Source organism: Lentzea nigeriaca, assembly GCF_016907955.1.
GTDB lineage: Bacteria > Actinomycetota > Actinomycetes > Mycobacteriales > Pseudonocardiaceae > Lentzea > Lentzea nigeriaca.
Genome location: NZ_JAFBCX010000002.1, coordinates 1 through 903,926, shown reverse-complemented (window position 1 = coordinate 903,926; position 903,926 = coordinate 1). Strand labels below are relative to the sequence as shown.

Below are 903,926 nucleotides of genomic sequence, written 5' to 3'. Positions count from 1 at the left end.
AAGTCGGGCGCCGAGATCGTCGAGGGCCGCCTGTCCGGCCACCGCGTGGTGCTCGCCAAGCCCCGCAGCTTCATGAACCTCTCCGGCGGCCCGGTCTCGAGCGCCGTGAAGTTCTTCAAGCCCACCACCATCGTCGTGATCCACGACGAGCTGGACCTCCCGTTCGCCGCCATCCGCATGAAGCTCGGCGGCGGCGACAACGGCCACAACGGACTCCGCTCCATCACGAAGTCGTTGGGCACCAAGGACTACTACCGCGTCCGCTTCGGCGTGGACCGCCCGCCGGGCCGCCAGGACCCCGCCGACTACGTCCTCAAGGACTTCTCCACCGTCGAACGCAAGCAGCTCGCGCTGGAGATCGACCGGGCGGCGGACGCGACCGAGGCCCTCGTGACCAAGGGCCTGGAAGCCGCGCAAAACGCCTTCCACTGAGCCGTACGTCGAGATTTCCGTCGTCCGCGCACTCCCCCGCAGGAACGCGAGGGAGCTGCGCAAACGACTCGGTGAGTTCGACTAGACCAACGCGGCCGCCGCGGACCGGCGAAGCTTGCCCGACGGCGTCTTCGGCAACGTCCCCGGCGGCTGCACCACAACGGCGAACGGCCGCAACCCGACCGCGTCCACGACCCGCGCCGTCACTTCTTTCACCAGCGTCTTCTCGGCCTCGGCATCCCCGGCGAGCTTCGACTCCAGCACGACGGCGAACCGCTCCCGCTGCGTCCCCGCGTCCAACCGCACGGCAACCGCGTTCCCGGCCCGCACACCGTCCACCGAGCAGGCGGCACGTTCCACATCGGTCGGATAGATGTTCCGCCCGCCCATGATGATGACGTCCTTGCGCCGCCCGCAGACGACGACCTGTCCGTCCTCCACCAGATATCCGATGTCCCCAGTGGACAGCCAGCCCTCGGCGTCCTGAGTGGCCAGAGGACCGTTCACCGTGAGGTAGCCGGGCGTGACGGCCTCACCACGGATCTGCAGCTCACCAACGTCCCGTACGCCAAGGACCTTGCCCGAGTCGTCCACGACCCGAAGCTCGAGGCCGGGCAGCGGCGGCCCGAGCAGCGGGAACGCCCGCCCGTCCGAAGCAGGCACGGCACGATGATCCGCCTCCACCGCATCGACGTCCACGACATCGACGGAAAGCCCCGTGAACAACGGCGCGAAAGCCACACCCAGCGTGGTCTCGGCCATACCGTATGCCGCCAGGATCGACTCGGGCCGCAACCCGAAGCGCGCTCCCGCGTCGACAAAAGCCTGCACAGCAGCCGGATCGATCGGCTCGGCACCGTTCAGCGCGAGCCGCATCGAGGACAGGTCGAACGAGTCCGACGACGACGCCAGACGACGGGCCACGATCGCGTAGGCGAAGTTCGGCGCAGCGGTGATCGTGCCGCGGTACCGGGTGATCAGGTCCGCCCACAACGTCGGCCGCGACAGGAAGTCGACAGGAGTGACCTTCACCAATTCCAGGCCGAACAGCATCGGCACGGTCAGGAACCCGACCATCCCCATGTCGTGGAACAGCGGCAGCCACGACACCATGACGTCAGAGGAAGGATCCAGAGCCGCGGCGACGCGCATGCCCTCGGCGTTCGCCATCAGATTGCGGTGTGTGATGCGCACCGCCTTCGGATCGGCGGTCGATCCACTCGTCAACTGCAGCAGTGCCGTGGCATCCTCGGGGGTGGGAACAGGGTGAGTGATCGGCTCACCGTCGAGCTCGGAGAGTTTGCGGTACGGGATGCCGTGCTGGTCCAGAACAGAGGCCAGGGCGTCGAACGGGCTGCCGAGCAGCACCAGGCGAGAGTCGATCATGGCGAGCACCCGCAGCGTGTCCTCGGCCCACTCGGCCAGGTCGGTGCGTGGTGTGGGTTGATGCAACATCGTGACGCTGCCACCACACAGCCAGGCTGCCTGCGCGGCTGGGGCGATCACGGCAGGTTCGGCGGCGAGCACCGCGATCGCGGTGCCCGGTGCCACGTCGAGCGCGCCGGCCATCCGCCGGGCGTGTTCGTGCACCTCGGCCCACGTCCGGCGAACGGGCGCGGCGGGTTCACCCGTCGTCATGCCCCTGTCCCGGCCGTTGGTGGCCGTCGCCAGCATCACATCCACGAACTGACTCATGTTCGCGATCGTAGTGGCGCCCTTTGGTCCATCAGGACGAAACGTTATGCCACGCGAAACGCGATACTCCCCAGTACAGGTACGCAGGAGGAGGTCATTGGTGGATCGGGGCGGCCCCGGAGCGCAACATCGTCTACCCGCGCATCCGGCACCTCTGCTGTCCGCGCAGGACGTGGCCTCGGTCGCGTTCCACCGTCCCCCGAGGGGCGCGCGCGGGTACGACGCGGCTGAGGTGGACGCATTTCTCGACCGTGTCGAGGACACCATGCGCAGCAGGGACATCCTGACGCGCGAGGACGTGCTCAACGTCAAGTTCAGCACGGCGACCCGGGATCCGGGCTACGACGTGAACGAGGTCAACGTCTTCATGGAGCTCGTGGCCGACACGTTGCGATCCACTCCGCAACGCCGGCAGGCCGCGGCACCGGCTCAGGGCGCGCACGCCACGTCGCAGGCGCTGAGACCGGCGGTGCGACTGTCCCCCGACGACGTCGCCGCCGTGCGCTTCCACAAGCCCAGACCGGGGACGCGCGGCTACCACGAGGGCCAGATCGACGCCTTCCTCGACCGCATCGAGGCGACGCTGCGCGGTCAGGACAACCTGACTGCCCAGCAGATCCAGGACGCGGTGTTCGGCGAGACCGCGCCGGGCACCTTCGGGTACGACGAGGAGGACGTCGACACGTTCCTCGACCTCGTCGTCCTCATGTTCGAGACGGCGCCGCCGCCGACCAGGACGCCGCCGACCACGCAGCTGCCGCAGCAACAGCAGCGACCCCAGCAACGCCGTCCACAACCGCCGCCACGGCCCCAGCAGCAGCCTCCGGCACAGAAGCCCGCGACCCCGCGCGCCGTCGAGGCACCGAAGCTCACCGCCGCGGACATCCGCAACGTGGCGTTCCACCGCCCTCCCCGCGGCCGCCGCGGCTACCAGGAGTCACAGGTGGACGCGTTCCTCGACCGCATCGAGGCGACGCTGCTCGGCCAGGACAACCTGACCTCCAAGGACGTACGCGACGTCAGGTTCTCCCGTCCGCTGATCGGACGACGCGGCTACGACGAGACCGAGGTGGACTCGTTCCTCGCCCGCGTCGAGCAGCAGCTCTCCGGGCCGATGCGCAGCATTCCCCCGGTCCGGTCGTGGAAGGACCTGCGCCAGCTGCGCATTCCGCAGGCGGCGTCCGGCCAGCGCGGCTACCGCACCGCGCAGGTCGACAGGATGCTCGAGGAGATCGGCGTCGCGCTCGACGGCATGCTCGGGGCAACCTCGGAAGAGGTCATGAAGGCACGCTTCAGCTACGCGTTGCTGTCCGGGCAGGGCTACGACACGTCGTTCATCGACGAACTGCTGCCCATGCTCGCCAACGAACTGCGCCGCCGGGGCAAGTAGCTACCCCTCGACGACCTCGGCCGCGGCCATCCAGGCGGCCTCGACGTCGGTCTCTTCCGCCAGCACGGCACGGAGTTCGGCGTCGAGCTTCAGCAGCCTGTCGGGATCGGTCGCGGCCTCGGCGAGCGCGGCGTGCAGCTCGGCTTCCTTCTTGTGCAGCACCTCCAGGCGCCGCTCCAGCCGTGCCAGCTCCTTGCGTGCCGCTCGCTGGTCGGCGGCGTTCGACGGCGCCTTCTCCACGGCGGGGGCGGCGGCGGTTTCCCTGTCGCGCAACGAATCCCGGCGCTTGAGGTACTCCTCGATCCCGCCGGGCAGGTCGGTCAGCTTGCCGTCGCCGAACAACGCCACGACCTTGTCGCACACGCGCTCGACGAGGTAGCGGTCGTGCGAGATCACGACGAGGGTGCCAGGCCACGAGTCGAGCAGATCTTCCAGCTGCTGCAACGTGTCGATGTCCAGGTCGTTCGTCGGCTCGTCGAGCAGCAGCACGTTCGGCTCCGCCATCAGCAGCCGGCACAGCTGCAACCGCCGCCGCTCGCCACCGGACAGGTCCGACACCGGCGTCCACTGCTTCTGCGACGAGAACCCGAACCGCTCGCCCAGCTGCGAGGCCGACATCTCGTACTTGCCGAGCACGACGCGCCGCGCGACCTCCTCGATCGCCTCCAGCACGCGCATCGACCCGTCGAGGTCGAGCAGCTCCTGCGAGAGATGCGCGATCTTCACGGTCTGGCCCTGGATCCGCTTGCCCGTCTCGGGTTCGCGCTCCCCCGCGAGCAACCGCAGCAACGTCGTCTTGCCGGAACCGTTGACGCCGACCAGACCGATCCGCTCACCAGGCCCGATGCGCCACGTCAGGTCGCGCACGAGCACACGGTCCGGAATGGACAGTGTCGCGTCTTCGAGCTCGATCACCGTGCGGCCCAGGCGCTTCTTGGCGAACGCGAGCAGCTCGACCGTGTCGCGCGGCGCCGGAACGTCCGCGATCAGCGCCTCGGCGGCCTCGATCCGGTAGCGCGGCTTCGAGGTGCGGGCGGGCGCGCCACGACGCAGCCACGCGAGTTCCTTGCGCGCCAGGTTCTGCCGCTTCTCCTCCGCGGCGTCCGCGAGCCGCTGCCGCTCGGCGCGCGCGAAGATCCAGTCGGCGTAGCCGCCCTCGTACTGCTCGACCTTGCCCTGCACGACTTCCCACGTGCGGTTGCAGACCGTGTCGAGGAACCACCTGTCGTGCGTCACGACGACGAGCGCGCACTTGCGGGCCAGCAGGTGCTCCGCGAGCCAGCGCACACCCTCGACGTCCAGGTGGTTCGTCGGCTCGTCCAGCACGATGAGTTCGAGGTCCTGAATCAGCGCGGCCGCGAGTGCGACCCGGCGCCGCTCGCCACCGGACATCGTGGAGACCACGGAGTCCAGGCCCAGAGCCGTGATCCCGAGTCCGTCCAAAATGGACCGGACGCGGGCGTCGGCCGCCCACTCGTGCTCGGCGTCGAAGCCGAGCGGGTCGATCACCGCGTTGCGCACGGTCGAGCCGTCCGGCAGCTCGGTCCGCTGCGTCACGACGGCCATCCGCAGATCGCGTGACCGCGACACCCGGCCGTCGTCGGCGGGTTCCACCCCGGCCAGCACCTCGAGCAGCGTCGTCTTGCCGCCGCCGTTCAGTCCGACGACACCGATCCGGTCGCCCTCGTTGACGCCGAGCGACACGCCGTCGAGCAGCGGCCGGACGCCGAATGACTTCGACACGGACTCCAGGTTGACCAGGTTGGCCATCAAAACCTCACGACTAGGAAGAAACTGCCTGCTGAAGGCTACCTACGCGTGCACTTCAGGCGGAGTGGGCTTCGGCTCTTCGGTCGTGATCACGCGCGCACCGGGCACCGGCCCGTGCGCCACGCGCACCGTCCGGCACACGCCGGCACCGGCCAGCTCCGCGGCCACGCGCACCGCCGTGTCGCCGTCCTCGCACAGGAACGCCGTCGTGGGCCCCGAACCGGACACGATGCCGGCCAGCGCGCCCGCGTCGACACCGGCGCGTAGCGTCCGGCGCAGGTTCGGCCGCAGCGAGACCGCGGCGGCCTGCAGGTCGTTGCCCAGCAGCAGCGCCAGCTGACGCGGATCGCCCGAGGACAAACCCTCCAGCACCGCCTCGACCGGGCCGACGCGCGGCGGGTCGCCCTCGGAGCGCAGGCGGTCCAGCTCGTCGAACACGTCCGGAGTGGACAGTCCGCGCCGGTCGAACGCCAGCACCCAGTGGAACTGGTGCCGCCCCAGCACCGGCACGATCCGCTCGCCGCGGCCGGTGCCCAGTGCGGTGGCTCCGTACAGCGCGAACGGCACGTCCGCGCCCAGTTTGCCGGCCAGCTCGGCCAGCTCGTCGCGGCTGATCTCCAGCCGCCACAACGACGACAGGCCCACGAGCGTGGCGGCCGCGTCGGCGCTGCCGCCCGCCATGCCGCCCGCGACCGGGATGGCCTTGCGGATGACGACCCGGACCTTCGGGTCGTCCGGGTCCTTGCCCACGTGCGCCGCGAGCAGCCTGACGGCACGCCAGGCGAGGTTGGAGGCTCCCGTGGGTACCTGGTCGGCGCCCTCGCCGTGGACCTCGACGCCTGGCTCGTCGGCCACCGCGACGGTGACCTCGTCGACCAGCGACAGCGCCTGGAAGATCGTCACCAGGTCGTGGTAGCCGTCCGGGCGCACGTCACCGACGGCCAGGTGCAGGTTGACCTTGGCCGGGACGCGGACGGTGACCGGAGGTGGAACGACTGCGAGCACCATGTCAGCCTACGGGCGTTCTGGGGTCGTGGACTCCTCCCCCGGTCACCGGTGATCTCACACCGGGACGACGGAACCGTTGTAGGTCTGCTTGATGTAGTCCTTGACCTGCTGCGATCCGAGCAGCTCCGCCAGGTCGCGGATGCGCTTGTCGTCCTTCAGCTCGGTCCTGGTGACCAGGCCGTTGGCGTTCGGGTTGCCCTCGGCCTTCTCCAGCGCGAGGGAGTCGGTGGCGGGCTTGAGACCAGCGTCGATCGCGTAGTTGCCGTTGATCACCGACGCGTCGGTGTCCTCCAGCGAGCGCGGTAGCTGAGCGGCCTCCAGCGGCACGAATTGCAGGTTCTTGGGGTTCTCCGCGACGTCGCGGATGGTGGGCGCGTCGACGGCCTTGAGCTTGATCAGGCCGTTGGCCTCCAGCAGCTTCAGGCCGCGGGTCTCGTTCGTGGCGTCGTTGGCCAGTGCGACCTTGGCGTTCTGCGGCAACTCGTCCAGCTTCTTGGCCTTTTTGGAGTAGAGACCGAGTGGCTCGACGTGGACGGGCGCGACCCACTCGACCTTGGCGCCGCTCTCCTTGGTGAACGTCTGCAGGTACGGGACGGTCTGGAAGTAGTTGGCGTCGAGCGAGCCGTCGACCAGCGCCGTGTTCGGCTGCACGTAGTCGGTGAACTCGACGACCTCGATCTTCAGCCCCTTCTGCGCGGCCAGCTTGTCGGCCACGAACTTGAGGATCTGCGCGTGCGGGACCGGCGAGACGCCGACCTTCAGCGTGTCCGAAGCGGACGCACCACCGGCAGAGCAAGCAGACAAAGCAGTCAAAGCGACCGCGATCAGGGCAGCCTTAATACGCATTTCGTTCCTTTTGAGAGTTTCTGCCAGCGGCAGGTTCAAGTACGCGGGGAGCTTTCGTACTCTCCTGGAGTACGCGGGGGCCCCGCGTGCGGAAAGGTCAGACTGAGGCGTGCCGGCGCCGGTCGGACGCACGGGCGGCACGGGTGAAACCGAGCTGGATCAGCGTCGTGAGCACGGCGAGCCACGCCACGGTGCTCCACAGGATCCGGTCGTTGAAGCGCTGGTAGCCCTCGCGGATCGCCAGGTCACCGAGGCCGCCGCCGCCGATCACGCCCGCCATCGCGGAGTACCCGATCAAGGCGATCACGGTGACGCCGATGGCGTTGATCAGCGCGGGCAACGACTCGCGGATCAGCACGCTTCGCACGATCCTGAGCGTCGAGGCGCCCGTCGTGACCGCGGCCTCGACCACGGTCACGTGCACCTCGGACAGGATGTTCTGCACGAGCCGCCCGACGAACGGGATCGCACCCACGGCCAACGGCACGATGACCGCCGTGCTGCCGATGGATCCGCCGACGATGAGGCGGGTGACCGACGTGAGGGCGACGAGCAGCACGATGAACGGCATCGAGCGGCCCAGGTCGGTGATGAAGCCGAGAACGCGGTGCGCCGCGGGGTTCGGCCGCAGCCCGCCCTTGGCGGTGAGCTGCAGCCAAACCCCGAGGGGAACTCCGAAAGCTGTGGCGATCACGGTGGAAACGCCGACCATGTACAGCGTTTCCCCGGTGGCCTCGACGAGATAGCCGACAACGTCGGGCCAGGGTGTAGCAGACCTCACGCAGCTACTCCCTGCGGCCCCTTCAGGGACCTCTGCACAGCGCCACCGGCCTCGCCGATCCACTCCAGTGCGGAGTCGGACCGCTCACCGTTCAGGCCGAGCCGGAACCGCGCGACGGGCGTCTCCCCGAGGCGCGTGAGGCCACCACCGACGATGTTCAGCTCGACACCGAACCGGTGCGAGGCCTCGGGCAGCAGCGCGCCGACCGCGGCGAACCCGACGAGCACGACGTCCGCGACGCGGTCGTAGCTGCTCTCGTTGATCGGGTTCAGGTCGACGGCGGGCAGGAGGGCACTGCTCGTGCGGCTGCCGGCCTCGCCCACGAGGTCGAGGACCTTGCCGTGCTCGACGACGCGGCCCTGCTCCAGCACGGCGACGTCATCGCAGATCTTGCGGACCACGCCCATGTCGTGCGTGACGACGAGGACGGTCACACCCAGCTCAGCGCGCGCACGGTCGAGAACCGTGAGCACGGAACCGGTGGTCTCGGGGTCGAGCGCACTCGTGGGCTCGTCAGCGAGGAGAACGGACGGGTTCGCGGCGAGCGCACGCGCCACGGCGATGCGCTGACGCTGCCCGCCGGACAGCTGGTCGGGGTAGGCAGCGGCCTTGTCGGTCAGCCCGACGAGGTCCAGCAGCTCGCCCACGCGGCTGCGGCGCTGCGGTCCCGGCACGCCCGCGCTTTCCAGCGGCAGGGCGATGTTGCCGGCGGCGGTGCGCTGCCGGAGAAGGGAATCCCCTTGCGGCACAACGCCGATCTGCCTACGGGCGGCCCGCAGAGCCGACCCGTCCAGCGCGGTGATGTCCGTGCCGTCGACCCGGATGGCCCCGGAGTCGGGACGCTCGAGCAGCGCAACGCAGCGCGCGAGCGTCGACTTGCCGGCCCCGCTCGGGCCGACGACGCCGAGCACGGTGCCCGCCTCGACGTCGAGGGTCACGCCGTTCAGGGCGCTGACACCCTGGAAGGACTTGGTGAGGTTTTCGACAGTGATCACTTCTGCTCCACGGCTGCGCGCGACGACACACTCGCCTCGTGGGCGGTGCGCGGTCGAAGTTCTGCTCAGGTGTGTGCGCCACTCGTTGGTCGAGCGCGCGTCAAAGGACTTGGAGAAGGCGCCTTAGACGAGGTGGCGACGACATGCAGAAGCGGTGCGACGGCACTGGTCGACGACTCGCCGGCGCGTCAGCATTCGCGTGGTACCCATGTGATCCTCCATCGGTCCTGGCGTTAGCACCTGCCCGCATCCAGCGGGTGGTTGCTGCGACGTCAAAGAGCCAGGTCTCTCGGTCGCTCCGGATGGCATCTAGCAGTCAACCGGACGCACGTTCGGTTGCGCAAGCCAGAATCCGGATCGTTCGACAGATCACACTGTTGGCCGATGGATCCCCGGCCTAGACCTCCGCGATCCGAATGAAGTCGATCACGCTCAACTGCTCACCCCTCGCCTGCGGGTCGATGCCCGCCTTGTGGAGCAGCTCGTCGACGTTGACGTTCTCGCTTCCCGCCCAGCCCTTGAGGGCCGCCCTGAGGGTTTTGCGGCGTTGCGCGAAGGCGGCGTCGATGATCGTGAACAGCCTCGCCTTGTCCACTGTGGACAGTGGGTTTTCGTGGCGGTGGAAGGACACCAGACCTGAGTCCACATTGGGAGCGGGCCAGAAGACGTTCCTGCCCACCGGGCCCGCCTTCTTCGCTTCCGCGTACCAGGCGAGCTTCACGCTGGGGACGCCGTAGATCTTGCTGCCCGGTTTTGCGGCCATCCTGTCCGCCACCTCTGCCTGGACCATGACCAGGCCCTTCTTGAGGGTCGGCAGTTCGTTCAGGAGGTGGAGGACCACCGGGACGGCGACGTTGTACGGGAGGTTGGCGACGATCGCGGTCGGGGCTGCCGCCAGGTCGTCACTGGTGACCCTCATGGCGTCCTTGAGGACCACGTGCAGCTTGTCCGCGTTTTCCGGGTCCAGCTCGCGGGCGGTTTGCGGGAGGCGCTTCGCCAGTGGGGGGTCGATCTCGACTGCTACGACCCGTTTGGCGTTCGGGAGCAGGGCGAGAGTCAGGGAGCCGAGGCCTGGGCCTACCTCCAGGACCGTGTCGTCTGGGGTCAGGTCGGCCGCGGCGACGATCTTGCGGACCGTGTTGGGGTCGTGCACGAAGTTCTGGCCCAGTTTCTTGGTTGGGCGGATGCCTAGTTCTTCGGCTAGACGGCGGACTTCGGCTGGTCCCAGCAGGCTCACTCTTGGATTCTCGCAGGTTGGGGTTGGGGGTGGGTGGCTTGGGGTTGTGGGGGCGCGCAGGTTGGATGCGCGGGTTGCGTTGGCGGGTTCCTGGTGGCACCGCGGTGGTCCGGTTTGGTGGGTGGGTGCCAGTTCCGACGGAGGGGGTCGGTGGTGCGGGTTCGGTTGCGTTCCAGCGTGGTTGCGCGGGCCTGGACGAGCGCTGGTTTCGACGCTCCGCATCGCGCTCGGGCGGACTCCTGCCGTCCTCCGAGTGTCAGACCTGCCGCGTACGTTGGGTCGCGGGGGAACCGAAATCGCAGGGGACCCTTGCGCCAGCCTGCGCGGTGTTGCGGTGGCGGGTGCTTGGCGCCCCCGCCTGTGCCCGCGTACGACGGAGGCCGCCCCTGGCTGACCAGGAGCGGCCTCGTCGAGAGCGGAGGATGCCGGTTTACGGCAGGCCCAGCTTGGCGCGGCAGGCCGGCCAGGCCGAGTAGGTGCCGCCGCGGCCGTCGCGGAGCTTGGTGGCGATGGCGATCTGCTGTTCGCGGGTGGCCTGGTGGGGCAGGGCGGCGTAGGCGGTGCCGCCGTAGGAGCGCCAGGTGCCCGCGTCGAACTGAAGGCCGCCGTAGTAGCCGTTGCCCGTGTTGATGGCCCAGTTGCCGCCTGCCTCGCACTGGGCGAGGCGGTCCCAGGTGGCGCCGTCGGGAAGGGGCTTGGTGCCTACGGTGATCTTCTTGGGCTTCGGCTCCTTGGTGACCTTGCCGCCGATCTTCTCGCGGCTGATCTCCTTGCCGTTCTTCACGGTCACGCGGTAGGTCGAGATCTGCTCGCCGGCCTCGCCAGGGTCGGTGACCTTTTGCTCGCCCGCGTTCATGTTCGGGTCGTTGGTCTTCTCGACGGGCGGGGCTACCGGCTCGTTCACGTTGATGACCGTGACGCCGGTGCGGGAGATGTAGACCTCGGCGCCCGTGGCGAGCTTCACGTCGGTGCCGGAGGCGACTGCGTCCTCCGGGCCGAGGGAGAGGTTCTCGTTCTTCAGGAGCTCGTCGACCGTGACGGCGGTGGTCTGGACCTCGCGGGCCGGGTTGGCGCCGTCGAAGAGCTTGATGTTCTTGCGGGTCTTGATCTCGAGGTTCATGCCCTCGAGGGGGATGTCCTTGTTGCCCGGCGCGGAGAACCAGGCGCCCTCGGTCGGGACGCCTGCCTGGCGAGCGGCTTCCTCGACGGTGACGGAGCGGACCCAGTCCTCGCGGGCCTGGCCGTCCACGCTCATCTTCACGAGGCGGCCGCGGTCGAGGGTGATCTTGCCGCCGTCGGAGATCGGGGTGTTCAGCGACGGGGACAGGGCGTCGTGCTCACCGACGACGATGCCTTCCTCCGCCAGGACCTCGCCGACCGTGCCCTCGTAGGAGTGGACGGTCTGGAGGGCGCCGTCGACGTCGACCGTCAGCGACTTGTCCATCGCCATGGCGGTGACGCCGCCGCCGGAGATCGAGACCAGAACCGCGGCGACCGCGCCCTTGAGGAAGCGGCGCTTCCAGGACGAGACGGCCGTGACGAGGAGCTGCGGGTCCTCCTTCTCCTCTTCCTCCGACGGGAGGACGAGGGGCGGCATGATCGTCGTCTCGGCGTTGATGAGCCGGATCAGCTCGTCGACGTCGACGTTGGCCGTGGCGAGAAGGTCGTCGGCGTCCGGGCCGAGCACCTCGAGCACGTCCGCGGGCGTGATGGTCAGCGCACCGGCGGGAAAGCTCGGGTGAGGGTCGGCGACAGCGGTGGCCGTTGCCATCCCGACCGGGGTGAACCAGTCGGTGTCCTCGTTGAAGTCGTACGGAGCGGCAGTTCTGTCGCTACCAGACACTGGGTCGATACCTCCATTGCGGAAGCTTTGAGGCCACCGCACAGTTGGCGTTGACAAGATCATTCGAGGGTTGAGCTCGAAGGTTCCCGGCAACTCCTCCTACGTGGTCTCGCTTCTTCGCGCTTCTGGCTTCGGTCCCGCCCCGACTGCGGGCGTGCCCCTAACCGACAAGGTCGGCTTCGGTGGCACGGTCACGGGACAGTAACGGGGTCGCGGACGTTGCGCAAACATCCGCGCCAAAGTTGTGACCTCAGTCACCCCATAGGGGTAGGAACCCTTTGCTCCGTTCGTCTTACATCGCATCTCAGTAGTCGAGTCCGAACACTCGTTGAGCATTACGGGTGACGGCAGCGCAGAGTTCAGAAAGATCTTCGCCACGCAGTGTGGCCAGATCGCGAACTGTGTAATTCACACAATAGGGTTCGTTTGGCCGCCCCCTGAACGGATGCGGCGTCAGGAACGGCGCGTCGGTCTCCACCAAGAGCTGATCTTGGGGCACCAACCGGGCCGCCTCCCGCAGCGCGCGGGCGTTCTTGAACGTCACCGGCCCCGCGAACGACAGCACGTAGCCCGCGTCGACGCACCGCCGGGCGAAGTCCGCGTCGCCGGAGAAGCAGTGGAAGACCACAGTGGACGGTGCACCCTCGGACGACAACACCTTCAGGATGTCCTCGTGCGCGTCGCGGTCGTGGATCATCAACGGCTTCCCGACGCGCTTGGAAAGGTCGATGTGCCAACGGAAAGCCTCGTGCTGGGCAGCCGGCGGCGAGTAGTCCCAGTAGTAGTCCAGACCGGTCTCGCCGATCGCCACGACACGATCGAAAGACGCGAGCCGTTCGAGCTCCGCCTTCTCGTGATCACCGAAACTGGAGGTGCGGGTCGGATGCACGGCGACCGCGGCGTAGACCCGCGAGTCCCAAGTGGACGCTTCAGCCGCCCACTGCGCGGCGGCCAGGTCGTCGGCCACGGTGATCACGTGCGAGACGCCGGCCGCGTTGGCCCGGTCCAGGAGCTCGCCCACCCCAGCAGCGTCCGTGGCGCCGCACGCGTCGAGGTGCGTGTGAGCGTCGATCACCGGTGCCGGAAGAGCTTCCGGCACCGGCGGTCGTTCCCGGTTGTCCGCCACTAGTCGGTCACGATCGGAGCCCACTCGGGCCCGATCTCACCCAGCTTCGGGTCGAGCTTCGCGAACAACGGCGACGGCTTGCCCAAAGGCCGGCCGACCTCGATCGGCGTCGACTCCCAGCGAGCCTGCTCACCGGCGTAGTCACCGGTCAGCACCGGGTACTCGCGCTCGGGGATGTCCAGGTCGGTGACCTCGGTGATCTCCGGCTGCGCGGCCCACACGCCCGTGCCGCCCAGCGCCTCGTGCACCTTCTGCGCCGAGTGCGGCAGGAACGGCGTCATCAGCGTGTTCGCGTCCTGCACGACCTGCAACGCGGTGTGCAGCACCGAGTCGCGGCGGTCCGGGTCGTCCTTGAGCTTCCACGGTTCCTGGTCGGACAGGTACTTGTTCGCCGCGGAGATCACGCGCATGGCCTCGCCGGAGGCCTGCTTGAACCGCGAGCGACGCAGGTGCGCGCCGACCGTGTCGAACGCCGCCTTCGACTGCGCGAGCAGCTCGTGGTCGGCGGGAGTCAGCGCAGTCGCCTTCGGGATCGCGCCCACGTTCTTGTGCGCCATCGAGACCGAGCGGTTGACCAGGTTGCCCCACTCGTTCGCCAGCTCGAAGTTCGTCCGGCGGACGAACTCCTCCCAGGTGAAGTCGGTGTCCTGGTTCTCGGGACCCGCGACGGAGATGAAGTACCGCAGCGCGTCCGGCCCGAACTCCTTCAGGAAGTCGCCGACGTAGATCACGGTGCCGCGCGAGGTGGAGAACTTCGAGCCGCTCATCGTCAGGTACTCCGACGACACGACCTCGGTCGGCAGGTTCAGCGTGCCGAACCGGCCGGGCTCGCCGCCCTTGTCGCCCGCGCCGTTCTGACCGAGCAGCAGCGACGGCCAGATCAGCGAGTGGAAGACGATGTTGTCCTTGCCCATGAAGTAGTAGCCCTGGGCGTCACCCGTCCAGAACTCCTTCCAGGCGTCGGCGTCGCCGGACCGCCGCGCCCACTCGACGGACGCGCTCAAGTAGCCGATGACCGCGTCGAACCACACGTAGAACCGCTTCATCGGCTGGTCGCTCCACCCGTCGAGCGGGATCGGCACACCCCAGTCGAGGTCGCGGGTGATCGCGCGCGGCCGCAGGTCGGAGATCAGGTTCTGCGAGAACTTGAGCACGTTGGGACGCCACTCGGTGCGCGTGCCCATCCAGCTGCCCAGCGACTCGATGAACGACGGCAGGTCGAGGAACAGGTGCTCGGTCTCGACGAACTTCGGCGTCTCCCCGTTGATCCGCGAGCGCGGGTTCTTCAGGTCGATCGGGTCGAGCTGGTTGCCGCAGTTGTCGCACTGGTCACCGCGCGCGCCGTCGTACCCGCAGATCGGGCAGGTGCCCTCGATGAAGCGGTCGGGCAGCGTCCTGCCGGTCGACGGGCTGATGGCGCCCATCTCCGTCTTCGGGATGACGTAGCCGTTCTTCCACAGCGCGGAGAACAGGTCCTGCACGACCTGGTAGTGGTTGCCGGTGGTCGTGCGGGTGAATAGGTCGTAGGAGAGGCCGAGGCCCTGGAGGTCGGTGGCGATGACGCGGTTGTACTTGTCGGCGAGCTCGCGGGCGGTGAGCCCTTCCTTCTCGGCCTGCACCTGGATGGGTGTGCCGTGCTCGTCCGTGCCGCTGACCATGAGCACCCGGTGTCCGGACATTCGCATGTAGCGGGAGAAGACGTCGGACGGGACACCGAAACCGGAGACATGACCGATGTGCCGGGGGCCATTGGCGTAAGGCCAGGCCACCGCGGTCAGTACGGAGGCACTCATGCACATAGCCTACGGAGGCGGTGCCAGGCAGTTTTCACCGAGTGGGAGGTCGGTTTGTCCGCGACCAGGATGCTGGTGCTCGGCGTGGTCAAGCTCGTCGGCGAGGCGCACGGCTACGTGGTGCGCCGCGAGCTGAAGTCGTGGGCGGCGGACCAGTGGGCGAACGTGCAGCCGGGCTCGATCTACCACGCGCTGAAGTCACTGGCCAGGGACGGCCTGCTGGAGCCGGTCGGCACCGAGTCCGGCGAGGGTCCCGCCCGCACCACCTACAAGATCACCGCGGCAGGTGAGCACGAGTTGCAGGACCTGCTGAACCACGCGCTGGCCGACGCGGCCGCGGGCAACGACGAGGTCTCCGCGGGCGTGGCGATGATCAACCTGGTCCCCCGCAAGCAGGCGATCGTGCTGCTGAAGAACCGGCTGGCCGGACTGGAGGGCCAGCTCGCACCGACGCGGCACGGCATCACCTCGATGCCGGAGATGGGCAAGCCCGCGCACGTCAGCGAGCTGTTCCGGCTGTGGCTCGTCCACCTCGAAGGCCAGGTCCGCTGGACTCGGGAGCTGATCGAACGCCTGGAGGCCGGCGAGTACGCGCTCAAGGACTAGTCAAACTTGATTAGTCCCGTCTACCCTCTAGTCAAACTTGACTAGAGGGGATTCAGTCATGATCAAGGCACGCGGCCTCGCGCGCCGGTTCACGACGAAGCTCGGTCCCGTGGATGCGGTCCGCGGGGTCGACATCGACGTGGCCGAAGGGGAGCTCGTCGGGTTTCTCGGCCCGAACGGTGCCGGCAAGTCCACGACGTTGCGCATGCTCACGACGCTGCTTCAGCCGACGGCGGGCGAGGCGATCGTCGCCGGGCACGACCTGCTGAGCGACCCCGCCGGCGTGCGCCGCAACATCGGCTACGTCGGGCAGAAGAACGGCGCGGGCGCCGACCAGCGGGTCGCAGACGAGCTCGCGCTCCAGGCCCGGTTCTACGGCCTCTCGAAGCACGAGGCGCGCAGGAAGGCCGGCGACCTGCTCGAACGGTTCGAGCTGCAGGGCATGGAGAAGCGGGCCGTCATCACGTTGTCCGGCGGGCAGCAGCGACGGCTCGACATCGCGATGGGCATGCTGCACGACCCGCGGCTGCTCTTCCTGGACGAGCCGTCGACCGCGCTCGACCCGCAGAGCCGCCGCAACCTGTGGGACCACATCAAGCAGCTCAAGGCCGACGGCACCACGGTCTTCCTGACCACGCACTACCTCGACGAGGCCGACTTCCTCAGCGACCGGCTGCTGGTGATCGACCACGGTTCGATCGTCGGCGAGGGCTCACCGGACGAGCTGAAGAACAGCGTCTCCGGTGATCTGGTCGTGCTCGGCACACCGCAGGCCGCCGTGGTCGCCACGAAGTTCCCCGACGCGGTCGTCGAGGACGAGAAGGTCAGCTTCCGGATCCCGAACGGCGACCGCTCGCTGCCAGGACTGCTGCGCGATCTCGACAACCTCGGTGTCGAGCTGCATTCCGTGCAGGTCCACCGGCCGACGCTCGACGACGTCTTCCTGACCATGACCGGCCGTTCCCTGAGGGAGGAAACCAATGCTGGACAGAACTATCTTGGGTGACACCTGGCTCGTCTTCTCCCGCGCGATGCTGCCGGTGCTGCGCAACCCCGTCGCCGTCGTGTTCGGGCTCGTGCAGCCGTTGCTCTACCTCGGCCTCTTCGGGCCGTTGCTCGGCGACACGGGCTGGCAGTGGTTCGTGCCCGGTCTGCTGGTGCAGATGGTGCTGTTCGGCACCGCCTACGCGGGCTTCTCGCTGATGCCCGAGGTGCGCACGGGCGTCATGGAACGGCTGCGGGTCACCCCGGTCAGCCGGGTCGCGCTGCTCGTCGGCAGGGTCGGCAAGGACGTGGTGCTGCTCGTGGTCCAGGGCCTTCTGATCATGCTCGCCGCGATGTTGTTCGGGTTCCGGGCGAGCGCCGGCGACATCCTGCTCGGCCTCGGACTGGTGGCGTTGCTCGGCATCGCCATCGGGTCGGCGTCGTACGCGCTCGCGTTGAAGACGAAGCTGGAGTACGTCTTCGCGTCCGTGTTGTCGTCGACCATCGTGCCGTTGATGCTGCTTTCCGGCGTGCTGCTGCCGATGTCCAACGGCCCGAAGTGGCTCTACTGGCTGTCGCGCGTCAACCCGCTGGCGCACGTCGTCGACGCCGAGCGGTCGATCTTCAACACGGGACCGGTGCTGCTCGGGCTGGTCTCGGCGGCGGTGCTGGTGCTGGCCGGCGTGTTCTACGGCGTCCGCACCTTCCACCGCGAGTCAGCCTGATGCACACGCGGGGAGCTTTCGTACTTTTCTGCCGCACGCGGGGACCCCGCGTCCTGAACGAGAGTACGAAAGCTCCCCGCGTACTTTCAGGTTGATTTGATCGCGGCGTCGTAGAGGACCTTCTTGCTGATCCCGGCCGCCTCCGCGACCTCGGCGGCGGCCGACTTCAGCCGTTCCCCGTCGGCGACGCGCTGCCTGACCTCGGCGACGAGCGCGTCGAGGTCGGGCTTCTCCCCGGCAGGCGCGGGACCGAGCACCACGGTGATCTCACCCCGTGCGCCCTCCACGGCCCACTCGGCGAGCTCCGCCAACGACCCGCGCACGACCTCTTCGTACTTCTTGGTCAGCTCGCGGCACACGGCGGCACGGCGATCGGGGCCGAGCACCTCGACGGCGTCCGCGAGCGTGTCCGCGAGCCGGTGAGGTGCCTCGAAGAAGACGACAGTGCGTTGTTCCGTGGCCAACGGTGCGAACCAACGCTTGCGCTCACCCGACTTGCGCGGCGGGAAGCCGTCGAACGCGAACCTGTCGCTGGGCAGGCCCGACACGGCGAGCGCGGTCGTCACGGCGGACGGCCCCGGCAGGCAGGTGACCTTGAGGTCCTCCTCGACGCACGCGGCGACGAGCCGGTAACCGGGATCCGACACGGACGGCATTCCGGCATCCGTCACGAGCAGCACCGTCTCGCCGCCGCGCAGCGACTCGAGCAGCCCCGGCAGGCGCGCCGTCTCGACCTGGTCGTAGAAGCTGATCACGCGTCCGGACGGCTTGACCTGCAGCGCGGCCGCGAGACTGTGCAACCGCCTGGTGTCCTCCGCGGCGATCACGTCGGCTGTCTCCAGCGCCTCGACCAGGCGTGCGGAAGCGTCGCGGATGTCCCCGAGAGGGGTGGCTGCCAGAACAAGACGGCCTGAACCGGATACAGGACTCACACGGTTCACCCTACGATCGGCGACGTGACAGTCCTCGTGCAGCCAGGAGAGGCGCCCGTCGTCGTCGAGGAACCGCGCACGGATCGTGCGGCAGCGCTCGACCCGCCGCCGTCCGGAGACCGCCTGCGCGGCTGGCTCGTCACGATCGTCGTGACGCTGATCGGCGCCTTCGTCAGGTTCTGGAACCTCGGGTATCCGACCGACAAGGGCACGCCGATCTTCGACGAGAAGCATTACGTGCCGCAGTCGGCGCAGGTGCTGCGCAACGGCGGCTACGAGGACAACCCCGGCTACGAGCTGATCGTCCACCCGCCGCTCGCCAAGCAGCTGATGGCGATCGGCCAGGACCTCTTCGGCTACGACGGCATCGGCTGGAGGTTCGCCTCCGCGCTCGCGGGTGCGATCACGATCCTGCTGATCGTCCGGATCGCCCGCCGCCTCACCCGCTCGGACCTGCTGGGCGCGCTGGCCGGTGTGCTGCTCATCGCGGACGGCGTCTCGCACGTCCAGTCGCGGATGGGCATGCTCGACATCTTCCTGGCGCTGTTCGTCGTCGCCGCGTTCGGCTGTCTGGTCGTGGACCGCGAACAGATCCGTGAACGACTAGCGGTGGCAGTGCGCGAGGGGTTCGTCAACAACTCGGCGTTCGGTCCGTGGCTGGGCTTCCGCTGGTGGCGCTTCGGTGCGGGCGTGTGCCTCGGTCTGGCGTGCGGCGTCAAGTGGTCGGGCATGTGGTACATCGCCGCGTTCGGCCTGCTGACGGTCGTCTGGAGCGCGCTGGCCCGTCGTGCCGCCGGGGTCGAGGAGCCGTGGCTCGGCGCGCTCGCGAAGGACGTGCTGCCCTCGATCGGCGGCCTCGTCGCGATCCCCGTGCTGGTGTACGTCACGACGTGGTTCCCGTGGATGGCCAGCGAGACCGGCATCGACCGGCACGTCGTCGGCGGCAAGGTCAAGGACGTCGCGTACATCCCCGACGTGCTGCAGGCGCTCTGGTACAACGCCAAGAACGTCTACAAGTTCCACGTCGAGCTGGTCACCTCGGCGACCAACCGGCACCCGTGGGAGTCGAAGCCGTGGACGTGGCCGATGGGCCTGCGTCCGATGCTCTACTACTACGACAACGGCGTGACGGGCTGTGGTGCGGCGTCGTGCCTCGGCGCGATCATGCTGATCGGCACCCCCGCGATGTGGTGGCTCGCGTTCCCGGTGATCGGCTGGGCCGTCTGGCGCTCGATCGGCCGGATGGACTGGCGCTACGCCGCCGTGCTCGTCGGGTACATGGCCGGTCTGCTGCCGTGGTTCCTCAACCTCGACCGGCAGATGTACTTCTTCTACGTCACGCCGATGGCGCCGTTCCTGGTGCTGCTGATCGTGCTGGCGCTGGGCGAGATCCTCGGCCGCCGCACCGCCGGTTCCGAACGCCGCGGCACGGGCCTGCTGGTCGTGTCGCTGTACGTCGGCATCGTGGTGGCGAACTTCGTGTGGCTGTGGCCGATCCTGAACGGAAACCCGATCACACCGGAGATGTGGCAGCAGCAGCTGTGGCTGCCTAGCTGGCGCTGATCTCCAGGGCTTTCTCCTTGGTCAGGTCGCCTTCGAGCCTCATGGTGACCTGACCGCGTTGCCAGATCAGGGTTTTCCCGGCGCCGTGCGGTTGCTCGTCGTGCCACTCGCCGTTGCGGTCGATGTAGAAGATCTGGTGCGGGTACGGGATCCAGACCTTGTCGCCGATCTGCTCGACGCCCTCGCCGTGGATCAGCTTGCCGATCGTCTCCTGGACGGTGCCGTCGAACTCGTCGAGCCGCAGGTCCCCGTAGTGCAGCGTCACGAACCGTCCTTCGTGGACGGTGATCTTGTCGGGGGCGCCGAGCCGCCGCGGCAGGTGGATCTCGAACGGCATCTGCTTCCTCGCCTCGCCGAGCGAGACTTCCTGGCTGGGCAACGGAGGCGCGACCGTCGGAGGCGGCTCCTCGCGGAACACGACACCCGCGAACTCCAGGAGGTTCTGGACGCCCGCGCGCACCGCCGGTGACACGGCGAAGGCGATCGCGAACGCCGTCACCGCCGCGACCAGCGCGGTGAGCCACCGGTTTCGCCTGCGCGGCGCGTTGATCCGGGTGAGGACGCTCGCGGTGAGGTCGGGAGGCTCGGGCACGTGGATCTGCTGGCCGAGGTCGCGGAGGGCGGCCTCGACGTCGTCACCGATCATGGGCCACCTCCTCCAGCATCGGTCGCAGCTTGGCGAGCGCGCGGGACAGCCGTGACTTCACGGTTCCCTTGGCGACGTTCAGGGTCTGCGCGGTCTCGGCCTCGCTGAGGTCCAGCAGGTAGCGGCAGGTGACAACCTGGCGGTCGTGCTCGGGAAGGCTCTGGACGGCCGTCAGCAGCTTGGCGCGGAAGTCGTCGACGAGCGTGCCGGGGTCGTCGTGGTCGACGGTCTCGGTCATCGCCCCGATCTTCAGTTCCATCAGGTTGCGGCGCCGTCTGCCGCGGTGGAGGTTCTTGGTCTCGTTGGCGACGATCTTCAGCAGCCACGGCTTGAAGTCGGCGTCCTGCCTGAAGGTGCCGAGCTTGCGGTACGCCTTCACGAACGCCTCCTGCACCACGTCGCCGGCGTCCGCACCCGCCCCGAGCAGGTAGGCCGTCCGGTGCGCGAGCGCGGTGTACCGGGTGACCAGCTCGCCGTAAGCCGCCTGGTCACCTGCGATCGCCCGTGCCACCGCTTCGTCCGTGATGCCCTTCCTACACCGGGAACCCAGCTTTGGTTCCCGGCGTATTCGCGCCATGAGGATTCTCGCCTTGATATGCGCGTTTCTACTGATCAGCGCTCCCACCGCGCACGCGGGCGGCTGGGCTGTCACCTACCTCGACCCGGTGCCGTCGATCGAGCCGTCCGCCACCGGCACCGTCGGCTACTGGGTGCTGCAGCACGGCACCCACCCGTTCACCGGAGGAGATCTCGGCAAGACCGGGCTGCGGTTCAGGTCGGGGACGGACGAGCGGGTGTTCACCGGGGTGCCGCTGGGGCAGCCCGCGCACTACGCCGTGACGTTCAGCCTGCCCGCTGGGTCGTACGAGGTGTTCGGCGTACAGGGGATGTTCGCCGACCACCCGCTCGCGACGCTGACCGTGCCCGGCACGTTCCAGATCAAGCCGGTGGACTCGCAGATGGTCCAGGGAACGATGGACTGGAAGTGGTCGGACATAGCGCCGCCGCTCAAGAAACCCGAGGTCGCGCCCGCTGCCGCGGTGGTGCCCTCCGAGCCCGAACCCGGACCGGCGCCGGTGTGGCTCGTCGGTCTCGTGGTGCTGACCGCCGCAGGGCTGTTCGTGGTGCTGCGCAAGCGGTTGCGGCCGTCCGCACGTAGGTGAGTGGTGAGGCGATCGGCGGAAACCGCCTCACCACCCCTCGCAGGGCATCGCCTCCGATGCCGAGGCTTTCCGGGTGACCACGGCTTAGGTCGTTGAACGGTGAATCACCGTTACGCCCCGTACCGAACGTTCACCCGGATCGCCTACATCGGCATGTGCTTCGTGGGAGGCGGGGTCGGCTTGCTGATGATCTTCGTGACCGGGCCTTCCTTGCTCATCCCGGCCTGGTCGAGGAACTGCGACAGCTGACCCCGCACCTGCGCCAGCGTCGGACGGCGGCCCGGCTCCGGGTCCATCGCCGCGAGCAGGAGCCGCGCGTGGGCGCTGTTCTGCGGCAGCTTGGTGATCGGTTCGCCCTGGGCGGCGGCCATCAGGGAGGAGATCGGGTTGTCGCGGGAGCCGCGCGGCGGGTGGCCCGTCAGCGCGTAGGACACGGTCGCGGCCAGCTGCCAGGAGTCCGACGCCGGGGAGGCCGTCTCACCGCGGGCGGTCTCCGGGGCGAGGAAGTCGGGAGTGCCGACCATCATGCCGGTGGCCGTGAGGGTGCTGTCGCCCTTGGAACGGGCGATGCCGAAGTCGATCAGGTGGGCGGTGCCCTGGTTGTCCACGATCACGTTGGACGGCTTCACGTCGCGGTGCAGGACGCCCCGGTCGTGGGCCGCCGCCAGCGCGTCGGCCATGTTGAGCCACAGGCGGGCGGCGAGCTTGTCGTCGATCAGGCCGTTCTTCAGCACCGTCTCGGACAGCGAGGCGCCCTCGATGTACTCCATGACCAGGGCCAGGCCGTCCGGGTCCTGGACGATGTCGAACACCCGCACGCAGTTGGGGTGCCTGACCGCGGCCAGCGCACGGGCCTCGCGGAGCATGCGCTGCTCGGTCTCGTTGTCCGGCGCGTGCGCGAGCTTCACCGCGACCGTGCGGTCGAGCTGCTCGTCGACGGCCAGCCAGACGGTGCCGAACCCGCCGGCGCCGAGCTGACGGACGCGGCGGAACCGGCCGTTGCCGGGGTTCCAGACCTTGCCCGACTTCTGCACCGGCGCGGGCGCGTCGGCGTTCGCGGCACCCGGCCCGAACGGCAGCGGACCGGGTGTGTCGGCGAGCGCCGCCGGCTGCGAGGGCTGCGGCGACTGTGGGGACTGCACCTCGGCGACCCGCGTCGGCGGGTACTGCCTCGGCGGAGGCGGCGGCTGGTTCACCGGGCGCATCGGCCGGTTCATCGGCGCGGGCTGGTACGGCGGCACCTGCGCCGGCTGGTAGGGCGGCGGCTGGTGCTGGGAGGCGTTGATCGGCTTGGTCGGCGCCTTCTTCTGCGGCTGGTGCTGCTGGTTCTGGGGCAGCTGGGGCTGCGGCGTGCGAGCCACCGGCTGCGGTGGCGGGTTCTGCGAGTTCCGGTCCTGAGACCGGTCGCGGCCGGGGCGGTTCAACATGGCGGTAGTCAACCCGAAAATCCGCACGACGATTGAGCCGATTACCGCAATGGGCAGAAACCCGAGGAGCACATGGCCCACAAGGGTCACCGGCTGTGCCGACGTCGCTGCGAGCAGCACCAGGAACGGCGGCCAGAACACGCGCCGCGGCCAGCTGGGCCCGAGCCGGAAGGCCGACCCCGCCTGCAGCATCACGAAGAGCAGGCACAGCAGCGCCAGCACCACGGTGATGCACGCCGCGACCAGGAAGACGGGCTGCTCGGTCGGCTGCCGGATCACCCCGAGGATCGACGGCGTCCCGTCCACCAGGTACTCGCCCTGCTGCAACTGGCCGAAGCACGTCGACCCGTCGAGCGACCCGGAACCGGGGATCGACCGGTTCTGCAGCCCCTGCACGGTCCCGCGCATGATCAGCCACGGCAGCACCAGACAGCTGGCGACACCGAGCCCGGCGAAGATGGCACCCGTCACCGAACCGTAGGAGTTGCCGACGATCCGGCGCACGACGATGGACAGCAGCGCCCCGATCGTGGGGAACAGCCCGAGCACCGCGCCGAGCGCTGTGGTGGTCCACACCCAGTCACCGGGGCAGACACTGGCGCCCACGAAGCCGTGCAGCCACGTGAGCAAGGACTCCGCGAGCCCCACGACCCACACCACCCCTTCCGCGATCACCCCCAGCCTAGGCGCCCTCTCAGCCTACGGTGCGTGATTGGTCTGCGGTTGACGCCACAGCAACCCTTTCGCCGGTCAGCGCGTTCTACCTCTTACAACGTGCCTGGGTGCGATCCCGTTGACCCCAGTCGCCGCGGCTGCCGTATTCGTTATCGAGCTGGACCGCGGTCACCCGATCTGACGCTGCCAGCGCGTGTACCGCGCGGCGATCGCGGCCGTGGTGAGCACGATCTCCTCGTGCGGCAGCGCCATGAAGTCCTCCGCGCGGGAGCGCTTCGGCTGCGGTTTCGGCTGCGGAGCGGGAGGGCTGGGCGGCGGTGGCACCGCTGCCTGTTCGGGCAGCTGGGACCGGACGTGCCACAGCTCCTCCGCCGCTCTGTCGACGGCGGCCACCGCGAGGCGTTCCTCCTCGGCCAGCTGCCCGTGGAGCCGTTCGACCTGGTCCGGGTCACCGAACTGCACCAGGCGGGCGACCTCGGCGTGGGTGTGCAGGTAGGTCTCCACGGCGTCGGAGGCGGCATCGAACGCGTCGGACACGTCGAGCCAGCGCATCCGGGCGCGGTGCCGGTACTCGTCGAACGACGTGCTCGCGGCTCCCGTCCACGAGGGCGGGGTCGCCCTGGCGTAGGCGACACCGACGGACGCGCTCTCGTCGCGCATCCGCTTCAGCCACTCCTGGACGCTCCGGAGGGAGTGGAAGTCACTGGAGAGGCTCACGCCGGGAAGATGTCCGCCTGTTCGTAGTGCCGTGTGGTGTCGGCGAGCCGGGCCGCGGTCTCGTCCACGTCGCGCACCAGCACACCGGTCGCGTGATCAGCCGCGGCGCGGAACCGCGCGAGAGCTGCGAACAGCGCGCCGCGGGAGCTGTCGGGACGCCCGTCCGGGTGGCGGGCGAGTTCGACGACGTCCTCGGCGGCGCGCAGCAGCGGCCGGGCCAGCACCCGGAGCTCGTCGGTGTCGACAGCGAACCCGTTCACGGCACCCCCTGCCCGAAAGTTTGGTGAAGAACGATACAACAGGGTCAGCAGGTGAGTTCACGGATTTCGCGAGCCGACACGAACACCATCTCGTCGAGTGGCGCGCCCGCGTCGACCACGACCCCGACGCCGAGCGGCGCGACGAACGGCAGCAGCTCGGCGCACTCGACCTCGAGCCAGCGGTCCTCCCAGTTCAGGCCCTTGAGCGCGCGATAGGCCACCAGCCGATCGAGGCCGGTGAAGACGAGCACGGACCGCTCGTGCCCGTCGACCGCGGTGGCCATCAGCCCAGGCCGGCCGGGATCCGGCAGGTACACGGTGGTCGTGAGCAGCTCGTCGACGAGCCCGGGATCGCCCGCCCGCGCCAGCTCCCGCAGGCGCGGCTCCCCCACCGCGGGCTTGGGGTACCTCGGCTGCCCGAGCAGCTGGTGCTCGAGGTCCACAGCGGACGCGCGAACAGCGGGATCGACCACGAAGTGGGGCACGCAGTGCAGCGACGGCGGGATGTCGTCGAGGGTGGCGCCCGGCAGCACGACGACGATCACCTTGCGCTGGAACAGTTCCGGCTCCCGCATGAGCAGCCCGCGCAGGTGCTTGAGCTCGTACTCGGCACCGCGGCTCAGCGGGTTGCGCCCGCTGAAGGCGAGCTTCCAGCCGGACGACACCGCCACCACGATCCGGTCGGCGTCCTCCATGCGCTGCAGGCAGAACGTCGACCAGTCAACGGGTTCGTGCTGGTGGTAGAGGTCGATGTCGGCGTCCGCGCCGAGGTGGTGCAGCAGCTCGGCGAACCGGTGCACGGTGGCCCGCCACTCCTGCGTGCGCACACCGTCCCAGCCGGGACTGGTGTGCGCCCAGACCACGAAGACCTCGGGACGCATCGGCACATCATGGCAGCCGGGAATCTCAGCCGTCGTAGATTTCGTGATCCGCCCGCGCCCGTGAACCGCCCTCCCCTGCCGACCCGCTCGATGACTTCACCGCCGGATCCGGGTCCGCCGGCAGGGCACCGAGGCCCGCCACGTGGTCGACGGTCCACAGGTGCCGCGCGGACGGGTTCTCCTCCGTGAAGGAGTCACCGAAGCCGTAGGTGGCGACGCGGGCGTCCTGGGCGCCGAACATCTCCACGGTGATCTGCGAGCCGAGCAGGCCCTTCTCGCCGGGCGCGCAGGCCAGTTCGAGTCGGACGCGGATCCACTGTGGAGCGGCGGCGGGGTCTGGTTCCAGTGCGAACGAGACCACGGTGCAGGAGGAGCCGTGCGCGCGGGCCACGAAGGCGGCGCGGAAGACGAGCTCACCGGCCGTGCAGCCGGTGAGAACGCGCACTTCGACAGCTGTCTCGGTTGAGGTGACTACGGGGCGGGCGGCCGCGCACCTCGCGACGGAGGCCTCGGTCGACGCCGTTGCTCCGCCAGAGGTGACGGCCACGAGTAATAACGCGGCGGTCACTGATCTCATGCGAGAAAGCTATTTGTGGCAACCGCGTTCCTCACCCAACTTCACCCCACGGATGGGTGAGCGGCGGCCTCAGTGATCTCCGTGATCGTGGTCGTGCTTGGGCGCGAACGGTTGGTAGATGTAGAACATCGTGACGGGCTCGTCACCGGCGACGGTCTCGTGGTCCACACCCGGCGGTACGAACGCGTACGAGCCCGCAGTCGCCTCGACACCGCCGATGCTGACGGTGCCGCCGATGACCCAGGTGTGCTGCGTCGCCGACGGGTGGTTGTGGCCGACGTCGCGCGCGCCCGGTGCCATCTGGATCAGGCCCACGATGGTGTCCCCGCCGGGAGACTTCCACAGCAGTTTGTTCTGCAGCCGTTCGTCGCCGTGCAACGGGAACGACTTCATCTGGGCCAGAGCATCCGGCGGGATGACGGTCACTCTGTCGGGCGAACCGGTCATGAGGGCGGCCTTTCGAACGGGTGGCGGGCGCCGATCATGTCAGGACATCACCGCGTTGACCACAACCGCCGACGCCGAGTCCTCACCCGACTTCGTCCAGGCCGGTGTTCCCTTCAGCCGAAGATGGTGGCCTGCTTGGAGGTTTGCCGGACCCCGTTGGGGCCGTTGAGGAAACGCTCGCCCCACGGCGTGAGGTCCGCGGGGTTGAACGACCGGACCAGGTCGAGGTACTCGACCCCGCCACCGTTGCCACTCCACGACCAACCGAGGTACCCGATGCCGCGAGCCTGCGACTGGGCCATGATCGTGTCCTCGTCCGGGTCGCCGTCGCTGTGCTTGTTCCCGAACTCGCCCACCACCAACGGCAGCCCCGCCGAGCGGAACGCGTCGAAGTACGCGTTGACCTTCGCCGCCGTGTTGTACACGCCGTACATGTGGACGGAGAACAGGGTGTTGTGCTGCGGGTCGGCGTTGAGCACCGACGCGGCGTTGTTGCGCATGATGTTCAGCCAGTCCTGGCCCCACATCGGCGCGTCCACCATCAGCAGGTGCTGCAACCCGGCCGCGCGCAACCGCTTGACCGCGTTCTTCGTCCAGCTCGTCCACGCCGGGCTCACCAGCAGGTTGCTGCCGAAGGGTTCGTTGCCCAGGTTGACCACGACGTAGTTCTCCTGGCCCTTGAGCACGTCGGCGAGGCCGATCCAGTAGCTCGCCGCGTCATCGAGGGTGGCGGCTCCGAGCTGATCACCCCATCCGGTGGTGTCGTGGGCCTCCAGCACGCAGATCAACCGGTTCCGCTTGCACAGCGCGATGACGTTCGCGACGTCGGCCGCCGAGCTCGGTCCCCACCGCTTGCCGGTGCCCAGCACCACGCGAACGGTGTTGGCACCGAAGGACTTGATGTCCGCGAACGCCTTGGTCTGGCCCTGGAACCAGACGTGCGGGTGGTTCACGCCCCGCATGACGAAGGCGCTCCCGTTCGCCTCGACGACCTTGGTGCCGCTGACCCTCAGGCCGGTGGCGGCCTCCGCGGGTTGCGTGCCGACCAGGATCGACGCCATCAACGCGAGCACGCTCGCGACACTCAGCCTTGTGGTCACAGCGGCAGATGCAACCGCACGCACGCGACCTTGACAAGAGCTGCACATCAACTGCAACACAGCCTGAAACCGTTGCAGCAGAAGGCATTCCGCCGAACGGTCCACTTCGGATCGAAACGGATCCGCCCATCCGAACCACGCCGACCGGCGGGATCGTCAACGGGTGTCTCCGCTCCGGGGCGCCGGAAACGACATGTCCTCGACCGCGAACCGCACCGACACCTCACCGGCCCGCTGCTCCATCCACGCGGTGAGGACGTCGGCCCGGCGGGTCGGTCGCCAGCCCTGCACGATGTTGAGCCGGCGTCCGCGCTGGCGCAGCAGTCTGGAGAAGAACTCCGTCAGCCGGGCGCCGTCGAACGGGTCGTGCGTGCAGAGGAACAGCACTGTGCCGCGAGCGGACACGGCGTACAACATGGCGTTGCCGTGACCATCGGTCGCCGAGCAGGCCGACGCGCCGTCCGAGTGCAGTTGCGGACCGGTCAGCCAGTGGAAGGGCGCGCTGTGCATCCACAGCGTTTCCCCGCTCACCGGCACGGCGTGCCCCGGATCCGCCTCACCGCCGCCAGGCCGGTTGGCGAGGACGGACTCGGGGAGCACGCCCCACCGGATGAGGTAGTTGCGCACGGTCGTGGCCGAGAGGGCGATCCGGAACCTGTTGTTGACCAGTTCCGCCAGTGCCTGGTTCGTCCACAGCCAGTAGCTCAGCCCGACCTCGTCCGGTCCGCAGGTCGTCACCGTCCTGATCGTCCACAGCTGCTGCGCGTACGACAGCGCGAGCTGCTCACCGCGCTGTCTGCCCCGCCGCCTGCTCCGCAACGCTTCTTCGCCCCTCGTGCGGTATTCGCGGTGCCAGACGCTGATCGTCTGCCGTGACACGCCGAGCATTCGCGCGACCTCCGCGCGGGAAAGGCCCGAATCGACCGCGGCGACGGCGCGCCGCCGCAGGGCTTCCAGCACATCCGGAGATACCTTGCGAGCGTCCTGGGGGTACATGCCGTCACCATCCGTTCGTGCGGGTCATTACCGCTCGCGCGGCTCAGGGAATGCCCACGGACACATGCACAATGGCTTCGTCGACATCGGATGTGCGAATTTTCAACGACATCTCCCAACGCCCGGATACGGGCAGGGAGAGCGCATCTGAGATGTAATGTCCCGGCAAACCGCTGTAACGCAACGTCACGACCAACGGCGCCGGTGACCGCTCGGGATGGCTCAGCGTCGCCCCCACCTCGGCGACGTCCCTCGGGCTCCCGCGCTCGTCCAGCACCGCCAGGTGCACCTCGTTGCCACCGGACGCGCCGGGCGCGACGACGACCGCGATCTTGCCTCGCCCGGCCGCGCCGCCGGTGTCGAAGTCCGCGATGACGGGCTCACCGGGCACGGGCTGCGCCACCTCGGCCTGCTGTTTCTCCGCAGCCAGTTCCGCCGCGGCGGAGCTGGTGCCGACCAGGACCGCCGTGAGCCCCAGCACGAGGCCCGCGATCGCCGCCTCGGCGGCGACGACCGCCCCGAACCGCCGCACCTGGTGATGGCCGGGCCCGCGCGCCGCCCGGCGGCGGTCGGAGGGCGAGACGACGGGGAAACCGTAGTGGTGCTGGACCCAGCGCCTGGCGAGTGCTCCCAGAACGAGCAGCACGGCCGCCACCGCGACCTTGCCCAGCAGCACCCGCCCGTAGGACGTGCCGACCAGGGCCGACGGGGTGCCCACGAGCCGCCACGACTGGAACACCCCGGTGGCGACCAGTACGAGGACCGACGCCAGTGCCACCTGGGAGAAGCGCGGCACCGCCACCCGCATCGCCAACGCGTCCGCGGACCTCACGACGGCACCGACCACGACGAGGCCGCCCAGCCACACGGCCATCGCGGTGAGATGGGCCGCGTCGGTCATCAGGGCCAGCCCGGCCAGGTCACCGGCTGCGCTGTGCGAGGCGGCACTCCAGGTGAGGGCGAGCACGCAGGTCGCCGCCAGCACCGCCACGCCCCGGCGCCGGCGTTGGAGATCGGTTGCCTCGCTGTCACCGGCGCGGCGCAGAAACCTCAGCAGGGCGACGCCCACGAGCCCGAGCAGCAGCAGGCGCGCAAGCATCGCGACGCCCAGCCGCGTGCTCGCCGTGTTCGCGACGAGCGACAGGTCGGCCGCGGCGGTGAGCGACCGGCCCGTGGCGTAGGGCCCGTACAGCAGCAGCACCAGCACCGTGGCCACCAACAGGCTCCACCACCCGCTCGACATCAGCAGGCGGACCCGGCGGCCGGCCACGGCGCCGGCCTGGCACCACACGACGAAGAACGCCGCTCCGGCCAGCAGCGCCAGCCCGGCGAAGGACAACCACCGCGCCAGCCCGTACGACAACGTCACGAACCGGTCGGCTTCGGTGTGCGCCTGGGCCGGCGCCGGCAGCGCCGCCGACGTCGACGGCTGTCCCACGCTGAACACGAAGGCACCGTGCACCGGATGGGTGTCAGCGGAGGTGACCTGCCAGTTCACCGTGTAGGTCCCGTCGGACAGCGCCCTCGGCACCGGGACCACGAGAACTTCCGGTCTGCCCCCGGCGTGTGCCGGTGCGGCCGTGGTGATCGTGTCACCGGCCGGCCCGAGCATCCGCACGGTAGCCAGCCCGAGCTCCACCGGCTCGCTGAAGGTCAGCGACACCTCGGTGGGCGACGAGCCGAGCACCGCCCAGCCGGCGGGACTGGTCGAGATGACGACGGCGTGCGCACTGGCAACGCCCTGAACTCCCAGCACCGGCAGCAACGCCAGGACGAACGCGATGCACACGCGCGCGAAGTTGTTCACCGCTCTTCCTCTCACCGGGATGACGTGGCAGGGCGCGAGGTCGACGGCCGGCGAAGAGCCGTCGACCTCGCTGGCTCTCAGACCCGCGCCGGCTCGTTCACGGCCGGTTCCTCCTGCGCGGCAACGCTGTCCGGTGCGAACGGCCGCCGCCGCGCGGTCACCGACACCCCGAGCGCGACCAGGCCGGCCAGCAGCCCGGCCCCGCCGAGCACACGGCCCAGCGTGTCGGTTCCCGCGGCGGGAGTGGCGGGTGCGGCGACCGGCGGTGCGGCCACCGACAACGTCGGAGCCGGGTGCTCAGGCCGGGGTCCGCCGTCGGTCTGGACGTCGATCCACCTGACCACCTCACCGCTCGAGTAGGTCTGCAACGCCTTGAACACCAGCTTGGTTTTCGCCGCCGGCAACCTTCCCATCGAGACGCCGAACTCCTGGAACTGTCCGGGTTGGACGGTGCCGCCCTCCCAGACGATGCCCGTCACGACCTCACCGGAGGAGTCCTCGTCCGACTGGCCGGCCACGTCCGCCTTCTCCTTCCTGGTGGTCGCCGTCCAGCCGGGAACCGGTTGCACGGACACCGAAGCGAACCGATGGCCGGAGGGGAAGATCACCTCCAGCCGCGTCGTCGAGGCGTCCGCGCGCTCGTTCGGCACGCGGAACACCACCCTCGTGTAGCCGCCGGGTTCCGCGGTGCCCGGTGAGACGGTGACGTGCGCCGACGCGGTCGACGGGAACAGGATGACGAGGAACGCCGCCAGGACGACGAGCACGGTGCCGGGCCGGGACATCGTTTTTCCTTCCGCAGTGGGGAATTCAGCGCTGTCGCAGATGGTCGCCACGGTCAGCCGCCCAGGGGCAGGGGCAGGCCGACCGCGGGCGGGTCGACGTTGAAGATGGACACGAGCCCAGCCATCCCGGTGTGGGTCTCGGCGTGGGAGAAGATGTGGCAGTGGATCATCCACTTGCCGACCCTCGTCGGCGTCCAGACGATGTCGTAGGTCTGCCCGACACCGACGAGCACGGTGTCCATCTGCTGCGGCAGCGGTAGTCGTCTACCGTCCTGCGCGACCAGTTCGAAGTAACCGCCGTGCAGGTGGATGGGGTGGATCATCTCCGGGCCCGACCCGATCAGCCGGATGCGCACCCGCTCACCCACCCGTGCCCGCAACGGCGCGGTGGCGGGAAAGCTCTTGCCGTTGAACACGAAACCCAGCGGGCCGTCCCCGATGATCAGCCGGTAGTCGCGGGCGGCGGCGATGTCACCGAGCCTGGGCACCACCTCCAGGGAGCCGTAGAGCCCCTTGCCCTCCTGGTCGCCGTGCATGTGCGAGTGGTACCAATGGGTTCCGGTGCTGATCGCCTTCCACTCGTAGGTGAAGCTCTGTCCAGGCTCGATCTCTGGCTGGGTGAGACCGGGCACGCCGTCCTGGTCGTTGGGCAGGTCCATGCCGTGCCAGTGCAGCGAGGTGCTCTCCGGCAGGTCGTTCTGGACGATGAAGCGCACCGTGTCGCCTTCGTTGACCCGGATGACCGGACCGGGCACGGTTCCGTTGTAGGCGAAGGCCTGCCGGACGTTGCCGGGCGAGACCTCCCACGCCAGGGGCGCCGCACGCAGGCGGAACACCTTGACGCCGCCCACCACCTCGTACTGGGCCAGGTGGGTCCCGTCACCGAGGTCGTCGCCCGCCGCGGCCGGCAGCACCGAGTCCACAGTGGACTCTCTCAGGACGCTCGACGCCGTCACGCCCGCCAGCGCGATCAGGACGGACAGCAGAACCGTCAGCACCGGCAGAAATTTGCGCTGTCTAACCAACTCTGTGAACATGAGTCGCCTCCCGCAGGGAAGCCGCGGGCCGGGAAGCCGTTCCTCGAACGGCTTCCCGTCTCGCGGTGGGTGGTGTCAGCAATCAGTGCCGTAGGTGAGCGGGTGCCGCTGACGACAGGTCAGCTGGTCGTTCACCGAATTGCTGGGCACCCTCTGCGCCCAGCCGTTGTAGACCAGCGGCACGGCGAGCACGCCCATACCGCCCATTCCCATGTGGTCGACGACCTGGTCGTCCGACGCGGTGGTCGACGCCGCGTCGAGCACCATCTTTCCGACAACGGCGGCATCGGACGGACTGCCGTCGCCGTTCGGGTCGATGTCGACGATCGCGAGCGTGTTGGCGAACTTGCTGGAGACGTAGGCGTAGTAGCCGCCGCCCTTCTTCGCCCCGTAGTTGATGCCGTGGCAACCGGAGTCGCAGGGCAACCACTTCACGATCTCGTCGGTCTTCGGGTCGATGACGGTGATGTTCGACGTCAACGTGTTGGCCACCAGCAGCGCGTTGCCGTCCGGGCTCACCGGCAGCTGGATCGGCAGGCCGCCGAACGAGCCGCGTTCACCGGCCACCGGGTCGTAGTTGTGCCACAGGTCGATCTGCTTGTTGTGTACGGTGGCACCACCGTCCTTGCACGCGTCGGCCTTGAGCGAGATGCAGGACACCGTCCCGCCCATGAAGTTGGCCTCGTACGCCTTCGCGCCGTCGGGCGTGATGCCCGTGGCGATCGGCAGTTCACCGGTCGCCTCCTTGCGGATGTTGCCGGTCGCGATGTCCACGACAGTCGAGTCGTAGGTGTTGACGTTCGGCGTGACCATGGTCGTGCCGTCACCGGTCATCCAGTGGGCGTGCGGGTGCGCGACCTTCTCACCCGGTCCCTGCACCGGGATGCGCCGGTCGATCTTCGTGGCGCCCGGCGAGAGCTCGACCACCGACGCGCCACCGTTGATCGCGACGTGCAGCTGGTCGGTGTCCGTCCTCGTCATGACGTGCGACGGATCAGGCCCGACCTCGATCTGCCGGACGAACCTGCCGGTCGCCCGCTCGAAGACGTCGAGCTTGTTGCCGAACCACTCGGTTTGGTAGATGTACCGCTCGTCCTTGTCGGTCCACATGTTGTGCGGGTTGTTCATGTTGACCTCGGGCAGCGCCACCTTGCGGTCGACCTTCCAGGTGGAGACGTCGACCTTCGTCGCGGTGCCGGACTTGGTCTTGCCCGCCGTCTTCTCGAGCTCGGTGTCGATCCACACCTCGCCCACGCCGGGGGTTCCCGGCCGCTGGTTGAGCGCAGGCAGGGTCTTCGGCAGGCCGAACTTGTTCTTGAAGTAGGCGTCCAGCAACGGGACGAGCTGCGGCGACCCGTTCGAGTCGTACATCAGGATCGGCGCGGGCGGGAACGTCGGGTTCCACGTCCGTTGCTCGGTGTTGCTGAACTTCTGCCAGTTGTTCGGCGCGGTGATGTTGAAGAACTTGAGCACCAGCTGCGAGATGATGTCCGCGTCGGACGGGACGTTCAGCGCCCGGCTGTTGATCTTGAGCTTCTTGCCGAAGTCGAGACCGGGCGTGAGCGGGTCGTCCACGACGACAGCGCCGAGCATGTACGGGTGGATCTTGCAGACGAACGCGTAGAGGCCGGGTTCGGTCAGCTGCGCGGTCGTGCTGCCGACGAAGGCGCCCGGCTGGTCGAACGGGAAGCCTTGCGCCCCTTCCGGCCAGATCAGGTTCGTGATGGTGTGCGCCGACTGCGCGTTCGGGTTCGAGATGTCGAAGTTCACCGTCACGGGCAGGCTGATCGTGGCGGTCTGCACGTACTTCTGGATGTCGGCCAGCACCTTCATCAGCTCCACGCCGACCGGCAGGTCGGTCAGCGCGGTCTTCGTGTTGGCCGGGCGGGCCGCCATCTGCTGGGACAGCTGCGTGATCAGGGTGTTCGCCTTGATCGTCCGCAGGTCGAGCGGCGGCATGACCTTGCCGATCGCCGTGCGCAGCTTGTCCAGCCCGAGCAGCTTCTCCGGATCCACGCCGAGGCTCTGGATCAGCGGCGTGCCGGTGAAGGGCAGCTGCGTCAACCGCGCCAGATCACCGTTGAGCAGGTTGCTCGCGTCCGAACCGAGCAGAGCGCCGTTGCCCAGCAGCGGAACACCGTTCAGCGGCAGGCCGGGAATGAGCCCGCCGGTCTTCACCCGCGGCAGTTCGGCCACGGCGAGTGACTTCGTGCCGAACAGGTTCAGGTTCGTGTCGTACCAGGACCCCTGGTTGTCGGTGAGGTGGAACGACACCGGCAGAGGTCCGCCACCGATCGGAAGCCCACCCGAACCAGTGGTCGTCGTCGGGGCGGGCGTGTTGGAACTCGTGGTACTCGTCGTCGTCGGCGCCGTTGTGGTCGTGGGCGCTGTGGTGGTGGTTGTCGGCCCCGTTGTGGTCGTGGGCGTAGTTCCACCGACCACGATCGACCCGAGCATGTCCGGGTGGAAACGGCAGTGGTAGTTGACGGTGCCGGCGGAGGTGAAGGTGAACGAGTAGGACTCGCCGGGGTTCACGTCCGAGGACAGCGGACCGCCGGTCACGCTGTGAACGACACCGTTGGTCTCGTTGTTGGTCCACCTGACGGTGTCACCGACGTTCACGTTCAAATTCGCCGGGTTGTACTGCAGGTTCTGCATGGACACCGAGACCGTGGCCGCGGTGGCCGCCGGCGTGTTCAGCCCGATCGCGGTCAGGGCGACCACCAACGCGGAGCCGAACGCGAGTGCTCTTGCCCCGCGCGGTCGCCTCCCTGACGAGAACATGCGTGATAGGTGTGGAGAGCGCATCGATTTCCCTTCTGACACCTGTTGCGGCACATCGGAAAACTCCACGCATGACAAACAAACCCAGCTGAGGGTTTCGTTTCTCCGCATTAGCGTCCAGCAGCGCCGCCGCCACGTGAAGACACCTAAATAGTCGTGCGGCCAATGTCCGAGGAATTACCCGAACGTTAACGGTCTGTCAACTGGGTCGCACTCGCAGCCCTGCGGCGATGTGACAAAGACCTAACGAGATATTCCGTGCCACCCAATGCACGACATCACGCCTACCGCCCACCGATGCGCATATGCACAGGTCAGAGCAGCATCGAACGGGCCCGTCAACTGCACACCAAGTGACAGGTGTTTGCTTTTCAAAGTTGACACCCGACGGTTTCGAAGGCCATTCGAGAGTGCAGGTCAGGAAACTTATTCCCCGAATGGACCTGGCCAAAACATCCGCATGGCTGCCACCATGTCCGGACGTAACGACGCCCCACCAGCAATACCCGAATCCCCCAACAAGAGAGAGTGGTGGGATATGCCGTCCGCCATCAGCACCCGCAAAGCCGATCCGCTGAAGCCTCCCGCCACCGGCCGAGGCCACCGGCGCGCCTGGCGGTCCGCGACGGCCGGCCTCGCCGTGGTCGTGATCGTCGCGGCGGCGGCTTGGGGCATCACCGCCGGGGACCCCGCGCCCGTTCCGACCACCCACACCGTGGTCTACGAGGTCACCGGCCCTGGAGGCAGGGCACCCGAGATCAGGTTCGCCGTCGAAGGGACGAACACCGTCGAGAAGGCCGAAGCCGTCAGCCTGCCGTGGCGCAAGGAACTCACCATCCCCGCAGGACCGGGTCTCGCCGTGGCACAGGTGATGGCGACCAACGGCCAAGGCGAGTCGATCACGTGCACCATCACCGTCGACGGCCACGTCGTCGCCAACAACACGGCCAAGGGCGAGTACACGACGGTGTCGTGCTCGAACATGATCGCCCCGCAGGCGCGGGGGTGACATCGTCCGATGTGGACGGAAGACCCGTGCCGAACTTTGCTGCTGTGCCGGGGAAAGAGGCCACACTCCGAAGTGGATGACCTGGGCCCGCCACTCGCCATCCATTGTGTGGACCTGAAGCCACAGCATGAGAACCCTCGGGAGGACGGCGACGCCCAAGGCCAGCCGACCGGTGTCCGGGGCGGAGCCCCGGCTGGGTTCTGGGGGCTCGACCCCCGGAAAACACCAGCGCAACAAGAAAGGCGAGCGCTCTGTGCGAGCACTCGCCTTCCACTTGTGGAGCTGAGGGGAATCGAACCCCTGACCTTCTCGATGCGAACGAGACGCGCTACCAACTGTGCTACAGCCCCTTGCGGTGTTACGTGAAGAACTATAGCAGGGGTTGGAGGGGTGTTTTCACCACCCCCCTCTATGCCCCGACAGCACCTCGGTACCGCAGTGACTCCAGTCCCTCCAACTCGACGAACACCGGATCTTCGTCGTCGGAGTCGACCGGGATCGTACCCGGAAGCACGTGGTGCTCATAGCGCGGCAACGGCGGCAGCGCCGGCCTCTCCTCGGCGGCGACGACCTCGACCTGGGTGGTCTCGACCTCCTCGACGGCCGGGGCGTCGGCCGGCGCGGGGATCTCGGCGACCTGCTGCGGCTGCGGAGCCGTCGCACGGCGGCGGCGCACCTGCTGCAGGCGCGCGAGCCGGCGGGCGCGGACCTCCTCCTCGATCCGCACCTGGCGGCGCAGGTAGGTCAGGTAGCCCACGAGCAGGAGGTCGACTCCGGCGTGGCCGTACCAGAGCGGCTGGTAGAACACACCGGCCACGACACCCGTCGCGACGGCGGCGACCAGTAGGAACGCCACGACTCTGCGCCGGAACGCGTATTTGGCCTGTGCCACGAGAGCCGCGGTTTCCGGGTCGTAGCCACCGCGGCCGCGCCGGAACGGGCGTTCGACGTACTCCTCCTCGTCGAAGTAGTCGTCGTCGATGTCGTGGATGTCGTCGTACTCGGCGTCTGGCATGGCGTCGTACTCCTCCCCCACGCTGCGCGCAATCTCCTGGCGCTTACGGGCCATCATGGGGACGAGGACGACCAGCCACGCCACTACCAGCGCAACGATGATCAGCGAACTCGGCATTCCCCGTTCACCTCCCCCGGCCCAACGCGTGGTGCTGTCACCACGCTAGTCACAACAGTCACACCAGTGTCGGAGGCTCGCCGAGCGCGGTGCGTACCAAAGTGTGGTGTATCACCCACTTTTGGGTGAAGCGATTACGACAAACGGAAGCGAGCGTCAGGGAAGACGGGCCTCTCCGCGTGCGACCAAACGGCGCACTAGGCCATCGGGGATCTCTTCGACCGTGAGCGCGAAGCAGAGGTGGTCGCGCCACTGGCCGGCAACATCCAGATAACGCTTGAAGAGGCCTTCCTCGCGATAACCGGATTTCGTGAGCACACGGATCGAGGCTGCGTTCTCCGGCCGGACCGTCGCTTCGAGCCTGTGCAGACCAGCCTCGCGGAAGGCGTGATCCGTGAGCAACGCCACGGCGGCCGTTGCGACGCCGCCGCCCGCCCGATCAGCGGCCACCCAGTAGCCGATCCAGGCCGACAGCAGCGATCCGCGCACGATGTTGCCGACGGTGATCTGACCGGCGACCTCACCGTCCACGAGGATCATGAACGGCAGCGTCGTGCCTCGCCGGGCCATCGCGCGTAAAGACGACCACTGGGCGGGCCAGGAAAGCGTCGCGTTCCGCTCGTCCCAGCCCTCGGGCGCGGTGGGTTCCCACTTCTCCAGGTAGTCGCGGTCGCGGATCCGCAGCCGCGACCACTTGCCGCCGTCGAAGAGCCGGGGCCCGCGCAGGACGACAGTTCCCGCACGCACCTCGATCGGCCCCAGCCGGACCGGCCAGCCGGGGTGTCTACCGAGATCGGCGAAAACGCTCATCCACGTTGCGCTAGGAAGCTGACCAGGACCTCTTGGCCGACCGAGACCTCCGTGACGTCCTCCTCGACCATGATCAGGCAGTTGGCCTCTGCCAGCGACGCGAGCAGGTGTGCCCCCGACGTGCCGAGCGGCTGCACCAGGTACTCGCCGTTGTCCGCGTCGCGCAGCAACTGGCCGCGCAGGAAGCCGCGGCGGCCCTTCGTCGACTGGAGCGGCGACAGCAGGCGAGCGCTGACCGCGCGGCGGTACGGGTTCTTCTTGCCCAGCGCGGCCCTGATCAGCGGCCTGACCAGCACCTCGAACACCACGAGCGCGCTCATCGGGTTCGCCGGCAGCAGGAACGTCGGCACGGCGTCCGGCCCGAGCCGGCCGAAGCCCTGCGCGGAACCGGGGTGCATCGCGATGCGCGTGACGTCCATGTCGCCGAGCTCCGCCAGCGCCGCCCTGACCTCGTCGCCGATGGTGCCGCCCACGCCACCGGCGATGACGACGATCTCGGAGAGCAGCAACCGGCCCTCGACGACCTCGCGCAGCCTGCGCGGGTCGGCGGACATGATGCCGACCCGGCTGACCTCGGCCCCGGCGTCGCGTGCGGCGGCGGCCAGCGCGTACGAGTTCACGTCGTAGACCTGGCCCTGACCGGGCGTGCGGTCGACGTCGACGAGCTCCTCGCCGAGCGAGATCACCGACACCCGCGGGCGCGGGTGGACGAGCACCTTGTTGCGTCCGACAGCGGCCAGCAAGCCCACCTGAGCAGCACCGATGGACGCGCCGCGGCGCACGGCCACGTCACCCGTCTGCACGTCCTCGCCGGTGCGGCGGACGAACCCGGCGGACGGCACGCTGCGGTTGACCGTCACCTTGGCGTGGTGGCCGTCGGTGTAGCCGAGCGGCACGACCGCGTCGGCGAGCGTCGGCAACGGCGCACCCGTCGCGACCCGCACCGCCTGACCCGGCTGCAGCCGCCGCGGCTGCCGTGAGCCGGCCGGGATCTCGCCCACGACCGGCAGCTGCACGGGGTTCGCGTTCGCGCCGGACACGTCGACGCTGCGCACCGCGTACCCGTCCACCGCTGCCTGGTCGAAGCCGGGCAACGCGCGTTCCGCCACGACCTCCTCGGCGCAGAGCAGGCCCTGCGACTCCGAGATCGCCACCCGCACGGGTGCGGGCCGCACCGCGGCCGCGATCACCCGAGCGAGTTGCTCGTCCACTGACCTCATATCGTCCGGTCCTCGCGATCAGGAGTCCGCGAGCTGATCACGCAACCACTCGCGCAAGGAGGGCCCGTACTCCGGGTCCTTGAGTGCGAAGTCAACCGCAGCGCGCAGGAATCCTGCGGGATTGCCGAGGTCGTGTCGCCCGCCGCGGTGCACGACGACGTGCACGGGGTGACCCTCGGCGATCAACAGCGCGATGGCGTCCGTCAGCTGCAGTTCACCCCCCGCACCAGGCGTGATGCGCTTCAGGGCGTCGAAAATCGCGCGGTCGAGCAGGTAGCGCCCGGCGGCGGCGAACGTCGAGGGCGCGTCCTCCGGCTTGGGCTTCTCGACCATGCCGACGACCTGCTTGACGTCGTCGTTGCCGGTGTCACGGACGTCGAACACGCCGTACGCGGAGATCTGCTCGCGCGGGATGTCGAACGCCAGCAGGACGCTGCCGCCCTTCTCCTCGCGGACCTTCGCCATCTTCTTGAGCGCGTCGGCCGGCAGGATGATGTCGTCGGGCAGCAGCACCGCGACCGCGTCGTCCTCGCCGGTCAGGTTGTCTTCGGCACAGCCGACGGCGTGCCCGAGGCCCAGGGCCTCCTGCTGGATCGCGGTCTCCGCCTTGATCAGCTGCGGGGCGCGCTGGATCTTCTCGACCAGGTCGGCCTTGCCGCGGGCGGCCAGCGTCTGCTCGAGCTCGGGGTTCGCGTCGAAGTAGTTCGCGACCGACGCCTTCTCCGGCGAGGTGACGATGACCAGCTTCGTCGCCCCCGCCTCGGCCGCCTCCCTGGCCACGTACTCGATGGCAGGGGTGTCGACCAGCGGCAGCAACTCCTTCGGCACGGCCTTGGTCGTGGGGAGGAAACGGGTGCCCAGACCGGCCGCGGGCACGATAGCGGTGTGGAAGGCGCTGCTCATGGGCTGCGATGCTAACGACATACCGAGGGATACCCACCATGACGTCCGATCTTCGTGACCGGAAGGCCACACTGCGTTCACGGTTGTTGGCCGCGCGCCGGGCGGTGCCGCCGGAGGTCAGGGCCCTGGAGGCCAAGGCGCTGGCCGCCCACGTCGCCGCTCTGGACGTTCAGCCTGATCAGACGGTGTGCGCGTTCCTGCCGGTCGGATCGGAGCCCGGCGACGCGTCGTGGCTCGACGGGCTGCGGTGCCGCGTGCTGCTGCCGGTCGTGACGGGCGATTCGCCGCTCGACTGGGCGGTCCACACCGGACCCTCCGGACTCGTGCCGGCGGCGTTCCGGCTGCTCGAACCCACCGGGCCGCGGCTCGGAGCTTCGGCGATCACTGGAGCCTCGCTGGTGCTGGTGCCCGCGCTGGCCGTGTCGGTGGACGGGGTGCGGCTCGGGAAGGGGCAGGGGCACTACGACAGGTCGTTGCCGCTGGTCAAGGCGCCTCTGGTGGCTGTGGTGCGGGACAGCGAGGTGCTCGAGGAGGTGCCCGCGGAGGCTCACGACGTGCGGATGAACGGGGTGCTGACGCCCTCGGTGGGCCTGCGGTGGCTGTGACGTTGACCTGTGATGTTTGCGCTCCGGGAAGTTCCTGTCGCAAAATCGTGTTGGCACTCACAACGGTCGAGTGCCAGATCTAGGAGCGAACACAGTGCCTACGTACCAGTACGCCTGCACCGCGTGTGAGCACCGGTTCGAGGCTGTGCAGTCGTTCAGCGACGCCTCCCTCACCGAGTGCCCGGAGTGCTCGGGCAAGCTGCGCAAGCTCTTCGGCGCCGTTGGTGTCGTCTTCAAGGGCAGCGGTTTCTACCGCACGGACAGCCGGTCGGGCTCGTCCAAGAGCACGTCGTCGTCCACGGCGTCCTCCACGTCCTCGTCTTCGACCTCGTCGTCCACCTCGGACTCGAAGCCCGCGAGCAGCGCTCCGGCGGCCGCGGCGAGCTGAAGATCGCGAGTTGTCCACAACTTGCGTTTGAGCCCGGTTTCCATGCCCCCGACACCTCTAACGTCGGGGGCATGACTCTTTCCAGCACCGGCTTCGACCGAATCCGCTCGTTGCTCCGCCGCCGCCCTCCTGTTGCGTGGCGGCGGTTTCTGGCTCTGGGGCTGGCGTTGCTGGCCGTGTCCCTGACCTTCTGGCCCGACGTGGGGCATCCGGCGGTCGTCGCCTCACGGGATCTGCCCGCCGGGGTCTCGCTGTCGTCCGCCGACGTCCGGCTGGTGTCGTTGGCGTTGCCGGTTTCCGGTTCGTTCTCGGACGTCTCGTCCGTGGTGGGCAGAACGCTCGGCGGCGCGGCGCGCGAGGGCGTTCCGTTGACGGACTTCGATCTCGCGGGTACGTCGGAAGATCTCGCGTCGGTTGCCGTGCGGGTGGCTGACCAGGGGCTTGCCGGTGTGGTGCGGATGGGCGACCGGGTCGACGTGGTGTCGTCGTCGGCGGAAGTGCTGGCGGAGAACGCGTCCGTGCGGGAGACACGCGGACAAGTCGTTGTCCTCACGTTGCCGAGACTTAATGCAACTCGCGTGGCCGCGATGTCACTGGACCACCCATTAGCCGTTACTCTCCGCTGATGCTGAAGGGATTCAAGGACTTCCTGATGCGCGGAAACGTCGTCGACCTGGCTGTGGCCGTGGTCATCGGCACGGCGTTCACCGCGATCGTCACCGCGTTCACCACGAGCCTCATCAAGCCGCTCATCGCCGCACTGGGCAGCGCTGAGACCAAGGGCCTCGGCTTCTACCTCCGAGAGAACAAGGAGGAGACGTACCTCGACTTCAGCAACGTCATCAACGCCGCGATCAACTTCGTCATCGTCGCGGCGGTGGTGTACTTCGTGCTCGTCCTGCCGATCAAGAAGATCCAGGAACGCCGCAAGAAGGGCGAGGAGCCGGGCCCGGCAGAGCCCACCGATGTCGAGCTGTTGAAGGAGATCCGCGACCTGCTGGCCGCGCAGCGGAGCCAGCAGAACCACCAGACGGTCGTGCAGTCGGCCGACGTGCGCAGTCCCAAGATCTGACCCGACCGGGGAAGGCGCGCGTCGTCACCAGTGGGCGTCGCGCGCCTTCCCCGGGCTCGGCGGGTAGAGCCGCATGCGCTCGTCGCCCAGGCTGATCCCGTTTTGGCGAGCGACCGGTTTCACCGAGGCACAGCCTCACCAGTGAGCGCCGCGCGCCTTCTCCTGGCTCGGCGGATAGAGCCGCATCCGCTCATCCCCCAGGCTGATCCGGCCTTCACGAGCAGCAGCCAGCGCGTGATGCCCGATCCGCATCCCGAAGATCCGCTGTTCCTGGCCGGTCCCTTCGACCCAGCGCACGAGATACCCGCTGGTCCCCTGCAGGACCGCCCGCCAGACCGTGCTGAACAACGAGACCATCTCCGGCTTCATGCCGTCCCACAGGACGGCACTGATGACCGAGGCGGTCAGCACACCGTCGACGTACGTGCCGCGATCCAGCCGCACCACGCGCCCCGCGAGCGGTGAGCGCCGAGCGGGGCGGGTGAACCGTGGCCGCGGCAGCCGTGGATGAATCGACGGGTCCCAGATCAGGACGCTGCGCTCGATGTCGAGAACGGAGTCGCGCGCCGGCGGCCGGGATGTGGTCATGGCGGGCCAAGGCGCACGCTCGTCGACGAGCCGCACAGTCGGCTGCTCGGCGACGATCGCCGCCTGGAGCGCGAGTTCGTCCTCCGGCAGCAACAGCAGGGCCTTCACGCGGTCCCTGCGCTTCGGCCTACCCCCCGTGGTGGGGCGGCCGGTTCTCCACGTACCAGGCATCACGGTCCTCCGCCGGGGCCGCACCGCGTTCGTCCGACGTCGTCTCCGGCAGCACGTCGCCGAACACCTCAGCCAACCGGCGACGACGCTTGCGAGCAGCGTCGTCGTCGGCCGGCTGCGATGAATCACTCTTCGTCAAGGCCGCTCAGCTGCTCGATGACGTAGGGCACCAACGCCGACAGGGTCGCCATGCCGTCGCGGACCGCGGAGCGCGAGCCCGCGAGGTTCACGACGAGCGTGCTGCCGGAGACGCCCACGAGGCCACGCGAGATGCCCGCGTCGACCGCGCCCGCGGCGAGACCGGAGGCGCGGAGTGCCTCGGCGATGCCGTGGATGGGACGGTCGAGCACACCCTGCGTGGCGTCGGGGGTGACGTCGCGCGGCGACACACCGGTGCCGCCGACGGTGACGACGAGGTCGACGCCGCCGATGACGGCCGTGTTGAGCGCGGCCCGGATGTCGACCACCTCACCCTCGACCGCGACTGTGCCGTCGACGATGAAGCCCGCTTCTTCGAGCAGTTCGGTGACGAGAGGGCCGGAGTTGTCGTCCTGCTCGCCGTGCGCCACCCGGTCGTCCACGATCACGACCAAAGCGCGGCCAAGGCGCTGCGCGCTGCGTTCCATACCGATCACCGTAGCGGGAGTCGGACTTCGAAGCGGCAGCCAGGACCGTGGTTCTGCGCCGAGATCCTGCCGTCGTGCGCGTCGACGAGGCCGCGAGCGATCGACAGGCCCAGTCCTGCGCCGGTCGGATTGCGGGCGGCGCTGCCGCGGAAGCCCACGTCGAACACGTGTGGCAGCACGTCATCGGGTATGCCGCCGCACGCGTCGTCCACGCGCACCACCGCTTCGCCTCCGTCCACATCGACCTGGACGGCCACTCTGCCGCCCTCGGGTGTGTGCCGAATGGCGTTGGACACAAGGTTGCGCACGACACGCATCAGTTCCGGATCCGAACCGCGCACGACAGGCCATTCACGAGCGTCCGCACGCAACTCGACGCCCTTGAGCTGGGCGACGGGCCGGGACGCCGCGACCACGTCGCTCACGACATCGGCCAGCCGCACGTCGTGCAACGTCAGCTTCAACGCACCTGCAGTGATCCTCGACAGCTGGAACAGGTCGTCCACCAGCTTCGACAGGTGGTCGGCCTCCTGAGCGATCTGCTTCGCGTAGACGGCCACCTCACCCGGCTCGGAGACGACCCCGTCCTCCAGCGCCTCGGTCATCGCCCGGATCCCGGCCAACGGCGTGCGCAGGTCGTGACTGATCCACGCCACCAGCTGCCGCCGCGCCGCCTCGGCCTCCCGCTCCCACATGGTGCGTCGCGCGATCGCACGACCCAGCATGATCGAGAACGGCACGGTGACCACGCCGACCAGCGCGCACGCCATGAGCGCGGCCCTGAGCATCGGTGTGAACATGAACCCGCTGACCGCGAGCACGCCACCGATGGTCGCCACCACCGGCACGATCACCATGACCGTCATCGCGGTGGTCAGCGAGACGCGGCTCAGTCTGCCCGGGATCATTTGGCTGACCATCTGTCGTACCTGTACCCGACGCCCCAGACGGTGCTGAGCCGCATGGGCTTGGCGGGATCCTTCTCGATCTTCTCGCGCAACCGTCGCACGTGGACGGTCACGGTCGACTGGTCGCCGAACTGCCAGCCCCACACCCGCTCCAGCAGCTCGGTCCGACCGAAGGCGCGGCCCGCGTTCGTGATGAAGAACGCCAGCAGATCGAACTCGCGGGTGGTCAGCTGCAGCGGCACGCCGCCCAGAGTCGCGGTGTGCGCGGCCACGTCCAGCACGAGATCCCCGTCCCGCACCACCCGCGGCTCGTAGGAACGAGAAGCCCGCCGCAGTACCGACGACACCCGCAACGCGAGCTCACGAGGGCTGAACGGCTTCGTGACGTAGTCGTCCGCGCCGATCTGCAGCCCGGCGATGCGGTCCTCCTCCTCGCCGAGCGCCGTCAGCATCACGACCGGTGTGCTGCCGCGCTCCCGGATCCGCCGGCACACCTCCAGGCCGTCGATGCCGGGCAGCATCAGGTCCAGCACGACGATGTCCGGCTCGTGCGCGGCCATCAGCCGCAACGCGCTCTCCCCGTCGCCGGCGAGCTCGACCTCGTACCCGGCGTGTTCGAGGTAGCGGCGCACCACGTCGCGCACCGTCGTGTCGTCGTCGACGACCAGCACCCGTTCCACCACGTCACCAAGCTATGCCACGAACGCCCAGCAGGCCCGGAACGTCATCAGCACGTAAGAAGGGGCCGCATCCATGTGCGGGGCAGGTGCCCACGGATGCGGCCCCTTCAGGGGGTCGTAGCGCCCGGTTCTGGCGGGCGGCGGATGCCAGAACCGGGCGTCCCCCCGACCTATCCCACCTCGACGCCGTCGAGGGTGGCTTCCACGGTCCTGTTGTCGGACAGCGTGATCGTGACCTTGTCGCCGGGAGCCTTGGACCGGACGGCTGCGACCAGCGTGTCCGACTTCTCGATGCGGCGATCCCCGAACTTGGTGATCACGTCACCGGCCTTGAGCCCGGCCTTCTCCGCGGCACCGCCTGGCGTGATCTCCGAGATCTTGGCGCCCTGCTCGGTCGACTCGACCTTCACGCCCAGCACGGTCTGCTTGGCCTTGCCGGTCTTCACGATCTCGTCGACGGTGCGGCGTGCCTGGTCCATCGGGATCGCGAAGCCGATGCCGACGGATCCGGCCTGACCACCCTGCTGGTTGGGGCTGTAGATCGCGGAGTTGATGCCGACGACCTGGCCCTGCATGTTGACGAGCGGGCCACCCGAGTTGCCGGGGTTGATCGCGGCGTCGGTCTGGATCGCGTTGAGCACGGTCGCCTGCGAGTTGCGGGCGTCGCCACCTGCGGAGACCGGGCGGTTCAGCGAGCTGACGATGCCGGAGGTCACGGTGCCGGAGAGCTCGAACGGCGAGCCGATCGCGACGACGCCCTGGCCGATCTTCAGGTCGCCGGAGTTGCCCAGCTGGACGACCGGCAGGCCGGAGACGCCGTCGGCCTGGATGACCGCGATGTCGGAGCTCGGGTCGCGGCCGAGGATCTTGGCGTCGGCGGTCCTGCCGTCCTGGAAGACGACCTTGATGTTGCCACCGTTCGCGGCGCCCTCGATGACGTGGTTGTTCGTCACGATCTGGCCGTTGCTCGAGATGATGAAGCCCGAGCCCTCGCCGGCGCCGGTCCGCGTCACGACCTGGATCTGCACGACGGACGGCAGCAGCTTGTTCGCCACGTCCTCGACCGAGCCCGCCGGGGCGTTGCTGGTCTGCGACGCGGGCCGCGGGGCGTCGAGGGAGCTGACCGCGGTCGAGTCGTTGGCGAACGTGTAGCCCAGGTAGCCGCCGAGGCCACCGGAGAGGCCGCCCACGAGCAGCACGAGCGCGGCGACGCCTGCCACGACCTTGCCACGGCCCTTGGGGCGCGGCGGCACGGGTGGCGGCTGGTAGCCGGGCGGGAGGTAGTACTGGCCCGTCGACGGCGGCTCCCCGCCGAACTGGGCGGTGGTGGCCCCCAGGCCGAGGGGGTGACTTGGGGGAAGTTGGCCGGACCCTGACGGGGGAAGCTGCTGGCCGGGTCCGGACCCGCCGAGCTGCGCCTGGCCCGCGTCAGGTGAGGGCACCTGCGACTGGGCCGAAGTGAAGGAGGCAGGAACGCTGCCAAGACCGGCTGGTTCGCCGGAAGGGGCCTGGTAGGCCCCAGCCTGGCCGGATCCCCCCTGCAAAGGATCCGGCTGGCCGGGATCCGGCAGCTGCGGGCCCTGCTCCCGCGCGCCGGAGTCGGTCTGACCGGCGGGCGGCGGCACGGAGTGGGGCTGTTCCGGCTGCTTCGCTGGCTCGTTGCTCTCGGTCATGGCCATAGTCTCTCGGCCCGTCCTGAGAGAACCCTTAAACCAGCCTTGGAGGTCTGTGAGGGTTCACAGCGCGTTGCGCAGGCGCTCCGCGATCTGCTCCGGGGTGACGTCGTTGATCCACACCGCTTCGCCCGACTCGGAGCCCGCGAGGTACTTCAGCTTGTCCGCGGTCCGCAGCACGGAGAAGACCTGAAGGTGCAGCCACAGCTCCTCGCGGCCGACGTTGACCGGTGCCTGGTGCCACGCCGCGATGTACGGCAGCGGCCGGTTGTACAACGCGTCCAGCCGGTGCAGCACCTTCAGGTACAACGAAGCGAAGTCGTCACGCTCTACAGAGGACAGACCGGCGAGGTCCGCGATCTGCCGGCGGGGCGCCAGCACGACCTCGACGGGCCAGCGCGCGGCGGCCGGCACGAAGGCGACCCAGTGCGCGGACTCTTCCACGACGCGTGCGCCCGCGCGAAGCTCGGCCTCCAGCACGTCGCCGAACAACGGCCGGCCGTGCGCCGTGTGGTACTCCAGCGCCGCCTCGAGCATCCGCTCGGTCCGCGGCGTCACGAAGGGGTACGCGTAGATCTGGCCGTGCGGGTGCGAGAGCGTCACGCCGATCTCTTCGCCGCGGTTCTCGAACGGGAAGACCTGCTCCACGCCAGGAAGCCCGGACAGGAACTCGACTCTGTCAGCCCACGCGTCGACGACGGTCCGCACGCGCGACTCCGACAGCTCGCCGAAGGACTTGTTGTGGTCGGACGTGAAGCACACGACCTCACAACGGCCACGTCCCGGCGCACGCGCGAACAGCGGCTCACCATCCACAGTGGACGGAACGTCGAGAACGTTCTGCGCCAGCGAGGGAAACCGGTTCTCGAAGACGACGACGTCGTAGTCGGCCTCTGGGATCTCCGTGGGCCTGCCGGGCGTCGACGGGCACAGCGGGCAGAGATCCGCCGGCGGTTTGTAGGTTCTCGTCTGGCGATGGGCGGCCATCGCCACCCATTCGCGGGTCAACGGGTCCAGCCGCACTTCGGACATCGGCTGCGTCACGGGAAGATCCCGCGTGTCCACCGCGGTGCGCGGTGGCGCCTCAGCGCTGTCGTCGAAGTAGATGATCTCCCGGCCGTCCGCCAGTTTTCCCGCGGTACGCCTCACGCCAACTCCTCGCCGCTTCCTGGTACATGCGCCAACACCAACTCACCCACCTGCTCGGTGAGGATCGCGCGTGCGTCGTCCGGCAGACCTTCGTCGGTCACCAGCACGTGCGCCTCGTCGAGGTCGGCGATCGTGGAAATGCCCACGGTGCCCCACTTCGTGTGGTCCGCGACCACGACCACTCGCCCGGCGGCGTCGACGAGCGCGCGGTCCGTTTCACTTTCGTTGAGGTTCGGGGTGGTGAAGCCGGAGCGCTCGGCCATGCCGTGCACGCCCAGGAACACCACGTCGAGGTGCAGCGACCGCAACGCGTTCACGGCCACAGGCCCCACCAGCGCGTCGGACGGCGTGCGCACACCACCGGTCAGCACGACCGTGCGGTCGGTGCGCCCGCTCTGCTGCAGCACGTCCGCGACGCGGATCGAGTTCGTGACGACGGTCAGGTCCGGGATGTCGTCGAGGAAGCGAGCCAACGTCCACGTCGTCGTGCCCGCCGACAGCCCGATGGCCGTGCCAGGTCGCACGAGTCCCGCCGCCAGCGCGGCGATCGCTTCCTTCTCCGGCAGCTGACGGACCGACTTGGCCTCGAAGCCGGGCTCGTCGGTCGAGCGACCGACGACGGACGTCGCGCCGCCGTAGACCTTCTCCACCAGGCCGCGCGAGGCGAGCACGTCGAGGTCGCGGCGCACGGTCATGTCCGAGACGCCGAGCCGGACGACCAGGTCGCTCACGCGCACCGCGCCGGTCCGGCGGACCTCTTCCAGGATCACCGCTTGCCGTTGACGTGCGAGCACCTCACACCTCTTCCCTGAGGACGACGACGTCCCCGGCTCGCACGGTGAGGCGTCCGGAGACCTGCGTGCCGGACAACACGTCGACACCGGACGCCTCGATCTGCGCGTCGGTGTCGGTGTGGTTGACGGCGAAGAGCCACGATACGTCGCCCTTGCGCCGGACAAGCTCGATCCCGGGGCCTGGCACCTCAACGCCCGCACCGGAAAGCGCGTTTTCCACCGTTCGGCGGAGACCGCTCCCATCGAGATCGCACGCCACGTACCACGCGACACCGTTGCCGAACGCGTTGCGTGTCACGGCAGGCACACCCGGCAACGGCCCGTCGACGTACGAGGCAACGATGTCAGCGGTCTTGACGTGCAGGTGTTCCGTCCACAGTGAAGCTGTTGAACCTTCATCCAACGACACGGTCTCGTCCTGCCGCAGCGGGAAGAACTCCTCCGACCAGACGCCGAGAACGTCGCGGAACGCACCTGGGTAACCACCGAGTCGCACTCGCGTGTACTCGTCGGCAACACCGGACAAGTACGTGACCACGACATGACCGCCGCCTGCCACGTAGTCGGCGATCACCGCGGCGTGCGCGTCGGACACGGTGTAGAACGCCGGCACCACGACCATCGAGTACGCCGACAGGTTCGTGCCGGGCGCGACGAAGTCGACAGTCACCCCGGCTTCCCACAGTGCCCTGTAGTAGCCCAGAACGTGCCGGTAGTAGTCGAAGTCGTTGGTCGGGTGGGAGTCCTGCCGCAGTGCCCAGCCGGACTGGAAGTCGAACAGGATCGCGACGGCAGCGTCCACAGTGGAACCCATGACGTCGCGCAGCTTCGCGTACTCGGCGCCGACCTGGCAGACCTCGCGATACACCTTGGTGTCCGCGCCGGCGTGCGGCACCATCGCCGAGTGGTAGCGCTCGCCGCCACCGCGCGACTGGCGCCACTGGAAGAACAACGTGCCGTCCGCGCCGCGAGCGATGTTCTGGAACGAGTGCCGCCGCATCTCCCCCGGCAGCTTGGCGATGTTGCGCCGCTGCCAGTTCACCGCCGACGTCGAGTGCTCCATCAGCAACCACGGCTTGCCGCCGGCGAGACCGCGAACCAGGTCGGCGGACATGGCGAGCTCGACGTGCCGGTCGGGAGACTCCGCCTCGGTGTAGTGGTCGTTCGAGACGAAGTCGACCTCGCGCGCCCACTTCCAGTAGTCCAGGTCGCCGAAGGTCCAGTTCGCCATGAAGTTCGTGGTGATCGGCACGTCCGGCGTGATCATCCGCAGGACGTCGCGCTCGGCCTTGTACTGCTCGAGCAGCGCGTCGTCGCTGAACCGGTCGTAGTCGAGCACGTGGCCGGGGTTCGAGAACGTCGGCGTGACGCGCGGCGGCAGGATCTGCGCGAAGTCGGTGTAGCCCTGGCTCCAGAACGCCGTGGACCACGCGTCGTTGAGCTGGTCGAGCGTGTAACGGGCGGCGAGCCACTCGCGGAACGACTCGGCGCAGGTGTCGCAGTAGCAGCGCGACACGTGGCAGCCGTACTCGTTGCCGACGTGCCAGGCGGCCAGCGCGGGGTGGTCTTTGTAGTGCGAGGCCATCTCCGCGGCCAACGCGGTCGCCCGGTCGCGGTAGATCGGCGAGGACGGGCAGTAGGCCTGCCGTGAGCCGTGCGAGAGCCGCACACCGTCCGCGCGGACGGGCAGCATCTCGGGGTACTGGCTGGTCAGCCACGGAGGAGGCGCGGCCGTGGCGGTCGCGAGGTCGACCCTGATTCCGCCCTCGTGCAGCAGGTCGAGCACCCGGTCGAGCCAGTCGAACCGGTACTCACCCTTGCTGACCTCGATCTTCGCCCAGCTGAAGATCCCGACGCTGACCATGTTCACGCCGGCGCGGCGCATGAGCTCGACGTCCTCGGCCCACACGTGTTCGGGCCACTGCTCCGGGTTGTAGTCCGCTCCCCAGCCGAGGCCTGGCATGTCTGTGGGCCATGTCGTCACGGCGGCAAGCGTGGCCGACAACCATCAGAACGTCAACACAAGCAAACACAACTTTGCGTTTGGCTCTGTTCGGCGGTTGACCGGTATCTGTCCCGGCACACCGCAGAAACGCACCGTGCATGGGGTTAACAGCTCCGTAACGGGGCTTGACATGGTGTATGACTGGGACCACATTGTGCGCAACTTTGTTGGAGTCCTGTTCGGTTCGCAAGACCGAGCGTCACCCGTAGGAGCGATGATGGTTCGGTACACGCCCGGTTCCACTCCGTTACCACATTTCGGCAGGCGCACGATGCTGCGGATCATGCTGGCCGGTGCGGGTGTCGCAGCGACCGGAGGACTCACGGCATGCGGCAGTGGCGGCTCGGGCGGCGGCTCGGAGTCGAAGGTCGTCACCTTCGGCAACAACCTGTCCGACCAGGTGCCGAAGGACGCGATCACCGCCGCGCTGAAGGGCTTCGACGCCAAGTCGGGCGGACTCACCGTCACGATCAACACGAAGCAGCACGAGCAGTACCAGGAGCAGATCAACAACTACCTGCAGGGCAAGCCGGACGACGTGCTCGCCTGGTTCGCCGGCTACCGCATGCGGTTCTTCGCCGACCAGGGTCTCACCGGCGACCTGACCGACCTGTGGGGCAAGATCGGCGGGAACTACTCCGACGCCCTCAAGCAGGCGTCCACGGGTTCGGACAAGAAGCAGTACTTCGTGCCGTTCACGCAGTACCCGTGGGGCATGTTCTACCGCAAGAGCGTCTGGCAGGAGCGCGGCTACGCGATCCCGAAGACGCTCGACGAGCTCGTCGCGCTCGCCACGAAGATGAAGGCCGACGGCCTGATCCCGATCGCCTTCGCCCAGAAGCAGGGCTGGCCGGGCATGGGCACGTTCGACCAGCTGAACTTCCGCATCAACGGCTACCAGTTCCACGTCGACCTGCTGGCCGGCAAGGAGAACTGGCAGGACAAGCGGGTCAAGGAAGTGTTCGACACGTGGAAGCGGCTGCTGCCGTTCCACCAGGAGAACGCGCTCGGCCGCGAGTGGCAGGAAGCCGCGCAGACGTTGCAGCAGAAGAAGTCCGGCATGTACCTGCTCGGTGCGTTCGTGGGCCAGCAGTTCCCCGACGCCGAGAAGGACGACCTCGACTTCTTCCCGTTCCCGGAGATCAACCCCGAGCACGGCACCGACACGGTCGAGGCCCCGATCGACGGCTACATGATGGCCAAGAAGCCGGCCAACAAGGACGGCGCGCTGAAGCTGCTCGAGTACCTGGCGAGCCCCGAGCCGCAGCTCACCTACCTCAAGGCCGACCCGACCGCGGTCGCGACCAACAAGAACGCGGACACCTCGGGTTACAACGGGCTGCAGAAGAAGGCGGCTGAGGTCATCAAGAGCGCCAAGCACATCACGCAGTTCCTCGACCGCGACACCGACCCCGGCTTCGCGAGCGAGGCGGCGACCAACGGCCTCATCGCCTTCATCAAGAACCCCGACGACATCGACTCCGTGCTCAAGGGCATGGCTGACCAGGCGAAGAACATCTTCAAGTGACCGCGTTGCAGGAGAAGCCGAAGGCGGTGGCCCCCGAGGGGCCGCCGCCTCGTCGGCGTGGAAAGCGTGCCACCGCCCTCGCAGGCACGGACAAACTGGTGCTCGGGCTCATGCTCGGGATTCCCACGATCGTGCACGTGCTGTTCGTGTGGATCCCGACGCTGGGCTCGATCGCGTTGTCGTTCAGCCGATGGAACGGCATCGGCGGGTTCGAGGACATCGAGTGGATCGGCGTCGAGAACTACACAGAGATCTTCACCGAGTACCCGCGGTTCTGGCCCGCGGTGCAGCACAACCTGATCTGGCTGGTGTTCCTGCTCGTCGTCCCGACGTGCGCAGGCCTGCTGCTGGCCGTGCTGCTCGACCGCGAGCTCAGGTTCAGCCGCATCTACCAGAGCGCGCTGTACATGCCGATGGTGCTGTCGCTCGCGCTGATCGGCTTCATCTGGCAGCTGATCTACACGCCCGACGGCGGTCTGCTGAACTCGCTGCTGGGCCTCGGTGACAAGCCCGTCGACTGGATCGGCGACTCCGACATCAACCTCTACGCGGTGCTCGTCGCGGCCGCGTGGCGGCACACCGGCTACATCATGCTGCTGTACTTGGCGGGCCTGAAGTCGGTCGACCCGGCGCTGAAGGAAGCCGCGGCACTGGACGGCGCGTCGTCGACGCAGACGTTCTTCCGCGTCACCTTCCCGGTGATGAAGCCGGTCAACATCGTGGTGGCGGTCGTGACGGTGATCGAGGCGCTGCGCGCGTTCGACATCGTGTACGTCATCAACAAGGGCCGCAACGGTCTGGAGCTGTTGTCGGTGCTGGTGACCGACAACATCATCGGTGAGGCCTCGCGCATCGGCCGGGGTTCCGCGGTCGCGGTGATCCTGCTGACGATCTCGCTCGGCGTCATCATCCCGTACCTGTACCAGACGTTCAGCAAGGAGAACCGGTCGTGACGGCCACGCTGGAACGGCCCTCGGCGCCGGTTTCGTCGAAGAAGCGGACGGTGACCCCGGCGCGGGTCGCGTTGCACGCGTTCCTGATCCTCACGTGCCTGATGACTCTGGCGCCGCTGCTGTGGGCGGTCTACGCGTCACTGCGCACGTACGACGACACGTCGGTCAACGGCTACTTCTCCATCGCGAAGTCCCTCACGCTCGAGAACTTCGCGAAGGCGTGGGACGTCGGCGACCTGCCGCACTTCTACTGGAACACGTTCCTGATCACCATCCCGGCTCTGCTGCTCACGCTGCTGCTCAGCTCCATGGTGGCGTTCGGCGTGTCCCGGTTCAGCTTCAAGTTCAACCTGCTGCTGCTCATGATCTTCACCGCGGGCAACCTGTTGCCGCAGCAGGTGATCGTGACGCCGCTGTGGCGCCTGTACCGGCTGATCGAAGTGCCGGAGTGGATCAGCGCGAGCGGTTCGCTGATCGACTCGCAGCTCGGCGTGATCCTGATCCACATCGCGTTCCAGTCCGGCTTCTGCACCTTCGTGCTGTCGAACTACATGAAGACGATCCCGTACGAGCTGACCGAGGCCGCCCGCGTGGACGGCGCGTCGGTGTTCCGGCAGTACTGGCAGCTGACCCTGCCGTTGTGCCGGCCGGTGCTGGCCGCGCTGGCGACGCTCGAGTTCACCTGGATCTACAACGACTTCCTCTGGGCGTTGGTGCTGATCCAGGACGGCGACAAGATGCCGGTCACGTCGGCGTTGCAGAACCTCAAGGGCACGTTCTTCACCGACAACAACCTGATCGCGGCGGGCTCGCTGCTGGTCGCACTGCCCACTCTGGTGGTGTTCTTCGTGCTCCAGCGCCAGTTCGTGGGTGGCCTGACGCTGGGCTCCACCAAGGGCTGACTTGCACGATGAAGGGGAACCTTCATCCACGTGAGGTGGATGAAGGTTCCCCTTCATCGTTTGAACCAGGAGTTACTTGCCGCCCGTCTGCGGGTTGAAGTCGGAGATCGAGCCCCAACGGCCCACCGGGATGACGATCACGCGGGCCTTGCCCACGACGTTGTCGATCGGGATGGCGCCGTCGGCAGGCGTCGGGTCGCCGTGCTTGCGCGAGTCCGACGAGTTGTTGCGGTTGTCGCCCATCACCCACAGCTTGCCCGCGGGCACGGTGACCTTCTCGAACGAGTCCTGCTGACGCGGGCCGCCGCCGAAGTTCAGGTACGGCTCGTCCAGTGGCTTGCCGTCGACCAGGACGCGGCCCTGCTCGTCGCAGCACTCGACGGTCTGGCCGCCGACCGCGATGACGCGCTTGATGAAGTCCGTGCCGCTGGGCTCGGACAGGTTCACCATCGAGCCCAGGTCCTGCAGCGTGCCCGTGACGAAGTTCGGGGGCTGCTTGCCGCCCGTCCAGTTCGGCGGGCCGCGGAAGACGATCACGTCGCCCGGCTGGGGGTCGCGGAACAGGTACGTGATCTTCTCGACCAGCACCTTGTCGTTCACGCAGCCCGTGCAGCCGTGCAGCGTCGTCTCCATCGAGGCCGACGGGATGACGAACACGCGCGCGACGAACGTCTGGATGACGACGGTCAGCACCAGCGCCACGCTGAAGATGACCAGCAGCTCTTTCCAGAACGGCTGCTTCTTCTTCGCCTTCTTCTTGGAGAACCTCGGCGCCGGATCGTCGTCGTAGGAGGACGACGACCTGGCTGTGGAGAAGCGCGTGGTGCGCTCAGGTCCGTCTCCGGTGGGAGGCGTCGTCTCCCAGGTCGACGAAGAATCGTCGTTCACGCGATGACTCACACGCCCCACCTTACGGACGTCCGGGTAGGCGCAACGTGAACAGGGCACCGCCTTCGGGCGCTCTGCCCGCGGTGGCCGTGCCGCCGTGCCGTTGTGCCACCTGCTTCACGATGGCGAGTCCCAGGCCGGACCCCGGGAGGGTCCTCGCCTCGGACGAGCGGTAGAACCGCTCGAAAACGTGAGGTAGATCGGCATCCGCGATGCCTGGGCCCGCGTCCGCCACCTCCACCACGGCGCTGCCGTCGCCCACCTGACGCAGGCTCAGCCGCACCGCTGAGCCCGACGGGCTGAACTTCACCGCGTTGTCGAGGAGGTTCAGCACCGCGCGCTCGAGAGCACTTGAATCACCCAGAAGTGTCCACGGTTGCAGCTGCACGTCGAACGTCACGGCGTTCGAGGCGCGTCGGCGCGCGCGGTCCAACGCCCGTTCTACCACCTCGACGAGGTCGACGGGTTCGTGGATGACCTGCGGCGCGTCCTCGCGGGCGAGTTCGACCAGGTCACCGATCAGCGTGGTCAGTTCGTCGAGCTGGCCGCGCACGTCGGACTGGATCTCCCGCTTGTCCTCTTCGGACAACGTGGGCGAATCCGGACGTTCCGATGCCAACAGGAGTTCCAGGTTGGTGCGCATGGACGTCAACGGCGTGCGCAGCTCGTGGCCCGCGTCGGCGACCAGGCGGCGTTGCCGTTCCTGGGATTCGGCGACCGCGCCGAGCATCGCGTTGAAGCTGTGCGTCAGCCGTGCGAGCTCGTCGTCGCCCGACACCGGGATCGGCGTCAGGTCACCTGTGTTCGCGACGCGTTCGGTGGCCTCGGTCAGCCGTTGCACCGGACGCAGACCGGTGCGCGCGACCGCCGTGCCCGCGATGGCCGCGAGCAGCACACCCGCGCCGCCGATGAGCAGCAGGACAACGCTGAGCTTGGCGAGCGTCGTCCGTTGTGGCTGCATCGACTGCGCGATGACGATCGCCTGCTCCGACCCGTCCAGTCCGTACCGGACGGCGATCACCCGCGTCTCGGTCTTGTGGTCGGTCCAGATGAACTCGCCGCGCTCGCCCTGCGCGACCTCCCAGGCCTCCTCGACGACGGGCGGCGGCTCGCCGGTCTTCGGGTAGAGGATCTTCCCCGTGTTGGCCTGCAGCAGCCCCATCTTCACGTCACCGGCGGCGAGGAACGCCGCCGGGTAGTTCTGGACCTCGTCCGGCGTGGTGACCTTGAAACCGGTCGCGACCGTGACGGCACGCGAGCGCAGGCCCTCGTCGAGCGCGTCGTACACGCTCTTGCGGACGATCATGTACGCACCGAACGACACCAGTGCCACGGCCCCTGCGACGCAGAACGCGGCGAGCCAGGTGACCCGAGCCCGCAGCGACGCCCTTCGCAGCCGTCCCTGGGGTTCGAGGATGATCACGGAGGCGTCTCCCGGAGGACATACCCCACCCCACGCACCGTGTGGATCAGCCGCGGCTCGCCCTCCGCCTCCGTCTTGCGGCGCAGGTAGCCCACGTAGACCTCGAGCGCGTTGCCCGAGGTCGGGAAGTCGTACCCCCACACGTCCTCCAGGATGCGGCTGCGTGTCAGCACCTGGCGCGGGTGCGCCAGCAGGAGCTCGAGCAGTGCGAACTCGGTGCGGGTGAGGCTGATCGGGCGGTCGCCGCGGCGGACGTCCCTGGTGGACGGGTCCAGCTCCAGGTCGGCGAACTTCAGCACGGCGGCGGACTGCTGCGCGGCGGCGTCGCTGTCCTGGGCGGCGCGGCGCAGCAGCGCGCGCAGTCGTGCCAGGAGCTCCTCCAGCGCGAACGGCTTGGGCAGGTAGTCGTCGGCCCCGGCGTCCAGCCCGGACACGCGGTCGCTCACGGCGTCCCGCGCGGTCAGCACGAGGATCGGCAGGTCGTCGCCGGTGCTGCGAAGGCGCCGGCACACCTCCAGCCCGTCCAGCCGCGGCATCATCACGTCGAGCACCATGGCGTCCGGCCTGGCGGCAGTCACCGACTCCAGGGCCTGCATGCCGTCTCCGGCAGTCTCGACCTGGTAGCCGTTGAACTGGAGCGAGCGGCGGAGTGACTCCCTGACCGCCCGATCGTCATCGACAACGAGGATGCGCATAGGGGCAGTGTTGCTGAGGGTCCTGAGAGGCGCCTGAGAAGGTCCCTAACTGCGGGTGTGAGTACGGTGTTAGTTTCCGCTAACCTTCCAAGCCCCGTGCGACCGGTGCATTCCACTTCCGCCACAGCGCGATCAGCCTGATGGTGATGATCAGTGACGCACCGGTCAGCGCGACCAGGTCTTTCGGCAACTCGATCCACTCACCCACCGCGACGACGACCGCGCCCGCCAGCGCCGCCACGGCGTAGATCTCTCTCCTGAGGACCAGTGGAATTTCTCGCAGCAGGAGGTCGCGAACGGCGCCACCGCCGATGCCGGTCGTCATCCCGATGAGGCATGCGGCGTACGGAGTGGCGCCGAGAGCCAACGCGGTGGTGGTGCCGGACGTGACGAACAGACCAAGGCCCACGGCGTCCAGCAGCAACACGGAACGACGCAGCTTCGCGACCTGTGGGTGGAACCAGAAGACGATCAGCCCCGTGCCGCCGGCGACCAGGAGGTACGGCCAGTTCCGCAGGCTCGTCGGCGGGTGCACGCCCAGCAGCACGTCACGGATGATGCCGCCGCCCAACGCCGTGGTGAGCGCCAGGACGATCACGCCGAACACGTCCAGACGGGCCCGCACCGCAGCCACCGCACCGGACGCGGCGAAGACGGCGATCCCGATCAGTTCCAGGACGACGAGCAGCACGAACAGGAAGACTAGCGTCGGCCTAGCGAGGTGACGCCTCCCGGCGGTAACCGGCCTCCAGCCGCCCACCTGCGGACGTCAGGACGTGCTCGACGACCTCGATGAACCACTCGGCGCCCTCGCCCCGCACCAGCGCCCGGTAGGCGTCCACGAGCTCGTCGGCCTTCGCCTCGCGGAGACGCCTGAGCAGCCACTTCCCGTGCCCCAGCCACTTGTTCTGCACGACCAGCGCCAGCTCACCCGCGCAGGTCAGCAGCCTGGCCGCGACGAACAGCCGCTCGTCGTCGTCCCGCGCGCCGATGAGGTCCTCGAGCAGGTCGGTGGTGCCGTACCTGCGGTCTTCGAGTTCCGTCGCGGTCGGGACCGGAGGGCCGAACTCCAGCAGGGCACGCGCCTCGGCTCGCATGCGCTGGCCGGTGCCGTCGGCGTCGAGCATCAGGAAACCCTCGGCGCACATGTGCAGCAGCGGAGGGCGCCGGTCCTGGATGTCGCGGGCCACGAAGTCCTGGAACGACTCGATCGTGTGACAGAACAGCTCCACGGGCCAGCCGCGGTGCTCCAGCGTCTCCCGGAACGCGCAGTGCAGGTCGTCGACGATCACGACGATGTCCAGGTCCGAGTTCGCCGTGTAGTTGCCCGCCGCGACGCTGCCGCCGAGGAACGCCGCCGTCGCGAGCGGATACCGTTCGTCGATCAGGTCGCGGGCGACCTGCACCGGATCCTTGTCCCAGTCCAGCGGGTGCCCGGTGACGTAGTAGTCCTGGCCGGGGTCGAGCGGGCCGAGCACCTGTTCCACACGGTGCCAGATGTCCGGGCCCACCTCGTGCAGGTCGACCAGCCACGGGTTGTCCTCGGCGTCGAACAGCGGCCGGATCTCCAGGAACTGCGCACGGGAGATCTCCCGCACGCTGACAGGTGGTCCGCTGTGCCGCTTCGCGTAGCCCTTCAGGCGCCAACCCATGTTGTCGCCGTAGGCGTGCCTCACGTCGTCCCCCGACATGGCTCCATTGTTACTTGGCGGAGGCCTGGGGACGAAGTCAGACTCGCGCGACCGCGAGCACGTAACCCAGTGACGGCTGCAACGCAATGGGTGACAACAGCTGGTCGAGGTACTGCTGCGCCTTTTCTCCATACGCCGCAACGAGAGCGTTGTAGTGCCGCCGGGCGCCGTCCCGCATCCTGTCCAGCGTCCTGCGCGTCTCCGCCGTCAGATCCAGCAGTTCGACGACCCGCAAGCCCGCCGCGGCCAACAACTTCGGGTAGCCCGCGAACGTGGGCAGCTCATCGATGTCGTAGGTCGTCAAAGCAGGCTTCAACTCGTCCAGCACGTCCTGTGACACGGGCCGCCGTTGCACGAAGTCGGACACAACGACCACACCGGACGGCTTCACCACGCGAGCGAGCTCGCGCAGGACACCGGCCCTGTCCCCCAAGTGCGGCAACGTCTCCACAGCCCACGCCGCGTCGAACGTGTCGGCGCAGAACGGCATCGCGTGCGGATCTCCGTGCACGAACCGGACCTGGTCGTCTACGAACAACGCCTCCGCACGAACGTTGGCGAGGCGGACGTGATCAGCGCACGGGGACACCGACACGATGTCGGCGTGCGACGCCTCGGCCAGCCGGAACGCCGACGTGCCGACGCGGCGGCCCAGGTCGAGGACGCGCCAGCCGTGCCGGGCACCGAGCTTGTCGATGTGCAGCGCCGTCATGCGTTCGGCGGCGACGCGGTTCGAGGACTCGTCCTCTTCGGACGTCCAGAGACCGAAGTGCAGGTTGTGGTCCCAGATGGTGCGCATGACCTCGTGGTAGACGTCGGTCATCAGAAGAAGTCCGCGAGCCGCGGGACACCGGACGTGCCGACCAGCTGGTCCAGCACCGCGGCATCGGCCGGGTCGCCCTCCAGCAAACCCGCGCGCCGCAGGGCATGCGTGCTCTGCGCACCGGAGAACCACGGGCCGAGCGCCCGCGCGTGCATCCTGACCGCGCCGCTGCCGCCGGGTTCGACGCGCACGGCACCGTCCTCGGCGACGATGCGCTGAAGACCGGCGTGCCACGGCGCGTGCTCGTCGATGATCTCCAGGTCCACCGCGGCGTTCGCGAGGCGCGGCCAGCCACGGGCGGCGACCGCGGCGGGCAGATCGACGACGCGCAGCATCCAGGTCGAGGTCCACACCGGGTACCGCATCGCGGTCGCGCCGAGCAGGTCGAGCGTCGCCGGGTCGGTGATCCGCAGGTCGATCGCCTCGAGCGTGCCCTCCCACGACTTGAGCGACGCGAGCAGGTTCAGCTGGGCCTCGACGTCCACGCCGATCAGGTCGAACACCTTCAGCCGGCCCATGTCGCGATCGCTGGGTTCGCGCTGCGCCGTCAGGTACCCGCGCAGGCCGTTCGCGCCGGGCAGCACGCTCACCAGGTCCAGGTCGAGCACCTTCGCGAGGTCGATCCGCGGCGGGCGCCGGTCGGCCATGCCGTCGATCGTCCGCGCCACCTCGAGGTAGCACTCGTGCAGAGCGGGGAGATCGCTGTCCTCGGCCGGACGCGACGGGATGAGCTCGGTCGGTCGCGGAGCGGCCAGCACCCTGTCCATCGGCAGCTCGACCCACTCGAAGACCCCGGCGCGCTCCCAGCCGCGTTTGCGGTACAGGGCCGGCACGGTCGCGTAGAGCACGGAGATGGGCTGACCGTGCTCGCGCATCACCGGCAGGGCGGCGTCGAGCAACGCGGCCGCGACGCCACGGCCACGCGTGGCGCCGTCGACGGCGACGCCACCGATCCCGCCCATGGGAACCGCGGCGCCGCCGTAGAACTGCGCGTACTCGCCGATGCCGAGCACTCCGGCGACCTTGCCGTCGAGTTCCGCGACCAGCCCGTGCCTGCCCGGCTGGACCAGCTGCTGCGGCCGTTCGGACGCGTTGAACGCGAGCTTGCGCAGGCGGAAAACCGCGTCGAGGTCGTCCTCGGTGTACTCCCGGATGTGCACGGAAACTATCTACCAGGAAAAGAAGCCCTGACCCGTCTTCTTGCCCAGCTCGCCACGTGCGACTTTGTCCCGCAACAGCTGCGGCGGCTCGAACCGCGGCCCCAGTTCCGCCGCGAGGTGTTCGGCGATCGCCAGCCGGACGTCGAGGCCCACCAGGTCGGTGAGCTCCAGCGGGCCCATCGGCCAGCGGTAGCCGAGCTTCATGCCGGTGTCGATGTCCGCCGCCGACGCGACGCCCTCCTCCACCATGCGGATCGCTTCCATGCCCACGGCGACGCCCAGCCGTGAGGTCGCGAAGCCCGGCGAGTCGCGCACCTCGATGACGGTTTTCCCCCACTGTTCGGCCCAGGTTCGCGCCTTGGCCACGTTCGCGGGGTCGACGCCGTCGTGGTGGACCAGTTCGACGAGCTGCTGCACCGGGACGGGGTTGAAGAAGTGCATGCCGAGCACGCGTTCGCCCTGCAGGCCCGCGGCGATCTCCGCGATCGACAGCGACGACGTGTTGGTCGCGAGGATCGCGTTCGGGCACTTCTCGGCGGCGAAACCGAGGACCTTCTGCTTGAGCGGCACGTTCTCCGGCACGGCCTCGACGACGAGTTCCGCGTCCGCCGGCAGCTCGCCGGTGCTCAGGTTCGCGAAGACCGCCTCTGCGTCGGCGAGCTTGCCCTTCTCCTGTGCCTTGTCGAGCGAGCGCTTGACGGCGAGCCTGCCCTGCTCGGCGCGTTCGGCGTCGGCTTCCGAGAGCGTGACCTCGTGGCCGTGGGCGAGCAGGACGTGGACGATGCCCGCGCCCATCGTGCCGCCGCCGATGACGACGGCCTTCACGACTCCACCACCTCAGCGCTGAACATCGCGACGAGCTCCATGCCGCCGATCTCGGTGAGGTTCGCGCCGGACGAGGCCCACTCGGGCGTCTTGAAGGCGGCCTTCATCGACTCGGCCGACTCGAAGTACAGCTCGGCGATCAGGTACGGCTCGGTGTCGCCCAGGAACCCGGCCAGGAACACCCGCTGCACCTTGGCGACCTCGGCGCGCACGAGTCCCGGTACCGAGTCGGCGATCGGCATGTGCGTGCCGAAGTACTTCTCGTCGAAGTCAGCGGGGTTCGCGGGCTTCCTGTACAGCGCGATGTACTTGATCATGTGACGGCTTCCTCCTCGGCTCGCCCAGCACTGTAACGCCCGAGCGGGGTGCCGGGCTGAGGCACGATGGAGGAGTGCGGATCATCCTGCTGCGCCACGGCCAGAGCCTCGGCAACGTCGACGAGCTCGCCTACTGCCGCATCCCCGACCACGCCCTCCCGCTCACCGAACTGGGAGAACAGCAAGCCAGGGCGGCCGGCGCCACGATCAGGGAGCTGATCGGTGAGGGCCCGGTCGCGGCCTACGTGTCGCCGTACAAGCGGACGCGCAGGACGTTCGAGCTGCTCGGCATCGAGGCCGAGCGCGTCGTGACCGAGCCGCGGGTGCGCGAGCAGGACTGGGGCAACCTCCAGGACCCGGTGCAGCAGGAGATGCTCAAGCACCAGCGCCACGCGTTCGGGCACTTCTTCTTCCGGCTGCCCAACGGCGAATCGGGCGCGGACGTGGACGACCGGGTGGCGGCGTTCCTGGACGGGCTGGAAGTGCGGCTGCACTCCGACGAGCAGCACGCGAAGACGGTGCTGGTCGTGTCGCACGGTCTGACGATCAGGTTGCTGTGCCGCAGGTTGTTCGGCTGGAGCATCGACCTGTTCGAGTCGCTGTCCAATGTGGACACATGCGAGAACCGCGTGCTCGACCACGACGGCACGGGGTGGAAGCTGGACCGCCCCTTCGACCAGTGGCGCGACTCACCGGACGGGACGGTCCAGCTCCCTTTCTAGAGCAGTCCCCGCCTGTAGGCGGCGACGAGCCGACGCGGAACGAGAAGTTCCTTGCCGTCCAACGTCCTCACGCGGACCAGGTCCGGCGCGGCGGCCTTCCACCGCGAGCGCCGGTGGCGAGTGTTGGAGCGGGACGTCTTGCGCTTGGGGACGGCCATCAGCGCTCTCGCTTTCCGTAGCGGCGGTTGAACTTCTCGACCCGGCCGGCGGTGTCGACGAGCCGCTGCGTGCCCGTCCAGAACGGGTGCGAGTCGGCGGTGATGTCGACGACCAGCAGCGGGTAGGAGTTGCCGTCCTCCCACTTGATCGTCCTGCTGGAGGTGGCGGTCGAGCGGGTCAGGAACGTCCTGCCGGTGGACGCGTCCTGGAAGACCACCGGGTGGTAGTCGGGGTGGATACCGGGCTTCATATCGCCAGCTTTCGGATCGAGTCCACGAAGGACAGTTCGTCGTCGGTCAGCAGCGCGCCTGCGAACGCCGCGATGATGCAGTCGGGCTCTCCCACCGTGATCGCCACGATCTGCGTGGTCCTGCCGTCACGCGGGCCGCCTTCTCCGACGTGCATCCCGCCGCCCGCCGATTCCAGGTGCAGCGCGACGTCGGGCTCGTCCGCGACCCAGAGCCGGCCGCGCGAACGCACCACCGTCCCGTCGAGCAACGAGTCGAGCGCCTCGTTCAGCCGTGCCGGGTGGAACGGCCGGTCCGCCGTGAAAACCGCCGTCGAGACACCGCATTCGGGCGTGAGCGGGATCACCCGCGGCCGGTTGGACCGCTTGACCACGATCGTGTCGGGAGTGCAGCGGTGCGCTCCCGGAGCCAGCCGGTCGAGCACGGCCAGCGTCCGTTCGTCCGCATCTCCTTGCAGCACCAGCACATCCGCGGCCTCGGCCTGCGCGACGACGACCTGGGCCACCGTGCGCTCGTCGCTGACCATCGAGGCGTCACCGAGTGCGTCGTCCAGCCAGCTCTGCGCGTCGAGCACGGTGATCACGCACTCCACGCCGACGCCGAGGTCGCGGCGCACCACGTCCGGCTCCAGCAACGGGTCGAGGTGCAGCACGACCGTGTGCCCCGCGAACGTCCCGAGCAGTTCCCGCAGGTCTTCGCGCACGGTGCACGACACGCAGTTGTGCAGCAGCTCGACCTCGGTGGCGATGCCATCGACCCAGCGGCGCACGCACGTGTCCGTGGCGACGTGCCGCACCAGCACCGAGCCGGGCCGGTCCCGCCACACCCGCACGGCGACGTCGTGCTCGACCAGCCCCGCCACCATAACGACAACGGTTTCCATGTAGGCTACCGTAGTTGAAAACGAATGTCGTTTCAAACGCTGCTCGACATCTGGAGGAGGTGCGCATGCGCTGCCAGCTGACCGGCCGTGAGCCGGGCTTCGGCAACCGCGTCTCGCACTCGCAACGCAAGACGCGGCGCCGGTGGAACCCGAACGTCCAGCGCAAGCGGTACTGGGTGCCGTCGCTGAACCGGTTCGTGACGCTGACGCTGTCCACAAAGGCCATCAAGACCGTCGACAAGCTCGGCATCGAGGCCGTCGTGGCCCGGCTGCGCGCGCAAGGGGTGAAGGTCTGATGGCCAAGGGCAACGACGTCCGGCCGATCATCAAGATGAGGTCGACCGCCGGCACCGGCTACACCTACGTGACCCGCAAGAACCGCCGCAACGACCCGGACCGGCTGGTGCTGCGCAAGTACGACCCGGTGGCGCGCAAGCACGTCGACTTCCGAGAGGAGCGCTGACGTGGCGAAGAAGTCGAAGATCGCCGCGGACAAGCGCCGCCGCGAGGTCGTCGCGCGTTACGCGGAACGTCGTGCGCAGCTGAAGGAAATGCTGCGGCACCCGGAGACGCGCGAAGAAGCGTTGCGCGGCCTGCAGAAGCTGCCGCGGGACGCGTCGCCGACCAGGTTGCGCAACCGCGACGCCGTGGATGGACGGCCGCGTGCGTTCAACCGCGCGTTCGGACTGTCGCGCATCCGCCTGCGGGAAATGGCCCACCGGGGCGAACTTCCCGGCGTCTCGAAGGCGAGCTGGTGATGCGCGACAGCAAGAGGCCGTTGAAGCGCAGGCAGAACCTGCTCACGAAGGAAGGCGTGACCGTCGTCGACTGGAAGGACGTCACGCTGCTCCGCAAGTTCATCTCGGACCGGGGCAAGATCCGGTCCCGCCGGGTGACCGGCCTGACGCCGCAACAGCAGCGCCAGGTCGCCACCGCGATCAAGAACGCACGGGAGATGGCCCTGCTGCCGTACCCGTCACAAGGGCGATGACGCGGACCGCCGTGTTGGCCAGGAAGGCCAGCACGGCGAGCTGCACCAGCAACGCGAGCACCCAGGTCGTGTGTTCGTCGACCGTCAGATCACCACGAACACCGACCAAGAAGGTCGCGTAGAGGCCCCAGCACTGCAGTGCGGCCAGCCCGGCGCCGATGATCGTCGTGCGCAGCGACACGATCACGACGACGGCGGCGAGCAGGACGAGGGCCAGCAGCGGCCAGGCACCGGTGAACGTGGTCACGCCGACTCCGCCGCCGAATCCGAGCGCGGAGCCGTAACCACCTCGCATTCTTCGCATCCGATCGGTCTATCGCCTCGGATGAGATCAGCGCCACCTCTCCAGCGTGAAGTTGGTGCTTTCGAGTGAGGCACCATCGCACGAATGAACCTGTACGAAGTAGTGCACCGGCGCAGGGACACACGTGCCGAGTTCACCGGCGCGGAAATCCCTTCAGACGTGCTGCGGCGTGTGTTGACGGCGGCCCACGCGGCGCCGAGCGTCGGTCTTTCCCAACCGTGGGACTTCGTGCTGGTGCGTGATGAATCGATTCGGCGCGCGTTCCGCGACCACGTCCAGGCCGAACGGACCGTCTTCGCGGCCCAGCTGGATCACGAACGGGCAGAGGTGTTCTCCCGCATCAAGGTCGAGGGCGTCATGGAGTCGTCCCTCGGCATCGTCGTCACCTACGACCCGGATCGCGGCTCACCGGCGGTGCTGGGCAGGCACGCGATCGCGGACGCCGGCCTCTACTCCGTGTGTCTGGCCATCCAGAACCTGTGGCTCGCCGCGACGGAGGAGGGCCTCGGGGTTGGGTGGGTGAGCTTTTACCGAGAAGATGTGCTGCGCCGTCTGCTGGACATCCCCACGAGGGTCCGTCCGGTGGCATGGCTGTGCGTTGGACCGGTTCGATCCCTGCCCGACACGCCAGATCTGGAACGTCACGGTTGGCGCAACCGACTACCCCTCGATGACGTCCTGCACCACGATCGGTACGGGGCGCGACCGTCCCGGTAGCCTGTGCAGGCCGCTCGGCGAGTCGGAACGGAGTCGATGAACGAGTGGAGCAGCGTGATCCGCTGGTAGCGGGCCAGATTCCGCGGCTGGACCGGGAGGTCCGCGCGTTGCTCGACGCTGGCCGCAAGCCGGAGGCGAACTCCCTTTTCGACGAGGTGGTCACCAAGGTGTCCCCCGGCGCCGACCGCTGGGCACGTTCCGCCGTGCTGGTGAACCGCGCCGTGATGGCGTGGCGCCTCGGCCGCATTCCGCTCGCCCTGGAGCTGGCCGCGGAGGGCTGGACCGACCTGGACGCCGAACGCGCCGCCGAGAGTCCCGCGGTGGCCGAGACGATGGCTGCCCTGGGCTACCTCATGGAGGGGATCGGCAACCGGCGCGCGGCGCTCGACATGCTGCGGTTGTCGGTGCAGGTGGCACGCAGGGCGGGCAACACGGACACGCTGGCGCGCTGCCTGCAGCGCCTCGGCGGTTCGCTGAACTTCCGCGCCTGCTCCGGGCCTCCCGCGGCTGCCCCGGCGATCTTCGAGGAAGCGCTGGCGTACCTCGACGAGGGCCTGGGGCTGGTCAAGGACGAGACGATGCGCCGAGCGCTGATGGGCGCCTACGGCCGTTCACTGGCCGGCGTCGGGCAGTTGGACAAGGCCGAGGAGACCGGCGCGGAGACGCTTCGGCTCGCGTTGGATGCCAACGACATGTGGGGCATCTCGGTCGGCAACTGGGTTCTCGCCGTCGTACGGCGCGAGCACGGCAATCTCGAGGAAGCGCGCACACTCGCGTCCCGCGCGGTGTGCAACGCCGAACGCATCAACGACACGTCGTTGCTGCTGCGGTTCTCCACGGAGCTGGCGGACATCTGCCACGAGCTGGGTGACGCGGTCGGCGAGGCCGAGGCGTTGCGACGGTCGATGGTGGCTGCGCGCACGGCGACGGAGACGCTGCAGGAAGGCCTGGGCCAGGCCCTGGAACAGCGCCGGGTGGCCGTGCAGGCGCAACGGCTCGCGGTGGCGGCGCAGGAAGCCGCGACCCGCGACCCGTTGACGGGCTTGACGAACCGGCTTGGGCTGGAACGTGCCGCGCAGGCGTTGCTGGAGTCGACCGCCGCGCGCGGCCGGGTGCCGTGGCTGGTGCTGGTCGACGTGGACTGGTTCAAGGGCGTGAACGACGACGCGGGCCACGCGGCGGGCGATGCCGCGCTGCGCGAGATAGCGGCGTTGCTGCGGCGGGAATGCCGGGCGGACGACCTGGTGGCGCGCTGGGCAGGCGACGAGTTCGTGGTGCTGCTCGGTGACACCGGGCCGAACCTGGACGTGGGCCCGAACGTGGCCGAGCGGATCCGCGCGGCCGTCGACAGCCACGACTGGACGATGGTGCTCGGCGCGGTCCGCCGCCCGACGGTGAGCATCGGTGTCGCGGCGGGACCGGCCAAACTGGACCAGCTGTTCGCGGCCGCGGACATGGCGCTGTACCGCGCCAAGCGCCACGGCCGCAACAGGGTCGAGGTCGAACCTTCCGCGGACGAGATCCCCGAGATCGTCTCGGGCAACTAGTCCTCGATGAAGGGAACCTTCATCCACGTCAGGTGAAGGTTCCCTTCATCGTCAAGCGATCAGGCCGCCGCGGTAGGCCACCAGAGCGGCCTGCACGCGGTTGACCGCGCCGATCTTGCCGAGCACCGACGAGACGTAGCCCTTCACCGTCGCCTCCGACAGGTGCAGGGTCCCGCCGATCTCCGCGTTGGACATGCCCTGGCCGATCAGGACGAGCACCTCGCGCTCGCGTTCGGACAGACTCGCGAGGAGCCTGCGTGCCGGCTCGGCCATCCGCTCGCCGTCCGCAACGGCCGCGAGGACCCGTGCCGCCACACCGGGGTCGAGAACCGCACCACCGCGCGCGAGATCGCGCACGGCCTTGACGAGCTGTTCCGGTTCGGTGTCCTTCAGCAGGAAGCCCGCCGCACCGAGTCTCAAGGCTTCCGAAACGTATTCATCGACGTCGAACGTGGTCAGGATGCAGACCCGTGGTGGGTCGGGCAGGGTCCGCAGCCTCCGCAGTGCCACGAGCCCGTCCGAGGTGCGCATCCGGATGTCGAGCAGGACCACGTGAGGACGGTGCTGGCGGGCCAGGTCGGCCACCAGGTGTCCGTCATCGCATTCGGCGACGACTTCGATGTCCCCGACGCTGCTCAGGATCATGCGAAGGCCGGAACGGACGAGATCCTCGTCGTCGGCCAGCAGAACCTTGATCACGACGCCTCCCGCATTGGCGTTCCGTGCTCCCTCATGTTCGTGATCTTCGCGTACAACCGTCGAAGGTCACGTTAATTCTCAGTTATCTCATCATGTGGTAACGGTTTTTCGAGATGGCGAGAGCCGTTCACAGTTACCGGAATAGCGCTCCGACTTCGCTGCGTAGGCATGTCACCAGGACTTGGGGGGCGACATCGGGACCCTGAGTGACCAAACATCGAAATCCCACTGAGTGGAATGTCGTACCAGAAACACGGATACGGCGGCGCGGAATCGGAAACTGCCCATCGTTTCTTCCCGTATGGGCTTCTGGATGTCTTCGGGATCGATACAGGCGGCCCGAGATCGACACGGCAAACGCGAAGGTCTTTCGCGATAGGCCTACTGGAAAGTAACCTTCGTCACAACATCCCTGCACCGCTCGGAGAGGAGCTTCGCGCCATGCGGAGAGCCAATCCGGTGACGTCCCTGTTGGTCACCGCCACCGTCACCGCCTCCCTCATGATCGCCCCGTCCGCCCACGCGGACTCGCGCGCGGTCGCGTTCGCCGCCGACGACTACTGCCTCGGCCAATGCGGCGACATCGTGCCGCCCGGCAACAACGGCAACGCCACCCTGGCCGAGATCCTGGCGCACAAGGCGTTCGGCACCAGGCCCGCGCACTCGGCCGACCAGCTCGGCAAGTACGACGCCATGTCGTCCGGCTACAGCGGCCTCACGAACGACCAGCTCACGAACTTCTTCAACGACGCGTCGTTCGGTGTCCCGTCCGACCAGGTCGAGAGCACGGTCAAGCCGCGCTCGGACGTGACCATCGTGCGGGACAAGAAGATCGGCATGCCGCACATCACCGGCACCACGCGGTCCGGCACGATGTTCGGCGCCGGGTTCGCGGCAGCGCAGGACCGCCTGTGGCTGATGGACCTGTTCCGCCACCTCGGCCGCGGGCAGCTCTCCGGCTTCGCCGGTGGCGCGCCGTCCAACCGGACGCTGGAGCAGAGCTTCTACAACCAGATCCCGTACACCGAGGCCGACCTGCAAAAGCAGATCGACACCGCGGCCGCGAAGAACGGTGAGCGGGGACGTCAGGCGTTGGCCGACGTCAACGACTACATCTCCGGGATCAACGCCTACATCACGCAGTCCGTGGCGGCGCGGAACTTCCCCGGCGAGTACGTGCTCACCGGGCACGCGGACTCGATCACGAACTGGAACGACATCCAGCCGTTCAAGGCGACGGACATGGTGGCGATCGCTTCGGTCGTCGGCGGCCTGTTCGGTGCCGGCGGTGGCGGCGAGGTGCAGTCGGCGCTGGTGAAGCTGGCCGCGCAGAACAAGTACGGCGCTGCCGTCGGTGAGCAGGTGTGGAAGGCGTTCCGGGCGCAGAACGACCCGGAGGCCGTGCTGACTCTCCACAACGGACAGTCGTTCCCGTACGCGGCCTCCCCCGCTTCGCCTGAGGGGGTGGCCCTCCCCGACTCCGGCAGCATCACGCCGGAACGCATGGTCTACGACGAGGTGGGCGGCACGGGCACCTCCGCTGCCGTGCCCGCATCCGGTGACCTGGCGAAGGCTTCCGGGATTTTCTCCGATGGTGTTCTGCCTGCCGACCTGCTGAACAAGAAGCACGGCATGTCCAACGCGCTGGCCGTGTCCGGTGCGTACACCGACTCCGGCAACCCGATCGCCGTGTGGGGACCGCAGACCGGTTACTTCGCGCCGCAGCTGTTGTTGCTGCAGGAGCTCAACGGTCCTGGCATCCGTTCGCGCGGAGTGTCGTTCGCGGGTGTCTCGATGTACGTGCAACTCGGCCGCGGCGTCGACTACTCGTGGAGCGCGACCTCGTCCGCGCAGGACATCATCGACACGTACGCCGTGGAACTGTGCAACGCCGACGGTTCGCCGGCGACGAAGGCTTCGACCTCCTACCTGTTCCACGGCGCCTGCCTGCCGATGGAGCGCCTGGAGCGCAAGAACGCGTGGAAGCCGACGGTGGCCGACGGCACGCCGGCGGGCTCCTACACGCTGGTGATGTGGCGGACCAAGTACGGCCTGGTGACGAGCCGCGCGACGGTCGGCGGCAAGGTCGTGGCGTACACGACGCTGCGCTCGACGTACATGCACGAAGTCGACTCGATCATCGGCTTCCAGGAGCTCAACGACCCGTCCGCGATCCGCTCGGCCTCCGACTTCCAGCGCGCGGCCAACAGGATCGGGTACGCGTTCAACTGGTTCTACGCCGACTCGAAGGACGTCGCGTACTTCAACTCGGGCCTGAACCCGGTACGCCGGTCCACTGTGGACCCGAACCTGCCGACGTGGGGCCGCGCCGAGTACGAGTGGGTCGACTGGGACGGCACCGAGAACGTCGCGGCGTACATGCCGTTCGAGGGGCACCCGAACTCGATCAACCAGGACTACTACATCTCGTGGAACAACAAGCAGGCGAAGGACTTCACCTTCGGCGGCTTCGGCCACAGCGCCGTGCACCGCGGCGACCTGCTGGACGTCCGGGTCAAGGCCCTGATCGCCTCCGGCCAGAAGGTCACACGTGCCTCACTGACCCGAGTGATGGGCGAGGCCGCGCTGGCCGACCTCCGCGCCCAGGAGGTGCTGCCGGAGTTGCTGCGCGTGCTCGAGTCGGCACCGTTGGACGCGACGCTCGCCCCGGTCGTGCAGAAGCTGAAGGACTGGCAGCGCTCGGGTTCGTTGCGGAAGGAAACCTCGAAGGGCAGCAAGACCTACGCCCACGCCGACGCGATCAGGATTCTTGATGCGTGGTGGCCGCTTCTGGTGCAGGCCGAGTTCAAGCCCGCCCTGGGCGACAGCCTGTACGACGCCGTGGCGAGCGCCCAGCAGGTGGACGAGTCCCCGTCCGACGCGCACGGCTCCGCACCGCACAAGGGTTCCTCGTTTCAGTACGGCTGGTGGGGCTACGTGGACAAGGACCTGCGCAAGGTCCTGGGCGACCCGGTCCAGGGCGCCTTCCCGCAGACCTACTGCGGCGGCGGCACGCTGGCCGGCTGCCGGGCCGCGATGGTGAGCTCGCTGACGCAGGCGGCCGCCAAGCCCGCCAACCAGGTCTACCCAGGTGACGCGGACTGCAAGGCAGGCGACCAGTGGTGCGCCGACGCGATCATCCACCGCGCCATGGGCGGCATCACCCAGGACAAGATGAGCTGGCAGAACCGCCCGACCTTCCAGCAGGTCGTGCAGTTCCCGTCCCGCAGGAGCCAGAACATCACCAACCTGGCAACACACGCCGTCGCCTCCGCGTCCTCCCACGAAACCGGCTGGAACAACCTCCCGCCGTCACACGTGCTGGACGGCAACCCGTCGACGCGCTGGGCCAGCGACTGGAGCGACGACCAATGGGTCCAGGTAGATCTTGGCTCTGTGCAACGGATCGGTCGCGCAGTGTTGCACTGGGAGTCCGCCTACGCCAGCGGTTACCGCATCGAACTTTCCAATGGCGGGACGAACTGGCGGAACGTTTTCACCACAAGTGCTGGCGACGGCGGCGATGATGTCGTAGCGTTCACGCCACAGGACGCGAGATACCTCCGGATGACGGGTACCCAACGGGCCACACGTTACGGATACTCCCTGTACGAGCTTGAGGTCTACAGCTTGTAGGCCTTCGAGATGAGGACGCCGATCCACCCCCAGGGGTCGGCGTCCTCTACTTTTCCGGACTTTTCTTCACGCCCGGAACAGGTAGTTCCTGGTGGACTCACCGATGTGGCCGGTCTGCACCCACTCGTCCTTGTGCCACGTGCTCATCCGATACCCGCGCTCAGCCAGGAAGTCCGCCACGTCCTGCGCCCGATACCCGAACCGCTCGACGTGCCGTTCCTCGATCTCCAGCAGGAACGCCGGCTTGAACCGCTCGATGGTCTCCTTCGCACCTTCGAGCACCCGCAGCTCGGCCCCCTCGACGTCCGCCTTGACGAAGTCGAGCCGCGATATCCCGTTGACCTCGACGAAGTGATCGAGCGTGTCCGTCTTCACCACCACGTCGAGATGCTCGTCGAACTCCTCGTTGGACCCGAGCCCGTTGGCCCCCACCGTGAGGAACGACCGCCCGGTGACAGGGCTCCCGTGCCGCACCGGCACGCTCATGACCTCGCGACCCTGCTCCTGCGCCCCCAGAGCGACCGAGTGCCGCCTGATGTTGCGCCCTTCCCGAGGCCGCAACAGGTACGACAGAGCCGGATGCGCGAACACCAACGGCTCAACGCTGTGCACAGTCCCCTGTGGACCGACCAGTCTGGACAACGTGACCGTGTAGAGCCCCAAAGCCGCCCCGACGTCGACACAGACGTCACCAGCCTTGACGATCTTCCGGAGCCCGATCAGCTCCGGCTCGGCATAGGGCGTCAGCCGGGCAAGCGCCCGCAACCCGGCAACCACCGCGGCACTGCGAAGTTCGGTCAGCACCCGAACCAGCCTAGACGTGCCCGTTGGTGTGCTGTTCGCCCGCAGGCAACCCGATCTGATCAGCGAACTCAGCCGCCACCCGCGACCCACCATAAACACTCAACGCCTTGGCCAGGTGCTGCCGCAGATCCCGCCGATGCGAGTCCTCGAGCTCAGGCAGGGCCTTCTCCACGCTGCTGACCAACGACTCGGCCCAGTGCGTGGCCGGCTCCCGCTGCGCGATCTGAACGAGCTCAGCGAGGTGCCCCGACAGCTTCACCGCCTCCTCGACCTGATACCCGTTGCGCTGCAACCACCAGATCGTGGCCGTACCGACGTCCGTCAACACCTCGTCCCGCAGATACCGGATCTCAGCCCGCTCGACATCCCGCTCGGCCAACTTGAACGTGGAGTTCCGCAACAGCTCGATGTGCTTGCGAGCCATCTCCAGATCCTCGTCGTCAACGCTGACCTTGACTTGCTCAGCCCGCGCCCACACGTGCGTCCCGGGCACCTGCCGCTCGGTGGCGAGCTCATCCCCCAGCTGATGCTGCAACGCCGCATGGTGCACCAACATCGCCTTGCCGCTGATCTCCTTCGCCCGCTGCAAAACGTGATGGATGGCAGCACTCCGCGGCGAGTTGTGCCGCAGCCCGGTGGCCAAATCCAACCGCCACACGATCGTCAGTTTCACCTGGAAGTCCAGCCCATAGACCGCACTGGGCAAGGGCGTCTCGAACTCCTGCTGATGACTACTCGCCGGCGGCACGAAGGTGAAGTCCTCGGCACGCCGAGGCACCCGCCGCCGCCACCAAGCCTTGAGGGCGCCAAGGGGTCCAGGACGGAAGTCGGGCCACGGTCTGCTCACGCCCCCTCCCTACCTGACGATTCCCCAGGACAGAAGGTGGTCTGCCTCACTTCCCCCCAACGGCCGCAGGGGTGTCATCTGGCCCCTTACGGTGCGTGAGCGGGGGCGCTGGTCAACTCGGTGGCGGCGCCCCGCTAGACTGCTGGTGCCAGCCCTAGTAGCTCAGGGGATAGAGCATCGGTTTCCTAAACCGTGTGTCGCAGGTTCGAATCCTGCCTGGGGCACCACCTTTCGCCGGGTGAAACTGAGGGCTCTGACCAGTGAAAACAGGTCAGAGCCCTCAGTCTTCAGCCGACACTGAAGACGATCAGCACCCGCCTTCGTGGTGCCGCGCGTGGTGCGAGGCGGGCGTACGGTCGCACCATGACCAAGCGCAAGGCAGGTCCCAAGGACCGCGAGCGCGGGCGGATCGAGGTCCTGCCGAGCGGCTCGCTCAGGGTGGTTGTGTACGCGGGAGTCGACCCGCTGACGGGCCTTCGGAATTACCGTCACGAGACGATTCCCAAAGACACACCCGATCTCTGGGACGAAGCAGAGAAGACCAAGACGCGAATCCTCAACGAGATCGACGAACAGCGCAGTCCGCGCACCAAAGCAAACGTGAACACCCTCCTTGACCGGTACCTGGACAACCTGGACGTCAAGCGGAACACGCGTAAGGGCTACGAGGGGTACATCAACAACCACATCCGTCCGCTTGTCGGTGATCTGCCGGTGGCGAAGCTGGACGGCGAGGTCATCGACTCGCTTTACGCGACCCTCCGACTGTGCCGTGCCCACTGCGGAGGCAGGAAGTTTGTCGAGCACAAGTCCGAAGAGAAGAACCACGACTGCAAGAAGCTCGACTGCCAGCCTCACGAGTGCAAGGGGCTGGAAAAGAACTCCGTTCGTCAGGTTCACTTCTGCCTGAGCGGCGCGCTCGACTGCGCGCTTCGCTGGGGCTGGATCAAGGTGAATCCGCTCGCCCAGGCGAAACCACCGAAGCCGGTCAAGCCGAATCCGAAGCCTCCCACTCCCGAACAGGCAGCCGCGATCGTCAACGAGGCGTTCAAGGATCTTCCCTGGGGAATGTTCGTGTGGCTCGCGATGACGACCGGCGCACGACGCGGTGAGGTCTGCGCGCTACGGCTGGACCTGCTCGACCTGAACAACGCGGTCCTATCCATTCAGACGGCCATCGCGCAGGACGGCGCTGAAACCTGGGAGCAGGACACCAAGACTCACCAACAGCGGCGCATCGCGCTCGACCCGGAAACCGTCGGCCTTCTACGCGCCTACATCGACCAGCGGAAAGCCGAAGCAGAGATCGGCGGAGTCAAGCTCAAGAGGGATAGCCGCGTATTCTCGTCGTCGGTCGATCACAGCACCTGGCTCAAGCCGGACACTGTCACGCAGCGATACCGGCGTATGTGCGAACGACTCGGCTGGAAGATGAACATCCACCAGTTGCGCCACTACTCCGCCACGGAACTAATCGCCGCAGGTGTGGACGTGCGCACTGTTGCCGGCCGCTTGGGACACAGCGGCGGAGGCGCCACCACGCTGCGCGTTTACTCCGCCTGGGTCTCGGAGGCTGACCAGCGGGCAGCCGGGAACATCGGCACCCGGATGCCCAAAGCGCCGATCACGGTTTCCGAGTCCGGCGCTGTCACAACAACTCTGGAACCGACGGCCGACAACCCGTATCAGAAGATCTACGCAGATCTTCGAGGCGCGATCACGTGCGGCGCACTGCGTCCGGGCGACCAACTTCCTACCGTGGTCGAGCTGAAGAGCCGTTACAGCCTGTCAGCCGGAACCGTCAACCGCGCTATCGCAGAGCTGAAAGCCGAAGGACTCGTTCACGCGAGCCGTGGTAAGCGCGCCGTCGTGCTGGCTCCGGGAGAAGAGCCAGACATTGCCGAAGTCGTGAGCCTCAGCCGGAAACGAGCAGCGAAGTAAGCCTCTTTCGCTGGCGCTGAGATCCGATCTGCGTAGCAAGTAGCCGCGCACGCTCCGCGTGTGCGGCTACTTCGTGTTTCTCCCCCGTGGCGGTGAAGACCTGCACCAGGTCAACCCTGAGCGCGGTTTCAGCTCGTGTGAAAGTGGGATCGAGTCGGCGCAGGACATCGGACAGAACCTCGACGGCCTCCCGGGCACCGAGCCGAGCAAGCGCGCTGCCGCGCCAACGCGCCAGGTGTGTTGAGTCGAACACCAGATACGGCGTATCCGAACTGTCGATGCTGGCGGGCATAGAACGCAGAGCCTCATCAAAAGCGCGCATGCACATGTCACGCTCTCCGTTCGCCGCACACGCTTCACCGTAGCCTGCGGTGAGCCAAGCGAAGAGCAGTTCGGGAACCCTCCCTTTGGCGATTGTCCGCGCGTAGTTCGTCAACTCAACGGCCGCTCGCACTTCGCCGATGTCGAGCAACACAACGGCCTGTCCAGCACACGCATAAGCTTCGAGCGCTGGCGAGCGTGCCTCACGCGCTGCCATTCGAGCCGTGTTGTAATGGTCCCACGATTCACTGACGAGTCCCTGATCGAGCGACTGCCAACCAGCAAGAGCGGAAGCGTCGACGAGAACTTCGGCAAGACCCGACCGGATCGGCTGGCTGAGCACGTCACGCATCGCTCGTTCCATCTGGCCTATCTGGGCGCGAAGCTCGCCGAGCAAGGCGGACGCGCCCAGTCGGCGATCAATCACGCGCGTGATGTCGAGCTTCTGCCGAAGGAGGCCGACGGTCTCCATGTCCATGTTCCGCCCGGCGGCAATCCGGGCCTGCAATCCCAGGTCGTCATCCGTGACCACGGGTGCGGCATCGGGCACAGGTTCGAGCAGCCGTTCGATCGGCACACTGAGCATGCCTTCGAGCAGACGTCGCGTTGACGGCTGAGGAAGACCGAGAGGCTTGCCATCGGCACGGCGGCCAGACGCGAACCGCTGGACATGGCGCGGACTTATGGTGGCGTTCAATCCTCGCTCGCGCGCGAAGCGCTCAGCCTCCTGACTGAACTCCTCTGCCGTCTGCTTCCGCTGGCGCAGCAGCTCGCCGAACAACGTCCGTGACTGTCGCTGTCGATCTCCTGAATCCATCGGCTGACCTTCCGCCTCACTGATGTCAGCGCCGATCAGTATAGGTCGCGTTATGTCGCCAGTGGTCACAGCCAGGTCATTTACGCCCACCCTGCCGCTGGAGACGCTGATGTCTGCTGTCACGTTCTTCGGGAGGACGGTGGACGATCATGGTGTGGGATGCAACAGGAGTCGTGCTGTTCGTGGTGTGGCTGGTGCTGCCGCTCGCGTACACGGTGGCACTTGGCCGGAAGTACGTCCGACAAGCCCGAGCGGCTGCTGAGGAGGCCGTGAATGCCGCCCAGGAGGCTGCTTGGGCGAACGCGGACGTTCAGGACGCGCTCGACGATCTGCAGCCCACCGACAGCCCGCAGGAGGATCTTCCGGTCTCACTGCCGACAGCGCGCACAGCAGACACACAGGAGTTGCCCGCGATCAAGCCGCCCGCGTCGACTGGCAGGCACAGGCTTGAAGAGTCACAGCTTGCGCGAGGAGTTGCCTCGTGAGGTCCGAGGACACCGAACTGATCACCGAGTTCGGGAAGATCTCCAAACTCATGCCGAACGTCCTGTTCGACTTCGTCATGGAAACCCTGACGCCAGAGCGGCAGCAGGAGTTCGGCGAGATCCTGATCTCGCTCGGAGGACTCCTCGTGAACCACGCCGAGGACCGCAAGCAGTCCGAACAGCCGACGACGGTTGACGCTGTCGAGGACCAGGCCGAACAGGCCGGTGGGTTCCCCAAGCGGTTGCCGTCGTGACAAAGCCGCCAACCTCCGGGGCTCCGTCTCACCCTCGTCCGAGGTTGGTCAGGGAGAGCCGACGCGGCGCGCGTCGCCGCGTCGGCTTCTCTCATCGTCTTTTCGAACCACTGCAAGGAAGTTGGTATGCCTAAGCGGATCTCTACCGCGCGCGGTCGTGAGTTCGGCGCTGGCCTGAGAGCGGCGATCGAGGGTGCCGGTCTGACCTTGTGCGCGCTCGCCGACATCGTGGACTGGGACGCGGCCAAGCTGTCGAACGTGGTGAACGGCAAGGGTGGTGCCACTCAGGTTGAGGTTGCCGCCCTGTTGGGTGCCTGCCGGGTCAAGTCGACTGAGGCAGCTCATCTGCTGGCGCTGTACCCGGAGACGCACATCCGTGGCTGGTGGCAGCAGCACGGCATGTACGCGCCTGCCCAGGTCCGGACGGCTGTCGAAAATCTGAAGCTGGCCAAGACACTGACGGGTTGGCACACGCACCTGGTGCCGCTGTTTCTTCAGACAGCGGACTACATGTGCGAGGTGCTGCGCGCGTCCTCCACGATGCCGGCGAGTGACCTTCAAGAGCGTGTACAGACACATCTTGCGATGCAGAAGGCGCTGTGGCGTGGTGTGCGGTGCACGTTCCTCATTCACGAGTTGGCGTTGCTTCTGCCGGTCGGTGGTGCCGAGGTGCACGCCGGGCAGTTGCTTCACCTACTACACATGGCGAACCGGCCGAACGTCACGATCCGGATCGTGCCCGTCTCGCGTGGCGCGCACGCGGGCTTGGCCGGACCGTTCACGTACTTGGCCTTCCCGAAGTACGAACCGCTGGTGTGGACGGAGACGGAGAACTCCAGTCTCTTCACTGAGGCGGCGGACGCGGTCAGGGGCTACGAGAAGGTCATTCGCGCACTCGATGCGAGCAGTTTGAACGAGGACGCTTCCAAGGCGCTGTTGGTCCGCCTGTGCGACCTCTCATGGGCTACGGAGCAGGACTGTCCGCTGAGGACGGAGACGGACCGTGATGTCTAGGGGGTTCAGGTCCAGTCTTCTGAATCGGGCTGTTGCGCGTGCGCTTGCGTTGTGGCGCTTGGAAAGCGGCTTGAGTCTGTCGGAAGTGACCGCGCGCGTGCACTGGTCTCCGGCCAAGACTTCGACGATGCAGAACGGGCTGGTCCCGATCACCGCTGCCGACGTGATGGCGCTCGCGCTGGTCTACGGGATCGACGACGTCCGGCGAGAGCCGGTGTTCTGGGGTGCGCAGCGCGCACGTGATCCCCGCACGTTCGACCTGACGACCGGCGGCACGAGGCCCTGTGTCGGCTGGACCTACTCCGAGGTCGAGGCTGAGGCGAGCTACGCGCGGGTGGTGGCACTGGACGTCTTACCGCCGCTGGTCTGGACTCCCGAGTACTCGACCGCGGTTCGAGGCGGACAAGTCCAGACGGTCTCTGAGCAAGGTCACTGCGGTTACGACGATCAGCACCGTGCGCAGATGCTGTCCCAACTTGACCAAGATCCAAGCTTGCGTGTGGATCTCGTTCTGGGAGAGGCGGTGTTGAGGCGGCCTGTCGGCAGTGCGTTGGTGATGGCCGACCAGTTGTTTCAGTTGGCGGTGTTCGCTCAGCTTCCCGGAGTGAGCGTGTACCTCATGCCGGATAGTGCGGGTGCGGTCGCGGGGATAACCTCGTTCACTGTGCTGTCGTTCCGTGAGGCGCAGTTTGACGATGTCGTGTACCTCGACTGCCCGCACGGCGGCGTGTGGCTTGAGAGCGAGGCTGAGCGGCGGCCATACCTGGAGTGGTTCGGTCGGCTGAGGTCCACGACGCTCACGGACGCCTTAACGGCCGAGCATCTCCACCGCGCGGCGCAGGACCTCAAAGACACCGCACGCTGACCAGCCGAAGCCTGGCTGGGCGGCGTCCACACTTTCGTGACTCTTTTCGTGACAACCTTGCTATGCTCGATACGGGCGTCACGAAACTAGTCACGAATCGGAGTGGTGAGCCGTGAAGTGTGCGGGATGCGGACAGCCGTTGCAGGCAGGGACGAACCGTGGGCGACCGGCCCGCTACCACAACGCCGCGTGCCGTCAACGCGCTCGCCGCGCTCGTGTCGCCACCCGGCATGGTGACGTGCTGGCGGCCGTGGCCGCTGTCGAGGCGGCGGCCGCCGAGGTGCGGCGGGCGGTACTGACGGACGGGGACACGGAGCTGGCCGCACATCAGCTCACGCGTGCCGCTGCCGAACTCGCTCAACTCGTCCCGGTCGCCCCCACTGCCGTGGCGGCTGAGCCGCCCGCACCGCCCGTCACGGAACCTGTCACGGAAAGCAAGCCGCGACCGAGCCGAGCCAAGCCGCCGACGCGCCCTGCTCCGCTGGACCTGAACACCGTCCGGCTCGAACGCTCGGCAGACCCCACACGAACCGGGTGGCGGGTACTGGCGGGGGCTGAGGATGCTCCGGTCGTGGTGGGGTTTCTGGAGCAGGTGTTGTCGGTGACCGGTCGGCGTAGTAGCCGCTGGGAGGCGCAGACCGCGAGCCTGGCGCGCGTGCACGGCGGGCCGTGGCGCAACCGGATGGACGCACTGGCTCGGCTTGTGGACGACTACCAGCGTGCCGCGTCGCGACCACGGCGGCGCACGATCACGTAGTGACGGGTGCCACGTGCCTGTCCCGTCTCAATTGACCAATGTCAGTAGGCGTGGGCTCTGTTCTGCCTCGATGCAACATGTCCTGAGACCAGTGAACGTCCTGTCTCAGGACATGTCGTCACGGATCAGCGAGCGCGCTCTATGCGGCATGAGCGGATGATCGTCAGCTGGCGAACGGTAGCGTTTGTGCAGAGGCAGGGCGCCGACCGTCGATTCGCTCCAGGAGCGTGGACCATCGCGGTACATCGAGTTCATTCCAACTCCTCGTCGTCCGTGAACTCCGACGGGTCCGGCTCCTCGAAAACTGCAGCAAGCTTGAGCCACAGTTCGCGCGCCTCGCCAGGAATCAGCTCGACGTGGGCTCGCAGCGCTGCGGCGACCTGCAGTTGGTCGGCCATCGGCGACTGGTAGCCCGACGGATACCCTGCCGACCGAACCTTCTCGATCAGCACCGGCAACTCGGTCCGCAGGTTGTTGACTGGCACGGCGGTGAGCACGCCGGCCATCTCTGGCACGTAGCGATCGGTCGAGGTTCGGTAACCCCAGCGACCGAGTAGCAGACCCTCGGTGATGCCGAGTCGGTACGGGATCGGCCACGCCCGGACGTCGCTGGACTCGATCGCCGGGTCGATGCCGACGATACGCGGGTTGCCTGTGTCCTGAGCGGCACGCGCACCGAACGCGAACCCGATTGCACGCTGCGTCTCAGGTGGCTGGTCCGGCAGCATCACTGCTTCGAGGTGCTCCTTCAGCGAACGCTGGTAGACGATCGCGTCGCGCAGCTCGGCGATAAGTCGGTCCGATTCGCCGATGAGAATGTGCCCAAGGCGGCGAAGAGCCCATCGAACCCACAGCGCCGTCGCGTCGGCGATGACAGTGACCGTCTCTTCCTCTATTGCCCGGACGCGTGCACGTCCGTGCCCAGCCCCGTCGTTGTTCCGGACCGAACGGACACTGAGGACCATTTTCTTGGCCGAGCTCGCGATGGCCCGGATGTCAGGAGACATGCTGACGTCTCGGCCAGGCTGGCGTTCGAGTGCAAGATGGGCAGCGTTGACGGCCTCGTCGAAATCGGCTGTGCCGGATAGCGGCACTCCCTTGGCATCGAGGACGACGCGGGCGACGCACTCGATCAAATCCTTGGCGCATCCGATGACCCATCCGGCGTCAGCTGAAGTCTGAGCACCCTCGAGACGCCGAGCGTGAATCTGAATGGCCTCCCATGCATCGTCCTCGAGGTGGTCGGGTCGGCGCAGCTCCATTGGCACCTGACGATTGTCCTGCTGGATCGATGCCATGCGCACATCGGCATGAGCGGATGTCACCGCGCGGTGAGGGCCTTGCCTGACTGTGCCCATAGGCAGGGAGCGAACACACTTGAGCGAGACACCGATAAAGTCGCCTGAGACGGGACAGTGCCGCGCCCGTGTCGAGATGGCGCGGCACACGGCCGTTTCCCGTGGTTGTGACGGGTTACCCGTCACGCGTCACACCCGTCACGGTGGCCCGTTTCCGCTGGTGAGAGCCGTTTTGGTACCCGTCACAGGACGTGTGACGGGTGACGGGTCCGCCGGGGCGGGTTGTGACGGGTCAGCGATCATCGTCGACCACCTCCGCGTCGATCACTGCGGCCTCGCGGGCACGCCGGAGGGCCGCGCGGACGTCGGCGACGGCGTAGCCGCGTACCTGCTTCACCCCGTCTTCTGTGGGCACCCGGTCACGGGTGGGGCTACAGCCGAACTCGGCCATGTCGAGCCCAAACCCTTTGGGCTCGACTCCCAGCGCCTCCACGAGTTCGGCCGTGGGCACGAAGTCCCGCCCGTCATCGTTGCCGAGTTCATCGGCGAGGTAGTCCACGACGGACGCCAAGGGTTCGGGCAACTCGACCTCGTCCACGCGTTCCGCACCGACGGGTGCGGGTGTGCTGCCGATGGCCTTCGCCACGGCCGCGTGGTCGAGAACCGGCTGTGCTTCTTGTCCCGCGGCGTGCCCGGTGAGCGTGCCTTCGACCTCGCGCAACGCCCGCCCTCGTTGGCAAATCTCCCTCCAGTCCTCGTTGGGCATGTAGAACGTACGCACGATCAGCGCGAGGACTTCGGCCCCAGCTTGGGTCTCTCCGTCCGGTCGCAGGATGCCCACACCCTTGTGCGAGGGCAATAGGCGGCTGGAGTCGTAGCCACGTGTGTTCATCTGCTCGCCCAGGATGATGTTGCTGTCCCGGTAGTCCATGACCCGCAACGCGAACCGCGAGCCGAGCACCGCGCGCAGCCTTGTCGGAAGGGTCTTGGCGTCCGGCCGCTGCGTCGCGAGCACCAAGATCAGTCCAGCGGCCGGCGCCTTCTTCGCGAGCCACGTCAGCAACTCGCCGATGTACTCCCCCGCCGTGCGCTTCTTCCCTTGCACCTCAACGGGAGTCCGGTCCTCTAGCGGGATGTGAAGCTCGTCCACAAACAGCGCCGTGATCGGCATGTCCAACGCTGGATCACGCGACATGTCCGGCGTCACCTTCGACTCAGGACACATCAGGTCGTCTAGCTCGCGCATCCTGCGGTAGCGCTGCTGCACGTCGGCGACGAGCTCCACGAGCCAGTTCATGAACGTCAGCACGTGTTCGCTGTCGTCGCCGGACATGAACCGGTGCGCCACCTGCGCGACGGCGTCCCAGTCCTTACCGGCCTTGAAGTCCGCCACGAGCAGCCGGACATGCGGGTCCATGATCAAGCCCGCGGCTGCCAACCGTTGCGCCATCGTCTTGCCCTGCCGGGGCAGAGCACCGATGAGCACGGACGTCCACACCAACGGCAGGTCGATCCGGCGTCCACGTGCGTCGGTGCCGAACGGCACCGGCCGCCACGCGTCCCACCGATGTACCCCAAGCAACGGGGTCCGAACGGGAGGCTTGGCGTACGGGTCCTCATCAGCCACCCACATCGCCACCCGTCCAGCGTGACCGCCATTGCCGCGCACCCGCTCCACACTGAGTTGGATCTCGTCCACCGCGAGCGCGGACGCGAGCGCTTCCCGGTGCTTGACGACGTCGGCCGCCTTGCGGGTGGCGGGCAGGTCGACCGTGACCGCCCATCCTTCACCCCTGCGCGTGGCTCGATCGACCAGGCGCAGCGTCTCGTCCTTCCCGATCAGCTTCGCGTCCCGGAACGCATCCACGAGCACCTGAGGGTCCATCGTCCACGTCAGCGTGCGCGGTCCGGCGAGCACCGCCTTACGCCCAGGGCTGCCGTCCTTCCGGCGACCGAGGATCGCCAGCGCCACCGACGCGACGCCACCTGCGATCCACGGCACCCGGTGCCCGTACACGAGGTCGAGCACCGCGACCACGACCGCCACCGTGACCACCGTTGCCCCGGTGACCTTCCACCGGAACAACGTCAGCTCCCGAATGTCGGTGAACTTGTCCGCAAGCTTCTCCGACTGCTCGGCCGCCTCCCGGTAATCCCGGACGGTCACCCATGAACGCCACCACCGCACCGCGACCACGAGCCCACGCACGACCGCGCCCATGAACCGGAACGGTGAACGCAGCACCGTGACCACAAGGTCCTTCACGGCCTGCACCGCGTGAACCCTGTCCTTCGCCCACGGCGGTACACGCGGTGAACGCAGCCACCAGTTCACAGCCCGCCGACGCCACGGCGTCCGCTCGACCGCTGGGACGTCGTTCACGAACTCGCCTTCGAGCACCGCCCGCACCGGCAGGGAGACGTCCACGTTGGCCAACTCTCGGTCCTGCTCGGTCATCGCGGATCACCTCCGTCCGATGTGGTCGCGGTCCGGAGTTCGGCCGCGAGCGTTGCGGCGAGCCGTGACGACAGGCCACGCGAGCACCTGGTGACCTGACGTACCCACGCGGGACTCACCACGACCTCAGGTGTCCACGCTTCGCGTGCAGTCGCTAGATAGTCCTCGAACGTCACTCGCCGCTTGGGTCGACTCCTGTTGCGCTGCTTACGTTCCACTGCCGGACGCTCTGTAGTGGTCGTCTTCGGCACACTCGCCGACTCGACCGGTGCCGCGCGTCGCTGCGCTTCGGCGAACGCGGCCGTGACCGCCTCCGTCAACTTGTCCCGCAGGTCCGTCACCGCCTCCGCAGCCACGAACACCACAAGAGGCGGAACCGAGTGCAGCACCACACCCGACACGGACCCTTCCGCCCACGAGTGCCAGGTGTTCATCACGTACGTGGCCGCGAGCGTGAACCACTTCGCACGACGCGTCCACGCACCTGTGCGCACCTGATACCGCGCGGTCACCTGCTCCGCGCGCAGGATCGCAAGCAGCACCAGCGACACCGTGGGATCGAGCAGCCACGCTGCGAGCCACGGCAGCGACCATGCCGGCGTGCCCGCTGCCGCGAAGCTCTGGACGTTGGTCATCGTGAAGCCGAGACCGAGCACGATCCCTGCCCAGCACAGCCGGTCGACCTCAGCACGGACACGCTCGACGCGAAGCGCGACCACATCCGGGTGCGTCGCGTAGGCCCTCAGCTCTGCCGCCTCCGCCGCGTCGGCCGCCAACTGCTGCGCTGCCGGGGCGGCGGGCAGCCGCCCGAAGGCGGCTACCCCTTCCCGAACCCGAGTGATCGCGTTCATCGCCGATCACCCTTACTACGCGGACTGTCGTAAGACGTGATCGTGAGCGCACGGGTCAGCGTGTACGCGGCGAACAGCGCTGGCAGACCTAACACCACGAGCAACAACACTGTGTCGCCCCGGTGCGTGATCACCACCCACTGAACTCCGACGATGACGCCGGCCATCACCAGCATCCGCCCGGTCAGCGAGAGCAACCGAGCACCTGTTCGCGCTGCGTTTGCGGCAGCCTTCGCCCTACGGGCACTGGCTCGCCAGATCCACAGCAGCACCACGGCCACGCCCAGAGCGGCGAGCAGTTGCGTCGATGTCACGTTAAACGTCACGGAACTGCCCTCCGTCCTGGTCCTCGTTCATCCGGTCGCGACGGGCACGCCACACGAGGTAGAGCGCGCGTCGGTCCTCTCCAGTCAGTCCGCCGCACACTCCGAACTGGTCCTCACCAGCAAGGCGCAGCTCCCACTCCAGGCAGAGCCGCCGCACCGGACACGGCTCGCACAGACGAGCCGCCAACTCCCGATCCGTGATCTCCTCGCCCTGCCACTCCGGGCCGTCCTCCTCGTTGGCCCACAACCACATGCACGTGCCGTCACGGGTGACGATCTCCATCAGCACGTCGTCCGGGACCTTGGCGTAGCGGTCGAGCTCGGCCGCGATCACCTCGTAGTAGTTCTCCGGGTTCACCACGCACCCCCGGACTTTCGCTCGAACTCACGGGCGGACCGGCGCTCAGCGGTCATCCGGGCAACGTCCACAACGCTTCCGGACTCCGACGCCTGTCGAACGATCTCCTCGACCGCACGAGAAGGGATCACGTAGCGAGTGCGCAGGCGCACCGCCGGGAACGCGTCCTCCCGGATCGCCCGGTAGATCGTCGCCACGTCCACACGCAGGATGCGCGCGGCTTCGGCGACTGTGTAGAAGATCGGCGGGTTGCTCCCCGCCATGCCTGACGTAGTCATCAGCTGAATACCTTTCGAAAGACTGATTTCTTCTCCAAAGGCGCTGACGTTGGCGTTGATTACTGGCGATTCACCGCCGATGTCAGCGCTAACCCCGTTTCAGGGCACATGCGCGCGCTAACGTCGGCGCTGAGGCGGAGCACGGAGGCGTACGTGGCAGAGGATTGGTCGGCAGTCGCGGAGGCAATGAACGCCCGCGCGGCAGAGCTGGCTTTGAAGCAGAAGGAACTGGCGGAGAGATCCGGGGTGTCGCTCGCGATCGTTCGCGAGATGCAACAGGGTAAGATCCAACGGCGGCGCAATCCGCGGACGCTCGAAGCGCTGTCGATTGCGCTCGACTGGCACCCCCAGCACCTCATTTCGGTGCTGCAAGGAAAGACGCCACCCGAGCCGCCGGCCCTCACGGCTGACAATCCGCTTGTTCCGCTGCTCAACACGATCATTCGAGAACTGCGCGGCCTTCGCGCTCAGGTCGGAACGCTCGCTAGCCGCCTCGACGATGGGAGCCGTCGAAAGGACTAGCTTTCGTTCGCTTGTTACTTTCGGTGTCGCTGTCATGTGAACAGCAGACATCCGGAGAGGGGGTCGAAATAATTGTCAGCGGCTATCACGCCGCGTGTTAGGTGGCGTTAGGTCCGCAGGTCACAACCGTGGGGGAACGGGGAGACGTGGCGACAAGGAAGCGCGGTGAGCTGCCTCGATCGAGGCTGCAAGGGATTCGTCAGGAGCTTGGCCACACGCAGGCGCAGGTGGTCAGGTTCTTCCTGACACGCGGTCCTCAGATCGGAGCTCCCCACGCGACAGAGCAATCAATGCTCATCATGATGTCGCGTTGGGAGAACGGCCACGTAGAGGTGACCGACCCCGGATATCAACGGTTATTCCGAGAGTTCTACGGACGAACCAACGAAGAGCTTGGATTTCCGCCCGAGGTCGAGAACCAGAGTGCTGAAGAGCTGCGCGAACGGCTGATCGTCGCGCGCAGCATCGACCGCGGAACGCTCGATATGTTTCAGCGACAGGTCAACGACCTGCGCAGCTCTGATCACAAATTCGGCGCCGTGGTGGTGCTGGACCAGTTGAACAGCCTGGTACGCCAGATTGAGGAGTACCGCACGTTCAGCGTGAGTTCACGTCACCGCGAACGGCTCGCCGCAATCCTCACAGACGCGCGAACGCTCGCCGGTTGGACCGCCCTGGATAGGGGTTCGCAACTTCAGGCGTGGCAGTACCACGAGGACGCGAAAGTCTCGGCGCGAGAAGCTGATTCACCTCAGTTGCTGGTGCACGCTGCCGCACAGCAAGCAGTGATTCTGCTCGACATCGGGCAGCCGGCCGAAGCCGTCGAACTACTGGAGTACGCGCGGTACGTCGCAGAGAACCGCGCGCCGTCGTTGCTGCGATCCTGGCTCGCCGCAGCACATGGCGAAGGGCTCGCCGCCGATGGCCAGCGGGACGCAGCGTTGCGTGCGTTCGATGACGCAAGTTCTTTGCTGCCAACGAATCCGGTCGACCCGGAGATGCCCTTCCTGCTCCTCAACGAAGGACAACTCATACGCTGGCGCGGCAGCTCGCTCTTGAGGTTGGGCGACCAGGACACCATCAACCAACTCGAAGCAGCCGTTCGAGGTCTCGCCACGCCCGGACTCAACGCCGTGCGCGGCCAGACCAACCTGTACGTAGATCTCGCCTTCGCGTACGCCGCTGCTGGCGACAGCCGGGGAGCACTCGACTACGCGCGCAAGGCACGACAGCTTGCGTCCCGCATCAAGTCCGATCGCCAGCAACGACGCCTCGCGAACCTAGAGCTACCTGTCCCCAGAGGACGTTCCGACAGCACGTGAAGCTAGGTAGTACAGCAGCGGCACGATGGCTCCCGAACCCAAGACTTCGCCGCGTCGAACCAGCTCTAGGACGCGGTCAATCGGGATCCACTCAATCCGCGCTGCTTCCTCTTTGTCGGTCGGTTCCCCGACTTTCTCCGCAGCACGCCAGATGTAGGCGTCAACAGGAGCCTCGATGATGCCTGGCAGCGGCTGAAACGTACCGATGTGCTCAGGCTCGCCAAGTGGCCGCCAGCCGGTTTCCTCCTCTGCTTCGCGTGCCGCTGTTGCAGCAGGCTCTTCGCCTGCCTCAACGAGTCCGCCGATAAGTTCATAACCCCACTGATTTACGGCAAACCTGTAGCGCCAAAGGGTCAGTACTTCATCGTCCTCGTTTACCAGTAGCGCCACTGCCACATGGTCAAGCCGAACGACGTGATGTTCAAATCGGCTGCCGTCTGGCGGCTCCACGTCAACCAGGTCCACTTGAACCCATCGGTTGTCGTAAACCGTGCGCCGCCCATGAACTTTCCACTTCAATTCCTCCGGGTACTCCGTCACAGGAACAGGCTAGCGCAAGGTGTCACATCGATGGAACATCCTCAATGCGCGACACACGCCCCAGCCGGTAACACCCGCACTGAATAATGCGATAAGTTAGAGATCGCAACTCTGTCGCCCCGCCAAGACAGGACTCCGCATGCCTGACTACAACTTCACTTCCTTGTCTCCGTCAGACTTTGAGATCTTGATGCGCGACCTACTGGCGGCGAAGTACGGGCTTCACTTCGAAGCGTTCGCACAAGGCGCAGACGGAGGCGTTGACCTGCGTGCATTCGAAAACGACAAGAAGACCGTGGTGCAATGCAAGCACTATAGCGGATCCAAATTTGCAGACCTGAAGCGAGCAGCAACCAAAGAGCGCGAGAAGATGGAGCAGGAGCGCCCCAACAGGTACCTTTTCGCAACGACACAGAATTTAACAAAACAACAAAAGGACAAGCTACACGAGATCCTCGGCGATCTACTCGCCAGCCCTTCAGACATACTTTGCCGCACCGACATAAACGGGCTTCTGTCTATGTATCCAGAAGTAGAGAAGGCCCACTTTAAGCTTTGGCTCGCTTCAACCAGCGTTCTACAAAGGATAGTCAACAGCGGGATCTGGGCTCGCTCCGAGGCACTAATGGAGAGCATACAGTCACGCGTTCGACTCTACGTGTCAAACGCAAGCTACAAACGAGCCGCAGACATGCTCGCGGAAATCCATATGGTCGCCATAACCGGCGCTCCCGGTGTCGGCAAGAGCATGCTCGCAGAAATGCTTTTGCTCACTCATTGGGAAGAGGGCTGGCAGGTTGTCACCCTAGATCCAGATCTAAACAACGGCTGGACTGCATGGAACAGGGATCAACCACAGATATTTATATTTGATGATTTTCTCGGCCAGACAGACCTGAGTGAACGTTCAGCGAGAACTGAAGGGTCCGAGCTAAGCAGATTCATCGAGAGCGTGATGTCAAGCAACAACAAGCGGCTCATCCTTACCACTCGATCACACATTCTCCAACAAGCAGAGATTCGAGATGAACCTCTCGCACACTCAGACATTGGCGCAAACCAGTGCATCGTAGAAGTGAAAGACTTTGACCTTATTCAACGCAGCTATTTGCTTTACAATCATCTCTACTTCTCGCGGATAGATCGAGCAGTCGTACGCGACTTCGCAAAGGACGTCGATCAAATCTGGAACCTCGTAATCCATCCCAATTTCACGCCAAGAATAGTGCAGTTCGTTTGCCGCGGGACCTACACATCCGCCGCAGAGCTTGCGAACAGCCTTCGAGGCGCTTTTGATCGTCCCGTAAGGCTGTGGGGCCCCAGCTTTGAAACGGGACTATCAGAAACTGCTCGTCGCATCCTTCTTTCATTAGCCTTGCTCTCCTACCGTGGCGTCGACGAGCAAACACTAAGAGAGACAGCATCTCGAAAAAGCAGCCCACTAGAATACAAACATGCGCTCAAAGCCCTAGAAGGAAGCTGGATAGAGATCCGTCCATCAGGCGAATCACAGGAGCTTCAAATAGCTTTCGCCAATCCGAGCTGCCGAGACTTCGTCTTGTCTTTTCTGGATTCGACCCCTGAATACATCCCGATACTACTAGCTGGAGGAATATCGATTCACGGCGTTCGTCAGCTTTTGTCTTACGCAGTCGCAGGACTAACCGACACATCAGGCCGAAAGTTTACAGGCCTTTGGAATTTCACTAGACAGAACTCCAGCATGATGCTTTCCAAAGTTCGATCCAGTTGGCGCAAGGAGTTCCCTGTCGACAGCGAATTCAATGACGCTACTGCAATAATTGCCACGATGATCAAAGTGGACCGAGACTGCCAACTCGGTTGGGATCAGTGGATCTCGGGGGCGATATCCGAGACGGCGCGCGCAAGAGCACGCGGGAATAGGTGGCAAGTCCCCGATTTCATTGATGCGCACGAGGTGATTAACTATATCGAGTCAAACGCCTTAAAATCGGGCAGCACACTTAATAACACCGCGATACTTTCAGAGTGGGTCGAAATCTGGATCGAAGCCGGCGCCATGGATGATCAATGGCTGGAGGTGCGCGAGTTTGCCTCCCTGCATACAGACGGCCCGATCGCCGGTGCTTGCGATATAAATGCAGAACTTGCATGGATTGCAGAGCAGTGGCTCGAACAGGATCTCTCCGACCTTGCTTCACGATATAACAACAATGTCAGCTGGATTGATGAGCGCATCTCCGAGATTAAGCTCTTCAGCGAGAAGCTCGGCATTTACCACAAGATCGAAGATGAGATCGACCGTGCGTATGTGGAACTTTCGGAAATCCAGCAGAAACAAGCCAACGCACCAGACTGCTCGCCAAGATCAGCAGAAAGCGCGTTCAGTCGGTCGGATAACGAGATACAGACAGCTCAAGACGCCGAGAGTCGACTGTCTCCCCGGAGAGTCGTCCAGAACCTCTTCACACACCTTCAGTAGACGCCGAGCCTCAGCAACAGCCCGCGCAGCGGCGTCTGAACGAGCGTGGTGCGGGTCGTGGTGCGAACTGTGGCCCAACCGAGACCAGGCGGCACATGGTGCGAGCGTTCGTGACAGTAAAACTGCAGGTAGAGTGGCAATCTCGGCCCGAAAAGCACATTCCTAAACCGTGTGTCGCAGGTTCGAATCCTGCCTGGGGCACCACCTTTCGCCGGGTGAACGACAGAGCCTCTGACCTGCCAAAACAGGTCAGAGGCTCTTCGCTTCAGCGGACACTGAAGACGACCTCCCCTCCCTCATGCGACATGAGTCATGACATGAACGGGCAAATGTTTCCGGTCATGGCACCCGCAAGGCAGGCGACAGCGCGTACGCGGCAGCATCGACACCCTCGCCAGCGGCTCGGTGAGGGGCCGCGTCTACGCCGGTATCGACCCCTTGACCGGCCGCGAGAACGTCATTTCGAAACCATCCCCAAAGGAGCTAAGAGCACAGAAAGCCCAACCTCCAGCACCGAGCGGTAGGCCGAGCACTTGCGCTGCCGAAGGAAAGCGGTACACCTTGGCGTAGGTAACCAGCGGTGTGATTAGCAGGACGCAGTTGAGTCAAGCGCAAGGGACTGGCCGACCGCCGCGAGTAGTTCGAGCGGTAGCTCCTTGTCCTCCTGGCCAATGGTGAGCCCGAGCCAACGGCCGGAATCCCGGTGCGGCCACGCCTGCATGCTTCCAGCCAGTTGGCTCAGGAAGTTGATCGGCTCGGACACCGTCTTCCCCTCGAAGCCAGCCCGCAGATATGGCCACAGGTCGACGACGAGCGGTTCGCCCCAGCGTGCTGTGAGGGCTGCGATCAGGGCGTTGAGGTATACCCGCAGGTCCGCGTCAGCGTCGCGCGCAACCTGGCCGTCATCGTCATCCCAGAACTCCTGGCTGGCCCGCAGGATGCGCACATGATGCCGAGGTCCGCCGCACCCGGTGTCGTCATGGAAATTCGTCTCCGGGAAAGGCTGTGTGAGCAGTTCGTCGATCAAGGAGAGGTACTCCTCAAGAGTCGCACTCGAAAAAGCTCCGGACTCAGCGGTCGTCATGAGCGAAGACTATGGGGACTGAACAGACAAACGCCGCTGGCCCGAGGCACGACACGCCCGAGACAATCCCTTGCGCCAACTTCTCGGTCGGAGCTCGACCTTTGGGTGAAGTCGACGTCAGCGGAGCGGGCGGGCGGCATTGGCGACGGTCGCCTCGGCGAAGGCGCGCACGATTGGGTGGCAGGTGTCGCCGTCACCTGCCAGTTCCGGCTGGAACAGCGTCACGAGGTAGAACGGGTGCGTCGGCAGTTCGGCGATGCGGATCGCGCCCTCGTCGTCGTGGCCGGTGAAGTGGAGACCGTGGGCGGTCAGCGTGTCGGCGTACGACGGGTTCAGGCCGTAGGCGCAGTGGTAACGCTCGATGGAGCGTTCGGCGCCGAGGGCCCGCTCTGCGAGTGAGCCGGGCTTGACGTGCACCGCTCCCTCGTGGCCTACCAGGGAGCAGGTCAGGGGGACGACGATCTGGTGCTCGGCGGAGGGGGCGGTTTCGGCGTGGCTTGCGGAGGAGACGCCGCAGACGTTTTGGGCGTACTCCAGGAGGGCGTGTTGGAAGCCTCCGCAAGTGCCCAGCAGGGGGATGTTGTGTTCGCGGGCCGTTTGGAGGGCGGAGAGGGCGCCCGCTTCGCTGCGGTACGGGCTGCCGGGGAGGACCCAGACGCCGTCGAAGTCTTCGATGCGGGTGGCCGGCACGTCGTCGGTGGCCACCCAGTAGGCGTCCAGGGTCAGTCCGTCGCGGAGGCGTAGGGCTTCCAGCAGGCGTGGGATTCGGGTGTGGGAGCGGACTAGCGGCGAGCGGTCGCCTGTCAGGGCCACGCGGGCGGTGCGGGTCATGGCTCCATCGTGTTGGTGGGCTCCACATCAGACAAACGACTCTTTCTGGTGGGTGCATCAGTGACACTGATGCTGTGGATCCGCATCTGCTTCGGACGTTTGTGACCGTGGCGCGTCTCGGGTCGTTTTCCGTTGCCGCGCATGAGTTGGGGTACACGCAGTCGGCTGTGTCCCAGCAGATCGCAGCGTTGGAGACCGATCTCGGCGTGAGCCTGTTGCGGCGGCGTCCGGTGGGGCCTACCGAGGCTGGGCGGCGGTTGCTCGAGCATGCCGGGCCGATTCTGTTGCGGTTGGACGCAGCGAGGGCTGACGTCCGCAGGATCTCTGGCAAGCAACCCGTTGAGCTGCGAGTGGGCATTTCGCCGATGGCGGATGGCGAAGGCTTGGTGGAGCGGCTTGCCGAGGTGCAGCGGGACATGCCGCACGTGACGGTGACGTTGTCGGCGGGTGGGGCCGATGACGTGGCCGCGGGTGTGGCTCGGGGTGAGTTGGAGATCGGGCTGGTCGACGGTGTGGTCGCGCCCAGTGATCCGTTGCGGCTGGTCGAGATTGGGACGTTCACTACCGTTGTGGTCAGTGAGAGTCCGCTTGTGGTTGTGATGCCTGGTGATCACCCGTTGGCCACTCGGGCTGCGGTGCGGTTGGGTGATCTTGCGGACGCGCGGTGGATCGACGCGCCGGCTGCCTCCGTTCCGCTGACGGGGCTTCGGGTTGTGGCTGACGGCTTTCGGGCTGGGTTGACGTACGACGGGGCGGAGCGGTCGGTGTTGCTGGCCCTGGTGGCGGCCGGTGCTGGACTTGCGGTGTTGCCCGAGCGGGTGAAGCGAAGTCGGCCGGATCTGGTTGCGGTGCCGCTTGCCGCGCCGGCCCTGGTGCATCGCACCGAGTTGGTGCACGGCAGTTTGAGCTCACCGGCCGCCGCCGTCGTCAGCCAGACTATGAGGTAGCAACGCCCAGTACCGGTTGCCCTCCTGGCACCCCGCGGTAGCCGGGTTCCCACGGCCAATGGCCGCGTTTGTCGGCGTGGACGAGTTGCACTGCGGACACCGCGGAGCCGTACAGGGCTGTGGCGATCTTCAAGTGTGCGGACGGCTCCGCCACCGGGACGGCACCAGTGGGCCGTCTCGGAGCCGGAACTTCTGGCCGGCGATGGGGTCGTTGTGGAAGACCTGGTACGCCGCCTCGGCGTTCAGCAGGTCTGCGGCGTCGCGCAGCTGAATGCCTCGGACATACCAGCCGTAGTCGTGGATCTTGCCGCGGACCAGGTCCAGGTACATCCGCCATGCCGCCTTGGTGTCACATTCCCAGCACATGGCTCCAGTGTGGTGGCGAGGTCCGACAAGATCGTTTAGGCGGTGCGGTTGGTCAGGCGCTCGACAGGTTCCACCAGGACTCGTCCGAGTCCTATTTGGGCAACGAGAACGAAAACCGGCACTCCGACCATGCGGTGCTACATGAGCAACAGCGACAAGTCCATCGACACGAAGGTCACCTGGTCACGCGTGCGCCACCGGGGCTACACCGAGGACCGGCAACGCCCCCGCCCGGATGAAGGTCCGTGCGCTCGACGAGGACGCAACCCTGATCGAGGAGATCACCATCCAACGCGGCTGGAAAAACTTCCGCTCGGACGGAAACCTTTCCGCGAGCGGCGGCAACCAGGGGCCGAAGACGATCGAACTCTGGGAGTTACCGCAATGAAGAAGCCCGTGTCCACACCTGGCCAGAGGCGGACACGCACCCATCACGGCGATCCGTCCTGACCACGGCACAGGTAAGTTGCCGCACCTACCGGCCCCGAGAGTGAGGACCATGGTCGTCGACCGCAGATCGGCGGAGTTCCACGACTTCTTCGATCGACACCACGCCGAACTGGCCCGCTTCGCCTGGTTGTTGACCGGTGACACGAACGCCGCCGACGACCTGGCCGCGGACGCGCTGGTCGCCCTGTGGCAGCGCTGGGACCGGCTGCGCGAGGCCGAGCACCCGCTCGCGTACGCCCGCGGCGTGGTCGCGAACATGGCGCGGGAACGCATCCGCGCCACGACGCGGGAACGGCGGCGGATCGCCCTGTTCTGGTCACGTGGTCCGCAGGAGGTGCAGAACCCGGACGTCGCCGCGGTGATGGACGTCCGGGCGGCCCTCGACCGGTTGCCGTTCCGCAAGCGGGCGTGCGTCGTCCTCCGGCACGCCTTCGACCTGTCGGAAAAGGACACCGCGCTCGCGCTGGGGATCTCGGTCGGCGCGGTGAAGAGCCAGACCTCGAAAGGGATGGCCGAGTTGGAACGCGTGCTCGGCGCGCGAGCGGCGGGGAACGTGGCCGCGGGGAGGGTGAGCCGGTGAACGAGCAGATCAGCAGGCAGCTGCGGGAGGCGGCAGAAGCACATCAGCCGGACCGCGCCCGGATGCTCGCCCGCGTCAACCGCGGCATGGCCACCGCGTCGGTTCGGCCCGCGTCCGGCATCGCCAGGTCGTGGTCCAAGGTGACGCTCGCCGGTGTGGCGGCGGCCGGGGTCCTGGTCACCGCGGGAATCGCCTTCGCGGGCATCGTCCACACCAGCCCGCCGCCGGAGACGACCATCCCCGCCGCACCGAGCACGACGACGAGCACGTCACCCAGCCCCACCCGCACCTCGGAGGCTCCTCCGGTCGTGATCGTGGAGACACCCGGCACCACCACGAACCCGCCGTCGACCACGGACGACCGGCTGGCGGACGGACCGTTGTCGTCGAAGGGAACCGTCGATCCTGCCAGCCACACCTACTGGACCCAGGATCGGCTCGTCCTCGACGTCGCTCAGCCGTTGTCGAAGCTCACGGTGGAGGTGCACATCGCTCAGACCGGCGGCGTGCAGAGCTCCGGCCAGTGGCAGACGGCGCCGGGTGACGACTTCACCGTCAGCGTGCGGGAGATCGACGGTGAGGTGGTGTACCGCTGGGACCTCAAGTCGGGGCGCACCGTGCCGGCCGCACAGCAGATCTTCGCGGTGCAGTACAACCACACCCGCGGCGCTCGCGACGGGAAGGCCGACCGCTTCGGCGTGATGGCCACGGCAGCCGGCCGTGATCACGCCGTGTGGGGAGGCTTCACGCGTTAGCGGCGGTAGCGGAGTTCCTTCACGACGGTCGTCCCGAAGTTCTCCTCGCGGGTCACGCCGTCCAGGGTGAAGCCGAGGCGCTCGTAGAACCTGCGAGCACGTGTGTTGTCCTCCAGCACCCAGACGATCGTGTCCGGGGCGTCGCCGAGAGCGGCCTGCGCCAGTGGCGTGGCCAGGCCGCTTCCCCACGCGGACGGCAGGAAGTAGATCGCGTACAACTGGAAGATCCCCTCGACCTCGCGGGACGGACCGGTGCAGGCGAAGCCGACGACCTCGTCGCCGGCCAGCGCCACCCACACCTCGCCGCGCGGGATGGCGCGTTCCCACATCGCCTGGCTCTCCTCGACGGAGAGGTTGTCGAGCACCTCGTCCGGAATCTGGCCTCGGTAGGTGGTCTGCCAGGACTTCACGTGCACCGAGGCGACGGCCGGCGCGTCGGCGAGCTCTGCGAGACGGACTGTCATGCCAACGCTTTGTACTCGCTGCGTGCACGGCCCGACACCGAAATAGTGACACAACCATGACAAACCACCGACGGGATCTGGACAAACAGCCGGGACCGTCGGAGGTATGAACGTCCACTTGAAACGATGGCTCGCGGTCTCGGGGGCCGCCGTGGTCGTCGCGGCGGGCGTCGTGGTCGGGGGTTCCTACTGGCGGCTCGAGGGCAACCTCAAGACCGTCGATCTCACCAAGGAGATCGGAAACGCCAGGCCTCCGTCGACGCCTGGCCGTCCGCTCGACATCCTCCTGATCGGCAAGGACGACGGGCGGTCCGACACCGCCATGGTCGTGCAGCTCAACGCCGCGGGTGATCAGGCGAGGGTCGTCAGCATCCCGCGCGACACGATGGTGCCGCGGCCGAGGTGCGGCACCCACCCACCGGCCGCCATCGCCACGTTCAACAGCGCCTTCGCCACGGGTGGGGCGGCGTGCACGGTGGCGACGGTCGAGCAGATGAGCGGCATCCGGATCGACCACTTCGTGCAGATCGACTTCAACGGTTTCAAAGACGTCATCGACCGGCTCGGCGGCATCGACATCAACGTCCCGGAGCCGATCGACGACGAGAAGAGCGGGCTGCACGTGCCGGCCGGGCCCACCAAGCTCGACGGAACGCAGGCGCTCGCATTCGTCAGAACGCGTTACAGCATCGGTGACGGCAGCGACCTCAACCGAATCAGGAACCAGCATCTTTTCATGCGGGCGTTGAGCGAGAAACTCGCCAACGAGAACTGGCTCGCCAGCCCGCAGAAAACGTTCACGCTCGCCGACATCCTCACGAAATCAATCGTGACGGACGAGGAGATCGGCTCGATCGCCAAACTGGCGGATCTCGCGGGAAAACTCACCGCGTTGAAGCCGGGGAGCATCACCTACGTGACACTGCCGACGGAGACGTACCTGCCGGACCCGAACCGGGTCCAGCCCAAGCAACCAGAGGCGGACGCACTGTGGAAGGCGGCCTGACCTAACAGGCGGCGCCCTGCCATTCGCTCGGGCGAGGCCACGGCTGAGGAGACCCCCAGTGCTCCTCAGCCGTGGAAGTTTTGCCCCAGTCAGCCACTACCACTGTGACGGTCTCCCGGTCTTGTGAAGGACGTGGGGTCGAGGTTGTCAGACCACCTCGTTAGGGTGGGCTGCTGACGGCCTGTCCGGTGCCCGCACCGCAGCTCAGACGGGCGGTCGGAGTTTTCCGGTCCGGACGAGGTGGAGGCCGCTTGGGACCCCGTGGCGTCTTCGCGGAGCGCTTTGCGCTGCTCTACGCGGAGGCAGGCGACCCACCGCTGAAGCGGGTCACCGAGTCGGTCGCCCGTGCCCGCCGAACGGACGAGCAGGGCAGACCGGTTCGCGTACCGGCTCAACGCGTCAGCGACTGGCGGCGCGGGCGCAACGTGCCCGCCAGGTTCAGCGGGCTGAGCGCCGTCCTCGAGATCCTCGTCGGCGAGGCGCGCAAGCGGAAGCCCCAGCCGGCGATCGACGCGCTGTACGACCTCGACGCGTGGCGCACCCTCTGGGAGGAGGCGCTCGCCAGCCCGGTCACCGACACGGACACACCTCCTCAAGAAGACAGCGCCGTATGCCCGTACATGGGTCTGAGCGCATTCGGACCGCAGGACGCGAATTGGTTCTTCGGGCGGGAAAGGGCGACGAACGCACTTCTCGCCAGGCTGACCGAAAACGGCATCACGATGCTCGTCGGAGCGTCCGGCGCCGGAAAGTCCAGTTTGATGAAGGCGGGCGTGCTGCCGCGCCTGAGCAAAGAGTACATCGTCATTTCTCCCGGCACGGATCCGCTGAAGGAGTTCGCGCTCCAGGTGCCGGAGCTGATTCGCACTCTGGAGGCCGCTGCCGATTCCGAGGTGCTGGTCGAGTTCGCACACGAGGTGCAGCTCGCGGTCGGCGACCGGGTGGTGATCGTCGACCAGTTCGAGGAGGCGTTCACGCTCGGCGGCGACGAGAACCGGCTGCGCGTCTTCGTGCAGGCCCTGCACGCGGCGGCGGAGAAGACGGCGGTCGTGCTCGGCGTGCGGGCCGACTTCTACGCCCGCTGCCTCGACTTCCCCGAGCTCGCGGAGGCCCTGCAGAACCGGCAGATGGTGCTCGGCGCGATGTCGGCGACCGAGGTGCGCGACGCGGTGACGAACCCTGCCAAGGCCGCTGGCTTGCAGCTCGAAGCGGGTCTGGTCGACCTCCTGCTGCGCGACCTGGGGGCGCACAACCGCCGCGGCAAGGACGCCTACGACGCGGGCGCGCTCCCCCTGCTCAGCCACGCCCTGCTGGTCACGTGGCAGCGCAGGCAGGCCGGTCGTCTCACGATCGCCGGCTACCGGGCGGCGGGTGGCATCCAGGGCGCCGTCGCCACCACCGCCGAACGCGCCTGGTCCGACCTCGACGAACCGGCGAGGGCGGCCGCGAAGCAGCTGCTCCTGCGCCTGGTCAGGGTCGGCGACGACACGCAGGACACGCGCCGCAGGTCGAGCCGCCACAGCCTGCTGGAGGCGAGCACCAACCTGCCGGCGACCGAACGCGCGCTCGAGGTCCTCACGAGGGCCCGGCTGATCACTCTCGACGCCGGCAGCGTCGAGATCACGCACGAGGCGCTGCTGCACGCATGGCCGCGCCTGCGCAGCTGGATCGACGAGGACCGCGCGGGCAACCTCACCCGGCAGAAGCTGGAGGAGGACGCGACGACGTGGTCGGAGCACGGTCGCGACTCGTCGTTGCTCTACCGCGGCGCACGGCTGGAGGGCGTGCGGCACCAGCGGGAGGTCACCGCTGTCGCCAAGGACTTCGTGCACGCCTCGGAACGGCAGCACCGCAAGAGCCTTTGGCTGCGCAGGAGCGCCATCTCGTTGGTGGTGGTTTTCGCGCTGATCGCGGCCGGCGCGGCGGTGATCGCCGTGCGGCAACGGAACGACGCGCAGTTCTCCCAGGTCACCGCGGAGGCGGCACGCGTGCTCGACGCCGATCCCTCGCTGTCGGCACAGCTGCTACTCGCCGCGCACCGCCTGCGCCCGGACGACCAGGGCGTGAACTCGCGGCTCCTCGCCATGCAGCAGTCCCCGCTCGCCATCCCGCTCAAGGGTCACACCGGCGCCGTCTACCTGACGTCGTTCAACAAGGACGGCACGGTCCTCGCCACCGCGAGCTACGACCGCACCGCCCGGCTCTGGGACGTCCGCGACAAGTCGAAGCCGAAGCCGCTCGCCGTGCTCACCGGGCACGGCGACTGGCTGAGCTCCGCGGTGTTCAGCCCGGACGGCACCGTTCTCGCGACGACCGGCGCGGACAAGACCATCCGGCTGTGGGACGTCCGCGATCCGGCGCAGCCGAGGGAGATCAAGAAGATCGAGACCGGCAACGGCACCAGCTACCTGCTGGAGTTCAGCCCGGACGGCAAGGCGCTCGCGGCGGCGAACGACGACAAGTCGGCCCGGCTGTGGGACGTGAGCGACCCGGCCGACGCCAAGCCGCTCGGCGAGCCGCTGCGCGACCACACGTCGCCGGTCCGCTCGCTCGCGTTCAGCCCGGACGGCAAGCTCCTCGCCACCGCCGGCGACGACCAGACGATCCGGTTGTGGGACGTGGCCACCAGGACGCGGGTCGGCAAGCCGATGACGGGTCACACCGACGGCATCCACACCGTGGCGTTCAGCCCGGACGGCAAGCTGCTGGCGTCCGGCAGCGACGACAAGACGGTCAGGCTGTGGGACCCGGCCACGCAGAACCCGGTCGGCCAGGCGCTCGTCGGGCACACGGCTTCCGTGTGGTCGGTGAAGTTCAGCCCGGACGGCAAGGTGCTGGCGTCCGGAGGCAGCGACAACACCGCGCGTCTGTGGAACCTCAGCAACCCCTCGGCGGCGAGCCAGCTCGGCAGGCCGCTCGCGGCACTGAGCGGCGGTGTGTTCGCCGTCGGCTTCTCCCCGGACGGCCAGTATCTCGCGACCGGCGCGAACGAGAACGTGGTGCGGCTGTGGTCGTTGCCGCACAACGTGTTGCTCGGGCACGCCGCACGGGTGTCCAATCCGGGCTTCCGGCCGGACGGCAAGCTGGTCGCGACCGGGTCGGGCGACAGGTCGGTGCGGCTGTGGGACATCTCTAACGCCAACGGTCCGAAGGAGGTCGGGCCACCACTGCTCGGCCACGAGTGGGGCGTTGGCCAGCCGAAGTTCACGCCGGACGGCAAGGTGATGGTCACCTCGGCCGGCGACAAGACGGTGCGGCTGTGGGACGTGAGCAACCCGGAGCACACGGTTCCGCTGGGCGAGCCGATCAGACTCGACACGCGGTTCTCCTCACCGTTGGCGTTGAACCCGGACGGCACCGTCATGGTCACCGGCAACGACGACAAGTCACTGCAGCTGTGGGACATCCGCGACCCGGCCAGGCCCGTCAAGATCGGCCGGCCGCTGCTCGGCCACGACGGGTGGATGAACGGCGTCGCGTTCAGCCCTGACGGCAAGACCCTCGTCTCGGCCAGCAGCGACCGCACGTTCCGCCTGTGGGACGTCTCGGATCCCGCGAAGGCCCGGCTGCTCGGCAGTCCGATCGACGATCACCACGACCCGGTGATGCAGGGCACGTTCACGCCGGACGGCAGAACGCTCATCACCGCGGGCGGCGACAAGACGATCAGGCTGTGGGACGTCAGCGACCGGGAGCACCCGAAGCGGCTCGGCGTGCTCACCGGCCACACCGGACTGATCAGCTCGATCTCGCTCTCGCCGGACGGCAGGACGCTCGCCAGCGGCAGCGCGGACAAGACGATCAGGCTGTGGGACGTCAGCGATCCCGCCGCCGCGGCCCCGCTCGGTCAGCCGATCGTCGTCGACTACAGCAGCGAGACGCACGTCCAGTTCGGACCGGTCGGGCGCGTCCTGGGCTCCGGTTCGAACGACGGCGCGGGCCGGCTGTGGGACCTCGACGTGTCCGACCAGGCCGACCGCATCTGCGCGACCACGCGAGGCGCGCTCACCCGCGAGCTGTGGGAGGAACGCCTGCCGCAGCTCAAGTTCGAGGACCCGTGCGCATAGCCTCGATCCGGCGGCGGATCATGGCCATCGACTGGGGCAGCAGCCGGTGCCAGTCGCCGGATCGCGACGTCCTGGTGGCGTGCTGGCGAACCAGCCACGTCACCTCCGGCGTGAAGTAGCCGGGCGCCACCTCGCACAGGGCGGCGAGCAGCAGCCCGTCCTCCGACCGCGGGATCGCCGCCCAGCCGCCGAGCGCGCGCACGGTGTCCGCGCGCATCGTCATGCAGCCGTGGTGGAACGGCCAGCGGCCCATGCCGTGGTCGCCGATGTGCGCGAGCACGTAGTCGTTGACCGCGCCCGCTTCCAGGCGACCGGGCGGGATCAACGGGTCGAAGGCCTTCCTCGACCCGTCCGGCAGCAGGTCGTCGGCCTGCGTCGCCACCCAGTGGATGTCGGGGAAGTCCTGGAACGCCCTGATCGCGACGGCCAGCGCATCCGGCAGCAGCAAGTCGTCGGAGTCGAGCACGTGCACGAGCTCACCGGACGCCCTGGTGAGCGCGAGGTTACGGGTGATCGCGATGCCGAGCCGTTCCCCGTTGAGCTCGTGCCGGGCGAACGGGAACGCGGCGAGGTCCAGCTCCGCCGTGACCGCGTCCTCCTGGACGATCCACTCCAGCGCCCAGCCCTCCGGAAGTCGTTGCCGGGCAAGGCTTTCGCCTGCTTCCCGCACGTACTCCGCACGGCCGGGGTGAGCCGGGGTGAGCACCGAGATCACCGGCACCGCGCAGCCTCCTCGATCAGTTCCTCCAGCACCCGCGGTAGCTCGCGGAGGTCGAGATGTCGTTGCACCGCAGCACGATTCGCCGCGAGAACGTCACTCGACGCGGTGAGCAACCCGTCGATGTCGCCGGGGTCGAACACTGTCAGCCCCAGCGCCCGGATCTCGTCCAGCACCGGATACGGCCCCGCCACCACGAACCTCGACGCCGCGGCCGCCTCGCACACCGGCAGCCCCCAACCCTCCCAAGTGGACGGAAGCAGCACGAGATCGGCGGCCGCGTAGAGATCGGCGGGCGAAGCCACCCGGCCGCGGACGACGCCGGGAAGTCCTTCCACCGCAGCACAAGGCGCGTCGTCGGTGAGCCAGTACCGCACGCGATCACGACGCGCGGACAGCGCACGGATGAACTCGACGGCACCCGGAATGTTCTTCGACGTGCCCTCGACGCGCGCCGGATGCACCACCAGGTAGTCGTCCGGGTCGACGCCGAGAAGAGCGCGAGTGCCGGCGCGATCACCACCCGAGAGCCCCGCGACGTCGACCCGGTTGTGCACGACCCGAGTGCGCAACGAGGGCCAGCGCGTGAGGAACTCCCGCTGGGTCAGCGAGTTGATCAGCACGTGCAAGTGCGCCGGGTGGTGCAGCGGCACGACGTCACCGTCGACCGGTCTCAACTGGACACGCTGCCACGCCGGGTCGTGATGCCGCAGGATCACCGGAACCCCGGCCGCGAGAGCGTGCTCCTCCCACGCCACCGAAGCCTCCGGCGCACTCCACAACGAGCCGGCGTTGTCGAGAACCACCAGGTCATGCTCGGTGCAGAGCGATTTGATCAACGCGTGGTCCACAGGCGGCGGCTCACCACCGGGCCGATCGGCCCACATGCCGCGAACGACCACACCGGACCCGGAGGCGAAGAACCCGGCGGCGAGCGTGACCTCCCAGCCGAGGGCCGAGAAGGCATCCGCCCACTTCGCCGCCTCGACACTGACCCCGTCGAACCCGCCCAGCCGGTGGGAGACGACACAAACGCGACTCACTGGCAGCACCCTATCGGTTACTGTCCGCGCCATGCGTCTTCTTGCTCGGGTCGGCAGCTTGCGCGCGGTTGTGGCGGTGACCGTCGGGTTCATCGCCCTCAACATGCTTCTCGTGGTCCTCGGCAACGCCACGGACTACGGCACGAACGAGGCGTTCGTGAAACACGTCCTCGCCATGGACACCACGTTCGGCAAGGAACTGAAGTGGCGGGCCATCACCAGCCCCGCCGTCGTCACGATCGTCTACGTCGCGATCATCCTGTGGGAGGCGATCTCCGCGGTCCTGCTGACCGCCGGCACCATCGCCTACCTCCGCGACAAGGAGGACACCGCCCGCGGGTTCGCCTCAGCGGGCCTGCTGATGATCGTGGCGCTGTTCCTCGGCGGCTTCATCACCATCGGCGGCGAGTGGTTCGCGATGTGGCAGTCGAAGGACTGGAACGGCATCGCCGCGGCCCTGCGCATGGTCACCGTCGCGGGCATCGCCCTGATCCTCGTCCACCTCAGCCCACGCCGGGCCACTCCGTAGTCGGCTCAACGCAGAACACCGGCCCGACCCCGGCGTCGGCGCCGATCTCACTCCACCAATCCCGTTGCTCAGCGTCCTCGATCGCGTCGATCACGACGAGCCCACCGGCCTCGTGCACGAACCCGACGAGGTCGCTGAGCACATGCGACACCAGCTCGTCGGGCTTCTGCGCCCGTCCCTTCACCCGCACGGCCCGCACGCCGAGCTCGCGAACCAGCTCGATCTCCGAAGTGGAGCCCGTGAAGTCCCGCGCCCCGATGTGCAATCCCATGTCGGACAACAGATCCAGGTTGTCCGCCGCCTCGCTGTCCTGCGAGGCCAGCACGTGCACCGGAAACCCGAGCAACAACCGCCCGGCCGGTAACCCGGTGTCCGCCAGCACCCGCCGAACGTCCCGAACCAGGTCCGGACTGTTCGCCATGCTCTCCGTCAAGCACACCGCGAGAATCTCGTCGTGCAGGCACGCGGTCTCAGCCGCGGTGCGCAACATCCACTCGCCCAACGGCAACATCAGCCCGGTGTGCTCGGCCATCGTCACGCACTTCTCGTGCGTGATCAGCCCGGCATCCCGATGCCGCCAGTTCAGCTCTGCCTCGACACAGATCCGCCCAGCCCCGTCCAGCCTCATGACGGGGTTGAACACGACCTCGATCTCACCGCTCTCCCACGCCCCCGGCATCACAGCCGCCAGCGCGAACTCCTCCTGCTCCCTTTTGTCCAGCGTGGCGTCGTGCAGCCCCCACTGCCGCCGCCCACTCCGCTTGGCCCGCCGCAACGTCATGTCCGAGGCCCGCAACACCTCAGCCGGATGCCCACCGCTGACCAACCGCGGCAACACCCCGATCGAAGCCGACACAGCCACCCCGTGCCCGTCGAAATAGACGGGCTCGGCCAGCTCGTGCTCGATCGTCCGAACAGTCGTGTCCACGTCCGGCGTCTCGGGCCCGTTCTCCACGAGAACCGCGAACTCGTCGCCCTCGAGCCGAGCCACCATGGCCTTCTCGCCGGCGAAAACGGCACTCAACCGCTCCGCCACGGACTTGAGGACCTTGTCGCCGATCTCCCGCCCGAGACCATCCGTGATGACCGCGAACGCGTCCAGATCGAGGTGATACAACGTGACCCCGTGCTCGATGTCGCTGTGCAGCAACGACTCCAGCCGCGTGGTCAAGTACTGCCGGTTCGGCAACCCGGTCAACGCATCGTGCAACGACTGGTACTGCAACCGCCCACCGAGCAACGTCAGCTGACTGTCGTCGTCGATCATCACCACGAAGTGCTGGGGATTGTCCTCGGCATCCTTCTGCACTGTCGCCGCCAACAGCACCCGGAAGTGCTCCCCGTCCCGATCGATCAGCCGTGGCCGCTCCTCGACCCGCCGCATCCGCCCGTACTTCAGGCTCTCCAACGCATCGTTGACCAACGGCAGATCGGCCGGCGCGATGAGATCCGTGAGCGTCATCCCGGCAACGTCCTCACGCCTCAGGATGTTGCACAGCGCCTCGTTGGCCCGCTCCAGCTCCCCGTCAAGACTCACCATCGCGATGCCAGTGGACGAGTGAGCAAAGATGTCCTCGAACCGCTCCTCGCTGGCCTGCAGATCAAGCTGCACAGCCCGGTTCGCGTTGAGCAAGGCCTGACTGATGCTCTCCTGCTGCTCCAGCACAAAGGCCTGCATGGCCCCGGTATACGCAGCCGACACGGCCCCCACGACCAACGCCGCGGTCTCGGCGTCAGCCCCCTCCCGAGCCACGAACCGGGCAAGCACCTCGACAGACGCCCGCAGACTCTCGGCCCCAACGCAGTGGATCTCCACCAGCCGCGAACCGACCACAGCCGCACCGGCCGGGTCCTGAACAACGGCGTCAGCCACGACGTTCAGCAGCTCGTGCAACTCGTCCGCCAGCTTCGCGGCCGACAAGGGAATGTAGGCGGTCCGACTGAGCCTCACCGCCCAGCCGCGCGCCACCTCGTCACGTCCCTGGGGACGTGACGATCTCGCGTCGTCCTGGCTCGGCAAATCATCCACCTGACCTGCTCGGCGAGCAACGGTGCGGAAGCCTACCGCCAGCAAACCACACCGTCCCATTGCGCGGGGCGGATCCTCCCAACGGGCGTACAGCGATCTCGCAGAGTCACAACCTTTACTCGCTCAATCGGAGCAATTTTCCCACGAAAAGGCCCAACGCCGTCCCCTCGTTCGGGTCAGAAGCGCCCACCGGACAGGGCGCTGCGGCAAGCGGCCCCCGAAGCCGGAGGCGAGGCCCAAGCGATGGCGAAGCCGAGCAGTCGTTGGCCCTGCCCGGGCGCTCCGGCACCGCTCATGACGGGACCCACCCACCCGGACGCAACCACAACGCGACCGGGGGACGACCTACGAAACCCGCGCGCACCCCGAAAACCCTAAACCCCAACAATATGCCGCAGCTGAGCCAGCAAATCAGACCGAGAAGTAGACCCCAACCTCTGCCTCATCCGAGCCATATGATGCTCAACAGTCTTGGCAGAGATGAACAAACGATCCCCAACCTGCTTATAGGTCATCCCTTCCAAAACCAGCCGGGCAACCTCCCGCTCCCGATCACTCAACTTCCCGGAATCCTCGGCAACGGCCGGAGCGTCCTCAACCCCGCGCCGAGCCGAAACAGGCCGGCCCTGCAACAGCCGGGCACAGTCGAGCAACCGAACCATGGCCTGCCGATCGGACGTCCGAATAGCGGCCTGCCCAGCCAGTCGAGAAGCATCCCAGCAAAGCCCGACGGCATGCAGGCTACGAGCAGCTTCCTCAACCCGATCCGGGTCAACCTTCCCAGCGATCACATCGAGCCAGCTCTCGGCAGCAACAGAAATAACGGCACAATACCGAGAATGCTCCCGATTGACTGCCAGCGCAGCCGCATGCTCTTCAGCCGCAGAAAAGTTCTCATCAATGATCGCAGCGTGCAACAAACTCCAATGCAGCTGCGTAGCCCACAACGGCGGTTCCCCCAACGACCGCAACAACGCGGCGGCCTGGGCAAGATGCGGCGCCAACCGCTCCTGGTCCCTCAACCGAGCGGCAGCAGCGGCGAACTCCCCTAGCGGCAACAAGGAGAACAGGTCCACAGGATGCCGCAGAACAGCCTCACAGGCCTGCTCCCAAGTACGCCGCAAGGTAGCCAGATCACTGTTGCGCCGCGCCACCCCGACCTCGAGCGCCACAGCAAAAATCCAGTCGCGAGGCTCGAACACCCCACGAACGGCCATCAGCGCCTCACGCGCAACAGCCAAATTCCCACGCAACATGTGCAACCAGGCCTGCAACAACCGATGCCGCACCGACATCAGGACCCCACCGGTACCGCACTCCACAGCACGATCCAGCACGGACTCGGCAACGTTCGGCTCACCGCACTGCACAGCCACCAGCGCAGCCAGCGCAGCCGGACTGTCGGGCAACAACACGGCCCCACCAGCAGGCTCCAGCATCGACGACGCACGCACCAAAGTGGACAGTGCGGCGGTCTCGGCCCCGGAAACAGACTGCCGAACCCCTTGCAACATCAGCGAAGCGGCACCACCGAGCATCGTCGGCGGCTGCGGCGGCGCCTCCTCGAACCGATGCCCGGTCCCGATCAGCCCGATCCCGGCAAACGCCGCCGCATAAGGAGTGGCAGCCCACCGAAACAGCTCGGTGCTACGAGCCAACTGCCCCCGATGCGCCAGCGCCACCGCCGCAACTTCGGCAGCCGTCCGCCGATGCGGCGTGTCGGAAGCACTGATCACCTGGTCGGCCAGCCGCAGAGCGGAATCCAGATCGCCGGCCATGGCGGACGCCGTCGCCCACGAAGCAGCAGTCTCCGCAGAGGGCGCCCCACCACCGGTGGAAGCCTTGAACAACCGAGCAGCGAGCCCAGGATCGGAAGCCAGCGCCTCCCGAGCAGCCGCGGCGAACACGGGCCCACCGATCCCGGTGTCCAGCAACGGCCGCACCAGCTCCAGAACCGGCCCGCCGCGCTCAAGCTGCAACTGTGCCAACTTCTGTCGCACGGCGATCCGCCGCTCAGCCCGGGTCAACGCCGCGACGGCCCGATGCGCCAACGGCAACAGCGTCCCGTCCTCGGCGAGCATGCCGGTGGCCCGGGCAGCCTCGATGATGTCGCTGACCTCGTCGAAGTCCTTGTCCAGCAACGAGGACAACAGGTCGAGCCGCTGGGCGGCTCCGGCCTCGGCGGCCAGCAGGAACCTCTGCACGTCCGGGTCCAGCCAGTCGAGCTCGGAGCGGAACCCGCTCAGCACCTCGGGCGACACCTCGGTGGCGGCGCCGAGCCGTTCCACGAACGCGGGCACGCCACCGGTCTGCCCGAGGACGAAGTCCACCACGGGCTTCGGCGCGTGCAGGAACTCGCGGACCTGCTCGCGGGAGAACGGCGCCAGCGGCACGACCACGGCGCCACGGGTCAGTTCGGCCAGCGCCGAGCGACGCGGCCACGGACGGTAGGCGGCGACGAGCAAGGGCTCGGCAGCCAGGTCGCGCAGTGCGGTGTCGTCCAGCAGGTGCACGTCGTCGACCACGCGCACCGCGGCGTTGGTGATCTCTTCCAGCAACGCTGTCTTGCCGTAACCGCCAGGCGCCACAACGACAACGCGCAGGCGGGTGCCCGCGGGGGCGTCGTTGATCCGGTCGAGGACGTCTCGCACGGAGGCGTCCAACACCAACCTGGCTCGCGTGGTCACGCTCAACGGCCGTCCTCTAATCGTCGTTCTTGGATTTGGAACTGGACCGGCGGCCGACGGGGTTCAGCGCGCTCGCCACGCGCTTCACCCGGCGCGGGGGCAGGTCCAGCGGGGACACGTCCACCGGCGGGCGGGGTGGTGGCGCGGTGAACTCTTCGTCGTCGGGGCTGACGATCTCGCCGACCGGGAACCGCAACGACGCTTCGCGGGTGTGAACCAGGACCGACGTCTCGAGGGGCTCGGGTTCGGACTCGGGCCCGACGACCACCAGCCGGGCGGCGACAGCGGCGCCCTTGGCCACCGAGTGCTCGGGGGCGGCCTCGGCCAGCACCCGGCAGTCGACGGCGGCGGACAGCGCGTCGCCGATCCCGGGCATCCGGCAGCCACCACCGACGAGCAGCACCGCGTCGGGCTGCACGGCGCCCAGAGCGCGCACGAAGGTGCACACCAGGTGGTCGACGGACGGCCGGATCTCCTCGACGAACTCGTCGCGGGTGATCTCGACGCCGCTGATCACGACCGACGGGCCGAACGCCCGCTTCGCCGCCTCGCACTCGGCGACCGACACGACGCCGTCCTTGCCGAGCCTGCCGCGCACCAGTGCCGCCAGCAGGTCGTCGAAGTCGCCTCCGGTGTGGTGGTCGATGCCCTCGACGTGGTTGACCAGCTCGAACGTGCGGCTCTGCGACCGGCGCACGACCGACGCGGAGAACGCGTGGCTGCCCAGCGAGAACACCGCCAACGACGAGTCCGGCAGTACCCGCGAGCGCACGGCGTGGTTCTCGGCGGCCGCGAACGGCTCGGGCACGAGCGTCACGTCGTGGACGCCGACGGCCCGCAGCGCCGCGTAGAGCTGTCCCCGGCGATAGGGGCCCCATCCGGCCGGGTGACTGACGGCCACGTGCCGGGGCTGTTCACCCTCCCGGGCGACCACCTCGCCGATCACCCACATGATCAACAACGCGGTCAGTTCCTCGGCCGGGCACGTCTCCGGGCCCAGCGAGAACGGCACCGCGTCACCGACTCTGCGGGCGAATCCGGTGGCCGCCCAGCCGGACGAGTCGAACTCTCCCACCGAGAACGTCCCTGCGTCCGTGAGCTGCAGAAACGACGGAACAACCAGGGCGATCTCGGCATCCCGGGCACCGTCGAGACGGCACACGGCAGCGGTCGTGCGGGTGGTCCCGACATCGACTCCGAGTACGTACGCCAAGTCTCTTCCTCACCTGTTCGCAGCAGCGACCAGTACCTACACGGGTGAACAAGAGACGCTCAAGCAGTGCCCCTAATCCCCTAGGGGGTTAACGACCGTCACCCCTTCAGGGAACGGGGATTCACTGGGAGTGATCCCCGATGTTCGGGTGTTCCCGCTCTCATAGCTTTTCGGCACACCAATTGAAACGTGCTTCAACAGGAGAGTCCTTCAGATGATCGAGTCGACCAGCACGCTCCACGACTTCGTGCTCAACCTCCTCAGCGACCCGGCCCTGAAGGCCGCTTTCGCCACCGACGCTCAGGGCACGCTGGAGCAGGCCGGCCTGGCCGACATCACGGCCGTTGACGTGCAGGAGGTCATCCCGCTGGTCCTCGACCTGGTCCCCGCCGTCGACGGTCTGCCCACCGTCGAGGGTCTCGACCTGGCGCTGCCCACGGACTCCTTGCTCGCGGCGGGCCCGCTCGGCGCCATCAGCCAGCTGCAGGCCGTCACGTCTCAGCTGACCTCGTCGGGCGTCAACCTCAGCGACCTGCACACCTCGTCCGCGGGCGTGCTCGCGGTCGACGAGAACGGTCTCAACCTGATCGCGGCCAACAAGACCCTCGGCGAGTTCACCTCGACCAAGCTGGGCCTCGGCGGTGACTTCTCCGCGGTCAACGACGTGACCTCCGTCCTCGACCACACCGCGTCCCCGGTCACCGGCACCGCGCTCGACGTGGCCGACACCGCGACCTCCACCGTCGACGGCACGCTGGCGACCGCTGGTCACACCGTCCCCGGCCTCGACGGCGTCCTCGGCCACCTCGACGGCGTGACCGGCCTGGCCCACGACACGCTGGGCGTGCTCGGCGGCGCGGACGCCGGCATCGGCTCCCTCAACGTCAGCGGCCTGAACCACATCACCGACGGCCACGTCGGCGTCCAGTCCATCGAGACCGTCGGCCAGGTCACGCACGACGTGACCGGCGCCGTCAGCACCGTCACCGACGTGACCCACACCGCGACCGGTCTGGTCGACCACACCGCCGGTGTCGGCAACGTGGTCAACACCGTCACCGACGTCGCGCACCACGCGCCGGTGGTCGGCGACCTCGACCTGCACGGCCTGCTCGGCTGAACCACCCTCCCCATCCCGGACCGGCCCTGTCTCTCCTGACAGGGCCGGTTCGGCGTCTACCAGGCAAAACGGGCAGGATCGTGGGCGCGGTGAGCAAGATCACCGCCCTCTCCGAGCAGCCCTGTCTCCCCCGAACGGAACCGGGCTTGCGTTCGAGACTTTCACCCAAGGGGGTGAACACGGCACTATGAGTCAGGTGATGGCACCGCCTTGGCTCGACGTGCTCGATGAGACGATCGGTGCCTGCGTCACGCACCGGAGGCCCGACCTGGAGGCCCGGCTGCGAGAGAAGCGGGCCCAGCAACTCGACCCCAAGCTGCGCGTACTCGTCGTCGGCGAGTCCAAACAAGGCAAGAGTCAACTCGTCAACGCGCTGCTCAACGCGCCGGTCTGCGCGGTGGGCGACGACATCACGACGACCGTGCCCACGTTCGTGCAGCACGCCGACACCCCGTCGGCCGCGCTGGTCCGCAACGCCTCCGCCCGCGGGTCGATCTTCCACACCCCGACCGAGCGCATCGCGGTCCCGATCGAGCAGGTGACCAAGCAGGTCTCCACCGCGCACTCGCAGGACGTCGTACGCGCCGAGATCGGCATTCCGCGCGCGTTGCTGGACAACGGCCTGGTCCTGATCGACACCCCCGGAGTGGGTGACACCCGATCCGCGCACACCGCCAGCACGTTCGCGACGCTGATGCAGGCCGACGCCGTGCTGCTGGTGTCCGACGCCACCGGCGAGCTGACGTCGGCGGAGATGACGCTGCTCAAGAAGGTCATGGAGGCCTGCCCGAACGTCACCGTGGTCGTCACCAAGATCGACCTGGTGCCGAGCTGGCGGACGGTCGTGGAGCGCAACAAGGCCCTGCTCGCCCGCGCCGGCGTCCCCGCGAAGCTCATCCCCGTGTCGAGTGCGCTGCGGTTGCGCGCCGCGAAGACCGGTGACCAGCGGCTCAACACGGAGTCCGGTTTCCCCGAACTGCTGGCCTGCGTGCAACGCGACATCGTCGCGAGCGCCGACCTGCTGGCCCGCCGCGCTGTCGCCGTCGTCGCTTCGAGTGCCATCACCCAGCTCGTCACGCCGTTGCGCGAGGAACTGACGGCACACGACTCGTCCCGCACGGCCGAGACGATCTCCACGCTGCAGGAGGCCCAGCGCCGGGTCGACGAGTTGCGGCGCCGCTCCGCCCGTTGGCAGAACGTGCTCAACGACGAGATGGCCGACCTGATCTCCGACGTCGAGTACGACCTGCGTGACCGAACGCGCAAGATCCTGCGCGAGGTCGACAAGACCTACGACGAGGCCGACCCCGCGATCGGCTGGGACAAGTTCGAGCAGTGGCTCGAGGACAACCTCAACGAGGCCGCCACCACGAACTTCGCCTGGCTGATGGAACGCGCGGAGTGGGTCGCCGCGAAGGTCGCCAAGAACTTCCCCGTCTACCGCGAGGACCTGATCCCCGGATCGGTGCTGCCGGACGACCTGCTGGAGCCGGTAGGCAAGCTCGACAAGCCGAAGATCGAGCCGTTCTCCATCCCGCAGAAGCTCTTCACCGGTCTGCGCGGCTCGTACGGCGGCGTGCTGATGTTCGGTCTCGTCACCTCGCTCGCCGGCATGCCGCTGATCAACGTGATCTCGCTCGGCGCCGGTGCGCTGTTCGGCGGAAAGTCCATTTTGGACGAAAGCGACCAGCGGCTGAAGCGCCGCCAGGCCGCCGCGAAGGCCGCGGCACAACGGCACGTCGACGACTTCTTCGTGAAGTTCTCCAAGGACGTCCGTGACGCGGGCCGGCACATCCAGCGTTCGCTGCGCAACCACTTCAGCACGCTCGCCGAGGAGTTCCAGGAGACGTTGCTGGAGTCGGCCCGCAGCGCCAAGCGCGCGATCCAGGACGACCAGACCGAGCGCGAGCGCCGGCTGCGGGAAGGCCGCAAGGAGCTCGACAAGCTCATCTCGCTCTACAAGCGGGTGCAGGCCCTCGGCGGACCGGTGATGGAGCTCTCCGCGTGACATTGGACCGCGTCGTCTGGTCGATGCTGCAGGAAGCACTGGCCGTCTACCGCGACAGCCCGCGCGCCACGGGGTGGTTGCGCTCCCACGTCGAGCGCTACACCGAACCCGTGCGGATCGCGGTGGCCGGCCGGTCGCGCATCGGCAAGTCCACTGTGGTCAACGCGCTGATCGGCGACGAGTTCGCGCCGTCGAGCTCCTTCGTCTGGTACCGCAACGGCACCGAACCGCGGGCGCACGTGTTCTCCGGACCCGGCCGTCCGCACGAGGTCCAGGTGGGCAGGCGGGGCAGCAGGCACCACGTCGAGATCGGCCAGTTCGACCGCGCCGACAGGGTTGTCGTCGAGTGGCCCTCGCGGTCGTTGCGGGACATCGTGCTGATCGACACCCCGTCCGAGGCCTCACCGGAACAGGTGCTGGGCGACGCCGACGCGTTGCTGTACCTGATGCGGCACGTGCAGAACGACGACCTGAAGTTTCTGCAGGCGGCCAACGACCACCCGATCGCCAGGGTGTCGAACGTGCACACGGTCGCGGTGCTCGCCCGTGCCGACGAGATCGGCGCCGGGCGGATCGACGCGTTGTCGTCCGCGAAGCAGATCGCCCGCCGGTATCGCCGTGACGTGGCCGTGCAACCGTTGTGCCAGAACGTGGTCTCGGTCGCCGGTCTGCTGGCCGTGGCGGCGAAGACGTTGCGGGAGGACGAGTTCGCGGCCCTCCGCGCGCTCGCCTCGCTGGGACGCGAGGAGCTCGAAGACCACCTGCTCTCGGCGGACCGGTTCGCCGGCGAGCAGTTCCCCTTGCCGATGGAACCCGCGGTGCGCCAGGCGTTGCTCGAACGGTTCGGGATCTTCGGCGTCCGGCTGATCACCGCGTTGATCCGGCAGGGCTTCGACACCCAGGTCAAGCTCACCGGCCAGCTGGTGCAGCGCAGCGGGCTCGGCGAGCTGCGCGACTCGATCGCGATCCACTTCACCGAGCGCCGCGAGATCCTCAAGGCGCGCTCTGCGTTGCTGGCGCTGGACGTGCTGTTCCGGATGGAGCCGCGGCAGAACGCCCGCAAGCTGATGGCCGACCTGGAACGCGTCGTCGCCTCGGCCCACGACTTCCGCGAGCTGCGGCTCGTGGCCGCGTTGCAGGCGGGACGCACGAAACTGCCGGCCGAGCTGCAGACGGAGGCGCTGCGGCTGATCGGCGCCGAGGGCGCCACACCGTTGGCGCGCCTGGGCTTCGAGTACGAGGCCGACCCGCACGAGCAGCGCGAGGCGTTGCTCGACGCACTGGTGCGGTGGCAGGCGATCGCGGCCGACCTGCACGCGCCGAACGACCAGCGCCGGGCGGCCCAGATCGTCGTCCGCACGTGTGAAGGGCTTCTCCTCCCGCTGTCCTGAGGCACGATGGTCGTCATGGAACTCGTGCGTTGGCGGGACGAGCACTTCGAGCACATGCTGCGCTGGGCGCACGATCCGAGGATGACCAGGTACGTCGGTGACGGGACGACCTGGTCGCCGGAGTACGTGGCCGAGCGGCACGAGCAGGCGTTGCGGCACTGGGAGGTCCACGGTTTCGGCCTGCACGCCGTCGTGGAGGACGGCGAGGTCATCGGCATCGGCCAGATGCTCGAAGGTGGTGCCGGCGAGATCGAGATCGGCTACTGGGTCGACCCCGCGCACTGGGGCCGCGGCGTCGCCACGAGGATCGCAGAGGACCTGCGGGACAAGGCCCTCGCCATCGCCGACCGGGTCGTCGCCGGGCACCAGGCCGAGAACACCGCGTCCGGCCGCGTGCTCGAGAAGGCCGGCCTGACCTACTTCACCAGCAAGTACATGGGCGGAAGACTTCAGCACTGTTACGCGTTGCAGCGGGGTATGAACAACACAGGGGTTCTGCGCTACAGCGCGTTCACCAAGGATCCGGCAGGCGGCAACCCGGCGGGTGTCGTGCTCGACGCGACCGATCTGTCCGACGCCGAGATGCTCGCCATCGCCGCGAAGGTGGGTTATTCGGAGACGGCGTTCGTGCTGCCGCGCGACGGGCGCGAGTTCGACGTCAGGTACTTCAGCCCGAAGGCCGAGGTCGCGTTCTGCGGCCACGCCACGATCGCCACGGCCGTCGCGCTGTCCGAGCGGGTCGGCGACGGGCCGCTGACGTTCCACACGCCCGCCGGCGAGATCACCATCGAGACCGCGAACGGCACGGCCAGCCTGACCAGCGTGCCGACCAGCACGTCCGAAGCAGCTCCCGAGCTGGTGGACCAGGCGCTGGAAGCGTTGCGGTACAAGGAGATCGGCGACGGCCCCGTGCACGTCGGGTTCGCCGGCAACAAGCACCTGCTGATCCCGCTGAAGGATCGTGAGCAGCTGCGGGATCTCGACTACGACTTCGACGCGCTGCGCGACCTGATGCTGGCCCACGACCTGACGACCGTGCACCTGTTCTGGCGCGAGTCGGCGGACCTGGTCCACGCCCGCGACCCGTTCCCCGTCGGTGGCGTGGTGGAGGACGCGGCGACGGGCGCTGCCGCCGCCGCGTTCGGTGGTTACCTGCGCGACCTCGAAGGGCCGCAACGGTTCGTCATCAGCCAGGGCGAGGACATGGGCAGGCCGTCACGGCTGGAGGTCGACGCCACGCGCGAAGACCGCCGGGTCACCGTTTCAGGGGCCGCCGTCCTTATCAGTGCCTGACTGCCGCTGCTCCGCAGACGGCGGCGAGTTCGTCTGGAAGTCGAACTCGCTAAATCCGTTCCAGCACCACAACGGGAATCTCGCGGTCGGTCTTCTTCTGGTAGTCGGAGTACGCCGGCCAGACCTCGTTCATCAGCTTCCACAGCCGGTCCCGCTCGTCGGGGCCGGCTGTGCGAGCACGTGCCCTGAACTTGTCCGCGCCGACCTGCACCTCGGCCTCGTCGTCGGCCTGCAGGTTGAGGTACCAGGACGGGTGCGTCGGCGCACCTCCCTGCGACGCCACGACCACGTAGTTGTCGCCGTCCGGCTGGTAGATGAGAGCGGTCCGCCGCAGTTCGCCGCTCTTGCGCCCCTTGGTGGTCAGCAGAAGCGTGAACACACCTGGCCGCCATTCGTGGCCCTCGGCTCCGTCGGTCTCGACGTACTTCTGGATGTGCTCGTTGACCCAGCTCGTGGGAGAGTCCTTCACCGCCATGGGTTCGACGCTACTGCCGCGGAGCGCAGGGTGCGCGGCAGCAGCGTCGAACCGAGGGGTGCGCACCCTCCCGCGCCGGACCCGGGACGCTGCCGCATGCGCCGGGCCGGATGATCGTCGGAACTCACTATGCCCCGATCGAAGGGTGGCGGCTCATACAGAAGCGGGATACAAGGTCTTTATGCCCGAGCTGGAGCTCCGCCACCTGCGCGCGGTTCGCACCATCGCCGAGGAAGGCAGTGTGACCAGGGCCGCCACGCGGCTCGGACTGACCCAACCCGCCCTGTCCGCGCAGCTGCGCACGGTCGAGAGACTGGTCGGCGGCCGGCTGTTCGACCGGACGCGCAACGGGTGTGTCCCCACTGACCTGGGCCGTCGCGTGCTGGGCACGGCCAGGCTCGTGCTCGACGAGATGGCTCAGCTGATGAGCACCACGAGGGAGACCGACCGCCGCGGGCCGTTGTTCTTCGGCTGCATCCCGATCCTGTACTTCGCCAAGCTCGTGGAGGGCCTGCGGGAGCTCAACGCCGACGTGCGCGCGGAGGTGCGGCCGTCGTCGGCGGAGATCGTGGACATGTTGGAGGCCGGACAGGTCCACGTGGCACTGTTCGAGTTCTTCGACGGCATGCACGCGCGTGACCTGGCCGGCATCGAGCTGCGCAAGCTCGTGACCGAACCCGCGTTCGTCGCGGTGTCCGAGACCGACCCGCTCGCCGGGCAGGAGGAGATCGACCTGGCCCAGCTCGCGGACCGCGACTGGGTCACGCCGCCCAAGCAGCACATCGGCAGCAGGACCCAGATGTTCCAGGCGTGCGCGGACGCCGGGTTCGTGCCGCGGCTCACGCACCACACCGGCGAGGCGAGCATGGCCCGCGGCCTGGTCGCCGGCGGGTGCGTGTCGTTCGCCGCGGCGCCGTCGCGCACCGGGGACGGCATCGTGATCAGGCGGTTGCGCGGGATGCCGTTGATGACGGACATCTTCGTGGCGACGCGCCGGGACTCACCGGTGTCGGGGCGGGCGCACGAGGTGTTCGCGTGCGCCGCCGACGCCTACCGCTCGGTGCTGGACCGCAATCCCGAGTACCGCAGGTGGTGGGACGCGCATCCGGAGGCGCACCCGGAGTTCACCTAGACATCGGGGCAGTCACCCGATTGCGTAGTGAATGTTCTCACTAAACTCCAAGGAACCGGGGTTAGACCTCGGATGGGTCACGATTAGGGGGCGCAATCTGGCCCCTTGCTTTGGCACAATGGACCAATGGCCCAACCGTTCACCGACGAAAGCCATCCAGCGGAGCCCTATCCGGGCGCACGTCCAGACCACTGTTTCGTCCACGTCGACGAAACGGGCTGGCCAGTGCGACCGGACCTCACGATGGAGTCGGGATGGCGTGTTGAGCCGGAGAACATCGACCTAGACCAATGGCTCGCAAACCACGGCGAGCCCCCGCTGGCAGCCCGAATGCCGGTGCTCGGCTACGGCTCCAACGCCAATCCCAGCAAGGTCACCTGGCTCCGCGAGGAGCTCGGACTCGAAGGCCCCGCGGTCGTGCTTCGCGCACGATGCGAGGGCCTTTCTGCTGTCTGGGCCGCGGGGATGCGGGCCCGTGACGGCCAGCGCCCGGCCACCCTCGCGGCCGCGCCGGGCCACGTCGAGGAGCACTCCGTCTGGTTCGCCACACCCGAGCAGCTGCGAGTGCTGGACCGCTGCGAGGGCCGCGGACTGCGTTATCGCCTCGTACGCCTGCACACGGGCCGTGTGGTGCTCTACAACGGTGGCGTCGTCGACAGCGTGCTGGCGTACACAGCGGGCTCCAAGAAGCGGATGCCCGTGCTCTTCAACGGCCGTATGGTCCGCTGCACGGACGTCTCGCAGCGAGCCGCCCGCGTCCTGGGCGAGAGGCCGGCGATGACCGATGGACTGGACGTGACCGAGGTGCACGGCGCACCGTCCGCCGACGACTGGCCGGAGCTGCTGTTCGTGTACGGCACGCTCAAGCCGGGCGCAAGCGCTTGGCACCTGATGGAACCGCACGTCGTGGAGTCGGAGGAGACCCACCTGCCCGGCACGTTGTTCGACACGGGCCTGGGCTACCCCGCGCTGCGTCCCGGCGCCGGACTGGGTGTGCCCGGTTTCGTGCTGCGGCTGCGGTCGCCGGAGGACGCCCTGCCGCTGCTCGACGAGTACGAGGGTGAGGACTACCGCCGCGTGCGGGTCGTGCTGCCGGACGGCCGGATCGCCTGGACGTACATCTGGACCGCGGCGGTGAAGGGCATGTCGGAGCTGCCGGACGGATGGGACGACCACCAGATCCGGTGAATTACCGGCACGTTGTGTGGCTGAGTTGGTATTTGGGCACATCCTTCGGTGGTAGGAGGTGCACCCATGACTCGACGGTTGATCGCCTGCGGACTGCTGGTGCTCGCATCCGTGACGGCCTGCGGGGACAGAACTCCGGACACCGCGACGCAGACGATGCCGACGTCGACGCCGTCGTCGACCAGTTCGTCCTCTGCCACCAAGGACGCAGTGGCCGCACCACTCACGAAGCGCTGCGACTCGTCGGTGCTGAAGGGCCAGCTCGACCCGACCGACGCCGGCGCGGGCAACCGGTACGGCAAGTTCGTCGTGACGAACTCCGGCACCGCGCCGTGCACGTTGAACGGCTACAGCGGTTTCCAGCTGGAGAACGCGTCCGGTGCGATCCCGACCAAGCTGGAGCGCAAGGCGGACCCCGGTCCCAAGGCGCTGACGCTCGCGCCGGGCGGGCGTGCCTCCGCGAACCTGCACTGGGGTGTCGTGCCGTCCGGCAACGAACCCGTGGACGGGCCGTGCCAGCCGGAGCCGTCGAAGGCAGCGGCCATCCCCCCGGACGAGACGGTGCCGCTGAGCGTGCCGTGGACGTTCGGACCTGTGTGTTCCGGTGGCCGGATCGAGATCAGCGCGTTCTACGCTTCGTAGATGGACGCACCCGGATGGCTCGCCGTGTTGCCGCACGGCGAGCGCATCGCCTTCTCACTGCGCACCGCGGGCGTGCCGGTCGCGGTGACCGAGGACGTCGAGTCCGCGGTGAAGGCGGCCGACCGGCCGGTCGTCCTCATTGGACACTTCACCGGCGCGCCCGTCGCTGTTCGTTACGCGCAAACGCATTCCGGGCTCGCCGCACTGGTGCTGGTGTCGCCGGTGCTCGGCATGTGGGACGGCGCGTCCGACGAGCTGGCCGAGTTGATGGACGAGGTCAACTTCGGGCCGGCGCTGGGCGAGCTGCCGACGTTGTGGCTGCACGGGTCGGACGACGAGATCGTGCCGATCTCGGACACGCGGGCGGGAACGGACCGCATTCGCGGTTCGGCGTTCGAGGAGCACGTCGTCGACGGGCTGCTGACCGACGGCGAGGCCGTCACGCGGGTGCTGGAATTCGTGCGCAGGGTCGTCTGACACCATCTCTGCTGCCATGAACCATGACGACCTCGTGCTGCTGATCACCGTGGTGGTCGAGGCGGCGGACGAGCAACAGGCGCGTGCCGCGTGCGACGCGCTCATCAGCCGTGCCGGTGCGCAGGTCGTGGACGCCCGTGACTGCTCGGACGAGGAGCCGTCGTGCTGGGCCGTCGTCATCACGGAGCCGAGCCAGGAGAAGGCCACTCACAACGTCTCCGCGGCGCTGGCGCGGGCGGTTCGCACGTTCGTGCGCGGGCTGGGTGACGGCTTCCCGACGCCGCGGGTGGCGTGCGAGCCGCCCACGGCGTGGACCGTGCTCGACGATCCGGAGTTGATCAGCGGTCTCGTGCCGGGTGCGGAGCGCGTCCTGGTCGAGGCGTGGGCTGGAGATGACCCGTTCGGTGCAGGCACTGCGCGTGACAACTCACCCTCGCGGCCGTCGTGATTCACCCGGCCGGTCGGCAGGCCTTCACAACAGGGTGTAGGCGGCATTGTGAGGGTTACTACACGCTCAGTCGAGGGGCCAGGACCACGCCTAACTGATCATTAAATCAAGGCCCGTTCGAGTGGATTCAGGCATCCACCCAGTTAGCCGATCTTCGGTCTCAACTGTGAAAATCTGGGCACAATCTCTACTGAGGGTGGTTGTACGACCACCCTGTTCCGGGAGGGTTCGGGAGTCGACATGGCCAGCATCGAAGAGGTCCGTGCCGCAATTGCCCAGGCGATCGACAAGGCGAGCCAAAGCCAGTCGGCCCTCCAACAGGCGGCTGAGCTCGCCGAGGATGCGCAGCAACTCCTGACATCGGTCACGCAGGGCTCGGTGCAGGCGGACGTCGAGACGACGAACGCCCAGTTCGCCCAGGTCGTGTCCGGCGTGAGCGAGCTGCAGAACTACCTCGGCGCGGGCATTTCCGGGGCCGAGGGCATCAACAGCAGGCTTTGATGGCATCCATCGCCGAGGTTCGCGCCGCGCTCGAGCAGGCGAGCGAGATCCTGCGTGAGGCATACCGAAGTGTGCGTTCCGCGCAGGAGGGCCTCGACGAGGCGGTTTCGATACTCGCCGAGTCGAGCGAGAACCACCACGAGTCGCTGCTTCCACCCGAGTTCGTGCGCGCGAAGGAAAGATTCCCCGATCAGCTGGAACTGATGGTGGGAACCCTCGAGCGCATCCAACGACTCACCGTGGAGCTGTGATGAGCAGGCGGGACGAACGGCGACGGAGGATCGAGGAAGCCTTCGCGGAGTTCCAGCGCGCCGTGGCGGCAGCGCTGGGCTCCGTGGCGCGTGAGCACAGGGCACTCGCCACCGAGCACGCGAAGGACATGTTCGAGCTGACCGTGCGCGGCATGGGCGTCGACAGGGCGATTCGCGATGCCGCGCTCGCGAACGTGACCCCGTTCCTGACGGTCGACGAGAAGCGCGAGAGAAACCCGCGCCAGGCTCCGCTCTCGATGGCCCAGTTCGCCGAGCGTCTCGCCCAGATCAGGCACGACTGGCAGCAGTCGTACCACGAGTGGACCACGACGGGTCCCGACCAGCTGACCGCACTGGTGAATTCGGTCGCCGCGGGGCCGGCGTCGTGGCCGCACGAGTCATGGCTCGGCACGCCGGGCACGCACGACGGCAGCGAGGGCGTGCCGGAGCTGTGGCGGATCGGCACGGGCGTGGTGACGTCCGCGCCGGAGGCGCAGCAGTTCCCCGTCGCCGTGCCGCTGCTGGACCAGTCGCACCTGCACATCTCGTCCACTTCGGACAGTCGCCAGCTCGCGGACACGCTGGTGGAGAACCTGTTGCTGCGGGTGCTGTCGCACTTCCAGCCGGGTCTCGTGCACGTCCACGTGTGGGACGTCGGCCAGCTGACCGGGTCGTTGCCCGGCCTCTACCCGTTGACTCGCGCCAACCTGCTGACGGTGCACGACCCCGCGCGGCTGCACGAGCTGCTGGACGAGCTGTCCGAGCACATCCGCCAGGTGCACACGAAGGTTCTGGTCGACGGGCATCTGACCGTGCGTTCGGTCAGCGGTGAGGGCAGGCGCACCGAGCCGTGGCGGATCGCCGTGCTGTTCGGCAACCGCAGGGCGTTGAAGGAAGAGCACCAGCAGCAGCTGCAACGCGTGGCGCGCAACGGTTTGGCGTGCGGCGTGCAGCTGTTCATCGTGGACATCCCGATCACGATCAACTCACCGGTGGAGACCGTGTCGTTGCGCGGTGACGGCACCGCGATCTGCACGATGACCGGCAAACACGTGACGGTGACGCTGGATCCGCCGCTGCCGCGCACCCTCGTGCCACGTGCTTGTGCCGCCATCGCGGAGAAGCGCGAGGAACGGCGGACGCGCATGAGCACGTTCGGCGATCTGCTGCCGGAACGGCCGTGGACCGAGAACTCGGCCGCTGGAGTCATTGCGCCCGTTGGGTTCGACGACGGCGAACCGGTGTGCGTGCAGCTCGGCGACACCTCGCCGCACGCGTTGATCGGCGGCCCTTCCGGTTCCGGCAAGACGAACTTCCTGTACGCGATGCTCGGTTCGTTGTGCGCGCGCTATTCGCCGGCCGAGCTGGAGCTGTACCTGCTGGACTTCAAGGAAGGCGTGTCGTTCGCGCAGTTCGCGCCGGGCCGCAAGGACCCGTCGTGGCTGCCGCACGCGCGCCTGGTCGGCGTGAACGTCAACACCGACCGCGAGTTCGGCGTGGCGCTGCTGAGGTTCCTGTCCGACGAGATGCGCCGGCGCGCGGACGCGGCCAAGCAGCACGAGGTCACCAAGCTCGAGCACCTGCGCGCGGAGGACCCCGGCGGCCGCTGGCCCCGGATCGTCGCGGTGATCGACGAGTTCCAGTACCTCTTCGGCGAGCGTGACCAGGTCACGGCCGCCGCGACCCAGCTGCTGGAGGACGTGGCGCGGCGCGGTCGCTCGCAGGGCATCCACCTCGTCCTCTCCTCGCAGGACGTCTCCGGCATCGAGGGTTTCTGGGGCAAGTCGGCGATCTTCGAGCAGTTCACGGTCCGCATCGCACTGCCCAAGGCCCGCCGGGTGCTGGCGGAGCCGCAGAACGACGCGGCCGTGGAGCTCCCGCGCTGGCACGCGGTGATCAACCACGAGTCGGGCGTCAAGCCCGGCAACGAGATCTGCCGCATCCCGGACTCCACGTCCAAGGGCACCATGGACTTCCTGCAGAACGAGCTGTGGCGCCGTGAACCAGGCCAGGCCCCCGGCCTCTTCGACGGAAGCAAGGTTCCCTTTCTCGACGCACTGCCGGACTTCCTCGAACTGCGGCCGGGCGATGCATCGCCTACCGTGCTGTTGGGACAGGTGATCGACGTCGCGGGCAGCGCGGCTCGGGTGCGGTTCGCCCGCACTCCAGGCCGCAACATCGCGGTGATCGGCTCCGTGGTTCAGGACGCGGCCGCCGTGCTCGGCGGAGCGGCCGCGTCTCTGGGCAGGCAGCACGAACCGCACGAGGCGGCGTTCACGCTGGCCTGCCTGGTCGACGAGGCCATGCCGTCCGCGTTGCACCTGGCGAAACGCGTGAGCGCGGACGGCCACGACGCCTCGGTGATCGGCATCGACGGCATCCGCGAGCTGCTGGACCGCACGGCAGCACGGCTGCAGTCGTTGAACACGGGCACGTCCGACACGCCGCCGTCACCGCACTACCTGGTGCTCTACGGCGTGGACGCGGCGCACACGTTGCTGGAGCAGAAGGATCCGACGACACGTGCGTCCGGTCTGGACAGCCTGCGCACTGTTCTCAAGCACGGCCCGGAGAACCGCACGCACGTACTCGGCTGGTGGCGCGGCGTGCAGAGGCTCAAGGCGAGCCTGCCACCGGGCGTCTACGACGACATCGGCGCCTGGGTGGCGTTCGACGTGCAAGGCAAGGAGCTGCTGTCGCTCGGTCCGGAACAGGTGATGGCGTGGTCGCCGCGACCACGCCGCGGCCTGTTCTTCGACAGGTTCGAGCACTCGCGACCGCAGGTGATCATCCCGTTCGACACAGGAGAAGTGTCTTGACTTCGTCCCTACGCCCAAGGCAAAGGGACTCCGACCTTCGCGGATCGGGTTTCCTGCTTCGCGGGCAACTGCCTCACCGACTGGTGCCGGATCGGTCTCACGTCGCCTCCACAGGCCGCTACCGCCAGCCCGGCGGCCGGTACGTTCTTCGCTGCGTTGACATCACGGTCGTGCGCAGTCCCGCAACCTGGGCATGTCCACGCCCTCTCGGCAAGGGACAGCGAGCTGGGTTGCGATCCCTCCGGCAACGGACGCGACCAGCGGATCGACGGCGGCTGGTCCATCTTCGCCAGCTTGAGCTTTCCGTCTCGCCACCCGAAAGCCGAGCGGGTGTACTCCGCCGACGCGTGAGACTTCTTCCGAGACTTGAACCGGGGAAACCCTGCTCGCTTGTCGAAGAAGTTCGTGAAGGCTTTCTGCAGATGCCGCAACGCCTGCTGCAACGGCACCGACGAAACTTCGTTGAGGAACGCCAACTCATCGGCCTTCTTCCACACGGTGAGCATGGCCGACGTTTCAGCGTAGTTGACCGTACGGCGCTCAGGGCGTCATGCATCAGCACGGTGTTCGAGCGCCTTGTTGTAGATGAGCCGAACGCATCCGAACGTGCGCAACAACTCTCGTTGTTGCCGCTCTGTCGGATAGAAGCGGTACTTGTACGCTCGCTTTACCAGCGTGCTCGACACCTCTGCCACGGTACTGAGCCGGCATTCCAGACCGAACCTGGAGTGCCTGGGATTGGCCTCCTTGCCACAGTGGGTAAACGTCAACTGGAGTGTCGATGAACCCGATGACGACGATGTTCGAGTCGGTCCCGTCGCAGCGTCAGAGCGAGGAGGTGATCGAAGTGCCGGCCCTGTCCGCTGTCGAGCGCTACAAGGAGATCATCGCCATCGCGACCGACGCGGCAACCCGCCAGCGCAAGCTGGACGAGGTGCGGTGCGCCGAACTCGCAGCGCGGATCGCGTCGACCCAGCACGAGATCGCCGAGGTCCGCGACCGCGAGCGAGTGGTCCGCATGGGCGCGGCCCTGCACTGGGAACAGGCCGTCGAACAGCTCTGGGACGAGCGCTGGTTCAAGATGGTCCCGCCGCCGGTCCCCGACGAGTCGGTCCCACCACGCCCGCAAGGCGAGTACAACCGCGCCATGGACCTCGCCTACCAGGCCCTGGAGGACTCCCTGGCCAAGCGAACCCTGTTGCGCCGCAAGCAGAAGGACTGAGTGCGCCGCTTACGCACCACCGCCGACGTCCTGGACGCCTGCGACGATCCCCTCGTCCGCTGGGCGTCCCAGGCGTTGTCGTCCGGTGGCGCGGCCTGGGAACACCGGGGAGCGGTGGCCGTCCACGCCCCGTCCTTGACCCGACGCCGCCGACTGGTCCTCTCGGGCCCACCAGAGGGCGTGGCGTCCCTCCTGGCGGCACACGGCCGAGGCGTGAACCTCCGCCCACTGCTGGACCGCCCCCTGGCCCACCAGGTGGCCTCGCTGATGCCCACACCATGGGTCGAGGACAAACCTTTCGGCTGGATGGACCGCTCCGGCACCCTGGACCTCCCACCGGAGCCGACCTGGCTGGACACCCCGGACGGCGTGGAACCCCTGCTCCGCACCGCGTTACCCGAATCCTGGGCCTGGCCAGGTGAACCAGGCGTCCGCCGCTGGGCAGGCATCCACCACGACAACACACTCGTGGCCACCGCGGCCGAGGCCTGGTCGTCCCCCGACGTCGGTTTCATGATGGGCGTGGCGGTCCACCCGTCCCACACCCGCAAGGGCCTGGGCCAGCGCATCTGCCAGTTCGTGGCCTCCTCTCTCCTCACCCTCTACGGCACATGCGCCCTCTTCGTGGAGAACTACAACGCCCCGGCCATAGGCCTCTACCGCAAGCTGGGCTTCGCCTACCGAGACATCACCACCCTTCTCCCTGCGGTCTAGCTCACATCCCGGAACACTCCTCAACAGCCGACGGTTGAACCGGATAACTGATCCGCAAATCCAGGATGGAGATGGTTCGACCATGACCAGCACCGCACTCGAAGTCCGCCTCGCCTCCCGCCCCAAGGGCTGGCCGACCGAGGACAACTTCGAGATCGCCGAGGTCGAGATCCCCACCCCGGCCGAAGGCCAGATCCTGGTGCGCAACGTGGTCATGAGCGTCGACCCGTACATGCGCAGCCGCATGAACGACGTCAAGTCCTACGTCCCGCCGTTCCAGGTGGGCCAGCCCCTCGAGGGCGGCGCAGTAGGTGAAATCGTCGCCGTCGGCGAAGGCGTCACCGACCTCGCAGTGGGCGACAACGTCCTGCACGGCCTCGGCTGGCGCGACTACACCGTGGTCCCCGCCGCCCACACGGTGAAGGTCGACCCGACCGTGGCACCGCTGAGCGCCTACCTGGGCGTCCTGGGCATGCCGGGCCTGACGGCCTACGCGGGCCTCCTGGCCACCGCCGAGTTCAAGCCCGGCGACGTCGTCTTCGTCTCCGGCGCGGCAGGCGCCGTGGGCCAGCTGGTGGGCCAGATCGCCCGCCTGAAGGGCGCCTCCCGAGTGATCGGCTCCGCAGGCACCCCGGAAAAGGTCAAGTACCTGACCGAGGAACTCGGCTTCGACGCCGCCTTCAACTACAAGGACGGCCCCGTCGCCGAGCAGCTGGCCGCCGCAGCCCCCAACGGCATCGACGTCTACTTCGACAACGTGGGCGGCGAACACCTCGAGGCCGCCATCTCCTCCCTGAACGTGCACGGCCGGGTGGCCATCTGCGGCGCGATCGCCCAGTACAACGACACCGAGCCGCCCGCCGCCCCGCGCAACCTGGTCCAGGTGATCGCCAAGCGCCTGACGCTGCGCGGCCTCCTGGTCGGCGACCACAAGGACCTGCAGCAGCAGTTCATCTCGGAGGTCGGCGCCTGGATCACCTCGGGCGAGCTGAAGTACAGCGAGACGGTCGTCGAGGGCGGCACCCGCCAGGCCCCGTCCGCCTTCCTCGGCATGCTGCGCGGCGACAACAAGGGCAAGATGCTCGTCCAGTTCTGACACAGGCCCTAAGCCGAGCAGTCCTTGGCCTGCCGGGCTGGCGGGGTGGGTCCTGTCACGAGTCGTGCCCGATCGTCTTGCCGCGCTCCGGCACGGCTCGTGACGGGACACACCCCACCCGGAACCGCAACCAACCCACGGACCCGCAACCGGCACCCGCCAACGCGACCAGGGGACGACCCCTACGGACCCCACGCGCCCCTAAATCAACTTCCCAGGATTCAAGATCCCAGTCGGATCCAGCTGCGCCTTGACAGCCCGCAGCACATCCACCCCGATCCCCCCGATCTCCTTCTCCAACCAGGGCAGGTGATCACGCCCCACCGCATGATGATGCGTGATGGTGCCAAGCCGAGAGATCGCATCCGAAGCAGCCACCTTGGCCCGCTCCCACTGCCCCACCGGATCCGCAAGATCCCGCGGCACCAACACGGTGAAGTACAACGAGGCCCCAGTCTCATAAGCATGCGAGACGTGGCACATCACCACAGGATCCCCAAGCTCGGCCACCAACGCAGCCCGCACCGCGTCCCGCATCTCCGAAACCCGAGACCAGTGAGTAGCCGTCTCCAAGGTCTCGACACAAACCCCGGCATCCAGCAGAGCATCCCGCTGCCGAGGCCCGTTGAACCGCCCATGCAGCCAGGCGGCCCCCATCGCCCGCCCCAGCCGAACAACCTTCCGCCCACTCAACGCGCTCATGGTGGCTGACCGAGACCGACACTCCCACCCGAGAATCACCAGGCAGGGCTGTTTGACACCCCGAAACCTCAGGTACTTCTTCAAAGCAGCGGCCCGAGACCCGGCCAACTCCAGCGCGACCTCAGTCTCGTCCACATCGGACAGTCGAGTGACGTCGGCCAACACCCCGTCCTGAGCGAGCGTCCGCACAAGGTCGACCCCAGCCGGCCACCCGTCAACCACAAAGCCTTCGTAGCGAGGCCCATACGGCTTGGGTCGCACGCGCACGGACACCTCGGTGATCACCCCGAACAGCCCTTCGCTGCCGAGGACCAACTGCTTCAAATCAGGCCCAGCAGCAGAAGCAGGAGCGGCCCCGACAACCCACTCCCCAACGGGAGTGGCCACCCGCAGCGACTCGACCATGTCCTCAAACCGCCCATACCCGGACGACGCCTGCCCAGCAGACCGAGTGGCCGCAAACCCGCCAATGGTCGCCCGCTCGAACGACTGAGGCACATGCCCAAGCGTGAACCCGTGCTCACCCAGCAACCGCTCGGCCTCAGGCCCGGTAACCCCAGCCTGCAGCACGGCAACGCGAGACACCGGGTCAACCGACACCAATGCGCCCAACCCGGCGAGGTCCAACGCGACCACAGCGGACTTGTCCCCGCGCAGAGCTTCGACGCCACCAACAACTGAGGTGCCACCTCCAAACGGCACCACAGCAACGTCGTAGTCAACGCAGACCTGCAAAACCTCGACAACCTCTTCGGGAGTCGCAGGCTGAACCACAGCGTCAGGCACAGCGAGCGTCCCATGCCCGCGACGCCGCAGCAGGTCCAGATAGGACAGTCCACCAGCGCGCCCCAACCGATCAGCCGCCTCCACGCTGACCGCACTGACCGCTTCCAACGCCGTGAAGGCATCCGCGGACAACGCCGACTCAGGGGCCGAAACAGACACCTCCTCGAACGGCTCTCCCAGCCCAACTCGCCGGCTCAGCCACGCCAGCGCATGAGGCGGCAGCGGCTCGGTCTCGGTGGTCCATCTCGCCCTGGTCACTGCTACAGTGTGACACATGACGTCTCAACGTCACACGCACGACGCGCTGCTCGACGCCACCCGTGAGTGTGTTCTCGAGGTCGGGGTGCGCCGGACGACTCTCACCGACGTGGCCAAACGCGCCGGCGTGAGCCGGATGACGCTGTACCGCCGCTACCCGGACGTCGACCACCTCGTGCGAGCGCTCATGACGAGGGAGTTCGCCGCGTTGCTGGCCGAGGTCGAGGAACGCAGCAGCCGGGGCAACGCCAGGCAGCAGCTGGTCAGCAGGGCTGTGGACGCGATCAGGGCGCTGTCGGCCAACCCGCTCATGCAACGCGTGCTGCAGCTCGACTCCGAGCTGATGCTGCCGTACCTCACCGACCGGCTCGGCAGCACGCAGCGGCTGGTCGAGCAGTTCCTCGTCGGCCAGATCGAGGCGGGGCACCTCGACGGGTCGATCCGGTTCGGCGACGCCAAGACGCAGGCCCGCGTGGTGCTGCTGACCACGCAATCGATGGTTCTCTCCAGGAAGCCCGCCACGTCCGGGCTCGACTTCACCTCGCTGCTGGACGAGCTCGCCAAGCAGCTGGACGGAGCTCTGCGACCGTGAACACGTCACTGAACGCCGCCCGCCGCGAGCAGGATCTCCATGCGGCACAGCAGGAAGTCGCCGACGTCCTCGTGATCGGCGGCGGGGTCACCGGTACCGGCGTCGCGCTCGACGCCGCCTCCCGCGGGCTCAAGACCGTGCTGCTGGAGGCGCACGACCTGGCGTTCGGGACGTCGCGGTGGTCCAGCAAGCTCGTCCACGGCGGCCTGCGCTACCTCGCGAAGGGCGACGTGAAGCTCGCCCACGAGAGCGCGGTCGAGCGCGGCATCCTGATGACCAGGACGGCGCCGCACCTCACCCGCACGCTGCCGATGCTGTTCCCGTTGCACGCGGGCGCGAACCACTTCGTCATGGCCGGGCTCAAGGCGGGCAACGCGTTGCGCATCGCCGCCGGCACGCCCGCCGGCGTGCTGCCCCGGCCGCGCCGCGTGCCCAAGCAGGAAGCGCTGGCGCTGGTCCCCGGCCTGAACCCCGACGGGCTCACCGGCGGCCTCCTCAACTACGACGGCCAGCTCGTCGACGACGCCCGCCTCGTCGTCGCCCTCGCGCGGACCGCAGCCGGCTACGGCGCCCGCGTCATCACCCGCGCGAAAGTCCTGACGTTGCAAGGCGATGGCGCCGAAGCACAGGACACGCTCACCGGCACCACGTTCGGCATCAGGGCCAGGGCGGTGATCAACGCGACCGGCGTCTGGGCGGGCACGCTGGCACCGGTGCGCCTGCGCCCGTCCCGCGGCTCGCACCTCGTCGTGGACGCGAGAACCGTCGGCATCACCGGAACGGCGCTGACCATTCCGGTGCCCGGCGAACGCAACCGGTACGCGCTCCTGCTGCCCCAGGCGAACGGCCGCGCCTACCTCGGCCTCACCGACGAACCCGTCGACGAGATCCCGGACGTGCCGACGGTTCCGGAGTCCGATGTGGACTTCCTGCTCAGGACGGCTTCCCACGTCCTGCAACGGGATCTCACGAGAGAAGACGTCATCGGCAGCTATGCCGGACTGCGTCCACTTCTCGAAGCCGAAGGCCAGACCGCGGACCTGTCCCGCCACCACGCGGTACTCAAAGCCCCGAACGGCGTGATCACGATCATCGGCGGCAAGCTCACCACCTACCGCAAGATGGCGGCGGACGCGGTGAACGCGACGAACGTGACGCAGATTCCGTGTCGTACCAAGGACATCCGCCTGGTCGACGACAGGCCGCAGCCCACCACGCCGATCGCGCCGGGCGTGACCGAGGCCGACGTCGTCCACGCGATCAAGCACGAAGGCGCGCTGGACGCCGACGACGTTCTCGACCGCCGCACCCGCATCGGCCTCGTGCCGTCGGACCGCGAGAAGGCGGCCCCGAAGATCGCCGAACTCCTGGCCGCGGTATGAAAACGATGAACGGCGCTTTCGTCCACCTCACGTGGACAAAGCGCCGTTCATCGTTTCTCAGCGCAAGGTCACTCGGGCTTGATCACTCGCCGATGACCGGCTTCGCGGCCTTGGGCGGTTCGACGAGGGCTTCACCGTCGATCCGCACCTTCCGCTTGTGCTCGCTGTTGCCGCCCTGCTGACCGCCGGCACCGGCACCCATCGGAGCGCCGCCCATCATGCCGCCGCCCGCGCCACCGGCACCGCCACCACCGGGACCGCGCGCGGCAGCGGCACCACCCGCAGCGGCACCTCCAGTGGCACCACCGGCCGCCATGACACCGGCCGCACCACCGAACTGCGTCGCCGCGGTACCACCGGCACCGCCACCACCGGCCGGGCCGCCGAGACCGGCGGGCATGCCGCCCCCGCCGCCACCGGCGCCGCCCATGCCCTTGGGGACGCCGCCGCCTCCGCCACCACCACCGCCGCCGCCTCCGGTCGAGGTCGAGGTGGAGGCCGCGGCCGCCGCGTGGTCGGTGGTGGTCGGGCGGTACCAGTCGGCGTTCGTCGTGGTCGGCGTGGAGCCGAACGACGGGGGCTTGGTCACGCCACCGGCCGCCGTGGTCGTGTCCTGCTCCCAGTGGCCCGGCACCCAGCGACCGTGCCCCTGGCCAGTGCCGGAACCCGAACCTGGCGGCGTGTAGCCGGGGCTGACCTGGCCGCCCGAACCGCCACCGGGCGGCCGTCCGCCCTGGGTGCCGCCCTGCTGCGAGCCGGGCGGGGTGTAGACCGGGGCCACGTGGCCACCGGCGCCCGCTCCGCCGCCTGCACCGGACGTGGAGCCGACCGGAACGCCGCTGGGAGGCGTGTAGACGGGTGCGACCTGGGGGCCCGCACCCGCCGTGTTCGTGCCGCCCTGGTAGCTCCCCGCGCCGCTGGTGAACGTGCCACCGGCACCGGTGTGGGCCTGGTTCTGCTGGCCCGCGCCGAGGCCGTCGAAGCCGCCGGCGGTCGGCCTGCTGGCGCCACCGCCACCACCGGCGCCCTTGTGCGCCATGGAGGAGATCGCGTTGATGACCTGCTCGGCGATCTTGGCGATCTGCGAGACCTGCTTGATCAGGTTCATCAGCTTCTGCACCGAGCCGAGCAGCTTCTGCAGGAAGTCCGCCAGCTTCTGCGCGTACCTGACCGCGGTGGACACGATGTCCGCGATGGCACCGGCGATGGCCGCGCCGAAGGTGAGGAACGACGCCGCGAGCCACTGGATGATCTTCATGACCATGTCGGCGACGGCCTGGCTGATCAGGTCCATGATCTGCTTGCGGACCTCGGCGACGAGCTTGCCCGCGCCCTCGACCGCCGCGGCGATGCCCTGGGTCGCCTTCGAGAGCGACTCCAGGCCACCAGCGTGCTTCTTGGCGGCGGCGCGGTAGGCGTCAGCGGCCCTGCCCTGCCACTCGCGGGTCTGCGTGACGCAGATGCGCTGGTACTCCTGCGCGATGCCGTGCACCTGCTGACCTGCCGACCGGTAGGTGTCCGCCATCCTGGAGATGGACTCCGGGCTGCCCAGCAGCATGTCGAACGGCTCACGCAGGAAGTCGACGTGCTGGATCGCCCAGCTGAACCCGGCGGCCAGGAAGCCGCTCAGCGGGTTGCCGGACATGCCGATCATGCCCATGGCCGTGTTGGCCATGCCCAGACCCGCGTTGACCCAGTCGCCCCGCTCGATCGCGGAGTACGTGTTCGAGATGTTGCTGATCAGCTGCTGGGTGTCCTGACCAGAGCTCTGCTGTGCGGGAGCGTTCATCCCCGGCCTCCCTGGAAGCCGAACATGTTGTCGAGGTCGACCTGCTCGTACTGCTCGATGGTCTCCTTGAGCCCGTTGCCCATGTCCATGAGCGAGTTCGCGGCCTTCCCGAGCCCGTCCTGCCCGAGGCCTGCCTGCTGGAGCACGTACTGGGCCAGGAAGCCCAGGAAGACGCCGAACGCCTGACTCGTGAGCGCGCCCGGATCGCACGTCTCGGTGGCCTTCCGCATCCGCTCCATGAGCCGGTCCACGCTGGCGGCGTGAGATCTCAGCTCATCGAGATCGATGTTGAAGTGCTGCTGCATCGCCTAACCCCCTCCTCCTGCACTCAGGCCATGACGTCGGGCGGGTTGGTGAAGTACTCGTCGTCGGGCCGCGTGTCCTTGCGCTCCAACTCCGACTTCGGTTCTTCCTCGTCGGTTCCGTCGCCCGCGTATCCGTTCGGCATCTGCGCCTTCACGAACTCCAGCGCAGGGCTGTCGCCGACGAAGTCCGTCATGATCTGGACGACGCGGCCGGAGGCGTCCCGCTGCGCCTTGGCCGAGGCGGCGAGCACTGCTGAGGCGATCTCGCTGGGGTCCATGCCGCGGGCCTCCGGCTTGATCTGCAGGTCGGTCAGCACGCCCGTGGCGTTGACAGTCACCGTGATCAGGCCGTCCGGCGAGCTGGCGCTCCCGCCCACACCACCGAGCTGGCCTGCGGCCTGTTCGGCCTGCTGCTTCGCCTGCTCGATCTTCGCCCCGTACTGCTTGAGCCACTGATCGGGGTCAATGGGCTGCATGGTCACACCCCCGTTGAGTGAATTGGTCGTTCGTTCGATTCGCCGTAGACGCCCGTATCGTTTCACTCGTTCCCTGCTCACCGATACTTTGAGTCCGATTACCGCCATCCGGGCTAACGAAGGGGTGCACCGTGCCTGAGGGGGTGCTGGAGATCGACCGGATCTCCAAGCGCTACGGGGAGGTCGTCGCCCTGCAGAACATGTCTTTTGACGTGCGTGCGGGCGAGCTCTTCGGATTCGTCGGCAGCAACGGCGCCGGGAAGACCACGACCATGCGCATCGCGCTGGGCGTGCTCGCGGCCGACTCCGGCGAGGTGCGGTGGAACGGAAGAGCCGTCGACCTCGACACGCGCCGCCGAGTCGGGTACATGCCGGAGGAGCGAGGGCTGTACCCGCGGATGCGGGTGCTCGACCAGCTCGTCTACCTGGCCGAGCTGCACGGCATGAGCACGAACGAGGCCCACACGAGCGCCGAGAACTGGATCGCGCGCCTCGGCCTGCGCGACCGCCGCACGGACGAGGTGCAGCGGCTGAGCCTCGGCAACCAGCAGCGCGTCCAGCTCGCCGCCGCCCTGGTGCACGAGCCGGACGTCCTGGTGCTCGACGAGCCGTTCTCCGGCCTCGACCCGGTCGCGGTGGACGTGATGAGCCACGTGCTGCGCGAGAAGGCGTCCTCCGGGGTGCCCGTGGTGTTCTCCAGCCACCAGCTTGACCTGGTGGAACGGCTGTGCGACCGGGTCGGCATCGTCAGCGCCGGTTCGATGGTCGCGATCGGCACGGTGGACGAGCTGCGCTCCGGCGGAGTGCCACGCCTGGTCGTTGAGTCGCCAACCACCGACTGGACTGCCACGCTGGACGGTGTGCGGGTGATCGAGAAGAACGGGACGCGCTGCGTGTTGGAGCTCGCGTCCGGCGTCGACGACCAGACGGTGCTGCACGCCGCACTGGCCGCGGGCCCCGTGCACGAGTTCTCCCGGCAGCGCCCGACGCTGACCGAGCTGTTCCGCAACGTGGTGACCACCGAGGCGAGGAGCACATGACGTCGGCCCGAGCGGTCTCGTTGGTGGCACGGCGCGAGTTCGTCACGAAGGTGCGCACCAGGTCGTTCCTGATCGGCACTGCGGTGATCATCGCCGTGCTCGCCGGGTACGTGGTGCTGCAGTCGGTGCTGTTCGACGACCAGCAGCGCAGCGTCGTCGGCCTCTCCGGACAGGCGACGCAGCTCGCGGATCCGTTGCGGCAGAAGGCGAAGTCGTTCGGCATCGAGGTCGAGACGAAGGACGTCACGACCGTCGAGAACGCCGAGCAGCAGGTCCGCGACGGCTCGCTGGACGCGCTGGTGACGGGTGCCCCACCGGCGTTGAAGATGATCGTCAAGGGCTCCGGCGACGAGGTCCTGACGACGGTGCTGAACGACGTGCTGCGGCAGCAGGTGCTGGTCGCCCAGCTCGCCGAGGCGGGCATCACCCCGCAGCAGGTCGCGCAGAACCTCGCGAACGTCAGCGTCGCCGTCACCGCGCTGGAACCCGTTGATCCGCAACGAGATCAGCGCCTGGCCATCGGTCTGATCGTGGCCGCGCTGCTGTACTACTCGCTGCTCGTCTACGGCACGATGGTCGCGCAGGGCGTGGTAGAGGAGAAGTCCAGCCGCGTCGTCGAGATCCTGCTCGCGACGGTCCGGCCGTGGCAGTTGTTGCTGGGCAAGGTGATCGGCCTCGGCGCTGTCGGCCTGCTGCAGCTGCTGGTGATCTCCACCGTCGGGCTGGGACTGTCGTCGGCGTTCGACGTGGTCGACGTGGGCGCGCTGGGCGGAACGGCTCTGCTGACGGGAGTTCTCTGGTACCTGCTCGGCTTCTTCCTGTACGCCACGGTGTTCGCGGCCGCCGCATCGCTGGTGTCGCGCCAGGAGGAGCTGCAGTCGGTGCTGACACCGATCAGCATGACGATCATCGTGGCGTTCGTGGCCGGCATCAACCTGATGATCGGCAGTCCGTCCGGCCCTGCCGTCACGGTGCTGTCGCTGCTGCCGCCGTTCGCACCGATCCTCATGCCCGGCCGGATGGCGATGGGCGTGGCGACCACCTGGCAGGTGGTTCTGGCGATCGTGCTGGCACTGACGGCGATCGCGGCGATCACCTGGCTGGGCGGCAAGGTCTACGCGAACGCCGTGCTGCGCACCGGCGCTCGCGTCAAGCTGCGGGAAGCTCTCAGAGCCTAGGCCTGGATCCGGACCACGCCTGGGAGCTGCTACGCCGTGACGCTCACCTGATGGCCTGATACCGGTCGAGCGCCACCTGGCGTTCGACCGCGTGGTCGACGATCGGTGTGATGCTGCTGGAATCCGGTGCGTACCTGCGCACGTACGCACCGTCCGGGTCGAACTTCTTGGCCTGGGTCAACGGGTTGAACACGCGGAAGAACGGCGCGGCGTCCGTGCCGCAGCCCGCGACCCACTGCCAGTTGTGCTGGTTCGAGGCGATGTCGCCGTCGACGAGGTGCCTCATGAAGTGCCGCGCGCCCCACCACCACGGCAGGTGCAGGTCCTTGACGAGGAAGCTGGCCACGATCATGCGCACCCTGTTGTGCAGGAAGCCTTCTTGCCGCAGCTGGCGCATGCCGGCGTCGACGATCGGGTAGCCGGTGCGCCCCTGCTTCCAGGCCTCGAAGAGCTCCTCGTCGTGGTCGTGCTTCATCCGGTCGAACTTGCGGTCGTGGTTCTCCCGCGCGGTTTCCGGCCGGTGCCACAGCACGTCGGCGTAGAACTCGCGCCAGGCGAGCTCGCTGCGGAACATGCCGTAGCAGTCCTGCAGGAGCGTCCTGGGGTGCAGCACGCCGAACTTGAGGAACGCCGACAGCCTGCTGGTCGCGTCGAGATCGGGACGGTCGCGGGTGGAGTCGTAGTCCGGCAGCCGTTCGTCGCGGAACTCCTCCCACCACGCCTGGGCGTCCGGGAGTTTCTCTTTGGTCGCCGGGAGTTTCGTGCTGTGTGCCGGTTTCACCCAGTCCAGAGTGGACCTGTCCGTGTCGGCGGGCCTGCGACAGCCGTGGTCGAGCCAGGCGTTGCGGAACGGCGTGAAGACCTTGAACGGGGTGCCGTCCGATTTCCGGACACGGCCCGGCGTGACGGCGTAGGGCGAGCCGGAGCGAACGAGTTCGATGTCCCCCAGCGCTTCCGCGACGGCCTCGTCGCGCTTGCGGCCGTACGGCGCGCAGTCCGCGGTGATGTGGACGCTTCCCGCCCCGATTTCCTTCGCGATGCGCGGAACGGTCTTCACCGGGTCGCCTCGCACGATCATCAGCCGGCCGCCGAGTTCGTCGTTCAATGCGTGCAGGCAACGGTGGAGGAAATCGATTCGCGGTTGCCCGGAAGGTTTCAGCAACCTGTCGTCGAGAACGAACAATCCGAGTGCGCGGGGAGACCTTTCCGCAGCCGCGAGAATGGCCGGATGATCGGATGTCCGCAAATCGCGGCGGAACCAGACGAGCGAGGGCTGGGAACTCACCGGTCGACGCTAAAGCGTGCGGGGCGCGCCTGCATGACAGGCACGCCCCGCACGGGTGAAGCGGTACAGCTCAGCGGTTCTCGATCGCGACGAAGTCGCGCTCGGTCGGACCGGTGTAGATCTGCCGCGGACGGCCGATCTTGGTGGCCGGGTCGTTGATCATCTCGCGCCAGTGCGCGATCCAGCCGGGGAGCCGGCCGAGCGCGAACAGCACGGTGAAGAACTTCGTCGGGAAGCCCATCGCCCGGTAGATCAGACCCGTGTAGAAGTCCACGTTCGGGTAGAGCTTGCGGGAGATGAAGTAGTCATCCGCCAGCGCGGTGTCCTCCAGCTGCTTCGCGATGTCGAGCAGCTGGTCGTTGGCGCCGAGCTTGCCGAGGATCTCGTCGGCCGTCTTCTTGATGATCGCGGCGCGCGGGTCGTAGTTCTTGTAGACCCGGTGGCCGAAGCCCATCAGGCGGACGCCGTCCTCCTTGTTCTTGACCTTGTTGACGAACGCAGCCACGTCGCCGCCGTCGGCCTTGATCTTCTCGAGCATCTCGAGCACCGCGCTGTTCGCGCCGCCGTGCAGCGGGCCGAACAGGGCGTTGATGCCCGCGGAGATGGACGCGAAGAGGTTCGCCTCGGACGAGCCGACCAGGCGCACGGTCGACGTGGAGCAGTTCTGCTCGTGGTCGGCGTGCAGGATGAACAGCAGGTCGAGCGCGCGGACCAGATCCGGGTCGAGGTCGTAGGCCTCGGCCGGGAAGCCGAAGGTCATCCGCAGGAAGTTCTCCACCAGGCCAAGCGAGTTGTCCGGGTAGAGGAACGGCTGGCCGATCGACTTCTTGTAGGCGTAGGCCGCGATCGTCGGCAGCTTCGCGAGCAGGCGGATCGTGGAGATCTCGACCTGGTTCGCGTCGAACGGCGACAGCGAGTCCTGGTAGAAGGTCGACAGTGCCGACACCGCGGAGGACAGCACCGGCATCGGGTGCGCGTCGCGCGGGAAGCCGTCGAAGAAGCGCTTGAGGTCCTCGTGCAGCAGCGTGTGGCGGCTGATCTTCTGCGAGAAGTCCTCGAGCTGGGCGGCCGTGGGCAGCTCGCCGTAGATGAGGAGGTAGCTGACCTCGATGAAGTTCGAACGCTGGGCCAGCTGCTCGATCGGATACCCGCGGTAACGCAGGATGCCCGCGTCACCGTCGATGTAGGTGATCTGGGAGGAGCAGGAGGCCGTGTTGACGAAACCGGTGTCCAGGGTTACCAGACCGGTCGTCGACAGCAGTTTGCCGAGTTCGATGCCGGACGCGCCTTCGGTCGCCGGCACCACCTTCATCTCGAGCTCTCCGCCCCCGTGGCGCAGCGCGACGGTCTGGGTGTCGTTCGGCGCAGTCGTCGCGTCGGGCATTCAAGTCCCTCTCAACGCTCGGACGGGGTGGCGGCAGGTCGCACGGCCTGCCCTCGTCTCGGACCACCCCGTTGGGATCTGAGTCTTCTAAGTTCACTCACGCTAGTCGGCGGAAGGCCCGCCTCGCAGCAGCGGTGTGAACCGATTCTGTGAGATGGGACCGGCATCACATCCGTAATGCCAGTTTCTAGCGCGGCTCCTTCACGGTAGTCCGTTCCCCGGTTTTATCCAGCCAGTGCAGCGGTGAGTTCGCTCGCAAAGGGCGGTTCGGCACCCGCGCGCGAACATGTGATCGCGGCCGCGGCACCCGCGTAGGTCAATGCGGCGGTCCATTCATCACCCGTGAGAGCGCGCACCTTCTCCGCGCTCAAGGCGTCGTTGTCGTGCAGCCACGCGAGCAGGGCGCCTTGCACCGTGTCCCCGGCCCCGATCGTGTCGACCACGTCGACCTTCACGGGTGGCACGTCGACCCGGCCCGTGGCGGTGATCACCGAGAGACCGTCGCCACCCTTGGTGAGCACCACCGCGGCCGGTCCCTGTGAAATCCACGTCCTTGCGATCTCGATCACGTCGCCGTCCTCCGCCAGCCACTGGGCGTCCTCGACGGAGACCTTCAGCAGGCCGACATCGGGCAGCCAGGAGCGGAACCGCGCCCGGTACGCGCCCGGATCGGCGATGAGCCCCGCCCGGATGTTGGGGTCGAGCGCGGTGAGCAAGCGCTTGCTCTCGCGCCTGAGCACCGTCTCGTAGACGGACGCACCGGGCTCCAGGACGAGCGACAGCGTGCCGAACGACACGGCCTTCGCACCCTCCGGAAGCGGACCCGGGTCCTCCACCAGCCGGTCGGCGGTGCCGTCGACGTAGAACGAGTAGCGCGCGGAGCCGTCCTCGGCGAGCCCGACGACGGCGAGCGTGGTGTTCTCCTGCCCGCGCTGGACCAGGTCCGTGCTCACGTTCGACGCGTGCAGCCGCTTGATCAGCTGCTCGCCGAAGTGGTCGGCCGACACCCGCGACAGGAAGCCCGTCGGCACGTCCAGCCTGCCGAGCGCGACGGCCACGTTGTACGGCCCGCCGCCCAGCTTCGGCGCGAGCGGGGCGAGCTCGTCGTCCCCCACCGGCACCATGTCGACCAGTGCCTCACCAGCAACCACGATCACTGCGTTCTACTCCCTCTGGTGGGCTCCGTTCCGCTGGAGCCCATCCAACAACAGTTCACCCAGCGCGGTGAACGCCTCGGCGTCCGAAACGCCTGCCCGTTTCGTGAGGACTCCGGTCTGGATGCCCTCGATGAGCAGCCCGGCCATCTCGGCGAACAGCGTGGCGTGGACCTCGCGGAACACGTGCGTCTGCACGCCGTCCTGGATGAACGCCTTGATGCGCTCGGCCGCGGCGCGCGCGTTGCGCTCGTAGGTGGCACGCGTGGGCGGGAACGCGGACACGTCGGCGATGAACGCCGCCGAGGCCTTGCTGAGCTCCTCCGCGGCCCCCGCGAGGTAGCTGCCGATGCGTTTGCGCACGTCGTTGAGGCCCGCGATGCGCTTCTCGATGCGCTCGGCCGCCCCCTTGAAGTAGCGCCCGACCACCCGTACGGCGAGCTGTTCCTTGCTGCCGGCGAGCGCGTATAGCGTCGATTTCGAGCAGTGCAGCCTGCCCGCGATGTCATCCAGGGTCAGATGACCGAAGCCCTCGTTCAGGAAGAGGGTCTCCAACCGGGAGAGCAGCTCGGCCTGCCGCTGCGTGAGAGCCCGTGTCATATGACGACCCTGCCACACTGACTGGCAGCTGTACTGCCGTACGTCCTACAGTACAGCTACTAGTACTAACCGGAGGTCGACGATGCCCGCCGAGCGGCTGCTTCCCACGCAAGAGGCCGAGGACCTGATCGCGCTGGTCAAGGAGATCGCGCGGGACGAGCTGAAGCCGCACGCCGCGGACGCCGAGGAGAACGAGAAGTTCCCCCGCGAGGCGTTCCGCCTGCTGGGCAGGGCCGGTCTGCTGGGTCTGCCGTACCCGGAGGAGTTCGGCGGCGGCGCACAGCCCTACGAGGTGTACCTGCAGGCCCTCGAAGAGGTCGCCTCCGCGTGGATGACGGTCGCCGTGGGCCTCTCCGTCCACGTCATGTCCTGCTACGGCCTCGCCACGTTCGGCACGCGCGAACAGCAGGACCGCTGGCTCCCCGAGATGCTCGAGGGCGAGCTCCTCGGCGGCTACGCGCTGTCCGAGGTCCAGGCGGGCTCCGACCCGGCCGCCATGTCGACCCGCGCCGTCCGCGACGGCTCCGAGTACGTCGTGACGGGCACCAAGGCGTGGATCACGCACGCCGGCGCCGCCGACTTCTACACGCTGATGGCCCGCACGTCCCCCGACGGCGGCCGCGGCATCTCCTGCTTCCTCGCACCGGGTGCCGCGCCCGGACTGGAGGCGGCTCCCGCCGAGCGCAAGATGGGCCTCACCGGCTCGATCACCGCGCAGCTGTCGTTCGACGGCGTCCGCTTCGGCGCCGACCGCCTGATCGGCGACAAGGGCGACGGCCTGAAGATCGCACTGTCCGCTTTGGACTCGGGCCGCCTCGGCATCGCGGCCTGCGCCGTGGGCCTCGCCCAGGCGGCACTGGACGAGGCGGTCGCGTACGCCAAGACGCGCACCCAGTTCGGCCGTCCGATCATCGAGTTCCAGGGCCTCGAGTTCCTGCTCGCCGACATGGCCGCCGCCGTCGAGTCGGCCCGCGCCACGTACATCTCGGCCGCCCGCCGCCGTGACCGCGGGCTGCCGTTCCGCCAACAGGCGTCGATCGCCAAGCTGGTCGCCACCGATGCGGCGATGAAGGTGACGACCGACGCCGTGCAGGTGCTGGGCGGCGCGGGCTACACCCGCGACTTCCCGGTGGAGCGCTACATGCGTGAGGCGAAGGTCCTGCAGATCTTCGAGGGCACCAACCAGATCCAGCGCCTCGTGATCGGCAGGGGTCTGCGCTAGCTCTCGCGGTAGAAGGGGTCGGCGACGACCCCTTCGCCCTTGCGCTCGTCGAACGTGTAGACCTCACGGCCCTGCACGTACACGTGCAGCGCGCGGCTCATCACGTCCAGCGGATCGCCGGACCAGATCACCACGTCGCCGTCGAGGCCGGGCTTGAGCGCGCCGACGCGGTCGTCGAGGCCCATGATCCTGGCCGGGTTCGTCGTGATGCTGCGCAGCGCGGTGTCGCTGTCCAGCCCTTCCTTGACCGCCAGCGTGGCCTGGTGCACGAGGAAGTGGATCGGCACCACGGGGTGGTCCGTCGTGATGGCCAGCTCGACGCCCGCTCGGGCGAGGATGCCGGGGTTGCGCAGCCCCCGGTTGCGCAGCTCCACTTTGGACCGTGCGGTGAACAGCGGCCCGATGATCACCGGGATCCGCTTCTCCGCGATGAGGTCCGCGATCAGGTGCCCTTCGGTGCCGTGGTTGAGGATCAGCCGGTAGCCGAACTCCTCCGAGAGCCGGATCGCCGTCGCGATGTCGTCCGCCCGGTGCGCGTGCTGGCACCACGGCAGCTCACCGCTGAGCACCTTCGCCAGGATCTCCTGGGTGTTGTTGCGCTCGAAGGCTTTCCCGTCCTGCTCGGCCTCGGCCTTCTTCGCCGCGTAGTCCTGCGCCTTGGTCAGCTCGTCGCGGATCACCGCGGCGACACCCTGCCTGGTGGACGGCAGCTTGTTCTTGTCGCCGTAGACCCGCTTCGGGTTCTCGCCGAGCGCGCTCTTCACGCTGACCGGTTCCTTGATCAGCATCTCGTCGACCGTGCGCCCCCAGCACTTCACGGCCACCGTCTGCCCGCCGATCGGGTTGCCCGAGCCCGGCTTGATCACCGCCGTGGTCACCCCACCGCTGAGCGCGTCGGCGAAGCCGAGGTCAGCGGGGTTGATCGCGTCGAGCGCCCGCATCCGCGCGCCGACGGGATCCGTCATCTCGTTGGTGTCCTGGCCGGCCCAGCCCTCGGCCTCCTCGTGGACACCGATGTGCCCGTGCGCCTCGACGAAGCCGGGCAGCACCCAGGCACCGTCCGCGTCGACGACCTCAATCCCGTCCGGGATGTCGACGTCGGCACCAACCGCGACGATCTTCCCGTCCTGAATCAGGACAGTGCCGCCTTCGACGGGTTCGCCGTCGACGGGCACGACGTAGCCCCCGGTGATCGCGATGTTCATGGTTAGCAACGCTAACGGTTGCGTCCGCGTTTCGCTACGACAGCGGTTTGATCCCCCACCGGGCACCCCAGGTCTCGCCGGGAGCCACCCAGATCAGGTCCACGCCGGAGTTCAACGCGTCCGGCGGACAGGTCATCGGCTCGATCGCGACCGCCCGCCCCCGGTTCGGGTACGAGTCCGGCGTGTACACCTGCACCCACCGGAACGCCGGATCCGCCCACACCTCGACCCCGCCGGTCTCCGCGACCAGGGAGTGGTGCACCAGCCCGTCCCGCGCGGGCTCGCAGCCGCCGAACGGCGTGTCCAGCTGAACTCCGGCCAGCTCCCGCCCCTCACGGAAGTCGAACTCGGTCCCCTCCACCGGCACGGCTGCCCCTGAGGGCACCATCCGCTCGGTGTCCAGCGGCAGCACGGTCGTGGCCGCCAGCGTCAGCGTGCACTCGTCGGTGGCCGCGTTCCCGGCGCGCGGGTACGGGTGCGTCCCCACCCCGAACGGCGTGGCCAGGTCGCCGACGTTCTTGACGCCGTGCGTGACCGTCAGCCCGTTGTCGTCCAGCGCGTACGACACGGTGACGCGCAACGCCGCAGGCCACCCGGCCTGCGGCTCGACCAGCGTCTGCAGCGACACCAGCGACCCGGTGTGCTCCAGCACCGACCAGGGCCGCCGCCGGACCAGCCCGTGGATCGCGTTCCCCCGCGCCGGCTCCGTGACCTCGAGCTGCTGCACGACCCCGTCCAGCACCCAGGAGGCGCCCGCGGTGCGGTTGGGCCACGGCACGAGGACGGCACCGGCGCTCATCGGCGGTTTCTCGTCGGCCCCGAACGTCTCCACATACGGAACGCCGTCCACCTCGAAAGACCGCAGGCCCGCGCCTACAGTCGCGATCACGGCGGTGGCACCCTCGTACGAGATCCCCAACATGAGGCTGAAGCCTACGGGGCCAGCGGAAGGAATTGCCGATGAAGGTTCATCACCTCAACTGCGCCACCATGCGGCCGCCCCTGGTCGCGGGCGGCATCGTGGCGCACTGCCTGCTGATCGAGACCGACCAGGGCCTCGTGCTGGTCGACACGGGATTCGGCACGAACGAGGTGACCAACCCGAAGGCCACGATCGACGGCCTCAGCCGCACGCTGCTCAAGCCGTTGCTCGACATCAACGAGACGGCGATCTACCAGGTCGAGAAGCGCGGCTACGGCGCGGAGGACGTCCGGCACATCCTGCTCACCCACCTCGACCTGGACCACGCCGGCGGCCTGCGGGACTTCCCGAAGGCCACGGTCCACGTGCTGGACACCGAGCTGGAGGCCGCGACCAACCCCAAGGGCCCCAAGGAGCGAGCCCGGTACCCGAAGGCCCAGCGCGACGGCGTCACCTTCCGGACGCACAAGGCGGAGGGCGAGGACTGGTTCGGGTTCCAGGCCGTGCAGGACATCCCGGGCCTGCCGGAGGACATCCTCATGGTGCCGCTCATCGGCCACACCCGCGGCCACACCGGCATCGCGGTCAAGGGTGACGACGGCTGGCTGCTGCACGCCGGTGACGCGTACTTCTACCGCGGCGAGGTCGAGACGCCGCCGAGCAACATCTTCGCCCTCAAGCTCACCGCCAAGCAGACCGAGACGATCCGCGAGCAGCGTCTGTCCAATGTGGAACGCCTGCGGCAGCTCAAGGCCCAGGGCGAGGTCGAGGTGTTCTGCGCGCACGACCCGGTCGAGCTGGCCAGGCTGGCGTGACGTTCATCCACCGGGTCCGCCTCGACGAGCAGCACGACACACACCGGTACCCGTTCACACTGCCGGTCGTGCGGCACCTGATCAGGAACCCGATCGAGCTGAAGAAGCCGGTCACGTTCCTGGTGGGCGACAACGGCGCCGGCAAGTCCACGCTGATCGAGGCGATCGCGGTGGCGGCGGGGTTCAACGCGGAGGGCGGCTCGCAGTCGTTCCGCTTCGCGACCAGGGCGACCGAGTCGTCACTGGGCGAGTACCTCACTCTGAGCTGGGGCACCAGGAAACCCCGCACGGGGTACTTCCTGCGCGCCGAGTCGTTCTACAACGTCGCCACCGAGATCGACCGGATCGGCGACGGGATCCACGCCTCGTACGGCGGGAAGTCGTTGCACGAGCGCTCGCACGGCGAGAGCTTCATGGACCTGATGACGCACCGGTTCGGCGGGCGCGGGCTCTACGTGCTCGACGAGCCGGAGGCCGCGCTGTCGGTCAAGGGGTGCCTGACCGTGTTGCGACGCATGCACGAGCTCGTCGGCGAGGGCTCGCAGTTCATCATCGCCACGCACTCGCCGATCCTGCTCGCGGCACCGGACGCCACGATCCTGGAGATCGCGGACGGCGAGATCGACGAGGTCTCCTACGACACGGCGGAACCGGTCGCGCTCACCCGCAACTTCCTGAGTGAGCCCGACCGGTTCCTGAGGCACCTGTTCGATTGAACTACTTCGCCAGGTTCTCCGCGTCGATCTTCACCTTGCCGTGCGCCACGCGGTTGATGCCCCACAGCACGAGCCCGGCGAGCAGCAACCAGCCCGCGGTGGTGTAGTCGCTCCACGGACGGCCAGACGTCCAGGGCAGGACCAGGTAGGCACAGCAGATCGCGCCCAGCACCGGTGCCCACGTCGGTGCGCGGAAGTGCTTGTGGTCCACCTTCTCCTTGCGCAGCACCAGCAGCGCGACGTTGACGATCATGAAGACGATCAGCAGCAGCAACGACGTCGTGCCACCCAGCTTGGCCACGGTGCCCGTCGACACCAGGATCACCGCGAGGCCCGTGGTGAACACGATGGAGATCCACGGCGTGCGGCGGAAGGGATGCACGGTGTTGAAGAACTTGGGGATGATCCGCTCGTTCGCCATGCCGTAGAGCAGGCGGCTCGCCATCAGCATGTTGATCAGCGCCGAGTTGATCACCGCCAGCAGACCGATCAACGCGAAGACCCACAGAGGGAAGCCCGGAGCGCCCACCGAGACGACCTTCAGCAGTGCGTTGGTCTCCGCTTTCGCCAGTTCGTCAGCGGGGATCAGCAGCGAGGCCGTCGTCGTCACGAGGACGTAGATCAGCGCGGCGATGCCCATGCCCATGAGGATCGCGCGGGGGAAGATCTTCACCGGGTTCTGGCACTCCTCCGCCATGTTCACCGAGTCCTCGAACCCGACCATCGCGAAGAACGCCAGCGCGGTCGCCGAACTGATGGCGATCACGATGCCGGTCCCCCTGGGGTCCTCGACCTGGGTGAGGCGGCTCGGGTCACCGTCGCCGACCACCACGGCGTACGCGCCGATCGCGATCACGATGATCAGTCCGGACAGCTCGATGCAGGTCAGGACGACGTTCGCCTTCACGGACTCCGAGACGCCACGGAAGTTGACCAGGGCGAGGACCACGACGAAGACGATCGCCAGCGCCGTCCAGACGAACGCTTCCTTGGAGGTGGTGATGTCGAAGAACTCCACGAGCAACTGACGCAGGTAGGTGTTGCCGAACGTGAGCGCGGCCGACGAGGCGGACGTGAGACCCGAACACATCACGGCGAAGGCCACCATGAAGGTCAGGAACTGCAGCTTGAACGCTCTGTTCGTGTAGAGCGCGGCACCGGCCGCCTTGGGGTACTTGCCGACGAGTTCGATGTAGCTGAACGCGGTCAGGAAGGCGACCACGAACGCGAGCACGAAGGGCAGCCAGAGTGCGCCACCGATGTTCTTGGCGACGCTGCCGACCAGGGCGTAGATACCGGTACCGAGGATGTCGCCGACGACGAAGAACAACAGGAGCTTCGGGCCGATCGCCCGTTTCAGTTCCGGTTGCTCCGTTTGTGGAGTCGCTTCAGCCATGCCCTGGGATTGTGCCCGTTTTGCCTGACTACCAGCGGCAGCGATCACCCACCTCACCCATATGGTGTAAGCATGAAACGCACGGCAACTCTGCTCGTCGCCGCTGTCGCGCTGACCGCCTGCACGTCGTCACCGCCGCCGCCTCAGCCGACCCAGTACAACGACGTGAAGAGCCTCGTGGCCGCGGTCTCCAAGGCAGTCAACGAGAAGAAGACCTACCGGTTCACGATCCTGCCGCCGACCACGGGCGGTGTGACGGCCCCGGCGAACGGCTCCGTGCGGCTCGGTGACGTGCCGAGCATCGACGCGACGACGAAGCGTCCTGTGCAGACCGGTGGAGCGGACGAGGAACTGCGGTTCGTCTCGACCACAAAGGACACCGCGTACGTGAAGCTGCCGCCGGTGTTCAAGCTGCCGCAGGACAAGCCGTGGGTGAAGCTGGACCGCAAGGACGCCGACGACTTCACCAACACCATGCTGGGCTTCCACGACGTGATCTACCAGCAGGCCGTCTTCACGACGTACCACCTGCCGGTGATCCAGGCCGGCGGCGAGCTGAAGCTGACCGCGCAGACCGGTGACCGGGTCCGCTACTCGATCGCCGTCGACTACCAGAAGGCCTACGACACGCTGACCGACGAGTCCCTGCGCAACGAGATCAAGCTCGCCCTCGACCAGAAGGTCACGGGCTCGGCGGCCGAGATCGAGCTGAACGGCAGCAGCCTGCCGATCCGCGTCAAGTTCTCCACCCAGTTCCAGAACGCGCTGATCGTCGACGAGGCGCGCTTCACCGACTGGGGCGCCGACGTGCAGATCGCCGAGCCGGCCGCGACCGAGATCAGCCGGCGGAACTGACCCGATAGCGCCAGATCGCGGGCAGCAGCACCACCGCGAGCACCGTCGCCACGATCACCAGCACGCCACCCGCGGTCACCGCCGCCGACGTGCCGAACGCGGCGCCACCCGTGCCGTGCAACAGGTCCGCGATGCGCGGGCCGCCCGCCACGACGACGATGAAGACGCCCTGGATCCGCCCGCGCATCTCGTCCGTCGCGGCGGACTGCAGGATCGCGCCGCGGAAAGCCATCGACACCATGTCCGCGGCTCCGGCCAGCGCCAGGAACGCCGCCGCGACCCACAGCGAGCCCGCCAGACCGAAGCCGATGATCGCGGCGCCCCAGCCGGCCACGGCCAGCGCCACCGCGACACCGTGCCTGCTGATGTTCGAGATCCACCCGGACGTGAGCCCGCACAGCACAGCGCCGACGGGAATCGCCGCGAACAGCACGCCCAGCGCCAACCCGCCACCGGGCGGGTCGCCGAAGGTGTGCTGGGCCATCTCGGGGAACAACGCCCGTGGCATTCCGAAGACCATCGCGATGATGTCGAGCAACATGGCGCCCAGCAACACCTTCTGCGCCCACAGGTAGACGAACCCGTCGACCACGTCCTTGAGTCCGGCGCGCCGGACAGCCCCGTTGAGCGGCGGCAACGGCGGCAGCATCCACACCGCGTACACGGTGGCCATCAGCGCGATGGCGTCCACCAGGTACAGCGTCGACAGCCCGACCACCGGCATCAACGCGCCCGCGAGCAACGGCCCGAGCACCGCGCCGAACTGCATGACCGTCGAGCCCAGCGCCCCCGCCGACGGCCGCAGCTCGGCCGGCACGAGCCGGGCGATCGACGCCTGCCGCGCCGGAGCGTTGGCCGCGAAGAACACCTGCTGGAACCCGAGCAACGCGATCACAAGCCACACCGAGCCGACGTTCAATGCCGCCTGCACCCACAACAGCACCGACGACACGGCGATGCCGGTGTTGGTGACGAGCAGCAACTTCCGCCGGTCGACCGTGTCGGCGATCGCGCCGCCCCACAGCCCGAAGACCAGCAACGGCACGAGCGCGACACCGGCCGCGATACCTACCCACGCCGACGACCCGGTGAGGTCGTAGACCTGCTTGGGCACGGCAACGGCGGTGAGCTGGGAGCCCACCGCCGTGACGATCGTGGACAGCCACAACCGGCGATAAGCGACGATCTTCAACGGCCGAGTGTCGATCACGAACGTCGAGCGCGCGCTTCTCCCCAGAGTGGCCATTTCGTTAGCCTATGACAACTAACAAGTCCTTTACGTGGAGTTGTCGCCAACGCCACTTCAGAGACGGACGGGGTAGACCGGCTCCGGCACCTTCGGGCTGATCCGGCCCTCGACGAAGATCCCGTGCCAGATCATGAAGCACAGCACCGACCAGAGCTGCCGGCTGCGGTCGAACTGCTCGGACCTGTGCTCCTCCAGCAGCGCGTGCACGGCGTTCTTGTCGAGCAGGTGCCCGGTCTGCGAGTCGGCGATGATCCCGCGCGTCCAGTCGTACATCTCGGCCCGCAACCAGTGCCGGATCGGCACGGGGAACCCGAGCTTGGGCCGGTTCAGCACGTGCGGCGGAATGATCTTCGCCAACGCCTTCCGCAGCGCGTACTTCGTCGTCCCCTCGGTGAGCTTCTGGTCGAGCGGCACCTCGGCCGCGACCTTGAACACCTCGGGGTCAAGGAAGGGCACCCGCAGCTCGATCGAGTTGGCCATGGTCACCTTGTCGGCCTTGACCAGGATGTCGCCGCGCAGCCACGTGAAGAGGTCGATGTGCTGCATCCGGGCCACCGGGTCCCAGCCCTCCGACTCGCGGTACCAGGGCGCCGTGACGTCCTGGAACCCGATGCCCTCGACGTACCCGGGAAACACCGCCCGCACCTGCTCGTCGCTGAAGTTGCGAGCGTTGCCGTAGTACCGCTCCTCCAGCTTGAGCGAGCCGCGCCTGAGCAAGTCCTTGCCGCGCACGCCTTCCGGAATCGTCTTCGACACCGCGCCCATCAGCTTCCGGACACCGCCGGGCACCTTCTCGAACGGCGACAACGACAACGGCTCGTGGTAGATCACGTACCCGCCGAAGAGCTCGTCCGCGCCCTCCCCGGACAGCACGGCCTTGACGTACTTGCGCGCCTCACGAGCGATGAACCACAACGGCACCAATGCCGGATCCGCCACCGGGTCGTCCAGGTACCAGATGATCAGCGGCAGCTCTTCCATCATCTCGTCCGGCGACACGGTCCTCACGACGTGCCGCACCCCGATGGCCGCCGCGGTCTCCGCGGCAACGTCCACCTCGGAGTACCCCTCGCGGTCGAACCCGCTGGTGAACGCGATGAGGTTCGGGTTGTGCAACTTGGCCAACGTCGCCGTGGCCGTCGAGTCGATCCCCCCTGACAGGAACGCCCCGACCGTGACGTCCGGATCCGAGATCATGTGCTTGGCCACCGAGTCCCGCATGACGTCGGCGATCCGCTCGTGCAGCGCCTCGGCCTCCAGCGCCCCGTTCACGGGCTTCGGCGCGAACACCGGCTTGAAGTACCGGTTGAACAGCACCTGCCCACCGGGGGTGAGCTTGAACGAGGTCCCGGACTCCACGCGCCGGACGGCCTGGTGCAACGACTCGGGCTCAGGCACGTACTGCAACACCAGGTAGTGCTGCAGCGCCGTCTTGTCCAGCTCCTGGCTGATGCCGAGCACCCCGGTCAGCTGCAGCAGACTCTTCTTCTCCGAGGAGAACGCCACCCCGCCGGGCCCGGCAGCCCAGTACAACGGCTTGATCCCGAACGGATCCCGCGCCCCGTAAACGACCCGCTCCTGCGCGTCCCAGATCATGAACGCGAACATCCCGCGCAGCCGCTTGACCCAGTCGGCACCGTGGTAGTGGTACCCGGCGACAACAGCCTCGCCGTCGCCCTGCGTCTTGAACTGCGCACCGAACTCCCGCGCCAGCTCGGCCCGAAGCTCCAGGTAGTTGTAGATCTCGCCGTTGTAGTTCAGCGTGTACCGCGTCGGGTTCTCCGGCGGCCCCCACACCAGCGGCTGGTGGGAGTGGTCGAGGTCGATGAACCCCAACCGGTTGAACCCGTAGACGACCTCGGCGTCCGCCCAGGTGTCCTGCTCGTCAGGCCCACGATGCCTCTGACACCGCAGCGCCGCAGCCACAGCGCCGCGCGCGGAGGCCGCAGCGGCCTCGGTGGAACAGATGAGTCCGAGCACTCCGCACACGTGAAATCGCACCTCGTAACTAGCTGTGTCCGAAAACCCAGTATGCCCGTGCCGAAACCGGGCACTTCGCCAGCCTGAGGACGCGCGAGCCCCAGACCGGGTTCCACGGCCTGGGCACAGCAAAAGGGGCGCCTCCCGCCCACAGGAGACGCCCCATCGCAAAAGCCTCAAGAACTACGGCGCAACCCGCTCGATCTTCCACCCATCGCGCCCCAACCGGAACCGCAACCGGTCGTGCATCCGATCCCGCCGCCCCTGCCAGAACTCGACCTCCTCAGGCCGAATCCGCCACCCACCCCAGTGCGGCGGCACGGGAATCCGGTCCGTGTCCGCGAACTGCCGCTCGATCTTGTGCAGCGCGGAATCCAAAGTGGATCGCCCGCTCACGACGCGGGACTGCGGCGAGGCCCAAGCGCCGATCTGCGACCCGCGAGGCCGGGAGTTCCAGTACTCCGCGGTCTCCACCGGCCCGACCTTCTCCACGACCCCGCGTACGTGGGCCTGGCGCTGCATCGCGAACCACGGGAACGTGGCCGACGCGTAGCGGGTGGCCATCAGGTCGTGCGACTTGTTGGACGTGTAGTTGGTGAAGAACACGAGCCCGCGTTCGTCCAACCCCTTGGCCAGCACCGTCCGCGAGGACGGGCGGCCCTTCACGTCGGTGGTCGCGAGCACCATCGCGTTCGGCTCCGGCAGCCCCGCGCGGGTGGCCTCGTCGAGCCACAGCTGGAGCTGTTCGTTCCAGGTGGCGGCAAGCTCCGACTCGCTCAGCGAGCCCTGCTCGTACGACACGCGCATCGCCGGTAGCGCGATGTTCGTGATCTCCGTCATCGGCGAACCTCCAAGCAGCGGGCAGAACTCGTGGTCCCTGGACCCGCGACCATACGCACGGCGAACGAATCCCGAAACCGCCTGCGCGGTGATGACCACCACCTGAACGGTGACTGTCCGTACAAAGAACAGTTCTGGATCGAGTCCGTGATCGAGTCAGATGGCGTCCAGCACACGTGTGACCGTCACCACGTCTTCACCCAGTGCGGTGGCGAGAGTTCCACCCGCTGCCAACGGAACGAGATTCCACCACTCACCGCCATCGGAGGCTCGCGGCACGGCGTCGAGCATCAGCGAGGTGCCGATGACGCGCTTTCCGGCCAATCCCGCGGGGGACGAGTCGATCAACGGTGAGCCGACGGCGAGCTGTTGGTGCAACAACGGCTTGCCGCAACGGGTTGCGCGCACCGAGCTCGACAGAACCCCGCCGGGCTCTCCCACGCGGCCCAGGACCAGAACCTCGCGGAGCAGCAACTCTGCGTGACCGTCCAATTCGGCCTCCACTACCGCGGTGTGGTGGGCACGGCTCGTCACGACCGTCGGCTCCGGCAGGTAGCGAACGGATCCCTCCACGGAAAAACGCACAGAGGAGGAAGACGGCAAACCGGTCGGGCCGGGCAGCATCAGGGTCGCCGCCACGCCGCGGAGGTCGAGCGAGGCGCCTGGGCCCACCTCGACGGTCAGCTCCAGCGAGTCGCCACCGAGCGGGGACGTCACGGAGCTGACGAGGTGCACCAGAGCCACCGGACCCACGCGCCGGGCGGGCACCAGGGTCAGCGGCGCCTGCGAGCGCAGGACCCGCACGACGCTGTTGCCGTGCGAGTCCAGCTCCACCACCAACCGTGCGGACGCTTTCACAGCTGGGCCAGCACCCACTTGGCGACTTCGGGCGCGTCCGGCGTCTCCACCAGCGACTGCGCGATGACGGGCAGCTCGCCCCGCATCCGGTGCGCGTCGGAGATCATCACGTCCATGTCGGCGCCGACGAGCGGGGCCAGGTCGACCTTGTTGATGACCAGGAGGTCCGCGGTCGTGACGCCGGGGCCGCCCTTGCGCGGCACCTTGTCGCCGCCGGCCACGTCGACGACGAAGATCTGCTTGTCGACCAGGCCGCGGGAGAACACCGCCGTCAGGTTGTCGCCGCCGCTCTCGATGATCACCAGGTCCAGCGCCGGGAACTTGTGCTCCAGGCGTTCGACGGCGTCGAGGTTCGCGGTGATGTCGTCGCGGATCGCGGTGTGCGGGCAGCAGCCCGTCTGCACGGCCTCGATGCGCGCCGGGTCCAGCACGCCTGCCCGCCGCAGGAAGTCGGCGTCCTCGGTCGTGTAGATGTCGTTGGTGACGACCGCCAGCGACAGCTGCTCGCCCAGCGCCCGGCACAGCGCGGCGGTCAGCGCGGTCTTGCCGCTGCCGACCGGGCCGCCGATGCCGATGCGCGGCGCCGTGCCGTGGTGGTGATCGTGCGGGTCGGGCCCGTGGTTAGCTCCCAAAGAGACGCACCCCTTCGCGTCGGACGTGGGCCTCGGCCAGCAGGTCCAAGGCAGGTGAACCAAGTGCGGGCAGCTCCTTGCACGCCCGCGAGGCGACCTCTTCCACCGGAAGGGCCGCCACGATCGCGTTGACCCCGAACGGGTCCAGCCCCAGCAACCGCACCGCCGCCGACGCCGGTCCGCTCACGGCCAGGTAGGCGCACGTCAACGCGGCCTCGTACGGATCTCCGACCACCACGCCGATCACCAACGGCTGGTGCGGCGACGCCGGCAGCGACGCGAGCCGCGCGGAAGGCCACGCCCGCCGGGCTGCTCGCAGCATGCCGCGGCCCTGCGCCCGCGAGGCCTCGCGCTGGGCGGGTGACGGCGTGCGCGCGTCCAGTTCGAGATCCAGCAGCTCCAGATCCTCGCCCCGCGCCGCCGCGGCCGCGAACCCCGCCGCGAGCAAGCCCGTGGTGAGCAAACGCCCGTGCAGGAACGACTCCAACGACGGCTCGTCGGTCACCAGCCTGCGCGCGGCGGCCTCTTCCAGGCCACCGGAGTGCACGTGTCCGCCACCCGGAAACCGGGAGTCGGCGAGGATCAGCGCGGTGAGCATCAGAACAGGAAGTACCGCTGGGCCATCGGCAACTCCGTGACCGGCGACGGCTCCACCAGTGAACCGTCGACGTGCACGGCGAAGCTGTCCGGATCCACCCGCACGTCCGGCATCGCATCGTTGTGCACCATGTCCGCCTTCGTCACCGAACGCGTGGAAGCAACCGGCAGCACCCGGCGCGCGTACCGGTCCGCGATCCCGGCCTCGATCGCTTGCGGCGCAACGAAGAACACACTCGACGCGGCTCCGGCCGTGGCACCGAACATCGGCCGCGCCCACACCGGCTGCGGCGTCGGGATCGAGGCGTTCGCGTCACCCATCGCGCCCCAGGCGATGAACCCGCCCTTCAGCACGACGGAAGGCCGCACGCCGAAGAACTTGGGCTCCCACAGCACCAGGTCCGCGAGCTTGCCGACCTCGACCGACCCGACCTCGGACGCGATGCCGTGCGCGATGGCCGGGTTGATCGTGTACTTCGCGACGTAGCGCTGCGCCCGCAGGTTCGCGTCCATCGAACGGCGCGACGACATGACGTGCGCGGTCTGCCAGGTCCGGATGATCACCTCGCCGACCCTGCCCATCGCCTGCGAGTCCGACGAGATCATCGAGATCGCGCCCATGTCGTGCAGCAGGTCCTCGGCCGCGATCGTGGTCGGCCGGATCCGCGACTCCGCGAACGCCAGGTCCTCCGGCACGGACGGGTTGAGGTGGTGGCACACCATCAGCATGTCGAGGTGTTCCTCGAGCGTGTTGACGGTGTGCGGGCGCGTCGGGTTCGTCGACGACGGCAGCACGTTCGGCAGCGAGACGACCCGGATGATGTCCGGCGCGTGACCGCCGCCGGCGCCCTCCGAGTGGTAGGCGTTGATCGAACGTCCGGCGATGGCGTCCACAGTGGACTCCAGGAACCCGGCCTCGTTCAACGTGTCCGTGTGGATCGCGACCTGCACGCCGGACTCGTCGGCGACCCGCAGGCACGCGTCGATCGCGGCGGGCGTGGTGCCCCAGTCCTCGTGCAGCTTGAAACCGCCCGCGCCGCCGACGAGCTGCTCGCGCAGGCCCTCGACCGAGACCGTGTTCCCCTTGCCCAGCAACAGGACGTTGATCGGCATGTGGTCCATCGACGTCAGCATCCGGTCGAGGTACCAGGCGCCGGGCGTGACCGTGGTGGCCTTCGTGCCCTCCGCCGGACCGGTGCCGCCGCCGACCAGTGTCGTGAGCCCGGACGCCAGCGCCTCGTCCACGATCTGCGGGCAGATGAAGTGCACGTGGCAGTCGATGCCGCCCGCGGTCAGGATCTTCCCGTTGCCGGACAGGATCTCCGTCGACGGGCCGATGACCAGGTCGGGGTGGACACCGTCCATCGTGTCCGGGTTGCCCGCCTTGCCGATCGCCACGATCCGGCCGTCCCGCACGCCGACGTCAGCCTTGACGACACCCCAGTGGTCGAGGATCACCGCACCCGTGATGACGAGGTCCGGCGCGCCCTCGGCACGGGTCGCGATCCCCTGCCCCATCGACTCGCGGATCACCTTGCCGCCACCGAAGATCACCTCGTCGCCGGAACCGGCGCCGCGCGAGCGGTCCTCGGTGACCTCGATGAACAGGTCGGTGTCGGCGAGCCTGATGCGGTCGCCCACGGTCGGCCCGAGCAGTTCGGCGTAGCGCTCGCGGTCGATCATCGCTGCAACCCCCGGACAATCCTCAATCCTGCCAACGGAACCAGCGTGACCTCGCGTTCGACGCCCGGCTCGAACCGCACCGCGGTGCCCGCCGGGATGTCGAGCCGGTAGCCGAACGCGGCCTCGCGGTCGAACTCGAGGCCCGTGTTGACCGAGGCGAAGTGGAAGTGCGACCCGACCTGAACGGGCCGGTCGGCGGCGTTCACCACGGTCAGCGTGATGCGCGGCCGGCCGGGGTTCAGCTCGACGGGCTCGCCACCGACGATCACCTCGCCGGGCGCCGGACCCGCGGACGGCGCGATCGGGTGGTGCACGGTGACAAGCTTCGTGCCGTCCGGGAACGTGCCCTCGACCTGCACCGAGTCGATCATCTCCGGCACACCGCGCATGACCTGCTCCGGCGCGAGCACGGTGCGTCCGCTCTCCATGAGCTCGCTGACCGTGCGGCCGTCCCGCGCGCCTTCGAGGACGTGGTCGGTGATCAACGCGACGGCCTCCGGGTAGTTCAGCAGCACGCCTCGTTCGAGCCGTCGCCTGGCCACGTCAGCGGCGACGTGCACGAGGAGCTTGTCGCGTTCATGCGGCGTCAGATGCACGGCTCATTTCTATCACCCGAAAGCCGCATACCGCAGAGCGGAAACACCGCTGAAACACGAGAGTACGCAGGGAGCTTTCGTACTCCAGGACAGGACGAAAGGGCCCCGCGTGTCCACCGACCGGTTGACAGCCGGGGTCAGCGGTGCGGTCGTCCCGTGAGGGGAGGTCGAAACCGCAGGATTTACCCCATGAACGCGATTCGAGTGAGGGGCCTTCGCAAGGCCTACAAGGGCCACCAGGCGGTGGCAGGGGTGGACCTCGACGTCGCACGCGGCGAGGTGTTCGCGGTCCTCGGCCCGAACGGGGCCGGCAAGACCACGAGCGTCGAGATCCTGGAAGGACACCGCGGCCGGGACGCCGGCGAGGTCAGCGTGCTGGGCGTCGACCCGGCCAAGGGGGACCGGGCGTGGCGGTCACGGCTCGGCATCGTGCTGCAGAGCGCGACGGACGCCGCGACGCTCACGGTGCGCGAAGCCGTGCACCACTACGCCAAGTACTACGCCGACCCGCGTGACCCGGAGGAGGTCATCGACCTCGTCGGGCTCACCGAGAAGGCCAAGTCCCGCGCAGGCACGCTGTCCGGGGGTCAGCGCAGGCGCCTGGACGTGGCGCTCGGCATCATCGGCCGGCCTGAGCTCGTGTTCCTCGACGAGCCGACCACCGGCTTCGACCCGGAGGCCCGCCGCCAGTTCTGGGGTCTGATCAAGCTGCTGGCCGCCGAGGGCACCACGATCCTGCTGACCACGCACTACCTCGACGAGGCGGAGGCGCTCGCCGACCGCGTGGCCGTGCTCGCAGGTGGCCGGATCGTCGCCGAGGGAACGCCGCGGACGCTCGGCGGCCGTGCGCACGCCGAAGCGACCGTCCGGTGGATGTCCGACCGCGGCTACACCGAGATCAAGACCTCCGAGCCCACCAAGGTGATCGCCGAGCTGTCCCGCCACGGCGAGCTCGCCGAACTCACCGTCACCCGTCCGTCGCTGGAAGACGTCTACCTGGAGCTGATCGCGTGACCACCGCAACCCTGTCCAAGAAGGCTCTGCCCGGAACCCTGGAGCTCGGCCTCGCGAGGGGTGCGGCCGAGCTGCGGGAGTTCTTCCGGCAGAAGGAAAACCTCATCTTCACGGTGTCGCTGCCCGCGATCCTGATGCTGCTCCTCGGCACCGTCTACGTGCACGAAGCGGCCGCGGGGCAGATGTTCGCGGCCAGCATGATCGGCGCCGGCATCATCTCGACGTCGTTCGTCGGCCTGGGCATGAGTGTGGTGGCCGACCGCGAGGACGGCACGCTGAAGCGCCTGCGCGGCACGCCGATGCCGTTCACGTCCTACTTCATCGGCAAGATCATCCTGGTCTTCGTGTCGAGCCTGTTCGAGGCCGTACTGCTGCTGGTCGTCGCGATGCTGCGGTTCGACGTGGAGCTGCCCTCCACCGCCGAGAAGTGGTTCACGTTCGGCTGGGTGTTCGTGCTCGGCGTGATCTCGTGCTCGCTGATCGGTGTCGCGCTCAGCTCGATCGCCAAGTCAACGCGCAACGCGGCGGGCGTGCTGAACCTGCCGTACATCGTGCTGCAGTTCCTGTCCGGCGTCTTCATCAGCCAGGCGGTGCTGCCGGAATCCCTGCGCGTGGCGGGTTCGCTCTTCCCGCTGAAGTGGGTGTGTCAGGGTTTCCGCTCGGTGTTCGCACTGAACGACGGCTACGCGGTGATGGAGGCGGCGGGATCATGGGAGCTCGGCAAGATCGCGCTGGTGCTGGGGGCGTGGACGATCGCGGGTCTGCTGCTGGTGACGCGAACGTTCCGCTGGACACACGAAGCCAGCTGATCACCTGGTACGTGCTCTTCGCGATCACCCAGTCCACCGCGCTGGTGATCGTGCTGCTCGACGGCAACCCGCTCGCCGACCGCCTGTCGGCAGCGGGTCTGCTGGTTCTCAACGCACTGTGGTTCACCTTCTACGGCCGCCGGCTGGTCGAGGAGGACCGCGACGACTGGCGCGGCTTCGTCTACGCGGCGGGGTCGCTCGCCCTGTTCGCCCCAGCGGTGTGGTTCAGCGGTTCGGCGACGTTCGCCCTGTTCGGGCTGGTGCCACAGGTCTACATGACGTTGCCGCTGTGGTGGGCGTTCATCCCGATGGTGCTCTTCGTGTTCACCCCGCAGATCCTCACCTACGCGGCGGGCGCGGATCCGGCGCTGCCGTGGCCGGCGGCTCTGCTGATCATCGCGTTCTCCCAGGCGTTCGGCTGGGCGATCAGCCGGGTGGCCGACCAGAACAAGCTGCGCGGCCAGCTGCTCGAACGGATCGAGGCGTTGACCATCGAGGCCGAACGGGCGCGGTGGGCGGCCGAGATCCACGACACGCTGGCGCAGGGCTTCACGTCGATCATCACGCTGCTGCAGGGCGCGCAGCCGAACGTGGAACTGGCTCTGCAGACCGCGCGGGAGAACCTCCGCGAGGCACGAGCCCTGGTGGCCTCGAACGCACCGTCGCCTTTGGACGGTTCCTCGCTGGAGGACGCGTTGCGGCGGCTGGTGTCCGGGATATCGCTGCCGTCGTCGTTCCGCGTGATCGGCGACGCCGTGGCACTGCCGACCTCCGTCGAGGTGGTGCTGCTGCGGACCGTGCAGGAGGCGTTGAACAACGTGGCGCGCCACTCCGGGGCCACGCGGGTCGACGTCGTGATGAGGTTCGACGCGGACGGGGTGTCGCTGGAGGTCCGCGACGACGGGCGCGGGTTCGGGGATGCTCCTGAGGGCTTCGGCCTGCGGGGCATGCGTGCCCGGCTGGAACAGGTGGGTGGGACGCTCTCCCTGTCGTCGGACGAGGGGGCGTCGGTGCTGGTGGAGGTGCCGCTGTGATCAGGATTCTGCTGGTGGACGACCACCCGGTGGTCCGTCAGGGCCTGCGGGGGATGCTCGTGGCGGACGACCTCGAGGTGGTCGGTGACGCCGGGTCGGGACAGGAGGCGATCGAGAAGGCCGCCCTGCTCAAGCCGGACGTCGTGCTGATGGACCTGCGGATGCCCGAGATGGACGGCGTGGCGGCGACCTCGAAGATCGTCGGAACCGGCCCGCGCGTGCTGGTGCTCACGACGTACGAGACCGATTCGGACATTCTTCGCGCGGTCGAGGCCGGCGCGTCCGGGTACCTGCTGAAGGACTCGACGACCGAGGACCTCATCGCGGCGATCCGGGCGGCCTCGCGTGGGGAGACGGTGCTCGCGCCGTCGATGGTCGCGAAGGTGGTCGGGCAGGTGCGGACACCGCCGCTGTCCGCGCGGGAGGCCGAGGTGTTGCGGCTGGTCGCGAAGGGTATGTCCAACGTCGAGATCGGACGGACGTTGTTCATCTCCGAGGCGACCGTGAAGACTCACCTGCTGCGCGTGTTCAACAAACTGGGTGTGTCGGACCGCACCGCGGCGGTGACGACGGCCATGGATCGCGGCATGTTGCAGTGACCCAGGACACCCGGCCGACACCTCCCGGCCACGCGCCTGCAACACTGTGAACTCCGGCAACGGCGCCGGTCAGGTCCCTCAAAGCACAGTCGATCGCCCCGGAGGCGTGACCACATGACCCAGACCGCCGATCCGACCACGTTGGTGCTTCCCGCCGAGCTCAAGCCGTCCGACGGCCGCTTCGGCTGCGGGCCGTCCAAGGTGCGCCCCGAGGCCGTGCAGGCGCTCGCGTCCGAGGGTGCGGCGCTGCTCGGCACGTCCCACCGGCAGAAGCCCGTCAAGAACCTCGTCGGCCGGGTGCGGTCCGGGCTGCGCGAGCTCTTCGGGCTGTCGGAGGGCTACGAGGTCGTGCTGGGCAACGGTGGCACCACGGCGTTCTGGGACGCGGCGTCGTTCGGCCTGGTCCGCGAGACCGCTCAGCACTTCACCAACGGTGAGTTCTCGTCCAAGTTCGCCAAGGTCACGCAGACCGCGCCGTTCCTGAAGGACTCGCTGGTCACGAAGGCCGAGCCGGGCACGGCGCCGGAGCTCTTCTACGCCGAGGGCGCCGACCTGGTCGGCTGGGCCCAGAACGAGACCTCGACCGGTGTCGCGATGCCCGTCCTGCGGCCGGAGGGCTCGGAGAACGCGCTCATCGCGATCGACGCCACGTCGGCCGCGGGCGGCCTGCCGGTCAAGGCGGAGGACTTCGACGTCTACTACTTCGCGCCGCAGAAGTCGTTCGCGAGCGACGGCGGTCTGTGGATCGCGCTGATGTCGCCCAAGGCCCTGGAGCGCGTCGACGAGCTCAAGGACCGCTGGGTGCCGGAGTTCCTGTCGCTGCCGACCGCGCTCGACAACTCCACCAAGGACCAGACGTACAACACGCCGTCGATCGCCACGCTCTTCCTGCTGGCCGAGCAGATCGACTGGATCAACGGCAACGGTGGGCTCGACTGGGCCGTCGGCCGCACCAAGGACTCCAGCTCGCGGCTGTACAGCTGGGCGGAGAAGACCGCGTACGCCACGCCGTACGTGGAGAACCCCGAGCACCGCTCGCAGGTCGTCGGCACGATCGACTTCAGCGACGACGTGGACGCGGCGACCGTGGCGAAGGTGTTGCGCGCCAACGGGATCGTCGACGTCGAGCCGTACCGCAAGCTCGGCAAGAACCAGCTGCGGGTCGCGATGTTCCCGGCCATCGAGCCGAACGACGTCACGATCCTCACCCAGGCCATCGACTGGGTCGTCGGCCAGCTCTGATTTTCACGATGAAGGGAACCTTCATCCACCTCACGTGGATGGTGGATGAAGGTTCCCTTCGTCGTTTTCAGCCGGGGGTGCACCCGTGGATCGGTGCGCCCCCTCCTTCAGGCGAGTGCTTCGGTGGGCGACTGACGAGCCGCCCGCACCGCCGGGTAAACGCCGGCGATGGCGCCGATGGCCACGGCCGCGCCCACTCCCCCGAGCAGGGCGGGCCACGGCAGTGCCGCCGGCCACTTCTGGCTGATCGAATACCCGGCCGTGACCGCGATTCCGACGATCACGCCGACCAGCCCTCCGAGGCCGGACAGCAGCACCGACTCGGTGAGGAACTGCCACCTGATCTGCCGCCGGGTCGCCCCGAGCGCCCGCCGCAGACCGATCTCCCTGCGCCGTTCCAGCACCGAGATCACCATCGTGTTCGCCACGCCGACGCCTCCCACCAACAACGCGACTCCGCCCAATCCCAGGAACAACGCGTTGTAGGAGCTTTCCGCGAGCTGCTGCGCCTCCAGTGCTTCGGAAGGCTTGGAGACCTTGACCTCGTTGGACTTCTGCGGGTTCAGCGTCGGGCCGAGCAGCTTGCGGACGTTCTCGACCTGGTCCTCCGTGGTGCGCACGTAGACGGTGTTCGCGTTGCCCTCGAACCCGAACGCCTCCTTCGCCGCCTCCCAGCCGATCAGCGCGGACCGATCGATCTCCGGCGACAGCGGCAACGGGCCGAGGATGCCGACCACGGTGAACCATTGACCGTCGATCCACAGCTGCACGCCGGGCTTGTCGATGCCGAGCCGCGAGGCCGCGGTGCCCCCGAGCACCACCGACTTCTCGCCCGGCGACAGCCACCGGCCGGAGCGAACCTCGGCGTTGAGCACCTTGAGCAGGTCCTTCTCCGCCGCCTGCACCTGCAGCCCGAGCGTGTCGCTCGACGGCACCATGTCGTTCTTGCGGACGTTCGCGGAGATCTTGCCGGTGGCGCTCGCGGCCGACACCGCGCCGATCCGCTTGGCCATCGGAACGGCCGTCTCCGGCAACTTCGCGTCCTGGCCGAAGAAGTCCTGGCCGGGCGCCGCGGTCAGCAGGTTCGTGCCCAGCTTGGACATCTTCGCCTGCAACGCCGCGGCGCTGGAGGCGGGAATGCCGACGACCGCGACCACCGCGGCGATGCCGATCGCGATGCCCAGCGCCGACAGCACCGCGCGGACCGGGCGGGTCCGCATGCCGAAGAACCCGAGGCGCAGCAGGTCGATCACACGATCACCCCGTCGCGCACCTCGACGCGTCGTGGCGCCCACGCCGCGATGTCCCGGTCGTGCGTGATGAGCACGACGGTGGTGCCGTCGGAGTTGAGGCTTCCCAGCAACTCCATCACCCCGGCACCGTTCTGCGTGTCCAGGTTCCCGGTCGGCTCGTCCGCCAGCAAAATGCCCGGCGAGTTCACCACCGCCCGCGCGATCGCGACCCGCTGGCGTTCACCGCCGGACAGCTCGTGGGGCTTGTGCAGCGCCCGGTGGATCAGCCCGACCCTGTCCAAAGCGGACATCGCCAGCGCCCGTCGCTTCGACCGCGGCACGCCCGCGTAGACGAGCCCGGCGGCCACGTTCTCGATCGCGGACAGCCCGTCGGTGAGGAAGAACTGCTGGAACACGAACCCGATCGTGCGGGCCCGCAGCGCCGACAAAGCGTTGTCGGACAACGACGACACGTCGTTGCCGTCGATCTCGACGCGGCCGGCGGTCGGCTTGTCGAGCGTGCCCATGAGGTGCAGCAGCGTCGACTTCCCCGAGCCGGACGGTCCCACGATCGCGAGCATCTCGCCGCCCTCGACGGTGAGGGAGACGTCGCGCAACGCCTGCACGCCACCGGGATACGTGCGGCTCGCGTGGTCGACGGTGATCACTCGGTGGTCACCACCTTCATGCCCTCGCGCAGGCCGTCGCCCTGCACCTCGACCTGGCCCTTGGCGAAGATCCCGACGGTGACCGGGATCGTCTTGCCGTCCTCGGTGACCACGCCGTAGCCGCCCTCGTTCAACGCGAGCAGCGCGCCGATCGGGACCGCGAGCACGTTCTGCTTCTTGGACACCGTGAAGAGGGCCGTGACGTTGGCGCTCTCCAGCCCCTCCGCGGCCTTGGGGTCGTCGACCGAGATCGTCAGGACGATCTTCGGCTTCTGGCCCTGGTTCGGGTCGCCGGCGGTGCGGCTGATGCCGGTGATCGTGCCGGTCGTGGGCTTGCCGCCGACGATCGACAGCTCGACCTTCTCGCCCTGCTTGGCGAGGCGCTGCTTGGTGCTGTCGAGCTCAACGGTCACCGCGCGTTCGGTGCCGGTGACCTTCATCAGGTCGCCGCCCGCTGGTGCGCCGAGCTGGCCGGTCACCGACGAGACGCGGATCGCGCCCGGCTGCACGACCACGTCGCCCTGGCCGAGCTTTCCGTTCTGCTCCAGGCCGTTCGCCTTCTGCCACTTCTTCAGCGCGGAGGCCGTGTACGAGGTGAACTTCTCGTCGGGGGTGCCGAAGTCCTTGAATCCCAGCGCGGCGAGGTTCTCCTCGACGACCTTGACGTCGGGGCCGTTCGACATGCCCGCTTCCAGGTCGCGGTAGAGCGGCATCGTGCCGTAGAACAGCGGCACAGGCTTGGCGTCCGCCCAGTACACGGGTTTGCCCTGTTCGACGACGGCGCCCTGGTTCGGCAGCCCGGTGATGGTGCCGCTTTTCCGGCCCGCCAGTCCTCGTTCCGCGCCGAAGCCGAGCTGGCCGTTGACCGACTGCTGGTCCGCGAGGTTGGTCTTCTTCACGGGCGCGGTCTTCGCGGGGTCGTTCTGCAACGGCGCGGCGTTGGCCTGGTTGGCCGCGACTCTGGTGAGCACCACGACCGAACCGGTGCCGAGCACGACGGCGGCGACGAGTGCGGCGATGAGGATCTTCCTGTTCACGTGGCGCTTCATCCGACGGGCCTCGCCGCGACCATGCCTTCACCGAGGCCACAGTCCTTCATGTCCTGCTTGACCTTGTCGTCGTCCAGGTTCGGCAGCTCGATCGACTCGGCAGCGCCGCCGCCGTCGAACTTCGGGTCGGGCCAGTTGTAGCCCTTGTCCCGCATGCACTTCGCGTTCTGGCGCATCTTGTCCTGCTCCTCCGGCGACGGCGGCTTGAACTCGCCGCCGTTGGGCAGGTGCTTCTTGCAGGCCTCGTGGGCGGCCTTCATCTTCTCCTCGTCGGGAGGGCTGCCGTCGCCCGGCGACGCCTCGATCATCACGCCGCCCTTGTCATCCTGCTTCGGGTCCGGCATGTCGATGCCGTTGTCCCGCATGCACTGGGCGAACTTGACCATGTCGCCCTTGTCGTCCTTCTTGGCGTCGTTCGGCTGCTCCTTGGACCCGCAGGCGGTGAGCGCCATGAGCAGGGCCAGCAGCACTGCGATGGTGGATTTCACGTCAACAGGTCTACGGAGGGCGTCATTCGGCGGCGTTAAGCGAAAGGCTTTATCCGGCGCTTATCTCCGTTGCGCGGAAAATAGGTGTCATGCGCGTGCTGGTGGTCGAGGACGAACAGCTGCTCGCGGACACGATCACCGAGGGGCTGCGCAGGTACTCGATGGCGGTCGACGTCTGCTACGACGGCGAAGCGGCGCTGGAACGCGTCGGGGTACACGCGTACGACGTCGTGGTGCTGGACCGCGACCTGCCGCTCGTTCACGGTGACGAGGTGTGCAAGGCGGTGCACGCGACCGGCGGCGAGGCACGGGTGCTGATGCTGACGGCCGCGGCCGAGGTGGACGACCGGGTCGCCGGGCTGGGGCTCGGGGCCGACGACTACCTGACCAAGCCGTTCGCGTTCGCCGAGCTGGTGGCGCGCGTGCAGGCGCTGGGCCGCCGGGCTCGCCCGGCCCTGCCACCGGTGCTGACGAGGGCCGGGGTGACGCTGGACCTGCCGCGGCACCAGGCGATGCGGGACGGCAGGTTCCTGCCGCTCTCGCCCAAGGAGTTCGCCGTGCTGGAGGTGCTGATGCGGGCGGAGGGCAACGTCGTGAGCGCGGAGGAGCTGCTGGAGAAGGCCTGGGACGAGCACGCGGACCCGTTCACCAACGCCGTGCGGGTGGCGGTGATGACGCTGCGCCGCAAGCTGGGTGCGCCGCAGGTCATCGAGACCGTGCCCGGTGCCGGCTACCGGTTCGGCTCGTGAGGCTGCGGACCAGGCTGACGGCCTGGTACGCCGGGGTGTTCCTGATCGCGGGTGTGGCGCTGATCGGGCTCAACTACTGGCTGCTCGCCGAGTGGACACCGTTCACCGAGGGTGTCGTGGCGAGCAGGGCGATGCCGATGTCTCCGGACGCCGTCGAGGTGGCTCAGCTGCCGGCCGACACCCTGGTGTTCACCGCGGACCAGGTCAAGGCGGACACGATGAACACGGTCCTGTGGCAGTCGATCATCGCGCTGCTCGTGGCGGCCGTGATCGCCGTCTGGCTCGGCTGGGTGGTGGCCGGGCGGGTGCTGGCGCCGTTGCACGAGATCACCACGACCGCGAACCGGCTGGAGGCCGAGCGCCTGGACCGGCGGATCGAGCTGGACGGGCCGCCGGACGAGCTGAAGGAGCTCGCGGACACGTTCGACGGGATGCTCGACCGGCTCGCGTCGTCGTTCGACAGCCAGAAGCGGTTCGTCGCGAACGCGTCGCACGAGCTGCGCACGCCGCTGGCCGTGCAGCGGACGCTGATCGAGGTGGCGCTGGCGGCACCGGACGCGTCGGACGAGATCCGCCGTCTCGGAGCGCATCTGCTCGACACGAACGAGCGAAGCGAAAAGCTCATCGACGGGTTGTTGCTGCTTGCACGCAGTGATCGCGGTCTGGCGACGCGCGAGCTGATGTGGCTGGACGAGATCATCGACGAGGAGGTCGAGTCGTGCGCCTCGCTGGCGGAGTCGAAGGAGGTCACCTTCGACGTGTCGGTGCGGCCGTACCTGGTCGAGGGCGACCCCGTGCTGATGGCGCAGCTCGTCGGCAACCTGCTGCGCAACGCCGTGCTCTACAACAAACCTGGCGGGACCGTGTCGGTCCGCCTTGATCGGGAACTCGTGGTCTCCAACACGGGACCGACCGTGCCGGCGGAGGCCGTGCCCGGTCTCTTCGAGCCGTTCCGGCGCCTCCGCGACCGCACAGGAACCGCCGGATCCGGCCTCGGTCTGTCCATCGTGCGGTCCGTCGCGAGGGCTCATCAAGGCTCAGTGAAGGCTCGTCCGAACGGGGGAGGCGGCCTGGTGGTCCAGGTGAACCTTCCGGAAACCGGCGTGCGACAGCCCTCGTGAACTGGCAAGATCACGTTGAGATATCGGCGAGTCTCCCACCCTAGGACGGCTCGTTGTCCTAACGTTGTCTGCTGGCGAGGTGCAATTCAGGGAGGCCACGATGCGAGCGCTGCGAGTCATCGGGCTCGACGAGGACGGCAAGTCCGTCATCCTCGAGGACCCCGAAAACCGCGGCGAGCGCTTCACGCTCCCCGCCGACGAGCGCCTTCGGGCGGCACTGCGCGGTGACCTCGCGCGCCTCGGCCAGATGCAGATCGAGTCGGGCGAGGCCCAGATGCGGCCGCGCGAGATCCAGGCGCGCATCCGCGCCGGTGAGTCGATCGAGCAGGTCGCGGCCGCCGCCGGCATGCCGACGCACCGCATCGAGCGCTTCGCCTACCCGGTCCTGCTGGAGCGTTCGCGCACCGCGGACCTGGCCCAGCGCGCGCACCCGGTCCGCGAGGACGGCCCCGACGTGCAGACGCTCGGCGAGGTCGTCGCGCACTCGTTCGGCCTGCGCGGGCACGACCTCTCCGACACCTCGTGGGACTCGTGGCGCGGTGACGACGGCCGCTGGATCGTGCAGCTGCACTGGAAGACCGGGCGCTCGGACAACCGCGCGCACTGGGCGTTCCACCCCGGTGCGCAGGGCGGCACGGTGACGGCGCTGGACGAGGCCGCCGTCGACCTCATGGACCCGAACCCGAACCGGACCCTGCGCACGGTCCGGCCGGTGACGCAGCTGGCGCGGCAGGCCCTGGAGGCGACTCCGGTCACGCCTGCTCCCGCGCCCGTCGCGGAGGAGCCGGTTCCGGTGCCGGTCCAGGCGTCTGCCCCCGCCCCGGCTCCGGTCGTGGCGGAGAAGCCGGTCCAGGAGAAGCTGCCCGAGCCCGAGCCCGCCCCTGCCCCTCCTCCACCGCCGGTGAAGGAGGAGGAGCCCGCGGCGGAGAAGCCGGTGCGCAAGGACACTCCCCCCAAGCGGGGAAAGAAGAACCACCCCATCGTCCCTTCGTGGGAAGACGTTTTACTGGGCGTCCGGTCGAACCGCTGACTGATCGCCTGACGCCGTGGGACGCCGTGTCGCGCTGGCTGCCGGAGTGGGTGCACTCCTCGGGCTGGGCTGGTGGGGAGTGTTCGCACTCATCTCGTCGGGCGCGGTCTGCTCGTTCGAAGACTGGGGCTGCCTCGGCACCTTCGTGATGACCGTGCCGGTCTTCGCGGTCGCGGCGGCGGCGCTCGGGTGGGTGGCGTTGCGTTCTCTGGGTGTGTCGCGGGCAGGGCTGGTGGCCGTGCCCGCGACCCTCATGGCCGTGGTGGCGATGGTGCTGCTGCTCGGCCTGCCCTACCTGGCCTTCGGAGTGTTCGCGGCGCTGTACGCGTTGATCGCCGTGCTCACCAGGTGAAGGTGGTGTGGAGAAGTTGTGCAGGTCGGCCTGATCGCGTCGAAGATCGGGTAGCTGTGTGCGCATGGTGTTGCGCACTGTCGTCGGTGCCGTCGCCGGACTCCTCGCCGGCGCCGGATTCATGCTGACGCTCTACCTGTCCTCGGAGTACTGCAACGCGGGACCTGTCCGCACCGGGTGCGGTGCCGTGTACCCCCTGACGTTCGGGCTGATCTTCTCGATCTGGATGGTCCTCGCCGCGGCGCTGATCTACGTGGGCTTCCGGGTGACGCGGGAGAAGCGCTGGTGGTGGGCGGCCGGGATCGGCAGTGGTCTGTGGTTAGCGCTGTTCGTGGGAGTCATGTACGTCTGGTACTTCCGGATGCACGGCATGTACCGCGACGACGTCGATCGCTTTCTCGTGAGCACGTACCTGATCACAGCCTGCGTCAGCTACGCGGTGGCCGCGTTGTGCACCGGCCGGAGGACGACGGCGTGAACGCGGTGGGCGTGATCAGGAACGGCGTGCTGGGGGTCGTGGCAGGCGGGATCGCAGGTGCCGGGCTGCACTGGTCCTGGGGGTGGGTGCACTCGCCGTACTGCACGTCGAAGGAGGTGCGGTTCTGCGACATCGAGACCGACGTCGTCCTGCCGTTCCTCGGCGCGGTCTGGGCACTCGTCGCAGGGGTGCTCCTGGCCGTGGCGCTCGTGCTGCTGAACCGCCGCGACGCCGAGGTGGCTCACAGGTTCGGGTGTCTGTACTGGTTCTTGCCGGCGGCCTTCTTCGCGCTGGCGGGGAAGTCCGGCAGCCCCGCCGTGGTGACCGCGCTGCTGGTCGCGACGTTCGCAGCCGCCGGCGTGATCCGCGCGGTCGAGTAGGTTCGACCGCATGAGGGCGGCGATCGCGGCGGTGGCGGGGGCGTTGTGCGGAGCCGGGTGGTTCGTCTCGCTCGAGCCCTCCGCGCAGCTCGCGTGCCGGGACAGCGACCTGGGGTGTCTCGTTCCGCTGATCTTCCTGATCGTGCCGGCGCTGGTGGTCGTCTGGGCGCTCGTGGGATGGGGACTCCTGCGGGTCGCGAGGTTCTCCCCCGCCTGGCCGACGGCCGCGGCGGGCGCGGTGGCCTCGATGGTGTTGCTGCTCATCTGCGTGTTCAGCCTGAAGTTCGTGCGGGTCCAGCTGCCTTCGGAGAGCGGGATCTTCGTGACCGCGCTCGCGGCGGCGGGCGGTTACGCCTTGGCTGCCGTGCTGACCGCTCGTTACGGTGTTCGGCGTGACGGAACAGAGCACCGCGGGCAGGACGGGTAGGACGGGACGCCGGCTGCTGTTCCGGGTCGTGCTCTCGATGGCCGTCGGAGCAGGGCTCGTGCTCGGCTGGACGTGGGCGTACGAGTCGGGCTTCCTGAAGTCGTGGCTCGACAGCACGTCGATGTCGACGTTCCTGCTGCTCGTGCTGATCGGGCTGCCGCTCGCGCTGGTGTCGTCGCTGGTGCTGGCCGGGCCGATCCTGTGGGTCCTCGGGGTGCGGCCGGTGTGGCCGATCATCCTGCTCGGGCCGATCGTGCTGGGGCTCGGGCTCTACTTCAAGGTGCACGAGCCGTTCCTCGGGTGGTTCGCGAACCGGCACCACGCCGAGGCGCTGCTCGCGGCCGCCGCCTACGGGCTCGTGGGACTGGTCACCTTCAAGAGGTCGTAGGCACCTCGTCGAGCAGGTTCAGGTCCCAGCCCTCGCGCTCACACCAGTCCTCCGCCTCCTCGCGGGACACGTACATCGCGTGCCGCGGCCGCGGACCGGCCAGGCGGTCCCAGCCATCAGGGGCCAGCACGAAGTTCGCTCCATCGTGTGAGGCGATGAGCCGTCCGTGTGGAAACGCCATCGTCTGCTCGGTTCGCAGAAACCGCGTCATGGTGGTCATCGTGCCCTTGACCTCGACCTAAGTCGAGACAGCAGGCTCCGGTGAGGAGAAAAACCGGATGCTGACTGTCGGTCGTCCTTCGTACTTTGGAGACGACCTGGAGGGGGCTCATCGCGTGAGCGATCAACGTAACTCGACGATTCGCACCTTGCGAAGGCTGTGGCCGTACGTGCGGCCGCACCGCGCACGGATGACTGTCGTGGTCTCGGCGACGATGCTCGCGATGCTGTGCGGTCTCGGCATCCCGCTGCTCACGCAGCGCATCGTCGATGGTCCGATTCAGAACAAACAGACCGAGCTGCTGCCGTGGCTGATCCTCGGCGTGCTGGTGCTCGGCGTCAGCGAGGCAACGCTCTTCTACATCCGCCGCAAGATCGTCGCCCGGCCCGCGGCCGAGGTCGAGGCACGCATGCGGTTCGACCTCTACCAGCACCTTCAGCGGCTGCCGGTGGCGTTCCACGACCGGTGGCAGTCGGGGCAGTTGCTGTCGCGCGCGACGAACGACCTCACCACGGTGCGGCGGTTCGTCGCGTTCGCCGTCGTCTTCCTGATCGTGAACAGCGCGGTCGTGCTGATCGGGCTGGGCATCATCGCGGCGCTCTCACCGTGGCTGCTGATCGTGTCGCTGTGCGGCGCGCTGCCGTTGATGGTGATCTCGTACTTCTTCGAGAAGAAGTTCAAGGTCGTCGCGCGGCGGGCGCAGGACCAGGCGGGTGACCTGACCACGACCGTCGAGGAGTCGGTGCTCGGCATCCGGGTGCTCAAGGCGTTCGGGCGCGGGCCGGAGCTCTCGAAGCGGTTCCTCGCGCAGGCGCACGAGCTGCGCGCCACGGAGCTCAACAAGATCTCGATCCTGGCGGCGCTGTGGTCGGTGCTGATCGTGCTGCCCGAGCTGTCGATCGCGGGCATGCTCGGCGTCGGCGCGATCGGCATCATCAACGGCTCGATGACGGTCGGCACGCTGATCGCGGCCGTCGCGGTGAGCGCGTACCTGCGCTGGCCGATCGACTCCATCGGCTGGTTGCTGGCGGAGACGAACCAGGCCGCTTCCGCGCTGGAACGCTACTGGGAGGTCATCGACTCCCCCGTGACGATCACCAGCCCCGCCGAGCCCGCGCCGCTGCCGACGCCGCTGCGCGGGCACGTTCGTTTCGAGGGCGTGCGGTTCGCGTTCGAGGACGGCAACGAGGTGCTCTCGGGCATCGACCTCGACCTGCGTCCCGGTGAGACGGTGGCGCTGGTCGGCGCGACCGGCTCCGGCAAGACGACGCTCACCGCGCTGGTGCCGCGGCTGGCCGACGTCACGGGCGGGCGCGTCACGATCGACGGCGTCGACGTGCGCGACCTCGCGCTGGAGGACCTGCGGCGGGTGGTCGGCACGGCGTTCGAGGAACCGGTGCTGTTCTCCGCGTCGGTGGCCGAGAACGTCGGGCTGGGCGTGCCTGACGTCTCCGAGGCCGCGGTCCGCGAGGCGTTGCGGGTCGCGAAGGCCGAGGAGTTCGTGGACGCGCTGCCGTGGGGGCTCGCGACCCGCATCGGTGAGCAGGGCCTGTCGCTGTCCGGTGGTCAGCGGCAACGGCTGGCACTCGCCCGCGCGGTCGTCGGCAGGCCGGCGGTGCTGGTGCTGGACGACCCGCTGTCCGCGCTGGACGTCCACACCGAGGCCGAGGTGGAAGCCGCGCTGCGCAGGGTGTTGCGCGGCGTGACAGCGCTCGTGGTGGCGCACCGGCCGTCGACCGTGCAGCTCGCCGACCGGGTGGCGATGCTCGCCGGCGGCAGGATCACCGCGATCGGCACGCACCGGACGTTGCTGGAGACCAACGAGGAATACCGGCGCCTGCTGTCCAACATGGACAGTGAGGAGATCGTGGAAGAGGAGGTGGCGTCGTGAGCGATCAGGTTGTGGTTCACCAACAGGAAGAGGAGTGGCGCGGCGTCGCCGCCGAGGAGATCCAGGAGATCTCGCACTCGACGGGTCTGCGGCTGCAGGCCAGGTCGCGCAGGCTCCTGGGGTCGTTGCTGCGCCCGCACGTCGGCCGCACGTCGCTCGCGATCGGGGCGGTGATCGGCGGCAACCTCGCGAACCTCGCGGGGCCGCTGCTGATCGCCGCCGCGATCGACCGGGGCATCCCGGCCGCGCTGGACGGTGGCGCGTCGATCCTGGTGTGGTGCGTCGTCGGCTACGCGCTCTGCGCCGGGCTGACGACGTTCCTGCGCTGGGCGTTCCTGCGGATCTCCGGCCGGGTGGGCCAGGACCTGCTCCTCGACCTGCGCGGGCGGATCTTCCGGCACTCGCAGCGGCTGTCCGTCGGCTTCCACGAGTCGTACACGTCCGGCAAGGTCATCTCCCGGCTGACGAGCGACGTGGACGCGTTGCAGGACCTGCTGGAAGAGGGCCTGGACAGCCTGTTCAACGCGGCGCTGTCGGTGGCGGGCATCGCGATCATCCTGGTCTACCTGGACGCGCCGCTGGCCCTGGTCGTGGTGGCGGGCTTCCTGCCCGCGTACCTGATCTGGCGCTGGTTCCGCCGCCGTTCGATGGAGGCCTACCGCGGCACGCGCGGTGCGATCGCCAAGATCATCGTCCAGTTCGTGGAGTCGATGAACGGCATCCGCGCGGTGCAGGCGTTCCGCCGCCAGCCCCGCAACGAGCAGATCATGAAGGGCTTCAACGCCCAGTTCCGCGACGCGAACACCGACGCGCTGGGCGTGATGGCCACCTTCACCGCGACGATCCGCACGATCGGCAACGTGTCGCTGGCGATCGTGCTCGCGTGGGGCGCGTACCGGGTCGCGGGTGGTTCGCTCGAACTCGGTGTGCTGACGGCGTTCACGGTGTACCTGCGCCGGTTCTACGACCCGTTCGACGAGCTGGCGATGTTCGCGAACGCCTACTCCTCGGCCACGGCCGCGCTGGAGAAGATCTCCGGCGTCCTGGAGGAGGAGCCGTCGGTGCCGGAACCGTCCTCGCCGGTGGCTCTGCCGCACGCGCGGGGCGCCATCCGGTTCGCCGAGGTCGAGTTCCAGTACCCCGGCACCAAGAGGCAGGTGCTTCCTCGCTTCTCGCTGGACGTGCCCGCCGGTCAGACCGTGGCGCTGGTCGGCGCGACCGGTGCCGGCAAGACCACGCTGGCCAAGCTGGTGTCGCGGTTCTACGACCCGTCGGCCGGTTCGGTCCAGCTCGACGGCGTCGACCTGCGTTCCGTGGCGGACACGGACCTGCGCCGGGCCGTCGTGATGGTCACCCAGGAGAACTTCCTGTTCTCCGGTTCGGTGGCGGACAACATCGCGCTGGGCCGGCCGAGTGCGACGCGGGCGGAGATCGAGGCAGCGGCCGCCGAGGTGGGTGCGCACGAGTTCATCGCCGCACTGCCCGACGGCTACGACACGGACGTCCGCAAGCGGGGCGGCCGTTTGTCGGCAGGCCAGCGGCAGATGGTCGCTTTCGCGCGCGCCTTCCTGGCCGATCCCGCGGTACTGGTCCTGGATGAGGCAACATCATCACTGGACGTGCCCACCGAACGCGCCGTGCAGGCCGCGCTGGAGACAGTGCTGGCCGACCGGACGGCGTTCATCATCGCCCACCGCCTGTCCACGGTCCTGATCGCGGACCGCGTTCTGGTGCTGGATGGTGGCATTGTGGTGGAAGACGGCTCCCCCGAGGAGCTGATCGGTGAGCGGGGCCGGTTCGCGGCTCTGCACACGGCCTGGCGCGACTCGCTCGCCTAGGCCTGTGGTCGCGTTCGCGCCAATGGGGATCTGGCGCGAACGCGACCTCACGAACTTCTCCGCGGCACTAGGCCGCTGGGCGGATACCGGGCTGGAACCTGAACGAGATCCGCTCCAGCATCGAGTGGCGCTTCGTGTTCTGAAACGCCGCGATCTTCCACTCGCCGCTCTGCCGGACGAGCGTGAACGTCTGCACCTTCGCGCCCTTGCTGGGTTTCTTCCCGACGTCGCCGCGGGTGGTCAGCACCGCCGTGTCCTCGCCGTAGAACCGCACGTCGATCTCCCCCTCGGTGGTGAGCTTCGTGTCCTTGAGGAAGGTGTCGAACAGCACCTGGTGCGACCGTCCGATGTCGTCGGCGCCGCGATAGATGGTGCCGACCCACGCCACGTAGGTCGCGTCGTCGGTGAAGCACTCCCCGTACGCGGCGCCGTCGCCCCTGTTCCACGCCTCCGCGAGCTTCGCGAACAACGCCAGGACGCCTGCTTCGTCACTCATCGTTCCCCCTTGCTAAGTTCTCTTCGTCGGAGAAGTCTCTTCCTTGAGGAAGTCTCTTCGTTGAGGAAGAGATTACGAGCGGGGGTACGTGGATGTCAACAGACGCGAGCGAGATCTACCGGCGGTACATCGGTGCGATGGTGCTGCACGGGCTGCACGCCGCGCGGTCGTGCGGTCTGGGCGGCACCGACCTGTACGCGCTGAACCTGCTCGACCTCAACGGCCCGATGACACCGGGCGAGCTGTCCGCGCAGACGGGCCTGACCACCGGTCCGACGACCCGCCTGATCGACCGCCTGGAGGAGGCGGGGTTCGTGCGCCGCACCCCGTCACCGGACGACCGGCGCAAGGTGATCGTCGAACTGCTGGCCGAACCCGCGCCGCTGGCCGAGGCACTGGCACCCGCGAGGGAGAAGCTCGGCGACATCTTCGCGGGGTACAGCGAGGAGGAGCGCCGGACGTTGTTCGACTACTTCGCGCGAGCAACAGAGGCACTGCGTCCCTGAGCCGTCCGATAGGTTCTCCGACGAGACTCCGGAAGACCGTAGGAGGGTTCGTGGAGTTGCGAGTCCGGGACGGCCGCGCCGTGCTCGCCGGGGAGGACGAGTCCGGTGAGCGCGAGGTCGACCCGCACAGCCTGCCGCTCGGCGCGGAACTCGCCGATGCGCTGCACGAGTGGGCGAAGGTGGCCGACGCCGTCGTGCGCACCGAGACGCCTGCCGACGGCGTGGCCAGCGCGCTGGTCACGAGACGGGGCAAGCAGCTGGCAGGCAGACTCGCGGCGGTCATGAACGCCCCGGTCACCTACACCGACCCGGTGAGCGGAGAGCTCGTCAGCGTCGAGGCCCCGGAATCGCCCGCCAAGGCGGAGCCCGTGCAGACCGAGACCGAGGAGCCGGAGCCGACGCCGTGGGGCACGGGGCTCGCGGTCAGCTTCATCACCGCGTCGATCGTCACGGTGACCGTGGTGTCGCTGTCGCTGGGCCTCGGCGAGACCAGCAGGTGGCTCGCGCTCGTCGCGAACGTGCTGGTCGTGGGCGGGCTCGCGCCGAGCGTGTGGCTGGGACGCAAGGTGCCGGTGTGGCGCTGGGTCGCCTACGGCGTGGTCACCGGCATTCTCGTCGCCTGGCTCGCGCTGATCCTCACGTTGCTCTAAAGCAGGGCGTAGAAGGCCACGGCTCCGGCGGTGGCCACGTTCAGCGAATCCACTCCGGACGACATGGGAATCCGCACGGCCAGGTCCGCCGCACAGATCGCTTCCTCGGTGAGCCCCGGCCCCTCGGACCCCAGCAGCACCGCGACCCGACGTCCGCGCAAACCCGCATCCGCAAGATGCGGCGCGGACGGGCGCGGCGTCAGAGCGGCAACTGTGAACCCCTTGTGCCGCAACATGTCGAGCGCCGCGGGCCACTGATCCGTGCTAGCGAACGGCACGCGCAGGACGTGGCCCATCGACACCCGGACACTGCGCCGATACAGCGGGTCGCTGCAGCCAGGCCCCAGCACGACGCCGTCCACGCCCAGCGCCGCGGCGTTGCGGAAGATCGAGCCCAGGTTCTCGTGGTCGCCGACGCCTTCCAGGACCGCGAGCCGCTGGGACCTGTCCGCGAGCTCCTCGAACGACACCGCGGGAGCCCGGTCGGCGGCCGCGAGCACTCCCCGGTTCAGGTGAAACCCGACGACCGTCGCCATCACCTCCGCTGACGTCACGTAGGCGGGAACGTCCAGGTCGGAGAGGTCGAGCGCCTCGATCCGGCGGCGCACCCCGAGCAGGCCGCGCACCGGGTACGGCGAGGCCAGCAGACGTTCCACCACCACGACGCCCTCGGCGATGACGAGACCGCGTCCTCCCGGCCGGTCAGGCCTGCGGTCGGCCGTCGACAGGTCGCGGAAGTCGTCCAGCCGGGGGTCAGCCGGGTCGTTGATCTCTATCACCTTCGCCACGCGGGAAGTTTCGCATCTAGCCTGGTGTGGAACAGGCGAGATAGTCCGGAGGGCGGAACCGCACACGCCCGACCAGCGGATGATCGCTGGTTGTTACCTCGACGTGACAGAGAGCACCGATTTGGGCGATGTAAAGGAGGTTTCGGCTGTGTCACGTTTGGCGTTCCGCCTGGCCCGCGCCCACCGGCGCCGAGCGAAGGGGTAGCGGCATGGGAAGCGAAGTGTCCAGCCGCACGTTCACCAGAGACGATCGTCAGCGTTACCGCTCGAAGATGCAGCGGAGTCTGGACGCATTGGCGACGATGCTCGCAGAAGACACATTTTCCTTTCCCCGTCGGCAGATGGGGCTGGAAATCGAGTTGAACCTCGTCGACGACGCGATGCGGCCGGCGATGGCGAACTCGGAGGTTCTCGAGAAGATCGACGATCCCTCCTACACGCTCGAGCTGGGACAGCAGAACCTGGAGATCAACGTCCCGCCGCGCGAGCTGGCAGGGGGTGAGATGCTTGGCCTGGAAGAGGAACTGCGCACGTCGCTCGACAGCGCCGACTCGAAGGCCAACGACGTAGGCGCCAACCTCGCCATGATCGGCGTGCTGCCCACGTTGCGGGAGCGGCACTTCGACAAGAAGTGGCTCTCCGAGAGCCCGAGGTACGCGCTCCTCAACGACACCATCTTCGCCGCCAGGGGCGAGGAGATGGTGCTGCACATGGAAGGCCCCGCGATGCCGGGCAAGGGCCCGGAGAAGCTGCTCGCCTACGCGGAGTCGATCCTGCCGGAGGCCGCCTGCACGTCGGTGCAGCTGCACCTGCAGGTCGAGCCGACGAACTTCGCCGCGCACTGGAACGCCGCCCAGTGCCTGGCCGGTGTGCAGGTGGCGATCGCCGCGAACTCGGCGTTCCTGCTGGGCAAGGCGCTGTGGCACGAGACCCGCATCCCGTTGTTCCAGCAGGCGACCGACACGCGCCCGGACGAGCTGAAGAACCAGGGTGTCCGCCCGCGCGTGTGGTTCGGTGAACGGTGGATCACGTCGATCTTCGACCTGTTCGAGGAGAACGTGCGCTACTTCCCGAGCCTGCTGCCGGAAACCGACGACGAGGACCCGATCGAGACCCTCGAAGCCGGTGGCGCGCCTCGTCTTTCGGAGCTGCGCCTGCACAACGGCACGATCTGGCGCTGGAACCGCCCTGTGTACGACGTCGTCGACGGCGTGCCGCACCTGCGCGTCGAGAACCGCGTCCTGCCCGCGGGTCCCACGGTGCTCGACACGATGGCCAACGCCGCCTTCTTCTACGGCACCCAGCGCGCCCTCACCGCCCAGGAACGTCCACTGTGGACCCAAATGTCGTTCCAGGCGGCCGAGGAGAACCTCTACACGGGGGCCAGGCACGGCATGAACGCCCAGCTGTACTGGCCTGGCATCGGCTGGATTCCGCCGGACGAGCTGGTGCTGCGCCGGCTGCTGCCGATGGCGCACGAGGGCCTGCGCGACTGCGGGGTCTCCGACGAGGCCCGCGAACGCTACCTCGGCGTGATCGAGCAGCGTTGCCTCGCGCGGCGCACCGGGTCGTCGTGGCAACGGGAAACCGTTGCGCTGCTTGAGGAACGCGGCCTGTCGAGGGACGCGGCCCTGACCGGGATGCTCAAGCGGTACCTGGAACTCATGCACGCGGGCGAACCCGTGCACACCTGGCACGTCGGGTGAGCCTCACGCAGGCAGCTCCTTCAGGAACTCCTGCCAGATCAACATGGGCAGGCCGGCGTCGACAGCGCCGGCCTGCTCCACGTACACCGTGACCGCGAGCTTGGGCGTGTAGCCGACCATCCAAGGGAAGGCACCCGGCACGCACGCCGTCCCGTCGCAACCGGGCTTCTCCTTCAGCGAAGCGGTGATCCGGTCCACCCTGTCCGTGGCGAACGCGGGTTTGGTGGTGTCGGCGGCCTCGTACAGCAACGAACCGTTCGCCGCGGTCACCGAGGTGACGAAGTGCGGCTCGCGCTGGACACCTCTCGCGGCCAAGGTCGCGTACGCAGCACTCACGTTGAGCGGGGTCGCTCGTTCCTCGATCGCGTTCGGCGCCGCAGCCGTGGCGAGCGGCTCGGCGAGGGCCGCGGGCAGCTCCTTCCGCACGCCACCTGCCAGGTCGTCACCCGAACTCAGGCCGGGGAGGTACACCCGCACGCGACCCGAGCCGGGATCGATCGCCGTCACCGATGCGTCGAGCTCCCGCGGCCGGCCCCTGGTCGGCGCCGACGTGTCGATCACCCGGAGCGGGGGGATCAGCCGGCCGACCACCGCGGCGGCGAAGGTCTGTGCCCGCGCGTCGATCGTCGTGCGGACCACGCCCCCGGTGCCCCTGAGCGAGTCGAACGACAGCGCCGCCGTGCCCAGCTCCGCGAACACCCGCTGCACGATCGGCGGCTGCTTCCAGGCGCCCGTACTGCGCCACATCGTGGAGCCGTCCGCGTACTGCAGCACGACCTCCTTCGGTGGCACCGGTTTCGGCGCCGGCGCCTCGGGCCGTTGCCACACCACGTACCCGACGACGAGGGCGGCCAGGACCAACGCGAGGACCGCACCCCGCGTCACCGCGGCTGCAGCTTTTCTTGCATCGCCCGCCACATCTCGTTGGTCAGCCCAGACCCCACGAGCGCCCGCCCCTCCTTGTCGACCGCGGGCACAACAGGCCGCTCGCCGCCAACGAACACCGCCACCGAGATCCGTGGCGTGTACCCGACCGTCCACGCGTGCGCGATCTGCTCCCGGTCCGGCACGCCGGGTCGCCACTCACCGTTCAGGCACGCGGCGTCCGGCTGCGACCACAACGTCCGCACTCTCCAGGGGGTCAATCTAGCGGCGGCGACCAGCCTTCAGGGGCGCGACGTCCGCACCGTCGTGCGAGATCCGGCACTCGTCCGGCGTCACGGCCTCGACGGCCAGCGTCAGCTCGCCCTTCACGCCCGTGTAGATGGACTCACCGCGCGAGGCCAGCGACGCGTGCACCCGGTTCGAGTCGGTGAAGTCGCGCTCGTCCTTCACGCGCTTCTTGCCGGTCTCCTCCGGTCGCGTCGCGCTGCGGAGGTTGACCTCCAGCCAGGCAGCGACCTCGGCGGGCGAGGTGAGCACTTCTTCGGGGGTGCGTTCGAGCCGGACCTGCCGAGGGGACGCGTGGTCGAGCGACGTGTGTTCCACATAGGCATGCCAGTGGGTGTTGCGCATCGACCAGGTCTGTTCGACCGGCCAGTCCTCCTCGGTGGTCATGACCCATATCTTCCACCCTTCACGGGAGGAAACGTGAGGAGGTCGCGCACGTTGATCTCGCGATCCACCCGCACGGCCGAAGCGAGCCGCCGGTCGTGCGTGACCAGCAACAACGTTCCCTCGTAGGTGTCCAGGGCCTGTTCCAGCTGTTCTATTGCCGGCAAATCGAGGTGGTTCGTCGGTTCGTCGAGAACCAGACACGTCGTGCCACGGGCTTGCAGCAGAGCCAAGCCCGCGCGCGTTCGTTCACCCGGTGAGAGTTCGCGGGCCGGCCGCAGCACGTTGTCCGCGCCGAGCCGGAACTTCGCGAGCAAGGTGCGCGCTTCGACGTCCTGCAGCCCGGTCGCGTCCGCCACGATCCGCAACGCCGGCTGCTCGCTCGCGAACTCGGCGCGAAGCTGGTCGACCTCGCCGACGACCACGCCCGGCCCGATCGAGCGCTCGCCGGAGACGAGCGGGATGCGGCCGAGGAGCGCGCCGAGCAAGGTCGACTTGCCGGAGCCGTTCGGACCGGTGATCCGCCACCGCTCGCCCGCGCCGATCGTGAGGTCGACCGGGCCCAGCGTCACGTCACCTCGACTGATCACGGCCTGCCGCAACGTGAACGCCACCGAGCTGCCGCGCCCGGCCGACGGCAGGGTGAGCCGCAGCTGCCACGCCTCGCGCGGCTCCTCCACCTCGTCGAGCCTCGCCAGCTGACGGTCCACAACGGACGCTTTGGCCATCAGGTTCTCGGCCGCCTGCCTGCGGCCCGCTCGCACGTTCTTGTCCGGTTCGTCGTTGCGCGCCTTGGCACTTCCCGCCCGCCGCACGCCCTGCCGCGACCACTCCCTCACCTGGCGGCCGCGCTGCACGAGCGAGTCGCGTTTCGCCGCGTAGGCCTCGTACTCCTCCTGCGCACGACGGCCCGCGTTCAGCTTCTCGTCGACGTAGGCGTCCCAGCCGCCACCGAAAACCGTGACCTTGTGGGAGAACTCGTCGAGCTCCGCGATCGCGGTCGTCGTGCGCGCCAGGAACTCCCTGTCGTGGCTCACCAGCACGATCGCGCCCGGATACCCCAGCACGTGGGCTTCCAGCAGGTCGAGCCCTCCTGCGTCGAGGTCGTTCGTCGGCTCGTCGAGCAGCAACACGTCCGCGCGGGTGAGCAGGACGGCGGCCAGCCGCAGCCGTGCCTGCTGACCACCCGACAGCTCGTCCGGTGAACAGTCGTCGAGCAGATCCGCCCGCAGGCCGAGGCGTTCGCACACCGCGTCCGCGCGTTCGTCGAAGTCACCGGCACCGATGGCGGTCCAGTGGTCGAACGCGTCCGGGTAGTCCTCGCCGCCGCCTTCGGCCAGCGCTTCGGCAGAGCGCTGCAGCCACTCCTCGGCCTTCGCGACGCCGGTGCGGCGGGCGAGGTGGTCGCGGAGCGACTCTCCAGCACGGTGGAGCGTCTCCTGCGTCAGGTGCGCGACGGTTCCGGTGGTCGAGACAGATCCAGTCTCGGGTTGCAGCTCTCCGGACAGCAACCGGAGCAACGTGGACTTGCCGACGCCGTTGGGCGCGATCAGGCCGACGCGGTCACCAGGCGAAACATCGAAATCAACCTCCGAGATCACGGTCCTCGGACCGAACGACAGCGAAACGTTCCTGGCTGTCAGCACGGACACGCTTCCGACGCTACGTCGCCCCGCAACTGGTTTACCGGCCTTGCTGCCAGTATGGAGCCGGTCGGTCAGAAGCTGATCACACAGCAGCTCGAGGACCACCACTCGGACCTGTCGATCGCGACCACGCCACTGCTCGCGTTCGACATCTGGGAGCACGCGTCTGCCCGCAGTACCGCAACCTGAAGGCTGACTACATCTCGGCGCTGTGGAACGTCGTCGACCGGGAGGACGTCTCCGCGCGCTTCGAGGCCGCCGAACACGACGAGGCCCCCGCTCTGCCCAGAGCGGGGGCCTCGTCCGTTCCCGAACTGACTGCCGCTCCCACCACGAAGCGACGTGACTTAGGTTAGCCTAACTTCGCCTTGATGGGAAGTCCGTCTGATCAGCCCCCTAGCGACCAGCTCGACCACGGTGGCGACGGCGGCCACCTCGACGGCGAGCAACGCGAGCAGTACCACGATTTGTAGCGCCCCGGCCTGCCACACGGGAGCCCCTCCGAGCAGCATTCCGACAAATGCACCCGGAAGAGTGACAAGACCGACCGTCCTGGTCTGGTCGAGCGCCGGCAGCAACGCGTCGGCCGCGGGGTGCCGGATGATCAACCTGGCGGCCGTGGGCTCCAGGAAGCCCAACGCCAGCGCGGCCTCGTACTCGCCGTGGCGATCCCTGAGGGCGTCGAGGGCCCTTCTCGTCGAGAGCGTCGTCGCGGTCATCGCGCCGCCGATGAGGATGCCGCCGACCGGGATCAAGGCGATGCCGGTGACCGGCAACAGCCCGATGAGGATCAGCAACGCGAGCGCGGGCACTGTGCCGATCAGAATGGCGACGGCCACCCAGATTCCGCGCTTGCCGGTCCTGCTGCGCGCCGCCGAGGTCGCCGTGGCCACGACGGCCATCACGACCAGGAACACGCCGACGAGGCCGAGGTGCCGCAGCACGACCGTGATCACCGCGCTCACGGCGGCCAGCTGGAGGACGGCTCTGGCCGCCGCTGCGAGGAACGGCCTCGGAGTGGTGAGACCCGTCGCCCAGGCGATCGCTCCGGCGGCGATCGTGAAGACAACGCAGACGATCAGCAGCCGGGCCCAGTCGGTGACGGCGATCATGAACTACACGTCTTCGAGACCTTGCTGCGCAGTTCGTGATCCTCGCCTCGCGGCCCGGCGTTGCCAGTAGAACACTCCGTACCCGATGATCCCGAGCAGACCGCCGGACAGAGTCGTCCAGAGCAGCGTGCTGTTCGAGCGGTCCACCACGACTACCACGACAAACCCGAGGAACCACAGCGCGGTTCCGCCGACGACGACCGGCACGGGGTCGGCCAGCCGGTGTGGCAGCGGCGGTGGATGCGGGGCGGAGTCTCGTTCGGACACATCGTTAGGAGACCAGATGCTGGACGGGTTCTTCAAGATTTCGGAGCGCGGCTCGACCGTGGCCCGCGAACTGCGCGGCGGTGTCGTCACCTTCTTCACGATGGCCTACATCGTGGTGCTCAACCCGCTGATCATCGGCAGCTTCGCCCCGACGGGACCCGGCGCGCACCCGGACGTCCTCGGCAACATCCTGCCCGTCGGGCAGGTCGCCGCGGTCACGGCGCTGGTCGCCGGCGTGATGACCATCCTCTTCGGACTCGTCGCCAACTACCCGTTCGCGCTGGCGACCGGCCTCGGCATCAACTCGTTCGTGGCGGTCTCCGTCGCGGCCAAGGTGTCGTGGCCGGAGGCGATGGGCCTGATCCTCGTCAACGGCCTGGTCGTCCTCCTCCTGGTGCTCACGGGCGTGCGGACCGCGGTGTTCAACGCGGTGCCGAACGAGCTGAAAGCCGCGATCGCGGTCGGCATCGGGCTGTTCATCACGTTCATCGGCCTGGTCGACGCAGGCTTCGTGCGCCGCCTGCCGGACGCCGCCAACACCACCGTGCCGGTCGGTCTCGGCATCAACGGCTCCATCGCGAGCTGGCCGACGCTGGTCTTCGTGGTCGGGCTCGTCGTCACCGGTGTGCTGTTCGCGCGCAAGGTCAAGGGCGCGATCCTGATCGGCATCGTCTCCACCGCGATCTTCGCGATCGTCCTGGAGGCGATCGTCAAGGCCGGTCCGTCCGCGGGCACCAACGCCAAGGGCTGGAACCTCGGCTACCCGGCGCTGCCGGACAAGATCTTCGACGTGCCGGACCTGTCGCTGGTCGGCGACGTGTCGTTCGGCGCCTGGACGCGGCTCCCGGCGCTGGCCGCCGCGTTGATCGTCTTCACGCTGGTGCTCACCGACTTCTTCGACACCGTCGGCACGATGACCGGTCTCGGCAAGGAAGGCGACCTGATCGACAAGGACGGTCAGCTGCCGGGTGTCAGCAAGGCGCTGTTCGTCGACGGCCTCGGCGCCGTCGCCGGCGGTGCCGCGTCCAGCTCGTCGAACACCGTCTACATCGAGTCGGCGTCCGGCATCGCGGAGGGCGCCCGCACGGGTCTCGCGAACGTGGTCACGGGCGTGCTGTTCCTGCTGGCGATGTTCTTCACGCCGCTCTACGAGGTCGTGCCGATCGAGGCAGCTGCTCCCGCTCTGGTGATCGTCGGCGCGCTGATGATGATGCAGATCCGCGAGATCGACTTCGCCGACTTCACGGTGGCGCTGCCCGCGTTCCTCACCATCGTCGTCATGCCGTTCACCTACTCCATCGCGAACGGCATCGGCGCGGGCTTCGTGAGTTTCGTGCTGCTGCGGGCGTTGACCGGCAAGGCGCGCGGGGTCCACCCGCTGATGTGGATCGTGGCCGCGGCTTTTGTCGTCTACTTCGCGCTGGGACCGATCCAGAGCCTGCTCAGCTGACCTTTCGGCAGGAAACTATTTCGTGAGGTATGCTAACTACGTGGCGACCGAACAGCACGGACTGGCGAGCAAGCTCAGGCTTGCCGTCGTCCGCCTCAACCGTCGCCTGCGGGCACAGCGCACCAACTCGTCGGTGTCGCTCACGCAGGTGTCCGCGCTGTCCACACTGCACAAGTGCGGACCGCTGACGCCGGGTGAGCTGGCGGCCAAGGAAGGCGTGCAACCGCCGTCGATGACGCGCGTGATCGCCGCCCTGGAGGAGTTCGGCTTCGCGACGCGCAGCCCTCACCCGACCGACGGCCGTCAAGCCATCGTCAAGCTGACCGACGAAGGCTTGTCGTACCTGGAAGACGAGATCACCGCGCGCGAGGCGTGGCTGGACAAGCGGCTGGCCGAGCTGGAACCCGAGGAACGGGAACTGCTCTCCCACGCCGCCGAGATCATCGACAGGATGGCGGGGCAGTAACGACGTGGCCGGGTACGCGGGTGGTGGAGCAGACAGTCCGCCACCTCGTCGTACCGGAATGTTCGGATCGTTAGGCATCTACAACTATCGCCTCTACGCGTCCGGGCAGATCATCTCGCTCGTCGGCGTCTGGATGCAGCGGGTGGCCCAGGACTGGCTGGTCCTGGAGCTCACCCACGGCTCCCCCGTCGCACTGGGCGTCGCGGCGTCGCTGCAGTTCCTGCCGGTGTTGCTGTTGTCCATGTGGGGCGGCGTGCTCGCCGACCGCATGGACAAGCGCAAGCTGTTGCTGTGGCTCGAATCCGCGCTGGCCGTCTGCGCGCTGGCGCTGGGCCTGCTCGACGTCACCGGTGTCGTCCAGCTGTGGCACGTCTTCGTGCTCTGCTTCCTGCTCGGCTGCTTCTCGGCCGTGGAAACGCCGGTGCGCCAGTCGTTCGTCGTCGAGATGGTCGGCCGCGAGTCGCTGACGAACGCCGTGGCGATCAACTCGATGATGTTCAACCTGGCCCGCATCGTCGGTCCGGCCATCGCGGGCGTGACGATCGTGGCCATCGGCACCGGCTGGGTCTTCCTGGCCAACGCCATCAGCTTCGTGGGCGTGGTCGGCGGCATCTGGCTGATGCGCACGTCGCAACTCCAGCGCTCCGACCCGGTGCCACGAGAGAAGGGCCAGCTGCTCTCCGGCCTCCGGTACGTGCGGCACCGGCCCGACCTGCTGGCCGTGATGCTGCTGGTGTTCTTCATCTCGACGTTCGGCATGAACTTCTACATGACGCTGGCCATCCTGGCCCGCAACGTCTTCGGTGGCGACGCCGACGCGTACGGCCTGCTGTCGACGTTGATCGCGGTCGGCACCTTCGCGGGCGCCACGATGGCGACCAGGCGCAAGACACCCAGGATGACCGTGTTCATCGGCTCCGGTCTGGTGTTCGGGCTGCTGGAGATCGTGTCGGGGGTGATGCCGACGATGCTCCTGACGGGACTGACGATGATCCCGGTGGGCGTCGCGATGATGACCTTCAACACCACCGCGAACGCGACCATCCAGCTGGCCGTGGAACCCGAGATGCGCGGCCGGGTCATGGGCATCTACATGCTGGTGTTCCTGGGCGGAAACCCCGTCGGCGGCCCGCTGATGGGCTGGCTGGGCGAGATCAACGGCCGCGCGCCGATCATCGTCGGCGGCGCGGTGTCGATGCTCGTGACGATCACCGCGTGGATCATCCTGATGAGGCGCGGCGACATCCCGCCGCTCAGGAAGAAGCCCGACGAGTCAGCCGCTCCCAGTTCCCCGACCCGATCGCAGCCTTCTCTTCGTCGCTGAACGGCGCGCGTTCGAGGAACGCCCTCGCCGTGCCTCCACTGGTGTCCAGGTAGGGAAAGCCGGCCGGCCGCGTGCCGAACGTGTACGGGTAGTCGGTCGAGTAGAGCATCCGGTCGGTGCCGACGACCTCCGCCGTCCAGCGCAGATAACGCTCGCTGACCGTGCCGCTGCCGGCGATCCAGAAGTTCTGCCGGAAGTAGTCGATCAACGGCTGCCGCAGCTCCGCCATCTCCTGCAGGAAGCCGACGTGGTCGAGGTAGAACAGGACGACCTCGCCCCAGTGGCCCGCGATCACCTGAAGTTCGGGGTGCCGGTCGAACACGCCGGAGAAGATCATCCGCAGGTACTGCACGCCCAGGTCGTAGTACCAACCCAGCCCTGCGGTGGCGAGCACGGGCCCCAACCCGTTGGGGAGCCCCGAATAGTAGGCCTCCTGCACCGCTGCCACCGGGGCCTGCGGGTGGAAGTGCAGCGGAACACCGAGCCGCGCGGCCGCACCGTAGAGGTCGTCGAACTCCGGCGCGTCGGCCGGCTTGTCACCGGTCCGCCCGTACAACATGGCACCGCGAAAACCGAGCTCTCCGATGGCCCGTTCCAGCTCGGCCACGGCAGCGTCCGGCGAGGCGGTCGGGATGGCCGCGAACGCCTGGAACCGCTCCGGGTGAGCCGCGACGATCTCGGCGAGCGCGTCGTTGGCCTCCCGCGCGACCCGCACGGCCTCCGCGGCTGGGAGGTTCTGCACGCCCGGACTGGCCAGCGACAAGACCGCGACGTCGAGTCCCTGGTCGTCCATGTCGGCCAGGCGCCCCTCACCGACGTCGCGCAGCCGCCGCGTGACGGGATGATCGTCCGGGTAGCGGTGCGGCTGGAGCCCCGCCCTCGCCCACGCGTCCCGCACGACCGGGAGCAGGACGTGCTCTTCGAGCCCGACGATGCGCAGCTTCTCCACCATGTCTCCCCGCACTCAACGTTAGCGCCGATACGCGATCAACGTTAGCACGGATATTAGCGATGGAAACGAGGAGTTGTTATCCCCGATAACGTCAGCCCAGCAGGGTCGCCGCCGTCGGGTCGGTGATCAGCGCGGCGAACGTGTGCCGGTCCTCCCAGCGCTGCGTCACCCACGCGAGGGCGCGCGCCAGGCCCTCCGGGGTGTCCGCGGCGTGCGGCACGCCGTCGGCCATCCACCACTCGACGCGTCGACCGTCGACGAGAAGTTGGTCGTGCACGACGACAACGCCGTCGGGCAGCGCGACCTCCAGCAGCTCGCACGCCATCCGCACCGCGCCGAGGTCGTGCCACTGCACGACCTCACCGACGTGATCCGGAGAGCCGTCGAACTCCTCGGAGGCGAGGGCCAGGTCCAGCAGATCGGCCAATTCCTCCGAGCCGTCGGCGAGCAGCACGCGGGACGGCGGCGCGACTCCCAGCAGCCACGGGTGGTCGAGCACCACGACGTCGTCCGCGGCCACGACCTCACCGGACAGCACCCGCACCCGCTCGGGCGGCGCGAAGTCGCCTTCGGGCAACGCCGCGTGCGCACGCAGCACGACCGCGTCCGCGATGGCCCTGCCCTGATCGCCGAGCCGCTCCAGGACGAACTCGGCATCGTCGTCGTCCCAGATCTCCAGGCGGGAGCGGACGCCGGCGGCACGCAGCACGTGCTCGGGAAGTTCGAGATCGGGGACGGCGTCGAAGAGCCCGTCCAGCAACGTGGCCTCGGCCAGTCGGTACTCGCGCGGTGCCTTGCCCGCCAGCGAGGCGTGCCGGGCGATCCACCAGCCGGTGTACCCGTCGGGCTCGGTCACCGCCCGCCAGGTCACCGGATCGGACGCCAGCAACCGCAACGCGGCGGGCCAGTCGGCGACGAGATCCAGATCGCGGACGGCCACCACGCGGCGAGGCTCGTCCGGCATCGACGACCACCACGCGGACTCGTCCGGCAGGTCGTGGTCGGGCCCGGCCGGCTCCTCGTCGACGACCAGGGAGAAGCTGTCGACCACGCCGACGGCGATGAGCGCGGCCCGCGGGTACGCGTCGGCGATCTCCTTGGACAGCAGCGGAAACGCGTCCGCCTCGACCACGCCGACCAACGGCGAGTCGGGCAGCAGCAGCTCGTCCGCGCGGTGCCACTCACCGGAAGCGCCGGGCAACGCCAGCGCGCCGAGCCACGGTTCCTCACCCGCACGCAAGGCCGCGCGGTCGACCAGGCGCAGCACCGTCTCGATCAGGTCGTCGCCGTCGAGTCCCGCCTCGGCGTCCTCCAGCGACCGGGCGACGTTCTCCCGCAACGAGGGATCGGCCAGCAGCTCGGAGGCACCGGCCTCGACCGCGCCCAGCCGGACCAGCAACGGGTGCACGGCGTCGGGGTGCACGATCCGCAGCCCCGGCAACGGTTCGTCGGCGATCAACGTCGTCCTCGGCCCGGTGACCGTGCGGCCGTCGGCCAGCGGCACCGGCAACGACTGCAGGGCCTCGCGAACGTCCGGGTCGACCTCAGCCAGCGGCTCGAAGGCGGCGTAGACGTCACGCCACCAACCGGGATCACCGTCGACACCGGCCAGCGCGGCGACGACCTCGGCGGTGGAAACTCGCGGAACCTCCAGCGCTGCCAACGCCTTCGCGTGCACCGGCGCGGACAACTCGGCGTCCAGCAGCCCCGGCAGCGCGTCCTCGACCAGCTCGACGAGCTCCTCGGAGCCGACGTCGAGCACACGGGCCCGGGAGGGAGCGATCCACTCGCCGGACGCGAGCGGCAGCCACGAGGCGGCGCGCAGCTCGCGGAGCACGGCGGTGCGCAGTCGATCGTCCACTTCGGACAGCGGGAAGCCCGGCAGCGGCACGAGCGCGGTGCGTTCGACGGCAGGCACCCGCGCCACCAGCGCCGGGTACACCGCGGCGGCGGCGTCCAGCACCGACCACGCGGCGGCACCGGGCAGGACCCGGCGGCGCGACGGCTCGACCGGCACGGTCGCGATCAGGCGGGCGGGCAGCGACAGCCGTTCGTCGGTCGGGGTCGGCGCGTGCAGCACGTCCTCGCCGAGCTCGGAGTCCAGCGGATACGCCCAGGTGATCGTCCACTCAGGACGGTGCTCGACGCCCTGGACGAGCTCCGCGGGCAGTTGACCGGACGCCTGCTCGACGAGCCAGCGGGTCGAGCCGATGGTGACCACGCCGTCGGCGGTGACGAACCGTTCCCACGCCTGGGAACCGAGCTCGATGCGGCGCAGCCCCGGCAGCGCCATGAGCAGGTCGGGCACCTCGGCGGCCAGGTCGTCGAGCGAGAGGTCGACCTTCAGCGGCAGCCGGACCTCGGTCGTGAAGCCTTCCGGCACCTGCTCGTCGCAGGGCCAGACCAGGCGCAGCACCGGAACGTCGCCACCGCGCTCGGAGGCCAGCTCCGGCACCTCGGCGCGGGTCCGTGCGGCGGAGAACTCCACGCCACCGGAAGTCGAGATCACGCGCGGCGCGTCGGTCACGGCCAGCACGGCCGCGAACCCGACACCGAACTGGCCGACGCCGGACTCCTTGGCCGAGGCCCGCAGCGACGCCAGCGCGGCGACACCGGCGGCGGTCAGCGGCGCACCGGTGTTGGCGGCACGCAGCTCACCGTCCACCAGGGTGATCCGCAACACACCCGGCTCGGCACCCGCCGCGTCGGCGGCGTTCTGGGCGAGCTCGACGAGCAGGCGGTCCCGGTAGCCACCGAGACGAAGATCTTCCTCAGCGTTCGCGTCTTCGCGGAAGCGGGTGGGCGACCCGCGCCATGCGGCGATGACCGAGGTGCGCAGGGCCTCGGTGCCGAACGGGTCGGTCACTCCGAGACGTCCAGCTGCGCGTCGTCGTACACGAGATCGGCGACCGGGACGATCGAGCCCATCTCGACCTCGGCCTGGGAGTGCGCGCCGCAGCCGTACTCGACGTGCACGACGTGGCCGTCCGCGGGCGAGATCTCGTTCGCGCACACGCCGAACGCGGCCCCGAACGCACCGGCCACGCGGGTGTAGAAGCCGCACGTCCCACAGTGCGCGGGGGCGCTGCGGGCCATGTCCGAACGCGGCCCGAAGTCGGAGGAGTACCACCGTTCCGCAGCGTCGAGGCGACCCTCGCGGGACAGCACGCGCGTGCGGCCGAGGCCGATCTCCAGCGCGACCTCCTCGACGGCGGGGTCGTCGGACTGCACGTACGCCTCGATCAGGCGGGGGTCGTCCTCGCGGGGCGGCAGCAGGTCGCCGACACCGAGGTCGCCGGCGCGGACCCGCTCGCTCCACGGGACCCACTCGGGCGCGACGAGAGCGTCCTGGCCGGGCAGCAGCACGACCTCGCTGACCGACACCGGCGTGCCCTCGCCCGCGTAGGCGACGGTCACGGCCCAGTTCCAGCCGCGATAACCCGCGTGCTCTGCCTCGAACAGGTGCGTCACCGAGAACTCGTCCTCGGCGAGCACACCGACATGAGCACCGACGCGTTCCAACCCGGCTTCCTCCTGCGCGGCGGCGCGGGCGAGGTCAACGGCGTCGGCAAGCAGTTGCGTGGCGTTCACGTGGTGAATTGTGCCGCAGGTCTTCGCCGGGACGAAAACTCGTGCCACCCTCCGTGGGGTGCGCTCACCCGTCTGGCTGGTCATCGTCGCGGTTCTGGCCGCCTGCTCGACTCAGCAGGAAGCAAAACCGCAGGTAGAAGTCCTGCAGAAGATCCCTCACGATACGTCGGCGTTCACCCAGGGGTTGGAACTCGTCGACGGCGTCCTCTACGAGGGCACCGGTCTGGAGGGCCAGTCGACGATGCGCGCGCTCGACCCGTCGAGCGGCAACGTGCAGAAGAAAGTCGATCTTCCGCAGGACTTCTTCGGCGAAGGCATCACCGTCGTCGGCGACACCATCTGGCAGATCACCTGGCGCAACGGCGTGGCCATCGAACGCGACCGCAAGACGCTGAACGAGATCCGCCGCGTCTCCTACCAGGGCGAGGGCTGGGGCATCTGCGACGACGGCAAGCGCCTGATCATGAGCGACGGCAGCGCGAAGCTGACCTTCCGCGACCCGAAGTCGTTCAACGAGACCGGATCCGTGCAGGTCACCCGCGACGGCAAGCCGCTGACCCAGTTGAACGAACTGGAATGCGTCGGCGGCAAGGTATGGGCGAACGTGTGGAAGACCGACGAGATCGTCCGCATCGACCCCGCCAACGGTCAGGTGATCAACACCTACGACCTCGCGTCGCTCAAGCCGTCCGAGCCCGACGTGGACGTGCTGAACGGCATCGCGCACATCCCCGGCACCAACGAGTTCCTGGTCACAGGCAAGAACTGGCCGACCGTCTTCCGGGTGAGGTTCAACGGGATGGGGCAGGATTGACGGTGTGACGGGCGACCGCGGGTGGAGTGACCAGCCGACTCCGAAGCGCTACCCGTGGCAGGACGACGAGTACCAGCCGCGGCAGCGTTCTCGCCCCGCGTCCGAGCACGGTTTCCAGCCTCCGCCGAAACGTCCGCAGAACACGCGCCCGCTGCCGAACGAAGATCAGCAGACCACTCCGACGCCGAAGCCGCCGAAGAAGCTCACCGTCACGCGCGTCGCCTGGTTCCGCAGCAAGCAACTCTCGCAGCAGGCGGTCGCGGCGTTCCGGCGCGCGGCCCACGCCGACGGCGCCAAGAAGTCCGGCATGGCATCGGTCACCTACGCGGTGATGATGAACTACGCCGCCGATGCCGCGATGGCCGTGGCGCTGGCGAACACCCTGTTCTTCTCGGCGGCGTCGGCGGAGTCCAAGACCAAGGTCGCGCTGTACCTGCTGATCACGGTCGCGCCGTTCGCGTTGATCGCACCGGTGATCGGGCCGTTGCTGGACAGGATCCAGCGCGGCAGGCGGCTGGCTTTGGCCGCGTCGTGCGTGCTCCGGATCATCCTGTCGATCGTGATGGCGCTGCACTTCGACGACTGGCTGCTGTATCCGGCGGCGTTGGGCAGCATGGTGCTCAGCAAGTCGTTCACGGTGCTCAAGTCCGCGATCACCCCGCGCGTGCTGCCGCCGGAGATCACGCTGTCGAAGACCAACGCGCGCATGACCGTCTTCGGTCTCGCGGCCGGTGCGGTGTTCGGTGCGTTCGCCGCCGGGTTCGCGAAGGTCTTCGGCTCGCCGGGCGCGTTGTGGTTCACCGCGGTGCTGTGCCTCGTGAACGCGTGGCTGTGCATGCGGATCCCGTCGTGGGTCGAGGTGACCGAGGGCGAGGTGCCCGCGACGCTGAGGTCCAGGCCCGCCAAGCACCCCGTGTCCCGGCACGTCGTCGTCGCGTTGTGGGGCAACGGTTCGATCCGCATGCTGACCGGGTTCCTGACGCTGTTCGCGGCTTTCGTGGTGCGGGCGCAGACCGAGGGCGACGCGTTCGAGCAACTGTTGCTGCTGGGCGTGATCGCCGGCGCGGCGGGTGCGGGCAGCTTCCTCGGCAACGCGATCGGTGCGCGCCAGCACTTCGGCAAACCGGACGAGGTGATCCTCGCGTGCGTCGGCACGGCGCTCGCCGCGACGATCGTGGCCGCGGCTCTGCCGGGTCTGGTCACCGCCGCGATCGTCGGGCTGCTGGGCGCCACGGCGTCCTCGCTGGCCAAGATCAGCCTGGACGCGGTGATCCAGGACGACCTGCCGGAGGAGTCGCGCGCGTCGGCGTTCGGCCGTTCCGAGACGATCCTGCAGCTCGCGTGGGTCTTCGGCGGCGCGCTGGGCGTGCTGCTGCCCGCGACGTTCTGGATCGGCTTCCTGGTGCTGGCCGCGCTGCTCGCGCTGGGCCTCGCCCAAACGTGGCTCTACCGCAACGGCACGTCGTTGCACAGGCTCGTCCGCAGGCGCGTTCCGGCCACCCCGTAGGCTGCCTGACGTGCGTCGACTTGCTTCTGTCATGGCCGCCAGCGCTCTCGTGCTGACCGGATGCTCCCTGCCTGGGCACGACCCCGAGGTCACGTTCTACGCGAACGGCAGGACCATCCGGCTCGAGCCGACGATCTACTGCGACATCCAGGGCTCGAACTGCGCCGAGAAGAACGCTCCCGGCACGCTGAAGGTGCCGCCGGGCAAGGTCGTGCAGATCTCGGTGGACGGGCAGCTCGCGGACGGCCTCTGGGAGGTCGTGTGCGTGTACGAGAACGCCGCTCGCGTCCAGGAGGGCTGCAGCTCGCCGTTGCTCGGCAAGGGCGACAACTTCTCCTACACGCTGGCCGTGCCGAACCAGAACGACCAGCTGCTGCGCATCGAGGTGCACGAGGCGGCCGGCGCGGTGCTGGAGACCGGCCAGCCGCTCATGCGCGGCTCCTGGGTCGTCGACGTCGCTCGCTGACAGTACGCGGGGAGCTTTCGTACTCTCCAGGAGTACGAAAGGGCCCCGCGTACGGCAAAGCGACTAGCGTTTGCCGAAGGCTTCCCACCACTCGCTCGGCACGATCCGCAGAGCGCTGTCCATCAGCGCCTTGCCGGTGCCGGTGACCACCGATGCCCGCATGGTCTGGATGAAGCGCTCCATCTTCGTGACGCCGGCGGCCTGGTACTCGCGCGCCTGCAGCAGGAGTTCCAGCTTGTCGGCGTCACGGGAACAGCGCGCCTCGGGCGTGTGGTCGTCGCCTTTCGCCGACTCGTGTTCGGCGATCAGCTGCTCGATGTGCGCGGCCAGCGGCGTGGGCAGGTTCCTCACCTGGTCCCTGGCCACGTCCTCCGGCGGCATCTTCACGTCGAGGTAGAGCTTGCCGACGTACGGGATGTCGCCGATCCGCGCCTCCGGCACGTCGTGGAAGAGGCCGAGGGTCGCCGCCCGGTCCGGGTTCGCGCCCTCCTGGACGGCGATCGCGTACGCCAGAACGCCCACCCGGAACGAATGGGCGGCCACCGACTCGGGGTTGGACACCCCGGCGAAGAGCCACCCCGCTCTGGGCAGGCGTTTGAGCTGGCCGACCTCGTAGACGAATTCGACGATCCGGTCCGCATCAGACATGCGCTGATCTTTTTACGGATCGAGGTCCCGCGCCACCGCCCTGACGACCTCGGCGATGAGCTTCATGTTCTTCTTGTCGGACGGGTAACGGCCGCGGCGCAGGTCGGGCTGCACCTTGTTCTCGAGGAGCTTGATCATGTCCTCGATCAGGCCGTGCAGCTCCTCGGCGGGACGGCGCCGTGCCTCGGCGACGGACGGCTGCGGGTCGACCAGGCGCACGGACAGCGCCTGCGGACCGCGGCGGCCCTCCGCCATGCCGAACTCGATGCGCTGGCCGGCCTTCAAACCGGTGACGCCCGGAGGCAACGCGGATTTGCGGACGTAGACGTCCTCGCCACCGTCCTGGGTGACGAATCCGAAGCCCTTCTCCGTGTCGTACCACTTGACCTTGCCGGTCGGCACCGCGCTCACCATTCCCTTGCTTGAAGCACAACGAACGCGCCCCAGGCGTACCCAGGACGCGTCTCACCAGAGTAGCCAGAACACCAGGCGGAAGGCACCTCCGTTAGCGCGACTACGCTGCCCGCATGACCGCTTCGAAGCTGCTGCCGCTGGCCATCGGCCTGTTCGCCGTCGGCGTATTGGCGATCATCGCGGTCTTCGTGCTCTTCGCCACGGGCCACAGCGACCTGCCGCTCTGGCTGAACGTCACCGCCACCTACCTGCCGGCGATCGGCCTGGCGCTCGGGATCGTCGCGGTGATCAGGAAAGCACGCCGGAAGAAGTCCTGAGCCACTCCGGGAACTCCCGCAGGTCCTCCAGCACGACCGCGGCGCCCGCCCCGGCCAGTTCGGCGCGTGAGCAGGGGCCCGTCACCACACCGACGCCCAGCGCTCCCGCGGCCTCGGCTCCGTGCATGTCGCCGATGTGATCACCCACGTAGACCGACGCACCGTGCAGCTTGAGCGACTCCGCCTTGCCTGTCGACCACAGCTCGCCGTAGAGGTGGTCGACCTCCCAGCCCAGCGCTTCGAGGTGCAGCGCGGCGTTCTTGCGGTACTTGCCGGTGACGACCATGGTCTGGCCACCGAGCTCGCGAACGGACTTCAGCGCTTCGGACGCTCCGGGCAGCGCGACCGTCGCCGGGATCACGACCTCCGGGTACAACGCGCGGAAGAGCGTGATCAGGTCCGGGATCTCCTCCTCGGGCACGCCCATGTCGCGGTAGATCATGTCCAGCGGCGGGCCGAGGTTCGACGCGAAGTGCTCGCCGTCCAGCCGATGGCCGGTGCGGGCACCCACTTCGTTCATCACCGCCGCCATGCCCGGTCTGGGATCGATGAGGGTCATGTCGAGGTCGAAGCCCACTGTGAACGGCACAGAACCCCACTCTACGTCTGTACAAAAACCATATCTGTGTAAAGCTGGCAGCGTGAGCGACATCACCGAGCTCTTGCTGGACGCGGCCGCGGACCTGCTTGCCGCCCACGGGTTCCACGGACTGCGCATGATCGAGGTCGCGAGCCGCGCCGGGGTGAGCAGGCAGACCGTCTACAACGAGTTCGGCAACAAGGAGGGGCTCGTCCAGGCCGTCGCGGCGCATCGGACAGAGGAGTACCTCGCCGGGATCGACAGCCGGCTCGGCCAGGACCCCGACCCGTGGGAGGCGATGCGAGCGGCGTTCCGCTTCACGTTCGAGCAGACCGAGAAGGACCGGCTGGTCTCGGCCGTGCTGACCGGGCAGGACGCCGAGGACCTGTTGCCGTTCCTCACCACTCGGGGCCACCCCGTGCTGTTCCACGCGACCGAGGTCGTCGAGCGGCACCTCAGCGCGCACTTCCCCGGCAGGCGCGTGCGGTTCACGGCGGAGACGACGGTGCGGCTCGCGCTGAGCCACCTGTTGATGCCGAGCGGCGACCTCGACAGCGCGATCGACGGGGTCGTCAGGGTCGCCAAGGCCACGTTGGAGACGTGAGCACCGGTGGTGCCTTTGGCTGACCGCGCGCCGGCCGTTGACGGGTCCGTACACGAACCGGCGCTCGGTCACCGTTTCCGCGTGCTGCGTGGCGTTCGCGGTGGTCGTGCTGAACGCGGCGTTGATCTACTTGACGGTGTCCGCGTAGGAAACGCCGATCTGCCGCAACGCCTCCTCCAGCGTACGCATGATCTCGACCGTGTTCTGCCAGGTCATCAACGGGCTTTCCACGAGCCCCGCGGCGATGCACTCCTCGACCGCGCGGATCTGGTGCTGGTAGCCCTCGTCCTCGATGGTGTGCTCGACCCCGTTGATCGTCGCCTTCGTCGCGGCGAACATCGGCTCGGCGAGGTCGATCCGCCCCTCGGTGCCGACGATGTCCGCCGTGCAGCCGAGGTTCGCGACGAGCGAGCAGCTCAGCAACGCGTGGGCCCCGCCGGGATACCCGAGCAGCAGACCCGCGTCCGAGTCCACATCGGACGGCGCCTTGCCGCCCCACGCGCGGATCTCCGAGGGAACCCCGAGCAGCATGTGCGTGAGCGCGACCGGGTAGACGCCGAGGTCGAGCAACGAGCCACCGCCCGCCTCCTTCGCCCAGAGCCGGTGGTTCGCGTCGAAGGGGAGCGCGAAGCCGAAGGTCGCGCGGATGGAGCGGATCTCGCCGATCTCCCCGTTGCGCACGGCCTCGTGCACCTTGCGGATCAACGGGTTGAACCGCGTCCACATGGCTTCCATGAGGAAGAGGTTCTTCTCCTTCGCCTTCGCGACCATCTCCTCCGCGTCGGCGACCGTGAGCGCGAAGGCCTTCTCGCACAGCACGTGCTTGCCGGCGTCGAGCGCGGCGAGCGTGACCTCCCGGTGCTGCCCGTGCGGCGTCGCGACGTAGACGACCTCAACGTCGGGATCAGCGAGCAGGTCGCGGTAGTCGCCGTACGCCCGCTCGATGCCGAACCTCTCGGCGAACGCCTCGGCCCGGCTCCTCTCGCGTGAGGACACCGCGAGAACGGTGACGCCCTCGACCTTCAGCATGTCGGCGGTCACAGTCTGCGCGATGCCGCCTGTTGCGATCACACCCCACTTCATGCCGTGAGCTTAGAGACGAAATGGGCCAGTACCGCGACAGCCGACCATCGCCGCTCAGCAGGTCACCTCACACCACCAGTTCGTGATGAACGACAGAGAAGGGACAGAGGCTGACTGCCACGCCACTAGATTGGAGGTATGCGCCTCATCCTGAACGTGATCTGGCTCGTGCTCGCCGGGTTCTGGATGGCCGTCGGCTACGCGGTCGCCGGCCTCATCTGCTGCGTCCTGATCATCACGATCCCGTGGGGCATCGCGTCGTTCCGGATCGCGAACTACGCGCTCTGGCCCTTCGGCCGCGAGGTGGTCGACAAGCCGGGCGCGGGCACCGGGTCGTTGCTGGGCAACGTGATCTGGATCGTCGTGGCCGGGTTCTGGCTCGCCATCGGCCACATCGTCACCGGCATCGCGTTGTGCGTCACGATCCTCGGCATCCCGCTCGGCCTCGCCAACTTCAAGTTGGTGAAGGTCTCGCTGGTGCCGCTGGGCAAGGAGATCGTCGAGGTGCCGTGACGGGTCTCCCGCTCCTCATCGGGGGAGAGGAGCGGGAGCCCTCATCACGCACGCGCCGTCAGGCCTCTTCGCCCGACAGCTCGTGCAGGCACAGGATGTTGCCCTCGGTGTCGCAGAACCACGCCGCGCGCTCGTTGCCCATGACCGCGATGTGGTTGACGGTCTTGAGGTCGGGCATGTCGTAGTCCTCGAAGCGCACGCCCTTGTCCTCGAGCTCGCGGATCTCACCATCGAGGTCGGACACCTCGAAGCTGAGCACCGTGTGGGCGGTCTGCGCACCCTTCTCCGCAGGCATCAGTCCCAGCGCATCGCCCTGGCCGAGCGCGAAGATCCGCGTGCCGTCCGGTGAGGTGGCGATGGGCTTGAGACCGAGCTTGTCCGAGTAGAAGTGCCCGGCACGCTCGGCGTCTTCTACGGGCAGCATCGTCGTTGTCCTGGTGGCGGTGAGCATGGGCGCCTCCTTCGACGGAATCCCACGATGTTGCGCGCGTCACACCGCATTCGCAAGAGGCCTTTCACCTGTTCATAACCCTGCTGAGGTCGTTGATCTGCGGGACGGTTCCGCTCCGTGAACACCCCGCGCCTCGTCGTGCTCGCCGCCGCGTGCCGGCAGTTCGACCCAGGGCAGTTCACCGAGCACCAGTTCAAGAACGGTTACGCCGTCCACTCGGGAGGCCTACCTCGCCGAGCCGGAGGGCTCTGAAGGTGGTCGAGCCGAACCTGTCCTAGTCGGACAGTCCGGCGGTCACGATCGCCATGACGTGGTCGAGATCGGACCCCCGTCCGGTCGGGTTCAGCGAGTACACGACGCGGTGCCGCAGGTCTCGCGTGGCGAAGAACCCGTTGTCCCAGCCTGGACGCGAACCGGTCTTGCCCCACGCGTACTCGCCGCTCGCGAGCCGGTAGCGCATCAGGCTGCCGGCGCTGAAGCAGGCCGCGGTGCCGAAGCAGTACCGCGTGTTCGTCGCGGCTCCCGGCACGTCCGGCACCTCGAACAGCAGTTTCTGCTGGGCCGGGGGCAGGAGGCGGCCGCGGAAGAGCGCGACGAGGAAGCGGTCCAGGTCGGCGGCGGTGGAGATCACGCCGCCCTCCGCCCACGGGTACGGGCTCTGCTCGGTCACCTCGTCGCCGTTGACGTACACCCGCGCGTGGGGTGACGGGATCGTGGTGTTGTCGGCGGCGGGAAGGCTCGTGTGCCGCAGCCGCAACGGCCGGATGATCCGCCACTCCAGCTCGTGGGCGTACGAGTGGCCGGTCAACTCCTCGACGAGCAGGCCGAGGACGAGCGAGTTGAGCCCGTTGTACTGCTGCTCGGAGCCGGGTGCCGGCGGCGTGCCGGTGGCCGCGGCGAACGAGTCGCGCAGGGCGTCACGAGGCGGCACGGACCTGAGCCACCAGCCAGGACCGTCCGCCGGGCTCGGGGTCGCGGCTGGCTTGGGCAGGCCGCTGGTGTGGTTGAGGAGCTGGCGCACGGTGATGCCGTCGTACTGGGACGGCAGCAGGCCGGGGACGTAGCGCCGCGCGGGGGCGTCGACGTCGACGCGGTGTTCGGCGACGAGCTGGAGCACCACGGTGTTGGTGAACACCTTGGTGACGCTGCCGATCCGGAAGTGCGCGTCGGCGGTGACCGGGCCGGCCGCCGCGCCGGCGCCGTCCTGCCTGACGAGCGCGCCCGCGACGATGTCGTCAGGTAACCCGTCCAGGAGGTCACCGGTGGCAGCCGTGGCGGGAAACGCCGCGCTGACCGTGAAAGTCGCGGCCAGGACGGCGGCAGTAAGGCGTTTGCGCATGGCGTCGACTTTGCTGCGCCGAGCCGCCGTCGCCCATCGGTGATCACCCCGGCCGCACCCTGAGGCGCCCCCTGGGATCAGGCGTGCCGGGTGCTGTCGTCGAGTCCCAGCAGCTCCACGGACTTGGCCCGCATCTCCACCTTGCGGATCTTGCCGGTGACGGTCATCGGGAACTCGTCCACGACGTGCACGTACCGCGGGATCTTGTAGTGCGCGAGCTTCCCGATGCAGAACTCCCGCACCGCCTCGGCGGTCAGTGGCGCGGCACCCTCGCGCAGGCGGACCCAGGCCATCAGCTCCTCGCCGTACCTGGCGTCGGGCACGCCGACCACCTGGGCGTCCAGCACATCCGGGTGCGTGTAGAGGAACTCCTCGATCTCGCGCGGATAGATGTTCTCGCCGCCGCGGATGACCATGTCCTTGATGCGCCCGGTGATGTTCACGTAGTCGTCGTCATCCATCACGGCGAGGTCGCCGGTGTGCATCCAGCCCGCCCGATCCACCGCGTCGGCGGTCTTCTCGGGTTCGTTCCAGTAGCCGAGCATGACGGAGTAGCCCCGCGTGCACAGCTCCCCCGGCACCCCTCGCGGAACCGTGAGGCCCGTCTCCGGGTCGACGATCTTCACCTCGAGGTGGGGGCCGACCCGCCCGACCGTCCCGACGCGCCGGTCCAGCGAGTCGTCGACGCGCGTTTGCGTTGACACCGGGGAGGTTTCGGTCATGCCGTAGCAGATGGAGACCTCGCGCATGCCCATGCGCTCGACGACCTGCTTCATCACCTCGACCGGGCACGGCGAGCCCGCCATGATGCCGGTGCGCAACGACGGCAGGTCGTAGCCGTCGACCAGGTCGAGCATGGCGATGAACATCGTCGGCACGCCGTAGAGGCTGGTGCAGCGCTCTTCCTGAACCGCCGCAAGGGTTTTCGCCGGGTCGAACGCCGGTGCGGGGATCACGACGCACGCGCCGTGGCTGGTGGCGGCGAGGTTGCCCATCACCATTCCGAAGCAGTGGTAGAACGGGACCGGGACACAGATTCGGTCGTCTTCGGTGTAGCCCAGCAACTCCCCGACGAAGTACCCGTTGTTGAGGATGTTGTGGTGCGAGAGCGTGGCGCCCTTGGGGAAGCCCGTCGTGCCGGACGTGTACTGGATGTTGATCGGGTCGTCGCGGTCCAGCTCGACGTCCGGCAGCCCACCTTCGGTCCACTGTGGATCGTCGACGAAGACGACGTTCTTCAGCTCAGGACATCTCGGCCGCACTTGTTCGATCATGGCCGCGTAGTCGGAAGTCTTGAAGGTGCGCGCGGACACCAGCGTGTGGATCCCGGCCTGGTTCAGCACGTACTCCAGCTCGTGCACCCGGTACGCCGGGTTGACGTTGACCAGGATCGCGCCGATCCGGGCCGTCGCGTACTGCACGAAGACCCACTCGGCGCAGTTCGGCGCCCAGATGCCGACCCTGTCACCCTTGCGCACGCCCAGCGCCGTGAGTCCGGCTGCCGCTTTGTCGACTTCCGCCGACAGCTCGGTGTAGGTCCACCGGCGATCTGTGGCCTTGTCGACAAGTGCCTCGCGGTCGCCGAAGCGCGCGACGGCCGCGGCGAAGTTCGCGTGGATCGTGTCGCCCAGCAGCGGGGCGGCTGAGGTGCCCGAGGAGTAGCTGGCGGTCATGGGCCTGACCGTAGTCAGGCTCCGGTGTATGGCAAGGGGACGACCAGGCACGGACCGCCGCTGTAGAGGCCCGCGTCGATCGCCAGGACCTTGTCGTCGGCGTACACGAGAGGCCCGTCGATCTGCTCCGGCGGCACCCCGAGCTGGTCGGCGATGACGCTGTGGCCGTGCACGATTTTGCTGCCGCCGAGTGTCGCGAGCAGCTCGTCTGCGATTTCCGGACCCTGCGGACCGCGGAACGCGTAGCGCGTCGTCATCTTGCGCCAGCACTCCCACCAGTCGACGAGATCGTCGCCCTTGAGCACCTGCCGAACGGCTTCGTTGACCTCCTCGATCGAGGACCCCCATTCGAGGTAGGCCGCCGTGTCGGAGTGCATCAGCAGGTGGTCGTCGCGCAGCTTCAGCACGGGTCTGCTGGTGAGCCACTCGACGTGCGCGTCGGTCAGCCGGTCCTGGTCGCTGCGCAACCCGCCGTTCAGCAGCCAGCTGCGCGCGAACGACCGCGGCCCCGCGCTGTCGGGCACCTGCTCGTCGCCGAACCGGTGCATGCCGAGCAGCAGCACCTCGTGGTTGCCGATCAACGAGTTGACCGCGCCACCCGCCTGCGCCGCCTCCTCGCCCAGGCGCATGACCAGATCGATCACGCCGACACCGTCGGGACCGCGGTCCACGAAGTCGCCGAGGAACCACAGCTCGGCCTCACCGCCGGTCCAGTGCCCCTCCTCGTCGCACAGCTCGGCGACGTGCAGGGCTCTGGTCAGTTCGGCGAGGTGCCCGTGCACGTCGCCAACGACGTACATCGGGCGTCGATCCGTGTCCACGTCCGCGACGATAAGCGATTAACCCTCGCGAGTCAGTGGCCAGCCCAGTCACCGAACGGGTCCTGAGAGTGACCGACGAGCTCGGCGATCGACTTCAGCACGCGCGTCGGCCGGTACGGGTACATCTCGGCGTGCTCGGAGGTGAAGATCCCGGACAGCACGAGGATGGTCGACAGGCCTGCTTCCAGGCCCGATCGCACGTCGGTGTCCATCCGGTCACCGATCATGAGAGCGTTCTCCGAGTGCGAGCCCAGCGCACGCAACGCCGACCGCATCATCAACGGGTTCGGTTTGCCCACGTAGTAGGGCTCACGGCCGGTGGCGCGCTCGATCAACGCCGCCACGGCGCCGGTCGCGGGCAAGGAGCCCTCCCTCGAAGGCCCGGTCGCGTCCGGGTTGGTCGCGATGAACTTCGCGCCCTCCTCGACCAGGCGGATGGCCTTGGTGATCGCGGTGAAGCTGTAGGTGCGGGTCTCGCCGAGCACCACGTAGTCCGGGTCGCGGTCGGTCAGCACGTAGCCGATCTCGTGCAGCGCGGTGGTCAAGCCTGCCTCGCCGATCACGAACGCCGAGCCGTTCGGGCGCTGCGAGTCGAGGAACCTGGCGGTGGCCAGCGCGGACGTCCAGATCGACGTCTCGGGGATGTCCAGGCCCGTGCGCTGCAATCGCGCGCGCAGGTCCCGTGGCGTGTAGATGGAGTTGTTGGTGAGCACGAGGAACGGGGTGTCGGAAGCGCGCAGCTCCGCGACGAACTCGTCGGCGCCGGGGATCAGGTGCTCCTCGTGAACCAGAACACCGTCCATGTCCATCAAGTAGTGCCACATGGGTCTAAGTATCGATCACGCGCTTGCGGAACGTCTCCACCTGGAGCTGGAGATAACGCTCGATCACCTGAAGCTCGGCCTCGTCGAAGTGGCTGAGCACCTCGACCAGGCTGGCCTGAGCCTTCTCGAAGAGGTGGCCGAACTTCACGAACTCCGCGGGTGTGACCTCGACCAACACCTTGCGGCGGTCGTGCGGATCACGGACACGGCGGACATAGCCGGCACGTTCGAGGCGGTCGATGACGCCCGTGACGGCACCCGTGGAGAGGCCGGACAGCTCGGCGATCCGACCGGCGGTGAGGGGTCCCTCCGCCCGGATGGCGAGATCGAGGCACTTCTCGTCGGTCGCGGACAGGCCCATCTGCTCGGCGACCTTCGTGTGGAACATGATCGTGAGCGCGCTGTGCTCGCGCATGTACCAGGTGAACCTTTCCAGCACCTCAGGTTCCATGCCGAACATCTTAGCCGCTAAGACAATTCCTTGTGACAGTGCTCCAACGGGCGGAACGTGAGAAACCTCGTTATTGGAGTCATCGACAGGGGGATGTTGATTACCCTGAATAAGGTGACAGCAGTGGACTTGGGACTACCCGTCGTACGCGGCACGCCTGACGCGTCCGCACGACCGGACACGCCGCTGCTCGTCGACAGGTTCGGCAGGGTCGCGACCGACCTCCGTGTGTCGCTGACAGACCGCTGCAACCTGCGCTGCACCTACTGCATGCCTGCAGAGGGCCTCGACTGGCTGCGGAAGGACGAGCTGCTCACCGACGCCGAGCTGATCCGGCTCATGCGGATCGCGGTCGTCGACCTGGGCATCACGGACATCCGCTTCACCGGCGGCGAGCCGTTGCTGCGGCGCGGCCTGGAGCAGGTCATCGCCGCGACGGCCGAGCTGGAACCGCGTCCGCGCATGTCGATGACGTCGAACGGCATCGGGCTCGCCCGGCGCGCCCAGTCGCTGAAGGACGCCGGCCTGAACCGGATCAACGTCTCGCTCGACACCCTCGAACCCGACCGCTTCGCCACGCTGACCAGGCGCGACCGCATCACGGACGTGCTCGACGGCCTCGACGCCGCCCGCGCGGCGGGGCTGGAACCGGTGAAGGTCAACTCCGTGCTGATGCGTGGCGTGAACGAGGACGAGGCGGTCCCGCTGCTGCGGTTCTGCGTCGAGAACGGCTACCAGCTGCGGTTCATCGAGCAGATGCCGCTGGACGCGCAGCACGGCTGGAAGCGCACGAACATGGTCACGGCCGATGAGATCCTCACGATGCTCTCGTCCGCGTACACGCTCACGCCCTCGGAAACCCCTCGCGGCGGTGCGCCGGCCGAGCGCTGGCTGGTCGACGGCGGCCCCGCGACCGTCGGCGTGATCGCGTCGGTGACGAGGCCGTTCTGCGCCGCCTGCGACCGCACCCGGCTCACCTCCGACGGCCAGATCCGCAACTGCCTGTTCAGCCAGGGCGAGACCGACCTGCGCACGCTGCTGCGCGACGGCTCCCCCGACTCGGCGATCGCCGACGCCTGGCGCGCCACGATGTGGGCCAAGGCGGCCGGTCACGGCATCAACGAGGCAGGTTTCCACCAGCCCGACCGCCCCATGAGCTCCATCGGAGGATGACAGTGAGCGCCGTGACGACCGCCGTGAAGATCCGTTACTTCGCGGGCGCGCGGGCCGCGGCCGGGGTGGCCGACGAGGACCTGGTGCTCGACACCTCGGAGCCCACCGTGGCGCTCGTGGTGAGCGCCATCGGTGAACGGCACGGCGAGCAGCTCGGCAAGGTCCTCGCGGCGTCGAGCTTCCTGCTGGACGGCGTCGCGGTGCGGGACACGTCGACGCGTGTGCCCGCCGGGGCTCAGCTGGACGTGCTGCCGCCGTTCGCGGGTGGCTGAGCAAGCTTCAGCTCCCACGCCCGGCGTCCGGTCACCCGTGCCAGCTCCACGGCCTCGCACCGGGCCCGCTCGGCTTCCTCCTCGTCGCCCATCGCCCGGTGGATCTCGGCCAGTTCGGCCAGCGCGGGCACCTGCCGGACGCGCAGCTGCCCGCGTTCCGCGGCTGTCACGGCCTCGACGGCGTGCTCGAACGCCTCGCTGAGGTGCCCGAGCGCGCGCTGGGTGCGGGCCAGGCCGGTCAGTGCGTCGACCTCACCCCGCAGGTAGCCGACCTTGCGGCAGAGCTCGAGCCCCTGCTGGTGGTGCGACACCGCCTCGTCCACCCTGCCCTGCGCGTACGCCGCCAGGCCGAGCGTGTTGTGGGCGTCGCCCTCCGACTTCGGGTCCTCGCACTCGACGGCCAGCTCCAGGGACCGGTTGGCGTGGGCTTCCGCGTCGGCACTGCGGCCGCGTTCCAGGTCGAGCAACGCGCGGGTGTCGAGCATGCGGATGACGAACACCGTTCCCAGCGCCGGGTCGTCGAGCACCGGCACGAGCGCGTCGAGGTGCTCCGCGGCGCGCTCGACGTCGCCGATGAGGATGTAGGCGTCGGCGAGGTGCCCTTCCGCGAAGGCCTTGCCGCGTGACACGCCCTGCTCGATCGACAGCCTCGCGACGTCCCGCGCGTAGGACACGGCGAGGTCGAGCGGCCCGAGGTCCATGTAGATGCCGCTGAGGTTGTACACCGCGGGCGGGTTCTCCCCGATGATCCGCAGCGACTCGCGCAGGGCGTCGGCGGCCGCGCCGAGCCTGCCGCACTCCCAGTGCACGATGCCCGCGTTGATCAGCAACGAGCCGAGCACCTGCTCGTCGCCGAGCTCCCGCGCGAGCGCGATGCCCTCCTCGAACTCGGCCTGCGCCTGGGCGAACTGGCCGCCGCGCCAGTGCGCGAGGCCGAGCGAGCCGCGCATGGCGGCCTCCGCGGCGCGGTCGGAGAGCGCACGGGCCGCGCGCAGCCCCGCCTGTGCCGAGGCGACCCAGTCGACGAGGAGGCTGTGGAAGTAGAAGTAGGCCCGCATGGCATCGGTGAGCAGCCAGGCCACCGGCCGGTCCCCCGCCGCGAGGATCGCGGCCACGACGCTCGCCCGTTCCGCCTCCAGCCACGCGACCGCCGCGGTCGAGTCACCGAAGTCGTGCCGTGGCACGGCGTCCGCGACCGGCGGCAACTTCAACCTGCGGAACTCCGGGTGCAGCACGCGGCCGGCAGCGTCCGCGTTGACGAGGTAGTAGTCGTACAGGCGGCCGAGTTCCGGCCGGGCCAGCCGCATCGCGAAGATCCGGAGCAGGTCGTGCAGTGAATACCGGTCGCCGGCGCGCTGCACGAGGTTCGCGTCGACGAGCCGGCCGAGCTCGGCGGTCGCGTCCTCACCGAGCAACGCCGTCGCGCCGGCGACCCCGAAGTCGGGACCCGGCACGTGCCCGAGCAACCGGAACAACCGTTGCGCCGCTTCGGTTTGCGCGCGGTACGACAGGTCGAAGGTCGCCCACACCGCCGCGTCGCCCTCGATCTCCAGCACGTCGAGCCGGTCGTCGCCGCGCAGCTCGGTCAGGTAGTCGGGCAGGTGGCCGTAGGCGACGTTCGCGGCGGCGATGCGCAACGCGAGCGGAAGGTGCCCGCAGAGCCGCGCGAGCTCGGCCCGCTCGGTGCGGCTGCCGCCGATTCGCAAGTGCGCCAACAACTCCTGCGCCTCGCCGTGGTCGAAGACACCGATCCGGATCTGCTCGTGCTCCGGCAGGTCGGTGCGGCTGGTGACGATCACCCGGCACGACGGCCCGGCCGGCAGCAGCGGGCCGATCAGTTCACGGGTGCCGTTGTCGATCACGACCAGCACCGCGCGATCGGCGGTCATCCGTTGGTACAGCGCGGTTTGCTCGGCCAGGTCGACAGGGACCTCCTCGGCACCGAGCGCCCGGAGGAACCGCGACACGGCCTGTTCCGGCGTGACCGGCGCACCAGGAGAGAAGGCGCGGAGGTTCACGTAGAGCTGACCGTCGGCGAACTGCTCGCCCAAGCGGTGGGCGACGTGGACCGCGAGCGACGTCTTGCCGACACCGGGCGGCCCGGTGATCGCGAGCACCGGAGCGGTCGACGCGAGCGCCGCCTCGATCTCGTCCGCGCGCCCGACGAAGTCCGGCAGGTCGGCGGGCAGCTGGTGGGGACCGGGCTTGCGCAGCACGAGCCGGTAGCCCGCGGGCTCGGTGACCACCTGGTCGGTCGCACGAAGCCGTTGCACCAGATTGCGCAACGCGCCCTTCGGGTTCGACGGCTTGTCATCGCCCCAGACGGCGTCGATCAGCTCGTCGAACGGCACCGGCTGGCCGGGTCTGGCCGCCAGCGCCTCGCGCAACGCGTCGATCCTCATGTGTTCATGTTGCCCAATTTCCCGCGCGACGAGTCGATTCGCGGCGTGTCGCCGATCGGCCGAACAGGCGTGAGCGATACCTCACTTTGCGTGATAGATCTCGACCGATATCAGTGTGGAAACGAACCGATAACGACCCCTTTGAGCTGCGCTTTTGTAGCCTCCGCACAACGTTCCAAAACGTTACTGTGATGCGCATCACAGCCTGATACGTTTGGCGAGCTCGCCGTCGGTTACGTACGGTCGCTCCTCGGTTGGTCCCGACCAACCACGAGCAAGACCGGAGGACCGAGCACCGAACCCAGTCCGAGGGTTCTCCGGAACAACCCCGAGCGAGAGAAACCGCCGGACTGGGACGCAGGGACGTACCGGGCTCCCGAACCCGAGTTCCTGGCCGCAGGTGTGGTGGACCGAGAGGCACATGGCTTTCAACCGAGGCAAGCAGGGCAAGCAGGGTTCCGCCGCTCGCACTATCGCCAAGGTCGCGGCCGTCGGCATCATCGCCGGCGCCCCTCTGGGCCTGGCCGTTGGCACCGCCAACGCCGCCCCTGGAATGGACTGGGACGCACTCGCGCAGTGCGAAGCCAGTGGCAACTGGGCCGCCAACACCGGCAACGGGTTCTACGGCGGTCTGCAGTTCACGCAGCAGACCTGGAACGCCTACGGCGGCCAGGGCAGCGCGGCCAACGCCAGCCGCGAGCAGCAGATCGCTGTCGCCGAGCGCGTGCTGGCCGGGCAGGGCCCCCAGGCGTGGCCGTCGTGCAGCAAGCGCATCGGCGCCTACGTGGGCAAGACCGCGCCTGCCCAGAAGCAGGCTCAGCCGCAGCGCAAGGCTCAGCCGCAGCAGCGCCAGGCGCCCGTGCAGCAGGCGCCGGTTGTCGCGCTCGAGGGCTCGAAGTCGAACCCCGGCGGCAACTACGAGATCAAGCCCGGCGACACGCTGTCGAAGATCGCCGAGGCCAACAAGGTCGCCGGTGGCTGGGAGGCCATCGTGGAGAAGAACAAGGGGTTCATCACGAACCCGGATCTGATCTTCCCGGGCGACAAGATCGCCATCTGAGTTCGGAATTTCGGACGATGAATTGCAGTCCCGCTTGTGTCGTGGGCTGATGCAGGACCAGGGATCTCACCGTTACCCCCCGGCGGTGAGGTCCCTGCCTGTGTTCATGGGGTTTCGGTCGTCCGGTTCGGCGGTTGGGTGGCGGTTCCAGCGGAGGGGGCGCCAGTGCGGGTTCCGTTGCGGTTCCAGCGAGGTTGCGCAGGCCTTGACGAGCGGAGTCATATCGTCGCCGCTTCGCGACGATTGCGATCGGGGCGGTCGGGTACCGGAAATTACCGCTTCCCAGCGTGCATAGGTCTGCGCGGCTCGCTTCGCATCGCCACGCGGGGTGCTTCGGCTTCGCCGTTGGCCGGGCAGTCAGGGGCAGTTGACCCACTCGTCGTTGCCGTCCGAGAAGACCTGGCGCTTCCACACCGGGAGGCGGGCCTTGACCTCGTCCACCAGGTCCGCGCACAGGGAGAAGGCTTCCTTGCGGTGTTCTGCGGCCACCGCGCAGGCCAGGGCCACGTCACCGATCTTCAGCGGGCCCACCCGGTGGGAGACGGCGATGCCGTGGACGCCGGGGTACTTCGCGGCCAGCGACTCGACCACCTCGGTCACCACGTCGCCCGCTGACGGGTGGGAGTGGTATTCGAGTTCCAGGACGGAGCGACCGCCGTCGTGGTCGCGGACCACGCCGGAGAAGGTCACCACCGCTCCGGCTCGGTCGGAGGTGACCAGGGCGGCGTGTTCCTCCACCGACAAGGGTTCCTCGGTCACGACCGCCCTCAGGACGACGCTCATTCGTGGTCACCTCCGCGCAGTTGGTCGAGGGCATGCTCCACGACGTTGGCCAGGACGTCCAGGCCGTCCCGGACGCCGCCGGTCGAGCCGGGGAGGTTCACGATCAGGGTGCGGCCCGCCACGCCCGCCACGCCTCGGGAGAGCACGGAGCCCGGCACGCGGGGCCAGGCTGACATGCGGATGGCGTCGGCCAGGCCGGGCACCTCGTAGTCGAGGATCGAGCGGGTGGCTTCCGGGGTGCGGTCGGTCGGGTTGATGCCGGTGCCGCCGGTGGTCAGGATCAGGTCGGCGCCCGAGGACAGCGCTTCGGTCAGCGCCTGCTGGACCGGGTCGCCGTCCGGCACCACGACGGAAGAGGCGGCGAAGCCTCGTGAGGTGAGCCAGTCGACGATGATCGGGCCGCTGCGGTCGGCGTAGACGCCGGCTGCGGCGCGGTTGGAGGCGGTGATCACCACTGCCTTCACGGGCGCACCCACAGGCCTGACTTGCCGCCTTCCTTGCGTTCTACGCGGACCGCGTCCAGGGAGGCGGCCGGGTCGACCGACTTCACCATGTCGTGGAGGGTCAGGCCGGCCACGGAGACCGCGGTCAGGGCCTCCATCTCCACCCCGGTGCGGTCGGTGGTGCGGACCGTGGCTGTGATCAACACCGAGGTGTCGGCCAGAGCCAGGTCCACGACCACCGACGACAGGGCGATCGGGTGGCAGAGCGGGACCAGTTCCCAGGTGCGCTTCGCGGCCATGATGCCCGCGATCCTGGCGGTGGCCAGGGCGTCGCCCTTGGGCAGGCCGTCGGTACCCAACAGCGCAACCACCTCGGCGGTCGTGTGCAGGATCCCGGTGGCCACGGCCGTTCGGGAGGTCTGCTCCTTGCCTGAGACGTCGACCATGCGGGCCGCGCCTTGTGAGTCCAGGTGGGTGAACTGCTTGGTCATACCGCGATCGTATGCCCGGTGCTTACGAAGTGGCTGCCTTGCGGACTGCCTCCGCGACGGCCGGGGCCACCGTGTTGTCGAAGACCGACGGGACGATGAACGACGCGTTGAGGCGGTCGCCGTCCACCACATCGGCGATGGCGCTGGCGGCTGCCAGGAGCATCGCGTCGGTGATGGTCTTGGCGTGGGCGTCCAGCAGGCCGCGGAAGACGCCGGGGAACGCCAGCACGTTGTTGATCTGGTTCGGGAAGTCCGAGCGGCCCGTCGCCACGACCGCGGCGTGCTGCTGGGCCTCCATCGGGTCGATCTCCGGGTCCGGGTTGGCCAGGGCGAAGACGATGGCGTCCTTGGCCATCGTCGCGACCTGGTCGGCGCCGAAGAGGTTCGGGGCCGAGACGCCGATGAAGACGTCGGAGCCGACCAGCGCGTCGTGCAGGCGGCCGGACTGGTTGTCCTTGTTGGTGGTCGCCGCGATGGACTTGAGGTTCGAGTCCAGGCCGGGGCGGTCGCGGTGCACGATGCCGTCGACATCCACGGCGATGATGTCGCCGGGCTCCTGGGCCTGCAGCAGGCGGATGATCGCGGAACCGGCCGCGCCGACGCCGCAGACCGTGATGTGGCAGTCCTTGATGTCCTTGCCGACGACGCGCAGGGCGTTGCGCAGAGCCGCGACGACGACGATCGCCGTGCCGTGCTGGTCGTCGTGGAAGACCGGGATGTCGAGCTTCTCGCGCAGGCGCGCCTCGATCTCGAAGCAGCGCGGCGCGGAGATGTCCTCGAGGTTGATGCCGCCGTAGACGGGAGCGATGAGCTCGACCGCGCGGATGATCTCCTCGGTGTCCTGGGTATCCAGGCAGACCGGCCAGGCGTCGACGCCGGCGAACTTCTTGAACAGCGCGGCCTTGCCCTCCATCACCGGCAGGGCGGCGGCGGGGCCGAGGTTGCCGAGGCCCAGCACGGCCGAGCCGTCGGTGACGACGGCGACGGTGTTGCGCTTGATCGTCAGGCGGCGCGCGTCGTCCGGGTTCTTGGCGATCGCCTCGCACACGCGGGCCACACCCGGCGTGTACGCGCGGGAGAGGTCGTCACGGTTGCGCAGCGGGACCTTCGACGAGATCTCGATCTTGCCGCCGAGGTGCACGAGGAACGTGCGGTCCGACACCTTGCGGACGACGATGCCGGGCAGCGTCTCCAGGGTGTCGGTGATGTCCTTCGCGTGGTTCGCCGACAGCGCGTTGCACGTGAGGTCGATGACGACGCGGTCGTTGTGCGACTCCACGACGTCGAACGCCGTGATGACCCCGCCCGCGCGGCCGACGGCCGTCGTGAGGTCACCCGCGGCGCTCGCTGACGGCGGCGCCTCCAGGCGAACGGTGATCGAGTAACCAGGGCCGGGGACCGGCATCGTCTTCCTCCCACGAAGTGCAGCTCAAGCGGGAAGCGAGCCTATCCCCGGCCCCTTTCCGGTACTAACGCGACTCGACAGTCTTAAGGCCCGTCTGACAGTACGCGGGGAGCTTTCGTACTCCAGGAGCGTACGAAAGGGCCCCGCGTGCGAAAAACAAGCGGGGGTCAGGACTTGTTGATCTCCGTCACCGGGTGGGTGTAGCCGAGGTCCTCGACCGGCAGCGGGAACGTCACCGTGCCGAACGGGGAGAGCGCACCCTGGGTGTCGCTGGTCAGTTCGGTGACGGGGTGGCCGCCGTCGGGGCCTTCCGGCCAGTGCGGGTCGACCCGTCCAGGGCGTCCTTTCGCCACGTTCTCCTCCTCGGTGATGCCCAATGACGCGCACAAGTGTGACAGACCCGTTTCTTGTGCTCTGGGCAACGATGGGAAGTCGCCCCGCCCATATACCGTGGTGAGAATGTCCGGCATCACTCTCGCCGACTGGCTCCGCGCCCAGGACGACGCCGCTCTCGTGGCACTGCTGCGCGCGCGTCCTGACCTGGCAACGCCCCCACCTGCCGATATGTCCGTGCTCGCGACACGGGTCGGCACCAGGGCGTCGATCGCGCGCGCCTGCGAGGACCTCGACACGTTCACGCTCGCCGTGCTGGAAGGCCTGGTCGTGCAGGGCGCGGACACCGAGCCCGTGGCGTTGGCCACACTCGCGCAGGTGCTCGGGCCGGACGTGAAGCCCAAGCCGCTGAAGCAGGCCATGAACAGGCTGAAGTCCCTCGCGCTCGTGTGGGGCGACGACGACGCGCTGTCGGTTCCTCCGGTCACACGGGAGGCGTTCGGCACGTATCCCGGTGGACTGGGCAGGGCGACCGGGCAGACGTACGACCTCCAAGGCATCACCGAGGGCGAGCAGCGGGTCCTGCAGAAGCTCGCCGCCGGGCCTCCCATCGGCGACACCAAGGACGCCTCCCGCGTCGTGCCGCTGGAGAAGGCCGAGACGCCCGTGCAGCGGCTCCTCGCGCGCGGTCTGCTCCTGCGACGCGATCCGGGCACCGTCGAGCTGCCGCGAGAGATCGCGCTCCAGCTGCGCGGTGAACGCCCGCTGGGCCCCATCCAGGTCACCGAGCCGAAGCCGAGGACGAGCACCCTCCAGCAGGCGAGCATCGACGCCACGGGCGGCGGTGAGGCGCTGGAGCTCGTCCGGCACGTCGAGAACCTGATCGCGAGCTGGTCGGCCGAACCACCACCGGTGCTGCGGACCGGTGGTCTGGGCGTCCGCGAGCTGCGCAAGGCCGCCAAGGACCTCGACGTCGACGAACGCCGCGCCGCGCTGCTGATCGAGCTGGTGGTCGGCGCCGACCTGGCCGCGAACACCGAGGCCGCCGAGCCGGAGTGGGTGCCGACGACCAAGGCCGACGTGTGGCTGGCCGCGGCCGCCGAGGTCCGCTGGGCCACGCTCGCGCACGCCTGGCTGGAGCTGCAGAGGCTGCCCGCGCTGGTCGGCCGCCGGGACGAGAAGGACAGGCTCTTCACCCCGCTCGCGGACGAGATCCGCCGCGCCCAGGCGCCCCGCGACCGCCGCTGGGTCCTGGAGACGCTCGCCGCCTTCCCCAAGGGCACCGCGATCGCCGATCCGGCCGACCTGGCCGCGCTGCTCGGCTGGCGCGCACCGCGCAGGGGCGGCCGGCAACGCGACGAGCTGGTGCGCTGGACCATCGAGGAGGGCACCGCGGTCGGTGTGCTCGCTCTGGGTGCCATCACGAGCGCGGGCCGCGTGCTGCTCGACGAGGGCCCAGGCCACGCCGCCAAGTCGCTGGGGGACGCGTTGCCTGCCCCGCTCGACCACGTGCTGGTGCAGGCCGACCTCACCGTCATCGCGCCGGGCAGGCTCGAACCGGAGCTCGCGGACGAGATGGCGCTCGTCGCGGACGTCGAGTCGGCGGGCAGCGCGACGGTCTACCGGATCAGCGAGACGACGGTCCGCCGCGCGCTCGACGCCGGGCGCACCGCCGATGAGCTGCACGAACTCTTCAAGATCCGCTCACGCACGCCCGTGCCGCAGTCGTTGACGTACCTGATCGACGACGCGGCACGCCGGCACGGCAGGCTGCGCGGCGGTGCCGCGGGTTCCTTCCTGCGGTGCGACGACCCGGTGCTGATCAGCGAGGTTCTCGCCCACCCCGAGGCCGCACGGCTGGAGCTGCGCCGGATCGCACCGACGGTGCTGGTCAGCCCGTTGCCGCTGGCGGACGTGCTGGACGGGCTGCGTTCGGCGGGGTTCGCCCCGGCGGCGGAGGGCCCCGACGGCCAGGTCCTCGACCTGCGGCCGGGTGGTCGCCGGACCACGCCGCGGCAGCGGTCCGCCCGCAAAGTCACGTCACCGACGGTGCCCGCCGACGAGCGGTTGGGTGAACTCGTCAGGCTGGTGAGGGCGGGCGATCGTGCCGCCGCGACACCACGGGGTGAACGCATCGCCGTCCCCGGACATCTCGGCGCCGGGCCGTCCGCCACCCTGTCGTTGCTCCAGCAGGCCGCACGGGCGCGACGGAGAGTGCTCGTCGGGTTCGTCGACTCCCACGGCACGGCCGCGCAGCGCGTGATCGAGCCGCACGTCGTGGGCGGGGGTGTGCTCGAAGGCTACGACCACAGCTACGGAGAGGTGCTGAGGTTCCCTCTTCATCGCGTCACGTCCGCCGCATTGGTGGACGAGGACTGACCGTCGGTCATCCCCCGATCGTTCCGCAGGATCACCCTTGCGTGTGCGCGTCGCGACCTAGCGTCGAGTGGCGTGAGCGTTTCACGACGCTCACTCGACGAAGGAGGAGCAGCGCAAATGGCCATCACCCGGTGGGCGCGTAGAGCGGTCCTCACCGCAACGGCATTGGCGTTCGCCTTGCCGTTCTCAACAGGAACAGCCCAAGCCGACCCGATCATCGAGATTCTCGGGGACAACAACGTCAACGTGACCGTTGGCGCCTACAACAACAACGTGGACTCGATCCCGGTCAGTCTCGGCGCGGGCGCCGACCTCGACACGGGCAGCGGCCTCACTCTCGCCCTCGACGAGAACGACGGCATCCAGCTCGCGATGGACATCGGTCACGCGGAGATCTGGGCCGACGCGTCGGCCGGCGTTCCGTTCACGCATGTGGGCGTCAACGCGACCGCCGCGGCCGCGGTCGACACACCCGCCGTCCAGGTCGCCGTCGCCCCGCCTCCGGCACCCGCGGCCGCACCGCCGACACCCGCTGCCGCGCCGGAACCGGCACCGGTCCTGCAAGCCGCCATCACGATCACAGACGAGACCGCCACCGCGGTCGACGAGCCGAAGGGCGACGACGAGGAAGAGGACTGCCCGGAAGAGGTCCGGCCGTCCGGCTGCCCCAACATCACCGCGCTGGAAATCCTGAGCGTCTGCCTGCTGCCGGACCTGGTGCAGCTCCACGTCTGATCGAACGACCCGGCCCAGAGGAGATCACCAGGACGACTCGCTGAGATGCGCAACGACGAGGCGAGCGCCGCACCCGAAGGTGGCGCTCGCCTCGTCGTTCACGTAGGTGGAACTATCCCCGGTGAAGGAGATCAGCCGGCGCGGACGGACATCCACTGGCGCATGGCGTGCTCGACCAGCGTGATGAGCGTCTGCTTGGTCGACTGCCGGTTGCGCGCATCGCACGTCACGATCGGCACGGACTCGTCGATCGTCAACGCCTCGCGGACGTCCTCCAGTCTGTGGTGGAGGAGGCCATCGAAGCAGTTGACACCCACGACGTACGGCAGCTGCCGGTCGTCGAAGAAGTCGATCGACGCGAACGCGTCGGCGAGTCGGCGGGTGTCGACCAGCACGATGGCGCCGATGGCACCCCGCACGAGGTCGTCCCACATGAACCAGAACCGGTGCTGACCCGGTGTACCGAAGAGGTACAGGATCAGGTCGCTGTCGAGCGACACACGGCCGAAGTCCATCGCGACCGTCGTGGTGACCTTGTTCGGCGTGGCGGAGAGGTCGTCCACCCCCGCACTGGCCTCGGTCATCACCGCCTCGGTGGTCAACGGGACGATCTCGGACACCGAGCCGACGAACGTCGTCTTGCCAACACCGAAGCCACCCGCCACCACGATCTTGGCGGAGGTCGTCGGCTTCCGTGCGCCCTCGGCGCCCTGGGGACTAGAGCCTGCGAAGCCCACTGAGCACCCTCTCCAGGAATTCCATGGAAGGCCGGTCCCCCACGACCAGACCGCCCTGGTGAATCAAAACCAATCCCATGCTTGCCATGTCGCCGATCAACACCCGCACGACGCCAAGAGGCAAGCGTAGGAGTGCCGCGACCTCGGCCACCGACCGCGTGTCCACACACAGCCCACAGATCGACCTGTGCTCGGGAAGCACGGCGGCGTCCCGTTCCAGGCCGCGCTCGCTGGTCGAGATCAGTGCCTCGATCGCGAGGTCGTAGTCGGGCCGTGTGCGCCCACCGGTGCGTGTGTAAGGCCGCACCAGTGAACCCGAGTCCGCAGAAGAAGTTTCCTCCGGACGCACAGCAGGCTGCGCACCGGTGCTGTACGCCGGTTGCGCACCGGTGGTGTACACCGGCTGCGGCCCGGTGGTGTACGGCAGTTGCTCCGGCACCGCATCCGGCATCTCGTGCTGGCCGAACAGGTCCGCACCGGGGCCACCGAACAGCCCGGTGCCGTACCCGTCTATGTCGAACCGGTTCGGCACGTCGTCGTACGGATACGACGACGAGTCATCCACCTCACGCTGAGACATATCGCCTAGCCCTTGCCCTGTAACCCGCTCATCGTGGGGTGCGTCCTCGGCTTCCTCTGGTTCTTGGGGTATCGCATCAGGCTCGTCGAACTGGAACCCACCAGCGGCCCACTCCTGGTAGTTGAAGTTCCTACCGAAGCCCCGGCCTCTAGCGCCAGATCTTCCAGCCATCTCTTCTCACCCCTGAACTTCAAGTGAGGTCTAGCGACGGACCACACCCTGAAGCTGCGCGCGCAGCTCAGGGGTGAGTTGTTGACCGACTCTCTCCACCAAAAGCGTCATCTCGTAGGCCACCAGGCCGATGTCACAGTTTGGTGCCGCCAACACGGCGAGGCACGAACCGTCACTGATCGACATGAGGAACAGGTAGCCCCTCTCCATCTCGACCACGGTCTGGTTGACCCCGCCTGCCTCGAAGCAGCGGGCAGCACCCTGTGTGAGGCTGACCAGCCCGGACGCGACGGCGGAGAGCTGCTCTGCACGGTCCCTGGGCAGGCCCTGGGACCCCGCGAGCAACAGCCCGTCCGCGGACACCACGACGGAATGTGCCACGCCGGGCACCCTCCGCACGAAGTCGGTGATAAGCCAACCAAAGCTGCCTGGCTGCGCTGCGGTCGTCACTCCTGCTCCTCGTTCTGCCGGCTCGACTGGTCACCAGCGTATGCCTCGATCAATGCGTGCCGGCCTCGCCGGACACCGCTCTGAAGGCTCGACATCCGTCCGCGCACCGCGTCAGCGGAGCGGGGCGGCAGCGGGGGCCGCTGTGCTGTCTGTGTCACGGCCTGCGGCTTGGGTGCTGCAGATCCTGGCACGAGTTGGGCCTTCGGTGTCCGTTTCGGCAATCCTGCCGCTGTCTTCGACTCCGGCGTCTTGTTCAACAACGCCTGAGCCGCCTGCCATCCCTCGTCGGCAGGCGATTGCCAAGCCGACTCGGAAGTGGGTGCCGCCGCTGGAGTCTCCTCCACAACGGGCTCCGGTTCCACAACTCGCTCCTGCTCGGCGGGGGCGACTACTGCTTCCTCGGCCGGAGGCTGCACCTTCGCGCGAGGCTTGCGCACGGGCAGACCAGCGGCCGACGTGGTGGTGGGTGCCACCGCCGGGACAGGCTTGGGGGTGCGGGTCGGCAACTCCGGCTCGGGCCCGTCCGACAGCGGAGGGGTCGTGACCGGCTCGTCGATGTACTCGACCGCGCCCTTGTCGGAGGAGGGTTCCGGGGTCTCGGCTGCCGGCGGAACCGGCGCGGCTGCCGACGCGGACGTCTCACTGCCGACGGCCTGGAACCACTGAGAGAGCACGGCCTCGTAGATCGGCAGGCGCTCGGTCGGGGCGTCCAGGTCGTGCTCGACCTGCTTGCGGGAGGCCTCCGACGTGCCGTTGCGGTGCGCGAGGCCGGCGTCGACCGACGCACGCGACACACCGTTGCTCGAGGCCGGTTCGTCGTCGATCGGAGGGATCGGGACGAACTGGGTGGTCTCGTAGCCCGGCTCGAAGGAGATCTCGCCGTCCTCCTCCTGACGGTCCTCGTAGGCCGTGAAGAGGGTCGGCTCGCCGAAGGAGCCCTCGGGCTCCATGGCCGCCAGCTGGTCGCGCCGCCACCGCTCGGACGGGGTCGAGTCCTGCGCCGGAATCTCGGCCTGGGCGGACGTCTCGTTGTAGACCGGGATGCCGGTCGCGCCCGCACCGGTGTCGGTGAGCGCGCTCGGGACGAAGCTGACCGGGATGCTCGGGCTCGACTCGTCGACCTTCGGCATGGCGCCCGTGGCACCGCCGAAGGCACCCGCGATGCCGCTGGCCCTGGTGGCCGTGGTGCCGATCTCGGTCGTGTGCTCGGTGGCCGACGGAGCCGGCGCCATGCCGAACGCACCCGCGATGCCGGATCCGGACGGCGGGGTCGACACACCGGCGGCACCGGGCGTCGCGATGAGCGTCTCCGGCACGATCACCAGTGCCGTCGTGCCGCCCTCGATGTCCTCGTTGCCGCGCAGGCGGACCTTGATGTCGTGGCGCTTGGCGAGCCGCGCGACCACGTACAGGCCCATTCGGCGGGAGACGGCGACGTCGACGTCCGGCGGGTCGGCCAGGCGCTCGTTGGCGTCGAGGATCTCCTGGTCGCCCATGCCCACACCGCGGTCCTGGATCTCGATCGCCAGCTCGCCCTTGCGGGTCTTGGCCGTGCGAACGGTGACCTTGGTGACCGGGTCGGAGAACGCCGTGGCGTTGTCCAGCAGCTCGGCGATGAGGTGCACGAGGTCGTTGACCGCGCGGCCCTGGACGGTGAGGTCCGGGGTCTGGCCGACCTGCACGCGGGCGTACTGCTCGACCTCGGAGACCGCGGCGCCGAGCACCTCGGCGGCCGGGACGGGCCGGGTCAGGCGCCGCGAGAGGTCCGTGCCCGAGAGAACCAGCAGGTTCTCCGAGTTGCGGCGCATACGGGTCGCGAGGTGGTCCAGCTCGAACAGCGAGGCCAGCTGGTCCGGGTCCTGCTCGTCCTGCTCCAGCCGGTCGATCAGGTTCAGCTGGCGTTCGACCAGGGCCTGCGACCTGCGCGACAGGTTGACGAACATCGCGTTGACGTTGTCACGCAGAAGGGCCTGCTGGGCGGCCAGCCGCACCGCTTCACCGTGCACCGCGTCGAACGCGCGCGCCACCTGACCGACCTCTTCACGCGTGTGCACCGGCACGGGCTCGACGGCGGTCTTGGCCGCGTCCTCCGGGTTCGGGTCCGCGAGGATCCGCTCGACCGCGTCCGGAAGACCGTGGTCGGCGACGTCGAGGGCGGTGCGGCGCAGCGTGCGCAGCGGGTTGAGGATCGAGCGGGCGACGAACAACGCGATCAGCAGGGCGAGCGCGAGGACCAGGAGCACGATGCCGGACGCGATGTAAGCCTGGGTCCTGGCGTTGCCGGCGGCCTGGTCCGTCTTGTTCTGCAGCTGCTCGACCAGCAGGTTCTCGACGTCACGGGTCAGGTTGACCGTCAGCGTGGCGGCGATGTCCCACTTCTCGGACGTCAGCTGGCTGAAGTCCTTCTTGCCGGTGGCTGCCTGCTGGTTGATCGCCGACTCCTGCATGTCGTTCGCAGTGTCGACGATGAGGCCGGTGACGGTGTCGTCGTAGATCTTCGCCTGTTCCGGCGTCGCTGCCTTGCGGAAGTCGTTGCGGGCCGCTTGGAGCTCGGCGTCCGCGGACTGCAGGGCGCGCAGCTGGGACGGCGTGAACGCCTTGCGCTGGAAGACGTCGAGGAGGATCGCCCGCTTGAGCGACTCCTGCTCCTTGATGCGCGCGATGGCGTTCGTGGTCAGGTGCAGTCGCACCAGCTCGGGGTCGTTGATCTCGGAGATCGTCTGCTCACCGAGGCCGATGAGCGTCTCGATCGACTCCGAGTAGGTGCGCTGGACGGCCTCGGCGGGGTACTGCGTGTCGCGTACCGCGTTGCGGAGGTTGTTCAGGCGGTTGAGCTGGTTGAACGCGACCTGGAAGCGCTCGACGGCTGCCGGGCTCAGGTCGGAGCTCAGCTCGGTGATCTTGTTGCTGAACGCCTCGGTGGTGTCGTTCACGCGGCGAAGCTGGCGCTCGAGGACGACCCGGTCGAGCTTCTTGTTCGACGCGACGAAGCTGACCGACAGGTCTCGTTCGCGCTGCAGCTGCTGCACCAGGTCCGCGACCGCTGTCTCCAGGCGGATCTGGTTCGCGAGGTTGTTGAGCTCCGTCGCCGCCTGGAGGTCGCTGCGGACTCGCAGACCACCCAGGGCGAGCGCACAGACCGTCGGGATGAGCAGAACGGCGAGCAGCTTCGTGCGCAACCTCCAGTTGCGCAGCCGCCATCCCGCGGATCGGGCAGGTCCGGGTCCGGGTCCCGTGTCGGCCTTCACCACGTCCGGTGTCGCCGTCACAGTTCCGTTACCCAGCGCAGCCAGTCCGTCACCCGATTCGGGCCTTTCGGAGCGTGTGGTGTCACCCACGCCAAACTGGCTGGGACCTCTCTCACGTCGGGCCACTCTGGGCTTCCTCTTCCAGCAGCAGTGTCCCGGTCTCTCCCCAGGACCGAGCATGGACTCGTCAAACGGGCCGAATTGCAGCACAGAGGTCGTGCGCCTGGTAAGGCGCCCCACCCCGTTCTGAAGACACGATCCTCTACTGCGACCTGTGCCACCCGGCGGGGAGCGTAATGGCCACCCCCTCCTCGGGGGAAGTCTCCAGAAGCACTCACCGTATCGAGATGGGGTGTCCTTTCATACGTTCAGGTGGTTAACATCCCCGGTCGTCGGCATGCCTCAAGTCCGTCCGAACGCCCAGTTGGGCCTGCGGACTACCTGGCCCGTGACGACACTCACTGATCAACTTGATGCTACTCAAGGCCTACCGGCGAGAGGTGCCATGGCTACCCGAGCCAAAGCTCTGCGGCTTGTCGCAGTGCTCATCACGTGTGTTCTGACCGCGAGCTGCGGCCTGTTCGGAAGTTCGTCGAACAGCGGCAACGCGGCCGTGGAGCGCAACGTTCTGCGCATCGGCGTGCTGCCGGTCGTCGACGTGGCCCCGTTGCGGATCGCACTGAACGAGAAGCTGTTCGAGAAGGCAGGCCTGCAGGTCAACCTGGTCACTCAGCCGAGCGAGGCCGAGGCCATCAAGCAGCTGGACACAACGCTCGACATCACGTGGGCGACGCACGTCAGCCTCTTCCGCGCGGTCGCCGAGGGCACCGAGCTCCAGCTGCAGGGCGAGGCCTACCAGGCGGGCCCGAACTCGATGGCGCTGGTCACGAACGCCTCGTCGGACTACGACGACCCCGGCAAGAAGCAGGCTCCGACCATCGCCGTGAACAGCGAGACCGACATCGGCGCGCTGACCACGCGTGCCGTGCTGGACACCGCCGCGGTCGAGAAGCAGAAGATCAAGTTCCGGGCGATGCCGTTCGCCGAGATGGAGAACGCGCTGAAGTCCGCCCAGGTCGACGCGGCCTTCATGATCGAGCCGTTCATCACGAAGGCGCAACGCAGCATCGGCGCGAAGATCCTCACCGACACCGCGCGCGGCCCGACACTGGACTTCCCGATGTCCGGCTACGCGTCGTCGAAGAAGTTCGCCGAGGCCAACCCCAAGACGCTCAAGGCGTTCCGCGAGGTGCTGCGCGAGGCCCAGCAGCGGGCGCAGTCCAACAAGCTCGCCGTGCAGGACTCGCTGACCAGCTACGCCGACGTCGACCAGCAGACCGCGGCGCTCGTGTCCATCGGCACGTTCCCGCTGTCGCTGAACCCGATCCGGCTCCAGCGGGTCGCCGACATGATGGACACCGAGGACGTGTTGTCTGGCCGCCTGGACGTGCAGCAGCTGCTGCCGCCGGGCACGACGAATTAGTTGTCGCTCGACATCCAAAAAGCGAAAAAGGCGGGCCCATTTTCACGGCCCGCCTTTTTCGCTTTGATCACTTACCGGAGAGCACGGTCATGCAGTAGGTGATTCCCGGCGCGGGTTCCGCGTACGAGATGGGGGTCGCCTCACCGCACTCGGCGGTCGCGGCCTTGACCACCTTCTCGACCTTGTAGACCTTCTGGACGGCGAACTCGTTGTTGCCCTTCGAGCAGTCGACGACCTTCATGCCCTCCATGTTCATCTTGACCAGCTCTTCCTCGTAGCACTTGCCCTCTGCGAGCTTCTCGACGAGGCAGAGCTTCAGCGAGGACCGGCGTCGGCCGGACTCGGTGTACTCGGCGTACTCGTCGGACGGGCAGGCTTCGGAGGTGCTGTTCATGGCCTTGGCGATGAAGTAGTTCGCCTCGGAGGAGTTGCAGTCGACCTTCTTGTACTTCGGGCTGATGGTGGTGCCCGTGACGCTCGCGCAGTCACCCGGCTTGGCCGACGGCTCCGTGAGGCTGCTCAGCCCGCCGCCGATGAGCGACTTCACGAGGAAGACACCGCCCGCGACCAGCACGAACGCGATGATCGCGCCGATGATCCTGCCGGCGCCGCCCTTCTTCGGTGGCGGGGCGTACGGCATGGGCTGACCCATCGGGCCGCCGGGCGGCATCTGGCCGGGCGGAGGGCCGTACGGGTTCGGCTGGCCCATCGGCTGGCCCGGCTGCGGCTGGGCGTAGGGGTCGCCGGGATAGCCGGGCTGGGGTGAGCCCTGCGGTGGCGCGTACGGCGAAGGCTGCTGGCCGTACGGCTGCTGCGGCTGCCCACCGGGAGGCGGGCCGTACGGCCCTTGCTGCTGCGGGTAGTTGGGGGTGGTCACCTTGGTTCCTCTCCGATGGGTAACGCGAAGAACGGCGAAACCGGAGCCGTTTCGCACGACTCCGGTTCCACTAGGTCGAACTGTTCAGCGGGGTTGTTACGCCGGAAGGCCGACGCAGTAGTTCAGCTTCAGCTCGGGGTACGTCAGGGCCTGCTCACCCTCGGCGCACTGCGGCGCGGCGGCTTCCTTGACGACCTTGTTCACCTTGAACAGCTTGGAGCCGGAGCATTCGACGGCCTTGACGTCCATGTTCGTCGTCGAGTCGCTGTAGCACTTGCCCTCGGTGAAGATCGGAGCGATGCACAGCTTGGTCTTGGGACCGCGACGCGCGCTCTCGGTCAGCTCCGAGTAGGAGTCGTTGCCGCAGCTCTCGTTGAGACCGAGCGACTTGCCGATCGTGTAGTTCGCCTCCCCCGAACCGCACTCCACGACCTTGTACTGCGGGCTGCTGGTCGTGCCGGTCACGCTCGCGCAGTCGCCCACCTTGGCCTGGGCGACGTCGCTGGTGAAGTAGTTGAAGGCGTAGACGCCGGCGCCGACCACGATCAGGCCGACGATGTAGGTCAGGATCCGCTTGCCGATGCCCGCCTTCTTGGGCTCCGGTGCCTGCTCCTGGGCAGGTGCGGGCGCGACTGGCTCAGTGCTGCTCATTGATGATTCCTGCTTCCGATTACCCCAAGTGGCCCTGGCCCCCCGACAACGGCCGGAGGAGAGGTTGCCACGCGGGGCGGGAATCCGTGTGGGCTTTACGGAAACGTTACGACCGCTTGGGAGCCCCTAGGCGCGACCGAGGCAGTAGGTCAGCTTGACCTCGGGGTATGCGCGGGTCTGCTCACCGGCCGCGCACGCCGGCGCCGGCACGTTCCTGCTGACCGCCGTCACCCGGAACGCGTCGTGGGCGCCGCAGTCGGCGATGGTGAGGTCGTAGCCGGATTTCGAGCTGGTGTAGCACTCGCCCTCGACGTAGAGCGGGACCAGGCAGAACCGGACGTCGGGATCGACGGCCCGTACGGGCACCCAGCTCATGTCCTCGCTGTTGGGGCAGGACTGCGACTTGGCGACCGTGCCTTCGGCGACATAGTTCGCGCTGGAGTCCGAACACGCGACGGCGTTGTACCGGCCGGCGCCGACGTTGCCCGTCAGGTACGCGCAGTCGCCGCGCTTCGGCGGCTGGACCGGGGTCAGGAACTCGGAGATGCCGTAGATCGCGATGGCCGCGACGAGCAACGTGGCCGCGTAGGTCAGAACCCGCTTCCCCAGGCCGGTCCCTGCCGTGGCCTCCTCGTTCATCACGCAGGAGAGGGTCCCACGTGGACGAACCGCGGCGGCGGGCTTTACGCGAAGATCACTGCTTGTCGCCGTGTTCCAGGCAGAAGGTGACGGCCGGTTCCGGGAAGACGGCCGCACGCGCGGCTCCGCAGGCGTCGTGGTCGGTCTTGCCGGTGAGCACCTTCGCGACCTTCACCGAGTCCTTGGTCGCGCAGTCGACCTTGGTGATGCCGGTGTCGGGGTCCTGGCCGTAGCAGGCGCCCTCGACGAAGTTCGGCATGAGGCAGAACGTGGAGTCGCCGGTGTACGTCGAGTAGTCCATGCCACCGGACGGGCACTTGTCCTCGTTCCCCCGCAGGATCTTGGCGATCTTGACGGTCGCCTTCTCCGAGGTGCAGTCGAGCGCCTGGTACTTCGGGTCGTCGTGCGAGCCGGAGATGCGCGCGCAGTCGCCCACCCTGGCCGCCGTCGCCACGTCACTCAGCTGGCTCAGCACGATTGCGCCGAGCAGGCCGAGCGCGAGGACAACGGCGATACCCAGGCCGACCTTCTTCATGGACCGGATATCGGCGCCGGGCGCCGCTCAACTCAACAAAGTTCACCCGATCAGGATCCCTCGTGCCCGGCGATGGTGACACCCAGGCCAGGGGCCTGGGTGTCGGCACCGAAATCAGGATCCCTCGTGCACGCCCATGCAGTAGACCGAGGCCGGTTCGCTGAAGCGCAGCTCGCTCGACCCCTCCGGGCACGCCGTGCCCTCCTGAGGCAGTCCGTCGACCTTCTTCACGATCTTCACGGGCGACTCGGTGGTGCAGGCTTCTTTCTTGAAGGCCCCGTCGTCGCTCGAGGTGTAGCAGTTGCCCTCGGCGAGGTTCGGCATCAGGCACATGAACTTCTTGCCCGACTCCATCTGCTCGTAGATGCCCTCTTCCGGGCACGACTCGCCGGCGCCGTTCAGGATCTTGGCGACCCGGTGCGTCGCCTTGACGTCACCACAGCCCTGGGACGAGATGTTCCACTCGCCGTCCGGCTTGTCGACGTCCTTCGGCGAGGCACTGACGCAGTCGCCGACCTTGGCGCTGTTGAGCGACGTGACCGCCCACGTGCCAATGCCGATCAACGCGACCGCCAGCACGCCGACGATGACGAACTTCAGCCAGTTCTTCTTGGGCGACTCGTCGGTCTCGGCCTCCTCAGGAGCCGGTGCCACCGTGGCCGGTGGCTCGACGGGATCAGTCGACTCGGTGCTCATGGCCGAAAAAGTACGACACGCGATGTGGGCTGGGTGTGTCGCCTCACATTTGTTCTCGCCAGTTGACGCAGGTCGAACGCATTTGGCGTCGTCAGGGAGACTTGTACGCGTGACCGATGGCCCACTGATCGTCCAGTCGGACAAAACGCTGCTGCTCGAGGTCGACCACCCGCTCGCCGACGACGCGCGGACCGCCATCGCGCCGTTCGCTGAGCTGGAGCGCGCGCCCGAGCACGTGCACACGTATCGCGTGACACCGCTGGCGCTGTGGAACGCCCGCGCGGCCGGGCACGACGCCGAGCAGGTGGTGGACGCACTGGTGCGGTTCAGCCGCTACCCGGTGCCGCAGCCGTTGCTGGTGGACGTGGTCGACACGATGAGCCGGTTCGGGCGCCTCGTGCTCACCAACAACCCGGCGCACGGGCTGGTGCTCAACTCGAACGACCGCGCGGTGCTCGAAGAAGTGCTGCGCAACAAGAAGATCGCCCCGATGTTCGGCGCGCGGATCGACGACGACACGGTCATCGTCCACCCGAGCGAGCGCGGGCGGCTCAAGCAGCTTCTGCTCAAGGTCGGCTGGCCGGCCGAGGACCACGCCGGGTACGTCGACGGCGAGGCGCACCCGATCGAGCTCGACGAGAACGGCTGGAAGCTGCGCGACTACCAGCGGCTCGCGGCCCAGGCGTTCTGGGCGGGCGGCTCCGGCGTCGTCGTGCTGCCGTGCGGCGCGGGCAAGACGCTCGTGGGCGCCGCGGCGATGGCCGAGGCGCAGGCGACCACGTTGATCCTGGTCACGAACACCGTGGCCGGCCGGCAGTGGAAGAGGGAGCTGATCGCGCGGACGTCTTTGACGGAGGAGGAGATCGGCGAGTACTCCGGTGAGCGCAAGGAGATCCGGCCGGTCACGATCGCGACGTACCAGGTGATCACCCGCAAGTCGAAGGGCGAGTACAAGCACCTGGAGCTGTTCGACTCGCGCGACTGGGGCCTGATCGTCTACGACGAGGTCCACCTGCTGCCGGCGCCGGTGTTCCGGATGACCGCCGACCTGCAGTCCCGTCGCCGCCTCGGGCTGACAGCCACGCTGGTGCGCGAGGACGGGCAGGAAGGCGACGTCTTCTCGTTGATCGGGCCGAAGCGCTACGACGTGCCGTGGCGCGACATCGAGGCGCAGGGCTGGATCGCTCCCGCCGAGTGCACCGAGGTCCGGGTGACGTTGACCGACAACGAGCGGCTGCAGTACGCGACGGCCGAGCCGGAGGAGCGCTACAAGCTCTGCTCGACCGCGCGGACGAAGATCCCGGTCGTGCGCAGGGTGCTCGACCAGCATCCCGACGAGCCCGCTCTGGTGATCGGTGCCTACCTGGAACAGCTCGACGAGCTGGGTGAGGAGCTGGGGGCGCCGGTGATCAAGGGATCGACGAAGAACAAGGAGCGCGAGGAGCTCTTCGACCAGTTCCGTCGCGGCGAGCTGCGCACGCTGGTCGTGTCGAAGGTCGCCAACTTCTCCATCGACCTGCCAGAGGCCTCGGTCGCCATCCAGGTGTCCGGCACGTTCGGTTCGCGCCAGGAGGAGGCCCAGCGGCTCGGCCGGATCCTGCGGCCCAAGGGTGACGGGCGGCAGGCGCACTTCTACTCGGTCGTCGCACGCGACACGCTCGACACCGAGTACGCGGCGCACCGGCAGCGGTTCCTGGCCGAGCAGGGCTACGCGTACAAGATCGTCGATGCGGACGACCTGGTCGGATGACGTTCTGGTGGATGTGGAACCCGGCGCGGACCGTCCCCTCCAGACGGTTCCGGTCGGAGGAGTCGCTCGCGAAGTCGGCGCCGGAGGACCAGGTCGTCCGGTCGACCGACTTCCCGTGCCCCGCTCAACGCCGTCGCGCCACGGCCGTGCGGGAGGACTTCCTGCGCGTCACCGGTGATCCGGTGCAGGTGGCGCTGGTCGAGCAGCAGCTGTGGACACTGCTCGTGGCTCTGCGCCGGTTCCAGCCGTTGCGGGACGCGCTGGCGACCGCAGTGCCCAAGGCGGGGCGGGCGGCGCTGGTCGCGGAGCCGTCGCGCGAGCTGGCCGAGTTCGACCGCAGGTTCGACCGGTTCGCCGCGGCTCTGCGGGTCCTGGTCATGGACCCGACACCGGAGCAGCTACGCCACACCGCCGCTCTCGACTAGGTGCGTGATCTGCTGGCCGTAGCGGGCGCCCTGGTGCACGGTCACCGTGCCGTCCGCTGCGACCTCGCACGGGTTGTTTGCCGTGCACTGCTCACCGTTGTCGTTGCCCGTGCTGTGCACACCGACGACCGTGACACCGTCCTTGAGCACCAACGGTGAACCCGAACCACCGTGCGACGGCTCGCACTCCGGGTCGTACCGGTAGGCGTTGTCCTGTGTGTAGCCCTCTTCACGCAGGTGCGGGACGACGGCTTCGATCGTGCACTGGAACCGTTTGCCGTTGCCCGACGAAATGATGTCGATCTTCGTACTGGATGCGGCCGGGCGGTCGGCGAGCTTGAAGATCTTCACGCCCTTGGCGCGGAGCTGGGCGTAGGTCTGGTCGAGGCGGTACAGCGCGGTGTCGGCGCCCGTCATGCTCGCGTACACCAGGTGCGTCGTCTTGGCCTTGGCCTGGAGGTAGCCCTGGCGGTCGCCGATGGTCACCGGGAGCGCGATCGGGAGATCCCGCAACGTCTGGCCGGGTGCCGGGCGTTCCGGGACGCAGTGGCCGTTCGTGAGCAGGAGCGCCGGATCGCTGAGCCTGGTGCGGTCGGTCCTGATCACGGACGCGGAACAGGCACCGATCGACGCGGCACCTTCGAGGTCCGGCACGGGCGTGTCCGGCGGGTCGAGCTTGCCGGTGACGACGTCGTTGATCCAGGTCTTGAAGTAGTGGACATCTGTGTACATGACCGGCCGGTCGTCGCCGCCGGAGCCGCTCACGACGCCGGCCATCACCCAGCGGTCGCCGTCGCGGACGAGTCCGGGGCCGCCGGAGTCCATGTTCGTCGCGGCGACGCTGCCGTCCAGCGCGCCGATGCAGAGCTCGCGCTCTGCCTGGATGCCGTCGCACGCCCGCGCGGGTTGGACGACCGTGTCGGCTTCGCGCAGCTTTTGCGGGTAGCACTCGGGTGCGCGGCGGTCGCAGGTCATGCCCCAGCCGAGGATCCGCACCCGAGTGCCGTCAGCGGGCCTCGCCGACGGCAGTGCGACGGGTTTGGTCCTGGCGGGCTTCTTCAGCTTCAGCAGGCCGATGTCACCTTCGTGGACGGGGTAGGGCGAGTAGGTGATGAACCGCTCGACCGCGATCACCTCGCCGCCACCGCCGGCGTCCGTCGTACCGAGCCGGACCGTCCAGTTCTTCGGGCGGCCGACCTGGGCGAGGCTGGGGTTGTTCCTCGTGCAGTGACCGGCGGTGACGGCCCAGCTCGGGGCGACCAGCGTGACGCCGCAGGTGTGGCCGTCCTCGCGCGGTGAGTCGGGCCGCTGCAACGACCCGGAGAACGGGTAGGGCGCCGGTGCCTCGACGCCGCCGCGGATGGCATGGGCAGGGGTGACGGTGTTGATCACCGCGAGGGTTGCAGTGATCGACGCCAGTAGCGCTTTTCGCATGTCGCAGAGGGTTTCGAACCCGTGTGCGCGCTGGGTGATGGCTGGGCAACAACTCCGCACGGAAGGTCGTTACGCAACGATGACGTGGCAAGGACGTCCTCATGAGACCCGTCCGGAAGGCTGGAGGACATGCCGCGCGTACTGCTGATCGAGGACGACGAGGCGGTCCGCGAAGGACTGTCGCTCGCCCTGACCTACCAGGGACACACCGTGGACGCGGTGCGCACGGGCGAGGAGGGCCTCGACCTGCTGACGAGCGCCGCACCCGACGTGGTGGTGCTGGACCTGATGCTGCCGGGCGTGGACGGGTTCGAGGTGTGCCGGCGGATCCGCGCGGCCGGTGATCTCCCGATCATCATGCTGACCGCGCGCAACGACGACATCGACGTGGTGGCGGGGCTGGAGGCCGGTGCCGACGACTACGTGGCCAAGCCCGCGCAGGCCCGCGTGCTGGAGGCCAGGATCCGCGCGGTGCTGCGGCGGTCGTCCCTCTCGGTGTCCGAGGTCGCGGCCGAGCGCTACGGCGACCTGACGATCGACCGCGACGGGCTGGTGGTCACGCGGCTCGGGCGGCCGGTGTCGCTGGCGCCGACGGAACTGCGGTTGCTGCTTGAGCTTTCCTCGTCGCCGGGCAGGGTGCTGTCGCGGCAGCAGCTGCTGGAGTCCGTGTGGGACCAGGGCTACCTGGGCGACTCGCGGCTGGTCGACGCGTGCGTGCAGCGGTTGCGGTCGAAGATCGAGGACGATCCGGCGGCGCCCGTGTACGTCCAGACGGTGCGCGGCTTCGGCTATCGCTTCGGACCGCTGTGACGCTGCGCCTGCGGCTGCTGCTCGCTTTCGCGTTCCTGAGCGTCGTCACCGCGGTGGCGGTCGCCGGCGCCGGGTACGTGCGGTCGCGCGACGCGATCGTGCAGCGCGCCCAGGACAACGCCGTCATCGAGACGACCAGCCGGGTGGAGCAGCTGTACCCGTTGCCCGCCAGGTCACCGGACGCCGCGTCCCTGGAACGCATTGCCGGGAAGGTCTCCGGGCGTGAGGGCATGGCGCTCGCTCGGACGAAGGACGTGTCCGCCGGTTCGATGGACCCGTCGGTGGTCACTCCCGAGCTGCAGGCGCTGGTGACGTCCGGGCGGGTGGGCTGGCAGCGCGTGCCGTACGCGGGCGCGGTGTGGCTCGTCGTCGGCATGCAGGTGCGGGTGTCCGACGGCGGGTCCTCCGGCATCGAGGTGTACGTGCTGCGGCCGTTCACCTCCGAGATCGAGGTCGTCGACGAGCTCGCGCGCAACGCGTGGCTGATCGGCGGCGCGGGCCTGGTCCTGGCGCTGGGCATGGGTTTCCTGGCGGCGCGCGGGGTGCTGCGGCCCGTCCGGGAGCTGCGGATGGCGGCCTGGCGGCTCGGGCAGGGCGACCTGTCCGCGCGGGTGCCGGTGCGGGGACGGGACGAGCTGGCGTCGGTGGCCACCACGTTCAACACCACGGCGTCCTCGCTGGAACATCACGTTGGTGAGCTGCGACGGATGGAGGCCGACGCACGCCGGTTCGTCGCGGACGTGTCGCACGAGCTGCGGACGCCGTTGGCCGCGATGACCGCCGTGACCGACGTGCTGGACGCCGAGACGGCCGCGCTGCCCGGAGTGGCCGGCCAGGCCGCCCGGCTGGTGAACCGGGAGACGCAGAACCTGACCCGGCTGGTGAACGACCTGATCGAGGTGACCCGGTTCGACTCGGGGACAGCTGCGTTGGCGTTGGACGACGTCGACGTGGCCGAGGTGGTGTCGCGGACGCTGAAGATGCGCGGGTTCGAGGTGTCGGCCTCGCTGCCCACGGACGTGCGGGCGCGGCTGGACCCGCGACGGCTGGACGTGATCGTCGCGAACCTGGTCGGCAACGCGCTGCGGCACGGGGCTGCGCCGGTGTCCGTGCGGCTGTCGGTGGAGGAGTCGTCGCTGGTGATCGAGGTCGCCGACTCCGGTCCGGGGCTGCCGGAGGACGTCCTGCCGCACGTGTTCGCGCGGTTCTACAAGGCCGACTCGGCGCGCGGACGGTCGGAGGGGTCCGGGCTCGGGCTCGCGATCGCCTGGGAGAACGCGCGGCTGCACGGGGGCACGTTGGTCGCCGCGAACCGGCCGGGTGGCGGGGCGTTGTTCACGCTTCGCCTGCCGCTGGGAGGTGAGCGGTGAGGCCCGGAATTGTCGGTGCTGCCTGGGATAATGGAAACAGGGGGACCCCCTGGAGGGGACCCCTGCGTCAGCTTGTGATCGTTCTCCTCCTCGTCACCGGCTGCGGCATCCGGCCGACCGAGCCCATCCCCGGCCTCGAAGCGCCGAGCGGCCCCGTCGAGAACACCGCGCCCGCGCTCTACTGGGTGTCCGAGGGCAAGGCCGTCCCGGTCAGCCGCCCGCTGGGCAGCCTGAGCGGCTACGACGTCGTCGCTCTGCTCGCCCAGGGCCCGAACGGCGCCGAGCAGAGCCGTGGCCTCACCACCGAGGTCCCGTTCGACGCCGCACCGGCCACGGTCGACCGGGTGGCGAGCGGCCTCGACGTCAGCATCTCCACCGACGTCTCGCTGCTCAGCAGGGCCGCGGTTCAGCAGATCGTGTGCACGTTGCTCGGCATCCAGGCCGTCGGCACGGTCAACCTGCGGGGCGGCGGGCATTCGCTGGAGCTCCAGAAGTGCGCTTGAATCGGCGCGTGCACGTCTACTCCCTCCCGATGCGCGCGCGGTTCCGCGGCATCACGAAGCGCACCGGTCTGCTGTTCGAGGGACCGGCCGGGTGGGGCGAGTTCTGCCCGTTCGAGGAGTACGACGACGACGAGGCGATGCCGTGGCTCGCGTGCGCTCTCGAAGCCGCTCACGACGGCTGGCCCGCACCGGTTCGCGACCGCATCCCGGTCAACTGCACGGTGCCCGTCGTCAGCCCGGAGAAGGCGCACGAGATCGTCGCGCGATCCGGCTGTTCGACGGCCAAGGTCAAGGTCGCCGAGTCCACGCTCGGCGAGGACTGCGCCCGGCTCGAAGCGGTCCGGGACGCACTCGGACCGGGTGGGTTCGTGCGGGTCGACGCCAACATGATGTGGGACGTCGACACGGCCGTCACGGCGATCAGGGCCATGGACAGGGCCGCCGGCGGGCTTCAGTACGTGGAACAGCCGTGCCACACGCTGGACGAGCTGGCCGAGGTCCGCAGGAAGGTCGGCGCGCCGATCGCCGCGGACGAGTCGATCCGCAAGGCGGAGGACCCGCTCAAGGTTGCCGTGGCCGGGGCAGCGGACATCGCGGTGATCAAGGTGGCGCCGCTCGGGGGTGTGCGCAGGGCGTTGGAGATCGCCGAGGCGTGCGGGCTGCCGTGCGTGGTGTCGTCGGCGCTGGAGACGTCGGTCGGGATGGCTGCCGGGGTCGCGCTGGCGGCGGCGCTGCCGGAGCTCGACTACGCGTGCGGGCTGGCGACGCTGTCGCTGCTGGACGGCGATGTCACGAGCGATTCGCTCATGCCGGTCGACGGGTATCTGCCGGTGCTCGCCAATCCACCCGTGCCGGACCGCGTCGAGGAGTTCGCGAACGATGTGATCGCGGAGGCCTGGATTTCTCGGTACGACAGGGTGTTGAGCAAACTCAGTCGATGAGCCGATCAACCTGGATCTTCAGCGGGAACGGCGCGTCGGTCTCGTAGACCTGGGTTTCGACAGGCACCTCTTGATAGCCGAAGGGACCAGCAAGATGCATTGGCGCCAGTGAGACGGGCTCGTCGAGATCAATGATCCAGTAGAACGGGATGCCAGCCTTTGCGTACTCGTGACGCTTGGCGTTCGAGCCCGTGACATTGTGATCGGCGAGAGGGCTGGGGGACATGATCAGACGGCCGTTTACCAATTCCGTATAGCCGTCTTCGGTTTCTCCGAGTGCGGCGTACTGAGCAACGGTCAACAGACCCGTCGCAACAGCAGGCAGACGCCTCGGAGGCCTATCGGGTAGTGCGGTCACTGCGTTCCTTCCGTCTCATACACCGTCGCACATGGAAGGACTCCAAACCCGCTCGCATTTTCACACGTTCAAGTGGTTCTAGGGCTTCGACCTGACCAGGCCCTGCCCTTTCGCCCCCATGCTGAACACCACGCCCTCGGTCCGCTCGATCGCCTGATTCCGCCGATCGGAAGCAGGCATCCGAGTCAGGTCCACCAACCGAATCGGCGGTCCCAGCTCGACCAGCGTCGGCGTGTAAGAGGCCTCCACGACGGTCCACCCCTCAGGCCCCTGCTCGAACTTGAACCGAGCAATCGCCCCTTCCTCGGTGACACCGCGCGGCTCCGCGTGCCGGGCCACCTCGTTGCCCAGCCCGTACGCGACCCACTTCTTGCCGATCTTCTCGAACGGCTGCACCACGTGGACGTGCGTGCCGATGATCAGGTCCAGCGCGGGGTCGCCGAGCAGCTGACGGGCCAGCGCCTTCTGCTCGTCGGTCGCCGCGTGCTGGTACTCGTTGCCCCACTGCACGGACAGCACGACGACCTCGGCGCCGGCGGCACGAGCGGCACGGGCGTCGGCGAGGATCTTGGTCGCGTTGATCTGGTTCGCGCGCCACGGTTGGGGCAGCGGGATGCCGTTGAAGCCGTAGGTGAACGACAGCTGGGCGACCTTGACCCCGCCCGCGTCCAGGATCAGCGGCGCGGCGGCTTCCTCGGGCGTGCGGAACGAGCCGGTGTGGTGCAGGCCGACGGCGTCCATCGCGTCCAGGGTCGTGTGGATGGCCGAGACGCCGCGGTCCAGCGTGTGGTTCGAGGCGGTCGAGCAGGAGTCGTAGCCCACGTCGACCAGGCCTTTCGCCACCTCGGGCGGGGCCAGGAACGACGGATAGCCGAAGAACGGGCCCTCCTTCGTCCCGAGTGGCACCTCCAGGTGGCACAGCGACAGGTCGGCCTTCAGCGTGTCCTTGATGCCTGCGAGCAACGGCTGGAAGTTGCGGCCCGCGGCGCCGCCGTCCGCGACCGCCTGCTCGGTCAGCGCGGGGTGGATCAGGATGTCGCCGCCCGCGGTCAGCGTGAACGACCGGGGCGGTGGCGGGCCCGTCGAGGTGGGTGAGGACGGTGTGGGAGGCGCGCTGGTGATGACCACCGGCGACCCGGTGCACGCGGACAGCGCGAAGCCGGCGGCCAGCACGAAGACCGGCCACCGGACACCACGCTTCAGCGCTGCCGCCTGCGTCGCAGGACCACGAACAGCACGACCGCCAGCACGCCGGCCGCGACGGGCAGCACGCGCTTCAGGACCGGTACGCCTGCCGTGTCGATCAGGTCGATCGGCTCGTCGGGGACCACTCGGAGATGCTGCTGTTGCGCCACCTCGTCAGCATCCCCGGAACCCAGCGTGCTCGCCAGGCATTCCGCGAACTGGTCGACGAGCTTGCCGCTGACCTCGGAAATCAGGCCGCGGCCGAGCTGGGCGGGACGGCCCGTGATCGCCAGATCGGTCTCGATCTCGACCGACTCGCCGACCTCGAACGTCACCACCACGGACGCCGTGCCGTTGCCACGGGTGTCCTTACCGGCGGCTTTGAGAACGGCGCGACGCAGCACCGGGTCGATCTCCACGAACTCGCCGCTGCCCCGGTACAGCAGCTGCACCGGGCCGAGCTTGACCTTCACCTCCCCGCTGAACGTCTTGCCGTCGACCGAGGTCAGCGCGGCCCCTGGCAGGCACGGGGCCACGCGTTCCGGGTCGATCAACGCCTCCCAGACCTCCTCGGCCGGGGCCGGCGAGACGAACGAGTGCGTCAGCTTCATCCCGCTACCGCCGCCGTCAGCGCACGCCCGGTGAGCACCCGAGCCAGGTTGTCCTTGTAGCCGTCACCCGTGGACGCCCGCAGAGCCGCCTCAGAGATCGCCTCGGCGGTGGCGGGCTGACCGACCAACGCGGATTCCACGTCGACCGCGCGCACCGGACCAGCACCGACGTTGGTGAGGCCGACCCGAGCCGCGGCGATCGAGCCGTCGCGGACCTGCACGGCCGCCGCGACCGCGACGATCGACCAAGCCTGCGCGACCCGGTTGAGCTTCTCGTAGTGCGCGCCCCAGCCCGTGAACTTCGGCACCCGGACGTCGATGAGGATCTCGTCGGGAGCCAGCGCCGTCTCGAAGTAGTCGACGAAGAACTCCGACGCGGGCACCTCACGACGGCCGCCGGGACCGGCGATGATCATCACGGCGTCCAGGGCCAGCGCGGGTGCGAGCAGGTCGCCGGCCGGGTCCGCGTGGCACAGCGAGCCGCCGAACGTGCCGCGGTGCCGGACCTGCGGATCGGCCACCGTGTCCGTGGCCAGCTTCAACAGCAACGCGTGGTCGTGGATCAGATGGTCGCGCTGCACCTCGTAGTGCGTGGTCATCGCACCGATGAGCAACGAGTCGCCCTCGTCGCGCACGCCCGTCAGCTCGGTCAGCCCACCGAGGTCGATCAACGCCGTGGGCGCCGCCAGCCGCATTCGCAGCACCGGCACGAGCGACTGCCCGCCCGCGATGATCTTGGCGTCCTCACCCTCCTCGGCGAGCATCCGCACCGCCTCGTCCACAGTGGACGGGCACAGGTACCTGAACTCCGCCGGGATCATGACTGTCCTCCCTGCGAGTCGATGGAACCGAGGCCACCGGCGGCCGGTGTGGACGCGTCCGCGGCCCCGCCCTGCAGCGCCGTCCAGACGCGTTCCGGCGACAGCGGCATCTCGATGTCCCGCACGCCAAGGTGCCGCACGGCGTCCAGGACGCTGTTCACCACCGCGGGCGTCGAGGCGATCGTGCCCGCCTCGCCGACTCCCTTGACGCCCAACGGGTTCGACGTCGCCGGCGTCGCGGTGCGGGCCGTCAGGAACGACGGCAGATCGTCCGCCGAGGGCACCAGGTAGTCCGCGAACGTGGCGGTGGTCAAGGTGCCTGTCTCGTCGTGGATGGCCTCCTCGTACAACGCCTGGGCGATGCCCTGGGCCAGCCCGCCGTGCACCTGACCGTCGACGATCAACGGGTTGACGACCGTGCCGACGTCGTCGACCGCCACGTACGAGCGGATGCGCACCCTGCCGGTCTCCGTGTCGACTTCCGTCGCGCACAAATGGGTTCCGTGCGGGAACGAGAAGTTGTCGGGGTCGAACGTGGCATCGGCGTCCATGCCGGGTTCCATGCCCTCCGGCAGGTCGTGCGCCACGTGCGCGGCGAGCACGACATCGCTCAGAGTGCGCACGGTCGACGTGCCGCGGACGGAGAACGAGCCGGAAGCGAACTCCACATCCGCCTCGTCGCACTCCATCATGTGCGCCGCGAGCTTCCGGGCCTTGGCGAGCACCTTGTCCGCCGCGTGCACCAGGGCGGTGCCACCGACGGTCAGCGAACGCGAGCCGTAGGAGTCCATGCCCCTGTGCGCCGACGCCGTGTCGCCGTGCAGCACCTCGACGTCCTCGAACGGCACGCCGAGCCGGTCGGCGACGATCTGCGACCACACCGTCTCGTGACCCTGCCCGTGCGGCGAGGTTCCGGTGATCACCTCGACCTTGCCGGTGGGCAGCATGCGGATCGACGCGGTCTCCCATCCGCCTGCGCCATAACGCAAAGCGCCCAGCACGCGCGACGGCGCGAGGCCGCACATCTCGGTGTAGGTGGAGATTCCGATGCCGAGCTGCACCGGATCACCGGACGAACGACGCCGTTCCTGCTCCTCGCGCAGCTCCTCGTAGCCGAAGAGCTCCATCGCACGAGCCGTCGCGGCCTCGTAGTTGCCGGAGTCGTAGGTCATGCCCGCGACCGTGGTGAACGGGAACTCGTCGTGCTTGATCCAGTTCATCTCGCGGATCTTCATCGGGTCCATGCCCAGCTCGACCGCGAGCTCGTCCATCATCCGCTCGATCGCGAACGTGGCCTCTGGCCGTCCAGCACCCCGATAGGCGTCCGTCGGCGTCTTGTTCGTGAACACGTTGGTGCACACGAACCGGTAGGCCGGGAACTTGTAGATCGCGTTGAACATGAACGCGCCCAGGATCGGGATGCCCGGCGTGACGAGCCGCAGGTAGGCGCCCATGTCGGCGAGCAGTTCGACCTTCAGGCCGGTCACGGTGCCGTCGCGGCGGGCGGACACGGTGACCTTCTGGATCTGGTCGCGGCCGTGGTGCGCGGACAGCATCGACTCGGTGCGCGACTCGGTCCACTTCACCGGACGGCCCATGCGCCGCGCGACCAGCAGGCAGAGCAGCTCTTCCGGCGTGACCTGGAGCTTGCCGCCGAACCCGCCGCCGACGTCCGGCGCGATGACGCGGATCTTGTGCTCGGCGATGCCCGTGGTGGCCGCGAGCATCCAGCGCAGGATGTGCGGGATCTGCGTGGCGGACCACATGGTGAACATGTCGGCGCTCGGGTCCACGACGACCGATCGCGGTTCTATGAAGGACGGGATCAGCCGCTGCTGCCGGAACGTCCGCTCGATCACGACCTCGGCGGACGCGATGGCTTCCTCGACGTCCGTGCCGCTCCCCGCCTCGGCGGAGTCGAAGACCCAGGTCGCGCACTTGTTGGTGCCGAGATCGGGATGCACCAGGTCCTGGTCCTTGAGAGCTTCTTCCAGGTCGAGCACGACCGGCAGCTCGTCGTAGTCGACGTCGATCGCGGCCAGCGCGTCCGCTGCCCGGTAGGCGTTGTCCGCGATCACCAGCGCGACGGCCTCACCGGCGAAGTTGACCTGGTCGACGGCCATCGCGGGCGCCGGCGGCGACTTCATGTCCTCGGTGATGGGCCACGCGCAGGGCAGCGAGCCCTGTTCGGCGGCGAAGTCCTCACCGGTGAGCACGAGCGCCACACCGGGCATCGCGGTGGCGCGGCTGCAGTCGATGCCGCGGATGCGGGCGTGCGCGACGGGACTGCGCAGCACTGCCATGTGGAGCATGCCGGTCAGCTGGATGTTGTCGGTCCACTTGGTCTGGCCGGTGATCAGGCGAGCGTCTTCCTTGCGGAGCCGGGCCTTGCCGACTTCCGGTTCCGCGGTGGCGGTCATTCGCCACCTACCGGTTGTTTCGCGGTGATGTGCTCATCGCTGTGCTGTTCCAGCTTCGGACCTGCGCCGGGACGCATCCGGTGCGCGGCGTCCTGCACCGCGCGGACGATGTTCTGGTAGCCCGTGCAACGGCAGAGGTTTCCCTCCAGGCCTTTTCGCACGGTCTCGTCGTCGGGATCCGGTTCGTCGGCCAGCAGGTCGATGGCCTGCATGATCATGCCGGGCGTGCAGAAGCCGCACTGCAGCGCGTGGTTGCTGCGGAACGCCTCCTGCACCGGGTGCAGTTTGCCGTCGCGGGCGAGACCTTCGATCGTGGTGACCTCGTGCCCGTTCGCCTGGACCGCGAACATCTGGCACGACTTCACGCTGTGGCCGTCGAGGTGCACCGTGCAGGCCCCGCAGTTGCCGGTGTCGCAGCCGACGACGGTGCCGGTCTTGCCCAGTCGCTCCCGCAGGTAGTGGACGAGCAGGAGCCGGGGTTCGACCTCGTCGGCGTAAGTCACTCCGTCGACGTTGACCGAGATGTGCATGAACCCTCCCAGGGGATGGTGGGCAGCATGTGACGAGGGTCACCCCAGCCTCCTCCCCGTTCGCGGGTTCAACAACCCGATCAGTGGTGGATCGGTTCACCAAGATCGACCAGGCGGCGACCCGATCCGTTCCACCGCAAGGAGATGATCTCGGCGGCGATCGACACCGCGGTCTCCTCCGGTGTCCTGGCACCCAGATCCAGGCCGATCGGCGAGGCCAGGGTCGCGAGCTCGCTCTCGGTCAGACCGGCCTCCCTCAGGCGCTGCAGGCGATCTTCGTGCGTGCGCCGCGACCCCATCGCGCCGACGTAGCCGACCTTGAGCCGCAGCGCGACCTCCAGCAACGGCACGTCGAACTTCGGATCGTGGGTCAGCACCGCGATGACCGTTCGTTCGTCCAACTTGGACGCTTCGCGTTCGAGATACCGGTGTGGCCACTCCACGACGACCTCGTCGGCCTCCGGGAAACGGCTGCGTGTCGCGAACACCGGCCGCGCGTCGCAGACGGTGACGCGGTAGCCGAGGAACGAACCGAGCCGCGCCATCGAGGCGGCGAAGTCGATCGCACCGAACACGAGCATGCGCGCGGGCGGCTCGAACGAGTTCACGAACACGCTCATGCCCTCACCCCGCCGCTGGCCGTCCGGCCCGTACCGGAGCACGCCGCTGCGGCCGCTCGCGAGCATGCCGCGCGCGTCGTCGGTGACCGCGTCGTCGGCCCGTGCCGACCCCAGGCTTCCCGCACGCCGATCCGGCCAGACGACCATGCGCCGGCCGATGCCGTCCGGGTGCTCGATGACGGTCGCGACGGCCACCGGCTGCTCGGCCCTGACCGTTTCCACTACCTCACCGAGCTGCGGAAACGTCTCGGCGCTGATCTTCTCGACGAAGATGTCGATGATCCCGCCGCAGGTCAGCCCGACCGCGAACGCGTCGTCGTCACTCACCCCGTACCGCTGCAGGACCGGTTCGCCGGTGGACTGGGCGAGGTCGTACACGGCGCCCTCGACGCAGCCGCCGGACACGCTGCCGACCGCCTCGCCGTCCTGGGTCACCAGCATCGCGGCACCCGGCGGTCGTGGCGCCGAGCTGAAGGTCGCGACGACCGTGCCGACGCCGACCGTCTCGCCGTTCGCCACCCGCTCCGCGAGGTCGAACAGGACATCACGCATGGCGCACTTCCTCCAGCAGTTCTTCCAGGGCCTGCACGCTGTGGCCCGCGACCATCGTGTCGACGTGCGGCAGCGCCGCCACCACGCCGCTCTGGACCGGCCGGTAGCCGGGTTTGCCCGCGTGCGGGTTGGCCCAGATGACCTTGTGACTCACCCGTCTCAGCCTCGCCATCTCGGTCGCCAGCAGGGCCGGATCACCCCGTTCCCAGCCGTCGCTGAACAGCACGACCACCGCACCCCGTTGCCGCCACTGCTGGTTGAACCGCCGCAGCGCCTCGCCGAGCCGCGTGCCACCCTCGTAGTCGGGAATGGCCCGCCCGGCGGCCTTCACCGCACGTTCGGGGTCGCGTTCCTTGAGCTGGCGGGTCACGCGGGTCAGCCTGGTGCCGATCGTGCGGACCTCGACGGGCATGGCGCGGGCGACCACGTGCGCGAACCGCAGCAACGCGTCGGAGTAGGCGGCCATCGAGCCGGAGACGTCGATCAGCAACACCAGCCTGCGTGCCTTCACGCCTCGCCTGCGGTGCCGCGGCAGCGCGATCTCACCGCCGATCTCGATCATCGCGCGGACGGTCCTGGCCAGGTCGATGGGGCCTCTGCGGGCTTTCTTGAGGCGCCGGGACCGTCTGCGCGGCGGGAGCGGCTTGAGGCGAGCGATCAGCGGTGCGGCGTTGAACTCGGAGATGTCCTTGTGGCGCAGCACTTCCACGTCGGAGGCCGCGACGCCGACGGTGACCGAGTCGAGCTCGACCGTGGCGCGCGGCCTGGGCGGGGCGCCGCCGAAGTACGCGCGGTAGACGGCGTCGTAGCGCGGCAGGTCGTCCGGGTCGGCGCACAGCGTGAGGCGTCCTGCCCAGTACAGGTCGACGTGTGCGGTGGCCTGCAGGTACGCCTGGACGCGGTCGGGCCCGCACTGGAGCCCGGCGCCCCGCAGGACGCGCGTGAACCCCACGCAGGCTTCCGTCACCCCACGATTGTGCTCCCGATGACGCGCTCCGCGTCTTCCCGATACTTCAGCACGGCACCGAGGGTCGTCACGTCCGGCTCGGTGCGACCCAGCGCCTGCAGCGCCCGCGCCCAGTCCAGCGACTCCGCGACACCGGGAGGTTTCAGCAGGTCAAGGCCACGCATCCGCTGAACGGCCTCCGCGACCTGGCGTGCCAGCCGTTCGTCGAGGCCGGGCAGCGTGCGGCGCAGGATCGCGACCTCGCGGTCGATGCTCGGGTGCTCCAGCCAGTGGTAGAGGCAGCGGCGCTTCAACGCGTCGTGCACCTCGCGGGTCCGGTTCGAGGTCAGCACGGTCAGCGGCGGCGTCGAGGCCCTGATCTCGCCGAACTCGGGGATGCTGACCGCGTTCTCGGAGAGGACTTCGAGCAGGAACGCCTCGAACTCGTCGTCCGCCCTGTCGATCTCGTCGACGAGCAGCACGCACGGCGCGTTCTCCAGCGCCTGCAGCAACGGCCGGGCCAGCAGGAACCGTCGCGTGTAGAGGGAGGCCTCGTCGACCTCGCCGCGGGTCTCCAGCACGCGCAGGTGCATGAGCTGACGCGGGTAGTCCCAGTCGTACAGGGCCTGGGTCGCGTCGATCCCCTCGTGGCACTGCAGCCGGATCAGCGGGACGTCCATCGCCTTGGCCAGCGCCAGCGCGAGCGAGGTCTTGCCGGTGCCGGGTTCGCCCTCCAGGAACAGCGGGCGTCCCATCGCGACCGCGAGGAACGCCGCCGTGGCGATCCCGCCGTCCGGCAGGTACCCCACGCGGTCGAGCCCTGACGCCAGTTCCTCAGGGGACTCCATGCCGTCCAGATTAGGGCCTTTAGGCTGAACGCATGGGGTCAGTGAAAACGGTCCAGATCACGTTCGACTGCGCGGAACCCGTGCGGGTCGGTCAGTTCTGGTGTGAGGCGCTGGGATACGTCGGTCCGGCCGAGTACGACGACTCGTGGTACGCGGCCAGCGATCCCAACGGGGTGGGTCCGCGGCTGTACTTCCAGCACGTGCCCGAGGGCAAGATCGTCAAGAACCGGGTGCACCTCGACGTGCGCGTCGGCACGGGGCTGGTGGGCGAGGAGCGCCTCGCCGCGCTCGAGGCCGAGTGCGTGCGGCTCGAAGCGCTCGGAGCGGTGCGCGGAACGCTGCTGCTCGCCGACGAGGAGAACGAGTCGTGCCAGAACATGCAGGACGTCGAGGGCAACGAGTTCTGCCTCGACTGACGACCCCAGGGTGACCACCCGGAATCAGGGTCGGGTTCCGGGTGGTCACCGATGTGCGGGGCGTTCGTTTCGGCGAATCTTGAGCCATGACGAACAACGTGCTCAACGAAGCGACCGACCAGGTCAAGAAGCTCCGCCGCAGCAGGAACGACAAGATGATCGCCGGTGTCTGCGGCGGCGTGGCCAAGATGATCGGGGTGGACGCCGCGATCCTGCGGATCATCCTGGTGGCGGCGACGCTGCTCGGGTTCGGCACCGGCGCCATCCTCTACATCGCCGCCTGGATCCTCATGCCCGAGGAAGACGCCGCCGTGTAAGCCGGGGCGTGATCATCGTGGAAAACCAGGAACACCAGGCAGCCGTTGCCAGGGGTGGGGACCGTTGAGGGGCCGGTACTCCACCCCCAAGGCGTCGAGCCTGGGCAGATGGTGTTGCTTGAGCCGTTGCACGAAGTCCGGATCCTTCTCCGCCGGGGACCACATGACCTCGGCGAACGCGGCCAGCCTCGGAAACGCCGCGTAGTCCACCCGCCTGGCCGAGTCGAGGTGCTCGGTCCAGATGTTCGCCTGCGCCCCCAGCAACCGTCCGGGCTCCTCACCCGTGAGCCCGGCAGGCACCGGATCCCACGCGTAGACGTCCTCCAGCGTCGTCACGGTCCCCACCGGAATCGGCTCGTCCGGTGACTCCGACTGCCGGTAGTCCAGATAGACGTGCTGCTCGGGGCACATCACCACGTCGTGACCCTCGCGCATCGCCGTGACGCCGCCTTCGACACCGCGCCACGACGCGACGATCGTGACCGCCGGCAGCGGGCCCGACTCCAGGATCTCGTCCCATCCGTACGGCCGCCGCCCGTTGCGCACGATGTGCTTCGCGATCGCGCGGACCAGTTCGCCGTCGTGGCCGGGAGCCTCGTCGCCGCCGAGCCCGATGATCTCGCCGGGAAATACGTCCATCAGCTCGTCGAACACGTGCCGGTAGAAGTCCACAGTGGACTCCGCCGTGTTCAGCACGCGTTCGTTGATGCCCCAGTCCGTCCACACGCCGCCGCCGTGCACGCCCAGCTCCGGATACGCCGCGATGGCCGCCTGCGAGTGGCCCGGGATGTCGATCTCCGGGATCACCGCGATGTGCCGCCGGCGTGCGTACTCGACGATCTCCCGCAGGTCTTCCTGCGTGTAGAAGCCGCCGTGCGGACGGCCTGCCATGCCACCGGAGCGCCGGTCGCCGAACCGCGAGTCCTCCCGCCACGACCCGACCTCGGTCAGCTTCGGGTAGCGCAGGCACTCGAAGCGCCAACCCTGGTCGTCGGTCAGGTGCAGGTGCAGGACGTTGAGCTTGTGCGCGGACAGCAGCTCGACGTACCGCAGCACCTCCCGCTTGGGCAGGAAGTGCCGCGCCACGTCGAGCATCACGCCGCGCCACGGGAACCGCGGGTGGTCGACGATCTCGCACGCCGGGATGACCGACGGCTTCTCGCCCGCCGCCCGGAACGCCTGCGCACCGAGCAGCTGCCGCAGGGTCTGCAGCGCGTTCATCTCGCCGGCCTCGTCGTGCGCCTCGATCAGCACGCCCTCGTCGGACGAGAGCAGGCGGTAGCCGCCCGGTGGACCGTCGACGAGAACCGTTTCCCAGCCCCGGTACTCACACAGCCTCCCGCCGTCCACATAGGACACCGGGCGCGGCAGCAGGTTCATCCCTTCACCGCCCCGGCCAGTCCGGACACCAGACGGCGCTGCACGAGCAGGAAGAAGATCAGCACCGGGATCGTCATCAGGGTGGAGCCCGCCATGATCGCGCCCCAATCGTTCTGGTCGGGTTTGACGAACACCTGGAGGGCCAGCGGCAGGGTCTGGTTCTCCACGGCCGAGATGATGAACGTCTTGGCGAACAGGAAGTCGTTCCAGGCATGGATGAACGCCAGCACGGACGTGGCCACGAGACCCGGTGCCACCAGCGGGAACAGCACCTGCCAGAGGAACCGGAACCGCGAGGCGCCGTCCAGCGTCGCCGCCTCCTCCAGCTCCACCGGCACCGCGGCGACGAACCCGCGCAGCATCCAGATCGCGAACGGCAGGCTGAACGCCAGGTGCACCAGCACAAGTGACCCGAGGTGGTTCAGGCCGAACGCCGGCACGCTGTCGCCGACCGACCGCATCAGGAAGAACAACGGCACCGTCAACGCCTCGACCGGCACCATCTGCACGACCAGCAACATGATCAGCAACGTCGTGCGGCTGCGGAACCGGAAGCGGGTCAGCGCGGTCGCCGCGAGGAACGAGATCAGGATGCTCAGCCCCACCACGATCAGCGCCACGATCACGCTGTTCAGGAAGTAGCGCCCGAAGTTCGCCACGGTCAGCGCCCGCGTGAAGCTGTCCAGCGTCGGCCGGGTCGTCCACGGCACCGGGTCGACCGAGATGATCTCGTCCTCCGGCTTGAAGGCGGACAACACCATCCAGAACAGCGGGAACGCCACCACCGCCGCGATCACGAGGACGAGCGCCTCGGTCAGCCACCGCCTCACAGGACCTCCCCCGACCGCCGCAGCGCGCGGAGGTAGAACAGCGTGATCACCAGCAGCAGCACGGTCATCACGACACCGATCGCCGCGCCCAGCCCGTACTCCGACGCCGCGAACGCCTGCTGGTAGGCGTAGACGTTGAGCACGAGGTTGCGCCCGGCGATACCGCCGCCGTTCGTCATCACGTAGATCTGCGTGAACACCTTGAAGTCCCAGATGATCGACTGGATCGTCACCACGAGGATGATCGGCCGCAGCAACGGCAGGGTGACGCTCCAGGCCGTCCGGAACGCCGACGCGCCGTCCAGGGCCGCGGCCTCCAGCACCTCACCCGGAATCGCCTTGATGCCCGCGTAGAGCGTCACCATGACGAACGGGAACGAGCACCAGATCACCTGTGCCGCAACGAGCCCGAACGCGGTCCACTTGTCGAACGTCCAGGAGAAGCCCTGGATGCCCAGCACCTCGTTGACGAACCCGAAGTTCGCGTCGAACAGGAAGAGCCAGATCGTCGACCCGGCGACGGCGGGCGTGGACCACGCGCCGAGCGCCGCCAGGAACAACGTCGTCCGCGCCCAGGCGCGCACCCTCGTGGCGAGGATCGCGAGAAAGGCGCCCACCAGCAACGTACCGACCACGCAGACCGCCGCGAACGCGACGGTCTGCCCGAGCACCGTCCAGAACTGCTGGTCCCCCAACAGCTTCTGGTAGTTCCCGAGGCCGAGGAAGGTGAGCGGCGCGCCACCGCTCACCTGCTCCTGGCCGTAGTCGTAGAGCGAGATGAGCACCAGCTGGTAGATCGGGTAGGCCAGCAGGCCCGCCAGGACCAGCAGCGCTGGGGTCAGGTAGGCGAAAGCGGTCCGCCCCTGGCCTTTGGCCGTCATGCTCACGATGCGAAGGCCGCGTTCATCGTCTTGGCGGCGTCGGCGGTGGCCGCGTCGACGTTCTTCGCGCCGGTGACGACCTCCTGGATCATCGTCGGCAGTACGGTCTGCGCCTCGATCTTCGCCCACGCGGGAGTGACGGGGACGAACTTCGTGCCGGACTGCAGGGTCTTCGTGAACGGCTCCAGGAACTTGTCGGAGTCGCTGACCTGCTTCTGCACGTCGCTGAACGTCGGCAGATTGCCCATCGCCGAGTACATCTTCTGCTGGTACTTCTTCGACGCGAGCAGCTGCAGGAACTCGTTCGCGAGCGTCTTGCGCTGCGTTCCCTTCATGACACCGAGCAGGTTGCCGCCGGCGAACGCGGGCGCGATCGAGCCCGAAGTCCTGCCGGGCAGCGGCACCACGCCGTACTTGCCCGCCGCGCTGGACGCGTCGACGGACTTGCGGTTGAAGTCGCCGCCGATGGTCATCGCCGCCTTGCCCGCGCGGAACGCCTCGACGCTCGCGTCACCGCCGTTGCCCGCGCAGGTGGCCGGCGGGCAGATGTCGTCCTTGATCAGCTCGGTGTACTTGGCGACACCGGCCTTTGCCTCGGCGCTGTCGATCGTGGCGGTGAACTTGCCGCCGTCCTGCTTGGCGATGTCACCGCCGTTGGCCCAGATGAACGGCAGCGCGGCGAAGAGGTACTTGCCACCGGCGGAGATACCGATCAGTTCGGGCTTCTTCTGCCTGATCTGGCGGGCCAGCGGCGCGATCTCGTCGAGCGTCGCCGGTGGCTTCAGCCCGAGCTCGGTGAAGACGTCGGTGCGGTAGTAGAGAGCGCGGACACCGACGAACCACGGCACGCCGTAGGTCTTCCCGTCGACCTTGGCCGTGTCGAGGATGGTCGGCACGAGGTCCTTGGACTCGCTCCAAGATCCGAGGTCGAGCTCGGAGAAGCCACCCGCGGAGACGTAGCCCGCGAGGTCGGTGTTGCCGAACTCGGCGACGTCCGGCGCGCTCTTGGGGTCGCTGAAGGCGGCCTTGAAGCGCTCGGCCCTGCTGGACACCTGGATGTACTGCACGTCGACGGTGACGCCGCTGTGCTTGCCCTGGAACTCGGAGATCGCCTCCTTCACCACGGCTTCCTTCGGACCGCGGTTGACCTCGTCGAACAGCCAGACCCGCAGCTGCCCGGTCTTCTCGTCCGTGCTGGTGTTCGCCGGTCCGGACTGCACCGGTGCGCAGGCGACCACCGCGCCCACGCCCAGCACGGCCACGAGTGCCTTCAGCCTCATCGCGCCCTCCGCATTGCATATGTTGCAACGGCCATTTCACAGGAAGCAACGTGACTGTAGAACGGTCTGGGTCAAGGGTCTAGACCAGACGACTGACCCATTCCCGAACCGATGCGGCGTCGACCGGGGACTCCCAGCCGCCCGGCCGAACGGCGCTGCCGACGTGGAAGCCCGTCACGCCCGCTGCCAGCAGCTCGGCGACGTGGCGTTGCTGGAGCCCGCCGCCGACGAGCAACGCGGGAGGTGCCTGGGTGACGAGTTTCTTCAGGTTCTCGATGCCGTCGTCGACACCCTTCGCGCTTCCGGCGGCGAGAACGGTGTCGCAGCCGAGGTTTTGGACGGTGGCCCACGAGCGGAGAACGTCGTTGGAGTTGTCGAGGGCGCGGTGGAACGTCCAGGCGCAGCCCTCCAGCTCGGCGACGAGGTTCAGCGTGACGCCCTCGTCGATCTCCCCCTCGGCGTCGAGGAAGCCGAGGACGAACTCGGTAGCACCCGCCTCGCGCAGTTCCCCGGCCTGACGACGCAGCTGCTTGAGGTTGCCGGGCGCGAACCCCTTGGCATCCCTGAGCATCACGCGGATCGGAAGGTCGGTGGCGGTTTTGACGTCCCTGAACGTGGCGACCGACGGGGTGAGCCCGTCGGAGGCCATGTCGGCGACCAGTTCGAGCCGGTGCGCCCCGCCCTCCTGCGCGGCCTCGGCGTCCTTGGCGTCCAGTGCGATCACTTCGAGAATCAGCATGGTCTAGACCATAACTGCTGCCTCGATGTGCTTTCGTGAATCCGGAGCCGCGCGCCCGCCTCGTGCGTCAGAAGCTGTATCTGCTCGCCCGAGTTCCGCTCTTTCTCAGTGAGCGCTTGATTCAGGCGTGGAGCACGCGTCAGCCGGTTCGAGGGGTGCCGGCTGGCGCGGCTCCCACCATGGCGGCCCGTGATACGGAGGGGGAATCACGGGCCGCTGGCGTGCCCAGGGAAAGATGAGGTCGGCTGCGCGGCAATACTGCTCCATTCGAGTGAATTTTGTATCTACCGCTCAGTTAGCCCTTCATGAGTTGGCGGACGGCGCTGACAGGGCGGCCGATCGGAGGTGCTGCGTGGACGAGCTGCACACGGCGGATGACCGTCCGCCGTGGGACGGACTTGAGGGCACCGAACGGCACGCGGTGTGTGTGGCAGCCGCGCGCGAAGGCAACCGCGACGCACTGGACGTCCTGGTGACCGAGCTGACCCCGCTGTTGTGGCACGTAGCCCGAGGCCAGGGCCTGGACAGGGCCGCCGCGGAAGACGTGGTGCAGACGGTGTGGCTCGCGTTCTTGAAGAACATCGAGAACATCAACGAGCCCAAAGCCCTGGTCGGCTACCTGGTGGTCACAACGAGGCGTGAAGCACGCCGAACCTGGACACCCAACAAGCGTGAGACACACCTGTCCGACGAGTACGCCGAACAGCTCGAGTCCGACACCGGCCTCCCCGAGGACGTGACGCTGATGGACGACCGCGACCGCCGCCTGTGGCTCGCGTTCGGCCGACTCACCACGAGGTGCCAGGAACTGCTCCGCCTCACCGTCCTGGCAGGCCGCGCCGAGTACCGAGCCGTGGCCGAAGCGCTGGCCATGCCCCACGGAAGCATCGGTCCGACCAGGGGACGGTGCCTGACACTGCTGCGCAACTACCTGGAAACGGAAGGAGGATCGCGGTGAACGAGATCGACCCGCGCGACGACCGCAGGGGCCTTGAGGACACCGCAGTCCTCTCCGAACTGAACAGGCTCGTCGACGAACTGGACCCACCGCCCACCGACCTGGTGGACAGGGTGAAATTCGCGATCGCCCTGGAATCCCTGGACGTAGAGGTAGCCCGCTGGGAACGAGCCGGCTCCTTCGCCGGCGTGCGCGGCGGCCAGACCGGCACGATCACCTTCACCGTGGACAACCTGACGCTGATGGTGAACTTCACGTCCACCGGATCGCGGCACCGGATCGACGGGTGGTTGGTGCCGGCCGGGGAGCACACGGTCGAGGTCCGGGTCGCGGATCATCAGTCGTCCTGTACCCAGGCCGACGACGGTGGGCGGTTCGTGCTGCCCGACGTGCCGGCTGGGACCACCCAGATTTTGGTGCACCTCGTGAATTCTCGGGGGGAGCCTGGGCGGACAGTGGTGACACCGACGATCATGCTGTGAGGTTTTGCGGTTTGACTGGGGATTCTGGGGTTTGCGCTTGCGGGCTTGCGGCGGGTCGGCTTGTTTGGCTGGTGGCGGTACCAGCGGAGGGGTCGCCTGCCGTACGTGATGTCGCCTTGCATGGGTGGTTACGCGGGCCTTTTGACGAGCCGGGTCATTTCATCGCCGCTTCGCGACGATTGCGATTGGCGCTTGACTTCGGGGCCCTTGCGAGGCGCTGGTCGGCCTCAAAAAGCCGGGCATAAAGAGCCCGGCCGATCCGAACACGGTAGCACCTCGCACCCAAAGTCAAGCACCAATCGCCTGCGTACGTGGTTGCGTTTGTGCGGTCAGGTTCCAGAAATTACCGCTTGAACGGCGCGGCATAGAGCTGTCCGCTTTACGGTTCGCATTGCCACAGCCTTGTCGGTGCCACGGCCTCGTCAGTGCCAGGGCATTGCCGGTGCCAGCGCCTCGTCGATACCAGTGCTTTGTCGCTGCCAGAACGTCGTCTGTGTCGCTGCCACAGCGTTGACCAGTGACTGCCGGGTTGTGGGCATGGTTGTGCCACGGCCGTGGTGGTGCTGCACGGCCGTGGCGGTGGAGGTGGTGGTGGGGTCCGCTCGCGTCCCTCGGTCGGGGTTAGGCGGCGGTGTGGAGCTGGTTGCGTCTGGGTCTGCGTTCGGGGTCGAGCCAGGCGGGCGGGTAGAAGACCGGCATGCCGTGTTCGATGGTGACGTCCCAGCCGCTGCGGTGGATCAGGGTGTGGTGGTGGCGGCACAGCAGCACGCCGTTGTCGAGGGAGGTGTCGCCGCCGTCGGCCCAGTGCTGGACATGGTGGGCGTCGCAGTGTTTCGGGGGCCGGGTGCAGCCGGGGAAGGCGCAGCCGTGGTCGCGGGCGACCAGGGCGCGGCGGATGCCGGAGGTGAACAGCCGGGACCGGCGGCCCACGTTGAGCGGCTGGGAGCGGCTGCCCAGCACGATCGGGAGGATCCCGGCGCTGCAGGCGAGCTGGCGGACCTGGTCGGCGGGGAGGTGTACGCCGTTGTCCAGCGTCGCCGCCCCGGCCTGCTCGGCCAGGTCGTCGTAGTCCACGGTCACCGTCAGTGCGACGGCTTCGCCGCCGTGTTCGGGCAGCACGTCCGCCCGCAGCGTCAGGTCGAGGAGTTCGGCCAGGGCGTCGCCCTGCCGCTCGTCCAGCGTGCGCGGGTTGGGGCCTTCGGCGGTGGTGGGGCGGGGTTTGGCTAGCGGGCCCAGCGCCGCCGTCAACGTCGCGCCGGTGACCGGGTCCATCGTCCCGGAGTACTTCACCACCCCGTCCCTGGTCTGACGCAGCGCCAGCCGGTTACGGGAGCAGGCGGGCTCGGGCTGGGATCTGTCGGTTCGGGGTCGTTCTGGAACAACCCGTAGATCAGCTTCTTGCCCAGGGCACGGACCAGGGTGGGCTCGAACTGGCGGGCGTAGTCGACCAGCTGCGCCTCACGGTCGGCGGGCAGCGTCTGCATCGCCTCCGCCACCACCGCGACGTGCTCGATCGACAGGGCGCCCTCGGCGGCGGCCGTGGCGGTGATCGGGAGCCGGGCGGTGATCTCGCTGCCGGTCGGGGTGATCTCACCGCTCAGCTTCGCCGCCTGCTCGACCCACCGTGTCGCGGTGTTCTTGTCCCAGCGGACCGCGTCCCGCAGCACGAGCGCAAGGTTTTTGTAGCCGAGCTCGGTGGCGGCGCCGCGCCGGTTCAACTCGGCGATTTTCTGCATGACCACATAATCACGCGCCCGGGATTCCGTCACCTCGTCGACGATGCCGCGCAGCAGCTCGCCGGTGGAGAGGAGGGGAAGGTCTGGGTCGCTCACGTGTTCTAATTTACCGCAAGATCACGTGAATATCAGGGCCGAAAATGAACACCATCGAGTGAATCGCCAGACCCGCGGCACCGATTCAGAACCGGGAAGCGGTAATTTCCGGAACCCGACCGCACAAACTCAACCACGCACGCACCGCGATTGGCGCTTGACTTTGGGTGCGAGGTGCTACCGTGTTCGGATCGGCCGGACTCTTTATGCCCGGCTTTTAAAGGCCGAACAGCGCCTCGCAAGGGCCCCGAAGTCAAGCGCCAATCGCAATCGTCGCGAAGCGGCGATGAAAAAACCAAAGCTCGGTAAAGGACCAAAGCGACCACGCTGGAACGCAACCGAACCGCATTGGCGCCCCCTCCGCTGGAACCGAAACCGCACAACGCAAGCCGGCCCACACACTCCAGAAGACGCCAAACGGCCCGGCTCGCCGAAGCGAACCGGGCCGATCGGAGCAATCTAGAGCAAGGACTCAGAAGTCCATGCCGCCGGCGTCCGGCGCGGCCGGAGCGGCGTTCTTCTCCGGCTTGTCCGCGACGACGGCCTCGGTCGTCAGGAACAGCGCGGCGATCGAGGCGGCGTTCTGCAGCGCGGAACGGGTCACCTTGGCCGGGTCGATGATGCCCGCGGCGACCAGGTCCTTGTACTCGCCGGTCGCGGCGTCCAGCCCCTCGCCCGCGGGCAGGGACTTGACGCGCTCGACCACGACGCCGCCTTCGAGGCCGGCGTTGACGGCGATCTGCTTGAGCGGAGCCTCGACGGCGACCTTGACGATGTTGGCACCGGTGGCCTCGTCGCCGGTCAGGCGCAGGCCCGCGAAAGCGGCCTCGGCGGCCTGGAGCAGCGCGACGCCACCACCGGCGACGATGCCCTCCTCGACGGCGGCCTTGGCGTTGCGGACCGCGTCCTCGATGCGGTGCTTGCGCTCCTTGAGCTCGACCTCGGTGGCCGCGCCCGCCTTGATGACGGCGACGCCGCCGGCGAGCTTGGCGAGGCGCTCCTGGAGCTTCTCGCGGTCGTAGTCGGAGTCCGACTTCTCGATCTCGGCGCGGATCTGGTTGACGCGACCCTGGATCTGGTCGGCGTCGCCCGAGCCCTCGACGATGGTCGTCTCGTCCTTGGTGACGACGACCTTGCGGGCCTTGCCCAGCAGCGAGATGTCGGCGTTCTCCAGCTTCAGGCCGACGTCCTCGGTGATGACCTGGCCACCGGTGAGGGTGGCGATGTCCTGGAGGATGGCCTTGCGGCGGTCACCGAAGCCCGGTGCCTTGACGGCGACGGACTTGAAGGTGCCGCGGATCTTGTTGACGACCAGCGTGGCCAGGGCCTCGCCCTCGACGTCCTCGGAGATGATCAGCAGCGGCTTGCCGGACTGCATGACCTTCTCGAGCAGCGGGAGCAGGTCCTTGACCGTGGAGATCTTCGAGCCGAACAGCAGGATGTACGGGTCCTCGAGGACCGCTTCCTGACGCTCGGGGTCGGTCACGAAGTAACCGGAGATGTAGCCCTTGTCGAAGCGCATACCTTCGGTGAGCTCGAGCTCGAGACCGAGGGTGTTGCTCTCCTCGACGGTGATGACGCCTTCCTTGCCGACCTTGTCCATCGCCTCGGCGATCAGCTCACCGATGGTGGGGTCAGCGGCGGAGATGGACGCGGTAGCAGCGATCTGCTCCTTCGTCTCGATCTCCTTGGCGGCCTTCAGCAGCTGCTCGGCGACGGCCTCGACGGCCTGCTCGATGCCGCGCTTGAGGCCCAGCGGGTTGGCGCCGGCAGCAACGTTGCGCAGGCCCTCGCGGACCAGCGCCTGTGCGAGAACGGTCGCGGTGGTGGTGCCGTCACCGGCAACGTCGTCGGTCTTCTTCGCGACTTCCTTGACGAGCTCGGCCCCGATCTTCTCCCACGGGTCCTCGAGCTCGATCTCCTTCGCGATGGACACGCCGTCGTTCGTGATCGTCGGCGCACCCCACTTCTTCTCGAGCACGACGTTGCGACCCTTGGGGCCGAGCGTCACCTTGACGGCGTCAGCGAGGGTGTTCATACCCCGCTCGAGACCGCGGCGGGCGTCCTCGTCGAACGCAATCATCTTGGCCATTGCGGTGTGTTCCTCCGCCTTTGTGGATTCTGGGCCACTGCGGGCCGGCAAAGCCCACAGCGGAACACGGTGCAGTGGCCAGGCTCGGTGCCCGCGACGGACGACTCCTCCGAATGATCAAACCCGGAGGGGCCTCACCGTCCCAGCCTCACTGCTCTGGCACTCGAACCAGCCGAGTGCTAAGTCGTGTTTAGCACTCGGGCACGGCGAGTGCAAGCGAACCCCCGGCGAACGTCAGCGTGACGTGCGCACCGGCACAGAGGTGGGCAGCGGCTTCTTCGAGGTCGACTCGTCGCCGAGCTGCAGCGTCGGCGAGGAGTTCGTCTTGGGCTGCCGTGCGGGCTCGTCCTTGGGCGACAGGATGATCACCACGATGATGATCACCAGGATCGCCGCCGCGGCCGCGATGACCGGCGCGAACCACGCTGGCCGTTCCTTCTTCGACGACGTGAAGGCGCTCACGCCCACCTGGTTGGGCGGGCGCAGCCGGACGGGGTCGGCGAGCGGCTGCTGCTGGTAGCCACCCTGGTACGGACCCTGCTGCGCGGCCATCGGCCCGGACACCGGCGACTGCACGGGGATCGAGCCGGACGCGGGGCCGAGTTGAGCGGGAATCGAGCCCTGCGCGACCCCGGCGAGAGCGACGCGCGCGGCGTTGATCAGCTCGGCGCAGCTCGCGAACCGCTGCGACGGGTCCTTCGCGGTGCCCCGGCGGATCACGTCGTCGATCGCCGGCGGCAACGCCACGAGCTGCGACAGCGGCGGAACGGTCTGGCCGAGGTGGCCCTGGATGACCTCCTGCACACCACCCTGGAACGGCGGGCGGCCGGAGAGGCACGCGAACAGCATGCAGGCCAGTGCGTACTGGTCGGTGCGGCCGTCGACGGGCTCGCCGCGCAGGTGCTCCGGCGCCGCGTAGGTCGGCGAGCCGAGGAAATCACCCGTTCGGGTTCGGTGGCCGGTGGCGCCGCGGCGGGTGAGGCCGAAGTCGGCGACGTAGACGTGCTCGCGCGAGCCTTCCTTGGTGGTCACGAGGACGTTGGCCGGCTTCACGTCGAGGTGAACGAGGCCCTTGCCGTGCAGCATGTCGAGCGCTTCCGCGACCTGCGCGAGCAGCGTCAGCGTGCGGGCAGGGGTGAGTGGCCCCTCCTTGATGTGCCCGGAGAGGTCCTGGCCGTCGACCAGCCGCATCGCGATGTACAGCAGGCCGTCGACCTCGTCGAAGTCGTACAGCGGCACGATGTTCGCGTGGTCGATCGCGGAGGTGTTGCGCGCCTCGTCGACGAACCGCTCGCGGAACTCCGCGTCGGGTGCGAGGTGCTCGCCGATGACCTTGAGCGCGACTTTCCGGCCGAGCCTCACGTCAGTGGCCTTGTACGTCACGCTCATGCCGCCGCGGCCGAGCACGCCGTCGATCCGGTAGTGCGCGATCCGCCGTCCGCTCAGGTCCTCTGACACGCGAGGCAGCCTAACGCCCGCTCAGATCACCGTGGTGAGGGTTGGTCAAAGAGTGATGCTCACGCCTTTCGCACGTCCGAAGCCTGGGAGCGTCCGTCCCGTCCGGCCTGCACCTCGAACTCCACCCGGTCGCCCTCGGAGAGGGTCCGGAAGCCTTCCATCTGGATCGCCGAGTAGTGCACGAACACGTCGGGCCCGCCGTCGGTTGCGATGAAGCCGTATCCCTTTTCGGAGTTGAACCACTTGACGGTACCGAGAGCCAAGGCGTCCTCCTTCAGATCACGCAAGCAGAACGCAACGCTAAAAGAAGAAAAGTCACTCGGATACCTCCTTACGGAGTCATGAACGAACGCTGACTCCGTTGGCGCGCAACCAGGTGGTGAGTCGGCGGGGCCCGCGCGTCTGGGTGAGCACGGCACCTGGACCGGCGAAGTCGAACACCAGGCCCTCGCCCGTCTGAATGGATTGCCCGCCATCGGCAGCGGACGGGCGAAGACGGCATTGCACGGTGTCCGCGAACGCCAGCACGTGATCGCTGCCGATGGTCACCGCCTCACCGGCCTCCAGCGTCACGAGATCGAGCGTGCCGCAACAGGCGAGCACCACACCGCCCTGCCCGTGCGCGTAGTTCAGGAAGCCCTCGACACCACCGAACAACGCCTGCAACGGCGGCGCCTCGGGGTTCATCGCCACCGTGCTGCTCGACGCCATCCAGCCGAGCCGCGAGACGCACCAGCCGGTCTTGCCGTCGAGCTCGACGAGGTGCAGGTCGCCAGGCAGCACCGGCGCCGCGTCGACCCAGCCGCCCTCCGCGCCCGCCGTGCACAGCGCGACCGCCTTGGTGCCCGTGCCCTTGACGTCGACCGAGAGGCCGTAGCTCGTCGCCATCAGGGTCAACGGCTCGACCAGCACCATCTCGTCAGGTGCGAGCACGAGTCTCGCCACGCCGAACGTCGGTGTGTGCCGGGTCCGGACCTGCACGAGCAACACCTCCGCGGATGAACTGGTTCCAGGCGATCGTCACGATCACCCGGTCTTGGCAGTATGCAGTCGTGTCCCCCACCACTGTCGCCGAACACCGCCAGCGCGTCGCGGAGCTCGTCGGGCTGATGCCCGTGCTGCAGCTCCCGCTCGACGAGTGCCTCGGGCTCGTGCTCGCCGCCGACGTCATCGCCCCGGTTTCCCTGCCACCGTTCGACAACTCCGCGATGGACGGGTACGCGGTCCGCGCCGCCGACCTCGCCGGGACGATCCCGGTCACGCTCCCCGTCGCCGACGACATCCCAGCCGGCCGCACGCAGCTCAACGCCCTGGAGCCCGGCACCGTCCAGCGGATCATGACCGGCGCCCCGGTGCCTCCGGGTGCGGACGCGGTGATCCAGGTCGAGCTGACCGACGGCGGCACCGAGACCGTGACGATCAACGCGTCCGTCGCGCGGGGCACGAACATCCGCGTCGCTGGCGACGACGTGCAGAAGGGCGACCCGGTGCTGGTCGCGGGCACCGTCCTGCGCCCGGCCCAGCTGGGTCTCGCGTCCGCGCTCGGGCTCGCCCGGCTGCCGGTGCGCCGCCGCCCGCGGGTGCTGATCCTCTCCACGGGCTCCGAGCTGGTCGAGCCCGGTCAGCCGCTGCAGCCCGGCCAGATCTACGAGTCGAACGGCATGATGCTCGCCTCTTCCGTGCGGGAGGCGGGAGGCGTCGCCGTGCAGCTGCGGTTCGTGCCGGACGACGTGGAGGCCTTCCACCGCGCGCTGGCGCCGTACCTCGGCTCGGTGGACGTGATCGTGACGTCCGGCGGGGTCAGCGCGGGCGCGTACGAGGTGGTCAAGGACGCCCTGGTGAGCCACGACGTGCGGTTCACGAAGGTCGCGATGCAGCCGGGCGGGCCGCAGGGCTCTGGCACCTACGAGGGCCTGCCGGTGCTGACGCTGCCGGGCAACCCGGTGAGCGCGCAGGTGTCGTTCGAGGTCTTCGTCCGGCCCGCGCTGCTCGCGTCGATGGGGCACGTTCAGGTCGAACGGCCGACCGCGCGGGCAACCGTGTCGAGCCCGCTGACGTCTCCAGCGGGTAAGACGCAGTTCCGGCGCGGCCTGTACGACCCGTCGTCCGGTCAGGTCGTGACGCCGGTCGGCGGTCCGGGATCGCACCTGCTGTCGGCGCTCGCGCTGTCGAACTGCCTGATCGAGGTGCCGGAGGACGTGACGGAGCTGGCGGCGGGCTCCGAGGTCACCGTCAGATACCTGCAGTAGAAGGGCGGACTGGGGGGATGCGAGCCGTACTCGCGCTGGTGATGCTCGCCGGGTTCTTCGTGCTCGGCGCGGCGCTGACGGCGTTCCTGGTCGTGGTCTCGGTCTGGCGGTTCCGGATCGGCGACTTCCAGGGCGGCGGCTGGATGGCGTTCTTCGCGACGAGCGTCGCCGTGCCGATGCTGTGGGCCGTGCTGCGCGCGTTCTTCGCGAGGCCCGCGCCGAGCGGGGTGCCGATGACCCGTGCGACGCATCCGGAGCTGTGGCGGCACGTCGACGAGGTGGCGGCGCTCGCGGGCACCCGCAGCCCCGACGACGTGCGGCTGGTGCCTGAGGCGAACGCGAGCGTGTGGGAACGCCGCGGCACCCGCTACCTCCAGCTGGGCCTGCCGCTGGTGGCCGGGTTGTCGATCGGCGAGCTGCGGTCGGTTCTCGCGCACGAGCTCGGCCACTACGGCGGCGGGCACACGCAGGTGTCCGCGGTGACGTTCCGCGCGAAGGTCGCCCTGGAGCTGGCCGTGCGCGAGGGCGACTTCATGCGGCTGCTGTACGGGTGGGCGAAGCTGTACGCGCTGGTCGCGGCCTCGGAGAGCCGCGAGCACGAGCGGTTCGCCGACGAGGTGGCGGTGGCGGCGGCCGGCCAGGAGGCGGCGCGGCGGGCGTTGCTGCGGATCGGCCCGGTCGGCGAGGCGTGGAACGACTACCTGCGCTGGTACGTCGCGCTCGCGGTCATGGCGGGGCGCACCCCGCCGTTGGTCGAGGGCTTCCGCCACTACCTGGACCATCCGCGGCGGATGCACGAGCTGCGCGAGCTGGAGCCCGTGCTGGCCGAGCAGGAGCCGACGTCGGTGTTCGACAGCCACCCGCCGGTGCGTGAGCGCGTGGCCGCGATGGCCCTGCTGACCTCCCCTTCCGCCGTGAGCCTCGACGAACGGCCGTCGTGGACGCTGCTCGAAAGCACGCCACCTGAAGCGGTCGCGGAACTGATCGAGGTCGCGGGCCCGCCGATCACGTGGGAGGAGCTCGCGCCGCTGACCGGTCCCGTGCTGGTCCGCCGCTACGCCGACGCGCTGCGGCACGCGGGCAGGGTGAGCAAGGTCGGCGAGACTCTCGCCGCCGTGCTGACCTGCCTCGAACGCGGCGAGCTGCACCGGCTGACCGGCAGGCCCGTCGACGGTTCGCTCACTCCGGAGCAGGTGCACGAGGCCGCCGTCGACACCGTGACGGAACTCCTCGCCTGCGCGGTGGCTGACCAGCTCGTCACCGCTAACCGCGCGACGCTGGAACTCAACTGGGGAGGAATGTTCGTGCTCCGCCTGCCCGACGGAGCTGCGGTCTATCCGGACGATCTCGTCGCACCCGCCGTCCGTGACGCTAACCGCGTCGCTGACGTGCGGCTTCGTTTGCAGGCCATCGGCGTCGACGGACTGTGACGGAACGCTCACCGACGGGCGTTGTTCACGCCATGTGACGGGGATTACACTGGCTGCAGGTGCCGGTCGGTGCGTGCATTCGTCGGGGGATGTACGGGCCGACCGGCTACTTGTTGTTCGCGACAGTCCTGCTGGGCGGTTTGGTGTGTTGGCGTAGCGTGATGCCGCCCGACAACTCACGGAAGCTACGGAACCCCCAGACACGATGAGCAGCGAGAAGCCCGTCTCCCACTTCCTCGAACTCGCGCGCGGCATGGTGCCGCCGATGCACCCGGCAGGACGCCCGTTCGTCGCCGGCGCGGCGATCGCGACCCTCCTCGTCCGGCTGCGCTTCAAGCGGCTGGGCGTCGTCCTCGGCCTGGTCACGGCGTGGGTGGCGTGGTTCTTCCGCGAGCCGAAGCGCGTGACGCCGACGCGTCCGAACATCGCGGTCGCCCCGGCCGACGGCACCGTCTCGCACGTGGTCGACGCCGTTCCGCCGGCCGAGCTCGGTCTCGGCGACCAGCCGATGACGCGCGTCAGCGTGTTCCTCTCGGTCTTCGACGTGCACGTGCAGCGCGTGCCCGCGGACGGCGAGGTCGTGCAGGTCTCGTACCACCCCGGCAAGTTCCTGTCGGCCGACCTCGACAAGGCCTCCGAGGAGAACGAGCGCAACACCGTCTGGCTGCGCACCGTCAACGGCCACGACCTCGTCGTCGTGCAGATCGCCGGGCTGGTCGCGCGCCGCATCGTGTGCGAGGTCGCCGAGGGAGAGAAGGTCACCGCGGGCCAGACCTACGGCCTGATCCGCTTCGGCTCGCGCGTGGACCTCTACGTGCCGCGCGGCAGCCGCGTCCTCGTCGAGGCAGGTCAGCGCACCATCGGTGGGGAGACCGTCCTCGCTGAGCTTCCGGAGGCCTGATGGCTCCCAGCGGGCCCGGCGTTCGCCTCCTGCCGAACGCGATCACGGTCCTGGCGATGTGCGCGGGCCTGTCCGCCGTGCACTTCGCGAACGTCGGCATGTGGGGAGCGGCCATCGCCTCGATCGCCGCCGCCGCTGTCTTCGACGGTCTGGACGGCCGCATCGCCCGCCTGCTGGACGCGACGTCGAAGATGGGCGCTGAGCTCGACTCGCTGGCCGACGCGATCTCCTTCGGCGTGGCCCCCGCCCTCGCGATCTACCTGTGGAAGTTCGAGGGCAGCCGCGCGGGCTGGGTCATCGCGCTGATCTTCGCGGTCTGCATGGTGGTACGCCTGGCCCGCTTCAACACGTTGCTGGAGAAGGAACAGCCGCCGTTCGCGAAGGAGTTCTTCGTCGGCGTCCCCGCTCCGGCGGGCGGGTTGTTGCTGCTGCTGCCCCTGATCATCGAGGAGCAGGTGCGCAGCGACGGCTGGTGGAACGACCCGATCGTCGTCGGCGTGTGGACGGTCGTGGTCGCGATGCTGCTGGTGTCGCGCATCCCGACGCTGTCCGTGAAGACGGTGAAGGTGCCGCCGCGCGCGGTCGCGCCTCTGCTGGTCCTGATCGGCCTGCTGGCCGCCGCGATCATCACGTTCCCGCTGGTGGCGCTGATCATCGCGATGGTCGTGTACCTGGCCCACCTGCCGTATGCGGTGCGCCGGTACATGTGGCTGTCGAAGCACCCCGAGGCCTGGACCGTGACGGGCGTCGAACGCCGGGCGATCAAGCGGGCCCACGGCGTAGCCGCCCGTCGCCTCGGCCTGCGCCAGCCGCTGCACGGCCGCGTCGCCGGTGCCGCCATGCGCGCGGTGCGCAGGCCTCGCCGTGACGCGTCGACCGCGGCCGCCGCCGAGGGCGCGGTCCCGGCAGCCGGTGGCCGCCGCCGTTCGTGGCGCCAGTTGGGCCTCCGCCGGCACCACAAGTCCTGACGAGGTCGGTTGCGCCGCCCCGCGGCGCGACCACCGCACTAGAGTCGTCGGGGTGATCACGCTGACGGCTCGCCTGTCCCCGTCCGCACTGGACACCCGTCGCGGCGTCGTCCGCCTCCACCGCGAGGTGCTCGACGCCTTGGGCCTGCGCGCCTGGGACGCCGTGAAACTGACCGGCGCCCGCGTGAGCGCCGCCCTTGCCGCCGCGGGCGAACAACCGCCGGGTGTGGTCCTCGTCGACGACGTGACCCTGACCAACCTGGGCGTGGTCGAGGGTTCCGAGATCGTCGTGGCCCCGGTGGAGGTCATGGCCGCGCGCTCGATCACCGTCGCCGGGTCCCGCCTGGCCAGCACGGCGCTGACGCCTGACCACGTCCGCATGGCGTTGACCGGCAAGGTGTTGACGGTCGGCGACAATGTCTCGCTGCTCCCCCAGGACCTGGCGCCCCCACCCGGCGCGAACGTCTCGGAGACCCGCCAGAAGCTGTCCAACGCCATCGGCATGACGTGGACCAACGAGCTCATCACCATCACCTCCACCGACCCTGCGGGGCCCGTGGCCGTGCAGCCGTCGAGTGTCGTGGGCTGGCGTTCGGCAACGGCTCCTGCCGCGGAGGTCACTCCGGTTGTGGTGCAGGAAAAGCACGAATCCCTGCCGGTCGCGGACCTGGTCGGGCAGAAGGAGCAGGCCCGCCGCCTGACCGAGTGGCTGGAACTGATGTTCCGCCAGCCCGAGCTGCTCACGAAGCTCGGCGCCTCCGCACGGCTGGCCGCGATGGTCAGCGGCCCGGAAGGCGTGGGCAAGGCCACCCTGGTGCGTGCCGTGGCCAGTTCCGTCGACGCCGCCCTCGTCGAACTGTCCGCCCCGAGCATCTCGGTTCTCGAACCGGGCGCGATGGCCAAGCAACTGGGCGACGCGATCGCCACCGTGCCCGACCGACCCACCGTCCTGCTGCTCACCGACATCGACGCCCTGCTGCCCTCAACTCCACCTCCGGTGGCAACGGTCGTGCTCGACATCCTGCGCACCGCCGTCTCCCGCCCGAACCTGGCCCTGGTCGTCACCTCAGCCCGCGCGGAGTCCGTGGACGCACGCCTACGCGCCCCAGACCTGGTGGACCGCGAGCTCACACTCCCTCTCCCGGACACGGCAACCCGCACCGAACTGCTGCGAGTACTGCTGCGCGACGTCCCCCTGGAGTCCGATGTGGACTTCGGCACCGTCGCACAACGCACCCCGGGGTTCGTGGCGGCAGACCTGTGCGCACTGCGCCGCGAGGCAGCCGTGCGAGCGGCCCTGCGCCAACGTGACGTCGCAGAACCCCGTGTGGGCCAAGAAGATCTGCTCGCCGCACTGGGCACCGTCCGCCCGATCTCGATGTCCGCCTCCGACACCGTCCAAACAGGAGGCCTGACCCTCGACGACGTGGGCGACATGACCGAGGTCAAACAGTCCCTGACCGAAGCGGCCCTCTGGCCCCTCCGCTACCCGGACTCCTTCGCCCGTCTGGGCGTGCAACCCCCACGAGGCGTCCTGCTCTACGGCCCACCGGGCTGCGGCAAGACCTTCCTGGTCCGCGCCCTCGCAGGCACCGGCCAACTGAACGTCCTGACCGTCAAGGGCGCAGAACTGATGGACAAGTTCGTGGGCGAATCCGAACGCGCAGTCCGCGAACTCTTCCGCCGCGCCTCCGACGCCGCCCCCTCCCTGATCTTCCTCGACGAGGTGGACGCGCTGGCCCCACGCCGAGGCCAGTCCTCCGACGCGGGCGTGGCCGACCGAGTGGTAGCCACCCTCCTGACCGAACTGGACGGTGTAGAACCACTCCGAGACGTGGTGGTCATCGCCGCCACAAACCGCCCAGAACTGATCGACCCCGCACTGCTCCGACCAGGCCGCCTGGAACGCCTCGTCTACGTCCCGCCACCCGACACCGCAGCCCGCACGGAAATCCTGAAAGCGGCCTCCCGCAACACACCTCTGGCCCCAGACGTGAACCTCTCCACGCTGGCAGCCGAGCTGACCATGTACTCGGCGGCAGACTGCGCAGCCCTGGTGAGGGAAGCAGCGCTGACAGCAATGCGGGAATCCCTGGACGCAGCCGAGGTGACGCAGGCCCACCTGGCAAAGGCCCGCGAGGTGGTCCGTCCCTCCCTGGACCCGGCACAGCTGGCATCCCTGGCGGCCTACGCAGCCACCCGCTGAGTCAGAGCAAACGGCTCGGGTCGTCCCGGGAGACGATCTTCCCGCCGCCGTGTCGCGCCGGCCTCAGCGTGGTGTCCTCGCAGTGCCGCCTTACTTGTTCTTGGAAACACCCTGATAGTCATTGGTGACGATCAAGATGATTCCAGCCGGAGCCGACTGAATTCCGTCAAACCGAGGCTCGACCCGAGCCCGCAACACAGCACCCAACTCCTTGGCAGAAGCCTCTTCATCCGTACCGGGCCGGTAATACACGGTCGTGGTCGGAATGGTTCCCTGCGAGTAGTTGCCGGTATCGGCGACGGTCCACCCGTTGGCTCGAACTTCGTCAGAAGCCTTCCCAGCCAGCCCGGTGATCGTCGAGTTGTTGTAGACCCGCACAGGAACCTTCGCGGCTCCAGGCTGCGTGACAGGTGGCGGCGGCGTAGCGGCAGAAGAGGTAGGCGGCACTGTCGTGGTGGCCGCGGGAGCCGACGGCGAGGCCGTGGTGGTGGGCGCGGCAGCCGACTCGGAGGTCGTCTGCGCCGGAGGCTGGGTAGAACTCCCCCCTGCGACCGGCGGCGTGTCGGATTCACCACCGAACAGGCTGACAACGCCGATGATCAGGGCCACCGCGGCGACACCCAGCAGGGCGAAACCGGCAGCCTTGGCCGGACGGGACGGGCTTGCGGACTCGGGGGAGGTCATCAGTCCTCGGTGCTCCTGGCGCGTGCACGAACCCTGGCGCGGCCTGTCCGCACGCCGCGCAACCGCTTGACCAGCATCGGGTCGGCAGCCAGTGCGGCTTCCTTCTCGATCAGGCCGTTGAGCAGCTGGTAGTAGCGGGTGGCCGACATGTCGAACAGTTCCCTGATGGCCTGTTCCTTGGATCCCGAGTACTTCCACCACTGCTTCTCGAACGCGAGCATCGTGCGTTCGCGGCTGGTCAGGCCGTCAGTGGTAGCAAGCGCCTCGGCGTGATCCATCTGGCTCCCCACGGTCGCCACACCATCTCAGGTGCGGGCAATTCAATCACGTGATCGTTCCAACCTACCGCGCGACACCGACAGTTTTGGACCGCTTAAGGTCTGACCATGGCCGTGCACCGCATCTGCATCGTTGGCGACCCCGTGCTCCACAACCCCACGCGCGAGGTCACCGAGTTCGACACCGAGTTGAAGACGCTCGTCGACGACATGTTCGAGACGATGGCGGCTGCTCGCGGAGTCGGGCTCGCGGCCAACCAGATCGGTGTCGACCTGCGGGTTTTCGTGTACGACTGCCCGGACGACGAGGGCAACCAGCACCGCGGCGTGATCTGCAACCCCGTGCTGGAGACGTCCGAGATCCCCGAGACCATGCCGGATCCGGACGACGACTTCGAGGGCTGCCTCAGCGTGCCCGGCGAGGCGTACCCGACTGGACGCGCCCAATGGGCGAAGGTGACCGGCCAGGACGTCGACGGGCAGCCGTTCGAGGTCGAGGGCACGGGCTTCTTCGCGCGTTGTCTGCAGCACGAGACCGACCACCTCAACGGCTACCTCTACATCGACCGCCTCGTCGGCCGGTACAAGAAGGAGTCGAAGCGGATGCTGCGCGACAACGAGTGGGGCAAGCCGGGCCTGTCGTGGGACCCGGCCGACCCCGAGAACTTCGTCGACGACGAGGACTAAGGCCGCAGCACGGACTCGACCTGCGCCAGCTCCTCAGCGGTGAGCGGCCCGAACTCCAGCGCACCCGCGTTCTCCTCGACCTGGGCCACCGTCCGGACGCCCGGAATCGGGATCAGGCGGGGAGAGCGCGCCCAGAACCACGCCAGCGCGCCCTGCACCAGCGTGCGCCCACCCGACGTCAGCACGTCCCGCACGGCCTCGCGCGCCCGGAAGTACTCCGGTGAGGGCTTGCCGTCGACGAAGAACCGCAGCCACGACGGGTTCGTGACCCGCACGTCGTCGGCCGGCAGCACGTCGAACGTCTCCCGTGCCAGCAGCCCCATCGCCAGCGGACGACGGCACAGCACCGCGTAGTCCCCCGCGTACATCTCCGGGTTGTCGAACAGCACGTTGATGTCGGCCTGCGCCGCGATCCCGTGCTCACCCGCCGCGAAGAACCGCGCCCGCTCCACGTCGTCGGTGCTCCACCCGTAGGCGCGGATCTTGCCCGCGGCGACCAGCGCCTCGCACTCGTCGCGCAGCAGCGCGGCGTCGTCGAGCGGCAGGTCGCCGATGTGCAGCTGGTAGAGGTCGATCCGGTCGGTCCCCAGGCGTCGCAGCGACCCCTCGACGGCGCGGCGCAAGTAGGCGACCGATCCCTCGTTCCCCGTCATCCGGCGTGTGGCGGTGTCGAACCCGCAACCCCACTTGGTCGCGATCAGCACCTCGTCACGCACCGACGCAAACGCTTGCCCGACCACCGTTTCGGCGTGCCCGCAGCCGTAGACGTCCGCGGTGTCGAACAGCGTCACGCCCAGCTCGAACGCCCGCTGCAACGCCTTGGTCGACTCCGCGTCATCAGCCGGTCCCCAGCCGACCGGCTCCCCGTCCGGGTCCGAGAACGGTCCACCCATGGCCCACGTGCCGAAACCCATCTTGCCCAGATCCGTCATGGGCAACAGCGAACATCCTGGAGCGCGCTCCAGGTCAAGAAAGAAGTTGCTCCGGTCAGCGACCATCAAGGACATGCCTCTGGAAAACATCGTCGCCTTCGTCGCGGCCTCGTTCCTCATCGCGCTGTCGCCCGGACCTGGCACGGCCATGGTCCTGCGACAGTCGGTGCACGGGCGAAAAGCCGCGCTGGCGACGGTGTTCGGCATGGAGGTCGGCGTCGCGTGCTGGGCCATCGCCGCAGCTCTGGGCCTGTCGGTGCTGCTCACGGCGTCGGAGATCGCCTATCACGCGTTGCGGATCATCGGCGCGGTGTTCCTGATCTACCTGGGCGTCAAGGCGCTGCTCAGCAAGAGCCTGCCGAGCGCGGAGCCGCCACCGGCCAGTCACGCGTTCCGCAGCGGGCTGATCGTGAACCTCGCCAACCCGAAGCTCGGCGTGTTCGCGATCTCGTTCCTACCGCAGTTCGTGCCTGCTGGGGAGGCCGGCCAGCGGGTTCTGCTCTTCCTCGCCATCGGGTGGGTCCTGATCGACACCGTCTGGTACCTGATCATCGTGTCGATCCTGCACACCATCCGCGGCTGGCTGAGCCGCCCGCGGGTTCGACCTGCGCTCGAGAAGCTGTCGGGCGGCGTGCTGCTGGCGCTCGGAATCCGGCTGGTACTCGACCCGCGTTGAGATCGGGTCGCCCCGGCGCCAGAACAGCTCGGGCAACCCGGCCAGCTCGGCGAAGGTGTGGCACGCGGCCATCGACTCGTAGCCACCGGCCAGCACGTGCGCGCGAATGCGGTCGAGGCGGCCGGACTCGATCACCTCACCGGCGATGAGGAACGGCAGCACCAGCTGCCAGGCCTGCACGACCGCGGGCCGGCGCCGGTGAGGTGCGCGCATGGCCGCGCGCGCGACTCGTAGAAGGTGCTCGTTCGCGCTCATCGTGTACGGGTGCGCCAAGTGGTCCCAGTTCCACCGGCGCTCCTCCGTGACGGCGCACCGCACGCACTCGACCGGCCCGGTGCCCAGTTCGGCACCGCAGCGGGAGCACGCGAGCAGGGTCATCGCCCAGTCGACGCACGTCCACGGGTACTCGCCGAGGTCGGAGGAGACCACCAGCTCGGCCAGCTCGCGGTCCGCCAGCTGGGACGACGTCCGCAGGGCCTCCCAGTCCGCGAGCCAGAACTGGTCGAGCAGCTCGGCGCAGAATCCGCAGTCGGGATAGCCGCGACCTGCGAGTTCTCCGCAAGACGGGCATGCCGAGACCACGGCGGGACGTTGACCGCGACGCGCGCCGGGCGGGAACGGCTGATGATCCGCCACGGGAGAGAGATTAGGGGCAAAGGGCGGCCTTGGCAGCTGTGGCGCGCGCTGACTATGGTCGGGTCTCGACAACTCAACAAGAACGCGGGAGCTCGCGCCTGAGCGGGCTGAGAGGGTGACTGGCTGCTACGCCGGTGTCACCGACCGCCTGAACCTGACCGGGTAATGCCGGCGTAGGGAGGAATGTCGTGACGGCACTTGACGACCGTTCGGTGAAGCCCAGTGTGACCACCGGCCCGATCTCGGGCTCGCGCAAGGTGTACCGCGAAGTCTCTTCTGACATCCGGGTGCCCTACCGCAGGGTGGAGCTGACCAACGGCGAGCATGTCGATCTCTACGACACTTCCGGTCCGTATACCGACGACAACGCGACCATCGACGTCCACAATGGACTTCCCGACCTCAGGTCGGGGTGGATCGCCGCACGGGAACCGATCAACGGAGCTGTCAGCCAGCTCGCGTACGCGAAGGCCGGGATCATCACCCCGGAGATGCGCTACATCGCGACGCGGGAGAACCTCGACGCGGAGTTCGTGCGCAACGAGGTGGCCATCGGGCGTGCGGTGATCCCGTTGAACCGCAAGCACCCCGAGGCCGAGCCGATGATCATCGGCAAGAAGTTCCTCGTGAAGATCAACGCCAACATCGGCAACTCCGCGGTGTCGTCGTCGATCGAGGACGAGGTCGAGAAGATGGTGTGGGCGACCCGCTGGGGTGCCGACACGATCATGGACCTGTCCACCGGCAAGCGCATCCACGAGACACGCGAGTGGATCCTGCGCAACTCGCCCGTTCCGGTGGGCACCGTGCCGATCTACCAGGCTCTGGAGAAGGTCAACGGCGATCCGGCGAAGCTGTCGTGGGAGGTCTACCGCGACACCGTGATCGAGCAGTGCGAGCAGGGTGTCGACTACATGACCGTGCACGCGGGCGTGCTGCTGCGGTACGTGCCGCTCACCGCTCGACGGGTCACCGGCATCGTCTCGCGCGGTGGGTCGATCATGGCCGCGTGGTGCCTCGCGCACCACAAGGAGAGCTTCCTCTACACGCACTTCGAGGAGCTCTGCGACATCCTGCGCACGTACGACGTGACGTTCTCGCTGGGCGACGGGCTGCGGCCGGGTTCCATCGCGGACGCCAACGACGAGGCGCAGTTCGCGGAGCTGCGCACGCTGGGCGAGCTCACGCACATCGCGCGGGCGAAGGACGTCCAGGTCATGATCGAGGGCCCCGGCCACGTGCCGATGCACAAGATCGCCGAGAACGTCCGGCTCGAAGAGGAGTGGTGCGGCGAGGCGCCGTTCTACACCCTCGGGCCGCTGGCGACGGACATCGCGCCGGCGTACGACCACATCACGTCCGCGATCGGCGCGGCGCAGATCGGCTGGCTCGGCACCGCGATGCTCTGCTACGTCACGCCGAAGGAGCACCTCGGCCTGCCGAACCGCGACGACGTGAAGACCGGCGTGATCACGTACAAGATCGCGGCGCACTCCGCGGACCTAGCCAAGGGCCACCCCGGCGCCCAGGACTGGGACGACGCGCTGTCCAAGGCGCGCTTCGAGTTCCGCTGGGAGGACCAGTTCAACCTGTCGCTCGACCCGGACACCGCGCGCTCGTTCCACGACGAGACGCTCCCCGCGGAACCGGCGAAGACGGCGCACTTCTGCTCGATGTGCGGGCCGAAGTTCTGCTCCATGAAGATCACGCAGGACGTGCGGCGCTACGCCGAGGAACGCGGACTGTCCACTGTGGAGGCGATCGAGGCCGGCATGGCCGAGAAGTCGGACGAGTTCACCGACCACGGCAACAAGGTCTACCTGCCAGTGGTGGAAACGACGTGACGGCAACACCTCCACGGGTCCTCACCATCGCCGGAAGCGATTCCGGCGGTGGTGCGGGCATCCAGGCCGACCTCCGCACGCTCTTCGCGTGCGGAGTGCACGGCTGCGTCGCGCTGACCGCCGTGACGGTCCAGAACTCGCTCGGCGTCACGGGAGTCGCCGAGATCCCGGCGGAAACCGTTGCGGCGCAGATCATCTCGGTGGCCGAGGACATCGGCCTGCAGGCCGCGAAGACCGGCATGCTGGCATCGGCCCGGATCATCGAGGCCATCACGCCCGCGCTGGACCGCGTCGGGATCGGTCGCGGTGGCCGTACGCCATTCGTCGTCGACCCCGTGTCGGCGTCGATGCACGGCGACCAGCTGCTGGCCGACTCGGCGCTGGAGGGGTTGCGGGGCCTGCTCTTCCCGCGCGCCACCCTGGTGACGCCGAACCTCGACGAGGTGCGGCTGATCACCGGGGTCACCGTGAAGGACCGCGACGACCAGCGCGTGGCGGCGCAAGCCCTGCACGCCATGGGCCCGGAGTGGGTGCTCGTGAAGGGCGGCCACATGTGGGACGACCCGGAATGCCTGGACCTGCTCTACAACGGCAGGGAGTTCATCGAACTGCCAGGCCCGCGCTACGACGTCAAGCACACGCACGGCAGCGGCGACACGCTCGCGTCGTCGATCAGCTCGGCTCTCGCGCGCGGTGCGTCGGTGCCGGAGGCCGTGCGGTTCGGCAAGGACTTCATCGTTCGCTCGGTCGCCGCCGCCTACCCGCTGGGCGCAGGCGTCGGACCGGTGTCGCCCTTCTGGAGGCTCGACAGGTAACCGGCGTAGTTCGCCCTCAGGTCGGTGGTCCCAGGGCCGAGCAGCCTGACCGTCAGCGCCTCAGAGATCCGGGTTCGCCGAGAACAGGGTCTCGACGACGTCTTCGCGTTCGAGCACGGCGGCGCACCAGGCGAAGTGGCCGTCCGCCCCGTCCGAGCTGAAGGCGTTGGCCGTCGCGATCGCGTAGGCCGCCCGGTAGAGCAGCATGCGGGCGAGCGGGTGGCCGTGCTGTTCCACCAGCACGGCCGTCAGCGCGTCGTCGGAAACACGGGCGCCAGGGCCGTACATGTCGAAGATGCCGGCGGTGACAGACGCTTCGAAGGCGTGGTCGCCCGCCGTGGTGAGGAAGCTCCAGTCGATCACGGCCGTCACCCGGAACTCGTCGTCCACCAGGATGTTCGCCGGGACGAGGTCACCGTGCAGGATCCGGTCGGGACTCGGTGGCACCCGTTCCAGCAGACGACGCACCCGCAGCAGCTTTTCGTCGAAGTCCGTGATCCTTGCGCGCAGCACCTCGGAGTGAGCGGCGGCCCGCCGCCGGACCAGCGCCGCCAGGGTTTCGGTCCAGCGCTCGTGTCCCGCCCACAACGGCGTGGTCTCGTCCAGCACGGCCAGTGCCCGCGCCGCTGGACCGGCCTGTGTCGTGGCGAGCCCGGTCACCGCCGCCAGTGCGGCCTCGTACGCCGCCGCGCGGGGAATCCGTTCGTCCTGCACCAGGACCGACAGCGGCGTGCCGGGCAACCGGCGTTCGAGCGTCACCGCGTGCCCGTCCACCTCGTCGACCTGGAGGATGAGCGGCGTCTCGTACGGCAGGTGCTGGGCGAACAGCTCCTGCTGGAACTCCTGTGTCAGCTTGAGATCAGCAGGCGCGCGCTGGAACCAGACCTTGCCGACCAGTCCGTCGCCCAGGTCGTGGACGACGCCCTCCATGCCACGTCCGAGGAGGACGACGGCGGGATGGCCCTGCGCGCGAAAGTGCTCCGCCCAGTGCTCGTCCTGGTTCATCCAGGGCTACTTGGACTCTTCGCCGACCAGGGTCTCCAGCGCGTCCAACGCGTTCACGAGCGCCGCCACATGCTCTGGCGTGAGCTGTTCGATCCGCCGCTGCAGCTCACGCACCCGCGCGGACCGCACACCGGAGACCATCGTCTCGCCCTCGGGCGTGGGGGTGGCGAGCCAGGCGCGGCCGTCCTGCGGGTCGGGCTCCCGCTTCACGTACCCGGCCTCCACCAGGGCCGCGACGATGCGGGACAGCGTCGGGGGCGCCACGCCTTCCTTGGTCGCCAGGTCGCCGAGGCGCATGGGGCCGCACCGCGCGAGCGTGGCGAGCGCGGAGACCGCGCCGGGGCCGAGTCCGGGGGAACCGGTGCGTCGCAGCAACCGGGCCAGTCGGCCGATCGCCAGGTACAGACGCGCGGTCGCGTCCTCGACCTCGGCGTCAATGGGGGCCGTCACGGCTAGTCGTCCTCCTCGGCGGATTTCAGGTAATTCTCAATCATCCCCCAACACGTGAGTACCCAAGGTAGCGACTCAGAGACCCGGCGAAGACGCTTGGGCCCAAAAGCGCTGTGGAATTCTCCCCGCCAGACGCGCGAGTCGTCCGCCCTCGACCGCACAACGCATGGCCGCGCCCATCCGTTCCGGGTCCTGGGCGCGCGTCACGGCTGTGGCGAGGAGCACTGCTGAGCAGCCCAATTCCATGGCGAGCGCGGCATCGGACGCGGTGCCGATGCCCGCGTCGAGCACCACCGGCACCGAAGCCCTGGACGTGATCAGCTCGATGTTGTGCGGGTTGCGGATGCCGAGGCCCGTACCGATCGGCGAACCCAGCGGCATCACGGTGGCGCAGCCGATGTCCTCCAGCTTGCGGGCCAGCACCGGATCGTCGTTGGTGTAGGGCAGGACGACGAAGCCGTCGTCGACCAGGCGCTCGGCCGCGTCGAGCAGTTCGACCGGGTCCGGCAACAGGGTCTCCTCGTCGTGGACGACCTCGAGCTTGACCCAGTTCGTCTCCAGCGCCTCCCGTGCGAGCTGCGCGGTCAGCACGGCCTCCGCGGACGTGCGGCAGCCCGCGGTGTTCGGCAGGACCTCGATTCCAAGGCGCCGCAACAACTCCAGCACGCCGGTCTGGCCCGCCGAGTCGACGCGGCGCATGGCCACGGTGGTCAGCTCGGTGCCGGAGGCCACCAGAGCCCGCTCCAGCACCGAGAGGTTCGCGGCACCGCCGGTGCCGGTGATGAGCCTGGACCGGAACTCCCGGCCCGCGATGATCAACGGGTCGTCCACGTCAGCCTCCCTGGACCGCGGTCAGCACCTCGACCACGCCGCCGTCCGGCACGATCGTCGAGTCCCACAACGCCTTCGGCACCACCGCGCCGTCCAGCGCGACGGCCACGCCCCTGTCAGGTGCCCCTACGAGCGACACCACGGCTGCCACCGACGTGCCGTCGGCCAAGTCCCGCGCAGTGCCGTTGACCTGTACCTTCACGAACTTCCTCCCTTGAGCAGCTCGACCACGAGCGCAGCGGTGTGCGGGGCGAGCAGGAGTCCGTTGCGGTGGTGACCGGTCGCGGCGATCACGCCGGGTTCGAGCCAGCGCACGACCGGTACGTTGTCGGGGCTGCCCGCGCGGAACCCGACCGCGGCTTCGGTGAGCGCGTACTCGGCGATGCCCGGCAGCACGGTTTCCGCGTCCCGCAACAGGTCGCGCACGCCGGCGACGGTCACGTCGGTGTCGAACCCCGCCTCGTACTGGGTGGCGCCGACGACGACACCGTCCTTTCGCGGCACCAGGTACACGGACCGCCCGGACACCGAGCCGCGAATCGTGTGCGTCGGCGGCGGCAACGTGCCGGGGCGCCACGAGAGGCGGAGAATTTCGCCCTTCACCGGGCGGATCACGTCTTTGAGCGCGGGGTGCAGCGAGCCGCTCCACGCTCCGGCGGCGATCACCACGACCCGACCGTCCACAGTGGAGTCGAAGGTCACACCTGCTTCGACGCAAGCCTTTCGCAGTGCGGAAAGCAGTTGGCGGTTGTCCACCGCCAGGTCGCCAGGGACGAACATCCCGCCGCGCACCGCCGGGCCGAGCGAGGGCTCGAGTTGGCGGATCGCTCGATTGTTCAACAATTCTACCTCGGAATTGTTGAACAATCCGACGATTCTACGCAGGTCAGCCAGATCGCCGGGTGACGTCCCGACGGTGATCGTCCCTTTGTTGAACAATTCAACACCGAGCGCCGCAGCGAAGTCCGGCCACCGCGACAACGCCTCGACGCCTTGCGCCGTAACGGTTTCCTCGCCGTGCCACGCCTCAGCCACCGGGGCGAGCATGCCGCCCGCCACCCGCGACCCGGCGTGCGGCGATCCGAGATCGTGCACCGACACCGAGAACCCGGCACGTGCCGCGGCCCACGCCACGGACAGGCCGATGACGCCGCCACCCACGACGGCCACTTGCACACTGCTCAAGGCATTCACGCTCCCTGCGCCGGCATGACCCGGATCAGGTTCGACGGTCGGAGCGAACCACGCTCCCTCTCAGCCCGGTGATCTCCAGGCTCCCGTGCGGACCGACACCAACATAACGGTTACCGTGCGAGCGTGCCAGGACTCGACGGAAACCTGATCAGGCAACGACTCGCCGACGCGACGCTCTACCTCTGCACGCCGAACCGGCCTGATCTGGCCGAGTTCGCGGACGCGGCCCTCGCGGGCGGCGTCGACATCATCCAGTTGCGGGACAAGTCACTCGAGGCGAAGCAGGAGATCGCGGCGCTGGAGATCCTCGCCGAGGCCTGCGACAGCCACGGCAAGCTCCTCGCCGTCAACGACCGAGCGGACATCGCGTACGCGGTGCGGGCGGACGTGCTGCACCTCGGCCAGGACGACCTGCCGGTCTCATGCGCGCGCCACATCATCGGCGAGCACCCCGTGATCGGCCGCTCCACGCACGACATCGACCAGATGCGGGCCGCGGCGACCCAGCACGGCGTGGACTACTTCTGCGCCGGCCCGTGCTGGCCGACGCCGACCAAGCCCGGACGTGCCGCGCCGGGTCTCGACCTCGTGCGGTCCACCAGGGGCATGCGGCGGCCGTGGTTCGCGATCGGCGGCATCGACTTGGAGAACCTCCACGAGGTCAAGGCCGCGGGAGCGACGCGAGTCGTCGTCGTGCGGGCCATCACCGAGGCCGAGGACCCGCGCAAGGCGGCCGAGTTGTTCAAAACCGAACTTAGTCGTTGAAATTTGAACAAACCGGCGTACGCTCGATGACGTGAGCGCACCTGTGCTGTACCTGAGCCACGGGGCACCCCCGCTGGCTGACGACGAGACGTGGACCAGCGAGCTGAAGGACTGGTCCGCCACCCTCCCGCGCCCGGAGGCCGTGCTCATGGTCTCCGCGCACTGGGAGGAGGCGCCGACGACGATCGGCGCGACGACGACCGTGCCGCTGGTCTACGACTTCTGGGGTTTCCCGCAGCGGTACTACGAGGTCACGTACGAGGCGCCGGGTGCGCCCGAGCTCGCCGACGACGTCCGCAAGCTCCTCGGCGGGCACGTCGAGCAGGACGCCGAGCGCGGCCTCGACCACGGCGCCTACGTGCCGTTGAAGGAGATGTTCCCCGAGGCCGACGTGCCGGTGCTGCAGCTGTCGATGCCCACTCTCGACCCGCGCGAGCTGCACGAGATCGGCCGCAAGCTCGCGCCGTTGCGGGACCAGAACGTCCTGATCGTCGGCAGCGGGTTCATGACGCACAACCTGAGCTGCGTGCGCTTCGACCAGGGCACGGACTACGAGCCGCCGTCGTGGTCGAGGGAGTTCGACGACTGGGCGCACCAGCAGCTGGCCGCCGGCGACGTGGACGCGTTGCTGGACTTCCAGCAGAAGGCTCCGGCCGCCGGGATCGCACACCCGCGGACCGAGCACTTCGCACCGCTGTTCGTGGCTCTCGGCGCGGCGAGCGACGAGAAAGCCCGTACCAGCGTCGAAGGCTTCTGGTACGGGCTCTCGAAACGATCCGTGCAGTTCAGTTAGGCGACTATCAGCCCGTCACCAGGCGCAGGCCGTAGCGCGACAGGATCGGGTTGACCGGCTGGAAGTACGTCGTGCCGCCGGAGGAGCAGTTGCCGGAACCGCCGGACGTCACACCCTGGGCCTGGCCCCAGCCGGAGCCCGCCACCCACGAGCCTCCGGAGTCGCCGGGCTCCGCGCAGACGTTGGTGCGGGTCAGGCCGCGCACGGTGCCCTGCGGGTAGTTCACCGTCTGGTTCTTGGCCTGGACGCTGCCGCAGTGCCAGCCGGTGGTCGAGCCCGAGCGGCAGATCTGCGCGCCGACAGCGGCCTCGGAGGAGCCCTTGACGATCACGTTGGCGCCGCCGTAGCGGTTGACCCACGGCCGCGGGGTCCAGTTCGCGTTGGTGCGAACCCACGAGTAGTCGTTGCCGGGGAACGTCGAGGCGGCGAAGGTGCCGGCCGCGACGCGGTTGTAGCCGGAGACGGCCGTGCCGGCGGTACCGCAGTGGCCGGCGGTCACGAAGCCGCCCTGGACGGAGAAGCCGAGCGAGCAGCGGCCGCCGCCCATGTAGATGGCGTCACCGCCGCGCAGGTCGTACAGCGGGGTCGGGCTCTCGGTCACCTCTTCGACCGTGACGGCCGAGCCGATGGACTTCGCGGTGGCGATGAACTGCTCCGCCGCGGCGTCCCGGCTGCTCTTGTCGACCTCGATCACGACGCTGTTGGACTTCTCGTCCACACGCCAGCTGGTGATCGCGGCAGGAGCGCTCATGAGGTCGAGCACCGACTTGGTGCCGTTGAGCTGGGTGAGCGAGTTCTGGACGACCTGGACGTCGGCACCGCTCACGGAGAGTCCCGACCTGGTCACGGCGACGTTCAGCTTGCCGCTCGCCTGGTCGATCCACGCTCCGCCGAACGCGTCGCCCAGCGAGGCCTTCGCCTGCTCGGCGAGTTCGCTCGACCTCTGGTCACTGGCCAACCGGACGCGGGCCTGCTCAGCGTTCAGGCCCAAATCACGTTGGACCGCTTGGAGCAATTCGGCCGGGTAGCTCTCCGTGTCGGAACCGGTTGGGGCGACTGGTGCGGCAGGGGCGCCAAACGCCGGTACGCTGAGAGCAGTCACGACTCCGGTGGCGAGCAAAACGGCACCGGTTATACGGGCCGCACTCGTGCGGTTCATCAGACGTCTCCCTCACTTTCGGGTGCAGGGGAACCCGAGAGATCGGTTGCAGGGACCTCTCTCGGGGGCTCTAGGGGGACGGGTGGTGGGGCGGCGGCAGGGGTCGCCCCACCTCTCCAATCCCCAGCTCTTCCTCGTGTCTTGCGAGGGCGCCGCGCTCAAGTGGTCTCGCCACGAGCCTCATCCGCCCTCCTCCCGGTCTCTTCAGGACCGAATCCTTCGCCCGTTCGAGTGACGTTACAGGGCTGTTACCTATGACGCCTCGCCTCGACCGTGGACGAAGTGTGTCACAGCTCACGACAGATCAACTGCGGTGCGTAGCAATTGACAGTTAACTATCGCTCAATGTAGTGACGTGATCACCGAATGGGGTCGACAGTTGACGGCGGCGTCGAGCTGTCGGTCGGCTGTCGGGATCCTGTCGACGTCGTCGACGGTCCGGTCGTAGTGGTGCTTTCGGTGGGCGACTGACCGGACGTGCTCGGAGGGGCCGTCACGGTGATCGTTTCGGTCCTCGTCGTGACGATGTGGGTCTCGGTGTGAGTGCTCGTGCTCGTACTCGTGGTGGGTTTCGCGGGATCCGCCGATGTGGGTTTGCCGGTGACGAGCTGAACGCTCGTGACGGTGAGGACGGTCACCACGAAGGCGAGCAGGCCGCCGACCGCGATGACCTGCCAACGCTTCTCGCGTTCCATCGACCGTTGATAGAGGACGGCGCCCACCGTGGTCACCACACTCGCGAGGACCGCGCCGATGATGGTGCCGACGACGTTGAGGCGAAGGCTCAGCACGGCCGCGGTGACGGCGGCGAGCACACTCGCGACGAGCTTGACGGGGGTGATCTTCTCCTTCTCAGCCATGACACTTGTGGGACGTCGCGCACAGTTCACCGGTTGTGCGCCGGTGACGTGCATCATCAACACATGCGCCTGGTGACTCTCGAAGACATTCACGCGGCCGCCGCGGCGATCGCCCCGCACGTCGTCCACACGCCGTTGCTGTCGTTCGACTCGTCGCTGTGGATCAAACCCGAGTGCCTGCAACCGATCGGAGCTTTCAAGCAACGCGGCGCCGTGAACGCGTTGTCGCGCATACCTTCCGAAGATCGCGCACGTGGTGTCGTGGCGTATTCGAGCGGTAACCACGCGCAAGCAGTCGCTTACGCCGCCAAGCTTCTGGGCATGCCCGCTGCGATCGTCGTCCCGTCGAACACCCCGCAGCTGAAGATCGACGCCACGCTCGCATGGGGCGCCGAGGTCTTCGTCGTCGGCATCACCGAACGCGAATCGCGCGCCTACGAACTGGTCGAGGAGCGCGGCGCCACGCTGATCCCGCCGTTCGACCACCCGGACGTGATCGCGGGACAGGGCACCATCGGCCTGGAGATCTGCGCCGACCTGCCCGACGTCGCGACGGTCCTCGTACCGGTGAGCGGCGGCGGCCTGATCTCCGGCGTCGCCACGGCCGTGAAGTCCTTGCGTCCCAACGTCCGCGTCATCGGCGTCGAACCGGAACTGGCCGCCGACGCCGCAGCCTCGTTCGCCGCGGGCTCCCTGGTTCGCTGGGACGCGCACGACCGTGCCCGCACCATCGCCGACGGCCTGCGCGCCGAACCGTCCGAACTGACCTTCGCGCACATCCGCGAGCACGTCGACGACATCATCACTGTGACCGAGGACGAAATCCGCTCTGCGGTAAGGGAAATCGCCCGCCGCACGCGAGTCGTGGCCGAGCCGAGCGGCGCGGTCCCCGTCGCCGCCTACCTGAACCGCTCGCTGCCCGCCGGCCCGACCGTCGCCGTCGTGTCGGGCGGCAACATCGAGCCCGCGCTGTTCGCGTCGATCCTCGGATGATCTCCCTCTCCGACATCCGTTCGGCCGCAACGGTGATCGCACCGCACGTGGTCCGCACACCGTTGCTGCCGTTCGGATCCTGCTGGCTCAAGCCGGAGTCGTTGCAGCCGATCGGTGCCTTCAAGCTCCGCGGCGCGCTGAACGCGCTGGCACGCCTGGAAAACCGCTCGCGCGGTGTCGTCGCCTACTCCAGCGGCAACCACGCCCAGGCCGTGGCCTACGCGGCGCGCCTGCACGGCGTGCCCGCCGCGATCGTGATGCCGTCCAACACCCCGGCGGTGAAGATCGAGGCGACCCGTGCGCTGGGTGCCGAGGTCTTCATCGTCGGCATCACCGAACGCGTGGAGCGGGCCGAGGCCTTGGTCGCCGAGCGCGGCGCGGCGCTGATCCCGCCGTTCGACCACCCGGACGTGATCGCGGGCCAGGGCACCATCGGCCTGGAGATCCTGGAGGACCTGCCGTCCGTCGACGCCGTCGTGGTACCGATGTCCGGTGGCGGCCTGATCTCCGGCGTGGCGACCGCGGTCAAGGCGCTGCGCCCGGACGTCCGCGTGATCGGCGCGGAACCCGCGCTGGCGGCCGACGTCGCCGACTCGCTCCGCGCAGGCGAGTTGGTGCGCTGGGATCCCGTAGACCGAGCCCGGACGGTTGCCGACGCGCTGCGGGACGAGCCGTCGACGTTGACATGGGAGCACATCAGCAAGCTCGTGGACGACGTGATCACCGTGACGGAGGACGAGATCCTGGCGGCGGTGGCCGATCTGGCGAGGCGCGCGCGGCTCGTGGCGGAACCCAGCGGAGCCGTTTCCGTTGCGGCTCAGGCGAAGTTGGGATCCGGGGTGGCGATCGTGTCGGGTGGCAACGTCGATCCCGCGCTGCTCGCTCGGGTGCTGGGCGCCTGACCGGCGATCACGTGCGTCAGCGCGGCCACCCGGCGATACGGGTCGGTCGCGCCGGCGCGTTCCTCGCACGCCAGCAGCGCCTGGAGTTCGGGTTCGCCGGGCACCGCCGCTTCGTCGGCCGCGGTGTCGGTGAACACCCGCACGCCGTACCAGGCCCGCACCCGCATCCGCCGGTCGGCCAGCGAGGCGGTCAGGTCGTCGAGGCGGTCGGCGCGGGCTGTCACGCCGATGCGGTTGTCGTAGGACTCGCTCTCGAACGCCTGCCGCGCCGCGGCCCAGTCGCCGCGCAGACCCGGCCGCATCGCCAGAGCGTCGCCGTTGCGGACCAGCAACGAGAGCACGCCGTCCGGTGCGACCAGCCGGACCAGGTCGTCCAGCAACGGCTCCGGATCGGCGAAGTACATCAGGACTCCGTGGCACAGCACCACGTCGAAGCTCTCGGCGAACGAAGCCAGGTTCCGCGCGTCGTCCTGGACCACCCGCACCCGCGCCCTGACGTCGTCCGGCTCGGCGTCGAGGGCACGCCCGAGGTCGTCCAGCAACGCCGGTGAGGAGTCCAGGCCGGTCACGTGGTGGCCGGCCCTCGCGAGCCGCAGCACCTGGGTGCCCTGACCGCACCCCACGTCCAGGACGCGCGCCGACCGCGGCAGGTGAGCCGTCAGCTGCCGGGACACCAGTTCCTGGCGGACGACCTGCCGCAGCGTGCCCAGCCGAGCCCGCCAGCGTTCCTCTCCCGCCGCGAAGTCACTGATGGGCGTGCTCGCTGCCGGACCTGATGTGCGTCGGCGGGCCCTCCACGCCGCAGTGCAGGCACTCGCCGGGGTGCGGGGCGTCGTGTTGTTCCGGCGCCGCCGACAGCACGCCGTTGTCGACGCCGATCGCCAGCAGGCCGCCGATGATCGCCGCGACGGCGCACAGCACCAGGGCCATCTGCCAGCCGTCGGTCATGACGGCGGGGTTGTTGTAGTCGTCGCCCGTCAGACCGACCGCGGCGGGCAGCACGGCCATGGCCAGCAGGCTGCCGGTGCGCGCGACGGCGTTGTTGACCCCGGACGCGACGCCAGCGTGGTGGTCGGGGGCGGAGGCGAGCACGGTGGCCGTCACCGGGGCGACCACGACCGCGAGGCCGATGCCGAACACCAGGACGCCGGGCAGCACGCCGAACACGTACGACGCGCCTGGCACCGCCCCGCGCAGCAGCAGCATGCCGAGGCCCACCAGGACCGGGCCGACGATCAGTTGCAGGCGTGGGCCGTAGCGCTGGGCGAACTTGCCGGACGTCGAGGACGCCAGCAGCATGATGATCGTGATCGGCACGCTCGCCAGGCCGGACGCGGTCGGCGAGTAGCCCAGCGAGATCTGCAGCTGCAGGACCAGCAGCACCATCACGCCGCCGAGGGCCGCGTAGACGAGGAACGTCAGAACGTTGGAAAGTAGGAACGTTCGATTGTTGAACAATTCTACAGGGACCAGCGGATCGGCCGACCGCTTTTGCAGCACACCGAACGCGACCATCGCGAGCAGTCCGAGGATTGTCACAACGTAGGATTGTTCAACAATCCCACCTGTCAACAAGGCGAGGCCCACGGCTCCCACCAGCGCGGACAGGTAGTTGGGGTGCCCGGCGGACTCGTCCCGCGACTCAGGCACGAACTGCAACGCCATCCAGACGCACACAGCGGCCACCGGCAGGTTCACCAGGAACGCGAGCCGCCACGACCAGGCCTGGACCAGCAGCCCGCCCACGAGAGGCCCGACCGCCGTCGCGACACCGGAAAGCCCCGACCACGCGCCGATCGCCCGCGACCGATCCTCCCGGTTGAACGACGACTGCAAGATCGCCAACGCACCCGGCGTCAGCAGCGCCGCCCCGACACCCTGCAGCACGCGGGCAGCCACCAGCACCGGCACGTTCCACGCCGCCCCGCAGAGCAGCGAGGCGACGCCGAACCAGATCACGCCGACCACGTAGACCCGGCGCCGCCCGAACCGGTCACCGAGCGACCCCGCGATCAGGATCAGCGAGGCGAGCGCGAGCAGGTACCCGTTCAGGATCCACTGCAGATCGGTGACCGACGCGCTGAACTCCGCGCCGATCCTGGGCAGCGCCACGTTGACGATCGTGCCGTCGAGCATCGCCATGCCCGAGCCGAGGATCGTCGTGGCGAGCACCGCGCGGGCGCGCGGTGTGCCCCAGGCGATCAAGACGGTCGGTTCAGCGTGGCGACGAACTTGTACCGGTCGCCGCGGTACACCGAGCGCACCCATTCGATCGGGTTTCCCTCGGTGTCGAACGAGTGCCGGGACAGCAGCAGCATCGGCAGGCCGATGTCGGCGCCGAGCAGCTCCGCCTCTTCAGGCGACGCGAGCGCGGTCTCGATCGTCTCCTCGGCGTGTCCCATCTCGACGCCGAAGCGCTCGGACAGCACCTGGTAGAGCGAGGCACCCGGAGCCAGATAGCGCCTGAGCCCGCGGAACCGGCCCAGCGCCAGGTGTGTGGTCTCGATCGCCATCGGCTCGTTGTCGGCGAGGCGCAGGCGGTGCAGGCGCAGCACCTTGGCGCCCGGCCGCACGCCGAGCAGCCGGGCGAGCTCTGCTTCCGCCGGCATCTCGGAGGCCTCGATCAGCTTGGACGACGGCACGCGACCCTGGGCGCGCATGTCCTCTGTGTACGAAGACAGCTGCAACCTCTGGGCGACCTTGGGTTCGGCCGCGAAGGTGCCCTTGCCCTGCACCCGGAGCAGCCGGCCCTCCACCGTGAGCTCGGCAAGCGCTTGCCGCACGGTCGTCCTGGAGACGTCGAACTCCGCCGCCAGCGACCGTTCCGTGGGGATCGGCGATCCTGGCGGCAGCGCCCTCAACAGGTCGAGCAGGTGCCGCTTGAGACCCCAGTACTTCGGCTCGCGCTGCGCCCGCGTCCTGGCGTCCACGCCTGATGCAGGCGTCGTCTCCAGCATGGCCTCCTCCTCGCACTCACGTCATGCCCCACAAGGATGCCTTGTCCGCGTCGTTTCGTGCGTTCGAACCCCCGCCAATCGACACGAAATTGGTCGGACGACTCCGCAACGCTTTGGCAACGAGCTTGACAGGAGGGGTGACGCGGCACACGCTGTTCCACATTGGTCTACACCACTTGGGCGTTCCGGCCGTGGAGCCGGGCTTGCTGAAAGGGCGCGACTGTGAAGGGCTGGAGAGGACTCGCTGCTGGTGCCGCCGCACTGGCAGTGGCCGTGTCGGGATGTGGCACGAGCACGAACAGCAGTAGCGGCACGGAGACCAAAGAGATCACCGTGTGGCTCATGGACGGTTCCGCGGCGCCGACCCTGACCGACGCTCTGAACAAGGAGTTCGAGAGCGCGAACGGCATCAAGGTCAAGTACGAGGTCCAGAAGTGGACCGGCATCCAGGAGAAGCTGACCACCGCGCTGGCCAGCAGCACCCCGCCCGACGTCATCGAGCTCGGCAACACCCAGACGGCGAGCTTCGCCGACCAGGGCACGCTGATGGACCTCACGGCTGACGCGAGCAAGTTGAACGGCGGCGAGTGGCTCGGCGGTCTGAAGGACTCGCTGACGCTGAACGGCAAGCAGTACGGCATGCCGTTCTACGCCGCGAACCGCACCGTCATCTACCGCACCGACCTGTTCCAGGCGGCCGGCATCGCGAAGCCGCCGACGTCGCGTGCCGAGTGGATCGACGCGATCAACAAGCTCAAGGCCGCGAACGCGTCCAACCCGGACTTCCAGGCCCTGTACCTGCCCGGTCAGTCCTGGTACTTCCTGCTCTCGCTGCTGTGGGACGAGGGCGGCGACGTCGCCAAGCAGGACGGCGGCAAGTGGACCGGCACGCTCGACACGCCGCAGTCCAAGGCCGGCTTCGAGGCCTACAAGGCGCTCTACGACGCGTCGGCCACCAAGAAGGCGCCCGCTGACATCGACGAGGCGAAGCCCCAGCAGATGGAGGTCTTCGGCACGGGCAACGTCGGCATGATGGTCGGTCTGCCGTGGGAGCTCGCCGGTGCCGTCAAGGCCAAGCCGGAGCTGAAGGACAAGACCGCGGCGTTCCCGATCCCGTCGAAGAAGGCCGGCTCGTTCGCGCCGGTGTTCCTCGGTGGCTCGAACCTCGCGATCCCGGCCGCCAGCAAGAACGCCGACGCGGCCAAGAAGTACCTGGCGCTGCTGTCGTCCAAGAAGTACCAGGACATGCTCGCCGAGGGCGGCGCTGTTCCGGGCACCTCGAAGGACACCTCGAAGCTCGCCACCAACGCGATCGGCAAGGCCATGGCGGACTCCTCCCCCGGCGGCAAGGTCACTCCGACCACGCCGAAGTGGGCGGCCGTCGAGGCGGGGCAGAACCCGCTGAAGGACGCGCTCACCGCGTACCTGTCCGGTGCCAAGTCCCTGGACCAGGCCACGAAGGACGCGAGCGAAGCCGTCACCAAGGCGATGGGCTAGCCCAGCTGAGATGACGGCCGTCAAGACGACCGAAACGGCAGCGCCGGCAGGGGGAACCACCCCGCCGGCGCTGCCGCCTGCCCTGACGGGTGGGGCGCGCAAGCGCCGCCGCCGGGGCGGCGCCTTCGACCGGGCGCTGCCCTACCTGCTGCTGGCTCCGGCGCTCATCGCGATCCTCTGGCTGATCGGGTTCCCGGTCGTCTCGGTCTTCGTGACGAGCTTCCGCCGGCTCAACCTCGGCGAGCTGGTCCGCGGCGAGATCGTGTGGACCGGCATCGACAACTACGTGACGGTGCTGCAGGACGAGCGCTTCTGGACCGTCACGCTGCGGACCGTCGTGTTCACCGTCTCCGTCGTGGGTGTGTCGGTGGGCGCGGGCCTGCTGATCGCGCTGCTGATGCGCGTGCTCACGCCGTGGGTGCGGATCCTGCTGCAGATCACGATGCTGTGCGCGTGGGCGATGCCGATCCTCGCGTCCGCCACGGTCTACATCTGGATGTTCGACCAGAACTACGGAATCCTGAACAAGACGCTGGTGCGGCTCGGTTTCGACCAGTTCGCCGGCCACTCCTGGTTCGGTTCCGGCACGTCGACGCTGACGGTCGTCGGTCTGCTCATCGTCTGGCAGGCGATCCCGTTCCTCGCCTTCTCGCTCTACGCCGGGCTCGTGGGCGTTCCGCGCGACCTCTACGAGGCGGCGGGTATCGACGGCGCGTCCGGCTGGCAGACGTTCCGCGCGGTCACGTGGCCGGAGATCAAGTCGCTGCTGATGATGGTGACGTTCCTGTCGACGTTGTGGGACTTCAAGGTCTTCGCCCAGATCTGGGTGTTCAAGGAGGGCGGGCCGAGCGGCGAGAGCACGACGCTCGCCGTGCTGCAGTACCTGGAGGGCATCGCGAAGAGCCACTTCGGTGTGGCCGCCGCGATCAGCGTCCTGATGATGCTCATCCTGGGCCTGATCACCTTCCAGTACCTGCGCAGGCTGCTGCAGACCGAGGAGGGCAAGATCTGATGCTCAAGAAGTCCGCCGCGAACGTCGCGGGTGTCCTGCTCGCTTTGTTCTTCCTGTTCCCGACGTACTGGATGATCACGTCCGCGTTGAAGCCCAAGGGCTCGACGATCACGTCGGACTACGACCTCGTGCCGTTGTCGGTGACGTTCACCAACTTCGTGACGGCGTGGACGAAGCCGGGCTTCATGTCCGCGCTGGGCAACAGTCTGATGGTGACGCTCACCGCCGTGCTCGCCGCGATCATCGTCGGCATCACCGCGGCGGTCGCCATGTCGCGCTTCTCCTTCCGCGGCCGCAAGAGCTTCGTACTGCTGATGCTGGTGGCGCAGATGGCACCGTTCGAGGCGTTGCTGATCCCGATGTTCCTGATGATGCGCGATCTCCAGCTCTACGAACACCTTTCTTCCCTGGTGCTCGTGTACTTCGCGGTGACGCTGCCGTTCTGCGCGTGGACGCTGCGCGGCTTCGTCAACGGCATCCCGGTGGAGCTCGAAGAGGCCGCGATGGTCGACGGCTGCGGCCGGTGGGGCGCGTTCCAGAAGGTGACGCTGCCCCTGCTCGGACCGGGTCTCGTCGCGACGTCGGTGTTCGCGTTCATCACCGCCTGGAACGAGTTCCTGTTCGCCAAGGTGCTGATCCGCAGCCAGGACAGGGAAACCCTGCCGGTGTGGCTGTCCGGCTTCCAGACGGCGTTCGGCACCGACTGGGGTGGCGCGATGGCCGCCTCGGTGCTCTTCACGGTGCCCGCCCTCGTCTTCTTCCTGATCGTGCAGCGCAAGATGGTCGCCGGCGTCACCGCCGGTGCGGTGAAGGGATGACACGTGGATCAGTTGGCCGCTGCCGTTCTGCTGCCCGGATTTCACGGAACGACCGCTCCCGGCTGGTTGGTGCGGCGGGTCGCTGACGGCCTCGGCGGCGTCGTGCTCTTCGGGCGCAACGTCGTGGACGACGCCCAGGTGGCCGCGCTGTGCGGTGAACTCCGCTCGGTGCGCCCGGACGTGGTGATCGGCATCGACGAGGAGGGCGGCGACGTCACACGGCTCGACGCGGGCCGCGGCTCCGAGGTGCCGGGAAACCACGCCCTGGGCGCGGCGAACGACCTCGACCTCACCCGCTCGGTCGCCGCGTCGATCGGCGCGCGGCTGGCGAAGTGCGGAATCTCGCTGAACCTCGCGCCCTCCGCGGACCTCGTGCTGACGCTGGACGACCCGATCATCGGCGTCCGCTCGTTCGGCTCGGACCCGGTGCTCGCCGCGCGGCACGTCGCCGCGTGGGTCGAGGGACTGCAGGCGGTCGGCGTTGCCGCGTGCGCCAAGCACTTCCCCGGTCACGGAGCGTCCACTGAGGACTCCCACGAGCAGCTGCCCGTGCTGCCGCGCACCGAGGAACAGCTGCGCGCGGTGGAACTGGTGCCGTTCCAGGCCGCCGTCAACGCGGGCGTCCGCTCGATCATGACCGGCCACCTCGTCGTCCCGGAGTGGGGCAGCGCGCCGGTGACGTTGAACAAGCACGCCATCGACCTGCTGCGCTCCGAGCTCGGCTTCACCGGTGCGGTGATCACCGACGGCCTGGACATGAAGGCGGTCGGCGGTGACCTGGCCGTGGGCGCCGTCCGTTCCCTGGCGGCCGGCGTCGACGCCCTGTGCCTGGGCGGTATCGCGCTGGGCGACGACGACCTCCAGTGGCTGATCGACTCGATCGTCGCCGCCGTGAAGTCCGGCGAGCTGCCCGAAGAGCGTCTGGCCCAGGCCGCGGCCCGGTCGCTGGCCCTCGGCCTGCCGCCGTCGACGGTCGACGCCCACGACGCCGAGATAGGTCTCACGGCCGCTCGACGTGCGGTTGAAGTGCGCGGCCGGGTTGGCGTCGGTACGTCTCCGGTGGTCGTCGACCTGGTGGTGGACCCGTCCATCGCGGTCGGCGACGTGCCCTGGGGCCTCGGTCCCTACCTCCGCGAGGTTCTTCCCGCAACCGAGGTGATCGCGTCCCGTGACGTCTCCGCGGAAGAAGTTGCGAAGGCCGCCGGCGGCCGCACGATTGTGGTGGTGACGAGAGACGCCCACCGCCACGCCGGCGCTCGACAACTGGTAACAAACTTAACTAATCTGGGCCTGGACGTGGTACACGTCGAAACCGGCGTGCCGGGTCCTGACCTGGGCAGCGTCGCCCGCATCGACACCCACGGCGGTTCTCGGGTGAGCCTCCGAGCCGCGGCCGAGCTGATCCTGAAAGGCACCAGATGACCACGCCCCAGCCTGGCCAGCACATGGCAGCGGAGATCGCCGCACAGCCGTCGATCTTCTCGTCGCTCTACGCGTCACGATCGTCGATCGCCGAGGTCGCCGCCGTGATCCGCGAGCGCAAGCCGCGCTTCGTGCTGTTCGCCGCCCGCGGCTCGAGCGACCACGCCGCGATCTACGCCAAGTACCTCACCGAGATCCTCCTGCAGCTCCCGGCCGGCCTGGTCTCCGCGTCGACGACCACCCTCTACGGTGCGGAACCCGACCTGCGCGACGTCCTGCTGATCACCGTCTCGCAGTCCGGCGGCTCCCCCGACCTGCTGGAGGTCACCGCCTCCTACCGCCGCCGGGGCGCACTGACCGTGGCCGTGACGAACACCCCGGATTCCCCGCTCAACGCGGCGGCCGAGCTCTCCGTGAACGTCGCCGCCGGCGTCGAACACGCGGTCGCCGCCACCAAGACCTACTCGGCGACGCTGCTCGCGTTGTATCTGCTGATCGACGCCGTGCGCGGCGGCAACGGCGAGGCGGCGGCCTCACTGGGCGACCTGGCCCAGGTGACGCTCGACCAGTCGGCCCCGACCGTCGAGGAGGCCGTGCGCCGCTACCGGTTCGTGGACCGCGTGCTGACGACCGGACGTGGCTACTCCTACGCGACCGCACTGGAAGCGTCGCTGAAGCTCGCCGAGACGTCGTACCTCGCGGCGCGGGCGTACAGCGGAGCGGACCTGCTGCACGGCCCGGTGGCCGCCGTGGACGGCGAGACCGCCGTTCTGGCGATCACGTCGCTCGGCAAGGGCGGTGACTCGCTGCTGGACGCCCTGGAGGTGGTGAACCAGCGCGGCGCCGACGTCGTGGCGGTCGGTTCCGCCTCCGAGAAGGTGCCGTCGGCGTTGTCGATCGCGATCCCGGAGACCGCGGAGGAAGTGGCGCCGGTGCTGGAAATCCTTCCGGTGCAACGCCTCGCGCACGGCCTGGCCCTGGCGCGCGGCGGAGACCCGGACAGCCCGCGCGGCCTGAACAAGGTCACCAGGACACTGTGAACGCCGAAAGGGCCGCTCCCGAGCGGCCCTTTCGCTTTGCTCAGCCGAAGATCTCCTCGAGGAGCCTTGCCGTCGCCCGCTGGAACGGCACGGCCAGCGACAGGTCGGCGTCGTCCACGTAGTTCAGCGCGGCGGTCAGGGTCTTGTCGCCGTCGACCGTGCAGTACATCAACGCCGCATGGCCCATGATGCCGCCGTTGTGGGTGATCACCTTGCCGCTGCCCGTTTCCTGCACGAACACGCCGAGGCCGTAAGGCACCTTGCTGTGCGGCTCGAACATCTCGGCCAGCAGCGGGGCCGGCAGCAGCTTGCCGCCCACGAGCGCGGTGATGAAGGTCTGGAGATCGGCGGTCGTCGAGATCATGTCTCCACCGCTGGAGATCCACGACGGGTTGTGCTCGGTGACGTCGATCGTCTTCTCCTCACCGCCGGTCTCGTACCGGTAGTAGGCGTGGGCGTGCGGTTCACCGACCTCGGTCTCGATGGTCGGCACGACCGTGTCCGTCAGCCCCAGCGGCTCGAAGACTCCGCGCCGCATCTCCTCGGCGAGCGAACGGCCGGTGACCTTCTCGATCAGCAGCCGGACGATCACGTAGTTGGTGTTGGAGTAGCTCCAATCCGCGCCCGGCTCGAACCGCGCGGGCTTGGCGAGCGCCAGCCGCACCAGCTCCTCCGGCAGGTAGGTCCTGAAGCGGTTGTTCACCCATTCCTCGCCCTGCCAGGGAATTCCGGGCACGACGGCGCCGTCCTCGAAGACCTCACCGGTGAAGTTGAAGATCCCGCTGGTGTGCTGCAGCAGCATGCGCAGCGTGATCCGCCGGTCGATCCCGAACTCGGGCAGGTACTCGTCGACCGGGCGATCCAGCTCGATCTTGCCCTCGGCCACCAGCTGCAGCGCCACGGTCGCGACGAACGTCTTGGTGTTGCTGCCGATCCGGACCCGCCCGTCGAGCGGCGGCGGCGCGGTCTTCCCGATCTCGCTCAGCCCGGCCGAGCCGACCCACCCGTTCACCCTCAGCTGCAGGCCGGTGAAGCCGGTGGCGACGATCTCGTCGATGGTCTTCTGCATTGCGATCAGCCCCAGTGCTCGTTGTTTCCGATGTCGAAAACGCTACGTTGCGTTCACGCATGGAGACAACGAGCACGGGGCTCTCTGTCGCAGTTTATGCAGTTCAACGTGTGCAAGATCGTTGCAACGACTCGGTTTTCAATGCAACGATCGTTGCAATAGGGTTGCGTGAACGCTACTGGCCCGCAGTCGCGTACCCCGCAGAGACGGGCTGGGCGGGCACCTCGGCGTCGAACACGACCTGACCGTCGACCCACACCTTCTTCGGGCGCAGGTCGTCGTCCCACCACACGAGGTCCGCGACCGCGCCAGGCGCGAGGCGGCCGAGACCGGGCTCCCCGATGGCCTCGGCGGGCACGATCGTGGCTGAAGCCAGCGCATCCGCCATCGGCACACCCACGGACACGATGTTCCGCACCGCGCGGTCGAGCGTGAGCGCGGAACCGGCGATCGTGCCCTCCGGCGAGCGCGGCACACCGTCCTCGGTCAGCAGCACGTCGGCACCACCGAGCTGGTAGCGGCCGGGCGGCATCCCAGCCGCCGCAACGGCATCCGTGACGAGAGCGACGCGCGCACCGGCCGCGTTGAACACCAACCGGCACACATCGGGTCCGACGTGCGCGAGATCGGCGATGAGCCCCAACGTGAAGCGGTCGTCCACCAACGCGACGCCGGGCACACCGGGTTCCCGGTGGCCGAGCGGACGCTGCGCGTTGAACAGGTGCGTCACCATGCGCGCGCCGGCGTCGGCTGCGGCACGCGTCTGCTCACCTGTGGCGTCGGAATGCCCGACTGCAACGAGAACCCCGGCCTCGACGAGCCTTCGCACGGCCTCCAGACCACCGGGTTGCTCCGGCGCCAGCGTCACCATCCGCAGGGCGCGGCGGAGCGTGTCGTCGTCGAGCAGAGCCGAAATCTCGTCCGGCCCCGGTTCGACCATGAACGACGGATCGTGCACACCGGCCCGTTTCGGCGACAGAAAGGGGCCCTCGAGGTGCACGCCGAGGGGGCGCGCTCCCACTCCGTCCGGCAGCGCGGCCGAAGCGGCCAGCACGGCACGGGCCTGGCGAATCACCACGTCAACCGGTGCGGTGATCAGCGTGGGCAGGAACCGGGTCACCCCGGTTGACGGCAAAGCCTCTGCCACGGAACGCATGCCGGCCGCGTCCACCTCGGCGAAGTCGACGCCGACGGCGCCGTTCACCTGGACGTCGACGAGACCGGGTGTGAGCAGTCCGCCGGACAGGACCTCCGCGCCGGGTGGTGCTTCACCGGTGGTCACCTCGACGATGCGGCCGTCCCTGATCCGCACCGAGGCAGGACCGACGATCGTGCGACCGAGCAAAGCGCGCGGTGCTGCGACAACGGCGTCCAAGATCCCTCCTTGAATGGTCCAGACCATTATGGCTACTGCACGTCTTCCCGTCACGTATCGTTAGTAGATAACCATCTCACATCTCATTCCGTGAATCACAGCCATCGGCACCGGGATGCACGAACGATGACCACCGGTGGCGCATACTGTGCCCAGACATCCGAGGTCTACGACGAGTTGAGGGTGCCGTGGCAGTCACTGACGATGCGATCCTGCGCGTCAAGGAGATGATCGTTTCGGGCGAGCTGAAGCCCGGCGACCGCCTCCCGCGTGAGGCTGACCTGGCCGAACGCCTCGGCCTGTCGCGCAACTCCCTGCGCGAGGCCGTCAAGGCCCTGTCACTCGTCCGCGTCCTCGACGTCCGCCAGGGCGACGGCACCTACGTCTCGTCCCTGCGCGCCGACGACCTGCTCGGCGCCCTCTCGTTCGTCCTCGACCTGCACCGAGGCGAAGACTCGGTGCTCGAAGTCCTCCAGGTCCGCCGCATCCTCGAACCGGCCGCCGCCGCGATGGCCGCCCAGCGCATCGACCCCGACGAGGTCGTGAAGCTTCGCGCTCTCTGCGACGCCGCCGAGTCCGCGAAGTCCGTCGAGGAACTGGTCGAACACGACCTGGAGTTTCACCGCGCCATCGCCACGTGCTCCGGCAACGCCTACCTGGCCCAGCTCCTCGACACGCTCGCCGGGCCCACCGTGCGGGTGCGGATCTGGCGTGGCATCACGCAGTCCAACGCGGTGGACCGGACGGTGGCTGAGCACCGGGCGATCGTGGACGCGCTGGCTGCGCATCAGCCGGAGCTGGCGCGGAGCTGGTCGACAGTGCACGTGGCCGGCGTCGAACAGTGGCTTTCAGACCTGGCTTAGGTCTCCGCGCTTGACCGCGTCCACGAACGCGGCCCAGCCAGGCGCCGCGATCATCGACGTCCGGTTCTTGGAGTCACGCACGAGCGCAGTGGTGCTGCCCAGGGCGACCTCGACGCAGTCGGCGTTGCCCCCGCTGCCACTGCGGCTACTCTTGCGCCACACAACGGACACTTCGACCCCTACCTCTCGGCAGCCAACCTCTCGATCCACGCGGCGGACTGCTCGTGAGTCAACGCCAGCTTCGAGAGATGCTTGAAGGTGAGGGTAGCCGACTTCACCCGAGCCAAGTCCTCGATGTGGATCGCCCCCTCGGTGTGCTCGACGTACAGCACCCTGGGGTCGCTCGGGTAGGGGAAGTCCAGCAAGGTGAACGAGCCGTTGTGCCCCTCGTGCAGGCCGACCGAGTCGAGGATGACCTGGACGGTGACGTTGGGCAGCCCACCGATCTTGTTGATGTACAACAGTTGCTGACGGTCCGCATGACAAAGCGCGAACTCGGTGATGATCGCGTGGTACTGGACCGGCTCGTCACCGTGGAGACGTTGCTGCCTGCGAACCCGAATCGCGATCTGCTCGTCGACCCATCTCTTCGACCGCGGCGCCCGCACGCTGGCGAACACCGCTTGCATGTACTGCTTGGACTGGAGCGTCCCAGGGATGTAGGTCGCCTGGAACGTCCTGATCACGGTGGCGTCGTGCTCAAGGCTGATGTACCCGGTGTCGTCCAGTCGGTACTGGTGCCACCAAGCCTTTTCAGCCGCGAGGTTCCACATCTCGATGTACGGCTCGACGTAGTCAGCGATCACGCCGTACACGTCCAGCATCGTCTCGAATGCGGAGTAGTCCGGCACCTGGCCGTTCTCGATGCGGCTGACCTTGGCGATGTTGTAATGCAGTCGCTCGGCGATCTCCCGCTGACTGAGGCCAGCCCTCTCCCGCAGCTCCTGCAACACTCTGCCGAGCCGCCTCTGCCGGAACGTGGGTTCGGACACGAATGAGACGTTATCGGCGTGATCTGGAATCTGAGATTCTCACCGCGCCAAGATCTGCCGAAGATACTCCAAGACCACCCGAACGGCTGGCTGCCCTGTCGCTTTATGCCTCGGAACGGCAGCCACGGTGTGGAACACGCGCTGCTTCAACGCCCACAACGCCCCACTATGACGCCGAGCCGTCGACGGAACCACACCACATCAAGCCCGGTCTCCACGAGCCCGCAGGTCACACCGAAATCGTCGCGATAGACGCCTGCACGCGAGGCACAACCCGGAAGATCTCCTGATAGTAGTCAGTGCGTCGCCAACCGGCCGGTCTGCGTCGCGTTCATAGCGCCGCCTATCCCCTGGTCTTACTTGAGCTTCGCAGATCCTTGAAAATCTGGTGCACCGCGGCTTGCACCTCGTCGTTCACCGGAATCTCGGAGACCGCGATCCGTACCTCCCACCGCCCAGCGGCGCCATGCACCGCAAATCGCCCGCTGTCAGCAGTGCTGGCCATGCACGACTTGTCCGGCTCGTCCAAACTGCCACTGGGGCAGAGCATGGCTGCCTGCCGCTCCGCCACTTCCTGGCTCGGGTGGGCGATGAGGGAGACAAGAAGCACATCACGGCCGTCCCGTATGGAGACCTTGCAGCTGTCGGCCACCTCAGAGGCAACCTGAGAGACCTCGAACCCCCGAGTGATGACCGCCACCGGCTCAGGCTTGACAAGATTGGGACAGCCCGCGTTGACCTTGCCCACCAGTCCTGCGGGCACATCGACTCCGCACGCCCCCACAGTCATCAGCACAAGCATTACAGAGGTGCCCGCGAAGGTGATCTTCATTTGCCTTCAGTTCCTTCGAACAAGTCAACTCATTCAGGAAAATGAACTATAGCGGCCATAGCAGCCTCCGATGTCTCCACACTAAACGGCCGACAATCTCCAGCTCACGGAATAAGGCACCATCCCGCACGACTGGTCAATCTTTTGACGAAAGCCCCCCGCCTGCATACCCGCACGAAGTTGCGCATTGTTTGCGCAACTTGCATCGAAACAGATAGGAAGCAAACGTCAGTCACCAATGAAAACAAACCGTCGTTGGGGTTTGGCGCGACCAATCTTGCACAGCCGGATGAGCTCTGCAATAAAGTCACCCGAAACACCATTCTCCCCCAAACGCGTTGCTGCTCTTCGCACCTCCCGTTCCAGCAACTCGCATTGAAGGTAGTCGAACGAGGTGTCCCTATACGGATCCAGCATCCCCATCATCGGAAAGTCTGCCGAGTCAAATCCCGCTCGCACAGGGTTGAAGTTGAGGTCAGCGACAACTTCCTCTACCACAGCCCCGTCCCCTTCCAAGACTCTGAGCAAAAACCCCACCACTACTCCTTCCTGTCAGACGTCCCGAGTATCCCATAGATTTAGTCGAACTACGGAGTTCCTGGGTGCATTGTCACCAAGTCTCCAAACTCAAGGAACTCGTTTTCATAGAACTCGCGCCGACTTGTACGAATTACCGTGTAGGTGTTCGTGTCCACGCCATGGACATCCTTCCCGATGACCCTGCCCGCATCGATAACGTATTCAATTCGCCCGGTTCCAGCCTGCCGCTTACCAATCTGAGTGGTACTCTTCTGAGCCAGCTCCACCAGATCTTCACCCTCGTTAAAAACAGACTTTCCCCTGTTTAGCGCCCCTGCGGGCGTGTGGCGAGGTAGGACATGCTCCCCGATTCGAAAAGCATCTTCCTCGATGCAGGTATTGTGAACAAGAACAGGATAATTACCAACGAGGGCGTAGTACGCGTGGATGTCATCGACCGTCAAGTTGTGCACCCGTGTGATCGCCACCCGATTCTTGATCGCCGTCACACGCACCTGCGCACCTGCCAAGGTTTGTAGCGCGTAACCCGCACGCAGATCCTTGGCTTCAACCCAGCGCTTTTGGTCGGGCAGCCAGAACGGGTGTCCGCCAGTCGCGACGATCTTGCTTGCACCGGTCTCAATCTCGACGAGGAACTTGGCGCCCTCGCCGATGATCGTCGCGGTCACCTCTCGCGCGCCCGACTCGCCCGTCTCCGGATCTGTGGCGAGGACCTGATCGCCGAGCTCGATCTCGTCGATGCGCTTGGTCGAGCCGTCCGCCATCAACACCTGTGTGTCACCGGTGAAGCTGTTGCCTTCACAGCCGCGGCCGACAGCCTTGGCGGCTTTGCCCAGCCAGCCCGCCTCCTTGGACGCCGCGGCCGCGCCCCGCAGAGCCGACCCGCCCACGGCACCGGCAGCAAGCCCGACTGCGCCGACGACCGTGAACACGGCGTCCCAGCCGTTCGCCGGCCTGTTGCCCACCGTGTAGGACCACTCGCAGAAACCGGCGCCGGGGTTGCTGCTGCGGCACAGATAGGTCGCCCAGTGCTTGACCGCCTCGGCGTATGTCTCGTCTTGCGCCATCATGACCGGCGCCCCGAAGATCGGCCCTCTCTTCATCTCCTCCGCGGTGGGTAGTCGATGGCCGTAGATGATCGGCTGGTTGGAGCCGTCACCTGTGCCGGACTCCCACTGCCACAGCTGATTCATCTCCTGCTGGGAGACACCGCTTCCCTCAGGGCCACACAGACCGTTGGGCGAATACCCGCACCCGACGTTGTTACCGGCATCTGACTTCTCGCCCTCGTAGAAGTTGCAGGAGTCGCAGTACAAGCCGGTCGGGTCGCTGAAGGTGACCGGGCTGTTGTTGGAGTAGACGTAGGCGTTCCATTGCCGCGGATCCGCCAGGTCCATCACCGGGTCCACCGAGATGAACCGGCCCAGCTTCGGGTCGTACTCACGGGCACCGATGTGCGTCAGCCCGGTGTTGTCCAGCGTGCCGCCGACAAACCCCTTGTCCAGCCGGGCCGGCCACGTTCCGGTGTCGCCGCGGACCTCACCGAACGGAAGGGTGCGCCGAGTGCTCACGGCCTGGCTCAGGGCGGTGATGGTGCTCTGGGCAGTGCCGTGCTGATCGGCCGACACCCACATCAGACCTGTCGACGTCCGCATCGCGACGGTCTGACCCGCGTGCGTGTAATACCGGGTGCAGACCTTCGCCCCGGACGAAGTCGTGTAGCGCAGCTCCTGACCCGGCAGGTACAGCGTCCGGCCCTCGGGGTCGCGCCGGACCAACCGGTTGCCGTCCGCGTCGTAGACGTACGACGACTGACCCGACTCGTCGACCGTGGTGGCGACGCGTCCTTCCTGGTCCCACGTCATCGTCTGCGTGCCACCGCCCGGTGAGGGGCGGGTGAGTGTATTGCCGGTGTCGTCGTAGGTGTAGGACGCCTTGCGGCTGCCTCCGTTGTCCGTCGTCACCGCCTCGGCGACGGAGTGCTTGCCCGGCGTCGGGAAGTACTCCGTTGTGCGATCGCCCGCGCTGGTGCCGTGTTCCACCAGCTTCGTGCGGTCGCCAGCGAGGTCGTAGCTGTAGGACTGCCAGTACTTCGACGGTCCGCCCAGTCCTGCGACGGTCGGGTCGGTGTCGCAGTTGCCGGATTCCGGGGTCCACGCCTCGGTCAGGCGGCGCAGGTAGTCGGTGCGGAAGCACTGCGTGTCCGAACTGACCGAGTCCGAGACACGGGTGACGTTGCCCGCCCAGTCGTGGCTGTACGACACGTTCGCGACATCGGTCGGCCCGGTGAGCTTCGTCGTCCAGATCTGGACAAGGCGCCGGGTGTAGTCGTCGTAGTCGCGCAGGATGTTGACCGGATTGGCGCTGATGCCGTTACGCAGCTCATACGTGGACAGCTCACCGAACGGCGTGTAGGTGGTCGAGGTGACCAGACCGGTCAGCGGCGAGGTGCCGTAGCCAGACAACTGGACCTTCGGCTGGCCCAGCGCGTCGTACTCGTACTGCAGCGTTTCGCGTTTGAGATCGCCCACCGCCGGGATGCGCGTGCTGAGGAGCTGATCGTCGTCGTTATAGCTGTACACGTAGTTGTAGGTGCCGCCGAGACCTGTTTCCCCTGCGGGGATCGTGATGTCGGTGGAGGTCGGCAGCAGCGTGTCCGGTCGGATGTTCTTGTGTTCGGTGACATAGTCGCCCAGCTCGCCGTGGCGCACTGACTTCACCTGTGCGCCCTTGACCGAGATGCCGCTGGCAAGTACGTCGTAGAACGTCTCAGTGCGCAATGGGCCGGTCGGTGAGTCGTCGCGCGTGCTTGTCTTGCGGCCCAGCGCGTCGTAGGTGTGCGCGATGGCTTTGCCTCGGCCATCCTTTGTGGACGTCAGCTGATCCGCGTCGTCGTAGGTCGACTCGGTCGTGCCCTTGTCCGGGTCGACCACGCGAATCTGCCGGCCGCGCACGTCGTAGGTGTACTGCCACGTCTTGCCCGACGGGTGTGCGACCTCGGTCAGCCGACCCTGCAGGTCGTAGGTGTACGTGGTTGCGTCGAAACCCGTCGCGGCACCTGCCACCACACCCGAGTGGTAATGCCGGAGCTCGGACTTGCGACCCAGGACGTCGATCAGGGTCGACTGCACGACGCCACCGGCAGGCGGCGTCACGTCCGTACGGTCACCCGCGTAGTAGGTGGTCGTACGGAACAACTCGTCACCGCCAGGGCTGGCGACGGGCACCTTCTTCTTAAGTGCCTGGGCGATCGCGCGACCAGCACCGTCGTACGTCGTCACCGTCGCCGTCGGGATCACCTCAGTCGGCACGAACAGGTCGTTGCCGGAAGCGACGTTCGCGCTGTAGGGGTTGTTCGTCCGCTTGGCTCGCCCTGCCGAGTCGTAGAAGGTGTCCGTGATGACCGTGCTCGACGTGCTACCTGTCGCGTCTGGCTGCTGCGTCTGACGCGGTCGCAGCAATCCGTCGAACAGCTGCCGCGAGGTGACGTATTGGCCGTTGGCCATCACGCTCGTTGCGACGACCGAGGGCCTGTCGGTTCGCTCCAAGTAGGAGAACTTCTTGTAGGCGGGCCGGTTTGTCTTTTCCTGACCAGGCTTCCAAACTGCTGTCGTACGGCCGAGTCCGTCGTACTCGATGAACGCCTTCTGCAGGTTGGGATCCGTGGTGGACACCGGCGAGCCCCACGCGGGTTCAACGGTGGTCGTGGTGGCCCAGCCGAGCGTGTTGGTCGTGGTGATCTGGGTGACCGGTCCACCAGCGGAGGGCGTGTACGCCGTGGACGTGGTGCCCTTGGGATCGGTCAGCTTCGTGACCCTGCCGTAGACGTCACGCTCGGTCGACGACTCTGTCAGGTAGGCCGCGGTGGCGTTGACGTAGGACTTGAGGGTCTCGGACTTGGTCGGCTCGCCCCTGGTCGGCGGGGCACCGTGGTCCTGACCGTCGTAGTAGGTCTTGAGGTCTCCGGCGATGTCGGCGTCCTGCAGGCCCGTGCCCGCGTTGGCCTTCCCGCAGTCGACGAGGAAATCTCGCTTGCGCGACACCTTGCCGATCACCCAGTCCGAGGTGTTGTGCACGTAGTCGATCAGGATGCACTTCTCGTCACCGGTGACCGCGTCGTCGCCACGGTCCTCGGTCTGTGTCGCCAAACCGTAGGCCTGGTCGAACCCCGTCACCTGGCTGGTCGTGCGGAAGCCCCGGCCACTGTCCAGCGCGGTGCGCGAATGCTTGCTCGAGGACTGGACGTGCCTGGCGTGAACGGTGACGCCATTGATCATGCGGCTGGCTGTCGGCTCCGACTGCCAGAGCCCGTTGACGGTCGCGGACACCTCGGCGCCATCGGGTCCGTTGTAGATGATCTCCTCGCGCATCATGCTCGCGAAGGCGTCCTCGTCGTTCACCGCCGCTACGTTGCCCACGGCGATCGCCGGCATCGACACGGTCCGCGTGCCGGAGGGCAGTTTGTCGCCGTGCATGCCGCGGAAGTAGCGTCGCTCGGTCAGCGTCTGCTCGCCGGGATCACCCAGCCGCGTCTTGACCGCGCCGTAGCCGCGCCACACCGACCACGTCTTGTCCTCGGCTTTGACGAAGCCGTCGTCATCGGAGTAGTGCCACGCGGGATCGCCGACGTAGTCGTACTGGGTGAGCACACGCGTCGAGCCACCGGTCAGGTCCGACTCGGTCATGCTCGTCACGACGTACTTGTGGAAGAAGTCCCAGATCGGCGTGGTGTCGCCCGGCGGGGTCCAGCGCACCGGGTAGCAGCGCAGGTTGTTGTCCTGCAACGCGTCTCTGTTCGGCATCCGTGAACCAACGACGCAGTCCGGTTCGGAGTAGGTGACGTCGATCTGGCCACCGCTCTCGGTGAAGATCGTCTTGAGACGCCACCACTTCATCGCCGCCAGCTGGTCTGAGTGCGTGTCGACTCGGTTGCTGAGCTGAATGCCGCGGAAACGTACGTCCGGCACGGTGGTCTGCTGGCCCACGAGGCCGACACGCGAGATCTTGTCCAGCCACAGACCTGCGCGGGTGCCGTCCCCGGGATCCGGGAACGAGTGGGTCAGTGTCCACTTCTCGACCGCGTTCCCGCCGACCTTGGTCGTCACCGAAGCCAGGCGCTTGGTCCCCCAGAACGTCGGAGAGCTGTAGAGGCACGTGCTTCCCGCGCACTCCTGGTCCCACGGCACATCCGGCCAGTGCTGGGCGTCCTTCGTGCCGCAGTCGGCGAGGCAGCGGTCCGCCGGCTCGAGGACGACCTGCATCGGCGCGCTCTCGGTGCGATCGTTGCGAGTGCCGTAGTCGATCTGCTTGAGCACCGACGCCCGGTCGTACTCCGCCAGATCGGTCCTGGAGTTGTTGCGCCCGTATTTGTTGGTTTCCTTGTCGTAGCTGTACGTCATGGTGTTTCCGTGGGTGTCTACGACGTAATCGAGGTTCCACCGGTACGGCTGCGAACAGAACGAGTCCTTGAACAGCGGCGCCGCACACGGCTCACCCGCGTGGTTGCCCGCGACCGGTACGTTCAGCACCGACTGCGCGCCACGACCGAACCAGTGCTGCGTACCGTCCGGAGTCGTGACGACCCAGTGCTCACCGTTGCGTGCGCCGTTGTCCGCACCAGGGCGGAGCTCCACACGCGTGCCGTCGTCATTGCGCAGCCGCCACCGGTTCGACGGTGCTGCCTCTTTGATCAGCTCACCACCGTGCCCCGTCATCGACAGCGTCGCGTTCTCGCTGCGCCAACACAGATCACCGGTCTCGACGGTGTTGCGCGCGCCATCGGCCATGTCACCGGAGCAGCCGACGTACTTGCGCTCAATGAAGTTCACGCCGAGGTCGAAACCCTCGCCGATCCACGACGGCTGGTTGTTCGACGCCGCCATCCGGCCGTCCACGCTCGCCGACGAGTACGCCAATGCCAGCGACGGTGTCGGACCACCCAGCGACGGCGGCATCCGCAACGGGTAGTTCCAGCTGAAGCCACCGGTGTTGGATCCGGCCGACCAGGTCGCCGACGGCGACAGGCTCGTGGCCTTGTAGCTGCCCGAACCGCTGGACGTACCTGCGGTCAGCGCCATGAAGGTCACCGCCGCAGGACTCGCCTGCGTTGCTGTCACCTTGTTCTTGGCCGCGTCATTGCGCGACGCGACCGGCTTGGCCGCGCACTCCGGTTTGTCGGGCGTGCTCAGCGCACACTCGGGCAACTCGACGAGCCGAAGGCGAGAAGCCCAGTCGGCACCGTAGGCCCAGCGGAACGACGAGTAGTCGACCTCGATCTTCGCCGAGCCGCCGGAGATCTTGAACAGCAGGCCTTCCACACCCGCCTTGCGGGCCTTCTCCTGATCGAACGTCTCGATCTTGATCCTAGGTCTGGCGCCACGTGCCGTGACAGCGGTCTCGGCCGCCGCCACCGTCAACGGGGTGTCGGAGACCTTCGCCGCAGAGGCTCCGAGATCGACCTCGGCAACCCCGGCCTTGGGCCACACCGGCGTGCCACCGGTGAACGCCTTGCCGGTGCGCACGTCGTCGTTCTTCGAAGCGTCCGCCATCTTGCCCGCGATCACGCGCTCTTTCGCCGGTACAGGCGGTTTGTAGGGCGCTGCGACCACCGGTGGGGGTGTCGCGGTGAGGACGGTGGTCACCAACGACGCAGCCAGTGCGACGGCCAGGCCACGTCTAGGCAGGGCTGTGGGCATGACACAACTCCAAGGGTGAGGTGGAAGACCGTGGACTAGCCGAAGAAAATGCCGGCCGGATCGGTCCAGCCTGTACCGATCAACTTGCGTTCTGTGTAGGGGAAAGAGTCCAAGCCGTTTTGGTTGGTGTGCGCCCAGACCGAGCCGTCCGGCCAGAGTGCGATGATCTCCGCCTTGCCGTCGCCGGTGATGTCGGCGAAGAACGTCAGGTGAGATGCCCAGCCTGAACCGATCTCCTGCGGCGTGTCGTAGGTGCCGTAGCCAAGGCCGCCCAGGTTGCGATAGGCCCACACGGTTGCGCGTTCGTCGGAGTTCACCGTGATGAAGTCCGCCTTCCCGTCACCGTCGATGTCGGCGAACCGGATGGTCTCCGGCGCGGCATCGGTGACCTTCACGATCACCGGCGTGGTCGCGAACGCTGTGGACTGGCCGCGCTCGTTCATTCCGAACAGGTTGCGGTACACGCGAACCCGGCCGTCCTCGTCGATCGAGATGCGGTCGTCCCTGCCGTCGCCGTCGATGTCGGCGAACTTGATCCGCTTCGTCTCCCCCGGCGCCGAACCGATGAAGATCGGATCGATGTACGGGAACCCGTTCATGCCGTTGACGTTCTTGAACGCCTTGATCCGGCTGTCCGGGTCGACGCCGATGATCTCGGACTTGCCGTCGCCGTCGATGTCGGCGAACCAGGTGCGGTCCTTCGGCCAGCCCGAGCCGATCTGCTGGCCGCTGTTCGGGTATTCGCCGTTGACGTTGAGGTACGCGTTGACGAGTCCGTTGTTCCACACCGAGATGATCTCGTCGTTGCGGTCGCCGGAGATCGACGAACCCTTGAGCGTCGTCGTGGTGAGCGCCTCGGGAGCGAGCACGCCCTGCCACACTCGCAGGTCGTCGATGTTGCCGTTGAAGTACTCGCCCGCACTGCTGCGGCCGACCGACAGCACACCTGTCGAGTTCCAGCCGACGACACCGGCCACAGTGCTCTTCAGGGCAACCGGAATGCCCTGAATGCCGACACTGAGCTTGAGCGTGCGCGCATTGGCGTCGTACGTGGCAATGAGATGCGTCCACGTGCCGACAACCGCATCAGCCTTGGCCCGCCACCACGTCGTCGGGTTGGTCGGCGAGTTCGACATCTCGGCGCTCCACTGCGCACCGTCGTACTTCAGCACGAATGGATCCACCGCGGACGGACCGCGCTGCACGACGACCGTGCGGGGCGATCCTGTGCCCTCGACCTTTGCCCACACATCGACAGAAAACGACTGGTCGGTGTTCAGCACTGCCGCGCTCGTGCTCGCGAAACTGCTGGTGCCGTTGAGCTCCAGGCCACTGCCCACGGGATTCTCCGGGCCAGCCGGTCCCCACTTTGCTCCGCCGCCGAGGTTCAACGTCAAGTCACGGCCGTACGGCGAGGAGTCGACCGCGGTGTCACCACTGCCATCGTTGAACTTCCACCAGCCCACATCGCTGTGGTTCAGCTTGGCGTCGCCCAGTTCCAGCGCCTCTCGCTGAGTGATCGTGCGGTCCCACGCACGCACCTCGGCCAACTCGCCCTGCCAGGGCTCGACAGCCGAGGAGTTGCGCAGCGCCTTGCCGATCCACACCTGACCGCCGGCGTTGAACCCTCGATCGGCCGCGATCAGCTCGGTCTGCCGCTGCAACGCACCATCGACGTACAGCCGGACTTCCCGGTTGAGATCGTCGAACGTGCCCGTCAGATGCGTCCAGACACCCTGGACAGCCGGGGCGTCGGAGGTCGCGATCTGCTGAATGGCGTTCGCGGTGTCGTTTTCCGCCAGCGAGAAGGTCCACTTGCGTGACGCCGAGTCATAGCCGAGCCGGAACGCGGACGTGGTGGAACCCTGCTGGCTCACCACCGTGCGGCTCACCGTGTCGTCGGTCAGGCGGACCCACGCCGAGACGGAGAAACCTCTGCTCGTGTCGAGAACCTTGGCGGTCGTCGCGCCGCTTGCGGTCGTGCCGTTGAAACCGACTGACAGTTGCCCACCGACAGTCCGCCCGGTGCAAGCGGGATCGAGTCCGGTCAGCGTCACGCCGTGACCGTTACCGGTGCCGTCCGAGGATGGGTCGTCGCCGGCGAACCACTTCGCCTCGTTGCGCTTGGCGCCCGAGACAATGAACTGGAACTTCTTGCGGGTCCAGAGACCTCCCTTGTCGACCGCGTCGACGACCAGCGTCTTCGGGCCCCCTGCGGGAGGCATCCAGCGCACCGGCGTGCCCGCAGCGATTTCCATCGCGGGCTGGTCCGTGAAGCCCCAGCGGTACTTCACGACATCGGTCGAGGTGCTGGAGAACGTGAAGGTGTCCGCCACACCGATCGAACCACAGCCCTCTGGCGCGCAACCCGTTGTCTTGTAGACGGACGAAGTGAACGCCGGGGCGTCCGGGGCGGTGACGTCGACGGTGAACTCGCACCAGCTCGATGCCGATCCCCACACCCGGCCATCGGATGCCGTCATGCGGTAGGCGTAGTCGCCCGTGGTGATGCCGGGACCCGCGATGACCCATGCATCCCCCATCCGCTCGGTACCCACCTTGCCGGGGAACAGCCCCCAGTCGTTCGACCACAACGTCCTGGCGACGAGATCAGGTGCGCCATCGGAGTTGATGTCCGCGATCGTCCTCGCCATGGCACCCTGCCAGGCCGTGCCGATCTCGTAGCTGGAGTAGTTGCCGGTGTGAGGCGTGCGAGTACCGCTGCCCAAGTACAACCACAACGTGCCGTCGCGCTCGGCGAAGACGTCAGGCTTGCCGTCGCCGGTGCGGTCGATGACGCCGTAGTAGGTGAACCGCTCCCAGCCTCCGCCCAGCGAAACCTGCTGCGCGCTCGACGGCCCGCGCGTGCCTTCACCGGGGTACAGCCAGAGAACGTTCGACGGATCCCTGGTGATCAGGTCCTGCTTGCCGTCGCGGTCGTAGTCGGCCAAGCCGGCGAAGGTGTAGCCGTTCCAGCCTGTGCCGATCTGGACCGGTGGAACGGTCGAGGGAGCCCGTGTGCCCTGACCGGGATATAGAAGAAGTACGCCTGTGGCGTCCTCGCGCGCGATGATGTCCTGCTTGCCGTCGTCGTCCCAGTCAGCGATGCCGGCGATCGTGTAGCCATTCCAGCCGGTGCCGACCTGCACACGGTCACCGGACCTCCGTCCCGCGGAAGTCTCGATGGTCGGCAGCAGATACAGGTAACCGTCCGAATCTCGGAGCAGCACATCAGGGCGACCGTCGTTGTCCCAGTCGCCGGTGCCGACCAAGGTGTCCGACCACTCGACCACACCGTTGGGCAACGTGTTGGGCTTGGGCACCGTCTGCTCAGCGTTGGTGCCGTTGCCCCACGGCGAATTCTCCAGCCGCGAGATCGGGCCGTGGCTGCCGTCCGGGCGGATGCGCCGCCACTCGAAGCGGGCCTTCATCGTGTCCCCGCCGTCGGGATCGCTCACCCGGCCGCGGATCGTCGGCGTCGTCGTCGGCACGACCGAGCGGTTCGCACCGGCCGCGCACGCCTTGCCGTCCACCGTGAGCTGGTCCGGCGTGTTCGGATACGAGTTGTAGTCGATGGCCAGCACCGCGGAACCTGGGTTGAAGCGCTTCCACGAACTGACGGAACCCTCATCGACGTTCAGCACGACCGACACGCTGTCCCAGTTGTTGCTCGCGCCGTGCGCCACCACACCGGTGAGGGGAAACTCGACATCACCCGGACCGGCGCAGCCGTTCACCGCACCAACTTTGCGGTTGGCGGGCTGGGCCGACCCCCACGCGTCACCCCACCACCAACCCGGCTGGTTGTTCCACGTAGTGCCGCCGTCGAACCAGTTCGTCACCCGCACCGTCGCATTGGAACCAGGAGTGCAGGTGAACGACCACTTCTGCTCAATCTTGAACGAGGCACCGGTGACGATCTTGCCCTTGACGCCGGAGAGATCCATCCGGAAGTACGAGCGGACGGCGTAGGTCGGGCTCAGACACGCACCTGCCTGCGAGACGTTGTCGCAAGTGAGACCAGTTCCGGCGGCGCCTTGGCTGCCGGAGTTGAACAGGTAGTCCGTGCCCTGTCTGTTGCGTCCCTGCCAGAACGCGTCGCCTGGGTCCTTGCTGGACACCAGCGTCCAGGCATTGCCCTGCACGTTGCCCGACCAGCCCGGGTCGATCATCACGGGATACCGGGTGGCCGCGTCCTTCAACATCGCGGCATCCGGCACCACGGAGATCTCACCGTTCTCCACAGCGACCGGCATCGCCGCCGTCCGCCGCTGCTGCTGCGGCTCGTCAACAGCCGACTTCGCCGAAACCCCAGGCACACCCTGGCCGCCCGAGTCCCACATCAGCGGCGTCGGCGAGGCGAACACGACACGACCCGAAGCGTCCTTGGCCTCCAGCCCACCACCAGCGGCGTGCGTCGTGACGCCCTTCGTCGCGAACCCGAACCTGACCTTCGCGAGCTGCGGGTTCTGCGCGGCCTCCCGGTTCTTCACCACCAGGGTTTCCGAAAAACCCTGCGCCGAGGCATTCAGCTTCAGATCCACACCCGGCAACACCTCGGGATAGGTCGCGGCCGCACCAGCCAGCACCGGCGTCGGCAACGGCCCGAACGGCCACGTGATCGACAGCTCCCGGTCCCCGTCACGCAACCGCGCCGCCGGGCCCGTCCCACCGGGCGAGAACTCGACCGGCAGCACAGTCGCCACAGGCCTCACCACCGCGCCCGCAAGGCGAAGCGACGTGTCGATCTGCGTCCACGAACCGTCAGCCTTCCGAGCCCACCGCGGCTCCGCCGACTGCTCGGTCGTGTATCCCCCACTCGGCTTCGCGAACGTCTGCGCGGACTCCGACCGCAACGCCAGGATCTCCACACGACGGCCACACCGCGCCGCCATCTCCACAGCCCCGTGCGCAGTCGGCTGCGCGTCGACGCACTCCGGCGCGGCCGCACTGGCCCCCGCGGGCACCACCAAGAATGCAGATACGACCGTGCACGACAAGAACGCGCGCAGGACAAAGCCCTGCGTCACCCCGACGCGTGTCAAGTAAAGCCCCCCGGCTATCCGCGCATGCCCCCCGACAACACGCGAACCCCACCCTCGCCGCAGGAGTCTGCCTGCCCAGATAGCGATTGACAATGACGCCGAACGGGTGACTCGGGCCACCGGAAGTAGTAATCAGACCTGGCGTAGCTGCTCCAGCACCGCGCGCACGGCGGGCTGTCCGTCCGCCCGGTTCCGCACAACAGCCGAAACCGTCCGGAAAACCTGCTGCTTCAACGGCCGCAACGCCACGCCGGGCCGCCGCGCCACCGACGGCACCAGCGCAACCCCGAGCCCTGCCTCGACAAGCCCGCACATGACACCGAAATCGTCGCAATAGGCCTGCGCCCGAGGCACAAACCCAGCTGCACCACAGGCACGCTGCGTCAGCTCGTGGCAAGAGGCATCGGTGCGCGGCATGATCCAAGGCCGGTCCGCCAAGACGCTGAGATCCACGGAATCCTGCTGCACCAACGGATCCGAGAGCGGCAACGCCACGTTCACGGGCTCCACGAACAGCTCGAAGGACTCGCACGACTCGGGCAACGACCGCGGCATGATGTTGTACGAGTGGATGACCGCGATGTCGATGTCCCCTCGCCGCAACGCAGGCAGCGACGCCTCCGGTTCCATCTCGTGCACGAAAAGGTCCACATCGGACCCATGTGCCGACCGCAGCACCTGGATCACGCGCGGCAGCAGGGCCGCGACCGACACGAACGCCCCGATGCGCACCACGCCGGACACGGAAGTCCGCAAAGAGGCCAGGTCCGCCTCGGCAGCGGCGAGCTGATCAAGCACGAGCTGGGTGTGCGCGGCCAGCACGTGCCCGGCACGGGTCAGCGTCAGCCGCCGTCCCTCCCGTTCGACCAGGGCGACACCGGCCTCGCGTTCCAGAGCGGCCAGCTGCTGAGACACGGCAGGAGAGGTCACGTGCAGGGCCTCGGCAGCGGCGGTGACCGTGCCGTGGACCGACAGAGCGTGGAGCAAGCGGAGGCGTCGAACGTCCAACACAAAGCTCAGCTTAACGTTCCGGGCAGAACTTCTAACTGGAACTTTGTATAAAGCAGCGTCAGGCTGGAGTCATGTTCGGACGAGTGCTGGTAGCGATGGTCACCCCGTTCACCCCCGACGGTGACCTGGACATCAAGGGTGCGCAGGAGCTGGCGGCGCACCTCGTCGACAAACAACGCGTGGACGGGCTGGTCGTCAACGGCACGACCGGGGAGGCGCCGACCACCACCGACGCCGAGAAGGCGCAGGTCATCAAGGCTGTTGTCGAAGCGGTCGGCCACAAGGCCAAGGTGCTCGCGGGCGTCGGCACCAACTCCACGCGCCACACGATCGAGCTTGCGAGGCAGGCCGAGGAGAACGGCGCGCACGGGCTGCTCGTCGTCACGCCGTACTACAGCAAGCCCACGCAGGAAGGCGTCGAGAACCACTTCCGGCAGGTGGCGGACGCCAGTGGCCTGCCCGCGCTGCTCTACGACATCCCGGGCCGCACGGCCACGGCGATCGAGACCGAGACGCTGCTCAGGCTGTCCGAGCACCCGCGCATCGTCGGCGTGAAGGACTGCAAGGTCGATCTGCTCGCTACGGCGAAGGTCATCGCCGAGACCGGGCTGGACTTCTACTCCGGCAACGACGAGCTGATCCTGCCGCTGTACTCGATCGGTGGCGTCGGCACGGTCAGCACCGTGGGCCACGTCGTCGGCAGCGAGATCAAGGCGATGCTCGACGCCTACGACCAGGGCGACAACAAGGAAGCCCTGCGCCGCCACCAGGCCATGCTGCCGGTGTTCACGGCGATCATGACCCGCGAGCCCGGCGCGGTGGCGGTCAAGGCGGCGCTCAACCTGCTCGGTCTGCCGGCGGGACCGGTGCGCGAGCCGCTGGCCGGGGCCACGCCGAAGCTGATCAACGAGCTGAAGGCGCTCTTCGCTTAGAGCGAGTACACCCGGCGAGCAGTGCCCGAGAAGATCGCGGCCTGCTCGTCGGGTGACAGCTCCGAAACCAGCTCGCGAGCAGCCGAAAGCCACTCGTCGTAGGTGGCCGCCAACAAACACACAGGCCAGTCCGAGCCGAACATCAGCCGCTCCGGACCGAACGCGTCCAGCACGACCTCGAAGTACGGGCGGAGCTGAGCAACGGTCCACGACTCCCAGTCGGCCTCGGTGACCAGGCCGGACAGCTTGCACGTCACGTTCTCGTGCGCCGCCAACGATCTGATCAGCTCGGCCCACTCGCCGACACCGGACCCGATCGCCGGCTTCGAGCAGTGGTCGACCACGAAGGAAACGTTGCCCAACGCCGCCACGGTCTTCCGTGCCGCGGGCAGCTGGTGCGGCAACGTCAGCAGCTCGTAGATCAGCCCGTGCGAGCCGACAGCCGCGAGCCCGTTCCAGACGTCCTTGCGGCACAACCACTCCGGGTCCGGCTCACCCTGCACCTGGTGCCGGATCCCGCGCAGCCACGAGCCATCAGGACCACCGGTCAACGCCGCCAGCTCGTCGCCGACGGCGGGCGAGGTCAGGTCGGTCCAGCCCACCACCGCGGCGACGACGTCGGAAGACGCCGCCACCGCCAGGAACTCCGGCGTCTCCTCCGGCACGCACACCGTCTGCACCAGCACGGAAGCGGAAACCGAAGGTGCCGCGGCGATGAAGTCCGGCTCCAGGAACGACCGGCGGATCGCGCCCATCGGCGGGTCGGTGATCCAGTCCTGGTCGCGCACGGACAGGTCCCACAGGTGGTGGTGAGCGTCGACGATCACGGCGTCGGCACCTCCGGGTCGAGCAGGTTCAGCGCCTTCAGCTCTTTCCACAGGTCAGCGGGGATCTCGGCGGCGAAGTTCTCCGCGTTGGCGGTCATCTGCTCGGCCGTCCGCGAGCCGACCACCACCGACACCACCGCGGGGTGGCCCAGCGCGAACTGGATCGCCGCCTGCGGCAGTGTCACGCCGTGGCGCCCGCACACCTGAGCGATCGACCGCGCCCGCATGACGAGCTCGGGCGGTGCGGTCTCGTAGTTGTACCTGGCGTCGGCGGGCACCTCCGGCTTCGACAGCAGCCCGGAGTTGAACACCCCGCACGCCACCACGGAAACACCGCGCTCGACGCACAAAGGCAGGAACGACGCCAAGGACGGCTGCTCCAGCAACGTGTACCGCCCAGCCAGCATCACCACGTCGATGTCGGTCTCGCGGACGAACCGCTCCGGCATCTCCCACTGGTTCATGCCGACGCCGATGGCACCCACGACACCCTGCGACCGCAGGTCCTCCAACGCCGGATACGCCTCACCGAAAGCGGAGTCCCAGAACTCGTCCGGGTCGTGGATGTAGACGATCTCCACCCGGTCGGTGTCCAGACGCTCCAAAGAGGACTCGATCGACCGGCGGACGCCGTCGGCCGAGTAGTCGCGGACACGACGGAAGTGCCGCGGTACCGCGAAACCCTCGTCGTCCATGCCCTCGCCGTCGAACGGTTCCAGCAGCCGGCCGACCTTCGTGGAGATCACGTACTCGTCGCGCGGCCGCCCAGCCAGCGCGACGCCGAGCCGCCGTTCCGACAACCCGAGCCCGTAGTGCGGCGCGGTGTCGAAGTACCGGACGCCGGTCTGCCACGCCGCCTCCACCGCGCCGAAGGCCTCCTCGTCGGAGACCTCCCGGTACAGGTTGCCGATCGGCGCGGCACCGAAGCCCAGACGAGAAACAGCAACCTTCACGGCAGCTCCCACACGAGTCGCACATCGGGTTCGGCACCGGAGTAATCGTCCTCGACCTCCAGCAGTTCCGCCATCTCAGCCTGCCACGGAATGTTCGCCGGGTGAGTGGCCAAATGGGCGCGCATCGCCTTGTAGTCCTCCACTTCGACGAGGTGGAACAGCTCGCGGCCGGACCGCCAGATCCGCCACGAGTGCACCCCGGCCTCGCGCAGAGCGGCGTCCAGCTCCGCGGGGATGGAGGCGTGGATCCGGTCGTAGTCGGCCTCCCGCCCCTCGCGAAGCCGGGTGTGCAGCGCAACGGTCTCCACGGCTCACTCCTGCTTCTGACCGGTCGCGAACCGGGTCACGATCAGCGCGAGGATGATCACCGCGCCGTACGAGGCCTTGATGTAGAAGCCGGACACGCCCTGCAGCCGCAGGATCTGCTCGACCAGGCCGAGCATCAGCACGCCTGACAAAGCGCCGAACAGCGTGCCCTTGCCGCCCTGCAGCGAGATGCCGCCGATCACCGCGGCCGCGAAGACCTGGAAGATCATGCCCTCGCCCTGCGTCGCGGCGACCGAGCCGAGCCGCCCGGTCATCAGGATGCCCGCGACGACGGCCAGAACGCTGCCGATGATCAGCACGATCCACACCACGCGGTCGACCCGGATACCCGCGGCCCGCGCGGCCTCCGAGTTGCCGCCGATCGCGTACAACGAGCGCCCGGCGCGCAGGTACTTCAGCACGAAGATGCCCACGGCGTAGCAGACGATGCAGATCCACACCGCCGCCGGCAGCCCGAGCCAGGTCGTGGAACCCAGGTACAGGAACGACTCCGGCACGTCGATCAGCGACTTGCCCTCGGTGATCGCGAGCTGCAGACCGCGCAGCATCGTCAGCATGCCCAGGGTCACCATGAACCCGGACAGCCCGACCTTCAGGATCAGGAACCCGTTCAGGCCACCGATCACGACGCCGATGAGCAGGCACAACGGCAACGCCATCCACGCCGCGAGCCCGACGTCGAGCCCACCGGCCGACGCGGGCACGATCAACGCGACCGCCAGCGCCGGCGCCAGGCCGACGGTCGACTCGAGCGACAGGTCCATCTTGCCGACGATCAGGATCATCGCCTGGCCGAGCACCAGCAACGACAGCTCGCTCTGCTGGGTCAGCACCGCGATCAGGTTGCCGGGCGTCAGGAAGATCGGCGACAACACGGCACCGACGATCAACAGGATGATGATCACCGGAACCAGCGCCAGGTCCTGGTACCGCGCGAACTGGAACTTCTGCTTCGGTGGCGGCGTAGGAGCCTGAACCGGCGGATTCATGGCCTTGGTCATTCCGAGCTCATTCCTTCAATGGCCGCGATGAGTTCCTGGTCGCGCCAGCCGCGCGCGAACTCACGCACGACCTGGCCGTGGAACATCACCAGAACACGGTCGCAAACCCGCAGGTCGTCCAGCTCGTCGGAGACGACGATCGCAGCCTTGCCCCTGCGCGCCTGCGCGTCGACGACCCCGAGCAGCGACTCCTTGGACTTCACGTCCACACCCGCGGTCGGGTTGATCAGCACCAGCACGGACGGGTCACCGGCGAGTGCCCGCGCCATCACGACCTTCTGCTGGTTGCCGCCGGACAGGTCGGACACCGGCTGGTCCGGTCCCGCGGCCTTGACGTCGTACGAGGCGATCGCGGTGGACCCAGCGGACCGTTGCGCCGACGGCCACACGAAGCGGCCGGCCGTGCTCATCGTCGCGTTCTCGGCGATCGACAGGTCCAGCACGAGCCCCTGGTGGTGCCGATCCCGTGGCACACAGCCGATTCCGGCCTTCAGGGCAGCCGGAACGTCACCGCCGCGAACCGAAGCACCGTCCACCGAGATCGAGCCGGACGACGGCTTGCGCAGCCCGTAGACCGTCTCGGCGAACTCGTGCTTGCCGGACGACGCGCTGCCCGCGAGCCCGATGACCTCGCCGCGCGTCGCCGACAGCGAGATGTCCGAAAAGGACTCACCGCTCAGCGCCGAGACCTTCAGGACCTCGTCGGCCGACGAAGGCCTGTCGTCACCGCTCGGCACGTTCAGGCCGCCCGCCTCACCGGTCATCGCCTCGATCAGGTCCGGTTTGGACATCTCGGCGACCGGCGCGGTGACGATGTGCCGCGCGTCGCGGTAGACCGTCACCGTCTGGCAGACCTCGTAGACCTCCTGCAGGTGGTGGGAGATGAACAGGAACGTCACTCCCTTGTCCTGCAACGACCTCATGCGGTCGAACAGCCGCTCGATCGCCGGGCCGTCGAGCTGCGCGGTCGGCTCGTCGAGGATCACGAACCGCGAGCCGATCGACAGCGCCCGTGCGATCTCCACCAGCTGCCGCTGCTCGACGGTCAACGCGGACACCAGCTCGTCCGGGTTGACCGCGACGTCGTAGGTCTCCAGCAGTTCGGTGGCCTGACGCTTCAGCTTCTTCCAGCTGATCAGGCGGCCCCCGAGGTCCTGCCGGTTGATGAACAGGTTCTCGGCGACGGACAGCTCCGGCACGACGGTCGACTTCTGGTAGACGCACGCGACGTGCCGCCGCCACGCCGCGCGGTCGGCGACGGGCGGCGCGGGTTCGCCGAAGAAGCTGACCTCGCCCGCGTCCGGCACCTGCATGCCGGTGAGGATCGAGACCAACGTCGACTTGCCCGCGCCGTTGCGACCGACGAGCGCGTGCGACTCGCCGGCCCGGATCTCGATGCCCACGTCGTCCAACGCGAGCGTCCGCCCGAACCGCTTCGTCACCCCACGTGCAATGGCTGCGAACTCACTCATTTGGCGATCTGGTTGCCCCAGAAGGCCTTGTCGTCCACGTTCTCCTTGGTGATCAGCGGTGCCGGGAGCTGGTCCTCCAGGCGGCCGCCACCGACGTCGACGATGGTGGAGTCGTGGTCGGTCTTGCCGGCCGAGAACGTCTTCTTCTCCACGGCCGCCTTGGCGTAGAACAGCGCCCACTGCGCGTAGAGGTCTGCGGGCTGCGACACGGTCGCGTCGATGTCACCCTTGCGGATGGCCTCCAGCTCGGACGGGATGCCGTCGTTGGAGACGATGAAGATGTGCTTGGGGTCGCTCGGCGGAACCAGCAGGCCCTTCTGCTTGAGCACCTGCAGCGTCGGGGTGAGGAACACGCCACCGGCCTGCATGTAGATGCCGGTGATGTCCGGGTGCTGGTTGAGCCTGGTCTGCAGGGCCGCCGACGCCTTCGGGCCCTCCCAGTCGGTCGGCTCCTCGAACACCGTGATGCCGGGGTAGTTCTGCTTCATGCAGGCGGCGAACGCCTCGGAGCGGTCACGGCCGTTGACCGACGACAGCGCGCCCTGGAACTCGATGACCTTGCCCTTGCCCTGCAGCTTGTCCCCGAGGAACTTACAGGCCTTCTCGCCGTACGCCTTGTTGTCGGCGCGCACGACCATGTACGTCTTGCCCTTGTCCGGGCGGGTGTCGACGGTGACCACCGGGATGCCGGCCTTGTCGAGCCGGTCCAGAGTGGACGCGATCGCGCCGGTGTCCTGCGGTGCCATCACGATCGCCTTGGCGCCCTGCGACTGCAGCGACTGCGCGTTGGCGACCAGGTTCTCCACCTTGTTCTGCGAGTTGGTGGGGTTCAGCAGGTTGATGCCGAGTTCCTTGGCCTTGTCCGGGAAGTACTTGATGTACGAGTTCCAGAAGTCGGAGTCGGCCCGCGGGTGGTCGGCACCGATCGGACCGACGCCGCCGGCAGCTGTTCCACCGGCATCACCGCTGCAGGCGGTCAATGTCAGCGCACCGGCGAGCGCGAGGCATACCGCGGCAGTGAGGTTGCGACGCTTCATCGTGTCATTTGCCTTTCATGACTGCTTGGGACGCAAGCGCAGGCCATACATGCCACCGTCGACAGCCAGGATGGTGCCCGCGGTGGAACCGGACAACGGGCTCGCCAGGTAGGCGATCGCGCCCGCGACCTCATCAGCGGAGACAAGACGCCCGTGCGGCTGGCGTGCCTCCAGCGCGGCCCGTTCGGCGGCGGGGTCCGGCGCCGAGTCGAGCAGACGGCCCACCCACGGGGTGTCCGCCGTGCCGGGAGCGACCGCGTTGACGCGAATGCCTTCGCGCACGTGGTCGGCGGCCATCGCGAGCGTCAGCGAGTACACCGCGCCCTTGCTGGCCGAGTAGAGAGCGCGCTGCGGGAGCCCGGCCCAGGCAGCGATGGAACAGGTGTTCACGATCGCCGGGGACGGCGACTTCCTCAGGTGCGGCAACGCGGCCCGCGACACGCGCACCATGCCGAGCACGTTGACGTTCATGACGCGCTGCCACTCGTCGTCACCGTTGGCCGTGACGTCGCCCTGCGCGCCGATGCCCGCGTTGTTCACGACGATGTCGAGGCGTCCGAACCGCCGCACGACCTCGTTGATCGCGGCCTTCACGCTCTCGTCGTCGGAGACGTCCGCGCGGATGCCGACGAGCGGGTCCTTGACGTCCGGGTTCAGGTCCAGCGCCGCGACCGTCGCGCCGCGCGACGACAGCAGGTTCGCCGTGGCGAGGCCGATGCCGGACGCACCGCCCGTGACGACGGCGACCAGTCCTTCGAAGTCAGTCACTCTCGTCCTCCATCACCGTCCACACCGGACCGTCGGGGAAGCGGTAGTCGGACAGCGTCTCGTCCTTGAGCTGAGCGGAGAATCCCGGCTCGGTGGGTGCCAGGTAGCGGCCGTTGTGGACGACGGCCGGGTCCAGGAAGTGCTCGTGCAGGTGGTCGACCCACTCGATCACGCGCTCGCCGATCTCGCCGGAGACGGCGACGTAGTCGAAGAACGACAGGTGCCTGACCAGCTCGCACAGGCCGACACCACCGGCGTGCGGGCAGACCGGCACGTCGAACTTCCTGGCGAGCAACAGGATCGCGATGTTCTCGTTCACACCGGCGACCCGGCAGGCGTCGAGCTGCAGCACGTCGATCGCGCCGGCCTGCAGGAGCTGCTTGAACACCACGCGGTTCTGCACGTGCTCGCCGGTGGCGATCCTGATCGGGGCCAGCGCGTCGGCGATCGCCCTGTGCGCCAGCACGTCGTCCGGCGAGGTGGGCTCCTCGATCCAGTACGGGTTGTACGGCGCCAGCTCGCGCATCCAGCGCACCGCCATGTCGACGTCCCAGCGCTGGTTCGCGTCCACCGCCACACGGATCTCGTCACCGACGACCTCGCGGGCGAGCTTCATCCTGCGCACGTCGTCGTCGAGGCTGCCGCCGACCTTGAGCTTGATCATGTCGAAGCCGTCGGCGAGTGCCTGCCTGGCGAGGCCGGCGAGCTTCTCGTCGGAGTAGCCGAGCCAGCCGGGTGACGTCGTGTACGCCGGATATCCGTCGCGGGCAATGGTTTCCACGCGCTCGACCTTGCCGTGCTCGACCTTGCGCAGAATCTGCAGCGCGTCGTCGGGCGTCAGCGCGTCGCTGAGATAGCGGAAGTCGACGAGGCTGACGATCTCCTCCGGCGACATCTGGGCGAGGAACCGCCAGACCGGCAGCCCGGCGCGGCGGGCGGCGAGGTCCCACGCGGCGTTGACGACCGCGCCGATCGCCATGTGCGCGACGCCCTTCTCAGGGCCGAGCCAGCGGAGCTGTGAGTCGCCGATCAGCTCGAAGTACAGCTCTCCCAGCGCTTTCGCGGTCTCCGGCACGTCCTTGCCGACGACGTGCGGCGCGAGTGCCTTGATGGCGGCTGCCTGCACGTCGTTGCCGCGGCCGATGGTGAACGCGAGCCCGTGCCCCTCCGGTCCGTCGTCGGTCCGCAGCACCACGTACGCGGCGCTGTAGTCCGGGTCCGGGTTCATCGCGTCGGAGCCGTCGAGCTCGCGCGACGTGGGGAACCGGATGTCCAGCACGTCCAGTGCGGTGATCTTCGGCATGGGTCAGGCCTGCCCGAGCGTCTGTCGTTGCCTGCCGAGGCCCTCGATCTCGAGCTCGACGACATCACCGGCAACCAGGTACGGCTTGGGCTCTGGCTGGCCGAGAGCCACTCCAGCGGGTGTACCCGTGTTGATGACGTCACCCGGACGAAGGACGAGGAACTGGCTCAGGTAGCGCACGATCTCCGCGACCGGGAAGATCATGCTCTTGGTGGACGAGTTCTGCTTGATCTCGCCGTTCACCCAGAGCCGCATCTCGAGGCTCTGCGGATCGGCGATCTCGTCAGCGGGTACGAGGAAGGGGCCGAGCGGGTTGAACGTCTCGCAGTTCTTGCCCTTGTCCCACGTCCCGCCGCGCTCGATCTGGAACTCGCGCTCGGAGACGTCGTGCGAGAGCACGTACGCGCCGACGCACGCCAGAGCGTCCTCTTCGGACTCGAGGTAGCGGGCGGTGCGCCCGATGACGACGCCGAGCTCGACCTCCCAGTCGGTCTTCACGGACCGGCGCGGAACGAGCACCTCGTCGTACGGACCCACGATCGTGTCCGGCGTCTTCAGGAACATCACCGGCTCGCCGGGGATCTCCGCGCCGGTCTCCTCCGCGTGGTCGCGGTAGTTGAGACCGATGCAGATGACCTTGCCGGGATGCGCGAGCGGCGGCCCCGTGCGGAGCCCTTCGGTGTTCAGGACCTCCAGCTCACCGGCTTCGAGGGCCGCGCGCACGCGGGCCACACCGTCGTTCGCGAGGAACGAGCCGTCGATGTCCGGGGTGATCGGCAGGAGGTCGTATGTGGTCCCGTCGTCGGTCCTCACTGCAGGACGTTCATCGCCGACCGGCCCCAGGCGCAATAGCTGCACGGCCGTTCCTCCTCTACTCACACCGCCGAAATACATCGGATGTATAGCCCCGCGAGGGCAGGTTCGTCTAGGTCTCAGCGCGAAGTCGTCCGATGACTAGGAGGGGTTGATCATGAACCTGGCGGCCGCATCACTCCTGGTGGGCGCACTTCTGGCACCATCCGGACCGGTCGAGCGTGTAACCGTTTTCGTCGAGTTGACCTCGGTCGCCGCCGTCGACACGGCGACTGTTACACAGGCGCGTTCAGCCCGTGAGCGAACTTCGGCGCAGGCTTCGCGGGTGGTCTCCCGGTCAGGTGGCCGGGAGGTCGCCCGAACGTCCAACGCCGTCCCCGGCGTCGTGCTGGCGGCAGAAAAATCCCGGCTGTCTTCTTTGTCGGCCATGCCCGAGGTGCGTGCCGTCCACCGGATGGTGCCGAAGAAGATCGCCAACGCGCACGCCGTCCGTCTGACCCGGACTTCCGAGGCGTGGAAGTCGTTCGGACGCTTCGGTGACGGCGTGCGGATCGGCGTGATCGATACCGGGATCGACTACCGGCACGCGGACTTCGGCGGCGGCTCGTACCCGAACGCGAAGGTCGTCGGCGGCCACGACTTCGCCGGTGACGCGTACACGGGGTCGTCGGCGTCCGTGCCGGAGCCGGACACCGACCCGCTGGACTGCGAGGGGCACGGCACGCACGTCGCCGGGACCGCGGCCGGGTTCGGCGTGAACCGCGACGGCTCCACCTATCGCGGCTCCTACTCGTCGATCGACCTCGACTCGGTGAAGATCGGGCCGGGGACCGCGCCTCGTGCGTTGCTCTACGCGTTGAAAGTGTTCGGGTGCAAGGGCGGCACGAACCTGACCGCGCAGGCGCTGGACTGGGCGCTCGACCCCAACGGCGACGGGGACTTCTCCGACCGGCTCGACGTGGTGAACCTGTCGCTGGGCAGCGATTTCGGCGCGTCCGACGACCCGGACTCGTTGTTCGTGCGCAAGCTGGTGCAGCACGGCGTGGTCATCGTCGCCGCTGCCGGGAACGGCGGCGACTTCTACGACGTGGCAGGCTCGCCGGGCAACTCGGCCGAGGCGATCTCGGTCGCCAACAGCCGGGACGCGTTCTCGATGCTGGACGGGCTGGAGGCTTCCGGCACACAGTGGCCTGGGCAGTACAGCCTGAACTACAAGGCGTCCTTCGACCTCACGCGGCCCGTCGTGCGGCTGTCATCCAATGTGGACGGTTGTCAGCCGATCTCGGAGCCGTTGGCGGGGAAGGTCGTCTGGCTGGAGTGGGACGACAACGACGCCACTCGCGTCTGCGGTTCCGGGGCCCGCACGGACAACGCGTGGAAGGCCGGGGCGGACGGGGTGTTGCTGACCACCTCGCTGCCGGTGTTCGCGGCCAAGATCGCCGGGAACGCGCACATCCCGGCGTTCCAGCTGACGGCCGGCGCCACCACCGCACTGCGTCCCGCACTGGAGGCCGGAGCGCTGACGGTCCACCTGACCTCCGGGTTGAAGCTCGCGGCGCCGTCACTGGATCCTTCGATCGCGGACACGATCACGCCTTCCTCGTCGCGGTCCCGTTCGTCGATCTCGGTGGCCGCGCCGGGTGACACGATCTTCTCCGCCGCCTCCGGGACGGCCTCGGACGGCGTTTCCCTGGGCGGCACCTCGATGGCTTCGCCGCACGTCGCCGGCATCGCGGCGTTGCTGCGCGAAGCCCATCCACAGTGGACGGTCGCGGAGGTCAAGGCCGCGTTGACGAACACCGCTTCCGGCGTGGTTCGTTCCGCTGACGGTGTGCGCGAGGCACCGATGCGGGTCGGGGCCGGTCGCGTCGACGGCCTCGCGGCGCTGTCGGCCGACGTGCTGGCGCTCGGCGACGCGTCGTTCGGCACGGTCGAGGTGGGCGGCCCGGTGCTGACCAGCCGAACCGTCCGGGTGGCCAACAAGGGAACCGCGCCCGTCCGCCTGCACGCGCGGTACGAGGCGATCACGTCGGTGCCTGGCGTGTCCTTCCAGGTCATCCCGCCGTACGTGGTGGTGCCGCCGGGCGGGTCGGCGCCGGTGTACGTGCAGCTGCGGATCTGGAACCCGGCGGCGTTGCGCAAGACACCGGACCCCACGGTGTCACTGGAGGAGGGACGGCAGTACCTGGCGGAGGCGTCCGGCCTGGTGATGTTCTCCGGCGACCGCTCGCTGCGGGTGCCCGTGTACGCGGCGCCGAAGCCGGTGTCGCGCCTGCGCGTGGTCGCCGGACGAGTCGTCGGCCAGGGCCTCGATCAGCAGGACTACCGCGCGCGCATGACAGTCCTGCAGCTCGGCGCCCGCTCCGACCGGTTGCCGGACTGCGGCCAGGGCGTGCAGGACGACTGCGCCGTCAACCGCACGGCCCGCGGCGGCGACCTGCGCTACGTCGGCGCTACGGCGACCCCCGACCTGCTGGCGTTCGGCATCGCGACCTGGGACACCTGGACCAACCTCGGCGGCAACACCAAGCCTCAGGTCCGCTTCTCGGTGGGCGGCAAGGACTTCGTCACCACGGCCGTGAAGCCGACGAACGCCGCGGACGAGGTGACGGCCGACATCTGGCTCGCCCGCACCGTCGTCGCCGGCACCGACGAGGTCGTGGACGAGCAGCCCCTGAACGGCCTGGACGGCTCCACCGACACGAACGTGTTCGACAGCGACGTCGTGGTGCTGCCGGTCTCCCGCTCGGTCCTGCCGCCGGGCCCGGTGACCTACACCGTCGGTGTCGACGGCCGCTACACCGCACCAGCGGACTCCGACGAGCTGATCGACGTTGCCCCTCCCGCCGTCTTCGCCTACGAGGTGCTCGTCCCGTCACTGTCCACAGTGGTACATCCGGGTGATCCAGTTCCGGCTGGATCGTTGGTGCTGTTCCACCACAACGCAACCGGTAACCGCGCGCTGACCAGGTGACACCCGGTTGGGTGTGCCCGAGCGGACCGTCTCTCGGCATACTCGGTCGATATGGATCTGGTGGTCGGACTCGACGCGGGCGGCACGTCAACCAGGGCGCTGGTGCTGGACCTCGACGGCGCCCGCCTGGGCCAGGGCGTGGCGGGCGGCGCGAACCCCAACTCGCACCCGCCCTCGGTGGCCGCGGCCCACATAGGCGAGGCCCTGGCGGAAGCCCTGGACGGCCTCGACTCCCGCAAGGTCCGCTCCGGCGTCCTGGGCATGGCAGGCGCCTCGAAGATGTCCGACCCCGCGGTGTTGGAGCTCTTCCAACAGGCCTGGGAAAGCGCGGGCCTGCACTGCCCGATGCGCGTGGTCACCGACTGCGAGGCCGCCTTCGCCACCGGCACCTCGTCCCCGGACGGCACGGTCCTCGTGGCGGGCACGGGTTCCATCGCGGGCCGCATCGCCGACCACCGCATGGTCGCCCAGTCCGGCGGCTACGGCTGGCTGATCGGCGACGACGGCTCGGCGTTCTGGCTGGGCCGCGAAGCCGTGCGGGCAACGCTCCGGCTGCTCGACCTCGACGCGCCTCTCGAAGGCCTTGCCACGGCGGTGCTGACCGCGGCCGGCGCACGGACCCGTGGCCAGCTGATCAACGCGGTCAACGCGCGGCCTCCCATCACGTTGGCCCAGTTCGCTCCCCTGGTCAGCGCCGCTTACCACCACGGGGACCCGGAAGCGCTGACGCTCGTCGCGTCGGCCGCCCGGCTGCTCGCCGACACGGCCTCCGCGGTCCGCCTGCCGTCCGACACCTCACCGATCGTGCTGGTGGGTTCTCTGATCAAGACGCCCGTCGGCACGCATCTGAAGCAGGAACTGCTCACTCGCTGCAACGCTCAGGTGATCATGGCGACCGAAGGTGCGGCGGGCGCGGCCTGGCTGGCGGCCGTTGACGTGCTCGGGCCCACCGCGCCGCGCCCGGCTTGAGCAAGGTCACAGCGCAGCGAACACGGTTCGTCACGTTGCGCCACCGTCGATGTGCCAAAGTGCAGCGGTGATCCACATCCTCGCGGCCGGCCCCGACCCTTTCGAACTCCTCGGCAGCCTGTTCGGATTCGCCATCATCCCGATCATCGTCATCGCGGTGATCGTCTCGTCTCGTAACAGCCGGAAGAACCGCGAGCGGCAGCAACAGCAGTACTGGCCCCAGCAGCAGTACTACGCACAGCAGCAACAACAGCAGTTCCAGCAGCCCTACCCGCCGCAGCAGCAGTACCCGTACCAGCCCCAGCAGCCGCCATACCCGCCGCAGCACTGAAATCCACAACAGTTGAAGTCGACAACACGGCCATCCGTCAGGTCGAACTGCACATATGCCTGGTAGAAGTCGTCCCTGCCGAGTTCGGCCCCGTGCAGCACCGACTTCGCACCGTTCCAGCCAAGCTGACGGACGCGGCCCTGACCTGCGTAGTCGGCACCTCGGTCGAATGTTTTTCTGCCTACGACACTCTCGATTTCGCGAGGTCGAAAATGACATTGGGCACCGGCATGCGGGCGAACGTAGCAGGAGTAGGTTCTCTCTTCGTGGAGGACGATTTCGACGTCGTACCCGACCTCGCTGAACTCGGACTGCCGGACGAGCTGCCGCCGATCCGGATACCCGCCTTCGCGACGCTGGCGCAGCATGCGCGCGCCAGTGCATTGCTGACCAAGGCCAAGCAGGCTGCGACCTGGTTCGACGGTCGCGAGGTGCAGGTAGAGGACTATCAGCTCAGCACCGCCGACGTCGCCGCCGCGAGCGTCGCGCTCGGGTGCTCCGGCCGGGAGTTCCTGTTCCTGATCGAACTCGCGGAAGAAGCCGGGTTCGTCGACACGACGGAGGACGACCTGAAGCCGGCCGCAGGCCTCGACGACGACTCCGACGAGGAGACGGTCGACGCCTGGGATGCGGCGCTCGAGTTCGTTCTGGTCGAGTCGGTCTGGTGGGACGGCGAGCTCGAAGCAGGGGTCGATCCCGATCTCGGAGCGGCCGGACCCGCCATGATGTTCGGCCTGTTCCTCGCGGGTGAGAGCGGCCTCCCCCGCAAGGAGTTGCCCGACCTCGTCAGGTCCGGCCTCACGGGCGAGGACCCGCTCACGACCTACGACCCCGTTCCGGCGCTGCTGGACCGACTGGGCGGCCTGGGCGCGGTGGAGATCGACGACGAGGGCATCGTGCGGCTGACGCCACTCGCGTTGTGGGCGATGCGCGAACGCTATGTCGCGTTGGGGATCGACATCGCGGTGTTGCGACCAGCCGAGCAGATGACCGCGGCGGATCTTCTCGCCGCCGGGCCGTCGCTCACCGAGGAGGAGCTCGACACCGAGTCCCGAAATTGGTTCGCGCTGCGCAGTCCGCAACAGGCGGGCGAGGAGCTCCTCGCTGCGACGGCGACGGGCGATGCCGTCGACAGGATGTTCGCCGTCCACCTGATCAAGTCGAACGGGCTGGGCACCGAGCAGCTGTGGCGATCGGCGCTGGAGATGCCGGAGATGCGCCCGTACGCCAAGGTCGAGCTGTCCGACGAGGAACCGGACGTCGCCGAGCTGGCGTGGCTCCTCACCGACGTGCTGGCCGCGACGGGTGACGTCGAGGAGTCGTTCTCCTCAGCGGTGCCTGCCGGTCGCGAGCAGGAGATCTTCGACGCGATGTGGCGGCTGCCGCATCCGGAGGTCGCCGAAGTGCTCGCCATGATCGGCGAGGAGCATCCAGACAAGAAGATCGCGAAAGCGGCCAGGAAAGCAGCCTTCAAAGCAAGATCGTGAAACATGGAGCTGCTCCATGGCTCCCACCTTCAGGCAGATTCGGCCGGAAATGATGGAGCGAAAAGCCTGGCCGTGCCTAGTTTCCTGGCATGCCCAAAAGATCGTCCAGTGTGGTGGGACGGGAGTTCGGCAACGGCGTGCGCGCCATCAGCGCCAGGACCGGGTTGCCCCACCGCCGCCTCGCCGAACCGCTCGGCCGGCAGGAAGCCAAGATCTCGAGGAACGCGAGCACCTGCTGGCACTGTTCCGCGAGTCGGGCGCACATCCCTGTGTCGGCGGACGCGTGGTCGGCCTTCCTGAGGCTTACGACCAGCCTGACCTGAGCACTACGCTTGGGCCTCGCCTGGAGCGGCCACCGGCAGTCCAAGGCCGACGGCCGCAGTCGCCAGCCGCTTGTCGTAGGTGACGAATGCGGTGATCTTCTTGTCCGACGCGACCAGCAACTCGGCCGTGGCGAGATGGATCGCGTCCAACGATCGCAGCATCGGATCGGCGTACGCGGCTACTGTCGCACGTACAGCGGCGTTGATGTCCGCGCGGTGCAACCGGGCGAGCACACCGGCGACAGCGCCCAGCACACCCGGTGAGCTGCGCCGAAGAGCGCGAGGCAACTCCACCTCGATCAGCGCGGACGACACCAGGGACTGGTCGATGCGGTTGTTCAGCCATTCGACCAGCGCCGCGGTCTCACGCTCCTCACATACCAGCTTCACGACCGCAGCCGTGTCGAGGTAGATCACCAGCGTTCCTCATCGCGCATGGCCGAGAGCAACTCACCCGCATCCGCACCCGGCTCCGCCTTTGCACGCGGCATCGGGATGGGACCCGAGATTGTCGGCGGTGTGACCACTCCCGCGGAGATCAGGTCGTCGAGTTCTCCTTCGACCACGGGCACGATCCGTGCGATCGGCTTGCCGCGGTTAGTGATCTCGACCGTCTTACCCCGCTCGACGAGCTCCAGCACACCAGCGGTGTTCTGGTTCAACGTGCGAATCGGGATCTGCTCCATGAACCGATAGTACTACAACTCGTACTACATGCGGTTCGGCACCTGCGGATGACGGAACCCCGGATGGCCTGACGGCAGCGCACGCCGCAGCAGCCACCCCGACACCACGATGCAGACGATCTGCAGCGGCCACGACAACGCGACTCGCAGAGTGGCCAGCCAGTAGATCTGGGCATCGAGCCACAACGGCGTGAAGACGGCGACCCGCAGCACGTACTGCCCGACCCAGGCCCAAGAGGCGACCGAGTAGGCGCGCAGAAGCGCAGGATCCCGCCGCCACCGCGTCTTCTGCCCGAGCAGCGTCCCCACCACCACGCCGAGCAACGGCCAGCGCACCGCGATGGAGCCTGCCCACGCGAGGGCTGAGGCCACGTTGGACAGCAGCTGGATGAGGAAGAAGTCCTCGACGCGCCCTGTGTAGAGCGCGACCAGGGAGGCAGCTACCACCAGCAGCACGGAAAGTATGACCGCGCGGGGTTTTTCGCCGCGTACGAAGCGCACGACGCCAATGACGATGCCGCAGACGATGGCGGCGACGGCGCCCGCGCCGATCGAGTGTCCCCACAGCAGCCAGCCCGCGACGAACGCCAGTGGCGGCAGGGAGGCGTCGAGGGCGCCGCCCCGGCCTCCGAGCAGTGATGCGAGCGACTCCTGGCGCACGTCGGTCATGCTTCCAGACTGCCTTAGGTGAACCTAAGTCAGGTAACGGACCCATATCGGGGATTGACCGCGGTGAACCAGGTCACTACCGTCTCCACGAAATCGTCTGGAAAGTTAACAGACAGGAGCGGATCTAATGCGTGCCGGAAGCCCACGACTGCTGCGGGAGATCAACGACCGCGCAGCCATCGAGGCTCTGCTGCGCAACGGGCCGCTGACCAGGTCGGAGTTGGAACGCCTGATCGGTCTTTCCAAGCCGGCGACCGCACAGCTGCTCACCCGGCTGGAAACCGCCGACACCGTGGTTCGCAACGGACTGCGCGGTGGTGGACGCGGGCCGCGTGCCCAGCTGTGGTCGGTCAACGGGACCCTCGCGCACATCGCGGCCATCGACCTCACCCCCGAGACGGTCGACATCGCGATCGCGGACATCTCCGGTGCCGTGCTCACCGAGCACAAGGCGCCGATGCCCGTGAAGCACGGTGTGCTCGAGGCGTTCGTGAGCGCGGTCGGCAAGGCCTGCGGGCAGGCAGGTCTGCAGCCCGACCAGCTGCTGCACGTCGTGGTGGGCTGTCCCGGCGCGGTGAACCCCGCGAACGGCGAGCTCGCCTACGCGCCACATCTGCCCGGCTGGAACGGTTTCGACATGCCCGGCCGGTTGCGCGAGCAGCTCGCGGCCCCGGTGAGCGTCGAGAACGACGTCAACCTCGTCGCGTTGGAGGAGATGGTCGCCGGACGGGCCACGGAGGTGCGCGACTTCGTCGTCATCTGGCCCGCTGACCTCGTCGGTGCCGCCGTCGTGATCAACGGAGTGCTGCTCAGAGGCGCTTCCGGTGGTGCGGGCGAGATCGACGGGCTGATGATCCCCGACCGCGCCTGCGCCGACACCGACACCGACCGCTCCGGCGGCACGTTCGGTGAGCTGCTCAGCAACGCGTCGATCTGCAAGCTCGCCAGGGCTCACGGGCTCGCCGCGCGCAACGCCCAGGCGGTCGTGCGCAAGGCGTTGGCCGCGGGGCCGGCGGGCCGGGAGTTCCTGGTCGATCTCGCCAGGCGCATCGCCACGGGCGTGGCCAGCGTCGTCGCGGTGCTCGACCCGGAACTCATCCTCCTGTCCGGCGACATCGCCCAGGCAGGGGGAGCCACGCTGAACGATCTCGTTGCCGCGGAACTGCGGCAACTGGTGGTGCCGAGGACGCCTGTCCAGCTGGCCCTGGTGACCGGGAAGCCGGTGCGCAGCGGCGCACTGCACTCGGCGCTGGCCGTCGCACGCGAGCAGGTGTTCGGACTGCCGGCAGCCACCACGGCTCCATTCCGCGGCCCTGTGGTCGCCGGGTCCCCACGTTGATCGAGAAGGAGTGCACATGCGCAAGCACACCCGTGCTGCCTTGCTCTGTGTCGCCGCAGGAATGGCTACAGCGCTGACCCTCACCGCATGTGCGGCGGGCAAGGGTGGCGGCGCGAGTTCCGACGCCGCCGCTGCTCCTGGCAAGGACGACAAGCTGACCCTCACGGTCTGGAGCAACTACTCCGACCGCGAGTACGAAGAGGTCACCAAGGCTCTCAAGACGTTCAACAAGAAGTTCCCGAACATCGAGATCAAGCACGAGGGCTCGCAGGACGACGACAAGATCACCGCGGGCATCCGCTCGGGCAACACGCCTGACGTCGCGCTGTCGTTCACCACCGACAACATCGGCCAGTTCTGCTCTTCCGGCGCGTTCCAGCCGCTGAAGCCGTACCTCGACCGCGACAAGGTCGACCTGAACCAGATCTCCCCCGCGGTCCGCGAGTACACCGAGTACAAGGGCAACCGCTGCGCGATGCCCATGCTCACCGACGTCTACGCCATGTACTACAACACCGGCATGTTCGGCGAGGCCGGCATCTCGGCCCCGCCGAAGACGCTGGACGAGCTGTTCGAGGCCGCGAAGAAGCTGACCAAGAAGGCGCCGAACGGCGACATCCTGGTCGCGGGTTACCTGCCCACCATGGGCTTCTACGCCAACCGCCCGACCATCCTGGCTCCGTCGTTCGGTGCCGAGTGGGAGAAGGACGGCAAGTCGTCGCTCGCGAGCTCGCCCGGCTTCACCGAGATGATGACGTTCCAGAAGAAGCTCGTGGACTTCTACGGTTTCGACGCGCTGGAGCGCTTCCGCGCCGGTCTGGGCCAGGAGTACTCGGCCGACCACGCGTTCCACCAGGGCAAGATCGCGATCATGATGGACGGCGAGTACCGCACCGCCTTCCTCAAGGCCCAGGCGCCGCAGATCAAGTTCGGCACGGCTCCGTTCCCGACCTGGAAGCCCGCCGACTACGGCACCGCGTTCACTACCGGCACGATCATGGGAATTCCCAAGGGCGCCAAGAACCCCGGCGCCGCGTGGGAGCTGATCAAGCACCTGTCGTTCGACACCGACACCATCGTCGACCTGTCCAACGCCATCAAGAACGTGCCGAGCACCAAGGCCGCGATGGAGAGTCCGAAGCTCGAGGTGGACGAGCAGTTCAAGACGTTCATCGACCTGGCCAAGAGCGACAAGCTCAAGGGCAACCCGGTCACCCCGATCGGTGACGCGCACATCAAGGCCGTCACGGACTTCGCGGTTTCGTACACCTCCGGCAAGGTCCCGGACCTCGCCGCCGGTCTGAAGGAAGTCGACAAGAACATCGACGACCAGATCGCCAAGAGCGGCAAGTAGGGATTCGCAGGATGACCGCCACGCTCGGCGCCCGTCCCGCCCCCGGCAGGGGGCGGGCACGTGCCCGCCACCGTCTCACCGTGCTCGGGTTCATGGCCCCGGCCATCATCGGCTTCGTCCTGTTCTTCGGTTATCCGCTGATCGCCACGGTCGTCTTCTCGTTCACGAAGTACGACCTGATCAACGCGCCGGAGTTCAACGGCCTCGACAACTACACGTACATGTTCAAGGATCCCCTGCTCATCAAGGCGATCACGAACACGCTGTGGTTCGTCGTGGTGCTCACGATCGCGCGGACGGTGTTCGCGCTGGGCGTGGCATCGGTCATCGCTCGTCTGAAGTCGGGCGTGGGGTTGATCCGCACGCTCTGCTACCTGCCCTCGCTGGCGCCGCCGGTGGCCGCGACACTGGTGTTCTTCATGGTGTTGCGCCCCAACGGCGGCCCGGTGGACAACCTGCTCGGCGTCTTCGGGATCGACTCGCCGCTGTGGTTCTCGGACCCGGCGTGGGCCAAGCCCGGCATCACGGCGATCATGCTGTGGATCTCCGGTGACCTGATGATCATCATTCTGGCCGCGATCCTCGACGTGCCGCAGGAGCAGTACGAGGCAGCCGAGCTCGACGGCGCGGGCCCGATCCGGCGGTGGTGGCACGTCACGCTGCCGACGATCTCGCCCGTGCTGCTCTTCGGCATCGTGAACTCGGTGATCCTCGCGTTGCAGCTCTTCACGCAGGCGGTGGTCGCGGGGTCGGCCGGCTCGGGTGCGGCGGACGCGACGGGATCGACCAAATATCTCGGTTTCCCGGACAACTCCACGCTGACGTTCCCGGTTTACCTGTACACGCAAGGCTTCCGCTACTTCGACATGGGCTACGCGGCCGCGATGGCCACGGTCCTGTTCATCATCTCGTTCGCCGTGACCATCGTGCTGGTGCAGCGGATGCGCAAGAACTCCACCGCCGAGGAAGGAGGTCCGGGAGCATGACCGCCACGCTGGCCAAACCACCGGTCGACGTCACCGCGGATCCGGAGCAGCCGCCCCGCAAGCGCGACATCGGCGGTTTCCTCAACTGGGTCGCCACCCATGCGATCGGCCTCGCGCTCGGCCTGATGTTCGCCACGCCGGTGGTGTTCGTCTTCCTCACCGCGGTGATGTCCGACGACCAGGCGTTCACCGCGGACCTGTGGCCGCGCGAGTGGCACTGGGAGAACTTCGTCGAGGTCTTCGACAAGGCACCGCTGTTCCAATACTTGATCAACAGCCTCACGTACTCGCTGCTCGCGACCGCGGGCATGCTGATCTCGTCGATCCCCGCGGCCTACGCGCTCGCGAAACTCCAGTGGCGCGGCCGGAACCTGGCCTTCCTGCTGGTCATCGGCGCGATGATGCTGCCGCCCCAGGTCGTGGCCGTGCCGCTTTACGACACGTGGTCCTCGCTCGGCCTGACGGGCACGCTGTGGCCGTTGATCGTGCCGTACTTCCTGTTCGACGCGTTCAGCATCTTCCTGCTGCGCCAGTTCATGCTCACGATCCCGCAGTCCTATGTGGACGCGGCGAGGGTGGACGGCTGCTCGGAGTTCCAGGCGCTGGTCCGGATCATCGTGCCGATGGCGAAGCCCGGCATCGCGGCCACCGCGCTGTTCTGCTTCCTCTTCACCTGGAACGACTACTTCGGCCCGTTGCTCTACACCGGCGAAGTGAAGGACCAGTGGACGTTGTCACTGGCGCTGGCGACGTTCAAGGGCATGCACATCGTCCAGTGGAACTCGTCGATGGCGGTGACGTTCCTGACGATGATCCCGGCCGTCGTCCTCTTCGTCTTCGCCCAGAAGTCGTTCGTCAAGGGCATCACGTTCACGGGAGTCAAAGGTTGACTTCTCCCTCGCGCACGAGAGAACTCCTACGGCTCACGCCGCAGGCTTTCTGTTTCGACGCCGAAAGCCCGCTCGGAGGATTCCGTTGAGGTCTTACACCGGCTCCACAGACCGACACCGCCAGCCCGGCGGGCGTGGACGCCATGGCGCCTTGGCGGCGAACCGGCGATCAGCGCTCTGTTCCGCAGAGGTTCGATTCATCCCCGCCCTGACGGACGGGATCTGCTCGGAGGACTTCAGATGAAACTCACCGTCGTCGGTGGCGGGTCCACCTACACACCTGAGCTGATCGACGGCATCGCCGGCCGTCGCACCAGCCTGGCGGTGGACGAGATCGTCCTCGTCGACCCGGACGAGCACCGCCTGTCGATCGTCGGCCCGTTCAGCCAGCGCCTGCTGGAGCACGCGGGCCACCCGGCGAAGGTGCGCACCACCACGTCGCTCGAAGAAGGCGTCGAGGGCGCGTCCGCGGTGCTGTTGCAGCTGCGCGTCGGCGGCCAGGCGGCGCGTGCTTCGGACGAGACGTTTCCGCTGACCTGCGGTTGCGTCGGCCAGGAGACCACCGGCGCCGGAGGCCTCGCCAAGGCCCTGCGGACGGTGCCGGTGGTCCTGGACATCGCGGACAGGGTGCGGCGCACCGCCGGGCCCGACACGTGGATCGTGAACTTCACGAACCCGGTCGGCATCGTCACGCGGGCGCTGCTGCAGCACGGGCACAAGGCGATCGGCCTGTGCAACGTGGCGATCACGTTCCAGCGCTGGACCTCCGGCCTGCTCGGTGTCGATCCGTCCACTGTGGAGCTGGAGCACGTCGGCCTGAACCACCTCACGTGGGAGCGCGGCGTCTACGTCGACGGCGTGGACCGGCTGCCGGAGCTGCTCTCCGACCACGTCGAGGGACTCGCTGAGCACATCGGCATCGACGGCGCGTTGATGCGGCGCCTGAACATGGTGCCGTCGTACTACCTGAACTACTTCTACAACCACGACGCCGTCGTGAAGAAGCAGCTGACCGAACCGCCGCGTGCCGAGGTCGTCGCGGCGGTCGAGAAGGAACTGCTCGACATCTACGGCGACCTGTCGGTCGTGACGAAGCCGGACCAGCTCTCGCAGCGCGGCGGCGCGTACTACTCCGAGGCGGCCGTGCAGCTGGTGCACGCGCTGACGGGCGGCAACGAGGCCGAGAAGCACGTGGTGAACGTGCGGAACAACGGCACGCTCCCGTTCCTGCCCGACGACGCCGTGATCGAAGTTTCGTCCACTGTGGATTCTTCTGGTGGCGTGCCGCTGCCGGTCCGTCCTGTGGAGCCATCCATCTCCGGCCTGATCTCGCACGTGACCGCGTACGAGTACCTGGCGCTGGAGGCGGCGATCCACGGCGGTCGGGACCGCGTGGCGAACGCGCTGCTCGCCCACCCGCTGATCGGCCAGCACGCCATCGCGGACCAGCTGGCCGACGAGCTGATCGCGCAGAACCGCGATCTGCTGCCGTGGGTGAAGGGAGCCTGACACCGATGACCGACCGGGTGCTCGCCATCGACGGCGGGAACAGCAAGACCGCTGTGCTGCTGGTCGACGCGGACGGCAAGGTGCTCGCGCAGGTGCGCGGCCCCGGCGCCCCGCCGCAGACCGTCGGCATGAAGCGCGGACTCGACGTGTTCGAGGGACTGGCACGCGAGGCCGCGGCTCAGGCGGGACTGTCCCCCGACGAGCCGATCGCCGCGCACACCGCCGCCTTCCTCGCCGGGGCCGACCTGCCCCGTGAGGAGGAGGACCTGACGCGCGCGATCTCCGAGCGAGGCTGGTCCACGACGACGTTCGTCGGCAACGACACGTTCGCCTTGCTGCGCGCCGGCACCACGTCCGGCGTCGGTGTCGCCGTGGTGTGCGGCGCCGGCATCAACGCCGTCGGCGTGGCCCACGACGGCCGCACCCACCGCTTCCCGGCCCTGGGTGCCATCTCCGGCGACTGGGGCGGCGGGGGCCAGCTCGGCAACGACGCCCTGTGGCACGCGGTCCGTGCGGAGGACGGCCGCGGCAAGCCCACCGAGCTGCTGCCCGCTCTGCTGGAGCATTACGGCGAAACGTCCATCCTCACGGTGGTCGAGAAGATCCACTTCGAGGAGATCGCGCTCGACCCGCACGCCCTCTGCCCGCTGGTCTTCGAGGTCGCCGCCCGCGGCGATGCCGTTGCCCTGGCCCAGATCGACCGCCTGGTGGAGGAGATCGTGCTGCTCTCCACCGTCTCCATGCGCAAGCTCGACCTGATGGACGAGCCGGTCGACGTCATCCTCGGCGGCGGCGTCCTGACGAACACGGGCGAGGTGGTGGTGGGCCCGGTCCGCGAGAAGGTGCTGGAGGTCGCGCCGCTCGCCCAGGTGCGGGTGGTCGACGTGCCCCCGGTGGTGGGCGCGGCACTGGCCGGGCTCGACTTCATCGGTGCCTCGCCGGGCGCGGAGCTGAGGCTGCGCTCGGCCTACGACGATCACCAGCCGGCTGCGGCGTCCGCGTTGGACGTGGCGGCCAGCGGGTGATGTGAAGCCCCGTCTCAGGGGGTAGATCGGCGGCGGCGCCCCCTGAGACGGTCCCAACCCCACTGCTCGGGGCAGATCGGCGGCGGCGTCCCGGGCAGTGGCCCAAGCCCTTTCCGAGGGGGAGCTGATCGGCGGCGGCGCTCCCCTTCGGAAAGGTCCCACCGCTTCCGCAGCGACCTCACGCGCCGAGGTCGCTGCGGAGGTTTCCCGTTCGACGAACGGCTTTCAGCGGATAACGTTCGGGTAATGCCCTGCGCCCGGCGTGAGCCGCGGGTCGCCTCGCTTCGTAGACCGAAGCATGAGTGGGAACGCGAGCACGTCGGGGCTCCCGTGGAGAACGACCACTAGGGTCCGCACTGTGCTGAGACGTCTTTCCCGCACGATGTTGTCCTTCGCGCTCGGTGCGGGCGTGGTCCTGCCGTTCGTCATCGCCTCCGCACCCGCCGCCGGCGCGGCTCCGTGCGACGCACCGGTGACCAACGCGGTCCTGTGCGAGAACACCAAACCCGGTACGTCCGGCTGGCTGGTGCCCTCGCGGGACAACTCGATCGTCGGCTTCACCACCGACATCAGCACCACACCGGGCGGTCGCGTCGACTTCAAGGTCCTGACCTCCGCGCCCGCCTACACGATCGACATCTACCGGCTCGGCTGGTACGGCGGCCTCGGTGCCCGGCGGGTCGGTCAGATCGGCCGCGACACGCCCCAGACCCAGCCGTCCTGCCTGCGGGACACGCCGACCGCGCTCATCGACTGCGGCAACTGGGCGGTCTCGTTGAGCTGGGACGTGCCGTCCGACGCGGTCTCCGGCATCTACTACGCCCGTGTCCGGCGCCCCGACACCGGCGCCCAGAACGAGATCGTGTTCGTCGTGCGGGACGACGCTTCCCGTTCCAAGATCCTCTTCCAGACCGCCGACGCGACGTGGGTGGCCTACAACCGTTACGGCGGCAACAGCCTGTACTTCGGTGACGGTCCCGGACAGGGCGGTTCGGCGTACAAGGTGAGCTACAACCGCCCGATCACCGGCGGTGGCGGCGAGGAGAACTTCGTCTTCAACGCCGAGTACCCCATGCTGCGCTTCCTGGAGGCGAACGGCTACGACGTGAGCTACACGACCGACGCCGACACGGCGCGCCGAGGTCAGCTCATCAAGAACCACCGGGTGTTCATGCCGGTCGGGCACCCCGAGTACTGGTCGAACGAACAGCGCGCCAACGTGGAAGCCGCCCGTGACGCCGGTGTGCACATGGCGTTCCTCACCGGCAACGAGTTCTTCTGGAAGACCCGCTGGGAACCCAGCATCGACTCCTCCCGGACCGACTGGCGCACGATCGCCTGCTTCAAGGAGACCAAGGGCACCCAGAGCGACGGGCTGAGCGACTGGACCGGCACGTGGCGCGACCCGCGGTACAGCCCGCCGCAGGACGGCGGCCGCCCCGAGAACGCCTTGCTGGGCAACCTCTTCACCGTCAACGGCCGCCGCGACGACGCGCTGCAGGTGCCGGCCGCGTACGGGAAGATGCGGCTCTGGCGCCACACCGACCTGCAGTCGCTGGCGTCCGGTGCCACGTACTCCTTCAAGCCCGGCACGCTCGGCTACGAGTGGAACAGCGTGGAGGACAACGGTTTCCAGCCCGCGGGCGTCGCGCAGCTCTCGCGCACGACGGTCGACATGCAGGGCTACTACGTGCTGAAGAACCACGGCGACGAGTACGGCTCCGGGGTCAAGACGCACGCGATCACCTACTACCGGCACCCCGGTGGATCGCTCGTGTTCGCCGCCGGGACGGTGCAGTGGGCATGGGGCGTCGACGACGAGCACGCGTACCGCACCACCACGCCCACGTCCGACGTCCGGATGAAGCAGGCCACCGTCAACTTCCTGGCGGACATGGGCGTTGTCGCCGCCTCGCTGCAGCCGGGCCTGACCGCGGCGACCCCGAGCACCGACACCGCGCCGCCCGGCGTGTCGATGACCTCGGTGCCCGGGCAGTCCACCGTCGGCCAGCCGTACACGTTCTCCGGCACGGTGACCGACGCCGCAGGCCAGGTCGCGGGGGTCGAGGTGTCCACCGACGGCGGAACCCGCTGGCACCCGGCGACGTGGCAGGCCGGGCAGACGACCTGGAGCTACACCTACACGCCCGCGCAGTCGGGCACGGCACGCCTGCGGGTCCGCGCCGTCGACGACTCGGCCAACCTCTCCGCACCGATCGGCGCGGACCCCGGCGTGGCCTCGCGAGTGTGTCCGTGCGGTGTCTTCGGCTCCGCCGACACACCGGCGGTCGCCTCGGCGGCCGACAGCGCCGCGGTGGAACTCGGCATGAAGTTCCGCGCCACCACTTCCGGCTACGTGCGGGGAGTGAGGTTCCACAAGGGCGACGGCAACACCGGGACGCACACCGGTTCGCTCTGGTCGAGCAGCGGTGAGCAGCTGGCCACCGGCACGTTCACCGGCGAGACGGCGAACGGCTGGCAGACCCTGCTGTTCGCGGCCCCGGTGGCGGTGCGGGCGAACACCACCTACGTCGTCTCGTACTTCACCCCGACCGGACGGTTCTCCTACGACTCCGAGTACTTCTTCCGCAGGAACAAGCAGCTGGAACCGCTGACCGGCCTGGCGTCCGATGTGGACGGACCGAACGGGGTCTTCCGCTACGGCACCGGGTTCCCGAACAACTCGTTCAACCAGACCAACTACTGGGTCGACGTGGTGTGGGCGCCGGATCCCGGCTCGGACACCCGCGCACCGGTCAGGACGACCAGTTCGCCCCTCCCGGACGCCGGTTCGGTCGCACTGACCACGACGGTCTCGGGCACGTTCGACGAGGCGGTGACGCCGAACTCCGTGCAGTTCACCGTCACCGGTCCGAACGGTGCGGTCTCCGGCACGACCTCGTTGACCGCGGACGCGCGGACGGTCACGTTCACACCGGCGGCTCCGTTGGCCGCGGCGACGACCTACAGCGCGTCGGTGCGAGCCGCGGACGCCGCCGGCAACCTGTCCGCGGCGGCCACGTGGAAGTTCACCACCGGTTCGCCGCGTCCGGCGGCGTGCCCGTGCACCGTCTGGGACGACTTCACCGCACCGGCCACCGCGGACTCCGGTGACACCAACCCGGTCGAGGTCGGCACCAAGGTCCGCTTCGACACCGGCGGCCAGGTCCACGGCGTCCGGTTCTACAAGGGCGTGGGCAACACCGGCACCCACACCGGAACCCTGTGGTCCTCGACCGGTCAGCCGCTCGCGACCGGCACGTTCACCGCGGAGACCTCGTCCGGCTGGCAGAAGCTGGTGTTCACCTCGCCGGTCGCCGTGCAGCCGAACACCACGTACGTCGTGTCGTACTACGCCCCGAACGGCAGGTACTCGGTCAGCTCCGGCTACTTCAACGGCCAGGGCGCGGGCTACAAGTCGTTGTACGCCTTGGCGAACGGCACGGACGGAGGCAACGGCGTCTACCGCTACGGCAGCGGCGGCGGGTTCCCGAACTCGTCGTACAACGCCACGAACTACTGGGTCGACGTCATCTACCGCGGCGCCACCGACGGGGACGGCGAAGCCCCACCGCCGGCGCCGACGCTGACGAACCGCTCACCGGCAGCCGACGCGACGAACGCAGGCCTGGCGGCGCCGCTGACGGCGACGTTCAGCGGGCCGGTCTCCGCCGACTCCGCCCAGATCTGGCTGACCGACCCCAGGGGCGACCGGCTGACCGGCACGGTGTCGCTGTCGGCCGACCGGAAGACCGTCACCTGGCAACCGGCCGGTCCGCTCGCACCGGCTACGCGCTACCGGGCGCACCTGGACCTGGGCGACGCGACCGGCGACCCAGCGCTGGACTGGGACTTCACCACCACGGCAACGCCGACCTGCCCGTGCTCGATGTTCAGCACGGCGACCGTGCCCGCCAAGACGTCCGCGGACGACGGCAACGCCTACGAGCTCGGCATCAGGTTCTCGCCGACGCGTTCCGGTCAGATCACCGGCGTCCGGTTCTACAAGGGCGCGGGCAACACCGGCACCCACACCGGGTCGCTGTGGAACTCCTCCGGCCAGCGTCTCGCGACCGGCACGTTCACCGACGAGACCGCGACCGGGTGGCAGACCTTGACCTTCGCGCAGCCGGTGGCCATCAGCGCGGGCCAGACCTACATCGCGTCCTACACGACCACCACGGGCCACTACGCCGTGAACCTCGGGTACTTCGCGGCCGGTCCGGTCACCTCACCGATGCTGGTCGCCCCAGCGGAGCAGAACGGCGTGTTCGCCTACGGGTCCGGGTTCCCCTCGAACACCTACGCGAACGCCAACTACTGGGTGGACGTGGTCTTCGAACCCAGCTAGTGCGGCACTAGGGAACCGGCACGCTCGGCTCAGCGGAGGTCGCCGACGACGACGAAAGCACCGGCAGCGACACCGAAGGCATCACCGTGGTGCCGACGACGCTCGTCCGCGGCTCCACGGCCTCCGGCGTGACGACCGGGTTCGAGTGCGGCGGCGGAGTCACGACCGGTCGGGTGGAGGACGGCCGCGAGGGCGCCACCTTGACCGCCGACGGCACCGGCGTGAACTCCATGGGCGGCAGATCGCCGCCGATCTGGGCGACCTCGGGCTCCTCGGCACTGCCACCGCCGGACGGCCCGGGCACCGGCACGACACCGGTGGACATCGCCAGCCCCGCGAGCACCCCGACTGTGACAAGCGCTACACCCAGCGAGAGGGCAGGAAGCGGCAAACCAGAACGCACCCGCCAGAAGGTAGCGATCGAATGAGACGAATCCCCCGGATCTGCCCGGATCCACCTCAAGCTTCGCTCGATCGAGTGGTAAAAGGATCGTCACCCAGAGCGAACGAAACTTACGATGCCGTAACCGACGGTGGCGTAACCAGCGGTTGGTTGTGCATGCTAACCAGTCGCCTGCGATACGGGAGCCGCGGGCGGGGCAGGGAGTCGCGTTCAGGGAGGGGGATGTTGTGCTGCTGCGATGGAACAGTCTTGTGTCCCTGGGGGACAGCTTCACCGAGGGCATGGACGATCCAGGCCCGGGAGACACCTACGTCGGGTGGGCCGACCGCCTGGCGGGGATGATCGCGGCGAAGGCGCCTGAGTTCAGGTACGCCAACTTCGCGATCAGAGGCAAGATGCTGCAGGAGATCGTCGACGAGCAGGTGCCGCTCGCGATCTCGCTCAAACCGGATCTGGTGACGTTCTGCGGGGGCGGCAACGACATCCTGGTGCCGAACAGCGATCCGGACGCGCTGGCCGAGGTCTACGAGGTGGCGGTGGCCGACCTCCGGTCGGCCGGGTGCGACGTCGTGATCTTCACGGGCTTCGACACGCGCGCCACGCCGTTGCTGCGCAGCATCAGGGGCAAGGTCGCGATCTACAACTCGCACCTGTGGTCGATCGCCGAGCGGTACCACTGCCGGATGGTCGATCTCTGGTCGATGCACGTGCTGCACGACCGTCGCGCGTGGAGCGAGGACAGGCTGCACCTCTCGCCGGAGGGGCATCAGCGGGTCGCGCTCAAGACGGCGGAAGTGCTGGGGCTGACGGACGACCACTCGTGGAACGAACCGTGGCCAGCGCTGGAGCAGACCGACTGGGTCACGCAGCGGAAGGCCGATCTGAAGTGGGCGCGCGAACACGTGGTGCCGTGGATCGGCAGGCAGCTGCGGGGCGAGTCGATGGGTGACGGCATGGCACCGAAGCGGCCTGAGCTGCTGCCCGTTGCCAGGTGCACGGACGAGAACTTCCAGTAACGAGAGCGGCCCGACCGGCACTCTCCCCCGAATGCCGGTCGGGCCTTCCTCAGGTGCAGGCGCCTTACCCCCTCGGTAATCCCCCACTCGGCGGCCTGCACTTCCAACATCCCATGTTTTGGGACCAGACGACTAAACAGTGGCTAAACCTCGGACGACAACGAGTCCAGTGCGGTCCTCACCTCGACCGCGCGCGCCGAGTTGACCTGCGAATACAGACGCAGTGCCTCGGTCAATTCCGCTGCTGCCGCAACCCATTCCGCCCGCCGGAGCAACACCCCGCCGAGCACCTGGCGACCAAAGCCTTCCAGGTACGTGGCTTCGGCGACGGCGGCCTGGTCCACGACCTGCCGCGCCAGCGACTCGGCCTGGTCCAGCGAACCGGCTTCCAGGTGCAGTTCCGCCAGGTTCGCGAGGCCGCGGATCAACGCGATCTGGTCGCCGGAGCGCCGGTACACCTCGACGGCGTGAGCTTGGTGCCGCAGCGCCACGTCGACACGACCGCGGGCCTGTTCGACCTGTGCCACGTTGTTGAGCCCGTGTCCCTCACCGACGACGTCACCGGACTGCTGCGCGAGCTGCACCGACTCCCAGAAGTGCAGCAACGCCTCGTCGTGGTGCTCCAGCCGGAACAGGACGTCCGCGAGCTGGGCGAGCGTCAGCACCAGGTACTGGCGCTCGCCCAGCTCGGTCGCGAGCCGGTGCGCACGGCGAGCGTCCGGCAGCAGGACGGGACGTCCGAGCCTCGCGTTCGTCGTGTAGGTCGTGTCCAGCATCAGGACCTGTCCGAGGCGGCTCCCCGTCACCTCGGCCGCGGCCAGGCCGAACCCGACCAGCGCGACCCACTCCCCGGTGAGCGCGCGCACGGTCGCGTAGTGGTGCAACAGCCTGACGAGCTGCCACACCTGGTCGTGCAGGCCCGCTTCGGCGGACGCGTGCACGACCGCCACGATGTTGGGCCACTCCCGGTCGAACCAGGCGATCGGGTCGCCGTAGGCCGGCAGCGCGGTGGAACCGTTGTCCCCCAACGCGAAGTCGAGCCCGTCGCGCACCGGCCGGATGGCACGGCGGACGTGGTCGCACGCGACGAGGTAGTAGTTCACCAGGCGCCGCAACGAGTCCAGGTCCGGGCGGCCCGCTCCCCGCACGTACAGCCGCACCAGCTCGTGCATCGTGAAGCCGTCCGGCCACGGTTCGGCGAGCAGGTTCACGCCGACCAGCCGGGCCAGCCGGTCACGTGCCGAGTCGACGTGCGTGCGCGTCAGAGCGGCCACGGCGTGCGAGGACATCCAGCGCCCCGGCGCCATGCCGACGGACTTGAACACCTCGCCGAGCTCGTACGGCAGGTCGCGGGTCGACAGGTCCAGCGCACGCGAGACCCCCACGCCTGCCTCAGGTAGGTCCAACCCACGCAACCGGTGCCCGTCGTCGGCCAGCTCCCCCAGCAGCTCCTCGATCGTCCACTCCGGACTGATCACGAGCTTTGCCGCGGCCACCCGCAACGCCAGTGGCAGCCCCCCGCACAGCTCGGCGAGCTTTCTCGCCGCTGACGGGTCCTCCGTGGACAACGGCTTGCCCAGCACGTCGTCCACCAGCTCGCGGGCGGCCTCGTCGGAAAGCGGCCCGAGCTTGCGCACCCGAGCGCTGTTCGTGACGACCAGCCGTTCCATCTTCGACCGCGACGTCACCAGCACGACCGAGCCGGAACCCGGCGGCAGCAGCGGCTGCACCTGCTCGAAGCCCGTCGCGTCGTCCAGCACCACCAGCACACGCCGGCGGTTCAGCAGCGACCGGTACAGCCCGACGCGGTCCTCCACCGCGACCGGCACACCGTCGGCGGGAACGCCCAGTGCCACCAGGAACCTGGTCAGCACCTCACCGGGCTCGGTGTCGCCGAGCGACGCGAACAGCACGCCGTGCGGGAACATCTCGGAGTTCTCGTGCCCCCACGTGATCGCGAGCGCGCTCTTGCCGACACCGGGTGCGCCGGTCAGCACCGCCACCGTCGTGCCGAGCAGGTTCCTGGCCGCACACACGTTGTCCAGCCACGCCCTGTCGTCGTCACGGCCGAACAACCGCGAGGCGGAGGCGGGCAGCAGCGCCGGGGCCACGATTCCCGCGCGGGGTGCGACGGGACGCGACTCGACCGGGCCGATCAGGCTGAGCGCCGGGTCGTCACGCAGCACCTGCTCGTGCAGCAACCGCAGCTGCGGGCCGGGGTCGATGCCGAGCTCCTCGCTCGCACGGCGCTGGAACCGTTGGTACACATCGAGAGCGTCGGCCCGCTGCCCCGACCGGTACAGCGCGCGCATGCTGTGCGCGACCAGGCGTTCGCGATACGGGTACTCGGTGCACAGGCCCCGCAGCTCGCCCACCAGCTCCAGGTGGCGGCCCAGCTCGAGCTCGGCGTCGATGCGTTCCTCCAACGCCGACAGCCTCAGCTCCTCCAGATCAGAGGTCATCGGGTCACCCGGTACGTCGGCGAGCACCGGCCCGCGCCACAGACCCAACGCCTCGCGCAACAAGCCCGCCCTGATGGCGGCGGGCTTGCCGCGGGAAGACGCCACGAGCTGCCGGGCGCGGTGCAGGTCGAGACGCCACGGGTCGACGGTCAGCTGGTACCCGGTCGGCGTGGTGCGGATGATCGCCGAACCCGACGGGTCGGCCTCCTCCAGCACCTTGCGCAGCCGCGAGACGTAACCGTGCACGATCGTCCGCGCGGTGGCCGGCGGCGAGTCCGTCCACAGCGCGTCGACGATCTGGTCGATCGAGACGGGTCGGTTCGCCTCGACGACCAGCATGGCCAGCAGTCCGCGCATGCCGCGACGGCCGAGCTGGATCAGCCTGCCGTCCGCGAGCACCTGGAGTGGACCGAGCACGCCGAACTCGAGTCCGGTTTTGCTCCGCATGCCCCTCCCTCACGCCCGCTGACCTTGTCACTTCAACAGGTGTGCGAGCCGGGGTCTCAGATACAAGTGCGGTTCAAGTTCGCGGGACGCTACTGTTCATCCGTGCCGCGAGATCGTGACTCCGTGGTTGACCGCGGCGCCGGGTGCCTCCTCGGCGGCGCTCTCGGTGATGCGCTCGGTGCACCGGTGCAGTACCTCGGCTGGGCCGACATCCAGCGCGAACACGGTGCCGGTGGCGTGCTCGCACCACCGAAGCCCGCGCTCGTCACCGACGACACCCAGCTGACGCTCTTCACCGCCGACGGCTACCTGCGCGCCTGGGTGCGCGGGAAGCGCACCGGCGAGTGGGAGCCGTCGGAGATGGTGTGGCACAGCTACCGGCGCTGGTTGATCACCCAGCAGCAGCCGGCCCCCGAACGGGGATCGGTGGGGCTGCTCGCAGACGAACGGCTGTACGAGAGCCGTTCGCCGGGTTTGACGTGCCTGCGCGCGCTGGCTTCGGAAACCATGTCCACACCGCAGAACCCGCACAACGAGTCGTCCGGCTGCAACGGCGTCACCCGCACCGCGCCCGCCGGTTTCGCGCCGTCCGCGGCGATCGCGTACGACCTGGGCTGCCGGTTCGCGGCACTGACCCACGGCGGCACGGGCGGCTGGGTGTCGGGCGGCGCGCTGGCGTTGCTGATCCACCTGCTCGCGGTGAAGGGCAGGCCGTTGCGGGAGGCGATCGACCAGGTCATCGGCCGGGTGCTGCGCGACGACACGTACACGGCGACGGTGCTGACGCGGGCCGTGGTGCTGGCCGAGGAGCACGACGGCGAGTCGTCCGTGCGCGTCGACCGGCTCGGCAGCGGCTGGACCGGCCCGGAGGCGCTCGCGATCGCGGTCTACACGGTGCTGACGCATCCGAAGCCCGTGCAGTTCGTGGACGCGATGCGTGCTGCCGCCAACCATTCCGGCGGTAGTGACGCCACAGCAGCGTTGACCGGCAACGTGCTCGGCGCGCTGCACGGCACCGAGGCCCTCCCTCGCGACTGGCTGAGCGCCCTGGAACTGGTAGACGTCCTCGACACCATGGGCCGCGACCTAGGCCGTTCGGCCGTCAACCTCGACTTCGACGAGGACCGCTACGCCTGACCGCTGACGGCACGCGGGGCCCCCGCGTGCGCTCCTGTAGTACGAAAGCTCCCCGCGTACTGTCAGCGGCGGGATGATTTGCACAATCTGAGGCCGCCAATTGGGCGAAACGTCCAGTGGTCCGGGTCACTCGTGGGTTTGTAGCGTCGGCGCACCAGCCGCCGCCGCGTCAGGAGGCCTCATGGCCGAGCAACCGCCGCCGCTCACCCAGGTCGAGACCAACGGGATCGAGCGGATTCCGGACGGAGAACGCACCGCGACCCCGTTCGACCTGTTCCGCCTGGCCTTCGGCGGTGCCAACACGTTCTCGACCTGCGTGCTGGGCGCGTTCCCGATCCTGTTCGGACTGTCCTTCTGGCAGGGACTCGCCGCGACCGTCCTCGGCGTGCTCGCCGGTGCGTTGATCCTCTGCCCGATGGCGATCTTCGGGCCGATCAACGGCACGAACAACGCGGTCTCCTCGTCCGCGCACCTCGGTGTGCACGGCCGGATCGTGGGCTCGTTCCTGTCGCTGCTGACCGCGGTGGCGTTCTTCTCGCTCGCGGTCTGGAGTTCGGGCGACGCGCTGGTCGGCGGTGCGCACCGGCTCTTCGGGGTGCCGCGGAGCACGCCGGCCTTCGCGACGGCGTACGCGGTGTTCGCCGGGCTCGTGCTCATCGTGTGCACGTACGGGTTCCGGTTCATGCTCTTCGTCAACAAGATCGCGGTCGTCTCGGCGACGCTGCTCTTCGGACTCGGTGTCCTGGCCTTCGCCGGCGACTTCGACCCGTCGTACGCGGGCACGGTCACGCAGGACATGTTCTGGCCGGCGTTCATCGGGTCGGCGCTGATCGTGCTGGCGAACCCGGTCTCGTTCGGTGCCTTCCTCGGCGACTGGTCGCGCTACATCCCGGCGGGCACCCCGCATCGCCGTGTCGTCGCCGCCGCGTTCCTGTCGCAGGTCGCCACGCTCGTGCCGTTCTTGTTCGGCCTCGCGACCGCCAGCATCATCGCCGCCAAGGCACCGTCCTATGTGGATCCGGCCGCGCAGGACTTCGTCGGCGGGCTGCTCGCGATCGCGCCGCAGTGGTTCTTCCTGCCGGTGTGCCTGCTCGCGCTGATCGGCGGGATGTCCACCGGGACCACCGCGCTCTACGGCACCGGCCTCGACTTCTCGTCGGTGTTCCCGCGGCTGTCGCGGGTGCAGGCGACGGTGCTGGTCGGCGCGCTCGCCATCGTGTTCATCTTCGTCGGCCGCTTCGGGCTGGACCTCGTGCGCAGCATCTCGACGTTCGCCACGCTGATCATCACCTGCACCACGCCGTGGATGGTCGTGATGATGCTCGGCCTGTTCACCCGGCGCGGCTGGTACGACCCGGAGGCGCTGCAGGTGTTCAACCGGCGTCAGCGCGGCGGCCGGTACTGGTTCACGCACGGCTGGAACTGGCGCGGCATGACGGCGTGGTGGGTCGCGGCGCTCACGGGCGTGCTCTTCACCAACATGCCAGGGCAGTTCGTCGGGCCGCTGGGCGATCTGGCCGGTGGTGTGGACGTCAGCCTGCCGCTGTCGATCGCCGTCGCCGCCGCGCTGTTCCTGGCGCTGCTCTTCGTCTTCCCGGAACCACGTGCGGTCCACGGCCAGGACGGCCCGCGTCTCGTGCCGGCGAAGGACGTCGAGGTTCCACCGATCACCGTTGCGGGAGAACAGGAACAGCCCGTGGGGAGCGCTCCCGAATTCGCTCGTCCACGGGCTGTTCCGCACGAGTAGTTGGTCGACAGCAGGCCGGGTCTTGCCCCGAGCGCGAGCTCCGATCCAGCTCTTGATCAACGAAATCCGTGCCCCGGAGTCAACGCTCCGTTGGGCGGGCATGTTAACAGATGTGTACGGGAAGTCCAGGACTCGAGTACACGCGACGATCTTCGTCGACGATGAAGACCTCGCAGTCCTCCTGTGCCGCAGCCCACTCGATCCCGTCCCTGCCCAGCGCAAACGCTGCTGTGGCAGTGGTATCGGCGATCGCGAGGTCATCGGAGAAAACCGTGATCGAAAGGATTCCCGTGACCGGCTGCCCGGTACGGCCGTCCAGGATGTGCTGCCCACGTTCGTACAACGCTGACGTGGCAACGGCTCCGTCGCGTACGCCGAGCACGACGCAGACCTGATCCGCGATGTCGGGATGCCGAACGCCCACGCGCCAAGGCTTTCCCGGTTCCGGCTCGCCGGCCGTGACGACGTCGCCACCGGCGTTGACGCAGAACGCCGACGCGCCGCCCTCACGCAGGATGTCGGCGGCGCGCTGCACGGCCCAGCCCTTCACCACCGCGCAGGGGTCGAGTCCTCGGCCCGGCACGTGCGCGGTGAACGCGCCGCCCGTCGACTCCTCGTACCAGTCGCACAGCGAGAGCACCTCGACCAGGTCCGGGGTGAGCTCTTCCCTGGTCAGCTCACCCCGGTCCAGCCGGGAGACCTCGCTGTCCGGTTTGAACGGCGAGAACCGGTCGTCCGCCTCCCTCAACCACGCGAACGCCCGTTCGGCGAGGGCGGCGTCCCCGTCACGCAGGTCCACCGAGATCGGCAGGCCCATGATGTGCTCGACGCGCCGCACCGGCACCGCTACCGCGCCCCGTCGATGGCGGCCTGCAGCGACTGCTTGTAGCCCTCGGAGGTCGCGGTCGCACCGGACACCGTGTCGATGTCCGCGCTCTGCGCCTTCAGCGCCGACTCGCGCAGCAACGGCAGCGCCATCCGCGTCGGGTTGCTGTTCGGGGCCCGCAACGCCTTCACGTCCGTGATCTTGGCGCCCTGGAACGTGACCTGCACCTGCACGGTGCCCTCGGACGTGTTCACCGCCCGTCCCGACACGGTCCGAGTCTGAGCCTGCTGCTGTTGCTGTTGCTGGGGGACCGGCGTGGAACCGGTCGTCTTCGGCGCGGCCTGAGGCTGGTTCTGGGCCTGGTTCTGGGTCTGCTGCTGGGTTTCCGGTGCGGCGGCGGCCTCGTTGATCTCACCCTCGTGGGCGGGCCCCGGCGAGTACAGCCACACCGGCACCAGACCGGCCACGCTCAGCGCGAGAACGGGAATTGCCCTCTTCACGTCGTCGAACCCTCTCAGTTGGCCAGCGCGAAGCGCTCGGCGTGGACCTGGTTGCTGGGCACTCCCAGTTCGTCGAGGCTGCGCACCACGGCGTCGGTCATGCCGTTCGGGCCGCAGATGAAGACGTCGCGCTCCTCCACGTCCGGCACCAGCGCGGCGATGTTGTTCGGACCGAGCAACGGGCCGTTCGCGGTGATGGTCTTCGAGGAACCGGTCACCAGCCGCAACACCGCGCCCTTGGCCTGCGCGAGGCCTTCGAGCTCACGCAGCAGCACGGCCTCACGCGGGTCGGTCACCCGGTACAGCACCACGACGTGACCCTTGATCTCCTCCAGCAGCGCGCGGATCGGCGTGATGCCGACACCGCCCGCGACGAGGAGCGCGTTCGGCTTGGTCTGGTGCATGGTCGTGAACGCGCCGTACGGACCTTCGGCGAATACTCGGGTGCCGACCTTCAGGTTGCGGATGTCGGCGCTGCCCTCGCCCAGCGCCTTCGCGGTGAGCCGCAGGTACTTGCCGTTGGGCGCCGCGGACAGCGAGAACGGGTTGGCCTGCCACCAGCGGTCCTTGGTGAGGAAGCGCCACAGGAAGAACTGCCCGGCCTTGGCGCCCAGCCGGTCGAGGTCCTTGCCCTCGATGTAGACGGAGACGACGTTGTGCGCCTCCGGCACGACCGCGGCGACCCGGAACTGGTGACGCCAGTTGCGCCAGAACGGGAGCGCCAACCGTCCGATCACGACAGACCCGATGGCGAACGCCCAGAGCGCCCACCAGTAGCCGGTCGCGAGCGCGGAGTTGCGGAACGTGCTGCCGACCGCGACCTGGTGCGTGAACGCGAGGAAGATCGCGATGTAGGTGTACAGGTGGATGAAGTGCCAGGTCTCGTAGGCGAGCTTGCGCCGCGCGAAGCGGGCGGAGACCACGCCGACGACCATGATGATCGCCCACGCCACCAGCGCGCGGAGGATGCCCTCCAGCTCGGTGGCCTGCCTGATGATCTCGGCGATCGGCCCGTCGGAGCCCGCGTTGCCGAACGCGATGAAGACCAGGTGACCGACCAGCATCCAGAAGATCGTGAAGCCGACCCAGCGGTGCCACGAGGTGAGCTTGTCCATGCCCAGCCGCCGGTCGAGCCACGGCAGCCTGGCGACCAGCAGCAGCTGGAACGCCATCGCGAGAGCGCCGTAGAGACCGGTGAGCCGGCCGAAGTTGACCAGCTTGTTCGAGCCGACGCCGGCCGCGTTGAACAGGTAGGTCACGAAGGCCGCGTTGGCCAGGAGGAACACGTAGAGGCCGGCTTTGGCCAGCACCTTGTGCGGCGTCGCACGGCCGGCCGGAGCCGGTCGCACGGATTGCTGCAGGGTGGTCGTCACGGCGAGCTCCTCGGTCGGCGGTCTCGGTCTGTCTTCTTCGGACGGTCTTGCTCGATCCTGGGCGTCCGAGCTGTGGCTCCGCTTTGCACGGGCTGTCGACTTCCTGTCGATCGAGCGTGCGGGGCACCAGTTGACGCACCATGAGCACGTGGACAAGGGGAACTCGGTTCGATTGCTCGTCGTGGACGACGAGCCGCACATCGCTGACCTGGTCGCGACGGTCGCCCGGTACGAGGGCTGGCAGGCGGCGACCGCGCTCAACGGTGAGGACGCGCTGAGAGAGGCCGCCGAGTTCCAGCCGGACATCGTCGTGCTCGACCTCATGCTGCCTGACCTGGACGGATTCACCGTTCTTGATCGGATGCGGGCAACCGGGGCGATGGTGCCCGTGGTGTTCCTGACGGCTCGTGACGGCACCGCGGACCGTGTGGCGGGACTCACGCGCGGCGGCGACGACTACCTCGTGAAGCCGTTCTCGGTCGAGGAGCTGATGGCCAGGCTCCGTGCCGTGCTGCGCCGCTCGACAGGTCCTTCGTGGAAGCGCTCCGTGCTCAAGGTCGCCGACCTGGTGATGGACGAGGACACCCGCGAGGTCCGCCGCGGCGGCAAGCTCGTCACGCTCACCCCGACCGAGTACGAGCTGCTCAGGTACCTGATGCGCCGCTCACCCGCCGTGCTGACGAAGGCCCAGATCCTCGACCACGTGTGGGAGTACGACTTCGGCGGCCGCTCGAACGTGGTCGAGCTGGTCATCTCCCACCTGCGCCGCAAGCTCGACGACGGCCGCGAGCCGTTGATCCACACCGTGCGCGGTGTGGGGTACGTGCTCCGCCGAGCAGCGGAATGACCAGGCAGCTCCGCCTCGGCACCAGGCTCGCCCTCGGTCTCGGCGCGCTGGCACTCGCGGTGTTCGCGATCGTCGGCGCGGTGATGGTCACGTCGATGAAGACGTTCCTCGACAAGCGGCTCGACGACCAGATGGCGATCAGCCAGACCGGCGCCGCCCACGACGTCGAGTACTACGACAAGGTCACCAAGCTCCCGCCCACGTGGTACGCCGTCGTCTACAAGGTGCAGGGCGGCGAGCTGAAGGCCCAGCCGGGTGAGCAGCAACCCGCGGACCGCGAGGAGTTCGACAACCTCGCGAAGAAGTCGCTGACCACCGAACAGTTCTCGACCGAGTACCTGCGCGGCCAGGGCAAGTTCCGGCTGCGCGCGTGCCCGATCAAGGACAACGAGATCGTGCTGGTCAGCGCCGCCCCGCTGGAGGACAGGGACGGCACCATCTCCCAGCTGATCACCGTCATCGTGATCGCGTTCCTCGCCGCGCTGGTCACGCTGGTCGTCGGCGGTCAGGCACTGCTGCGCCGCGGCCTGCGCCCCCTGTCGGACATGGCCGACACCGCGCACGACATCTCCTCGCAGGACCTGACCGACTCGGCCGACCTCGCCGTGCGCGTCGACGGCAACGGCGGCGGCGTCGAGGTGGACGAGCTGCGCGAGGCGTTCAACAAGATGCTCGCGCACATCGACACCTCTCTCGCCGCACGGACCGCAGCAGAACAACGGTTACGGCGGTTCATCGCCGACGCGTCGCACGAACTACGCACGCCGTTGACGTCGCTGCGCGGCTACGCGGACCTCTTCAAGTACGCGGCCGCCAACGAACCGGGCGAACGCGAGAAGCACCTGGAGAAGCTGCGCTCGGAGGCGTCCCGGATGAGCGTGCTGCTCGACGACCTGTTGTTGCTGGCACGCCTGGATTCCGCGGAGTCCGAGCCCCCGCTGCGCCCGGAGAGGATGGACCTCGCGGCGATCGCCGAGGCCGCCGCCGACGCGTTCCGCGCGGCCCGTCCATCGCACTCGTTGGAGGTCGACGCCGACACTGTGACCATGCGCGCGGACGCGACCCGGTTGCGGCAGGTGCTCGACAACCTGCTGACCAACGCGGCCGTGCACACCCCGGCGGGCACCTCGGTGTCGTTGCAGGTCACGGCGTCGAGCAGTTGGGCGGAGGTGAAGGTGAGCGACACCGGCCCCGGAATTCCGGAGGCCGACCAGTCACGGATCTTCGACCGCTTCTACCGCGTGGACGACTCGCGAACCCGTCAACGCGGAGGCAGCGGCCTGGGCCTCGCCGTGGTGCAGTCGCTGGTCCAGGCCCACGGCGGCACGATCACCCTGACCAGCCGCCCAGGCGCAACCACCTTCACCATCCGCCTCCCCCGCCACCTGCCAGCGTGACCGTACGCGGGGAGCTTGCGTCCGCCAGGAGAGTACGAAAGCTCCCCGCGTACTCTCGCTACTCGGCCTGCGAGCTCGTCGCCCACAGGTCGATGCCCGACTCGACGGCGTACTTGTCGATCTCGGCGAGCTCGTCGTCGGTCAGCGGCGGCGCCTGCAGTGCCGCGAGGTTCTGCTCCAGCTGCCCGACCGACGAGGCCCCGATCAACGCCGACGTGACACGCGGGTCGCGAATCGTCCACGTCAGCGCGAGCTGCGCCAGCGACTGCCCGCGGGACTTCGCGATGTCGTTGAGGGAGCGGATCCTGCTGAGGTTCTCCTCGGTGAGCAGGTCGGTCGACAGCGACTTGCCCTGCGCGGCCCTCGAGTCCTCCGGGATGCCGTCGAGGTAGCGGTCGGTCAGCATGCCCTGCGCGAGCGGCGAGAACGCGATGCAGCCGGCGCCGACCTCCTCCAGCGTGTCCAGCAGCTCGGGCTCGATCCAGCGGTTGAGCATCGAGTACGACGGCTGGTGGATCAGCAGGGGCACACCGGCCGACCTGAGCAGCTCCGCCGCCTCACGCGTCTTCGTCGGCGAGTAGGACGAGATGCCGACGTACAGCGCCTTGCCCTGCTGCACCGCGCTGACCAGCGCGCCCATCGTCTCCTCGAGCGGCGTCTCCGGGTCGAACCGGTGCGAGTAGAAGATGTCGACGTAGTCGAGGCCCATCCGGCTCAGCGACTGGTCGAGCGAGCTCAGCAGGTACTTGCGGCTGCCCCACTCCCCGTACGGCCCCGGCCACATGTCGTAGCCCGCCTTGGTCGAAATGACGAGCTCGTCGCGGTAGGGCCTGAGATCATCGGAGAGGATCTGCCCGAACGTGATCTCCGCCGAGCCGTAGGGCGGACCGTAGTTGTTGGCGAGGTCGAAGTGCGTGACACCGAGGTCGAACGCCCTCCGCGCGATGCCGCGGCCCAGCTCGTAAGGCCGGTCGCCGCCGAAGTTGTGCCACAGACCGAGCGAGATGGCAGGCAGCTTGAGACCGCTGCGGCCCGTCCGCCGGTACGTCATCTGGTCGTAGCGCGCGCTATCCGCGAGGTAGGACATGGTGCACACGATGTCACGTCCTAGTGAGACGGAGCAGGAGCTGAGGCGCGCCGCCGAGGCCGGTGAGGTGCTCGATCTCTCGCGCCGTCTCGACAACAGGCTCCCCGCCAACGCGATCCGCGACCTGCTGCGGTCGGGCGACGTCGACCCGCGCGGAATCCAGGTGGTCGGGGCGCGGATCACCGGTCAGCTCGACCTCTCCTTCATCAGGACCTCGACGCCCCTGCGACTGGACAACTGCCTGTTCGAGGAACCGGTCGCACTCCACGACACGGAGCTGCCCGCCCTGTCGCTCGACGGGTCCACGCTCCCGGCGCTCGGGGCGGAGAACCTGCGCACCCGCTACCTGACGATGGAAAACGCCCGGTGCACGGGGATCCTCGACCTCGAGAACGCGCACATCGACGGCTCGCTGCTGCTCGCCGGGACCACCGCGTGGCCGCTGTTCGGTACCGGCCTGCGCGTGAGCGGAAGCGTGCAGGCCGATCGGCTCTTCGCCAGACGGGTATGGCTCGACGGGTGCGACATCGGCGGCGACGTCGACCTCACCGAGGCGGCGATCGTCGCCGAGTCAGGCATGGCCTTCATCGCCAACAACGCGAAGATCGGCGGAGACCTCCTGCTCAACAGGGCCGTCGTCAAGGCAGTGCTCGGCGCGGTGGTCCTGATGGACGCCACCGGCCGCGGCCTGCAGATGCGGGGAACGGTGCTGCGCAGCGCAGAAAGCTGGGCTCTGTGCCTCGACGGCGCGCACTTCACCCAAGAGGTTCGGCTCAAGGACGGCTTCAACGCTCGGGCCAGCGGCGACGGCGACGCGGTTCGCCTGACCGACACGCGCATCGGCGCCGGGCTCATCCTCGACGGGTCGGTGCGCAGTCACCGCGGCCAGGCGCTGGTACTGCACCGGACGGCGGTAGGGGCGAGCATCTTGATCACCGACGCCGAGATCGTGGCGAGCAGCAATCGCAGCGCCGTGGACCTCACCGACGCGGTGGTGCACGGCGAGTTCTACTTCCAGGCGACCAAGTTGATCAACCACGGCGACGGCGAAGAGCTCGAGCTCACCGGCACGAAAGTGAACAACACCCTCTTCATCCGCGAGTGGGAGCTGATGGAGGCAGAGGACTTCACCGTGACGCTGGACGGCCTGACCTATCCGAACCCACCGGTGAACACCAACGTGTGGCTCAGGATGCTGCGCGACCACACGAACCAGTACGAAGCCCAGCCGTACCAACAACTCGCGGCCGTCCACCGCGCTGCCGGCCACGAACACACCGCCCGCAAGGTCCTGATCGCACAACAGAAAGACCTCAGGCGCCGAGGCGACCCCGGCAACAAGCTCTGGCACTGGTTCCTCGGAGTCACCCTCGGCTACGGCTACGAACCCTCCCGAGCGGTCGCCGGACTGCTGATCACCTTCGTGCTCGCGCTCTGTCTGGTGTGGACAGCCGGCGCCAACAACGGCCTGACCCCTGCCAAAGATCGCCCAGCTGACGCGTGTTCACCGGTGAACAGAATCAGTCTTGCGGCGGATCTGGCGATCCCGCTCGTCAAGCTCGGTGGCACACCGAGATGCGAACTGGCGAACGGACCAGCCGGGCAGTGGGCGACAGGAGCAGGCTGGGGGGTGCAGATCCTGGGCTGGTCATTCGCCACGCTGAGTGTCGCGGGCTTTACCGGACTCGTTCGCAAAAGCTGACGAACAGTCAGGTCGAATTGAGACGAGGGCCCGCCCACCTGGGCGAACCCTCATCGGACAAGAGCCGGCGAGGGGAATCGAACCCCTAACCTTTCGCTTACAAGGCGAGTGCTCTGCCAATTGAGCTACGCCGGCCTGGCTCGTGTTCGCGAACATGGTAAGCGCCCGTTGCGGGTGCTACCTGCGGCGAACGGTCTGCTCTCAGTGTGATCGGATTGCCCCGGTCGGAGTCAGGCCAACCAACTGAGTGGATCAAAGCGCCGAAGGGGTCGCCTTGACCAGGTCAGGAGGGTAACCAACGGACAGTGATCATGTCCTCCTTTTCGGGTCGCCCGATCGGAGGTGGCAGACGACACAGCAACAGTCCAAGGACTTGTCACGATCACATGACGGAGGTGCGCGAGATTTCCACGAACAACCTGCACGGCCCCTCGCTGCCCGACGACACCACTGTTCACCTGGTACTAGATCTCGCACTCAAGATCGGCGAGGTTCAAATGGCCAGTGGGGCCGGCGCGGCCGACGTAACAGCGACGATTCTTTCAGTTACCGAGAGCTATGGACTCCCGCACACCGAAGTCGACGTGATCTACACCTCAATCAGCGTGTCTTGTCATCGGGGTACTGACGCGCCACCGATCACCGCGGTGCGGGTCGTCCGCCAGCGCAGCCTCGACTACACGCGACTGGCCGCCGTGGAACACCTCGTGCGGAATCTCGGGCCGATCGAGGACGCGCACTCCGAACTCGAACACATCACCACGGCCAAGCACCCGTATCCGCGCTGGGTCGCCACCGTCGCGTGGGCCGGAATGGCCGCGGCCGTCGCGTTCCTCGTCGGCGGCGGGCTGCAGCTCGCGCTCACCGCCGCCGTCGTCACCGCCGTGATCGACCGGGTCGGCCGGATCCTCAACCGCCGCGCGCTGCCGTTCTTCTTCCAGCAACTCGTCGGTGGCGCGCTCGCCACGGGTGCCGCGCTGACGGTCTTCGCGACGGAGTTGCTGCCCGATGTCCGGCCGAGCCTGCTGGTGGCCGTCGGGATCGTCGTGCTGCTGTCCGGGCTCGCGCTGGTCAGCACCGTGCAGGACGCGATCTCCGGCTACAACGTCACTGCCGCCGGGCGCACCGTCGAGACCGTGCTGCTGAGCGCCGGCCTGATCGCGGGCGTCGCGATCGCGATCCGCACGGCCGTCCACTTCGGACTCGAAATCAAGCTCACCGACCCGCTGCCGCCGTTGATCTCCGCGGTGCCGATGCAGTTCGCGGCCGGTGCGGCGACGAGTGCGTTCTTCGCGCTCGCGTGCTATGCGCAGCCCCGCGCGCTCGTCGCCGCGGCGATCTCCGGCGCGATCGGCACGGCCTCCTACGGGCTCGTGACGAGCGCCGGTCTCGACGTGCTGCTCGGGTCCGCCGTGGCCGCCGCGATCACCGGATTCGGTGGCGCGGCCATGACCCGACGGCTGCGCATCCCGACGCTCGTCGTGGTGCAGGCGGGAGTGGTTCCGTTGCTGCCAGGCTGGACCACGTACCGGGGGCTGTTCCAGCTCACCGCGGAGGGCGATCCGGCCGGTTTGAGCACTTTGGTGTTCGCGAGTGGTATTGCTCTCGCCCTGGCGGGAGGGGTGGTGTTCGGCGAGTACCTGGCCCAGCCGGTGCGCACCGGACTGGGCCGTCTGGAGCGCAAGTTCGCTGGTCCACGCATGTCCGGGCCGCTCAAACCCACCAAGCGTCGGTTGGAGTGAACGTGGCTGTGAAAGGGGTTACACGACACGCCCCGGACACGCGTCCGCACTAGCCTCGGTGTTTGTGAGCATGGACATTGGCGAGAACGGTGCGGAATTCGTAGTCGTGGCCAACCGGCTCCCGGTTGACCTGGAACGCTTGCCCGACGGCACAGAACGATGGAAACACAGCCCCGGCGGGTTGGTGAGCGCGCTCGAACCGTTCCTGCGCTCACACAGCGGTGCCTGGGTCGGCTGGCCGGGCGTGGCCGACGCCGACGTCGCCCCGTTCGAGGACGACGGCCTGCTGCTGCACCCCGTCCAGCTGTCCGCCAAAGAGGTCGAGGACTACTACGAGGGCTTCTCCAACGGCACGCTCTGGCCGCTCTACCACGACGTCGTGGCGCAGCCCGCGTTCCACCGGCACTGGTGGAACTCCTACGTGCGGGTCAACCAGCGGTTCGCCGACGCGACCGCGAAGATCGCCGCGCAGGGCGCGACGGTGTGGGTGCAGGACTACCAGTTGCAGCTCGTCCCGGCGATGCTGCGCGAGCAGCGGCCCGATCTGAAGATCGGCTTCTTCCTGCACATCCCGTTCCCGCCGGTCGAGCTCTTCATGCAGCTCCCGTGGCGCACGGAGATCATTCGCGGTCTGCTCGGCGCCGACCTCGTCGGCTTCCACCGGCCCGGTGGCGCGCAGAACTTCCTCTGGCTGGCCCGCCGCCTCGTCGGTCTGGAGCCCAGCCGCGGCACCGTCGGTGTCAGGACCCGGCCAGGTGTCGTGCAGGTCGGCGACCGCACGGTGCGCGTCGGCGCGTTCCCGATCTCGATCGACAGCGCGGGGCTCGACGCCGTGGCGCGCCGCAAGGAGACGCAGGCCCGCGCGAGGCAGATTCGAGAGGATCTCGGCAACCCCAAGCGCATCCTGCTCGGCGTGGACCGTCTCGACTACACGAAGGGCATCGACGTCCGCATCCGCGCTCTCTACGAGCTGATCGCGGACGGCAGGGTGAACCCGGAGGACGTCGCGATGGTCCAGCTCGCCACACCGAGCCGGGAACGCGTCGATCACTACAAGACGATGCGCAAGGACATCGAGCAGTCCGTCGGCCGGATCAACGGCGAGTTCGGGCGGGTCGGCAAACCGGTGGTCCACTACCTCCACCAGTCGGTCAACCGTGAGGAACTGGTGGCGTTCATGAGCGCCGCGGACGTCATGGTCGTGACGCCAGTTCGTGACGGTATGAACCTGGTGTGCAAGGAGTACGTGGCCTGTCGATATGATCTTGGTGGAGCTCTGGTGCTCAGCGAGTTCGCCGGCGCTGCCGCAGAACTGACCAGTGCGTTCCTGGTGAACCCCCATGATCTGGACGGTGTCAAGAACGCACTGCAGGCCGCCCTCGACATCGATCCCGCAGAAGGCCGCCGTAGGATGCGCGCGCTGCGCCGCCAAGTCCTCACCCACGACGTTGACCGCTGGGCGAGGTCGTTCCTGGAGGCGTTGGGCACGCAGACCTCGGTCTGAATCATTTCAGATCCCATTGACCCGACGAGTGCTCCAGGAGGGGCGTTGACCGCCGAGGCCCTCCCCGCCGAACTGCGGCGAGCCATCTGCCAGCTCGCCCGCACCCCGAGACTGCTGGTCGCGAGCGACTACGACGGAACCCTCGCGCCGATCGTGAGCGACCCGGAGCAGGCCCGCCCGCTCCCGGAATCGGTGAACGCGCTGCGTTCTCTCGCGAGCCTGCACGAGACCACCTCCGCAGTGATCTCCGGTCGTGCGCTGCGCGACCTCGCCACACTGTCCCGCCTGCCGGGTGAGGTTCACCTGGTCGGCTCGCACGGCTCCGAGTTCGACGTCGGCTTCGTGCACGCGCTCGACGCGAACGCAAAGGCGCTGCTGCGCCGCATCGAGGGCGAGCTGGAACAGATCGTCGACGGCCACGAGGGTGTGCACCTCGAGGTCAAGCCCGCGTCCGTCGCCGTGCACGTGCGCCGGGCCGAGGCGTCGGTCGGCGAGACCGTGCTGGAAGCGGTCCGCTCCGGCCCGTGCACCTGGGAAGGTGTGCAGGTCACCGAGGGCAAGGCCGTCATCGAGCTCGCCGTCGTGCAGACCGACAAGGGTCACGCGCTGGACATCCTGCGCCACCAGGTCGGCGCCACCGCGGCGATCTTCCTGGGCGACGACGTGACGGACGAGAAGGCCTTCGCCCGCCTGTCCGGCCCTGACCTGGGCATCCGCGTCGGTCCCGGCGAGTCGCTCGCCGAGTACTACGTGAACGACCCCGCCGACGTCGCGACCGTGCTGGCGTTCCTCCTGGAGGAGCGGCGCGCGTGGCTGCACGGCGACCAGGCCGTGCCGATCGAGCGGCTGACCATGCTCGCCAACGAGCGGTCGGTCGCGCTGGTCACGCCGGACGCCAAGGTCAACTGGCTGTGCCACCCGGAGCCCGACTCGGCCGCGATCTTCGCGGACCTGCTCGGCGGACCGGCGGCCGGCCACTTCTCGATCAAGCCGGAGCACGGGTCGCTGCCGCTGGGCCAGCGCTACCTGCCGGGCACGATGATCGTGGAGACCCGCTGGTCGCGGCTCCTCGTGACGGACTACCTGGAGCACGACCTCGCCTCCCACCGCACGGACCTGGTGCGGCGAATTTCCGGTTCGACCAACGCGGTGATCACGTTCGCGCCGCGCCCGGAGTTCGGCCAGGTGCCGGTGCGGTTCATCCGCGAGCGCGAAGGCCTGCGCGTGGTCGGCACGTCCGACCCGATGGTGCTGCGCTCGCCGGGCGTCGACTGGGAGATCACCTCCGACGGCGTGCAGGAGACCGCACGCGCGGTCGTCCGCCCGCGCGAGGGTGCGCCGGTGCTGCTGGAACTGCGGTGCGGCACCGACGACATCTCCGAGCACGCGCTGGCCGAGTCGATCCGCCGTGACCGCGCGGCCGGATACTGGTCGGACTGGGCGGCGGGGCTGAAGCTCCCGACCGTGCAGACGGACCTGGTGCTGCGCTCGGCGCTGACGTTGCGCGGCCTGGTGCACAAGGACTCCGGCTCGATCATGGCCGCGGCCACCACGTCGCTGCCAGAGGAGCTGGGCGGTGTCCGCAACTGGGACTACCGCTACTGCTGGCTGCGGGACGGCGCGATGACCGCCGCGGCCCTGGTGTCCGTGGGCTCGTTCGCGGAGGCCGACGGCTTCCTGGCGTGGCTGCACGGCGTGCTGGAGACCATCCCCGGCCCGGAGCGCCTGCACCCGCTGTACACGTTGCACGGCACGCAGCTCGGTGCCGAGGCCGTGATCGACACGCTGCCCGGCTACGCGGGTTCCCGTCCGGTGCGCGTCGGCAACCTCGCGAACCAGCAGGTGCAGCTCGACGTGTTCGGCCCGGTCGTCGACCTGGTCGTGCAGCTGGCCACCGCCCGTGGCTCGCTGTCGGACCAGGACTGGAAGATGGTCCAGGCGATGGCGGAGGCCGTCTCGCGGCGCTGGCACGAGCCCGACCACGGCATCTGGGAGGAGCGGCACGCGCCGCGCCACCACGTGTACTCGAAGGTCATGTGCTGGCTGACCATCGACCGCGCGATCAAGCTCGGCGAGCAGTTCGGCCGTTCCCTGGACCCGTTGTGGGTGCCGTTGCGCGACACCATCGCCACGGACGTGCTCAAGAACGGCTGGAACGACGAGGTCCAGTCGTTCACCACGGCCTACGACGGCGACGACCTGGACGCGGCCTCGCTCTTCGTCGGACTGTCCGGCCTGATCGACCCGACCGACGAGCGCTTCCAGTCCACCGTCACCGCCATCGAGGCCGAGCTGCGCTCCGGTTCGACCGTGTACCGCTACCACCGCGACGACGGCCTGCCGGGCGACGAGGGCGGCTTCCACCTGTGCGCGGCGTGGATGATCGAGGCCTACCTGCTCACCGGTCGCCGCACCGAGGCCGAGGAGCTGTTCGGCCAGATCGTCGCGGCCGCGGGTCCCACGGGCCTGCTCCCGGAGGAGTACGACCCGATCGCAGAGCGTTCGCTGGGCAACCACCCGCAGGCGTACTCGCACCTGGGCCTGATCCGCTGCGCCCAGCTGCTCTCGCAGTGACGTGACCGTACGCGGGGAGCTTTCGTACTCCAGAAGAGTACGAAAGCTCCCCGCGTACGTCTCAGCGAGCGTCGTCGAGGGTCTTCTTGATGACGGTCAGGGAGTGGGCCATCACCTTGCCCATGGACTCGGCCAGCTCGTCGGGGAGCACGTCGCGCGTCCACACCATCCGGCACCGCCGTTCGCCGTCGGCGACGATCCGCATCACCGCGTTGTCGTGCTCCGGTGCGACGGTGCCGCCGACGACCGAGTAGGCGATCCGACGCGCGTCCTGGTCGACCGAAACGCGCTTTTCCGTGACCACGGTGCCGTCGGCGAAGCTGACCGTCCGCTCGTCCGTCTCGGCCTTGGTGTCCAGCACCAGCCCTGGGGCCATGCGCGACGGGCCGGTGGCGAAGTCTCCGATCACTTCCCACACGTCGTCGGCGCTGGACTCGATCACGATCTCCTTGCTGATGTAGGCCATGTGATCAGCCGACCAGACAGAGCAGGTGGCCCTGCGGGTCGGCGAGCACCGTCCACCCGTCGCCCGGCTGGAACTCGGGCTTGGTCGCGCCCAGCTCGAGCAGTTGCTTGACGGCGAGCTCGCGGTCGGCGACGTCGAAGTCGAGGTGCGCCTGCTTGGTGGGGCTCGGCCACCGGGGCGGCTCGTAGCCGTCCACCCGCACGAAGGCGAGCTGGACTCCGCCACCGCTGACGTAGACGCAGTCCTCGTTGCTGAACGTCACCTCCCACCCCGTGACGGCGCGGTAGAACTCGGCCAGCGGTCCGGGGTCGGCGCAGTCGAGGACGATCGTGGTGAGCTGGGCCAATGCGGACATGGAAGTCTCCTTCGGTTCTTGTGCGCACCAGCCTCGTCCGGAGCCGCTCGGCGGTCTTGAAGATCCTTGCGGGAATTGTCAGACCCCCGGCCTAACCTGCTGGTGTGCTCTCGTTCGTCGACCTCGCGGCCCGTCCGGAGTTCACCGTCTCCGTGGTGGACTGCCAGGACGATCACCGAGGCTGGTCTGCCGAAACCCCGCGCGCGGACGTGCGGCTCGTGCTCGTGCACCGCGGCGGGTTCCGCCGCCGGGTCCGCGGCCTGCAGGCCGACCTCGACCGCACGGTCGGCTACGTCGGGCTGCCCGGTGAGGAGGAGCAGTTCGCCCATCCCGCGGGCGGCGACGTGTGCACGTCGATCAGCCTCACCGCCGGGTTGTGGCGGGCCGTGGCGGGCGACGCACCCCGGCTCACCGGTTCAGCGCTGTACGTGGACGGCAGGCTCGATCTGGCCCACCGCCGACTGCTGGCCGCGACCCGGTCCGGCGACTCGGCCGAGCACCTCGTCCGCCTGGTGGGAGAGGTCGTCGAGCGGATGGTGACGACGAGGGTCCCGGACGCAGCCGGCGCGGGTGACGGTGCGCTGGTCGCCAGGGCGCGCGACGTGATCGGCGCCGGCCATCCCGCCGCCGAGGGCCTGATTCCGCTCGCCGCGCTGCTGGGCGTCTCGCCGTACCGGCTCAGCCGGGCCTTCACCCGTGAGCTGGGCGTCTCGTTGACCCGCTACCGCAACCGGGTGCGCGTGGGCCGCGTGCTGGATCGCCTGGAGGACGGCGAGACCAGCCTCGCCTGCCTTGCCGCCGATCTGGGCTTCGCCGACCAGGCCCACCTGTCACGGACGATGCGCGAACACCTGGGCCACACGCCGACCGCGCTGCGGAAGCTGCTGCTCAGGGCCGCGGCGGCACCTTCTCGATGATCGTCGCCCGCCCAGGCGACCGGCCCTGCAACGTGATCACGTCACCCCGGATCAGATGCGCCCAGGCCGGCGGCACGAACGGCCGCAACCGTGCCGTCGCCCGTTCTCCCGGCCCCAGCACCGGCTTGGACTCGATCCACAACGCCGCCAGCCGCTGATGCTTGCCCGTCACGTCCCACGTCGGCCGCTCTCCCCTGGCCTGCAACGGTTCCGCGTCCCGCCCGAGCACCAGCTCCACCCGCAGTACGCCTTGGATCGACTCCACGCACCGCCACTGGAACCAGGCCTCGTCCGCGTCCATCTGGATGGCGGCCTCGGCCAGCAGGGCCCAGTAGCGCGGTGTCTGCCAGGTGTTGCCCTCGAACTCCCCCAGCAGGTCGAGCACCAGCTCCCACTCCTCGTGGTCGAGGTGGTCGAGCACGTCCTCGCTCTGCACCTGCGGGGGCACCATGGCCGCCGCGAACCGCAACAACTCACCGATCTCGCGGTCGTGTCTCCCCAACACCCCGGTATTCGATCATAGTCACGGTTCCCGTCGCGGTCAGCCCAGCCGCAGCAGCGCGGCCGACGCCGCCCGGCAGTACCCGGACCTCCTCGCCTTTCCAGACCCCGTCGTGGAAGTCCACGAGGATGCCGAGCGACCTCGAACTCGTCGTGGTCCAGGTACTCCTCGAACGTCCGCGCGCGACAGGCCCGCGTCACCGCACGCGTCGTCCGGCACCAGCGCGACCACCTACCAGCAGCTCAGCCGTCCTCGCTCTTGCTGCCGTTGCGACGCCGGTTCAGGCCCAGAACGTCCAGCGCCGACACCAGATCGTTCGCCACCAGCGCCCGCACGCCGTCCGGCAGCGGGCCGTGGTCCGGCGGCACCAGCGCCTTCTTGAAGCCGAGCCGCGCGGCCTCCATCAGCCGCTTGCCGACACCGTTGACCCGCCTGATCTCGCCCGCCAGCCCCACCTCGCCGAGCACAACCAGGTCGGCGGGCAGCGCGATCTCGCGTTCCGCGGACGCCACCGCCAGCACCACGGCGAGATCGGCGGCGGGCTCGACCAGCCGCATGCCGCCCACCGTCGCGGTGAAGACGTCCTTCTGGAACAGGTTGATCTTGCCGCGCTTCTCCAGCACCGCCAGCGCCATCGAGATGCGCGCGGAGTCGAGGCCGCTGACCGCGCGACGCGGCGCCGGCAGGTTCGTCTTGGCCACGAGGGCCTGCACCTCGCCGAGCATCGGGCGCTTGCCCTCGACGATCACCGTGACGCACGTGCCCTCGACGGCCTTCTCCCGGCGCGTGAGGAACAGGCCCGACGGGTCGGGCACGCCGATGATGCCGTCGTCGCGCAACTCGAAGCAGCCCACCTCGTCGGCCGCGCCGTAGCGGTTCTTGATGCCGCGCAGCAGCCGCAGGCTGGAGTGCCGGTCGCCCTCGAACTGCAGCACGACGTCGACGAGGTGCTCCAGAACCCGTGGGCCCGCAACGGATCCGTCCTTGGTGACGTGGCCGACCAGCACGACCGGCAGCCCGCGTTCCTTGGCCATCGCGATGAGCCCTGACGCGACGGTCCGCACCTGGGTGACACCGCCGGGCACGCCCTCCACGCTCACCGTCGACATGGTCTGCACGGAGTCGACGATCAGCATCGACGGCTTCACCTGGTCGACCTGCCCCAGCAACGCGCTGAGCTCGCTCTCGGCCGCCAGGTACATCTCCGCGTGCAGGTTGCCGGTGCGCTCCGCCCTCAACCGCACCTGCCCCGCGGACTCCTCGCCCGTGACGTAGAGGCAGCGGCCGTGGTTCTCCGCCCACCGGTGCGCCGTCTCCAGCAGCAGCGTCGACTTGCCCACGCCCGGCTCGCCCGCCAGCAGCACGACCGCGCCGGGCACCAGGCCTCCGCCCAGCACCCGGTCGAACTCGCCCACGCCCGTCGACAGCGCCCGTGCCGACTCGATGTCGACCTCGCCGATCGGACGCGCCGCGGACGTCGGCGCACCGGCCACCACGCGGGTCACCGATGCCGTGCCACGTTCCTCGATGCTGCCCCACGCCTGGCACTCGGGGCAGCGGCCGAACCACTTCGCCACCTCGTGCCCGCACTCGGCACAACGGAAGATCGGCCGCGCTGTCTTCGCCACGGGTCGAACGTTAGAGCACGGCACCGACAGAAACGCGAACCGCAGGTCAGAGCGCCGCCGAGAAACCTCGAAGATTTTTCCGCGGGCTTGTCGATCCGGCGCGGTGGCCGTTCGACGCATCAGTGGAAGGACACGACAGCCTGGAGGACACAGTGACCACCGCAATCGCGACCCAGACCCGCAAGTTCGCCGTCGGCCGCTACGCGACCATCGTCACCCGCGTGCTGACCGGGCTGCTGTTCGCCACGACCGGCCTGAACGGCTTCCTGATGTTCATGCCCGCACCGGACCCCAGCACCATGGCACCGGAGGGTGTGGCCTTCAGCACGGCCCTCTACGCGACCGGCTACATGCTGCAGCTCGCGTCCGGCGTCCAGCTGATCGCCGGCGTGCTGCTGATCACCGGCCGGTTCGTGCCGCTGGCGCTCGCGATGCTGGCCCCGATGGTCGTGAACATCTTCCTGTTCCACGTCTTCCTGGAGCCGAGCGGCAGGGTCACGGCGCTGCTCGTCGTCGCCGCGGAGATCGGCCTCGCGTGGTCCTACCGCGCCAAGTTCCGCCCGATGCTCAAGGCCGCCTGACCGCAGAACACGTGAAAACGCCGCCCCCTCACCGAGAGGGAGCGGCGTTTTCACGACAACGTCAGTGACCTTCGGTCTTGTGGCCCTCGCTGACGCGCTTGTGCTCGGACGGCGCGATCGGCACCTCGAGCGTGACCGCACCGGCCTTCTCGAAGACGAACGTGACCTTGACGGTCTGCGCCGCCACGATGTCGCGGTTGACCTTCTTCAGCGTGCAGCGGACCTGCAGCACCTCGAGGTCGTCGGGGACCGCCGCGGACGACGAGGTCGGCGACACCGAGGACGAACCCGACGGGCGGCCGGACGACGACGCGGGCGCACCGGACGACGGCGTCACGGAGCCCGACGTCGGGGCGACCGACGAGGACGACGGAGCACCGGAGGTCGGCGACACCGACGAGGACGGCGCGTTCGACGACGACGGGGCGTGCGAGGAGGACGACGGCGCGGAGGTCTTCGTCGGCGCCTTCGAGGCGTCGTACTCGGCCTGCAGCGCGTAGCGCGCCGGGATGTCCTTGCCGCCCACGACCTCGGCCTCGCCCTCGGCGGCGTCGGCCTTGATCGACAGCAGCTTGTCCGGGGTCTCGCCCGTGTTCGCGATGACGAAGGTCATCGGCACCGAGTCACCCTCGTGATAGCGGTTGCCGTCCGGCGGGAACGCCAGCATCACGTTGCGCACCGCGATCGGGCCCGCGTTTCCGCTCGCACCGTCGACGGCGGCGACCTGGGTGTCGGTCTGGGTGATCTGACCGGCGCTGCAGCCGACCGCCACCAGGCCGAGGCCCGCGGCCAGCGCTGCCGTCACGATCATCCGGCGAGACACTCCTGAGTTCACGGCTCCAGCGTCCTTCCTAGGGAACAACCACCAGGCAAAGAGCCTAACCGGGGCCCGAAAAGCGGACTCGACGTGGTGCCAATCGATCTTGACAAGCCCGTACGTTGCACGCGAACAGGTGGTTTGTCAACCCCCCGCATGGCCCTGACCAGCACTAACGGATCATCGAGCTGCGTTCGCGGCCTTGCCGGACGTGTTAGGATGGAGGAAGCGAAAGGGGCAGAGGACACATGGTTTTCAAGGTCGGAGAGACCGTCGTCTACCCGCACCACGGTGCCGCTCTCATCGAAGCAATCGAGACCCGCGTTATCAAGGGCGAGGAGAAGAAGTACCTCGTTCTCAAGGTGGCGCAGGGCGACCTCACCGTTCGGGTTCCCGCTGACAACGCCGAGATCGTAGGCGTGCGCGACGTTGTCGGCCAGGAAGGGCTCGACCGGGTCTTCGAGGTCTTGCGTGCTCCCCACACCGAGGAGCCGACCAACTGGTCTCGGCGGTACAAGGCCAACCTTGAGAAGCTCGCCTCCGGCGACGTGAACAAGGTTGCGGAAGTGGTGCGCGACCTCTGGCGGCGCGAGAAGGATCGCGGGTTGTCCGCCGGCGAGAAGCGGATGCTGGCGAAGGCGCGGCAGATACTGGTCAGTGAGCTGGCGCTGGCCGAGGGCACCGACGAGGACAAGGCCGAGGTCCTCCTCGACGAAGTTCTCGCCACCGCGTCGTAGTTTTCCAAAATCACACAGAGCATCGGATAACGCTGCAGACATGAGTGTTGTCGCGCTCGTGCCCGCGGCAGGGCGGGGTGAGCGTCTGGGCTACGGGATGCCCAAGGCGCTCGTGCCGGTCAACGGGGTACCGCTGTTGACCCGTGCCGTTCAGGGCCTGTTCGCGTCAGGCCAGGTTCAGTACGTCGTCATCGCCGCTCCACCGTCCGATGTGGATCTAGTGCACACCGCAACCGCCTCGCTGGCCCCGGCCGGCGGGGCGGTGCACGTGCTTTCAGGGGGCGCCGAACGCACCGACTCGGTGCGCCTCGCCCTCGAACACGCGCTCCGCGTGATTCCGGACACCTCGATCGTGCTGGTGCACGACGCCGCCCGTGCTTTCACCCCTCCCGAGGTCATCGCCGGCGTCGTGGCCGCGGTGCGCGACGGGCACGACGCCGTCATCCCGGTGCTTCCGGTGGCCGACACGATCAAGCAGGTGGACGAGGTCGGAGTAGTCGTCTCCACACCTGACCGGGCCGGTCTGCGGGTCGTCCAGACCCCGCAGGGTTTTCGCGCCGAGACTCTCAAAGCCGCCTATTGCTCCGGTATTGCCGCGACTGACGACGCTGGTCTCGTTGAGAAGAACGGCGGCAAGGTCCACACGGTTCCCGGGCACCCGCACGCCATGAAGATCACCACCCCGTTCGACCTCGCGGTCGCGGAAGCTCTTTTCACCGGAGGCCAGCAGTGAGGATCGGCCAGGGCGTCGACGTCCACCCGATCGAGGCAGGTCGCGAGTGCTGGATCGCCGGACTGCTGTGGGAGGGCGTCGACGGTTGCGCTGGTCACTCCGACGGCGACGTCGCCTCCCACGCGCTGTGCGACGCGTTGCTCTCCGCCGCCGGCCTCGGTGACCTGGGCGCGGTCTTCGGCACGTCGGACCCTCGCTGGTCGGGCGCGCACGGAGTGGTTCTGCTCACGGAGGTCCGCCGCCTGATCGAGGAGGCCGGTTTCCGTGTGGGAAACGCCACAGTGCAGGTGATCGGCAACGAGCCGCGCATCGGCAAGCGCCGCGAGGAAGCCCAGAAAACGCTTTCCGAGGCCGTCGGGGGGCCGGTCTCGGTCGCCGGCACGACGACCGACGGACTCGGTCTCACGGGGCGGAACGAGGGAATCGCGGCGATCGCCACCGCGTTGTTGATCGCATGGCCTCCCTCTCAGAACCACAGCGCACCCTCCTAGACAGCGCGAACTACGCCACAGTCGCCACGCTGACCAAGGACGGCAGCCCGCAGACGTCCGTCGTGTGGATCAAGCGCGACGGCGACGACGTGCTGTTCTCCACCGTCGTCGGCCGCGCGAAGGAACGTCACCTCAAGCGCGACCCGAGGGTGAGCATCACCGTCATCGACAAGGACAACCCGTACCACTACACGGAGTTCCGCGGTGAGGCGTCGATGACGACCGAGGGCGGCGACGACCTCATCAACGAGCTGGCGCACAAGTACACCGGCGACGACTACAAGGGCGACGTCGGCACCGACAACGTCCGCGTGGTCGTCCGCGTGAAGGTCGCGAAGACCACCGGGAACGGCTAGTCCGGCAGCTTCAGCACGGCAGTGCCGCCGTCGAGGTCGATCCGAGTTCGCGGCGGCGCACCGTCACCCTCCTCGTCGCGGCGCTGCCTCTCCTCCTTGCGATGCTCCAGTTCGTCGCGCTTGGCACCCTCGAACGTCGCTCCCAGCTCGTCGAAGCTGATCGTTGCGAGAGGTGTGCCGCCCTTCTTGCGCCGCACCACCCACTCGATCACGGCCATCACGAACAAGATCGTCACCACACCCGGTAACGACATCGCCCAGATCATCCCCACCGCCATGTACTGGACAACTCGCCCGCTGGACGTGTGGTTCCCGCCACTAAGCTCCACGAGGTGCCCAAGTACGACGTGTGCCTCTCCTTCGCCGGCGAAGACCGTGACTACGTCGAAGAGGTGGCCCGCCACCTCACCGAACTAGGCGTCTCCCGCTTCTACGACACCGACGAGCAGGCCGATCTGTGGGGCAAGAACCTGGTCGAGCACCTCGATCACATCTACCGCAAGGACTCCCGGTTCTGCGTGATGTTCATTTCCGAGGCCTACGCGCGGAAGATGTGGACCAAGCACGAGCGGCAGTCCGCGTTCGACCGGGCGATGGTCTCCGACACCGAGTACCTGCTGCCCGCGCGGTTCGACGACACCGAGATCCCGGCGCTGCGCGTGGGCACCGGCTACATCGACCTGCGCAACCGCACTCCGCGCGAGCTGGCCAGGATGATCGCGGAGAAGGTGGGGTCGGCGGTCGACGCACCGGAGCCGGGCTGGGAGTACCAGCTGTTCGCGGACACCGTGGCGCTGCACATGGGCAAGCTGAGCGCCAAGCAGATCAGCCACGAGCTGGGCGACGTCACGCCTGGCCGCACGATCACCTCGGACACCGACGCGCTCGACAACTACCGGGCGCGCACCGGCGTGTTCGACGAGATCATCAACCGTCTCGGGGAGCTGCTCTCGCCGGGCAAGCAGCAGTGGGCGTTCGGGCCGGCGGGACGACCGGGTGACCGCAACCGGATCCGGCTGCTGGCCAACCGGTTCGTGGAGACGTACGAGGACCTGCTCAACTGGGCAGCCGAGCTGCGCGGCACCAAGACGCCGGAGCGCTACCGCGTGCTCTACAGGCTGACCGCCCAGCTCGCCGACCAGCCGCTCAAGCAGGTCGAGGCCTTCGTCGCCGAGCTCACGGCCGCCGCCGAGCGCAATGCCGGCGACCTGCACCTCGTCATCTCCTACGACCCGGAGCCGGTCAAGGCCGAGCTGAAAAAGGTCCAGACCACTTAGGCCGAGAGAACGTAGAGTCTCCGAGTGTGACGATCCACGCCGCGCTCTTCGACTTCTCCGGCACGCTCTTCCGGCTCGAACACCCCGAGCTGGCGTCCAACGCGGACCTGATGCGTGCGCTCACCGCCCCGGTCGGCATCGCCGACGACATGGATCCCGAACTCGTCGACGCGTGGTACCGCCGCGACCTCGACCCCGACGTCCACCGCTGGGTGCATGTCCGGGTGCTCAACGACGCGAACGTGCCCGACGCCGAGACGCTCTACGACCAGCTGATCGACGCGGAGTCGTGGCAGCCCTACCCGGACACGAAGGCGACGCTGGAGCACCTCGCCGACGTGCCCGTCGCGGTCGTCAGCAACATCGGCTGGGACATCCGCCCGGTGTTCGAGCGGTTCGGGCTGACGCACCTCGTGGACGAGTTCGTGCTCTCCTACGAGGAGGGCGTGATCAAGCCGGACCCGAAGATCTTCACGACCGCGTGCGAACGGCTGGGCGTCGACCCGCGCAACGCCGTGATGGTCGGGGACAGCGAGGAGGCGGACGGCGGAGCGGAGGCCGTCGGATGCGCCTTCCGGCTTGTCAATCCAGTTCCGACGAGTGACCGGCCCACTGCTCTTTTGGATGTGGCCCGTACCATTCCCGTGTGAGCCTCCACATCTACGACACGGCGAGCCGGAGCATGCGGGAGTTCCACCCGCAGGTCAACGGAACGGCGTCGATCTACGTGTGTGGGGCGACCGTGCAGGGCATCCCGCACATCGGGCACGTCCGCAGCGGCCTGAACTTCGACGTCCTCCGGCGCTGGCTCGCCCGCGACGGTGCCGACGTCACGCTGGTCCGCAACGTCACCGACATCGACGACAAGATCCTCACCAAGGCCGCGGAGTACGACCGGCCGTGGTGGGAGTGGGCGTACACGCACGAACGCGCCTTCGAGGAGGCGTACGACGCGCTGGGCTGCCTGCCGCCGTCGTACGCGCCGCGCGCCACGGGTCACGTGACGCAGATGATCGAGCTGATGCAGCGGCTGATCGACAAGAACCACGCGTACGACGTCGACGGTGACGTCTACTTCGACGTGCGCTCGTTCCCGGAGTACGGCGCGCTGTCCGGCCAGAAGCTCGACTCGGTGGAGCAGGGCGAGACCGCGGTGCGCGGCAAGCGCGACCCGCGCGACTTCACGCTGTGGAAGGCCGCGAAGCCCGGCGAGCCGTCCTGGCCGACGCCGTGGGGCCACGGCAGGCCCGGCTGGCACCTCGAGTGCTCGGCGATGGCCACGACGTACCTCGGCAGCACGTTCGACATCCACGGCGGCGGGCTCGACCTGATCTTCCCGCACCACGAGAACGAGCAGGCGCAGTCCCGCGCGGCCGGCGACGGCTTCGCCAACTACTGGATGCACAACTACTGGGTGACGCTGTCCGGCGAGAAGATGGCCAAGTCGCTCGGCAACACCGTGTCCATCCCGGCGATGCTGAACAAGGTCCGCGCGCAGGAGCTGCGGTACTACCTGGTCACGCCGCACTACCGCTCGCACATCGAGTACTCCGAAGGCGCGCTGGACGAGGCGGTGACGGCGTACGGCCGCGTCGAGTCGTTCCTGCGGCGCGTCGTCGAACGCGTCGGACAGGTGGAGCTCCGCGGTGAGATGTGCCCGGACTTCGTCGTTGCGATGGACAACGACCTGAACACCCCGCAGGCCGTGGCCGCGCTGCACAACAAGGTGCGGCAGGGGAACACGGCGCTCGCCGACGGCGACCACGACGCGGCCCGCGAGGCCGCCGAGTGCGTGCGCCGGATGGCCGACATCCTCGGCGTCGACCCGTTGTCGCCGAAGTGGAACGACGTCTCGGCTGCCGACCTCGGCATGCGGCAGGCGTTGACCACGCTCGTGGATCGGCTGCTCGTCGAGCGCCAGGAAGCCCGCAAGAGCAGGGATTTCGCGCGTGCTGACGCGTTGCGCGACCAGCTGCTGGAGGCGGGCATCGCCGTCGAGGACACCCCCGACGGTCCGCAGTGGACGTTGAAGGACGACTGACTTCCGTGGCTGGCAATTCCAAGCGCAAGGGCGCGATGCGCAATCCGGGCTCGAAGAAGGGCGCGGTCGTCGGCTCCGGCGGGCAGAAGTCCAAGGGGCTGCAGGGCAAGGGTCCGACCCCGAAGGCGTCGGACCGCCCGAACCACCCCGCCTACAAGCGGGCCAAGGCGGCCGCGAAGACCGAGGCCGTCAAGACGCAGCGGCGCCAGAAGACCGAGAAAGCCCAGGCCGAGACCGTGGCGGGCCGCAACCCCGTCGTGGAGTGCCTGCGCGCGGGCACGCCGGCGACGGCGCTGTACGTGGCGCTGGGCATCGACGCGGACGACCGCGTGGCCGAGGCCGTGCGCCTGGCCGCCGACCGGGGCATCTCCGTGCTGGAGGTGGCCCGCGGCGAGCTCGACCGGATCACCGGCGGCGCGATGCACCAGGGCCTCGGCCTGCAGGTGCCACCGTTCGACTACGCCACTCCCGACGAGCTGCTCGAGCTCGCCCAGCGTGCCGGTGAGCCGCCGCTGCTGGTGGCGCTCGACGGCGTGACGGACCCGCGCAACCTGGGTGCCGTCGTGCGTTCGGCGGCGGCGTTCGGCGCACACGGCGTGGTGCTGCCGCAGCGGCGCAGCGCGTCGATGACGGCGGTGGCGTGGCGGACCAGCGCGGGCACGGCGGCCAAGCTGCCGATCGCGATGGCCACGAACCTGACCCGCACGCTGCGTGACTGGGCCGAGGCGGGCCTGATGATCGTGGGCCTGGACGCGGACGGCGACGTGGACGTCGACGGTCTGGAGCTCGCGACCGGGCCGCTGGTCGTCGTCGTGGGCTCCGAGGGCCGCGGTCTCGGCCGTCTGGTCAAGGAGACCTGCGACCAGACCGTGTCGATCCCGATGGCCACTGGCGTCGAGTCGCTCAACGCGTCCGTCGCGGCCGGTGTCGTGCTGGCCGAGGTGGCGCGGCGCCGCCGGGTCGCGGCCAAGGGCTGATCACGGCTGACGTTATCGGCCGGTTCACGACGCCAATGACGTCCATTCACCGACGTTAGTGATCGTTTTCCTGCCCGCTGAACCGGTTTCGGCGAGGCGGGCGGGAAACGGTGACCCCAGTGACAGCCATGACAAACGGCGTGGCCTATTACACGACGCTCCCGAGCGCGGGTACGTTCTCGTGTGGTCGCCAATTGCCAGATCTGCGAGCATGAGTCGGAGCGGGTTGCACCGGTCGGCCGAGCCCATGACACCCGTTTGGCACCAGTTGACACAGACCGTGACCATTTGGGGTCCAATCAGGCGAAGCCGAGGTCAACTGTGAAGAAGATCAGCCTCGCGTTTCGCTATTGTAACTACTTTAGGTAACTAGCCTGCTCCGTTTAGGTACACACTGTGGTAGGACAGACGTTGAACGGTCAGGCAGCTTCTACCGTGATTGTCGATAGAAATTGATTACCACCGGCGGGGGCGACGTGACTCGGCGTAGAGCGAATCAGGACGTGCTGATTCGCCGCGCGCGGGGCGCGGTGCGCCGAGGACCCGCATGACGACCCGCGGCGCGCTCCGCGATCTCGTCGGCTTGCGTGAGTTCCGCGCCATGTGGATCGGTTCGACCGTTTCGACCGTCGGTGACCAACTCGCGGCAGTGGCATTGTCACTGCTCGTATTCGAACGAACACATTCCGCTGCCTGGACCGCGCTCACGTGGTCGCTGACGCTCTTCCCACCACTGATTTCGGGCCCGTTGCTCGGGTGGGTCGCCGACCGCTTCCCGCGACGCACCGTAATGGTGACGACGGCGTGGTCACAGGCCGTGCTGATGGGCGCGATGGCCATTCCGGGCATGCCTCTCTGGGCCATGATCGTGCTGCTGGTCGCGGTACTGGCGATCTCCTCGCCGTATCTCGCAGCCCAGGAGGCGAGCCTCCCGCACGTCCTACCGGCACACCGCTACGACGATGGCGTGGCACTCTTCGGCACGTCCGTCGACATAGCTCAGATGGCGGGCCTCGCCGCCGCGGGCTTCCTCGTGACCCACACCAACCCCGGCGTGGCGCTCACGATCAACGCCGGCACGTTCGCGCTTCTGGCGATCTTGGTGCAGGTGTCCGTGCAGCACCGTCCGGCCGCCGATCCGCTGGGCCGCAAGAAGAAGGCCGACGAACCGCGCGGCGCCCTGACGCTGATGGTGTCGGAGCCGCGACTGAGGACACTACTGGGCGTCCGGCTGCTCGCGGGCCTCGCGATGGTCCCCGAAGGACTCGCGGTCCCGTTGGCGGCGAGCCTGAACGCGGTGTGGGCGGTGGGCCTGATCCTCGCCATCGAACCCGCGGCGAACGTCCTGGGCGTGGCCCTGCTCTTCCGGCTCGTGCGAGATCCGGCGAAACGTGAACGGCTGATCGGTCCTCTTGCGATCCTGTCGCTGGCGCCATTGATCATGTTCGCGTTCAACCCGAACCTGACGTGGACGATCGTTTTGCTGGTGATTGCCGGTATAGGCGGGGCTTATCACACACCGGCTCGTTCGGCGTGGATGCGACTGCTACCGGACCAGTACCGAGGAAGGGCTTATGGCATTGGGCGAGCGGCGTTGCGCTCGAGCCAGGGCGGAGGAATGGCGCTGGCCGGTGTCGTCGCCCATTCGGTCGGATCGATCACAGCAACGATCGCGGGAGCAGGCGGTATCGGACTGCTGCTGGCAACACAGGCCACCTTCGCCTGGCGCCGCGCACGAGGTCGCAACGACACTAAGGCGGTGGCAATCTGAAACAGAACGGTCACCAATAGCGATATCCGTTGTAGAGGCACCAGGTGATCAAGGTGCAGGATTGGAAGCAGGCCGAGGAAGGCGGAGTCAGAAGTCACGGTTGCACATGGAAGGCACCTCCTCGTTGCGACGAGCAGCAGCGCGGTAGGTCTACGACCTGGTCAGCGGCGGCTTTGCTCATGATGTGCCATGAGCGTAGGGGGTCGTGGTGAAGAACAGTTTGACTGATCGCAGGCGATCGCGGGCACTCGGCTTGACTCCGATTCGCAACTGGGACCTTTGGACCGTTGCGCCTAGTGCGATCGCGTACTTTTTCGTGCTCGAAGCAGCCGTAGTCGTGGCCTCCATTTGGCTCCTGACAAAGCTGACCGGGGTCTCCACCTCGGACTGGCTCCGCTTCGGCGCGATCATCGCCGCGATCACGATCCACCTGACCGTGGTGCGCAGAGCGGAGGAAGCCCGCCGCAACGAGGCTTCCGGCCCCCACATCGACCTGACCTCGGTCTGGACCTTCGCCGCCGCCGTGGCCCTGCCGGGCGGCCTGGCGGTGATCGCCACGATCTGGATGCGCATCCTGATCCAGCCCATCGCCCGCCGCCAGCCCTACCGCTTCGTCTTCGGCACCGCGTCGATGCTCGCCTCGACCCTTCTTTCGTGGGCCGTCGTCCACCTTTCAGGTGTGTCTCTGACAGCCACCGGAAACGTTCCGACCGACCTCGGCCTGGTACTTGTTCTCGCAATCACCGCGGTCCTCTACTGGTTCATCCAGGTGATGACCGTCGCCGTGGCGTTCAAAATCGTCACGCCGAACTCCAAGGTCCTCGACTTCCTCGGCTCCAAAGTCGACAACATGCTCGAAATGAGCACCCTCGGCGCCGGCGCCATGCTCGGCATGCTGATGACGTCGCACTGGGTGGGTCCGCTGCTGCTGGTCGTACCGGTGATCCTGGTGAACGCCCTGCTGTCCAGGGCGGGAGAACGCCGAGCCCACCTGGAACGCCTGCTGCGCGAGCAGGAACAGCTCCACCAGCGCCTGGCCGCCGACGCCCACACCGACTACCGGACGGGCCTGCTCAACACCAACGGCCTGGCCGAGTACGCGGGCCGCCTGGCCGAACGCTGCCGCATCGACGGTGAACCGATGACGGTCCTCGTCATCGACCTCGACCACTTCAAGCGCATCAACGACACCTGGGGCCACCCGGCGGGCAACGCGGTCCTGGCCGAGGTGGGCCGCATTCTGCGGGAGAAGCTCCGCCCCGGCGACGTGGCGGGCCGCGACGGCGGCGAGGAGTTCGTGGTGGCGCTGAAGGACACCCCCGTGGCCGTGGGCGTGACGATCGCCGAACGCATCCGCGAGGCCATCGGTTCGCTCGCCGTACCCACCACCGACAAGCACCGCAACGTCGTCACGCTCTACGGCCGCGAGATCCAGCCGCCGGAGCCGGAGGGCGAGACGCTGCAGGCCATCTCGGCGTCGATCGGCGTGGCGGTCATCCCGGACAACGGCCCGGACATGGCCACGGCCCAGCACTCGGCGGACGCGGCGCTCTACAAGGCCAAGGAGAACGGCCGCAACCAGGTCCGCGTGGCCGGCCTGGACATCCCGCCGCGCCTGATGCCCGCCCCGCGCGCGGACGACATCACCAAGCCCATCACCACGCGCACGGCCTGATCAGCTCAACGCCATCCGCGCATAAGCCCGGACGTCGGCATCCGTGTCGTCGAGCGCCCGCTTGAGCGCGAGCACGACGCCGGGATCGGCCCTCCACCGCTCCAACGCCCGCACCGCGGCCTTGCGCACGTCCAGGTTGGGATCACCCAGAAGCGCGGCGACCAGCTCCGGATCGTCGAGCGCCCTGGCCACCCCGACGCGCACCTCCCACGACGGGTCCCCGATCAACTCGGCCGCCCGTTCGTGCAGCCCCGACGGCCACCCGACCCGCCCGGCCGCCTCCAGAGCCGCGGCCCTGACCAGCACATCGGAGTCACCCGAAAGTGCGATGAGCACACCTACATCGGTGATCCCCTTCGCGACCTGCACCCGCAACTCCCGAGCGGGATCCTCCGCCGCGGCCGCCAGCAGTTCGTCCTCCCGCAACGCGACCAGTCCGCGCACCGCGGCCAGCCGCACCTCGAGATCCGGTGATTCCAGCCCGGCCGCGTACACCTCGGCCGTCCCGAGTTTCAACGCCCACAACACCTCCAGCGCCACCGCCCGTGCGGGCGAGAGCTCCAGGGCCTCGCGCAGTTCCTCCGACGCGGGCACCACCTCGACCAGCTCCCGCAACCCCGCCGCGGCGACGTCCCGCACTCCCTCGTCCGCCATCGCCCGCACCAGCGCGAACTCGAACCCGGCCGGCACCGCCTCGGTCAGCACGGACACGGCGGCCCGGCGCACTGTCACGTCCGGATCGACGAGGTACGGCTCCAGCACCGCGAGCGTCGGCTGCGAGTCCACCAGCGACAGCACCTCCAGCACGCGCTCGGACTGGACGGCCACCTCGTCCGCGGCGGAGTCCACCGCGGAGGACACAGCGGACACCGACCGCACACCGAGAAGCTCGACCGACCCGGCGCGGTGCGGAATCCCGTCGACGGGCACCAGGTACTCCGCGACCGGCCGCTTGATGAACTCCATCTCCCCGGCGGCGTTCTTCCGCAGGTTGAGGTGGTGGAACCACCGGGAGTCGTCACGCTCGGGAAGATCGACCCGTGAGTGGTAGAGCCCCCACCTCGACTCGTCCCTCATCAACGACGACGCGGCCGCCATCTCCGCGCAGTCCCGGATGAACGACACCTCCACGCATCGCATCAGCTCGTGCGGCGACCGCGCCCCCATTTCCGCGATCTCCGCAGACATCCGGTCGAACGCCTCCAGCGCCAGCGACAGCTTCGTGGCCGTCTTGGGCGGAGCGACGTAGTCGTTCACGAACCGGCGCAGCTTGTACTCGACCTGAGGCTGCGGCGGCCCGTCCGGGTTGCGCGAGTGCCGGAAGATCAACTCGGCGGCCTCGGCCACCTGCTCGGCAGGCAACAGCTGTCCCGCGACGAAGTTCTCGGCCACGACGTTCTCGGCAGCGTGCGCCCCGGCCAGGTCGCCGAACACGAACGCGCCGATCATGTAGTTGTGCGGCACGCAGGCCAGGTCACCGGCCGCGTACAGCCCGGGCACGGTCGTGCGCCCGTTCTCGTCGACCCACACCCCGGACGCCGAGTGCCCACCGCACAACCCGATCTCCGAGATGTGCATCTCGATGTCGTGCGTCCGGTAGTCCCGCCCGCGTCCACTGTGGAACGTTCCGCGCGAGGGCCGCTCGGTGGAGTGCAGGATCCCTTCCAGCGCGGAGACCGACTCCTCCGGCAGGTGGGTGGTCTTCAGGTAGATCGGCCCTCGCGCGGAGGCGATCTCCGCGGCCACCTCGGCCATCATCTGCCCTGACCAGTAGTCGCAGTCGACGAACCGCTCACCCAGCGCGTTCACCTGGTACGCGCCGAACGGGTTGCCCACATAGGCACAAGCCGGCCCGTTGTAGTCCTTGATCAGCGGGTTGATCTGGAAGCACTCGATCCCGGACAGCTCTGCCCCGGCGTGGTACGCCATCGAGTACCCGTCACCGGCGTTCGTCGGGTTCTCGTAAGTCCCGTACAGATAGCCGGAAGCGGGCAGGCCGAGCCGGCCGGAAGCGCCGGTCGCCAGGATCACCGCGCCCGCGGACACGGTCACGAACTCACCGGTCCGCGTGTTGAACCCGGCAGCGCCGACCGCACGGCCCTCCGACACCAGCACCCGCACCGGCATCACGCGGTTCTCGATGCGCAACCGCTCGCGCAACCGGCGTTCCCGCATCACCCGGTAGAGGACCTTCTTGACGTCCTTGCCCTCGGGCATCGGCAGCACATAACTGCCCGACCGGTGCACCTGCCGGACGTGGTAGTCGCCGAACGAGTCCTTCTCGAACTTCACGCCGTAGCGCTCGAGCCGTTGCACCATCTCGAACCCGCGCGTGGCGGTCTGCATGATCGTGCGCTGGTTGACGATGCCGTCGTTGGCGCGGGTGATCTCGGCGACGTAGTCCTCCGGCCGCGCCTTTCCAGGGATGACGGCGTTGTTGACGCCGTCCATGCCCATCGCCAGCGCTCCGGAGTGCCGGACGTGTGCCTTCTCCAGCAGCAGCACGGACCGGCCCGCCTCGGCCGCGGTGATGGCGGCCATCGAGCCCGCCGTACCGCCGCCGATGACCAGGACGTCGCAGGACAGCTCAACAGTCATGCCTTCACCGCCGCAAGGATCGCGTCGCGCTCGCGTTCGACCTCGCCCGCGCCGAGCACGACCACGCGGTCGCCCAGCAGCACGGCTTCGTCGACGTCGTGCGTGACGAACAGGGTTGTGGTGCCGGACAGCACCTCGGTCACCAGTTCCTGCATCGACGCGCGCGTCTGGGCGTCCAGCGCGCCGAACGGCTCGTCCATCAGCACCACGGACGGCTGCTGCGCCAACGTCCGCGCCAGCTGCACACGTTGGCGCATGCCGCCGGAGAGCTCGCGCGGCAGGTAGCCCTCGAAGCCGGCCAATCCGACGCGCTCCAGCCACTCCACCGCCCGCGCGCGCCGTATCGATCGCGGAACCCCTTGCAGGGCAAGCGGAAGCTCGACGTTGCGCAACGCTGTGCGCCACGGCAGCAGCCCGTCCTCCTGGAACACCAGCGCCCGGTCCCGTGACGGCCCGCGCACCGCTTCCCCGTCCACGGAGATCTCACCGGTGAACGGGATCAGCCCGGCGACCGCGCGCAGCAGGGTCGACTTGCCGCACCCGGAAGGTCCTGCCACCACCACGAACTCACCGTCGGCCACCGACAACGAGAAGTCGGTCAGCACCGCGGACCGGCCGTAGCCGACGGTCAGCGAACGCACGCTCAGGCTCATCGCAGTGCCTCTCTCGGCAACCACCGCGTCACGCGGCGGCCCAGCAGCTCGACGGCGGCGGACGTCAGGTAGCCGAGCAGGCCGATGGTGACCATGCCGACGATCACGCCGGGGTAGTCGACGACCGTGTAGGCCTGCCAGGTGCGGTAGCCGACGCCGAACTGGCCGGAGATCATCTCGGCCGAGATCACGCAGATCCACGCCACGCCCATGCCGACGGACAGGCCACCGAACACGCCGGGCAGCGTGCCGGGCAGCACCACGCGGAACAGCACCTGCCACCGCGAGCCGCCCATCGTGCGGACCGCGTCCTCCCAGATCGTCGGCAGCGCGCGCACGGCGTGCCTGGTCGACACCAGGATCGGGAAGAACGCCGCGATGAAGGTGATGAACACGATCCCCTGCTCGTCGGTCGGGAACAGCAGGATCGCGATCGGCACCAGCGCGATCGCCGGGATCGGCCGCACGACCTCCAACGGCGGCCGCAGCAGGTCGCCCAGCAGCGGAGAACGCGCGATCAGCACGCCGAACGCGATGCCCAGCACCGCGGCCAGGAGAAACCCGGTCATGATCCGCACCAGGCTGTTGCCCAGGTCGTGGTAGTACTCCACGCCACCGACCTGCACCGCGAACCGCTCCGCCACCTCGACGACGGTCGGCAGCTGGTCGAACCGCAGCCAGGCCCGCACATCCGACGCCGTCAGCACCTGCCACAGCAGCAGGACGACCGCCACCGACCCGATCCTCACCACCCAGCGCTTCACTTGCCCGCCAAGGAGAGCGCCTGCTCGAACGTCAGCACCTGACCGCGTTTCGCCGCGGCCGCCTCGGTCGTGAACGGCAGCAGCTCGGCACCGGACTGCACCCAGAACGCGTGCTCGGCGAACCACCGCGTGCCCGTCTCGGCGTCCGGGACGTACCCGGCCCGCAGCTTCTTCCCGCTGGCGTTCACCAGCTTCAGCAACGCCGTCGGCGACGCCACGGGCTGCGGCTGCTCGCCGTCGAACCACGCCTCGCTCGCGACCTTCGGGTCACCGCCGAGCGAAGCCGGGTTCGTCAGGTCCTCGGTCGGCTCCAAGACGTCCTTCAACGGCTTGTCGTCGATGAACTTGTCCACGTCGAGCTCGTCGATGTTGCCGATCGACTTGAGGAACGGCACGTCCTCCTTCAACGCCTTGCGCAGCACCGACTTCAGCGACAGGTCGAACGTCGCGATCCCGTTCGGCCCGTTGTAGAGGTACACGACCTCGGTCGGCAGGCCCGTCGCCTTGGCGACAGTCTCCGCGGCCTCGAGAGGCTTGGCGTGCAAGAACTTCGTCGCATCGAGCTGCGCCCGCAGGAACTCCCGCAACACGTCGGGCTGCTGCTGTGCGAACGGATTCCGCACGACGGTCCCGTGCAACGTCGGCAGGTTCAGCGCGGCACCGTCATAGAGCAGCTTCGCCTGCTTGGCGTACACGAGAGCGCCAGGCCACGCCACGAACTGCGCGAGCGCGGCGACGTTCCCGGACTGCAGCGCCGAAGCACCGATGGAAGGCTGCTGGTTCTCCACGGTCACCTTGGTGTCGCCCAACGCCCGCACCAACGTTCCGTGCCCGGCCGACCCGACGCTCGCGGAGACCTTCTGCCCGTTCAGGTCCGCCAAGGTCTTGGCCGGCGAGTTGGGCGGCACCACGACCATGTTCAGCGCTCCGCGCACGTTGTACCCGGTCACCGCGACCATCCGGGTGCCCTCGTCGCCCTGCTTCTGCGTGCGCGACCCGTTGATCAGCAGCGGGAAGTCGCCCATCGACCCGATGTCGATCTTGCCCGCGATCATCTGCGCGGTGATCGGCGCACCGGTGTCGTAGTCCTGCCAGGTCACCTTGTACGTCTTGCCGGTCTTCTTGCCGAGCTCGGCCAGCCGTTGCTCGAAGAAACCCCTGTCCCGCAACAGCGTGCCCGCGGTGACGGTGTTGATCGTCTTCGACTGGTAGCCGATGACCACCGGAACTTCACCGCCGGAAGCCGCCTCACCCGTCGCGCACGCGGCGAGCAGAAGAACTGAAGACAGAAGAATTCTCTTCACTGTTTTTCCTTTCACCGCAGGAGGTAGGGCATGTTGATGGTCACGGCGCCGGTCGGGCAGCGAGCGGCGCACGGACCGCAGTACCAGCACTCGTCGACGTGCATGTAGGCCTTGCCTGACTCGGGGTTGATGGCCAGCGAGTCGAGCGGGCACATGTCAACGCACAGCCGGCAGCCGTCGATGCACTTGGATTCGTTGATGGTGACCGGTACGTCGGCACGGTTGTTGACCAGAGCCATGACTCAACTCCAGGTGAATGTGGGAACTATTAGGTTTTAGCGACAGATTTCGGCGCGCATGGTGAGGCGATCACCGCGCATGCGAATGAACTCCAGGTCGACCGGCCGGCCGGAAGCGAAATGACTGAGGCGTTCCACGACCATCAGCGCCGCCCCGCGCGGCACCTCCAGCACGGTCGCGGAGTGCAGATCGGCGTTGACGGCTTCCAGCGCCACCGAAGCCGTTCCGAGCCGTTGCCCGGAAGTCTGCTCGATCAACGAGAAGATGTCGCGGTTGACGAGATCTTCGGAGAGCAGGGGCTCTCCGACGTCCAGAGCCAGATACGTGAGGTCCAGCGACAACGGCAGCCCGTTCAGCCGCCGCAGCCGCTCCACGTAGACCACGGACGCATCAGCGGGAAGCTGCAGCCGTTGCGCGACAACGGAAGGCGCCCGGATCACGGTCGCCGCCCGCACGTCGTTGGTGATCTGCCCGTGTTCGTGCAGGGTTTCCGCCAGGCCCATCAGCTGGTTCAGCCCGTGCTCGACCTTGTCGGCCACGACCACCGTGCCCACCCCCGGCACGCGATCGATGAGGCCTTCCTCGCGAAGGAGTTCCAGTGCCTCGCGAATGCTGTTGCGGGACACCGAGAACTCGGCGGCGAGAAAGCGTTCGTCCGGCAGCACGCCGTCGGGAAACGCACGGCGCACCACCTGCTGGCGGATCACGTCGGCGGCCTGCCGCGCCCGGTCGGCGCGCAACCGCCGCTCGGTTCGCTGGCTGCTGCTCATGGCCCACAGCATGGACGGCGAACGACGATCAGTTTGTTTCGAGCGTGTTACGCCACCTGGTCAGGGCGATATGCAGGGGAAATTCGGCAACTACGCCAGTCCATCAGGTGGAACGGCGCTGAACAGCCCCGATACCTCGGCATACGAGGTATATCACGAAGCTCACGGCCGTGACGAGAGCGGAGACCGGAAGGCCGGGTTGCAGCGACAGAAGAATGCCGCCGACGGCCGCGACTTCGGCGAAAACGACCGAAAGAACGGTCGCGCGCAAGGGCGAGGCAGTGATCCGCATGGCGGCCGCCGCCGGCGTGATCATCAACGCCAGCACCAGCAGCGCGCCGACGACCTGAACGCTCAAAGCGGTCGCCACACCGACCAGCACGGCGAACACGATCGACAGCGATCGCACCGGAACTCCGCGCGAGATGGCGACATCCGGGTCGACCGAGGCGAAGAACAACGGCCGGTAGATGAACGCCAGCACGGCCAGCACCGCCACCGACGAGACCACCAGCAGCTTGAGGTCGGTGGAGTCGACACCGACGATCTGACCGGTCAGCAGCCCGAACTTGTTGGTTGTCCGTCCTTTGTAGAGGGACAGCATCAGGATGCCCATGCCGAGCCCGAACGCGAGGATCGCGCCGATCACCGAGTCGCGGTCGCTCTCCCGCCGCGACAGCACGCCGAGCAGCACCGCGGCGATGATCGACCCGGCCAGCGCGCCGTAGCCGACGCCGATGCCCAGCAGCAGGGCTGCGGCACCACCGGAGAACGCGAGCTCACTCGTGCCGTGGACGGCGAACGCCATCTTGCGGGTCACGATGAACGGGCCGAGCACCCCGGCGACGAGGCCGAGCACGGCGGCCGCGATCAACGCGGTCTGCACGAAGTCCAGTTCGAGCAGGTCGAAGATCGTCACGACGCGGCCTCCGCCGTGAGGTGGTGCGTCTGCTCCTCGCAGGCTCCCGCGCCCACGACCAGGATCTGGTCGCGCACCCGCACGACCTCGACGGGCGTGCGGTACAGCTCGGACAGCGTCCGGGAGTTCATGACCTCTTCCGGCGTGCCGACGCGGAACCGCCCGCCGACGAGATAGAGGACCCGGTCCACCAGCGGCAGCACCGGGTTCAGCTCGTGCGTGACGAACAGGACGGCCGTGTTCGCTTCCCGCCGCCGCTTGTCGATCAGCTCGGAGACCACGCGCTGGTTGCCGAGGTCCAACGAGAGCAGCGGTTCGTCGCAGAGCATCACGGTCGGGTCGCCGACCAGTGCCTGCGCGACGCGCAGCCGTTGCTGCTCACCGCCGGACAGCAGGCCGATCGGCTCGTCCGCGTACCGCGTGGCGCCGACGGACGCGATGGCCGCGTCGACGCGGATCTTGCGCTCACGACGGTTGCGCAGGCCGAGGCCCCACCGATAGCCGTCGAGGCCGAGACCCACGAGGTCCCGGCCGCGCAACGTCATGGACTGGTCGAGCGCTCGCTGCTGCGGGATGTACCCGACGGCCTGGTTGCCGCCGGCGACCGTGACCGTGCCGGAGGACAGCGGCTGCAAACCGAGCAGCACCCTCATCAGGCTGGTCTTGCCGGACCCGTTCGGACCGAGGACCGCGAGGAACTCACCGGGCTCGACGTCGAGGTCGAGCCCGTCCCACAACACCCGGTCGCCATAGGACAGCCGGGCCCCGCGCAGCGAGATCGCGGTCATGCCTTGAGCGCCTGCGACAGCGCGTCCACCTGCTTGCTCATCCAGTCAAGGTAGCCGGTCACACCCGCGGGCAGCGTCTCGGTGACCTGAACGACCGGCACGCCCGCCGCCTTGGCCTTCTCCACGACCTGCTTCGTGACCTGGTTCTCGGTCTGGGTGTTCTCCACCAGAACGTTGATCTTCTTGCCGTCGACCAGCTGGTTCATCGACGCGAGAGCGGCGGCCGGCACGTCCGACTCCTCCTCGATCGCCTTGCTGAACGCCTCCGGCGTGACGTCCTCGGCCTTGGTCTCCTCGAGCAGGTAGTGCGCGATCGGCTCGGTCGCGGCGACCTTCTTGCCCTGGCCGATGCCGTCGACCTTCTTCTCCAGCTCCTCGAGCTTCGCGCTGAAGTCGGCGGTGTTCTTCTCGAACGTCGTCTTCTTGTCCGGAGCGATCGCACCGAGCTCGTTCGCGGCCGCCTCGGCCACAGCGCGCACGGTGTGCAGGTCGTACCAGACGTGCTCGTTCTCTTCGTGGTCGTGCCCGCCCGCCGCCGGCGTGGACGACGTCGTGGGCTGCGAGGAGTGGTCGTGCTCGCGCAGCGGGAACGCCTCGATCTTCCTGGTGGCGTCGCTGGTGATCAGCTTGGCGAAGAAGTCGTCGTAGCCGCCGCCGTTGAACACGACCAGCTTGGCGTCCTTGACCAGCGCGGCGTCCGCGGGCTTGCTCTCGTACGAGTGCGGGTCGGCGCTCGGGTCGTCCAGCAGCGCCTTGACCTCGACGGCGTCACCACCGACGGCCTTGATCACGCTGCCCCACACGTTGGTGGAGGTGACGACCTTGATCTTGCCGCTGTCGCCGGACGGCGTGTTCGACGTGCCGCAGGCGGCCAGGCTCACCACGGCCAGAGCGCCGACCAGAACGTTGCGGAGAGTCATCACACCATCCCTCGATCAGGTAATGGAAACCGTTGTCGAGTTCAGTTTACGACACGAAAAAGCCCCCGACGCACACGCCGGGGGCTTTCGCGCTGTGACTCACGCCTCCAGGCGCTCGCCCGATTCGGGGTGGAACAGGTGGATCTCGCTGTGGTCGCGCACCGCGACCTTGACGTGCTGGCCCAGGGTCGGCGGCGTGCGGCCGTCGACGCGCACGACGAAGCGCTGCGACGAGTCGCCGATCTTCACGGCACCGTGCACGAGCGCGTCGGCACCGAGCTCCTCGACCAGCTCGACCGTCATCTCCATGCCCTCCTCGTTGGAGGACACGATGCCGAGCGCCTCTGGCCGGATGCCGAAGGTGACCTCGTCCAGACCACCGGCCGCGTCGAGCGCGGCCCGCGAGAGCGGCACGATGATGCCGTCGAGCTTCGCGCCCTCCGACGTGATCGGCACGGTCTTGAGGTTCATGGCCGGCGAGCCGATGAAGCCCGCGACGAACGCGTTGGCCGGGCGGTCGTACAGCGCGCGAGGCGTGTCGCACTGCTGCAGCAGACCGTCCTTGAGCACCGCGACCCGGTGGCCCATCGTCATGGCCTCGACCTGGTCGTGCGTGACGTAGATCGTCGTGGTGCCGAGCCGCTGCTGCAGCGCCGCGATGTTCGCGCGGGTCTCGACGCGCAGCTTGGCGTCCAGGTTGGACAGCGGCTCGTCCATGAGGAACACACTCGGCTCACGCACGATGGCACGACCCATCGCGACACGCTGCCGCTGACCACCGGAGAGCGCCTTCGGCTTGCGGTCCAGGTACTTGGTCAGGTCGAGCATCTTGGCGGCCTCGTCGACCTTCGCCTTGATCTCGGTCTTGCTGACGCCGCGGAGCTTGAGCGCGAAGCCCATGTTCTCCGCGACCGTCATGTGCGGGTAGAGCGCGTACGACTGGAACACCATGGCGATGTCCCGGCCCTTCGGCGGCACGTTCGTGACGTCCTTGCCACCGATGTGGATGGCGCCCTCGTCGACGTCCTCGAGGCCCGCGAGCATCCGCAGCGCGGTCGACTTGCCCGAACCGGACGGGCCGACCAGCACCAGGAACTCGCCGTCGGACACCTCGAGCGACAGCTCGTCGACCGCGCGGACCGGCGGGTTGCCGGAGAAGACCCGCGACGCCTTGACGTAGGACACCTCAGCCATGTGACGCACCTTTCAGCCTTGTCTTGGCGCGACGTTAGGCATTGCAAGCGCTTACGGGAACAGACGTAAGCGCTTACGTTCAGAAGGATTTCGCGTTGCGCACGGCCCAGTCGGCGAACGGGGTCGCCGCACGTCCGGTCACCTGCTCCACATGGCCGCTCACCTGCCGCTCCTCTTCCGTCGGCGAACCGAGGATGGTCAGCGTCCCGTCCACGACGGGCGGCGGCATGAACTGCAGCATCTGCTCGCGAGCCTCCTCGGCGGACTGCTCGACGAACGGCAACGAAAGCGCCTCCGCTCGCTGCCGCGGAGTCATCGCTTCCGGACCGGTCAGGACGTACGTCTGCCCCTCGTGGCCGCCCTGCAGCGCCACAGCCGCGACGGCAGCGATGTCCACCGGATCGACGAACGGAAGCGCGACCTCCGCGAACGGTGCCGCGGCCACCCCACGACCGGCCCACGCGTAGGCGTTGGTGAAGAACCCGCTCGGCCGCAGGATCGTCCACTCCAGACTCGACTGCCGCACGGCCTCCTCGAACGACGCCAGCCGCGAGTGCGGCACCATGCCCGGCCGCGTCCCGGCGCCCTGCGAGGACAGCAGCACGACCCGGCGCACCCCGCCCGCCTTCGCCACGTCGAGCACGGAGGCGATGTCCGTGTCCTGGCCCAGCAGATCTCCGCCGAACAGCAGGAAGAGCGCCTCCGCACCGTCGACCACGGGCTCCAGAGTGGCGGGGCGGGTGAGATCCACCTCCGGCCGCGAGACCCCGCGAGCCTTGTCCCCCAACAGCTCCATCAACGGACGGCCAACGTTTCCGGTCGCCCCGGTCACCACGATCACGAGCATCTCCTCAGCCGTTGATTCGGTATCGAGAAGAAAGCTAACATCGTGAAGTTAGTAGGTACCTAGAGGAAAGTGACTACCCATGGAAACGGTCCCCGAGCTGGCCTGCCCGATCGCCCCGGTCGTCGACCTGGTCTTCAGCCGGTGGACGACGCCGATCCTGTGGACGTTGAACCAGTACGGCCGCCAGCGGTTCGTGGAGCTGGAGCGGCGGATCGGCACGATCACGCCGAAGGTCCTCACGCAGCGGCTGCGGCAGCTGGAGAGGGACGGCCTCGTCACGAGGACCTACCACCCGGAGGTTCCTCCACGGGTGGAGTACGAGATCAGCGAGCTGGGGCGCAGTCTCGCGCCGATCTTCCACAACCTCGCCGACTGGTCGCAGCGCAACCTGGCCAAGGTCGACCAGGCCAGGTCGCGCTACGACAAGAGCAGCTAACCCTTCACGGCACCGGACGCGAGGCCGGTCACCAGGAAGCGCTGCACCAGGTAGAACACGATGATCGCGGGAATCGCGACCAGGATCGACGCCGCCGCGAGGTGCCCCCACTCGGTCCTGTTCTGCTGCACGAACACCTGCAGCCCGACGGCCAGCGTCTTCGACTCGTCCGCCGCCGACAGGAAGGCGGACGCGAACGCCACCTCACCCCACGCCGTCAGGAACGCGTAGAACGACGTGACCGCGAGGCCGGGCTTGGCCAGCGGCAGGATCAGCCGCCAGAACACGCCGAACGGTGACAGCCCGTCCACGCGACCGGCCTCGTCGATGTCCGCGGGCACGGTGTCGAAGTAGCCCTTGAGCATGTAGGTGCAGAAGGGCACCGCGGTCGTGCAGTAGACCAGCACGAGGCCGATCGAGGTCCCGTTCAGGCCGAGAGCGATCAGGATGTTGTACAGCGGCACGATCAGCACCGCGAACGGGAACATCTGCACCAGCAGGAACGACATCATCAGCCCGCGCTTGCCGGGGAACCGGAACCGCGAGGCCGCGTAGCCCGCCGTGGCCGAGATGAACACACCGAGCACGGTGGTCATCAACGCGATCAGGACGGAGTTGCCGAACCAGGCGAGGAAGTCGCCCTTCTCGCCGGCGAGCACTCGGCTGTAGTTGTCCAAAGAGGACTCGTTCCACAGCTTCGGCGTCGGCTCGACCGCGCGGGCGTCCGGCTTCAACGAGGTGACGAACACCCAGAAGATCGGGAACACCGCGATGATCGACGCCACGATCAGAGCGCCGTGCAACAACACCGACGCGCCCGCGGACCGTTCCGCACGCCGCAACCGGCGATCGGTGGCCTGGACGACCTTCAGAGACGAAGCATCGAGCGTCATCACCACACCTCGCCCTGCTTGCGCAGCGCCCGCCGGTACGCCGCGGCGAACACCAACAACACCGAAAGGATCAGCACGCCGTAGGTCGACGCGATCGCGTAGTCGCGGGACGCACCCGAGAAGAAGCGCTCGAACGCGTACGTCACCAGGATCCTGGCGTTCGGGTTCGGGCCGGCGACCAGGTAGATCACCGGGAACATGTTGAACGTCCAGATGATGCCGAGAAGGATCACGGTCGACGACACCGAACGCAGCCCCGGCAACGTGACGTGCCGGAAGCGCTGCCACGGCGTGGCACCGTCCATCTCGGCCGCTTCGTAGAGGTCGCCCGGAATCGACTGCAGGCCACCGAGAAGCGCCACCATCATGAACGGCACGCCCAGCCACACGTTCACGATGACCACGGACACGAGTGCCCAGTTGTTCTGGCCCAGCCACACCGGGTCCGGCAGGCCGACCGAGCGCAGGACCTGGTTGATGATCCCGTACTGCGCGTTGAACATGTACTTCCACGCGAACGCGCTGATGAACGCCGGCACCGCCCACGGAAGGATCAGCAGCACCCGGTAGAACGAGCGGCCGCGCACCTGCCGGTTGAGCAGCAGCGCGAGGCCGAGCCCGATCGTGTAGTGGAAGAACACGCAGGCGAAGGTCCAGATCAAGGTCCGGACCAGCGTGCCCCAGAACGCGCCGTACGACTCGCCACCGGACAGGACGTTCAGGTAGTTCTCGAAGCCCACCACGTCGTAGGACGCGGGCCGGTCGAGGACCGGGTTGGCGATGTTGCCCTCGTTGATGTTCGTGAAGGTGAAGAACACGCCCTGGGCGAGCGGGTAGAGCACCAACACCGCGATGACCGCCACGACCGGCAGCACCATCGCATACGCGTACCAGTACCGGTCCAGGAACCGACGCACCGGATCTCCTCCGAACCTCAGGCGAACGGCCGGGGCTTCAAACCCCGGCCGTTCAACACCAATCAGCCGATCGAGTAGTCCTTGAGGATCTGGTCCTTGTACGCCGTGGCGACCCCGTCCAGCGCCGCCTTCGGCTCCTTCTTGCCGGCGAGCACGTCGGCGTAGGCGATCTTCAGCGGGTCGAACAACTGGCCGCCCTCGGGGATCCAGGCCCGCTCGTGCGCGACCTTGGTGACCGGCTCGAACGCGGCGACGACGGCGTTGGCCTTGACGTCGGCGTTCTGGTAGGCCGACTTGCGGGTCGGCAGCAGGCCCAGCTCCTTGGCGACCGCGGCCTGCGATTCGACCGAAGCCATGCACTGGATGAACTTGATCGACGACTGCTTCGCCTTGGTGCCCTGACGGATCACGTAGTCGTGACCACCGACGGGCGCGCTGCCCTTGCCTGCGGACGGACCGGGAACCGGCGCGATGCCCAGGTTCGCCTTGTCGGTGAACGCGGTGCCCTTGAGGTAGTCGGCGACGGCCCACGGACCGTTGATCACCATCGCCGCGTCACCGCTGGAGAACGCGGCCTGCATCGTGGTGTAGGAGTTGCCGGCGTCGAGCGAGGTGAACGCGGCCTTGGCGTCGAGCAGACCCTTGGCGGTCTGCAGCGCCTTCACGTTCTTGTCGGAGTTGACCACGATCTTCTTCGCCGAGGCGTCGACCAGGTCGCCGCCCTCGCCGTAGATGAACGGCAGCGCGTAGTACGCGTCGTTGTTGAGGAAGAACGACTTCTCGCCACCCAGCTTGGCGGCGGCCGCCTTGAGCTCGTCCCACGTCTTCGGCGGCTCGACACCCGCGTCGGCGAGCTTCTTCTTGTTGTAGAGCAGCGCGAGCGAGTCGGTCACCTGCGGCACGGCGTACGTCTTGCCCTCGAACTTCGTGGAGCCGAGCGGCGCATCGAGGAAGTCGGAGGTGTCCTTCGCCAGGTCGGTGCCGGACAGGTCGGTGACGTAGCTCAGCTTGGCGAGCTGCGGCACCCACGCGACCTCGGCGCGGAAGACGTCCGGGCCCTGGCCACCCTGCGCGGCGGTCTTGTAGTTCGCGAGCGCCGTGTCGAACGCCTGCGTCTCGACCTTGACCTTGTAGCCGCCCTTGGTGGCGCAGTCCTCCGCGATCTTCTTGAACACGGGGCTCTCGTTGGGGCCGCTGGTGTCCCAGAAGGTCACTTCGCCCGAGTCGGATCCGCTGCTGCTCGATCCACCGCCACCACAGGCGGTGAGCACGAGGGCGACACCCGTCGCCATAGCGGTCACGAGGGTTGTCCGTCGCATCGTTGCTGCCGTTCCCTCCAGCTGGGCCTCATCTCCCGGCGAGATGAGGGTCTTGCAAGGTTTTGCGAGAATGTTGCGGGCGATTTCACTACCAGAAGCATGGTCAGGTCAAGACGTCGACCGTAACCAAGCCGTAACGGCACCGTCTTGCGAACTCGCGTTGCAAAATTTTTCCGAACGCGGCAGGCTTGCCCGCAACCGAGCTTGAGCAGGAGGCAACGTGTCCGGACTGTCCGAGATCGCCAGGGCAGCCGGGGTGTCCATCTCGACGGTGAGCCGTGTGCTGAACCGCCGGGCCGGCGTCAACGAGGAGACCCGGCAGCGCGTGCTGTCGGTGCTCGCCGAGATGCCCTACACCCCGCGGGGACTCGGTGCGCTGCAACGCACCGGTGTGATCGGCCTGCTCGTGCCGGAGCTCTCGAACCCGGTCTTCCCCGCGTTCGCCGAAGCCCTGGAGACGCGGGCGGCCCGCCTCGGCTACTCGTCGCTGCTGTGCAACACCCGCAGCGGTGCCCCGATGGGCGAGGAGGAGTACGTCCGGATGCTCCTGGCCCGCGGGGTCGAGGGCATGGTGTTCGTGTCACCGGAGATCACCAACGTCGAGGTGCCGCTCGGGCAGGCGCCCCAGCCGAGCTACTACGCGAAGCTCGTGACGGACGGCGTCCACATGGTCTTCCTGAACGGTGCGACGCCCGCGCTGGACGTTCCCGACGTGACGGTGGACGAGCAGCTCGCGGGTTACATGGCCACCAAGCACCTGATCGAGCTCGGCCACGAGCGGATCGGGTTCGTCTCGGGCCCGGCGCGATCTCTCCCTTCACGCCTGAAGCGCGCCGGATGGGCCGCTGCTCTTGAGGAGAACCATCTGCCGGCGGGCTCGGAGTACGTCGCGCACGCGCCGTTCAGCGCGGAGGGCGGCGGTGTCGCGGTGGCGCAGCTGCTCGACACCGTGACGCCGACGGCGGTGATCTGCTCGTCCGACCACATGGCACTCGGCGTCATGCGGGAGGCACACCAACGGGGGATCTCGGTTCCAGAGAACCTCTCGGTCGTGGGGTTCGACGACATCCCGCTGGCCGCCTATTCGTCGCCCGCTTTGACGACGCTCGCGCAGCCCATCGAGGAGATGGCGGCGGCGGCCATCGACGAGCTCGTGCTGCGGCTGGACCCGGATCGCCGCAGGCAGGAGAGGGACAACTACACCCGCGTCTTCCGGCCGCGCCTCGTCGTTCGGGAGTCCACGGCCCCACCGAAATAAGACGCGCTTTGGTCTGGACCAACTTCTGAACAAGGCAGACGGGTCAACCAGCACTGATGCGTCATTTGAGGGACACAGGTCACCCTCACTTCACGAATTGGTTCTGAACCGTTACGGTCACTTCATGGCGCGGTCGATGCATGTGCGACGTCCTGCGACGCTGGCCTCTCTGGCCGCTGAGCTGGGCGTTTCCCGGACAACGGTGTCCAACGCGTACAACCGTCCCGACCAGCTCTCCCCCGAGCTGAGGCGGCGGGTGTTGGACACGGCCCGAAGGCTGGGTTATCCCGGCCCGGATCCTGTCGCGCGCTCGTTGCGCACGCGCAAGGCGGGTGCGGTGGGCCTGCTGCTCACCGAGAACCTCTCCTACGCGTTCCGCGACCCTGCCGCGATCGGTTTCCTCGAAGGCCTCGCGCTGGCGTGTGAGGACGCCGGCACCGGCCTGCTGCTGGTTCCCGCCAACCCCGAACGCGAGGACGTCGCGTCCGTCCACCGCGCGGGGGTCGACGGCTTCGTCGTCTACTCCGTGCCGGACGACGACCCGCACCTCGCCGCGGTGCTGGAGCGTCCCGTTCCCACCGTCGTGTGCGACCAGCCCGACCTCGGCACCGTCGACAGGGTCGGCATCGACGACCGCGGCGCGATGTACGAGCTCGCGAGGCACCTGATCTCGCTGGGCCACCGCCGCGTCGGCGTCGTGTGCATGCGCCTCGCGCGCGACCGCAACGACGGCTTCGTGACCGCCGACCGCCAGCACGCCGCGCACTTCCACGTGCAGCGCAACCGCCTGTCCGGCCTGGCCGAGGCGTTCAGCGAGGCGGGCGTCGACTGGTCGCAGGTGCCCGTCGTCGAGCGCTTCGACCACAACATGGCCTCCGGTGCCTCCGGCGCCGCCCAGGTGCTCGACAAGGACCCGCAGATCACCGCGTTGATCTGCACCTCGGACGTGCTGGCGCTCGGCGCGATGACCGAGGCCGCCCGCCGTGGCCTGCGCGTGCCGCACGACCTGTCGGTGACCGGCTTCGACGGCATCCGCGAGGCGGAGGCCGCCGGGCTCACGACGGTTCGTCAGCCGGTGCTCGAGAAGGGCCGGGCGGCGGGCAAGCTGCTGCTCGACTCGAACGAGCGGTCGCGGCCGCGGTCGGTCAACCTCGCCACCGAGCTGATCATCGGCAAGACGTCGGCGGCGCCGCGCGGTGGTGCCGAAGAGCGCTGGTTCGGACCGTAGTCACCACTCCAGCCTGAACACGACGGGTGAGCTGGCCTTCCCGGCCAGCTTCGCCACCAGCAGGTAGTCGCCGGGCCCGACCCTCGTGTGCGCACCGCACCCCGGCTGCGAGGTCGAGCCCGCCCACTTCGTGCCGTAGTTGAAGAGCTCCTTGGGCTGCATCACCCGCACCTCGGACCCCGCCGTCGACAGGCAGTGGTTGCTCGACCAGAGCACCGTCGCGCCGTCCGCGGTCAGCACGGTCAGCTCGCGGTGCTGGCGGCCGATGTCCTTGATGCACGGCGCCGGGCCGTTGTTGACCACGTCCATCGACAGTTCCGGCTGGTCACCGACGGTGTAGAAGGCCTTGTTGACCTTCGCCACGACCGCGATCACGTCGTCGGTGCAGGGCTGCGGCGGTCCGGGCGGCGGAGGCGGCGGTGCGGCCTGGGTCGGTGATGGCGGCGGAGTCGTCGAGGAGGACGACGCGACCGCCGTCTCGGACATGCTCGGCGGCGGGTCGGAGGACGACGCCGCAGCCGCGTTGGTCGGCACCGCGGCCTGGTCGTCCGAACCGAAGAACCCGACGATCCAGATCAGGAGCAGCAGTGTGACGAGCGCGGCGCCGCTCGCGGCGACGCGGCGGCGCCAGTACACCGAGGACGGCAGCGGTCCTGTGGGCTCGATCACGGCCCGAAGGTAGCCGGGCCAGGTGGAATCGCGTGGTAAGCGAAGGTCGCTCGATCGGTGGAACGTGATATTGACCGGAAACCCCTTGTGAACGGACGCTAACTCCGGTTCCAATCGTCACGAGGTCCGCCGGTAGGCCATGGAGGTTGTCTCATGACCGCGATCGACGAACTGCTCAAGCGGAACTACGAGCTCGGGAACGTGGTTCCAGGAGACCGTTCCTCCGCGAAGCCGTCCCTGCAGGTGGCAATCCTGACCTGCATGGACTCCCGCATCCGGGTGTTCGAGATCTTCGGGTTGAAGCAGGGTGAGGCGCACGTGCTGCGCAACGCGGGAGGTGTCGTCACCGACGACATGATCCGCTCGCTGGCGCTGAGCCAGCGCAAGCTGGGCACGCGCGAGGTCCTGCTCGTGCACCACACGAACTGCGGCCTCGAGATGGTGACCGAGGACGACTTCAAGGACGAGCTGGAGGCCGAGACCGGCCTGCGCCCGACCTGGGCCGTCGAGGCGTTCAAGGTGGTCGAGCAGAGCGTCCGCGGCTCGATGGCGCGCCTGCGCCGCAGCCCGTTCATCCCGCACACGGACAAGATCCGCGGGTTCGTGTACGACGTGCACACCGGTGAGCTGCGCGAGGTCGACGCGGTCGGCACCAAGGCCGCCTGACCGTTGCGCCACAATGGCGCACGATGAATCACGAGTTGCTGCTGGGCTGGTGGGACACCGCTGCGCGCGACCTTCCGTGGCGGCGTCCCGATTGCACTGCGTGGGGCGTCCTGGTCAGCGAGATCATGCTGCAGCAGACGCCCGTTTCGCGCGTCGAACCGATCTGGCACGAGTGGCTGTCGCGCTGGCCCGTGCCCAGCGCGATGGCCGCCGCGTCCCAGGGTGAAGTGCTGCGCATGTGGGGCAAGCTCGGCTATCCACGACGGGCTCTGCGGCTGCACGAGGCCGCCACGGTCATTGCTCGCGACCACGGCGATGTCGTGCCGTCGGACATCTCGGTGCTGGAGTCGTTGCCGGGCATCGGCAGCTACACGGCCCGTGCGGTGGCCACGTTCGCGTACGGGCAGAGGTGTGCTGTCGTCGACACGAACGTCCGACGAGTCGTTGCGCGTGCCGTGCACGGTGCCGGGGATGCCGGTCCGCCGTCGACCACGCGCGATCTCCGTGACGTCGAGGCGATCCTGCCTTCGTCGCAGGAAGACGCCGCGGTGTTCTCGGCGGCGTTGATGGAGCTCGGTGCGTTGATCTGCACGGCGAAGAACCAGAAGTGCGCCGACTGCCCGTTGTACGACGTCTGCGCGTGGCAGCTGGCCGGCCGTCCCGCCTATGCGGGACCGGCGAAGAAGGTGCAGCAGTTCGCGGGTACCGACCGGCAGGTGCGGGGCAAGCTGCTCGACGTGCTGCGTGGCGCACCCGGCCCGGTGCCCAAGGCCCAGCTCGACATCGTCTGGCACGACGTGACGCAGCGCGAGAAGTGCCTTGTCTCCTTGTTGACTGATGGACTTGTTGAACAATCCGACGATGGCCTGTTCCACCTGCCGGGTGAAGGGATTGTTCAACAATCCAACAAGGGGGCACGCTGATGCACGCCCTGGTCGCCTTCTTCGATCCCGATGCGGAACGTAGAATCGTAGGATTGTTGAACAATCTTGGGATCGAACAGTCCTACGCACCTCATCTGACCTACGCGGCCGCGAGCACCATCGGCCCCAAGGTTCGCAAGGAGCTGCGCGAGGACCTCGAACGCCTGTGGCTGCCGGACCTGTGGCTGCACACGCTCGGAACGTTCTCCACCACGGAGAACGTGCTGATGCTCGCCGCGGTGGTCGACACCGAGCTCCTCGCCGTGCACTCGGCGATCCACGACGTCCTGGCGAGCAAGGTCAAGAACCCGAGCGCCTACTACCTGCCGGGCAACTGGGTCCCGCACTGCACGCTCGTCCAAGGCCTCGACGACGAAGCGACCAAGGCGGCGTTCGCCAAGGTCTTCCCCGTCGAGCCGATCCGCGCGAAGGTCCGCGAGGTCTCGATCGTCGACACTCAGACAGGTGAGATCGACGTGCTCAAAAAGGCCTCCACGGCACCCCGGTAGACCCACGGCGCGGTGACGTGCACGACGTGACCAGCTTCCGGCACGTACAGGTACTGGCCGTTCGACCTGCGCGCGGCCTCTTCCATCTGGCCTGGCAGCTGACCGCCCTGACCTGCCTCGATGACGAGTGACGGGCACTTCACCTCGTCGATGAACTCCCAGTACGCCCGCGTGCCCCACTCGGCGGCGATCTCGTAGAGGTCGTCCATCGACGCGATCAGGTGCCAGCCGTCCTCGCGTTCCTCGAAGTACTCGGCGAACACCGGCGCACCGAAGAACGACGCCACGTGCGCGAGCGACTGGAACGGCACCGGCCAGGCGTCGAAGAACCACTTCCACTCGTCGACGGTCCTACCCCTGTTGTCCGGGGCGAAGTCCTCGACCACAATCGCGCGGACCAGGTCCGGACGGGTCGCCGCGAGACACCACGCGTGCAGCCCGCCCATGGAGTGCCCGATCACCACAGCGGGTCCGAGGCCGAGGTCCTCGATCGCCTTCGCTGCGTCGGCGACGAAGTCCTCGGTGCGAAACGGTCCCCGCTGCGGGTTGCGGCCGTGCCCGCGTTGGTCGATGCCGACGACCCGGCCGAAAGGTTTGAGCCACTGCGCGACCGGCCACCACGCAGTTGCCCTGCTCATCAGGCCGTGCAGGAGCAGTACGCCTTGCCCCGTTCCGCCGAACTCCACCACCGACACAGGGATGATTAACGCATGAAGGCCCGCCCGTACCTGATCGCCCTGGTGCTGATCGTGCTCGTCGCCGGTCTGCTCGTCGTGTTCCGCACGCCGGGCGGCGCCCCCGCGCAGCAGCAGCAACGCCAGGAGCCGTCACCCCAGGCGGCCGTTGAGGCCGGCGCGGGCGCGGGCGACGCGTACTACCCGACGGACGGCAACAGCGGTTACGACGTCACGCTCTACGACCTGGCGATCACGTACGACCCGCAGTCCAAGCAGCTCAAGGGCGTCGCGAAGATCAACGCGACCGCGGTGAACGACCTGTCGCGGTTCAACCTGGACCTGGAGGGCCTGCAGGTCAGCAACGTGCAGGTCGGCGACAAGCCCGCGAAGTTCGCCCAGGAGGACGAACACGAGCTGGTGATCACGCCCGCGTCGCCGCTGCCCAAGGGCAAACCGTTCACCGCCGTGGTCACCTACGGCGGCGAGCCCAAGACCGTCGAGAGCGCCTCGCTGGGCCGCAGCGGCTGGCAGATCTCGTCGACGGGTGGCGCGTTCGCCGCAGGTGAGCCGCACTCCGCGACGTCATGGTTCCCGGCCAACGACACCCCGCGCGACAAGGCGGCGCTGAAGCTGGCGGCGAACGTCCCCGACGGCTGGACTGCGGTCTCGAACGGCCTCGAAGGCCCCGCGACGCGCCAGAACGGCTGGACGACGTTCAACTGGTCGGAGGAGACCCCGCTCGCGCCGTACCTGATCACCGTGGCCATCGACAAGTTCGAGGTCGTCCGCTCCAAGCTGCCCAACGGCACACCGGTGCTCGACGCGTACGCCCCCGGCACGTCCGCGCAGAAGAAGCCGATCCAGGCGCAGCTGCCGGACATCCTGTCGTTTCTGGAGACGAAGTTCGGCCCGTACCCTCAACGCGCGGCCGGCAGCATCTGGGTGGCCGACCAGATCGGCTTCTCGCTGGAGACCCAGACCAGGCCGATCTACGCGTCGTGGGCGGACCTGGAGACGGTCGTGCACGAAAACGCGCACCAGTGGTTCGGCGACTCGGTGACGATCTCGAACTGGGCGGACATCTGCCTGAACGAGTGCCTGGCGTCCTACTCGCAGTGGCTGTGGCTGGAGAAGAACGGCACGAACCTCGACGAGCGCTACCGCGGCCGCGTCGAGGAACTCCGTTCGCGCAGCTCGTTCTGGGCGCCGAAGCTCTACGACATGGGCAAGGGCAACGAGTTCAGGGGCGTCTACGACAAGGGCATCATGGCGATGCACGCGCTGCGCAAGCAGGTCGGTGACGACGTGTTCTTCAAGGCCCTGCAGTCGTGGACGGCCAAGCACCGCGACGGCAACGCCTCGTGGCCGGAGTTCGAGAACCACTTCAAGCAGGCCTCCGGGCAGCAGCTGGACGGGTTCTTCCAGGCCTGGTTCCACGGATCGGGCATTCCGGAAGATCAGTACCTGCTGCCTGTCGGTGTGCGCCGCTAGTGTGGGTGCCATGGCAGTCGTGAAGATCAACGCGATCAAGGTCCCCGAGGGCGCAGGCCCCGAGCTGGAGAAGCGCTTCGCCGCCCGCCTCGGCGCGGTCGACGACCAGCCCGGTTTCCTCGGCTTCGAGCTCCTGCGCCCGGTCGCTGGTGAGGACCGCTACTTCGTCGTGACGCACTGGGAGACCGACGAGGCCTTCGTCGCGTGGCGCGACGGTCAGGCGGGTCAGGCCGCGCACTCGGGTGAGCGCGCGAAGCCCGTGTCGACCGGTGCCGACCTGCTGGAGTTCGAGGTCGTGCTGGGGAGCAAGCCCAAGCAGTGATCGATCAGGCCTACGACAGGGCCGCCGAGCTGATCTCCGACGCGGACGCCTTGCTCGTCTGCGCCGGTGCAGGCATGGGGGTCGACTCGGGTCTGCCGGACTTCCGCGGCACCGAGGGCTTCTGGCGCGCCTATCCGCCGTACGGGCGCCTCGGGCTGAAGTTCGAGGAGATCGCCGACCCCGTGCACTTCGCCGACGATCCCGCGCTGGCGTGGGGTTTCTACGGCCATCGGCTCGGCCTGTACCGAGCGACCGTGCCGCACGAGGGTTTCGAGATCCTGCGGTCGTGGGGCGCCCACGTCTTCACGTCCAATGTGGACGGCCAGTTCCAGAAGGCGGGCTTCACCGACGTCGCCGAGGTCCACGGCTCGATCCACCACCTCCAGTGCGTGGAACCGTGCACCGACGAGGTCTGGGAGTGCACGTTCGACGTCGAGGTGGATCCCTCGACGATGCGTGCGGTGGGCGCGTTGCCGACGTGCCCGTCGTGCGGCGGCCTGGCCCGGCCCAACATCCTGATGTTCGGTGACTGGGGCTGGGTGCCGCACCGCAGCCAGGCACAGCTCGACGCGCTGACGTCGTGGCGGCGTTCCGCCCGCAGCCTGGTCGTGATCGAGGTCGGTGCCGGCACCGCGGTGCCGACCGTGCGGCGTCAAGCAGAGCTGGCGAGCGCGGCCAACGGCGCGTTGATCCGCATCAACACCCGTGAACCGGACGTCCGGCACGGGCGAGGCGTGTCCTTGCCGGTGGGCGCGCTGGAGGCCCTCACAGCCTTGGCACGACGAACTGCGTGACGACGGCCCGGTGATCGCTGCCGGGCACGTCGAACACGTCCACCGTGTCGACGGGGCACTTGGAGTCGACCAGCACGTGGTCGATCGTGACCGGCGGAGGCCAGACCCCGCTGTTGCCGGGCCACGTGTGGATCAGCCCCTTGCCGGCCTGGTCAGCGGCGTCCACGTACCCCTTGTTCAGCAGCCGCGTGATGCCGACGTGGTCGAGCGTCGCGTTGAAGTCACCCGCGAGCACCCGGATCGCACCGGTCGAGTCCGGGCTGGGCAACCCGGCGAGCTCGCGCTGCCACGCCTCCGGCCCCTCGGGCACCACCGGCGGCAACGGATGCACCGACACGACCTCGATGTCCTTGCCCGGCAGGTCGACGAGCGCGGCCGCCTGCTGCAACGTGCTGGGAGGCGTGAGATTCCGTCGCGCCAGCGGAAACTTCGAAGCGATGCCACTGCCCGACCCACCAGGCTCAGCCAGGAAGACCCGGCTGGGCAGCACCTGGTCGAGCCCGGCCCGGTCGAGATCGCGCACCATGTCGGGCGTCAGCTCCTGCATCGTCAGGATGTCGACGCCACGAGCCTTGACCTCCTTGACGATGAACTCGGCGTCCGCGATCCCGGTGAGCAGGTTCGCGGTCATCAACCTGACCTGCTGCCCCACCCCGTTCGGCCGCGAGTCGGGAAACGCCCGCGGCGCCACGTTCGCCACCAGCACGACCGCCACCAGGGTCATCGTCAGCCCGACGGCCCACCGCCTGCGGAACAACGCGCCCAGCCCGATCAGCAGCCCAGCCACGGCGATGTAGGGGGTCAGGGACGTCGCGGCGATCATGTACCGCGTGCCGTCGATGCCGAGCAGCCTGATCAGCGCGGCCGCGACGAGCGCGATCGCGCATATGACCAGCAAGAACGTGGCGAACCCGCTCCTGCGTGGCTTCACCTCGGTGGTGACCACGTCATGCAGGGTGCCCGAGTCCGCGTCAGTCTCCGGTGTGGTCTTCACAGCCGAAGGACGGCCGGCGGCGCGTTCGAGTTGCCCACCGGCAATTGTCAGACCCCTCCGCCATGCTGACCCCATGGGAGCCAAAGACTGGATGCTCTTCTACGCATCCGACGACGTCAGCAAGGTCCTGCGGTCGTCTCCGAAGATCGACCGCGAGGCCACCACAGCGCTCATGCGGCGCCTCTACCCGGCGCACGACCTCCGCCCGACCCCGGACGGCTGCCTGGACATGGCCAACCCACCTGAAGGCGAGGTCTACGCCGCCGTCTTCCCAGGCCTGTCCATCGTCTGCACCTGGGACGCCGCGAACGACGCCCCGACCGACCTGGACCCGCGCTTCGTCCGCGAGGCGGCCGGCCGCACCCTCTACCTGCACGCGATGCACAGCGTCGTCGACTTCTTCGCCTACGCGATCTGGGAGCCCGACGGCACCGTGCGCCGCGCCTTCAGCCTCTCCCCCGACAGCGGCGTGATCGAGGACATCGGCACACCTCTGCCGTTCGAGGAGAAGTACCTGGCAGGCGACCGGGAGTTCCTGCAGAGCCTGGACGGCGACGACTACCCGTTCCGCTTCCACCCGCTCGACCTGGCGGAGGGAGCGCTGCGCTCGTTGTTCGGCTTCAACTACGAGGGCGTCTACCTCGACGACGACCCGGACCTCGAGGAGATCGTGCTGGCCGGCTACGCCGTGACGCCGCGCTGACTCACACGGCCGCAGCGGGATCTCCATGTCAGCGCTCGGCACCAGAACTCGGTCGAGCAGAGCGGGGATCGAGTCAACGGTCTGCAGAACGACCCTGGGGAGGATCGGACCGTCCATCACGGTGTACGCGATTCCTGACTCGAAGGTGAGGTTCCGCAACTGCATCTCGGGCAAGGAACAGTTCCAGGAACTGGTGGTTCAGCACGCCGGCTGCTTCGGACAGGTCGCTGGTGAAGGCGGCGAACGCGTGGTCGACGAACGCCGGCAGCTTCAGCTCCATCCACAGCGGATCTTCGTCGCGCGCCACCGTCACCGGCATCTCAGCGGCCCAGTTCCGCTCCTTCGCGGCCGAACCGGAGTGCCTGCGCCGAACGATCCTCAGCGGCACCAGGTCCGACGTCGCGACCTCGACCCTGACCTCCTGAGCCGTCCTGGTGCTCTGCCTTGTCGGGGCCGGAGAGGGTGCCGCCCAGGTCCGCGGCCAGCTCGCTCATGGCCGGGGACTGCTCGGCGATCGCCTTGGCGCGGGCACGGGCGCGGCGTTCGGGGAGCAGCGCGTAGAAGACGACGACGATGGCGATGAAGACCACGACGTGCGGCTGCAGCAGCAACGTCAGCAGGAATTCCATGGCGGCCCCCGCCGGCGAACACGTGTCGCCACTTCAAGGTGCCGGGGAGGGCGGATTGTTGAGCCGAGACGAGGGCGACCCCCAGGCCGGAAGCCTGGGGGTCGTCCTCACTTGCCTGCTAGGTCACTCGGTCTCGGTGGCCGGCGCGTCCTGCGGCTCGGTGGCCGCGGGGGTCGCGAGGTCGACCGGCGGGGCGTCCGGCACGCGGTTCGGCTTGGCCTCGCCGCGGAAGACGAAGCGTGCCTTGTCGTGGTCCTCGGACACGCCGTCCCAGCCCTCGACGTCGGTGATGATGATCTGGCCCGGCTGGAGTTCGCCGAACAGGATCTTCTCCGACAGCTGGTCCTCGATCTCGCGCTGGATCGTCCGGCGCAGCGGGCGGGCGCCCAGCACCGGGTCGAAGCCGCGCTTGGCCAGCAGGGCCTTGGCCCTGTCGGTCAGCTCGAGGGCCATGTCCTTGTTCTTCAGCTGCGTCTCGACGCGGGCGATCATCAGGTCCACCATCTTGATGATCTCGTCCTGAGTCAGCTGGTGGAAGACGATGATGTCGTCGATGCGGTTGAGGAACTCGGGGCGGAAGTGCTTCTTCAGCTCGTCGTTGACCTTGTTCTTCATGCGCTCGTAGTTGGACGCGGTGTCCTGACCCGAGGTGAAGCCGAGGCCGACGGCCTTGCTGATGTCGGACGTGCCCAGGTTCGACGTGAAGATGATGACGGTGTTCTTGAAGTCCACCGTCCGGCCCTGACCGTCGGTCAGGCGGCCGTCCTCCAGCACCTGGAGCAGCGTGTTGTAGACCTCCTGGTGGGCCTTCTCGATCTCGTCGAAGAGCACGACGGAGAACGGCTTGCGGCGCACCTTCTCGGTGAGCTGGCCGCCCTCTTCGTAGCCGACGTAACCGGGAGGGGCACCGAAGAGCCGCGACGCCGTGTAGCGGTCGTGGAACTCGCCCATGTCGATCTGGATGAGCGCGTCGTCCTCGCCGAACAGGAAGTTCGCCAGCGCCTTCGACAGCTCGGTCTTACCGACACCGGACGGGCCGGCGAAGATGAACGAGCCCGACGGACGCTTCGGGTCCTTCAGACCGGCGCGGGTGCGGCGGATCGCCTGCGACACGGCCTTGACCGCGTCGACCTGGCCGATGATCCGCTTGTGCAGCTCGTCCTCCATGCGGAGCAGACGCGTGGTCTCCTCCTCGGTGAGCTTGAACACCGGGATACCGGTCCAGTTGGCGAGGACCTCGGCGATCTGCTCGTCGTCGACCTCCGCGACGACGTCCAGGTCACCGTCCTTCCACTGCTTCTCCCGCTCGGCCTTCTGGCCCAGGAGCTGCTTCTCCGCGTCACGCAGCTTGGCCGCGCGCTCGAAGTCCTGCGCGTCGATCGCGGACTCCTTGTCGCGACGGACGTCGGCGATCTTCTCGTCGAACTCGCGCAGGTCCGGCGGCGCGGTCATCCGACGGATGCGCATGCGCGCGCCCGCCTCGTCGATGAGGTCGATCGCCTTGTCCGGCAGGAACCGGTCGTTGATGTACCGGTCGGCCAGCGTGGCGGCGGCGACGAGCGCGGAGTCGGTGATGGAGACGCGGTGGTGCGCCTCGTACCGGTCGCGCAGGCCCTTGAGGATCTCGATGGTGTGCTCGAGCGACGGCTCGCCCACCTGGATCGGCTGGAAGCGGCGCTCCAGCGCGGGATCCTTCTCGACGTGCTTGCGGTACTCGTCGAGCGTGGTCGCACCGATCGTCTGCAGCTCACCACGAGCCAGCATCGGCTTGAGGATCGACGCGGCGTCGATCGCGCCCTCGGCGGCACCCGCACCGACGAGCGTGTGGATCTCGTCGATGAACAGGATGATGTCGCCGCGCGTGCGGATCTCCTTGAGGACCTTCTTCAGGCGCTCTTCGAAGTCACCGCGGTAGCGCGAGCCCGCGACCAGCGAGCCGAGGTCGAGCGTGTAGAGCTGCTTGTCCTTGAGCGTCTCGGGCACCTCGCCCTTGACGACCATCTGCGCCAGTCCCTCGACGACGGCGGTCTTGCCGACGCCGGGCTCGCCGATGAGGACCGGGTTGTTCTTGGTGCGGCGGGACAGCACCTGCATGACCCGCTCGATCTCCTTGGTGCGCCCGATCACCGGGTCGAGCTTGCCCTCCCGCGCCGAGGCGGTGAGGTTGCGCCCGAACTGGTCGAGGACCAGGGACGACGACGGGGTGCCCTCGCCACGACCGGTCGACTCCGACGCGCCCTTCTCCGTGGAGTAGCCGGACAGCAGCTGCAGCACCTGCTGCCGCACCCTGTTGAGGTCGGCACCCAGCTTCACGAGGACCTGCGCAGCAACGCCTTCGCCCTCGCGAATCAACCCGAGCAGGATGTGCTCGGTGCCGATGTAGTTGTGGCCGAGCTGCAGCGCCTCGCGCAGCGACAGCTCCAGGACCTTCTTGGCACGCGGGGTGAAGGGGATGTGTCCACTCGGGGCCTGCTGGCCCTGGCCGATGATCTCCTCGACCTGCTGGCGGACGCCCTCCAGCGCGATCCCCAACGACTCGAGCGCCTTGGCGGCGACACCTTCACCCTCGTGGATCAGACCCAGGAGGATGTGCTCGGTGCCGATGTAGTTGTGGTTGAGCATCCGTGCCTCTTCTTGGGCAAGGACAACCACCCGCCTCGCGCGGTCGGTGAACCTTTCGAACATTCGCACTCCCTGACTGCTGCGTCGGCGGTCCTCGGCTCCACCGATCTACCCTGGTGAGCGCGGCACCGTGGCTCCACTGTAGTGGGCGGCTCCGAGACCTGTGGTTCCCATCAGCGGACAGTGGCGTCCGGGGAACCCTGACGCCAGCATCAACGCAGGTCGGGAGCAACGGATTCCACAGATCGGGCGATGTCCGCTGAGCGCGAACAACCGACCGTCGAGCGCCACTCCTGTGACCGGGCCCACCACAGGGCGCGAAAAGAGGGCATCTTGGGTAAGGTTAGGCAAGCCTCATACACATGAGATAAGGACTTGCGCGTTGACCGTACCTGCGAGGGTCTCACGGCAGAACCCGCACGCGCTCACGCCATTGGCCGAATCCATCGCCCGCCTGGAAGCCACCTCCGAGATCAGGTTCGGCACACCTCCGGCGTCCTGGACGATCTGCTCCGACCTGCTGGCCGAGCCGGCGCGCTTCGACCTGTGGCGCAAGGACCTGTCCGAATGGATGGTCGAGCAGTACGGCGAGTCCGACGACCGCGCCACCGCGGGCTACATCATGGGCTGGTACCTCCACATCCCGGGCACCATCGCGGGCCTCCTCTTCCACACGGCCCGCCGCGTCCCGACCCTGAAGCCCTCCGACATCGCCTTCCGCACCAACACCGAAGGCCGCCCCCACCCGGACGGCATCTCCGTCCTGTGCAACGAGTTCGCCTGCCTCCCGGACGACCCGGCCTCAAACCACCCGGCAGCCACCGTCGTGGCCAACGAGGCTGCCCTGGCCGCCCTCCTCCGCGCCCGCTACGCGGCCCACGCCGCCCAGTTCGTGGCCTCCTTCGGCCAGGTGGTCCGCTTCGGCCGCCGCACCCTCTGGGCAGCCGCCACCGACATGCTGGAGTACGGCGCCTGGGCAGCGGGCCGCGTCTGCGGCGACGAGAACGGCGGCGTGACCGACGCGGCGCTGATCCTCCCCGAAAAACTCCAGCCGTTCGTCTCCGCCTCCACCCTTCGCCTCACGGGCGAGGGCTGGAAGCGCAAGCGCAACAGCTGCTGCTTCCACTACGTGCTCCCGGAAGCCGAACCCTGCACGGCCTGTCCGCGCACCTGCTCCTGACGACGCAGGCGACTCTCTCGCGAAGGCGAAGCGCGTGCGCACTCCAGAACAGACCTACGACGACCGATGCCGAGACCCAACCGGCACAACCAACGGCGTCCCGGAAACCGGGTCCTCAACAACCCGGGCATCCAGCCCGAAAACGTCCGACAACATCCCCTCAGTCAACACCTCACCAGGCGCCCCCTGAGCCACAATCCGCCCGTCCCGCATGGCAACGATGTTGTCCGCATACCGAGCCGCAAGGTTCAGATCGTGCAGCACCATGACAACGGTCCGCCCCATGCTGGAGTGCAGCTCCTGCACCAAATCCAACACATCGATCTGATGCGCGAGATCCAGATAAGTAGTGGGCTCATCCAGCAACAACAGATCCGTCCCCTGCGCCAACGCCATGGAGATCCAGGCCCGCTGCCGCTGTCCCCCTGACAGCTCGTCCACGGTCCGCTCGGCCAGATCCGAGATCCCGGTCATGGCCAACGCAGCCTCCACAGCAGCCGCATCGTCCGAAGACCACTGCCGATACCAGGACTGATGCGGATGCCGCCCCCGAGCGACGAGATCAGCCACGGTGAGCCCTTCAGGCGCAGACGGCGACTGCGGCAACAGCCCCAGAACCCGTGCCACGTCACGCGTAGGCATCCGATCGATCTGCTTGCCGTCCAGCAGAACGGCACCGGACCGAGCAGGCAACAACCGCCCCAGCGCCCGCAGCAACGTCGACTTGCCACACCCGTTGGGCCCGATCACCGCCGTGACCGTGCCCCCGACCACGGACAGATCGAGGGTGTCGACAACCAGCCGCTCCCCATAGCCAACACACAGCGACGAGGCCTCAAGACGCACACTCATACCCGCGCCTCCCGGCGACTCCGAACCAGCAGGTACATCAGATAGGGCGCCCCGAGCACCGCGGTGACCACACCGACAGGCAACTCGATGCGATAGATCGTCCGCCCCACCAGATCCGACAACACGACGAGCACGCCACCCACCACCACAGACCCGAACAGCGGCGGCTGCGCGGTCCCGGCCAGGCGCAACGCGATCTGCGGCGTGGCCAGCGCGACGAACGCGATCGGCCCGGCGGCGGCGGTCGCCACGGACGCCAGCACGATCGCCACGATGATCAGGAACGACCGTGCCACGTTCACCCGCACGCCGAGCCCGCGCGAGGTCTCGTCGCCGAACTGCAGGGCGCCGAGCACGTGGCCACCGATCAGCGCCACGGGAATCAGCACCACAAGGGCCAAAGCGACCGGCACGACGTGTTCCCAGCCGCGGCCGTTGAGCGACCCGGTGATCCACACCATCGCACGCCCGGCGTCCTGCACGTCGCCGACCGTCAGCAGGTAGTGCGTGACGTTGCCGGCCACAGCGGTGACACCGATGCCGACGAGGACCATGCGGAAGCCCTCGATGCCCTGCCGCCACGCCAGCGCGTAGACCAGCAGCCCGGCGATCAGCCCACCGGCGAGCCCGGCGAGCGGCAGGCCGACCGACGCCGCGCCACCGGTCACCACGCCCAGCGAACCGGCGAAGGTGATCACCGAGACCGCGCCCGCGCCGGCACCCCACGTCACGCCAAGGATGTCCGGCGAGGCCAACGGGTTCCGCACGATCGCCTGGAAGATGGCCCCGGACAACCCGAGCGCGCCACCGACGAGCAACCCGGTCAACGCGCGCGGCAGCCGCAGCTCGGTCACCACGAACTGGTCGCGCCGGGTACCACCGCCCAGCAGCGCGTCGATCACCTGCGACGCCGTCAGCGGGAAGTCGCCGATCATGATGTCGACTACCAGCACGGCGGCCAGCAGGACCAGCGCGACCGCAACGACCACGAGCGACCGGCGGCGCAGCCTGAACGAGGTGGCCCCCACCCTCAGTGCCGAGATTTTCGGGCGAGTCAAATCCTCACCAGCTTCCTGCGGCGCACCAGGAAGATGAAGAACGGCGCGCCGAGCAGCGCCAGCATCACGCCGACCTCCACTTCGGACGGACGAGCCACGACCCGGCCCAGGATGTCGGCGAGCAGCAGCAGGATCGCGCCCACCACCGCGGAGAACGGCAGCAGCCAGCGGTAGTCCGGGCCCGTGAACGCTCGCGCCACGTGCGGCACCACGAGACCGATGAACCCGATGGGCCCGCACGCCGCGACAGCCCCGCCTACCAGCAGCGTGATGGCGAAGATGCCCAACGAGCGCGTCGTCCCCACGCGCACGCCCAGCGACTTGGCGACGTCCTCGCCCAGGGACAGCGCGTTGAGGCCAGGCGCGTTGAACGCCGCCACGACGAGCCCGACGAGCAGGAACGGCAGCACCTGGGTCAGCACCGTGAGATCACGGCCGGCGATGGCGCCGACCTGCCAGAACCGGAACGCGTCGAGCGACTGCTGGTCGAGCAGCACGATCGCCGACACCAGGCCGTGCATCAGGGCCGACACCGCGGCACCGGCGAGCGCCAGCGTCACCGGCGACGGGCCGCCCCGTCCGGCCGATCCGAGCAGGAACACCACGACGCTCGCGATCATCGCGCCGGCGAACGCGAACCAGATGTAGCCGACCAGCGACGACACGCCGAGCAGGAAGATCGAGAGAACGACGGCGAGCGCGGCGCCATGCGTGACGCCGAGGATCCCGGGATCGGCCAGCGGGTTGCGGGTGTGGCCCTGCATGAGCGCACCTCCCACGCCCAGGGCGACGCCCACCACGATGCCGAGCAACGTCCTCGGGATGCGCAGCTCGCGGATCACCACGTCGTCCTCGACCCCGGTCGGGGTGAAGAGCCCGTGCCACACCCCGGCGAGCGGGATCTCCTTCGAGCCGACCGCGATGCTCGCCAGGCACACCGCGACCAGCACGATCAGCAGGAAGAGCAGGCCGACCAACGACTTACGGCCCAACGCCCACCCCTCCAAATGCCCCGACATATGCTCCGCGAAAGACAGGTAAGCCTAACCGAATCTGTGGAGTCGTCGATGCGAAGAGCAGGTCTGATCAGTGTGGCGCTACTCGCGCTCACCGCATGCGGTCAGGCGGCCACCTCGAGTCCGAGCGCACCGTCCGACCAGGCCTGGACGCCGGTGACGATCGAGCACGCGATGGGCAAGACGGAGATCAAGGACCGGCCGAAGAAGATCGCCGCGCTCGACAGCAGTTACGTGGACGCCGCGCTCGCGCTGGAGACCGAGGTCGTCGCGTACACCCGCTACCGCACCGACGGCCTGCCCGACTACCTGGCCCAGGACGCGGCCGAGTACGCGAAGGACGCCAAGGCTGTCGGCGAGCTCAGCAACCCGAACCTCGAGCAGCTCGCCACCATCGGACCGGACCTGATCGTGTCCGCGAAGGTGAGGCACGAGGCGATCTACGACAAGCTGTCCAAGATCGGCCCGACGGTGTTCAGCGTGACGACCGGGCCGACGTGGAAGGACAACATCCGCCTGCTCGGCAAGGCGCTGGGCAAGGAGGAGCCGGCGAACAAGAAGATCGCCGACTACGAGGCGCGCGCGAAGAAGGTCGGCGACGCCATCCGCGCCAAGGTCGGCCACAACCCGTCGATCTCGCTGGCGCGGTTCGTCGGCGGCGAGCAGACCGTGCGGCTCTACACGGAGAAGTCGTTCCCCGGCGGTGTGCTGTTCGCCGACACCGGCCTCGCCCGCCCGCAGGGGCAGCCGACCACGGAGAAGATCGCGGTCGACCTCAGCCAGGAGCAGATCTCGTCGCTCGACGCCGAGCGGATCTTCGTCTCCGCCTGGGCCGACCCGAAGGGCGAAACCGAGAAGATCAAGCAACAATTTTCGGCCAACCCGTTGTGGGGTCAGCTGAAAGGCCAGAAGCAGGACGTCTCGGATGTCGTTTGGGTCTCTTCGGTCAGTCTTCAGGGCGCGCACGCGATGCTCGACGACCTGGCGAGGGGATTCGGAGTCGATCCAGCGCGTAGTTGAACAGTCACCTAAATAGCACGAAGGGGTTCCGGGACGATTCCCGGAACCCTTTCGTGTTTTGCCGAATTTCAGCCCTGCTGGTGGTAGGCGTCGAGCACCTCGGCCGGGATGCGGCCGCGGTCCGACACCTTCATGCCCTGCTTGCGGGCCCACTCGCGAATGGCCTGGTTCTGCTCACGATCCGCCGATGCCGGGCGCGCCTTCACACCGGCCGGACGACCGGGACCAACGCGCTTGCGACCGCCTGCACGACGTGCACTTCCCACGAAGTCAGCCAAGGCATCGCGAAGTTTGCCCGCATTCCCCGAGGAAAGGTCGATCGTGTAGCTGACACCGTCCAGTCCGAACTCGACGGTCTCCTCCGCAGTGGAGCCGTCCAGGTCGTCGACGAGGGTCACCGTGACCTTCTGCGCCATGCGTATCCTCCTGGACCCCGAATGCGCGGTCACCCGCACGCCAACTAATGCCTCTTGCGAGGCAGGTTAGCGCACGAGTGCCGCATTGCACCTATCGACATCCGGAAAGTTACTCATTCAGGGCGTACGAGCGGGAACAAGATGGTCTCCCGGATACCCAGACCCGTGAGGGCCATCAGCAGCCGATCGATACCCATTCCGACACCACCACTCGGTGGCATTCCGTACTCCAGTGATCGCAGAAAGTCTTCATCGACCGGCATGGCCTCGTTGTCACCGGCCGCGGCAAGGCGCGCCTGTGCTTCGAGACGTTCCCGCTCGATGACCGGGTCCACCAGTTCGGAGTAACCGGTTCCGAGTTCGAATCCGCGGACGTACAGATCCCACTTTTCGGCGACACCCGGCTTGCTGCGGTGCTGCCTGGTCAGCGGCGACGTCTCGACCGGGTAGTCGCGCACGAAGGTCGGCAGGTAGAGCGAGTCGCACACCAGGTGCTCCCACAACTCCTCGACCAGCTTGCCGTGCCCGAACTTGGGGTTGACCTCGAGTTCGTGCCGGTCGCAGAGCTTGCGCAGCACCTCGGCCGGCGTCTCGGGGGTGATTTCCTCACCGACCGCACCGGACAACGACTCGTAGATGCTGATCGTCGTCCATTCACCCGAGAGGTCGTACTCGGAGCCGTCGGCCAACGTGACGATCTGCGAACCGGTGACCGCTTCCGCGGCTTCCTGGATGAGCTCGCGAGTCAGCTTCGCGTTGGTGTCGTACGTGGCGTAGGCCTCGTAGTACTCCAGCATCGAAAACTCGGGCGAATGCGACGAGTCCACGCCCTCGTTGCGGAAGTTGCGGTTGATCTCGAAGACCTTCTCGATGCCGCCGACGACGCAGCGCTTCAAGTACAGCTCCGGCGCGATGCGCAGGAACAGGTCGATGTCGAGGGCGTTCGAGTGCGTGATGAACGGACGCGCGGAGGCACCACCCTGCAGCGTCTGCAACATCGGCGTCTCGACTTCGACGAAACCGCGCCGGTGGAACGACTCACGCAGAGAACGAACGACGTTCGCGCGGGTCCGAACGGTATCCCGTGCCTGCGGCCGCAGGATCAGGTCGACGTATCGCTGGCGAATGCGGGTTTCCTCGCCGAGTTCCTTGTGCGCGACGGGCAGCGGGCGCAACGACTTCGACGTCAGCTGCCACGAGTCCGCCATCACGGAAAGCTCGCCGCGGCGCGAGCTGATGACCTCGCCATGCACGAAAACGTGGTCACCGAGGTCGACGTCGGTCTTCCACTCGGAAAGCGCTTCTTCACCCACGCCGGCGAGGCTCAGCATCGCCTGCAGTTCGGTGCCGTCGCCTTCACGCAACGTCGCGAAGCACAGCTTTCCGGTGTTGCGCAGGAACATCACCCGGCCGGTCACTCCGACGATCTCGCCGGTCTGCGTGTCGGGTTCCAGTTCGGGATGCGCGTCGCGAATCTCGCGCAACGTGTGCGTGCGCTCGACTTCGACGGGATACGGCTCCTTGCCGGAAGCGAGCAGCCGCGCACGCTTCTCCCGGCGCACGCGCATCTGCTCGGGCAGGTCCTCTTCGCTGGTCACGGGGGTTTGCTTCGGCTGCTCACTCACGGAAGAGAAGGGTACGGAAGCCAGCTGCGGCAAAGCGAACCGGATACCCGTTTCACGAAGTGGCTGAGCACTGTCGACGATGCGCGACCCAGCTCGTTTCGATTCGAACAACACCACCGGGGCATTCTGGGGCGGGGAGCCACGAACTAGGTTGGAGTGATGGATCTACACGCGAGGCGAGCGGACTCGTTCGGCGCGCAGGCCGAGGCCTACGCCGAACACCGGCCTGACTATCCCGTGGCGGCGATCCGGTGGGCACTGGAGCCGCTGGGCACGTCCGAGCGTTTAGAGGTGCTGGACCTCGCCGCGGGCACCGGCAAGCTGACCGGGGTCCTGGTCGCCGAGGGGCACCGCGTCACGGCGGTGGAGCCCAACGAGCAGATGCTGTCCGAGCTGGTGCGCCGCGTTCACGGCGTGCGCGCGCTGCCGGGCCACGCCGAGCACATCCCGGTGCCGGACCAGACCGTCGACGCAGTCTTCGTCGGCACGGCGTTCCACTGGTTCGACCAGGAGAAGGCGCTGCCGGAGATCGCCCGTGTGCTGCGGCCCGGCGGCGTGCTGGCGGCCATGTGGCTCGACACCGACACGGACGTGGCGTGGTTGAACGACTTCCAAAAGGTGTCGAACACCAGCGTCGAGTCCCAGCGGCAGAGCGCGGTGGAGATGATGGCGCACCCGTCGTTCGGGCCGCCGGAGCACGCGGTGTTCCCGCACGTGCACCGCAGGGACTCGCCGGAAGCGGCCGTCGCGTGGATCAACACGCACTCGCGCATGCTCGTCATCGACGAGGAGGAGCGTGCCGCGGTCAACGAGAAGATGCTCGCGTTCCTCCGTGAACGGCCGGAGACGTCGAACGGGCCGTTCGACGTCTCCTTGCACTCGGACGTGTTCCGGATGGTGCGCGTCAGCGAGTAGCGGGCATGTTGCGCTCGAAGACGAGCCGCAGGCCGAGCAGGGTCAGGTCGGGCACGTGGTGCGCGATCTCCGAGGACTCCGACACGACCAGCGGGGCGAGACCGCCCGTGGCGATCACCGTCACGGGACCGGGATCGGTCTGCTGGAGCTCCTCGGTGATCTTGCGCACCAGCCCGTCCACCTGGCCGACGAACCCGTAGACGATGCCGGACTGCAGGCACTCCACGGTGTTCTTGCCGATCACGTTGCGCGGCCTGACCAGCTCGACCTTGCGCAGCTGGGCGGCACGGGCGGCGAGCGCGTCGACCGAGATCTCGATGCCGGGTGCGAGCGCGCCGCCGAGGAACTCACCGCGCGACGAGATCACGTCGAGGTTCGTCGACGTGCCGAAGTCGACCACGATGCACGAGGTCGAGTAGAGGTGGTGCGCGGCCAGCGTGTTGATCACGCGGTCCGAGCCCACCTCCTTCGGGTTGTCGACGAGCAGCGGCACACCGGTCTTCACGCCCGGCTCCACCAGCACCTTCGGCACGGAGTCGTAGTAGCGGCCGAGCATCACGCGCAGCTCGCGCAGCACCGCGGGGACGGTGGACAGCGCGGAGATGCCGGTGATCTTGTCGGCGTACTCGCCGAGGAGGCCGCGCATGGTCAGCGCGAGCTCGTCGGCGGTCATCCTGGCGTCGGTGCGCATGCGGTAGTCGCGCACGAGCGGGGCCGTGTCGCCGACCCCGTCGTACAGACCGAGCACGATGTTGGTGTTACCGACGTCGATGGCGAGAAGCACGGTCCGGTTCCTCAGTTCTCGGCTTGGATCAACGCGTCGAGCGCGGTCGCCTCGACGGTCTCGGACGACGGCGCCGAGGTGGAGCCGTTCACCAGACCTGACCCCTCGGGGGCGTGCGCTGGGTCGGCACCGAGGTCGACGACCTTGTTGTCGGCGTCCACGAAGACGACGCGCGGCTGGTAGGTGCGGGCCTCGGCGTCGTCCATCTGCCCGTAGGCGATGAGGATGACGATGTCGCCGGGGTGCACGAGGTGCGCCGCCGCGCCGTTGATGCCCAGCACGCCGGTGCCGCGCTCGCCGGGGATGACGTAGGTCTCGAGCCGCGCGCCGTTGGTGACGTCGACGATGGCGACCTGTTCGCCCGCCAGGAGGTCGGCCGCCTCCATCAGGTCCTCGTCCACCGTCACCGAGCCGACGTAGTGCAGGTCGGCCTGCGTCACGGTCGCCCGGTGGATCTTGGACTTCAGCATCGTGCGGAACATGTCATTCCCCCTACTCGTCGCCTTCGCCGAGCAACACCGCGATGTTGTCGATCAGACGGGTGGAACCGACGCGGGCCGCGATGAGCAGGCGCGCGTCGCCGTTCTCCGGCGCGGGACCGAGGTCCGGCCCGCGCAGCTCCAGGTAGTCGAGCTCGATCTCGGGCGTCTGCGCCAGCACGTCGTGCGCGGCCTTGAGCACCGCGTCGGCGCCCTGCGAGGACACGTGGGCACCGGCGGTCAGCGCGGCTGACAGCGTCACGGCCTGCTGCCGCTGTTCCGGGCTCAGGTAGGCGTTGCGCGACGACAATGCGAGGCCGTCGTGCTCGCGGACGGTCGGCACGCCGACGACGTCGAGCGGGAAGTTCAGGTCCCGCGCCATCTTGTGGATCAGCTGCAGCTGTTGGTAGTCCTTCTGCCCGAACACCGCGTACGTGGGCTGCACGATGTTGAACAGCTTCGACACCACGGTCAGCACGCCCGCGAAGTGGCCTGGCCGCGAGGCGCCCTCCAGCTCGTCGCCCAGCGGACCGGGGTGGACGGTGACCTGCGCACCTTCGGGGTACATGTCCTCGACGGACGGCGCGAACACCAGGCCGACGCGCTCCTCGCGGCAGATGTCCACATCGGACTCGAACTGCCGCGGGTACTTCGCGAGGTCCTCGTTCGGCCCGAACTGCAACGGGTTCACGAAGATCGACACCACGACCACCGTGTTCTGCATGACCTGGGCCTCGCGGATCAGCTGCCGGTGGCCCGCGTGCAGCGCGCCCATCGTGGGCACCAGCGCGACGTTGCGGCCGGCGTTGCGCAGTGCTTTGACCACGCGGTTGAGCCGCTGCGGGTCGCGGTGCACCGTGACGTCGTCCGGGCGGTAGTCGTCCTTGGTGAGTGGCTTGGTCACGTCAGTCCTCGAGAGTGGTGCGAACGTCGTTGGCCGCGTCTGGCTTGAGCAGCCCTGAGCGCTCCGCCCGTTCGACGGTGCGGCGGGCGAGCACGCGGTAGCTGGGGAGGGTCTCGGGTGCCTGCTCGGCGAGCACCTCCAGGTGCTTGCGCAAGGTACCCGTGTCGCCGCGGGCGACCGGACCGGTGAGGGCTCGGTCACCGTGGCGCAGCGCGTTGTCGAGCGCGGCGGACAGCAACGGGCCGAGCAGGCGTTCGGCGTTGGCGACGCCCGCGTTGGTGAGCAGGTCGGCGGCGTCGCGGACCAGCGTGATCAGGTGGTTCGCGCCGTGGGCCAGCGCCGCGTGGTAGAGCGGGCGGACCGCCTCCGGGACCCGGACGGGTTCGGCGTCCATCTCCACGACCAGGGCCTCACCGACGCTCCAGGCCACCTCGTCGCCGTCCGCGGCCGTGACACCGACGCACGCGGCGCTCATCCGCTGCAGGTCCTCCGAGCGGCCGGTGAACGTCATGACGGGGTGCAGCGCGAGCGTGAGCGCGCCGACCTGGGCAGCGGGTTCGAGGACGTTGACGCCCTGAGCGCCACTGGTGTGCACGACGATCTGGCCCGCGCGCAGCGACTCCGCGGCGACCAGGCCCTTCACGAGCCCGGCGAGCTCGTCGTCCGGAACGGCCAGCAGCACGAGGTCCGCTCGTGTGGCGACTTCGGTCGGGTCCTCGATCGGGACACCGGGCAGCAGCTCCTCCGCGCGGTTGCGGGAGGCCTGAGAGACGGCGGACGTGCCGACCACCACGTGGCCCGTCCTGGCCAGCGCGGCGCCCAGCACCGAGCCGACCCTGCCTGCCGAGATGACACCGACGGCGAGCCTGGCCGGACGTGGGGTCGCGTCCATGCGACTAACTCCTTCTGACGTTCCAGTCCCGGTTCGGGTACCAGACGACGCCGCCGAGGGTAGACCGGCGTTTACCGGGATGTACCTGGTCGGTGACCGGATTCACCGGCGGGCGGCCGCCCTGGCGGCGTGCAGCGCGTCGAGCAGCACGCCGTGGCGGTGCTCCGCGCTCTGCCCCGCTGTTCCCTGCTCGATGCGGTGGCGCAGGAAGGCCAGCTCGGTGACGGCGATCTGGTAGGTCTTCACGGACCTGGCCGCCGCGTCACCGGACTTGCGCTTGACCGCCCGCAGCCAGTTCCTGCGCCCGTTGAGGCTGGCCAGTAGGGCCACCTCGCTGTTGGCGATCCACCGGTTCTGCGCCATCGCGGCCAGCTGGCCCGCCACGATCCGCTGCTCCCTGCGCCGCTGCCAGACCACGATCGCGACCGCGCCGGCGAACACCGGCACCATGATCAGGAAGTACAGGTTGATGAAGTCCGACCCGGTGCCGACCGTGGTCGAGAAGTTCCACAGCGAGTGCAGGCCGACCGCGGTGAGGTAGCCGCCGATCGGGGCGAGCACCCTGACCGTGGAGTTGCTGGTGCTGGCCGCGATGCCGACACCGATGCCGGTCATGGCCGTGAACAGCGGGTGCGCGAACGGCGACAGCACCCCGCGCAGGATGAACAGCGCGACCACGCCGCCGCCCATGTTGCCGAGCCCGTTCTCCAGGAAGACGCGGCCGAAGTACCAGATGTTCTCGGTGAACGCGAAGCCCGCCGCCGTGATGCCCGCGTAGACCATGCCGTCCACGACACCGTCGAACTCGTGCCTGCGGCGCAGGAACACCGCGAACAGGAACGCCGCCTTGGTCGCCTCCTCGACGATCGGCGCGCCGACCACCGCGGTGAACGTCGTGCCGTCCTGGTAGAGCAGGTCACCGAGCACGCGGGACGTCTGGTTGAACGCGAGCGAGCTGATCGTCGCACCGCACGCTCCCCAGACGAACGCGAAGAGCAGCATCTTCGCCGGTTCCGGTTCCCACCTGTCGATCCACAGGAAGGCGCTCACCACGAACGCGACGGGAATCAGCGCCGCGGCGGCACCGACCAGCAACGGCCCGATGCCGATGCTCGACGTGCCCAGCGCGAACAGCACGAGACCGGCCGCGGCGAGAGCGATCAGCGCCACGACGGGGAACAGGACGGTCCAGCGGCGCTGCTCGATGCGCTTGCGGGTCGGCGTCGGCGTGAGGTCGGCGTCGTTCACGAGAAATGACCTTAGAGGCACACTTGACCCGTGTTCGACTGGGAAGCCGCTTGGCACGCCGCTCTCTACGGGCCTACCGGCTTCTTCGCGCGCGGGGAGAAGCCGTCGTCGCACTTCCGCACGTCGCCGCTGGTGGGTCCGGAGCTGGCCGAGGCGTTGTTGACGTTGCTCGCTCGGGTGGACGCCGCTCTCGGATTTCCCCCGGTCGTGGACTTCGTCGACGTCGGCGCGGGTGGCGGTGAGCTGGCTTTCGCCGTGCGTTCGCTGGCCTCCGGGTCGCTGGCTTCGCGGTTGCGTGTGACCGCTGTCGAGCTCGGTCCTCCTGTCGAGCTGCCTGGGGTGCGGTGGACCTCGGTCGTGCCTTCGTGCGTCGGGCTGCTGGTCGGGCACGAGTGGCTCGACTCGATCCCGTGTCCTGTCGTGACCGGGCCTTCCTCTGATCCGTGGATCACCCGGTGGTGGCCTTCTCTGGGGGACGGTGAGCAGGCCGAGGTGGGGGCGCCTCGGGACGCTGCTTGGGCCGCTGCGGTTTCTTCGGTGCGGGGTGCGGCGCTGGCGATCGACTACGGGCACCTGATGTCGTCCCGGCGGTTCACGCTGACCGGGTATCGGGGCGGGCGTCAGGTACCGCCGGTGTTCGACGGGTCGTGCGACATCACCGCGCACGTCGCCTTCGACTCGGCTGCCGACGCCGCCGGTGGGGACTGGGTGCTGGTGTCGCAGCGGGACGCGTTGGCCGCGTTGGGCCTGACCGGTGCGGTTTCCGGGTCCGGCTGGGAGTGGCTGGAGTCGGCTGCGCGGGCCGGACGGATCGCCGAGCTGCGTGATCCGCACGGTCTGGGAGGATTCGGCTGGTTGTTGCACGGGTGCGGGGTCGCCGTCGCGGACCTGCTGCCCGCGCTGCCGCCCTGGCGTCCGAATCCCGCCAGCTTTTCGGTGACCTGACGACGATCGTTGCCGGCATGCGAATCCACAACGTGCCGCCGTCCGCCGCCCTGTCCGACCCCGGCCGGGAGTACCGGGCCTCCGAACCCGACGTGCCGCTGCGCTGCTGCCTGCGGAAGTCGCTGCCGGACGAGCCGGTCTGGCTGTTCCGCTACTCGCCCGACGCGGGCAAGGGGCCGTACGCCGAGGTCGGGCCGATCTTCACGCACGTCGACTGCCCTGCAGAGCCTTCGTTGGATCGTCTCCCCGCTGAACTGTTGAACAATCCCCGGATCCTACGTTCCTACAATGCCGCTGGTCAGATCACCGACGGCGGCATCGTCGAGCAGGGATCATTCGATCGTAAGATCGAGGAATTGTTCAACGATCCTACAATCGAGACGCTCCAGGTCCGCAGCGTCTCGCACGGGTGCTTCTACTTCGCGATCACGAGGGCGTGAGCCGTGTTCCCAGCCTCGTGAAACCATGCTCGGGTGAGCGAGCAGATCACCGTCGGCGTGGGCGCTGGCGCCCAGTACCTGGGCGTCGACCGCGTGATCGACCTGGGCCCACTGCACCCGTCCGCCCACGGCGCCTACCGCCTGCGCCTGACGGTCACCCCGGAGCTGGTGATCACCGCGGCCGAGCCACTCGTCGGGCACCTGCACCGCGGTGCCGAGAAGCTGTTCGAGGTCCGCGACTACCGCCAGGTCCTGACGCTCGCCAACCGCCACGACTGGCTTTCCGCGTTCTGCAACGAGCTGGCCGTGGCGCTGGCCGTCGAGCGCATGACGGGCATGGACGTCCCGGCACGCGCCCAATGGCTGCGCGTGCTGCTGTGCGAGCTCAACCGCCTGATGGCGCACATGGTCTTCCTGACCCCGTTGTCCCCCAACGCCGCCGTGTACCGCGAAGGCGTGCAGTCGCTGATGGAAGAGGCGTCGGGCGGCCGCATCCACTTCATGTTCAACCGGATCGGCGGCCTGCGCGAGGACGTGCCGGCTGGCTGGACCGCGCGGGTCGCCGAGTTTCTGTCCACTGTGGACGTCAACGAGCTGGAGATCGACTTCTCACGGCTGGAAGGGCTCGGCGTTCTGCCGCGCGCCGACGCGTTGGCGTACGGGGTCACCGGGCCCATCGGGCGGGCCAGCGGAGTGGACTTCGATCTGCGGCGAGACGACCCGTTGCCCGCCTACAAGGCGTTGTCCTTCACGCCGGTCGTGCGGACCGAGGGCGACGCCGCTGCGCGCGTGCGGTGCCTTCTGGACGAGGCGCGGCTGTCTGTCGCGTTGGCGACGCAATGCTTGGAACAGCTGCCGTCGGGACCGGTGAACGTTCGTCTGCCCAAGGCCATCAAGGCACCTGAGGGCTCGGTCTACACGCGAGTCGAGGCGCCGCTCGGCACCTCGGGCGTGCACCTGTCGTCGCGCGGCGAGAAGACGCCGTGGCGCCTCAAGCTGCGCACGCCGTCGTTCAACAACGTTCAGGCGCTGTCGGCGCTGTTGCCGGACACCACGGTCGACGACCTTCCCGCAGCACTCAGCTCGTTCGCCGTCATCGTCGGCGACATCGACAAGTAGCTAGTCGTCCCGGCGACGCCGGCGACGGGGCGCGTCGCCACCGCCCAGCGACGCCAGCAGCTCGCTCACGGACTTGCCGTCGGCGTGCGCACCGGACGGGTCCTCCGGGGCTGCCCTGCGGCCGGTGGAGACCGCGGGGAGGCGCGTGGACGACTCCTCGGCCACCCGGCGTCCGGCGACCGGTGCGTCGTCCGCGGCGGACCTCCTGCCGGTGGACACCACCGGCAACCTGGCCGACGACTGGTCCGCGGCGCGGCGGCCCGTCGGCGGCAGCGACACCAGCGAGTCCTCGGAGGACGAGCGTGACGGCGGGTCGTCGGCGCGCCGACGACCACCGCCGGCGGGCTTCAGGGTCTCCCACGAGCCGCTGTCCTGGTCGGCAGCGGGACGGTCGTCGGCGCGGCGGCGGCCGCCACCGGGCGGCTGCGAGCGGGACTCGGCGAGCACCTGCGGGTTGATCATCTCGGTGCGCTCGGCCACTCGGGAACGAGGCTCCGGCTTGCGCGTCTCGACGGCCTTCGCGACGGCCGCGGGCGCCTTCGGCGGCTCTGCCTGGCGCGTCAGCGGTTCGGCGCGGTTCTGGGGCTGCGGGCGCGGCACGCGTTCGGTGCGCTGGACCTGCGCCTGCACGGGCTGCGGCGCCTTGACCGGCGGGGCGGGAGGGGCGGCGGGCGGCGTGGCGCCACCGAGCCGGGCGGCCACGCCACCGGCGGCGGGCCTGGGCTGTGGGCGAGCCGGCTCCTGCTTCGCGGCCTTCACGGGCTCGCGGCGCACCACGGCAGGCTGCGGCCGCGGCGAAGTCCTGGTCGGATCCGGCCGTGCGGGCTCCGGGCGGGCGGGTTCGCGGCGCGGCGGCTGGACCTTGGCGTCGTGCGCGACGCGTTCGATCAGCTCCGTGCGCTCGGACGGCTTCTCCGCGGCCACCGACGCGGTGATCGCGGGCTTGGCGTTGATGATGCGCTTCTCCGGCATCGAGGCCAGGCGTGCGGCGTCGGAGGCCAGGGAACGCAGGCGGGTCGACTCGGCGCGCAGGGCCACGCGTTCGACGAGGACGTCGCCGCCCAGCAGGGCTTCGAGGTTGTCCCGCAACGCCCTCAGGTCGGCACGCAGCGCGTCGATGTCCGCGCGCGACTCCTCCTCGATCCGCTTGCGCGTCTCGGACTCGATCTCGAGCTCGTACTCGCGGCGCGCGGCCACCTCGCGCTCGAGCTCCAGCTCGTAGACGGACTGGAGGTCGGCCACCTCGTCGTCGCGCTCCGTGACCTGTTTGCGGTATCTGGCGGCCAGGAAGGCGCCCACCAGTGCCGCCCACAGCGCGGCCACCACGGCCAGGCGCAGCATGCGGGCGCTGTCGCTCAGCACGAGCACCGCCGCGGCCACGAGGGCGAGCGCCAATGCCGCTACTAACAGCAATCGCCCGGAGCCACGACCGTGATCTTCCTGCTCGTCGTCGATCGACGCGCCTCGCCCGGTCATGCGCACTACGGTACCGCGTAGTTATGCGACTGAGACCCTACGGCCGGGTATCTAATCCTTCCCGGGAGTCTCCGTCGGCGTCTTGCAGCAGTGCTCGAGCCACAGCGCGGCAGCGATCAGCGCAGCGGCCGACACCATCCCCACAACGGCTGCGAACAGGTCGTTTCCGGCCGCGGCGAACTCGTCGCGCACCGGCACGGTGTAGATCAGCAGCCCCGTCCAGGCACCGAACATCAACGCGCCCAAAACAGAGGAAGCCTTCGCGAGCGCGACGGCACGCGCCGCGGTGAGCGGCTGCACGGGTCGCGGCGAGCGCCGCTGGATCCGCGCTCGCAACGAGAACGCGAGCACGACCTCGACGAGCGCGATCACCAGCAGCGTGGACCCGGCCAGCTGAGGCAGCGGCGGCATCGAGTCGTACGCGAATCGCAGCAGCAGGTGGGCCAGCAGCCCGGCGATGATCGCGATCGTCGCCAGGTCACGGGGACGGGTGAACCTCACGCGTCCATCCAACCCGAACGCAGCACGAGATCGTCGCGCCGCCGCACGCCTTCCGCCGAAACCGGCAGCGCGGCAACGGGTCCGTGGCCCGGCAGCACAGCATCCGGTTCGACGTCGAGCCACGGGATGAGGACCGTCGCACGCTCAAACGCCCCAGGATGCGGCAGAAGCAGCTCCGGGTGGTCCGAGGTCACCCCGTCCACCGAAACCACGTCCACGTCCAACGTGCGCGGGCCCCAGCGCTTCTCCCGCACGCGCCCGGCGGCGTTCTCCAGTTCCTGACCGCGCCGCAGCCAACCCCACTCGTCGACGTCGTCGGCAGCCACGATCACCACGGCGTTGAGGAAGTCCGGCTGGTCCTCCACACCCCACGCCGCCGTTTCGTACACGGGCGACACCGCGACGACGTACGGCTTCAGGCCGTCCACCACCGACTGCAGGAACGCGAACCGGTCACCGAGGTTCGAGCCGATCGACAGGACCGCGCGGGTCATTTCGCCTCTTTGAGAGGCGCGGCCAGCCGACGCGAGCGGCGGATCGTCACCGACACGTCGTCGAAGGTCAGCGGGATCGGGGCGGACGGCTTGTGCACCGTCACCTCGACCGCGTGCAGCCTGGTGTCGGTCATCGCGGCGTCGGCGATGCGACCGGCCACCGTCTCGATGAGATCGCACGGTTCGCCGCCGATGATCGCGGCGGCCATCTCGGCGAGCTCGCCGTAGTGGTAGGTCTCCTTGAGATCGTCCGTGCGGGACGCCGAGCTGAGGTCGAGCCAGAGCGTGATGTCCACGACGAACTCCTGGCCGTCGCGCTTCTCGTGCTCGAAGACGCCGTGGTTGCCCCGGACCCGCAGGCCCGTCAACGCGATCCGGTCAGCCATGTCCCCGCCTCCACGCCCCGGCGACGGCGACCGCGTCCAGCGACCGGTCGACGTCGTGCACCCGCACACCCCACGCTCCGTTGAACGCGGCAAGAGCAGACACCGCCGCGGTCGCGTCCTCCCTGCCGTCAGGTGGACGGTCGCCGAGCAGCGTGCCGAGGAAGCGTTTGCGCGACGCCCCGACCAGCACCGGGAAACCCAGCTCCACCAGTTCGTCCAGGCGCTGCAGCAACTCCCAGTTGTGGTCACCGAGCTTCGCGAAACCCAGGCCGGGGTCGAGCACGATCGACGACTCCGCGACGCCGGCCGCCACCGCGGCCTCGACGCGCTGCAGCAGCTCGTCGCGCACGTCGCTGACCACGTCGTCGTACGTCGCCAACGAGTCCATCTCCGTGCTGTGGCCCCGCCAGTGCATCAACACGTACGGCACACCGGCAGCGGCCACCACGGACGCCATCCGGGGATCGGCCAGCCCGCCGGAGACGTCGTTCACGATCGAGGCGCCCGCCTCCAGTGCCGCCGAGGCGACGGCGGCGCGCATGGTGTCCACGCTGACCGGCACGCCCTCGGCGACCAGCGCGCGGATCACCGGCACGACCCGTGAGATCTCCTCGGCGGGCTCCACCCGTTCGGCGCCGGGACGCGTCGACTCGCCGCCGACGTCGATCAGGTCGGCACCGCGCTGGTGCATCGCGATGCCGTGCGCGACGGCGTCCCGCCGGTCGATGTACCTGCCGCCGTCGGAGAACGAATCCGGCGTCACGTTCAGCACGCCCATCACGACACACCTGCCGGGCTTCGGCAACGGGCTCACCGCAACCGGCCCCTGATCAGCTCGATCGCCTCCGCCCGCGAGGAGGCGGACGTGCGCAGCAGCCCGCGCACCGCCGACGTCGTCGTGCGCGAGCCGGGCTTGCGCACGCCGCGCATGCCCATGCACAGGTGCTCCGCCTCGACGACCACGATCACGCCGCGCGGTTCCAGCCTGCGCACCAGCGCGTCCGCGACCTGCGAGGTCAGCCGTTCCTGCACCTGCGGCCGCTTCGAGTAGAGGTCGACGAGCCGTGCGAGCTTCGACAGCCCCGTCACCCTGCCCGCCTCGTTCGGGATGTACCCGACGTGCGCGACGCCGTGGAACGGCAGCAGGTGGTGCTCGCAGAAGCTGAACATCGGGATGTCGGTGACGAGGACGAGCTCCTCGTGGCTCTCGTCGAACGTCTTCGCGAGCACGCTGTCCGCGTCGGTGTAGAGGCCCGCGAACAACTCCCGGTAAGCCCGCGCCACCCGAGCGGGCGTCTCGCGCAGGCCCTCGCGCTCCGGATCCTCACCGCACGCGATCAGCAGCTCGCGCACCGCCGCCTCAGCGCGCGCCTGGTCGAAGACCCGCCGCGCGGAGACGCCGGCCTCCCCGTTGCGGGTGAGACCGGCGTCTGCGTCGAGCTGGTGCTGCTCTGTCACTGCCGCTCGTCCTGATCCGACTGCGGCTTCTTCGGCTCCCAGACGTTGTGCGGCTTGCCGCCGGGCACGGTCGCCGGGGTCCATCCGGGCGGGGCGCCGTAGTTCGGCGGGCCCGACTGGTTCGTCGGCTGGTGCACGCCGTTGGAACCGTTCGGCGACGGCAGCTCCTCGGTCGGCGCCGCAGCAGGCTCCTGCTGCAACTCCTTCTCGATGGTGTCCTCGACGACCGGCGGCCACGGCTCCCCGCGCTCCTTGGCGAGCTCGCCGGGGGTCTTGATCGGCGGGATGTCGGACGGCGTGCGGTCACCGAAGTCGTTGAACTGGGTGATCCGCGGCCGCTTCTCGACGCCCGTGAAGATCCGCTCCAGGTCCTTGCGGTGCAGCGTCTCCTTCTCGAGCAGCTCGCGAGTGAGGTTGTCGAGGACGTCGCGGTAGGTGTTGAGCACCTCGTACGCCTCGGTGTGCGCGGCCTCGATGAGCTTGCGCACCTCCTCGTCGATCTCGTGCGCGACCTCGAGCGAGTAGTCGGCCTGACGGCCCGCCGAGCGGCCGAGGAACGGCTCGCCCTGCTCCTGGCCGTACTTCACGGCGCCGAGCCGCGCGCTCATGCCGTACTCGGTGACCATCGCGCGAGCGATCTTGGTCGCCTGCTCGATGTCGTTGGACGCGCCGGTGGTGGGCTCGTGGAAGACGAGCTCCTCGGCCGAGCGGCCACCCAGTGCGAACACCAGCCGCGCGATCATCTCGGACCTGGTCATCAGGTCCTTGTCCTCCTCCGGCACCGCGAGGGCGTGACCACCCGTGCGGCCGCGGGCGAGGATCGTGACCTTGTAGAGCGGGTCGATGTCCGGCATGGCCCACGCGGCCAGGGCGTGCCCTGCCTCGTGGTACGCGGTGATCTTCTTCTCCTTCTCGGAGATGATCCTGCTCTTGCGGGCAGGACCGCCGATCACGCGGTCGACGGACTCCTCCAGCGCGGCCGCCGTGATGACGTGGCCGTTCTGGCGGGCGGTGAGCAGCGCGGCCTCGTTGATGACGTTCGCGAGGTCGGCGCCGGAGAACCCGACGGTGCGCTTCGCGAGACCGTCGAGGTCGGCGTCGGAGGCGAGCGGCTTGCCCTTCGAGTGCACCCGGAGGATCTGCCTGCGGCCCTTCATGTCCGGCGCGGACACCGGGATCTGGCGGTCGAAACGGCCAGGACGCAGCAGCGCGGGGTCGAGGATGTCGGGACGGTTCGTCGCCGCGATCAGGATGATCCCGCCGCGCGAGTCGAAGCCGTCCATCTCGACGAGCAGCTGGTTCAGCGTCTGCTCGCGCTCGTCGTGACCACCGCCGAGACCGGCACCGCGGTGGCGGCCCACCGCGTCGATCTCGTCGACGAAGATGATGCACGGCGCGTTCTGCTTGGCCTGCTCGAACAGGTCGCGCACACGCGAGGCGCCGACACCGACGAACATCTCGACGAAGTCCGAGCCGGAGATCGAGTAGAACGGGACGCCGGCCTCACCGGCGACGGCCCTGGCGAGCAGCGTCTTACCGGTTCCAGGCGGGCCGTACAGCAGCACGCCCTTCGGGATCTTCGCGCCGAGCGCCTGGTAGCGGCCGGGGTTCTGGAGGAAGTCCTTGATCTCCTCGAGCTCCTCGACGGCCTCCTCGGCACCGGCGACGTCGGCGAACGTCGTCTTGGGCATGTCCTTGGACAGCTGCTTGGCCTTGGACTTGCCGAAGTTCAGGACGCGGTTACCGCCGCCCTGGGCGTTGTTCATCATCCACATCAGCAGCAGCAACAGCAGGCCGAGCGGCACGAGGTAGATCAGGATCTGCATCAGGATGGACTCCTGGCTGACCTTGGTCTCCACGGTCGGCTTGTTGCCGGCCTGGTCGAGGACGTTGAAGATCTCGTCCGTCGCGCTGGCCGGGAACTGCGTGATGAGGCGGTTGCTGCCCTCGAACGTCGTACCGTCGGTGAGGGTGAGCCGGAGCCGCTGCTCCTTGTCCTCGATCGTGGCTTCCTTGACCTTGCCGTCCCGCACCTGTTGGAGCGCTTGGGACGTCTTGACCGGGTGGTAGCCCCGTGAGTCGTCGAAGAGCACGGTGAAGACGAAGTAGAGCAGCAACACCGCAGCGATCCACAGCAGCGGGTTGCGAAGCAGGCGCTTGCGGTCCATGCACTTACGGCCGGCGGGCGGCCTCGACCCTCCCTGACTTGCGCGTCGGGCAGTGGAAGACCCACATACCGCGTCCGACCAGCCTACCGCCCGCTGGTCGGGTACTGAGCAACCAACGGTCGGCGACCGTCCCGGGTTCCCGCCCGTGACCCCTGCCACGCACGTTCACGCTGTTTGGTTCATCCGGAACAAATACGGCCGTCCAGACGAGTGACGCAGCTCACGCCATCTCATTACGTTTGGGGGTCACATGTCATCCTCATTCGATCCCCCGAGTGTTTCCCCGCCACTCGAAAGAGTGAACACGTGACCGAAGGTAAGTAACTGTATGTCAGCACGTCACACGTCCCCCGGATTGTTCCGGCGGGTGGCTCTGCCCGTGGCCGCCCTGCTCGGAGTGGTCGCGGCGGCGGGCGTCACGGTCGTGGCACTGCGTGTCACCAGCGGCGCCGACTGCTCCGGCGCACTGCCGTTGAAGGTCGCCGTCACACCCGCCGCGTTAGATGTGGTGAACGCGGCGGCGCAGGACTACCAGCGGTCACAACCGGTCGTGAACGGCCGGTGCGTCCAGGTCCAGGTCGAGTCGCGCAACGCGGCCGACGTGGCGAACGAGCTCCCCACCGCGCAGATCAACCCCCACGCCCTGTGGATCCCCGACTCCTCGATGTGGGCCGCGGAGGCCCAGCGCCAGGCCGCCGAGACCGGCCCGGAGGCCCCGAAGCTGGACATCAAGCCCTCGCTCGCCTCCAGCCCGCTCGTGCTGGCCGGTTCCGAGAAGGCCATGGGCAAGATCGGCTTCCCGGTCTCGCCAGTGTCCTGGTCCAAGGTCCTCGACACCAAGGTCAGCGTCTCCCTGAGCGACCCGACGATGACCTCGGAGGGCCTCGCCACCCTCTTCGTGATCCGCACGCTGCTCGGCAACCCGGACGGAACGCCGAAGCCGGAGCTGGTCGGCGCCCTGCTGCGCGTGGGCCGCAACGCCGTGCCGTCGGTGCGCGACGCGTTCGGCAAGGTCACCACCGACGCCGACAAGGCGCCGCTCTTCGCAGCCCCCGAGCAGTCGGTGGTGGCGAACAACCGCTCGGTCAGGGACAACGCCGTTCTGGGCGCCCCGCCCAAGGAGGGCACGCTCTCGTTCGACTACCCGCTCGTCCGCGTCTCGCGCCAGAACGAGCCGGACGGCATCGGCGAGGCGGCGGCCGAGTTCGAGAAGGTCCTCCGCTCCGCCGACACCGTGAAGCGCTTCGGCGAGGCGGGCTTCCGCACCGTGCAGGGCGCCGCGCCGGCCAAGTGGTCGACCGACGTCGAGGGCGTGCAGGCGGGCGACGTGAAGCTGATCGAGACGCCGAACGCCGACCAGGTCTCCGAGCTGCTGCGCACGTGGGGCGCCATCAGCCTGGACATGCGGATGCTGACCGTCATCGACGTCTCCGGCTCGATGATCGAGAAGGGCCGGAACGGCAAGACCCGCATCGAGGCGGCCACCGAGGCCTCCATGACCGCGCTCGGAATGCTGCCGGACACCACGCAGATCGGCCTGTGGGCGTTCTCGACCGACAAGAAGCCGCCGCAGGACTGGATCGAGCTGGTGCCGATAGGGCCGCTGGGTGAACCCCTGGCGGGCGTCACGCGCCGCAAGCGGCTGGAGGCCGGCGCCAGCCAGCTGACCGGGCTCGTCGGCGGCGGCACGGCGCTGAACGACACGACGCTGGCGGCGTTCCGGCACGTGCTGGCCGGGTACGACCCGTCGAAGGTCAACTCCGTCGTGCTGATGACGGACGGGCGCAACGACGACATCTCGTCGATCGACACCGCCGCGTTGATCGAGACGCTGAAGCGGGAGGCGGATCCCGCGAAGCCGGTGCCGATCATCATGGTCGGCCTCGGTGACGAGGTCGACATGGACGCGCTGCGAGCCATTGCGGCCGCTACCGGCGGCAAGGCGTATCAGGCGCCGAACCCGGAGGACATCCGCGGCGTGCTGCTGGACGCGGTCTCGCAACGCCGCTGCCGTCCGAACTGCTGACCGTTTGAACGATGAAGGGAACCTCTATCCACCTCACGTGGATAAAGGTTCCCTTCATCGTGTTTCAGCTGGAGTAGACCTTCGGGTCCAGCGTGCCGATGTACGGCAGGTCGCGGTAGCGCTCGGCGTAGTCGAGGCCGTAGCCGACGACGAACTCGTTGGGAATGTCGAAGCCGACGTACTTGACCGGCACCTCGACCTTCACCGCGTCGGGCTTGCGCAGCAGCGTGCAGACCTCCAGGGACCGCGGCTTGCGCGACTGCAGGTTCTTCAGCAGCCACGACAGCGTGAGGCCCGAGTCGATGATGTCCTCGACGATCACGACCCTGCGGTCGGCGATGTCGCGGTCCAGGTCCTTCAGGATCCGCACCACGCCCGAGGAGGACGTGGAGGAGCCGTAGGACGAAACGGCCATGAACTCGAGCTGCACCGGGACGGGCAGCGCGCGGGCGAGATCGGCCATGAACATCACAGCGCCCTTGAGGACGGTGATCAGCACGAGGTCGGAGTCACCTTCTGGGTGATCGTCCGCGACCTGCTTGGCGAGCTCGGTGACCTTGTCGCTGATCTCCTGCTCGGTGATGAGCACGGATGCGATGTCGCCGTCGTACACGGACAGGTCCCCTCTGCTTAAGACTCTGGTTCGACAACGAGCCTGCCATGCGCGCGCCGCACGACAAAGCCACCGGGTAGCCAGACACCGCCCTGACCGCGCCATTCACTCACCAGTGCGTCAACACGGCGCAGGTGCGAATCGGACAGTTCAGGCACGCCCGCCTCGATGAGCCACGACCTGAGCACTCTCCGTCTCAGTGCGACGGGCAACTCCGAGATGTCGTCAACGGCACAGCAGTCACCGCTGAACGCCGCGGCCAGGGCGTCGAGTGCGTCACAGTCCTCGCGCAGCTGGGCCGCCGTGCGGGCCAACGACGCCGCGACGCCGCCCTGCAGCACGTCCTCCAGCAACGGCAGGACTTCCGCACGCAAGCGCACGCGCGTGTACGACGGGTCGGAGTTGTGCGGGTCCTCCCACACCTCGATGCCCTGCTCCGCGCAGAACGCACGGGTGGCGGCCCGCGTCACGCCGAGCAGCGGGCGGCCCCACGGCGGGTCGAGGGTGCGCATCCCCGCGATCGAGCGCGGACCCGAGCCGCGGCCCAGGCCCAGCAGCACGGTCTCGGCCTGGTCGTCGAGGGTGTGGCCGAGCAGCACGAGGCCGGAAGCAGGCCTCAGGGCCGCGTAGCGCGCCTTGCGGGCCGCTGCCTCGGGGCCGCCGGGGCCGGAGACCTCGACGGCCTCCACGCGCGCCACCAGGCCGAACTCCTCGCACTGCCCGGCCGCGCGCAGGGCCACCTCGCCCGAACCCGGCTGCAGCTGGTGGTCGACGATCACGGCCGAGGCTCCGGGCACGAACCTGCCGACGCAGGCGGCCAGTGCCAACGAGTCGGCGCCGCCGGAGACCGCGACGGTCACCGCGTCCGGGCGCACCTCGTCGAGGAACCTCCTGACGGCCGTCCTGACCTCGGCGACCGGACCGTTCATGGGGCCACGCGGCGCAGCCACGTCATCGGCTCGGCGATCTCCGCCCTGGTCGGCAGGGTGTCGGCCGAGGTCCAGATCGCGTTGAAGCCGTCCATGCCGACGCGTTCCACGACGTACTCGGTGAAGGCCGCGCCCTCCTCGTACTGGCGCACCTTCGCGTCCACGCCGAGCAGCGTGCGCAGGACGCGGTCGAGCAGGCCGCCGCCCTTGCGGCGCGCGGTGAAGCGGCTGCGGATCGTCGAGACGGACGGCACGACGGTGGGACCCACCGCGTCCATCACGTGGTCCGCGTGGCCTTCGAGCAAAGTGGACAGTGCGATCAGCCGGTCCAGCACGGCTTTCTGCTGCGGCGACTGGATGAGCTCGATCAGTCCGATCGGGCCGTCGCCCGCGCGCAGCTTGTGCCGGAAGTCGCGGATCACGTCCGGCAGCGGCGCGCGGTCTTCGTCCATTGTGGAGAGAAGAGCAGTGACCTGGTCGGAGAAGTACTTGCGCAGCCACGGCACGCCGGTGAACTGCAGGCGGTGCGTGCACTCGTGCAGGCACACCCACATCCGGAAGTCGTCGTCGGGGACGTCCAGAGCCTGTTGTGCGCCAACGATGTTCGGCGCGACGAGCAGGAGTCGTCCTGCCAGCTGCTCGTTCGGGCTGAACGGGTCGTACTGGCCGAGCACCCGCGACGACAGGAACGCCATCACGACGCCCGCCTGCACACCGGCGGTGCCCGCGAGGATGCTCGCCATGGCGCCGGCCTGACGCGGCATCGCGGGCGCGGTCAGGGCGGCGAGGCCCTGCGCGGCTGCCCTGACCCACGCGGGACGGTCGACGACCTCGCCCGGCAGCAGCGGCAGACCCTGCCCCAGGCCCGTCAGCTCGCGGACGTGCACCTCCGCCCGAGGCGCGAGCTCGCGAAGTCTGCCGACGACGTGGTCGGCCTCGTCCTTCCCGATCACCGGGCCTGGCCGCACGAGCCGCACGGCGGTCGCCACCGCCAGCTCCCAGTCCACCGGGCCGAGCTCTGCCTCCGTCGCGCCGTTCACCCTGCCGAAGTTACCTGCGCGCGCCCCGCTACGAACAGCCACAGCCGCGCAACGCAGCGGCCATCACGTCGAGCGCCGGCCGCACCTCGGTCTCCGGGTTGCGGTTGCTCGCCGACATGAACGCGAACACGAGCACCCGGCCGTCCACGTCGACGACCATCCCGGCGAGGGCGTTGACGCCGGTGAGCGTGCCGGTCTTGGCCCGCACCCAGCCCTTGCCGCCGGACGCGCTGCCGCCGTAGCGACCGGCCAGCGTGCCGCTGCCGCCCGCCACCGGCAGTGCCGTCAGCAACGGCCGCAGCTTCGCCGTGCGCGGGTCGTCCAGGCTGGGCTTGGCCGCCGTGGCCAGCACGTCCGTGAGCAGCTTGGCCGGGATCCTGTTCGTGGCCGACAGGCCGCTGCCGTCGACGAAGTTCGCCCCGGTGAGGTCGAACCCGTTCTTGCTCAGGATGTCCCGCACGGCCTTGACCCCGCCCGCGAACGACGGCTCGTTGCCCGTCTTGATCGCGATCTCGCGGGCGATCGCCTCGGTGAGCACGTTGTCGGAGATCTGCATCATGTTGTCGACGAGCTGCTCGATCGGCGCCGACTTGATCTCACCGAGCACCTGCGCGCCCTGCGGTGCCGTCCCTGCCGTGGCGCCAGGAGCCCCGATGCGCTGCGCGAACGCGTCCGCCGCCGACTGGGCGGGGCTACCGGTGCGCGCCGACACGTCGTTCTTCGGGTTGAGCCGGCCGCCGTCGAGCATGAACGGCACGATCGGCGCCACCGAGCCGCCGGCGATGTCGGCCGTCTCCCACTGCGGGCCCAGCGGCTCGCCGACGTACCGGCTCAGGTCGAACTGGACCTTGGCGACCGCGCCCTTCTGCTTCACCTGGTTGACCAGGTCGTCGAGGGTCGCCGCGCCGGGGTAGACGGTGCTGCCGGGCGTGCCGGAGATCGTCGGGTCGCCACCGCCGACGATCACCACGGTGCCGGGCTCCGCGCCCTGGACGACCTTCGTCGACAGCTGCTCGGTCTTCTCCAGGCTGAGCAGCGCCGCGGCCGCCGTGAGGATCTTGAGGCTCGACGCGGGCGTCGCGGGCGTGGTGGCGCCCTGCTGCCACAGGGCCGTGCCGCTGGCCGGGTCGACGACGCTGCCGGTCAGGGTGCCGAGCGCGGAGTTGCCGGAAGGGCCGTTGAGGGCTGATTTCACACCGGCGGCGCTCGGCGCCGGTCCACCCGCGTTGGCTGCCTTGACCAGCGGCTGGACCGCGGCGGGCGGGGCGGGGGGCTTGGTCTCGACAGCCGCGGGCCCGCCGAACTCGTTGACCGCGTAGACGGTGGCGCCGGCGAGCGCCGCGACGACCAGCAGGCCGAGCGCGGCGGCGAGCGCCTTGCGGCCCTTCCTGGGCTCGTCGGAGCCGGTCAGCCGGTCTTCCGGCTCCTCGTCGTAACCCGAGACCGGGAGCGTCTCGCGAACTTTCTCTTCCTGACGAGGCGCGGGCGGCGGAGTTGGCTGCTCGACGCGCGGAGGTTCCTGGCGAGGAGGCTGCGGGCGCGGGGGGCGGGACTCCGGTCTGACCGGCTGGTCGAACCACGAGGGCTCCACCGCGGGCAACTGGTCCACCCGAGCCGTCTTCGCGGCCACCGGGGTGGCGTCGGAGCCCGGCCCGATGCGCATCGGCGTGGCCCTCGGCGGCTCGACCGGCCGAGGTTGGCCGCCGTCCGGTCCAACCTGCCCGTGAGACTTCCCACCGGAAGATCCACCGGAAGGGCCACCGGAACCGTTCAAAGGCCCACTCGGAGTACCGGGACCCCGGCCGCCGGCGTTCGGAGCGGGAGGGACGGGGGACGACCGCAGAGGCTCCTGAGTGGACGGTGGCTTCAGCACGGAGGCGACCGGCAGGCGCATGGTCGGCTGATCCAGCGACGGGCGGCTGACCTGCAGCGTCGGCACCTCGGACGCCGACGCAAGATCGGTGTCGTCGTCCTCGGTCGGCCACTGGGGCTCGTCCGGCAAGGGGGCCTCCGTCAGCTCGGTACGGGCAATCTCACACCCTCCGGCCGCCGCTCCGATGAGGGTTGACAGGGCGTCGTGGTCCACACTAGTGGCGTCACGAATGGGCTACATGAGCGAGGACCAGTGGAGTTCGACGTCACGATCGAGATCCCCAAGGGAGTGCGCAACAAGTACGAGGTGGACCACAAGACTGGTCGCATCCGCCTCGACCGCACGTTGTTCACGGCGACGCAGTACCCCGCCGACTACGGGTTCATCGAGGACACCCTGGGCGAGGACGGCGACCCCCTGGACGCCCTCGTGCTCGTTCAGGAGCCGACGTTCCCCGGCTGCCTGATCAAGGCCCGCGCCATCGGCATGTTCCGCATGACCGACGAGAAGGGTGGCGACGACAAGGTTCTGTGCGTCCCCGCCGACGACCCGCGGCACGAGCACCTGCGGGACATCCACCACCTGGCGGAGTTCGACCGCCTGGAGATCCAGCACTTCTTCGAGGTCTACAAGGACCTTGAGCCCGGCAAGAGCGTCGAGGGTGCGACCTGGGTCGGCCGCACCGAGGCCGAGGCCGAGATCGTCCGCTCCTACCAGCGTCTGAAGGACGCCGAGGCGCACGGCGAAGAGCACTGAGAACGCGAAAAGAGGGGCCGCACCAGCGGCCCCTCTTTTTTGTGCCTCGAATCAGACCGCGACGGCCTCGGCGTCGGCCACGCGCTCCAGGCCCGACTTGGTGGAGAGCGGCTTCTCGCGCAGGAACCACACGAGGACGAACGCCGCCACCATCACGATGCCGCCGGTCATGAAGACCAGGTCGATCGCGCCGGAGAAGCCGTCCAGGAACGGCTTGGCCAGCACCGGGTCGAGGTGGTTGAGGAACTCGGTGTTGTTGATGTCCACACCGGACCCGCCACCCGCCTGCAGCGACTTGGCGAACTCCGGGTTGTGGGCCAGAGCGACCTTGAACGCCTCGGTCTGCATGGCGGCCTTGAGGCCCTCGGCGATCTTGTCGCCGACCGTGCTGAACAGGATCGACAGGAACACCGCGGTACCGACGGTGCCACCGATCTGGCGGAAGAACGTCGCCGAAGCGGTCGCCACACCCATGTCACGCGGCTCGGCGTCGTTCTGGATCGCCAGCAGCAGCGTCTGCATGCACTGACCCAGACCGGCACCCATGACGAACATGTAGATCATGACGAGCCAGTTCGGCGTCTCCGTGCCGATGGTGCTGAACAGGAACAGCGCGATCGACATCAACGCGGCGCCGATGATCGGGAAGATCTTGTAGCGCCCGGTCTTCGACGTGATCCGGCCCGCGGTCGCGGTGGCCGACATGATGCCGAACGTCATGGGCAGCAGCATCAGACCGGAGACCGTCGGCGAGACGCCCTTCACGATCTGCAGGTAGAGCGGGATGGAGACCATGCCGCCGAACATGCCGATGCCGAGCACGAAGTTGATCGTGTTGCCCAGCGCGAAGGTGTGGTTGCGGAACATCCGGATCGGCAGTAACGCCTCGTCGCCCATGCGGGACTCGACGAGGACGAACGCCAGCAGACCGAGCACACCGATCACGTACATGGCGATCGACGTGCCGGACGCCCACCCCCACTCGCGGCCCTGCTCGGCCACGATCAGCAACGGCACCAGGCCGACGGTCAACGCCGCCGCGCCGCCGAAGTCGATGCGGTGGTCGACCCGCTTGTGCGGGATGTTCAGCACGCGGCCGACGACGAACAGCGCCAGCAGCGCGATCGGCACGTTGACCAGGAACACCCAGCGCCAGCCGGTGACGCCGACGAACGAGTCCAGACCGGCGAACACGCCACCGATGACCGGTCCGAGCACGCTCGCCGAACCGAACACGGCCATGAAGTACGCCGAGTACTTGTTGCGCTCACGCGGCGAGATGATGTCGGCCATGATCGCGAACGCGAGCGACATCAGACCGCCGGCGCCGAGACCCTGCACCGCGCGGAACGCGGCCAGCTCGTACATCGACGTCGCGATGCCCGACAGCAGCGATCCGAGCAGGAACAGCGAGATCGCCGCGAGGTACATCGGCTTGCGGCCGTAGATGTCGGACAGCTTGCCGTACAACGGCGTCGTGATGGTCGCGGTGATCAGGTAGGCGGTCGTCGCCCACGCCTGCAGCGTCTGCCCGTGCAGCTGGTCCGCGATGGTCTTCATGGCGCTGGCGACGATCATCTGGTCCAGCGCCGCGAGGAACATGCCCAGCAGCAGGCCGGACAGCACCGTCATGATCTGCCGGTGCGTCAGGGAGACCCCTGTCGTGGGTGTCGCCTCGGTTGTTTCTGACATCTCTACTTTTCCCCTCCTGCGCGGGTCCCCGTCCCGCGTTCGGTCAATAGCGCCGGAATCGTGCGCTCGTAGTCCTGGACAAAGCGTTCGAACAGATCCGCGAAGCCCTTGAAGTCCTCGTCGGCCCAGTCCGCGAACACCCGCTCGATCGCCTCGTTGCGCTGCCGGCGCCGCTCTAGGAGCAACTGGCGCCCTGCCTCGGTGACCGCGAGAACGCTGGCCCGGCCGTCAGCCGGATCAGCGTGCCTCTCCACGAGCCCGTCCTTCACCAGCCCGGCTACCTGCCTGCTGACCGTGGACGGGTCGGAGAGCACCGCCTCCGCCAGCGCGCTCGAGCGGCACTCACCGAGACCGGAGAGCGTCGCGAGGAGCACGAAGGCGGACTTGTCCATCCCCTGCTTGGCCATCTGGTGGGCGACCTGGGCGTGCATCTTGTTCAGGCGCACCATCGCCATGCCCACCCGATCCGCGAGCTCGTGCTCGGGATCGATGGGCACGCACCTGCCCGGATCCACCATCTGACACCTCGTTGCTTGTATCACCCAACTAGTTGCTCGCTACAAGCATCCATCTCGGTTCGCGGAAATGCAAGTGAGTTTCGAGTCTCACTCCGCAGTGGAGCGGCGCGAGCGCGGTGAGTGGTGTTACCGACGGGTAGCAAACCGGGTTACTCGCCGGTAGCATCCGTCTCATGAGCCAAGACGTGTCGTTCGTCGCCGACGCCATGAAGCAGGCCGTGCCACTGGTGAAGACCACCGGGATCGAGTTCGAGGAGGTCTCGGCCGGCCGCGTCGTCGCGACGCTGCCGGACGACGAGACGCTGCGCAACCACGTCGGCGGGCCGCACGCCGCGATGATGTTCGGTCTCGGCGAGACCGCGTCCGGGGCCGTCGTGATGGCCGCGTTCGCCGCGCACCTCGGCAAGGCCACGCCGCTCGTCGTCCGCGCGGAGATCGCCTACAAAAAGGTCGCGATGGGCGCGCTGCGCGCGGAGGCCGTTCTGGGCCGCCCGGCCGACGAGGTGCTGGCCGAACTGGAGTCCGGCACGAGGCCCGAGTTCCCGGTCTCCGTCACCATCTCCAACGCCGAGGGCGTGACCACCGGGGAGATGACCGTGGTCTGGACCTTGAAGCCCGCACGCTGAACTGGGCATCTCCGTATTTCAGTTCGGACAACGTGTGAACCGAACCGGGCCAAATACGTAACCTTGGCCACTCTCGCGCCGGAGAGCACCATTCGGGGTCATGTCGGGGTGGAGAACTGTGGGCGGCGGAGTCCTGCTGGTTGCACTCACCGCCGGGTGTGGCGCGCAGGTACAGCAGTCGACTCCTGTCGCGGTGGAGAAGCCGGTCGGGGAACCAGTGGTGGCCACGACGTCGCCGTCGGTTCCGCCCGCGGCGCTCGGCATCACCGTGGCGTCGATCGTCGACGGACGCACGGTGATGCTGTCCGACGGCTCGAAGGCCGAGGTCAGCGGTCTCGCCCAGCCGGGACCGTGCTGGGCTGCGGCGGCTACCGGGTTCGCCAGGAGCATGCTGCTGAACCAGCAGGTGCGCTACGACCGGGCAACCGGCGCGCTCAGCCTCGCGGACGGAACGGACTTCGCGTTGCTCGCCCTGGGCAACGGCGCCGGCCGCACCGCGGGCAACCCGACGGCCGGACAGAAGGAAGCCGAGGGCGCGGCACAGCGAGTCCCCATCGGACTGTGGGGTGCTCCGTGCGGCGGCAAGGACACCACTGAGACCCCCACTCCCCCGCCACCGCCTCCTCCTCCGCCGCCACCCGCCCCGAAGCCGACCACGACGACGCCCAAGCCCAAGCCGGTGTTCTTCGCGACCTGCGAGGACGCGTGGCAGGCCGGCGCGGCGCCGATCTACTGGGGTCAGCCGGGCTACCGGGTCGAGCTGGACGGCAACCGGAACGGAATCGCCTGCGAACCCCAGTACCGCCGCTGATCCGCCCTACGCCTGGACGATGCGATTGCACGTCCACCAGCGGGGCAGTGGTCCGCGCGTGGTGCTGGTGCACGGCAGTGTGCTCGGCGGCCGTCCGCCGGACGAGGCGGAGCCGCCGCAGGCCGCGTTGCGTGCGGCGGGGTTCCCGGTCCTCGTGGTGTCCGGCGCCCACAGCGAGGCGAACGAGATCATCTGCGACACGATCGCCCGCGAGACCGGCGCGCGCCGGGCCGTGTGCCGGGGCCGTGATCACCTCGTGCCGGAAGCTTCCGAGTTCAAAGCGCTGCTGCAGAGTTTTCTAACCTCAACGGCATGAAGCTGGACAGGAGTGCCGTCGACTACACGCCCGGCAACGTCGGGGCCATCGCGAAGCGGGCGGAGGACCGGGGCTACGACGGGTTCTGGCTCGCCGAGACCAAGCACGACCCGTTCCTCGCGCTCGCGGGGGCGGCCGCGGCGACCGAGCGGATCGAGCTCGGCACGGCGATCGCGGTGGCGTTCGCGCGCAACCCGATGACCATCGCGACCACGGCGAACGACCTGCAGCTGCTGTCGGAGGGCCGGTTCAACCTCGGGCTCGGCTCGCAGATCGAAGCCCACATCACCAAGCGCTTCTACATGCCGTGGAGCAAGCCCGCCGCACGGATGCGCGAGTTCGTGCTGGCCATCCGGGCGATCTGGCACGCGTGGGAGACCGGCGAGCGGCTGGCGTTCCGCGGCGAGTTCTACAAGCACACGCTGATGACGCCGTTCTTCGATCCCGGCCCGAACCCGCACGGCACCGCGCCGATCTACCTCGCGGGCGTCGGCGAGCTGATGACCGAGGTGGCGGGCGAGGTCGCGGACGGCTTCCTGTGCCACAACTTCACGACCGAGCGGTACCTGCGCGAGGTGACGCTGCCCGCGCTCGAACGCGGCCGGGCCATGGCGGGGAAGACACTCGAGGGCTTCGAGATCAGCGGGCCGGTGTTCGCAGCGACCAACGAGCAGGAGATCGCCGACGTCAAGCGGCAGATCGCGTTCTACGGGTCGACGCCCGCGTACAAGCCGGTGCTCGACCTGCACGGCTGGGGCGCGCTGCACGAGGAGCTGCACCGGATGTCCCGACGGCAGCAGTGGGCTGAGATGAGCGAGCTGATCACGGACGAGGTGCTGCACGAGTTCGCCGTCGTCGGGTCGTCACCCGACACCGTCTCGGCCGCACTGCTGGACCGGTTCGGCGACGTCGTCACGCGGATCTCACCGTCCGCGAACGTGCTTCACCGGCCGGAGAAGTGACTGAGCCCCTGCTGTGCCAGCTCGGCGTGGAAAGCGTCGAGCTCGGCGCGCACCCCTGCAACGCCTCTCTTGCGGATCCACCTGCGTCTGCCCACGTTGGCCGCGGTCAGGGCGAACGGCAAAGCCAGCAGGGTCAGCACGAGCATCGTGATCATGTTGTCTCCTCAGGGGTTGCGAACAAGCAACGACCAATCGAGACACCGCTTACGGTACCGGGTCCAACGCCACCCATGTGGAGCAAAGTCACCGACAGCAACTCAGTTCTTGACTAATTTTGTTTTCGGTGCGACGGTGGTGCCATGTTCGAAGTGGCGGTGATCGAGGACCCCGCAGCGGCCGAGGTGTCGCTGGACCCCGTGCGAGCACGCCTGCTCGCGGAGCTGGCAGAGCCGGGATCGGCGACGATGCTCGCCGCGAAGGTCGGCCTGCCCAGGCAGAAGGTGAACTACCACCTGCGCACGCTGGAGCAGCACGGCCTGGTGGAGCTCGTCGAGGAACGGCGCAAGGGCAACGTGAACGAGCGCCTGCTCCAAGCGACCGCGGCGTCCTACGTCATCTCACCCACGGCGCTCGCGGCCGTGCAGCCCGACCCGGCGCGCTCACCCGACCGGTTGTCCGCGCGGTGGCTGCTGGCGGTCTCGGCCAGGCTGGTGCGCGACGTCGGCACGTTGATCACGGGCGCGACCAGGGCGAAGAAGCGGCTCGCGACGTTCGCGCTGGACGGCGAGGTCCGGTTCGCCACGGCGGGCGACCGCGCGGCGTTCGCGGAGGAGCTCGCCACGTGCGTGACGCGGCTCGTCGCCAAGTACCACGACGAACAGGCCGAAGGAGGGCGAGCGCACCGAGTCGTCGTCGCCCTGCACCCCAGCGTCGCCGCCCAGGAGGAGGAGTCGTGACCCGCGAGTTCGAGATCAGGAAGGAAGTCGAGGTCGAGGGGACCCCCGAGCAGGTCTGGGACGCCATCGCGACAGGGCCGGGCATCGACTCGTGGTTCATGGGCCCGCACACCGTCGACGGGCGCCTCGGTGGCCGCATATCCCTCGACCTCGGCTTCTTCCAGGAATCCTCGACGATCACCGCCTGGGAGCCGGGCAAGCGCTTCGCCTATGAGAGCGACAAGGGCGAGGACGGCACGTTCCACGCGATGGAGTACCTGGTCGAGGGCCGTGACCAGGGCTCGACGGTGCTGCGGTTCGTGCACAGCGGCATCCTCGGCGACGGCTGGGACGACGAGTACCTGGACCAGACCGCGAAGGGCTGGGACATGTACCTGTTCACGATGGCCCAGTACGTGAAGCACTTCGCGGGCAGGCACGGCACCTACGTGTTCGCGCAGTGGCCGGAGGGCGAGAAGAGCTGGCCCGCGCTGCTGAAGGCGCTCCGCGTCCCCGAGGACGCCCAGGTCGGCGACGAGGTCACCCTCGAACCGTTCGGCGTCACCGGTGTCGTCGACTACCTCGTCCGCCACGACCTGCACGAGTTCCTCGGCGTGCGCGGTGAGGACGGCCTGTACCGCTTCCACGGCACGAACGCCGTCGGCCACCACCTCTTCGGTGACGCGACGGGCCAGGCCGAGAAGTGGCAGGCGTTCCTGGCTCAGCTCGCCGGACAGACCTCGTTGACGTAGTCGGCGTGCCCGTACGGCACCACGTTCCGGTCGCGGCGGATGATCGACACCTTGCCGCCGCGATCGGCACACGACTTCTGGAACGCCTCGTCGGTGTACTCGATCTGGAAGAAGTTGTCGCCGTACGCGTCCGCGTAGGACTTGCACTCGTCGTGGACCGCGCAGTCCTCGGTGATGGCGAAGTCGAAGCCGATGTACTTCTTGCCGGAGTCGCCGAGCTCACCGCCGTTCTTCTGCGCGACGGCAAGCCCCTTCCCGTGGGCGAGCCGCACGAACGCCTTCATGAACTCCTTGGTGGCGTTGATGTCGAACGCCCCGCCGGCGCGCGCGTGCGAGTCGAGGTTGTCCGCCTCGATCGCCTGGAACCGCGAGGTCTTGCAGCCCTCGATCCACTTCTTCTGGATGTCGAGGATCTTCTGCCGCTTGTCGGGGGTGGAGATGTCGAGGATGCCCTCGCCCCACTCCGGGTCCATCATCGGCTCCCCGTCCGGCTTCTTGACCAGCAGGTCGCCGTGGTTCTGCTTCCACCAGCTCAGACTGCCCTCCATCGGGTCCGGCTGCGTCTGCAGGGCGTTGAGGTAGCAGACGTTGTAGCGGTCGCCGACGGGGATCTTGCCGCGGTCCCGGATGACGATCTTGACCTGCGCGTCCGGCTGGTAGACCCCGCCGATCTGGTAGTCGAACCGCGCGCCGGCCGGCGGCAGCTCGACGGGCGGCCCCTCCGGTTCGCTCGTGCTGCAGGAGGCGACGAGCAGGAGCAGGGCGGCAGCTGCCGCGACTGGCTTCATGCGCGGCAGTCTGTCACCCGTCGGGTAGCAGAGGTGTAACACCAGGGGCACTCCATCGCTCACAAATGAGATTTAACTTCCGGCATGTGAAAACTCGGTCGCTCTTTCTGCAGCTTCTCGTCGCGGTCGTGGCCGGCGTGCTCGTGGGCCACTTCTTCAAGACCTTCGGTGCCGACCTGAAGCCGATCGGGGACGGCTTCATCAAGCTCATCAAGATGGTGATCGCGCCGCTGATCTTCTGCGTCGTGGCCACCGGCATCGCGAAGGTCGGTGACCTGCGCGCGGTCGGCCGGATCGGCGTGAAGGCGCTGATCTACTTCGAGGTGGTGTCGACGGCGGCGCTCGCGTTCGGCCTGCTCGTCGGCAACGTCGTGCGACCGGGCGCCGGGATGAACATCGATCCCTCCACACTGGACGCCTCCGCCGTCCAGGCGAAGACGCAGGGCGGCCACCTCCCCGGCGTCGTGCAGTTCCTGCTGGATCTCATTCCTTCCAGTGTGGTGGACGCGTTGGCGCGCAACGCGTTGCTTCAGGTGCTGCTGTTCGCCGTCCTGTTCGGCTGCGCGCTGGCCCAGCTCGGCGAGCGGGCGACGCCGGTCGTGGACCTGTTGGACCGCGTCAACCTGGCGTTCTTCACCGTGCTCGGCTACGTGATGAAGCTGGCACCGGTCGGCGCGTTCGGGGCGATGGCGTTCCTGATCGGGCAGTACGGCCTGGGGTCGCTGCGGACCTATCTCTGGCTGATCCTGTCGTCCTACGGCGCGGCGCTGCTGTTCTGCTGCTTGCTCGGCGTGATCGCGTGGACGTTCGCGCGGGTCAACATCCTGCGGTTCATCAGGTACGCCAAGGAGGAGTTCCTGCTGGCGCTCGGCACCGCGTCGTCGGAGGCCGTGCTGCCGCGGATGATGGTGAAGCTGCAGCGCGCCGGATGTGCCCCCACGTCCGTCGGCCTGGTGCTGCCCACCGGGTACTCGTTCAACCTCGACGGCGCGTCGATCTACCTCTCGCTCGCCACGGTGTTCCTCGCCCAGGCGTTGAACGTGCCGCTGGACCTCGGCGACCAGCTGACGATCGTGCTGGTGCTCGTGCTGACCTCGAAGGGCATGGCGGGCGTACCGGGCTCGGCGTTCCTCGCGCTGTCGGCGACGGTCGCCGCGGTCGGCTCGATCCCGGCGGCGGCGGTCGCGTTGCTGCTCGGCGCGGACCGGATCATGGACTCGATGCGCGTCTTCACGAACCTGCTGGGCAACTGCGTGGCGACGTTCGTCGTCTCACGCTGGGAGGGCATGCTGGACGTCGAGCAGATGCGGTCAACGCTCGGCAATCCAGGCCGTGACGACGTCGTCGAGCAGACCGAGGGTGAGCTTGCCGCGGCCGAGGACGACCTCGTGGAAGTCACGAACGTCGAACGCCGTTCCTAGCGCCTGCTCGGCTCTGCCGCGCAGCTCCTGGAACTTCAGCCGTCCCACCATGTACGCGAGTGCCTGGCCCGGTTGAGCGAGGTAGCGGTCGACCTCAGCCTCGGCCAGTTCGCGCGGCATCGGCGTGTTGGCGAGCAGGTAGTCGATGGCCTGCGGCCGGCTCCAGCCCTTGGCGTGCAGGCCGGTGTCGGCGACGAGCCTGCCCGCGCGTTTGGCGTCCATGGTGAGCATGCCGAGACGGGCCTCTTCGGTACTGTAGAGGCCCATCTCGTCGGCCAGGCGTTCGGAGTAGAGCGCCCAGCCCTCGGTGAACGCGGTGATCCGCGCCTTGCGGCGGAGCAGCGGCAGGTGTCCCAGCTGCTCGAGCCTGGCGCTCTCGAAGTGGTGGCCTGGCACGGCCTCGTGGAAGGCTGTCGCCTCCGCGATGGCGCGGAGCCTGGTGTGCGGGTCCTTGGTGTTGACGAAGTAGGTGCCGGGCCGGCTGCCGTCGAGCGCGGCGGGGAGGTAGTGCGGCGGCGCGCTCGCGGGCACGGACGGTGCGCTCGCGGCGATCTCACACCTGGCCCGCGGCGCCGTCCGGAACCATTGCGGGGCAATGGATTCGGCCCTGCGCACGGCCGTTTCGGCGTCCTCGATCATCTCGTCGGCACCCGTGTACTTCAGGCTGCTGGGCCGACGTCCGCCGAACTCTCGCTTGATGTCCTCGATGAGCCGCAGTCCAGTGGTGTGCAGCTCGTGCGGGTCGAGGTCCAGCGTCGTGTGCGTGCGGATCGCCTTGCGGTACGACGATTCGCCATCGGGCAGCCAGCACAGCCCCGCGTGTTCCTCGTCGCGGCCGTACGGCAGAACGTCGTTCACGAGCACGTCGCGGTAGTGCCGGACGGCCGGGTCGTCGTACTGGTCCACGAGTGCGATCGCCTGCTCGACCAGGAGCCTGACCGGCGTCCGTCCTGCTTCGACGCCCGCACGGTGCCGTTCGGCGACCGTGGCGAGAAACCGCGGTACCGCGTGGTGGCTCTTCAGGTGGCCCAGGAAGTAGAGCAGCTCAGGAACCGCGGTCTGGAGGTAGCCGCTCACGCCGTACTCGATCGCCCTCGACTCGATCGTGTCGCACTCGGCACGGGTGAGGTGCAGGACGAGGTCACGGGTGATGCGGTCGTCTTCGGTTTCCGGGGTCCGCCGTTCCGCTTCGTCGGCGATGGATCGGTAGCGGCGCAGGTAGACCTGGTCCGCCTCTTCGCTGTGGTCCTGCAGTTCGCCGTCGTCGCGCAGCCCCATCAGGTTCGGCCGCAGCGTGTGGTGGTCCAGGGTCAGGTCGAACAGCCGGTCGGCGAGGTCACGCATCGGCGATCCACTCGTGCACGACCTCATCGAGCAGCGCGAGCGTGAGCCTGCCCCGGCTGAGCACCACCTCGTGGAAGTCGCGGACGTCCTTGCCCGCCTCCTCGGCTTTTCCGTGCAGTTCCTGGAACTTGAGCCGCCCCACCATGTACGCGAGCGCTTGGCCGGGCTCGGCGAGGTATCTGTCCACTTCGGACTCGATCTGCGTGGGCCCCATCGGCGTGTTCCCGACCAGGAAGTCGATCGCCTGCTGACGGCTCCACCCCTTGGCGTGCAAGCCCGTGTCGACGACGAGCCGTCCCGCGCGCATGGCATCCATTGTGAGCATGCCGAGCCTGGACTCGTCGTTGCTGTACAGGCCCATCTCGTCCGCTAGCCGTTCGCAGTACAGGCCCCAGCCCTCGCCGAACACGCTGATCGGCGCCAGGCGCCGCACCACGGGGACGTCCCTGAGCAGGGCCATCCTGGCGTACTCGAAGTGATGCCCCGGCACAGCCTCGTGGTACGCCGTGGCCTCGTCCTCGATCCTGAGCCGGTTGTGCGGTTCCTTGGTGTTGACGAAGTACGTGCCGGGCCGGCTGCCGTCCTCCGCGGCGGGGTAGTAGTGCGGCGGCACGTGGGCGGGGACCGCGGGCGGCGCCTCCTCGATCACGCACTTCGCCTCGGGCAGCGTGCGAAACCACTGGGGCGCAGCGGCTTCGGCCTTCGCGACCGCCTGGCGCGCGGCGGCGAGCATCTCCTCGGCGCTGCTGTGCCGTAACGCCGGATCGTTGCGGATGCGGTCGAACACGTCGGCGCCGTGCCGGGCGAACTCCCGCTTGAGGTCCTCGATCAACCGGAGGCCGGTCGCGTGCAGCTCTTCCGGGTCGAGGTCCTCGGTCGTGTGGGCGCGGATCGCCATGCGGTAGACCGCATCGCCCTCCGGCAACCAGCACAGGCCCGCGTGCTCGGTGTCACGTCCCACGGGCAGCGCTTCGGTTTCGAGGAAGTCGCGGTACTTCCGGAGCGCCGGGCGGACGAACTCGTCGACGACCTCGCTCGCGCCGTCCACGACGCCGAACGTGCCGCGGTTGTCGAGGTGGCCGTCCATCAGCGCAACGGCCTGCTCCACCAGGTGTTTCACCGGTGTGCGGCCGTTCGCGAAGCCCTTGCGGTGCCGCTCGATCATCGTCACGAAGAACCCGTCGAGCCCTCGCAGCCGTTCCAGGTACCCGGCCCGGCGTTCCTGCGTGTCGACAGGCACGCGCGGCAGAAACGCCAGCGTGCCCGGCACCGTCGTGCGGATGTTGGCGCTGATGCCGTACTCGAGCTGCTTCGAGTCGACGTCGTTGGACTGCGTGCGCACCTCGTGCAGCACGATCCCCTGCGTGATGCGGTCGGAGAGGGTCTCCGGCTCCAGCCGGCGGGCCGCCTCGCCGAGTTCGTGGAGCCTGTCCCGGTAGCGTCGGCCGGCTTCCTCGCTCTGGTCGGTGAGCGAGGAGTGGTCGACGTCGTAGCCCATCAGGGTGGCGTCGACCGGATAGCGGCCGAGAATGGTGTCGAAGAGGCGGTCGGCGAGCGCGTCGACTTCGGACATCTGTCCCCCAGAGTTACGCCGTTGAGCGGCCTTCACGTCCAGTTGTGGCGGGTATGCCCTCCGCATGCGGTGGTTGTTGCTGATCATCCTGCTGACCGGCTGTTCCGCCATACCCCTCTCCTCCACGCCACAGGTGGACCGCGTACCCGCCGGAACCCTCGACGCCGCAACGGCGCGCACCTCTCTCGCAGCGCTGGCCGTGAGCGCCCCCGGCCGCCTCGACGGCTACTCGCGCGACTGCGACAGCGGCGCGTGCGTCTTCGGCCAGCCGTGGTTCGACACCGACGGCGACGGCTGCGACCAGCGCAGCCAGGTCCTCGCCCGCGACCTGACGGACGTACAGCGCAAACCGGGCCGCTGCGGCGTGCAGTCGGGCACGCTCGACGACCCCTACACCGGCTCACGCGTCACCAGCGTGTCGAAGATCCAGATCGACCACGTGGTGCCACTGGCCGAGATGTGGCGCAGCGGGGCGGCGGCGTGGGCGCCCGAGCAGCGGGTGGCGGCGGCGAACGACCTGCGGAACCTCGTTGCCGTGTCCGGCAAGGTCAACCAGTCGAAGGGCGACAAGACACCTGACGAGTGGATGCCGCCCAACGCTTCGTACGCGTGCTCGTACTCGCGGATCTACGTGACGGTCAAGGCGGCCTACAAGCTGACCGTGGCACCGGCGGAACGTTCGGCACTGGAGAACGCGCTCGCCACCTGTGACACACCTCCTGCGACATAAACCGGCGGAACAATGCCAATTGATTGACAATTGAGCCCTCCACCCATTTGTACCAACTTCGATGACTACCCGACAGGCCCCGCGTTACCCTGCTTAGTCCGGCGCGTGCGGGCCGGCCAGAGGGGTGGACCGGAGTGCTGAAGTCGTTCACGCAGTGGCTGGAGAAATTCCTCCAGGAGGAAGGAGCGGTCGGAACCGTCAAGGGACTGCTCGGCCTTGTCGCGTTCGGCGCCGTGTTGTCGGCCCTGTTCGGCTCTGTCGCCATCCGCGCGGCGTTCGTGATCGGCGCGATCGCCCTGATGCTCCTGCTGCTGACCTACCTGACGACCCGCGTCACGAGGCTCGACGCGGAGGCCCGCGAGTACCGCGCCCTGTTGTCCAAGTACTCGTACATGCTGATGGAACTGCAGCCCAGCCAGTTCGACATCAAGGTGTGGGAGCAGGTCGCGGTGATCGAGGCCAACGGCGACACGCAGGAGTTCATCACGGTCAACGCCGTGATCCGCAACGCCGAGGCCAGGTTCTTCCGGCTGCGCTTCGGCGCGGGCTGGAACCAGCCCAAGTCGGTCCAGAAGGAGGTCAACGCGAAAGTCCGCAGCCTCCTGGTCGACGGAAGCATGGGCCCGAGCTTTCTGGTGACTTCGCATTGGAGCGCGGACGGAAAGCTCGACATGGTTTCCCACTTCCACTCACCAGCGGAAGTCGACAGCGAAATACGCCTCAAAATGGAGTGGACCTGGCCGAAGAAATGCGTGCCGCTGATGGTCCACAAGAAGCCCGATCCGTTCACCTTCTACTTCCGGCAACCGGTCGAACGCGCGACCTACACGATCGTCCTGCCACCGGGAGTCGACGTGCACTGGGACGTGATCGCGCTCAACCACGTCCGGGACGACTTCGAAATCATCAGGCGAACCGACGCGGGCCGTGTCGAGATCAAGCTGTGCATCAACAACCTCCCGGCCAACCGCCGGGCGGGCATGCTGCTCGAACTGCAGAGGTAGAACGGCCTGCACAAGCCGCACACGTGACCGTGCAGGCCCCCTTGACGGGGCACAATGCCCAGGTCAGCGACTCACTTGTCGCCGTTCTCGCCGCCCATGTACGACATGGTGTGCGTTCCTCCTTCTAACTTCCGAGGTGTGCGCATCAGATCACCTGGGCACGGGACGACGCTCGAGACTCGCCGGACCCGATGGTGGTTCATCGCGCGAAGGTCGGCGATGTTAACCAGTGAGACCCAGCTCACGTTAAGCGCCCCGCTGGAACGCCCTGGTAACTGCGTCTTCCACCGGACACGGGCGAGCTTAGTCCGCGGTTGCGATCCCGGCCTGCTGTCTCACCAGATGTTCGTCACGGCTGGACCGCGCCGTGGATCGGCTCGGCCAGGCCCCGCAACGGCGGGCTGTCAACCGGCGGTGCTGGGCGTGACGACGTGGCCGGCTTGACCATGCCCGAGCGCGACACCGCTCGATCGCGCTGCGACTGCGGGCGGACGTGGAGATACAGAAAGACCCAGGTCAGGATTCCTGACCTGGGTCTTGTCTCACCGAGCCGCCTGTCGGAATCGAACCGACGACCTGCTCATTACGAGTTCCCCGGTGTTCGTGTTGAGGGCTGACGGGTGATGGCGTACCGGTCTGATTGATCCTTGTCAGGCCGGTGCGGCTGACGTTCGGTGTCGTTGTCGATCAGCTCGTTCCGGAGCGTTCGGGCACACAATGAGCACACCTTGCGGCACGACAACGGCGATCGACTTCGCAAGCCTGAGCAGGCCCTCGGGGCCGTCGAGACCGTCGACTACAGCGAGTCCCTGCTCAGCGATCAGCTCGACCAGGTCGGTGGAGTCCGCGTTGACGCGATACGGCTCGATCATGGCGTCTACCTCCCGAGACGACTCGTCTACGGGATCAGCAGAACGCCGTTTGATCCACCACGTCCAGTGACAGGTTGTCAACACCGAGTCGCCTCGGCATGGTGGGTTCCGGTGCTGCGTTGCCGTTGAGCGGCCCGCCCACGAACCTCGGAGGACACCTCGATGAGCCAGCTTGCCTACCCCGTCTCGATCAAGGGCGTGGTGGTCCGCGACGGCAAGGTGTTGCTGCTGAAGAACGAGCGTGAGGAGTGGGAGCTGCCGGGAGGTCGAATCGAGCCTGGTGAGACCCCAGAAGAGTGCGTCGCGCGCGAGATCACCGAAGAGACGCAGTGGAAGGTGACCACCGGGCCGATCCTCGACACGTGGATGTACTACATCAACGTCGCCGAGAAGAACGTGTTCATCGTGACCTACGGCTGCCACCCGGACGGCGACAGCGAGCCCGTACTTTCCCACGAGCACAAGGAAATCGGCCTGTTCGCCGAGGACGAAGTGCCAGGCTTGAACATGCCAGTGGGCTACAAGCGCTCGATCGCTACGTGGTTCGAGCGGCTACGCGCGGACGCGGTCAGGTAAGCCATGACGGGCGGACGGTGTGACGCGTGTGGAGCTGAACTCAGTCGGCTCGCCGTCGAGCCGATCTGTCCCACCTGTCACGCCAGTGCGCGTCACGTCGCCCCGGTCGTTCCTGCTCGTCGGCTCATGCCCGCCGTGTGGTTGTGGTCGGCACCAGTGGCAACCGCGGCCCTCAGAAGTCGTGACCTGGCAACGATCCTGCGGGTGTACCGCAGGCTGAACAAGCTCAGTCAGGAACGGCTCGCCGCGCTACTCGGCTACGACAAGACCTACGTGTCGATGATCGAGACCGGTCGCCGGAACATCAGCGATGTCGCCACACGCCGGCACATCGCGCGGACGCTCGGGCTGCCGATGCACGCGCTCGGCGTGACCGACAACGACGACGCCGACTACGCGGCGATGATCCAGTTCGGTGACTCGACCATCCGCCTTGCTGAGATCGCGCGCCAGTCCGGCAGGGCCGTCGATGCGGTCAACGAGCTGTGGCCGCTGGTCACTCGACTTGAGGCACGAGCCGCCGAGGGACGGGCCGACCGAGACACGATGATCCTGCTCGGGCAGGGTCGTGCCGCGCTCGGAGTCTCGCTCGGCACGGTGCTGCCCGAGGAACGACTGACCGCCGCTGCCCGCTGGACGGGCAAGGCGCTGGTGATCGCCGAACGCCTTGGCGACCGGACGTTCCTCGCTCACGCACTGCGGATGCACGGGAACGAGCTGCGTAAGGCTGACCACGTCGGCGCAGCCATCGCTCGGCTGAGTCGAGCCGTCGCCGTGTCCGATGATCGTGAGGGGCAGGGAGCCGCGTTCGCACTTCTCGCTCGTGCCGCAGGCGAACACGGTGACCCGGACCTGTTCGACCTAGCAATCAACGGGTACCGCGAACGGCTCGACGACGGTGGCGGCCGAAGCATGCTGTTCAACCCGTTCACGTTCCGAGAGATCAAGCTACGCGGACTGGTCGCTACCGACCGAGCTGGCGACGCCGTTCAACTCATGCGAACGGATGTCCCGGACGCAGCACCAATCGCACCACAATGGCACATCATCGAACGAGTCACGGCTGGACAGGTTCTGCTTGCCGCCCGACAGCGAGACGGCGCAGAGGATGCCTTGCGCACCGCGCTTGTCGCAGCAGAGGTGCACCGCCTGCCACATCAGATCCAACGAACGATCCGCGCTGCCGATGACGGCGGTCTAGCAGAAATTAGCGCTGGAGGACGAGCAGCAGTCCAGCGACTGAACCTCCTCCTGTCCCCTACCTAAGGGTCAAGGGGCCGCCGGAGGCGGCGGCCAAGCTCGTCCCGCGCAGGTCCACCGGAACCGATGGGCACACTTCGGGACACACGAGGCCCAGAGCAACGCAGCTCTACAACTCGTCACAGGCCTGAACAAAAGGAAAGACCCAGGTCAGGAAACCTGACCTGGGTCTTATCTCACCGAGCCGCCTGTCGGAATCGAACCGACGACCTGCTCATTACGAGTGAGCCGCTCTGGCCGACTGAGCTAAGGCGGCGAGACGCGATAACTATAGCGGGTCCGCAGACCCGTCACTCACGGGGGTCGGCTTCGTTGTACGGACCGTGACCGATGTCACCACCTTCTCAGCGCCGAGGAGTGGTTCATGCGCCGATCGTTGTCCGTGCCGCTGGCCGGGGTGTTGCTCGCGCTCGTAGCGGCGCCCGCGCTCTCGCAGCCTCCCACCACGCCGGTGCCGGGGCCGCGTGATCCGAACCAGCCGCCGGCGTCGGCGCCGAACGGGCCGCAACCGCTTGCGCATGCGGTCGGGGATGCCGGGACCGGCTTGACGGTCGTGCGTCTTGGGCCTCAGGGGGTGCCCACGAACACGATCCTGCCTGGGCTGGGCGACCAGCTGCCGAAGCAGTCGGTCACGGAGTTCGGGCTGGGGCTCGCGAGTGCGCAGGTCAACACCGAGGCGTACCTGAGCACCGAGCGGGTGGTCACGCAGGCCAACCCGTTCGGGTTCGCGGTGGCGGGGCGGTCGCCGCAGTCGCCGGGGACGCTCGTGCAGACGGCGATTCCGGACAACCCGCAGCCGGCGAACGGTGGGCTGCCGATTCCCGAGACGCCGCTCGGGAAGCTCCGGGTACTCAACGGCAGCGTGCACGCGCGGTGGGACGAGAAGCTCGGGCCGTGCGTCACTCCGCTGGCCACGGCCAGGACGTCGCTGGCCGGGCTCGAGGTGCTGAGCGCGTTGCCGGCCGAGGTGCCGGTGCCGGCCAAAACCAGTCTCGTCAGCATTCCGGACACGTTCGAGGCGAACTCCACCGTGAAGCTCGTCGACCTGCCCGGCAGCAAGAACAAGGCCGTCGAGTCGACGTCGGCGATGCGCGCGGTCAGCGTGGAGATCGCGGGCGGGATCAAGATCGATGTCGTCAGCCCGCCCACACTCACGGCCACTGCGACCGGCGACGAGAAGACGTCGAAGATCACCTACACGGCGCCGGTGCTGAAGGTCAGCCAGAACGGCAAGGAGCTCGGCACGCTCGATGCCGCGCATCCGGTGCTGGACGTGCCGCTGCTGCTCGATCTGGTCGTCATCAAGCTGCAGATCGCCGGGCTCAACGAGAAGAAGGCGAGCTTCACGGGCAATGGGTTCAGCGGGTTCCAGCTCGGTGCCACGGCTCGGATGCTCGACGTGCAGCTGCTGCCGACGGACAAGCTGAAGCTGCCGAACCTGCCGGCGGCGCTCGCGCAGATCTCGCTCGGTGAGCAGATCGTGCGGGCCGCGGCGCCGCAGGGTGGCGTGGTCTGCGGGACCGCGCAGCCGCCCCAGACGCAGGAACCGGGCGGCGGGGCGGCACCTCCCCCGCAGAAGGCGCCGCCGCTCGCCTACACCAACGCCGCGTACCAGTCGATCCCGCTGTTCTGGCTCGGCACGGGACTGCTGCTCGCCGGCGTGGTGCTGGTCGCCGCGCTACCGGTCAGAGGCCGATCGCGCGGGCGAGTTCCCGGGGTTTCAGAACCCTGAGCAAGGCCTCCATGAGGTAGTAGTCGCCGTAGGGCAGGGAGACCTCGATGCCCGTCTCTGTCCTGCGGTTGCGGGTGCCGCGCGCCAGGATCGCCTCGTGCCGTTCGGAACGGGTCGTCAGACACGTGCGGCACAACGCGTCCAGGATGCGCAAAGCCGCAGCGCGATAAGAAAACCGGCCGGACGCGGCAGCAAGATCCAGAAGTCCGCACGCCATGATGGCGCCCGCCGACGAGTCCTTGACGTCGTTGGGCGCCAACGGTGAGCGGTAGTCCCACACCGGAATGTGGTCCGGGGTGAGGGCGTCCAAAGCGAAGTCGGCGAGTTTTCGCGCGGACTCCAGGAACTCACGACGCCGCGTGCGCCGGTACATCGTCGTGAAGCCGTAGATGCCCCACGCCTGACCGCGCGACCAGCACGACGTCGGGCTGTAGCCCTGGTTCGTGTTGGGCCCGATGTCCTCGCCGGTGTCCGGGTTGAAGTCGAAGACGTGCGGCGTCGATCCGTCCGGGCGGATGAACTTCGCGCGGGTCGTCAGAGCGTGCGCCACCGCGACGTCGAGGAACCGCGACTCCCCCGTCTGCTCCGACGCGAACGTCAGCAGGTCGAGGTTCATCATCGTGTCCATGATCGCGCGGCCCGCGTTGTTCGGCGTACCGAGCGCTCCCCACGCCCTGATGAAGCGTCCCTTGTCGTTGTACCGCTGGATCAACGACGACGCGGCCTCCACCGCGCCGTCACGCCAGGAGGCGTCACTGGTGAGCCGGTATGCGGTGACCCACGACGGGTAGAACAGGAAGCCGAGGTCGTGGGTAGACGTGTCGGTGCGCCGCGGGGCGAGCCTCAGCGCCGACTCCACCGCCCACCTCCTGAACTGCTCGTCGCCGCTGTCGAGGAACGCGAGCCAGTGCATGCCCGGCCAGAACCCGCCGACCCAGCCGCCGGAGTTGACGTAGGTCCACTTCTCGAACTTCGTCTCCTCTGGGAACGAGGTGACGTTCGGTGCGACCTGCCTCAACTTCGCGAGCGCGTAGTCCAACGACTCGCGGAACAACGAGGACGACGCTTCGACCGACAGGACGGGACTGGCCACGGCCGCGCCGAGAAGGGTTCTGCGACTGAACGTCATGGCACCATCCATCCGAGCACCGGTGTGGACTGCAGGTACGCGATCACGCACATCGCCAGCAGCAGCAACAGACTCCAGCCGAACACCTTGCGGAACAGGTCGCCCTCACGCCCCACGAGACCTGCCGCGGCGGTACCGATGGCGAGGTTCTGCGGCGAGATCATCTTCGCCATCACGCCACCCGAGCTGTTCGAGGCGCCGAACAGGAACGGCGACGTGCCGAGCTGCTGGGCCGCGGTGACCTGCAGACCGCCGAACAACGCGTTGGAGCCCGCGTCCGTCCCGGTGATCGCCACACCGAACCAGCCGACAACCGGCGAGAGGAACGCGAAGAACGCGCCGGTCCCCGCGAGCCACAGGCCCAGCGTCGTGATCTGGCCGGAGTAGTTCATGACGTACGACAGCGAGAACACCGCGAAGATCGCCAGGATCGCCCAGCTGAACTGCCTGATCGTCTGGCCGTAGATCTCCAGGCCCCTCCGTGCGCTGATTCCCAGCACCACCAACGTGATCAGGCCGGAGAGGAACAGCAGTGAACCCGTCGCGGACGCCCAGTTGAGCGCGTACTCGACCTTGATCGGCTTGCCGTTCGGCGCGACGAGGTGCATGCCCGGCCACGCGAACTTGTAGGTCAGCGAGTCGAGGAACTTCTTCACCGGCACGATCTGCGCGATCGAGAAGATCACCACGATGATCGCGTACGGGGTGAAGGCCACGATCACGTCGCGCCGCGAGTCCGTCGTCGCACCGCCCGCGATGACCGGCGGGATCGACCGTTCCGGCTGCCAGACCCGCGCCAGCGCGATCACCGCGAGCACCGAGACGACGGCCGCGATGATGTCGCACAGTTTGTAGGACCAGAAGTTCGAGACCAGGTACTGCGTGATCGCGAACGAGCCGCCCGCCGCCAGAGCGGCCGGCCACGCCTGCTTGAGGCCGCGCTTGCCGTCCACTACGGAGATCAGCACGAACGGCACGAGCATCGCGAGGAACGGCACCTGACGACCGGTCATCGCGCCGAACGTGTCGGCGGGCAGCCCGGTGACCGTGTTCAGGACCGTGATCGGGTTGCCCATGCCGCCGAACGCCACCGGGGCGGTGTCGGCGATCAGCGCCAACGCCACCGCCTTCATCGGGTCGACGCCCAGCGCGATCAGCATGACCGAGCAGATCGCGACCGGACCGCCGCCGCCGGCCAAAGCTTCGAGCAACGCGCCGAACGAGAACGCGATGACGATCGCCTGCACCCGCTGGTCGTCGGAGATCGAGCTGAACGACCGTCGCAGCACGGCGAAGTGTCCACTGTGAACGGTGAGGTTGTAGATCCAGATGGCGTTGAACGTGATCCACAGGACCACGAGCACGCTGGTCGCCGCGCCGAACGCCGCCGAGTTGAGCGCCTGCCCGAGCGGCATCGAGTAGCCGAGGATCGCGACGCCGATCGCGAGCACGAGGGCGGTCAACCCCGCCCAGTGAGCCTTCCACCTGAGACCGCCGAGCAGCACGAGCACGGCAACGAGCGGTATCAACGCGAGCAGAGCCGACAGGAACAACGATCCTGTCGGATTCGGGTTCTGCTGGTACACCAAGGCCGCCTTTCATAAGCCTGAACAGGTCTCCGGCGGCGTGGAGACGGGAGGCTTGTTCCAGTCCACGGAACGTAGTTCCATGTTGGTCGGCGCACATCGTGTCACTCCGCCGCCCCGATCGGAAGGCATCCCCAGATGCAAATCAGGCACTCGACCCATCCGGCGCAGTTGCCGGCATTCGACACGGACGGGCTGCGGCGGCACTACCTCGTTGACGACCTCTTCGTACCGGGCGAGATCCGCACGGTCTACACGCACGACGACCGCATCGTGCTGGGCGGCGCGAGCCCGTCACCAGGCCGTCCTCTCAAGCTGGAGAGCGCTCCCCCGCTCCGGTCAGCGCATTTCTGCGAACGCCGGGAGCTCGCCGTTCTCGCGATCCGCGGTTCCGGAACGGTGGCCGTGGACGGAACCGAGCACAAACTCGGTACGCGCGACTGCCTCTACGTCGGCCAGGGCACCGTCGACGTCGAGTTCCACGCCGCCGACGAGGACACCCGCTTCTACCTCTTCTCCACCCCGTCGCACGCCTCGTTCCCGACCGCCGTCGCACGCTTCGACGAGGTGGACGTGCTGAAGATGGGCTCGCAGGAGACGGCCAACGTCCGGGAGATCCGCAAGTTCGTGCACGCGGACGGCATCCGCTCGTCACAGCTCGTGCTGGGCGTGACGTCGCTGGCGCCGGGCAGCGTCTGGAACACCATGCCGCCGCACACTCACGACCGCCGCACCGAGTGCTACCTGTACTTCGACCTGCCGGAGGACCACCGCGTCATCCACCTCTGCGGTGAGCCCCAGAACACCCGCAACATCGTGGTGCGCAACGAAGAAGCCGTGATCTCCCCGTCGTGGTCCGTCCACAGTGGAGCAGGAACGCACTCGTACGCGTTCGTCTGGGCCATGGGCGGCGAGAACCAGGCCTACGACGACATGGACCAGGTCGCCGTGACGGAGCTGCGGTGAGCTTCTCTCTCGAAGGCAAAACGGCTCTCGTAACCGGCGCACGCACCGGCATCGGCCGAGCCATCGCGCGCGGCCTGCACGAGGCCGGTGCCAAGTTGATCCTCGTGGGCCGCGGCGACCTGTCCGACGTTGCTCCCGCCGTCGCCACGGTGTCGGTCGACCTGTCGGATCCGGCGTCGATCGAGCCCGCGCTCAAGCCGGTGCTGCGCGACCACGAGGTCGACGTGCTGGTCAACAACGCCGGCACGATCCACCGTGGTCCGGCCGTCGACGTGTCGTTGGCGGACTGGCAGCGGGTGATGGCCGTGAACCTCGACTCGGCGTTCGAGATCTCGAAGCTCTGCGGCCGTCAGATGGTGGCGCGCGGAAGCGGCAAGGTCGTGAACATCGCGTCCCTGCTGTCCTTTCAGGGCGGAATTCTCGTCTCCGCCTACACCGCCTCCAAGCACGCGCTCGTCGGCATGACGAAGCTGCTCGCCAACGAGTGGGCGGCGTCGAACGTGCAGGTCAACGCCATCGCGCCGGGCTACATCGAAACCAACAACACGGCACCGCTGCGCGCCGACCCCGACCGCGAACCCGCGATCAGAGGCCGCATCCCGGCCGGCCGCTGGGGTACTCCGGAAGATCTGGTGGGCCCGGCGGTGTTCCTTTCGTCCACGGCGTCCGATTATGTGACCGGACACGTGCTCGTGGTCGATGGAGGCTGGCTGGCGAGATGACCGATACCGCCGTCGAAAAAACGCTCGCCGTGCTGGAGGCCCTGGCCGACCACACGCGCATCACGGACATCGCGCGGGTGACCGGCCTGCCGAAGTCCACGGTCCACCGCCTGCTGCAGACCATGGTGGACAGGGGCTTCGCCACCCTCGGCTCGGACGGCTACCTGACCGGCCCGCGGGTGCTGGCCCTCGCCGGCAAGGTCCTCCGCCCGCTGGACACGGTGGAGCGGGCCCGGCCGTTCCTGCGCTCACTGCAGGAATCCACGGGCTGCACGGTGCACCTGGCCGTGCTCTTCGGCGACGAACTGGTCTATGTGGACAAGATCGAGGCCAACAAGCCCTACCGCATGGCGTCCCGGCTCGGCATGTCCCTGCCCGCGCACGGGACCGCCATCGGCAAGGCGGTGCTGGCCTCGATGTCCGCTTCCGAGCTGGACGCGTACGTCACTCGGGTGGGGCTGCCGGGCCGCACCCCACGGACGATCACCTCGTCCTCCCGGCTGAAGTCGCAGCTGTCGCGGGTGCGGCGGTCGCGGTTCGCGCTGGACGACGAGGAGAACGAGATCGGGGTGAGGTGTGTGGGCGCCGCGATCCGCGACCACACGGGTGTGGTGATCGGCGGGCTTTCAGCGTCCTCACTGGCGATGGAGCACTCGCTGCCCGAGCTGATCGCGCTCGGGCCGCGGGTGGTGCAGGCGGCGGACGAGGTGTCGGCGGCGTTCGGCTGGGCCAGGCTCTAGCTAGCCCCGGTGCAGCGTCGTCACCATCGCCTCGATCGCGATGCGGGGCTTCACGTTGACCTCGATCGCCTCCCGGCAGGCCAGCACCGCCTCCAGCCGCCGCAGGATCGACTCCTGCGACCACTGGGCAGCGGCCGTCCTGACGTCACCGGCGCGGTCCGGGTGCATCAACGCGGCTTCGGATCCGGTCTTCGTCACCAGCGCGTCCCGGTAGAACCCGGCCAGGTCCACCAGGGCCATGTCCAACGAGTCCCGCTGGGTCCGGGTGGCACGCGACTTCTGCCGCTTCTCCAGATCCTTCAACGCTCCCTTGGCACCGCGGGTCGCGGCGGCGGTTCCCTTGCCCGTGCCGCCCGCGCCCATCGCGGTCTCCAACGCGGCCCGCTCGGCCTCGTTGCGAGCCTCGTTGGCCGTGGTGGCGTCCTCCTCGGCGGCCTTGATCAGCTCGTCGGCACAGGTGAAGACGTCGGCGGGTTTGCGCAGCGCCAACGGGATCCGCAGCACGGCCTCGCGCCGCGCCCGAGCCTCCTCGTCGACCGCCAGCCGACGCGCACGGCCGACGTGCCCACCGCACACGGACGCCGCCCACCGAGCCATCTCGCGCTCGATGCCGTCCACGGACTCCAATGCCGAAGCGATGGCAGCCGGACGCGGCGAGCCCAACGACACCAGACGGCAGCGCGAACGGATGGTCACCGACACGTCGTCGGGGTGGTCGGAAGGCGCGCACAGCAAGAACACCGTCCGCTCCGGTGGCTCCTCGACAGCCTTCAGCAGAGCGTTGGCCGCGCCCTCGGTCAACCGGTCGGCGTCCTCGATGATCACGACCTGCCACCGCCCGGAGGTGGGCCGGCGGGCGGAGATCTGCACGAGGGCGCGCATCTCGGCGACCGAGATCGACAGCCCCTCGGGGGTCACGACCCGCACGTCGGCGTGGGTGCCGTGCAACGCGGTCCGGCACCCGGTGCACTCACCGCAGCCGGGACGATCATCGGTCACCACGCACTGCAGGGCACCGGCGAAGGCACGCGCCGTCGACGAACGGCCGGATCCGGGCGGACCGGTGAACAGCCAGGCGTGCGTCATCACGCCAGGAGCCGGAGTGCCACCCGCGACGATCGTGGCCGCGGCCTCGGCAGCCGCGGACAAAGTCGCCACCGCGTCAGGCTGCCCGACCACCTCGTCCCACACGCTCATGGCTGCAGTCTTCCAGCGAACGCTCAGACCGCGGCTTCGGGGACCGCCCGCTTGCGGTTGGCGAGCAGCGGCACGACAGCGGACCGAACCCGGTCGGCCACCACGTCCGCGTCGCCGTCGGCCTCGACCACGACGTAGCGGTCCGGATCGGCGGCGGCCATCTCACTCAGCAGCCGCTGGACGCGCCAGTGGTGTTCCAGGGCGATCGACTTGCCATCGGTGACCGGCCGGTCCAGCAGGATCGTGAGGTCCGGGCGCAGGCGGCCGGTGGCCCAGTCGACCAGGCCTTCCAGCTCCTGGTGCTCCAGCGTGCTGGTGGCCGTGAAGTGCGCGAGCGGTGAGTCGACGTAACGCTCCATCACCACGACGGAGCCCTCGTCCAGAGCAGGGCGCACCTGCCGTTCGACGACATCGGCACGTACGGCGGCGGCCACCAGGGCCTGTGCGCGCACGCCGGCCAGCTCGGCGGAGGACAGCACGGCGCGCAGTCGGCGTTCGTCGTGTTCGGGGTCCGCGGCGAGCAGCACGTCGAGGCCCTCGGCGCGCAGGGCCGCGGCCAGACGCCTGGCCTGCACGGACGTGTCCTCGCGGGTGTCGCCCTCGACCGCGATCAGCATGCCCTTGGTGTTGCGGCGGCCGCGGATCGCGGCGAACAGCGACGACAGCACCGGCTCCTCGCGGCGGTCGTCCATCTGCCGGTACGCGACGAGGCCCAGCACGATCGCGATCGCCGCGCCGCCGAGCATCACCGGGCGGGTCGCGTCGACCTCCATCGGGTGACCGAACACGCTGACCTGGCGCTTCTGCAGCAGGGCGACCAGCAGTGGCGCGCCGGCAGACGCGCCGAACAGCACGATCTTGAGCAGCGACTGGATCAACGCGACCGTGCGGCCCCGCATCTCGTCCTCGACCTGCGACCCGACGATCGTCAGGCCGGTCAGGAACGCCACGCCCGCGCACGCGCCAACGAGGGCCACGGTCAGCAGCGCGATCCACAGGTGCGGGGCGAGCGCGACCACGACCAGCGTGATGCCGGCCCCCACGATCGTCACGCCGAACAGGCGGTTGTAGGCGAGGCGCTGGGCCAGCCGGGGCGCGGTCGCCATGCCGATCGCCAACCCGACGAACACGGCCACGAAGAGCAGGCCGAACGTCGAGGCGCCGCCCAGCAGCGACTGTGCGTAGAGCTTCGCGGTGGCGATCACGACACCGGCGGCGGCGAACGCGCCGATCATGCCGATCACCAGACCGCGGACCAGCGGCGTCGCGGCGGCGAACCGCAGGCCGTCGCGGAACATCGCGACGAAGCCCGGCTTGTGGGCCTCCCTCTTGCGGGTCGAGGAGACGCGGCCGGACAGCTCCGGCAACCGGGTCGCGACCAGGATCGCCGAGGTGAAGTACAGCAGGCCGTTGATCATCACGGCGATCGTCGCGATGCGGAACTCGAGGTTCCCGCTCTGCAGGTTCAGGTAGCCGGGGATGCCCGCGATCAGCGAGTACAGGCCGAAACCGCTGATCGTGGAGATGCCGTAGGTCATCACCAGGCCGAGCTGGTTCGCCGACTCCACCTGGTCGGGGCGGCGCAGCAGGTTCGGGACCGCCGACTCCTTGGCCGGGATCCACAGCATCGCGCAGCAGCCGACGAGGAAGTTCGCGACGAAGAGCCAGATCGGCGACCCGACCAGCGCGATCGAGATGAACAGCGACCCGCGCAGAACGTCGCAGGCCACCATCACCTTGCGGCGGTCGAACCTGTCGGCGAGCACGCCGCCGACGGGCGCGAAGAGGATGCCCGGCAGCAACTGCGTGAGCACGACCAGCGACAGCGCGAACGACTGCCACTGGTAGCTGTTCATCATCTCGGAGACCAGACCGGTCAACGCGAGTAGCGACAGCCAGTCACCAACACTGCACAGATAGGTGACGAGCCAGAGCCTCCGGAACGGCCTGATCGCCAACACCGAGCGCAGCCGGTGGACCGTGGACACGCTCGACTGGGCCGACCCTGCCTGGCCTGCCTCGGTCACTTTTGTGTCCGCGTCCTGAATCTCAGTCTCCCTGATCGGTCCACCCCGTGGGATCAGGGTAACCGGAGCGCGCAGCGCACGACGCCGGACTCTCAGGCTCAGCCGCTGAAGATCGCTCCGAGGATGTTGACGAGCACCAGCACGAAGAAGCCGAGCACGATCAGGCAGCCGATGAACGCGGCCACGCCGTTCGACTGCTTGGCGGGCTGTTGTTGTTGCACCGCAGGCACTTGCGTCGGGGCGAACACCTGCAGAGGCTGCACGTTCTGGGGCGCTCGCTGCCGACGCCCGCGCGGCCGCCGCTGTTCCTGCTCCATCGCGGACCAGATGGCCTGCCGCATCTCCTCGGTCGGCGTCGGCGGTGTAGGCACCGACACACGTGACGTGGAGTAGCCGGAGGTCCACTGAGGAGTGACCCATGTGTCCGCGGTCACCAACCCCGCGAGCGGATCCGGGAACAGCCGAGGAGGCGGCGGGGCCTGCGTCCCGTCCGGACCGAAGTCAGAGTTCGGCACCGCCACCTCCTTGCGTCAGCTCTTCGACTTGGCCGGAGCCTTCTTCGCCGCCGCGGGCTTCTTCGCGGCGGGCTTCTTGGCCGGCGCCTTCTTCTTGACCGGGCCCTTGGCGCGCTTCTCGGCCAGCAGCTCTGCCGCGCGCTCGTCGGTGATCGTCTCGACGCTGTCCGTCTTGCGCAGTGACGCGTTGGCCTCGCCGTCGGTGACGTACGGCCCGAACCGGCCGTCCTTGATCACCATCGGCTTGCCGGACACCGGGTCGTTGCCCAGCTCGCGCAACGGCGGCGCCGCGGCAGCCGAACGACCGCGCTTCTTCGGCTCGGCGTAGATCTTCACGGCCTCGTCCAGCGTCACCGTGAAGATCTGGTCCTCGCTGGCGAGCGACCGCGAGTCCGTGCCCTTCTTCAGGTACGGGCCGTAGCGGCCGTTCTGCGCGGTGATCTCGGCGCCCGTCTCCGGGTCCTTGCCGACCACCCGCGGCAGCGAGAGCAGCTTCAACGCGTCTTCCAGCGTCACGGTGTCCAGCGACATCGACTTGAACAGCGAGCCGGTACGCGGCTTCGGCGCCTTCTTGGACGACCCGTTCTCCGCGGCCTCGGGCAGCACCTCGGTCACGTACGGGCCGAACCGGCCCTCCTTGGCCACGATCTCGTTGCCCGAGACCGGGTCGGTGCCGAGCGAACGGCCCTCCTGCGGCGTCGAGAACAGCTTCTCGGCGATCTCCGCGGTCAGCTCGTCCGGCGGCAGGTCGTCCGGCAGGTTCGCGCGCTGCGCGGCACCGTCGACCTCGCGCTCCAGGTACGGCCCGAACCGGCCGACGCGCACCACGACGGTGCGGCCCTCGGCGTCGCTGAACAGCGGGATCGAGTTGACCTCGCGCGGGTCGATGTCCTCGACACCCGTGCCGACCAGCTTCTTCAGGCCACCGGAACGGCCGATCGAGCCGTCGGGGCCGACGCTGCCGCCGAAGTAGAAGCCGGACAGCCACGTCGTGCGCTGCTGACGACCCGCGGCGATCCCGTCCAGCTCGTCTTCGAGCGCCGCGGTGAAGTCGTAGTCGACGAGGCGGCCGAAGTGGACCTCCAGCAGGCCGACGACCGCGAATGCCACCCACGACGGGACCAGCGCGGCGCCCTTCTTCCACACGTAGCCGCGGTCCTGGATGGTGCTGATGATCGACGAGTAGGTGGAGGGTCGGCCGATGCCGAGCTCCTCCATCGTCTTGATCAGCGACGGCTCGGTGTAGCGCGAGGGCGGCGAGGTGGTGTGGCCGTCCGCGGACAGCTCCGCGATCGTCAGCGCCTGGTCCTTGACCAGCTGCGGCAGGCGCGACTCCGCGTCGTCCGACTCGCCACCGGCCTCGGCGTCGACGGTCTCGACGTAGGCCTTGAGGAAGCCGGCGAACGTGATCGTGCGGCCGGACGCGGCGAACGTGACCTCCTGGCCCGTCGCGGCCCTGCCCTGGATGCGCACGCTGGTCGTGTTGCCCCGCGCGTCGGCCATCTGGGACGCGATCGTGCGCTGCCAGATCATCTCGTAGAGCTTGAACTCGTCCGCGTCCAGCTCGGCGGCCACCTGACCGGGCGTGCGGAAGACCTCTCCCGCCGGCCTGATCGCCTCGTGGGCCTCCTGCGCGTTCTTGACCTTGCGGTTGTACTGGCGCGGCTGCGGCGAGACGTATTGCGCGCCGTAGAGGTCGGTGGCCTGCGTGCGAGCCGCGTTGATCGCCGTCTCCGACAGCGTCGTGCTGTCGGTACGCATGTAGGTGATGTAGCCGTTCTCGTACAGCTTCTGCGCCGTGCGCATCGTGCGGTCGGCGGAGAACCGCAGCTTGCGGCCCGCCTCCTGCTGCAGCGTCGAGGTCATGAACGGCGCGTACGGCTTGCGGCTGTACGGCTTCTCCTCGACCGAGGCGACCTTGACGGGCGCGTTCTCCAGCCCGGCCGCGATGGCCCTGGCCTGCTGCTCGTCCAGAACGACGACGTCGGCCTTGCCGGTGAGCTTGCCGTCCGAGCCGAAGTCGCGACCCGTGGCGAGCCGGGTGCCGTCGACGGCCACGAGACGCGCGCCGAACTGCCGCGGCGCGGCGTCCGCACCGGCGTCCATCTGCGCGGAGATGTCCCAGTAGCTCGCGCTCACGAACTTCATGCGTTCGCGCTCGCGCTCAACGACCAGACGGGTCGCCACGGACTGCACGCGGCCAGCCGAGAGCTTCGGCATGACCTTCTTCCACAGCACCGGGCTGACCTCGTAGCCGTAGAGGCGGTCGAGGATGCGACGGGTCTCCTGGGCGTCGACCAGGTCCTGGTCGAGGTCGCGGGGGTTGGCGGCGGCGGCCTGGATCGCGGACTCGGTGATCTCGTGGAACACCATCCTGCGGACCGGGACCTTGGGCTTGAGCGTCTCCAGCAGGTGCCACGCGATGGCCTCGCCCTCGCGGTCACCGTCTGTCGCGAGGTAGAGCTCGTCGACGTCCTTCAACGCTTCCTTGAGCTCGGTGACCAGCGACTTCTTGTCGGCGGAGACCACGTAGAGCGGCTCGAAGTCGTGGTCGACGTCCACGCCGAGCCTGGCCCACGCCTGGCCCTTGAACTTCGCGGGAACGTCGGCGGCACCGCGCGGCAGGTCCCGGATGTGTCCCCTGGAGGACTCCACGACGAAGTTGCTGCCGAGGTAGGACGCGATCTTGCGCGCCTTCGTGGGCGACTCGACGATCACAAGTCGTCGGGTGCTGCCCGCTCCTCCGCTGCTCTTTCTCGTCCGTGTCGATCCAGCCACTCGCCGTCCCGCTCTCTTCCAAACCCGGTTCCCAGGCCCGCCAGTGTTGCCCAGCGTCGGCCGAAAAGCACACCATCCGCGACGCCTGTACGACGAGACAGAGTGACACAACCTTGCCGGACCGCCCGCTCAGGCCGCCGGCCAGGTGCTGCACGCCACCCCGTGCGGGGGGCTTCCGACCAGCTCAGCGAGCCGTGCCAGCCTTCGTCGGCCGGTTACCCGCAACGCCGGAGCCCCTACCAGGGTGCACGGAAGTCCGGATGCGAGCAGGGCATTTTGCAACGGTTCGTGTGTCTGGGGTGCGTTGGGGTCCAAACCGAGCAGGTACGCGGACTCCATCCAGCTGCCTGCGGCCAGCGCCCAGACGCGCAGCACTGCTCCGTTCAGCTCGAAGTCGGCAGGCACCTTCTTGACGGATCCGTCCAGCCAGCGGGCGGCCAGAGGGGTGAGATCGGTGCGGAACGGAGTGCGGACGAACCGCGTGCCCTCCTCGTTGACGCACAGCTCGGACGTGACACCGCGCTCGGCGCACGCCTGCCTGAGGGGTTGGTGGCGCCACTCGTCCTTGAGCTCGACGTAGACGCGAGCCGCCGTGCCGCGCGCGAAGCTGACGGCCTGGCCCGGCCCGCAGAGGAAGCCGGCGAGGTCCGCCTTGGCCGGCGTGCGCGCCTCGGCCGAGAAGAAGGACAGCTGCCCAACCACGGCCCACAGAGTAGAACAGGCGTTCGACTGTGACCAGTGGGACGCCTGTGAATGCGCCGGTCGAGTTACCGGACGGTCCTCAGCCCGGAGCAGGGCCCTGCCTTGCCCAACGCCGCGGCGTACTTGGGTGACTTCTCCAGCGCGTCGAAGGTCGCCCGCAGGTCTTCCGGGCTGCTGACCTGCGAGGTCTCCGTCAGCGCCTTCTCGGCGTTCTCCCAGAACCCGGCGTTCGGCTCGAGCTTCTCGACAGGGCCTCGAGCGGCGGCGTAGGACCTGGCCGACTCGGCGAAGTACTTCGTCAGCCGATCGTGCACATCCTTCAGCTCGTCGGACGGCGGGCCGAGCTCCTTCAGCTTCTTCTCGGCGCCGGTGAACGCGTCCGTGTTGGCCGAGATGAGGTTCAGGTAGGCCGTCTTGATCGCGGGCGGGTCGGCGGGATCCTTGCCCTTCAGCTCCTGGGCCGCCTTCACGCCGGGCAGCAGGCCGCCGCAGAACGCGTCCACCCACTGGCCCTGCGCGTCGGTGAGCGGCTTGTCCTCGTCGGAACCGCACGCGGTCAGGACGACGGCACCGGCCAGCACGGCAGCGAGCAGACGCATCCTCATTCTGACCATTGTCCTCACGATCGCGGCCGCGCTGAGCGCGGCCGCGATCAGACAAAGATCGAACCAGACCGCTGAACGTCACACGTTCGAGCGATCTGGTCCGACTTCTTCCAAGCTCTGTCAGGACGTGGGAGTGGCACTCGATGCGATCTGCAGGTCCTTGCAGTTCGATGCCTTCTGGGCGGCTGGGGCGAGGCCCGTCTCGTCGAACTTCTTCTGCACGTCGGCGCCGGTCTTCTCGAGCCCGGCCGCCTTGCTGACCATCTCGGTGAACGCGGTGACGACCTGCGTGGCGTCGTTCGAGGAGTCCACTTTCGACTTGGTGTCGGTGAGCAGGGTCTTGATCTGGCCCATGCCCTCCTCCGCGGTCGAGGCCAGCTCCTTCGACTTCGGGTGCGGACCGCTCTCCAGGCCCTTGAGGTCCGCGATCGACTTGTCGACCGCGCCGATCTTGGTGCCGAGCCAGTCGGAGAGGCCCGTCTTGAGCTTCGACGGGTCGCTCAGGTCGATGTTCGGCTCGTCCGACATGGCCTTCACGGTGCCGTCGACGGCGCCGCAGACCTTGTCCATCCACGCCACGACGTCGGCCTCGTTCGGGGTGGCCGACGTCGACGTGGAGGAACCTCCGCTGCTGCACGCGGTGAGCGCGAGCAGGCTCGTCAGAAGTGCGATGACTGTGCGACGCATGGGGCGAAAGTTACTCCGAACGGCCTCGCTCAGCTCGTCGGCGTGATGTTGAGGCGCTGCATGTCCTGGCACTTCTGCGCGCTCTGCGTCGCCTTCTGCAGCTCGGGAACGGCCTTGAGGTCGCGCAGCGGGTCGGCGAGCTCCGAGAGCTTGGCGATGGCCTCTCCCGCGGCCTGCAGGCCTCCGGTGGCGTTGTTCGCGTCGGCCTGCTCGACCTTGGTCTTGGCGTCGGCGAAGACCGTGCCCAGGGAGGTGAAGGCCTCAGCCATCTTGTTGACGGCTTCCTCACCACCGGCGACGGGCGACGGGCCGACGTTCTTGAGGCCGGTCGCCGACTTGGTGAACGCGTCGGCGAGCTGGCCCATGTAGGCGGCCATGTCGGCTTTGAGCTTGGCGGAGTCGCCCGCGTCGAGCTTCGGGGCGGTCTTCTCGACCTTGGCGAACTCGGACGCGGCGCCGCACACCTTGTCCATGTAGGCGACGGCCTCGGGGCTGGTCGCGCCGCTGGTCGGCGTCGATGTGGTGCCGGAGTTGCCGCCGTTGGTGCACCCGGCGAGCGCGCAGGCGGTGACAGCGGCACTGGCGATGAGGCGGAGCCTCATGTCGTCAACTCCTAGGTCGGGGTACGTCGGGGGGATACCCGAACGTACCCCGACCGGGGCCGGAACTACGCGGCGCCGTTGCTCACGGTCTCCGCGGGCGCGTCGGCGATCGCGGTGCCGCGACGCTTCGACACGACGATCGCACCGACGATGATCAGCGCTGCGACCACGGCGATCGCGATGCGGATCGCGTCGGACGCGGCGCTGCCGATGGAGAAGGTGACGATGGCCGGCGCGATCAGCACCGAGACCAGGTTCATGACCTTGATCAACGGGTTGATGGCCGGGCCGGCGGTGTCCTTGAACGGGTCGCCGACGGTGTCGCCGATGACCGTCGCGGCGTGGGCGTCGGAGCCCTTGCCACCGTGGTTGCCGTCCTCGACCAGCTTCTTGGCGTTGTCCCAGGCACCACCGGAGTTGGCCAGGAAGACCGCCATGAGCGTGCCGGTCGCGATCGCACCCGCCAGGTAACCGGCCAGCGGGCCGACGCCGAGGCCGAAGCCGACGGCGATCGGGGCGAGCACGGCCATCAGACCCGGCGTCGCGAGCTCGCGCAGCGAGTCCTTGGTGCAGATGTCGACGACCTTGCCGTACTCCGGCTTGACGGTGCCGTCCATGATGCCGGGGTTGTCGCGGAACTGACGGCGCACCTCGAACACGATGGCACCGGCGGCGCGCGTCACGGCGTTGACCGCGAGACCCGAGAACATGAAGACGACAGCCGCGCCGATGGCGAGACCGACGAGGACGTTCGGGCTGAACACCAGGTTGGTGAACGACACGGGCAGGTCGCCTGGGAGGTTGCCGACCTTGACGATGGCCTGCTCGATCGCGTCGCGGTAGGAGCCGAACAGCGCCGTCGCGGCGAGCACGGCGGTCGCGATCGCGATGCCCTTGGTGATGGCCTTGGTGGTGTTGCCGACCGCGTCGAGCTCGGTGAGGATCTGCGCGCCCTCGCCGTGCACGTCGCCGGACATCTCGGCGATGCCCTGCGCGTTGTCGGAGACCGGGCCGAAGGTGTCCATCGCGACGATGACACCGACGGTCGTGAGCAGACCACAACCGGCCAGCGCGATCGCGAACAGCGCGACCACGACCGAACCCGAGAGCAGGAACGCGCCGTAGACGGCCGCACCGATCACCAGCGCCGTGTAGACGGCCGACTCGAAACCGACGGAGATACCGGACAGGATCACCGTGGCCGCACCGGTCAGCGAGGTCTTGCCGACCTCCTTGACCGGCTTGTGGTCGGTGCCGGTGAAGTAGCCGGTCAGCCACAGGATGACGCCGGCCAGCACGATGCCGATGATCACCGCGACGGACGCGATCAGCGCCGGGTTGCCGCTGGTGGCCTTGATCGAGTCGCTGATGCCGTCGAGGTCGCCGAACGAGCTCGGCAGGAACACGAACGCCGCGATCGTGCACAGCACCGCGGAGATGACCGCGGAGATGTAGAAGGAGCGGTTGATGGCGGTCAGGCCGCTTTCCCCCGACTTCGCGCTCGTCGTGTAGACACCGACGACCGCGGTCAGCACACCGATCGCGGGAACGATCAGCGGGAACAGCAGGCCCTGCGCACCGAACGCGGCGGTGCCGAGGATGAGCGACGCGACCAGGGTGACGGCGTAGGACTCGAAGAGGTCCGCGGCCATACCGGCGCAGTCACCGACGTTGTCGCCCACGTTGTCCGCGATGGTGGCGGCGTTGCGGGGGTCGTCCTCGGGGATGTTCTGCTCGACCTTGCCGACCAGGTCGGCGCCGACGTCGGCGGCCTTGGTGAAGATGCCGCCACCGACACGCATGAACATCGCGAGCAGCGCGGCACCGAAACCGAAGCCCTCCAGGACCTTCGGGGCCTGACCGGCGTACACGAGCACGACCAGCGCGGCACCGAAGAGGCCGAGGCCGACCGTGGTCATGCCGACGACACCGCCGGTGCGGAACGCGACGCGCATCGCCTTTTCGCGACCGCCTTCCGTTTCGTTCGCGGCGGCGGCGACACGTACGTTGGCGCGCGTGGACAACCACATGCCCAGGTAGCCGATCGTCGCCGAGAACGCCGCACCGACGACGAAGAACAACGACCTGCCGATTCGTTCGGCGAGATCATCTGCCGGTAGCGCGAACAACAGCACGAACACGATCACGACGAAAATGCCGAGCGTGCGGAACTGCCTGTTGAGGTAGGCCGCTGCGCCCTCCTGAACCGCCTTGGCGATGTCCTGCATCTTGGGGGTGCCCTGGCCTGCGGCCAGCACCTCCTTGAGCAGGAGATAACCGACGCCGAGAGCAGCCAGGGCGACCACGGCGACCGCGGCTACGACACCGCGATGGCCTCCGGAGAGCTCGAGGCTCTCCGCGAGGAATTGCCGGGACATCCGTCCTCCTGGTGAGTTGCCATGTGCAGCGCCAAGGCAGACCAGCCGCCCTCGCGCGACGTGACGCATCCCTCATTGGATGCGATGAGCGGGGAGTCTAGGGGTTGGTTGCAACGAGGCAACGAAGTGTCCCGATCCGTGCACACACCGTTATCTGCGCAGGAAGTCCACCACGCGGGCCGAAGTGTCGGTGTCGTGTGCAAAGCTCGCCTCGTGGTGGATCAGGGACGGCGGTTGCTGGACCGCGTGCTGGCGGGGGTACCCGCCGGGGAGTCGCCTCTCACACACGCACGTGATCTCCCGTTGCGGCAGGCTGATCACGTCGAATGGCCCTCGTGGGCGGCCGGGCAGGTGGTCGCGGCGTTCACCGAGACCGGTGTGCGAGAGCCGTGGCGGCACCAGGTCGAGGCGGCGTCGCTGGCGTGGTCCGGCAAGCACGTGGTGCTCGCGACGGGAACCGCCTCGGGCAAGTCGCTCGCCTACCAACTTCCCGTGCTTTCCACTCTTTTGGCGGACACGAAGGCCACAGCGCTGTACCTGTCACCGACCAAAGCCCTTGGGGCGGACCAGCTCCGCGCGCTCGACGAGCTCGGGATCAAGGGGATCCGCGCGGCGGCCTACGACGGTGACACCCCGATGGCCGAACGCGACTGGGTCAAGGCGCACGCCAACTGGGTCTTCACCAACCCGGACATGCTGCACCGCGGAATCCTGCCGCAGCACCCGAAATGGCTGCGGTTCTTCCGCCGGCTGAAGTACGTCGTGATCGACGAGTGCCATTCCTACCGCGGTGTTTTCGGTTCGCACGTGGCGTTGTTGATGCGGCGGTTGCGACGGGTCGCCAGGAAATACGGCGCGGATCCGATCTTCGTTCTGGCATCGGCCACTGTGGCTGATCCTTCTTCGTCGGCGGAAAGGCTGCTCGGTGTTCCGGTTTCCGCTGTCGTGGACGACTTCTCGCCGCGTGCTTCGCGGACCGTCGCGTTGTGGGAGCCGCCGCTGACCTCGCTGGAGGGCGAGAACGGTGCGCCCGTCCGGCGTTCGGCCGGTGCGGAGACGGCGCGGATCCTGGCCGACCTGGTGGTCGAGGGCGCACGGTCGCTCGCCTTCGTGCGCTCACGACGCGGCGCGGAGCTGACCGCTCTGGGCGCCCAGCGAATTCTGTCCGAAGTGGACAGTGAGCTGCCGTCCCGCGTGGCCGCCTACCGCGGCGGGTTCCTGCCGGAGGAGCGTCGCGCGCTGGAGAAGGCGCTGTCCACGGGCGATCTGCTGGGCGTGGCCACGACGAACGCGCTGGAGCTCGGCGTCGACATCGCCGGGCTCGATGCCGTGGTGGTGGCCGGTTTCCCCGGCACCCTGGCGTCCTTCTGGCAGCAGGCAGGCCGGGCAGGTCGGTCCGGCGACAGCGCTCTTGTCGTGTTCGTGGCACGCGACGACCCGTTGGACACGTACCTGGTGCACAACCCCGCCGCGGTGCTGGACCGGCCGGTCGAGGCGACGGTGCTGGACCCGTTGAACCCCTACGTGCTGGGCCCGCAGCTGGCGTGTGCCGCGTCCGAGATGCCGTTGACACCGGACTGCCTCGCCGACTTCGGCGGCCCATTGGCCGAGGCGGTGCTCGCCGAACTGGTGGCGGAGAAGCTGCTGCGCAAGCGGCCCGCCGGCTGGTACTGGGCATCGCACGACAGACCGCACGCCGGCGTGGACATCCGCGGCTCCGGCGGCGATCAGGTGGCCGTCGTGGAGGCCGACTCGGGCCGCATGCTCGGCACCGTCGACCCCGGATCCGCCTGCTGGCAGGTGCATCCGGGTGCCGTCTACCTGCACCAGGGCCGCGCGTACGTGGTCGATGAACTCGATCTGGAGAGCGGTCTCGCGATGGTGCACCGCGAAGACCCGGAGTGGACGACGCAGCCGCGCGACTGCGTCGACATCACGGTGGTGCGCGAGGTCGAACGCGCCGACTTCGGCGGTGTGTCGGTGTGCCTGGGCGAGGTGGAGGTGACGACGCAGGTCGTCGGTTACCTGCGACGGCTGCCGTCCGGGGTGGTGCTCGACCAGATCCCGCTCGACCTGCCGGAGCAGACGCTGCAGACCCGCGCCGTCTGGTACACCGTCGACGAGTCGCTGCTGTTCGACGCGGGTGTGGAGGCGAAGCGGATCCCCGGAGCGCTGCACGCCGCCGAGCACGCGGCCATCGGTCTGCTGCCGCTGTTCGCGACGTGCGACAGGTGGGACATCGGCGGCGTGTCGACCGCCGTGCACCCGGACACCGGGATGCCGACGGTGTTCGTGCACGACGGTCACCCCGGCGGTGCGGGTTTCGCGGACCGCGGCCACTCGGCGTTGCGGGCCTGGCTGTCGGCGACGCGGTCGGCGATCAGCTCCTGCTCCTGCCTGATGGGCTGCCCGTCGTGCGTGCAGTCCCCCAAGTGCGGCAACGGCAACGAACCGCTGGACAAGGCGGGCGCCGTGCTGGTGCTGGACGTCGTGCTGGGCAAAATCGCCTGACTCGTCCGGCTCCGCCCGGCTACGGTGCGGCGGTGCCCACGCAGTTCCCTGAGCTGAACGCACTGATGGCCGACCTGGTGTCGTCGGTCCGCTCGATCCTCGGCCCCACCTACGTCGGGACGTACATCCAGGGCTCGTTCGCTCTGGGTGCCGGAGACATCCACAGCGACTGCGACTTCGTCGTCGCCTGCACCGAGCTGCCGTCCGGTGAACGCGAAGCCGGATTGCGCGCACTGCACGACGAGATCCCGTTGCGGCCAGGCCACTGGTCGACCGAGATCGAAGGCTCCTACGCCGACGTCGAGTCGCTGCGCTCGGTGGCAGGCCTTGGAGTTCCGTGGCTGTTCAACGACCACGGCCATCGCACGCTCATCTGGGACACGCACTGCAACAGCCCCCACGCGCGGTGGATCCTGCGCAACCACGGCATCGTGCTGGACGGCCCGCCGATCACCTCGCTGGTGGACGAGGTTCCGCCTTCGGCGTTGCGCTCGGCGATGCGAGCCGACCTGCCACAGCTCTGGGAAGGCATCAGCACATGGGCACCGATGGGCGTCGCGTGGACCCAGCGCTACATCGTCGCTCAGTACTGCCGGACGCTGTACACGCTTCACACCGCAGAGGTGACATCCAAGCGCGGAGCGCTGGAGTGGGGGTTGAAAATGCTCGATCAGCGGTGGCACCCGCTGATCGAGCAGGTCATCGAGGACCGGGACCTCGGCTTTGACGCCGACGCGGCACCGCGTCCGGGAAGCATGGAGCAGACCAGGGCTTTCGCGGCCTACTGCGAGCAGTGGGGCTGACGCGTTGTCGTGAGGGCGCCGGCACCCCGAACTCACGGGGGTCTGGGGGGCGCCCCAGAAGACACCGCGTCCGACCCGGTGAGCGCGTAGCACGAGCAGGGTCGGGCCGAGGACGCTGGGCGGCGAGGGGGCTCACGGGTACCCCCTCGCCGCTCTCCACGTGCCGAACACTGTGTTCCCGCCTGCTACCGCTTCGCGACCGGATCCCGTGGAACATCGGCGGAATCTGATTGTCCGTCTCGACAGGACACGCGGGAGGCGACGGTGTCGACTGTCTGCTGACGAACTCCGGGGAGGAGCCGGCTTCGCCGATCGCAGCAGAGCAGTTGCCCTGCCACTAACGTCCTCGGTCCGGTCGTTACTTGCGGGAGGCTGTCCTTCGGGGTGCGTGTTCGGCTTTTCGCCCGTTCCTGCGCGGCCCCGAAGTGCGGGGTACGGAGGCCGATCACAGGGTCGGGCTGGGGGTGGAACGGCCGCGCAGGGCATCGCCTTCGGGGTTGTCGGGGAGAGTCCACGACGACACCCAGCGCGGCCGGGCTTGTGCAGTTGTGTCAGACGGTTTCGAGCTGGAAGCCGGCCGGGACGTGCAGCGCCTCGACCAGTGCGTCCTGCACGACGTGCGCGTCCGGCAGGTTCCAGCCGCAGATGGACGGCTTGACCCGCCAGTGCACGACACCGTGCGCCATCGGGGTGGGCGGCAGCGGGATGTACTCGCCCTGTGCGTAGTGGTGCACGTCCTGGTTGCCGGCCAGCTCGGTGTTGAGCTTCGAGCCGGACCGCACCAGGAACATCCACCGGCCGGACGGGGTCGCGGCGATCGGCACGGGAACACCGATCGACCGCAGTGCGACGGCCGCGCGGCGGCCGAGGTCGGTGCCGACCTCGATCGCGTCCACCACGTGGCCGGTGGCGACGAGAAGGCTGTAGGAACGACCGGCCCACCAGGTGGCGACCTGGTCGGGACGCGTGCCGATGCGGTCCACCCAGTCGCGGTGCACGGGGATGGGCCCGTGCAGCTCGAGCCCGCTGCGGCCCGCCCACTGGGTGACGCCCTGCTCGGAACCGGCCGGATACGTGCCGGGCAGTACGGGCCAACCGCGGTACGCGAGGCTCACGGCCTCGGCACGCAGTTCGATGCGGAAGGCCCCGCGCCAGCTATCCGACCAATCCATCTTCCTTCGCCTTCTTCCTAGGCTCTGACTCGACATCGACGTGGTGTCGGTTCTCGGGACACCGCGTCGGTGCCGCCACTACAACTAACGACACCAGCCCCAGCCTTGGTAACCCCCGTCGCGACAACTGGTAGCTACGGGACGGCGAACGCCCTCGGCGAGGAAGAGCCACTGAACTCCCAGCGTTTAGTTCGATCACCGTTCAGCATGTCCGAGCGCCCGTGTGAGTCCGCTCACCGCCCGGAGGCGACCGCTCGTCGCGCTCCAAACGCTTCGATCTTCGGCCGGACCTGCTCTCGACCGCGCGCTCACCGGGCCGAACGGCGTCGTCGCCGACACCTCCACAACCACTTCCCAACCGCTCGTCGAGCAGCTTTCGAGCACACCACCGTTGCTCTGCGCCACGCGTTTTGCCTGCTCACAAGCGGTTTCATCACCGTCGACAAGACTCGTGGCACCGGCGAGCGCCGCCAGATCGGCCGCACCGGTCACCCGGTGCCGCACGACGAGCGCCGCACCGATCTGCGCACCGGTGATCGTGACGATGATCAGCAACAACATCGCCACGACACCGCTCACCGCAGCCGAACCGCGCTCACCATCAGACACTTCACCGTTCATCGCGGCTCCAGCACGGCGAATGCCTCCGCGCTGAGCGGCACGCCCAACGGTCCGCGTTTAGTCACGACGACCCGCACGGCGTCCCCTTCCGCCCGGAACGCGACGCCTGCTCCCGGCGCGATCTGCGCTACCGCCTCCTCGCCGCGCTGCCGTTCACCGCGCGCCGTGAGCCGCGCCGCCTCTCTCGCCGCGTCGGTGCACCTCATCTGCTCGATGACCGCGGTCAGCCCCGCAGCCGCCAACGCCATGACCACCAGCAGCGCACACACGGCAATCGCTGCCTCCACTGTGACCATTCCCCGGTCATCAGACCGACGACAGCGCACGCTGTATCAGCCCTTGCAACAGGTTCTGCATCCAGTCACTGGAGAGAACCGCGTACAGCACCCCGGCGAGCGCGGCCACCGCCAACGTCCCGATCGCGTACTCGACCGTGCTCATGCCGCTGTCGTCCTTCAGCAGTTCCATCGGATTCGCCTTTCATCACTTGAGGAATTGGTCGGCCAGCCCCAGCACCACCGGCACGACACCGAGGCACAGGAACGCGGGCAGAAAACACAGCGCCAGCGGTGCCGCCACCGCGACCGCGGCCCGTTGTGCCTCGGCCTCGGCCCGGTCCCTGGCCTCGGTCCTGGTCCGCTCGGCGAGCTCGGCGGCCTGCCTGGCCAGCGCCGCCCCCGAACGCGCGGTCCTTTTCGCCGCCCTCGCCAGCGCGGCGGTCGCGGGCTGATCCAGCGCAGGTGCCCAGGCCGTCTCCGGATCCGCGCCGAGCGCCAGAAGTTCGGCCGTACGACTCAGCTCTCGGATGCCGACAGCGCGAATCGCCGTGGCCACCGGCAACCCGGCCTTCAGACAGGCGGCCAGGAGATCCAGCGCCGCCGCTCGTTCGAACGGACCGTCGGGTGCGGCGTCGCTTCGCGGCGGGTCGTGCGCCTGGGGTCTCAGCCGTTCGATCGCCCTGCGCGGCGTAGGCGCGACCAGGATCGCCAGCGCCAGGAGGAAGAACGTCACGGCTTCCCCTCGGTGATCCTCTTCGTCCACCACAGACCGACCGCCAGGAACCCCGCTCCCAGCACCAGCAGCACCTGACCCGCCGCGGTGGCGACGAGGGTGTGCAGCGGCCGGGCCCCGCTGAGCTCGCCCAGCAGCACACCGAAGACCGGCAACCCGGCGAGCACGGCGGCACTCGCCCGCGGCCCCGCCATCCGAGCGTGAACCTGCCGCCCGAACGCGGCCCGCTGATCCAGATCGCGTCTGGTGGCATCCAGCACGTCGGCCAATGCCACGCCGTGCTTCGCCGACACGTGCCACGCCCTGGCCAGCTGATCCACGGCCGTCCCGATGAGCGGCTGGCGAAGTTCGCGCAGAGTTCGCTCCACATCGCCGCCGAACCGGGCGGTGGCGGCAGCCGCCTTCAACACTTCGTCCGCCGGCGCCGGTGTGTCCCGTGCAGCGCTTTCCGCTGCGGTTGCCGGGTGCGCGCCTGCTCGCAGCTCGTCGACCACGCCGCTCAAGCCGTCGCTGAGCGCTTCCGTCGCCGCTCTCAGCGCACGGTTTCGCTTGCCCTGCTTGATGATTCGGCGGATCACCACTCCGAGGAGCGCTCCCGCGATCAGGCCTCCGACACCCGCCGCGAGGTAGGTGACGGTGACCGCGGCGATGAGCCACAGCCATTGCGGCACAACGATTTCCCGTTTGCCAGCTGGCCTGAGGCGACGCAGTGGTGTGAGCTGCGGCCACACCAGCAGCGCTGCCGCGAGAAGCAGAAGGGTCAGCACAGCAGCTCCTTCTCGTGCCAGCCGCTCACCCTCGTCCAGATCGGACGAACCTGAAGCCCGCTTCCCGTGCGCGCAAACGCTCCGATCTCGTCGAGGTGCCTCGCGCCGTCGTCCGCCCGCCGCATGTGCAGGACGAGCCGGACGGCCGCAGCCACCTGGCTGTGCAACGCCTGCCGATCGAGACCGCCCAACGCACCCAGCGCCTCCAGCCGCGCCGGAACCTCGGCGGGCGAGTTGGCGTGCAAGGTCCCGGCACCGCCTTCGTGGCCGGTGTTCAGCGAGGTGAGCAACTCGCGAACCTCGGCACCCCGCACCTCCCCGACGACGATCCGGTCGGGCCGCATGCGCAACGCCTCCCGCACCAACGACCGCACGGTGATCTCGCCGGCACCCTCGACGTTCGGCGGCCGCGCCACCAACCGCACGAACTGCGGATGATCGGGATGCAGTTCGCCCGCATCCTCCACACACACGATCCGCTCACTGACCGGCACACACCCGAGCAGCGCCGACAACAACGACGTCTTGCCCGACCCCGTCCCACCGATCACCAGAAACGCCATGCGCCTGCGAACGATCCCGCGGAGCACCTCGGCGATCTCGGCGTCGAACGTGCCGAGCTCCTGAAGCGCCGCGAGGTCGTGCGTGGCCGGACGGAGCACACGCAGCGACAGACACGTGCTCTCAGCGATGGGCGGCAGCACCGCGTGCAGGCGAACCCCGCTGCCCGGCAACCAGCCGTCGACACACGGCGAGGCATCGTCGAGCCGCCGCCCGGCCGCCACCGCCAGACGCTGGGCGAGGCGCCGGACGGCATCCTCGTCCGGAAACGTGATGGCGGTGCGCCGCAAGCCTTCCGAGCCGTCGACCCACACCTGGTCCGGCGCGGTGACGAGGACGTCGGTGGTGCCGGGGTCGGCGAGCAGCGGGTCGAGCGGACCGGCACCGCTGAACTCCTGCCGGAGAACCTGGAGGGCCTCCAAGACGTCCGAGTCGGCCAACACCCCGCCCGCCTCAGAGCGGACAGCATGGGCGACGACCGCGGCCGTCATCTCCATGTCCGTGCCGACCAGGCGGTGGCGGACCCGGTCGATCAGAGCCGCGGTCATGTGGCGGCCTCCGGGCTGTGGCGGATCAGGTGGATCAGAGCGGCGGTCACGTGACGACCTCCGCGCGGTGGCGGGCCAGATCGAGCAGAGCGTCGGTCGATCAACGTGGCGGTCATGTGGCGGCCTCCGGGCGGTGAGCGTGTCGGCCGTAGGTGATCTCGCGGCCGGTCAGGCGGAGCCAGGTCTCGTGGCACCAGATGAGGAAGCGGTTCATTCCGGCGGCTCCTTGAAGACGAAGGGAGGTGGGATCGGGCGGCCGTAGACGAAGAGGTTGCGCAGCATCCGCAACCAGATGCGGATGCGGATCACGGCCGGGGTTCCTTTCGGCGCAACGGAATCGCAGTGCAGCCCGAGCTTGTGAGCTGATCTGCCTCGACGACCTTCCGCGGTGGAGGAGGTCCGGGACGGCCGCGATCAGGACAACTCATCAGCGCACCTGCTTTCGCGGAAAGCCTCTCGGCCCGAGCGGAGGTGGCGCTCCAGGCCGGCGGCGAGACAGATCCGGCGCGGCAGGCATCGGGATGGCTCATGGCCACAGCTCCTTTCGGGGCAACGGAATCTCGGCTTGGGGAGAGCGGGCGCTCCCGCACAACAGGAGCCCTTCGGCTTGGTCGCAGCCAGGACCAGCCATCGAGACGGACGGCTCCGCGACGAAGGGGACTCGCTGCGGGCGGCACCTCGCCCTCGCCTGGGATTCGGCGCGGCCTGGGCGGCGGGTCATGCGCGCAGCTCCTTCAGGACCAGGCGGGCGGCGGTGGCCAGTGGGCCCTTCGCGTTGCGGGGGAAGCGGCCCCGCTCCAGCGTTTCGGCCAGGCCCGGTTCTGGGCGCATCTGGGTCAGCAGGGGGATGCCGATGACTTCGGCCATTTCGGCGGCCTGGAGGTTGCCGGGGGACGGGCCGCGCACCACCAGGCGGAGGTTGCGGCCCTGGGTCAGCAGGCGGGAGGCGACGCGGCCGGCTGCTGCGGCTGCTCGCACCTCGGCCGGTACGACCAGGATCGTCAGGTCTGTGCGGTCCAGGGCCGCGGAGGCGGCGGCCGTCGGATGGCGGGGCAGGTCGCACACGACCGTGCAACCGGAGCGGCGGCCCGCGTCCAGGACTGCGGCTACCGCTGCGGGTTCCGGGTCGGGGCCCGCTCGGTCGCACGCCAGGATGCTCAGGCTGCCCGAGGTGGGCAGGGCGGAGCGGAGGGCGGACATCGGGACTCTGCCGCCGCTGCAGTGCACGCCCGGCCAGCGGGCGCCCTCGTCGGACTCGGTGCCCAGGGCCAGGTCGATGCCGCCGCCCAGCGGGTCGCAGTCGACGAGCATGGCCTCGCCGCCCGCGGCGACTGCCTCGCGGCCGCAGGCTATGGCCAGGATCGAGGCGCCTGAGCCGCCGCGGCCGCCCACGAAGGACACCACTCGGCCACGGTCGGACGGCGGGCCCTCGCCGACGTCGGCGAGAGCACTCACCAGGGAGCGGCCCTCCAGCGGCAGTTCCAGGACGCCGTCGGCGCCCAGGGCCACGGCGGGTGCCCAGGGCGGGTCGCCTCCGTGGACGACCAGGACGCCGGAGCGGCGCGGGAGGTTCGCGTCCAGGCAGGCGGAGACCGCTGCCGGGTCGAGCAGAACCAGGGGTGCGCTGTGCCATTGCGAGCGCAGCGACGTCACGTCGGGGGCGCGGGAGAGCTCGCAGTCGGCGGCCGCGGCCATGCGGAGGACCTCGTCGAGGAGGTCCGGGTCTGTGAGCAGGGCGATGGGGTGGGGCATGGGGTCCACGGTGCTGAGTCGTGATGAACGACACAACGAGCGAAGATCCAGATGTGGACAAATCGCCGGGTGTGGACAAGTCGCGATCTTGGAGGCCCTGGAGCGCCGGAAGTGTCGGACCCTTGTGCGACGCTGAGGGGTTGGGGACCGGAACCGGCGTAAAGGACGGCAGAGGTCCAGTCGCGGTCACCGGGAAACGGGACGTGGATATGGGACGACCCCCGCCAGGGGGGAGGGACGGGGGTCGTCAATGGTTCAGTCCCGGGGGGTCGGACTGAACCCGTCCGTCGAACCGGACTCTCCTACTGTATCCCCATGCGCCAGTGCCGCGCGCAACTTCGGCAACAGCTGCGGGCCAAGTTTCGGTAACCGTGCCGCACAAAGGTTTCGTACACGAACGAAATGCCGCCCGAACGGCCTACTGACGAGTACACCTAAGCTGAGGTACATGAGTCGGATCGCCGCCTTCTTCGACCTCGACAAGACCGTGATCGCGAAGTCGAGCACGCTGGCGTTCAGCCGTCCCTTCTTCCAGGAGGGGCTGATCAACCGCCGAGCGGTTCTGAAGAGCGCATATGCCCAGTTCGTGTTCATGCTCGCCGGTGCGGACGCGGACCAGATGGACCGGATGCGCGCGCACATCACGGCACTGGCCGCGGGGTGGGACGTCGAGCAGATCCGCAGCATCGTCAACGAGACCTTGCACGACATCGTCGACCCGTTGGTTTACAAAGAGGCGACGCAGTTGATCGCCGATCACAAGGCGGAGGGTCACGACGTCGTCATCGTGAGCGCTTCCGGGGAAGAACTCGTCGCCCCCATTGCCCAGATGATCGGCGCCGATTACAGCGTCGGAACGAAGATGGTCGTCAACGACGGCCGCTACACCGGCGATGTCGAGTTCTACTGCGCGGCCGACAACAAGGCGGTCGCGATCAAGCAGCTCGCCGCCGAGCACGGTTACGACCTCGCGAAGAGCTACGCCTACTCGGACTCCGTCACGGACCTGCCGATGCTCGAGGTCGTCGGCCATCCGACCGTGGTGAACCCGGACAGGGGCCTGCGCCGCACCGCCGTGCAGAAGGACTGGCCGGTGCTGCAGTTCTCGGACCCGGTGAGCCTGCGGTCCCGCATCCCCACGCCGTCGGGCAAGGCGGTCGCCGTCACGGCCATCAGCCTCGGTGCGGTCGCCGCCGCCGGTGCCGCCTGGTACGGCCTGCGGCGCAGGCGCAACCGCGACTGAAGTCAAGTCCTCAGCGGACAACAGAGCCCTTCGAGACCGGTACCCACGAGTAGCGGCAACACCATGCACACGTGGTGCCCGCGTGAGTGCAGGCCGCCGCCCTGTCAGCGGTACCGGAACATGTACAAAACCTCACAAATGCTGAAACCGCAGGACTTTCACTACTGAACGTGGCTTGAACGGTGCACCCGTCCGAGCCCTTGCTGTGACCGGCCCCACGCACTTAAATGGTGGTGCGGACCTCGGGTCGGCCAGGGACCTGGCGAAGAGAAGCCAGACTCCACCCCGACAGGGCTCCGTGCGCGGACTTCGAGTACCCACGCGCAGCACGCCGCGGGAGGCTTGTCGTCTAGGGCCTGCGTACCGGGACGCCGGACGCCGAGGCCATGGTTGTACGACACGAGTTGCACGCTTGGTAACTCGCAAGCCCGCGCTGTCGACGGGGCACCCTTCCGGGGGTGCCCCGTCTGCTTGTGTGCTGAAGAAAATGCCGCCGAACGGCAGAATGTGCGCCCGTTGACCCACCACGCAGCCGTGAGTAACTTGCGAAATACACCAGTTACCTGTGGGAACATCACCGGGAGGCACGGACAAGTGCGGAAGATTGCCGCGTTGACGCTGGTCACAGCCATGGTCGCCCTCACGCCCGTGGCGAGAGCGGACGCCTCTGTGACGACGCTTCGCGGGATGTCGCTGGAGGAGAAGGTCGGCCAGCTGTTCGTCACGTACGTCAACGGCCAGGCCGCCGATGTCCCGCACCCCAAGAACCAGACCGACTTCGGCGTGGGCACCGCCGCGGAGATGGTGCGCAAGTACCGCCCTGGCGGCGTCATTTACTTCAACAACTCGACGCGCGACAACATCGACACCCCGAAGCAGATCGCGCAGCTCTCCAACGGCCTGCAGAAGGCCAGCAATATCCCGTTGCTCATCTCGATCGACCAGGAGATGGGCCAGGTCACGCGCATCGGCCCACCGGCCACGCAGCTGCCGGGCAACATGGCTCTCGGCGCCGGCCGTAGCACCCAGGACGCGGAAGAGGCCGCGCGCATCACCGCGCAGGAACTCCGCGCGATGGGCATCAACCAGAACTTCGCGCCGGACGCGGACGTCAACTCCAACCCGGCGAACCCGATCATCGGCGTGCGCAGCTTCTCGAGCGACCCCAAGCTCGCGGCCGACATGACGAAGGCCCAGGTCACGGGCTACGAGGGCCGCCGCTGGTTCGACAACGACTCGGTCACCTCGACGGCCAAGCACTTCCCCGGCCACGGCGACACGTCCGAGGACAGCCACACGAGCCTGCCGGTCTCGAACCGCAGCCTCGACCAGTGGCGCCAGATCGACGCGCCGCCGTTCAAGGCCGCCATCGCCGCGAAGATCGACTCGATCATGACCGCGCACATCCAGGTGCCGCAGATCGACCCGTCCGGCGAGCCGGCCACGCTCTCCCACAAGGTCATCACCGGTCTGCTGAGGGAGGAGCTCGGTTACGACGGCGTCGTCATCACCGACTCGCTGGAGATGGCCGGCGTCCGCAAGCTGCACCCCAACGACGCGGAGATCCCGGTCCTCGCCCTCAAGGCGGGCGTCGACCAGCTGCTGATGCCGCCGAACCTCGGCCTCGCGATCGACAGCGTCGTCAAGGCCGTCCGCAGCGGTGAGCTCACCGAGCAGCGCATCGACCAGAGCGTCCTGCGCATCCTCAAGATGAAGCTCATGCGCGGCGTCATGCTCAACGCCGAAGTCGACGTCGACAAGGTCGACCAGATCGTCGGCTCCAACACCCAGGCCGCCCAGCGCATCGCCGACCGCACCATCACCGCCGTCCGCAACGACGGCCAGGCGATCCCGCTCAACGCACAGGCCCCTCTCGTCGTCGGCACCAGCGACGCCCCTGCCGCGACCCTCGCCACCAGGCTCAAGGCGACGAAGGTCGTCACCGCGACCAGCCCGACCCCCGCTCAGGTGCAACAGGCGCTGGCAGCGGCGGCCAACGCCGACAAGATCGTCGTGCTGACCAACGGCGCGAGCACCAGGCCGGCCCAGCTCGACCTGCTCAACCAGCTGATCGCCACGGGCAAACCGGTCATCGCGGTCGCCACGGGCGTGCCCTACGACGTGGCCCACGGCAACGCCAAGACGTGGCTCGCCACCTACTCGACCACGACCGTCTCCATGGAGGCGCTCGCCAAGGTCCTGCTCGGCGAGACCAAGCCGCAGGGCAAGCTCCCCGTCGACGTGCCAGGCCCGACTCCCTACCCGTTCGGACACGGAGTGACCTGGTGAGAAGGCGGCAGTTCCTCGCAGCAAGCGCACTGTCCGTCCCGCTCGCCACCGCAGGAACCGCCACCGCGGCACCGAGGCTCACCACCGGTGCACAACAGCTCGCCCAGGACGGCTGGCGCAGGCTCAAGGGCCGCAAGTTCGGCGTGCTCACGAACCCGACCGGCATCCTCACCGACCAGACCCACATCGTCGACTCGATGGTCGCCCATGGCGCCAAACCGGCCGCGGTGTTCGGCCCGGAACACGGCTTCCGCGGCACGGCACAGGCCGGCGGCTCCGAGGGCGACTACGCAGACCCACGCACCGGCATCCCGGTGTACGACGCGTACGGCGCCAACGCCACCAAGCTCCAGGCGATGTTCGCCAAGGCGGGCATCGACACCGTCGTCTTCGACATCGCCGACGTGGGCGCGCGGTTCTACACCTACATCTGGTCGATGTACACGGCGATGCAGGCCGCCCCGAACCTGCACTTCCTCGTCCTCGACCGCCCGAACCCCATCGGCGGCAAGGCGAACGGCCCGCAGCTCGACCCCGCCTACGCCACCGGCGTCGGCCTGAAGCCGATCGTCCAGCAGCACGGCATGACCGTCGGCGAACTGGCCCGCTTCTTCCAAGGCGAGTTCGACGTCAAAACCAACCTCGAAGTGGTCGACGTGAAGGGCTGGCGCAGAGACCAGCTCGACACCGGCCTGCCGTGGGTGCCACCGAGCCCGAACATGCCGACGCGGGACACCGCGCTGGTCTACCCCGGCACGTGCCTGTTCGAGGGCACGGTGCTGTCGGAGGGCCGCGGCACCACCCGCCCGTTCGAAACCGTCGGCGCGCCTGGTATCGACTGGCGCTGGGCCGAGTCACTGAACGCGTTGAACCTCAAGGGAGTCCGGTTCCGCGAGACCTACTTCGCGCCGACGTTCAACAAGTTCCAGGGCACGACCTGCGGTGGTGTCACCCTGCACGTCACCGACCCTCACGAGTTCGACGCGATCAAGGCAGCCGTCGCCATGCTGATCACCGCGAAGTCGTTGTACCCCACCGTGTTCGCGTGGCGGCCCGACAACTGGATCGACAAGCTCAGCGGCTCCGACCGGCTCCGCGGGATGATCGACGCCCAGGCACCCCTGGACGAGATCGCCGGTGCGTGGCAGCAGGAGCTGCAGCAGTTCCGCCGCACCCGCCTGCCCTACCTGCGCTACCGGTGAGGACGCCATGCTCATCCCCGCACTGGCCGTCGCCGTCGTGACGGCCGCGGTCCCCGGCCACTTCGACCAGCCCCAGGACGGTTTCGCGCACCCGTGGACGACGCTGCGCGAGTCCAACCCGTACTGGGCGAACCTCGACCCGGACCCGATCAACTCCGCCCTGCGCCAGGTCCGCGACTTCACCAAACCCCAGGCCAACGGCAAACCTCTCTTCGCCGGCGCCGTCACGATGTACGTGCACGACGGCAAGATCGTCACGCACGACCGCACGGGCTACGCCGTTCTCTACCAGGACCAGCAAACCCAGCTGCCAGAAGAAGAACGCGTCCCGATGCAGAGGGACACGATCTTCGACTTCGCCTCGATCTCCAAGCTCTTCACGTCGATCGCCGTGATCCAGCAGGTCGAGAACGACAAGATCGACATCGACGAGAAGGTCGCCCACTACCTGCCCGAGTTCGGCGTGAACGGCAAGGAGAACATCACCGTCAAGCAGCTCCTCACACACACGAGCGGCCTCGAACCGTTCATCGCGTTGTGGAAGCTGTACCCGGACGTCCCGTCGCGCATCAAAGCCGTGATGGACGTGAAGCCGAAGTCCACGCCCGGCACCACCTACATGTACTCCGACCTCAACCTGATCACGCTCGGCGAGCTCGTCCACAAGGTCAGCGGGAAGCGCCTCGACGACGCCGTGCGAGACGGCATCACCAAGCCGCTCGGCATGAAGGACACCGGTTACAACCCGAAAGCCAAGAATCGCACCGCCGCAACGGAGTTCCAGTCCGCACCGCCACGCGGCATGATCCGCGGTGAGGTGCACGACGAGAACGCGTGGTCCCTCGGAGGAGTCGCCGGCCACGCTGGCGTCTTCGGCACCGCCAGAGACCTCGCCGTCCTCGGCCAGACGATCCTCAACGGCGGCACCTACCAGGGCCGCCGGATCCTCACCGAGCACTCCGTCGAGCTGATGCTCACGAACTTCAACCAGCAGTTCCCGGACAATGCCCACGGACTCGGCTTCGAACTCGACCAGCGCTGGTACATGGGTGCGCTGAGCAGCAAGGGCACCGCGGGCCACACCGGCTACACCGGCACGTCGTTCGTGATCGACAAGTCCTCGCGGTCGATCGCGATCCTGCTGACCAACCGCGTGCACCCGTCGCGTGACTGGGGCAGCGTGAACCCCGCCCGCCGGGTCGTCGCCGACGGACTGGCCAACGCGCTCGCGGTCAAGTCGCACGGAAAGCAGTGGCGCGCAACGACTTCCGGCGGAACCCTCACCGCGGAACGCCCGGTCGAGGTCTTCGTCGACGTCGACAAGGGCGACAAGCTGACCATCCAGCAGTGGGACGGCACGCAGTGGCAGGACGTCCGCACGATCACCACCACTGAACGCCGATGGGTCGCCACCGAGCCGAAGAAGTCCCGGTTCGTCTACACCAAGGCGGGCCAGTACAACGGCCGTGGCGTCTACGTCCACGCACGCGGCGACGTCACGGCCGAAGGCTGGTCATTGGCACGCCGCTAGCACCTCCGTGAACGCAGGGAGCGCCCGCGGAAACGCGGGCGCTCCGAAGCTCACGACGATCCCCGTGCGGTCGTCGTCGCTGTTCTCGTGTCGGAACCGCGAGAGAGGATTGACTTCGATCCCACGCTGACGAGCCGTCTGCACGATGGCGGTTTCGTGCGGGGTGTCGAGCACAGCGTGCATCCCGGCCGCGATGCCGGAGATCTCCGCGTACGGCGAGACGGCTTCCACGAGCCGGTCACGCCGCCGTTGGTACTTCAACCGCATCCGCCGCACATGGCTGTCGTACGCCCCGCATGCGAGGAAGTCCGCCAACGTCAGCTGGTCGAGCATGCTGATGTACTGCTCGCGATCGGTCTTCAACGCCAGGATCGGGTCGACGAACCGGTCCGGCAGCACCATCCACGCGATCCGCAACGCCGGCGACAACGCCTTGCTGGACGTGCCGAGATACGCCACGTGCTCCGGATCCAGGCCCTGCACCGCCCCGACGGGCTGCCGGTCGTAGCGGAACTCGCCGTCGTAGTCGTCCTCCAGCACAAGGCCGCCCACGCGCCGTGCCCACTCCACCGCCGACGCGCGCCGCCGTGGGTGCAGCGGACCGCCCAACGGGAACTGGTGCGCCGGCGTCAGCACGCACGCACGACGGTCATCGGGCAACTGCTCGGTGTTCGCGCCGTGGTCGTCGACGGGCAACGGCACCGTGGCCTTCCACAACGACCGGTGGAAGTCCAGCCCGTACTCCTCGACGAGGACCGGCGGCTTCAGCAGCCGGTCGAACATCCGGATGGCGTCCGCGAAACCCGAACACACCACGATCCGCTCGGGATCGGCCCGCACACCGCGTGCCCGCGCCAGGTATTCGGCCAACGCCGTCCGCAGCTCGATCCGCCCCTGCGGATCTCCCGGCCCGAACGCCTCCGACGGTGCCGCCATCAACGCCCGGCGCGTCGAGCGGACCCACTCCGCGCGGGGGAACTCGGTGATGTCCGGCGTCGACACCGTCAGGTCGAACCGCACGTCCGAGCCGGGCGCCGGGCGCTTCACCGGCGGTGGAGGCGCCACCCGCTGCGCGACAACGGTTCCCGAGCCCTGCCGCGCGGTCAGCCAGCCTTCGGCGACCAGCTCGGCGTACGCCTCGGCGACGGTGTTCCGCGCGATCCCGAGATCGGCGGCCAACGACCGTGAGGCGGGCAGCCGGGTCCCGGGAGGCAGGCGCGCCGAACGGACTGCTTCGCGCAGCGACGCCGTCAACCGCTGCCGCAGGCCACCCGGACCGGACAGGTCGAGGTGGAAGTCAAGATTGGCCCACGATTCCACGACCGAATTGCACCACGCCTCGGGCCAATCGGCGCCATAGGTTTGTCGACATGACGAACCGCATCGACCTCGCCAAGAACGCTCCGAAGGTCTACCGCGCCATGATCGCTCTCGACGCCGCCGCCAGCGAGGGCATCGACCCGCAGCTGGCCGAGCTGGTCAAGATCCGCGCCTCCCAGCTGAACCACTGCGCCTACTGCCTCAACATGCACACGGTCGACGCCCGGAAGGGTGGTGAGACCGAGGCACGCATCTACCTGCTCAACGCGTGGCAGGAGGCGGGCGACCTCTACACCGAGAAGGAGCAGGCCGCGCTGCTGCTGACCGAGGCCATCACGGTCCTGAGCAGCCACGAGTACGTCAGCGACGAGGTCTACGAGCGTGTGGCGAAGCACTTCGACGAGAAGGAGCTCGCCCAGCTCATCGCGCTGATCTTCACCATCAACTCATGGAACCGGATCGCGGTGTCCACCCGAAAGGTGCCCGACGTTCGGTGACATGCCGCGCCGAACTCACCCTCATCGGGTGACTTTTGGACACACTTGGGGTGAGTTGGCCACACACTCCGTTGACCCTCGCAGTGGCGGTTAGTAAGTTTCCCACGTGTCCACTGAGAGCAGTGCCGAGTCCAGTCCGCTGGTGAAGATCCGGTCCTTGCTGCCGGGTCTCGCGCGCGCCGAGCAGCGCGTCGCGAAGGTGGTGCTGGAGAACCCGGCGTCGGTCGCGCACCGCAGCATCACCGAGGTCGCCGAGCAGGCGGGCACCAGTGAGACGACGGTGACGCGGTTCTGCAAGGCCATCGGCGTCGGCGGGTACCCGGAGCTGCGCATCGCGCTCGCCGCCGACACCGCCCGCAGCGCCGCCCGTGCCAACCACGACATGGGCGGCGACATCGGGCCGGGCGACGACCTGCGCCAGGTCGTCGGCAAGGTCGCGTTCGCCGACGCCCGCGCCGTCGAGGAGACCGCCGAGCAGCTCGACATCGAGTCACTCGACCGAGTGGTTCAGGCCGTCGCGGGCGCCCGGCGCGTCGACGTCTACGGCTTCGGCGCCTCGGCGTTCGTCGCGTTCGACCTGCAGCAGAAGCTGCACCGCATCGGCCGCACCTGCTTCGCGTGGAACGACACGCACATCGCGCTGACCTCCGCCGCCGTGCTGACCGACGAGGACGTCGCTGTCGGCATCTCGCACACCGGCTCGACCGTGGAGACCGTCGAGGCGCTGCGGGTGGCCAAGGAGGCGGGCGCCACGACCGTCGCGCTGACGAACTTCCCGCGCTCCCCGATCACCGAGGTCGCCGACCTCGTGCTGACCACGGCCGCGCGCGAGACCACGTTCCGCTCCGGCGCCATGGCGAGTCGCATCGCGCAGCTCACCGTGATCGACTGCCTGTTCATCGGCGTCGCCCAGCACCACGTGGACACGGCGAAGACCGCCCTGGAAGCGACCTACGAAGCGGTGTCCGGTCACCGGCTCGGTGCGAGACCAGACGGCCGCCGACGGCCTCGGGAGACGACTAAATGATCTCCCCCCGGAACGGTGTGGTGGTGCGCGTGGAATCTCCGACCGAACAACGGAACCCTCGCACCACGGACATCGACCGGGTCCCCACGATCGACGTGCTGCGGATGATCAACGACGAGGACCGCACCGTCCCGTCCGCCGTCGCCGAGGCACTGCCGGAGCTGGCCCGCGCGGTCGACCTGGGCGTCACCGCGATCAGGTCGGGCGGGCGCGTCCACTACGTCGGCGCGGGCACCTCGGGCCGTCTGGCGACGCTGGACGCCGCCGAGCTGGTGCCGACGTTCAACGCTCCCGCCGACTGGTTCGTCGCCCACCACGCCGGTGGCTCCGAGGCCCTCGTCCGCGCGGTCGAGGAGGTCGAGGACCACTCCGCCGCCGCGCAGATCCGTCGTGCGGCGACCGCGACGGACGTGGTCGTCGGCATCACGGCGTCCGGACGCACGCCGTTCGTGATCGGTGCTTTGGAAGAGGCGCAAGCGCTTGGCGCCCACACCGTGCTGGTGTCGAACAACGCGTCGGTGCCGTTCACCCCGGACGTCCTGGTCGCGCTGAACACGGGCCCGGAGGCGATCGCCGGCTCGACCAGGATGAAGGCGGGCTCGGCACAGAAGCTGGTGCTGACATCGTTCTCGACCGCGGTGATGATCAAGCTCGGCCGCACCTACTCGAACCTGATGGTCAGCATGCGGGCGACCAACGCCAAGCTGCGCGGCCGGACGATCCGGATCCTGCACGAGGCCACCGGCCTGCCCGTCGGCGACTGCGAACAGGCGCTGGCGGAAGCGTCCGGCGACCTCAAGGTGGCGCTGGTGCACCTGCTGTCGGGCGTGCCGACCGAACGTGCGGCCGCCGCCCTGGAGGACACGGAGGGCCACGTCCGCAACGCGTTGAACCGCCTAGCCGGGTAGGACAGGACGCCACGGGATCGGCGTCGACAGCACCATCGCGCTCGACGTCTCTCCGTGGCTCGCGAGCCGGACCAGCAACCGCTCCAGCTCCTGGATGGACGTCGTGACGACCTTCACCACCGAGCAGATCTCCCCCGTCAGCCGCACCACCTCGACGACCTCCGGGACGTCGTCGAGCAGCTCCGGGTGGACCGTGATGCACCTCGGGCCGTAGCACTTCATGCGCACCAATGCGACGACCGGACGCCCGACGACGGTCGGGTCGACCACGGCGCGATAGCCGGTGATCGCGCCCATGTTCTCCAGGCGGCGGACCCGTTGGGCGACCGTCGGCGGTGAGACGTGCACGCGACGTGCGAGCTCGTTGTACGACAGGCGAGCGTCCTCTTGGAGAGCCTCCAACAGGGCCTTGTCGACGTCGTCCAGCATGAACGCAAAGCTACCCCGCGATCTGTTTTGTGTTTGAAAGAAGTTCGGGGCGAACGCCTTTCGTCATCCATTCAGGTGAGAGGCCGTTCGAGCGAGGATTGAGGCATGAGCTGCCCCGTGTCCCCCAAGCTGGATTTCGGCGGCACCACGCCGTACGAGGACTACGTGCACGCGTCGGTGCTGCACACCCTTCAACAGCAGTGGTCCAAAGATCCGCGTGAGATGTCGTTCCTGGTCATCACGCAGGTGATGGAGCTGTACTTCGGACTGCTCTGCTTCGAGTGGCGGCAGGCCCAGAGCGAGCTCCGCGCCGATGACCTCCGCGCTGCCGTCCGCACGCTGCGCAGGTCTGATCTGCACCTGCAGGCGTTGTCCGCGGCGTGGCGGCCGATCGCGCGCATGACGCCGACCGAGTTCAACTCGTTCCGCGACGCGCTCGGCGAGGGCTCGGGCTTCCAGTCGGGCATGTACCGCGAGATGGAGTTCCTGCTCGGCGAGAAGTCCGCGTCGATGCTCGTGCCGCACCGGGCGGTGCCGGCGATGCACGCGCAGCTGGAGGAGTCGCTGTCCAAGCCGTCGCTCTACGACGACGTGCTGGCCGCGTTGAAGCGCCGCGGTTTCGACATTCCGCAGAGCGTCCTCGACCGCGACCTCACCAAGGCCTACGAGGCGTCGCCGGAGGTCGAGCAGGTGTGGGCGGAGATCTACCGCGGCGACGACCGCGACCTGCTGGAGCTCGGCGAGGCGCTGACCGACATCGCCGAGGAGTTCGCGCGCTGGCGCTACGACCACCTGCTCGCCACCCGCCGTTCGATGGGCGCGAAGGTCGGCACCGGCGGGTCCGCAGGTGTTGCCTGGTTGGAGAAGCGCACCCAACGGTCGGTGTTCCCCGAGCTGTGGACTGCCAGGAGCTACGTGTGAAGCGTGAGCTGTTCGACATCCCAGAAGGCGTCATCTACCTCGACGGCAACTCGCTCGGCGCACCGCCGAAGCACGTCGCCGAGCGGATGCAGGAGGTCGTGAAGCACCAGTGGGGCACGCGGCTGATCCGCTCGTGGTCCGAGGGCTGGTGGGAGGCGCCGCAACGGATCGGTGACCGGATCGGCAGGCTGATCGGGGCCGCCGAAGGGCAGGTCGTCGTCGGCGACTCGACGTCGGTCAACGTCTTCAAGGCGTTGATGGGCGCGGTGAAGGGCACCGATCGCACCGAGATCGTGTGCGACGAGTCGACGTTCCCGACGGACGGCTACATCGCGCAGTCCGCGGCCTCGTTGGCGGGACTGAAGATCCGGGCGGCCCATCCGTCCTCTTTGGACCTCACCGACGAGACCGCCGTGGTGCTGCTCAACCACGTCGACTACCGGACCGGCGCGCTCAACGACATGAAGGCGCTCACCGAGCAGGCGCACGAGATCGGCGCGCAGGTGGTCTGGGACCTCTGCCACAGCGCGGGCGTGCTGCCGATCGAGCTGGACGCGCTGGACGTCGACTTCGCGATCGGCTGCACCTACAAGTTCCTCAACGGCGGACCGGGCTCGCCCGCGTACATCTACGTGCCGCACGAGAAGCAGGCGGGTTTCGAGAACCCGCTCTCCGGCTGGAACGGGCACCGCGAGCCGTTCGCCATGGCGCCGAGCTACGAGCCGGACCCCGGCATCGTCCGGGCACGGGTCGGCACGCCGGACATCCTGTCGATGCTGGCGCTCGACGCCGCGCTGGACGTGTGGGACGACGTCGACCTCGCCGAGCTGCGGCAGCGGGGCCTCAAGCTGACCGCGTTGTTCCGCGAGCACGTCGAGAAGCTCACGAACCTCGAAGTGATCACGCCCGAGGTCCGCGGCAACCAGATCTCGGTGCGCTGCCCGGACGCCAAGGCCGTGATGGACGAGCTGATCGCGCGCGGCGTCATCGGCGACCACCGGCCGCCGGACGTCCTCAGGTTCGGCTTCGCGCCGCTCTACGTGACCGACGAGGACGCGATCAGGGCGGCCGAGGTCCTGGCAGAGATCACCCGGTGAGCGCGGCGTCCGCGATGCTGCGCGCCTCGCGGGCGCCCGCCTCCAACGCCGAGCACACGAACAGGATCCACTGAGCGAGGCCCTCCAGCGTCCCGGAGGCGAACGCCACGGACGCGGCCTCGTACTCGGAGGCCCTCCTCAAACAAGCCACCTCCGGCACGCCGAGGCCCTTGGGGTCGAGGCCGGTGGAGATCGACGTCAGCCGGGAAGCCGCCCGCGCCACCACACCGTTGGCGACCTCGAAGGGTGCCAGGCCGAGCAGTTCGCCGTGCACCACCGCGACGAGCACCGGCGCCGGCACGGACGTTCCGCCGGTGACGAGCGACGCGAGCAGGTCGAGCCGTTGCGACACGTCCTCGGACACCCGCGGGCGACCGAGGTCGGACGCCAGGTCCGCGGCGGCCAGGACGTGCAGGCGGGCGAGAGCCTGCAACGGCGCGCGCTGCCACGTGCCGACGAGACCACCGAGCGCCTCCGCGACCCGCAACGACCCGGCCAGCACGGGATCGGAGACCTCACCGGACGTCGGGATCTCGGTCGGCCCGCCCTCCAGAGCCGCCGACGCACGGGCGGCGCGGACGGACGCCTCGGCCGCGGTCGTGGCCCAGCCGCGCAGGTTCACCCGATGACGGTGCACCTGGAAGACGGCGTCCTTGGCCGCGTTGGCGGCGTCGGCCACACCGGGCAACGAAAGCAGCGGAGCAAGCGGATCGGTCACGGTCGCGCAGAGTACCTGACCAGGTGAAACGCGTGATCCAGCTCACTGACGAGACCGTTGAGCGCGCAACTTCGCCCGTTCAACGCGCCGTACGTGCTTCAACCAGACAAAACGGGTTACACAATGACAGCTGTGTAACGAACCTCCCAATATTGGTCTGAACCTTTTGAGGGAGGAGCCTGTTGGAAGTGAACTGGCTCGCACTACGGTCAGTACTCGCATCCCCAACCGGTCTGGACTTTCCAGGAGGTCTCGCACCATGACGCAGTCGCCAGGCCAGGGCCAAGCTCTGGACAACCTGCTCACGGAGAGCAGGACGTTCCCGCCCTCCGACGACTTCGCGGCACAGGCGAACGCGAAGCCCGACCTGTACGAGGAGGCGAAGGCCGACCGCGAGGCGTTCTGGGCGAAGCAGGCGGAGCGGCTGCACTGGGACACCAAGTGGACGCAGGTGCTGGACTGGTCGGACGCGCCGTTCGCCAAGTGGTTCGTGGGCGGCAAGCTCAACGTCGCCTACAACTGCGTCGACCGGCACGTGGAGTCCGGCCACGGTGAGCAGGTCGCGATCCACTGGGAGGGCGAGCCGGGCGACTCCCGCGCCATCACCTACGCCGAGCTGCAGCGCGAGGTCTCCAAGGCCGCCAACGCGTTGACGTCGCTGGGGATCGGCGCCGAGGACCGCGTGGCGATCTACATGCCGATGGTGCCCGAGGCGATCTTCGCGATGCTCGCGTGCGCCCGTCTCGGCGCGATGCACAGCGTCGTGTTCGGCGGCTTCTCCGCGGAGGCGCTGCGCACCCGCATCGAGGACTCCGAGTGCAAGCTCGTGATCACGACGGACGGCCAGTACCGCCGCGGCAACCCGGCCCCGCTCAAGCCCTCCGTGGACGAGGCCGTCGCCGGCGCGCCGTCCGTGGAGAAGGTGCTCGTCGTCAAGCGCACGAACACCGAGGTCGCGTGGACCGACAAGGACGTGTGGTGGCACGAGCTGGTCGACTCGCAGTCCGATCAGCACACGCCGGAGGCGTTCGACTCCGAGCACCCGCTCTTCATCCTCTACACCTCGGGCACCACGGGTAAGCCGAAGGGCATCCTGCACACGTCCGGCGGTTACCTCACGCAGGCGTCGTACACGCACTACAACGTGTTCGACCTCAAGTCGGACACCGACGTCTACTGGTGCACCGCGGACATCGGCTGGGTCACCGGCCACAGCTACATCGTCTACGGCCCGCTGTCGAACCGCGTGACGCAGGTCGTCTACGAAGGAACGCCGAACACCCCGCACGAGGGCCGCCACTGGGAGATCGTGCAGAAGTACGGCGTCTCGATCTACTACACGGCGCCGACGCTGATCCGCACGTTCATGAAGTGGGGCGCGGACATTCCGGCGAAGTACGACCTGTCCTCGCTGCGCGTGCTGGGTTCGGTCGGCGAGCCGATCAACCCCGAGGCGTGGATCTGGTACCGGGAGAACGTCGGCGGCGGCCAGGCCCCGATCGTCGACACGTGGTGGCAGACCGAGACCGGCGCAATCATGATCTCGCCACTGCCCGGTGTCGTGTCGACCAAGCCCGGCTCGGCGCAGCGCCCGCTGCCCGGCATCGGCGCGAAGGTCGTCAACGACGAGGGCGTCGAGGTCCCGCACGGTGGCGGTGGCTACCTGGTGCTGGACGAGCCGTGGCCGTCGATGCTGCGCGGCATCTGGGGCGACGAGGAGCGCTACAAGGACACGTACTGGTCGCGCTTCGCCGAGCAGGGCTTCTACTTCGCCGGTGACGGCGCGAAGTACGACGACGACGGCGACATCTGGCTGCTGGGCCGCGTCGACGACGTGATGAACGTGTCCGGCCACCGCATCTCCACGACCGAGGTCGAGTCCGCGCTGGTCTCGCACCCGACCGTGGCCGAGGCGGCCGTCGTCGGCGCGTCCGACGCGACCACGGGCCAGGGCATCGTGGCGTTCGTGATCCTCCGCGGCGGCGCGGGTGACGAGGCCGGCGGCGCCGAGGCGATCAAGGCGCTGCGCGACCACGTGGCCAAGGAGATCGGCCCGATCGCGAAGCCGCGCCAGATCATGGTCGTGCCGGAGCTGCCGAAGACGCGGTCCGGCAAGATCATGCGCCGTCTGCTCCGCGACGTCGCGGAGAACCGCGCCGTCGGCGACGTCACGACGCTGGCCGACTCGTCGGTGATGGACCTGATCTCGGCGGGACTGCAGTCGGGCAAGTCCGAGGACTGACCAGCTGATCTGCGCAAACGTGACGGGCGCCCTCTGCGGAGGGCGCCCGTTCGCGTTAAGATCGCATCAGGGTGAGCCGGGAAGTCTGGTCGGCGCGAGGTTTCGTGTACCCGCTGACCACCTTGGGAGCCCTGTGTCGCGCAAGAAGGCCGTTGTCGCCGAGTTCGCCCGCTACCTGCGCACGGAAACCGTGGGTGGCACTGTTCTGCTCGGAGCCACGGCCATAGCGCTCATCTGGGCCAACTCGCCGTTGTCCCCCGCCTACTTCGGGCTGCAGAACCTGCAAGCCGGACCGTTGTCCGTCGGCCAGTGGGCCACAGACGGATTGCTTGCCCTCTTCTTCTTCGTGGCCGGACTCGAACTCAAGCGCGAGCTCGTCGTCGGTGAGCTGTCGGAGTTCAAGGCCGCGATCCTGCCGGTGGTGGCGGCGATCGGCGGGATGATCGCTCCCGCGTTGATCGCGTTGACGATCGGCTGGGGTCAGCCGGGCATCGAGAAGGCCTGGGCGATTCCGGTGGCGACGGACATCGCGTTCGCGCTGGGCGTGCTGGCGCTGACGGCGTCCGGGCTGCCGTCGAGCCTGCGGGTGTTCCTGCTGTCGCTCGCCGTGGTGGACGACCTGGGCGCGATCGTCGTGATCGCGGTCCTGTTCACGACGAAGTTCAACCTGCTCGCGGCGGGCGCGGTCGTGCTGCTGCTGGCGCTGTACTGGTTCCTGCAGCACAAGAGGATCACTTCGCCGTTGCTCTACGTGCCGATCGCGTTGGCCACGTGGTGGTTCATGCACGAGTCGGGCATCCACGCCACGATCGCGGGCGTCGCGCTGGCGTTGCTGACGCGGGTGAAGCGCGACCCGTACGAGCAGGAAGCGCCGGCGGTGCGGCTGGAGCACCGGCTGCAACCGTGGTCCGCCGGTGTGGCGGTACCGGTGTTCGCGCTGTTCGCGGCAGGTGTGCCGGTGGGCGCGGAGGCGTTCGGGAAGCTCTTCGCGGACAAGATCGCCATCGGCGTGATCGTCGGGCTCGTGGTCGGCAAGGTGATCGGGATCGTGGGCGCCTCGGCACTCGCCGTGTGGATCAAGGCGGCGGTGTGGCCGTCCGGTGCGGGGCCGCGGGACATCGTCGCGGTGGCGGTGCTGGGCGGGGTCGGGTTCACGGTCAGCCTGCTGATCGCGGAGCTCTCGCTCGGCCAGGCCGAGACCGCGAAGGCCGCCGTGCTGCTCGCCTCGATGATCTCCTCGCTGCTCGCCGCGGTGTTGCTCATTCGCCGCAGCCGCGCACATGGCACCATGTCCGGGTGACCACCAGGGAGCACATCGCGTCGATTCCGCTGACCGCAGACGATCCGACGGCCGAGGCGTCGATCGGCGGCCTCGTCCGTGACGCGACCACGCACATGTCGACTCTGGTCAGAGCAGAGTTCGAGCTCGCCAAGGGCGAGGTCGTGGCCGAGCTCAAGAAGGGTGCCAAGGGCAGCGCCTTCCTCGTCGTCGCGCTCGCGGTGCTGTCGTTCAGCATGTTCTTCCTCTTCATGACGCTCGGGTTCGGCTTCTCCGAGTGGTGGAACTGGCCCAGGTGGGCTGGCTTCGGGCTCGTGACGCTGCTGATGCTGATCACCGCCGGGGCCCTCGTCCTGCTGGGTGTGCGCAAGCTGAGGAAGATCCGGGCGCCGCAGAAGTCGATCGCGGCCGCGAAGGACACGGTCGCGGCCCTCACGCGCAGGGGCGACGACAACTGAGCCGCAAACCCGACCCGTCGGTGGTGCGGGTCGCGGGTCCGTGGACGCACCGCGACGTCTCGGCCAACGGCATCCGCCTGCACGTCGCCGAACTCGGCGAGGGCCCGCTCGTGCTGCTCCTGCACGGGTTCCCCGAGTTCTGGTGGTCGTGGCGGCACCAGCTGACCGCACTCGCCGAGGCCGGGTACCGCGCGGTGGCCGTCGACCTGCGCGGCTACGGCGACTCGGACAAACCACCCCGCGGCTACGACGGCTTCACGCTCGCCGGTGACATCGCGGGCCTGATCAAGGCGCTCGGCGCCCAACGCGCACACCTGGTGGGTCACGCGTGGGGCGGCGCGACGGCCTGGACGGTCGGCGCGATCCACCCGCGCCTGGTGTCGTCGATCTCGGTGCTCGCCGCACCTCATCCGCTGGCGCTGCGCCGGGCGTTCCGCAGGCATCCCCGCGTGAACTCCCACGTGCTGCGCTTCCAGCTGCCGATCTACCCCGAACGCTGGCTGACCGGCGAGAACGCCCTGCAGGTGGCCAAGCTGCTGTCGGCTTGGTCAGGTCCGAAGTGGCGGTCGGCCCGAGAGTTCGACGAGGTCATCCGCCGCTGCCGGCAGGCGATGATGGTGCCGGGCGTGGCCCACAGCGCGATGGAGTACTACCGCTGGGCGGTGCGCTCGCAGCTCCGCAGCGACGGCCGCCGGTTCGCCGAGGCCGTCGACAAGCCGACGCAGGTGCCGGTGCTGCAGATCCACGGCGCGCTGGACCCGATCACACGGGAGTCCTCCGCCCACGAGTCGCGGCAGTGGCTCGGCGCGGGGTCGGAGTTCCGGTGCCTGCCGGACGTGGGGCACTTCCCGAACCAGGAAGCACCCCACACCACCAGCAGGTTGATCACCGAGTTCCTGCGGAAGACGTCCTGAACGCATCCTGCAGCGTTCCCGCCGGGTCGTCCGGCAGATCGACTGAGCGCCAGGCGATGTAGCCGTCCGGCCTCACCAGTGAGGCGCCCTTTTCGGACAGTCCGAACGCGTCCAGCTGCTCGACCCGTTCGTACTGGACACCTGCTCGTTGTGCTGCCTCCTCCCACTGCGGGTGGTCCGCGACGAGCACCCAGCCGCGTTGAAAGAGGTCCAATGTGGACTTTCCAGGTTCGATCCACACGTGCGGCGCCCGCGTGCCGGGCTGACCGTTCCATTGCTCCGGGCGTTGCGCCGGCGGCAGTTCCGGCCCCGCGCCGAGCACCGCGTCCGAGCGGTAGAGCACGCCGTAGTGCATCGCGTTGTTGTCGTACAGCGTCGCGTCCTCCGGCTCGCGATCACGGTTGTGACCGTCGTTGCGCGCGAAGATCTGCTGGTGGCACAGCGATGCGACCGGGCGGCGTTCCGCGTCGTAGGTGTCCAACAAGGACGGGCGGGACTCACCGCTCACCACCGCCGCGAGCTTCCACGCGAGGTTATGCGCGTCCTCGATGCCGACGTTCGCCCCGAACCCGCCGCGGCTCGGCGGCAACGTGTGCGCGGCGTCGCCGGCCAGGAAGACCCGGCCCTTCGAGAACTGGTCGGCGACGCCGGCCGTGATCGTCCAGCGACCGGTGGTGATGATCTCGACGTCGAGGTCGTCGCGGCCGATCGCCCGGAAGATCAGCTGCCGCAGCTCGGCCTCGGTGTACTCGCGCTCGTCGAGCATGAGGAGCCAGCGCCCATCCCCGTAGGTGGTCAGGAAACCGACCCCCTCGACGATGAACTGACCGATCCCGTCCTTCAGGTACTCCTCCAGCGGCGCGCGGAACAGCACGCTGCGCGAGGTGTGCATGTGGCCGCGGCCGCTGCGGGTGATACCGAGCGACTCGCGGATCGGGCTGCGGTGCCCGTCCGCCGCGATCAGGTAGTCCGCGCGGATCTCGTACGGCTCACCGTCGCCCTGGACGACCGCCGTGACGCCGTCGTCGTCCTGCGTGAACTCCAGCATCCGGGTGCTCATCCGGATGTCCGCGCCGAGCTCGCGGGCCTTGTCCCGCAGCACCGGCTCCATCCTGTCCTGGGCCAGCGCCACGCCCTTGCTGGGCGAGTACTCGATGTCCGAGATCTCCTCCGGCGGGGTCCAGAAGGTCTCCTCGAACCGCTCCCCGACCAGGCTCGCGACCCGGACCCGCCGGACGCCGAAGCCCTTCGCCACCCTGCTCGCCGGTAGCCCTTCCTCCAGTCCCACCGCACGCAGCAACTCACCCGTGCGCGCCGTGAAGCCGACCGCCCGCGGGTGCAGTGAACTGCCCGGATGCTTTTCCACCAACGTCACGGGCACTCCGCGCCACGCCAGGAACAACGCGGCCGACGTTCCCGCGAGTCCCCCTCCAACGATCAACACCGAAGTCTTCACGACGTCCCCTCTCGATACGGCGTATCGTTCAATACACTGTATCGCTGCCAGACGCTGTATTGTCCAGCGCGATGACGAACGAACTGGTGTGGGACCGTCCCGAGCCGCCGAGCAGGCCGTCGCCGACCCCGTTGAGCAGGGCTTTGATCGTGCGCACAGCGATCGAGCTCGCGGACGCGGGCGGCCTCGACGAGGTCTCGTTGCGCAAGGTGGCGGCCGCGCTGAACGCGGGCCCGATGCGCCTCTACGGCTACATCGAGACCAAGGACGAGCTGCTGGACCTGATGGTCGACGAGATCTACGGAGAGATCAGGCCGCCGGATCCGTCAGCGGACTGGCGAACCGGGTTGCGGCACATCGCCCACGAGATCCGGAGCGCCGCGAAGCGGCACGAGTGGTTCGTCGACCTGCTCGGAGGCAGGCCGAACCGGGGGCCGAACTCACTCGCGTACATGGAGAGCACGCTCGCCGTGGTCGGGTTCGAGAGCATCGACGAGGTGATGGGCGTGGTCGGCACGGTGATGGCGTACGTCTACGGCGCCGTCCGCAACGAGATCACGGAGATCCGCGCGGAACGGTCCAGTGGCCTGACCGAGGAGCAGTGGCAGCGGGCATCCGGCCCGTACATCGAGCGAGTGCTCGCCACGGGCCGGTACCCGACGCTGGCCAGGTTCATCTACGACGGCAGTCACTTCGATCCCGCGCAGGTGTTCGACCGCGGCCTCGACTACGTGCTCGAAGGCATCGCTACGAAGCACAGCCCTGGGTCGAAGCCCGGCGGGTGAGCGTCGGCGCCTTCTGCACCATCGACTGCACCTGCTGGGCCGTCAGCACGAACCCGGTCTCCGGGTTGTCGACCGCGGCACCGAACACCACGCCCATCACCCGCCCCTGCGTGTCGACCAGCGGGCCCCCGGAGTTGCCGGACCGGACCTCCGCGCGAACCGTGTAGACGTCGCGGGTGACCGTCTGCGCGTCGTAGATGTCCGGGCCGCGCAGCAGCGGGATCCTCTCCCGCACGCGGGCGGGAGAGGACTTGTACGGGCCGTCCAGCGGGTAGCCGAGCACGATGCCGCTCTCGCCCGCCTGCACCTCGTCGGAACGGAACTGCAGCGGCGTGGCCTCGAGATCCGGCACCGCGAGCACGGCGATGTCCGTCTTCGGGTCGTAGAGCACGACCGTCGCGTCGAACTGACCGCGGCCGACCTCGACCGTCACCTCGTTGGTGCCGGCGACCACGTGCGCGTTGGTCATGACGCGTTCCGGCGCGATCACGAACCCGGTGCCTTCCAGGGCGCGCGAGCACGACGGCGCCCGGCCGCGGATCTTCAGCACGGACGACTTCAGCCGGCCCGCGATCGGGGAGTTCGCGAGCTGGCCGTCCGGCGGCTCGACGTCCTTGAGCGGCGTCTTGTTGAACGGGTCCATCGCCGCCGGGAAGCCGGAGACGTCGAAGAGCTTCTGCAGGTCCTGGGAGAGCACCCGCGCGGCCTGCGGCATGGTGTCGTCGACCTTGCCGAGGATCACCGACTGCTTGAGCGACGACGTGAGGTCCGGCAGGCCGACGACCGAGGTCAGCGGGAGTGCGATCATCCACGCCACCACGAAGACGACCAGGCCCTGCACGATCGCGCCCAGGGCGTTGTCCGCGCCGCGCAACGGCGACGCGTTGACCCGTGCCTTGATCGTCCGGCCGATGTAGACGCCGATCGTCTCGCCGAGCGCCACGAGCAGCACGACGATGCCGACAGCGAACACGACCTTGGTGACGACGTTCTCGAACTGGGAGACGAGCAACGGCGCGATCTGCGTGCCGAGGATCAGGCCGACGAGCACACCGACGAACGCGGGCAGCGCGACGACCATGCCCTGCCTGGCCCCGGAGACCGCGGCGATCGCGGCCAGGCCCAGCACGAGCAGGTCAACCCAGTTCAACCCAGAACCTCCGCCTCACTGTGTAGCGCGCAACGCTAGTTCAAGGTCACGCACATCGGTCGCATCCCACGGCTGTTCCCAGCCGCCGAGTGCGATCAGGCCGTTGATCAACCCCGCGGTGAAACCCCACACCAGCATGCCCGGCGCGGAGAAGGCCGCTCCGACGTAACCCGCAGGGTGACGCACCCGGAACCTGTTCGCAGGATCGGCGAGGTGCGCGACCGGCACCCGCGCGACCGCGGCGGTCTCCGCCGGGTCGACAGGTGCGACGGGGCTCGGCTGTTCCCAGTAGGCGAGCACGGGCGTGACCACGAACCCGGACACCGGCACGTACAGCTCCGGCAGCAGGGCGAGCGGTCTCACTCCTTCCGCAAGTACACCTGTCTCCTCGTAAGCCTCGCGTAATGCCGTGGCGACGGGCCCGTCGTCGGTCGGGTCCGCGGCGCCCCCGGGGAACGCGACCTGGCCGGGATGCGAGCCCAGCGTGTCCGCGCGGCGCAGCAGGAGGATGTCCGGCCCGTGCACCTCGTCCTCGCCGAACAACATCAGCACCGACGCCTTGCGGTAGGCACGCGTGGGTGTGCGCGGGTCCCGCATGAACGTTCGCGCGTCGATCGTCTCGGTGGCCTTGGCCAGGCGCTGCATCCAGTCGGGTGGCTCTGCCTCCGTCATCGCACCGCCTTCTCCACCTGCTCGGGCGCCTTGAAGACCGGCGGGTCCGTGATCAGCCGGACCGAGCCGTCGGCGCCGACGTAGTACGTCGCCGGCAACGGGAGCGGGGCCTTGACGCGCTTGCGCAGTTCGTCGGCCCCGTCGTAGACCGAGGGCAGCCGCACGCCGAGCCGAGCGAGCAGCTCGAGGCCGTCGGCTTCCCTGCTGTCCACAAGAACTGGGACGACCGGGACGGCGCCTGGTTGCTTCGCGTAGGAGTCGAGCACGGGCAGCTCCTCCTGGCACGGCTGGCACCAGGTCGCCCAGAAGTTGATCAGGAGAGGCCCCTTCAACGCGAGGGCCGTCCGGGTGCCGTCGCCGAGGCACGTCACGTCGACGCCGCCCTCACCGCTCGGCACGCACGGCCGGAGCTGGGCCTGCGCGCGCAACGCCGCCACGTCCTGTGACGGGCGGGTCGACGTGGGTGGCGGTTCCGGCGACCTGTCACGCGGCCACAGCGCGACGACCCCGGCGATGCCGAGGACGAGCGCGAGAACGAGCCAGCGGCTGCGGGTGTTCACCCCGCAAGTTTCTCGCCGGACCGCACGCGGTCGGCAAGCTCCAGCAGATGTGGCTTCTCGTCGCCCTTCACGAGCTTCGCCGCCTTGACCGGGTCCTCGGGGCCCAGGCCATACGACGGGCAGTCCTTCATCAGCAGACAGGCCCCGCAGGCAGGCGTTTTGGCGTGGCAGACGCGGCGGCCGTGGAAGATGATCCAGTGCGACGCCATCGTCCAGTCGCGCTTCTCGATGAGCGCGCCGATGGCGTGCTCGACCTTGACGGCGTCCTCCTCCACGGTCCAGCCCCAGCGGCGGACGAGACGGCCGAAGTGGGTGTCGACTGTGATGCCGGGCACATCGAAGGCGTTGCCGAGAACCACGTTGGCGGTCTTGCGTCCTACACCGGGGAGCTTGACCAGCTCCTCGAGAGTGCCTGGAACCACACCGTCGTGCTTCTCCACAAGAGCGGCACCGAGACCCATCAGAGACGTGGCCTTGTTCCGGTAGAAACCGGTCGGGCGGATCATCTCTTCGAGTTCGATCCGGTCGGCGCCGGCGTAGTCGGCGGCGGACGGGTACTTCGCGAAGAGCGCGGGAGTGACCTCGTTGACCTTCTTGTCGGTGCACTGCGCGGACAGCACCACCGCCACGAGCAGCTCGAGTGGCGTGGTGAAGTCCAGCTCGCAGTGCGCGTCGGGGTACCCCTCGGCAAGCACGCGCACCATCCGGCGGGCCCTGCGGGTCAGGCCGAGCTTGGTTTCCGGTTTCTTGGTTGCGGGCACTGATTCAGAGTAGTCAACACGCCGACACGACCCCCTAGACGCGTACTCGAATCCCACATGCGCCACACTGCGGAGCATCATGACTGCCTGGTTTGTGATCGTCGTCCCGATCGTGATCATGTTCTTCGCGCTCTTCATGGAGCGCGTCGAAGCGAAGCTCCGGCACGTCGCCGTGCAGGAGAACGAGGTCGAGGAGTTCCTGGAGTCCGCCCGCCCCGACGAGGTGAAGGCGCTCTACGGACACGGCATCGGCCGCGCTCTGGAACTGTTCCGCCTGCGTCGACGTGGTCGCGGCAGCGTGCGCAAGCGCGTCCGCTGATGACCCCGCGCTGACCGTCACCACCCGAATGGCGTAAACTGGTTCGTTGGGCTCTGGATCGAGTCAGTCGGGTTGTTCCTAGTAAGACGGCGAGCCGGGCGGCGATCCACAAGACAGCCCTTAGACTGCAACGCAGTGATCGGCGGCACGGCGCTGACTCCACCAAAGAAGGTGGTAGGCGTGCCGTCGCGTCGATTAGGAGGGACGAGGTGGACGAGACCCTGGCGCGAGCGGGCATCTTCCAGGGAGTTGACCCGGCAGCCGCAGAGGCGCTGGCGCAGACCCTGGAAACGGTGGAGTTCCCGCGTGGCCACGTGATCTTCGCGGAGGGTGAGCCAGGCGATCGCCTGTACATCATCCAGTCCGGCAAGGTGAAGATCGGCCGCAAGTCGCCGGACGGCCGCGAGAACCTGTTGGGGATCTTCGGACCCTCCGACATGTTCGGTGAACTGTCCATTTTCGATCCCGGCCCCCGCACGTCGACCGCGACGACGGTGACCGAGGTGCGCGCGGTGTCCATGGACCGCCCCGCGCTCCGTCAGTGGATCACCAACCGGCCGGAGATCGCCGAGCAGCTCCTCCGGGCACTCGCCCGCAGGCTGCGCAGGACGAACTCCATGCTCGCCGACCTGATCTTCACGGACGTGCCCGGCCGCGTCGCCAAGGCGTTGCTGCAGCTCGCGCAGCGCTTCGGCTCGCAGGAGGCCGGCCTGCTCCGCGTCACGCACGACCTGACGCAGGAGGAGATCGCCCAGTTCGTCGGCGCGTCCCGCGAGACCGTGAACAAGGCGCTCGCCGACTTCGCGCACCGGGGCTGGCTGCGCCTCGAGGGCAAGAGCGTGCTGATCCTGGACCCGGAGCGCCTCGCTCGCCGGGCTCGCTAGGTTCGGGACTTTTTCCGAAGGCTTCGAACACAAAGGACCGGGCGCCACCCCCGACGTGGCGCACCGGTCCTTTGTGTTGCACGGCCCATCCCCCGACGAACCGTGCCTTCCATCCCTCTGGCGCGTAGGCCCCGACCCTCAAGCCAGAGGTTGGTCTCGGTGGATGAGTCAACTTTCGCACGTTTCCACCCCGACCGCTCAAGTCCTTTCACCCTCAAGGACCCCGTCAGTGGCCGATTCGTTGCATGTTTCACCCGGTCATCCCATTCCCGTGACCGAATCGCAACCATGGTGACCCTGCGCACCCGATCTGGTACATCCGTACCACCTTTGGCATACTGGTACGCATGTCCCACTCTGCCCGTCTCTCCGACTACCGCGCCGCCCTGACGACTCCCGGCATGCGCGGCCCCGTGGCCGCGTCCCTGCTCGCCCGCCTCCCGATCGCGATGGTCGGGCTCTCGCTGCTGCTCTACGTGGAGCGCGCGACGGGCTCGTTCGCGGTCGCCGGCATGGTCTCGGCGGCGGCGTTGGTGGGCGTCGCTCTCGGCTCGGTCGTCCAGGGCCGGCTGATGGACCGCTTCGGCCCCACCCGGCCGCTCGTCTCCGTGACCGGCCTCTTCGCGCTCTTCGTGACCGCCTCGGTGATCGCCGTCGAGGCGGTTGCGCCGGTGTTCGTGCTGGTCCCACTGGCTCTCGGCGTCGGCGCGACCGAGCCGATGGTGGGCTCGGCGTCGCGGGCGCTGTGGGAGCGGATGGTGCCTTCCGGCGCGACGCGGATGGCGGCCTACGCCTACGAGTCGATCAGCATGGAGGTCTTCTTCATCCTCGGTCCGGGTCTCGCCGGTCTGCTGCTGGCCGCGCCGTGGGCGGGCACGGGCGTGGTGGCCGGTGCCGTGATGATGGTCTTCGGCGCGCTGTGGTTCGCGTTCAACCCGGTCGTGCGGGCCTGGGGCCCGGTCGCTGCCGCACCTCGGCCGTTGCTCGGCGCGTTCGCCTACCCCGGCATGCGCACCGTCGCGCTCGCCGCACTGGGCTTCGGCGTGACCATCGGCTTCGTCGAGGTGGCCGTGCCGGCGTTCGCGAAGGCCTCGGGCCACGCCTCGATGGGCGGGCTGATGCTGTCGCTGTGGTCGATCAGCTCGGTGATCTTCGGCGTGCTCTACGGCATGCGCCCGTGGCCGCGCCCGATGCACCTGCGCCTGCCGGTGCTGCTGGGCGGGTTCGGCCTGCTGTCGCTGCTGCTGGCGATCCCGGCTTCCCTGGTCGGCCTCGGCCTGGCGCTGTTCGTGGTCGGCACGCTGATCACGCCGCAGTCGACCGCGCACTCCGCGGCGATCGAGCAGGTCACGCCCAACGGCATGGCCGCGGAGGCGTTCGGCTGGGTGATCACCTCGGTGACCGTCGGACTCGCCATCGGGCAGGGCCTGTCCGGGCAGCTGATCGAGCAGTTCGGCACGCGGCCGGCGTTCGTCGCCTCGGGTGCGGCCGGTCTCGTGATCGCGCTGGCGGTGTGGCTGCTGCGCGGGACCGTGCGGCGCGGGGTGCCGCGTTCGGCTCAGCCGCTGCCGCAGCGTTCCGAGATGGAGCTCGCCGCCCGCTGAGCCGCCTGTGGTGTGGCTGTTGCAGGGGACCGTCCTTCGGGGCGGTCCCGCTGCGTTCGGAGGTGGAGCAGGCCGCTCGGCGAGCCGACCTGCGGTGTGCTCCCAGGCGTGCCTCGTGAGATTCCGCCGCGTTCGGAGGTGGAGCCCGCGGGTCGCGGCGTGACGGCCGGGTGCGCGGTGCGGCGCTGCGTTCCGCCGAACCGGTGCCGCAGCGCGTTCCGAGATGGAGCTCGCCGCCCGCTGAGCAGGTCTGCCCCTTCGTGTCCCGAAGGGCCCGCGTTTGATCAGGCGACTGAGCGCATCGGCACCACCAGGTAGGTCAGCTCCACCCCGTCCTCGCCAGGAGTCGACGTGAGCACCGTGGACCGCAGGCCATCCTGGATCCGGAGCTCGATGCGGCGGCCCGCGAAGGCCTTCAGGGCGTCGGCCAGGTAGCGGGCCTGGAAGGTCTTGGTCAGACGGTCGCCCTCGACGGTGGCCTTCACGAACTCCTCGGACTCGCCCTGCTGCGGGTCGCTGCCCTTGACGCGCAGCTCCGAGTCCTCCACCTGGATGGTCACCGCCTGGTGCGGACCTCCGTAGGGGGTTGCTCGGCGGACGGCTCGCGCCAGCGCGTCCGCGTCCACGAGCACGGTGCTGTCGATGACTGCCTCCAGGAGTCGGCGCGCCCGGTCGTCCGGGAACGGAGCGGCCAAGAGTGCGGTGGAGATCGAGTTGTTGCCCCAGGCGAGGCCGATACGGTCCTCGTTCGCGTGCAGCGAGACCTGGCCTGAGGCCTGCCTCGCCGCTTCCACGACTGGCTTCGCCGGGACCAACAGATCGACATGGCCGTTCTGTTCCCACGGCAGGGTCGCGTAGGCCATGCGGTAGCGGTCGGTCGCGATCACGTGCAGCTTCTGCTCGTCCGACCGGATGCGGATGCCGGTGAAGATCGGCAGGGCGTCGTCCTTCGAGGCCGCGCCCGCCACCGCCGCGATGGTCTTGAGCTTCTCGGCGTCGAGGTGGCCCTGCAGCGGTGGCAGCTCCGGGACGCCTGGGTGGTTGGCCAGGTCGAGGAGCGGGATCGCGAACCTGGACGTCGGCGTGCGGATCGCGAGCCGCTGGCCCTCGACCTTGAGCCGCACCTGCGGCTCGTCCAGCGCCTGGAGGGTCGCGGCCAGCGGCTTCGCCGGCACGAGCACCTCGCCCTCGGTGTGGACGGTGGCGTGCACCGTCAGGCGCACGCCGTGCTCCTGGTCGCTGCCCGCGACCTCGACGTCCGTGCCGGCGGTGAGCCGCAGGCCGGCCAGCACCGGGTCGAGCACGCGGGTGGGCAGCAGCCGCGCCACCTCGGCGGCGGCGCCGGCGAGCTCGGCTGTCGTGACGGTGAGGTCCATGGGTGGGACGCTAGCGAGGACCCCTGACAATTTTTCGGCGCCTCGGCTCGCGGAGGAAGCGCAAGTGCCTCATCTGCGACAAGCACTCGGGTCTTGGACCCGTGGGACGAGGAGTGGCCGCGCTCTGCGCGCGGCTCCGCGCATACTTCTAGCGCTCGGCCTTGCGCCGGGCCAGGTCGATGATCCGCTGCAGGTGCAGTCCGCGCCGCACGTCGCACTCGTGCGTGGTCGTGCCGCTGTCCACCATGGCCACGAAGTCGTCGAGCAGGTTCGTGAAGCAGTCCAACGCGGACGTGTCGCGGCTGTTCAGCGTGCGGTGGCCGTTGGGGCCGAACACGGTGAAGTCCGCGAACGGCGGCTGCAGCGGCAACGACAGCGTCAACGTCAGGGTGCTCGTGGCGCCGGAAGCGTGTTGCAGGATCAGTTGCCACAGGCCGGAAGCCGACACGTTCGCGGCGATCACGTCCGTGATCTCGCCCAGGGCCGCGTCGAGCAGGTCGAACGCGTGCGGGCCGATGTCGTCCAGCGCGCCCTTCTCGTGGCGCCACGGAGACTGAGAGAACGGACCGTCCAGCAGGGCCCCGGTCAGCCACCGGCCGTCGGCACCGGTCCAGCCGCCCGTGCGGTGCAGCTGGGCGAGGAGTTCCTTCGTCTCCGGGGCGTAGCGGCGGGTCAGCACGACGAGCGAGGCGACACCGGCGTCGGTGACGGCCGCGGTCAGCTGTTCGGCGACCTCGACGGACTCGGCGATCGGCTTCTCCAGGATCACGTGCTTGCCCGCGTTGGCCGCCTCGATCGCCATCGGGGCCTGGACGCCCGGCGGGACGCAGAACGCGACAGCGTCCACAGTGGACAGAAGTTCCGCGTAGTCCGCGAACGCTTCCGCGCCGTGGGCACGCGCGAGCTCCGCGGCGGCTTCCTGGCGGCGCGCCCACACACCGATCAGCGTCGTGCCGGGGTGGTTCGCGATTGCGGGGGCGTGGATCATCTGAGCCCACGGGCCCGCACCGACAAGTCCTACGCGCAGCTGTTCGTCCACTCGCCCATCCTGCCTCAGGAGTAACTGGCCTTGGGCACGAAGATCTCGCCCCCGTTGCCGAACTTCAGGCGCACGCCGTCGTCGGTGGTTTCCCGGCGCGGGTCGTGATCCCAGCCGTTGGGCACCGTGACCACGTGGCCGCGGTCCGGCGACGGGCCCAGCCAGATCTCGTAGTACGTGCCGCCGACGAGCCGTTCGACCTTCTTCACGTACACGCCGGGGGCGGTGGACGTGGGATCGACGCTGATCACGGTCGTGCGGTCGGGCAGGAACAGCACCACGGCCGCCACCGCGGTGAGGCCGGTCCCCATCACCACGCCGAGCAGGAACAGCAGCATCTTCACCAGGCAGCCGGAGACCTTCGTCGCCATCACACCATCCTCGGGTAAGCGCGGTCGTACGCTCGGAGAATGCCCGACGACATGACCTTGCCGGGAAACCTGGTACCCGCATCGCCGGTCTCCCAACCGGTCGAACCCCGCGACGCCGTCACCGTGGTGCTCCTGCGGGACGGTGCCGACGGCCTGGAGGCCTTCCTGCTGCGCCGCGTGAAGGGCATGGCGTTCGCTGGCGGCATGACCGTCTTCCCCGGCGGAGGCGTCGATCAGCGCGACGCCGACACGTCCGTCGCGTGGGCCGGGCCGTCCCCGGAGTGGTGGGGCTCGGTCTTCGGCGTCGATCCCGCCACGGCCCGCGCTTTCGTCTGCGCGGCGGTCCGCGAGACCTTCGAGGAGTCCGGGGTGTTGCTGGCCGGGCCGGACGCGACCTCGGTCGTGGCCGACACCTCCGCCTACGCCGAAGCCCGCAGGCAGCTCGTCGACCGCGAGATCTCGCTGGCCCAGTTCCTCGCGAACGAGGGCCTGGTGCTGCGCGCCGATCTGCTGCGGCCATGGGCCAACTGGGTCACCCCGTACGAGGAACCCCGCCGCTACGACACCCGCTTCTTCGTGGCCGCCCTCCCAGAAGGCCAGCGGGCCGACGGCGAGACGACCGAAGCCACCGACGCGTCGTGGCAGAGCCCGGCAGAAGCCGTCCAGGACGCCCAGGACGGCCGCCGCATGCTCATGCCGCCCACCTGGCGCACCCTCGACGAGATCGGCGCGCTCGGGACCGTGGAGAAGGTCATGGCCGAGGAGCGCAGCGTCGAGAAGATCATCCCCAAGCTCATCCGCGAGGGCGACACGATCCGGGTGGTGCTCCAGTGAGCGGCTCTGCACTGATCGGCGCCCGCGCCGCCCACCCGCTCTACGGCGAACTGCGTCAGGTCACCCCGCACGCCGCCGTGCTGCTGGCCGACAATCCGTCACCGATGACGCTCGACGGCACCAACACGTGGCTGCTGAAGGCCCCGGACGCCACGTCGTACGTCGTGATCGACCCCGGCCCGCTCGACGAGGCCCACCTGAAGCGCATCGCGTCGCACGGCCCGATCGCCGAGATCCTGCTGACCCACGGCCATCCCGACCACTCCGAGGGCGCACGCGAGTTCGCCGAACTGGTCAACGCACCGGTGCGCGCGCTCGACCCGACGTTGACCTACGGCTCAGAAGGTCTGGTGGACGGCGACGTGATCACGAGTGCGGGCCTGGAACTCCGCGTCCTCGGCACGCCCGGCCACACCAGCGACTCGCTGTGCTTCGTGATCGACGGCGAGGCGGTGCTGACCGGCGACACGGTCCTGGGCCGCGGCACGACGATCGTGGCTCACCCGGACGGCAAGCTCGGTGACTACTTCGAGTCCCTCAAGCTCCTGGCCGAGCTGCCGGTGAACACCGCGGTGCTCCCCGGCCACGGTCCGGAGCTCGCGGACGCCGGCGAGGCCGCCCGCGCCTACCTCTCCCACCGGACGCAGCGCCTGGAACAGGTCAGGAGAGCCGTCGAAGCGCTCGGTGGTGCCCCGACCCCGCGCCAGGTCGTCGAGGTCGTCTACGCGGACGTGGACAGGGTGCTGTGGCCCGCGGCGGAGTGGTCCGTGCGGGCCCAGCTGGAGTACCTGCGCAACGACTACTGAGGCTGGTGCCCGTTGTTGGAGGCACCGAACGCCGACTGACGAGCCGATGAGCGGTCGATCTGCCAACGGCCGCTGTCGGTCGTCTTCGCCCCGGTCTGCTCCCGCTGCGCCAGCTCCTCGTGCAGCTGCTGCAGCAGGGCCCGCTCCCGTTCGCTCAGGTTCGCGTCCACAGAGGACGGCTCCGGCGACTCGGCGAGGGCGGCCTGCAGGGCTGCCAGCTCGTCCGGCTTCAGCTCCGTGGTCACCTCGGCCCTGTTGATGGGCATGGGCTCCGGCAGGGACTCGATCTCCGGTTCGGCCGGAGCCATCGAGATCCGCTTCACGGGCTTCGGAGGGAACGGCTGGGAGCCCTCCAGGGCAGTCGTGTTGTTCGTGCGCGTGCGACGTGAGCCGGTCTCTTCCACAGGCTCCGGCGCCGGTGTCGGCTCGGCCACCGGCGCCGGAGCGGGAAGTTCGTCGGACTGGTCGAACCACTTCGCGGCAGGCTCGTGAGCCATCGCCGGAGCGGGCGACGGCGGCGGTGTCATCGGGCTACCGGAGATCGGCACCGGACGCGAGGCCGTCGTCGCGGAGGCGTGGTAGTCGCTCAGCTGCGTGCCGACGGTGAGAACCTCCACCGCGGCGCGGACGCCCGCCTTGCGCAGCACCGAGTCGACCCGGTAGGCGGTCGCGGGCGCGAAGCCCTGCGGACCGATGTCCACCAGCACGACCCGTTGCGGCAACGGGCCGGGCGCCGACCCCGCAGGGGACGAACGCCAGACGCAGCGCACCGAGCGGACGTCCGGCAGCACCGACACCGCGCGGGACAGCACGCCCGACAGGTCGCCGGCCGGGTCGCCCTCGGCGGTGAAGCGGTGGCGCACGAACGGCAGCACCTCGACGACCGGCAGGCGGTCGGTCAGGGACGCGTCCGAGCGCACCTCGTGCAACGCCCACGTGATCGCTGCTCTCTCGTCCGGCAGCACCGGGATGCCACCCGCGAGAAGAGAGCCGACGAGCATCTCGACCGCGCGGTCGAGCTCTCCGACCGCGAGGAACTCGCGTGCCTGAGACAGGGCGTCGTCGTCGACGCGCCCGGCCATCGACAGCAGGAGATCGTGGAGACGGACCGGCAGGCCGACACCGTCGTTCGTCACGTCAACTCTCCTTAGCTGAGCACCAGGTGCTCCTCGGACTCGGCGCCGGCGCACACCAGCTCCGATGCCGCCAGCGCCGCCCGGTGGTAGGGCGGCAGGTCCAGACCGGACGGCACGACCTCGACGCACGGGTCGTGTTCGCCCAACGCCCGCAGAACACGTTGCAACTCGCCGGTCAGCCTTGAGTGGCCGGTGGTGGCTGCGACCAGCAGGACGCGGTTGACCCCGGATGGGCCGATGCGCCAGCAGGAACGAACCTCACCGACCCCCTGCCGGCCTCGCAGCGTGGCACCGAGCACGACGGTCGCGGAATCCCCCATCGGCACCCGATCGGGTGACTCCGGGGAAAAGGTGTAGTCGGTGGGTGGCAGTTCGTCCAGCCCTTTGACCGAACTGACTGCACCAGGTTCGGCCCCGTAGGGCACCAGCGCGTCCTGCAAAAGGCGGAGCTCGTGGTCCGTCAGAGGGATGCGCCCGTGCAGCAGAGTGCGCGGCAGCGAGCGGGCTAGCACCGCATACGCGTCAGAAGCCGCCCAGTCCCGGTACCGCCAGAGCAGGTCGTCCGGGAGGCGTCCCGCGAGCCGCAGCAGCAGTTCGTGGCACGTGTCCGACATGTCACACCTCGACGATCAGTTCGATCTCGACTGGAGCGCCGATCGGCAGCTCGGCCACCCCCACGGCCGACCGGGCGTGCTTGCCCGCGTCGCCGAAGATCTCCCCGAGCAGCTCGGAGGCACCGTTCACGACGCCCGGCTGACCCGTGAAGCCCTCGGCAGAGGCCACGAAGCCAACAACCTTCACGATTCGCTTGATCGAGTCAACGCCGACGAGGTCGTGCACCGCCGCGAGCGCGTTGAGGATGCACGTCCTGGCATAGGCCTTCGCCTCCTCCGGCGAGACGTCCGCGCCGACCTTGCCGGTGGCGGGCAGCCGGCCGTCGACGAACGGCAGCTGGCCGGAGGTGAAGACGAGCGAGCCCGACTGGATCGCGGGCACGTAGGCGGCGAGCGGGGCGGCGACGCCGGGCAGCTCGATGCCGAGCTCCTTCAGGCGCGTGGACCAGCTGCTCATGCCTTCACCCGCTTCAAGTACGCGACGTGCTGCTCGCCGGTCGGGTTCGTCAGCACGGTGACCAGCTCCCAGCCGTCCTCGCCCCACTGGTCGAGGATCTGCTTCGTGGCGTGGATCAACAACGGCACGGTCGCGTACTCCCACTTCGTCATGCGCGGAGCCTAACGCGCCACCCGAACGCTCTATGCGCGGTTCCGGCCGTTCGGGCTACCTTGATCACATGGAGCCCTGGCGGATCATCGCCACCAGCCTTTTCGGGGTCGGTGGGCTGGTCATGGTGCTCGTGGCGATGGCGCAGGTGCGGGATCGCAAGCACAGCCAACGCTCGGACGTCGTGAAGACCGGGCTGATCGGGCTCGTGATCGTGGCGGTCATCACGCTCGGCATCGCGCTGTGGCTGCCCTCGGTCGTCGCGTGGGCGCTGGTCGCCGCGACCGCGATGGTCGTCTTCTTCATCACGATGGTGGATTGACCGACGAGTCCACCTTCGGCCGGTTTCACACATAGTCTGGATGTGTGACGTCGTGGACCGAGGAGCTGACCCGAGCCCGCCTGCACGTGGTCTCCGGCAAGGGCGGCACCGGGAAGACCACGATCGCCGCCGCGCTGGCCCTGGCGCTGGCCACCGGCGGACGGCGGGTGCTGCTGATCGAGGTCGAGGGCAGGCAGGGCATCGCCCAGCTGTTCGACCGGGCTCCGCTGCCCTACGCCGAGGAACGGATCGCGTCCGCTCCCGGCGGCGGTGAGGTGCACGCGCTCGCGATCGACGCGGAAGCCGCGCTCCTCGAGTACCTGGCGATGTTCTACAACCTCGGTTTCGCGGGCCGCACGCTGCGCAAGATGGGCGCCATCGAGTTCGCCACCACGCTCGCCCCCGGCCTGCGGGACGTCCTGCTGACGGGCAAGGTCAAGGAGTGCGTGAACCGGACCGGCTCGGACGGCCGCCACCTCTACGACGCGGTGGTGCTGGACGCGCCGCCGACCGGGCGCGTGGTCAAGTTCCTGGACGTCACGAAGGCCATGGCCGACCTCGCCAAGGTCGGGCCGATCAAGGGGCAGAGCGAGGGCGTGGTGCGGCTGCTGCATTCCGGTGACACCGCGGTGCACCTGGTGGCGCTGCTGGAGGAGATGCCGGTGCGCGAGACCCTGGACGCGGTGGCCGAACTGGACGCCGCGGACCTGCGACCGGGTGCGGTGCTGGTCAACCGGGTCAGCCCGGCCCGGCTGCCGGCCCGTTCCGTCTCGGTGGCCGCCGAGGGCAGGGTCGACGCGGCACGGGTGCGCGCGGGACTCACCGCCGCCGGGCTCGACCTCGACGAGTTCACCTTCGAGGGTTTGGTCGACGAGACGGTGGAGCACGCGATCCGGGTGCAGTCGGAACAGGAGGCGATGGAGCTGCTCAGCCACTCGGACCTGCCGACGTTCGAGCTGCCGGAGCTGACGGACGGGGTGGACGTGGCCGCGCTGTACGAGCTGGCCGAGGTGCTGGTCGCGGCAGGTGTGCGGTGACCGCCAGGCTCGAGTTCGACCCGTTGCTGGACGACCCGGCGACCCGCGTGCTGGTGTGCTGCGGCTCCGGGGGTGTCGGCAAGACGACCACGGCGGCGGCGCTGGCGTTGCGCGCGGCGGAACGCGGCAGGCGCGTCGTCGTGCTGACGATCGACCCGGCCAGGAGGCTCGCGCAGTCGCTGGGCCTGCGGGAACTGGACAACCACCCGCGTGAGGTCGTCGTCGAGGGCTTCGAGCCCAAGGGCGAGCTGTTCGCGATGATGCTCGACATGCGTCGCACGTTCGACGACATGGTGCTGACCCACGCGGGCCGCGACCGGGCCGACCAGATCCTGTCGAACCCCTTCTACCAGACCATTTCCTCGTCCTTCTCCGGCACGCAGGAGTACATGGCGATGGAGAAGTTGGGCCAGCTGGTCGCCCAGGACGAGTGGGACCTGATCATCGTCGACACCCCGCCGTCGCGGTCGGCGCTCGACTTCCTGGACGCGCCGCAGCGGCTCTCGACGGTTCTCGACGGCAAGTTCATCCGGATGCTCTCGGCACCCGCGCGGGCGAGCGGGCGTGGGCTGCTCAAGATCGTCGGAACCGGTTTCAGCCTTTTCACGCGCGCGGTGTCCACGATCGTCGGCGGCCAGCTGCTGCAGGACGCGTCGACGTTCGTGCAGGCGTTCGACAGCATGTTCGGCGGGTTCCGCGAACGCGCGCAGCGCACGTACGAGCTGCTCCGCTCACCGGGCACCGGCTTCGTGGTGGTCGCGGCGGCGGAACCGGACGCGTTGCGCGAGGCCAGCTACTTCGTCGAGCGGCTCAGTGCCGAGAACATGCCGTTGTGCGGGCTCGTCGCGAACAGGACGCATCCCGTGATCGCGACGGACCTGCCGGCGGCGAAGGCCCTCGCGGCAGCGGACGATCTCGACCGCTCCGGTGAGGCACCTCTCGCCGCGGCAGTGCTCAGGCTGCACGCGGACCGGGTCGCAGTCGCCGATCGGGAACGGCGGCTGCTGGCCCGGTTCACGCGAGCTCACCCCGGTGTGGCGCTGGTCGGCGTGCCCGCGTTGCCCGCGGACGTGCACGACCTCGACGGCCTCCGAGAGATAGGTCGGCGCCTGGCCGGGGAGTAGCCCTTATCCCACTCGGGTGTCTTCGAGGTGCTCCTGACGTGCGTTGTCGAGCAGTTCGAACCACGACTCCACGTCAGGCCGGCGACGCAGCAGAGCACGGCGTTCGCGCTCGGTCATGCCTCCCCAGACCCCGAACTCGATCCTGTTGTCCAGCGCTTCGGCCAGGCATTCCATGCGAACTGGGCAACCCAGGCACACGAGCTTCGCCTTGCGCTGCTCCGCACCACGAACGAAGAGCTGGTCCGGCTCCTCATCACGGCACGAAGCGTTGATACGCCAATCCCCCTGGTTCATATCCCCCACTCCTCAGTGCTGTCCAAATGTGGAAAATCCGCCACACCCCTGCCACGGATGCCGTAGCGTTCGAGCCACGGCTGCATTCCTTGGACGTTGACGGACTGTAGAGCCTTCCGGTTCCATGTCCAACCCTGGGTCACCCGACTGTTACCTGTCTTGCGTATCTCTACTCATGCTGAGTAACGGCCCTTACTGATCACCTTCACCCGTTCGTGTACGGCGTACGCTGACCTGCGTGCGAGTCAGGAATGGCGTGCTCAAGATGCTCGGCCTGTGCCTGCTGGCTGGGGTTCTCCTCGCCGGCATGCTGTTCCCAGTCGTGGGCGCGACGGGCCTCGTGTCCAACCGCGCCAGCGACACCGTGGACAGCATCTCCGCCGACCTCGTGACCACGGATCCCCCATTGATCACCACGGTCACCGACAAGGACGGGCAGCCGATCGCCTACCTGTTCGACCAGTACAGAGTCCTGACGCCGCCCGAGAAGATCTCGCCGACGATGAAGGCGGCGCTGATCTCGGTCGAGGACCGCCGGTTCTACGAGCACCAGGGCGTCGACTGGAAGGGCACCATCCGCGCCGGTCTGACGAACCAGGTCAGCGGCTCGGTCTCGCAGGGCGCGTCCACGCTGACCCAGCAGTACGTCAAGAACTACCTGGTCCACGTCGTGGCGCGGAACAACAAGCTGGAGCAGGCCAAGGCCCAGGAGCAGACCATCGCGCGCAAGATGCGCGAGGCCCGGATCTCGTTGCAGCTCGAGCGAAAGCTCGGCAAGGAGGAGATCCTCGCCAGGTACCTGAACGTCGTTCCTTTTGGTTCCACCATTTACGGCATCGCGGCCGCGGCCCAGGCTTACTTCGGCACCACGCCCGACAAGTTGACGGTTCCTCAGGCCGCGATGCTCGCAGGAATGGTCAACAGCCCGTCAGCGCTCGACCCCGAAGCGTATCCGGACAAAGCGCTGGAGCGGCGCAACAAAGTGATCGACAGGATGGTCGAGAACGACAAGCTCTCGCGTGATGCCGGTGAGGCCGCGAAGAAGGAAGGCCTCGGACTGCAGAACCCGGTTCGAACGCCACCGAACGGTTGTGTGGGCGCCGGTCCGGAAAACGGTTTCTTCTGCTCGTACGTCGTGAACTACTTGCAACGCGCGGGTTTCAGCGAAGAGCAGTTGCGCACCGGCGGCTACACCATTCAGACCACTTTGGACCGATCGGTCACCTCGCAGGCGAAGGCGGCGGCCGAGGCAGGGGTGTCCAAGAGCATCGACGGCATCGCGAACACGATGGCGGTCGTCAAGCCGGGCAAGGAACGTCACGAGGTGCTGGCGCTGGTCGCGAACCGCGACTACGGCCTGAAGGCCGAGCAGCACCAGACGACGTTCGACCTGCCGAGCGGAGTGGAGAACAAGTTCGGCGCCGGCTCGGTCTACAAGGTCTTCACCGCCGCCGCGGCGCTCGAGAAGGGCATGGGCATCGAGAACGTCATGGCGACGCCGACCCACCACGTCTCGCGGGTCTTCAAGGGTGGTGCGCAGCGCTGTCCGAGCACCGGTGAGCCCGGCACCCGCTGGTACTGCCTGTCCAACTTCGACGGCAGCTATCCGTCCTCGATGACGTTGCAGCAGGCCCTCGCGACGTCGCCGAACACCGGCTTCGTCATCCTGGAGGAGCAGACCGGCATGGACGCGGTCGTCGACATGGCGTCGCGGCTCGGCATGCGCGAGACGATGGCGACGAACCTGCAGGGCACCAGGCCGGACCCGAAGGCCAAGGACAAGCAGAACCGCATCTCGCAGACCGAGTTCTACAAGCAGAACGGCGGCAACGCGTCGTTCACGCTGTCGCCGGCGCCGGTGTCCACTCTGGAGCTCGCGAACGTCGCGGCGACCATCGTGAGCAGTGGCAAGTGGTGCCCGCCGACGCCGATCGCCAAGGTGCAGGACCGCAACGGCAAGCCCGTGCCGGTCAACGAGGCGCCGTGCGAGCAGGTCGTGGCGGAAGGGCTCGCGAACGGTCTCGCCGTCGGCATGAGCAAGGACGACCAGGGCAACGGCACCGCCGCCGCGGCCGCCCGCGCCGCCAAGTGGACCCGCCCGATGATCGCCAAGACGGGCACCACCGAGGAGTACAAGTCGGCGGCGTTCATCGGCGCGACCCCGGACTTCGCCGGCGCCGTGCAGGTGTTCAACGACGGCACCTCGCCGCGCCCGATCTGCCTGGCCGGCGCGGGCGCGCCGCGGTTGTGCGCCAACGGCAACATCTTCGGCGGCACGATCCCCGCCAAGACGTGGTTCGACACCATGACGAAGGTGCACGGGTCGTTGCCGGTGTCGCAGCTGCCACCGGTCGAGCCGCGCTACCTCAAGGGCGGCAAGGAGATTCAGATCCCCGACGTCGTGGGCCGTCAGGTCAACGACGCGGTGCGGATCCTGGAGCAGGCCGGCTACAAGGCGAGCCAGCAGACGGTCAACTCCGACCAGCCGAAGGGGACGGTCGTGAGCCAGTCGCCGCGCGGCAACGCGTTGCGCGGCACGATCATCACGCTCTCGGTGAGCTCGGGTTACGTGCCACCGCCGGTGGCGACCGATCCGTCGACCGGCAACCCCAACCCGCCGCCGCCCACCCAGGGCAACCCGCACGAACCGCCGCCGATCACGCTGCCGACCGACCCCGGCGAACCCAGATAGGTCCTACCCGCGAGCGTCGAGCAGCTGCTCGAGCTGCTCGACGCTCGTGTCGATGTGCGCTCTGATCTCGGCGACCGCCCGGTCGCGGTCGCCGACACGGATGGCGTCGAGGATGAGCCGGTGCTGGGCGACGACCTCGTCCGGTGTCTCCGACTTCGAGAGCACCGTGAGGTAGAAGCGCAGTTCCTTGGTCAGCGCCGCGTAGAACTCGTCGAGCCTCGTGCTGTCCAGCACCGCCACGATCGCCTGGTGGAAGGCCAGATCGCGGTCGACGATCGCGCGGACTTCGCCGGTGCTCGCGGCTTCGCACAGCTCCTCGAACGCCTCGGTGATCGCGTCGAGCTGCTCGGGGCGCGGCGTGCGGGCGGCCGCGGCCGTCTCAAGGCGTTCGCGGGCGGTGTAGAGGGCCTCGACGACCTCCGGCGTGGGCGCGATGACGACGGCGCCGCGGTTGACCTCGTAGCGAACCAGGCCGGTCAGCTCGAGGATCCTGACGGCTTCGCGGATGGTGTTGCGCGCGACGCCCAGCTCGGCCGCGATCGCGCTCTCCCTGAGCCTGTGACCAGGGCCGAAGGCGCCAGCCATGATCCGTTCGGCGAGGCCGTCGGCCAGCTGCTGGGCCGTGGTGGTGCGGCGCACTTCGAGGCCGTCAAGGGCTGACATGCGACCAGTTTACTCGGTTGCCCTACAGTTGAACTGTACTACAGTTTCGGTTATGGACCTGACGAAGTTCCAGGCACTCAGCTTCGACTGCTACGGCACGCTCATCGACTGGGAGACCGGCATCGCCGCGGTGCTCTCACCGTGGGCGCGCGAACAGGGCCTCGACCTCACCGACGAGGAGCTGCTGCTGGCCTACGGCGATCAGGAGGCCGCGGTCGAGGCGGAGACGCCGGCCGCGCTGTACCCCGAGGTGCTGGCCGCCGCGTTCCGACGCACCGGGACCGCGCTCGGGCGCGAGGTGAGCGAGGAGTGGGCCGAGCGACTGGGCGGCTCGGTGCCGGACTGGCCGGCGTTTCCCGACTCCGCGGATGCGTTGGCACGACTGGCCAAGCACTACCGGTTGATCATTCTGTCCAATGTGCACCGCGACGGGTTCGCGGGCAGCAACCGGCACCTGCGCGGGGACTTCGCGGCGATCATCACCGCGGAGGACGTCGGCGCGTACAAGCCGGCCGAGAACCACTTCCGGGCGTTGGACGTGAAGCTCGGCGAGCTGGGCGTGGAGCGTTCGGCGCTGCTGCACGTGGCACAGAGCCTGTTCCACGACCACGTTCCGGCCAAGCGGGAGGGCCTGCCGTCGGTGTGGATCAACCGGCGGCGCGACAAGCCGGGCTGGGGCGCGACGCCACAGCCGTCCGGCGAGTACAGCTACGACCTCGAGTTCGGGTCGATGGGCGAGTTCGCGGACGCGGTCGAGCGGGCGTTCTAGAAAGTGGGGTGCCGCAGCGGGTTCGCCGCTGCGGCACGTCGTCAGTTCGTGAGCTTGGCCTTCACCGCGGCGGCGACACGGCCACCCTCGGCACGTCCGGCGACTTCGGCGTTGACGGCCTTCATGACCTGGCCCATCTGCTTCGGCCCCGGCGTCTCACCGAGCTGCGCGGCGACGGCCTCGACAGCCTTGTCCACAATGGACTTCAGCTCGGCGTCGTCGAGCTGGGCGGGGAGGTAGGCCTCCAGCACGGCGAGCTCCTTGCGCTCGAGCTCCGCCTGCTCGGCACGACCGGCGCCGGCGAACGCCTCCGCGGCCTCCTTGCGCTTCTTCGCCTCGCGCGTGAGGACCTTCACGACCTCGTCGTCACTCAGCTCGCGAGCCTGCTTGCCCGCGACCTCTTCGTTCGTGACCGCCGTGAGCGCCATGCGCAATGCACCGGCCGTGACCGTCTCCCTGGCCTTCATGGCCGCAGTCAGGTCGTTCTGCAGCCGCGTCTTCAACTCCGCCATGGCGCAGAACGGTACCGCCCGCAGGATGCCGCGCCGATCGAGTTAACCCTCTTCCGTACCCTTGACACGTGAACAAGCTCGGCCGCGCACTCCTCGCCACGACCGCACTCGGCGCAGCAACCGTCGCGTACGCGGCGGGAATCGAGAGAAGGCACTGGACCCTGCGCACGGCCACCGTGCCGGTTCTGTCGCCGGGAGCCAAGCCGATTCGTGTGCTGCACATCTCAGACCTGCACATGACGCCGAACCAGGTCTCGAAGCAGCGCTGGATTGCGGCGCTCGCGGATCTGAACCCCGACCTGGTCGTCAACACGGGCGACAACCTCGCGCACAAGGACGCCGTCCCCGCCGTACTGCGCGCGCTCGGCCCGCTGCTCGACCGTCCGGGCGTGTTCGTTTTCGGCAGCAACGACTACTACGCGCCGAGGCCCAAGAACCCCGTGCGCTACCTGCTGCCGTCCTCCAAGACCAAGCGCATCCACGGCGTGACCCTGCCGTGGCGCGACCTCCGCGCCGGCATGGTCGAGCGCGGCTGGGAAGACCTGACCCACGTGCGCCGCACCCTGACGGTGAACGGCCAGACGATCTTCTGCGCGGGCCTCGACGACCCCCACCTCAAACGCGACCGCTACGCCGACATCGCGGGCACCCCCGACCCCAACGCCGTCCTGCGCCTGGGAGTCACCCACTCGCCCGAACCGCGCGTGCTCGACCCGTTCGCCGCCGACGGCTACGACTTCGTGATGGCCGGCCACACCCACGGCGGCCAACTGCGCGTGCCGTTCTACGGCGCCCTGGTGACCAACTGCGAACTGGACCGCGGTCGCGCCCGCGGCGTTTCGCGGTGGGGCTCGCACATGTGGATGAACGTGTCCGCCGGGATGGGCACTTCACCTTACGCGCCGGTGCGGTTCTGCTGCCCTCCGGAGGCTTCCCTCCTGACCTTGGTTCCGCGGCCCGTTACGCCTGGTCAGGGGCGAAATGAGGGGGCCCGATTCGGTGCTGGAGCGGACATGATGTAGAGTTCTACTCGTTCCCAGCCGGGGTGTGGCGCAGCTTGGTAGCGCGCTTCGTTCGGGACGAAGAGGTCGCAGGTTCAAATCCTGTCACCCCGATGTAGATAGATGCACATCAGTCCCTGTCCACAGTAGATGTGGACAGGGACTGATGTGTGTTTCAGGGCCCTTTCAGGCCGCCTTGGGAGAAATTGGGGAGAACAACTCCCCCGTCGCGCTCGTTGCGCCACCCGGCCAACTGCCGCCCAATGTCGCGTTCGAGCGTCGTCGGCCGGAAATCCTTCGGCACCTCGGCTTTACCTCTTGTCAATCGCGTCCCGTGCATTTCGGGCACCGCTGACGGTCTGCGGGAGATCGAGGAACAGGCACGCAAACCGCGCCGCACGCGGCGAACCACAGTGGTATCCCGTTGAAGAGAATCCGTGGCGCGTCCGGGGCGATGACATGCATGAGCGGACGGAAGACTCCTGCCCCGAACTGGCGCTGAGCTATGGCGTCCACAGCTTTGGTACCGCGCCGATGACCAGCGTTGGCGCGAGCGGTGCGCCCGGCGAGGGAAGCGTCAGTAGCTCGTGGACGACCTCAGCAAGGGTGCCGCCTCGCTCCCACACGATCGAGGGCGCTGTGTGCTTGTCGGCGGGGACGCGGATGCGTAGGCCGAGTGCGTCGGTCTCATCGCGGACACGGATGCAGTCGCGCCATCCCGCCGGCCAAATCCTCGCGCCGTCGAGTTCGGCATCGGGATCGCCCGGGTTCTTGACCGGAAGGAACTTCCAACCCGCCTCGCGGATGAGGATCAGGTGTTGGAGGCTGGGAAAGAGCTTCACAGCCTGGGCGTCGGTGAGCGGGTTCATGACCCACCCACCGCTATGCCATCCGTACTTGTGATCAACCGCATGCTCGGACCGTAGGAACGGTGGCTCGCGATCTTTTGCCTGTGTGGCAAAGCCCCCCGAACGGGTTACACGTGCAGGCCAGCGCGGTAGGCCATGCCTCGAAGCTCTCGGCCGACGCTGTCCCGCTTCGTTTTGGTCAGAAGCTCAGCCAGGACCGACCGCATGAACGGGTGGCGGTGAATCCGCGTCGGTGAGATCTCTTCGGCTCGCCGCAACATCATCACTGCATCGTTGGTTCGTCGCGGCAAGTGCGCCAGCGCGCGGCCGTACTCCCGGAAGTACGCCGATCGCCGCGTTGGTGAGGGCAGCGCATCAGGATGGACTGTCGTGGCAATCCGCGCAGCCTCCGCGTATTCACCGGCTTCAAGTGCCACAGACATCTGCCATACGCCGACGTTGCTCGGGCCGAACCCGAACCACAACGCGTTGCCTTCACCTGTGTGAGCTGCGAGATCAGCGGCGTGATCAAGCGCGGCCGATCGCTCGGATTCGTTCCCACGAGCCGCAGCAACAAGCGAAGAGGTGAGCGAGAGCATCCCTGCTGCGTGCATCGACTCGGGCGTTGCCGTGCCCGGATCGGCCGTCGACACGGCCCGCGAAGCGAGGTCGAACGCACCGGCGCCTATCAGCCCGAAAGCAGTGCCGAAAGCGCTCACGGCGAGGGTCAGCCGATCGTCCACCTGTTCAGCAGCACCCTTGGCCAGTGCCGCCGCCTGCCAGGCAAGATCGAGGTTGGCTCCGACATCCATCAACCATGCTTGCGTCCCTTGCACGTGCGTCAAGGCAAGGAGCTTGAGCAACGTCGCGACATCATGACCGGCGCCCAGCGTGGTGTGCAGGTCACGGATCAAGCCGGGCAATGCCTGCCCGACCTCGACGGCCTTGCAATCCTTCTGATCGTCCAGCAGCTCGGTCACGCGAACTCGGAGACCGTCGATCGGCACGACCTCGCCTGCGGGCTCGCCCATGCTTACCGCGAGCAGTGCGAGCCGGACGCCGTTCAGCGATCGATCCTCGTCCGAGCTGCCTGGCGCTGCCAGCGCGGCGCCTGTGATCTCGCTCGGAGCCACCTCCAACGCGTTCGCGAGCGCCACGACGAGCGAGCGGCGGTCGAGCGCCCGTTCCCCGTTCTCCAACCGCGAAAGGTAGGAGGCCGAGATGCCGGCGCGTTGAGCGATGACCGTCAGCGACTTTCTGCGGGCATTGCGGATCAGCCGCAGTTGGTGGCCCGCTCCGTCCATCACGTGGTTCGTCACAGCAGCACCCCCGTAGCTGGTGTCGACCGCCGGAAACGCCTTGTCACCAGGGTAGCCGCGGAACTGATCTCGCCGACAACTCGGTACGCGTGCATCAGCGGCGACCTTGTAGTTGTAGCGGAGCGATGACCTTTAGCGACCGTACAAGGGTGACCGTCTCTGAACCTGCTCAGTCCAGTCTGCGACGCTTCCAGGAGCGGCTACGTCGCCCGGTCTCACAGCGGCGGAACCGACGAGAGTTGCCAGGAACGTCTTGGCGGGCGCTGCTGTTGATCGTCGCGCCGGTGATTGTCATGACCACGCTGGCAGTGTTGGTGTTCGTACTGGTGTTGAACACCGCCTCATCAACAGAGCGGCTGGACCTGATCCGCACAGCGTTGGCGGTCGGAGCAGGAACCGGTGCGGTAATGACCCTGGTGCTTGCATGGCGGCGGCAGTGGGCCACCGAGCACGACGCCGCCGAACGCCGCCTCACTGAGTTGTACGTCAAAGCGGTGGAACAGTTGGGGTCTGACAAGGCGGCCGTGCGACATGGCGCGATGTATGCACTGGAGCGAGTCGCTCAGGACAACCCCGATCACCGGCAGACCGTCGTCAACGTGATCTGCGCTTATCTGCGCGCTCCTTACACGCCGCCCTCGGAAAAAACGGGCATCCGCAAACCAGGCGCGATCGGTGGGTCGCTGCGAGCCACACCAGCCCGTCGTGTCGCTGCCGCTGCGGCGGCCGCCCGTCGTGCGGCAGCTACGCCATCTGTGGCCGTCATCCGGGACGATGACCGGCGTCAGGAACGCGAAGTCCGTCTTACCGCCCAACGCATCCTGGCCCGCCACCTACATCCGGGTGACACCCCTCGACGTCCCGTCCGCTCTTTTTGGGCCGACATCGACCTCGACCTCACCGGCGCCTACCTCATCGACTTCGATCTCGTCGGCTGCAGGGCCCGCACGACCCGGTTCAACGGCGCGACCTTCACCGGGGACGCCTCGTTCCGCGACACGACCTTCACCGGGGACGCCTTGTTCCGCGACACGACCTTCACCGGGGACGCCTCGTTCAGCGACGCCACGTTCACCGGGGACGTCTCGTTCAGCGACGCCGCCTTCACCAGGAGCGCCTGGTTCAACGGCGCCTCTTTCACCAGGGACGCCTGGTTCCTCGGCGCCACCTTCATCGCGGACGCCTTGTTCAGCGATGCCACCTTCACCGGGGACGCCTTGTTCTTCGACGCCACCTTCACCACGACCGCCTGGTGCAACGGCGCCACCTTCACCAGGGACGCCTTGTTCAACGGCGCCACCTTCACCGGGGACGTCTGGTTCAGCGACATGACCTTCACCGGGGACGCCTCGTTCCGCGACACGACCTTCACCGGGGACGCCTCGTTCCGCGACACGACCTTCACCGGGACCGCCCGGTTCAGCGACGCGCAGTTTGCGGTCCCGCCGATCATGTCGGGAGCATCGGTGCGCGACAGTGATCAAAACCAATTTACCGACATGGACTGGCCTGCTGGATGGACCACATGCAAGGTGTCAGTCGATGGGGGTGCCGAGCAGCTCCAACTTGTACCGGTTCCCATAGTCCTGGCGGCCGACTGATCCACGATGTGTGCGATCCTGGGAGAATCGGGGAGAAGAACCTCCGACAAGGGGGCTCTCGGTACCCACTCAAACCAACGGCAACCAATGTCTTGACCAGCAGGTATGCGCGGCACGGCAGATCAGCGAGGCCGCCGGACTTAGTTCGGACGAAGAGGTCGCAGGTTCAAATCCTGTCACCCCGATTAAAAATCGGGCCGATTCCATGGTGCAGTGGAATCGGCCCGATTTTTGTTTTCTCCGGTGATCGGTCGCCACACGCTCATCTGGCCGTCCCACTCCCGTTCGTGCCAGTCTGGTAGGTCGACAGCACGTGCACCGGCGGAAGGCGGTGTGGTGGGCGTGACAGAGTCCCAAGAACGAAGAGTGACGTTGTCCACCGGTCAGAGTGGTGCGCCGGCCGGGGCCGCCGTGCTGGTGGTCGGGTTCGACGATCAGGCCGCCAGCCTCGCCGCGCTGCGCACCGCGGCTGATCTCGCTCGCCGTCTGCACGCGGACCTGCACGTGGTGCACGGCGTCGACCTGCGCGACTACCCCGTCGATCCGGATTCGGATGCCGAGGTCTGGGAGGGTCATGCGCGCGCGGCACTTGAGCACCTGCACGTGAAGGTCGCGGAGGCGCTCGCCGACCATCCGGGTGCCTGGACCTATCACGCGTGGAGCGGCAATCCGGTGCGGTTGCTGGCCTCCGTGGCTGACGAGCAGCAGGCGCTGATGATCGTGGTGGGCACGCACCGGCACCGGTCGCTGGCTCGGATGATGCGGGGGTCGGTCAGCCGTGGGGTGACGAGGTCCGCGCACCGGCCGGTGTTGCTGGTCGCCGATGCCGAAAGTCCCGCCCGGCTCGGAAAAGGTCACCGATCGTTCGGATAAGCCACTCGATCGTGTGGTGGGGCTCGACACGAGCGGGCCGCAGCGGTCACGGTGGATCCATGACGCAGTGCCACCGTTCTGAACCAAACTATACGGAACTCGTCTGTGGCGTTAAGCCATACGGGTGAGGGTTGAAGATTCAACTCACGGCCCGTAACGGCTGTCTAGATCCAAACGACGTAGGCAGTGGTTCGGCACTCATTGAAATAGTCGGGAGATGCAGTGATGGAATCCGTCGCCGCCAAACCTGCGCACAAGTCGTGGATCGTGCACACAGCAAGGGTCATCGTGGTCCTGCAGTCGCTGGCGATCGTCTACATGCTCACGTCGGGCTGGGTGACGGCCGCGGTGGCCGCCGGCTTCCTCGTGATCGTGGCCTCGGTCAAGGTTTTGTCGCGGGCTTCGCGGCAGGTCGACCAGATCTTCGAGGAAGAGCTCGGCTGAGACCTACCATCGGACGCATGCTGACTCGTGTGTCCGAAGCGCTCGTGAAGCCGGGGCGGGAGCAGGAGTTCGTCGAGCGGGTGCTGGACCTCGTCAGGACCTTCCCCGAGAAGTACGACGGCCTGCTCGGGCACGAAGTGGTCGTCGACGTGCAGGACCCGCGGCGGGTGCAGTACGTGAGCCGGTGGCGGGACGAGCAGTCGCTCGAGGGTTACGCCGGCGAGAACTGGCGCACCGATCCGGTGACGTTCCCGGACGAGGACGAGTACCTGCAGCAGCCGCTCACACTGCGGCACTTCCACGTCGTCAGTTGAAGAAGCCCCTCGCGGGCAGACCTTCCGGGAAGCGTTCCAGAGCTTCCCCCGCGACCAGGGCCAGAGATTCCAGCAGCTCGATCTCCGCGGGAGTCGCGGCGTGCGGAATGGCCCAGTAACAACCGATGGCGCCGATTGGTTCTGGGCGCAGAATGGGTGCCATCAGCAAACTGCGGACGAACGTCGGCCGATAGGCTTCTTGAGGAATCCTCGAATCGAAGCGGATGTCCCTGATCGCCACGGTTTGGCGGTTCAACATCGCCCAGCCGCTGATGCAGTTCGCGGCCGGGAAGCGCTGGCCCTTCCACAGCGGACTCATCGAGTCCTCGTCCGCGTAGTAGCAGAGATCGCCGTCGAGCAGCACCAACGTCGCGCCGTGCGCTGCCAGCGAGGAACGGGCCGTGGTGCGCACGATCCGTTGGACTTCCTCCAACGTGCCAGCCTCGGCCAGGCGATCCATTGTTTCGGACATGCACCAACGTTAACTCGCACGAGGCCGCTGGCCTAGATATTCCGGCCCCTGCGGAAATCGATCAATTGACCGCCGAGTAGGTCTCCTTCAGCGTGAACACATGAGATGACGGACCGTGCGCGCGCAGATGCACCAGTCGTTCCTCGGCCTCCGCCACGGAAGGCCGGTGGCCGGCCGGCACCCACCACAGCGCCGTCATCGCCTCGGCCGGGCACGGTGGAACCACTGACGTCTGCCACGCAGGAGCCCGCGGTGGGCGTCGCCGAAGACGCGGATCGCCGTCGCGTCGCCCGCCTCGCTCTGCAGCCGCCAGCGGAAGCCGGGTGCGGCGTCCGCGACCGCGTTCACCGGGTCGAGGGCGTCCTCGGCACGTGGCCCTGCGTCAGGGACAGCTGGTGCTTCGCCGCGATCCACTGCTTGACCACTGGTCGCGTGGCCAGGACCAGGCTGAGGACGCAGACCGCCAGCAGCACCGCCGAACCCATCGACGGCACGAGCTCGGCCACGCCTCTCCGCACCGAGCGGAACAGCGCCACCATCAGCACGAACCCGGTGAAGAAGCCCGACATCTGCGAGGCGATCGTGTTCGGGAAGTGCGGATGGTTGATCGACATGGCGCCCAGGGCGTTGAGCACGCCGAAGCCGGCGATCACCGCCGCCAGCAGGATGCCGATGACCACCGTGCCACCGGACACCAGGAAGCTCATGATCACGAACGCGGCGATCACCAGCATGCCCGCGGCGAGGATCCAGTTCAGGACCGCGAGGAGCACGAGCGGCGCCGGCTTCGGCGGCAGCTGGCCTGGCCAGGGCTGCTGCTGCGGGTACGGCTGCTGATACTGCGGCGGTGGTGGTGGTGGCTGCTGCGGATAGCCCTGCGGAGGATGGTTCTGCGGCGGGAAGGGCGGCTGGTACGGCGGCCGCGCAGGTGGCGGCCCTCCCCACTGAGGTGGTGTTGTCATCTCAAGTCCCCCTAGCACTGCCGCTGACTCTAGTGTTGAGACGTGACAACGCACCCTGCTCCCAACGTTCCGGACCAGCTTTTCGACGATCCGGCCGCCGAGACCCGGTGGCGCGAGCGGTTCACCGCTCCCCGGATGAGCCTGCCGAGCTGGGCCGACGACGCACCGGACCGCACGCTGTACGTCTCCAACGCGAGCGGCGTGTGGGAGATCTACGCCTGGGACCGGGCGAAGGACGAGCACCGCAAGGTCACCGACCGCCCGAACGGCACGTCGCACGGCACGCTGAACCCGGACGGCACCGAGCTCTGGTGGTTCGACGACCACGACGGCGACGAGTTCGGCGTCTGGGTGCGCGAGCCGTTCGTCGCCGACGGCAGCAAGGCCGAACCAGCGGTCGCGGGCGTCCACGCGGGCTACCCCGCCGGTCTGGAGATCGGCAGGAACGTCGTCGCGGTCGCCGCGTCGACCGACGACGGCACCACCGTCTGGTTGTCCCGCAACGGCACCACCGAGGTGATCTACCAGCACGTCAACGACGCCGGCGTGACCGCGATGTCGAAGGACGAGTCGCTGGTCGTGATCGCGCACTCCGAGCACGGCGACAACCGGCACATGGCTCTGCGCGCGCTCAACGCCTCGACCGGCGAGACGGTGGCCGAGAAGTGGGACGGCAAGGGGCTCGGCCTGGACGCCGTGTCGTTCAGCCCGGTCCGCGGCGACCAGCGGCTGCTGGTGCTGCACGAGCGCCGCGGCCGCGAGGAGCTGCTGATCTGGGACGTCGCCGCCGACACCGAGCAGGAGATCGTCCTCGACCTGCCGGGCGAGGTCGCCGCCGACTGGTACCCGGACGCGTCCGCGCTGCTGATCGTCCACACCCACCACGCCCGCAACACCGTGCACCGCTACGACCTCACGACCGGCGAACTGTCCACTCTGGACACCGCACCCGGCGTGATCGGATCGGCGGGCGTGCGCCCCGACGGCACCGTCGAGTACTCGTGGTCGTCCGCCGAGAAGTCCACGGTGATCCGCGCGCTCGCCCCGGATGGCACCGAGCGCGTGCTGGTCGAGCCGCAGGGCGCCAGGCCGGCGACGTCGGAGAAGCTCGAGGACGTCTTCGTCGGCGAGGTCCACGCGCTGGTCTCGAAACCGGCGGGAGAGGGCCCGTTCCCGACGGTCTTCCTGATCCACGGCGGCCCGCACTCGGCGGACGAGGACCGCTTCTCGGCCTACCGCGCGGTGTGGCTCGACGCCGGGTTCGCCACCGTGCACGTGAACTACCGCGGCTCCAGCGGCTACGGCTCGAAGTGGCGTGACGCCATCGAGGGCAGGCCTGGCCTCACCGAGCTGGAGGACATCGCCGCCGTGCACGACTGGGCGGTCGAGTCCGGCCTCACCGACCCCGCGCGCTCGGTGCTGAGCGGCGCCTCGTGGGGCGGCTACCTGACGCTTCTCGGTATCGGCGTCCAGCCGGAACGCTGGGCCGTCGGCATCGCGGGCGTCCCGGTGGCGGACTACTTCGCCGCGTACGAGGACGAGATGGAACCGCTGCGGGCGTTCGACCGCGCGTTGTTCGGCGGTTCACCGGAGGAGCTGCCCGAGCTGTACCGGGAATGCTCGCCGCTCACGTACGTCGACAAGGTCACCGCGCCGGTGCTGATCCTCGCCGGTGAGAACGACCCCCGCTGCCCGATCCGGCAGATCGACAACTACCTCGACGCGCTCGCTGCTCGTGGCCACACCTACGAGATGTACCGCTACGACGCGGGGCACGGTTCGTTGGTCGTCGCCGAGACGATGCGGCAGACGGCGGCCGAGGTGGACTTCGCCAGGCGTCACCTCGCCCGGTAGTCCCTCAGAAGTCAGGGAAACGTCACCAGCGCGTCCGTAGGGTCGCCACCATGAGGAAAGCTCACTGGGGAGCGGCGGTCGCGCTGGTGGCATTTCTGCTGCCGGCGCACGCCGCGGAAGCGGCCACGCCGCAAAGCCAGGTCACCACGCCGAGGCCTGAGATCGGTTCGCTGTCCGGCAGCAGCGACCCGAAGGACCACCACTGCTCCGGCAGCATCGTCAACAGTCCGCACGGCAACGTGATCGCCACCGCCGCGCATTGCGTCTACGGCAAGCGCAACGTGTTCTTCAGTCCCGGCTATCACGACGGCCAGGCGCCGTACGGCACGTGGCAGTCCGCGGCGATCTACGTCGACGAGGGCTACAAGGACAACCACGACATCAACGGTGCCGGTTCGCCGTACGACTACGCCTTCGTGGTGTTGCAGCCGCGCAACGGCAAGAACGTCGCCGAGGTCACCGGGTCATCGCTCAAGCTCCACGTCGACGCCACCCTGCCGGCCGACATGACCGTCTACGGCTACCCGTCGGCCAAGGACAAGCCCTACCTGTGCGACAGCACCGCGTCCCGCGACGGCCAGTACTGGGAAACGCTGCAGTGCCTGGGCATCCCCGGCGGGTTCAGCGGCGGCCCGTGGGTCCTGCGCGGCACCAAGGAGCTGATCGGCGTCATCGGCGGCAAGGGCCAGAACCTGCCGGCCACCGACCCTCGCAACTACAGCGTCCGCTTCGACAACCGCGTCAAGGCGTTGTACGACAAGGCCGTCGGCTCGCCGGTACCTCCGAGCAACGGCAACCTGGGTTACCCGCTCGGCAGCGGTTCGACCTGGAAGCACGCCCAGCTCATCACCTCAGGCCGGTACACGGGCAGCGCGCAGCTGGACATGATCGTCCGGTGGAGCGACGGCGAGGTCACCCTCTACCAGGGCGGTTCCACGAGCGACCCGCAGAAGCCGTTCGCCGGTGAGACCCGGCTCGCGGCACCGAGGAGCATCTGGACGCACGCCAAGGGCATCGCGTCCGTCAACAACGGACTCGTCGTCAGCTGGGACGACGGCGAGGTCACCTACTATGAGTCCGTCGACAAGAACGGCTTCCACAACGAGGTCCAGCTCGCCGCGCCCAACGCCCTGTGGAAGGATCACGCGTCCTACATCGCCGGGCTGGGCGGCGACCTCGTCGTCGTGTGGAACGACGGCGAAACCACGCTCTACCAGGGCATCGCCGCCAACAAGCTCGGCTCGGAACGCAAGCTCGTGGCACCCAACAGCACCTGGACCCACGCGCAGACCATCTCCGGCGGCAACTGGACCGGCTCCGGCACGCCGGACCTGCTCGTCCGCTGGAGCGACGGCGAGTTCACCATCTACGGCGACGTCGCCACCGCGGGCCTCGGCCAGGAACACCGGGTCCAGGCACCCAACGAACTGTGGACCCACGCCACCGTCACCGCCGGACGCGGCAACGACATCGTCGTCCGCTGGAGCGACGGAGAGGTCAGCCTGTACCCCGACGTCGACGGGCAGCTGCACCGGGAGATCCAGCTCGTCACCCCGTAAACCCGCCGCGCAGAAGTACGCGGGGAGCTTTCGTACTCTCCTGGAGTACGCAGGCTCCCCGCGTGCGGCAAGCAAGCAGGCAGGCGTCAGGCGGCTTGGGCCTGCCACATCCAGTGCGCCTGCTCCAGTTCCTGGGTGATGCCGATCAGCAGGTCCTGGGTGACGAGGTCCGGCTTGTCGGTCTCGTCGATGCGGGAACGCATCCGCGAGATCAGCGAAGCCAGCGAGGACGTGATCGCCGTGACGACCTGTTCCTCCTTCAGCCAGCCGGTTTCGATCTCGGGCACGCCGGACGACTCGGCGATGGTCTTCGCCGTGCCGTTCGGCGTGACGCCGAGAGCGGCTGCGCGTTCGGCGACCTGGTCGGCTGCGTTGCGCGCCATCGTGACCAGTTCGTCGAGCTGAAGGTGGACGCTGCGGAAGTTCTTGCCGATCACGTTCCAGTGCGCCTGCTTCCCGATCAGGGACAGGTCGACGAGGTCGACGAGTGTCGCCTGCAGCACGGCACCGACCGCGTCGCGGTCGCCGTCGGCCAGCGGGCTGGTGATCGGGTTCTTGGCCATGGTTCTACGCGCCTCCTCAGACGGTGACGGTGAGCGCCACCTCGATGTTGCCGCGCGTCGCGTTGGAGTACGGGCAGACCTGGTGGGCCTGCTCGACGAGCTTCTCCGCGACCGCCTGGTCGAATCCGGGGATGGTCACGGCGAGCTCGACGGCCAGCTGGAAGCCGCCGGTCCCGTTCGGGCCGATCCCCACCTTGGCGGTTACCTCAGAAGAAGCGAGCTGAATCTTGGACGCGCGTGCGACGGCCGCGAGAGCGGAGTTGAAGCAGGCCGCGTAGCCGGCCGCGAACAGCTGCTCCGGGTTGGTCGCGTCACCACCGGGGCCGCCCATCTCCTTCGGGATCGACAGGACCTCGTCGATCACGCCGTCGGACGAGCGAACCTCGCCGTTGCGGCCCTCGCCGTAAGCAGTCGCCTCGGCCGTGTACAGCGCTTCCATTCCGCTCTCCCTCGAGTCAGTGGTTTTGTTACCCACTGGTACCAACGGGTCGCACGCGACTTATCTGCCCGATCGTGAGTCAGTTCACGTCGAGATGAGACGCATGGCGCAGCGCGAACTCGACGACCTGGCGGCCGATCACCCGCAGGTTCCTGTCGACGTCGGCATCCGAGCAGGCGCCGTCGCCGTCGAACTTGACCTGCGCGGAGTTGATCGCGGCACCGAGCGGCGTCGGCCAGCCGCGCAGCGCGTGGACGATCGAGCGGACGGCCGCGAGCGTGTTCACCGCGGCCTGCCAGCCGTATGCGGCCGTGATGCAGCCGACGGCGCGGCCGTCGAGGTACGGGCGCTCGTCGTCACGCAGGTCCTCGATGTAGTCGAGGGTGTTCTTGACCAGGCCGGACACGGTGCCGTGATAGCCGGGCGACACGAGGATCACGCCGTCGGCCCTGCGCAGGTCCTCGACCATCTTCACGGCGATGTCGGTCCGTTCCGGCACGGACGGGTCGTAGAACGGGAGCACCAGCTCGGGGCCGCTGTACTGGATCGTCCGCGCACCGAGCTCACGCGCACCCTCCAGAGCCACCCGCAGCGCCCGCTCGGACTGCGAGTCGGACCTGATCGAGCCCCCGATGCCCACCACCGTCACCGTCATGGCTTCGATCCTTCCACCTCCAGTTACCTGGAGATCCAGCACTACTCGCTAGTAACGTGCAACACATGTCGAACTTCCAGGCGGCCGTGCTGGCCGGTGCCCTGCGCTTCGCCTTCGGTCTTCCCAACCCTGTGCGTCGACTCATCGCCGGTCCCCCGATCCGCCTGGACGGCCAGGACCTGCACCCCGAGGCGCAGCTGCTGCTGAAGCTGGCCAACCTGTCCGGGACCGACTGGCGCACGAAGTCAGCATCCGAGAGCCGGCTCGACCTGGAGTTGAGTTCGCAGCTCGTCGCGGGCCCGAAGATCACCGGAGTCGGCGCGCGGGACCTCACGATCGGCGAGTTCGCCGGACGGCTCTACACACCGGACGGTCTCGCCGCCGGGTCACCGCTGTTGATCTTCTATCACGGTGGTGGCTGGGTCACCGGGGGCCTGGAGACCCACGACAACCTGTGCCGGTTCCTCGCGAAGGAAGCCGGTGTGCGGGTGCTCGCGGCCGACTACCGGCTCGCGCCCGAGTACCCGTTCCCTGCGGCGGTCCAGGACGCGGCCGAGGTGCTGCGCTACGCCGTCGCGAAGGCGGAGGACCTGGGCATCGACGAGAAACGGATCGCGCTCGGCGGTGACAGCGCCGGCGGCAACCTGGCCGCGGTGACCGCCCACAACGCCGAGATCGACCTCGCGTTCCTGCTCCTCTTCTACCCCGGCGTGGACGCGTCGGTGCGCCGCCGGTCACGCGAGATCTTCGGCAACGGGTTCTTCCTGACCGACGAGAAGATGGACTGGTTCCTCGACCAGTACAGCGCGGGCGGCAAGGACCGCCACGACCCGCGGCTGTCGATCATGCTAGCCGAGGACCTCTCGAACCTGCCGCCCACCTACATCGCGACCGCGGGCTACGACCCGTTGCGCGACGAGGGCGAGGCCTTCGCGGAACGCCTGGCCGCGGAGGGCGTGCCGGTCGTGCTGCGCAGGCACGAAGGACTGTTCCACGGCTTCGCGAACGTACTGGGCGTCGGCGGGATCTTCCGCGAGGCCGTGTCCGAGGCCGTCGGCGCGCTGCGGACCGGCCTCGCCCTGGCGAACTCCGCTCAGGACGTGGCCGAGACCGCCTGACGCTGGCGGGACAGCACCCAACCCAGCCCGGCGATCACGAGTCCGGCGAGACCGGCGACGACGAAGCCGAGCGGGGGTCCGCTGTGGTCCACCGCGACCCCCGCGAGCGGCTGACCTGCCGCGACGCCGAACGTGAACGCCGAGCCCTGCAGCCCGAGCGCGAGCCCGCGTGCCGACGCGGGCGCGAGCTTGCTGATCTGCTCGGTCGAGGCGGCGATCGTCGGCGCGCACACGAGGTTCATCGGGACGAGCGCGAGCGCCAGCAACGCCACGTCGCCGTCGCCGAGACCGGCGGGCAACTCGAGCAGCGCCATGCACGCCAGCAGCACGATCCCGCTCGGCACCCGTTTCAGGCTGCCGTAGACGAGACCGCCCAACGCCGAGGCCGCGCACATCACCACGAAGATCAGCCCGAGCCAGCTCTGCCTGCCCGCGTGCTCCAGCGACGCGATCGAGGCGATCTCCATGCCGGACAACGCCATCGTCGCTCCGAACGGGACGATCAACGCCGCGATCATCGGCCCGCGCAACCACTCCCCCAGCTGCGGCTGCGGCCCTTCGACGACCTCGTCCTCGTGCACCAGCGGCGGGTTGACGGCGAACAGCAGCGCGCAGGCCGCCAGGATCGCCACACCGATCGAGACGAGCGCCGCACCGGTGGAGAACTTCGTCGCGATCAGCACGCCCGCCGCGGGCCCGACCATGAACGACAGCTCGACCGAGATCGAGTCCAGTGAGAACGCGGGCCGCCGTTGTGCTGCCGGCACGAGCGCCGTGAGCGCCTGCCGTCCGATCGACATCATCGGCACCGCCACCAGCCCGTTGGCGAACGCGAGCACGAGCAGCACGTAGTAGTTCATCAGCGGCGCCGTCACCCAGAAGACGCCTTCGAGCAGGCTGAGCGTCAGCGTGACCCGCAGCCCCTTGCTGTCGATCAGCTTGCCCATCAACGGCGACCCGAGGCCGATGCCGACCATCGTCGCGAACCCCACGGTGCCCGCCGCCGCGTAGCCCTTGTCGAGCGTGGTGACGACGTGGAGGGTCACCGTGACGCCCGCCGCCGTCGGGGGAATCCTCGCGAACAACATCAGCAGCATCAGGGGACGAACCCCCGGCAACGCCAGGACATGTTTGAAGGGGGCGAGGTTCACGCCCCTCATCGTCACCCCACTGGCAATGGATTTACCTGTTGCCGCTGACGGGCCAACACCCAGGCGACGACCGCCACGAGCAGCCCCGCCACGCCGACGACCGCGAACCCGTACGGGGCACCGCCGCGGTCGATCGCGACACCCGCGAGTGGTGCGCCGATCGCGTTGCCGACGGTGAACGCCGATCCCTGCAGGCCGATCGCCAGGCCACGAGCCGTGGGCGGCGCGAGCCTGCTGATGCTTTCACCGGACGCGGCGATCAACGGCGCACACATGAGGTTCATCGGCACGAGGAGCAGGCACAGCAGCAGCACGTTGCCGTCGCCCAAGCCGACCGGGATCTCGAACGCCGCCATCAGCACGAGGAGCACCAGCACGCTGGGCGCCTTCTTCACCCCGCCGTAGACGAGACCGCCCACGATCGACGCCGCACACATGGCGAAGAACACCACTCCCAGCCAGCTCTGCTTGCCGATGTGCTCCAGGCTCGCGATCGCCGAGACCTCCATCCCCGTGAGGCACACGGTCGCGCCGGCGCACACCACGAGCACGCCGACGATCCGGCCGCGCATCCACTCGAAGATCTTCGGCTTCGGGCCGTCGACCACCTCGTCCTCGTGCAGCATCGGCGGGTTCGCCCAGTACAGCAGCGTTCCGGCGGTCAGGATCGAGAGACCGATGAACATCAGCGCCGCGTTCGTGGAGAACCTGGTCGCGACGAAGACGCCGAGCGCGGGGCCGACCATGAACGACAGCTCGACGGAGATCGAGTCGACCGAGAGCGCGACCCTGCGCTGGTGTTCGGGCACGAGGGCGGTGATGGCCTGCCTGCCGATCGACATCATCGGCACGCCCATCAGCCCGACGAAGAACGAGCAGACCAACAGCACCCAGTAGCCCATCAGCGGCGCGGTCAGCCAGAACGCCGAGGACGCCGTGACGCTGATCGCGAGCATCGCCCGCAGTCCTCGTTCGTCGACCAGCCTGCCCATCAACGGGGCGCCGAGGCCCATGCCGACGGTTCCCGCGGCACCCACCAGGCCCGCCGCTCCGTAGCCCTGGTTCAGGGTGACCGCGACGTGCAGCGTGAGGATCACGCCGGTCGCCGCCGGGGGCATCCTCGCGAAGAACATCAGCAGTGCGAGCGGCCGGACCCTGGGCAGCAGAAGGACGTGCTTGAAAGGGGCGAGATCCACACAGCCATCCTCACTCGAATGGCAAAATGTTTAACCTATCGCTTTCTTGATGTGTTCAAGATCGCAACGCTAGGGTGATGCCCGTGCATGCACTGGACCACCTCGTGTGTCGTGAATGCGGCCGGGTCGAGGACGTGGACTGCGTCTTCGAACCGGCGGTCGAGGTCGCCGGTTTCCACGTCGAACGCGCAGAGGTCACGTTCTGGGGCCGGTGCCCTCGCTGTACAGCTCTTCCAGCGCCCGGTAGGCCTTCGCCACGAACGGCCGGGACTTCGCATACCTCGTGATCGCGTCCTCGTCGGGCGTGATCGTCCTGATCGGCTGGACGAGGTCGACGGTCAACGACTCGATCTCGCCCAGCGCACGCCACGCCAGCAGCGCGGCGCCCACGGCAGAGCCCCCGGTGTCCTCGGTCAGGTGCAGCGGCATGCCCAGCGCGTTGGCCAGGGTCTGCGCCCAGATCGGGGCGCGGAACGCGCCACCGGTGATCCGCAGTGACTCCACGTGCGGGACGGCGTCGAGGACCAGCGCGAGCTGCTGGCAGACGCCCTCCACCAGGGCTTTCGTGATCTGCTGCGGCGTGTGTTCGCGGCGCAGGCCCAGCAACGCGGCGTGCGCGGTCGGGTCCCACCACGGCGCTCGTTCGCCCAGCAGGTACGGCAGCGCGACGAGACCGTCCGAGTCGACGGCCGCGGCCTGGTCCAGCAGATCACCGACGGGGACGCCGAACGTCTCGGACGCCCACTGGGCCACGACGCCGCCGTTGCTGATCGCGCCGCCGCGGACCCAGAGGCCCTCGGCGATCGCGTAGCTGAACGTGCGGCCCTCGTCGTCGACACCGGGGCCCTGCTGGGCCACGCGGAGAGCGCCGGACGTGCCGAGCGAGACCGCGCCGGAACCGGGGGTGGCGGCGCCGACGCCGAGGTTGCCGAGCGGACCGTCACCACCGCCGATGATCACCGGGATGCCTTGGGGCAGACCGGGGATCTCGGCTTTCAGCGGCGTCGAGTGGGTCGGTTCGACGAGCGGCGGGAGCTGGTCCGCCGTGACTCCGGCGAACTCCAGGGACGGCTCGTGCCACTGCAGGGTGTGGATGTTCATCAGGCCCGTGCCGGAGCCGCACGAGTGCTCGTTGAGCAGCTCGCCGGTCAGGTGGAGGTGCACGAAGTCCTTGATCTCGCACCACTTCGCGGCCTGGACGCCGTTCTCGTGGAACCAGGCGAGCTTCATCAGCGGCGTGAACGAGTGGATCGGCGCGCCCGTCGCCTGGTGCAGGGCGCGGCCGTCAGCCGTGCCGCGCAGGCGTTCGGTCTGCTCGATGGCGCGGTTGTCGGCCCAGCTCAACGACTCGGTGACGGGGTTGAGCGACGCGTCGAGGCCCATGATCGAGTGCATGGCGCCGGTCAACGCGATGGCACGGACGTCCTCGGAGGCCAGTTCGGCCAGGGCGTCCAGAGCGGCGTTGAGGACCTCGTGCGGATCGTGCGTGGCTTCCAGACCGCTGGTGCGCATCGGATAACCGCGCTCGGTGGACGCCACGACGTTCGCCCGCGCGTCGACCGCGACGACCTTCGTGGCCGTGGTGCCGAGGTCCACCGCCAGAACGATCATGAATCGGCTCGCAGGGCTGTGAGGACGGCAAAGCTCGGCGACTTGCGCAGCGGACCCCAGAACTCGTCGCCGCGCTCGTCGTCCGGCGTCACGGCCGGCCGGCGCGTCACCTCGGTCAGCCCTGCCCTGGTCAGCGCCGCCTCGAACACGCCGCGCTCCCAGTAGAAGGAGTCGAAGTCGAACGACGGTTCGCCCAGCACGTGCACGCGGACCGGCTGCTTGAGGTTCATCGGACCGGTCGGCGTGATCTCGTAGCCGTACCGGCCGTACTGGGAGAGCAGGTCCCAGTCGGCGTCGGGGTTCGGGACCAGCACGACGAGCCTTCCGCCGGGCGCGAGGTTGGCCTCGAGATTGTCGATCATGGCGTCGAGCGCGGGCTCGTCGTCGGCATAACCGAGCAGCCAGACCGCGGTCACGACGTCGAACTCACCCAGCACGGGCAGCGTGGTCGCGTCGTGCTGCTCGTAGATGATGCCGCGCGGCTCTCGTGCCTCGACGTGGCGGGCGTAGCCGATCATCTCGCCTGCCGAGTCGACGCCCACCACCCGAGTGGCGCCCAGGTCGTGGAAGAGCCGCGCGTAGAAACCGGTGCCGCAGGCGACGTCCAGCACGGACTTGCCGCGCAGGTCGCCGACCGCGGAGAGCAACGTGGCGCGCTCGGCCAGCCCGGTCGGGATGTGCTTGGCCCGCTCGTAGATCGCGCCCAGCGCGTCGTACTGCTCGTCGCTCTCCGCCATGCGGCTCAGGGTAGAGACTTCGGCTCAGAGCCGGCTGATCGCCACCGCGAGATCCCTGCCATCGGACCCGTGCCGCCGTGCCTCGGTACCGAGGACCCGCAGCCACTGGTTGAGGCGCTTGGAGTCGACGCGCTCGGCGCGATCCACGGTGGTGGCGGCCAGCCGCAAACCGTGGTCCACGTTGCCGGATCGCAAGTGCAGCGTGGCGAGCGTGCCGAGGTCCATGAGGTTGCCGCGCTCAAGCCCCGCCTTGTGCGCATTGACCGCGGCCCGCATGCCTTCGAGGGCCATCGGCGCGTACTCCGGCATGGTGTTGCTGAGCGCGAAACACACGTTGCCGCGTACCGTGTCCGCCCCGCCCGCGCGGAAGTAGCCGAGCCACTCCGGGACGTCGTCTGCGATGGTGTCGACGTAGCTGTCCTCGCTGCGGCCGGTGAGCGACAACGCCCGCTCAGCCTGGCCCATCTCGGAGTAAGCCCTTGCCTGGTAACAGGAAGTCACGAAGTTGATCGCGTTGACGCCGGACTCGGCCGCGGGCAGTTCAGCGAGCTGGAACAGCTTGAGCGCTTCGTCGGGAGCGTCGTTGCCCATGTAGATGTGGCCGACCCGGCACAACAGGAACGCGCAATGCGCCGGATCCTCAGCCTGCTTCGCATGCTCCAGTGCACGGAGGAAGTGGTGTCGAGCCTGGTCCGGCATCAGGCAGTCGAACGACATCAAGCCCACCGCGTTGTGCAGGTCCGCGACGGCGCCGTGCAGGTCCTTGCGGATCTCATCGGTCATCGAGGCGCGGAGCAGCGCCTCGGACACGCTGACCTGCGCTTCGGCGGCAAAGCGGGCGGCGCCTCCCCCGTGGCGGTGGTCGAGCTGCCGCAACGCGACCGTGGTGGCACGAAGTCGTTGCACCTCAGCCACACCGACACGGCCAGGCACCGCGATGTCGGTGGACGGTGCGGCACAGGCGGCGGGATCGCCCAGCACGGCTTCGCCGACGATGATCGCGGCGGCGTTGGCGAGGAACTGGCGACGCTTCACGGCCTCGTCCTCCTCATCGACCTCCTCTCCACGGTACTGAGGAACGTCGGCGAGGCCTAGGTACGTGCGAGGGATGCCGAGGCCGTCGGCGATGCGGGCCAACAACCGGTACGAGTGCACCTCGCGGCCGGACAGGATCTCACAGACCTCGGACGGGCGTTGGCCGACGAGGTCGGCGATGCGGCGCTGCGAGACACCGGCATCGCGCACCAGGCGGTAGACGGTGGAAATGTCCTGCCGAGCGAGAGCCCGACGCATCGCGGGTGCGTCCCAGTCGACGATCACGCGCAGACCGTACGCCTCCAAAGCACCACGTTTGAACAGCTGAAGGCCCCTGTCACCCGGTTAAGGACGACAGGGGCCGGTAAAGCCGAGCAGAGTCGCTTCGCACCCTGCGGAGGAGCACAATCGAGCGATGACCGAACCCATCGAAGAGGAACACGAACACGTCCGCACCGACGGCGAGATCTCCGTGGACGACGCGATCGGCTCCAGCACCGACCCGACGAGTTAGGCCGAGATCACAGGCGCTTCGCGAGCTCTTCCGCGACCTCGTAGGTGTTCAGCGCGGCACCCTTGCGCAGGTTGTCACCGCACACGAAGAAATCCAGCGTGTTCGGGAAGTCCAGCGCCTGGCGCACGCGGCCCACGTACGTCGGGTCCTCGCCCACCATGTCGGCGGGCGTCGGGAAGCGCTTCGCTGCCGGGTCGTCGACCAGCACGACCGTCGGCTGCGACTCGAAGATCTTGTGCGCCGCCTCGACCGTGACCTCGCGGGCGAACGTCGCGTGGACGGCCAGCGAGTGGGTCGTGACGACCGGGACGCGGACGCAGGTGGCCGAGACCTTCAGGTCCGGGATGCCGAGGATCTTGCGGGCCTCGTTGCGGACCTTCAGCTCCTCGGACGTCCAGCCCTCGTCCTTCAGCGATCCCGCCCACGGCACCACGTTCAGCGCCAGCGGAGCCGGGAACGGCGACTCGGACACCGGCAGACCGGCGGCGTCCAGCGCGGCGCGGACGTCGCCCGCCACCACACCGACCTCCTTGCCGGCCAGCGCGGCGATCTCGGCGTACAGGCGGTCGATCGCCGCCTGGCCGCCGCCGGACGCGGCCTGGTAGGAGGCCACGACCAGTTCCGTCAGCTCGAACTCGCGGTGCAGGGCACCGAGCGACGCCATCATCGACAGCGTCGTGCAGTTCGGGTTCGAGATGATGCCGCGCGGGCGGTTGTCGATCTGGTCCGCGTTGACCTCGGGCACGACCAGCGGCACGTCCGGATCCATCCGGAACGCGCCGGAGTTGTCGATCGCGATGGCACCGCGCTCGGCGGCGATCGGCGCCCACTCGGCGGAGACCTCGTCCGGCACGTCGAACATCGCGATGTCCACGCCGTCGAACGCCTCAGGCGAGAGCGCGATGACCGTCAGCTCCTGGCCGCGCACGCTGATCTTCTTGCCCGCCGAGCGCGGGGACGCGATCAGCCGGATCTCACCCCACGGCACGGAGGAGCGGGTGTTCATGATGTCGATCATCACGGTGCCCACGGCACCGGTCGCGCCAAGCAGCGCGAGCACGGGGGCGCTCATCGTCCAGTCCCTGCGTAAACGACGGCCTCTTCCTCGCCACCGAGCTCGAACGCGTCGTGCAGGGCACGGACGGCGTCGTCGAGCTGGGTGTCGCGGCAGATGACCGAGATGCGGATCTCCGAGGTGGAGATGATGTCGATGTTGACGCCGGCCGACGCCAGCGCCTCGCAGAACGTCGCCGTGACACCGGGGTGCGAGCGCATGCCCGCACCGATCAGCGACACCTTGCCGACGTGCTCGTCGTAGAGGACCTGGTCGAACCCGATCTCGCCGCGCGCCTTCTCGAGCGCGGCCACCGCGCGCGGGCCGTCGACCTTGGCCAGCGTGAACGTGATGTCCGTGCGACCGGACGCGGCCTGCGAGACGTTCTGCACGACCATGTCGATGTCGAGCTCCGCCTGCGCCACGACACGGAAGATCTTGGCCGCGATGCCGGGGTGGTCGGGGACGGCGGTCACGGTGATTTTGGCCTCGGACCGGTCGTGCGCGACGCCGGTGATCATCGCCTGTTCCACGGGAAGGTCCTCCACTGAACCGGACACGATGGTTCCGGTCTTGTTGCTGAACGAAGAACGGACATGCACGGGCACGTTGTAGCGGCGGGCGTACTCCACGCAGCGGAGCATCAGCACCTTGGCGCCACAGGCGGCCATCTCGAGCATTTCCTCGTACGTGATCGTGTCGAGCTTCTTCGCGTTCGGCACGATGCGCGGGTCGGCCGTGTAGACGCCGTCCACGTCGGTGTAGATCTCGCACACGTCGGCCTTGGTCGCCGCCGCGAGCGCCACCGCGGTGGTGTCGCTGCCGCCACGGCCGAGCGTGGTGATCTCCTTCGAGTCCTGCGACACGCCCTGGAAGCCCGCGACGATCGCGATGGCTCCCTCGGAGGTGGCGTCCTGGATCCGGCTGGGCGTCACGTCGATGATGCGGGCCTTGCCGTGCACCGACGTCGTGATCACGCCGGCCTGCGAACCCGTGTAGGAACGGGCCTCCGCACCGAGCGAGTGGATCGCCATGGCGAGCAGGGACATCGAGATCCGCTCACCGGAGGTGAGCAGCATGTCGAGCTCACGCGCGGGCGGCACCGGGGACACCTGGCGGGCGAGGTCGAGCAGCTCGTCGGTCGTGTCACCCATGGCGGACACGACGACCACGACGTCGTTCCCCGCCTTTTTGGTCGCGACGATGCGCTCGGCCACGCGTTTGATCCGCTCGGCACTCTCCACCGATGAACCGCCGTACTTCTGGACGACGAGCGCCACCGACCTGACCTCCTTCGCGCGACTAAAACCCCACGTCGTAGGCAGCCTACCCGGACCACCTGGTGAGACTGGGGAGCCGTGACGCGCGTGACTACTCTGTCCGGGTGTCGTCGACCGCCTTTGACGTGGAGGCCCCAGCAGCCGTGCATCAGAGCAATGCGCGCTCACGGATGGCCGAGGCGCTCAGACACCCCGCCGCGCTGTGGTCGGTTCCGGCGCTCATCTACCTGTTCGTCCGCCAGGTGGGCCTGTATGTCCTGCAGCTCGTCGTCGAGTACCAGAACCAGCTCCACGGCTCCACCAACACCGCTGTCGGCGAGCTCAAGTCATGGGACGGCGAGTGGTTCCTCGGCATCGCCGCCGGCGGTTACGACGACGTCCCCGCCCGGTTGGCCGACGCGGCGGGCAGGCGCACCGCCGAGACACCGCTCGCGTTCTTCCCCGGCTATCCCGCCCTGATCAGGTGGGTCGACGGCCTGCCTGGCGTGACCGTGGAGGGTGCCGCGTTCGCGGTCAGCACGATCAGCGGCCTGTTCTGCGCCTACGGCCTGTTCGTCCTCGGACGCGCGGTGCGCGGCGGCTCGACGAGGACCGGCCTCATCCTGGTCACCCTGTTCGCCGCCTCCCCGATGGCCGTCGTGCTGTCGATGACCTACTCGGAGGCGACGTTCTGCGCGTTCGCCGTCTGGGCGCTGGTCGGCGTGGTGCAGAAGCGCTGGATCCTCGCGGGTGTCTGCTGCTCGGCGGCCGGCCTGGTCCGCCCCACCGCGGGCGCGTTGATCGCGGCGGTCGGGCTCGCGGCCCTGGTGGCGGTGATCGCGGACCGCCGCGACTGGCGGGCGTGGGCCGGTGCCCTGGTGGCCCCGCTTGGCCTGCTCGGCTACCTCACCTGGGTCGCGATCCGCACCGGCGACCTCGCGGGCTGGTTCGGCGTGCAGCAACGCGGCTGGGGCTCGAAGTTCGACGGCGGCGCCGCCACGCTGAAGTTCGCCTTCGAACACCTCGGCAACCCGCGCTCCGAACTGGAGACCGGCACCGTCTGGCTCCTGATCCTCGCCATCGTGCTGGTCTTCTACGCCATCCAGCGCAGGCTGGAGTGGCCGTTGGTCGTCTACGGCATCGGCGTGCTCGTCATGGACATCGGCTCCAACGGCCTAATGAACTCCAAGGCCCGCCTCCTGCTGCCCGCGTTCACCCTGCTGATCCCGCTGGCCCTCGTGCTGGCCCGCCGCCGCCTGTCCACGGTCCTGACCGTGCTGGGCGTGGCGATCCTGTTCAGCGCCTGGTTCGGCGCCTACTCCCTGGCCGTTTGGCAGTATGCGATCTGATGAACGAGCTGATCTCGAAGCGCTGGAGCCCGCGCGCTTTCTCCGCTGAGGCAACGGTTTCCGACGACGAACTGCGCACCCTGCTGGAGGCGGCCCGCTGGGCCCCGTCGCACGGCAACAGCCAGCCCGCGCGGTTCGTCGTGGGAAAGCGCGGCACCCCGACGTTCGACGCGATCCTCGAAACCCTCCGCCCAGGCAACAAGACCTGGGCCTTCCGGGCCTCGGTCCTGCTCATCGGCTGCGTGATCACCGCCGACGCCCGCGGCGACCTGCCCAACATCGAGTTCGGCCTGGGCCTGGCGATGGAGAACATCGCCCTCCAGGCCGTGGACCTGGGCCTGATCGCACACATGATGGGCGGCTTCGACAAAACCGCCGCCCGCGAAACCTTCAAGATGCCCGACGACGTCCGCCCGCTGGTGGCGATGGCCATCGGCCGCCCAGGCCGCCTGGAGGACCTCCCCGAGGACCTGCAAACCCGCGAACAGCGCGAACGCCGACGTCACCCGCTCTCCGAAACCGCCTTCACGGGCACCTGGGGCCAGTCACTGTTCGGTTGAGAAGTACTTGCTCGCAACCTCGTTGTGCAGCGGAAACGCCAACGGCTCACACTCGAAGATGACCTTGCGCTCGGACGCCTCGTCGTTCGGCACGAACGGCGGCATGTCCTCAGCGTTGATCGCGGGCGCGGTGGCGAACAGCAACACCGTCCCGCCATCCGGCGTCGACACGAAGTGCAACGGCCGCAACTCCGCAGGGTCGACGAGCACGTTCGCTTCCTCTTGGAGCTCCCGCGCCGCACTCTCCTGCCAGGACTCCCCGTAGTCCATGAACCCGCTGACGAACGCCAGCTTCCCCGCCGGCGGAATCGCCCGCCGCACGGTGAGGAGCCCGGTGCGGCCCTCGTCCTTGACTGGCACGAGCAACACGACCACCGGCACGGGGTTCGCCCACACCATCTGCGCACACCCAGGACACGTGCGCGGGTACGCGGCCGTGTCGGCGTACCGGGTACCGCAGTTGTTGCAGAAGTCGTCGCGCGCCATGCCGCCGAACCTAGTCGAGCCGTCTCACCAGCCTCAGGACGATCGCTCGAACGACCAGCCAGAACACGGCCGCCAGCCCGAAGTTGACCAGCACCCGCAACTTGGCGTCAGCGGGCGTGAACAAGTCCCTGAACGCGAGCGCCAGCGGTTGTGCAACCGCCTTGACGCTGCTGGTGATCGGGTTGTCCGGGTTGGCCCCGCCGACGGTCAGCACGACGTGAACGACGAGCACGACCGCCAGCGCGAGGCCCACCCAGCTGACGATTCCGGCGGCGATCCCGACCACGCGCGTTCGCATGGGCCAGGAATCTACTATTCAGTAGCGAGACACCGCACGTGCGAGAATGCCGGTCACGACCAGCCAGAACACGGCAGCGAGACCGTAGTTGAGCAGTACGTCGACGTTGTAGTTGCCGGTGTTGAACAGGCCGGGGAAGAACAGCGCGAGAGGCTCGGCGAGCGACTGGATGAACTTGAAGAACGCGTTCGCCTGGTTCGCGCCGAGGACGATCATCAGGATGTAGAGGATCTCGATCAGGGCGAAGACCACACCGATGCCGCTGATCACGCGTGAAGCCGTGCCGCGGCCACTGGTCGTACGTAATCTGGACATACATGAGCTTTTCCCGGATTCACGCCTGGCAAAACTTGCCGTTGTCCCACCATCCGGGCCCGCGGTTCCATCTCGGACCGAAGTGTGGCTACTCTGTCGGACGTGTGGCGTTCCCTCCTGCTTCGCTGCCGTGACGGGGTCTGATCAGACCGGCCCCCCGTCGCGGGATTCAGCGTTGCCGCCGGTCGTTCCCATGAGACGACCCGCAGGAGCACCAGATGACCTCTCCAGACGCCTACACCTCAGGTAACAGCCGAATCCGCCAGCCCGCGCGCCCGGCCCCGGCAGACCAGCCCACCTGGAACCGCCAGCTCGGCAGCAGCATGCCGTTCCACCGCTACCGCCCGTTCCACGAGGTAGTGGAGGTAGTGGACGTACCGGACCGCACCTGGCCGACCAAACGGGCGGAAAAGGCCCCGCTGTGGTGCGCGGTGGACCTGAGGGACGGCAACCAGGCCCTGATCGACCCGATGTCGCCGGCCCGCAAGCGCAAGATGTTCGACCTGCTGGTCCGGATGGGCTTCAAGGAGATCGAGGTCGGCTTCCCTGCCGCGAGCCAGACCGACTTCGATTTCGTCCGCGAGATCATCGAGGACGGCGCGGTCCCGGACGACGTGACGATCCAGGTCCTGACCCAGTGCCGCGAGGAGCTGATCGCGAGGACCTTCGAGTCCCTGCGCGGTGCCAACAAGGCGATCGTCCACTTCTACAACTCGACGTCGATCCTGCAGCGCCGGGTCGTCTTCCGGTCCGACAAGGACGGCATCAAGAAGATCGCCGTAGACGCCGCGAAGTTCGCCAAGCAGCAGGAACAGCTCTACCCCGAGACCGACTTCCGCTACGAGTACAGCCCGGAGTCCTACACCGGCACCGAGCTGACGTACGCGCTGGAAGTCTGCAACGCGGTCACCGAGGTCATCGCGCCCACGCCAGAGAAGCCGCTGATCATCAACCTGCCGGCCACGGTCGAGATGGCCACGCCGAACGTCTACGCCGACTCGATCGAGTGGATGTCGCGCAACCTGGCGCAGCGCGAGTCGATCATCCTGAGCCTGCACCCGCACAACGACCGCGGCACCGGTGTCGCCGCCGCCGAGCTGGGTTACCTGGCCGGTGCCGACCGGATCGAGGGCTGCCTGTTCGGCAACGGTGAGCGCACCGGCAACGTCTGCCTGGTCACGCTGGCCATGAACATGTTCAGCCAGGGCATCGACCCGCAGATCGACTTCTCCGACATCGACGAGATCCGCCGCACCGTCGAGTACTGCAACCAGCTGCCCGTCCCCGAGCGCCACCCCTACGGCGGTGACCTGGTCTTCACCGCGTTCTCGGGCAGCCACCAGGACGCGATCAAGAAGGGCTTCGAGGCGCTGGAGGCCGACGCCAAGGACGCCGGTCAGCACGTCGACGACTTCCCGTGGGAGGTCCCGTACCTGCCGATCGACCCGAAGGACGTCGGCCGCAACTACGAGGCCGTCATCCGGGTCAACTCGCAGTCCGGCAAGGGCGGCGTGGCGTACCTGATGAAGCAGGAGCACCACCTGGACCTGCCGCGGCGCCTGCAGATCGAGTTCTCGAAGGTGATCCAGGAGGTCACCGACACGCAGGGCGGCGAGATCAACCCGAAGGAGATGTGGGACGCGTTCGCGGAGGAGTACCTCCACGGCAAGGTTCCGCTGTACCTGCTGAAGCACCGCGCGTCCTCGGACGGCAGCGGGCACGAGGAGATCACCGCGACGCTGCTGATCGACGGCGAGCAGCAGGAGATCACGGGCTCCGGCAACGGTCCGATCGCCGCGTTCGTCGACGCGCTCGCGTCCGTGGGCTACGACGTGCGGGTGCTGGACTACGCCGAGCACGCGCTGTCCGCCGGCGACGACGCCCGCGCCGCCGCGTACCTCGAGTGCGCGGTGGGCGACCGGGTGCTGTGGGGCGTGGGCATCGACAGCTCAACGGTCGCCGCGTCGTTCCGCGCGATCGTCAGCGCCGTCAACCGCGCGCAGCGTTAGATCATTTTGGGCTGACGAGCGACGGGGAGGACGCGTGCGGCACCAGTTGCCGCGGCGCGTCCTGCCCGTTCGCCCGCACGGCCCAGATGCCCTCGCCCGGCAGGCCGTAGGCGATGGTGTCGTTGTCGAGCCACACCACCTGGTCGTCGATCCCACGTGTCTCGGCCAGGGGTGTCTCCACCATCGTGGTCAGGTCCAGCACGTGCTCGCGCCACGGCCTCGCGCCGTCGCCGGGCACGCGCTTCTTGAACGCCACGCGCTTGCCGTCCGGGGACAGCGACGGGCATTCGACGTTCTCCCGCAACGTTTTCGCGGAGATGTCGACCGCGTCGCCCTTGATCAGGTACGTCTTGCCGCCCGTGGACATCGTCGCGTAGTAGGAGCGGTCGTCCTCGGTGAACGTCACGCCCCAGAAGTTCATGTCCTCTGCCCGCTTCATGCCGATGATCCGCGTGGTCTCCAGGTTGCTCTGGTACAGGAGCGTCTCGCGGTCGAAGATGCCCGTGCGGGTGGAGAACCCGCCTGTCTGCGCGTACGAGTCACCGGTCACGAACGTCGTCCAGGACGCCATCCGTCCGTCCGGCGACAGTTTCGCGCGGTTCGGCACACCGGCGACATCGATGCGGTTCGTCTCCGTCAGCGACTCGTCGACGAAGATCGAGACGGATCCCGGGAACGGACCGGACCGGTCCGCGAGGCACAGTCCCTGCTTCGCCGCGGTGAAGAACCGCTTGCAGGACAACGTACTCAGCCGACGCGGACCACCGGGGTCGGACAACGGCACCGACGCCACCCTGCCGCTCGCGTCGTCCACGAACAGCAGCCGGCCAGGAGTCAGCTCGACAGGCCCCGCCTCGACCGCGACGGGAACCTCGTCCGGCGCACGCAAGGCGTAGGCCGTGGCACCCACGCCCAATGCGATCACAGCAACGACGACGAGCAGAATCCTCACCAAGCGAACCACGTCCAAAGAGCACCGAACAGCACGGAAGACGAAGCCCGGGCGAGCACCTGGCCGGTCTGGAGCAGGGCCAGACCGGACGTGCGCAGCTCGTCCGGGATCAGCGGACCGGCGACGGCCATCAAAACGCCGTCCGTGCACGCGTAGAACAGGCCGTGCAACAGCAGAACACCCGCCAGCAGAACGATTCCGGACGTGCCCGCCAGCAGCAGGTACGCCCCGAGCAGCGCGAGATGGCCGACGAGGAACATCCGCCACCGGCCGGCCCGGTCGGCCAGCGCACCCATCGGCACGGCGGCGAGCAGGTACACGCCCGCCGTGCCAAGAGGCAGCAACGCGATGTAGGCGACGTCGACGTCGAGCTTCTTCTGCAGCAACAGGTAGACGAACCCGTCGCCGAGCGTCAGGAACCCAAGCCCGCACGCGACCAGGCAGACCCGCCGGAACGGCCTGGACCGCAACAACCCGAACGCGTTCCGCAGCGACACCGCGACGCGTGGCAGCACTTCGCGGTGATCCCGCACGAAGAGCACCAGAACGAGAACACCGAGTGCGGCGAAGCAGAAGCTCACCACGAACACGACGTCGTAGCGCGCCGGCAACGTCCACAAGAGACAGAACGCCACCAGCGGGCCGAGGAACGCGCCTACGGTGTCCATGGCGCGATGAACACCGAAGGCGCGTCCAAGTGCCGAGGGCTCGCTGCTCAACGTGATCAGCGCGTCCCTCGGCGCGGTGCGCAAGCCCTTGCCCGTCCTGTCACCTGCCAGCACGAGCCCCATCGCGGTGGCGGAGGTTCCGGCGGCGAGCAGTCCGAGCTTGCCCACCGCCGAGATCCCATAACCGAGGCCGGCCACGAGCTTGCGCCGTTGCCAGCGGTCAGCCGCATGACCGCCGACGATGCGAACCAGTGCCGTGACACCGGTGTACATGCCGTCGAGCACACCGAACTGCAGCGGGGAGAACCCCAGTCCCAGCACCAGGTACAGCGGCAGGATCGCGGTCACCATCTCGGAGGAGACGTCCGTGAGCAGTGATACGGCGCCCAGGGCGAGCACGTTCCCCGCGATCCTGCCGGTGCCACCCGAGGCGGGAGCTTGTCGAGCGGTTGCGATGTACACGACGGCCTCCTGGGTCAACAGCCGGATTCGATCAACGACAGCTGTAGGGACCGGCCTTGTCGCGCACCGTTCCGGCCGTGTCGATGACCTCCCACGAGTAGGAGCTGCCGGACAGGGTGAGCTTCATGACGCCGTGGCTGTCCGAGAAGTACTTCTCGACGCCCGCCACGCGGTCGGTGCGCTCCTTGTAGAGGTAGTCACCGCCGATGCCGACGACCGCCGACCTCACGCCGTTGGCCTGGTCGACCGCACCGGTCTTGTTCAGCGGAGCGAGCCGCTCGTAGTGGTGGTTGTGGCCACCGAGCATCAGGTCTGCCTTGGCGTCCACGAACGCGTTCCAGTACGGCGCGATCTTCGCGTTGTCGCCGTACTTGCCGGAGGTGAACCGCGGGTGGTGCATGTAGCCGACGACGCAGGGCTTGGTGTTGTTGGCCAGATCGGTCTTGAGCCAGCTGAGCTGCGTCGGGTCCTCACCGTTGTTGTCCATCGGGTCGGAGTCGACCGAGACGAAGTGGAACTGGCCCGCTTCCCAGCTGTAGTAGGGCTTGCCCGCGGGGAAGGCCTGCGCACCGAAGTACGCCTTGTAGCCGTTGAGGTTGTCGTACCACTCGTGGTTGCCGGTCGCGGGATGGGTGATGCTCTTGTACTTGCCCCACGACTTGTCGTAGTGGGCCAGGAACTCCGAGAGCTTGCCGTTGTCGTACTGGTTGTCGCCGACCGTCAGGATGTGGTTCGGCTTGATCTGGTCGATCAGCCTCGCGGTCTCGTAGTGCTCGGAGTTCGTGAGCGACGCGATGTCGCCAGCGACGACGACCGTGATGGTGTCGCCGGGCCCGGCGGGCAGGGTGGTCGCCTGCACCGCGTTGCTCGCGGGTGAGAGGTTGCCCGCCAGGTCGCGTGCCCTGACCGTGTAGGTGAACGCCGTGCCCGACGCCAGGCCCGTGTCGGTGAACGTGGTGCCGGTGGGTGTGCCGACGACGCTGCCGTTGCGCAGCACCTCGTAGCCGGTCACGCCGACGTTGTCGGTCGCGGCCGTCCACTGCAGACTCACCGAGCTCGACGTCGTGCCGGTGCTCGTGAGGTTGCCGGGAGCGGTGGGCGGCTGCGTGTCGCCGTTGCTGATGCTGCCGTAGACCTCCAGGTCCCACAGCGAGTAGCCGTAGGAGGTGCCGCGCTTGGTGCCGTAGATCCGCACCCACCGGCCGCTCGTGGAGATGGCGATGTCGTCGATGCCGCCGTTCTGGCTGGAGAGCGTCTTCTTGGTGCTCCACGTCGAGCCGTCGCTGGACGTCTGGATCTTGTACTCCGACGCGTACGCGGCCTCCCAGTTGAGCTTGATCCGGGAGATGGTGGCGGTGCCGCCGAGGTCGACCGCGATCCACTCCGGGTCGTGGCCTTCGAGGCTGGCCCAGCGAGTGGTCGGATCTCCATCTACCGCGTTGGCGCCGCCGAACGTCGCGGCCTCCACTGACGAAACCTTGGTGGGTTTGTCGGTCGACAGCAGGGTGTCGGCCGCGTTCGCCGTGCCCGAGCCTGCGATCTGGGGTATGACCAGTGCAAACAGGGCCAACGCGACACCTGCCTTGGTGCGCTTTCTGATCACTTCGTCCTCCTGGGCAAGGGCGGCGGCTCGAAGGATTGGTAAACAAGCTTTCCTATTGGACCTCGGAGGTTAATAACACCTGAACGCACAGGTCAACGGGGGGTTTGGCGATTGAATGCCTGACAAATGGAAATCGGTGACGCGAAGTGATCGGTCAGCGCTTGTCATTCGATGACGGATGAATGCCCCAGAGAACGGCGTTGACTGCCAATCCCGCACATGTGCCCTGGATCATGCCAAGCAGCAGCCTTCGCACCCAGTCATAGAGGCTCACCTGGCTGACCGGATCGGACAGCGACCACGCGGCGCCGACCACGGCGGCGACGCAGATGAAGATCCGGAACTTGTGCCGGGAAATTCCGGTGCGTGACGGCCAGTCATTGCCCCTGGGTGCAACCAGACCGATCCAGACGAGCAGCGCGACGCCGCCGAGCGATGACACGTACCCGATCACGTTGTAGAGCCGATGTGGACCGACGACGGCGATGTCCAACCAGTCCCACCGCTGAACGAACCATCCCCCTGTCTGCGTGAAGGCGTCCCACAGCAGGTGCGTGAACACTCCGACCACAATGGACAACGCGCGCATGAACGGCTGACGGAAGCCTCCTGGGCGCGGCGCCCGCGTCCGCACGAACTCCGGCGCCAGTGCCATCACGGAGGGCAGCAGCAGGCGTCCGACCAGCAACAACACCACTGCGGCAAGGGATCCACCGAGGACGTCGTGGGTCGGCGGAACAGGGACGTAGTACCCGAGATCAGGTGCGATCGCGCCCGCCACCAGTCCCGGGAACCACAGGAACCGGCGCAGTGGGAGCACCGCTGCCGGGTGCGCGAGCGTGAACGGCACGCTCAAGCGTAGATCGAGTTCGTTCCTGTGGGTGCCCTGAAGAAACACCCAGGTCGGGATTGTTCATCTCGGTCACGTACGTTCACGGATCATGAGCACCACAGCCGCCAGCCTCGTCGTGCTGTTCCTGGTCGCCGTCGTGCCGCTGGCACCGACGGAGGCCGTGCTCATCGGCGCCGGCGTCCTGGCCGCGTCCGGTGAGGTTCCGCTCTACCTGGTGGTGCTCGTCGCCGCGGCCGGGTGCCTGGCCAGCGACATGATCAACTTTACCGCGGGCCGCCGCATGGGCATGAAGGCCCTCGACAAGGTCAACAAGAACGCCAAGGCACGGGCCATGGTCGTGTGGACGGCCGAGCAGCTCGCGTCCAAGGGCGAGACCATCCTGATCGCGGCGCGGTTCCTGCCGGCCGGCGGCATCGTGGGTGCGCTGCTGGCGGGTGCGCTGAAGTGGCCGACCAGGCGCTTCGTGCCGGTCGCCGCCGTTGGGTCGGCGTTGTGGAGCGTCTACCCCGCCACCGTCGGGTACATCGGCGGTCAGATCGTCGACGAGGCCTGGCTCGCGATGCTGCTGTCGTTCGGCGTGGCCACGCTCATCTCGATCCCGGTCGGCATGGCGATCCGTGCGCGCAGCGCCAACCGCACCCTCTCGTACGCCGAGGTGTCGTCGTAGAGCACCGCGAAGCGGTCGGCGGCGGCCAGCAGAGCGTCCACTTCGAACGCCAGCTGCGCGTCCCCGCAGAGCCGTTCCAGCAGTGAGATCCAACGCAGGTTGAAGAGCATCAACGCGTCGCGCACGCGGCCGGGGCGGGCGGCGAACTCGGAGCGCGTCACGACGAAGAAGCAGCCACCGGGGAACACGCGGCGCTTCGAGTAGTCGAGCCAGCGGCCGCACAGGTCGTGCACCGGCCCGCCGGCGACCACCACTTCGCGAGAGAAGATCTCCGCGGCGGCCTGCACCGTGGCGAGCTGCAGTTCCTCCTTCGCACCGAAGTGCGAGAACACCCCGCTCTTGCTCATGCCGAGCTCGACCGCGAGCCGCCCGATCGTGACCCCTTCGAGCCCTTCAACCGACGCGATCTCAGCGGCCCTCAGCAGGATCGCCCCACGACTGTCCATCCACCGAGGACAGCACACGATCCTGGAGAAACGAACGGGGCCACCTCGAAAGGTGGCCCCGGATCGTCTTACGGGTTCAGCGCCTCGGTCACGGACGCCGGTCCCACGAGCGGAACGTCGGGCGTGATGTCGTCGCCCTCCTCCACGAGGATCGGCTTCACCTCGTGCGGCTGGATCTCGCCGGACTGGATCTGCTCCGCGTAGTGGCACGCGACCTTGTGGCCCGGCTTGAGCTCCCGCAGGACGGGGCGCTCGGTGTCGCACCGAGTGGCCTGCCGCCACGGGCACCGGGTGTGGAACCGGCAGCCCGACGGCGGGTTCGCGGGCGACGGGAGGTCACCGGCGAGCAGGATCCGTTCGCGACGGTCCTCCACCACCGGGTCCGGCACCGGGATCGCGGACAGCAGCGCCCGCGTGTACGGGTGCAGCGGCTCGGCGTAGAGGTCCTCGGCGGTGGCCTCCTCGACCAGCCCGCCGAGGTACATCACGCCCACCCGGTCGGAGATGTGCTTCACGACCGCGAGGTCGTGCGCGATCACCAGGTAGGTCAGGCCGAACTGCTCCTGCAGTTCCTCCAGCAGGTTCACGACCTGGGCCTGCACCGACACGTCCAGCGCCGAGACCGGCTCGTCGGCGACGATCAGGTCCGGGTTGAGCGCCAGTGCGCGGGCGATGCCGATGCGCTGCCGCTGACCACCCGAGAACTCGTGCGGGTACTTGCGCAGCGCGGTGGACGGCAGGCCGACGGCGGAGAGCAGCTCGCGCAACCGCTTGCCGGTCTCCTCCTTCCCCTTGTCCAGGTCGTGCGCCCGCAGGCCCTCGATCAGGATCGACTCCACTGACTGGCGCGGGTCGAGCGAGGACAGCGGGTCCTGGAACACCATCTGGATCCGGCGCCGCATCTTGCGCAGGTCTTCACCCTTCAAAGCGGAGAAGTCCTGCCCATCGAAGATCATCTTGCCCGCGGTGGGCTCGTTGAGCCTCAGCATCGCCCGCCCGAGGGTGGACTTGCCGCAACCCGACTCGCCGACCAGGCCGTACGTCTCGCCGCGCTTGATCTCCAGGTCGACGCCGTCCACCGCGTAGACGTGGCCGACGGTGCGGTCGAAGAACACCCCCCGCCTGATCGGGAAGTGCACCTTCATGTCCTGGACCGAGACCAGGGTCTCGCTCATACCGGCACCTCCTCGGCGGCGGGAGTTCCCGGCACCACCGGGTTGTGGCAGCGGAGCAGGCGACCCAGCTGGTCTTCTTCCGCGGGCGTGACCTGAACGCAGACGTCCAGCGCGTTCGGGCACCGAGGTGCGAACGCGCAGCCCTGCGCCCACGGGATGTTGTCGGCGACGGAACCCTTGATCGGCGTCAGCTTCTCGCCGGGCGCCGCGTCCAGACGCGGGATCGAGGCCAGCAGGCCGTGCGTGTACGGGTGGCGCGGCTCGGCGAAGAGCTTGTGCCGCATGGCCTTCTCGACCACCTTGCCGCCGTACAGCACGTTGACCTCGTCGCACAGGCCGGCGACGACACCCAGGTCGTGGGTGATCATCACGAGCGCGGTGCCGAGGTCCTGCACCAGTTCCTTCATCAGCGTGAGGATCTGGGCCTGGATGGTCACGTCCAGTGCCGTCGTCGGCTCGTCCGCGATCAGCAGCTTCGGTCGGCACGCCAGCGCGATCGCGATCAACGCGCGCTGCCGCATGCCGCCGGAGAGCTGGTGCGGGTACTCCTTGAGCCGCCGGTTCGGGTCCGGGATGCCGACCTTGTCGAGCAGGTCCTTCGCCTCGATCATGGCTTCCTTGCGGGGCATGCCGCGGTGCCGTTCGAGCACCTCGGTGACCTGCAGGCCGATCGGGACGACGGGGTTGAGCGACGACAGCGGGTCCTGGAAGACCATGCCCAGGTCGCGGCCGCGCCGGTCGCGCATCTCCTTGTCGGAGAGCTTGAGCAGGTCCGTGCCGTCGTACTTCACGGTGCCGGTGACCTTGGCGCCGCGCTTGGGCAGCAGACCCATGATCGCCAACGATGTCACGGACTTGCCGCAGCCCGACTCGCCGACGAGGCCGACCGTCTGGCCGGGTTCGACGTCGAAGCTGACGCCGTCGACCGCGCGGAACGGTTCCTCGCCCCTGCGCTGGAACACCACGGTGAGGTCACGAACTTCGAGCAGTGCCACGACGACTCACCGCCTGTTCTTCGGGTCGAGGGCCTCGCGCAGGGTCTCGCCCATGAGGGTGAAGCCGAGCGCGACGATGATGATGCAGACGGCGGGCCACGCGGCGAGCTGCGGATGCGTGTCGAAGACGTTCTGCACGTCGCCGAGCATCTGCCCCCACTCCGGGATCCGGTCGTCCGGGTTGCCGAGGCCGAGGAACGACAGCGCCGCCGCCTCGATGATCGCGGTCGCCAGCACCAGCGTGGACTGCACGATCACCGGGCTGAGCGAGTTGGGCAGCATGTGCCGGAACACGATCGAGCCCCTCTTCACGCCGAGCGCGGTCGCCGCCAGCACGTGGTCGCTGTGCCGTTGCGCGAGCATCGAGCCTCTGAGCAACCGGGCGAACACCGGGATCTGCACGATCGCGACCGCGAGGATCACGGTGAACTGGCTGGGCTTCGCGAACATCGCCGCGATCGAGAACGCCAGCAGCAGCGACGGCAGCGAGAGCATGACGTCGACGATGCGCATGACGACCGAGTCGACCCAGCCGCCGATGGCGCCGGCGAGGGTGCCGAGGATCAGGCCACCGGTGAGGCCGATCAGCGTCGCGCCGACACCGACGACCAGCGTCTGCTGCGATCCGACCAGCAGGCGCGAGAAGAAGTCGCGTCCCTGGAGGTCGCCACCGAGCGGGTGACCCGGCTGCGGCGGCGGGATCTCGTTGCGCGCCTTGACGACCTGGCCGATCAGCATCGGGTCGGACGGGTTGTGCGGCGCGAGCCACGGCGACAGCAGCGAGAGCACGACGAAGATGCCGATGATCACCGCGCCGATGAGGAACACCGGGCTGCGACGCAGTCTCTTCCACGCGCTCGCGGCGAGCGACACGCCGGCGGACTCCGCGAGTCCGTCGATCTTCTCCTTCTTGGTCACACCAAGTGCCACTGCGCTCACCTCGTCCTGATGCGCGGGTCGATGAGCGCGTACGACAGGTCGACCAGCAGGTTCACCACGACGTAGACGATCGTGGCCATGATGATCAACAACAGCAGCACCGGGTAGTCGCGCCGTTCGAACCCGATGGCGAGCGCCTGGCCGACACCGGCGAACGAGAACACCTTCTCGGTGAGGACCGCGCCGGAGAGCAGCGCGCCCGTCTGCAGGCCGATGGTCGTGACGACCGGCAGCATCGCGTTGCGCAGCACGTGCCGGCGGCGGATCACCGGTGCGGTGAGGCCCTTGGACTCGGCGGTGCGCACGAAGTCCTCGTCGAGCACGTCGAGCACGGCCGCGCGAGTGATCCGGAAGATCACCGCGAACGGGATCGTGGCCAGCGCGATCGCCGGCAGGATCAGGTGCTGGAGCGCGTTGAACGTCGCGTCCCACTCACCGGTGATCACGCCGTCGAGGGTGAAGAACCCGGTGACGCGGGTGGCGTCGATAGCGTCCTGACGGCCCTGCGACGGCAGGCCGAGCGCCGACGACGCCACGTCCTTGAGCAGGTAGGCCAGGAAGAACACCGGCACCGCGACGCCGATCAGCGAGCCGACGACGCTGAGGTTGTCGAACCAGCCGCCGCGGCGCTTCGCGGCGAGATAACCGAGCGGGACGCCGACCGCGACCGCGATCAGGATCGCGAAGAAGCTGAGCTCGATCGTCGCGGGGAACCGCTGCAGGAAGATGTCGAGCGCCGAGTCACCGGGCTGGACACCGGTGGAGACGCCGAAGTCGCCGGTCGCCGCACGACCGAGGAACTTGAAGTACTGGACGAAGATCGGCTGGTCGAGGCCGAGCTGCTTGGTGAGGGCTTCGCGCGACTCCGGCGTAGCGCGTTCTCCCAGGAGGGCCGAAACCGGCCCTCCTGGGAGAAGTCGCAACCACGCGAAGAGCAACATCGAGAGCACCAGCACCACGCCGACCAGCTGAACCAGCCGTCGAATCGTGTAGCGGAGCACTTGAGCTACCCCGTTGTTCTCTTGTGGTGGGAGCTAGTTCGCTCAGCCCTTGGAGGCCGAACCGAACTTCTCGTCGGTCAACGGGCTCGGGACGACACCCTTGATGTCCGACTTGAACACCAGAGCGGGCGGGGAGTGCGAGATCGGGATCGCGGGCAGGTACTGCTCCATGATCCGCTTGTTGATGTCCTCGTACAGCTTGGCGCGCTTGTCCTTGTCCGGCTCGGAGTTGGCCTTGGCCAGGTCCTCCGCCAGCGTCTTGCCCCACGGCGACACACCGGTGTTGAAGCGGTTGGTGGTGCGGCCGAAGAACGTGCCGACCCAGTTCGCCGCGGCACCGTCGTCACCGGTCCAGCCGAGCAGGAACAGGTCCGGGATGCTGTTGTCGACGTCGGTCAGGTAGCCGCCGTTCCACGGCTTCGTGACCGTCTCGATCTTGATGCCGACCTTCTGCAGGTCGCCGGAGATCGCGCCGAACAGATCCTTCGGGGACGGCATGTACGGGCGGGTGACCTCGGACGGCCAGTAGAACTTCAGCGTCAGGTCGGACGCACCGGCCTCGGCCAGCAGCGACTTGGCCTTCTCCGGGTCGTACGGCGCGGCCTTCAGCTCCTTGTTGTAGCCGGAGACGGTGTCCGGCATGAACTGCGTGGCGACCTTCGCACCCTCGGGCAGCTGCGACTTGACCAGCTGCTCGCGGTTGATCGCGTACATGATCGCCTGGCGGACCTTGAGGTCGGCGAGCTTCGGGTTGTTCTTCTGGTTGATGCCGACGTAGAAGACGTTGAACGCCGGACGGATCGCGACGTTGAAGCCGTCGGACTTCAGACCGGCCCAGTCAGCCGCGTTCGGCAGGTCGTAGCCGTCGATGTCGCCGGCCTTGAGCGCCTGCTTGCGTGCGGTCTCGTCCGGGATGATCTTGAAGACGATCTTGTCCAGCTTGGCCTTCGTGCCGTGGTAGTCGTCGTTGCGGACGAGCTCGACGGTGTTGTTGGCCTTGTCGTACTTGCTGAACTTGAACGGGCCCGTGCCGGTCGGGTGCTCGTTCGCGTAGGCCGGGTAGGTGAACGCGTCACCGGCGGCCTGGACGTTGTCCGCGTCGTACTTCTTCAGCGCCTCGGGGCTCGAGATCGAGAACGAGGTGAAGCCCAGGATGTCCGGGAACTGCGAGTTCACCTCGTTGAGCTCGACGACCGCGGTCTTCGCGTCCTTCGCCGTGCACGACTTGTAGAGAGACGGCTTGTCCGGCGTGTCCTTGAACCCGCCGAAGTTGTCCAGCCAGTACTGCGACACGGCGTCGCTCTGCGCGGCGCCCTTCTGGTTGTACCAGCGTTCGAAGTTGAAGCACACGGCCTCGGCGTTGAACGCGGAGCCGTCGTGGAACTTCACGTTCTCCTTGAGGGTGAAGGTCCACGTCTTGCCGTCGGCGCTGTGCTCCCACTTCGTGGCGAGAGCGGGCTCGACCTCGGCGGTACCGGCCTTGAAGCCGACCAGGCCTTCGAACATCTGGCGGGAGACGCGGAAGGTCTCACCGTCCGTCGCGTAGAACGGGTCGAAGAGCTTCGGCGCGCCTGCGGCACCGAAGGTCAGCGTGCCGCCCTGCTTACCGCCACCACCGGAGTCGCGCTGGGATTGCGCGCAACCGGACAGGGCCAGCGCGCTGACGCTGAGGAAGCCGATCGCGGCAACCCAACGGCGGCGAGCCGTTACTGAGTGGACCATCAAACACCCCTTGGACAATCCGCACATCTCACGGTGTGGTCGCCGACCATAACCGTTGTACATACCCCTCCCGTGTTAACTCAGGTCACGATCCGGCCACTAGACCAGGCATTCTGATACGTCCGGCGCACGTTCGCTGACCCAACGTGAGCACCGCAGATGCGTCGAACGCTCTCCTAGGCTGTAGAAACGACAACGACACGCGGAGGAGGTCGCATGAGCAGGCAGGTCGAGTTCCGCGTGCTCGGCCCTCTGCAGGTGCTCCTCGACTCCGAACCACTGCTGGTGCGCGCGGGCCGTCAGCGGGCGCTACTGGTGTCGTTGTTGCTGCGTGCGGGCACGTCGGTGTCCGTGGACGAGCTCGCCGCGAACGTGTGGGGCGAGGACCCGCCGGCCCGTGCCCGAGCCACTCTGCAGACCTACGTGATGAGACTGAGACAGCTGCTCGGGCCGTCGGTGCCGATCCGGACCGTGCCGGACGGGTACCTGATCGACGTCGACGAGAAGACCATCGACCTGATGCGCTTCGAGCCGTTGATCGAACAGGGCGAGCAGGAGCGCGCCGCCGGCAACCTGCAGGCCGCCTCGGCCGCGTTCGCCGCAGCGCTCGGACTCTGGCGCGGCCCGGCACTGGTCGACGTGCCGTCGGAGATCCTGCACCGCGACGAGGTGCCGCGGCTCAACGAACGCCGCCTGCACGTGCTGGAACGCCGGGTCGAGGTCGACCTCGAACTGGGCCGCCACGGCGAGCTGGTGGCCGAGCTCTCCCGGCTGACCAGCGATCATCCGTTGCGCGAACGCTTCTGGGCACAGCTCATGGTGGCGCTGTACCGCTCCGGACGGCAGAGCGAGGCGCTGGCCGCCTACCAGCGCGTTTCGCGGTTGCTGGGCGACGAGCTGGGCATCGATCCCGGTGACGAGCTGCGCCGCGTGCACAACCAGGTGCTGACGGGGTCGATCGACACGGTGGCCGCGGCCTCCGCCGGCGCGCCGGTCGTCGCCGCGAAGCCGGAACGGGTCGTGCCGTCGCAGCTGCCTGCGGACATCCCGGACTTCGTCGGCCGCGACGAGGCCGTGTCGCTGATCGTCGCGCTGCTGCGGACGGCCCAGGGTGTGCCGGTGGTCACGCTGGCAGGGCCGCCCGGTGTGGGCAAGACGGCGCTGGCCGTGCACGCCGCGCACCGGATGCGGACGGACTTCCCGGACGGCCAGCTGTACGTCAACCTGCGCGGATACGCCCCCGTTCCGCCGTTGAGCGCGGTGGACGTGCTGCCGCGGTTCCTGCGCGCGCTGGGGACCGAGCCGGACCAGGTGCCGCTAGACCAGGACGAGCAGGAGGCGATGTTCCGGTCGACCCTGACCGGCCAGCGCGTGCTGTTGCTGCTGGACAACGCGTCGTCGGCCGAGCAGATCCGGCCGTTGCTGCCGGGTTCGCCGGGGTGCGCGGTGCTGGTGACGTCACGCGACACGTTGCGTGGCCTGGCCGTGTCGCACGCCGCCTCGAACGTGCGGCTGGACGTGCTCGACTGGAGTGAGACGAAGGCCCTGCTCGCCGGGATCCTGGGTGCGGACGAGGTCGCCTCGCAGGAGGAGGCGGCGCTGGAGCTCGCGGCGTTGTGCGCGCATCTGCCATTGGCTTTGCGTATCGCCGCGGCGAACCTGGTGTCGCGTCCCGAACTGTCCATCGCGGACTACGTGGAGGAGCTGCGGGCGGGCAACCGGCTGGCGGCGCTGGCGGTCGAGGGCGACGAACGGGTCGCGGTGCACGCGGCGTTCGACCTGTCCTACACGGCGTTGAAGCCGGAGCTCGCGCAGATGTTCCGGCTGCTGTCGCTGGTTCCCGGCACCGACTTCACGCCGGAGATGGCGGCCGCGTTGAGCGGACTGACCACTCAGGACGCTCGCCGGCGCCTCGACCGGCTCGCCACCGCGAACCTGATCGCGAACCACGCGCCGTCCCGCTACCAGTTCCACGACCTGCTGCGCGACTACGCGGCCGAGCGCCTGGCGTTCGAGGAGGGCCGCGCCGACTCGCGGCTCGCGTTGCGACGCCTGCTCGACTGGGCGGTGCGCTCGGTCGACAACGCGACGTCCGCGATGAAGTCGACGCTGTTCCGCTTCCCGCGCCCCGACCCGCTGGACGGCGTGCTGCCGCGGACGTTCAGCACCTCCACCGAGGCGCTGACGTGGCTGGACGTCGAGCGCGCCAACCTGGTCGCCCTGGTGGCGCACGCCGTGGAGCGCGACCCCGAAAATTCGCCGTGGCAGCTGGCCGACGCGTTGCGCGGCTACTTCTACACGCAGGGCCTGACCGCGGAGTGGCGCGAGACCGCGAAGGCGGGCCTGCTGGGGGCGCGCGCACCCCGGGACGAGCTCGGCCAGCTCGCGATGCTGTCGTCGCTCGGCACGCTGTACTGGGTGACGGGCCAGCACCGCAACGCCCTCGGCTACTACCAGCAGGCCATCGCGCTGCAGGAGCACATCGACCTGCCGGAGGCCGAGGCCGCCGTGCTGTCCAACGCGGGCAGCGTCTACATCGACCTCGGCGAACTCGAACACGCCGCCGCCCACCTCGAACGCGCGCTGGTGATCACCCGCCGGATCGGCGCCCTCCAGGTACAGGCCAACGCGCTGTTCAACCTCGGCGGCGTCTACATGCAGCTCGGCCAGCTGGACCGCGCGGCGGCGACGTTCGAGGAAGCGCTGGAGGTCGGCACACGACTCGACTCGTGGATCACCCAAGCGAACTCCATGCGCGCGTTGGGCGAGGTCGACGCGTGGCGCGGCGAACCAGACCTCGGCGCCTCCTATTTCGCGCGCGCGAGCGAGCTGTACGAACGTGCGGCCGCCCGCAACTTCGGCCACACCATGCACGAGGGCATGGCGATCACCCTGATCATGCGCGGCCGCTACGACGAGGCGGCCGTCGAAGCCTCCGCCGCCATGCAGATCGCGCAGGACCTGGAGAACGTCAAGAGCGTCTGCGACGCCATGAACCTGCTCGGCCGCGCCCTCGAAGGCGCGGGCCGGCACGAGGACGCGACAGAGCAGTTCTCGTCGGCGCTCGCGATCGCCCTGGAGACCGGCTACTCGTGGGGCATCTGCCTGGCCCGCCGCGGCCTGGCGTCGGCGTACCGCGGGGTGGGCCGCTACGAGGACGCCCTGACGATGGCTTCGTCGGCGCTCGTCGAGGCCGGACGATCGCAGTTCCGGCTGGCGGAGATGGAGGTGCTGCTCGTGCTTGGGCGCATCCACCTCGACACCGCCGACGCCTCCGGTGCGCTGGAATGCGCCCTGCGTGCCGCTTCGGTCGGCTCGGACTCCGGGCACCGGTGGGTGTTCGGCCGGGCCCTGCAGCTGGCCGGCGACGCGTCCGCCGCGTTGGGCGACCTGGACGCGGCCCGCAAGCACTGGGAGGCGTCGCTCGAGGTGTTCAGCGCGATCGGGACACCAGAAGCCGGTGTGGTCCGCACTCAGCTCGAAGTGACGACGTAGTCGGCTCTGGCCTTGGTCTCGTCGACCGCGAACCAGCCTCTTTCGTACTGCTGCCAACGGATGAAGTGCTCGCGGTACTTCTCACCGTCTCGCGCCACCGCACGTTCCAGCCGCGCTTTCTCGTCACCGTGCTCGACGAAGATGGCGAGACTCAGTTTGCTTCGGATGGCCTTCCTGGCCGACGACATGCCCTCGAAGATGATCGTCCTTTCCGGACGAACCTCGACCAGCGCGCCCTGGTTCGGCCGCGGAAAGCCTTGGGACCAGTCGGTTTTGCGGTAGTACGCCGTCCGGCCCGCTGCGACTTCTTCAAAGATCGCTTCAACCTGCGGCCACCACCCGATGGCCGGGTCGTCCCAGGTGGCGAAGTGGTCCGTGAGCATCCGGGTCGCGTCGAGCTCTTCGGCGAGCTTCCTCGCGAACGTCGACTTGCCCGCACCTGACGGCCCGTCCACCGCGACCAGGCGGGTGTTGCCCAGCCGCGGTGGAGCGTTCGTCACATGCTCCGGCGACCAGATAGCGCACGCCCCAGGGTGAGCTCGTCGGCGAACTCCAGGTCGCCACCCATCGGCAGGCCGCTGGCCAGCCGCGTGACCGTGAGCCCGGGGAAGTCCCTGAGCATCCGGACCAGGTAGGTGGCCGTGGCCTCGCCCTCGGTGTTGGGATCCGTGGCGATGATGACCTCGGAGATGTCGACACCGTCGGTGGCCGTGCCGATCCGGTTCAGGAGCTGGCGGATGCGCAGCTGGTCCGGTCCGACACCGCTGAGAGGGTCCAGCGCGCCGCCCAGGACGTGGTAGCGGCCCTTGAACTCCCTGGTGCGCTCGATCGCCTGGACGTCCTTCGGCTCCTCGACCACGCAGACCAGGCTCAGGTCGCGCTTGGGGTCGCGGCAGATGCGGCACGTGGTCTCCGCACTCACGTTGCCGCAGACGTCGCAGAAGACGACGCCTTCCTTGACCTTCTGAAGTGCCTGCTGGAGCCGCTCGATGTCCGCCGGCTCCGTTGCCAGGAGGTGGAAGGCGATGCGCTGGGCGCTCTTCGGACCGACGCCCGGGAGTCTGCCCAGTTCGTCGATCAGGTCCTGTACCGGGCCCTCGTACATCGCCTGTTACCCGAGCAATCCGCCGAGGCCGCCCTGGGCCAGCGGGCCGAGCTTCTGCTCCACCAGCTGCTGCGCCTTCTGGTTGGCGTCCTTGATCGCGGCGATGACCAGGTCCTGGAGGGTTTCCACGTCCTCCGGGTCGACGATCTTCGGGTCGATGGCCAGGTTGACCAGCTCGCCGCCGCCGGTGACCGTGGCGGTCACGAGGTTGTTGCCCGCGTTGCCGGTTACCTCGGTGTTGGCCAGCTCTTCCTGGGCGGTCGCCATCTGCTGCTGCATGTTCTGGGCCTGCTGGAGCAGGGCCTGCATGTCGAACTGACCGGGTTGCACCGCTGGTCCTCTCTCGCTGCTTGAGGTTTGGTTCAGCGTACGGCTGGTGGGGGTGGTCTGGTTTGGGGGGCGCGTCGGATTCGCTCGGTCGTTCCCCGGTTTCGTCGGCGTCTGCCCGTTTCGTGTCCGCAGGTTGGTTGCGGTGCGCAGGTCTGTGCCGGTTGGTTTCCGGGGCTCCGCCCCGGACCCCGCCAACCTGATCAAAGACTCGCCAGCGCCCTCGGCGGGTTGATGGCACGCCTGGTGCGTTGGGCGGCTTGCGGTTGCGTGGGTGGTTGCGTTGCGGGTGGGGTGGGTCCCCGGTCAGGCCCGGTATTGGTTGAACCGGCTCGCCTTCGGCCTCGCCGCTCGGCTGCGCCATCTTTGGCACCGGCCGCGGCATCACCGGGCCCGGGTGCGGCATCACCGGGCCTGGGTGCGGCGTCGCTGGTACCGGCTGCGGCGTCGGAGCGGCTTGCCTTGGGCTCGCCGCTCCGCTTCGCCTCGCTCGGTGTCCGAGTGGTGGCGGTCAGGCCTTTTTCAGGGGGCGGGCGCCCAGCTCGTCAGCCAGGAGTTTGAGCATCACGGCTTCCGGGTCCTGTTCCTTGCTCACCGAGTCCGGGTCCACCGGGCGGGCCGCTTCGGCCAGCATGGCCTCTTCGTCGTCCGGTTCCGGCGGGAGGGGTTCGTCTGGCTCCGGGGGTTCCGGGGGTGGGGGGACGTCGTCGGCTGGTGGGCGCGGGGCCTGGCGTTGGGGCTCTGACTGGCGGGTGGGTTGGGTGGCCTGGCTCGGGCGGGTTGGGGCCGGACGGGCGGCCTTTGCCGGTTGGGCTGCTTGTGGGGTGGCGCTGGGGGTGCCGTGTACGCAGCGGACCTGCCAGGTGCCGCCCAGGACTGACGACAGGGCGTTGGCGATGGCTTCGGTGTTGCGGGGCTCTGCCAGACGGCGGGCGAGGGGTGCCGAGGTGTGGGCGATGGTGACCACGTTGCCGTCCACCTCGCTGACCATGGCGTTGGTCAGCATCGCCTCGGTGCTGCGGCTCGACGAGCGGACCGCGGCCAGCAGCTCGGACCAGATTCGGCGGACTGCCGCCGCGTCCAGCCCGCCTGAGGCGGCCGGGGTGTCGGCGGGCTCCGGTTCGGCCGCGGGTTGCGGTACCGGTTGCGGTGCGGCCACGGGTGCGGGTGGCTGCGCGACGGGCGCGGCTGCCGGGCGAGCCGGTGCGGGTGCCAGGCGCGGCGGTTCCGGTTGTGGAGCTGGTGCCTGGCGTGGCGGGTCCGGCTGTTCGGCGGCTTGGGGTTGCTGGGACTTGCGGGTGAAGACCGGGGCGCCCGCGGGAGCGGCGGCTGGGGCCTCGCCGGGGGCCGCGATGGCGGCCGGGGGGCGGCGTTCCAGTTGTTCCAGGCGTTGGAGCAGGGCTGCTTCCGACTGGCTCACCGAGGGGAGCAGCATGCGCGAGACGAGGAGTTCCAGCAGGAGGCGCGGGGCCGTGGCGCCGCGCATCTCGACCAGGCCCGTGTGCACGATTTCGGCGTAGCGGGTCAGGGTTGCCGGGCCGATGCGTTCTGCCTGGGCCGACATGGTGGCCAGCTCGTCTTCCGGGGCGCTGACCAGGTTGCGGTCGGCGGCGTCCGGGACTGCGCAGAGCAGGACCAGGTCGCGGAGGCGGTCCAGGAGGTCGGAGGCGAAGCGGCGGGGGTCGTGGCCCGCTTCGACGAGGCGGTCGATGGTGCCGAAGACCGCGGCGCCGTCGCCTGCGGCCAGGCCGTCGACCACGTCGTTGATCAGGGCCGAGTCGGTGACGCCGAGGAGGGTGATGGCGCGCTCGTACTTGACGCCGTCCGGGCCCGCGCCGGAGAGGAGCTGGTCCATGACCGACTGGGTGTCGCGGGCCGAGCCGCCGCCTGCGCGGATCACCAGCGGGAAGACGGCTGGGTCTACCTGCACGCCTTCCGCGGCGCAGTTGCGTTCCAGCAGGCCTCGCATGACGCCCGGCGGGATCAGGCGGAACGGGTAGTGGTGCGTGCGGGAGCGGATGGTCGGGAGGACCTTGTCCGGCTCGGTCGTGGCGAAGATGAAGATCAGGTGGTCCGGCGGCTCTTCGACGATCTTGAGCAGGGCGTTGAAGCCCTGCGTGGTGACCATGTGGGCCTCGTCGATGATGAAGACGCGGTAGCGGGCCTCTGCCGGGGCGTAGAAGGCCTTGTCGCGGAGTTCGCGGGCGTCTTCCACACCGCCGTGGGAGGCCGCGTCGAGTTCGACCACGTCGACGCTGCCCGTGCCGTTGGGGGCCAGGCCGATGCACGAGTTGCATTCGCCGCACGGGTCGGGCGTCGGGCCCTGCACGCAGTTGAGCGAACGGGCCAGGATGCGGGCCGACGAGGTCTTGCCGCAGCCTCGCGGGCCGCTGAAGAGATATGCGTGGTTCACCCTGCCCGCCGCCAGCGCGGTGCGCAGGGGTTCTGTCACGTGCTCCTGGCCCACGACCTCGGAGAACGTGGCGGGACGGTACTTGCGATACAGAGCGAGCGCCACGCCGGAGACAGTACCGGTGACCCCTGACAGTTCTGCGAGTCCCGCCACACGGGTGCCGATGGGCACGCGACCGGTGTTGATCAGGGTCGGCGGTAAGGCGCGTCAGCGCCGAGCATCGGACAAAAGGGGACCCCGTGCACCCACCAGAGCCCGCTTATCCTTGCTGCCTTCCGGCCCTGGGGAGGTTCGCGAGATGTGTGCCGCACGAGGTCCGCAGTCAGTGTAGCGAAGGGTCTGGATCGAACGTGTGTTCGAGTTGCCCACAGTGTTGTCCCCAGCTGTGGACAACTCGCGAGCCGTCGCCAGCGTCAGCAGGTCAGGGGCCGGAAGATCGCGAATTCCGGTGGCGCGAAAACGCTTGCGAGCGCCGTGGAAGGGGCTCTTCATCACATGGTGGTCGAGGACGGCGCGGGCGGGTTTGATCGGCGTCTCGCGGATCTGCGCGATCGGCTCCCATCGGGTGAAGCGGGCCCAGGGGTCCCCTCGATGGCGGTGAGCCTGCGGCGCAGGAAGTTCTGTTCGGATTCGGTGCCCGCGAGTGCGATGGCCTCGACAGTGGCCTTCAAGGTTTTCCCCGCCGGACGTCAGCTCGACCAGACGGTGATCTCAGTGCCCCACAACGGCGTGTCGAGCACATTCCCCGGCTGGACCAGTTCGGTGAACTTGATGTAGACGATCCGTCCGGAACGCGCCTGGTAGCAGAGCTGCTTGCCGATATCGGCCTGGAACCTGTTCACCCCGTAACCCGCGATCCGGTCGATGCAGTCCTGCTTCGTGGGCGGGGTGGGCGACTCCCAGACCGCGCCCTTCCCGTTGACGCTGAAGCTGCCGTCAGTGGCCTGACTGAGCTGGCCTCCCCCGTTCTTCGGGGGCAGCACGTCGAAATCGACGTAGCTCTCGAGGTTCAGATGGCCGGACCACAACGGCGCGGCCGGCGAGGAGGACGGCGGAGCGGCCGGTCCGGACGTGCCGGACGCGGGAGGCGCGGTGGCGGACGTGGTCGGCGCGGAGGACGGAGTGCCCGCCTTGTTGATCACTGCCGCGACGATGGTGCCGGTCAGGGCGATCACCGCCGTCACGATCCCCAGCGCGCCCGCGGTCTTCCAGTACGTGCGCGGATTCCCTTCGGACATTCGCGCATTCTAAGGATGTGGATCATCACTCCCGGATGCTTCGGCGAACGGACCCCCGGCCGGGTGACGCACGTCACGACCACAACAGCCCCGACCCCCGTTTTGGGTCGCGGAACACCCGTCCGGTAAGCTCCCCCACGGAGGATTCGCCTAGTGGCCTAGGGCGCACGATTGGAAATCGTGTTGGGTTAACACCCTCACGGGTTCAAATCCCGTATCCTCCGCCACCACGAAGGGCGCCGACTTGCAACGGTCGGCGCCCTTCTGGCGTTATGAGGTCATGCTGCCCGAAGATCTGATGCTGCTCTTCATCGACGAAGAAGACGGCCGCGTGCTGATGGACACGACCTCGATCCACAACGCGCTGGCCGGCGCCGTCCTGCTGGAGCTCGTCAACGCCGGACGGGTGGCGTTCGAGCCGGACGGCAAGAAGCTCACGGTCGTGGATCCGACTCCGCTGGGCAACGAGTTCCTGCAGGAGTCGCTCAGCAGGCTCACCAAGCCCATGAGGCCGCAGCGAGCCGTGGAGAGGCTGCGGACCCACGTGCGGGACAACGTGATGGCGCAGCTCGAAAGCCGTGGCGTGCTCTCGGTTCAGAAGACCAGGATGCTCGGGATCTTCCCCACGAAGCGCTACGTCATCCGCGATCACGAGGCGATGAGCGAACTCCGGGACGCCGTCGGCGGCGTGGCGCTCGGCTACCGGGCGCCGGACGAGCGCACCGGGGCGTTGATCTCGCTGCTGTACGCGGTGAAGGCGTTGCACAAGGTCTTCGACGGCGACAAGCGGGAGATGAACGCGCGGGCGAAGGAGATCTCGGCCGGGAACTGGGCCGGCGTCGCCGTGAAGAAGGCGATGGAGGCGGTGCAGACCGCCGTCATGGCGGCGGTGGTGGCGTCGACGGTGGCCGCGACGTCAACGGGTGGGGGTTCGGGCTGATGCGACGCTGCCGCCGCGTCACCGAAATGACGCGGCGGCAGGGATCGCGTTACTTGTTCAGGCAGTCGAGGATGTCCTCGAGAGCGAACACGATCTTGTCGACGTTCGCGTCCCCCGAGGACGGGCGGGCGCGGACGATCTGCGGGTCGTGGTCGCTCGCCTGGTCGGCGAACTCGGCGTTGATGTGGACCACGTCGTAGCCGAAGCGGGTGATGTTCTTGCTCATCACGAGGTGGTCGAGCGTCTGCGAGTTGCCCTCGAAGACGTAGCTGTACCGCTCGTTCACCGGCAGCGTCTCGATGAGCGCCTTGAGGTTGCCGTCGCCGGTCAGCGTCTTCAGCGCGGGCGAGAACTGGTAGTCGTTCAGGTCACCCGCGAGGATCACGTTGGCGCCCTTGTCGATCGCGCGGAGCTGCTCGGTGAACGCCTTCAGCGCCGCGGCCTGCTTGGCGCGCTGCACCTCGGAGGAGCGGTTCGGCGGCTGGGTGCGACCGTGGATGGCGTCGTCGCCGCCCTTGGAGTTGAAGTGGTTCGCGACCACGAAGACCGTGCGGCCGCGGAACTTGAACTCGCCGGCGAGCGGCTTGCGGCTGTCCGTCCACGCGTCGTTCAGCGGGTCGATCCGGCCCGGTGACACGGAAAGCGCGGCGCGGCCGTTCTTCTTCACGACCTCGACCGGGGTCTTGAAGTCGCCGCCAGGACGGTCCACGAAGGACACGCGCTGCGGGTTGAAGAAGAAGCCGACACGGATGTTGCCGCCGGGCTGACCACCGTCCTTGCCGTTCTCCGGGTCGATCTGCCGCCACTCGTAGCGCGGGCCGCCCTTGGCGACGATCGCGTCGGCGAACTTCCGCAACGTCTGGTCCGCGGCCACCGTGCCGTCGTTGATCGTGCCGTTGTTGTCCTGGATCTCTTCCAGCACAACGACATCAGGGCTGCGCAGGTTGGTCGTCACGCCGTCGGCGAGCCGGTCGAACTTCTCCTGCGGGTCGGACGGGTCGAGGTTCTCGACGTTGTAGGTCGCGACCGAGAGCTCGCTGTTCTTCTGCTGGGCGGTGATCTCGCGCTGCAGGTTCGAGGAGACGTGCTGGCCGAGCTTCAGCGCGGCCAGGGTGTACCCGCCGAAGTCCGTGTACTCGATGGCACCGACGGTCGCGCCCGCGAAGACGTCGCCGACGTTCGCCGCCGGCAGCGGCGTGGCCCTGATCTTCAGCCGGCCGTTGTTCGGCTGGTCGTAGCCGGTGTAGATGCTGCCGCCGCGGCTGGTGGGGTTCTGGTTCGGCTCGACCGTGACCCAGACCTCGCCGTGGTCGTTGCTCGGGCCGACCACGCGAACGTCGTCGACCTGGACGAGCGTGCCTTCGAGCGACTCGAACAGGTCGAGGGCGTAGGTCTGCGGCTCCAGCGGCAGCTGCTCGATGTCGCCGCCCGGTGCGGGCAGGTAGCCCTTCGGCAGGTTCTTGATGATCACCGGTGCCGGGACAGGGTTGCCCTTGGACAACGTGATCGTGGTGGCCTGGGCGATCTCGGTGAGGGTCTGCTTCGAGCCGCCGCCCGGCCTGTACTCGGCGACGGTGCCGCTGACCAGCACGTTGTCACCGACAGCGACGGTCGGCACGGTGCCGGCCGTGTAGACGAAGATGCCCTCGCTGGTGCGCGGGTCGCTGTCCGGGCTGACCGTGTCCTGGATCCAGAAGCCGCGGTCACCCGTGGCGCGCGTGCCGGTGACGACGCCGGGGACGTTGCTGACCTTCTGGCCGAACAACGGCGAGAAGCGCGTGACGCCCTGGATGTCGTGGATGCGCTTGTCGCCGGGCACGGGGTCCGGGTTGGGAGGAGTGCCGCCGCCGGGCGTCTCCCCCTTCGAGTTCGTCGGGCTCGGATCGCCGACCTTGAAGTCGGCGGAGTTGTCGTCGGTGTCGCCGAGGTCGGCGCCGCGGGACGCCGAGGTGGTGTTGCTCAGGGCGGCCGTCGCCGTGCCCTCACGGACGACCGCGGTGCCGTAGCCGACGAGATCCTTGATGCGCGAGTCCGCGGCGCAGTCGGCAGCCGTCTTGCAGGTGAGGGCCGCAGTGCCGTTGACCAGCGCGATCGTGCCACCGGTGGCGCTCATGTTGAGCGAACCGGTGGTGTCGGGGGTCGGCAGGTCGACGGTGCCGCCGGTGCCCTTGGCCTCGGCGACGAGGAACGTCTTGCCGGGCGCGATCGAACCGGACAGTGGGGTCACGCCCCACTGCGTGCTCGCGCCGGGGGTGGCCGAGATGTACTGGACGCTGTAGCCGTCCAGGCTGATCGCGCTGGTGCCCTTGTTGGCCAGCTCGACGAAGTCCTGCTTGAGCGTGGCGCCGGAGTTGCCGCCGCCTCCGTAGACCTCGGAGATCAGGGCATCGGTGCTGGGTGCGGCAACGGCGGGTATGGCGGCGAACACGAGCGCCGCCACCGCTGTCCCGACGCCGGGCAGGGTGGCTCTCAAAACTTCCTCCAGGGGATGCGGCGGACCGCCGCATCTTTCCTCGATCGAGTGACGTTTGGAAGCAGTTGTTACTAACGGTTAACCGGTTGGCCCATCAATGATCACTCGAACAAGTGTTCGATCATGGTGTATGCTCCAAATCGGAACGCTGACCGGTGGGCCCCTCCCAGGCGCCGGTCAGCGTCCCTACTTTGGGGGCATGGGGATGCTGACCTACGAGCGCCACTGCGCCGAGATCGTCAACCAGACCGACCTGCTGGTTTCCGCGCTGAACGGCGCTGACCTGGGCATTCAGGTGCCTTCCTGTCCGGACTGGACCGTGAACCAGCTGCTGCGCCACGTCGGCAACGCGTTCCGCTGGACCGACGAGATGATCCGCGAGAGGTGGCCGGAGGCCGACCCCGCCCGAGGCATGTCGCTCGACGTGTCGGCCTACGCGGGCGAGACGGCCGCCGAGCTCGGTCCTTGGCTCGCTGACAGCGCGGCGTCGCTCGCGTCCGCGCTCCAGGCCGTCGAACCGGACGAGATGATCGCCACGCTCGGCGGCCACCCCGGCCCGCGCCTGTGGTCACGCCGGATGATGCAGGAGACCGTCGTCCACCGCTGGGACGCCGTCAACGCGCTGGGTGTGCCGTTCGAGCTCGACCCCGCCGTCGCCGCCGACAACCTCGCGGAGTGGACCCGCTTCGCGCTGCCGTTCGCGTTCCTGCGCCGGCCGGCCGAGACCGCGGCGCTGGTGGGGCCGGGCAACACGGTCCACCTGCACGCGACCGACTTCGACTGCGAGCTCGTGATCGACCTGACCGGGCCGATGCCTGCTGTCCGGGAGGGGCACGAGAAGGCGGCGGTGGCGGTCCGCGGACCGGTGGTGGAACTGGTGCTCGCCGTCTACCGGCGCCGGACGGTGGAGGGTCTCGAGGTGTTCGGTGATCGCGACCTGCTCGACCGGTTTCTCGCGAGCGTACGTTTTTGACCATGGGGATGCTGACTTACGCGCAACGGCTCGACACGGGCGTTGCGCAGACCTCGCTGCTGGTTTCCGGCTTGGCCGACGCGGATCTCTCGGTTCGGGTGCCCGCCACGCCGGACTGGACGTTGAACCAGCTGCTGCGCCACCTCGGGTACGCGCACCGGTGGATCGAACAACTGGTCCGGGAGCGGATTCCGAACGCCGACCGATCGCTCAGCAAGGCGCACTCCGTCGAGGGGTACGCCGGCGAAACGGCCGCAGAGCTGGGCCCCTGGCTGACCGAGGGCGCGGAACTGCTGGCGGCGGCGATGCGCGAGGTGTCGCCGGACGACCCGATCGCCGTGCTGTTCCCCGACGAGCCGGGGCCACGGTTCTGGGCGCGGCGGATGGCGCACGAGACGTGGGTGCACCGCCACGACGCGTTCGAGGCGCTGGGGCTGCCGTTCGAGGTCGATCCGGTGGTGGCCGCGGACGGGTTGTACGAGTGGATGACCGTGGGGCTGCGGATCGTGCACCTGCGCCGGCCGGAGTTCGCTGAACTGCTCGGGGCGGGCACGCTGGCGTTCGAGGCGACCGACGTCGACGTGAGGTGGCTGGTTGATCTGACCGGGACCGCACCGGTCGCCCGTCAAAACAAGGGCGCGGCCGCGGTGACCGTGCGGGGACCGGCCGCGGAGCTGGTGCTGGCGCTCTACCGGCGCCGGAGTGCGGACGGGCTGGACGTGTCCGGCGATGCGACGTTGCTGAAGGAGTTCCTGGCCCGCGCGAGGTTCTAGCGAACGGACCAGGCCCGACAAAGCAAAAGGCGAGTGCTCGTCACGAGCACTCGCCTTTCAGCTTTGGCGGTGGCGGTGGGATTTGAACCCACGGAGGCTTGCACCTCACACGCTTTCGAGGCGTGCTCCTTCGGCCGCTCGGACACGCCACCGATAAGAACAATACACAGCCGGATCCAGAGGGTTAACGCTGGGTCCGAAAGAAGCGTTCGAGCAGGTCAGCGCACTCTTCCTCGAGCACACCGCCGCGCACCTCCGGCCGGTGGTTGAGCCGGCGGTCGCGAACGACGTCCCACAACGACCCCACGGCGCCCGTTTTGGGCTCCCAGGCACCGAAAACGAGACGAGAAACACGGGCGAGCACCAGTGCCCCCGCGCACATCGTGCAGGGTTCGAGGGTGACAGCCAGGGTGCAGCCGTCCAGCCGCCAGCCGTCGCCGTACTTCGTCGCCGCCTCGCGCAGGGCCAGGATCTCGGCGTGCGCGGTCGGGTCGCCGAGTGCCTCACGGGCGTTGCAGGCCGACGCGAGCACCTCGCCGGACGGTGCGAAGACGACCGCGCCGATCGGGACGTCGGGGCCGGAATCGGCGGCCGCGTTCAGGGCGGCGCGGACGAGGTCGGAGTCGTTCACGCCTGGATCGTGTCGAGCAGCTTCGTGAACTCGTCGATGAAGCCGACGCGCTGGGCGATCATCTGGAGCTGCTCGTCCGGGTAGAGGTCGACCTGGTCGACGATGATCTGGAGCTCGTGCGAGGGCATGCCGAGGTCGGACAACACGCCGAGGTCGCCCTCCGGCCAGAGCTCGGTGTCCTCCTCGTCCGGCGGCTCGACGCGCAGGAGGTCGAGGACGTCGGCCGCGATGTCGTAGTCGAGGGCGGCCGCCGCGTCGGAGAGCAGCAGCGCCACGCCGCCGGGCACCGGGCGCAGGATGATGAAGAACTCGTCGTCGACCGCCAGCAGGCCGAACACGGCGCCGGTCGACCTGAGTTGACGCAGCTGCGTGATCGCCGCGTCCAGCTCCGACAGCGCGGAGCTGTCCATCCTGCTGCACCGCCAGCGGCCGTCCTCCCGGACGACCGCGACCGCGAAGCCGTTGACCGGCTCCTGCTGTGTCATGTGCACACCGTAGGGCCCAGACGACCTTCCCGGTAGCTGAGGTGGTGGCACCATCGGTAGATGAGCACAAACACGCCGGACCCCCGTCTCGCCGGACTGCTCGAAGGGGCGCGCGCGCTGCAGCCCCGCACGGTGGCACTGCGCAGGCAGATCCACCGCCACCCTGAACAGGGACTTCAACTCCCCAAGACCCAGGCGGCGATCCTGCACGCGCTGGAGGGGCTGCCGGTCAAGGTCACGAAGGGCGAGTCGACCACCTCGGTGGTGGCGGTGCTCGAGGGTGATCGGCCGGGGCCGACGGTGCTGCTGCGCGGCGACATGGACGGCCTGCCGCTGCAGGAGGACACGGGACTGCCCTACGCGTCCGAAGTGGACGGCAACATGCACGCGTGCGGGCACGACACGCACGTGGCGATGCTGGCGTCCTCCGTCCGACTGCTGGCCGACCGGCGGGACGCGCTGCGGGGCAAGGTGCTGTTCATGTTCCAGCCGGGCGAGGAGGGCTACCACGGCGCCCGGTACATGATCGAGGAAGGCCTGCTCGACGACGGTGTGGAGAAGGCTTTCGCCCTGCACATCACGTCGAAGATGAAGTCGGGCGTGGTGACGTGCCGCCCCGGCCCGATCATGGCGTCCGGGGACACGTTCCACATCCACGTGAAGGGCCGCGGCGGACACGGCGCGATGCCGCACAACGCCCTCGACCCGGTGCCGGCCGCCGCGGCGATGGTCGGCGCGATCCAGACGATGCTCGGCCGCCGGATCAGCGTGCACGAGCCGGCCGTGGTGACGGTCGCGCAGATCAAGGCCGGTACGACGACGAACATCATCCCTGAGGTGGCCACCCTCGACGGGACGATCAGGACGTTGTCCGAGGCCACCCGCAAGCAGGTGCACAAGGAGATCAAGCAGGTCGTGAAGCACACGGCCGCGGCGTACGGCTGCCACGCCGAGGTGAGCATCGTGCCGGGCTATCCGGTTACGGTGAACGACGACCAGGTAGGACAGCACGTGGTGGACCTGGTCGCGCAGGCGATGGGGCCCACGTGGAGCGAGCCGATGCAGGATCCGCTGATGGGTGCGGAGGACTTCTCGTACGTGCTGCAGCGGGTGCCTGGGGCGTTGGCGTTCCTCGGGGCCTGCCCGCGTGGGATCGACGTCGACGACGCGCCGCCCAACCACTCGAACCGGGTGCTGTTCGACGAGGCCGCGATGGAGCACGGGGTGGCTGCGTACGCGGCGTTCGCGCTGGACGCCCTCCGGTAGTTCCGGGCACGTGTCGCACGGAATGATGGGCGCCGTGCGAGACGTGTGCGTGATCGGACTGGGACTGATCGGCGGTTCCGTGCTGCGGGCCGCCAAGGCTGCCGGGCGCACGGTGTGGGGTGCGACGGCGAGCAGGGAAGACGCGGACAAGGCACGCGCTGAGGGCTTCGACGTCACGACCGTGGACGAGGCCCTCAGCCGCGACCGCGAGGCGCTCGTCGTTCTCGCCGTGCCCCTGCCCGCCCTGCCCGATCTTCTCCGCAGGATCCCCAAAGGCACCCGTCTCACGGACGTCACCAGCGTCAAAGGGCCTGTTCACGACGCTGTGCACCGGTACGCGCCCGAGGTCCGCTTCGTCGGCGGCCACCCGATGGCCGGCACCAGCAGAAGCGGCTGGGACGCGGGCAGCGTGACCCTCTTCCAGGGGGCGGCCTGGGTCGTCACGCCGGAGGAGGCCGACGACCACCTCAACGACGTCATGCAGCTCGCGCTCGACCTCGGCGCCCACGTCGTCCCGACCACACCCGAGGAGCACGACGAGGCCGTCGCGCGGATCAGCCACCTCCCCCACGTGATGGCCGCGGTCCTGGCCGCGGTGGGCGCGGACGGCGGACCGCTGGCCATGGCGCTCGCGGCGGGCAGCTTCGGCGACGGCACAAGGGTGGCGGGCAGCCGACCCGAGCTCGTGCGCGCGATGTGCGAGGGGAACCGGGACGCGCTGCTGATGGCGGTCGACGACGCGCTCGGCAGGCTCGGGGCGGCGCGCGGATCGCTGGCGTCGACCGGTGGGCTCGCCAAGACGATCGAGGCCGGGCACGACGGCCGAAACGCGCTGGTCAACCAGGCTCAGCGGACCGAGATCACCATCGACCTGACCAAGCCAGGAGCGCTGGCGGCGCTCCGAAATCTCGGGTCGCGGGGCGGACGTGTGGTTGGGCTGGACGGCAGCACCGCCACAGCGGAAACGTCGTAGGGTCGCCGGGTGGATCGACGGACGCTCGCCGGTGGGCTCGGTGGCCTCGCGCTCGTCATCGCCGCCGTCGTGGCCCTCCGCGCGGGCGACGGGCCGGGCACGCTGAAGCGCGAGATCGACGCCGGCGTCGAGGTCGTGCAGCAACAGGAGCCCACGAAACCCGCCAATCCGAGGGCGCAGGCGCTGGACGCCGACGCGCTGCAGATCGCGTGGAACGGCTCGGCGTCGGCCTACGAGGTGCGCTGGAACGGCAACGAGCAGCTCGTTCCCGGTCCCGAGGTCGAGATCGCGGGGCTGAACCCGGAGCAGCGGGTCGAGGTCGACATCCGCGCGGTCAACGCGACGGGCAAGCGGTCTGAGCCGCTCAGGATCTCCGCGACGCCCAAGGACCTCTACGACGACAAGTGGGACGACCAGCTCGTCGGGCAGGTGGACAGGTTCGACGGACCGGAGTCGCTCGACCCGCGGAAGTGGCGCGTCGAGGCCGAGCACGAGTGCCTGGGCCTCAGGCCGTTCGGGCCCAGCAAGCGCGTCGACGTCGACTGCCCGATGGCCGCGTTCCAGTCGAACACGCCCATCCGGTTCGGAGTGCCGGCGAGCGACGGCGCCATCGGCAGGGCGATCATCAGCGTCGCCGGAGCCGTGGAGTCGAGTCACGTGCGGCTCACGCTGCTGCCCGACCCGTGGCACTACCTCAGGGAGACCGACAACCAGCCGCGCGGCGCGGTCAGTCTCGACGTCACGACGCAGGGCACGCGGATCGTCGCGGACCCCGAGCTGCCCCGCACCGGCAAGCAGGTGCAGCTCGGCGACGCGCCGCTGACCGGGCTCGTGGCGGGCGTGCGGCACCGGTGGGAGATGCGGGTGCTGCCCGACGCCGTGCTGGCACTGCGGGACGGTGTCGTGGTCGCCTACGAGCCGGTGGCCGTCAAGGAACCGCTGGTCCACCCCAGGATCCGGATCGACGGCGGCGGCTTCCTCGACGCGTTCGGCGTCGGTGGCGTGCCGGAACGCGTCCTGCCGACCGAGGTCCTCTCGCTCGCCCAGGACGCCGAGGTCCCGCAGGACGCGGCCGCGGCCAAGATCGTCACGCTCGAGCCCGGCAACCAGGTCAAGATCACCGAGGTGGCCGCGGGCGTCAGGAAGATCGCGGCCGCCGACCCCGCCCAGCTCGTGATCATCCGCAAGCCGGAGAGCCGTCCCGGCGCCCTGCCGAAGCTCGCGGACCGACCAGGCGGTATCAAGACCGGCGGGCCGCGGTTGCACGTCATGCACGAGGACGGCACCAAGCCCCCGCAGCCGATCCCGCACCACGGCCGCGTCCTCGTCACGGCCGAGATCAACGCCATCGGGCACCGCGGCATCGAGCTCGAACTCGACGGCAGGCGGATAGTCGCGCTGCCCACCGACGAGCAGGGTCCCGGTGTCCCCGGCAGGCACGAGTTCTGGCTCGACACGAAGAAGTTGACGCCGGGGTCGCACGCTCGGCTCAAGCTGAGCGTCCTTCCGGCGGACCATTCCGAACCCGTTACCACCGAAACCGTGTTCGAGCTGGGCACAACGCCTTAGCGTGACCGCATGAAGCGGGTCGCCTTCGCTGTCGCAGGGCTCGCGTTGGTGGTGGGCGTGATCTTGTTGCGCGACACCAACGGGGGCAACTCGACCTTGCCCACGGCTCCCCCGCCGCCGACGAAGCTCAAGCCGTACGAGGCGGAGCAGGTGCTCGTGCCGGCCCCACAAGGGCGTCCCGGCACACCCACGAACGTCGTCGCGCGCGGCGGCCACCACAAGATCCAGCTGACCTGGTCAGGCGACGCCCCCGGCTACGAGGTGCGGTGGGGCGACAGGACCAAGCTCGTCACCAGGCCCGGTACGCAGCTCAACGGTCTGGAGAACGAGCGCGAGCAGCAGATCGAGATCCGCGCGGTCGACTCGTTCGGCCAGCGCTCCCAGCCCGCGACCACGAAGGCGACACCCCGCGCGGACAGCGCCCCCTACACGTTCGTCGACCGCTTCGACCAGGCGGACGAGCCCGACCTGCAACGCTGGCGCCTCGCCAAGCGCACCGACTGCGCCCGCGCGACGTCAGGAGACGCCGAGGACCACGACCGGCTGGTCATCAGCAGCAGCTGTGGCACGCGCGCGGTCACGCTGAGGTCGCGCACGCCGTTCGTCCGCACTGACGACGACAGCCGCCTGGTGATCGAGACCGACGCCCCCGGCACCGGCGGCAAGTTGCTGCTCGACCTCGTGCCCGGCCCGGTCAGCGTCCAGGGCGACCCGGTCCTGCCGAACGCCATCCGCGCGACCGTCTCCACCGACGTCGCCGGCAACTCCGTCGTCGATCTCGTCCCGAACGGCACGACGGCCAAGGCCATCCCGCCCGCGCTGCCGGGCGTGACCGTGCGCTGGGAGATCGTGCTGACCAAGACCGGGACGCACGTCACCCGTGACGGTGAAGTCGTCGCCACCAGCCCGTTCGTGCCGGAGTGGCGCGAGGCGACAGCGCTGGTCGGTGTCGCTGCGCTCGCGGGCGACCGGATCCGTGCCGGCGTCGACCTCATCGGCTACCGGACCGCCAAGGCCGACGCGCCACCCGCCGTCCCGACGCCGCAGGTGCGCGTCGACGGCCCGACCAGCAGCGCGTTGCCGATCCCGGACGTCACCTCGGGTCAGCTGCGCATCGCGTTGATCCCGTCGCGCGAAAGCGACCCGGTGACCGCGGTGAAGATCAACGGCGTCGAGGTTCCGCTGCGGCCGGCCGTCCCCGGAACGCAGTGGAAACCGGGCGCGGAGTACCCGGCCATCGCGGACCTGCCCAAAGAGGCCTTCACCGAGAACCTCAACGTCCAGCTGGTCACCTGGGAACGCATCCAGGTCACGCACACCGACGTCGAGCTCACCGGCCCCAAGAGCGCTCCGCAGCGCCAGCCGGGCACACCGCTCGTCGAGTCGAAACCGGTGCTCGCCGACCCCGTTCCCGAGATCCTCGACGCGAGCGGCCAGCCCATCGAGAACGGCGCCGCGTTCACCAGGGGACGCGTGGTCATCGAGGTCCGCGTCAACGCCCTCGACTCGGCCGTCGCGGGCCTCGCCGGGTTCGAGGTGCGGCTCGACGGCAACCACGTCGCGACCATTCCCACCACGGCCGACGGACCGGGCGCCGCGGGCCGGTGGCGGATTTCACTGAACACCGGCTCGCTCGCGGAGGGCGCGCACGCGGTCGAGGTCAAAGCCTTCAGCACCGATCCAGACGTGCACCCCGAAACGGGTTACGTTCCCTTCTTGTTGAAGCCCTGATTGCCGCAAGATGGACATATGGCCCGCGCACTGATCCTCGACGCAGCCCGCACTCCGTTCGGCAGGTACCGGGGAGGTCTCTCCGGCATCCGGGTGGACGACCTCGCGGCGCTGCCGATCGTCGACCTGCTGCGCCGCTACCCCGGCCTCGACCTCGCGCGCATCGACGACGTGCTGCTCGGCGACGCGAACGGCGCCGGCGAGGACAACCGCAACGTCGCGCGCATGGCCGCCCTGCTGGCGGGCCTGCCGGTCTCGGTGCCGGGCGCGACGCTGAACCGCCTGTGCGCCTCCGGTGGCGAGTCGATCATCCAGGCCGCGCGGGCACTCATCGCCGGCGACGCCGACCTGATCGTCGCGGGCGGCGTGGAGGGCATGTCGCGGGCGCCGTTCGTGACGGCACGGCCGGACAAGGCTTTCCCGGACCGCATGGAGACCGTGTCGACGGCCCTCGGCTGGCGGCTGGTCAACCCGCGGATGCCCAAGCACTACACCGTGCCGTTGGGGCTGGCCGCCGAGAACGTCGCCCACGAACTGGGCATCACACGTTCCGAAATGGACAACTTCGCTTTGAGGTCACACCGCCGCGCCGCTGCTGCGTGGGATGCGGGTGTGCACGAGGGCTTCGCATTCGCCGTGCAGCTGCCGGACGGCACCGCGGTGCGTCGCGACGAGAACGTCCGCGCCGACACGAGCATCGACAAGCTCGCCAAGCTGAAGCCCGCCTTCTCGGAGAACGGCTCGGTGACCGCAGGCAACGCATCTCCGTTGAACGACGGCGCTTTGGCCGCGTTGATGGGCACCGAGGCCATTGCGGCGGAGCTGGGCGTCGAGCCGCTGGCGGAGGTGCTGGGCAGCGCGACGACCGGCGAGGAGCCGCACCGGTTCACGATCGCGCCGGTGTCGGCGATCCGGAAGTTGATGAAGCGGCTGCACCTCGATGCTCACCAGATCGACCTGTGGGAGATCAACGAGGCGTTCGCCGCCATGGCGTTGTCGGTGCTGCACCACCTGCCGGAGATCGACCGCGAGAAGGTCAACGTGCACGGCGGGGCCATCGCGTACGGGCATCCGCTCGGTGCCTCGATGCCGCGCGTGATCATCGATGTGGCGCGGCATCTGCGGGCGCGAGGTGGCGGTGTTGGGATCGCGGCCGCCTGCGTGGGTGTCGGGCAGGGTGTCGCGGTCGCGGTCCGCGTCTAGTCCTTCGGGTGCAGGATGTCGCGGGCCTGCTCGGCAGCCCTCACGATGCTTTCGCTGACGAAGTCGAGGAACCGCGCGATGTTCTCCAGGCGCGTGGCAGCCGGGGTGCCGGACCCGAGGACGCTCACGCCCTCGCGTGCCGCCTCGGCGAGCTTGCTGGTGCCAGTGGCGCTGGCGATCATCGACTGGTACCAGATGTCGCCCTCGTCGACGACGTAACGCTCGCGGCGGCCCTCCTGCACCCTGCCGATCAGGCCCTGACTTTCCAGGTACGCCATCGCCTTCGAGACGGACGCCGGGCTGACCTGCAGGTGGCCCACCAGTTCTGACGCGGTGAGGCTGCCGGTGTCGGTGGCGTAGAGGCTGGCGAGCGCCCTCGCCGTCATCTTCGGCAGGCCCTGGGCGATGAAGATGCAGGCGAACGTCTCCTCGAACTCGCGCACCGCCTCGGGGTCGCGACCGTCGGCCCGTTCTGGCGCCTGGCGGCCTCGGGGCACGGCCTGCTTGCGGCGCTGGGCCCTGCGTTCGGTGGCCAGGTGGGCGAGGTCGGCCTTGTAGCCGGCCGGACCGCCGTTGCGCATCACCTCGCGCGTGATCGTCGAGGTGGGGCGGTCCAGGTTCCTCGCGATCTCGGCGTAGGCGAGGCCGTCGGCCAGGCCGATCGCGATCTGGCGGCGTTCCTGCTGGGTGAGTCGACCTCCTGGCATGGCGCGACCATAGCGTTCACCTTCACTTCATTGCAACGCAATGCGGGTGATCGTTGCATTAGATCTACATCTCATTGCAACAATTTATAGCCTATGACCTGCATATACGCATATCTGATGCAACAAGCTTGTTGTCGGTATCTATGAACGCAACGTAGCTTTTCGCTCATCAGAAACAACGAGCTACAGGAGCCAGAGATGCAGAAGTTCGCCACCCCCGCCCCGATCACCACCGTCCTCGACATCCCGGCGGGTCTCGTCCAGTTCATCGCCGCCGACCGCGACGACACAACCATCGACGTCCGCCCGTCGGACGCCTCGAAGAGCCGCGACGTGAAGGCCGCCGAGCAGACCGAGGTCGAGTTCGCCGATGGTGTCCTGCGGATCAAGGGCAAGGTCAAGAACCAGATCCTCGGCGCCTCCGGTGCCGTCGAGGTCACCGTCCAGCTGCCCGCCGGGTCCCGCGTCGAGGCCAGGGCGGCCGCGGCCGAGTTCCGCGGCGTCGGCCGGCTCGGCGACGTCGCCTTCGAGGCGGCGCAGAGCGACATCAAGATCGACGAGGCCGCGGGCCTGCGGGTGAGCACCCAGGCCGGTGACGTCACCGTCGGCAGCCTCTCCGGTTCCGCGGAGATCAGCACGCAGAAGGGCGACATCACCATCGGCGTCGCCGCCGGTCTCTCGGCCTCGCTGGACGCCGGCACCTCCTACGGCCGCATCCAGAACTCGCTGAAGAACAACGGCACCGCCGACCTGACCATCCGCGCCACCACCTCGTACGGCGACATCACCGCCCGCAGCCTCTGACCACTTTCGAACACTGGGGAGAAAACGTTGAGCACCACCGAGAACTACCAGGCAGCAGAGAAGCTCCTCCGCCGCTCGGCCGCGCCCGGCGAGCTGGTCGTCGGCGACAAGGTCCGTCCACAGTGGATCGACGGTGGTGCCCGCTTCTGGTACCAGGTCCGCGACGGCGCCGACCGTCAGTTCGTCCTGGTCGACCCGGCGACGGGCACCCGCCAGCCGGGTTTCGACCCCACCCCGTTCCTCCCCGCCCCCGGCAACCCGCTGGAGGTGTCGTCCCCCGACGGCAAGTTCGCCGTCTCCCGGCGAGGAGAAGACCTGTGGGCCCGCTCCGGTGAACGCGAGTGGGCGCTGACCACCGACGGCTCGGAGAACCACGGCTACGGCTACGGCCCGGACTCCGGCAGCTACGGCACGCTGATGCGCAAGTTCGGCCTGCCGCACATGCCGCCCGCGCTCGCCTGGTCGCCCGACTCCACGAAGGTGCTGGCGCACCGGACCGACCAGCGCGACACCCGGCAGACCCACCTGCTGGAGTCCAGGCCGGCCGACGGCGGCGCCCCGGTGCTGCACACCCAGCGCTACGCCTACCCCGGCGACGAGCACATGCCGTTGGCGGAGCTGGTCGTCTTTGACATCGCGGAAGGCACGATGGTCCGCGCCCAGACGCCACCACTGCTCATGCCGGAGTTCTCCCCGATCATGCTCGGCTGGGCGTGGTGGGCAGAGGACAGCTCGGCCGTGTACTTCATCAGCAGGACGCGCGACCAGCACACGCTGACCCTGAACCGGATGGACGCCCGCACCGGCGAGGTCCGCGTGGTGCTGAGCGAGACCGGAACCACCCGCATGAGCCCCAACCAGTGGATGTACGGCGCCCCGGTCGTCCGCGTGCTGGCCGGCGAGGTGCTGTGGTTCTCGCAGCGCGACGGCTGGGGCCACCTCTACCGCTACGACCTCCACACCGGTGCGTTGCTGGGTCAGGTCACCTCCGGCCAGTGGCTGGTGCGCGAGATCCTGCACGTCGACGAGGCCTCCCGGGCCGTGTACTTCACCGCCTCGGGTTTGGTCGAGGAGGACCCGTACCGCCGCACGGTCTGCCGCGTTTCGTTGGACGGCACCGGTTTCGCCCTGGTCACCGACGACACGCTGGACCACGTCGTCACGGTGTCGGAGAACAAGGCGTACTTCGTCGACTCGGCGTCCACTGTGGACAGTCCGCCGGTGACGACGGTCCGCGACTGGACCGGCCGCGTGCTGGTCTCGCTGGAACGCGCCGACATCACGCGGCTCATCGAGACCGGTTGGACCGCGCCAGAACATTTCTGCGTCAAGGCAGCCGACGGTTCCACTGACATCTACGGCGTGCTGTACAAGCCACGCGGGTTCGATCCGTCCGGCAGCTATGCCGTGGTGGACAACGTTTATCCCGGCCCGCAGGTCACGCGCGTCGACCCGTGCTTCGACCCCGGCGGCATGGGCCTGGACGCGGAACCCTTGGCAGCACTCGGCTTCGTGGTGGTCGCGCTGGACGGCCGCGGCACTCCGGGCCGTAGCAAGGCTTTCCTCGACGTGTCCTACGGCCGGTTGGCCGACGCGGGCAGCCTGGAGGACCACGTCGCGGCGCTGCACCAGCTGGCCGAGACACGCCCGTGGATGGATCTCGACCGCGTGGGCGTGATGGGCCACTCCGGCGGCGGGTTCGCGGCGGGACGGGCGATGCTGGCCTTCCCCGAGACGTTCAAGGCCGGTGTGGCGCTGTCCGGCTCGCACGACGCCCGATGCATCGGGCTGGGCTGGGCGGAGTCGTGCGACGGCGCGGACAACCCGTCGGCATGGGAGCGCGCGTCCAACACCGAGATCGCGGACCGGTTGGAGGGCAAGCTGCTGCTGGTGCACGGCGAACTGGACGACACGGCGCACCCGGACCACTCACTGCGGCTGGCCGACGCCCTGATCGCGGCGGGCAAGGACTTCGAGCTGCTCATCGTGCCGGGGGCCGAGCACCTGTACATCGACAAGCTGGCCTACGTGCGGACGCGCTGCTGGGACTTCCTGGTGCGCTCGCTCATGGGGGTGGAGCCGCCGGCTTACCGGCCCGCGCCGATCATCATCGACCCGGAGGTGCTCAGCGAGATGCTTTGACCTCGGTCAGGAACGCCGACCACGCCTTGTCCGACACGGGCAGGTGCGTGGTCGGCGCCTTGCTGTCCCGGATGCCGACGCCATACCCGACCTCTACGCAGTCACTCGAAGTGCCGCTGTGGCGCTCCCGCTCGATCAAGGTGCGCAGCTGATTGGGCACGCCGTCGGCGTCGAGTTCGAGGTAGCCCTTTCGCAGGGTTTCTCGGTACAACGCGAGCAGGCGACGCGCCTCGTCCGGTCCGACGCCGCGGAGGCCGAGCAACATGGCCAGCTCGACCTCGGTGACCCCGCCCTTGCCCTTCACCAGGTCGGAGACCTTGGCCTTTTCCCAGCCGAGCAGTTCGGCGAGCCTGCGCTGGGTGAGGCCCGCGCGTGGGATGGCATCGCGAACACCATCACCGAACGAGCGGCCGACCACGCTCGAAGTCCGTTTCGGCATGGACGGGAAGCTAGGACCCTCGAGCCGTTCTCCTCCATCGTTTGGATGCGACTCGCCACGAAGGAAGCACTTCTTGGACGGGTTCTAAATCCGCTTCGAGATCAACGGGTAGTCGACGACGAGGCCGTTCTGGTCGACCTTGATGTCCTGCTCGAACCCACCGCTGCGGAACCGCACCACCGACTCCTCGTCGCCCACCGAGACCGTCTTGTAGGTCTGCGTCACGACCTTCACCGACAGGTCGGGCAGCGACACCCACACGACGGGAAGGTCGAACTCGCCTTCCTCGCGATGCAGGTTGAGGCGCCTGATCGGGATGGTGTTGAACAGGACCGCGAACTGGACGTCGACGTCGAGCGCGTCGTTGAACGTCTCGCGTTTGGCGCCCTGGCCGTGGTCGACGAGCCAGGCGCCGTCCTCGGTCCTCGACAGGGAGCAGTGGCGCTCCTCGAGCACCGTCGCTGTGCGCAGCAGCAGGCGGGTGACCTGGCCGCTGTCGCCGACGGAGACCTCGAAGGAGGCGTTGAACTGCTCGTCGGGGCCCGCGGCCACCATGCGGCCCGAGGCGCGCAGGCGCTGGTCGCTCGACAGCAGCAGCCGCACCTGTTCGAGGCGTGGCTCGTGGAGGCCCTGCCAGGTGATCATCTCTGGCCTGCGGGCAGAAGGAGAGCGGGTCTCCCCGTTCGAGGTCACCCGCCCTGCGTCAGTGGCGTTGAAGGAGTTCACTCTCCACCCGGAAGGAAGTCTTTGATCTTCTCGGCGACCGAGTCGACCTGCTCTTCGTGACCGAACTTGCCTGCGACGAAATCAGCCGCCGCGTCCACGCCCTTGTCGACCTGCTCGTGGTGCTGCTCGGCGAGGTCCATGGCCTTGTTCTTGATCTCGTCGAAGTTCATGTGGTGCTCCTCCGCTTCTGACGCAGGGTACCCGAGACGACCCCACGTGTTGATAGCCGCGATGACGCCAACTCCGCCTGGACAAGTCGGCTGGGCGGCAACGATGATGGCCCCGCCGCCGCCTGGTCGGCCGCCGTCGCGGCCAGAACCAGGAGGACAAGCCACATGACACGGCTCCTGCGTGGAGTTATGTCCGCTGTACTGCTGTTGCCGCTCGTCGCAGTCCCTTCGGCCCACGCCACGGCCGATGTGCTGGGGAAGGCGAAGTTCGCGGTGACGACCACGGCCACGAACGTCGCGGCCCGCAGCGACCGGCGCCCGGTCGCGGGCGGGGTGTACGACCGCGAAGTCGGGAAGACCTTCATCTCGTGGGCCGGTCAGTACGAGGACAGCTACGTCCAGACGTACGACCACCGCAAGGCCACCTGGTCCGCGCCCAACCGGGTCGCGGACGGGGACAAGGACTCGCACAACTACCCGACCATGGTTCAGGCCAAGGACGGGCATCTGCTGATCTTCCGCGGCATGCACAACGTCGAGCTGCGCATGTCCCGTTCGCCACAGCCCAACTCGGCGGACGGGGTCTGGGAAGAGACGCTGATCTCGAAGAACGCGGCGACCTACCCAATGCCGTTCGTGACGCGCGACGGCACGATCTACGTCTTCTACCGCGAGACGACCCGCGACCTCGACCACACGACACCCACGGACACGCGACCGATGCTCTACGTGGTGTCGAAGGACAACGGCAGGACGTGGAAGACCTCCACGGAACTGACCGGTGACCGGTTCGCGATCGGCTCGACCTCCCGCGCCGACAACATGAACGAGATCTACATCGGTCAGCTGCGGCAGGAGGACAACGGCCGCGTGCGGATCGTGTACACGCTCGCGGGTGGTGGCCCGGAAGGACATCTGCACGACCGGTACCACCGCAACCTCTACTACACGTGGTTCGACCCGCGGAACCTGCACTTCTACTCGGCCGCGGGCACAGATCTGGGCACCCAGATCGACGACGCCGACCAGGAGCAGCACCTGAAGGTCGCGGAGACCCCGCTGACGCTGCCGAACAACGTGAAGTCGCCCGACTACATCCAGCTCGTCGGCACGACGCTGGGCAAGCCGTTCCTGCTGTGGTTCATGGGTGACCCCGCCGACGGGCCGCTGCACAACTACCTGTCCACCTGGAACGGTCGCGCGTGGGAGACCAAGGAGGTCGCACGGGGCCTGCGGACCCGTGAGATGGAACCGGTCGACCCGTTCACCTGGCGCGTGTACGCCACTGAGGACGGAAAGCCGAACGTGAACACCTACCTTGTGCGGTTCGGCTGCTCGTGGACACCGGAAACCGTGATCCCCACGGCGAAGCCGGTGCAGCGCGTCGAGATCGTGGAGAACTTCCGCGATCCCGCACGGGCGATCTTCTCCGGCGCGTCCTCGCAACGAGACGTCGCCATCGCTGACGGAGACATCAGCGTGGCGGGCATTACCCGCCGGTAACAGTACGCGGGGAGCTTTCGTACTCTCCTGGAGTACGCGAGGGCCCCGCGTGCGGAACGGCAAACGCCCCCAGGACCGGCGCGGACCCTGGGGGCGTTCGTCTGGGGGTGCTGATTACTCAGCAGCACCGGCCTTCTTGCGGCGCACCACGAACAGCGCACCGACACCGGCGCCGACGAGCGCGAGACCGCCGAGGAGCGGCCACAGGATCGACGCACCGGTCGAAGCCAGGTCGTCGGTGCTGCCACCCGGCGCCGGAGCGGCCGGAGTGGTGGAGGTGGTCGGAGTCGTGGTCTCCGTCGTGGTCGTGGTGGTCGTCGTGGTCGTCGAGGTGGGCGGCACGACGCCGGCCTTCCAGTTGGCCTTGCCCTCCTTCTCGACCTTGGCGTTCGACGGCTGCGCGACGATGAGGGACTGGGCGACCTTGTCGTCGCCGACCGAGTCCTTGTCCTTCGCGACGAACAGGCGGCCAACCTGCAGCGTGGCCTCAGCCGAGAGCTGGAACGACGCCTCGCCGTCCTTCGCACCGGCCGGGACGTTCACGAAGAACTCGGAGACCTTTTCGCCGGTGCCCTGAACGGCGAGCTCCTTGTCGCCCTTCTTCTTCACGGCGAGCGGGTTGCCGGCGGCGTCCGTGATGGTGACACCCTCGGGCAGGTTTGCGGTCAGCTTGACCTCGGACGCGGTCGTCGTGACCTTGAACGGGCCGATCTTCTCGCCGGACTTGCCCGTCTTCTCGGCCGGGTCGACCTCCAGCGTCGGCTTCGGCTGCGCCTCGTCCTTGGCCTGCTCGAGGAACTTTGTGTACAGGTCCTTGACGTCCTGGCTGTTGCGGCTGTCGTTCATGTCCAGCTCAGCACCATCGGAGAAGTGCCAGATCGCGGCCTGGGTGGCGGCGATCGTCTCCTTCTCGCTGAACTGCTTGCCCCACTTGGTCTCGATGTCGGCCCCGCCCACACCCTTCTTCATCGGAAGGTTGGGGAAGGAGTTCGTCAGGATCCAGAGAATCTTGCCCGCGTTGTCGTTGAACTGCTTCTGGTTGGGGTGCTTGCCCCACTCCACCTCGCGGAGGTGGTCACCATTCGAGAGCTCCGTCGGCAGCTCCACGCAGTACGCGTAGACCTTGGTGTCCTTCTGACCCTGGATCTGGAGCCGGATGATCTCCGTCTCGATGTAGCGCTCCTTGTGCGAGGGCAGGCGGGGGCCCTCCTTGAGCGCGACGAACTCACCCTTGGGCTGGTCGCCCTGGTCCGGCGTGGCGATGACGTCGGCGTGAGCCGGCAGGGCCGAGAACGACAGGGCGGCGGTGGCGCCGAGCAGCGCCGCGCCGATCCTCAACCGGGAAGCCATGGGTCTCCTTGCTCGCTGAAGTTAGCCCGAACGCGGTGGGAAGACAGTTCGCCCGTCGGGACGGTCGGCACATCGAGATCGACACTGAACCGACAGGAAGCGAGCGGACACTATCCGATCGAGTTACACCCGATGGAGTGAGGTATGGAGACCACTACAAACCTTGCGTGACCAGCGAAAAGATACTCACGGCGTCCACAGTGGATAGGTCCACGATGGAATCGATTTGTCAGGTGACGATAGATTCGTTGCCGAACAGTTATCGATTGCCGCGTACCGCTACGGATGGCGGACACTCGCGGTTCATCGATCACGCCACCATTTCGGTAACTTCCACCGGTCGAATGTCGCCGGGACGCAGTGAAGTGCCGCGCAGGCACATCTCGCGGGCTTCGGGGCGCCGACCTGTGAGGATCCACCGCGTCAGCCCTGCCAGCTGGTACGCGATCAGCGGTGGTACGGCGTCGCCGACGTGGCGGTAGGCGTTGCCGAGAATGGACACGTCGAACCTGAACTGCCGCGGAAAGCCCTGCAGCAACGCCATCTCCCGGACTGTGCAGAGGCGGTGCTGCTCGGGGTGGGCATAACGGCCGTTGCCGACGTGACCGCATTCACGCTTGATCGTCCTCGCCGGTTCGTCCCACCACATCCGGCCGTACACGTCCGGGTGAGAACCCCAGTTCTGCTGTTCGACGATCTTGCGTTGTGCCGGATTCAACAACTCCGCGGTCTCAGGAGACCTGAGCAGATCCGCCCACGATCCGCCGTTCGCAGGAATCGCACGCATTCTTTCCAGGCTGCGGTCCTGAGAAAACGTCGGCGACACGTGAATGGGGTCTTCCGGGTGCGCCTCGCCGGCCTCGATCGGGGGAAGCTTGCCGATCGCGCGCCGGACCGTGATGGCGGACGGGCGGATGACCCTGCCCTCCCAGAGGTCGTCCATCGTGAGCAACGGCAGCCCCGCGTCGACGGCCACCATCAGCGTTCGTTCCCGCAGCTGCGGCAGGCCGAACTTGGACAGCATGTGCGTGCCGCCCGCGACCGAGTAGCCGATCCGGGTGAGCTCCTGCGCCAGGCTGTCGAAGTGGTGGCGCTGCTTGCCCTTGACGAGCTCGCGGGCGTTCTCGACGAGCACGACCTTCGGCCGCAGCTCCTGCGCGTAGACGGCGATGCGGCCGACCAGCGAGTTCCGCGGGTCGTCGCGCATGTGGTTCTGGGCGGTGATGCGGCTGAAACCCGAGCACGGCGGACACGCCAGCAGGACGTCGAGCTGACCTCTTTGGAGTCCCCACACCTCGCGTAACGCCGCGGGCGACACCTTCGAGAGGTCGACCTCCAACGGGTCGACGCCGATGTTCGCGCGGTACGTGTCGTTGCAGCGCAATGAACCCAAGCGCGAGGACGGCTTGCCGATCTGCGCGTCGGCGGCACCGACAACCCGGAAGTCGCGGTGGGCGTGGAAGCCGTAGCTCATGCCGCCCGCACCCGAGAAGATGTCGGCCACCGAGAAGGACACCACGAGATCGTACGGGCGAGGCTCCGAGGAGCCTTCCCTGACATCCCGTACCTTTCCGCCCTATGGAGCTGCCGCGTGCCTGGCAACGGCCTGACCCGTTGCGCGGACTCGACAGGATTTCCTGGGCCGAGGTCTACGACGGCCGGGGTGGCGCCGGTCGCGTTCCCCGCCTCCTGCGCTCCCTGATGGACTCCAACGCCGCCGTCCGCCTCGACGCACTCTCCTCTTTGGCCGACCGGCTGCTGACCGACGACACGGTCTCCGAGGCCTCGTTCTGCGCCGTGCCGTTCCTGGTTGAGCTCGGAGCCTCGTACAAGGTCGCCGCGGACGTACGTGATCGGGTGATCTTCCTGCTGGCCGCCATGGCGTTGGCGGGCAAGGGGTTCACCGAGGAGGGCCGGCGCACGCACCGCCGGTGGAACGCCCTCGGCCGCGAACTGCCCCGCACCGCGCCGGACTGGCTGACCCAGACCAGGCACGCCGTCGCCCAGGGCGCGCAGAAGATCTTCGAGGCGCTGGCGTCCGAACGGGTGGCGTGCCTCGTGGCACTGGCGTGCGCGGTGCCCGAGAAGCTGCCCTCGTTCGTCGTGGGGCTGATGCAGGACATGATCGAACTGCCGGGCGAGGAGATGCTCGCAGGCGCCGCCGAGATCGCCGTGGCGCTGCTGAAGCGGTCGCCCGAGCTACTGGGGGTCGACCTGCCCAGGCCGAAGGTGCTCGGCGAGGGGCTGGTGCGTCCGGCGCATCAGCCGCGCGAGGTCGCCGCGGCGTTGATGGGCTACCGGTTCGCCCTCACCTCCGCGTACGGCGACGGGGGCGCCTGGTAGGTCAGGCCAGCAGCAAAGCCACGAGAGAGTCGCCGAGCCATCGCTCGTACCGGTCGGCCGACCAGCCCTGGCCGTCGACCAGCTGCAGGTAGAGGTGGCTGCCCGTCATCGCCCAGAGCACGTCGAGCTCTTCCTGTCCGGACAGCACCTCGGCGAAGAACGGCTGTTGCTGTTCCCTGCGGCGGGATTCGACCTCCCGGTACTCCGCCAGCAGGTCCGGATCCCCCGACTCCTGGAGGAACCGCAGCAGCTGGCCCAGCCGTTCGCTCACCACTCGTGCGATGTGCGCCGCCGACCTCAGCCGCGCCTCCGCATCGGGGGTGGCGGCGAGCTCAGCGAGCAGGTCGTGGACGTTCTCCAAGTCGAACGTGGTCCAGATGATCTCGTGCGTCAGGCGCTTCTTGTTGCCGAAGACGGCGTAAACGGTCTGGTAGGCGACGCCTGCCTCAGCGGCGATGTCAGCCATCGTCACGACGTGGTAGCCGCGCTCCACGTAGAGCTTCCGGGCGGCCTCGGCGATGCGGCGCCTCGTCTGCCGCGCCTGCTCCGCACGTCGCGAGGTGTTGTAGGCCCGGCCGGCCTTGACGGGTTCCTCCACCGGCCTTACGTTACCCCTCTCGGTAGAGGTCGCCTCTATTGAAATTGGAGGTGGCTCCGATGGAAGCCGAAGCCTTCGCGCACTACGGGCTACGACCACGAAGCCGGGCGATCCAGCTCTCCTCCGTGCGCCTCAGGGTGCTGGAGGTGGGCGACGGGGACCCGGTTCTCCTGTTGCACGGCTTCAGCCTGGGGCCCGCGCACTGGGCGCCGCTGGTGGCTCGGCTGCCCGGCTGCCGGGCCCTGATGCTGGAGATGCCAGGGCACGGGCAGTCCGGCGGTGTCGACTTCCGCGGCGTCAACCTGCGCACGTGGTTCCGCAGCGCTCTCACGGGTGTTCTGGACGAGCTCGGGCTCGGATCGGTCCACGTGATCGGACACTCGCAAGGCGCGATGCTGGGGTTGTTCTTCGCGCTCGACGAGCCGGACAGGGTGCGGTCGCTGGTGGCGGTCGGCACGCCCGCCGTCGCGTTCGGAGCCGAGCTGCCTGGCTTGAAGATCCTGGCGCGGCCGCTGCTGGGCCCGGTTCTGCTCTCGATGCCGAAGCCCGCCGGTTTCTACCGCAAGATCCTCGCCGGCACCGTCGGGCACTCTGCCGTGGAGGCGATGCCGCCCGAGCTGATCCGGGCGACCTACCTCGGCGTGCGGCGATGGGCGTTCGGGACGACCGTGTCGAGGTATCTGCGCGAGATGTTCCGCGGGCCCTACGTGCTCTCCGACGCCGAACTCGCAACGGTGCAGCCACAGGTGCTGGTCGTGCTGGGCGAGTCGGACGGCGACACGGCAACTGCCGCGGCGCGCGTCGCACTCATGCCGCAGGGCCGGTTGGAACTGGTCCCCGGCGGGCACGAGCCGTGGCTGGAAGACCCGGATCAGTGCGCCGCACTGATCCGGGAGTTCCTGGTCAGGCGATCACGGCCTCTTCGATGAACTCCTGCTCGACCTGGGCTTCGTCCTCGACCGCGATCGCGGGCTCCAGGGCACCGAGGCCCGTCCCCCACTCCTGGTCCGCCAGCGCGAACGCCGCGACGGTCAGCGCGGCCACCGGGGCGCCGACGGGCATGTTCTCGCGGTGCAGGTCGAGGTCGAGGCGTCCGCCGATCGGCGACGGGCTCAGCCGCAGCGTCGCGTGCGCGGGCTCGTCGGAGTGCGCCAGGCGGCACGCCCAGCCGGTGAAGATCACGCGGCGCTCGTCGACCTGGGTCGGCTGCACCGCGCGCACGTTGGCGCCCACCGCGCCGGAGCGGACGTTGTCCGCCGCCTGCAGGACGAGCTCCTCGAACTGCATCGAGGAGATGCCGAGGTCCCAGCCCGCGACCAGGGCGACCTGGACGAGGGCGAGCGGCAGGGTCGGGACGGCGTCCTCGAAGCACACCATCGCGCCGCCGTAGCGGGTGTTGATCTCGGTCGGCAGGAAGCCGTCCTCGGTCGCGATGCCGTCGAGCGTGAACGTGCCGCGGTAGCCGACGGTCTCACGCAGGTGCTCGCCGACGCGGCGGGCCAGGTTGCGCATCTCGTCGCGGATCCACACGGGCGGGTCGTAGTACGACGCGCAGCCCGCGTAGAGGAACTTGGCCTGGCCCTGGCGGCGCGGCACGACCATCTCGATCGGACGCAGGACCGCGGTGCCGTCGGGGAACACGATGCCGTGCACGCTCACCGGAATCCCTTCCAGGAACGGCATCACGCGCACCTGCTCGCACTTGGGGGCGAGGACCTCGAACGCGTCCTTCGCCTCCTCGTACGACCGCACGCGGCGCACGAAGTTCGCGCCGCCGTTGATCGCCGGGCCGTCACCCGACCAGACGACGCCCGCGCCGCGGTCCAGGATCTCCGAGGCGCCCCAGAGGCGTTCGAAGTCGAGGTCGAACACCATCGCGGGCGCACGGCGAGCGGACAGCTCGTCCCAGAGCGCGTCGATGGTGGTCTTGTTCTCGAGCTCGACCCACTTGCGCTGGCGCGCGTTGAGCACGGGACGGCCCTGGAACGTGTCGATCTCGTTGTAGGGCGTGCTGATCACGACGGCTTCGCGCTTGGCGTCGAAGTCCTTGAGGATCGCCCTGACCTCGGCGCTCGGCTTGGTCAGCAGCTTGCCCAGCCGGCGCTGCTCGACCGCGACGAAGCCGCCCTTGATGCCGAGCGACACCCAGCGGGCGATCTCGGAATCATGCAGCGGGGCATGGTCGTCGGTATCGAGCACGAGCGTATGGCGGGCACCGAGCGTATGGAGCTCGTGCGCGCGCTTCGCCAGACGCGTGCCACCGGCCAGGACCACCAGCCGGTCACCGAACAACTTGCCGAGGCGCTCGTTGAGCGCTGCGAGGACATGATTCATCGCCGAGAACTCGCTTTGAGAGAAGCGGAGGATGCGACCGGCGATCGCCGGGTAGCGCGTAGCGTAGAGCCACCCGGTATGTGTGTCGAAGCACGGTCCGGCAACAGCCGGATGAATCTTGCGACGGGCCCGCTCGTGCGGGCCTCACGGCAAGTGGATCAGGCCCGCGCCGCGTCCCTGAGGACCTGGTCAACGCGGTTGAGGAAGCTGCGCCTGGGGTTGATCGCGGCAAGCGGAGCGGTGACCTCGGCTGACTGAGGCGCGGGTGCGACTCCCACGATCTCAGCCACGTTGCGCAGGAACTCCTGCCGCTTGAACTCGTGCACGGCGACGTCGTGCAGGAGTCCGGCGATGCTTGTGTGCACAGCGCGATGGGGGTAACTCACTCGTGTGTTATCGGCGCAGCCACGGTCGACCTTTAGGGTCAACTTGTGCGAGTTCTGGTGACCGGTGCCACTGGGTACGTCGGCCGTGCCGTGGTGCGTGAGCTGCGGGTTCACGGACATGAACCCGTTTCCTCCCGTCAACGCCTATTAGAGCCGTTCGGGTCGATCGACGCCGACGCCGTCATCCACCTGGCCGGACTGAGCCGCGTGCGAGAGTCGTTCGAAGATCCACTTTCGTACTACTCGGTGAACGTCGGCGGGACGCTCAACCTCCTGGAAGCGTTGCAGGGACGGCCTTTCCTGCTCGCGTCGACTGCGGGCGTCTACCGGCCTTCCGATCTTCCGCTGACCGAGGAATCCCTTCGGGAACCTTCATCCCCCTACGCCGCTTCGAAGGCGGCCGCCGAGGACCTGGTGGCGTGGGCGGCGCGGTCCGGGCGGATCGGGGCGACCACGCTGCGTCTGTTCAACGTCGCTGGAGGAGGTGACACCGACACCACTCGGGTGATCACCCGTGCCGTGGCCGCGGCCGCCGGAACCGTGCCGGGGATGGAGGTCTACGGCGACGGGACTTCCGTGCGCGACTTCGTGAACGTGCGGGACGTCGCGGCCGCGTTCGTCGTGGCGCTGGAGGACTGCACGGTCGGCGAGTCGGCGGTCTACAACGTCGGGGCCACGCCGGCGTCCGTCCGGGACGTCCTCGGTGCCGTGGAGGAGGTCTCCGGCCGGTCGGTGGACGTGACGTGGCGGCCGGCGCATCCCGGCGAGGTGCGGTTCCAGCAGGCTGACGTGTCACGGCTGCACGCGCTGGGGTGGAAACCCTCGCACTCGTCGCTCACCGAGATCGTCAGCGACCAGTGGCTCGCTTCGGCACCGGCACCCGGTCGAGGTCCTTCGCGATGACGATCTCGCCGTCGAACTCCGCCGCCGCCTCCTCGAGGAACTCGGCCGGGTTCTCGTAGCGCTGGGAGAAGTGCGTCAGGACGAGCTTGCGGACCCGGCAGTCCCTGGCGACGCGGGCGGCCTGCTGGGCGGTCAGGTGGCCGTGGTCGCCGGCGAGCTTCGTGTCGCGGGCGAGGTAGGTCGACTCGATGACGAGCAGGTCGGCCTGATCGGCGAGCTCGTAGACGTTGTCGCAGAGCCTGGTGTCCATGACGAAGGCGAACCGCTGGCCCTTGCGGGGCTCGCTGACGTCTTCGAGCCTGACGCCGTTGAACTCGCCGTCCTGCTGGAGCGCACGCACCTGCGGGCCCTGGATGCCGTGCTCCGCGAGCTTCTCCGGGAGCATCCGGTGGCCGTCTGGTTCGACCAGGCGGTAGCCGAAGCTGTCGATGCCGTGGTCGAGCCGGTACGCCTCCAGCCTGCCGAACCTGCCCTCGGCGACGAGGCCGTCCTCGGCCACGGGCTCTTCCTTGATGTCCGCGGCGTCGTAGAAGGCGCTGGCGTAGCGGAGACGCTCGAAGAAGTGGGCGCCGGACCGCGGGAAGTGGGCGTGGACGGTGTGCGGGACCCGGTCGAGGCTGAGCCGCTGCACGATGCCCGGCACGCCCAGGCAGTGGTCGCCGTGGAAGTGGGTGAGGCAGATCCGCGTGATGTCGCTCGCAGCCGCGCCCGACCGCAGCAGCTGCCGCTGCGAGCCGTCGCCGGGGTCGAAGAGGAAGCCCTCGCCGTCCCACCTCAGCAGATAGCCGTTGTGGTTGCGCTGGCGCGTGGGAACCTGGCTGGCCGTTCCCAGGACGATCAGTTCCCGGACTGTCACCCCCTGACGTTAACGTCTGTCCCATGCAGAGCGTGGAAGTGGCGGCGTCGTGGCCCGCCTCGAACGTCGCGGTGGCCGTGGTCTCCTCGGGCACCGTGGTGGGCTCGTTGGGCGATCAGCAGCGCGTGTTCCCGCTCGCGTCGGTGACGAAGCTGCTGACGGCCTACGCGGTCCTGGTGGCCGTCGAGGAGGGCGCGGTCGAGTGGGACCAGCCCGCCGGGCCTCCCGGCGCCACCGTGAGGCACCTGATCTCGCACACCGCCGGGTACGCGTTCGACAAGGCCGAGGTGCAGGCGGCGCCGGGCACGCGCCGGATCTACTCCAACGCGGGCTTCGACGTGCTGGCCTCGTTCGTGGGCGACGCCTGCGAGATGCCGTTCGCCACGTACCTGCACGAGGCTGTTTTCGCGCCTCTGGGGATGAATTCGTCGGCATTGGTCGGTTCGGCCGGCGCCGGCGCCGAGTCCAGCGCCGCCGACCTGGCGTTGTTCGCCGCCGAGTTGTTGTCGCCGAAGCTGGTTTCTCCCGAGCTGGTGCGCGAGGCGACTTCGGTCGTGTTTCCTGGCCTGAACGGCGTTCTGCCCGGTTACGGCATGCAGAAGCCGAACGACTGGGGTCTCGGCTTCGAAATCCGCGACGGCAAGTCGCCGCACTGGACGGGCCTTTCTTTCTCCCCCAGGACGTTCGGTCATTTCGGGCAGTCCGGCACGTTCCTGTGGGTCGACCCGGACATTTCCGCCGCCTGCGTCGCGTTGACGGATCTGCGTTTCGGCCCGTGGGCGGTCGAGGCGTGGACGCCGTTCTCCGACGGCGTCCGCGCGGAACTGGTCAGTCGGCGAGCCTGAGCGCCAGCTGCCGGAGGATCTCCTTCACGTCGGCGTCCTCGCAGTCGTTCTCGTACGCCTGCGCGACGCCGCGGAAGGCGTAGAGCAGTCCCGCGGTGAACCACCCGAACTGCGACAGGACCTGGTCCATCGCCTGCTTCAGGGCCTGCGCGGCGGTCTCGTCGAGGTCGCCGTCGACCTTCACCTCGTAGCTGAACACGCCCTCCTGCAACGTCTTGAGGGCCGTGCGCAGGTAGTCGTTGGACTCGTCGGCGTCGTAGGTGAGCGTCAGGACGCCGAGCGCCCGCTGCATGATCTCCCGCTGCTCCACGCGGCCACTCTGCCCGCTCGCGTCACCGCGCGACACCCCAGCGCACCCACGCGGGGTCCTCGGGCTCCAACTGCCGTTCGAAAGCCTCGGCGATGCTGTCGACGTCCCACTCGTCGCTTTTCAGCACAGGCCCCTTCGGGCTCGTCTGCCCCATGACGTGCAACGCCCCGTGAGCGAACCGGACGAGCTGCCCGGTGATCTTCGCCGCGCGGTCGCTGAGCAGGTACGTGACGAGTGGCGCGATCGTCTCCGGCGGCCCGCTCGGATCGGCCCTGGTGTCGGCGACCGACATCCGCGTCCACGCGACGGGGCACACGGCGTTGACCCGGATCCCCTTCTCCTGCAGCTCAGCGGCCGCACCTGCCGTGATGCTCGCGATCGCGCCCTTGGACGCGCTGTAGGCCAAGGCGGTCGGCTGCCCGACCATCGAGAGGGACCCGAGGTTGACGATCGACCCGCGCCGCATGCTCTGCACCGCCGCGTTGGTGCAGTAGAGCGTGCCGAGGACGTTGACCTCGATGAGCTCGCGCATCTTCGCCGGGTCGTCCTGCCCGAGCTCGGCCTGGTAGCGGATGCCCGCGTTGTTGACGAGCCCGTCGATCCGCCCGAACGCCGCCGTGCACGTGTCGACCATGGCCTGCGCCTGCTCGGGATCCTGGACCGGCCCGGCGCTGACGACGGCCTTGCCGCCCCTGAGCGTGATGAGATCGGCGACCTGCGTGGCGAGCCGCTCATCGACGTCGTTGATCACCACAGCGGCCCCGTTGTGGGCCGCGTGGGTGGCGAACGCACGACCCAAACCCTGTCCGGCGCCGGTGATCACCACGGCCTTTCCCGCCAGAATCGCCATCCTTCGAGTGTGGCGATTCAGGCAGTGCGAGTGATCCGTCACGTCGACGAATGGCCTCTGTCGGCGCCGAACGGCGTACGTCGTGCGACGACCGGTCGTGCGGATTTGTGCATCGGTTTCCGCAGATCAACTACTGTGGAATCGTTTACCGCGCGACCTCGTCACCAGTAGAAAACCCGTTGCCCACTCACGTTTTCAGTCGAAGTCGTACACCGTTGCCGGGACGTCCTGCCTCAGCAGCGTTTCCACGACTATCGGCTCGACTCGTTCCCACTTGCCTCCGGCGAGGCCGCAGCCGATGCGCGGCATGTGCACGCTCGCTTCCAACCGCTTGGCGTGCTCGGCCAGGGCGATCAGGCAGTGCTCGATCGCGTCGTACCGGACGGGTGGGCCGTTGCTGCCGGTGCGGGTGCCGCGCTGGCCGATCATGTTCGCGACCCAGGTGTCCGGCCTCACCTGAACGAGCTGGACGGCGCCCAGGCCGAAGTCGTTCTTGGCGCGGCCTCTGTGCCACTCGCGGTAGGCCTGCTCCGGCTCCGGCCATCGACGTGACACGGCCAACACGAAGCCCTTGCCCCAGCCGCCGAGGTCGTTGCAGACGTGCGCGATGATCTTCGGCCCCTTGGCCTGGGGGCTCGTCGCGTCCCCCTTGATCACCCTCAGCGCCTCCACAGCCGTGATGGTGCGCTCGTCAGCGCCCACCTGTCGACGCGTTTTCCCGCCGGAGCAAGCAAAAGACCCTTGCCGGCGTTTCCACCGGCAAGGGCCTTCGATCTGGCGCGCTCGACAGGATTCGAACCTGCAACCTTCTGTTCCGCAGGTCCCGGTATGCCCGTCCACGGCGGTCCGCGTAATGGCCTCTGTCGAGTTAGAAGGCTAACCCGACGATCTCACCGGCCGTCCATGATCGTGAGCCGTGGCGGGTTAACGTAACACCCCGGCAATGAAGGCTACTTTTGCAATATGACACGCTCCTCGGATTGTCACCTGCTCTCGATGCTGCCATCGGTGTCAGCCCAGACATTCAGCGTTCCGTGAGAGCCGTCCGCCTTCGTGATTGAACACGAATAAAATCCCGCGCCATCCCGGCCAACGTCTATCGGACTGCAATGTGCAGACGTAGCACGCACACCGTTGGTCCATTTCGTGTCGCCACTCGTGATCCTATGCTCTACCGTCTCGGCGCCAATATTCCCCAACCCTCCTGCGCCAAGCAACACGACCCACAATACAATTCCAACGAAAAACGTAACCGCCCACGCCACCCAATATGGAGCCTGCGGGTGCCCGCCTCTTGCTGCCCTGCCCGCACGGAGAGCCGCCGCAATAATCCCAAAGAGCCCAAAGAACACGGTCCATATCACCACCGGATACACCGGAGGCCTCGGCTGCCGATAGTAGGTGTACCCAGTCGGTTGCGGGAAATGGCCTGGAATTGGAGGCTGTGGACTGTACTGGTGGTGGTAGTTCTGCGGTGGTTCCATAGGAGCGCTACCTCGACAGCGTGAGTAGGTGGAGTACACGAGAACGCGGCCAAGTACGCCATGGCGTGGTTGCTGATCGGGGTGCACAAAGGGAGTAGCCCAGTATCGAGCGAGGTCGCGGAGCATGCACAAGTTGACGGGCTGATGTGGGCGCTGGGGTCGGAATTCATCGACGACCAGCGGGACGCATGGGGACCCTGTGCGGCGAGTTGGACCGCCTCTGCCGGGTTGGGAAGCTGACCCCGTCGACCTCACCGCCCCCTGCGCGGTCGTGAGCTGCGGCAAGTTGGCGGGTTGGCTGGGTGACCCGAGGCTGAAGCAAGAGCGGCTGCACCCGAGAGGTCGAGCCGTTCACGGTCGATGAGGCGCAGTACGTTCTTTTGCGCCCCAGGCGGCGCGCGGTGCCCGAAAAATCTTGGCGGTCCGGGGCAACCTTTTGCGGGGGCGGTGGCAACTGGGTGGTGTCCGGACAGAGGTCTGGGCAGAGGCACCGGTTGAAGGAGCGCATCGACATGTTTCCTCGCCCATCCACGTCCCCGGAGGCGGAGCCCGGCGGCCACGCCCGCCGCAGTCGCACGTCGTTCCGCTCGGCTGGTCTTGGGCGGCCGCAGGCGCATCGCCGCCGTCGGTTGCACCTGCGTCGGGGTTTCTGGGCGGCCGTCGGCCTGGCGGTCGTGGGCGGCTCCGTGGCCGTGGTCAGCACGGCCTTGGCGGAAACCGTGGACAGCAGCACCTGGTACCTGCTGGTCAACCGCAGCACCGGCCAGGTGCTGGACGACTACGGCTACGGCGCGTACGACGGCGCCGCGGTGGTGCAGTGGAGCCGCACCGGCGGGGCGAACCAGCAATGGAAGTTCATTGACGCGGGTGACGGGAACTACCGGCTGCAGAACCGGCACTCCGGCAAGGTGCTGGACGACTACGGATGGTCGAAGACCGAAGGCTCCCAGGTGGTGCAGTGGAGCGACCTGAACGGCGCCAACCAGCAGTTCCACCTGGAGAAGTCGTCGGACGGCTACGTGCGTCTGATCAACCGCTTCAACGGCAAGGCCGTCGAGGTCCCGATCGGCTCCAAGGCCAACGGGGGCCGCATCGCCCTGTACCACGACTGGAACGGCGCCAACCAGCAGTGGCAGCTCGTCCCGGCCGACAGCATCAGCGGCACCGGAAACACGGGGAGCTCCACCAGCAACGCCGCGCCCACCACACCTGCCACGCCGAGCAGCAGCGCTCCAGCGAGCCAGGCTCCGACGTCGGCGGCTCCGGCGACTTCGGCGACTCGGACCGCCGACAGCGGCAACTCGGCGAAGAGTTTCATGGGCAGCAACACGGTGCTCATCGGCGGCATGATGAACGACGCCTCAGCGAACGCCGCGCCGTTCGACGTGCAGTACGCCTACGTGCACAGCCAGCCCGCGCCCTCGTCGGACTACTACACGGCGACCCGCTGCCAGGACGCGTGGACGGGCTGGTGGGGCTGCTGGAACGGCAGCACCACGGCGCCCGGCACGTACGTGACCTGGCGGGACGCCAAGGCGGCTCAGGAGACCTACAAGGGCACCCCGCGCCCGCAGAAGTTCCTCTGGACCTGGTACTCGCTGCGCGACCTCGGTGATCTGGCGGGCGAGGGCGATGGTCCGGGCGAGGTCAAGGCCATCAACAGGGCCGACCTGCTCACCCGTTACCTGAACGACTACCGCTTCTTCCTCCAGAAGATCGGCACCTCGCACGACATGATCGACATCGAGCCCGACTTCTGGGGCTTCGTCCGGTCGCTCGGCGACCCGCACCAGGTCGCCGCGCAGGTCAGGGCCGCGAATCCGACGGACTGCGGATCGCAGGAGGACAGCGCCGCCGGGCTCGCCCGCTGCCTGATCGACATGGCGCACAAGTACGCGCCGAACACCGCCGCCGGATTGCACCTGTCCTGCTTCGACTGGCAGCAGAACACCCCGCAGTGCGTCACGGACTACGCCCGCCTCGGCGCACAGAACGCCGACTTCCTGGCCACCGACGTGTCGGACCGCGACGCGGGCTGGTACGCGCAGCCCGCCCACGGCGGCCGCGACTACTTCTGGACCGACCAGAAGGCCGCCGCCCAACTGGCGTTCTACAAGACGATGGCCGAGTCGGTGGGCAAGCCGGTGGTCCTGTGGCAGATCCCCCTGGGCAACGCGGCGCAGAACAACACCTTCGGCCACTACAAGGACGACAAGGTCGACTGGCTCTTCTCGCACCTCGACCAGGTGGCGAACTCGCACATCGCCGCCCTCCTGTTCGGCCCGGGGCAGCAGGAACAGACCACGGTCGAGTCCGACGGCGGGAACCTGATCAACAAGACGATCGCCTACCACAACTCCGGCGGCACGCCGCTCAAGTAGCCGCACGCAGCCGGTCGGCCACCCTTCGACGGGGCCGCGTTCATCGCCCCGTCGTCCCCGCCGAGCACTTCTCGGCCGGTGCCGACCGGCTGCCGGCGCCGCCGCCGCCGAGCGTTACGAAACCACGGCGCCCGACCAGGCGCGTGCAGCTGCTCACCGACGTGCTGCAGCTTGTCGAAGCCGCCCGCATCGAGGCGATGGTTGACGCCGCAGCACGGGGATGGGGGCTCAGGAGGATTGGCCGGCAATGCGGCCTCTCCGACGAGCAGGTGCGGCGCCTCCTCGCCGACATGCCCAGCAGGCGACGAACTCGGCCGATCGACGCCAAGCGCGGCAAGGAGCAAGCAATCTGCCGCGAGTGCGCTGGCGTCGCTCGCCGGTTCTGCACCCGATGCGGCACCGAAAAAGGCCCGAGAACTGGCGACAGTTGAATAGGCGGCCTTAGCCACCGCCACCAACGTTCACGCGCTGATTCTGTGGACACCCGCCCGCCGGAACGCTCGGGCACCCACAAGATCAACACAGTGAATTCGAAGGAAGCAGAATGATCAAGGATGCAACAAAGCGCGCTCGACAGGATTCGAACCTGTAACCTTCTGATCCGTAGCGGAGCGAAGATCGTCTCCCACGGTCCGCGCAGTCCATCTGCGCAGGTGAGCGTCCACTTTCAGTCCAGGCCAGGGTCTCCAATCCCTAGCCCGGCAGCCCGGCCGCGACCGACCAGCGGCAACACGACTGACGCCGCCGATGGCGAGCGCCCGGATCGGTCGCTGCGGCTGCGGTGGCGGCGGTTGGCCGGTCGACGCGGCGAGATGGCGACCGACACCGCCGACCTCGAGCGGGTAGTGATCGACGGGGTGGACATCTCCGACCTGATGCCCGCCGCACGCCGGGCCGCGACCGAGCTGGGCGACCGGCTCTCCCGCGACGCGCTGCTGCACGCCCTGCGCGCGACCGGATTGTCGGTCGGAGGCAAGCGCCGCAAGGCGGTCCATGACGCGGTGCTGGCCGAGCGCGACCGGGTGACATGACCTGCGGCGTGCGGCACCCGCGCAACCCCGGCGTGCGGGTGCCGCACCCCGCAGGCGAGTGACGCGCCTGCCGCACCGTCCACACCACACATGACGTGCACAGCACACGGATAGGTACTCCGTGGTGCCCCGCAACCGGCTGGGCCTTTGTTTGCGCGCGAGACACCGACCTGTGGACCGACGCGATCCAGGTGGTCGACTCCACCCCGGTCGAATGCGGCCGCTGCCGCGAGGCCACCAGACGTTCCGACGTGGCCAGCTCGCCTTTCCTCAGGACTCATGGCTCCAACAGGCATGTCGTTCAGCCCTACCCGAATCGATCGCGGAAATACCACAATGCGAGAACTATCACGGTTGTGCTGAGGGTGCAGCAGTGGCATCACGAGCTGGAGGCTATTCGGCGACAGGCGGCGCCCGGTCCGGTTCTCCGCGATCTTCACGCACTAAATTTCTTAATATCGCTTTGCAGGTATTGGTTTACAGAAAGTAGGAATGTGCGAAAATTTGCATATCGGTCAACTTCCTCACCCGCAAGCCAGGAAACCTGGTGGCCACCGTCGAAAACGGGTCCGGTTCGCCAAATTACAAACAGATCCGTAACTTCAGCGCCCACTCCAATTATAGTCAGCTCAGCCAGTGACGGGAACGCGCCCCGTGGAGGACCTTCGCTGTAGTAGAGCCAAAGAAGCTCGTTCCCCTTTTGCCAAAGTTCGCCTTGCCCGAACTGTTCGGCACCGAGCAGGTGAGCGTAGGTGAAGAAATAAGGCCACCCATTGGCGTATCGAGCGAAGTCGCGATACATGGGATCCAGTGGGGCGTCAATCCTGCTTTCGGCTGCGCGGAGTTGCTCCTCCGTGGCCCCTTCGCCAGGAATTCTGAAGGGGCTCAGCTCTGGATCTAGGCTGCCGAGTTGCTGACGCAGCAGGACTGAGAGCCCGATCAGCTCTTCCCAGTCAGCCATGGATGCGTCACACCTTCCCGTGTTTCCGATTATCGAACATAGCCCACGAAACATGGCGTTCCGATGGAATGCAGCTCCAACGAACCAGACCCCTCCATTGAATACTGCCCCATCGGCTTCTCGCTGGCCAGGTCGACCCGGCCAAGCGGACCCTTGGCGATCGATCCAGGTGTTGGTCGCCTGAGCCACGTCAGGGCAAGCCCGTTGCAGGACTTCACTACTACTGTGTGAGATAAGGGCGTGGCGGCGGATGCCGCGTGCTTACACGTCGCTGAAGAAGGAAGCTTCTATACTTACCTCCTCGACTTGGCGTATCTCAATCCGTACGCCAAGCTCGTACTGCTTGAGCAGGTCGCATAGCCGATCGCCGTCGATGAGATCGATGGCTTGAGCGCCGTCGCGGTTCGCCTCCCTCTTCGCGTCGGCAGTAAACGACCCTGTTGTGATCAACAGACCCTTATCGCCACGACCTGACATGGCACCTCGGAAATCACGCACAGCACCGGAGCCGACGCTGCCGCGATAGCGCTTGCACTGAAAGAACACGGGGAAGCTGACCAGGCCAAATCGATAAACGCCGAAGCCGTCAATGCCTCCATCGCCGCTCTTGCCTGTCACTGTGACACTGTCGAAGTCTGCCTCCCGGAGCAGCCTCTTCGCCAAACGTTCGAACGCGTCGGGCTGCATCGCCATTAGATGCTTAAGCAGCTGCTCCTGCCAGGTCAACTCGTCTTGCTCGCCTGACTCTGCATCACCGTTGAGCTGCGGCGGCCTGGTTCTGCGCGACTTACGCCGTTCGCCAACAAATGCTGAGAACCGCGCGTCTATACGCTGTCGCTGCTGGTCACCAGTCGCCTCCCGATCGGCCAGTATTGCATTGGCTTCGTCCGTGAGTGCCCATACTCCGCGGGCACTATTCGTCAGCAGTCCCATTCCCTTTAGTCGCGTACGTGCCCATGACAGCCGATACTCGATCTCCGTCTTTGGGCCGTCGTTGTGAAGGACAGATTGCTGCTCGTCTGTGAGGCCCTCGTCTTTGGTCACCGTCTCAACGATCTCAGGTATCGAAGCTGAGCCACCCAGCTGGAACACCGCCCGCAATGTGGACCAAAGCAACACACGCGTTGACGGCATATCGACGATGGCCATTCGATCATCATCGCCCTTCTGGCGGTACTCGGCGAACATCCGTTTGGGTGAACGTGGGGCTGTGTATGGCGCTACCCCAGGCGGAGCGATGCGGGCGTCAGGGCCTGATCTCCGCATGCCGGCAGGCGTCGAGGTCGTACGGGTGAACCCATTTCAGGCCGCGCCGTCGAACGTACCAGTAGAAGTTCGAGGCGGTCGTGGAAGTAGTCCACGCGGGCCATGTGGCTCCCTCAGAACGTTGCTGGCTTGAATAGGTTCCAGACGTGCCCGAAGCTTTCAGAGTAGGTCTCGAAGAGATCTCCCGCAGCGAGCCGACGCAGGTGCAGTGCCGGAGCGTGCGCGGCTTGCTGATCTTGCTTCGCAGTGCACTGTGGATGCTTGCCGATAGTTGTTGTGAGCTGGGACTTTCCGGTCGCCAGTCCGTTCGTGGACTTCGGCTACTTGTGGACAGTCGACGTCATAAACGAGGGGTAAGCAGGGGACTCGATCTTGCTCGTTCAGTACAACCTGACCAGGTCTTCGGCGTCGAAAGATTGGTCATGCGCTTCGCCTGTCGTGCATCACGCTACCTACTGAGGTCTGCCAAGAGTGCAGGCACGAGCTCTCGGAACTCCTTGCGGTGAGCCGGTCCTTCCTGCAGAGGCAGCGTGAGCGGGTCCGGCTGTCCTTCGTAGCGCAGCGTCAGGACTGAATCAGGTGGCCACTCGGCTCCCCAATCACGCGCCCAATCAGCGTCGCGATTGACTCTCAACTCCTCACTGGCATCGACGCTGGCTGTCATGAGTGCCCGACGTGACCACGTCTCAACGGCTACAGTCGACTGGCCTGCAACTTTCTGCCTTGGAGTTGACCATCGAGCACGGATCACGCGTGTCGCTGTGATCACGACGCCAATTCCACTGATCGGGTCATCCTCCAATGAGTGACGCACATCGATGAAGATTTCATCTTCCTGTCCGAGCAGCGCGTCAACTCTCCACACCACATCGTTGGACGGTAGAGCGATGTGAGTGGACAGGCCGTTCATGATGCGAGTGACTCGATCTTCACTCATGATGGCTCCCTCAGTAACGCGGTCAACCTGGCCTGCGGATATTTCGGTCATGTACAACTCACAACGGCCGCACCCGCGGGAATTGTCACGAGACTTGCGTAAACCACCCAATCGAGGGGCCTCGCACCATCCCGTATGACCTGGCTCGTCCCAACCACACGTGTCAAGGGGGCACCTACCGCCTCGGCGGGATCATGCGCTGGTACGCCCCCCTTGACGCGTGTGGTTGCCCTCGGGGAGGTCATACGGGATGGTGCGTGCCCCGGCCCCCGCTGGAACGTGATGTGCCGGCATGTCCCCGCACCATTTTGGAGACCTGCCCGTCCGGCGAGGACATGTCTTGAAGTCTCCTCGGTTCACTCCGGGGGACGCTGGCCGTTCCTGTCCGACAACGGTCGACCGGCGCGCATCTTGTCTTCGCGCCAATTCACCCGTCCCTTGACGCAGACAGCGGAGTCGAGTTCCAGATCGTCCCTCAAGACCTCGTAGGCCTTCGGGAAGAACAGAACTTCGATCGAAGCGTCCAGGTCCTCGATGACCGTGATGGCCCAGGGCTGACCGTTCTTGTTCACCCGGCGCTCGATGGACGAGATCATGCCCGAGACGATCAGCTCACCTTCCCGCGGTGGATCATCGAGCACGACCGCGATCGGCTTGGGCGCGAACTTCCGCAAGATCCGCTCTGCGCCGTCGAGGGGATGCGACGATACGTACAGGCCCAGCATCTCCTTCTCGTGGCTGAGCATCTGCTTGCGCGGGTACTCCTCGGTGCCGATCTTCAGATGCGCGAGCGGCGATGTGCTGTCATCCGTCTCATCTGCACTGTACGTCCACGCGGACGCGAGTCATCTCAAAGTCGCCGCGGCCCACCTGGGCAAGCTGTTCGGGTAGGCGAAATCCCGGTTTACAACTGCAAAGTCAGATTTTGTGAGACGCGACCCTCAAAACGAGACAGGGCCCTCGTCTCACAGAAGTGAGAACAAGGGCCCTGACCTGGACTTTCTCTGGCGCGCTCGACAGGATTCGAACCTGTAACCTTCTGATCCGTAGTCAGATGCTCTATCCGTTGAGCTACGAGCGCAGGTCTTCAATTATAACCGATCCCCTAGAGGCTCGGCCTTGCGGAGGCTCCGGGATTTGAACCCGGGATGGGGGGTTACCCCAAACCGCATTAGCAGTGCGGCGCCATAGACCAGACTAGGCGAAGCCTCCCGGGACCATCCTTGGCCACGACGCATAGGTTACACAGGTCCCCAACCGAGTTGCAAAACGCCCCCCTCTAAGCACCGAACGTGCTGGTCAGGGCACGTACGAGGGTCTTGAGAGGGGCGTTAAACGCCTGTTCACCGCAGCGGGAGTGACCTAGATCATCCCGAGGCGAGTTCCAGGAACGGTTTGAGGGACTCGGGATTGCGGAGGGCGCCTCGGCTGACGGCCTTCTCGGGGTCGGCTCCCGCGAGGATCTTCTTCACCGGGACCTCGCACTTCTTGCCGTTCAGCGTCCTCGGGATCTCGGCCACCGCCACGAAGCGGTTCGGGACGTGGCGCGGGGACAACGACGAGCGCAATTCCTGGCGCAGCAACGGTTCCACGTCGGACAGCGAAACGCCGTCGAGGACGACGAAGCAGAGCAGCTCGCCCTCGGTGACGCCGGACGTGTCGATCACCAGGGAGTCGACGACGCCTGGGATCGACTCGACGACGCGGTAGAACTCCGAGGTGCCCATGCGGACTCCGCCTCGGTTCAGGGTCGAGTCGGAGCGGCCGTAGATCACCGCCGAGCCGCGCGGGGTGATGCGGATCCAGTCGCCGTGGCGCCAGATTCCCGGGTAGGTGTCGAAGTACGCGTCGCGCAGGCGGGAGCCGTCCTCGTCGCCCCAGAAGAAGACCGGCATGGACGGCATCGGCTTGGTGATCACCAGCTCGCCGACCTCGTCTTCGAGGACAGCACCGGCCTCGTCGAACGCGTAGACGGCCGCACCCAGGGCTCGGCAGGAGAGCTCGCCGAGCCACACCGGGCGGTCGGGGGAGGCTGCCACGAAGGCCGTGCAGAGGTCGGTGCCGCCGGAGACCGAGGCGATCTGGACGTCCTTGCCGACAGCGGAGGCGATCCAGCGGAAACCTTCCGGGGTCAGGGGTGCGCCGGTCGAGCCGACTACGCGCAGGCCCGTCAGGTCGTAGCGGGAGGACGGGTCGAGGCCCTCCTTGAGGCACGACTGGACGTACGGGGCGGAGGTGCCGAAGTAGGTCACGCGGTGTTGTTCGGCCAGGTGCCACAACGTGTTCAGCGACGGGTAGGCCGGGCTGCCGTCGAACAGGACGATCGTCGTGCCCACCAGCAGACCGCCGACCAGGTAGTTCCACATCATCCAGCCGGTGGTGGTGAACCAGAAGAAGCGGTCGCCGGGGCCGAGGTCGCTGTGCAGGGCCAGCATCTTGAGGTGCTCCACGACGATGCCGCCGTGGCCCTGGACGATGCCCTTGGGCAGGCCCGTGGTGCCGGACGAGTAGAGCACCCACAGCGGGTGGTCGAAGGGCACCGGCGTGAACCCGAGCGGTGCGCCCTCGTTCGCGGAGATCAGGTCCGAGAACGACAGCGTGTCCGGCAGGGTCGCGCCGTTGTCCAGGTAGTCGATCAGGACCGTGGCGCGCAGCGACGGGATCTGGGAGCGGATCTCCTCGACGACCGGGCGGCAGTCGAAGGACCGTCCGTTGTAGACGTAGCCCGACACGGCGACGAACACCGTGGGCGAGATCTGGGTGAAGCGGTCGGCGACGGCGCGCGCGCCGAAGTCCGGGGAGCAGGACGACCACGTGGCGCCCAGCGAGGCGGCCGCCAGGAACGCGATCAGGGCCTCCGGGGCGTTCGGGACGAGGGCCACCACCCGGTCGCCCTGCGAGACGCCCAGAGAGGCCAGCGCGGCCCGGAAAGCGGCCACCCGGGAACGCAGGGCGCCGAACGTCAGCGACGTGACGAAGCCGTCCTCGCGGTGGAAGATCACGGCGAGGTCGTCGTCGGCGCCGCGACGCAGGGAGTGCTCGGCGTAGTTCAGCGTCGAACCGGGGAACCACTGGGCGCCCGGCATGTCCGCGGAACCCAGCACCCGCTCGGGGGCGGTGTGGAACCGGACGTCGAAATACGAGGCTATGGCGCCCCAGAACCCCTCGAGGTCGGAGACTGACCACTCCCACAACGACTCGTAGTCGGGGAAGTCGTGACCACGCTCGGAGCGGAGCCACGAGCGAAACGCGGTCATCCCGTTGTCCCTAGTGGGGTCGGGGCGCCAGAGCAGTTCGACGTCGGTGTCGGTCATGCCCCATGTCTAGTTGAGGCGCAACAGAACGTCCATGTGTGATTGGCGGACACGACGTCCACCAACAGTGTGTAACTACCCCGCCGCCAGCAGCTCGTCGACCGCACTGGTCAACCGCGACGCGTCGGCGGGAGCCAGGACGAGCCAGCCGTCGGACTTGCGGAGCAGGTAGCGGCCCTCGCGGGTGTCCAGCCAGGACACCGAGCGGCCGGTCGGGCGGGGGACGCCGTCACGGTTGCGGGCGGTGAGGCCGAGCTCGCCGCCGCCGATCCGGGACGTCACGATGCGCAGCAGCGTGTGCGCCTCCGGTTCGCGGATGCCCGCATCCCGCAGCACGTCCAGGAACGCCTGCTTGCCGTCATGTTCGCCCGCCTTGCCCGCCCGCACGTAGTCGTCCCACCGCACGTTCACGGAACGACCGGTGCCTGGCGCGAGGCCTGGCAACGATGACACCGTGGCCGAAGCCAGCGCGTTGGGGCGGAACGAGTACAGGTGCACGTCGTCGTTCACGCGCGCCGCGAACGCTCCGCTCCAGCCGGCGCAGGCGATGCCGCGGGCCAGTTCGGTTCCCTTGAAGTACGCGATCTCCAGCGCGCGGTCGAACTCGCCGAGGCCGCTGACCAGCGCGCGCAGATCCGGGTCGGGACGGTGCACGGTGCCGAGGCGGCGGGCGTAGAGCGTCTGCGAGCTCTCCTCGACGAGGCGTTGCCGCGCCGCTCGGGTGGCGCCCACGTGGGGCGTGCCGAGCGGCACGACGCGGTCCTCGCCGTGCACGGCTTGCCACAGCAGGAAGAACTCCTGCGAGCTCACCGTGAACTGGCGTTCACTCACTGACCGATCACCGGCGGGGCCGCCTTGCGGTCCAGGCCGAAGACGTTGTCGTCCTCTTCCAGATAACTCGCGCTCTTGTGCTCGCGCTCGTCGTCACGCCCCTGCCCCGCCGCAGGGGCACCGGCCATCGGCGCGCCACCCATCGCGAGCGGGTTCTGGAACGCCTTCGTCTGGCCACCGGTCGCCGACGACGCGGCAGCCGCCGCGGCACCCGCGCCGGCCCGCTCGTTGACACCGGCCGAGAGGCCGCCGCCACCGCTGCCGCCGGCACCACCGCCACCGCCGGGTCCGCCCTGGTTGGAGTTCGAGTTGAAGCGGCCGGGCATCATGCCGCCGGTGAAGCCACCGCCGCCGCCACCACCGCCACCGCGAACACCGGCGCCACCGCCGTAGCCGCGCGAAGAGGCGTTCGTGTCGCCACGGGTCGTGGTGCCCGACGTCGTCGTGACCGGAGCACCGACGCCACCACCGGCACCTGTGTCCGGCGTCGGGGTGCGGCCACCGGTCTCGCCACCGCCCAGCGTCGGCTGGGTCGGGTTGACCGGGTTCACCGGAGGCGTGAACTGCGTGGGCACCGTCTGGTCGACAGCGGCCGAGTTGCGCTGGAACGCCGCCATCACGTCCGCCGCGATGCGGTGCTGGGCATCGTTGGCCGCGAGGGTGTCGACCGTGCTGGTGCCGAGGTTCTGGAAGCCGCTGAACTCGCTCTGCGACGTCGCCACCAGGCGCGCATCTCGCCGCAGGCTCTCGACACCGCCGAAATCGTGCACGCCGTCGATCATCGTCAGCCGATCACGCAGGAGCGTCCGAGGCATTCCGGGGTCCACCACCGGCACCGGCGGTTCCGGCGCTTTGGGAGGCGGCGGCATCGCGGCGCGGGCGGCCTCGACGTTGTTGGTCTCGGTCGTGATCGCCGCGGAGACCTTGTGCGCGTAGCTCGCGGTGTCGTCGACCCAGTTGGTGACCTCGGTCAGACCGTCACGGGCCAGCCGGGCCGACTCGCTGTCCCAGCCCACGGTGGAGTCCTCGACGGCCTTGAGCAGGCTCGACCGCACGGCGGCGATGTCCTCGCCGATCTTCTGCCAGCTCGTCGCGGCGGCCTGGGCACCTTCGAGGTTCACGCCCGTGTGCACCATCTCGTAGAGCTTGGCGTGCGGGTAGATCATCCAGTCGACCGGGTCGTGCAGGGCACTGCGGTCGTACCCGTTCCCGTTGTTGTCGTGGTCTTTGTCGTTGCCGTTGTGCTGGCCGTTGCCCTTGTTGTCGTGCGATCCCTGACTCACCAGGACCCCCCGGCCTTCTTCATGGCCTTCTCGGCCTCTTCGTCCGTGGCGCGGATGGAGTCGCGGTTCTTTCGCAGCGCGTTGCCGATGTCGTCGAGGACCTTGAAGAGGTCCAGCAACGCCTTGGCAGCGCCGGAGTCCTCACCCACGGCCAGCTCGGCGAACCGCGCGCTGATCGCCTTGGCGACCGGGTTCTCGCCCAGCTGCAGCGGAGTGGCGAGCTGTTTGCTCGCGCGCTTCCACAGGTCCATCACCTGGTCGCGCGCGGCGTCCACCGCCTTGATCAACGCGTCCGCTGCGTCGACGTCGAGCGTCAGCTTCCCGCTGTCCGCCGCCTGGTCGAGCTTGGCCGCGGCGTGACTCGCCGTCGCCTTGTCCGTCAGCATCTGCTGCTGGAGAACCGGCTTCACCGCCGCCAGCTGTTCCGCGGTGATCGGCGTGGTCGTCGCCGTCGAGACCGCGGGTGTCTCAGTGCCTGTCCCAGTGCCTTCAGCCATCCCTCAAACCCCCTGCACTGCTTACTCGTCACCGCAGCACTGAGTGTTACTCGCAGCTACACCCAGTCAGCCGTCCGAAGCATCCCTTAGATGTACCTGGAGTACGGTTCGGTTCCAATCCGCCGTAAAGACCCTTACCTCATGTGTGCGTCGAACCAGTTCAACGCACGAGCCCACGCTTCGTCACTGGAAACGTCGAAACGGACCACATCCGACGCGGTTTCCGAGCTGATCACCGCATCCCGAAGCTTGCTCACTTCTTCGGAATCGTCGTCGCGGTAGATGCCGAGCCACGGGCAAGTGAGGTCGGCGGCCACGTCCACCAGCGCGGGCAGACCGTCCGACAGCGGCTCGAGGATTCCTGGTGCCTGGACGGTGACCGCTGCCCCGATCGTGCGGCTCGCGGCAACCACCATCGCGACCGTGCCGCCGATGTCGAACCCGACGACACCCATGCGGTCCGGGCTCACGCCCTGCTGACCCAGCCACACGAACGCGACGTCGGTGTCCTCCAGCAGGCTGTCCCCCGAGAGCTTGCTGACCTGGTCCCTGATGTCGTCGCCGTGCACGCGGTCGGAGTCGTAGAGGTGCGGCGCGATGGTGAGCCAGCCCTCATCCGCCAGGCTGCTGACGAGCGTCCGCACCCCCGCGGTCATGCCGCGGGCCTCGTGCAGCACCACCAGCCCGCCGCGGACGGCGGAGTCGGGTTCGCCGATCGTCACCCGCAGCTCACGGCCGTCGGTGAGGGAAAGCGTCTCGGTGCGGGTAATCGTCATGTTTTCCACCCTTGCACGCCGGGGTGAACTCCAGTCAACGTGACCAACCGGACGGAGCAATGCGAGGATCGGCGGTATGACCGTGCGAACCCGTGCTGACCTGGCGTCCCTGCCCGCCTACGTGCCCGGCAGGACCATCCCGGGCGCCATCAAGCTCGCGAGCAACGAGGTGTCCGCCGGGCCGCTGCCCAGCGTCGTCAAGGCGATCGCCGAGGCGGCCACGGGCATCAACAGGTACCCGGACTCGGGCTGCACCGACCTCACCGGCAGGCTCGCCGACAAGCTCGGCGTCCCCGCCGACCACCTCGCCCTGGGCTGCGGCTCGGTGACGCTGTGCCAGCAGCTCGTCCAGGCGACCTGCACCGAGAACGACGAGGTGCTGTTCGCGTGGCGGTCGTTCGAGGCCTACCCGATCGTCGTCCATGTCGCGGGCGCCAAGCAGATCCGCGTGCCGCTCACCGAGGGCCACGTGCACGACCTGGACGCGATGGCCGCGGCGATCACACCTCGGACCCGCATGGTGTTCGTCTGCAACCCGAACAACCCGACCGGCACCGCACTGCGCACCGACGAGATCGAGGCGTTCATCGCCCGCGTGCCCGCCGACGTGCTGGTGGTGATCGACGAGGCCTACAAGGAGTTCGTCGACGACGCGCACATCCCCGACGGCGTCGAGCTCGCCAAGCAGCAGTGGGCCGCCGGCCGCGACAACGTCGCGGTGCTGCGCACGTTCTCCAAGGCCTACGGCCTGGCGGGCCTGCGGATCGGCTACGCGGTCGCCCCGCCCGCCGTCGCCGAGGCGCTGCGCAAGGTCTACGTGCCGTTCTCCGTCAACGCCCTCGCCCAGGTCGCCGCGATGGCCTCGCTGGACGCCGAGGACGAGCTGATGGTCCGCTGCCGCGCCATCGTCGCCGAACGCACCCGCGTCCGCGGCGAACTGCTCGCCATGGGCTACGAGGTGCCCGAGACCCAGGCGAACTTCGTCTGGCTGCCGCTGGGCGAGCGCACCGCCGCGTTCAACGAGCACTGCCTGACGCACAAGGTCATCGTCCGCGCGTTCGCAGGCGAAGGCGCCCGCGTGACCATCGGCGAGCCCGAGGAGAACGACGCCTTCCTCGCCGCCGCCCGCGCGTTCACCTCATGAGCAGCTGAACGATCGCCGCGACTCCCACCACCACGATGACGCCGCGCAACACGGCGGGTGGGAGCTTGCGGCCGATCTTGGCTCCGATCTGACCGCCGACGACGGACCCGACGGCGAGCAGCAGCACGGCAAGCCACGCCACGTCCGCGATGAAGATGAACATGATGCCCGCGACGAGGTTCACGAACGCGGTCAGCAGGTTCTTCAGCGCGTTCATCCGCTGCAGGTGCTCGTTGACGAGCACACCCATGATCCCCATGACCAGCACACCCTGCGCGGCCCCGAAGTAGCCGCCGTAGATGCCCGCGGCGAACACCCCGATCCACAGCAGCACCCCACCGTCGTTGTGCCCTTTGCGGTGCGAGAGCTTGCGGTTGAGCCACGGCTGGATCACCACGAGGACCAGCGCGATCACGATCAGCACCGGCACGATCGCCGTGAACGCCTTCGCCGGCAGCGTCACCAGCAGCACCGCGCCGACGATCCCGCCCAGGATCGACGCCGGCAGCAGCCGCGCGATGCGGGACTTCTGCCCCTTGAGCTCCTCGCGGTAGCCCCACGCGCCGGACAACGAGCCGGGCACCAAGCCCAGGCTGTTGGAGACGTTCGCGACCACGGGCGGGTAACCGACGGCGAGGAGCACCGGGAAGGTCACGAGCGTGCCGCTGCCGACGACGGTGTTGATGCCGCCGGCGAACACACCCGCGATCACGACCGCGATTGCTTCCCAGACCGTCATGTTCACCCCCATACCCAATGGTTAGCGACGCTAACACTCCACTCGGGACGGCGAGGTGTGGCGCTCATGACAACAGGGCGGCACTCATCGTGAGTGCCGCCCTGTGGGGTGGAATTTCAGTTATGCGGTCTGGCGTCGGCGGCCGATCACGCTGGCGCCGAGGCCGAGGGCAACGAGCAGCACGCCGACGACACCGAGGCCGAGCACGGACGCGCCGGTCTTGGCCAGGGCGTCAGCAGTACCGCCACCACCAGCGCCACCACCAGCCGTTACCGGAGTGTTGCCGCCACCACCGGTCGCGGGCTGCACATCGGGTACGACGATGAAGTCGGTGTGCCACTCGGAGCCGCTGACGACCTGGGCGTAACGGCCGTACTCGTCCGCGAACTTCCACGGCCCGTCGACCCTGGCCACCCAGTCACCGGCAGGAACGTGTTCGAAGCGGAAGTGGCCCTGGTCGTCCGAGACCGTCTCGGCCACGTCGACGCCCAGCTCGGGGTCGCTCAGCACGATCCGGGTGTTGCCGATGCCCTCGCCTCCGTCGAACCTCCAGTTGGTGTTGCGGTCGTAGTAGAGGTCGCCGGAGAGCGAACCGAACCCGCCGGGAACACGTGCGGAGTCGTGCGCGAACGGGCCGTCGGTGTTGTAACCGGCGTTCGGCTCGAAGTCGCAGGCCGCGATCACCTTGCCGTGCTGGACAGCGGCCTGGGGCACCTTCTCCTTGACGATGAAGGTCTTCGTCTCACCGGCGCCGACGGTCACACCGTTGCCACCGAGTTCACCCCAACCCCTGGGGTTGGGGTTGTTCGGCGTGCCGCCGAGGTGGTTGCCGTCGCCGATTCGGTTGCAGCCCGCCTGGATGCCGCTGATGGCCCGATCGCTCGAGTTCGTCAGCGTGATCGTGATGGTGGCGACCTCACCCGCCTGGTACACGTCCTTGTCCAGCACCAGGGTCGCGCTGAGCGACTCGTGGAACGGACGCTCCGCACGTGCGGTCAGCGAGACTGGCGCGCCGGGCTGCACGCGGACCGTCGGATCCGTGCCGTCCGAGTGCACGATCCAGCCGCCCGCGAAGGTGTGGCGGACGCCGTAGTCACCCGACGGCACGTCCTTGAACGAGTAACGGCCGTCCGCGTCCGTGGTGGTCTTGAAGTAGCTGTACGGCGCACCGCCGCTGGCCTCCACCACGACGTCCGCGGCGGCCTCGCCCGCGTCCTGCTGTCCGTTGCGGTTCTTGTCGGTGTAGGCCACGCCCGAGATCTCGCCCCTGGTCTGCACGACGGTGACTTCGCCGGAGAGTCCGCACTGGCAGGGGTACGACCGACCGTCCCACTCGATGCTGGTCGACGGCCGCACCTTGCCGTCCGTGATGTTGCGGATCGGCCCGGAGACCTGGAACGTGCGCGACTCCCCGGATGCCAGCTCGATGCCGGCACCGCGCCAGCCGAAGTCGCCCCACTGCTCCTCAGTGGTCTCCACCGCGTACAGCGACCCCGACAGCTTGGCGTGATGGGCGGTCTGACTACCGATGTTGGTGACGGTCGCCGTCATGCGCACCGTCTCGTGCGACTGGTAGCTCGACTTCTCGAACGTCAACGTGCCGCGCAGGTCTGGGGCGGACGTTCCCGGCTCCATGAAGTAGATGGCGCCACCACCTGTGTCGGACTCCGGGACATACACCGGCATGCCGCCCTGGCCGTTCCGCAACTTCCAGGTGGTGTCGAACACACCCCAGTACTGCCCGGCCGGAATCCCGGTGAACACGATCTTGCCGTCCGGCCCGCTCACGAAGTCGGCGGCCTTGGTGCCGGTGGTCTGGTTCAGCACGGTCACCTTGAGACCGGCGATCTCCTCACCGGGGTCGTCCCAGAAGTCGCCGTCCTTGTCGTAGACGAACTTGACCGTGAACTTGCCGACGGCGGCCTTGGGCGTCTCGACGGGCGCGGCAGGAGTCGCGGTCGTCGGCTGGGCCGGCGTCGTCGGCTCCGCGGGTGCGGAGGAGCTCGGCGGCGTGGACGACGACGGCGGAGCGGGCTCGGTCGAGGTCGGCGGCGCCGGGTCCGATGTGGACGGTGGCGTGACCGGGTCGCTCGTCGGCGTCGGTTCGGCGCTCGACGTCGGCGTCTCCGGCTCCTGCGCGAGCGCACCGGTGGTGGCTCCACCGAACGCCAGGACGACGGCGGTGGTCAGGGCGCCGGCTCTCAGCAGGGCCCGTCTGATCGATCCTTCGGACAAGGAGTCCCCCAGAGTTGAGGATGGTGTGGCCAATTCGGTTGTCACGCTGTCTTGCGACGGCCGATCACGCTGGCGCCCAGGCCGAACGCCACGAGCAGCGCACCGAGCACGGCCAGTCCTGCGACGCTGGCCCCGGTCTTGGCGAGCGCCTCGCCGCTGCCGCCGGTGGAAGGCTTGGCGGGCGGGGTGTTCGTGCCCGGCTTCTGGTCTTCCGGCAGCGGGTAACCGGGGTCCTCTTCCTCGGGGCCGGGCACCCGCAGGAGCACCTGCACCTTCGTGTCGTCGCCGACCTTCACGAGGAAGAACGGGTTGGCCGGACGGCCGTAATCGACCTTCCACGGGCCTTCGAGGACCACCTCGTACCGGCCGACGGGCAGGTCGTGGACCTTGAACAGACCGGCCTTGTCGGTGATCGTGCGGGTGGCGATCTTGCCGGACAGGTGGTCGACCAGGACGACGATCGCGTCGGCCACCGGGTTCTTCTCGTTGTCCTGCACCAGCTTGCCGACGGCGTCGGCACGCTTGCCCGGCACCCGGAACTCGTCGTGGGCGTAGGCGGCGCCCCTGTCTGAGGTCTGGGGAGCGAAGTAGCAGCCGGCCGTCGCGTAGCCGATCGACTCCGCGTCCTTCGGCTGCTCGCCGGACACCCGCCAAGTGCGCTTCTCGCCGTCCTTCAGCGGTACGCCGTCGCCGCCGTAGGCCAGCGCTCCCCAGCCGGGGCCATCGTTGCGGACGTCGCCTTCGTTTCCGCTGTAGCAGAGCGCCTTCACGGACGGCAGGTCCGCGCCGGTGCGGTTCTCCAGCGTCACGTCGAGCACGTACTTCTCGCCCGGCGCGTACTCGTCCTTGGCGAAGGTCACCGACGCGAAGAGCTTGTCGGACAACGGACGAACCATGCCGAGCTCCAGCACCGACTCGGTGCCGGCGCCGACCGTCAGCTCGTCGGTCCCGTTGCGGACCCAGCCCTCGTCGCCGCCCCAGATCGACACCTTGAAGACGCCGACCGGGAGACCCTTGAACGCCACCCGTCCCGACGCGTCGGTCTTGCCCTGCTGGGCCGCGAATGGCCGCGTGCCACCGGAGAGCATGGCGTTGACGTTCGGGAGGTCCTCGCCCGCATCCCTGCGCCCGTCGCCGTCGCGGTCGGCGTACAGGACAACCGCAGCGTCACCCCTGGCGTAGGTGACGGGAGCGCTGACGGTCACGTAGTTGTTGGCGCCGTTGACGTCCTGCGACGCGGACGTCTGCACCGCCAGCCAGACCTGGTCCTTCTCGAGGTAGTACGGCGCGCGGCCGACGACGGTGACCGTCCGGCTCTCGCCGGGCCACAGCCTGGCCGGGTGGTCGTAGTCGATCTCGCCGAGCTGCGCCGGGTCGAACTCCAGCTGACCGGAGACCCAGCCGGCGTACAGGTACACCTCGTGGTCGAGACCGGTGCCGACGTTCTTCACCGTGACGGCGACCCGCATCGGCTCGGCGATGTCGTAGGAGTCCCTGTCGAACTTCGCGGTGACCTCGAAGTCCGGCCGGTCCTTGGCCATCTCGGGCACCTCGACGTCGCTCGGCGCGACCCGCAACGTGATGCGGTTGAAGACGTCGGGCAGGACGTCGAGGGTGAACTCCTTGCCATCAGCCGGTTTCCACTTGCCCGCGACTACCAGGACGATCTTGCCGACCGGTACGTCGTAGACCCTCTCGCTGCCGTTCCAGGCGGACGTCACGTCCTTGAGCGGGCGACGTGTGGCGGCGTCGAGCACGGCGACGACCGCGCGGCTGACCGGCTTTCCGTCCTCGGCGTTCACGACGGTGAAGTCGACGTTGCCGAACACGCCGTGCACGGACGCGTATGCCGTGCCCGCCGACGCGTACCCGGCGCTGTGGGTGCCGTTGTTGCCGAACGAACAGCTCGCGTAGAAGGTCTTGAAGGACACGTCCTTCGGCACGCGGTCGGTGACGCGCACGGTCTTCGTCTCGCCGGGAGCGAGCGCGACGCCCTCTCCGCCGGGAGCCAGTGCCTTCCAGCCGTCACCGGTGCCGGGGACGTACCCCTTGTCGGTCTTGCACACCGCGACGACGTGGGTGAGCGGCGCGCTGCCGGTGTTGGTCAGCGTGACGTTCAGCCCCACCTCGTCGGTGGGTGCGTAGGACGACTTGTCGAACTTCATCGACGCGGTCAGCGTCGTGTCGACCGAGGCGACCGCGGGCAGGGCGAGCTTCGTGTCCCCGCCCTGCTCGATCGCGAAGTCGCTGTGGCCCGGCTTCACCACGTAGTACGCCGACCTGGAGTCGAGGTACCGCACGAAGTACTCGCCGGTGGGGATGCTGCGGAACCGGAACTCGCCCTTGTCGTCGGTGAAGGCGTAGTCCGTGGTGAACGGCGTGCCGCCGTTGATGGTGATCGTGGAGTTCGCCAGGCCCTCGCCGTCGTCGAACCGGCCGTTGCCGTCCTTGTCGACGTAGAGGACACCGGACGCGGTGCCCCGCTGCTGGCGGACCTTGACGGTCATGTTCGTGCCGTTGTCGCCGGGCGTCGGGTCGGCCACGCCGTCCACGGTCGCGCGGAACAGGAACGGCACGGCGTCCGACGTGAGCGACGTCGGCCGCAGGACCACGCGGAAGATCTTCTGCCCGCCCGGCGCGAGCGACGGCCGCGAGCTCAGCTCGGCGGCGCCGGCCACGAGCCAGGCCTGGGTGCTCTCGTGGCCCAGCCGGATGTTCACGGCAGGACCTTCGCCCTTGTTGGTCACGGTGAGCGTGAGGCCGATGTCCTCACCCGGCAGGAACTCCGCCCGGTCCGGGACGACCTGCACCGCGAGGTCGGGCCGCTGCTCGCTCGTGCTCACGGGGAGCAGTTGCGGGCTCTTCTCCCCGACGGGCTTGGCGACCGGAGTAGTGGGCGTCGGCTGGGTAGGCGCCGGAGTGCTCGGTTCGGTCGTCGGCGTTGGCTCCGACGTGGACGGAGGTGTGCTGGTTTCGCTGGTCGGCGCCGGTGTCGACGTCGGCGTGGACGTGGATGTGGATGTGGGCGTCGGCTCAGCGCTGGAGCTCGGCGTCTCCGGCTCCTGCGCGAGCGCGCCCGTGGTGACCGCGCCGAACGCCAGCACGGCAGCGGTGGTCAGTGCCCCGATTCTGAGCAGGGCACGGCTGACCGATCTCTCGGACAAAGGAATCCCCCCAAGGATGATGTCGCCCCGCAGACGTCAAGCCCCCGCACGCGTCCGCTGGACTCGGGCAAGCTACCGCAGCGAATCCCGTTCTGGAAAGGCGTTTCCAACATCAACATCCACTGTGGACCAGCGGTGTGAAGTTGCCCTCAAGGTGTAACGCGCGGGTCGGTCTCCCTGCGGAGACCAGCGGCGCGAGCACCGAGGCCGAACGCAGTGAGCAACGAGGAGACGAGTGTGCCCGTCGGTGGCATGCTGGCCTCGTGACGCCTGAGGACCTCGCCCACCTGCGCCGGGCGCGCGACCTGATGGACCGTGAGTACGCCCAACCGCTGGACGTTCCCGCGATGGCCCGGGCCGCCCTGATGTCGCCGTCGCACTTCGCCCGCCAGTTCCGCGCGGCCTACGGCGAGACCCCGTACAGCTACCTGATGACCAGGCGGATCGAGCGCGCGAAGGCGTTGCTGCGGCTGGGAAAACTGTCCGTCACCGAGGTGTGCGTGGAAGTCGGCTGCACGTCGCTCGGCTCGTTCTCGGCCCGCTTCACCGAACTGGTGGGTGAGACGCCCTCCGCGTACCGGGCCAGGGCCCACGACGCGCTCGCCACCGTGCCGGGATGCCATCTGAAGGGCCTCACGCGACCGAGCAGATGACACCGCGGCCCGGCACTCGGAGCGAGTGCCGGGCCTGTCGTTCATGCCGTGCGACGGCGCCCGACGATGCTCGCGCCGAAGCCGAAGGCCACGAGAAGTGCGCCGACGAGACCGAGGCCCAGCACACCGGCACCGGTCTTGGCGAGCGCTTCACCAGAACCGCTGCCGCTGCCGACACCGGCCGCGGGTGGCCCGCCGCCGGTCCCAGGTCGCGGGCCGGGCACGACGATGAAGTCGTGGTCCTGCTCGCGGTCGGCGAGGACCTGAACGTGGCCGTTCACGTCCTCGAACTTCCACGGCCCGTCGACCCACGCCACGTACTCACCGGCGGGCGCGCGGTCGAAGCGGACGTGGCCCTGGTCGTCCGACACGGTCTCGGCGACGTCGACGCCCAGCTCCCGATCACGCAGCACGATCCGGGTGTTGCCGATGCCCTCGCCCTCGTCGAGCACCCAATTCCGGTTGCGGTCGTAGAACAGGTTGCCCTTCAGCACCCCGAACCCGCCGACAACACGTGCGGAGTCCGTCGCCATGGCGACGTCGAGGTTCCACTGGGCGTGTGGCGCGAATCCGCAGTTCCCGATGACGCGGCCATACGTGAGGGCGGCCGGTGGCACGTTCTCGGTGGCGATGAACGTCCCGGTCTCGCCGGGGCCGACCGTCACGCCTCTGCCGACCAGGTCGCCCCAGCCCGTGGGCCGAGGATTGGACGGCTGGGGACCGAGGTGGTTGCCGCCGCGGCCTTCCCGGTGGCAGAAGGCCCGAATGCCGCTGATCTCGTGATCGCCCGAGTTCGTGATCGTGATCGTGATCCTGGCTTCCTCGCCGGCCCGGTAGACGTTCTTGTCGAGGGTCAGGGTCGCGCTGAGCGACTCGGTGTACGGGCGCTCCGCGCGTGCGACCAGCCGGACCGGCGCACCGGGCTCGACGCGAACCGTGCCGTTCGGGCCTTCCGCGTGCACGATCCAGCCGCCGGCGAGCGAGTAGTTGACGTAGTAGTTGCCCGATGAGAGGTCGCTGAACGAGAAGCGACCCTCGGCGTCCGTCGTGGTCTTGATGTTCACGGATGGCACGCCACCGTTGGCCCAGACCTCCGCACCCGCGGCACCCTCACCGGGGTCGTGCTGACCGTTGCGGTTCTTGTCGGTGTAGACGACGCCGGAGAGCTCGCCCGTGGTCCGCACGACGTCGACCTGACCGCTGAACCTGCTGTCGTTCAGGTCCGCCCGGCCGACGTAGTTGATCGAGCCGGAGACCTCCAGCCTGCCGTCGCGAAGGTCGCGGATCTTGCCGGAGCCCTCGAACGTGCGCGACTCGCCGGCCGCGAGCCGGATGCCCGCTCCGCTGGGCGAGAAGTCGCCCCACACGTTCGCGGGAAGGTCCACCGAGCCGATCGGCCAGTCCAGCTTGACGCCCTCTGCGGGCTGGCCACCGATGTTCGTGACGGTCAACCAGAAGCGCACCGTCTCGTGCAACTCGTAACTCGACTTGTCGAAGCGCACCGTGCCGCGCATCTGCGGGGCGGCGACACCGGGCAGGAGGAAGTGGTTGTCGCTCGGGTTGGCGTCGCCGTCGGCGGCCTGCAGCCCGCCGCTGACGAGGAGCCGCCCGGTTGGTTCGAGCTGCCGGATGATGCCCGACACCTCGATCGTGCGGGTCTCACCGGGTGCGAGACGGCCGCCCCCTGTGCGCCAGGCGAAGTCGCCCCACTGGGCGTCGTCGACCGCGATGCCCGCGATGGTGCCCCGGACCTGTGCGGCGGCCACGTCGCTCTGGTTGGTGACGGTCATCGTGACGCGGACCGGCTCGCTCGCGTGGTAGTCCGACTTGTCCAGCGTGCCGGTGACCTTGAGATCCGGCAGCGCCGCCTTCTTCTCCTCGCCGCTGTCCTTCGGCGGCTCTGGCTCGGCAGGCGGCTGGGCGGAGGAGGGCGACGGTGCCGGTTCGTCCGAAGTGGACGGAGGCGCGCTCGGCTCCTGGGCAGCCGCGCCTGTGGTGGCGCCGCCGAACGCGAGGACGACAGCTGCGGTCAACGCGCCGAATCTCAGCAGTGCACGGCTGACCGATCTCTCAGACAATGAAATCACCCCAAACCGGGTGGTGTGGACGGCGAATGTGCGTTGAGCGAGATGTGATGCTCACGCTTCGCCCGGCACCTCGGTTGCCCTGAGAGCCCTCACGAGACCAAGCAGATTTCGAGAAGCGTCACGTCCAGACCCTGCCTAGGGTCTCGTCCCATGAAGCTCTCGCACACCTTCCTCTTCGTCCACGACCAGGACACGGCGCTGAAGTTCTACCGCGACGTGATCGGCCTGGAGGTCCGCACCGACCAGACCGTGGAGAACGACTACCGCTGGCTCACCGTGGGCCCCGCCGACCAGCCGGACATCGAGATCGGCCTGTCCCGCATCGGCCCGCCCGTCCCGCCGACCGACCACGAGGCGCTGCACGCGTTGCTGGCCAAGGGATCCCTGCAGGGCCTCATCTTCGAGGTCGACGACGTGGACGCGAAGTTCGAGCAGGTCCGCGCGGCAGGCGGCGAGGTGCTGCAGGAACCGATCGACCAGTTCTACGGCGTCCGCGACTGCGCGTTCCGCGACCCGTCGGGCAACATGATCCGCTTCTCCACGACGCGGTCCGTCGAGCGGTAGAACCGGCTAACCCAGGTTGTTCGTGTCGAAGGTGTTGCAGCGGGCGGGATCGCCCGTCTGCAACCCCGTCGTGAACCACTTCTGCCGCTGCGCCGAGCTGCCGTGGCTGAACTTGGTCGTGTCGACCCGGCCGCCACCGAGCTCGCGCTGGATGAAGTCGTCACCGATGCGCGCCGCCGCGTCCAGGGCGGCCTTCACATCGTCCTGGGTGATATTCGTGATGAGGGGTTGACCGTTGGCGGACGGGGTCGTCGTCGCGGCCTTGCCCCACGCGCCCGCGTAGCAGTCGGCCTGCAGCTCCAGCCGCACCGAGTCCGACGTGGGGCCGGTGCGGGAGCTGACGCGGTCGGACGTGCCGAGCAGGTTCTGAACGTGGTGGCCGTACTCGTGAGCCAGCACGTAGGCCTCGACGAAGGGACCGCCGGTCGCGCCGAACTTGGTGCGCAGCTCGTTGAAGAAGTCCAGGTCGATGTACACCTGGGAGTCGGCGGGGCAGTAGAACGGGCCCACGGCCGAGGTGGCGTTGCCGCAGCGGGTGTTCACGCTGTTGCGGAAGAAGTTGGTCTTGGTGACCTGGTAGCTGCGGCCGGAGCGGGCGAACTGGTCGGTCCAGAAGGCCTGGATCGAGTTGATCGTCGCGACGACCCGGCAGTCGCTGTCGCGGTTCGCGTCGGCGCCGGTCTTGCACTTCTCGGCAAGCTGGCCGGACTCGACCTGGGTGTTGGAGCCCATGCCCTCCAGGCCGCCTGCGGGCAGCTGGATACCGGTGAACTGCTGGATCAGGAAATAGACGATCAGGCCGACCACGCCGAGGCCACCGCCGACGCCCGCGACGCGGCCGCCCACGCCCCGTTGGTCCGAAACCTGAGAAAGGTCGAGTTCCGCGCCTTCGTTGAACTGCACCGCAATCCTCCCGCCAAGGACCCCATGGGTGCCGCAAACGATAAAGCACCAAACACGCCTCGGTGCGGAGCCCGACGTCGGGGCACCGCACCGAGGCTTTCCCATTTGGTTGTAGCGACTACGGCCAACGGTGGTTGGCGTGGCGCCCGACCGGTGACGCCAAGAGACGAAACCGAGGTCGAGCTCAACAGCGTCGAAGTGCGCCGAGCGACGCCGACGGCGCCTGGGCACCCGATACCCCGTTCGAGGTTGCTACGCAGTCGCGACCGGACCGGTCACGTCCGATCCACTCGCGGGGATGCAACAGACCGCGTATCGCCACAGCGAGGAGTTACCTGCACGGCACCACCTACCCCTTCTGGGCGTGGCATCCGGTGGTCTAGTTCATTCACCTTCCGGTTGCCAGCTCGTTATCGAGCATGCGCTTGATCAGCCCATATCTCAACACTTCACCCGGAACCTGAATTGGTGAAGTCAGACGGGTGACCTGCGGAGATCGACTGTGCAGACAGCAATCGCCCGGCGAGAACGAGCTCGCCGGGCGATTGTCGGAGAAAGGGGCAGATCAGGCCTTGGTGACGCGGCGCGCGCCACGACGGGCCATCACGCCGGCGGTCATCAGGCCGAGACCCACGAGCAGGAACTCGAGCGGGTCCGCCCCGGTCTTCGACAGGTTCGGGATCGGGGACGCCAGGTTCGACGCCTTGGTGCCGGTCTGCGGGACGCCGGCGCCCGAGTCGTCACCGGTGTTGCCGCCGCCGGAGTTGTTGTCGCCGCCGTTGTCGCCACCGCCGGGGTTGCCGCCGTTGTCGGGCGGGGTCTGTCCGGGCGGCGTCGTTCCGGGCGGGTTCTGGCCGGGCGGCTCCTCACCCGGCGGCTCCTCGCCGGGGCCCTCGGACTTGCCGCAGTCGCCCTTCGCGGTGCCGAGGACGGCCGCGCTGGTGCCGCACACCGTCACCGGGGCCTCGATGTTGCCGTTGGGCGGCTCTGGCTTGGACTCACCGCAGCTGCCGTTGCCGCCGCCGGCGACACTGACCGAGTTGCCGCACACGGTGACCGGCGCGGAGACGAGCGCCTTGTCGGCCATCGTGCGCTGGTCTGCGGCCTTCGGAGCGTTGTCGCCGCAGGTCGCGTCGCTCCGCCCGAGGACGTTGATGGCGTTGCCGCAGATCTTGACCGGGACGCTCACCAGGTTGCCGACCCGCACCTCGTCGTCGACGTTGATCGGCAGCGGAATGGCCTGGGCGAACCCGGCCGTGGCGACCATGATGCCGCCCGTCAGGAGGGCAGCGGACATGGTCCGGTTGAGGTTTTTGCGCATGACTGTTCTCCCTGGAGTGGAATGAAGGATCCCTGTGCGTGGCCGTGGAGACGGGCACGGGATCAATCAGGGGAGAACGTCGGTTCCTCCGCGCGCACGATGCGCGGCACGTCTTGCTGTTCGGTGCTGACGAGAGACGTCGTGGTGGTGGGCGGACGCATCGCGTGCGTGAGCGTGCCCGCCGGGATCTGGGTGCCGCTCGTCTGCCCCGCGCCGCTCTGCGGGAGCGTGCCGGTGATCGGCTGCTCTGCCTGCGGGTGCGGCTGCTGAGGGACGGGAGCGGGGTCGGTGGGCCGCGTGGTCGACGGCGGCGGCGTCGTGTGCTGCTGCGGAGGCACGTCGGTGTGCACGGGCGCTTCCACGACCGGCTGAGACGGCGTCTGCGGTGCCGCGGGTTGCGGTGCGGGGGTCTCGGTGCGCGGGTCCGACTTGGGCGGCGCCGGTGCTTCCGGCTGCTCCGGGACGAGCCCGGTCTCGATCTTCAGACCGACGTCGGCGACAGGCAGCCCGACCTCGATCTTCAGGTTGTCGATCTCGACCTTGACGTCGGCGTGCGCCTCACCTGCGCTGCCCAGCAGCCAGGCGCCGGTCACCAGACCGGCGAGCAACAAAAGCCGACGCAACCAAGACATCGACCCTCACCCTAGATCAAATGGACCAATTCGACACACGAAAAAGGCCATCTCGACGACTTTGTCGCCGAGATGGCCCTCACGTGCGTTCTGCGGTTACGACACTCGTGTGATGCGATCGGTCGCCGGAGCCTTCTGGCCGGGGTGAGCCCCGAGCCATCCGGTGAACGCGTCCAGGTCGATGCCACCGCCGGTCACGTTCGTGCCCTTGGTGAACTCGCTGAAGCCGTCACCACCGCCCTGCAGGAAGCTGTTGATCGTCACGCGGTAGGTCGCGTTCGGGTCGACAGCGACGCCGTTGAGCGTGATGCCGGAAACCTTCGAGCCGAACGCCGCGGACGCCGACCAGGTGTACTTCAGGCCCGCCGAGGGCTGCAGCACGAACGTCCTGGCGGCGGTGAACTGCTGCTCCAGCACGTTCTTGAGCTGCGTTCCGGTCAGCGTGACCGTCTGCAGGATGTTGCCGAACGGCTGCACGTCGGCGGCTTCCTCGAAGGTGACGACACCGTCGCCCTCGCCCTTGTTGCTCTTGTAGACCAGGTCCTTGCGCACGCCGCCGGGGTTCATCAGCGCGAGCACCGCGCCGTTGTTCTTGGTGGCCTCCAGCTGCGAGTCGGCGATCAGGTTGCCCAACGGCGACTCGCCGGCCGCGTTCTGCAGCTTGACGATGTCCTCGGCGATCGAGCCGACCGGCTTGCTCGCGATCGGGCCGACCTTCTGCTTGGCCAGGTCGATGGTGGCCTGGACGTCAGGGTCCGGCGTGACGGTGCGGGTGACGATCTTGTTGTCGGCCTTCGTCTCGCTGCGGATGACGTCGCGCGTCCTGCGGTCGATCTTGAGGTCGACGACGCTGAGCTCCCGCCCGAAGGCAAGGCCCTCGATGAACGGCCGCGGGTTGCCAGCCGGGTCCTTCACCACGCAGTTGTAGTGCTGGTGGCTGTGGCCGGAGAACACGGCGTCGATCTTCGGGCTGACGTTGGCGGCGATGTAGCTGCCGGGGTTCTGCGCGGCCACGTTGCACGCGTTGGGCCCGCCACCGGGCGAGGTGACCTGGTCGCCCTGGTGCACCAGCAGGACGATCGACTTGACGCCGATGGCGTCGAGGAAGTTGGCGTACTTGTTGGCGGCCTTGACCTCGTCGCCGAACTGGATCTCCTTGATGCCGTTCGGGTCGACCAGGATAGGCACGTCCTTGAGCGGCATGCCGATGAAGCCGATCGGCATCCCGTCGCGGATCTCCACCCAGAACGGCGGCAACGCGGGCAGCCCGGTCTTGGTCTTCGTGACGTTGGCGCCGAGGATCGGGAAGTGCGCTCCTGGGTAGCTGTCGCGGAACTGGCAGCCGTCTTTCGGGTGGCAGCCACCTCGCTGCACCCGCAGCAGCTCCTTGTAGCCCTCGTCGAACTCGTGGTTGCCCGCCGCGGTCGTGTCCATGCCGACCTTGTTGAGCACCTCGATCGTCGGCTCGTCGTGGTACAGCGCAGACACCAGCGGCGACGCACCGATCAGGTCGCCCTGCCCGACGACGACCGAGTTCTTGACCTCCTTCTGGAGGTTCTTGATGTGCGTCGCGTTGTAGGCGGCGCCACCGGCGTCGACGGTCGTGCCGTCGGCCAGCACCACCCGCCCCGACGATCCGGTCGGCGGTTCGAGGTTGCCGTGCAGGTCGTTGATCCCGATCAGGCGCACGTCGACCGCACCCCGGCCCCGCAGCGCCTGGGAGTCGGCCTGTGCGGGCCCGGTAGCGGTGATGACAGTGGCCGCGGCAGCGGTGATCGCCAGAACGGACAGCCGTCTGAACGAACTCATGGGTGAGAGCCTCTCCAGCAAAGGCGTGGTTAACGCGCGTGTACGGCGCAGCAGTCTGCCGCCCGCACGCGCCGTTTGCCAGAGAAATGACTCGATCGTCATGCGCGGGTTTAGCCTTGTTCGCGTGACACCTAGTGAGCAGGAGCCGCGCTGGCTCGACGAGGGCGAGATGCGAGCGTGGCGCACCTACGTGAACGGTTCCTCCATGCTCATGGACCGCCTGCACCGAGAGCTGCAGGACACCCATGGCGTGTCACTGGCCGACTACGAGATCCTCGTGCGCCTGTCCGAACAGCCCAACCACCGCATGCGCATGACCCAACTGGCCGAGGACGTGGCCTCCTCGAAGTCCCGCGTCTCCCACCAGGTGGCCCGCATGGAGAAGGCCGGCCTCGTGCTGAGGCGCGAGTGCACCGAGGACGGCAGAGGCGTCTTGGCCGAACTGACGCCGAAAGGCATGGCCCAGCTGGTGGAAGCAGCTCCGACACACCTGCGCGGCGTCCGCGCCCACATCGTCGACCTGCTCTCTCCCGAGGAGGGCGAAGTGCTGGCGAAGGTCTTCGACCGGGTCATGACACACCTGCGGGAGTCGAACGGCTAGGCTTCTCGGCTGACGCCACCGGCGTCGGGGAAGCGTGGCAGAGCGGCCGAATGCACCCGCCTTGAAAGCGGGAGACGGGCAACCGTCCGGGGGTTCAAATCCCTCCGCTTCCGCAGCTCAGAGGGGCTGTGAAGGTTTGTCGGAGACCTTCACAGCCCCTCTGCTGTAGCAACGGGTGTAGCAACGCCCTCAGCCCAGCTCGTCCGTGAGCCGCTTCAAGGCCTCCCGCTTGTCCTCAGGGAGACGGCCGCGTAGATCATCATCGTCACTTCGATGTTCGAGTGGCCGACGATGTCCCGGACGATGTGCGGCGGCACGCCGAGCCTCAGCAGCAGCGTCACGCACGAGTGCCGAATGTCGTGGAACCGCACGCCATCCAGGCCTGCACGCTTCCGGATCGGGTACCAGCTCGCTCGGAGGTAGGTCGGATCGATCGGCCCACCGGTGAGTGTGGTGAAGATCAACCCGGACTCCTCCCACTTGTCACCAGCTGCGTCCGCTTCGTCGTCCTGGAGGTCCCAGTGGTCCACGAGCGCCCAGGCGACGAGGAGCGGTAGCGGCATGACCCGCTCCGACCGGTCTGTCTTCGGCGGGACGAACACCAGCTTGGTTCCAACTCGCTGAAGCGTCTGGCGGATCTGCAAGGTGGGCGAGTGCCGCTCCGCGCAGTCCTCGCAGAAGTCGTCCGCGTGCTCGTCACACGGCTCGTCCCACCCGTCCCAATCGATGTCCTTCCACCGCAGGCCCAGCAATTCACCGCGCCGCATCCCGAGGTAAAGCGCGAGAACGTACAGAGCCTTCAGCCGGTCGTTTGCCGCCGCCTTGAGTAGCGCCTTCGCCTGATCGGCGGACAAGCCGCGGTTGACGTCGTACCGAGGTGATTTGACTTGCACGAGCTTGGCGACGTTCCGCGGGATGACTTCCTCCCGCATCGCGTGCGCCAGGGCGTTCCGCAGGACCGCGTGGATCTGCTGAATGGTCCGGTCCGACAGCACCGTCTTGCAGCACTTTCCCTTGGCACAGCAGCGCTGAGCGTCCTTCGGCCGGTTGGCGTCGAGCTTCTCCGCGCAGCACCGGCAGTCGTGCCTCAGTCGCGTGATGAACGTTCGCACGTCCTGCGCTGACAGCCGATGGAGCTTCTTCGTGCCGAGGTTGGGCACCAGGTGCCGCCGGACGACCACGCCGTATCCCTCGACCGTCCGAGGCCTCTTCGTGGCGACCACGTTGGACATCCAGTACTTGAGGTAGCTCTCAACCGTCCACGTCTCCGCAGCTACGGGGATGCCGGCGTTCGAGTCCGCGATCTTCTTGCGGAGCTTCTTCCAGCACTCCCCCTCCTCAGTTGCCGAAACAGTGACGCGCTTGCGATGCCCGGTCGTGGTGAGCACGTAGGCCGCGCCAATCCACATGCCGTCTTTGCGCTGGTAGGCCGAGCCCTCACCGTTGGACCGCTTGCCCCTGGCCATCACGCCGCCTCAGAGATCAGCCGAGACAGGTACTCCTCAACGGACTGAGCCGGAACCCGACGACTCCCGCCGATCTTGACCGAGGGCAGCTCACCAGCCCTGATCAAGTCGAACACCTTCGTCCGACCCACCCGAAGGGCACGAGCGACTTCCTCGACGCGGTACACCATGTCCTTCATCTCTTCCCCCTTGGTTGATCAGGCCGCTTGTGGAGTTGCCGAAAGATCTGGCGGTCCGGCCGCGAGCAATGCGCGGTCGTACTCGGCCTTCCACGTCACGCGCTGAGCGATCGCACGCATGAGCAGATGCGCCCGTGGCGGCACGTTCGGATCACCAGGCCGCACCTTGTGCCAGACGAGCCGCGCCGGGTCCTTCTCGGGCTTCTCGATCCCGACTGCCTTGAGCGCCTGGAGCACGAACCGTTTCCGGTCAGCCTTGTGGTCCGCGAGGGTCTTCCCCGACCACTTGCGGGACACCAGAACCCGCCGCCCAGGCAGCCCGAGCGTGGCCCTGCGGTGAGCCCGCCCCTTGCACCGTCCGGCAGTCATCCGCGAGTTCGCCCCGCGTGGCTGGACGCCGTACAGGAGCCAGTTCGCGCACCGCTCCGAGCACGGCGTGACGGCCAGCTCGTCCGCCAGGCGGTCCGCATGCCGGCGTTGCCGTTCGGTGTCCTGCTCGACCACCTCACCGATGGACTTGGTCAGGTACTTCGTCAGGTAGCCGATGAGGCGCCCAGCTTCCTCGGAGCCGCCGAGGATGCCTTTAGAGTGCACCTGGCGCCCGAACCGCACGACGTGCGCCGGTTCCTCGACCTCCGCGTCTTCCCAGGCGGTCAAGGCCCTTCCGGTGTCCGGGTCGATGAACGCCTTGGCGTTGCTGTCCCAGACCGGCAGCCGGTCGATGTAGACACGTTCGTCGTGCTTCGGCCACCAGACCTGGTGGTAGGTAGCCGCCGTGACGAGCCGGATCACCTCATGCGGGATGGAGCCGCGGAGTGCTGCGTGTAGGTGCGGCGCAGCACGCTTCTGGGGCTCGACCGTGGCGAAGTACTGGACATCCCAGCCAACGACCCGACGCAGGTTCTGCCACCACCGGTCGACGAGCGACGCAAAGTGCACGGCATCCCTTGCCGCACGGCGGTAGTCGTAGCTGTCCGGGTCCACGGGCGTACCGTTGTCGCGCACCTTGCCGTAGGTGTCGAGGGTGAGCGTGACAAACATCGAGGGGCGGAAGGCTCCCGCGAATTCCCGCCCAACCGTCCGCTTCTCCACGCGTCGCCGAGGCAGGTCCGGCGCATCCTGCCGCCGCTTCGTCGAGCGCTTCACAGGCCGCTTGCCGGGGTCGTCCGGCGAGGGCAGGCGACCACGGACGCCGAGTTGCCGAAGTTCTTCGTCGACGCTGTGGATCTCCTCCCGCAGCTCGTCCGCGTGCGCCGAGCCGTTCTCTTCCTTGTAGGCCTTCACGAGGTCCGCGCGGTACGTCAGCAGCTCCGTCTGGTCCTTTGTGGGCGGTTCCGGGGTGAAGTCCGGCTCAACGTCCATGTGCCAGCCCTCGCGGCACTGAGCCATCCGCAACGCCTTGGCCTTCTTCGCACAGAGCTTGCAGACGCTCTCAACCGTCGAGCCGCACGGCACCGCGACGTACCGGACCTCGTAGGACTCGTGGTCTTCAACTTCCATCGTGAACGGCCGGACGCACACGCCGTGCTGCTCAGCAGCGGCCTTGGTGACGTCGAGCGCGGCCGGTTGCCTCATCCGTTCCGCCCGCGTCTGACCTGCAACATCGGCCGGGAGGGTGGTGATGTTCGTGCTCATGCCGCCCTCCGCTCTGTGCTTGCAGGGAAGTCGTGAACGGTCGCCGGGGCAAGGAACAGGCCGAGCTCGACCAGATCCGCGTCCGTGACGTGGAAGGCCCGAGCCCTCTCCGGTTCGCGCTGCCCCTCTTCCTTGAGCCACGCGACACCAGGCGTGTTCTCACTGATCTCGTGAGCCGCCGCGCCGCGTTGCCGAACGCCGTCACCCAGGACCATGTCCACCTGAATCGGCTCGTCCAGCCGCAAGGCAACGCGGGTCGTGAACAGGTGGCGGAAGCTCACGATCTCCTTGCGCGGGTCCTGCACCAGCGCCACCGTGGCGACACCGGGAGCGCGTCCCTGCGAGCTGATCGTCTGCACCGCGCGTGCCGCACGTTCCCTCAGCTGCTTGTCTTGTTGGTAGGCGATCAGGTCCGCCAGCTCGTCGACCACCAGGACCGTGAACGGCTCACCAGCGGGCCGCGTCCATAGCCGACGAACACCCCGGTACCGCGAGGCCCGAGTCTTGACCTCGGCCGCGATCTCTTCCAGCAGCTCAACCGCGTCTGGCCCGTTGTCATAGACGACCTTGTCGAAGGCGTCCGGACACTGCCCGAGTTCCATCCCGCCCTTGGGATCGATGCCGACGAGGCGAACCAGGCCGGCACGAATCGCGGGAGCGAGCTGCCAGACAATCGACCAGAGCACCGAGCCCTTGCCCGCGCCAGGAACGCCGACCACGAGGACCTGCGAACCCAGGAGCTTCAACCGCCACGGCCGACCTGTCTCCGTCACGCCGATGACCAGCTTCTTGAGGTCGATGTCCGCGGAGTCATCAAGCCGCGGGACAGCCACCGGCCGGGCGAGCGGGTCAGCGTGGATGAAGTCGAGTTCGAGCAGCCGAGGCTTCAACACCCGCACCCGGCAGGACCGGGCGTTGAACGAGTGCGCCAGATTGTCCCGCCGCGCTTCCCACTGCTCCGGTGATTGCGCCGGGATCATCCGCACACGCACCTTGTCCCGCCAGCCCTCAGCACGGACGCGGCGCAGCACGGGCCGGTACTCCTTGCCCCGGTTCTCCTTGGCTAGGTCCGACAGCCGCATCACCGTGCGCCACTTCGGCACGTAGACCGTTGCCCGCCGCCACTCAGTGACGATCCGGTACCAGCAGTGCCGCAGGAACGACCGCCGATGTAGTCCGTACCAGACCAACAGCGCGGCAACGAGCGCGAGCAGCGCCAAGACCAGCGGCGAAAGCCCGAAGTTCCGGTAGGCCAGAAGCCCGAAGACGGCCACGCCGGCCGCGACCGGGTACCGCAGCCCGAGGAGGACCAGACGGACGCCGAGCCACACCGCGAACCCCGCCAACACGAACGGCAGCGCAACGACCTTGGCCCACCGAGTAAGCCATATCCACCAAGGAAAGCGCGGCCGAGCACCCTCGAACGGAGCCGGATCAACCCACTTCGTCCCGCTCATCGCGCACCGTCCAAGCACGCGACGCACTCAAAGACACTGCCTACGCTCGGGATGCGACCGACAGGCCGGAATGCGTCCTGACCAGTACCGCACTGACGCTTACAGGACAGGCACTCGAAGCCTTCAGCCTGTGCCTGCGTGAGGTCGAGGCTGACGAGTCCCCCGTTCTCCAGCATCACGGCGAACGTCGAAACAGTCTGTTTGCTGGCGATCAGCCGGTCCCAGCGTTGTTGTTTCAGGGCCTTGTCTGGCGCACAGGTACGTCCAGGCTCTACGCTCATCATTGTTCACTCCCACGTTGGGTGGACAAGCGCAGGAGCGGCATGGTTGGTAGCCGGTTTCCGCTTCTGCGCCCACGTTTCCCTTGTGCCGCAAGAAGGCGTGCGGCATCGCCACGTGACCCAGCATGATCACGCGCTCTGTCTAAAAAGGACTAATTAGGCCGTCGTCGACTTCTTGCCGTCGAGCTTCTTGTCGATTTCTTCGGCCTTCTCCCGCTCGCGGTTGGCCCAGTAGAGGGCTTCGTGGTGGTGCGCTCGATCCACCTCGGCGATCCGCGCGTACACAGCCGCGGAGCGCCGGTAAAAGTCCCGCATCACCTTGGGCGAGGCATTCGACGCAGGCATCAACTTGCTCACGACGTCATGCGCCTCCATCAGTGTGCGAGCCTCCTGCGCGGCCAACCATTGGTCCGACTTAGCCATGCTCATTCCTCGTCCTGATCAGCCAAGGCAACCCGCGACTGCTCGACCCGTGCCCTGCGTTCGAATTCCTCTGCCGCAAGCGAGCAGGCATGCCGAGCCCACAGGGGCACCGCCAGGTCAGCGGCCAAGATCCGCCATGCCTGCGCCACTGCCGAATAACCGAGAGCAAGACGGAGCACTGCCCGTGCATCCCCGATGCTGGAAGCGGCGAACAGCGCCGCCGTCTGCTCCGCGTACGCGGTGTTCCAGCGGGCGACCGCCTCACGTGACGGCCGCGCCACCGTCAGGCCGCCGTCTTCTGCTCGCTCTGGCCCTGCTGACCCGCAGGCTTGCCCTCACGCTTCGGCGGAGCGCCGACCTGCGGCGAGACGATGCCCGTAGCCCGGATCGTGAAGCCCTGGTACTTGAACCGGTCACCCATGACGCGCGGCTCGACCGTCAGCCCCTCGAACGCGACCGGCCGAACCTCGACACCGGGCATGACCTGCACCGCGTGCGGTGGGACGGGCTGGACGTCCGCGAGCACGGTCACGGTGACCGATGCGTCCCGCTCCTTCTCCGCCGACGGGTCGGTGACGACGACCTTCCACTGCCGCTTGCCCGAGCGTTCGTCGATCTTCTGCTTGGCCTGCTTACCGCGGGCCCTGTCCTCCTGGCTCATGTACTCCATGTCCGGAGCGACCTCACCGACCATCAGTGCGCCCATCGGAAAGACCTGGTCAAACGCCGCCTCGAAGCGCGTGCCGTACGGAACCGCCATGACAACCTCCCTAGCCTCGCTAGGTCGCCTGTACGACCTAGCCAAGTTACAAGCTAGCTAGGTTGTCTAGCCAAGTCAAGCAGATGGCCTTTCACTGGTTGAGCTAGCTCACTAGGCGGGCTAGACAACATCTCCTACGCTGGTGTCTCGCGCCCTACATTGAATTTCGAGACACGAGACACCGAGGAGACGGAGCATGGCGCTCGACCCGGACGACCCGCGCCCGCCGTATGTGCAGGTGGCGAACGCTCTGCGGGCAGCCATCCTTACCAAGGTCTTCAAGGCAGGGGACAAGCTTCCCTCGCGTGCTGAGCTGGCGAAGAAGTACGAAGTCGCGCCGATGACCGTGCAGAACGCCCTGCGCGAGTTGCGCGATGAAGGCCTGATCGTCTCTCGGCAGGGCAGCGGCGTCTTCGTCCGCGAGCGCACCGAACGCCCGGTTGGCTTGCGCCCGCACATCGAGCGCGCCTTCGAGGCCGAGCACGTCACCATCGATTTTGCCGGCTTCTCCGGCGAGACCCTGCAAGGCGTCATGCAGGAGCCGCTAGACAAGATCCGAATCGGCCGGCTGACGCCCGCCTCGATCAACATCCGGATGCTCGTCCCGGACACGACTCAGCCGTGGACGATCCCATGCCAGGTCGAGGACTTGCAGGACAGCCCAGGCTTCCGCAAGCGCATGGACGAGATCATGCGCCGCCACACCCTCGCGATCGTGGACAACGTCCAGGAACTCGGAGACCTTGGCCTGGTCAAGGACGTCGCAGTCGAGATCAAGGTCCACCGCGCCGCACCGTTGTTCAAGCTCTACCTGCTCAACAACGAGGAAGCCTTCTTCGGCTTCTATCCCGTGCGTGAGCACGTGATCCGCTTCGACGACGAACCGAAGCCGATCTACGACCTGGTAGGCAAGGAAGCCATCCTCTTCCATCACAGCGTCACCGACGACGACACCAGCACCGGAAGCCAGTATGTCGAACAGGCTCGCATGTGGTTTGACTCGATGTGGAATACCGTCTCGACGGAGTATCAGAGGTGACCAAGGGCCAAATTTCGGTTGATGATTCTACAACACTGCTTTCCATGTTGGCAAGTGCGGAAGCTCTATTCCTCGATTTCGATGGCCCGATCTGCTCCGTATTCGCTGGATTTCCCGCACCTTTAGTGGCAGAACAACTCCGTAACCTCTTGGCAGTGGCTGGCGATAAGGGTCTTCCGCCTAAGGTTCAAAAGAGTAATGATCCATTTGAAGTCTTCGGCTTTGTAGCCAATTCTGGCTACGATCACGCACGCTACGCAGAAGCCGCATTGCGCGCCCACGAGGTGGAAGCCATCGCAACTGCCGAGCCTACGGCGGGAGCGAATCGCCTCATTCGCACATGGCACGCTAGCGGCCGTAAGGTGGCGATTGTCAGTAACAATAGTGCGGCAGCTGTTGAGGCATATCTTCATCGTTACAGCCTGATGCCCTATGTTCATTGCATCTCTGCGCGCACGGAGGCAGATCCGAGGCTTTTGAAGCCGAATCCGTTTCTGCTTCGTCAAGCTAGTGATCGGCTTGATACGGCAGCCACGAAGAGCGTGATGATTGGGGACTCACTGTCAGACATTCAAGCGGCTCAAGCTGCCGATGTTCCTGTGATCGGCTACGCAAATAAGCCTGGCAAGTTGAATGCTTTCAAACTTGCAAGGCCTGATGCGATCATCAAGAGTATTGCTCTGATCGCAGGTCTGGCATCTCTAGTTTGATGAGATCTGCAACTGGAGGCTTAATCGCGACCACCACGGCGTATCCACCACGAAGTCAAAAGACGCAGTTAGTCGCAGCACTTGAGCGAGGAGTTCTCCGTTCATTTCCTGCTTTTTGTAGGAGCCAAGGCGGGATCGCAGCATTACCGCAAGTATGGTCAACGCATCGCGGCCGCGGTAGCGAGGTTTCCCTGTATACGGGCAAACGGAGTCCTCTGCCGCAGCCGCAGTTAGTACGTCGATTCGGCTAGCGGACGAGTCAGGTGAGCACGACAAAAGCGCATCGCACAGCGGTGCGATAGGTAAGGAAACGGCTGAACCCTTCTTGTCCTGAACTCGACCAGGGAGATCGAGGGCATCAAACCTTAGTCCCCAGCTTTCGTTAGCATTTTGGCGGCGGATTCGCGCGAGCGGATAAGAGAGTTCAACAATGGTAGTGCGGACGTTGGATGATCCGCCGTAAGACTCGACCTTTTCGTCACTGCCGAACTCGTCAACCACAGCGTCGAAAGCCTTAGTCTGAATTAGCATCGATTCAAGATCAGCGTTATCGTACGTCACCACAGTTGTCACTGACGAGTGAGCCTCGATTACGTCATCGAAATCGCGATCAACGAGGCACGCGACTTTGAGTGTTCCATATTCAGCCAACTTGACCGCAGCTTCCAGCACATTGCTGCGCGTGCCAGCGATAAACGGTACCACGTTAAGTCGTCCTAGTAGGCGCGAGCACATTCTGGCGTCTGTAACGCCTTCCACCACCACAATCGGATCCATCGTGGATTGGCGGTGAAACCGAATTCGGTCGGCGAGCAGATCGTATTTGCGGAGTGATGATTCCGTCATCCTAAACTCCTGCGCTGAGTTCTTCGACGAGATCCCATCGGCCATTCACAATGGCAGTGCTGTGGGTCGCAAGTACAATCTGCAAGTTGTTAACGTGTGCGATGCGCTGGACGTCAGTAACAAAGGCGTGTTTCCAAGCAGCGTGTAGTGAAATCTCGGGCTCATCAATAAGCACTAGGGAACCAGGCTCAGCCGCAAACAGGAGCATGGTGTAGAGCGCCAGTAGATGCTGCTCTCCGGAAGAAAGCATCCCCACGGTAATAGGCTGGCCATTCGGATCCTTAAACAGCAACGATCCATTCACATCAAAGATCATCTCCTTGGCGATCATCTTGTTTCCGACGATTTCGCGCAGAAGCTGAAGTTTCTCGTGTACGGGCAGCAGCGGACCAAGCTTTTCGACCCAATCATCGAGAAAGACGTCAAGGATTCGCCGCTCAGTGGGGTTGCTGCCGCCAATGGGTAGTGCCACCCCTATTGTTTCCTCGGTTAGCCCGTTCTGGTGTAGTTCCTGGTGGAGATTGGATATGTTTTCGTAGCGCTCTTTGAGAACGGCTTCGTTCACCTTGGCTCGCGCCTTGTCGAGAGCCTTGGAAACAAAACTTCTGTCAGCGCGTTGAGATATCGCAAGAGATCGACGACGAGCCTCACTAATCAGCGATCGAATGCGCTCGACGTACTCGGTGATCCTTGCGATAGTTTCGGAGCGTCCCCGCCGCGGATTTCGCCCCGGATCACGCCTCGTTGGACGTTCTTGCCCGTATCCGCTAGTGTCCAAGCGAGCTGTGGCGATAAAGATTGACCTAGCGGTTGGCTTGAATTGCGCTAACCAGTCGGGTTGTTTCTTCTTGTGCTCGTCGTCATTTGAGGCGAATGGATTCCTGGCCCGTTCGCGTGCAAAGTTTTCCAATACAAACTGGTGGGTGTAGTAATCTCCGTCTTGCAGGTCAAACCAAGTGTCGTTATCGACCCTTCTTAGCCAGTCAGGCACATCGAAGTGTAGTTCGGGTTCGAGTTCTACTGAGAATGAGGGAACGGTACGGGCGCTTCTCTTGCCTGTAATCACAGCACTTGTGTGACCCGTCTTTGTGTTCCTTGTTAGTTTGATGCTGTTTCCAGGACCGTATTTCGCCTCTGTGGATGCGATAGGCAATTTGACGACGGAGGCAAAGTCAAGGTCGTTCATTCCTTTGAGTATCTTGAGCACGTGGGTTTTTCCGCTACCGTTCAGGCCGGTGAGGATGGTTACGCGCTCATTGATTCGGAGTGTAATATGGTGGTTCAGATCGGGGCGTCCGAATAGGCCATTGACGGTCAATGCGGTCAGCTGTGGCATAGCTCCTCCAGTGCGCAGACCAGCGATCGTAGCTGCTTGTGTTGCCGAATTTGGCTCTGTGGGATCAAGGCGCGCCGCCGTCGGCGGCGCGCACGGGCCCGTCACGTTGCACCGGCTCCCCATCCATCCCGGCACGCCGGGCTCCCGCTTCGCTCCGCCCGTCGGCCGGACGGCGCGGCCGGCGTCCATCCACGGCAGCGCGCCACCAACGGCGACGCGCAGGAGCTCCCAGCACCCAGGCGTCAGGACGATCGCGCGATCCAAGACCTGACCGAGCCGGGCACGGCGATCGACGCCCGCCAACGCTCCGCGTCATCGGCCACCGGACATGCCAAAGCCGCCCCACCGTGGACCAGCGGGACGGGACAACCACCAGGCCAGCTACCCAGAACGAGGTGTAGCTACGGGTGTAGCAACGGTCCGGGACGGGTTGGGACGGGACAGCATCCCTGACCAGGCAACACCGATAATTGCGGACTACCCCGAACGAACCGGAACAGCCAGATGCAGCCTTGAAAGCGGGAGACGGGCAACCGTCCGGGGGTTCAAATCCCTCCGCTTCCGCGAGTGGTGAAGTGTGTCGACGGAAAGCGTCGACCATTCCTGGCTCCAGGTGTTTTCTCGGGGCCGAGTCCCCAGACCCCAACCGGGGCTCCGCCCCGGCCCCCGGATGGCGTTCACAGCGTCTGGCATCACCCGGACATGGGTCAGCTGCTCCAATTGGCGACCCTGGGTCAACAGCAACGAGCCCGCGTGGGCTGAACGATCTCGAACCGCCCGTTCGAGATCGTTCAGCCCGATCAGTTACGCGACGGCGTCGTGCGAGTGGTCGTCGTGCACTTCGGCCTTCATCAGAGCGGCGGACGAACGGACCTCGGCCCGATCCTCGCGCGGCGGCACGCCGTTGACGTCCTCAGTGGACACACCGTAGGCGGCCGTCACGAACGCGATGGCGCCCGCGTTGCGGCCGAGTGCCACGCGGTCGAGGTTGCCGAGGTTGTCGCACTTCGAGTGGTAGCACGGGTCGTAGGCGACGCCGGCGGTGCCGCCCCACTTGGCTGCCTGTGCCGCGGTCTTGACGCCCTCGGCACCGGTGAACAGGCCACCGGCGGGGATGCCCTGCGCGATGAACTCGCCGTAGTCGGAGCGGCCGGTGAAGTCGCTGCCCTCGGTCGGGACGCCCTTGGCCACGAAGTAGTCGGCGAAGGCCTTCTCGATCTGCGCCGAGCCGTACGGGCCCGCTGGGGCGCCGACACCGTCGGAGTTGTCGCCGTCGTAGATGAAGTACGCGGCGTTCGGCGAGGCGACCATGTCGAAGTTCAGGTACAGCGCGATGTCCAGCTGCTGGTCGAACGACAGCGAGCGGACGTACTCGCGGGAGCCGATCAGGCCGCGCTCCTCCGCACCCCACCAGGCGAAGCGGATCGCGTTGTCGATCTTCGGGCGCGAACCCAGCTGCAGGGCGGTTTCCAGCAGTGCCGCGGAGCCGGAGCCGTTGTCGTTGATGCCGGGGCCGACCTCGACGCTGTCCAGGTGCGAGCCCGCCATCACGACGTTGTTGGTGCGCCCGGTCCTGGTCTGCGCGATGACGTTGCGTTGCGTGCGAGTCTCGAGGTGGTAGCGCATGTCGACGGTGATGGCCGAGCCGGCCTTCGTCGCGAGCGTGGTGCCGTCGGCCTGGGAGACGCCGCCGGTCGGGATCTTGCCGGGGTTGGTCAGCGTCACGTTCGACAGCGGGCCCGCGACGTTGTTCGAGACCAGCACGGCGACGGCGCCGGCGGCGAACGCGTTGAGGTGCTTCTGCTCGAACGTGCACCCGCCGCGGCGGATCAGCGCGACCGAGCCGGTGAAGTCCTGGCCGGCGAAGTCGGACGCTTCGCAGCCCGTGTTGGCGTCCTCCGGGACGACGCGCAGCGGGCCCGTCACGCCGCCGACCGGGGTCTGCGGCGAGGCGGTCATGACGAGCGCCTCGTAGCTCACGCCGTCGACGCGGGCGAGTTTGGCGTCGGCGACCTGGATGTCGAAGTCGAAGGTCGGCGTCGAGACGATGAAGCCCTCGTCGCGGAGCTTGCCGGCGACGTAGTCGACGCTCGCGTCGTAGCCGGGGGTCAGGGCGGCGCGGGTGCCGCCGTTGCGGTCACCGATGCGCTGCAACGCGATCAGGTGCCGGTTGACACCTTCGACGGTGACCTTCTTCGCGAGCTTCTTGGCGAGGGCCGGGCCTTCCGGCTCGGCGGCGGAGGCGGCGGAGGCGGTGGCGGTCGGGGCAGCGACGAGTGCGGAGATGGCAAGCACCGTCGCCAGCTTGGATCTGCCAGACATGAACGATCCCCTTCGTTCGAGAGTCTGCTGAACCCTCACAAAAAGGAGACCTGGGCCACAACCTCCGCCCGTCGGGTGTTCAGCTGGTGAGCAGCTGAACACACTCCGCGAGGCCATCGACCGACACGTTCCACTCGGGGCGCACGAAGTTCTCGGCGTCCAGACGCAGTCGCACGTGCTCAAGGCGTTCGCCGCGGGGCGCGACCCCGATCGTGCCGTCCTGGACGTAGCCGAGCTTCTCGCTGACCCGGTTCGACGCGCGGTTGCCGACCCACGCCGCCGAACGCGCGATGCGGGCGCCCAGGTGGTCGAACGCGAACTGCAGTACGGCGGCCCGCATCTCGGTGCCGAAGCCGTGGCTGTGGAACTTCTGGCCGATCCACGACCCCGTCTCGACCTCGCGCAGCGCCGCGAAGTCCCGCGCACGGACGTCCTGCGCGCCGATGACCTCGCCCTCGTGCCGGATCAGGAACGTCACCGACCAGTCGTTCGCCGCCAGCTTCGCGCGGTTGCCCCAGAAGAACTGGATCGCTCCCCGGCCGCCGTCGTTGGCCAGCCAGTCGGTCCACGGCACGCTGAACGGCATCTCCGCCGGGTCGTGCACGCCGCCCTTCGCCACCTCGACGAGCTCGAACAGCCCTTCGTCGTCGTCTGGGCGCAGTTCGAGGCGCGGGGTGCGGAGAACCAGGTGTCGCAGAGGCCAGGCGTCCATGTTCCGATGGTGCCTTCGGCGTCCAACGGATTACGGTCGACTGTATGCGTGCCATCACTGTTCGCGAACCCGGCGGCCCGGACGTGCTCGAGTGGACCGAGGTCGCAGACCCGGTGCCCGGCAAGGGCGAAGTGCTGATCGACGTCGCCGCGAGTGCGGTCAACCGCGCGGATCTCCTGCAGCGCCAAGGCTTCTACCCTCCGCCGCCCGGTGCGTCGGACATCATCGGCCTGGAGTGCTCCGGCACGATCGCCGCGCTCGGCGAGGGCGTGACCGGCTGGAACGTCGGCGACGAGGTGTGCGCGCTGCTCGCCGGTGGCGGTTACGCGGAGAAGGTCGTCGTTCCGGCACAACAGGTCCTGCCGCTGCCGAAGGGGGTGGACGTCGATACAGCGGCCGCCCTGCCCGAGGTCGCGTGCACCGTGTGGTCGAACGTCGTGATGGACGGCAAGCTCAAGACCGGCGAGACGTTCCTCGTGCACGGCGGCGCCGGCGGCATCGGCACGCACGCGATCCAGGTCGCCAAGGCGCTCGGGGCGACCGTCGCGGTCACCGCCGGGTCCGACGAGCGGCTGCGCAAGTGCGCGGAGCTCGGCGCGGACATCACCGTCAACTACAAGACCCAGGACTTCGTGGCCGAGGTCAAGCAGGCCGACGTCGTCCTCGACAACATGGGCGCCGCCTACCTGCCCCGCAACATCGACGTTCTCGCCCCCGACGGCCGGTTGATGATCATCGGCATGCAGGGCGGGGTGCAGGGTGAGCTGCCCATCGGCAAGCTCCTCAGCAAGCGGGCGATGGTGATGGCGACCGGACTGCGCTTCCGCAGCGTCGACAGCAAGGGCGCGATCGTGGCGCAGGTCCGCGAGCACCTGTGGCCGTTGATCGAGAGCGGTGCGGTCAAGCCGATCGTCGGGCGAACGGTCCCGATGTCGGACGCGGCAGAAGCCCACCGGTTGCTGGAGGCGAGCGACGTCTTCGGGAAGGTCCTGCTCAAGCGAGAGCGGTAGCCGCGGCGAGCGAGGTCCGGGGAGCCGTGCGGAACTCCAGCTTGAACTCCTCGGACCACCGCGTGAGCACAGCCTGTTCGTCGGGCCGGTCGACGTCGTCGACCAGGACCGTCGCTCCGGGCGCCAGCACCGCGCGCAGCACGGGCAGCGCCGGATAGCGCGAGTCGCCGAACCCGGGGCCGTCGACGAGCAGCAGGTCCACCAGACCGAACCGGTCGATGTACGCGAGCACCTCGTCGTGCACCTGCTGCGGCGCGTACCACTGACCGTGCCGCGACAACGCCGCCGGATGCCGGGACAGCGGCGCGTGCACGACGCGCGCGACCGATCCCAGCCCTTCACGTCGCAGCTGCGAAGCGACGAACGCGGCCGTGCGTTCGTCGTGCTCGATCGACAGCAGGTGCCCGAACCCTCGCTGCCGCAGCAACCGGGCCAGCAGGACGGAAGACGAGCCGCAGCCGAGTTCCACCAGCACGGTCCGGGCGCCGAGCACGATCTCGTCCATCACCGCGACCAGCGCCGCCGGCCTCAGGTCGCCGGAGGACCACGGCAGGTACTCCGTGTTCAGCGATCCGATGCGCTGCAGGGCCGAGAGATCGGCGAGCTCGCGAGCAAGCGAGTCGTCCAAGCAAGATCTCCCAAGTCCCTCAGCCCAGCTCGGCCACCGCCCTCACCAGGTCGTCCACCTCGACCGCGTTCGTGTAGTGCGCGAGCCCGACGCGGATGGCGCCGCCGACCTCGCCGACGCCCAGCACCGAGAACACCCCGTGCTGACCGGGATCGGCGAACGCGCAGACGCCTCGTGACGCGAGGTGTTCCACGCCGTCCTCCGCCTTGACCCCGGCGATCGTGAACGCCAGCGTGGGAACCCTGCGCATGGCGTCGCCGATCACCATCACGTGTCGCAGCGAACGCAGTTCGTTGATGAGATTAGCGAGCAGCCCGGCCTGGTACGCCTTCACGGATCCCAAAGACGTGACCAGTCGCTCACGGCGCGTGCCCGTGGCCGCGTCGTCGAGGTCCGCGAGGTACTCCACGGACGCGACGAGCCCGGCGAGCATCGGGTAGGCGTGCGGGCCGAGTTCGAGCCGCTCGGGACCACGAGCCGTCGGGTCGACCGAGCACGACGGCAGCCGCTCCAGCACCGACGGGTCGCGGAACACCAGCGCGCCGACCGGCGGACCACCCCACTGACCAGCGGAGAGAGCCACGACGTCGGCCCCCATGCCAACGATGTCCAGCGGCACGAAGGGTGCGGCCGAGGACGCGTCGACGACCATCAACGACCCGTGCGCACGAGCCACCGCGGAGATCTTGCCCAGGTCCGGGCGGGTGCCGACCACACCGGAGGCCGCGGTGATCGCGATGAGCTTCGTGCGGTCCGTGACCAGGTCGTCGTACTGCCAGCTCGGCAGCTCGCAGGTCTCGATGTCGATCTCTGCCCATTTGACCGCGCTGCCGGTGCGCTGGGTGGCGCGCAGCCACGGCGCGATGTTCGCCGGGTGGTCCAGCCGGGACACGAGGACCTCGTCGCCCATGAACCAGTCGTCGGTCATCGCGTCCGCGAGACGTTGCAGCAGCACCGCGGCCGACGGACCGAGCACGACACCGGCCGGATCACCGCCGACGAGGTCGGCGACGGCCCTGCGGGCAGCGTCGACGATGGCCTCTGCCCGTTGCGAGGCAGGGAAGATGCCACCAGGTCCGGAGACCGGGGCGCGCAGCGCGGTGGAGACGGCGGTGGCGACCTGTTCGGGCACCTGCATGCCGGCCGGTGCGTCGAGGTGGACCCAGCCGTCGCCGAGCGCGGGGAAGAGCCCTCGTACCCGTGCGACGTCGAACGCCATGCCACACACCGTACGTATGAAGGCAAACACGGTGTCGGCCAGCCCCCACCCGGCTAACCTCCCGGCACCGGAGAAGGCCAGGATGGAGACCATGAACCAGGAGCAGCCAGTCGTCATCGTCGGCGGCCAGGACGGCGACATCACCGACATGGTCGAGCAGCCGGCGAAGGTCATGCGGATCGGCACGATGATCAAGCAGCTGCTTGAGGAGGTGCGGGCGGCGCCTCTGGACGAGGCCAGCCGCAACCGCCTCAAGGAGATCCACAAGCGGTCGATCGAGGAGCTCGAGGACGGCCTGGCGCCGGAGCTGCGCGACGAGCTGGAGCGCCTCTCGCTGCCGTTCACCGAGGAGGGCACCCCGTCGGACGCCGAGCTGCGGATCGCGCAGGCTCAGCTCGTCGGCTGGCTCGAGGGCCTGTTCCACGGCATCCAGACCGCCCTGTTCGCGCAGCAGATGGCCGCGCGGGCGCAGCTGGAGCAGATGCGCGGCCGCGCCCTGCCCGCCGGTGGCAGCGCCGACGGTCACGACGGCGGCACCACCGGCAAAGGCACCGGTCAGTACCTCTAGCCGTGCCCCCGTGGGCTGGTTCTACGATGCGCTGACCTTTCCTGGAGAGGAGCCAGCGTGCTCGAGCAGGTGCGCCGCGGCCTGGCGGCCAAGCAGTTGCGCCACAAGCTGCGTGTCAAGGCGATCGAAATCGTGAGCGATGCGATGGCCCCGATGCGGGCGCAGATCGCCGACCTGCAGCGTCAGGTGGACGAGCTGCGCGTGGAGATCCGCCACCAGGGTGACCGCGCCGTGGACCAGACCCGCCAGCTCGAGGTCCGCACACGCAGGGACCTGGTGTTCGCGGGTGAGCAGGAGGCGGCGCTGCAGAGTGCGAACTTCGTGCGTGAGCACATGCCGCACGCTCCGCAGTTCGGCCACCCGCACGAGACGCTCGAACACGCGCTGTCGCTCGCGCCTGATGGTGGGCTCGCGCTGGAGTTCGGCGTCTTCACGGGCACCACGCTGAAGATCATCTCCACCGCGCGCGAAGGCAAGGACGTCTACGGCTTCGACTCCTTCGAGGGACTGCCCGAGAACTGGCGCAACGGCTTCCCCGCCGGTGCGTTCAACGTCGACGGCCTGCCGGAGGTGCCGGGAGCCGAGCTGGTCGTCGGCTGGTTCGACGAGACCCTGCCAGGCTTCCTGGAGGCCCACGAGGGCCCCGTCACGTTCCTGCACGTCGACTGCGACCTCTACTCGTCGACGAAGACCGTGCTGGACCTGGTCGGGCCGCGGCTGGTCGAGGGCAGCGTCATCCTGTTCGACGAGTACTTCAACTTCCCCGGCTGGCAGGACCACGAGCACAAGGCGTGGACCGAGTACGTCGAGCAGACCGGGATCGAGTTCAGCTACGAGTCGTTCACCTACGACAACGAGCAGGTGACCATGAAGGTGACCAAGATCCCTGCTCGGTGACCACCCCGTGACGTACCGGCGTCCAGGTCGTTCAACCGGCGCCGGTACGCTCAGTCCTCGTGCAAGCCACCAGTACCCTCGAGCACCCCGAGGCGCCGCCTGCCGTCAAGTCGCGCAGCTTCAAGCGCGCGTTCGCCGATGTGCGGGAGGCGTGGGACCACCGCGAACTGTGGGGTCACCTCGGCTGGCAGGACATCAAGCAGCGCTACCGCCGCTCGGTCATCGGCCCGTTGTGGATCACCATCTCGATGGCCACGACAGCGCTCGCGCTCGGCTTGCTGTACTCGGTGTTGCTGGGTGCGGAACTGCCCGCGTTCCTGCCGTACATCACGGTCGGTTTCATCGTCTGGAACTTCATCCTCGGCTGCGTGACCGAGGGCACGGACGTGTTCATCGCGAACGAAGGCCTGATCAAGCACCTGCCCGCGCCGATCACCATCCACGTGATGCGCATGGTCTGGCGCCAGGTGCTGTTCCTCGCGCACAACCTCGTCGTCTACGTCATCGTGATGCTGATCTTCATCGGCACGCTCTCCGAGCCGTACCGGATGACCAAGGAAGGCCCGCTGCAGCCCGGTCTCAGCTGGGAGGTACTGCTCGCGGTCCCCGGCTTCGTGCTGCTGGCCGTCAACGCCGTGTGGGTGGCGCTGCTGTTCGGCGTCATCAGCACCCGCTTCCGTGACATCCCGCCGGTCGTGAACAGCTTCATCAACCTGGTCTTCTTCATGACGCCGATCGTCTGGGACGCGAGCATCCTGCAGAAGTTCGCCCAGGGTCAGGGCAGCTGGCGCGTGCTGATCGCCGAGCTGAACCCCGTGTACCACTTCGTCGAGATCGTCCGGGCCCCGCTGCTCGGCCACCGCGTCGACTGGCACCACTGGGCGATCGCGGGCGGGTTCACCGTCGTCGGCTGGGTGCTCGCACTGGTCATCCTGCGCAACTACCGCGCCCGCGTCTCGTACTGGGTCTGAGAAGGAGGTCGACACAACCATGGTCAGCATCGACGTCTGGAACGCATCGGTCGACTTCCCGATCTTCGACGCGAAGTCGAGGTCGCTGAAGAAGCTCGCGCTCGGCAAGGTCGGCGGCAAGATCGGCTCAGAAGGCCGCGTCCCGATCATCGAGGCGCTGCACGACATCTCCCTGTCGCTCAAGGACGGCGACCGGGTCGGCCTGGTCGGCCACAACGGCGCCGGCAAGTCCACGCTGCTGCGCCTGCTGGCGGGCATCTACGAGCCCACGCGCGGCCACTCGCGCATCGTCGGCAAGGTGGCGCCGGTCTTCGACCTCGGCGTCGGCATGGACCCGGAGATCTCCGGCTACGAGAACATCATGATCCGGGGCCTGTTCCTCGGCATGACCCGCAAGCAGATGGAAGCCCGCGTCGACGACATCGCGGAGTTCACCGAGCTCGGTGACTACCTGCAGATGCCGCTGCGCACCTACTCGACCGGCATGCGCGTCCGGCTGGCGCTGGGCGTGGTCACCTCGATCAACCCCGAGATCCTCCTGCTCGACGAGGGCATCGGCGCTGTCGACGCGGCGTTCATGGCGAAGGCCCGCGACCGGCTCAAGGACCTGGTGGCCCGCTCCGGCCTGCTGGTGTTCGCGAACCACTCCGACGAGTTCCTGGCGGAGTTCTGCGACACCGCTATCTGGATGGACGAGGGCCATGTGAAGATGCACGGCGGCTTGCGTGAGGTGCTGACCGCGTACAAGGGCTTCGACCCGTTCGAGCGGATGCACCAGCACGACGAGACCCCCGTTCTCAGCGGAAACGGCGGCGAGTAGAGAAGTGAACCTCCAGGCACTGCCCAAGGGCTCCGTCGTCGCGGTGGTGGTCACCCGCCACCGCCGCGAGCTGCTGGCCGAGTCGCTCAAGGCGCTCGCGACCCAGACCCGTGTCCCCGACCACCTGGTCGTCGTCGACAACGGCCCTGACCAGCCGGTCGACGACCTCGTCGAGCAGTGCCCGCTTCCCACGACCTACCTGCCGTCGCACCGCAACCTCGGTGGCGCCGGCGGCTTCGCGCTCGGCATCCTGCACGCGCTCTCGCTGGGCGCGGACTGGGTGTGGCTTGCCGACGACGACGGCCGCCCCGCCGACGAGAACGTGCTGGCCGTACTGCTCGAAGAGGCCGACCGCCGCAACCTCGCGGAGATCTCGCCGGTCGTCACGAACATCGACAGCCCGGACAAGCTGGCGTTCCCGTTGCGCCGCGGCCTGACGTGGAAGCGCTCCGCCGCCGAGCTCGGCACGGACTTCCTGCCGGGCATCGCCTCGCTGTTCAACGGCGCCCTGTTCCGCGCGTCCACGCTGGACGTCGTAGGAGTGCCGGACTACCGCCTGTTCTTCCGCGGCGACGAGGTGGAGGTCCACCGCCGCCTCGTCCGCTCCGGCCTGCCGTTCGGCACGTCGCTGCGGGTCGCCTACGTCCACCCGGACGGCTCGGACGAGTTCAAGCCGATGCTGGGCGGCAAGTTCCACGCGCAGGACCCGGAAAACCCGATCAAGCGCTACTACACCTATCGCAACCGCGGCTACCTGCTGTCGCAGCCCGGGATGCGGAAGCTGGGCGCGCTGGAGGTGTTCCGGTTCGGCCTGTACTTCCTCGCGGTGAAGCGGGACCCGAAGGCGTTCATCGAGTGGGTCAAGCTCGTGCGCCTCGGCCAGCGGGAGCGCTTCTTCCGCAAGTGATCTGCTGAGGGCGGAACCGCTACCGGCGAAATCGCCCTCTTCACGTCACCGGAACGCGGTTTCCTGAACGGCATGAGCCGACTCGTGCTGTTCCTCGCCGCGAACCCGAACCCGATCACCCTCACCGTCACCAAGGAGACGCGGGACGATCTCGCGCCGCGACTGACGCAGATCGTCCGCAACGGCCACACGCAGCCGATCGCGGGCCCTGACGGTCGTGAGTACGTCGTTAACTTCTCCAACGTCGTGGTAGCGCACTTCGAGTAACCACTCGCGCACCAGACGTGATCGGAGTAAGACCTGATGGGTGATCTCCCGACGCAGACTTCTCTCCCTGGCAGGAGCGAGCGCCTTGCTCGCGGCGTGCGGCTCGAACACCGGCAGGGGCGGCAACGGCCAGGCCCTGCGGCAGTGGTACCACGCCTACGGCGAGCCCGGCGTGCAGCAGGCCGTGGAGAAATACGCCAAGTCGTACCCCAAGACCCCGATCGACGTGCAGTGGAACCCCGGCGACTACGACTCCAAGCTCGCGACGAGCCTGCTGTCCGACGGCGGACCGGACGTCTTCGAGTCCACCCTGCAGATCAGCACGGTCCGTTCTGGTCAGGTCGTGCCGCTCGACGGCGTCTTCGGCGACGCCAAGAACGACTTCTCCGAGTCGATTCTCGCGACGCACACGGTTGACGGGAAGATCTACGGAGTCCCGCAGGCGGTGGACATGCAGATGTTGTTCTACCGCAAGAGCATGTTCGCCCAGGCCGGAGTCCAGCCACCGTCCACTGTGGATGAACTGATCGACGCTGCTCGACGCTTGACCCGTGACGGCGTCAAGGGCCTGTTCGCCGGCAACGACGGTGGCGGTGGCGTGCTGGCCGGCCCCGCGCTGTGGTCGGCGGGGCTCGACTACGTCCGCGACCACCAGGTCGGGTTCGACGATCCCGTTGCGGCGCAGGCGATCGGCAAGCTGCGCGAGCTCTACACCAGCGGCAGCCTGCTGCTCGGCGCGGTGAAGGACTGGGCGGAGCCCGACGCGTTCACCCAGGGCCTCGTCGCGATGCAGTGGACGGGCCTGTGGACCGTTCCGGCCGTGCAGAAGGCGCTGGGCGACGACTTCGGCGTGCTGCCGTTCCCGAAGCTCACCTCCTCCGGCAGGCCCAGCGTGCCGGTCGGCGCGTTCGGGGCGATGGTCAACGCCAAGTCGAAGAGGATCGACGAGGCGAAGGAGTTCGTGCGCTGGCTGTGGATCGAGCGAACCGACTACCAGGAGGACTTCAACCTCGCCTACGGCTTCCACATCCCGCCGCGCGAGAGCATCGCGGAGAAGGCGTCGAAGCTGACCTCCGGCGCGGCCGCCGAGGCGGTGAAGTTCGTGCGGGACAACGCGAAGGCGTCCAACCCGCCGGACTGGACCGCGGTGATGCGGACCGCGTTCAACGACGCCGTGTCACGAGTGGTTCGTGACGGTGCTCCTGCGGACATCGAACTCCGCGGCGCCGCCGGGAAGGTGCGGGACGAGCTGAAGCGCCTGTACGGATGAGGAACGGACGCGCGTTCTGGCTGTTCGTCGGACCGTTCGCCATCGGGTTGCTCGTGTTCGTGTACGTGCCGATCGCGTGGAGCCTGCTGCTGTCGTTCTTCGACGCCCGCAACACGGTGACGCCCACTTCGTTCGTCGGGCTTCGCAACTACGCGGACATGCTGACGGACAAGCCGTTCCTGTCGAGCTTGGGCACGTTCAGCGTGTTCGCGGCCTTCATCGTGCCGCTGACGTTCGTGCTGGCACTGGCGTTGGCGTTGCTGGTCAACCAGATCAGCTTCATGCAGGCCTTCTTCCGCTCGGTGTTCTTCCTGCCGACGGCATGCTCGTACGTGGTGGCATCGCTGGTGTGGAAGCTCTCGATCTTCAACGGCGTGCGGTTCGGCCTCGCGAACACGGTGCTGGGGTGGTTCGGCGCGGAGCCGATCGCGTGGACTGTGTCGACGTCGCCGCCCTGGTACTGGCTGGTGCTCGTGACGCTCCGGCTGTGGCTGCAGCTCGGGTTCTACATGATCCTGTTCATCGCGGGCCTGCAGCGCATCCCGCAACACCTGTACGAGGCGGCGTGGATCGACGGCGCCTCCCGCGGCTGGCAGACGCTGCGGCACATCACGTTGCCACAACTGCGCACCACGTCGGTGGCCGTCGTGCTGTTGCTGCTGGTGGCGGCCTACCAGGCCTTCGACGAGTTCTACAACGTCCTGGGCACCGACCGCGGCTACCCACCGTTCGCCCGGCCGCCGTTGATCTACCTCTACTACACGGCGCTGGGCTCCGGCGGGCAGGACTTCGGGCACGGCAGCGCGGGCGCGGTGATCCTGACCCTGCTGATCGCCGGCGTGACCTTGTTGCAGGGACGGGTGATCACGCGATGAGGGCCGTGCGGTACCTGGCGCTGTCGGTGGCGGCCGTGGTGTTCTTGATCCCGTTCTACCTGGTGCTGCGCAACGGTTTGGCCAGCGAGCAGGAGATCTCCGCGCCGTCGTGGAGGTTCTGGCCTCGTGAGATCCGTTGGGAGAACTTCGCTTCGCTGTTCAGCGACCCCTCCGTGCCGTTGGTGCGCAGCATGGTCAACTCTCTCGTGGTCGCCGTGCTGCAGACGGTAGGGCAGCTGCTGCTGTGCGGGCTGGCGGGCTACGGGCTCGCGCGGATCCCTTATCGGTACGCGAACGTGGTGCTGTATCTCGTCGTCGCCACGCTGATGATCCCGGCGGCCGTGACGTTCGTGCCGACGTTCGTGGTCGTGTCCTCGTTGGGCTGGGTGTCCGACCTGCGAGGGCTGGTGATCCCTGGGCTGTTCAGCGGGTTCACCACCTTCTTGTTCCGGCAGTACTTCCTCGGGTTTCCGCGGGAGCTCGAGGAGGCGGCGCGGATCGACGGGCTCGGGCACTGGGGCACGTACTGGCGGATCGTGGTGCCGAACTCGCGCGGGTTCTTCGCGGCGCTCGGGGTCATCGCGTTCGTGACGTCGTGGAACCAGTTCCTGTGGCCGCTGGTCATCGCGCAGGACCAGGACGCGTGGACAGTGCAGGTGGCGCTGTCCACGTTCCTCACGGCGCAGTCGATCAACGTCAGTCAGCTGTTCCTGGCGGCGGCGGTGTCGATTCTGCCGTTGGTGCTGGTGTTCTTGGGGATGCAGCGGTTCCTGGTGCGAGGGGTGACGGAGATCGGCATCAAGGGCTGACGCGGCTCAGCACAGATCGACGAAGTCCGTGGGTGGCTCCCACACGTTGCCCGGCGGATCGGTGCGATCATCGAGCAGGTACTGCCGCGCCATCGCCCGGAACCAGGCGCCCGCGAACAACTCGGGATCCCGCGGCCAGTACTCGTTCCAGATCGCTATCTTCTCGTCCAGCCAGAACCCGAAGACGTTCTCGTCCCACAGCGACTCCTCCCTGGACGCCAGATAGCCGATGTACTCGTCGCGCTGGACCAGGGTGAAGCCGTCTTCGTCGCGGTTGGCCTCGGCCACGAGGAGGGCGGCGGCGGTGTGGTCGATGTGGTCGCCCTCGTGGTGGCCGAGGGTGCTCAGCGTCCTGATGTAGGAGGGCTGGGCCGTGTCGAGGACGCCGCGGATCATGGTGCCGATCGACGCTCGGGTGTAGCCGGGGCGGCCGTCGATCGGGTCGGCGGTGAAGTCCGGGTCGTTCCACAGGCGGTACAGGTCGCCGCAGTTGTCCTCGGGGCCGGAGGCGGCGTGGATGAACGTGAAGACGAGCCTCACGTTCGCGTCTTCCAGGCGGTTGGTGACCACGACGTGGTCGCCGAACTCCATCTCTTCGAAGACCCAGGAGTTGGGCGATCTGGCCGCGCGGGCGTAGGCGGCTCTGGCGCCGTTGATGCGCATGTCGACGTAGTCCATGCCGCCGTGGCTCTTGCCCGGTCTCAGCGGTACGTCACCTGCGGTCAGGTACACGACCCAGACATCGAAGCCCGCCTGGATGTCCGAGGCGATGTCCGGGTTCATGAAGAGCAGGTCGTCGTCGGGATGTGCGACGAAGCTCACAGTTGTTGTTTGGCTCGCCATGAATTAACGGTTGCACAACGGCACACGTTTCGTTAGGCAAACCGGAAGACTGCCGAGGGGTGGCCCCGTCGCATGGCAACGGAAGCCACCCCTCGGGTGGGTCCAGGTCAGTTCTCGAACACCTTGCGCCACGCCTCGACCGAGGTCAGCTCGGGGAGGGCGTCGCGGTAGATCTTCTGCATGCGCGGCCACTCCGACGCGAGGCGGCGGTAGTTGCGGGCCGCGCGCTTGCCCAGCTCGCGGAACTCCTTCGGGTCGCGCTTGCGGAACGCGACGCCGCTGCCGTCCGCGTTGGACACCGTGGCGCTGTCCAGGTTGCCCAGGAGGAACCAGCGGGCGTTCGCGGCCGGCACGTTGATCTGCGGGCGGTCCACCGTGGACGGCTGCGGGGCGCGCAGGTTGTGGACCAGGGCCTTGCCCGCCTCGGTGGCGATGGTCACCGGGTTCGTCGGAGGGGTCAGCATCTGCTCGGCGCGGACCATGTCGAACGTCGGGGCCGGGAACTCGCGGGCCGACGGCAGGACCTGGGCGTCGGTGTAGCGCTTGCGCAGTTCGCGGATCTCCGGCAGGGCCGTGCGCAGCGAGTCGAACAGGCGCGACGGGCCAGCGAGGAAGTCCTCGACGGCCTTCTGCTGGATCGCGACGGTCGAGTACTCCATCGACAGCAGGTGCCGCAGCGACAGCTTCATGCCCTGCTTCATCAGGGTCTTCCGCACGTCGTACGGGCTGTGCAGGGCCGCCATGATCAGGCGGTTGCGGGTGTGGAAGTACGCCTGCCAGTCGGTGGCGTCGTTCTTGTCCGTCCACGGCATGTGCCACACGGCGGAGCCCGGCAGCGACACGGTCGGGAAGCCGCGCTCCAGCGCGCGCAGCGAGTACTCCGCGTCGTCCCACTTGATGAAGAGCGGCAGCGGGTAGCCGGTGCGCTCGACGACCTCACGCGGGAAGAGGCACATCCACCAGCCGTTGTAGGTGGAGTTGATGCGGGCGTGCAGTTCCTCGGTCTCGCGCAGCGACTCGGCACCGAAGTCGTGGTCGGTGACCGCGCCCGGAGCCTCGCGCCAGTAGCACGTGGCCAGGTCGACGACCTCGCCCATGCTGTGCAGGCGCGCGCGGGCCTGCAGGTTCAGCATGTGGCTGCCGACGATGACCGGCTGGGCGGCGGCGCGGGCGAACGCGTTGGAGCGCAGCACCGCGTCCGGCTCCAGGCGGATGTCGTCGTCCATCAGCATGATCTGGGCGACGTCGGTGTGCTCGATCGCCTCGTACAGTCCTCGGGTGAAGCCGCCGGAGCCGCCGAGGTTGTCCTGCTCGATGACCTCGAGCTTGTCGCCCAGCAGCTTCGCCGCCTCGGCGAAGCCCTCGGTCGCGCGGACCTTCACGGCGCCCTGGTCGGCGACGAAGACCTTCTGCACGACGTTGAGGACCGTCGGGTCCTCGCCGAGCGCGCGCAACGCGATGACCGCGTCCACCGGGCGCATGGTCGTCATGCCGATGGCGAGCTTCTGCTCGGGGAGGTCCTGCTCGGTGGTCCACGCCGCCTCGTCGATCTCCAGCGTGGAGTCGTCGGTGAAGACGTCGAACCAGATCCAGCCGCCGTCCTCGAACGGGGCCAGGTTGATCTTCAGTGACACCTCGGTCCACGCCTTGGGGCTGCGGATCATGGTGCCTTCGAGGTGGATGATGTCGCCGCTCGGCTTGGAGCGGTAGACGTCGATGCGCCCGGACCCGCGCACGGACATGCGCAGGACGACGTCCTCGACGACCGTCCAGCGCTTCCAGTAGCTCGCGGGGAACGCGTTGAAGTACGACGCGAACGACACCTTCGCCGACCTCGGGACCGTGACAGCGCGCCTGCTCGAGACGTGGCTATGCACGTTCTCCGGCTCGTCGAGGTACAGCGGCCGAACGTCGAGCGGGTCCTCGTCGCGCGGCATGATCACGCGCTGGAGCACCTTGTTCGGGTCGATCGTCTTGGCAGCGGCGGCGGCCTTGGCCTGCTCGGTCACGTGCTTCCTCCGACGAACCGACCTGGTATTGCCGGTTCGAGTCAGCTGTTTCGATGGCTGCGGCCACTGAGAGAGGTGGCACGACGTTCAGGGCGCCCATAGTACCCGTGAGCACCGAAAGCCCGCCTGACCGGCTCAGACGCAGGTCAGGCGGGCTGAAGGATCAGTCCAGCGAACCGTCGAGGGACTTGCCCTCCGTCAGGTGCGGCGCGATCTTGTTGTCGAACACGCTGAGCGCGGACCCGATCGCCATGTGCATGTCGAGGTACTTGTAGGTGCCCAGGCGGCCGCCGAAGATGACGTTCTTCTCGGAGGCTTCCTTCTTGGCGAGCTCGCGGTAGCGCTCGAGCTTCTCCCGGTCCTCGGACGTGTTGATCGGGTAGTACGGCTCGTCGTCCTTCTCCGCGGACCGGGAGTACTCGCGGACGATGACCGTCTTGTCCGCCGGGTACTCGCGCTCCGGGTGGAAGTGCCGGAACTCGTGGATGCGGGTGTACGGGACGTCCGCGTCGTTGTAGTTCATGACCGGCGTGCCCTGGAAGTCGCCGATCGGCAGGACTTCCTGCTCGAAGTCGAGCGTGCGCCAGCCGAGCCAGCCCTCCGAGTAGTCGAAGTAGCGGTCCAGCGGGCCGGTGTAGACGACCGGGGTGCCGGCGGGGATCTCGTCCCGGACGTCGAAGAAGTCCGTGGACAGCTTCACGTCGATGTTCGGGTGATCCGCCATCTTCTCGAGCCAGGCGGTGTAGCCGTCGACCGGCAGACCCTCGTAGGTGTCGTTGAAGTAGCGGTTGTCGAAGTTGTAGCGCACCGGCAGGCGGCTGATGACCGCCGCGGGCAGCTCCTTCGGGTCGGTCTGCCACTGCTTCGCGGTGTAGTGCTTGATGAACGCCTCGTAGAGGGGGCGGCCGATCAGCGAGATCGCCTTCTCCTCGAGGTTCTGCGCGTCCTTGGTGTCGATCTCGGCGGCCTGCTCGGCCACCCACTTCTTCGCGTCCTCCGGCGACATGTAACGGCCGACGAACTGCGAGAGGAGACCGAGGCCCATCGGGAACTGGTAGGCCTGCCCGGCGTGCATCGCGAACACGCGGTGCTGGTAGCCGGTGAACTCGGTGAACTGGTTCACGTACTCCCACACGCGCTTGTTGGACGTGTGGAACAGGTGCGCGCCGTAGCGGTGCACCTCGATCCCTGTCTCGGGTTCGGCCTCCGAGTAGGCGTTGCCGCCGATGTGGTCACGACGCTCCAGCACCAGCACCCGCTTGTTCAGCTGGGACGCGGTGCGCTCGGCGACCGTGAGGCCGAAGAATCCGGAACCGACGACGATCAGGTCATAACCTGCGAAGCTCACGGCAAGCGAGGTTACCTGTATGCCGAGAGTGACCGAAATTCAGGGCCGCGCTTGGAGAAGTTGTTCTTCGGCGCTCGTCACGCGCTTGTCCAGCTCGGCCCGGACCGCTTCCAGCTCACAACGCAGCAAAGCGATCTCTTCGACCGTCGTGCGCACCTCTTCTTCGAGGTGACCCACTTCGCTCGACAGCTGCAGCACGACGAAGAGCAGCGTGAACGCGGCGGCGGCGAACAGGAAGTTGGCCGCGAGCTGGATACCGGTGAGGTTCGACAACCACGTCGGAAGGCCGGGGATCGCGCCCAAACAGACCACACCGATACCGACGAACAGCCACATTCCCGCGTACTTCTCGCGAAGCTTGCGGCGTCGCATCATTTCGATCACGACGATCAGCACGAGCGCCGCGACCACAATCGCCAGCAATCGGAACGCAGACACGGGAGTCTCCTAAGCGGCTTCGAAGGAGCCGGTCTTGGGCTTGCGGCGAACCAGCGCGAGCACCAGCGCGAGAGTGGCCCGCAGCAGGTAGACGGCGGACTTCACCGGTGACGTGCTCGGCGTGCCACCGGCCCGCTCACGCATGGCCACGGGCACCTGCGTGATCTTCAGGCCCGCCCGCACCGCCATGACGAGCGACTCCAGCGTGTCGCCGAGGTACTCCGCCGGGTAGTGGGCGGCGAACAACCGCACGGCACGCGGACCGGCGGCCTTGAACCCCGACGTCACGTCGGTGAGCTTCGTGCCGGAGATCCACGACAGCACGACGGCGAAGACCTTCATGGCCCAGCGGCGGGGCCCGCGGGCCTTGTAGTCGCCCTTGCCGGCGAACCGGGCGCCGATCACCAGGTCCGCGTGCTCGAGCTCGCGCAGCAGCTCCGGCACGTGGGCCGGGTTGTGCTGGCCGTCGGAGTCCACCTGGACCACGACGTCGAAGCCGTTGCGGACGGCGTAGCGGAAGCCGGTGCGCATCGCGCCGCCGACACCGAGGTTGACGGCCAGACGCGCCACCTGAGCGCCGCTCTCCCGCGCGCGAAGCGACGTCTGGTCCGTGGACCCGTCGTCCACCACGAGGACGCCGACGTCAGGCAGAGCGGCTTTCACCTCGGCGATGACTTTGTCGATGTTGTGCTCTTCGTTGAGAGCAGGCAGAACGATCAGCACTCGCCGCAGGTCGACCGAGTCAGACACGGGCGTCAGCCTAACCACTCGTCCGAGCGTCACGAGCATCAGCCCGCAGTACGAGGGCCAGCGCGACGAACACCCCGACGGTGGGCGCGATCACCAGGCCTAGCACCGTGCGCACCACCATGTCGGCGGGCGTCAACGCGAGCACGCCCATGCTCAACGCGGCCACGACCGTCCACAGCGCGAGCACCCGGCCGCCCTGCGCACGGGCCACCAGCACGGCCGCCTGCAGCATCACGGCTCCCAGCAGCACCGAGGACCACACGAGCCCCGCGACCGCCCAGCCCGCGACGACGTACTCAGCGCCGAACAGCAACCGCACGGCCCACGGTCCGAGCAGCCAGCCGACGGCCGCGCCCAGTGCGGCCAGACCGAACGCGGCGACCAAACCCTTGGTCAGCAAGGCGATCAGCTTCCGGTGACCGTCCTCCTGATGCGACAGTCGCACCACCGTCGGCACCGCCATCGCCTGCACCGGCGAGAGCAGCAGCAACGGGACACGGGCGACGGTGAGCGCCACGAACAACCCGGCCAGTGCCTCCAGGTCGTCCTTGGTCGCGAAGAACTTCGCGACCGCCGGGTAGCCGGTCAGCACGGACGCCGTCAGCCCGGCGCTCAGCATCAGCAGCAGCAAGCGGCGCGTGACCAGGCCCCACGGCTCGGCGTGGCCGGTGAACTCGACCAGCCTGCGCGCGGGCATCGCGAACGGCAGGAACGCGAACGAGCCCGCCGCCACCGCCACCGCGAGCGGCACGACACCGCTCCAGCCGAGCACGGCGAACGCACCCACCAGCACGATGCGCACCGCGGCCTCGGTCACCACCAGACCACCGAACGGCTTCGCCTGGTGCGAGCCGATGAGCAGACCGCGGACACCGAACTGGACCGCGAAGCCCAGCGAGGAGGCCAATGCGATGACGGCGAGCGCGCTGTACGCGCCGTACTGCCGTTCGCTGATCGCGGGAACCGCCATCACCAGACCGAACAGACCGACGACGACAGCGGCGACCGCGACCGTGCGGACGACCGTCGGCCCCGCCTTGCGCCCCGCGACGTCCGCCTCGGCGGCCAGGCGCGACAGCTCCTGCTCGACCGGGCTCAACGCGCTGCCGACACCGAACACGATGCCCCAGAAGGCCAGGAAGATCGCGTTGTCGGCCGGTTCGAGCAGACGGGCGGTGACGAGCAGGATCGGATAGCCCAGTCCCGCCGCGATGAGGACCGCGATGCCGACGGTCCCGAGGGAACGGCCCGCGGTCCTCTCGGTCACTTCCCCGCCGCCTTCTTCGCCGCCATCAGCAGACCCCGCACCACGCCCGCGCCGAACACCGCGGCGAACAGCGGCAGCAGCGTGGCCACGGCGAACGACTGGTCCCTGGTCGCGCCCATCCTGCGCACCACGACACCCGCCGCGGCCGAACCACCGAGGCCGAGCAGGATGCCCGTCTTCGGGAACTTGGCGAGCACGAAGAGCCCGACGACGCCGAGCACACCCGCGCCCGCGGCCGCCGTGCGGACGGGGCCGGGCGAGTCGAGGTAGCTGTCGACGAACGTCGTGCCGCGGAAGAACGCGTGCTTCACGAACTTCTGCAGCGAGTCGCGGCTGTTGTACTGCGCGGCGAACCCCGGGCTGAGCCAGATCCGGTGCTCGTCGGCGATCGAGCGCAGCATGCGGGTGTCGTCGCTCGCGAGCTTCGGATCGTCGTAGAGCGACTCGAACGACGTGGCGGCGCGCAGCAACGTGGCGCGCGGCGCGAGGAAGATGCCGGTGCCCTTGGGGTACGAGTCGAACTCGTCGGCACCGAACGACACGAGCCGCGGGTTCGCGACGTACTTGCGCCAGCCCACGGTGACGAGACCGGTCATGAAGCCCGCATAGGGGTTTCCGGTCGTGTCGGTGTTGATGTGGCCGTTCCACACGAGCCGCTCGGGGTGCTGCGCGAACTGGTCGCGCAGGTACACGAACGAGTCCGGCTCCATGATCACGCGGCTGTCGAGCAACAGCACGAACTCGCCGCGCGCCGCCTCGAGACCCGCCATGCGAGCGGCGAAACGGCCGCCGTTGCATTGCGAGATGACCGTGATGCCGTCGAGCTCGGCGAGGCGCTTCGGGGTGTCGTCCGTGCTGCCGTCGTCGACCACGACGATCTCGGCCGGCCAGTCCGCGTTGCGCAGTGCCGTCTGCAGCGCGCCGATCGAACGGCCGATCCACTCCGGCTCGTTGTACACCGGGATCACGATGCTGAGGCTGGGAGCGCTCGTCATTTCGCCAGTATCCCGAAGGGACGCCACCCGGCGGCGGCGCCCCCTTCGTTGGTCAGGAGGTCCCGTTGAGGACGCTCGCGTCGATTTCGTAGATGGACACGGGCCCCGAGGTGAACACCTTTTCCAGTCCCGGCAGGCCGTCGAGGTGCTCGAAGCCCTTGGGGAACGAGAACGTGTTGGTGTCGACCCAGTTCTCCGGCGAGGTCGCCGCGCCGATGAGCGGTGCGCTCGTGTCGACGTACACCCAGCGGATGTTGAGGTCCTTCAACGACTTCCGGATCTCCGGATTGGACGGATAGGTGTTGAGGCCCTTCAGCAACCGGTAGGTGTGCGGAAGTTTCGCGTTGCCGAGCGAGGAGATGTTGACGATCGGGATGCCCTCGTCGACGTAGAGGAACGTAGAGCCGTCGTTCGCGGAGTTGAGCACCCGCTCGCCCGGCTTGATCTTGTCGCCGAGCCAGGCGATGGCCTTGCCGTCGTCGACGCCCACGCGCACGAAGTTCGGGCGCGCGTAGCGGTTCGCGATGTAGTCGGCGTCGGTGCGCGCGTAGTTCACGGCCGGCCACAGCAGGTAGACCAGGCCCATCACGAAGGACAGGCCGAGCGCCGCGAACCGGACGCGGCGGCGGAACACCGGGGCGCGGTTGCCGAGCCACAGCGCGACACGTGACGCGATCAGCACCACGCCGACGGCGCCGAGCACCGGCGCGAACAGCGAGATGTGCGACCAGATGCGCAGGTTCGAGTGGTAGAAGAGGCCGGTGATCACCGACTCCCAGCCCTTGCCGGGGCTGGTCCAGTAGGCGACCTCGATCACGACCCACGCGAGCCACGCGGTGAAGATGCCGAGGCCCTTGCGGGAGTACAGCACAGCGGCGGCACCGACCAGCGCGATGATCGCGGCCGCGAGCTGCGGATGGGCGCGGTGCTCCATCACGAAGCCCCAGTAGACCATTCCGAGCGAGTTGCCGAGCGCGTCGGCGAACGGGATGGGCGGGCTGTCCGCGGGAGCGTTGGGGGCGCCGCCGGAGACGCCGAAGAGCTGGACGAGCAACGGCAGGCCGATCACGACCGCGATGCCGCCGGCCGCCGCGATCCTGGGCAGCTGGCCGAGGATTCGCCGGAGGCCGCCCTTGGTGAAGGCGTCGCCGATCCACCACGCGATCAGGCTGACGCCGACCGTGGCCATGGCGCTCGGGTGGATCGCGAGGATGCCGAGGCAGCCGAACGCGATCGCGACGACCGGGCCCCAGCCCTTGCGCGGGACGGTGAGCAGCGCGGCGATCACACCGGGGGCGAGCACGAGCGTGGCCGCGTTCGGCAGCACGCCGCCCTCGTGGATGAGCGAGAACACCGGCCGGTAGAGACCGGACGCGACGATCGACGCGATGCCGCCCGCGATCATCGCGCCGCCGCGGCCGATGCCGGCGCGGCGAGCCGCGACGAACGCGAGCGAGGCGACCGAGACGGCCCAGCCGAACGCGAGCACCGCGATGGTGACGGCGTTGATGCCGACGGCCGCGGATCCGGTCAGCGCGCTCGCGACCGACATGAGCAGGTGCAGGCCGGCGGGGTAGAAGGAGATGGCCTCGCCGGTGAGCACGTCGCTCGGCATCAGCTGCCACGGAGCACCGTGGCCCGTGCGCTCGATGTACGACGTGATCACGTAATGCATGATCATGTCGTGCTCTTGGCTGATGGTGCTGAGCGTGTCGATGCCCGCCATCCAGATGGCGCCACCGAGGCCCATGCCGCACAGCACGAGCAGCAGCCCGAGCACCTCGCCCATGCCGAGCCGGAACCGCACGCGCGGCTTCTCGGCAGCGGCGGCACGTGCCCTGACCAGGCGCCACACCCCGACCGCTGCCAGCGCCAGCGTCACCACGCCGAGCGCGGGGACGCCGTACGGCAGACCGATCACGGCGCAGACGATGGCGGTGACCATCGCAACGCCGACGGAGGCGACGGTCGGGACCGCCGCGTACCACAGCGGCCGGCGAACACCGAGCGCCAGCAGCAGCGACATGCCCGGCAGCACGACGACGGCTGTGCCCACCAGGATGGCGAGCGCGTCACGCACGATCACGACCGTCTCCCCCTTTGACGTTCGTCAGGCGCCGGCCGCGGAAGCCGACCGGACGGCGGCGACGGCGCGGTGCGACGGCAGGATCGAGTCGCGTTCGCGGTCGGCGTCGATCTTGCCGTCGATCAGGTCGATGAATCTGTCGAGCTGGGTCGCGAGCGGCTCACGTGCCGTCACGAGCTCGGGGATCTCGATGATCGCCTGCTGGCGGTAGCCGCGGCCGTCCGGCGTGGCGGCGTCCTGCGAGACGTGGTGGTAGATCGTCACGGTCTTGGTGAGCAGGTCCACCTCGATCAGGCGGTCGAGCTCGGAGATGGACAGCGTGCGGATCTTGCGCTGGCCGATGCGCGACGCCGACACGGACGCCATGGCGCCGGACGGGAAGTGCAGCAGCGTGTTGACCACGTCCTCCGCGCCGGAGACCGACGACGGGTGGAACTGGCCGACGCCCGCCGAGACGTGCTTCGGCTCGACGCCCGCCATGCAGCGGATCGCCAGGTCGACGTCGTGAACCAGCAGGTCCCACGCCACGCCCGTGCGGATGCGCGGCGCGTACGGCGAGTGGCGGACCGCTGAGACGTAGACCGGTTCGGAGATGAGCTCCAGCGCGGTCATCACGGCCGGGTTGTAGCGCTCCAGCAGGCCGCACATGATCGGCAGGTCGCGCTCCTTGGAGAGCCCGAGCACCTCCTCGGTCTGCGCGAGGTCGGCGCACACCGGCTTCTCGACCAGCAGCGGCTTGCCCTGGTTGAGGACCTCGAGCGCGAGGCCGTAGTGCGACTCGGTGGCCGAGGCGATCACGACGGCGTCGACGTCGGAGAGGTCGCCGAGCTCCGGCGACCACGACGTCTCGTAGTTCGCGGCGGCCTTGCGGCCGACCTCCTCACGAGGGTCGATGATCCGGGCGAGCTCACAGCGCTCGGACTGGTTCAGCACCCGGGCGTGCAGCGACCCCATAGAGCCGACGCCGACGAGCGCGATCTTGGGCAGGCTGCTCATGCTCCGAGCACCTCGCGGACCGTCGTGACGATCGTGTCGAGGTCGGCGTCCGTCAGCTTCGGGTGCACCGGCAGCGACAGGGCCTGGCGGGCGACGCGCTCGGCGACCGGGACGTCGGAGATGACGACCTTCGGGTTGTCGCGGTAGCAGTCGTAGTCGAAGACCGTCTTCGGGTAGTACGTGCCGTTGCCGATGCCCTTCTCGGTGAGCTTCGCGGCGAACTCGTCGCGGCTCACGGGGGCGTCGTCGGTGATCAGCACGGTGTACTGGTGCCACACGTGGGTGCGGCCAGGCAGGACCTGCGGCAGCTGCAGGCCCTTGATGCCGGCCAGGCCCTTGTTCAGCGCGTCGGCGTTCGCCTGACGGGCCTTGGTGATCTGGTCCAGGTTCTCGAGCTGCGGGATGCCGATCGCCGCGTGGACGTCGGTCATCCGGTAGTTGTGGCCAGCCATCTCGTACTGGTAGCGGGCCCGCATGCCCTGGTTGCGCAGGACGCGGAGGCGGTCGGCGATCGTGTCGTCCGACGTCGTGATGACGCCGCCCTCGGCCGTGGTGATGTTCTTGGTCGCGTAGAGCGAGAAGCAGCCGATGCCGAAGCTGCCGGCCGGGCGACCCTCGAACGTGGCGCCGACGGCCTGCGCGGAGTCCTCGACCAGCGCGAGGCCGTGCTCCTGCGCGAGCGGGACGAGCTTGCCCATGTCCGCGGTCTGCCCGTACAGGTGCACCGGCATGAGCACCTTGGTGTTCGGGGTGACGGCGGCGGCGACCTTGTCGGCGTCGATGTTGAAGTCGTCGTCGCGGATGTCCGCGAACCGGGCGGTGGCCCCCGCCTCCAGGATCGCGTTCAGCGTCGCGACGAACGTGAACGGCGAGGTGATGACCTCGTCGCCGGGCTGAAGGTCGAGCACCTGCAGTGACGCCACGAGCGCGGTGGTTCCGTTGTTCACGGCGATCGCGTGCGGCACGCCCGCGACACCCGCGAAGGCGTCCTCGAAGCGCTTGACCATCGGGCCCTGCGCGATCGCACCGGACCGGAGCACCTGCAGCACGAGCTCCTCGGCCGCGGCAACGTCAACGACAGTAATCGGGATCATTCAGCGTCTCTCGCCTTCGGGGAACCACGCCGGCGGACCCGGCGAAGTGCGCTCTAGCAGCGGCGCGGGGAACTACGGTACCTGTACGGGTGTTGACAGCTGATCCCGGCCATGCGGGGCTGAGTACGGTCTTCCGCGCACGGTGATGGAGACGCCGCAACGGCCTTCGCGGTTGCTCGGTCAGAACCACCTCTCGAGGACGAGCGCGACGCCGTCCTCGTGGTGCGGCGCGGTGACCTCGTCGGCCACGTCGAGCGCCGACTGGTGCGCGTTCGCCATCGCGACGCCGTGACCCGCCCAGCGGAGCATCTCCACGTCGTTGTGCATGTCGCCGAACGCGATCACCTCCGACCGCGCCACGCCGAACCGCTCGGCCACGTCGGCGAGCGCGCTCGCCTTGGTCACGCCCGGCACCGCCAGTTCGATCAGGCCGTTGTTGGTCGAGTACGTCAGGTCGACCTGGCCTTCGAGCAGCGGGCCGATCGCCTGCGCCATCGCGTCACCGGTCATGTCCGGGTTGCCGACCAGCAGCTTCATCGCCGGCTTGCCCAGCGTCTCGGCACGGGTCAGGCCGACGTTCGGGCCCTCGGGCCAGGGGTGCACGTAGCTCAGCTCGGCGACGAACGTCGTGTCGTCGAACCCGGAGCCGACCCGTTCCACCGCGTAGGTGCAGCCGGGCAGCGCGGTGTCGATCTCCGTCGCGATGTCGTGCATGAGCACCGGGTCGAGCGTCCTCGCCCAGACGATCTCGTCACTGCCGATGTCGTAGAGCGCCGCGCCGTTCGCGCACACGGCGAGCCCGTCGATGCCGGCCTGGGCGGCGACGCCCGGCACCCAGCGCGGCGGGCGTCCGGTGGCGAGGACGAACGGCACCCCGGCCGCGAGCACCCGCCTGACCACGGCTCGAGTGCGCTCGCTCACCGACGAGTGGTCGGCGAGCAGGGTTCCGTCTACGTCGGAGGCCACCAGGCGAGGTTGTTCCACAGGTGCCATGTTGCCTGGTCCAAGTTCGTAAGCAGCTGAACAGCTGGTTACCGTACGAGAGTGCGCGCAGGAATCGTCATCCTCCCGGAACACCGCTGGTGGATCGCCGAAGCGAAGTGGCGCGCCGCCGAGGAGTACGGGTTCCACCACGCGTGGACCTACGACCACCTCGGCTGGCGGTCACTGGTCGACGGTCCCTGGTTCGGCGCGGTTCCGACACTCACAGCAGCGGCGCTGGTGACCTCGCGGATCAGGCTCGGGACGTTCGTGGCGAGCCCGAACTTCCGTCACCCTGTGCCGTTCGCGCGCGAGCTGATGACGCTCGACGACGTGTCCGACGGCCGCTTCACGCTCGGCGTCGGCGCAGGTGGCGAGGGGTACGACACGGCGGTGATGGGCGGCAAGGCGCCGTTGCCGCGTGATCGCACCGCGCGGTTCGGCGAGTTCGTCGAGCTGCTCGACCAGCTGCTGGTCAAGGACCGCACGTCGTGGCACGGCGAGTTCTTCACGGCGGAGGAGGCCCGCAGCGCACCGGGGTGCGTGCAACGGCCGCGGATGCCGTTCGTCGTCGCGGCGAACGGCCCGAAGGCGATGAAGGTGGCCGCGCAGTTCGGCCAGGGCTGGGTCACCACGGGACCGCCCGCCGACGACCACGACGCGTGGTGGCGCGGTGTCGCCCGGTTGTCGGAGCAGTTCACCGAGACGTTGCTCACAACGGGCAGGGTCTCGCGGATCAACCGCTACCTGAACCTCGACTCGGCGCCGGTGTACTCGCTGTCGAGCGTCGAGTGCTTCACCGACGCCGTCGGTCGGGCGGCTGAGCTGGGCTTCACCGACGTCGTGGCGCACTGGCCGCGGCACGACGGCATCTACGCGGGCAGCGAGAGCGTCGTCGAGGAGATCGCGGCGGACGTCCTGCCCGTGCTCGGCCGGTAGATTCCCGCTCCGTGGCGCATGTCGTGGTGATCGGTGGCGGGATCGTCGGTCTCGCCGTGGCTCGTGAGCTCGCTTCGCGCGGCTCGCGGGTGACAGTGCTGGAGAAGGAGCGCCGCTGGGGAGCGCACCAGTCCGGCCACAACAGCAACGTCGTGCACGCCGGGCTCTACTACAAGCCGGGGTCGTTGAAGGCCCGCATGTCCGTGGCGGGCAACGCCTCGATGGTCGCGTTCGCGCGCGAGCACGACGTTCCGGTCGAGGTGTGCGGCAAGCTCGTCGTCGCCTGTTCCGCCGATGAACTGCCACGGCTGCACGACCTGGCCGTGCGGGCCGAGGCGAACGGCGTCCCGGCGAAACTGATCTCCGCGACCGAGGCGCTGGAGTACGAGCCGCACGTGTCGTGCGTCGCGGCGTTGCGGGTCGAGTCCACCGCCATCATCGACTTCCCGGCCGTGTGCGAGGCGCTGGTGCGCGAGCTGGCCGAGCACGACCTGCGGCTGCAGTCCCCCGTCATGGCGATCCGGTCCGTGACGGGCGGGGTCGAGGTGCTGACCCCGCAGGGCGTCGTGCGGGCGGACGCGGTCGTGAACTGCGCCGGCCTGCACAGCGACCGGGTGGCGCGCATGGCGGGGCTGACCCCGCGGGCGACGATCGTGCCGTTCCGCGGTGAGTACTACGAGATGACGCGCACGGAGCTGGTGCGCGGGCTGATCTACCCCGTGCCGGACCCGACGCTGCCGTTCCTGGGCGTGCACCTGACGCGGATGCTCGACGGGAGCGTCCACGCGGGACCGAACGCCGTGCTCGCGTTGCGGCGTGAGGGCTATCGCTGGCGCGACTTCTCGTTCGCCGACGTCACGGACGTCGCGAAGTTCCCGGGAACGTGGAAGCTCGCCCGCAAGTACGCGCGAACGGGCCTGGAGGAGGTGCTGCGATCGCTGTCCCGCAAGCGGTTCGCGGCGTCGCTCGCCCGGCTCGTGCCCGAGGTCACCGAGGCGGACATCGTGCGCGCGGAGGCCGGTGTGCGCGCTCAGGCGATGCTGCCGGACGGTTCGCTGGTCGACGATTTCCTGGTCGAGAGCGCACCGCGGCAGGTCCACGTGCTGAACGCGCCCTCTCCTGCGGCGACGGGTTCGCTGGAGATCGCGAAACACGTGGCGGACCTGACGCGGTCCGTGATCGAATAGCAGCCCCGGTATTCTCTGCCGGGTGATTTCCTTCATCCTCGGCACCACCGCGGAACTGATCAAGATCGCACCCGTCTTCCACGCGATCTCCGAGCGCGGGACGAAGCCGCAGATCTGGTTCACCGCGCAGCACGTCGACCACGTCGCGGAGACGCTGGCCGACCTGCAGCTGCCCGAACCCAGCGTGTGGCTGGTGCCGAAGGAGCAGGCACAGCACATCGAGCGCCCGGCGCAGGTGCCCGGCTGGGCCGCCACCGTCATGAAGAACGCGTGGTCGCGCCGCCACGAGCTCAAGGCCATCCTCAAGGACGACGGCCGCCCGCCCCTGGTGCTGGTGCACGGCGACACGTTCACCACGCCGTACGGCGCGTTCATCGGCAAGCGGATCCTGCGCGCCCGTGTCGGCCACATCGAGGCCGGCGCGCGCTCGGGCAGCCTGCTGTCGCCGCTGCCGGAGGAGCTCAACCGCAAGCTCGCCGCGAAGATCGTCGACCTGCACTTCGCCCCGACGGCCAAGGAGGTCAACAACCTCCGCAACGCCCGCGGCGCGGTCATCAACACCGGCGCGAACACGGCGATCGACGCGATGCGTCTCGCCATCGACGCCGAGCCGACGTTCGAGCTGCCGGAGGAGTTCGGTCTCGCGACGCTGCACCGCTTCGAGCTGGTGTCCCGCCGGGACAAGTACACCGAGGCGCTGGAGCTGCTGAAGAAGGCGTCCGAGCGGATGCCGATCCTGTACCTGGCGGGCCCGCCGGAGCAGGAGCGCATCAAGCAGTACGGCCTCGGCCACCTCTTCGACGGCGAGCGCCTGATCATCAAGCCGAAGCTGCGCTACCTCGCGTTCCTGCCGATCATGGCGCGCGCGAAGTTCGTCGTCACCGACTCCGGCGGCCTGCAGGCCGAGTGTAACTACCTCGGCGTGCCGTGCGCGATCCACCGCGAGCGCACCGAGGACAACCACGGCGGCAACACCACGCTGCTGCTGACCGGCATGGACGGCGGCAAGCTGCAGGGCTTCCTGGACGACTACGAGTCGTACCGCCGTCCGTCCAAGATGGACGACTTCCACCCGAGCAAGATCGTGGTCGACACGCTGTCGAACATGGGCTTCTGCTGAGTCTCACAACAAGAACGGGCCCCGCCGTTGCGGGGCCCGTTTTCGTTGTGTCAGAAGGCTTTACGCCTGGACCGTGACGAGCCTGGTGAACTCGGCCAGCAGGTCGTAGCCGTCCCAGCGCTCGGAGAACGTGAGCGCCGAGCCGAACGGCACGATCCTGTCGATGCCCCTGCCCGCGAGGTCGTGCGCGAGATCTTCCAGCTCCTGCTGGGAGAACCCGAAGACCGACAGCGTCTGGTCCTTGCGCTCCACCAGGCTCACGAGCGCGTCCAGCGACGGCAGCGTGGCGAGCGGGAACGTGCCCACACCGAGCCATTCGCGCGGCACCTCGCCTGGCGAGGTGAGCTCCAGCGTGGCGACGGCGTTGCCGTCGAACCGGATCGAGGTGGCGTGCCCGTCGGCCGCGACCCCGTACGCCGACACGCGCTTCTGCACGGCCATCGCCGGCTCGACGACGAGTTCCTTCTGCGCCACCACGTCGATGAGCAGGCGGCGGAACTCCTCGCGACCGGCCTCGGCGCCCTTCTCGTCGCCGACCCAGAACAACGCCCGCGGCGACGCGCAGGCGGCCTGGTCGAACCAGTACGAGTCGTTGTAGAAGCCGACGGCGACATCGCGGCGCTGCTCCGGCGTCGCCGCTTCCCAGCCCGCGACGGAGATCGCCGCGAACGAGGCGCGGTCGGGGAACGTGACGTCGCGTGAGTGCGGCGCGAGCGGCATCTTGCGGACCTCGGTCACCGCGCGGTCGCCGCCCCAGATGACCCGCAGGTCGCAGGCGGCGGAGAGAGCGGCGGTGATCTTGTCGTCGCGGTCGTAGGTGACCATGACCTGGGTCTGCGCGACAGCCGGGTGCGCGTCCGCGAGCGCCGCGTTCAGCGCCTCGACCACGGCCTCGGCCGCACCGGCCGACCGCGGCGAGATCCGCACGACGTTCCTGTTGCCCGCGAGCGCGGACAGCGCCCACGAGTACACGAAGATCGTGTCGACGTTCGCCGGCGGCACGTGGAACACCATGCCGCGCGGGAACCGCAGGACGCCGGGGTTCGTCTCGACCGCCCGCAGCACCTTCGCGATCTCCCCGCGGCGCAGGAAGAAGCCCAGCGAGGCGAGCTCCGGGTAGCGGCGGGCGGTGGCGGGCGCGAGCAGCTTGCGCGCGAACGACACCAGGAAGTCGACGATCCGCTCGTCGCCGACCTTCAGCCGGCCGCCCTCGGGTTCGCTCGCGAGCCCGGCGAGCAGGTCGTCGACGTTCGTGTCCGGTCCGGCGGGGAATCGGCGCTTCATGCCACAGCTCCAGAGAAGGTGTCCGAGCAGCCGCGGGCCTCCGCACGCGGTAGGCGGCCGAGCACGGAGAACCGCTTGCCAGGCCAGTCGCCGTCGTCGATCCCGTGCACCACACCGAGGTCCTCGGTCAGCAGCACGTGGCCTGGGTAGCTGCGCGGCAGCGTGCTGATCACCTCGATGACACCTGGCTCACCGACCGGCTGCTCCTCCCACGTGTCCGGGTTGCGGATGATGACCTCCGCGAACTCCGGGCAGTACAGGGAGTTGCCGGAGGGACCCTCCAGGAAGACCGTGCCGATCTGCTCGATCATCCCGTAGTAGTTGTGGATCTGGGTGAGGCCCGTGTCCTCGGCGAACCGGCGGCGGAACTCGCTGTTGTCGACGGCGATGTCGATCAGCTTCTTCCAGCCGCCGGAGTGGATCAGGATGCCGTTGGAGAGGTCGAGCTTGTGTTCCTTGGCGACCTCGTAGAGGTACTGCCACACCATGAAGGTGAAGCCGAAGATGAGGAACGGCTCGCCGCCGTGCTTCTCCAGGAACCCCTTCACGGCCTCGACGTCCGGCTGGTCGTTCTCGTCGAGCGCGTAGACGTGCGCACGGCCGAAGTTCGCCATGCCGAGCACTCCGGCGCCACGGGCCGAGAACGAGCGGCGGTTCTTGATGATGCTGATCGTGTCGATCATCAGCATCGGCAGGCGCTTGCCGCCGAGCACCTCGCGCAGGGTCGCGCCGAGCATGCGCGGCTGCACCGCGGCGGCCTCCTTGTCGAGGTAGATCCGGGACGCGCCGGCACCCGTGGTGCCGGACGACGTGAGGACCTTGAACACCTCGTCGTCCGGGATGCTCTTCAGGTCGTGCGTCTTGAACATCCGCACGGGCAGCCACGGCAGGTCGGCCAGCCGGTCGAACCGGCGGCCCTTCTCGATGCCGAGCGAGGCCAGGATGCGGTCGTACTGCACCGAGTGCGCCCGGTGGTGCTCGGTCAGCTCGGTCAGTTCGGTCAGCAGCGCCGACTCGCGTTCGACCTGGCTGCGACCGAAAACGCTGTCGCTCATACCTGTGCCTCCAGGGACCGGTAGTCGATCTTCCCGCTGGGCAGCAACGGAAAACCGTCGCTCGGCCGCACGTCGAAGCCCGTGACGTGCAGGTGCAGGGTCTCGGACAGCAGCTTCGCCGCCGCCTTGCAGGTGTCGGAGTCCGCCTGGTCGAGCCAGACGACGACCTTGTCGCCCGCGGGCACGGCGACGGCGGCACCGTGCGCCTTCACGATCTGCTCGAGGTCGTCGAGGCTCACGCGGTTGCCGAAGATCTTGCCGATGCGCTTGATCCTGCCCGTGATGAACAGGAAGCCGTCCTCGTCGAGGTGGCCGAGGTCGCCGGTGACGAGCTCGCCGCCGACCACGTCGCCCAGCGCCAGCTCCGCCTCGGACTCGGCGTAGCCCATCATCACGTTCGGGCCGCGGTAGACGACCTCGCCGGTGACCCCCGGCTCGGTGAGCTCGGTGCCGTCCTCGGCGCGGATCGTGAACGTTCCGCCGGGCAGCGCCGGACCGACCGACCCGAGCTTCTCGGGCAGCCGCTCGGACGGCAGCGTGGCCATCCTGGGCGCGGCCTCGGTCTGGCCGTACATCACGAACATCCGGCCGCCGACCGCCGACATCTTGTCGTGGAACTCGGTGATCAGCTCCGGCCGCAGCTTGCCGCCCGCCTGGGTGAGCGTGCGGAGCGTCGGGTACTTGCTCGGATCGAACCGCAGCCGCCGGAGCATCTCGTAGTGGTACGGCACCCCGGCGAGCGACGTGGCGCCGTACTGCGTCACGGCGTCCCAGAAGCCGCGGCCGACGACGCCGGAACCCTCCAGCAGCACCGTCGCGCCGCGCACGAGGTGGCTGTTCAGCACCGACATGCCGTAGCTGTAGTGCAGCGGCAGCGTCGTCGGCGCGATCTCGTTCTCGTCGATCCCCAGCACCTCGGCGATCGCCTCGGCGTTGGCCTCGATCGCGGCACGGGACAGCCGGACGAACTTCGGGTTGCCGGTCGAGCCGCTCGTCGGCAGCAGCACCGCCAGGTCCTCGTGCGGCACGACGCCCTCGGCGTCCTCGCGCACCCAGTCGCCCGAGTAGCCGGGCGCCGGGTCCGCGTCGTGGATGCCGAGCACCGCTGCAGGCCGGAAGCGGGCGATCAACCCGTCCAGCACCTCGCGGTCCTGCGCCGGGTCGAGCAACGCGACCGGGCGGTTCGCCACCAGGGCGGCGAGATAGCTGAGCACGCCGGGCACGTCGGGTGAGATGCGCGCGAACAACACGCCGGGTGGCAGGTCGGCGAACGTCTTGGCCCGCTCCTGCACCCGTGCCTCGAGGTCCGCGCCGCCGATGACCTCGCCGGTCGTGGCGTCGAGCAACCGGGCGCCTGCGTGCAGCAGCTTCACAGCACCAGTCCTCCGTCGATCCCGAGCACCTGGCCGGTCACGAACGACGCGTCGTCACCCGCCAGGAACGCGATCACCTTCGCGACCTCGTCGGCCGTGCCGAGGCGGCGCAGGGCCGTGTCGTCCTTGATCTTCGCGAGCACCTCGTCGGACTGCTCGGCGATGAGGTCGGTCTGGATCACGCCGGGCGCGACCGCGTTGACGCGGATGCCGCTGCGCCCGAGCTCCTTCGCCGCGGACTTGGCGAACGCGCTGAGCGCGGCCTTCGACGCGGCGTAGACGGCCTGACCGGCGTTGCCGCGCTCGCCCACGATCGACCCGAGCAGCACGATCGAGCCGCTGCGCTTGCGCATCATGGCGCGCGCGGCGGCCTGCACGCAGGCGATGGTGCCCGCGACGTTCGTGCTGAGCGTCGTCGCGACGTGCTCGTCGGTGAGCATGCCGATCAGCCCGCCCTCCAGCACACCAGCGCTGGCGACGAGCACGTCGATGCGGCCGTGCTCCTTGGCGATCGCCTTGAAGACGTCCTTCACCGCGGCCGAGTCCGAGACGTCGAGCGCCACGCCGTGCGCGTCGATCTCCTGCGCCCTCTTGGCGGCCGTCTCCTCGTCCCTGCCCGTCAGAACGACGGTCGCACCGGCTTCGCGCAGAGCCCGTGCGGTCGCGAAGCCGATGCCCCGCGTGCCGCCGGTGACGACCGCGACCTTGCCAGTGAAATCACTCACTGACGCCGAGACCCTTGAGCATGTCGACGGCGACCTTGAAACTGCTCATGTCGATGACCTGCTCGGTCTCGAACTGCACGTCGAACTCGTCCTCGATGGCCGCGATCAGCGCCATGTGGCCGACCGAGTCCCACGCCTCGATGTCGCGGTACTTGAGACTTTCGACGTCGACGTCGTCGTCCAGCTGCAGGGCGTCGACGAAAACAGCGCGAAGGCGGTCGTTCATGTTCTCTCTTCCGAATCGGTGCGTGGACGGCGTCAGTGCTGCTCGGCGCGCTGGGTCCACGCCTTCAGCAGGGTGGTGAGCTCCTCCGGCAGACCGGCGGGAACCTCCGGCTCCTTCCCCGTGAGGAAACCCGTGAGCGCGGCGATTGATTCCTCGCCGCACCCGCGGCGCTGCAGGCCGATGACGTTGACGCCGGTCGTGCGGGCGGGGTTGCCCAGCGTGATCGTGAACGCACCCACCTCCTTGCGGATGGCGGAGCCGAGGCCGACCATCGCGCCGGGCCCGATCTGCACGCCCTGGTGCACGACGGTGCCGAGGCCGATGTTGCTGCCCGACCACACGTGGCAGTGCCCGGCGATCTGCACGGCGCTCGTGATGACGACGTTGTTGTCGACCACGCAGTCGTGCGCGATGTGCGCGCGGCCCATGACGTAGTTGTCGTTGCCGACCCTGGTGGCGTCCGTGACGCCCTGGTTGATCGTGACGAACTCGCGGATGCGGTTGCGGTCGCCGATCACCACACCGGGGCCCTCGACCTCGCCGTCCCAGCCCGCGACGTGCGGTGCGCTGAGGTATTCGGCCGGCCCGCCGATGCTCACGTGCGGTCCGATGAAGTTGCCGTCACCGATCCGGCACGGACCGGCGATCACCGTGTAGGGGCCGATGACGTTGTCGTCGCCGAGCTCGACCTCCGCACCGATGATCGCGGTCTCGTGAATGCGGTTCGCCACCTGGTCCGTCCTGCCCGTCGGTTGCCGTGTAACCCACGCCACCAGCGGATTCGCCGGGCGCGGACGGGTAGCCACTGTACCGGACCGGCTGGTTGGGCCGGCTGGGCCGCCTACTGCGGCTTGAGCACTTCCTGGCCGCCCATGAACGGCCGCATGGCCTCGGGGACGGTGACGGAGCCGTCGGCGTTCTGGTGGTTCTCCAGGATCGCGACGATCCACCGCGTGGTCGCCAGCGTGCCGTTCAGCGTGGCGGCGATCTGCGACTTGCCGTTCTCGTCGCGGTAGCGCACGTTGAGCCGGCGCGCCTGGAACGTGGTGCAGTTCGACGTCGAGGTCAGCTCGCGGTACTTCTGCTGCGTCGGCACCCACGCCTCGCAGTCGAACTTGCGGTGCGCCGACATGCCGAGGTCGCCGGTGGCCGTGTCGATGACGCGGTAGGGCACCTCGATCTTGGCGAGCATCTCCTCTTCCCACGCGAGCAGCCGGGCATGCTCGGCCTCGGCGTCCTCGGGCTTCACGTAGGAGAACATCTCGACCTTGTTGAACTGGTGCACGCGGATGATGCCGCGGGTGTCCTTGCCGTACGACCCGGCCTCGCGCCGGTAGCACGACGACCAGCCCGCGTACCGCTTCTCGCCGTCGAGGATCTCGTCGGCGTGGTAGCCCGCGAGCGGCACCTCCGACGTGCCGACGAGGTACAGGTCGTCGTTCGGCAGGTGGTAGATCTCGCTCGAGTGCGCGCCGAGGAACCCGGTACCCGCCATGATCTCCGGCCGCACCAGCGTGGGCGTGATCATGAGCTGGAACCCGTTGGCCGTGGCCTGCTGGGCGGCCATGTTGAGCAGCGCGAGCTCGAGCTGCGCGCCGACGCCCTTGAGGAAGTAGAACCGGCTGCCGCCGACCTTGGCGCCGCGCTCCATGTCGATCGCGCCGAGCTTGGTGCCCAGGTCGAGGTGGTCCTGCGGCTCGAAGTCGAACTCGCGCGGCTCACCCACCGTCTTGAGCACGACGAAGTCGTCCTCACCGCCGACCGGCGCGTCCGGGTGCACCAGGTTGGGGATCTTGGCGAGGAGCTCGTTGACCTCCTCGGCGGTGGCGTTCTGCTCGGCCTCGGCGGCCTTGACCTCGGCGGCCAGGTCCTTCGCCTTGGCGAGCAGCGCGTTGCGCTCGTCGCCCTTGGCCTTGCCGACCTCCTTGCCGAGCACCTTCTGCTCGGCACGCAGGGTGTCCGCGCGGGAGATGGCGGTCCGCCGGCGCTCGTCAGCGGACAGCAGGGAGTCGACGACACCCTCGTCCTCGCCGCGGGCGCGCTGCGAAGCGCGCACGATCTCCGGGTTCTCGCGCAACACCTTGAGGTCAATCACCCTGAAAAGGGTAGTCCCCGCCCGTTCCACGTCTCATCCGGATATCCGGAACGCGGTACGGGCGGGGACTGCGCGAAGCGTGCGATCAGCTGATGGCGACGGCCACCACGAGACCCAGGGCGACGTGCGCCGACGCGACGACGGCGGAAGCCGGCGCGAACTGGTCCGACTCGATGATCGAACCGATGTCGAGCTTGGTCACCCACTCCAGCAACCGGACGGCCGCGACCTGCACGATGATGCCGACCAGGCCGTAGACCAGGGCGGACAGCAGACCCTCGTCGAGCTTGCCCACCGAGCTGGTGATGGCGATGACGACGATGAACGCCATCGACAGCAGGCCGGAGGCGGTCACGATGACCGCGTTCGGGGCGCCGTTGCGGACGAGGGTGGACAGCTTGCCCGGCGTGGTCCAGTCGATCGCGTAGAAGCCGAAGACCATGAGGACGAGCCCGACGACGGCGTACAGCGCGATCGCGCCGATGTTCCGACCCAGGGTCGCGCCGAAGCCGGGATCCAACGCGAGCAGCGTGGTCGTCATGTGCTGTTCCCTTTCGGAGTCTTACTCAACAATTCGATGCGGCACGAACGCCGCGCCATCGTCGGTCACGAGACCGACCGTTTCCCGGATGCCGAGGCCTGCCGACGTGTCGCCGACGACCCAGGCACCCAATGCGGGGCGGTAGCCGTCGAAGTCCGGAAGCGGATCGAACAGCTGGTACACGAAACCTTCTTTGCCGTACACGCCACCGGTCTGTGTCTCGTAGCCGGGAGCGACGATCTGGATGTTCGAACCCTCGCGGCCGAGCAGCGGTTTGCGCACGTACTCGGTGAGCATGCCGGGGTTGTTCAGGTAGGCAGGGAGCAGGTTGGGGTGGCCCGGGTACATCTCCCACAGGATCGCGAGCAGCGCCTTGTTGGAGAGCAGCATCTTCCACAGCGGCTCGATCCACAGCGTGCCGGGCAACGACTCGACGGCGTGGCGGCCGAACTGCTCCTCGACCACCCACTCCCACGGGTAGAGCTTGAACGCCGTGCTCATCGGGGCCTCTTCGAGGTCGACGAACCGGTTGAGCAGCGTGTCCCAGCCGATGTCCTCCATCGCGATGCCCACGGTGTTCAGGCCGGCCTCCGCGGCCGTCTCCTGCAGGCAGGCGGCGGTGAGGTGGTCCTCGCCGGACGGGTCGGCGCTCGACCAGCTGAAGTGCAGCTCACCGGAGGGCAGCTTGGCGCCGATCTCCGCCCACCGCTCGACCAGCCGCTCGTGCAGCGAGTTCCACTGGTCGTCGTCCGGGAAGACGTCGGTCTTCCAGTACCACTGGATGTAGGCGGCCTCGAGCAACGACGTGGGGGTGTCGGCGTTGTACTCGAGCAGCTTCGCCGGGCCAGACCCGTCGTAGCGCAGGTCGAAGCGGCCGTAGACGTGCGGGTCGCGGCGGCGCCACGACTCGGCGATGTGCGGCCAGACCCACTCGGGGATGCCGAAGTCCCGGTAGCGCTCGGTCAGCACCACGTTGTCGACCGCGTCGAGGCACATGGAGTGGAGCAGCTCGACGTCGGCTTCCAGCGAGAGGATCTCGCTCATCTCGAACACGTAGTGCACCGACTCGTCCCAGTAGGGCCGGTCGGCGCCGTCGGCGTACTTCGCGGGCAGGCCGAAGACCAACCCCTGGTCCGACACTGTGCGCTGCCAGTTCGGCCGCGGTTGCGAGGTTTCTCGACGCAACTTCGGTCAGCCTCCGCTGCTGGACGAGCCGCTGCTGATGCCGAAGCCGCCGCGCTGCACCGTCGTGCCGGACTTGGTGGCGACGTTCGCACCCTTGGGGATGGTGTAGCTGCCGCCCGTGACCTTCTGTCCGACGACGCCCGAGCCGCCGTAGTTGTAGCGGTACGAGCTGCCACCGATGTAGATGAAGCCACCGCTCGAGTACCCGCCGTGGCTGCGGTAGTAGCTGTCGGAGCAGTAGTCGTCGTCGACGATGACGTTGTTCTGGTCCGTGCACTGCGCCGTGACGTTCTTCGGGCTGGCGGCCGCGTACCAGATCGCGACCAGCGCCACGACACCCACGGTGACACCGCCACCGATGAGCAGGCGCTTGCGCGTCTTGCGGCGCTTCTCGAACGCGGCGGACTCGGCGGCGAACCGCTCCTGCTGAGCCTTCAACGCGGCGGCACGAGCACGCTGCTCGGCGACCGTCGGCTGACGCGGCTGCGTCACGCCCGCCTGCTGCTGGCGCATGCTGCCCTTGCCCTTCACGGGCGGTTGCGGCTGCGGGGCAGGCTGGTACGGCGGCGGCTGTTGCGGCTCGCCGGGCTGCCCTGGTTGGGGCGTCGGCTGGCCAGGTTCTGGCAGGTTGTTGTCAGTCATCACCACTCCCGCGGGCAAGGTACCGAGCGAAGCAGCTGAAACACGGCCGATTGAGTGACGAGTGTCCTAATAGCAACACTCGACCCAACCCGGCGCACAGCCGTCTCACACAGCACGGGCATCATGGATGAGATGTCTCCGAGCGCCGGTTGGTTGAGTCGATCAGGTCACATCCGCGACACGCGGCTTGTGATGGTCGGCGCTTTCGTCGGAGCGTTCGCCCTGCTGATGTTGTCCGCGTTCACGTCCGTGCTGGCAGGAGGCCCGCTCAGCACCAAGCGCGAGCTCGTCAACGCGGCCTACCAGGCGAACGCTGGCGAGTGCCTGAACTGGGAGAAGGCAGATCTCTCCGACGCGCAGAAGGTCGACTGCGGCGCCGCCCACCGCTTCGAGGTCACCGGCACCGCCGACATCACCGCGCAGTACCCCAAGGAAGCGCCGTTCCCGAACGCCGAGGCCTGGGAGAAGATCGCGCAGGAGCACTGCGCGCAGGCGGCGAAGACGTACATGTCCGACAAGCTCGACCCGGAGGGCAAGTACGGCGTCAGCACGCTGAACCCCGACGAGCACCGCTGGTCGAGCGGCTACCGCCAGCTCCGCTGCGGCCTGCAGGTCACCGCGCCGTCCGGAGCCGCCCTCCCGTCGTTCGGCAGCGCGAAGAACCAGGACCAGTCGAACGTCTACGACCCCGGCATCTGCCTGGCGCTGGGCGAGAACAACACGGTCGGCGACCCGGTCGACTGCGCCCAGCCGCACGCGTTCGAGATCATCGGCGTCGTCCAGCACCCCGAGGGCGATTTCCTGCCGACCGACAAGCAGGACGCGATCATGTCGGAGAAGTGCGCGGCCATCGCCAACGAGTACACCGGCGGCGCCGACCTGAAGGCCAAGAACCTGCTCGTCACCTGGGACACCCGCTCCGACAAGAGCTGGGCCGTCGGCTCCCGCAAGGCCAACTGCAAGATCGGCGCCGTTCCCCAGGGCAACAACCTGGTGGCCTGGAAGGACAGCGTCCGCAACCCCAACGGCGCCCCGCTGACCACGGCGAACCCACCCCAGACCACCGCGGTGAAGCCCCAGGACGAGCCGACCGGCGCCCCGCTGCACTCGGAGACCGGCAAGCCGTCGGACTCGGCCAAGCCTTCGGACTCCGGCAAGCCGGACAAGCCGTCGTCCTCAAGCGCACCCACCACGACCACCGAGAACCGATGACCGTCGAGATGACCAGGGCTCGCTTCGACGAGCTGGTCGAAGAAGCCCTGGACATGATCCCACCCGAGTTCATGCACGCCATGAACAACGTGGTGGTGCTGGTCGAGGACCGCAACCCCGACGAGCCGTCACTGCTCGGGCTGTACCAGGGCATCGCGCTGACCGAGCGCAACTCGGACTACGGCGGCGCACTGCCGGACCACATCTTCATCTACCGCGAGGCGATCCTCGACATCTGCGACTCGGAGGACGACGTCGTGGAGGAAGTGGTGATCACCGTGGTGCACGAGATCGCGCACCACTTCGGGGTGGACGACGCGAAGCTGCACGAACTGGGCTGGGGTTAGTCACTCGTAGCGGCGGGCCGCGTCGAGGTGCTGGGCGAAGCTCCGCCACGAGGGCTCCAGCAGGTCCTCGGGAACGTCCGGTCTGCCCTCCACGACCACCGCCGCCAGGTAGGCCGCCCACGCCTCCAGGAACGCGCCGAGATCCCAATGCGCCCAGTCGCCGGGATCGCGGGCTTCTTCGACCTCGCGGACGTGGTCCTCGGACAGCAGGTTCAGGTAGGCGACGAAGTCGGCGGCGGTCTCCACGGCCCCGGAGTCGTTCGCGTCCCGAGGAGTCATCCGGACATTGTCCGACGGGCTAGAGTTCCACGCCCGCCCACGACCGGCACATCCAGCCGTCGCCGTCGCTCTCCAGCACCACGACCCCGGTGTTCGGCAGCAGGTTCTCGGCCAGCTCCACCGGCACGTTCGACGCCAGCGCCAGAGCGCCCATCCGCCCCGCGCCGCCATGCGTCACGACCATGACGGTGCCGTCCTGGCGGATGGAGTCGATGGCGCCGAGGAACCGGTCCAGCACCTGCTGCCCGGTCTCGCCGCCGCCGGGGAACGCCAGGTCCAGGGTGCCCTCGGCCCACTTGATGACCGTCTCCAGGTAGATCCGGTAGGCCTCGGTGTCGTTGCGGCCTTCCAGGGAGCCGACCTGGATCTCGTGGATGCCGGGAAGGATCTGCACGGGCAGGCCTAAGCGTTCGGCGGTCGGCAGAGCGGTTTGCCGGGCGCGCAGGCCGATGCTCGCGTAGACCGCGGCGATCTCCTCGCCGGCCAGGGTGTCGGCCAGTTCGCGGGCCTGCTTGTGGCCGAGCTCGGTGAGCGGCGGACCCGGCATGGCCGTGTCCAGCTTGCGTTCGATGTTCGACGCCGTCTCGCCGTGCCTGACCAGCAGCAACCTCACCCGCGTTCGCCCTTTCTGACAGCATCGACCCAAGCGGCTGCTGCGGCGAACTCGTCGTTGTGAGCCTCGACGGGCTCGTGGTCGGCCTTCGGGAAGGACCCGAGGAACCGGATCTCGCGCGAGTGTCGGTGCAGCGCGGCCAGCGCGTCACCGATCCTCGGTTCTGCGATGTGCCCCTCGACGTCGATGTAGAAGCGGTACTCCCCCAGTTTGCCCTTGGTGGGACGCGATTCGAGGCCGGTGAGATTGATGCCACGCAACGCCAGCTCGGTGAGCAGCTCGGACAACACGCCCACGCGGTTGGGGGTGGTCACGACGACGCTGGTGCGGTCTGCTCCGGTCGGCTCAGGCAGTGCGCCCGGTCGGCGCAGCAGCAGGAAGCGGGTGCGGGCGTCGGCCACGTCCAGCACGTCCGTCGCGTACTCGTCGAGCTCGTAGTGGTTCACGGCCACCGGGGCGGTCACGGCGGCGTCGAACTCGCCTCGTTCTACGGCGGCGGCGGCGGCCGCGGTGGACGACGTGGCGATCGAGGTGACGCCGGGCAGCGTGTCGGCGATCCACTCGCGGACCTGGGCCAGGGCGTGCGGGTGCGACGCGATCGTCTTGATCTCAGTCGTGCCGGGACGGACCAGGACGCTGAAGCGAACGTCGAGCACCGTCTCGGCCACCGCGATGACCGGTTCGTCGCGCACCAGCGCGTCGAGCGTCGCGGGCACGGCGCCCTCGACGGAGTTCTCGATGGGCACGCACGCGAACTCGGTTTCGCCCTTGCGCACCGAGGCGATGGCGAGCTGAATCGTGTCCACCGGGACGAGTTCCGAGCCGAAGCGGAGAGCGGCCTGCTCGGTGAAGGTCCCTTGTGGTCCGAAGTACGCAATGCGCTGCATCGCGTCAGCGTAGAGGCGCACATCACGCGTGTGTCAGCGGCCAAACCTGGGTTCCGTCAGGACCGTTCGAACTGGAATGCTTGGGGCGTGCCCGCTCTAGCGCCTGAACTCGTGTTGTGCGCGGTCGACGAACCGATGGCGAACGCTTGGCTCGCCGTCGCGGCCGGACGCCTCGGCGTGCGGGTGCATCGCGGGTCCGTGCTGGACATCAACGCCCAGGCCATCGTCAGTCCCGCCAACTCGCAGGGCTGGATGCGCGGGGGCATCGACGCCGTCTACGCCACGGCGTTCCCGCTGGTCGAGAACAACGTCCGCAGTGCGGTACTCGCGCTGCACGGCGGTGAGCTCCCCGTGGGCGAGGCGCAGATCGTGGCGACGGGCGAGACCGAGCCGGCGTGGCTCATCAGCGCGCCGACCATGCGGCGGCCAGGCGAGCGGCTGCCGGTCGACACGGTCCACCCCTACCTGGCCGCGCGAGCGGTGCTGAGGCTCTGGCTCGAGGGGCGTCTGGAGGACGGCACGCCGGTGCGCGACGCCGTCCGCACCATCGCGATGCCGGGGCTCGGCACCGGGGTGGGAGGCGTCGCGCCGTCCACGTGCGCGCATCAGGTCGCGACCGCGTGGGACGAGGCGTTCAACCCGCTGCATGTGTAGAAACCTGTGCACAACCCTGTGGACAAGGTTGTGGACACCTGTGGACTACTGGCGAGGTGCGACCCATCGTTCCAGGTCAACCTCGTCTGTGATGGGGATGCCGTAGTCCCCAACCGCAGGGATCTCGGGTTTCAACTTCCTGGCCTCGCGCACCGCGTCCGGTCTCAACGCCGCCAGCTTGAAGCCACGGCGCTGGTAGAAGCGCAACGCGTCGAGGTTGTCGTTGGTCGTCGTCAGACGCACCCGGCTGCAGCCGAGCGTGCGTGCCTGGCGAACCGCGGCGTCGACCAGCGCGGTGCCGACGCCGCGGCCCCGCCGCAGCGCGTCGATCGTGACGATCTCGAGCTGGTGGTTCGCCACCGCATAGGTCAGCAGACCGAGGACGTGGCCCTGCTTCTCCACGAGGAAGCCCGGCAGACTGGCGGGGAAGAACACCTCGCCGTGCGCGACAGCTGTGTGCGCTCCCCATAGCTCGAGTACCAATCGGGCAACAACTATGCGATCAGCTTCCTCGATCGGTCGTACCGAGCCTTCTGCCATGACAAGAACTGTGCCAATACGAGTCACGCTCAGGAACAGCCATTCGACGTACGGTGGATTCGTGCCAGTGCGAGTTTTGTTGGTTGACGATCACGAAGTTGTGCGCAGAGGACTGCGCGAGATGCTCGACGACGAGACGGACATCTCGGTCATCTCCGAAGCCGGCTCGGTCGACGAGGCGGTAACGCGCGCCCAGAAGACGCAGCCCGATGTGGCCGTCGTGGACGTTCAGCTCCCCGACGGCAGTGGTGTGGACCTCTGCCGATCGTTGCGTGACCTGGGCATCCGCTGTCTCGTGCTGACCGCGTTTGACGACGAGGAAGCGCTGATCGGGGCCATCATGGCCGGTGCGTCCGGCTATCTGCTCAAGCAGGTTCGCGGTCAGGACGTCGTCACGGCCGTGCGCGAGGTCGCGGCTGGACGGTCCCTTCTGGACCCCGCGACGACGGCACGCGTGCTCGAACGGATGCGCAATCCGGCCCCGGTCGGCCTCACCGATCAGGAACAGCGGGTACTGGAGCTCATCGGTGAGGGTCTGACAAACCGCCAAATCGGTGAACGGCTCTTCCTCGCGGAGAAGACCGTGAAGAACTACGTGACGTCCGTACTCGCCAAACTCGGCATGGAACGCAGGACGCAAGCCGCCGCATGGGTGGCTAAACGGGGACGGACCAGGTGAGTGTCGTCCCGTTCGGCGAACTCACGACCCGGAAATCGCCACTCGCGGACTTCGCCCGTTCGGCGAGATGCCGCAATCCGCGCTGAGTGACGCCGGACGGGATGCCACACCCGTTGTCCGCGACGCGCAGCAGCAGATGCTTCTCATCGCGCCGTACGTCGATCTGCACGTTCGTCGCTCCTGAGTGCCGCACGACGTTGGACAACGCCTCGCGCAACGCCGCCCGCGCGTCGTCGGCATGCTTGCGCGGCACGTCCGCCAGATCACCCGCCACGTGCAGGCGCGGCGAAAATCCGAGCAGCTCGCCTGCCGTGCGGACCTCGGCGTTGATCGAGTCGAGCAGGTCGGCCGAGTCGGCGGGGTCGGTGTTGCGCAGCTTGCGGACGGTCGCGCGGACCTCGGCGATCGTCTCGTCGACCAGCTCGACGGCCTCGTCGATCCTGGCGCGCTGGGAGGCGTCGAGCTTCTTGCCCAGACGCCGTTCCAGCAGGCTGAGCTGCACGCCGGCGCCGTAGAGCCGCTGGATGATCACGTCGTGCAGGTCGCGGGCGATGCGTTCGCGCTCCTCGTAGACGGCGACGCGCTGCCGTGCCGTGAAGCCCTCCGCGAGCACGACCGCGAGCCCGGCCTGGGCGGCGAACGCCGTCAGCACGTCCACGGTCTCCTGCGTGAACGGCGGTTTGTCTCTACGGCGATAAACCGCCAGGGCGCCGATCTTGCGGTCCGACGTGCCGAACGGCGCCACCGCGAACGGCCCGTAGCTCCGCAACGCCTGCGGCACGTACGGAGCGGTGCGCGGGTCGCTCGTCACGTCGTCGGCCATCACCGGGACGCCCGTGCGCGCTGCCTTCGCGGCGGCACTGCGCGGGCTCAGCGCGGCGGCGATCGGTTCGCCGCTGGACGCCTCGACGGTGAGCGTGCCGTCGTCGGCCGTGGCGAGCATGGCGAGCCCGAGGTCGGCGTCCGCGATCTCCGCGGCCGCCTCCACCACGAGCCTCAGCACGTTCTCCGGGTCTTCCAGCGCCGCCGACGTGATCTCGGTGGACGCGACGAGCACGCGCCGCGCCAGGGAGGGGTCCATGGTCCTCAACGGTATGCGGGCGTGCCGAGGTCCAGCACCAGGTCCGCCCTCGCCGCCTCGTCCGGGCGGTGGGTGATGTGCAAGATCGTCCGGTGGTCGGCGCGGAGCTCGTCCAACAGCTTCCGCGCGGTCGGTTCGTCGAGGTGGGCGGTGGGCTCGTCGAGCAGCACCACGTCGGCGTCGTGCAGCAACGCCCTGGCCAGCGCAAGCCTTTGCGCCTCGCCGCCCGACACCTGGTCGGGGCGGATCACGGTGTCGAGCCGGTCCACCCACTCCGGCAGGCAGGCCTTGCGCAACGCGTCCTTGAGCTCCTCGTCGGCGTGCGGGCCCGACATGCGCAGGTTCTCCCGGACGGTCGTGCTGACCAGCATCGGCTCCTGCGGGCACCAGGTCGCGCGCGGCAGTTCGGCGATGCCGCGCTCCGGCTGCAGGAATCCCAGCAGCAGCGCGAACAGCGTCGACTTGCCGCTGCCCGACGGTCCGACGATCGCCACGTGCGTCCCCGGCTCGATGTTGAGGTGGAGGTCGCGCAGCGTCGGCTCGGTCGCACCCGGCCAGCGGACGTCGACGTTGTCCAGCCGGATCCGCCTGCCCCGCGGCGCTTCCGGTCGTTCCGGAGCGTCGAACTGCAGCCGCGCGCCGGCCTCCCGCAACGCCTTCCGCTGCTGAGCCGCCAACGGCAGCGCGGCGAGCGGTTCGGCGAGCGCGAGCGGGACCAGGCCCAGCACGGGGTTGCCGGTCGTGGCGCAGATCAAGGCGGCCAGACCGGTCGCGAGCTGCACGATCGCCGTGGCAGCGCCCGTGCCAAACGCTTGCTTGCGCGTCTCCGCGGCGAGTTCGACGTCCTCGGCGTGGAGCTGCTCCAACAGACGGTGGTGGGCGTCGTGCGCGATGAGGTCCGGTGCGGCCGCGAGAGCGTTGATCGTGTCGCGGGCGACCTTCCGGCGGCCGCGAGCGAGCTTCGTGCTGGCCCGGCGCTCGGTCCAGACGGCGACGGCCGGGGCGGCCAGGCCTGCCGCGAGCAGCAGACCTCCCAGGGTCAGGGCCGCGGCCGGGTCGATGAACGCGAACAGGATCGTGGTCGCGATGCCCGCGCCGACGGCCACGACCGGCGGCACGAGGACGCGCGGCACCAGGTCGCGCACGGTGTCGGTGTCCTCGACGAGCCGCTGCAGGCCGTCACGGCGCTGGGTGCGAACGAGCCGCAGCCACAGCTCGGCCCGCAGGTCGGTCGCGAGCTTGAACGCCTCGTGGTGCGTGACCAGGCGTTCGAAGTAGCGCAGCACGCCCTTGCTCAGCGCGAACGTCCGCACACCCACGACCAGCACGGTCAGTGTGAGGATCGGCGGCTGCTCCGAGGCGCGGAAGATCAGGTGCGCGGCCAGTGCGGTCAGCGCGATGCCGGCCAGCGTCGCGAGCACGCCGAGCCCGGCGCCCTTCCACGGGATCGGGAGCCGCTTCGGACGTTCCTGCTGCGTCTCCTCGGTGACGACCTTGGCGATCGTCTCCTCATCGTCCGACGCCTTGTCGCGGTGCGAGGCGAGGACGACGGCGGCCGTGGCGCTTGCTCTCTTGATCGCTTTGTCGACTTTGCGACTTGTCACCGGGTCGAGGTGCGCGGTCGGTTCGTCGAGCAGCAGCACCGTGGCGCCGTGGCGAACCCTCAGCAGGGCGCGCGCGACTGCGACGCGCTGACGTTCACCGGTCGAAAGATCCGTGATCCGGCGGTCGAGCAGATGCTCAGCCACGACCTCACGCGCAACTTCCTCGATGTCGTCGGCTTCAGGAACCGTCAACTCCAACTCAGCGCGTGGGGTGGCAGCGGCGAACGCGGGCTTCTGCGGCACATAGGCGATGTCCCCGGCCACGAACGCCGTGCCGTCCGTCGGCTCCAGAAACCCGAGCAACACCTGGAACGTGGTCGACTTCCCCGCCCCGCTGGCCCCTTCCAGCCGATAGATCTCTCCCGGCCGGACATCAAAGCTGACCCCGTCCGGCGCGAACCCCCCACGCCGCAACACCCTCAAATTGTCGACAAATACCCGGCCACTGAGAGTACGCGGGGAGCTTTCGTACTCTCCTGGCGTACGCGGGGGCCCCGCGTCCCGTCCGGCAACCACTTCGGCTACTCGGCGGACGGCTTCCAGGCCGTCTTCGCTGGCGTGGTGGGCGGCTCCGGCGGCGCGGAGGGGGAGGTAGCACTCCGGGGCGAGGATCAGGACTACCAAGGCGGTCATCAGGGTCAGGTCGCCGTTCACCAGGCGGATGCCGATGCCCACGGCGATCAGCGCGACCGAGAGCGACGCGGCGATCTCCAGGACCAGGGCGCTCAGGAACGCGATCTTGAGCGTGCCCATCGTGGCCTTGCGGTGCTGTTCGCCGATCTGGCGGACGGCGGTGGCCTGTTGCTTGGCGCGACCGAACACCGTCAGGACCGGGAGCGCGCGGAGCAGTTCGAGGAGCTGGGCCGACAGCAGCTCGGTGACGTCGGCGGCCTTCTTGACGCGCTTCTCGGTGTACCAGCCGATCAACGCGGCGAAGACCGGGATCAGCGGCACGGTGATCGCGATCAGGATCGCCGACGGCCAGTCGGTGAAGAGGATCCACGCGCCGACCAGCGGCGGCACGACCACGGCGGTGACCAGCGCGGGAAGGTAGCGGGTGAAGTACGCGTCGAGCGCGTCCAGCCCCTTGGTCGCGAGCACCGACAGCTCGGCCGTGCCGCGTTCGGCGATCCAGCCGGGACCGCGCTCGAACGACTTGGCGAGCAGCTGCGTGCGCAGCTCCTCCTTGGCACCGGCGGCGGCTCGGGCGGCTGCCGACTCCGTGGCCCACGAGAGACCGGCATGGGCGATCACCGCGACGGCGAGGAGAGGCAGCAGACCGGTGTCGCCGGTGATCACACCGGCCAGCGCGACCGCCTGGGCGACCAGCGCGAGGGCGTTGAGGAACGCCAGCGCGCCCACCCCGACGAGGGCGCGCCTGGCGTTCTTCGAGAGCTGGGGAAGTGCCCCCAGCGGGCCTCGCATCTCAGTGCACCGGGATGTGCCGCACGCCGATGCGCTTGCGGAACACCCAGTAGGTCCAACCCTGGTAGACGAGCACCGCGGGCGTGCCGAACGCCGCCACCCACGTCATGACGGTCAGCGTGTACGGGCTCGACGCCGCACCGGCGACGGTGAGCGAATACGCCGGGTCCAAAGTGGACGGCAGGACGTTCGGGTAGAGCGAGGCGAACAGCACGGTGACGGTCGCCGCGACCGCGAGCCCCATGAACGCGAACGCCTGTCCTTCGCGGCCTGCCCAGAGCCGCCACAACGCGAGCCCCGCGAACAGCAGCACCGGCAGCGCCCAGAACCCGGCGACGTAGAGCAGCAACCCCACCAGCGGCAGCAACGCGACCGGCGCCATCGTCAACGCCATCCGCCGCGCCCGCTCGCGGATCTCGCCCTCGGTCTTGAGTGACACGAAGATCGCGCCGTGCACCAGTGCATAGCCCGCGATCGCCAACGCACCGAGCAGCGTCTCCGGCCGGATCGCCGCGAACGGAGAGCCCACCCGGTCACCGGCGGCGTCGATCGGCAGCCCGATCACGGTCGTCGAGATGACCAGGCCGACACCGAGCGCCGCCACCCACGAGCCGACGAAGATGACGACGTCCCAGACCTTGCGCCAGCGTTCCGAGTCCACCTTGCCGCGGTACTCGAACGCGACACCGCGGCCGATCAGCGCGAGCAGGAACAAAGTCAGCGGCAGGTACGCGGCACTGAAGAGCGCCGCATACCAGCCGGGGAACGCCGCGAACGTGGCACCGCCCGCGACGAGGAGCCACACCTCGTTGCCGTCCCACACCGGCCCGATGGTGTTGATCATGACCCGGCGTTCGGTGTTGTCGCGCCCGAGGAAGGGCAGCAGCATGCCGACGCCGAAGTCGAAGCCTTCGAGGAACAGGTAGCCCAGCCACAGCAGGGCGATCACGCAGAACCAGAGCGTTTCCACAGCTTCTCCCCTAGTACGCGAACGCCAGCGCGCCGTCGTCGGTTTTCGCGGGGATGACCCCGGCGACACCACCGCGGACGTACTTGCGGATCAGGTAGACCTCGACGCAGGCCAGCGCCCCGTAGGTCAGCGTCAGCGCGATCAGCGAGGTGAGGATCTCGCCCGGTGCACTGTTCGAGACCGCCTGCGCGGTGAACATCCAGACACCGTCCACACCGGACGGGTTGGGCACCACCACGAACGGCTGCCGCCCCATCTCGGTGAAGATCCAGCCGAAACTGTTGGCGAGGAACGGCGTCGCGATGCCGGCGAGCGCGGTGATCGGGAACCACTTTCCCTTCGGAACGCGGCCACCACGCGTGAGCCACAGCATCACGAGGCCCAGGCCGGCCGAGATCGCCCCGAAGCCGATCATCAACCGGAAGCCCCAGTACGTCACGGGAAGCGCGGGCACGTAGTCGATCGGCTTGCCGCTCAGCTCACCGAGCCGTTCGTCGACCGGGTAGTTCGTGCCGTACTTCTCCTGGTACAGCGGGACGAGGTCCTGGATGCCCTTGACCTCGCTGGTGAAGTCGTTGTTGGCCAGGAAGCTCAGCAGCGCGGGCACCGTGATGCTCTTGACGTTCTCGCAGTCGGGCCTGCGGACGTCACCGATCGCGAAGATCGAGAACGCGGCGGGCTGCTCGGTGTGGCACAGGGCTTCCGCAGCGGCCATCTTCATCGGCTGCTGCTGGAACATCAGCTTGCCCTGCACGTCACCGCTGATCGCGAGCACCGCGAACGCCACGACGCCGAGCCAGGTGCCGAGCTTGAGGGAGCTGCGCCAGACACCCTCCTCGTCCGACTTCTTCCACAGGTGCCAGGCGCCGATACCCACGAGGAACGTGGCGGCGACCGCGAACGCACCCGCGATGGTGTGCGGGAAGGCGGCGAGCGTGGTGTTGTTCGTCAGCACGGCCCAGATCGAAGTGAGGCGAGGACGGCCGTCCTCCAGCACGATGCCGACCGGGTGCTGCATCCACGAGTTGGCGGCGAGGATGAAGTACGCGCTGGCCATCGTGGCGAGCGAGAACGCCCAGGCACACGCGAGGTGGACCTTCTTCGGCAGCTTGTCCCAGCCGAAGATCCACAGGCCGAGGAACGTCGACTCGACGAAGAAGGCGACGAGGCCCTCCATCGCGAGCGGGGCACCGAACACGTCACCCACGAACCGCGAGTAGGCGCTCCAGGCCATGCCGAACTGGAACTCCTGCACGATGCCCGTGACGACACCCATGGCGAAGTTGATCAGGAGGAGCTTCCCCCAGAACTTCGTCATCTTGTAGTAGCGCTCGTTGCCCGTGCGCACCCACGCGGTCTGCATCGCCGCGACGAGCAGCGACAGGCCGATCGTCAGCGGCACCATCAAGAAGTGATAGACGGTGGTGATGCCGAACTGCCACCGCGCGAGTTCGAGTACGTCCACGTCAACGAGCCTATGTGTGGATCATGCCCTCGATCAGGTACGACGGTCCTGTCCGGACTCGGGACCAAGGTCCCGTGCGCGAGGTCACCCCGGACGGGTGACAAGCGTCGGTTACGATGGTTGCGCCAGAGGGGAGTAGTTCCCACCGGAGTTCGCAGCCGGTGGCGTGGTGATCGACATACTGATCCGCCTTCGAGCAGATCCGGTCCCACACCCGTCTTGTACGGGCGAACGAGACCTCCGGCCGGGCTGCAGCACGCCCGGTCGGGGTCTGTTGCGCCTCCGTCCGGGCTCGTTATCGGACGTGGAGGACCTCTTGGCCACCTCATTGCTCGCGTTCATCACCGCGTTCGCGGTGGTGTTCCTCGTCGAGCTCCCCGACAAGACCATGGTCGCGACCCTGGTGCTGACCACGCGCTACCGCGCCTGGCCGGTGTTCGCGGGCGTCGTGGCGGCGTTTGCCGTGCAGAGCGTGGTGGCGGCGGCCTTCGGGTCGGCGCTGACGTTGCTGCCGGACCGCGTGGTGTCCGGTGTGGTCGCGGTGCTCTTCGGTGTGGGCGCGTTCCTGCTGTTGCGCGAGGGGTTCTCGCGTGACGACGACTCCTCGGACGAGGCCGGGGCGCGGTCGGAGGTGCCGTTCTGGCGGGCGGCGCTGACGTCGTTCGGGGTGCTGTTCGCCGCGGAGTGGGGCGACGCGTCGCAGCTCGCCACCGCCGGGATCACTGCTCGGTACGGGGCACCGTTGATGGTCGGGCTCGGAGCCTGGCTCGCCCTGGTCTCCGTCGCCGCCCTGGCCGTCCTGGTGGGACGGAAGCTCGCGGGGCGCCTGCCGACGCACTGGATCCAGCGGGTGGCCGGGGTGATCTTCGCCGTGTTCGCGGTGATCGCGTTGACGCAGGTGTTCTGATTCACCAGGCCGGACGCAGCCCAGGCTGGTCCTCGCCGTGGACGTGCCGCAGGTACGCGGCGAGGCCGGTCTTGACCGCGTCGAGCGTGTCCCGGCCGATCGCCTCTGCCATCTCGTTCTCGAGGTCCGACCACAGGTTGTCCGCGAGCTTCAGGTAGTCGCGGCCCTTCGTCGTCAGCGTGACGTACTGGGCGCGCTTGTCCGTCGGATGCGGTTCGCGCAGGACGTAGCCCCACTCGTCCAGCTCGTTGACGATCTTCGCCGCCGCCTGCTTGGTGACGCCGAGGTGCTGTCCGATGTCGACCGTGGTGGCTCGCTTGGCTTTGAGGAACCGGAAGACGTAGCCGTGCGCGGGCCTCAGGGGTTCCAGGCCGATCTGCCTGAGCCGGTCGTGGAACTGGTCGCCCATGGCGCGGTACGTCATCGCCAGCAGCATCGGCACCGGTTCCATCTGCGCACCCCTACTGGACAACTTGGTTGACCACATTCTATGGTTAGACAACCAAGTTGACTACATGGAGGTTGTCTTGCTGGTTACGGGGGATTCCGTCGAGCCGTTCGAGTTCGGCGGATTCGAGTTCAGGCCCTTCGCATCGCCGTCGCGGGGCAGCACCGAGATCGCGCTGTGGACCGTCGACGTGCCGGAAGGCGGCGATCCGACGCCACACCGCGCTTCGAAGGAGGAGGTCTTCTACGTGCTGTCCGGGACGGTGACGATCCAGGGGCAGACCGCGAATGCCGGTGACGTGATCGTCGTCCAGCCGAACACCGAGCTGTCGCTGACCGGCGGGCCCGCTCGGGTGCTCGTCGCGACCTCGGTGGGGATCATCGGCACACTGGCCGACGGAACCAGCGTCACGCCCCCCTGGGCGGCCTAGTAGAGCGTCGCGGCTTGGTTGTGCTCCGTTGAGTCGGACATGGGGCTGGGTGGTCTGGTGCTCGTCACCGAAAGCCCGGATGGTCGCGCTCATGCACGTCGCTGCCGAGATCGCGGTAGAGAAATGCTGACGCAAACGTTTGCTGATCACCCCAACTGCTGCCAACCGTGCGGTTGGCAGCACCCGTCCGACCGCAAATTCCCCGGCGACATTCCGCGCCACACCACTAGTTGGCGGGCGAGCCCTCTTCCGGGGGCTCTGCCTCGGTGTCCGGGACCTCCTCGCGGAGCTCGCGGGCGATCTGCTTGGCCTCGTCGATGAGGCGCTGCGACTCGTCGATGCGTTCTTCGTCCGGTGCGGTCACGGGCATGGGATCGGCGGATTCGATGACCGCCAAACTCAGGCCAGCAGGCTCCGGACGTGGGCGGCGAGGCGTTCGGCGATCTCGGTGTCCCACTCGTCGTCGGCGGCCGGCGCGGTTGTCTCGCCCGCGATGACGCGTTCGCCGAGCAGGCGCCGCTCGGCGGGCGTGAAGTCGGTGATGGCACGACGGAGCAGGGGCAGGGCGTCGTCGAACGCCTCGCCGCGCAGGCCCGTCAGCCACTCGTCGATGAGGCCGAACAGGCGGGGATCGGCAGCCAGGAGCGTTGCCGAGCCCCGCAGGAAGCCGACCACGAACGCCGTGGCGACCGAGCGGTGCAGACGGGCTGCCACGTCGTCGCTGGTCAGCTCGCCCGCTTCCCACAGCAGGCGGGTGGCCCTGCCCGTCGGGAGGCCGTGAGCCTCTGACTTGACCAGCGCGTGGAGGGCCCGCCACCACGTCTTCTGGTGGTCGTCGTCGGCCGCGAGGCGGGTGGCCTCGTGGGCGCCGTCGATCGTGGCGAGCGCGTGCTCCGCGGTCTCGTCGTCGACGTTGCGGCAAGCCAGCGGGAGGCCCACCGCCCCGCGGGTGAGGAGGCCGTGCAGGGCCACGCGCAGGAGCTCCGGGTCGGTGCCGCGGACCGAGCCGTAGCGGACCGTCCTCGCGAGGTCCGGCAACGCGGCGAGGAGTTCCAGGGCGTCGGTGGCCATGGCCGCGCACCGGTCGAGGGCGTTGCGGGACTCGATCACCGCGGTGGGGAGTTCGCAGCCGACCGCCTTGCTCAGGGTCGTGGCGGCGTCGGCCACCCGCTTGGCGTCCTGGGCGGCCTGGGTGAGGACGTTCTCCGCTGCCGTGTGGACGGTGGTGCCGTGGCGGGCGGCCACCGCCACGGACACCGCGAAGATCGGATCCCAGCGCAGCTGCCATACCTCGGCGAACGTGCCCAGCGAGCTGGAGCGGTCCGGCTTGCCCCACGGGACGCCCAGAACCTCCAGCCGTTGCAGGAGTTTCGAGCGTTCGCGGTCGGTGTCCTTGCGGAGGTCCAGCTTGAGCTGCTTGGGCTGGACGTCCGCGGGGAGGCGGAGTTTTCGTTGCAGGCGCTGGAGGTCTGCGGCGAGCGGGGACCGCGGGACCGCCTCGCCCACCTCGCCGAGGCGCTCGCCGACGACGAGCTTGCGGTGGACGAGCTGGAGCGGGATCTCGTCGCCGCCGCAGAGCACCGCCAGCGCTGCCTCGTTGACCTCGCTGAGGCCGGCGGACGGACGTTCCCGCAGTGCCGCAAGGGTTTCGGCCAGGCGAACTGCCTCGACCGCGCTCGCCGTCGAGGCCGGGAGGTCTTCCTCTCGCAGGACGGCCGCGGCTTTCGCGAACCAGCGCGGGACCACGTCGGCCTGGTGGTGCCAGAGGTGGGCGTACCAGCCGGGCGAGTCGACACCGGCTCCGTAGCCCGACTCCGCCGCCAGCTGGCCGTGGCTCCACGGGACCCAGGTGCCGGAGATCTTGCGGCGGCGCAGGCCCTTGAGGAGCGCGGTGTCGGCGGCGACCGTCGGTTTCGCGAGCAGCGCCGGGACGTGCCACGCGCCGCAGACGACCGCGATCGGGCCGTCGGTTTCCTTGCGCGCCTTGCGGATCGTCTGGCGCATGAACGCTTCTCGGCGCAGCGTTCGTTCGCCCACCTCCGACTCGAACTCGGTGCGCACGGCCACCATTGCTTCGGCGATGGCGCCGGCGAGGTCGATCGGGTCACTCGCGCTGTGCTCGACGACGTCCTCCCACCAGCGTTCCGGGTCGTCGAAGCCGGCGGCCTCGGCGAGCAGGCCGATGGGGTCGACGTTGCCGCTCGGACCGTCGTCGCCGATCGAAGCTGCCGCCGGGAGGTCGAAGAAGCGCGCTGTGACGCCGTTTTCAGCTGCGTGGCGCAGGGCCTGCCATTCCGGGGAGAACTCCGCGAACGGCCAGAAGGCGGCGTTCTCCGGTTCCGCCTCGTCGTGCAGCAGGATCGCCACCGGTGGCGTGAGGGCGTGGACGTGCTCGAGGAGACCGTCGGCCTCCGGCGGCCCCTCGATCAGGACGAGTTCCGGCCGGATCTGCTCGAGCGCTCGCTTGACCATCCGGGCGGAGCCGGGGCCGTGGTGCCGGATGCCGAGCAGAACCGGCTCAGTCACCGCTGACGTCCAGGCAGGCCCGGTAGAGGTCACGCCACTCGGCGCGCTCCTTCAGCACCGTCTCCAGGTACTCCTGCCAGACCGTCGCGTCCGACACGCGGTCCTTGATGATCGACCCGATGAGCCCCGACGCCAGCTCGTCCGCGCCCAGCGTGCCGTCGCCGAAGTGGCCGGCGAGCGCCATTCCGCTGGCGATGACCGAGATCGCCTCCGCCGTGGACAGGCTGCCGCTCGGCTTCTTCAGCTGCGTGCGACCGTCCACAGTGGATCCGTTGCGCAGCTCCCGGAAGATCCGCACGACGCGGCGCACCTCGTCCAGCGCCGGTGGCTCGGCCGGCAGCTGGAGCGCCTTGCCGAGCTGCTGCGCTCGGGTCACGACGATCTCGACCTCGGCGTCCTCGGTCGCGGGCGGCGGCAGCACGACGGTGTTGAAGCGCCGCGCGAGCGCCGACGACATCTGGTTGACGCCGCGGTCGCGGTCGTTGGCCGTGGCGATCACCGTGAAGCCGGGCACCGCCTGGACCTGGGTGTTGAGCTCCGGGACCGGCAGCGACTTCTCGCTCAGGATGGTGATGAACGAGTCCTGCACCTCGGACGGCATACGGGTCAGCTCCTCGACCCGGACGACCGCACCCTGCTGCATCGCCTTGAGGACCGGGCTCGGCACGAGTGCCCGCTCGCTCGGACCTTCGGCGATCAGCCGGGCGTAGTTCCAGCCGTAGCGGACCTGATCCTCGCTCGTGCCCGCCGTGCCCTGCACGACGAGCGTGGAGTCGCCGCTGATGGCCGCGGCGAGATGCTCGGACAGCCACGACTTCGCGGTGCCGGGGACGCCGACGAGCAGCAGCGCGCGGTCGGTCACCAGCGTGCCCACGGCGACTTCGACCAGGCGGCGCGCGCCGACGTACTTCGGCGTGATCACCGTGCCGTCGGCGAGCGTGCCGCCGAGGACGTAGGTGACGACGGCCTGTGGGGACAGGTTCCAGTTGGGCGGCCGCTGACGGTCGTCCTGAGCCGCGATGGCTGCCAGCTCGGCGGCGTACTGCTGTTCGGCCGTCGGCCTGAGCACGGCGGTCACTGGGCCTCCTGGATGCGTTGCCTTGGTTCGAAAGTCTGCCGGGTCACCGAGGGGCGTCGGCAGGTGGGGCGAACGACTCGCGCAACCGGATGCGCAGACGCAGCACCTCCAGCTCCAACGAGTTCTCCGGCCAGCGGCGGGTGAGCCCCTCCCAGTTGGCGCCCAGCAGGTCGGCGTCGCCGCGCGCCAGCAGCACGGCGGGTGGCCGGCCCGACCGCCACCGCGGATCGGGCAGGGCCGCGTACCGGTGCAGGAGGGCGCGAGTGGTCTCCGCCGACCACGGCGCCGGAAGCTGCGCGCACGCGTGGTCGAGGAGGTCGTAATGCCAGTTCACGGACACGGCGACGACCGCCTGCTCGGCCACGCTCGCGGGCAGTGCGGCCAACATCTCGAGCTGTTCCATGCCGGTGAGCGTTTCGGCGGCGGCCACGGCCCACGGCCGCGGATCGGTGGCGGCGGCGAGCTGGTCGGCGACACCTCGCAGGAGGGCACCGGCCCACGGACCGCGGCGGAGAACTCGCGCGGCCCCTCTGTCGTCGGTCTGCAGGCGCGAGGTCCAGTAGCTCGGCGGAACGCTGGCCGCCGCTGCCCGAATGCGGCCGGCCACCCCCTTCTCGGTGCCGTCACGCATGAGGTCGCGCTGCTCGTCGAGGTCGGCCTGGGTGGTCCAGAGCTCGTCGGTCTGGACGTCGAACCCGTCGTCGGTGAGCCACAAACCCCGGCCGAGGCGGTCGGCCGCTCTCGTCGCGAGGGCTGACGCCGGGAGTTTGCGGAGCAGGCGCAGCGCCTCGTCGTGGACGCCGGCGGCCCGGTCGTCCAGCGCTGCTTCGAGAAGCTCCTCGTCGGCGGGGCTCAGCGCCGTTTCCAGTGCGCTGATCAGGACCTGGCGGTCGGCGGAGCGGCGGGAGTTGTCGAACTCCGCGGCGATGAAGGCTCTCGTGGCCTCCGGTTCGGACCTGCGCTTGCGGCGCAGCGCCCGGACCCGTTGGGCGCTGGGGAGGTCGAGGACTTCCTCCAGCGGGATCTCGTCGACCAGTGGCGCGGCACCGGACGCCCACGACCAGCCTTCGCGGGTGCCCGCGAGCCAGCGGCCGCGGGTGCCGAGGACTTCGACGACCGCGGCGCGGAGGCCGGGGCGGGCGGTGCCGAGGGCGAGCAGGGCGGGGAGCATGCGGTGCTCTGCCACCACGTTGTTGGCCTTGGCGAGGGCGCACCACTCGGTGAGCAGGACCTCGTCGTCGACGCTCATGATCGCTTCCAGCACGGCTCGCGCGGCCGGGCGCGGGCGGTTCGCGGGCTCTGGCGGTGCTTGCGGGAGCGGCTCGCCGGTGACCGCCTGCGGGAGAGTCGCGCCGAACGCGGCCACGCCCAGGGCGGCGCAGTCGGCGAGCAGGGCGGTCGGGGAGCCGCCGCCTCTGGTGGTGCCGATGAGGAGGTCCTGGACGGTCTTGGACCACTCGGCCTTCACGCCACCACCTCCTGGGGAGTCCGGGTCGGCGTGGCAGCGCAGATGGGCTCGGTCGGCGCGGACAGCCGGGTGGAGGCGGTGGCGGACTGCGCGGCGACCGAGGTCGCACCGGCGAGGCGTTCGACGCACGGGCCGCCAGGCGCCACGACCGCCGACACCGACACGAACGGCGGTGTGAGGTTCGAGGCGCACGCGGCCACCACGCCTGCTCTGGCCACGCGCGGTGGAAGGGCTGGACGCCGGCGCCGCCGGGTGAGCACCAAGCCCGAGTGCCAGCTGGCGCGCGGGACTACCGTGCGGCATGCGGGTCGCTCAGCGGCCCGTGGCGGCCCTGTGATCACGAGACCACCTCCAGTGTCCCGTCGACCGCCACAGCGCCCAGACGGAGCGCGTGGCCGTCCCACAGGCCCCACGCGTCGAACGCGGCGCCGCCCGTCAGCGCCAGGGCCATGTCGAGGCCGCTGTCGTCGCGCACCGGGACGCCGTGGCCGGACTCGTCGGCCAGCACGGTGCCGTGGAGGCGGACCGAGGCGCAGCCGAGCGGGACCAGCCGCACCCACGGGTCGGCCATCAGCACCGGCTCCAGGGTGGCGAGCGCGGCGCGCCAGGTCGGCGGGGCCGGGACCGAGTCCGGCGTGCGGGAGCCCTCCAGCTCGCCCAGGGCCACGCGGTCCGAGCCGGGGTACGGGTGGACCAGGGCCGAGGACTCCTGGCCGTGCGGCAGCAGCGGGACCGGGGCGCCCACGGCGGAGTGGCGGATGGCCACCACCCAGCGGCCGGTCTGGCGGCCCCAGCACCACTGGCGGACCGTGCGGACCCTGCCGTCGTCGGTTTCCAGGCGCAGCAGGGCCACCCAGCGGTCGGTGATGCCAGGAGAGGCCTTGACGGTCTCCTCCGGGATCGTCACTCCCAGCCTGGAGCGCGGCTGGACCTGGCAGAGCAGGTGGAGGCCGCCGAGGCGGTCGGCCACGTCGGAGGTCCAGCGCGGGCCGGAGCGGGCGACGATCTCCTGGATCTCGGTGACGGCTGCGGCGACGCCGGGGACCTGGGCGTCGATCATGCGAGCGGTGAAGGCCTGCCACCACGAGGCCGGGCGGCCCGGCAGCGACGCCACACCCGCCGAGGCCACGTCGAGGAGCCAGTCGCGGAGGCCCTCGATGCCAGACGACATCGCCGCCGCTCTGCGGTCAGCCGTCTTCTCGCGGGCACGGGCCCTGCGCGCCGCCGCTTCCGGGGACGAGTCGAGCTCGCGGGTGGCCCGGCGGGTGGTCCACTCCTCCACCCAGGCGGGCGGCAGAGCGTCCGGGATGTCGAGCTCCTGCAGCCCCACCGCGTGTTTGCACGGGAAGCGGCGCGAGGGGCACGTGCACTTCGCGGAGCCGGCGGCCAGGTCGACGCACACGCGGTACGGGGTGGAGCCCGAACCCGTGTAGACGCCCCACAGCACCGGCAGGGCCTTGCCCAGGCCCTGCCAGCGCGTAGGAACGGCTCGTGTCCTCACGCCGACCAAAGTAGCGAGGACCCCTGACAGAAAATCACGCCGGACCGCGACGGGCCCACGTCCACGCGTAGGCCGGGTCCTCACAGGCCTCCGCGGCCTCGCCGAGCTCCAGCGGCCGGAACGTGTCGACCATGACCGCCGTCTCGTCGAAGTAGTCCACGCCCAGCGACGCCTCGACGGCTCCCGGCTGCGGACCATGCGTGCACCCCGAGGGGTGCAGCGACATCGAGCCGATGCCGATGCCGGAACCCTTGCGGGCCTCGTAGTTGCCGCCCACGTAGAACATCAGCTCGTCCGAGTCGACGTTGGCGTGGTTGTACGGCACGGGCACGGCGAGCGGGTGGTAGTCGACCTTGCGCGGGCAGAACGAGCACACCACGAAGTTCGGCCCCTCGAACGTCTGGTGCACGGGCGGCGGCTGGTGCACGCGGCCGGTGATCGGTTCGAAGTCGCGGATGTTGAACGCCCACGGGTACAGGCACCCGTCCCACCCGACCACGTCGAACGGGTGGTTGGCGTAGGTGAAGCGGGTCAGCCCCGCGCGGTGCCGGACCAGAACATCGACATCGGTGCCCTCGACCAGCAACGGCTCGGAAGGCCCGCGGATGTCGCGCTCGCAGTACGGCGAGTGCTCCAGGAACTGGCCCTTCGCGGACAGGTAGCGACGAGGCGGCCCGATGTGCCCGGTCGCCTCCAGCACGAGCAACGACATCGGCGACGACGGCACCACCCGGTACGTGCACGAGGTCGGGATCACGACGTAGTCGCCGTCGCCCACCGTCAACGCTCCGTAGATCGTCTCGATCACACCGGATCCGGCCTGCACGTACAGCAGCTCGTCGCCGAAAGCGTTGCGGTACAACGGCGACGGCACGGAGGCGACCACGAAACCGATGGTCACGTCCGGGTTCCCGAACAGCTTGCGGCGCCCGGTGACCGCGTCGACCTCGTCAGAAGCCCAGGTCAGGTCCTGCGTCTTGAAGTGCCGCGGCTTCAGCGGCAGGTTCGGCGCAACGCTTCCGCGCTCGTCCTTCACGGTCTCCGCGTTCACGATCGCCGTGGGCAGGTACCGGTGGTAGAGCAGGGCCGAGTCGGCCGAGAACCCCTCGACTCCCATCAGCTCTTCCGCGTAGAGCCCACCGTCCGGTTTGCGGAACTGGGTGTGGCGCTTTCGGGGGATCTCCCCGACCTGGCGGTAGTAGGCCATGACGTGTCTCCGGGCGTTCGATTATCGGACATCTTTGTTCACTTACCGATACCCAGCTAGCGTGTCAGCCGTGTCAAGCGCTGTCGAACTCCGTGCGCCCGGTCCGCGCGGTACTCCGCCCCTGCTCGCGAGGCTTGTGGACGATGCCGCGCTCTTCCCTCCGGGGAACGCGTCGATGCCCGACGCGGTGCGTGGCCACCTGGACGGACGGGTCGGCGAGTGGTCCGGCGTCATGGGCCTCTTTCTGTGCCCGGCGTCCAGGCTCGCCGAGCTGATCACCGAGCTGATCAAGGTCAAGCCGCCGAAGCCGATCGCGCTGAGTCTCGTGATCGACACGGGCCTCGGCGGTGTGCCGAAGGCCGTGTCCATCGTCGAGAGCAGAAGCGAGCTCCTGGCGCTGCGCATGGTCGAGATGCCCGCACCGTCCGATGTGGACGAGGTGTGGCTCGAGCGCGTGTCCGAGTTCGTGCCGGAGGACGTCATCCGCGTCGTGGAGCCCCGTCGCGGCGGCTCCGAGTGGCTCGACGGCGTCCGCAGGGTGATCGAGCACGGCAGCTGGCCGAAGCTGCGCTGCGGAGGCCTCTCCCAGGAGAACTTCCCCAGCGTCGACGAGGTCGCGGACTTCCTGTCCGTCGTGAGCGGTGGCGGCGTCGCGTTCAAGGCGACGGCGGGCCTGCACAAGGCCGTCCGCCACACCGACGAGCAGGGCTTCACCCACCACGGCTTCCTCAACCTCCTCGTCGCCACGGCCCGCTCCCTCAGCGGCCGTGACGTCCGCGAGGCACTGGCGAGCACCGACGCCGAGGCGCTCACCGCCGAGGCCAAGGCGCTCAGCGACCAGGCCGCGCACGCCGTCCGCGGCGTCTTCGCGAGCTACGGCTCGTGCTCGCTCGCCGAACCGATCGCCGACCTCGAAGAGTTGGGACTGCTGTGAGCTGGATCAGCGACCCGAACTTCACAGAAGACCAGCCGTTCGGACCACAGACCCTCCCCTACGGCGTCGTCGACGGGGGCGTGGCCGTCCGCGTCGGCGACCAGGCGCTGCTCCTGAGGAGCCTCGCGCTGGGCAAGTGCAGCGAGCTCGTCCAGGGCGACTCGCTGGACCCGCTGCTGAAGGCGGGCCGACCGGTCTGGAGCGCTCTGCGCGCCAAGCTCAAGGAGATCGTCACGGCGACCTCCGCGCCGAAGGGCGCCGAGCTCACGGGCATCGAGACCGCGAAGATGCCGTTCACCGTCGGCGACTACGTGGACTTCTACTCGAGCAGGCACCACGCGGAGAACGTCGGCCGCATGTTCCGCCCGGACGGCGACGCGCTCACCCCGAACTGGACGCACCTGCCGATCGGCTACCACGGTCGCTCGGGCACGGTGTACGTCTCCGGCACGGACATCGTCCGCCCGAACGGCCAGCGCCGCGGCAGCGAGGGCCCCAAGTTCGGCCCCTCCGAGCGGCTCGACATCGAGGCGGAGGTCGGGTTCGTCTGCGGTGGCCCGCCCGCCGCGAACGTGTCCACGAGCAGGGCCGCCGAGCACGTCTTCGGCGTCGCGCTCGTCAACGACTGGTCGGCGCGCGACATCCAGGCGTGGGAGTACCAGCCGCTCGGCCCGTTCCTCGCCAAGTCGTTCGCCACGTCGATCGGCGCGTGGATCACGCCGCTCGAAGCGTTCTCAGTTGCACGCGTCCCGACGCCGCCGCTGCCGAACAAGTTGCACGACTACCTGACCACCGATCAGCCCTGGGGCCTGGACATAACGATCACGGTGGAGCTGAACGACACGATCGTCGCGCGGCCTCCGTTCCGCGAGATGTCGTGGTCGTTTGTGCAACAGCTGGCGCACATGACGGTGAACGGGGCTACCGTGCGCCCAGGTGATCTGTTCGCTTCCGGCACGGTCTCCGGACCGGAGAAGGACGAGCGCGGCTCGTTCCTCGAACTCAGCTGGGGCGGCAAGGAACCGTTCAAGCTCGACGACGGCTCCACGAGGTCCTTCCTGGAGGACGGCGACACGGTCAGGCTGACCGCGACGGCTCCCGGTGAAGGCGGTTCCGTGGTCGGTCTCGCCGAGGTGGTGGGCACAGTTCGGAGTGCGTGATGGTCGGAGCGACGAAGGAGAGCTCGCTGACCCTGGAACGGGGTCTGGCGCTGCTCCAGGCGGTCGCTGAGGCGGAGTCGGAGGCACCTTCGATCTCCGAGCTCGCCACGGCCATCGGCGCGTCCAGGGCCGCCGTGTACCGGCTTCTCGTCCCCCTCCAGGCGCGCGGGCTCGTGCGCCGCGAGGGGTCGAAGGTCCGGCTCGGCCTGGGCGTGCTGCGACTCGCCTCCAACGTCCTCCCCCAGCTCCGGATGGCGGCGAACCCGGCTCTCCGCGAGCTCGCGGAGAAGGTCGGCGCCACCGCGCACCTGACCGTCGCGGACGGCAGCGAGGCGCAGGCCGTCGCCGTGGTCGAACCGTCGTGGACCGCTTTCCACGTGGCGTACCGGGTGGGTTCCCGCCACCCGGTGCACCGCGGTGCGGCGGGCAAGGCGATCTCGCAACCGGTGGAGAACTGGGTCGTCTCCACCGGCGAGCTGCAGCCCAACGCGTACGGCGTCGCGGCACCGGTTCGCGGCGTTCCCGGCCTGCGCGCCTCGGTGGGCGTCGTGGCACTGGAACGGCTCGACGCGGACATCGTCGGCCCTCGTGTCGTGCGTGCGGCCGAAGAAGTGGCGGCAGCCCTCAAATGACGGAAGAGCGGTTGAGGCGCTGGCGGTTGCTGCTCGGCCCGAGCGCGGAGGACGTGGCGCAGCTGGGCGACGACGACCAACGGCGTGATGGTGCGCTCACCGGCCTCTACGGCGGCGGCAGCGAACGCGGTGCCGGTCTCGGCGCCAGCTCCCCGCAGCTGCACCGGTGGCTCGGTGACGTCCGCAAGTACTTCCCCACCTCGGTCGTCCAGGTGATGCAACGGGACGCGGTCGAGAAGCTCGGGCTGAAGCAGCTGCTGCTCGAACCCGAGCTGTTGCAGTCGGTCGAGCCGGACGTGAACCTCGTCAGCACCCTGCTGCAACTGTCGAGAGCCATCCCCGTCCGCACCCGCGACACCGCGAAAGCCGTCGTGCGCAAGGTGGTCGAGGACATCGAGAAGCGCCTGCAGGACCGGCTCGTCGAGGCCGTCCGCGGTGCCGTCGACCGATCGCGGCGCACCCACCGGCCGCAGCTGCAGGACGTCGACTGGGCCACCACGATCAAGGCCAACCTGAAGAACTACCAGCCGCAGCACAAGACCGTCGTAGTCGAGGACCTGATCGGGCACCGCAGGCGCAGCCGGGCCGCGTCGATGCGCGACGTGATCCTGCTCGTCGACCAGTCGGGTTCGATGGCGGACTCGTTGGTGCACGCGGCGGTTCTCGGTTCCGCGCTGGCGAGCATCCGGTCGGTCTCGACGAAGCTCGTCGTGTTCGACACCGAGGTCGCCGATCTGACCGACCAGCTCAGCGATCCGGTCGATCTGCTGTTCAGCGCCCAGCTCGGCGGCGGCACGGACATCAACCGAGCGGTCACCTACGCCCAGACCCAGGTCCGCAGGCCCACCGACACGGTCATCGTGATCATCAGCGACCTCTACGAGGGCGGGTCGGAGGCCGAGCTGCAGCGCCGGGTCCGCGAACTGGTCGCGAGCGGCGTCACCGTCGTGAACCTGCTGGCGCTCAGCGACTCCGGCACACCCGCCTACGACCACGAGCTCGCGGCGAAGCTGTCCGCCCTCGGCGCACCCGCGTTCGCCTGCACGCCGGACAAGTTCCCCGAACTGCTGGCGGCGGCGCTGCGCAAGGACGACCTAACGCAGTGGGCGGAGTCCGAGGGCATCGCGACGGGCCGTTAGCGCTCGACGACCCGTCCGCGGGTGAGGAACGCGAGCCCACGCGTCATCGCCACGACACGCCCACGTTCGTCCGGCCCCGCGATCCACACCCGGCCGGTGTGCCGGATCAGCACGCGCGCCCGCTCCGGCAGTTCAGGCAGCCGCAGGTTGTTCTCCGAACCGTCGACCCGCAGGTACGCCTGGCGCCCGATGCGCCGGCCGGGCACGAAGCTCACCGACACCGGCCGCCACGGGAACCGCTCGATCAGCCGCAGGGTGCCGCGGCGCGTGAAGAAGTGCCGCAGTCCCGGTGCGGCCAGCTCCAGCACCACCGGCACCGACAGCACGGTGAGCCACAACCAGCCGATCATGAGCACGACGCCGAACACGGCGACGGCGAAGAAGATGTGCCCGACAGCGCGACGATCCGCCCGCACCAGGCAGGTGTCGCTCCAGTTCTGGATGATCATCTCTGGACACGCGCCGGGATGAGCTGCGGCACCCCGCGGAACGTGACCACCGTGTTCCCTGCCGAGTCCGGCGGCACGAACCACACACGACGATGGCGCGCGATTCGGCCGCGGAGAAGAGGACCGACGCGCAACGTCAGCAAAAGCGGCGGCGAAGACAGCACGACCAGACGCCCTCCTTCCCACTGCACATGGGCGAAATGCCACGGTTCACCTTCCGGTAAACGCACCGGACGGCGACGAGTCACCATCCACAGCACGGCCGCGGCGAAGAACAGCAGGACCAGCGCCACCGGTGAGGACCACGACCACACGAGTACCAGCACGAACTGGAGGGCGAAGGCCGCACCGGCCAGAACGGTCCACATCAGGGCACGACGGCTCGCCCGGTCGACACAGTGCCGGGTCCACCGATCGTCGAGCGCCGTCACCTCGGTGGACGGCTTGTTTGGCACGACCACCTGTCAACCGTACAGGCGACACTTCCCTTCCCGAGCGGAGCTAAGTTAGGCTTGCCTAACCTTCCGAGGAGGTGGAGCGGTGACCGACACCCAGACCAAGCGCCCACCGGCGCCGCACGCCGCCGAGCGCGCCCGCACGATCACGGCTCGCGGTGGTCACGCCGCACTGCTTCCTCAGGCCGGGTCCCGCACCAGCCCGTTGTTCCACCACGTGCACCCGTGCGGCACGACGATCATGCTGCTCCCCGACGAGCATCCGCTGGTCGGACAGCTGTGGCAGACGCCGAGGGCCGAGGTGACGGCGATGCTGGAGATCGCCGACCAGGCTCCGGTGGCGTTGCGTGAACCCGTCCGCGGGCTGCTGTGGCTCACCGGGTGGGTCGCCGTGCTGGACGGTCGGGAGGCACGGGACGAGATCCTCGCGGTCGCCGACGTGCGGCCGGACCACCGGCTGCTGGACGCGGGGCACGGCGCTTCCGTGCTGAGGCTCACACCCGCGTCGATGGTGATCGCCGACGCCGAGGGCACCTCGTCGATCCGGCCGGAGCAGTTCGCGAGCGCGACGCCGGACCCGTTCTGCCGCAACGAGGACCACTGGCTGCGGCACCTGGAGGCCGCGCACCGCGACGTCGTCGGCCAGCTCGCCCGCCACCTGCCGGAGGAGCTGCGGGGCGGGCACGTGCGGCCGCTCGGACTCGACCGGTTCGGCCTGCGGCTGCGGGTCGAGGCCGAGTGCGACGACCACGACGTGCGGATCGCGTTCTCCAAGCCGGTCGGCACGCCGCAGGAGCTCGCCGCCGAGCTGCGACGACTGATGGGCTGCCCGTTCCTGTCCCAAAGATGATCCAATACTGCAGGTAGCCTCGCGCGGGTGACCTTGATCCCGCCGAAGATCGCTGATGACGAGAAGCGCGGCTACCAGCTCGAACTGCTGATCGTCTTCAGCATGACGCTCGGGCTGTCCGGCCTGCGCAGCCTCGTGCGGTTGATCGACAGCCTGCTGCAGCCGACGCCGCTGAGCCAGCAGTCGGTCGCGATCAACGTCCCGCAGGCGCGCGCCGATCTGCTGGACCTAGTGGCCCAGCTGCTCGGCGTGCTGCAGCTGGCCGCGTGGGGTGGCATCGGCCTGTATCTGTTGTGGCGCACCGGGATCAAGCTCCGGGTGATCGGCCTCGACGGCACGCGCAAACGAGCGGACGCGGTGGGCGCGCTGGGACTGGCCGCGATCATCGGCATTCCGGGTCTCGCGTTCTACTTCGCCGCGTGGTCGCTCGGGCTGAACCTCGCCGTGCAGCCGTCCACTTTGGACAACCAGTGGTGGATGAGCGCCGCGCTGATCCTCGCGGCCGCCGGCAACGCGTGGGCGGAGGAGGTGCTCGTCGTCGGGTACCTGATCACGCGGCTTCGGCAGCTGGGCTGGCGGCAGTACACGTCGCTGTTCGCGGCGGCGGTGCTGCGCGGGTCGTACCACCTCTACCAGGGCTTCGGCGGGTTCGTCGGCAACCTGGTCATGGGCTTGGTGTTCGGGTTCTACTGGCAGCGCACCAAGCGGTTGTGGCCCCTGGTGATCGCCCACACCATCCTCGACGTCGTCGCGTTCGTCGGTTACACAATGTTGCGTGGCAAAGTGAGCTGGTTGCCTTAATGATTCGATGGTGAAGCCTGCCATTCCATACCATTCGTTGCTAAATCGGGCCTGACAGCGGCGATTTGTGCTGTTCAGGGTTACGCTCGTTCGGTGACTGCGCACACGATCGCTGAGACCGAAGCACTCCCGGACGCCGCGCCCCGCGTGGACAGCGAGGTCGGCCCGCTGCGCACGGTGCTTTTGCACCGGCCGGGCAACGAGCTCAAGAGGCTCACCCCGCGCAACAACGACCAGCTGCTGTTCGACGGCGTGCCGTGGGTCGACCGCGCGCAGGAGGAGCACGACGCGTTCGCCGCGACGCTGACCGCGCGGGGTGTCGAGGTCCTGCTGCTGGCCGACGTGCTGGTCCAGGCGCTGGAGGACAACCGCGCGCGCATCGCGGGCATCCACAGCGCCGTCAACGAGCGCCGCCTCGGCATCGACCTGGCCGACGCGCTGCGCAGCCATCTCACCTCGCTGCCCGCCCCGCAGCTGGCGCAGGTGCTCATGACCGGCATGACGTTCGAGGAGCTGCCGGCCGCCGAGGGCGCCTCCCTGGTGCGCAAGATGCACCACCCGATCGACTTCGCCGTCGACCCGCTGCCGAACCTGCTCTTCACCCGCGACTCGTCGGTGTGGGTCGGCGACCGGGTGGCCATCACGTCGCTCGCCCTGCCCGCCCGCGACCGCGAGACGACGCTGACGGACCTGATCTACGCCTACCACCCGCGGTTCCGCCGCACGGGCCGCGCGTACGGCGCCCACTCGGCACCGCTGGAGGGCGGCGACGTCTTGCTGCTCGCGCCAGGTGTGATCGCCATCGGCGTCGGCGAGCGCACCACCCCCGCGGGCGCGGAGTCGTTCGCCCGCTCCGCGCTCGCGGACGGCCTCGCGCACACGGTGCTGGCGGTGCCGATCGCGCAGGAACGCGCCACGATGCACCTCGACACCGTCTGCACGATGGTCGACCGCGACGCCGTGGTGATGTACCCGGCGATCAGGCACAACCTGTCCGCGTTCCCGATGCGACTGGACGGCGACGGCGGTGTGCGCGTCGACGGCCCGGTGCCGTTCCTGGAGGCGGCGGCCGAGGCGATGGGCATCGAGAAGCTGCGCGTGATCGACACGGGCCTCGACCCGGTCACCGCCGAGCGTGAGCAGTGGGACGACGGCAACAACACACTGGCGGTCGGTCCCGGCCTCGTCGTCGCGTACGAGCGCAACGTCGAGACGAACGAGCGGCTCGAGGCGGCCGGCATCGAGGTGCTGCGGATCGCCGGTTCGGAACTGGGCTCCGGCCGCGGCGGCCCGCGCTGCATGTCGTGCCCGATTGACCGCGCACCCCTGGTTTAACTCTCAGCGTGATCGTTAGGAATGCCTAACCTTTGTTTGGTTCACCTTTCCAAACAAAGGTTAGCTTTTCCTGGAATGCACAGGTCATCGTTTTGGGTTAACGTACTCCGCATGGCCTCGAACGTGAAGAAGATTGCCCCGAAGAAGTCGAAGTTCCACGACCTCCTGCAGACTCAGGTCGGCAACGAGTTCTCCGCTTCGCAACAGTACATCGCGCTCGCCGTGTGGTTCGACAACGAGGACCTCCCGCGCCTCGCGTCGCACTTCTACAAGCAGGCTCTCGAAGAGCGCAACCACGCGATGATGATCGTCCAGTTCCTCATGGACAACGACCTCCCGGTCGCCATTCCCGGCACCGCCGCCCCGATCAACGACTTCACGGCGCCGCGCGACCTCGTCGAGCTGGCCCTGCGCCAGGAGCAGCAGGTCACCGACCAGATCGTGGCGCTCGCCAAGGCCGCCCGCGAGGAGGGCGACTACATCGGCGAGCAGTTCATGCAGTGGTTCCTCAAGGAGCAGGTCGAGGAGGTCTCCTCGATGAAGACGCTGCTCACCATCATGGACCGCGCCGACGGCAACATGTTCTACGTGGAGACGTTCCTGACCCGCGAAAGCGTGGGCGACAGCGGTGGCGACTCCGGCGCCCCCACGGCCGCCGGTGGCGCGCTCTGAGCTTTTCTTCGCACGCTTGAGTGCCTGATTTCTACGGCCCGCTTCGCCCTCACGGGTGGGGCGGGCTTTTTCGGTTGAGCCGTGCGGCCTGCCGCGTGAGATATTCCCGCTCGGGCAGGTTCGCCGCTTTCTTCGCCGCCTCGGTGTAGAGGCGTGCCGCCGTTTGCACGTCGCCGTCGCGTTCATGGAGGTATGCGGCCACCGCCGTGTACCGGGGAAGTGATTCGTCGAGTTCTCCGAGCGCTTTCAGCCCGGCGCGCGGCCCGTCCGCCTCACCCACGGCCACGGCGCGGTTGAGCCGCACGATCGGGCTGTCGGTCAGCTCAGCCAGTTCGTCGTACCACTCGACGATCTGCACCCAGTCCGTCTCCGCGGCGTCGGGTGCGTCGCAGTGCAGTGCCGCGATGGCCGCCTGGGCCTGGAACTCGCCGAGCCGGCCCCGCGCGAGCGCCGCCTGCAGGATCTCGACGCCCTCGGCGATCATCTCCGTGTCCCACTTGCTCCGATCCTGGTCGGCGAGCGCGACGAGGCTGCCGTCGGCGGCGGTTCGGCCGGCGCGCCTGGCGTGGTGCAGCAGCATGAGCGCGAGCAGACCGGCGACCTCGGGGTGATCTATCGCGGTCGCGAGCTGCCGGGTGAGCCGGATGGCTTCGGCGGCGAGGTCGACGTCGCCGGAGTAGCCCTCGTTGAAGACGAGGTAGAGCACGCGCAGCACGGTGGCCACGTCGCCGGGCTGGTCGAACCGCACGTCGCTGACCGTCTTCTTGGCGCGGCTGATGCGCTGGGCCATCGTCGCCTCTGGCACGAGGTAGGCCTGGGCGATCTGGCGGGTCGTCAGGCCACCGACAGCTCTGAGCGTGAGCGCGACCGCCGACGAGGGCGTGAGAGAGGGATGCGCGCACAGGAAGTAGAGCTGCAACGTGTCGTCGGTGTCCGACGCCGGTCCAGGCTCGGGTTCGGCGTCGACGAGCTCCTCCCGCCGTCTCCGCGCCGACTCTGCTCGCGTCGCGTCGATGAACTTGCGCCAGGCCGCCGTGACCAGCCAGCCCTTCGGATCCCGCGGCGGATCGTCCGGCCACACCCGGACCGCTTCGAGCAGCGCGTCCTGCACGGCGTCCTCGGCCGCCGCGAAGTCGGCTCCGCGGCGGACGAGAACCCCGATCACGCCAGGGGTGAGGCTCCTCAGCAGTGCCTCGTCCATGTCACTCCGTGATCGTCGGCGGGTTGCCGTAGAACGGCCGCAGCTCGAGCCACTCGTGGATCGGCTTGCCGTCCTTGCCCGGCGCCGCCGACAGCTCCCCGGCCAGCTCGACCGCGCGCTCGTAGCTGTCGACGTCGATCACCATCCACCCTGCGATGAGGTCCTTCGTCTCGGCGAACGGCCCGTCCGTCACCGGCGGCTTGCCCTCACCGTCGTACCGGACCCACGTGCCCTCGGGCGCGAGCGCCTGACCCTCGACGAACTCGCCGGTCGCCTCCAGCTTGGTCGCGAAGTCGCGCATGTACTGCAGGTGCGCGGTGATCTCGTCCTGCGTCCACTGGTCCATCGGCACGTCGTTCACCGCAGCCGGTGCGCCGCGGTAGTGCTTGAGCAGCAGGTACTTGGCCATCTCGCTGTCTCCCTCGATGCTGTCGCGACCCATCTTGGCCGCTCGCACACCGGGGACGGAGCTGTTCCGGGCTTCTCGACATCGCGCGTCGAGATTTTTCAGACGCCTGGGCAGTCGCCGGCGCTGAGACGCTTCCGGACAGACGTGACCGCGGAACCGTCGGTCTCGAAGACGTACGTCCACCTGGGCGTCCCGGTCATCTCCACGCGCAGCTCGGTACCGCTCTGCGCCGCGGTCGGATAGGCGGTCTTCACCTCGGCCACCGTCGAGCCGACGCCGATGCCGCGCTGCGTCTTGGCGGTGCTCGGAACCGTGAGCCGCACGATGCCCTTGGCCGACGAGATGATCACGGCGTTGTTGTCGGGCACCGACGTCGTCGCGTAGGCGACGCACTTGCCCTCCGGATCGGCCGGGCTGCTCGGCTCGACCAGCGTCTTCGTCTTCAGCGCGTCCGCCTCGCTCATCCCGAGCACGAGCGCGCCGACCCCAGCCGTTTCCGCCGGCGGCGGAGCCGACGGGGTGGTCGTGCGCGGCTTCGTGGAAGTCGGCTTGCCGGTGCCCGTGCCGGGGTTGCTGCCACCGGGGTTCGGAGGCGAAGGAATGACGGTCGTGGTCGGGACGACGGAGCTGGACGACGACGGAGGCGGGCTCGAAGCGGAGGTCGGTACCGAGGTCGGCAGCAGGTCGCCGACCCAGTGGTCGTCCGACGACGGCAGCTGGGTCAGCCCGATCCCCGCACCGACCAGCGTCACCACGGCGACGGCGGTGGCCATGGCGGAACGGCGCCGTCGCCGGCGATCCGCACCGCGAAGCACAGCGTCGGTCGCCTCCGGACTCACGTGCACGTCCAGGCGATCGTCGCTGAAGAGCCTGCGCAGCTCGTCGTCGAGGTCGTCGGCCACCGGTCAGTCCTTTCCCAGGCGTGTCCGCAGACTCGCCATCGCCTTGCTGGTCTGGCTCTTCACGGTGCCGCACGAGATGCCGAGCGTGTCCGCGATCTCGGTCTCGGAGAGGTTCTCGTAGTAGCGCAGCACGATCACCGCACGCTGCCGTGGCGGCAGTGCGCGCAGTGCTTGCCAGAGTGGTTCGTTTTCGAGCCTGCTCAGCTCTGGTTCCACGGCACCGCTGTCGGGGAAGTCCGCGACGAGGTTCTCGCGACGACGCCGCCGCCAGATGCTGATGTGGGTGTTGGCCATGGCCCTGCGGACGTACGCGAGCGGGTCGTCACCCTTGCGCTGCACGGCCACCCAGCGCGACCCGACCTTCTCCAGGACGGCCTGCACGAGGTCGGCCGCGTCGTGCGGGTTGCCTGTCAGAGCGTGTCCATAACGCAGAAGTCCGGGCATCGACACACGCACGAACTCCGCGAAATCCCCCACGGCTTCCGCTCTTCCCCCGCCGCGTTCGGCGGCCGACCCGAGTCTCAGCACCGCCGTCACGGCACGCCCCCTCCCCGAAGCGACAAGTGGCTCCGGGAAGTCCACGCCCGAGGGCGCCGGACGGTTGCCTCACTCAATCACAGAACGGCAACGGCCTCCGGCAGTACGAACGAACCGTCCTGCTGACAGGGGAAGTCGTGCACCTCGACCACGGCCACGACCGGGATCGGCCCGTACACGTGCGGGAACCACAACGGTGAATCCGCCACGGCCTCCCACCTGACCGGCACGTCGAGCAGCTTCGGGTCGATCACGAGCAGCAGCAGGTCGCTCTGCCCGAGGAAGAACTTGCCCGCCGTCACGTGCACGACGCCCCGGTCGGAGCAGTGCACGAACTCCTCGCCGGCGGGCGCGATCGAACCGGCCGACTGGGCAGCGGCCCAGCCGGCCTTCGAGATGATGTGCAGCAGCACTTATCCACAGCTCCTTGTGGACAACCCTGTGGACAGGGTCACCGGAGCGTGATCTGACGGCCACGCAGGCCGTCGCGGGCCCTGCGCTCGGCGTCGGTCAGCGGCGCGTCGGACTCCAGCGCCTCCAGCAAGCGCTTGCCCAGCGCTTCGGTCGGCTCTGCCCACTCGCGGGCGTGCATCTCGCGGTCGAGGTCCCACACCGGCACCAGGAGACCGTGCGCGCGGAACGACCCGGCGTAGCGCGAACCCTCTCCCAGGTCCAGCTCGCCGCGAGCCGCCAGGCGGGCCATCGCGGGCAGCAGCTTCTCCTCGGGCTCAGGGCGGACCCAGCGCAGGTGCGCCTTGTCGCCCGCGTCCACCCAGTACGCGGCCTTCACGCCGGGAGCGTCGAGGCGCTCGGTCGGCAGGATCGCCGCGTTCGCGCGCTCCAGCGACAGGGCCACCTCGCCGGTCGGCTCGGTGCCCTCCGGCATCCACCAGAGGAAGTCGGTGTGCAGCTCGGGCGTGATCTCGGCCTCGGGGTCGAGCAGGTCCTGCAGGCGACCGGGGTTCTCGCCGTTGTCGGGACCGACGACCGGCAGGACTTCACCGGTCTTGGCCTGCTGCGCCCACTGCAGGGCGCGGGCCAGGTCGCGGCTGATGTCACCGGAGCGCGTCTGCACCTGCAGGCCGACGAACGGCACGTCGTCGCCGCGGATCAGACCGGCGGCCGCCATCGGCAGCACCGTGGCCAGCGTGACCTCGCGACCGTCCTTGACCGGAAGCTTCGCGATCGCCGACGGCACGAACTCGCGCAGCGCGATCAGCTCGCACTCGGCGGCCAGGCCCTCGAACGGACGCGACACGATCACGTCCGTCGCGCCACCGGGAGCGCCGTGGCAGGCCTTGTAGCGCTTGCCGGACCCGCACGGGCAGGGCTGCTTCGGGTTGATCCCGTCCTTGGGTGCGTCCTTGACCGCGCTCCGCTTGGCCACCTTGGCCCTCCTCGTGTTCAGGCTTGTCAGGTCGCCAAGTTAGCCGTCAGCAGGCGGCGGGTGTTCGCCGGGGCGTTCGTCGCGAGGTAGCGGACCCCCAGGTCACGGCACAATGCGACGTCCTCCGCGCTGTCCACCGTCCACACGTACGTCTCGTGCCCCGCACGCCTGGCCCGATCGACGTAATCGGGGTCGTTGCGCAGCACGTGCACACCCGGTCCGGTGTAGTCGGCGAACGACGGCAGCGTGCCGGTGCGGTAGCGGCCGAGCCGGTCGAGCAGCAGGACCGTGCGGATGTCCGGCGCCTGGTCGCGGAACGCCTTCACGGCGGTCGGCGAGAACGACATCATGACGATCTGGCTGTCGAGCGCGTGCCGCTCGAGCGCCTCGACGAGCTTGCGTTCGATCTCGTTGCGGTACCGGACCGGGTGCTTGGTCTCGATGAAGAGCTGCACGTTCGTGCCCTTGACCAGGTCCAGCAGCTCGTCGAGCACGAGCAGTCCGGCCGGCTGACCGTGGCGGTGCCAACTGCCGTAGTCGTGCTGCTTCAGTTGCTCCAACGTGAGCGCGCTGACCGTGCCACGGCCGCTGGACGTGCGGGTGAGCGTGCGGTCGTGCACACACACGATCTCGCCGTCCTTCGACAGCCGGATGTCGCACTCGAGCCCGTCCGCGCCCTCCTTCAACGCCAGCTCATAGGCACCGATGGTGTGCTCAGGACGGTCTGTGGACGCGCCACGGTGCGCGACGACGGAAGGCAGCTGCACAAGCCGAACGATAGTGTCTGCACAACAATTTGAGGCATCAATCAAATTGACGTGGACGAAACCGCCGACCGCGACTTACCGTCCCGCCTTGTGACGTTCGACCAGCGCGATCCCGCGTTCATCGCCGACCCGTACCCGGTCTTCGCCGCCCTGCGCGAAGCCGGTGAGGTGCATCACCACGAGCAGATGGGCGTCGCTGTCGCCGTCTCGCACGCCGCCTGCTCGGCCGTCCTGCGGCACCGCTCGCTCGGCCGGATCTGGTCGGACGTGAAGCCGGTGGAGCAGTTCATGGCGTTCAACCTGCTGCACCGCAACTCGCTGCTGGAGAACGAGCCGCCCACGCACACCCGGCTGCGCCGCCTGGTCGCCGCCGCGTTCGGCCGCGGCCACGTCGAGCGCCTGCGCCCATGGGTGGCCGAACTGGCCGACCGGCTGGTCGACGAGCTGGTCGCGAAGATCGGTGACCAGGGCCAGGCCGACCTGCTCGCCCACGTCGCCGCGCCGCTGCCGGTCGAGGTGATCGCCGAGCTGCTCGGCGTCCCCGGCCAGGACCGCTACCTGCTGCAACCGTGGTCGAACGCCATCGTGAAGATGTACGAGTACGGCCTGCCTCCCGAGCAGCAGCAGGCAGCCGAACGCGCGGCCGCGGAGTTCGTCGCCTACCTGCGCGAGCTCGTCGCGTTGCGCCGCAAGAACCCCGGCTCGGACCTCGTCTCCGACCTGGTCGCCGTCACCGACACCGACGGCGCCAGGCTCACCGAGGACGAGCTCGTCGCCACCGCCGTACTGCTGCTGATGGCCGGCCACGAGGCCACGGTCAACGTGATCGGCAACGGCGTCTTCGCCCTGATGAAGCACCGTTCGCAGTGGGAGCGCCTCTCGGCGGAGATGATGCCGACGGCCGTCGAGGAGCTCATCCGCTACGACTCGCCGTTGCAGCTCTTCGAACGCACCGCCACCGAACGCGTGGAGATCGCCGGCCACGTCGTCGAGCCCGGCGAGAAGATCGCCGCGCTGCTCGGTGCGGCCGCGCGCGACCCGTTGGTCTTCGAGAACCCCGACACGCTCGACGTCGGCCGCGAGAAGAACCAGCACCTCGGGTTCGGCATGGGCATCCACTACTGCCTGGGTGCGCCGCTGGCCAGGATCGAGGTGGAGGCGGCGCTGTCGTCGTTGCACCGCAAGCTGCCCAAGGCGGTGCTGGCCGCGGAACCCGACCGGCGCGCGGAGTTCGTGATCCGCGGCCTGCACTCCCTGCCGCTTGCTGACGGAGCATGATCGTTCGACCTGAGCACTAACCCCGTGGATAGCGCTTGGGGAGCTTGAACCCTCGCTCCCTCAACACCTTCCGCAACCGATCCGGGTAGTCGGTGATCAGGCCGTCGATCCCGGTGTCGATCATCTCGTGCATCCGTGACTCCTCGTCCACGGTCCACGGGATGACCGCGAGGCCCTGTCCGTGGGCATCGGTGACCAGTTCCTTCGTGGTCATCGTGTGCACCGGGGACAGGGCCTTCGCGCCGAAACTGCGCACCGCCTTCGCGACACTGCCGCCGAAGTCGCCCAGGTTGAGGCCACCCGTCCACGGCGAGCCGGGACGCAGGAACTCCGGCTGCGTCAGCGCCACCAGCGGGATCCGCGGCTCGACCTCGCGCAGCCGCATCAGCGTGCCCCAGTCGAACGACTGGATGGTCACGTTCGGCAGGAAACCGGAGCGGCGGATCTCGCGGACCGCGCGTTGCACGAACTGCTCGCGCGGCGCCGTCTCGTGCGGGGCGGCGGCCTCGACCTTGGTCTCGATGTTGAAGCGGATGCCCCACGCGTGGTGCCTGCGCGCCAGGTCGAACAACTCGGCAAGGGTGGGCATCCGCGCGCCAGGAGATAGCTCCTGGTCCGGGTACTGCGACCACCGGGTGCTGCCGCAGTCGAGGGTGCGGACCTGCGCGAACGTCAGGTCCTTCACGTACTTGCCGGCGTAGGGAAAGTCGGGGTCACCGGGGAACGCGGGCTTGGTGTCGAGGCACTTCGCCGGGTTCGTCTTCCGGTCGTGCGTGATGACCTCGCGGCCGTCCCTGGTGATCTGGAGGTCGAGCTCCAGCGTCGTGACGCCGAGTTCGAGCGCCTTGCCGAACGCCTTGAGCGTGCTCTCCACCGTGAGGCCGATGCCGCCGCGGTGGGCCTGCAGATCGAAATCCCTGTGGTGATGGGCCTGAGCGCCACCTGGTGTGGCCATTGCGATCACCAGAGCCCCGATGAGTGTCCGCATCCACCAAACCTGGCACTCACGCACAACGCCGGGAAGGTCCGTGAGGGCGAACGTCGCCTGAACAGATCAGCGGGGCGAACCGGACGCGCGGAACGACCGCAGTGGCGGCTCGGGAGCGTCCTTCACCTCGAGCACCCGCATCAACCGCACCGACGCGGCGTCCACCGGGAGCAGCAGTGTGGTGATCCGTCGGATGACCAGCGCCGTCGTCACCGCGACGCCCGCCAGCACCAGGTCGCTGAACGCGTGCAGCAGCACCCCGTCGGCAAGCGCCTGGGTGCTGCTGCGGAACGACCACAGGACCGTGATCAGGAACAACAGCCCCGAACCTGCCCAGAGGCCCCACCACCACCGCAGGAGCTTCGACGGCCGGGGCCGTTCGGAAGCGGACCCGTGCGCCACCGCGTGTTCGAGTTCGGCGAGCACCGCGCCCGGAACGACGAGGTTCATGCCGGGCACGATCAGCCCGATCAGGGCTTCCCGGTCCGAACGCGACGGCCCGTAGCCCACGATGGTCGCGGCCACGTTCCGCGCGCGCCGCACCCAGAGCAGCGTGAGCACCAGCGACAGCAGACAGCCGGTGATCGTGACCGCCGACGACGACACCACCATGGCGTCCGACGTGCTGACCACACCGGCGGAGAGCGCGCCGAAGCGGCTCAACGCGACCAGGACGTACCGCCAGATCTCGGAGAACGCGCCCCACAGGGCGACGAAGCCGAGGAGCCACAACGAGTTCTGCGCCGTCCTGCCGAGCCTGCGCACGCCGTCGACCGAGTCGGCCTGCTCGACGGTGCCGGGCACTGCGGTCGGCCAGCGCCACGCCAGCAGCGGGAAACCCCAGCGCGGCGGGACCGGGTAGTTCGGCGGTCCGCCGTAGGACAACCGCTGCGACCGGCGCGAGGGCTGCGGGTACGCACCGGGTGGCGGCGTCGCCACCCAGTCCACGCGCATCGGCTGCAACGGCTGCACGGTCAGATGACCTCGGGTTCCATGCCGTCGACGCCACCCTCGAGCGGGCGACCGTGGGCGTCCCAGTGCTGCATGCCACCCTCGACGTTGACGGCCTCCCAGCCGTTCTCGTTGAGGTACTGGGTCACGCGGGCGGAGCGGCCACCGGCGCGGCACACGACGTAGAGCTGCACGTCGTTCGGCACCTCGTCGAGACGCGCGCCGATCTCGCTCATGGGGATGTGCAGCGCGCCGGGCGCATGGCCCGCGTCCCACTCGTCCTGCTCGCGCACGTCCAGCAGGACGGCGTCTTCCGGCAGCACGGCGGGAACGTCAGCGATCTCCACGCTTGGAACAGTCACACCGTAGATGTTGCCATGCCGGAGGTTGCACGGACGTGAACCTCCGGCATGGCACACCCTCTAGCCGACCTCCGCGAGGGCCAGCCCGAGCTTCTGGAACTGCTCTTCGCTCAGCGGCAGGGTCGGGCGTCCGGCGCGCTGCACGCTGGTCGAGTTCCGCGGATCGCTCACGTGGTAGGACGGACTGCCGAAGTTGTGCATTTCGAGTTGCACCAGCAGGCCGTCCTTGCGGAACACGTCCAGTGTCTGGGTGAGCGTCTGGTACGGCACGTACGGCCGCACCGAGTGCAGCTGCGCCACCGAGCCGTTCGGATGGAGAAGTCGCCGAGCGGGTTCGCAGTCGCCGGCCTCCCACAGCGTGTCGTCCGCGTTCGCCAGTGGGGTACCGGCGAACCTGGCGGCGGAGATCCTGATGCTGCCGGTGCCACGGGAGTCCGACACGTCGAACCGGTACTCGGTTCGCGCCCGTTCGACCTCCGCGTCGCCGAGGGTGAACCCCGGTAGGAGTTTCCTCGCCTGGTCGAGCCAGGTGGAGACGAACTCCTGGGGCGGCAGTTCCCCTCCGAGCTCCACGTGCCGCGCTATCGACGGCGCCTTGGTGTCGCACAGCGGAAGGGTGGGCGTGGGCCAGCCCGCTGGTGCGCTCACTGTGGGCGTCCACGTCCCGTGCGGCACCTGCGGCGGCGTGCTGACTCGGGGCCAGCCCACGGCGTGCTCCACGGTGGCGGGCGCCTCGTTCGGCTGGTCCGCGGGCATGCGATCTGGGGCCGCGTGGTTCAGCGTCGTCGCGCCGATGCCGATGCCGGCGACCACCGCCACCACACCGAGCATCGCACCGGCGCGCCGGGCGAACACCCGGCGCCGGCCGCGCTTGAGCACGTGGTCCAAAGTCGTCGTGGGAGGAGGCGCGGAGACGTCGAGAGCTCCGCGCAGCTCGTCTTCGATGTTCATCAAGCACACTCCGAATTGACCGGCTCGCCGTACGCCTCGCGGAGCGTCGCCAAACCCCTGGCTGTCTGACTCTTGACGTTGCCGATCGAACAGCCCAGCTCAGCGGCCGTCTGCTCGATCGACAGGTCGTGCACGAACCGCAGCACGAGCGCCGCCCGCTGCTTCGGCGGCACCTGTCGCAACGCCGCGTGCAACCGGGCGTCGGGATCGTCGAAACCGCCGCCGACCCCGTGTTCCGGCAGGTCGGCGACCGGGTCCTCGCGACGACGGCGCCTGCTGTCGAGAAACAGCCGCGTCACGATGGTGCGCACGTAGGCCACCGCCGTGTCGCGCCTGATGCTCGGCCACTTCGCGTACGCCTTCACGAATGCGTTCTGCGCGAGCTCTTCCGCTTCCGACCAGTCGCCGCACATCGCGTAGGCCGTGCGGCGCGCCCAGTCGAACCTGCTCGTGAAGAACTCCGAGAACTCTTCGTCTCGTCGCACTCCGGTCCCCCTGCTTTCGCTGCGTTCGCGTTCAATACGCGCCCAGCCCGAGCAGGGTTGCACACCCCGGAAAACGATGAAGGGAACCTTCATCCACGGTGGATGAAGGTTCCCTTCGTCGAGAGCGGAAGAGCTAGTGCGCGATGGCCTTCTCGGCGCCCGCACCGGTGAGGGAGCGGACCTCCATCTCGGCCTGCTTGACCGGGTCGGCCTTCTCCTTGGACAGGATCGTGCCGACGTAGCCGAGCAGGAACGCGACGGGGATCGAGACGATGCCGGGGTTCGACAGCGGGAACAGGTCGAAGTCGGCGTTCTTGAACATCGAGGTCGGCGTGCCCGAGACGGCAGGCGACAGGATGATCAGGGTGATCGTCACGATCAGACCGCCGTAGATGCTCCACAGCGCGCCCGAGGTGTTGAACCGCTTCCAGAACAGCGAGTAGAGGATCGTCGGCAGGTTGGCAGAGGCCGCGACCGCGAACGCCAGCGCCACGAGGAACGCGATGTTCTGGCCGTTGGCGATGATGCCGCCCCCGATGGACACCAGGCCGATCACGATCGCGGTGATGCGGGCGACCTTGACCTCGGAGTCCTTGTCCTCCTCCTTGCCCTTCTTGATGATGTTGGCGTAGATGTCGTGCGCGAACGACGCCGACGCCGTGATCGTCAGGCCTGCCACGACCGCGAGGATCGTCGCGAACGCGACCGCCGCGATCAGGCCCAGCAGGATCGGGCCACCGAGCTCCAGTGCGAGCAGCGGAGCGGCGGAGTTGGCCTTGCCGGGTGCCTTGTTGATCGCGTCCGGGCCGACGAGCGCACCGGCGCCGTAGCCCAGGACCAGCGTGAACAGGTAGAAGATGCCGATCAACCAGATGGCCCACACGACTGAACGACGGGCTTCCTTCGCCGTCGGCACGGTGTAGAAGCGCATCAGGATGTGCGGCAGACCCGCGGTGCCGAGCACGAGGGCGAGAGCGAGCGACAGGAAGTCGAGCTTCGTGGTGCCGTTCTTGCCGTACGCGAGACCAGGGCCGAGCAGCTTCTCGCCCGCCTTGGGAGCGTTCTCGACGGCGGCACCGAGCAGCGAGGACAGGTTGAGCTTGTAGATGCCGAGCACCCACACGGTCATGATCGCGGCGCCCGCGATCAGCAGGACCGCCTTGATGATCTGCACCCAGGTGGTGCCCTTCATGCCGCCGATGAGGACGTAGGCGATCATCAGGGCGCCGACCACGGCGATGACGAGGGACTGGCCACCCGTGCCCGTGATGCCGAGCAGCAGGGCGACGAGACCACCGGCACCGGCCATCTGGGCCAGCAGGTAGAAGAACGAGACGGCCATCGTCGACGTGGCGGCGGCGGCGCGGACCGGACGCTGGCGCATCCGGAAGCTCAGCACGTCGCCCATCGTGTACTTGCCGGTGTTGCGCAGCAGCTCGGCGACCAGCAGCAGCGCGACGAGCCACGCCACCAGGAAGCCGATCGAGTACAGGAAGCCGTCGTAGCCGTTGATGGCGATCGCGCCCGCGATGCCGAGGAACGACGCGGCGGACAGGTAGTCACCCGCGATCGCGATGCCGTTCTGCGGACCGGTGAAGGCGCGGCCGGCGGCGAGGTAGTCGGCAGCGGTCTTGGTGTTGCGGCTCGCCCTGATGACCACGAACAGCGTGATCAGGACGAAGACACCGAAGATGCTGATGTTGAGGATCGGGCTGGACTGGTTCACTTGCCGTCTCCCTCGATCTCACCGCGGAGCTTCTCCGCCAACGGGTCGAGGTGCTTGTTGGCGTGCCGCACGTAGAGCGTCGTGATCACGAACGTGGACACGAACTGCAGCAGGCCGAAGATCAGCCCGACGTTGATGTTGCCGATCACCTTGGTCGACATGAACCCGTGCGCGTAGTCCGCGAGCAGCACGTACAGCAGGTACCACGCGAGGAACAGCCCGGAGACGGGGAACACGAACTTGCGCAGACGATGCTTCAGCTGGGCGAAGTCATCACTTGCTTGGACGTCGACCCACTTCTGCGCATCGGGGGCCGACTCGCTCGGGGTGTGCTCAACGGTGCTCACAGTCCCCTCCTCGCGATACTTGTCGTAGGTGTCAGCAACGTGACGGGCACGTAGCGCCTCCAGGTGCGGTCCTGTTCTTGGGGAGACCGTATGGAGACTTGAGTCACTCAGGTAAGGCTCCGTTCGTCCGCATGCGCCCAGCAGTCGGGTGATGCGGCGAACGGTCAGTATCCGTAGACGAACAGCACTCTGCGTGACCAGATTCACCGTTCACCGATTCGAGTGACCAATTTTCACCCAATTGAAACAGTGAACACTCAGCGTGTTCGACTAGCTCCCCTGCGCTTGTCGTCGGCCATCCTGGCCTTCTCCTCGGCGGTGCCGAAGCGGGCGATGTCGCGGTCGCGGATGAAGCCCAGCGGGTCCGGCGCGTGCAGCCTGAGCAGGATCTGGTTGACGTCCGCGGGGGCACGTCGGCGGGTCGCCTTGCTGACGACGATCATGGTCATGAACGCGATCGGAACCGTGATCAGCGCTGGTTGGGTGAAGACGGTGGGTGCCCAGTGGCCGGTGTAGGAGCTGACCACGCTGATCACCTGAGCGGTGATCACCATGCCGCCGCCGACGACGAGACCGCACACGGCGCCGACCCACGTGAGGCCGCGCCACCAGATTCCGAGCACCAGCAGCGGGCAGAACGTCGACGCGGCGAGCGCGAACGACATGGCCACGGTCAGTGACGCGTCGGACCGCGGAAGCAGCAGAGCAAGACCGATGGCGACGAGTCCGGTGAACACCGTTGCCCACCGGAAGTCACGAACCTTGCCCGGCATGATGTCCGTCGAGACCACGCCGGCGACCGACACCACGAGGCCGGAGGAGGTCGACAGGAACGCCGCGAACGCACCGGCCGCGACGATCGCGCCGAGGATCTGGCCGCCGATGTTCGGCACCATCGTCTCCGGCAGCATCAGCACCGCCGCGTCCGTCTTCCCGTTCACCAGCAGCTGCGGCAGGTAGAGCCGGGACAGCACGCCGAGCACGGTCGGGAAGATGTAGAAGAGGCCGAGCAGGTAGAGCACGTGCAGCGCTGTCCGCCGGGCCGCCTTGCCGTCCGGGTTGGTGTAGAAGCGCACCAGTACGTGCGGCAGGCCCATCGTGCCGAGGAACGTCGCGAAGATCAGCGAGTACGTCTTGAGCAGGTCGGAGATACCGCCGGTCTGCGGCCGAGTCCAGTCGTAGTTGTTCGTCGGGGAGCCCTCGACCACCGGTACCGGGCTGCCCGCGGGGAACTCCATGACCGTGCCGGGGCTGAGCTCGTAGACACCGCGGCCCCAGAACACCGGGCCGTTCGCGGCCCTGCCGTCGATCTCGCCGTGCACCTTCAACGTGAGCGGCTCGTCGACCCGGACCTTGATCACCTGCTCGGCCACGGTGATCGACTCGGCCTGCGGGAACCTGATCACGCCGTCGTCGCTGATCGGCTGCGTGCCGCGGTGCGGTGAGGCGAGGAAGACCACGAACAGCACGAACGTCGGCGCGGCGATCGCGAAGAGCTTGCCCCAGTACTGGAAGGCCTGCACCAGCGTGATGGCGCGCATGCCGCCGCCCAGCACGTTGATGACCACGATGACCGTGACGATCAGACCGCCGAACCACGCCGGCAGCCCGGTGATCGTCGTGAGCGTCAGACCCGCGGACTGCAGCTGAGGCACCAGGTACAGCACCCCGATACACACCACGAAGAACGTGCTGAAGTGCCGCACGTTCACCGACCCCAACCTGGCCTCCGCGAAGTCGGGCAACGTGTAGGCGCCCGACCTGCGCAGTGGCGCGGCGACGAAGAGCAGCAGCGCGAGGTATCCGGCGGTGAAACCGATCGGGTACCAGAGCGCGTCGATGCCGTCCTTGAGGACGAGCCCCGCCACGCCGAGGAACGACGCGGCGGACAGGTACTCACCGGAGATCGCGGCGGCGTTGCGGGTGGCGGGAATCGCGCGGCGCGCGACCAGGAAGTCCGGGGTGGTGTTGGCCTTGCGCGAGCCGACGTAGCCGAGCAGGAACGTCACGGCGGCGACGGCGACGATGGCGCTGAGGCTCCAGATGGTGGCGTTCACGTCAGCGGTCGACCATGTTCACGAAGTCGCGCTCGTGCCGTTCGGCCTGCCTGCGGAACATCCACCCGACGCCGTAGAGGATCGGGAAGGGCGCGAGACCGAGCACGAGCCACGGGATCGGGATGCCGAGGATCTTCAGGTCCGAGATCTGCGGAAACATGAAGAAGGTGATCGGCAGCAGGCACATTCCGATCAGGACCGCGAACGCGAGCCCGAACGCGGAACGGAGCTGCTGCTTGATGAGGTCGCGCACCAGCTTCTCACCGACGCTGGTCTGCTCCTCCAGCTCGATGATCGTGCGCAGCGCCTTGCCGCGGGACTTCGTCGAGTCCGCGAGCACGACCCTGCGCCTGCGTGGTTTGCGGGCCTGCTCACCGAGCCAGGCCTCGCGGGCGGCCTGCTCGGGCTTTCCCGCGTCGTGCCTGCTCACCAGCCGCTCTTCGGCGGTCGCACGATCCGTTCCTTGAGCTCCTTGGTGTGCCGGCGGCTGACCGGGAGCTCCTTGGCGTTCTCACCGGTGCCGATGACCACCGCGTAGCCGTTGGCCGTCATCCGCAGCTCGCTCACCAACGGCAGCGCGACGAGGTACGACCGGTGGATGCGCACGAAACCCGCGTTGGCCCAGCGTTCCTCGAGCTGGGCGAGCGGGATGCGCACCAGGTGGCTGCCGTCCTGGGTGTGCAGACGGGCATAGTCGCCCTGTGCCTCGACGTACCGCACGGACGCCCGCGGCACGAGCTTGATGGTGCCGCCGAGCTCGACGGGGATGACCTCGTCGTCACTCGGTTCGGCGCTCTGGGCCGTCGGCGCGGCGTTCGCGGCCGGCGTGGGCGCGGGCGTGCGGCCCACCCGGTCCGCGACCCGGGAGATGGCCTTGAGGACGCGCTCCTCGTTGATCGGCTTGTTGATGAAGTCGAGCGCGCCGACGTCGAACGCCGTGACGAGCGCGTCGCGTTCCTCCACACCAGTCACGAAGACGAGGGCGGGCGGGTACCGGAACGCGCTGAGCACCCGTGCGAGATCCATGCCGGACAGTCCGGGCATGTTGATGTCGGCGAACACCGCGTCGACCGGCGGCAGGCCGGCCTTGGTCCTCGCCATGACCTCCTGCTCGTAGTCGCCCCTCAGGATGCGCAGTGCCTCGGCGGCGTCGAACGCCGTGAGGACGCGCCGGATGTGGGGGCTGCTCTCGAGCAGGAACTTGATCTCGCTCAGGCCGGGAGCCTCGTCATCGACTGCGAGGACGAGGAGACCGGCGTTGTCTTGGGTACTCACTGTGTCGGGCATCTTGCCCATCAATGTGCGGTCATGTCTACGTCAAGGGTTGACTCGACACGCCCTGCGAAACCGAACTGATGCTCACAGCCCGAATCGGGACCAGCGTGCACGTTCCTCGAGGCTCGCGAGCACCTGCGTCACGAGATCGCCCGATCGGGTGGACGCGGCCGCGAGTCCGAGCTTGGCCAGCAACGGCTTCTTCGGCTCCGCGACCGTCAGCTCGGCGTCCGGGAAGCGCTTGGCGATCACGCTCCGGATGGTGCCGATGCCGTCGACGAGGCCGAGCTGCTGGGCCTTGACGCCGGTCCAGATCTCGCCGCTGAAGAGGTCCTCTTCGGTCTTCAGCTTGCTGCCGCGGCGTTCGGTGACCCATGCCTTGAACTGCTCGTGCAGGTCGGCGTGCAGCCCCTTGAGCCACTCGACGTCCTCGGGCTTCTCGGCCTGGAACGGGTCGAGCCGCACCTTGTTCTCCCCGGCCGTGTAGACGCGGCGTTCGACGCCGGCCTTGTCCAGCAGGCCGTTGAGCCCGAACCCGGCGCTGACCACGCCGATGGAACCGACGAGGCTCGTTCCGTGCGCGTAGATCTCGTCCGCCGCGCACGCCAGCCAGTAGCCGCCGCTTGCCGCGACGTCCTCGCAGAACGCGAGCACCGGCACGTGCTTCTTGGTGGCGAGCTCGCGGATGCGTTCGGCGATGAGTGCCGACTGTGTGGGCGCACCGCCGGGCGAGTTGATGAGCAGCGCCACGGCGATCAGCCGCTCGTTGTCGAACGCGCGGTTGATGGCCGTCTCGATGTTCTGGAGGCTGATCGTGTTGCGCGCGACCGGCGAGGACTGCGGGGTGATCACCCCGTGCAACCGCACCGCGGCGACGACCGGCGGCCGCTCACCCCGGTCCATGACCCTCGGGAGACGGGCCGCGATCTTGTCCGTGACGCTCATGTACTCGACAGTACGTGCGTTTCGTGTGCACGCGGGAGCCTCGATGGGCGGTCGGTTGCTCCCGCGTGACGTTGAACACGTGATGCTAGGTTCGGCTTGTGACGTTCAACCCGATCCGCTGGCTCGAACGGTACGTCGAGTGGTGGGACGACCGGGGCAGGCAGAACGCCGCCGGACCGACGCCGATGCACATCTACTGGATGTGGGTGAGCTGGAGCGTGTGCGCCGTCGTGCTGATCACGACTTTGGCTGTTGCAGCACGCTGACCTGCGGCGCCGTGGAGCTCAGCACTTGCAGCTGGAGAAACCCTTCGCGGTGCACTTGATGCAGACGCGGACGCGCTCGGGTGCTTGTTGTTCCTGCAATGGATGTTGCCCTTAACTCGCGGCCGGCCCTTGTTGCACAAAATGGCCGGCTGTTCATTGGTCAACAGCACAATCGGCAGGGTGAGCCTCCGAGTTGAGGATGGTTGCACACTCAACTTCAGGCCCGAGAGTCAAGCGCGGATCACCGGCTGCTCGTTCGTCATCGGCTCGTCCGTCAGCTGCGACCCCAGGTTCAGGTTCGGCAGCACGTTCCGCGCGAACTTCGGCACCTTGAGGATCACCTTGGTGCCCGCGTTGGGCGCGGTCTCGACGACCAGCGCGTACTCGGCGCCGAACACCGTGCGCATGCGGTCGTTGATGTTGCCGATGCCGACGTGCGCACCCGTCTGATGGGCGTCCTTGATGTCGTCCAGCCGATCCGGGTCCATGCCGACGCCGTCGTCCTCGACGCTGATCAGGGCCTCGTTGCCGTTGTCCTCGGCGGTGATCGTCAGCATGCCGCCGCCGGGCTTCTTGGCCAGGCCGTGCCGGACCGCGTTCTCGACCAGCGGCTGGAGCACCAGGAACGGCAGCACGACCTGAAGGACCTCGGGGGCGATGCGCAGGCGCACGTTCAGGCGGGAGCCGTAGCGAGCCTGCTCGATCGTCAGGTAGCGGTGGATGTTCGTGAGCTCGTCGGCCAGCGTCGTGAACAGGCCGTCCGTGCGGAACGAGTAGCGCGTGAACTCGGCGAACTCCTGCAGCAGCTCGCGGGCGTGGGACGGGTCGGTGCGGATCAACGAGGAGATCGTGTTCAGCGCGTTGTAGACGAAGTGCGGCGAGATCTGGGCTCGCAGGGCCTTCACCTCGGCCTGGGCGAGGGCCTGCCGCTGCTTCTGGACGACCTCCAGCTCGAGCTGCGTGGAGACGAAACGGGCGGTCTCCTCCGCCATGCGGATCTGGCGCTTCGAGGCAACACCCGAGACGACGATCAGCGTTCCGGCGACGTCGCCCTCGACAACCAGCGGCACGACCACAACGCTGTGCAGGGAGCACGGCCCCTGGAGCTCGCAGCCGAGCTTGCGGTGGTCGACGTGTTCCTTGTGGCAGTTGTTGATGGCACGGGCGACCGTGTCGCGGAGGTACTCGTAGTGGTCGTTCGCGCCGCCGTCCCACGACAGGACGGTGCCTTCCTCGTCGGTGATGGCGACCGCGACGCACCGCAGCATCTCGCGCAGGTGAGGCGTGGCCTTGTCGGCCGCCTCCTGGGTCAGCCCAGCGCGAAGATCGCTCGACGCCTTGGACATGCGGTCGAGCATGTCCATCACAGCATCCTCGACGGAGGTGCTGACTCGTCGAGCGCGGCACAGCATCACGAAGAGCCCCAGAACTGCCAGGGTCGCGATGACACCGAGCACGGCGCGCTCGGTCAACAGGTCGCCCACAAGGCACATGCTGTCTGTGGGGCGGTCCTAGAGCAAGAGGCGCGCCCGGCGTACCCCCGTACGGTCCATGGATCGGGTAGACATCATACGAATTACGGGAGAGGGTGTGCGCGTGAAAGTGGCCCTGTTCGCGACCTGCCTGACCGACACGTTCTTTCCGTCGACGGCACGTGCTGTCGTGCGTCTGCTGGAGCGGCTCGGCTGTTCGGTGGAGTTTCCGCTCGACCAGACCTGCTGCGGGCAAATGCACTTCAACACCGGCTACCGCGAGAACGCGAAGCCTCTTGCCCGCAAGTACGCCGATGTCTTCTCCGGCTACGACTACGTCGTCGCGCCGTCCGGGTCGTGCGCGGGCATGGTCCGGGAGATCCATCCCACACTGGGTGCGTCGCCGCCGCGGACGTTCGAGCTCGCCGAGTTCCTCGTGGACGTGTTGGGCGTGACGGACGTGGGCGCGTGGTTCCCCCACCGGGTCACCTATCACCCCACCTGTCACTCGCTGCGCATGCTGGGCGTCGGCGACAAGCCGCTGGCCCTGCTCAGGGCGGTCAAGGCACTCGACCTGGTGGAACTTCCGGACTCGACGCAGTGCTGCGGCTTCGGCGGCACCTTCGCGGTGAAGAACGCCGAGACGTCCACGGCGATGCTCGCCGACAAGATGCGGTGCGTGCTCGACACCGGCGCGGAAGTGCTGTCAGCTGGTGACAACTCGTGCCTGATGCACATCGGCGGTGGCCTGTCGCGGCTGCGCGCGGGCGTCCGGTCGGTGCATCTGGCGGAGATCCTGGCTTCGACGGAGGAGGACCCGTGGCGCGCAACCCCGTGACCTGGCTGGGCAGCCCGACGTTCCCCAAGGCGGCCAAGGCGGCGTTGAACGACACCCAGCTGCGGCAGAACCTGCGCAAGGCGACGGGGACCATCCGGGAGAGGCGCGCCGCGGCCGTCACCGAGATGACCGACTGGGAACAGCTCAGGGTCGCCGGTGAGCAGATCAAGGACGACGTGCTGGCGCGCCTCGACACGCTCCTCGTCGAGTTGGAGGAGTCGGTCACGGCGCGCGGCGGCGTCGTGCACTGGGCCCGCGACGCCGAAGAGGCGAACCGGATCGTGCTCGACCTCTGCCGTCAGGAGAACGCGAGCGAGGTCGTCAAGGTCAAGTCCATGGCCACCGCCGAGATCGGGCTCAACGAGGCCCTCGAAGCCGGTGGCGTGCAGGCGATCGAGACCGACCTGGCCGAGCTGATCGTGCAGCTCGGCGACGACAGGCCGTCGCACATCCTGGTGCCCGCGATCCACCGCAACCGCTCGGAGATCCGCGAGATCTTCCAGCGCCGCATGGGAGTCGAGCTCTCCGACGAACCGGCGGACCTCGCCGAGGCGGCACGCGTCTACCTGCGCGAGAAGTTCCTCACCACGAAGGTGGCCATCTCCGGAGCCAACTTCGCCGTGGCCGACACCGGGTCGATCGTGGTGCTGGAGTCCGAGGGCAACGGCCGGATGTGCCTGACGCTGCCGGAAACCCTGATCACCGTGATGGGCATCGAGAAGCTCGTGCCGACGTGGCAGGACCTGGAGGTCTTCCTGCAGCTGCTGCCCCGGTCGTCCACAGCGGAACGCATGAACCCGTACACGAGCGTGTGGACCGGCGTGACGCCCGGCGACGGCCCGCAGAGCTTCCACCTCGTGCTGATCGACAACGGCCGCACGGCGACGTTGCACGATTCCGTTGGGCGCCAAGCACTCCGGTGCATCCGGTGTTCGGCGTGCCTCAACGTCTGCCCGGTCTACGAACGCACCGGCGGCCAGTCCTACGGATCCGTCTACCCCGGACCGATCGGTGCGATCCTGACGCCGCAGCTGGTCGGCGACATGCACGACCCGCAGGCCGCCTCACTTCCGTACGCCTCCTCGCTGTGCGGCGCGTGCTTCGAGGTCTGCCCGGTGCGGATCGACATCCCGTCGGTGCTCACGCATCTGCGCGCGGAAGCCGTGGAGGCGAAGGGACGTACGGCCGAGTCCGTCGCGATGGCCGCGGCCGCGTGGGTCTTCGCGGAGGCGTCGCGGTACGAGAAGGCGCAGAAAGCCGGTTCCCTGGCCCGGTTCTTTGCCAAGGACGGGCGGATCACGTCGTTGCCGTGGCCCGGTTCGAAGTGGACGTCCTCACGGGACGTCCCCGCACCGCCGGCCGAGTCGTTCCGCTCCTGGTGGAGGAAGAACCGTTGCCAAAAATGATCAATACAGCTGCACGTGAGGAAATCCTGGCGCGTATCAGGCACGCGAACGTCCCGGCGGCCGAGCCCGTCGTCCGCGGCTACCTCCAGCAGGGGCCGGGCGGCGTCGAGCTGTTCGCCGAGCGGGTCGCCGACTACCGCGCGGTCGTGCACGTCGTGTCGAACGTGCCGGAAGCGCTGACGTCGTTGCAGGGCAAGCGAATCGTGGCACCGGCAGGCGTTCCGGCCGAGTGGCTCGTCGACGGCGTCACGTGGCTGCGCGAGCCGTTGTCGATCGAGGAGCTCGACCAGGCGGACGGCGTGCTGACCGGCTGCGCGGTGGCGATCGCCGACACCGGCACGATCGTCCTCGACGGCGGCGAGGCCCAGGGGCGCCGTGCGTTGACGCTGCTGCCCGACTACCACGTGTGTGTGGTGCGGGCGGACCAGATCGCAGCGTCGGTGCCGGAAGCTCTTCAGCGGCTGGAGCCGACGCGGCCGCTGACGTTCATCAGCGGCCCGTCGGCGACGAGCGACATCGAGCTGAACAGGGTGGAGGGCGTCCACGGCCCACGCACCCTGGAGGTGCTCATCGTCGGTTAGCAGTGCACGCCCCAGACGTCGCGGATCGCCCGCTCGTCGTAGTAGTAGGTGATGGCGCGCATCGAGATGCACTTGCCCTTGCCGTACACCTTGACGGGGCCGGCGTAGTACTGGAACTTGCCGGAGTCGAAGTCGTTGTTGTAGCCAGGCCTGTTGTTGTCGTCCTCGCGGAAGTCCTGGTTCCAGATGGCGATGCTGGCCTCGTGCTTGAACTGCGAGTAGTACGCCGTCTTGACGTTGGCAGCGCAGTTGTAGCCGGTGCTCGAGTTGTAGTAGAGCCGGATCGTGCTCAGGTGGTTCGGCACGTTGGACGTCACCTTGTAGGTGTCGATCAGGTTGCCCGTGCACCCGTACTCAGCGGCGTGCGCGTTCATCGGCGCCACGATGAGCGCCGCAGCAGCAGCCACCGTGATGGCGATGGCCTTCCGAAGACGTGTCATGCGGCCGAGCGTGACCGTGGCCGGTTAAGCGGCGGTTATTTGAGCAGGCGGGACAACCGGCGGTCGGCCAGTGGCTTGCCGCCGGTCTGGCACGTCGGGCAGTACTGGAACGCCTTGTCCGCGAACGACACCTCACGAACCGTGTCACCGCAGACGGGACACGGCAGCCCGGTGCGCGCGTGCACCCGCAGGCCGGACCGCTTCTCGCCCTTGAGCCGGGCGGCGTCCTGACCGACGGACCGCGCCACCGCGTCGGTCAACGTGCTGATCATGGCTTCGTGCAGCCGGTCCAGCTGTTCGGAGTCGAGCTTCCCCGCCGTCGCATACGGCGAGAGCCGGGCCATGTGCATGATCTCGTCCGAGTACGCGTTGCCGATGCCCGCGATCAGGCTCTGCTCGGTGAGCGCCGTCTTCAACCGCTCGGTGCGCTTGGCCAGCAGGTCCTCGAGCTGCGTGCGGGTGATCTCCAACGCGTCGGGGCCCAGCCTGGCGACGCTCGCGATGGTCTTCGGGTCGCGCACGATCCACGCCGCGAGCCCCTTCTTGGTGCCGGCTTCCGTCAGGTCGAACCCCGGCCCCTGACCGGGCGGACCCAGGTGCACGCGCAACGCCAGCGGACCGCGGCCCTGCTTGGGCGGCGGGGCGGACATGGTGTCGGCCCAGCGCAGCCACCCGGCTCTGGCGAGGTGGACGACCAGGTGCAGGCCGTCCGCGACCTCCAGGTCGAGATGCTTGCCGTGCCGGTGCGCGGCCACGACCTCCTGGCCGTGCAGCGCGGTCCACGGCGGATCGAACGTCTTGAGCACCTGCAGTGACGCCACGTCGACGCGGTGCACCGTTCGGCCCACCGCGTTCTCACGCAGGTGGTGGACCAGTGCTTCTACCTCGGGTAGCTCGGGCACCGGTCCAGTGTCGCATCAGTCGACGGGTTGCAGCGGGCCTTCGACGTCGGGCAGCGAGTGCATCTCGATCGTGCGAGCGACGCGGTTGGCCTGCTGGCGCACCGCGAGCGGACCCCTGACCTGACCGATCCACCGCTCGGGTGGCAACTCGTCGGCGGTGGCCTTGCTCTCAGCGACCAGCGTGTGCGGCCGGCGCAGCGCCCAGCGGACCGGGAAGAACGCGAACAGGAAGATCAGCGCGAGGATCAGCCACGCAGGCACGACCACCTGTTCGGGCGTCCACGCGATGAGCACGACTGTCATCACGACCAGCATCCCGGCCATCATGATGCCTGGCAGGACACCACCGCTGACGTCGTGCTCGAAGTCGTCGGATTCCACCGGGTTGCGCCACTCGATGCGGCTGTGGACCGTCCACATCCGCCCGTCCGCACCGCGCACCAGCCGCGTCATGTACCCGTCTCCCACGCTCGGTCGGTCTTGGTCAAACCGTACCTTCCGCGAGGCGAGCCTTGTGGGTGAACTCAGCCGACCTTGATCGTCACCGTCAGTTCTGGATCGGCGGCTTGGGATAGAGCGTGATGGTGGTGGTCGTGGTCTGCGGCGTCGAGCAGGGAGTGGAGGACGGCGGCGTCTCGGACGTCGAGGGCGCCGTGTTCAGCGACTTCACCTCGCGCACGGTCGTGGACGCGGTCGTGACCACCTCGCTGGAGCTCGACGACGACGCGACGACCGGCAACGCCCGCTCGACCGGCGGTTCCCGGCGCTGGTCGCCGGCAGGCGGCGGCGCGTAGGACGTCGTCTTGCGCACGGTGTCCTGACGCTGCCCACCGCCGGGGTTCACCACGTTCTCCCGCGTCTGCTCCTGCTTCTGCTCAACCTGGGGCGGCGGAGCGACCACGAGCTCCTCGCTGTGCCCCGAGCTGGACGAACCCGACGTGATCATGGCGATCACCGGGTTCTGGTCCGGCTGCAGCACCGCGACACCGGCCCCGCCGTTGAACACCGCGGCCATCGTCCCGATCAGGCCGACGGTCGCCACGCTCGCGGCGACGACAGCCATCTTCGCCTTGCTGATCAGCACCTTCCCGGCGAACGCGAGCCCGAGCGTGGACGGCACGATCAGGAACGCCGCGTTGGCCCGCAGTGTCGCGCAGACCTCGTTCAGCTCGGTGTAGAGCTGTGAGCAGGAAGAACAGCTGTCCAGGTGGGCACGGATCCGGCGTTCCTCGACGCCTTGGACCCCACCGGCGGTGAACGTGCCGAGCTTCGCCCTGATCGCCGCGCACGACGAACGCCCGTCGTCAGCGGCCAGGTGCGCCTGCAGGTAGGCCGCACGCAGACCCTCACGCGCGCGACGGGCCAACGCCGACATGGCGTTGGGCGAGAGACCGAAGTGCGGCGCCACCGAGGCGGGCCGTTCACCCTCCACCTCGACGCGCCACAACACGACCCGCCAGCGTTCCGGCAGGCTCGAGAAGGCTCTGGTGATGAGGTTGTGCTCGACCCGGCGGTTCGCGTTGTCGCCCACGGGCTCGACGCGACGCCCGAGCTCCTCGTCCTCGACCGGGACGTCACGCCGCCGCCCGCTCCACTCCCACGCGACGCGGCGAGCCACCGTCAGCAGGTAGGTGCGGACGTGGTCGGTGGGACCGCTGCCGCGCCGGATCGCCTGCAGCATGCGGAAGAACGCCTCGGCGGTGAGATCGTCGGCCTCGGCCGCCTCGCGGACGTGCCTGAGTGAGAAACGGCGGATCGCGTCCGCGTGCCGGGAGAACAGTTCGCCGTAGGCCGAGTCGTCTCCGTCGCGCACCCTGGCGAGCAGGTCCCGGTCGACCTCGTTCTCGTCGACCATCACGTGGTTCAACATGCCACAAGGGGCCAGAACTGCTCCTCGATGAGAACAGGTCGATATACAAGACCATCCGATAGTCGTGGGCTGATCAGCGCAACGTATCCGGTGACGAGACGGTCACAGGTGGGCGTCGGACCATCGGACGATGAAGATCCAGCGACTATCGTCACGACCGTGGTGGACTGGCGGGAACGCGCTTCGGCTCTGGTGCCGGAACTTCGTGCTGTCGCCGAGACCGAGGAGTGGTCCTGCCACGTCTTCTTCTCGGAGCTCTCCCAGCTGACGATGGAAGCCCACCGCGAGCAGAACGACGACGTGCTGCGCCGCGCGTACGGCTTCGCCCACTGGTGCTTCCACCAGCCGGAGCAGTTCCTGGAGAACGCCGCGTTGATCAGCTTCTACGAGCACGTGTTCGACGACTGGGATCTTCGTGAGGAGGTCGCGGCCTGGCTGCCGTGCGACGTGCTGCCCAAGGTCAGGGCGTTGTGGGAGTGGCGGTGGCCCAAGGAGCAGTTGACCGAGGTAGATCAACTGTTGGCCGGATTACAGCCCCCCGGTCGAGACGCCGTTTGAGGCTGTTGTATAGTTCTCCCCGTAAGGCAACGCGGATGTAGCGCAGTTGGTAGCGCATCACCTTGCCAAGGTGAGGGTCGCGAGTTCGAGTCTCGTCATCCGCTCCACGAACGAAGGCTCATGCTCATGGAGAGCATGAGCCTCTTTCGTTCCGCCATGATGTTGGCGGGACGCCCCCTGCGTGAAGGACGCCCGGCGGACCCCTCGGGAGCCGGTCTTTTCGCGCCCGCCAGCCCCGTGCCGTGCGGCTGATCCGTCCCGGCCCGTGGGTCTCGGGGTGATCGCCAGGCCCTTCCGTGGAAAGGTGGTCGGTGTCCGCTCGAACCGTTCGGTTCGGGCTCGTGCGAGAAGGACCTGGAGACCATGTCAGTCACCCAATCGGCAAGCGCGCACTGGGAAGGCTCTCTCATCGAGGGCAAGGGCAACGTCAACCTCGACACGTCCAAGAGCGGCACCTTCGACATCGACTGGAAGGCGCGCGCCGAGGAGGCAGGCGGGAAGACCAGCCCGGAGGAGCTCATCGCGGCGGCACACTCGTCGTGCTACTCGATGGCGCTCTCGCACGGCCTGACGGGCGCGGGCACGCCGCCCACCTCGATCGACACCAACGCCAAGGTCACCTTCGTGGCCGGTCAGGGCATCACGGCCATCCACCTGACGGTGCGCGCCAACGTGCCGGGTCTCACGCAGGAGGCCTTCGTCGAGGCCGCCGAGGGCGCCAAGAAGAACTGCCCGGTGTCCAAGGCGCTCGCGGCCGTCGAGAACATCACCCTCGACGCTGCCCTGGTCTGAACCGCAGCGCCGCGGGGCCGTGGCTGATCAGGTGCTTGCGGTAGCGGACGTCGCCGGGCTGCTCGGCCACCTCGTACGAGCGGTCGAGCAGCTCTTCGGCGACGATCCGGCCTTCCAGGCGCGCGAGCTGGGCACCGAGGCAGTAGTGCGGGCCGTGGCCGAAGCCAAGGTGTCCCGGCACTGACGGCCTGCCGGGGTCGAAGTCCTCGGTGAACACGCGCGGGTCGCGGTTGCCGGCCGCGTAGTCGAGGAACAGGTGCTCGCCCTCGGTGATCTTCACCCCGGCCAAGGTCACCGGTCGCGTCGCCGTCCGGAAGAAGCCGACGAACGGCGAGTCGAGCCGCACGACCTCCTCCACCACACCGCCCAGACGGCGTTCGCGGCGGTCGAGTCGCAGCAGCGTGCTGGACAGCATGTTCGTGGTCGAGTCGGTGCCGGCCACGACGACCGCCAGGCACAGCGACAGCCGTTCCTGTTCGGACAGCTGGCCGCCCTTGAACGCGTCCGAACGCCCGAAGTAGGCGCAGAACTCGTTCATGCCGGTGAAGTACGACCCGAGCACCCGCTCGCTGATCTCCTCGCCGCTGGTCAGCTCCAGCACGGGCGCCACGAACTCGCGGAACAGCGGGAAGTCCTTCTCCGGCACGCCGAGCACGTCACCGACGACACCCAGGGCGAACGGCGCGGCGAACTCGCTCACGAAGTCGGCTTCCTCCGGCAGCGCGTCCAGCAGGGCCCGTGCGCGTTCCTGAATTGGGTCAGCCATTCGGCGTACCACCAATGGAGTGAATTTCTGATTCGCTGCGGCACGAATTCGGGCGTGCCTCGACCCGTCCGCCGCGTTGAGCGAGGACATCAATTCCAGCAATCGCCGCTGCTCCGGCGGCAGCAGTGCGGCTACCGCCGCGACCTGCGGTCCTGTCATGTTCCGGGAGGAGAACGTCACCGGATCAGCCAGCACGGCACGCAGCTCGGCGTATGCGGTCACCCGCTGGGCGTTGATTCTCGCGTCGAATTCCATTGCGATATCTTGGCGCGGTTCCAGCCTTTGTCGGGGGCTGACGACAGGACGAATAACGTGATCATCCGGCTGCTCGGACCGCTCGAACTCACAGGTCCGAACGGAGCAGTTCAGCTCGGCAGCGCGGGACAGCGGACCCTCGTGGCCCGACTCGCCGTCAAGCCCGGTGAGACGGTGCCGAGAAGCGCGCTCGTGGACGCGCTCTGGGCGGACCAGGTGCCCGCTACCGCCACCAAGACGCTGCACAGCCTCCTCGCACGGCTGCGCAACCAGATCCGGGACGCCGGGCTCGGTGAACTGATCATGACCCGAGAGCCGGGTTATGTGCTGAACGCGTCCGCCGACACCGTCGACGTGGCACGGTTCGAGTCGCTCGTCGCAGCAGCACGGGCGAGCAACGACCCTGTGGAGTCCGCACGGCAGCTGCGTGAGGCGCTCGCGTTGTGGACGGGTGATCCGCTGGCGGACTGCCGGCCGGGTGAGTGGACACGGCAGGAGTCAGCGCGGCTCACCGAGCTGCGGATGGACGCGACCGAGGAGCTGATGGACGCGTCGCTGGCTCTCGGGGAGCACGCCGCCGTGGCGCCGCTGGTGAACTCGCTGGTCGAGCAGCACCCGTTCCGCGAACGGCTGTGGGAACAGCTGATGATCGCGCTCTACCGCTGCGGGCGGCAGGCTGAGTCGCTGGCCGCGTTCCAGCGGGCCCGCGGTGTGCTCGTCGACGAGCTCGGCATCGAGCCCGGCACCCGGCTGCGCGACCTCGAACAGGCGGTGCTGACCGGAGATCCACGCCTCGACCTGCCCGAACGCGTTCCGGTGGTGATGCGCGGCAACCTCCCGGCCGACCGGTCGAGCTTCGTGGACCGCCCGGAAACCGAGGACGTCACGGATCTCATCAGGCAGCATCGGTTGGTGACGCTGGTCGGCGTCGGAGGCGTCGGCAAGACCCGGCTCGCGGTGCACGTGGCACGGGGCGAACAGCCGCCGGACGGGGTGTGGCTGGTGGAGCTGGCGGCGTTGCGCGACAGTGCGCTGGTGCCGCACACGGTGGCCGAGGCGCTGGGCGTGGTCGACCAGACCGGGCGCGGGCAGCTGAGCGTGCTCACCGACTTCCTCGCCGACCGGGACGCGTTGCTGGTGCTGGACAACTGCGAGCACGTCGTGGACCACTGCGCGGTGTTGGTCGACACGCTGCTGCGGGTCGCGCCAAAGCTCCGTGTCATCGCCACGTCCCGGCGCGCGCTACGGGTCTACGGCGAGCAGGTGATGTCCGTAGCGCCGTTGTCCGTGCCGTACCCGGCGGCGACCTTGTTCGCACAGCGGGCCAACGCGGCGGTGCCCGGCACGTTCGTCATCACGGACGCGAACGAGCAGGCCGTAACGGACCTGTGCCGGCGGCTGGACGGCATCCCGCTGGCGATCGAGATGGCGGCTCTGCGGGTGCGCGCCCTGACGCCGGCACAGCTGCTGGAACGGCTCGACGACCGGTTCAAGGTCCTGACCGACGACGGGCGAACGGTGTTGCCGCAGCACCAAACCCTGCTCGCGACCATGGACTGGAGCTTCGACCTGTGCTCCCCACGCGAACAGCTGCTGTGGGCGCGGGCGTCGGTCTTCGCGGGCAGCTTCGACCTCGCTGCGGCCGAGGCGGTGTGCTCCGACGACACGCTGACCGCGGACTACATGTTCGACGCGGTGGACGGCCTGGTCGACAAGTCCGTGCTGCAGCGCGAAGAACACGCGGGCGTGGCGCGCTATCGGTTGCTGGAGACCATGCGCCAGTACGGGCAGACTCGGTTGCGTGCGAGCGATGAGGAGTCACGGCTGCGCCTGAGACATCGCAACTGGTACGCGGGCATCGCCGAACAGGGCGAGCGGGCCTGGTTCACACCGCGGCAGGCCGCGACCGTCAGCTCGATGACCACCGAGAGCGGCAACATCCGCGCGGCGCTGGAGTACTCGCTGACAACGCCGGGCGAGGCGGACGCGGGTCTGCGGCTGGCGGCGACGCTGTGGTTCTACTGGGTCGGCTGCGGGCGGTTCGCCGAGGGACGGCACTGGCTGAACTGGGCGCTGTCGCTCGAGACCGAGCCGTCGCGGGCGCGCTGCAAGGCGTTGTGGGTCACGGGCTACGTGGCGACGTTGCAGGGCAACACATCCGCGGTGCCCGCGCTGCTGGAGTCGTGCCGCGCGGAGGCCTCGCTGCTGGACGACGAGGATGCCGACGTCTACGCGACCTACGTGCAGGGCGCGGCGGCGGTGTTCGACGACGATCTGCTGACGGGCGCCTCGTTGCTGGCGGAGGCCGACCGGCGGCACTCGGAGCTGGGCCACCTGGACAGCAACGTGATCATGGCACGGGTCGCGTTGGCCATCACCGTGGCCTTCGGCGGGGAGCTCGACCGGGCTGCTGCCCTGTGCACCGAGGCGCGGTCCGTGTGTGAGGAGAACGGCGAGCTCTGGGCGCGCGCGTACGCGTTGTACGTGCTGGCGTTCGTCGCGATGGGACGCGGTGAGGTCGCCGAGGCCCGTGAGCTGGCCACTTCTTCGTTGCGTATCAAGGAGAAGTTCGACGACCTGCTGGGCATCGCGGTGTCGGTGGAGCTGCTGGCGCTGATCTCGGTGGTCACGGGCTCCGCCGCGCACGCCGCGTTGCTGCTCGGCGGGGCGGACCGGGTGTGGCAGTCGGTCGGCTTGCCGCTGTTCGGGTCGGCGAACTTCGCGGCCTCACACGACCAGTGCGTCGCGCTGTGCCTGCAGGCGTTGGGTGACGAGGCGTACGCCGCCGAGTTCGCACGTGGGTCGGCGATGACCGTCGCACAGGTGGTCGCGGCGGCGCAGTCGTGACGCAGGCGCGGTGCAGCCGCGAGCGAGGACGCTGCTTCGCATGAGAACCAGCGTGCGCACGCCCGACGCCAACACGATCGAGGAAACGCTGAAGCTCGCGGCGCGGGCACCGTCGTTCGACATCATTCCGCCGTGGCGATGGCGCAAAGGCAACGAGTGCCTGGAACTCCTGACGACACGCGACGACCAGACGGCGTTGCTCGCGTGTGGCGCTGTTCTGCACCACGTGCGCATCGCTCTTTCAGCGATGGGCTGGAACTGCCACGTGCTGCGGTCCGCGGGTCCCGACGGCCAGATCGCGTCGGTGCACCCGCGCTGGGAGCTCGACCCGTTCTCGTGCGAGGTGGCCCCGGCGGCGGCGATCTCACTGCGCCGGGCGGATCCGCGGCCGTACCTGCCCGACGAGGTGCCGGACTCGGCGCTGACGTGGCTGCTGCACGCGGTTCGCGCGGAGAACTGCGACCTGGAGCTGGTTGCGCGGCGCAACGGGGTGCTGCTCCGGCTGATCGGCCACGACTGGCTGCGGATGGGCGAGGCAGTCAGCGCGGTGCTGCTGGCGTCGACCGTGTGGGGTCTCGCGTCGCAGGCGCTGCTGCACGAGGGCGAGGTGCTCGTCCGCGTCGGCTGGCAGTCTCCCAATGCCGAACCGTTGCCTCAGTCGGCACGCTAGGTCTTCCCCCGGCAGGGACCATTGGGTGCGTGGACCGCGACAGAACGCTCGCGCACCTGAGCGACGACGACTGGTTGAGACCTGACTCGTCGTCGACGCAGCTGTACCGGGACCTGTGTGCGTTGCGCGACCTGCCGGTGCGCGAGCTGACGCCCACGTCGCTGCACCTGCTGGTGACGCACCAGGTGGGCTTGGACGTGACCGCGCTGCTGGCGCTCGAACACGTCGAGTCGGAGCCGCTGCGGTCGTTCGCGCTGTACCCCGGCGATCTTCTCGCCGCTCTACTGAGAGTGGATCACTCGTTCTGGACCGATCACCCGGAGTTGCTGACCAGGATGACGATCCTGCTCGACCGCCTGCGCACGTTGCCGGAGGGCGACTGGCAGCTGCTGGTGTCCGCGGCCGAGCAGTTTCCCGGTTAGGCGCGCGTTAGGCGTCTCTTTGCCGCCGGGTGAGTTGCTGGTGCCATGGCAAAGACTCTCGCGGCAGCCGGCCTCACGCTGGCCTCTCTCGCCGCCACCGCAGTGTTCTTCTCCCCCGTGGCTTCTGCCGAGACGTGCAAGGCCTCCTACTACGACGGTGGCGGCACCACCGCCAGCGGTGAGCGCTTCGACCCCAACAAGCTCACCGCCGCGCACAAGACGCTGCCGTTCGGCACCAAGGTGAAGGTGAAGAACCGCTCCAACAACAAGACCGTGACCGTACGGATCAACGACCGCGGCCCGTACGTCTCCGGCCGCTGCGTGGACCTGACCCCGAGGGCCTTCAAGGCCATCGCACCGTTGTCACAGGGCGTGGTCGGCGTGACCGTCACCAGGGTTTAGTTGAGTAGAAAACAATCGTTCTGCTTGACCCGATCGAGTGAACGAGATAGGCAATCCGGGTGTTGGCGGCGATGAGTGGGCCCGGTCGGCTCGCAACCGGGGCGCTCCTCGGTGCTGCCGTCGCTGCGTTTTACGTGCTCGCGCCGCATGTCGGATCGCTCGCATCGGGCGATCCGACACACCCCGGCGACGACAAACCGGCCCGCGTCTCGCTCATCAACACGCCTTCGTTGATGCCCACGCCCACCGAAGTTCCGTCACTGACAGTGTCGTCCACCCCGTCGTCGTCCGCGCCGTCTTCTTCTTCCAAGACAACGACTACGACCACCACCACGACGACTGTCGTCACGACGACAACGACTCAGGCGCCGCGGCCCACCACGACGACCACACAACCGCGGCCGCCCACCACGACCACCACCACGCGGTGCGGAATCCTCCTCTGCTGAGGTTCAGCCGGTGATCGTGAACTCCACGATGTCGCCCGACTCGACCCGGTCGACCGGCAGCCCGTCGACGGGCCGTGCCGCGAAGTCGACACCGAACGGCCGCGACTTGATCACGACGACTTTCCTGATGCCGTAGTGCTTCAGCACGTCGACGCTGCGCTGGTCGGGGAAGTTCTTGGTGGCCTCGGAGATCTCCTGGTACTGCGGCGGGAAGTTGCCGGAGTTGCCGTTCGCGAGCTTCGGGAAGCCCTCGGTGGACCAGAGCAGGTAGGTGAACTCGCTGGTCTCGTCGATCGGCAGGATCAGCAGCGGCTCACGTGTCTCGGCGAAGACCCGCCGCACGTCCGGCGGGATGCCGGGGTTCTCGACGTGCGGCCACCGCGGAATGCCCTCCAGCAGAGCCGCCAGCGCGGGCACCAGCAGGTAGATCGCGATGAGCTGCAACGCGACCTGCGTGCGGTCGACCAGCAGCCTGCCGAACTCGGTCACCGCACCAGCCGCGAGCAGCGCGAGCGGCAGAATCGCCCAGAGCATCAACCGACCGGGCGTGCGCATGGCGTTCCAGCCGGGCAGGTGGTCCCACAGGAACTGGTAGACGGCACCGTCGAGGAAGTTCACCCCGAGCGCCAGCAGGACCGAACCGACGACCACGGACGCCAGCAGGACCCGCACCCGAACCCGCCACGCGCTGACGAACAGGCCGATCGCGGCGAGCAGCACCACGACCAGACCGGGGAACAACAGCTTCTCGCCGATGCCCGGTTCGGGGATCGCACTGTGGTCGTTGAAGATCGTCTCGACCCACAGCCACGTCTCGTACGGGGTGGTCCACAACCCGTTGACCGGCGGCGAGAACCGCTGGATCTCCTGCCAGGTGCGCTTGAAGCCGTACGTGTCGAGCACGCGCATGTACGGCACGATCAGGAACCAGGTCACCAGGAGGAACGCCGCGGCACCGTACGTGTTCGCGATCACCACCCGGAGCCCGCGGCGCCAGGCGGTGGCCGCGATCACCAGCCCGACCACGCCCATCAGGTAGACGAACGGCAGCCCGATCGCGAACCCGATCGACACCTGCCAGGCGGCGATCAACCACCCGGCGAAGATCCACCCCGGCCTGGCCTCGCTCCGCCCGCGAAACGAGTACCCGTGCCCGCGGGCGAGCGCCCACAGCGCGAGAGCGATCCCACCGGTCGACACCACGTTGAGGTGGTGCAGGTGAGCGAGCCGCCACGGCGCCCACGCGAAGACCACACCGGCCAGCGCCGCACCCTGCCAGCTGCTGCCGAGCTGCTTGGCCAGCAGGTAACACCCGGTGAACGCCAGCGCGAAGGCCAGCACGAAGGCGACGTTGTACCGGAAGACCGCCGCGTACTGACCGTCCCCGAAAAGGCTCAGCGGCAGATAACCGAGCAACGAGTCGGTGAAGGCGAAGTTGTCGACCGCCGGGTAGAACTGGTTCGCGGTCCAGAGGTCGCCGCCCTCGGTCGCGAAGTGGTGCAGCCAGGCCAGTTCCCACGTCTGCAGGAGCGGGTCGCCCAGACCGCCGGTGATCAGCGACCTGGGGTTCAGCACGATCCGGAAGTTGAAGACCAGCGAGATCAGCAGGCCGAAGTAGAACGCGACAGCGCCCTCGGAGCGGAACAGCCGTCCCGCTCTGCCGGCCAGCCGGATCCAGCGGGCTCGCTGCGTGTCCTCCGTCGGACCGGAAACCGCGTCCGGTGCCGAAATCGCCCCCACGAGCTGGCCCTTCTGTGCGTTCAGCCGGTCATCCCCCGAAATGCCCAAGCCGATCGGGCACTCAGGTGACTGTACTTCGCGCGTGAAAGGACTTGGTCCGGGTTGGGGCGGTCGGTGAGCACGGCGTGGAACGGGGGTACCGTCTGCGGCGTCGAACGCCCTGGCAACGCGTCATGCGGGGCAATCAGCTTCGTCTTGTTGCCGCGACCGAATAACGCCATTGCTCCAATCTAAGGGTGTCGTGTGCCACAAGGCGGTCACAACTTGCCAGGTCGGCGCGATGTCAAACAGTCAGCTTCGGCACAATGTTGCGGTCTGACGGTTATCTGGAAGGGGGGTGCCAGGCGTGACCTGGCAAGAAGAGCTGCAGAAGCTTGACCTGGAGCTGGCCTCGGGTCGGATCTCTGCGGACGACTACCGCCGCCGCCGGGACGAGGTGCTGGCCGGTTCCGCGTCGGCTCCTGCGCCTCAGCAGCAGCAAGGCCCCTTCGCGCCGCCGTTCCGCTGGCAGGCGACCCCTCCGCAGCAGGGGCAGCAGCCGCCGAACCCGGACGCGACCCAGGTCGTCGGCACCGGTCAGGCTCCTGCGCCGGACGCGACGCAGGTCGTGAACACCCAGCAGAAGGGTGACGCCGACCGCACGCAGTTCGTCCGGCCGGTCACCGGGCCGAACCCGCAGCAGGGTGGCTGGCAGTCCCAGCAGCCGATTTCCGCTCCGCCGCCGTGGACCACGGGCGACGGTGGCTTCGGTCCGGTGGGCGAGCCGTCGCCCGGCTGGATCGCCCAGGGGCCCGAGGCGTTCGACGACGCCGGCGAGCGCAGCGGCAAGGGCAAGATCTTCGCCATCATCGGCGTGATCCTCGTGCTGGCGCTGATCGGCGGTGGCATCTGGTGGTTCACGAGCAGACCGAGCAGCGGTGGTGGCGGCGAGACGAGTGCGCAGACCACCTCGCAGACGCCGACGAGCAAGCCCAAGCCGAAGGACGACCTGGAGATCGCCGATCTGCCCGGCACCCAGGAGGACCAGTCCGGCATCAAGACGTTCGACGACGTCGTCGCGCAGAAGCTCCTCACCGACGAGGAGAACGCCGCGTACACCACGGCCGGTGCCACGAAGGTCCGCGTGGGCGTGTCGAAGCTGCCGAACGGTGACGTCGTGCAGGTCATCACCGCGCAGGCGAGCGACGCCGCCGCGGCGGCCACCGCTGTCGAGGCGCTCACCGCCCTGCAGGTCAAGTTCGGCATGAAGCCGTACTCCGGTGTTTCCCCCGCCAGCGTGTCGACGCACCAGGTCGACGTCGCCGGCGACAAGAAGGGCTCTGTGCGCGCCCACTACGTTCACAAGAACACGATCGTGCGCGTGCAGGTCGCGGGCAAGGACCAGGCTGCGATCAGCAAGGACTTCGACACGGTCCTCGCCGCGCAGCTCAGTGCGCTGCCCACGGGCGCGTGATCTCGACGGGCGACCCTCGGGTGGTCGCCTGCACGGTGGCGACACGTGCCCAGCACCCCGCAGCGCGGGTGCTGGGCACGTCCTACCTGAGGCACCACCCCGAGCACGAGTTCGTCGTCGTCGATCTGGAGGACCCGCCGGACTGGCTGGGTTTCTCTGACGACGAGTACCTCGATCTCGCGACCGCGCACGACGTCGACGAACTGGCCGACGTCGTGACGCCGCGAGTGGTCCGGGGTTTGCTTGCCAAGTACGACGTCGTCGTCAAGCTGCCGCCGCGCGCCCTCGTGCTGGCACCGCTCGCGGTCGTCGCCACCAGGGGTTTCGTCGACCTCTCCGAGTCCGCGCTGGCGCACTGGAACCTCCACGAGCGGTCGGTGGAGGGCGCGAGCCTGATCAGGTTCGACGACTACGACCCGCGCACCCCGTGGATGCCCGCGCCGAACTGCGAGCGCGTGTTGTTCTCCGAGCGGCCAGAGCTGAAGAAGATCTACGACGACTACGCGGCTCTCGTCGAGCCGAACGACGTTCCGTACCGCTTCGGGTCCTTTTTGGACGGAACACCGATCACGGCACCGATGCGCACGCTCTTCCGCGAGGCGCTGACGCCGTCGAACCGGCTCAACCCGACCGGCGACAGACCTCCGCACGCGTTCGACGGAGAGCGCTTCCAGGAGTGGCTGCGGCTTCCCGCGACACCGGTCGAGCGCGTCAACGGGTTCAACCGGCTCCTGCTGGCCGTGTGGCGGTCACGGATCGATCTGCAGACCGCGTTCCCGCAGCCGTTCGGCCCCGGTTTCCGCCAGTGGTGCCATCTGCACGGACGGCACGAGGGCGTGCCGGAGTGGGCGCTTCCCGGCGAACCGATCGAGCCAGCCCCGCCCGGCGAGGAGTTCGGCGTCAACGTCGCCGGCTACCACACCGCGGAACTGGGCATCGGCGAGATGGGCCGCGTGATGTTGCGGGTGCTGGCCGCGTCGAACGTCCCGCACGTGTCGGTGGTCGAGGAGCACTCGATCACCACGACTGTCCGAACCGGACTCGAGGCGCCGGACTCCGTTGGCGCGCCCCGGTTTCCGATCAGCCTGATCACCGTGAACGGCGACTTCACCCACGCCCTGCTCGCAGCGCATCCCGAGGTGGGCCACGACCGCTACCGGATCGGGTTGTGGGCGTGGGAGCTCGAGGAGTTCCCTGCGTCGATGCACCACGGTTTCGCCCACGTGGACGAGATCTGGACGGTCAGCGAGTTCTCCCGGCGCGCCATCGCCGAGCACTCGCCGGTGCCCGTGCACGCGATCCCGGTCCCGGTGCCCGATCCTGGTGAGCCGCGCCGCGAGCTGGGCGACCGCACGCGGTTCCTCTTCGCGTTCGACTACAACAGCACGGCCGGCCGCAAGAACCCGTACGGACTGGTCAGCGCTTTCCAGGCGGCGTTCGAGGGCCGTGACGACGTCGAGCTGGTGATCAAGTCGACGAACTCCCACTCGAACATCTCCGCCGCGGAACGCCTTCGGCTCCAGGTCGCGGGCGACGAGCGGATCACCCTCGTGGAGCGCTACCTCTCCGTCGAGGAGCTCGCCGACCTGTACGCCACCAGCCATGCGTACGTGTCGCTGCACCGCGGTGAGGGCTTCGGTCTCACCGTCGCCGAGGCGATGATCCGCGCCATCCCGGTGATCTCCACGGCCTATTCGGGCACCGCGGAGTTCGTCACCGAGGAGACCGGCTGGCCGATTCCGCACACCACGACGACCGTTGGCCCCGGCTGGGCTCCGTATCCGGCCGACTGCCAGTGGGCGGACCCGGATCTGGACGCCGCCGCGCGCGCGATGCGCGAGGTCGCGGACAACCCGGAGGAAGCCCGCCGCCGCGGTGCCGCCGCCCGCGCTCATCTGCTGCGGACCCGCCCGGTCGACGCCGCCGCGCTGTGGACGACCGAACGTCTGACAGCGGCCCACGAGGCGTGGCTGGCCCGGCACCAGGAGCAGGTACCGGAGCCTCCCTCACTGGCGAGGCGTGTGGCGCGCCGGATCGTCAGGACTGTTCGAATCCCCTGATCCACTTCCTTGACCTGCACTAGAATTCGCGCACACCTCTCTCTGCACTCCCTGGACGGCTGATGTCGGAAGCACGCCTGGCGGACGCACTCGCGCGCCTGGATCAGAACAAGGAACTGCGGCTGCCACTGCGTTCCCGTGACCTGCTCGGCAGGCTCGCGCTGCGGTTCCTCTGGCGGCGCCAGGTGAAGTGGCAGATCGAGAGCAACATCGCGAGCCGCGACGCTCTCAGCGCGTTGAGCGAGATCCTGCACAACCAGCAGCAGGTGCCGAGAGCCGAGCTGGCGCACGAGGTGCAGCAGCTGCAGCGCGCGGACCAGAACATCATGGCGGGGCTGAACCAGCGCCTCTACGCGGCGATGGGCAGCATCCGCACCGAGCTCGGCGACCTGCGCCTGCAGCTCGTCGACACCGGCCTGCACGCCGAGAAAGTGGACCAGCGCCTCGACGCGATCGAGTCCCAGCTCGCCGAACTGACCGCGGCCGCCCGCGACGCCCGCCTCCGCAACGCCCAGGTCGACCTCGTGCTCGACCAGTTCCGCAGGTCGGACAACGCCGAGGTCGAAGTAACGGTGCCGGCCAGGGCGAACGGCGTCGAACTGGCGATCGCCGAGCTGCTCGACGGCCCGGTCGACCACGTGCGTGCCGCACGGGCGGCCCACCTTCCGGTCGTCGAAGGCCGTGGCACGGTGTTCGACGCCGCGCCGTCGCGAGGCGAGTGGTTCGAGGTGCTGCGCGAAGCGGGCATCTCCGTGCTGGGCGCATCGGCGAACCCCTCGGTGGTGAAGCACAACGCGGAACTCGGCTTCCACGTCGAGGAGGCCGACCCGCTGGACGCGCTCACCCGCGTGGACAAGCGTTCTCTTGGCGCGGTCACGGCTTTCCGCTTCGTCGAGCGGTTGTCGGTGGAGGCGCTGTCGCAGTTCGTGTCGCTGGCCGCGGAGTCGTTGCGGCCGGGCGGCGTGCTGCTGGTGGAGAGCCCGGTCGCCGGTCCCGAGTTCCACGTCGATCCGTTCGCGCTGCGGCCGGTGCACCCCACCTACCTGCGTTTCCTCGCCGAGACGGCGGGCTTCGCAGAGGTGTCCGTCGAGCAGCGCGAACACCCGCTCGGCGCACGTTTCACGCTGACCGCGCGGATGTGACCGTGCGCTACAGCATGTGGAGCCCGTTGCCGCCCGACCGCAGCGGGATCGCCGACTACACGCACGAGCTCCTCGCCGAGATGGACGACGTCGAGCCGGTCGCCCGCACGAGTCCGCGAGCGCGGTCGACAGGGTTGGCGTGCTACCAGATGGGCAACCACGCGGGCGCGCACTCGTGGATCTACGACCAGGCGATCAAGGTGCCCGGTGTCGTCGTCCTGCACGAGATGTCGTTGCTGGACTTCAACCTCGGCTACTGCCGTGGGCTCACCCCCGAGTTCTACAAGGAACTGAAGGACGCGCACGGCCCGATCTGGGGAGATCCGAACGACCCTGCCCTGCTGCACGGGTTGCCCGCGGTCGAGGTCGACGGGGTGAAGTCGCTCGACAGCCGCACCATGACGCTGGAACACCGGGTCGTGACGGCGAGCCGCGGCGTGATCGTGCACGACCCGCACTCGGCCGAGCTGCTTCGCGAACGCTTCCCCGGCAAGCCGGTCTTCGTCGTACCGCACGGCGCACCGCTGCGCGACGACACCGACCGCGACGACATCCGGTCGCGCTTCGGCTGGACCGACGAACACGTGGTCTTCGGTGTCTTCGGCGGTTTCAACCGGATCAAGCGCATCCTGGTGACCGTGCTCGCGTTCGCGGAGGTGCGCAGGCGCTGGCCGAACGCGCGGCTGCTCATCGCGGGCCACGTCGACTACCCGGACGTGCACGCCGACGTCGTCAGCACGATCGCGCAGTTCGGTCTGGAGGACTCGGTCCACCTGGAGCTCAGCCCGGCGAAGCAGGTGTTCGAGGATCTGATCACCGCCACCGACGTGGTGGTCAACCTCCGCTGGCCGACGATGGGCGAGACCAGCGGCGTGATGATGCGGGCGTTCGGCGCCGGTCGCATGGTGATCACGAGCGACCTGCCCCAGCACCGTCACCTCGACGAGGCCTTCTGCCCGCGCATCCCGATCGAGCCCGCCCGTGAGGCCGAGGCGCTGGCCGCGTTGCTGGAGAAGGTGGTCGAGAACCCGGCCGCGGCTCGGGCGGCGGGCAAGCTGGCGCACGACTGGGTCGCCGGGCACGCGACGTGGCCGATCGCCGCCGAGGGCTACCGGAAGGCGCTCGACAGCGTCGCCGCGGGCGAGCGGCCTGCCGACGTCGCGCTGCCCGGCGTGAACCTGTTCGCCGACCTGCGCGCGACGACCGGTCTCTCCGAGTCGTTCCGCCGCGCGGGACTGGCGATGCGCCGCGCAGGCGTGCCGATGACGTACACGGAGTTCAACTCCCGCGCGCCGGTCCGGACGGTCCAGGTGCCGCGCGAGATGCTGGAGCTGCGTGGCGGCAAGGACTACCCGCTCGACCTGTGGATGGTGAACCTCAACGAGTTCCAGCTCATCCCGGAGACGGCGCTCGACCGGTACACGATCGCGCTGTGGGCGTGGGAGATGCCGGAGATCCTCGACTACACGCTCCAGCAGCTGCCGCGCGTCGACGAGCTGTGGGTCGTGTCGTCCTACGTGGCCGAGGCGTTCCGCACGGCGACCGACGTGCCGATCACGGTGGTGCCGAACGTGGTCACCGAGATCTCGTCGGTCCCCGACCGACCCCGGTTCGGCCTGGACGAGGACGCCTTCGTGGTCCTGTTCACCTTCAGCGCCTCGTCGAGCGACGCGCGCAAGAACCCGTGGGGCGTGATCGAGGCGTTCAAACGGGCCTTCGCACCGCACGAGCGCGGCACCACCGCACAGCTCGTGATCAAGGTGATGGACCTCGACATCTTCCCGCTGATGGCCGCCGCTCTGCAGGACGCGGTCGCCTCCGTCAACGGAGTGCTGATCACGGGTGACCTGACCCGCGCCGAGATGGACTCGCTGCTCGCGAGCTGCGACGTGTACGCGTCGCTGCACCGCTCAGAGGGCTTCGGCATGGGCATGGCGGAGGCGATGTCGATCGGCAAGCCGGTGGTGGCCACGGGTTACAGCGGCAATACCGACTTCATGCCACCCGGATCGGCGGGAGTCGTCGGATACAACATCCGCCCGATCACCATGGCCGACCACCGCTACGACGAGCGCTTCGCCGACTGGTACCGCCCCGGCCTGCTGTGGGCCGAGCCGAACGTGGCCCAGGCCGCCGGATGGCTGCGCCGCCTGGCGGACAGCCCTTCGCTGCGCGCTCGGATGGGTGCCGCGGCGCGACAGGCGATCTGGGAGCGGTGCAGCTACGAGGCGGTCGGCAAGGTCATCCGCGACCGCATCGAGGCTATTTACGAGGAGCGTTCTCCAGCTCGATGAGCCGTGCCTCGAGCGCGGCGATCCGCTGCCGGGCTCGTGCGGTCTCCCGTTCGGCGTGCTGTGCGGCCTCGCGCAGCGCGTCGAACTCGGCCAGCTCGTGCTGGTGCGCCCGTTCGGCCTCCTGCACGGCCTCTTCGAGCCGCCGGATGTACGCGATCTCGGCCATCCGGGCCGCCCGCTGCTCGGCGACCTCGGCGCGGACGTACTTGTCGAACACGTTCGCCGGCACCGCGAGCAGTTCCAGCGCCTCGGCGTCGTCCGCCTGCGCGTAGAACCTGTTCAGCCCGTCGAACAACGCGCACCGGTAGCCGGCCTCGGTCATCAACGGGTCCCACTCGTGGTGCGCGGGCTTGGTGGAACCGGGCTCGGTCGCCTCGACGACCACCACACGCGGCCGGTGCCGGTCCCAGTCGGCGCCCTCGATGACGCCGCGCTCCTCGCCCTCCACGTCGATCTTGAGGAAGTCGATCTCGCCGGGGTGCTCGTCGAGCACGTCGGCGAGCGTGCGGACCTCGACCTCGATCTCGACGATCTCGAGAGTCGACTCGGCCTGGTAGGTGCTCGCGAGAACGCTGTCGAGCGTCGACCACCCCGACCGGTTCACGACGTGGTGCAGCACCGCCGAACCGGGCTTGGCGCCGAGCGCGACCGCCAGCGTCACGTCGCCGGGCCGCGCCTTGCGCAACGCCGCCGCCTGGGCGGGGATCGGCTCGATGTTGATGCCCCGCCAGCCGAGGTCGTAGAAGTACTTGGTGACCGAGTCCTCGACGGGATCAGACGCGCCGACGTCCACATAACGGCCGGTCGTCCTGCCGTGGAAGAGCCGGGCGAGGAGGACGTCCTCCGCGTTCTGCGCGTACGAGATCACGGTGCAGACAATATCGGTCTCGCCGGTGCGGCAACCCACGATCGCACCGCTGCGTCTCTACCATCGACAGCTGACGGAGCCCCAGGAGGACTCGATGGCACCAGTGGTGATATTAGTCACATTGGCGGGATTGGCGTTCCTGACGCGAACCGTAATGGCCCTCCAGGCCGTTTCTTCCAATAAGGACGCCAGTGATTACCCTAAGCCACAGACGTCCACCAATTGAGATACTCGTTCGGGCTGCGGCTTACGGACGAACGTTGACTTACCGTACGATCCTTTCGGGTCGTATGACTGAACGGTCACCCAAAGGGGACCTCACAGGGGTAGGTGCGCCATGGACCACGCACTGAGCAAGGTCATCGAGCTGCGCGAGAGCGGTTTTCAGTTCCTCCACCTGAGGGACGACGCCGGGCAGCTCGACCGCATCATGGCGTTCAAGCAGCGCAGAGGCTTCATCGACTCGATCCTGTTCTGGTCAGAGACCGAGGCGCGCGCGGGCCGTCTGCCCGCCGTCCGCGACTCGGCTCGCCCGGCACAGGCCGTCTGGATCTACGAGGGACCGCTCTGCGAGGCCGTCGACCGGCTGCTCGACCTGCCGGAGCCTGGCGCCCGCAACGCACCCACGTTGATGAAGGCGACCGCTTCCGACCTGGCCGTCGTCACGACGTTGCCATTTAAGTTGAAGCTTCCACCGGGCGCGATCGCCTAGCTTTTGTCAGTCGTTTTCGAAGTCGCCGCGCTTGATGGCGCCGATGAACGCTGCCCAATCGGGCGCGGCGACGACCGAATTTGTCCGGTTCTTGGAGTCGCGCACACGCGCGACTGAGCCATTCAGAGCAATCCCGACGCAGCTTCCGTTTCCGCCGTTGTTGCTGCGGCCGCTCTTGCGCCACACAGCAGACACATCGATCCCTACCTCTCGGCGGCCAACCTCTCGATCCACGCAGCGGACTCTTCGGGGGTCAACGCCAGCTTCGAGAGGTGTTCGAAGGTAAGGGTAGTGGCCTTCACCCGGTCGGGGTCTTCGATGTGCACCGACCGGCTGCGTGCTCGACGTCGTCGCGGCTTGGTTGTGCTCCGTTAAGTCGGGCAGGGCGCGGTCTGGTGCTCGTCTCCGAAAGCCCGGATGGTCGCGCTCTCATGCACGTCGCTGCCGAGATGGCGGTAGAGAAATGCCGACGCAAACGTTTGCTGATCACCCCAACTGCTGCCCACCGTGCAGTTGGCAGCCATGAGAGCGCGATCTTCATGATCGAAGGGCGGCTGCCTGCCGGCATCACTCTCACTGTCACATCCCAAGAGATAGCTGCGACACGCCACTAGTGGTCATGGACCACCTGCATCGCATCGAGTACCACCGGCGGCGGCCAGACGGTGCGCTGGACCTCGAGCACGTCGAGGAGGTCACGGATCTTGGTTGGTACATAAGAAAAGGCGACGAGCGGCGGTGCCGGTACACCATCGAGTGCGCCCGCGACTTCATGGCTCGCGCCGGAACGAAGGAGGGTCTTTGCGCGATATCGGTGTGGCGGGACAAAGAGCGCGTCTGCACGGTCGCCGTGGACTGGCGCCCCCTGAAGGGATGAAGAAGTTCCCCCGCCTGAGTTAACCAGCTTGATGTAGAGCGGTCGGACACGACACCTTCGCGCCCATGAACCTCAGGAAGACCATCACGGGGGCCGCTATCGCCCTCGGCGGCGCCACCGTCATGCTCGGCCTGGGCGGCACCGCGCACGCGGACGTTGCCAGCACCGCAGTGGAGACGACGCCGGACCTCGGCGGCCAGCTGGGCGACGTGGCCGGCGCCGCCAACCTCGCCTCGGTGAACACGGAGGACGTGGACGGCAAGATCCAGGCCATCAACGCGCAGGACCTCGACGTGAAGGCGATCGTCGAGAACGTCGACGCGGGCGGCAACGGCGTTCCCGCCGCGACGCTGCTCGGCCTGAACGAGCCGCAGGGGCCGCCGCACGGCGAAGCCGCGCTCGACATCTGATCCAACCAGTACTTCCTGGCCGGGGCGGCGCCCGATTCCCTCCCCCTCGAATCGGGCGCCGTTCCACTCTCTAGGAGCGAAACGCCTTGCGCATCAAGAAGATCGTCGCTTCGGCCGGTCTCGCGGCCGGTGCGCTCGCCGCGCTGGCGGGCACCGCGAGCGCGAGCTCGCTTCCCCAGGTCGACGACTCGATCAAGCAGGTCTCCGACCTCGCAGGGGGCGCGGGCATCAGCACGCTGCACAACACCGGTGGCGGCGTGTCGATGGTCCACGACGGCACCGAAGTGATCGGCGGCTAGCGACCCACCGCGTAGCCCTGCGTGCCGCGCGGGTTCGCACCGGCGCGCAGGAGTCCGTCCGTGGAATCCCTTGCCACGGCTGACATCCGGCCGAGCGTCCACTCGCCGGCGTCCACGACCTGGTGGCCCTTGCGCCGCAACGCTTCCAGGACGTCCGCGCCGGCGCGTGACTCGATGACGAGTTCGCCTGGGGTCCAGGCGCGCGGGTAGAACGAGCTCGGGAACGCGTTCGAGTGCCACATCGGCGAGTCGATGGCTTCCTGGAGGTTCAGGCCGGCCATGTGCGCCAGCCAGAAGCCGAGCTGCCACTGGTCCTGCTGGTCGCCGCCGGGCGTGCCGAACGCCAGCGCCGCCTCGCCGTCGCGCAACGCCATCGAGGGCGACAACGTGATCCGCGGGCGCTTGCCGGGAGCCAGCGAGTTCGGCAAGTCCTTGTCCAGCCAGAACATCTGGGCGCGGCTGCCCAGGCAGAAGCCGAGTGACGGGATCGTCGGCGACGACTGCAGCCAGCCGCCGGACGGGGTCGCGGACACCATGTTGCCCCAGCGGTCCACGACGTCGACGTGCACGGTGTCGCCGCGCGTCACGCCGGAGCGGGCGACCGTCGGTTCACCGATCGCGCCGGTCGGGTCAGAGGTCAGCACCGCCGGGCCGCTGCTGATGTGCTTGGGCAGCAACGGTTCCCGGCCGTCGGGCGAGCCGGGGCGAAGTTCGTAGGAGGCCGTGTCGCCGATCAGCGCACGGCGTTCGGCGGCGTAGGAACGCGACAGCAAGGTCTCCAGCGGCACGTCACCGGTGTCGCCGTACCAGGCTTCGCGGTCGGCGAAAGCGAGCTTCGCGGCCTCGACCGCGAGGTGCAGGGTCTCTGCGGTGGGCTTGCCGTCCACATAGGACAGGTCAAATCCCTCCAGCAACCGGAGCTGTTGTGCCAGAACGGGTCCCTGCGTCCACGCGCCGGCCTTGACAAGCGACCACGAGCCGAAGTCGACGGTCAGCGCGTCCTCGTACGACGCCTCCCACGACGCCATGTCGGCACCGGTCAGCACACCGGCGTGGTCGCGGCCCGAGTCGTCGCGGAAGGCCGTGCGGCAGAACTCGTCGACCTGTGCCGCGACGAAACCCTGCGACCAGGCCCTGCGCGCGGCCTCGATCTGCGCTTCCCGGTCGGAGCCCGCAGCTTCGGCGGCGGCCAGCAGCCACTCCCAGGTGTCGGCGAGCTTCGGGTTGCGGAAACGGCCGCCGCGCACGGGAAGCGATCCTCCGGGCATCCACTGCGCGGCCGACGTCGGCCAGTGGTCGCGGAACAGGTCCGAGACCATCTCGATGGTGTCGACGACACGGGCCACGAGCGGGAAGCCGTCACGGGCGTAGCCGATGGCCTTGTCCAACACGTCGCGCAACGACTTCGTGCCGTAGTCACGCAGAAGTGTGAGCCAGCCGTCCCACGCACCAGGCACCGTCGCGGCGAGCAGACCACTGCCGGGAATGAGGTCGAGGCCCAGCGACAGGTAGTGCTCGATGGTGGCACCGGCGGGTGCCACGCCCTGTCCGCAGAGCACACGCGGCGCCGATCCAGCGGCCGCGAAGATGATCGGGACCTCGCCACCGGGGCCGTTGAGGTGCGGTTCTACGACCTGAAGCACGAATCCGGCGGTAACGGCGGCGTCGAAGGCGTTGCCGCCATCCTCCAGGACGGCCATGGCGGCCGACGAGGCCAGCCAGTGGGTCGATCCGACCATGCCGAAGGTGCCGACGAGTTCGGGGCGCGTGGTGAACACCCCATAAAGGTATGCGACGCTAACTAAATTGCGTGACTCCGAGTGATGCACGCCCCACACCCGAATGGAGCAGTCCGGCGCGCTGCAACGCGTCGGCGTCGAGGTGGTTGCGGGCATCGACGACGACATGGCCGTCCATCAATTCGGCGACGCGAACCCAGTCCAACGTCCGGAACACGGGCCAGTCGGTCAACAGCACCACGGCCTCGGCACCCTTCACCGCCTGGTACGGGTCGTCGACCAGCAACATTCCGGCCACCGGCCCGGTCACCTCCGGGTCGAACGCCGTCAGCTCGGCACCGTCGAGCACCAGCTGCTCCGCGACGGCCAGCGCGGGCGAGTCGCGCAGGTCGTTCGTACCGGCCTTGAACGCGAGCCCGAGCACGCCGATCCGCACCCCGGCCAGCGAACCGCCACAGGCAGCACGAACCTTGTCCACGATCCGCAGCTGCGCCCGGACGTTGGCCTCGATCGTCGACCGGATCAGCCCGAAGTCGACACCGACCGCCTCGGCGATCTGCACCATCGCGTGCGTGTCCTTCGGCAGGCACGAACCGCCCCAGCCCGGCCCCGGCCGCAGGAACGACTGCCCGATCCGCTTGTCGTAGCCCATGCCCTCGGACACCGACTCGATGTCGGCACCGAGCAGTTCACACAGCTCAGCGACCGCGTTGACGTACGAGAGCTTCATCGCGAGGAAGCAGTTCGCGGCGTACTTGACCATCTCGGCGCTCGCGGCGTCCATCAGCACCGTCGGCGCACCGAGCTTCGCGAACAGCGCCGCGACCCGCTCAGCCGCGGACGGCGAGTCCGAGCCGACAACGATCCGATCAGGGTGCAGAAAGTCGCGCACGGCAGTTCCCTCGCGCAGGAACTCCGGGTTGGACACGACGGCGACGTCCTCACGGCCGAGCAACGCGCGCACGCGTCCCGACGTACCCACCGGCACCGTCGACTTCGTGACGATGATGGCCCCATACGGCAGCACGTCGGAGATCTCCGCAGCCACCGACTCGACAGCGCTCAGGTCAGCCGCCCCACCAGCACCCATCGGCGTCGGCAGGCAGAAGAACACGACCTCGGCGTCGGCCACCGCCGCGGCGGCCCCGACCACGAACTCCAGCCGCCCGGCTGCCTGTCCCTCGACGACGAGCTCGGCGAGCCCCGGCTCCAGGATGTCGACCTGCCCGGCGCGCAGCCGCGCGACCTTGAGCTGGTCGACGTCCGCGCAGACCACGCGGTGTCCGAGCGAGGCTAGGCAGGCTCCCGTGGTCAACCCCACGTAACCAGTGCCGACGACGGCGATCCGGCGAGCGAACATGCGGGTGACCCTGACAGGCCCAGTTGGCTTCCCGGAGAACTCCGTACGACTTTCGTCGTAGCTGACCGTGACAGATCTCCTACCAGAGGTCTACCGACGCGGCCGATGCGTTCGAACATCTTCGAACGGCACAGTTCAGGGCATGGGAGTACTGGCTATCGCGACGATCTTCATCGCCCTCGCACTGCTGGCAGCCGTGCCTCTCGTGGCACTGCTGCACTGGTCCGACCGTTGAAGTTCAGGTAACGAGCGTTAACCTCCTCGCGAGCAGTTCGCTTCGAGGAGGATGAAGGCATGGAGATCTCGGGTACCGCGGCCATCGTCACCGGTGGCGCGTCCGGTCTCGGCGGCGCGACCGCACGTGCGCTGGCGGCGCGTGGAGCGCAGGTGTTCGCGCTCGACCTGCCCAGCGCCATCGAGAAGGCCGACGTCGTCGAGAACGTCACCTACCTGGCCGCCGACGTGACCTCCGGCGAAGAGGTCCAGGCCGCCGTCGACACCGCCGCCGGCTCCGGCAACCCCTTGCGCATCACGGTGAACTGCGCGGGCATCGGCCCGTCGTCCCGCACCGTCGGCAAGACCGGCCCGCACGACCTCGACCTCTACCGCAAGATCATCGAGGTCAACCTGATCGGCACCTTCAACGTCCTGCGCCTGGCCGCCGCCGCCATGGGCAAGACCGAGGAACTCGAGCACGGCGCTCGCGGCGTGATCATCAACACCGCCTCGATCGCCGCGTTCGACGGCCAGATCGGCCAGGTCGCCTACGCCTCGTCCAAGGGCGGCGTCGTCGGCATGACCCTCCCGGCCGCCCGCGACCTCTCGTCCGTCGGCATCCGCGTGCTGACCATCGCGCCCGGCATCGTCGACACCCCGATGCTCGCCACGGTCTCCGACGAGTTCCGCGCGGGTCTCGCGGCCGGGGTGCCGTTCCCGAAGCGCCTCGCCCAGCCGTCCGAGTACGCCCAGCTGGCGGTCTCGCTGGTCGAGCACGACTACCTGAACGGCGAGGTCATCCGGATGGACGGCGCTCTTCGCATGGCGCCGCGCTAAAGATCTCCCGAGTACGGCAGACGTGACATGGCGTCCGAGGTCATCCACTCGCGCAGGCGGTGGGTGGCCCGGACGTCGTCCTCGTTGTACTCCAGCAGCCGCCGCCGCTGCTCGGTGTCGAGCGCGTCGCCGTTCATCCCCACCGCGGCCCGGTACCAGCGCATGGAGTTCTCGCCGCCGGCCTCCGGGTCGCGCCACTGGAAGCCCGCCACCGGGGCGATGATCTTCAGGCCCTTGCCGTGGGCGCACAGGAACTGCTCGCGGACGATGCCGAACAGGTCCACCCAGGAGTCCGACTCGATGAACTCCTTGACCTGCGCGGTGGTCGGGATGCCCGGCTTGCCCGCGAAGCGTTCTGCCGACGCCAGCAGCCAGCGGTTCTCGGCGAGCTCGTTGTAGCAGTAGGCGCGGAACGACAGCCCTCGTGCCTTGGCGCGCAGCCGGATGCCCGTCAGCCAGGTCCAGAACTCGGCGAAGCTTCGCGCCTCGTCGTCGCACGGCAGCGCGTCCCACGTGACGAACGCGCGGTAGCCGTGCTCCTCGTCGATGTCCTTTCCGGACAGCAGGCAGCCCCACATGTACGCGCCGAGGTCGCCGAAGCTCTCCATGTCGACGTCGACCTCGACGTCCGCGCGCGGCACCTTCATCTCCGGCACCCGGCGCACCAGCGTCAGGTCGCGCAGCCATGCCCGCGCCAGCACCACGGCGTCGCCGAACGGCATGCCCACCAACTGGATCGGGCCTTCGACGGCCGGATCCAGCTCGGCCAGTGCGTCCACAGTGGACAGACCGATCTTGCGCAACGCCACCGCGTCCTCGCCGCGCACGACGAGGCTGACGTCCCTGCCCTGCTTGAGGTCGTTGTCGCACGTCGGCCACCACGGGCACGTCTTGCAGTCGACGATCCGGGACGGCTTGGCGAGCGGGTCCTTCTGGTTCACCGCCGCCAGCGCCACGGCCAGCCGGTCGGAGAACCGCGCGTCGTACTCGGCCAGCGCGGTGCGGCCGCCGGGCCACGTCGGCGCTTCGAGGTCGTGCCACAGCACGACGTCCGCGTCCATGCCGATCACGCCACCGGTCGCCCGGCCGTGCGCCGCGTAGCCGGCGGCCTGCAGCTGACGTTGGGCGTGGGCCAGCCGGAGCTGGTCGCGCGGCTGGGGCCGGACCTTGCGGTGCGGGTCCGTGCGGCTGCCACCGGGCAACGGCATCGTCAACGGGCTCGTGCGCGCACCCTGGCCGGGATCGGTGATCTTGTGCCGCACCACGAGCACCGGCACGTAGCCGGTGACGTCCTTGACCAGCAGGTCGATGCCACCGCGACGGCCACCGCGCGGATCACGTGGCAGCGCGGCGCCCCAGATGTACGGCGCGCCCATCTCCATCGCGGCGAGGGTGACGCGTTCGCGGTCCGCGCTGCGCACGTCCGGCCCGTTCGGCACCTCGAGGAGATTCGAGCCGACGATCCGGCCGAGGGCGTCCGCCACCGCGCGGCGATGGTTCGTCGCGTCCGCTTTCCGTTGTTCCGAAGCCGGATCCGGCGCCGCTTTGGGAGCGTCGCGCATCTCCGGATCGTTTTCGAGGTGCACCCGCCGCCGACAACGAGTGACCACGCCGGCGTCGAGCTGCACCTGGGAAGTCACTGATGCAGGGTATGTCGCGCGTCGACCTCATGTGTCAGCAACCTGGGCAGTAAGTTTCATCTGACGGAGGAGGTGTACCCGAATGGCGCGCAAAACCGGCCATCTGATCACGCCCAAGAGGGCCAAGAACCTGGTCGGCGTGGCGAAGGTGATCGCCCCGGTGCTCGTTCCGGTGCTCGCTCCGGTGCTGGCCCGCGGTGCCGGGATGCTGAGCGACCAGTACGACCGCTATCGCGCGCGCCGCCTCGGCATCGACGTCGCCGACATCGGCAAGTACTCGGGTCACGGCGCCCGTTTGCACGCGCGGATTGTCGGTTTCTCCGACTCCCTGGAATCTTTGCGCGCTTCCGACGAAGCGTGGGTTTCGAAGACCGAGGCGCGACTCGCCCAACTCCTCGCCGCCGTCCGCGCCTCCGAACGCATGCCGACGGCCCGGCGCAAAGCCGCACACCGGGCCGTCGGAACCGATCTGGACGTGCTGGAGCAGGAACTGCTCAGGCGCCTGAACGTGCGCTGACCTCGGGAACCTTCCCGGTCACCTCAGCGACCGCCTTCACCGCCGCCTCCTCGACCACCTGACCGGGGTCGAGGTGCGCGGTGACCTCCTCCATCACCTCGGCGACCCGTTCCTCACGCTTGATCATCGGATCGGACCGCAGGTCACGGGCCAACGACACGCACAACCCGACCATCACGACCATGAACGGCAACGCCGCGATGATCGTCAGGTTCTGCAGTCCTGTCAGCGCGTTCGACCCGCCGACAAGCAACATCACGGCAGCGACGGCACCCGTCAGTACACCCCAGAAGACCACCACCGGTTTCGTAGGCCGGATCGATCCGCACTGCGAGAGCGTTCCCATCACGATCGACGCCGCATCGGCACCGGACACGAAGAAGATCGCCACCAGCACCATCACGACAACACCGGCGATCGTCGCCAACGGGAACTGGTCCAGCAGCGCGAACAGCTGCGACTCCGGCGAGGACTGACCCGCCAGGTCGACCCCGGACCGCTGCTCGAAGATCGCCGTCCCGCCCAGGATCGCGAACCACACCAGTGACACCGCGGACGGCACCAGGATCACGCCCGCCACGAACTGCTTGATCGTGCGGCCACGCGAGATCCGGGCGATGAACATGCCGACGAACGGCGTCCACGAGATCCACCACGCCCAGTAGAAGATCGTCCACCCGGAGAGCCACGTCTCCGTCGCGTCACCACCCGAGGCGGCGGTGCGGCCCGCCATGTCCGCGAGCTCGCGGAAGTAGTCGCCCAGCGCCGTCGGCAGCAGGTTCAGGATGAACACGGTCGGACCGACCACGAACAGGAACAACGCCAGCACGACCGCCAGCACCATGTTGATGTTCGACAGCCACTGGATGCCCTTCGCGACACCCGAGACGGCGGACGCGACGAACGCCACGGTCAGCACCGCGATGATCGCGACCAGCACGCCCTTGCCGACGTCGCCCGCCCAGCCGGCGGCCTCCAGACCGGACCCGATCTGCAGCGCGCCCAGTCCCAACGAAGCCGCCGAGCCGAACAACGTCGCGAAGATCGCCATCACGTCGATGGCCCGGCCCCAGCCGCTGGCGGCCCGACGGCCCAGCACAGGCGCGAACGCGGCGCTGATCAGCGAAGACCGGCCACGCCGGAAGCTGCCGTACGCGATCGCGATGCCGACCACGGCGTAGATGGCCCACGGGTGCAACGTCCAGTGGAAGAGCGTGGTGGCCATCGCGGTCTCGAGCGGATCACCGGAGGTCCCCGGCGGCGGTTTCACGTAGTGCGAGAGCGGCTCGTTGACGCCGTAGAACATCAGACCGATGCCCATGCCGGCGCTGAACATCATCGCGACCCACGAAACCGTCTTGAACTCGGGTTTCTCGTCGTCACGGCCGAGCGGGATCTTGCCGTAGCGGCTGAACGCGAGCCACAGGGCGAAGACCACGAACCCGGAGGCCGAGATCACGAAGGCCCATCCCAGATTCTGGATGATCCAGCCGAGCGCCGTCTTCGAGAAGGTCGCGAGACTGGAAGTGCCGACGATTCCCCAGGCCACGAACGCGAGCGTCAGACCTGCGGCAACGCCGAACACGACCCGGTCGGTACGGCCCGGCTGATCGCATTGGTTAGGCATGCGCACCTAGCTACCCGCTCATAGACCGCGACAAACTCGTCCGATTACCCTCAGCTGCGTGAGCACACGGTCGAGTGAGTTGCGCACCCTGCGGGGTGCCGCGCTTGCGCTGACCTCATCCGCGCTCACGATCGCCGCGCACGGACTGGGCGGCGGAGAGCTGGCCGAGTTCATCCACGCGGTACCGCTCGTCGTGCTGATCGCGTTCGCCGCGGGCAGCCTCGCCGACAAGCGCACCGGGCGGCTCTCGGTCATCGCCGGGCTCGCGACGGCCCAGCTCGCGCAACACCTGCTGCTGACCTGGGTCAACCACGAGCACACGAACACGCTCAGCGGCCGGATGTTCGTGGCGCACCTCGTCGCCGCGACGCTGACCGGCCTGCTGCTGTTCCACGCGGAGAACGCCCTGTTCAGGCTGTTCGCCGCGGTCACCCGCCTGATCCCTCGCAGGCTCACGCCGCTGCCGGTCACCACGCCGGTGCGGACGTTCACCAGCACGCCGTACACGCAGCAGCAGTACGTGGCGCTGTACCCGCGTGCACACGGGCGGCGCGGCCCACCACCCAACTCCTGATCACCCAATCCCCCAATCCCTTTGGCAATCAGGAGCCACAACTTCATGTCGACAAATCGATTTGGCGTGCGCGCGCTCGCCGTCCTCGGTGTGGCCGGACTCGCGGTCCTCGGCACGCCGACCATCGCATCCGCGCACGTCAGCGCTCAGCCGTCCGAGTTCACCCAGGGCGGCCGTGCGACGTTCGCGTTCCGCGTCCCCAACGAGCGGGACAACGCGGGCACGATCAAGCTCGAGGTCACCCTGCCGCAGGACACGCCGCTCACCTCGGTGCGCACCAAGCCGCTGCCCGGCTGGAAGGCCGAGGCCGTCAAGGGCAAGCTCGACAAGCCCGTGACGGTCGGCGGCAAGGAGATCACCGAGGCGTTCAGGACGATCACCTGGACAGCCGACCCCGGCGTGAAGATCGGGATCAACGAGTACCAGGAGTTCTTCGTCGCGCTCGGCACCCTGCCGGAGGGCAAGGACAAGCTCGAACTCCCCGCCAAGCAGACCTACGAGAACGGCGAGGTCGTCGACTGGAGCCAGTCGACCGGCGCCGACGGCAAGGAGCCCGAGCACCCGGCGCCCGCGCTGAAGCTCGCCCCGAAGAAGGCCGCCCAGGACGACCACGGCCACGGCGCGTCCAACACGGGCACCGAGACGCACGAGGCATCGGCGTCCACGAGTTCCGACCAGACCGCCCGCTACCTCGGTGGCGCCGGTCTGGCCGTCGGCGCGCTGGGTCTGGGCTTCGGTGTCGGCGCCATCCTGCGTTCGAGGCGCAAGGCATGAAGCGCGCGCTCATCGCGTGCCTGATCGCTGGTGCGGCCGTGCTCGTCACGGCCGCCCCCGCGGCGGCGCACAACGCACTGATCAGCAGCGACCCGAAGGACAAGACCTCGCTGGAGGTCGGCCCGTCCACGGTCACGCTGACGTTCGACCAGGACGTGCAGGGCGGCCAGGGCATCAACACGATCTCGGTCGTGGACGCCAACGGTGGCCACTACGAGATCGCCGGCGACCCGACGATCAAGGACAACGCGGTCTCCACGCAGGTCGCAGCGCTCGGCAAGGCCGGGCAGTACAAGATCGGCTACCGCATCCTGTCCGCGGACGGCCACCCCGTCTCCGGTGAGCTGACGTTCACGCTGACCAAGGACGGCACCGGCACTCCCCGCCAGGTCGCGACCGACAACCCCGCGGACAAGCCGAACGACGGCCTGCCCATCTGGGTGTGGATCGCAGGCGCCGTGGTGCTCCTCGGCGGCGGCGTGTTCTTCGCCCTGCGCGGCGGAGGCACCAAGGCATGAGCGACGTCCGGACCACCGCCCCCTCCCACTACCGCGTACTCGCCGGGCTCGTCCTCGGCGCACTCGCGGGCATCGCGCTCGGCCTCGTGCTGGCACCACCCGTCGTGGTCGCCGGGGTCGTGGACGCCGGGGCGGCGGTCCGGTACGGCCTGCCGGTCACCCGAGTTCTGCTGGACGTCTCGGCGACCATCGTCGTCGGGCTGTCGATCCTGCCGAAGCTGCTCGGCTTCGACCGGCCCACGCACACCGAACCCGTGATGCGCCTCGCCAGGCCGGCCGCGGTCGTCGCCGCCGCCGTCTGGGTCGTCACCGCGCTGCTGGCGATCGTGCTGCAGGCCGCTGAACTGCGGCCGGGCAGCGACGTCAGCATCGGCAACGCGATCGACTACATCGCGAACGTCGGCGCGGGCAAGGGCCTGCTGTTCAGCGCGGCCTGTGCGTTCGTCTACCTGTTCGTCGGCGTGATGGCTGTGCGCAACGGTGAGTCGGTACCCGCTGAGCTGCGGATTCTCATCTCGATGTTCGGGCTGCTGCCCATCCCGGTGACCGGGCACGCCTCCAACTGGAAGTACCACGACTACTCGATGGTCTCCATGGAGCTGCACGTGCTGGGCGCCGCAGCGTGGACGGGCGGGCTCGGCGCGTTGATGGCGCTGGTCGCCTACCGCAAGGGGCTGCTGGCGGCCGCGCTGCCGAAGTTCTCCAAGGTCGCGACCATCTCGCTGATCGTGGTGTCGGTGACCGGCCTGTTCAACGGGCTGCTGGAGCTGATCCTCAACCCGGTCGTGCCGTTTCCGCAGTCGCTGGTCACCACCGGCTACGGGCTGCTGTTCATCGGCAAGGCGGTGTGCGCGGGGCTGATCGCGCTGCTCGGCGCGCACATCCGGTGGCGGCTGCTGCCGAAGATCTCGCAGCACAAGGTCACGGCGATCGTGCAGTGGGCGGTACTGGAAGTGACCATCATGGGCGTCGCGTTCGGGCTCGCCGTGGTGCTCAGCCGCGCGCCCGTCAGCTGAACCCCGTCGCCACGCGCACCAGGTCGGCAACAGCGCGCGACCTGCTGTGCGGTGGCCACGCGATCACCGTCGTCACCTTCGGCGCGTCCACCACCGGTACTGCGACCAGGCCTTCGAGCAGGCCCACACGGACGACCTCCGGCATGACCGCGACGGCGCGGCCGAGCGCGATCATCTGGAACAGCTGCGTCAGGTCGTGCACCTCCACGCCTGGGCCGGGAAGGTAGGTGCCGTCGGGCTCCGGCCAACGCGCGAGCTCCGGCAGATCGATGACATCAGCCATCCGCAGCCCAGCCGCACCGGCCAGTGGATGCGAGCTCGACATGATCGCGAACTGGCTCTCGGCGTGCAGGGGCTCGACGTCGAGACCCGCGGTCGAGTCGAACGGTTCGTGCAGGATCGCCACGTCGGCTCGTCCGTCGAGCAGTGGCTGCGCGGCGTGGGCCTGGCAGAGCAGCAGGTCGACGGCGACCGCACCCGGTTCGGCGGCGTAGGCGTCGAGCAGCTTCGCCAGCAGTTCGCTGGAACCACCGGCCTTGGCGGCCAGCACCAGCGATGGCCGGTCGACGTTGCGTGTGCGCCTCTCGGCCGCGGCGACCGCACCGAGGATCGACCGTGCCTCGGCCAGGAGCACCGCACCCGCCTCGGTGAGCGAGACCCTGCGGCTGGTGCGGGCCAGCAACGCGACGCCGAGCCGATGTTCGAGCTGGGCGATCGTCCGCGACAACGGCGGCTGGGCGATGCCCAGACGGTCGGCGGCCCGGCCGAAGTGCAGTTCCTCCGCGACCGCGACGAAGTACCGAAGCTCTCGGGTCTCCACACGTCCACGCTATCGATACCGGCCGGGTATCGCTGCCACATCGAAGTGATGTTGGTCTTGAACGCGGGCTGGACCACGATCAGATGCATGAGCGAACAGACGATTGCGCTGGTCACCGGCGCGAACAAGGGCATCGGGTACGAGATCGCCGCAGGGCTCGGCGCATTGGGGATGAGCGTCGGAGTCGGCGCGCGGGACCCTCAGCGCGGCGAGGAAGCGGCGACGAAGCTGCGCGCGGAAGGCGTCGACGCGTTCTTCGTGCCGTTGGATGTCACCGACGACGAGAGCGTCACCAAAGCCGCGGGACTCTTCGACGAGCGGTTCGGACGGCTCGACGTGCTGGTCAACAACGCGGCGATCGCCGGAGGATGGCCGGACCAGCCGTCGACGGCCACGCCGGAGAGCATCAGGACGGTGGTGGAGACCAACGTGATCGGCGTCGTCCGGGTCACCAACGCGATGTTGCCGCTGCTGAGCCGTTCACCGCGGCCGCGAATCGTGAACCAGTCGAGCCACGTCGCGTCGCTGACGTTGCAGAGCACCCCCGACGTCACCCTCGGCGGGATCAGCGGGACCTACTCACCGTCGAAGACATACTTGAACGCGATCACCGTCCAGTACGCCAAGGAGCTGGAGAACATCAAGGTCAACGGTGCGTGCCCGGGTTATGTGGCGACCGATCTCAACGGCTTCCAGGGAAGGGACACCCCCGCGGAGGGAGCCAGGATCGCGATCAGGCTGGCCACCCTGCCCGACGACGGTCCGACCGGAGGCCTGTTCGACTTCAGCGGACCGGTCCCCTGGTAATTGTTCAACGTGAAACATTCGCAGGACTCGGCGAGTGGTCTGATCGGCGCGACGAGCTGCCCACGAATGGGCTAGTCGGTGATCAGTCGAGCCGAAGATTCCTCACGCATGCGCGCCAGCCGGTTCATCGTGCGCTGGCCGCGGCGGTCCAGCTCGCGGCTGTCGATCCAGCCGTTGGCGTAGTAGCGGTAGTCCTGCGCCAGGGCGACGAGCTCCGCGAGGTAGTCGGCCGAACGCCGCCGTCGCTCCTCGTCGAACGCCGCGAGCAGCGGCAACTGGGTGTCGACGACCTCGTCGAGCAACTGCGCGGATCGCAGCGCTCGCTTGGAACGCCACCTCCGAGTAAGGCTCACGTGCCGCACCTCGCCCTTCGCCCCGACCTGCCGCACCTTAGGCGTGGATTTCTCGCCCGTCGATGCTGCATTCGCAGGAGAAGGCCCTGGCGTTACCGGTTCGTGTCCCACACCATCCGAAAGTGATGCTAAAAGACCCAAACGAGTTGGAGTCAGGCGGCCGTGTCGGTTCCTGTGAAGCGGGCAACGCGTTCGGCCAACTCGCGGGCCTCGGGGTTGTTGCGGCGCTTCTCGGCTTCCTGGCGCAAGGGCTCCATGCGCTGCTTCGTGCGGACCGACTTGAGCCCTTCGGACAGGTCGACGGCCTGGCGGCCGACCTTGGCGCCGTGGTCGATGTCGCCCTCGATGAGGTGGTTGATCGACATCGACGTGAGGTTGAACGAACGGCTGCGGGCCATGTCATCGCCGAAGCTGCTGATCGCCTTGGACAGGTAGGGGATGGCCGTTCGGGCGTACTTCGTGTCCACGGTCTGCGCCAGCTCGGTGTGCACCGTGCCGATCATGGACGAGAGGTCGATCTCGTTGAAGAACCTCGCCCAGGCGGGCGCTTCGGCGATGTCCGCGCGGGAGAACTCGTCACGCGCGCGGCCGAGCAGCTTCAGCGCCTGCTCGTCGGAACCCATCTTCGCGTAGGCCCAGGCCTCGTTCGCGCACAGGATGCCCACCGCCAGTTCGGAACCGGAGTTCTGCGCGGCCAGCTGACCCAGCTGGAACACCTTCAGCGCGTCGTCCGGGGCGTTCTGGTGCAGGTAGACGCGACCCATGCGGTACAGGATGTTCGCCATCAGCGCCTCGTTGTCGCCCTGCTTGGCGAGGTCGAGCGCCTGACCGAAGTGGTTGCGGGCCGAGTCCATCAAGCCCGTGTCGAACGACGTCCAGCCGGCGAGGTTGTGCAGGTCGGCCAATGCGACGAAGAGGCGCTGGCGTACGACGTCGGTCGAGCTCGCACCGAGCATCTGCTGGCCCCAGGACAGCTGGGCGACCACGGCGTCGCGGCAGGAGCCGCCGCCGTACTGGTAGTCGAGGGCGCGCAGAGCCCGCGTCGCCGCTTCGACCTGGCGCACATCGGTCATGCCGATGCGTCCCGGAGCCGGAGTCTGTGTGGGGTGAGAAACCCACGACCCGGAGTCCGCTCCGAACACGGCCGCGCCCACTGTCACGGCGGCGGCGTGCGCGAGGAACTTCCGACGCTTCACCGACTCGTCCTCCTCAGGATGGGGTGAGTCCGCGGTTGCGGCCACCCTCACTGCCGTTGTCTCGTCATAGGCGAGACCCATGTATCCACGTGGGACACCCAGGCCGACGGCGATCCTGGTGAGGACGTCATATGCCATCACCTGGCGTCCCTTGAGGATCTCCGAGACCTCGGACTGCGACTGGCCCGTGAGCGCCGCGATCTGGCGCTGGGACACGCCGTGCCGTCGGAGCAGCCGGTAGACCGAGCTGATCTCTCGTCGGGCCAGTGCGTCCCGCATCTCCTGCTGGTCCCACACCTCGGCGGGAATCGGAGAGCCCTGGGAACCCATGGTGTTCATCGCGCACCCTCACAGTCCGTTGGGCGTCATCGGCAGACTAGGGGCAGGTCCCCGAGCCCGAGAAGTCCTCTTCGGCGAGGCTGATCGGCCCCACCGAACACCGCTTACCGCTCACCGTAAGACTTCCACCGGTCAGCGCTGTGACGTCCCGTTCCGGCATGAATCATCGCAATCTGGATTCCGGTAAGCGAGTGAGCACGGAGAGGAACGACCAATAGTGGACAGCTCCTCCCCGAGTTCCACCTCCATTGTGGAGACGGGTGACACCGACTCCACATGGCGCGGCACGACCGGGCAGCGTCGGACGTGGCAGATCAGCTGCGGCGACGTGGTCGACCGGGACCGCCAGCTCACCGTGAAGGTCGTCCAGGGCCAAGTGGTTCTGGTGGGACCTCCCGGTGAGACGGCAGTCTTGTCCCACGACCAGCTCGTACAGCTCAGGGCTGCGCTACGCGAAGCCGCCGACCAGGCGGAAAGGTGACGGTGAGTTCCTCGATGGACGCGATCCTCGGACAGGTTCTTCGCAACGCTGTGTGGGAACGACTCGACCTGCTCACGGAGCTGGCGAGCCGCGCGGACGCCCCGTCCCTGCTGTCGGTGGCTCGATCCGAGCTCCCTCGGCTGACCGAGGGATGGCGTGCTCTGCTGGCAGCGCACGAGCCGGACGAGAAGGGCAACTGCCCCGAGTGCTCCGGCCGTTGGCGCCAGCAGAAGTCACCCTGCTCGGTGTGGCGCGCCGCGTACGAACACCTGGTCGCGGGCGGACTCGCCCCGCGCCCGGCTCGCCACCTGCGCGAGGCTCCGGTGACCCCTCCTGTCACCAGAACCCGCCGCGCGGTGGCTCGAGCCCACTAACGGGCCTTTGCGACTGACCTGGCGTCCCCCCGACACGACCAGGTCTGCAAACGGCCTACTGACCGGTGGTCCGCGATGGGCGAACCCCCGACCGCGACATCGCGGACCCCGGTCAGCTCAACAACTCCACAGATTCCCGCGGGCCGGTGACGTGCACCTTCCCTCCCCGACCGGCACCGGTCCGCGGTCACCAACCCCGGCCTCTCGTCTGCACCCTCCCGCGCAGGCGAGGGGCCGTTTTCACATTGCGAAAAGTACGCGGGGAGCTTTCGTACTCTCCTGGCGTACGAAAGGGCCCCGCGTGCGGACAAGCAGCAGCGGGCTAGCGGTGTGTGCCGGTCTTCCAGGTCAGGTACGAGGTGAGGCCGGGGAAGAGCCGGCCGGACAGCTCGAACGCCTTGAGCTGCCACGGGAACAGGTGCTCCGCCCGTTCCTTCTCCACGGCGTCGACGATCGCCTTCGCGCACTGGGCCGGCGTCACCGTGGGGATCAGCCGGGCGATCACGGGGATCCGTTCCTCGGCACCGGGGTTGTTGTTGAAGTACTCGCTGGACACCTTGCCCGGGATCACTTCGCTGATCCCGACGCCTGTTCCGCGCAGGTCCAGGCGCAACGACGCGGTCAGGCCGCGCAGCGCCCACCGCGACGACTGGTAGCCCACGCAGCCGGGAATCGGCAGGCGAGACACCGGCGAGTTCACGTTGACGATCCAGCCGGAGCCGCGGGAACGCATGGCGCCCAAGTACTCCCTGGTCAGCAGCAACGCCGCCATATATGGCACCGATGTCATCGTCTGCAGCTCGTCTGCCGAGGTGTCGTCGAGGAACAGCCAGCGACCGACGCCCGCGTTGTTGACGAGCACATCAGGCGCTTCGACCTCCTCGGCGAGCGCGCGGATCTGCGCGGCGTCCGCGAGATCTGCCGTGTGCGCGGTCGCCGAGCCACCGAACTCGATGATCCGCTTGACCTGTAGATCGAGCAGTTCGGCGCTCCGGGCCACAAGGTGGACGTGTGCGCCGTGGGCCGCGAACCTGAACGCGGCCTCCGCGCCGATCCCCTGGGACGCTCCCGTGACCAGAACCCTCTTGCCCGACAGCTGCATCAGACCACCGATCGCACTCGACTCATGAACCCCGCCGCCAGCGCCGTCGCCAGCGCCGACGCCGCGAACAGACCGCGGTAGCCACCAAGGTTGGCCAAGATCAGGGCAGTCAGCAAGGGGGCGATGACCTGCGGCAACGCGTTGGCCACGTTGAGCACGCCCAGATCCTTGGCCCGGTCGGAGGCCGCGGGCAGCACCTGGGTCAGCAGCGCGATCGCGACGGCCCAGTAGATGCCGAAGCCGACGCCGAGCAACGGAGCGGCGATCAGGACGGCGATCCAGGTCGGCCAGATGACCAGGATGAACGCCGCCAGCGCCATCACAGCCGCGGCGCCGTAAACATACGGCTTACGGCGCCCGGAGCGATCACTCCGTGCGCCGAACAGCACCGCTCCTGCGGCGAGTGCCACCCCGTAGAGCGCCATGAGCACGAGCAGGCCGTCCTCTGGCGACGGGTGGTGCACCACGTCGCCGAGGAAGTAGAGGAGGTACAGCGTCCCGAACGCGTTGCCGAGGTTGATCATCAAATGCCCCAGCCAGGCCCACGCGAAGTCCGGGTGCTCGCGGGGTGAGATCCAGAACGTCGGCCGGACCGGCTTCACGATCAGCTGCGTGTCGGGCGTCCTCAACACGAAGAAGATCGCACCTGCGAGCACGATGGCCGCGCACGCCAGATATCCGGCCGACAGCCCGCTGACCAGCAGTGTCACCACGACCGCGCCCAGCACGGTGCCGAGCATCTGGCTGATGCCGATCAACCCGCCGACCTGCGCCCGTTGCTCGACCGGCACCCGATCCGGCACGGCCGAGGTCAACGCGGCGAGCATCCCACCGATGCCGGCCTGCACCAGGCACCAGCCGACGGTCATCACGACCACCGACGGCGCGTTGGCGAGAACGCCGAGGCCAAGCGCACCGAGGATCGCGCCACCCAACGTCCAGGGATGACGACGACCGAACCGTGAGGTCGTGCGGTCGGACAGGAAACCGATCAACGGCACCACGAACAGTGAGACCACACCGCCGAAACCGGTGACGATGCCGAATACGAGCTCCTTGTTCGCCTTGTTCAGCAGCTCGGCCTGTTGCGGCAGCAGTACCTGGATCGGCGCGTAGACGGCCAGCCACAGCCCCAGGTTCGCGAGGAACAGCCACGCCATCCACCCTCGCCGGACGCGGACCACCGGCTCCGCAAGTGCCTCACTCACCACTGATCACCCTTCTGTACCAGTGGAACGAGTCGCGCGGCGTGCGTCGCTGCGTCTCGTAGTCGACGTGAACCAACCCGAACCGCTGCGAATATCCGGCCTCCCACTCGAAGTTGTCGAGCAGGGACCACACGAAGTAGCCGGACACGTCAGCCGCCAGCGCCGCCTTGAGGTGTCCGTCGAGGTAGGAGATCCGCGCGGTGTCCTCGATCTCGTGCGGGAAGCTGCACCCGCTCTCGGTGACGTACACCGGCGGCAGGTTCGGATGCCGTTCGCGAAGCTGGGTGATGATCTCCGTCAGCCCGGACGGCACGACGGGCCAGCCGAAGCCGGTGCGCGGGTACTCGTCGATCTCCACGAGCTCGAACGGCAGCGGGTTGCCCTCCGACGGCGACTTCAGCCGCGTCGGGTTGTAGTAGTTCACCCCGTAGAAGTCGAGCGGCTGGTGGATGACCTGCAGATCTCCGTCGACGATCGGCAGGAGATCGGCGACTGCGTCCGGATATCGGCCCGACAGAAGTGGGTCCGCGTACAGCCAGTTGTGGATTTCGCTGTACGCCTCGGCAGCTGCTGCGTCGTTCGGACCAGCAGGCCAGGCGGGCGTGTGGTTGTTGGCGGAGCCAACGGCTTGGGCGTTGAACGAGCGGAGCACTTCGACCGCACGGCCGTGAGCGAGGTTCAGGTGGTGGGCGGTCGGCAGCGCGTCGAAGAGCAACGTCTTGCCCGGCGCGTGCTCACCGATCGCGTAGCCCTGCAAGGTCACCATCGCGGGCTCGTTGATCGGGATCCACAGCTTCACCCGGTCGGCGAGACGATCGGCGACCAGCGCCGTGTAGTCGGCGAACCGGTCCGCGATGTCCCTGGTGAGCCACCCGCCCTCGGCTTCGAGCGGAAGCGGGGTGTCCCAGTGGTAGAGCGTGACGACCGGCGCGATGCCGACGTCGACGAGAGCGTCGACCAGGCGGTCGTAGAAGTCGAGTCCCTCGGCGTTGGCAGGTCCCTTGCCCGTCGGCTGGATGCGCGGCCACGCGATGGAGAACCGGTACGCGTTCACACCGAGCTGTGTCATGAGCGCAACGTCTTCACGCCAGCGGTGGTAATGATCGCAGGCAACGCTGGCGTTGTGGTTCTCGTGCACCGGAGTGAACTCGTCCCACACGGAAGGGCCCCGACCGCCCTCGTTGAACGCGCCCTCGATCTGGAACGCGGACGTCGACACTCCCCAGAGGAAGTCGCTCATCGATCCTCCAAATGTGAAACTTGTTCGGATCGTAGGCGTGTTGACAGGTTCAGGGAAGTGAAAGAGCCGTACAACAGGCAAGATGGAAGTACCCGAACTACTGGGAGTCGCCGTGACGAGCACCACCCCGCTTCGCCGCCAGCCCGTCCAGCAGCGCAGCGCCAAACGAGTAGAGCGAATGCTCGAGGCCTGCGCGACCCTCATCGACGAGGTGGGCTACGACGGCGTCACCACGACGTTGATCGCGGAGAGAGCGGGTGTCGCGGTCGGCTCGCTGTACCAGTTCTTCCCGGACAAGAGAGCCGTCGTCCAGGCACTGACACTGCGCAACGTCGACAGGTTCTCCCAGGGCATCACCGAACGGCTCGAGAAGGCGACCCTCGAGCACTGGTGGGACGCCGTGGACACGGTGTTCGACGTCTACGTGACGATGCACCGCGAGATCCCCGCGTTCGGGAAGCTGCACTTCGGCGACGTCGTGGACATGCGACTGCTCGACGACCGCCGCGACAACAACGCCGTCATCTCCGACAAGATCTCCGAGCTGATCTCCGGCAACTTCGGGATCCCGATGAGCGAGGTCCAGCTGCCGATCGCGATCGCGGTCGAGGCAGCGGACGCCGTGCTGAAGATGGCGTTCCGGAACAGCTCCACCGGCGACCAGGCGATCCTGGTGGAGGCGAAGGCGCTGGTCAGGGGCTACCTGTCGTCGCGCCTGCCCGCCTAACCGAAGTTCCGGCGCTCACCGCGGTACGTCGGCACGGTCCGCTCGATCCGGTCACCACGCACCAGGTGCACCTCGTCGAACCGCTCGAACAGCTCACCCGCCTTGGCGTGCCGCATCCAGACCCGGTCACCGATCTTCAACTGCTCGGCGGCCTTCCCGGTGACCGGCGTCTGCACCTCGCCCGCGCCTTCGAGGCCGAGCGTCTTCAGCCCCTCCGGCAGGTACGGCGACGGCTGCCGGTCGGGCGTCGGCGTGCCGGACGCGATGTAGCCGCCGGCGAAGAGTGTGGCCGTGCGCTTGTTCGGCTTGCGGACCACCGACAACGCGAAGAGCGCCGCGGGCACCGGCTTGAACGACTGGTAGGCGTCGAAGAGGGTCGGGCCGAAGAGACCGGAGCCTGCGGCGAGCTCCGTGACGGACGGGTCGGAGCCGGTCAGCTCCAGGCTGCCGGTGCCGCCGCCGTTGACGAACTCCAGGTCGGCCACCTCGCGGATGGCGGAGATCGCGGCGGTGCGGCGGGCCACCAGTTCGGGGCCGGACTTGGACTGGATGAGGCGGATTCCGATGGCGCGCAACGGCTGTCCCGGTGGGTTGTCGCCGAGGCCGGCGATCTGACCCTCGTACGCCATGACGCCGACGAGCTTGAAGCCCTGTCGTCGGGTGATCTTGGCGGCCAGTGCGCGGGCCTGCTGCGGCGTGTGGATCGGCGAACGGCGCGGCCCGATGTGGACGCCGGGCAGCGGGCGCCACGAGACGTCCAGTTCGAGGCACACGCGGATGTCGGAGTGCGGGCCGATCGCGGCGTCCACGAAGTCGAGTTGCTCGACCGAGTCGACCATGATGGTGACGCGCTGACGTGCCGTTTCGTTGGCGGCGAGCTTCTGCAGCGCTGCGCGGTCGGCGGTCGGGTAGGCCACCAGGAGGTCTTCGCTGACGTTCTGCTCCGACAACCACAGCGCCTCGGCCAGCGAGTAGCACATGATCCCGGAGTAGCCGGGCCGTTCGAGTGCCCGGCTCACCAGGTCGCGCACACGGATCGACTTGCTCGCGACCCGGATCGGGTGACCGGCAGCGCGGCGGGCGAGGTCCGCCGCGTTGTGGTCGAAGGCGTCCAGGTCGACGATCGCGAACGGAGGATCCAGATCCTTCGTCGCGGCGTCGAGTCGTGTTTTGCGCATGCACTGACGGTACGTCGTGAACCCTTGAAACGTGAAGGGCTTTCACTTACGTTACTCGCAGGTCACACTCTCTCGTGGAGGTCCGCGTGTGGACGAACTGGGCTAGAACGGCTTCGTGCACGCCTGCGCGCGTCGTCCACCCGGCGAGCACGGACGAGATCGCGGCGGCGGTCGTGTCCGGCGGCCGTGTCCGCGCGCGGGGCAGCGGTCACTCGTTCAACGACATCGCGGTCGCGCCCGAGGTGGCACTCGACCTCGACCGGTGGACGGGAATCGTGCGCGCGGACACGGAGTCCGGCCTGGTGACCGTCCGCTCCGGCACGCCTCTGCACGTGCTGAACACCGACCTGCACCGCCTCGGCCTCGCCATGCCGAACCTCGGCGACATCGACGCCCAGACCGTCGCGGGTGCCGTCTCCACCTCCACCCACGGCACCGGCGCCAAGCTGGGCGTGCTGGCCACCGCCATCGCCGAACTGGAACTGGTGCTGGCCGACGGATCCGTCGTCACGTGCTCCCGCTCCGAACGCTCCGACCTCTTCAACGCGGCCCGCGTCGGCCTCGGCGCGCTCGGCATCATCAGCACGATCACCCTGCAGTGCGTGCCGTCGTTCGTGCTGCAGGCTTCCGAGGCCCCCGGCCGGCTCGACGCCGTGCTGGAGCAGTTCGACGACCTGTGCGCGGTCGAGGACCACGTGGAGTTCCACTGGTTCACGCACTCCGACCGCGTGATCCTCAAGCGCAACAACAGAATCCCCGAACCGGCGAAGCCGCTCTCCCGCGCACGCCAGCTCTGGGAGTACGAGGTCATGGAGAACGCCGCGTTCGGCGCGGTGTGCAAGGTGGCCAAGACATTCCCGCGCTACACCCGCCGCCTGAACGAGCTCTGCGGCTCGCTGATCTCCGAACGGTCCTATTCGGACTACTCGCACAACGTCTTCGTGACGCCGCGAAGAGTCCGGTTCGTGGAGACCGAGTTCTCCCTCCCGCGCGAGACGCTGATGGACGTCATCGCCGAACTCCGCGCCGTCGCCGGCAAGCTGGGCGACCGGGACGCGCTGATCGTGCCGTGCGAGGTCCGAGTCGCGCAGGCCGACGACATCTGGCTGTCCACCGCGTCCGGCCGCGACACCGCGTACATCTCGATGCACCAAGCACTCGGCATGCAGTACAAGGCCTTCTTCGACGCGTACGCGAGCATCGCCGCGTCGGTGGGCGGACGTCCGCACTGGGGCAAGATGCACGACCTGACGGCGACCGAGCTCCGCCCGCTGTACCCGCACTTCGACGACTTCCTGCGGGTGCGGGACGAGGTCGACCCCGACCGCACCTTCACGAACGCCTACCTGGACCGCGTGCTCGGCTGAGCGCACGCGGGGCCCCCGCGTACTGCAGGAGAGTACGAAAGCTCCCCGCGTACTCTCAGAGAACGGCGCGAACGGCGTCGGCGATCGGCGTATCGCCGTTCGTCAGCTCCAGCGTCTTGCCGATCGTCTGCGGAGCGTTGAGCAACTCCGCCAGCACGGCGGCGACATCCGCCCGAGTGACCGACGCCCGTGGCAACCGAGGCGCCGCCAGCGTCACCAGGCCAGTGGGCGGATCGTTCACCAACGGCCCCGGCCGCAAGATCGTCCAATCGAGATCCCGCCCCCGAAGGTCTTCTTCGGCCAACTTCTTGGCCTTCAGGTAGACAGCGAACTCCGGGTCCACAGAAGGAGAGTCGGCGGACTCGATCCCGACGGTCGACACCTGGACGAACCGCCGCACCCCCGCCTCGACGGCAGCCGAGGCGAACAGGGCGGCGGCTCCGAAGTCGACGGTGTCCTTGCGGGCGGCCCCAGAGCCTGGCCCGGCACCAGCGGCGAAAACCGCGGCATCAGCACCGTTCAAATACGCGGCGACCGAGTCCACGTCGGCGGACTCCAGGTCGCACAACACCGGAACGGCTCCGGCTTCCTGCACGTCGGTGAAGTGATCGGGGTTGCGGACCAGTGCGGTGGCCGCGTCTCCACGGGTGGCCAGCTGCTGCTCCAGAAGCAGCGCGATCTGCCCGTGTCCGCCGGCTATGACTACTCGCATGGCCCCGACCGTAGATCAGGAAGCGGTGGCGAGCACCTGCTCGTAGACCAGCTCGTTGACCCAGCGGGTGATGGCGGTGTCCTCGGCCGGCACGTTCTCCTGGCGGCCCGTGACGTCGACCGAGAGGTCCTTCTCGTCGTCGGCCAGCAGGACCGAGACGCCGTAGCGGCGGACGCGCGGCAGGCAGTTCGACAGGTAGTCGTGCGAGAACGCGACCGACTCCGGGAGAACGACAGCGGCGTTGCCGTAGCGGGCGAAGGGGACGGCGGACGCGAGCGCGGTGCGCCAGTGGCGGGCGACGGCCAGCACGCCGACGATGCGGACGGCGGCCGGCGGGACGCGGCCTTCCATCTCCGGCCACACCCACGTGGAAACGGTGGTCTTGTCGGCCTCGGGGCCCGCACCCACGCACACGCGCTCGGCGTGGGCGTCGGCCAGGAGCTCAGCCACGACGACGACCTTGCGGCCCATCAGGACCATCTCGGGCAGAACCACGCCGTGCCAGCCGAGGCGGATCGCCGCAGCGGCTGCCAGCTCCTCGACGGACGCGGGCAGTTCCGGAACCGGGAGCGCGGTGGTCGACAGTCCCTGTGCGCTGCCGGGTGCCGCGATCCTTGCTGGGGTGCTGCTCACGCCAGTGCCTCCTCGCCACCCGCGGCGGGCGATCCGCCGCGTTTCGACTCGTGCTCTGGATAAGGCGTACCAGGAAGCGCGCGGCCCGCCCCCAGGTCGCCGCACCCCCTGCGATCGACGGCGCCGACCGGTCGGTGACCGGTCGAAGAGCAGCGCGGGGAGTTCGGTCCTACGATGCTGCCGTCTGGGTGACGTTAATCCGGTTGGACGCACCAAAAGTGCTGCTCAGAGTGGGTGCACTACGCGTGGGGGCGAAAAACCGGTCGGCGACGCCGGTCACCGCCCGTCGACCGTTCACCGCGCCAGAACGACCACCTACATGATGATCACGGTCTTGCCGGGCCCGTGACCTGCGAAAACGTCAGTTGCCTCGCGCAGTGGCACACGTCGGCTGATCGGCACGCTGAGGTCTCCTGCCTGGACCATCGACGCGAGGCGCACGAGCGTTTCCCGCGACCCCTTCATGCCGAAGTTCTGGGCCGGATCGCTGGAGACGTAGTTGGTGTTGAAGGCCAACGGCGCGTAGCGCGCGTTCGCCTCGAAGGACGAGCGGTCGGCGCTGACGAGGTCGATCAGGGCGTCGGCCTCGACGAGGGAGTCGCCACGGCCGATCGGGATCACCCGCTTGCCGGCCGCACGAGCGATCTGCACGGCGAACGAGCCGACGCCGCCGTTCGGCCCGATGATGAGCACGGATTCCGCGGAACCGAGCGACTCGACCAACTGCAAGGCGGTCATACCGGCGGTCGGCAATGCGGCGGCAACGGCGGGATCGAGGTCTTCCGGCAACGGAGCCAACACGTTCCCGGCCGGAACTGTGACGTACTCGGCGTATGTACCGATGCCGACCGGACGGTGGAAGAACGTTCCGAAAATCCTCTCTCCGGAACCAACAACCTCACCCGCCCCGTCAGTTCCGGGAACCAACGGGAACCGATGTTCCGCGGAACCGCGGAGCATGCCGTCGACGACTTTGCGGTCGAACGGGTTCACGCTCGCCGCGAACAAGCGCACCTTCACCTCGTTCGGGCCCGGTTCCGGCTCGGGAAGCTCGACGAGTTCGAGTTCCGCGCCGAAGTCCGCCGCCGCTATCGCCCACATGCCGACCCCCGAACGAGTGACAGACATCACCTGTTGGATCAAGGAATCCGATACTGCCGATCAACGAAAGAACCCCTCTCGCGTAATCCGCGAGAGGGGTTCCATCTGTCTTTCGATGGGCAAGGGGGGAGTTGAACCCCCACGTCCTTTCGGACACACGGACCTGAACCGTGCGCGTCTGCCATTCCGCCACTTGCCCCTGGAGACGTGGAGAACACTAGCACGCGTCCAAACCAGGTTCCTAATCGCCCCCTGTAGGCCCGGTCGTACCCGGATACGATCGGTACAGGAGCCCGTCCGAGCGGAAGGAGTTGACGTGGGCCTGCAACGCTTCGAGCGCAAGTTGGAAGGTCTGGTCGGCAACACCTTCGCGCGCGTGTTCGGCGGCAACGTCGTGCCCCAAGAGGTGGCACAGGCGCTGCAACGGGAGGGTGACAGCAACATCCGCGAGCTCGCGGGTGGCAGACTGCTAGCCCCCAACCACTACAAAGTGCTGCTCGGACCTCAGGACCACGAACGTCTTGCGGGCGATGAGCAGGATGAACTACGCATCACCCAGCTTCTCGCAGAGGGCCTGCGAGAGCACCTGGAAGAGTCCGGATGGGATACCTATGGTGACGTCGTAGTCTCCCTGGAGCGCTCCGAGGCGCTGCACACCGGACAGTTCCGAACCAGCTCGTCCGTCGACCCCGACGTGAAAGCGGCCAGCCGACGGTCAGCACCACCTCGCACCGCAGGAGACCGATCCATGAGCCAGCCACCCGGCTACGGACAAGGACAGGGCCAGCCCGGCCAGGACCCTTATGGTCAGGGCGGCTACGGCCAGCAGGGTTACGACCAGCAGGGCTACGGCCAGCAACAGGGCTATGGCCAGCAGGGGTACGACCAGGGCTACGGCCAGCAGCAGGGCTACGACCAGGGTTACGGCCAGCAGGGCGGCGGCTACGGCGGCGGCCAGCAGGGCTACGACCAGGGCTACGGCCAGCAGCAGGGTTACGACCAGGGTTACGGCGGCGGCCAGCAGGGCGGCGGCTACGACCAGGGTTACGGCCAGCAGCAGGGCTACGGCCAGCAGGGGTACGACCAGGGCTACGGCCAGCAGGGCGGCGGCTACGACCAGGGTTACGGCCAGCAGGGCGGGTATGACCAGGGTTACGGCCAGCAGCCGGCCTACGGCCAGCAGGGCGGCTACGACCAGGGTTACAACCAGGGCGGATACGCCCCTCCCGCCACCCAGGGCGCCAACCGCCAGCTCAACGCGACCCTGCACCTCGACGACGGTTCCAACCGCACGTACAACCTCAAGCAGGGTGGAAACGTCGTAGGACGTGGGCAGGAAGCCGACTTCCGCCTCCCGGACACGGGTGTCTCCAGGCGCCACCTGGAAATCTCCTGGGACGGGCAGAATGCGATGCTCGCTGATCTCGGTTCGACCAACGGCACCACGGTGAACGGCACGCCAGTGCAGACTTGGCAGCTCGCGGAGGGCGACGTCGTCCGCATCGGCCACTCGTCACTGGTCTTCCGCACCGCGGGCTGAGGTCGATACGGGCGTCGGTAAGCAACTCAAGGCAGGAGCGGTTACAACCGGTGCCAGAGCTGGTGATGCAGCTGACCAGAGCGGGCTTTCTCGTGCTCCTCTGGCTGTTCGTGCTGGCCGCACTCCGTGTGGTCCGCTCTGATCTCTACGCTGCCTCGGGACTTCGGGCATCAGGTCTGCCCGGTTTCCGGAGGTCCGAGAAGTCGGCGAGGGGAAGCAAGGCGCCGCGTCAGCTCGTGGTCACCCACGGGGCGCTGACCGGTACCCGCATCTCGCTCGACGGCAGGCCGATCCTGATCGGCCGCGCTGACGACTCCACTCTCGTCCTGGACGACGACTTCGCGTCGACCAGGCACGCGAGGCTGTCCATGCGCGGCACCGACTGGTACGTGGAGGACCTCGGCTCCACGAACGGCACCTACCTAGACCGAGCCAAGGTCACCGCACCCCTGCGCGTACCTCTCGGCACCCCGATCCGCATTGGCAAAACGGTGATCGAGCTGCGCTCATGACCTTGGTTCTTCGATACGCGGCCCGCAGCGACAGGGGCCTGGTTCGCTCCAACAACCAGGACTCCGTGTACGCGGGCCCTCGCCTGCTCGCAGTCGCCGACGGCATGGGTGGCCACGCCGCCGGTGAAGTCGCGAGCAAGGTGGTCATCGCCTCGCTGGCCCACGTCGACGACGACGAGCCTGGCGACGACCTCCTCGGCAAGCTCCGCGACGCGGTCGCGGCCGGCAACGGCGCCATCTCCGAACTGGTCACGAGCGACCCGGACCTGGAGGGCATGGGCACCACGCTCACGGCCATCCTGTTCGCGGGCAACAGGCTCGGGCTGGTGCACATCGGCGACTCGCGCGCGTACCTGCTCCGTGAGGGCATGTTCGCGCAGATCACGCACGACGACACGTTCGTCCAGTCGTTGATCGACGAGGGCCGGATCACGCCGGACGAGGCCGCGAGCCACCCTCAGCGCTCGTTGCTGTTGCGCGCCCTCACCGGCCACGACTTCGAGCCGAGCCTCACTGTGCGCGAGGCGCGCGCCGGCGACAGGTTCCTGCTCTGTTCGGACGGCCTGTCCGGTGTCGTCTCGCAGGAGACGCTGGACGAGGCGATCCGCATCCCCGACCCGCAGGCCTGCGCGGACCGGATGATCGAGCTCGCGCTCAAGGGCGGCGGCCCCGACAACGTCACGGTGATCGTGGCGGACGTCGAGGACGTCGACTTCGGCGACGACTACCCGATCGTCGGCGGCGCGGCCGGTGACGGCAGCGAAGAGCACAACACGCCGCCGGACTCCGCGGCCTCCAGGGCGAGCGCGCTCACGCAGCAGCGCCCGCCGATGCCGCAGCGGATGGAGGCACCGCCGCCGCCACCGCAGGACCCGAAGCGCAAGAAGCGCAACGCCATCAAGGCGTTCGCGATCATCTTCGTGCTGCTCCTGCTGACCGCCGTCGTGGCGGTCGGCGGCAAGCTGTGGCTCAACACCCAGTACTACGTCGGCGCCACCGAGGACGGCCAGGTCGCGATCTTCCGCGGCCTCAACGGCACCGTGCTCGGCTTCAAGCTGTCGTCCAAGGTCGAGGACTCGTGCCCGCCCGGATCGACCGGCTGCACGCCGATCACGTTGAAGGACCTGCAGGAAGGTGGTCGCAAGACCATCACCGCGGGCATCCGCAGCGACAACGGGATCGACGGCGCGCGCGCCGCGGTCAGGCTGCTGCGCACCGAGCACCTGCTGCCGTTGTGCAAGGACACGTCGTCGACGTCGAGCAACCAGGCCAGCCCGACCAGCCCGACGAGTCCCACCACCACGACCACCACGCCACCGGCGAACGGTTCGCCGAACCCGGAGACCCCGACGAGCGAGTCGTCGCCCACCACCGGGCAGAAGGTCGGCGTGGAATGCCGGGAGGGTCCGTAGTTGAAGGGCTCGTCCGTCCCCGCCGGGGAAGGCTCACCAGCCGCGTCGGTGGCGACCAGCACGTCGCCGGGATTGCGCCCGCCGACGCGGCGCGGTACCGAGCTGGTGATGCTCGCGTTCGCGGCCGGACTCGTGACGCTGGCGCTGATCCTGGTCGAACTCAACCAGGAGCGGTCGCTGAGCCTGAGGATTCTCTGGCTCGGTCTCGCGTACCTCGGTCTCTTCGGCGCCGCCCACCTCGCCGTGCGCAGGTGGGCGCCGTACGCCGACCCGGTGATCCTGCCGTGTGTCGCGCTGCTCAACGGCCTCGGTCTGGTGGTCATCCACCGGATCGACCTCGCGTTCGAAGGCGTCACCCTTCCGGACGGCACCGTGTGGGACCCGGTGGCGTTCAAGCAGGTCGTCTGGACGGGTATCGGATTGGTGCTGTTCGCGGCGACGCTGAAGTTCCTCTCCGACCACCGCACGCTCGCGCGGTTCGGCTACACGTTCGGCCTCGCCGGACTCGTCGCGCTGATGCTGCCCGGTGTGCTGCCCGGCTTCATCGCGCCCGAGATCAACGGCGCGAAGATCTGGCTGCGCATCGGCCCGTTCTCGATCCAGCCGGGTGAGTTCGCCAAGGTCCTGCTGATGGTCTTCTTCGCCGCCTTCCTGGTGTCGAAGCGCGATCTCTTCACCGTCGCCGGCCGCAGGTTCCTCGGCATGGACCTGCCGCGCGCGCGTGACCTCGGCCCGCTGTTCGCGGCCTGGGGTGTCGCGGTCGCGGTCATGGTGCTGCAGAAGGACCTCGGCTCCTCGCTGTTGTTCTTCGGCATCGTGCTGGTGCTGCTCTACGTCGCCACCGAACGCGCGGCCTGGGTCGTGCTCGGCGTCGGCATGTTCTCCGGTGGCGCGGTCATCGGGTGGAAGCTCTTCACGCACGTCCAGCAGCGCGTCGCGAACTGGCAGGACCCGATCGGGCGCTACGACATCCTCGGCGGCGGTTACCAGATCGCGCAGTCGCTCTTCGGTCTCGCGACCGGCGGCATCGGTGGCGCCGGTCTCGGTGCCGGCCGCCCGGAGATGATCCCCGAGCGGAACACCGACTTCATCGCCGCCGTGATCGGCGAGGAGCTCGGGTTCGTCGGTCTCGCCGCGGTGCTGCTCATCTACATGGTCATCGCGCTGCGCGGCCTGCGCGGCGCGATCTCGGTGCGCGACAGCTTCGGCAAGCTGCTCGGCGGCGGTCTGGCGTTCGCGCTCTGCTTCCAGGTGTTCATCATCGTCGGCGGTGTCACGAACCTGATCCCGATGACGGGTATCACCGCGCCGTTCCTGTCCTACGGCGGTTCGTCGCTGCTCGCGAACTACATCCTGATCGCGTTGCTACTGCGAATTTCTGCCGCGGCGAGGGCCCCGCAGCGGGCTCCCAAGCCGAAACCGCAACAACCGGCTATCGCCGACCAGCACACTGTGATGGTGGAGCGTCCCAAATGAACACACCGCTCCGCCGTGTCGGCATCGCCATGATGGTGATGATCGTCCTGCTCCTCGGCAACGCCACCTGGGTCCAGGTGATCAACGCCGACGAGTGGCGGCTCGACCCGCACAACAAGCGGGTGCTGCTCGACGAGTACGCCCGCAAGCGCGGTCTGATCACGGTGGCCGACGGCACGGTGATCGCAGACGTCAAGGAGACGACGGACCGTCTCCGGTACCTGCGCACCTACAACAACGGCCCGGCGTACGCACCGGTGACCGGATACCTGTCGGTCATCTACGGCGCCTCCGGCATGGAGCGCGCGGAGAACGACCTGCTGAACGGCTCGGACGACCGGCTGTTCGCCCGCAGGGTCTCCGCGCTGATCACCGGCCGTGACCCGGTCGGAGGCAACGTCCAGCTCACGCTCGACTCGAAGCTGCAGCAGGTCGCGTACGACCAGTTGACCGCGAAGGGCTTCACCGGCTCCGTCGTCGCGATCAAGCCGGCGACCGGCGAGATCCTCGCGATGGCGAGCACGCCGTCCTACGACCCGAACCGTCTCGCGAGCCACGACTCGCAGGAGCAGCAGGCGGCGTGGAAGGAACTCACCGCCGACGGCAACGGCACCCCGCTGATCAACCGCGCGACGCAGGGCCTCTACCCGCCCGGCTCGACGTACAAGGTGGTCGTCGCGGCCGCCGCGCTCGCGGACGGCCAGACCAAGGACTCCCAGTACACCGCGGCCGGCACGATCAACCTGCCGGGCACGTCGAACGCCCCGTTCCCCAACTTCAACGGCCAGCCGTGCGGTGGCGGGCAGACTGCCTCGATGGAGCTCGCGCTCGCCAAGTCGTGCAACACGGCGTTCGGTGAGATGGCGGCCAAGGTCGGCAAGTCCAAGCTGACGGCGCAGTCGAACAAGTTCGGCTTCAACGACTCCGACCTGAAGGTGCCGCTGCCGGTCGAGACCTCGGTCCTCGGCGCGATCCCGGACGAGGCGGCGCTCTACCAGAGCGGCATCGGCCAGCGCGACGTGCGCGTGACGCCGCTGCAGAACGCGATGATCGCGGCGACGATCGCCAACGGCGGCAAGCGGATGCAGCCGTACCTGGTGTCGAAGGTGCTCGGACCGGACCTCAAGCAGATCGGCGAGACCAAGCCCGACGAGCTCGACACCGCAATGACGTCCGCGAACGCGGCCACGCTGCGCGACATGATGATCCAGTCGGAGGTCAACACCGGCGGCGAGGGTCGTCTGGCGAACATCCAGGTGGCGTCGAAGACCGGCACCGCCGAGCACGGCGAGAAGGCGTCGGAGAACAAGCCGCACGCCTGGTACATCGCTTTCGCGCCAGCGCAGAAGCCCGAGATCGCCATCGCGGTGATCGTCGAGGACGGTGGCGACCGCGGTCTGGGTGCCACCGGTGGCAAGGTCGCCGCGCCGATCGGGCGTGCCGTGATGAACGCGTACCTGGCGGGTCGCTGATGCTGACCACGGGCCAGCTCCTCGCCGACCGCTACCGCCTCACCAGGCGGATCGCGGTCGGTGGCATGGGCGAGGTCTGGGAAGGCGCCGACGAGCGGCTCGACCGCCGAGTGGCCGTGAAGGTCCTCAAGGCCGAGCTCTCCGGCGATCCCGAGTTCCTGCACCGCTTTCGCACCGAAGCGCGGATGACCGCGTCGCTCAACCACCCCGGCATCGCGTCGGTGCACGACTACGGCGAGACCGCGTCCGTCACCGACGGGCCGGAGGACACCGCGTACCTCGTGATGGAACTCGTCGAGGGCGAACCGCTCGCGACCATCATCTCGCGGGGCAGGCTGACGGCGGACGTGACGCTGGATCTGCTGGAGCAGACCGGAAACGCGCTGCAGGCCGCCCACGAACGCGGGCTCGTGCACCGGGACGTGAAGCCCGGCAACATCATGGTCACGCCGTCGGGGAAGGTGAAGATCACCGACTTCGGCATCGCGAAGGCCGTGGACGCCGCACCCGTGACGCGGTCGGGCATGGTCATGGGAACCGCGCACTACATCGCACCCGAGCAAGCTCTTGGTGGCGAGGCCGAACCCGCGAGCGACGTTTACTCGTTGGCGGTGTGTGGTTACGAATGCCTTGCCGGACACCGGCCTTTTCTCTCGGACAACGCGGTGACCGTCGCGATGATGCACATCCGCGACATCGCCCCGCCGTTGCCGCCGGACGTGCCGCCCGGTGCACGTGCGTTGATCGAGGCGACGCTGGTGAAGGACCCGCGGCAGCGCTACCGCACGGGCGGCGAGTTCGCCGCCGCGGTCAGCGCGGTGCGGGTGGGCCAGCCGCTGCCGACGCCGTCCGGGTTCACCATGCCCCAGATGCCGCCGCAGCAGATGGCACCGCCTCCGCCACCACCGCAGGTCTCGCAGCCGCTGCCGGTTCCGCCGCAGATGGCGCACCACCAGACCGGCCCCGCGCGTCCCGGTACGCATCCCGGCCTGCGACCGGCGCACCAGACCGGGACGTTCGCGCCCATGCCGACGCCACCGGGGAGAAACCGGACCGTCGTCTGGGTTATGGTCGCTCTCCTGGTGACCGTGCTGCTGGTGCTCGGCGTGGTCGTCGTCTGGAAGCTGACCATCAAGCCGAACGACGGCAACGGGCAACGTGGCCTACAGACCACCTCGAGCCCGGTGAACCCACCGGCGAGCGGACAGGCCAAACCCGACTCCGCCGACCGGATACCGGGCAACGTGCCGAAGCGGATCGACGAGGACGACTACATCGGGCGTTCCGGCGACGAGGTCAGGACCGAGCTGATCGACCACGGCCTGGAGCCCAGGGTGCAGACCGCGCAGGGCACAACGCCGGGCGACCTGAAGAAGTGCCGGGTCACCGCCATCGCGCCGACAGGCGACTTGGCGGCTGGCTCGCAGGTGAGGGTGACGTGCGCGCCATGAGCAAGACCAGAACCGAGTTGGGAACACCGTCGACGAGGAGCGGGACGAAGCACCGATGAGCACTCCGCGACTGCTCTCAAACCGCTACGAACTGGGTGAGACCCTCGGGTACGGCGGTATGTCCGAGGTCCACAAGGGGCGGGACGTCCGCCTCGGCAGAGACGTGGCGATCAAGGTGCTGCGCGCAGACCTCGCCCGCGACGCCCAGTTCCAGGAACGCTTCCGGCGTGAGGCGCAGAACTCTGCCGCCCTGAACCACCCCGCGATCGTCGCCGTCTACGACACCGGCGAGACGCAGACCGAGTACGGCCCGCTGCCCTACATCGTCATGGAGTTCGTCGACGGGCGGACGCTGCGCGACATCGTCAAGACGCAGGGCCCGCTGTCGGGCAAGCGCGCGATGGAGGTCATGGCCGACGTCTCGGCCGCACTCGACTTCAGCCACCGGCACGGCATCGTCCACCGCGACGTGAAGCCGGCGAACGTGATGATCACCAAGTCCGGCGCCGTGAAGGTGATGGACTTCGGCATCGCCCGCGCCGTGCACGACGGCCAGGCCGCGGTCACCCAGACCGCCGCGGTGATCGGCACCGCCCAGTACCTCTCACCGGAGCAGGCGCGCGGCGAGTCCGTCGACGCCCGTTCCGACGTCTACGCCGCCGGCTGCGTGTTGTTCGAGCTGCTGACCGGCGAGCCGCCGTTCACCGGCGACTCCCCCGTCGCGGTCGCGTACCAGCACGTGCGGGAGGACCCGAAGTCTCCGTCGTCGCTGAACCCGAAGGTGTCGCCGCAGCTCGACGCGATCGTGCTGAAGGCGATGGCGAAGGGTCCTGCCAACCGCTACCAGTCGGCCGCGGAGATGCGGGCCGACCTGGTGCGCGTGCTCTCGGGCCAGCGTCCGTCCGCGCCGGCCGTGATGACGGCCGAGGACCGCACGGCCGTGATGAACGAGCAGGCGTCGCGCGCTCCTCGCACCCAGGTGATGTCCGGTGGCGGTGGCAGGCATCGTCCCGCGGCGTTGAAGTCGGAGCCGGAGGACGACTACGACCCGGCCGTCGACGAGGAAGAGGAGCGGCGCGCCAAACGCAAGAAGGCCATCATGATCACGCTGGTGGTCATCCTGTGCATCGCCGTGCTCGGCCTTGCCGCGTGGATCACCAGCAACCTCATGAAGACCAGCAGCCCGACCACCGACAAGGTGTCTGTGCCGTCGATCACCGGCCGCACTCCCTTGGAGGCCAGGGAACTGGTGACGAAGGCCGGCCTCGTGCCGCAGCAGCAGGAGATCGCCTGCGAGCCGGGTGCGAACGGCGCACAGGCCCCGTGCACGGCCGACCAGATCTCCAAGGTGGTCAGGAGCGACCCACCGGAGGGCACGCAGCTGACGAAGGGCGCGCAGGTCACGATCTTCGTCGGTGCGCCTCCCGGTGAGTCCACCGTGCCGGACCTGAAGGGCAAGACCCCGCAGGAGGCGCAGGCGATCGTCGACAAGGACCCCGGTGGCTTCAAGCTCCAGCAGAGCGCGGAGGCCATCGAGGTCGACGACACCAAGCTGCAGGGCAAGGTCGCGTCGCAGAACCCGGAACCCGGCCTGAAGCTGAAGAAGGGCGGCACGATCAACTTCCAGCTCGGCAAGGCACCGGACAAGCAGAATGTGCCGAACGTCGTGGGCAGCAACGTGAACGACGCCAAGCAGACGCTGGAGGGCTCGGGCTTCAAGGTCAGCATCGAGCAGGTCGACGGCGTCAAGCCCGAGGGTCAGGTCGTCTCGCAGAACCCGCAGGGCAACAGCAAGGTGCCCAAGGACACGGTCGTCACGCTGAAGGTCTCGAAGGGCAACCAGATCGAGATGCCCGACCTGACCGGCCTGAGCCAGAAGGAAGCCGAGAACAGGCTGAAGTCGCTGGGCTGGAGCGGAAACCTGAACATCCAGCAGCAGCAGGTCAGCGATCCGTCCCAGGACAAGGCGGTGCTCTCGCAGAACCCGACCAAGGGCTCGCCGATCACCAAGGGCGCGACGGTGACGCTCACCGTCGGCAAGTTCGGGATCGTGACGACCTAGCGTCGTGAACGTGCAGGGGCGGCTTCCTTCGTGGGAGCCGCCCCTTGTTTTGTTACTGGCGGGCGGCCGCGGCGAGCGTGCGCATGCCGTTCTCGAGCTGCGCGACCGTGGCCTCGGGCACCTCGTAGCCGCAGACCTTCAGCCAGTTGGCGAGCATCCGGTGACCGCCGTCGGTCAGCACCGACTCGGGGTGGAACTGCACACCCTCGACCGGAAGTTCCTTGTGGCGCATGGCCATCACGATGCCGCTCTCGGTCTTGCCGGTGACCTCGAACTCCGCGGAGATCGTCTCCGGCAGCACCGTCAGCGAGTGGTAGCGCGTCGCGATGAACGGTTTCGGCACGCCGTTCAGCACACCGTTGCCCTCGTGGAAAACGATGCTCGTCTTGCCGTGCAGCAGTTCGGGCGCGCGGTCGACCGTCGCGCCCCACACCACACCGATCGCCTGATGGCCGAGGCACACGCCGAAGACCGGCTTGCCGGTGTCGGCACACCGCTTGATCACGTCGATGCTCGACCCCGCACGCTCCGGTGTACCGGGCCCAGGGCTGACGAGCACGCCGTCGACCTTCGCGATCTCGTCGAGGTCCACCTCGTCGTTGCGCCGCACGACGCACTCGGCCCCGAGCTGGGCGAGGTACTGGACCAGGTTGTAGACGAAGCTGTCGTAGTTGTCGACCACGAGCACGCGCATGTACGAAGCCTAGTCGGTCGCGTCGAGTGAGTTAGCTCTCGTCCACCTTCAGGTTAGGCTACCCTAAAATAGGTGTCATGAGTCGTCCCTTGCGCGTCGCGGTCGTCGGCGCGGGTCCGGCCGGTGTGTACGCCGCCGACATTCTGACCAAGTCCGACGTCGACGTGCAGATCGACCTCTTCGAGAAGCTGCCGGCGCCCTACGGCCTCGTCCGCTACGGCGTCGCCCCCGACCACCCCCGCATCAAGGGCATCGTCGGCGCCCTGCAGAAGGTGCTCGACAAGCCGCAGGTTCGCTTCTTCGGCAACGTCGAGTACGGCGTCGACGTCAAGCTCGACGACCTGCGCCAGCTCTACGACGCGGTCGTCTTCTCCACCGGAGCGTCCGCTGACCGCTCGTTGGACATCCCCGGCATCGACCTGCCCGGCAGCTACGGCGCCGCGGACTTCGTGTCCTGGTACGACGGCCACCCCGACGTGCCGCGCACCTGGCCGCTGACCGCCACGTCGGTCGCGGTGCTGGGCGTCGGCAACGTCGCCCTGGACGTCGCGCGGATCCTCGCCAAGACCGCCGACGAGCTCCTGGTGACCGAGATCCCGTCGAACGTGTACGAGGGTCTGGCCTCGTCACCGGTCACCGACGTGCACGTGTTCGGCCGCCGCGGCCCGGCCCAGGCCAAGTTCACCCCGCTGGAACTGCGCGAACTCGACCACTCGCCGAACGTCGAGGTGATCGTCCACGCCGAGGGCATCGAGTTCGACGAGGCCTCGATGGCCGCGATTCGCTCGAACAAGCAGGTCGAGATGATCGTGAAGACCCTCCAGGAGTGGGCCATCCGCGACGTGGGCAACCGCCCGCGCCGCCTGCACCTGCACTTCCTGGAGGCCCCGGTCGAGGTTCTGGGTTCCGATCGCGTCGAGGGCCTGCGCACCGAAACCCAGGAACTGACCGGCGACGGCAGCGTCCGAGGCACCGGCGTCTTCACCGACTGGGACGTCCAGGCCGTGTACCGCGCCGTCGGCTACCTCTCCACGCACCTGACCGACATCCCGTTCGACCACGTCTCGGGCACGATCCCGCACCGCGCGGGCCGCGTACTGGATCTGGACGAGGTGCCCATGCCCGGCGTCTACGTCACCGGCTGGATCAAGCGCGGCCCGATCGGCCTCATCGGCCACACCAAGGGCGACGCGCTGGAAACCGTCACGAGTCTCCTGGAAGACGCCGCGTCACTCCCCCGCGCCACCTCGGCCTCTCCGGACGCCATCGTGCAGTTCCTCGAGCAGCGCGGCGTGCCGTTCGTGACCAACGAGGGCTGGCGCAAGCTCGACCTGCACGAGATGGCGCTGGGCGCCGCCGAAGGCCGCGAGCGCGTGAAGGTCGTGTCGCGCGAGGAGATGACCGCGATCTCGAACGGCTGACCGCCGTTCCCCGATGAAGCCGCCGTCGTGTGTGGGCGCGATGGCGGCTTCACATCTCGGTCGCGGTCGCTCGGCATCTCGCCGACGAACAGGTCGGGGCACCGCTCACTGGGTCGTGACGTTGTTGAACGGCAGCTTCGGCTCCGCCCACGGGAACACCACGAACATCAGCAGCGCCACGACGCCGACGACGAGCACGACGGCCTCGATGATCCGCAGATACAGCGGGCCCGGCAGGTGCCGCCAGATCCAGCCGTACATCAGCCCTCCGTCATCTCTGGCGGCACGAAGCCGTCGGCCACCGGGTAGCTCTTGGTCTCGATGGCGTGCACGATCAGGCGCTGCCGGTCGGAGAAGCGCGGGTGGCAGGTCGTCAGCGTGAGCAGGCGGGCCTGCTTCTCCGGGGGCACCGTGGCGTTGACCTGGTGCGGGATGGACGCGATGACCTCGCCCTGGGTCGGCACGACGATTTCCTGGCCCACGGTCTTGGCGTAGGCGTCGCCGAGGGTCGTGGCCAGCGGGGCCACGCCGGCGCAGGCCGCATCCTTCGACTTCGGGTTCGAGGCCCAGCCCGCCACCTCGTTGCTCATGGGGAGCACGCGGTAGACGAACCACTGGGTCTGGGTCTGCACGACGACGGCGTTGCAGGACTGGAGCAGGTCGAGGTCGTTGAACGGGGCGCCCTTGCCGACGCGGTGGCCGGCGATGGCGAAGTTGCCGGGTTCGCCCGGCTGGGCGGTGTCCTTGTAGTGGCCGGGGCCGATCTCGAGGTGCTTGTCGGTGGTGCCCTCGACGACCGAGAACTTCCAGTCGTTGCCGAAGATCGGGATGTACATCTTCGCGAAGGCCTTGCCCTCGATGAGGGTGGTCTTGGCCTTCCGGTTCGGGTCGGACGGGGGTGGCGTCACGACGTTCGAGCTCCACTCGGAGTCGAGCGCCGCGGTGGCCTCCTCCTGCTTCTCCGCGGAGAGCAGGTCGGTTACGTAGACCTCGTAGACGACGAACAGCAGCACGACCATGCCCATCGTGATGAGGGCCTCGCCGAAGCCGCGCACCGCCTTGCGCGCGAAGCTCTCCGGCGGCGGAGCGGGCTGGTCGTCCTCGTCGTCGTAGTAGTCGTCATCGTCGTAGTACTCGTCGTCGTAGTCGTCCTCGTCCTCGACGCGCGGGATGACCTCGGTGGGCGGATCGACCGGGCGTGGACGGGGCGGACGCGGCGGCATTCCCCGCGGAGGCTGACCCATGCCCCGCGGCGGTGTTCCCGGCGGCGGGCCCTGCTGCATGCCGCGGGGAGGCGTGCCGGGCGGAGGGCCGGCAGGACGGCGCGGAGGGTTCAGGCTTCCCGAGAAAGCGCTGGTGAACTGGGTCGCGTCGGGGGGCGGCAGCGGGCGCGGTGACGGAGTGGCCCGCACGTGCTGCAGGTCGTCACGACGGGGTGCAGGACGCCGTGGAGGCGGCTGCTGCGGTCCCGAGTTCACCTGAGAACCTCCGCGCGGACTGTGAACTGAAAACAACTGCGTCTGCCAGGTGGTTCGCTCACCACCTTCGCTACGTTAACGTGTCTCCCGAGTAGTGCACGTAAACTTGCGTCACTCACGGATATCCACGTCAGGCGAGGACAGCATGCCCAAGTCGAAGGTCCGGAAGAAGGCGGTCTACACCGCACCCACTGACCGCCGCACCCCGGTCAAGGTCAAGGCAGCGGGGCCGTCTCACCCGGTCTACGTCGTTGTCATGCTCGGCTTCATGCTGCTCGGCCTCGCGTGGTTGGTCGTCAACTACATCGCGGCCGAGAAGATCCCGTTCATGCTCGAGCTGGGCGCGTGGAACTTCGCCATCGGCTTCGCACTGATGATCATCGGTCTGCTGATGACGATGCGCTGGCGCTAGCCAGGCGAGTCACCGTTCGTACAGGTCGGCCCGGACGTCACACGTCCGGGCCGACCTTTGTTATCACTGGGTTCACCTGGTTCATCTCAGCGTCACCGAAGCACACGGCTGTAAGTCATCCCCATTGGGGACAAGTCCTGTGGACAACTTTGCGAGAAAATGCACAAGCGTTGCTTTCCCCTCACGCGGTGCCGTTCAGTTGTCCACATTTCATGCGGGACACTCGACGGTGTGACTCGCACCTGGTCCACTCCCGCCCCGCTCGTCGCCGGCGCGTGGGTGCTCGCTGCACTGCTCGCCGTCGCCACGATCCTCGCCGACGACAACGCGGGCCGTCTCCTCATCGGACTGGCAACGCTGCTGGTCAGCTACCTCGCGGCGTTCGGGACGATCGCCCGGCCGCGCCTGTCGGCGGACGCGAACGGGCTCGCCGTGCGCGGGTTCGCGAGCACCACGCACCTGCAGTGGCACGAGGTGAAGGTCAAGCTGCAGACCACCCGCCGGCTCGGCAGGCAACAGCAGACATTGGAACTCGACGCCGACGACCGTCTCGTGGTGCTCACGAAACTGGACCTCGGCGCCGAGCCGGAAGAAGTCGCCGGAGTTCTGCACGCACTGCGCCCGTAATCAGTTCGGGCGACACGTCCGGGAGATCTCAGCGATGACCTCGGCCGCGGTGTCGAGCTCGGTCGCGCGCAACCAGAACATGCCGCAGAGCAGCACCACGGCGGCCACCACGGCGGCGACCTGGTAGAGGTTGCGGTTCTCCGCGGGTGCCTTGACCATCGCGAGCGTCAGCAGGCCGCCGATCACGAACCCGCCGAGATGCCCTAGCAGCGAGGCGTTGGTGAAGAGGTTCGACACCAGGTTGATGCCGACGACGACGACGATCGTGGAGATGTCCCGCCGCTGCCGCTTCCACAGGATGAGCAACGCGCCCATCAGACCGAACACCGCACCGGACGCGCCGGCGAGCTCCTGGCAGACCGTGCCGAAGTAGAACGCCGACGCACTGCCGCCGAGCAGCGACAGGAAGTACACGGCGCTGAACCGGAGCTTGCCCAGTTCCCGTTCGACGTTCTGGCCCACGACGTAGAGGAACGCCATGTTGAGCGCCAGGTGGATCAGGCCGAAGTGCATGAAGCCCGACGTGACGACCCGCCACCACTCGCCCTGCGCGGTGAGCTCCGGAACCATCGAGGTCGCCGAGAACAGGCCTGCCCGGTCGTTGTTCATCGGGCTGCCCGACTGGACGACCGTCACCACGTACGCCAGCGCGTTGAGCGCGATCAGCACCAGCGTGACGATCGGGCGGCCGTCCGACACCTCGGCGCCCACGAGCGTTCGAGCACCGCGGACCGAGCGCTTGCCCTCGTGCACGCAGTCGACGCACTGCATGCCGACCGCGGCGTCGCGCAGACAGTCCGGGCACGCCGGACGGTCGCACCTGGTGCAGCGCAGCCGGGTGGGCCGATCGGAATGACGTGCGCAGACCGGTGTTTCCGGCTCCGCTCCGATCGGCCCGTCCGGTGGCACGGGTGCGTTGCTCACGCGCGTTCGATCGTGACCCGCTCGATCTTGATGTCGTTGACCGGACGGTCGCCCGCACCGGTCGTGGTGTTGCCGATCGCGTCGACGACGTCGCGCGACTCCTGGTCGGCCACCTCACCGAAGATCGTGTGCTTGAAGTTCAGCCACGTCGTCGGCGCCACGGTGATGAAGAACTGCGAGCCGTTGGTGTTGGGCCCGGCGTTCGCCATCGCGAGCAGGTACGGACGGTTGAACGACAGTTCCGAGTGGAACTCGTCCGCGAAGCGGTAGCCGGGGCCACCGCGGCCGGTGCCGGTCGGGTCGCCGGTCTGGAGCATGAAGCCGGCGATGACGCGGTGGAACAGGGTGCCGTCGTAGAACGGGCCCGAGTTCGTGCCGCTCGCGTTCGCCTCGGTGTAGTCCTTGGTGCCCTCGGCGAGCCCGACGAAGTTCGCCACCGTCTTGGGGGCGTGGTCGGGGAACAGGTTGAGCCGGATGTCGCCCTGCGTGGTGTGCAGGGTCGCCGTCACCTTGGTCCCGACGAAGGATTCGTTGCTGTCAGCCACCACCCCATCGTGCCATCCACGGGCGCGGATGTTCAGGAAGGGGCACCATGGGGTATCTGCAGGACATCACCGGACGACAACGTGTGGAGCACAGAATGGACGAGGTGGACGTCATGACCCGTGCCGGCGAGTCCGTTGGCAAGGCTGTCGGCACCGGTCTGAAGGCCGCGCGTCAGGGTGTCGTTCGCGCTGGTCACGCCGCTGAGGTGAAGCTCGCGGAGCGTGGCATCACGGCTGACCAGGTGCGCGGTGCCCTCGTCGAGCGGGCCGACACGCTCATGAGCAAGGCGGAGGACTGGGAGAAGCAGACCCGCCGTTCCCGCAAGCGCCTCGCGAAGAAGAGCGCGAAAACGCGTGCTGACCTCATGAGTAAGGCCGAAGAAGTGCGCAAGGAAGTGAAGAAGGCGGCCAAGCACGCGCGCAAGGACGCCAAGTCGCGTGCCAAGGAGATCCGCAAGGCCGCGGCCAACATCGGTGCCGACGCCCCGAAGCGCCGCCGCTGGCCGTGGGTGATGGGTCTTCTGATCGCCGCCGCGGTGGCCGGCTACATCGCCTTGACGCGCAGGCCGGAAGAGGTCCAGCTGCAGGACGAGGAGCAGGCCCCGATGCCGGAGCCGGTCCTCAACGGGCAGGTGCCGACCCAGAAGGAACCCGTCAAGTAGGTCGCGAACTACAGCGGAACGGGTGGTCTTCCAGTCAGGAAGACCACCCGTTCGTGTGCTCGGATCGGCTGGTCGGTCAGACCGCCGTAGGCAGCTGGCCCGTCGACGAACCGAGGCTTCGCCGTTTGCCGGTCTTCGGCGCGCACAGAACCCTCACTGCAGATCAGTTGACGATCTACAGCAGGTACGCCGAACGCCCCAACGTTGTGCCAGAAACGCGTTGATCACCACAACTAGTGATCAAATTCCTCAGATCTTGAGGTTGGTGATCGCCGTCTCCGCGATGCGCCGAGCCTTGATCGACTGCTTCTGGTTGCTCGTCACGACCACCGCCGCGTCACCTTTCGAGACGGCGTAGACGACACCGGTGTCGTTGCTGACGTAGCCTCCGGTCCACCCGGCAGGCGAGCTCGCGGGCTGCGAACCGTCCGGCGCCGCCTCGTTCACGATGAGCTTTGCGACACGTGCATCCCCCACGTACACCCGAACGGTCAACTGGATCTCCGTCGCGTTGGCGTAGAAGAAGCACGCCGGATGCGGAGCGTCCGTTGACAGTTTCACTTTCGGAACTCGCTGCCCGTTCGCCTCGGCCACGAAGTTCGTCGCGAGGTACGGGCAGGCGCCGTCCTTCTCGGGCTGAGGTGCGGGCGGCACCGCCGGAGCCGCGCTGGTCGTGGTGGTGACCTGCGCGGTCGTGGTCGTGGGAACCGGCACGTTCTGGGCGACATCGGTGCCGCACGCGGCGAGGACGCCGAGCAGGGGCAGCAACAGTGCTCGTTTCATAGGAGCAACAGTCAACCAGACCCCCGCAGAAGCATGCCCGGCAGACTATGTGACTGGTCAACTTCTTACCCCTGCCGGAAGGACCATTCGCCATGCAGTTTCTGGAGCAAAGACGTGACCAGGCCTTGGCCCTGTTCCGGATCGTGATCGGCCTCTTCTTCCTCATCCACGGCGTGCAGAAGATCCTCAAGGGAACCTCGCTGCTCTCGTGGCCCGCGGGCCCCTCCAGTCTCATCGAGCTGATCGGCGGCACCCTGGTGCTGATCGGACTGTGGACCCGCTGGGCCGCACTGATCAGTTCCGGCTCCATGGCCTACGCCTACTTCGTGGTGCACCAGCCGCGCGCTCTGCTGCCGATCCAGAACGGCGGCGAGCTGGCGGCGGTCTACTCGTGGGCGTTCCTGCTGCTGGTGTTCACGGGCGCCGGCGCCTGGAGCATCGACCAGCTTCGCAACTCGTCGAAGAAGAAGGCGCTAACCAACGCCTGACGGCCGCTTCAAACGCTGAAGCCCTGTTCGCTGCGGTGCGAACAGGGCTTCAGCTATTCCGCGAGGGAGGGCGGCGATGCCGGAGGCGAGCCGACCGGTGATCCGGGGGCGAAACCCCCGGCTGGCGTCTGGGGGCTCGGCCCCAGAAAACACTTCGGGCCGAGGAGGTCTGCGCGTTCTGCAGACACTCCTCGGCCCGAGGAACGAATGGAGACGAGGGGAATCGAACCCCTAACCCCCGCCTTGCAAAGGCGGTGCTCTGCCAATTGAGCTACGTCCCCGAAGATCCGGGACGGCGGAGCCGCCCCGGAGATCAGACCGAGATCAGTCGGTGGGGGCGGTGGCCTCGCGCCACAGGTCCGCGTCGGCCTTGGCCGAACGGTTGCGCTTCACGAAGAACAGGACCGCACCGGCGACGACGACGAGTGCGATGATCTTCTTAGCCACTCTGAACCCCTCCAAAGACTGTTATGCCCCGACCTACCGGACCAGCCTACAGGCTTTTCAGGTCTTCAGCCGGGGCTCCGGAACTCACATCCGGACAGAAACGATGATGATTCGAGAGACGTTCGAATCGAGTGGGCCTAGGAGGACTTGAACCTCCGACCTCTTCATTATCAGTGAAGCGCTCTAACCGCCTGAGCTATAGGCCCTCGATCGTGTTACCCCCTTGGGGGCGACGAAGAAGACCTTACAGGATCGTCCTTCGTCGCCCCAAATCGGGGGTCACTCGCGCTCGGAGAGCGTCAACTCCAGGCCACCGGCCAGGTCCGCGGACACGTTGTAGACGAACGCGCCGACGGTCGCGAGGGCGGTGAAGAGCACGATGTTGACCGCGCCGATGATCGCCGAGACGCCGAACACGCGGCCGGCACTGATCAGCGGTTCGCCCGGCTCGTTGGCCTGGAGAAGGTCGTTCGCGGTACTGTTGATCTTGTCCCAGACACCCATGCCGTGCAGCACGCCGTAGAGCACGCCGACCGCCACGAGCCAGACGAAGAACAACGCGACGCCGAGCACCAGGGCGAGCTTGAGCACCGACCACGGGTCGACGCGCTTCACCTGGAGCGAGGCGCGGCGCGGGCCGCGGCCGGGACGGCGGGCCGACGGGGTGGCCGCGGCGGGACGCGCAGTGCTGCCCATGTTCACCGACGTGCGGCTGCTGCCCAGGCCCACCGGCACCGCCGCGCCCGTGACCGCGGGCTTCTGCACCTTCACGGTGTCCGGGTCGGTGGACGGGAACGCCGGCTCCTGCGACGGGACGGGCGGCGCGGCCGGAGCCACGTACGCCTGCGTCGAGTCCTGCTGGGCGGCCTCCGTGTCGTTCGTCACGCGCTGCCAGGGCGGCGGCGCGGAGACGACGACCGGCTCCTCCGCCACGGCGGCGACCGGCGCCACCGGTTCAGCGGCGGGAGCGGCCGGAGCGGGCGTCTCGACCGCGACCGTCTTCTCCTCGGCGACGGCAGGGGCAGGAGCCTCGGCGGGAGCGGCGGCCTCTGCCGCCTTCTCCGCCGACACGGGCTTGGTCTTGTCCTGCGCGTTCCCACCCGAGGAACCGGAGGCCGCCGGCGCGGCCGAGTCCGACTTCTCCGCGTTGTCCTTCTGCGGAGTCGGCTTGGTGATCACCGCGGTCTTGTCCGCGTCCCGACCTTCGCGGTTCTCGGGTGGAGTCACGAGCTGTCCTTAGCCTCTCGCTAGCAAGTTCCGACTACTCGGCCGAGTCGTTGGGGGTGGCTGCCTGGTCGGCGGCAGAGCCCTCCGCGGCAGACGTCTCACCGTTAGTGACGTCGCTGGGCTCGTCCGCGTTGCGTGCGACGGCGATCAAAGTGGTGCTCTCGCCAAGGTTCATCAGCCGCACGCCCTTCGTCTGCCGTCCAGCCTTGCGCACCTGCTCGGCACGGGTCCTGATGACCCCGCCGCTCGAGGTGATGGCGTAGAGCTCGTCGTCGACGTCGACGATGAGCGCGCCCACCAGCCTGCCACGTCGGCGGTCGTGCTGAATGGTCAGCACACCCTTGCCGCCACGCCCCTGGACCGGGTAGTCCTCGATCGGCGTTCGCTTCGAGTACCCACCGTCCGTCGCGACCAAAACGAACAGGCCCTCCTGGACGACGCCGACCGACAGCAGCTCGTCGTCGGCGTTGAACCGCATGCCCTGCACACCTGACGTGGCACGCCCCATCGGGCGCAGCACGTCGTCGGTCGCGTGGAAGCGAATCGACTGGCCGTCAGCGGAGACCATGAGCAGGTCGTCGTCGGCCGAGCAGAGCACGGCACCGACCAGCTCGTCGTCCTCGCGCAGGTTGATGCCGATAAGACCACCCGACCGGTTGGAATCGAAGTCGGAGAGCTTCGACTTCTTCACCAGACCCTTGCGGGTGGCGAGCACGAGGTACGGCGACACCTCGTAGTTCTTGATCTGGATGACCTGCGCGATCTCCTCCTCCGGCTGGAAGGCGAGGAGGTTCGCGACGTGCTGGCCGCGCGCGTTGCGGTTGGCCTCGGGCAGCTCGTACGCCTTCGTGCGGTACACGCGGCCCTTGTTCGTGAAGAACAGGATCCAGTCGTGCGTCGAGCACACGAAGAAGTGCTGGACGATGTCGTCCTGCTTGAGCTGCGCGCCCTGCACGCCCTTGCCGCCGCGCTTCTGCGCCCGGTAGAGGTCGGTCTTGGTGCGCTTCGCGTAGCCGGTGCGCGTGATCGTGACGACCACGTCCTCGACGGCGATCAGGTCCTCCATGGACACGTCACCGTCGAACGGAATGATCTTCGTGCGGCGGTCGTCGCCGTGCTTCTCCACGATCGCGAGCAGCTCCTCGCGCACGATGGCGCGCTGCCGCTCCGGCTTCTCGAGGATGTCCTTGAGGTCCGCGATCTCGACCTCGATCTCGGCCAACTGGTCGATGATCTTCTGCCGCTCGAGGGCGGCCAGGCGGCGGAGCTGCATCTCCAGGATCGCGTTGGCCTGGATCTCGTCGACGTCGAGGAGCTCCATCAGGCCCGTGCGCGCGATGTCCGGCGTCTCGGACCGGCGGATCAACGCGATCACCGCGTCGAGCTGGTCGAGCGCCTTCACCAAGCCGCGCAAGATGTGCGCGCGCTCTTCCGCCTTGCGCAGCCGGAACTTCGTCCGCCTGACGATGACCTCGATCTGGTGCTTCACGTAGTGGCGGATCATCTGGTCGATCCGCAGCGTGCGCGGCACACCGTCGACCAGCGCCAGCATGTTGACGCCGAACGAGTACTGCAGCTGGGTGTGCTTGTAGAGGTTGTTCAGCACGACCTTCGCCACCGCGTCGCGCTTGAGCGTGACCACGATGCGCATGCCGATGCGGCGGTTCGACTCGTCGGCGATGTTCGCGATGCCGGTGAGCTTGCCGTCGCGGACCAGAGCCGCGATGTTCTCGACCAGGTTGTCCGGGTTGACCTGGTACGGCAGTTCGGTGACGACCAGGATCGTGCGGCCCTTCGCGTCCTCGTCGACCTCGACGATCGCGCGCATGCGGATCGAGCCGCGGCCCGTCCGGTACGCGTCCTCGATGCCCGCGGTGCCGAGGATCTGGCCGTACGTCGGGAAGTCCGGCCCCTTGATCCGGGCGATCATCGCCTCGAGGGTCTCCTCGTCGGAGGCCTCGGGGTTGTCCAGCGCCCACACCACACCGTCCGCCACCTCGCGGAGGTTGTGCGGCGGGATGTTCGTCGCCATGCCGACCGCGATGCCGGAGCTGCCGTTGATCAGCAGGTTCGGGATCCGCGACGGCAGGACGGTCGGCTCCTGGATGCGGCCGTCGTAGTTGTCGCGGAAGTCGACGGTCTCTTCCTCGATGTCGGCCAGCATGTGCATGGCCAGCGGGGAGAGACGGCACTCGGTGTACCTCATGGCGGCAGCCGGATCGTTGCCCGGCGAGCCGAAGTTGCCCTGACCGTCGATCAACGGGTAGCGCATCGCCCACGGCTGGGCGAGACGCACCAACGCGTCGTAGATCGCCGAGTCACCGTGGGGGTGGTAGTTGCCCATCACGTCGCCGACGACGCGCGCGCACTTGTTGTAGCCGCGGTCGGGACGGAAGCCTGAGTCGAACATCGAGTACAGAACGCGGACGTGCACGGGCTTGAGCCCGTCGCGCACGTCCGGCAGCGCACGACCCACGATGACGGACATCGCGTAGTTGATGTACGAGTTCTGCATCTCCTGCTGGATTTCGACCGGCTCGATGCGGTCGCCCTCCGGGGGCAGGGTCGTCTCGGTCACTGTTCTCTTCCTTACTCGCCAGAAACGCCAGGGTGCCTAGGACCAAGACCGGACTAGATGTCCAGGAACTTGATGCTCTTGGCGTTGCGGGTGATGAACGAACGGCGTGCCTCGACGTCCTCGCCCATGAGCACGCTGAACAGCTCGTCGGCGGTGGCCGCGTCGTCCATGGTGACCTGGCGCAGGATCCGGTTGGCCGGGTCCATCGTGGTCTCCCACAGCTCCTCGGCGTTCATCTCACCGAGACCCTTGTACCGCTGGATGTTGTCGTCCTTGCCGAGCCTCTTGCCGGCCGCGAGGCCGTCCTTGATCAGGGCGTCGCGCTCGCGGTCGGAGTAGGCGTACTCCGGCTCGATGCGCTGCCACTTGATCTTGTAGAGCGGCGGCTGCGCGAGGTACACGTGGTTGTGCTCGATGAGCGGCTGCATGAAGCGGAACAGCAGCGTGAGCAGCAGCGTGCGGATGTGCTGGCCGTCGACGTCGGCGTCGGCCATCAGCACGATCTTGTGGTAGCGCAGCTTGGTGAGGTCGAACTCGTCGTGGATGCCGGTGCCGAGCGCCGTGATCAGCGACTGGACCTCGTTGTTCTTCAGCACGCGGTCGATGCGCGCCTTCTCGACGTTGATGATCTTGCCGCGGATCGGCAGGATCGCCTGGTACATCGAGTCGCGACCCTCCTTGGCCGAGCCGCCCGCGGAGTCGCCCTCGACGATGTAGAGCTCGCAGCGCTCCGGCTCGGTCGAACGGCAGTCCTTCAGCTTGCCCGGCAGACCACCGATGTCCAAGGCACCCTTGCGGCGCACCAGCTCGCGGGCCTTGCGGGCCGCGATGCGGGCCTGCGCCGACGACACCGCCTTGGTGACGATCGTCTTCGCCTCGTTGGGGTGGCGCTCGAACCAGTCGGCCAGGTGCTCGTTCGTCGACTTCTGCACGAACGACTTGGCCTCGCTGTTGCCCAGCTTGGTCTTCGTCTGACCCTCGAACTGGGGTTCCTTCAGCTTCACCGAGATGATCGCCGCGAGACCCTCGCGGATGTCGTCACCGGTGAGGTTGGCGTCCTTCTCCTTGAGGACCTTCTTCTCACGCGCGTACTCGTTGACCACTCGGGTCAGCGCGGCGCGGAAGCCCTCCTCGTGGGTACCGCCCTCGTGCGTGTTGATCGTGTTCGCGAAGGTGTAGACCGACGGCGTGTAGCCCGTGTTCCACTGCATCGCGACCTCGACCTGCAGGTCGTCGCCCTGCGCCTCGAAGGAGATCACCTTCTGGTGCACGGCGTCGCGTGTGTGGTTGATGTGGCGGACGAAGTCCTCCAGACCACCCGGGTAGTGGTAGACCCGCTCCTTCACCGCGGCCTTGTGGCCCTCGGCGTCGGCTTCCTCGTCCTCCTCCGAGACCCGCTCGTCGCGCAGGATGATCGTGATCCCCTTGTTGAGGAACGCCATCTCCTGCAGGCGGCGCGCGATCGTCTCGACGTTGTACTCGGTCGTCTCGAAGATCTCCGGGTCGGCCCAGAACGTGACGGTCGTGCCCGTCTCGTCGGTCGGCTCGCCCCTGCGCAGCTCGTGCGCGGGCTTCGAGTTCTCGTAGCGCTGGGTCCAGACGTAACCCTGCCGCTTGATCTCGACCTCGACGGCGGTGGACAGCGCGTTCACCACGGAGATGCCTACGCCGTGCAGACCGCCGGACACCGCGTAGGAGTCGCTGTCGAACTTGCCGCCCGCGTGCAGCACGGTGAGCACGACCTCGACGGTCGGCTTGCCCTCGACCGGGTGGACGTCGATCGGGATGCCACGACCGTCGTCGATCACCCGGACGCCGCCGTTGGCCAGCAGGGTGACGTCGACAGTCGTCGCGAAGCCTGCCATCGCCTCGTCGACCGAGTTGTCCACGACCTCCTGGACCAGGTGGTGCAGACCGCGCTCGCCGGTCGAGCCGATGTACATGCCCGGCCTCTTACGCACTGCCTCGAGGCCTTCGAGGACAGTGATCGAGGACGCGCCGTACTCATTCTTCTTAGCTGACACGGGCCTGGAGTCTCCTCGCTGATGCGGGCCGGGCCCGCACGGTGATGGGTGACGCTCCCTGTGATTCTACCGGGGCACCCCGACAGAACGGGGCCAAGGACACCTTTGATTCGGTCACAGAAGCCCTCAAGTCGCCCCGGACGGGTCAGGACGGCTGAAACGGGGGTTCAAATCCGCTGGTGAACGCTCATTGCGCCACAGAACGGCCGCTGAGGCCTTGACAGGACCTCACCCGTAGGTGTCACGCGGGCCGCGCCCAGGAACGTGCCTGGGGCCGTGTCGCCAGTTCGGAGCGTCCGGACCCTTGATCTTGAGCCGCTTCACGACGCCGTGACCGATGCCCGCGGCGATCCGCTTCAGCAGGTCGCGCTGCAGCAGGCGCAGCTGAGTGGCCCACGCCGTCGACGAAGCCTGGACCGTCAGTTCCCCGTCACTGAGCGCAATCGGTTTCGCGTGCTCGGCGACGTCCTCTCCGACTAATTTTGCCCATCGGGCGAAGACCTGGCCACCCTGGAGTTGCTCGACCCAGCCCCGGTCGGCGGCGATCCTCGACGCGATCCGCCCGATCGTCTGGGGGTCGCGGTCGTCCGGCCCAGGTCCCGACCAGCGGCGCCGGCGACGGTTCGCCGGGCGGCCCGTCGACTTGCTGCCGGGGGTGCGGCCACGGGCCTTCGCACTCGCCTTCGCGGCCTCGAGAGCGGCTCGTGCGAGGTCGGAACCCTTCAGTGGCTCACCCTCGGGTGTGAATGAACCTGTGGACAAGTCCGGATTTGTGACGGAGTTATCCACACCATCCACAGACTTGTCCCCAGATGTGTGGGCGGACACACCCGATCGAGCTACATGTTGGGGATCTGAAGCCTGTGAGTCAGACACGTCGTACCTCCCCGCCGTGCACTTCGAACCGGGCACCGCTCAGCTCGTCCGGAACGTCCTCCGCCACCGCCGCAGTGATCAACACCTGCTCGGCGGCGGCCGCGACCTTGGCGAGTTGTTGCCGCCGGCCGCGGTCGAGCTCCGCGAAGACATCGTCCAGCACGAGCACCGGTTCGATGCCGTCGACACGCATCAGCTCGTACCCTCCGAGCCTCAACGCGAGCGCGAACGACCATGACTCTCCGTGACTGGCGTACCCCTTCGCGGGGAGTTCGCCGAGGGTGAGGTCGAGGTCGTCGCGGTGCGGGCCGACGAGGCACACCCCGCGTTCGATCTCCTGCCGCCGCACCCTGTCGAGCTCGGCGAGCAACAGGTCCTCGATGCTCTCCTTGTCCTCCGGCAGCTCGCCGACACTCGACCGGTACGAGATGAGCGCCGGACGCGACTCCGGAGCGACCTCCGCGTACGCCGAGGTCACGTGGTCCGCCATGTCACGGACCAGCTTCATCCGCGCGGCCAGGAGCTCCGCGCCGTGCTTCGCGAGATGCCCGTCCCAGACGTCGAGCGTCGACAGGTCCGCCGATCGAGAATGCTTCACCGTCTTCAACAACGCGCTGCGCTGCTTAAGGACACGGTCGTAGTCGCTGCGAACACCGGCGAACCGCGGTGCGCGCAACACCAGCATCTCGTCGAGGAACCGCCGCCGGTCGCTCGGATCGCCACGCACGAGAGAGAGGTCCTCCGGTGCGAACAACACGGTGCGCAGGATCCCGAGCACATCGCGCGGACGTGGCACGGGACCGCGGTTGATCCGAGCCCGGTTCGCCTTGCCCGCCGTGATCTCGAGTTCCACGAGCAGCTCGCGGTCGTCGTTGACCACGGCCGCCCGCACGACGGCGCGCTGAGCACCGTGCCGGATCAGCGGTGCGTCCGTGGCGACGCGGTGCGAGCCCAGCGTCGCCACGTATCCGATCGCCTCGACCAGGTTCGTCTTGCCCTGACCGTTGCGCCCGACGAGCACCGACACGCCGGGCTCGAACGCCAGGTCGGCGAGCTCCCATGAGCGGAAGTCGCTGACCTGGAGGTGTCTGACGTGCACTTCCTAGCCCTGGGTGCTGCCCGAACCGGACGAGGGACCGGCGAGGTGCACCGCGTGGCCACCGAACTGGTTGCGCAGCGCGGCGACCGCGCGCATCGCGGGCGAGTCCTCCTGCCGCGACTGGAACCGCGCGAACAGCGCGGCCGAGATCACCGGGAGCGGCACCGCGTTGTTGATGCCCTCCTCGACGGTCCACCGGCCCTCGCCGGAGTCCTCGACGTAACCGCGAAGATCGTCGAGCTCCGGGTCGGACTCCAGAGCACGGACCAGCAGGTCGAGAAGCCACGACCGCACAACGGTTCCACGCTGCCACGCCGAGATGACCGCCGGCACGTTGTCCACGACGTCGGTCTTGTCGAGCAGCTCGAAGCCCTCGGCGTACGCCTGCATCAGGCCGTACTCGATGCCGTTGTGCACCATCTTCGAGTAGTGGCCGGCGCCGACCTTGCCCGCGTGCGCGAAACCTTCCTCGCGCGGACCCTCCGGACGGAGCGCGTCGAAGATCGGCATGGCCTGCTCGACGTGCTTCGCGTCGCCGCCGACCATCAGCGCGTAGCCGTTGTCGAGGCCCCACACACCGCCGGAAACACCGCAGTCGAGGTAGCCGATCTCCTTCTCCGCCAACAGATCCGCGTGGATCTTGTCGTCGGTGAACTTGGAGTTGCCGCCGTCGATCACCAGGTCGCCGGGCTGCAGCAGCTCGGACAGCTCCTTCACCGTGTTACGGGTGATCTCGCCGGCGGGCACCATGACCCACACCACGCGCGGCGCCTCGAGCTTGGAAACCATGTCCGCCAACGACTCCGAGTCGCTGACCTCCGGGTTGCGGTCGTAGCCGATCACCTCGTGACCGGCCCGGCGCACCCGCTCGCGCATGTTGAAACCCATCTTGCCGAGGCCGACGAGTCCGAGCTGCACGGTGTTCTCCCCTAAACGTTTCTCGTTACCCGGTAAGGGTTTTAGCCGGGCAGGCGAACGGGCATCAGGAGGTACAGGTAGCCCGGCGCCACGTTTCCATCCTCGTCCACCGGCTTGAGCAGCGCCGGTCGGCTGGGTGTGGTGAACGACAAGTGGACACGCGGCGTGCGGACCGCTCCGAGACCGTCGAGGAGGTATCCGGGGTTGAACGCGATCGTCACCGGGTCTCCGGTGTACTCGACCGGCAGCTCTTCCTCGGCGGAACCCTCGTCGTCGCCACCGGCGGACAGGCGCAGACCGCCGTCGACGAACTCGAGCCGGACCTGGGTGCCGCGCTCGGCGACGAGCGACACGCGCTTGATCGCCTGCTGCAGCGCGTCGATGTCGATGATCGCCGCGGCGGAGTGCTCGCTCGGCAGCAGCTGGCGGTACTTCGGGAAGTCGGCATCGAGCAGGCGGGTCGTCGTGCGCTTGCCGGACCCGGACAGACCCAGCAGGCCGTCGTTCGCCGCGAGCGACATCTCGACCTTGCCGCCGGACGAGCCGAGCGTCTTGGCCGCGTCGCCGAGCGTGCGGGCGGGGACGAGGACGGCGACCTCGCCGAGGGAGGCGTCCGGCTCCCACGGGAACTCGCGCATCGCGAGCCGGAAGCGGTCGGTGGCGACGAGGGTCAGCTTGCCCTCGCCGATCTCCACGCGGACACCGGTCAGCATCGGGAGGGTGTCGTCCTTGCCGGCCGCGACGGCGACCTGGGAGACGGCCTCGCCGAAGACCTCGCCGGGAAGCTCACCGATGAGCTGCGGCATCGACGGCAGCGCCGGGTAGTCCTCGACCGGCATCGTCGGGAGGCTGAACCGCGCGCTGCCACAGCTGATCATCATGCGAGCGCCGTCGACGGCGATCTCGACGGGGTGGTTCGGCAGCGCCTTGGTGATGTCGGCGAGCAACCGGCCGGAGACCAGCGCGCGGCCGCCGTCGGCGATCGTCGCCGGGACGCCGACCTGGGCGGAGACCTCGTAGTCGAAACCGGAGACCGTCAGCGAATCGTCCGACTCCGCGTCGAGCAGCACGCCGCCCAGCACGGGGACCGGCGGGCGAGACGGAAGGCTGCGGGCGACCCAGGCGACAGCGTCAGCGAGGCCGTCGCGTTCGACGCGGATCTTCATGAGGCGTCCTTTCCTCGACAGTCGACAAGCCCAACCACGACAACATGCCAGTGGGGGTTAGGGAGCCTCGCCTCGGCCTGACCCGAGGTGCGGAGCAACCACGTTAGAGCGTCCTGGCCCTTCCCGTCACTTCGGGGTTCGGGCACCGATCCCTGGGAGCTGTCCCCCGCTGTTTTGCTTTTGAAGTTCTTCTTGGAAGAGATCAACAGCAGTAACAGTAGGGGCTGTGGATTGTGTGGACTGGTGTTAAACGCGCAGGTCGGGACACCATCGTCCATGTGGACTAAGGGGGGATGGCACCCGGGGACAGATCGGCGCACCCGGGGACAGCCGGTTGTGCACACCTCCCGATCCACAGATCGTCCACAGTTGTCCCCGGGTGCGTCCCCGGGTGCGGGGCAGTTGTACCCGGGTGTTCAACAGGCATCTGTGGCCAGATCGTGGCCGGGGCCACAAGTTTTTCTGGTTGTCCCCACCCCTTCGAGTGCGGCGGGCGAACAGTAAGCCCCTCCACGTGTCCGGCCACCCTCGACTCCACCCGGGTTCGAGCGCGCGCGTACGTGCCGTGCGTGCCGGTTCCCAGGTGCGGCTCGTTGCGGGCGAACGAAAAAGGGGCCCTCCGCGGCGGAGGGCCCCTTTTTCGTTGCTACCCGGGTCGGATCAGGGCGCGTGGCGAGCGCGCTGCTTGATCCGCGACGTCAGTTCCTGGACCTGGTCGTAGATCCGGCGGCGCTCCGCCATCTCCTTGCGGATCTTCTTGTCCGCGTGCATCACCGTCGTGTGATCGCGGCCGCCGAACGTCTGCCCGATCTTCGGCAGCGACAGGTCGGTCAGCTCGCGGCACAGGTACATGGAGATCTGCCGCGCCTGCGCGAGCGCCTTCGTCTTGCCGGGGCCGCAGAGGTCGTCGATCGTCACGCCGAAGAACTCGGCGGTGACCGCCATGATCGTCGGCGCGGTGATCTCCGGCGCGTGCGAGTCCGGGATCAGGTCGCGCAGCACGATCTCGGCGAGCTGGACATCGACGGGCTGGCGGTTGAGCGACGCGAACGCCGTGACGCGGATGAGCGCACCCTCCAGCTCGCGGATGTTCCGCTCGATCCGGGCGGCGATGAACTCCAGCACCTCGGCAGGGGCCGCGAGCCGGTCCTGCGCCGCCTTCTTGCGGAGGATCGCGATCCGGGTCTCGAGCTCCGGCGGCTGGATGTCCGTGATCAGACCCCACTCGAACCGCGTGCGCAGGCGGTCTTCCAGCGTCTCCAGCCGCTTGGGCGGCCGGTCGCTCGACACCACGATCTGCTTGTTCGTGTTGTGGAGCGTGTTGAACGTGTGGAAGAACTCCTCCTGCGTACCTTCCTTGCCCTCCAGGAACTGGATGTCGTCGACGAGAAGAACGTCGATGTCCCGGTAGCGGCGCTGGAAGGCGACCTTGCGGTCGTCGCGCAGCGAGTTGATGAAGTCGTTGGTGAACTCCTCGGTCGACACGTACCGCACGCGCATGCCGGGGAACAGGCGCTGGGCGTAGTGCCCGACGGCGTGCAGCAGGTGCGTCTTGCCGAGGCCGCTCTCACCCCAGATGAAGAGCGGGTTGTAGGCGCGGGCGGGCGCTTCGGCCACCGCGACGGCGGCGGCGTGCGCGAACCTGTTCGACGCGCCGATGACGAACGTGTCGAAGTTGTACTTCTCGTTCAGCCTGGTCTGCGACGGCGACGGGTTGGCGGGCCTGGTGAACGGGGTGCCGCCGTTGGACGGTGCGCCACCGGCGGTGTTCGCCGTGTTGAAGGTCGGCCAGATCTCGGTGACGGCGGCGAGCGCGTCGCCGGCTTCGTCGACCTCGTCCGAGTCGGAACCCTCCGCGGCCGTGTCGGTCGTGACGGCCTCATCGGTGAGAACGGGCACATCGCCGTTCGGGATCCCCGGCACCGGCTGGACCGACTGCACCGGGATCGGAGTGGTCGGCGGGCTCACCGGTTCCGGCGAGTCGACCTTCACCGCGAGCGAGACCGTGCGGCCGAGCCTGCGGGAGAGAGCGTCGGTGATCGGGTCGCGCAGGGCGCGTTCGATCGCCTCTTTCGCGAAGTCGCTCGGAGCAGCGAGCAGAGCCGTTCCATCCAGCAAACCGATCGGACGGGTGACCCTCATCCACGCGCGCTGCTGAGGGGACAGGTGGCTCGTGGCGAGCTCCTGCACCACCTCGGCCCACACGAGACCAAGATCGACCTGCTGGTTCGACACCTCCGCGCTCCCCTCCCCTCCACCGGAGCCCATGACTCCACACGTGGACACGGAGAATAGAGGCATCCACAGAGTTATCCACAACTGTGCACTAAACGGTGCGTTGTGTTGCCGGTACCGTGGCGGCTCCCTCGCCAGCTCCGGCATGCGCGAGGGAAGAACGGTAACAAGGCCCGCCACGCCTCACAAGACGTGGCATCGGGCACCCCGATTTGGTCGCGGCACCCGGGGGTGCGTACCCTCGTACGAGTCTCCCGCTTGCGACGGGCGCCTTTCGCGCGCCTACGTCCACTGCCGTCGGGGACAACCACATGGCTTTGTCAGCAGTGAAGCACCGGGAGAACCGACCGTGAGCAAGGGTAAGCGCACCTTCCAGCCCAACAACCGCCGCCGCGCGAAGACGCACGGCTTCCGGCTGCGCATGCGCACCCGCGCCGGCCGCGCCATTCTGGCCGCGCGCCGCAGCAAGGGCCGTGCCCGCCTGTCCGCCTGATCGCGGCTGGTAAGCGCAGCGTCGTCGTGCTTCCACCGGCCGCCCGGCTCACCCGCAGCCAGGACTTCGGCCTGGTGGTCCGCCGAGGCCGCCGCGCCGGACGACCCCGGTTGGTCGTCCACGCCTTGACGCCTGACGTGCCCACCTTGGATTCGTCCAAGGTGGGCTTCGTCGTGAGCAAGGCAGTTGGCAACTCTGTGGTCCGCCACCGCGTCTCCCGGCGTCTGCGCCACGTGGTGCGGGCTCAGCTCGAGTCGTTGCCGCCGGGAACTCTCGTCGTCGTACGAGCGTTGGCACCGGCAGCCGAGGCGTCGAGCTCGGAACTCGCCGCCGACCTCTCTTCCGCTCTGCGCAAGGTGCTGCGATGACCACGTTGCCCGCGAAGGTCGCGCTGCTGCCGGTGCACTTCTACCGGCGCTTCATCTCACCGCTGCTGCCGCCCACGTGCCGCTTCTACCCCAGCTGCAGCGCGTACGCGGTGGAAGCGCTGACCGTCCACGGCGCGCTGCGAGGAACCTGGCTGACGATCCGCCGGTTGCTGCGCTGCGGACCCTGGCACCCTGGAGGCCTGGACCCCGTTCCGCCGAGGCGGCAGGTCCCCGACGTATCCACCGAGGAGTAGCTCCGTGCTCAACTTCATCTACTACCCGGTGTCCTTCATCTTGTGGTGTTGGCACTGGGTCTTCGGCCACATCTTCGGTGAGTCGAGCGGATTCGCCTGGGCGCTGTCCGTGATCTTCCTGGTCTTCACCCTCCGCGCCATCCTCTTCAAGCCGTTCGTCGGCCAGGTGCGCTCCATGCGGCGGATGCAGGAGTTCGCCCCGGAGATGCAGAAGATCAAGAAGAAGTACCCGAACGACCGCCAGCGCCAGGCGCAGGAGATGCAGAAGCTGCAGTCCGAGCACGGCGTGAACCCGCTCGGCGGCTGCCTGCCGATGCTGGTGCAGATCCCTGTGTTCATCGGTCTGTTCCACGTGCTGCGCTCGTTCAAGCCGGGCTGGGGCGAGGTCTACTACTTCGACGCGAGGGGCGTCGAGTCGTTCGTCAACGCCAAGCTCTTCGGTGCGAACCTCTCCACCTTCATCTCGATGCCGGCGGAGCAGCTCGCGCAGTTCGGCACCGACCGCACGAACGTGATCCTGGTGTCCGTGCCGCTGATGATCGTGGCGTCCATCGCGACCCACTTCACGGCCCGCCACTCGGTCGCCCGCCAGAACCAGGCCGCGCTGGACAACCCGCAGACGGCCATCATGAACAAGCTGACGCTCTACATCTTCCCGCTGGGCGTCCTCGTCGGTGGCTTCTTCTTCCCCGTCGCGATCCTGCTGTACTGGCTCTCCAACAACGCGTGGACGCTCGGCCAGCAGCACATCGTCTACAAGCGCATCGACGCCGAGGAAGAAGAGAAGAAGGCCACGGCCGCCACCACCCGCCAGGCCCTCGCCCCGAAGCCGGGCGCGAAGCCGGTCAACCCGAAGAAGCCCGCGCCCGGTGCCAAGCCCGCCAACGGTGCCAAGCGGATGCCGACCGCCGGCCCCGGCGGCTCGTCTTCTTCGCCCTCGTCGGACGCCGCCAACGGCAGCTCCAACACCGAGATTCCCGGTCTGATCTCAGGCCGATCCACCAGCAAGAAACCGGGCAACAAGAAGCGCCGCTGATTTCGGGCGTTCGCCCCGGAGAGGAGACATCGTGTCGGAGACCTTGCAGGCGACCGACGTGGAGGCGTCGTCGTCGGACGAGGCCGAGCCGCAGTCGCAGAGCAAGACCGAGGACCTGCTCGTCCAGGAAGGCGACATCGCGGGTGACTACCTCGAGCGCCTGCTGGACCTGCTCGACTACGACGGCGACATCGACCTGGACGTGGAGGGCGGCCGCGCCGTCGTCAGCATCGACGGCGGCGAGGATCTGGCGAAGCTCGTCGGCCCCCGCGGCAACGTCCTCGAATCGCTCCAGGAGCTCACCCGCCTCGCCGTGCAGCAGGAGACGGGCGTTCGTTCCCGTCTGATGCTGGACATCGCGCAGTGGCGTGCTGGTCGTCGTGCGGAGCTGGCCGAGCTCGGTCGCTCCACCGCCGAGAAGGTGCTGGCGTCGGGTGAGCGTGCTCGCCTGCACCCGATGACGCCGTTCGAGCGCAAGGTCGTGCACGACGCCGTCGCCGCGATCGCGGGCGTGCACAGCGAGAGCGAGGGTGAGGAGCCGCAGCGGCGGGTCATCATCTTCCCCAAGCCCTGACGGCTGCTGCTTCACCAAACGGCCCCTGGTTCCCGTGGCGGAACCAGGGGCCGTTTGCTTGTCACTGTTCCACGTGAAACCGAGCGGCCCACCAGTCGGCCAGCCACTGCTCCTGCTCCCCCGTGTCCGGCACGGGGAAGCCGCGCGCCTCCGAGATGAGCCGCCACACCTCGGCTGGCTCCACTCCGTCCATCGCCAGGAGCAGACCGGCCAGCAACGACGACCGCCCGATGCCGGCCCAGCAGTGGAACACCACATGCGCGCCTTTCCGGTAGAGCCCGTAAAGCGACGCGACCGGCTCGACGATCTCCGACCCGAGCGGTGCCGTTCGATCCTCGATCGGCACACAGACGAACTGCAGCCCGGCCGCGGTGGCCACGGCAGCCTGTTCCTCCAACTCGCACTCGACCCGTTCCTCGTCGGTCTGAGCGGAGACCAACACGTCGACTCCGAGCCGGCGCAGTCCCCGGACGTAGGGCTCCAGCAGAGCGCCGCCCGGCGGATGAGCCATCGTCGAGATGGTTCCGGGGCCCTCGTACGAGACCGTGTAGATGGTTGGGCGCAACTTTTCCCCCAAGTTTCACGTGAAACGGCGCTCAGGATTTGGCGGAGCGCACGGTCGATCCGTCATGATGGTGCCCTGGCATTCGCCAGCTTTTCCACCGGCCGCCGGAACGTCGCCGCCGCGTGGTTTCACGTGAAACGCTCACGGACGGAGAACATGGCCGGGGAGTTGCCCGACAACGCGAAGCTCGTCTTCGGTGAGCACGTTGACCGTGCCGCCGAGTTCGTCAGGCTCCTGCAGGAGCACGGCGTCGAGCGCGGACTCATCGGTCCTCGCGAGGTCGACAAGATTTGGGATCGGCACGTGCTCAACTCGGCGGTGATCGAGGAGCTGTTCCAACGGAACGAGCGCGTCGTCGACGTGGGCTCGGGAGCGGGGCTGCCGGGTGTGCCGCTGGCGATCGCGCGGCCCGATTTGAGGATCACCCTCCTGGAGCCGATGGCACGCCGCATCGCGTGGCTCGAGGAAGTTGCCGAGCGCCTGGATCTCGACAACGTGACGGTTCTCCGCGGACGTGCGGAGGAAGGGCCGATCCGCGCTCAGCTGAAGAACTGCGACGTGGTGACCGCTCGGGCGGTGGCTCCGTTGGAGAAGCTCGCGAAGTGGTGCCTTCCGCTCCTCAAGGGTGGCGGACGGATGATCGCGCTCAAGGGCGAGCGCGCGCAGGAGGAACTGGATCGCGACGGGATCGCCGTGGAACGCGCTGGGGGCGTCAACGGCAGGGTCGTCGTCGTGGGAGCGGACGTACTTGAGGTGCCGACGACGGTACTGATCGTCGAGCGCCAGACGAGGAGGGATCGGTGAGCGTGTACCCGGAGTTCCAGGCAGCCGATGTTCCACGTGAAACCGAGCCCAAACCCAAAGCCAAGCCGACCAACAACGGAGATGACAGCGCCGTGGTGTGGACCCCGATTGCAGAAGAGGCGGCTCGTGCGGCAAGCGTGCTGCACCCCGACGAGTCACTGCTCCCCCGACCCTCGCATCGGCGAGTGATGACGGTCGCGAACCAGAAGGGCGGCGTCGGCAAGACGACGAGCACGGTGAACCTCGCCGCCGCTCTCGCGATCCACGGGCTCAAGGTGCTCGTGATCGACCTCGACCCGCAGGGCAACGCCAGCACCGCGCTCGCTGTCGAGCACCGCTCCGGCACCCCGTCGGTCTACGAGGTGCTCATCGGCGAGATCTCCATCGCCGAGGCCGCTCAGGTCAGCCCGACGTCACCGAACCTCTACTGTGTGCCCGCGACGATCGATCTCGCCGGTGCCGAGATCGAGCTCGTCTCGATGGTGGCCCGCGAGTCGCGGCTCAAGGAGGCGCTCTCCCCCGAGGCGCTCGACCAGCTGCAGCCCGACTACGTCTTCATCGACTGCCCGCCGAGCCTCGGCCTGCTGACCGTCAACGCGATGGTCGCGGCCCAGGAGGTGCTGATCCCGATCCAGTGCGAGTACTACGCGCTGGAGGGTCTGAGCCAGCTGCTGCGCAACATCGAGCTCGTGCAGCAGCACCTGAACCCGGACCTCGGCATCTCGACGATCCTCCTCACGATGTACGACGGCCGCACCAAGCTCGCCGACCAGGTGACCAGCGAGGTGCGCGGCCACTTCGGCGACACGGTCCTGAAGACCGTCATTCCGCGCAGCGTGAAGGTCTCTGAGGCGCCAGGATTCGGTCAGACGGTGTTGACGTACGACCCAGGCTCGCGCGGGTCGATGAGCTACCTCGACGCCGCCAAGGAGATCGCCGTGCGCGGAGCCAAGGAGGAGGGCGCATGACGGAGCAGCGCAAGGGCGGACTCGGGCGCGGCCTGGCCGCATTGATCCCGCAGGGTCCTCCGCCCGGTGCGCCCAGCACCATCCGTCCTGCCGCGGTCGGCAACGGGGCGGCGGCCGCCAAGCCTCAGCCGATCGGTGAGGTCGCGGGGGCGGTGTACCGCGAGATCGCGGTCACCGCGATCAAGACCAACCCGAAGCAGCCGCGCCAGGTGTTCGACCAGGACGCGATCGACGAGCTGTCGTTCTCCATCAAGGAGTTCGGGCTCATGCAGCCGATCGTCGTGCGCGAGCTCGGCGGCGACGCCTACGAGCTCGTCATGGGCGAGCGGCGGTGGCGGGCGACGCAGCAGGCCGGGCTCAAGACCATCCCGGCGATCGTGCGGCAGACCGCCGACGACGTGATGCTGCGCGACGCGTTGCTGGAGAACATCCACCGCGTCCAGCTCAACCCGCTCGAAGAGGCGGCGGCCTACCAGCAGTTGCTGGAGGAGTTCGGCGTCACCCACGAGCAGCTCGCGGACCGCATCGGTCGCAGCCGCCCGGTCGTCACCAACACGATCCGGCTGCTGAAGCTCCCCCTCCCCGTCCAGCGCAGGGTCGCGGCGGGCGTGCTGAGCGCGGGTCACGCCAGGGCGCTCCTCGGTCTCGACGACGCCGGCATGCAGGAGGACCTGGCGGCCAAGATCGTTGCGGAGGGCATGTCGGTCCGCGCGACCGAGGAAGCGGTGACGCTCGCCAAGAACGAGAAGCCCAAGAAGGAGAAGGCTGCCCCGCGCAAGCAGCTGCACGCGCCGGGTCTGCAGGAGCTCGCCGAGCGCCTCTCGGACAACTTCGACACCCGCGTGAAGGTCGAACTCGGGCAGCGAAAGGGCCGGATCGTCGTCGAATTCGGGTCAGTTGACGATCTTGAACGGATCATCGGACTGATGAGTCCAGAAGCGACAATTCGGACATCGGAGTAGGCCCATAGGATCACCCACGGGCCTTATGTCACGGTGACGATGACGCCCCGCAGCCGGAAGGCTACGGGGCGTCACCTATGTCAAGAGATCAACGAGCGACTGCGCGCTCGATCAAACCGGCGTAGATGTCGCCCAGCGACTGCCCCGCCGCCTCGACCGCCATCGGCAGAAGTGACGTCTCGGTCAGACCCGGCGACACGTTCACTTCGAGGAAGTAGACCGTGCCGTCCTCTGCCACCACCGCGTCGGTCCTCGAGACGTCCCGCAGCCCGAGCAGCCGGTGCGCCGCCACCGCGAGCTCGCCGACCGCCTTGGCCGCAGCCGCGTCCAACCGGGCCGGCGCGTGGAAGTCGGTCAGGCCCGCGGTGTACCGGGCGGTGTAGTCGTACACACCTGTCTCCGGAACGATCTCCACGGCGGGCAGCGCCGTCGGGCCGTCCGGGCTGTCGACGACCGTCACGGCCACCTCGACGCCGGCGATGAACTGCTCGGCCAGGACGGTGTCGCCGTACGCGAGGCACCCCACCATCGCAGCCGGGAGTTCGGCGGCGTCGCGCACCACCTGAGCGCCGAGAGCCGAGCCGCCCTGGTCCGGCTTCAACATCAACGGCAGCCCCAGCGTCGAGACCATCGCGTCCAGAACGGGTGTCGCACCCAGCTCGCGGAACGTGGCGTGCGGCAGGACGATCCACTCCGGCGTCGCCAGCCCGGCGCGGGCGAGCTCGGCCTTCGCGGTCGGCTTGTCCCACGCGCGGCGGCACGCCCGCGAGTCGGTGCCCACGTACGGCACGCCGAGCATCTCGAGGATCGCCTGCACCGAACCGTTCTCGCCCTCACCGCCGTGCAGAGCGACGACGACGGCGTCCGGCCGGTGGTCACGCAGACGCGTCAGCAACGAGCCGTCGGCGTCCCACTCCTCCACCGTCACGCCCACCGACCGCAGGGCAGCCGACAACCGGCGGCCGGAGCGGAGCGAGACCTCGCGTTCGTGGGAGAGCCCACCGGACAGCACAGCGACCATGCGGTCAGCCACAGCAAAACTCCAAGGATCAGGCGGTGTCGGGCGACGGGGTCTGCGGACCGGACAGCTGGCGGCCCGGCGTCGCCCCGAAGGTCGCGTGCAGTTGCATCTCTTCCTCGATGACGTTCGCCAGGCGGCGGACGCCCTCCCGGATGCGTTCCGGCGTCGGGTAGCAGTACGAGATCCGCAACTGGCGGGAGCCGAAGCCGTCCGCGTAGAAACCGGTGCCCGACGCGTACGCCACGCGGGCCGTCACGGCGCGAGGCAGCATCGCCTTGGTGTCGATGCCCTCGGGCACCGTCACCCAGACGTAGAAGCCGCCGTCGGGAATGTTCCACGTGGAACCTTGCGGCATGTGCTGTTCCAAAGCTGACACAGCCGCGTCCCGACGCTCCCGGTACGCCTCGCGGTAGGTCTTGATCTGGCCCTTCCAGTCCTGGGTGGCCAGGTAGCGCGACACGATCATCTGGTTCAGCGTCGGCGGGCACAGCGTGGCCGACTCGGCCGCCAGCACCAGCTTCTCGCGGACCGCGTGCGGCGCCAGCACCCAGCCGACCCGCAGACCGGCGGCGAACGTCTTGGAGAACGACCCGAGGTACACGACGTTGTCCGGGTCCATCGACCGCAGCGCCGGGTACGTCTGACCGTCGAACCCGAGCAGCCCGTACGGGTTGTCCTCCACGACCAGCACGCCGTACGAGCGGCAGATCTCCAGGATCTCGGCCCGCCGGGACACCGCCAGCGTCACGCCGGCCGGGTTGTGGAAGTTCGGGATGGTGTAGAGGAACTTGACCCGCTGACCAGCGCGTTTGCAGGATTCGAGGGCCTCTCGCAGCAACGCCGGCACGAGCCCGTCCGCGTCCATCGCCACGTGCACGACCTGCGCCTGGTACGCCGTGAACGAACCGAGAGCACCCACGTAGGAGGGGCCCTCGGCGATCACCACGTCACCGGGGTCGCAGAAGATCCGGGTGACCATGTCGAGGCCCATCTGCGAGCCGACGGTCACCACCACGTCGTCCGGGTGGCCGTTGATGCCCTCCATCGCCATCACGTCGCAGATCTGCTCGCGCAGCACCGGAACACCGTGCGCCGAGCCGTACTGCAGAGCCACCAGGCCCTCGGTGGCGACGAGCTGACCGATCTCCGCGGACAGCGACTCGAGCGGCAGCGCGGCCAGGTGCGGCATGCCGCCGGCCAGCGATACGACCTCGGGACGCGACGCGACTGCGAAAAGTGCCCGGATCTCCGATGCCGTCATCCCCGCCGTGCGCGCTGCGTAGCGGCGGAGGTGGGGGTCGAGGCTTCTGGCGCCCTGTTTGGTGGGCTGTCCGGGCATCGTCATGTGGGACTCCTGCAATGGGAAATGTCCCGAGCGAGTGTAACCGTCGTCCCGTTCAGGGCACGTACCTTCCGGCTTCCGTCACATTCGCCTACCCTCGTATAGGTCTACTGAGCGTGCTTAGGGGTGGAGGTCGGGGTGTCGCGACGCGTTGTGGGCGTCACGCTGGACAACCTGGAGCATCTCTCCAAGCACAGCAGGACGTGCGTTTTCTGGGAGTTGGCCCCTCACCTGCGTGAACAGGCGGAGGAATACGGCGACACCGAATTCGAGAAGGAAGCCTGGGTCTCCAGCGTCCTGCTCGAATGGGGTTCGTGCGGCCGCCTCATCTACTGCGACGGAATTCCGGCAGGTTCGGTCTTCTACGCACCTCCTGCAGCCGTTCCGCGCAGTGCGGCCTTCCCCACGTCCCCGGTGAGCCCGGACGCGGTCCTCATGACGTCGCTGGAGGTCCTCCCGGAGTTCCGGCGGGGAGGACTCGGGCGAGTGCTCGTCCAGGCCGTGGCGAAGGATCTGACGCGTCGTGGCGTGAAGGCCATCGAGGCGTTCGGCGACATGCGCCCGGACGACGAAGAGCGGAGTTGCGTCACACCCGCCGAGTTCCTCACGAGCGTCGGCTTCAAGACCGTGCGGCCGCACCCGCGCTGGCCCCGGTTGCGCCTGGAGCTGCGCAGCGCCATCACGTGGAAGGAAGACGTCGAGGCAGCCCTCGAACGCCTCCTGAACAGCGTCACCGTCTCGACGGCGGAGCCCAGCTTCCGCCCGGTCTGACCAGCAAAAAGGCCCCCTCGCGAGGGGGCCTTTTTGCGTTGCGGAGATCAGCTCTTCGACATCTCGTAGCGCAGCAGGTCGTTGAACGTGAACGTGCCCGTCGGCTGGTCGTCCTTGCCGAGCAGGTAGAGACGCTTCACGGCGACGAGGATGCCCTCGGCCACGATGTCGCGGAAGCCGGGCGTGGCCAGGCGCGCTCTGTCCTCGGCATTCGTCAGGTAACCCACCTCGACGCGGACGGCCGTGCAGCGGGTGAGCCGCAGCAGGTCCCACGACTTCGGGTGCGAGCCGCAGTTCCGCATCGACGTGCGGGCGGTGACCTCGCGCTGGATGAACCCGGCCAGGGCCTCGCCCACGGTCGACGAGGTGCCGTTGCCCGTGCCGTAGTGGAACGTCGCCACGCCCTGCGCGTGCGGCGAGGAGTTGCCGTCGCTGTGCAGCGACAGGATCAGGTCGGCGCCGGCCTCGTTGGCGAACCGGGCCCGCTCGGCCTCGTCCGGGCAGTTGTTCGGCCCGCGGGTGAGCAACGCCTCCATGCCGGTGGCGGCCATCTTGCCCTCGAGCCGCCTGGCCAGGTCCAGCATCAGGTCGGCCTCGGACACGCCGTCGACGACCACACCGCGGTCCTGGCCGCCGTGGCCGGGGTCGATGACGATGCGCTTGCCCGACAGGCGCGAACCGGCGTTGCGGACCCGCTCCTGCTCGCGCAGCAGCACCGGACGGCCACCGCGGACCTTCGGCTGGAGCTGACGCAACGCGCGCACGGTGTCCGGACCGCACATGCCGTCCACGATCAGGCCGTAGTCCCGCTGGAAGTTCTTCAGCGCCTGCTCGGTCTGCTGGCCGAACACGCCGTTGGCGCGGCCGGCGTCGTAACCCAGCTCCAGCAGGCGTTCCTGCAGCATCAGCACGTCGTCGCCGGTGGTCGGCTGCGACATCAGGTACGCGAGCGGCCGGTCCCCCAACCGGAACGTCGCGTCGCGCAGCGCACGGTACGTCGCCGGGCCGACGATGCCGTCGATGATCAGCCCCCGCTGCTGCTGGAACGCGCGCACGGCGTGCTCGACCTGCTGGTCGAACACCGGCGGCGCCTGTGGGTCGGCCGGCGGAAGCATTCCGAGCCTGGTCAGGGTCGACCGGATCTCGGCAACATCACTTCCGACGTCCCCGCGGCGGAGCAGCTGCATGCACCCTCGCTCGACTAGGGCGCCGAACTTGGTCGGCGCGTCAGTTGGGAAGTCCTCATTGTGCCCTGCTCCGAAGAGTGATCGATGCAGGGCTACTCACAGTCGTGCCGGGTTCACGTTCCCGGCACGGACGAACGTGACCCGCCCGTCTTATCGATAGACGGGCGGGTCACGTTGCGCGTTGCAAGCGACTTGTTCAGCCGATGACGTCCTGCAGGTCGTTGAGCAGTGCGGCCTTGGGCTTCGCGCCGACGATCTGCTTCACCGGACGGCCGCCCTGGAACAGGATCAGCGTCGGCACGGACATGATCTGGTAGTCGCGGGCGATCGACGGGTTGGCGTCGATGTCGACCTTGGCGATGGTGAGCTTCTCGCCGTGCTCGGCGGCGATCTCCTCCAGCACCGGCGCAACCATCTTGCACGGGCCGCACCAGGTCGCCCAGAAGTCGACCAGCACGGGCTTCTCGCTGGTCAGCACGTCGTCCGCGAACGACTTGTCGGTCACCGTGACGGTGGCGCCTGCCATGTTGTCTCCCTATAGCGGTGAAGAAACTTCAGTTGCTCTTGCCGTAGCCGCCGCCGACCGCCTCAGCGGCGATCTCGGCGTGCTCTTCGCCGTGCTCGGCGAGCCACCGTTCCGCGTCGATCGCGGCGCTGCAACCCGAGCCGGCGGCGGTGATGGCCTGGCGGTATTCGTGGTCGACGAGGTCGCCGGCCGCGAACACGCCATCCAGGTTCGTGTAGGAGGTCTTGCCCTTGGTGACGACGTAACCCTCTTCGTCCAGGTCGACCTGACCCTTGACCAGGCCTGAGCGCGGGTCGTGGCCGATCGCCAGGAAGAAGCCGGTGACGGGCAGCTCGGACTCGGCACCGGTGACGGTGTCCTTGACCTTGATCGACGACACGGTGCCGTCGCCCAGCACGTCGGTGACCTGCGTGTTCAGCTGCCACTTGATCTTCTCGTTGGCGCGGGCGCGCTCGAGCATGACCTTGGAGGCGCGGAACTCCTCGCGGCGGTGGATGACCGTCACGGACTTGGCGAAGCGCGTGAGGAACGTCGCTTCCTCCATCGCCGTGTCGCCACCACCGACGACCGCGATGTCGTGGTCGCGGAAGAAGAAGCCGTCGCACGTCGCACAGGCGGAGACACCGCGGCCGAGCAGCTCCTGCTCACCGGGGATGTTCAGGTAGCGGGCAGCGGCACCCATGGCGAGGATGACCGCCTTGGCCTGGTACTCGACGCCGTTGGCGACGACCTTCTTGATCGCACCGGTCAGCTCGACGGACTCGACGTCCTCCGCACGCAGCTCGGCACCGAAGCGCTGCGCCTGCTCGCGCATCTGCTCCATGAGCTCGGGGCCCATGATGCCGTCGCGGAAGCCGGGGTAGTTCTCCACCTCGGTCGTCGTCATCAGGGCGCCGCCGTACTGCGAACCCTCGAAGACCAGGGGTTCGAGCTGCGCACGGGCGGCGTAGACCGCCGCGGTGTAACCCGCAGGCCCCGATCCGATGATGATCACGTTGCGCACGCTCACGGCCCCAGCAACTCCTCGATCTCGTCGTCTGACTGGCTCAACGGATCGTAGGTGCAGCTAATTCCGTGACTTGAGCGACTACCTCGGCTTGATGGTGGTGTCCGTCAGAACACCCTCGGGCTTGTCCGGCCCGCAGGTCTTCGGGTCCAGCACGACCAGCCGGTACTGCCCGAGACCGGCGGGCAGTACCGCCATCACCGCGTCCTTGCCGTCCAGGGTGATCGGGCTGATGCCGAGCGGGTTGCCCGAGCTCGTGATGCCGCCGCCCTTCAGGCAGCCGGCGAGGCGGTCCGGGGTCTCCAGCGGGCCGAAGTTCTGCGCTTTCAGCACGTCACCGACCGCGGAGCCCAGCTGGTCGCTCTTCACGGCGAGCGGCGGAGAAGTCACGTTCGTGTTCGTCTTCGGGGTCTCCTGCGCCACCGGCGGGTTGTTCGCCTGCTGAGCGCCAGGAGACACGGCGAGCACGATGCCGAACGCCGCGGCCGCCGCGACCAGCACACCGGCGCCACCGAGGCCGAGCCTGCGGTTGCGCCGCCTGCGGGCCTCGTCCAGCGACACGACCGGAGCGGCGGGACGGGCCTCTGCCGCGAGTGCCGCGTCGATCCGTGCCGCCACGTGGTCGGGCATCGGGATCGGCGGCAACGCGTGCAGGTCCTCCAGCGTCGCGTCCAGCGCCTGCAGGATCTCCCGGGCCTCAGGGTCCGCCTCCACCCTCGGGCGAAGCTGTGCGGCGACCTCAGGGGGCAGCACGCCCGCGTGCAGATCCGCGATGAGGTCTACCGACCACGGCGGACCCATCGGCACGCGCTCCATGCCGGTCATCGGCCCTCCCACTGACGTTGCTCTTGCACATTCACACCGTCAGCTGGGACGTTCGCATCTGCGATTCGGTTCCTGAGGTGCCCGAGAACTTTGGCGAGCTTGGCGCGACCTCGCGCGCACCGGCTCTTGACCGTGCCCTCCGCGATGCCCAGGAGCTGCGCCGTTTCGGCGACGGAGTAGCCCTCGACGTCGACGAGCACGATGGGCGCCCGCTGTTCTTCCGGCAGCTCCATCAACGCTTCCTGCACGATCAGGCTGGTCTCGCGGTCGCTCATCGCGTCACGCGGCGCGACGGGCTCGCCGGGACCGGCCTCCGGCAGCGGCACTGTCGGTCTTGTTTGTCGTCGCCTCATCCGGTCGAGACACGCGTTGACCACGATCCGATGAAGCCAGGTGGTGACCTGTGACTCCGCGCGGAACGACGAGGCCGCGCGGAAGGCCGAGATGAACGCCTCCTGCAGCGCGTCCGCCGCTTCCTCCGGGTCGCGCAGCGTGCGCAACGCCACTGCCCACATTCGGTCGCGGTGCCGTTTGACGAGCTCCGAAAACGCGTAGGGGTCACCTGCGGCGTGGGCCGAGATGAGGTCGGCGTCCGAGCTGGCTGCGGCGGTCACGGCAGCACCTTAGCGAGCGTGATCACAGATCACCTTGTCGGGCTCACTGGGCGCGGGTGTAGAGGATCTCGCGGATTTCCGACTGGTTCTTGCCGCCACCGGCGTTGGTGAGCTGCGTGATCCAGATCAGTACGTGCCCGGTCGGCTCGTGCTCGCTCAGCTGGATCTGCGTCTGCCCGTTGGACAGGTTGCCCTCACCGATGATCTTCGTCTCCTCCAGCGGCGCGTCCTGCGACGACGCCACCCGGATCTGCACGTGGGTGTTCGCGCTCGGCGAGGTGATCGTGACCGAGGCCAGCCGCACCGGCTCCGCGAACGACGCCATCAGCCCGATGCCCGGCTTCAGGGTCGGGAACTGCTGGAAGTAGTTGTCGGTGCGCCAGAACGTGCTCGCGTTGTTGTCGACGGCGCGGCTCGCCTGGTTCGCGTTGTCCGGCTGGTTCGTGACGTCGTAGACGCCGATCTGGCCCGGCTGCACGGGTCCGGCCGGCGCGGGCGGTGGTGCGGACTGGCCGCTCGACCCCGGCTGGTTGATCACCACGGTCGGGCCGCCGCCACGCGAGGGCTCGTCGCTGAAGAACCCGACGATCTGCACGCTCAGCCACACGATCACGGCCAGCGTGGCGAGCGCGAGCACGCCGACGCTGATCCACAGCTTCTTCTTCTGCTGCTTGTCCTGCACCGGGCGTTGCGTCGTCCACACGACCTTGTCGTCGTCGTCACCTGACGACACGGCCGGGATCAGCGAGGTCTCGGCCTCCTCGGCCGCGATCTGGTTGAGGACCTGCAGGATCGCCGCGGACGTGCGGATACCGCCGACGCTCGTGTCCTCCAACGACCGGACCGCGACGGACGACAACTCGTGCGGCAGGTACGGGTGCAGCGCGTTCGGCGCCACGACGGAACCGTCCGGCCCGGTCGGGGCCACCGGCACTCCGCCGGGGCCGCCCGGCAGCGCCCACCGGCCGGTGAGCAGCAGGTACAGGATCGCGCCGAGGCCCTTGACGTCGTCGCGCGCGATCGCGTCCGGCCGCGGACCGGGGAACGCGAGACGCAGGCGGCCGTCCGAGGTGACCCGGATGCGCTGCGGGTGGTCGGCGCCCAGCACCAGACCGGCGTGGTGCGCGCCCTCGATGGCGGCGCCGAGAGGTTCGAGCAGGCGGGTCGCGACGCCCGCGGGCAGCGGGCCCTCCGCGATCAGGTCCATCAGGTCGGTGCCCTGGGTCCACTCGGCCACGACCATGCCGAGGATGCCCTCGTCCGGCCGGAGCCCGGTGCCCGGCGTGAGCACGTCGATGACCCTGGAGACGCCGGGGTGCGTGAACGACGCGGCGTGCATCGCCCGTTCCACCGTCCGGCGGGCACGAGCAGCGGCGTCGCCGTCCGCCAGATCGCCCAGCAGCACGGTCAGCGCCACGTCCCGGTTGAGCTGACCGTCGCGGGCTCGCCACAGTTCGGCGTTGGACCTGGCGTCCGCTCCGGATTTCGCGAGCAGGCGGTAGCGGCCGTTGCCGATGACGCCGCCGGGGACCAGGGCGGCGTGAACTCCGCTACTCACGGGCACGAGGGTACGGGACGGGGCTCATACCGAGGGGTCACCGTCGCCGCACCAAACGGTTGATCTTGTCGATCGCCGGCTTCATCTCGGGTACCCGGAATGCCGCCAGAAGGCCGTACGAGAGCGGCAAACCGACCAACGTCACCACAATGACCTCGACCCAGCTGGCTACGAACACGGTCGGGGATCCGAGCGCCTGCTGAACCAGCCAGTTGACGCCCTTGGCCGCCGCGAAGGCCAGCGACGACGCCACAACGGTGAGGCAGACGGTCCAGATGGTGAAGCCCGTGCGCAACCGGCCGAGCCGGATCCGCAGCCACACCTGACCGACGACGGCGCCGAAGACGAAGCTGAGTGCCATGGCGAGCGACACGCCGACGGCGAGCTGGGTGGCGTCACCGGGCGTGGACACGTTGAGGAACACGTAGAGCAGCGCGATGCGAACCGCCACCATCAACGCCTGGATGTACGTCGGCGTGCGTGCGTCCTTCATCGCGTAGAAGACCCGCAGCTGCAGCAGCGTGATCGCGTACGGCACGAGGCTGAACGCCGAGAGCGAGAGCGCCAGGCCGATCCGGGTACCGGTCACCACGCCGGCCTCGCCGTACGCGAAGGCGGCGAGACCGATGGACACACCGGACACCGTCATCAGAGCGCTGAACGGCATCAGCAGGATCGACGACATGCGGTTGCCGAACAGCAGGTCGCGCACGATCGCGTCGTTGTCGTTGTGCGCGGCCGCCCTGCTCATCTTCGGCATCAGAGCGGTCAGCAGCGAGACGCCCAGCACGCCGTAGGGCACCTGCGAGATGAGCCACTGGTAGTTGAACGCCACCAGCGCGCCCTTGGCGTTGGTCGCCACGTTGGTCAGCACCGTCATGCTGGCGAGGCCGAGCCCGACGTACAGCAGCACCCAGAAGGCGAGACCGCCGAACTCCGAGAGCCGCGAGTCCCAGCCGAACTTCCACTTGAACCGGAAGCCGGTCTTCTTCAACGCCGGGACCAGCACGGACGCCTGCACGGCCACACCGAGCGCCGTGCCGAGACCGAGCACCAGCAGGTGCACGTCGGTCATCCGGACCGGGTTGAGCGTCAGCTCGCCGGGCAGCATCGCGTAGACCGCGAGCACCACGATGACCACGACGTTGTTCAGGACCGGTGCCCAGGTGGGCAGGCCGAACACGTGCCGTGCGTTCAGCACGGCGCTGAGCAGCGCTGTCAGACCGTAGAAGACGATGCCCGGCAGCACGAGGTAGGCGAACGCCGTGACGAGCTCCGGGTTCGCTTCCTTCGAGTCCGCGATGTAGACGTCTGTGAGCAGTGGCGCGCAGGCCATGGCCAGGACCGTGCCGACACCGAGGATCAACGTGCCCATGGTGATCAGCCACTGGGCGTACGACTCGCCGCCGTCGCTGTCCTCCTTCTCGGCGCGGACCAGCAGCGGGATCGCCACGCTGGTCAGCACGCCGCCGAGCAGGAGCTCGTTGATCATCGTGGGCAGCGTCGACGCCGCCTGGTAGGAGTCGCCGAGGGTTTCACCGCCGATGACGGCGATCAAGAGGACCTTCGAGAGCAGGCCGGTGGCGCGGCTGACGATGGTCGCGATCGCCATCGAGCCGCTGGCCCTGGCTACCGAGGGGCCTTGTTGCTGAGGGGTCTCTGGTTCGGTGGTCGTGGCTGTCTCGCTCACGCGCTCGACTTCTCCGGTGTCACGTTCTCGATGGACGGTGCCTGGCCGCCGCCCTCGCCGTTGCGAGCGCGGACCCGCTTGTAGATGCGTCGTCCGGAGAGCAGGACGAGCGCGATCGCGGCGATCACGGTGACGATCACCGTGATGGTGCCGTAGGCGGACGACGACACCTCCAGCTTGACAGTGTCCCCGAGAGCGACGCCCTCCGGAGTCGTCAGCCGGACGTTGACGGGGAAGCGGCCCGAGCGCAGCACCTCGACCGGCACCCGCACGACGCGTTCGCCGCGGGCGGGAAGCACCTGGTCAGCGAGGTCGAGCTTGCGGATGCCCGGGGTGTCCTCCAGCACGATCCGCACGGTGACGCGGACGTCGAGCTTGTTCGTGATCGTGACCGGGATCGGGCTGTCGCCGGAACCGAGCAGGATCGGGCTGGCGGGCGGCGTGACGCCGACCATCGCCGTGAGCGAGTTCAGCTCGGCCTGGCTGATGTAGGCGGCGGACCGCGCGCCTTCCTCGTTCGCCCGCCACGCGCCGGACATCGTCCGCAGGAGACCGAGCCACAGCGGACCGGCCAGGTCGGTGGGTGCCGCGTGCTCGCTGTCCTCCTGCTGCATGGCCGCGACGACGCCGCTCAGCTCGACGCTCTGCCTGGTCACCGAGTCGGCGACGGGGGCGGAGATCTCGCGCGCACCGGCCTCCGGCGGATAGGTGATCTTGGCGGTTGTCACCGGCGGCGTGGCCTTGGTGAGCTCCTCGAGACCGGTCTGGGCCGCGTAGCCGCTGCCGAACAACCGCTGGGCGGCGCTCAGGAACTCGGTCATCTCCGAGAGCGGCGCGTTCCACCTGCGTGGCGGCGCGACCACCACGTTGCGGCCGTCGCCCTGCCAGCCGGCGCGGTAGACCAGCACCGACAGCGCGTTCTGCACCGACACCGGCTGGTTCTCGAACGGCGTGGTGACCCCGGACAGGGTGCGCGGCCGGGACGCACTGCCCTGCAGCGCGTCGGAGACCATCGAGTCGATCTTCACGGCGGTCACCGGGTGCTGGCCGCCGATGCCGACCGGACCGGTGCCCGGCGCGTCGGCGAGGCCCGCCGGATCGAGCAGGACCGACTTCATGCCCGCGTACTTCGGCTCGGTCAGCGGCGTGACCAGCTCGTCGAACGTCGACTGGTCCAGCACGCCGTCCTCTGGCCAGACGAAGTCGGGCAGCGGCTGCACGCCCAGGATCTGCTGGATGAGCTTGGGGCCGTCGGTCAGCGCGAGCGTGCGCATGGTGGCGAGCTTCGCCCTGTTCAACGCCACGAGGTCGGCGTCGGCGTACGGCAGCGCGACCACGCACCGCCCCGTGACGGCGTACTTGAGCCGGTCGAGCCACAGCTTGGCTTCGGCCTTGCCCCTGCCCTCGCCGCCGCCGCGCACCTGGTAGCCGGTGCTCATCGCCTGGACGGTGCGCAGCAGGTCGGGGTCGATCGCCAGGCACATCGAGGTGCTCATGGAGTCGATGGCCTGCTCGTAGGCCTGCAGCAGGCCGTACAGCCGTCCGGTGGTCGAGAGTGACGTGGCCAGCTCGTCGTCGACCAGCTCGGACTGGCCCTCGCCGCCGAGCCTGACCAGCCGGGGCCGGTCCGCGACGGGCCACAGGACGGTGAGCTTGGCAGGAGCGCCCGGCTTGCCCTTCGTCTCGCCGCCGGGAACACCCAGCACGGGCAGCAACGTCGAGAGCGCCGCGAGCCGCGCCTGGCCGCCGTAGTCCGGCTTGCCGTTGATGTTGGCGAGGATCGGGTAGATGCCGGGCTTGTCGATCGCGAGCGACGTCGGCTCCGACCCGCGCAGCGGCACCTCGAGCGTGAAGTCCTTCTGCTGGCCGGGCTCCAGCGCCTCGGCGACCTCGGTGAACTTCGGCTGGATGAACTCGGCGGCCGCTGGTTCGCGCAACGCCTTGCGCAGGTCGTCCTCGGTGTCGAGCGACTCGCCGCGCTCCAGGCGCAGCACGATGTCGGAGACCTTGCGGTCACCGACGTTGACGATCTTGCCGGTGATCTTGACGGTGGCCGGGGAGTCGCTCGTCACGAACCGCGGGGTGAGCTGACCGATGTCGAGCCGCAGGAACTGGGGCTGCTGCTGGCCCGGCTGGGCCGAGAGGGTTCTGGTCGCCCACACCTGGGTGGCGGGTGCGAAGGGCAGTGCGTCGGCCTGGTCCGGCGGTGACTGCTCGACGGCGCCCGCGGGCGGCGTCACGGTCACCAGGAACGCGGCGACAGCGGCTGTGCAGACGAGCTTCCTCACGCTCACGCCGACTCCGCCCCGTTCCGGCAGCGGTCGGCGAGCAGTTCGGCGGCTCGGCGGACCAGGCGGCGCTCGTCGGCATACGCGAGTCGCTCGTCCAGTTCGCCGAGTGGCACCCACGCCACCTCGGTGACCTCCACGTCTTCGTCGGAAAGCTCTCCCCCCAGCGCTTCGAGGAGGAAGTGGTGAACCGTCTTGTGCACCCTGCGGTCGTCAGCGACGAACCAGTAGTCGATCGACCCCAGCGGGCGCAGCACCCTGCTATGAATACCGGTCTCCTCGGCGACCTCGCGCACCGCGGTCTGTTCCGCGGTCTCGCCGGCCTCGATGTGACCCTTCGGCAAAGACCACAGCAACCGGCCCCGCCGGTCAAGTCTGCCGATCACCGCGGCCCGTTGCTCACCGTCGAGCACCAGGCCACCCGCCGACGTCTCGTCGACGGTCTTCAGCCTCCGGCCCCGGCGCTTCTTCCGGCGCCCCGGCTTGGGACCACCTCCGGATCGTGCGGCTGACGGGGGCATACGGCCGATCGTACTTACGAACCTTAAGTACGCTGGTTTCTCGTGTCTCGATCGCTCCAGCAGAATGCGGTGGTGGAACAACCCACCGTCACACCAGTCGTCGCTGAGCTCGCCGCTCGGTTCGCCGCCGAGGGCAAGCGCCTCTACCTCGTAGGTGGCAGTGTGCGCGACGCCGTGCTGGGGCGCCCCACGAACGACTTCGACTTCACCACGGACGCGCGACCTGCGGAGATCCAGAAGCTGCTGAGCGGCTGGGCCGACGCGCAGTGGGACACCGGCATCGCGTTCGGCACGGTCGGCGCCTCGAAGAAGGGCGAGATCCTCGAGATCACGACCTTCCGCGCGGACGTCTACGACGGCGTCACCCGCAACCCCGAGGTGACGTTCGGCGACACCATCGACGGCGACCTGGTCCGCCGTGACTTCACGGTCAACGCCATGGCGTTCGACATCGCCGCTCGCGAGTTCGTGGACCCGACCGGAGGCCTGCAGGCCGCCCGCGACGGCGTGCTGGACACACCGGCGACCCCGCAGGAGTCGTTCGGCGACGACCCGTTGCGGATGCTGCGGGCGGCGCGGTTCGTCTCCCAGCTGGGCTTCACCGCGGCGCCGCGGGTGGTCGAGGCGATGCGGTCGATGGCAGGCGAAATCGCCCGCATCACGCCGGAGCGCGTGCAGGTGGAGCTCTCGAAGCTCCTGTGCGGCGCGCACCCGCGCCGCGGCATCGAGCTCATGGTCGAGACCGGGCTGGCCGACGTCGTGTTGCCGGAGCTCACGGCCATGAAGCTGGAAATCGACGAACACCATCAACACAAGGACGTCTTCCACCACTCGCTGGTTGTGCTGGAACAGGCGATTGATCTTGAAGACGTTGATCATTCACCCGATCTGGTGTTGCGGATCGCGGCCCTCCTGCACGACATCGGCAAGCCGGCGACCAGGAAGTTCGAGCCGGGCGGCGGCGTCTCGTTCCACCACCACGAGGTCGTGGGGGCGAAGATGGTCCGCAAGCGCTTGCGGGCGTTGCGGTACTCGAAGGAGATCACCGAGGACGTCGCCAAGCTCGTCTACCTGCACCTGCGCTTCCACGGCTACGGCAACGGCGAGTGGACCGACTCGGCCGTGCGCCGGTACGTGACCGACGCGGGAGACCTGCTGCCGCGGCTGCACAAGCTCGTCCGTGCCGACTGCACCACGCGCAACAAGCGCAAGGCGAACCTGCTGCGGCGGACGTACGACTCTCTTGAGGAACGCATCGCGCGCATCGCTGCCGAGGAAGACCTCGCGCGCGTGCGGCCGGACCTCGACGGCAACGAGATCATGAAGCTGCTCGGGTTGCCGCCAGGTCCGCAGGTCGGTGCCGCGTGGAAGTTCCTCAAGGAGCTGCGGCTCGACCGGGGGCCGCTGGGCCGCGACGAGGCCGAGGCGGCTCTGCTCGACTGGGCGCGCGAGCAGGGGATCACTCCGCCATCCCGGTGACGCATCGTGAGCGCATGAAATCCCGGCGTTAGCGAACTGACAGCGCGTGGTTGCACCATTGAAGTGCGCTAGGGGTGCGCATGGGGGTGGTGCAGATGTTCACTTGGGGACTTTCCGCAGGTCCTGCGGCACACGATCTGGATGTGCTGACCGACGACCAGCGGGCGGTGCTGAGGTGTCTCGCGCGTGGTCACGCCGACCACGAGATCGCGCGCGTGCTCGGCATCGGGCAACAGCGAGTGGCCGACGAGGTGGCCGACATCCTGCGACGCCTGGAGTTACCCGATCGGGTGGCTGCCGTCGTTTTCGCCCACGAGGCCGGGATGCTGCACCTGCCGTTTCCGCGCTAGGAGCAGCAGGTAGGTGGCCAGACCGACCAGGTAGAGGCCGGCGGCGGTGAGGATGAGACCGGGCGAACGCCCGTCCAGGGGGACCACCGTCGCCGTGATGGACACCGCGGTGACCTGCGTGACGTTGAACAGGGTGTCGTAGAGGGCGAACACCCGGCCGCGCACTTCGTCGCCGACGTCGTGCTGCACCGCGGTGTCCACGCAGAGCTTGACGACCTGGCCGGCGAAGATGATCACGAAGCTGGCCGCGAGGATGGACGGCAACGTCATCGGCAGCCCGAGCCCGATCTGGGCGGACGCGGTGAGGAGCAGCGCCGCGCAGATCGTGGTCCTGACGCCGAACCTGTCGACGATGCGGTCGGTGAGGAAGCCCGCGAGCAGGATGCCGGCGCCACCGGCCACGGCGACCTCGCCGAGCCCTCCGATGCCCGCCTTGAGGATGCCGACGTCCTCCAGGCTGTAGCGCATGAGCAGCAGCGTGACCATGAGGCTCACGCCGAACGCTGCCCGGTGCGCGAGCAGAGCGGCCAGCCCCGCCGTGACGTTCGGGGTGTGCCAGGTGGCCCTCGCGCCGTCCGCCAGACCGCGGGCGACGGCCTTGAACGCGTTGGGCGGCTCGTCGACCTCGTCCGGCCCGAGCACGCCGGCCTTGAACCGGCCGGCGATGAAAGCGCTGGTCAGCATGCCCACGAGGGCGATGCTGGTGGTCCACGCCGACCCGCCGTCACCGGCACCGAGGATCGTGCGGAACCCGATCGCGCAGGCCGCGCCGATCACCGCCGTGATCGCACCCGCCGTCGTGGCCAGCGCATTCGCCTCGACCAGGTGGTCGTCGTCGACGACGTGCGGCAACGACGCCGACAACCCGGAGCCGACGAACCGGCCGATGCCCATGACGACGAGCGCGGAGATGTAGAGCGGCAACCCGCTCAGGCCCGCACCGACCGCGAGCGCGGTGAGCAGGACGAACGTGGCGCGCGAGACGTTCGCGGCGACGATGACCTTCTTGCGGTCCCACCGGTCGAGCAACGCGCCCGTGAACGGCCCGATGATCGAGTACGGCAGCAGGAGCACGGCGAAACCGGCTGCGATGGCCGCGGGATCGGCCTGCCGTTCGGGGTTGAAGAGCACGGCCCCGGCGAGCCCGGCCTGGAAGAGACCGTCACCCCACTGCGAGGTGAGCCTGGTGGCGAGAAGCCTGCGGTACTCGGGGATGCCGAGGAACCGGCGTGATCCCCAGTGGTGCTTCTCCACCGCAAGCGTTGTCACTGTTGCACTCTATGCGCGCTCGGGTGAAAACCACGAAAGCCGGACCTCACGGTCCGGCTCCCCTGGATCGGATGCCAGGTCGCCTCACGGCGCGATGCACTACGCGGCTCCAGCCGTACGGTATTCCGCGAAGGCGGTTGTCTGTTGAGCCCGGGGGACACAAAGACATCCGACACTTGAGTCTAACGGGACGCGGCCCTGAGTTGTTCCAGCGATCACGGATGATTTCATGGTGACGTGCGTCCCGATGCCGAGGTCGAGCCAGGCTCCCTGTTGGTTGCTGCCCCGAGCCTGAACGACCCGAACTTCAAGCGCACCGTCGTCTACATCATCGACCAACGTCCAGAGGGGACCCTCGGCGTCGTGCTGAACCGCCCCTCCGAGGTGGCAGTGCACGACGTCCTGCCGCCGTGGGGCCCGCACGTCACCAAGCCGCAGTGCATCTACATCGGTGGCCCGGTCGAGCAGAAGACGGCGTTGTGCCTGGCGGCCCTGAAGGCGGGCACCGACCCGTCCAAGGTGGAGGGTCTGGTCGGAGTGCAGGGCCCGGTGGCGTTGATCGACCTCGATGCCGAGCCCGACGACCTGATGCCCCTGGTCCGCGGCCTGCGTGTGTTCGCGGGCTACGCGGGATGGGGCGAGGGCCAGCTCGCGAACGAGATCGACCGCGGCGACTGGATCGTCGTGACCGGCCTGGCCGACGACGTGCTGGTGGGCGCGAACGTCGACCTGTGGGGCCGCGTGCTGCGCCGGCAGGGCATGCCGCTGGCGCTGCTGTCGACCTACCCCAAGGACGTCCGGGAAAACTGATTCACGTGAAACGTGGGGTTACAGCCCGGCGAGCGGCGAGCACCCGCCACCACCGCAGGCGCAGCCACCGCAGCCCTTGGGCTTGACCGGCTCCGGCACCAGCGCCGCCGCCCGGCTGCCCGCGATGCCACCGGCGAAGGCGATACCGAGCGCGCCCAGCAGTCCGATGATCCCAGCGGTGACGGCCAGGTCGGCCATGACGAACGCCATCGCGCCCGACACGATCGCCACGACACCGGCCGCGACGCTCGGCACCCCGGCGACGCGGTTGGCCAGTGCGAACGTCTCCTCGTCACGCATCGCCGCCGCCGTGCGCACACCGACGAAGCGGTTGCGCCGCAGCTTGCCCTGCAGACCCAGCAGACCGACCGCGCCGAGAGCGACGCCGAGCACACCCAGGACGACCGACAGCACGATGTTCACCCCATGAGGGTAGGTGCCGGCTGCCGTTCACCGAGCGGTCACCCCGGTCAGATGTGCTGTGCGCCATGCTCGGACGACTCCTGCTCGTCCCGGTGCGCGACTTCAACGCCTCCCCGGTCACCCAGTTCATCGCGCTTGCGGTGCGCTGATACCGTTGACGACATGAGCACGGCCCGCCTGCTCCTTAGTTAGCCGCGGCGACCTGATCGAAAGACGGTCGGCGCGGCAGCCCTCCATGCCCATCTGGGCTGGGGGGTTTCGTCATGTCAGGGGCAGGATCGATGGAGAGGGACTCATCAACATGAGCACGGACGCGGCGGAGATCCCCGCCTACCGCTACACCGCCGAGCTGGCGAACCAGATCGAGAAGCGGTGGCAGCAGTACTGGGAGGACCACGGCACCTACCACGCGCCGAACCCCGCGGGGGCGCTCAAGGGTGACGTGCCCGCGGACAAGCTGTTCGTGCAGGACATGTTCCCGTACCCGAGCGGTGCCGGGCTGCACGTCGGCCACCCGCTGGGCTTCATCGGCACGGACGTGTTCGCTCGCTACCACCGCATGAACGGCCGCAACGTTCTGCACACGATGGGCTTCGACGCGTTCGGCCTGCCCGCCGAGCAGTACGCGGTGCAGACCGGGCAGCACCCGCGCAAGACCACCGAAGACAACATCAACACGTACCTGCGCCAGATCCGCAGGCTGGGGCTGGGCCACGACGAGCGGCGCCGCATCTCGACGATCGACCCCGAGTACTACAAGTGGACCCAGTGGATCTTCTTGCAGATCTTCAACTCCTGGTACGACGAGGACGCGAAGAAGGCTCGCCCGATCGCCGAGCTGGAGGCTCAGTTCGAGTCTGGGGAGCGAGCCACCCCGGACGGTCGCAACTGGTCTGAGCTGTCTTTTGCCGACCAGCAAAGGATCTTGGGCGAATTCCGGCTGGCCTACTTGTCGGAGGCGCCCGTCAACTGGTGTCCCGGACTGGGTACTGTGCTGGCGAACGAAGAGGTCACCGCCGACGGACGCAGTGAGCGCGGAAACTTCCCGGTGTTCAGGAAGAGCCTGCGCCAGTGGATGATGCGCATCACCGCGTACTCGGACCGGTTGATCGACGACTTGGACCGGCTGGACTGGCCGGACAAGGTCAAGGCCATGCAGCGCAACTGGATCGGGCGCTCGCATGGTGCCCGTGTCCGATTCGCGGTGGGAGACGAGAGCATTGAGGTCTTCACGACCCGTCCGGACACGTTGTTCGGCGCGACCTACATGGTCCTGGCACCGGAACACGAGCTGGTGGACGCGATTGCGGCGCCCGATCGCGTGGCAGACATCGCGGCGTACCGACGGGCTGCGTCCCTGAAGTCCGAACTGGATCGTCAGGAGAACAAGGAGAAGACCGGCGTCTTCATCGGGGCGTACGCCACGAACCCGGTCAACGGCCAGCAGATCCCCGTCTACATCGCCGACTACGTGCTGATGGGCTACGGCACCGGCGCGATCATGGCCGTGCCCGGCCAGGACCAGCGCGACTGGGACTTCGCGAAGAAGTTCGACCTGCCGATCATCCGCACGGTCCAGCCGTCGGAGGGCTTCGACGGCGAGGCCTACACGGGCGACGGACCCGCCATCAACAGCGGGTTCCTGGACGGCCTGGCCATCGACGACGCCAAGAAGACGATCATCGGGTGGCTGGAGGAGAACGGCCACGGCCACGGCACCGTCCAGTTCAAGCTGCGCGACTGGCTGTTCAGCCGCCAGCGCTACTGGGGCGAGCCCTTCCCGATCGTCTACGACGAGGACGGAACCCCGATCCCGCTGCCGGAGTCGATGCTGCCGATCGAGCTGCCCGACGTCGACGACTACTCGCCGCGCACCTTCGACCCGGAGGACGCGGACACCGAGCCGTCGCCGCCGCTGTCGCGCGCGACCGAGTGGACCACCGTCGAGCTGGACCTGGGCGACGGCATGAAGAAGTACCGCCGCGACACGAACACCATGCCGAACTGGGCGGGTTCGTGCTGGTACCAGCTGCGCTACGTCGACCCGGTCGAGACCGAGCGGTTCGTCGACCCGGAGAACGAGAAGTACTGGCTGGGCCCGCGCACGGCCGAGCACGGCCCGACCGACCCCGGCGGCGTCGACCTGTACATCGGCGGCGTCGAGCACGCGGTGCTGCACCTGCTGTACTCGCGCTTCTGGCAGAAGGTCCTGTTCGACCTGGGCCACCTGACCGGCGACGAGCCGTACCGCCGCCTGTTCAACCAGGGCTACATCCAGGCCTACGCGTACGTCGACCCGCGCGGCGTGTACGTGCCGGCCGACGAGGTCGTCGAGGAAGACGGCAAGTACTTCTACAACGGCGAAGAAGTCCGTCGTGAGTACGGGAAGATGGGCAAGAGCCTGAAGAACGTCGTCACGCCGGACGAGATGTGCGAACGGTACGGCGCCGACACCTTCCGGTTCTACGAGATGTCCATGGGCCCGATGGACGTCTCACGCCCGTGGGCGACCAAGGACGTCGTTGGCGCACAACGGTTCCTGCAGCGGCTGTGGCGCAACCTGGTCGACGAGGCCGACGGCTCGCTGCGCGTCACCGACGAGGAGCCGTCCGTCGAAGCGCTGCGGTTGCTGCACAAGACGATCGCCGGCGTCCACGACGACTACGCCAACCTGCGCTACAACACGGCAGGCGCGAAGCTGATCGAGCTGAACAACTACGTCACCAAGCACTACGCGTCCGGCACGCCTCGCGCGCTGGCCGAGCCCCTGGTGCTGATGCTGGCTCCGCAGGCCCCGCACGTGGCCGAGGAGCTGTGGGCGAAGCTGGGCCGCACCGACTCGCTGGCGCACGGCCCGTTCCCCGTCGCCGACGAGCAGTACCTGGTCGAGGACACCGTCGAGTACCCGATCCAGGTCAACGGCAAGGTCCGCTCGCGGGTCGTCGTGGCGGCCTCCGCGTCGCAGGACGAGATCAAGGCCGCGGCCCTGGCCGAGGAGAAGATCGCCGAGCTGGTCGCCGGTGGCGAACCGCGCAAGGTGATCGTTGTCCCCGGCCGCCTGGTGAACGTCGTTCTGTAGCAACTCAAGGAGCCGGCGCGGCTACGGCTGCGCCGGCTCGGGCCACAGCTCCGCGCCATGGTGGCGCTGGCAGCGCCGCCTCTGACCGCGGCTCCGGTGCTCGCCGCCGAACACCACATCGGCGCTACAGCGCTCAGCGAGCCGCCGAGTCGTCCTCCTGAAACCCGATGTCCGACAGCATCTGGTCGAGCATGTTGTCGAACATCGGTTCCGGGTTGCTCACCGCGAACGGAAACCGCCCGAACACCTCCAGCGCCACGTGCCCGTACAGCCGCACCCAGGACTGCACCACGTGGTAGATCTTCCCGAGATTCAGGACGTCGTCCTCGACGGTGACGCCGTGCACCGACACCGCGTCCATCAACACCTGTTGGAACCTGACCAGGTCCTCGTGCAGCACTTCGGGCACTTCCTCGTCCGCGTGCTTGACGACGAGGTTCGAGGCGATCAGGCGACCGGCGAGGTGCAGGAACACCGAGCCGAACTGGTCGGCGCCGAGCGGGTCCCGTGGTGAGGCGAAGACCAGCGCGAACTCCTGGGGATGGGCGAGCGCCCAGCGGCGGAAGCCTCGGCACACCGCCCTGACCTGGCACCCCACCTGCCCTGACGTGTCCGCGGCGAGGTCCGCGTAGAGGACTGCGGCCATGTCGGCGCAGATGTCGTCGCAGAGTTGCCGCAATAGCGCGTCGTGGGAGTCGTAGTAGCGGTACAGGGCGGGCGCGGTGATGCCCAGCTCGCGTGCGATGGCACGCAGGGTCACCGCGTCGCGGCCGCGTTCCACCAAAAGGGCGCGGGCCGCCTGCCGAATCTCACGCTCGGTATCTGCGCGGAGCCGTTCTCGGCGAGTGGCCTCGGTCATATGTCACTCCATCGGGTTGTAGACCTCGTCCACCGCCCGTACGGTTTCAGTGAACGGTGTTTACAAGAGTTCACAGCATTTACAGCACGGTAACCCAGGAGGCCGTCGCAGATGTTCGCCAAGTGGGGCTCGATCGCATATCGCCGCCGATGGGTGGTGCTCGTCGCGACCGTACTGCTCGCCGTGCTCGGCGGCGTGTGGGGCATGGGCGTGTTCGACAAGCTCAGCCAGGGTGGTTACGAGGCTCCTTCCAGTGAGGCGGCGCGGGCCGACAAGGTAGCCGAGGAGGCGTTCGGGCGGCAGAACGGTGACGTGATCGTCATTTACCGCGGCGATTTCGCGAACCCGCTGGAGCTGAAGAAGATCGCTGACCACATCAGCGGCTTCCCCAAGAACGACGTGCTGAAGACCGTCGGGCCGGTGCCGTCCGACGACAAGCAGCAGGCGCTGGCCGCCATCACGCTGTCGAGCGGTGACTCGAACGAGCAGATCAAGCAGTTCGAGGAGATCCAGAAGCAGTTGAACGTCGATGGCTTCAGCCAGCAGGTCGGTGGGCTCGTGCCGACCCAGAAGGCCATCAACGACATGTCCCAGGCGGACCTCACGCGCGCCGAGATGTTCTCGTTGCCGCTGGTCCTGCTGTTGCTCGTGGTCATCTTCGGCGGTCTGGTCGCCGCGTCACTCCCCGTCGTCGTCGGCGGGCTCGCGATCATGGGCGCGCTCGGCGTGCTGCACGGCGTCGCGATCTTCACCGAGGTCAACTCGTTCGCGGTCAACGTCGCGTCGCTGCTCGGCCTGGGCATGGCGATCGACTACGGCCTGTTCATGGTCGGACGGTTCCGCGAGGAGCTCGCGGCAGGGCGCACCAACGAGCAGGCGGTGGGCCGAACCGTGGCAAGTGCCGGCCGCACCGTCATGTTCTCCGCAACGCTGCTGGTCATCGCGCTCGCCGGGCTGCTGATCTTCCCGCACGGCTTCCTGAAGTCCCTCGCGTACGGCGGCATGTCGTCCGTCGCGATCGCCGCGCTGGTCTCGCTGACGCTGCTGCCCGCGTTGCTCGGCGTGCTCGGCCACCGGGTCGACAAGCTCGCCATGCCGTGGCGCAAGAAGGAGCCGAGCGAACGCGGCTGGCGCAGCCTGAGCGGCAAGGTCATGAAGCGGCCGTTGCTGTTCGCCGTCCCGCTGATCGCGGTTCTCGCGGCTCTCGGCGCTCCGTTCCTCAACGTCCAGTTCGGACAGGTCACCGAGAAGGTGCTGCCGGAGGGCAACGCCGTGCGCGTCGCCACCGAGAACATCAACCACAACTTCTCGGCGCTCTCCAACACCGGCCTCAAGATCGTCGTCAAGGGCGGCGACCAGGCCGCGGTCCAGGAGTTCCTGGGCAAGGTCAAGGACGTCAAGGGCATCGGCGAGGTCCAGCCGCTCGGCGCGGACAAGGGCGTCACCTCCGCCTCGGCCGGGCTGGAGCACGACGCGCTGAGCGACGAGTCGAAGCAGGCGCTCAAGGATGTCCGGGCGCTCACGCCTCCGCCGAACTCCGAGGTCCTGGTCGGCGGCAACACGGCCATCGTCACGGACTCGCTCGACGCCATCGCGGACGGGCTGCCGTTGATGATCGGGCTGCTGGTCGGCGCCACGCTGATCCTGATGTTCCTCGCGTTCGGCTCGGTCGTGCTGCCGATCAAGGCCGTGGTGATGAGCGCGCTGTCGTTGTCCGCGACGTTCGGCGCGCTGGTCTGGGTCTTCCAGGAAGGCCACGGCGCCGACCTGCTCGGCATCACGCCGGGGCCGCTCGAGTCCGGCATCGTCGTGCTGATGGCCGCGATCGTGTTCGGTCTGTCGACGGACTACGAGGTCTTCCTGCTGAGCAGGATGGTCGAGGCCCGCGGTCAGGGCGCGACGACCGAGGAAGCCGTGAGCACCGGTCTGGCGAAGACCGGCCGGGTGATCACGTCGGCCGCGCTGCTGCTGATCGTGGTGACGGGCGCGTTCGCGTTCTCGCAGGTCGCGATGATGCGGTTCGTCGGCGTCGGCATGATCCTCGCGCTGGCGCTCGACGCAACGGTCGTCCGGATGCTGCTCGTGCCGGCCGTGCTCAAGCTGCTCGGCAACGCCGCGTGGTGGTCACCCGGTCCGCTCAAGCGGATCCAGGAACGCCTCGCGCTTCACGACGAGCCGGTCGACGACGACTTCGACGACGAGGTCCGCGAGCCCGTCGCCGTCGGCTGACCGGGAGGGAAGGCGATCATGGCCGCGTCGAACTGGCGCGGCCTCGTCTCCTGCAGCTCGCTCGGCTTCATCCGGTAGGTGGCGAGCACGGCGTTCGAGCTGTCCAGCACCGTCGTCGTCGTGCCGGTCGCGAGGAAAACCCTCGGGTCTCCCGGCGCGATGGCGACGCTCGGTGCGTTGATGCGCAAGCGTTCGCGCACGGTCATGGTCGCCGCGTCGATGACCGCGACCGACCCCTCCTTCGCCAGCGCCAGGTAGACGGTGGTGCCGTCCGGGGTGACGGCGAGGCTGCCCGCTCCCCTGCCGACGCTCGTCGTGCGGACGACCTGGTTCGTCGTCGTGTCGATCGCCGACAGCGTGCCCGGCGTCTGCTCGCCCAGCCGCATGCCGCTCACGTAGAGGCGCTTGCCGTCCGGTGAGATCGCCAGGTACTGCGGCAGGCCGCCGACCTGCACGGTCGAGGTCTGGAACGCCGTCGCCGTGTCGACCACGCCGACGGTGCCGTCCTGCGCGTTGGCCACGTAGAGGACCTGGTTGTTCGGGTGGACGGCGAGACCCTGCGGCTGGCCGGGCACCTTGACCGCGGCGACCAGCCGGAACGTGTCTGGGTCCACCACCGCGATGCCACCGCTGGCCGACACGTAGAGGCGCTTGCCGTCCGGCCGCATCGCCGCGTGGGAGAGCTGGACCTTCGTGAAGAGCCGGTCGATCACCGTGCCGGTGTTCGGGTCGACCTCGGTGATCGCGCCCGTCCAGCCGTTGACCACGTAGACCCGCTGCCCGCCCGGCGACACGGCGACACCCGTCGCGCGACCCGCCGTGTCGGCGTACGAGAGCACCGTGCCGTTCCTGGTGTCGACGACTTGGACGAGCCCGGTCTTGCCCACGACGTACGCACGCGGAACTGGCGCTGCGGAAGTGGTTGTGTAGTCGTGCCGTTGCTCGACACCCATCGCCGCGATGGCCGCTGAGAGCGCTAGAACCGCGGCCGCGAGCCGTGGCTTTGCCATACGCCCGATGGGACCACTTCTGGGTGCTTTGGATCTACTTCCGTCACCTGTCAGGGGAAATCTTTGCCCGGTCGTGGTCCTGGTAGAGCGTCGCGGCTTGGTTGTGCTCCGTTGAGTCGGGCCGGGGCTGGGCGGTCTGGTGCTCGTCACCGAAAGCCCGGATGGTCGCGCTCATGTACGTCGCTGCCGAGACGGCGGTAGAGAAATGCTGACGCAAACGTTTGCTGATCAGCCCAACCGTGCAGTTGGCAGCCAGGAGAGCGCGAACTTCATGATCGAAGCGCGGCTGCCTGCCGGCCACATCCCCAGAGATAGCTGCGACACACTACTAGTAGACCGTCGCCTCTAACCTTTGGTATGGGCGGGTCGTCCGCGTGTCGCGCGGCGTGTCGGCGATGTGATCGTGAGTTGGCGGTAGGTGGCGTGATCAGCAAACGTTTGCCTCGGCTCGCAACTACAACCAACTCAAGATCGCGGACCACACAACTAAGCCGCGACGGCCTACTAGTCAGGCGTCCTCGCGCTTGCTACCAACTTGGCGTAGCGGGTACCCGCGGTCAGCAGCACCAGACCGGCACCGAGGAACGCCAGCACGCGCGCCACACCGTCCAAAGCGGCCAGGTCGAACGTCACCAGCTTGATCACCGCCGCGCCGACGAGGATCAGGCCCGAGATCCGCAGCGCCTTGTTGTTGATTCCCTTGACCAGCAAGAACAACGCGGCGATCGTCCACGACACGGTGACCACCGAGTGTCCGAAGAGGAACCCGCTCTCGTCCGGTGACACGAGCAACGCCGTGCACAGCACCGCACCGGCTGCGCCGTAGAGCAGGACGAGGCCGGCGATGATCCACGGAACCGGGTGCTTCGCCGGTTCGCGCAGCACCTGCATCCTCAGCGCGGCCCACGGCTCGGCGGCGGCGAAGACGCCCAGCACGAGCGCCGTGATGAGGCCTGCCGCGTAGTCGCCGGAGCTGACGGTGACGTGGCGCGGTTCCTCCACCAGCCACGAGATGGGCACGGCCTGGCCGACCGCCATCAGGAACCCGACGGCGCCGAACACGATCGACCCGACCAACGCGCTGCGCTTGTCGAGCCGCGCCGCGAGGAACGCCAGCAGCACTGCCTCTGCCAGCACGATCGCGGTGCGGACGTTGCCGTCGAGCGCGATCACGGTCGTCTGGAACAACGCGAGCATGCCCGTCGCACCGGCCGCCGTCGTGAACGAACGCGGCAGGTCGGGCACCATCCAGATGGCCAGCAGCACCGCGGCCACCGCACCGGCGAGCAGCGAGTTGGCCGGGTCGTCCAGCAGCGTGGTCGCGAACAGGGACGGCAGCGCCGAGCCGGCGACCAGCGCGACCGCGACGATGTCGTCAGGGCGCTTCAGGATGGTCAGCAGCGCGACCACGATGCCGACGACGGTCGTGGCCGCCGCGACCCCGACCACGGTCCATTCGTAGTCACGCGGGATGGCGCTCGCCGTGGTGAGCAGCGAGGCGATGATCGGCGGGAAGCCACCGGCGATCGCGAGGCCCGGCCAGTTGCGCTGGATCTGGACCGGCGTGCTGGCCATCTTCAGCACCAGCAGGAACCCGACCAGCAGCACCGTGAAGCCCTCGGTCAAGATCGGCGAGCAGATGGCGCACGCTGCGACAACGCCGACCGCGAGCGTTTGCGACTCCCACCGCAGCGCGAGCACGACACCGGTGGCCGCGACGCCGAGGCCGACGACGAGACCCACCGGCGGAGGCAGGTACTCGTAGAGGCTCGTGGCGGCGATGACGTCGAGGTACAGGCCGGCGAAACCGGTCGCGGCCAGCGCGAACGCGCCCGTGCGACCGGCCGGGTTGCGGTGCAGCCAGATGCCGATGCCCACGAGGGCACCGCTGAAGACCGCGCCACCGATCACGCGCGGCAGCGGGCCGAGCCAGCCGCGCTGGATGGCGAGGATCAGCAGCAGCACGAAGCCGAGCACGGTGATCGCGCCACCGACCCAGGCCAGCAGCTTCGACCCCGCGCCGTCCTTGCCGAGCTTCTCGAACAGGGACTCGCGCGGCTGCGGAGGAACCCACGGCTGTTGAGGCGGAGGCTGCGGCCACTGCTGCTGCACCGGTGGCGGCGGCATGACCGGAACCGCGACAGGAGGTGCCATCACGGGTGGCGGAGCGACTGCGGCCGAGTGCTCCCGCATCTCCGAGCTGATGGTCATCAGCCGCTGCCCGATGGCCGCGAGCTCCAGCGCGAGGCGCTGTTCGTACCCGAGGCGGTCCTGTCCGTTCATGACATCAGGGTGAGGCAGGACACGCCCGGTGGCATCCGTACACCTACTCAGTCTCAGCTGGCTTGACTACATAGGTGTGTAATCGATTAACTTCTGCGCCGTGACGACCATGAAGGACGTCGCGCAGCACGCAGGCGTCTCCACGGCCACCGTGTCGCGCGTGCTGAACGGCCATGCCGCGCCGACGCCCGAGACCCGTGAGCGGGTGCTCGCCGCGATCGAGGAACTCGGCTACCGGCCCAACGCACTGGCGCGGTCCCTGCGGACCACCAGCACCCAGACCCTCGGTCTGGTCATCAGCGATCTGCTGAACCCGTTCTTCGCCGAGATCGCGCGAGCGGTAGAGGACGAAGCCCGGTCACACGGCTACTGCGTCGTGATCGGGAACGCCGACGAGAGCGCCGAGCAGGAGGCCACGTACGTGCGCACCCTGCTCGACCGCCGGGTGGACGGCCTCCTGCTGTGCCCCGCGACCGACGACCCAAGCCTGGTTCGCGAAGTGAGCGCAGGCGGCGTACCGCTCGTCCTGCTCGACCGGACGGTCAGGGGCGCGACATGCCCAGTCGTCCGCGCCGACGGCAGCGAGGCACTGACCGCGCTCGCCCGGCGGCTCGTCGGCGCCGGCCACTCCCGCATCGGCGTGATAGCGGGACCGCCGGACACCTCCACTGGAAGAGAGCGAACGGACGTGCTCACCACCGCGCTCGGTGGCGTCGCGCACGTCGTGCACGGCGACTTCCGGCAGGAGAGCGGTAGCCAGGCCGCCGCGAAGCTGATCGACGACGGCGCCACCGCGCTGGTCGTGATGGACAACCTGATGGGCCTCGGCGCGTTGGGTGAGATCAGGGCCCGTGGCCTGCAGATCCCGCACGACATCGCGTTCGCGGTGTTCGACGACCAGCCGTGGTTCCCGCTGCTCGACCCGCCGATCACGGTCATCGCCCAGCCGACCGTGGAAATGGGTCGTGCCGCCGCCCGCAGTCTGCTGGCCCTGATCAACGGCCGGCAGCCAGACGACGTCCGCCTCACCGCGAAGCTCGTGCTGCGCGGTTCGTGCGGGGAGGCCGAGCTGTGAAGACGCTCATCACCGCCCGTGGCATCACCAAGCAGTTCGGGGCGACCAAGGCGTTGGACGGTGTCGACCTCGACATCAACGCCGGTGAGGTCCACGTCCTGCTCGGCGAGAACGGCGCGGGAAAGTCCACTTTGGTCAAGGTCCTCGCGGGCATCCACGGCCACGACGAGGGCACGATCGAGGGCAGGGCCAGCCTCGCCGTCATCCACCAGGAGCTCGCGCTCGTCCCGGAGCTCAGCGTCGCGGAGAACCTGTTTCTCAACCGGTTGCCGAGGAAGTTCGGCTTCGTCGACCGGGCCGAGATGCGCCGCCGCGCACCTGAGCTGCTCGAGCGCGTCGGGTTGAACGTCGACCCGAACGCCAAGGTCCGCGACCTCGGCATCGCCCAGCAGCAGATGATCGAGATCGCCCGCGCGCTGGACAAGAACGCGGGTGTGCTGATCCTCGACGAGCCGACCGCGGTGCTCACCGAGACCGAGACCGACCGGCTGCTGGAGATCATGGCTCAGCTGCGCGAAAACGGCGTGGGTCTCGTCTTCATCACCCACCACCTCGACGAGATCCAGCGCATCGCCGACCGCATCACGGTGCTGCGCGACGGACGCAGCGTCGGCGTCCTCGGGCCGAAAGCCACCACTCAGCACATGATCGAGCTGATGGTCGGCCGTTCGATCGAGGAGCAGTACCCGCGTGCGCGGAAGCGGCCCGGTCAGCCGCTCCTGCGCATCTCGAACTTCACCCGGCGCGGTGTCTTCCGGGACATCAACATCGAGGTCCGCGCGGGTGAGGTCGTCGGCATCGCCGGTCTCGTCGGCGCCGGCCGCACCGAGGTCGCGCGAGCGGCGTTCGGCGTGGACGACTACGACTACGGCACGGTCGAGGTCGACGGGAAGCCGTTGCCCCGCAACAACGTCCAGGCCGCCATCAAGGCAGGTCTCGGTCTGGTCCCCGAGGACCGCAAGGGCCAGGGCCTCGTGCTGACCGCGACCGTCGGGCAGAACCTCGAGCTGGCCACGCTGGAGAACCGCGACGCGAAGCGCCTGACCGACGTCGCGGGCAAGCTCCGGATCAAGGGCCGCGTCGAGCAGCCCGTGAAGGAGCTCTCCGGTGGCAACCAGCAGAAGGTCGTCATCGGCAAGTGGCTGCTGGCCGACCCGAAGGTGCTCATCCTCGACGAGCCCACGCGCGGCGTCGACGTCGGCGCCAAGGTCGAGATCTACGAGCTCATCAACCGCATGACCGCACAGGGCAGGGCCGTGCTGCTGGTGTCCAGCGACCTGCCAGAGGTGATCGGGATGAGCGACCGCGTCGTCGTGATGGCACACGGCCGAGTGGCCGGTGAGCTGCCGAAGGGCGCGACCCAGGACCAGGTGATGGCACTCGCCGTGCAGGAGATTTCCGCATGACCGCACTCAATGTTCGCAAGTACGCACCCAAGAAGTATTTGGCGGAGAACGGAGCGCTGGCAGGGCTCCTCGTACTCGCTGTGGCGATCGCGATCATGCAGCCGGCGTTCCTCTCCGCGCAGAACCTGCTGAACGTCGGCGTGCAGGCCGCGGTCATCGCGATCATGGCGTTCGGCATGACGTTCGTGGTCGTCGCCGGCGGCATCGACCTGTCGGTCGGCAGCATCGCCGCGCTGGCCGCCATGGTCGGCGCGCTCACCGCCGGTCCGGTCGGCCTGGTCGTCGGTGCGTTGTGCGGTCTCGTGAACGGCGCGTTGATCAGCTACGGCAAGCTGCCGCCGTTCATCGCGACGCTGGCCATGCTCAGCGTGGCGCGCGGTCTCACGCTGGTGTTCTCCGGAGGCCAGCCACACGAGACCGACGAACTGGTGTCGTTCCTCGGCTCGAACCTCGCGCCGAGCCTGCCGTTGCCGCTGCTGCTGATGCTGGCGTTCTTCGGTGTCACCGGCCTGGTCCTCACCCGCACGAACCTCGGCCGCCGCATGTACGCGATCGGTGGCAACGAGGAGGCCGCGAAGCTCAGCGGCATCGACGTGCGCAAGCAGAAGCTCTGGATCTACGCCCTTTCCGGCCTGTTCGCCGCTGCCGCCGGCCTCGTGCTCGCGGGACGGCTCGGGTCCGCCGGTCCGCAGGCAGCGGTCGGCTACGAGCTCGACGCGATCGCCGCGGTTGTCATCGGTGGCGCGTCGTTGTCCGGTGGCGTTGGCCGCGCCACCGGGACGTTGGTCGGCGCACTCGTGCTCGCCGTCCTGCGCAACGGCCTGAACCTGCTGCAAGTCCCGCCGTTCTGGCAGCAGGTCGTCATCGGCGCGGTGATCGCTCTCGCCGCGTTGCTCGACTCACTTCGCCGTCGCTGAGATAGACCGAACAGGTAAGGAAGACACCAATGAAGGTGACCCGACGGATCGCGCTGACGCTCGGTGCCGCTGCTCTGCTGGCGACCGGGTGCAGCGGAACAGGGGCGTCCGGAGGCAACAGCATCACCATCGGCCTCGCGGTGTCCACTTTGAACAACCCGTTCTTCGTGGAGCTGCAGCAGGGCGCGCAGGAGATGGCGGACAAGCTCGGCGCCAAGCTGACCGTGGTCGACGCGCAGAACGACGCGACGAACCAGGTCAACCAGGTGCAGACGCTGGTGACCCAGGGCGTCAAGGTGATCATCCTGAACCCGGTCGACTCCAAGCAGTCCGCGCCCGCCGCCAAGGCCGCCGAGCAGGCGAAAATCCCGCTGATCTCGGTCGACCGCTCGGTCGAGGGCAAGGTCGCCGCCGAGGTCGCCTCGAACAACGTGTCGGGCGGCAGCCTCGCGGCCATCGAGCTCGGCCGCGCCACGTCCGGTGACGTCGCGCATCTCAAGGGCATCTCCGGCGCGTCGGCCTCGCGTGACCGCGGCCAGGGCTTCGAGCAGGGCCTGAACAGCGGCAACATCAAGGTCGTCGCCACGGCCGTCGCGGACTTCGACCGCGCCAAGGCCCTCAACGAGACCACGAACCTGCTGCAGGGTCACCCGAACATCAAGGGCATCTTCGCCGAGAACGACGAGATGGCGCTCGGCGCGATCAAGGCCCTCGGCGCCCGCGCCGGCAAGGATGTCATGGTCGTCGGCTTCGACGGCACGCCGGACGGTCTGAAGGCGATCCAGGACGGCACGCTCGTCGCGACCATCGCGCAGCAGCCGAAGCTGCTCGGCTCCAAGGCCGTCGAGCAGGCCGTGAAGGCCGCCAAGGGCGAGCCCGTCCAGCAGGTCGTGGACGTCGAGGTCAAGGTCATCACGAAGCAGAACGTGGCAGAGTTCACCAAGTGACGAATCCTCTGCTTGTTCTCGGGTCCGCCAACGCCGACCTCGTGGTCGAGGTCGGCAGGCGGCCCGTCGGCGGTGAGACCGTGCTCGGCGGCGACACCGTCGTGCTGCCCGGCGGCAAGGGCGCGAACACCGCCGTCGCCGCCGCACGGGTCGGTGCTCGGGTTTCGCTCATCGGTGCCCTCGGCGGCGACGGGTACGGCTCGCTGCTGCGCGAGTCGCTGGAGTCGTCCGGTGTCGACACGAAGCTCGTGAAGACGTCCGCGCGGCCGACCGGCATCGCCTACATCACCGTGACTCCGGACGGCGAGAACTCCATCGTCGTCTCCCCCGGTGCCAACGCCGACGTCTCACCGTCCGATGTGGACGCTGTCTCGTTCGGCGGCGCGCAGGTTCTGACGTGCTCGCTGGAAGTGCCGCTGGAGACGGTGATCCACGCGATCGGTGTGGCGGCGAAGGCGGGCGTGCGGACCGTGCTGAACCTGTCACCGGTGGCCGAACTGCCCGCGGAGACGCTCGGGCAGCTCACCGTGCTGATCGTGAACGAGCACGAGGCAGCGCAGCTCGCGCCCGACTTCCAGGGTCTGCTGCAGCTCGGCCCGCAGTCCGCGGTCGTCACGCTCGGCGCGCGCGGTGCGGCCGTGGTGACCGGGGAAGGCATCACCGAGGTGCCGTCGATCGAGGTCGCCGAGGTCGTGGACACGACCGGTGCCGGTGACGCGTTCGCGGGCGCGCTGTCCGCCCGGCTCGCCGAGGGCGACACGCTCGTCGATGCCGCGAGGTACGCCGCGAAGGTCGCCGCTCTCTCCGTCACGAAGGCGGGCGCGCAGCCGTCGTACCCCACCGCGGCCGAGGTCAGCTCGTCAGCGGCGGAATGACGTTCACCGGGTCGCCCGGCCCGGTGAAGTCGAAGACGGCGAACTCCTCGGCGTTGCCCAGCTTGGCGCGAAGTCGACGCGGCCGTCCAGCACGAGCTCGCCGCCGGGGTGACGGGATGCGGTGAACGCCCTGATCCCGGTCGTGTAGTTGGCTCACGACCGCACCGCCGCGCGGTCGTCGAACAGGTCCTCGGTCGGCACGCCGTACTTCTCCACGTTCGGTGCCTTGTCCGGCAACGGACCGTCCGGCATGTCCGGCTGCGGCGGCGGGGCGGCGACCTGGTTGAACGGGATCCCGCGCGGCGCGGCGGCTTTCGGCAACGGTTCGCCGACGCCGCCGTAGCACTCGCCGTCGTCGAAGCAGTTGTTCCTGCCGGGCGCCCGTTTCGTGGCCAAGTACCGCACGTCCTGGCCGTTGCGGGTGATCACGTTGTCGTCGAACCGGTTGTCCAGCGGCGCCAGGTCCTCGCTGGACCCGAGCGCGACGCCGATGCCGGGGTTGCCGGTGATCAGGTTGCGGGACACCAGGTTCTTCGTGCCGCCCGCGATGCCCACGCCCAGCCCGAACGCGCCGTCGGCCTGCGCCGGCGAGAGCGCCTCGGAGTTGTCCGACACCAGGTTGCCGACGAACGTGGCGTCCTCCTGCGGCACGAACGCCTCCTGGTGGTCGGAGTTCGAGGTCATGCCGACGCGGTTGCCGCTGAACCTGTTGCCCAGCACGTACATCTGGCCGGACGCGTTCGTGCCCTCGTAACCGACGGCGTTGCGCTCGGCGACGTTGCCGCGCACGACGATGTCGCACGGCTTGCACTGGCCGACATGGAAACCGGAGTCCACGCTGCCGCTCGCGTAGCTCTGTTCGATGACGCCGTGCTGCGCGTCGAACGCGTAGATGCCGTACAGCGCGTTGTTGCTGGCCGTCACGTACGAGACGCGGAAGCCCTGCAGCGGCGCGAACTTCTGCGGGTCTAGCTTGGTGTAGCCGCTGCTTCCGCGGCCCATCCCGCCGTTTTCACTCAGTCCGGTGACGAGCACGCCGTTCAACGTGTGGTTGCGGACCGTCAGGTTCTGCACCGAGACGTCCGGCGCGGTGACCACGATCCCGTTGGCGCGCTTGACCTCCCCGTCGATGATCACGCTGCCGCGCTCGGTTCCCCTGATCGTGAGGCCCTTGGTTCTGACCTGCACCGACTCCTTGTAGACGCCGGGAGCGACGACGATGGTCGTGCCCTCCTGCGCCGCGTCCACGGCGGCCTGGATGGTGCTCAGCTGCGCCGGGACGTTGATCTCGGGACCGAGGTTCGATTGCGCCGCCGGTGAGCATCCGGCGACCAGGAGCAGAACGGCGAAGGTGTACGGAGCGCGCACAGCCGGTCACCGTACTGCGCCGTTCGGCCTACTGTCACACTGGCCCTGTGGGTCAACTCTCGCACCGCTGTCTGCTGTACGGCGCTGCTGCTGTTGGGCTACTCGGTGGCTGCGGCTCGCCTGAACGGCAGCCGGATGTCCAGGCGCTGCCGGAGAGTGATCAGGAACGGGTGTTCGGGCGGCGGAAGCACGACGCCATGCCGTTGCCCGGTGGCGAGGAGGTTGATTTGTCGGCAAAGACCCCGGACGGCGAGTACGTCATCCCGGCCGACGCGCACGCCCGGCGCGCGCACCCGTTGACGGTGGGCGCGGGTCTGATGCTGTGCCGCTCCTACAACTACGCCGAGGGCCTGATCTTCATCTCGTTCCAGCGCGAGCTGAGGACGTTTGTGAACACGATGTATCGGATGGCCGATGGCGACGCACTTTTGCGTTACGCGATGACGATCAGCTCGGCGGCGTTCCGCATCCCGCCCTTGAATTGGTCACACTGAGCTGTCGTCGGTTCCCGGTGGAAGGGTATGGTCTAGACCATGTCGAGCGCGCGGCTGAGCGGTGTCGGTGTCAGCAGCGGCCGGGCTTCCGGCCCCGTGGTGAGGGTCGCTGAGGCCCTGCCAGAACCTCCGCTGGGTCCGCGACCTGCGGATACAAAAGAGGAAGCCTCCCGGATCCGGCCGGCGACCGAGATCGTCGCGCAGCGCCTGATGGAGCGCGCGAAGACCGTCGAGGGCGAGGCCCGCGCCGTTCTGGAGACGACGGCGGCGATGGCAGGCGACCCGTCCCTCATCAAGTCGGCCGAGAAACTCGTGGTCGACGAGTCGCTGCCCGCCGCCCGCGCGGTGCACCAGGCAGCGCAGAAGTTCGTCACGGCCCTGCAGGCCGCCGGTGGCTACATGGCCGAACGCGCCCGCGACGTCCAGGACGTCCGCGACCGCGTGGTGGCCGAGCTGCTTGGCCTGCCCGCACCGGGCGTTCCCGACCTGACGTCGCCGTCCGTGCTGGTCGCGCGCGATCTGGCGCCCGCGGACACGGCCGGTCTCGACCCGACGAAGGTCCTCGCGCTGGTCACGGAGGAGGGCGGCCCCACCTCGCACACCGCGATCCTCGCCCGTTCGCTGGGCATCCCGGCCGTCGTCGCCTGTCGTGGCGTGCTGGCGCTGGACGTTCGCGCTCTCGAGGTCGACGGCGACACCGGCCAGGTCCGCGAGTCGGACGGCAAGGTCCGTGCGGCCGGCACGGGCAAGAAGGCCACGTGGAACGGCGTGGGTGTGCTGAAGGACGGCCACCGTGTGAAGGTCCTCGGCAACGTCGGTTCGCCCGCGGACGCCGCCGCCGCTGCGGCCGCCGGTGCCGAGGGTGTCGGCCTCTTCCGCACGGAGTTCTGCTTCCTCGACGCAGCGGAGGAGCCGAGTGTTGCTGAGCAGACTGCTGCCTACACGGCTGTGCTGGCGCCGTTTAAGGGAAAGCCCGTGGTGGTGCGCACCCTCGACGCGGGCGCGGACAAGCCGCTGGCGTTTCTGAACCCGGACCCCGAGCCCAACCCGGCGCTCGGGGTGCGCGGTCTGCGCGTCGCCTTCGACCGTCCCGACGTCCTGGACCGCCAGCTCGAGGCCATCGCCGCCGCGGCTGCCTCGTCCGGTGCCGACGTCTCGGTCATGGCCCCGATGGTCGCCACCGCTGCCGAGGCCTCGTGGTTCGTCGCACGTGCCCGGCAGGCGGGCATCAAGCGCGCCGGCGTGATGGTCGAGGTGCCGTCCGCGGCCCTGTCGGCGCGGGAGATCCTGCAGGTCGTCGACTTCATCTCCATCGGCACCAACGACCTGGCGCAGTACGTCTTCGCTGCCGACCGCCAGCTCGGTGGTGTGGCCGCGCTGAACGACCCGTGGCAGCCTGCGCTGCTGCGCCTGATCGCGCAGGTCGGCGAGGCGGCCACCGCGGCAGGCAAGCAGATCGGCGTGTGCGGCGAGGCGGCGGCCGACCCGTTGCTCGCGTGCGTGCTCATCGGCATGGGCGTGACGTCGCTGTCGATGAACCACACGGCGCTGGCCGACGTCGGCGCCAAGCTCGCCACGTCCAGCATGGACATCTGCCAGCTCGCCGCCCGTGGCGCGTTGGCGGCGGGCGACCCGGCGACGGCGAAGCTAGCGGCTCGCGCCCCGCACTAGTCCGAGGAACGCCGACCACGCCTTGGCCGACACCGGCAGGTGCGTGGTCGGCGCCTTGCTGTCGCGGATACCGATGCCGCGACCGATCTCGACGCAGTCGTTCGCATCGGGGCTGTGGGAGCTCTTGCGCCACTTCGCCATGCGGAATTCCTCCTCAGTGCAGGATGCCGGTGATCAGCTCCTTCGAGTCTTCCGCACACAGCGCCTGCTGGTCGAGCAGCTTCAGTATCTTGCCGTAGACGTCGAGAGATCCCTTGTCCTCCAGGAAGAGGCACGAGTTCTTGCTCTCGATGAAGATGACCGGCTCGTACTTCTCGTAGCCGAACCGGAGGAACGAGCCGGCGACTCCCGCGTGCGCGCCGATGGCGGTCGGCACGACCCGCACGGTGATGTAGCTGCGCTGGGCCATTCCCAGGAGGTGGAGGTACTGGTCCTTCATCACGTCTGGTCCACCGACCGGCAGGTGCAACGCCTGTTCGTGGATGAAGAACCAGAACTTGCGGCTCCAGTGGAAGAGTTCGCGACGCGCCATCCTCGCGGCGATGCGTTCCTCGTAGTCGACTGACTCGTCGCGTACACCCTTTTCACTGAGGGCACGCATGTAATCAGCGGTCTGCAGCTGTCCGGGGATGAGATTCATCGACCAGACGGTGATCTCGTTGGCCAGACGTTCCTGGTCGATCAGGATGCGTACCTGGTCCGGCTGCCCGTCTTCGGGGATCTGGAGATATCCGGTCTCCCGTGTCTCCCTGAACAGCGCGAGCAGGTGACTAGCTTCGGCAGGCTTGACGCGGCAGTACCCGAGCAGTTGCTTCAGGTCGCCCTCGTCGACGCCGCCCTTGCCCCGTACCAGGTCGGAGAGCTTGGCTTCGTCCCAGCCGAGTTCTTCTGCGAGCTTGCGGTGGGTCAGCCCGGTCTGTGCGATGACGTGCCGAAGGCGTTCACCGAACTCCCGTCCGACCACACTGGACTTTCGTCGTGGCATGGAGATGAAGCTAGGAGTGCGGCTCCCCTTCGCTCCATCGTTTCCGTCCGAATTTGCCTGAAGGAAGTAGCTCTTGGAAGCGGTACAAGTCAGGCGGCGACGGCGGTCACACGGATCTCGACGCGCATTTTCGGATGCCCCAGCGCGGTGACCCGCTCTCGGTCCAGATCGGTGCGCGGGCGCGCCCACGCACCTGCGCGCGGTCCGGCAGTGCGTTCTCGACTCGCTGACCGACAGCGACATGCAGGCGTTGACGCGCATCGCCGCCAAACTGCGCCTGTCGATCCCGCCACCCTAGGACCGCAGCTCGTCTAGGACCGCCCTGATCAACGGGTGGTCCTCCGAGCCTTTGCGCACCGCCGCCACCACTCGTCGCAAGGGCGCCACACCGGTCACCGGGACGCCGGGCACGGCGTTCCGGGGCGCCAACGCCACCCCGGCTCCCGCCGCCACCAACGCCTCGATGGCCCGGAAGTCGTCAGACGTGTGCCTGATCCGCGGCGTGAACCCGGCCTGCGCGCACGCCATCTCCACGACGTCGCGCAACGGGTTGCCCGGCAGCGTCACGACCCAGTCCTCGTCCGCCAGCGCCGCCAGGTCGACCGGATTGCCCGCGAGGGGGTGCGAAGGCGGCAGCACCACGTCGAAAGGCTCTGTGTAGAGCGGAAAAGTGGTGAAGCGGTCCGTCGACCGGTGCTCCTCGGTGATCGCCACGTCGATCTCGCCGTCGAGCAGCAGTCGCACGCTCTCGTGCCCCTCGGCGTCGCGCACGGACAGTTCGATCGACCGCTCCCGCAACACCGCCAGCGCGGGCGCGACGACCTGCGTGATCGCCGACGAGAACGCCGCCACCGCGACCCGTCCGGCGGTGCCGGAGGTGAGAGCGTCCAAAGTGGCCTGTGCGCGTTCCAGTTCTGCCGCAACGACGTTGGCGTGCGCGACGAGCAGTTCACCCGCCGGGGTGAGCGAGACCCTTCGTCCTTTTCGGAGCAACAGCGGATGACCGGCCTCCGACTCCAGTGCCGCGAGCTGCTGCGACACCGCTGACGGCGTGAGGTGCAGCGCGGCGGCCGCGGCCGTCACCGTGCCGTGGTCGGCGAGCGCGCGCAACACGCGGAGTCGTCGTGGGTCGATCACCCCCTCATGATGAGGGTTCACGCGCCACAGCAGCCATGCGACTCAGCTCCGCCGCGGCGGCGAACATCGCCTGCCGGGCGTGCCTGTCGCAGGCGAGGAACGAAGCGAACCCGTGCACCAAGCCGTCGCGGTGCAGGTGGACCACCTCGACACCGGCGTCCTTCAGGCGCTCGGCGTACTCGGTTCCCTCGTCCCGAAACAGGTCGAACCCTCCCGTCACCACGCAGGTCGGTGGCAGACCGCGGAAGTCTGGAGCGCGCAACGGCGAGGCGTACGGTTCGAGCAGCCGCGTGAGGTCCGCTGTGTAGCAGGACCGGTACCAGTCGACGACCTCGCTGTTGAGGAAGAACCCGCTGCCGAAGAGCTGCCGCGACCGGTGCTCGCTCAGCCCGTCGACAGCGGGGTAGAGCATCAGGTTGAAGGCCGGCTTCGGCACCGCTTCGTCGACACAACGCTGCGCCACGACGGCGGAGAGCGCTCCGCCCGCGCTGTCGCCGCCGACGCCCACGACCTCGCCGGCACCGCCGAAGCGCTCCGCGTTCGAGACGACGTGCTGGAAGGCGGAGTAGGCGTCCTCGACTCCGGCCGGATACGGGTGCTCAGGGGCGAGGGCGTACTCGACGGCCACGACCCGCACGCCACCATGCCGGCTCAGGAAGCGGCAGATGCCGTCGTGGCTGGTCAAGCTGCCGAGGACGAAGCCACCGCCGTGGAAGAACACCAGCAGCGGGAGCGGACCGGACGCACCGGGAGGGCTGTAGACCCGCGCCGGAATCGGGCCGCGCGCGCCGGCCACGACGGTGTCGTGCACCTGCACGTCCCGTCCGACGCCGGCGAGCAGCACCGACGACGCGATGTCGAAGTCCCTGCGGACCGCCACCAGGTCGGGCACCACGTTGGGCGCGGCCCTCGGGACTGCCCGCTCCAGCGTGATCAGCAGCTGCGCCGTGGGGCTCAGCAGCGCCCCCCCGACCTGAACGGGCGCACCGACGATCGCGCGGATCACCCGATCGGGCAGGCGCAACGCGGCCGCCACCCCGCGGGTGGCCATGCGGAGGGCCATCCGTTGCCGTGAACTGGACACAGGCCGATCGTCCATCGTCCGCGCGACCGGGTGTGTCCATCTTCGAACGTTTGCGGAACGATTTCCGCGTACCTCGGATAGACCGATCACCGTTCGATGATGGGGGATTCCGCCTTGCCGTTCACGACGACACCGGCCGGTATGTGCGGTTCGCCGGTGGTCGGTCCAATGGCGAGGAACTCCGTCGACGAGATCGCGGTGCCTGCGGCCAAGCCGTGCTGGGCGCGGTGATGACGTCACGGATTGGAACCGCGGTGGTGTCGGCAGTGCGTTGGACGGCATCTTGTCGAGCTTGCGCCAGGCGATCGCGAAGGACAGCGCAGAAGTCCTCCACGATCGCTCTTCAGGGGGAAGTGCGCGAATCGTCCGGATTCTTACCGCGGTGTGTCGTGGGTCACATCTTGGCGCGTGCGGCGACGAACGCGTCGACCGCCCGGTTCACGTCCTCCGTCGAGTGCGCGGCCGACATCTGCGTGCGGATGCGCGCCTTGCCGTGCGGCACCACCGGGTACGAGAAGCCGATCACGTAGATGCCCTGCTCCAGCAGCAGGTCGGCCAGCCGTGCCGCCTCGGCCGCGTCGCCGATCATCACCGGGATGATCGGGTGCTCGCCCGGCAGCAGGTCGAAACCCTCCTCGGTCATCCGCCGGCGGAACAGCTCCGTGTTCGCCCGCAGCTGGGTGAGCAGCTCGGAGGACGACGACAGCAGGTCCAGCGCGGCGATCGCGGCCGCGGTGATCGACGGCGCGAGCGAGTTCGAGAACAGGTAGGGGCGCGAGCGCTGCCGCAGCAGCTCGATGATCTCCGCGCGACCGGACGTGTAGCCGCCGGACGCACCGCCCAGCGCCTTGCCGAGCGTGCCCGTGACGATGTCGACGCGGTTCTGCACGCCGAAGAGCTCAGGGGTGCCGCGGCCGGTCGGGCCGGTGAAGCCGACGGCGTGCGAGTCGTCGACCATGACCAGCGCGTTGTACCGCTCGGCCAGGTCGCAGATCTCGTCCAGCGGCGCGAGGTAGCCGTCCATCGAGAACACACCGTCGGTCGCGATCAGCCGGTAGCGGGCGTCGGCGGAGTCCTTGAGCTGACGCTCCAGGTCGTCCATGTCGCGGTTCTTGTAGCGGAACCGACGAGCCTTCGACAGCCGCACACCGTCGATGATCGACGCGTGGTTCAGCTCGTCGGAGATGATCGCGTCCTCCGCGCCGAGCAGCGTCTCGAACAGGCCGCCGTTCGCGTCGAAGCACGAGCTGTAGAGGATCGTGTCGTCGGTGCCGAGGAACTCGGAGATCTTGCGCTCCAGCTCCTTGTGCGGCTCCTGCGTGCCGCAGATGAACCGCACGGACGCCATGCCGAAGCCCCAGTCGTCCAGGGCCTTCTTGGCAGCCTCGATCAGACGCGGGTGGTCGGCTAGCCCGAGGTAGTTGTTGGCGCAGAAGTTCAGGACCTCGTCGCCCTTGCCGACCCGCACGGCGGCGTTCTGCGGGGTGGCGATCACGCGCTCGGACTTGTAGAGACCGGCCTCCCTGATCTCCTCGATCGTCCTGCGGAGATCGTTCTTCAGCTCGCCGTACATCAGGCTCCCGTCCAGTCGAGGATGACCTTGCCGCACTTGCCTTCACGCGCGGTCGCAAACGCTTCCGCGTGCTGCGTGTGGTCGTACCGGTGCGTGATGACCGGCGCGAGGTCGAGGCCGCGCTGCAGCAGCACGGTCATCGAGTACCAGGTCTCGAACATCTCGCGGCCGTAGATCCCCTTGATGTGCAGCATCTTCAGCACGACGCTGCTCCAGTCGACGGGGAACTCCTCCGCGGGCAGCCCCAGCATCGCGATGCGACCGCCGTGCGCCATGTTCGCGATCATGCTCTGCAGCGCCGACGGTTTGCCGGACATCTCCATGCCGACGTCGAAGCCCTCGGCCATGCCCAGTTCGTGCTGGGCTTCCTCGATGGTCTTGTGAGCCACGTTCACCGCGAGGTCGACGCCGACCTTGCGGGCGAGGTCCAGCCGGTGCTCGGACACGTCGGTGATCACGATGTTGCGCGCCCCCGCGTGCTTCGCGACGGCGGCGGCCATGATCCCGATCGGCCCGGCCCCGGTGATGATCACGTCCTCACCGATGACCGGGAAGCTCAACGCGGTGTGCACGGCGTTGCCGAACGGGTCGAAGATCGCGGCCACGTCCAGGTCGACGGGCGTGCGGTGCACCCATGCGTTCTGCTCGGGTAGCACCACGTACTGCGCGAACGCCCCGTTGGAGTGCACGCCGAGCCCACGCGTGTTGGCGCACAGGTGCCGCCGCCCAGCCTTGCAGTTGCGGCACGTCCCGCACACGAGGTGGCCCTCGCCGCTGACCAGGTCGCCGACCTTCACGCCGGTGACGGAGGCGCCGATCTCGACCACCTCGCCGACGAACTCGTGGCCGAGGACCAGCGGCGCCTTGATGTTCTGAGCCGCCCAGTCGTCCCACGAGTCGATGTGCAGATCGGTACCGCAGATGCCGGTGCGCAGCACTTTGACGACCACGTCGGTGGGCCCCGGTGTGGGGTCGGGGACGTCGGTCAGTTCGAGGCCAGGCCCAGCGGCGACCTTGACGAGAGCCTTCATGCGGGAAGTGTCACCCTCGCCGCTTGTGCAGTCCATCAGGACTTTCTGAAGTCCTTGTGCAGCTCAGCTGTATAGGTGAACCCGCGGATCACCGCTTCCGCTTGATCACCACCGAGCCGCCCCGCACCGAGCCCCTGACCTGGAAGTGCGGGCTCCCGACGGCGGTGTGGACCTTGTCCTTCAGCTCACCGGCGGTGATCTCCACGGCGTCGACGTTGACCGACGACCCCGCGGGCAGCACGAGCTTCACCGACCCCAGCGACACGTCGAGGTCGACGTTGACGACCGGCGGCACCTCCGCCGCGGTGAAGTCGAGGTTCGTGGTGCCGAGCGTGTTGCGGATGACGAGCTCACGCGGCACGACCCAGTGACCCTTGCGGACCGTGGTGCCCATCGTGTTCTTCAGCTCGGTGCGCGCGTTGGCCAGCTCGTTGTTGACCATGCCCGGCAGGTCGATGAGCACCGCGTTCAGATCGGCCCTGGTCACGGCGGCGAGAGCGGTGTCGGTGCGGACGGTGAACTCGTCGAGCGTGATCATGCCCCGGCCGACGGCCTTGTTCAGCAGGCTGACGACGTGCTCACGTTCCTGGTCGGACACGCGTAACTCTCTCGGGTCTGTCATTTCTCTGCCTCCGGTTCGCTGTCGAGACCGTGCTCGATGGCATAACGCGCCAGCTCCACCCGGTTGTGCAGTTGAAGTTTCCGCAAAGTCGACTGGACGTGGTTCTCGACCGTGCGGTGGGAGATCACCAGGCGGTTCGCGATCTGTCGTGCGGTCAGGCCCTTCGCCACCAACCGGAGCACCTCGGTCTCCCGTTCGGTGAGCTCCGGCTTGTCCTTCGAGTCGTCGGGCGCGGCGGCCATGCGCCGGTACTCGCCGAGCACGAGCCCGGCCAGGCCCGCGGTGAACACGGCGTCGCCCGCCGCGGTGCGGGTCACGGCCTCGACGAGTTCCTCCGAGGACGCGGACTTCACCAGGTAGCCGGACGCACCCGCCTTCACCGCCTGCAGCACGTCGTCGTGCTCGCCGGACGCGGACAGCACCAGCACCCGCGTCTCGGGCAGCTCGCTGGTGATCATCAGGGTGGCGTCGACCCCCGACAGCTCGCCCAGGTTGAGGTCCATCAGCACCACGTCGGGCCGCACCGCCTTCGCGATGCGCACCGCCGAGGCGGCATCACCCGCGGTCGCCACGACCTCGAAGCCTCGTTCCTGGAGATCGCGCGCGACGCCTTCGCGCCACATCGGGTGGTCGTCCACGACCATCACCGAGACCGTCATCCTGCCGCCCCCTTCCTGAACACCCGAACCTCCCACTCCGTGCCCTCCCCCGGCCCGGTCTGGAGCTCCAGTGTGCCGCCGAGTGACTCCACCCGGCCTTTGATCGACTTCTCGATGCCCATCCTGCCTTCCGCGGCAGCGGACGCGATCCGGCCTTCCGGGATGCCGGGACCATCGTCCCTGACACTCAGCACGATTTCCTCCCCGAGGTCCTCGAGCAGCACCCACGCCCGCGCGTCCTCGCCGGCGTGCTTGTCCACGTTGGACAGTGCCTCGCGAACGAGTGAGGTGAGCTCGACCGCGGTCGTGGCGGTGAGCATGACCTGGGTGGCCGGGGTGGACACCTGGACCTTCGGCGTGGCCAGCAACTGCAGGCCGGGACGCAGGTCGATCTCTCCGTCCACAGTGGAGTCTGTGGGTGCGGCCGCGACCAGGTTGCGCAGCGCGACTTCCTGTTCGCCCGCGAGCTTCGCCAGTTCCGCGGCCTCGCCACCGACCTCCAGCCCGCGCTTGCGGACGCGGGCCAGCACCTGCAGGACGCTGTCGTGGATCGAACGCGCGAGCCGTTCCCGTTCCGCCGTCGCCGCTTCCACGCGCAACGCCTGGGCGAGCAGCACCGCGGAACGCCGGGCCGTCGCGGACGCCATGCCGACGACCATGCCCGCGCCCGCCAGCAGTACGACGTCGCGCAGCAGGTCGAGGCTCGGCACGCGCTTCGACAGGTAGGTGAAGAGGCCGATCGCCAGCCCGCCGCCGAAACCCGCGGCCGGCCCGCCGAGCGCTCCCAGCGCGACCGCGGGCACGCACGCCCAGATCGTGGTGATCAGCGGCACGTTCAGCGTCAGCAGCTGGTGGTCGGACATGATCAGCGGCGACAGCGACATGAGCCCGCACGTCAGCGCGAGGTCGAACAGCACGATCGGCCAGCGCCTGCCCCACGTGGTGCTGTAGGCGCGGCTGGTGAAAACGGACCACAGCGCCATCACCCCGAGCGTCGTCCACGCGAGCCACGGCTTGATGTAGCCGGATTGGTTCGCGATCACGTTCGCCGCCGCGAAGAGGAATGTGACTATCCGTAGAGCAATCGTCCCGCGCCACAACGGGGTGGCTGGGTCGTCGATCGCCTTCGTCACACGTTCGGCAGGCAGTTTGGGCACGCTGTGCTCCTTTCAGACAACATCCTGCCCCGTGAACGTGTGCTGGCTAACCCCCAGGTGGCCGTCTTCTGCCGAACGGAGGAATGTGCGACGCTCTCCGGGTTCGGGGCAGCGCTCCCGGTTGGGGGGAGGGCAATACACGTGCGGGACTGGCCGGTGTGGACTTTGCGGCGGCCCGCGCTCTGCTACTGGTTGATCATCGACATCGTCGCGCTGGCGATCGTCACCTACGTGATCATCTCGACGCCGACCCCGTCACCGTCCGACATCGGCCGTTTCGCCGCCATCGCGGGCACGGCGGGCGCGGTGATCATCGGCAGCTCGATCTACAGCCACCGCCTCGGCGAGACCGAGCGCAACCCGTGGGCGGCCCACCTCTCGTACCTGACCGCAGGCGGCCTTGCGCTGCCACCGAACCTCCTGGTGCTGCTCCTCTTCGGTCCGGCCCTGCACTGCCTGCTCGCGCAACGCCCGGAAACGCACCGCTGGCTGTTCACCCTGAGCTCCACCACCATCGCCGTCTTCGCGACCCGCTACCTGATCGGCTGGTCCAAGCCGCATGTCAGCCTCCTGGTGCTGGTCCTCGCCGGGGCCATCCTGTTGACCCTGCGCGCGGCCCTGATCGCGTGCGGCCTGAAACTCCGCCGCCCCACCGCGTCCTTCGAGGAGAACGTCGGTGAACCCATCGACGTCATCCTCGGCATCGTCGCGGTGTCCATCGGCGGTCTGATGGGGTGCGTGGCCGAGTCCAACGCCGTCCACGCCCTGATCGCCGGGCCGTCCCTGGCCCTCCTGGACCGCGCAGCCCAGCTCCCGCAGTGGCGCCGCTCGGCCCAGCGCGACGCCAAAACCGGCCTGGCCAACGCCGTGCACTGGGACAGCCGCGCCCGTTACGAACTGAACAAGGCCTCCTCCCGCACCCGCCCCGTGGCCGTGATGCTGCTCGACCTGGACCACTTCAAGAAGGTCAACGACGAGGTGGGCCACCTCGCCGGCGATGCCGCACTCGCCGCGATCTCGCTGCTGCTGCGCGGCACCGTTCGCCGCGGCGATCTCGTGGGCAGGTTCGGTGGCGAGGAGTTCGTCGTCCTGCTGCCGGAGGCCACGCCAGAGGAGGCCGAGTCGGTGGCAGAGCGGGTGCGCAAGGCCGTGGCTTCGCTGCGGGTGCCGACGATGGCGACCGACGGCAAGCCGCACGAGCTGCGCGGGCTGACCGTGTCGATCGGCGTGGCCACGACGACACGGTTCGGCTACGAGCTGCCGGACCTGCTGGTCGCGGCCGACGCGGCGTTGCTCGCGGCCAAGGCGTACGGCCGCAACCTGGTGTCGATGGCCTAAAGCTCTTCGACCCGCTCGCTCTTGTCGTCCTTCGGCGCGGTGTCCTGCGGGTTGAGCACGTCGACCTTCTCCGGGTTCTCCTCGGCGTCGGCTTCCGACACCAGCGACCGGATCCCGGAGTTCAGCACCGCCAGCAACGGCACCGCGAGCAACGCCCCGGCGATGCCACCCACGACCAAGCCTCCCGCGATGGCGAGCACGACCGCCAACGGGTGCAGCTTCACCGCACGACCCAACAACAAGGGCTGCAGCACGTGCGACTCGAGCTGCATCACACCGATGAGCACCGCGAGAACGACCAGCGCGGCGATCGGCCCGTTGGTGACCAAGGCGATCAACACGGCCACAGCACCCGTGAACACCGCACCGACGATGGGAATGAACGCGCCGAGGAACACCAACGCCGACAGCGGCACCACCAACGGCACCCCGATGATCGCGAGCCCGATACCGACGCCCACGGCGTCGACCACCGCGACCGCGGCCGTTGCGCGCACATAAGAAACGAGAGAGCCGAACCCCCGACGGCCTGCCACGTCCACACGCGAGCGCACGTCACGTGGCACCGCACGGATCACGAACCGCCAGATCCCGTCACCGTCGTGCAGGAAGAAGATGAGCGTGAACAACGCGAGCAGCAGCCCGGTCAGCACCTCGCCGAGCGTCGCGGCGGTGGTCAGCGCGCCGGAGGTGATCTCAGCCTGGTTCGCCTTGATCGTCTTCACGATCTCGTCGAGGTAGTTCTGCAGCTGCGCGTCGGACAGGTGCGCCGGCCCGTCCTTCAACCACCGCTGGATGGTGTCGAGCGACGCCGACACCTGGGTCTGCAGCTCCGGAAGACCGCGGGAGAACTCGCTGATCACGAACGTCAGCACACCGCCGAGCACGCCGATGCCGAGGATCATCATCACCGTCGTCGCCACGCCGCGCGGCACCCGCCACTCGACGAGCTTCGCCACGCCGGGCGAGAGCAGGGCGGCGAGCAGGAGCGCGATTGCGACGGGGATCACGATCGACGCGAGGAATCCCAGCACGTACGCGACCACGTACAACGCGGCCACCACAACGACGAACCGCCAGCTCAGCGCGGCACTCACCCGCAGCAGCAGTGGAACGCGGCTGCTGATCTCCGACTCCGGTGCGCTCACATGCCTCACGTTAACTGTTCGGACCCTGGCGAACGCGGAACCTGATAGGGATGATCCGTTCGTCAGGGGAGGACGAAGTGATCAAGCCGGAAGACTTGACCGAGATCGAACGCCAGGTCGCCGGGGCCTATGCGGGCGGCACCGAGTTCGACCTGACCGGACAGAGCGTCCGCGGCGAGGTGCTCACCGGACTGCTGACCGGCATGTACCGCGTACCGCGCAAGGGTTTGCCCGCGCTGCGCCTGCGAAACGCGCGGATCACCGGCAAGTTCGAGCTCGAGGGCACCCGCGTCACGCGCGTCATCGATCTCACCTTCTGCACGTTCGAGGAACCGCTCGACCTCCGCATGGCCCGCCTCATCGGGCTCAGGCTGCGCGGCACCCGCGTCCCCGGCCTGCAGGGCCGCAACCTCCGCGTCTTCAGCGACCTGGTCCTCGAAGCCGGTTTCACCTGCACCGGCACCGTCGACCTCACCGACGCCGCCGTCGACGGCACGCTCCGGCTGGCCGGCGCGGTCCTGCGTAGCGACACGTCCCACGCGCTGCTCGGCGCCCGGCTCAGGGTGAGCGGATCCGTCCAGGCCATAGCGATGCGCGCCAACGGCGAGGTCCGGCTCCGCGGCTCGGCGATCGGCGGCAGCGTCCACCTGGGTGGAGCGCGGTTGATCAACACCGGCAGGGACGCGCTGGACGCGTCCGGCATCGTCGTCGCGGGCAACGTCTTCTGCAACGCGGAGGGCGGCCGGTTCACCGCGGACGGCAGGGTGTTGTTCGACGGCGCGCGCGTCGGCGGGAACCTCGAGTTCACCGGTGCCCGCCTGCACTCCACCCACCGCGTCGACAACCAGGTGCTGGTGCTGCCGCACGGATCGGCCGACGAGGCCGCGACGCTCGTGGCCGACCGCATCCGGGTCGAGGGCAACGTCGAGCTGGACGACGGCTTCACCAGCACCGGCACCGTGCGGCTGCCCAACGCGAGCATCGGCGGGTACCTCCGGCTGTCCGGCGCGGTCATCGGGCCGAGGGAGGTCGCGGAGGAGCTCGCCGGTGACGTCACGAACCGCATCCCCGTCGCGTTGCACGCGGACGGCATGCAGGTCCGCGGCGACGTCGAGGCCCGCAGCGCGGTCAACGGCGCCGGCGTCCGGTCGCTCCCGTTGCAGACCTACGGCCAGGTCCGGCTTTCCAACGCGCACATCCAGGGCAGTGCCAGCATGTCCGGGGTGTCGTTGCACGGGCCCGGCATCGACGTCCTGTTCGCCGACCGCCTCGAGATCGGCGGCACGCTCTTCCTGCGCGAGCTCAAGGCCAAGGGTTCGGTCCGGCTGCAGAACGCGAACATCGGCTCCACTCTCGACATGTCCGGTGCCGAGCTGACCCTGCCGCGGCTGCGGCCCAACGGCACGCAGAAGCCGTCGCTCGACGCCCGCGCCATCACGATCGGCAAGGATCTCCTGTGCAGCCGCGGGTTCACGGCGGTCGGCGGCGTGCGGCTCCGGCTGGGCGAGGTCGGCAAGATGGCGACGTTCAGCGACTCTCACCTCGGCTCGACCGCCGCGGACATCGCCCTCAACGCGTACGGCCTCACCGTGCACCAGTTCCGCCTGCACATCCCGGCGGGTCAGCAGCCCAAGGGCAAGGTCGTGCTGAGCAGGCTCAAGGCGGTCTCGGTCACCGACGGCCCAGGGCTGTGGGACGCGGAGGGCGGCGTCGCCGTCGACGACTTCGAGTTCGCCGGCATCACCGCCGATCCGGAGGTGCCGGTCGAGACGAGGCTGAAGTGGTTGCTCAAGGTGCAGCCGGACTTCGCGCCCGGACCGTACGAGCAGCTCGCCGCCGTCTACCAGCAGGGCGGTGAGGAGGAGCTCGCGCAGAAGGTCCAGCTGGAGAAGCAACGCCGCCGCTACTCCGAACTCGGCCGGGCCGGGCGGGTCTGGGGCGCGGTGCAGCGGTGGACCGTCGGCTACGGCTACCGGCCGTGGCTCGCGATCTGCTGGCTCGGCGTGTTCTGGCTCGGCGGCGCGCTCTGGTTCAACTCGCACCCGATGCTCAAGCTCAACTCCGACGAGGACCCGGTGTGGAACGCCTGGCTGCTGTCCCTCGACCTGCTGCTGCCGATCGTCGACTTCGGCCACGACGGGAAATGGCAGTTCACCGGTGTGTCCCAATGGATCGCGGGGCTGCTCGTCGCCGTCGGCTGGGTGCTCGCGTCGACCGCGGCCGCCGGTGCGGCGCGGGTGCTGAAACGGGTTTGATCTTGGGCGGGGAGTTCACACGATGTAGTTAACCGAGCGCTCTCAGCGTGCATTCGGGGCACCGGGACTGGCAGAGTCGCCGACGTCGACTCGATCACCATGATCGTCGGCGAATCCCTTGAGTGCCACCGAGTAGCGAGGTTTCCTGCGTTGTTCTCCGCCGGTCTGCGAGCGAAGACGGGAGCGAACGGCTTCCGCCGGTTCGCCACCCGAGCGCTGCTCGCTGTCGGTGGTGCGATCGCGGGTACTGCCGTCGCCTGGGCGCTCACCACGTCCTCGGCCAGTGCGGCCGAGACGGTGCCTTCTGAAGCAGGGCAGCAGTTCGACGTCGTCACCAAGATCGTCTCTGCGGACGAGAAGATGCCGGTCGTCGTCCCCGCCGCCATCGCAGTGCACGAGCTCGACGAAGCGGTGCGCGCCGAGCAGCAGAAGGCTCGCGCCGCTCTGCCCGACGTGCAGGTCCAGCAGGCGGTCGTGCAGATCGCCGACCGGATCCTGCCGCAGGTCACCAGGATCGGTCAGACCGAGACCGCCGCTACCGAGCGGTCCCTGGACGTGATCTTCCCGGAGACCCCGGCCGCCACCGAGGCCGCACAGCCGGCTCCTGTGGTCTCGCAGTTCACCGGCCCGTCCGGTGTCTCGTGGACGGATCTGTTGGAGCACAACGACTTCGTCGTGCCGTCGGAGCAGCACCCGTCCCTGCCCGGCAACCCGTTCCCGAAGCTGCCCGTTCCGGCCCCCGCGCCGGTGCAGTGCGCTTCGTGCTCCGACGGTTATGGGTCGGCGAAGGGCAGTGCGATCGCTGCTCTGGCTGCGTCCGGCAACGGTTACGGCACCGCGGTGACGCGCGCTCTCGCGCCGTCCACCGACGAGGTGACCGTGACGCCGGGCAAGCAGCCCGGTATCAACCCCGACTGACCTCAGCGCGCGGTCCGCGGCAGCCACCTCCCCCGGCTGTCCGGAAGTCGACCGTCGCGCTTTTCTTGCGCTCCTTCCGGTCGATCACCGCGTGCGACTCCCCCGGTGATGACGCGCCTTCACCAAGCGCGTCCGGCCCCACCCCTAGAGCCCCCGTCGTCACGACGGGACATTTGGAAGGAGATCCAATGCAGACCTGGGCAAAGCGCGGTATCCAGTCCGCGTTTGTCACTGGTGGTTTGCTGATGCTCGGTACGGGCATCGCTTCTGCCCAGGAGAACGTCAACCCCGACGCACAGCCGTCCCCCGTTGACGCGGGCGTTTCGGTTCCGGTGAAGGTGGACCAGAACAACCTGGGCACCCCCGTCAAGAACCTGAACGTTCCCAAGATCGACCGCACGATCAGCACGGATCGCGTCACCAGCGCGGTGCCCGTCGGCACGGCAGCCCCCGTCGCGCACCCGCTGATCCGTCAGGCCGCCGGCCGGCTGCAGGGCACCGCCGCGCAGGGCCTGTTCCGCGGCAACACGATCCACGCGCACGCCGATGTGCCGATCAACATCTGCGGCAACGCGATCGCGGCCCTCGGCAACTCCGAGGCGGCCGGCGACTGCACGCAGGAGACGTACCGCGACGGCACGATCGTCACCGATGGCGAAGGGCAGGCGCTCGCCGGCAACGTCGTCGCCGTCAACCACGTGCTGCCCGTCCAGATCACCGGCAACGCGATCGCCGCGGGTGGCAACGCCACCACGGCGACGGACGCCTCGCAGGTGTCCACGACCGGCGGCCCCATCACCACCAACGGTGACAAGGGCGCGGTCTCCGGCAACGTCGTCGCCGAGCAGGGCGCGACGCCGGTCCAGATCACCGGCAACGGCATCGGTGGTGTCGGCATCGCCGAGGCCAACTCGACCGCCGACACGTTCGCCTCGTCCAAGGGCGGCGTCACGACGAGCGGCAAGAACAGCTCGATCTCCGGCAACGCCGTGCCGATTCCGCTGGCTCCGCTGTTCGAGGTGAACGGCAACGCCGTCGCCGCCGCGGCCAACGCCGTGACCGAGTCGACGCAGTCGGGTGCCGCGTACGCCGGTGGCAAGACGGTGACCGACAGCGACCCCGCCACGCTCGCCGGCAACATCGCCGAGCCCGCGCTCGCCGGACCGGTCACGGTCGACGACAACGCCGCCGCCGGTGCCGGCAACGCGACCGCCGTCAGCGACACGACCAACGACTCGACCGCCGGTGGCCAGCACAACACCAACGGCAAGGGCTCCACGGCGTCCGGCAACATCGCCGACGCGCCGATCTCGCTGCCCACCTCCGTGGGTGGCAACGGTGGTTCGCTCGTCGGCAACGCGCTGACCGACCACACCAACGACGCGACGTCGACCGCCGGTGGCAACAACTACACCGTCGGCAACAACTCGGTCCTCTCCGGCAACGTCGCGGACGTTCCGCCGGCGTCGGCCGTGGACGTGTGCGGCAACGGCGCCGCGGGTGGCGGCCAGGCCGGCGGCACCTGCGTCAACGACGTCAAGTCCGAGACCGGTGGTTACCAGGGCGCGACCGGCCACGACTCGGTCGGCTCCGGCAACGTGGTGCAGACCCCGCTCGCCGCGCCCGCCGAGACCTACGGCCTGGCCGGGGCTGTCGGCGGCACGGCGGCCGGCTCGGCCGACGAGACCAAGGACGTCTGCTCCAGCGGCCGGCCCAACGCGGTCGACGACAACGGCACGGTCTCGAGCAACATCGTGACCGCTCCCACGGCCGTCGCCCCGCAGGTCTTCGGCGACACCGCGGGCCTGGTGGGCAACACCAGCAGCGACACCGCGAACGACACGTCGGTCAGGGCCGGGCAGGACCCGCTGTCGTCCGGCAAGAAGAGCTCGCTGTCGGGCAACATCGTCCAGGCTCCGACCTCGACGCCTGCTCAGGTGTTCGGCAACGGCGCCACCCTGGTCGGCAACAACTCGGCCATCGCCGACAACGCCACCGACATGCAGGCCGGCGGCCCGGCGTGGACCACCGGCAAGGACGGCTCCCTCGCGGGCAACGCCGTCTCCGCTCCGGTCGCGTCCGGCACGCAGGTCATGGGCTGGGCCGTCGGTGGCGGCAGCAACGTCGACTCCGCGGCCACCAACGACCTCGACTCGGTCGCCGGTGGCGACGTCGCGAGCAACGGTGACGGCGGCTCTGTCTCCGGCAACCTGATCGGCGCGCAGGCCACGCCGTTCACGCCGGTGCCCGGCAACTCCGTGTCGGCCGCGGGCATCACCAACTCCGACTCGGTCACCGACACCAACATCATCGCGGGTGGCGACAGCTCCTCGAGCGCCCAGGACGCGTCGGTCTCCGGCAACCTGATCCACGTCCCCGCGAACGCCGCAGCAGGCGTCTACGCGGACGCGGTGGCGGCTGCGGGCCAGGCCAACACGGTCACCGACAAGGTGTCGCACACCCAGGCCGGTGGCGACATGGAGACGGAGGGCAGTGGCCCGCTGTCCGCCCGTGAGATGACCGCCCCCGCCGAGGCCGCGGCCAAGGTCGCGCGCGTTCCGGTCGAGGTTCTCGGCCAGGCGACCACCGCCGGCACGAGCGACGACACGCAGCTCACCGGTGAGGACGAGGGCACCCTGCGTGCCGCCAAGCTCAAGGGCATCCAGCTGCCCAAGGGCGTGGACAGCCTCATGAAGGCCAACGAGGTCCCGGCGTTCCACGGCATCGACCAGCTGCCGGTGAACGCCCTGCCGAGCCCCGAAGGCCTGACCGGACTGGCCGGCCAGTTGCCCACCCCGGCGCTGCCCGGTGTCGCCGAGGAGCGCACCGAGCTGCCGACCGGTCCCGGTGGCGTGGCGAGCGTGACGCCGAACGTCCAGGGCCTGCCCCTGGGCCAGGTGCTGGACGCCGCCGAGGGCCTGCTCCCCGGTGCCGCCGCTGAGCGTTCGCTGCCGTCCCTCCCGGTGACCGCCCCGGCCCTGCCGGTGCAGCTGCCGGGTCTGCCGACCGAGCGCTCGCTGCCCGCGCTGCCGCTCGACGGCCCGGCCTCCCTCTCGGGTCTCGACCTGAACCCGACCCAGGGTCTGGCCCCGCAGGCCGACGAACGCGCGCTCCCGCAGCTGCCGATGGACGCCCCGGCGCTCGCCATGATCGACCCGGCCAACCTCTTCCAGACGGTGACCGGCTCGCTGTGACACCCCGCAGGTTGTAACACCCTCCTCCGGTAAGAAGCTGAGCCCCGGCGACACGACGGTGTCGCCGGGGCTCAGTGCCGTTTCTGGGCCGTCTTCAGCGGTTCTCGGCCGTGGCGAGCACGTCGTCCGCCGCGGCGTCACCGTCACTGGTCACCCAGTGGATCTGCGCGCTCTCCCCGACCAGTTGCCTGATCAGCGACGAGATCGGCGAGCCGTCCCCGAAGTCGTGCTCGGCCAGCACGGCCAGCACCGTGTCGCGGTAGCGGGCAACGGTGAAGTCAGGACGCAGACCGGCACGCAACGCGTGGGCCGCGTCCAGCACGGAGTCCGGTGCGGTGATCAGCACGAGAGTGACGAGCGTGCCGCGGGTGCGGGCGCGGATCAGCGACTGCTCCAGGCGGTCGAGCAGCAGCGCGTGTCCGGGCAAGCCCGTGAACGGGTCGTGCAGCACAGATCGTGTCTAGCCGAGGTCACGCCCGTTGACCAGCATTGCCGCGCCCAATGCAGTCAGCCAGGTGAAACCGATGACTATGGTTGTGCGCTGGAAGAGTCCGCCGACCTCCACCAGGCCCGGCGTCTGGGCGGACGCGGCGGGCCAGGACGAAACACGCGATGGGCCTGCTGACGAACGTCGGCACTGCGAACAGGTCGTGCACCGGGCCGTGCCAGGTGGCGCTGGGCCTCCGCCATCGCTGCTCCCAGGCGCGTCAACGTGGACTGACATCAGCCAAGTGCGTAAACATCACCTTCAGAGGCAGCGAAGATCTCTCCGGAGAACGCCGCGCGGGCCGCGGCCACAGCGACGAACCGGTCGTTGCCCGGCCAGAAGTGCGTGAGCATCAGCCGCCGAGCACCGGCCTGCCGCGCCCACGACCCGGCCGCGGCCGACGTCATCAGCAGGCCGGAGGTGTCACCGGGCCGGTCGGTCGCCTCGACGATGAACAGGTCCGCGTCCCGCCCCAGCGAGGCCAGGGCAGGCGAGGGCCCGGTGTCACCGGTGTAGGCGAGCACACGGGACGACTCCAGCCGGACGCCGGCGTTCTCGACGAAGTGCGGCAGGCCGACACCGGTCAGCTTGAACGGGCCGACGTCCCACGAGCCCGGCAACGCGAAGACGTCGAACACCTCGCGCAGCGACACGTCGGGTTCGAGGCCCTGCAAGCGGTCGAGCACCCCCGGCGGGCAGTACAAGGGCAGCCGGGGATGCCGTCCGTAGTGCCGCAGCCGGAACAATCCGTGCAGGTCAGCGCAATGATCAGGATGCTCGTGGGTGATCACCACAGCATCCGGCCCCGTCGGCCACAGCTCCAACAGCCGAGGCAGGGTGCCATAACCCAGGTCCAGCACCACCCGGTAGCCGGACTCCTCCACAGCGAACCCACTGCAGGCCCTGCCCGGTTCCGGATAGGCGCCACAACTCCCGAGAACCGTCAGTCGCACGACTTGCTCAGCAATCTCCCGCGCGGCCCGAACCCGGCCGCGGAGTAGAAGGCGACAGCGTCGTCGTTCGCGGCGAAGATCCCGGCGAACAGGACAGAGACACCGTGTGCCGCAGCCACCCGTTCCGCCTCCGCCACCAGCGCCGCGCCGATGCCGAGCCCGCGATACCCGTCCAGCACAACGGTGTGGACGTCGGCACCGCGACGCGGCACCAGAATCTGATGATCCGGCGGCGGCGGTAGCAACACCACCTCCGCCATGCCCACCACCTGGCCGTCCACCTCGGCCACCGAGATCAGCGCCGACCCGAGCACCTCCTCGAAATGCCGTTGCACGGCAACGGAGTCGGGCCTGCGAAAGACCGAGGGGTTCAGCTGGACGTGACGTTCGGCGTTGGCGAGGCGCAGCCGCACGAGAGCGGGCACGTCCCCGTGCTCAGCCGGTCGGATGTGAGGTCTCACCCGACCATGATCCACCGGCTGGCGCGCGGTCGAACCGCGAAAATGGCCGGCATGACGCTGCCAGCCCTCCCCGAGGAGTCTTTCCAACGCGTTCTCTGCGTCGTAGCGCACCCCGACGACATGGAGTACGGCACGTCCGCGGCCGTCGCCCGCTGGACCGCGCGCGGCATCGAGGTCGGCTATCTCCTGCTTACCCGAGGCGAGGCAGGCATGCCGAACCCTCCGGAGGAAACAGCCCGCCTGCGCCTGGCCGAGCAACGGGCCGCCTGCACCATCGTCGGAGTAGAAAACCTGACCGTCCTCGAACACCCGGACGGCGTGCTCGTCTACAACCTCGACCTGCGCCGCGACATCTGCCGGGAAATCCGCAGGTTCAAACCCGACGTGGTGCTGGGCGGCGGCTACGCGATCGAAACACCCTTCGGCTTCGACCAGGCAGACCACCGAGCAGCAGGCCTCGCCACCCTCGACGCGCTGCGCGACGCGGGCAACCGCTGGGTCTTCCCGGAACAGATCGACGACGAGAACCTGGAACCGCACTCCCCACGCTGGTACGTCGTCCCCGGCCTGGCCGGCTCCGGCGCGACCCACGGCGTCGACGTCACGGGAGAACCGCTGCGCCGCGGCATCGCCTCACTGGAGGCACACGCCGCCTACCTGGCGGCGTTGCCCGGCCACCCCGCCCCCGCGGACTTCATCCCGAAGTTCACGGCGATGAGCGGCAAGGCCATGGGCGTCGAGCACGCCGTGCTGTTCCGCGCCCACGACCTGCAGGCCCCGCCGGAGTTCTTCACCGAGGCGATGGAGGACTGAATGCGTGGGCCCGTCGTCGTCGGCGTGATCGAATGCGCCGTGAGCGAAGACCGGAAGCTGCCGACGATCCGGGCCTGGCACCACGCACATCTCCGGCCTCCCGCGGGCGTACCCGGTCGGTGCAGCCACTGCCCGACGGCCAGTTCCTCCTCGTGAGCGCACGGTGCCGGTTGCGGTCAGGCGGCCTTGACCGCGACGCGATCGTCTACGACCACAGGCCGGGCACCCATGCAGACCACCCGCCGCGGCGAGGTCTGGGTGGGCTACTTCGACGGACTGGGCCGGTTCTCCGCCGCCTTCGCCCAGGAGTGGCACTTCCCGTCATACGCCGAAAACACGTGGGGCGCGATCAGCGAGCTGCGGCTCGTCCTCGGGAAACCGGAGCCTGAAACCGACGAGCGGTGTCAGCGGACGTGGAGGCGGAACACACCGTCGTCGAACGTCAGCCACGCACCACCACCGGCCGGAATAACGCCGTACGCGTCGTCGGTGTGCGCGTCGAAGGGGCCGAGGTGCGCACCAGTGCGCACGTCGATCAGATGATGGCGGAACCACTCCTCGTCATCGCCCTCAACGCCGGCGACCACGAACGCGGTATCGGCGTCGAGGTAGCCACCCGTCCACTCCAGCCGTGCGTTCTCGTCGTACCCGAGGTCCGTCACAGTCACCCGCATGACCACTTCGCCGTCCGGATAGGTGTGGAACGCGACGTCGTGCTGTTCGTGGTGGACGGTCATGAAGTGATGGCCGTCCGTTGCGAACGCCACCAGCACGCGGTTCTCCCACGGATACGGGACCACCTCGAGCGTGTTGTTGTTGAGCCTGCCGCGGAACAGGAACGACCCGTCCTGCCCCTCGCCCACGTCGACCAGCACGTCGGTGCCGCCTGGATGGACGTGCTGGTTCCCCTGACCGGCGGTGCCCAGGTCGGCGCTGGCGAGCACCACCCCGGTGGCCGCGTCCAGCACGTGCCAGGTGTCGCTGCCGTCGTTCCAGTGCCCCGTCGCGTCTGGTTGGAAGAGCCACACAGTCTTCCCGTCGAGCGAGAACACGCATCCCGCCCGGACGATTCGCACCTTCGTCCGGAAAACGCCGAACGCGTGCCGCCACCGCACCACGCCGATGCGGTCCACGCACACCAGTTCGTTGTCCGTCGTGTAGACCGCCCTCGTGAGGTCCGGCGCGACCGCCTGGTCCCGCGGCTTGGCTGCCACGGGGAAAGTGACGTCGCCCGGAGCGTGGATGGCGCCGTCGCTGTACCTGGCCGGGGTGATCATGCCCGGACGGTAGCCGCTGGCCTTGCAAGCGGCCATGCAGCGTCAGCACACGCGGAGCAGGCGATCAGCTGATACGCGGCTACCTCAGAATGGCCAAGATCATTGAGATGTGGCCACCGAAATTGAGGCCCTTCGCGCTTGGCGACGCAGCAGGACGGCGGACGCTAGGCCTGAGCCAGGTCGGTGAAGCGGCTGTAGTGCAGCTGGTGCGCCACGGTGATGGTGGCGGTCGGGCCGGCGCGGTGCTTGGCGATGATCAGGTCGGCCTCGCCGGCGCGGGGGTCGTCGCGTTCCCAGGCGTCCGGGCGGTTGATCAGGATGACCATGTCGGCGTCCTGCTCGAGGGAGCCGGACTCGCGGAGGTCGGACAGCTGCGGGCGCTTGTCGGTGCGTTGTTCCGGGCCGCGGTTCAGCTGCGAGATCGCGATGACCGGGACATGGAGCTCCTTGGCGATCAGCTTGAGGTTTCGGGAGAACTCCGAGACCTCCTGCTGGCGGGACTCGGACTTCTTGCCGGAGCTCATCAGCTGGAGGTAGTCGACGACCACCAGCTTGAGGTCGTGCCGCTGCTTGAGGCGACGGGCCTTCGCGCGGATCTCCATCATCGTCAGGTTCGGACTGTCGTCGACGAACAGCGGGGCCTCGCTGATCTCGCTCATCCGGCGGGCCAGGCGGGTCCAGTCGTCGTCGCTCATCTTGCCGCCTCGCATGTCGCCGAGGCGGATGCGGGCCTCGGCCGAGAGCATGCGCATGACGATCTCGGTGCGGCTCATCTCCAGGCTGAAGATGGCGCTGGTGAGGCCGTGCTTCACCGAGCACGAGCGGGCGAAGTCGAGGCCCAGCGTCGAGTTGTGGGTCGGGATCATCGTCTCGCCCGCGAGGTACAGGTGGTCGTGGTTGTCGACCTCCACGCACCGCACCGGCACGGACGCGACAGGGCGCACCGCGACGATCTCCACCTGGTCGTGGCGGCCGAGGCCCGCGATCAGCTCGTCGACGTCACGACGCAGGCGGGCGAAACGGCCGTCGATCTGCAGTGCGGCGAGCAGCTCCTCGCGCTGCTTGCGCGAGGCGCGCAGGTACGCGGCGGGGATGTGCGGATCGTCGGCCACGTCGAGGTCCTTGGCCACGCGCAGCTCTTCGTCCGTCAGCTCGAGGTCGCCCAGGCCCGACAGGAACTTGCCGAGAGCGGTGGGCGAGAGCGGCAACGACGCGGCGGGCAGCTCCCACGCGGCCGACATGCGCACGAACACGCGACACACGCCGACGCGCTGGAACAGCTGCGCCGTCGTGCGGATCGCCCAGAAGCCACCGGTCTCGCTGCACGACTCCGTGAGCCACTGGTGCTCCGCGTCGGCCACGATCACCGCGCCGTCGGAGAACTCGACCTCGAAGCACGGGCGGCCCGTCATCACCTCGGTCGCGGCGACCACGCGCGTCGGGCGGCCGTCGGCGCCGATCAGGAAATCGCCGACGGAGACCGAACCCATGGTGGTCCAGCCGGACGGGGTGGGCAGCGGGGTGTCGAGCGCCAGTGCCTTGCCGACACCGGGTCGCGCGGCGACGATGATCATCTGGCCGCCGTGCAGGCCGTTCGTCAGCTCGTCGAGGTCGGCGAAACCGGTCGGGATGCCCTGCGAGATGCCACCGCGCGAGGCGATCGCGTCGATCTCGTCCATCGTCGGCTGGAGCAGGTCCTCCAGTGCCACGTAGTCTTCGGACGTGCGGCGGTCGGTGACCTCGTAGATCGCCGCCTGCGCGCGGTCGACCACCTCGTCGACGTCCGCACCCTCCGCGCCGTTGTAGCCGAGCTGCACGATGCGCGTGCCCGCCTCGACCAGACGACGCAGGACGGCCTTCTCCGCCACGATCTCGGCGTAGTAGCCCGCGTTCGCGGCCGTCGGCACCGTCGCGATCAACGTGTGCAGGTACGGCGCGCCACCCACGCGCAGCAGCTCGCCGCGGCGCTCGAGCTCGGCCGAGACCGTGATCGGGTCGGCGGGCTCGCCGCGGCCGTACAGGTCGAGGATGCAGTCGTAGATCGCCTGGTGCGCGGGACGGTAGAAGTCGTTCGGCGCGAGGGCCTCGATGACGTCCGCGATGGCGTCCTTGGACAGCAGCATGCCGCCCAGCACCGACTGCTCGGCTGCGAGATCCTGTGGCGGCTGACGCTCGAATCCGGGTTCCGCCATACCCCGGTCGTCCACCAGCGCCACTGCCAAATCACCCCTGCGAAGAGTCGAGAGCCGGTGCCTGCCCCCTAGTTGTACAGCGCGGCACCGACAATTCCGGGCGGCCACGCTGTGCGATGACCATCGCCCGTGCAGCGACGCTAGAGGGACCCGTCCGGAGCAAGCAAACCAGCGTGTGGATTGCCCTGTGGACAACTGGGGGACAACCTGTGGATGGTTGCCCACAGGGGTGGAGAGCCTGGGGACAACCTGTTGACAACCAGTGGGGTGACGGAAATAACGCCAGCTCAGGGCCTGTGAACAACTTGTGGAAAAAGTTGTGCGCCACACCCTCGGCGTGTCGCGAAAAACAGCCGCTTCGGCGTGTCGCGACCGGCCTGGGCGCACCGGTTATCCACAGGAAGTGGACTGGGTGGTGCTGGTCCGAACGAGCGAAAGCGCCACCCACCCGGAGCATTCCGGGTAGGCGGCGCTTCAGCAAACGGGAACGCGTGAAGCTCACCCGAGAAGGGTCACTTCACTCGTTTCACCGAGCAGCGGTCACTCGCCTGCGGTAACGACCAAAGGCAGAGCCACGGTGACCTCCGGGTGGAGGCGAACCGTCACCGAGTGCTTGCCGGTGGTCTTGATGTGACCCGGCAGCTCGATGGCGCGCTTGTCCAGGACCGGACCACCGGCGGACTTGACGGCAGCCGCCACGTCCGACGAGGTGACCGAGCCGAACAGCTTCTTGGAGCCCTGCGCCGCCTTGGCGGTCAGGGTCACGCCACCCAGGCCCTCGAGAGCGGCCTTGAGCTCCTTGGCGTGGTCCAGGTCGCGCACGCGGCGGGTGTCCTGCGCGCGCTGGATGACCTGGATCTGCTTCTGCGCGCCGCGGGTCGCGACGATCGCGAGGCCGCGCGGGAGCAGGTAGTTGCGGCCGTAGCCGTCCTTGACCTCGACGATGTCGCCGGGCGCGCCAAGGCCGGAAACGTCAGCGGTGAGGATGAGCTTCATCGCGAATGTTCCCTTCTCTTAGCGAGCGGTCGAGGTGTAGGGCAGCAGGGCCATCTCACGGGCGTTCTTCACGGCAACAGCGACGTCGCGCTGGTGCTGCGAGCAGTTGCCGGTGACGCGGCGGGCACGGATCTTGCCGCGGTCGGAGATGAACTTCCGAAGCAGCGTCGTGTCCTTGTAGTCGATCAGGTTCGCGCTCTTGTCCTTGCAGAAGGCGCAGACCTTCTTCTTGGGCTTGCGCACAGGCGGCTTGGCCATGTGTCTCTAACTCCTGGAATACGCAGTGATCAAGTTCTGGATGACCGGTGCGGCGGTCTAGAAGGGGGGCTCGTCGGCGAAGCCACCCGAGCCGGCCGGCGGGGCGGAACCCCACGGGTCGTCAGCAGGTGCGCCACCGCCACGGGACTGCGAGGGACCGCCGCCGAAGCCGCCGCCACCACCGCCGTCTCCACGGCTGACCTTGTTGACCTTCGCGGTCGCGTAGCGCAGCGAGGGGCCGATCTCGTCGACCTCCAGCTCCACCACGGTGCGCTTCTCGCCTTCCTTCGTCTCGAAGGAACGCTGGCGCAGCCGTCCGGTGACGAGCACTCGCGAACCGCGGGTGAGCGACTCGGCCACGTTCTCGGCGACCTGCCGCCACACGTTGCACCGCAGGAACAGCGCTTCGCCGTCCTTCCACTCGCCGGACTGGCGGTCGAAGGTGCGGGGCGTGGAGGCGACCGTGAAGGACGCCACTGCGGCACCGCTCTGGGTGAAGCGGAGTTCCGGGTCGGCGGTCAGGTTCCCGACCACCGTGATCGTCGTCTCACCAGCCATGTCTTGGGAGCTCCCCTAATCGAGGTTCGTCAGGCCTTGGCGGCCGACTTGGCGGGCTCGCGGCGCAGGACCTTCGTCCGGAGCACCGTCTCCTGCAGACCGAGCTGGCGGTCCAGTTCCTTCACCGCGTCCGGAGTCGAGGTCAGGTCGAGCACCGCGTAGATACCCTCGGTGTTCTTGTTGATCTCGAAGCTCAGCCGGCGCTTGCCCCACACCTCGACCTTCTCAACGTTGCCGCCCGTGGTGCGGATGACGTTGAGGAACGTGTCGAGAGACGGCGCGATCGTGCGCTCGTCAAGGCTGGGGTCGAGGATGACCATCACTTCGTAATGACGCATGAGGACCACTCACCTCCTGTGGACTCGCGGCCACGGGCTTTCCGTGGCAGGAGGGTCGTCGCGTCAGCAACTGAAGAAGGTTAACAGAGCGCGTCCGGCGACTACGCAGGGGTGCGGCGGAGCACCCAGGTCCGCACCAGCGCGCCCGTCACGCAGGCCAGCATCAGCACCGCGAGCAGCACCGGGAGGCCGACGCCGCCGGGACCGCCGAGCCTGGGCAGCGCGGTCGCGCGACCGGCGGCCTGCACCGGGTCGCCGTCGACGCCGTTTCCGTTGGAGGCACGGGGAACCTGCGAGCCGTAACGCACGCCGGGCGACGGCGAGTAGAGGCCGGGCATCGCGAACGGCAGCGAGCCGTAGCTGAACAACGGCACGCGGCCGAAGTTCGTGCCGAGCGAGTAGAGCGAGAAGTCGCGGTTGTTCGGCGCACCTTGCGGCGTGCCGGATGTGCCGGGGCTCACACCGGGCTGCTGGCCCGGCTGGGTACCCGGCTGCGGCTGGCCGGCAGGCGGTTTCGGTGCCTGGATGCCACCGACCGCCTGCTGCGAGGCGTCCGCGATCGCCTTGGTGCCGTCCTGGACCGGCGCCGCGACCTGGTTCACGCCCGTCACGACGACCTGGCACCCGCTGGTCAGCGTCGCGCGCACGGTCTTGTCGAGCGTGCCGATGATCGGCCCGAGCAGCGGGATCTTCACCAGCTCCGCCATCACGGCGTTCGCGATCGTGGCACCGCCGATGGTCGTCGTGCCGGTCTGCACCACACCGATCGGCATGGGCTTGACCTGTGAGAACGCCTGCTTGAACGGCTCGACGAGCGGCGGTCCGAGCACCGGCACGGCACGCACGAGGTCGGTCACCGGCTGCAGCACGGCGTTCGGGCTGAGAGAGACGGGGGTACCGGGAGTGCCCTGCACCGATGTGGCGCAACTGCCCACGACGATGGGCTCCGCGGCTGTGGCCGGAGTGACGCCCACAGTGGCGGAGGCCAGCGCGAGAAGCGTCGCTGCGGTGACGCTCAGCAGTCGCATGCCAACCCCTTTCCTACTCCCTGGTAACGACCGTAGGTCCTGGTGGTGACGCGAGCCACCCCCAGTTTTCGCAATTACTCCTATCGGCGGCGGCTGTGATGGCGTTGTGGACGCCGTCTACCCTCCTTGTTCATGCGCATCGGGGCCCATGTCCGCGACGACGACCCGGTCGGCGCCGCGGCCGAACGCGGGGCCGAGGTCGTCCAGTTCTTCCTGTCCGATCCACAGGGCTGGAAGAAGCCGAAGCCGCACCCCCAGACGGAGGCCCTGCTGGCCTCCGATCTCGAGGTGTTCATCCACGCCCCGTACATGATCAACATCGCGTCGCTGAACAACAAGATCCGGATTCCGTCCCGCAAGAACGTGATCCAGCACGCCGAGGCAGCCGCGACCGTGGGCGCGAAGGGCCTGATCGTGCACGGAGGCCACGTCACGAAGGGCGAGGACCCGGCGGACGGCTTCGCGAACTGGCGCAAGTTCTTCGAGCGGCAGGTCGCCGATGGCGGCTTCGCGGTCCCGATCCTGATCGAGAACACCGCGGGCGGCGACAACGCCATGGCCCGCACGTTCGACTCGCTCAAGCTGCTCTGGGACGCGGTCGGCGAGTTCGGCGCGGGCTTCTGCCTCGACACCTGCCACGCGTTCGCCGCGGGTGAGGACCTCGTCGGCATCGTCGATCGGGTGAAAGCGATCACCGGTCGCATCGACCTCGTGCACCTCAACAGCTCGCGCGACGAGTTCGGTTCCTCGCGCGACCGGCACGACAACATCAAGACTGGCACCATCGACGCCGATCAGCTCGTGGCCGTCGCCGCGAGCGCGGGATGCCCGGTCGTGGTGGAGACACCCGCTGAGGGCCAGGCCGACGACATCGCGTTCCTGCGCGACCACGCCGGCCGGTGAAGACGGTGCACGAGGTGGTGAGCGTGACGCCCGAGCGTGGCGATGCCGGGCGTTCCGTGAGCCGCTTCGGCAGCGCGGCTCTCGCCGTGCTCGTGCTGCTGTGCGGGCTCACGCTGCTGCTGGGCTTCATCAACAAGGACCGCTGCACCGGCCCCGCGTTCGACCAGTGGGGCCGCACGCAGCCCGACTACGACGAGCGCAACAAGGAAGACGTCTGCTACTCCGACATCCAGCACCTCTGGATCGGGCGCGACATCGACCGGCACGTCTTCCCGTACGTCGACGGCGGCATCAACGACAAGGGCGTCCTCGTCGGCGGCTCGGTCGAGTACCCGGTGCTCTCCGGCCTGATCATCTGGGCAGGGGCGATCTTCGCGCACAACGACGCGGAGTACCTGCTCTACTCCTCGCTGCTGATGGCGCCGTTCGGCCTGCTCACGGGCTGGATGCTGGGCAAGCTCGCCCGCTGGCGCGCGCTGCTGTGGGCCATCGGGCCACCGCTGATCCTCTACGCGTTCCACAACTGGGACCTGCCGGTCGTGCTGTGCTCGGTGGCCGCGGTCTACGTCGTGCACCGCTGGAACCGGCCACTGGTCGAACGGGCGACCGTCGCGTCGGTCCTGCTCGGCCTCGGCTTCGCGTTCAAGGTCTACCCTGCGGCGTTCGTGCTGCCGCTGATGCTCTTCGTCGCCACCGGCGGCTGGCGCGGCCAGGAGATGCCGGAGGGCAAGAAGGTCGACATCGTCGGCGCGATCAGGGTCGGGCTCGCCTCGATCATCACGGTCGTGCTGGTCAACCTGCCGTTCGCGTTCGCGGGCTACGACGGCTGGCTCGCGTCGTTCGAGTTCCAGCAGCTGCGCCGGGTCGACATCACCACGAACTCGATCTGGTACTGGGGCCTTCGGCCGTTCATCGGCGACGAAGCGATGCAGTCGCTGGTCGGCACCATCTCGCCGATCACGATCCTGGCGTCGTTCGCGATCGCGGCTGGCTACGGCTGGCTGCGGTTCCGCCGCGAGGGCACCTATCCGTGGATCGGGGTCTCCGGCGCGATGCTGTGCGGCTTCATGCTGCTGCACAAGGTCCACTCACCGCAGTACACGCTGTGGCTCGTGCCGTTCCTGGTGCTGTTGCGCGTGCGGCTGATGTGGGCGTTCGCCTACTTCGCCGTCGACCTGGCGATGGGCATCGGCATCTTCCGCTGGTTCTGGGCGATCGAGTTCGGTCAGCCGGCCGGGATCTACGACAGCTTCTCCGCGCAGGCCGTCATGATCGGGGTGTGGGGCCGGGCGGCGCTCCTGGTCGCGTTGTTCGTGGTGTTCCTCAAGTCTCGTGACGTCACCGAGGACGACCTCGACGACACGAAGTTCATCCGCGGAGCAGTAGCAGCGAAGAGCTGAGCCGCCGCAGACTGCACCCGTGAGGGTGATCATCGTCCTGGCACTGCTGCTGGTCTGCGGCGCCTCCGGACCGCACGAGCGGTCGGCGGCGATCCGCTGGCTGCCGGTGTGGCAGGCCGTGCCGACGCTCTCCACCTCCGTGCCGGACCAGAGCGTGCGCTCGACGGTCGACCTCGGCGCGGGCGGCACGTCCGTCCGCGTCCGCCTGTCGAACCTGATGGGCGTCACGCCGGTCCGCGTCGAGCAGGTCACCGTCACGGCGAACGGCGAGTCGCGGCAGCTGACGTTCGGCCGCTCCCGAAACGTCACGATCAGGCCACGCGACGAGGTCTACAGCGACGCCGTGCGGTTGACGGTGACCACCAGACTGCAGATCAGCACGTACACACCGGCCGGCACGCCGTGTCAGGCCCGCGCACATCGCATGATCACGTCGGTGCGGTCGTACGTCTGCCTCGTCTCGGCGGTCGAGGTCGCGGGCTTCACGGCTCCTGGCGCGGCGGTGATGTTGGGTGACTCGATCACCGAGGGCGAGCGGGAGGACACCTGGCCGTCGCTGGTCGAGAGCGACCACGCCATCCTGAACGCCGGCATCAGCGGCAACGGCGTGGTGCACGGCAACGCCCCGATGATCACCCGTCTCCACCGGGACGTCCTCTACAGCGCCGAGGTCCGCAAGGTCGTGCTGCTGGGCGGCATCAACGACATCCAGGACGACGTCAGCGCGGAGAGCGTCATCGCGGGCATCCGCACCATCCAGCTGCGGTGCCGCAACGAGGGCGTGCAGCTGCTCGTCAGCACGCTGACGCCGTGGCGCGGCTGGGTGAACTGGACCGAGGAACGCGAACGGCAGCGTCGGCGGACGAACGACTGGATCCGCGCCACCTTCCCCGACGCGATCGACTTCGACGCCGCCCTGCGCGACCCCGCCGACCCGCTCAGACTGCGTCCGGAGTTCGACTCCGGTGATCACCTGCATCCGAACGGCGCCGCATTCGGTGCGATGGCTCGCCTCGTGCGGGTGTGACGAGCTGCCGGTCCGGCGCGTCGGCCAGGACTCCGGCCAGCGGGTCCTCGTCGCCCGCCGTGCGGACGAGGTCGCGCTCCGGGTGGTAGATCTCCTTGAGGATCAACACGCACAGCCCGATGACGGCCGCGTCGCGCAGCAGCACGGCGCCGAGGAACCAGTCGATCGGCAGGCCCTTGTTGTCGATGCCCAGGTAGAAGTACATCCGCGGCACCCACACCAGCGCGTCGACCGCCATCCACGCCAGCAGCACCTTCCAGCGCGGCAACGCGAGCACGGCCAGCGGAACCAGCCACAGCGAGTACTGCGGGCTCCACACCTTGTTCGTCAGCAGGAACGCCGCCACGACCAGGAACCCGAGCTGCGCGACCCTGGGCCTCGTCGGCGCGCTCAGCGCCACGTAGGCGATTCCGGCGCAGCAGACGAGGAACAGCACCGAGCTGACCGTGTTGAGGACCGTCGGCGCCTGCCCCTGTTGCAGCCCGGGGTCGAAGCCCTGCCACCCCGTCCACTGCACCAGCACGTTGTAGAGCGTGTCCGGGTCGGCGTTGCGCTCGGTGTTGAGACGGAAGAACTCCTTCCACCCCGTGTGCGAGGCCGGGTTCAACGCGATCGGCGCGTTGACGAGTGCCCACGCCCCGATGGCCGACGCGGTGGTGGTGAGGCCCGCTTTCAGCCGGTCGGAACGCCAGCACAGCAACAGCAGCGGGCCGAGCAGGAACAACGGGTAGAGCTTCGCCGCGCCACCGAGGCCCAGCAGCACACCGGCGAGCACGGGCTTCCTCCGCGCCCACGCCAGCAGGCCCGCCGTGGCGAACGCCGTCGCGATGGTGTCGAAGTTCGTGAACGCGTGGACGATGACCAACGGCGACACCGCGGCGATCGCGGCGTCCCACATCCGTCGCCTGGCGATGCGCGCAACGGAGAACACTGTCACGAGCCACGCCACGGCGAGCCAGAACGCCGTGACGTTGAAGTACACGATGACCGTCATCGGCAGACCGGGCACCAACGCCACGAGGCCCTGCGCCACCCGCGCGTTGAGCCACTGGAAGAGACCCGTGACGACGGGGTACTCCATGTACCGGATGTGCTCGGTCGGCTTGCCCTCGTCGTCCTTCCACGACGTGATGTACGGGAAGGAGCCGCGCTGGTCGAGCCGCTCCGCGGTGTAGAGCGGCACGGTGTCGGAGTAGCAGAGCGCGGTGAACTGCCTGCTCCCTCGCCAGTCCAGCTGGACCTGGCCCTTGTCGTCGACGTACTGCTGGATGCACGGCGACTTCTGCACCCAGCCCGCCAGCAACGTCAGCACGGCGAGCAGCAGGATCACCCGCAGTGCCGTCCAGAAGTAGTTCCTGCCGACCTGTGCGTGTTCGCCGAGCGGACCGCCGAACGGTCTGCTCAGGGTTCGGGCGAGCGACTCTGTCCAGGTGGGGGCGACACGCTCGGAGTGGGTGAGCGAGTCGGTGTCCTCGGCGGGAAGCTCGGCAGGGCTGCTGGGCACGTCGCGGATGTTACGGCCAACACCGTTTCGTCGTGGTCAACATCCCTGGACAAAGCAAAAGGCCTGGTGCGTTGCGCACCAGGCCCTCAGCTACTGGGGGCGGACGATCAGCCTCCGGGAGGCTTGACACCGTCACCAGGTCCGGGCTTCGTCGAGGTCGGCTTCGGCTCGGTGGTCGGGCACAGGAGGCCACGGCAGGGCTCATCCGGATCCGTGGTCCTGGTCGGGGTCGACCTGCTCGGTTCCGTCGGCGAGCTCGGCGTGTTGGACGGGCTCGACGACGGCGCGACCGACTTCTTCGGCGGCTCGAACTGGTTGAGCGGCGCGGCCTTCGGGAACTTCTCCATCTGCGTTCCCGCGAGCGCCTTGGTCATGAACGTCTGCCAGATCTTGCCGGGCAGACCGGCACCGGAGATGTTGGTCCCCGACTTGTCCATGATCGGCTGGCTGCCCTCGTCCCGGCCGATCCACACGGCAGCGGAGATCGACGGCGTGTAGCCCACCATCCAGGCCTTGGAGTTCAGACCGACCCTGCCGCCCGGTGCCACCTTCGGGTCGAGTTCGTGCGTACCGGTCTTGCCGGCGCACTCCCGGTTCTGCGCACAGGGGATCGACGAGCGCCTCGGGATCTCCTTCAGCACCTCGGTGACGTTGTCGGCGATTTGCTGGCTCTTCTGCTGGTCCGGGTCGAACGCCGAGAGCGGCTTGTCCACGTGCTGGTAGAGCATGGTGCCGTCCGGGCCGGTGATCTTCACGATGAAGAACGGCTGCCGGTAGACACCACGTGCGGCGAACGTCGCGTACGCCGACGCCATGTCGAACGGCCGGACGCGTGCCTGGTCACCACCGATCGCGATACCGGCGTTCGGGGTTCCGCCGTTCTCGCCGACCAGGAGCTTGCGCACGCCCTGGCCGTCGTTGAGGTTGACCTCGTTCGGGATGCCCGCCTGGTGCGCGGCCTCGACGGTCGGCCTGATGCCGACGTCGTTGAGGACCATGTCGTAGAACACGGTGTTCAACGAAAGGATCATCGCTTCCTTGACCGGACAGTCCTTCTGGCAGTTCGGCGCGGCGGTGGCGTTGCGGACCGTGACCTTCTCAGTCCCGTTGCCGAACTGGCGCGGCGACGAGCCGTCGTAGGTCGTGCCGATGCCCTTGCCGTGCTGCAGCGCCGCGACCAGGTCGAACGGCTTGAACGACGAGCCCGGCTCCTGGAGCGTGCCCTTCGCGTAGTCGTAGCTGCCGCGGCCGCCGCGGCCGCCCCAGTAGGCGCGCACGGCGCCCGTGGCCGGGTCGATGGCCGTCAGCGACGTCTTCAACGCCTCCGGCTGACCGCCCTTGACGAGGACCTCGTCGACGGCCTCCTCGGCCGCGGTCTGCATCTTCGGGTCGATCGACGTCTGGATGGTGACGCCTGTCTTCTGCGCCTGCTCGAACGAGACGCCGGTCTGCTCGGCCTCCAGCGCTTCCTGGATCTGGTCGACGATCAGGCCGCGGGGGCCGTCGAGCGACTTCGGCTGGGTCTCGGCGAACGGCAGCGGCGCAGGGTACTTCCGCGAGTCGAAGTCCTCCTGGCTGATCCAGTTCTTCTCGCGCATCTGCTTCATCACGAAGTCCCAGCGCTTGGCCGAGTACTCCTTGTCCTCGGACCACGAGGGCGTCTGGATCATGCCCGCGATCAACGCCGCCTCGGACGGCGTGAGGTCCTTCATGTCCTTCTTGTAGTAGACCTGCGCGGCGGTCTTGAACCCGTTCGCGCCGCGACCGAAGTACACCGTGTTGAGGTAGGCGGTGAGGATCGTGTTGTGGTCCGACTCGTTGCTCATCTTGAAGGCCTTGACGACCTCGGTGAACTTACGGGTCAGCGTGGCTTCCTCGTTGCCGGTCGCCTTCTTGATGTACTGCTGCGTCAGCCCGGAACCACCACTGCTGCCGCCGCTCACCTGGATCCAGACGGCGCGCAGGATGGCCTTGGCGTCGAAGCCGGGGTTGTCGTAGAAGTTCGCGTCCTCCGCCGCGAGTACCGCGTGCTTGACGTTGTCGGGAATCTCCTCGTACGTCAGCATGCTCCGGTTCTCACCGGCCGCTGTGATCTTGGTCATCTCGCTGCCGTCGGCGTACTGCAGCGTGATCGTCTTGTTCTGGGTGGCGGCGACGTCTTCCGGCTTCGGCCAGTCGACGAGCGGGTACGCGACCGCGACCGCGATCACCGGGCCGAGGATCATCAGGCCGAGCGCGACGAACGCGGCGATGCGGACACGCTTCCAGATCTTCTTCTTGCGCAGACGACGCTCCTCCTCTTCGGTGAGCTCCGGCTCGTCGTCGTAGTACTCGTCCTCCTCGTCGACAGCGCCGGCGAGGAGGAACTCGTCCTCCGGTTCGCGGTGGGTCAGGAGGTCGGGCTCGCGCTGCGGCGGCCGGTTGACCGGCGGCAGCTGGGTGGTCCGCTCCTCACCGGGACGCGGGGGCACACCGGGACGGCCGGGACCGCCCTGAGGGGCTCCAGGACCGCCTGGGCGACGGGCGCCGGGCGGCGGCGGTGCCACGGGCATGCCACCGGGAGGTGTGGGAGGCCGGCCGCCGGGACCGCCCTGAGCGGGCTGCGGACGGCCTGGGCCGCCCTGGGGAGCTCCCTGGGGCGCGCCTGGTCCGTTCGGGCGGCGTGGGGGCTGCTGCTGTGGGAATCCACCGGGTGGCGTGCCACCCTGGGGAGGGCGCGCGAAACCGCCGGGCGGGGTGCCCGGTCGTGGCTGATTCGGGACATCGCGTCTCGTGCCACCGCCGTCCGGGTCGTCCCCGGTCGGCCATTGTGGCTCGCCTCCGCGCTGCCGGTCATCATGCTGGTCGTTCACGTGAAAAGGCCTCCCAGACCGGCGTGCGTCAGCACGCGGTTCGGTGGTCGTACTTCATTCGGAGCAGTGTCACCTGTGGGTCATTCCGCCGCGGTCCTCCTGCGAGGCTTTTCCAGCCCACGCTTCCCCAGGACGTATGACTGCACCAGGTGGTTCCAACTGCACGTGCGACAGACTTCAACGACGTACACGGTGAACTCGTCGAAGAGGGTAGCCATCTTCACCAGTTCTTCAGGTGTGCGCGCCGAACCGGTCGCGTGCTTGAGCTCGTCACCGTAGACCCACGAGACGTTCGTGAGCGGTTCCTTCCGGCACACCGGGCATGGCACTTCCGTCGCCGTTCCGTGGAACTTCGCAGCTCGCAGCAGGTACGGGGACGCGTCGCAGACCTCCATGGTGCCCGTGCGGCCAGAGTAGACCTCCGCCAGCAGCGCACGCCGCTGCAGCGAGTAGTCCACCACCTGCCGTTGGGTCAACACGTGACCAGAGTACGTGCCGCCGCTTCGCAGATGATGGGCCGTTCAGGGCAGCGCGTTCGGGCGCGATATGACGGTGTGCCACATCCCACAGTTGAGAGGGGCGATCGATGTATCGCGGCGATATAATCACCTCACCTATCGGTGCAGGTGCGAGGAGGTGACTCGTGTTCGAGTTCGCGCTGCTCGGCCTGCTGCACGAGGCGCCCATGCACGGCTACGAGCTGCGCAAGCGCTTGCACGACCTGCTCGGAGCGTTTCGCGCGTTCTCCTACGGATCGCTGTACCCAACATTGCGGCGACTCCAACGTGCGGGCCTGATCGTGGAGGAGGGGCCGGAGGAATCGGCTCTTTCTTGGGGACGTCGGGCTCGCAAGGTCTACAAGCTGACCCCGGAGGGGAAGGAGCGGTTCGCCGAACTCCTCGCCGACGCGGGCCCGCAGACCTGGGACGACGACTCGTTCGGAGTCCACCTGGCGTTCTTCTCCCGCACGCCTGCCGACGTCAGGATCCGCATCCTGGAAGGTCGGCGGCGGTGTGTCGAGGAACGCAGGGAGGGGCTCCGCGAGCGGCTCACACGCACGGGTGAGCAGATCGACCGCTACACCCGTGAGCTGCACAGGCAGGGCCTGGAAAGCACCGAGCGCGAAGTGCGGTGGCTCAACGAGCTCATCGCGCACGAACAGTCCGAGCAGGACGAGTAGTACTCATCGTTGATCAAGGAGGACTCGGCAATGGGCGGAAACCGCCGCACCGTTCGAGTGGCCATCGTCGGGGTTGGCAACTGCGCGGCGTCGCTGGTGCAGGGCGTCCACTACTACAAGGACGCTGACCCGAGCACCCGCGTGCCCGGCCTGATGCACGTGCAGTTCGGTGACTACCACGTGCGTGATGTCGAGTTCGTGGCGGCGTTCGACGTCGACGCCAAGAAGGTCGGCGTCGACCTGGCAGAGGCCATCGTGGCCAGCGAGAACAACACGATCAAGATCGCGGACGTGCCGCCGCTCGGCGTTGTCGTGCAGCGCGGTCACACCCTCGACGGCCTCGGCCGCTTCTACCGGGAGACGATCGAGGAGTCCGACTTCGAGCCGGTCGACGTCGTGCAGGCGCTGCGCGACGCCGAGGTCGACGTGCTCGTGTCGTACCTGCCGGTGGGCTCCGAGGAGGCAGACCGCTTCTACGCCCAGTGCGCCATCGACGCCGGTGTGGCGTTCGTCAACGCGCTGCCGGTCTTCATCGCGTCGGACCCGGAGTGGGCCGAGAAGTTCCGCGCGGCCGGCGTGCCGATCGTCGGTGACGACATCAAGTCCCAGGTCGGCGCCACCATCACGCACCGCGTGCTGGCCAAGCTCTTCGAGGACCGCGGCGTCCAGCTCGACCGCACCATGCAGCTGAACGTCGGCGGCAACATGGACTTCCTGAACATGAAGGAAATGGAGCGCCTGGAGTCCAAGAAGGTCTCCAAGACCCAGTCCGTGACGTCGCAGCTGAGCCGCGACATCGGCAAGGACAACGTCCACATCGGCCCGTCGGACTACGTGGCGTGGCTCGACGACCGCAAGTGGGCCTACGTGCGCCTGGAAGGCCGCGCGTTCGGCGACGTGCCGCTGAACCTCGAGTACAAGCTCGAGGTGTGGGACTCCCCGAACTCGGCGGGCATCATCATCGACGCCGTCCGCGCGGCGAAGATCGCCCTGGACCGCGGCATCGGCGGCCCGATCCTCTCGGCGTCGTCCTACTTCATGAAGTCCCCGCCTGTGCAGTACTCGGACCCCGAGGCCCACGCGGCCGTCGAGGCGTTCATCCGCGGCGAGGAGTGACGTCGTGGGGGCCGCCCCGCGCGGCCCCCACTTCTCTCAGCGCTTCGAGAGCCGCAGCTTCTGCCAGCTGCCGTCCGCGGTCCACCCACCGTCCACGGGCAACGCCACACCGTTGATGTACCGAGCGTTGTCGCTTGCCAGGAACCTGACGGCCTGCGCGATGTCGTCCGGGCCGGCGAACCGCGCCATGGGCACGTGGTTCGTGATGTCCTCGTCGACGTAATAGCCGCCGGCCTGCGACTCGACGTCCATCTCGGTCTTCACCCAGCCGGGACACACGGCGTTGACCCTGATCCCGCGGCCACCCCACTCCACGGCCAGCGTCCGGGTCAGCCCCACGAGTCCGTGCTTCGTGGTGTTGTAAGCGGCCCGGTCCGCCACACCCTGCAGCCCGGCGACGCTCGCGATGTTGATGACGCACCCGCTCCGCTGGTCGAGCATGATCTTGCCCAGCGCCTGCGTGAGCAGGAACGGCCCGGTCAGGTTGACCGCCATGATCCGCTCCCACTGCTCGAGCGTGGTGTCCTCGAACGGCACGATGCCGGCGATCCCCGCGTTGTTGACCAGCACGTCCACCCGCCCGTGGGTGGTCATGACGTGCTCGGCCAGCCGCTGCACGTCCGCGGCACTGGCGACGTTGCCGACGATCCCGTCCTTGCTCTCCCGCAGGTCGAACCCGACGACGGCGAATCCGTCCTCGCGCAGCACGTCCGCGATCCGCAGCCCCATGCCCTGCGCCGTGCCGGTGACCACAGCAACTCGTTGCGTCATGAGCGCGAGGCTAGGGACAGTTCACCCCAACCGGGAGACACCACCCCCGGTTCTGATGCTCAGCACAAGCCTTGCTGACAGAGGCAGCTCGCTCCCCGCGCACTCGCGTGCCTGCTGCCGACGACGGCGACGCCGAACTGGTCTGCGGGATCGAGAAAACCCTGCAGGTCAAGAAAGGCGGCCGCTGGTGGACCATGAGCAACTGGATCGGGTACTGCTCGTCGAGCACAGTGACCAGGTTGATCCCCTCGCCTGCCCAGGACTCGATCTCCTTCTCCGCCAGCGCGGAGCGGCCTCCTCCACGGCGTTGGTGACGTCGGCCCAGCCGCGCCCGTTGTCGTGGAGTGCGAGCAGCAGCGCCGCCTGTTCACGGTGGTTCACCACGGGCACATCCTGTCGAACACAGGTTCGACTCGCTGGGCTGAATCGCTCGAAAGTGGGCGAGTCCAGTCGGAAATGCCGTGATCAACGCTAGCGTCGCGCGGTGCGCACACTGCTGGTCGCTCTGCCAGGTCTGGTCCTCGCCGGCATCGGCCTGACCCACCCGCACCACCTGGACGCGGCCACCGCCCAGTGGTGGCAGAACATGCACATCATCCTGGCGGTGATCTTCCCGCTCCTCGGTGCCGCGCAATGGGTTCTGCTCGCGGACAGCCCGAAGTACGTCCGCTATCCCGCCCGCGTCGCCGCGTTCGGCTTCGTCGTCTACTACGGCGCGCTCGACGCGTTGGCCGGTATCGGCGGCGGCGCGATGACCATCGCGAACAACGGTCGCAGTGACGCGGACGCGCCGATTTTCAAGATCGGCAACCAGCTCGGCTACGTCGGTTCGTGGTCCTTTTTCGTCGCCAGCATCGTGATCGCCGTGTGCGCGTTGCTCAAGCGCAAGCTCAAGGCCATCCCGGGAGCGGTCTTCCTGCTGGTCGGCAGTTATCTGTTCCTCGACAGCCACATCTACTGGCCGAAGGGCGTCATCGCCTGTACCTGCATCGCGATCGGCATGGCCGCGATCAGTTACGTCAGCGCGCCCGGCAGGTCGGCGATCGAGGACAGCACGTGAACCTGAGCCAGCACGTCCTCGGCGGGCGGGAAGTGCGGGTTCGGCACCGCGAGCACGGTCATTCCCGCCGCCAGGGCAGCTCGAAGCCCGTTCGTGGAGTCCTCGACGGCGTAACAGGAAGCGGCGGCAACCCCAAGGCGTGCGGCCGCCAGCAGGTAGACGTCCGGTGAGGGCTTGCCGGACGCGCACTCCTCCGACGACACCGCGACGGGCACGGGCAATCCGGTCACGTCCAGGAACACCTTGATCAGCACGGCCGGTGCCGACGACGCGATCGCGACCGGAAACCGTTCAGCCACCGCACGAACCGCGTCCACGGCGCCGGGAATCACCGGCAGGTGCGAGGCGTACGCCTTCTCCATCTCGGCGATCACACCGGCGGACGCCTCGGCGGGCGTGAGCCGGACACCGACGGACGACACCAGGTAGGCGCCCCACTCCGGCGTCGACATGCCCTGCATCGCCCGTGTCGCCTCGGCAGTCCAAGTACCGCCGTGGCGAGCGGCGAAGGACTGGCGCACCTCGTCCCACACCTGCTCGGAGTCGATCAGCACGCCGTCGAGGTCGAAGATCACCGCTTCCACCCCAGCACCGTACCTTGTGACGTGAGATACTTCGCTATGCTAACCAAAGAAGCGCTCTGGCCGCGACGTTCGTGAGCCGCCTGGCGGACACAAGGGACGTTCCGCCCGAAGCTGTCCTCGCGGGTGAACAACTTGTGGGTTAACAAAGCATGAATGGCCGCCTACGGTCAGTTGCGGTTCCCGCACCGACCGTAGGAGGCCTCCACCATGATCCCACTGCCGCTTGTCAACCACAGGGTCGGCAGAGCAGCGGTGACTTGCGAGTACCGCTGCGGTGACGCGTGCTTCCACGACGTCCCCAACACCTCGGACAACCCCTACTTCGGTGACCTCGTCAGCCGCCGCACCGCGCTCAAGGCCGGTGCCGTCGTCGCGGCCGCCGCCACCGTCGCGGTCCCGGCGACCGCTGCCGCCGCACCCGAGTCCCACGGCCGCCCACCCAGGGGACTCGACTTCAAGCCCGTCGAGGTCAACACCAAGGACGAGGTCGTCATCCCCGAGGGGTACGAGCAGGGCGTCGTGATCCGCTGGGGCGACCCGCTCTTCCCCGGTGTGCCCGAGTTCGACTTCGACCACCAGACCGCCGCGAAGCAGGAGAAGCAGTTCGGCTTCAACTGCGACTTCGCCGCGATCCTGCCGCTGGATCCGCTGGAACTGACCGGGATCATGGTCACCAACCACGAGTACACCAGCGAGAAGTTCATGTTCCGCGGCTACGACGCGAACAACCCCACCGAGGAGCAGGTGAAGATCGCCTGGGCCGCGCACGGCCTCTCGGTGTTCATGATCAAGCGCTCGCTGTTCTCCGGGCACTACCGGCCGCGGTTCAGCAGGTACAACCGCCGGATCACCCTCAACACGCCGTTCGAGGTGCGCGGTCCGGCCGCGGGCAGCGACCTGCTCAAGACCTCTGTGGACCCCACCGGTACCAAGGTCTTCGGCACGATCAACAACTGCTCCGGCGGCGTCACGCCGTGGGGCACGATCCTGTCCGGCGAGGAGAACTTCAACCAGTACTTCGCCAACGCCGCCGGCCGCAACGACCCCCGGCTCACCCGCTACGGCGTCACCGGCACCGCGACCACGCGCAAGTGGGAACGCTTCGACAAGCGCTGGGACCTCGCGCAGGAACCCAACGAGGTCAACAGGTTCGGCTGGATCATCGAGCTCGACCCCAACGACCCGGACTCCACCCCGGTCAAGCACACGCACCTCGGCCGCTTCAAGCACGAGACCGCGAACGTCCGCATCGCCGACGACGGCAGGGTGGTCGCGTACTCCGGTGACGACGAGCGGTTCGAGTACATCTACAAGTTCATCTCGAACGGCAAGGTCAAGCACGGCAACAGCAAGGCGGCGCGCCGCCACAACATGACGCTGCTCGACGACGGCACGCTCTACGTCGCGAAGTTCAAGGGCGACAGCCCGGCGTCCGAGATCGACGGCACCGGAAAGCTGCCCAGCGACGGCAAGTTCGACGGCACCGGCGAGTGGATCCCGTTGGCAGCGGGCAAGAAGTCGTTCGTGCCGGGCATGACCGCCGAAGAGGTCTACGTCTTCACGCGCATCGCCGCCGACAAGGTCGGTGCGACCAAAATGGACCGCCCAGAGGACATCCAGTGCCACCCGCGCACCGGCGTCGTCTACTGCGCGCTCACCAACAACGTCGAACGCGGTGTCACGGCGGGCAAGGAAGGCCCGACCGAGCCGAACCCCAGGATCAACAACCGGCACGGCCAGGTGCTGGAGCTGACCGAACGCAGGGGTGACGCGCTCGCGTTGACGTTCAGCTGGGACCTGTTCCTGGTGTGCGGCTTCCCCAGGGACCCCGACACCTACTTCGGCGGCTACGACAAGTCACAGGTCAGCCCGATCTCAAGCCCGGACAACGTGGCGTTCGACCGCCACGGCAACCTGTGGATCTCCACCGACGCCGACGGCAAGCTCGACGGGCTGAACGACGGCCTCTACGGCGTGCCGCTGGAGGGCCCGGAACGCGGTCACCTGAAGCTGTTCCTCACGGTGCCGAAGGGCGGTGAGACGTGCGGTCCGGTGATCGGCGAACGGGTCATCACGGTCTGCGTGCAGCACCCCGGCGAGGTAGATGGGGCAAGTGCGGACAAACCGGCTTCTCATTGGCCGGACGGAGGCAGTTCGCAACCTCGGCCGTCGGTCGTCGCGGTGTGGCGCAAGGGCCGTCGTCAACTCGGTGAAATCGGTTGATCACAGGGCGTGCCCCGGTCGTTCGGATGCAGCACGAGTTCGCCTGCCGTTCATCCTGTGGACGGCTGGCGATCTAGTTCGGCTCTTAGGTTCGGCCAGTTCCCACACTGACCGATCTCGGAGGCCTGCGTGTCCTCACCCACCGATCGGGGCCGCCGCCTGCTGCCCCTGCTCCCGACGAACCACCCACTCGGGCGTCAGGCCGTCACCTGCGAGTTCCGCTGTGGCAACGCGTGTTCGCACGAGGCGCCCAACTCGTCGGCCAACGCGTACTTCGGCGACGTCGTCAAGGAGGTCGTGAGCCGCCGCGGCATGCTGAAGGCCGGTGCGGTCGTCGCGGCCGCCGGCGCCGGCGCGCTCGCGTTCGCCGGTGCGGCCACCGCCGCGCCCGCGAACGCCGACCTCGATCTCGACCTGGACCTGAAGTTCGGCCACGACCGCGACGGGCTCAACTTCGAAGCGGTGCAGCCCAACACCCTCGACTCGATCGTGGTGCCGAAGGGCTACCAGCAGGACGTCGTCATCCGCTGGGGCGACCCCGTCACCCACGACGCGCCGGCGTTCGACTTCGACGCGCAGACGCCTGAGGCGCAGGCGAAGCAGTTCGGCTTCAACAACGACTTCTGCGGCCTCGTCCCGCTGCCGGGCTGGGACCGCTACCTCATGGTGAGCAACCACGAGTACACGTCCGAGAACTACATGTTCAAGGACTGGGCCGCGGACAAGGTGACCGAGCGCCACGTCAAGATCGCGTGGGCCGCGCACGGCCTGTCGGTCGTCCAGGTCGAGCGCGACCACCGCACCGGCAAGCTCGTGGTGTCCAAGGACAAGAAGAAGTACAACCGCCGGATCACGCTGACCACGCCGTTCGAGGTGACCGGTCCGGCCGCCGGCTCGAAGTACCTCAAGACGTCGGTGGACCCGACCGGCAAGAAGGTGCTGGGCACGCAGAACAACTGCTCCGGAGGCGTCACGCCGTGGGGCACGATCCTGTCCGGCGAGGAGAACTTCAACCAGTACTTCGCGAACGCGGACCTGGTCACCGACGCCGACACCAAGGCCAAGCTGAGCCGCTACGGCTTCTCCGGCAAGGCGTCGCTGCGCAAGTGGGAGAACTACGACAAGCGCTTCGACCTGTCGAAGGAGCCCAACGAGGCCAACCGCTTCGGCTGGATCGTCGAGATCGACCCGCACGACCCGACCTCGACGCCGGTCAAGCACACCGCGCTCGGCCGCTTCAAGCACGAGGGCGCGAACGTCATCATCGCCAAGGACGGCCGTGCCGTCGCGTACATGGGTGACGACGAGCGCTTCGACTACATGTACAAGTTCGTCTCCGACGAGCGGTACATCCCCGGCGAGTCGAAGCGGGCGCGGGAGCACAACAAGCGCCTGCTCGACAAGGGCACGCTGTATGTCGCCAAGTTCACCGGTGACAGCCCGGTCTCGGAGATCGACGGCACCGGCAAGCTGCCCTCGGACGGCGAGTTCGACGGTTCCGGTCAGTGGATTCCGCTGGCCGCCGGCGACAAGTCGTTCGTCCCCGGTTTCACCGCCGAGGAGGTCTACGTCTTCACGCGCCTGGCCGCCGACAAGGTGGGCGCCACGAAGATGGACCGTCCCGAGGACGTCGAGCCGTCGAAGCACAACCGCCGCATCTACGCCGCGCTGACGAACAACACCGACCGCGGTGTGAAGCCCGGCAAGGAGGGCCCCACCGAGGTCGCGCCGCGCATCAACAACAAGCACGGCCACATCCTCGAGATCGAGGAGCGCCGCAGCGACAACACGGCGACCACGTTCTCGTGGAAGCTGCTGCTGGTCTGCGGTGACCCGAAGGACCCCGGCACCTACTTCGGCGGGTACGACAAGTCCCAGGTCAGCCCGATCTCCTGCCCGGACAACGTCGCGTTCGACTCACGCGGCAACCTGTGGATCGCCACTGACGGCAACGCCCTGAAGTCCAACGACGGCCTGTTCGCGGTGCCGGTCGAGGGCAAGCGCCGTGGTTACGTGAAGCAGTTCCTCACCGTTCCCAACGGTGCCGAGACGTGCGGCCCGGTCATCACCGACGACTTCGTCCTGGTGTCCGTGCAGCACCCCGGCGAGGCCGACGGTGCTTCGGCCAACAACCCGGTGTCGCACTGGCCGGACGGTGGCACCTCGCAGCCGCGCCCCGCCGTCGCGGTGGTGTGGCGCAAGGACCGCGGCCACATCTGCGGCTGACCGTGCTCGCCCGCTCACTCCGCGAAGTCGTTTGAACCGGTGCAGCCATCAGGCCGTATTCCCCTGATGGCTGCACCGCGGACAACGAAGACACGTCGCACTGTCTGTCCACTTAGGAGTGAGTCAATGAAACGAGCTCGGCTCGTGTTCGTCGCAACAGCTCTGCTCGGCGTCGCCACAGGCGTCGCCTCCGCCGCGCCAACCCCCGCCGAAACGAACGGACCTGACGCGCAGGTCGCACCTTCCGTGCAGGTCCCGGCAGGCAACAAGCTCGTCGCCAAGTTCTACGCCAAGGGTGTGCAGACCTACACCTGCGCGACCGGAGCCTGGAAGGGTCTCGAACCCGCCGCCACCCTGGCGGACCGGCTCGGCAGGGCCGTCGCCCTGCACACCCGCGGTCCGATCTGGGTGTCCACTGTGGACGGTAGTGCCGTCGAGGCCGCTCCCGTCGACGGTGCCCGCAACGAGGTTCCTGGTGCGGTGCCCGAACTCCTGCTGAAGGCCAAGTCGACCAGAGGCGCCGGTGTGTTCGCCGGCATCAGCTACGTCCAGCGCCTCGCCACCAGGGGCGGCGTCGCGCCGGCCGGTGGATGCACCGAAGGCGCCCAGACCTCCGTTCGTTACGAGGCGCTCTACACCTTCTCCGCTCCCGCTCGCTGAACCAGTGCCACCACAGCCGCGCTGACCATCGTGACGCCGACGACCCAGAGGCCGGTCTTCTGGGTTCCGGTGAGATCGTGCAGCCACCCGGTCACATAGGGCGCGGCGAACCCGCTCACGTTGCCCAACGAGTTGATCAGAGCGATCCCGCCCGCAGCAGCCGTGCCACCCAGAAAACTCGTCGGGAGCGCCCAGAACGTGGGCAGAGCAGCACAGACACCGATCGCGCAGACCGAGACCGCGACCATCGCCGCGATGGGACTCTCGAGGTACAGCGCGACCGGGATGGCCACGCCTCCCAGCAACATCGGCGCGGCAACGTGCCACTTCCGTTCTCCGGTGCGGTCTCCGTGCCTGGCCCACAGGACCATGGTGACCGCACCGAGGACGTACGGAATGGCGTTGATCAGCCCGCGCTCGACGATGCCCGCTCCCGGCGCGAGCCCCTTGATGATCGTCGGCAGGAAGAACCCCAGCGTGTACAACCCGTAGACGATCCCGAAGTACACGAAGCTCAACGCCAGGATCCGTGGGTGCGTGAGCGCCTTCTTGAGCGGCCAGTGCTCCTTGGCCGGTTCCTCGACGGCCTCCTCCGGCCTGTCCGGCAACCAGAACCACGTCACGAACGCCAGCGCGATCGCGGGGATGCCCTCGATCAGGAACATCGTGCGCCAGTCCGTCCACTGGATCAGCAACCCGCTGAGCGTCGCGCCGATCGCCGTCGAGATCGGCACCGCCACCATGAACAGTGCGACGATCCGCGCCCGGTCCTTCTCCGGGAACCAGTAGGTCAGGTACAGGATGATCCCGGGAAAGAACCCTGCCTCCGCCACACCCAGCAGAAACCGCAGCGCGATCAGCACAGTGCCGTTGGGCACGAACGCCATCGCCGACGCGACGATCCCCCAGCTGATCATGATCCGGGCGATCCACCTGCGCGCGCCGAACCTGTGCAGCGTCAGGTTGCTGGGCACCTCGAGCAGGAGGTACCCGATGAAGAACACCCCGGACGCGAACCCGAACACCGTCGCCGAGAGCTCGAGCTCCTCCGACATCCCGTTCGGCCCGGCGAACCCGATGTTCACCCGGTCCAGGTAGTTGATGAAGTAGAGCAGGCACAGATAAGGCAGGATCAGCTTTCGAGGCACGTTACGGTTCCCCCATGCGTGACGACGTGAACTCCCCAGCGGAGTCACCAATGGATGCAGCTCGACCGGTCGCCCTCGTCACCGGGGCATCCAGCGGAATCGGCTCGGCCATCGCCCGAAGTCTGGCCCCGACGCACGATCTCCTGCTAGGTGGACGCGACGAAACGGCCCTGTCCCTGCTCGCGGCGGAACTCCCCGGCGCCGAGGCCTGGCCGTTCGACCTCACGAACCTCGCCTCGGCCGACACGGCCCACATCGCCCGCCTCGACGTGGTGGTGCACAGTGCCGGAGTCGCCCTGCTCGGCCCGCTGGGCGAGGCGTCCGCCGACGTGTGGCGCCAGACCTTCGACCTCAACGTCGTGGCGGTCGCCGAGCTGACCCGCCTCCTGCTGCCCCAGCTCCGCGCCGCGTCCGGCCACGTCGTGCTGATCAACTCGGGCGCCGGCCTGCGCGCCAACCCCGGCTGGGGCGTGTACGCGGCCTCGAAGTTCGCTCTCCGCGCGTACGCGGACGCCCTGCGCGCCGACGAACCGTCGTTGCGCGTGACCTCGGTGTTCCCCGGCCGGACCGACACGCCGATGCAGCGCGAGGTGCGGCGCCAGGAGGGCGGCGAGTACGACGCCACCCAGTACCTCGAGCCGGCCTCGGTGGGGCGCGCCGTGGCGTCCGCCGTGCTGGCGACGCCCGACGCGCACATCACCGAGCTCGTGGTGCGGCCGCGACCGCGTTGATCAGGTGGTCCGCAGCCGCCTGGCCACCGCCGTCACGCCTGCCTGGGCTTCCTGCCGGTCGACCCGCGTGGCCTCCCCACCGGTCACGACGTGCTCGCCGCCCACCCAGACGTCGGTGACCCGGCGAGCCCCTGACGCCCACACGAGGTTCGCCAGCAGCTGCGAGTCCGGCGCGTCCAGCCCGGTCGCGAACGCCGGGTCGTCGGCGTCGATGTGCACGACGTCGCCCCAGCGACCGGCCTCCAACGCGCCGATGTCGTCCCGCCCGAGCGCCGCGGCTCCACCCCGGGTCGCCATCAGCAACGCCTGCGCCGCGCCAAGCACCGTCGCGTCCATCTTGGACACCCGAGCGAACATCCCGGCCAGCCGTGCCTCCTCGAACAGGTCGAGGTCGTCGTTCGACGCGGGCCCGTCCGTCCCGAGCCCGACCGAGACACCGGCTGCCAGCATCTCCGGCACCCGCGCGATCCCGGAGGCCAGCTTGGCGTTCGAGCCGGGGCAGTGCGCCACACCGACGCCGAACGACGCGTACAGGGCGATGTCGTCATCGGACAGATGAACCGAGTGCGCGGACAGCACCCGGCCGCCCAGCACGTCGGACGCCTTCAGCAACGCAGGCACCGACCCGTACTCCGCCCGCTGCGCCTCGTCCTCGAACGGCGACTCGGCGACGTGCACCATCAGCAGCGCACCGCGGGCCCGCGCCTCCTGTGCGATCGAGGTCAGCTGCGAGGGCGAGAGCGTGTAGGCGGAGTGCGGCCCGTAAGCGAGCTCGATCCGTCCGTCCGCGGACAGCAGCCCGTCCGCGTCGATCCAGGCGGAGATCTCGTCGGTCATCGACCGCCACGACATCCCCAGGACGTCGAGGATCGCCGAGCCGAAGACGACGCGCGACCCGGCGGCCCGTACGGAGGACACCAGCTCAGGGCCGTGGAAGTACATCTCCGCCGAGGTGGTGACGCCGTGCCGCAGCATCTCGACGGCGCCCAGCAGCATGCCCGCGCCGACGTCGGCCGCGGTCATCCGCGCCTCGTTCGGCCACATGTGCTCCTGCAGCCACCGCAGCAGCGGCAGGTCGGAGCCCAGGCCGCGCAGCACCGTCATCGGGCTGTGCGCGTGGGTGTTCACCAGGCCGGGCAGCAGGATTCCGGAGAGCCGCCTGACCTCACCGTCGAATGCGGGAGCCTCGGCGGCACCACCCACGTAGGTGATCCGGCCGTCGACCACGTCCACGACCGCGTCGCGCAACACGGAGCAGGACGAGTCGCAGGGCAGGACCACCGGGGCGTGCAGGCGCAGTGACATGCGGGGAATCCTGCCACTGTGATGCCGATCACAAACGTGCATAGGTCCGCAAAGCCTGGGAATCCTGCCGCCGTCGGGTGCGGGCCGACCCCCAGGGTCCGCCCCGATGCAGACTTCTCCCCATCCGAGGGGCCCGTCGAGCACTACCCGGCGGGCCTTTCGTGCATCCGAGGCAACCAGAGCGACTCCGGCGACGTCACATGATCATGTCGAAGAAGCCGAGCACGTCCAGTGGAGACTTCCGCCGCGCGCACAAGCCCGCCACCCCCAAGCCGCCGACTCGCCGCTGAGTTGGCATGATCACGCCTGCACGGGTACGGGCGTGATCATGCGGAGGCATCAGTGGCCGACATCGACCCTCAGAACGACGACCAGTTCAGCGATGTCGAGATGACGCAGGAGTTCGACGTCATTCGCGACGAGCGTTAGGCAAGCGGCAGTTCGGCGCGAACCGTCCACCCAGTCGGTTCGCGTCGGCCTGCGGAGAACGTGCCACCCAGCAGTTCCACGCGCTCGCGCATGCCCACGAGCCCGTAACCTCCAGATCCACCAACGGGAACGCCGGAAGCGAACCCGTCGTCCGCAACGCTCAGCCGCAGCTCACCGTCGCTTGAGGACAGTGCGACATCGACTGACGACACCGCGGCGGCGTGCTTCTGGGTGTTGGTGAGGGATTCCTGCACCAGTCGCAGCACCGAGCGCGCGAGTTCCTGCGGCACCGCGTCCCGCAGGTCGAACGACAGCCGCACCGGCAGCCCCGACTCCTCGGCCAGCGCGCGAACGTCGTCCACCAAGGACGAAGACGCGGCCGGACCGGCGGAGTCGCCGTCGCGCAACGTTCCCACCAACCGCCGCATCGCGGTCAGCGCCTCGTGGCCGGACGACTCGATGGTCGGCAGCACCTGCTCCGCCGCGTCCCGGCTCAGCTGACCCGCCTGGGCGTGCACGACGATCGCCGTCACGTAATGCGCCACGACGTCATGCAGTTCGCGCGCCAACGCCATCCGTTCCGCGTTCTGGGCCGCCGCGACGGACGCCGCCAGCTGAGACGAGCGTTCGTTGTCACGGGCCCGGAAATACAGCCCGGTACCCACCGCCATGATGAGCAGGACGACCGCGGCGGTCGTGTAGTTGAAGTCGTCCGGGCTCCACTCGCCGTACGCGACCGGTGCCACGATCGGCCAGCCGAGAACCTCCGCGGCCGCCATCGCGGCGAGCACCAGCAAGGTTCCCGCGACCGCACGAGTGCGGGAGGACTCCCGCACGAGGATCGCGATGGTCGCCATCGCCGCGCCCGTCATCGAGATGTTCGAGCCGCTCCAGAAGAAGTGCGGCGTGATGGCCACGCCGAGAAGCCGCATGTAGATGGCCGTGCAAGCGATGGCGAACGCCAGCGCCAGCGCCGCGTCGAACGGCCTGCGGGGCGCGAGCACCGCGATCACACAGATCACGCCGACACCCGGTACCTGCCACCAGCCGGGACTCGTTGTGATGGCATTGGTTTCCAGCAGGACGATCGCGGTGAGCGAGAGCGCCAGCGGCCACTGGCGTTTGGCGAGCAACCGCCAGTTCAGATCCGTGCTCTCCACGTCGTACACGGTAAAGCCGCGAGACTGATCGCGCGTCCGACCGCAGGCTCACCCGGCATCAGCTAGAAGGCTGAGTGGGCGACCTGCGGAAATACCCTCCCGGCGGATGCCGGATCACGCCTCGGTCACGGACTCTGGAGGAGCGAAAGTCGGGGAAACGGAGGACGCCATGTTGTCAGTTGTGTTCACTTGGGCCGCCGCTGTGGTCGGCCTGCTGGTCCTTGCGCTCATGGCCCTGTCGGGCGTGATGATCGACTCCCAGCGTTAGGGAAAACCCGCACGCCAGCGTGTGATGGGGAAGTCAGGCGCTGGTCAGGGAGTGTTGCTGGCGGAGCAGTTCCGCCAGCCTGCTGGTCGGTTGTGGGCGGGTCTCGTCCAACGCGGCGGTGAACCGTGCGGGTGCACCGGTGCGGGCACGAGCGGCGGCGGCCGGGTCCAGGCGGAACGCGGGCCTGGCCGCGGAAGGACGTTGGCGGGAACGCAGCCACGCGAGCCGGTGCAGGGCTTCGGCGTGGTGGTCGGTGATCGTGACGGCCGCCTTGTCGAACGAGTGCAGCACTGCGGCGTTCAGGTGAACGGTCGCGAAGTCCCGCCACAGCGTGCGTTCGGACGAAGTGTCCAAACCCAACGCGTCGGCGACTTCGCGTGCCACGCCGTAAGCGCCTTCCTCGGCCAGTGAACGGGTGCCGATCTCGGCGCCCACGAACCAGGAGTTGAACGGTGCGGCGGGGTAGTTCACGCCACCGATCGACAGCCGCATGTTCGAGATGACCGGAACCGCGTGCCAGCGCAGGCCCATCTCGCCGAACCACGGCAGAGTCGGGTGCTCCAAAGGAACTTCGTGCACGATCTCGGACGGCAGCGTGAACAGCCGTGGCCCTTCGTGCTGCGTCTCCACCACCAACGGCAGAAGGTCGAAGCGCGAGCGTCGCGCCGGCGGCCGCCATCCCATGCCCTGCATGGTTTCCGTGAACTGGGTGTAGCGACGGTCCCCCATCCCGTCGGTGTACCCGGCGTACCGGATCAGCTGTTCGTTCCAGATCACCGGGCCGGGCGAACCGGGTGCGTCCGGCGCGAAAACCGTTACCAGCGGCCGGATTTCACCGCCGTTCGTCGCCAGTCGCAGGTGTTCGACGCATTCGCCGGCGACAGCGGCGGCGTTGCGGTAGCCGCGCAGATCGCGGACTTTCAGGCGTCGCCACGGAACACCTGAAGTGCACCACCCGGAGTCCCGCAGCGCGATCCGCGCGCCGTACGCGAGTTCGTTCGTGGTGTGGCGGTAGGTTCCGGTCTCGGCGATCTCGGCGCGCACCTGGGCGATGCGGGCGGACAGCGAGCCTGCGTCGGAGTGCGCCGCGTGGAACATGCGGACGAACTCCTCCGCGACGGGGAGGACGTCGGGGGTCACGGAGCGGAAACCTAAGGCCGCAACGGCTTCACGCGTCACTGCCACTCGGGGCATTTCGGGTGATCAACACCCGCCACCCGATGGGGTGACAGTTAGACCCGTAGTGGCCGAACGTCCAGCTTGAGACCTCTATCAGGTGAGGTCGTTCCGCTTGAACATCAGATCGTGGGAAACGCGGCCCTCGTTCACGGCCCGCTGCTCGAACTTCGTGACGGGCCGCCAGTCCGGCCGGGGCGCCCAGCCGTCGTACATGTTGGTCAGCAGGCGCTCGCCGGAGCACACCTCGAGCATCTGCTCCGCGTAGTGCTCCCAGTCCGTCGCGAGGTGCAGCACACCGCCCGGCTCCAGCCTGGACGCGAGCAGCGCCACGAACTCCGGCTGTACGAGCCGGCGCTTGTGGTGCTTCTTCTTCGGCCACGGGTCCGGGAAGAAGATCCGCACGCCGTGCAACGACGCGGGAGCGACGTGGTCGGTGAGCAGGTCGACGGCGTCACCGCGCAGCACGCGCAGGTTGTCCAGCCCGCCGAGGTGCTCGGCCCGCAGCAGCAACTGGGCGAGGCCCGGCTTGTAGACCTCGACGGCCACGTAGTTCAGCTCGGGGGCCGCGGCCACGAGCTGCGAGGTCGTCTCGCCCATGCCGGAACCGATCTCCAGCAGCACGGGCGCGGAACGACCGAACCACGACGTGAAGTCGACAGGGCCTTCCGGCAGCGACTTCACGTCGTTGCCCATCTTCTCCCAGTACGTCTCCCAGGCACGCTCCTGTCCCACGGTCATGCGCTCGCCGCGCTGGACGAAGCTGACGATGGAACGGTGGAACTCAGGCCTGGTCACGACCGGACAGTCTAGGCAATCAGCTCGATGTCCTCGATTTGCGCACGCAGGTCGGCGACCGTGAAGTCGATGGCCTGGGCGTGACCGGGTCCGCGGTGGGCGGGCACGAGATCGACAAAGCCCTTGTGTCGGTCCGTGAACTGCACGGTCGTGGGTGTGGCAGGTCCGTAGACACCGCTTTCGGACGGCACGAACTCCCAGTACCCGACCTCGCCGAGGTCGACCCAGGGCACGAACACCCAGCCGGGACGTGACGAGAGCAACTCCGTCACGGCGTCCTCGACCGCGTGACCTTCGGCACGGGAGCGGAGCCGCCCGCGGTCCAGCGCGCGCAGCCACCAGGGTGCGGGCGCGTCCTCGACGGCACGCACCGCGCGGTACATCGTGAGCACTTCGTTCTCATCGGCGCGGTTCACCCACGAACGGCGCGCCTCTGCAGGGGTGAGGGCGATTTCGGCAGGGTTGGGAGCCTCGAGCGCGCTTGCCCACTCGAGGCCGAGCATTGCTTCGACACGGACCACTGGCCACCTCCGCAGCGGGGATGACCCAATTGAACGTGAATCCAAACGCCGGTGTTGTCCAAAACGCCCCTTTTCACGGCTTGTTAACAGTGTCCTTACTCAACGTGTGACCCCAGGCACGTTGCGCCGCAGTGTGGAAACACGATGTACGGGACGTGCCCTTGCTCCCCGCGCTCGTTGTCGCGCTGCCCTTGTTGCTCGCCGCGCAGACGATCGAGGAACAGGAGTGGCACCTCGACGCCCTCGACATCTACTCCGCGCAGGACCAGACGCGCGGTGACGGCGTGATCGTCGCGGTGATCGACTCCGGTGTCGACGCCAAGCACCCCGACCTCGCGGGGCGCGTCTTACCCGGGACGGGCTTCGGCAGCTCCAAGGGCACCGACGGCACCACCGACACCGACGGTCACGGCACCGGGATGGCCGCGATCATCGCCGCGACCGGCAAGAACGGCGGCGCGCTCGGCATCGCTCCCGGCGCCAGGATCCTCCCGATCGCGAGCGCCGAGAAGGAGCAGTTCACCCTCGACGTCGTCGCGGAGAGCATCAGGTGGGCGGCCGACCACGGCGCCAAGGTCGTCAACATGTCGCTGGGCTTCTCCAGCTCCATGACACCAAGCTTGGTCAAGGCGGTGAACTACGCGATCGAGAAGGACGTCGTCCTCGTCGCCGCCACCGGCAACGACGGCAGGGACGTCTCCGCGCCCGCCAACATCGGTGGCGTGATCGCGGTCGCGGGCACGAACCGCGAGGGCAAGCCGTGGAAGTCGTCCAACGTCGGCGCGGACACGGTGCTCGCGGCGCCGGCGGAAGGCATCGTCACCGCCGCGCCGCAGAGTGTCTACGCGAGCGGTTACGCCGAAATGGACGGTACGAGCGCGGCGTCGGCGATCGTGTCGGGGGTGGCCGCGTTGGTCCGCGCGAAGCACCCGGAGATGCCGGCCAAGGACGTCGTGAACGCGCTGATCAAGACCGCGAAGGACATGGCGGAACCCGGCCGCGACACCACGACCGGGTTCGGCATGGTCGATCCGATGGGCGCGATCACCGCGCAACTTCCGCCGGTGGAACGGAATCCGCTGCTGCCGCCGGCGAAACCGTCGACCGCGCAACCGACTCCGACGCTCGCCGCCCAACGTCCAGCGCAGCCGGACTTCGAGATGAAGGACCGGCTGTCGTTCGTCGCGGCCGTCTCGGGTGCGACCGCGCTGCTGACAGCTCTCCTGATCACATTCCCGGCACTCCGCTCACGCCGAGCAACCATCCCCGCGCCACCAACCGGCACGCGGGGACCCTACGTACCGTCTGAGAGTACGAAAGCTCCCCGCGTACCGGAAAGTGAGGCGGGAGGGGCTCATGTGGGTGAAGGGTTCCTCAGTGCGCGTGATACTCCACCGACTCCTTGGTGAGCTGCATGAAAGCCTCCTCCAGCGAACCGCGCTGAGGGCTGAGCTCGTGCAGCACGATCTGGTTCTCCGCCGCGATCTCGCCGATCCGCGGAGCCGGAAGTCCGTGCACCACAAGGGCTCCGTCCACGGCGTCCTCGGTGACCGTGGCGCTGGCCGCGAGGATCTCGCGCAGCTTCACGGCGTGCGGTGACCGCACCCGGACGTGGTCCTGGGTGGCGTCGCTGATGAACTGCTCGGTGGTGGTCTGCGCGATCAGCCGGCCCTTGCCGATCACGATGAGGTCCTGGGCGGTCTGCGCCATCTCCGAGAGCAGGTGGCTCGACACGAACACCGTGCGGCCCTCGTCCGCGAGCCGGTGCATGAACTGCCGGATCCACAGGATGCCCTCGGGGTCGAGACCGTTGACCGGCTCGTCGAACAGCAGCACCTCGGGGTCGCCGAGCAACGCGCCCGCGATGCCGAGTCGCTGGGACATGCCGAGCGAGAACCCGCCGGCCCTCTTGTTCGCGACCTCGGTGAGGCCCACGATCTCCAGCACCTCGTCGACGCGGCTCACCGGAATCTTGTTGGAGACGGCCATCCACTTGAGGTGCGAGCGCGCGGAACGGTTGGGGTGCACCCACTTCGCGTCCAGCAACGCGCCGATCTTGCGCAACGGCTGCTTCAGCTCGGTGTAGTGCTTCCCGTCGATCGTGACGTCACCGCCGGTGGGGGTGTCGAGGCCGAGGATCATCCGCATGGTCGTGGACTTCCCTGCGCCGTTCGGGCCGAGGAAGCCCGTGACGCGGCCGGGTTTCACGATGAACGACAGGTCGTCCACGGCCTTCGTCCGGCCGTAGTGCTTGCGCAACCGCACTGCTTGGATCATGGCCTCTCCCGTTCACTCGAAGAACTGATCGGGACGCAGGCCATCCCCCCGATGGATGGCCTGCGTCCCGCTCCCCCTTATTCGGAACCGGTCACGCGTCGCGGCGCTTCGCGACGACCAGCGCGACCACCAGCAGCGCCACCGCGATGCCGGCGAAGTAGGCCAGCGATCCCCACTGGCTCAGCTTGAAGACGACCCCGCCGCCCGTTGCCTCGACCTCGCCCGCGCTCGGCGTGTTCACGGCGAGGAAGTTGTCCGCGTTCATGAACGGCAGCCAGGCCTGGATCTTGACGCCCACCTTGGGGATGAGCCCGACCAGGTTCTCCGCGAGCATCGACCAGACCAGCAGGATCGCCACGGCGCCCGCGGTCTGGCGGACCAGGATGCCGACGGCGATCGCGAGGATCGCGCCGATCGCGAACGTCAGGCCGACGCCGGCGACGGCCCGCCACTCCGCGCCGGTGTTGATCGCGAGATCGGCGTTCGGCTTGATCACCTTCGCGATCGCCCACGAGCCGAACGCGGCGACCTCACCGATCACGCCCGCGACCAGTGCGACCACGGCGGTCTTGGCGACGAGCGCCGACGTGCGGCCCGGTACCGCGAGGAACGTCGCCCTGATCGTGCTGAAGCGGTACTCGGTGGTGACCGCGAGCGCGCCGAGCACCAGCACGACGACGAGCGCGAGGCGGGTGCCCGCCTGCGTGAGGCCGACGCCGACCTGGTCCGCGTTCGCCGCGAGGAGCGCGGCGAACCCGACTGACATGGCGATCGCGAGTGCTGTGCACCAGTACGGCGAGCGGGTCGAGAAGAGCTTGATTCTCTCAACTGCCAACAGGGTCATCAGACTCACTTCCCGATCTCTGCGTGGTACTCGACAGCGTCGCCGGTCAGCTGCATGAATGCCTCTTCCAGCGAACCGCGCTGAGGGCTCAACTCGTGCAGCACCACACCGTTGGCGGCGGCGATGTCACCGATCTGGTCACTCGTGGCACCCGATACGGACAACGCCCCGTCCGCGCCGTCACGAACCGTGAAGCCCTTGTCCACGAGCAGCGGACCGAGCTTGAACAACTGAGGACTGCGCACGAGCACCGAGTTACCCGTCGAGCGGTCGATGAACTCGGCCGTGGAGCTCTGGGTGATCAGCTTCCCCTTGCCGATCACCACGAGCTCGCTCGCGGTCAGCGCCATCTCGGACAGCAGGTGGCTCGACACCAGGACCGTGCGCCCCTCGGCGGCGAGGTTCTGCATGAACGTGCGGATCCAGAGGATGCCCTCCGGGTCCAGGCCGTTGACGGGCTCGTCGAACAGCAGCACCTTCGGGTCGCCGAGCAGTGCCGCCGCGATTCCCAGCCGCTGTGACATGCCGAGCGAGAACCCGCCGGCCTTCTTGCCGGCGACCTGCGTGAGACCGACCGCTTCCAGCACCGCGTCCACGCGCTTGGCGGGCAGTCCGTTGGAGACGGCGAGCCACTTCAGATGCGACCGCGCCGACCGGTTGGGGTGCACCCACTTGGCGTCGAGCAGGGCGCCGACCGTCCGCAGTGGACGGTGCAGCTGGTCGTAGGGCTTCCCGTCGATCAGCACGCGGCCTGCCGTCGGTCGGTCGAGCCCCAGCATCATCCGCATCGTGGTGGACTTGCCCGCGCCGTTCGGACCGAGGAACCCGGTCACCCGTCCAGGTTGGACGGTGAACGACAGGTCGTCGACCGCGACCGTCCTGCCGTATCTCTTGGTGAGGCCGATTGCCTCGATCATCAGCGTTTCCCCTCTCGGTGTCGGGAGAACTCTCCCGCTCCGAGGGGTCAGCCCACATCGCCCGGCGGTCTGCGACCACCGTCAACTTCAGTCGTACTGTGGCGCTACCTGAGTCGTAGTTGAATGCTTCTCATGGGTTACACGGAAGCTCCAGAAGGCTGGTGGCGCGAGTTCGTGCTGGCCAAGCCCGCCCGCACCGGCAAACTCGCCGTCACCCGCAAGGACGGCAGCCCGCACGTCGCCCCGGTGTGGGTGGACCTCGACGGACCGGACGTCGTCTTCCTGACCGCCCGCGACACCATCAAGGGCAAGTCCATCCTGCGCGACGGCCGTGTGGCGCTCTGCTTCGACGACGAGACCCCGCCCTTCAACTTCGTGACCATCACGGGCCGCGCCCAGGTGGACGAGGATCCCGAGCAGCTGAAGTACTGGGCGGGGCGCACCGCCGCGCGCTACATGGGCGACGACCAGGCCGACCACTACGCCGAACGCAACGGCGTGCCCGGCGAGATGGTCGTGAGGGTCAAGGTCGACAAGGTCGTCGCCAGGGTCAACGTCTCGGACTAGACGGTGGCAACGGGTTCGCGGCCGGTGTTCTTGGCGTACGCGTCCTCCACGCCGATCAGCAGATCGACCACCTCGAAGTAGTGGTCCCAGAACGGGGTTTCCCGCAGCGCGTCCACGAGTAGCTGGTACGACTCGTGGTCGCGCGCTTCCCACACCCAGATGTCGCTCACGCGCACCGAGTAGAACTCCGTGTCGTAGAAGCGCGATCGCACGCCGTCGACCTTCTCCCTCAGCACGGGGAGGATCTCGGTCTCGAACGCCTCGAACCGCTGCGGGACGGTGAGGGACAGCCACTTCGGGGTGGCCTTGATGAGCATGAACGCGGTGAGCTTCGCTTCGAATGTCATGGTCACGACGCTAGGAGCGCGCCAGCCTTTCGTGCCACGCAACTTCTGCAAGGCAGAGTTGCATACGATGCAAAGATGCCGGACCAGCTCGATCTGAACCTGCTGCGCGTGTTCGACGCACTCCTGCAGGACAGCAGCGTCACCACCGCGGCCGAGCGCCTCCACCTGTCCATCCCGGCGACCAGCAGGGCGTTGGCGAGGCTGCGGCGGGCGATGAACGACCCGATCCTGGTCCGCGCCGGGCGGGGGATGGCACCGACGCCGTACGCGCTGCGCGTCGCACCGAGAGTCCGCTCGCTGCTGGACGAGGCCTCCGCGTTGATCAACGCCAAGGAGCTCGACCCCGGCGAGCTGCGCCGTACGTTCACCATCCGGGTGGGCGAAGGCGTGGTGACTCCGCTGGTCAACGCCGTGGCCGCGCAGGCGCCCGGCGTGGTGCTGCGGTTCGTGCCCGAGGGCGACGAGAGCGCCGAGGCGTTGCGCGACGGCTCGGTCGACCTCGACATCGGCGCCGGCGACGACAGCGAGTCCGACATCCGGTCCGTCGTGCTCTTCCGCGAACGGATGGTCGGCATCGTCCGCGCCGACAGCCCGCTCGGCAACCGCCCCACGCTCAGGCAGCTCTGCCGCTACCCGCACGTCTCGGTGTCGCGCCGGGGCCGGGTGCGCGGCCCGCTGGACGTGGCGCTGCAAGCCGCAGGCCTGCACCGGCACGTCGCCGCTGTCGTGCCGTTCTACTCGGCCGCCGTCCAGCTGGTGGCGTCGAGCGACTACATCGGCCTCGTCTCACACCGTCTCGCCGAGCAGTACTCCGGCATCCTGCGCTGGTTCCCGATCAACGCGGAGCTGCCGGAGGTCGAGATCCGCCTGCGCTGGCACGCCCGGCTCGACGCCGATCCCGCGCAGCGCTGGCTGCGCGAGACGATCCAGGCCTGCGTCTAGGCCGGGAAGAACCGCTCCAACGCCACCGCCGCGCCGTCCTCCAGCACGGTCGCGGTGACCTCGTCGGCCACCTCCTGCACCGTCGCCGGCGCCTGACCCATCGCGATCCCGAGCGCGGCCCACCGCAGCATCTCGACGTCGTTGGACCCGTCGCCGATCGCGAGCGTGTCCTCGGCGCTGATGCCCAGTGAGACCCGCAGTTCCTCCAGTGCCTGGCCCTTCGTCACGTCGGGTGGCACCACCGTCAGCCACGCCTCGGTGTGGTCGACGTGCCACGAGACGCCCGGCAGTTCCAGCTCCCGCACGGCGAACGCGAGCTCGGCGGGTGCGCGGTCGAGCCAGCGCATGACGAGCCGGGCGGTCGGCGTGGCGGCGATCTCGTCGAACGTCGCCGGAGTCGTCACGCCCCACAGGTCACCGGGCAGGAACTCGCCGAGCGAGAGGTTGCCGACGCCGGTCTGCTCGACCGCGAACACCGCGCCGGGCAACAGCGCCTGCAGCGTCTTGATCGTCGGGCCCGGTTCGAACGTCGTGTGCTTGAGGATCTCGTCGCTGACCGGGTTCCACCACACCGCGCCGTTCGAGCACAGCGCGAGCGAGGCGGGCAGTTGCGGGGCGACGGGTGTGGTGCCGATGAGGCTGCGGCCGGTGCACAGCACGACTTGAGTGCCGTGTTCCGCCACACGTGTGACGGCGGCCTTCACCGCGGGTGAGATGTCGTTCGAGCCGACAGGGGTCAGGGTTCCGTCGATGTCCAGGGCCACCAAACGCGGTCTCCAGTTCACATGGAGCCACCCTATGCGAAGGTTAGTGAATTGTGGTTCACTAATGGTGTGGCACGACCTCGCACCATCTCCGACGAGCGGATCCTCAGTGCAACTGCGACGGTGATCGACCGGCGCGGACCGGAGTTCACGGTCGCGGACGTGGCGGCGGAGGCCGGGGTGTCGGTCGGCGCGGTGGCGAAGCGGTTCGGGTCGAAGAGCGGCCTGCTGCAGGCGCTGACCCGAGCCGGGACCGAGGAGGTCGCCCGCCGGATGCGGGAGGCGGGCACGGTGCGCGAGGCGTTGCTGACCTGGTTCGACCGGCTGGCCGATCCGGTCGTCGCGACGAACAACCTGGCGCAGCTGGGTGTCGACCTCATCGACGCGGAACTGCGGGCGTTGCTGGCCAGGCACTACGCGGTGCTGGAGTCGGAGCTGGAGGTCCTGTGCGCGGCGGAAGACCTGCCGTCCAACGCGGCTCGCGTGCTGGCCGCGCTGGTGTACGGGATCGCGATGGACTGGTCGATCCGACCACGGGGGGAACTGTTGGCACGCATGGAGGAAGACATCGACCTGGTGTTGAAGGGGATGCGCTGATGGCTACCTGGGCCGAGTTCACGGCCGAACAGCCCGGCCTGGCCGCGTTCGCGGAGGGCAGGTTCGCCGCGGACCGGCACGCGCTGATCGCGACCCTGCGCAAGGACGGCTCGCCGCGGATCAGCGGCGTGGAACCGGACTTCGCACGGGGTGAACTGTGGGTCGGCATGATGCTCGACTCGCTGAAGTCGCGGGATCTGCGGCGTGATCCGCGATTTTCGTTGCACTGCACCACGACCACGGCCTCGATGACCGAGGGAGGTGACGCGAAGATCAGCGGGACGGCCGAGTTCTGGACCGACAAGGAGCAGTACCTCAAGGACCTCTACGACCGCACGGGGTGGATGCCGGAGGGCGGCGAGCTCGACCTGTTCCGGATGGACGTCACCGAGGTCGTGTCGCTCACCGTCGAGGGCGACGAGATGGTCGTCCTGTCCTGGCACGAGGGAAGGGGAATCCGCCGTGTCGCCAAGAAGTGAACCTGATCTGAGCGGCAGGGTCGCCGTCGTCACGGGCGCCACGAGGGGTGCCGGCCGGGCGATCGCGGTCGAGCTGGGTGCGGCGGGGGCGACGGTGTTCGTCGGCGGCCGCACGACGCGCACGCAACAGTCGGAAGTCGGCCGTTCCGAGACGATCGAGGACACCGCGGACCTGGTCACCAAGGCCGGCGGCGAGGGGATCGCCATCCGCTGCGACTTCACCGATCCGTCCGATGTGGACGCTTTCGCGGCGCGGATCGACCGGCTCGACATCTTCGTCGACAACGCCTGGGGCGGCGAGAACCTCGTCGAGTGGGGCAAGTTCTGGGAGCACGACCTCGACCGGCAGCTCCACATGTGGCGCAACGGCGTCGAGTCGCACCTCGTGGCGCTGCACAAGCTGATGCCGCTCGTGATCCGGTCCGACAACGGGCTCGTGGTCGAGGTGACCGACGGCGAGGACGGCGAGGCGTACTTCGTGAACCTCGCCTACGACGCCGTGAAGAACACCGTGCGACGGTTCGGCGAGGTGCTGGCGAAGGACCTCAGGGACCACCCGAACGTGACCGCTGTGGCGGCAACGCCAGGGTTCCTGCGCTCCGAGCAGATGCTGGAGACGTTCGGCGTCACCGAGGCGAACTGGCGTGACGCGATCGAGAAGGTGCCGGACTACGCGTTGTCCGAGACGCCGCACTACCTCGGCCGCGGTATCGCACACCTCGCAGCCGACCCCGACCGCAAGCGGTTCGCCGGGCAGTGCCTGTCGTCGTGGCGGCTCAAGCGCGAGTACGGGTTCACCGACCTCGACGGCTCGCAGCCCGACTGGGGCCGGTGGTGGGACGACGTCGTGAAGCCGCGGATCGCCGGGACGATCGTGGACGCCGACCCGGAGCAGTACCGCTAGGCGTCGCCGGGGCGGACGAGACCGGTCTCGTAGGCGAGCACCACGGCCTGCACCCGGTCTCGCAGCTCCAGCTTCGCGAGGATCCGCCCGACGTGCGTCTTCACCGTCGCCTCCGACAGGAAGAGCTTGCGGGCGATCTCCGTGTTGGACAGGCCCTTCGCGATCAGCACGAGCACCTCGCGCTCGCGTTCGGTCAGCACGTCCAGCACAGTCGCGTCGCGCAGCTCACCGCCGCCGTCACCGAGGAACCGGCCCAGCAGCCGCTTCGTCACGGACGGCGAGACCACCGCGTCGCCTGACGCGACCGCGCGCAGAGCCGACACGAGGTCGGACGGCGGCGTGTCCTTCAGCAGGAACCCGCTGGCGCCGTTGCGCAACGCCGACAACGCGTACTCGTCCATGTCGAACGTGGTCATGACCAGCACCTTGGCTGTTTCGGCCTCGGTGATGCGCTTGGTCGCCTCCACGCCGTCCAGCACGGGCATGCGGACGTCCATCAGCACGACGTCGGGGCGCAGCTTGTCGGCCATCTGCACCGCGTCGAGACCGTCGGCGGCCTCGCCGACGACGTCGATGTCCTCCTGCGCTCCCAGCACCATGCGGAAGCCCATGCGCATGAGTTCCTGGTCGTCGACCAGCAGCACCCGAATCACGTGATCACCCTATGCGGCCAGCGGGAAGCTCGCCCGCACGCGCCAGCCCCCGCCGGGGTTGGGGCCTGCCTCGAACTCGCCTCCCAGCACCGCAGCCCTTTCCCTCATGCCGATCAGTCCGTTGCCACCGGACACCTTGACCACGTCGTGCGGTGTGCCGAAGCCGTTGTCGATCACCTCGAGTCGCAGCTCCTCCGGTGTGCGGGCCAGGCGCACCAACGCCGTCGTGCCCGCGCCGGCGTGCTTGATGGTGTTCGTCAGCGCTTCCTGCACGATCCGGTAGATGCTGAGGCCGACACCGGCGGGCAGGTCGTCCACGTCGCCGGTGATCTCCAGCCGCACCGGCACCCCGGCCGCACGGGTGTTCTCGGCGAGCTCGACGACGCCTCGCGCGTCGGGTTGCGGTGCCCACTGCGTCTCGGCGTCCTCGCTGCGCAGCACGCCCAGCAGGCGCCGCATCTCGGTCAGTGCGAGGCGGCCGGTCTCCGCGATCGTGCGGACCGCGTTCTCGGCGACCTCCGGTTGCGTCCTGATCGTGTAGGCGGCGCCGTCCGCGTGGACGATCATGACGCTCACCGAGTGCGCGACCACGTCGTGCAGCTCGCGGGCGATCCGGGAGCGCTCCTCGCCGACCGCGATCTTGGCCTGCTGGTCGCGTTCGGTCTCCAGCAGCTTGAGTCGTTGTTCCAGCTCGCTCTGGTAGGCGCGGCGGGCACCGATGAACTCGCCCATCGCCCAGCTGAAACCGAAGATCACGAAGACCATGAACACCAGGAACACGGCCTGGATCTCGGCGATCCGGAAGACCGCCCACAGCAGCGTGCCCGCGAGCAGCCAGCCCGAGTAGATCAACGCGGACTTGCGGCCGATGTACGCGACGAGCGTGTACAGCGCGATGGCCAGGGCGAAGTCCGACATGCGGACCGGGATGCCGCCCTCGCCGCCGTGTGTGAAGAGCTGCAGGAACCCGCCCGCGAGGATCAGGTAGCTGGTGCCGAGCGGGTGGTAGCGGCGGAACGGCAGCGGCCCGAGCATCAGGAGTGTGACGGCGAGGTACGCGGAGAACGACACCCCGCGATCGACCGCGGAGACCGCGACCGCCATGTCGAACAACAGCAAGAGCCCGGCGATCAGGGAGTCCCCGAACGCCGGGTGAGCCTTCATCCACAGGCTGAACCGCCGCACCGGACAAGGTTAGGTGCGGGCCGAACTTCCGCGCGTCGCGCCACGGAATGACGTCGTCTACGACTCCGGTGTGAGTTATTGTGTCGAGGGGTTGGTACAAAACTCACGGGGGTGCGCGTGCTGCTGGACATGGTGATCGCTGCTGGCACGGGATTGTTGTTGCTCTACTTCCTCTGGCCGACGCGGTCGACCGGCAAGCGGCTGCTGAAGAGCTGGCGGGTGAAGGACCCGACGCCCGCGCAGATCGACGATGCGATCCGGTACCTGAAACGACGTCGGCTGCTCTATCCGGTGCTCTACGCGGTGCTGTCGCTCGTGCCGTTCGTCAGCGACCGTGGCATCGGCTCGCTCGTCGCCATCGTGCTCGGCGGCACGCTGCTCGCCGAGTTGATCGCGACGCAGCTGCGTCGCGGCGGACGGCGGCGGGTGGCCTCGCTCACCCCACGCGGCCTGTTCGACATCGCCTCCCAGTACGTGCTGATCGTGTACGCGGCAATCGTGGCGATCGGGATCGTCCTGCTGCTCGTCGACATGCGGATCGGGCAGCTGCCCGCGCTGGTCGTGTCCGTCGGCGCGGTCGCCGTGGTCACCTGGGCCGCGGTCACCCGGCCCGCCGACGGTGACGAGCAGGTCGATCGGGCTCTGCGCACCCGGAGCGTGCACGTGTCCGCAGGACTCGGCGCGGCCGTGGTCGGTGCGCTGGTCGGTGGTTGGTTCGACCTCGTCTGCCTGCTGGCGTGGATAGCGATGGCCAACACGAACTACGTGTCCAAGAAGATCTTCTGGTGACAGCTCCCAGAATCGTCGTTGACCTCGAGAACGGTGTGGCGCCCTGGCGTCAGGTGCGCGACCAGCTGGTCCGGTTGATCAGCGGTGGCGTGTTGCCCGTCGGGTCGCGGTTGCCGACGATCCGCCAGCTCGCCGCCGACCTCGGCCTGGCGGCCGGCACCGTCGCGCGGGCGTACCGCGAGCTGGAGACCGAGGGCGTCCTCATGACAGGACGAAGGCAGGGCACCGTCGTGGCTGCCCTGCCTTCGCATTCACCGGACCCGCTCTCCGCCGCAGCGGCGGAGTTCGTCGCCGTCGCTCGGTCGCTCGGCGCCAGCGAGGGGGAGGCGCTGGACGCCGTGCGTGCCCACTACGTGGCTGAGTAAGGCGACTCGATCTTCGGTGCGGGTCGCGGTTCGCCGACGTGCGCGTGGCGTTCCTCGTAGATCCGGTGCTCCTCGGCCATCTGGTCCGCGAGCTGCTGCTGGAGCTGGCGATCCCGAATCCTGGCCAGGATCGCCATCGTGACGCCGTGCGCCAGTGCCAGCAGCAACAGGACGATGCCGAGCTTCATCACGACATCCTTGGTGGCGTTTCCGGTCTCGACGCTGATGAGCGACACCAGCGCGAGCAAGCCCAGTACGACGAGGTGGAACAACACCACCGCGAGCCGGATCATCGAGGTGGCTTCTTCGTCGTCGTAGGCGCGTTTCAGATAGCCCCTGCCGCTGTGGTAGATCAGCTGGCCGTCGATGACGACCAGGACGATCCCCAGCACTAGGAACGTCACGTAGCTGTCTTCCATGGGCTGTGGCTACCCGCGCACACACGCACACAAACCGTGGCACGATCAGTGCCCGTGACGGCGCTGCAGGGACAACAACTGGCCGGACCGCTGTGCGCGGCGGTGGCCCAATTGTGTGCAGCCCTGCAACCGCAGGTTTCCCAGCAGACCGCTCTCGGTTTCCAGGAAGTGTTGCGGCGTCTGCACGCCCCGTTGCAGGTGGCGGTGGCCGGGCGGATCAAGTCCGGTAAGTCGACGCTGGTGAACGCGTTGATCGGACGCCGGGTCGCGCCCACGGACGTCGGTGAGTGCACCCGGCTCGTCACGCGCTATCAGTACGGCACGGTCGACCGCATCGAAGTGGTGCTGCGGGACGGCCGACGGCAGGTGTTGCCGTTCGACGCCAACGGCATGATTCCCGCTTCTCTTGGCGTGGATGACGTTTCGCACATCGAGGCGTACCTGACGAACGCGGTGCTGCGTGACTTCACGGTCATCGACACGCCTGGTCTCGGTTCGCTGGACGCGGCCTCGGTCGCGCGCACCGAGGAACTGCTGGATCCCGTGTCCCGCAACGCTGTAGCGGGTGCCGAGGCCGTTCTGTACGTCGTGACGCAGGGCATCCGCGCGGACGACCACTCGGCGTTGGCCGCGTTCACCGCCGCGACAGCCTCCCGTGAGGCAGGGCCGGTCAACGCCATCGCCGCGTTGAACAAGGTCGACGCCGTGGCGCCGGAAACCGTCGAGGGGGCGGACGGCGACGTCTGGCGGGCCGCGGAGATCCTGGCGGGAAAGCAGGCGGCGCTGCTGAAGCCGCGGGTCGCCGACGTGCTGCCGGTGATCAGCCTGCTCGCGGAGTCGGCGGAGACCGGGGAGTTCACGTCGGCGGACGCGGAGGCGTTGCGGCAGCTGGCGGCCCTGGACGCGGACACCCGCACGATGATGCTGATGTCCGCGGACCTCTTCACGTCCTGGGACTGCGACGTCCCGACGGGTGTGCGGTCGAGGTTGCTGGAGAAGCTCGACCTCTACGGCATCGGCCGTGCTCTCGCGGCGCTGGACGCCGAGCCCGCGCTGACCGCCGGTGCGTTGCGGCGGGTGCTGTTCGACGCCTCCGGGTTCGCCGCGGTGCGTGGACGGCTGGACGCGGTGTTCCGCGCACGGGCCGACGGCATCAAGGCCGCGGCCGCACTGGCGTCGGTCACGTCGCTGGCCTCCGGCGATCCCGGCGAACGGCAGCGCGTGCACGACGCGATCGAGGTGCTGCTGGCCAGGCCGGAAGCTCATCAGCTGCGGCTGCTGGAGGCGTTGACGCTGGTCTCGTCCGGCGCGGTGACGCTGGCGCCCGACCTGACGGAGGAGGTGCTGCGCGTCGGCAGTACCCCGGACGTGCCCGGTCAGCTGGGTCTGACCGGCCGGCCGTTGCCGGAGCTGGTCGCGTACGCGCTGGAACGGGCCGGTTGGTGGCGGTCGTACGCCTCGTTCGGCGCGACGCCGGCGCAGGCTCGAGTGGCGCACGTCGTTCACAGGGCGTATTTCCTCATCTGGCAGCAACTACGTGCTGGGGGGCACCGATGAGCGTGAATGGAACCGATCCCACCGGTGTGGCGTCGGACGACGGTGTGGAGACCATTGCCGACGAGCTGCTCGACCAGGCGCTGGCCGAACGCCGCGCGCTGGTCCAGCTGTGCCTGTACGCGCTGGACCGCGCCAGTTCGGGCGTGGTCGAACGGATCGAGGAAGGCCTGTCGACCATAGGGGTCGTGGCTGTGCGGGCCGACGGAGAGCGGTTCGACCCGTCGGTGCACGAGGCGGCCGGCACGGTGCCGACCGATGACGCCTCGCTGCAGGGCTTGGTCGCCGAGACCGAGGTGCCGGGCTTCTGCGACCGCGGACGGGTGCTGCGGGCTCCGATCGTGACGGTCTACACGGCCCGATGAGCACACTTCCCCAGACCGTCCGGCAGACGCGCGAACGTCTCACCTCTCTCGTGCGCGAGCTCGACCCGTCGATGGCCGACTGGGTCACTCGCCGCTCTGCTCCGGAAGTGTCGTCCGTGGTGATCGTCGGGGAAACCAACCGCGGCAAGTCGTCCCTGGTCAACGCCCTGCTGGCCACTCCAGGCCTGTCCCCGGTCGACGCCGACGTGGCCACCTCCACCTACCTGGTCTTCCAGCACGGTCCCGACTGGGCCGCCCGCGCCTGTTATCCGGGCCAGCTGGCCCCGGTGACGTTCCCGCTGCCCGCGTTGATCAACTGGGTCTCCGCGGCCCACGAACTGCCGGAGGGCGAGCTGCCCCCGCGCTACGTCGAGGTCGACGCGCCGATCCCGTTGCTGGAACGAATGTCCGTTGTGGACACTCCGGGCGTCGGTGGCCTGGAGTCGGTGCACGGCGAGCTGGCGCTCGAAGCCGTCACCTCGGCCACGGCCCTGGTTTTCGTCGTGGACGCCTCGTCGCCCTTCACCCGAGGCGAACTGGACTTCCTCAAGCGCGTCGGCGACCGCGTAGAAACCGTCGTCTTCGCGCTGACCAAGACCGACCAGTACCGCGGCTGGCGCCAGGTCCTCGACGCCGACCGCGCCCTGCTGGCCGAGCACGCCCCGCGCTTCGCCGAGGCCCTCTTCCACCCGGTGTCGTCCCGCATGTTCGAGATGGCGGCCCAGGCCCCGAACCCGGACGCCGCCGCGATGCTCCGTGAACGTTCCGGCATCGCCGCCCTGCAGACCGCGTTGCAGGAGCTGGTGGCCGGTCGCGCCGGAATGCTGGCCGAGGCCAACGCCCTGCGCGCGTTGTCGACGGTCCTGGACGAGCTCGTCGTCCGCCTGGAACACGAGAAGCGCGCTCTGTCCGTGGGCGAGGACGAAGCAGCTGTTCTGCGGGCCCGTCGCGAGGAACTGCAGACCGAACGCCGCTCTTCGACCCGAGGCTGGCAGGTCCGCCTGCGCGGCGAGATCCAACGCGCCCGCGTGGAGAACTCCCACGAGATCTCGCGCCAGATGCGCGACCTGCAGACCTGGTACCGCCAGGCCATCGACACGGCCGACCGCGCAGCCCTGGCCGCGCTGCCCCAACAGGTCGACACGGCCCTGCAGGTCGTGTCGGGCCGCATCTCCACGGCGCTGTCCGTGCGCCTCGCCCAGGTGACCGACGCGGTGCTCGCGACGCTGTTCAGCGCCGAGGAGCTGACGTTGATCCGCGGCCAGTTCGCCCGCGGCGAGCAACCCCCTGTCGTGTTGCGCCCCAAGGAAAAGCGCCCACCGACAGCCGAGGACAAGCTCCTCGTCTTCATGGGCGTCTCCGGCGGCCTCGGCGCGGGCAAGCTGGCCGTCATGCCGCTGGCGGGCCTCGGCATCGCGGTGCTGAACCCCGTCGTCCTTCCGGTGACCATCGCCCTGGGCCTCGGCGCGGGCTGGTGGATGGCGCGCACCCGCACCCACACCGCGGAGAAGCAGCACGTCAAGCAATGGCTCTCGGACGCCATCGCCGACGCACGCTCCACAGTGGACCAACTGGCGGCCGAGCAGCTGATCGAGGCGGAGCAGGCCCTGTCGCTCGCATTGGACGAGGCCCTCGCCAAGCGCATCGAGGCGATCGAGGCGGAACTGCGCGAGGTCGACAAGGCGCTGCGGATGGAGGCCGGTGAACGCGGCCGCGAACTGCAGTCCGTGACGAGGCAGCTCGCCGAGGTCGAGTCGGGCCGCGCCAAGGCGGAGGAACTGCTCGGCCGGATCAGGTCCGTGCGCGATCGGGCGTGAGGCCGAGAGGTTTCAACGAGCGGTTCGACGCATGGGTACGGGTTACTGTCCAATTCATCTGGACGATCGAATAGAATTAATCGAGCGATGCTCATTTTGCCTGGTCAAGACGTTCTTGTTGGCGCAACTTAATTCAGCGTTTCTGCGTGCGCACGCCTTGCTACAAAACGAGTGAGCAAGCTAGTTCACGATTGCGTCACTAAATGGGAATCGCCGTTAACGGGCGAACTGCTTCGCTGCCGAATATGAAGCTGCAGCGAGACCAGGTGGTGGCGGCGACCCTCGTGGGCACCGTCGTCGTCGTGCTCGGGTTCGCGTCGGGCATCGGGCGCATCCCGCCGGCGCAGAGCACGGTCAGCCAGCAGGACCACCACGCACAGGCGCCGGTCCCGTCGCCGACCGGGCAGCCGCACCAGCCCGCCGTCCCCGTGCCGCAGCCGGTGGCGCACAACCCGGCCCCGATGCCGCACGTGCCTGCGGGACCGCACGTTCCGGCGCCCGAGCGTCCACATCCGACCACACCTCCGCCGACGACGAAGCCGCCCGCGACCGAGCCTCACCAACCCTGTGACGCCGGGGCGATCACCAAGTTGCTGCGGCAGCTGGGATTGCTGTCGCTGCTCGACGAACTCCCGGTCGTGCACGAACTCCCGGCAGGCACGAAGAAGGCAGAGCGGCTGTCCCTTGTGGAGCTTCCGCTGCTCGGTGACCCCCTCGACCTGCTCGACGACCTGCTCGGCACGACGTGCTCGCTCGTCGTGGACGAGAAGACCGACCGGGTCACGGCACTGCTGGACACGCCATGACCGAGGCGGCGAAGTCGTGGTTCCTGTTCGCCAGGTCGTTCGACTACCTCGGCACGACGCTCTTCGTCGGCGGCCTGGCGTTCATCGCGCTGTTGTGGCCGGATGGCGCGGACACCGCACGTGCGAGGCGGCTGATCGCGTTCGGCTGGCTGTGCGGCTTCGCCGGCACCGTCGCGAGTCTCGCCCTCAACGCCGCCTGGGTCGCGGGAAAACCGCCGTCCGCCGCGCTCGACCCGTCGGTGCTGGTACCGCTGTTCGACGCCCCGTTCGGCCGGGTGTGGTTCGCCCGCGCGCTGTTGTGGCTGCTCGCGGTGGTCGTGCTGGCCGACCTGTCCCGGCGCGGCGCGCAGGCGGCCACGTCGTGGTCGTGGCGCGTCGGCGCGGGCGTGGTCGCGCTCGGTGTGTTGCGCACCAACGGGATGACCGGCCACGCCCTCGACCTGCCCGGCTGGGGACAGGCGGTCGTGTTCGTGCACCTGCTGGTCGTCTGCGTGTGGGTCGGCGGGCTGCTGGTGTTGCTGCTCGCCGTCCTGCCCGCCCGCGACCGCGACGTGCTCACCGCGGTGCTGCCGCGCTACTCGAGGCTCGCGATGGTCTCCGTCGCGGTGCTCACGGTGGCGGGCGCGCTGCTCGCATGGCGACTGGTCGGTTCGGTGAACTCGTTGCTGCACACCGGCTACGGGCAACTCCTGTTGCTCAAGCTCGGCCTCTTCGCCGTGCTGCTGCTCCTCGGACTCGCGAGCAAGACCTGGGTGGACCGGCGGCTGAGCGTCGCCCCGACCACCCGCGCGCTCGCGCTCTCGGTCACCGCCGAGGCGGTTCTCGCCGTCGCAGTGCTCGGGGTGGCCGCCTTCCTCGTCACGACCGGACCCGGTCGCTGACCGTGCAGAAGAAAGGGAATTCCACTGTGGACAAGGGAAACCGGTTCGCCGTGCTGGTAGCGGCACTCGGCATAGCAGGAACCGCGCTGTGCCTGAGCCTGGCAGGCCCCGGCCAGGCGGCTCCGGTCGGCGTCGACCTCGCAGCCCAACAGGGCGAGGCCGCGCCGGCAGCCCAGCAGTCGTCGACGAACGTCGAGATCATGGGCTACGCGTTCCAACCGGCCACGCTCACCATCAACGCGGGCGACACCGTCGTCTGGACGAACCACGACACCGCACCGCACAACGTGGTCGTCACCAACGGCCCGGAGAAGTTCACCTCGCCCACGCTCCAGCAGGGCCAGACCTACACCTACACGTTCACCAAGCCGGGCACCTACTCGTACTACTGCTCGATCCACCCGGACATGAAGGCGTCGGTCACGGTCAACGGCAGCACGACGACCACACCGCCGTCGCCGACGACCACCACTCCACCGACCAGCCACCCGACCACGCACCCCACCCCGACGACGACAGTGCCGACGGGTACGCCCGAGTGCGTCAAGAAGGAAGCACTCGCGCCGTTCATCGCGCACGTGAAGGCGGCGCATCTGGAGACGTCGCCGCTGCAGCAGGCGCAGGACGCGTTGGCGTTCGACAACTACGTCAAGGCGCACACCGTGCTGCTGGAACAGATGCTCGACCCGGTTCTCAGCTCGTCGCTCGACCGTGACGTGCTGGCGCCGTTCATCGCGCACGTGAAGGCGGCGCATCTGGAGACGTCGCCGCTGCAGCAGGCGCAGGACGCGTTGGCGTTCGACAACTACGTCAAGGC

General features: G+C 68.3%; 893 protein-coding genes, 14 tRNA genes, 1 other RNA gene, 6 pseudogenes and 3 riboswitches (1 of these 917 running past the window's edge). Of the genes and pseudogenes, 381 read left to right on the top strand and 533 right to left on the bottom strand.

The annotated features are described in order from the left end of the window. Positions 1-432, top strand: partial view of an aminoacyl-tRNA hydrolase gene (gene pth / locus JOD27_RS10770; protein WP_204761944.1) — the 3' portion only. It extends 132 nt beyond the left edge of the window; 432 of the gene's 564 nt are visible here — the last part of the coding sequence; its start codon lies beyond the left edge, outside the window; it ends in the stop codon at positions 430-432. A gap of 81 nt (positions 433-513) precedes the next feature. Here pth and JOD27_RS10765 read toward each other — a convergent pair whose 3' ends face one another. Continuing rightward, entirely contained in the window at positions 514-2,127 is a 1,614-nt protein-coding gene (locus tag JOD27_RS10765; RefSeq protein ID WP_204761943.1) for a fatty acyl-AMP ligase, read from the bottom strand. 100 nt (positions 2,128-2,227) lie between these two features. Between JOD27_RS10765 and JOD27_RS45925 the strand changes: the two genes are divergently transcribed. Next, positions 2,228-3,517 carry a DivIVA domain-containing protein gene (locus JOD27_RS45925; protein WP_307830058.1) on the top strand — a complete coding sequence of 430 codons (1,290 nt, stop codon included), beginning with the start codon at positions 2,228-2,230 and terminating at the stop codon, positions 3,515-3,517. On the opposite strand, the gene JOD27_RS10740 is transcribed toward JOD27_RS45925, so the two are convergent. The 9 genes from JOD27_RS10740 to metG all read right to left on the bottom strand — a co-directional run bounded on the left by JOD27_RS10740 (position 3,518) and on the right by metG (position 14,916). Beyond that, entirely contained in the window at positions 3,518-5,287 is a 1,770-nt protein-coding gene (locus JOD27_RS10740; protein WP_204761942.1) for an ABC-F family ATP-binding cassette domain-containing protein, read from the bottom strand. 42 nt (positions 5,288-5,329) lie between these two features. Next, positions 5,330-6,295 carry a 4-(cytidine 5'-diphospho)-2-C-methyl-D-erythritol kinase gene (locus tag JOD27_RS10735; RefSeq protein WP_204761941.1) on the bottom strand — a complete coding sequence of 322 codons (966 nt, stop codon included), beginning with the start codon at positions 6,293-6,295 and terminating at the stop codon, positions 5,330-5,332. Between the two features lie 54 nt (positions 6,296-6,349). Next, positions 6,350-7,141, bottom strand: coding sequence for a MetQ/NlpA family ABC transporter substrate-binding protein (locus JOD27_RS10730; RefSeq protein ID WP_204761940.1), 792 nt, complete (start codon positions 7,139-7,141; stop codon positions 6,350-6,352). Positions 7,142-7,238: 97 nt separating this feature from the next. After that, a complete protein-coding gene (locus tag JOD27_RS10725; protein WP_204761939.1) occupies positions 7,239-7,922 on the bottom strand; it encodes a methionine ABC transporter permease in 684 nt (227 codons plus the stop codon). After that, on the bottom strand, positions 7,919-8,917 hold the full coding sequence (locus JOD27_RS10720) for a methionine ABC transporter ATP-binding protein (protein WP_204761938.1): 999 nt from the start codon (positions 8,915-8,917) through the stop codon (positions 7,919-7,921). Before JOD27_RS10720 ends, JOD27_RS10725 begins: the two co-directional genes overlap by 4 nt. A 215-nt stretch (positions 8,918-9,132) precedes the next feature. Beyond that, positions 9,133-9,226, bottom strand: a riboswitch (SAM riboswitch). 88 nt (positions 9,227-9,314) lie between these two features. Beyond that, positions 9,315-10,148, bottom strand: a complete 834-nt coding sequence (rsmA, locus tag JOD27_RS10715; RefSeq protein ID WP_239566926.1) for a 16S rRNA (adenine(1518)-N(6)/adenine(1519)-N(6))-dimethyltransferase RsmA — start codon at positions 10,146-10,148, stop codon at positions 9,315-9,317. A gap of 436 nt (positions 10,149-10,584) precedes the next feature. Continuing rightward, entirely contained in the window at positions 10,585-11,997 is a 1,413-nt protein-coding gene (locus JOD27_RS45920; protein WP_307830057.1) for a resuscitation-promoting factor, read from the bottom strand. A gap of 304 nt (positions 11,998-12,301) precedes the next feature. Further along, on the bottom strand, positions 12,302-13,123 hold the full coding sequence (locus JOD27_RS10705; protein ID WP_204761936.1) for a TatD family hydrolase: 822 nt from the start codon (positions 13,121-13,123) through the stop codon (positions 12,302-12,304). Next, positions 13,123-14,916, bottom strand: a complete 1,794-nt coding sequence (metG, locus tag JOD27_RS10700) for a methionine--tRNA ligase (RefSeq protein ID WP_204761935.1) — start codon at positions 14,914-14,916, stop codon at positions 13,123-13,125. The genes JOD27_RS10705 and metG overlap by 1 nt, the downstream gene beginning before the upstream one ends. A gap of 54 nt (positions 14,917-14,970) precedes the next feature. Here metG and JOD27_RS10695 point away from each other — a divergent pair, with 54 nt between their 5' ends. The 3 genes from JOD27_RS10695 to JOD27_RS10685 are packed head-to-tail and all read left to right on the top strand — an operon-like array spanning position 14,971 to position 17,231. After that, positions 14,971-15,522: a PadR family transcriptional regulator gene (locus JOD27_RS10695; RefSeq protein WP_204761934.1), complete on the top strand. Its 552-nt coding sequence runs from the start codon at positions 14,971-14,973 to the stop codon at positions 15,520-15,522. A 58-nt stretch (positions 15,523-15,580) separates the two neighbouring features. Beyond that, on the top strand, positions 15,581-16,528 hold the full coding sequence (locus tag JOD27_RS10690) for an ATP-binding cassette domain-containing protein (protein ID WP_204761933.1): 948 nt from the start codon (positions 15,581-15,583) through the stop codon (positions 16,526-16,528). After that, entirely contained in the window at positions 16,503-17,231 is a 729-nt protein-coding gene (locus tag JOD27_RS10685) for an ABC transporter permease (protein ID WP_239566686.1), read from the top strand. The genes JOD27_RS10690 and JOD27_RS10685 overlap by 26 nt, the downstream gene beginning before the upstream one ends. Positions 17,232-17,317: 86 nt before the next feature. Here JOD27_RS10685 and rsmI read toward each other — a convergent pair whose 3' ends face one another. Further along, positions 17,318-18,163, bottom strand: a complete 846-nt coding sequence (gene rsmI / locus JOD27_RS10680) for a 16S rRNA (cytidine(1402)-2'-O)-methyltransferase (protein ID WP_204761932.1) — start codon at positions 18,161-18,163, stop codon at positions 17,318-17,320. 24 nt (positions 18,164-18,187) lie between these two features. Here rsmI and JOD27_RS10675 point away from each other — a divergent pair, with 24 nt between their 5' ends. Continuing rightward, on the top strand, positions 18,188-19,726 hold the full coding sequence (locus tag JOD27_RS10675; RefSeq protein WP_307830056.1) for a dolichyl-phosphate-mannose--protein mannosyltransferase: 1,539 nt from the start codon (positions 18,188-18,190) through the stop codon (positions 19,724-19,726). Here JOD27_RS10675 and JOD27_RS10670 read toward each other — a convergent pair. Further along, complete coding sequence (locus tag JOD27_RS10670) at positions 19,713-20,372, bottom strand: hypothetical protein (RefSeq protein WP_204761931.1); 660 nt, start codon at positions 20,370-20,372, stop codon at positions 19,713-19,715. The two genes, JOD27_RS10675 and JOD27_RS10670, sit on opposite strands and share 14 nt — an antisense overlap. Continuing rightward, positions 20,362-20,883 carry an RNA polymerase sigma factor gene (locus tag JOD27_RS10665; RefSeq protein WP_204761930.1) on the bottom strand — a complete coding sequence of 174 codons (522 nt, stop codon included), beginning with the start codon at positions 20,881-20,883 and terminating at the stop codon, positions 20,362-20,364. Before JOD27_RS10665 ends, JOD27_RS10670 begins: the two co-directional genes overlap by 11 nt. Before the next feature lie 64 nt (positions 20,884-20,947). On the opposite strand from JOD27_RS10665, the gene JOD27_RS10660 reads away from it, so the two are divergent. Then, positions 20,948-21,535 (top strand): hypothetical protein, encoded by a 588-nt coding sequence (locus tag JOD27_RS10660; protein ID WP_204761929.1) that lies wholly within the window; start codon positions 20,948-20,950, stop codon positions 21,533-21,535. 143 nt (positions 21,536-21,678) lie between these two features. On the opposite strand, the gene JOD27_RS10655 is transcribed toward JOD27_RS10660, so the two are convergent. From JOD27_RS10655 to JOD27_RS10600, 12 genes are all read right to left on the bottom strand, one after another. Continuing rightward, positions 21,679-23,637 carry a serine/threonine-protein kinase gene (locus JOD27_RS10655; protein WP_307830055.1) on the bottom strand — a complete coding sequence of 653 codons (1,959 nt, stop codon included), beginning with the start codon at positions 23,635-23,637 and terminating at the stop codon, positions 21,679-21,681. Positions 23,638-23,805: 168 nt separating this feature from the next. Beyond that, entirely contained in the window at positions 23,806-24,354 is a 549-nt protein-coding gene (locus JOD27_RS10650; protein ID WP_204761928.1) for a hypothetical protein, read from the bottom strand. Then, on the bottom strand, positions 24,351-24,614 hold the full coding sequence (locus JOD27_RS10645; protein ID WP_204761927.1) for a hypothetical protein: 264 nt from the start codon (positions 24,612-24,614) through the stop codon (positions 24,351-24,353). Before JOD27_RS10645 ends, JOD27_RS10650 begins: the two co-directional genes overlap by 4 nt. A 44-nt stretch (positions 24,615-24,658) precedes the next feature. Then, a complete protein-coding gene (locus JOD27_RS10640) occupies positions 24,659-25,495 on the bottom strand; it encodes an SEFIR domain-containing protein (RefSeq protein WP_204761926.1) in 837 nt (278 codons plus the stop codon). Positions 25,496-25,520: 25 nt separating this feature from the next. Then, positions 25,521-26,072, bottom strand: a complete 552-nt coding sequence (locus JOD27_RS10635) for a hypothetical protein (protein ID WP_204761925.1) — start codon at positions 26,070-26,072, stop codon at positions 25,521-25,523. Positions 26,073-26,141: 69 nt separating this feature from the next. After that, positions 26,142-26,498, bottom strand: a complete 357-nt coding sequence (locus JOD27_RS10630) for a cupin domain-containing protein (RefSeq protein WP_204761924.1) — start codon at positions 26,496-26,498, stop codon at positions 26,142-26,144. Positions 26,499-26,632: 134 nt separating this feature from the next. After that, entirely contained in the window at positions 26,633-27,619 is a 987-nt protein-coding gene (locus JOD27_RS10625; RefSeq protein WP_307830054.1) for a glycoside hydrolase family 5 protein, read from the bottom strand. A 156-nt stretch (positions 27,620-27,775) separates the two neighbouring features. Beyond that, the gene (locus JOD27_RS10620; RefSeq protein ID WP_204761922.1) at positions 27,776-28,615 is read right to left on the bottom strand and encodes a helix-turn-helix domain-containing protein; all 840 of its coding nucleotides are present in this window, start codon (positions 28,613-28,615) and stop codon (positions 27,776-27,778) included. 43 nt (positions 28,616-28,658) lie between these two features. Beyond that, positions 28,659-30,422, bottom strand: coding sequence for a copper resistance protein CopC (locus tag JOD27_RS10615; RefSeq protein ID WP_204761921.1), 1,764 nt, complete (start codon positions 30,420-30,422; stop codon positions 28,659-28,661). A gap of 77 nt (positions 30,423-30,499) precedes the next feature. Then, positions 30,500-31,207, bottom strand: a complete 708-nt coding sequence (locus tag JOD27_RS10610) for a YcnI family copper-binding membrane protein (RefSeq protein ID WP_204761920.1) — start codon at positions 31,205-31,207, stop codon at positions 30,500-30,502. A gap of 53 nt (positions 31,208-31,260) precedes the next feature. Beyond that, positions 31,261-32,205 (bottom strand): multicopper oxidase family protein, encoded by a 945-nt coding sequence (locus JOD27_RS10605; RefSeq protein ID WP_204761919.1) that lies wholly within the window; start codon positions 32,203-32,205, stop codon positions 31,261-31,263. Positions 32,206-32,319: 114 nt separating this feature from the next. After that, positions 32,320-35,028, bottom strand: coding sequence for a cupredoxin domain-containing protein (locus JOD27_RS10600; RefSeq protein WP_239566684.1), 2,709 nt, complete (start codon positions 35,026-35,028; stop codon positions 32,320-32,322). Between the two features lie 538 nt (positions 35,029-35,566). On the opposite strand from JOD27_RS10600, the gene JOD27_RS10595 reads away from it, so the two are divergent. Next, the gene (locus JOD27_RS10595; protein ID WP_204761918.1) at positions 35,567-36,037 is read left to right on the top strand and encodes an MmpS family transport accessory protein; all 471 of its coding nucleotides are present in this window, start codon (positions 35,567-35,569) and stop codon (positions 36,035-36,037) included. A gap of 277 nt (positions 36,038-36,314) precedes the next feature. Here the strand turns inward: JOD27_RS10595 and JOD27_RS10590 are convergent. From JOD27_RS10590 to JOD27_RS10570, 5 genes are all read right to left on the bottom strand, one after another. Continuing rightward, positions 36,315-36,387: transfer RNA gene (locus JOD27_RS10590), tRNA-Ala, on the bottom strand. 59 nt (positions 36,388-36,446) lie between these two features. Then, positions 36,447-37,169 (bottom strand): divisome protein SepX/GlpR, encoded by a 723-nt coding sequence (gene sepX, locus JOD27_RS10585; protein ID WP_204761917.1) that lies wholly within the window; start codon positions 37,167-37,169, stop codon positions 36,447-36,449. Positions 37,170-37,325: 156 nt separating this feature from the next. Continuing rightward, complete coding sequence (locus JOD27_RS10580; RefSeq protein ID WP_204761916.1) at positions 37,326-37,979, bottom strand: GNAT family N-acetyltransferase; 654 nt, start codon at positions 37,977-37,979, stop codon at positions 37,326-37,328. Continuing rightward, positions 37,976-39,199 carry a molybdotransferase-like divisome protein Glp gene (glp, locus tag JOD27_RS10575; RefSeq protein WP_204761915.1) on the bottom strand — a complete coding sequence of 408 codons (1,224 nt, stop codon included), beginning with the start codon at positions 39,197-39,199 and terminating at the stop codon, positions 37,976-37,978. The genes JOD27_RS10580 and glp overlap by 4 nt, the downstream gene beginning before the upstream one ends. A gap of 18 nt (positions 39,200-39,217) precedes the next feature. Further along, positions 39,218-40,102: a UTP--glucose-1-phosphate uridylyltransferase gene (locus JOD27_RS10570; RefSeq protein ID WP_204761914.1), complete on the bottom strand. Its 885-nt coding sequence runs from the start codon at positions 40,100-40,102 to the stop codon at positions 39,218-39,220. A gap of 38 nt (positions 40,103-40,140) precedes the next feature. On the opposite strand from JOD27_RS10570, the gene JOD27_RS10565 reads away from it, so the two are divergent. From JOD27_RS10565 to mscL, 4 genes are all read left to right on the top strand, one after another. Further along, on the top strand, positions 40,141-40,707 hold the full coding sequence (locus tag JOD27_RS10565; protein ID WP_204761913.1) for a 5-formyltetrahydrofolate cyclo-ligase: 567 nt from the start codon (positions 40,141-40,143) through the stop codon (positions 40,705-40,707). A 94-nt stretch (positions 40,708-40,801) separates the two neighbouring features. Then, positions 40,802-41,095: an FmdB family zinc ribbon protein gene (locus JOD27_RS10560; protein WP_204761912.1), complete on the top strand. Its 294-nt coding sequence runs from the start codon at positions 40,802-40,804 to the stop codon at positions 41,093-41,095. Between the two features lie 71 nt (positions 41,096-41,166). Beyond that, positions 41,167-41,721: an SAF domain-containing protein gene (locus JOD27_RS10555; RefSeq protein WP_204761911.1), complete on the top strand. Its 555-nt coding sequence runs from the start codon at positions 41,167-41,169 to the stop codon at positions 41,719-41,721. After that, positions 41,721-42,167 carry a large-conductance mechanosensitive channel protein MscL gene (gene mscL / locus JOD27_RS10550; RefSeq protein ID WP_204761910.1) on the top strand — a complete coding sequence of 149 codons (447 nt, stop codon included), beginning with the start codon at positions 41,721-41,723 and terminating at the stop codon, positions 42,165-42,167. Before JOD27_RS10555 ends, mscL begins: the two co-directional genes overlap by 1 nt. Before the next feature lie 135 nt (positions 42,168-42,302). Here the strand turns inward: mscL and JOD27_RS10545 are convergent, their stop codons facing one another. From JOD27_RS10545 to JOD27_RS10505, 9 genes are all read right to left on the bottom strand, one after another. Then, positions 42,303-42,863 (bottom strand): DUF8467 domain-containing protein, encoded by a 561-nt coding sequence (locus tag JOD27_RS10545; RefSeq protein WP_204761909.1) that lies wholly within the window; start codon positions 42,861-42,863, stop codon positions 42,303-42,305. 19 nt (positions 42,864-42,882) lie between these two features. After that, complete coding sequence (locus tag JOD27_RS10540) at positions 42,883-43,065, bottom strand: hypothetical protein (RefSeq protein ID WP_204761908.1); 183 nt, start codon at positions 43,063-43,065, stop codon at positions 42,883-42,885. Next, a complete protein-coding gene (locus JOD27_RS10535; protein ID WP_045311897.1) occupies positions 43,052-43,552 on the bottom strand; it encodes a MogA/MoaB family molybdenum cofactor biosynthesis protein in 501 nt (166 codons plus the stop codon). The genes JOD27_RS10540 and JOD27_RS10535 overlap by 14 nt, the downstream gene beginning before the upstream one ends. Positions 43,553-43,557: 5 nt before the next feature. Next, a complete protein-coding gene (locus JOD27_RS10530; protein ID WP_239566683.1) occupies positions 43,558-44,460 on the bottom strand; it encodes a sensor histidine kinase in 903 nt (300 codons plus the stop codon). Further along, on the bottom strand, positions 44,457-45,143 hold the full coding sequence (locus JOD27_RS10525) for a response regulator transcription factor (protein WP_307830053.1): 687 nt from the start codon (positions 45,141-45,143) through the stop codon (positions 44,457-44,459). The genes JOD27_RS10530 and JOD27_RS10525 overlap by 4 nt, the downstream gene beginning before the upstream one ends. Positions 45,144-45,310: 167 nt before the next feature. Further along, the gene (locus tag JOD27_RS10520) at positions 45,311-46,813 is read right to left on the bottom strand and encodes a S1C family serine protease (RefSeq protein ID WP_204761906.1); all 1,503 of its coding nucleotides are present in this window, start codon (positions 46,811-46,813) and stop codon (positions 45,311-45,313) included. 63 nt (positions 46,814-46,876) lie between these two features. Continuing rightward, positions 46,877-47,962 (bottom strand): galactose-1-phosphate uridylyltransferase, encoded by a 1,086-nt coding sequence (galT, locus tag JOD27_RS10515; RefSeq protein ID WP_204761905.1) that lies wholly within the window; start codon positions 47,960-47,962, stop codon positions 46,877-46,879. Then, a complete protein-coding gene (locus JOD27_RS10510) occupies positions 47,959-48,756 on the bottom strand; it encodes a DeoR/GlpR family DNA-binding transcription regulator (RefSeq protein WP_204761904.1) in 798 nt (265 codons plus the stop codon). The genes galT and JOD27_RS10510 overlap by 4 nt, the downstream gene beginning before the upstream one ends. Position 48,757: 1 nt before the next feature. Then, on the bottom strand, positions 48,758-50,740 hold the full coding sequence (locus tag JOD27_RS10505; protein WP_204761903.1) for a beta-galactosidase: 1,983 nt from the start codon (positions 50,738-50,740) through the stop codon (positions 48,758-48,760). Between the two features lie 292 nt (positions 50,741-51,032). Between JOD27_RS10505 and JOD27_RS10500 the strand changes: the two genes are divergently transcribed. The 3 genes from JOD27_RS10500 to JOD27_RS10490 are packed head-to-tail and all read left to right on the top strand — an operon-like array spanning position 51,033 to position 54,144. Continuing rightward, positions 51,033-52,289 carry an ABC transporter substrate-binding protein gene (locus tag JOD27_RS10500; protein WP_239566682.1) on the top strand — a complete coding sequence of 419 codons (1,257 nt, stop codon included), beginning with the start codon at positions 51,033-51,035 and terminating at the stop codon, positions 52,287-52,289. Then, on the top strand, positions 52,286-53,242 hold the full coding sequence (locus JOD27_RS10495) for a carbohydrate ABC transporter permease (protein WP_307830052.1): 957 nt from the start codon (positions 52,286-52,288) through the stop codon (positions 53,240-53,242). Before JOD27_RS10500 ends, JOD27_RS10495 begins: the two co-directional genes overlap by 4 nt. Beyond that, positions 53,239-54,144, top strand: a complete 906-nt coding sequence (locus JOD27_RS10490; protein WP_307830051.1) for a carbohydrate ABC transporter permease — start codon at positions 53,239-53,241, stop codon at positions 54,142-54,144. Before JOD27_RS10495 ends, JOD27_RS10490 begins: the two co-directional genes overlap by 4 nt. A gap of 72 nt (positions 54,145-54,216) precedes the next feature. Here JOD27_RS10490 and lepB read toward each other — a convergent pair whose 3' ends face one another. The 9 genes from lepB to JOD27_RS10445 all read right to left on the bottom strand — a co-directional run bounded on the left by lepB (position 54,217) and on the right by JOD27_RS10445 (position 61,966). Beyond that, entirely contained in the window at positions 54,217-55,044 is an 828-nt protein-coding gene (lepB, locus tag JOD27_RS10485) for a signal peptidase I (protein ID WP_307830050.1), read from the bottom strand. Between the two features lie 10 nt (positions 55,045-55,054). Then, entirely contained in the window at positions 55,055-56,452 is a 1,398-nt protein-coding gene (locus tag JOD27_RS10480; RefSeq protein ID WP_372441681.1) for a sensor histidine kinase, read from the bottom strand. Next, positions 56,452-57,150, bottom strand: coding sequence for a response regulator transcription factor (locus JOD27_RS10475; protein ID WP_204761901.1), 699 nt, complete (start codon positions 57,148-57,150; stop codon positions 56,452-56,454). The genes JOD27_RS10480 and JOD27_RS10475 overlap by 1 nt, the downstream gene beginning before the upstream one ends. A gap of 79 nt (positions 57,151-57,229) precedes the next feature. Further along, positions 57,230-57,841 carry a trimeric intracellular cation channel family protein gene (locus JOD27_RS10470; protein WP_204761900.1) on the bottom strand — a complete coding sequence of 204 codons (612 nt, stop codon included), beginning with the start codon at positions 57,839-57,841 and terminating at the stop codon, positions 57,230-57,232. 22 nt (positions 57,842-57,863) lie between these two features. Further along, positions 57,864-58,841 (bottom strand): nucleotidyltransferase domain-containing protein, encoded by a 978-nt coding sequence (locus JOD27_RS10465; protein WP_239566681.1) that lies wholly within the window; start codon positions 58,839-58,841, stop codon positions 57,864-57,866. 37 nt (positions 58,842-58,878) lie between these two features. Next, entirely contained in the window at positions 58,879-59,664 is a 786-nt protein-coding gene (locus JOD27_RS10460) for an SAM-dependent methyltransferase (RefSeq protein WP_204761899.1), read from the bottom strand. Then, complete coding sequence (locus JOD27_RS46520) at positions 59,664-60,824, bottom strand: GNAT family N-acetyltransferase (RefSeq protein ID WP_204761898.1); 1,161 nt, start codon at positions 60,822-60,824, stop codon at positions 59,664-59,666. Before JOD27_RS46520 ends, JOD27_RS10460 begins: the two co-directional genes overlap by 1 nt. Positions 60,825-60,833: 9 nt before the next feature. Beyond that, on the bottom strand, positions 60,834-61,649 hold the full coding sequence (locus tag JOD27_RS10450; protein WP_204761897.1) for a 3-hydroxyacyl-CoA dehydrogenase family protein: 816 nt from the start codon (positions 61,647-61,649) through the stop codon (positions 60,834-60,836). Then, positions 61,646-61,966 carry an EthD family reductase gene (locus JOD27_RS10445; RefSeq protein WP_204761896.1) on the bottom strand — a complete coding sequence of 107 codons (321 nt, stop codon included), beginning with the start codon at positions 61,964-61,966 and terminating at the stop codon, positions 61,646-61,648. Before JOD27_RS10445 ends, JOD27_RS10450 begins: the two co-directional genes overlap by 4 nt. Before the next feature lie 74 nt (positions 61,967-62,040). Here JOD27_RS10445 and JOD27_RS10440 point away from each other — a divergent pair, with 74 nt between their 5' ends. After that, positions 62,041-62,688 carry a histidine phosphatase family protein gene (locus JOD27_RS10440; RefSeq protein WP_204761895.1) on the top strand — a complete coding sequence of 216 codons (648 nt, stop codon included), beginning with the start codon at positions 62,041-62,043 and terminating at the stop codon, positions 62,686-62,688. On the opposite strand, the gene rpmF is transcribed toward JOD27_RS10440, so the two are convergent. From rpmF to JOD27_RS10425, 3 genes are read right to left on the bottom strand one after another with little or no spacing between them, the layout of a single operon-like run. Then, the gene (gene rpmF / locus JOD27_RS10435; protein ID WP_204761894.1) at positions 62,685-62,846 is read right to left on the bottom strand and encodes a 50S ribosomal protein L32; all 162 of its coding nucleotides are present in this window, start codon (positions 62,844-62,846) and stop codon (positions 62,685-62,687) included. The two genes, JOD27_RS10440 and rpmF, sit on opposite strands and share 4 nt — an antisense overlap. Beyond that, positions 62,846-63,097 (bottom strand): type B 50S ribosomal protein L31, encoded by a 252-nt coding sequence (locus JOD27_RS10430; protein ID WP_204761893.1) that lies wholly within the window; start codon positions 63,095-63,097, stop codon positions 62,846-62,848. Before JOD27_RS10430 ends, rpmF begins: the two co-directional genes overlap by 1 nt. Then, positions 63,094-63,978, bottom strand: coding sequence for a GTP-binding protein (locus JOD27_RS10425; protein ID WP_204761892.1), 885 nt, complete (start codon positions 63,976-63,978; stop codon positions 63,094-63,096). Before JOD27_RS10425 ends, JOD27_RS10430 begins: the two co-directional genes overlap by 4 nt. A gap of 65 nt (positions 63,979-64,043) precedes the next feature. Between JOD27_RS10425 and rpmB the strand changes: the two genes are divergently transcribed. From rpmB to rpsR (JOD27_RS10405), 4 genes are read left to right on the top strand one after another with little or no spacing between them, the layout of a single operon-like run. Further along, the gene (rpmB, locus tag JOD27_RS10420) at positions 64,044-64,274 is read left to right on the top strand and encodes a 50S ribosomal protein L28 (RefSeq protein WP_239566680.1); all 231 of its coding nucleotides are present in this window, start codon (positions 64,044-64,046) and stop codon (positions 64,272-64,274) included. Further along, positions 64,274-64,441, top strand: coding sequence for a 50S ribosomal protein L33 (gene rpmG, locus JOD27_RS10415; protein WP_189255682.1), 168 nt, complete (start codon positions 64,274-64,276; stop codon positions 64,439-64,441). Before rpmB ends, rpmG begins: the two co-directional genes overlap by 1 nt. Before the next feature lies 1 nt (position 64,442). Next, positions 64,443-64,736: a 30S ribosomal protein S14 gene (rpsN, locus tag JOD27_RS10410; protein WP_189255683.1), complete on the top strand. Its 294-nt coding sequence runs from the start codon at positions 64,443-64,445 to the stop codon at positions 64,734-64,736. Continuing rightward, positions 64,736-64,969: a 30S ribosomal protein S18 gene (rpsR, locus tag JOD27_RS10405; RefSeq protein WP_204761891.1), complete on the top strand. Its 234-nt coding sequence runs from the start codon at positions 64,736-64,738 to the stop codon at positions 64,967-64,969. The genes rpsN and rpsR (JOD27_RS10405) overlap by 1 nt, the downstream gene beginning before the upstream one ends. Here rpsR (JOD27_RS10405) and JOD27_RS10400 read toward each other — a convergent pair. Next, a complete protein-coding gene (locus tag JOD27_RS10400; protein WP_204761890.1) occupies positions 64,917-65,273 on the bottom strand; it encodes a hypothetical protein in 357 nt (118 codons plus the stop codon). The genes rpsR (JOD27_RS10405) and JOD27_RS10400 overlap by 53 nt on opposite strands. Positions 65,274-65,357: 84 nt before the next feature. Here JOD27_RS10400 and bluB point away from each other — a divergent pair, with 84 nt between their 5' ends. Both bluB and JOD27_RS10390 read left to right on the top strand, forming a co-directional pair. Then, a complete protein-coding gene (gene bluB, locus JOD27_RS10395) occupies positions 65,358-65,990 on the top strand; it encodes a 5,6-dimethylbenzimidazole synthase (protein ID WP_204761889.1) in 633 nt (210 codons plus the stop codon). 44 nt (positions 65,991-66,034) lie between these two features. After that, the gene (locus JOD27_RS10390; RefSeq protein WP_204761888.1) at positions 66,035-67,537 is read left to right on the top strand and encodes a tetratricopeptide repeat-containing diguanylate cyclase; all 1,503 of its coding nucleotides are present in this window, start codon (positions 66,035-66,037) and stop codon (positions 67,535-67,537) included. 51 nt (positions 67,538-67,588) lie between these two features. On the opposite strand, the gene JOD27_RS10385 is transcribed toward JOD27_RS10390, so the two are convergent. Next, positions 67,589-68,236 (bottom strand): response regulator, encoded by a 648-nt coding sequence (locus tag JOD27_RS10385; protein ID WP_109631945.1) that lies wholly within the window; start codon positions 68,234-68,236, stop codon positions 67,589-67,591. Between the two features lie 441 nt (positions 68,237-68,677). Between JOD27_RS10385 and JOD27_RS10380 the strand changes: the two genes are divergently transcribed. Next, positions 68,678-71,872, top strand: a complete 3,195-nt coding sequence (locus tag JOD27_RS10380) for a penicillin acylase family protein (RefSeq protein WP_204761887.1) — start codon at positions 68,678-68,680, stop codon at positions 71,870-71,872. 66 nt (positions 71,873-71,938) lie between these two features. On the opposite strand, the gene JOD27_RS10375 is transcribed toward JOD27_RS10380, so the two are convergent. Beyond that, the gene (locus JOD27_RS10375) at positions 71,939-72,676 is read right to left on the bottom strand and encodes an FkbM family methyltransferase (protein WP_204761886.1); all 738 of its coding nucleotides are present in this window, start codon (positions 72,674-72,676) and stop codon (positions 71,939-71,941) included. Between the two features lie 10 nt (positions 72,677-72,686). Beyond that, positions 72,687-73,523 carry a hypothetical protein gene (locus JOD27_RS10370; protein ID WP_204761885.1) on the bottom strand — a complete coding sequence of 279 codons (837 nt, stop codon included), beginning with the start codon at positions 73,521-73,523 and terminating at the stop codon, positions 72,687-72,689. A gap of 151 nt (positions 73,524-73,674) precedes the next feature. Between JOD27_RS10370 and JOD27_RS10365 the strand changes: the two genes are divergently transcribed. Next, positions 73,675-73,750 (top strand) — tRNA-Arg (locus tag JOD27_RS10365). Between the two features lie 136 nt (positions 73,751-73,886). After that, positions 73,887-75,464: a tyrosine-type recombinase/integrase gene (locus JOD27_RS10360; RefSeq protein WP_204761884.1), complete on the top strand. Its 1,578-nt coding sequence runs from the start codon at positions 73,887-73,889 to the stop codon at positions 75,462-75,464. Here the strand turns inward: JOD27_RS10360 and JOD27_RS10355 are convergent. Then, positions 75,439-76,566: an NsdA family TPR-like regulatory protein gene (locus JOD27_RS10355; RefSeq protein WP_204761883.1), complete on the bottom strand. Its 1,128-nt coding sequence runs from the start codon at positions 76,564-76,566 to the stop codon at positions 75,439-75,441. The genes JOD27_RS10360 and JOD27_RS10355 overlap by 26 nt on opposite strands. Before the next feature lie 209 nt (positions 76,567-76,775). On the opposite strand from JOD27_RS10355, the gene JOD27_RS10350 reads away from it, so the two are divergent. The 5 genes from JOD27_RS10350 (at position 76,776) to JOD27_RS10330 (ending at position 79,977) form a co-directional block, all read left to right on the top strand. Then, positions 76,776-77,087: a hypothetical protein gene (locus JOD27_RS10350; RefSeq protein WP_204761882.1), complete on the top strand. Its 312-nt coding sequence runs from the start codon at positions 76,776-76,778 to the stop codon at positions 77,085-77,087. Next, positions 77,084-77,341, top strand: a complete 258-nt coding sequence (locus JOD27_RS10345; protein WP_204761881.1) for a hypothetical protein — start codon at positions 77,084-77,086, stop codon at positions 77,339-77,341. The genes JOD27_RS10350 and JOD27_RS10345 overlap by 4 nt, the downstream gene beginning before the upstream one ends. A 126-nt stretch (positions 77,342-77,467) precedes the next feature. Next, complete coding sequence (locus JOD27_RS10340) at positions 77,468-78,355, top strand: helix-turn-helix domain-containing protein (protein WP_204761880.1); 888 nt, start codon at positions 77,468-77,470, stop codon at positions 78,353-78,355. Further along, the gene (locus JOD27_RS10335) at positions 78,348-79,220 is read left to right on the top strand and encodes a helix-turn-helix domain-containing protein (protein ID WP_239566904.1); all 873 of its coding nucleotides are present in this window, start codon (positions 78,348-78,350) and stop codon (positions 79,218-79,220) included. Before JOD27_RS10340 ends, JOD27_RS10335 begins: the two co-directional genes overlap by 8 nt. Before the next feature lie 238 nt (positions 79,221-79,458). Next, the gene (locus tag JOD27_RS10330) at positions 79,459-79,977 is read left to right on the top strand and encodes a hypothetical protein (protein WP_204761878.1); all 519 of its coding nucleotides are present in this window, start codon (positions 79,459-79,461) and stop codon (positions 79,975-79,977) included. Positions 79,978-80,228: 251 nt separating this feature from the next. Here JOD27_RS10330 and JOD27_RS10325 read toward each other — a convergent pair whose 3' ends face one another. The 6 genes from JOD27_RS10325 to JOD27_RS10300 all read right to left on the bottom strand — a co-directional run bounded on the left by JOD27_RS10325 (position 80,229) and on the right by JOD27_RS10300 (position 85,546). Further along, positions 80,229-81,275 carry an abortive infection family protein gene (locus JOD27_RS10325; protein ID WP_204761877.1) on the bottom strand — a complete coding sequence of 349 codons (1,047 nt, stop codon included), beginning with the start codon at positions 81,273-81,275 and terminating at the stop codon, positions 80,229-80,231. A gap of 292 nt (positions 81,276-81,567) precedes the next feature. Continuing rightward, the gene (locus tag JOD27_RS10320; protein WP_204761876.1) at positions 81,568-83,733 is read right to left on the bottom strand and encodes an FtsK/SpoIIIE domain-containing protein; all 2,166 of its coding nucleotides are present in this window, start codon (positions 83,731-83,733) and stop codon (positions 81,568-81,570) included. Next, the gene (locus JOD27_RS10315) at positions 83,730-84,584 is read right to left on the bottom strand and encodes a hypothetical protein (RefSeq protein ID WP_239566679.1); all 855 of its coding nucleotides are present in this window, start codon (positions 84,582-84,584) and stop codon (positions 83,730-83,732) included. Before JOD27_RS10315 ends, JOD27_RS10320 begins: the two co-directional genes overlap by 4 nt. Further along, positions 84,581-84,865, bottom strand: a complete 285-nt coding sequence (locus tag JOD27_RS10310; RefSeq protein WP_307830049.1) for a hypothetical protein — start codon at positions 84,863-84,865, stop codon at positions 84,581-84,583. The genes JOD27_RS10315 and JOD27_RS10310 overlap by 4 nt, the downstream gene beginning before the upstream one ends. 34 nt (positions 84,866-84,899) lie before the next feature. Beyond that, positions 84,900-85,268 carry a WhiB family transcriptional regulator gene (locus JOD27_RS10305; protein WP_307830048.1) on the bottom strand — a complete coding sequence of 123 codons (369 nt, stop codon included), beginning with the start codon at positions 85,266-85,268 and terminating at the stop codon, positions 84,900-84,902. Then, a complete protein-coding gene (locus tag JOD27_RS10300; protein WP_239566678.1) occupies positions 85,265-85,546 on the bottom strand; it encodes a helix-turn-helix domain-containing protein in 282 nt (93 codons plus the stop codon). Before JOD27_RS10300 ends, JOD27_RS10305 begins: the two co-directional genes overlap by 4 nt. Before the next feature lie 153 nt (positions 85,547-85,699). Here JOD27_RS10300 and JOD27_RS10295 point away from each other — a divergent pair, with 153 nt between their 5' ends. Together JOD27_RS10295 and JOD27_RS10290 are read left to right on the top strand one after the other, a co-directional pair. Beyond that, positions 85,700-86,068, top strand: coding sequence for a helix-turn-helix domain-containing protein (locus JOD27_RS10295; RefSeq protein ID WP_089910391.1), 369 nt, complete (start codon positions 85,700-85,702; stop codon positions 86,066-86,068). 290 nt (positions 86,069-86,358) lie between these two features. After that, positions 86,359-87,390, top strand: a complete 1,032-nt coding sequence (locus JOD27_RS10290; protein ID WP_239566676.1) for an NsdA family TPR-like regulatory protein — start codon at positions 86,359-86,361, stop codon at positions 87,388-87,390. Here the strand turns inward: JOD27_RS10290 and JOD27_RS10285 are convergent. Then, entirely contained in the window at positions 87,355-87,930 is a 576-nt protein-coding gene (locus tag JOD27_RS10285; protein WP_307830047.1) for an NUDIX domain-containing protein, read from the bottom strand. The two genes, JOD27_RS10290 and JOD27_RS10285, sit on opposite strands and share 36 nt — an antisense overlap. Positions 87,931-88,069: 139 nt before the next feature. Here JOD27_RS10285 and JOD27_RS10280 point away from each other — a divergent pair, with 139 nt between their 5' ends. Then, entirely contained in the window at positions 88,070-90,394 is a 2,325-nt protein-coding gene (locus JOD27_RS10280; RefSeq protein ID WP_204761874.1) for an nSTAND3 domain-containing NTPase, read from the top strand. A 586-nt stretch (positions 90,395-90,980) separates the two neighbouring features. On the opposite strand, the gene JOD27_RS10275 is transcribed toward JOD27_RS10280, so the two are convergent. After that, the gene (locus tag JOD27_RS10275; RefSeq protein ID WP_204761873.1) at positions 90,981-91,421 is read right to left on the bottom strand and encodes a hypothetical protein; all 441 of its coding nucleotides are present in this window, start codon (positions 91,419-91,421) and stop codon (positions 90,981-90,983) included. A gap of 174 nt (positions 91,422-91,595) precedes the next feature. Beyond that, a complete protein-coding gene (locus tag JOD27_RS10270) occupies positions 91,596-92,309 on the bottom strand; it encodes a CTP synthase C-terminal region-related (seleno)protein (RefSeq protein WP_204761872.1) in 714 nt (237 codons plus the stop codon). Between the two features lie 74 nt (positions 92,310-92,383). On the opposite strand from JOD27_RS10270, the gene JOD27_RS10265 reads away from it, so the two are divergent. After that, on the top strand, positions 92,384-93,256 hold the full coding sequence (locus JOD27_RS10265; RefSeq protein WP_204761871.1) for a LysR family transcriptional regulator: 873 nt from the start codon (positions 92,384-92,386) through the stop codon (positions 93,254-93,256). Here JOD27_RS10265 and JOD27_RS44715 read toward each other — a convergent pair. Together JOD27_RS44715 and JOD27_RS44710 are read right to left on the bottom strand one after the other, a co-directional pair. After that, positions 93,246-93,410, bottom strand: coding sequence for a DUF4262 domain-containing protein (locus JOD27_RS44715; RefSeq protein ID WP_307830046.1), 165 nt, complete (start codon positions 93,408-93,410; stop codon positions 93,246-93,248). The two genes, JOD27_RS10265 and JOD27_RS44715, sit on opposite strands and share 11 nt — an antisense overlap. After that, the gene (locus JOD27_RS44710) at positions 93,386-93,622 is read right to left on the bottom strand and encodes a hypothetical protein (RefSeq protein ID WP_239566674.1); all 237 of its coding nucleotides are present in this window, start codon (positions 93,620-93,622) and stop codon (positions 93,386-93,388) included. Before JOD27_RS44710 ends, JOD27_RS44715 begins: the two co-directional genes overlap by 25 nt. A 235-nt stretch (positions 93,623-93,857) precedes the next feature. On the opposite strand from JOD27_RS44710, the gene JOD27_RS10255 reads away from it, so the two are divergent. The 3 genes from JOD27_RS10255 to JOD27_RS10245 all read left to right on the top strand — a co-directional run bounded on the left by JOD27_RS10255 (position 93,858) and on the right by JOD27_RS10245 (position 95,407). Further along, on the top strand, positions 93,858-94,010 hold the full coding sequence (locus JOD27_RS10255; protein WP_204761870.1) for a hypothetical protein: 153 nt from the start codon (positions 93,858-93,860) through the stop codon (positions 94,008-94,010). 111 nt (positions 94,011-94,121) lie between these two features. After that, entirely contained in the window at positions 94,122-94,652 is a 531-nt protein-coding gene (locus tag JOD27_RS10250; protein ID WP_204761869.1) for a SigE family RNA polymerase sigma factor, read from the top strand. Beyond that, positions 94,649-95,407: a hypothetical protein gene (locus JOD27_RS10245; RefSeq protein ID WP_204761868.1), complete on the top strand. Its 759-nt coding sequence runs from the start codon at positions 94,649-94,651 to the stop codon at positions 95,405-95,407. Before JOD27_RS10250 ends, JOD27_RS10245 begins: the two co-directional genes overlap by 4 nt. On the opposite strand, the gene JOD27_RS10240 is transcribed toward JOD27_RS10245, so the two are convergent. Continuing rightward, positions 95,404-95,871: a GNAT family N-acetyltransferase gene (locus tag JOD27_RS10240; RefSeq protein ID WP_204761867.1), complete on the bottom strand. Its 468-nt coding sequence runs from the start codon at positions 95,869-95,871 to the stop codon at positions 95,404-95,406. The genes JOD27_RS10245 and JOD27_RS10240 overlap by 4 nt on opposite strands. A 106-nt stretch (positions 95,872-95,977) precedes the next feature. Here JOD27_RS10240 and JOD27_RS10235 point away from each other — a divergent pair, with 106 nt between their 5' ends. Together JOD27_RS10235 and JOD27_RS10230 are read left to right on the top strand one after the other, a co-directional pair. Beyond that, a complete protein-coding gene (locus JOD27_RS10235) occupies positions 95,978-96,877 on the top strand; it encodes an LCP family protein (RefSeq protein ID WP_204761866.1) in 900 nt (299 codons plus the stop codon). Between the two features lie 251 nt (positions 96,878-97,128). Further along, complete coding sequence (locus JOD27_RS10230) at positions 97,129-100,944, top strand: nSTAND1 domain-containing NTPase (protein ID WP_204761865.1); 3,816 nt, start codon at positions 97,129-97,131, stop codon at positions 100,942-100,944. Here JOD27_RS10230 and JOD27_RS10225 read toward each other — a convergent pair. Together JOD27_RS10225 and JOD27_RS10220 are read right to left on the bottom strand one after the other, a co-directional pair. Continuing rightward, positions 100,919-101,665: a glycosyltransferase gene (locus JOD27_RS10225; protein ID WP_204761864.1), complete on the bottom strand. Its 747-nt coding sequence runs from the start codon at positions 101,663-101,665 to the stop codon at positions 100,919-100,921. The genes JOD27_RS10230 and JOD27_RS10225 overlap by 26 nt on opposite strands. After that, on the bottom strand, positions 101,656-102,705 hold the full coding sequence (locus JOD27_RS10220) for a glycosyltransferase family 4 protein (protein WP_204761863.1): 1,050 nt from the start codon (positions 102,703-102,705) through the stop codon (positions 101,656-101,658). The genes JOD27_RS10225 and JOD27_RS10220 overlap by 10 nt, the downstream gene beginning before the upstream one ends. Positions 102,706-102,736: 31 nt before the next feature. On the opposite strand from JOD27_RS10220, the gene JOD27_RS10215 reads away from it, so the two are divergent. Beyond that, positions 102,737-103,234 (top strand): DUF2165 domain-containing protein, encoded by a 498-nt coding sequence (locus tag JOD27_RS10215; RefSeq protein ID WP_204761862.1) that lies wholly within the window; start codon positions 102,737-102,739, stop codon positions 103,232-103,234. Here JOD27_RS10215 and JOD27_RS10210 read toward each other — a convergent pair. The 3 genes from JOD27_RS10210 to JOD27_RS10200 all read right to left on the bottom strand — a co-directional run bounded on the left by JOD27_RS10210 (position 103,209) and on the right by JOD27_RS10200 (position 109,163). Next, positions 103,209-105,263 carry a diguanylate cyclase domain-containing protein gene (locus JOD27_RS10210; protein WP_204761861.1) on the bottom strand — a complete coding sequence of 685 codons (2,055 nt, stop codon included), beginning with the start codon at positions 105,261-105,263 and terminating at the stop codon, positions 103,209-103,211. The two genes, JOD27_RS10215 and JOD27_RS10210, sit on opposite strands and share 26 nt — an antisense overlap. A gap of 374 nt (positions 105,264-105,637) precedes the next feature. Then, positions 105,638-107,914, bottom strand: coding sequence for a helix-turn-helix transcriptional regulator (locus tag JOD27_RS10205; protein WP_307830045.1), 2,277 nt, complete (start codon positions 107,912-107,914; stop codon positions 105,638-105,640). Positions 107,915-107,966: 52 nt separating this feature from the next. Then, positions 107,967-109,163 (bottom strand): DUF7159 family protein, encoded by a 1,197-nt coding sequence (locus tag JOD27_RS10200; protein WP_204761860.1) that lies wholly within the window; start codon positions 109,161-109,163, stop codon positions 107,967-107,969. A 214-nt stretch (positions 109,164-109,377) separates the two neighbouring features. Between JOD27_RS10200 and JOD27_RS10195 the strand changes: the two genes are divergently transcribed. The 4 genes from JOD27_RS10195 (at position 109,378) to JOD27_RS46515 (ending at position 114,975) form a co-directional block, all read left to right on the top strand. After that, positions 109,378-110,283 carry an IniB N-terminal domain-containing protein gene (locus JOD27_RS10195; protein WP_204761859.1) on the top strand — a complete coding sequence of 302 codons (906 nt, stop codon included), beginning with the start codon at positions 109,378-109,380 and terminating at the stop codon, positions 110,281-110,283. Between the two features lie 199 nt (positions 110,284-110,482). Further along, positions 110,483-112,291, top strand: coding sequence for a dynamin family protein (locus JOD27_RS10190; RefSeq protein WP_204762060.1), 1,809 nt, complete (start codon positions 110,483-110,485; stop codon positions 112,289-112,291). Further along, positions 112,288-113,682, top strand: a complete 1,395-nt coding sequence (locus JOD27_RS10185; RefSeq protein WP_204761858.1) for a P-loop NTPase family protein — start codon at positions 112,288-112,290, stop codon at positions 113,680-113,682. The genes JOD27_RS10190 and JOD27_RS10185 overlap by 4 nt, the downstream gene beginning before the upstream one ends. A gap of 15 nt (positions 113,683-113,697) precedes the next feature. Further along, a complete protein-coding gene (locus tag JOD27_RS46515; RefSeq protein ID WP_204761857.1) occupies positions 113,698-114,975 on the top strand; it encodes a PhzF family phenazine biosynthesis isomerase in 1,278 nt (425 codons plus the stop codon). A 49-nt stretch (positions 114,976-115,024) separates the two neighbouring features. Here JOD27_RS46515 and JOD27_RS10175 read toward each other — a convergent pair whose 3' ends face one another. After that, entirely contained in the window at positions 115,025-115,450 is a 426-nt protein-coding gene (locus JOD27_RS10175; RefSeq protein ID WP_204761856.1) for a nitroreductase family deazaflavin-dependent oxidoreductase, read from the bottom strand. A 181-nt stretch (positions 115,451-115,631) separates the two neighbouring features. Between JOD27_RS10175 and JOD27_RS10170 the strand changes: the two genes are divergently transcribed. From JOD27_RS10170 to JOD27_RS10135, 8 genes are all read left to right on the top strand, one after another. Then, positions 115,632-116,582, top strand: a complete 951-nt coding sequence (locus JOD27_RS10170; RefSeq protein WP_204761855.1) for a LysR family transcriptional regulator — start codon at positions 115,632-115,634, stop codon at positions 116,580-116,582. A 330-nt stretch (positions 116,583-116,912) separates the two neighbouring features. Further along, positions 116,913-117,770, top strand: a complete 858-nt coding sequence (locus tag JOD27_RS10165; protein WP_239566673.1) for a gamma-glutamylcyclotransferase family protein — start codon at positions 116,913-116,915, stop codon at positions 117,768-117,770. Positions 117,771-117,836: 66 nt separating this feature from the next. Next, positions 117,837-118,412 carry a DUF4232 domain-containing protein gene (locus tag JOD27_RS10160; protein WP_204761853.1) on the top strand — a complete coding sequence of 192 codons (576 nt, stop codon included), beginning with the start codon at positions 117,837-117,839 and terminating at the stop codon, positions 118,410-118,412. Continuing rightward, positions 118,413-118,889: an alpha/beta hydrolase gene (locus JOD27_RS10155; protein ID WP_204761852.1), complete on the top strand. Its 477-nt coding sequence runs from the start codon at positions 118,413-118,415 to the stop codon at positions 118,887-118,889. Between the two features lie 16 nt (positions 118,890-118,905). Continuing rightward, positions 118,906-119,337, top strand: a complete 432-nt coding sequence (locus JOD27_RS10150) for a hypothetical protein (protein WP_204761851.1) — start codon at positions 118,906-118,908, stop codon at positions 119,335-119,337. Positions 119,338-119,577: 240 nt separating this feature from the next. Then, the gene (locus tag JOD27_RS10145; RefSeq protein ID WP_030467713.1) at positions 119,578-119,838 is read left to right on the top strand and encodes a hypothetical protein; all 261 of its coding nucleotides are present in this window, start codon (positions 119,578-119,580) and stop codon (positions 119,836-119,838) included. Further along, complete coding sequence (locus JOD27_RS10140; protein WP_189259659.1) at positions 119,838-120,089, top strand: hypothetical protein; 252 nt, start codon at positions 119,838-119,840, stop codon at positions 120,087-120,089. Before JOD27_RS10145 ends, JOD27_RS10140 begins: the two co-directional genes overlap by 1 nt. Then, positions 120,089-122,908, top strand: a complete 2,820-nt coding sequence (locus JOD27_RS10135) for an FtsK/SpoIIIE domain-containing protein (protein WP_204761850.1) — start codon at positions 120,089-120,091, stop codon at positions 122,906-122,908. Before JOD27_RS10140 ends, JOD27_RS10135 begins: the two co-directional genes overlap by 1 nt. An 8-nt stretch (positions 122,909-122,916) precedes the next feature. Here JOD27_RS10135 and JOD27_RS46510 read toward each other — a convergent pair whose 3' ends face one another. Together JOD27_RS46510 and JOD27_RS46505 are read right to left on the bottom strand one after the other, a co-directional pair. Then, complete coding sequence (locus JOD27_RS46510; RefSeq protein ID WP_307830044.1) at positions 122,917-123,405, bottom strand: zinc ribbon domain-containing protein; 489 nt, start codon at positions 123,403-123,405, stop codon at positions 122,917-122,919. Between the two features lie 51 nt (positions 123,406-123,456). Continuing rightward, positions 123,457-123,594 (bottom strand): helix-turn-helix domain-containing protein, encoded by a 138-nt coding sequence (locus JOD27_RS46505; RefSeq protein ID WP_307830043.1) that lies wholly within the window; start codon positions 123,592-123,594, stop codon positions 123,457-123,459. Between the two features lie 95 nt (positions 123,595-123,689). Here JOD27_RS46505 and JOD27_RS10125 point away from each other — a divergent pair, with 95 nt between their 5' ends. The 3 genes from JOD27_RS10125 to JOD27_RS10115 all read left to right on the top strand — a co-directional run bounded on the left by JOD27_RS10125 (position 123,690) and on the right by JOD27_RS10115 (position 125,940). Continuing rightward, complete coding sequence (locus JOD27_RS10125; protein ID WP_204761849.1) at positions 123,690-124,130, top strand: hypothetical protein; 441 nt, start codon at positions 123,690-123,692, stop codon at positions 124,128-124,130. Beyond that, complete coding sequence (locus tag JOD27_RS46500) at positions 124,131-124,844, top strand: GNAT family N-acetyltransferase (RefSeq protein ID WP_204761848.1); 714 nt, start codon at positions 124,131-124,133, stop codon at positions 124,842-124,844. 82 nt (positions 124,845-124,926) lie between these two features. After that, positions 124,927-125,940 carry an NADP-dependent oxidoreductase gene (locus tag JOD27_RS10115; protein ID WP_204761847.1) on the top strand — a complete coding sequence of 338 codons (1,014 nt, stop codon included), beginning with the start codon at positions 124,927-124,929 and terminating at the stop codon, positions 125,938-125,940. 201 nt (positions 125,941-126,141) lie between these two features. On the opposite strand, the gene JOD27_RS10110 is transcribed toward JOD27_RS10115, so the two are convergent. Continuing rightward, a complete protein-coding gene (locus JOD27_RS10110; RefSeq protein WP_204761846.1) occupies positions 126,142-127,704 on the bottom strand; it encodes an FAD-binding oxidoreductase in 1,563 nt (520 codons plus the stop codon). On the opposite strand from JOD27_RS10110, the gene JOD27_RS10105 reads away from it, so the two are divergent. Both JOD27_RS10105 and JOD27_RS10100 read left to right on the top strand, forming a co-directional pair. Beyond that, positions 127,703-128,278 (top strand): TetR/AcrR family transcriptional regulator, encoded by a 576-nt coding sequence (locus tag JOD27_RS10105; protein ID WP_204761845.1) that lies wholly within the window; start codon positions 127,703-127,705, stop codon positions 128,276-128,278. The genes JOD27_RS10110 and JOD27_RS10105 overlap by 2 nt on opposite strands. Further along, positions 128,275-129,660, top strand: a complete 1,386-nt coding sequence (locus tag JOD27_RS10100; protein ID WP_204761844.1) for a glycerol-3-phosphate dehydrogenase/oxidase — start codon at positions 128,275-128,277, stop codon at positions 129,658-129,660. Before JOD27_RS10105 ends, JOD27_RS10100 begins: the two co-directional genes overlap by 4 nt. Positions 129,661-129,742: 82 nt before the next feature. Here the strand turns inward: JOD27_RS10100 and JOD27_RS10095 are convergent, their stop codons facing one another. From JOD27_RS10095 to JOD27_RS10085, 3 genes are read right to left on the bottom strand one after another with little or no spacing between them, the layout of a single operon-like run. Continuing rightward, the gene (locus tag JOD27_RS10095) at positions 129,743-131,449 is read right to left on the bottom strand and encodes a WXG100-like domain-containing protein (RefSeq protein WP_204761843.1); all 1,707 of its coding nucleotides are present in this window, start codon (positions 131,447-131,449) and stop codon (positions 129,743-129,745) included. After that, positions 131,446-131,754: a hypothetical protein gene (locus JOD27_RS10090; protein ID WP_204761842.1), complete on the bottom strand. Its 309-nt coding sequence runs from the start codon at positions 131,752-131,754 to the stop codon at positions 131,446-131,448. Before JOD27_RS10090 ends, JOD27_RS10095 begins: the two co-directional genes overlap by 4 nt. A gap of 23 nt (positions 131,755-131,777) precedes the next feature. Next, positions 131,778-132,230: a YbaB/EbfC family nucleoid-associated protein gene (locus JOD27_RS10085; RefSeq protein ID WP_189259424.1), complete on the bottom strand. Its 453-nt coding sequence runs from the start codon at positions 132,228-132,230 to the stop codon at positions 131,778-131,780. A 131-nt stretch (positions 132,231-132,361) separates the two neighbouring features. Here JOD27_RS10085 and JOD27_RS10080 point away from each other — a divergent pair, with 131 nt between their 5' ends. Next, complete coding sequence (locus JOD27_RS10080) at positions 132,362-133,270, top strand: ABC transporter ATP-binding protein (RefSeq protein ID WP_204761841.1); 909 nt, start codon at positions 132,362-132,364, stop codon at positions 133,268-133,270. Beyond that, positions 133,267-134,448 (top strand): ABC transporter permease, encoded by a 1,182-nt coding sequence (locus JOD27_RS10075; protein WP_204761840.1) that lies wholly within the window; start codon positions 133,267-133,269, stop codon positions 134,446-134,448. Before JOD27_RS10080 ends, JOD27_RS10075 begins: the two co-directional genes overlap by 4 nt. A gap of 43 nt (positions 134,449-134,491) precedes the next feature. Here JOD27_RS10075 and JOD27_RS10070 read toward each other — a convergent pair whose 3' ends face one another. The 4 genes from JOD27_RS10070 to JOD27_RS10055 form a co-directional block, all read right to left on the bottom strand. Then, positions 134,492-135,733, bottom strand: a complete 1,242-nt coding sequence (locus JOD27_RS10070) for a cryptochrome/photolyase family protein (RefSeq protein ID WP_204761839.1) — start codon at positions 135,731-135,733, stop codon at positions 134,492-134,494. Between the two features lie 70 nt (positions 135,734-135,803). Further along, the gene (locus JOD27_RS10065) at positions 135,804-137,117 is read right to left on the bottom strand and encodes a citrate synthase (RefSeq protein ID WP_204761838.1); all 1,314 of its coding nucleotides are present in this window, start codon (positions 137,115-137,117) and stop codon (positions 135,804-135,806) included. A gap of 224 nt (positions 137,118-137,341) precedes the next feature. After that, entirely contained in the window at positions 137,342-138,274 is a 933-nt protein-coding gene (locus tag JOD27_RS10060) for a carbohydrate kinase family protein (RefSeq protein ID WP_204761837.1), read from the bottom strand. Between the two features lie 6 nt (positions 138,275-138,280). After that, on the bottom strand, positions 138,281-138,871 hold the full coding sequence (locus JOD27_RS10055; protein ID WP_204761836.1) for a TetR/AcrR family transcriptional regulator: 591 nt from the start codon (positions 138,869-138,871) through the stop codon (positions 138,281-138,283). An 82-nt stretch (positions 138,872-138,953) separates the two neighbouring features. Between JOD27_RS10055 and JOD27_RS10050 the strand changes: the two genes are divergently transcribed. Beyond that, complete coding sequence (locus tag JOD27_RS10050; protein ID WP_204761835.1) at positions 138,954-140,093, top strand: acyl-CoA dehydrogenase family protein; 1,140 nt, start codon at positions 138,954-138,956, stop codon at positions 140,091-140,093. Here the strand turns inward: JOD27_RS10050 and JOD27_RS10045 are convergent. Together JOD27_RS10045 and JOD27_RS10040 are read right to left on the bottom strand one after the other, a co-directional pair. Then, positions 140,090-141,298 carry an amidohydrolase gene (locus tag JOD27_RS10045; RefSeq protein ID WP_204761834.1) on the bottom strand — a complete coding sequence of 403 codons (1,209 nt, stop codon included), beginning with the start codon at positions 141,296-141,298 and terminating at the stop codon, positions 140,090-140,092. The genes JOD27_RS10050 and JOD27_RS10045 overlap by 4 nt on opposite strands. Positions 141,299-141,332: 34 nt before the next feature. Then, on the bottom strand, positions 141,333-142,220 hold the full coding sequence (locus tag JOD27_RS10040) for an aldose 1-epimerase family protein (protein ID WP_204761833.1): 888 nt from the start codon (positions 142,218-142,220) through the stop codon (positions 141,333-141,335). 38 nt (positions 142,221-142,258) lie between these two features. On the opposite strand from JOD27_RS10040, the gene JOD27_RS10035 reads away from it, so the two are divergent. Both JOD27_RS10035 and JOD27_RS10030 read left to right on the top strand, forming a co-directional pair. Next, positions 142,259-143,035, top strand: coding sequence for an MBL fold metallo-hydrolase (locus tag JOD27_RS10035; RefSeq protein ID WP_204761832.1), 777 nt, complete (start codon positions 142,259-142,261; stop codon positions 143,033-143,035). Beyond that, complete coding sequence (locus tag JOD27_RS10030; protein ID WP_204761831.1) at positions 143,032-143,751, top strand: AAA family ATPase; 720 nt, start codon at positions 143,032-143,034, stop codon at positions 143,749-143,751. Before JOD27_RS10035 ends, JOD27_RS10030 begins: the two co-directional genes overlap by 4 nt. Before the next feature lies 1 nt (position 143,752). On the opposite strand, the gene JOD27_RS10025 is transcribed toward JOD27_RS10030, so the two are convergent. Beyond that, positions 143,753-145,147, bottom strand: a complete 1,395-nt coding sequence (locus JOD27_RS10025) for an APC family permease (RefSeq protein ID WP_204761830.1) — start codon at positions 145,145-145,147, stop codon at positions 143,753-143,755. A 72-nt stretch (positions 145,148-145,219) separates the two neighbouring features. On the opposite strand from JOD27_RS10025, the gene JOD27_RS10020 reads away from it, so the two are divergent. Further along, positions 145,220-146,002 (top strand): hypothetical protein, encoded by a 783-nt coding sequence (locus JOD27_RS10020; RefSeq protein WP_204761829.1) that lies wholly within the window; start codon positions 145,220-145,222, stop codon positions 146,000-146,002. Here the strand turns inward: JOD27_RS10020 and JOD27_RS10015 are convergent. The 8 genes from JOD27_RS10015 to JOD27_RS09980 form a co-directional block, all read right to left on the bottom strand. Next, a complete protein-coding gene (locus JOD27_RS10015) occupies positions 145,986-147,248 on the bottom strand; it encodes an MFS transporter (RefSeq protein ID WP_204761828.1) in 1,263 nt (420 codons plus the stop codon). The two genes, JOD27_RS10020 and JOD27_RS10015, sit on opposite strands and share 17 nt — an antisense overlap. A 57-nt stretch (positions 147,249-147,305) precedes the next feature. After that, complete coding sequence (asnB, locus tag JOD27_RS10010; protein ID WP_204761827.1) at positions 147,306-149,240, bottom strand: asparagine synthase (glutamine-hydrolyzing); 1,935 nt, start codon at positions 149,238-149,240, stop codon at positions 147,306-147,308. A gap of 174 nt (positions 149,241-149,414) precedes the next feature. Further along, positions 149,415-150,071: a pyridoxamine 5'-phosphate oxidase gene (gene pdxH, locus JOD27_RS10005; protein ID WP_204761826.1), complete on the bottom strand. Its 657-nt coding sequence runs from the start codon at positions 150,069-150,071 to the stop codon at positions 149,415-149,417. A 156-nt stretch (positions 150,072-150,227) separates the two neighbouring features. After that, a complete protein-coding gene (locus JOD27_RS10000; protein WP_204761825.1) occupies positions 150,228-150,929 on the bottom strand; it encodes an urease accessory protein UreD in 702 nt (233 codons plus the stop codon). Next, entirely contained in the window at positions 150,926-151,561 is a 636-nt protein-coding gene (gene ureG / locus JOD27_RS09995) for an urease accessory protein UreG (RefSeq protein ID WP_307830042.1), read from the bottom strand. The genes JOD27_RS10000 and ureG overlap by 4 nt, the downstream gene beginning before the upstream one ends. Next, positions 151,551-152,162: an urease accessory protein UreF gene (locus JOD27_RS09990; RefSeq protein ID WP_204762058.1), complete on the bottom strand. Its 612-nt coding sequence runs from the start codon at positions 152,160-152,162 to the stop codon at positions 151,551-151,553. Before JOD27_RS09990 ends, ureG begins: the two co-directional genes overlap by 11 nt. Further along, positions 152,159-153,841 (bottom strand): urease subunit alpha, encoded by a 1,683-nt coding sequence (locus tag JOD27_RS09985; RefSeq protein WP_204761824.1) that lies wholly within the window; start codon positions 153,839-153,841, stop codon positions 152,159-152,161. Before JOD27_RS09985 ends, JOD27_RS09990 begins: the two co-directional genes overlap by 4 nt. Further along, positions 153,838-154,437 carry an urease subunit gamma gene (locus JOD27_RS09980; protein WP_204761823.1) on the bottom strand — a complete coding sequence of 200 codons (600 nt, stop codon included), beginning with the start codon at positions 154,435-154,437 and terminating at the stop codon, positions 153,838-153,840. Before JOD27_RS09980 ends, JOD27_RS09985 begins: the two co-directional genes overlap by 4 nt. 189 nt (positions 154,438-154,626) lie before the next feature. Between JOD27_RS09980 and JOD27_RS09975 the strand changes: the two genes are divergently transcribed. The 5 genes from JOD27_RS09975 to serC all read left to right on the top strand — a co-directional run bounded on the left by JOD27_RS09975 (position 154,627) and on the right by serC (position 159,135). After that, positions 154,627-155,451: an ABC transporter ATP-binding protein gene (locus JOD27_RS09975; protein WP_204761822.1), complete on the top strand. Its 825-nt coding sequence runs from the start codon at positions 154,627-154,629 to the stop codon at positions 155,449-155,451. Next, complete coding sequence (locus JOD27_RS09970) at positions 155,448-156,260, top strand: ABC transporter permease (protein WP_307830041.1); 813 nt, start codon at positions 155,448-155,450, stop codon at positions 156,258-156,260. Before JOD27_RS09975 ends, JOD27_RS09970 begins: the two co-directional genes overlap by 4 nt. Continuing rightward, a complete protein-coding gene (locus JOD27_RS09965) occupies positions 156,197-157,294 on the top strand; it encodes a sensor histidine kinase (protein WP_204761821.1) in 1,098 nt (365 codons plus the stop codon). The genes JOD27_RS09970 and JOD27_RS09965 overlap by 64 nt, the downstream gene beginning before the upstream one ends. Then, positions 157,291-157,893: a response regulator gene (locus JOD27_RS09960; RefSeq protein ID WP_204761820.1), complete on the top strand. Its 603-nt coding sequence runs from the start codon at positions 157,291-157,293 to the stop codon at positions 157,891-157,893. The genes JOD27_RS09965 and JOD27_RS09960 overlap by 4 nt, the downstream gene beginning before the upstream one ends. A gap of 114 nt (positions 157,894-158,007) precedes the next feature. Next, positions 158,008-159,135, top strand: coding sequence for a phosphoserine transaminase (gene serC, locus JOD27_RS09955; protein ID WP_204761819.1), 1,128 nt, complete (start codon positions 158,008-158,010; stop codon positions 159,133-159,135). Between the two features lie 107 nt (positions 159,136-159,242). Here the strand turns inward: serC and JOD27_RS09950 are convergent, their stop codons facing one another. Genes JOD27_RS09950 through JOD27_RS09935 form a run of 4 tightly spaced genes read right to left on the bottom strand, consistent with a single transcriptional unit; the run spans position 159,243 to position 162,572 of the window. Then, positions 159,243-160,355, bottom strand: a complete 1,113-nt coding sequence (locus JOD27_RS09950; RefSeq protein WP_204762056.1) for an ABC transporter permease — start codon at positions 160,353-160,355, stop codon at positions 159,243-159,245. 29 nt (positions 160,356-160,384) lie between these two features. Continuing rightward, entirely contained in the window at positions 160,385-161,035 is a 651-nt protein-coding gene (locus JOD27_RS09945; RefSeq protein ID WP_307830040.1) for an ABC transporter ATP-binding protein, read from the bottom strand. Continuing rightward, complete coding sequence (locus tag JOD27_RS09940; protein ID WP_204761818.1) at positions 161,032-162,084, bottom strand: peptidoglycan-binding protein; 1,053 nt, start codon at positions 162,082-162,084, stop codon at positions 161,032-161,034. Before JOD27_RS09940 ends, JOD27_RS09945 begins: the two co-directional genes overlap by 4 nt. Next, the gene (locus JOD27_RS09935; protein ID WP_307830038.1) at positions 162,081-162,572 is read right to left on the bottom strand and encodes a hypothetical protein; all 492 of its coding nucleotides are present in this window, start codon (positions 162,570-162,572) and stop codon (positions 162,081-162,083) included. The genes JOD27_RS09940 and JOD27_RS09935 overlap by 4 nt, the downstream gene beginning before the upstream one ends. A gap of 89 nt (positions 162,573-162,661) precedes the next feature. Between JOD27_RS09935 and JOD27_RS09930 the strand changes: the two genes are divergently transcribed. From JOD27_RS09930 to JOD27_RS09895, 8 genes are all read left to right on the top strand, one after another. Beyond that, positions 162,662-163,321: a response regulator transcription factor gene (locus JOD27_RS09930; RefSeq protein WP_204761817.1), complete on the top strand. Its 660-nt coding sequence runs from the start codon at positions 162,662-162,664 to the stop codon at positions 163,319-163,321. Continuing rightward, the gene (locus JOD27_RS09925; RefSeq protein WP_204761816.1) at positions 163,318-164,442 is read left to right on the top strand and encodes a sensor histidine kinase; all 1,125 of its coding nucleotides are present in this window, start codon (positions 163,318-163,320) and stop codon (positions 164,440-164,442) included. The genes JOD27_RS09930 and JOD27_RS09925 overlap by 4 nt, the downstream gene beginning before the upstream one ends. Positions 164,443-164,542: 100 nt before the next feature. Further along, positions 164,543-165,472 carry a septation protein SepH gene (gene sepH / locus JOD27_RS09920; RefSeq protein WP_204761815.1) on the top strand — a complete coding sequence of 310 codons (930 nt, stop codon included), beginning with the start codon at positions 164,543-164,545 and terminating at the stop codon, positions 165,470-165,472. A 16-nt stretch (positions 165,473-165,488) separates the two neighbouring features. Beyond that, complete coding sequence (locus tag JOD27_RS09915; protein WP_204761814.1) at positions 165,489-165,824, top strand: hypothetical protein; 336 nt, start codon at positions 165,489-165,491, stop codon at positions 165,822-165,824. Positions 165,825-165,888: 64 nt separating this feature from the next. Then, entirely contained in the window at positions 165,889-166,302 is a 414-nt protein-coding gene (locus JOD27_RS09910) for a hypothetical protein (RefSeq protein ID WP_204761813.1), read from the top strand. Next, on the top strand, positions 166,299-166,682 hold the full coding sequence (locus tag JOD27_RS09905) for a hypothetical protein (protein WP_204761812.1): 384 nt from the start codon (positions 166,299-166,301) through the stop codon (positions 166,680-166,682). The genes JOD27_RS09910 and JOD27_RS09905 overlap by 4 nt, the downstream gene beginning before the upstream one ends. Positions 166,683-166,692: 10 nt before the next feature. Further along, on the top strand, positions 166,693-167,109 hold the full coding sequence (locus JOD27_RS09900) for a hypothetical protein (protein WP_204761811.1): 417 nt from the start codon (positions 166,693-166,695) through the stop codon (positions 167,107-167,109). Next, positions 167,075-167,497, top strand: a complete 423-nt coding sequence (locus JOD27_RS09895) for a hypothetical protein (protein WP_204761810.1) — start codon at positions 167,075-167,077, stop codon at positions 167,495-167,497. Before JOD27_RS09900 ends, JOD27_RS09895 begins: the two co-directional genes overlap by 35 nt. Here JOD27_RS09895 and JOD27_RS09890 read toward each other — a convergent pair. Beyond that, a complete protein-coding gene (locus JOD27_RS09890) occupies positions 167,484-167,708 on the bottom strand; it encodes a hypothetical protein (RefSeq protein ID WP_239566672.1) in 225 nt (74 codons plus the stop codon). The genes JOD27_RS09895 and JOD27_RS09890 overlap by 14 nt on opposite strands. Before the next feature lie 199 nt (positions 167,709-167,907). Here JOD27_RS09890 and JOD27_RS09885 point away from each other — a divergent pair, with 199 nt between their 5' ends. Both JOD27_RS09885 and JOD27_RS09880 read left to right on the top strand, forming a co-directional pair. Beyond that, positions 167,908-169,608 carry an ABC transporter ATP-binding protein gene (locus JOD27_RS09885; protein WP_239566671.1) on the top strand — a complete coding sequence of 567 codons (1,701 nt, stop codon included), beginning with the start codon at positions 167,908-167,910 and terminating at the stop codon, positions 169,606-169,608. Further along, the gene (locus JOD27_RS09880; protein ID WP_204761808.1) at positions 169,605-171,446 is read left to right on the top strand and encodes an ABC transporter ATP-binding protein; all 1,842 of its coding nucleotides are present in this window, start codon (positions 169,605-169,607) and stop codon (positions 171,444-171,446) included. The genes JOD27_RS09885 and JOD27_RS09880 overlap by 4 nt, the downstream gene beginning before the upstream one ends. Positions 171,447-171,513: 67 nt before the next feature. Here the strand turns inward: JOD27_RS09880 and JOD27_RS09875 are convergent, their stop codons facing one another. Beyond that, the gene (locus JOD27_RS09875; RefSeq protein WP_204761807.1) at positions 171,514-171,942 is read right to left on the bottom strand and encodes an SgcJ/EcaC family oxidoreductase; all 429 of its coding nucleotides are present in this window, start codon (positions 171,940-171,942) and stop codon (positions 171,514-171,516) included. Positions 171,943-172,034: 92 nt separating this feature from the next. Here JOD27_RS09875 and JOD27_RS09870 point away from each other — a divergent pair, with 92 nt between their 5' ends. Beyond that, entirely contained in the window at positions 172,035-172,448 is a 414-nt protein-coding gene (locus tag JOD27_RS09870) for a MarR family winged helix-turn-helix transcriptional regulator (RefSeq protein ID WP_204761806.1), read from the top strand. A gap of 50 nt (positions 172,449-172,498) precedes the next feature. Continuing rightward, positions 172,499-173,098, top strand: a complete 600-nt coding sequence (locus JOD27_RS09865; protein WP_204761805.1) for a DUF2537 domain-containing protein — start codon at positions 172,499-172,501, stop codon at positions 173,096-173,098. Here the strand turns inward: JOD27_RS09865 and JOD27_RS09860 are convergent. Next, positions 173,095-173,886: a TrmH family RNA methyltransferase gene (locus JOD27_RS09860; protein WP_204761804.1), complete on the bottom strand. Its 792-nt coding sequence runs from the start codon at positions 173,884-173,886 to the stop codon at positions 173,095-173,097. The two genes, JOD27_RS09865 and JOD27_RS09860, sit on opposite strands and share 4 nt — an antisense overlap. Before the next feature lie 209 nt (positions 173,887-174,095). On the opposite strand from JOD27_RS09860, the gene JOD27_RS09855 reads away from it, so the two are divergent. Next, entirely contained in the window at positions 174,096-175,592 is a 1,497-nt protein-coding gene (locus tag JOD27_RS09855; protein ID WP_204761803.1) for a glutamate-cysteine ligase family protein, read from the top strand. 3 nt (positions 175,593-175,595) lie between these two features. Here the strand turns inward: JOD27_RS09855 and JOD27_RS09850 are convergent, their stop codons facing one another. Genes JOD27_RS09850 through JOD27_RS09835 form a run of 4 tightly spaced genes read right to left on the bottom strand, consistent with a single transcriptional unit; the run spans position 175,596 to position 178,798 of the window. After that, on the bottom strand, positions 175,596-176,477 hold the full coding sequence (locus JOD27_RS09850; RefSeq protein WP_204761802.1) for a hypothetical protein: 882 nt from the start codon (positions 176,475-176,477) through the stop codon (positions 175,596-175,598). Beyond that, on the bottom strand, positions 176,474-176,722 hold the full coding sequence (locus JOD27_RS09845) for a hypothetical protein (protein WP_204761801.1): 249 nt from the start codon (positions 176,720-176,722) through the stop codon (positions 176,474-176,476). The genes JOD27_RS09850 and JOD27_RS09845 overlap by 4 nt, the downstream gene beginning before the upstream one ends. Positions 176,723-176,738: 16 nt before the next feature. Further along, positions 176,739-177,149, bottom strand: coding sequence for a hypothetical protein (locus JOD27_RS09840; RefSeq protein ID WP_030467775.1), 411 nt, complete (start codon positions 177,147-177,149; stop codon positions 176,739-176,741). Beyond that, complete coding sequence (locus JOD27_RS09835) at positions 177,146-178,798, bottom strand: ABC-F family ATP-binding cassette domain-containing protein (RefSeq protein ID WP_204761800.1); 1,653 nt, start codon at positions 178,796-178,798, stop codon at positions 177,146-177,148. The genes JOD27_RS09840 and JOD27_RS09835 overlap by 4 nt, the downstream gene beginning before the upstream one ends. A gap of 51 nt (positions 178,799-178,849) precedes the next feature. Here JOD27_RS09835 and JOD27_RS44680 point away from each other — a divergent pair, with 51 nt between their 5' ends. Further along, a complete protein-coding gene (locus JOD27_RS44680) occupies positions 178,850-178,981 on the top strand; it encodes a Fe-Mn family superoxide dismutase (RefSeq protein WP_239566670.1) in 132 nt (43 codons plus the stop codon). A gap of 158 nt (positions 178,982-179,139) precedes the next feature. Here JOD27_RS44680 and JOD27_RS09825 read toward each other — a convergent pair whose 3' ends face one another. Beyond that, entirely contained in the window at positions 179,140-179,904 is a 765-nt protein-coding gene (locus tag JOD27_RS09825; protein ID WP_204761799.1) for an ABC transporter permease, read from the bottom strand. A gap of 3 nt (positions 179,905-179,907) precedes the next feature. Further along, a complete protein-coding gene (locus JOD27_RS09820; RefSeq protein ID WP_204761798.1) occupies positions 179,908-180,171 on the bottom strand; it encodes a DUF2530 domain-containing protein in 264 nt (87 codons plus the stop codon). A gap of 16 nt (positions 180,172-180,187) precedes the next feature. On the opposite strand from JOD27_RS09820, the gene JOD27_RS09815 reads away from it, so the two are divergent. Genes JOD27_RS09815 through JOD27_RS09805 form a run of 3 tightly spaced genes read left to right on the top strand, consistent with a single transcriptional unit; the run spans position 180,188 to position 183,411 of the window. Beyond that, positions 180,188-181,621 carry an NCS2 family permease gene (locus tag JOD27_RS09815; RefSeq protein ID WP_204761797.1) on the top strand — a complete coding sequence of 478 codons (1,434 nt, stop codon included), beginning with the start codon at positions 180,188-180,190 and terminating at the stop codon, positions 181,619-181,621. A 40-nt stretch (positions 181,622-181,661) separates the two neighbouring features. Beyond that, positions 181,662-182,087, top strand: coding sequence for a MarR family winged helix-turn-helix transcriptional regulator (locus JOD27_RS09810; RefSeq protein WP_307830037.1), 426 nt, complete (start codon positions 181,662-181,664; stop codon positions 182,085-182,087). A gap of 58 nt (positions 182,088-182,145) precedes the next feature. Next, positions 182,146-183,411 carry an MFS transporter gene (locus tag JOD27_RS09805; RefSeq protein ID WP_204761795.1) on the top strand — a complete coding sequence of 422 codons (1,266 nt, stop codon included), beginning with the start codon at positions 182,146-182,148 and terminating at the stop codon, positions 183,409-183,411. Here JOD27_RS09805 and JOD27_RS09800 read toward each other — a convergent pair. From JOD27_RS09800 to JOD27_RS09790, 3 genes are all read right to left on the bottom strand, one after another. Continuing rightward, on the bottom strand, positions 183,341-184,363 hold the full coding sequence (locus JOD27_RS09800) for an amidohydrolase family protein (RefSeq protein WP_204761794.1): 1,023 nt from the start codon (positions 184,361-184,363) through the stop codon (positions 183,341-183,343). The two genes, JOD27_RS09805 and JOD27_RS09800, sit on opposite strands and share 71 nt — an antisense overlap. Before the next feature lie 91 nt (positions 184,364-184,454). Next, a complete protein-coding gene (locus JOD27_RS09795; protein WP_204761793.1) occupies positions 184,455-187,229 on the bottom strand; it encodes a sacsin N-terminal ATP-binding-like domain-containing protein in 2,775 nt (924 codons plus the stop codon). Further along, entirely contained in the window at positions 187,226-187,954 is a 729-nt protein-coding gene (locus JOD27_RS09790; protein ID WP_307830036.1) for a DUF3027 domain-containing protein, read from the bottom strand. The genes JOD27_RS09795 and JOD27_RS09790 overlap by 4 nt, the downstream gene beginning before the upstream one ends. 58 nt (positions 187,955-188,012) lie before the next feature. Between JOD27_RS09790 and JOD27_RS09785 the strand changes: the two genes are divergently transcribed. The 3 genes from JOD27_RS09785 to JOD27_RS09775 are packed head-to-tail and all read left to right on the top strand — an operon-like array spanning position 188,013 to position 190,741. Continuing rightward, the gene (locus JOD27_RS09785; protein WP_204761791.1) at positions 188,013-188,768 is read left to right on the top strand and encodes a glutaminyl-peptide cyclotransferase; all 756 of its coding nucleotides are present in this window, start codon (positions 188,013-188,015) and stop codon (positions 188,766-188,768) included. Positions 188,769-188,772: 4 nt separating this feature from the next. Beyond that, a complete protein-coding gene (locus JOD27_RS09780) occupies positions 188,773-190,275 on the top strand; it encodes an MFS transporter (RefSeq protein ID WP_307830035.1) in 1,503 nt (500 codons plus the stop codon). Positions 190,276-190,285: 10 nt separating this feature from the next. Continuing rightward, positions 190,286-190,741: a DUF2771 family protein gene (locus JOD27_RS09775; RefSeq protein ID WP_204761790.1), complete on the top strand. Its 456-nt coding sequence runs from the start codon at positions 190,286-190,288 to the stop codon at positions 190,739-190,741. A gap of 63 nt (positions 190,742-190,804) precedes the next feature. Here JOD27_RS09775 and JOD27_RS09770 read toward each other — a convergent pair whose 3' ends face one another. After that, on the bottom strand, positions 190,805-191,389 hold the full coding sequence (locus JOD27_RS09770; protein ID WP_204761789.1) for an HD domain-containing protein: 585 nt from the start codon (positions 191,387-191,389) through the stop codon (positions 190,805-190,807). Between the two features lie 12 nt (positions 191,390-191,401). Continuing rightward, positions 191,402-191,791 carry a cold-shock protein gene (locus JOD27_RS09765; protein ID WP_189255522.1) on the bottom strand — a complete coding sequence of 130 codons (390 nt, stop codon included), beginning with the start codon at positions 191,789-191,791 and terminating at the stop codon, positions 191,402-191,404. 125 nt (positions 191,792-191,916) lie between these two features. Here JOD27_RS09765 and JOD27_RS09760 point away from each other — a divergent pair, with 125 nt between their 5' ends. Continuing rightward, entirely contained in the window at positions 191,917-192,120 is a 204-nt protein-coding gene (locus JOD27_RS09760; protein WP_204761788.1) for a hypothetical protein, read from the top strand. Here the strand turns inward: JOD27_RS09760 and JOD27_RS09755 are convergent. Then, entirely contained in the window at positions 192,092-192,709 is a 618-nt protein-coding gene (locus tag JOD27_RS09755) for an HAD family hydrolase (RefSeq protein ID WP_204761787.1), read from the bottom strand. The two genes, JOD27_RS09760 and JOD27_RS09755, sit on opposite strands and share 29 nt — an antisense overlap. A 52-nt stretch (positions 192,710-192,761) precedes the next feature. On the opposite strand from JOD27_RS09755, the gene JOD27_RS09750 reads away from it, so the two are divergent. Beyond that, positions 192,762-193,304, top strand: a complete 543-nt coding sequence (locus JOD27_RS09750) for a TetR/AcrR family transcriptional regulator (protein WP_204761786.1) — start codon at positions 192,762-192,764, stop codon at positions 193,302-193,304. Between the two features lie 126 nt (positions 193,305-193,430). On the opposite strand, the gene JOD27_RS09745 is transcribed toward JOD27_RS09750, so the two are convergent. Then, positions 193,431-194,387 carry a Gfo/Idh/MocA family protein gene (locus tag JOD27_RS09745; RefSeq protein ID WP_204761785.1) on the bottom strand — a complete coding sequence of 319 codons (957 nt, stop codon included), beginning with the start codon at positions 194,385-194,387 and terminating at the stop codon, positions 193,431-193,433. Between the two features lie 138 nt (positions 194,388-194,525). On the opposite strand from JOD27_RS09745, the gene JOD27_RS09740 reads away from it, so the two are divergent. Further along, positions 194,526-194,900 carry a YccF domain-containing protein gene (locus JOD27_RS09740; protein WP_204761784.1) on the top strand — a complete coding sequence of 125 codons (375 nt, stop codon included), beginning with the start codon at positions 194,526-194,528 and terminating at the stop codon, positions 194,898-194,900. A 58-nt stretch (positions 194,901-194,958) separates the two neighbouring features. Here the strand turns inward: JOD27_RS09740 and JOD27_RS09735 are convergent, their stop codons facing one another. Beyond that, complete coding sequence (locus JOD27_RS09735) at positions 194,959-195,351, bottom strand: VOC family protein (protein ID WP_204761783.1); 393 nt, start codon at positions 195,349-195,351, stop codon at positions 194,959-194,961. Positions 195,352-195,468: 117 nt separating this feature from the next. Here JOD27_RS09735 and JOD27_RS45900 point away from each other — a divergent pair, with 117 nt between their 5' ends. After that, complete coding sequence (locus tag JOD27_RS45900) at positions 195,469-195,603, top strand: hypothetical protein (protein WP_275591608.1); 135 nt, start codon at positions 195,469-195,471, stop codon at positions 195,601-195,603. 22 nt (positions 195,604-195,625) lie between these two features. Here the strand turns inward: JOD27_RS45900 and JOD27_RS09730 are convergent, their stop codons facing one another. From JOD27_RS09730 to JOD27_RS09710, 5 genes are all read right to left on the bottom strand, one after another. Then, positions 195,626-196,690: a serine hydrolase domain-containing protein gene (locus JOD27_RS09730; RefSeq protein ID WP_204761782.1), complete on the bottom strand. Its 1,065-nt coding sequence runs from the start codon at positions 196,688-196,690 to the stop codon at positions 195,626-195,628. Between the two features lie 77 nt (positions 196,691-196,767). Continuing rightward, complete coding sequence (locus JOD27_RS09725; protein ID WP_204761781.1) at positions 196,768-198,363, bottom strand: AMP-binding protein; 1,596 nt, start codon at positions 198,361-198,363, stop codon at positions 196,768-196,770. Between the two features lie 14 nt (positions 198,364-198,377). Next, positions 198,378-199,163 carry a metallophosphoesterase gene (locus JOD27_RS09720; RefSeq protein ID WP_204762051.1) on the bottom strand — a complete coding sequence of 262 codons (786 nt, stop codon included), beginning with the start codon at positions 199,161-199,163 and terminating at the stop codon, positions 198,378-198,380. Positions 199,164-199,216: 53 nt separating this feature from the next. Then, positions 199,217-200,008 carry an HAD-IIA family hydrolase gene (locus tag JOD27_RS09715; protein WP_229812810.1) on the bottom strand — a complete coding sequence of 264 codons (792 nt, stop codon included), beginning with the start codon at positions 200,006-200,008 and terminating at the stop codon, positions 199,217-199,219. 4 nt (positions 200,009-200,012) lie between these two features. Then, entirely contained in the window at positions 200,013-200,459 is a 447-nt protein-coding gene (locus tag JOD27_RS09710; protein WP_204761780.1) for a MarR family winged helix-turn-helix transcriptional regulator, read from the bottom strand. Between the two features lie 114 nt (positions 200,460-200,573). Here JOD27_RS09710 and moaA point away from each other — a divergent pair, with 114 nt between their 5' ends. Then, positions 200,574-201,632 carry a GTP 3',8-cyclase MoaA gene (gene moaA, locus JOD27_RS09705; protein WP_372441676.1) on the top strand — a complete coding sequence of 353 codons (1,059 nt, stop codon included), beginning with the start codon at positions 200,574-200,576 and terminating at the stop codon, positions 201,630-201,632. Further along, the gene (locus JOD27_RS09700; RefSeq protein ID WP_204761778.1) at positions 201,629-201,904 is read left to right on the top strand and encodes a MoaD/ThiS family protein; all 276 of its coding nucleotides are present in this window, start codon (positions 201,629-201,631) and stop codon (positions 201,902-201,904) included. Before moaA ends, JOD27_RS09700 begins: the two co-directional genes overlap by 4 nt. Here JOD27_RS09700 and JOD27_RS09695 read toward each other — a convergent pair. Continuing rightward, on the bottom strand, positions 201,868-204,306 hold the full coding sequence (locus JOD27_RS09695; RefSeq protein ID WP_204761777.1) for an AfsR/SARP family transcriptional regulator: 2,439 nt from the start codon (positions 204,304-204,306) through the stop codon (positions 201,868-201,870). The genes JOD27_RS09700 and JOD27_RS09695 overlap by 37 nt on opposite strands. A gap of 421 nt (positions 204,307-204,727) precedes the next feature. On the opposite strand from JOD27_RS09695, the gene JOD27_RS09690 reads away from it, so the two are divergent. Then, on the top strand, positions 204,728-205,366 hold the full coding sequence (locus JOD27_RS09690; protein ID WP_204761776.1) for a transglycosylase family protein: 639 nt from the start codon (positions 204,728-204,730) through the stop codon (positions 205,364-205,366). Positions 205,367-205,723: 357 nt separating this feature from the next. Here the strand turns inward: JOD27_RS09690 and JOD27_RS09685 are convergent, their stop codons facing one another. The 5 genes from JOD27_RS09685 to JOD27_RS09665 form a co-directional block, all read right to left on the bottom strand. Further along, positions 205,724-206,149: a molybdenum cofactor biosynthesis protein MoaE gene (locus JOD27_RS09685; protein ID WP_204761775.1), complete on the bottom strand. Its 426-nt coding sequence runs from the start codon at positions 206,147-206,149 to the stop codon at positions 205,724-205,726. Beyond that, positions 206,146-206,613: a MogA/MoaB family molybdenum cofactor biosynthesis protein gene (locus JOD27_RS09680; RefSeq protein WP_307830033.1), complete on the bottom strand. Its 468-nt coding sequence runs from the start codon at positions 206,611-206,613 to the stop codon at positions 206,146-206,148. Before JOD27_RS09680 ends, JOD27_RS09685 begins: the two co-directional genes overlap by 4 nt. Further along, positions 206,610-207,083, bottom strand: a complete 474-nt coding sequence (gene moaC / locus JOD27_RS09675; RefSeq protein ID WP_204761773.1) for a cyclic pyranopterin monophosphate synthase MoaC — start codon at positions 207,081-207,083, stop codon at positions 206,610-206,612. Before moaC ends, JOD27_RS09680 begins: the two co-directional genes overlap by 4 nt. Positions 207,084-207,105: 22 nt before the next feature. Further along, the gene (locus JOD27_RS09670) at positions 207,106-208,488 is read right to left on the bottom strand and encodes an NAD-dependent malic enzyme (protein ID WP_204761772.1); all 1,383 of its coding nucleotides are present in this window, start codon (positions 208,486-208,488) and stop codon (positions 207,106-207,108) included. A 167-nt stretch (positions 208,489-208,655) separates the two neighbouring features. Further along, the gene (locus JOD27_RS09665; RefSeq protein ID WP_030470874.1) at positions 208,656-208,841 is read right to left on the bottom strand and encodes a hypothetical protein; all 186 of its coding nucleotides are present in this window, start codon (positions 208,839-208,841) and stop codon (positions 208,656-208,658) included. A gap of 106 nt (positions 208,842-208,947) precedes the next feature. Here JOD27_RS09665 and JOD27_RS09660 point away from each other — a divergent pair, with 106 nt between their 5' ends. Together JOD27_RS09660 and JOD27_RS09655 are read left to right on the top strand one after the other, a co-directional pair. Further along, a complete protein-coding gene (locus JOD27_RS09660) occupies positions 208,948-211,200 on the top strand; it encodes a helicase-associated domain-containing protein (protein WP_204761771.1) in 2,253 nt (750 codons plus the stop codon). 117 nt (positions 211,201-211,317) lie between these two features. Beyond that, positions 211,318-211,935, top strand: a complete 618-nt coding sequence (locus JOD27_RS09655) for a hypothetical protein (RefSeq protein ID WP_204761770.1) — start codon at positions 211,318-211,320, stop codon at positions 211,933-211,935. Between the two features lie 131 nt (positions 211,936-212,066). Here JOD27_RS09655 and JOD27_RS09650 read toward each other — a convergent pair whose 3' ends face one another. Genes JOD27_RS09650 through JOD27_RS09635 form a run of 4 tightly spaced genes read right to left on the bottom strand, consistent with a single transcriptional unit; the run spans position 212,067 to position 217,142 of the window. Then, positions 212,067-212,672, bottom strand: coding sequence for a GTP-binding protein (locus JOD27_RS09650; protein ID WP_030470877.1), 606 nt, complete (start codon positions 212,670-212,672; stop codon positions 212,067-212,069). Further along, positions 212,653-213,423, bottom strand: a complete 771-nt coding sequence (locus JOD27_RS09645) for a DUF742 domain-containing protein (protein WP_204761769.1) — start codon at positions 213,421-213,423, stop codon at positions 212,653-212,655. Before JOD27_RS09645 ends, JOD27_RS09650 begins: the two co-directional genes overlap by 20 nt. Before the next feature lie 30 nt (positions 213,424-213,453). After that, positions 213,454-213,873: a roadblock/LC7 domain-containing protein gene (locus tag JOD27_RS09640; protein ID WP_030470879.1), complete on the bottom strand. Its 420-nt coding sequence runs from the start codon at positions 213,871-213,873 to the stop codon at positions 213,454-213,456. After that, positions 213,870-217,142, bottom strand: coding sequence for a sensor histidine kinase (locus tag JOD27_RS09635; protein ID WP_307830032.1), 3,273 nt, complete (start codon positions 217,140-217,142; stop codon positions 213,870-213,872). The genes JOD27_RS09640 and JOD27_RS09635 overlap by 4 nt, the downstream gene beginning before the upstream one ends. 484 nt (positions 217,143-217,626) lie before the next feature. On the opposite strand from JOD27_RS09635, the gene JOD27_RS09630 reads away from it, so the two are divergent. Further along, positions 217,627-218,604 (top strand): ABC transporter substrate-binding protein, encoded by a 978-nt coding sequence (locus tag JOD27_RS09630; RefSeq protein ID WP_204761767.1) that lies wholly within the window; start codon positions 217,627-217,629, stop codon positions 218,602-218,604. Between the two features lie 67 nt (positions 218,605-218,671). Here the strand turns inward: JOD27_RS09630 and JOD27_RS09625 are convergent, their stop codons facing one another. The 5 genes from JOD27_RS09625 to JOD27_RS09605 all read right to left on the bottom strand — a co-directional run bounded on the left by JOD27_RS09625 (position 218,672) and on the right by JOD27_RS09605 (position 222,002). Continuing rightward, positions 218,672-219,481 carry an LppU/SCO3897 family protein gene (locus JOD27_RS09625; protein ID WP_204761766.1) on the bottom strand — a complete coding sequence of 270 codons (810 nt, stop codon included), beginning with the start codon at positions 219,479-219,481 and terminating at the stop codon, positions 218,672-218,674. A gap of 96 nt (positions 219,482-219,577) precedes the next feature. Next, positions 219,578-220,132 carry an LppU/SCO3897 family protein gene (locus JOD27_RS09620; RefSeq protein ID WP_204761765.1) on the bottom strand — a complete coding sequence of 185 codons (555 nt, stop codon included), beginning with the start codon at positions 220,130-220,132 and terminating at the stop codon, positions 219,578-219,580. Between the two features lie 126 nt (positions 220,133-220,258). Then, on the bottom strand, positions 220,259-220,771 hold the full coding sequence (locus JOD27_RS09615) for an LppU/SCO3897 family protein (protein ID WP_443673957.1): 513 nt from the start codon (positions 220,769-220,771) through the stop codon (positions 220,259-220,261). Positions 220,772-220,826: 55 nt separating this feature from the next. Beyond that, positions 220,827-221,306, bottom strand: a complete 480-nt coding sequence (locus JOD27_RS09610; RefSeq protein WP_204761763.1) for an LppU/SCO3897 family protein — start codon at positions 221,304-221,306, stop codon at positions 220,827-220,829. 114 nt (positions 221,307-221,420) lie between these two features. Beyond that, positions 221,421-222,002, bottom strand: coding sequence for an LppU/SCO3897 family protein (locus JOD27_RS09605; protein WP_204761762.1), 582 nt, complete (start codon positions 222,000-222,002; stop codon positions 221,421-221,423). A gap of 109 nt (positions 222,003-222,111) precedes the next feature. Here JOD27_RS09605 and JOD27_RS09600 point away from each other — a divergent pair, with 109 nt between their 5' ends. Continuing rightward, positions 222,112-223,752: a DNA repair helicase XPB gene (locus JOD27_RS09600; RefSeq protein ID WP_204761761.1), complete on the top strand. Its 1,641-nt coding sequence runs from the start codon at positions 222,112-222,114 to the stop codon at positions 223,750-223,752. After that, positions 223,749-224,177 carry a hypothetical protein gene (locus tag JOD27_RS09595; protein ID WP_204761760.1) on the top strand — a complete coding sequence of 143 codons (429 nt, stop codon included), beginning with the start codon at positions 223,749-223,751 and terminating at the stop codon, positions 224,175-224,177. The genes JOD27_RS09600 and JOD27_RS09595 overlap by 4 nt, the downstream gene beginning before the upstream one ends. On the opposite strand, the gene JOD27_RS09590 is transcribed toward JOD27_RS09595, so the two are convergent. Beyond that, positions 224,151-225,611, bottom strand: coding sequence for a S1 family serine peptidase (locus JOD27_RS09590; RefSeq protein ID WP_204761759.1), 1,461 nt, complete (start codon positions 225,609-225,611; stop codon positions 224,151-224,153). The genes JOD27_RS09595 and JOD27_RS09590 overlap by 27 nt on opposite strands. A 129-nt stretch (positions 225,612-225,740) precedes the next feature. Here JOD27_RS09590 and JOD27_RS09585 point away from each other — a divergent pair, with 129 nt between their 5' ends. From JOD27_RS09585 to JOD27_RS09570, 4 genes are all read left to right on the top strand, one after another. Further along, complete coding sequence (locus JOD27_RS09585) at positions 225,741-226,421, top strand: response regulator (RefSeq protein ID WP_204761758.1); 681 nt, start codon at positions 225,741-225,743, stop codon at positions 226,419-226,421. Beyond that, on the top strand, positions 226,418-227,791 hold the full coding sequence (locus tag JOD27_RS09580) for an ATP-binding protein (RefSeq protein WP_204761757.1): 1,374 nt from the start codon (positions 226,418-226,420) through the stop codon (positions 227,789-227,791). Before JOD27_RS09585 ends, JOD27_RS09580 begins: the two co-directional genes overlap by 4 nt. 74 nt (positions 227,792-227,865) lie before the next feature. Then, positions 227,866-228,294 (top strand): GerMN domain-containing protein, encoded by a 429-nt coding sequence (locus JOD27_RS09575; protein ID WP_204761756.1) that lies wholly within the window; start codon positions 227,866-227,868, stop codon positions 228,292-228,294. An 8-nt stretch (positions 228,295-228,302) separates the two neighbouring features. After that, positions 228,303-229,235 (top strand): o-succinylbenzoate synthase, encoded by a 933-nt coding sequence (locus JOD27_RS09570; protein WP_204761755.1) that lies wholly within the window; start codon positions 228,303-228,305, stop codon positions 229,233-229,235. Here the strand turns inward: JOD27_RS09570 and JOD27_RS09565 are convergent. The 9 genes from JOD27_RS09565 to JOD27_RS09525 form a co-directional block, all read right to left on the bottom strand. Beyond that, positions 229,225-229,593 (bottom strand): PDDEXK family nuclease, encoded by a 369-nt coding sequence (locus JOD27_RS09565; protein ID WP_204761754.1) that lies wholly within the window; start codon positions 229,591-229,593, stop codon positions 229,225-229,227. The two genes, JOD27_RS09570 and JOD27_RS09565, sit on opposite strands and share 11 nt — an antisense overlap. Positions 229,594-229,671: 78 nt before the next feature. After that, positions 229,672-230,766 (bottom strand): CapA family protein, encoded by a 1,095-nt coding sequence (locus tag JOD27_RS09560; protein ID WP_204761753.1) that lies wholly within the window; start codon positions 230,764-230,766, stop codon positions 229,672-229,674. 26 nt (positions 230,767-230,792) lie between these two features. Next, positions 230,793-231,389: an SRPBCC family protein gene (locus JOD27_RS09555; RefSeq protein WP_204761752.1), complete on the bottom strand. Its 597-nt coding sequence runs from the start codon at positions 231,387-231,389 to the stop codon at positions 230,793-230,795. Continuing rightward, complete coding sequence (locus JOD27_RS09550; protein ID WP_204761751.1) at positions 231,386-232,210, bottom strand: FAD binding domain-containing protein; 825 nt, start codon at positions 232,208-232,210, stop codon at positions 231,386-231,388. Before JOD27_RS09550 ends, JOD27_RS09555 begins: the two co-directional genes overlap by 4 nt. Beyond that, complete coding sequence (locus tag JOD27_RS09545; RefSeq protein WP_204761750.1) at positions 232,207-234,630, bottom strand: xanthine dehydrogenase family protein molybdopterin-binding subunit; 2,424 nt, start codon at positions 234,628-234,630, stop codon at positions 232,207-232,209. Before JOD27_RS09545 ends, JOD27_RS09550 begins: the two co-directional genes overlap by 4 nt. Continuing rightward, positions 234,627-235,160 (bottom strand): (2Fe-2S)-binding protein, encoded by a 534-nt coding sequence (locus tag JOD27_RS09540; protein WP_204761749.1) that lies wholly within the window; start codon positions 235,158-235,160, stop codon positions 234,627-234,629. Before JOD27_RS09540 ends, JOD27_RS09545 begins: the two co-directional genes overlap by 4 nt. Positions 235,161-235,240: 80 nt before the next feature. Continuing rightward, positions 235,241-236,332 (bottom strand): XdhC family protein, encoded by a 1,092-nt coding sequence (locus JOD27_RS09535; protein ID WP_204761748.1) that lies wholly within the window; start codon positions 236,330-236,332, stop codon positions 235,241-235,243. Then, complete coding sequence (locus tag JOD27_RS09530; RefSeq protein ID WP_307830031.1) at positions 236,325-237,284, bottom strand: vWA domain-containing protein; 960 nt, start codon at positions 237,282-237,284, stop codon at positions 236,325-236,327. Before JOD27_RS09530 ends, JOD27_RS09535 begins: the two co-directional genes overlap by 8 nt. Positions 237,285-237,295: 11 nt before the next feature. After that, positions 237,296-238,126: an AAA family ATPase gene (locus JOD27_RS09525; RefSeq protein WP_204761746.1), complete on the bottom strand. Its 831-nt coding sequence runs from the start codon at positions 238,124-238,126 to the stop codon at positions 237,296-237,298. A gap of 32 nt (positions 238,127-238,158) precedes the next feature. On the opposite strand from JOD27_RS09525, the gene JOD27_RS09520 reads away from it, so the two are divergent. Beyond that, complete coding sequence (locus JOD27_RS09520) at positions 238,159-238,542, top strand: VOC family protein (protein WP_204761745.1); 384 nt, start codon at positions 238,159-238,161, stop codon at positions 238,540-238,542. A gap of 86 nt (positions 238,543-238,628) precedes the next feature. Next, entirely contained in the window at positions 238,629-238,859 is a 231-nt protein-coding gene (locus JOD27_RS09515) for a PspC domain-containing protein (protein ID WP_204761744.1), read from the top strand. Positions 238,860-238,871: 12 nt separating this feature from the next. Here the strand turns inward: JOD27_RS09515 and JOD27_RS09510 are convergent, their stop codons facing one another. The 5 genes from JOD27_RS09510 to JOD27_RS09490 form a co-directional block, all read right to left on the bottom strand. Beyond that, entirely contained in the window at positions 238,872-240,239 is a 1,368-nt protein-coding gene (locus tag JOD27_RS09510; RefSeq protein WP_204761743.1) for a beta-N-acetylhexosaminidase, read from the bottom strand. Next, on the bottom strand, positions 240,236-241,069 hold the full coding sequence (locus tag JOD27_RS09505) for a carbohydrate ABC transporter permease (RefSeq protein ID WP_204761742.1): 834 nt from the start codon (positions 241,067-241,069) through the stop codon (positions 240,236-240,238). The genes JOD27_RS09510 and JOD27_RS09505 overlap by 4 nt, the downstream gene beginning before the upstream one ends. Continuing rightward, entirely contained in the window at positions 241,066-241,950 is an 885-nt protein-coding gene (locus JOD27_RS09500; RefSeq protein ID WP_204761741.1) for a carbohydrate ABC transporter permease, read from the bottom strand. Before JOD27_RS09500 ends, JOD27_RS09505 begins: the two co-directional genes overlap by 4 nt. A 2-nt stretch (positions 241,951-241,952) precedes the next feature. Then, positions 241,953-243,230, bottom strand: a complete 1,278-nt coding sequence (locus JOD27_RS09495; protein ID WP_204761740.1) for an extracellular solute-binding protein — start codon at positions 243,228-243,230, stop codon at positions 241,953-241,955. Positions 243,231-243,309: 79 nt separating this feature from the next. Beyond that, positions 243,310-243,969: a copper homeostasis protein CutC gene (locus JOD27_RS09490; protein ID WP_204761739.1), complete on the bottom strand. Its 660-nt coding sequence runs from the start codon at positions 243,967-243,969 to the stop codon at positions 243,310-243,312. Positions 243,970-244,321: 352 nt separating this feature from the next. Between JOD27_RS09490 and JOD27_RS09485 the strand changes: the two genes are divergently transcribed. Next, a complete protein-coding gene (locus JOD27_RS09485; RefSeq protein ID WP_109631551.1) occupies positions 244,322-244,927 on the top strand; it encodes an RNA polymerase sigma factor in 606 nt (201 codons plus the stop codon). Between the two features lie 5 nt (positions 244,928-244,932). Beyond that, complete coding sequence (locus tag JOD27_RS09480; protein WP_372441680.1) at positions 244,933-245,409, top strand: carboxypeptidase regulatory-like domain-containing protein; 477 nt, start codon at positions 244,933-244,935, stop codon at positions 245,407-245,409. A gap of 621 nt (positions 245,410-246,030) precedes the next feature. On the opposite strand, the gene JOD27_RS45895 is transcribed toward JOD27_RS09480, so the two are convergent. From JOD27_RS45895 to JOD27_RS09450, 6 genes are all read right to left on the bottom strand, one after another. Beyond that, positions 246,031-246,699: an HNH endonuclease signature motif containing protein gene (locus tag JOD27_RS45895; protein WP_204761737.1), complete on the bottom strand. Its 669-nt coding sequence runs from the start codon at positions 246,697-246,699 to the stop codon at positions 246,031-246,033. Then, the gene (locus JOD27_RS45890; protein WP_204761736.1) at positions 246,696-247,241 is read right to left on the bottom strand and encodes a DUF222 domain-containing protein; all 546 of its coding nucleotides are present in this window, start codon (positions 247,239-247,241) and stop codon (positions 246,696-246,698) included. The genes JOD27_RS45895 and JOD27_RS45890 overlap by 4 nt, the downstream gene beginning before the upstream one ends. A 472-nt stretch (positions 247,242-247,713) precedes the next feature. After that, positions 247,714-249,333 (bottom strand): chaperonin GroEL, encoded by a 1,620-nt coding sequence (gene groL, locus JOD27_RS09465; protein WP_059362828.1) that lies wholly within the window; start codon positions 249,331-249,333, stop codon positions 247,714-247,716. Positions 249,334-249,567: 234 nt separating this feature from the next. After that, positions 249,568-250,791: a serine/threonine-protein kinase gene (locus tag JOD27_RS09460; protein ID WP_204761735.1), complete on the bottom strand. Its 1,224-nt coding sequence runs from the start codon at positions 250,789-250,791 to the stop codon at positions 249,568-249,570. Between the two features lie 59 nt (positions 250,792-250,850). Then, positions 250,851-251,054 (bottom strand): cold-shock protein, encoded by a 204-nt coding sequence (locus JOD27_RS09455; protein WP_065915056.1) that lies wholly within the window; start codon positions 251,052-251,054, stop codon positions 250,851-250,853. 76 nt (positions 251,055-251,130) lie between these two features. Further along, positions 251,131-251,772 (bottom strand): AIM24 family protein, encoded by a 642-nt coding sequence (locus JOD27_RS09450; RefSeq protein ID WP_204761734.1) that lies wholly within the window; start codon positions 251,770-251,772, stop codon positions 251,131-251,133. A 71-nt stretch (positions 251,773-251,843) separates the two neighbouring features. Here JOD27_RS09450 and moeA point away from each other — a divergent pair, with 71 nt between their 5' ends. The 5 genes from moeA (at position 251,844) to JOD27_RS09425 (ending at position 258,545) form a co-directional block, all read left to right on the top strand. Beyond that, positions 251,844-253,040 carry a molybdopterin molybdotransferase MoeA gene (moeA, locus tag JOD27_RS09445; protein WP_307830029.1) on the top strand — a complete coding sequence of 399 codons (1,197 nt, stop codon included), beginning with the start codon at positions 251,844-251,846 and terminating at the stop codon, positions 253,038-253,040. 17 nt (positions 253,041-253,057) lie between these two features. Continuing rightward, positions 253,058-254,470: a M48 family metallopeptidase gene (locus JOD27_RS09440; protein WP_204761732.1), complete on the top strand. Its 1,413-nt coding sequence runs from the start codon at positions 253,058-253,060 to the stop codon at positions 254,468-254,470. Positions 254,471-254,675: 205 nt separating this feature from the next. Then, entirely contained in the window at positions 254,676-255,371 is a 696-nt protein-coding gene (locus JOD27_RS09435; protein WP_204761731.1) for a phosphatidylserine decarboxylase, read from the top strand. After that, a complete protein-coding gene (pssA, locus tag JOD27_RS09430) occupies positions 255,371-256,339 on the top strand; it encodes a CDP-diacylglycerol--serine O-phosphatidyltransferase (RefSeq protein ID WP_204761730.1) in 969 nt (322 codons plus the stop codon). Before JOD27_RS09435 ends, pssA begins: the two co-directional genes overlap by 1 nt. A 52-nt stretch (positions 256,340-256,391) precedes the next feature. Continuing rightward, a complete protein-coding gene (locus tag JOD27_RS09425; protein ID WP_204761729.1) occupies positions 256,392-258,545 on the top strand; it encodes an AAA family ATPase in 2,154 nt (717 codons plus the stop codon). 90 nt (positions 258,546-258,635) lie between these two features. Here the strand turns inward: JOD27_RS09425 and JOD27_RS09420 are convergent, their stop codons facing one another. Together JOD27_RS09420 and JOD27_RS09415 are read right to left on the bottom strand one after the other, a co-directional pair. After that, the gene (locus tag JOD27_RS09420) at positions 258,636-259,229 is read right to left on the bottom strand and encodes a LytR C-terminal domain-containing protein (RefSeq protein ID WP_204761728.1); all 594 of its coding nucleotides are present in this window, start codon (positions 259,227-259,229) and stop codon (positions 258,636-258,638) included. Then, positions 259,229-259,507 carry a DUF3263 domain-containing protein gene (locus tag JOD27_RS09415; RefSeq protein WP_204762050.1) on the bottom strand — a complete coding sequence of 93 codons (279 nt, stop codon included), beginning with the start codon at positions 259,505-259,507 and terminating at the stop codon, positions 259,229-259,231. Before JOD27_RS09415 ends, JOD27_RS09420 begins: the two co-directional genes overlap by 1 nt. Positions 259,508-259,615: 108 nt before the next feature. Here JOD27_RS09415 and JOD27_RS09410 point away from each other — a divergent pair, with 108 nt between their 5' ends. Next, complete coding sequence (locus JOD27_RS09410; RefSeq protein ID WP_204761727.1) at positions 259,616-260,194, top strand: peptide deformylase; 579 nt, start codon at positions 259,616-259,618, stop codon at positions 260,192-260,194. Here JOD27_RS09410 and JOD27_RS09405 read toward each other — a convergent pair. Then, on the bottom strand, positions 260,191-261,126 hold the full coding sequence (locus JOD27_RS09405; protein WP_204761726.1) for an aldo/keto reductase: 936 nt from the start codon (positions 261,124-261,126) through the stop codon (positions 260,191-260,193). The genes JOD27_RS09410 and JOD27_RS09405 overlap by 4 nt on opposite strands. Positions 261,127-261,199: 73 nt before the next feature. Between JOD27_RS09405 and JOD27_RS09400 the strand changes: the two genes are divergently transcribed. From JOD27_RS09400 to thiD, 3 genes are all read left to right on the top strand, one after another. Beyond that, on the top strand, positions 261,200-261,802 hold the full coding sequence (locus JOD27_RS09400) for a LysE family translocator (RefSeq protein WP_204761725.1): 603 nt from the start codon (positions 261,200-261,202) through the stop codon (positions 261,800-261,802). Positions 261,803-262,512: 710 nt separating this feature from the next. Then, positions 262,513-262,635, top strand: a riboswitch (TPP riboswitch). Then, complete coding sequence (gene thiC, locus JOD27_RS09395) at positions 262,627-264,282, top strand: phosphomethylpyrimidine synthase ThiC (protein ID WP_204761724.1); 1,656 nt, start codon at positions 262,627-262,629, stop codon at positions 264,280-264,282. Its footprint overlaps the riboswitch before it by 9 nt. After that, positions 264,279-265,097, top strand: coding sequence for a bifunctional hydroxymethylpyrimidine kinase/phosphomethylpyrimidine kinase (gene thiD, locus JOD27_RS09390; RefSeq protein WP_204761723.1), 819 nt, complete (start codon positions 264,279-264,281; stop codon positions 265,095-265,097). Before thiC ends, thiD begins: the two co-directional genes overlap by 4 nt. A gap of 60 nt (positions 265,098-265,157) precedes the next feature. Here the strand turns inward: thiD and JOD27_RS09385 are convergent, their stop codons facing one another. The 5 genes from JOD27_RS09385 to thiO form a co-directional block, all read right to left on the bottom strand. Next, positions 265,158-266,102 carry a phosphotransferase family protein gene (locus JOD27_RS09385; protein WP_204761722.1) on the bottom strand — a complete coding sequence of 315 codons (945 nt, stop codon included), beginning with the start codon at positions 266,100-266,102 and terminating at the stop codon, positions 265,158-265,160. A 6-nt stretch (positions 266,103-266,108) separates the two neighbouring features. Beyond that, positions 266,109-266,552, bottom strand: a complete 444-nt coding sequence (locus JOD27_RS09380; protein WP_307830028.1) for a MarR family winged helix-turn-helix transcriptional regulator — start codon at positions 266,550-266,552, stop codon at positions 266,109-266,111. A gap of 75 nt (positions 266,553-266,627) precedes the next feature. After that, a complete protein-coding gene (locus tag JOD27_RS09375; RefSeq protein ID WP_204761721.1) occupies positions 266,628-267,383 on the bottom strand; it encodes a thiazole synthase in 756 nt (251 codons plus the stop codon). A 1-nt stretch (position 267,384) separates the two neighbouring features. Then, on the bottom strand, positions 267,385-267,585 hold the full coding sequence (thiS, locus tag JOD27_RS09370) for a sulfur carrier protein ThiS (protein ID WP_204761720.1): 201 nt from the start codon (positions 267,583-267,585) through the stop codon (positions 267,385-267,387). Next, positions 267,582-268,559 carry a glycine oxidase ThiO gene (gene thiO / locus JOD27_RS09365; RefSeq protein ID WP_307830070.1) on the bottom strand — a complete coding sequence of 326 codons (978 nt, stop codon included), beginning with the start codon at positions 268,557-268,559 and terminating at the stop codon, positions 267,582-267,584. The genes thiS and thiO overlap by 4 nt, the downstream gene beginning before the upstream one ends. A gap of 3 nt (positions 268,560-268,562) precedes the next feature. Further along, a riboswitch (TPP riboswitch) is annotated at positions 268,563-268,674 on the bottom strand. Positions 268,675-268,700: 26 nt separating this feature from the next. Between thiO and thiE the strand changes: the two genes are divergently transcribed. After that, positions 268,701-269,342 (top strand): thiamine phosphate synthase, encoded by a 642-nt coding sequence (gene thiE / locus JOD27_RS09360; RefSeq protein WP_204761718.1) that lies wholly within the window; start codon positions 268,701-268,703, stop codon positions 269,340-269,342. Between the two features lie 31 nt (positions 269,343-269,373). Beyond that, positions 269,374-270,135, top strand: a complete 762-nt coding sequence (locus tag JOD27_RS09355) for a dioxygenase family protein (protein ID WP_204761717.1) — start codon at positions 269,374-269,376, stop codon at positions 270,133-270,135. A gap of 7 nt (positions 270,136-270,142) precedes the next feature. Here the strand turns inward: JOD27_RS09355 and JOD27_RS09350 are convergent, their stop codons facing one another. Continuing rightward, positions 270,143-271,294, bottom strand: coding sequence for a S1 family peptidase (locus JOD27_RS09350; protein ID WP_204761716.1), 1,152 nt, complete (start codon positions 271,292-271,294; stop codon positions 270,143-270,145). Between the two features lie 359 nt (positions 271,295-271,653). Then, positions 271,654-272,154, bottom strand: coding sequence for a hypothetical protein (locus JOD27_RS09345; protein WP_204761715.1), 501 nt, complete (start codon positions 272,152-272,154; stop codon positions 271,654-271,656). 63 nt (positions 272,155-272,217) lie between these two features. Between JOD27_RS09345 and JOD27_RS09340 the strand changes: the two genes are divergently transcribed. Both JOD27_RS09340 and JOD27_RS09335 read left to right on the top strand, forming a co-directional pair. Next, the gene (locus tag JOD27_RS09340) at positions 272,218-273,147 is read left to right on the top strand and encodes a threonine ammonia-lyase (protein WP_204761714.1); all 930 of its coding nucleotides are present in this window, start codon (positions 272,218-272,220) and stop codon (positions 273,145-273,147) included. Beyond that, positions 273,144-274,049 carry a threonine ammonia-lyase gene (locus JOD27_RS09335; protein ID WP_204761713.1) on the top strand — a complete coding sequence of 302 codons (906 nt, stop codon included), beginning with the start codon at positions 273,144-273,146 and terminating at the stop codon, positions 274,047-274,049. Before JOD27_RS09340 ends, JOD27_RS09335 begins: the two co-directional genes overlap by 4 nt. Here JOD27_RS09335 and JOD27_RS09330 read toward each other — a convergent pair. From JOD27_RS09330 to JOD27_RS09320, 3 genes are all read right to left on the bottom strand, one after another. Next, complete coding sequence (locus JOD27_RS09330) at positions 273,965-274,723, bottom strand: class I SAM-dependent methyltransferase (protein WP_307830026.1); 759 nt, start codon at positions 274,721-274,723, stop codon at positions 273,965-273,967. The two genes, JOD27_RS09335 and JOD27_RS09330, sit on opposite strands and share 85 nt — an antisense overlap. 70 nt (positions 274,724-274,793) lie before the next feature. After that, positions 274,794-276,191 carry an MFS transporter gene (locus JOD27_RS09325; RefSeq protein ID WP_239566847.1) on the bottom strand — a complete coding sequence of 466 codons (1,398 nt, stop codon included), beginning with the start codon at positions 276,189-276,191 and terminating at the stop codon, positions 274,794-274,796. A 59-nt stretch (positions 276,192-276,250) separates the two neighbouring features. After that, the gene (locus JOD27_RS09320; RefSeq protein WP_030470948.1) at positions 276,251-277,006 is read right to left on the bottom strand and encodes a GntR family transcriptional regulator; all 756 of its coding nucleotides are present in this window, start codon (positions 277,004-277,006) and stop codon (positions 276,251-276,253) included. A 222-nt stretch (positions 277,007-277,228) separates the two neighbouring features. Between JOD27_RS09320 and JOD27_RS09315 the strand changes: the two genes are divergently transcribed. Genes JOD27_RS09315 through JOD27_RS09295 form a run of 5 tightly spaced genes read left to right on the top strand, consistent with a single transcriptional unit; the run spans position 277,229 to position 282,795 of the window. Continuing rightward, positions 277,229-278,503, top strand: coding sequence for a sugar ABC transporter substrate-binding protein (locus JOD27_RS09315; RefSeq protein ID WP_204761711.1), 1,275 nt, complete (start codon positions 277,229-277,231; stop codon positions 278,501-278,503). A gap of 10 nt (positions 278,504-278,513) precedes the next feature. Next, positions 278,514-279,515 carry a carbohydrate ABC transporter permease gene (locus JOD27_RS09310; protein ID WP_204761710.1) on the top strand — a complete coding sequence of 334 codons (1,002 nt, stop codon included), beginning with the start codon at positions 278,514-278,516 and terminating at the stop codon, positions 279,513-279,515. After that, on the top strand, positions 279,515-280,333 hold the full coding sequence (locus JOD27_RS09305; protein WP_204761709.1) for a carbohydrate ABC transporter permease: 819 nt from the start codon (positions 279,515-279,517) through the stop codon (positions 280,331-280,333). The genes JOD27_RS09310 and JOD27_RS09305 overlap by 1 nt, the downstream gene beginning before the upstream one ends. Before the next feature lie 3 nt (positions 280,334-280,336). Beyond that, positions 280,337-281,755, top strand: coding sequence for a glycoside hydrolase family 3 protein (locus JOD27_RS09300; protein ID WP_204761708.1), 1,419 nt, complete (start codon positions 280,337-280,339; stop codon positions 281,753-281,755). After that, positions 281,752-282,795, top strand: a complete 1,044-nt coding sequence (locus tag JOD27_RS09295; RefSeq protein ID WP_204761707.1) for an SIS domain-containing protein — start codon at positions 281,752-281,754, stop codon at positions 282,793-282,795. The genes JOD27_RS09300 and JOD27_RS09295 overlap by 4 nt, the downstream gene beginning before the upstream one ends. Before the next feature lie 40 nt (positions 282,796-282,835). Here JOD27_RS09295 and JOD27_RS09290 read toward each other — a convergent pair whose 3' ends face one another. Next, on the bottom strand, positions 282,836-283,864 hold the full coding sequence (locus tag JOD27_RS09290; RefSeq protein ID WP_204761706.1) for a serine hydrolase domain-containing protein: 1,029 nt from the start codon (positions 283,862-283,864) through the stop codon (positions 282,836-282,838). A gap of 175 nt (positions 283,865-284,039) precedes the next feature. Further along, a complete protein-coding gene (nagA, locus tag JOD27_RS09285) occupies positions 284,040-285,239 on the bottom strand; it encodes an N-acetylglucosamine-6-phosphate deacetylase (protein WP_204761705.1) in 1,200 nt (399 codons plus the stop codon). A 188-nt stretch (positions 285,240-285,427) separates the two neighbouring features. On the opposite strand from nagA, the gene JOD27_RS09280 reads away from it, so the two are divergent. Further along, complete coding sequence (locus tag JOD27_RS09280) at positions 285,428-286,102, top strand: FadR/GntR family transcriptional regulator (protein WP_204761704.1); 675 nt, start codon at positions 285,428-285,430, stop codon at positions 286,100-286,102. On the opposite strand, the gene JOD27_RS44665 is transcribed toward JOD27_RS09280, so the two are convergent. The 7 genes from JOD27_RS44665 to JOD27_RS09245 all read right to left on the bottom strand — a co-directional run bounded on the left by JOD27_RS44665 (position 286,088) and on the right by JOD27_RS09245 (position 301,217). After that, positions 286,088-286,264, bottom strand: coding sequence for a DUF397 domain-containing protein (locus JOD27_RS44665; protein WP_307830025.1), 177 nt, complete (start codon positions 286,262-286,264; stop codon positions 286,088-286,090). The genes JOD27_RS09280 and JOD27_RS44665 overlap by 15 nt on opposite strands. Before the next feature lie 17 nt (positions 286,265-286,281). After that, positions 286,282-287,094 (bottom strand): helix-turn-helix domain-containing protein, encoded by an 813-nt coding sequence (locus JOD27_RS09270; protein ID WP_204761702.1) that lies wholly within the window; start codon positions 287,092-287,094, stop codon positions 286,282-286,284. Between the two features lie 343 nt (positions 287,095-287,437). Continuing rightward, the gene (locus JOD27_RS09265) at positions 287,438-287,926 is read right to left on the bottom strand and encodes a hypothetical protein (protein WP_204761701.1); all 489 of its coding nucleotides are present in this window, start codon (positions 287,924-287,926) and stop codon (positions 287,438-287,440) included. Positions 287,927-288,154: 228 nt separating this feature from the next. After that, complete coding sequence (locus JOD27_RS09260) at positions 288,155-288,463, bottom strand: hypothetical protein (RefSeq protein WP_204761700.1); 309 nt, start codon at positions 288,461-288,463, stop codon at positions 288,155-288,157. Between the two features lie 50 nt (positions 288,464-288,513). After that, complete coding sequence (locus JOD27_RS09255) at positions 288,514-295,161, bottom strand: polymorphic toxin-type HINT domain-containing protein (RefSeq protein ID WP_204761699.1); 6,648 nt, start codon at positions 295,159-295,161, stop codon at positions 288,514-288,516. Positions 295,162-295,196: 35 nt separating this feature from the next. Further along, positions 295,197-300,128, bottom strand: coding sequence for a LamG-like jellyroll fold domain-containing protein (locus JOD27_RS09250; RefSeq protein WP_204761698.1), 4,932 nt, complete (start codon positions 300,126-300,128; stop codon positions 295,197-295,199). 210 nt (positions 300,129-300,338) lie between these two features. Continuing rightward, positions 300,339-301,217 (bottom strand): LysR family transcriptional regulator, encoded by an 879-nt coding sequence (locus JOD27_RS09245; RefSeq protein ID WP_204761697.1) that lies wholly within the window; start codon positions 301,215-301,217, stop codon positions 300,339-300,341. Positions 301,218-301,288: 71 nt separating this feature from the next. Between JOD27_RS09245 and dapA the strand changes: the two genes are divergently transcribed. Further along, a complete protein-coding gene (gene dapA, locus JOD27_RS09240; protein WP_204761696.1) occupies positions 301,289-302,149 on the top strand; it encodes a 4-hydroxy-tetrahydrodipicolinate synthase in 861 nt (286 codons plus the stop codon). On the opposite strand, the gene JOD27_RS09235 is transcribed toward dapA, so the two are convergent. Genes JOD27_RS09235 through JOD27_RS09195 form a run of 9 tightly spaced genes read right to left on the bottom strand, consistent with a single transcriptional unit; the run spans position 302,146 to position 310,695 of the window. Further along, positions 302,146-302,976: an amidohydrolase family protein gene (locus JOD27_RS09235; protein ID WP_204761695.1), complete on the bottom strand. Its 831-nt coding sequence runs from the start codon at positions 302,974-302,976 to the stop codon at positions 302,146-302,148. The genes dapA and JOD27_RS09235 overlap by 4 nt on opposite strands. After that, positions 302,973-303,929, bottom strand: coding sequence for an aldo/keto reductase (locus JOD27_RS09230; RefSeq protein WP_204761694.1), 957 nt, complete (start codon positions 303,927-303,929; stop codon positions 302,973-302,975). The genes JOD27_RS09235 and JOD27_RS09230 overlap by 4 nt, the downstream gene beginning before the upstream one ends. Continuing rightward, positions 303,926-304,237: an L-rhamnose mutarotase gene (locus JOD27_RS09225; protein WP_204761693.1), complete on the bottom strand. Its 312-nt coding sequence runs from the start codon at positions 304,235-304,237 to the stop codon at positions 303,926-303,928. Before JOD27_RS09225 ends, JOD27_RS09230 begins: the two co-directional genes overlap by 4 nt. Positions 304,238-304,240: 3 nt before the next feature. After that, positions 304,241-305,257, bottom strand: coding sequence for an ABC transporter permease (locus JOD27_RS09220; protein ID WP_239566666.1), 1,017 nt, complete (start codon positions 305,255-305,257; stop codon positions 304,241-304,243). Continuing rightward, on the bottom strand, positions 305,254-306,729 hold the full coding sequence (locus JOD27_RS09215; protein ID WP_204761692.1) for a sugar ABC transporter ATP-binding protein: 1,476 nt from the start codon (positions 306,727-306,729) through the stop codon (positions 305,254-305,256). The genes JOD27_RS09220 and JOD27_RS09215 overlap by 4 nt, the downstream gene beginning before the upstream one ends. After that, a complete protein-coding gene (locus tag JOD27_RS09210; protein ID WP_204761691.1) occupies positions 306,726-307,766 on the bottom strand; it encodes a sugar ABC transporter substrate-binding protein in 1,041 nt (346 codons plus the stop codon). The genes JOD27_RS09215 and JOD27_RS09210 overlap by 4 nt, the downstream gene beginning before the upstream one ends. 15 nt (positions 307,767-307,781) lie before the next feature. Next, the gene (locus tag JOD27_RS09205; protein ID WP_204761690.1) at positions 307,782-308,534 is read right to left on the bottom strand and encodes an SDR family NAD(P)-dependent oxidoreductase; all 753 of its coding nucleotides are present in this window, start codon (positions 308,532-308,534) and stop codon (positions 307,782-307,784) included. Further along, positions 308,527-309,837 carry an enolase C-terminal domain-like protein gene (locus tag JOD27_RS09200; protein ID WP_204761689.1) on the bottom strand — a complete coding sequence of 437 codons (1,311 nt, stop codon included), beginning with the start codon at positions 309,835-309,837 and terminating at the stop codon, positions 308,527-308,529. The genes JOD27_RS09205 and JOD27_RS09200 overlap by 8 nt, the downstream gene beginning before the upstream one ends. 3 nt (positions 309,838-309,840) lie before the next feature. Beyond that, positions 309,841-310,695: a fumarylacetoacetate hydrolase family protein gene (locus tag JOD27_RS09195; RefSeq protein WP_204761688.1), complete on the bottom strand. Its 855-nt coding sequence runs from the start codon at positions 310,693-310,695 to the stop codon at positions 309,841-309,843. A gap of 382 nt (positions 310,696-311,077) precedes the next feature. Between JOD27_RS09195 and JOD27_RS09190 the strand changes: the two genes are divergently transcribed. The 5 genes from JOD27_RS09190 (at position 311,078) to JOD27_RS09170 (ending at position 316,734) form a co-directional block, all read left to right on the top strand. Next, on the top strand, positions 311,078-313,624 hold the full coding sequence (locus tag JOD27_RS09190; protein ID WP_239566664.1) for a S8 family serine peptidase: 2,547 nt from the start codon (positions 311,078-311,080) through the stop codon (positions 313,622-313,624). Between the two features lie 51 nt (positions 313,625-313,675). Then, the gene (locus tag JOD27_RS09185) at positions 313,676-314,593 is read left to right on the top strand and encodes an N-acetylglucosamine kinase (RefSeq protein WP_204761686.1); all 918 of its coding nucleotides are present in this window, start codon (positions 313,676-313,678) and stop codon (positions 314,591-314,593) included. Positions 314,594-314,660: 67 nt separating this feature from the next. Continuing rightward, positions 314,661-314,924, top strand: a complete 264-nt coding sequence (locus JOD27_RS09180; RefSeq protein WP_204761685.1) for a hypothetical protein — start codon at positions 314,661-314,663, stop codon at positions 314,922-314,924. A gap of 266 nt (positions 314,925-315,190) precedes the next feature. Further along, positions 315,191-316,411 carry a hypothetical protein gene (locus tag JOD27_RS09175; RefSeq protein ID WP_204761684.1) on the top strand — a complete coding sequence of 407 codons (1,221 nt, stop codon included), beginning with the start codon at positions 315,191-315,193 and terminating at the stop codon, positions 316,409-316,411. 89 nt (positions 316,412-316,500) lie between these two features. Then, a complete protein-coding gene (locus JOD27_RS09170; RefSeq protein ID WP_204761683.1) occupies positions 316,501-316,734 on the top strand; it encodes a hypothetical protein in 234 nt (77 codons plus the stop codon). 3 nt (positions 316,735-316,737) lie between these two features. Here the strand turns inward: JOD27_RS09170 and JOD27_RS09165 are convergent, their stop codons facing one another. The 3 genes from JOD27_RS09165 to JOD27_RS09155 are packed head-to-tail and all read right to left on the bottom strand — an operon-like array spanning position 316,738 to position 318,089. Further along, positions 316,738-317,151 (bottom strand): type II toxin-antitoxin system VapC family toxin, encoded by a 414-nt coding sequence (locus JOD27_RS09165; protein ID WP_204761682.1) that lies wholly within the window; start codon positions 317,149-317,151, stop codon positions 316,738-316,740. Next, positions 317,148-317,420, bottom strand: a complete 273-nt coding sequence (locus JOD27_RS09160; protein ID WP_204761681.1) for a type II toxin-antitoxin system Phd/YefM family antitoxin — start codon at positions 317,418-317,420, stop codon at positions 317,148-317,150. The genes JOD27_RS09165 and JOD27_RS09160 overlap by 4 nt, the downstream gene beginning before the upstream one ends. 24 nt (positions 317,421-317,444) lie before the next feature. Continuing rightward, on the bottom strand, positions 317,445-318,089 hold the full coding sequence (locus JOD27_RS09155; protein WP_204761680.1) for a DUF3159 domain-containing protein: 645 nt from the start codon (positions 318,087-318,089) through the stop codon (positions 317,445-317,447). Between the two features lie 127 nt (positions 318,090-318,216). Between JOD27_RS09155 and JOD27_RS09150 the strand changes: the two genes are divergently transcribed. The 7 genes from JOD27_RS09150 (at position 318,217) to JOD27_RS09120 (ending at position 329,543) form a co-directional block, all read left to right on the top strand. Continuing rightward, complete coding sequence (locus JOD27_RS09150) at positions 318,217-319,428, top strand: ROK family transcriptional regulator (RefSeq protein WP_204761679.1); 1,212 nt, start codon at positions 318,217-318,219, stop codon at positions 319,426-319,428. A gap of 16 nt (positions 319,429-319,444) precedes the next feature. Then, positions 319,445-320,782 (top strand): ABC transporter substrate-binding protein, encoded by a 1,338-nt coding sequence (locus JOD27_RS09145; protein WP_204761678.1) that lies wholly within the window; start codon positions 319,445-319,447, stop codon positions 320,780-320,782. Positions 320,783-320,793: 11 nt separating this feature from the next. Beyond that, positions 320,794-321,768, top strand: coding sequence for a carbohydrate ABC transporter permease (locus JOD27_RS09140; RefSeq protein ID WP_204761677.1), 975 nt, complete (start codon positions 320,794-320,796; stop codon positions 321,766-321,768). Further along, positions 321,765-322,658 carry a carbohydrate ABC transporter permease gene (locus JOD27_RS09135; protein ID WP_204761676.1) on the top strand — a complete coding sequence of 298 codons (894 nt, stop codon included), beginning with the start codon at positions 321,765-321,767 and terminating at the stop codon, positions 322,656-322,658. The genes JOD27_RS09140 and JOD27_RS09135 overlap by 4 nt, the downstream gene beginning before the upstream one ends. A gap of 240 nt (positions 322,659-322,898) precedes the next feature. Beyond that, positions 322,899-324,167 (top strand): 6-phospho-beta-glucosidase, encoded by a 1,269-nt coding sequence (locus tag JOD27_RS09130; protein WP_204761675.1) that lies wholly within the window; start codon positions 322,899-322,901, stop codon positions 324,165-324,167. Positions 324,168-324,172: 5 nt separating this feature from the next. Continuing rightward, positions 324,173-325,192: an N-acetylglucosamine kinase gene (locus JOD27_RS09125; RefSeq protein ID WP_204761674.1), complete on the top strand. Its 1,020-nt coding sequence runs from the start codon at positions 324,173-324,175 to the stop codon at positions 325,190-325,192. Between the two features lie 358 nt (positions 325,193-325,550). After that, complete coding sequence (locus JOD27_RS09120; RefSeq protein ID WP_307830023.1) at positions 325,551-329,543, top strand: DUF4082 domain-containing protein; 3,993 nt, start codon at positions 325,551-325,553, stop codon at positions 329,541-329,543. A gap of 7 nt (positions 329,544-329,550) precedes the next feature. Here the strand turns inward: JOD27_RS09120 and JOD27_RS09115 are convergent, their stop codons facing one another. Further along, positions 329,551-329,946 carry a hypothetical protein gene (locus tag JOD27_RS09115; RefSeq protein ID WP_204761672.1) on the bottom strand — a complete coding sequence of 132 codons (396 nt, stop codon included), beginning with the start codon at positions 329,944-329,946 and terminating at the stop codon, positions 329,551-329,553. A 227-nt stretch (positions 329,947-330,173) separates the two neighbouring features. Here JOD27_RS09115 and JOD27_RS09110 point away from each other — a divergent pair, with 227 nt between their 5' ends. Beyond that, on the top strand, positions 330,174-330,962 hold the full coding sequence (locus JOD27_RS09110) for an SGNH/GDSL hydrolase family protein (RefSeq protein ID WP_307830022.1): 789 nt from the start codon (positions 330,174-330,176) through the stop codon (positions 330,960-330,962). A 143-nt stretch (positions 330,963-331,105) separates the two neighbouring features. Here the strand turns inward: JOD27_RS09110 and JOD27_RS09105 are convergent, their stop codons facing one another. Beyond that, positions 331,106-333,871 carry an AfsR/SARP family transcriptional regulator gene (locus tag JOD27_RS09105; protein ID WP_204761671.1) on the bottom strand — a complete coding sequence of 922 codons (2,766 nt, stop codon included), beginning with the start codon at positions 333,869-333,871 and terminating at the stop codon, positions 331,106-331,108. A 102-nt stretch (positions 333,872-333,973) separates the two neighbouring features. Between JOD27_RS09105 and JOD27_RS09100 the strand changes: the two genes are divergently transcribed. Both JOD27_RS09100 and JOD27_RS09095 read left to right on the top strand, forming a co-directional pair. After that, positions 333,974-335,008, top strand: coding sequence for an ADP-ribosylglycohydrolase family protein (locus tag JOD27_RS09100; RefSeq protein ID WP_204761670.1), 1,035 nt, complete (start codon positions 333,974-333,976; stop codon positions 335,006-335,008). A gap of 181 nt (positions 335,009-335,189) precedes the next feature. Continuing rightward, positions 335,190-336,755, top strand: a complete 1,566-nt coding sequence (locus JOD27_RS09095; RefSeq protein ID WP_204761669.1) for a purine-cytosine permease family protein — start codon at positions 335,190-335,192, stop codon at positions 336,753-336,755. 103 nt (positions 336,756-336,858) lie between these two features. Here the strand turns inward: JOD27_RS09095 and JOD27_RS09090 are convergent, their stop codons facing one another. Genes JOD27_RS09090 through JOD27_RS09080 form a run of 3 tightly spaced genes read right to left on the bottom strand, consistent with a single transcriptional unit; the run spans position 336,859 to position 339,454 of the window. Next, the gene (locus JOD27_RS09090; protein ID WP_204761668.1) at positions 336,859-337,593 is read right to left on the bottom strand and encodes an FAD:protein FMN transferase; all 735 of its coding nucleotides are present in this window, start codon (positions 337,591-337,593) and stop codon (positions 336,859-336,861) included. 8 nt (positions 337,594-337,601) lie between these two features. After that, positions 337,602-338,081, bottom strand: a complete 480-nt coding sequence (locus JOD27_RS09085) for an FMN-binding protein (RefSeq protein ID WP_204761667.1) — start codon at positions 338,079-338,081, stop codon at positions 337,602-337,604. A 14-nt stretch (positions 338,082-338,095) separates the two neighbouring features. Further along, positions 338,096-339,454 (bottom strand): ferredoxin reductase family protein, encoded by a 1,359-nt coding sequence (locus JOD27_RS09080; protein ID WP_307830021.1) that lies wholly within the window; start codon positions 339,452-339,454, stop codon positions 338,096-338,098. Positions 339,455-339,602: 148 nt separating this feature from the next. On the opposite strand from JOD27_RS09080, the gene JOD27_RS09075 reads away from it, so the two are divergent. Together JOD27_RS09075 and JOD27_RS09070 are read left to right on the top strand one after the other, a co-directional pair. After that, positions 339,603-340,301 carry a response regulator transcription factor gene (locus JOD27_RS09075; protein WP_204761665.1) on the top strand — a complete coding sequence of 233 codons (699 nt, stop codon included), beginning with the start codon at positions 339,603-339,605 and terminating at the stop codon, positions 340,299-340,301. After that, on the top strand, positions 340,298-341,698 hold the full coding sequence (locus tag JOD27_RS09070; RefSeq protein ID WP_204761664.1) for a sensor histidine kinase: 1,401 nt from the start codon (positions 340,298-340,300) through the stop codon (positions 341,696-341,698). Before JOD27_RS09075 ends, JOD27_RS09070 begins: the two co-directional genes overlap by 4 nt. A 58-nt stretch (positions 341,699-341,756) precedes the next feature. On the opposite strand, the gene mgrA is transcribed toward JOD27_RS09070, so the two are convergent. After that, positions 341,757-342,785 carry an L-glyceraldehyde 3-phosphate reductase gene (gene mgrA, locus JOD27_RS09065; protein WP_204761663.1) on the bottom strand — a complete coding sequence of 343 codons (1,029 nt, stop codon included), beginning with the start codon at positions 342,783-342,785 and terminating at the stop codon, positions 341,757-341,759. Here mgrA and JOD27_RS09060 point away from each other — a divergent pair. Further along, complete coding sequence (locus tag JOD27_RS09060; RefSeq protein ID WP_204761662.1) at positions 342,784-344,487, top strand: hypothetical protein; 1,704 nt, start codon at positions 342,784-342,786, stop codon at positions 344,485-344,487. The two genes, mgrA and JOD27_RS09060, sit on opposite strands and share 2 nt — an antisense overlap. Positions 344,488-344,549: 62 nt before the next feature. Here JOD27_RS09060 and JOD27_RS09055 read toward each other — a convergent pair. Continuing rightward, positions 344,550-344,622 (bottom strand) — tRNA-Thr (locus JOD27_RS09055). Between the two features lie 176 nt (positions 344,623-344,798). Between JOD27_RS09055 and JOD27_RS09050 the strand changes: the two genes are divergently transcribed. The 3 genes from JOD27_RS09050 to otsB all read left to right on the top strand — a co-directional run bounded on the left by JOD27_RS09050 (position 344,799) and on the right by otsB (position 350,307). Further along, positions 344,799-346,229, top strand: coding sequence for a threonine/serine exporter family protein (locus JOD27_RS09050; RefSeq protein WP_204761661.1), 1,431 nt, complete (start codon positions 344,799-344,801; stop codon positions 346,227-346,229). A 70-nt stretch (positions 346,230-346,299) separates the two neighbouring features. Further along, on the top strand, positions 346,300-347,733 hold the full coding sequence (locus tag JOD27_RS09045; protein WP_204762045.1) for an alpha,alpha-trehalose-phosphate synthase (UDP-forming): 1,434 nt from the start codon (positions 346,300-346,302) through the stop codon (positions 347,731-347,733). A gap of 45 nt (positions 347,734-347,778) precedes the next feature. Beyond that, positions 347,779-350,307 (top strand): trehalose-phosphatase, encoded by a 2,529-nt coding sequence (gene otsB, locus JOD27_RS09040; protein WP_204761660.1) that lies wholly within the window; start codon positions 347,779-347,781, stop codon positions 350,305-350,307. A 61-nt stretch (positions 350,308-350,368) separates the two neighbouring features. On the opposite strand, the gene JOD27_RS09035 is transcribed toward otsB, so the two are convergent. Continuing rightward, entirely contained in the window at positions 350,369-350,773 is a 405-nt protein-coding gene (locus JOD27_RS09035) for an SRPBCC family protein (protein ID WP_204761659.1), read from the bottom strand. A gap of 4 nt (positions 350,774-350,777) precedes the next feature. Beyond that, entirely contained in the window at positions 350,778-351,128 is a 351-nt protein-coding gene (locus tag JOD27_RS09030) for a VOC family protein (protein ID WP_204761658.1), read from the bottom strand. Between the two features lie 104 nt (positions 351,129-351,232). Between JOD27_RS09030 and JOD27_RS09025 the strand changes: the two genes are divergently transcribed. Further along, a complete protein-coding gene (locus tag JOD27_RS09025; protein ID WP_204761657.1) occupies positions 351,233-352,045 on the top strand; it encodes a helix-turn-helix domain-containing protein in 813 nt (270 codons plus the stop codon). Here JOD27_RS09025 and JOD27_RS09020 read toward each other — a convergent pair. Beyond that, positions 352,017-352,547: a hypothetical protein gene (locus tag JOD27_RS09020; RefSeq protein ID WP_204761656.1), complete on the bottom strand. Its 531-nt coding sequence runs from the start codon at positions 352,545-352,547 to the stop codon at positions 352,017-352,019. The two genes, JOD27_RS09025 and JOD27_RS09020, sit on opposite strands and share 29 nt — an antisense overlap. A 242-nt stretch (positions 352,548-352,789) precedes the next feature. Next, positions 352,790-354,175, bottom strand: coding sequence for a DNA repair protein RadA (radA, locus tag JOD27_RS09015; protein ID WP_307830020.1), 1,386 nt, complete (start codon positions 354,173-354,175; stop codon positions 352,790-352,792). A gap of 152 nt (positions 354,176-354,327) precedes the next feature. Between radA and JOD27_RS09010 the strand changes: the two genes are divergently transcribed. Further along, the gene (locus JOD27_RS09010; protein ID WP_204761654.1) at positions 354,328-354,756 is read left to right on the top strand and encodes a DoxX family membrane protein; all 429 of its coding nucleotides are present in this window, start codon (positions 354,328-354,330) and stop codon (positions 354,754-354,756) included. A 61-nt stretch (positions 354,757-354,817) separates the two neighbouring features. Here JOD27_RS09010 and JOD27_RS09005 read toward each other — a convergent pair whose 3' ends face one another. Continuing rightward, the gene (locus JOD27_RS09005) at positions 354,818-355,591 is read right to left on the bottom strand and encodes a hypothetical protein (RefSeq protein WP_204761653.1); all 774 of its coding nucleotides are present in this window, start codon (positions 355,589-355,591) and stop codon (positions 354,818-354,820) included. A gap of 230 nt (positions 355,592-355,821) precedes the next feature. Here JOD27_RS09005 and JOD27_RS09000 point away from each other — a divergent pair, with 230 nt between their 5' ends. The 4 genes from JOD27_RS09000 to JOD27_RS08985 are packed head-to-tail and all read left to right on the top strand — an operon-like array spanning position 355,822 to position 357,890. Further along, positions 355,822-356,310: a CarD family transcriptional regulator gene (locus JOD27_RS09000; RefSeq protein WP_065915127.1), complete on the top strand. Its 489-nt coding sequence runs from the start codon at positions 355,822-355,824 to the stop codon at positions 356,308-356,310. Positions 356,311-356,350: 40 nt separating this feature from the next. Continuing rightward, a complete protein-coding gene (ispD, locus tag JOD27_RS08995; RefSeq protein ID WP_204761652.1) occupies positions 356,351-357,043 on the top strand; it encodes a 2-C-methyl-D-erythritol 4-phosphate cytidylyltransferase in 693 nt (230 codons plus the stop codon). After that, entirely contained in the window at positions 357,040-357,534 is a 495-nt protein-coding gene (ispF, locus tag JOD27_RS08990) for a 2-C-methyl-D-erythritol 2,4-cyclodiphosphate synthase (RefSeq protein WP_204761651.1), read from the top strand. The genes ispD and ispF overlap by 4 nt, the downstream gene beginning before the upstream one ends. Beyond that, positions 357,498-357,890 (top strand): PPOX class F420-dependent oxidoreductase, encoded by a 393-nt coding sequence (locus JOD27_RS08985; RefSeq protein ID WP_204761650.1) that lies wholly within the window; start codon positions 357,498-357,500, stop codon positions 357,888-357,890. Before ispF ends, JOD27_RS08985 begins: the two co-directional genes overlap by 37 nt. Here the strand turns inward: JOD27_RS08985 and JOD27_RS08980 are convergent. After that, the gene (locus JOD27_RS08980; RefSeq protein WP_204761649.1) at positions 357,887-358,126 is read right to left on the bottom strand and encodes a DUF6191 domain-containing protein; all 240 of its coding nucleotides are present in this window, start codon (positions 358,124-358,126) and stop codon (positions 357,887-357,889) included. The genes JOD27_RS08985 and JOD27_RS08980 overlap by 4 nt on opposite strands. 96 nt (positions 358,127-358,222) lie before the next feature. On the opposite strand from JOD27_RS08980, the gene JOD27_RS08975 reads away from it, so the two are divergent. The 6 genes from JOD27_RS08975 (at position 358,223) to JOD27_RS08950 (ending at position 365,631) form a co-directional block, all read left to right on the top strand. Continuing rightward, positions 358,223-359,167, top strand: a complete 945-nt coding sequence (locus JOD27_RS08975; protein WP_204761648.1) for a toll/interleukin-1 receptor domain-containing protein — start codon at positions 358,223-358,225, stop codon at positions 359,165-359,167. A gap of 26 nt (positions 359,168-359,193) precedes the next feature. Further along, the gene (locus JOD27_RS08970) at positions 359,194-359,817 is read left to right on the top strand and encodes an HAD family hydrolase (protein ID WP_204761647.1); all 624 of its coding nucleotides are present in this window, start codon (positions 359,194-359,196) and stop codon (positions 359,815-359,817) included. Continuing rightward, the gene (cysS, locus tag JOD27_RS08965; RefSeq protein ID WP_204761646.1) at positions 359,814-361,208 is read left to right on the top strand and encodes a cysteine--tRNA ligase; all 1,395 of its coding nucleotides are present in this window, start codon (positions 359,814-359,816) and stop codon (positions 361,206-361,208) included. The genes JOD27_RS08970 and cysS overlap by 4 nt, the downstream gene beginning before the upstream one ends. A 5-nt stretch (positions 361,209-361,213) precedes the next feature. After that, the gene (gene rlmB / locus JOD27_RS08960) at positions 361,214-362,185 is read left to right on the top strand and encodes a 23S rRNA (guanosine(2251)-2'-O)-methyltransferase RlmB (RefSeq protein WP_204761645.1); all 972 of its coding nucleotides are present in this window, start codon (positions 361,214-361,216) and stop codon (positions 362,183-362,185) included. A 547-nt stretch (positions 362,186-362,732) separates the two neighbouring features. Beyond that, entirely contained in the window at positions 362,733-363,956 is a 1,224-nt protein-coding gene (locus tag JOD27_RS08955; RefSeq protein WP_204761644.1) for an MFS transporter, read from the top strand. Positions 363,957-364,293: 337 nt separating this feature from the next. Continuing rightward, positions 364,294-365,631, top strand: a complete 1,338-nt coding sequence (locus JOD27_RS08950) for a GGDEF domain-containing protein (RefSeq protein ID WP_307830019.1) — start codon at positions 364,294-364,296, stop codon at positions 365,629-365,631. Here JOD27_RS08950 and JOD27_RS08945 read toward each other — a convergent pair whose 3' ends face one another. The 11 genes from JOD27_RS08945 to JOD27_RS08895 form a co-directional block, all read right to left on the bottom strand. Then, the gene (locus tag JOD27_RS08945) at positions 365,632-368,229 is read right to left on the bottom strand and encodes a fumarate reductase/succinate dehydrogenase flavoprotein subunit (protein WP_204761642.1); all 2,598 of its coding nucleotides are present in this window, start codon (positions 368,227-368,229) and stop codon (positions 365,632-365,634) included. Then, positions 368,226-368,882: an ABC transporter ATP-binding protein gene (locus JOD27_RS08940; RefSeq protein WP_204761641.1), complete on the bottom strand. Its 657-nt coding sequence runs from the start codon at positions 368,880-368,882 to the stop codon at positions 368,226-368,228. The genes JOD27_RS08945 and JOD27_RS08940 overlap by 4 nt, the downstream gene beginning before the upstream one ends. Then, a complete protein-coding gene (locus JOD27_RS08935) occupies positions 368,879-369,616 on the bottom strand; it encodes an ABC transporter permease (RefSeq protein WP_307830018.1) in 738 nt (245 codons plus the stop codon). The genes JOD27_RS08940 and JOD27_RS08935 overlap by 4 nt, the downstream gene beginning before the upstream one ends. A gap of 26 nt (positions 369,617-369,642) precedes the next feature. Further along, entirely contained in the window at positions 369,643-370,950 is a 1,308-nt protein-coding gene (locus JOD27_RS08930; protein ID WP_204761639.1) for an ABC transporter substrate-binding protein, read from the bottom strand. A gap of 11 nt (positions 370,951-370,961) precedes the next feature. Then, on the bottom strand, positions 370,962-371,189 hold the full coding sequence (locus tag JOD27_RS08925) for a 4Fe-4S dicluster domain-containing protein (protein ID WP_204761638.1): 228 nt from the start codon (positions 371,187-371,189) through the stop codon (positions 370,962-370,964). Between the two features lie 36 nt (positions 371,190-371,225). Beyond that, positions 371,226-371,960: a GntR family transcriptional regulator gene (locus JOD27_RS08920; protein WP_204761637.1), complete on the bottom strand. Its 735-nt coding sequence runs from the start codon at positions 371,958-371,960 to the stop codon at positions 371,226-371,228. A 103-nt stretch (positions 371,961-372,063) separates the two neighbouring features. Continuing rightward, a complete protein-coding gene (locus tag JOD27_RS08915) occupies positions 372,064-372,879 on the bottom strand; it encodes a metal ABC transporter permease (RefSeq protein WP_204761636.1) in 816 nt (271 codons plus the stop codon). Next, positions 372,876-373,667: a metal ABC transporter ATP-binding protein gene (locus tag JOD27_RS08910; protein WP_204761635.1), complete on the bottom strand. Its 792-nt coding sequence runs from the start codon at positions 373,665-373,667 to the stop codon at positions 372,876-372,878. The genes JOD27_RS08915 and JOD27_RS08910 overlap by 4 nt, the downstream gene beginning before the upstream one ends. After that, positions 373,664-374,587 (bottom strand): metal ABC transporter solute-binding protein, Zn/Mn family, encoded by a 924-nt coding sequence (locus tag JOD27_RS08905; protein ID WP_204761634.1) that lies wholly within the window; start codon positions 374,585-374,587, stop codon positions 373,664-373,666. The genes JOD27_RS08910 and JOD27_RS08905 overlap by 4 nt, the downstream gene beginning before the upstream one ends. Positions 374,588-374,686: 99 nt before the next feature. Next, positions 374,687-375,781 carry an ABC transporter ATP-binding protein gene (locus JOD27_RS08900; protein ID WP_204761633.1) on the bottom strand — a complete coding sequence of 365 codons (1,095 nt, stop codon included), beginning with the start codon at positions 375,779-375,781 and terminating at the stop codon, positions 374,687-374,689. Positions 375,782-375,860: 79 nt separating this feature from the next. Beyond that, positions 375,861-376,628 (bottom strand): SDR family oxidoreductase, encoded by a 768-nt coding sequence (locus tag JOD27_RS08895; RefSeq protein WP_239566661.1) that lies wholly within the window; start codon positions 376,626-376,628, stop codon positions 375,861-375,863. 79 nt (positions 376,629-376,707) lie between these two features. Here JOD27_RS08895 and JOD27_RS08890 point away from each other — a divergent pair, with 79 nt between their 5' ends. After that, on the top strand, positions 376,708-377,064 hold the full coding sequence (locus tag JOD27_RS08890) for a winged helix-turn-helix transcriptional regulator (RefSeq protein WP_204761631.1): 357 nt from the start codon (positions 376,708-376,710) through the stop codon (positions 377,062-377,064). Here JOD27_RS08890 and JOD27_RS08885 read toward each other — a convergent pair. The 3 genes from JOD27_RS08885 to JOD27_RS08875 all read right to left on the bottom strand — a co-directional run bounded on the left by JOD27_RS08885 (position 377,061) and on the right by JOD27_RS08875 (position 380,166). Further along, positions 377,061-377,957, bottom strand: a complete 897-nt coding sequence (locus JOD27_RS08885) for a sugar ABC transporter permease (protein WP_204761630.1) — start codon at positions 377,955-377,957, stop codon at positions 377,061-377,063. The genes JOD27_RS08890 and JOD27_RS08885 overlap by 4 nt on opposite strands. Then, complete coding sequence (locus JOD27_RS08880; protein WP_204762044.1) at positions 377,957-378,835, bottom strand: carbohydrate ABC transporter permease; 879 nt, start codon at positions 378,833-378,835, stop codon at positions 377,957-377,959. Before JOD27_RS08880 ends, JOD27_RS08885 begins: the two co-directional genes overlap by 1 nt. A gap of 101 nt (positions 378,836-378,936) precedes the next feature. Beyond that, positions 378,937-380,166 (bottom strand): extracellular solute-binding protein, encoded by a 1,230-nt coding sequence (locus JOD27_RS08875; protein ID WP_239566822.1) that lies wholly within the window; start codon positions 380,164-380,166, stop codon positions 378,937-378,939. Between the two features lie 247 nt (positions 380,167-380,413). Between JOD27_RS08875 and JOD27_RS08870 the strand changes: the two genes are divergently transcribed. Beyond that, on the top strand, positions 380,414-381,451 hold the full coding sequence (locus JOD27_RS08870; RefSeq protein WP_204761628.1) for a LacI family DNA-binding transcriptional regulator: 1,038 nt from the start codon (positions 380,414-380,416) through the stop codon (positions 381,449-381,451). Positions 381,452-381,575: 124 nt separating this feature from the next. Continuing rightward, on the top strand, positions 381,576-382,679 hold the full coding sequence (locus JOD27_RS08865) for a LacI family DNA-binding transcriptional regulator (RefSeq protein ID WP_204761627.1): 1,104 nt from the start codon (positions 381,576-381,578) through the stop codon (positions 382,677-382,679). Here the strand turns inward: JOD27_RS08865 and JOD27_RS08860 are convergent, their stop codons facing one another. Next, positions 382,680-383,348: a hypothetical protein gene (locus JOD27_RS08860; RefSeq protein ID WP_204761626.1), complete on the bottom strand. Its 669-nt coding sequence runs from the start codon at positions 383,346-383,348 to the stop codon at positions 382,680-382,682. Positions 383,349-383,501: 153 nt separating this feature from the next. Between JOD27_RS08860 and JOD27_RS08855 the strand changes: the two genes are divergently transcribed. The 3 genes from JOD27_RS08855 to JOD27_RS08845 are packed head-to-tail and all read left to right on the top strand — an operon-like array spanning position 383,502 to position 385,446. Beyond that, positions 383,502-384,014: a beta-class carbonic anhydrase gene (locus JOD27_RS08855; RefSeq protein WP_204761625.1), complete on the top strand. Its 513-nt coding sequence runs from the start codon at positions 383,502-383,504 to the stop codon at positions 384,012-384,014. Positions 384,015-384,037: 23 nt separating this feature from the next. After that, positions 384,038-384,937 (top strand): HhH-GPD family protein, encoded by a 900-nt coding sequence (locus JOD27_RS08850; RefSeq protein ID WP_204761624.1) that lies wholly within the window; start codon positions 384,038-384,040, stop codon positions 384,935-384,937. Between the two features lie 53 nt (positions 384,938-384,990). Beyond that, a complete protein-coding gene (locus JOD27_RS08845) occupies positions 384,991-385,446 on the top strand; it encodes a 2'-5' RNA ligase family protein (protein ID WP_239566660.1) in 456 nt (151 codons plus the stop codon). On the opposite strand, the gene JOD27_RS08840 is transcribed toward JOD27_RS08845, so the two are convergent. Then, on the bottom strand, positions 385,395-386,141 hold the full coding sequence (locus tag JOD27_RS08840) for an alpha/beta fold hydrolase (RefSeq protein WP_204761622.1): 747 nt from the start codon (positions 386,139-386,141) through the stop codon (positions 385,395-385,397). The genes JOD27_RS08845 and JOD27_RS08840 overlap by 52 nt on opposite strands. 15 nt (positions 386,142-386,156) lie before the next feature. On the opposite strand from JOD27_RS08840, the gene JOD27_RS08835 reads away from it, so the two are divergent. The 3 genes from JOD27_RS08835 to JOD27_RS08825 are packed head-to-tail and all read left to right on the top strand — an operon-like array spanning position 386,157 to position 388,730. Then, entirely contained in the window at positions 386,157-387,614 is a 1,458-nt protein-coding gene (locus JOD27_RS08835) for a M1 family metallopeptidase (RefSeq protein ID WP_204761621.1), read from the top strand. A gap of 10 nt (positions 387,615-387,624) precedes the next feature. Further along, entirely contained in the window at positions 387,625-387,936 is a 312-nt protein-coding gene (locus JOD27_RS08830; RefSeq protein ID WP_204761620.1) for an antibiotic biosynthesis monooxygenase family protein, read from the top strand. Continuing rightward, complete coding sequence (locus JOD27_RS08825; RefSeq protein ID WP_307830068.1) at positions 387,936-388,730, top strand: SIR2 family NAD-dependent protein deacylase; 795 nt, start codon at positions 387,936-387,938, stop codon at positions 388,728-388,730. Before JOD27_RS08830 ends, JOD27_RS08825 begins: the two co-directional genes overlap by 1 nt. Here JOD27_RS08825 and JOD27_RS08820 read toward each other — a convergent pair. Then, positions 388,702-389,676: an endonuclease/exonuclease/phosphatase family protein gene (locus tag JOD27_RS08820; RefSeq protein WP_307830017.1), complete on the bottom strand. Its 975-nt coding sequence runs from the start codon at positions 389,674-389,676 to the stop codon at positions 388,702-388,704. The genes JOD27_RS08825 and JOD27_RS08820 overlap by 29 nt on opposite strands. A gap of 121 nt (positions 389,677-389,797) precedes the next feature. Here JOD27_RS08820 and JOD27_RS08815 point away from each other — a divergent pair, with 121 nt between their 5' ends. Further along, positions 389,798-390,427 carry a DUF6928 family protein gene (locus tag JOD27_RS08815; protein ID WP_204761618.1) on the top strand — a complete coding sequence of 210 codons (630 nt, stop codon included), beginning with the start codon at positions 389,798-389,800 and terminating at the stop codon, positions 390,425-390,427. A 73-nt stretch (positions 390,428-390,500) separates the two neighbouring features. Here the strand turns inward: JOD27_RS08815 and JOD27_RS08810 are convergent, their stop codons facing one another. The 3 genes from JOD27_RS08810 to JOD27_RS08800 all read right to left on the bottom strand — a co-directional run bounded on the left by JOD27_RS08810 (position 390,501) and on the right by JOD27_RS08800 (position 393,741). Next, on the bottom strand, positions 390,501-390,740 hold the full coding sequence (locus JOD27_RS08810) for a hypothetical protein (protein ID WP_204761617.1): 240 nt from the start codon (positions 390,738-390,740) through the stop codon (positions 390,501-390,503). Between the two features lie 7 nt (positions 390,741-390,747). Next, positions 390,748-391,056 (bottom strand): hypothetical protein, encoded by a 309-nt coding sequence (locus JOD27_RS08805; protein WP_204761616.1) that lies wholly within the window; start codon positions 391,054-391,056, stop codon positions 390,748-390,750. Positions 391,057-391,179: 123 nt separating this feature from the next. Beyond that, entirely contained in the window at positions 391,180-393,741 is a 2,562-nt protein-coding gene (locus JOD27_RS08800; protein WP_204761615.1) for an ATP-dependent Clp protease ATP-binding subunit, read from the bottom strand. A 319-nt stretch (positions 393,742-394,060) separates the two neighbouring features. On the opposite strand from JOD27_RS08800, the gene JOD27_RS08795 reads away from it, so the two are divergent. Continuing rightward, complete coding sequence (locus JOD27_RS08795) at positions 394,061-394,858, top strand: (2Fe-2S)-binding protein (RefSeq protein ID WP_204761614.1); 798 nt, start codon at positions 394,061-394,063, stop codon at positions 394,856-394,858. A 54-nt stretch (positions 394,859-394,912) separates the two neighbouring features. Here the strand turns inward: JOD27_RS08795 and JOD27_RS08790 are convergent, their stop codons facing one another. Genes JOD27_RS08790 through JOD27_RS08780 form a run of 3 tightly spaced genes read right to left on the bottom strand, consistent with a single transcriptional unit; the run spans position 394,913 to position 397,787 of the window. Then, positions 394,913-395,710, bottom strand: coding sequence for an ABC transporter ATP-binding protein (locus JOD27_RS08790; RefSeq protein WP_204761613.1), 798 nt, complete (start codon positions 395,708-395,710; stop codon positions 394,913-394,915). Continuing rightward, positions 395,707-396,738: a FecCD family ABC transporter permease gene (locus tag JOD27_RS08785; RefSeq protein ID WP_307830016.1), complete on the bottom strand. Its 1,032-nt coding sequence runs from the start codon at positions 396,736-396,738 to the stop codon at positions 395,707-395,709. The genes JOD27_RS08790 and JOD27_RS08785 overlap by 4 nt, the downstream gene beginning before the upstream one ends. Before the next feature lie 26 nt (positions 396,739-396,764). Then, entirely contained in the window at positions 396,765-397,787 is a 1,023-nt protein-coding gene (locus tag JOD27_RS08780) for a FecCD family ABC transporter permease (RefSeq protein ID WP_204761611.1), read from the bottom strand. Between the two features lie 48 nt (positions 397,788-397,835). On the opposite strand from JOD27_RS08780, the gene JOD27_RS08775 reads away from it, so the two are divergent. After that, the gene (locus JOD27_RS08775; protein WP_204761610.1) at positions 397,836-398,804 is read left to right on the top strand and encodes an ABC transporter substrate-binding protein; all 969 of its coding nucleotides are present in this window, start codon (positions 397,836-397,838) and stop codon (positions 398,802-398,804) included. 68 nt (positions 398,805-398,872) lie between these two features. Here JOD27_RS08775 and JOD27_RS08770 read toward each other — a convergent pair whose 3' ends face one another. After that, positions 398,873-399,220 carry a histone-like nucleoid-structuring protein Lsr2 gene (locus JOD27_RS08770; protein ID WP_030471050.1) on the bottom strand — a complete coding sequence of 116 codons (348 nt, stop codon included), beginning with the start codon at positions 399,218-399,220 and terminating at the stop codon, positions 398,873-398,875. Between the two features lie 113 nt (positions 399,221-399,333). Further along, positions 399,334-400,788: a lysine--tRNA ligase gene (gene lysS / locus JOD27_RS08765; protein ID WP_204762042.1), complete on the bottom strand. Its 1,455-nt coding sequence runs from the start codon at positions 400,786-400,788 to the stop codon at positions 399,334-399,336. 216 nt (positions 400,789-401,004) lie between these two features. Here lysS and JOD27_RS08760 point away from each other — a divergent pair, with 216 nt between their 5' ends. Continuing rightward, on the top strand, positions 401,005-401,760 hold the full coding sequence (locus tag JOD27_RS08760) for a class I SAM-dependent methyltransferase (protein ID WP_204761609.1): 756 nt from the start codon (positions 401,005-401,007) through the stop codon (positions 401,758-401,760). Here the strand turns inward: JOD27_RS08760 and JOD27_RS08755 are convergent. The 5 genes from JOD27_RS08755 to JOD27_RS08735 form a co-directional block, all read right to left on the bottom strand. After that, complete coding sequence (locus JOD27_RS08755) at positions 401,750-402,544, bottom strand: type III pantothenate kinase (RefSeq protein ID WP_204761608.1); 795 nt, start codon at positions 402,542-402,544, stop codon at positions 401,750-401,752. The genes JOD27_RS08760 and JOD27_RS08755 overlap by 11 nt on opposite strands. An 11-nt stretch (positions 402,545-402,555) precedes the next feature. Then, on the bottom strand, positions 402,556-403,026 hold the full coding sequence (gene panD / locus JOD27_RS08750; RefSeq protein ID WP_167978192.1) for an aspartate 1-decarboxylase: 471 nt from the start codon (positions 403,024-403,026) through the stop codon (positions 402,556-402,558). A gap of 10 nt (positions 403,027-403,036) precedes the next feature. Beyond that, positions 403,037-403,927, bottom strand: coding sequence for a pantoate--beta-alanine ligase (panC, locus tag JOD27_RS08745; RefSeq protein ID WP_204761607.1), 891 nt, complete (start codon positions 403,925-403,927; stop codon positions 403,037-403,039). Between the two features lies 1 nt (position 403,928). Beyond that, positions 403,929-404,819: a Rossmann-like and DUF2520 domain-containing protein gene (locus JOD27_RS08740; RefSeq protein ID WP_204761606.1), complete on the bottom strand. Its 891-nt coding sequence runs from the start codon at positions 404,817-404,819 to the stop codon at positions 403,929-403,931. Positions 404,820-404,921: 102 nt separating this feature from the next. Next, positions 404,922-406,067 carry a PrsW family intramembrane metalloprotease gene (locus tag JOD27_RS08735; protein ID WP_204761605.1) on the bottom strand — a complete coding sequence of 382 codons (1,146 nt, stop codon included), beginning with the start codon at positions 406,065-406,067 and terminating at the stop codon, positions 404,922-404,924. 30 nt (positions 406,068-406,097) lie between these two features. On the opposite strand from JOD27_RS08735, the gene JOD27_RS45880 reads away from it, so the two are divergent. From JOD27_RS45880 to JOD27_RS08720, 3 genes are read left to right on the top strand one after another with little or no spacing between them, the layout of a single operon-like run. Then, on the top strand, positions 406,098-407,012 hold the full coding sequence (locus tag JOD27_RS45880) for an SAM-dependent methyltransferase (RefSeq protein WP_204761604.1): 915 nt from the start codon (positions 406,098-406,100) through the stop codon (positions 407,010-407,012). 17 nt (positions 407,013-407,029) lie between these two features. Next, the gene (locus JOD27_RS08725; RefSeq protein WP_204761603.1) at positions 407,030-407,452 is read left to right on the top strand and encodes a DUF1203 domain-containing protein; all 423 of its coding nucleotides are present in this window, start codon (positions 407,030-407,032) and stop codon (positions 407,450-407,452) included. A 33-nt stretch (positions 407,453-407,485) separates the two neighbouring features. Then, positions 407,486-408,571: an NADH-quinone oxidoreductase subunit D gene (locus JOD27_RS08720; RefSeq protein WP_204761602.1), complete on the top strand. Its 1,086-nt coding sequence runs from the start codon at positions 407,486-407,488 to the stop codon at positions 408,569-408,571. Here JOD27_RS08720 and JOD27_RS08715 read toward each other — a convergent pair whose 3' ends face one another. The 7 genes from JOD27_RS08715 to ftsH are packed head-to-tail and all read right to left on the bottom strand — an operon-like array spanning position 408,572 to position 415,054. Further along, positions 408,572-410,047: a DUF6779 domain-containing protein gene (locus JOD27_RS08715; RefSeq protein WP_204761601.1), complete on the bottom strand. Its 1,476-nt coding sequence runs from the start codon at positions 410,045-410,047 to the stop codon at positions 408,572-408,574. Between the two features lie 51 nt (positions 410,048-410,098). Next, entirely contained in the window at positions 410,099-410,548 is a 450-nt protein-coding gene (locus tag JOD27_RS08710) for a DUF3180 domain-containing protein (RefSeq protein WP_204761600.1), read from the bottom strand. Next, positions 410,545-411,042: a 2-amino-4-hydroxy-6-hydroxymethyldihydropteridine diphosphokinase gene (gene folK / locus JOD27_RS08705; protein WP_204761599.1), complete on the bottom strand. Its 498-nt coding sequence runs from the start codon at positions 411,040-411,042 to the stop codon at positions 410,545-410,547. The genes JOD27_RS08710 and folK overlap by 4 nt, the downstream gene beginning before the upstream one ends. Beyond that, positions 411,039-411,428 carry a dihydroneopterin aldolase gene (gene folB / locus JOD27_RS08700; RefSeq protein WP_204761598.1) on the bottom strand — a complete coding sequence of 130 codons (390 nt, stop codon included), beginning with the start codon at positions 411,426-411,428 and terminating at the stop codon, positions 411,039-411,041. Before folB ends, folK begins: the two co-directional genes overlap by 4 nt. After that, positions 411,421-412,206 carry a dihydropteroate synthase gene (gene folP, locus JOD27_RS08695; RefSeq protein ID WP_204761597.1) on the bottom strand — a complete coding sequence of 262 codons (786 nt, stop codon included), beginning with the start codon at positions 412,204-412,206 and terminating at the stop codon, positions 411,421-411,423. Before folP ends, folB begins: the two co-directional genes overlap by 8 nt. Positions 412,207-412,238: 32 nt before the next feature. Beyond that, on the bottom strand, positions 412,239-412,886 hold the full coding sequence (folE, locus tag JOD27_RS08690; protein WP_189259557.1) for a GTP cyclohydrolase I FolE: 648 nt from the start codon (positions 412,884-412,886) through the stop codon (positions 412,239-412,241). Continuing rightward, complete coding sequence (gene ftsH / locus JOD27_RS08685; RefSeq protein WP_204761596.1) at positions 412,883-415,054, bottom strand: ATP-dependent zinc metalloprotease FtsH; 2,172 nt, start codon at positions 415,052-415,054, stop codon at positions 412,883-412,885. The genes folE and ftsH overlap by 4 nt, the downstream gene beginning before the upstream one ends. Before the next feature lie 367 nt (positions 415,055-415,421). On the opposite strand from ftsH, the gene JOD27_RS08680 reads away from it, so the two are divergent. After that, complete coding sequence (locus tag JOD27_RS08680) at positions 415,422-417,080, top strand: substrate-binding domain-containing protein (protein WP_307830015.1); 1,659 nt, start codon at positions 415,422-415,424, stop codon at positions 417,078-417,080. A gap of 64 nt (positions 417,081-417,144) precedes the next feature. Here JOD27_RS08680 and hpt read toward each other — a convergent pair whose 3' ends face one another. The 4 genes from hpt to dacB are packed head-to-tail and all read right to left on the bottom strand — an operon-like array spanning position 417,145 to position 421,325. Then, positions 417,145-417,693, bottom strand: coding sequence for a hypoxanthine phosphoribosyltransferase (gene hpt / locus JOD27_RS08675; RefSeq protein ID WP_204761594.1), 549 nt, complete (start codon positions 417,691-417,693; stop codon positions 417,145-417,147). A 17-nt stretch (positions 417,694-417,710) separates the two neighbouring features. After that, a complete protein-coding gene (tilS, locus tag JOD27_RS08670) occupies positions 417,711-418,622 on the bottom strand; it encodes a tRNA lysidine(34) synthetase TilS (RefSeq protein WP_204761593.1) in 912 nt (303 codons plus the stop codon). Next, positions 418,619-419,662, bottom strand: a complete 1,044-nt coding sequence (locus JOD27_RS08665; protein WP_204761592.1) for an Rv3626c family coenzyme F420 biosynthesis-associated protein — start codon at positions 419,660-419,662, stop codon at positions 418,619-418,621. The genes tilS and JOD27_RS08665 overlap by 4 nt, the downstream gene beginning before the upstream one ends. Positions 419,663-419,690: 28 nt before the next feature. Then, on the bottom strand, positions 419,691-421,325 hold the full coding sequence (gene dacB, locus JOD27_RS08660) for a D-alanyl-D-alanine carboxypeptidase/D-alanyl-D-alanine endopeptidase (protein WP_204761591.1): 1,635 nt from the start codon (positions 421,323-421,325) through the stop codon (positions 419,691-419,693). Between the two features lie 462 nt (positions 421,326-421,787). On the opposite strand from dacB, the gene JOD27_RS08655 reads away from it, so the two are divergent. Continuing rightward, positions 421,788-422,291, top strand: coding sequence for an inorganic diphosphatase (locus JOD27_RS08655; RefSeq protein ID WP_204761590.1), 504 nt, complete (start codon positions 421,788-421,790; stop codon positions 422,289-422,291). A 51-nt stretch (positions 422,292-422,342) separates the two neighbouring features. Here JOD27_RS08655 and JOD27_RS08650 read toward each other — a convergent pair whose 3' ends face one another. After that, positions 422,343-423,983, bottom strand: coding sequence for an MDR family MFS transporter (locus JOD27_RS08650; protein ID WP_204761589.1), 1,641 nt, complete (start codon positions 423,981-423,983; stop codon positions 422,343-422,345). Between the two features lie 2 nt (positions 423,984-423,985). Further along, the gene (locus JOD27_RS08645; protein WP_307830014.1) at positions 423,986-424,480 is read right to left on the bottom strand and encodes a MarR family winged helix-turn-helix transcriptional regulator; all 495 of its coding nucleotides are present in this window, start codon (positions 424,478-424,480) and stop codon (positions 423,986-423,988) included. 194 nt (positions 424,481-424,674) lie between these two features. Here JOD27_RS08645 and JOD27_RS08640 point away from each other — a divergent pair, with 194 nt between their 5' ends. The 4 genes from JOD27_RS08640 to JOD27_RS08625 all read left to right on the top strand — a co-directional run bounded on the left by JOD27_RS08640 (position 424,675) and on the right by JOD27_RS08625 (position 427,216). Further along, positions 424,675-425,127 (top strand): DUF4442 domain-containing protein, encoded by a 453-nt coding sequence (locus tag JOD27_RS08640; protein ID WP_204761587.1) that lies wholly within the window; start codon positions 424,675-424,677, stop codon positions 425,125-425,127. Positions 425,128-425,227: 100 nt separating this feature from the next. Next, positions 425,228-425,938 carry a thermonuclease family protein gene (locus tag JOD27_RS08635; RefSeq protein WP_204761586.1) on the top strand — a complete coding sequence of 237 codons (711 nt, stop codon included), beginning with the start codon at positions 425,228-425,230 and terminating at the stop codon, positions 425,936-425,938. 19 nt (positions 425,939-425,957) lie between these two features. Continuing rightward, entirely contained in the window at positions 425,958-426,254 is a 297-nt protein-coding gene (locus tag JOD27_RS08630) for a hypothetical protein (RefSeq protein ID WP_204761585.1), read from the top strand. Beyond that, positions 426,251-427,216, top strand: coding sequence for a TIGR03617 family F420-dependent LLM class oxidoreductase (locus tag JOD27_RS08625; protein ID WP_204761584.1), 966 nt, complete (start codon positions 426,251-426,253; stop codon positions 427,214-427,216). The genes JOD27_RS08630 and JOD27_RS08625 overlap by 4 nt, the downstream gene beginning before the upstream one ends. On the opposite strand, the gene JOD27_RS08620 is transcribed toward JOD27_RS08625, so the two are convergent. Then, positions 427,198-427,371 (bottom strand): hypothetical protein, encoded by a 174-nt coding sequence (locus JOD27_RS08620; RefSeq protein WP_204761583.1) that lies wholly within the window; start codon positions 427,369-427,371, stop codon positions 427,198-427,200. The two genes, JOD27_RS08625 and JOD27_RS08620, sit on opposite strands and share 19 nt — an antisense overlap. A 144-nt stretch (positions 427,372-427,515) precedes the next feature. Between JOD27_RS08620 and JOD27_RS08615 the strand changes: the two genes are divergently transcribed. Together JOD27_RS08615 and JOD27_RS08610 are read left to right on the top strand one after the other, a co-directional pair. Beyond that, complete coding sequence (locus tag JOD27_RS08615; protein ID WP_204761582.1) at positions 427,516-428,112, top strand: ArsR/SmtB family transcription factor; 597 nt, start codon at positions 427,516-427,518, stop codon at positions 428,110-428,112. Next, the gene (locus JOD27_RS08610) at positions 428,109-428,843 is read left to right on the top strand and encodes an SRPBCC family protein (protein ID WP_204761581.1); all 735 of its coding nucleotides are present in this window, start codon (positions 428,109-428,111) and stop codon (positions 428,841-428,843) included. Before JOD27_RS08615 ends, JOD27_RS08610 begins: the two co-directional genes overlap by 4 nt. Here the strand turns inward: JOD27_RS08610 and JOD27_RS08605 are convergent. Further along, positions 428,813-429,631: an endo alpha-1,4 polygalactosaminidase gene (locus tag JOD27_RS08605; protein ID WP_204761580.1), complete on the bottom strand. Its 819-nt coding sequence runs from the start codon at positions 429,629-429,631 to the stop codon at positions 428,813-428,815. The genes JOD27_RS08610 and JOD27_RS08605 overlap by 31 nt on opposite strands. Positions 429,632-429,717: 86 nt before the next feature. Here JOD27_RS08605 and dctA point away from each other — a divergent pair, with 86 nt between their 5' ends. Continuing rightward, complete coding sequence (gene dctA, locus JOD27_RS08600; RefSeq protein ID WP_204761579.1) at positions 429,718-431,052, top strand: C4-dicarboxylate transporter DctA; 1,335 nt, start codon at positions 429,718-429,720, stop codon at positions 431,050-431,052. Here the strand turns inward: dctA and JOD27_RS08595 are convergent. Beyond that, positions 430,942-432,396 carry a DUF885 domain-containing protein gene (locus JOD27_RS08595; RefSeq protein ID WP_204761578.1) on the bottom strand — a complete coding sequence of 485 codons (1,455 nt, stop codon included), beginning with the start codon at positions 432,394-432,396 and terminating at the stop codon, positions 430,942-430,944. The two genes, dctA and JOD27_RS08595, sit on opposite strands and share 111 nt — an antisense overlap. Then, positions 432,389-433,969: a DUF885 domain-containing protein gene (locus JOD27_RS08590; RefSeq protein ID WP_204761577.1), complete on the bottom strand. Its 1,581-nt coding sequence runs from the start codon at positions 433,967-433,969 to the stop codon at positions 432,389-432,391. Before JOD27_RS08590 ends, JOD27_RS08595 begins: the two co-directional genes overlap by 8 nt. Before the next feature lie 64 nt (positions 433,970-434,033). On the opposite strand from JOD27_RS08590, the gene JOD27_RS08585 reads away from it, so the two are divergent. Beyond that, entirely contained in the window at positions 434,034-434,699 is a 666-nt protein-coding gene (locus JOD27_RS08585; RefSeq protein ID WP_204761576.1) for an HNH endonuclease family protein, read from the top strand. Positions 434,700-434,833: 134 nt separating this feature from the next. After that, positions 434,834-435,703: a hypothetical protein gene (locus JOD27_RS08580; protein ID WP_204761575.1), complete on the top strand. Its 870-nt coding sequence runs from the start codon at positions 434,834-434,836 to the stop codon at positions 435,701-435,703. Between the two features lie 650 nt (positions 435,704-436,353). Here JOD27_RS08580 and JOD27_RS08575 read toward each other — a convergent pair. Further along, a complete protein-coding gene (locus JOD27_RS08575; RefSeq protein WP_204761574.1) occupies positions 436,354-436,575 on the bottom strand; it encodes a hypothetical protein in 222 nt (73 codons plus the stop codon). Between the two features lie 162 nt (positions 436,576-436,737). Here JOD27_RS08575 and JOD27_RS08570 point away from each other — a divergent pair, with 162 nt between their 5' ends. From JOD27_RS08570 to JOD27_RS08565, 3 genes and pseudogenes are all read left to right on the top strand, one after another. Next, on the top strand, positions 436,738-437,151 hold the full coding sequence (locus tag JOD27_RS08570; RefSeq protein WP_204761573.1) for an NUDIX hydrolase: 414 nt from the start codon (positions 436,738-436,740) through the stop codon (positions 437,149-437,151). 3 nt (positions 437,152-437,154) lie between these two features. Next, positions 437,155-437,445, top strand: a pseudogene (locus JOD27_RS46495) (helix-turn-helix transcriptional regulator); the annotation flags it as partial. 75 nt (positions 437,446-437,520) lie between these two features. After that, entirely contained in the window at positions 437,521-438,417 is an 897-nt protein-coding gene (locus JOD27_RS08565) for an XRE family transcriptional regulator (RefSeq protein WP_307830073.1), read from the top strand. Positions 438,418-438,593: 176 nt separating this feature from the next. On the opposite strand, the gene JOD27_RS08560 is transcribed toward JOD27_RS08565, so the two are convergent. Next, a tRNA-Thr gene (locus tag JOD27_RS08560) sits at positions 438,594-438,667 on the bottom strand. 108 nt (positions 438,668-438,775) lie between these two features. On the opposite strand from JOD27_RS08560, the gene JOD27_RS08555 reads away from it, so the two are divergent. Then, positions 438,776-440,143 (top strand): hypothetical protein, encoded by a 1,368-nt coding sequence (locus tag JOD27_RS08555; protein WP_204761571.1) that lies wholly within the window; start codon positions 438,776-438,778, stop codon positions 440,141-440,143. On the opposite strand, the gene JOD27_RS08550 is transcribed toward JOD27_RS08555, so the two are convergent. Both JOD27_RS08550 and JOD27_RS08545 read right to left on the bottom strand, forming a co-directional pair. Further along, positions 440,097-441,272: a glycoside hydrolase family 88 protein gene (locus JOD27_RS08550; RefSeq protein ID WP_204761570.1), complete on the bottom strand. Its 1,176-nt coding sequence runs from the start codon at positions 441,270-441,272 to the stop codon at positions 440,097-440,099. The genes JOD27_RS08555 and JOD27_RS08550 overlap by 47 nt on opposite strands. After that, the gene (locus JOD27_RS08545; protein ID WP_204761569.1) at positions 441,269-442,858 is read right to left on the bottom strand and encodes an L-lactate permease; all 1,590 of its coding nucleotides are present in this window, start codon (positions 442,856-442,858) and stop codon (positions 441,269-441,271) included. The genes JOD27_RS08550 and JOD27_RS08545 overlap by 4 nt, the downstream gene beginning before the upstream one ends. 138 nt (positions 442,859-442,996) lie before the next feature. On the opposite strand from JOD27_RS08545, the gene kduI reads away from it, so the two are divergent. Genes kduI through JOD27_RS08530 form a run of 3 tightly spaced genes read left to right on the top strand, consistent with a single transcriptional unit; the run spans position 442,997 to position 445,286 of the window. After that, positions 442,997-443,824, top strand: coding sequence for a 5-dehydro-4-deoxy-D-glucuronate isomerase (gene kduI / locus JOD27_RS08540; RefSeq protein ID WP_204761568.1), 828 nt, complete (start codon positions 442,997-442,999; stop codon positions 443,822-443,824). Beyond that, a complete protein-coding gene (locus JOD27_RS08535; protein WP_204761567.1) occupies positions 443,821-444,546 on the top strand; it encodes an SDR family oxidoreductase in 726 nt (241 codons plus the stop codon). Before kduI ends, JOD27_RS08535 begins: the two co-directional genes overlap by 4 nt. Continuing rightward, entirely contained in the window at positions 444,543-445,286 is a 744-nt protein-coding gene (locus JOD27_RS08530) for an IclR family transcriptional regulator (protein ID WP_204761566.1), read from the top strand. Before JOD27_RS08535 ends, JOD27_RS08530 begins: the two co-directional genes overlap by 4 nt. Here JOD27_RS08530 and JOD27_RS08525 read toward each other — a convergent pair whose 3' ends face one another. The 9 genes from JOD27_RS08525 to JOD27_RS08490 form a co-directional block, all read right to left on the bottom strand. Then, entirely contained in the window at positions 445,287-446,483 is a 1,197-nt protein-coding gene (locus JOD27_RS08525; protein ID WP_204761565.1) for a DNA polymerase III subunit delta', read from the bottom strand. It lies immediately after the preceding gene. Between the two features lie 23 nt (positions 446,484-446,506). Continuing rightward, complete coding sequence (locus JOD27_RS08520; RefSeq protein WP_307830013.1) at positions 446,507-448,510, bottom strand: bifunctional MFS transporter/dTMP kinase; 2,004 nt, start codon at positions 448,508-448,510, stop codon at positions 446,507-446,509. 98 nt (positions 448,511-448,608) lie between these two features. After that, the gene (locus JOD27_RS44655; RefSeq protein WP_239566655.1) at positions 448,609-449,025 is read right to left on the bottom strand and encodes a hypothetical protein; all 417 of its coding nucleotides are present in this window, start codon (positions 449,023-449,025) and stop codon (positions 448,609-448,611) included. Positions 449,026-449,040: 15 nt separating this feature from the next. Beyond that, on the bottom strand, positions 449,041-451,803 hold the full coding sequence (gene topA, locus JOD27_RS08515) for a type I DNA topoisomerase (protein ID WP_204761563.1): 2,763 nt from the start codon (positions 451,801-451,803) through the stop codon (positions 449,041-449,043). A 129-nt stretch (positions 451,804-451,932) separates the two neighbouring features. Further along, positions 451,933-452,505 carry a hypothetical protein gene (locus tag JOD27_RS08510; protein ID WP_204761562.1) on the bottom strand — a complete coding sequence of 191 codons (573 nt, stop codon included), beginning with the start codon at positions 452,503-452,505 and terminating at the stop codon, positions 451,933-451,935. A 65-nt stretch (positions 452,506-452,570) separates the two neighbouring features. Continuing rightward, the gene (locus tag JOD27_RS08505) at positions 452,571-453,110 is read right to left on the bottom strand and encodes a hypothetical protein (protein WP_204761561.1); all 540 of its coding nucleotides are present in this window, start codon (positions 453,108-453,110) and stop codon (positions 452,571-452,573) included. Between the two features lie 120 nt (positions 453,111-453,230). Next, positions 453,231-453,797: a hypothetical protein gene (locus tag JOD27_RS08500; RefSeq protein WP_204761560.1), complete on the bottom strand. Its 567-nt coding sequence runs from the start codon at positions 453,795-453,797 to the stop codon at positions 453,231-453,233. A gap of 29 nt (positions 453,798-453,826) precedes the next feature. Beyond that, positions 453,827-454,399 (bottom strand): hypothetical protein, encoded by a 573-nt coding sequence (locus JOD27_RS08495; protein ID WP_204761559.1) that lies wholly within the window; start codon positions 454,397-454,399, stop codon positions 453,827-453,829. Between the two features lie 65 nt (positions 454,400-454,464). Then, positions 454,465-456,777 (bottom strand): sodium-translocating pyrophosphatase, encoded by a 2,313-nt coding sequence (locus JOD27_RS08490; protein ID WP_204761558.1) that lies wholly within the window; start codon positions 456,775-456,777, stop codon positions 454,465-454,467. Between the two features lie 195 nt (positions 456,778-456,972). Here JOD27_RS08490 and sftH point away from each other — a divergent pair, with 195 nt between their 5' ends. Both sftH and JOD27_RS08480 read left to right on the top strand, forming a co-directional pair. Next, the gene (gene sftH / locus JOD27_RS08485) at positions 456,973-459,288 is read left to right on the top strand and encodes a DEAD/DEAH box helicase (protein WP_307830012.1); all 2,316 of its coding nucleotides are present in this window, start codon (positions 456,973-456,975) and stop codon (positions 459,286-459,288) included. 32 nt (positions 459,289-459,320) lie between these two features. Further along, on the top strand, positions 459,321-460,091 hold the full coding sequence (locus JOD27_RS08480; protein ID WP_307830011.1) for an aminoglycoside adenylyltransferase domain-containing protein: 771 nt from the start codon (positions 459,321-459,323) through the stop codon (positions 460,089-460,091). 551 nt (positions 460,092-460,642) lie between these two features. Here JOD27_RS08480 and JOD27_RS08475 read toward each other — a convergent pair. From JOD27_RS08475 to ssd, 8 genes are all read right to left on the bottom strand, one after another. Next, positions 460,643-461,263, bottom strand: a complete 621-nt coding sequence (locus JOD27_RS08475) for a bifunctional DNA primase/polymerase (protein WP_204761556.1) — start codon at positions 461,261-461,263, stop codon at positions 460,643-460,645. Between the two features lie 195 nt (positions 461,264-461,458). Next, on the bottom strand, positions 461,459-461,884 hold the full coding sequence (locus tag JOD27_RS08470) for an Rv3654c family TadE-like protein (protein ID WP_275591606.1): 426 nt from the start codon (positions 461,882-461,884) through the stop codon (positions 461,459-461,461). Beyond that, complete coding sequence (locus JOD27_RS08465) at positions 461,881-462,180, bottom strand: TadE family type IV pilus minor pilin (RefSeq protein WP_204761554.1); 300 nt, start codon at positions 462,178-462,180, stop codon at positions 461,881-461,883. The genes JOD27_RS08470 and JOD27_RS08465 overlap by 4 nt, the downstream gene beginning before the upstream one ends. A gap of 10 nt (positions 462,181-462,190) precedes the next feature. Then, a complete protein-coding gene (locus JOD27_RS08460; RefSeq protein ID WP_189255942.1) occupies positions 462,191-462,352 on the bottom strand; it encodes a DUF4244 domain-containing protein in 162 nt (53 codons plus the stop codon). Between the two features lie 15 nt (positions 462,353-462,367). Beyond that, positions 462,368-462,895 (bottom strand): type II secretion system F family protein, encoded by a 528-nt coding sequence (locus tag JOD27_RS08455; protein WP_204761553.1) that lies wholly within the window; start codon positions 462,893-462,895, stop codon positions 462,368-462,370. Continuing rightward, positions 462,892-463,662, bottom strand: a complete 771-nt coding sequence (locus JOD27_RS08450; RefSeq protein WP_307830010.1) for a type II secretion system F family protein — start codon at positions 463,660-463,662, stop codon at positions 462,892-462,894. Before JOD27_RS08450 ends, JOD27_RS08455 begins: the two co-directional genes overlap by 4 nt. After that, on the bottom strand, positions 463,656-464,771 hold the full coding sequence (locus JOD27_RS08445) for a TadA family conjugal transfer-associated ATPase (RefSeq protein WP_204761552.1): 1,116 nt from the start codon (positions 464,769-464,771) through the stop codon (positions 463,656-463,658). Before JOD27_RS08445 ends, JOD27_RS08450 begins: the two co-directional genes overlap by 7 nt. 717 nt (positions 464,772-465,488) lie before the next feature. Then, positions 465,489-466,523, bottom strand: a complete 1,035-nt coding sequence (gene ssd / locus JOD27_RS08440) for a septum site-determining protein Ssd (protein WP_204761551.1) — start codon at positions 466,521-466,523, stop codon at positions 465,489-465,491. A gap of 448 nt (positions 466,524-466,971) precedes the next feature. Here ssd and JOD27_RS08435 point away from each other — a divergent pair, with 448 nt between their 5' ends. The 4 genes from JOD27_RS08435 (at position 466,972) to JOD27_RS08420 (ending at position 472,788) form a co-directional block, all read left to right on the top strand. Next, a complete protein-coding gene (locus JOD27_RS08435) occupies positions 466,972-467,766 on the top strand; it encodes an HAD-IB family hydrolase (RefSeq protein WP_204761550.1) in 795 nt (264 codons plus the stop codon). A gap of 630 nt (positions 467,767-468,396) precedes the next feature. Next, complete coding sequence (locus JOD27_RS08430) at positions 468,397-470,055, top strand: glycoside hydrolase family 3 protein (protein ID WP_204762039.1); 1,659 nt, start codon at positions 468,397-468,399, stop codon at positions 470,053-470,055. Beyond that, positions 470,052-471,257, top strand: a complete 1,206-nt coding sequence (locus tag JOD27_RS08425; protein WP_204761549.1) for an exo-beta-N-acetylmuramidase NamZ family protein — start codon at positions 470,052-470,054, stop codon at positions 471,255-471,257. The genes JOD27_RS08430 and JOD27_RS08425 overlap by 4 nt, the downstream gene beginning before the upstream one ends. A gap of 7 nt (positions 471,258-471,264) precedes the next feature. Beyond that, on the top strand, positions 471,265-472,788 hold the full coding sequence (locus tag JOD27_RS08420) for a serine hydrolase domain-containing protein (protein ID WP_204761548.1): 1,524 nt from the start codon (positions 471,265-471,267) through the stop codon (positions 472,786-472,788). Here JOD27_RS08420 and pdxR read toward each other — a convergent pair. After that, positions 472,771-474,108, bottom strand: coding sequence for a MocR-like pyridoxine biosynthesis transcription factor PdxR (pdxR, locus tag JOD27_RS08415; protein ID WP_204761547.1), 1,338 nt, complete (start codon positions 474,106-474,108; stop codon positions 472,771-472,773). The genes JOD27_RS08420 and pdxR overlap by 18 nt on opposite strands. A gap of 50 nt (positions 474,109-474,158) precedes the next feature. Here pdxR and JOD27_RS08410 point away from each other — a divergent pair, with 50 nt between their 5' ends. From JOD27_RS08410 to JOD27_RS08400, 3 genes are all read left to right on the top strand, one after another. After that, the gene (locus JOD27_RS08410) at positions 474,159-474,605 is read left to right on the top strand and encodes a carboxymuconolactone decarboxylase family protein (protein WP_204761546.1); all 447 of its coding nucleotides are present in this window, start codon (positions 474,159-474,161) and stop codon (positions 474,603-474,605) included. Positions 474,606-474,711: 106 nt separating this feature from the next. Further along, positions 474,712-475,632, top strand: coding sequence for a MurR/RpiR family transcriptional regulator (locus JOD27_RS08405; protein WP_204761545.1), 921 nt, complete (start codon positions 474,712-474,714; stop codon positions 475,630-475,632). Continuing rightward, positions 475,629-476,540: an N-acetylmuramic acid 6-phosphate etherase gene (locus JOD27_RS08400; RefSeq protein ID WP_204761544.1), complete on the top strand. Its 912-nt coding sequence runs from the start codon at positions 475,629-475,631 to the stop codon at positions 476,538-476,540. The genes JOD27_RS08405 and JOD27_RS08400 overlap by 4 nt, the downstream gene beginning before the upstream one ends. On the opposite strand, the gene JOD27_RS08395 is transcribed toward JOD27_RS08400, so the two are convergent. Further along, the gene (locus JOD27_RS08395; RefSeq protein WP_204761543.1) at positions 476,529-476,969 is read right to left on the bottom strand and encodes an Lrp/AsnC family transcriptional regulator; all 441 of its coding nucleotides are present in this window, start codon (positions 476,967-476,969) and stop codon (positions 476,529-476,531) included. The two genes, JOD27_RS08400 and JOD27_RS08395, sit on opposite strands and share 12 nt — an antisense overlap. Positions 476,970-477,074: 105 nt before the next feature. Between JOD27_RS08395 and JOD27_RS08390 the strand changes: the two genes are divergently transcribed. Both JOD27_RS08390 and kynU read left to right on the top strand, forming a co-directional pair. Next, positions 477,075-477,890 (top strand): tryptophan 2,3-dioxygenase, encoded by an 816-nt coding sequence (locus JOD27_RS08390; RefSeq protein WP_204761542.1) that lies wholly within the window; start codon positions 477,075-477,077, stop codon positions 477,888-477,890. Next, positions 477,887-478,987: a kynureninase gene (gene kynU / locus JOD27_RS08385; protein ID WP_307830009.1), complete on the top strand. Its 1,101-nt coding sequence runs from the start codon at positions 477,887-477,889 to the stop codon at positions 478,985-478,987. Before JOD27_RS08390 ends, kynU begins: the two co-directional genes overlap by 4 nt. On the opposite strand, the gene JOD27_RS08380 is transcribed toward kynU, so the two are convergent. After that, entirely contained in the window at positions 478,977-479,705 is a 729-nt protein-coding gene (locus JOD27_RS08380; RefSeq protein ID WP_204761541.1) for an oxidoreductase, read from the bottom strand. The genes kynU and JOD27_RS08380 overlap by 11 nt on opposite strands. Before the next feature lie 259 nt (positions 479,706-479,964). Here JOD27_RS08380 and acs point away from each other — a divergent pair, with 259 nt between their 5' ends. The 4 genes from acs (at position 479,965) to JOD27_RS08360 (ending at position 484,598) form a co-directional block, all read left to right on the top strand. Continuing rightward, a complete protein-coding gene (gene acs / locus JOD27_RS08375) occupies positions 479,965-481,947 on the top strand; it encodes an acetate--CoA ligase (protein WP_204761540.1) in 1,983 nt (660 codons plus the stop codon). Positions 481,948-482,080: 133 nt separating this feature from the next. Further along, the gene (gene nhaA, locus JOD27_RS08370) at positions 482,081-483,247 is read left to right on the top strand and encodes a Na+/H+ antiporter NhaA (protein ID WP_204761539.1); all 1,167 of its coding nucleotides are present in this window, start codon (positions 482,081-482,083) and stop codon (positions 483,245-483,247) included. Then, positions 483,244-483,684 (top strand): phage holin family protein, encoded by a 441-nt coding sequence (locus tag JOD27_RS08365; RefSeq protein ID WP_307830007.1) that lies wholly within the window; start codon positions 483,244-483,246, stop codon positions 483,682-483,684. The genes nhaA and JOD27_RS08365 overlap by 4 nt, the downstream gene beginning before the upstream one ends. Further along, a complete protein-coding gene (locus tag JOD27_RS08360; RefSeq protein WP_204762036.1) occupies positions 483,681-484,598 on the top strand; it encodes an alpha/beta fold hydrolase in 918 nt (305 codons plus the stop codon). Before JOD27_RS08365 ends, JOD27_RS08360 begins: the two co-directional genes overlap by 4 nt. Here JOD27_RS08360 and JOD27_RS08355 read toward each other — a convergent pair. Next, a complete protein-coding gene (locus JOD27_RS08355; protein ID WP_204761538.1) occupies positions 484,570-486,054 on the bottom strand; it encodes an FAD-dependent oxidoreductase in 1,485 nt (494 codons plus the stop codon). The genes JOD27_RS08360 and JOD27_RS08355 overlap by 29 nt on opposite strands. Before the next feature lie 71 nt (positions 486,055-486,125). Here JOD27_RS08355 and JOD27_RS08350 point away from each other — a divergent pair, with 71 nt between their 5' ends. Then, positions 486,126-486,839, top strand: coding sequence for a TetR/AcrR family transcriptional regulator (locus tag JOD27_RS08350; RefSeq protein WP_204761537.1), 714 nt, complete (start codon positions 486,126-486,128; stop codon positions 486,837-486,839). On the opposite strand, the gene JOD27_RS08345 is transcribed toward JOD27_RS08350, so the two are convergent. From JOD27_RS08345 to nth, 4 genes are read right to left on the bottom strand one after another with little or no spacing between them, the layout of a single operon-like run. Then, positions 486,802-487,989, bottom strand: a complete 1,188-nt coding sequence (locus JOD27_RS08345) for a MarP family serine protease (protein WP_204761536.1) — start codon at positions 487,987-487,989, stop codon at positions 486,802-486,804. The genes JOD27_RS08350 and JOD27_RS08345 overlap by 38 nt on opposite strands. A 15-nt stretch (positions 487,990-488,004) precedes the next feature. Beyond that, positions 488,005-488,661: an NUDIX hydrolase gene (locus JOD27_RS08340; protein ID WP_204761534.1), complete on the bottom strand. Its 657-nt coding sequence runs from the start codon at positions 488,659-488,661 to the stop codon at positions 488,005-488,007. Then, entirely contained in the window at positions 488,658-489,221 is a 564-nt protein-coding gene (locus JOD27_RS08335; RefSeq protein WP_204761532.1) for a TlpA disulfide reductase family protein, read from the bottom strand. The genes JOD27_RS08340 and JOD27_RS08335 overlap by 4 nt, the downstream gene beginning before the upstream one ends. Next, positions 489,218-489,925, bottom strand: a complete 708-nt coding sequence (gene nth, locus JOD27_RS08330; protein WP_239566793.1) for an endonuclease III — start codon at positions 489,923-489,925, stop codon at positions 489,218-489,220. The genes JOD27_RS08335 and nth overlap by 4 nt, the downstream gene beginning before the upstream one ends. 136 nt (positions 489,926-490,061) lie before the next feature. On the opposite strand from nth, the gene JOD27_RS08325 reads away from it, so the two are divergent. The 3 genes from JOD27_RS08325 to JOD27_RS08315 all read left to right on the top strand — a co-directional run bounded on the left by JOD27_RS08325 (position 490,062) and on the right by JOD27_RS08315 (position 492,789). Further along, positions 490,062-490,301, top strand: coding sequence for a hypothetical protein (locus JOD27_RS08325; RefSeq protein WP_109630982.1), 240 nt, complete (start codon positions 490,062-490,064; stop codon positions 490,299-490,301). A 209-nt stretch (positions 490,302-490,510) separates the two neighbouring features. After that, positions 490,511-491,185 (top strand): Crp/Fnr family transcriptional regulator, encoded by a 675-nt coding sequence (locus tag JOD27_RS08320; RefSeq protein WP_030469453.1) that lies wholly within the window; start codon positions 490,511-490,513, stop codon positions 491,183-491,185. Between the two features lie 347 nt (positions 491,186-491,532). Further along, complete coding sequence (locus JOD27_RS08315; RefSeq protein WP_204761531.1) at positions 491,533-492,789, top strand: MFS transporter; 1,257 nt, start codon at positions 491,533-491,535, stop codon at positions 492,787-492,789. A gap of 284 nt (positions 492,790-493,073) precedes the next feature. Here the strand turns inward: JOD27_RS08315 and dnaN (JOD27_RS08310) are convergent, their stop codons facing one another. The 3 genes from dnaN (JOD27_RS08310) to JOD27_RS44645 form a co-directional block, all read right to left on the bottom strand. Continuing rightward, positions 493,074-494,165 (bottom strand): DNA polymerase III subunit beta, encoded by a 1,092-nt coding sequence (dnaN, locus tag JOD27_RS08310; RefSeq protein WP_204761530.1) that lies wholly within the window; start codon positions 494,163-494,165, stop codon positions 493,074-493,076. Between the two features lie 148 nt (positions 494,166-494,313). Then, the gene (locus JOD27_RS44650; protein ID WP_307830005.1) at positions 494,314-495,204 is read right to left on the bottom strand and encodes a Gfo/Idh/MocA family protein; all 891 of its coding nucleotides are present in this window, start codon (positions 495,202-495,204) and stop codon (positions 494,314-494,316) included. A 14-nt stretch (positions 495,205-495,218) separates the two neighbouring features. Continuing rightward, positions 495,219-495,575, bottom strand: coding sequence for a hypothetical protein (locus JOD27_RS44645; protein ID WP_239566654.1), 357 nt, complete (start codon positions 495,573-495,575; stop codon positions 495,219-495,221). 39 nt (positions 495,576-495,614) lie between these two features. Between JOD27_RS44645 and JOD27_RS08300 the strand changes: the two genes are divergently transcribed. Both JOD27_RS08300 and JOD27_RS08295 read left to right on the top strand, forming a co-directional pair. Beyond that, entirely contained in the window at positions 495,615-496,409 is a 795-nt protein-coding gene (locus tag JOD27_RS08300; protein WP_372441675.1) for an NUDIX hydrolase, read from the top strand. Continuing rightward, positions 496,406-497,215, top strand: coding sequence for an MBL fold metallo-hydrolase (locus JOD27_RS08295; RefSeq protein WP_307830004.1), 810 nt, complete (start codon positions 496,406-496,408; stop codon positions 497,213-497,215). Before JOD27_RS08300 ends, JOD27_RS08295 begins: the two co-directional genes overlap by 4 nt. Here the strand turns inward: JOD27_RS08295 and JOD27_RS08290 are convergent. Genes JOD27_RS08290 through sp36 form a run of 4 tightly spaced genes read right to left on the bottom strand, consistent with a single transcriptional unit; the run spans position 497,209 to position 499,574 of the window. Next, a complete protein-coding gene (locus JOD27_RS08290; protein ID WP_204761528.1) occupies positions 497,209-498,351 on the bottom strand; it encodes a hypothetical protein in 1,143 nt (380 codons plus the stop codon). The two genes, JOD27_RS08295 and JOD27_RS08290, sit on opposite strands and share 7 nt — an antisense overlap. 11 nt (positions 498,352-498,362) lie before the next feature. After that, positions 498,363-498,965, bottom strand: coding sequence for a hypothetical protein (locus JOD27_RS08285; protein WP_204761527.1), 603 nt, complete (start codon positions 498,963-498,965; stop codon positions 498,363-498,365). Between the two features lies 1 nt (position 498,966). Next, on the bottom strand, positions 498,967-499,422 hold the full coding sequence (locus JOD27_RS08280) for a RidA family protein (protein WP_204761526.1): 456 nt from the start codon (positions 499,420-499,422) through the stop codon (positions 498,967-498,969). Then, positions 499,419-499,574, bottom strand: a complete 156-nt coding sequence (sp36, locus tag JOD27_RS08275) for a Sp36 family protein (protein WP_086668176.1) — start codon at positions 499,572-499,574, stop codon at positions 499,419-499,421. The genes JOD27_RS08280 and sp36 overlap by 4 nt, the downstream gene beginning before the upstream one ends. Before the next feature lie 68 nt (positions 499,575-499,642). Between sp36 and JOD27_RS08270 the strand changes: the two genes are divergently transcribed. From JOD27_RS08270 to bagB, 3 genes are read left to right on the top strand one after another with little or no spacing between them, the layout of a single operon-like run. Further along, a complete protein-coding gene (locus tag JOD27_RS08270) occupies positions 499,643-499,894 on the top strand; it encodes a hypothetical protein (RefSeq protein WP_204761525.1) in 252 nt (83 codons plus the stop codon). Between the two features lie 44 nt (positions 499,895-499,938). Next, positions 499,939-500,931: an ATPase BagA gene (bagA, locus tag JOD27_RS08265; RefSeq protein ID WP_204761523.1), complete on the top strand. Its 993-nt coding sequence runs from the start codon at positions 499,939-499,941 to the stop codon at positions 500,929-500,931. Beyond that, the gene (gene bagB, locus JOD27_RS08260) at positions 500,928-502,055 is read left to right on the top strand and encodes an ATPase BagB (protein WP_204761522.1); all 1,128 of its coding nucleotides are present in this window, start codon (positions 500,928-500,930) and stop codon (positions 502,053-502,055) included. Before bagA ends, bagB begins: the two co-directional genes overlap by 4 nt. 3 nt (positions 502,056-502,058) lie before the next feature. Here the strand turns inward: bagB and JOD27_RS08255 are convergent, their stop codons facing one another. After that, complete coding sequence (locus JOD27_RS08255) at positions 502,059-502,349, bottom strand: WhiB family transcriptional regulator (RefSeq protein WP_204761521.1); 291 nt, start codon at positions 502,347-502,349, stop codon at positions 502,059-502,061. A 238-nt stretch (positions 502,350-502,587) separates the two neighbouring features. On the opposite strand from JOD27_RS08255, the gene JOD27_RS08250 reads away from it, so the two are divergent. Then, a complete protein-coding gene (locus JOD27_RS08250) occupies positions 502,588-505,041 on the top strand; it encodes a penicillin-binding protein (RefSeq protein WP_204761520.1) in 2,454 nt (817 codons plus the stop codon). Between the two features lie 3 nt (positions 505,042-505,044). On the opposite strand, the gene JOD27_RS08245 is transcribed toward JOD27_RS08250, so the two are convergent. Continuing rightward, the gene (locus tag JOD27_RS08245) at positions 505,045-505,704 is read right to left on the bottom strand and encodes a GntR family transcriptional regulator (protein ID WP_204761519.1); all 660 of its coding nucleotides are present in this window, start codon (positions 505,702-505,704) and stop codon (positions 505,045-505,047) included. A 52-nt stretch (positions 505,705-505,756) separates the two neighbouring features. Between JOD27_RS08245 and JOD27_RS08240 the strand changes: the two genes are divergently transcribed. After that, positions 505,757-506,473: a haloacid dehalogenase type II gene (locus JOD27_RS08240; protein ID WP_204761518.1), complete on the top strand. Its 717-nt coding sequence runs from the start codon at positions 505,757-505,759 to the stop codon at positions 506,471-506,473. A gap of 41 nt (positions 506,474-506,514) precedes the next feature. On the opposite strand, the gene JOD27_RS08235 is transcribed toward JOD27_RS08240, so the two are convergent. Continuing rightward, positions 506,515-506,985, bottom strand: a complete 471-nt coding sequence (locus JOD27_RS08235) for a GatB/YqeY domain-containing protein (RefSeq protein WP_204761517.1) — start codon at positions 506,983-506,985, stop codon at positions 506,515-506,517. Positions 506,986-507,053: 68 nt separating this feature from the next. On the opposite strand from JOD27_RS08235, the gene JOD27_RS08230 reads away from it, so the two are divergent. After that, positions 507,054-508,007 carry a metallophosphoesterase gene (locus tag JOD27_RS08230; RefSeq protein ID WP_204761516.1) on the top strand — a complete coding sequence of 318 codons (954 nt, stop codon included), beginning with the start codon at positions 507,054-507,056 and terminating at the stop codon, positions 508,005-508,007. A gap of 19 nt (positions 508,008-508,026) precedes the next feature. Then, positions 508,027-508,100: transfer RNA gene (locus JOD27_RS08225), tRNA-Pro, on the top strand. Between the two features lie 389 nt (positions 508,101-508,489). On the opposite strand, the gene JOD27_RS08220 is transcribed toward JOD27_RS08225, so the two are convergent. Together JOD27_RS08220 and JOD27_RS08215 are read right to left on the bottom strand one after the other, a co-directional pair. Beyond that, positions 508,490-508,855 carry a hypothetical protein gene (locus JOD27_RS08220; RefSeq protein WP_204761515.1) on the bottom strand — a complete coding sequence of 122 codons (366 nt, stop codon included), beginning with the start codon at positions 508,853-508,855 and terminating at the stop codon, positions 508,490-508,492. Positions 508,856-508,962: 107 nt separating this feature from the next. Continuing rightward, on the bottom strand, positions 508,963-510,153 hold the full coding sequence (locus JOD27_RS08215) for a helix-turn-helix domain-containing protein (protein ID WP_307830003.1): 1,191 nt from the start codon (positions 510,151-510,153) through the stop codon (positions 508,963-508,965). 293 nt (positions 510,154-510,446) lie between these two features. Between JOD27_RS08215 and JOD27_RS08210 the strand changes: the two genes are divergently transcribed. The 4 genes from JOD27_RS08210 to JOD27_RS08195 all read left to right on the top strand — a co-directional run bounded on the left by JOD27_RS08210 (position 510,447) and on the right by JOD27_RS08195 (position 513,385). Next, positions 510,447-511,754 carry a pentapeptide repeat-containing protein gene (locus tag JOD27_RS08210; RefSeq protein WP_204761514.1) on the top strand — a complete coding sequence of 436 codons (1,308 nt, stop codon included), beginning with the start codon at positions 510,447-510,449 and terminating at the stop codon, positions 511,752-511,754. Between the two features lie 366 nt (positions 511,755-512,120). Further along, entirely contained in the window at positions 512,121-512,627 is a 507-nt protein-coding gene (locus tag JOD27_RS08205; RefSeq protein ID WP_204761513.1) for a universal stress protein, read from the top strand. Positions 512,628-512,852: 225 nt separating this feature from the next. Further along, entirely contained in the window at positions 512,853-513,071 is a 219-nt protein-coding gene (locus JOD27_RS08200) for a hypothetical protein (RefSeq protein ID WP_204761512.1), read from the top strand. 17 nt (positions 513,072-513,088) lie between these two features. Beyond that, entirely contained in the window at positions 513,089-513,385 is a 297-nt protein-coding gene (locus JOD27_RS08195; protein WP_204761511.1) for an antibiotic biosynthesis monooxygenase family protein, read from the top strand. Here JOD27_RS08195 and JOD27_RS08190 read toward each other — a convergent pair. The 4 genes from JOD27_RS08190 to JOD27_RS08180 form a co-directional block, all read right to left on the bottom strand. Further along, a complete protein-coding gene (locus tag JOD27_RS08190) occupies positions 513,378-513,845 on the bottom strand; it encodes a GAF domain-containing protein (RefSeq protein WP_204761510.1) in 468 nt (155 codons plus the stop codon). The genes JOD27_RS08195 and JOD27_RS08190 overlap by 8 nt on opposite strands. 73 nt (positions 513,846-513,918) lie before the next feature. Beyond that, positions 513,919-514,056 (bottom strand): DUF3291 domain-containing protein, encoded by a 138-nt coding sequence (locus JOD27_RS46490; RefSeq protein ID WP_307829999.1) that lies wholly within the window; start codon positions 514,054-514,056, stop codon positions 513,919-513,921. Further along, positions 514,053-514,205, bottom strand: a complete 153-nt coding sequence (locus JOD27_RS46485) for a DUF3291 domain-containing protein (protein ID WP_307829998.1) — start codon at positions 514,203-514,205, stop codon at positions 514,053-514,055. Before JOD27_RS46485 ends, JOD27_RS46490 begins: the two co-directional genes overlap by 4 nt. After that, on the bottom strand, positions 514,202-514,819 hold the full coding sequence (locus JOD27_RS08180) for a hypothetical protein (protein WP_204761509.1): 618 nt from the start codon (positions 514,817-514,819) through the stop codon (positions 514,202-514,204). Before JOD27_RS08180 ends, JOD27_RS46485 begins: the two co-directional genes overlap by 4 nt. A 42-nt stretch (positions 514,820-514,861) precedes the next feature. Here JOD27_RS08180 and JOD27_RS08175 point away from each other — a divergent pair, with 42 nt between their 5' ends. Beyond that, on the top strand, positions 514,862-516,673 hold the full coding sequence (locus JOD27_RS08175; RefSeq protein ID WP_204761508.1) for a prolyl oligopeptidase family serine peptidase: 1,812 nt from the start codon (positions 514,862-514,864) through the stop codon (positions 516,671-516,673). A 50-nt stretch (positions 516,674-516,723) separates the two neighbouring features. After that, entirely contained in the window at positions 516,724-518,232 is a 1,509-nt protein-coding gene (locus JOD27_RS08170; RefSeq protein ID WP_204761507.1) for a trypsin-like serine peptidase, read from the top strand. Positions 518,233-518,318: 86 nt separating this feature from the next. Here the strand turns inward: JOD27_RS08170 and JOD27_RS08165 are convergent, their stop codons facing one another. The 3 genes from JOD27_RS08165 to JOD27_RS08155 form a co-directional block, all read right to left on the bottom strand. Continuing rightward, positions 518,319-518,795 (bottom strand): Dps family protein, encoded by a 477-nt coding sequence (locus JOD27_RS08165; protein WP_204761506.1) that lies wholly within the window; start codon positions 518,793-518,795, stop codon positions 518,319-518,321. A 16-nt stretch (positions 518,796-518,811) separates the two neighbouring features. Continuing rightward, positions 518,812-519,234 carry an organic hydroperoxide resistance protein gene (locus JOD27_RS08160; RefSeq protein WP_204761505.1) on the bottom strand — a complete coding sequence of 141 codons (423 nt, stop codon included), beginning with the start codon at positions 519,232-519,234 and terminating at the stop codon, positions 518,812-518,814. A 79-nt stretch (positions 519,235-519,313) separates the two neighbouring features. Beyond that, entirely contained in the window at positions 519,314-519,889 is a 576-nt protein-coding gene (locus JOD27_RS08155; RefSeq protein WP_204761504.1) for an NADPH-dependent FMN reductase, read from the bottom strand. Positions 519,890-519,954: 65 nt separating this feature from the next. On the opposite strand from JOD27_RS08155, the gene JOD27_RS08150 reads away from it, so the two are divergent. Next, positions 519,955-521,007: an alpha/beta hydrolase gene (locus JOD27_RS08150; protein ID WP_204761503.1), complete on the top strand. Its 1,053-nt coding sequence runs from the start codon at positions 519,955-519,957 to the stop codon at positions 521,005-521,007. Here JOD27_RS08150 and JOD27_RS08145 read toward each other — a convergent pair. The 7 genes from JOD27_RS08145 to JOD27_RS08115 form a co-directional block, all read right to left on the bottom strand. After that, positions 520,983-522,158: an MFS transporter gene (locus tag JOD27_RS08145; protein WP_204761502.1), complete on the bottom strand. Its 1,176-nt coding sequence runs from the start codon at positions 522,156-522,158 to the stop codon at positions 520,983-520,985. The genes JOD27_RS08150 and JOD27_RS08145 overlap by 25 nt on opposite strands. Positions 522,159-522,169: 11 nt before the next feature. After that, positions 522,170-523,354 carry an MFS transporter gene (locus tag JOD27_RS08140; protein ID WP_204761501.1) on the bottom strand — a complete coding sequence of 395 codons (1,185 nt, stop codon included), beginning with the start codon at positions 523,352-523,354 and terminating at the stop codon, positions 522,170-522,172. A gap of 195 nt (positions 523,355-523,549) precedes the next feature. Next, positions 523,550-524,965: a gluconokinase gene (locus JOD27_RS08135; RefSeq protein WP_204761500.1), complete on the bottom strand. Its 1,416-nt coding sequence runs from the start codon at positions 524,963-524,965 to the stop codon at positions 523,550-523,552. Continuing rightward, on the bottom strand, positions 524,962-525,702 hold the full coding sequence (locus JOD27_RS08130; protein ID WP_204761499.1) for a class I SAM-dependent methyltransferase: 741 nt from the start codon (positions 525,700-525,702) through the stop codon (positions 524,962-524,964). The genes JOD27_RS08135 and JOD27_RS08130 overlap by 4 nt, the downstream gene beginning before the upstream one ends. A 24-nt stretch (positions 525,703-525,726) precedes the next feature. Beyond that, the gene (locus JOD27_RS08125) at positions 525,727-527,022 is read right to left on the bottom strand and encodes a helix-turn-helix domain-containing protein (RefSeq protein WP_204761498.1); all 1,296 of its coding nucleotides are present in this window, start codon (positions 527,020-527,022) and stop codon (positions 525,727-525,729) included. Between the two features lie 236 nt (positions 527,023-527,258). After that, positions 527,259-528,323: an aspartate-semialdehyde dehydrogenase gene (locus tag JOD27_RS08120; protein ID WP_204761497.1), complete on the bottom strand. Its 1,065-nt coding sequence runs from the start codon at positions 528,321-528,323 to the stop codon at positions 527,259-527,261. After that, positions 528,320-529,585 carry an aspartate kinase gene (locus JOD27_RS08115; protein ID WP_189255887.1) on the bottom strand — a complete coding sequence of 422 codons (1,266 nt, stop codon included), beginning with the start codon at positions 529,583-529,585 and terminating at the stop codon, positions 528,320-528,322. The genes JOD27_RS08120 and JOD27_RS08115 overlap by 4 nt, the downstream gene beginning before the upstream one ends. A 143-nt stretch (positions 529,586-529,728) precedes the next feature. On the opposite strand from JOD27_RS08115, the gene JOD27_RS08110 reads away from it, so the two are divergent. Both JOD27_RS08110 and JOD27_RS08105 read left to right on the top strand, forming a co-directional pair. Next, a complete protein-coding gene (locus JOD27_RS08110) occupies positions 529,729-530,913 on the top strand; it encodes a glycosyltransferase family protein (protein WP_307829995.1) in 1,185 nt (394 codons plus the stop codon). Further along, positions 530,913-531,473, top strand: coding sequence for a nitroreductase family protein (locus JOD27_RS08105; RefSeq protein ID WP_204761496.1), 561 nt, complete (start codon positions 530,913-530,915; stop codon positions 531,471-531,473). The genes JOD27_RS08110 and JOD27_RS08105 overlap by 1 nt, the downstream gene beginning before the upstream one ends. Here the strand turns inward: JOD27_RS08105 and JOD27_RS08100 are convergent. The 3 genes from JOD27_RS08100 to JOD27_RS08090 are packed head-to-tail and all read right to left on the bottom strand — an operon-like array spanning position 531,459 to position 532,572. Further along, on the bottom strand, positions 531,459-531,959 hold the full coding sequence (locus JOD27_RS08100) for an NUDIX domain-containing protein (protein ID WP_204761495.1): 501 nt from the start codon (positions 531,957-531,959) through the stop codon (positions 531,459-531,461). The two genes, JOD27_RS08105 and JOD27_RS08100, sit on opposite strands and share 15 nt — an antisense overlap. Before the next feature lie 10 nt (positions 531,960-531,969). Beyond that, on the bottom strand, positions 531,970-532,257 hold the full coding sequence (locus tag JOD27_RS08095; RefSeq protein WP_204761494.1) for a hypothetical protein: 288 nt from the start codon (positions 532,255-532,257) through the stop codon (positions 531,970-531,972). 18 nt (positions 532,258-532,275) lie between these two features. Then, entirely contained in the window at positions 532,276-532,572 is a 297-nt protein-coding gene (locus JOD27_RS08090) for a hypothetical protein (RefSeq protein WP_189255883.1), read from the bottom strand. Positions 532,573-532,790: 218 nt separating this feature from the next. Between JOD27_RS08090 and leuA the strand changes: the two genes are divergently transcribed. After that, positions 532,791-534,581 (top strand): 2-isopropylmalate synthase, encoded by a 1,791-nt coding sequence (gene leuA, locus JOD27_RS08085; RefSeq protein WP_204761493.1) that lies wholly within the window; start codon positions 532,791-532,793, stop codon positions 534,579-534,581. 1 nt (position 534,582) lies between these two features. On the opposite strand, the gene JOD27_RS08080 is transcribed toward leuA, so the two are convergent. From JOD27_RS08080 to JOD27_RS08065, 4 genes are all read right to left on the bottom strand, one after another. Next, positions 534,583-535,533 (bottom strand): TolB-like translocation protein, encoded by a 951-nt coding sequence (locus JOD27_RS08080; RefSeq protein WP_204761492.1) that lies wholly within the window; start codon positions 535,531-535,533, stop codon positions 534,583-534,585. Continuing rightward, a complete protein-coding gene (locus JOD27_RS08075; protein ID WP_204761491.1) occupies positions 535,530-536,663 on the bottom strand; it encodes an MFS transporter in 1,134 nt (377 codons plus the stop codon). Before JOD27_RS08075 ends, JOD27_RS08080 begins: the two co-directional genes overlap by 4 nt. A gap of 31 nt (positions 536,664-536,694) precedes the next feature. After that, positions 536,695-538,266 carry a discoidin domain-containing protein gene (locus tag JOD27_RS08070; protein WP_307829994.1) on the bottom strand — a complete coding sequence of 524 codons (1,572 nt, stop codon included), beginning with the start codon at positions 538,264-538,266 and terminating at the stop codon, positions 536,695-536,697. 154 nt (positions 538,267-538,420) lie between these two features. Next, on the bottom strand, positions 538,421-539,116 hold the full coding sequence (locus JOD27_RS08065) for a DUF4184 family protein (protein WP_307830067.1): 696 nt from the start codon (positions 539,114-539,116) through the stop codon (positions 538,421-538,423). Between the two features lie 91 nt (positions 539,117-539,207). On the opposite strand from JOD27_RS08065, the pseudogene JOD27_RS08060 reads away from it, so the two are divergent. Continuing rightward, positions 539,208-539,630, top strand: a pseudogene (locus JOD27_RS08060) (DedA family protein); the annotation flags it as partial. Positions 539,631-539,650: 20 nt separating this feature from the next. Here JOD27_RS08060 and JOD27_RS08055 read toward each other — a convergent pair. From JOD27_RS08055 to JOD27_RS08030, 6 genes are all read right to left on the bottom strand, one after another. Then, on the bottom strand, positions 539,651-540,232 hold the full coding sequence (locus tag JOD27_RS08055) for a TetR/AcrR family transcriptional regulator (protein ID WP_204761489.1): 582 nt from the start codon (positions 540,230-540,232) through the stop codon (positions 539,651-539,653). A 68-nt stretch (positions 540,233-540,300) separates the two neighbouring features. Further along, entirely contained in the window at positions 540,301-541,407 is a 1,107-nt protein-coding gene (locus JOD27_RS08050) for an ABC transporter ATP-binding protein (RefSeq protein WP_204761488.1), read from the bottom strand. After that, on the bottom strand, positions 541,404-542,402 hold the full coding sequence (locus JOD27_RS08045; RefSeq protein ID WP_204761487.1) for an ABC transporter ATP-binding protein: 999 nt from the start codon (positions 542,400-542,402) through the stop codon (positions 541,404-541,406). The genes JOD27_RS08050 and JOD27_RS08045 overlap by 4 nt, the downstream gene beginning before the upstream one ends. Before the next feature lie 6 nt (positions 542,403-542,408). Beyond that, positions 542,409-543,332, bottom strand: a complete 924-nt coding sequence (locus JOD27_RS08040) for an ABC transporter permease (RefSeq protein WP_204761486.1) — start codon at positions 543,330-543,332, stop codon at positions 542,409-542,411. Positions 543,333-543,337: 5 nt separating this feature from the next. Further along, positions 543,338-544,342, bottom strand: coding sequence for an ABC transporter permease (locus JOD27_RS08035; RefSeq protein ID WP_204761485.1), 1,005 nt, complete (start codon positions 544,340-544,342; stop codon positions 543,338-543,340). 42 nt (positions 544,343-544,384) lie between these two features. Next, on the bottom strand, positions 544,385-546,064 hold the full coding sequence (locus JOD27_RS08030) for an ABC transporter substrate-binding protein (RefSeq protein WP_204761484.1): 1,680 nt from the start codon (positions 546,062-546,064) through the stop codon (positions 544,385-544,387). 216 nt (positions 546,065-546,280) lie between these two features. Between JOD27_RS08030 and JOD27_RS08025 the strand changes: the two genes are divergently transcribed. Then, complete coding sequence (locus tag JOD27_RS08025; RefSeq protein ID WP_204761483.1) at positions 546,281-549,559, top strand: AfsR/SARP family transcriptional regulator; 3,279 nt, start codon at positions 546,281-546,283, stop codon at positions 549,557-549,559. Here JOD27_RS08025 and JOD27_RS08020 read toward each other — a convergent pair. From JOD27_RS08020 to JOD27_RS07995, 6 genes are all read right to left on the bottom strand, one after another. Continuing rightward, positions 549,538-550,059 carry a uridine kinase family protein gene (locus JOD27_RS08020; RefSeq protein ID WP_307829991.1) on the bottom strand — a complete coding sequence of 174 codons (522 nt, stop codon included), beginning with the start codon at positions 550,057-550,059 and terminating at the stop codon, positions 549,538-549,540. The genes JOD27_RS08025 and JOD27_RS08020 overlap by 22 nt on opposite strands. Next, entirely contained in the window at positions 550,056-550,664 is a 609-nt protein-coding gene (recR, locus tag JOD27_RS08015) for a recombination mediator RecR (RefSeq protein WP_204761482.1), read from the bottom strand. Before recR ends, JOD27_RS08020 begins: the two co-directional genes overlap by 4 nt. A gap of 6 nt (positions 550,665-550,670) precedes the next feature. Next, positions 550,671-550,973, bottom strand: a complete 303-nt coding sequence (locus JOD27_RS08010) for a YbaB/EbfC family nucleoid-associated protein (protein WP_156213212.1) — start codon at positions 550,971-550,973, stop codon at positions 550,671-550,673. Positions 550,974-551,502: 529 nt separating this feature from the next. Beyond that, complete coding sequence (locus tag JOD27_RS08005; RefSeq protein WP_204761481.1) at positions 551,503-553,509, bottom strand: DNA polymerase III subunit gamma and tau; 2,007 nt, start codon at positions 553,507-553,509, stop codon at positions 551,503-551,505. 121 nt (positions 553,510-553,630) lie between these two features. After that, an RNA gene (gene ffs, locus JOD27_RS08000) (signal recognition particle sRNA small type) lies at positions 553,631-553,725 on the bottom strand. A 368-nt stretch (positions 553,726-554,093) separates the two neighbouring features. Continuing rightward, positions 554,094-554,642: a hypothetical protein gene (locus tag JOD27_RS07995; protein ID WP_204761480.1), complete on the bottom strand. Its 549-nt coding sequence runs from the start codon at positions 554,640-554,642 to the stop codon at positions 554,094-554,096. Positions 554,643-554,781: 139 nt separating this feature from the next. On the opposite strand from JOD27_RS07995, the gene JOD27_RS07990 reads away from it, so the two are divergent. Both JOD27_RS07990 and JOD27_RS07985 read left to right on the top strand, forming a co-directional pair. Then, positions 554,782-554,869, top strand: a tRNA-Ser gene (locus tag JOD27_RS07990). Between the two features lie 53 nt (positions 554,870-554,922). Beyond that, a complete protein-coding gene (locus JOD27_RS07985; RefSeq protein WP_204761479.1) occupies positions 554,923-555,582 on the top strand; it encodes a GOLPH3/VPS74 family protein in 660 nt (219 codons plus the stop codon). 49 nt (positions 555,583-555,631) lie between these two features. Here the strand turns inward: JOD27_RS07985 and JOD27_RS07980 are convergent, their stop codons facing one another. Continuing rightward, the gene (locus JOD27_RS07980; RefSeq protein WP_307829990.1) at positions 555,632-558,055 is read right to left on the bottom strand and encodes a DUF8508 domain-containing protein; all 2,424 of its coding nucleotides are present in this window, start codon (positions 558,053-558,055) and stop codon (positions 555,632-555,634) included. A 199-nt stretch (positions 558,056-558,254) separates the two neighbouring features. Here JOD27_RS07980 and JOD27_RS07975 point away from each other — a divergent pair, with 199 nt between their 5' ends. Beyond that, on the top strand, positions 558,255-559,028 hold the full coding sequence (locus tag JOD27_RS07975) for a maleylpyruvate isomerase family mycothiol-dependent enzyme (protein ID WP_204761478.1): 774 nt from the start codon (positions 558,255-558,257) through the stop codon (positions 559,026-559,028). Positions 559,029-559,030: 2 nt separating this feature from the next. Beyond that, entirely contained in the window at positions 559,031-559,801 is a 771-nt protein-coding gene (locus JOD27_RS07970) for a maleylpyruvate isomerase family mycothiol-dependent enzyme (RefSeq protein ID WP_204761477.1), read from the top strand. Between the two features lie 64 nt (positions 559,802-559,865). Here the strand turns inward: JOD27_RS07970 and JOD27_RS07965 are convergent. The 3 genes from JOD27_RS07965 to JOD27_RS07955 form a co-directional block, all read right to left on the bottom strand. Continuing rightward, a tRNA-Ser gene (locus JOD27_RS07965) sits at positions 559,866-559,953 on the bottom strand. Between the two features lie 32 nt (positions 559,954-559,985). After that, positions 559,986-560,432, bottom strand: coding sequence for a nucleoside deaminase (locus JOD27_RS07960; protein WP_204761476.1), 447 nt, complete (start codon positions 560,430-560,432; stop codon positions 559,986-559,988). Further along, entirely contained in the window at positions 560,429-560,917 is a 489-nt protein-coding gene (locus JOD27_RS07955) for a tRNA adenosine deaminase-associated protein (protein WP_204761475.1), read from the bottom strand. Before JOD27_RS07955 ends, JOD27_RS07960 begins: the two co-directional genes overlap by 4 nt. A gap of 60 nt (positions 560,918-560,977) precedes the next feature. On the opposite strand from JOD27_RS07955, the gene JOD27_RS07950 reads away from it, so the two are divergent. The 5 genes from JOD27_RS07950 to JOD27_RS07930 are packed head-to-tail and all read left to right on the top strand — an operon-like array spanning position 560,978 to position 567,659. Beyond that, positions 560,978-562,183, top strand: a complete 1,206-nt coding sequence (locus JOD27_RS07950) for a M20 metallopeptidase family protein (protein ID WP_204761474.1) — start codon at positions 560,978-560,980, stop codon at positions 562,181-562,183. Between the two features lie 25 nt (positions 562,184-562,208). Continuing rightward, positions 562,209-563,156 (top strand): prephenate dehydrogenase, encoded by a 948-nt coding sequence (locus JOD27_RS07945; RefSeq protein WP_239566653.1) that lies wholly within the window; start codon positions 562,209-562,211, stop codon positions 563,154-563,156. A gap of 9 nt (positions 563,157-563,165) precedes the next feature. Continuing rightward, positions 563,166-564,725, top strand: coding sequence for a fibronectin type III domain-containing protein (locus tag JOD27_RS07940; protein WP_204761472.1), 1,560 nt, complete (start codon positions 563,166-563,168; stop codon positions 564,723-564,725). A gap of 9 nt (positions 564,726-564,734) precedes the next feature. Then, the gene (locus tag JOD27_RS07935; RefSeq protein WP_204761471.1) at positions 564,735-566,456 is read left to right on the top strand and encodes a hypothetical protein; all 1,722 of its coding nucleotides are present in this window, start codon (positions 564,735-564,737) and stop codon (positions 566,454-566,456) included. A gap of 18 nt (positions 566,457-566,474) precedes the next feature. Next, on the top strand, positions 566,475-567,659 hold the full coding sequence (locus JOD27_RS07930; protein ID WP_204761470.1) for a thiolase family protein: 1,185 nt from the start codon (positions 566,475-566,477) through the stop codon (positions 567,657-567,659). Here JOD27_RS07930 and JOD27_RS07925 read toward each other — a convergent pair. Then, on the bottom strand, positions 567,656-568,366 hold the full coding sequence (locus JOD27_RS07925) for a GbsR/MarR family transcriptional regulator (RefSeq protein WP_204761469.1): 711 nt from the start codon (positions 568,364-568,366) through the stop codon (positions 567,656-567,658). The two genes, JOD27_RS07930 and JOD27_RS07925, sit on opposite strands and share 4 nt — an antisense overlap. A 198-nt stretch (positions 568,367-568,564) precedes the next feature. Here JOD27_RS07925 and JOD27_RS07920 point away from each other — a divergent pair, with 198 nt between their 5' ends. Further along, positions 568,565-569,170 carry a DUF4097 family beta strand repeat-containing protein gene (locus tag JOD27_RS07920; RefSeq protein WP_204761468.1) on the top strand — a complete coding sequence of 202 codons (606 nt, stop codon included), beginning with the start codon at positions 568,565-568,567 and terminating at the stop codon, positions 569,168-569,170. Positions 569,171-569,197: 27 nt separating this feature from the next. Beyond that, positions 569,198-571,312, top strand: a complete 2,115-nt coding sequence (locus JOD27_RS07915; protein ID WP_204761467.1) for a S9 family peptidase — start codon at positions 569,198-569,200, stop codon at positions 571,310-571,312. Here JOD27_RS07915 and JOD27_RS07910 read toward each other — a convergent pair. The 3 genes from JOD27_RS07910 to JOD27_RS07900 form a co-directional block, all read right to left on the bottom strand. Continuing rightward, entirely contained in the window at positions 571,296-571,751 is a 456-nt protein-coding gene (locus JOD27_RS07910; protein WP_204761466.1) for a DUF397 domain-containing protein, read from the bottom strand. The genes JOD27_RS07915 and JOD27_RS07910 overlap by 17 nt on opposite strands. Positions 571,752-571,835: 84 nt before the next feature. Continuing rightward, a complete protein-coding gene (locus tag JOD27_RS07905) occupies positions 571,836-572,396 on the bottom strand; it encodes a putative glycolipid-binding domain-containing protein (RefSeq protein ID WP_239566652.1) in 561 nt (186 codons plus the stop codon). 77 nt (positions 572,397-572,473) lie between these two features. After that, positions 572,474-572,647, bottom strand: coding sequence for an antitoxin (locus JOD27_RS07900; protein ID WP_204761464.1), 174 nt, complete (start codon positions 572,645-572,647; stop codon positions 572,474-572,476). Positions 572,648-572,836: 189 nt separating this feature from the next. On the opposite strand from JOD27_RS07900, the gene JOD27_RS07895 reads away from it, so the two are divergent. Then, positions 572,837-574,150, top strand: a complete 1,314-nt coding sequence (locus JOD27_RS07895) for a BNR-4 repeat-containing protein (protein WP_239566651.1) — start codon at positions 572,837-572,839, stop codon at positions 574,148-574,150. Between the two features lie 114 nt (positions 574,151-574,264). Here the strand turns inward: JOD27_RS07895 and JOD27_RS07890 are convergent, their stop codons facing one another. Both JOD27_RS07890 and JOD27_RS07885 read right to left on the bottom strand, forming a co-directional pair. Then, positions 574,265-575,500, bottom strand: a complete 1,236-nt coding sequence (locus tag JOD27_RS07890) for a thioester domain-containing protein (protein WP_204761462.1) — start codon at positions 575,498-575,500, stop codon at positions 574,265-574,267. A gap of 310 nt (positions 575,501-575,810) precedes the next feature. Continuing rightward, a complete protein-coding gene (locus JOD27_RS07885; RefSeq protein ID WP_307829989.1) occupies positions 575,811-577,016 on the bottom strand; it encodes a DNA cytosine methyltransferase in 1,206 nt (401 codons plus the stop codon). A gap of 62 nt (positions 577,017-577,078) precedes the next feature. Between JOD27_RS07885 and JOD27_RS07880 the strand changes: the two genes are divergently transcribed. Next, a complete protein-coding gene (locus tag JOD27_RS07880) occupies positions 577,079-577,843 on the top strand; it encodes a hypothetical protein (RefSeq protein ID WP_204761460.1) in 765 nt (254 codons plus the stop codon). Between the two features lies 1 nt (position 577,844). Here JOD27_RS07880 and JOD27_RS07875 read toward each other — a convergent pair whose 3' ends face one another. Further along, positions 577,845-578,441 carry a TetR/AcrR family transcriptional regulator gene (locus tag JOD27_RS07875; protein ID WP_204761459.1) on the bottom strand — a complete coding sequence of 199 codons (597 nt, stop codon included), beginning with the start codon at positions 578,439-578,441 and terminating at the stop codon, positions 577,845-577,847. A 59-nt stretch (positions 578,442-578,500) separates the two neighbouring features. On the opposite strand from JOD27_RS07875, the gene JOD27_RS07870 reads away from it, so the two are divergent. Continuing rightward, positions 578,501-579,370, top strand: coding sequence for an alpha/beta fold hydrolase (locus JOD27_RS07870; protein WP_204761458.1), 870 nt, complete (start codon positions 578,501-578,503; stop codon positions 579,368-579,370). Here JOD27_RS07870 and JOD27_RS07865 read toward each other — a convergent pair. Both JOD27_RS07865 and JOD27_RS07860 read right to left on the bottom strand, forming a co-directional pair. Continuing rightward, complete coding sequence (locus JOD27_RS07865; RefSeq protein ID WP_204761457.1) at positions 579,345-580,775, bottom strand: ATP-grasp domain-containing protein; 1,431 nt, start codon at positions 580,773-580,775, stop codon at positions 579,345-579,347. The two genes, JOD27_RS07870 and JOD27_RS07865, sit on opposite strands and share 26 nt — an antisense overlap. Positions 580,776-580,933: 158 nt before the next feature. Then, a complete protein-coding gene (locus JOD27_RS07860) occupies positions 580,934-581,140 on the bottom strand; it encodes a hypothetical protein (protein WP_204761456.1) in 207 nt (68 codons plus the stop codon). Positions 581,141-581,206: 66 nt separating this feature from the next. Here JOD27_RS07860 and JOD27_RS07855 point away from each other — a divergent pair, with 66 nt between their 5' ends. Continuing rightward, positions 581,207-582,064, top strand: a complete 858-nt coding sequence (locus JOD27_RS07855; protein WP_204761455.1) for an NAD-dependent epimerase/dehydratase family protein — start codon at positions 581,207-581,209, stop codon at positions 582,062-582,064. Here JOD27_RS07855 and JOD27_RS07850 read toward each other — a convergent pair. Next, entirely contained in the window at positions 582,009-582,920 is a 912-nt protein-coding gene (locus JOD27_RS07850; RefSeq protein WP_204761454.1) for a ribonuclease Z, read from the bottom strand. The genes JOD27_RS07855 and JOD27_RS07850 overlap by 56 nt on opposite strands. 23 nt (positions 582,921-582,943) lie before the next feature. Here JOD27_RS07850 and JOD27_RS07845 point away from each other — a divergent pair, with 23 nt between their 5' ends. Continuing rightward, entirely contained in the window at positions 582,944-583,765 is an 822-nt protein-coding gene (locus tag JOD27_RS07845) for a serine hydrolase domain-containing protein (RefSeq protein WP_204761453.1), read from the top strand. Here JOD27_RS07845 and JOD27_RS07840 read toward each other — a convergent pair. The 3 genes from JOD27_RS07840 to JOD27_RS07830 form a co-directional block, all read right to left on the bottom strand. Beyond that, positions 583,749-584,075 carry a hypothetical protein gene (locus JOD27_RS07840; protein ID WP_204761452.1) on the bottom strand — a complete coding sequence of 109 codons (327 nt, stop codon included), beginning with the start codon at positions 584,073-584,075 and terminating at the stop codon, positions 583,749-583,751. The genes JOD27_RS07845 and JOD27_RS07840 overlap by 17 nt on opposite strands. A 22-nt stretch (positions 584,076-584,097) precedes the next feature. Beyond that, on the bottom strand, positions 584,098-584,925 hold the full coding sequence (locus JOD27_RS07835) for an SDR family NAD(P)-dependent oxidoreductase (RefSeq protein ID WP_204761451.1): 828 nt from the start codon (positions 584,923-584,925) through the stop codon (positions 584,098-584,100). A 195-nt stretch (positions 584,926-585,120) separates the two neighbouring features. Further along, positions 585,121-585,597 carry a macro domain-containing protein gene (locus JOD27_RS07830; protein ID WP_204761450.1) on the bottom strand — a complete coding sequence of 159 codons (477 nt, stop codon included), beginning with the start codon at positions 585,595-585,597 and terminating at the stop codon, positions 585,121-585,123. A gap of 1,324 nt (positions 585,598-586,921) precedes the next feature. On the opposite strand from JOD27_RS07830, the gene JOD27_RS07825 reads away from it, so the two are divergent. The 4 genes and pseudogenes from JOD27_RS07825 to JOD27_RS47375 form a co-directional block, all read left to right on the top strand. Then, entirely contained in the window at positions 586,922-588,790 is a 1,869-nt protein-coding gene (locus JOD27_RS07825) for an RICIN domain-containing protein (RefSeq protein ID WP_204761449.1), read from the top strand. A 143-nt stretch (positions 588,791-588,933) separates the two neighbouring features. Further along, positions 588,934-589,221 carry a hypothetical protein gene (locus JOD27_RS07820; protein ID WP_204761448.1) on the top strand — a complete coding sequence of 96 codons (288 nt, stop codon included), beginning with the start codon at positions 588,934-588,936 and terminating at the stop codon, positions 589,219-589,221. A 360-nt stretch (positions 589,222-589,581) separates the two neighbouring features. After that, entirely contained in the window at positions 589,582-589,821 is a 240-nt protein-coding gene (locus JOD27_RS07815; protein WP_204761447.1) for a hypothetical protein, read from the top strand. A gap of 155 nt (positions 589,822-589,976) precedes the next feature. Continuing rightward, positions 589,977-590,078, top strand: a pseudogene (locus JOD27_RS47375) (IS982 family transposase); the annotation flags it as partial. 179 nt (positions 590,079-590,257) lie between these two features. Here the strand turns inward: JOD27_RS47375 and JOD27_RS07810 are convergent. The 12 genes and pseudogenes from JOD27_RS07810 to JOD27_RS07760 form a co-directional block, all read right to left on the bottom strand. Further along, the gene (locus tag JOD27_RS07810) at positions 590,258-590,782 is read right to left on the bottom strand and encodes an SMI1/KNR4 family protein (RefSeq protein WP_204761446.1); all 525 of its coding nucleotides are present in this window, start codon (positions 590,780-590,782) and stop codon (positions 590,258-590,260) included. A 261-nt stretch (positions 590,783-591,043) separates the two neighbouring features. After that, on the bottom strand, positions 591,044-591,970 hold the full coding sequence (locus JOD27_RS07805; protein WP_204761445.1) for a restriction endonuclease: 927 nt from the start codon (positions 591,968-591,970) through the stop codon (positions 591,044-591,046). A gap of 191 nt (positions 591,971-592,161) precedes the next feature. After that, positions 592,162-592,278: pseudogene (locus tag JOD27_RS44635) on the bottom strand (XRE family transcriptional regulator); the annotation flags it as partial. Positions 592,279-592,496: 218 nt separating this feature from the next. Then, positions 592,497-592,985 (bottom strand): hypothetical protein, encoded by a 489-nt coding sequence (locus JOD27_RS07800; RefSeq protein ID WP_204761444.1) that lies wholly within the window; start codon positions 592,983-592,985, stop codon positions 592,497-592,499. 407 nt (positions 592,986-593,392) lie between these two features. Then, positions 593,393-593,800, bottom strand: a pseudogene (locus JOD27_RS07795) (OB-fold nucleic acid binding domain-containing protein); the annotation flags it as partial. A 190-nt stretch (positions 593,801-593,990) separates the two neighbouring features. Then, positions 593,991-594,066: transfer RNA gene (locus JOD27_RS07790), tRNA-Arg, on the bottom strand. A gap of 41 nt (positions 594,067-594,107) precedes the next feature. Continuing rightward, positions 594,108-594,197 (bottom strand) — tRNA-Ser (locus JOD27_RS07785). Between the two features lie 155 nt (positions 594,198-594,352). After that, complete coding sequence (locus JOD27_RS07780; RefSeq protein ID WP_204761443.1) at positions 594,353-596,299, bottom strand: acetoacetate--CoA ligase; 1,947 nt, start codon at positions 596,297-596,299, stop codon at positions 594,353-594,355. 75 nt (positions 596,300-596,374) lie between these two features. Next, on the bottom strand, positions 596,375-597,130 hold the full coding sequence (locus JOD27_RS07775) for an ESX secretion-associated protein EspG (protein WP_204761442.1): 756 nt from the start codon (positions 597,128-597,130) through the stop codon (positions 596,375-596,377). Then, entirely contained in the window at positions 597,127-598,413 is a 1,287-nt protein-coding gene (locus JOD27_RS45875) for a PPE domain-containing protein (RefSeq protein ID WP_204761441.1), read from the bottom strand. The genes JOD27_RS07775 and JOD27_RS45875 overlap by 4 nt, the downstream gene beginning before the upstream one ends. Next, a complete protein-coding gene (locus tag JOD27_RS07765; RefSeq protein WP_204761440.1) occupies positions 598,410-598,910 on the bottom strand; it encodes a hypothetical protein in 501 nt (166 codons plus the stop codon). The genes JOD27_RS45875 and JOD27_RS07765 overlap by 4 nt, the downstream gene beginning before the upstream one ends. Before the next feature lie 134 nt (positions 598,911-599,044). Continuing rightward, on the bottom strand, positions 599,045-599,686 hold the full coding sequence (locus JOD27_RS07760; protein WP_204761439.1) for a dienelactone hydrolase family protein: 642 nt from the start codon (positions 599,684-599,686) through the stop codon (positions 599,045-599,047). Positions 599,687-599,762: 76 nt separating this feature from the next. Between JOD27_RS07760 and hisC the strand changes: the two genes are divergently transcribed. Continuing rightward, the gene (gene hisC, locus JOD27_RS07755; protein WP_204761438.1) at positions 599,763-600,830 is read left to right on the top strand and encodes a histidinol-phosphate transaminase; all 1,068 of its coding nucleotides are present in this window, start codon (positions 599,763-599,765) and stop codon (positions 600,828-600,830) included. Here the strand turns inward: hisC and JOD27_RS07750 are convergent. The 3 genes from JOD27_RS07750 to JOD27_RS07740 form a co-directional block, all read right to left on the bottom strand. After that, positions 600,820-601,569 carry a sulfite exporter TauE/SafE family protein gene (locus JOD27_RS07750; RefSeq protein ID WP_204761437.1) on the bottom strand — a complete coding sequence of 250 codons (750 nt, stop codon included), beginning with the start codon at positions 601,567-601,569 and terminating at the stop codon, positions 600,820-600,822. The genes hisC and JOD27_RS07750 overlap by 11 nt on opposite strands. Before the next feature lie 120 nt (positions 601,570-601,689). Further along, entirely contained in the window at positions 601,690-603,804 is a 2,115-nt protein-coding gene (locus tag JOD27_RS07745) for an SdrD B-like domain-containing protein (RefSeq protein WP_204761436.1), read from the bottom strand. Positions 603,805-603,845: 41 nt separating this feature from the next. After that, positions 603,846-606,968, bottom strand: a complete 3,123-nt coding sequence (locus JOD27_RS07740) for a hypothetical protein (RefSeq protein WP_204761435.1) — start codon at positions 606,966-606,968, stop codon at positions 603,846-603,848. A 263-nt stretch (positions 606,969-607,231) separates the two neighbouring features. Between JOD27_RS07740 and JOD27_RS07735 the strand changes: the two genes are divergently transcribed. Further along, a complete protein-coding gene (locus tag JOD27_RS07735) occupies positions 607,232-607,621 on the top strand; it encodes a helix-turn-helix transcriptional regulator (RefSeq protein WP_307829987.1) in 390 nt (129 codons plus the stop codon). A 41-nt stretch (positions 607,622-607,662) separates the two neighbouring features. Here the strand turns inward: JOD27_RS07735 and JOD27_RS07730 are convergent, their stop codons facing one another. Then, positions 607,663-609,699 carry an SdrD B-like domain-containing protein gene (locus JOD27_RS07730; protein WP_204761434.1) on the bottom strand — a complete coding sequence of 679 codons (2,037 nt, stop codon included), beginning with the start codon at positions 609,697-609,699 and terminating at the stop codon, positions 607,663-607,665. 159 nt (positions 609,700-609,858) lie between these two features. On the opposite strand from JOD27_RS07730, the gene JOD27_RS07725 reads away from it, so the two are divergent. Further along, positions 609,859-610,272 (top strand): VOC family protein, encoded by a 414-nt coding sequence (locus JOD27_RS07725; protein WP_204761433.1) that lies wholly within the window; start codon positions 609,859-609,861, stop codon positions 610,270-610,272. Positions 610,273-610,278: 6 nt separating this feature from the next. Here the strand turns inward: JOD27_RS07725 and ypfJ are convergent, their stop codons facing one another. From ypfJ to JOD27_RS07705, 4 genes are all read right to left on the bottom strand, one after another. After that, positions 610,279-611,175: a KPN_02809 family neutral zinc metallopeptidase gene (ypfJ, locus tag JOD27_RS07720; RefSeq protein WP_204761432.1), complete on the bottom strand. Its 897-nt coding sequence runs from the start codon at positions 611,173-611,175 to the stop codon at positions 610,279-610,281. A gap of 565 nt (positions 611,176-611,740) precedes the next feature. Next, on the bottom strand, positions 611,741-612,496 hold the full coding sequence (locus JOD27_RS07715) for a hypothetical protein (RefSeq protein WP_204761431.1): 756 nt from the start codon (positions 612,494-612,496) through the stop codon (positions 611,741-611,743). A gap of 62 nt (positions 612,497-612,558) precedes the next feature. After that, the gene (locus JOD27_RS07710) at positions 612,559-613,128 is read right to left on the bottom strand and encodes a hypothetical protein (RefSeq protein ID WP_204761430.1); all 570 of its coding nucleotides are present in this window, start codon (positions 613,126-613,128) and stop codon (positions 612,559-612,561) included. A 96-nt stretch (positions 613,129-613,224) separates the two neighbouring features. Further along, positions 613,225-614,937 (bottom strand): bifunctional metallophosphatase/5'-nucleotidase, encoded by a 1,713-nt coding sequence (locus JOD27_RS07705; RefSeq protein WP_204761429.1) that lies wholly within the window; start codon positions 614,935-614,937, stop codon positions 613,225-613,227. A gap of 169 nt (positions 614,938-615,106) precedes the next feature. On the opposite strand from JOD27_RS07705, the gene JOD27_RS07700 reads away from it, so the two are divergent. Both JOD27_RS07700 and JOD27_RS07695 read left to right on the top strand, forming a co-directional pair. Beyond that, complete coding sequence (locus JOD27_RS07700) at positions 615,107-615,538, top strand: MarR family winged helix-turn-helix transcriptional regulator (RefSeq protein ID WP_239566770.1); 432 nt, start codon at positions 615,107-615,109, stop codon at positions 615,536-615,538. 28 nt (positions 615,539-615,566) lie between these two features. Beyond that, positions 615,567-615,651 (top strand) — tRNA-Ser (locus JOD27_RS07695). 102 nt (positions 615,652-615,753) lie between these two features. On the opposite strand, the gene JOD27_RS07690 is transcribed toward JOD27_RS07695, so the two are convergent. From JOD27_RS07690 to JOD27_RS07665, 6 genes are all read right to left on the bottom strand, one after another. Next, a complete protein-coding gene (locus JOD27_RS07690; RefSeq protein WP_204761427.1) occupies positions 615,754-617,004 on the bottom strand; it encodes a tyrosine-type recombinase/integrase in 1,251 nt (416 codons plus the stop codon). After that, complete coding sequence (locus tag JOD27_RS07685; protein ID WP_239566769.1) at positions 617,004-617,174, bottom strand: helix-turn-helix domain-containing protein; 171 nt, start codon at positions 617,172-617,174, stop codon at positions 617,004-617,006. The genes JOD27_RS07690 and JOD27_RS07685 overlap by 1 nt, the downstream gene beginning before the upstream one ends. Positions 617,175-617,201: 27 nt before the next feature. Further along, the gene (locus JOD27_RS07680) at positions 617,202-618,818 is read right to left on the bottom strand and encodes a replication initiator (RefSeq protein WP_204761425.1); all 1,617 of its coding nucleotides are present in this window, start codon (positions 618,816-618,818) and stop codon (positions 617,202-617,204) included. Continuing rightward, the gene (locus JOD27_RS07675; RefSeq protein ID WP_307829986.1) at positions 618,815-620,167 is read right to left on the bottom strand and encodes an FtsK/SpoIIIE domain-containing protein; all 1,353 of its coding nucleotides are present in this window, start codon (positions 620,165-620,167) and stop codon (positions 618,815-618,817) included. The genes JOD27_RS07680 and JOD27_RS07675 overlap by 4 nt, the downstream gene beginning before the upstream one ends. 545 nt (positions 620,168-620,712) lie before the next feature. After that, positions 620,713-620,979: an AMED_5909 family protein gene (locus tag JOD27_RS07670; protein WP_204761423.1), complete on the bottom strand. Its 267-nt coding sequence runs from the start codon at positions 620,977-620,979 to the stop codon at positions 620,713-620,715. A gap of 283 nt (positions 620,980-621,262) precedes the next feature. Then, complete coding sequence (locus JOD27_RS07665) at positions 621,263-621,739, bottom strand: hypothetical protein (RefSeq protein WP_204761422.1); 477 nt, start codon at positions 621,737-621,739, stop codon at positions 621,263-621,265. A 196-nt stretch (positions 621,740-621,935) separates the two neighbouring features. Here JOD27_RS07665 and JOD27_RS07660 point away from each other — a divergent pair, with 196 nt between their 5' ends. Both JOD27_RS07660 and JOD27_RS07655 read left to right on the top strand, forming a co-directional pair. Further along, entirely contained in the window at positions 621,936-622,778 is an 843-nt protein-coding gene (locus JOD27_RS07660; RefSeq protein ID WP_204761421.1) for a GntR family transcriptional regulator, read from the top strand. Beyond that, on the top strand, positions 622,775-623,488 hold the full coding sequence (locus tag JOD27_RS07655; protein WP_307829985.1) for an HAD family hydrolase: 714 nt from the start codon (positions 622,775-622,777) through the stop codon (positions 623,486-623,488). The genes JOD27_RS07660 and JOD27_RS07655 overlap by 4 nt, the downstream gene beginning before the upstream one ends. Here the strand turns inward: JOD27_RS07655 and JOD27_RS07650 are convergent. The 4 genes from JOD27_RS07650 to JOD27_RS07635 all read right to left on the bottom strand — a co-directional run bounded on the left by JOD27_RS07650 (position 623,480) and on the right by JOD27_RS07635 (position 628,704). Further along, positions 623,480-624,334: a DUF4435 domain-containing protein gene (locus JOD27_RS07650; protein ID WP_204761420.1), complete on the bottom strand. Its 855-nt coding sequence runs from the start codon at positions 624,332-624,334 to the stop codon at positions 623,480-623,482. The two genes, JOD27_RS07655 and JOD27_RS07650, sit on opposite strands and share 9 nt — an antisense overlap. 1 nt (position 624,335) lies before the next feature. Next, entirely contained in the window at positions 624,336-625,973 is a 1,638-nt protein-coding gene (locus JOD27_RS07645) for an AAA family ATPase (RefSeq protein WP_204761419.1), read from the bottom strand. Positions 625,974-626,474: 501 nt separating this feature from the next. Then, positions 626,475-627,992 carry a M28 family metallopeptidase gene (locus JOD27_RS07640; RefSeq protein ID WP_204761418.1) on the bottom strand — a complete coding sequence of 506 codons (1,518 nt, stop codon included), beginning with the start codon at positions 627,990-627,992 and terminating at the stop codon, positions 626,475-626,477. Positions 627,993-628,071: 79 nt separating this feature from the next. Further along, positions 628,072-628,704, bottom strand: a complete 633-nt coding sequence (locus JOD27_RS07635) for a GNAT family N-acetyltransferase (protein WP_204761417.1) — start codon at positions 628,702-628,704, stop codon at positions 628,072-628,074. A 44-nt stretch (positions 628,705-628,748) separates the two neighbouring features. Here JOD27_RS07635 and JOD27_RS07630 point away from each other — a divergent pair, with 44 nt between their 5' ends. Then, the gene (locus JOD27_RS07630; protein WP_204761416.1) at positions 628,749-629,714 is read left to right on the top strand and encodes an NAD(P)H-quinone oxidoreductase; all 966 of its coding nucleotides are present in this window, start codon (positions 628,749-628,751) and stop codon (positions 629,712-629,714) included. Here JOD27_RS07630 and JOD27_RS07625 read toward each other — a convergent pair. Together JOD27_RS07625 and JOD27_RS07620 are read right to left on the bottom strand one after the other, a co-directional pair. Further along, positions 629,698-630,342 carry a class I SAM-dependent methyltransferase gene (locus JOD27_RS07625; RefSeq protein WP_204761415.1) on the bottom strand — a complete coding sequence of 215 codons (645 nt, stop codon included), beginning with the start codon at positions 630,340-630,342 and terminating at the stop codon, positions 629,698-629,700. The two genes, JOD27_RS07630 and JOD27_RS07625, sit on opposite strands and share 17 nt — an antisense overlap. 19 nt (positions 630,343-630,361) lie before the next feature. Then, on the bottom strand, positions 630,362-631,561 hold the full coding sequence (locus JOD27_RS07620) for a cysteine desulfurase-like protein (RefSeq protein ID WP_204761414.1): 1,200 nt from the start codon (positions 631,559-631,561) through the stop codon (positions 630,362-630,364). 91 nt (positions 631,562-631,652) lie between these two features. On the opposite strand from JOD27_RS07620, the gene JOD27_RS07615 reads away from it, so the two are divergent. The 9 genes from JOD27_RS07615 (at position 631,653) to JOD27_RS07575 (ending at position 638,945) form a co-directional block, all read left to right on the top strand. After that, a complete protein-coding gene (locus tag JOD27_RS07615; protein WP_372441674.1) occupies positions 631,653-632,129 on the top strand; it encodes a bacterial proteasome activator family protein in 477 nt (158 codons plus the stop codon). 57 nt (positions 632,130-632,186) lie between these two features. Further along, entirely contained in the window at positions 632,187-633,026 is an 840-nt protein-coding gene (locus tag JOD27_RS07610; RefSeq protein ID WP_307829984.1) for a class I SAM-dependent methyltransferase, read from the top strand. Between the two features lie 59 nt (positions 633,027-633,085). Further along, positions 633,086-633,997 carry a galactan export ABC transporter permease subunit Wzm/RfbD gene (gene wzm / locus JOD27_RS07605; protein ID WP_204761412.1) on the top strand — a complete coding sequence of 304 codons (912 nt, stop codon included), beginning with the start codon at positions 633,086-633,088 and terminating at the stop codon, positions 633,995-633,997. A gap of 19 nt (positions 633,998-634,016) precedes the next feature. Further along, positions 634,017-634,817: a galactan export ABC transporter ATP-binding subunit Wzt/RfbE gene (gene wzt, locus JOD27_RS07600; protein ID WP_204761411.1), complete on the top strand. Its 801-nt coding sequence runs from the start codon at positions 634,017-634,019 to the stop codon at positions 634,815-634,817. A gap of 4 nt (positions 634,818-634,821) precedes the next feature. Beyond that, complete coding sequence (glfT1, locus tag JOD27_RS07595) at positions 634,822-635,724, top strand: galactofuranosyltransferase GlfT1 (RefSeq protein WP_307829983.1); 903 nt, start codon at positions 634,822-634,824, stop codon at positions 635,722-635,724. Between the two features lie 72 nt (positions 635,725-635,796). Further along, a complete protein-coding gene (locus JOD27_RS07590; RefSeq protein WP_204761410.1) occupies positions 635,797-635,991 on the top strand; it encodes a hypothetical protein in 195 nt (64 codons plus the stop codon). 40 nt (positions 635,992-636,031) lie between these two features. Then, a complete protein-coding gene (locus tag JOD27_RS07585) occupies positions 636,032-637,261 on the top strand; it encodes an ABC transporter substrate-binding protein (protein ID WP_204761409.1) in 1,230 nt (409 codons plus the stop codon). Next, positions 637,258-638,136 carry a carbohydrate ABC transporter permease gene (locus JOD27_RS07580; protein WP_204761408.1) on the top strand — a complete coding sequence of 293 codons (879 nt, stop codon included), beginning with the start codon at positions 637,258-637,260 and terminating at the stop codon, positions 638,134-638,136. The genes JOD27_RS07585 and JOD27_RS07580 overlap by 4 nt, the downstream gene beginning before the upstream one ends. Then, positions 638,133-638,945, top strand: coding sequence for a carbohydrate ABC transporter permease (locus JOD27_RS07575; protein ID WP_204761407.1), 813 nt, complete (start codon positions 638,133-638,135; stop codon positions 638,943-638,945). Before JOD27_RS07580 ends, JOD27_RS07575 begins: the two co-directional genes overlap by 4 nt. 6 nt (positions 638,946-638,951) lie before the next feature. Here the strand turns inward: JOD27_RS07575 and JOD27_RS07570 are convergent, their stop codons facing one another. The 11 genes from JOD27_RS07570 to JOD27_RS07520 form a co-directional block, all read right to left on the bottom strand. Beyond that, positions 638,952-639,767, bottom strand: a complete 816-nt coding sequence (locus JOD27_RS07570; RefSeq protein ID WP_204761406.1) for a PIG-L family deacetylase — start codon at positions 639,765-639,767, stop codon at positions 638,952-638,954. 128 nt (positions 639,768-639,895) lie between these two features. Further along, positions 639,896-641,797, bottom strand: coding sequence for a glycosyltransferase (locus JOD27_RS07565; protein ID WP_307829981.1), 1,902 nt, complete (start codon positions 641,795-641,797; stop codon positions 639,896-639,898). 163 nt (positions 641,798-641,960) lie between these two features. Then, positions 641,961-643,145, bottom strand: a complete 1,185-nt coding sequence (glf, locus tag JOD27_RS07560) for a UDP-galactopyranose mutase (protein ID WP_204761405.1) — start codon at positions 643,143-643,145, stop codon at positions 641,961-641,963. Between the two features lie 39 nt (positions 643,146-643,184). After that, positions 643,185-643,583: a DUF2304 domain-containing protein gene (locus tag JOD27_RS07555; RefSeq protein ID WP_204761404.1), complete on the bottom strand. Its 399-nt coding sequence runs from the start codon at positions 643,581-643,583 to the stop codon at positions 643,185-643,187. A gap of 9 nt (positions 643,584-643,592) precedes the next feature. Further along, the gene (locus JOD27_RS07550) at positions 643,593-644,372 is read right to left on the bottom strand and encodes a glycosyltransferase family 2 protein (RefSeq protein ID WP_204761403.1); all 780 of its coding nucleotides are present in this window, start codon (positions 644,370-644,372) and stop codon (positions 643,593-643,595) included. Beyond that, positions 644,344-645,600 (bottom strand): lipopolysaccharide biosynthesis protein, encoded by a 1,257-nt coding sequence (locus JOD27_RS07545; protein WP_204761402.1) that lies wholly within the window; start codon positions 645,598-645,600, stop codon positions 644,344-644,346. The genes JOD27_RS07550 and JOD27_RS07545 overlap by 29 nt, the downstream gene beginning before the upstream one ends. Next, complete coding sequence (locus JOD27_RS07540) at positions 645,597-646,595, bottom strand: glycosyltransferase family 2 protein (RefSeq protein ID WP_204761401.1); 999 nt, start codon at positions 646,593-646,595, stop codon at positions 645,597-645,599. Before JOD27_RS07540 ends, JOD27_RS07545 begins: the two co-directional genes overlap by 4 nt. Positions 646,596-646,647: 52 nt before the next feature. Next, positions 646,648-648,681, bottom strand: a complete 2,034-nt coding sequence (locus JOD27_RS07535; protein ID WP_204761400.1) for a DUF6541 family protein — start codon at positions 648,679-648,681, stop codon at positions 646,648-646,650. Positions 648,682-648,705: 24 nt separating this feature from the next. After that, the gene (locus JOD27_RS07530; protein ID WP_204761399.1) at positions 648,706-649,677 is read right to left on the bottom strand and encodes a Gfo/Idh/MocA family protein; all 972 of its coding nucleotides are present in this window, start codon (positions 649,675-649,677) and stop codon (positions 648,706-648,708) included. After that, positions 649,674-650,771, bottom strand: a complete 1,098-nt coding sequence (locus JOD27_RS07525) for a DegT/DnrJ/EryC1/StrS family aminotransferase (protein WP_204761398.1) — start codon at positions 650,769-650,771, stop codon at positions 649,674-649,676. Before JOD27_RS07525 ends, JOD27_RS07530 begins: the two co-directional genes overlap by 4 nt. A 180-nt stretch (positions 650,772-650,951) precedes the next feature. Further along, positions 650,952-651,755 (bottom strand): HAD family hydrolase, encoded by an 804-nt coding sequence (locus JOD27_RS07520; protein ID WP_204761397.1) that lies wholly within the window; start codon positions 651,753-651,755, stop codon positions 650,952-650,954. A 60-nt stretch (positions 651,756-651,815) separates the two neighbouring features. Here JOD27_RS07520 and JOD27_RS07515 point away from each other — a divergent pair, with 60 nt between their 5' ends. Genes JOD27_RS07515 through JOD27_RS07505 form a run of 3 tightly spaced genes read left to right on the top strand, consistent with a single transcriptional unit; the run spans position 651,816 to position 654,998 of the window. Continuing rightward, positions 651,816-652,691: an LLM class flavin-dependent oxidoreductase gene (locus tag JOD27_RS07515; protein ID WP_204761396.1), complete on the top strand. Its 876-nt coding sequence runs from the start codon at positions 651,816-651,818 to the stop codon at positions 652,689-652,691. Between the two features lie 11 nt (positions 652,692-652,702). After that, positions 652,703-653,878 (top strand): L-2-hydroxyglutarate dehydrogenase, encoded by a 1,176-nt coding sequence (gene lhgD / locus JOD27_RS07510; protein WP_204761395.1) that lies wholly within the window; start codon positions 652,703-652,705, stop codon positions 653,876-653,878. Positions 653,879-653,900: 22 nt separating this feature from the next. Next, complete coding sequence (locus tag JOD27_RS07505; protein WP_229812280.1) at positions 653,901-654,998, top strand: UDP-N-acetylglucosamine 2-epimerase; 1,098 nt, start codon at positions 653,901-653,903, stop codon at positions 654,996-654,998. A 60-nt stretch (positions 654,999-655,058) separates the two neighbouring features. Here the strand turns inward: JOD27_RS07505 and JOD27_RS07500 are convergent, their stop codons facing one another. The 10 genes from JOD27_RS07500 to JOD27_RS07455 form a co-directional block, all read right to left on the bottom strand. Further along, entirely contained in the window at positions 655,059-656,282 is a 1,224-nt protein-coding gene (locus tag JOD27_RS07500; protein ID WP_204761394.1) for an acyl-CoA reductase, read from the bottom strand. Further along, entirely contained in the window at positions 656,279-657,337 is a 1,059-nt protein-coding gene (locus JOD27_RS07495) for a LuxE/PaaK family acyltransferase (RefSeq protein ID WP_204761393.1), read from the bottom strand. The genes JOD27_RS07500 and JOD27_RS07495 overlap by 4 nt, the downstream gene beginning before the upstream one ends. Then, a complete protein-coding gene (locus JOD27_RS07490) occupies positions 657,334-658,710 on the bottom strand; it encodes an AMP-binding protein (RefSeq protein ID WP_204761392.1) in 1,377 nt (458 codons plus the stop codon). Before JOD27_RS07490 ends, JOD27_RS07495 begins: the two co-directional genes overlap by 4 nt. Further along, on the bottom strand, positions 658,707-659,435 hold the full coding sequence (locus tag JOD27_RS07485; protein ID WP_204761391.1) for an SDR family NAD(P)-dependent oxidoreductase: 729 nt from the start codon (positions 659,433-659,435) through the stop codon (positions 658,707-658,709). The genes JOD27_RS07490 and JOD27_RS07485 overlap by 4 nt, the downstream gene beginning before the upstream one ends. Then, positions 659,428-659,661: an acyl carrier protein gene (locus JOD27_RS07480; protein ID WP_189252571.1), complete on the bottom strand. Its 234-nt coding sequence runs from the start codon at positions 659,659-659,661 to the stop codon at positions 659,428-659,430. Before JOD27_RS07480 ends, JOD27_RS07485 begins: the two co-directional genes overlap by 8 nt. A gap of 32 nt (positions 659,662-659,693) precedes the next feature. Next, positions 659,694-660,392 (bottom strand): acyl-ACP--UDP-N-acetylglucosamine O-acyltransferase family protein, encoded by a 699-nt coding sequence (locus JOD27_RS07475; protein ID WP_204761390.1) that lies wholly within the window; start codon positions 660,390-660,392, stop codon positions 659,694-659,696. Positions 660,393-660,502: 110 nt separating this feature from the next. Then, positions 660,503-661,756 (bottom strand): serine--tRNA ligase, encoded by a 1,254-nt coding sequence (serS, locus tag JOD27_RS07470; protein ID WP_204761389.1) that lies wholly within the window; start codon positions 661,754-661,756, stop codon positions 660,503-660,505. A gap of 85 nt (positions 661,757-661,841) precedes the next feature. After that, positions 661,842-662,297 (bottom strand): DUF350 domain-containing protein, encoded by a 456-nt coding sequence (locus JOD27_RS07465; protein WP_204761388.1) that lies wholly within the window; start codon positions 662,295-662,297, stop codon positions 661,842-661,844. Between the two features lie 21 nt (positions 662,298-662,318). Then, positions 662,319-663,482: a glutathionylspermidine synthase family protein gene (locus JOD27_RS07460; RefSeq protein WP_204761387.1), complete on the bottom strand. Its 1,164-nt coding sequence runs from the start codon at positions 663,480-663,482 to the stop codon at positions 662,319-662,321. A gap of 6 nt (positions 663,483-663,488) precedes the next feature. Beyond that, a complete protein-coding gene (locus tag JOD27_RS07455; RefSeq protein WP_239566649.1) occupies positions 663,489-664,124 on the bottom strand; it encodes a hypothetical protein in 636 nt (211 codons plus the stop codon). 192 nt (positions 664,125-664,316) lie between these two features. Between JOD27_RS07455 and JOD27_RS07450 the strand changes: the two genes are divergently transcribed. Then, on the top strand, positions 664,317-665,336 hold the full coding sequence (locus JOD27_RS07450) for a septum formation family protein (protein ID WP_204761386.1): 1,020 nt from the start codon (positions 664,317-664,319) through the stop codon (positions 665,334-665,336). Further along, entirely contained in the window at positions 665,333-665,683 is a 351-nt protein-coding gene (locus JOD27_RS07445; RefSeq protein ID WP_204761385.1) for a metallopeptidase family protein, read from the top strand. The genes JOD27_RS07450 and JOD27_RS07445 overlap by 4 nt, the downstream gene beginning before the upstream one ends. On the opposite strand, the gene JOD27_RS07440 is transcribed toward JOD27_RS07445, so the two are convergent. The 3 genes from JOD27_RS07440 to pheA are packed head-to-tail and all read right to left on the bottom strand — an operon-like array spanning position 665,684 to position 667,462. Beyond that, positions 665,684-665,962, bottom strand: a complete 279-nt coding sequence (locus tag JOD27_RS07440; protein ID WP_204761384.1) for a DUF7660 family protein — start codon at positions 665,960-665,962, stop codon at positions 665,684-665,686. It abuts the gene before it with no gap. A 19-nt stretch (positions 665,963-665,981) separates the two neighbouring features. Further along, a complete protein-coding gene (locus JOD27_RS07435; protein ID WP_204761383.1) occupies positions 665,982-666,575 on the bottom strand; it encodes a histidine phosphatase family protein in 594 nt (197 codons plus the stop codon). After that, the gene (gene pheA, locus JOD27_RS07430; protein WP_204761382.1) at positions 666,572-667,462 is read right to left on the bottom strand and encodes a prephenate dehydratase; all 891 of its coding nucleotides are present in this window, start codon (positions 667,460-667,462) and stop codon (positions 666,572-666,574) included. The genes JOD27_RS07435 and pheA overlap by 4 nt, the downstream gene beginning before the upstream one ends. A gap of 135 nt (positions 667,463-667,597) precedes the next feature. Here pheA and JOD27_RS07425 point away from each other — a divergent pair, with 135 nt between their 5' ends. Further along, complete coding sequence (locus JOD27_RS07425) at positions 667,598-668,116, top strand: macro domain-containing protein (RefSeq protein WP_204762021.1); 519 nt, start codon at positions 667,598-667,600, stop codon at positions 668,114-668,116. Between the two features lie 45 nt (positions 668,117-668,161). Here JOD27_RS07425 and JOD27_RS07420 read toward each other — a convergent pair whose 3' ends face one another. Beyond that, the gene (locus JOD27_RS07420) at positions 668,162-668,599 is read right to left on the bottom strand and encodes a GNAT family N-acetyltransferase (protein WP_229812279.1); all 438 of its coding nucleotides are present in this window, start codon (positions 668,597-668,599) and stop codon (positions 668,162-668,164) included. Between the two features lie 118 nt (positions 668,600-668,717). On the opposite strand from JOD27_RS07420, the gene JOD27_RS07415 reads away from it, so the two are divergent. Continuing rightward, entirely contained in the window at positions 668,718-669,335 is a 618-nt protein-coding gene (locus tag JOD27_RS07415) for a response regulator (protein ID WP_307829978.1), read from the top strand. Here JOD27_RS07415 and JOD27_RS07410 read toward each other — a convergent pair. The 4 genes from JOD27_RS07410 to JOD27_RS07395 are packed head-to-tail and all read right to left on the bottom strand — an operon-like array spanning position 669,313 to position 675,880. After that, positions 669,313-670,416 carry a GAF domain-containing sensor histidine kinase gene (locus tag JOD27_RS07410; protein ID WP_204761381.1) on the bottom strand — a complete coding sequence of 368 codons (1,104 nt, stop codon included), beginning with the start codon at positions 670,414-670,416 and terminating at the stop codon, positions 669,313-669,315. The genes JOD27_RS07415 and JOD27_RS07410 overlap by 23 nt on opposite strands. A gap of 5 nt (positions 670,417-670,421) precedes the next feature. Beyond that, complete coding sequence (gene cydD / locus JOD27_RS07405) at positions 670,422-673,445, bottom strand: thiol reductant ABC exporter subunit CydD (protein WP_204761380.1); 3,024 nt, start codon at positions 673,443-673,445, stop codon at positions 670,422-670,424. 1 nt (position 673,446) lies between these two features. Continuing rightward, positions 673,447-674,415 carry a cytochrome d ubiquinol oxidase subunit II gene (cydB, locus tag JOD27_RS07400; RefSeq protein WP_204761379.1) on the bottom strand — a complete coding sequence of 323 codons (969 nt, stop codon included), beginning with the start codon at positions 674,413-674,415 and terminating at the stop codon, positions 673,447-673,449. 10 nt (positions 674,416-674,425) lie between these two features. Beyond that, positions 674,426-675,880, bottom strand: coding sequence for a cytochrome ubiquinol oxidase subunit I (locus tag JOD27_RS07395; protein ID WP_204761378.1), 1,455 nt, complete (start codon positions 675,878-675,880; stop codon positions 674,426-674,428). Positions 675,881-676,196: 316 nt separating this feature from the next. Here JOD27_RS07395 and JOD27_RS07390 point away from each other — a divergent pair, with 316 nt between their 5' ends. Beyond that, positions 676,197-676,787 (top strand): TMEM165/GDT1 family protein, encoded by a 591-nt coding sequence (locus JOD27_RS07390; protein WP_372441673.1) that lies wholly within the window; start codon positions 676,197-676,199, stop codon positions 676,785-676,787. 1 nt (position 676,788) lies between these two features. Here JOD27_RS07390 and JOD27_RS07385 read toward each other — a convergent pair whose 3' ends face one another. Next, a complete protein-coding gene (locus tag JOD27_RS07385; protein WP_239566648.1) occupies positions 676,789-677,238 on the bottom strand; it encodes a MarR family winged helix-turn-helix transcriptional regulator in 450 nt (149 codons plus the stop codon). A gap of 64 nt (positions 677,239-677,302) precedes the next feature. On the opposite strand from JOD27_RS07385, the gene JOD27_RS07380 reads away from it, so the two are divergent. Further along, positions 677,303-677,665, top strand: coding sequence for a cupin domain-containing protein (locus JOD27_RS07380; protein WP_204761376.1), 363 nt, complete (start codon positions 677,303-677,305; stop codon positions 677,663-677,665). 226 nt (positions 677,666-677,891) lie between these two features. On the opposite strand, the gene JOD27_RS07375 is transcribed toward JOD27_RS07380, so the two are convergent. From JOD27_RS07375 to JOD27_RS07345, 7 genes are all read right to left on the bottom strand, one after another. Next, the gene (locus JOD27_RS07375; RefSeq protein WP_204761375.1) at positions 677,892-678,029 is read right to left on the bottom strand and encodes a hypothetical protein; all 138 of its coding nucleotides are present in this window, start codon (positions 678,027-678,029) and stop codon (positions 677,892-677,894) included. A gap of 35 nt (positions 678,030-678,064) precedes the next feature. Next, complete coding sequence (locus JOD27_RS07370; protein ID WP_204761374.1) at positions 678,065-680,191, bottom strand: DUF5682 family protein; 2,127 nt, start codon at positions 680,189-680,191, stop codon at positions 678,065-678,067. Continuing rightward, on the bottom strand, positions 680,184-681,269 hold the full coding sequence (locus JOD27_RS07365; RefSeq protein ID WP_204761373.1) for an ATP-binding protein: 1,086 nt from the start codon (positions 681,267-681,269) through the stop codon (positions 680,184-680,186). The genes JOD27_RS07370 and JOD27_RS07365 overlap by 8 nt, the downstream gene beginning before the upstream one ends. Positions 681,270-681,312: 43 nt before the next feature. After that, on the bottom strand, positions 681,313-682,737 hold the full coding sequence (locus JOD27_RS07360; protein ID WP_204761372.1) for a DUF5691 domain-containing protein: 1,425 nt from the start codon (positions 682,735-682,737) through the stop codon (positions 681,313-681,315). Continuing rightward, positions 682,734-682,955, bottom strand: a complete 222-nt coding sequence (locus JOD27_RS07355; RefSeq protein WP_204761371.1) for a hypothetical protein — start codon at positions 682,953-682,955, stop codon at positions 682,734-682,736. The genes JOD27_RS07360 and JOD27_RS07355 overlap by 4 nt, the downstream gene beginning before the upstream one ends. Positions 682,956-683,074: 119 nt before the next feature. Then, positions 683,075-684,238 carry an SWIM zinc finger family protein gene (locus JOD27_RS07350; RefSeq protein WP_204761370.1) on the bottom strand — a complete coding sequence of 388 codons (1,164 nt, stop codon included), beginning with the start codon at positions 684,236-684,238 and terminating at the stop codon, positions 683,075-683,077. A gap of 34 nt (positions 684,239-684,272) precedes the next feature. Then, positions 684,273-685,445 carry a homogentisate 1,2-dioxygenase gene (locus tag JOD27_RS07345; protein WP_204761369.1) on the bottom strand — a complete coding sequence of 391 codons (1,173 nt, stop codon included), beginning with the start codon at positions 685,443-685,445 and terminating at the stop codon, positions 684,273-684,275. 70 nt (positions 685,446-685,515) lie between these two features. Here JOD27_RS07345 and JOD27_RS07340 point away from each other — a divergent pair, with 70 nt between their 5' ends. The 4 genes from JOD27_RS07340 to JOD27_RS07325 are packed head-to-tail and all read left to right on the top strand — an operon-like array spanning position 685,516 to position 689,310. Next, entirely contained in the window at positions 685,516-686,379 is an 864-nt protein-coding gene (locus JOD27_RS07340; RefSeq protein ID WP_268247600.1) for a hypothetical protein, read from the top strand. Further along, complete coding sequence (locus tag JOD27_RS07335) at positions 686,376-687,539, top strand: fumarylacetoacetate hydrolase family protein (RefSeq protein ID WP_204761368.1); 1,164 nt, start codon at positions 686,376-686,378, stop codon at positions 687,537-687,539. Before JOD27_RS07340 ends, JOD27_RS07335 begins: the two co-directional genes overlap by 4 nt. After that, the gene (locus tag JOD27_RS07330) at positions 687,539-688,171 is read left to right on the top strand and encodes an IclR family transcriptional regulator (RefSeq protein ID WP_204761367.1); all 633 of its coding nucleotides are present in this window, start codon (positions 687,539-687,541) and stop codon (positions 688,169-688,171) included. Before JOD27_RS07335 ends, JOD27_RS07330 begins: the two co-directional genes overlap by 1 nt. Next, entirely contained in the window at positions 688,168-689,310 is a 1,143-nt protein-coding gene (locus JOD27_RS07325) for a VWA domain-containing protein (protein WP_204761366.1), read from the top strand. The genes JOD27_RS07330 and JOD27_RS07325 overlap by 4 nt, the downstream gene beginning before the upstream one ends. Here the strand turns inward: JOD27_RS07325 and JOD27_RS07320 are convergent. Together JOD27_RS07320 and JOD27_RS07315 are read right to left on the bottom strand one after the other, a co-directional pair. Beyond that, positions 689,307-689,759 (bottom strand): hypothetical protein, encoded by a 453-nt coding sequence (locus tag JOD27_RS07320; RefSeq protein WP_204761365.1) that lies wholly within the window; start codon positions 689,757-689,759, stop codon positions 689,307-689,309. The genes JOD27_RS07325 and JOD27_RS07320 overlap by 4 nt on opposite strands. After that, the gene (locus JOD27_RS07315; protein ID WP_239566646.1) at positions 689,756-690,220 is read right to left on the bottom strand and encodes a hypothetical protein; all 465 of its coding nucleotides are present in this window, start codon (positions 690,218-690,220) and stop codon (positions 689,756-689,758) included. The genes JOD27_RS07320 and JOD27_RS07315 overlap by 4 nt, the downstream gene beginning before the upstream one ends. A 79-nt stretch (positions 690,221-690,299) precedes the next feature. On the opposite strand from JOD27_RS07315, the gene JOD27_RS07310 reads away from it, so the two are divergent. The 4 genes from JOD27_RS07310 (at position 690,300) to JOD27_RS07295 (ending at position 693,872) form a co-directional block, all read left to right on the top strand. Then, the gene (locus JOD27_RS07310; protein WP_204761364.1) at positions 690,300-691,064 is read left to right on the top strand and encodes a DUF2470 domain-containing protein; all 765 of its coding nucleotides are present in this window, start codon (positions 690,300-690,302) and stop codon (positions 691,062-691,064) included. A 102-nt stretch (positions 691,065-691,166) separates the two neighbouring features. Further along, on the top strand, positions 691,167-691,865 hold the full coding sequence (locus JOD27_RS07305) for a CPBP family intramembrane glutamic endopeptidase (protein WP_204762017.1): 699 nt from the start codon (positions 691,167-691,169) through the stop codon (positions 691,863-691,865). Positions 691,866-692,012: 147 nt separating this feature from the next. Beyond that, positions 692,013-693,200, top strand: coding sequence for an arginine deiminase (locus tag JOD27_RS07300; protein WP_204762016.1), 1,188 nt, complete (start codon positions 692,013-692,015; stop codon positions 693,198-693,200). Positions 693,201-693,311: 111 nt separating this feature from the next. Beyond that, a complete protein-coding gene (locus JOD27_RS07295; RefSeq protein ID WP_204761363.1) occupies positions 693,312-693,872 on the top strand; it encodes a ferritin in 561 nt (186 codons plus the stop codon). Positions 693,873-693,921: 49 nt separating this feature from the next. Here the strand turns inward: JOD27_RS07295 and JOD27_RS07290 are convergent, their stop codons facing one another. From JOD27_RS07290 to JOD27_RS07260, 7 genes are all read right to left on the bottom strand, one after another. Beyond that, entirely contained in the window at positions 693,922-695,073 is a 1,152-nt protein-coding gene (locus JOD27_RS07290; protein ID WP_204761362.1) for an RNA polymerase sigma factor, read from the bottom strand. A gap of 1 nt (position 695,074) precedes the next feature. Then, positions 695,075-695,482: a YciI family protein gene (locus JOD27_RS07285; protein WP_204762015.1), complete on the bottom strand. Its 408-nt coding sequence runs from the start codon at positions 695,480-695,482 to the stop codon at positions 695,075-695,077. A gap of 98 nt (positions 695,483-695,580) precedes the next feature. Continuing rightward, positions 695,581-696,384, bottom strand: coding sequence for a hypothetical protein (locus tag JOD27_RS07280; RefSeq protein WP_204761361.1), 804 nt, complete (start codon positions 696,382-696,384; stop codon positions 695,581-695,583). A gap of 3 nt (positions 696,385-696,387) precedes the next feature. Continuing rightward, positions 696,388-696,828 carry a SigE family RNA polymerase sigma factor gene (locus JOD27_RS07275; protein WP_204762014.1) on the bottom strand — a complete coding sequence of 147 codons (441 nt, stop codon included), beginning with the start codon at positions 696,826-696,828 and terminating at the stop codon, positions 696,388-696,390. A 170-nt stretch (positions 696,829-696,998) separates the two neighbouring features. Then, entirely contained in the window at positions 696,999-697,334 is a 336-nt protein-coding gene (locus JOD27_RS07270; RefSeq protein ID WP_204761360.1) for a DUF952 domain-containing protein, read from the bottom strand. 38 nt (positions 697,335-697,372) lie between these two features. Beyond that, positions 697,373-698,308 carry a DUF5926 family protein gene (locus tag JOD27_RS07265; RefSeq protein ID WP_204761359.1) on the bottom strand — a complete coding sequence of 312 codons (936 nt, stop codon included), beginning with the start codon at positions 698,306-698,308 and terminating at the stop codon, positions 697,373-697,375. Positions 698,309-698,334: 26 nt separating this feature from the next. After that, the gene (locus tag JOD27_RS07260) at positions 698,335-699,075 is read right to left on the bottom strand and encodes a glycerophosphodiester phosphodiesterase family protein (RefSeq protein ID WP_307829975.1); all 741 of its coding nucleotides are present in this window, start codon (positions 699,073-699,075) and stop codon (positions 698,335-698,337) included. Positions 699,076-699,165: 90 nt separating this feature from the next. Here JOD27_RS07260 and JOD27_RS07255 point away from each other — a divergent pair, with 90 nt between their 5' ends. Next, the gene (locus tag JOD27_RS07255; RefSeq protein WP_307829974.1) at positions 699,166-700,353 is read left to right on the top strand and encodes a cytochrome P450; all 1,188 of its coding nucleotides are present in this window, start codon (positions 699,166-699,168) and stop codon (positions 700,351-700,353) included. A gap of 16 nt (positions 700,354-700,369) precedes the next feature. Here the strand turns inward: JOD27_RS07255 and JOD27_RS07250 are convergent, their stop codons facing one another. The 11 genes from JOD27_RS07250 to JOD27_RS07200 form a co-directional block, all read right to left on the bottom strand. After that, positions 700,370-701,341 carry a glycerophosphodiester phosphodiesterase gene (locus tag JOD27_RS07250; protein WP_204761357.1) on the bottom strand — a complete coding sequence of 324 codons (972 nt, stop codon included), beginning with the start codon at positions 701,339-701,341 and terminating at the stop codon, positions 700,370-700,372. Positions 701,342-701,407: 66 nt separating this feature from the next. Further along, positions 701,408-702,313, bottom strand: coding sequence for a DUF4328 domain-containing protein (locus tag JOD27_RS07245; RefSeq protein WP_307829973.1), 906 nt, complete (start codon positions 702,311-702,313; stop codon positions 701,408-701,410). 2 nt (positions 702,314-702,315) lie between these two features. Continuing rightward, entirely contained in the window at positions 702,316-702,639 is a 324-nt protein-coding gene (locus JOD27_RS07240) for a rhodanese-like domain-containing protein (RefSeq protein WP_045313090.1), read from the bottom strand. 75 nt (positions 702,640-702,714) lie between these two features. After that, positions 702,715-703,605 carry a hypothetical protein gene (locus JOD27_RS07235; RefSeq protein WP_204761356.1) on the bottom strand — a complete coding sequence of 297 codons (891 nt, stop codon included), beginning with the start codon at positions 703,603-703,605 and terminating at the stop codon, positions 702,715-702,717. Next, positions 703,605-704,090 carry a SigE family RNA polymerase sigma factor gene (locus JOD27_RS07230; protein ID WP_307829971.1) on the bottom strand — a complete coding sequence of 162 codons (486 nt, stop codon included), beginning with the start codon at positions 704,088-704,090 and terminating at the stop codon, positions 703,605-703,607. The genes JOD27_RS07235 and JOD27_RS07230 overlap by 1 nt, the downstream gene beginning before the upstream one ends. 133 nt (positions 704,091-704,223) lie before the next feature. Continuing rightward, complete coding sequence (locus JOD27_RS07225) at positions 704,224-705,816, bottom strand: monocarboxylic acid transporter (RefSeq protein WP_204761354.1); 1,593 nt, start codon at positions 705,814-705,816, stop codon at positions 704,224-704,226. After that, a complete protein-coding gene (locus tag JOD27_RS45870; RefSeq protein WP_204761353.1) occupies positions 705,813-706,163 on the bottom strand; it encodes a DUF485 domain-containing protein in 351 nt (116 codons plus the stop codon). The genes JOD27_RS07225 and JOD27_RS45870 overlap by 4 nt, the downstream gene beginning before the upstream one ends. Before the next feature lie 257 nt (positions 706,164-706,420). Next, entirely contained in the window at positions 706,421-708,220 is a 1,800-nt protein-coding gene (locus JOD27_RS07215; RefSeq protein WP_204761352.1) for a sodium/solute symporter, read from the bottom strand. A 1-nt stretch (position 708,221) separates the two neighbouring features. After that, complete coding sequence (locus tag JOD27_RS07210) at positions 708,222-708,650, bottom strand: hypothetical protein (RefSeq protein ID WP_204761351.1); 429 nt, start codon at positions 708,648-708,650, stop codon at positions 708,222-708,224. Continuing rightward, entirely contained in the window at positions 708,647-709,516 is an 870-nt protein-coding gene (locus tag JOD27_RS07205; RefSeq protein WP_204761350.1) for a LytR/AlgR family response regulator transcription factor, read from the bottom strand. Before JOD27_RS07205 ends, JOD27_RS07210 begins: the two co-directional genes overlap by 4 nt. 63 nt (positions 709,517-709,579) lie before the next feature. After that, entirely contained in the window at positions 709,580-710,440 is an 861-nt protein-coding gene (locus tag JOD27_RS07200) for a S49 family peptidase (protein WP_204761349.1), read from the bottom strand. Positions 710,441-710,538: 98 nt separating this feature from the next. Here JOD27_RS07200 and JOD27_RS07195 point away from each other — a divergent pair, with 98 nt between their 5' ends. After that, on the top strand, positions 710,539-710,706 hold the full coding sequence (locus JOD27_RS07195; protein ID WP_166048541.1) for a hypothetical protein: 168 nt from the start codon (positions 710,539-710,541) through the stop codon (positions 710,704-710,706). 230 nt (positions 710,707-710,936) lie between these two features. Here the strand turns inward: JOD27_RS07195 and JOD27_RS07190 are convergent, their stop codons facing one another. After that, complete coding sequence (locus JOD27_RS07190; protein WP_204761348.1) at positions 710,937-712,199, bottom strand: sensor histidine kinase; 1,263 nt, start codon at positions 712,197-712,199, stop codon at positions 710,937-710,939. Between the two features lie 109 nt (positions 712,200-712,308). Between JOD27_RS07190 and JOD27_RS07185 the strand changes: the two genes are divergently transcribed. From JOD27_RS07185 to JOD27_RS07175, 3 genes are read left to right on the top strand one after another with little or no spacing between them, the layout of a single operon-like run. Further along, a complete protein-coding gene (locus JOD27_RS07185; RefSeq protein WP_307830065.1) occupies positions 712,309-713,016 on the top strand; it encodes a (Fe-S)-binding protein in 708 nt (235 codons plus the stop codon). Continuing rightward, positions 712,998-714,422, top strand: a complete 1,425-nt coding sequence (locus JOD27_RS07180) for a LutB/LldF family L-lactate oxidation iron-sulfur protein (protein WP_204761346.1) — start codon at positions 712,998-713,000, stop codon at positions 714,420-714,422. The genes JOD27_RS07185 and JOD27_RS07180 overlap by 19 nt, the downstream gene beginning before the upstream one ends. Continuing rightward, positions 714,419-715,003: a LutC/YkgG family protein gene (locus JOD27_RS07175; protein ID WP_204761345.1), complete on the top strand. Its 585-nt coding sequence runs from the start codon at positions 714,419-714,421 to the stop codon at positions 715,001-715,003. The genes JOD27_RS07180 and JOD27_RS07175 overlap by 4 nt, the downstream gene beginning before the upstream one ends. On the opposite strand, the gene JOD27_RS07170 is transcribed toward JOD27_RS07175, so the two are convergent. The 4 genes from JOD27_RS07170 to JOD27_RS07155 form a co-directional block, all read right to left on the bottom strand. Further along, the gene (locus tag JOD27_RS07170; RefSeq protein WP_204761344.1) at positions 715,000-715,443 is read right to left on the bottom strand and encodes a hypothetical protein; all 444 of its coding nucleotides are present in this window, start codon (positions 715,441-715,443) and stop codon (positions 715,000-715,002) included. The genes JOD27_RS07175 and JOD27_RS07170 overlap by 4 nt on opposite strands. Positions 715,444-715,478: 35 nt before the next feature. Beyond that, positions 715,479-716,345, bottom strand: coding sequence for an Fpg/Nei family DNA glycosylase (locus tag JOD27_RS07165; RefSeq protein WP_204761343.1), 867 nt, complete (start codon positions 716,343-716,345; stop codon positions 715,479-715,481). 15 nt (positions 716,346-716,360) lie between these two features. Then, positions 716,361-716,798 carry a DUF983 domain-containing protein gene (locus JOD27_RS07160; protein WP_204761342.1) on the bottom strand — a complete coding sequence of 146 codons (438 nt, stop codon included), beginning with the start codon at positions 716,796-716,798 and terminating at the stop codon, positions 716,361-716,363. A gap of 94 nt (positions 716,799-716,892) precedes the next feature. Further along, positions 716,893-718,215 (bottom strand): sigma-70 family RNA polymerase sigma factor, encoded by a 1,323-nt coding sequence (locus tag JOD27_RS07155; RefSeq protein WP_239566644.1) that lies wholly within the window; start codon positions 718,213-718,215, stop codon positions 716,893-716,895. 159 nt (positions 718,216-718,374) lie between these two features. Between JOD27_RS07155 and JOD27_RS07150 the strand changes: the two genes are divergently transcribed. The 3 genes from JOD27_RS07150 (at position 718,375) to JOD27_RS07140 (ending at position 719,565) form a co-directional block, all read left to right on the top strand. Next, positions 718,375-718,773: a DUF7674 family protein gene (locus tag JOD27_RS07150; protein WP_204761341.1), complete on the top strand. Its 399-nt coding sequence runs from the start codon at positions 718,375-718,377 to the stop codon at positions 718,771-718,773. A gap of 31 nt (positions 718,774-718,804) precedes the next feature. Next, positions 718,805-718,880: transfer RNA gene (locus JOD27_RS07145), tRNA-Gly, on the top strand. A 256-nt stretch (positions 718,881-719,136) separates the two neighbouring features. Further along, positions 719,137-719,565 carry an OsmC family peroxiredoxin gene (locus JOD27_RS07140; protein ID WP_204761340.1) on the top strand — a complete coding sequence of 143 codons (429 nt, stop codon included), beginning with the start codon at positions 719,137-719,139 and terminating at the stop codon, positions 719,563-719,565. Here the strand turns inward: JOD27_RS07140 and JOD27_RS07135 are convergent. Next, positions 719,540-720,331 (bottom strand): cytochrome P450, encoded by a 792-nt coding sequence (locus JOD27_RS07135; protein ID WP_204761339.1) that lies wholly within the window; start codon positions 720,329-720,331, stop codon positions 719,540-719,542. The two genes, JOD27_RS07140 and JOD27_RS07135, sit on opposite strands and share 26 nt — an antisense overlap. A 312-nt stretch (positions 720,332-720,643) precedes the next feature. On the opposite strand from JOD27_RS07135, the gene JOD27_RS07130 reads away from it, so the two are divergent. Genes JOD27_RS07130 through JOD27_RS07115 form a run of 4 tightly spaced genes read left to right on the top strand, consistent with a single transcriptional unit; the run spans position 720,644 to position 724,927 of the window. Then, positions 720,644-723,433, top strand: a complete 2,790-nt coding sequence (locus JOD27_RS07130; protein ID WP_204761338.1) for an AfsR/SARP family transcriptional regulator — start codon at positions 720,644-720,646, stop codon at positions 723,431-723,433. Positions 723,434-723,473: 40 nt separating this feature from the next. Next, positions 723,474-724,103 (top strand): hypothetical protein, encoded by a 630-nt coding sequence (locus JOD27_RS07125; protein ID WP_204761337.1) that lies wholly within the window; start codon positions 723,474-723,476, stop codon positions 724,101-724,103. Between the two features lie 29 nt (positions 724,104-724,132). Further along, on the top strand, positions 724,133-724,525 hold the full coding sequence (locus tag JOD27_RS07120; RefSeq protein ID WP_204761336.1) for a contact-dependent growth inhibition system immunity protein: 393 nt from the start codon (positions 724,133-724,135) through the stop codon (positions 724,523-724,525). Between the two features lie 45 nt (positions 724,526-724,570). Beyond that, a complete protein-coding gene (locus JOD27_RS07115) occupies positions 724,571-724,927 on the top strand; it encodes a septal ring lytic transglycosylase RlpA family protein (RefSeq protein ID WP_204761335.1) in 357 nt (118 codons plus the stop codon). A gap of 130 nt (positions 724,928-725,057) precedes the next feature. Here JOD27_RS07115 and JOD27_RS07110 read toward each other — a convergent pair whose 3' ends face one another. Further along, positions 725,058-725,276, bottom strand: coding sequence for a hypothetical protein (locus JOD27_RS07110; RefSeq protein ID WP_204761334.1), 219 nt, complete (start codon positions 725,274-725,276; stop codon positions 725,058-725,060). 103 nt (positions 725,277-725,379) lie between these two features. Beyond that, positions 725,380-727,116, bottom strand: coding sequence for a putative glycosyltransferase family protein (locus tag JOD27_RS07105; RefSeq protein WP_204761333.1), 1,737 nt, complete (start codon positions 727,114-727,116; stop codon positions 725,380-725,382). Between the two features lie 346 nt (positions 727,117-727,462). Here JOD27_RS07105 and JOD27_RS07100 point away from each other — a divergent pair, with 346 nt between their 5' ends. The 4 genes from JOD27_RS07100 (at position 727,463) to JOD27_RS07085 (ending at position 734,065) form a co-directional block, all read left to right on the top strand. Beyond that, the gene (locus JOD27_RS07100) at positions 727,463-728,569 is read left to right on the top strand and encodes a flagellar basal body-associated FliL family protein (protein WP_204761332.1); all 1,107 of its coding nucleotides are present in this window, start codon (positions 727,463-727,465) and stop codon (positions 728,567-728,569) included. After that, positions 728,566-730,629 carry a glycosyltransferase gene (locus tag JOD27_RS46480; protein ID WP_204761331.1) on the top strand — a complete coding sequence of 688 codons (2,064 nt, stop codon included), beginning with the start codon at positions 728,566-728,568 and terminating at the stop codon, positions 730,627-730,629. Before JOD27_RS07100 ends, JOD27_RS46480 begins: the two co-directional genes overlap by 4 nt. Before the next feature lie 62 nt (positions 730,630-730,691). Next, complete coding sequence (locus tag JOD27_RS07090) at positions 730,692-731,771, top strand: hypothetical protein (RefSeq protein ID WP_204761330.1); 1,080 nt, start codon at positions 730,692-730,694, stop codon at positions 731,769-731,771. A gap of 2 nt (positions 731,772-731,773) precedes the next feature. Then, positions 731,774-734,065: a glycosyltransferase gene (locus tag JOD27_RS07085; RefSeq protein WP_307829970.1), complete on the top strand. Its 2,292-nt coding sequence runs from the start codon at positions 731,774-731,776 to the stop codon at positions 734,063-734,065. Here JOD27_RS07085 and JOD27_RS07080 read toward each other — a convergent pair. Continuing rightward, the gene (locus JOD27_RS07080; RefSeq protein WP_204761329.1) at positions 734,034-734,933 is read right to left on the bottom strand and encodes an FkbM family methyltransferase; all 900 of its coding nucleotides are present in this window, start codon (positions 734,931-734,933) and stop codon (positions 734,034-734,036) included. The two genes, JOD27_RS07085 and JOD27_RS07080, sit on opposite strands and share 32 nt — an antisense overlap. 337 nt (positions 734,934-735,270) lie before the next feature. Here JOD27_RS07080 and JOD27_RS07075 point away from each other — a divergent pair, with 337 nt between their 5' ends. After that, positions 735,271-735,645 carry a hypothetical protein gene (locus tag JOD27_RS07075; RefSeq protein WP_045313056.1) on the top strand — a complete coding sequence of 125 codons (375 nt, stop codon included), beginning with the start codon at positions 735,271-735,273 and terminating at the stop codon, positions 735,643-735,645. A 6-nt stretch (positions 735,646-735,651) separates the two neighbouring features. Here JOD27_RS07075 and JOD27_RS46475 read toward each other — a convergent pair whose 3' ends face one another. Both JOD27_RS46475 and JOD27_RS47130 read right to left on the bottom strand, forming a co-directional pair. After that, complete coding sequence (locus JOD27_RS46475) at positions 735,652-735,831, bottom strand: DUF397 domain-containing protein (protein ID WP_204761328.1); 180 nt, start codon at positions 735,829-735,831, stop codon at positions 735,652-735,654. A 17-nt stretch (positions 735,832-735,848) separates the two neighbouring features. Then, a complete protein-coding gene (locus tag JOD27_RS47130) occupies positions 735,849-735,971 on the bottom strand; it encodes a hypothetical protein (RefSeq protein WP_372441672.1) in 123 nt (40 codons plus the stop codon). Positions 735,972-736,264: 293 nt separating this feature from the next. Between JOD27_RS47130 and JOD27_RS07065 the strand changes: the two genes are divergently transcribed. The 3 genes from JOD27_RS07065 to JOD27_RS07055 all read left to right on the top strand — a co-directional run bounded on the left by JOD27_RS07065 (position 736,265) and on the right by JOD27_RS07055 (position 737,231). Next, the gene (locus JOD27_RS07065) at positions 736,265-736,522 is read left to right on the top strand and encodes a hypothetical protein (protein ID WP_204761327.1); all 258 of its coding nucleotides are present in this window, start codon (positions 736,265-736,267) and stop codon (positions 736,520-736,522) included. Between the two features lie 65 nt (positions 736,523-736,587). Further along, positions 736,588-736,932, top strand: coding sequence for a hypothetical protein (locus JOD27_RS07060; RefSeq protein WP_204761326.1), 345 nt, complete (start codon positions 736,588-736,590; stop codon positions 736,930-736,932). Positions 736,933-737,018: 86 nt separating this feature from the next. Then, a complete protein-coding gene (locus JOD27_RS07055; RefSeq protein ID WP_204761325.1) occupies positions 737,019-737,231 on the top strand; it encodes a hypothetical protein in 213 nt (70 codons plus the stop codon). Here the strand turns inward: JOD27_RS07055 and JOD27_RS07050 are convergent. Next, complete coding sequence (locus tag JOD27_RS07050) at positions 737,228-739,009, bottom strand: gamma-glutamyltransferase family protein (RefSeq protein ID WP_204761324.1); 1,782 nt, start codon at positions 739,007-739,009, stop codon at positions 737,228-737,230. The genes JOD27_RS07055 and JOD27_RS07050 overlap by 4 nt on opposite strands. 19 nt (positions 739,010-739,028) lie before the next feature. After that, positions 739,029-740,330, bottom strand: coding sequence for a UDP-glucose dehydrogenase family protein (locus JOD27_RS07045; RefSeq protein ID WP_204761323.1), 1,302 nt, complete (start codon positions 740,328-740,330; stop codon positions 739,029-739,031). Positions 740,331-740,624: 294 nt separating this feature from the next. On the opposite strand from JOD27_RS07045, the gene JOD27_RS07040 reads away from it, so the two are divergent. Then, positions 740,625-741,383, top strand: a complete 759-nt coding sequence (locus tag JOD27_RS07040; protein ID WP_204761322.1) for an SDR family NAD(P)-dependent oxidoreductase — start codon at positions 740,625-740,627, stop codon at positions 741,381-741,383. On the opposite strand, the gene JOD27_RS07035 is transcribed toward JOD27_RS07040, so the two are convergent. Then, entirely contained in the window at positions 741,380-743,023 is a 1,644-nt protein-coding gene (locus tag JOD27_RS07035; RefSeq protein ID WP_204761321.1) for a TM0106 family RecB-like putative nuclease, read from the bottom strand. The genes JOD27_RS07040 and JOD27_RS07035 overlap by 4 nt on opposite strands. 82 nt (positions 743,024-743,105) lie before the next feature. On the opposite strand from JOD27_RS07035, the gene JOD27_RS07030 reads away from it, so the two are divergent. After that, the gene (locus tag JOD27_RS07030; RefSeq protein WP_204761320.1) at positions 743,106-743,540 is read left to right on the top strand and encodes a DUF6474 family protein; all 435 of its coding nucleotides are present in this window, start codon (positions 743,106-743,108) and stop codon (positions 743,538-743,540) included. On the opposite strand, the gene JOD27_RS07025 is transcribed toward JOD27_RS07030, so the two are convergent. After that, positions 743,518-745,167, bottom strand: coding sequence for a BCCT family transporter (locus JOD27_RS07025; protein ID WP_204761319.1), 1,650 nt, complete (start codon positions 745,165-745,167; stop codon positions 743,518-743,520). The genes JOD27_RS07030 and JOD27_RS07025 overlap by 23 nt on opposite strands. Before the next feature lie 58 nt (positions 745,168-745,225). Here JOD27_RS07025 and JOD27_RS07020 point away from each other — a divergent pair, with 58 nt between their 5' ends. The 4 genes from JOD27_RS07020 to JOD27_RS07005 all read left to right on the top strand — a co-directional run bounded on the left by JOD27_RS07020 (position 745,226) and on the right by JOD27_RS07005 (position 748,049). Continuing rightward, entirely contained in the window at positions 745,226-745,741 is a 516-nt protein-coding gene (locus JOD27_RS07020) for a hypothetical protein (protein WP_204761318.1), read from the top strand. Between the two features lie 66 nt (positions 745,742-745,807). Further along, positions 745,808-746,515, top strand: coding sequence for a YcnI family copper-binding membrane protein (locus tag JOD27_RS07015; protein WP_307829965.1), 708 nt, complete (start codon positions 745,808-745,810; stop codon positions 746,513-746,515). Then, a complete protein-coding gene (locus JOD27_RS07010) occupies positions 746,512-747,033 on the top strand; it encodes a copper resistance CopC family protein (RefSeq protein WP_204761316.1) in 522 nt (173 codons plus the stop codon). The genes JOD27_RS07015 and JOD27_RS07010 overlap by 4 nt, the downstream gene beginning before the upstream one ends. Continuing rightward, positions 747,030-748,049 (top strand): CopD family protein, encoded by a 1,020-nt coding sequence (locus JOD27_RS07005; RefSeq protein WP_204761315.1) that lies wholly within the window; start codon positions 747,030-747,032, stop codon positions 748,047-748,049. The genes JOD27_RS07010 and JOD27_RS07005 overlap by 4 nt, the downstream gene beginning before the upstream one ends. On the opposite strand, the gene JOD27_RS07000 is transcribed toward JOD27_RS07005, so the two are convergent. Then, the gene (locus JOD27_RS07000; protein ID WP_204761314.1) at positions 748,042-748,869 is read right to left on the bottom strand and encodes a LysR family transcriptional regulator; all 828 of its coding nucleotides are present in this window, start codon (positions 748,867-748,869) and stop codon (positions 748,042-748,044) included. The genes JOD27_RS07005 and JOD27_RS07000 overlap by 8 nt on opposite strands. 87 nt (positions 748,870-748,956) lie before the next feature. Here JOD27_RS07000 and JOD27_RS06995 point away from each other — a divergent pair, with 87 nt between their 5' ends. Then, positions 748,957-749,676: an SDR family oxidoreductase gene (locus JOD27_RS06995; RefSeq protein ID WP_204761313.1), complete on the top strand. Its 720-nt coding sequence runs from the start codon at positions 748,957-748,959 to the stop codon at positions 749,674-749,676. 71 nt (positions 749,677-749,747) lie between these two features. Here the strand turns inward: JOD27_RS06995 and JOD27_RS06990 are convergent, their stop codons facing one another. Both JOD27_RS06990 and JOD27_RS06985 read right to left on the bottom strand, forming a co-directional pair. Next, entirely contained in the window at positions 749,748-750,029 is a 282-nt protein-coding gene (locus JOD27_RS06990; RefSeq protein ID WP_109632983.1) for a hypothetical protein, read from the bottom strand. Positions 750,030-750,181: 152 nt separating this feature from the next. Then, positions 750,182-751,564, bottom strand: coding sequence for a helix-turn-helix transcriptional regulator (locus JOD27_RS06985; RefSeq protein WP_204761312.1), 1,383 nt, complete (start codon positions 751,562-751,564; stop codon positions 750,182-750,184). 495 nt (positions 751,565-752,059) lie between these two features. Between JOD27_RS06985 and JOD27_RS06980 the strand changes: the two genes are divergently transcribed. Further along, on the top strand, positions 752,060-752,419 hold the full coding sequence (locus tag JOD27_RS06980) for a hypothetical protein (protein WP_035909125.1): 360 nt from the start codon (positions 752,060-752,062) through the stop codon (positions 752,417-752,419). 322 nt (positions 752,420-752,741) lie between these two features. On the opposite strand, the gene JOD27_RS06975 is transcribed toward JOD27_RS06980, so the two are convergent. From JOD27_RS06975 to JOD27_RS06965, 3 genes are read right to left on the bottom strand one after another with little or no spacing between them, the layout of a single operon-like run. After that, positions 752,742-753,521: an SDR family NAD(P)-dependent oxidoreductase gene (locus JOD27_RS06975; protein WP_204761311.1), complete on the bottom strand. Its 780-nt coding sequence runs from the start codon at positions 753,519-753,521 to the stop codon at positions 752,742-752,744. Continuing rightward, positions 753,521-754,681: an MFS transporter gene (locus tag JOD27_RS06970; RefSeq protein WP_204762009.1), complete on the bottom strand. Its 1,161-nt coding sequence runs from the start codon at positions 754,679-754,681 to the stop codon at positions 753,521-753,523. The genes JOD27_RS06975 and JOD27_RS06970 overlap by 1 nt, the downstream gene beginning before the upstream one ends. 40 nt (positions 754,682-754,721) lie before the next feature. Beyond that, positions 754,722-755,969: a GH1 family beta-glucosidase gene (locus JOD27_RS06965; protein ID WP_204761310.1), complete on the bottom strand. Its 1,248-nt coding sequence runs from the start codon at positions 755,967-755,969 to the stop codon at positions 754,722-754,724. A gap of 82 nt (positions 755,970-756,051) precedes the next feature. Here JOD27_RS06965 and JOD27_RS06960 point away from each other — a divergent pair, with 82 nt between their 5' ends. Next, positions 756,052-756,696: a TetR/AcrR family transcriptional regulator gene (locus tag JOD27_RS06960; protein ID WP_204761309.1), complete on the top strand. Its 645-nt coding sequence runs from the start codon at positions 756,052-756,054 to the stop codon at positions 756,694-756,696. Here the strand turns inward: JOD27_RS06960 and JOD27_RS06955 are convergent. Then, positions 756,693-757,874 (bottom strand): amino acid deaminase/aldolase, encoded by a 1,182-nt coding sequence (locus JOD27_RS06955; protein WP_204761308.1) that lies wholly within the window; start codon positions 757,872-757,874, stop codon positions 756,693-756,695. The two genes, JOD27_RS06960 and JOD27_RS06955, sit on opposite strands and share 4 nt — an antisense overlap. 86 nt (positions 757,875-757,960) lie before the next feature. On the opposite strand from JOD27_RS06955, the gene JOD27_RS06950 reads away from it, so the two are divergent. Beyond that, positions 757,961-759,241 (top strand): D-arabinono-1,4-lactone oxidase, encoded by a 1,281-nt coding sequence (locus tag JOD27_RS06950; RefSeq protein WP_307829963.1) that lies wholly within the window; start codon positions 757,961-757,963, stop codon positions 759,239-759,241. A 55-nt stretch (positions 759,242-759,296) separates the two neighbouring features. Here JOD27_RS06950 and JOD27_RS06945 read toward each other — a convergent pair whose 3' ends face one another. From JOD27_RS06945 to JOD27_RS06930, 4 genes are all read right to left on the bottom strand, one after another. Continuing rightward, complete coding sequence (locus JOD27_RS06945; RefSeq protein WP_204761306.1) at positions 759,297-759,953, bottom strand: NAD(P)H-binding protein; 657 nt, start codon at positions 759,951-759,953, stop codon at positions 759,297-759,299. Between the two features lie 15 nt (positions 759,954-759,968). Beyond that, positions 759,969-760,586, bottom strand: coding sequence for a hypothetical protein (locus JOD27_RS06940; protein ID WP_204761305.1), 618 nt, complete (start codon positions 760,584-760,586; stop codon positions 759,969-759,971). Positions 760,587-760,901: 315 nt separating this feature from the next. After that, positions 760,902-761,714: an NADP-dependent oxidoreductase gene (locus tag JOD27_RS06935; protein WP_204761304.1), complete on the bottom strand. Its 813-nt coding sequence runs from the start codon at positions 761,712-761,714 to the stop codon at positions 760,902-760,904. An 89-nt stretch (positions 761,715-761,803) separates the two neighbouring features. Then, positions 761,804-761,886 (bottom strand) — tRNA-Leu (locus JOD27_RS06930). A 117-nt stretch (positions 761,887-762,003) separates the two neighbouring features. On the opposite strand from JOD27_RS06930, the gene JOD27_RS06925 reads away from it, so the two are divergent. The 7 genes from JOD27_RS06925 to pknB are packed head-to-tail and all read left to right on the top strand — an operon-like array spanning position 762,004 to position 771,612. Next, positions 762,004-763,227, top strand: a complete 1,224-nt coding sequence (locus tag JOD27_RS06925) for an FHA domain-containing protein (protein WP_204761303.1) — start codon at positions 762,004-762,006, stop codon at positions 763,225-763,227. 50 nt (positions 763,228-763,277) lie between these two features. Next, entirely contained in the window at positions 763,278-763,739 is a 462-nt protein-coding gene (locus JOD27_RS06920; protein WP_030465595.1) for an FHA domain-containing protein FhaB/FipA, read from the top strand. After that, positions 763,736-765,151: a PP2C family protein-serine/threonine phosphatase gene (locus JOD27_RS06915; RefSeq protein ID WP_204761302.1), complete on the top strand. Its 1,416-nt coding sequence runs from the start codon at positions 763,736-763,738 to the stop codon at positions 765,149-765,151. Before JOD27_RS06920 ends, JOD27_RS06915 begins: the two co-directional genes overlap by 4 nt. Further along, positions 765,152-766,627, top strand: coding sequence for an FtsW/RodA/SpoVE family cell cycle protein (locus JOD27_RS06910; RefSeq protein WP_239566642.1), 1,476 nt, complete (start codon positions 765,152-765,154; stop codon positions 766,625-766,627). It abuts the gene before it with no gap. Then, the gene (locus tag JOD27_RS06905; RefSeq protein WP_204761301.1) at positions 766,624-768,099 is read left to right on the top strand and encodes a peptidoglycan D,D-transpeptidase FtsI family protein; all 1,476 of its coding nucleotides are present in this window, start codon (positions 766,624-766,626) and stop codon (positions 768,097-768,099) included. The genes JOD27_RS06910 and JOD27_RS06905 overlap by 4 nt, the downstream gene beginning before the upstream one ends. Beyond that, a complete protein-coding gene (locus JOD27_RS06900; RefSeq protein ID WP_204761300.1) occupies positions 768,099-769,550 on the top strand; it encodes a serine/threonine-protein kinase in 1,452 nt (483 codons plus the stop codon). Before JOD27_RS06905 ends, JOD27_RS06900 begins: the two co-directional genes overlap by 1 nt. Before the next feature lie 55 nt (positions 769,551-769,605). Beyond that, a complete protein-coding gene (pknB, locus tag JOD27_RS06895) occupies positions 769,606-771,612 on the top strand; it encodes a Stk1 family PASTA domain-containing Ser/Thr kinase (RefSeq protein ID WP_204761299.1) in 2,007 nt (668 codons plus the stop codon). Positions 771,613-771,664: 52 nt separating this feature from the next. Here pknB and JOD27_RS06890 read toward each other — a convergent pair whose 3' ends face one another. Continuing rightward, positions 771,665-772,306 carry an aminodeoxychorismate/anthranilate synthase component II gene (locus JOD27_RS06890; RefSeq protein ID WP_204761298.1) on the bottom strand — a complete coding sequence of 214 codons (642 nt, stop codon included), beginning with the start codon at positions 772,304-772,306 and terminating at the stop codon, positions 771,665-771,667. Positions 772,307-772,383: 77 nt separating this feature from the next. Between JOD27_RS06890 and JOD27_RS06885 the strand changes: the two genes are divergently transcribed. Further along, positions 772,384-773,727 (top strand): FAD-dependent oxidoreductase, encoded by a 1,344-nt coding sequence (locus JOD27_RS06885; RefSeq protein WP_204761297.1) that lies wholly within the window; start codon positions 772,384-772,386, stop codon positions 773,725-773,727. A 105-nt stretch (positions 773,728-773,832) separates the two neighbouring features. On the opposite strand, the gene JOD27_RS06880 is transcribed toward JOD27_RS06885, so the two are convergent. Both JOD27_RS06880 and JOD27_RS06875 read right to left on the bottom strand, forming a co-directional pair. Beyond that, positions 773,833-773,988, bottom strand: coding sequence for a hypothetical protein (locus JOD27_RS06880; RefSeq protein WP_204761296.1), 156 nt, complete (start codon positions 773,986-773,988; stop codon positions 773,833-773,835). Next, a complete protein-coding gene (locus JOD27_RS06875) occupies positions 773,988-774,971 on the bottom strand; it encodes a class E sortase (protein ID WP_239566641.1) in 984 nt (327 codons plus the stop codon). The genes JOD27_RS06880 and JOD27_RS06875 overlap by 1 nt, the downstream gene beginning before the upstream one ends. A gap of 379 nt (positions 774,972-775,350) precedes the next feature. Here JOD27_RS06875 and crgA point away from each other — a divergent pair, with 379 nt between their 5' ends. Next, positions 775,351-775,617, top strand: coding sequence for a cell division protein CrgA (gene crgA, locus JOD27_RS06870; RefSeq protein ID WP_030465604.1), 267 nt, complete (start codon positions 775,351-775,353; stop codon positions 775,615-775,617). Between the two features lie 231 nt (positions 775,618-775,848). After that, positions 775,849-776,244 (top strand): PH domain-containing protein, encoded by a 396-nt coding sequence (locus JOD27_RS06865; protein WP_307829961.1) that lies wholly within the window; start codon positions 775,849-775,851, stop codon positions 776,242-776,244. Here JOD27_RS06865 and JOD27_RS46465 read toward each other — a convergent pair whose 3' ends face one another. Next, entirely contained in the window at positions 776,245-777,168 is a 924-nt protein-coding gene (locus tag JOD27_RS46465; protein WP_307829960.1) for a rhomboid family intramembrane serine protease, read from the bottom strand. It lies immediately after the preceding gene. Beyond that, positions 777,165-777,713 carry a peptidylprolyl isomerase gene (locus JOD27_RS06855; protein WP_204761294.1) on the bottom strand — a complete coding sequence of 183 codons (549 nt, stop codon included), beginning with the start codon at positions 777,711-777,713 and terminating at the stop codon, positions 777,165-777,167. The genes JOD27_RS46465 and JOD27_RS06855 overlap by 4 nt, the downstream gene beginning before the upstream one ends. 47 nt (positions 777,714-777,760) lie before the next feature. Here JOD27_RS06855 and JOD27_RS06850 point away from each other — a divergent pair, with 47 nt between their 5' ends. Next, the gene (locus JOD27_RS06850; protein WP_204761293.1) at positions 777,761-778,375 is read left to right on the top strand and encodes a hypothetical protein; all 615 of its coding nucleotides are present in this window, start codon (positions 777,761-777,763) and stop codon (positions 778,373-778,375) included. A 249-nt stretch (positions 778,376-778,624) separates the two neighbouring features. On the opposite strand, the gene JOD27_RS06845 is transcribed toward JOD27_RS06850, so the two are convergent. Beyond that, entirely contained in the window at positions 778,625-779,158 is a 534-nt protein-coding gene (locus JOD27_RS06845) for a DUF2020 domain-containing protein (protein ID WP_204761292.1), read from the bottom strand. A gap of 92 nt (positions 779,159-779,250) precedes the next feature. Here JOD27_RS06845 and JOD27_RS06840 point away from each other — a divergent pair, with 92 nt between their 5' ends. Next, a complete protein-coding gene (locus JOD27_RS06840) occupies positions 779,251-779,646 on the top strand; it encodes a DoxX family protein (RefSeq protein ID WP_204761291.1) in 396 nt (131 codons plus the stop codon). Between the two features lie 208 nt (positions 779,647-779,854). Here JOD27_RS06840 and JOD27_RS06835 read toward each other — a convergent pair. The 11 genes and pseudogenes from JOD27_RS06835 to dnaA all read right to left on the bottom strand — a co-directional run bounded on the left by JOD27_RS06835 (position 779,855) and on the right by dnaA (position 792,216). Further along, positions 779,855-779,927: transfer RNA gene (locus JOD27_RS06835), tRNA-Ala, on the bottom strand. Positions 779,928-779,973: 46 nt separating this feature from the next. Beyond that, positions 779,974-780,093: pseudogene (locus JOD27_RS44615) on the bottom strand (DLW-39 family protein); the annotation flags it as partial. 132 nt (positions 780,094-780,225) lie between these two features. After that, a tRNA-Ile gene (locus JOD27_RS06830) sits at positions 780,226-780,299 on the bottom strand. A gap of 73 nt (positions 780,300-780,372) precedes the next feature. Continuing rightward, positions 780,373-781,044, bottom strand: a complete 672-nt coding sequence (locus tag JOD27_RS46460) for a DUF3566 domain-containing protein (protein ID WP_372441679.1) — start codon at positions 781,042-781,044, stop codon at positions 780,373-780,375. A 310-nt stretch (positions 781,045-781,354) separates the two neighbouring features. Beyond that, on the bottom strand, positions 781,355-783,898 hold the full coding sequence (gene gyrA / locus JOD27_RS06820; protein ID WP_204761289.1) for a DNA gyrase subunit A: 2,544 nt from the start codon (positions 783,896-783,898) through the stop codon (positions 781,355-781,357). Between the two features lie 53 nt (positions 783,899-783,951). After that, positions 783,952-785,922 carry a DNA topoisomerase (ATP-hydrolyzing) subunit B gene (gene gyrB, locus JOD27_RS06815; RefSeq protein WP_204761288.1) on the bottom strand — a complete coding sequence of 657 codons (1,971 nt, stop codon included), beginning with the start codon at positions 785,920-785,922 and terminating at the stop codon, positions 783,952-783,954. Between the two features lie 228 nt (positions 785,923-786,150). Further along, complete coding sequence (locus tag JOD27_RS06810) at positions 786,151-786,684, bottom strand: DciA family protein (protein ID WP_239566640.1); 534 nt, start codon at positions 786,682-786,684, stop codon at positions 786,151-786,153. A 106-nt stretch (positions 786,685-786,790) separates the two neighbouring features. Beyond that, positions 786,791-787,897 (bottom strand): DNA replication/repair protein RecF, encoded by a 1,107-nt coding sequence (gene recF / locus JOD27_RS06805; protein WP_204761287.1) that lies wholly within the window; start codon positions 787,895-787,897, stop codon positions 786,791-786,793. A 3-nt stretch (positions 787,898-787,900) separates the two neighbouring features. Continuing rightward, a complete protein-coding gene (gene gnd, locus JOD27_RS06800) occupies positions 787,901-788,815 on the bottom strand; it encodes a phosphogluconate dehydrogenase (NAD(+)-dependent, decarboxylating) (RefSeq protein WP_204761286.1) in 915 nt (304 codons plus the stop codon). Positions 788,816-788,856: 41 nt separating this feature from the next. Next, the gene (dnaN, locus tag JOD27_RS06795; protein ID WP_204761285.1) at positions 788,857-789,981 is read right to left on the bottom strand and encodes a DNA polymerase III subunit beta; all 1,125 of its coding nucleotides are present in this window, start codon (positions 789,979-789,981) and stop codon (positions 788,857-788,859) included. 660 nt (positions 789,982-790,641) lie between these two features. Continuing rightward, the gene (dnaA, locus tag JOD27_RS06790; protein WP_204761284.1) at positions 790,642-792,216 is read right to left on the bottom strand and encodes a chromosomal replication initiator protein DnaA; all 1,575 of its coding nucleotides are present in this window, start codon (positions 792,214-792,216) and stop codon (positions 790,642-790,644) included. A gap of 349 nt (positions 792,217-792,565) precedes the next feature. Between dnaA and rpmH the strand changes: the two genes are divergently transcribed. Genes rpmH through JOD27_RS06765 form a run of 5 tightly spaced genes read left to right on the top strand, consistent with a single transcriptional unit; the run spans position 792,566 to position 794,941 of the window. Beyond that, a complete protein-coding gene (rpmH, locus tag JOD27_RS06785; RefSeq protein ID WP_090060594.1) occupies positions 792,566-792,709 on the top strand; it encodes a 50S ribosomal protein L34 in 144 nt (47 codons plus the stop codon). A 26-nt stretch (positions 792,710-792,735) separates the two neighbouring features. Beyond that, positions 792,736-793,077, top strand: a complete 342-nt coding sequence (gene rnpA / locus JOD27_RS06780; RefSeq protein ID WP_204761283.1) for a ribonuclease P protein component — start codon at positions 792,736-792,738, stop codon at positions 793,075-793,077. Next, positions 793,074-793,331: a membrane protein insertion efficiency factor YidD gene (gene yidD, locus JOD27_RS06775; RefSeq protein ID WP_030465621.1), complete on the top strand. Its 258-nt coding sequence runs from the start codon at positions 793,074-793,076 to the stop codon at positions 793,329-793,331. The genes rnpA and yidD overlap by 4 nt, the downstream gene beginning before the upstream one ends. A 4-nt stretch (positions 793,332-793,335) precedes the next feature. Further along, entirely contained in the window at positions 793,336-794,367 is a 1,032-nt protein-coding gene (gene yidC, locus JOD27_RS06770) for a membrane protein insertase YidC (RefSeq protein ID WP_204761282.1), read from the top strand. 58 nt (positions 794,368-794,425) lie between these two features. Then, positions 794,426-794,941 carry a Jag family protein gene (locus JOD27_RS06765; RefSeq protein ID WP_372441678.1) on the top strand — a complete coding sequence of 172 codons (516 nt, stop codon included), beginning with the start codon at positions 794,426-794,428 and terminating at the stop codon, positions 794,939-794,941. A gap of 61 nt (positions 794,942-795,002) precedes the next feature. On the opposite strand, the gene JOD27_RS06760 is transcribed toward JOD27_RS06765, so the two are convergent. Then, positions 795,003-795,452, bottom strand: a complete 450-nt coding sequence (locus JOD27_RS06760; RefSeq protein WP_204761280.1) for a protein-tyrosine phosphatase family protein — start codon at positions 795,450-795,452, stop codon at positions 795,003-795,005. Between the two features lie 210 nt (positions 795,453-795,662). On the opposite strand from JOD27_RS06760, the gene rsmG reads away from it, so the two are divergent. The 3 genes from rsmG (at position 795,663) to JOD27_RS06745 (ending at position 798,240) form a co-directional block, all read left to right on the top strand. After that, on the top strand, positions 795,663-796,310 hold the full coding sequence (rsmG, locus tag JOD27_RS06755) for a 16S rRNA (guanine(527)-N(7))-methyltransferase RsmG (RefSeq protein WP_204762004.1): 648 nt from the start codon (positions 795,663-795,665) through the stop codon (positions 796,308-796,310). A gap of 92 nt (positions 796,311-796,402) precedes the next feature. Beyond that, the gene (locus JOD27_RS06750; protein ID WP_307830062.1) at positions 796,403-797,278 is read left to right on the top strand and encodes a ParA family protein; all 876 of its coding nucleotides are present in this window, start codon (positions 796,403-796,405) and stop codon (positions 797,276-797,278) included. Continuing rightward, the gene (locus JOD27_RS06745; protein WP_204761278.1) at positions 797,275-798,240 is read left to right on the top strand and encodes a ParB/RepB/Spo0J family partition protein; all 966 of its coding nucleotides are present in this window, start codon (positions 797,275-797,277) and stop codon (positions 798,238-798,240) included. Before JOD27_RS06750 ends, JOD27_RS06745 begins: the two co-directional genes overlap by 4 nt. 88 nt (positions 798,241-798,328) lie before the next feature. Here JOD27_RS06745 and JOD27_RS06740 read toward each other — a convergent pair whose 3' ends face one another. Together JOD27_RS06740 and JOD27_RS06735 are read right to left on the bottom strand one after the other, a co-directional pair. Next, positions 798,329-799,273, bottom strand: a complete 945-nt coding sequence (locus JOD27_RS06740; RefSeq protein ID WP_204761277.1) for a D-alanine--D-alanine ligase family protein — start codon at positions 799,271-799,273, stop codon at positions 798,329-798,331. A 16-nt stretch (positions 799,274-799,289) separates the two neighbouring features. Continuing rightward, on the bottom strand, positions 799,290-800,606 hold the full coding sequence (locus JOD27_RS06735) for an aminotransferase-like domain-containing protein (RefSeq protein ID WP_204761276.1): 1,317 nt from the start codon (positions 800,604-800,606) through the stop codon (positions 799,290-799,292). A 135-nt stretch (positions 800,607-800,741) separates the two neighbouring features. Here JOD27_RS06735 and JOD27_RS06730 point away from each other — a divergent pair, with 135 nt between their 5' ends. Continuing rightward, positions 800,742-801,374 (top strand): GNAT family N-acetyltransferase, encoded by a 633-nt coding sequence (locus JOD27_RS06730; protein ID WP_204761275.1) that lies wholly within the window; start codon positions 800,742-800,744, stop codon positions 801,372-801,374. A gap of 47 nt (positions 801,375-801,421) precedes the next feature. On the opposite strand, the gene JOD27_RS06725 is transcribed toward JOD27_RS06730, so the two are convergent. The 9 genes from JOD27_RS06725 to JOD27_RS06685 form a co-directional block, all read right to left on the bottom strand. Beyond that, positions 801,422-802,561 carry an N-acetylmuramoyl-L-alanine amidase gene (locus tag JOD27_RS06725; RefSeq protein WP_189252444.1) on the bottom strand — a complete coding sequence of 380 codons (1,140 nt, stop codon included), beginning with the start codon at positions 802,559-802,561 and terminating at the stop codon, positions 801,422-801,424. 196 nt (positions 802,562-802,757) lie between these two features. Further along, positions 802,758-803,087, bottom strand: coding sequence for a thioredoxin (gene trxA, locus JOD27_RS06720; protein ID WP_030465632.1), 330 nt, complete (start codon positions 803,085-803,087; stop codon positions 802,758-802,760). Between the two features lie 28 nt (positions 803,088-803,115). After that, positions 803,116-804,096, bottom strand: a complete 981-nt coding sequence (gene trxB, locus JOD27_RS06715) for a thioredoxin-disulfide reductase (protein ID WP_204761274.1) — start codon at positions 804,094-804,096, stop codon at positions 803,116-803,118. Between the two features lie 78 nt (positions 804,097-804,174). Continuing rightward, positions 804,175-804,918, bottom strand: a complete 744-nt coding sequence (locus tag JOD27_RS06710) for an RsmA family anti-sigma factor (RefSeq protein ID WP_239566638.1) — start codon at positions 804,916-804,918, stop codon at positions 804,175-804,177. Continuing rightward, positions 804,915-805,532 (bottom strand): RNA polymerase sigma factor SigM, encoded by a 618-nt coding sequence (gene sigM / locus JOD27_RS06705; RefSeq protein ID WP_204761273.1) that lies wholly within the window; start codon positions 805,530-805,532, stop codon positions 804,915-804,917. Before sigM ends, JOD27_RS06710 begins: the two co-directional genes overlap by 4 nt. 43 nt (positions 805,533-805,575) lie before the next feature. Next, a complete protein-coding gene (locus JOD27_RS06700) occupies positions 805,576-807,090 on the bottom strand; it encodes a protein kinase family protein (RefSeq protein ID WP_204761272.1) in 1,515 nt (504 codons plus the stop codon). A 37-nt stretch (positions 807,091-807,127) separates the two neighbouring features. Then, entirely contained in the window at positions 807,128-808,780 is a 1,653-nt protein-coding gene (gene murJ, locus JOD27_RS06695) for a murein biosynthesis integral membrane protein MurJ (RefSeq protein WP_307829959.1), read from the bottom strand. Beyond that, positions 808,777-811,074, bottom strand: coding sequence for a DUF6049 family protein (locus JOD27_RS06690; protein ID WP_204761271.1), 2,298 nt, complete (start codon positions 811,072-811,074; stop codon positions 808,777-808,779). The genes murJ and JOD27_RS06690 overlap by 4 nt, the downstream gene beginning before the upstream one ends. Beyond that, positions 811,071-811,589 (bottom strand): NUDIX hydrolase, encoded by a 519-nt coding sequence (locus tag JOD27_RS06685; RefSeq protein WP_204761270.1) that lies wholly within the window; start codon positions 811,587-811,589, stop codon positions 811,071-811,073. Before JOD27_RS06685 ends, JOD27_RS06690 begins: the two co-directional genes overlap by 4 nt. Before the next feature lie 42 nt (positions 811,590-811,631). Here JOD27_RS06685 and JOD27_RS06680 point away from each other — a divergent pair, with 42 nt between their 5' ends. Beyond that, a complete protein-coding gene (locus JOD27_RS06680) occupies positions 811,632-813,068 on the top strand; it encodes a CCA tRNA nucleotidyltransferase (protein WP_204761269.1) in 1,437 nt (478 codons plus the stop codon). 95 nt (positions 813,069-813,163) lie between these two features. Next, positions 813,164-813,418 (top strand): LuxR C-terminal-related transcriptional regulator, encoded by a 255-nt coding sequence (locus tag JOD27_RS06675; RefSeq protein ID WP_204761268.1) that lies wholly within the window; start codon positions 813,164-813,166, stop codon positions 813,416-813,418. Here JOD27_RS06675 and JOD27_RS06670 read toward each other — a convergent pair. Further along, entirely contained in the window at positions 813,347-814,687 is a 1,341-nt protein-coding gene (locus JOD27_RS06670; RefSeq protein WP_307829958.1) for an MFS transporter, read from the bottom strand. The two genes, JOD27_RS06675 and JOD27_RS06670, sit on opposite strands and share 72 nt — an antisense overlap. Before the next feature lie 237 nt (positions 814,688-814,924). Here JOD27_RS06670 and JOD27_RS06665 point away from each other — a divergent pair, with 237 nt between their 5' ends. Further along, on the top strand, positions 814,925-815,497 hold the full coding sequence (locus JOD27_RS06665; RefSeq protein WP_204761267.1) for a YqgE/AlgH family protein: 573 nt from the start codon (positions 814,925-814,927) through the stop codon (positions 815,495-815,497). Between the two features lie 18 nt (positions 815,498-815,515). Here the strand turns inward: JOD27_RS06665 and JOD27_RS06660 are convergent, their stop codons facing one another. Continuing rightward, positions 815,516-815,920, bottom strand: a complete 405-nt coding sequence (locus tag JOD27_RS06660) for an SdpI family protein (protein WP_307829957.1) — start codon at positions 815,918-815,920, stop codon at positions 815,516-815,518. Positions 815,921-816,221: 301 nt separating this feature from the next. Here JOD27_RS06660 and leuS point away from each other — a divergent pair, with 301 nt between their 5' ends. Continuing rightward, positions 816,222-818,999 carry a leucine--tRNA ligase gene (gene leuS, locus JOD27_RS06655; RefSeq protein ID WP_204761266.1) on the top strand — a complete coding sequence of 926 codons (2,778 nt, stop codon included), beginning with the start codon at positions 816,222-816,224 and terminating at the stop codon, positions 818,997-818,999. A gap of 133 nt (positions 819,000-819,132) precedes the next feature. Here the strand turns inward: leuS and JOD27_RS06650 are convergent, their stop codons facing one another. Continuing rightward, the gene (locus JOD27_RS06650) at positions 819,133-819,858 is read right to left on the bottom strand and encodes a TetR/AcrR family transcriptional regulator (protein ID WP_204761265.1); all 726 of its coding nucleotides are present in this window, start codon (positions 819,856-819,858) and stop codon (positions 819,133-819,135) included. 111 nt (positions 819,859-819,969) lie between these two features. Between JOD27_RS06650 and JOD27_RS06645 the strand changes: the two genes are divergently transcribed. Continuing rightward, positions 819,970-822,087, top strand: coding sequence for an MMPL family transporter (locus JOD27_RS06645; RefSeq protein WP_204761264.1), 2,118 nt, complete (start codon positions 819,970-819,972; stop codon positions 822,085-822,087). Here the strand turns inward: JOD27_RS06645 and JOD27_RS06640 are convergent. Next, positions 822,024-823,097: a YncE family protein gene (locus JOD27_RS06640; protein ID WP_204761263.1), complete on the bottom strand. Its 1,074-nt coding sequence runs from the start codon at positions 823,095-823,097 to the stop codon at positions 822,024-822,026. The genes JOD27_RS06645 and JOD27_RS06640 overlap by 64 nt on opposite strands. A 504-nt stretch (positions 823,098-823,601) precedes the next feature. Continuing rightward, the gene (locus JOD27_RS06635) at positions 823,602-825,380 is read right to left on the bottom strand and encodes a DUF2339 domain-containing protein (RefSeq protein ID WP_204761262.1); all 1,779 of its coding nucleotides are present in this window, start codon (positions 825,378-825,380) and stop codon (positions 823,602-823,604) included. A gap of 109 nt (positions 825,381-825,489) precedes the next feature. Here JOD27_RS06635 and JOD27_RS06630 point away from each other — a divergent pair, with 109 nt between their 5' ends. From JOD27_RS06630 to JOD27_RS06610, 5 genes are read left to right on the top strand one after another with little or no spacing between them, the layout of a single operon-like run. Beyond that, entirely contained in the window at positions 825,490-826,455 is a 966-nt protein-coding gene (locus JOD27_RS06630) for a LacI family DNA-binding transcriptional regulator (RefSeq protein ID WP_239566716.1), read from the top strand. Then, positions 826,452-827,861: a sugar ABC transporter ATP-binding protein gene (locus tag JOD27_RS06625; protein ID WP_204761260.1), complete on the top strand. Its 1,410-nt coding sequence runs from the start codon at positions 826,452-826,454 to the stop codon at positions 827,859-827,861. The genes JOD27_RS06630 and JOD27_RS06625 overlap by 4 nt, the downstream gene beginning before the upstream one ends. After that, positions 827,858-828,778, top strand: a complete 921-nt coding sequence (locus JOD27_RS06620; RefSeq protein WP_204761259.1) for an ABC transporter permease — start codon at positions 827,858-827,860, stop codon at positions 828,776-828,778. Before JOD27_RS06625 ends, JOD27_RS06620 begins: the two co-directional genes overlap by 4 nt. A 29-nt stretch (positions 828,779-828,807) precedes the next feature. After that, positions 828,808-829,725 carry a substrate-binding domain-containing protein gene (locus JOD27_RS06615; protein WP_204761258.1) on the top strand — a complete coding sequence of 306 codons (918 nt, stop codon included), beginning with the start codon at positions 828,808-828,810 and terminating at the stop codon, positions 829,723-829,725. After that, the gene (locus JOD27_RS06610; RefSeq protein ID WP_204761257.1) at positions 829,722-830,600 is read left to right on the top strand and encodes a ribokinase; all 879 of its coding nucleotides are present in this window, start codon (positions 829,722-829,724) and stop codon (positions 830,598-830,600) included. The genes JOD27_RS06615 and JOD27_RS06610 overlap by 4 nt, the downstream gene beginning before the upstream one ends. Here JOD27_RS06610 and JOD27_RS06605 read toward each other — a convergent pair. Together JOD27_RS06605 and JOD27_RS06600 are read right to left on the bottom strand one after the other, a co-directional pair. Beyond that, the gene (locus JOD27_RS06605) at positions 830,578-830,757 is read right to left on the bottom strand and encodes a hypothetical protein (RefSeq protein ID WP_204761256.1); all 180 of its coding nucleotides are present in this window, start codon (positions 830,755-830,757) and stop codon (positions 830,578-830,580) included. The genes JOD27_RS06610 and JOD27_RS06605 overlap by 23 nt on opposite strands. Further along, positions 830,754-831,968 (bottom strand): right-handed parallel beta-helix repeat-containing protein, encoded by a 1,215-nt coding sequence (locus JOD27_RS06600; protein ID WP_307829953.1) that lies wholly within the window; start codon positions 831,966-831,968, stop codon positions 830,754-830,756. The genes JOD27_RS06605 and JOD27_RS06600 overlap by 4 nt, the downstream gene beginning before the upstream one ends. A gap of 47 nt (positions 831,969-832,015) precedes the next feature. Between JOD27_RS06600 and JOD27_RS44605 the strand changes: the two genes are divergently transcribed. Next, positions 832,016-832,462, top strand: a complete 447-nt coding sequence (locus JOD27_RS44605) for a Dyp-type peroxidase (RefSeq protein ID WP_307829951.1) — start codon at positions 832,016-832,018, stop codon at positions 832,460-832,462. A gap of 39 nt (positions 832,463-832,501) precedes the next feature. Continuing rightward, complete coding sequence (gene ptsP / locus JOD27_RS06590; protein ID WP_204761255.1) at positions 832,502-834,133, top strand: phosphoenolpyruvate--protein phosphotransferase; 1,632 nt, start codon at positions 832,502-832,504, stop codon at positions 834,131-834,133. Here ptsP and JOD27_RS06585 read toward each other — a convergent pair. The 10 genes from JOD27_RS06585 to macS form a co-directional block, all read right to left on the bottom strand. Beyond that, positions 834,110-834,274, bottom strand: a complete 165-nt coding sequence (locus tag JOD27_RS06585) for a DUF397 domain-containing protein (RefSeq protein WP_204761254.1) — start codon at positions 834,272-834,274, stop codon at positions 834,110-834,112. The genes ptsP and JOD27_RS06585 overlap by 24 nt on opposite strands. A gap of 13 nt (positions 834,275-834,287) precedes the next feature. Next, the gene (locus tag JOD27_RS06580) at positions 834,288-835,118 is read right to left on the bottom strand and encodes a helix-turn-helix domain-containing protein (protein WP_204761253.1); all 831 of its coding nucleotides are present in this window, start codon (positions 835,116-835,118) and stop codon (positions 834,288-834,290) included. 294 nt (positions 835,119-835,412) lie between these two features. Beyond that, positions 835,413-836,255 (bottom strand): LysR family transcriptional regulator, encoded by an 843-nt coding sequence (locus JOD27_RS06575; protein ID WP_204761252.1) that lies wholly within the window; start codon positions 836,253-836,255, stop codon positions 835,413-835,415. 4 nt (positions 836,256-836,259) lie between these two features. Continuing rightward, positions 836,260-837,339: an alpha/beta hydrolase gene (locus JOD27_RS06570; protein WP_204761251.1), complete on the bottom strand. Its 1,080-nt coding sequence runs from the start codon at positions 837,337-837,339 to the stop codon at positions 836,260-836,262. An 86-nt stretch (positions 837,340-837,425) separates the two neighbouring features. After that, entirely contained in the window at positions 837,426-837,551 is a 126-nt protein-coding gene (locus JOD27_RS45860) for a hypothetical protein (RefSeq protein ID WP_275591603.1), read from the bottom strand. 182 nt (positions 837,552-837,733) lie between these two features. Beyond that, positions 837,734-838,912 (bottom strand): glycine C-acetyltransferase, encoded by a 1,179-nt coding sequence (locus JOD27_RS06565; protein ID WP_204761250.1) that lies wholly within the window; start codon positions 838,910-838,912, stop codon positions 837,734-837,736. Then, positions 838,912-839,943 (bottom strand): L-threonine 3-dehydrogenase, encoded by a 1,032-nt coding sequence (gene tdh, locus JOD27_RS06560; RefSeq protein ID WP_204761249.1) that lies wholly within the window; start codon positions 839,941-839,943, stop codon positions 838,912-838,914. Before tdh ends, JOD27_RS06565 begins: the two co-directional genes overlap by 1 nt. A gap of 88 nt (positions 839,944-840,031) precedes the next feature. Beyond that, complete coding sequence (locus JOD27_RS06555; RefSeq protein ID WP_307829949.1) at positions 840,032-840,541, bottom strand: DUF1707 SHOCT-like domain-containing protein; 510 nt, start codon at positions 840,539-840,541, stop codon at positions 840,032-840,034. 20 nt (positions 840,542-840,561) lie between these two features. After that, complete coding sequence (locus JOD27_RS06550) at positions 840,562-841,224, bottom strand: response regulator (protein WP_204761247.1); 663 nt, start codon at positions 841,222-841,224, stop codon at positions 840,562-840,564. After that, positions 841,221-842,381, bottom strand: a complete 1,161-nt coding sequence (macS, locus tag JOD27_RS06545) for a MacS family sensor histidine kinase (protein ID WP_307829948.1) — start codon at positions 842,379-842,381, stop codon at positions 841,221-841,223. The genes JOD27_RS06550 and macS overlap by 4 nt, the downstream gene beginning before the upstream one ends. A 141-nt stretch (positions 842,382-842,522) precedes the next feature. Here macS and JOD27_RS06540 point away from each other — a divergent pair, with 141 nt between their 5' ends. Continuing rightward, entirely contained in the window at positions 842,523-843,719 is a 1,197-nt protein-coding gene (locus tag JOD27_RS06540; protein ID WP_204761246.1) for a GGDEF domain-containing protein, read from the top strand. Here the strand turns inward: JOD27_RS06540 and JOD27_RS06535 are convergent. Next, positions 843,716-844,867, bottom strand: coding sequence for an AI-2E family transporter (locus tag JOD27_RS06535; RefSeq protein ID WP_204761245.1), 1,152 nt, complete (start codon positions 844,865-844,867; stop codon positions 843,716-843,718). The two genes, JOD27_RS06540 and JOD27_RS06535, sit on opposite strands and share 4 nt — an antisense overlap. Before the next feature lie 77 nt (positions 844,868-844,944). Between JOD27_RS06535 and JOD27_RS06530 the strand changes: the two genes are divergently transcribed. The 3 genes from JOD27_RS06530 to JOD27_RS06520 all read left to right on the top strand — a co-directional run bounded on the left by JOD27_RS06530 (position 844,945) and on the right by JOD27_RS06520 (position 851,234). Then, positions 844,945-847,122, top strand: coding sequence for a translocation/assembly module TamB domain-containing protein (locus tag JOD27_RS06530; protein ID WP_307829947.1), 2,178 nt, complete (start codon positions 844,945-844,947; stop codon positions 847,120-847,122). 150 nt (positions 847,123-847,272) lie between these two features. Continuing rightward, positions 847,273-848,040 (top strand): hypothetical protein, encoded by a 768-nt coding sequence (locus tag JOD27_RS06525; protein WP_204761244.1) that lies wholly within the window; start codon positions 847,273-847,275, stop codon positions 848,038-848,040. Between the two features lie 188 nt (positions 848,041-848,228). Further along, complete coding sequence (locus JOD27_RS06520) at positions 848,229-851,234, top strand: chaplin family protein (RefSeq protein ID WP_204761243.1); 3,006 nt, start codon at positions 848,229-848,231, stop codon at positions 851,232-851,234. Positions 851,235-851,328: 94 nt separating this feature from the next. Here JOD27_RS06520 and JOD27_RS06515 read toward each other — a convergent pair whose 3' ends face one another. The 3 genes from JOD27_RS06515 to JOD27_RS06505 all read right to left on the bottom strand — a co-directional run bounded on the left by JOD27_RS06515 (position 851,329) and on the right by JOD27_RS06505 (position 853,099). Beyond that, positions 851,329-851,685, bottom strand: coding sequence for a nucleotidyl cyclase domain-containing protein (locus JOD27_RS06515; protein WP_204761242.1), 357 nt, complete (start codon positions 851,683-851,685; stop codon positions 851,329-851,331). 272 nt (positions 851,686-851,957) lie between these two features. Next, positions 851,958-852,674 carry an MBL fold metallo-hydrolase gene (locus JOD27_RS06510; RefSeq protein ID WP_307829946.1) on the bottom strand — a complete coding sequence of 239 codons (717 nt, stop codon included), beginning with the start codon at positions 852,672-852,674 and terminating at the stop codon, positions 851,958-851,960. Further along, entirely contained in the window at positions 852,665-853,099 is a 435-nt protein-coding gene (locus tag JOD27_RS06505) for a GNAT family N-acetyltransferase (RefSeq protein WP_204761241.1), read from the bottom strand. The genes JOD27_RS06510 and JOD27_RS06505 overlap by 10 nt, the downstream gene beginning before the upstream one ends. 78 nt (positions 853,100-853,177) lie before the next feature. On the opposite strand from JOD27_RS06505, the gene JOD27_RS06500 reads away from it, so the two are divergent. Next, complete coding sequence (locus JOD27_RS06500; protein ID WP_204761994.1) at positions 853,178-853,948, top strand: PIG-L deacetylase family protein; 771 nt, start codon at positions 853,178-853,180, stop codon at positions 853,946-853,948. 404 nt (positions 853,949-854,352) lie between these two features. On the opposite strand, the gene JOD27_RS06495 is transcribed toward JOD27_RS06500, so the two are convergent. The 7 genes from JOD27_RS06495 to JOD27_RS06465 form a co-directional block, all read right to left on the bottom strand. Beyond that, positions 854,353-855,225: a hypothetical protein gene (locus JOD27_RS06495; protein WP_204761240.1), complete on the bottom strand. Its 873-nt coding sequence runs from the start codon at positions 855,223-855,225 to the stop codon at positions 854,353-854,355. Between the two features lie 164 nt (positions 855,226-855,389). After that, positions 855,390-857,348, bottom strand: coding sequence for a replicative DNA helicase (dnaB, locus tag JOD27_RS06490; RefSeq protein WP_372441677.1), 1,959 nt, complete (start codon positions 857,346-857,348; stop codon positions 855,390-855,392). A gap of 609 nt (positions 857,349-857,957) precedes the next feature. Continuing rightward, on the bottom strand, positions 857,958-858,413 hold the full coding sequence (rplI, locus tag JOD27_RS06485; RefSeq protein ID WP_204761239.1) for a 50S ribosomal protein L9: 456 nt from the start codon (positions 858,411-858,413) through the stop codon (positions 857,958-857,960). 18 nt (positions 858,414-858,431) lie between these two features. Beyond that, entirely contained in the window at positions 858,432-858,671 is a 240-nt protein-coding gene (rpsR, locus tag JOD27_RS06480; protein WP_030465683.1) for a 30S ribosomal protein S18, read from the bottom strand. 57 nt (positions 858,672-858,728) lie between these two features. Further along, the gene (locus JOD27_RS06475) at positions 858,729-859,229 is read right to left on the bottom strand and encodes a single-stranded DNA-binding protein (RefSeq protein ID WP_204761238.1); all 501 of its coding nucleotides are present in this window, start codon (positions 859,227-859,229) and stop codon (positions 858,729-858,731) included. Between the two features lie 29 nt (positions 859,230-859,258). Beyond that, on the bottom strand, positions 859,259-859,567 hold the full coding sequence (gene rpsF, locus JOD27_RS06470) for a 30S ribosomal protein S6 (protein ID WP_189252402.1): 309 nt from the start codon (positions 859,565-859,567) through the stop codon (positions 859,259-859,261). Between the two features lie 101 nt (positions 859,568-859,668). Next, complete coding sequence (locus JOD27_RS06465; protein ID WP_204761237.1) at positions 859,669-860,595, bottom strand: hypothetical protein; 927 nt, start codon at positions 860,593-860,595, stop codon at positions 859,669-859,671. Between the two features lie 132 nt (positions 860,596-860,727). Between JOD27_RS06465 and JOD27_RS06460 the strand changes: the two genes are divergently transcribed. Genes JOD27_RS06460 through JOD27_RS46455 form a run of 3 tightly spaced genes read left to right on the top strand, consistent with a single transcriptional unit; the run spans position 860,728 to position 863,925 of the window. Then, positions 860,728-861,498: a deoxyribonuclease IV gene (locus tag JOD27_RS06460; RefSeq protein WP_204761236.1), complete on the top strand. Its 771-nt coding sequence runs from the start codon at positions 860,728-860,730 to the stop codon at positions 861,496-861,498. A 23-nt stretch (positions 861,499-861,521) separates the two neighbouring features. Further along, on the top strand, positions 861,522-862,898 hold the full coding sequence (locus JOD27_RS06455) for a glycosyltransferase family 87 protein (RefSeq protein ID WP_307829945.1): 1,377 nt from the start codon (positions 861,522-861,524) through the stop codon (positions 862,896-862,898). Positions 862,899-862,917: 19 nt separating this feature from the next. Further along, positions 862,918-863,925, top strand: a complete 1,008-nt coding sequence (locus JOD27_RS46455; protein WP_204761235.1) for a GDSL-type esterase/lipase family protein — start codon at positions 862,918-862,920, stop codon at positions 863,923-863,925. Here JOD27_RS46455 and JOD27_RS06445 read toward each other — a convergent pair. The 3 genes from JOD27_RS06445 to JOD27_RS06435 form a co-directional block, all read right to left on the bottom strand. Beyond that, on the bottom strand, positions 863,837-865,429 hold the full coding sequence (locus tag JOD27_RS06445; protein WP_204761234.1) for a glycosyltransferase family 87 protein: 1,593 nt from the start codon (positions 865,427-865,429) through the stop codon (positions 863,837-863,839). The two genes, JOD27_RS46455 and JOD27_RS06445, sit on opposite strands and share 89 nt — an antisense overlap. A 107-nt stretch (positions 865,430-865,536) precedes the next feature. Next, positions 865,537-867,981 carry a transglycosylase domain-containing protein gene (locus JOD27_RS06440; RefSeq protein ID WP_204761233.1) on the bottom strand — a complete coding sequence of 815 codons (2,445 nt, stop codon included), beginning with the start codon at positions 867,979-867,981 and terminating at the stop codon, positions 865,537-865,539. A 380-nt stretch (positions 867,982-868,361) separates the two neighbouring features. Beyond that, positions 868,362-868,760, bottom strand: a complete 399-nt coding sequence (locus JOD27_RS06435; protein ID WP_157985376.1) for a DUF5318 domain-containing protein — start codon at positions 868,758-868,760, stop codon at positions 868,362-868,364. A gap of 164 nt (positions 868,761-868,924) precedes the next feature. Between JOD27_RS06435 and JOD27_RS06430 the strand changes: the two genes are divergently transcribed. Both JOD27_RS06430 and JOD27_RS06425 read left to right on the top strand, forming a co-directional pair. Continuing rightward, a complete protein-coding gene (locus JOD27_RS06430; protein ID WP_204761232.1) occupies positions 868,925-869,461 on the top strand; it encodes a PadR family transcriptional regulator in 537 nt (178 codons plus the stop codon). A gap of 30 nt (positions 869,462-869,491) precedes the next feature. Beyond that, entirely contained in the window at positions 869,492-870,577 is a 1,086-nt protein-coding gene (locus tag JOD27_RS06425; protein ID WP_204761231.1) for an inositol-3-phosphate synthase, read from the top strand. Positions 870,578-870,613: 36 nt separating this feature from the next. On the opposite strand, the gene JOD27_RS06420 is transcribed toward JOD27_RS06425, so the two are convergent. Beyond that, on the bottom strand, positions 870,614-871,348 hold the full coding sequence (locus tag JOD27_RS06420) for an SDR family NAD(P)-dependent oxidoreductase (protein ID WP_204761230.1): 735 nt from the start codon (positions 871,346-871,348) through the stop codon (positions 870,614-870,616). 484 nt (positions 871,349-871,832) lie between these two features. Here JOD27_RS06420 and JOD27_RS06415 point away from each other — a divergent pair, with 484 nt between their 5' ends. Next, a complete protein-coding gene (locus JOD27_RS06415) occupies positions 871,833-872,408 on the top strand; it encodes a hypothetical protein (protein WP_204761229.1) in 576 nt (191 codons plus the stop codon). Here JOD27_RS06415 and JOD27_RS06410 read toward each other — a convergent pair. Next, positions 872,363-872,992, bottom strand: a complete 630-nt coding sequence (locus JOD27_RS06410; protein WP_204761228.1) for an HAD family hydrolase — start codon at positions 872,990-872,992, stop codon at positions 872,363-872,365. The genes JOD27_RS06415 and JOD27_RS06410 overlap by 46 nt on opposite strands. Positions 872,993-873,199: 207 nt before the next feature. On the opposite strand from JOD27_RS06410, the gene JOD27_RS06405 reads away from it, so the two are divergent. The 3 genes from JOD27_RS06405 to JOD27_RS06395 all read left to right on the top strand — a co-directional run bounded on the left by JOD27_RS06405 (position 873,200) and on the right by JOD27_RS06395 (position 878,101). Continuing rightward, on the top strand, positions 873,200-875,215 hold the full coding sequence (locus JOD27_RS06405; RefSeq protein WP_204761227.1) for a PhoX family protein: 2,016 nt from the start codon (positions 873,200-873,202) through the stop codon (positions 875,213-875,215). A 129-nt stretch (positions 875,216-875,344) separates the two neighbouring features. Beyond that, on the top strand, positions 875,345-877,441 hold the full coding sequence (locus JOD27_RS06400) for a PhoX family protein (protein WP_204761226.1): 2,097 nt from the start codon (positions 875,345-875,347) through the stop codon (positions 877,439-877,441). A gap of 126 nt (positions 877,442-877,567) precedes the next feature. After that, complete coding sequence (locus tag JOD27_RS06395) at positions 877,568-878,101, top strand: DUF3455 domain-containing protein (RefSeq protein ID WP_204761225.1); 534 nt, start codon at positions 877,568-877,570, stop codon at positions 878,099-878,101. Here JOD27_RS06395 and JOD27_RS06390 read toward each other — a convergent pair. Then, complete coding sequence (locus JOD27_RS06390; protein WP_307829944.1) at positions 878,074-879,249, bottom strand: MFS transporter; 1,176 nt, start codon at positions 879,247-879,249, stop codon at positions 878,074-878,076. The two genes, JOD27_RS06395 and JOD27_RS06390, sit on opposite strands and share 28 nt — an antisense overlap. A 50-nt stretch (positions 879,250-879,299) precedes the next feature. On the opposite strand from JOD27_RS06390, the gene JOD27_RS06385 reads away from it, so the two are divergent. Next, entirely contained in the window at positions 879,300-879,980 is a 681-nt protein-coding gene (locus JOD27_RS06385) for an SDR family oxidoreductase (protein WP_204761224.1), read from the top strand. On the opposite strand, the gene JOD27_RS06380 is transcribed toward JOD27_RS06385, so the two are convergent. From JOD27_RS06380 to JOD27_RS06360, 5 genes are all read right to left on the bottom strand, one after another. Next, positions 879,981-881,285 carry an amidohydrolase family protein gene (locus JOD27_RS06380; protein WP_204761223.1) on the bottom strand — a complete coding sequence of 435 codons (1,305 nt, stop codon included), beginning with the start codon at positions 881,283-881,285 and terminating at the stop codon, positions 879,981-879,983. Between the two features lie 425 nt (positions 881,286-881,710). Continuing rightward, positions 881,711-882,874: a sensor histidine kinase gene (locus JOD27_RS06375; protein ID WP_204761222.1), complete on the bottom strand. Its 1,164-nt coding sequence runs from the start codon at positions 882,872-882,874 to the stop codon at positions 881,711-881,713. A gap of 301 nt (positions 882,875-883,175) precedes the next feature. Continuing rightward, positions 883,176-884,282, bottom strand: coding sequence for a nitric oxide synthase oxygenase (locus tag JOD27_RS06370; RefSeq protein ID WP_307829943.1), 1,107 nt, complete (start codon positions 884,280-884,282; stop codon positions 883,176-883,178). A 132-nt stretch (positions 884,283-884,414) separates the two neighbouring features. Beyond that, positions 884,415-885,059 carry a tRNA (guanosine(46)-N7)-methyltransferase TrmB gene (trmB, locus tag JOD27_RS06365; RefSeq protein WP_239566696.1) on the bottom strand — a complete coding sequence of 215 codons (645 nt, stop codon included), beginning with the start codon at positions 885,057-885,059 and terminating at the stop codon, positions 884,415-884,417. A gap of 68 nt (positions 885,060-885,127) precedes the next feature. Beyond that, the gene (locus tag JOD27_RS06360; protein ID WP_307829942.1) at positions 885,128-885,532 is read right to left on the bottom strand and encodes a hypothetical protein; all 405 of its coding nucleotides are present in this window, start codon (positions 885,530-885,532) and stop codon (positions 885,128-885,130) included. A 260-nt stretch (positions 885,533-885,792) separates the two neighbouring features. Between JOD27_RS06360 and mycP the strand changes: the two genes are divergently transcribed. Further along, complete coding sequence (gene mycP, locus JOD27_RS06355) at positions 885,793-887,046, top strand: type VII secretion-associated serine protease mycosin (RefSeq protein ID WP_204761219.1); 1,254 nt, start codon at positions 885,793-885,795, stop codon at positions 887,044-887,046. Here the strand turns inward: mycP and JOD27_RS06350 are convergent. From JOD27_RS06350 to JOD27_RS06340, 3 genes are all read right to left on the bottom strand, one after another. Next, positions 887,012-887,914: an ABC transporter ATP-binding protein gene (locus JOD27_RS06350; RefSeq protein WP_204761218.1), complete on the bottom strand. Its 903-nt coding sequence runs from the start codon at positions 887,912-887,914 to the stop codon at positions 887,012-887,014. The two genes, mycP and JOD27_RS06350, sit on opposite strands and share 35 nt — an antisense overlap. Positions 887,915-888,005: 91 nt before the next feature. Next, complete coding sequence (locus tag JOD27_RS06345) at positions 888,006-888,758, bottom strand: hypothetical protein (protein ID WP_204761217.1); 753 nt, start codon at positions 888,756-888,758, stop codon at positions 888,006-888,008. Between the two features lie 5 nt (positions 888,759-888,763). Further along, positions 888,764-889,675, bottom strand: a complete 912-nt coding sequence (locus JOD27_RS06340; RefSeq protein ID WP_204761216.1) for an ABC transporter ATP-binding protein — start codon at positions 889,673-889,675, stop codon at positions 888,764-888,766. A 132-nt stretch (positions 889,676-889,807) separates the two neighbouring features. On the opposite strand from JOD27_RS06340, the gene JOD27_RS06335 reads away from it, so the two are divergent. Next, positions 889,808-890,242, top strand: a complete 435-nt coding sequence (locus tag JOD27_RS06335) for a PPOX class F420-dependent oxidoreductase (RefSeq protein WP_204761215.1) — start codon at positions 889,808-889,810, stop codon at positions 890,240-890,242. Here the strand turns inward: JOD27_RS06335 and JOD27_RS06330 are convergent. Further along, positions 890,239-890,589 (bottom strand): darcynin family protein, encoded by a 351-nt coding sequence (locus JOD27_RS06330; protein ID WP_204761214.1) that lies wholly within the window; start codon positions 890,587-890,589, stop codon positions 890,239-890,241. The genes JOD27_RS06335 and JOD27_RS06330 overlap by 4 nt on opposite strands. 75 nt (positions 890,590-890,664) lie before the next feature. Here JOD27_RS06330 and JOD27_RS06325 point away from each other — a divergent pair, with 75 nt between their 5' ends. Beyond that, a complete protein-coding gene (locus tag JOD27_RS06325; protein ID WP_204761213.1) occupies positions 890,665-891,531 on the top strand; it encodes a LysR family transcriptional regulator in 867 nt (288 codons plus the stop codon). Here JOD27_RS06325 and JOD27_RS06320 read toward each other — a convergent pair. Beyond that, on the bottom strand, positions 891,528-892,316 hold the full coding sequence (locus JOD27_RS06320; RefSeq protein ID WP_204761212.1) for an HAD family hydrolase: 789 nt from the start codon (positions 892,314-892,316) through the stop codon (positions 891,528-891,530). The two genes, JOD27_RS06325 and JOD27_RS06320, sit on opposite strands and share 4 nt — an antisense overlap. Positions 892,317-892,364: 48 nt before the next feature. On the opposite strand from JOD27_RS06320, the gene JOD27_RS06315 reads away from it, so the two are divergent. From JOD27_RS06315 to JOD27_RS06305, 3 genes are read left to right on the top strand one after another with little or no spacing between them, the layout of a single operon-like run. Further along, positions 892,365-892,892 carry a TetR/AcrR family transcriptional regulator gene (locus JOD27_RS06315; RefSeq protein ID WP_204761211.1) on the top strand — a complete coding sequence of 176 codons (528 nt, stop codon included), beginning with the start codon at positions 892,365-892,367 and terminating at the stop codon, positions 892,890-892,892. After that, positions 892,892-893,371: a pyridoxamine 5'-phosphate oxidase family protein gene (locus tag JOD27_RS06310; RefSeq protein WP_204761210.1), complete on the top strand. Its 480-nt coding sequence runs from the start codon at positions 892,892-892,894 to the stop codon at positions 893,369-893,371. The genes JOD27_RS06315 and JOD27_RS06310 overlap by 1 nt, the downstream gene beginning before the upstream one ends. Further along, positions 893,355-894,275, top strand: a complete 921-nt coding sequence (locus JOD27_RS06305) for an SDR family oxidoreductase (RefSeq protein WP_307829940.1) — start codon at positions 893,355-893,357, stop codon at positions 894,273-894,275. Before JOD27_RS06310 ends, JOD27_RS06305 begins: the two co-directional genes overlap by 17 nt. Here JOD27_RS06305 and JOD27_RS06300 read toward each other — a convergent pair. Both JOD27_RS06300 and JOD27_RS06295 read right to left on the bottom strand, forming a co-directional pair. Next, the gene (locus JOD27_RS06300; RefSeq protein WP_204761209.1) at positions 894,272-894,928 is read right to left on the bottom strand and encodes a response regulator; all 657 of its coding nucleotides are present in this window, start codon (positions 894,926-894,928) and stop codon (positions 894,272-894,274) included. The genes JOD27_RS06305 and JOD27_RS06300 overlap by 4 nt on opposite strands. 9 nt (positions 894,929-894,937) lie before the next feature. Beyond that, on the bottom strand, positions 894,938-896,113 hold the full coding sequence (locus JOD27_RS06295; RefSeq protein WP_307829939.1) for a sensor histidine kinase: 1,176 nt from the start codon (positions 896,111-896,113) through the stop codon (positions 894,938-894,940). A 111-nt stretch (positions 896,114-896,224) separates the two neighbouring features. Here JOD27_RS06295 and JOD27_RS06290 point away from each other — a divergent pair, with 111 nt between their 5' ends. Together JOD27_RS06290 and JOD27_RS06285 are read left to right on the top strand one after the other, a co-directional pair. After that, positions 896,225-896,902: a hypothetical protein gene (locus JOD27_RS06290; RefSeq protein ID WP_204761208.1), complete on the top strand. Its 678-nt coding sequence runs from the start codon at positions 896,225-896,227 to the stop codon at positions 896,900-896,902. Further along, a complete protein-coding gene (locus tag JOD27_RS06285) occupies positions 896,899-897,267 on the top strand; it encodes a GntR family transcriptional regulator (RefSeq protein ID WP_204761207.1) in 369 nt (122 codons plus the stop codon). The genes JOD27_RS06290 and JOD27_RS06285 overlap by 4 nt, the downstream gene beginning before the upstream one ends. On the opposite strand, the gene JOD27_RS06280 is transcribed toward JOD27_RS06285, so the two are convergent. After that, on the bottom strand, positions 897,252-897,686 hold the full coding sequence (locus JOD27_RS06280) for a hypothetical protein (RefSeq protein WP_204761206.1): 435 nt from the start codon (positions 897,684-897,686) through the stop codon (positions 897,252-897,254). The genes JOD27_RS06285 and JOD27_RS06280 overlap by 16 nt on opposite strands. Positions 897,687-897,740: 54 nt before the next feature. Between JOD27_RS06280 and JOD27_RS06275 the strand changes: the two genes are divergently transcribed. From JOD27_RS06275 to JOD27_RS06250, 6 genes are all read left to right on the top strand, one after another. Continuing rightward, on the top strand, positions 897,741-899,243 hold the full coding sequence (locus JOD27_RS06275; protein WP_204761205.1) for a dynamin family protein: 1,503 nt from the start codon (positions 897,741-897,743) through the stop codon (positions 899,241-899,243). Further along, positions 899,240-899,605 carry a nucleotide exchange factor GrpE gene (grpE, locus tag JOD27_RS06270; RefSeq protein WP_204761204.1) on the top strand — a complete coding sequence of 122 codons (366 nt, stop codon included), beginning with the start codon at positions 899,240-899,242 and terminating at the stop codon, positions 899,603-899,605. Before JOD27_RS06275 ends, grpE begins: the two co-directional genes overlap by 4 nt. Then, positions 899,602-901,422 carry a dynamin family protein gene (locus JOD27_RS06265; RefSeq protein ID WP_204761203.1) on the top strand — a complete coding sequence of 607 codons (1,821 nt, stop codon included), beginning with the start codon at positions 899,602-899,604 and terminating at the stop codon, positions 901,420-901,422. The genes grpE and JOD27_RS06265 overlap by 4 nt, the downstream gene beginning before the upstream one ends. A 245-nt stretch (positions 901,423-901,667) precedes the next feature. Next, on the top strand, positions 901,668-902,228 hold the full coding sequence (locus tag JOD27_RS06260; protein ID WP_204761202.1) for a hypothetical protein: 561 nt from the start codon (positions 901,668-901,670) through the stop codon (positions 902,226-902,228). Continuing rightward, positions 902,225-903,109, top strand: a complete 885-nt coding sequence (locus JOD27_RS06255; protein ID WP_204761201.1) for a CopD family protein — start codon at positions 902,225-902,227, stop codon at positions 903,107-903,109. The genes JOD27_RS06260 and JOD27_RS06255 overlap by 4 nt, the downstream gene beginning before the upstream one ends. Before the next feature lie 26 nt (positions 903,110-903,135). Continuing rightward, the coding region (locus JOD27_RS06250; protein ID WP_307829938.1) for a cupredoxin domain-containing protein at positions 903,136-903,926 on the top strand (791 nt) is incomplete at its 3' end.

Excerpts from the sequence above, each read along its gene's own strand:
- JOD27_RS06395 (WP_204761225.1), top strand. The coding sequence starts at position 877,568 with ATGAAACGAGCTCGGCTCGTGTTCGTCGCAACAGCTCTGCTCGGCGTC.
- JOD27_RS08900 (WP_204761633.1), bottom strand. The coding sequence starts at position 375,781 with ATGGCTGAGGTGTCCTACGTCAAGGCGTCGCGGGTCTTCTCCGGCAAC.
- JOD27_RS07890 (WP_204761462.1), bottom strand. The coding sequence starts at position 575,500 with ATGGCTTCCCGGTTGAGGATCGGCGCGGCGCTGCTCGGCGCCACCGCC.
- JOD27_RS09770 (WP_204761789.1), bottom strand. The coding sequence starts at position 191,389 with ATGTCTGATGCGGACCGGATCGTCGAATTCGTCTACGAGGTCGGCCAG.
- JOD27_RS09135 (WP_204761676.1), top strand. The coding sequence starts at position 321,765 with ATGACCGCCACGCTGGCCAAACCACCGGTCGACGTCACCGCGGATCCG.
- JOD27_RS09655 (WP_204761770.1), top strand. The coding sequence starts at position 211,318 with ATGGCCATCACCCGGTGGGCGCGTAGAGCGGTCCTCACCGCAACGGCA.
- JOD27_RS06650 (WP_204761265.1), bottom strand. The coding sequence starts at position 819,858 with ATGACCGAGGCCACTCGCCGAGAACGGCTCCGCGCAGATACCGAGCGT.
- JOD27_RS10380 (WP_204761887.1), top strand. The coding sequence starts at position 68,678 with ATGCGGAGAGCCAATCCGGTGACGTCCCTGTTGGTCACCGCCACCGTC.
- rpsR (WP_030465683.1), bottom strand. The coding sequence starts at position 858,671 with ATGGCCAAGCCGCCTGTGCGCAAGCCCAAGAAGAAGGTCTGCGCCTTC.
- JOD27_RS08885 (WP_204761630.1), bottom strand. The coding sequence starts at position 377,957 with ATGACGCTCGATGCTTCGTCTCTGAAGGTCGTCCAGGCCACCGATCGC.
- rpmF (WP_204761894.1), bottom strand. The coding sequence starts at position 62,846 with ATGGCCGTCCCCAAGCGCAAGACGTCCCGCTCCAACACTCGCCACCGG.
- JOD27_RS09610 (WP_204761763.1), bottom strand. The coding sequence starts at position 221,306 with ATGAAGAAGGTCGGCCTGGGTATCGCCGTTGTCCTCGCGCTCGGCCTG.
- JOD27_RS10340 (WP_204761880.1), top strand. The coding sequence starts at position 77,468 with ATGCCTAAGCGGATCTCTACCGCGCGCGGTCGTGAGTTCGGCGCTGGC.
- JOD27_RS10140 (WP_189259659.1), top strand. The coding sequence starts at position 119,838 with ATGGCATCCATCGCCGAGGTTCGCGCCGCGCTCGAGCAGGCGAGCGAG.
- JOD27_RS10730 (WP_204761940.1), bottom strand. The coding sequence starts at position 7,141 with ATGCGTATTAAGGCTGCCCTGATCGCGGTCGCTTTGACTGCTTTGTCT.
- JOD27_RS10160 (WP_204761853.1), top strand. The coding sequence starts at position 117,837 with ATGACTCGACGGTTGATCGCCTGCGGACTGCTGGTGCTCGCATCCGTG.
- JOD27_RS08170 (WP_204761507.1), top strand. The coding sequence starts at position 516,724 with ATGAGGAAAGCTCACTGGGGAGCGGCGGTCGCGCTGGTGGCATTTCTG.
- JOD27_RS07870 (WP_204761458.1), top strand. The coding sequence starts at position 578,501 with ATGGAAGCCGAAGCCTTCGCGCACTACGGGCTACGACCACGAAGCCGG.
- JOD27_RS09420 (WP_204761728.1), bottom strand. The coding sequence starts at position 259,229 with ATGACCTCCCCCGAGTCCGCAAGCCCGTCCCGTCCGGCCAAGGCTGCC.
- JOD27_RS06330 (WP_204761214.1), bottom strand. The coding sequence starts at position 890,589 with ATGACATTCGAAGCGAAGCTCACCGCGTTCATGCTCATCAAGGCCACC.
- JOD27_RS06975 (WP_204761311.1), bottom strand. The coding sequence starts at position 753,521 with ATGCAGCTGTCGGGCAAGAGGGTTCTGGTCACGGGAGCGTCCCAGGGG.
- JOD27_RS07170 (WP_204761344.1), bottom strand. The coding sequence starts at position 715,443 with ATGACACGTCTTCGGAAGGCCATCGCCATCACGGTGGCTGCTGCTGCG.
- JOD27_RS09155 (WP_204761680.1), bottom strand. The coding sequence starts at position 318,089 with ATGACCGACGTGCGCCAGGAGTCGCTCGCATCACTGCTCGGAGGCCGG.
- JOD27_RS10165 (WP_239566673.1), top strand. The coding sequence starts at position 116,913 with ATGCCGGTGCTCGGCTACGGCTCCAACGCCAATCCCAGCAAGGTCACC.
- JOD27_RS08445 (WP_204761552.1), bottom strand. The coding sequence starts at position 464,771 with ATGACCGCGGCTCTGATCGACCGGGTCCGCCACCGCCTGGTCGGCACG.
- JOD27_RS08100 (WP_204761495.1), bottom strand. The coding sequence starts at position 531,959 with ATGGCGCGCGACGACTTCTGCAACAACTGCGGTACCCGGTACGCCGAC.
- JOD27_RS10640 (WP_204761926.1), bottom strand. The coding sequence starts at position 25,495 with ATGCGTCCCGAGGTCTTCGTGGTCTGGGCGCACACCAGTCCCGGCTGG.
- JOD27_RS06475 (WP_204761238.1), bottom strand. The coding sequence starts at position 859,229 with ATGGCTGGTGAGACGACGATCACGGTGGTCGGGAACCTGACCGCCGAC.
- JOD27_RS07880 (WP_204761460.1), top strand. The coding sequence starts at position 577,079 with ATGGAGCTGCCGCGTGCCTGGCAACGGCCTGACCCGTTGCGCGGACTC.
- JOD27_RS09590 (WP_204761759.1), bottom strand. The coding sequence starts at position 225,611 with ATGCGAAAAGCGCTACTGGCGTCGATCACTGCAACCCTCGCGGTGATC.
- JOD27_RS06900 (WP_204761300.1), top strand. The coding sequence starts at position 768,099 with ATGCTGACCACGGGCCAGCTCCTCGCCGACCGCTACCGCCTCACCAGG.
- JOD27_RS08495 (WP_204761559.1), bottom strand. The coding sequence starts at position 454,399 with ATGAGGCTCCGCCTCATCGCCAGTGCCGCTGTCACCGCCTGCGCGCTC.
- JOD27_RS09515 (WP_204761744.1), top strand. The coding sequence starts at position 238,629 with ATGACGAACAACGTGCTCAACGAAGCGACCGACCAGGTCAAGAAGCTC.
- sp36 (WP_086668176.1), bottom strand. The coding sequence starts at position 499,574 with ATGACGAAGTGGGAGTACGCGACCGTGCCGTTGTTGATCCACGCCACG.
- JOD27_RS07835 (WP_204761451.1), bottom strand. The coding sequence starts at position 584,925 with ATGGCGATTCTGGCGGGAAAGGCCGTGGTGATCACCGGCGCCGGACAG.
- JOD27_RS07345 (WP_204761369.1), bottom strand. The coding sequence starts at position 685,445 with ATGGCCTACTACCGCCAGGTCGGGGAGATCCCCCGAAAGCGCCACACC.
- JOD27_RS07450 (WP_204761386.1), top strand. The coding sequence starts at position 664,317 with ATGGTCGGCGCTTTCGTCGGAGCGTTCGCCCTGCTGATGTTGTCCGCG.
- JOD27_RS07700 (WP_239566770.1), top strand. The coding sequence starts at position 615,107 with ATGCGAGCGTGGCGCACCTACGTGAACGGTTCCTCCATGCTCATGGAC.
- JOD27_RS09940 (WP_204761818.1), bottom strand. The coding sequence starts at position 162,084 with ATGAAGCGCCACGTGAACAGGAAGATCCTCATCGCCGCACTCGTCGCC.
- JOD27_RS10360 (WP_204761884.1), top strand. The coding sequence starts at position 73,887 with ATGACCAAGCGCAAGGCAGGTCCCAAGGACCGCGAGCGCGGGCGGATC.
- JOD27_RS08585 (WP_204761576.1), top strand. The coding sequence starts at position 434,034 with ATGCGGTGGTTGTTGCTGATCATCCTGCTGACCGGCTGTTCCGCCATA.
- JOD27_RS10635 (WP_204761925.1), bottom strand. The coding sequence starts at position 26,072 with ATGAGATCAGTGACCGCCGCGTTATTACTCGTGGCCGTCACCTCTGGC.
- JOD27_RS10690 (WP_204761933.1), top strand. The coding sequence starts at position 15,581 with ATGATCAAGGCACGCGGCCTCGCGCGCCGGTTCACGACGAAGCTCGGT.
- JOD27_RS09190 (WP_239566664.1), top strand. The coding sequence starts at position 311,078 with ATGCCCGAGGTGCGTGCCGTCCACCGGATGGTGCCGAAGAAGATCGCC.
- JOD27_RS10135 (WP_204761850.1), top strand. The coding sequence starts at position 120,089 with ATGAGCAGGCGGGACGAACGGCGACGGAGGATCGAGGAAGCCTTCGCG.
- JOD27_RS06310 (WP_204761210.1), top strand. The coding sequence starts at position 892,892 with ATGGCTACCTGGGCCGAGTTCACGGCCGAACAGCCCGGCCTGGCCGCG.
- JOD27_RS08190 (WP_204761510.1), bottom strand. The coding sequence starts at position 513,845 with ATGGATCGCCTGGCCGAGGCTGGCACGTTGGAGGAAGTCCAACGGATC.
- JOD27_RS10250 (WP_204761869.1), top strand. The coding sequence starts at position 94,122 with ATGGTCGTCGACCGCAGATCGGCGGAGTTCCACGACTTCTTCGATCGA.
- JOD27_RS07290 (WP_204761362.1), bottom strand. The coding sequence starts at position 695,073 with ATGGACGAGGCACTGCTGAGGAGCCTCACCCCTGGCGTGATCGGGGTT.
- JOD27_RS09305 (WP_204761709.1), top strand. The coding sequence starts at position 279,515 with ATGCTCAAGAAGTCCGCCGCGAACGTCGCGGGTGTCCTGCTCGCTTTG.
- pssA (WP_204761730.1), top strand. The coding sequence starts at position 255,371 with ATGGCTCCCAGCGGGCCCGGCGTTCGCCTCCTGCCGAACGCGATCACG.
- JOD27_RS06890 (WP_204761298.1), bottom strand. The coding sequence starts at position 772,306 with ATGCGCGTGCTCGTGGTCGACAACTACGACAGCTTCGTCTACAACCTG.
- JOD27_RS09760 (WP_204761788.1), top strand. The coding sequence starts at position 191,917 with ATGACCGCTTCGAAGCTGCTGCCGCTGGCCATCGGCCTGTTCGCCGTC.
- JOD27_RS08835 (WP_204761621.1), top strand. The coding sequence starts at position 386,157 with ATGAAGGCCCGCCCGTACCTGATCGCCCTGGTGCTGATCGTGCTCGTC.
- JOD27_RS09875 (WP_204761807.1), bottom strand. The coding sequence starts at position 171,942 with ATGAGTGACGAAGCAGGCGTCCTGGCGTTGTTCGCGAAGCTCGCGGAG.
- JOD27_RS09720 (WP_204762051.1), bottom strand. The coding sequence starts at position 199,163 with ATGTACGTCGTTGGCGACGTGCACGGGCACCTCGCCGAACTGACCAGA.
- JOD27_RS08595 (WP_204761578.1), bottom strand. The coding sequence starts at position 432,396 with ATGCGTGACCTCGCCGACCGGCTGTTCGACCTGACCCTGGACCACCAC.
- JOD27_RS07725 (WP_204761433.1), top strand. The coding sequence starts at position 609,859 with ATGAAGCTCTCGCACACCTTCCTCTTCGTCCACGACCAGGACACGGCG.
- JOD27_RS09035 (WP_204761659.1), bottom strand. The coding sequence starts at position 350,773 with ATGGCCTACATCAGCAAGGAGATCGTGATCGAGTCCAGCGCCGACGAC.
- JOD27_RS06980 (WP_035909125.1), top strand. The coding sequence starts at position 752,060 with ATGGACGCGATCCTCGGACAGGTTCTTCGCAACGCTGTGTGGGAACGA.
- JOD27_RS10240 (WP_204761867.1), bottom strand. The coding sequence starts at position 95,871 with ATGACAGTCCGTCTCGCAGAGCTCGCCGACGCGCCGGCCGTCGCCTCG.
- JOD27_RS10565 (WP_204761913.1), top strand. The coding sequence starts at position 40,141 with ATGACGTCCGATCTTCGTGACCGGAAGGCCACACTGCGTTCACGGTTG.
- JOD27_RS09215 (WP_204761692.1), bottom strand. The coding sequence starts at position 306,729 with ATGAGTGAGTTCGCAGCCATTGCACGTGGGGTGACGAAGCGGTTCGGG.
- rpmG (WP_189255682.1), top strand. The coding sequence starts at position 64,274 with ATGGCCAAGGGCAACGACGTCCGGCCGATCATCAAGATGAGGTCGACC.
- JOD27_RS07155 (WP_239566644.1), bottom strand. The coding sequence starts at position 718,215 with ATGTTGAACCACGTGATGGTCGACGAGAACGAGGTCGACCGGGACCTG.
- JOD27_RS06340 (WP_204761216.1), bottom strand. The coding sequence starts at position 889,675 with ATGATCGAGGCAATCGGCCTCACCAAGAGATACGGCAGGACGGTCGCG.
- JOD27_RS10600 (WP_239566684.1), bottom strand. The coding sequence starts at position 35,028 with ATGTTCTCGTCAGGGAGGCGACCGCGCGGGGCAAGAGCACTCGCGTTC.
- JOD27_RS07305 (WP_204762017.1), top strand. The coding sequence starts at position 691,167 with ATGACGCTCGGGCTGTCCGGCCTGCGCAGCCTCGTGCGGTTGATCGAC.
- JOD27_RS09130 (WP_204761675.1), top strand. The coding sequence starts at position 322,899 with ATGAAACTCACCGTCGTCGGTGGCGGGTCCACCTACACACCTGAGCTG.
- JOD27_RS08490 (WP_204761558.1), bottom strand. The coding sequence starts at position 456,777 with ATGTCCCGGCAATTCCTCGCGGAGAGCCTCGAGCTCTCCGGAGGCCAT.
- JOD27_RS06875 (WP_239566641.1), bottom strand. The coding sequence starts at position 774,971 with ATGGGTCAGCCTCCGCGGGGAATGCCGCCGCGTCCGCCCCGTCCACGC.
- JOD27_RS08235 (WP_204761517.1), bottom strand. The coding sequence starts at position 506,985 with ATGGCGGAGTTGAAGACGCGGCTGCAGAACGACCTGACTGCGGCCATG.
- JOD27_RS08210 (WP_204761514.1), top strand. The coding sequence starts at position 510,447 with ATGACCACGCTGGCAGTGTTGGTGTTCGTACTGGTGTTGAACACCGCC.
- ftsH (WP_204761596.1), bottom strand. The coding sequence starts at position 415,054 with ATGGACCGCAAGCGCCTGCTTCGCAACCCGCTGCTGTGGATCGCTGCG.
- JOD27_RS09220 (WP_239566666.1), bottom strand. The coding sequence starts at position 305,257 with ATGACCAAGGCCATGAATCCGCCGGTTCAGGCTCCTACGCCGCCACCG.
- rpsF (WP_189252402.1), bottom strand. The coding sequence starts at position 859,567 with ATGCGTCATTACGAAGTGATGGTCATCCTCGACCCCAGCCTTGACGAG.
- JOD27_RS09440 (WP_204761732.1), top strand. The coding sequence starts at position 253,058 with ATGCGAGCCGTACTCGCGCTGGTGATGCTCGCCGGGTTCTTCGTGCTC.
- JOD27_RS09690 (WP_204761776.1), top strand. The coding sequence starts at position 204,728 with ATGGCTTTCAACCGAGGCAAGCAGGGCAAGCAGGGTTCCGCCGCTCGC.
- JOD27_RS06495 (WP_204761240.1), bottom strand. The coding sequence starts at position 855,225 with ATGATCACCCCGGCCAGGTACAGCGACGGCGCCATCCACGCTCCGGGC.
- JOD27_RS09140 (WP_204761677.1), top strand. The coding sequence starts at position 320,794 with ATGACCGCCACGCTCGGCGCCCGTCCCGCCCCCGGCAGGGGGCGGGCA.
- metG (WP_204761935.1), bottom strand. The coding sequence starts at position 14,916 with ATGAGTGCCTCCGTACTGACCGCGGTGGCCTGGCCTTACGCCAATGGC.
- serC (WP_204761819.1), top strand. The coding sequence starts at position 158,008 with ATGACCCAGACCGCCGATCCGACCACGTTGGTGCTTCCCGCCGAGCTC.
- JOD27_RS09160 (WP_204761681.1), bottom strand. The coding sequence starts at position 317,420 with ATGGAGCAGATCCCGATTCGCACGTTGAACCAGAACACCGCTGGTGTG.
- JOD27_RS06500 (WP_204761994.1), top strand. The coding sequence starts at position 853,178 with ATGGCCGGCATGACGCTGCCAGCCCTCCCCGAGGAGTCTTTCCAACGC.
- JOD27_RS07065 (WP_204761327.1), top strand. The coding sequence starts at position 736,265 with ATGGACCACCTGCATCGCATCGAGTACCACCGGCGGCGGCCAGACGGT.
- JOD27_RS08530 (WP_204761566.1), top strand. The coding sequence starts at position 444,543 with ATGACCGATACCGCCGTCGAAAAAACGCTCGCCGTGCTGGAGGCCCTG.
- lysS (WP_204762042.1), bottom strand. The coding sequence starts at position 400,788 with ATGCGCGTGCGCCGGGAGAAGCGTGCGCGGCTGCTCGCTTCCGGCAAG.
- JOD27_RS08395 (WP_204761543.1), bottom strand. The coding sequence starts at position 476,969 with ATGCTGGACGACGTCGACAAGGCCCTGTTGGAGGCTCTCCAAGAGGAC.
- JOD27_RS07800 (WP_204761444.1), bottom strand. The coding sequence starts at position 592,985 with ATGAGTGAAGATCGAGTCACTCGCATCATGAACGGCCTGTCCACTCAC.
- JOD27_RS10020 (WP_204761829.1), top strand. The coding sequence starts at position 145,220 with ATGAAACGCACGGCAACTCTGCTCGTCGCCGCTGTCGCGCTGACCGCC.
- JOD27_RS10190 (WP_204762060.1), top strand. The coding sequence starts at position 110,483 with ATGGCACCGCCTTGGCTCGACGTGCTCGATGAGACGATCGGTGCCTGC.
- JOD27_RS09495 (WP_204761740.1), bottom strand. The coding sequence starts at position 243,230 with ATGAGGCTGAAGGCACTCGTGGCCGTGCTGGGCGTGGGCGCGGTGGTC.
- JOD27_RS07455 (WP_239566649.1), bottom strand. The coding sequence starts at position 664,124 with ATGACTGACAACAACCTGCCAGAACCTGGCCAGCCGACGCCCCAACCA.
- JOD27_RS07530 (WP_204761399.1), bottom strand. The coding sequence starts at position 649,677 with ATGAGCAGCCTGCCCAAGATCGCGCTCGTCGGCGTCGGCTCTATGGGG.
- JOD27_RS10105 (WP_204761845.1), top strand. The coding sequence starts at position 127,703 with ATGACGTCTCAACGTCACACGCACGACGCGCTGCTCGACGCCACCCGT.
- dnaN (WP_204761530.1), bottom strand. The coding sequence starts at position 494,165 with ATGGACCTCACCGTCACGACAGCCGAGCTCGCCGGCGCCGCCGCCGAG.
- JOD27_RS09725 (WP_204761781.1), bottom strand. The coding sequence starts at position 198,363 with ATGACCGCCAGCTACTCCTCGGGCACCTCAGCCGCCCCGCTGCTGGGC.
- leuA (WP_204761493.1), top strand. The coding sequence starts at position 532,791 with ATGACCTCTCCAGACGCCTACACCTCAGGTAACAGCCGAATCCGCCAG.
- JOD27_RS06405 (WP_204761227.1), top strand. The coding sequence starts at position 873,200 with ATGATCCCACTGCCGCTTGTCAACCACAGGGTCGGCAGAGCAGCGGTG.
- JOD27_RS09435 (WP_204761731.1), top strand. The coding sequence starts at position 254,676 with ATGAGCAGCGAGAAGCCCGTCTCCCACTTCCTCGAACTCGCGCGCGGC.
- JOD27_RS08055 (WP_204761489.1), bottom strand. The coding sequence starts at position 540,232 with ATGGACAGTCGTGGGGCGATCCTGCTGAGGGCCGCTGAGATCGCGTCG.
- JOD27_RS08635 (WP_204761586.1), top strand. The coding sequence starts at position 425,228 with ATGTCGGGGTGGAGAACTGTGGGCGGCGGAGTCCTGCTGGTTGCACTC.
- JOD27_RS09200 (WP_204761689.1), bottom strand. The coding sequence starts at position 309,837 with ATGCCGAAGATCACCGCACTGGACGTGCTGGACATCCGGTTCCCCACG.
- dnaB (WP_372441677.1), bottom strand. The coding sequence starts at position 857,348 with ATGCTGCTGTCCAAGGACGCCATCGCGGACGTCATCGAGGCCCTCGCG.
- JOD27_RS09555 (WP_204761752.1), bottom strand. The coding sequence starts at position 231,389 with ATGAAGCTGACGCACTCGTTCGTCTCGCCGGCCCCGGCCGAGGAGGTC.
- JOD27_RS08905 (WP_204761634.1), bottom strand. The coding sequence starts at position 374,587 with ATGACTCTCCGCAACGTTCTGGTCGGCGCTCTGGCCGTGGTGAGCCTG.
- JOD27_RS07760 (WP_204761439.1), bottom strand. The coding sequence starts at position 599,686 with ATGACGATTACCCGCACCGAGACGCTTTCCCTCACCGACGGCCGTGAG.
- JOD27_RS06380 (WP_204761223.1), bottom strand. The coding sequence starts at position 881,285 with ATGTCACTGCGCCTGCACGCCCCGGTGGTCCTGCCCTGCGACTCGTCC.
- JOD27_RS09740 (WP_204761784.1), top strand. The coding sequence starts at position 194,526 with ATGCGCCTCATCCTGAACGTGATCTGGCTCGTGCTCGCCGGGTTCTGG.
- JOD27_RS08240 (WP_204761518.1), top strand. The coding sequence starts at position 505,757 with ATGGACCTGACGAAGTTCCAGGCACTCAGCTTCGACTGCTACGGCACG.
- JOD27_RS07615 (WP_372441674.1), top strand. The coding sequence starts at position 631,653 with ATGAACCAGGAGCAGCCAGTCGTCATCGTCGGCGGCCAGGACGGCGAC.
- JOD27_RS07995 (WP_204761480.1), bottom strand. The coding sequence starts at position 554,642 with ATGTCCGAAGGGAATCCGCGCACGTACTGGAAGACCGCGGGCGCGCTG.
- JOD27_RS07575 (WP_204761407.1), top strand. The coding sequence starts at position 638,133 with ATGAGGGCCGTGCGGTACCTGGCGCTGTCGGTGGCGGCCGTGGTGTTC.
- JOD27_RS09630 (WP_204761767.1), top strand. The coding sequence starts at position 217,627 with ATGGCTACCCGAGCCAAAGCTCTGCGGCTTGTCGCAGTGCTCATCACG.
- JOD27_RS10025 (WP_204761830.1), bottom strand. The coding sequence starts at position 145,147 with ATGGCTGAAGCGACTCCACAAACGGAGCAACCGGAACTGAAACGGGCG.
- JOD27_RS09500 (WP_204761741.1), bottom strand. The coding sequence starts at position 241,950 with ATGACGGCCAAAGGCCAGGGGCGGACCGCTTTCGCCTACCTGACCCCA.
- JOD27_RS08650 (WP_204761589.1), bottom strand. The coding sequence starts at position 423,983 with ATGTCAGAAACAACCGAGGCGACACCCACGACAGGGGTCTCCCTGACG.
- JOD27_RS08200 (WP_204761512.1), top strand. The coding sequence starts at position 512,853 with ATGGAATCCGTCGCCGCCAAACCTGCGCACAAGTCGTGGATCGTGCAC.
- JOD27_RS10075 (WP_204761840.1), top strand. The coding sequence starts at position 133,267 with ATGACGTCGGCCCGAGCGGTCTCGTTGGTGGCACGGCGCGAGTTCGTC.
- JOD27_RS10035 (WP_204761832.1), top strand. The coding sequence starts at position 142,259 with ATGAAGGTTCATCACCTCAACTGCGCCACCATGCGGCCGCCCCTGGTC.
- JOD27_RS06725 (WP_189252444.1), bottom strand. The coding sequence starts at position 802,561 with ATGCAGCTGCTCCGCCGCGGGGACGTCGGAAGTGATGTTGCCGAGATC.
- panD (WP_167978192.1), bottom strand. The coding sequence starts at position 403,026 with ATGTTCCGCACGATGCTGAAGTCCAAGATCCACCGGGCGACCGTGACG.
- JOD27_RS06985 (WP_204761312.1), bottom strand. The coding sequence starts at position 751,564 with ATGAACACCATGGGTTCCCAGGGCTCTCCGATTCCCGCCGAGGTGTGG.
- JOD27_RS06440 (WP_204761233.1), bottom strand. The coding sequence starts at position 867,981 with ATGCCCGTGGCACCGCCGCCGCCCGGCGCCCGTCGCCCAGGCGGTCCT.
- JOD27_RS09000 (WP_065915127.1), top strand. The coding sequence starts at position 355,822 with ATGGTTTTCAAGGTCGGAGAGACCGTCGTCTACCCGCACCACGGTGCC.
- pheA (WP_204761382.1), bottom strand. The coding sequence starts at position 667,462 with ATGCAGCGCATTGCGTACTTCGGACCACAAGGGACCTTCACCGAGCAG.
- JOD27_RS08945 (WP_204761642.1), bottom strand. The coding sequence starts at position 368,229 with ATGACTGTTGAGCTGTCCTGCGACGTCCTGGTCATCGGCGGCGGTACG.
- JOD27_RS07325 (WP_204761366.1), top strand. The coding sequence starts at position 688,168 with ATGACGGAAGAGCGGTTGAGGCGCTGGCGGTTGCTGCTCGGCCCGAGC.
- JOD27_RS07780 (WP_204761443.1), bottom strand. The coding sequence starts at position 596,299 with ATGACCGACACCGACGTCGAACTGCTCTGGCGCCCCGACCCCACTAGG.
- JOD27_RS08955 (WP_204761644.1), top strand. The coding sequence starts at position 362,733 with ATGACGACCCGCGGCGCGCTCCGCGATCTCGTCGGCTTGCGTGAGTTC.
- JOD27_RS08800 (WP_204761615.1), bottom strand. The coding sequence starts at position 393,741 with ATGTTCGAAAGGTTCACCGACCGCGCGAGGCGGGTGGTTGTCCTTGCC.
- JOD27_RS07175 (WP_204761345.1), top strand. The coding sequence starts at position 714,419 with ATGATCAATACAGCTGCACGTGAGGAAATCCTGGCGCGTATCAGGCAC.
- JOD27_RS08575 (WP_204761574.1), bottom strand. The coding sequence starts at position 436,575 with ATGATCGAGCCGTATCGCGTCAACGCGGACTCCACCGACCTGGTCGAG.
- JOD27_RS09525 (WP_204761746.1), bottom strand. The coding sequence starts at position 238,126 with ATGGAGTCCCCTGAGGAACTGGCGTCAGGGCTCGACCGCGTGGGGTAC.
- JOD27_RS09715 (WP_229812810.1), bottom strand. The coding sequence starts at position 200,008 with ATGTGGCACTACTTGATGGACATGGACGGTGTTCTGGTTCACGAGGAG.
- JOD27_RS07865 (WP_204761457.1), bottom strand. The coding sequence starts at position 580,775 with ATGAATCATGTCCTCGCAGCGCTCAACGAGCGCCTCGGCAAGTTGTTC.
- JOD27_RS09890 (WP_239566672.1), bottom strand. The coding sequence starts at position 167,708 with ATGACGCGGTTTCTGCGAACCGAGCAGACGATGGCGTTTCCACACGGA.
- JOD27_RS09985 (WP_204761824.1), bottom strand. The coding sequence starts at position 153,841 with ATGATCGACCGCGAGCGCTACGCCGAACTGCTCGGGCCGACCGTGGGC.
- folK (WP_204761599.1), bottom strand. The coding sequence starts at position 411,042 with ATGACCCGCGCGGTCCTGTCGATCGGCTCGAACCTCGGTGACCGGTTC.
- JOD27_RS08625 (WP_204761584.1), top strand. The coding sequence starts at position 426,251 with ATGAAGCTGGACAGGAGTGCCGTCGACTACACGCCCGGCAACGTCGGG.
- JOD27_RS06915 (WP_204761302.1), top strand. The coding sequence starts at position 763,736 with ATGACCTTGGTTCTTCGATACGCGGCCCGCAGCGACAGGGGCCTGGTT.
- JOD27_RS06620 (WP_204761259.1), top strand. The coding sequence starts at position 827,858 with ATGACCGCACTCAATGTTCGCAAGTACGCACCCAAGAAGTATTTGGCG.
- JOD27_RS09870 (WP_204761806.1), top strand. The coding sequence starts at position 172,035 with ATGTCAACAGACGCGAGCGAGATCTACCGGCGGTACATCGGTGCGATG.
- JOD27_RS07680 (WP_204761425.1), bottom strand. The coding sequence starts at position 618,818 with ATGAGCACGAACATCACCACCCTCCCGGCCGATGTTGCAGGTCAGACG.
- JOD27_RS10595 (WP_204761918.1), top strand. The coding sequence starts at position 35,567 with ATGCCGTCCGCCATCAGCACCCGCAAAGCCGATCCGCTGAAGCCTCCC.
- JOD27_RS09345 (WP_204761715.1), bottom strand. The coding sequence starts at position 272,154 with ATGGCTGAGAAGGAGAAGATCACCCCCGTCAAGCTCGTCGCGAGTGTG.
- JOD27_RS08775 (WP_204761610.1), top strand. The coding sequence starts at position 397,836 with ATGCGAAGAGCAGGTCTGATCAGTGTGGCGCTACTCGCGCTCACCGCA.
- JOD27_RS08010 (WP_156213212.1), bottom strand. The coding sequence starts at position 550,973 with ATGCAGGCCCTGCTCCAGCAGGCCCAGAACATGCAGCAGCAGATGGCG.
- JOD27_RS10155 (WP_204761852.1), top strand. The coding sequence starts at position 118,413 with ATGGACGCACCCGGATGGCTCGCCGTGTTGCCGCACGGCGAGCGCATC.
- JOD27_RS10125 (WP_204761849.1), top strand. The coding sequence starts at position 123,690 with ATGAACCCGATGACGACGATGTTCGAGTCGGTCCCGTCGCAGCGTCAG.
- JOD27_RS07285 (WP_204762015.1), bottom strand. The coding sequence starts at position 695,482 with ATGGCCAAGTACCTGCTGCTCAAGCACTACCGCGGCGCACCGGCTGCG.
- JOD27_RS09885 (WP_239566671.1), top strand. The coding sequence starts at position 167,908 with ATGACTGTCGTGGTCTCGGCGACGATGCTCGCGATGCTGTGCGGTCTC.
- JOD27_RS08120 (WP_204761497.1), bottom strand. The coding sequence starts at position 528,323 with ATGAGCGCCCCCGTGCTCGCGCTGCTTGGCGCGACCGGTGCCGTGGGC.
- JOD27_RS08435 (WP_204761550.1), top strand. The coding sequence starts at position 466,972 with ATGAGTCGGATCGCCGCCTTCTTCGACCTCGACAAGACCGTGATCGCG.
- JOD27_RS44645 (WP_239566654.1), bottom strand. The coding sequence starts at position 495,575 with ATGGCGACGAAGGTCTCCGGCTGCCTGGTGAAGATGCTGCTGTTCCTG.
- JOD27_RS08135 (WP_204761500.1), bottom strand. The coding sequence starts at position 524,965 with ATGATCGTTCTGGCGGTGGACCTCGGCACCACGGCCACGAAGGTCGTC.
- JOD27_RS08940 (WP_204761641.1), bottom strand. The coding sequence starts at position 368,882 with ATGAGCCTGAGCGTGCGTTCGCTGACCGTCGGCTACGGCCGGTCCGCG.
- JOD27_RS09540 (WP_204761749.1), bottom strand. The coding sequence starts at position 235,160 with ATGCACATCTCGGTCAACGTCGACGGAGTGACTTACGCCGACGAGGTC.
- JOD27_RS09325 (WP_239566847.1), bottom strand. The coding sequence starts at position 276,191 with ATGGCGATGCTCGACGGCACGATCGTCAACGTGGCGCTGCCCAGGATC.
- JOD27_RS09805 (WP_204761795.1), top strand. The coding sequence starts at position 182,146 with ATGTTCGGATCGTTAGGCATCTACAACTATCGCCTCTACGCGTCCGGG.
- JOD27_RS07500 (WP_204761394.1), bottom strand. The coding sequence starts at position 656,282 with ATGAAGCGCCGATTCCCCGCCGGACCGGACACGAACGTCGACGACCTG.
- JOD27_RS07540 (WP_204761401.1), bottom strand. The coding sequence starts at position 646,595 with ATGACGAGCGCTCCCAGCCTCAGCATCGTGATCCCGGTGTACAACGAG.
- JOD27_RS07140 (WP_204761340.1), top strand. The coding sequence starts at position 719,137 with ATGTCAGTCACCCAATCGGCAAGCGCGCACTGGGAAGGCTCTCTCATC.
- JOD27_RS09265 (WP_204761701.1), bottom strand. The coding sequence starts at position 287,926 with ATGAAGATCACCTTCGCGGGCACCTCTGTAATGCTTGTGCTGATGACT.
- JOD27_RS07690 (WP_204761427.1), bottom strand. The coding sequence starts at position 617,004 with ATGGCCAGGGGCAAGCGGTCCAACGGTGAGGGCTCGGCCTACCAGCGC.
- JOD27_RS07925 (WP_204761469.1), bottom strand. The coding sequence starts at position 568,366 with ATGCCAGGAGGTCGACTCACCCAGCAGGAACGCCGCCAGATCGCGATC.
- JOD27_RS10500 (WP_239566682.1), top strand. The coding sequence starts at position 51,033 with ATGCTGCGGATCATGCTGGCCGGTGCGGGTGTCGCAGCGACCGGAGGA.
- JOD27_RS07640 (WP_204761418.1), bottom strand. The coding sequence starts at position 627,992 with ATGTCTGGCAGATCCAAGCTGGCGACGGTGCTTGCCATCTCCGCACTC.
- JOD27_RS10535 (WP_045311897.1), bottom strand. The coding sequence starts at position 43,552 with ATGGAACGCAGCGCGCAGCGCCTTGGCCGCGCTTTGGTCGTGATCGTG.
- JOD27_RS09105 (WP_204761671.1), bottom strand. The coding sequence starts at position 333,871 with ATGCGGAGCAAAACCGGACTCGAGTTCGGCGTGCTCGGTCCACTCCAG.
- JOD27_RS08910 (WP_204761635.1), bottom strand. The coding sequence starts at position 373,667 with ATGACCGCGATCTCGCTGCGCGGGGCCCGGCTGTCCTATGGCGACCGG.
- JOD27_RS07380 (WP_204761376.1), top strand. The coding sequence starts at position 677,303 with ATGGAGGTTGTCTTGCTGGTTACGGGGGATTCCGTCGAGCCGTTCGAG.
- dacB (WP_204761591.1), bottom strand. The coding sequence starts at position 421,325 with ATGCGCATCGGGCCGGGCTCCGACGCCACCCCGGTGGCCGCGAAGACG.
- JOD27_RS10685 (WP_239566686.1), top strand. The coding sequence starts at position 16,503 with ATGCTGGACAGAACTATCTTGGGTGACACCTGGCTCGTCTTCTCCCGC.
- JOD27_RS10740 (WP_204761942.1), bottom strand. The coding sequence starts at position 5,287 with ATGGCCAACCTGGTCAACCTGGAGTCCGTGTCGAAGTCATTCGGCGTC.
- trmB (WP_239566696.1), bottom strand. The coding sequence starts at position 885,059 with ATGACCGTGGGACAGGAGCGTGCCTGGGAGACGTACTGGGAGAAGATG.
- rplI (WP_204761239.1), bottom strand. The coding sequence starts at position 858,413 with ATGAAGCTCATCCTCACCGCTGACGTTTCCGGCCTTGGCGCGCCCGGC.
- JOD27_RS08555 (WP_204761571.1), top strand. The coding sequence starts at position 438,776 with ATGCGCCGATCGTTGTCCGTGCCGCTGGCCGGGGTGTTGCTCGCGCTC.
- JOD27_RS06265 (WP_204761203.1), top strand. The coding sequence starts at position 899,602 with ATGAGCACACTTCCCCAGACCGTCCGGCAGACGCGCGAACGTCTCACC.
- JOD27_RS09310 (WP_204761710.1), top strand. The coding sequence starts at position 278,514 with ATGACGGCCGTCAAGACGACCGAAACGGCAGCGCCGGCAGGGGGAACC.
- JOD27_RS07765 (WP_204761440.1), bottom strand. The coding sequence starts at position 598,910 with ATGGCTGAAGGCACTGGGACAGGCACTGAGACACCCGCGGTCTCGACG.
- JOD27_RS07005 (WP_204761315.1), top strand. The coding sequence starts at position 747,030 with ATGAGCGACGTCCGGACCACCGCCCCCTCCCACTACCGCGTACTCGCC.
- bluB (WP_204761889.1), top strand. The coding sequence starts at position 65,358 with ATGAACCTGTACGAAGTAGTGCACCGGCGCAGGGACACACGTGCCGAG.
- JOD27_RS08850 (WP_204761624.1), top strand. The coding sequence starts at position 384,038 with ATGAATCACGAGTTGCTGCTGGGCTGGTGGGACACCGCTGCGCGCGAC.
- tilS (WP_204761593.1), bottom strand. The coding sequence starts at position 418,622 with ATGAACGGTCCGGTCGCCGAGGTCAGGACGGCCGTCAGGAGGTTCCTC.
- JOD27_RS08315 (WP_204761531.1), top strand. The coding sequence starts at position 491,533 with ATGTCCCACTCTGCCCGTCTCTCCGACTACCGCGCCGCCCTGACGACT.
- JOD27_RS06645 (WP_204761264.1), top strand. The coding sequence starts at position 819,970 with ATGTTCGCCAAGTGGGGCTCGATCGCATATCGCCGCCGATGGGTGGTG.
- JOD27_RS07805 (WP_204761445.1), bottom strand. The coding sequence starts at position 591,970 with ATGTTCGCCGAGTACCGCCAGAAGGGCGATGATGATCGAATGGCCATC.
- JOD27_RS08805 (WP_204761616.1), bottom strand. The coding sequence starts at position 391,056 with ATGGAATTCCTGCTGACGTTGCTGCTGCAGCCGCACGTCGTGGTCTTC.
- JOD27_RS07845 (WP_204761453.1), top strand. The coding sequence starts at position 582,944 with ATGCAGAGCGTGGAAGTGGCGGCGTCGTGGCCCGCCTCGAACGTCGCG.
- JOD27_RS08925 (WP_204761638.1), bottom strand. The coding sequence starts at position 371,189 with ATGGCTCTGGTCAACAACCGTGCCGACGTACCGGTCACCATCAACGAA.
- JOD27_RS08025 (WP_204761483.1), top strand. The coding sequence starts at position 546,281 with ATGAGCAGGCAGGTCGAGTTCCGCGTGCTCGGCCCTCTGCAGGTGCTC.
- JOD27_RS06880 (WP_204761296.1), bottom strand. The coding sequence starts at position 773,988 with ATGTACGGCTGGATCTGGCGGCACCTGCCGGGCCCGCTGTATCTGCGG.
- JOD27_RS06345 (WP_204761217.1), bottom strand. The coding sequence starts at position 888,758 with ATGACCCTGTTGGCAGTTGAGAGAATCAAGCTCTTCTCGACCCGCTCG.
- JOD27_RS10475 (WP_204761901.1), bottom strand. The coding sequence starts at position 57,150 with ATGCGCATCCTCGTTGTCGATGACGATCGGGCGGTCAGGGAGTCACTC.
- JOD27_RS07010 (WP_204761316.1), top strand. The coding sequence starts at position 746,512 with ATGAAGCGCGCGCTCATCGCGTGCCTGATCGCTGGTGCGGCCGTGCTC.
- grpE (WP_204761204.1), top strand. The coding sequence starts at position 899,240 with ATGAGCGTGAATGGAACCGATCCCACCGGTGTGGCGTCGGACGACGGT.
- JOD27_RS44710 (WP_239566674.1), bottom strand. The coding sequence starts at position 93,622 with ATGTGCTGGGAATGTGACACCAAGGCGGCATGGCGGATGTACCTGGAC.
- JOD27_RS08220 (WP_204761515.1), bottom strand. The coding sequence starts at position 508,855 with ATGAACCCGCTCACCGACGCCCAGGCTGTGAAGCTCTTTCCCAGCCTC.
- JOD27_RS08855 (WP_204761625.1), top strand. The coding sequence starts at position 383,502 with ATGACCGCGATCGACGAACTGCTCAAGCGGAACTACGAGCTCGGGAAC.
- JOD27_RS09545 (WP_204761750.1), bottom strand. The coding sequence starts at position 234,630 with ATGACCGCCACCGCGGAACCGGAAGTCGGCAAGGCCCGGCTCCGCAAG.
- JOD27_RS07190 (WP_204761348.1), bottom strand. The coding sequence starts at position 712,199 with ATGTGCCTTGTGGGCGACCTGTTGACCGAGCGCGCCGTGCTCGGTGTC.
- JOD27_RS09125 (WP_204761674.1), top strand. The coding sequence starts at position 324,173 with ATGACCGACCGGGTGCTCGCCATCGACGGCGGGAACAGCAAGACCGCT.
- JOD27_RS06885 (WP_204761297.1), top strand. The coding sequence starts at position 772,384 with ATGAGTCGTCCCTTGCGCGTCGCGGTCGTCGGCGCGGGTCCGGCCGGT.
- JOD27_RS10150 (WP_204761851.1), top strand. The coding sequence starts at position 118,906 with ATGAACCATGACGACCTCGTGCTGCTGATCACCGTGGTGGTCGAGGCG.
- JOD27_RS07330 (WP_204761367.1), top strand. The coding sequence starts at position 687,539 with ATGGTCGGAGCGACGAAGGAGAGCTCGCTGACCCTGGAACGGGGTCTG.
- dnaN (WP_204761285.1), bottom strand. The coding sequence starts at position 789,981 with ATGAAGATCCGCGTCGAACGCGACGGCCTCGCTGACGCTGTCGCCTGG.
- JOD27_RS09335 (WP_204761713.1), top strand. The coding sequence starts at position 273,144 with ATGATCTCCCTCTCCGACATCCGTTCGGCCGCAACGGTGATCGCACCG.
- JOD27_RS09340 (WP_204761714.1), top strand. The coding sequence starts at position 272,218 with ATGCGCCTGGTGACTCTCGAAGACATTCACGCGGCCGCCGCGGCGATC.
- JOD27_RS09030 (WP_204761658.1), bottom strand. The coding sequence starts at position 351,128 with ATGTCCGCATTGGCCCAGCTCACCACGATCGTCCTCGACTGCGCCGAC.
- hisC (WP_204761438.1), top strand. The coding sequence starts at position 599,763 with ATGACCGTGCGAACCCGTGCTGACCTGGCGTCCCTGCCCGCCTACGTG.
- JOD27_RS08280 (WP_204761526.1), bottom strand. The coding sequence starts at position 499,422 with ATGAGCAGCTGGTCCACGCGCCTGAAGGAGCTCGGCATCGAGCTGCCC.
- JOD27_RS06935 (WP_204761304.1), bottom strand. The coding sequence starts at position 761,714 with ATGTCTGTCACTCGTTCGGGGGTCGGCATGTGGGCGATAGCGGCGGCG.
- JOD27_RS06945 (WP_204761306.1), bottom strand. The coding sequence starts at position 759,953 with ATGCGAGTAGTCATAGCCGGCGGACACGGGCAGATCGCGCTGCTTCTG.
- JOD27_RS44680 (WP_239566670.1), top strand. The coding sequence starts at position 178,850 with ATGGAGCCGGTCGGTCAGAAGCTGATCACACAGCAGCTCGAGGACCAC.
- JOD27_RS09855 (WP_204761803.1), top strand. The coding sequence starts at position 174,096 with ATGGGAAGCGAAGTGTCCAGCCGCACGTTCACCAGAGACGATCGTCAG.
- JOD27_RS10145 (WP_030467713.1), top strand. The coding sequence starts at position 119,578 with ATGGCCAGCATCGAAGAGGTCCGTGCCGCAATTGCCCAGGCGATCGAC.
- JOD27_RS08500 (WP_204761560.1), bottom strand. The coding sequence starts at position 453,797 with ATGCGTCGCACAGTCATCGCACTTCTGACGAGCCTGCTCGCGCTCACC.
- JOD27_RS10325 (WP_204761877.1), bottom strand. The coding sequence starts at position 81,275 with ATGGCATCGATCCAGCAGGACAATCGTCAGGTGCCAATGGAGCTGCGC.
- JOD27_RS07590 (WP_204761410.1), top strand. The coding sequence starts at position 635,797 with ATGAGCCGACTCGTGCTGTTCCTCGCCGCGAACCCGAACCCGATCACC.
- JOD27_RS09930 (WP_204761817.1), top strand. The coding sequence starts at position 162,662 with ATGCGCGTGCTGGTGGTCGAGGACGAACAGCTGCTCGCGGACACGATC.
- JOD27_RS10520 (WP_204761906.1), bottom strand. The coding sequence starts at position 46,813 with ATGACCGAGAGCAACGAGCCAGCGAAGCAGCCGGAACAGCCCCACTCC.
- JOD27_RS09535 (WP_204761748.1), bottom strand. The coding sequence starts at position 236,332 with ATGCGTGATGTCCTGTTCGACCTCGCGGAGCGGGTGGCGAACGGCGAG.
- JOD27_RS09400 (WP_204761725.1), top strand. The coding sequence starts at position 261,200 with ATGCCTCTGGAAAACATCGTCGCCTTCGTCGCGGCCTCGTTCCTCATC.
- JOD27_RS07445 (WP_204761385.1), top strand. The coding sequence starts at position 665,333 with ATGACCGTCGAGATGACCAGGGCTCGCTTCGACGAGCTGGTCGAAGAA.
- JOD27_RS06965 (WP_204761310.1), bottom strand. The coding sequence starts at position 755,969 with ATGAGCGACTTCCTCTGGGGAGTGTCGACGTCCGCGTTCCAGATCGAG.
- JOD27_RS09145 (WP_204761678.1), top strand. The coding sequence starts at position 319,445 with ATGCGCAAGCACACCCGTGCTGCCTTGCTCTGTGTCGCCGCAGGAATG.
- JOD27_RS06710 (WP_239566638.1), bottom strand. The coding sequence starts at position 804,918 with ATGACCGGCATGGAGCGCGTGCCGATGGGTCCGCCGTGGTCGGTAGAC.
- JOD27_RS09950 (WP_204762056.1), bottom strand. The coding sequence starts at position 160,355 with ATGCGGACCCGCCCGGTCCGCGCGGTGCTGTCGGCGCTGGGCATCGCG.
- JOD27_RS08105 (WP_204761496.1), top strand. The coding sequence starts at position 530,913 with ATGAACGAGCTGATCTCGAAGCGCTGGAGCCCGCGCGCTTTCTCCGCT.
- JOD27_RS08460 (WP_189255942.1), bottom strand. The coding sequence starts at position 462,352 with ATGGAACTGCTGAAGGACGACAGCGGCATGAGCACGGTCGAGTACGCG.
- JOD27_RS08410 (WP_204761546.1), top strand. The coding sequence starts at position 474,159 with ATGACGAACCGCATCGACCTCGCCAAGAACGCTCCGAAGGTCTACCGC.
- JOD27_RS10430 (WP_204761893.1), bottom strand. The coding sequence starts at position 63,097 with ATGAAGCCCGGTATCCACCCCGACTACCACCCGGTGGTCTTCCAGGAC.
- JOD27_RS09295 (WP_204761707.1), top strand. The coding sequence starts at position 281,752 with ATGACCACGCCCCAGCCTGGCCAGCACATGGCAGCGGAGATCGCCGCA.
- JOD27_RS08620 (WP_204761583.1), bottom strand. The coding sequence starts at position 427,371 with ATGATCACGATGCTCGTGCTGACCCTGCTGGCTTTGCCGTTCGCCCTG.
- JOD27_RS09095 (WP_204761669.1), top strand. The coding sequence starts at position 335,190 with ATGGCCGAGCAACCGCCGCCGCTCACCCAGGTCGAGACCAACGGGATC.
- mgrA (WP_204761663.1), bottom strand. The coding sequence starts at position 342,785 with ATGTCCTACCTCGCGGATAGCGCGCGCTACGACCAGATGACGTACCGG.
- JOD27_RS08770 (WP_030471050.1), bottom strand. The coding sequence starts at position 399,220 with ATGGCGCAGAAGGTCACGGTGACCCTCGTCGACGACCTGGACGGCTCC.
- JOD27_RS07905 (WP_239566652.1), bottom strand. The coding sequence starts at position 572,396 with ATGATCACCTGGCAGGGCCTCCACGAGCCACGCCTCGAACAGGTGCGG.
- JOD27_RS07320 (WP_204761365.1), bottom strand. The coding sequence starts at position 689,759 with ATGATCATCCAGAACTGGAGCGACACCTGCCTGGTGCGGGCGGATCGT.
- JOD27_RS06735 (WP_204761276.1), bottom strand. The coding sequence starts at position 800,606 with ATGACGATGCCCGGACAGCCCACCAAACAGGGCGCCAGAAGCCTCGAC.
- JOD27_RS10735 (WP_204761941.1), bottom strand. The coding sequence starts at position 6,295 with ATGGTGCTCGCAGTCGTTCCACCTCCGGTCACCGTCCGCGTCCCGGCC.
- JOD27_RS10270 (WP_204761872.1), bottom strand. The coding sequence starts at position 92,309 with ATGACCCGCACCGCCCGCGTGGCCCTGACAGGCGACCGCTCGCCGCTA.
- JOD27_RS09550 (WP_204761751.1), bottom strand. The coding sequence starts at position 232,210 with ATGATCCCGGCGGAGTTCAGGTACCTGTGCCCGTCCACTGTGGACGAG.
- JOD27_RS06465 (WP_204761237.1), bottom strand. The coding sequence starts at position 860,595 with ATGCGACTGCTGAGCGTCACCGCAGCGACGCTTCTCGCGCTGGCCTCC.
- JOD27_RS06760 (WP_204761280.1), bottom strand. The coding sequence starts at position 795,452 with ATGGCTCATCCGCCGGGCGGCGCTCTGCTGGAGCCCTACGTCCGGGGA.
- JOD27_RS07550 (WP_204761403.1), bottom strand. The coding sequence starts at position 644,372 with ATGCTCGTGACGCTCGGACGAGTGGTTAGGCTGACGCCCGTGTCTGAC.
- JOD27_RS09730 (WP_204761782.1), bottom strand. The coding sequence starts at position 196,690 with ATGCGCAAACGCCTTACTGCCGCCGTCCTGGCCGCGACTTTCACGGTC.
- tdh (WP_204761249.1), bottom strand. The coding sequence starts at position 839,943 with ATGAAGGCTCTCGTCAAGGTCGCCGCTGGGCCTGGCCTCGAACTGACC.
- JOD27_RS06425 (WP_204761231.1), top strand. The coding sequence starts at position 869,492 with ATGGGCGGAAACCGCCGCACCGTTCGAGTGGCCATCGTCGGGGTTGGC.
- JOD27_RS07685 (WP_239566769.1), bottom strand. The coding sequence starts at position 617,174 with ATGGTGTACCGCGTCGAGGAAGTCGCTCGTGCCCTTCGGGTGGGTCGG.
- JOD27_RS08390 (WP_204761542.1), top strand. The coding sequence starts at position 477,075 with ATGAGCTGCCCCGTGTCCCCCAAGCTGGATTTCGGCGGCACCACGCCG.
- JOD27_RS08865 (WP_204761627.1), top strand. The coding sequence starts at position 381,576 with ATGGCGCGGTCGATGCATGTGCGACGTCCTGCGACGCTGGCCTCTCTG.
- JOD27_RS07235 (WP_204761356.1), bottom strand. The coding sequence starts at position 703,605 with ATGAACATCGAAGACGAGCTGCGCGGAGCTCTCGACGTCTCCGCGCCT.
- rpmB (WP_239566680.1), top strand. The coding sequence starts at position 64,044 with ATGCGCTGCCAGCTGACCGGCCGTGAGCCGGGCTTCGGCAACCGCGTC.
- JOD27_RS08790 (WP_204761613.1), bottom strand. The coding sequence starts at position 395,710 with ATGAGTGTGCGTCTTGAGGCCTCGTCGCTGTGTGTTGGCTATGGGGAG.
- JOD27_RS06255 (WP_204761201.1), top strand. The coding sequence starts at position 902,225 with ATGACCGAGGCGGCGAAGTCGTGGTTCCTGTTCGCCAGGTCGTTCGAC.
- JOD27_RS10580 (WP_204761916.1), bottom strand. The coding sequence starts at position 37,979 with ATGAGCGTTTTCGCCGATCTCGGTAGACACCCCGGCTGGCCGGTCCGG.
- JOD27_RS06385 (WP_204761224.1), top strand. The coding sequence starts at position 879,300 with ATGGATGCAGCTCGACCGGTCGCCCTCGTCACCGGGGCATCCAGCGGA.
- JOD27_RS09520 (WP_204761745.1), top strand. The coding sequence starts at position 238,159 with ATGGGGTCAGTGAAAACGGTCCAGATCACGTTCGACTGCGCGGAACCC.
- JOD27_RS07945 (WP_239566653.1), top strand. The coding sequence starts at position 562,209 with ATGGGCGCCGTGCGAGACGTGTGCGTGATCGGACTGGGACTGATCGGC.
- JOD27_RS09290 (WP_204761706.1), bottom strand. The coding sequence starts at position 283,864 with ATGCAGAAGACCATCGACGAGATCGTCGCCACCGGCTTCACCGGCCTG.
- JOD27_RS08095 (WP_204761494.1), bottom strand. The coding sequence starts at position 532,257 with ATGCGAACGCGCGTGGTCGGGATCGCCGCCGGAATCGTCAGCTGGGTG.
- JOD27_RS07665 (WP_204761422.1), bottom strand. The coding sequence starts at position 621,739 with ATGGCGGTTCCGTACGGCACGCGCTTCGAGGCGGCGTTTGACCAGGTC.
- JOD27_RS10555 (WP_204761911.1), top strand. The coding sequence starts at position 41,167 with ATGACTCTTTCCAGCACCGGCTTCGACCGAATCCGCTCGTTGCTCCGC.
- JOD27_RS09405 (WP_204761726.1), bottom strand. The coding sequence starts at position 261,126 with ATGACGGATCTGGGCAAGATGGGTTTCGGCACGTGGGCCATGGGTGGA.
- JOD27_RS10085 (WP_189259424.1), bottom strand. The coding sequence starts at position 132,230 with ATGCAGCCCATTGACCCCGATCAGTGGCTCAAGCAGTACGGGGCGAAG.
- JOD27_RS10090 (WP_204761842.1), bottom strand. The coding sequence starts at position 131,754 with ATGCAGCAGCACTTCAACATCGATCTCGATGAGCTGAGATCTCACGCC.
- JOD27_RS10400 (WP_204761890.1), bottom strand. The coding sequence starts at position 65,273 with ATGCGAAGAATGCGAGGTGGTTACGGCTCCGCGCTCGGATTCGGCGGC.
- JOD27_RS09840 (WP_030467775.1), bottom strand. The coding sequence starts at position 177,149 with ATGACCACCGAGGAGGACTGGCCGGTCGAACAGACCTGGTCGATGCGC.
- JOD27_RS06460 (WP_204761236.1), top strand. The coding sequence starts at position 860,728 with ATGCGCATCGGGGCCCATGTCCGCGACGACGACCCGGTCGGCGCCGCG.
- JOD27_RS46490 (WP_307829999.1), bottom strand. The coding sequence starts at position 514,056 with ATGACGGCGCTGTGGTGGGTGCCGGCCGGCCACCGGCCTTCCGTGGCG.
- JOD27_RS09255 (WP_204761699.1), bottom strand. The coding sequence starts at position 295,161 with ATGCCCACAGCCCTGCCTAGACGTGGCCTGGCCGTCGCACTGGCTGCG.
- JOD27_RS08270 (WP_204761525.1), top strand. The coding sequence starts at position 499,643 with ATGGAGCCCTGGCGGATCATCGCCACCAGCCTTTTCGGGGTCGGTGGG.
- JOD27_RS07670 (WP_204761423.1), bottom strand. The coding sequence starts at position 620,979 with ATGGCTAAGTCGGACCAATGGTTGGCCGCGCAGGAGGCTCGCACACTG.
- JOD27_RS09615 (WP_443673957.1), bottom strand. The coding sequence starts at position 220,771 with ATGAACGAGGAGGCCACGGCAGGGACCGGCCTGGGGAAGCGGGTTCTG.
- JOD27_RS06420 (WP_204761230.1), bottom strand. The coding sequence starts at position 871,348 with ATGACGCAACGAGTTGCTGTGGTCACCGGCACGGCGCAGGGCATGGGG.
- JOD27_RS08195 (WP_204761511.1), top strand. The coding sequence starts at position 513,089 with ATGCTGACTCGTGTGTCCGAAGCGCTCGTGAAGCCGGGGCGGGAGCAG.
- pdxH (WP_204761826.1), bottom strand. The coding sequence starts at position 150,071 with ATGACGGAGATCACGAACATCGCGCTACCGGCGATGCGCGTGTCGTAC.
- JOD27_RS10170 (WP_204761855.1), top strand. The coding sequence starts at position 115,632 with ATGCCCGAGCTGGAGCTCCGCCACCTGCGCGCGGTTCGCACCATCGCC.
- JOD27_RS06850 (WP_204761293.1), top strand. The coding sequence starts at position 777,761 with ATGGGGTATCTGCAGGACATCACCGGACGACAACGTGTGGAGCACAGA.
- JOD27_RS08420 (WP_204761548.1), top strand. The coding sequence starts at position 471,265 with ATGCTCATCCCCGCACTGGCCGTCGCCGTCGTGACGGCCGCGGTCCCC.
- JOD27_RS08300 (WP_372441675.1), top strand. The coding sequence starts at position 495,615 with ATGCCCGACGACATGACCTTGCCGGGAAACCTGGTACCCGCATCGCCG.
- JOD27_RS06635 (WP_204761262.1), bottom strand. The coding sequence starts at position 825,380 with ATGAACGGACAGGACCGCCTCGGGTACGAACAGCGCCTCGCGCTGGAG.
- JOD27_RS06325 (WP_204761213.1), top strand. The coding sequence starts at position 890,665 with ATGCCGGACCAGCTCGATCTGAACCTGCTGCGCGTGTTCGACGCACTC.
- JOD27_RS09585 (WP_204761758.1), top strand. The coding sequence starts at position 225,741 with ATGCCGCGCGTACTGCTGATCGAGGACGACGAGGCGGTCCGCGAAGGA.
- JOD27_RS09910 (WP_204761813.1), top strand. The coding sequence starts at position 165,889 with ATGGTGTTGCGCACTGTCGTCGGTGCCGTCGCCGGACTCCTCGCCGGC.
- JOD27_RS10290 (WP_239566676.1), top strand. The coding sequence starts at position 86,359 with ATGCTCATCATGATGTCGCGTTGGGAGAACGGCCACGTAGAGGTGACC.
- JOD27_RS06905 (WP_204761301.1), top strand. The coding sequence starts at position 766,624 with ATGAACACACCGCTCCGCCGTGTCGGCATCGCCATGATGGTGATGATC.
- JOD27_RS09620 (WP_204761765.1), bottom strand. The coding sequence starts at position 220,132 with ATGAGCAGCACTGAGCCAGTCGCGCCCGCACCTGCCCAGGAGCAGGCA.
- JOD27_RS06685 (WP_204761270.1), bottom strand. The coding sequence starts at position 811,589 with ATGCCCCCGTCAGCCGCACGATCCGGAGGTGGTCCCAAGCCGGGGCGC.
- JOD27_RS08150 (WP_204761503.1), top strand. The coding sequence starts at position 519,955 with ATGTCGAACTTCCAGGCGGCCGTGCTGGCCGGTGCCCTGCGCTTCGCC.
- JOD27_RS09660 (WP_204761771.1), top strand. The coding sequence starts at position 208,948 with ATGTCCGGCATCACTCTCGCCGACTGGCTCCGCGCCCAGGACGACGCC.
- JOD27_RS08180 (WP_204761509.1), bottom strand. The coding sequence starts at position 514,819 with ATGACAACACCACCTCAGTGGGGAGGGCCGCCACCTGCGCGGCCGCCG.
- leuS (WP_204761266.1), top strand. The coding sequence starts at position 816,222 with ATGAGCACGGACGCGGCGGAGATCCCCGCCTACCGCTACACCGCCGAG.
- JOD27_RS06280 (WP_204761206.1), bottom strand. The coding sequence starts at position 897,686 with ATGGAAGACAGCTACGTGACGTTCCTAGTGCTGGGGATCGTCCTGGTC.
- JOD27_RS09700 (WP_204761778.1), top strand. The coding sequence starts at position 201,629 with ATGACAGTGAGCGCCGTGACGACCGCCGTGAAGATCCGTTACTTCGCG.
- JOD27_RS09800 (WP_204761794.1), bottom strand. The coding sequence starts at position 184,363 with ATGGTGGAGAAGCTGCGCATCGTCGGGCTCGAAGAGCACGTCCTGCTC.
- JOD27_RS07970 (WP_204761477.1), top strand. The coding sequence starts at position 559,031 with ATGGGGATGCTGACTTACGCGCAACGGCTCGACACGGGCGTTGCGCAG.
- JOD27_RS46515 (WP_204761857.1), top strand. The coding sequence starts at position 113,698 with ATGGAACTCGTGCGTTGGCGGGACGAGCACTTCGAGCACATGCTGCGC.
- JOD27_RS09745 (WP_204761785.1), bottom strand. The coding sequence starts at position 194,387 with ATGAAGTGGGGTGTGATCGCAACAGGCGGCATCGCGCAGACTGTGACC.
- JOD27_RS08615 (WP_204761582.1), top strand. The coding sequence starts at position 427,516 with ATGTTCGAAGTGGCGGTGATCGAGGACCCCGCAGCGGCCGAGGTGTCG.
- JOD27_RS10610 (WP_204761920.1), bottom strand. The coding sequence starts at position 31,207 with ATGTCCCGGCCCGGCACCGTGCTCGTCGTCCTGGCGGCGTTCCTCGTC.
- JOD27_RS07810 (WP_204761446.1), bottom strand. The coding sequence starts at position 590,782 with ATGGCTGACTGGGAAGAGCTGATCGGGCTCTCAGTCCTGCTGCGTCAG.
- JOD27_RS10620 (WP_204761922.1), bottom strand. The coding sequence starts at position 28,615 with ATGTACCCCCAGGACGCTCGCAAGGTATCTCCGGATGTGCTGGAAGCC.
- JOD27_RS10765 (WP_204761943.1), bottom strand. The coding sequence starts at position 2,127 with ATGAGTCAGTTCGTGGATGTGATGCTGGCGACGGCCACCAACGGCCGG.
- JOD27_RS07705 (WP_204761429.1), bottom strand. The coding sequence starts at position 614,937 with ATGAGTTCGTTCAGACGGCTGTCCGTTCTGGCGATCACCGCTGCCGCG.
- JOD27_RS08740 (WP_204761606.1), bottom strand. The coding sequence starts at position 404,819 with ATGGACGCGACCCCACGTCCGGCCAGGCTCGCCGTCGGTGTCATCTCG.
- JOD27_RS07650 (WP_204761420.1), bottom strand. The coding sequence starts at position 624,334 with ATGACGGAATCATCACTCCGCAAATACGATCTGCTCGCCGACCGAATT.
- JOD27_RS09170 (WP_204761683.1), top strand. The coding sequence starts at position 316,501 with ATGCCCAAAAGATCGTCCAGTGTGGTGGGACGGGAGTTCGGCAACGGC.
- JOD27_RS07620 (WP_204761414.1), bottom strand. The coding sequence starts at position 631,561 with ATGGCGTTCGACGTCGCACGGGTACGAGGGCTCTTCCCCGCGCTCGGC.
- JOD27_RS08255 (WP_204761521.1), bottom strand. The coding sequence starts at position 502,349 with ATGAACCAGGGGGATTGGCGTATCAACGCTTCGTGCCGTGATGAGGAG.
- pknB (WP_204761299.1), top strand. The coding sequence starts at position 769,606 with ATGAGCACTCCGCGACTGCTCTCAAACCGCTACGAACTGGGTGAGACC.
- JOD27_RS08030 (WP_204761484.1), bottom strand. The coding sequence starts at position 546,064 with ATGGTCCACTCAGTAACGGCTCGCCGCCGTTGGGTTGCCGCGATCGGC.
- rpsR (WP_204761891.1), top strand. The coding sequence starts at position 64,736 with ATGCGCGACAGCAAGAGGCCGTTGAAGCGCAGGCAGAACCTGCTCACG.
- JOD27_RS08090 (WP_189255883.1), bottom strand. The coding sequence starts at position 532,572 with ATGTCCAGATTACGTACGACCAGTGGCCGCGGCACGGCTTCACGCGTG.
- JOD27_RS08920 (WP_204761637.1), bottom strand. The coding sequence starts at position 371,960 with ATGAGCAGCAGCCAGCGAACCGAGCGGCGGTTGCGCGCCGACCGGGCG.
- JOD27_RS07275 (WP_204762014.1), bottom strand. The coding sequence starts at position 696,828 with ATGCCCGGACTTCTGCGTTATGGACACGCTCTGACAGGCAACCCGCAC.
- JOD27_RS06550 (WP_204761247.1), bottom strand. The coding sequence starts at position 841,224 with ATGACGGTCTCGGTGATGGTCGTGGACGACCACCCGATGTGGCGCGAA.
- JOD27_RS06565 (WP_204761250.1), bottom strand. The coding sequence starts at position 838,912 with ATGTACGGCGAGCTGAAGAACGATCTCCGCAGGACGATCGAGGAGATC.
- JOD27_RS08890 (WP_204761631.1), top strand. The coding sequence starts at position 376,708 with ATGGAAACGGTCCCCGAGCTGGCCTGCCCGATCGCCCCGGTCGTCGAC.
- JOD27_RS10175 (WP_204761856.1), bottom strand. The coding sequence starts at position 115,450 with ATGGCGGTGAAGGACTCTCCCACGAGCTGGGTCAACGAGCACATCCAG.
- JOD27_RS09045 (WP_204762045.1), top strand. The coding sequence starts at position 346,300 with ATGGACATTGGCGAGAACGGTGCGGAATTCGTAGTCGTGGCCAACCGG.
- JOD27_RS10335 (WP_239566904.1), top strand. The coding sequence starts at position 78,348 with ATGTCTAGGGGGTTCAGGTCCAGTCTTCTGAATCGGGCTGTTGCGCGT.
- JOD27_RS10110 (WP_204761846.1), bottom strand. The coding sequence starts at position 127,704 with ATGTGTCACACTGTAGCAGTGACCAGGGCGAGATGGACCACCGAGACC.
- JOD27_RS10425 (WP_204761892.1), bottom strand. The coding sequence starts at position 63,978 with ATGGAAACCGTTGTCGTTATGGTGGCGGGGCTGGTCGAGCACGACGTC.
- wzt (WP_204761411.1), top strand. The coding sequence starts at position 634,017 with ATGGTCAGCATCGACGTCTGGAACGCATCGGTCGACTTCCCGATCTTC.
- JOD27_RS07040 (WP_204761322.1), top strand. The coding sequence starts at position 740,625 with ATGGAGATCTCGGGTACCGCGGCCATCGTCACCGGTGGCGCGTCCGGT.
- JOD27_RS10095 (WP_204761843.1), bottom strand. The coding sequence starts at position 131,449 with ATGAACGCTCCCGCACAGCAGAGCTCTGGTCAGGACACCCAGCAGCTG.
- JOD27_RS09645 (WP_204761769.1), bottom strand. The coding sequence starts at position 213,423 with ATGGCTGGAAGATCTGGCGCTAGAGGCCGGGGCTTCGGTAGGAACTTC.
- JOD27_RS06995 (WP_204761313.1), top strand. The coding sequence starts at position 748,957 with ATGAGCGAACAGACGATTGCGCTGGTCACCGGCGCGAACAAGGGCATC.
- JOD27_RS07955 (WP_204761475.1), bottom strand. The coding sequence starts at position 560,917 with ATGACACAGCAGGAGCCGGTCAACGGCTTCGCGGTCGCGGTCGTCCGG.
- JOD27_RS10300 (WP_239566678.1), bottom strand. The coding sequence starts at position 85,546 with ATGACTACGTCAGGCATGGCGGGGAGCAACCCGCCGATCTTCTACACA.
- JOD27_RS06675 (WP_204761268.1), top strand. The coding sequence starts at position 813,164 with ATGTTCACTTGGGGACTTTCCGCAGGTCCTGCGGCACACGATCTGGAT.
- JOD27_RS08875 (WP_239566822.1), bottom strand. The coding sequence starts at position 380,166 with ATGGCGACGGGTGTCGCCCTCGTGCTCACCGCCTGTGGTGGCGGTGGA.
- JOD27_RS06955 (WP_204761308.1), bottom strand. The coding sequence starts at position 757,874 with ATGCGCAAAACACGACTCGACGCCGCGACGAAGGATCTGGATCCTCCG.
- JOD27_RS08525 (WP_204761565.1), bottom strand. The coding sequence starts at position 446,483 with ATGAGCGTGTGGGACGAGGTGGTCGGGCAGCCTGACGCGGTGGCGACT.
- sepX (WP_204761917.1), bottom strand. The coding sequence starts at position 37,169 with ATGCCGAGTTCGCTGATCATCGTTGCGCTGGTAGTGGCGTGGCTGGTC.
- JOD27_RS06350 (WP_204761218.1), bottom strand. The coding sequence starts at position 887,914 with ATGATCCAAGCAGTGCGGTTGCGCAAGCACTACGGCCGGACGAAGGCC.
- JOD27_RS06580 (WP_204761253.1), bottom strand. The coding sequence starts at position 835,118 with ATGCCACGACGAAAGTCCAGTGTGGTCGGACGGGAGTTCGGTGAACGC.
- JOD27_RS10255 (WP_204761870.1), top strand. The coding sequence starts at position 93,858 with ATGAAGGTCCGTGCGCTCGACGAGGACGCAACCCTGATCGAGGAGATC.
- JOD27_RS08780 (WP_204761611.1), bottom strand. The coding sequence starts at position 397,787 with ATGTCGGGGCATTTGGAGGGGTGGGCGTTGGGCCGTAAGTCGTTGGTC.
- JOD27_RS10055 (WP_204761836.1), bottom strand. The coding sequence starts at position 138,871 with ATGACACGGGCTCTCACGCAGCGGCAGGCCGAGCTGCTCTCCCGGTTG.
- JOD27_RS10115 (WP_204761847.1), top strand. The coding sequence starts at position 124,927 with ATGACCAGCACCGCACTCGAAGTCCGCCTCGCCTCCCGCCCCAAGGGC.
- JOD27_RS09490 (WP_204761739.1), bottom strand. The coding sequence starts at position 243,969 with ATGCTGATTCTCGAAGTGATCGCACTGGACGCCAAGGACGCCGAGGCC.
- JOD27_RS07910 (WP_204761466.1), bottom strand. The coding sequence starts at position 571,751 with ATGCCGAAACGGACTTCGAGCGTGGTCGGCCGCTCGTTCGGTGATGGT.
- JOD27_RS10215 (WP_204761862.1), top strand. The coding sequence starts at position 102,737 with ATGCGTCTTCTTGCTCGGGTCGGCAGCTTGCGCGCGGTTGTGGCGGTG.
- JOD27_RS08505 (WP_204761561.1), bottom strand. The coding sequence starts at position 453,110 with ATGAGGATGCGTCTGCTCGCTGCCGTGCTGGCCGGTGCCGTCGTCCTG.
- JOD27_RS10570 (WP_204761914.1), bottom strand. The coding sequence starts at position 40,102 with ATGAGCAGCGCCTTCCACACCGCTATCGTGCCCGCGGCCGGTCTGGGC.
- JOD27_RS10660 (WP_204761929.1), top strand. The coding sequence starts at position 20,948 with ATGAGGATTCTCGCCTTGATATGCGCGTTTCTACTGATCAGCGCTCCC.
- JOD27_RS08760 (WP_204761609.1), top strand. The coding sequence starts at position 401,005 with ATGGATCTACACGCGAGGCGAGCGGACTCGTTCGGCGCGCAGGCCGAG.
- JOD27_RS06630 (WP_239566716.1), top strand. The coding sequence starts at position 825,490 with ATGAAGGACGTCGCGCAGCACGCAGGCGTCTCCACGGCCACCGTGTCG.
- JOD27_RS07950 (WP_204761474.1), top strand. The coding sequence starts at position 560,978 with ATGAGCACAAACACGCCGGACCCCCGTCTCGCCGGACTGCTCGAAGGG.
- JOD27_RS10195 (WP_204761859.1), top strand. The coding sequence starts at position 109,378 with ATGATCGAGTCGACCAGCACGCTCCACGACTTCGTGCTCAACCTCCTC.
- rsmG (WP_204762004.1), top strand. The coding sequence starts at position 795,663 with ATGGCCGGGGAGTTGCCCGACAACGCGAAGCTCGTCTTCGGTGAGCAC.
- JOD27_RS08570 (WP_204761573.1), top strand. The coding sequence starts at position 436,738 with ATGAGCCAGCTTGCCTACCCCGTCTCGATCAAGGGCGTGGTGGTCCGC.
- JOD27_RS07635 (WP_204761417.1), bottom strand. The coding sequence starts at position 628,704 with ATGGACGCCTGGCCTCTGCGACACCTGGTTCTCCGCACCCCGCGCCTC.
- groL (WP_059362828.1), bottom strand. The coding sequence starts at position 249,333 with ATGGCCAAGATGATTGCGTTCGACGAGGACGCCCGCCGCGGTCTCGAG.
- JOD27_RS08630 (WP_204761585.1), top strand. The coding sequence starts at position 425,958 with ATGCGATTGCACGTCCACCAGCGGGGCAGTGGTCCGCGCGTGGTGCTG.
- JOD27_RS10045 (WP_204761834.1), bottom strand. The coding sequence starts at position 141,298 with ATGAACATCGCGATCACCGGGGGCTACGTCGTGCCCGTCGACGGCGAA.
- JOD27_RS07410 (WP_204761381.1), bottom strand. The coding sequence starts at position 670,416 with ATGGACCCCTCCCTGGCGCGGCGCGTGCTCGTCGCGTCCACCGAGATC.
- yidD (WP_030465621.1), top strand. The coding sequence starts at position 793,074 with ATGACCACGTTGCCCGCGAAGGTCGCGCTGCTGCCGGTGCACTTCTAC.
- JOD27_RS09685 (WP_204761775.1), bottom strand. The coding sequence starts at position 206,149 with ATGAGCGTCGTCCTGAGGGCGGTCGTGACCGAGGAACCCTTGTCGGTG.
- JOD27_RS06615 (WP_204761258.1), top strand. The coding sequence starts at position 828,808 with ATGAAGGTGACCCGACGGATCGCGCTGACGCTCGGTGCCGCTGCTCTG.
- JOD27_RS09210 (WP_204761691.1), bottom strand. The coding sequence starts at position 307,766 with ATGAAGCGTCGCAACCTCACTGCCGCGGTATGCCTCGCGCTCGCCGGT.
- JOD27_RS07715 (WP_204761431.1), bottom strand. The coding sequence starts at position 612,496 with ATGCGCAAAAACCTCAACCGGACCATGTCCGCTGCCCTCCTGACGGGC.
- JOD27_RS07660 (WP_204761421.1), top strand. The coding sequence starts at position 621,936 with ATGGCGCTCGACCCGGACGACCCGCGCCCGCCGTATGTGCAGGTGGCG.
- JOD27_RS08340 (WP_204761534.1), bottom strand. The coding sequence starts at position 488,661 with ATGACGGAGGCAGAGCCACCCGACTGGATGCAGCGCCTGGCCAAGGCC.
- JOD27_RS07920 (WP_204761468.1), top strand. The coding sequence starts at position 568,565 with ATGCAGAAGTTCGCCACCCCCGCCCCGATCACCACCGTCCTCGACATC.
- JOD27_RS07025 (WP_204761319.1), bottom strand. The coding sequence starts at position 745,167 with ATGCCTAACCAATGCGATCAGCCGGGCCGTACCGACCGGGTCGTGTTC.
- JOD27_RS07385 (WP_239566648.1), bottom strand. The coding sequence starts at position 677,238 with ATGGAACCGGTGCCGATGCTGCTGGCGATGACGTACCGCGCCATGGGC.
- JOD27_RS07045 (WP_204761323.1), bottom strand. The coding sequence starts at position 740,330 with ATGTTCGCTCGCCGGATCGCCGTCGTCGGCACTGGTTACGTGGGGTTG.
- JOD27_RS10315 (WP_239566679.1), bottom strand. The coding sequence starts at position 84,584 with ATGAACGCGATCACTCGGGTTCGGGAAGGGGTAGCCGCCTTCGGGCGG.
- JOD27_RS10460 (WP_204761899.1), bottom strand. The coding sequence starts at position 59,664 with ATGACCGACGTCTACCACGAGGTCATGCGCACCATCTGGGACCACAAC.
- crgA (WP_030465604.1), top strand. The coding sequence starts at position 775,351 with ATGCCCAAGTCGAAGGTCCGGAAGAAGGCGGTCTACACCGCACCCACT.
- JOD27_RS08245 (WP_204761519.1), bottom strand. The coding sequence starts at position 505,704 with ATGTCAGCCCTTGACGGCCTCGAAGTGCGCCGCACCACCACGGCCCAG.
- JOD27_RS07930 (WP_204761470.1), top strand. The coding sequence starts at position 566,475 with ATGGCCCGCGCACTGATCCTCGACGCAGCCCGCACTCCGTTCGGCAGG.
- JOD27_RS07580 (WP_204761408.1), top strand. The coding sequence starts at position 637,258 with ATGAGGAACGGACGCGCGTTCTGGCTGTTCGTCGGACCGTTCGCCATC.
- JOD27_RS08605 (WP_204761580.1), bottom strand. The coding sequence starts at position 429,631 with ATGAAGCCAGTCGCGGCAGCTGCCGCCCTGCTCCTGCTCGTCGCCTCC.
- JOD27_RS07895 (WP_239566651.1), top strand. The coding sequence starts at position 572,837 with ATGTCCGCTGTACTGCTGTTGCCGCTCGTCGCAGTCCCTTCGGCCCAC.
- JOD27_RS06585 (WP_204761254.1), bottom strand. The coding sequence starts at position 834,274 with ATGGCGAAGTGGCGCAAGAGCTCCCACAGCCCCGATGCGAACGACTGC.
- JOD27_RS10040 (WP_204761833.1), bottom strand. The coding sequence starts at position 142,220 with ATGTTGGGGATCTCGTACGAGGGTGCCACCGCCGTGATCGCGACTGTA.
- JOD27_RS09670 (WP_204761772.1), bottom strand. The coding sequence starts at position 208,488 with ATGCCGGTCCCCGGCCCTGGTTACTCGATCACCGTTCGCCTGGAGGCG.
- JOD27_RS06260 (WP_204761202.1), top strand. The coding sequence starts at position 901,668 with ATGAAGCTGCAGCGAGACCAGGTGGTGGCGGCGACCCTCGTGGGCACC.
- JOD27_RS07200 (WP_204761349.1), bottom strand. The coding sequence starts at position 710,440 with ATGAGCGTCACGGACAAGATCGCGGCCCGTCTCCCGAGGGTCATGGAC.
- JOD27_RS08590 (WP_204761577.1), bottom strand. The coding sequence starts at position 433,969 with ATGTCCGAAGTCGACGCGCTCGCCGACCGCCTCTTCGACACCATTCTC.
- ptsP (WP_204761255.1), top strand. The coding sequence starts at position 832,502 with ATGTCGAGCGCGCGGCTGAGCGGTGTCGGTGTCAGCAGCGGCCGGGCT.
- JOD27_RS06640 (WP_204761263.1), bottom strand. The coding sequence starts at position 823,097 with ATGGCAAAGCCACGGCTCGCGGCCGCGGTTCTAGCGCTCTCAGCGGCC.
- JOD27_RS07135 (WP_204761339.1), bottom strand. The coding sequence starts at position 720,331 with ATGGCTGACCCAATTCAGGAACGCGCACGGGCCCTGCTGGACGCGCTG.
- JOD27_RS06745 (WP_204761278.1), top strand. The coding sequence starts at position 797,275 with ATGACGGAGCAGCGCAAGGGCGGACTCGGGCGCGGCCTGGCCGCATTG.
- JOD27_RS07935 (WP_204761471.1), top strand. The coding sequence starts at position 564,735 with ATGAAGCGGGTCGCCTTCGCTGTCGCAGGGCTCGCGTTGGTGGTGGGC.
- JOD27_RS07425 (WP_204762021.1), top strand. The coding sequence starts at position 667,598 with ATGGCGAACGCTTGGCTCGCCGTCGCGGCCGGACGCCTCGGCGTGCGG.
- JOD27_RS08165 (WP_204761506.1), bottom strand. The coding sequence starts at position 518,795 with ATGGCCAAGAACCCGATCACCAGCCCGCTGGCCGACGGCGACCGCGAC.
- cydD (WP_204761380.1), bottom strand. The coding sequence starts at position 673,445 with ATGCGAGGCCCGCTGGGGGCACTTCCCCAGCTCTCGAAGAACGCCAGG.
- JOD27_RS07525 (WP_204761398.1), bottom strand. The coding sequence starts at position 650,771 with ATGATCCCGATTACTGTCGTTGACGTTGCCGCGGCCGAGGAGCTCGTG.
- JOD27_RS07825 (WP_204761449.1), top strand. The coding sequence starts at position 586,922 with ATGTTTCCTCGCCCATCCACGTCCCCGGAGGCGGAGCCCGGCGGCCAC.
- kduI (WP_204761568.1), top strand. The coding sequence starts at position 442,997 with ATGCAAATCAGGCACTCGACCCATCCGGCGCAGTTGCCGGCATTCGAC.
- JOD27_RS10065 (WP_204761838.1), bottom strand. The coding sequence starts at position 137,117 with ATGCCCGACGCGACGACTGCGCCGAACGACACCCAGACCGTCGCGCTG.
- JOD27_RS07495 (WP_204761393.1), bottom strand. The coding sequence starts at position 657,337 with ATGAGCGACAGCGTTTTCGGTCGCAGCCAGGTCGAACGCGAGTCGGCG.
- JOD27_RS08130 (WP_204761499.1), bottom strand. The coding sequence starts at position 525,702 with ATGGCGGAGAGCGACGAGCAGTACGACGCGCTGGGCGCGATCTACGAG.
- JOD27_RS08465 (WP_204761554.1), bottom strand. The coding sequence starts at position 462,180 with ATGGTCACAGTGGAGGCAGCGATTGCCGTGTGTGCGCTGCTGGTGGTC.
- JOD27_RS09595 (WP_204761760.1), top strand. The coding sequence starts at position 223,749 with ATGACGTTCTGGTGGATGTGGAACCCGGCGCGGACCGTCCCCTCCAGA.
- JOD27_RS09605 (WP_204761762.1), bottom strand. The coding sequence starts at position 222,002 with ATGAGCACCGAGTCGACTGATCCCGTCGAGCCACCGGCCACGGTGGCA.
- trxA (WP_030465632.1), bottom strand. The coding sequence starts at position 803,087 with ATGGCAGGCGCCACCGTCACGGTGACCGACAAGTCGTTCGCGGACGAC.
- JOD27_RS06960 (WP_204761309.1), top strand. The coding sequence starts at position 756,052 with ATGGAAGTACCCGAACTACTGGGAGTCGCCGTGACGAGCACCACCCCG.
- JOD27_RS10280 (WP_204761874.1), top strand. The coding sequence starts at position 88,070 with ATGCCTGACTACAACTTCACTTCCTTGTCTCCGTCAGACTTTGAGATC.
- JOD27_RS09815 (WP_204761797.1), top strand. The coding sequence starts at position 180,188 with ATGCTGGACGGGTTCTTCAAGATTTCGGAGCGCGGCTCGACCGTGGCC.
- JOD27_RS09060 (WP_204761662.1), top strand. The coding sequence starts at position 342,784 with ATGGTGCACACGATGTCACGTCCTAGTGAGACGGAGCAGGAGCTGAGG.
- JOD27_RS07630 (WP_204761416.1), top strand. The coding sequence starts at position 628,749 with ATGCGTGCCATCACTGTTCGCGAACCCGGCGGCCCGGACGTGCTCGAG.
- JOD27_RS09050 (WP_204761661.1), top strand. The coding sequence starts at position 344,799 with ATGTCCTCCTTTTCGGGTCGCCCGATCGGAGGTGGCAGACGACACAGC.
- JOD27_RS06970 (WP_204762009.1), bottom strand. The coding sequence starts at position 754,681 with ATGGCGTGGCTGTTCCTCGCGAACCTGGGGCTGTGGCTGGCCGTCTAC.
- JOD27_RS07480 (WP_189252571.1), bottom strand. The coding sequence starts at position 659,661 with ATGAACGACCGCCTTCGCGCTGTTTTCGTCGACGCCCTGCAGCTGGAC.
- JOD27_RS08830 (WP_204761620.1), top strand. The coding sequence starts at position 387,625 with ATGGCAGTCGTGAAGATCAACGCGATCAAGGTCCCCGAGGGCGCAGGC.
- dapA (WP_204761696.1), top strand. The coding sequence starts at position 301,289 with ATGTTCGGACGAGTGCTGGTAGCGATGGTCACCCCGTTCACCCCCGAC.
- JOD27_RS09070 (WP_204761664.1), top strand. The coding sequence starts at position 340,298 with ATGACCAGGCAGCTCCGCCTCGGCACCAGGCTCGCCCTCGGTCTCGGC.
- JOD27_RS07075 (WP_045313056.1), top strand. The coding sequence starts at position 735,271 with ATGGACCACGCACTGAGCAAGGTCATCGAGCTGCGCGAGAGCGGTTTT.
- JOD27_RS06845 (WP_204761292.1), bottom strand. The coding sequence starts at position 779,158 with ATGAAACGAGCACTGTTGCTGCCCCTGCTCGGCGTCCTCGCCGCGTGC.
- mscL (WP_204761910.1), top strand. The coding sequence starts at position 41,721 with ATGCTGAAGGGATTCAAGGACTTCCTGATGCGCGGAAACGTCGTCGAC.
- JOD27_RS08470 (WP_275591606.1), bottom strand. The coding sequence starts at position 461,884 with ATGAACGGTGAAGTGTCTGATGGTGAGCGCGGTTCGGCTGCGGTGAGC.
- JOD27_RS09510 (WP_204761743.1), bottom strand. The coding sequence starts at position 240,239 with ATGAACCTGCTGCCGCGCCCGGTGTCCTATGTGGACGGCGGGAGGCTG.
- JOD27_RS09900 (WP_204761811.1), top strand. The coding sequence starts at position 166,693 with ATGAGGGCGGCGATCGCGGCGGTGGCGGGGGCGTTGTGCGGAGCCGGG.
- JOD27_RS07090 (WP_204761330.1), top strand. The coding sequence starts at position 730,692 with ATGTCGGAAGCACGCCTGGCGGACGCACTCGCGCGCCTGGATCAGAAC.
- JOD27_RS09320 (WP_030470948.1), bottom strand. The coding sequence starts at position 277,006 with ATGCTGGAGACGACGCCTGCATCAGGCGTGGACGCCAGGACGCGGGCG.
- JOD27_RS09710 (WP_204761780.1), bottom strand. The coding sequence starts at position 200,459 with ATGGAACCTGAGGTGCTGGAAAGGTTCACCTGGTACATGCGCGAGCAC.
- JOD27_RS07295 (WP_204761363.1), top strand. The coding sequence starts at position 693,312 with ATGGCCTCGAACGTGAAGAAGATTGCCCCGAAGAAGTCGAAGTTCCAC.
- JOD27_RS10015 (WP_204761828.1), bottom strand. The coding sequence starts at position 147,248 with ATGGCCACTCTGGGGAGAAGCGCGCGCTCGACGTTCGTGATCGACACT.
- JOD27_RS08325 (WP_109630982.1), top strand. The coding sequence starts at position 490,062 with ATGACTGCCTGGTTTGTGATCGTCGTCCCGATCGTGATCATGTTCTTC.
- JOD27_RS07900 (WP_204761464.1), bottom strand. The coding sequence starts at position 572,647 with ATGAACTTCGACGAGATCAAGAACAAGGCCATGGACCTCGCCGAGCAG.
- JOD27_RS07115 (WP_204761335.1), top strand. The coding sequence starts at position 724,571 with ATGGCAAAGACTCTCGCGGCAGCCGGCCTCACGCTGGCCTCTCTCGCC.
- JOD27_RS07125 (WP_204761337.1), top strand. The coding sequence starts at position 723,474 with ATGAGAACCAGCGTGCGCACGCCCGACGCCAACACGATCGAGGAAACG.
- JOD27_RS08155 (WP_204761504.1), bottom strand. The coding sequence starts at position 519,889 with ATGACGGTGACGGTGGTGGGCATCGGGGGCTCGATCAGGTCCGACTCG.
- glp (WP_204761915.1), bottom strand. The coding sequence starts at position 39,199 with ATGAGGTCAGTGGACGAGCAACTCGCTCGGGTGATCGCGGCCGCGGTG.
- JOD27_RS07250 (WP_204761357.1), bottom strand. The coding sequence starts at position 701,341 with ATGCGGACACTCATCGGGGCTCTGGTGATCGCAATGGCCACACCAGGT.
- JOD27_RS09350 (WP_204761716.1), bottom strand. The coding sequence starts at position 271,294 with ATGAACCGCACGAGTGCGGCCCGTATAACCGGTGCCGTTTTGCTCGCC.
- JOD27_RS08400 (WP_204761544.1), top strand. The coding sequence starts at position 475,629 with ATGATCTCCCCCCGGAACGGTGTGGTGGTGCGCGTGGAATCTCCGACC.
- JOD27_RS10530 (WP_239566683.1), bottom strand. The coding sequence starts at position 44,460 with ATGATCCCGGGCAGACTGAGCCGCGTCTCGCTGACCACCGCGATGACG.
- nth (WP_239566793.1), bottom strand. The coding sequence starts at position 489,925 with ATGGTGCGCGTGCTTGCCGAGGGGTACCCCGACGCGCACTGCGAGCTG.
- JOD27_RS09695 (WP_204761777.1), bottom strand. The coding sequence starts at position 204,306 with ATGAGGATCGACGCGTTGCGCGAGGCGCTGGCGGCCAGACCCGGCCAG.
- JOD27_RS08475 (WP_204761556.1), bottom strand. The coding sequence starts at position 461,263 with ATGGATTGGTCGGATAGCTGGCGCGGGGCCTTCCGCATCGAACTGCGT.
- folB (WP_204761598.1), bottom strand. The coding sequence starts at position 411,428 with ATGGCTGACCGGATCGCGTTGACGGGCCTGCGGGTCCGGGGCAACCAC.
- JOD27_RS08640 (WP_204761587.1), top strand. The coding sequence starts at position 424,675 with ATGAGCCAAGACGTGTCGTTCGTCGCCGACGCCATGAAGCAGGCCGTG.
- JOD27_RS06520 (WP_204761243.1), top strand. The coding sequence starts at position 848,229 with ATGCAGACCTGGGCAAAGCGCGGTATCCAGTCCGCGTTTGTCACTGGT.
- JOD27_RS07205 (WP_204761350.1), bottom strand. The coding sequence starts at position 709,516 with ATGGGCAAGATGCCCGACACAGTGAGTACCCAAGACAACGCCGGTCTC.
- JOD27_RS10445 (WP_204761896.1), bottom strand. The coding sequence starts at position 61,966 with ATGATCAAGTACATCGCGCTGTACAGGAAGCCCGCGAACCCCGCTGAC.
- JOD27_RS07060 (WP_204761326.1), top strand. The coding sequence starts at position 736,588 with ATGAACCTCAGGAAGACCATCACGGGGGCCGCTATCGCCCTCGGCGGC.
- JOD27_RS07710 (WP_204761430.1), bottom strand. The coding sequence starts at position 613,128 with ATGTCTTGGTTGCGTCGGCTTTTGTTGCTCGCCGGTCTGGTGACCGGC.
- JOD27_RS08550 (WP_204761570.1), bottom strand. The coding sequence starts at position 441,272 with ATGACGTTCAGTCGCAGAACCCTTCTCGGCGCGGCCGTGGCCAGTCCC.
- JOD27_RS10465 (WP_239566681.1), bottom strand. The coding sequence starts at position 58,841 with ATGTCGGGGGACGACGTGAGGCACGCCTACGGCGACAACATGGGTTGG.
- JOD27_RS09735 (WP_204761783.1), bottom strand. The coding sequence starts at position 195,351 with ATGCTCACCGCCACCAGGACAACGACGATGCTGCCCGTAGAAGACGCC.
- JOD27_RS10320 (WP_204761876.1), bottom strand. The coding sequence starts at position 83,733 with ATGACCGAGCAGGACCGAGAGTTGGCCAACGTGGACGTCTCCCTGCCG.
- JOD27_RS07440 (WP_204761384.1), bottom strand. The coding sequence starts at position 665,962 with ATGACTCCTCGGGACGCGAACGACTCCGGGGCCGTGGAGACCGCCGCC.
- JOD27_RS07030 (WP_204761320.1), top strand. The coding sequence starts at position 743,106 with ATGGCGCGCAAAACCGGCCATCTGATCACGCCCAAGAGGGCCAAGAAC.
- JOD27_RS08050 (WP_204761488.1), bottom strand. The coding sequence starts at position 541,407 with ATGAGCGAGACCCTGGTCTCGGTCCAGGACATGAAGGTGCACTTCCCG.
- JOD27_RS08430 (WP_204762039.1), top strand. The coding sequence starts at position 468,397 with ATGGTCGCCCTCACGCCCGTGGCGAGAGCGGACGCCTCTGTGACGACG.
- JOD27_RS06840 (WP_204761291.1), top strand. The coding sequence starts at position 779,251 with ATGCAGTTTCTGGAGCAAAGACGTGACCAGGCCTTGGCCCTGTTCCGG.
- JOD27_RS07465 (WP_204761388.1), bottom strand. The coding sequence starts at position 662,297 with ATGACGACCACGCTGCTCGCGTTGGATCCCGGCTTCGGCGCGACCCTG.
- JOD27_RS08160 (WP_204761505.1), bottom strand. The coding sequence starts at position 519,234 with ATGGAAGCGCTGTACACGGCCGAGGCGACTGCTTACGGCGAGGGCCGC.
- sepH (WP_204761815.1), top strand. The coding sequence starts at position 164,543 with ATGCGAGCGCTGCGAGTCATCGGGCTCGACGAGGACGGCAAGTCCGTC.
- JOD27_RS08985 (WP_204761650.1), top strand. The coding sequence starts at position 357,498 with ATGGCCTCCCTCTCAGAACCACAGCGCACCCTCCTAGACAGCGCGAAC.
- JOD27_RS07160 (WP_204761342.1), bottom strand. The coding sequence starts at position 716,798 with ATGACGCGGCTGGTGCGCGGTGCGGACGGGCGGATGTGGACGGTCCAC.
- JOD27_RS08285 (WP_204761527.1), bottom strand. The coding sequence starts at position 498,965 with ATGTCGGACACGTGCCACGAACTGCTGCTGCGGCTCGCGGGACGCCTC.
- JOD27_RS08350 (WP_204761537.1), top strand. The coding sequence starts at position 486,126 with ATGACGAACGAACTGGTGTGGGACCGTCCCGAGCCGCCGAGCAGGCCG.
- JOD27_RS09825 (WP_204761799.1), bottom strand. The coding sequence starts at position 179,904 with ATGATCGCCGTCACCGACTGGGCCCGGCTGCTGATCGTCTGCGTTGTC.
- JOD27_RS08895 (WP_239566661.1), bottom strand. The coding sequence starts at position 376,628 with ATGCTCGTGATCGTGGTGACCGGGGCGACCGGAAACGTTGGCCGTCCG.
- acs (WP_204761540.1), top strand. The coding sequence starts at position 479,965 with ATGACGCAGTCGCCAGGCCAGGGCCAAGCTCTGGACAACCTGCTCACG.
- moaC (WP_204761773.1), bottom strand. The coding sequence starts at position 207,083 with ATGACCAAGCAGTTCACCCACCTGGACTCACAAGGCGCGGCCCGCATG.
- JOD27_RS09185 (WP_204761686.1), top strand. The coding sequence starts at position 313,676 with ATGGATCTGGTGGTCGGACTCGACGCGGGCGGCACGTCAACCAGGGCG.
- JOD27_RS10670 (WP_204761931.1), bottom strand. The coding sequence starts at position 20,372 with ATGATCGGTGACGACGTCGAGGCCGCCCTCCGCGACCTCGGCCAGCAG.
- JOD27_RS08880 (WP_204762044.1), bottom strand. The coding sequence starts at position 378,835 with ATGGTGCTGCCGGTCGTGGCGGTCATCGCGGTGTTGGTGCTCTACCCG.
- JOD27_RS10050 (WP_204761835.1), top strand. The coding sequence starts at position 138,954 with ATGCCCGCCGAGCGGCTGCTTCCCACGCAAGAGGCCGAGGACCTGATC.
- ispD (WP_204761652.1), top strand. The coding sequence starts at position 356,351 with ATGAGTGTTGTCGCGCTCGTGCCCGCGGCAGGGCGGGGTGAGCGTCTG.
- JOD27_RS07975 (WP_204761478.1), top strand. The coding sequence starts at position 558,255 with ATGGGGATGCTGACCTACGAGCGCCACTGCGCCGAGATCGTCAACCAG.
- JOD27_RS08725 (WP_204761603.1), top strand. The coding sequence starts at position 407,030 with ATGCGAATCCACAACGTGCCGCCGTCCGCCGCCCTGTCCGACCCCGGC.
- JOD27_RS09385 (WP_204761722.1), bottom strand. The coding sequence starts at position 266,102 with ATGAACCAGGACGAGCACTGGGCGGAGCACTTTCGCGCGCAGGGCCAT.
- JOD27_RS07985 (WP_204761479.1), top strand. The coding sequence starts at position 554,923 with ATGCTGCCCGAAGATCTGATGCTGCTCTTCATCGACGAAGAAGACGGC.
- JOD27_RS07750 (WP_204761437.1), bottom strand. The coding sequence starts at position 601,569 with ATGACGGTCTGGGAAGCAATCGCGGTCGTGATCGCGGGTGTGTTCGCC.
- JOD27_RS08715 (WP_204761601.1), bottom strand. The coding sequence starts at position 410,047 with ATGACCGGGCGAGGCGCGTCGATCGACGACGAGCAGGAAGATCACGGT.
- JOD27_RS09410 (WP_204761727.1), top strand. The coding sequence starts at position 259,616 with ATGGCCGTGCACCGCATCTGCATCGTTGGCGACCCCGTGCTCCACAAC.
- JOD27_RS09415 (WP_204762050.1), bottom strand. The coding sequence starts at position 259,507 with ATGGATCACGCCGAGGCGCTTGCTACCACTGACGGCCTGACCAGCCGC.
- ssd (WP_204761551.1), bottom strand. The coding sequence starts at position 466,523 with ATGCCCCACCCCATCGCCCTGCTCACAGACCCGGACCTCCTCGACGAG.
- recR (WP_204761482.1), bottom strand. The coding sequence starts at position 550,664 with ATGTACGAGGGCCCGGTACAGGACCTGATCGACGAACTGGGCAGACTC.
- JOD27_RS09975 (WP_204761822.1), top strand. The coding sequence starts at position 154,627 with ATGAACGCGATTCGAGTGAGGGGCCTTCGCAAGGCCTACAAGGGCCAC.
- JOD27_RS10235 (WP_204761866.1), top strand. The coding sequence starts at position 95,978 with ATGAACGTCCACTTGAAACGATGGCTCGCGGTCTCGGGGGCCGCCGTG.
- folP (WP_204761597.1), bottom strand. The coding sequence starts at position 412,206 with ATGGGCGTGCTGAACGTGACGCCGGATTCGTTCTCCGACGGCGGCAGG.
- JOD27_RS06335 (WP_204761215.1), top strand. The coding sequence starts at position 889,808 with ATGGGTTACACGGAAGCTCCAGAAGGCTGGTGGCGCGAGTTCGTGCTG.
- JOD27_RS08815 (WP_204761618.1), top strand. The coding sequence starts at position 389,798 with ATGGGAGCCAAAGACTGGATGCTCTTCTACGCATCCGACGACGTCAGC.
- JOD27_RS09150 (WP_204761679.1), top strand. The coding sequence starts at position 318,217 with ATGCGTGCCGGAAGCCCACGACTGCTGCGGGAGATCAACGACCGCGCA.